Here is a 904,026-nt window from a genome sequence, read left to right as displayed (position 1 = left end):
CATTTTCAACAGGTTTCGATCTCCAGGGATTTCGGCACCACGGTGGAAGTGCGCGACGGCGTGCAGCCCGGCGATCAGGTCGTGCTCAATCCTGCGGTCAATCTGGCGGAGGGCAGCAAAGTGAGCGTTCGCAAGACCGAAACGAGTTAGGGACAGGAAAGATGATGCGGATCGTGTTCGCGATGGCGATGGCTCTCCTGCTCGGCGGTTCTCCCGCTCAGGCACAGGTCGCAACGACCGGCACTACGGCAATGGATCTGCCGACGGTGCCGGGCGCGGTCGTGATCTCGCCGCTCAACAGTCCAGGGCCGTTTTCCGCGAGCACCGTGCCGGGCGATCCGGATACGACGCTGGCGCCCGTTCCGCTCGCCTCGGATCCTACGACGCCGGGGACGGTGGTCACGTGCGCGCCGTTGTCGACATCGCCGGCGCCGGTGCCGGCGACCCCGACTATATCGTCCACAGGACTTCCGACATCAGGCATCGCGGCCCCGATCCTGCCGGTCATAGGACAGAACAGCAGCTCCATTGGGACAATCTCCGCGACTGCGCCGGCGGGAACAGGTGCGACGGTGGCATGCAGCTCAACGCCGGGAGGGCAGGTGGCAAGCGCTTCGTCTCTGCCGCTTTCGATTCCGCAGGTGCCGGCTGGCCCCGCGCCCGGCACGATCGTGGCGGACACCAGCAGCGCCGGTGGCACGGGCATAGACCCGAATGCTGCTGTCGTGCCCAGCCCGAACAGCTCGGCTTGCATGGAAGGCGTCTCGATGAATCTGGCGTCGCCCGCGACGGTGTTGCCGGCCAACGCTTCAGGCGCGGCGCCGACACCCGGCGTGTCGCCGATCCTGCCGCCGGGATGCTGAGGCAAAGCCGCCGGACCTTCGTCTCATTGCGTCACCCTAGTGGCAGGTGCAAGACGCCGGCCTGTCGCCGTCGCATGTCGAAGGCGAGATGCCAGGTATCTCAGCCAGAGCGCGGGCGAAGGCGAGTGCGGGAAGATCGATTTCGTGATCGAACAGAGCGCTGAGCGGTCCGACAAGATCAAGTGCGGTCCCCTGACGGTTCGATCCCGCCATGATCCTTGCCCATGCCGCCGCAACCTTCAGCTCGTAGAAGCGGCATTGCTGCTCTCTGGCGACGGATAGTCCCTCGGCGAACAGCAGTTCCGATCGGGACAGATCGGATGGGTCATTGGCCAGGAGAACCTCACCCTTGATCCGCAACAGGTCCGCAAGGCACCACAATTGCCGGCCTTGCCGCGACATGGACAAGGCCTCTTCCACCGCGGCCAAGGCCTGCGCAGGCGTGCCGCTCGCGAGCAGGCCTTCGGCGAGCGATCCGAGAAACTCGGGGTTGCGCATCAACCATCCGTTCTCGGTGCGCGCTTTCAGACCATTGCGCAGCAGCGCTATTCCGTCGTCATGCTTGCCCTGCAGAACCAGCAATTGTCCTTTCAGGCAGGACGTCCAGCTGGTCCAGAAAGCTATTCCCTCGCGCGTGACGAGCTCGAGGAGGGAGGATATCGCCTGATCGGCAGCAGCGAGGTCATGCGTCATCAGTGCGATCGGGCAGACGGCATTCCGAAGCGCGTAGGCGATCGAAAGCTTGTCCTTCTCGCGCTCGGCGTCCTGGAGGCACTCGGCGGCAAGGGATCTGCTCTGGGCGATCTTTCCCTGCAACAGTAGCACCCGGGCGAGCATGGCCTTGGCCAGAACGCTCTGGTTCAGCAGAAACCACATCTGGTTTGCGCCGCCGTCCAATCCGTGAGCCGCATGGTCCAGCGACAGGGTCAGCTCGCGCCGTGCATCCTCCTGCGCGCCGAAGAAATGCGTGGCGGCGCCGATCAGGCGGCGGCCGACCGTCTCGTTGGCAGGATTTCCAGTGCGCAGTGCGATCTCGAGGTAGCGTTCGCCGACCTCCTTGGCCGCGGCATATTGGCCCGAATTGAGATTGTAGCTCCACAACGTCCAGACCGCCTTGAGCTGAAGCTCGAGGTCGGACAATTCCTCGGCGAGCCCAAGGCCGATGCTCAGCGCCGCCTTCATGCGATCTGCCGATCCCGTCGTGTTCAGAAGTGCGAATCCGAGGGCGACATAGAGCTGCGCCTTGAGCTTCGGAACGCAGGCGAACTCGGGACTGAAATTCGCAAGGGCGCGCTCGATCCGTGTCGAGCATTCCACGAAGGACAGCAATTGCATCCATACCGGGACGAAGCCGGCGGTCAGCTCGATGCCGAGCGCGGCATCCCCATCGGGCGAGAACGCCCAATCGAGCGCCGCATGCACGTTTCCGATTTCCTGGGCAAAACGGGAGATGTCGTCGGGAGCGGGAGAGGTGTCGCCGAGTGGCGCGATGATCTGCCTGAGAAAGGCTGCATGCCGTCGGGCAGCCTGCTCGACGAGGCCGGCGTCCGCCAGCTTCTCCAGTGCATAGGCACGAGTGCTCTCCAGCAAACGCCATCGACCCTCGAAGGAGGGGTCCAGCGACACAAGCGATTTCCCAACCAGATTGAACAGGGTCTCGATGACGTCCGAGCGCGACAACGAGCCGTCCATCATCGCGATGGCCGCATCGAGCGTGAATCCGGCCGGAAACACGGCGAGCCTGCAAAGCAGGTTCTGCTCTGCCGGCGACAACAGGTCATAGCTCCAGTCCAATGTCGCGCGCAGGGTCTGGTGTCGCGGCAATTGGTCGCGGCGGCCGCCGTTCAGGAGCTCGAAGCGCTTGTCCAGCCGGAGCAACACGGTGTCCACGCCGAGATTAGCGGCCCGGGCTGCGGCAAACTCCAATGCGAGCGGAATGCCGTCAAGCCGACGACAGATGGCGGCTATTTTCTGAAGCTCCTGCGCACTCGCAACGAAGCTGGCACGTAGCGCCCGCATTCGCGTGACGAACAGCTCCACGGCGCTTTCCTGGAGCAGCAGATCTGCATCGTGCAGCTCGGGATCGGGGACCGACAGCGGTGGAACGGCCGCAACATATTCGCCGTCGATGCGGAGACCTTCGCGGCTGGTTGCAAGCACGGTGACGTTTGGACAATAACGAAGCACGGCACTCGCGATCTGCGCGGCGGTTTCGATCACATGCTCGCAATTGTCCAGGACGAGAAGCAGCCGGCGCGTCCCGATGGCCTGCGCTATGCTTGTGGCCGAAACGTCCTTGTCATTCGAGGCCAGCTTGAGTGCGCGGGCGGTCGCCGATGCGACAAGGGACGCATCCTGTAGGGTCGCGAGCTCGACCAGAGTCACAGAATCGTGGAAAGAGGCCGCGACGCTGCGCGCGAGCTCGATTGCCAACTTGGTCTTTCCGATGCCGCCGGGGCCGACGAGGGTCACGGCCCGATACGCGGACAACAATTCGGCCAATTGGCTCAGAGAGCCCTCACGACCGATCAGAGGCGCGCGGATGCTAGGCAAGTTGTTGGAAAAGGTCGCGTCGGCCGGCACCGTGACAGGTGCGGCTGCAGGGTGATCCAAAGGCCCGCTTCGCCAAGCTCCCGCGAGCGTATAACCGCGTCCCGAAACCGTCTTGAGGAGATTGCGATCCTCGCCGAGCGCCTTGCGAACCGCCGAAATATGAACCTGAAGCGAGTTGTCTTCGACGGTCAGGCCCGACCAGATGCTCCCGATCAAATCGTCCTTGGTGACCAGGAGACCGGCTGAGCCGACCAGCTTCTCGAGAATTTCGAATGCGCGGCTTCCGATCGGTACCGTGACGTCGTTGTATCGCAGCTCTCTTCGCTGACAATCGATCAGCCAACGTCCGAAGGAGTAGATGCGATCAACCGGCGAAGACATAAGGGGTCCGTGCATCAACTTCACCGCTGTGATCCGGGAGGTCACGAGCCCGCCCTTGAGATCACCGACCCTTGGTAAGAATTTGAAAGCGTGAATGCGCTTAAAGCGTCGTACAGGGGAGGTCGCCGGCGTGTCAAGAAGGCCCGCTCAGTCGCCGGCACCTCGTTCATCGTCGATGCTCGCACCCGATGCGCGCGCGTTCGATACACGAATTCGTGACCGCGGCGCGGCGTGTATCACGATGAGAGTGGATCGGAAGAACCCCGATACTATCAATGGAACATCATTTACGCACATCGCTCGGAATTGTTCGTGCAAGACCTCCGGAGCACGAATACTTCGAGAGAACGCACGCTTCGCAAGAACGGCGGCTCGATCGAGAGCCGCCGTCTTTCCTTGACCGAATTTGCTCCGGTCTGCGAGCTCAGTAGCCCGACGTGGGCTCGCACGGCGGCCGGCGCCAGGGGGCGCTTGCGTACGCGCCGACGTCGGGAGCACGGACGCAGCCGCGCTTGGAGGAAACCGGGACGCGCTGAGCCGACGCATAGGCGTCGGCATTGGTACGCTTCGCGTTACCTTCGCGAGCCATCGCGGGGGAGGCAATCATGGCTGCGACCACGAATCCGGCTGACAAGAGCTTCAGTGTAGTCATCGAACATCTCCTTGAGAAAGCGATGCCGGGAACGCCTCGGCCCGCTCACGGGACATGTGCATGCGTTTGTCGGACCCGCAGTGTTGATCGAACGAACATTTTCGTCTTTGCACGAAATCGTCGCGATGGTTGGCACGACGCGATCAAGCACGTTGTTTCGTCATCGATGCCAGTCGCGGCTGTGAAAGTGACCCGCGCCGAATACGGGCGCGGCACCGCCCGGCCGCTCGAGGCCCATTCGCCCGGCGGGCGTCAGCGCGCCACCGTTCAGCACGTCGCGATCGGGATACATTGATGAAAAGGCGGCCGGCTCCTGATCGGCGAAGGACCAGGACGCGGACGCGGACGAAATTGTTGCTGTTGAGATCAGCGCGGCGGCGATCAGGATCTTGAATGTACTCATAGCGAATCTCCATTGCTTGTCGTGTGCAGGGAGACGCTTGGCGATGATCGCTGCTCGGCTGGTGGCGTTTCCGAAGATTGTTTTGATGAGAGTCATGTAGGTCGTCGGTGCGGAAAGTCCCGGCGAATCGGCATCACTCTTGCGGGATGAGTCTGTCAGCGTTGTCAGAATTCTCGCGCGATTGTGCGTGGCCAAATGCTCCCGCTATCCGTTTCTGGGAGGCGGATCGTTTGAACATCTGGAGTGTGAGCAATGAGATCATTTGCTGCAATTTGTATCCTTGCCAGCGTTGCACTGTCGGGCGCCGCGTTCGCTCGCGGCGGCATGGGATCGCATATGTCGATGGAGAGCGGCGGTGCGCTCGGTACGAGTGCCGCCACGCCCGGAACGAACTCCCTGGGCACCGCACTTCCCTCGTCGGAGACTGGCGGTCACGCGATGAAGGGGCCGATGCTCGGCACAGACCCGACCATCGACAAGGATGACGCCCGGCTCGAAAAAATGCTGGAAGGATCAATCTGCCGCGGCTGCTGAACAGCGCGCATTGCAGGACAGGGGCCGGCGGCTACGCCGCACGGCGACCTCTGTCTTTCGAAAGGGTTGGTGGTAAGCTGGATAGAAAATGATGCAACCGCTTGGGGCTGTCCAAATCATGGCTGAGCCAGGCCAGCGTCCCGTCTATATTTGCGCGGAATGGGAAATCGATCTTGCCAGACGCGAATTGCGCTCGGCCGGAGAACTCATTCCTTTGGGGGGGCGCGCCTTTGAGATTCTTGCGGAATTGGTTCAGGCACAGGGCCAGCTCGTCACCAAGAACGATCTGACAGAGCGCGTCTGGCGGGGCGTCTTTGTCGAGGAGAGTGCACTTCGTGTGCATATCGCCGCGATCCGAAAGGCCCTCGGTGCTGACCGCGACATGCTGTCAACCACTGTTGGCCGCGGGTATCGTTTGCTCGGCGCGTGGCGGATCCGGCATTTGGATATGCCGCTACATTCTGCCGCAACCGGGCTGCCGCCATCGATCAACATCCCCAGCCCATCATTCGATCTGATCGGCCGGACCGCCGCGATCGCGCATTTGTGGCGGCTGCTGTCGGCCTACCGTGTGGTGAGCCTGGTCGGCCCCGGTGGAATCGGAAAGACGGCACTGGCGCTGGAGGCCGCCAGAACGCCGCCGCCCGGTTTCGCGGCTGACCGACTACTGGTCGAACTGGCTTCGCTGTCGGACCCCAGGCTTGTCTGTTCGGCCGTCGCCGGCGTGCTTGGCACCAAGCTCGAGGGCGAGGAGATTTCGCCGGATGCGATCGCGCGTGCGATCGGCTCTCGGCCCTTGTTTCTCATCCTCGACAATTGCGAACATGTCATCGACGCCGTGGCGCAGGTGGCCGAGCTGGTTGTCAGCCGTTGTTCGGGGACGATCATCCTCGCGACGAGCCGGGAGGCGCTGCGCATCGAGGGCGAGTATGTCTATCGCGTGCCTCCTTTGGGCGTGCCGCCTGAAGCATGGCAAGAGCCCGCTGGCGCATCCGCGTACAGCGCGGTGGAATTATTTACGAGCAGAGCGAAGGCGCTGGGCTCGAGCTTTGCACCTGACGAGAAGAACATCGGCGCCATCGCCGCGATCTGCCGGCGGCTTGATGGCATTCCGCTTGCGATCGAGTTTGCGGCGGCGCGTGCAGTCATGCTCAGCCCGCCGAAGATCGCGGCGCTCCTCGATGACAGGTTCAAATTTCTGACCACCGGCCGGCGCACGGCATTGCCGAGGCAGCAAACCCTTCGTGCAACGCTCGACTGGAGCTATGACCTCTTGCCGGAAGACGAGGCGTGGCTGCTCCGGCAGCTCGGCATATTCGCCGGCGAATTCCAGCTCGACGCAGTCATCGCCGTCGCCGGCGAGGGCATCGGCGACGTGACCGGACAGCTCGCCAGGCTGGTGGCAAAGTCGCTCGTTCTCGCGGATATTCGCGGTGACAGCCCACACTATCGCCTGCTGGATACTACGCGCGCCTATGCCTTGGAGAAGCTGCGCGCCGCCGGAGAATATCCCGGCGCAGCGGGCCGCCAGGCGAACTACTATTCCGGAGTCTTTGCCGGCGCCGAAGCCGACAGCGAAGTGAGGCCGCAGGCGGAGTGGCTCACCATCTATGGCCGACACACCGACAACGTGCGAACGAGCCTCGATTGGGCCTTCTCGCCCGACGGAGACTCGCAGGTCGGGGCGGCTCTGACGGCCGCCGCGGTTCCGCTATGGGTACAATTGTCGCTCCTTGCTGAATGTCGCGAACGGACCGAACTTGCCCTCGCGCGGCTCGATCCGGCGGCCGCGGACTCGCCGCGGCTTCGGATGCAACTGTCGGCCGCACGCGGTTGGTCGCTGATGTATGGTGTAGGCAGGGCGAGGGAGGCCGGCCCGGCCTGGGCCGCAACCCTTCAGCTTGCCGAGCAGCTCGGTGACAGGGATTACCGACTGCGCGCGCTTTGGGGACTCTGCATCGATCAGTTCAACAACGGCGAATTCCGCAGGGCGCTCGAATTTGCGCATCGTTTCGCGGATCTCGTTGCCGATTCCGGCAATCCCGTCGACCGGATGATGGCTGATCGGCTTCTTGCGACCACGCTGCACTTTCTCGGCGATCAGCGGCTGGCGTATCACCACATCGGACGAACTCTGTCGCGCCTTGGGGACCTCGCGGCAAGGCCCCAGGTCATTCGTTTCCGCTTCGACCTGCGGGTCTCGTCGCGCTACTTTCAGGCGCGGATCCTGTGGTTGCTCGGCCTTGCGGACCAGGCCTTGAGCGTCGTCGAGCACAACGTGGAGGAAGGCCGGACCAGTGGTCACGCCCTCACTTTTTGCAGCGTCCTCGGGCAGGGGGCCTGCCCGATCACGTTCCTGGCGGGTGATCTCGATGCGGCTGAACGCTATTGCACGATGCTGCTCGAGCATACCGAGCGGCATCCGATCCGCCTATGGAACGTATGGGCGCGCGCCTTCAGGGGCCTGCTGATCGCGCGCCGGGGTGACCTTGCGACCGGGTTGCCGCTGCTACGCAAAGCGCTCGAACTCGCGGGCGAGGCGCGCTTCCTGCCGCGCTTTCTGCTTCCTCTCGGCGAGCTTGCGGCATGTCTCGGAGGGGCCGGCGAGGTGTTGCAAGGGCTTGCGGTCGCCGACGAGACGCTCGCGCGTTGCGAGGCGAGGGACGAGGGGTGGTATGTCGCCGAGCTCTGGCGCATCAAGGGCGAATTGCTCCTGCTCCCCGGCGAGCATCGCTCGACGATCGCCGCAGGGCAGGCCTTCGACAGGGCGTTCGAGGTGGCACGGAGCCAGGGCGCCTTGTTCTGGGAGCTGAGGATTGCGATCAGTGTGGCACGATTGCGGATGAGCGAAGGACATGCGGTCGAGGCGCGCCATGTTCTCGCCGCAGCCTACGGCAAGTTCACCGAAGGTTTCGAGACGGCGGACCTGCGCGACGCGCGCGCCATGATAACCAAGGTCGGATCGTAGGCGGCGGATGCCCCGGGGAACGGCATCCGATTTCATCAATCGGGTGCCTGTGCGGCCTCCATAAGCGCCGCATCCCCGTGCTCTGGAACGTTCCGCAATTTCGCCCGTGACGCCGCCTGTGCCGCGCGCCGACGTCTCATTGCCAGCGCAGCATGGATCGGCGGTTCGCACGCGTCGTTCGAGACGGCCCCTCTCTATCGCGATTGCACGGCGGAGGCGGTCATTTGGCCGCAAACGAGCACGCAGGGCTCAGCTCGGCAAGCAAGCCCCTTGCCGTCACGAGGCTACGCGTGTGGAAGCCCTCGGTAAATCGCCGATAGACGGGCGCAAGCATGTCGTGCGCCTCCTGGTCGCGACGGTGTCCTTGCCACAGCCTTGCAAGCGCGATCGCCGCGCGAAGCTCATAGCCCGGTGCCTCCTGATCGCGGGCGAGGTCGAGCGCCTGCACGAGGCTCAGCTCCGCTTGCGCAAGATCCGGATCGCCCAGCTGCATCAGCACTTCGGCTCTTGTGCGCAACATGTCCGGCATGTCCATCATGAAGTTGCGGTGGCGGGCCTGGGCAATCGCCTGGTCGATGGTGTCGAGCGCTTGCTCACTCTGACCTGCCGCGGCTAGGCCCTCGGCAAGGGGCATGCGAAGCCCCACCACCGCACCGAAGCTCTTGCTCTGCAGCTGCTCTATCGCGCCTCTCAGCATGGCGAGCCCGGTACCGGTCTCGTTCCGCGCCAGCAGCGTAATTCCCTTCATGGCCTCGCCGACCATCTGGAGGATGGCGAGGTTGTACCTTCGAGCCTCCGCGATGAACCTGTCGACATGGTCTTCGCAATCCTCCAAGTCGCCATTCCAGAAGAAGACGCCGAATGCCCATGGCAGGGCGCGGCAGAACATGATCGGGTGATTTGCTGCGATGACGTCCGAGATGGCTCGGCGCACCACTTGCGCCGCCTGATCGGGATAGCCCTGCAGCCAAAGGACGCGGGCAAGGCTGATCTGAGCGCGTTTGGGATACTCCAGCGTGAGGCGGCCATGGTACTGCTCCTCCAAGCCCGGCTGCAGCAGCGCCGCTTCGAGGTATGAGCGGGAGGCGCCAAACTTGCCCAGATACTGGCAGGAGACGCCGAGCAACAGGCGCATGCGCGCCACCGCAATGGAATCGTTGCTGGCGAGAGCAATCGCTTCGCCGCGCTGGGCGGTGCCCAATGCGTCATCGTATTTGCCGGCGAATAATTGCAGCAGGTGCAACTGGTCGATCAAACGGATTTGCCCAGCTATGTCGCCGAACTCCTCTGTCAGCTTGAGTGCCCGGTTGAGGTGATTTGCAGCGAGCTCGTCCAGCTGCCCTGTGAGCACGCGGGCGGCCCCCAGCGCCGTATGAAGTGCGAGACCGTGCCTGATGCTTCCATTCGTCTGGTCGAACGCATCGATCGCGCGGGTCACCCAGAGTTCGCACTCCGCCAGAAGCGACAGCTTGAAGAACAGCGGTATCGATGCTGCAGCGAGGGCTACGCCGACCCTGCGGTCGCCCTGATCCGAGAAGCACCACGTCAATGCGGCACGTATGTTGCCGAATTCCTCGACCGCCACCGTAAGGTCCCGGTCCGATTTGTCGCCGATTTTCTCGAGGAGACCGAGAAAATAGCATGCGTGACGTCGCGCGATCGCGCCGGCGTCTCCGCCGGCGGCAAGTTTCTCTTGCGCGTATGCCCGGGTCGAGTCGGCAAGGCGGTAGCGGGGCGGTTGCGAGCCGGTATTCAGTGCAAGCATCGACTTGGCAACGAGGCTGTCGATGATGGCCAGGATCGTATCGTCGTCTTCCGTGACGGCGGCAACCGACCGCGCGGCGTCCAGCGTCGTGCTGCCGACGAAAACCGAGAGCCGGCCGAGAACCGCACGTTCCGGTTCGGATAGAAGATTGTAGCTCCATTCGATGGTGGCGCGCAGAGTCCGGTGCCGGGGCAGTGCGGTGCGTCGCCCCTCCCACAGCAAATTGAGGTGCTGGTCGAGGAGTTGCGCCATCGCTCTCGCGCCATATGTGCTTGCATGACCGGCGGTGAGCTCGATGGCAAGCGGAATGCCGTCGAGTCGACGGCAGAGGTTGCCGACATCGGAGGCGTTTGTATCCGTCAGCGCGAACTCGCCGCCTCCCGCGGTCGCACGCTCCACGAAGAGTTTCACGGAAGGATAGGCGAGGGCGTTCGCGGCCGTCAGAACGGCCCTCTCCGGCGGGCTCGGCAGCGGGGGGAGACGGTATGTGAACTCGCCCTCGACGCGCAGCAACTCCCGGCTCGTTGCCAGGATGTGCAGGTCCGGTGCGGCCTGGTAGAGCCGTTCGGCCAGCGCCGCGGCGGCTTCGATGACATGCTCGCAGCAATCCAGAATGAGCAGCATGCGCCTGTCGCGCAGGAATGTCGCGAGGCTGTAGGTGGGGTCATTCGATCGCGCATGCAGCCCGAATGAAGATGCGACGATCGCGGGCACCAGAGCGGCGTCCTCCGTCTCGCCGAGGCCGACAAAGTGGACATGACCGTTGAATTCGGCGAGCAGCGCATGGCTCGCGGAAACGACGATCGTGGTCTTGCCGATGCCGCCCGGGCCGACGACCGTGACGAAGCGCTGGGCCCTCAGCTTTTCCGAGATGTCCCTGATTGCTTGCTCGCGTCCTACCATCTGTCTGGGATGCGCTGGCAGGTTGTGGACGTAAGCGGGACTCGCTGGTGCAGACGGCCTCTGATCCGGGCGTGAGACTGCCGCGACGAAGCAGTAACCCTGTCCGGAGACGGTGCTCAAATATCTGACGCCGCCGTTGCCGTCTCCGAGCGCCTTGCGCAGTGCGGCGATATGGACGCGCAAGCTGTTTTCCTCGACATCGGCACCCGGCCACGTCTTGGCTATCAGATCCGCCTTGCTGACGACGTTGCCGGCCTGTCGCACCAGCGCGAGCAGGATGTCGAATGCCCGGCCGGACAGTTGGAGCGCGCTTCCGTCTCTTTCAATCCGCCGCTGTGAAGGGTCGAGCCGAAACGGCCCGAAGAGGAAGATCTCTCGGACGGACTCGTCTTCGGAGTGGCAAGCTGCGGCGGTCATGTCGTTGCTTTGCCAGCGAGGGGCCATTCGAGATATCAACCCAGCGCACGGATCGTTACGTTCTATGACTTGGAAGCACACCAAGACGCGTGAACGTAGTGGCGCTTCAAAAGTACCATCCGGCCATATCAGGGTAAAGGATTGGGCCGTATCACTTTCGTCCGGGGCTCCGAGGAGCCGCGTGCCCTTGAGGCTCCGCACTGCTCGCTCATTCGTGCGCGGATATCCCTGATTTGTGAGGTAGCCCTCCTATCCGAGGGATGCGGGCTTGAGGATGTCTTCCAGTCCGATCCGCCGGAGCAGTTCCGCACGAACGCTCTCGGCGACGGCGTCGACGGCTGCGGCTCCGTCGTCGTCGGGGCCGACATGGACGCGCAGCGGTCGCTGACCAAACGGCATATCGACAATATCGGCGATGGCGGCGGCAACGTCCTGCGGCGTTTGATCTTTCGCCGGAAGTTCCGCAAGGCCCGATAGCGCGATTTCGCTCACGTCGGCCGTCGGTCCATCCGCGTATTCTTCGGCCCGCATGGTGTCCAGCGGCCTGCCGGAACGGATGTAGTGACCGGGCCCGAGTGCGCTCGGAACGACGATCGTCGTCTCAATGCCCCAACGCGCGAGCTCGCCGGCATAGCCGAGCGCCAGCGCATCCAGGGCAGCCTTTGACGAAGCATAGGCCCCCAGGAATGGAACAGAGCCGCCCCGTGCGCTGCTCGACGAGACCCATATCAGCAGGCCCTGGCCCTGCTTGCGCAACTGTGGCAATGCGGCCCGATTGAGCCGTTGCGCACCCAGCACGTTGGTGTCGTAGAGCTCGGCGAGCTGTTCCGGCGTAAAGGCCTCCGCCGGTCCGTAGACGACCTGCCGGGCATTGTGCACGATCACGTCGAGGCGGCTGTTCTCGGCGACGATGGCATCGATGGCCGAGTTCACGGAAGCTTCAGAAGCAACGTCGAGCGCAATGGTTCGGATATCCATGCCCTGTTGGCTGGCCTCCTCGCTGCCGTGCTCTACGCGGCGATCCGTGTCCCGCATGGAAACGTAGACGGTGTGGCCAGCCTGTGCCAGCTTCTTGCAGGTGTTTCGTCCGATGCTGTTTGAAGCTCCCGTGATGACGATCACTTTGCTCATTCGGTTCCCAATCGCATTCCAGCTTCCGCGAGGGCGTCAGCGCGACACGTTCATCATCCCCGATCAACCGCTGTCCTTGCGCGAAGAGCATCTGACATAGGCGCCGGCACAAGTCGGGTCTTTCGAGCCCGGTGGGTGATTTTCAATTCGCACGAATTATTTCGAGAAGGCCCGAAGGGGGCTGCGGACGCGCCTCGTTGCGGACCGGACCAGCCCCGGGCGTGCCTTCTCGAAAATGGCGGCGGATTTCAGAAGATCGCGGCTGTGGCCGCCGGCTACAAGAAACCCGCGCCGTTTCAGGACGGTCGTGTGGCCGGTGGTGGACCGGTTCGCGCGTTGCAAGGAGAAATGATGAATTCGTCAAGTAACCTGCCGCGTTCGGGGCTCGGCTCGCTCGTGTTGATTGCGGCCGTCCTCGGAGGCGGCGCTGCCGCGTTCGCCTACACGGCAGGTTGGTTTTCGCCGGGGCGCCTGACGCCGGAGCGGATGATCGCGGCGCTGACGCCTCCAGGTGGCGCGCCGCTCGGACACCGGCGAAATCATGCCAAGGGAATCTGCTTCACTGGCGTTTTCGAGGCGAACGGAAACGGCTCCGAACTGTCCCGCGCCAGGGTGTTCGAGCGAGGCAGCTATCCGGCGCTGGGCCGCTTCAATCTCGGCACCGCTGACCCGAATGCCGTGGACGCGACCGTGCGTGTGCGCGGCATGGGATTGCGGATCGCAGCGCCGGACGGCGAAGAGTGGCGCATGGCGTTGATCAATCCGCCATTCTTTGCGGTGTCCACGCCGCAGGCGTTTCACGACCTGCTGATTGCATCCGGCAAGAAGGATCCGGAGGCAATGAAAACGTTCATTGGGGCAAATCCGGAATTCGCGACCTTCGCGTCCTGGGCCAAGACGGCACCGTGGACCGCCAGCTATGCGGAGGAGCCCTACCACGGGCTCAACAGCTTCATCTTCACGGATGCGAACGGTGCCGAGCACGCGGTCCGATGGTCGTTGCTGCCGGCAACGGCGGTCGTTCCGATATCGCAATCCGAGCTGGAAAAGCGCGGCCCGGATTTTCTCGAGCGGGAGATAACGGAGCGAGTCCGGGTTGCCGGACCGCAACGCTGGACCATGGTCACGACTGTCGCTGATCCCGGCGATCCGACTGCGGATCCAAGCAAGGCCTGGCCCGCGGACCGCCGCACAGTGCAGGTCGGAACGCTCGTCGTGCAGCGGATCGAACCGGAGCGGGATGGGCCCTGCCGCGACATCAACTTCGATCCGACCGTGCTGCCGCGCGGAATCCGGGTGTCGGACGATCCATTCCCGGCCGCTCGCTCGTCGGTCTACCGCAAGTCCTACGATTTGCGCGCGGCCGAAGCCGGCGACTATCCGCGAACCGAGGCGGCCAAGCCATGAACAACGCGCCCCGGCGTTTCGCGCCCATCCAGCGGATCCTGCACTGGCTGATGGCCGCTTGCATCATCGCCATGTTGTTCATCGGCGTCGGCATGGTGTCCAGCGTGGCGCCGACATATCTGCCGCTTATCCTGATCCATAAGACACTCGGTTTCACGCTCCTGGTCCTCGTCGTGATCAGGCTGGCACTCCGGCTCCATTATGGCGCACCGCCATTGCCGGCGGATCTTCCGCCGGCGATGAGGTTGGGAGCGAGATTGTCGCACCTGGCCCTCTATGGCTTCATGATCGTCATGCCGTTGCTGGGTCTCGGCATGCTTTGGGCTGCGGCCTATCCGGTCGTCCTGTATGGCGGAATTCAAATTCCGGCGTTGCTGCCGCAGAGTGACCGCGCACACACGCTTCTCTGGGGCGCTCACTACTATCTGGCTTTCGCGTTCTTTGCGCTCGTGCTGTTGCATATGGCAGCAGCGCTGTTCCACGCGTTGATCCGCCGCGACGGCGTGTTCGGAACGATCGCGCTCGTTCCATGGCGCAACAGGACGACACCGGCCGATTGAGCGCATCGTGCGCCGGCAAAACGCGCGGTTAAAGCTTTTCAACCCCAACAAGGATGACGACAATGACCAAGGCAGACCTCCAAAGCCCGACGGACCTCGGGGCCAATGCGAACCGGGATGTTCCAGCTGCGCTGAGGGCGCTGCTGGCTGACGTTTTCGCGCTTTACCTGAAGACCAAGAACTTCCACTGGCACGTATCGGGCCGGCACTTCCGCGACTATCACCTCCTGCTCGACGAGCAGGCTGAGCAGATCTTTGCCATGACCGACGCCATTGCCGAGCGGGCACGCAAGATCGGCGGAACGACACTCCGGTCGATCGGCCAGATCTCGCGCGAGCAGCGCATTCTCGACAACGACGCCGACTATGTCGATCCGCAGGATATGCTGGCTGAACTGCGCAGCGACAACCAGCAGCTGACGCGGGAGATGCGCCGGGTCCACGAGCTCTGCGACGAGTACGGCGATGTCGCGACCGCCAGTCTCCTAGAAAATTGGATCGATGAGACCGAGCGTCGGATCTGGTTCCTTTACGAGACCGGCCGAAGCGGCCCGGAATCCTAGGCACTGGCATGTCACGCGGCCGGAATGCGAGCCCGGCCGATTGCTGCGACGACACGGAGGCGAGGGCGGCCCTCGCCTCCGTCTGTTGTTTGCTGATCGTCATTGATCGATCAAGCTGCGCGCGCGTCCGTATCGTGCGGACAAAACAATATCGCGGCATCCTCGAAAGATGACTCCGAGCAGATATCTGTAGGGTTGAGCGCATCCATACGTACAAGGGTCAAGCCATGACGGATCTGTCGAACTCGAAGGCGTCGCTCGGAAGGGCCATTCACGCGATCACCGGAAAATGGGGCTGGTTCGTTGCGCTGGGGATCGGTGAGCTGATCCTTGGCGGCATTGCCTCGGCCAATCTGATGGCGGCGAGTCTTGCCTCCGTGCTCGCGATCGGTGCGACCATGGCAGTCGCCGGGGTCTTCCAGATCGTGCATGCATTCTCGGCGCACGGCCTCCGGGGCTTCCTGTTCTGGCTGCTCGCCGGGATCGTCTATGGCGCTGCCGGCGCCGTTATCCTTTACGATCCGCTACTTGCTTCGTTCACACTGTCGATCGTGGTGTGCGCCTTCCTGGTCGTCGCCGGGGCGACGCGGATCTGGGCTGGTTTCCATATGCGGCCGGCCGCGGGCTGGCGCTGGATCGTGGCTGCCGGCGTCGTGACATTCTGCGTCGGCGTTTTTCTGCTCTCGGCCTGGCCCGCCATCGGCCTGTGGCTGCTCGGTGCGATGCTGGTCGTTGATCTGATTTTCCAGGGATGGGGCTTCATTGCGTTCGGGCTGGCGCTCAGAAGCCGCGCGTCCCGGCATTCGACCGAGCCGGCGACTGTGTGAGCCATGACGACGGGTTCGACATTCACCCGGCACCGGGAGATCGCCTGGCGCGGCGGCCGCACGATCTCGACGTCGCGACTGGTTGCCGAAGAGAGCGCCATCGCGCTCACCTACAATGGCTCGACCCATGCAGTGATGATGGGAACGCCGGCCGATCTGGAGGATTTCGGTGTCGGCTTCAGCCTCACCGAAGCCATCGTCGACCGCGCGAACGAGATCAGGAGCATCGAGCTGATCTCGAATGAGCTCGGCATGGAAGTGCGGATGTGGCTCGACGGTGATCGCGCCGCATCCCTGGCCGCGCGCCGCCGTACCATCAGCGGACCGGTCGGGTGCGGGCTGTGCGGCATCGAAAGCCTCGAACAGGCGCGTCGCACGCCCTCGCGGGTTGAGGGGCGCGGCATTGCCTTCCACGCCGGGGACCTGCTGAACGCCATGCAGGCGCTGTCTCCTCTGCAGACGTTGAATCAACAGACGAGGTCCGTTCATGCGGCGGCCTTCTGGCACCCCCGCAGCGGCATCACGCTGGTCAGGGAGGATGTTGGCCGGCACAACGCGCTCGACAAGCTCGCTGGTGCAATCGTCCGCGACGGTAGCTCGGCCAGCGGCGGCGCCGTTCTCTTGACGAGCCGCGTTTCGGTTGAGATGGTGCAGAAAGCGGCAATGATCGGCGCGCCGGTCGTCGTGGCCGTCTCCGCGCCGACCGCGCTCGCCATCCAGACTGCGAATGAGGCGGGAATCACACTTCTCGCCGTCGCCCGCGACGACGGATACGGCGTATTCACGCATCCGCGCCGCGTCCTGCTGCCTGAAGAGGCCGCGCTGCGCGCCGGCTGTTGACCTCCGATATGACGATGCAGGCCGCATCAACCGAACCGCTGGCCGAGACGCGCGTCGAGGTCTTCGCTCCGGAACGATCGCTGCTGGTCGCATCCCTGCTCAGCATGTCGGGTGGTTTTCTCGACGCCTTTACGTGGCTGTCGCTTGGCGTGTTCGCGAGCTCGCAGACCGGAAATGTCGTCTTCCTCGGGATCCATGCTGAGTTAGGGCAATGGCACCGGGCGCTTCACCATACCCTTCCGCTTGCGGCCTTCGTCCTCGGCGCGGTCGTGGCGGTCCGCTCCCGGGCGCCGCTACGCTGTCTCGCCGGAGAGATCGTCTGCCTGACAGCGGCAATGCTGTTGCTTCATCGCGCTCCCGATCAGATCGTGATCCTCGTCATCTCCTTTGGCGTCGCACTGCAGTCGGCGAGCTTCAGACGGGTCGGGGATTTGAACTTTCTCTCGGTCGCGGTGACCGGAAACATGCTTCGCGCCATCGATCAGAGCTTTGGAGCGTCCGATCGCGATGCTGCGCGCGGCACCGCAACCATGCTCGCGCTTTGCCTGATGTTCTTGATGGGCGCCGTCGTCGGGGGGTGCGTGACGAGGTGGCTCGGAGCATGGAGCCTCGCTCTGCCGATCGCATTGTCGGCATGCGTTCTCTGGCTGTGCCGGCATCCGAGCCATCGGCACTGAAGCTGCGTCAACGCTTCGAACCTTGCGTATTCGCAATGCGCCTGTCCGTCGCAGGTCGAGGCGCCCGCCATGCCATTCGGAAAAAGGACGTTCGTTCGCGGAAGCGCGCGCGCGGTGCGGTTCGTACACTTCGATCAGTGCCGCACAAGTGCGTCCGACATGAACTGCCACGAGAGGCAAGAATGAGCGACTTCCGCAAAGAGACAGACAGCCTGGGCGAGGTGAACGTTCCCACGGACAAGCTCTGGGGCGCGCAGACGCAACGTTCACTCGAGCATTTCAGCATCGGCAGGGACCTGATGCCGCGCGAGATGATCCAGGCCTATGCGATCCTGAAGAAGGCGGCTGCGAACGCCAATTACGCCGGCGGCCGTCTCGGCGGCAAGATCCACAAGCTGATCGTCCACGTCTGTGACGAGATTCTCGCGGGGCAGCATCACGATATGTTCCCCCTTCACGTCTGGATGACGGGGAGCGGAACGCAATTCAACATGAACGTGAACGAGGTGATTTCGAACCGGTGCTGCCAGCTCGCTGGCACCGCTCTCGGCAGCAAGATGCCGGTCCATCCGAACGATCATGTCAACATGTCGCAATCGTCGAACGACAGCTTCCCCTCGGCCATGTATGTCGCGGCCGCGCTGAACGTGACGGAACGCCTCATTCCTGCGGTCGCGGCCTTGCATGACGCGATCGCGGCGAAGTCGAGCCAGTGGGACGACATTGTCAAGATCGGTCGAACCCACATGCAGGATGCCACCCCGCTGACGCTCGGGCAGGAGTGGTCCGGCTACGCCGTCATGCTCGCCGACAATCTGGCCCGCATCAACGACGCGCTCAAGGGCGTTTACCGGCTCGCGCTGGGCGGCACGGCCGTCGGCACCGGCATCAACGCAGCACCGGGTTTTGCAGAAGCAGTCGCCGCCGAGATCGCGCGGTTGACCGGCTTGCCCTTCGTCAGCGCACCGAACAAATTCGCCGTGCAAGGCGCGCACGACGCGCTGGTGCAACTCTCGGGTACACTGCGTACGCTTGCCGGCTCGCTCTACAAGATCGCAAACGACATCCGCCTTTTGTCCTGTGGTCCGCGCGCGGGCTTTGCCGAGCTGCACATTCCCGAGAACGAGCCGGGCTCATCGATCATGCCGGGCAAGGTCAATCCGACCCAGGCGGAAGCGTTGACGATGATCGCGGTGCAGGTGATGGCGAACGACGTTGCCGTCGGGTTCGGGGGCGCCGGCGGCTACCTGGAGATGAACGTCTACAAGCCTCTGATCATCCACAACATCGCCCAGTCCGTCACCATCCTCACCGACGGCTGCACTAATTTCCGTACCTTCCTCGTCGAGGGTACCGAGCCGAACCGCAGGAAGATCCAGGAGTATGTCGAGAGGTCGCTGATGTTGGTGACGGCGCTGGCGCCGGTGATCGGCTACGACAAGGCGTCGCGCATCGCGCACTACGCGATGGACAACGATCTCACGTTGAAATCGGCGGCGCTGAAGCTCGGCTTTGTGACCGAGCCCGAGTTCGACCGCATCGTGGATCCCGCCAAGATGGTCAAGCCTTACGTTGCTGAGGTCAAGGTGCCGCTCGCAATCGGTGCGGAGGCCGGTTGAGGGAGCAAGGCTGCGATCGGGCCCGTACAGCACCGCGCATCAAAGCAACGACAAGCAAGGAGAGATACCATGATCCGCTGTGTGCGCCTGTGGACGGGAGAGGACAACAACTCGCATTTCGAGGAAGGGTACCTTGAGCTCGAACCGGGCCAGCGTGGCGACTTTCTGACCGGCAAGATCGATGCCCTCAGTGTTTCCTTCCAGGAGACGGAATCGGGTGGCGCTTTCGCCTGGCACACCGCGCCGGTCCGCCAGCTCGTGCTCACGCTGAGCGGAACACTCGATTTCCAGACGCGTGACGGTCACCACTTCCTGATTCACCCCGGCAACGTCTTGCTGGCCGAGGACACCGCGGGTTCAGGCCACAGCTGGAAACTGACCGACGATTCCTCCTGGCGGCGTGCCTACGTGATCCTGCGGCCCGGAGCAGAGGTGCCGTTCCGCGCCAAAGCGCGGCAATCCGTGCGGGCTTGATCGAGCCATCCGAACTAACAACACCCAACGAAGGAAAAAGCCATGTCAGCAGCTTCCGACCGCGAGATCGACGTTGTCCTTATCGGCGCAGGCATCATGAGCGCGACCCTCGGCGTCTTTCTTAGGGAGCTCGAGCCGTCGTTGTCGATCCAGATGTTCGAGGTTCTCGGAGATTGCGCGCAGGAAAGCTCCGATTCTTGGAACAATGCCGGGACCGGCCACGCGGCAAACTGCGAGATGAACTACACGCCGCAGCGGCCTGACGGCAGCATCGACATCTCCAAGGCGCTCCAGGTCAATGTCGAGTTCGATCTATCCCGGCAGTTCTGGTCTTACCTCGTCGGGCGGGGTGCGATTGCCGACCCGCGGTCCTTCATCCACCCGGTCCCGCATATGAGCTTCGTGCACGGCGCGGAGAACGTTGAATTCCTGCGGAAGCGGTTCAAGGCGATGTCGGCCCATCATTGCTATGAGGGCATGGAGCATACCGAGGATCCCAAGAAGATTGCCGAATGGGCGCCGCTGGTCATGGATGGAAGGAATGGGGATGAGCCGGTTGCAGCAACGCGGATCATCACCGGTACCGACGTCGATTATGGCGCGTTGACGCATCTGTTGGTTAGTCATCTCGTCAGCCAGCCGGGCTGCGCGGTCCACTACAGCAACTGCGTCACCGGACTTGACCGGGAGCAGGGCGGTCGGTGGCGGATCGAGGTCCGTGACACCGCCAGCGGCGAGACGCGATCGGTTCGCGCGAAGTTCGTCTTCATCGGCGCCGGCGGCGGTGCGCTGCCGTTGCTCGAGAAGTCCGGGATTCCGGAGGGGCGCGGCTATGGCGGCTTCCCGGTCAGCGGGATCTGGCTGCGCTGCGACGATCCGGAGATCAACCGGCGCCACCATGCCAAGGTCTACGGCAAGGCCGCGGTCGGCTCGCCGCCGATGTCGGTTCCGCATCTGGACACGCGCGTGATCGGCGGCCAGCACTCGTTGTTGTTCGGGCCTTATGCCGGCTTCTCAAGCAAGTTCCTCAAGCACGGCTCGCTGCTGGACCTGTTTGAGTCCATTCGTCCAGCGAACGTCAAGCCGCTGCTGTCCGTGGCGCGCGACAATTTTGACCTCACCGAATATCTGGTCGGGCAGGTGCTGCAGTCCGAGGGCCATCGTCTGGCAGCGCTCGACGAATACTTCCCGAAGGCCGATCCGAAGGACTGGAGGCTGCAGGTGGCGGGCCAGCGCGTCCAGATCATCAAGCCCGACGTCAAGCGCGGCGGATTGCTCGAGTTCGGCACCGAGCTCGTCGGCGCCGACGATCATTCGCTGGTCGCCCTTCTTGGCGCCTCGCCGGGCGCCTCCACCGCGGCGTTCATCGCCATCAGTGTGCTCGAAAAGTGCTTCGCCGGCGAGCTGACGGCAAGCGCCTGGCTACCGAGGCTGAAGCAGATCATTCCGTCCTATGGCGTCTCGCTGATCCAGGATGCGGATCTCTCCCGCCAGATCCGCGCCGCGACGGCAGAGGTGCTCAAGGTCGACAACATCCCGCAGCCGGCCGCACGCGCGCCGGCGGTCGCGAAGCGGGCGTGAGTAAAGAGGGGGCTTGCCATGGACCCGACGGCCCTTCTCCTCTCGCGGCTGCAGTTCGCCTTCACGATCTCGTTCCACATCATCTTCCCGGCGTTCACGATCGGGCTCGCCGCCTGGCTCACCGTGCTCGAAGCGATGCACCAGTACAGCGGCAGGCCCGTTTATCGGACCCTGTTCGAGTTCTGGCTCAAGATCTTCGGCGTCGCCTTCGGCATGGGCGTGGTATCGGGCGTGGTGATGGCGTTCCAGTTCGGAACGAACTGGAGCGTGCTCTCGAAGATGTCGGGGCCGATCCAGGGGCCGCTGCTATCCTACGAGACGTTCACCGCCTTCATGCTGGAGGCCGGCTTCTTCGGCATCCTCATCTTCGGCCGGCCGCGGGTGCCGCCCTGGTTCTACCTGTTCTCCACCGCAATGGTCGCGGTCGGCACCACGCTGTCGGCATTCTGGATCATGGTCAACAACAGCTGGATGCAAGTGCCGACCGGCTATGTCCTTCAGAACGGCCAGTTCGTTCCCAACGACTGGGTACAGATCATCTTCAATCGGGTGGTCTGGGTCCGCTTCCCGCACATGCTGCTCGCTTCTTATCTCACCGGCGCCTTCTGCGTGGCGGCGACCGGGGCGTGGTACCTGCTGCGGCGGACCTATCGCGCCGAGGCGCATGTGATGCTGCGCATGGGTCTTGCGCTCGCGGCGGTGCTGCTTCCGGTGCAGCTCTTCATCGGGCATCTCGTCGGGGACTACGTGCACGACTATCAGCCGGCGAAGTTCGCCGCGATCGAGGCGCGCTGGCATGACGAGCAGCCGGCCTCCGAGGTGCTGATCGCGATCCCGGATTCGAGCACCGAATCGAACAGATACGCGATTTCGATTCCGGTGCTCGGCAGCATCATCGCAAGCATGAGTCTGAGCTCGAAGGAGGTCGGCCTGACCAGCTTCGCGCCGCAGGACCGGCCGCCGGTGGCGATCCCGTTCTTTGCCTTCCGTATCATGGTCGGCTGCGGCTTCGTGATGCTGGGACTGGCCTGGCTCGGGACCTGGCTCGGGCTCAAGCACCGGCTCGAGCGCAGCCGCCTGCTGCTGTGGGGCATCTTCCTCAGCTTTCCATTGCCCTGGATCGCGATCCTGACCGGATGGTACACCGCGGAGGTTGGCCGCCAGCCGTGGACCATCTACGGCGTGTTGCGGACCGCTGACGCCGTGACGCCGTTCCTGACGGCGTCCGCCGCTATGACCTCGCTGATCCTGTTCGTCGCGGTCTACGCCTTCATCTTTTCGTTCGGGACTTACTACATCTATCGGCTGCTGCGCGCCGGGCCGGCGGGGCTTGGCGGCAAGCCATTGCATGTTCCGGTGCCCAACCGGCCGATGTCGCTCGCCGACAAGATGCCGGCAATCGCCGAGGCGGGAGAATAGCCATGGTGACGTTCTGGGTTGCCCTTCTTGCCATCAGTATCCTGATCTATCTCCTTCTGGACGGATTCGACCTCGGCGTCGGGATGCTGTTTGGCTTTGCCGGCAACGAGGCGAATCGTGAGGCGATGCTGCGCACGATCGCTCCTGTCTGGGACGGCAACGAAACCTGGCTGATCGTCACCGGTGTGATCATGTGGGGCGCGTTTCCCGTGGTCTATTCCATGCTGCTGTCCGCGCTCTATATCCCGGTGCTGGTCATGCTTCTGGGACTGATCCTGCGTGGGGTGGCATTCGAGTTTCGCGGCAAGGCATCGCGCTCGCGCTGGATCTGGGACGTCAGCTTCATCGCGGGATCGTTTGCCGCGAGCTTCATGCAGGGCGCGATGGTCGGAGCGCTGGTCGAGGGACTAGAATTCTCGAACGGCGAATATGCCGGAGGCACCTTCGGCTGGCTGACGACCTTTTCGGTCTTGTGCGGGATCGGCCTGTGCTTCGGTTACGCGTTGCTCGGTGCGTGCTGGCTCGTGAGGAAGTGCGATGGTCCCGTCCGAGACGCGACGCGGCATCTGGTTCCGTTGCTTGCGGTCGCCGTGCTGGCTTTCCTCGTTGTCGTCTTCACACATGCCCTGATCGAACATCTGCCCATTCTGCGCCGATGGATCGAACGGCCCTATCTGTTCGTGTTCCCCCTCATCGGCGCGGGCGCCGCCTCGGTTCTCGCCACGAGCATCGTGCGCCACGACGATTATTGGCCATTCCACATGGTTTCACTGATCTTCGCCGCGGCGTTCGGCACGCTCGCTCTATCGTTTTGGCCCTACATGATCCCGTTCGTCATCACGATCGACGAGGCGGCGGCGCCTCATTCGAGTCTCGCATTCATGTTTTGGGGTGCCGGCCTGTTCGTGTTTCCGCTGATGCTGCTCTATGTCGCGGTCGGTTATCGCGTGTTCCGCGGCAAGGCGGCCCCGGCCGCTGATCACTACTGACCGCCGTGCGCTCGAACTTGCTGTGGGTTGCATAAAAAGAAAGGCGCCGGTTTCGGCGCCTTTCTCATTGAGGACCCGAAGTCTTTCAGGACTTGGGCATGACGCCCGGGCCGTTGTCCGGCCATTGCGCGATCAGCTTCTCGTCGATGTTGAAATGCTGGGCGACCAGGCTGGGCGGCGTGTGCGTCAACCAGTTGGAGAGCGAGACCTCCTCGTAGCGCGGCGCACGGAACACGCCGATGAACTGCAGCTCGGTGTCGCCGACATTCTCGACGTAATGGCCGAGATTGCGCCGGACATAGCCGATATCGCCGGCCGAGAAGTCCGTCGTCAGCGCATTGGGGCCGGTGTCGAACACCGTCATCCGCGCCCTGCCCTTGATGTAGTACTGCCATTCGTCGGCGTTCGGATGCCAGTGCATCTCCCGCACCGCGCCTGGCGGCATCGTCACCAGCGCCGCTGCGACGGTGGTGGCGACTTTGAAGTTGCTGCTGTCGGCGACGCGGATGCTGCCGGCCGAGCTCTCCTTGACCGGGGTCGAGCTGCCAAGCGAATGGATGAAGGGGTAGGGTGGCGCTTCGGCGTGTTTGGCGACCGCAGCGCGATCGGCGGCGAGATCGCCGGGTACGGTGCCCTGGAATATCCAGCGATTGTGCAGCGGGATCTTCGCGAAGGCATCCGCCGGCACACCAAAGTTCTTCGCCAGCACCTCGGGCGGGGTATGGGCGAACCAATCCGTCACCAGCAGCGTGTTGAACTCATTGGCGTGGCCGTCATCAAAGCAGATCACGAATTCGCAGCCGTCGGGGCCCAAGCCCTGCAGCGAATGCGGTGCGCCCGCGGGAAAATACCAGAGGTCGCCGGCCTTGAGGTCGCCGACATAGGGGCGCCCCTGCGCGTCGAGCACGGTGATACGGCAGCTGCCGTAGGTCATGATCGCCCATTCGGCGGCCTGGTGCCAGTGCAGCTCACGGATGCCGCCGGCGGACAGGCGCATGTTGACGCCGGAGATTTCTTTGGAGATGGCGAAGTCCTCGACGGTGACCTGACGGGCCCAGCCGCCATCCTGGATGCGTCTTGGCGCGTTGTTGAACGAGGCCCAATCCATCGGCAGGCCGCCGACGTCGGTCGCGGGCGGGGTCTGCGCGGAGGGGAATTGCTTGGCCAGCACGGGGTTCTGCGGACCGGGATCGGTCAGGCTGCCGGGGCTCTTGGCATTCACGGCGCCTTGCGGCGGCTCGTCCGGATTGCCGAAGGTTGCGGCCTGCGCACTGGAGCCGACTATGGCGGCGCCCGCCGCGGACATGGCCAACAGATCACGTCTTGAAAACATCTTGGGTCGCTCCTGAAAAGACGAAAGGCCTCCATCGCAATGGGGCTCCAACCTCCAAACCTAGTTTCCGCTTCCCGTTTCAGCTTCCGTGAACGGCGCTCTTTTTGCTGGAATGCACTGGCTGCTGCTGCCAGCAGGCCGGGGCCGAACGTGGCAATTGCGAAATTGTGCTTCGTTTTGAAAAGACGGCCCTGCCTACACGATCCTTAACTGGCCGGGAGAATTGCCATACCGAGAGATGTCCAGATGACCACGAAATCGGTTCGTCCCTACCGTGAACCCGCCGGCGGCTGGGGTGCACTCAAGGCACTCAGCGAGGCGCTTCTGGTGCAACGGGTGCCGCTGAAGGGTGCAGCGACGCTCCGACGGATGAACCAGCCGGAAGGTTTTGATTGCCCCGGCTGCGCCTGGCCAGATCCGAAGCACACGTCGTCATTCGAATTCTGCGAGAATGGCGGCAAGGCGATCGCCTGGGAAGCGACGTCGAAGCGCTGCACCCCCGAATTCTTCGCCGAGCACACCGTCACCGAGCTCGCGAGCTGGAGCGATTACGATCTCGAAATGGTCGGGCGGCTCACGCATCCGATGGCCTATGATGCCGCATCCGACCGCTATCTCCCCGTGGAGTGGAATGACGCGTTCGACATGATCGGGGGTGAGCTGAGAGCGCTGACGGATCCGAACATGGCGGAGTTCTACACGTCCGGGCGAACCTCGAACGAGGCCGCCTTCCTCTATCAGCTGTTCGTGCGCGAATACGGCACCAACAATTTCCCCGACTGCTCGAACATGTGCCATGAGGCGACCAGCGTCGGCCTGCCGCACTCGCTTGGGGTCGGCAAGGGCACCGTGCTGCTGGAGGATTTCGACAAGGCCGATTGCATCTTCATCTTCGGCCAGAATCCCGGCACCAACAGTCCGCGGATGATGACCAGCCTGCGCAATGCGGCCCGCCGCGGCGCCTCCATCATCTCATTCAATCCGTTCCGCGAGCGGGCGCTCGAGCGTTTCCAGGCGCCGCAGAGCCCCGTCGAGATGATCACGCTGTCGTCGACGGCGATCAGCTCGAAGCTGTTCCAGGTGCGGGTCGGCGGCGACGTCGCCGTCCTCAAGGGGATCATGAAGATCCTGGTGGAGGTGGATGAAGCCGCCCGCGCTGCCGAGCAGCCGGAGATCCTCGATTGGGATTTCATTCGCGGTCACACCGTCGGAGTTGAAGCGCTGATCGACGATCTCAAGCGCACGCAATGGCCCGACATCGAACGCCAGTCCGGCCTGATGCGCGAGGACATGGAATATGCGGCCGGCGCCTATATGAAGGCGGAGCGCGCCATTCTCGTGTACGGCATGGGCATTACGCAGCATTGGCGTGGTGCAAACAACGTCCAGCAGATCGCCAATCTCGCGCTGCTGCGCGGCAATGTCGGGCGCGAAGGCGCCGGCGTCTGCCCGGTTCGCGGCCATTCCAACGTGCAGGGGGATCGGACCGTGGGGATCACGGAGGTCCCCAAGGCCGACTTCCTCGAGCGTCTGGAGCAACGCTTCGGTTTCAAGCCTCCGTCCGCGCCGGGACACAACGTGGTGACCGCGCTGGAAGCCATGATCCGCGGCGAGGTGAAGGCCTTCTTCGCGATGGGCGGCAATTTCGCCGCGGCCATTCCGGATTGGCAGGCGACGCAGGCGGCGCTCGGCAAGCTCGATCTGACCGTCCACGTCTCGACCAAGCTCAACCGCAGCCACCTGATCCACGGCCGCGCCGCCCTGATCCTGCCGTGCCTCGGCCGCACAGAGATCGATATCCAGGCGACGGGGCCGCAGTCGATCACGGTGGAGGACTCGATGTCGATGGTGCATGCGTCCGGCGGACGCAACAAGCCAGCGTCGGAGCATCTGCGCAGCGAGGTCGCGATCATCGCCGGTGTCGCCAAGGCGACGCTGGGCGAGCGCACGGTGGTCGACTGGGATGGCTTCGTTGCCGACTACGACCGCATTCGCGATGCGATCGAGGCGGTGTTCCCGATCTTCCAGGGCTACAATGCCCGCATCCGCGTCCCCGGCGGCTTCCATCTCACCTCGACGGCGCGCGAGCGCATCTGGGCGACGCCGTCGGGCAAGGCCAACTTCCTGGTCTTTCCGGGCTGCGGCGAGGATCCGCCGCAGAGTGATGACGATTTCCTGTGGCTCACCACCATACGCAGCCACGACCAGTACAACACCACGCTCTACTCGATGTCGGACCGCTATCGCGGCGTGTTCGGCCAGCGCGACGTCGTGTTCCTCAACGAATACGAGTTGAAGAGGAGGGGGTTGGCTGACGGCGATCGCGTCGATCTGATCACCGCCTCGACCGATGGCGCCAATCGTATCGTGCGCAACTTTCGCGTCGTGGCCTATTCCTTCCCGACCGGCTGCTGTGCGGCGTACTACCCGGAGACCAATCCGCTGGTCCCGCTCTATGCCCGCGATCCCCTCAGCTTCACGCCGTCATACAAGGGCATTCCGATCCGTCTGGTGCGTTCGACCGGCCTGGAGCAACAGGGGTAATCGCGGAACAGTCGCGGTCAGGCATCCACACCGAGATCGGACCGCGGCGGATCCGCCGCGATGGAGATCGGCAGGGTGAACCAGAAACGGGCGCCGCCCTGCGCGGCGCTTGCCTCTGCGCCGATCCGGCCGCCATGTGCTTCGACGATCGACCGGCAGATCGGCAGTCCCATGCCCATGCCGCTCTCCTTGGTCGTGAAGAAGCTTTCAAAGAGCCGTCCGAGATGTTCGCTGGCGATGCCGGGGCCGTTGTCCTCCACGGAGCAGCACAGCGTGGATGCATCCTGCGCGACCGTGCTGATGACGATCCTGCGATCGTCATATCCGGCTTGTGTCATCGCCTGCACCGCGTTGATGGCCAGATTGACGATCACCTGCTGCAGCTGGGTGCGGTCGCCGAACACCTGCGGCGCGGCCGGCTCAGGCCGGTGCAGGATCGCGACGCTGCGGGATTCGAGCTCGTGCCCCAGGAACAGAAGCGCTTCGCGAATGATCTCGTCGAATGGCAGGAATGCCTGCTCGGGGGCTTTCCGGGAGGCCATGCCGTGAACGCGTGCCACGATCTTGGCGGCGCGTTGAGTATCCACGACGATGTTTTCGATGGTCTTGCGGATCTCGCCGATATCGGGCACCGGCCTGTTCAGCCACCGCAGCCCGGCGGCGCCGTTGGTGGCGATGGCGGCGAGGGGCTGATTGACTTCGTGCGCGATCGAGGCAGTGAGCTCGCCAAGCATCGAGACCCGCGCTGCATGCGCAAACTCGGCCTGTACCTGCTGGAGCTTCTGCTGGGCGCGAACGCGTTGCGAGATGTCGATGGTGCCGACCAGGCTGACCTCGAGATCGTTGATGGGGCCGACGCGGGCGGTCGTGAAGAGAACGTCGACGACGCGGCCGTCCCATGTGACCATCCTGGTCTCTTCCTCGAAGTTCGTCTCGCCGCGATAGCGGGATTCCATCGCGCGCCGGAACGTGTCGGGGCGTTCCTTCCAGCTGTCGGCCAGGGAACGTCCGACATAGCCTTCCGCGCCTCCCCCGAACATCTGGATGGCCCGTTCGTTGGCCTCCTGAAACGAGAGCGCGTCCATGCAGGTCCGCAGAAACTCGGGATGGCTGTCGAAATAGGCGCCGAGATCCTTGACGCCCTCGGCGCGCAGCTTTCGAAACAGCGCGACCAGCCTGCTGGCGTCGAGCTGCCGGAATGCGATCGGCATCCGGCTGAACAGATGGCGGTAGCGCAGCTCGCTCCGCTCCAGCTCAGCGTGAGCCTTCTTCAGGGCCGTGATATCCATGATGGCGCCGACGAGCGTCAGCGAAGCGGCCAGAAAAGCGGCGAAAGCGATCGCCGTGAAATTGTCGCCAAGCAGTGAACAGGCGAAGGACAGCAGGGTCAAAACAAGGCTACCCCAAGCCCACAGCAGAATCCGATCCTGTATTGTCTGGATCGGCAGCACACGCTGCCACCATCGCTGGGGCTGTACGGGGTTAGAGCCATCCAGGCGTTCGAGCGTCATGCGGACGGTCTACCTTGCCGTAGAGGGGCGGTCTTTTGCGTTTTCGGAGGCACTTTGCCAAAACGCACGAAGCTACCACCGGGCCGTGTGCGACTTTAGGCTATCTCGGCCACGGATACTGTCACGCCGAAGCGCCGCTCAAACTCGGCGACATCAACGACCCCACGGCGGTGGGTGCCGTCGCCGATCTTGCGGTCGCCATCCCAGGCCTCGACCTCGAACAGAATGCTCCTGGCCTCGATCGCGACGACCCGCGCGACCGCGCGCACCGTGCGGCCGACCGGCGTTGCCGCCAGATGGCGGATATTGACCATCATGCCGACGCTGACATGACCCGCGGGCAGCAGCGGCTGAACCGCCGATCCCGCGGCCATCTCCATGTGCAGGATCATCATGGGTGTGCCGTAGACGGCGGGCATGCCCGGCACTACATGGCCGACCGTCATCTCCGGTGTGACGGTCACCAGCTTTTCTGCCGTCATGCCGGTCTTTACCTTCTCAAGCGGATTCATGGCTCAATCCCGTCTTCGCTTCGGTCGCGGATGGAGCGGATGTCTCGGCTGCGTGCGGCTTGCGGCCGGTGAGCCAATTGCCGAGCCGGTCGAGATAGAGATAGACCACGGGCGTGGTGTAGAGCGTCAGGACCTGCGACAGCATCAGGCCGCCGACGATGGTATAGCCGAGCGGCTGGCGCAGCTCCGCGCCGGTGCCCGAGCCGATCATCAGCGGCACGCCGCCGAGCAGCGCGGCCATCGTCGTCATCAGGATCGGGCGGAAGCGCAGCGTGCAGGCCTGGTAGATCGCCTCTTCCGGGCTAAGCCCGTGCTGCCGCTCCACCTCGAGCGCGAAGTCGACCAGCATGATGCCGTTCTTCTTGACGATGCCGATCAAGAGGATGATGCCGATGATGGCGATGACGCTCAGATCCATGTGGACCGCGAGCAGCAGCAATAGTGCGCCGATGCCGGCCGAGGGTAGCGTCGACAGGATCGTAATGGGGTGGATCAGGCTCTCATAGAGAACGCCGAGGATGATGTAGATCACGATTAGCGCCGCGCCGATCAAGAGCGGCGTGCCACGCAGGGAGGACTGGAAGGCCTGGGCGTTGCCCTGGAACGAGGTCGACAGCGAGGCGGGCTTGCCGGTGTCCTTCTCGATCTTCTGGATCGCCGTCACCGCATCACCCAGCGCGACGCCGGGCTTCAGGTTGAACGAGATCGTCACCGAGGGAAACAGGCTCTGGTGATTGATCAGGATCGGCGCGGGTTTGATGACGCTGTGAACCAGCGTGCTGAGCGGGACCTGCTGGCCGCTGGCCGAGTTCAGGTAGATATCCTTGAGCGCTTCGGGCCCGTACTGGAAGCGCGGATCGACCTCCATCACGACATGGTACTGGTTCAGCGAGGTGAACATGGTGGAGACGATGCGCTGGCCGAAGGCGTCGTCGAGCGTGTTGTCGATCGTCGTCGGCAGGATGCCGAAGCTGGAGGCGACCTCACGATTGACGGTGACTTCCAGCCGTGGCCCGGCATTGGCCTGGTCGCTCGCGACGTCGCTGATGAGGTCCAGCGCGCGGAGCTTCTCCAGGAATATCGCCGACCAGTGGTTGAGCTCGTTGGAATCGGCGTCCGTCAGGGTGAATTGATACTGCGTCTTCGACAGGCGTGCGCCGATCGTGATGTCCTGCGCTGCCTGCATGTACAGCGTGATGCCCTGGATGTGGGCGAGACGCGGACGCAGCCGGTTGATGATCTGGTCGGCGCTCGCCTTGCGCTCGGGCTTCGGCTTCAGCACGATGAAGATGCGGCCCTGGTTGAGCGTCGCGGTCGGGCCTCCCGGGCCGATATAGCTTGCCACTGACTGGATCGCGGGATCCTTCGACAGGATGTCGACGATCGCCTGCTGACGTTCCGACATTGCGGGGAAGGAGATGTCCTGGGCCGCCTCGGTGATGCCGACGATCTGCCCGGTGTCCTGTTGCGGAAAGAAACCCTTGGGGATGATCACGTAGAGGTAGCCGGTCAACGCGATGGTTGAGAGCATCACGAGCAGCGTCACGAAGCGATGCCGCAGCACCACGCGCAAGCCCCGCGCGTAGAGCGCAAGAAGGGCATCGAAGCCGCGCTCGAACAGGAGGTAGACCCGGCCGTGTTTCCTTCGTGAATCATCTTTCAGCAGGCGCGCGCACATCATCGGCGTCAGGGTCAGCGAGATGACCAGCGACAGCAGCAGCGAGGCGGTGATCGTGACGGCGAATTCCTGGAACAGCTTGCCGACATAGCCGCCCATCAGGAACAGCGGGATGAAGACCGCGATCAGCGACAGGGTAATGGAGACGATCGTGAAGCCGATCTCGGCGGAGCCCTTGAGGGCTGCCTCCAGCGGCGTCATCCCCTGCTCGAGATGGCGCACGATGTTCTCGATGACGACGACGGCATCGTCGACCACGAAGCCGACCGCGATCGACAAAGCCATCAGCGAGAGATTGTCGAGACTGTAGCCGAGCACATAGAGGACCGCGAACGTCCCGATCAGCGCCAGCGGAACCGTGATCGCCGGGATCACCGTGGCCCAGAAATTCCGCAGGAACAGGAAGATGACCATCACCACCAGGGCGACCGTCAGCATCAGCGTGAATTGCACGTCGGAGACGGCCGCGCGGATGGTGGCTGTGCGATCCGCGGCGATCGTTACCTTGATTGCCGGTGGAACCGAGGCCTGGAGCTGCGGCAGCAGCTTCTTGATGCGGTCGACCGTCTCGATGACGTTGGCGCCGGGAACGCGCTGAACGGCGAGGATGATGGCGGGATCTTTGCCGTACCAGCCGGCCAGGAGGTCGTTTTCGGGCGCCTCGATCGCCGAGCCGATATCGCGCAGGCGCACCGGCGAGCCGTTGCGATAGGCAATGATAAGGTCTTCGTAGGCGGAGGGTTTCAGCAGCTGGTCGTTGGTGTTCAGCGTGTAGGTGACGCGTGGGCTGTTGAGCGTGCCCTTGGGCAGGTCGACATTGGCGCCGGCGATGACGTTGCGGACATCTTCGAGGCCGATGCCGCGAGCGGCGAGCGCCTGCGGATTGACGCGGATGCGGATGGCCGGCTTCTGTTGTCCGCCGATGCCGACCAGGCCGACGCCGGGCACCTGGGAAATCTTCGGCAGCAGGATGTTTTCCGCATAGGCATCCACCGTCGTCAGCGGCAGCGAGTCCGACGTCAGCGCGATCAGCATGATCGGCGTCTCCGCCGGATTCACCTTCCTGATCGTCGGCGGGTAGGGGATGTTCGGCGGCAGGAAGGGGCTGGCGGCGTTGATTGCGGCCAGCACGTCCACCGCCGCGCTGTCCACCGTGCGCGACAGCTCGAATTGCACCGTAAGCTGGGCAACGCCGAGCGCACTGGAGGAGGTGAGCTGCGTAATGCCGGGGATCTGGCTGAGCTGCTGCTCGAGCGGGGTTGCGAGCGACGAGGCGATGGTGCCCGGATCGGCGCCGGGCAATTGCGCCGAGATCTGGATCGTCGGGTAATTGACGTTCGGTAGCGCTCCGACCGGCAGCAGCGGATAGGCCGCAAGGCCGAGCAGCAACAGGCCGGCCATCAGCAGGGCGGTTGCGATCGGCCGCAGGATGAAGGGCGCGGAGAGGTTCATGGAATCGCATCCTGCACGGCGCTCTGCAGGTCGGCTTCCTGCGCGGCCTTGCCGTGCAGTTCGCGAACGCGGCTGCCTTCAGTCAACCGATACTGGCCGTCGACCACGACGACCTCGCCGGATTTCAGCCCGTGGTCGATCAGGGCCTGGCCATCGCTGATCTGCGCGACGTGAACGGAACGCAAGGCCGCGGTGTGGTCGGGAGATACGACATAGACATAGCTGCCGTTCGGCCCCTGCTGTACGGCGGAGCCGGCGACAGTGAGCGCGTTCTTCTGAATCTCGAGCAGCAGGCGCGCGTTCACCAACTGGCCCGGCCACAGCCGATGCTCATGGTTCGGGAACACCGCCTTGAGCTGGACGGTGCCGGTCGTTCCCGCGATCTCGTTGTTGACCAGCAGCAGCGTGCCTTCGTCGAGCTTCACCTTGTTGTCCTGGCTGTAGGCGATGACCTTCAGCTCTCCCTGTGCTGCGTGCTGCTGGATGACGGGCAGGTCGGTCTGCGGCAGGGTGAACAGCAGCGAGATCGGCTCGATCTGTGTGACGACGACGAGACCGTTCGGGTCTGTCGGATGGATCACGTTGCCGACATCGATCTGGCGAACGCCGGTGATGCCGGGAATCGCCGACGTCAGGCGCGTGTAGCTGAGCTGGACATTGGCCTCGTCGATCTGGGCCTGGTCCGCCTTCACGGCGGCCTTGAGCTGCGCCACCTGCGCCGTCTGCGTCTCGATCAGTTGCGGGGTCGCATAGCCCTTGTCGCCAAGCTGATTGTAGCGTGAAAGATTGGCCACGGCGTTCGCGAGCTGCGCCTGGTCTCTGTCGCGATTGGCCGTCAGCTGCTCGATCTGTGCTTCATAGGGCCGTGGGTCGATCTGGGCGAGCAGATCGCCGGTCTTGACGGTCTGTCCCTCGGTGAAGGCGATCTTGACGATCTGCCCCTGAATCTGGCTGCGCACGACGTCGGTGTTGTAGGCAATCACCGTGCCGATGCCACGCAGATAGATCGGGACGTCCTTGCCGGTGACGGTGGCCGCGACCACCGGCACGGCGACGGGTACCGGCGCGGCCGCGACGGCCGGCTTCTGATCGTTACTGAAGAACCAGAGGGCTCCGCCGATCAGGATCGCGGCGAGAGCAAAGCATGCAATGGTGAGGGTCCGCTTCACGGTGATGCTCCTTGGTGATCTCAGGGATTGCCGGAGCCGTCGATTGGGGGTGTGCTGCTCATGGACGTGGGGCCGGGCACCGGCACGAACGGACTTGTTCCGGCGCCGCCGAGCTCGGTGGACCCGAGCGGAATCCCGACACGACCGACCGTGGATGTCGGGGGAGGCAATGCCGATGGCGTCGTGGTGCCGCTCTGGCAGGCGAGCGACGGGCTTCCGGAGAGGCCGCCGCCATCGAACAGGGCTCCCGATGATCCGGTATTGCCCGAGACGGGGCAGTTCGTCATGCCCAGCGAAGGATTGATCGGGGATACGCCTGGCGTTGCGATTTCGGTCGAGCCTAACGGAATGCCTTCAGGCCGCGTCGAGCCGAGGTTGAGCGGCGAGGTCGCGGACATGCCGACGGGGGGCTGCGTCGTCGGCAGCGTCATTTGCGCATTTGCTGCAGCCGGGATCAGCCATATCCAGCTAGCCGCGAGCGCCACGCGCAGATGCATCGATGCAGACGGGCGGTATCTGGATCTGTTCGATGAGAGCTGTTCTCGCATGGGCTGCTCCGGAGTCTTTCACTTGCGCGGGACGATAGGAAGCGGCCGGCGCACTGGTATTCCCTGAACGCACGTCTGGCTGTCTGCCCGCACGGTCGGGAGGGATCTCCCTCATTGTGGCTGCTTCTGAAGCAGCAGCGTTGCCTCGGACAGCTCCCGGCGGCACCTCGCAATGTCCTTGGAACGGTCCGCGGCGCGCGCGCGATCGAGGGCATCGAGCGCGAGCCGAAGATGCGCTCCGCTCGGGCCTTCGGCCTCCGCCAGCGATCGTGGTGTGGGCTGATAACTGCGCAGCGCATCGAGACTTTCCGGGCCCCAGCCATGTGCGCCGGCATTCTTCTCGATGGCCGCGTCCAGCTGCGCCTGGACACGCCAGATCGAGTCCTTGCAGGACGCCGCACGAACCGGGGCTGCCGCTTCCAGGAGGATAATAATGATAGCTGCAATCCGGATGAGTGAATTCGATGTCATTGTCGATCCTCTCGGTGCTCGAACACCTGTCTCGAATGACAGAACCGATACACGCCGTCTTTCGCGTACGAACGCCTGCCGCTCCGCATGCGCAGGAGGTCGTGCCGTCAGAGAAAGCCGGACGCGAGCGGGATCAGAGCTGCGGCGGGACACGTGCCGGCGTGCGAAGTGGCAACGGCCGTTGTTTGCCGAAATACGCGAGCGGGCGTCGAACCTAGTGTCGCGTCATTCCAACCCGGAGTGATCCCGACATGAAACACCTCAACGCTGGCCTCGCCATCGCCGCCGCTCTCTCCCTGTTCGCGACCGTCACCCCGGCGCGCGCGGAATCCCTGAAGAACATCGTCCTGGTGCACGGCGCCTGGGTCGATGCGTCGGGCTGGAAGCCCGTCTACGAGATCCTGACCAAGGAAGGCTTCCGCGTGACCATGGTGCAGGAGCCCGAAACCTCGTTTGCCGACGACGTCACGGCGGCGAAGCGCATTCTTGATCTGCAGGACGGCCCGACGCTCCTCGTCGGTCATAGCTATGGCGGTTCGATCATCACCGAAGCCGGCGTCCATCCCAACGTCGTCGGCCTCGTCTACGTCGCCGCACACGCTCCGGACGTTGGCGAGGATGAATCGGCGCTCGGCAAGAAGACACCGAGCGTGCTCGGCAAGACCGAAGGCGTCATCAAGGTCACGCCAGACAAGTTCACCTATCTCGATCCCGTGCAATTCCCGAAACTGTTCGCGCCCGATCTGCCGCGCGAGCGCGCCGAGTTCGTTGCGCGCTCCCAGGTTCTGGCCGCGACTCAGGTGTTCAGCACGCCGCTGACCGCGGCCGCGTGGAAGACCAAGCCGAGCTGGGGCATCGTTGCCGGCGGCGACCAGATCATCAATCCCGATCTCGAGCGCTGGTACTACGAGCGCGCCAAAAGCCAGACTACCGTGATCCCGGGTGCCAGCCACTCCGTCTACGAGTCGCATCCGAAGGAAGTGGCGGCTGTCATCGCCCGCGCTGCGCGCAGTGTTCAGCAGCCGGCCACGCGCTGACGACGTATTTTGCCGGTTCTGACGCACGGCCGGCAGAAGGAAGGACGGCGGGAGCGACAGCACTCCCGCCGGTCCGACTGTCCACTCCGGAGAATTCCATGACCGTGATCGAGAAGAGCAGCACCGTCCTGAACTGGAGCGTGATGACGGTGAAGCGCCCCGGTTTGAGCCGCGACTTGCCGTCCGGCAATCCGGACCTGATGTGGGTCGCGAATTCCTCGACCGAGGCAACGGCATCGCCGCGCGAGCTCTATGAGGCGATGCTGGAGCTCTATCCCGATCGCGCCAATCCCGTGTCGCTCTGGAGCGGAGCCAATGCCGCGAAGGAACAGAAGTCATGACGAGCTGGCAGAACAACCGCGCCGCGCGCGATGCGCGCATCGCGGCCGGCGCCGGGCTCGCGCGCGGCAAGCTCGTGGCGGCGCACGATGCCACGCGGCTGCTGGAGGCGGTGATCAGGCCGGGCGACCGGGTTTGCCTCGAGGGTGACAACCAGAAGCAGGCCGATCTGCTCAGCCGCGCGCTGCTCGCCGTCGATCTCACCAGGGTCAACGATCTGCACATGGTGCAGTCCGGCGTCGTTCTTGCAGAGCATCTGGACCTGTTCGACCGCGGCGTCGCCAAGCGCCTCGATTATGCCTATTCCGGACCACAATCGGCGCGCATCGCCCGCATGCTGTTCGGCGGCAAGATCGAGCTCGGCGCGGTCCACACCTATCTCGAATTGTTCGCCCGCTACTTCATCGACTTGACGCCGCACGTCGCCTTGATCGCCGCCGTCAGCGCCGACCGCGAGGGCAATCTCTACACCGGTCCGAACACCGAGGACACGCCGACCGTGGTGGAGGCCACCGCCTTCAAGGACGGCATCGTGATCGCGCAGGTCAACGAGATCGTCGAGACGGTGCCGCGGGTCGACATCCCGGCGGATCGCGTCCACTTCATCGTCAAGTCCGACAAGCCGTTCTTCGTCGAGCCGCTGTTCACGCGCGATCCGGCCGCGATCACGGAAGGGCAGATCCTGACCGCGATGCTCGCGATCAAGGGCATCTATGCGCCCTATGGCGTGCAGCGGCTCAATCACGGCATCGGCTTCAGCACGGCCGCGATCGAGCTGCTGCTGCCGACCTTCGGTGAACGATTGGGACTGAAGGGAAGGATCGCAACCCATTTCGCTTTGAACCCGCATCCAGCGCTCATTCCGGCGATCGAATCCGGCTGGGTTCGGCAGATCCATTCGTTCGGCTCGGAAGTGGGAATGGACGACTACATCCGCGCGCGATCCGACGTGTACTTCACCGGCCCCGACGGCTCGCTGCGCTCCAATCGCGCCTTCTGCCAGACCGCCGGTCTCTATGCCTGCGACATGTTCATCGGCTCCACCTTGCAGATCGATCTGCAGGGAAATTCATCGACCGTCACCGCCTCGCGCATTGCCGGGTTCGGCGGTGCGCCGAACATGGGAGCGGATGCCCGCGGGCGGCGTCATCCGAGCGAGCCCTGGCTGAAAGCGGGAGCCGAGGCCGATCCTGACGGCTCCGCATTGATCCGCCGCGGCCGCAAGCTGGTCGTGCAGATCGGCGAGACGTTCGGCGACAAGAACGTGCCGCTGTTCGTCGAGAAGCTCGACGCCATCGAGCTCGCGGAGAAGCTGAACCTCGAGCTCGCGCCGATCATGATCTACGGCGACGACGTCACGCATATCGTCACCGAGGAGGGCGTGGCCAACCTCCTGCTGTGCCGCACCGCGCAGGAGCGCGAGCAGGCCATCCGCGGTGTTGCGGGCTACACCGATGTTGGCCGTCGGCGGGACCACGGCGTGATTGCACGGCTGCGCGAGCGCGGGGTGATCCGCCGCCCGGAGGATCTCGGGATCAACCCGCTCGATGCGGATCGCAGCATGCTGGCGGCGCGGTCGATCAAGGATCTCGTGCGCTGGTCCGGCGGCCTCTACGCGCCGCCCTCGAAATTCAGGAATTGGTGAGGACGGTCTATGGAAGATCTCAGGTTTCAGCACAGGGTTCGCGCACCGGCCGGCGGCACCAGGAAGAGCGCGATTGTCGGCGTGGTCGCCTCGGGCAATCTGGAGGTGCTGGTGGAGCGCGTCCTGTCGGATGTGGAATGCGCCCTCGACATCAAGACCGCGGCTACGGGCTTCGGTGAGGTGTGGACCGCCGTGATCGGCGATTTCGTCGAGCGCTATTCGCCTGGCGGGCTGAGATTCTCGATCAACGACGGCGGCGCGCGGCCCGACACGGTCTCGCTCCGGCTGGCGCAGGCGGTGCGATTGATCGCGGAGGACGGCCGATGACTGCACCGCTCAAGGACATCACCCCGGCCGAACGCGCCCGCAGCACCAGCTTCTATGAGGCGTCGGCCCGCACCCGGCTGGAGCTGCTGCTCGATGCCGGCAGCTTCGTCGAATTCATCGGGCCGGAGCAGCGCGAGGTCAGTCCGCACTTGAAGATATTCGATCTTCCCGAGCAGTTCGACGACGGCATCGTCGTCGGCCACGGCCGGCTTGACGGATCGCTCGTGTTCGTCGCCGCACAGGAGGGCCGCTTTATGGGTGGTGCCTTCGGCGAGGTGCACGGCGCCAAGCTGACGGGATTGCTCCGCGCGGCGCACCAGATCGGCTCGATCCCCGTCCTGATCCTGTTCGATACCGGCGGCGTGCGGTTGCAGGAAGCCAATGCCGGCGAGCTCGCGATCGCCGAGATCATGCGCGCGGTGATGGAGGCGCGCAGCGCCGGCGTGACGGTCATCGGCCTGATCGGCGGCAGGTCCGGATGCTATGGTGGCGGCGGCTTGATCGCAGGCTGCTGCTCGGCGCTCGCCGTCTCGGAGTCCGGGCGCATCGCGGTGTCGGGCCCCGAAGTGATCGAGACCAATCGCGGCGTCGAGGAGTTCGATTCCCGCGACCGTGCGCTGGTCTGGCGCACCATGGGCGGCAAGCATCGCCGGCTGCTCGGCGCCGCCGACGTCTTTGCCGACGACAATGTGCAGGATTTCCGCGAGGCCGCGCTGGAGCTGCTGAGCCTGGTCGGTCCGTTCGGTCTCGACAGCCTGAAGGCGGAGCAGGGGCGGCTTGCCGACCGGTTGCGCCGCTTCGGTGCCTGCGCCGATGCCGTCGATATCTGGACGGCGGAAGGCATCGCGCATGCCGAAACGGTTCCGGAACTGCCGGCCGATCAGTTCATTGCGCTCGCCGACAGGATCGGGAGGACCAGCCGTGACGCTCGATGACATCATCACTGCGCTCTTCCCCGACGGACATGAGGTCAGGAACGACAAGGGCGTGCTGCTCGGTTCGGCGACGCTACGATCCGGCGCAAATATGCTCGTCCTCGGCGTCGCTGACCGGACCGCGCTCGGCGTTGACGAGGCGATCAGACTGTCCGGCCATGTGCTCAAGTCGATCGACCGGTACAGCGGTCCGATCCTGGTGCTCGTCGACAGCGACAGCCAGCGCATGAGCAAGCGCGACGAGCTGCTCGGCCTGAACGAATTTCTCGCGCACCTGGCGAAGGTGTTGATCCACGCGGACATGAACGGCCGCCCGACCATCGGGCTTCTCTACGGTCACTCGGCGGCAGGCGCGCTGCTTGCGACCGGACTTGCGACCCGCGTGCTGGTGGGGTTGCCCGGCGCTGATCCTGCGGTGATGGACCTGCCGTCGATGGCGAAGGTCACCAAACTGTCGATGGAAGCGCTGGAGGAGAAGGCGAGATCGACACCGGTGTTCGCTCCGGGCCTGTCCAATCTCGCGCAGATGGGCGCCGTCCACATGACGTGGAGCCATGCCGCCTCGCTCGCCGATCAGCTGGAGGCGTTGCTGGCCGACATGCCGGCCGCGCGGGACGGGCGGGATGCGCTCGGCAAGGCGCGTGGTGGCCGGCTGAAGGCCGCCGATATCGCGGAGCGTGTTCGTGACCTCGCCCTGCAAGCACGTTGACCGGCCCGCAGGTCGTCACGACCTCGTCTTTGTCCGCCCGGAAGGATGGCGCGCGCTGCTCTTTCCGCATGGCGATCTCGCGTGCGATCCCCTCGTTTTGCACTGGGCGGAGCTGGGATGGCCGACAATCAGGCGGCGCGCGCTGCCCTGCGAGACGACCGGCCTCGCATTGGGTCTGCCTTTGCCTCCCTCTGCCGGCAAGAAGCGGCTCTCCCTTCTCGCCGGCCTCGACGACATCGTCGCGATCGCGAGGCCGCCCTCGCTGCGGGAAGCGCGTGCATCCGCTCCGCAATGCTGGCGGCCTACGCTCGATCGGCTCGACGACCTCGCGCTTCGCCATTCGGTGCACGCGCGCGTGTTCGGCAGCCTCGCATGGGAGGCGCTGACTGGGCTTGACTACGTAACCGCCCGCTCGGATCTCGACCTCCTGTTCGAGATTCGCCCCGAAACCGATCTTGATCGTCTCGTCGCCGATCTGGCTGCGATCGAGATCGAAGCGCCGATGCGGCTGGATGGCGAGCTGATGCGCGCCGATGGCGCCGCGGTGAACTGGCGCGAATTCCATGCCGGTGCGCGCGAGCTTCTGGTCAAGAGCATCGAGGGCGTGACCCTGCTCGGCAGGGACCGGTTCATTTCGGGAGCGACGGGATCATGATCACCGCAGCCTTGCGAGGCGCTGAACCGCTTACCCCGCGCCAGGCGCGAATTGGGTTCGATGTCTCCGCAATCGGCGACCTCGCGGCCGATTGCCTCGTCAAGGAGCTGGAAACCTGGCCGAAGCCGGGGCTTGTGAGCCACGTCGACAATGGCAGTCACGACGACATGGATGCCGGCACGTTCCGTCGCAGCGCCGCGGCGATCCGGCCTTATCTGCAGCGCCTTGCCGATGCGGGCGCGCTCGGCTGCGGTATGGGGCGGCTGCGGATCATCGGCCTGGAGGCGGAGCGCGCGATGTTCGCGGCGACCTCGAACGTCAACACGCACCGCGGCGCGATCTTCGGGCTCGGTCTGCTCTGCGCGGCAGCCGGCGCGAAGGCCGGCGGTGTGGTCGATCCCGGGCTTGCGCTCGGCGATGTCGTGACGCGCCTGTGGGGCGACAGCATTCTCGACGGTCCGGTGCTGCTGCACAGCCATGGCAGCGCGGCTCGCCGCCGCTTTCGCGCCGGCGGCGCGCGCCTCGAGGCCGCGAGCGGATTTCCCAGCGTCTACCGGATCGGTTTGCCGGCCCTGCGAAGAGCGGCGCCTGTCGTGGCGGAAGATACGGAAGCCCCGCGGGTCGAGGCGTGCTTCGCCCTGATCGCATCCGTCGAGGACACCAACCTCCTGCATCGCGGCGGGCTCGATGGCCTTAGCTTTGCGCGTGATGCGGCGCGTCGCTTCATCGCGTCAGGCGGCGTTCGTATGACCGGCTGGCGCGCCCGCGCACAATCGATCCACGACAGCTTCGTCGCCCGTCGTCTCAGCCCTGGTGGATCGGCCGACCTGCTCGCAATGACGCTCTTCGTCGGCGCCCATGAGGGGCTGAACCCATGACGTCGAACGTCATCTTGATGGCGCTGGTGCCGGTGTTTTTCGTCCTGCTGCTGGGGTTCGTTGCAGGCAAGGCCCGCATCGTCGACAACGGTCACGTCGAAGGCCTCAATGCGCTGGTGATGGATTTCGCCCTGCCGGCCTCGCTGTTCGCCGCGACCGCATCGGCCCCACGGGTTGGGATCACCGGGCAAGCTCCGGTCTTTCTCGTGTTCGGCGTGACGATGGTGGTCATCTATCTCGCCTGGTACTGGTTCGAGCGCAGCTTCTTTGCAGTGACGAGGTCCGACGCGTCGGTGCAGGCTCTGACGGTCGGTTTTCCAAATCTTGCCGGCGTCGGTCTGCCGATCCTGTCGACCGTGCTCGGGCCGGCCGGCGTCGTCCCGGTCGCCGTTGCGCTCGCAACCGGCTCGATCCTGGTCAGCCCCCTGACGCTCGTGATCGTGGAGATGAGCACCGCCAAGACCCGCGGCGGCGATGCGCCATCGCGGCCGGTTCTGACCGCCGTGCGGCGCGCGCTCGCCAAGCCGGTGGTGTGGGCACCCGCGCTCGGCGTGGTGTTCTCGTTGTCCGGCATGACTCTCGATCCACTTGTCCATGCCTGTCTCACTCTGATCGGGAACGCGGCTGCAGGCGTTGCCCTGTTCCTGACCGGTCTCGTTCTGTCGGCCCAGTCGCTTCGCCTCGATTGGAGAGTGGTTGCCGCAACGGGAGCAGCGGACGTCATGCGTCCACTGCTGGCCGTCGCAATCGTCTACGGCTTTCACCTCGCACCCGATGTCGCGAAGACGGCAATTCTGCTCGCGGCATTGCCTTCTGGCTTCTTCGGCATTTTGTTTGCCGTCAATTACCGGCTGGACTCCGCGACGGTCGGCTCCATGGTCATCGCCAGCACCGGGTTCAGCGTCGTGACCCTGGCGGTTGCGATCGCAATGCTCTTTCCTCGTTAGGCAGCGACCATGACGCTCGCGATTCTGTGCTCGGGACAGGGCGGGCAGCACCGGGAGATGTTCGCCCTCACTGGCGATGCGCCGGAAGCCGCGCACCTGTTTGCACACGCCGCGGCATCGCTGGGCGGCAAGGATCCGCGCGATTTCGTCGGCACAGAGCCCGACGAGGCACTGCATCGCAACCGCGCCGGTCAGATTCTGTGTACCGTGCAGGCGCTGGCCGCTGCAGCCGCGCTCGGCGATGCCATCCCATGCGGTGTGATCATTGCCGGTTACAGCGTCGGCGAGATCGCGGCCTGGAGCATCGGCGGCCTGTTCGATGCGACCGTCGCGCTCGATCTCGTGGTACGCCGTGCGGAGGCCATGGATGCAGCCACGCGTGCCGGCGACGGGCTGATCTTCGTCCGCGGTCTTCGGCGAGAAGAGCTCGATCGCCTTTGCGAGCGCTACGATGCCGCGATCGCCATTGTTAATCCGGGCGATGCCTTTGTCATCGGCGGTGGGCGTGAGGCGCTGGACGGGATTGCCGCAGAAGCGCGGGCGATGCACGCTGCAAGGATCGTCGTGTTGCCGGTCGAGGTCGCCTCGCACACCAGGCGGCTCGCCGGAGCCTCCGCCGTATTTCGTGAAGTCCTGGGTAGCGTGCCGGTGGTGTTCCCGCCCAGGACCGGCGGGCGCATTCTGAGCGGGATCGATGCCGCTCCGGTCGTCTCGCTCGAGAGCGGCCTCGACAAGCTTGCCGCGCAGATCTCGCACACCGTGCAATGGGCCGATTGCCTGCAAGCGTGCGTCGAAGCCGGTGCGACAGGATTTCTCGAGCTCGGTCCGGGGCACGCGCTGAGCGCGATGGTTGCGGGCATCGACACCGGACTGTCGGCGCGCTCGCTGGATGATTTCAGAAGTATGCAGGGCGTGCGCGGCTGGATCGCGCACCACCTCGGCGCCTAGAGCTGGCCGGTTCCGGACAGGTGATGCCGTCGATCGCGCTACGTTGTCGAAAAAAAGGGGCCGTCCTTTGGGGGAGGACGGCCCCAAAATGCTCGGATGCCCAGGGAGGAGAGAGGCTCGAGCGGTGACTTGGGGGTCTCAGTCACCTAACATGCACACCATCGCCGATCCCGCAGCAGAAGTATTTCACGAACCCCGGCTATTTCCCATTTCGCATGATTCACGCGAAGTCCACGGGCAACACGCGCGACATCGTCTTCGATGTCGAAGCCGGATCAGCGCCGGTGAGCCTGGACGAAGCCGACGCATTCCGGCTGGTGCACCGCCACCGCGCGGGGGTGTCACCCGTGATCCGCTTGAAGACGGTCGAGAAATGAGCCTGCGTGCAGAAGCCGACGATCAGTGCCACCTCGGCCAACGCCGTGTCGGTGTTCGATAGCAGCGATTTCGCGCGCTCGATGCGCTGATGCAGCAGATACTCGCGCGGCCGATATCCGGTCGCGGCGCGGAACTGGGCCGCGAAATGCATCCGCGACAGTCCCGCGACCTTGGCAAGCTCGGAGAGGCTGATGCAGTGGTCGAAATGTGTTCCGACATATTCCTCGACGCGCCGCAGCCGCCATTTCGGCAAGGCATTGACTCTCGCGTGTGGCAGCTCGCGCCGGGCAAGGTGCATGGCCAGCGTCTTCCCGATGCAGCGCGCGAATTCGCGGTCGGCCGAATGACCGCGTTCGGTCAGCGCTTTCGCAAGCTGCTCGGCGAAGGGATCACGAAGCAGGATCAGGTCGTTGAGGCCCTCATGCGAGGCAGATCCTGCTCCGGGTCGAAGAGGCGGAAAATAACTGCTGGCCGAGACATGGAAGTGCAGGAAATCGCACGGTGCTTGGAACTGCGCACTGAGCTGCTGCGATGGCGCGCCGATATACAGTGAGCCGGCCGGCATGACACCGTCGAAGATGGTGTGACGGCCCCTGGTCAGCTTGACGCGGGTCGTCTTCAAGGCGATCGCGAAGAAATAGCGGTCGATGGGCGTCGTGGCTTCTTCGTGCGTTATGCCTGTTTGAGCACAGGTCCAGCGCGAGATCGCGATGTCGTCTGATGTAGTGCCGGTCCGTTGGCCGGGCTGCCGCCACCTTCGTTCGAGGGGAAACGCGCGGGTCTCCCGCGGGCAATCGGAGTTGCGACGGTTGGGTTGATACGTCGACCAGGCACCGGCCGCTTGCATATCGGTGAGCATTGTTTGTCCCGTCTCTTGGATTCGGCTGCCGTCGTGGCGGCGGCCGAATGCAAATGGTCCATGCTCAACGATAGGTGCGATTTCACCGCGAGGCTCGTTAAGGAAGCTTAAGCGGTATTAGATTTTGCAAATGCGATAGGTGCGACCGCATGTCGCAAAAAGGTCAATTGAACCAAAGGGATCAGATGGTTGCGTTGTGAGGTCGGATGTTGTCGCGGACGGTGTCCGGCGACGGGTACACGCCTGATTCAGGGTTGGCGTGGCGAGGCATCGATACCGGGCGTGAGGCCGGGTGCGATCTTCTCTGCCGGCGGAACCGCGGGCTCGCGTGTGTAGGGAAGCGCTTCCACCTCGGGGCGCTGCTGCGATGCCGCTTGCAGGCAGTCCGGACGGGGCGGACGTCCCGCGCCGACCAGATCGACGACGGGATCGACGAAGCTCGCGCGGAACCGGTCGAACCAGCTTTGGCCACCGCCCGCGGACGGCTGCCGGATCGTCACCGTCGCTGTCATGCCGGAGACGAGCGGGACATCCGGCGGAACCGTATCAATGGCGAGGCGGACCGGTACGCGCTGCGCCAGCCGCACCCAGGTGTAGATCGGATCGACGTTGGGCAGGCCTTGCGTGCCTGTGGCGGCGTTCGACGCGCTGATGCCCCGCGTTACGGTCTTCACATGTCCGAGTATCGGGCTGGGATAACCGACCAGTTGCGCTTCGGCGCGATCGCCGACGCACACCCGCGCCATCTTGGTCTCCTCGAAATAGCCGTCGATCCAGAAGCTGTTGGAGTCGATGACGGAAACGTTGCTGACGCCGGTGACGGCATAATCGCCCGCACGCAGCAGGAGGTTGGTGACATAGCCGTCGACCGGACTGACCACGCTGGTGCGCTTCAGGTTCAACTCCGCCTGCGCGAGTTGGTGCGTTGCTGCCTCGTAGGCAGCCTTCGCCTGCGCCGCATTGCCTGCATAGATCTGCTGCTCTTCGGGCGTCGTCGCAAGATCGGACAGATGCTGGCGCCGGTCGAACTCGGCCTTCTTCACCACGAGATCCGCGGCCCGCTGGTCGACCAGGGCCTTGCCGACGCGGACAGCCACCTCGAAGTCGAAGGGGTCGATGACGTAGAGGACGTCGCCCTTGTGGACGAACTGGTTGTCGGCCACACGCAGCTCCACGATCTTGCCGGCAACCTGCGGCGCGACGTTGGCGACCTGGACACGCACACTGCCGTTCCGCGTCCAGGGCGCCGTGACGTAGTGCTGCCACGTCGCAGCCGCAATCACGATTGCGGTCAGTGCAATCCCCAGGGTCGCTAGATGCTTGCCGGCAGCGCGGATGAAGCGGACCGCCGCTTTGCGCTGCGGCGTCGAGGGGGACGTGGTCTGTTCCTGAGGCCTGCCGTTCTCCATCGCGCGATCACCAGTGTCGTGCGCCACGGTCTCCGGCACGCCCGAATCGTTCACGTTGTCGGCGGCATCGGCCTGGACTTCGACTGACGGCTCGCCGCGGCGCGCGGCGGCGTCCCGGGGCAGGGCGGCGTCCATGACTCTTTCTCCCTAGAAGAACAGTGCGAGCAAGCCGAACATCGCGACGTAGAGACTGAGCTCCGCCAGCGAGGGGTTGCTGAACCAGCTTGCGAATCCGACGAAGCGCAGCAGCGGGCGGAGCAGCAGGAACGCGAGCAGCGCGATTACCGCATAGGAATCAATGGGGGCGATGAGCACGCCGCCGACGACCAGCTCCCGATAGGTGTTCGTCATGGCCGTGCGCCCTAGCTTGGAGATTGTGAGGGCGCTAATGCGCCGCGCGCTGCAATCAGCATGGCGATGGCCGAATTGGCGGACAATTTGCTTCGCGCTGCCGCCTGGCGCAGCGCCTCGGCAGAAGCGAGGATGGCGCGGCCGCTGCGCCGGGCGAGAGCCTCGCGCGCGTCCCGCGCCGCTCCGGCGAGCGGACCCTGTCGCAGTCGGTCCAGTTCGGCGCAGCAACGCCGCAAGGTCTCGGCCTGGTCGAAACAACGCATCGCTTTGGCCGTGATCTGACGATCCAGGGGCAAGGCACCGTTTGCGGTCAGGATCTGTTCGATCCGTGCTGCGTCGCGAAACGCGGCTTCTTCCGGCGCGAGGTGTCGGGTTCGTCCGCGGCCGAGGTGATCCAGCTCGCGCCCGGCCTCTCCCAGCAGCAGCCGCACCCTCCGGTCGCCGGATAGGGGCGGCAGCAGCATCTGTGCCGCGAAGACGAGCACCGCCGACATGCAGGCGAAGAGGCTCGTCACCAGGAACACCTCGGGGTCGTAGCTCTGCGGATTGGTCGGTGCGAGGACGGCGATCATGAACACCAGGACGAGCCGGCCGAGGGACGACAGCATCGGGTTCGGCAATGACATCAGCAGCGCGAGGCCGATGACGACAGGCGCAAGACCGATCGCCAGCAGCTGAAACTCGGAGACGCCGTTGAAGACGAGGTATTTCAGGATGCCCGCCAGCGCGCAGGCGATCGGCATCGCCGTCACCGTTACCTGCGCAAAGATTCGTGGCGCGGGCGAGATTGAGCTGAGGCCGATGATCGCTGCGACGAGCGTGAGGCAGAGCTCGGTGCTCGGCCAGCCCGTCAGCACGAAGAAGAGCGCGATCAGCATGAACGAGATCGCGGCCCGTGCGGCGGTTTCCGCCGCGATGCGGCGCGAGCGGTAGAGCGGCGCGCGCCATGCATGATGTGGGTGCGTCCCTTCACGCAGCGCTTCGAGGCTGCTGCACACCTGCGCGTTCTTTCGGCTGATCTCGGCCTGGAGCCAGGATCGGGACATCGCTATCAGCCCGACTTTATCCGGGGAAGCGGCGGGGAGCGCTGCAAGCATGCGGCCGAGCGAGAGCGCGCTGACGAGGTCGACCAGCGCGGAGCGCGCGGCTTCGGTTCTCGGCGTGCCGGTGCTCGACTCCGTTACGAGGCTGGCGATCTCCGGACGCAGTGCCGCGATGTCGTGCAGCAGGCTCGCGGCAGCCGTTGCGGAGGGATGCCCGGCCGCTTGCGCGAGACCCGTGACCCGGCCGTGCAACCCCTCGATGCGGCTTGCCAGCACCGGATGATAGTTCGGTGCGGCCAGAACCTCGTTCACGAGCGCCACCGCGAGAACGCCGATGCCGATGGCAGCGCCGCGTGCGACGCCGGTCGGGAACACCTGCAGCGGCGTGTCGATCTGCTGGACGGCGACGAGGGCGACGGTGATGCAGCACAGCGCCGCCGCATAAGCGCGATTGCCGTCCAGCATCCCCGCGACATAGACGCAGAGCCCGACCCACATGCCGAGCACCGCGAGCAGGAGACCGTCGGTCTGGGAAAACAGGCCCGCGATCGCGATGGACGCCACGACGCCGATGACGGTTGCGACCAGCCGGTAGCCGGCCTTCTCCATGCCCTGGCCGCGTGTCGGCAGGGCCAGGACGGCGACGGTGAGGGCGGACGACGACGGCGAGTCCAGCTCGAGCCAGAAGCTGACATAGAGGGCGAGCGTCATCGCCAGCCATACGCGCAACGCGAAGGCCCAGGAGCTCGCGGGAAACCCGGCGAAAACCAGTGGACGCGGCACGGCAGCACTGGCGGCGTTTACTGGCATCGTGCCTCATCCATTTCGCCAGAGCGTGCCGCCCTGCCGATCTCGACAAAATCGACGCTGACTATGAGGTTTGCCGGGCTTGACGGTATTTCCGGTCCAACAACCCGGTTGCCGAAATGCACGGCTGGTTGGGGACGAGATTGTCGCGCGCTAGACGGGCGGATGGATTACGGTTGTGCGTCGTGGCCTGCCAACGCGTCCTCGAGACAGCGGATGATCTCGTCACCGCTGGAAGGCTTGCCGAGATAGCAATGCGCGCCGGCCGCCATCACGCGCTGACGCACGTTTTCGCTTGGAAATGCGGTCATGAAGATGATCGGGAAGCGGCGGCCGGACGCAATCAACTGTGCCTGCAATTCGTCGCCGGTGATCACCGGCATCTGGATGTCGGCGATCATGCATGCTGGATCGTCTCCCGGCGCATGCTGCAGGAAGTCGACGCCGGACTCGTAGGCGTGGGCCTCGTAGCCGAGCGAGCGAACCAGGCTCGCGAGCGACGTGCGAACGCCTTCATCGTCGTCCACAATCGCAATCACGGGGTTTTTGGCCATTCGCGCACAATCCTGACCGCGGTATTCCGCAAGGCCGGGAGGATATCTCCCGTTGCGCGGCCGATGACGCCTTATGCCCCGGGGGCAGGTCCGCCGAAATTATACTCAGGTTTGGTCCGTAGTCCTTCGGGTTTGGGAAATCCCGAGCGCCTCGGCCTTGCGGACGAGGTCGGCCAGCGACCTGACCCCCATCTTGCGCATCACGTTCCCGCGGTGGATCTTGACTGTGATCTCGCTGAGGCCGATCAGGGCGGCGACCTGCTTGTTCATCAGGCCGGCGGTGACGTGGCCCATCACCTCGCGCTCGCGCGCCGTCAGGGTCTCGTACTGGGCGCGGATGTCGTCCTTGGTCGCGGCTTCGGCGCGGTGCTGTGCATCGCGCTCCAGCGCCGCCGTCACCGCATCGAGCATGTCCTGGTCGCGGAACGGCTTGGACAGGAAGTCGACCGCGCCGGCCTTCATGGCGCGCACCGACATGGGAATGTCGCCATGGCCGGTCATGAAGATGATCGGATAGCTGATGCCATGCCGAACGAGCTGGCCTTGCAGATCGAGCCCGCTGACGCCCGGAAGGCGGACGTCCAGTACGATGCAGCCAGGGCCGTCGGGCAGCGAGCTGCCGAGCAGTTCGGCCGGCGAGCCGAACAGCCGCGTCTCGAGACCGACGGATCGGAACAGGCTATCGAGCGAGGCGCGGATGCCGGCATCGTCGTCGACGATGATGACAGTCGCGTTGGAGGATTGCGCCGGCGGTTGGGCCTGGTTTGGTCGTGTCATGGCAGGGCGTGTTCTTGGCTATATGGCAGTGTCAGGTGGAATGTCGCTCCCGAGCCCGGGGTGCTCGCCACCGACAACCGGCCGCCGTGAGCTTCCACCGTCGTTCGGCAGATCGCAAGTCCCATGCCCATTCCACCATCCTTCGTCGTAAAGAACGGATCGAACAGGCGCGGCAGGTCATCAGGCTGGATGCCCGGGCCGCTGTCCTGCACCGTGATCGCGAGCGTTTCGCCATCCACGGTGCCGGCGCGCAGGGTGATGGTGCGGGAACCGGGCCGGCCCGACATGGCCTGGCCGGCATTGACCAGAAGGTTGACCAGGACCTGCTGCAGCTGAATCCGGTCGCCGCGAACCGGCGGCAAGTCACGCGCCGTTTCGACGATAAGGGCGACATCATCCTTGGCGAGCTCGCGCGCGACCAGCGCCGTCGCCTCCGCGATGATCTCGCCGATCTGCAGCACGTCCTGCTGAGCCGGGGCCTTCTTCAGGAAGGTCCGGATGCGGGTTACGATCTCGCTAGCGCGACGGCCCTGGGCAACGACATGGCCGATCGTCGTCGCAACCTCCTTGAGATCGGGGACGTCGCGCCGCAGCCAGCGCAGACCGGCCTCGCCGCTAGTGACGATCGCCGCCAGCGGCTGGTTTACCTCGTGCGCAATGGACGCGCTGAGCTCACCGAGGGTGGCGACGCGCGCGGCATGGGCGAGCTCAGCCTGCGCCGCGAGCAGGGCGTCATGCGCCTGCTTGCGCTCGGTGATGTCGACGACGAAGACGAGCACGTCATGATCGTCGTCGGATCGAGGCGAAAAGGTGATCGTGAACAGCACGGGGACCTTGCCTCCATCGAGGCGCACGAGCTCGGTCTCGCCTTCGTGGAACCGCTCGCCTTGCGCGAATGCGACCAGCGCATCGAGGAAGCTGCGATCGTTCTCGCCCAGCAGCTTGTCCACGTTCTCGATGAAGGCCGCAGAGCTGCTTGCGCCTGCCATCTTCTGCAGGGCCGGATTGACGTCGATGATTCTGGCAAGCCCGCGGGCATGACGCACGAAATCGGGGTGTCGCGCCAGATAATCGCGCAGGTCCGCCCCGCGGCTCGGTAGCGCATCCAGCGCAGTCCGCAGTCCGCTCCAGTCTTCCTCGACGACGCCGATCCGGCTTGCGTCGAACATCCGGCGGTATCGCTGCTCGCTCTGCACCAGCGCGTTGTGCGCCGCCACGCGGTCCGTGACGTCGGTATGCGTCTCAAGCACCCCGACGGGTTTACCGAGGTGGTCGTGCTGCAGGGCCCATCGGGCATCGACGGTGAGCACGGCGCCGGCCTTCGTCCGTTGCTCCACCCTGCCTTCCCATCGCCCGCTATCGAGCAGGCTGGCCTCGATGGCTTCGCGCCGGTCGGGATAGCTGGTTCGCAGCAGCTTGTCGGCGAGTTGCCCGAGCGCCTCCTCAGTCGACCAGCCATAGGTCTGTTCCGCAGTCTTGTTCCAGAACGTGATCACGCCGCCGCGATCCCTGACGAAGATCATGTCATGCGAGAGATTGAGGAGGCGCGCCTGCGCCGCAAGACGCGTTGTCGCCGCGTGATTCTGCAACACCAGCAGGGTTGTGACCCCGATTGCCGCTAGGCTCACCAACGCGCGCAGGGCAGGTGAGGCGATCTCGTGCAGATCATGCGACGTCAGATAGGCGCTGACGGTCAGGACGATGCAACCGGCTGCGGCGATGATAATGTCGTTGCGCCGGTTCGTCCTCGCCGCAAGCAGGATCGCGACGACATAGAGAACCGCGACCGCGCCCTCGAGTGGCGTCAGCACGTCGACCATGAAGACCGCGAAGGCGAGGACGGCGGACCAGAACCGCAAGCCGGCGCGGCTCATGGATGAACCCGTGGGCCGATCAAGGCGTCATCGTCGCAGGCGGTGTTTCTTCTCATCGCAGCGGCGTTGATGCCGCGATTTCACTGCGTCCACAATATCCGGCCGGATGAATTTCGTGCTCTCGTGGAAGACCCCGTGGGAAGTTGAATCCCGCGCGAGGTCCGACAGGCAGATTCCCGGGCAGAACAAGGCTCTTCGGTGATTTCGTCGATCGCTGGCGCGTCAAACTATCGCAGGCGCGCCGGGCCCTCGCTCTCACTCGGTCGCTGCGCTGCGGTCATACCTAGGTATGACGCGGTTAACCCGAGACCTTAGCCATGCACCCGCGCGTAGAATGGAGCGCGCGGATCGCCGAACTAATCTGCTCCCATCGCATTCGGGCAAGCCTGCCAGGCACTGCCGCTGCGAACTGGGACAAGGAGGCTCGACGATGTCGCTGCAGATGTCATACCCGCAAAACGCCAAGGATCATGTTGCCGCCGCAATCGACGTCTCGTCGATCGACGGCCGGCAGTTGCCGTCATCGAGACGATCGCCGCGCTCCGCCGAGGAGGCAATGACGCTCTCCCTCGTGCATCTGGATGTTGCGCTCGCCATCGAGCCGCCTGCGCCGAACGTACGAGGATCTGCCGACGGCGAGCCGAGCTTCAAGGTGTCCGCCAAGCGTCTTGCGCGCGCGTCCGCTGAGGCTGATCCGGAGATGGGTGCCGAGGAGGTCACGGATCCGGTGATGCAGCGCCTCTCGGATGCACTCGCGGCCACCAGAGCCATGCACAATCCCCATTCCGCTATCCTCGTCGATGCGTTGCGTTTGGCCATGCTGACGCGCAAGGCCAGCGGGCGGACGCTGCTCGGACAAGGCCAGTCCGAGCTGGCCGAGAGCGACCGCGAGGGGCAAGCGTGCCGGACAGTGCGGTCGCTGCAGAAATGGCGCCTCAAGCGCGTCATGCAGTATATCGACGACAATCTGGACGCGAAGGTCACCCTGCAGCATCTGGCTGCTGTTGCCGGCCTCAGCCGGATGCATTTTGCCGCGCAATTCCGGGCGGCCGTCGGCATGCGGCCGCACGATTATCTGCTAAAGCGGCGGATCGAGCGTGCCCAGGAATTGCTGCAGCGGGCCGACACCTCCCTTGTCGATATCGCCCTGACCGTCGGGTTCCAGACGCAGGCTCATTTCACGACGGTGTTCAAGCGCTTCGCCGGCAATACGCCATATCAATGGAGGAGCGCGCATCTCGCGCAATTTCTGCCGCTGCCGCGCATCGAGGCGAGGCCATCATGAGCGGTATCGGCATTCAAGCCCTGTTGCTACCGCTGCTCGGCATTCACTCGGCGCTGACGCACCAGGAGCTCATGGGATTGTTCGAGATCACACGCGGTCTCGGCACCTCCTATCGCTTCGCATCCTCGGAGCCCGGGGCAGGTGTCCTTTACGGTCGATTCACGCTGAACTTCTGCAGGATCGTTGCCGGAGGCGTCACGCATTATGCGTCGATGGAACGGTCGACCGACGAAACGGTCACCAAACGTAGCGGTGGACTCGATTTCGCGTTCGGCCATTCCATCCGGTGGCGACCGTGCTGTTCACACTCGGCATCGTAAGTCTCGGCGACGACTAGCGCGTCGGCGCATTGGCGCCGCCCGCTCCCGAAACCAGCAAACGGTGGACGCGGTCTGCGTGCTCTCTCGTCAGATTTTCGGCCAGATCGGTCCCAATCACCGCCGGGCCTTTCCTTTCTCGATCGTATACCATCCAGCCCTTGCCACCCATTCGAACAAAAAATCTGTTCTGCGACGACGTTCGGTCATTCACCAAAAATGGCTCCAAAATCTTGGGTTATTCTGACCAATCAAGCTCCAAGCATAGCCTTTGCCTATGCGAATTGAATCGGGGAAACTTGGCAACCCCATCGAAGGTGCATCAAACACAAAATAAAGTGACGTTTTTCGGCATTTTGGAACCCAAGCCGCGTTCCAGATGGATTCGCAGCCCACTACCGGGCGAGCACAAGAAAAGGTGTGATTGGACTATCCCGAGGGTGCTCGGCAAACCGAAGGGGCCGATCGGGAACCCTAGCTGGCGCAATTTCCATCAATGCCTTGGCAAGGCCAACGAATGAGATCTATTCGGAAAATTTCGGTCTGCCGTGGGCCTGCTGGCGGCAAACCTGTCGGCGCCGCCAGCAGCTTTAGCCAATTTCTTCGCGAAAAATGTGAATGCACTGAGCTAACAGAAGTATTGGGCAGGATCAGTCTGACGAAAGCATGCCTTTGTTCACTCCCGGCGGAAGTATTCTTCGTCTGAGTTGCCGATGAAGGCTCTATTCATATCTCCGCGCCGCGCGGGTTCACAACGGTGTACCCTCTCAATGAACGCGCGTGTATTCGCGTTGTGTGTCCGCCTGAGTTGGCGTCGTATGCCATCCAAACGTCGTCCCCGACATGTTGCTCGAGGACGAAAACGTGCCCGCGCCTTGCGGCGACCATGCCGGGAGCCGGTGATGTGCGCGGAAACCGCAGCCAGTTTGCCGCGAGGTTCAATTCCGGCACGATGCGGCCAAACACCCGTAGCGCGGCGCCACAACCGCAGAACGCAGAAGGGCAACCCGCGGGGCGGCCGCCAACAATTCGATTGCTGGAGGGAGTACTGCTGGTGGGGGTATTGAGCGCGGCGAGTTGATCCAACCGGTGTGTCCGCGATGAGCGCCGTAACACCGTTCGCTGAGTCAAGGTTTGCGAGTAGTATGTGAAATCACAAGGCATGGTGATATTGCATTCGGAGGCGCGATCTACTTGATATGGTCGCGCGTCCGAATTGAGGGAGGTGATTGCAACGAAGCAGCACGCGGAAACTACTTGCTTGAACATCGCAGGCTCCAAATTAAAGGACCCGCCCCAAGCAAGGAACAACCATCAACAGATTGGCTGAAATCCGCCAAAAAAGCGGCCTCTCTCTGGATGAGAGGCCAACTATACTTCTGGGGTAACTCCAAACGTGCCACTCGTCGAAGAGCGCCACCGCCCCAGCCGCGGTCGCTTCATGTGTCGACCATTGCCACGAAGTTCATATGAAGGGTGATTGGTCCCTTCGATCCGTCCAAGATCACGCGAAGGCTTTTGGGGTAGTATCCGGCCCCAATCACAGTCCCGGTCCTTCCAGCTAAGCGAGGACCGGCGGCCGGCCTTACCTGAATTCGTGAGCCCGGTGGAAACTTGAGCTGGATTTCGGCCGATCGCGACATGGAATCCTCGGCGGCGCGTGCCCAATTCTGCTCGAACGATCGCAACAGCGTGGCGCTAGACGGACGGGCGCATTGGACGGGCATATTCGACTGTTCGCTCGGCACGAAGACTTCTTCGACCGACGGTACTGAAGAACCAATGGAGCCCGGCGTCTAAGACCTTTCCTCCGCAATTTCGCAGCTCGCTCAGCAACAAAATCGATTTTCGGTGCCACAATACCAATTCATGGCCGAAGCCGGCCTGCAAAGAATTCAATCGCCCAACGGCACTACTTGGTACTGAACAACGGAAAGGCGCCGATGAGAACCTCCGTCCTTGGGAGTAATCCGCCGGCAAACAATTCGTCCGGTTTGCTTGCTGTCCGCCCTTGGCATCGAAGCAATTGAGTCGGCGTGGTGCCAGATTTTCGGTGCACTTCTCCGTCCTAATCGTCCGCAGATCGGCAGCACCGCAATTGCATGCGCTAGAATTTTAAACGGCCCCAAGTGGGGGCCGCCAACTCGCCCGACGCGAGTTTTCCACCAGCAGTTGGGGGGGTAACCTTTCGGCTGGAGGCACCGAATAGATGCCTTGCCGGGCCGGTTAGTTCCATAAGTCATTGGGGTTAGAACCAGAGATTTCCGGGGAAGTCCCGAAAGCAAATTTGGACACTGCCGGATTCAACTTAGGACACTGGGCTTAAATACGGACAGCATCCGGGGGTCCAAGTGACAAGGCCCAAGGCCCGAACGGAACGAAGAGCGACCCGGCTTGACGCGGGGGCTCCATCCCGATGGCACGCCCGATGCCGCTCGATCCCAAGGCCGGCACATTGTTAGGCCTCAAGCGTCGGCGATCAGCCTGTCCGGCGTGATCAGAAAGTCGCGCACACACCGTCCCGTCGCATTGAAAATTGCATTGGCGACGGCTGCCGCCGTACCCACGATCCCGATCTCGCCCAGGCCTTTAACGCCAAGCGGCTGACCTTATCGTCTTTTTCCTCGACGAGGTCACCTCGATGTCAGCGATGTCGGCATGAGCTGCCGGGAATGCTCCATTCAAGGACCTTGAGATCCGATCTTAATGAGCAGTTCGAGTTTGGATCGTCTGGTCGCCTAATGGTTGATATTCTGTGCAATTTTCAACTGGTGCGAGCGCCCCCGGCACGCCTCGCTTGCGGCTCGACAAAAGGAACACTGATCTCGGCCACGGCAGACGCATGCTTGCGGAAGGCGACGTTCCCGCCCCGACTTAAGAGTAAGGGGCTTGGGAGATCTCGACGGTCTTCCGAAGCGTGCCTCTAGGCCGAAGCTCGGCAGATCGCGATTGCGGTCATCTCGAGTTTGACGCCGGGGCTGGTCAGCGACTCCGACGACCGCCCGTGCGGGAAGAGCAGCCTCAGCGAAGAATGCTTCCAAGCCGCATTGAATGCGGCCTTCTCACTAAGCTTCGTGACGAAGATAGTGGTCTGAAGGACATGGGATCGGTCAGACTCCCGAGTTTCCAATAAACGCGACAATTGGCCAAGCACATCGCTCGCTTGGCCAGCCATATCAAGGCTCGTGTTCTCGGGGACGATCCGGCCGCCATTGTGCTCGACAACTTCGTGGAGCAATTCCTCACACGCAGCGCGAGTGAAGCCGAGGTCCGCTAGTGACCCAAAAGGCGATCTGTCAAAAAAGGAAATAACATAGGCGAAATTCGCTTGTCTTTCCGGGGTACTCATCATTGCCAGTTGTCTGATCTGGGGGAGAGCGAGCGTAATCTTTGCGACGGGCAATTGCGGTGGCCTTATCTGGCCGCCTGAGGTGGTAGAGGCTTCTGTGAAAGACTTGCTCCGAGAGACCGCGAAGTCGCCTCGTGTGAATTGCTCCAAGAGAATCTCGTTCTCCTCTGATGGCACAGAAGCCGAAGCGCAAAACACTCTGGGCCAAGCCATTGGTCGGACTGCCAGCCGGTACCCCCACCGACCTGCGATCGTCTCCACCACGTTTGCACCGCTGACGTACGGCGATCTTCAGCGCCGGTTGAACGATATCCGCGGGCAGTTGCGTTTGGGTGGGTTCGATTGCAGCGCCCGGATCGGGGTGCTCATGCCGAGCGGTCCGGAGGCGGTTCTTGCCATCGTGGCAGTCGCCTGCTGCAGCATCGCAGTTCCTCTTGATCCGCGGCTGTCCCCTGCAGAGATCGACCAGCGCATCGACATGCTGCGCCTGAGCGCTCTTCTGGTGCCGCAGGACTGTAGTTCTGAAGCTCGGCAAGCCGCTGATCGGAGCGGGATTGCTATCATCGAAGCCGTTCCGGTCGGACACCGCCAGCTTGGATTCCATGTCGCCGTGCGGGCAGCCGACTCCCCTGCGATCGACGCTGAACCTAGTCCACGCTCGCCCGCCTTCATCCTGCAGACGTCAGGCACGACCGCGCAGCCAAAGCTCATTCCGTTCAGCCACAGCAATATGCTGGCGGCGGCCACCCGTCTTCAGGCCTGGTTCGGCCTCACGCCCCAGGACCGTTGCCTGAGCGTGTCGCCCCCTTTCTATTCTCATGGGCTTAAAGTAACTGTCTTCACACCGCTCCTGACCGGCGGCAGCATTGCGGTCCCGGCGAACTACGCCATCGTGGCGCTCGATGAGTGGTTCGATGCCCTTCGGGCGACCTGGTACTCGGCAGGGCCCACGCTTCACGCTGCAGTTCTGGACAAAGCAAGAAGTATCGAGGATGTGCAGGCGGCGCACACCTTACGGTTCGTCGTATCGGGCGGCGCGCCGCTGCCGACAGACGTACAAGATGGCCTGCAGCGGATCTTGGGCGTGCCTGTGCTGGAGCATTACGGCTCCAGCGAGGCAGCGCAGATCGCAGCCAATCTGCCGCCGCCTGGCGCGAATAGGCCAGGAACTTGCGGCCAACCTTGGCCTGATACTCTGGCCGTCGTTAACGAGGATGGACATTTCCTAACAGCGGGCGAGCGCGGCGAGATCTGGGTTCGTGGCCCGACGGTGTTCTCCGGCTATTTCGATCTGCCGGCACTCAATCAAGCTGCTTTCGTAGATGGTTGGTTTCGCACGGGCGATATTGGCAGCCTTGACGAAGACGGCTTTCTTTCCTTGCATGGCCGCCTAAGCGAGATGATCAATCGCGGCGGTGAGAAGATTGCCCCTGCGGAGATCGAATCTGCGTTGCTGCGCCATCCGGCGGTAGCCGAGGCTGCCGCCTTTGCCATTCCTCATCCACGTCTTGGCGAGGACGTCGCGGCCGCGATCATTGCTCGACATGGGACGCTTACGACACCTGCGGAGCTTCGCGAGTTCTTGCAACGTGAGTTGGCATCTTTCAAGGTTCCGCGGCGCATTGTGATCCTCGACCAGCTGCCAAGGGGCCCGACGGGAAAAGTGCTGCGCGGACAGCTGCGTCAGTCGCTCCGCGACCTGCCAGATCATCAGGGGACAATGCCTGCGCCTGTTGTGCGCCAGAGGGCGCTGGACCTGGAAGGCGAATTGCTAACGCTATGGCGGAAGTTGCTCAAGTCCGATGCCGTTACACTCGACGATGATTTCTTCGCAAGCGGAGGTGACTCACTGCTCGCAATGGAGATGCTGATTCAGCTCGAACAGCTGATCGGCCAAGCCGTACCGGAAAAGATCCTGTTCGGCGCGGAAACCGTCCGGCAACTCGTCCGAAAGATTGACACGCAAATCGACACCCAAGCGACGTCGTTCATCCACTTTCACGCCGGCGGGAATCGACACCCCTTGCACTTCTTCAATGGGGACCTCGTAAGAGGACACGCGAGCGTGCGGCGGATGGTTGAGCTGCTCGGTCCCGATCATCCGATCATCTCCATCAATCCGCAAGGTCTTCGTGGAGAGTCTGTCCCGCCCTCGATCGAGCAGATGGCCGCCGACCACCTGCCGCTTATCCTGAAACAGCAAGCTCATGGCCCTTTCTTCCTGGGCGGAAAATGTAACGGCGCAATGGTGGCGTTCGAAACAGCGCGCCAGCTGATGGCTGCTGGACACAAGGTTCAAATGGTTGCGATGGTCGACCCACCGACCGTTAATGCCCGTGCGCTGACGCGAGCGATCGTCGCGCTGATGAAGCCCCTGGTTCCAAGTCGCGTCTTGCGCCAAATCTTTGAGCTAATGGCACAGTTGGAGCGGTACGCCAAGCGTTCGGCGAGCAAGCCGATTGTAATCGCCAACTCCGAAGTTCCACGGCCGCTGTGGGACGCCTATTCCTTCGCGATGGCGCGATATCTTCCGGCCCCGCTCGACGTCCCCGTGGTTTTCTACGCCGCCGAACACGATGGTCAGGGATGGCGGCGTCTCAGTTCTCGATTGGAAGTCGTCCAGGTGCCTTGGGGACATCAGGGCTGCCTGAGCGTCGGTGCGGCACGGCTGGTTGATCATCTGCGGCAAAGGATCGATGCTCTGGTTGATGGTGCACCCTCTGCCATTGAACAGCACGCGTCGCCAATGTTTTCTCACGGGGAGAAAATCGGTGACACACCGTGAGACTCGAAACTTGAGTCGGACGATCTCATCACGATCGATTCACCGCCGCATCGCTCAATCAGATTTCTTGGGGACTTCCGGTATTGACCCGAGCTGACCTCATGATCGTCGTAGCCATCTCCGCAGATGACTCACGGCGGATATTGCAGAGTATCGCACAGGTCTTGGTGGCGCTTCTGGTCCAGGTCGCCGGCGCCGTTCATGAACATTAGCGGGGGCACGGCTTCTGCCGCTACGCCATCTCGCCACCATTGCCGTCACGCACGTCCTGGGCTTCCAGCCATTCCGCCAAGGCTTGCTTGCGATGATCGGCCGCGCGGGCGCGCTTCGCCAAATGCTGGGTCGAGCGGCACCTTCAGCAACCCAAAGGGGGTAGGTGAGGGTCACCCATGCGAGGCATAGCATCCGCTAGCGGGGTCGCCTAGTATGCCGCATCACGATGGGCGGTATCACCATGCGACAGGTGATAATGGACGCGCCGAGGCATGAAAGCATCGTCACTCGCAACGACGACAGCTCTCGTGGGGTAGCCTACTCGCGCCTTCGCTCGGATCGAGTGTCATTTCCTCACCGGATGACGAGACATCTGGTGGCTCCGTTGCGGTTTGCGACTGCTCTCGTAGCGATTTCTCCTTCCGATGCGCCGGTCTCTCGTGACGAAGCGCACAGGCAGCCAATAATACTGCGAATAATTCCCTCCATACGGGCGAAGCGCGATTCGAAGCGCTAGCGTCGCTAGAGCGGTCTCCGTGACACGAACGAAATCGCTAGGAGGGTCGTATTGTACAAGGGAGTTGGTTGATGAATAGGTCTATCAAATTGCGCGCGCGTTTCTTGCTTGTTGCACTCGTGCCGGTGCTCCTGGCCCTCGGGCCCTCTCCGTCGGATGCGCGCCAGCAGCGTGCACGGTCTCACAGCGCGAGCCCGGCCCGGACAGCAGCATCTCCGCTCAAGCCAGAAGTTCTGGCAATGAACGCCTGGACGGTCGGCCTCGCCGGTGGACTTCTCGAGGGGGCGCCGATCCGCTTGGCCGCCGAGATGGCCCGTGTTGTCGATGATGGCGACAATCTGCACGTTCTGCCTGTGGTGACACGTGGCGCCACGGAAAACCTTAATTCGCTGCTGTACCTACGGGGGATTGACGCAGCGATCATCAATTCCGACGCGCTTGAGGAATACAAGAGCCAGGTGCCGGACATCCAGCGACGAATTGCCTACGTCTTGCGCCTGTTCCCGTCCGAACTGCAGATATTCGTTCGACCGGAGATTCAAAATCTGAGCGACCTCGCTGGCAAGAAGGTGAATTTCAACAGCCAGGGGACCGCTGCGGCCTATTCCGGACCGCTGATCTTCAGTCGCCTCGGCATCGAGGTAGAGAAGACCTTCATTCCGCATCAAATCGCCCTTGAGCAGATGCGCAAAGGCGAGTTCGCCGCCGTAGTTTTCATTACATCGAAGCCGGTCGACGCATTTGTGAAAGGCCGATTTGAGCCGGGCTTCAAGTTTCTCTCCGTCCCGTATGAGAGCAAGTTCGAGGATTATTATCTTCCCGCGACCCTCGACGCCGCCGATTACCCAAATCTGATCAAGCAGGGTGAACGCGTGGCCACGATCGCTGTACCCACCGCGCTCGTTGCATTCAATTGGCCGGCCAACTCCAACCGGTTCCAGCGCGTTGAACGTTTCGTCGATTATCTGTTCTCGCGGATCGACAAGTTGCAGGGACCGGGCTTTGACGCGAAGTGGAGATCAATCAACCTCGGAGCGACAGTGCCGGGTCTCACGCGCTTTCCTTCCGCCCAGGCGTGGATCGATCGTCAGCCACGCACGACACAGGCATCGCAATGACCAGGATCGCCGCTCCATTCCTTATTGCAACTGCCGTCATCAACGGGGTTGCCCTGGCACAAGGAATGGAGGATCCCATGGCGCAGCTTCGTGCGTGTTCTCAGATGGGACGTGAGGCGCGTCTGGAGTGCTTCGACAAACTATCGCAGACGCCCGCGCCGTCCCGTTCCGAGGCCTCGAGAGCCGATAACTGGATGATCAGTGAGACGACCTCGCCCGTCGATTATTCCCCAATCGTTACGGCGACGGCATCACCGCGCGCCGGTTCAGCCGAGCCGTCGATGAAGCTATCGATTCGGTGCCGCGCCGGACGAACAGAAATGTCCTTTGCGGGAAACGGCATTTCCGGCGCGGGCGACCACTACTTGATCTCCTATCGTATCAATGGCGGCCAGCCAGTGCAGGTCGCGGCCATCGTGCCGACCTTTGGTTCTGGTGTCGCCATTGCGGGCGATATTGTTGGCTTGCTGCACTCGCTCCCGAATAATGCGGACCTCATGGTCCGCCTTTCATCCCCTGCCGGAGTTGCTCACGAGGCAACATTCTCGCTCTCAGGATTGGACACGATGCGCGCGAGGATGGCCGCGATTTGTAAATGGCCGCGCTCAGTCGCAAGGCCGGCAGTTGAGAATGGCGCTCGTTGATTAGATGGAGAGTACAGTGCGTAATCTTGAATATGTGACAAAATTGATCGTGGTGGGTACCATCGCGGGGTTGGCCTTTACATCATTCGCGGCGGCCCAGCATAACTATTGGACAATGAATACGCAGCCTGCGACTGAGCGGGCGCCGGAAGCCCAGAAGTTTCGGAAGTCGCGGGCTGCGGCCGAAACAAGCAGGCGATCTGCGTTTGCGCGCATGCACAATCCGGTCGCCCCGAAAAAGGAGCATCATCTGGTCCTGCAGGTAAATACCAATGATCCCGCTGCCATGAACCTCACCCTCAACAACGCAGCGAACGTGACCGAATACTACAGGGGTATTGGGGAAAAGGTGAAAATCGAGGTGGTTACGTTCGGCCCTGGCCTGCACATGCTGCGCGACGATACCTCGCCGGTGAAAGCTCGAATCGAGGAGATGGCCCTCAGCTCGCCTGAAGTGTCGTTCAAGGCATGCGCTAACACCCAGGAGAGGATGCAAAAGGCGGAGAACAAGTCCATACCGATCATCAAGGGGGCGGACGTCGTGAAATCGGGCGTTGTGCGCGTGATGGAGTTGCAGGAAAAGGGATGGGCCTACGTGAAGCCGTGAGAGCTGGAGGGGACGGGACCTCTTCAGGGCGGGCAGGGGCAACAAGCCCCTCCCAGGGGACTGGGTCGGGTGAGATCCCGAGTGTCCGCCCCTCGATGTGTCCCAAATCCGAACTTTTGCTCGAGACCTACGGCTACCAACCATCGGATCGGGAATAACAGCGGCCCCTGAAGCTCATTTGCAGGACGGTGCCACTGCACTCGGTAAGTTCAAATCGCGGCTCGTGGCGATGGTGCTCGCGATCTGCGCTGACGCAAAACAAGGGCCGACTACCAAAGCCGACCGTCTCGCTTGGGAAATTGAAATGACCAAGACGCACTAGACGGTCGTCCTTTCTGGCTCGCGGCCCGAATAGTGCCGTTAGAAGACCCGCCGATTTCAGCTCGGCGGGCCGTTTTCTTTCGTTTTGGCTCAGTCGCTAGACTTGTCGCTTACCAAAAGCGAACTCGTGGGAGGCATGTCGGACCAGATCTCGCGGCCCGAATCGCGCAACGGTGATATCGTCCGGCGGCTGAAGCCGCTCCGTTCTTTGTTGGGCTTTTGAAGTGGCGCACAATCCAAAGCAAAAGCTGGATCGACGTTCGCGCATACCGACGAAATCTAAAGGGACGCTTGCGCCTGTAGCGTCCCATTCGTTGCTGCCGGAGTGGCGGCATTGGAACCGGGAGCAAGCCTTCTCTTCCGGGCCGTCGTGACGTGCGTGGGCCGATGAAGGTTTGCTGCTCCGTCGCGGTCGGGCAACATTGGAATCCTCAGCACGGCGGAAACAGTACTCAGGAAGTTAGCCGAGGGCGAAGCGCGCCTGCTTGAGCTTGTTGACGGTGCGTTCGGCCCAACCAAGCAACGACGGATTGGTCACGCAGAGGGCAGCCTCTTTCATGTACATCTCGAGTCGTCTAGCGGCAGGCCGTCCGCCGTTAGGCTCTGCATCGCCAACTGTTCATCCCTTAGACGTCTTTCCACGAATTGCCGCTCTTGCTCCGTCAGCGTGCCTCTGAGCAATCGGCGATAGCGATGGATGTTGTTACTGTATACCTTCAGGCGCACCAACCGCTCGTCGATCATCTTTATCCACCATGCAGGACTGGGACTAAGCGAACCTGGCTCAGCCGCCGATCATTTTTAGCAAATGGTGCAGAGAGGCGGGAACAGTCAGCCCTCCATCCTGCGCCACTTAACAGTAACCCTCCTCTGCAGAAGGTTGACCTGGAAATTTGGGGGTATTTCGGCCAAACGATAGTTACCATGCGGGGCCCATGTCCTGCGTCGCCGAAGGCTAGCTGGAGTCCGGCCGTGCCGTCAGACCTTCAAACGACCTGAGGCTTTCACCATGAAGATAACGAGACGGCACCGGGAGCGTCTCCTGCGCGTTGCCTCTCTGGGGTCAAAAGATGGGGGGTGAAAACACGGGCTCGAACTTGTTCATGGCGCGAACAGATGTGGCCACCACGCATGAATGGCCCGTATGGAGGACGGCCAGGAAAGGATCCGCAAGGCCGAAAAAGAGGGCATCCCGATTGTTCGCCAGGCGGAGGCGGTGGAGTGAGGGGACGTGCGCGTGTTGGAACTGCAGGAGAAGAGCAGGTCCCATAAAGCCGCGATCCACAACCTAACCCGAAAGGGGCGGGTGGGTCCTCCATGCGGATTATAGGCTCCGCGCCGAGGCGGGGCGCATAATGCCGCACCTCAACAGATCGTATCGCCATGCGATGGGTAATTGCAGTGGATCGCACGGTTCTCCTCGAGAATGTAGGTGTAGGCTCGTCGCCTAGCCACCTGCTCAAGATGGGACGACCCGCGCTCTTGTGGACGAGCGTCGCCATGTTCGCAATGGCGTGCGCGCCGGAAACACGAGCGTCGCCCGATGCGGCGCGCCCCTCTGCAGATGCGCAACACGTGACGGCTGCTCGCAATCTCGATTCTCCGAGAGCGACACAGGACAGCAATCCCGAAGCCGTGCCACCGGGCCGAGGCGGCAAAGACAAATCGGCGCCGGTTGTGCAGGAAACGTCCACCGAGATTGGAAAGTCTCCGGAACAGGATTCCCATTGGGGAGAGAGACTGTCCTGTGAACTCTCCAGTGCAAGGCTTGATATTGGCCTGCTGCAGCGTATCGAGCAGGAGCGCGGGCGGGCGGAGTGGTTGGAGCAGGATCTTGCGGCAGCAAGACGCGACGTCGAAGTTCAAGCGGCACTGGCGACGAAAGCGCTCGAAGACGCTGCCAGGGTGAAGCAGACCGCGCAGGGCGGTGCGGAGCTGCAGAACGCCCTGCAACAGGCGCGTGAGCAGGCAGGAAGGCTGGAACAGGATCTCGCGGCAGCGCGCCGTGACGTCGAGGCCCAGACTGCACTCGCAAAACAGGCTGACGCGGAGGTGTCCCGGCTGAAGCGAGCGGGGGAGAGCGGCGCAGCCGGGCCAAGGCAATCGTGCGCAAGGGCCGATGCGCCGGCAGACGACCTTTCTTTGGCGCGGAGCGCAATTGACGCCTATGAGGCTCAAGCCCGCAAGGCTGGAGGAAAATTGGCCGAACTCAAGCAGGCAGCTGCGGGCGGCGCGATGTGGCTTCGCGGCCCAGACGAGCGCGACAGGTTCGCACGTCTGGAGCAAGACCTTGCGGCCGCGCGACGAGAGATCAAGACACAGGTCGCAGTCGCGGCGAAAGCGGACGAGGAAGCGTCCCGCCTGAGGGAGTCGGGGGACAGGGGCGAGGCCGAGCTGCAACAGGAGCGCGAGAAGTCCGCGCGGTTGGAGGCGGATCTTGCGACGACGCGGCGCGGTCTCGAGGCCCAGATCGCCCTCGCAACGAAAGCGGGTGAGGAAACCTCCCGACTGAAGGCGGCAAGCGAAAGCGACGCGGCGAAGCTGCAGGCATCCCTGCGACAGGAACGCGAGCGGTCCGCGCGGCTTGATCAGGATCTAGCGGCTGCGAGGCGTGATTTGGAGTCCGCGGCCGCGCTCGCGACGAAAGGAGACGAGGAGTCCTCTCGGCTGAAAACAGCAGGGGAGAGCGGCACGCTGGACCTGCAAAAGGAGCGTGAGCGGTCCGCGCGGTTGGAGGAGGAGCTCGCGGCGGCACGGCATGATCTCGAGGCGCAGACTGCGTTGGCTGCAAAGGTAGGCGAGGAAGTCTCGCGGCAGAAGCGGGCGGTGGAAGCCGGTGCTTCTGATCTGAAGCAATCGCGCGCGAAGGCCGACGCGCTCGAGCGGGACCTTTCCCTGGCGGCCAGCTCGATCTACGCGTACGAGGCGCAGTCCCGCAAATCCGTAGAAGAAGCGGCGAACCTCAGGCAGGCGGCTGAAAGCGGCGCGGCGGCATTGCAGGAGTCGCTGCAGTCGGCGCGGCAGCGGGCTGATAGGCTGGAGCAGGACTTGGCGGCGGCGCGGCACGACGTCGAGACCAAGGCTGCGCTGGTGGCGAAAGAAGGTGAGGAGACGTCCCGGCTGCAAGCGGCGGGGAAGATCGCAGCCGTGGACCTGCAAAAGGAGCGCGAGCGGTCCGCACGGCTCGAACAGGATCTGGCTGCAGCGCGCCGCGACGTCGCGTCCAAGACGGCGCTGGTAACCAAGACAGCCGAGGAAATGTCCCGGCTGATAACTGCGGGGAAGAGCGGCGCGGCGGACCTGCAAAAGGAGCGTGAGCGGTCCGCGCGGCTCGAGCAGGATCTCGCGGCAGCGCATCGGGATAGCGAGACCCAGACGGCGCGGGCGGCAAAGGCGAACGAGGAAGTCTTGCTGCAGAAGCAAGCAGCGGAAGCCGGTGCTGCCGAGTTGAGGCAATTGCGCGCAAGGGCAGACGCGCAGGCTCGGAATCTCCTGCTGTCGCAAAGCGCAATCGGCGCGTATGAGATCCAGGCCCGCAAAGCGCATGGCGCTACGTTAGGCGTCGTGACGACCGGTTCGATCGCTCCGGACAAATCCATCGAAGTGGCCGCTCCAATCGTCGAGCAGACACTCGCGGCGCCTGCCAGCGCTGTCGCTCAACCTGCTTCCGAGCGGGCTGCGGCGGCCGCAGGGTTGGTTGCGCGGGCGAGCGCGCTGCTCCGGCAGGGCGATATAGGCGCGGCACGGCTTGTACTCGAGCGCGCCGTCGAGATGGGCAGCGCGCAGGCGAGCTTCGCGCTGGCAGAAACCTACGATCCATTAGTTCTTGCGAAATGGGGAACTTACGGCACGCTCGGCAATGCGAGCAAAGCGAAAGCCCTTTATGCCGCGGCCGGCTCTGCAGGAGTCGAGGCGGCGAAAGCGCGGCTGGAGGCGCTGCGCCGCTAGTTTTGCCTGCACGTGTCAATCCACCATCGATATCAGCGCAATGGCTCGATCGCGAGGCGTCGCTGTCCCAAGGCCGTTTTGCGGATCTCAGCTGGCGCTCGATCGGGAGGTATTATCGTAGTAGGCCCCGAACGAGAAATGAACTCGCCGCGGCTAGCTTCGCAAGACCCGCGATGGTCTCATGATAACGGCCGCAGACGGCGGCTTGGCAGCGCGTCGATCAATCGTGCAGTTTGGATGCCTGACGCGGGACAGCCTCGTTGCGGATTTCAGTACATGGATCAGGTGTCGAGTCGCGCGATAGCCAGAGACGTGCTCGTTCGAAACGTAGGACAGCGCTGCCGGCAAAAACGCCTGCGGCGCCTCCAGCAACTTTTTGGAGTGCATCTAAGATTCGCGCGTGTCGATCCGGAGTAAGCAATTGCAGAAGCTCAAGCAACGCGGCGCTGCCCAATACGATGGTTAAGACCGAAAGAGTGCGTCCGGGATATGCTAAGCAGAAGCCCATGCCGAGAAGGGCAAATGCTACAAGATGCTCCAGACTCGACGACGTCAAAATTGGTCTGTCCCTTAGCGGCGACAGGGTCGAATAAGCAATGACACACAGACAGGCCCAAGCAGCGAACTTAAGCAGTTTCTGAGGCATGAGTTGTTCCTGTCGGCTTTGCCCTATTGCCTGCGCGCATCCGCGCGGGCCGAGCCGTTGACGTGCTTGATCGGAGGCCGCGCGGCGCCATGCTCAAGACGAACGTCGGCGGTCATGATCATGCAGGGAAGTTCGAGGCCCATCGGTTCAGTGAGAACCTTGTCGATTTCGGCTTGCCGGTGCTCAGGGCCGAGGAAGGGAATCGGCATCCCGGCGTCTTTTACCCCGCCGCTGCGCGACGCCAACCGGAGGGCGGCGTCAAGGGCGGAGCCGTCGTCGCCCATGGCCGGCTTAACGTAGATCTCGTCGAATAGACCAGGCTGAGGCCGGATCTGCTGGTGCCCACGATCCCCCCCGGTCCTCATCACCTAGCGCCGACCCGCGGCGAATCAGCGGCGGTCACGTCAGTCCGGCCCGTCGCCGACGGCGCGCCTAAACTGCCCACTTTTCGGAAAGGCAGGTCAGGAAGATCCTGGTATCGCAGCGTGACCTCCACCGCGTCACCCGGCTGCAACTCGGTGTCTTCGCTCGCGACGATTCGATCCGGCCCCTTTTCGCCCTTCCTAATGATGGCAATGTCCGGCTTGCTGCCGGCTCCTTGTAGAAGTTGCGAGCGAACCATCGCGGTGTATTGAAGCTTCTCGCCGACGCTCTGCAGCTTCTCGCGAATCTCATTGAGCTTGACGCTGGAGTCTTGCAGCTCTCGGAGCAGGTCGAGCCTACGCTGGTCGTCGAGCTTTGCCAGCCTTCTGACAAACTCGTCCTGCAGCTTCTTGACCTGTAGTAGTTGCGCTGAAGTCTGCAGCTTTCGGGTTGACGACACCAGAACCGCGCGGCGCGCATCCGTCACTCTAGGGCTAATCAACGCCCCCTTGCCGTACAGATCGGTCGATTTTTGCAGATCGTCGAGATCCGTCTGGAGTGCCTCGTCATCCTTCTTCTGTTGCTCCGACAGCACGCGAACCTCGTCATCTCCCTGTCGAACGCCGCGTTGAAGGTACGCCTTCTCCTGCTGATAATCGCTCTGCTTCGTCTTCAAATATTCCTGTTCCGCATTGAGAATCTCGGAAATCGCCGATCGGCTTGCGGGCCCGTCCGTCAGAATGCCCGGGTTGAGCTGCGTTGCCTCTCCGAGCTCACTCTTGACGCGCCACATGCGCGCCTGTTCTTTGGCGAGTTCTGTCCAAAGCGACCCATACTGGCTTCTCAAGTCCGCTGACTCGAGAGACGGGTTATTCATTCTGATCCGAAGGACGTCGTAGCCACCTGCTACGGCCACGAGCTGGCGTGCAGTGATAGACGGACGATAAGGATATTCACCCGGCCTCGACACGTCTCCATTTATGTATATCGGCCTGTACTCCGCCACGGTCGCCGTGATCTCATCTGCTTCTATTACGATCGCGACCTCGCGACCATCCGAGCTCCTCTGGCGAAACACCTTGCTGGCGAGCGCAGCTCCGATTTTGGCCCGGATCTGCGGTAAGGGCAGGCCGGCCACGGGAAGCGTTCCTACTAGCGCCAATGAAATGTTCCCATCCATTTGAACGGGAGCACGTTGCCGCAGGTCGGGCACACCGGCGACTGAGACCTCTAGTACATCTCCGACGTTCACGCGATATTCCGCCTTTGCGAGAGTGATCGAAAATGTCAGGCCAACAGCCACCAAGGCCCATTTGATGCAACAACCGAGGTTGCTGCCAAAGGCATTAACCTTGAGAAAACTGCGCGGTGTGGAGATCGCCATGGAAGCAACTTTCAGTACAGACGTGGTCACCACGATAAAATCCTTCAAATTTGATGGCGGGTGCCAATGCGTCAAACGTTGCTGATGCTGGGGTAAGAGCGATCGGGAAAAACCCACGTTCCGTTCCCTCATCGACGCTAGGGGGCAGGCCTTCGTACCCATGTTTCGATTGATCGGAGCCCTGTTGGATCATCCACGTCCCATCGGCCCCATTGAATTCGGGATGAGCGCAACGGACGGCTGCCGCGACTCTAATCCGGTAGTGCCGCGGCTCAACGGACCATTGTAATTACCCATTTATTGCCTTTCCCAACCAGTGACCCGGAATGTACTGATTCAACCGGAGACGTGCGATTGGGCCGTAGAGTAGAGTGCAATGATTGGAATGAGTTATGCGTCCCTCCTCAATTTGCTGGCTCCCACCAGGTTTCCGGCACACTCGGCCGACGACAGCAGGGCCAACTCAGCAAGCGTCGGTATAGGCCGGTCGTTTGCCTCTTCAGTCTGGCGGCTATCAAATTCGTTGCCCATCGTGCCTTCGGCCTCTTCTCGCAGCGGTCGTCTATCACCGGTTGATGCATTGTGTTGCGCGTTGATGAGACGCGTTCTGCTGCATCTTCCACTACGGACCCTTTTGTTAAGTCGCCTGTGGACTTGATCTAGCTGTCGTCGCGGAGCCTCAACTATCAGCGTTGGTACGGAAATGCTGCAGCAAACAACGGAAAACTGGGTTAATCGAGACAATACGCCGCCGCCCGAATTTCGTCCGGCACCGATCGTGTCCTTGCCGGAAGTGATAGCCTTCATACGACGACGCCTTTTGATGATATCGCTGACATGTTTGGCAACGATGGGCATCGCCATACTTTACCTCATCATCACGGTGCCCACGTTTACTGCCAGGGCGCAGCTCATCGTGGACTCGAAGGTGCCCACTGCGGACGCTGCCGCGGTGGCAACGATCGTGCAAAGTCAGATCGAAATCATGAAGTCTGACAGCATTGCTATTGCCGTGATCGAGAAGCTCAGCCTTGCTGAAGACCCTGAATTCGCGACCGGCCATGGTAGCGGCGTGATATCCCGGATGCTTGGCTGGAGCAGGCCGGAAACGAAAGCGAGCGCCGTGCGCCGTACCGTGGAGTTGTTTGAACGCAGGCTTTCGGCCAAGCGCGTCGGGCCCACGTATCTTGTGGAGCTTACCTTCGAATCCAGAGATCCGGATCGAGCGGCACAGATCCTAAACGCCGTTGCAGAGAAATATATCACCCATCAATTGGATAGGACCGACCTGCAAGATGAGACATGGGTCAAGGATCGATTGAGCGAACTGAGCGCTCAAGCATCAGCGGCGAGAAAGGCATTTGAGGATTACAGCAGAAACAAGAAAGATGCAGGGGAGTCGGCCGCTACCATCGATGAACTAGCCGCGGCTGCTGAATCATCCAAGAGCGCCTATGACAATTTTCGCCTCGTGCTGCGCAAGATGGAGGCCACGCGACAACTGTCCTCGCCGGTGCTTGTGGCCAGTCTCGTTAGCGGAGCGTCGCCTCCCTTGAGGGCCACTTGGCCAAAACCCAGGATTGTGCTTGGAACATCAATCGTTGTGGGGACGCTTCTTGGCATCGCTGTCGGACTGCTGCGCGATCTGATGGAACGAGGCACGCGTGCCAGCTGGGAGGCCTGGAAGGGACTTCAACTTGCATGCATCGTAGCCGTCCCAACGGTCACGTCGGGGGACGTTTGGACGAAGTTGACCGCAGTGTTCTCTGGCCGAGCTCAAAAGAAGCCGACGAAGTCGGCGAGCCTCAGCGGCCCGGTCACGTCGATGCGAAAAGACCCAATGCCTAGCGCCATGCGTGCTCCAACCAGTCCTTCCTTGGCGGACCGTCCACGATCGCGAAACATCGTGCGCACGGCGAGTCCAATCTGGACCGTTACGGATGCACCACAGTCCCGATTTGCCGAGTCGTTACTCGAGATCAAGCTAGCCATCGATGCGATGAACCGTGGCGGCGAGCGAAATCAGGTTATTGGAATTACTTCCATGCAACCGAGCGAAGGAAAGTCCACCGTTGCAGCGGCATTGGCGTTGCTTATGGCCCAGGCTGGAGCTCGAGTAATTCTGCTAGACTGCAATCTGCGAAATCGATCACTCTCGGCCGAATTAGCTCCGACCGCTTCGTCTGGCATTCTTGATGTTATGACAGGAGCGGCTTCGGTATCTGAAGCGACGTGGACTGATTCAAAATCACAGCTGGCCTTTCTTCCAGTCGGCAATAGCTCTCGACCGATCTACGCAAGCGATGTTCTGGCTTCTGAGAAGCTCAGCAGGCTTTGTCAGATCCTTCGTGACGCTTATGAATACGTCATTGTCGATCTGCCGGCCGAAACGAGTTCCATGGATGTTCGTGCCGCGGCACATTTGTTGGATTCCTTGGTCCTTGTTGTAGACGCTGGGCGTATGAATGTCGGCGTCGTCGAGCGTGCGCGAAAGATCTGTAGCGATATGGATGAAATCATGCTCGGGGTCGTGCTGAACAAGGCAGATGTGGAATTGGTGAAACGGTACGGACTACGATCTTGATGGACGCCACGCAGGCTATGATGCGTGACAAAGGGGACTGAGGGTCAACGCCTACCACTCAGGGGCGCATGCGAGGAGCGCGAAGCTGCCGTTTCGCGTTCTGACTAACTCGAGAGGACCGGAAGTCACGCTCCCCTGGTTTTAGTGTTTTCTGGACTTGAGGTTCGCGGAGGACCGCAACGATATAATCGATATCAAACGCTGAAAGTCGGCAACATGTCCGTAGAATTTGCTCCGAATCTTGCGGTGGGACGAACTGGAAGTGGTTACTTTGATCGCGACCGGATTGTCAGCTTTTTGAAGTATCGCCACCTAAGCCGACGCTTGAGAGTGCGCCAGCGTCCTCTTTCACCTTCTGGCCAGGAGCGTCTCGTAGCCGCTCTAGCAACGCACTACTTTCGTGATCCACCAGGTTATCGGGACACACCGGCGGGTAGGAAGGATCTGCACGACCATGTTATTGCTCGCACGCATGAAGATCGCAGAACCGTAGTTCCCTGGCTCGATACGCTGTTTCGTCTGGATGGCGCCAAGATTATCGAGATTGGGTGCGGGACTTGTTGCTCAACTATCGCCCTCGCCGAACAAGGCGCCGAAGTTATTGGGTATGACATTGACAAGGGAAGTCTAGCGGTTGGCGACGAGCGCCTTTCCATTTACGGACTTAAAGCTGAGCTGATAAACGGGAACGCTACCGAGATTCCGGCAGAACGAATAGCGGAAGTCGACGCTGTTATATTTTTCGCAGCGGTGGAACATATGACCCTCGACGAAAAACTGCATTCGTTCTCGTCAGTCTGGCGTTCCTTGCGCAGCGGTGCCTATTTGATCGTGATGGATACTCCCAACCGCCTTTGGTGGTTTGATTCACATACCTCGTTGCTGCCCTTCTATATGTGGCTGCCCGATGACTTGGCCGTGCACTATTCACGGCTCAGTCCACGCGTCCCTTTCAATGAGAGAGTGAGGCCACCGATAACAGCGGAAACGCTCCTGCGTTTGACCAGAACAGGCCGAGCCGCCAGTTACCATGAATTTGAGCTGGCGTTGGGATCTCTTTCGGCGCTTCAGGTCAGTAGCTTGAATCGCTGGAAGCGTGGCAATCTACTCCAATTTGCAAAGTGGTTCGCTTTTGATCGCTCATTCGAAAGATGGCTGCGACGCCATGGCCCGCGGATAGATAGCGCCTTTTATGAGCCCTACCTCCATCTTGCGATCCGAAAGCCGTAGGTCGAGCAGATCCAGCTCAAAGTTGCGACCGCTCGTACTCGATCCTACGCGCTTGCGCGTATGTCGATGACAGTCAGCGTGTCGATGGCTTGGGAGGCCGATGAAGGCCTGGTTGGCGCGTCCCAGACGTCTCGCGTTGAGACCGCTTGTGACAGAGAAACCTCGTATCACCCGGCATGCGCCAGCGAACCGGCCGAGGCCTCGCGCCGTTTCTCCATGGTGAGGCAGAACGAGCTGGTAAGGCAGTAGGCGGCAACGCTGTTACCAAGAAGCAGCCGTCCGGCGGATCTCAAGGTGTTGAATGAATGCCATCGAATGATCGGATTGTTGAAGCCGGCCTGAGCAAGATGCCGCGCCCACAACTGTGGCGACTGGTGCTTGTGCCACTCTATCGTAGGCAGGAACGGATTGTTTAGGCGCAGGTCGCCAAACAGGTTCCGCCGAGCGCAGTCGACAATGATGAGTTTTGCGCCGGGACGGGCCAGCGAGGAAAGCTTGCCAAACAATTGGTCATACGAGCGCTGCGCTTCGCGATCGCGAGCCAATCCGATGCACGCGTCTTCGTCCAGGTGATTGATCGATGCGTGCAGGAGCAAAATGTCGAACGTGCCATCGCCGGGGTCATATTCCTGCAAGCGGCGAGGGAGCAGTTGCACGTTTTTTTCGCCAAGGAGGGAGATTGTGCGCTGGAATGCCGCGTTCACGCCAGTGGTCGAACCCGCGACCTCCGGTTCAAGGCAGATGACCTTTTCTGCTCCTGAACATGCGGCGTAAAACGATAGCATCCCATCGCCTCCGCCGATATCGAGCATCGTCTTGCCTTTGAAATCGATCCCGTCAAATAGATAGTTCACATAGAAACGGTGATTCCCGCGGGCCATCCCTTTCTCTGCGATGTTGAAGTAGCGGTCGAATGAATTAGGATCGGGTCGTTGCATCGGTCCCCCGCATCATATGTCGCGGCCAACACTGTTAGCCGCGACGGCGATGGCCCATTCTAGCGCTCGAAAGACAAAACCGAATGAAAATTCCATCGGCTCGCCAAATCATTGGAGGTAGCCCTGTCGGCGCCAGGTTCGGAGTCCGGCGGAGAACTGGCCCGTCCGGACGCCCAATTCGCAGTCAACGTGCAGGAGTGAGGGACGTCTTCGAGTGTCTCGCGAGCTTCACGGGCACGCGAGGTCGCAACCTGCTATGGAACCGGCATGCCGGCGCGAGGGCTTTTTCCTATCGTTCTCGCAAAACGTCATGCTGGTACCTGGCGAGCGGCGAGAGCAGATAGCCGATGATACGGCGGGACCCGGTCTTCATCTCCACGGTAACCGCCATACCTGGGCCGAGATCCACGACCCGATCGTCGGCCTTTAGCTGCCGCTGGTCCAGCGATATCCGGGCGGCATAGACGAGATCGTCCTGCCGCTGCTGCCCGCCATCCGACGTGTTCTGGGCACGAGACCTGGACTCGGCGGCGTCGCGGCCGTCGCGTGAGATGGTATCGGGCGAGATGCTCAACACCTTGCCGTGGAGCACCCCATACCGCGTGAAATTGAAGGTATGCACCTTGATCTCGGCGTCCTGGCCCGGATGGACGAAACCGACGTCGTCGTTCGCCAGCGTGGCTTCGATCTCGAGGTGGCTATCCTGCGGGACAACTACGGCGAGGACCTGAGCCGGCGTGACGACGCCGCCCACCGTGTGCACGGCTAGCTGCTGGACGACACCGTCGACGGGGGCGACGAGATCCTGGAGTTTCGTCCGCCGATCGGCCTTGATCGCGTCTTGGGCGACGCCGGCGGCCTTCTGCTCGGCTTTTGCCAGCTCGTCGTAAAGCGCGCGCCGGAACTCGGCTGCGGTCCTGTCGCGGGTCTCCCTGAGCGTGGCAAGCCCGGCCTCGGCTTCCCTCAACTTGCTTCGTTGAATAAGGAGGTCCTGCTGCTGGCCTACCAGGTCCTGATACTCGCTCAAATAATTTAACTTTGATCCAAGCTGCTTGTCGAACAGGTATTTGCGGGTTTCGACCCGCTCCTGGAGCGGCGGGATGGTGGCCTCGAGCTTGGCGACACTCGCCTCGACAGTCGAACGCTCGGCATTCTTCTGCGACGCTTGGCGGTCGAGTTCGGCGAGCTTGGCGCGCTGTTCGGATGTCTGGCTAACCAGGAATTGCCGGTGCATCTCGATCTGGGCGGCCGTCGCGTCTGCCGGCGGATGGAAGTTCGCGAGCGGGTCGTCGCTATCCGCGAGCGCTGCCCGCAACCTCGTAACGTCGAGCTGGGCGGCGACGAGGTCCGCCTTGACGTGGCCGTGCTCGGCCGCCGTCATGGTCGGATCGAGTTCAATCAAGCTTTCTCCGGCGTGGACCTGTTGGCCCTCGCGGACATTGATTGCCCGTACGATACCACTTTCCAGCGGCTGGATCAGCTTCGTCCTGCCGCTGGGGATGATCTTGCCGCTGGCCGAGGCGACGATATCGACCTTGCCAAGCGTAGCCCATGCGAGTGCGACGCAGAAGATGGCTATGACGGTCGCGCCGACGGCGCGGCCGACGGGCGAGGCCGGCGTCTCGGCGATCTCGAGCGCAGCCGGCAGAAAGGCGAGCTCGTAGTTGTTACGGCGGATCGGGCGCTTGGGAAAGGGAACGATGGAGTTGTTAGCGGACGCCATGGAGACCTGCCTGCAGGAGGTGGAGTTTCGCGTAACGGCCGTTCGAGTGGAGCAGATCGTTATGGTTGCCGTCCTCGACGACGCGGCCGGCCTCCAGGGTGATGATGCGGTCGGCGGTCCGCACCGTCGACAAGCGGTGGGCGATGATGAAGACAGTCCGGCCCGCTGCGATCTGCTTCATGTTCTGTTGAATGGCTCGCTCGCTCTCATAGTCGAGCGCGCTCGTAGCCTCGTCGAAGATGAGGATCCGCGGATCGGCGACGAGGGCGCGGGCCACCGCGATGCGCTGCCGCTGGCCACCGGAGAGGCTTGATCCGCGCTCCCCGACAACGGTGTCGTAGCCTTCGGGCAGAGCGAGGATGAAGTCGTGCGCGCCGGCTAGGATGGCCGCATTGAACACGCGCTCCATCGGCATCATCGGATCGGCGAGCGCGATGTTCTCGCGGATCGTCGTGTTGAACAGCACGTTCTCCTGCAGCACAACACCGATCTGTCGCCGCAACCAGGCAGGATCGACCATCGTCAGGTCGATCCCGTCGATGAGGACGCGTCCGCGCTCTGGCACATACAGCCGCTGGACCAGCTTGGTGAGCGTGCTCTTGCCCGATCCTGACGAGCCGACGATGCCGATCACCTGACCGGGTTCGACGTCAAAGGTGAGGTCCTGCAGGGTCTCGGGTCCGTCGGCGCGATAGCGGAACGTGACGTGGTCGAACGTGACCCGGCCGCGGATAGGCGGGAGCGCCGCGCGGCCCGGGCTCTGGGCCGGCTCGGGCATGGTGTTGAGGATATCGCCCAGTCGTTCCACCGAAAGTCGGGCCTGATGGAAGTCCTGCCAGATCTGCGCCAGCCGCAGCACCGGCGTGCTCACGCGTGCGGATAGCATGTTGAACGCCACGAGTTCGCCGACACTCATGCTACCGCCGATGACGAGCTTCGCGCCGAGATAGAGCGTCGCCGCGGCGACAAGCTTGTTGATGAACTGCACAGCCTCGCTTGCCACGTTGTTGAGGCTCACGACGCGGAAGCTCGAGGCGACGTAGCCGGCGAGCTGCTCCTCCCATCGCCGCTGCATCTGAGGCTCGACCGCCATTGCCTTTAGCGTCTCGATTCCGGTGACGCTCTCGACCAGGAACGCCTGGTTCTCCGCGCCGCGTCGGAATTTCTCGTCGAGGCGGCGGCGGAACAGCGGAGTCAACCCGGCTGAGATGCCGATGTAGAGCGGGAATGCTGCAACGGCGACAAGCGTCAGCAGAGGCGAATAGTACATCATCACTGCGAGGAACACGAAGGTGAACAGCAGGTCGAGGACGAGCGTGAGCGCAGAGCCGGTGATGAACTGGCGGATGTTTTCGAGCTCGCGCACACGGGCGACCGAATCGCCGACCCGCCGCGCCTGGAAATAAGCGATTGGCAGCGAGATCAGGTGACTGAACAGGCGCGCGCCGAGTTCGACATCGATGCGGTTGGTGGTGTGCGCGAAGAGGTAGGTGCGCAGGGCTCCGAGGATAGCCTCGAAGATACCAATGGCCACGATGCCGAAGATCAGGACGTCGAGCGTCGTCAGGCTGCGATGCACCAGCACCTTGTCGATGATCACCTGGAAGAACAACGGCGAAATCAACGCGAAGAGCTGGAGGAAAAGGGATCCGGTCAACACTTCGGCGAGCATCCGCCGGTACTTGCCGATAGCACCCATAAACCAGGTGATGTCGAAACGGCGTGCAAGGTCCGTCAGGCCCGCGCGGCGCGCCATCAGTATCAGGCCACCGCTCCAGATGGCCTCGAACTCCTCACGCGTCATCGTTTCCGGCCGCTGCTCCATCGGACGCTGCACCAGCACCTTGTCGGGAGCGGCTCTGCCGAGGATGAGGAAGCTGCCGTCGCGCAGCACGGCGATGCCGGGCAGTGGCGTGGTCGCGAGCCGATCCCAGCGCGTCGAGAGCGCGCGCGCCTTCAGGTCCATCGCCTTGGCGCAGCGGAGCATCTCCGCGACACCGATCCGCGGCGAGCCGATGCGATGGCGGATCTGTTCGGGTTCGGCACCTATTCCATGACAGCGCAGCAGGATCACCAGCGACAGTAGCGCCGCTTCGGTTTGGGCGGGGTCTTGAGCCGCGGCCTCGTCGTTCGGCGCGAACACGTCAAGCGCGGCGTCCTTTGAGGTGGAGCGCGACCATTGCTGCAGCCCCTCGGCGAAAGTTCTGATGCGTCCGAGGGCGGCGGTCGTCAAGCTGGCGCCCTTTGAGGCGGACCGCGACCATTGCCGCAGCCGCTCGGTAAAAGCTCTGATGGGTCCGACGGCGGCGGCCGTCAAGCCGAGCGCGAAGGTCTTCAAGCTGCGCGGCGCGGCCAGCACGACGACGCGGCCGTCCCAAACGCGCTCCAATTCTGTCTGCGACATGTATGTCGGCCGTCGCGACGTCAGATCGGCCACTACTACGCGGTCTTCGACGATCTGGCCTAGAAGCATGAACCCACCGGTCCGGAGCGCGACGATGGCCGGCAGGGACAGGAGCGGCAAGCCGGTCCAGTCGCTGTTGAATGTCCGCAACGTCAGCCCCAGCGCGCGGCCGCAATTCAGCATCTCGGTGACGTCGAATACGTCTCCCTTACAATGCTGGCGGACTTCCTCCGGCGCAACGCCGCGCCCGTGGAGCCGCGACAGAATTGTCAGTGCCGTAACGCCCTGCTCGAATGCTTGATTCTGGTGCGCGGCCTCAGGCCGCTTTGTCCTTGTGGTCATGTCCTGAAGCTCCGGCGGTGCGGTACCGTGACCGCCCCCGAAGGGGCGGCCCGGTCCCGGTCAGCCTTGGTTGCTGGTTAGTGCAGAGGTCTGGTCAGGAAGTTGGCGTGTTGTTGAGACGACGCGGATGATTGCGTCGCGGCTTGCGCGAAATGCGAGTCGCGACCGCAATCGCCCGCCATCATCTGATTGAGGAGGGCGTACGCCTTCGCGCCAGCGCCTGCAGCGGGATCGGTCGTCGTCGTGGCGGGAGCGGACGCGCCGCCCCCCCTCGACGCTCCGGCCTCGCTGAGCGTCGTTGCTGCACGTGCGAAGTCGGGATGATGGTTGAGCCACTGCGCAACGTCGGTGTTGTTGGTAGGCGATTTGCCCGACGACGTGCTGCTGTCGGACGTCGTCGTTGACGTTCCGGTGCTGGCTGCGGCCGGCGTCGTCGTCGACGTCTCAGAGCTCGTTGCGGCAACTGTGTGATGGTGATGGGACGAGTGGTGCCAATGGTGGCCTGAAGACGTGCCATGCCCTGACGCCGTCGTCGAAGTGCCCGAGCTCGTGGTCGCCGGAGGATCCTTCACCGTGATGGTCTGGGCCGCGCTCGTGATCGGGGTGCCGGTCGAGTCGGTCGCGGTGACCGTCAGCGTCGCGGTCGGATGACCGTGACCTCCGTAGGACGAACTCAGCGATAGACCGCTGTTGACCTGGGCCGCAGTCAGCGTGATCGAACTTCCACTGAAGGTCTTGCCGTCGAGTTTGTCCGTGATGGTTTCGTATGTCGGCAATCCGGAGATTTTAACCGTCACGTCATCGCCCACATGCGGCACGCTCACGCCGAGTCCCAGCGAGACGCTGCCGCCCGGGCTGACCGACAGTGTGTTATCGGCGACAGTGAGGGTCGGCGCAACCGGGGTCGTCGGCTTCGCCGGCGTCGTCGTGTGCGTTCCGCCCGTGCTACCCGAGGACGTGCTGCCGGAGGAAGTGTTGCCGGTCGGATCGGTCACGGTGGTGTTGCCCGACGAGTGGGTGCCGCTTGAAGAGGTCCCGGTGTTGCCGCCCGTGCCGGACGAGGAGGTGTCGGACGAGGAGGAATTACCGGTCGTGCTACCCGAGGACGTGCTGCCGGAGGAAGTGTTGCCAGTCGGAGTGGTCACGGTGGTGTTGCCCGACGAGTGGGTGCCGCTTGAAGAGGTCCCGGTGCTGCCGCCCGTGCCGGACGAGGAGGAATTACCGGTCGTGCTACCCGAGGACGTGCTGCCGGAGGAAGTGTTGCCAGCCGGAGTGGTCACGGTGGTACCGCCCGACGTCGTGCCAGACGAGGAATCGCCGGTCGTGCCACCCGAGGTGCTGCCCGATGACGACGTGCCGCCCACGCCCTGCCAGCCGCTTGCGGCCGAGCCGGTGACGAGCGTCATGTTGCGATAATCGACAGCCGCCGATTCGGATGCTGGCGACCGGTAGATCCCATATTCCCAATAGGTCGGATCGCCAAAACCCAAGGGACCCTTATAGTTCACGACCTCCTGGCCATTGACCGANACCTTCAGATAGCCCGCGCTGGTGTTGGAGAAATTGGCCTGGACGTTGATGTCGTAATACTGTCCCGGCACGATAGTGGGACCGTCCCAGGTAAGGTGCTTCAGATCAGAGGATCCGTTGCTGGGATTGCCGCCGGGCAGGGCATACAGCGCATCAAACTCCATCTTATCGCCGACCATGTTGACGTAAAATGGAGGCGAGGTGGACACGCCGCTCGCGCTGTCATCGTTGTGCATTTGGCCCAGGATGAAATACGACGACGTCGTATTGACGAACGTGTTGTTGGGGCCGTTGGGCTCGAGCTTGACCTGATAGTCGATGGCGATCGGGGTGCCGGCCGCAATACGCGCTTCGCCTTCGATTTCGGAACGATCAGGATAAGAGCCGTCGTACCAGGCGCGATCGCCCGAGTGGACTTCGAAGCGCAGCGTGTCTGAGTCAGGATTGCTCAGGCTATAGCTGTTGCCAGCCGTCTGGACTTCGTAGCCGTCGCCACCGATATCAAAGCGATTTTTTGGTGCAGAAGAAAACGACGTAATCGTGCCGTTAGTCGCCATTCCAGGCCTCCTTACGAGTTACATTGCAAGAGTTCGGGAATTCCACTGCCGTGCGCGCGATGGCACACGACATACCGCATGCTCGCAGTGCTGAGCACCGCGAACACCTTTACGTGCCGCGCCCCGTGATGACGGGAGACACAGCACATGCTCGCAGCGCTAAGGGCCGCGAACACATTTCAAGGCAGTGGGAAATTTCGAGGTACCCCCCCAACTGCTCGGCCAGTGGGTTAATTAGGAAGTGTGGCGAAAAAAATTTCAAAATGTGATTAATACCTAGGTATGTCGGCCCAATACGTGCCCATATCGGGTCAGTTCAAGGCGCCCGCGCGATTTCGCCATCAGATTTGCGTTGGCGTCGCGACCGATCGAAGGGAAGAACGCACGTAGGTACTATTTGACGCGCGCGATGCGAGGGCACTTCACGTTTAGGCCGGAGCCGTGAATCCTCACAATCCAAACTGCGCGATCGGTCACCAAAGCATCGTCTCATAATCGTCCCGCCGCTCACTTGCGGAAAATGTCGTCTGCGAGAGGCGCCTAGGCGCGCCCATTGGTGGTGGTCGCGTTGGAGACAAACAAAACAAGAAGCCTCGCGGCTTCATCGCTCATGAGACGCCCGAGTCACTGCGGCTAAGAGCCAGTTTTGTAGCGGCAAGAGAGCTCGTCTCGAATCCCCGATGGCAGCTCAACCTGGTCTGGTCGAGGTGCGTTTCACTTCAGGTGCGCAAACACCATTACGAACTTCCGTTCGCGCTTTGACGTCACATCGGCGCTCCATTGCGGCATTGCGCGCGAGCTTCGTGCACCTGGTAGCTTCATCCGAGACAGACTCGCCGATAGCTGCTTTTCGATAGTAGTCCGCTCCCGCCACGCCGACTGCGATCGCTTCATCGAAGATGGAGGGAGGTAAAGCGCATGGGGCGTGATTGTCTTCCTGGTGTTTGAAGTGACTCCGATGAACACTCGATCATGACGTTGGGACATGGATACTGTGCCGGGCAGAGCGCCTTTGCTGGCGTGGCGAAATAGCGCAACGACATCGCGGGACATTACCGCTATCGTCGGTTTTCCAGAAGCCTCAGGCGATCCGTCTCTATCGCGTCGCGAACGGAGTCGGTTCGGCAGTCTTCGTAGTCACAATTGGGTAGCCACTATGCCCCCGAGTGCACTTTCGATTCAGGTACGTCAGTTCTCAAGCTCTTGCTACATTTGCGTCGAAGTTGCGCGCACAGCTCGATTGCATCAGGGCGGGCGGGTGGCCGGATTTGGTGGCCCAGCAGCCATCATCGGCGCCGGCCCGTTCGGCGTATCGACCGTCGCGCGTATGCGGGCGAGTATCCTCCATCCTGAGCGTTTTGTTTCCAGTTTCGCCGATTCCGACCGCGCACCACACTGTGCAACAGTCCTGTAAAGAGGCAGCGCAGCGGAAGATTGTATGACGGATGAAGATTGTTAATCGAATGTACTGCAGGTCTGGTGCGCGTTCTGAACCATGTTAGACCGCCCTGACCGAACGGATTTCCTCCGTGGAGGTGGCCTCAAGTGAAGCAGCTGTTGAAACATAGCCTGTTTTATGGAGCTAAGGGTCTCGGACTTCTCCCGGTTTGTCGCAGATTTTTCGCTGGCAGAGCGGTCATCGTGATGTTCCACGAGATTCAGCGGGATTGTCGGTCGGAATTGATGACCGGAGCTTCGGTTGAACTTTTCGCGTTTTTGGTAGATTGGCTGCAACGAGAAGGATGGGCGATCGTTAGTCTCCAAGAGTGCCTTAAGCGCTTGGCCGAAGATGACCGATCTCGCCGCTATGCGGTCGTCACTTTCGATGACGGGTACCGGGACAATGTCTCGGTAGCGCTTCCGATCCTCGAGCGCCACAACGCTCCATTCACAATGTATGTGCCGACAGATGCTTTAAAGCGGACCATGCAGTGCTGGTGGCTGGGAGTGCGCGAACTAATTCGCTCGAGAGACGTGGTAACGATCGACGCAATGGATGCGCGGTTTCGTTGCCCTGATCAGCGGAGCAAGCGAGCTGCCTTGGGCAAAGTAAGAGACTGGGTGCACCAGGATTATAAACGTGCCGCGTCGCTCACGACGACATTCGAAAACGCCGGCATTTCCACGGCGGCGCTGAATGACCGGTATTTCCTGGATCCGGGCGAGCTCCAAAGTCTGGCGCGTCATCCTCTCGCGTCGATTGGCGGGCACACGACCTCACATCGAGCGCTCTCAGACCTGGATGAGACCTCAGCGCGAGCCGAACTGATCGATAATCGGAACTATCTGGAGAATCTACTTCAGTTGCCTGTCAGGCACCTCGCTTATCCTTATGGAACCCCCGGCGCGTGCGGTCTGCGAGAAGAGTATCTCGCCAACGAAGCTGGATACGCGAGCGCCGTAACAACACGACACGATCAGCTAACCGACGACCGTCTCAACCCATTCGCGCTTCCCCGCATTGGGGTGGACAGTACGTATGACACAGAAGCTTCCGTTGCTGCTCGATTAAGCGGGGTACAGTTGGCAGTGCAGGCGCTTCTCGCGAAACGATCACGTCGTCATTCGTCGAAAGAAGCTTCGCACCTGACTCGGCCGACAGCGCGCTGACACCGCCGCACGTCTTAGGGGAGGGCGCCCGCCACCGTTGAGGCGATCGCCGCTGCAGAGGCCGCAGCGGCGGAAAGTGATCCTGGATGAAGCAACGTGCCTTTAAGTCCAACAAGGCACCGGTGTGTGCGGGAGTGCCCCGGCCTTCAACCGTGCCGTCCTTCGCTCGATCGATGGCCGTTGGTCTAGAGCCGGCCAAGGGATAGGTCGCCGGGTTACATGAGCGAATGAACGAGCGCGCTCGTTTCGAAACCAACGCTGCCTCGATCCCAGCCGCGAGCTGCTGCGTTCGCCGGTGAAGATCCATGCCGTCTCAATATGATCATCCGCTGCGCAGCAAACGCCTGTCCACTGCCTTTGCCCTGAAGTTGGAGAGAACGTCGGCATATACCTCGACGATCTTCTCCACCGTGACGACCTGATCGTACCTCGCCATCGCCGCTCGCCCTCGGAACTCGCTGCTCCGCGACCAGTCAAAAACCTCTCGAAGGTTGCGGGCAATCGTGCCGACGTCCGGCGGACAGATTCGCGTTCCCGCGATGCCGCTTAGAAGCTCGCCAACGTCGCCGACCTTCGTCGCAACCACCGGAAGGTTACACGCGAGAGCTTCCTTGATGGAGGTCGGCGACCCTTCACGATCCGAGCAGAGGAGCATGGCGTCGGCGGCGCTGTAACACCACGGCATTTCGCCGTTCGCCATATTGAAAACCGTCATCAATTCCGCGTCGACGCCCTCCTGCACGAGCCGCTCGACTGACGCTCGCGCGAGATCATATCTCTTCTCACGGCGAGCCGGATCAAACGGAAACAGAACGATATACTTGTCTGTTGGCCATTGCAGCCGCGCTCGTGCTTTGTCGCGATCGTACGGCCTGAATACGCCAAGGTCGACCCCGCAGGGAATCACGATTCCCGGAATCCGCTTTCGCAGCCCCTCGGAAACGACGATGATGGCATCGGCGAAATGCGACACAGCATGCGTGCACAGCCTTTCAAAGGCACTTCCGAGCACGTCGGTCCCGTGTAGCGTGATCACGAGTGGCGCCTTCGAACGAAACATTGCAGGATATGCCGAATAGCCGTAATGCGCATGGACGACGTCATATGCCACCGCGCGAGTCATTCGCATGACGTCAAGAGCGCACCGCAAGTAATTCATCTTGGACTGGGATCCGAGAATGTCGATCACGTCGACCGTGTGGCCGAACCGCCGCAGCTGCTCTACCTGATGGCATACGAAGGCGCCGGAGCCCGGTCTGTCTGGACTCGGATACATGTTGGTGACACAGAGTATCCGCACGATTGGTGCTCCCTCGACGTTGGCACGAGCTGCTAACAAGTCACAGATCTGCGCCGCCAACCTCTTTGAGCCGTCGTCGGACCTCCGCCGGGACGCCCATCACGAGCGAACTGTCGGGCACGTCCCTCGTCACCACGGCGCCGGCGCCGACGATGGCGCCAATGCCGATTCTGACGCCTGGCAGCAAGTTGGCTCCCAGGCCGATCGCGGCGCCGCGCGCGATGTGCGGCCCTAGCATGGGCGAACCGTCGTAGCCGTTGCGCCCGATCGCATTGTCGTTCGAAGTGCCGACGCAGCCCGAAATGAACACGTCATCTTCGATCGTCATATTCCCCGCCAACCAGGTGTGATCCTGCACCCGAACGCGATCACCGATGCGCGTGTTGTAATTGACCGTGACGTAACGCCCGATGACGCTCTTCGAGCCGATCCGTGATTGTTCACGGATTGAGGCGCCGTCACCAATCAGAGTGCCCGCGCCGACCAAGACGTCGTAGAAAATTACCGCGTGCGGTCCAACAGAACAATCAGCGCCGATATCGACCCAGGCCTCAAAACGCGGCGGGCGCGACAATGCGCCGGCCCCTTTGGGCGCCTTGCCGATATAGGCTCCCGGAAATATTTCGACGTTGTCTCCGATCCTTGCGCCGCTTTCAATCACGACATGCGGGTGAATGATCACTCCGTTGCCAATCGTAACATTAGGTCGCACCACGGCGAACTCGGCGATCGTCACCGCCTCACCGATCGCTGCGGTCTCGACAATCGCCCATGCACTGATTCGCGTCATCGCAGCTCCTTCGCGGTCTCGGCGCGCTGCGCGGCGGGCGAATACGGTGACTCCCGCTGCAATTCCTGCTGGCTGTCCTGCTCGGTCGCAGCGCGCACAATCGCGGCGATACGGCGCACCTGGTCGCGTGCAAGCTCGGGAAACATGGGCAGGGACAGTGACTGAGCGGCCATCGCTTCGCAGTACGGCAGGTCGCCCAGCCTGTAGCCGAGATGAACGAAAGCAGGCTGTAGGTGGAGCGGCACCGGATAATGGATCCCGGTCGCCACGCCGGCCTCGTCCAGCGTTTTGCGTATTGCGTCCCGCTCTTTCGTGGCGATCACATACAAGTGGTAGACGTGCGTCGATCCCTTTCGAACGAACGGCGTCTTGATCCCCGACTGCGCCAACTCCGCGGTGTACCACTCTGCAGCGCGCCGCCGATTGGCGTTCCATTCATCCAGGCGCCGAAGCTTGACCTGCAGGATTGCCGCCTGGAGGGCATCGAGCCGGCTGTTGAACCCGATCTCGGCGTGGCTGTAGTGGCTGGTTCGACCGTGGTCACGCAGTCGTTCGATCCGCTCGGCAATCGCAGCATTGTTGGTGGTTACCGCTCCGCCGTCGCCGTAGGCGCCGAGGTTCTTCCCCGGGTAAAACGAGAAACATGCGACATCGCCGAGCGCCCCCGTTCGGATTCCCTGATATTCCGCTCCGTGCGCCTGGGCCGCGTCCTCTAGCACGTAGAGGCCGCGGCGTCGTGCGATGTCCTTGATTGGATCCATATCAGCAGGCTGGCCGAAGAGATGGACTGCGACGATTGCCTTTGTACGATCCGTTATCGCGCGATCGATCATCCTCGGATCGATGGTGCAGGTATCAGGATCGATATCAACGAACACGGGCCGCGCTCCCGTCGCGGCGATGGCGGCCGCGGTGGCGATGAAGGTGTGGGCGGTTGTGATCACCTCGTCGCCATGGCCAATACCTAAGGCTCGTATCGCCAGATGAAGCGCGTCGGTGCCGTTCGCCACGCCGCGCGCATGGCGCGCCTGGCAATACTCAGCGAAGTCTCTTTCGAACGAGGCAAGCGCCTCGCCGCCTATGAACTGCGCGGAGTCTAGGATGCCCTGTATTGCTTCAGCTACCTCGTCCTTTAGCGTCTCATATTGCGCTTTGAGATTAACGAACGGAATTTGCATTTGTTTAACCTCATGGGAATCCGGCTCTTTCACTCGAGAACCTCATCGGGCACCGCGCCCCCACAGAACCGCGGGAACAGTCAGCGCGATCAACTTCAGGTCGGTCCAAAACGTCCAATTCATTGCGTACTCGACATCCATCTCGAGCATGGCCTCGGGGCAGATACGACCCCGGCCGCGGACCTGACAAATTCCAGTGATGCCGGGCTTCACAATGTGACGTTTATGGTGCCAATCCCGGAAGTGTTCGAGTTCATATGGAATCGCTGGCCGCGGACCGACAATGCTCATTTCGCCCCTCAATACGTTGAGGAGTTGAGGCAGCTCGTCGAGGCTGGTTCTCCGCAGCAGTCTCCCCACGCGCGTCACGCGAGGATCGTCTGTCAGCTTGTACGGGGCATCGGGATCGTTCGAGAGTGGTTCCTTCGCAAAAGCGCGCCGGATCGCCTCGCGATGGACGTTTTGGTCGGCGTTGTGATGAAGCGTTCGGAATTTGAAGCAGTTGAACGGCTTTTCGTCTCGCCCGATCCTACGTTGGCAGAAGACTGCAGGTCCGGGACTGTCGAGATGGATTGCTATCCATATCCCTATGAAGACAGGAGTCAGCACCACGATCGCAGGAACGCTGATCGCGACGTCGAGCGCCCGTTTTCCAAATTCCCGCAGAACCGCATTCCGTCGCGTGGCCTCATGTGACGGCAATTTCGGGACCTCCCACCAACACGTTCCGCCGCCGAAAAGCCGGTTGATCCTTACCGTTGGTACGGCGTTGGTGCTTGCGCCGTAGACACGCCGATGCCGCCTCGAGCGCTTCGACAACGCGCAGTCCATGCAATCCATCCGCGCGAGGCCGTTCCCCGGTCACGATCGCATTGACGAAGTCGAGTATCTCGAGTTTGAGCGGTTCGGTGCTGGATATCGCGGGGATATGAACGTCGCCATGATGATAGGCTGACTGGAAGTCGGCGTAGGAGTCGCCGTTTATTTGCGGCCTGAAGCGCTTCTGGTAGACGCGCACCTTCTCGGACGGCTGTACGTCGTCGAACACCAGCATGGCATCGCTTCCGACGATCGTGATCTGGCGCACTTTGACCGGGTCCAACCAGGAAACATGCACATGAGCGGTCGGGCCGCTCTTAAACCCCAGCTTGGCATATACAACGTCCTCAACGCCGGGTAGAACGTGCGAGCAACCCCAAGCGCCGATGTTTTGCGCGACCTCCTCCAGTAGGAAGTGGATGATCGAAAGGTCGTGTGGCGCCAAGTCCCAAAGGACATTGGCGTCTTGCCGGTAGAGACCGAGATTCAGGCGCCTCGAGTCGATGTAATAAAGCTCGCCAAGAGAGCCGCTCTGAATCATCTGGCGCATGGCAGTCACAGCCGGATGATATTCGAACGTGTGCCCGACCATGAGAACGCGCTTGTGCTGTTCGGCAATCGCATTCAGCTCGCGGCATTCCGCACTTTTCATGGCCAACGGCTTCTCGACGAGCACGTGCTTTCCGGCCTGGAGCACCGCCCGTGCTAATTCAAAGTGCGTCTCTACGGGCGTAGCAAGAATGACTGCGTCTATTGAAGGGTTGTTCAGTGCGTTGCTGATGTCGCGCGAAACGGCGACAGAAGGATACTGTGAGCGGATATATTCCAACCTGTCAGGTCGCGGATCAACGGCCATCGCCATCCTTGCGCCGCGTATATCGCAGGCGACACGGATGTGTTTCGCACCCCAGTAACCGCAACCGATGACCGCGAGCGACGGGCCGTCGTTCGCGATCTGGATTTCGGCGTCCTCACGATCATGGTTATTCGCCATGTTGGCTCCTTGAAGGCCGTTAACGTGCGCTCCATTCAAGATAGCCGATTGAGCGCGCGCGCTGCTGAAGCACACGGGTAATGATCTACGCTCTTTTGGGGTACACCCCCGCGCCACGCAGCTGTAGCCATGGCCAAAGTGATTAATCGGCCGGTCAAATACCGGCGCAAGGCCGCCCAAAAAGCTCTGGTTTTCCAGTGGTACAAGGGACCTGGCTTTGAGCCGCGAGCCACGCGGGGTGGGGGCAACCGCTAGCGCTTGTGCGACGCAGCGAGTTGGATGGTCGACGATGTGCGGTTTTTGCGCGCATCTCACGATTGTCGCTGATCCGCGCGATACGGCATCGTGTGTGCCGACGCGTGCAGAGCGACTGATCTTCCCTGCTGCCTCGCATGCGCACGCGCGGATCGAGCTGCGTCATCGTGCGCGCCTCGGCGCCAGGCTCGCATAGGCGGCGAGGAGGGAACGCTTTTCAACTCCCAGCGAAATCTGTCGCCGGCGCGCTCCCGGCCGTAGCTCCGCATACGCTCGCGGGCGGCCTCGTCCTTCGAGCAGTGCGACAATTCCTTCGCCGAGCACCTGCGGCGTCGGCTCCGCCACCACCCGAGCGGCGGCGCGGGCGTCGAGCTTTGCTTGTAGGTCAGAAAGGCGTTGAAGGCCGACCTTGTTCGCTGCTTCGCGCAAACGTCGTCCGCCTCGGCAATTCCGGCGAGCGAATCGATACCGGCAGGGTCGGCGATGCTGCGAGATCGCAAGCGCTCGGTGACACCAGCCAACCAAGGCAGCGCCTCGGCGTCGCAACGCCGCCCGACAAGCAGATAGGCGGAAAGAGTAGCAAGACGACGGCGAGCATCGCGACTTTGCAGCACCGCAGTGCGGCAATCAATCTTGGCGGCAAACAGCAGCTGCAACTCCGTTCTCTCGACGGGCCCGGCACGCACCCGGTCATGTCAAAGCAAAGACATAAGCCTGACTCGTTGCTGAAGGCGACGACTCCGCTGCCGAAGCGCCGGAACTCATTCAAGGCCGACCGAAGACCGGAGCCCGGCAGGTCACATCGGGAGAAGCTGAGGTCATATGCGATCGTTTTCCTTTCGCGCAAATTCATCAGGGCTTTGTGACGCGTCTTCGGCCGCAATCGCATTCGTTGTGGCCGGCCCTTTGGCTTCGCGATTGTCCTGGCGTTTGAACTCGATGCTGTATGTGCGGTGCTTGGCAATTGGTTTGTACCCCAATTAGTTTGTCGCCGAGTACTTACAAATGGGTACCCAATCAGCCGCCGGTACCAGCCCTTTTGCCTCCCCTTGCTCGGCATGCCCCAACGCTACACTAGGGGCAGTGGAAGCGAGGGACTACGATGAAGATAGCGGTCTTTGGACTTGGTTACGTCGGCATGACTGCCGCCGCCTGCCTCTCTAGGGATGGCCACGAAATCATTGGCATTGACGTCAGCAACGAAAAAGTGGCGATCGTCAATGCCGGTAAGTCGCCGATCACCGAGCCTGGCCTCGAAGACCTCGTGGCCCGTGCGGTTAGGAAGGGTCTACTGAGCGCAACGAAGGATGTGAGCCAACATCTCGACAGTTGCGCCATGGCCATAGTCTGTGTGGGAACGCCTAGTGCGCCGGACGGATCTCACAATATGAGCTTTATCGTGGAGGTTTCCCGTCAGATTGCGGAGTTGGTCGGCCCCGCTCGATCGATGCCGCTGACCATCGTATTTCGCTCTACGATGCGGCCCGGTACGATCGAGGAACTCGTGCTCCCGATTTTCGAGGACGCATTGGAAGACAGGATGGATCTAGTCGAGCTTGTCTACAATCCAGAATTCTTGCGTGAATCTGTCGCAATCGAAGACTTCTTCCATCCACCGAAGGTCGTGATTGGGACCAGGAACGGAGAACGGTGCAAGGCTCTTGACGAGTTGAATGCCAGGATTGAAGCGCCGGTCTTCTATACGACTTATCGTGCGGCAGAGATGACAAAATTCGTCGACAACGCGTTTCACGCAGTGAAGATTGCGTTTGCAAACGAGGTTGGTCGCGTCTGCGATAAGCTCAATATCAGCGCATCCAAAGTTCACGAGATCTTCATCGCCGACACGAAGCTCAACATCTCTCCCTACTATTTGAGGCCTGGTGGCGCATTCGGCGGCTCATGCCTGCCGAAAGACGTTCGGGCGCTCCAATACATCGCAAGCGACGTCGGGGCACATACCCATCTGGTGGATTCGGTCCTGAGGTCGAATGACGCGCATAAGAATTTTCTCTTTGAGAATTGCATGAAGACAGTTCGGGCCGGCGGGCAAGTGCTTATGCTGGGGCTTTCCTTCAAAGAGGACAGCGATGATCTTCGCGAGAGCCCCAATATCGACTTGGCTCGCAAATTCCTTCAGTCGCATATCGGCTTGTCGATCTACGATCCCCACGTCGAACCGTCCAGATTGTTAGGCCAGAATCTCGGCTACGCGTTCTCCAATTTGCCTGCACTCCGCAAGCTTCTAATCTCCAAATCCGTGGCCGAGTCGCAGCTGTTCGACCTTGTCATCGATACTAGAGGATGGGCGAGGCAAATGGCGCTTCGCGCCAGGCGGGTTATCGATGTTAACACTCTTTCGTGACAATCGCAGTGCAAGCGAACCTGATCAAGCCGTGATAGCGAAACCACCAGGGGCGACCGGCGCTTCGAGCGAACAGTGCGAATTGGCTCGTTCGGACGTCGATACTTCTGCGGGGCTCGTTGACGCCGCGCAGGCTGCCCAATCCGTGATTAATGGCTCAGCGCGCCGCCGCGTGCTTATCATCGTCGAAAATCTTTCAGTACCATTCGATCGCCGAGTGTGGTCGGAAGCCTGCACATTGGCACGGCACGGCTATGAAGTGTCGATAATTTGTCCCAAGGGACCGCAGGCAACGGCCCCATTTGAACTGATCGAGGGAATTGCGGTCTATCGCCACTGGCTGCCAAAAGAAGGACGTGGGGTGCTAGGCTATTTTGCCGAGTACAGCGCGGCACTATTTTGGGAGTTTGCGCTGAGTTTGAAGATACTCGCAACGCGCGGCTTTGACGTAATCCACGCTTGCAACCCTCCGGATCTCATTTTTGTGGTTGGTGCGTTCTACAAGTTTCTATTCGGAAAGTCGTTTATCTTCGATCAGCACGATATCAGCCCAGAGCTGTACGAAGCAAAATTTGGACGTCGTGGCCTTCTCTGGCGGATCATGGTCTTGCTTGAGCGTGTTACATTCGCATTAGCTGACGTATCGATAGCAACAAACCAGTCATATCGTAGCATTGCCCTTGAACGAGGGCGAATGGATCCGGAACGTGTGTTCGTTGTGCGTTCCGGTCCAAATCTTGCGCGCGTTCGATCACTTCCCTCAGACCCGGCCTGGAAAAAGGGGCGAAAATTCCTGGCCGCGTATGTGGGGGTTATTGGAAAGCAGGAGGGGCTTGATCTGCTATTGCAGTCAATCAGCCATATCCGCGGGGAGCGAAATCGAGATGACGTCCAATTCGTCATTGTCGGGAATGGGCCGGAGTTGGACGAGGTCAAGAAGCTAGCCGCGGCCCTTGAGCTGGATGAAGTGGTCACATTCACCGGCCGTGTTGACGACGCCACGCTGTTCACAATACTTTCGACGGCAGACGTCTGCGTAAATCCGGATCGCCCTAGCGCGATGAATGATAAATCAACGATGATCAAGGTCATGGAGTACATGGCCTTGGGTAAGCCTATTGTCCAATTTGACCTCACCGAAGGGCGCGTTTCGGCCGGAGAGGCATCTCTGTATGTACAGAATGCGGATACGGCGGAGTTCGGCGACAAGATACTGGAGCTTCTGGATGATCCAGTGCGGCGTGACCATATGGGCGCATTCGGCCAGAAAAGAGTCTATGACGTGCTCGCTTGGGACCACGGGGCCGTAAGCCTTCTAAGTGCTTATGAAAAACTATTCGATTTAAGGCGCTGACCAAGCCCGAGCGAGGCGCTTTGAATTGAGCCGACGCAGATCATTTCCACATAACGGACGAGCGATCGAAGGTAAGCGTAGCGCCGAGGCCCTTTGGATTGTTTGTGCGGAGTCTTGAGAGCACCGTTAGAAGAGTCATCTTCTGGAAGGGTGCTCACAATGGACGACCATTCTGACGACATAAGACGACCGTTGTCACCGCGTATTGAAGTGTTCGCAGGCGCAGGTCGCAAGCGCTGGCCGGATGATTTGAAGGCGCACATTGCCGCGGAAAGCCTCGAGCCGGGGGCGGTTGTCACAGACGTCGCCCGTCGCCATGGCTGCCGGCCCCAGCAGGTGCATGACTGGCGGCGCCGGGCGCGTTTGGGCCAGTTGGTATTGCCGGCGTCGGCGGACACGCTGTCGTTCGTGCCGGTGATGTCGGAATCGGCGTTGCCTGCGGCCGCAGACCCCTCCGGGTCGCCGGAAGCCGCCGTTGTGACGGTTGAGTTCCAGGGCGCGCGCGTGGAGGTGCGCGGGGCGCCTGGCCTTGCTGTATTGAGCGATGTGTTCATTGCGCTCCGACGGACACGTTCATGCTGACGCCACCCGCGAGCCTCATGATCTACGTGGCGACGCAACCTGTCGACTTCAGGAAGGGAGCGGAAGGCTTGGCGCTGCTGGCGAAGGAGACGCTGGGCCATGACCCGATGAAGGGCGTGGCGGTGGTGTTCCGTGCGAAGCGCGCCGATCGGGTGAAGATCGTCGTCTGGGACGGCAGCGGCCTTGTGATGTACTGGAAGCGGCTCGATGGCAGCGGCTTCAAATGGCCACCCATCGTGGCCGGTGTGATGCGGATGAATGCGGCCCAGCTGTCAGCACTGGTGGCCGGCATGGATTGGACGCGCATGCACGCGCCTCGAATCCCGCAGCCGAAAGCGCTTGCGTAAAGATACAGATCTTCGCTGCATCGTGACGCGAAGCATGGCAAGCTCGGGCCAATGAGTGATTTGCCCGATGAGCTGCCGAGCGATCCCGCCGAGTTGCGTGCCTTTGCCGCGGCTCTGCTGGATCGCTGCGCCCGGCTCGAGCGGTTGCTCAAGCTTGCAAAAGATGCGCAGTTCGGTCGGTCCTCGGAAAAGCTGGATGCTGATCAGCTACAGCTTGTTCTGGAGGACATCGAAGAGGCGGTCGCAGCTCTCGAAGCAGCCGAGGATCGCGTCAATCCCAGAACCTCCGAGAAGAGAGCGGCCGAGCGTAGAACCAACCGTGGTCAGCTTCCGGAGCATTTGCCGCGCATCGTCGAAACCCTGATGCCCGCTGCAACCTGCTGTCCGTCCTGCAAAGGCGATCTCTTTGAGATCGGCCACGATGAGAGCCAGAGGCTGGACGTCGTGCCGGCGCAGTATCGCGTCATCGTCACCCGCCGGCCCAAGCTGGCCTGCCGCGCCTGTCATGGCGTCGTCCTCCAGCACGCCGCGCCCGAGCGACTGATCAGGGGAGGATTGCCTACCGAGGGACTGGTCGCGCATGTCATCGATGCCAAGTATCATTGGCACTTGCCGCTTTACCGCCAGGCGCAGATGCTGGCGACGCACGGTATCGCCATCGACCGTTCCACGCTCGCCTTCTGGGTCGGCTATGCCGCCCAGGAATTGAAGCCCTTGTGGCATCGTCTGCGCCAGCTTCTGCTGGCCTCCTCGAAGCTCTGTGTCGATGAGACCCCGGCGCCGGTGCTGGATCCGGGGCGCGGCAGGACAAAGACCGGCTACTTCTGGGCGCTGTCACGCGATGACAGGCCTTGGGCCGGACCTGATCCGCCTGGGGTGGTCTATGCCTATGCACCGGGCCGCGGCGCCATTCATGGCTTGCGGCTGCTTGAAGACTATCGCGGCATCATCCACTGCGACGGCTATCAGGCTTACAAGACCATGACCCGAGAGACGCGTGCGGACGCCCTGTCCGGGACGCTCGCCTTCTGCTGGTCGCATCTGCGGCGCCAGTTTGTGAAGATCGAGCGGGAGGCTGCGCCGGCGCCAGCTCCGGTTGCCCGCGAGGCCCTCGAGCGCATCGCCCAGCTTTACGCGGTCGAGAAGGCACTCCGCGGCCGATCTGCGGACCAGCGCCGCGCGGGGCGACAAGCGCATGCCCGGCCTCTGGCTACAGCCTTGAAGCAGTGGTTTGAGGCCAAGCTTGCTCACCTTGCGCAGAAGAGCGACACGGCGAAGGCCCTGCGTTACGCGCTGCGTCATTGGGACGGCCTGACGTTCTACCTTGATGACGGGCGCATCGAGATGGACACCAATGCGGTCGAGCGAGCGATGCGGCCGATCAAGCTCAATGCCAAGAACTCCCTTTTTGCCGGTTGCGACGAAGGTGCCGAGAATTGGGCATTGCTGGCTTCGCTCATTGAGACATGTAAGCTCAATGGCGTCAGTGCCGAGCACTGGCTCGCTGACGTTCTCGCCAAGCTCGTCAATGGTTGGCCTGCGGCGCGACTAGACGAACTGCTTCCCTGGGCGTCGACCTATACGATGCATACACACGATCCGAGGCTGGCGGCATGAGCCTGAACACGACCGCGGTTCGGATCAAGGTGACCCTCAAGGATGTGAAGCCGGAGGTGATGCGTCGCCTTGTCGTACCCGTCACCCTGCGCCTTGATCGGTTGCATCTGGCGCTTCAGGAGGCATTCGGCTGGACGAACAGTCACCTCTTCGAGTTCTTCGCTGGTGAGGTCCGTTGGGGGGTTCCTGATCCCCACAACGATTACGGCCACCAGCCCATGGATGCCCGCAAAGCGCGGCTTTGCGATATCGTTCGCGAGACCGGCGCCAAGACGATCCACTATCTCTATGACTTCGGCGACAGCTGGGACCATGTGATCAAGCTCGAAAAATGGTTCGAGAACACCACGACGGAAGGGCTTCCCTTCCTGCTCGAGGCCGCCGGTCGTTGTCCTCCGGAAGACGTCGGCGGTGCGCCAGGCTATGCCGAATACCTCGCCGCCATCAGCGACCCCGGCCATCCCGAGCACGAACACATGCGTCTCTGGGGCCCGGAGCGGTTCGATCCCAACGTCGTCGACCGGAAGGCGCTCGAAGCCGCCGTCAACGCGTTGTCCGACACATGGATACCGCGGCGACGCGCCACGCAAACAAAATAGGCGTCAAGCGTCATTCAAAGGGCTGCAGAGCTACGCTTACGATCGAAGCGCCCAGCGTTCAAGCAGGAGACGATGAAAGAAATCCTGGCGGGCGAACTTGACCGAAAGAATCGCGGTCAAAATACCAAGTCCGGCGCAACAACATCTCAAGGTCGTAGTACCCCAGCGGGGCGGTGCTCCTTCCGAGTTTCGTTTCGGCTATGATCACGCCACGTTTGCGAGTCGACGCGGCGCTCTACTTCGGGCGGGTAGCGCTCACGCTGGCGGTAGATCGTGATCACGTAGTCGCGCCGCGTTTGACTTAGCAACAAGAGGCGTCAAAGCAACAATCAACTCACTAGCCTTTACCGTTGGCGAGTGATTGGCCTTCACATAGGTCTGACATCGTTGCGCGAGCGCGTTGTAATCGTTCGCGTCGGTGTCCCAAATTGCCCTCACGGATCTGCAGAGTGCCAACTCGTCCGCAGCAGATGCACCGAGGGCATGACGCAGGACGATCAAATCCGGATCGACTGGCCGGCTCGTCACAACAGGTGTACCAACGGCCAGCGCCTCCAGGAACGCATTCGAGAAGCCCTCGTAACGCGATGTACAGAGAAGCATCGTCGCTTCCGAAAGGAACGATTGAATGTCAACTCTCCGGACATAACCGACCATTTTCACATTCTGGAGACGGCTCAAGCCATTCACGGCATCGATAGTCGGTTGATCGGCAGCTTCGGCAAGCATTCCGGCCACGCGGAATTCGACGTCAGGAAGTTCCTGAGCGATCCGAAAAAGTAATGGCAAGTTCTTTGGATAGCGGAAGACTCCGAGCCACGCGACATATCTGCGTTCCGCGCGCGGCAAAGGAGCGGTCGCGTTCTCCGAGATAGCAATAGGGTTATGAAGGACGTGAATGGGTTTTCCAGGAAAGAGTGCTGCCAATTGATCGCGTTGATACTGATTTTGACAGAGAAATCCGGCTGCTCGATGCCGGGCCCAGGAATAGGATAACTGTTCATATTGCCGAAGACCGATCTTGTATCGTTCGTCGACGTCTGCATCGCTTACAACGCGGTAAACGAACGGAACCCCCAATTGGTCTGCGATGAAAGCCATGACGGCGGTGCCCAACCCGCGTGCCCCCTGGATGATGATATCCGGACGATAGGCGCGGGCGGCCGCCAATAGTTTGGGAATAAATGAATAGAACCACCTCGCAATCCGTACCCCCCGCTTTGGATCGTAGGTCTCGATAAGTGTTATTGGCGGGTTCGAACCAACGTGGGTCAAAGCGCCTTTCCAGGTAAGCACCGCGGCTTCGTGGCCGGCGTTGTCAAGCGCGCGAAGCCATGTCGTGAGTTCGATAGCCCATCCGCCGATCGGATAGTTCTCATCCTTCAGCAGATAGGGAATGTAGAAATCTATCGAGAGAATACGCACCTGACACCCTGGGCTTTCATCGAGCTTTAGTCCCGGCGCCGCCGCGGCTCAATGGACCAATCTGACTACCCATTTATCGCCAATTTCCATACCGTGACTCGGCATGTACTGATTCCGGCTCGCAGTGACCGAGCGGCAAAGTGCTGGGGATGCGTCTCTTTGGCAATTTGCCGGCCTTCGCCAAGTGCCCCGCACAGCGCCCGGACGGTAGCGACGTCGACGCGCTGCTAGGTAGAGTGGATGTCTTGAGAAGCTTTCTTATTACCATCGACACAGAGGGAGATGACATCTGGAGCAGGCGGTCAAGCGTCGAAACCCGAAATGCTTCCTTTCTTCCCCGCTTCCAGTCGCTATGTGAGACCTTCGGACTGAAGCCCACCTACCTGGTGAACTTTGAGATGGCCAACGATCCCGGCTTTATTGAATTTGGCCGCGATCTAATCGCACGCGGTGCTGGCGAAATCGGGATGCATTTGCATGCTTGGAATGCCCCCCCAGGCCATCGCCTGACCAGCAATGACTCATGGCACCAGCCGTTTCTGATTGAATATCCGGAAGATGAAATCCGGAAGAAGATTGAATATCAGACGCATCTTCTTGAGGACGTGTTTGGCGTCAAGATGCTGAGCCACCGATCAGGCCGGTGGGCCCTTAATGCATTCTATGCCAACGTTTTGAGAGATTTGGGATTCAGGGTGGACTGTTCGGTAACCCCTCACGTGGATTGGAGCGGAATCAAGGGAGATCCGGGCGGTGCGGGAGGGAGCGACTATCGAGGGTTTCCCGAGCAGCACTATTGGATGAGCGAGCGAGATATCGGGCTCGGGGGAGGGACTTCGCTACTGGAGGTTCCAATGACGATCATCAACCGATCGCCCGCTTTTCTGACCCGCGCGACCCAAGCGTGCGAAGATATATCCGACTTACCGGATAGGACCCGGCGCTACATTTGGCCTCTGGAGTGGCTGCGCCCGAACGGGTCGAACTTGACGTCGATGCTGCGCATTCTCGACATCGCGATCTCGCAAGATCGGCCTTATGTGGAATTCATGACGCATTCCTCAGAGCTGATGCCTGGCGGAAGTCCTTATTTTCCGACGGCTGAATCAGTCGAGAAGCTGTATCGGGATTTGAACGAGCTCTTTTCACAAGCGACGAAACACTTCCGCGGCAGTACGCTGAGCGAATTTTACGATAGGGTGGTGCGGTCATGCGCCGACGATTGAGCAAAATGCGGGCAATAGGAATGGCGATGAAGCTGTTGCCAGCTATTCTTGCCGCGTTCATCGCGACGACGACAGTGGATGCAGGCTCGTCCGACGTTCAGGTCATCGCCGCCACGGGTACGGATACGACTGAGGATTCGACCGCAATATTGCGGCCTGCAAGTGTACCAGTTGTCTCATCGATTACGTCGTTTTCCACGACACCAAAAATGCGGTTCTATATCGGTGGCGATAGCTACCAAGTTCAGACGGCGGGCAAGAGCTATAGCCTGACCAATCCTGACCCACAGACTCTGCGGTTCGAAGTCCGGCCGGGTGATAAAGCCTGGTATGATGCTGGATCTGTCGATCGCGCCGAAATTGAAAACGATGCACGAATTCCGGTCGGAACTCTCATCAACATAAGCTATGATTTTATGGTGGAGCCAAACGGGGCCAATGGGTCATTTACGAACACAGCATCATCGTACTTTATCCTTGGCCAACTGCACAATGACGACGCCGTTGGTGGTGTACCTACCTCGCCTCCATTCTATGTCAATCTTGTTGGCGACCATCTACAAGTTAACGCATTATATTGTCCTACGGGTCTGAATCCGAGCAATGCGGCCGGCAACCTTACGCATCTCACGCTCTGGACCGACCCGAATCCAATTCGAGTTGGCCAGTACAACGAGACCAAAATATCGGCCAATATATCCAACGACAGTAGCGGGTATTTGGGCGTCTGGGTGAATGGTACTCAGGTTGTGAACTATCAGGGCCCCTTGGGCTTTGGGGATCCCACCTACTGGGAGTACGGGCTCTATCGGAGTCCAGCACCCGAGACTGTCGCCGCCAAATTTCGAAATATGACAATAACAACTGTGGCTGGGCCGCCTGGGGCCACTTCATTGCGACGCTGACTTATGGTGCGCAACGTCACCGGCGTGGCTGGATACGATTGCGATAGAATGAAGGATCCGGTGCGTTATGCGTGATCTATTGAGCTATAGCGGCCCAACCCCTTATCAGCTCACGCTTCCGCGTTCAGTCGCGCAAAGTGGAAGAGTTTTCTTTCTCGTGTTCCTTTTTATCTTGCCGTTCCAGCGGATGCCATTTCTCGGTGACAATCTGCTCGGTATCCAGGGCCTCAAGCCGTTCAACTTGCTGTCAGCTATCGTCCTCGCCTATTTGGTACTCCAAAGCGCGCCCTTATACGCGACGGATAAGATCGAGCAAAGATCCCTCAGAATTTTTCTCCTCTACTTCGCAACCTTTGCAATTGCGTATATTCGATCAATTCCCAATGCTCCGCTGCTTCATAGCCGACTTCCAACTACATTTCCCGAGACCTATCTCGATTTTACGTTGTCTTCTTGCATCGTTCCGGCCTTCTACATTTTAGGATTTCTATTTACCCTTAAGCGCATGTGCTCCGATCACGAGCTCGAGAGGATCACGACGGCGATCTGCCTCTCGATATTGCTGTTCTCAGCCGCTTTCATCATACTCATCCTGACGCATCCGTCCGTTCTGTCAGAGAGCCGGCCCGAAATTGCCGAAATTGGCGGAGACAGCCGGGAGCGAGGCGGAATGAATGAGCTGTGCGCAACCTATTTTGGTGTCCATTACAATACGATTGGCACCATCTATATTTGTTGTGCGCCCTTGTTGCTCCATCGATTTCTTGCGCGCGGAGCTCTCTGGATCGTACCTCTCGGTCTATCGCTTCTGGCAATTCTTCTCCTCGGGTCACGCAGCGCGCTTATCACAGTGGGAGTTTCGCTTTGCCTGCTTCTGATTCAGAGGCGCAGATTTGATATCTTGCTTGCCGGCGCTGCGGTGCTTGGGATCGCATCGCTCCTATGGGTCGCACCAACTGTGGAGGCTCTTTTTTCGATCGGGTTTGAAACCGGTTCTGACTTCTCGGCCGATGCCTTGCTGACGGGCCGCGTTGATTATATTTGGGCTCCTCTGCTAAATGAATGGACGAGCAATATCGGCCTGTTCCTGTTTGGCGCTGGTCGCTACGGAATAGTGACAAGCCAAAGTTGGGACACAGGAGCTTTGCTCCACATGGGTCACGCGCACAATGCAATTATCAATTTCTTTGTTGATTGCGGTGCCATTTTTTCCAGTGTGCTTATCGTCCTCCTTCTTGTTGGAGTAGCCACCGCCTGGCGAACGGGGCGGAGGTTGAATAGTGACCTATATTGGGCTCTGTTCGCGGGCATCTTCGGATTTGGGATTGGCATGGCAACTGAGCGTGAGATTTTTCCAACTATTGACAACATGTATGTATTCCCGATCATTGCGATGATGATCAACTTGGCGCGGTTGCGCTATCTGGATGCCTATCAGCGTCGAATGGGTCCACAAGAAGTGATCTGACGTGAACTCCGAAGACCGTTCATCTTCGGTCTGCTGCAGCGTGGCGATGGTCGCCTAGGTGCTTACCGCTGCGATGGCCGGGCCCAAATCGTGATTACCTCGATCTGCACCCCGTCGCCAGAGTCCTGTGACATTGCCACGTTCGTTGCGGTGTTGAGCGCGAGATTCATCGCGGCGGGGTCGTCTGCAGGATCAGGTGATGTTTTTCTGCTTCATTGCAGCCGAATCGTCGGTGCGGGTGAGGGCGGATTGCGAGGAGGACAATAAAGTCCCCGCTATCTGCAAGCGACTGCAGCAAGCGAACAACATCCCCGGCGAACGCAACGCCAGGACCGAATGCTGTTACGGCGGATGTGACCTGCACCGCCGGACGATCATTTACGCGATAGGAAATTGCATCATCGCCGCTTCCGCGGGCAATGCCGGGTCCCGGGAGCACCAGCTCGGTCCGGCCGCCGCGACAGCATATCGATGGCTGCATCGCCGACTCGCTGGTCCCGCTACGTGATGATGTCGCGGTCGCGCTCGGCGAGTAGTCGATGGGCGATGGCGTCTGGCTGACGATCCACTGGTCTTCGTGAGGCGCGCCGGTACGCGCCAATTTATCCGGACATCCAGGGCGCTCGGCGTGTTCCTTCTGAAGGCAGGAACGGAGCTGCGTCATCGAGTCCCGGGCAAATGGGGAGGCCGGTGGCAGCGGACACCAAGGTCTACGACAGCAGGTTCAGTTGATCGGCAAGCGCGCGGGTGTTGAATGTGAACGAACTAGGCAACGCGTATGGATCCCCATTGTCGTCGTATCTCCGCTAGCGTTCGATAGTACCCCGTCGCGAACAAGATGATGACAAACAACACCAATACTGCAGCAGGCCCGCCTATCGCGGCAATTGGAGCCGGTAGGGTCAGCAGATCAGCCGCGAAACGTGCGACGAGCGCGCAAACGACCGATGCGCTCCAGAGCTTTCCAAGGTTCTTCCAATCCTGCAATTTTCCGACAGGAACGCTCGTCACGTCTGAAAGTCTCTTTAGAACCAGCGCGTACACCATCAAGCTTGCCAATACCGAGCCGACAGCTGCGCCAGGTAAACCGTAATACCAGATGCCGATCAAGCTGGAGACGACGGCAACTGGAAAACATAGGGCTTCATACCGCATGCTCGACAGCCCTTGCTGGAACACGTTCAGCAGAGTGCTGATTTCTATCGAATAAACCAAGGTCTGGACGAGATAGATACGCAACACCGGCGAGCCGCTCACGTACTCCTTCGTAAACAGGAACTGGATGATTTCGTGGGAAAAGGCGAATAATGCTGCAATGGTGGGGAATATGATCGCACTGAGGATTACGTTGCCTTGGCTATTGAGACGCAGCAGTTTTTCTTGATCACCAAGCGCATGGAGTTGGCTCATTGTGGGCAAGAGCAAATTCGCCACCCCGAATCTCAGGACTTCAGTGGGCATCGTGAGCGTCGTTGCAATCGAGAAAACGCCGAACACGGTCGGTGAAAACACCGTGGCAACAATCCATTGCTCGGTCTGTTTCCGCATGTGGAACAGCAGTGTGGCCGCGCCAAATGGCGCGGCGTACCGAAGCTGTTCACGAAATTTCGGCTTGTCCAGCGGGAACAGTCGAATGCCGCTATAGCGTGCAATGAAATAGGCCAAAAACCCAAGGCGCACACAGGCGGCGATCAATGTCGCAACCAGCACCAGCTCGAGTTCTCGGAAAAATGCCGCCGCGGAAAGAATGAGCGCGGCCCGAAGCACAGATGTGGCCACGATAGCCTGTGCCTGCCAGCGGATCTGCCCTGCGGCGTTGGGTAATACATCGAGCATCAAGCCCACATTCCAGGCAAACAGGAAAGCTGCGAGCAAAAACCCATGGTTGTGCAACAGGTTTTTCATGCCCGACGGGAGGACATTGCCAGACGCAAAAATCAGAAGCGCCGCGATCGTCGTCGTCGCGAGCAGGAACAGCATCGTCTGCCCGACGTAAATCCGGCGTCCTTCCGAATCCAAGCGGACAAAGAAGAAGAGCAAGCTGCGGGGCACGTCAAAGGGGAACAACAATGTTACGGTAGTTACAAGTAGCCAGAACAGCCGGTATTCGCCGAACTCTGTGGGACCGATCGTTCGAACCAGAACGACCGGCGTCAATATCGTGATGGCCTGTTCGAGGTAGCGTGCGGCGGAGAGTGCAATGCCTTGACGTATGATTGATGCCATGGACCAGCCTAGGCGCTACCGGCGATGAAAACAAAGCTGGTCAGAAACATCGGACGCCCCTTCTTGTGTCGCCAACGGTCGCGGACGCAACGCCGCTCTGTTCCTTGTTGAGGCAACGGGCCTTCAGCCGTTGCCCACGGCGAGGTGTATTTCGACAAATCGTCGACGTGTGATTGTATTGCGGAGTTATCCGAGAATTCCAATCGTCGCGCCATTTTGAGCAAGTGTAAGCAAAACGACCAGGAATAGAAGCACTCGATCGAGCCCATCGGTGACTGAGTGGCTACCCATTCGGGGGTATGCGGTAACGCAGTCGACGTCGCCGTAGGAGAGGGGATGACCTGACCGGATCTTGGTTTCGTCTGGCAATGGGATCGATTTTGAGCTGATTTGAGCCCAATCGGTTTGATGGGGGCATCGCTTCGCATTTCGATGCACGCCCGTCCAATCCTTGGCAGCGACACTTGGAACTGTCGCGATAGCGTCCAGGCTCAGGTCACGCGTGCCCTCCTATCCGCCACTCGCCGATAAAGGCCGAGATACGCGCTAGTCATAGTATCGAGCGAGAACGACGTCTCAATCCTCCGGCGCCCTTCCGTACCGAATTGATTGGCAAGCCCGCGATTGTCGAGGAGCTTGAGCACGCGATCAGTCAACACTTCCGCGTCGTGGCGCGGCACAAGAAATCCCGTCCGTCCTTCGAGGATCAGCTCAGGATTGCCCCCATCCCTTGTTGCAACAATTGGCTTACCCAATGCCATGCATTCGGTTATCGCGTTCGAAAAGCCCTCTCCGCTGTGACTAACGAGAACTCCCACGGTGAAGAGATTGACGATACTTTCTACATCTTTCCGCAGTCCCAGAAACTTTATGCGTGACGAATATTCCGATGGGACGCTATCACGTATCTGCGGTAGCATTTGCCCAGCGCCGACGGTCACAAAGGTGACATCGTCCCGACGATGGCAAATGCGACATGCCATTTCGACAAAGGTTGGATAGTCCTTTCTGGGCGTAAAGTGTGCAACCATCCCCACGACGTGAGGCGTCGTGATTCCGAGACTGATGCGAAGCTCTGCCTCAGCCGTTAAGTTGGAGACTCTTTCGGGATTGAACCCATTGTAGATACATAGACCTTTACGCTCCGGAATCTGGTAGGCAGCCAGGCCTGCCCGTGAGTTGCCGACGACAATATCCGAAAATGGGACGGTCAATTTGCCCATTAGATAGTCCTTATTCCACCGCGACAGCTGCGGCGGCGCGTCTCGCACAAAGCCGTTAACGAAAGCCGAGCCGCACAGTTTCGCAATTGGAGCTGCATAAACGGAGCACATCGGGCTCCAAGAGTGAACGATATCTATTTTCAGATCGGAGACCAGTTGGTGCAAACTCTTAAACAGGCTCAAATCTCTCCTGCGCTTCCGGACGAGCTGAATAACTTCCGCGTGTTCACGGTTGATTTCGTAACGAATCTTCTCTTCGTCCGTAACCGCGACAAATGACTTTATGTCGCTGCAGACGAACAGTCCCCGGAGCAATTCGACGAGTTGTCGTTCTTTTCCTCCCGGCCCTAGACGTTCGGTGAGGTGCAATATGCGCATTTCAGCGCCCTCCCGCATGGACTAGTTCCGTCCAAGTCGCAACGTTGCGTTCGGCGCAAACTTCAATGTCGATGTATCTTCCCATTTTCTCCTAGACGCCGTCTCGAGTACCCAGCTTCAATGAAGCGAAGACCCAATGCAGCGCTCCCCTCGGTCTTGGTTGGTTTGACGATCAGTCCATTGCTCTCGTGCCTTACTGGAGGACGAATGACGGTCCCGCTGTGAGCGCTAGGTTCTCAACCCTCGACATCAAGAAAGTTGCACCAAAGGGTGGAAGCACCAGAACATTGGCGGCCCAACCGGGCACCCATAGGATCGCCGAGAGGCACTCGCTCAGACTGGGGTTCTCGCATTGTCCACCGCGCTGTCACGCAAGCATGCTTCCGGTCAGCCTTTGAGCCCAGGTTCGCAAAAGTCATGAGCGCCGCACGAAGCCAAGCCGAGAACTATCATATTGTCTCCCATCCCTCGCCAAAGCGGGTCGACGACCGACGGTACGTCGCGCTTTGCGGAGTGTATTCTTGCGCCCGCGCTGAGCGTCAACTTTTTCGGGCTACCTATTCCGGTTCCGACGAAGGGAAGCTCGAATGGCCTCCGGCTACAGGCGAAGACGAAACAGGTAGGCTCCGCCATTGTCTCGAAGTTCGGATAGATATCGTCGAACCGCCACCTTAAGTCGGTAGGAGAGCGACTCTGAATCCGGAAAGGCATCCCGCTGTTCGTGATAAACGCAGCGTATATTGGCCGTCTTGCCGGGCGGGATGTCGACGATCAATCGAAGGCATCCATCGATGTAATCATACGTGACGACGTCTTGGTTGACTGTAATATCCCTCAAAGAAGCGACCTGTGGTTCTGGCTTCACGACCCGAATCCGTCGCGTTACCGCCTCCATGTTCTCGATACGAAGTTGTTCGGCAAACATCCTGACTGTGATTGTCCCGCCTTCGCGTCGAATGCTGTAGCTGCGGCAAACCGCGTCCCCGAGAGTTCGCCAACGGAGTTTCCATCGCAAGGAAGCAAGCTCTCGGACGAACTCCGATAGTTCGTTGCCGTGGTCCCGGAAAAGGTCGTGATGCCCGACAAGGAGGCACGGCTTGCCCAGGAGTCCGTCGAACGCGAAGTTTTCGACGCCGTGGTCAATGTACCGCCGGGTATAAATTGAGAATCCCCCATACCGGGTGATGGCGACGCTCCACAGGTCGGCGAGTGTCGTTTCGTTCAGCGCGTTGTCGGCCGGTGCGACTCCGGTGTTCACCGCTGCGACGAAGCCATTTCGTTTGAGCGCGGACACTGCTTCGGGCGAGAATGCGCCTTGCGGGAAAATCATCACGTTTTCGTATTCGAGCTCGGTCTTGTCGCGTAGGGACTGCATCCGACGCGTGGCGGTCCTTAGCTTTCTGTCGAGCAAGCTCGCCGAACGGGCGGCAAATTCACCACGGGTGTGATCGCAGCCGTGCACGCAGACCGACAGTTTTCCGCTGTTTTGCCGAAAGGCGACAACGGTGTCGCGATTTGTTCGTCGCCAGTTCCATGGAATGAAGGCGAGGGTCGTGGCGAAGCGCTGCTTGTTGGCCAACTGCAGTAGTTCGTCAAAATCGAGGAATCCGTACCGTGGCCTCAGGAGTGGATCGTCGATGGTAAGGCAGGCGTTTGTTTCGGGGGGGATCCAGCAGACGTCGCGGAACGCCGACCTCAGATACATCACGATTGGAACTGCGCCGGCGAAACGCTTCTTCACATCAAAATAGCTCGCGGCGCGTTCGTGAATGTCCACCATCGCCCGTGACGCATCGGCAAAAAAACGCAAGCCCGAATGAGTGAGCCCGGCGAACAGATACCCCTCGGGGGCGGCGACGATACTTTGCAATTCGTCACTATGCGCGATCGCAAGCGCCGCATCCGCCGCGCCAGGCTGCAGTTGGATTCGCAGGCCCGACATTGGCCCGCACATGTCTGGGAAAGTATCAGTGACGGACACGGTTATCGGCCGCTGGTCGATGCCACGGATGTCCGCATCCGGGTCTCCCGTGATCTCGCGCAGCAGCGCCCTACAGGGATCCGACGCTTGAAATCCATAGACGAATACGGAAGCGGCTGCGGCCATCCAGGCCGGAAATATTCCGGCCTTAGCAGACTGCAGGGCTTCCATGAGACGGGGCGCGGAAGTCAGGATTGAGAACTGCGGATGATCGGCGGTCAGCGCAGCCAGATTGCTACCGTTCGCCTCGCCGACTGTCATGGCCGTCCATGGGATTCCGAAAAAATCGAGAACTTCAACCAGGTTGCGATCGTCGGGCGACGGAGTGTCCCCGCGAAGCAGGAGCGCGATCGAAGAGCCGGTGTCCATGGGCGTCGGCGTTCCTGCGTTGACGCGTCATCCTTCGGGAAGGCCACCGGCATCCTGCGGATGTCGGTCGCCAATGGTGAGAGTGCATGTCTTAGCGTTCGCGCGACTGTCTGATCAATGTGCCCTTGGAGGTACCAAGTCCACGCTGTGCCATGTTGTGTTACCGGATTGCTGCCGCGCAAAATCTATCATTTTGCACTGCAAAAATCTAGGTGTCGTCAGCGGCCTCGATGAATGTCTTGAGAAAAGGTCGATCGCGCCGTTATACGGCTCTGACTTTCGACGATGGCCTCCGCGATAAGGTCTCGAGCGCTTCCAATTGTGGAGCGGCATAATTTGCCGCTCGTGATGTACGTGCCTGGTGCACCAATTCTCATCGCCTTGCGCGATTAACGCTCGCTCCGCCTGCGCTTAGATTGGCTTCTTGCCGGACGCCTCTCGATGGGCGGATTTGTCTGCATCTGCGGACGAATGGATGCGGGCAGGGCTCGCGCCACCGCGAACGCAAGCGGCCGCGGCCCTCGCGGACGCTATGTCACCGAAAGGAGCGGCGATGATCGACCAATCGATCGATCTCTGCTCACGGCATCGGATGAGTGCGAAGCGGGAAAGTCGAGGGGGTAGTCCGGAAGGGTTCTCGCGCAGCGCGAAGTTTGCCTATGATAAGTGGGTCATCTGCGCACGTGATCGCGACGGGGTTCTCAGATTCCGAATACATTCCGCAGGAGCTGGCGCCACCGGGGGGAGTTACTTTCACGTAGCGGTGCTCACCAGGACCTGAGCCAATTCAGAGAGACGACTGGACATCAACCATGATGCACGGCCGAAAAATTGCGGTGATTGGGCTTGGTTACGTGGGATTGCCCGTGGCTGTGTCGTTTGCGCGTTCCGGAGTTCCGGTCGTTGGATTCGACGTGGATCGCGGACGTGTCGCTGAACTCAGGGAAGGAAAGGACCGGACCCGCGAGGTTGACGGCGATGATTTGCGTCGGGAAACGCTACGCTTCACGGTGGATCCGGCTGAAATGGCGAAGGCCGATTTCTTCATCGTCACAGTGCCAACTCCGATTGACGAGGCTCGCAATCCGGACCTGCGCGCAATGATTGCCGCGTCGCGATCGGTGGGCGCGGTGCTCAAGAGGGGCGACATCGTCGTTTATGAATCGACCGTATATCCGGGCGCGGTGGAGGATGACTGCGTTCCGGCTCTTGAGCAAATCTCTCACTTGAAGGCCGGAGTAGATTTTACTGTCGGGTATTCGCCCGAGCGGATCAATCCCGGCGACAAGGAGCACCGCTTCGAAACGATTACCAAGGTGGTCTCGGCGCAGGATGCCAGAACGCTTGAGATCGTCGCGGATGTCTACGGATCTGTGGTCAGCGCCGGCGTTCATCGTGCTCCCTCCATCCGCGTAGCGGAAGCAGCAAAGGTCATCGAGAACACCCAGCGCGATCTGAATATCGCCTTCATGAACGAGCTGTCGCTAATATTCCGGGCGCTTAATATCGATACTGGTGACGTCCTGGCTGCGGCCCGCACCAAATGGAATTTCATGCCGTTCCAGCCGGGACTCGTCGGTGGCCACTGTATCGGCGTCGATCCCTATTACCTGACCTATCGTGCCGAAAAGGCTGGCTATCACCCCGAGGTCATTCTCGCAGGGCGACGCATCAACGACGGCATGGGTCAGCGAGTGGCGCGGGAATGCGTTCGTGGGCTGTTGCGGCGCAAGGGTCAAACCGGGATTGTGACCATCCTCGGGCTGACCTTCAAGGAAGACGTTCCCGATACGCGCAATTCCCGCGTCATTGACATCATCCGCGAGCTTCAGTCTTTCGGGCTCACGGTGCAGATCCATGATCCGCTGGTGAACGCCGCCGACGCGCGGCATGAACTTGGGGTCACGTTGACCCAGCTGCACGCCCTACAACCTGCAGATGCCATCGTTCTTGCCGTCGCCCATCAGCGCTATGTCGACGGCGGCTGGCCGCTTGTTCGACACTTGCTGCGCGACGGCGAGGGCCTCGTGTTCGACATCAAGACAAAGCTCGATCGAGCCGCAAAGCCCGCCGCCATCGACCTGTGGCGGCTCTGATCTGGAGACAAGATGGCGAACGACAAAGTATTGGTGACCGGAGCTGCAGGCTTCATTGGCTTTCATGTTGCTCGACAACTGTTGGCTAATGGTCGCGAAGTGATCGGCGTTGACAATATCAATGCCTACTACGACCCCAAGTTGAAGGAAGCGCGCGTCGAGATTCTCAAGCGCGATTCGAAGTTCAGGTTTGTGAAGCATGATCTAGCCGATCGCGCCGCATCAGCCGCACTGTTCGAACAGCATCGATTTCCGATCGTGATTCACCTCGCGGCTCAAGCCGGCGTTCGCTATTCACTGCAAAATCCGCACGCTTATATCGATGCGAATCTCGAGGGGTTCGTCAATGTGCTGGAAGGCTGTCGTCACAACGGGTGCCGGCATCTCATCTTCGCATCCTCTTCGTCGGTGTACGGCGCGAATACGAAGCTGCCCTTTTCGGTGCGGGACAATGTCGACCATCCGATCAGCCTCTATGCCGCCTCTAAGAAAGCCAACGAACTGATGGCACATGCCTACAGCCATCTCTATCGCATTCCAGCGACCGGCCTACGGTTCTTCACGGTCTATGGTCCCTGGGGCCGGCCGGACATGGCGATGTTCATCTTTGCCAAGGCAATCCTTGCCGGTGAACCGATCAAGCTGTTTAACCATGGCGCGATGCGGCGCGACTTCACTTATGTCGATGACGTGAGCCAGGCGATCATGCGCCTGATCGACCGTCCACCCCAGGGACAGCCGGGGCCGCCCGCCGATCCTGCGACCAGCAGCGCCCCTTGGAAAATTTACAACGTCGGTAACAACCGTCCTGAAGATCTGATCGACGTGGTATCGCTGCTGGAGAAGGAATTCGGCAGGACGGCAATCAAGGAAATGCTTCCGATGCAGCCCGGCGACGTTGAGGCGACCTACGCCGATATTGCCGAGCTCGAACGCGACATCGGATTCCGCCCGTCGACGACGATCGGCGAGGGCATCGCATGGTTCGCGAAATGGTATCGCGAGTATCACCGGCTTTAGCAGGTCGCGATCAGTGAAATGACAAGCACTGATCAAGTATGGGCGCCGGCACACGATTGGAGTCCGCCTCGCGCGGTCGGGCTGAAGCAGTTCTTGCCGTGTTCGGACCGCGCTCGATCCTTCAGGATACGCCGATCTCGCTTCGAATCCTCAGTCTTTCGATCGTTCGATCTTTATTAGCAGTATCCCGATCGCCGTCAGCGCGGCGCGAACCGCACTGCGGTTTGTCGTCCCGGCACGGACGGTCGCTATGATCGCGCAAAGGATAGGCGGCGCGCGCTCTGTCGGCGTCACCGTAAAAGCCGAGGGGCGCGAGGGAAAGGAGCTTGCGCACACCAACTCGGCGATGACGGCGCGGCCACGCCGCAGATCGGTGCCTGCGATCAGGCCAGCGCCTGCTCGTGCACGCCGGCCACGGCGCGCCCGGAGGGGTCGGCCATCGCTGCAAAACTGGCGTCCCAAGCGATCGCCGCCGGCGAGGAGCAGGCGATCGACTTGCCACTCGGCACGGTTGCGGCCGCCGCCTGGGTCGGGAAGAACTGCTCGAACAGGTGGCGATAGTAATACGCCTCCTTGGTCTGCGGCGGGTTGTGCACGAAGCGCTTGTCGGCTGCGGCCATCACCCGGGCGCTGACCTGCGATTCGGCGTGTGCCTTCAGCCCGTCGATCCAACCGTAGCCTACGCCATCGCTGAATTGTTCCTTCTGCCGCCACAAGATCGAATCCGGCAGATAGCCTTCGAATGCTTCACGCAGCAGTGCCTTCTCGATCCGTCGCGCGCCGTCGGCGCCTTTGCCGACCATCTTGTGCTTGGCATCGATGCGCATCGCCACGTCGAGGAACTCGCGGTCCAGGAACGGCACGCGCGGTTCCACGCCCCAGGCCATCATCGACTTGTTGGCGCGCAGGCAGTCGTAGTTATTGAGCGCGTTGAGCTTGCGCACGAGCTCTTCGTGAAATTCGCGCGCATTGGGCGCCTTGTGAAAGTACAGATAGCCGCCGAAGATTTCGTCGCTGCCCTCGCCGGATAGCACCATCTTCACCCCCATCGCCTTGATCCGGCGTGCCAATAGGAACATCGGCGTGGAGGCGCGGATGGTGGTTACATCGTAAGTTTCGACGTGGCGGATCACTTGCGGCAGGGCGTCCAGGCCTTCTTCGAAGGTATATTCGAAGCCGTGGTGTACGGTGCCCAACGCCTTGGCGGCGATCGCCGCGGCGGCCAGGTCGGGCGAGCCCTTCAGACCGATGGCGAACGAATGCAGGCGCGGCCACCATGCCTCGCTCTGGTCGTCATCCTCGATGCGGTGGCGTGCGTAGCGCGCGGCTACGGCGGCGACTAGCGACGAATCGAGGCCGCCGGACAGCAGCACCCCGTACGGCACATCGGTCATCAGCTGGCGGTGTACCGCACGTTCGAAAGCTTCGCGCAGCGCGGTACGATCGGCTGCCACGCCTTCGACCGCGTCGTAGTCGCGCCACGGGCGCTCGTAGTAACGGGTCAGCGTATCCGCGGCGCTGTCGTACCAGTGGCCCGGCGGGAACTGCGCGGCGTCGGCGCAGATGTCGACCAGCGACTTCAACTCGGAGGCGACCACAAGGCGCCCGTCCTTGTCATGACCCCAGTACAGCGGCACCACGCCGATCGGATCGCGCGCGATTAGCGCGCGTTGCTGCCCGCGGTCCCACAGCGCAAATGCGAAGATGCCGTTGAGGCGGTTCAGGAAAGAGGCCGGGGTGTCTTCGCGGTAGAGCGCGTTGATCACCTCGCAGTCCGAGCCGGTCTGGAAGGCGTAGGGCTGCGCCAGTTCGGCCTTTAGTTCGCGGTGGTTATAGATCTCGCCGTTGACTGCCAAGGCCAGGCCGCCATCCTCGGAGAGGAGCGGCTGTGAGCCGCCGGCCGGGTCGACGATGGCCAGGCGCTCATGGACGAGAATGGCCCCCGCATCCGCGTAGACGCCGCTCCAGTCCGGGCCGCGATGGCGCTGGCGTTGGGACAGATCAAGGCAATGGCGGCGCAGCGCTGGGAGGTCGTCGCCGGCCTGCAGGCCGAAAATGCCGAAGATCGAACACATGAACCGCTCCTGGTGATGAGGAGACAAACCAACCGTCTAGGAACTAACGCCTGTTGTGATCCGCTTCATGGCAAGCCCGCTACAATCAACGCCAGTGCGATGTCCTCAGGACATCGACGCGACCACCTCCAGCATCACCTCCGTCGCGCCGCCGGCGATGGACAGGATGCGGGCGTCACGTGCTATGCGCTCGATCGGACTCTCGCGCATTACGCCCATAGCTCCGTGGAACTGCACGCACGTATACACGACCTCGTTGACGAGTTCGCCGCAGATGGCCTTCAACATCGAGATCTCGCGCATGCAATCTTCGTCCGCCGCCATGCGCCAAGCAGTGGCATAGAGAAACTGGCGGTTCGCCTCCACCTTCGCAGAGAGCATCGCGAGACGTTGCCGGATCGCCTGCATGTCCCATAGGACGGCTCCGAATGCGCGGCGAGCTTTCACCCAAGTGAGGGTCATTTCGATCGCCGCCTCGGCAGTCCCTATCGCCAGGGCGGCAAGCACAAGGCGCTCGTTCTGGAGGTTGCGCATCATGGAGTAGAAGCCCTGTCCCTCCGTGCCGAGCACGTTTTCGGCCGGGATATGGCAACCGTCGAAGACGAGCTCCGCCGTATCGGAGGACCGCCAGCCGTGCTTGTCCAACTTGCGCGCGACGCGGAAGCCCGGCGTTCCTTTCTCGATTAGGAACATCGTTATCCCGTTGCTTCCTGCCGAAAGATCGGTCTTTGCGGCGACGCAGTAAAGATCCGCGTGGACTCCGTTCGTGATGTAGAGCTTCGTGCCGTCGATGACGTAGGAGTCGCCTTCGCGGCGCGCGCGCGTGCGGATGGCCTTCATGTCCGAGCCCGCATCCGGCTCCGTGATGGCGACCGCTGTGATCAGATCGCCGCTGATAATGCCCGGCATCCAGCGGGCGCGCTGGGCATTGGTCCCGTCGTGAAAGACGTACCCGGAAGCCATGTCGGTATGGACCAGTATCGCATCGGCCGCGCCGCCATAGGTCGAGCGCCCAAGCTCCTCGGCGAAGACCGTCGATGCGACCGCGTCCATCTCGGCACCACCATACTCGGCCGGGTAGCGGATGCCGAAGAAGCCCAATTCGCCCATGCGGCGCAGGACCGGGCGGGGAATGAACCCGTCTTCTTCCCAGCGATCCGCACAGGGCTTGATCTCTTCCTCGACGAACCGGCGGACTTGGTCCCGTAGGGACTCGTACTCCTCCGCCACCCAAGGCAGCCCCGGTCCTCGCACCGGTACCCAAGCTTTGTCCATCATCTTCATCCGCTCGGCTATGAGGCCCAACGCAGAAGCTTCCGTTCAGAAGCTGTCAGTTTTGGTCGTTTCAAAGATCTACGGGCCCCGATCGTTGTTCGATAGCATGGCGCCGACAATTGGCTGCCGGCTCGGGCTGGACGTACCCTTTCGCAACCCCTGCCTCTCAGCAGGCGTCGGCGGGCGCGTGCGGTTCATTGACCGAGGTGCGCTATCAGTCAGAACGTCAATCCGGTGCCGCAGATGATCGACCAGCCGATCTGCGCCAGAGGTCAGGATGTCGCTGTGTTCCCCAGCCATCTCAGTTACTTCAAGCCGGGAGCTGAGGCGCCACGCCCGACCATTGGAGCCGGCCGCGTAGAAACTCACAGGCACCTCGAGCGGCTCAGGAAGATATTGCGCCATTGCGCCTGAATAAGCGCCCCATAACGCCGGCGGGATATCAACATTGGGATTGGACAAGCCGTCATACAGCTTCCCGATCCGCAGCCGCTTCAGCAGTTTGGTGATTTTCTTGCTAGCTGACGCTGTGGAGAAGATTTCCAGATGGACCAACAGTTGATAGGTCCAGCGCAGACGGTAAGGCGAAACCACCGGCTTCATCAGCCTCATGATCGCCCGCGTCACCGGACGGGCATTGATGGTCGGCGGATCAACCATCGCGACCATATCGACCTTGTGGCCGGCTGCCATCAGCAGGCGGGCTGCCTCGAACGCCACCAAGGCGCCGTTGCATTTGCCGCCCAGGAGGAAGGGGCCGCTCGCCTGCCTTTCCAGGATCAGCGGTAGGCGGTCCGCGGCCATCTCCTCGATCGACGGCGGAATCTGATCCCCGTGAAGACCGTGGGGATCGATGGAGACGATCGGATAATCAGGCCCGAAAACCTCCGCCATCCGCCGCACAGTCAAGTGGCCGCCGATCAGGTCCCCATTGAAGAAATACAGGGGAGGCCTACCGCCACGGGTATGGAACTGGAGGATCTCCTCCCTCGGTTTCTCCGAGATTGAAGGGGTATCGGCCGCCATGCGCATTTCGTCGATCAATTCCGCCAGTTCGGCCACGGTTGGGCGCTCGAACAGAATGCGAAGCTGCATGTCGACGCCGAAGGTCTTTCGCATGCGTGACACCGCCCGCATGACCAGGAGTGAGTGTCCGCCCAGGTCGAAGAAGTTGTCGCGACATCCGATCGATTTGATCTTCAAGAGATCGCACCACAGCGCGGCCAGCGTCTTCTCGGTCTCGGTGGAGGGAGCGGCGAAGTCTTGTGCAGGCTGGACGTTTTCCGCCGTCGGCTCGGGTAGCGAGGAGCGGTCGATCTTGCCGTTGGACGTGAGTGGCATCCGTTCGAGGCGAATATAGTGCGTTGGAATCATGGACTCCAAGAGTTCTTCGGCGAGGTGGGCGCGCAGGTCTGACACGGCCAGGAGCTTCGATGAGACATAGTAGGCGACAAGTCGTGCGAGGCCGTCTTCGGCCGCTGGCGGTTCGACATGGCCGACTTGGGGCATTATTTGTGTCGCTGGCTTCGCCACCGAGGTGGCAATGGCAGCGACAGCGCATTCCTGAACGTGCGGATGCCTGAGAAGCCGTGCTTCGATCTCGCCCAGTTCGATACGCGTGCCACCGATCTTCACCTGATGGTCGGCGCGGCCGAGAAATTCCAGGCGCCCTTGCGAGTTCCAGCGGGCTAGATCTCCCGTCTTATAAAGCCGCAGGTCAGAAGACCCACCTCGGGGATCGGCGGCCATGTGGAAACGCTCATCGGTCAGGTCAGGGCGATTGAAATAACCTCTCGCCAGACCGTCGCCGGCAATGAACATCTCTCCGATGATGCCGGGGCCGATGGGATGATATGCCTTGCTGAGGATGTAGATCCCCGCATTGGCGGCTGGAACGCCCACCGGCACCGACGCGGATCGATCCCGGTCAATGTCGAAACGGTGAATCATGCAGCCCACGGTGGCTTCGGTTGGCCCGTATTCGTTGTAGATCTCGGTGGGATGGGGGATAGCTTTCGTGATATCGCGGGCCAACTCGGTCTTGAAATCCTCGCCGCCCACGATGAACTTTCGCAGTCTTGTGGTCGCAAGATTGCGGTCGCGGACCATCGCCAGATGTGCCGGCGTCAGCTTCATGATGTCGACGGCATTGTCGTCGACGACCTTGAGCACCACCATGCTCTGCGCTCCGGGATCGCCAAGATAGACCACGATGCGGCCGCCGGTGATGAGCGGTGTGAACAGTGTTGTGACGGTAAGGTCGAAGGCGAGAGATGAGAAAAGAGGCCATGCGAGACGTTCGCCGGAACTGTAGACCCGAGCCGCCCACCAGATGTAGTTCACCAGGCTGCGGTGCTCGATCTCGACGCCCTTGGGAGTGCCGGTCGAGCCGGAGGTGAAGATGATATAGGCTGTGCCGTCCGGCGTAGCGGCGGACGGTCGGGCCGAATCCGGCTGATTCAAAATCGAACCAAAATCGGCGTCGAGCACGAAGATGTCGGCAAGGTTCGGGGAAATGACCGATTGCAGGCGCGCCTGAGTGATCACAACCGGCGCCCGCCCGTCGGTCCCGTTGGAAATGTCCTTCAGGATCGTTGCGATACGTCCCTTCGGCGTTGCCGCATCCAGCGGCACGTAGGCTGCGCCGGACTTTAGGATGCCCAAGATCGCGACGACAACTTCAATGGAGTGCTCCATGAACACCACGGCAATCCGACCCGGTCCTACGCCGGTCGAGCTCAAATGCGTGGCCATCTGGTCAGAGTGTTGGTCGAGCTGTCGGTACGTCAGCGTTGCATCACCGAAGCGGATCGCTTCGGCATCGGGACTCCGCGTCACCTGATCGCGGAACAGATCGACGATCGTCCTGTCCGACGGGTAGGGCGCCGCCGTGGCGTTGTAGTCGACAACCAACGCCTGATGGTCGGCCTCTTTCAGCAGCGCAAGCGGTACGCCCTCTGCCGGGATGGGTAGGACTTCATTCATGAGATGGGCTCCCATCGGGCAAAATAAAAATCAAATCAAGTCACCGGATGATCATTCATTTCCGAACGACCATGTTCCCGATGTATCCAGATTTCGGTACGAACGTTCGGACAACCCAATCCTTTTCATCCCAGGAAATGCGCTGTCCTAAGCCGCACCCCAGGGCCTTGGAGATTGCCTCCAGCCGGGTCCAATGCCGGAGGAAGTCTTCCAGACGGTCTTCCGGACCAAGGGCGGTGTAGGACTCGTACTCGGAGGCGGAAAGACAGAGCGCCGCGATCTCGTCCGCTTCGGGCACCGGGAGAATTGCCTCGATGTCCACCCCGATCTCTTGCCTGGTCGAGAGCGCTATGACCGCCACATCTGCGGATCGTGAGACGCTGAAGTGCAAATCGCGCGCAGGCATACGGTGCGAGAGGTGAGGTTTGCCCAATCGTCCATACTCTAGTTCGACGTCGGACGGCGAAATTCCCAGTTTGGAAGCGAGGACCCGGCGCAGTTGCCCCCGGGTAACAATAAAGCGGCGGCGGTCCTGCTCCAATCTTAAACGCTGGGCGCGCCGACGTTCCTCGTCGTTGAGGCAAGCGCCTGTCCGCCGGATGGTGTCCGGCTCCACATCGAGCATGAATGTCAGGATCTCCAATCCATCATTCTCGAAAACCGGCATTTCGGTCCGGGGTCTCAGCTCGACCGCTTTGTCCAAAAGGCTCGAGAGGGCCGTGTTGGATTTGCGCGCCCCGCGTTCAGGCTTGTGGCCCGGCCGGTCCTGGCCACCAACGCCATAACGATCCTTCTCCCACTCGTTCTGCGCGCGGGCCTTGATGCGAAAACTCATCACGCCTTACTTTCTGCGCCCAAATTCTGATTTCGGATCGCCAGCAGTAGAGTTGGAACGGCATTTGAACGGTTGCGGATCGGAAGTTTAATCCCGCAGTGCGATGGCTCAATGGACCATCGTAATTACCCATTTGTTGCCGCTTCCCATCCAGCGGCCCGGGGATTGCACAGGCGGCGGAGCTCATCGCGGAGCATGCTCCTCGAGCAAGGCGATGTAGAGGGCGCGGATTGTTCCGGCGCGCCCCGTCCAGATTAGCTGCGCTCAGGCGAGCTTCGCGCTCGCGGAGAGCTACGGACCCTTGGGTCTTGCGGAGTGGGGGGAGTTACGGGACGCGCGGCGACGCAATCAACACGCAGAATCTCTATGCGAGGGCTGCCGAATCAAGAAAGGCGAAAGAACGAAACGCGGCGCGGCGTCGGCGAGCGAAGCCAAAGGAGGTAATCCCTCGGCGTCGTTGCACTCAGCTGTGGCGACAAGTCAGTTGGACGCGCGAGAAGTCTGGCAAAGCTGCTGAGGAGCTGACACTCGCTTCAGGCGATCTGCGGCGAAGCCTCTTGCCGCAGTCGCGTTGCAGCATCCGCTATCAGGGTCGAGTTTTGAGAGCATAGACGTTGGATGCGCAGGAATAGGGCCGGTTGTGTAAACACAGGAACTGTCCACGATGATTCTTTTGACTGGCGGCGCTGGCTATATTGGATCCCATGTGTGCATTGCCTTACTGGATGCTGGGTTCGATGTCGTCGTAGTTGACAATCTCTCGAACAGCAACAAAGCCTCCCTTGAGCGGGTACAACTCATCTGCGGGCGATCCCTCACCTTTCGGCAGGTCGACATTTTGGATGAAGAGGCCATCTACGAAACACTATGTTCGTACGAAGTATCGGCGGTTATCCATCTTGCGGGCTTGAAGGCGGTAGGCGAATCCAGCATTCGTCCAATGACCTATTACGAAAACAACCTGCTCGGAAGCATGCGCCTCGTTTCGGCGATGAACAGGGCAAGTGTAAAGACGCTCGTCTTTAGCTCGTCCGCCACCGTTTACGGTGTACCTACGTACCTGCCGCTCGACGAGCACCACCCTCTTGGGCCGACAAACCCATACGGCCGTACTAAACTCTTCATCGAAGAAATGTTGAAGGACCTCTATCGGTCCGACAATGATTGGCGAATTGGGATTCTCCGATATTTCAATCCCGTCGGCGCACATGAAAGCGGGCTGATCGGTGAGGACCCGAAGGGCGTCCCGAACAATCTGCTGCCATTTGTCGCGCAAGTGGCGATCGGAAAACGAGAGAAGCTGCGGATTTGGGGAAACGATTACGACACGCCGGACGGCACTGGGATCCGCGACTTCATTCATGTCGTTGATCTTGCGTCTGGTCATCTGAGTGTTTTGAATAGCCTGAAGCAGCCCGGACTCCTTACGGCGAACTTTGGAACGGGCAATGGCAGCAGCGTTCTGGACGTTGTTCGGACGTTTGAAGCCGTGAGCGGTAGGTCAGTTCCATTTGAGATTGACAAGCGCCGGATCGGTGATGTCGCTGTCTGTTTTGCCGATCCCACGTTTGCCGAAAGGGTGCTGGGGTGGAGATCGGTGCGATCACTGGAGGAAATGTGCGCAGACCATTGGCGCTGGCAATGCAAGTGTCCCGACGGTTATCGTGGTACAAACTCTGAAGGCCGTTAGATCGCGCCGCGATTGGACGATGTCAGGCGCACAAGTCGTCGACCGCGTGTGGCTGTGGTGTCGCTGTAAGCCGAACGCCGCCCATCACGAGAGCCGCCCCAACAAGATCCAGCCACAAATGTCGACTGATGATGCGAACTGCGATGTCGCTGCCATCATACCAGCGAGCGGAGTGCGCAACAATATAGGATCCTACCGCGACAACGACATGCTCGGGCGCGGAAATGCCGCGCCACTGCGTCAATATCCGAGACCGCGAGCGCGGCAATAACTGTCTGGCTGCTGATTTCCGGAAGGTATGGTGAAGACGGACCTTGGTGGTCCCATCGCCCAAATGTTCAGTCGGCGCGCAATGTCCGTCCCGGTCTGGGCTTTCATCGCTGTTTATTCCACCGACGGATCGTCGCGGAGCAGCTCTTTCTTCAACTGCCGCTCCGCTTCCAAATAGAACTCTTGGTCTCGCCCCTTAGGCATCCCGGCTTGCTCCCACAGCCGATACGCGCGGCACTCGATCTGCTTCTGGCTTGGAAGAACCCCCATCTGCCTTAATCCCGAGGGGCTTTGACCGTGAGATTGGCCGCCTCTGCTCGTATCGATCAACCCGTTGTCTCCTCAGCTAATCCCTGGTTCTATCGCCCACAAACATCCAACTGCCGCCCGCTTGATGGTCGCTGATGCGAACTAACAGGCGCCAAGCGTGATCCGGACCTCGTGAAGTCCGCCGCGCAGAAGTCCACGGAATCATGTGGGCGGTGCCGTGGCGTTGGGAGTGGAGAAAACTGCTCGCGTTTCCCGGAGCGAGCTCGACCGGATCGCGCGGTAGGCCGGGGCCAAGTACTCCCTGGGTCAGGCGGTCTAGGAACACGCCTCGTAGCGGATGACCTTTGCTGGCGCGGCTGTTGGAACACGGGCAATCCATCCGAAATTCGATGCGAGAGTCCGATGGGGAAGATAGGGCATCATCACCGACGGGCAATGTTCCGCCAAGAGGTCACGGTGAGCGGCCGACACCCGCCGTCTGATGTCGTTCCATTCCGGCTCCAGTGCGATCGCAATCGAGTGTCGGATACTGCGTGCAGGCGAGTGAGCGCGACGGCGATCGCTATGGAGCTGTCATGGCTGGCGTGTCAAACGCGCGAAGATCAAAACACATTCTGTGCGCTGTGGTCGAGGTCTGTGCAAGGAGATAGGCCACAGCAGCGTGGCCGCTGTGGCTTATCGAAGATTGCGAGCTGCGTGACGGTTACCGTGCCGTGGGAGTAGTCTTTCATCAGGTCAGACACGCCGTTGCGATGAGGTGCTAGACACGGAACGATGCCCATTAATCGAGTTTAGTGACCCCGGGACCTTGATTGACATGAGCCTGGCGATCGGGTCGCAAGGCGCCGAGACCTGTGGGGTGAGGGATGATCGAGGGCAAGGTGTGTCCATCTGCAGAATGCATCAGTGATCCGTTGTTCATTCCCCAGATCGCGGCCTGCGTCCGGTTCTGGACGCGGATCTTGCGCAGAATCGCCTTGACGTGAACCTTGACCGTCGCCTCAGCTATGTCGATCTTTCGGGCAATGGACTTGTTGGAATTGCCCTCGATCAAACAAGACAAGATCGCCTTCTCGCGGGGAGAAAGATGTGGTGCGACCGGCTCATCCGTCGTGAGCACGATGCCATGCTCGACCTCTTCGGCTGGTGTTGCTTCGCGCTCAAGAATGCCGTCAAGCGCGAACGACAGAAAAGCCGGCGGAAAGACCGCCTCTCCCATCGTCACGAGTTCGATGGACTTGATGAAGGCGTCGCAAGAATTGACGTTCACGAAATAGCCGCTCGCACCAGCTCGATATGCCGAGACAAGTTCATCCGGGCGATAATGATCCGATACGACTGCGACACGCGCATCAGGACGCTGACCCCTGACGAAACGTATCTGGTCCAATGCGACATCGAAACTGTCGCCGTTGTGGATGATGAGAAACAGTAGTTGATGTGACTGGAGCTCGTTTGGCAATTCTTCAGCGCTCGAAACAGAGAGCAGGATCCGGAAACTCGCAGCATGTAGGATCCGTGAAATTCCCTCTCTGACTAAAATGTTCTTTCCAATAAGAATAGTTTCGAAAGATTGACGCCTCGGCATTGTACCCTCCAACGACGTACGCTACGCAATTACACGACTGCAATGGAAGATCTTGAAGTCAAAGTTACCTGCGCCGGCGCTGCCTCCTAACAGGCCGCCAGTTGATCGCCTTTTTCGGCGGGATATCCTTTCGTGCTACCTCGGCTGTGTGCTTCCAGCCTTTGCCATTGTTTGGCAGGTTTTTGCCATCATTTGGCGGGTTTCCCGCCTTCAAGTGGTTAAGCTTTTCCTAACGTTAAATCCGGACTTCCGATTTCGATATATACCGTTCGTTATAGGTTTACTCCCGGAAACTACTGGCGTCCCGGGGCGGGCTGCACAATCTACAGATGAATCAGCCATAGAATATTTCCGCACGTTGAGTTAATCCGTAGGGCTACGCGGGGACTGAGGAGCCAATGAATTGCACAAGGGTGGTAATTGCAGACCGGCATCCGATGGTCTTGCAGGGTCTGAGCAGCCTGCTCGGCGCGGAAGGCGACTTCGAAGTTGTTGCATCTTGTAGCGATGCTGCGAGTTGCGTGCAGGCGATCGAGAGGCTCGCGCCCGACATCGCGATTCTCGATTCAACAATGCCCGAGCTGATCGCACTGAGCTCCTCCGTCCTCAATCCGGCCGATCGCTCGATCCGCTTGGCGTTTTTCATGCCTTCAGAAGACTACGACCTTTTGTTGCCGGACGCGTTAGATGGCTGCAGCGTGGTCCTGAAGGAAACCTTGTCCGAAGTGCTGGTGCAGTCCTTGCGACAAATCGCGCGCGGTGAACGAATATTACCGCAGCCTTCGATTGATCAGGCTACACCGGCTGGCCATGGGGTGACCTCGGACAGTGCGCTGGCCATGCTGACGGACCGGGAGCGTCAGATCATGCGCCTGGTATCGGAAGGACTGTCAAACAAGCAAATTGGACGCCGCTTGAACATTGCCGACGGCACAATCAAAGTCCATCTTCACCATGTCTTTCAGAAGCTGGAGATCAGCAACCGAACAGCGCTTGCGGCTCTCGCCATTTCGCAAAATGATCGGGGCACTCCGGTCAAGTCGACGGAGTCCGAATGAGCCGAGAGCGCTGAGCGCCCGTGTTGCGTCGCCGGGCTGCCAAGGCCAACTGAAGTTCGAGCGGAATGATCCGACACCAGTGGGGTTCTAGAAGATCAGCAGGCGCTTGCCGCGGGTTATTCCGTGAGCGAGAAGTGGAGGACAAACAGCGGCTCACTGTTCGGTTCAGGGCTCTTGCTAACCTCGATCCGCCAGGACGGATGGTCCTCAAATGGTCCGACGTGCTCGCTTCGAAGGATCTCGCGGCTCAACTCGATGGCTGCCGCCCGCGCGGCGTCGATGTCGGGCAGATTCAAGCCGAGGTCATCGGGTACTGACCCGCCGTCGTGGACGTGGAAAAAATAGCGAGGCATTGGAGCATCCGGAAAACGAGGTGCATCCGCGCGACAAGACCAAGCGGATGTCGCAGTAGCGTCCCGGAGTGGGACTATGACGAGCGGACAGTCCCGGTCCATGAGCATTGTTGAGTACCTCAACGTCGAACGGGATCCTCTTAGTTGACATGGACAATTGCGCGTTGCGGTCTAGAGTCTCGTCACGCCGCAATTGTCCACTTCGGCGTGTTCGACGACCCTGGCATTCCTGCAAATCAACCCCCGCCGGGCCGCGATCGCCTCGCCTCGACGGCATGAGGTCGGCTGAGGGCTTGCCCTCCTGGTTCACTTGCCCGCGTCCGCACCTGCTTCGGGCTGCAATCATTGAGCCTCTGCGCGTGAGGCGCCTGGATGCGCGGCTCGGTTTCGGATCGCGCATCGAGCCGCGGTAATCGCATTCATGACATTGACCCGCGCCGCCGGGGGGCTCGAAAGCAGGAGGACGCTTGCTACATTCACCCGCTCAAGCGGAGTACCCCGCGTTTGTTGCAGCGCTTCTCCCGATTCGACCGCCCCAATCTGTACCAACCGTGTATTGGGCGTTGATGATCATCGTGTGCGTGCATTTGTGATTGTCGACGAGGCGAGAGATCTGACAGATGTGCGGAATTATCGGCATTCTAGGACAATCCGCGGTATCGGGGCGATTGATCGACGCGCTCAGACGGCTCGAGTATCGGGGTTACGACTCGACGGGAGTGGCCACCCTCGATGATGGTCATCTCGAGCGTCGGCGTGCCGAAGGTAAGCTCAAGAACCTGGAGGTGCGACTGCGTGCCGAGCCGCTGAGCGGGGATGCCGGAATCGGTCACACGCGCTGGGCCACGCACGGCAAGCCGACAGAATACAATGCCCATCCACACGCGACCGAGCGCGTCGCAGTGGTCCATAATGGCATCATCGAGAATTTTCGAACGTTGCGCCACAGGCTCGAAGCGAAGGGCGCGAAATTCGCGAGCGACACGGATAGTGAAGTCGTAGCACACCTCGTTCATTCCTACCTGTTGATGGGCTATTCGCCCCAGGAAGCCGTCAAGGCGTCGTTGCCGCAGCTGCGCGGCGCCTTCGCACTCGTGTTTCTATTCAAGGGATATCGCGATCTTCTGATTGGAGCGCGCAGGGGGTCGCCACTGGCGGTGGGCTATGGCGACGGTGAGACCTATCTCGGCTCCGATGCGATTGCCCTCGCTCCGTTCGCCCAGGGCATCAGCTACCTCGAAGACGGTGACTGGGTGGTGCTGTCACGCCAGAGAGGAGTGATCCGGGACGCGAATGACGCGGTCGTTACGCGCGAGGTGCTCGAGCCGGGTGGGGCGTCGTTCGTCGCCGATAAGGCCAACTATCGGCATTTCATGGCTAAGGAGATTTGCGAGCAACCGGACGTAGTGGGCCGCACGCTCGCCCATTATGTGGATATGAGAACCGAACGGGTCGCACTGCCGATCAAGCTGCCGTTCGATTTCAGCAATGTCAGGCGCGTTACGATCACGGCCTGCGGCACCGCAAGTTATGCGGGGGCTATTGCAAAGTACTGGTTCGAACGGCTGGCACATATCCCTGTTGATGTCGATATCGCCTCCGAATTCCGCTATCGCGAAGCGCCGCTTCGCAAGGGCGACCTCGCCCTCTTCATCTCGCAATCGGGCGAAACCGCCGACACGCTGGCAGCACTTCGCTACGCCAAGGAGAGGGGAGCCCACACGGTCTCTGTCGTGAACGTGCCGACCTCCACTATCGCGCGTGAAAGTGAAACGGTGCTGCCGACCCTGGCCGGTCCGGAAATAGGTGTTGCCTCCACCAAGGCCTTCACTTGTCAGTTGATGGCGCTCGCCGCCCTCGCGGTCGCTGCTGGAACAGAGCGTGGCGAGATCTCCGTGAGCGAGGAGAGAAAGCTCGTGAGCGCGCTGATTGAGGTTCCGCGCTTGATGGGCGCCGCGCTTGCCAGCGAGCCGCAGATCGAGAAGCTGGCTCGCTATGTCGCAAAGGCACGTGATGTCCTCTATCTGGGGCGAGGCACCAGTTATCCGCTTGCGCTGGAAGGCGCGCTGAAGCTGAAGGAAATCTCCTATATCCATGCCGAGGGCTATGCCGCGGGTGAGCTCAAACACGGCCCGATCGCCCTGATCGACGAGAACATGCCCGTCGTGGTCATCGCGCCTTTCGACGGCGTCTTCGAAAAGACCGTGTCGAACATGCAAGAGGTCGTGGCGCGCGGCGGCAAGATCATTCTGATCACGGACGCCAAAGGTGCGGCGGAATCAGCCATCGAGCCCGTAGCTACGGTACTGCTGCCTGACATGGCGCCGACCTTCGCGCCGATCGTCTACTCGGTTCCGATCCAGTTGCTGGCTTATCATGCGGCCGTGATCATGGGCACCGATGTGGACCAGCCGCGCAATCTCGCCAAATCAGTGACGGTCGAATAGCAGCGAATGTCGTGGCGGGTTATGGTCGCTCGCCGTCCGCGGATGCCGCGATCAAGGACCCGTCCGGAAACATCATCGATCATGCGGCCTCATCCAGGTTGACCACGAGGAGCGGGAAGCGGACACTCCGATTTCGTGAGGGAGTACCAGTCTGCGACGGCAGACTGGTCTGTCGATGGAGACATCGTATCATGCCTCACGACAACCTGCGGACTCGGGCGCTTCGAGTTGGCAGACGGCCGACGTTCGCGGCCCCTTCCGATCATGACGATCTTGCAGGGGCCACGGATGTCGATGATGTATCGATCCTCTAGGTCCTAGCGCACATCATCTGAACGCAGGAGACCTCGCGGGAGCGTTGGTGATCTTCGCGCAATCTCGAAGTCATTTTGGTCGCGCAGTCATCTGGCGCGCGTCTCAAACGATCGATGCGCCAGAACTGCCTGCGTGGTCTAGTGGATGTCCGAGATCTCGGCCTCCTGATGACCGCGCCCATTCGAGGCCTGGTTCGGAGCTGCCGCCCGATCGATTGACAGCGTCAGCGCGTGCCCATTGGCCGGCCGGACCAGTGATCCGTTGTTCATTCCCCAAATTGCGGCCTGCGTTCTATTCTGGACTCGTATCTTGCGCAGGATCGCCTTGACGTGAACTTTCACCGTCGCTTCGGCAATATCGATCTTTCGTGCAATGGATTTGTTGGAATTGCCTTCAACCAAGAAGGAGAGAATCGCCTGCTCGCGCGGTGACAGATGGGGGGCGATCCGTTCCTTAGCCGGAACGAGGACGCTTGATCGCTCTTCGCTCGCCGGCGGCTGGGCCTTGCGGTTAGGCTCGAGATCGAGCACGAACGACAGAAATGCGGGCGGAAATACCGTTTCGCCCATTGTCACAAGCTCGATCGACTTTGTGAAGGTGGCGCATGAATTGACGTCGGCGAAGTAGCCGCTGGCGCCCGCCCTGTAGGCCGAAATCAATTGTTCCGGCCGATAGTGGTCCGAAACGATCGCGACGCGGGCGTCTGGATAGTGCTCCCTTACAAATCCGATGTGCTGCAGGGTGAGATGGAACTCGTCGGTGTCATGGACAATTACAAACAGAAGCTGGTCTGCTTGGAGTGTGCTCGGCAATTCGTCGGGACCCAAGGCCGACATTACGATGTGAAAATCTGCCGCATGCAGGATTCGGGAAATACCCTCTCGCAGTAGAATATGTCGTCCAATCAAAACCACTTTGCAGGATTGTCGCCTCCTCATATCACCCTCCGCGTCAACGCAACGATACAACTTGAACGAATAAGGCTTGGGAAAAGACAGTTGAGTAGGAAAAGCTCGAGCGCGTGTAGGCCTCCCGATTTTGTTTCGATAGCATTTGCTGAAGGTTAGATTTGAATCTTCGGTTTTGCCTATATACCTTTGGTTATAGGTTGACCGGCGGCGACGCGGTCGAATGACGCGGCGTTGCAGCTGCCGGAGATGCGCGAGAACGCGCCAGCAATCTCAAATGCGCGTTTACGATGCACTGCAGCACGCTGTCATTCCAGGTTCGCAAATGGATAGAACACTTGTGCCCTCTTGAGTATTGACCACCGGAGTCCTACGGGCCTCGGCGCGGCAAACTTGCTGTATACTGGAGCTTCAGACTCGTGCGATCATCTACCTTATGGTTTACGCGTTTTGCTCTTGTGACTGACACTTCGGAATATTGATGAGATTTTTGGTGTTCAAGCAATATTGGAGCGGCCAGGGCGGGGGCCCGTAGCTTCAATCACAGAAATGGGGGGCGGCTGGTTAGGGAGCGCCCGATGCGTCGTGCGACTGTGGTGATTGCGGATCGACATCCGGTAGTCTTGTACGGTCTCGCAAATCTACTCGGGTCAGAACCTGATTTCGAGGTCATTGCATCCTGCGGTGACGCCGGGAATTGCATCGCGGCGGTTCTAGACCTTGCTCCCGACATTGCGATCATCGATGCGGCAATGCCGGAGTTGATCGCGCTGCTGAACGATTCGCTCGACCGCTCGCAGAATCGATCGACCCGCCTGGTGTTCTTCGCAGCCAGCGAAGATTGCGATCTCATCTCAGCGGGGCTCCCCGCGGGGCACAGTGTTCTTCTAAAGGAGATGGCGGGCCAGGCGCTGGTGCAGTGCTTACGTGAGGTTATTCATGGTGCGACTGTCGTCCCGGGAGCGCCTACAGATCAGGTCGTACCTCAGGAGCAGAGCGCAAATCCGGAAAATGCACTCGCTGTGCTCACTGAGCGAGAGCGGCAAATCATCCGCCTTGTCTCTCGCGGTCTCTCCAACAAGGAGATTGGCCGCCTGCTCAACATTGCTGATGGCACCATCAAGGTGCACCTCCACAAGATCTTCCAAAAGCTCGAGGTCGGCAATCGCACGGCGCTGGCTGCGCTCGCCATCTCGCAGGATGAGGGCGCAAATTCAATGCAGGACAGGCAGCGCAAATAGGGTCAACCCCGCTGAGTCGAGGACTGCGAGATCATCCCGCGATGATTGCAGCGCGATATGCTGGAAGCGCGGCTGAAGAATTGTCTCTCGCGTCCGGCCAGCGAGAGGGGAGCGCTCATTCTGCCACAGAGAACTGAAGAACGAATAGCGAGCGGCCGCCAAGTGCGGGGCTGTCGCTGACCTCCACCCGCCAGAATACGTGAGGCAAGTGCCGTTCCGTCAAGTCATGCTTGAGGATCTCGCCGCTCAGTTCGATCGCTGCGGTGCGCGCCGCGACAATGTCAGGGAGATCCAGCCCGACGTCGTCGAGAACTGAAGTCCCATCGTGGATATGGAAGAAATATCGCGGCATTGGTGTCTCCGGACAACGCGAAGAGTCCGATGACTGCAGCGAGCCCCGCGCATCACAACTGGGTCATCGGACCCACAATGAACAGATAGCAGGCCGCCGTTGCAGGAGGATACATCATCATTGATGGGTACCTCGACGTTGATCTGATTGATCACGAATCCAAGGTGATTGATCGCTTGGTTATCGTTACGATTGTGGTGCGTCGACGGAGCCCACTTCGGCGCAGCGTTGCGGCCCCGGCTCCCTGCGAATCCTAGCCCCCCGCCGGGGCCGCGATCTTTTGGGCGACTCATGTCGTCCCGTCACGGGCCATCACGCAGATCGTTGATGCTCTTTTGCTCGGGCGACATATCGGGCTGTGATGCTCGTGCGCTCCGCGAGCAAGCTCTGTAAGGCGAGCGCCTTGTTTATCCGCTGGCCCTGGAAGGGGCCCTCAAGCTCAAAGAGATAGCCTACATACACGCCGAGGGATATGCGGCGGGCGAGCTCAAACATGGGCCAATCGCGCTGATAGATCAGGACCTGCCAGTCATCGTCATAGCGCCGAGCGACGCGACGTTCGGGAAGATCATATCGAACATGCAGGGGGGCATCGCCCGTGGAGGTCGCATCATCCTGTTGACCGACCAGAGTGGCGCTTCACTCGGTGCATCCGGTGCTTGCGCGACGTTGAGCTTGCCCGAGATGCCCGACGTCGTGGCGCCGCTGGCTTTTGCTGTGTCGCTGCAGCTCCTGGCCTATCACAGCGCCGCAGCTCTGGGGACCGACGTAGACCAGCCGCGCAATCTCGCAAAGTCCGCGACGGTCGAATAATCCGTCAGGCGCGCAGCCTCTGTTCGTACACTTCAGGACGATGTCCGATGATGCTGGTGTGACAGACGTGCGCTCCAGACTGGGTGCCTCTTTAGAGCAATCCCCATCATCGGCGGTCCTGCGTAAAATCCTCCGGCCTTCGGACTGAAGCTCAGCGCCGAGGTCCGCAGAGCAGGCGGCCTCGCCATCTTGTAACAGCGTTGGCGGGGTCGCTGCTGCTCAGAAAATCAGCTAGGACCGGCAGCGGTCCACGCTGGCGCAGCAGAACAATCTGCCGGGGCGTAGAGAGAGTTCTCGTGTGCGCATCCATTCGGATCGATACAGCATCGCGCGGAAGCGTTGGTGATCCGTCAGGGGAGTAGCCCTTACGTGTATTGGAACACAGATCGGCTTGGAGATAGCCTCAGATCAAGCCTGTCCCGTCGATGGGCTCATTCGGCATTTGCGTCCGCTTTCGCGAGGAACCATGTCTGTTTCGACCAGAACGGCCGGCGCCGACATTCGACGTGGCGATATGGTCAAAATCGTCAACGGCGAGCTGTTCCCGGCGCTCCTCTATGAGCCATACGACGGAAGCGCCGGCGAAGACATTCCCGAGGGCGCTCGTGCCTATTGTCGCAACGACAGAGTCTGGCGAGCAATGCCGCCTGGCTTTCGCCCTTCCTAGAGTCGGTTGGGGTGCGTACTGATGGTGCGACGGCTAGGAAAGCGGATGTTTCGGCCGATATGGGCTGTGAGGGTTTACATCGAACTCGACGATCTCGACGCAGCCTTGTGGCTGGGTATGGCTGGAGCCGGTTCGCCAAGGCCCATCGCGAAGTTGAGCCGCGCTTACCTTTGCAAGCGATAGACAACGCCACTCGCCTTGCGGCGGGAGACCCGATTTGCTTTGGCCGCCAAACTGATAGGTGAGCGCTTTCTCCTGCTGTTGCGAATGGCCGAGGATGATGGGACAGAGTTCGCGGGGATAGCCGTCATATACGCAGAAGACCAGCTTGCGCTTGCGTATGGCTTGTTCGAACAAGCGGTAGTTGGAGCTCGGCATCGCTCTCTCCTTTACACCATCCCGCTCTAGAAGGTCGCGGCCATTGCCGCGAGGCGTCGATGGGCCCTTTCACGGGCAGCATCGATCGGCTGCTGCGGTCCGGTGGTTGGACCGATCGCCAGGAAGCGGACATCGCTGATTCCAACAAAGCGCAGGATTTCCCGCAGGTAGGGCGTTGCCATGTCGATGCGGCCGCGGTTCATGCCGGTGGCGAAGTCGCTGCCGCTGGCGAGGATGACCAGCGTCGGCCGGTCCTGCAGCAGTGGGAAATAGCCCTGCGACGGATCGAACTGAAAGGTGAGCCCGGGCTGGACGATGATGTCGAACCACTGCTTGAGCTTGTAGGGGATGCCGAAGTTCCACATCGGGGTCGAGATCAGCACCCGATCGGCGAGCGAGAAGCGCAGCGCCATGCGCTCGGCCTCGGCGAAGCTCTCGCGCTGCGCCTCGTTAAAGGCCTGAGCTTTCATGCGCGCGTATTTAGCATCGACGATGGGGCCCATGAACTCCGGCATCCGGTCACGCCAGATGTCAACGACATCAATGTCCCAATCCGGCCGAGCCTGGCGGAAGCCGTCAAGAAAGACGCGCGCGCCGGCACTCGAGACGGACTCGGGGCGGGGCGAGCAGGACAGATGCAGGAGCTTTGCCACAGCTCATCCCAGCGCTCTGATGACGGTATCGGCCCTGGTTACGACCGCGACGTTCTGCATGGCAAAATTGATCGAGGCGTTGTGCCAGTCGGCGTTCATGGTCGAGCAGCAATCCTCGGGCACGATCATGAAGTAGCCCTTGTCGGCACCGGTGCGCGCGGTGTGCTCGACCGACATGTTGGTCCATGCGCCGGTATTGATGATCATGTCGCGGCCGGTGGCCTTCAGGATGGTCTCCAGCCGCGTGCCTTCCCAGGCGCTCATCCGCATCTTCTCGACGACGAAGTCGCCGGGCCGCGGCTCGAGGCCGGAGACCGGAGCCGCCCCCCAGCTTCCCCGCACCATCGCCTTGCTATCGACGAGACCCTCGAACAGCGGTGCGTTCAGCGTGACGCCGGGCGCGCCTGGCTCGACCACGAACCAGACATGGATGATGGCGACGCCGCGGGCGCGCGCGGCCTCCGCGAGGCGCCGGACGTTCTCCACGACATGCTGTTGCTTCGCGTGCCCCGGCGCGCCTGATTCAGCGAAGGCGCCGCCGTCCATGATGACGTCGTTCTGGAGATCCTGGATGATCATGGCGCAGCGCTGCGGATCGAGCCGCATCTCGCCCTCGGCGAGAACAGGCGAGGCCGGAGCCGAGCTCGGGCTCGCTCCGCCGCCGGCGCGCCGGCCGCTCATATAGGGCTCGTGACGCGGGCCGACCCTGGTCGGGATCGCATACACCGAACGGGTCGAGGTGAGGTAGAGCGTGCGGAAATCCGGCCCACCCCAGGCGAGGTTGGCGACCAGCTCCGGCACGCGGACCTTGCCGAGCAGCTCGGCGCGCGGGGAATAGACCCAGACGCCGCCGGGGGCGGTGACCCAGACATTGCCGTGCTGGTCGCATTTCATGCCGTCGGGCAGGCCCGGTTCGAGCTCGGACTTGATGCCGCTCGCGAACACGCGTGCGTTCGAGAGCGTTCCGTCGGCATTGACGTCGAACACGCGGATCAGCGCCTGCACGGTATCGTTGACATAGAGCAGCTTCTCGTCGGGCGAGAAGCACAGTCCGTTCGGCTGGTCGAACAGGTTCCGCTCGACCAGGAGCTTCGGCTCGCCGCCTGGCAGGACGTGGTAGACGCCCTGGAAGCCGAGCTGGCGCGGCCGCTCGACGCCATACACCGGCATCCGCCCATACCAGGGATCCGAGAAATAGATTGCACCAGAAGAATGCACGCAGACGTCGTTCGGGCTGTTGAGCTCCTGGCCGCCGAAATGCGAAGCGAGCACCTCACGCCGTCCGTCCGGGCGTTCGCGGACGAGCGACGAGGTCGCGTGCTCGCAGACGATCAGGTTGAGCTCGGCGTCATAGGTCATGCCGTTGCATTTGTTCGAAGGGCGCTTGACCTCGACGACGCCGCGCCGCGCATCCCAGCGCCGGCGCACGTCGCCGGGCATGTCCGAGAACAGCAGATAATGATCGACCGGATGCCAGATCGGCCCTTCCGTGAAATCAAAGCCGGTGCCGATCTGTGCGACCGGCGCATAGGGGTCGATCAGGTTCTCGAACTCGCTTCGCAGGGTGACATGCGTCATCGGTCGATCCTCGGACGCATGATCCGGACCCGAAGGGCCGCGTTAGCGCAAAGTGTGAAGCGGTTTTCCGAAAGGATCATGCGCAAAAAAGCCTCACGCAGGGAACCAGTTGCGCTGGGGAAGGGACTGAACAATCGGGCCAGGAACCTGATCGTGCAGTCGTCCGACCACGTTGCCGCCTTCGATCTTGGCGGGCCGGTCGTGGACGGGAAGGAGATAGCGCGAACTGCTCAGCAGCTTCTTGATCGCCGCCTTCTCCGCGCGCTTGCTGGTGCCATGGTTGCCGGTGGTGCGTGGTTCCCAGTCGTGGATCTCGTGGAAGGGCGTGACGATCTGGTCGTTGAAGTCGTAGATCACGTCGCCGCAGATGGTCGCAATGCCGTCGGCGGTGTGGACGATGATGTTCATCGATCCCTCGGTGTGGGCGTTGGCCGCATCGCAATAGACGCCGGGCATCAGCTCGATCGGACCGGTGATCTCCAGGTCGAGGAAGCGCAGCGCGCTCTTGGTGTGCAGGCGGTCGATCAGGTGCTTGATGTCGGGCGCTGGATATTGCGGATGCATCAGGCCGGAGACGGAATATTCGAGCTCCTTGCGATTGACGACGACGGTCGTGTTCATCGGGAATAGATCGTCCTTGCCGGCGTGGTCGATGTGGAGATGGGTGTGGCAGACGAAGCGCACATCGCCCATGCGCACGCCGTGGCGCGCGAGCTGGTTCTCGATCATATGCTCATGGTACTGAAGCCCGCGCATCCCCAGAGTCTCCATGATCTGGTTGGAGCGATAGCCGGTGTCGACCACGACTGGATATGGGCCGCCGAGGATCAGGAAGCCGAGGGTGAGGACGCGGCGGGTGCGGCCGCAGTCGCGGCCGAGCACCAGGAAGCTCGATTCCAGCTCGATATCGCCATAGTCCAGGATCTTGATCTCCAACGCCATTCCTTGCCCTCCTGTCTCGTGTCTCGTCTGTCAAAGCCGGTAGACGCGCGCAGCCGTCGTCCGGAAGATCGCGTCCTGCTGCTCGGCGCTGAATGGCGCGGCGGCGCTGCGAAAGGCACCGACGAGCTCGCGATAGCTGGTCCACAATTTCTCGATCGGGAAATTGGAGCCGAACAGGGAGCGCTCGGCGCCGAAGATCGCGACCGTATCGGCGAGCACGGCCGCGATGTGCGCGGGGTCGTTGCGATGGATGAAGGTGCCGAGCCCGGACAGCTTCGAGACCACGTTCGGGCAGGTGGCGAGGCGGGCCATCCCGGCGCGCCAGGCCGCGCGTCCCGCCGGCGAGAGATCCTCCGGCATGCCGGCATGCTGGAGGACGAACGTCACCTTGGGGCAGGACTCGGCGAGCAGTGCGGCATCCGGCATCTGCGGCGTGAAGACCTGCAGGTCGAAGCTCCAGCCGTAATCGGCGAGATGCGCGACGTTGCGACGGATCACGGGGTCGGCGCACAGATCCTGACGAGCCGCGAAGCGGTACAGCGGGTTTTCGTGCCAGTGCAGCTGCATGCGCACGCCGCGCAGCAGCGGATAGCGCTTGAGCCGGTCGAGCTGCGGGCGCACGTCGTCCGCCGCGAAATTGGCGTAGGCGACAATGGCATGCGGCCAGCCGTGCTCTTCGGCGGTCCGCTGCACCCAGGCGGCCTCGTCCTCGAAATGCTCCGGCGCCCAGTTGGTCTGCACATAGACCGAGCGCTTGACGCCTGTGCCCTTGAGATCCTCAAGATACTCCTCGATCGGATAATCGCGCCGGATCGGCTCGTACGGTCCGAAGATGCGCGGCTGCATGGGGCCGGTCAGCCAGGGCAGGTCGGCCTGCCGCCAGATGTGGTGATGGCCGTCGACTATATCGTTCACGCAGCTCTCCTTCCCAGTGCCAGTACATGGGCGACGATCGAGGCGCTCGATCCGCCGTCCACGAGATCGTCGACAAAGCGTTCGATCGCGACGAGCGCTTCGGTCTGCGGGCGAAAGCCTGGTCCCGTTGCGAGCGGCGTCAGCCAGCTCAGGCGCCAGGCCCGCCGCGACAATTTCGCCACGGCGTCGCGAAGAGCGTCGGGCTCGCCGCGTTCGAGTCCGTCGGACACGATGACCACGGCGGCACCGCGGGCATAGCCGCCGAACCGAGGGACCGCCAGGAACGCTTGCAGCGCATCGCCGATGCGGGTGCCGCCGTCCCAGTCACTGACGAGATGTGCGGCCGCGCTCAAGGCCTGCTCGCGTCGCTTCAGCCGCAGCGCGCGGGTGACACGGGTCAGGCGCGTGCCGAAGGTGAAGACCTCGACATTCGGCGCAGCCTGCACCAGCGCATGGGCGAGTTTCATGTTCTCCTCGGTGCGGCTCTTCATCGAGCCGGAGACGTCGATCAGCAACAGGATCTTGCGGGGACGCTGGCGCCGCTTCAGGTGGCCGAGACGCAGGATTTCGCCGTCGCTGCGGACGCTGTCGCGCAAGGTGCGGCGTAGATCGGCAAAAGGGCCGCGGCGTGCCCGCATGCGGCGGTGGCCGCGCCGCCGCGGCAAACGCCGCGGGGCCTCGCGCGCCAGGCGGCGGAGCGGATCGGAGGTGGAGAGCTGGGCGAAGCGGCGCTCGACCAACGCCTCGGTGCGCGTCGCGGTGAGGCCGGACTCGTTGGCCTCATCGGAGAGCAGGGGCTCCTCGTCGCCGCGACCCTCTTCCTGGAGCCGGACGGTCTCGTCGTCCTCGCCGTCGTCGGCGTGCTCGATGGCCTCGCTGCCGCGGAAATGCAGGTCGAACAGCCGGTCGAAGGTGGCGCGGCGCTCTGGGGGCGGGGCGAGGGTGGCAAGCGCAGACTGCCTGATATCCCTGAGGTCGCGCGGACCCAGCAGTTCGATCGCTGCCAGGAACGCGGTGGTCTGTTCCGGCGCAACGGCAAAGCCGTTGGCGCGCAGCAGCGCGACGAAGGAAATGAAGATCCTGGCAGCGCGCGGGAGCTGCAGCTCGGTGCTCATGCGGTCGCCTCCGCCAGCATGGCATCGAGCCGCGGCGCGACGAAGTGCAGGTCCTCCTCATCCTTCAGCGCCACGCCGATCGAGCGCTTGAAGGCGTCGGGCCAGCGCGCGCCGCCCTTGTTGAGCAGCGTCGCGGCCTCCGCCCAATCGACGGCCTCGGCGATGCCGGGCGCCTTGCTCAACGGCTCGCGTCGCAATTTCTCGACGGCCGCGACGACGGCGCGGGCCGTGGCTTCGGCGACGCTGGACGCGCGCATCATGATGATCCGCGCCTCCCGCTCGGCCGTGGGATAGTCGATCCAGTGATAAACGCAGCGGCGCCGCAGGGCTTCGTGCAGATCGCGCGTGCGGTTCGAGGTCAGCACGACTACGGGTCGCTCGGCCGCGCGGACCGTGCCGCGCTCGGGAATGGAGATCTGGAAGTCGGAGAGGAATTCGAGCAGGAACGCCTCGAACTCCTGGTCGGCGCGGTCGATCTCGTCAATCAGCAGCACGGTGGAATCTGGCGCGCGCAGCGCCGCCAGCATCGGCCGTTCGATCAGGAAGGTCTCGCCGTAGATGTCGATGCTATCATCGCCGGCCTGGCGGATCGCGAGCATCTGGCGCGGATAGTTCCATTCATAGAGTGCGGCCGACGCGTCGATGCCTTCATAGCATTGCAGGCGGATCAATTGCCGGCCGAGCACGGCCGCGATGGCCTTCGCCGCTTCCGTCTTGCCGACGCCTGGTGCGCCTTCCAGCAGCAGCGGCTTGCCGAGGGCAAGGCCGAGATAGGCGGCGGTCGCGAGCCCTTCGTCGGCGAGGTAATAGGCCGCCCGCAGGGCCTTCTCCAGCGCCTCCGGGCTGTCGATGCCGACGATGTTGCTGCGAACGGCCACGATGTCTCCTTCAGCGACGTGCCTGCGGCCGCGCGCCGCCCTGTGACTTGATCGCCCTAAGCACCTTTTCCGGCGTGATCGGGAGATCGTCGATGCGGACGCCGACGGCGTTGAAGATCGCATTGGCAACGGCGGGCAGCACCGGGTTGGCGCACATCTCGCCGGGGCCCTTTGCACCGAAAGGACCATCAGGCGCTGGACGCTCCAGCACGGCAATGTCGTGCGGACAGATGTCGCCGGGGCCGGGCATCAGATATTCGACGAAGTCGCGGGGGCCATGAACGGGCTCGGGATAGTAGGGCTCGGGGGTCTCGTAGAGCGCGTGACTGACGCCCATCCAGGCACCGCCGACCAGCTGCTGCTCGACGAGGCGCGGATTGAGCGCGCGGCCGAGCTCATAGGCGGAGTCCATGCGGACCATCGCAACCTCGCCGGTCTCGTCGTCGACCTCGACCTCGGCGACGAGGCAGGCGTGGGCGTAGCAGGTCGCAGGCGACATCTCGCCGGTCTCGGGGTCGACGTCCGACAGCGGCACGAGGAAGATGCCGCGGCCGGAGATGGTCTTGCCCTGCTTGAACTGCGCCGCGATCGCGACATCCTTGGTCGAGATCGAGCGGTGCGGCGCGCCCTTGACGTGGATGTTGCCGCGGCCGTCGGTCTCGAGATCGGCGGCGTTGACCTCGAGCTCCTCGGCCGCCGCTTCCATCATCACGCCGCGCGCCTCGCGGGCGGCGGCCATCACCGCATTGCCGACGCGATGAGTGCCGCGCGAAGCGAACGAGCCCATGCAGTGCGGGCCGGTGTCGGAATCGGCAGTGTCGACGTAGACGTCCTCGACCGGCACACCCAGCGTCTCCGCGCAGATTTGCCGCGTCACAGATTTCATGCCCTGCCCAAGATCGATCGACGACAGCGCCACCGTGAACTTGCCGCTTGGGTTGGAATGCACCAGCGCCTGGCTCGGATCGCCGCCGAGATTCATGCCGATGGGATAGTTGATCGACGCCATGCCGCGTCCGCGGTGCCTGGTCATCTCAGCGCCTCCTGGTGCCGAAGACGGAGGAGAAACGGGTTGCGCCGTGCGAGGGAGCCGCTGGCCGTGGCGGGGGTGGCGGCGGAGCCGGTGGTGGGGGCTCGCGCGGCGGTTCGCGGGTGACGGTAGGCGGAAGCCGGTCATAGCTCGTGCGTTGCTGCGCCGGAGCCGTCGGCCGGCTGCGCGCGTCCGTCGGCGTCGGCGGGATCACAGCGCGGCTGCCGCCACCATCCTTGCGCGAGGAGGCGCGCTTGAATTCCTCGCGGAGCGGCCACTTGGCCTTTTCGGCGGCGACCTGCACGCATTCGATCAGTGCGGTGTTCTTGGCCTCGCGCCGGTGGGCCTTCATGTCGCCGTCGCGATAGGCGTTGAGGATGCGGAACTCCATCGGGTCCATGCCGACGAGGTTCGCCAGCTTGTCCATTTGGCACTCGATGGCGAAGTCCATCGCGGTCACGCCGAAGCCGCGCATGGCGGTGGCAGGCGTGCGGTTGGTGAAGACGCAGTAGACGTCGCCATAGACGTTGGGGATCGTATATGGGCCCGGCAGATGCGCGGCGCATTTCACCGCAGCATAGCTCGACAGCCGCGTATAGGCCCCGCTGTCGAAATAGGCGCGGATCTTTCGCGCGACAATGCGGCCATCGCGCATCACGCCGTCCTTGATGTAGATGCGCTCAGCGCCGCGCGGCGGGCCGTACTGCATCTCCTCCTCGCGGCCGAACACGTAGCGGACGGGGCGCCCCGTTAGCATGGCGCCGAGGATCGCGAGCGGCTCGGTCAATGTGTCGACCTTGCCGCCGAAGCCGCCGCCGACGGTGCCGCCGATGAAGTGGAAGGTGTTGGATGGCACGTCCAGGATCTTGGCGCAGGTGTCGACCGAGAAGAACAGCGCCTGGGTCGAGGTGTAGACGACGTAGCGGCCGTTGGTGTCGGGTGCGGCAATCGCGCCGTTGGTCTCCGTCGGCGCATGCTCGATCGGCGACATCTGATAGCGCTGCTCGAGCACGTGGTCGGCGGTTGCAAGCGCCGCATCCGCATCGCCAAAGCGCAGCTTCTGGTGGTCGTAGACGTCGTGATAAGTGAAGGTGTTCTTGGGATAGGTCTCGTTGACCACGGGCGCACCGGGTTTCAGCGCATCCTCGACGTCGAACACGGCCGGTAACGGCTCGTAATCGATCCTGACCTTGGCGACCGCCTCGAAGGCCTCGCGCTCGCTGTCGGCGACGATGGCGACGATCGGCTCGCCCTTGTAGCGGACCTTGTCGACCGCAAGCGAGGGCTCGTCGTCCTTGCCGAAATTGATCAGGCTGAGGAGCGTGTTCAGATTGACCGGCACATCAGCCCCGCGAATGATCCGGCGCACGCCCGCCGAGCGCTCCGCCTCGGTGGTGTCGATCCGGCGCAGCCTTGCGTGCGCGTGGGTCGAGCGCACGACCTTCAGGTGCAGCATGCCCTGCAGCTTGTGGTCGTTGAAATAGCTGGACGTGCCCGTGACATGGCCGAGCATGTCCTGGCGCTGGGTGCCCTTGCCGATCTCCTTCAAATTATCGTCGCGCTCGTCGGCAAAAATGTCCTTGCGCAGTTCCAGCATGGTCGCGTTCCCTTACGCGCTGACCCGGCCGCTCGCGGCGGCGAGGATGGCATTGATGATCGGCTCATAGCCGGTGCAGCGGCAGATGTTGCCGGAGATCGCCTCGACGACCTCGTCGCGGCTCGGCGACGGGTTGCGGTCGAGCAGGGCCTTGGCGGCCATCAGCATGCCCGGCGTGCAATAGCCGCACTGGGCGGCGAAATGGTCGGCGAAAGCGCGCTGCAGCGGATGCAGGTTCGGGCCCTGCTTCATGCCGTCGAGCGTCTCGACCGAGCGGCCGGCGACCGTCTCGGCGAGAGTCAGGCAGGAGAGGTGCAGCTCGCCTTCGACCAGCACGCTGCAAGTGCCGCAGCCGCCCTGGCCGCAGCCGAATTTCGGCGTCATGTCGCCGATCAGCTCGCGAAGTGCAACGAGGAGATTGGTGCCACCGTCGACGAAGATTGCGACGTCGCGGCCGTTGTGGCGAAATTGCAGGGGGATCTTCGACATGGCGATCTATTCCTGTCCGGACAGCAGACGCCGCAGATGCACGCCGACGATCTCGCGGCGGTACCAGGCGCTGCCGAGCGCGTTGTCCGATGGTGATGTTCCTTCGCTCGCGGCGGATGCCGCGGCCGCGATGGTCGCGGCATCCAGCGAGCGGCCCTCCAGTGCGCGTTCGGCGGCGCGAGCGCGGATCTGCGTCGGCGCCATCGAGCCCAGCGCGATCCGCGCGCCCGCAATCCGGCCGCCAGAGATCGGCAGGTGCACGGCGAGCGTGATCACCGAGCCGCCCTTCGGCTTGATGCGCGCGATCTTGCGATAGCGGAAGGCCTCCGTGCTGGCCGGCCGGGTGCAGGACACCGAGAGCACCAGCGTGCCGGCCTGCCGGTCGCGCGCCTGCAGAAACTCCTCGATCGGGATGTCGCGTGTGCCGAAGCCGCCTGCGACAGCGACGGTGGCGTCGAGCGCGAGCAACGCCACGGTGAAATCGCCGTAAGGGCTCGGCGCGAACAGATTGCCGCCAATGGTCCCCATGTTGCGCACGGCCGGACCGCCGATCGAGCGGGCAGGGGCGTGCAGGAAGGCGAGGTCGCGTTCGGCGAGCACGCGCGCGAAGGTGACGCCGGCGCCCAGCGTCACGCGCGGGCCGGAAGCATCGATCCGGCTCAGCGCCTGGTCGCTGGCGCGAACGATCGTCGAGATCGAGACGTCGCCCTCGTTCAGCGCCCGCATCACCAGCGTGCCGCCGCCGAGATAGCGCGCGCTGCGGTCCGAGGACAGCGCGCCGGCCGCTTCGCTCGCATTCGCAAAGGTCTTTACCGTCACGGCCATGGCTTAAGCGGCCTCCTTCATGTGCCGGCGGATTGCCTCGAACCCGACCTGATAAATGTCCTCGGCAACCATGTGGGTGATACGGTCCCGGTCCTCGGACCTGGTCGTGAACCGCGACTCCCAGTGCCAGAAGGTGCGGTCACCGTCGGTCACCGGCAGCAGGCGGACGTGGGCGACGTAGTTGAACATCGGGATCGGCGTATCAAGCAGGCAATAGCTGAAGGTCTGTTCGAGGTCGGACAGCGCCAGCAATTGCTCGCGCAGCTCGGAGCCGTCCTTGAGCTTGAACCGCCTGACGCAGCCGATCTTGTCGGCGGATTGCGCGCGTTCGATCGAGGAGGTCGCAACTGCCGGGTGCCAGCGGTCATGGCCGTTAAAATCGCGCAGCACCTCCCACACCGCGTCGGTCGGCGCGTTCAGGATCGTGCTCTTGACAACATGCGGCACGGCTAGCCTCCGAACACACGCTTCAGGGCGTCGAAGCCGCCCTGAAACACGCCGCCGCCGATATTGCTCACGAGCTCGTTCTCCCGTTCCGGCGCGCAGTCGAATTCCGCGGTCCATTCCATGAAAGTCTGGTCGCCGTCGGTAACGGGCGTGAGCCGCAGGGTTGCCACGTAGTTCTCGACGCCCATCGGCGATTCCAGGATCGAATAGGTGCAGAACATGTCGTAGTCGGAGAGGCCGAGCAGCTTCTCGCGGATGCGGTCGCCGTTGCGGAGGCGAAAGTCCCTGACGCAGCCGATCTTGTCGGAGGGCTCGCCGCCCTCGATGCGGCTCTCGGCGATGGCCGGGTGCCAGTTCGGCATGCCATTGAAATCGCGCACCCGTGCCCAGACTCGGTCGTTGCGGGCATTGACGACGGTGGAGACGTAGACGCGGGCCATGACCTAGACCTCAGCTCTTCTTCCGCGGACCGCGCTCGGCCGGCGGCTCGCCGCTGCCCTCGGCCGCCGGCGGGGAGGCCGCCGGCTTGTCGCCGCCACCGCCACCCTTGCGCGCGGAATCCTTGATGCCCTGCATGTCGCGGGCCTCGCGGATCAGTCCGGGCATCTTTGCCAGGCTGCCGCCCTCGACGCCGATGTCGGACAGGATGGAATCGATCAGCGGCGCCTGGACGCGGTAGCGCAGGGCGGAGTCGATCACCTCGTCGGTGGCGCTGCGGCCGCCATTGCCGCCGCCATGTCCGTTGCCGTTGAGGCCGTCGACCTGGAGGATGCGGATGCCCTCGATCTTCTCCATCGGCTTGACGCTCTCGCGCACGATACCCTCGATGCGGTCGAGCAGCTTGCGGCGGAACAGCGAGTAGCGCGCCTGGTCGGTCAGCACGTTCTCGGCCTCGTTGAGCATCCGCTGGGCCTCGGCCTCGACAGCGGCGCGCACACGCTCGGCTTCGGCCGCGATCCGGGTCTCCTCGGCCTGCTTCTCGGCCAGCAGCACTTCGACGGTCTTGCGACGCTTGGCGATCTCGCTCTCGCGCGCGGTGACGACGCGCTCGGCCGCTTCGGTGGCTCGCATCCGCGCTTCCTCGGCGGCTGCGCGCGCCGCCGACTCCTCCAGCGACTTTTGATGGATGGCGATCGCCTTCTCCATCAGCACGGTCTCGACATCCTTCTCGCGGTTGACCTCGAGCTTGCGCAGCTCGCGCTCGCGCCCGATGCGGGCCTCGTCCAGCCCGCGGTCAGAGGCGATGCGGGCACGCTCGACCTCCTCGCGCGCGGCGATTTCGGCCTCCTGTAGCGACTGGACGCGGGCGACCTCGAGCTGCTCGATCGCACGCCGCCGCTCGATACGGGCGGCCTCGAGCGCCTGCTCGCGCGAGACGTCGGTGGTCTCGACCTCCTTGCGCGCGACGATCTCGGCCTGCTTGACCTGGCGGTCGGCATCGATGCGCTCGGAGCGTTTGGTGGAGAGGGCGATGACGCGGTCCTCGTCCGCGATCTCGACGGCCTTCTTCTGCTCGATGTTGAGCACCTCGCGTTTCTTGGAGGAATTGATGCGCTCGGCCTCGAGCGCCAGATCGACCGTGATGCGCTGGCGCTCGATGGCGTCGCGCCGCTTCAGCTCGGCTGCCTCCAATGTGCCGGTCCGCTCGATCTCGAGCGCCCTGGTCTCCCGGTCGGCCTGGATGCGCTCGGCCGCGACCGCCTTCTCTTGGGCGATGCGGGCCGCCTCGATCGCCTCGCGCGAGGCGATGTCGGCTTCCTCGACGGCGCGGTTGCGGGCAATCTCGAGCGACCGCACGCGCTCCTCCTGCGCAATACGGGAGGCTTCCGTCGCTTCGCGGGCCGCGATGCCGGCGACGTCCAGCGTCTGGTTGCGCTCGATCTCCAGCTGCCGGGTGTTCTGTTCGGCGGCGATGCGCTCTGCGGCGAGCGTCCGCTCGCGGGCGATGCGGGCGGCTTCGACCGCGCGCTGCGCCTCGATCTCGGCTTCCTGGATGGTGCGCACCTGCTGGATCTCCAGCGCGCGGGTGCGCTCGTCCGAGGAGATGCGCTCGACATTGACCGTCATGGTCTGGGCAATGCGGGCCTTTTCGGTGGCCTCGCGCGCGGCGATTTCGGCCTCGTCGACGGCGCGGGTGCGCTCGATCTCGCGGCGCCGTGTTTCCTCTTCATTGGCGATACGGGCATCGGTGACGACGCGATCCTGCTGGATGCGGGCCTTCTCGATGGCTTCGCGGGCGGCGATCTCGGCTTCCTCGACCGTGCGCATGCGCTCGATCTCGCGCTGGCGGACCTCACGCTCGGAGGCGATGCGGGTGGTGTCGATCGAGCGCTGGTTCGCGATCCGAGTCTTCTCGATCTCCTCCCGAGCCAGCAGCTCCTTCTCCTCGATCGTCCGGGTTCGCTCGATCTCCCTCTGGCGGGTCTCGCGCTCCGAGGCGATGCGCGCCTCCGCAATCGCCTGGTCGTTGGCGATGCGGGCGCGCTCGATGGCCTCGCGTGCCGAGATCTGCGCTTGCTCGGCCTCGGTCTCGCGCAGTGCACGCTCGCGGGCCACTTCGGTGCGCTGCAGCGCGCGGCGCATCTCGATGTCGCGTTCCTGTTCCAGCCGCGCGGTCTCGCTCTCGCGCTCGATTTCGAGCGCCTGCCGCTCGGCCTCCAGGTTGCGGGAGCGGATCTTGATCATCGAGTCCTGCTCGATGTCGTTGCGCAGCTTGCGCCTCGCCTCGATATCCTCCATCAGGCGCGTCAGACCTTCGGCGTCGAAGCGGTTCGAGGGGTTGAAGAATTCGAGGTCGGTCTGGTCGAGATCGGTGATCGCGACCGACTCCAGCTCGAGCCCGTTCTGCGCGAGCGCCTCGGCCGCGTTGGTCTTGACCCGCGCGACATAGTCGCCGCGCCGCTCATGCATCTCCTCCATCGTCATTTCGGAGGCGACCGAACGGATCGCCGAGATGAACTTGCCGGCGAGCAGGGCATGTAGCTGCCCCGGTTCCATGGTGCGGCGGCCGAGCGTTGCGGCAGCAATCGAGACGGCTTCGCGAGTCGGCTGCACCCGGACATAAAAATCAGCCTCGATATCGACGCGCATGCGGTCGCGGGTGATCACGGCATCCTGCTTCGAACGCACGATGCCCATCGGCAGCACGTTCATGTTGACCGGCGTGTAGTCGTGGATGAACGGCAGTACGAAGGCGCCGCCGTTGATTACCACACGTTCGCCAAGGAAACCGGTCCGGACGAATGACGTCTCTTTGGAGGAGCGGTGGTAGAGCCAGTTGACGATATAGACGCCGACCACGATCACGATGATCGCGACGATCAGCCAGAGGATCAATTCACCGACCAGCATTCCTGACATCTTTCCCTCCCTCGAACCTTCCGGCGTTACCGCGCGCCGATCGCCTTGAATTGACGTACCTGCTCCGTCAGCGCCCGCTCCACGGGTAGCCGCTCCATCGAGGAGGCGCCGTAGAAGCCGTGGCAATGGCGGGTGTTCTTCATGATGAAATCGGCATCGGCGGGATCGGCGATCGGACCGCCATGGGCCAGCACCAGGATGTCCGGATTGACGCTGAGCGCTGCTGTGGCCCAGGTGTCGATCCGCGCGGGGCAGTCCTTGAGCTTCAGGGCCGTCTGCGCGCCGATCGTGCCGCCCGTCGTCAGACCCATGTGGCAGACAATGATGTCGGCGCCGGCGATCGCCATCGCGGCGGCTTCCTTCTCGCTGAACACGTAGGGGGTGGTCAGCATGTCCTTGTCGTGCGCCTTCGCGATCATGTCGATCTCGAGCGCATAGGACATGCCGGTCTCTTCGAGATTGGCGCGGAAGGTGCCGTCGATCAGGCCGACCGTCGGGAAGTTCTGGACGCCCGCAAACCCGAGTGCCTTGAGCTGGTCAAGGAAGACATCCATGTCGCGGAACGGATCGGTGCCGTTGACGCCCGCAAGCACCGGGGTCTGGTCGACCACCGGGAGCACTTCACTGGCCATTTCGAGCACGATGGCGTTGGCATCGCCGTACGCCATCAGGCCGGCGAGCGAGCCGCGGCCGGCCATGCGGTAGCGCCCGGAATTGTAGATCACGATGAGATCGACGCCGCCGGCTTCCTCGCATTTGGCCGACAGGCCGGTGCCGGCACCGCCGCCGACGATCGGCTCGCCGCGCCTCGCCATGTCGCGGAACTTCTTCAGGAGGGCTGCGCGTTCAAACCTGGCCATCGGTCACCTCGCTAATCTCCGCCGCGCGCCGGTTCGGCCGAACAGAGTTCGGAACGCACTGACAATGGCGGCGGCGAAGTCGGGATCGTTGATGTTCTTAGGCGTGCGAATGAGCTGGCGGTTGCTGGTCTGGCGCACGTCGCGCTCCAGCGCGCGGAACAGCGCCGCGTCGGCGTCCGGATCCCAGAACGGCTGGCCGCGCGCATCGAGCGCAGAGACGCCGCCCTCGGGCAGGAAGAAGCGGACAGGGCCGTCCATCTGGTTCAGCCGCTCGGCGATCCAGCGGCCCATGCGCTCGTTCTCCTCAGCCGTGGTCCGCATCAACGTCACCTGCGGATTGTGGACGTGGAACTTGCGGCCGCGGTAGCGTTCGGGAATGGTGTCGGGCGCGCCGAAATTGACCATGTCGAGCGCGCCGACCGAGCCGACATAGGGCAGCCGGCTGCGGATGACCGCGCCAAAGCGGTCTTCGGTCGCCGGAAACACGCCGCCCATCAGCAGGTCGCAGATCTCGGTCGTGGTGAGGTCGATGACGCCGGCAAGCTGACCAGACTCGACGAGCTTTTCCATGGAGCGGCCGCCAACGCCGGTGGCGTGGAAGACGAGACATTCGAAGTCGTCGCGCAGCTCGGCCGCGATCTTCTGCACCGCCGGTGTGGTGACGCCAAACATGGTGATGCCGACCGAGGGCAGGCCGCCGGCCTCTCGCCCTGTGGCGGCACGCGCATCGAGCCTTGCCTTGACCATGCCGGCGAGCGCATTGGCGCCATTGCCCAGCACGGCGCGCGAGATCGCATTCAGCCCCTGCACGTCGGTGACCGAGTACATCATGGTGATGTCGGCGGGGCCGACATAGGGCCCGACATCGCCTGAGGCGATGGACGAGATGATCAGTTTTGGCACGCCGACGGGCAGGGCACGCATGCCCGGCGCAACCAGCGACGCCGCGCCCGAGCCGCCGGCCGAGATCACGCCGGCGACATTGCCTTGTCGCCGCAGCCAGCTGGCGAACGCATCGGCCATCGCGGTCACAGCGGCGCCGCGGTCAGGGCCGAACACGGCCGCACCGCCGCGGCCGTGGTTGAGCGCGATCTCCTGCGCAGAGACATCGCAGCTGGAATGCTTGCCGCTGGTCGAGACGTCGACCAGCCGCGTGCGAAGGCCGGTTGCTGCGATGATGTCGCGGATGAAGCGCAGCTCCTGGCCCTTGGTATCGAGCGTGCCGACGACCAGCACGACAGGCGGTCCTGCGGTCTGCGCCGCTATCGGCTCGCGCCTGCGCCGCGTCGTCTCCTCCAGCCGCGTGACCTCTGTCGACCGTGTGCGGGCCGCTGCCTCGATGCGCGCGATCGGCACCGGCTGCGACCATCGCGTCGGTGGCGCGGGGTTGGAGATGTAGATGCGGATCGGCCCGCCTGGGCGTGGCGCCGGCGCCGGTTTCGGGCCGGCAGCGGCCGTAGATATATCGACATCTGGTTCCAGCTCCGCATGAAGCCCGACGCCGAGCAGGCGCTGCTGCAGCTCGCGGTCGGCAGCGAGCCGCGCGGAGTCAATGATCCGGTGGACGCGGCCGTTGACCATGATCGCGACGTTGCGCGAGATCGCGGTGGCAACACCGATGTTCTGCTCGATCACGAGCACGGACATGTCACCGTCCTCGCCCAGCCGCAGCAGCATCTCCTCGACCTGGGCGACGATGACGGGCGCAAGGCCCTCGGTCGGCTCGTCCATGATCAGGAGATGCGGATTGGTGAGCAGCGCGCGCGAGATCGCCAGCATTTGCTGCTCTCCGCCGGAAAGCTGGCCGCCGCCGTGATCCTTGCGTTCAGCGAGCCGCGGGAAGGTGTCGTAGATGCGCTCGACGGTCCAGGCGCCGGAGCGCAGCCCGCCGGCGAGCCGCAAATGCTCGTCGACGCTGAGCGAGCGCCAGAGACGGCGACCTTGCGGCACATAACCGACGCCGAGCCGGGCGATCTGGGCCGGTGGCCGCCGCGTGACATCCTCGCCGCGGACGCGGATCGATCCGCCACTCACGCCGACCAGCCCCATGATCGCCTTGCACAGCGTGGTCTTGCCCATGCCGTTGCGGCCGACGACGGAGAACACGCCGCTCTCCAGCGTGAGGTCGACGCCCTGCAGCGCGTGCGAGTGGCCGTAATAGACGTCGAGGCCACGGACCTCGAGCGCGGCGGAAGTTCGGCGAGCCTCATTCATGGCCGCCTCCGAGATAGAGCTCCTGCACCTCGGGATCGGACTGGATCTCCTGCGGCAAGCCTTCCTTGAAGACGCGTCCGTTGTGCATCATCGTGACGCTCTCGACGACGCGCAGCGCGACGTCCATGTCGTGCTCGATGATGATGTAGCCGATGTGGGCCGGCAGAGAGGTCAGGATCTCGATCAGCTCGGCCCGCTCGGTCGGCGACAGGCCCGCGGCCGGCTCGTCGAACAGGACGAAGCGCGGGGCGCCGGCCAGCGCGAGCGCGATTTCGAGCTGGCGCTGCTGGCCGTGCGCGAGCTCGGCCACGCGCTGGTCCTTCACGGCCGACAGATGCACGGCCTGGACGAGGTTGTCGGCGGCATGCATCAGCGCGTCGTTCTGCCCCGGGCGCAGGAACGAGAAACGTCCGCGCGAGACGCCGCGGCAGGCGAGATAGACGTTGTCCTGAACGGTGAGGCCCGGGAACAGCGCCGAGATCTGGTAGGTCCGGCGCAGCCCGCGGCGGATGCGTTCATAGGGCGGGAAGTGGGTGACGTCCTCGCCGAAGAAGCGAATGGTGCCGGAGGATGGCGGGAAGTCGCCGGTGATGCAGTTGAACAGCGTGGTCTTGCCGGCGCCGTTTGAACCGAGCACGGCACGCCGCTCACCCGGCTTTACCGTGATGGTGACGTCGGTCAGCGCGGCGAGCGCGCCGAACAGCCGGGTCACGCCGCGTAGTTCCAGCGCGGCGCCGGCGCCGACGGCGGAAAGGCGATGAGCGACGCTATCCATGACCGCGCCCTCCGCCTGGGCGGTCCGCGCGAGGACGCTGACTCTGACGCCAGCGCTGCCACAGGCCGACGACGCCGTCGGAAGACCAGAACACGATGGCGAGGAAGCCGAGCCCGATCAGCAGGCGGAAGCGGTTGCCGTCGAGCCCGAGCCGGACCAGGAAGTCGAGTGCGAAGGTGCGCAGCAGCACGAAGATCAGCGCGCCGATGAAGGGGCCGATCGGGCGGGTGATGCCTCCGACCACGGAGATGATCAGCACGTCGATGCAGGCCCCGACGCTGACCGAGCCCGGCGAGATCTGCCGGTAGTTCCAGACCTGGAGCACGCCGGCGAGCGCGGCGACGAAGGACGCAAAGGCATAGGCGGCGACGCGATGGGCGTTGACGTTGAAGCCCAGCGCAGCCATGCGCCGCGGATTGTCGCGGACGCCCTGAAGCGCAAGGCCGAAGGGTGCGCGCGAGAGATATTCGACGGCGAAATAGCAGAGCGCGGCAACCGCGAGCACCACATAGTAGAAGGGGATGTCGGCGCGCCAGTTGACGCCCCAGAAGTGCGGCGTTGCCACGGTGTTGATGCCGGTATGGCCGTTGAAGATCGCCCAGTTCTGGTTGGTGAAATAGTAGAAGGCAGCTCCAATCGCGAGCGTGATCATGATGGTGTAGATGCCTTCAGTGCGCACCGCGAGCGCGCCGCCGAGCGTGCCGAAGGCAGTCGCCAGTGCGAGCGCCATGGGAACGGCGAGCCACCAGGGCCAGCCCAGGCTGATATTGGCGTTGCCGCTGACGCCGAACACGGCGACCATGTAGGCCGAGAAGCCCGCGATGGTGAGCTGCATCAGGCTGACCATGCCGCCATAACCGGCGAGGAACATCAGGCTCAGCGCCATTGTGCCGAGGATCAGCGTGGTCGCGAAGATCTCGATCAGGAAGAAGCCGTTGGCAATCAGCGGCATGATGACAAGAATGGCCGCAACGACCCAGGCGGCGGGATTGTCGATCTCCGGCCAGGTCCGCGCGGGGCGCTCTGCTCCGGCGGCAGAACGAACGGCAACGCGGGCATCGTGCGCGAGCGACATGTCAGCGCCTCGCCAACAGGCCTTGCGGCCGGATCGCCAGCACCAGCACCATGATCAGGAAGGTCACGACGATGGCGTAGGTCGGGATGTAGACCGAGCCGAGCTGCTCGGCGAGGCCGATGATCAGCGCGCCGAGCGCCGCACCGGGGATCGAGCCCATGCCGCCGACGATCACGACCACGAGCGAGGCCAGCAGGAAGCGGATGTCCTCGCCCGGCGACAACGACTGGAACGTGCCGCCGACCACGCCGGCGATGCCGGCAAGGCCAGCGCCAAATGCGAACACCAGGACGAAGACGAGCTGGATGCGCACACCGGTCGCAGCCAGGATGTCGCGATCATCGACGCCGGCGCGGATGATCATGCCGATCCGGGTGCGGTTGAGCGCGAGCCACATCGCAACGCCAATGACCACGGACGCGGCGAAGATCACGAGCCGGACCATCGGATATCTGAGATAGACCGGCTCGCCCGAGGACTTCACCGCCGTGATCAACGGCAGGTCTATGGGCCCGATCAGCCAGCTCGGGGTCTGGATCTGATAGAAATCACCGCCGCAGGCCCACAGCATGAGATCGGCAAACACGATCGACAGCCCGATCGTCACCATGGTCTGCCTGAGGTCCTGACCCTCCATGCGCCGGAACACGATCACCTGCAGCAGCACGCCGACCAGGGCCGTCAGGACGAAGGCGACGATGAAGCTGAGCAGCCAGGAGCCGGTCGCCGTGCTGATGGCGTAGCCGACATAGCCGCCGAACAGATAGAGCGAGCCGTGCGCGAGATTGACGTTGCGCATCAGGCCGAAGATCAGCGTGAAGCCGCTGGCGACGAGGAAGTAGAGGCCCCCGAGCGTGATGCCGTTGAAGACGGCGTTGAGGAAGACGCGCTTGCGGCCGATCACCTCTTCGAGACCCGGCGGCCAGACCGCGAAGACCAGCCAGAGCACGACGGCAACGGCGATGATCGTGATCAGCGCCCAGGCGGGATGGCGTTCGATGAAACGGCTCATGTGCGCCGTCCGCTTGTCCGGGCGACACGCCGAAAGTTCGTAAAATGCAGGTCGGACAGCCCTACAGCGGCTGCAGGCCTTGCCATGGACGTGCGCTCCCGTCGGTCGCGATCATCTCTGGATCGCGTTGCCCGCATCCTAGCCGGGCGGCGAGGGCGACGTTTGATCGTGAGTATCTTTTCGTGCAGCGGTCAGGCCCGCAAAACCTTGGCTGCGCGGCGATAATCGGTCGGGGCCATTCCCACATTGGCGGCGAAGAAGCGGGTGAAACCGCTCTGCGAGGAGAAGCCGAGATCGAAGCCGATGTCAGCGATCGGCGTCTCGCTGGCCACCAGCGCTTCGAGCGCCTGTTCCATGATCAGTGTGTTGAGGTAGAGGTTCGGGGTGACGCCGGTCTGGACACGGAACAGCCGGTAGAAGTGCGGGCGCGACAGGCCGGACTCGCGGGCGATCGTATCGAGCTCGATCTCGGCGCCTGGGCTTTCCGACATCATCTTGATGCATTTGCGCACGCGGAAATCGGTGACGGAGCCGCTTGCGCGCGGATCGCGCGCGATCTCGGCCTGCTGCCAGCTTTCGTCGTAGCAGATGTCGATCAGCCGCCTCAGCTCGGAATCGAGACTGGAGAGGGATGGTGCGCCGCACACGAGCGCGGCGGTCCGTCTGATGTGCTTGTCGAGTGCAGGCGTGCGCCTGAACTGGGTGCGGCCGAACCGTAGGCGGTCGGTGCCCGGGGTATCGGGCGCGAACCATTCGGCGTTGACATAGAGCACGAAGAAGATGGCGCCGCCATCGAGATCGCTCGGCAGGAAGTTGTGTGGCTCCCACGGATTGACGGCGACCACGGAGGTCTCGGTGAGATCATAGTGTCCGTCTGAGACATCAATGCATGCAGACATGCCGCCGACATGGAAGATCAGATGACCTTCACGATGGGCGTGGATATTGAAAGGGCGGTTCAACTGATAAACCGTCGCCCGGCCGAACCGGCCGTGGAAGACGGCGAGCGCACGGCTCATGCCTTCCCCTCCCGAATGTTTCTTCTTTTCAGCCAGCGTTCAACAACGCCGCCGAGATTGCAAGAGCGGAGAGCGACCGCGTCAGCGAGTCGCTCCCCGGTTGCTTCTTGCCGATGGTGATGCGTCAGTACTTCTTACATTCCGGTACGGTGCGGCTCGGCAGGCCGATCTTCGAGAACACCGCAGGATCATAACCGAGCGTCTGGTTCACGTTCGGGATCACCTTCACGACCTTGCTGAACAGCGCGCCCTTGCCGTCATCGACGACCTCGGTGACGAAATTGGTGCCGATCGCCTGGCGGTTGGAGTCGAGCTTGATCTTGCCGTTCGGCGCGTCGAGCTCGATCTTCGCCAGCGCAGCCTTGAATTTCGACTGATTGTCGCTGAGATCGCCGTTGACCTCGCGCAGTGCGAGGATCAAGGCCATCGTCGAGCCGTAGTAGTTGGTGGCCAGCAGCGAGGGGCTCGGGAAGCGCTTGTTCGGCGGGAACGCGTCCTGATAGGCCTTCACGAATTTCTGCCAGCCCGGATCCTCCCAGGTGTCGGCTTGGCCGCTCGCCGCGATGGTGCCGATCAGGGCGTTCTTGGCATTGCCCTTTGACGACAGGATGGTCTGGTCGATCATGATGGAACCGCCCATCAGATGCGCCTTGCCGCCGGCCTGCTGATACTGGTTGAGGAAGTTGACGGCATCCGCGCCGCCGAGGCCGAGATAGATGGCATCGACATCGTCGGGCAGGGCGGCGATCACCGAGGCGAAGTCCTTGGTTCCGAGCGGCACCCATTGCCGGTTGGTCACCTGTCCGCCCATGCCGCAGAATTCGAGCACCAGCCCGAACACCTGGGTATAGATGAAGGAATAGTCCTCGCCGACGGTCGCGATCTTGCGATACTTCTTGTCCTCATAGGCGTATTTGCCGAGGCCGACCTGCCACTGGGCGCCGTCCATGTTGTAGCGGAAGAAGTTCGGGGCAGGATCGACATAGGTCGTTTCCTGCGCGCCCGATGCGGCGTTGATGAAGGTCAGCTCGGGGTGGGTCTTGGCAAAGTTCTTCACCGCGATGCCTTCGTCGCCGGAGAGCGGCGACAGCAGGATCTGCACCTTGTCCTGTTCGATCAGCTTGCGGACTGCGCGCACTGCGGAGTCCGGCGTCGCATCGGTCGAGGCGACGATGAATTCGAGCTCCTTGTCGCCGATCTTCTTGCCCAGCACGTTGAGCGCCGTCTGATGGCCGCGCATGCCGTCCTCGCCGAGCACCGTATAGGTGCCTTCGAGGGTCGCGGTCACGCCCACCTTGATTTTTTCCTGGGCGATCGCCGCGCCTGAAAGAAACAGGCTGCTCAGCGCGAGCAGTCCGATACTGCATTTCGACATTGTGCTCCTCCCTGTGTCGTCGATTTGTGCCGCGCCAAACCAGCGCGACGCCCGTGGCTCTCAGCGGCCCGCGGCTTTCGAGGGAAGCTATCCGAAGTCGAATGCGGTGCCTGCGCGGAGGCCTCGTCCGGCTTGACGGGCAGTCTCATTTTTGAATGTTGCGGCGCAGATGGTTTCGCGCTGCAGCAGAAGCTCGCGCCGGAAAAGGGCCTGTCGCGGCTGGCTGCCACCTGCACGATTATCTGGGAGACGACTGCTGCGCACGGCTCAGTCTCGTCGGAACGCTCGCGCGACGCGCCTCTCTTACTTCAAATCTTTGGCCTTGACCGCGATCGCGGCCGCCGCGGTGCGATTCTCGACGCCCAGCTTGGAATAGATTTGCTCGAGATGCTTGTCGACGGTCCGCGGGCTCAAACCCAGGATTTGCGCGATATCCCGGTTGGTCTTTCCTTTGGACAGCCAGGACAGCACTTCCGCTTCACGTGCGGTAAGGCCTAGCTCTCTTGAAAACTCCACCGGCGTATCGGCGCCGGAATCCTTGGCAAGACGAAGCAGGAATTCGTTCGGACCGAGCTTGCCCATATATTGCAGCCGCAATTGCTCGTTGCCGGGGAGAGCGGGCATGGTCGTGGTCTTCGGGGCGGATTTGCCCTTCTGGACCTGGTCGAGCCATTGCGGCATAGGGTCGGGCAGCACGAACTCGTCGATGGTGTCGTCGGCCAGCGTATCCGCGAGAAGCCTTTGGGCCTGCGGCGTCGCCCATAACAACTTGCCCTTGCTGTTGACCGCGAGCAGATAGCGGCCGGAGACATCGAGGGCAGCGCGCGCGCTCTGGGTCATCCGGGCATTGGCGAGGTGGACGCGGATCCGCGCCAGCATCTCCTCGACCACGATCGGCTTCGTCACATAGTCGACCCCGCCGGCTTCGAGCCCGCGCACGATGTGCTCGGTCTCGGCAAGGCCCGTCATGAAGATAATCGGCACGCCGTCGAGCCCGGCATCGCGCTTCAGCCGCTTGCAGGTCTCAAACCCGTCCATGCCGGGCATCACCGCATCGAGCAGCACGATGTCGGGCGTGATCTGGTCGACGATCCGCATTGCGGATACGCCATCGAGCGCGACCATGACGGTCATGCCTGCGCCGTCCAGCGCGTCGGTCAGGAGCCGCAGCGTCTCGGGAGAGTCGTCGACGACGAGGGCGACGTCGCGTTTTCTGGGATCAGTGATCATAGCTGTGCAAGGTTTTCAGCGTCGCCATGTATTGGTCGAGATCGAAGCGGTCGAGCAGGGCGCGCATGTGGGTGACAAAGTCGGCGTGCTCCGGCAGCTCGGTGCCGATTTCGTCGAGCTTGAGCTGGATCGCCCGGACATAGCCGAGCCGGCCAAGGTCGATCAGCTCCTCGACATATTTCACCGGAGGGCGCGAGCCGCTCTCCGGCTTCCACAGCGGCACCGGCACCTGGTCGGCCTCGTACTGCCATTCGAGCTTGAGCAACTGGCGGATGGTTTCCAGCAGCCGCGGGATGTCGATCGGCTTCATCAGATAGCCGTCATGGAACGGCTGCGCCAGCGGCGCGCCATGCGCCTCCAGCGCGCTGGCCGACACCATCAGGATGCGCGCTGTGTGATGGCCGTTGGCACGCAAGGTCTCCGCCACCGCCCAGCCGTCCATGCCTGCCATGGAGATGTCGAGCAGGAACAGATCGGGCCGGCAGTGCTGCGCCAACGCGAGGCAGCCGGGGCCGTCGGGAGCGCTGAGCAGGATGAAGCCGAGCGGCGCCAGCACCTCGCGCAGCAGATCGCGATGAGTCGGATCGTCATCGGTGATCAGGATCGTCTTGCGCGGTCCGAGATAGCCGTAGATCGGCGCCTCCACCGGGGCATCACGCCGGGGATTGGTGACCTCGGAGAGCAGGAGTTTCACGCGGAAGGTCGCACCGGCGCCGACCGTGCTCGTCACCTTGATGTCGCCGCCCATCACGCCCGCGAGGAGGCGGCTGATGGTGAGGCCGAGACCTGTACCGGTCTGGGGCTGCGCCACGCCGAGCGCGCCGCGCTCGAAGGGGGCGAAGATGCGTTCGAGATCGTCCGGCTGGATGCCGGGGCCGGTATCGACGACCTCGAACTCGGCCACGGGGCTGCGATAATGCACCACGAACTTGACGCTGCCGGTTTGCGTGAACTTGATCGCGTTTGAGAGCAGGTTGATCAGGATCTGCCGCAGCCGCTTTTCGTCCGCATAGACCACGACCGGCAGCACCGCCGGCCGCTTGAACACGAAGTCGATGCCTTTGGCGGCAGCCTGCAGGCGGAACATGCCGACGAGCTGATCGAGGAAATCGTTGAGGCGAACCTCGTCGCGGGACAGATAGAGCCGTCCGGCCTCGATCTTGGAGATGTCGAGGATGCCGTCGATCAATCCCGACAGATGATCCGCGCTGCGGCGGACCACGCGCACCTGATCGCGCGGTCGCGCCTGCAAACTGTTGTCCTGCTCGAGCAGCTGCGCATAGCCGGAGATCGCGTTCAGCGGCGAGCGGAGCTCGTGGCTTAGTCCAACGACATAGCGGCTCTTGGCGAGGTTGGCGGACTCCGCGACCTCCTTGGCGCGCTGCAATTCGGCGTCGGTGCGCTTGTGCGCGTCGATTTCCTGGATCAAGAGCGCCGTCTGCCGCCGCGTCTCTTCCTCCGCCGCGCGACGGCTCTGCTGCGCCAGCACGAACAGCCAGGCGACAACGCCGATGATGATGATCAGCGCGAAGAACACCTTCCATAACACGTCAGCCAGCAGCGCATCGGCGTGCACGGTCGCCGAGGTTTGCAGGTAGATCAGTCCGAGCACGAGCCCGACGAGACCGGCCGATACCGCGAACACGCCGATATACTGGCCGAACTGCGAATTGATCCGGGTATGGATCGCCTCGGGCAACATCCTGCCGAGCGCTTCTGACACCTGCGCGCCGGCCCGTGCGTGCGGCTTGCAGAGATCATGGCACCGGGCGTCGAGCGAGCAGCACAGCGAGCAGATTGGCCCGGCATAGGCGGGGCATGAGGCCATGTCCTCCGGCTCGAACGAATGCTCGCAGATGCAGCACTGGATCGCCTCGACGCTCTGCCAGCTCCGCTTCGGCTTGCGGGCGATGTAGTACCTGCCTTCGGTGGCCCACGCGATCAGCGGCGCCGCGATGAAGGCCGCAGCGAGCGCGACGAAAGCCGACAGCGCCTTCGCGGTCGGGCCGAACAGGCCATAGAACGCGCTGATCGAAACAATGGTCGCGATGGTCATGGCGCCTACGCCGACCGGGTTGATGTCGTAGAGATGTGCGCGCTTGAACTCGATCTGCGGCGGGCGGAGGCCGAGTGGCTTGTTGATCACGAGATCGGCGACCAGCGCGCCGACCCAGGCGATCGCGACGTTGGAGTAGAGCGCGAGCGTCTGCTCCAGCGCCTTGTAGACGCCGATCTCCATCAGCAGCAGCGCCACCATCACGTTGAACACCAGCCAGACCACGCGGCCGGGATGGCTGTGCGTCAACCGCGAGAAGAAGTTCGACCACGCGATCGAGCCGGCATAGGCGTTGGTGACGTTGATCTTGACCTGCGAGAGGACGACGAAGGTGCCGGTCAGCGCCAGCGCCAGGTCCGGCTGCGACAGCACGTAGCGAAACGCTTCCAGATACATGTTGGCGGGCTCGGCAGCTTGTTCGAGCGCGACGCCGTGGCTCAGTGCGAAATAGGCCAGGAAGGAGCCGACCAGCAGTTTGAGCGCGCCGAAGATGATCCAGCCCGGGCCGGCGCTGAGCAGGGCGATCCACCACGAGGTCTTGGAGGTGCGGCGGTCGCGCGGCAGAAAGCGCAGGAAGTCGACCTGCTCACCGATCTGCGCCACCAGCGAAAACACCACCGACGCCGCGGTGCCGAACAGCAGGAGATCGAGATGCCCGTTCGGATCGCCATGCTCGCCGGCGAAGTGTCGCCACTCCGTGAACGAATGCGGATTGGCCCAGGCGATCGCCAGGAACGGAAGGAGATGAAGGACGACCCATAGTGGCTGCGTCCAAAGCTGGAAGCGGCTGATCAGGGTGATGCCGTAGGTCACCAGCGGGATGATGACGATGGCGCTGATGAGATAGCCGAGCGGACGGGGAATGCCGAAGCACATCTCCAGCGCCGCTGCCAGAATGACCGCCTCGAAGGCGAAGAAGATAAAAGTGAAGGAGGCGTAGATCAGCGAAGTGATCGTCGAGCCGATATAGCCAAAACCGGCGCCGCGGGTCAGCAGGTCGATATCGATGCCGCATTTGGCGGCATAATAGGCAATCGGCAGTCCGCACAGGAAGATGATGACGCTGACGACCAGGATCGCTGCGGTTGCGTTGCTGGCGCCGTAATTCAGCGTGATGGTGCCGCCGATCGCTTCAAGCGCAAGGAAGGAGATTGCGCCCAGCGCGGTGTTGGCGACGCGGGCGGCGGACCAGCGCCGCGCGCTCTTGGCGGTGAAGCGCAGCGCGTAGTCTTCCAGCGTCTGGTTGGCAACCCACTGGTTGTATTGGCGCCTGACGCGGTCTATTCGCTGCCGCCCTGCCACTTAACCCCACTCCCGATACGGACCCGCAAGCCACGCAAATCCCGTACCAAAAGCCTACGTCGGCATTTTGCGGTGCAGTATACGCGATCTTGCGTATGCTTGCGCTGCACAAATTCGAGCCATCCTCACGGCACCAATCGCGTGTCCTCGAAAACAAACAGTGGGGTGCTCATGTCAGAAGACGCAAATAAAGGCTTGTTGTCGCCGCTTCGGCGCAAACTATTGATGGGAATGGCCGCTGTGCCGGCCATTACGATGCTGCCGAAGGCGTCCTTCGCGCAGGCTCCGGCGACCTCGGCAGTCAACACTACGGGTCTCGCGGTCACCGATACCGAAGTCACCGTCGGCATCCTGCACTCGGCCACCGGCACGATGGCGATCTCGGAGACCGGCTCGATCGAAGCCGAGAAGCTCGCGATCGAGCAGATCAACGCTGCCGGCGGTGTGCTCGGCCGCAAGATCAAGGTCATCCAGGAAGACGGCGCCAGCGACTGGCCGACCTTCGCGGAGAAGGCCAAGAAGCTCCTCGTCAACGACAAGGTCGCGGCCATCATGGGCTGCTGGACCTCGGCCTCACGCAAGGCGGTGCTGCCGGTCGTCGAGCAGTACAACGGCATGCTCTACTACCCGACCTTCTACGAAGGCCTCGAGCAGTCCAAGAACGTGATCTACACCGGCCAGGAAGCCACCCAGCAGATCCTCGCTGGCCTGAACTGGATCGCCAAGGAGAAGGGCGCCAAATCGTTCTTCTTCGTCGGCTCCGACTACATCTGGCCCCGTACCTCGAACAAGATCGCGCGCAAGCACGTCGAGAACGTGCTGAAGGGCAAGGTGGTCGGCGAGGAATATTACCCGCTCGGCAACACCCAGTTCAATTCGGTCATCAACAAGATCAAGCTGACCAAGCCGGACGTGATCTTCACCGACGTGGTCGGCGGCTCGAACGTCGCCTTCTACAAGCAGCTCAAGGCAGCCGGCATCGATCTCTCCAAGCAGGCGCTGCTGACGATCTCGGTGACCGAGGACGAGATTGACGGCATCGGCGGCGAGAACATCGCGGGTGCCTACGCCTGCATGAAGTACTTCCAGTCGCTCGACAATGCCAACAACAAGGCGTTCGTCGCCGCCTTCAAGAAGATCTGGGGCGAGAAGACCGTGATTGGTGACGTGACGCAGGCGGCCTATCTCGGCCCATGGCTCTGGAAATTGACGGTCGAAAAGGCCGGCAGCTTCGACGTCGACAAGATCGCGGCCGCCTCGCCGGGCGTGGAATTCAAGGGCGCACCCGAGGGCTATGTGCGCATCCACGAGAACCATCATCTCTGGTCGAAAACCCGCGTCGGTCGCGCCAAGCTCGATGGTCAGTTCGAGCTGATCTACGAGACCGCCGATCTGGTCGAGCCGGATCCGTTCCCGAAGGGCTACCAGTAAGCGCGCAAGCCTTCCGCGAACGTTCCCCAAGCAAGAGCTCCCTGACGCGGGCCGTCAATCCGCGTCTCACGACCCCGCGTCGCGATTTTCAATCGCGACGCGGGACCCTGTGCCCTCGGACGCGAGACGCTGTTCTCGACGGAGAAACCAGATGTTCGGCGACTATTCGATTGGCGACCTCGGCTCGATCTTCGTCATGCAGGGCTTTGCCGGCCTGATCCTGTTTTCCGTCTACGTGCTGATGGCGCTGGGGCTCGCGATCATCTTCGGCCAGATGGGCGTCATCAACATGGCCCATGGCGAGTTCATGATCCTGGGCGCCTACGTCACCTGGATGACGTCGAATTTCTTCCAGTCCTACCTTCCAAGCCTGTTCAGCGGCTACTTCTTCCTCGCGATGATATTGGCCTTCCTGGCTTCCGGCGCACTCGGGATGCTGGTCGAATGGGTGCTGATCCGGCACCTCTACAAGCGGCCGCTCGACACGCTGCTTGCGACCTGGGGGCTCAGCCTCATGTTGCAGCAGGCCTATCGCTCGATCTTCGGCGCGCGCGAGGTCGGCGTCGAGCTGCCGCAGTGGATGCTCGGCTCGCTCCATGTCACGGACTCCATCGAAGTTCCGATCAACGGCGTCTTCGTGATGGGCCTGACGGTGCTGATCACGATCGGCGTCGCCTACATCATGTTCCGCTCGCGCTGGGGCCGCCAGGTTCGCGCCGTGGTGCAGAACCGTATCATGGCGGGCGCCGTCGGTATCAATACTGCGAAGGTCGACCGCTACACCTTCGCGCTCGGCTGCGGCATCGCCGGCGTCGCCGGCTCCGCCTTCACCATGATCGGCTCGACCGGGCCGACGTCGGGCCAGCTCTACATCGTCGACACCTTCCTGGTCGTCGTGTTCGGCGGCGCCGCCAGCCTGCTCGGCACCATCGCATCGGCCTTCTCGATCTCGCAGACCCAGTCGACGCTCGAATTCTTCATGTCGGGCTCGATGGCGAAGGTGCTGACGCTGCTTGCGGTGGTCGGAATTCTGATGCTGCGGCCGCAGGGACTGTTCGCCCTCAAGGTCCGCAAATAACGAAAGCGCAGGGGGCTGAACCCATGAACGACAGTCGTTTTGCCACGCGTTCGGAGTTGATCGGCATCCTGGTGCTCGCGGTCTTTCTGGTCGTGATCCTGCCGCTCTGCCTCGACGTCTTCCGCCTCAACCTGGTCGCCAAATATCTTACCTACGCCTTCGTCGCGCTGGGACTGGTGATCTGCTGGGGCTATGGCGGCATCCTGAGCTTGGGGCAGGGCGTATTCTTCGGTCTCGGCGGCTACTGCATGGCGATGTTCCTCAAGCTCGAGGCGTCGAGCGTCGAGAACACCAAGATCCAGTCGACGCCGGGAATCCCCGACTTCATGGACTGGAATCAGATCACCGCGCTGCCGTTCTTCTGGAAGCCGTTCCACAGCCTGACCTTCACCATCGCCGCCGTCATCCTGGTACCGGGCATCTTCGCCCTGATCATCGGTGCTGCGATGTTCAAGCGCCGCGTCGGCGGCACCTACTTCGCGATCATCACGCAAGCGGTCGCTGCGATCCTCACCATCCTGATCGTGGGACAGCAGGGCTATACCGGCGGCATCAACGGTATGACGGATCTCCGCACGCTGAAGGGCTGGGACATCCGTCCCGACCACGCCAAGATCGTGCTCTACTTTTTCGAGGTCGGCCTGCTGTTCGCTTGCATCTTCATCGCACAGTTCGTCCGCCACTCGAAGCTCGGCCGCATCCTGGTGGCGATGCGCGACCAGGAGGACCGGGTCCGCTTCTCTGGCTACAGCGTCGCCAATTTCAAGATCTTCGCCTTCTGCATCGCCGCGATCTTCGCCGCGATCGGCGGCGCGATGTTCGCGCTCAACGTCGGCTTCATGTCCCCGTCCTTTGTCGGCATCGTGCCCTCGATCGAGATGGTGATCTACACCGCGGTCGGCGGCCGGCTGTCGATCCTCGGCGCAGTCTACGGCACCATCCTCGTCAACTTCGCCAAGACCAGCCTCTCCGAGTCGTTCCCCGAGCTCTGGCTGTTCGGCCTCGGCGGCCTGTTCATTGCCGTGGTGCTCGCATTCCCGAACGGCCTCGCCGGCATCTGGGGAGACCACGTCCAGCCGCGGATCAGCAAGCTGATCGGCACGCGCAAGCCGAAGGCCGGCTGGACCGACAGCTCGGTCGCCGACGGCGCACCGGCAGAGTGAGGAGGATCTTATGCTCGTAGGTCACCAGCCCAAACCCTTTCTGCTCTCGGTCGAAGGGCTCACCGTGTCCTTCGACGGCTTCAAGGCGGTCAACGATCTCTCGTTCTATGTCGAGGAGAACGAGATCCGCGTCATCATCGGTCCCAATGGCGCCGGCAAGACCACCGTGCTCGACCTGATCTGCGGAAAGACCAAGGCCACCTCAGGCTCGATCGAATTCCGCGGCAAGGACCTGACCAAGCTGAAGGAGAACCAGATCGTCAAGGCCGGCGTCGGCCGCAAATTCCAGACCCCGTCGATCTACGACGATCTCACGGTGTTCGAGAATTTGGAGATCTCCTATCCGCGCGGCCGCACCGTGTTCGGCGCGCTGACCTTTACCCGCGACGCCGCCGTGCGCGATCGGGTCCATGAGGTCGCTGAAATGATCTTCCTCAGGGATCGCCTCAACATGAGCGCGGCGCTGCTGAGCCACGGCCAGAAGCAGTGGCTCGAGATCGGCATGCTGCTGATCCAGGACCCGGACCTGCTGATGCTCGACGAGCCTGTCGCCGGCATGAGCGTGTCGGAACGCGCCAAAACCGCCGAGCTGCTCAACCGCATCATCAAGGACCGCTCGGTGCTGGTGATCGAGCACGACATGAAATTCGTCGAGGACATCGCCCACAAGGTCACGGTGCTGCACCAGGGCCAGATCCTCTCCGAGGGCACCATGGCGAAGGTGAAGAACGATCCGAAAGTGATCGAAGTTTACCTCGGACACTAAGGAGCGCGTCGATGCTGGCAATCAATGATCTTCACGTCGCCTACGGCCAGAGCGAGGTGCTGCATGGCCTCAACGTGTCGGTCGCGCCAAACGAGATCGTCGCGATCATGGGCCGCAACGGCATGGGCAAGACCACGCTGATGAAGTCCCTGATGGGGATCGTGCCGACCAAGAGCGGTTCGGTGACCATGGACGGCACCGAGCTCGGATCGCTGCCGAGCTACGATCGCGTCGCCAAGGGGCTCGCTTATGTACCGCAGGGGCGGATGATCTTCTCGACCATGACGGTGAAGGAGAACATCGAGACCGGCCTCGTCGTCTCCGGCGGCTCCGAGGTACCGGAGGATATCTACGAGCTGTTTCCGGTACTGCTGGAGATGAAGGGACGTCGCGGCGGCAATCTCTCCGGTGGGCAGCAGCAGCAGCTGGCGATCGCGCGGGCGCTCGCGACCAAACCGAAAGTGTTGCTGCTGGATGAGCCGACCGAAGGCATCCAGCCGTCGATCATCAAGGAGATGGCGCGCACCTTGAAGCGCATCCGCGACGAGCGCGGCCTGTCGATCGTCGTCTCCGAGCAGGTTCTGAGCTTCGCGCTCGACATCGCTGACCGCGTGCTCGTGATCGAGAACGGCGAGATCGTGCGTGACGATCCGCGCGACAGCGTCGATGCCGCGCAGATCTCGAAATTCCTGTCCGTCTAATCAGTAAACCAAGGGGAGCATCTCGATGCCAGATACGCTGATCAAGGTCGATCTCACCAAGTCGGCCTATGAAAACGACAAGATCCACAACCGCTGGCATCCGGAGGTTCCGATCGTCGAATGGGTCAGCCCCGGCGACGACTTCATCATCGAGACCGTCGACTGGACCGGCGGCTTCATCAAGAACAACGACTCGGCGGACGACGTGCGCGATATCGACCTGTCGATCGTGCACTTCCTGTCCGGTCCGATCGGCGTCAAGGGTGCCGAGCCCGGCGATCTGCTCGTGGTCGACCTGCTCGACGTCGGTCCTCTCAAGGAGAGCCTGTGGGGCTTCAACGGCTTCTTTTCCAAGCAGAATGGCGGCGGCTTCCTGACCGATCACTTCCCGCTGGCGCAGAAGTCGATCTGGGACATCAAGGGCCTTTATACATCGTCGCGCCACGTACCCGGTGTCAATTTCGCCGGCCTGATCCATCCCGGTCTGATCGGCTGTCTGCCCGATGCCAAGATGCTCGCGGCCTGGAACGCGCGCGAAGCCGAGCTGATTGCGACCAATCCGACCCGTGTACCCGGCCTTGCCAATCCGCCGTTCGCACCGACCGCGCATGCCGGACAGGCCAAGGGTGACGTCAAGGCCAAGATCGGTCTCGAGGGGGCCCGCACCGTGCCGCCGCGCGAGCATGGCGGCAATTGCGATATCAAGGACCTGTCGCGTGGCTCGAAGATCTACTTCCCGGTCTATGTACCGGGCGGCGGCCTCTCGATGGGCGATCTGCATTTCAGCCAGGGCGACGGCGAGATCACCTTCTGCGGCGCGATCGAAATGGCCGGCTGGCTGCACATCAAGGTCGACGTCATCAAGGACGGCGTGGCGAAATACGGCATCAAGAACCCCGTGTTCAAGCCGTCGCCGATCACGCCGAACTACAAGGACTATCTGATCTTCGAGGGTATCTCGGTCGATGAGGCCGGCAAGCAGCATTACCTCGACGTTCACATCGCCTACCGCCAGGCATGCCTGAACGCCATCGAGTACCTGAAGAAGTTCGGCTACTCCGGGGCCCAGGCCTATTCGATCCTCGGCACCGCGCCATGTCAGGGCCACATCTCCGGCGTGGTCGACGTGCCCAACGCCTGCGCCACATTGTGGCTGCCGACCGAGATTTTTGACTTCGACGTGATGCCGTCGGCGGCAGGGCCTGTGAAGCATATCACGGGCGACATCCAGATGCCGATCTCGCCGGACAAGTGATGCCAGCGCGAGGGATGCGGGGCGATGCGCCCCGCGTCCGGCGTCAACAGCGAAGGGAGCGACGATGCCCGTCTATGACTATCTCTGCGATGATTGCGGTCCGTTCACCGACATGCGGCCGATGGCCGAATGCGACAACCCGCAGGACTGTCCGCGCTGCGAGATGGAATCGCCGCGTGTGATCCTCACCGCGCCGGCGTTCTTCTGCATGCCGGCCGACAAGCGCAAGGCGCACGCCACCAACGAGCGCAGCAAGCACGCGCCGAAGACGCTCGACCAGTACAAGGCCGCGCACGGTCCGGGCTGCGGCTGCTGCGGGACGGGCACCAAGAAGAAACCGGGACGGCTCGTCACCAAAAGCAAGAGCGGCGCCGTCGGCTTCCCGACCGCGCGGCCATGGATGATCAGCCACTGACGCTGCGAGCTGAAGAACTCAAACCAGAACAGAAGGGCGTTTCAAATGCTTCACGGTGACATCTCCTCCAGCAACGACGTGGTCGGTGTCGCGGTCGTCAATTACAAGATGCCGCGGCTGCACACCAAGGCCGAGGTGCTCGACAACGCCCGCAAGATCGCCGACATGGTCGTGGGCATGAAGCTCGGCCTGCCGGGCATGGACCTCGTCATCTTCCCGGAATATTCGACCCACGGCATCATGTACGACTCCAAGGAGATGTACGAGACCGCCTCGCAGGTGCCGGGCGAGGAGACCGCGATCTTTGCTGAAGCCTGCCGCAAGGCCAAGGTGTGGGGCGTATTCTCGCTGACCGGCGAGCGCCATGAGGAGCATCCGCACAAGGCTCCCTACAACACGCTGATCCTCATGAACGACAAGGGCGAGATCGTGCAGAAGTATCGCAAGATCATGCCTTGGGTGCCGATCGAGGGCTGGTATCCCGGCAATTGCACCTATGTCTCCGAAGGCCCCAAGGGCCTGAAGATCAGCCTGATCATCTGCGATGACGGCAACTATCCGGAGATCTGGCGCGACTGTGCGATGAAGGGCGCCGAGCTGATCGTGCGCTGCCAGGGCTATATGTATCCGGCCAAGGAGCAGCAGGTGATGATCTCCAAGGCGATGGCCTGGGCGAACAATGTCTATGTCGCGGTGGCCAACGCCGCGGGCTTTGACGGCGTCTACTCTTATTTCGGCCACTCCGCGATCGTCGGCTTTGATGGCCGTACGCTGGGCGAGACTGGCGAAGAGGAATACGGCATCCAGTACGCCGGCCTTTCGAAGAGCCTGATCCGCGATGCCCGCCGCAACAACCAGTCGCAGAACCATCTCTTCAAGCTCTTGCATCGCGGTTACACCGGCATGATCAATTCCGGCGAAAGCGCCAAAGGCCTCGCTGCCTGTCCCTACGATTTCTACGCGAAGTGGATCGCCGACCCCGAAGGGACACGCGACATGGTCGAGGCGATGACCCGCCCGATGGTCGGCACCGAGGAATGCCCGATCGACGGGATTCCGAACGAGAAGTCCGCGACGAATTACTAGATCATCTAGCGGCGGGCTTCGGCGAGCGCCGGGGAAATGAGGAAGTTTGCGCCGAGGTAATTGGTGACAACATCAACTCGAGTAGGTCGTCACAGCCACAGGACTTGCTTGCGGTAGGTCAGATCGTTGAGCAGCGGCGCGGCGGGGCCCTCATGGAACACGGCGCCGCGTTCCAGCGCAAAGACGCGGTCGGCCAGCGCCAGCACGAGGTCGAGATTATGCTCGACGATCACGATCGACATGTGTCGGCGGAGTGCGTCGAACACTTTGAACAGCTCCAGCGTCACGGCCGGGGCGAGACCTTCGAAGGGCTCGTCGAGCAGCAGCAGGCGGACATTGCCCGACATCGCGCGCGCGACCGCAACCATCTGCTGCTCGCCGCCGGAGAGATAGTCGGCCGCGACGTTCATGCGCTCCTTAAGGCGTGGGAAGTGGTGCAGGATCTGCTCCTCGTCCCAGACCACGCCGTCGCTGCCGTCGGTCTTGCGGGCGAGGCGGCCGAGCGCGAGGTTTTCCCGCACCGTCATACCGGCGAACAGGCCGCGTCCCTGCGGCACATAGCCGACGCCGCGCCGCGCGATATCGGGGGCGGGAAGGCGCGCGATGTCGGTGCCGCGATAGTCGATGCTGCCTGAGGCCGCCGGCACAAGCCCGGCGATGGATTTGAGCAGCGTCGACTTGCCGGCGCCGTTGCGGCCGAGCAGGGCGACGATCTCGCCTTCGCGCACATCGAGCGCGGCGTCGTTGAGGATATGGCTCTTGCCGTAAAAGGTATTGACGCCGTCGAGCCGCAGCACGGTCGCGTGGTCGCCGGCGTCCGCGTCGCTGCGGCGGTGCTCGACGGCGGGAATGCCCTTGCCGGTATAGATCTCCTGTACCCGCAGGTCGGCCCGCACCGCCTTGGGGCAGTCCGACATCAGGACTTCGCCCTGGTTCATCACTGTCACGACCTGCGAGAAGCCGAGCACGCGGTCGATGTCGTGCTCGACGATCAGCACCGGAATGTTGGCCGCGATGTTCTTGACCAGGTTGGAGACGCGCTCGCGTTCGGCCGCGGCAAGGCCGGCGAGCGGCTCGTCGAGCAGCAGCACCTGCGGCTTGGAGCCGAGCGCGATGCCGAGATCGACTAGCCGCTGCCCGCCATAGGAGAGCTCGCCGCCCTCGATCTCCTCGATGCCTTCGAGCCCGAGGAATTTCGTCAGCGCGGCGGTCTCGGCGTGAATGTCCTTGTAAGCGTCGATGTCGTTCCAGATGTTGAAGCGCATCGGCCGCCGCGCCTGCAGCGACAGGCGGAGGTTCTCGTAGATGGTCAGGCCGCGGAATAGATTGGTGATCTGAAACGAGCGCGCCAGCCCCTGATGGCAGATCAGATTGGCCGGCACACCGGCGATGTCGCGGCCCTGCAGGCGGATCGTGCCCTGGTCGGGCGCATAGAGGCCGGAGACCAGGTTGAACAGCGTGGTCTTGCCGGCGCCGTTCGGTCCGATCAGCGCGTGGATCTCGCCGGCCGCGACCGTGATGCTGGCATTCTCGACCGCGCGGATGCCGCCGAACTTTCGCGAGACGCCGCTGACCTCGAGCACGGTGCCCTTCAACGCCTCCGGCCGCAGGAAATCGGGCAGTGGCAGACCGTCATAGATCTTGCGCCGGCTCATCGCCGCCGTCTCTTCCGCGGGAGGACGAAGACGCCGCATGATCAGCGCGCCAATGCCGACGAGGCCGCCGGGCGAGTACATCACGAAGGCCACGAAGGTGAGGCCGAACCAGAACAGCCAGTCCGACGTCCAGATCGAGAACAGCTCGCGGAACAGAATGAAGAACAGCGCGCCGAGCGCAGGCCCGAGCAGGCTGCGCATGCCGCCGATCACGACCATCGCCAGCAACTCGCCGGCAAACGGGACCGAGACGGCTTCGGCCGAGACGAGATAGTTGAGGAAGCCGATCAGCGCGCCGGCAAGGCCGGTGACGACGGCCGAGATTACGAACACGGCCAGCTTGTAGCGTTCGACCGGATAGCCCTGGAAGCTCGCTCGCAGCTGGTTCTCGCGGATCGCGACCAGCACATGCCCGAACGGCGAGCGCACGAGCCGCATCAGCACATAGAGCGCGGCGAGCCCAATCGCCGCGACCACGATGTAATAGTTGAGCGCGCTGTCGAAGCTGACGGAGCCGATGCCACCGCGCTTCAACCCGCCGAGCCCGTCCTCGCCGCCGGTGAGGCTCGTCCAGCGGAAGGCGGTGGTATAGACCAGCGCGGCGAGCGCCAGGGTCAGCAGCGAGAAATAGACGCCGCGACGGCGCAGGATCAGCATGCCGATTACGGTCGACGCCATCGCGACCACGATCATCGATCCCAGCAGCGGCAGCCAGATCTCGCCGGGAAAGTATCGGAGCTGGATCAGGCCGGCAGCATAGGCGCCGATGCCGAACCAGGCGCTGTGGCCGAACGAGACGAGACCGGTATAGCCGATGCAGAGATTGAGCCCCATGGTCGCGATCGCGAGACCGACGATCCAGGTTCCGGTGTTCAAGGACAGGCCGACGGCTCTCAGAAAAAAGGGCAGGGCGATCACCGCGACGATCGCGATCAGCAGCGGCTTCAACCGGTCGATGGGCGAGGCGGTTCTCATTCGAATTTCTCGATACGCTCGCCAAGCAGGCCGCGCGGGCGCACCAGCAGCACCAGGAACATCAGGATGTAGATCGAGGCCTCGCCGGCGGCGGGCTCGAAGTGAATGGCGATACCGCGCACCACGCCGACGAGCAGCGCCGAGATGACGACGCCCCAGAAGCTGCCGAGGCCGCCGATCACGACGACGACGAAGGCGATCGTCATGATCTCCGCGCCCATCGCCGGGTGCACCGTGGTGATCGGCGCGAAGAAGGCGCCGCCGAGCGCTGCCATGCCGACGCCGAGCATCACGATCGCGGTCATGTAGGGCTGCAGTCGGATGCCGAGGGCTGCAACCATGTCCGGCCGCTGGATGCCGGCGCGCACCACGCGGCCGAACGAGGTCTTTTGCAGCAGCAGCCAGATTCCGAGCAGCACGGCGGCAACGACAGCGAGGATCAGCAGGCGATAGCGCGAGAACAGGAAGTCGCCGATGATGACCGAGCCGCGGAAGTTTTGCGGGATCTCGGTCGTAACAGGGGCGGCGCCCCAGATCATGCGGATCGCCTGCTCGGCGACCATCGCGAGGCCGAAGGTCACGAGCAGGCTCAGGATCGGATCAGCCGTGTAGAAGCGGCGCAGGATGAAGCGCTCGAACAGGATGCCGAGCAGGGCGACCGCGAACGGCGAGATCACCACGGAGGCGCCGAAGCCGAGGCGCTTGGTCAGCTCGACGCACACATAGGCACCTAACGCATAGAAGGCGCCGTGGGCGAGATTGACGATGCCGCCGACGGAGAAGATCAGCGACAGCCCGAGCGCGATGAGCAGGTAATAGCCTCCGAGCACGAGGCCATTCACCACCTGTTCCAGCAAGAACTCGAACTGCATGTTGCGCCCTTAGCTTTTGATGAAGAACGGCGCCGGCAGGGCCGGCGCCGTCGACGCCCATCGGCCGTGCCGCGCGGATGCGCGTCAGGCTTTCATCTCGCAGGGGTTCTGCTCTTTGGTCGGATAGATCGTCTCCAGCGGATCGTTCGCCGCCGGCACCGCATCGCCCAGCACCAGCATGTCCCACTGGTCCTTCATCTGGTCCTTTGGCTTGACCGAGAAGGGATAGGCCTCCTGCACCAGCTGGTGGTCCCAGCTGCGGAAATAAGCCTTGCGCGCCTTCATGATGTCGAACTGGCTCTGCTTCTCGAAATAGGCGATCAGCTCGCTACTGTCGGTCGACTTCGTCGTGTTGATCGCCTCCGCCAGCAGCTTGAGCGTGATGTACTCGATCCAGGCGTGGTTCTCCGGCGGCTTGCCGTACTTCTTGCTGAAGGCCGCGACGAAGGCCTGCGAGGCCGGATTGTTCAGCGTGTGGTACCAGACCGTCGGCCAGGTGCCGCTGAGGTTGCCCGCGCCCGCCGCCCAGGCGTCGCCGGTGTTGAGATTGAAGCCGACCAGTGGGTAGGGCAGGCCGAACTCGGCATATTGCTTGACGAGGTTGGTGACCTGGTTGCCGGCGAGGTTGCAGCAGACCACGTCGGGCTTTGCTTGCCGCACCTTGAGGAGGTAAGGGCTGAAGTCGGTGACGTCGGTCGCAATCAGCTCATCGCCGATCAGGTTCGCCTCATGCGCGCCGAAGAACGACTTTGCCGCCTTCAAGAGGTCATGACCGAAGATGTAGTCGGCGGTGAGCGTGAAGAACTTCTTGCCCTTCACCATGCCCTTCTGCGACAGCGCGGTGCCGACCGCGTTGACCATCACGGTGTTCGGGATGTCGCAGTGGAACGAGTATTTGTTGCAGTTCTTGCCGCGCAGCGCGTCCGAGCGCGCGCCGGTGGAGAAGAACACCTTCTTGTTGCGCTCGGCGACCTGCATGATGGTGAGCGAGGATGCCGACGAGATCTCGCCGAGCAGCACCACCGCGCCATCCTGCTCCAGCATACGCTGCGCCTTGGTGGCGGCGGTCGCCGGATTGATCGAGTCTTCCGAGAGCAGGTCGATCTGCTTGCCCAGGATGCCGCCGGAGGCGTTGATCTCCTCAGTCGCGAGCTTCACGCCCAGCTGGGCGTAGCTGCCGATCACGCCGAGAAAGCCGGTGAGCGGCGTCAGGTGTCCGATCCGGATCTTCTCGGCCTGTGCTCTGACGATCGCCGGAAACCCCAGTGTGGACGCGCCAACGAAGGCTGCGCCCGCCCGTAACAACGTCCGTCGCGGGTAGCGGATCATGTCTGTCTCCTCCCGGGTGCATCGTTCTCTCTTCCAAATCGAGTATCCGATATTGTGAGAGACATTTTTTTAATGCTGGAGGATAATCCCGAACGCCATCGCCGGTGTCAACCGGCAAAATCGCCGCTTCGCTTGCAGCTCAGGCTTTTTGCGAGAACGCCTTGTGCGCCCGGTCCTTGGCGCCGAATTCGGCCGATAGGCGGTCGGCGGCGGCCTGCACGATCTGCGCGCCGGCGTGCAGCGCCTGGTTGGAGAGCCGCCAGATCGGACCGGAAATGCCGAGCGCACCGATCACCTGCCCGGTGAAATCGGTCACGGGCACGGCCACGCATCGCACCTCGGGATTGAACTCGCCGTCGTCGAACGCAACGCCGGTGCGCTGGACCTCGGCGATCTCGCGCGCGAGCACGCCGGCATCGGTGATGGATTTCGGTGTCGACGGTTTGAGCTCTGCGCGCCCCAGGAACCGCTTGAACTGATCGGGACGGAGCGAGGCCAGGATGATCTTGCCGAGCGCGGTGCAATGCGCAGGCCGAACCACGCCGACACGGTCAGTGAGCTGGAACGCGCCGGGACCGCTGGTGCGCGCGATGACGATCACCGCATCGCCCATCCGCACGGCAAAATGGCTGCTTTCGCTGGTCTGGCGCGACAGCTCCTCAAGCACCGGGGTCGCGACATTGACCATCTCGATCTCGTCGAGCGCCGATGCGGCGAGCGCGAACAGCGGCCGTCCGATGCGGTAGCGCTTGTTATCCTTCTCCTGGCGGAGATAGCCTAGCGAGACCAAGGTCTTTGCCAGATGAAACGTGGTGGAGTTGTGCAGGCCGACCAGCTTGCTCAGCTCGGCAAGCCCGATACCCTCGCGATGGCGCGCGACCTGCTCGAGGATCGAGAAGGCGCGGCCGAGCGACTGAACGCCGCCGCTGCGCTGCTTGTCGTCGGCCTCGTCCTCGCCTTCGGCCCCGGGGGCAGGGACCAGTTTGGCAATCGCAGACTTGCGTGCGGTTGCAGGCTTTTCGCTCGTGCTGGGCTTGGTACGCGATCTCAAGGACAAGGCCCCCTTCAGGTTAAGTCCGTCATGACTCCATTGCTGCGACAGTAGCACGCAACGGCGCAACCGTCGGAGTTGAGGCTGCGCGTTTCCTCAAGTGAGTAGCCTATCACAATATAAATTGACGTACAGCATTATGAGAAATACTGTGCCGCGGCCCAGCGACGACCGCCATGTTCCCCGCATCGGTCCATAAGAAGTCGTGGGCCGGCAGGAGACGTTGATGTCGAAGAATATGCTCAATGGCGCCCAGGTCATTGTCGACTATCTGATCCAGGAGAAGGTGCCGCAGGTGTTCGGGCTCTGCGGCCACGGCAACATCCAGTTCATCGATGCGCTGTACGAGCGCTCGTCCGACATCAAGACGATCTCCGTGCACCACGAGAGCGTCGCCGGCTTCATGGCGGACGTCTATTACCGCGTCTCGGGAAAGCCGACTGCAACCTTCACCTCATGCGGTCCCGGCTCGGCGAACTTGCCGATCTCGCTCGCCAACGCCTTTCTCGATTCCGTGCCGTTCATGGCGATCACCGGCAACGTGCCGACCAGCCAGTTCAACCGCGGCGCGTTCCAGGAAATGTATCGGCACCACCAGGCCGACTTTCCGTCTACCGTGCGCACGATCTGCAAAAAGGTGTTTCAGCCGACGCGCGGCGAGATGGTGCCGCTCGCCGTGCGGCAGGCCTGGAAGACGATGGTCACGGGACGTCCCGGTCCCGTGGTGGTTGACGTGCCCTTCGATGTCTTCATGGAGTCTGCGGCCGAAGAGGCGCCCAAGGCGATCGAATGGAACGTCAACATCTCCAGCCGTTGCGGCGCCGATCCGGACGGCGTCGAGAAGGCGGTCGACATGCTGCTTTCGGCCGAACGGCCGGTGATGCTGGTCGGGCAGGGCGTGCGCTATGGCGGCGCGGCGGAGGAGTTGCGCAAGCTCGCCGAACGGCTTCAGATTCCTGTTGCGGCGTCAGCCAGCGGGCTCGGCGCACTCGACGTCAACCATCCGCTCGCGCTCGGCCTCGTCGCGCGGGCCGGCCACTACCAGGCCAACCACGCGACACGTCAGGCCGACGTGCTGCTCGCGCTCGGCGTTCGCTTCGACGACCGCACGTCGAGCTCGTGGATCCCCGGCTATTCCTTCACGATCCCGCCGACGAGATTGATCCATGTCGACATCGACCCCGAGGAGATCGGCCGCAACTATCCCGTCGCGCTCGGCCTGATGGCCGATGTGCGCACCTTCCTGCGCCAGGTCCATGCCGAGCTCGACCGCCGCGACAACCTCTTCAAGAAATCCGATGCACGCAAGAAATGGCTGATGCAAATCGACGGCTATCGCAAGGAGTGGGACAAGTTCGTCGCGCCCGGCTTCTCCGATGACTCGACGCCGATCAATCCGCAGCGCGCGGCGGCCGAGATCGACAAGGCGCTGCCGGATGACGCGATCCTCGTCTCCGACATCGGCGTGCATCACAACTGGCTGCTCGGCTTCTGCAAGCCGAAGCGGCCCGACTCGCTGATCGGCTCGATGGGGTTCGGCCCGATGGGTTTTGGCGTCGCCGGCGTGATGGGCGCGAAATTCGCCGCGCCCGATCGTCCCTGCGTGTCAGTATGCGGCGACGGCGCTTTCTTCATGCATGCCAACGTGCTCGGCACGGCGGTGGAATACAATCTGCCCGTGGTCTGGGTGGTCTGGAACAATTACGCCTATGCCTCGATCCGCGGTCTTCAGCGCGGCTATCTCGGTGGACGCGAGCTTGCGACCGACTTCAAGCATCCGGAGACGGGCGAGCGCTACAACCCTGACTTCGCGGCGATGGCGCGCTCCTGCGGTGTCGAGGGCGTGCGGGTCGATCGCGCCGGGGATCTTGGCGAAGCGATCCGCAAGGGCATCGCCGCCAACAGGCCTTATCTGATCGATGTCGACATCGCCGCCGACGTCAATCCGGCCGGCGCCGGCGTCTGGGAATTGCCGGGCCTCGGCCAGAGCAAGGCCGGCATCGGCACGCGCTTCCAGCCGGGCTGATCCAGATCGTCAATCAAAACGTATCGGGGAGATGAAAATGACGCTCGCAGGCAAGAAGGTCGTCGTGATCGGCGGCTCCTCAGGCATCGGCCTTGCCACGGCTGAGCTTGCGAAGGGAGAGGGCGCGGACGTCATCATCGCTTCGCGCAGTGCGGCAAAGCTCGATCCCGTCGCGGAGCGGCTCAAGGTGACGGCGATCCCGGCCGACGTGACCAACGATCAGAGCGTCGCTGACCTGTTCCGCCGCACCGGCCCGGTCGATCACGTCGTGCTGACGGCCGCGCAGCTTCGCACCGGACCATTCAAGACGGTCTCGATGGAGGATGTGCGCGGCACGATGGAAGGCAAATTCTGGGGCGCCTGGCGCGTGGCGCGCGAAGCGGAGATCCGGCCCGGCGGCTCGCTGACATTGGTCACCGGCTTTCTCAGCGTTCGCCCGCGGCCGAACTCGGCGATCATCAGTGCGGCCAATGGCGCGCTGGAGTCGCTGGCCCGTGCGCTCGCGCTCGAGCTTGCGCCGGTGCGGGTCAATGCGGTCTCGCCGGGCGTGGTCGATACGCCGATCCGCGCCGCGATGCCGGAAGCGGCGCGCAAGGAGATGCTGGCGAAGACGGCGGCCGCATTGCCGGTCGGCCGCGTCGGCGTGGCGGATGACATCGCCCGGCAAATCGCGAGCTTCATGTCCAACGGGTTTGCCACGGGGTCGATCGTCTATATCGACGGCGGCGCGCTCGTGAACTAGGGAGCAGGATGATGATTGAGGAAACTGGCGGCGCCTTCATCCGCAACATCGCCGAGGTGCCCTGGCGCGAATTTCCCAACCATTTCGGCGGCGCGCTGTCAAAGCCGCTGGTGATGCCGGAGACCGCAGGCTCGCGTCGCATCGACTACCGCATCTCGATGTACCAGCCGATGGCCTATGTCGCGCGGCATCATCACAAGGTGCAGGAGCAGGTCTATCACGTCCTCGACGGCGAGGGGCTGATGGAGATCGCTGGCAAGAAATATGTCGTGCGCAAGCACGACGTGATCTTTCTGCCGCCGGGCGTTGAGCATGCGATCTCGAATTCGGGCCTGACGGACTTGGTCTTTCTGGTAGTTACCTCACCCGTTACCGACGGTGAGGGGCCAATCTGACACAGGTGGTGAACGCATTTCCGGAACATGGACAGGCTCCAGCCCAACGAGGCTGCCGTTGACACAAAGCGAACCACCTTTGGTGCTCCTCGACGATCTTCCCTGGTTGTAGTTAGCCCAAATTGGCGGATGAGGGACTGCAGCGAGGGTTCAGGATTTTCAACCAGTTCGAAGGCGGAGCGCGCACGACGTGTGCACCGGGGGATCAGGAAAATTAATAAGGGCCAGCGAGGAAGTCGTTCTCTCTATTGATAAGACGCAAACTCGGGAAGTCAGGAAGCCGCGCGAGGGCAGGGCAAGCGCCGACGGCTCATCGCGATCTGCCCATATGCCGTGCCGCCTTCCTGAGCCGCGTGCCGCGATGAAGTGCAGAGAGCTGAGCCATTAGTGGCGCTTATGTCGCAAATTTTTACTTCCAATTTTACTTCGCAAAATCCTGTCCCTAGCCTCACGCGCAACTGATTACATCCGCAGCCGGTCAATGCCGATCGGCGAGCGTTCATCGTAACCAATGAGGGTTGCCATGTCTGACAGGGGTAAGGGGACATTCACTTCCGATCCGGCGGAAGCAGACGCGAGGCGTGCGAAAAAGCTGAGCCGGCGCACGCTGTTGAAGGGAGCGGCCGCAATCGCGGGCGCCGCTGCGGGATCGGATGCGATCCGTGGCTTTCCGACCATCTGGGCGCAGGAGATCAAGGATATCGAGCTGCGCCATGTTGGCGTGTCCTATTCGGTGGTGAAGGCGATCGGCGACCAGGCTGCCAAGGATCTCGGCTTCAAGGTGACGATGCAGAACCTCGACACTTCCGCTGCCATCAATCGCTTCATAAGCCAGCCTAATACGGTCGACATCGCCGACCTCGAGGGATGGCAGGCGAAGCTCGCTGCCAAGCGGGCGGTGATCCAGGGCATCGAGGTCAAGAAGATCAAGGAGTTCGACAACATCCTGCCGATCTTCACCAAGGGCGAGATCGACGGGCACAAGATCCCGCGCCAGGGCATCTCGCCCTATGAGGCGATGTACATCTCCAAGCCCGACTCCACCGACCTGCATGACGGCGTCACCGAATGGGCGACGTTTCTGCCGCAGGTCTACAACGCCGACTCTATCGGCTATCGGCCCGATCTGGTTGGTCATGAAGTGACCGAGTGGAAGGATCTGATCGATCCCAAGTTCAAGGGCAAGGCCGCGATCCTCGACGTGCCCGCGATCGGCATCATGGACGCCGCGCTCTGCTTTGAAAGCGCCGGGCTGATCAAGTACGGCAACAAGGGCAATATGACCAAGGAGGAGATCGATTTCACCTGCAACAAGCTGATCGAGCTGAAGAAGCAGGGCCAGTTCCGTGCGACCTGGACCACCTTCGACCAGTCGGTGCAGCTGATGGCGGCGGGCGAGGTGGTGATCCAGTCGATGTGGTCGCCGGCGGTCGCAGCCGTCCGCGTCAAGGAAATTCCCTGCGTCTACGCGCCTGTGAACGTCAAGAACGGCAAGGAAGGCTATCGCGGCTGGTGCAACGGCATGGGCCTGATGAAGCATCTCTCCGGCAAGAAGCTCGATGCGGCCTACGAATATCTCAACTGGTATCTGTCGGGCTGGCAGGGCGGCTTCGTCGCGCGCTACGGCTACTACAGCCCGGTGCCGTCGACCGCGAAGAAATTCCTCACGCCGGCCGAATGGGCATTCTGGTACGAGGGCCAGCCCGCGCCCGAAGTGGTCAACGATCCCTATGGCGTTGCGATGGAGAAGGCCGGCACCAAGCGCGACGGCGGCTCGTTCCTGGATCGCGTCAAGAACATCTCGTGCTGGAACACGCTGATGGACGAAGCCGCCTACATGAACAAGCGTTGGAACGACTTCAAGGTGGCCTGAAACCTGCTTTCCCTGACCTAAACAAGGGCGCCGGCGCCGTCACGCGCCGGTGCGACAAGACCGGCTTCGAGGCGTTCGCTGACATGCAGCCTAGTCCAAGTCCATCGCGCTCCAATCTCGCCGGCTGGCTTTATGTGTCGCCGCTGGTGCTGGTGCTGGTGCCGTTCTTCGTGGCGCCGATCCTGGTCGTGCTGGCCGCGAGCTTCTTCGCCACCGACGGCTTTGGCGGACTGACGCCGGGCTTCACGCTCGCAAGCTATGTCGAGGTGCTGCATTCGGCGCTGACGCTGAAACTGTATCTGGCGACCATCAAGTTCACGGTGCTGACCTGGGTCTTCACGCTGATCATCGGCTTCTTCGTCGCCTACTTCCTGGTGTTCCACGTTCGCAACCAGCTCTTGGCAATCGGCCTGTTCCTGCTGTGCACCGTGCCGTTCTGGACCTCGAACATCATCCGGATGATTTCCTGGATCCCGCTGCTCGGCAAGGAAGGTCTGATCAACCAGGCGCTGCTGGCGATGGGCGTGATCCGCCAGCCGCTGGAGGTTCTGCTGTTCTCCGACCTTGCGGTGGTCATCGCCTATGTCCACCAGCTCACGATCTTCATGATCGTGCCGATCTTCAACTCCATGGCGCGGATCGACAAGAAGCTGATCGAGGCCGCGATCGATGCCGGTGCCAGCCGCTTCGACATCATGCGCCTGATCGTGGTGCCGATGTCCAAGAGCGGCATCGCGCTCGGCACCATCTTCGTGGTCTCGATCGTGATGGGCGACTTCTTCGTGGTCAAGGTGATGTCCGGCGGCGGCTCGGCCTCCGTTGTCAGCGCCTTCTACGAGGACGTCGGCGTGCTGCAATATCCGACCGCGGCCGCGAGCGCGGTATTGCTCACGCTGGTGCTGGTCGCGATCGTCTCGCTGATCCTGCGCACCGTGGACATCCGGCAGGAGATCACGCGATGAGCGCCGTTCTCGCCGATATGCCTAAATCCGACCTGTCCAAGTCGGTCGCGCCTGCGACGACCAAGGCGATCGCGCCAAGCAAAGGCGGCCGGCCCTGGACGTTCTACCTGCTGGCGACGCTGTTCGGGCTCTACGTCGTCGCGCTCTACGGCCCGATGTTCTGCATCTACATCCTCTCGTTCCAGGACATCCGCGGCGGCCTGGTCTTCCCGATGAAGGGCCATTCGCTGCACTGGTTCGTCGATCTCTTCACCCAGGTGCGGACCGGCGACGTCAAGGGCTCGTTCGACCGCTCGATCAAGCTCGCGGTCATCGTCACCGTCATTACGGTGGTGGTATCATTCCTGGCCGGACTGGGCTTCCGCAGGCGTTTTCCCGGCGACACGTTCGTCTTCTACATGATGATCGGCAGCCTGGTTGCGCCCGGTCTCGTGCTCGGCCTCGGCACCGGGCTCCTGTTCCAGGCGCTCGGGCTGAATGCGAGCTGGTACACCTCGGCGCTCGGCGCCCAGCTGTCCTGGACGCTGCCGTTCGGCGTGCTCGTGATGTTCGCAGTGATGTCGCGCTTCAATCACGTCTGGGAGGAGGCGGCCTACGATCTCGGGGCCAGCCGCTGGCAGTCGATCTGGCTCGTAATGATCCCGGTGCTGGCGCCGGGCCTCGTCGCGGTCGCGCTGTTCGGCTTCACGCTGTCCTACGACGAGTTCGCGCGCAGCCTGCAGACCGCGGGCTCGCTGAACACGCTGCCGCTGGAAATCTGGAGCATGACGCTGAACGTCACCTCGCCCTCGCTCTACGCGCTCGGCACGGTGACCACCATCGTCTCCTTCATCGTCATCGGCGCCAGCCTCGGCACCATCGTGCTGATTCAGAAGAAGCGCGGCGGCCGGGCCGAAGGTTGAGCAGGGGTTGAGTCAGGAATGAAGAGCGATCGCGGCGATATCGAACTGGCAGGCGTCTGCAAGAGCTTTGACGGCGTGACCAACGTCGTCGACGGCGTCAACCTCAAGATCGCCGATGGCGCTTATTGCTGCTTCATTGGCCCCTCCGGCTGCGGCAAGACCACGATCTTGCGCATGATCGCGGGTCACGAGGATCCGACCGCAGGCGAGATCGTGATCGGCGGCCAGAACGTGGTGGGCCTTGCGCCGGTGCAGCGGCGCACTGCGATGATGTTCCAGTCCTACGCGCTGTTCCCGCATCTGACGGTCCGCGAGAACATTGCCTTCGCCCTGCGGGTGCGGGGCCAGTCCAAGGCCGATCGCCTGCGCGCCGCAGACGCCATGATCGAGAAGGTGCGGCTGACGCAATTCGCCGACCGCCTGCCGGCCCAGCTCTCGGGCGGCCAGCAACAGCGGGTGGCGCTGGCGCGTGCGGCGATTACCGAGCCGCGCGTGCTGCTGCTCGACGAGCCGCTGTCGGCGCTCGACGAGCAGCTCCGGGTCCAGATGCGCCAGGAGTTGCGACGGATGCAGCAGGAGCTCGGCATCACCTTCATCCACGTCACTCACACCCAGCTCGAGGCGATAGCGCTGGCCGACCTCGTCGTGGTGATGGAGCAGGGCAGGATCAAGCAGGCAGGACCGGCGCGCGAGGTCTACGCCCATCCGCACGACCGCTACGTCGCCGAGTTCATGGGTGGGCAGAACGTGCTGTCGGGTCGGGTCGAGAAGGTCAACGGTGCGAGCTTCACGCTGGCGCAGGCTGCTCCCTCCGGCATCGAGGTGCCGCTTCTGGCTCGCCCGACCGTCAGCGTCGGCGACAAGGTCGATATTGCTGTGCGTCGCGATGACGTCGCGCTGGTCAGGCCGGGCAGGGAGCTCCCGCCGGGCTGCACCACGTCGCTTCCGAGCCGGGTGCTCGCGATTGAATACCAGGGCTACTTCGTGAAGGTCATGCTCGACACGGTGCCGGACGACGATTTCGTCGCCTATGTGCCGGAAAAGACCTTCTTCGCAGATCCCTTCACCGTCGGCGATGTCGTGATGGCCACGTGGGCCACCGGCAGCGCGTTGCCACTCGCCTAGAGCCCCGTCGCGCAGGAGTATGACCGTGCAGATATCCTTTACACTCAACGGCCGGCCAACCACCGTGGACGTCGAACCGGCGACGCTCGTCGCCGAGCTGCTGCGCGAGCAGCTCAATCTCACCGGCACCCATATCGGCTGCGACACCAGCCAGTGCGGCGCCTGCGTGGTGCATCTCAACGGACTGCCCGTGAAAAGCTGCACGCTGCTGGCGCCCGCGCTTGACGGCGCGACGCTGCTGACCATCGAGGGCCTCAAGGGCGCGCCGGGCTCGAACAGGATGCATCCGATGCAGGAAGCGTTTCGCGAGCATCACGGCCTGCAATGCGGCTTCTGCACGCCCGGCATGCTGATGACCGCGGTCGCACTTGCCACCGAGAAACCGGACCTGACGGAAGCCGACGTCCGTCACGGCCTTGAAGGCAACATCTGCCGCTGTACCGGCTATCAGAACATCGTCGTCTCGGTCATGGCCGGCGCCGCCGCCATGAATGCCGCCAAGGGAGAGTGACTATGGGCACTGTGATCGGCATCGGCGCCGCACCGAAGCGCAAAGAGGACCAGCGCTTCCTCACCGGCCGCGGCAACTACGTCTCCGACATCAAGCGCCCGGGCATGACATCAGGCGTGTTCGTGCGCTCGCCCCATGGCCATGCGGTGCTGCGCGGCATCGACAAGAGCGCGGCGCTGGCCTCGCCCGGCGTCATCGCGGTGCTGACCGGCGACGATGTTTCCGACGACGGACTGGGCTCGCTGCCCTGTGGCTGGGGCATCACCGACGCCAAGGGCGTGCCGATGAAGGAGCCGCCGTTCCCGATGCTGGCGCAGGACAAGGTGCGCTTCGTCGGGGACATGGTGGCGTTCGTGATCGCAGAAACGCCGGAGCAGGCCAATGCGGGTGCCGAGCTCCTGAAGGTCGACTACGAGGTGCTGCCCTCGGTGGTCGGTGTGCTCGAGGCGATCCGACCAGATGCGCCGCAGTTGTTTGACGATGTGCCGAACAACATCTGCTGCGACTGGGAGCTCGGCGACAAGGCTGCGGTCGAATCCGCCTTCAGGAAGGCGGCGCATGTCGCAAAGCTCAGCCTCGTCAACAACCGCCTCATCGGCAATCCGATGGAGCCGCGCGCGGCGATCGCCGAATACGAGCCCGGTACCGACCGCTACACGCTGTGGACCACCAGCCAGTTCCCGCACGTCGTGCGCTTCCTGATGGGCGCGCTGGTGCTGAACATCCCGCAGCACAAGCTGCGCGTGGTCGCGCCCGATGTCGGCGGCGGCTTCGGCGTCAAGCAGTTCCACTACGGCGAGGAAGCCGTGATCACCTGGGCGGCCAAACGGGTGATGCGGCCGGTGAAATGGGTCGCGAGCCGTTCCGAAGGCTACGTCTCCGATCGCCACGGCCGCGATCACGTCACCGAGGCCGAGCTTGCGCTCGACGAGACTGGAAAATTCCTCGCGTTCCGGGTCAAGACGCTGGCCAATATGGGCGGCTATCTATCGACGTTCGGTCCCAACATTCCGACCAACCTCTATGGTCCGCTGCTGGGCGGTGTCTACACCACGCCTGCGATTTACTGCAATGTGAAGGTGGTCTTCACCAACACCGTGCCTGTCGACGCTTATCGCGGCGCGGGCCGGCCCGAGGCGACCTTCGTGCTGGAGCGTATGGTCGACGTCGCAGCCGCCGAGATGGGGATCGATCGCGTCGAGATCCGCCGCCGCAACATGATCCCGAAGGAAGCCTATCCGTACCAGACACCGGTGCTGGTGCAGTATGATTCCGGCGATCCCATGGGCTGCCTCGACGGCGCATTGGTCGCCGCCGACGTCAAGAATTTTGGCGTACGCAAGGCGGCCTCCGCCAGCAAGGGCAAATTCCGCGGGCTGGGTTACTCCACTTATGTCGAAGCCTGCGGCCTCGCGCCGTCGCGCTTTGCAGGGCGGCTTGGCGCGCGCGGTGGTCTCTATGAGAGCGCCACGGTGCGGGTGCATCCAACCGGCCAGGTGACGGTCATGATCGGCACGCACAATCATGGCCAAGGCCACGAGACGACCTTCGCGCAAATCGTCTCAGACAAGCTCGGCGTCGCGTTTGAGAATGTCGACATCGTGTTCGGCGACACTGACCGTGTGCAGTTCGGCATGGGCACCTACGGCTCGCGCTCGCTGGTCGTTGGGGGCGCCGCGCTGTCGAAGGCGACCGACAAGGTGATCGTCAAGGGCAAGAAGATCGCCGCGCATCTGCTCGAAGCGTCCGAGGCCGACATCCAGTTCGAGGCCGGAAAATTTTCCGTCGCCGGCACGGACCGCATCAAGACGTTCGAAGAGATCGCGGGCGCCGCCTATGTGCCGCACGACTATCCGCTCGAGGTGCTGGAGCCGGGGCTCGAGGAGCAGGCCTATTACGATCCCGTCAACTTCACTTATCCCGGCGGCTGCCACATCGCCGAGGTCGAGGTCGATCCGGAGACCGGTACGGTGACGCTCGTCAACTACACAGCGGTGGACGACGTCGGGACGGTCATCAACCCGATGATCGTCGAAGGCCAGCTGCACGGCGGCATCGTGCAGGGCGTCGGCCAGGCGCTGTTCGAGAACGCGGTCTATGACGAAGGCTCGGGCCAGCTCCTTTCAGGCTCGCTCATGGATTACTGCATGCCGCGCGCCGATCATCTGCCGATGATGAAGGTGGCGACCCACTCCACGCTCTGCACACACACACCGATGGGCGTGAAAGGCTGCGGCGAGGTCGGCACCATCGGCTCGCCCGCCGCCGTCATCAACGCCGTGGTGGATGCGCTGTCGCATCTCGGCGTCACCCATGTCGACATGCCGGCGACACCGAACCGGATCTGGCGGTTGCTGCAAAACGCATCGCTGCCGGTGGCCGCGGAATAGGGAGGACACAACAATGAAACCATTTGGGTACCACCAACCCGGCCAGATCCCCGATGCGGCCAAGTTGTTGACCTCGATCGAGGACAGCAAGCTCGTGGCCGGTGGCATGACGCTGATCCCGACATTGAAGCAGCGGCTGGCGAGCCCGGTCGCGCTAATCGATCTGTCGAAGCTCGGAAGCCTCATGGGCATCACCGACGACGGTGCCACGATCACCATCGGCGCGATGACGCCGCATGCGGTGGTGGCGGCCTCGAAACTGGTGCAAACGAAAATTCCCGGGCTCGCGGCACTTGCGTCCATGATCGGCGACCCCGCCGTGCGCAGCCGCGGCACGATTGGCGGCTCCGTCGCAAACAACGATCCGGCCGCTGATTATCCCGCAGGCGTGCTTGGCCTCGGTGCCACCATCATCACCAGCACGCGCGAGATCGCTGCCGACAACTACTTCCTCGGTCTGTTCGAGACCGCGCTTGAGCCGGGCGAGATCATCACCGCGATCCGCTTTCCGGTGCCGCTCAAGGCAGGCTATGCGAAGTTCAAAGCGCCGGCCTCGCGCTACGCGCTGGTTGGTGTGTTCGTGGCCAAATTCGCCGACGGGGTCCGCCTCGCCGTCACCGGCGCGGGGCCGGGCGTGTTCCGCGTGCCGCCGATGGAGGCGGCGCTGTCCGGCAGTTTCGATCCATCCGCGATCGCGGCGATCAGGATCGACACAGACGGCCTCACTTCCGATATCCATGCCGAAGCCGACTACCGTGCGCATCTCGTCACGGTCATGGCCAAGCGCGCCGTCGACACGGCGCTCAGCTAGCTCCTTAGGGTTGATGATGACTGATGGTTCCGGCCGAACGGCCTTCCCGCCGGCGCCGACTGGCCTTGGCGCTCTTTCTGCAACCGAGATCATGGCTGGCTACCGGCGCAGGGCGTTCACTCCGCGCGACGTCGTCGACGATACCATCGCCGCACTTCAGGCGACGAACGAAGCCTGCAATGCGGTGGTGACGCCGATGTACGGGCAGGCGAGGGCGGATGCCGACCGTGTCACCAAAGAGATGCGGGCAGGCGAGGCCAAGGGGTCGCTCGCTGGCGTACCCGTCACGATCAAGGATCTCGTCTTCGTTGCGGGAGTGCCGGCCTATGCCGGCTCGCCGATGAACAAGAGCTTTGTGCCCGAAGCCGATGCTGCCGTGGTGTCAGCGCTGAAAGCGGCTGGTGCGATCATCACCTGCAAGACGACGACCTGCGAGTCCGGCTACAAGCTGACGGCAGATAGCCCGGTTACCGGCATCACGCGCAATCCCTGGAATCCCGGCCGCACCAGCGGCGGGTCGAGCGGCGGTGCGGCGGCGGGTGTGGCCGCCGGTTGCGGTCCGATCGCGATCGGCACCGATGGCGTCGGCTCGATCCGCGTGCCGTCCTCCTTCTGCGGCGTGTTCGGCTTGAAGCCGACTTTCGGCCTCGTGCCGCGCTCGCCCGGTTTCTCGCCGCCGTCCTGGGCCTCGCTCGCGCATACCGGGCCGATCACGCGGACGGTGGCGGACGCCGCGCTGACGCTGGAAATCATCGCAGGCTACGATCTGCGCGATGCCGCAAGCCTTCCGGTGTCCACGCGCCGCTTCGATACGAATGCAGGACGCCTGGATGGCATTCGTATCGGCGCCAGCGCCGATCTCGGCTACGCCGCCGTCAGCCCTGACGTCTGCGCGGCGTTTGGCAAAGCGCTCGCCATTCTCGATTCCTGCGGCGCGCAGGTCACAATGGATGGTCCAGGCCTCGATCCCGGTATTTTGGAACACACACTGAAGCCGATCGCCTTCACCGAACAGGCTGCCGCCGTCGCGACCAAGACGACGGCCGATCTCGCCAGTTCTGAGGCTGATTATCGCGATGTCGTCAGCGCCGGGCGGCATTACAGCGGCACGGATTATGTCGAAGCGAGCTACCGGCGCGGCCAGGCGCGCAGTGCTTTCGTCAAACTGTTCGAGCGCGTCGATGCGCTGGTGACGCCGACGGTCGCGGTGACCGCATTCGAGGCTGGCCAGATCGGTGTCGATAAGATCGACGGCCGCGAGGTCGATCCGCATCTCGGCTGGTCGCCCTTCACCTGGCCGATCAACCTCGCGGGTCTGCCGGCCGCGACGCTGCCCTGCGGCTTCGATCGCGATGGCATGCCGATCGGGCTTCAGATCATCGCGCCCTGGCTCGACGAACCCACGATCTTCCGCATCGCCGCCGCGTTCGAGCAGGCGCAGCCCTGGGCGAAGTTCTGGCCGCAGCTCGCGTTACGTGATGTGGGTGGAGGGCGCGCCAAGGGGTGAAACGGCCATAATGCAAGTGTGCCAGTGTTTTGCCCGACGTGTCAAATCGCCAAAGCACGATCCGAAAAAGTGGCGCCTCCTGGCTTTCCGAGACATGGCGCGGAAAGCCCTTTGCGAACAAGGCAGTTCTACTGTGCATGGGGTTGTTTTCGAGTTCTTGCGCGCCTAGCCGAGCTCGATCGGCGCGCCGCGGCCGCTCAGCTCTTCATCGAGGCGAAGATAATGCGCGAGATAGTCGTGCAGCGCGGTGGCTGCCTTCGAGGTGGCGCCGCTGGACTTGTACAGCAGCAGCTCGATCTTCGGCAGCGGCGGCAGACCCTCGTTCGGCCCGATCTCGCGCATCGCCGGCACCAATGCGCTGCGGCCGAGCACCGTGACGGCCATGCCGGCAAAGGCCGCAGCCTGCAGTCCGCCGACGCTTTCGCTGACGCAGGCGATGCGCCAGCGCAGGTTCGCGCGCTCGAGCGTGTCGATGGCGTAGTCGCGATAGATGTTGCCCGGCGGCAATAGCGCAAGCGGGATCGGACGTTCCTGATGCGCGGCGGATTGCTCTCCGGTCATCCAGACCAGTTGTTCGCGCCGCACCACCTGGCCGCCGGTGAAATCGTTCATGCGCGTGACGAGCGCGATGTCGACATCGCCGCGCTTGACGAGGCCGACCAGCGGCGTCGACAGCGCGCAGTTGAGCTCGACCTGTACGCGGGGGAAGGACTTTCGGAATACGCTGAGGATCGAGGGGAGCATGAAGGCGGCATAGAGGTCGGGCGTGCCGAGCACGACCTGGCCCTCGATCTCCTGTGACGCAAGCTGCGAAATCAGCTCGTCGTGCAACCTCAGGATCGATTTGGCGTAGGTGAGGACGGTGGTGCCGTCCTCGGTCAGCGTCAGCCTGCGGCCGCCATGCTCGAACAATTGCTTGCCGGTGAGTTCCTCCAGCCGCTGCAATTGCAGGGTAATCGCCGGCTGGGTGCGGCCCAGCCTTCGCGCTGTCTCGGTGATGCTGCCGGTCTCGACCACCGAGATCAGCGACCGGAGCATGCGGATGTCGAGACTGATGAGGTTCATGCGGCGTCCATATCGCCCAGAATTTATGCAAAATCCATGCTAGCGCACGCTGCGCCGCGGTTGTGGTGGCGGACCCGGACCGGCTTCAATCAAGAAGGCTAGCCCATTCGCGATGACATCATCAATCGCGACATCGAAACCAAGACGCGGCGAGAACGCGATGCGCTGACCGCGGATGTCGTCGGCCTGCCGGACGAGGACACAGCCACATTCTCGGCTTGCGGCAAGTCGAGCCTGATCGGATCGGGCTCAGCAGCACTGCACAGATTTGCTGCATGGCGATATGAATTCCAGCAGCCTGCGCTGCAATAACGCGCTTGACTTCGGTTTCGATCTCAACGACCGTATCAACCAAGCGTTGGGCAACTCAGCCCGTCAACGCGACGAGTTCAAATCATTTCCAACACCACGCGCACCTCGCGTGTTCGGTTGGCGGCGAGGGCGCCCTCGGCTTAACGGCCGGCGGGTGCTTTTTTGTTTTGGATCGAGTGATGGCGCGGACGCGATATCGTATCGGTGTGATGTTCTCGACCACGGGATCGTACAGCGTCGTCGCGCGTTCGATGCTCAACGGAGCGCTGCTCGCGTTCAGCGAGATGAACGCGGGCTCCGACACGATCGCGCTGGAGCCGGTCGTGGTCGATCCAACCGGCGATCTCGCCCAGTACCGCTCGCTTAGCCGGGACCTGCTCAACTCCGGGATCCGTCACGTCGTCGGCTGCTACACCTCCTCAAGCCGGAAGGAGGTCATTCCCTGCTTCGAGAAGTTCGACGGCATGCTCTGGTATCCCTCGCACTACGAGGGTTTCGAGAGCTCCGACAACGTCGTCTATACGGGGGCCGCGCCAAATCAGCACGTCCTTCCGCTGGTCGACTATCTCGCTACGCGCGTCGGCAAGCGCGCCTTCTGCGTCGGCTCCAACTACATCTGGGCGTGGGAGAACAATCGCATCTTCCGCGAGGCGCTTGCCGCGCGTGGTGGCACCGTGCTGGCCGAGCGCTATCTCTCGGTCGGCGATACTGAAGTCGACCAGGTGATCGCGGCGATCATCGACCAGCGGCCCGACTTCGTCTTCAACAACCTGATCGGCACCAGCGCCTACGCGTTCTTCCGCGCGTTCCGCGCCGCCTGCCGCGCGCGTGGCATCGATCAGGCAGCGGAAATCCCCGTTGCCAGCTGCACGTTGTCGGAGCCGGAGCTGCCCGAGATCGGCCTCGATGCGGTCGATGGGCATTTATCATCGAGCGTCTATTTCTCCTCGTTGAACTCCCCCGAAAATGCCGCCTTCATCGCCGCCTATACGCGATCGTTTCCGGAGGGGCCGGTGTCGTCGGCCGACGCCGAAGCCTCCTATATCGCCGTCAAGCTGCTCGCGGCGGCCTTGTCGCAGGCCGGCACCGACGACGCCCGCACGGTGCGGGCCGCGGTCGCCGACCAGCGACTGCGCGCACCGCAAGGAGAGGTTCGTATCGACCGGCAGACCTTTCACGCGTGGCTCACGCCGCGGATCGGCCGCTCGGCGGCCAACGGGCAGTTCGAAGTGCTGCTGGAATCGCGCGAGCCGATCGCGCCCGATCCCTATCTCGTCCAGTCGTCGCCGCGCTTTGCAAGCGCCATGCGCTCTCCGCTGTTGAAGGTGGTGCAATCATGAGCTCCCGACTGTTACAGAACTTCAAGGGCGGCCGTGCCATCGTAGTCACCCGGCGAGGGGGGTGGGAGAGCACGCTCGAAACCACGCTGGCCAAACTCGGCGTCTCCACTGAATATCCGGAGATCATCGACGGCCGTGCCCAGATCGATGTCGTTGGCCTCCAGGCCGATCGCGACATCCTGTTCGTCGACGGTGATCTTGAAGGCGCGGTGGCAATCGAAGTCAGCGCGGCCTCGCGGTTGCCGCCGGTGCCGGTGATCGGTCTCGTCGGCGTCGAGGCTCCGAGCCGGCTGAAGGCGCTGGTCAATCTCGGCGCCACCTCGTTCCTGCGCAAGCCGGTGCATGGCGGTGCGGTCTATACCTCCCTGTTCATGGGCATCAACCAGTTCCTGCTGCGCTCCGAAATGTATGAGCGCCTGCAGGTCCTCGAGGAGCGCCGTCGCGGCCGCCGCGCGGTGATCCGGGCGGTCATCTTGCTGATGCAGCAGGGCGGCCTCGACGAGGAAGGTGCCTATTCCCAGCTCCGTCGCGACAGCATGCGCGCGCGGCAGAACATGGAACTCTATTGCGAGGAGTTTCTGAGCAAGCGGGCGAAGCCGCCCGATACGTCCAGCCGCACGACCGGCATCACGCTGCAAGGCGGTAAGAAGCAGGCCATCTAGGAGAAGCAAAATGAGCAAGTCTGTATTGCGGGGGCTGCGCGCCGCAGCCCTCACGGGGACGCTTGTCCTCGGATCACCCCTACAATCGGCGCTCGCGGCGGAAAACCCGATCAAGCTTGGCGTGCTGGAGGATCAGTCCGGCGATTTCGCCGCGGCCACGATCGGCAAGGTTCACGCCATCCAACTCGCCGCCGACGAGATCAACAAAGCCGGCGGCATCATGGGCCGGCCGCTGGAGCTCGTCGCTTACGACACTCAGTCCGACAACACCCGCTACCAGGAATTCATGCGGCGCGTGCTTCAGCGCGACAAGGTCGACGTCGTGTTCGCGGGCTTCTCCTCGGCCTCGCGCGAGGCGTACCGCCCGATCGTCGACCAGTTCAACGGCTTCGCCTTCTACAACAACCAGTACGAAGGTGGCGTCTGCGACGGCCACATGATCGTCACCGGTGCCGTGCCGGAGCAGCAGTTCTCGACGCTCATTCCCTACATGATGGAGAAGTACGGCAAGAACGTCTACACGCTCGCGGCCGATTACAATTTCGGTCAGATCTCGGCGGAATGGGTGCGCAAGATCGTCAAGGAGAACGGCGGCAAGATGGCCGGCGAAGAGTTCATCCCGCTCGGCGTATCGCAATTCTCCCAGAGCATCCAGAACATCCAGAAGGCAAAGCCGGACTTCGTGGTCACGCTGCTGGTCGGCACCGCACAGGCCTCCTACTACGAGCAGGCGGCCTCCGCCAACGTCAACTTGCCGATGGCGTCCTCGGTCAATGTCGGCCAGGGCTACGAGCACAAGCGCTTCAAGCCGCCGAGCCTGAAGGACATGTACGTCACCACCAACTACATCGAGGAAATCGACTCGCCGAAGAGCAAGGAGTTCTACGCCAAGTTCAAAGCGAAATTCCCGAGCGAGCCCTATGTGAACCAGGAGGCGGAGAACTCCTATCTCGCCGTCTACCTCTACAAGCAGATGGTCGAGCGGGCGAAGTCGACCAAGCGCGAGGACATCCGAAAGGTGATCGCGCTGGGCGATGTCTGCATGGACGCGCCGGAAGGCAAGGTCTGCATCGACCCGAAGAGCCAGCACATGTCGCACACGATCTATCTCGCCAAGGTCGGTGCCGATCATTCGATCTCCTTCCCGAAGGTCTGGGAGGACATCAAGCCGTACTGGCTGGGTGAAGCCGGCTGCGATCTCACCAAGAAAGATCCGATGGCGCAGTACACGCCGTCGAATCCTCCGCCGAAGCCCTGACCCGGCGGCTGATCGCCCCGGCCCTCGCGGCGGGCCGGGGCGGTCAAGAACATCTCGCTGCGTCTTCCCACATATCGGTTGGTTCATGGACATCGCGACCCACGTCTTCTCGGCGCTCTACCAATTCGGCGACGCCTTTGCGTTCCTAGTGCTCTCGGCCTGCGGGCTCGCCGTGATCTTCGGCATGATGGGCGTGATCAATCTCGCCCATGGCGAGTTCATCATGTGCGGTGCCTATGTGACGGCCGCGACGGTTCATGCCGGCCTGCCATTGCCGCTGGGCATTCTGGCGGGCACAATCGTGTCCGCGCTGGTTGGCGTCCTGGTGGAGCTTGCTGTGATCCGCCATCTCTACGACAGGCCGCTCGACACCATCGTCGCGACCTGGGGGCTCAGCCTGATCGCGACGCAGGGCACCCTGATCATGGTGGGCTCGACCATGGCCGGCGTCGGCACGCCGTTCGGCAGCTTCCAGGTCGGCGACTACTCCTATTCGATCTACCGCATTGTGCTGTTCTGCGCGGCGCTCGGCGTGCTCGCCGCGCTCTACGCGCTGTTCAACTGGACGCGCTTCGGCGTGCTGGCGCGCGCCACCATCCAGGTGCCGCATATGGCGGCGGCGCTCGGTGTCGATACGCGCCTGATCTACAGCCTCACCTTCGCCTGTGGCGCGGGGCTCGCTGGCCTCGCCGGCGGGCTCTACGCGCCGACCATGACGTTGGTACCGACGATGGGGGCGACCTTCATCATGGAGGCCTTCGTCACAGTGGTGATCGGCGGCGCCGATGTTTTTCTCGGCACCGCGCCGGCGGGCACCGTTCTGGCGGTGGTGAAATCGGTGATGACGTCCTGGCAGGGACAGCTGTTCGGCCAGATCGGCCTGCTGGTTGCCGTCATCATCGTGGTCCGGGTCCTGCCGAAAGGCATCTCCGGCTTCGTGCTGCGTGAGCGCACCTGACGGAGTGATGGCGTCGTGACTGGTTTCCTCTCGTTGTTCCGCCGTCTCGAAGGCCCGCAGACCGTCGGTCGCGGTCCCGGCTTCTGGGGCCTGTTTGCCCTCGTGCTCGCGGTCGCGCTGGCCTATCCGCTGTTCAGCGACGGCTACACGGTCGGCAACACCGTCTACTTCTTCGTATGGGTCTTCATCGCGCTCAGCCTCTGCGTGATCTGGGGCTATGGCGGCTCGCTGTCGTTCGGCCAGACCGCGTTCTTCGGCATCGCGGGCTACGGCTACGGCGTCCTCACCATCAATTTCGGCTCGGCCTACGGCTTCACGTTGCTGGCGCTGGTGATTGCGGTGGCGATCGCCGCGCTGTTCGCGGTTCTGCTCGGCTATTTCATGTTCTTCGGCCGCATCGCCGGCGTCTTCCTCGGCATCGTCACGCTGGCCGTGACGCTGATGCTGGAACGCTTCATGGCGCAGACCGCAGGACCCGAATGGCACATCGGCAGCGCAAGGCTGAACGGCTTCAACGGCATGAGCGCGATGCCGCCGCTGACCATCCCGTGGCCCGGCGAGCCCATCGTGCTGTTCGCCGATATCGGGCTCTATTACCTCGTGCTCTGCCTTCTTGTCTTCGTCTATCTCGCCTTGCGCGTCCTGATGAACTCGTCGTTCGGCAATGTCATCGTGGCCATCCGCGAGAATCCTGAGAGGGCGGAGATGCTGGGCTACGACATCCGCAAGTACCAGCTCATCACCTTCGTCATCGGTGCCGCGCTCGCGGGCCTGTCCGGCGTGCTCTACACGGTGTGGGGACAGTACATCACGCCGTCGAGCATGGGCATGACGGCTGCGGCGCTGCCGCTGATATGGGTCGCAGTCGGCGGTCGCAGCGATCTGACGTCGACCGTGATCGGCACGCTGGTGGTGCTCGCCGCGTTCCAGGCGCTCACGATCTACGGCAGCCAGTACGCGCTGGTCTTCATGGGCGTGCTGCTGGTGCTCACGGTCCTGATCGCCCCGAACGGTCTCGTGCTCGGCGTGATGAACTTGCTCGGCCGCATCGCCGCCCGTTTCACGCAGAGGGCCGGCTGATGTCGCTGCTCGAGCTGCGCAAGCTGAACAAGCATTTCGGTGGCCTGCACGTCACCAACTCCGTCGATCTCACGCTGCAAGCCGGCGAGATCCATTGCCTGATCGGCCCGAACGGCGCCGGCAAGAGCACGCTGTTCCGCCTGATCCTGGGCGAGCATCATCCCGGCAGCGGTGACATTCTCTTCGCCGGAGAGAACATCACGGCGCTGAAATCCTTTGCCCGGATTCGCCGCGGCCTCTCGGTCAAGTTCCAGGTGCCTGGCGTGTTCAAGGGCCTGTCGGTCCGCCAGAATCTCGAGATCGCCCTGCAGAGCCGGCATCGCGGGGCGGAGCTCGAATCCGAGATCGGCCGGCTGCTGAGCTTCCTCGGGCTGGAATCGGAGCAGGCGCAGATCGCCGGCAATCTCAGCCACGGCCAGAAGCAATGGCTCGAGATCGGCATGGCCGTCAGCTTGAAGCCGCGCCTTCTGCTGCTGGACGAGCCGACCGCCGGCATGTCGCCCGAGGAAACCCACATGACCGGTGAGATGGTGCAGCGGCTCAATGCCGACGGCATGACGGTGCTGGCCATCGAGCACGACATGGCCTTCGTCCGGCAGGTCGCGCACCGCGTCACCGTGCTGCATCTCGGCCAGGTCTTCGCGCAAGGCTCGATCGACGAGATCGTGGCTGACGAACGCGTGGCGGCGATCTATCTGGGGCAGGCCCATGCTTGATGTGCCGCGCAAGGAAGTGATCCTCGCAACGCTGGGTCTGCGTGCCGGCTATGGTGGCAAGCCGGTGCTCCAGGGCCTCGAAATCGAGGTGCGGGAAGGGGAGATCGTCGCCGTCATCGGACGCAACGGTGTCGGCAAGTCCACGCTGATGAAGAGCCTGATCGGGCTCGTGCCGGCGATGAGCGGCTCGATCGTCTATCGAGGTGAGGCGGTGGAATCTCTCCCCGCGCACAAACGGGCGCGCCTCGGCATGGGGTATGTGCCACAGGGGCGCGACGTGTTTCCGCGGCTGACCGTCGGCGAGAACGTCGCTGTCGGCGCAGCGATCAAGGGCGGCGGTATTCCCGAAGCGGGGCGGCGCAAGATCGTTGACGCCTTTCCGATCCTGGCCGAGCGCTGGAACCAGCGTGCCGGCACCATGTCCGGTGGCCAGCAGCAACAACTCGCGATCGGGCGCGTCCTGATTGCGGATCCCAATCTGATCCTGCTCGACGAGCCCTCGGAGGGCATCCAGCCCAACATCGTCCAGGACATCGCGCGCAACATGGTCGAGCTCAACCATAGGACCGGGGTGACCATCATCCTGGTCGAACAGAACCTCGACATGATCCGCGCCATGGCGCAGCGTTGCTATGTCATGGACAAGGGACGCATCGTCGCGAACCTCGATCGCGCGGCGCTCGACGATGCGGCCGAGATGCGCCGTCATCTTGCGGTTTGAAGACTAGCCAACGACAGAAGGAGAAAAGCAAATGTCCTGGCAGAAAGACTCCATCATGGCCCGCAAGGGCATCGCCAAGGGTGAGCGAGGAACCCGATACAGCATCACGGAGCACGAGCAGGGCAAGTACCACTATGTCTATGGCCCTTACGTGAATCCAGTGCTGACCGTCGATCCCGGTGCGGTGGTGGCTGCCGAAACCCACGACGCGTTCGAGGGCGCCATCAAGAAGGAGACCGACAGCCCGTCGAAGATTCTCAACTTTCCGTTCCTCAATCCGCAGAACGGGCCGATCCACGTCAACGGCGCCGAGAAGGGCGACACGCTCGCGGTCTATATCGAGAGCATCGTGCCGCGCGGGCCGCAGCCCTGCGGCACGACCGTGGTGATGCCTGATTTCGGCGGCCTGGTCTCGACCGGGCAGACCGCGCTGCTCAACCCGGCGCTGCCGGAACGGGTCAAGAAGCTCGAGATCGACGCCAAGACCGGAACCAAATGGAACGACAAGATCACGCTGCCATATGAGCCATTCATCGGCACCATCGGCACCTCGCCGGAGATCGAGGCGATATCCTCGCTGGTCCCGGATTATTACGGCGGCAACATGGATCTGCCCGACGTCGGCGTCGGCGCGATCATCTATCTTCCTGTCAACACCAAGGGTGCCTTGCTCTATCTCGGCGATTGCCATGCAGCGCAGGGTGACGGCGAGCTCTGCGGCGTCGCCATCGAGCATCCGACGGTGACGACGGTGCAGGTCGATCTGATCAAGGGCTGGACCATCGCCTGGCCGCGGCTCGAGACCAGGGACTTCATCATGACGATCGGCTCGGCGCGCCCGATGGAAGATGCAGCCCGCATCGCCTATCGCGAGCTCTGCCGCTGGATGGCGGCTGACTATGGTTTCGACGAGATCGACGCCTACATGCTGCTGACCCAGGCCGGCCGTATCAGGCTCGGCAACATGGTCGATCCCAAATACACATTGGGAGCCTCCATCAAGAAGTCCTATCTCGCTTGAGGCTGGCCGGAATGTCCACCATTCACAAGGTCGCGGCGGTCCAGTTTGAGCCGACCATGTTCGAGAAGGCGCGCAATGTCGCTCGCCTGCTCGAGCTCTGTGAGCAGGCGGCGATCGCCGGTGCAAAGCTGATCGTCACGCCGGAGATGGGAACGACCGGCTATTGCTGGTTCGACCGGGCCGAGGTCGCGCCGTTCGTCGAGGCCATTCCGGGGCCGACCACGAGCCGCTTTGCGGCGCTGGCGCGCAAACATGACTGCTACATCGTGGTCGGCATGCCCGAGGTCGACGAGGACAACATCTACTTCAACACGGCCGTCCTGATCGGGCCTGATGGAATCGTCGGCCGCCACCGCAAGACGCACCCCTATATCTCCGAGCCGAAATGGGCTGCGGCTGGCGACCTGCACAATCAGGTGTTCGAGACGCCAATCGGGCGGATCGCGCTCCTGATCTGCATGGACATTCATTTCGTCGAGACCGCGCGGCTGATGGCGCTCGGCGGCGCGGATGTTATCTGCCACATCTCGAATTGGCTGGCGGAGCGCACGCCGGCGCCTTACTGGATCAGCCGCGCCTTCGAGAACGGCTGCTACGTCATCGAGAGCAATCGATGGGGGCTTGAACGCACGGTGCAGTTCAGTGGCGGCAGCTGCGTGATCGCACCGGACGGGCAGGTGACGGCGGTGCTCGACAAGGGCGATGGGGTGCTGCTGTCGGAGATCGATCTCGACGCCGCACGCGCGCGCCGCGTGCTTGGGGAGGCCGTCTTCGCGCAGCGGCGGCCCGAGCTCTATCCGGAGCTGCTAACCGATACGTTCAGCTGGAATCCGCGCGACTTCTTCGGTCTCTATGGCCACGACCCCTGGCCGACCGGCAAGACGTCGCGGGTCAGCGTCGCGCAATTTACGCCAGGCGACGACATCAGCCAGAATCACGAGAAAATCTCGGTGCTCGCCCGCAAGGCCAGGGCAGAAGGCGCGGAGCTCGTCGTCTTCCCGGAGCTCGCCCTGACGGGCCTTGCCGATCCCGCACGAGGGGCGCAACCGATTTCAGGACCGGCGGCCGACAGCCTTGGCAGGCTTGCAGAGGAGCTCGACCTCTATCTTGTCTATGGCCTCGCCGAGCGCGACGGCGATCTAGTCTACAACAGCGCTTGCCTCGTTACGCCGGATGGGGACATCTCGGTCTATCGCAAGACGCATCTCACCGCCGACGAGCGAAGCTGGGCGACGGCCGGTGACGGTTGGACGGTTGTCGACACGCCAATCGGTCGCATCGGGCTATTGATCGGTCACGACGCCTCGTTTCCCGAGGCGGGCCGGGTGCTGGCGCTTCGCGGCTGCGATATCGTCGCGTGTCCTGCCGCGATCAAGGGGCGCTTCAGTTCGTCGCATGCGGGCACGGGGGTCGAACAGCGAAAGCCGATTCCAACCGGCCCGGATTCGCACCATTGGCACCATTTCCGCGTTCGCGCCGGCGAAAACAATTTGTTCTTCGCCTTCGCTAATGTCGTCGATCCGGAACGCGGCTATCCTGGGCTCAGCGGCGTATTCGGTCCCGACACTTTCGCGTTCCCGCGGCAGGAAACGATCGCGGCCGACGGCACGGGGCTTGCCACTGCGCTGGTCGACACCACCAACCTCGACAGCGTCTATCCAACCAATGTCGTGCGTCGAAAGGATCTGGTGTCGATGCGCATGCCGCACAGCTATCGCGGATTGGTCAAAGTGGCTGCGCACAACTACTGAATCAAGAAAAGGAGACGGGTCATGGATCTAGGACTGAAGGGCGCCAAGGTTCTCGTCACGGGAAGCACCAAGGGAATCGGCCGCGCGATCGCCGAGACATTTGCCGCCGAGGGCGCCGATGTCGGTGTGTGCTCGCGCAATCTGGCCGAGGTCGAAAGCACGGTCGCCGCGCTCAAGGCCAAGGGCGTGGCGGCCTTTGGCGGTGCGGTCGATGTCGCCGACGCGGCGGTTCTAAAGACCTGGGTCGGCGATATGGCGTCAAAGCTCGGCGGCATCGATGTCGTCGTCGCCAATGTCAGCGCGCTCGCGATCGGACAGGACGACGAAAGCTGGCAGAAGGAATTTTCGACCGACATGATGGGCACGGTCCGGCTGGTCAATGCGGCCATGCCGTATCTGGAGAAGAGCGCGGCCGGCGCGATTGTCACGATATCAAGCGTCTCCGGGCGCGAGGTCGATTTCGCGGCCGGCCCCTACGGCACCTTCAAGGCGGCAATCATCCATTACACGCAAGGGCTCGCCAATCAGCTCGCGGGGAAGGGCATCCGCGCCAATTCGGTCTCGCCGGGCAACACCTATTTCGAGGGTGGGGTTTGGAACATGATCAAGGACAACAATCCAGAGCTCTACAAGACCGCGCTGGCGCTTAATCCGACGGGACGGATGGGGACACCGCAGGAAATGGCTAACGCCGTGGTGTTTCTCGCGAGCCGCGCGGCGAGCTTCATCACCGGGACGAACCTCGTTGTCGATGGTGCATTGACGCGCGGCGTCCAGTTCTAGCGAGGGCGCAATCAGAGCACGCGGAACTTTGCCAGGACGCAGTGAACGCTTGTTGCCGCCGACCATCTGCGTCGCCACTAGGGGCGGCCGCAATCGAGCAGAGTGTATGGGCATCCTGCTATAGCGGATCCTGACTGGCGCGAAGGGCAGCCGGCGCAACGATGATCAAGAGAAAGAGAGATGTGAGGGATCTCACACGGGGATTTCGACTCTTGCACTAGTCAGAGCTTCGACTCTCGTAGAACCGCTGGAGGTTCGCATGAAGCTTCTGATGATCTCTGGCCTGGCCGGGCTGGCCGTTTTCGTCGCTGCGGCGAATATGGCATCGCATCCATTACCGGCGGGTCGCACATCGGTAGCAGGGATGCCCCCTTTGCAAGAGATGCAAATGCAACGAAACAAATTGCCGGTTGAAGATTTCGCAGATCGATCTCTTGTGTTTCCAAGGGAGACACCGCAGTGAGAACAGCGCCGGCGCGTCTCAACTGATAGTGATCGAACCGGACGACTTGGTCGGCTCGTATGCCTTCGAGCAGGTTCGACGCGCCAAGCGGCTGGCCGGGGCGCGACTGTCGCAAGCACTGCTCAAGGACTCATGAAAATCGGGGCAATCCCGATGGGGTCGCCAACCAGCCCCACGGATTGAAGCCGCGCGCGGTGGACGTCGACTTCAAGGGCAGCCAGGAGGAGGGCTAACACTGCGACGACGTAGACCAGGAGTGGCGACGCGTGCTGCGTGCCGGGATCACGATTTCGCGGCGGCAACGCGCGAAAGTGCCGCAACCGCGAGATGAGCTGCAAATAGGCCTTCAGGTGTATTTGCATATCCGGCCTCGGTCTGTGAGGCGCCTTTGGGAAGACTGCGACCGCGTAGATCGCCATTCAAGGCGCCGCTTGTCGCACCTGGAACCCAACACGAGCTACCCTCGTTGAGCTGGATCAAATGGATGCGCTCTTGCCCACAGGCCAAGCCTGTCGGCCATCGATCGATGGCGGAATCGACGGACGTCCGGCATTTGGCCGTGGCGCGAAAGCCGGGCAGAATGGCACGGTGGGCGCTTCGCCGTGACTGTCTCCGACGGCCAATGGATTTGACATTGCGTCTCGCCACCGCCCTTCTGACGGCATCGCTGCTCCTCCCGCTGCTGCCTGCGCAGGCGCAATTGGCGGGGCACGGCGGGCCTGTTCGCGCGATCGCCGTTTCAGCCGACGGCAAGACAATCTTGTCGGGCAGCTTCGACACTGCCGCGATCCGATGGTCCCTCGCAACCGAGTCCGCCGAGCAGGTCCTTCGCTTCCATTCGGGTGCGGTGAATGCGGCTGCCTTCCTCGGCGATGGACGAATGGCAACGGCTGGTGCGGACGGCCAGATTGCTATCTGGACGCCGGGCCGGCTGCAACCAGATTTGGTTGTCGCCGGGCATACGGGACCCATTGTCGGGCTCGCCGTTTCACCCGATGGATCGAAGCTGGCATCCGCCTCGTGGGACCACACCGTGCGGATTTCATCGCTGTCCGACGGTGGGACGAGCGTTTTGGAAGGTCACTCGCAAGGTGTGAACGGCGTGGCCTTTGCTCCCGACGGAAAATCGCTGGTGAGCGTTGGCTACGATCTGACAGTGTGCATTTGGCCTCTGCCGGGCGGCAGCCCCGAGATCGTTACGATGCCGGCGCCGCTGAATGCGCTCGCCATCGCGCCCGATGGCGAAATCCTCACCGGTGCGGCAGACGGCAAGCTGCGCATGATGACCGCCGATGGCAAGGTGAACGGCGAGGTCATGGTTGGCGCCAGGCCGATCGTGGCGCTGGCGATCTCGCAAGACGGTGTTTTGATCGCCGCAGGGGCGATTGACGGCACCGTCGCGATCGTCGATCGCAAGGCGCGCAACGTGATGCGCACGATCGCTGGGTTCGGGGCGCCGGTCTGGTCGGTTGCGTTCTTGCCCGATGGTACGACGCTCCTGACTGGCGGTGCCGACGGCAAGATCAGGCGCTGGAATGCGCTGACCGGAGCGGCGATCGGGTCGAGCGTACTGGGTACACCGGTGGATCCGCTCGCTTCCTATGCCGGCGATCACGGCGCCGAAATCTTCAGGGCCTGCGTCGCCTGCCATACATTGTCGGAGGCTGAGGTGCAGCGTGCCGGACCGACGCTTGCGGGACTCTTCGGCCGGAAGATCGCCTCGCTTCCGGGCTATCACTTCTCCGACGCGCTCAAGGCGATGGATATCGTCTGGACGCCGGAGACCGTCTCAAGACTGTTCGAGATCGGGCCGAACGCCTACACACCCGGCACCAAGATGCCGGAGCAGCACATCGGTTCGGCCGAGGACCGCCGCGCGCTCACGGACTTTCTGGCGCGTGCGACGTCGAAATAGCTGGCAACAACGCTCTAATACCCCGGCCATTGCTCCACGGGCATGTTTGTTAGCTCCGGGTTCTCCTTGAGCATGCGGGCGACGTCGATGCTGGGATGTTCCTTGAGCGCCGTCACGACACATTGGTTGACGTATTTCCGGCGTGACAGCCACTTGATCTTCTTGCCCTTGGCCTCGGCCTTGCAGGCGACGATCGCCCGTTTGAGCGCGACCTTTTCCACCTTGGTGAGGGCGGCGGCCTCGACGGCCGTGCCGGCAAGGGCCGTGATGGCAAGGCAGGTCGCAACACCCATCATGGAACGAGGCATGCGGCTATTCCTTTTTCTCGCGTTGACGCAGATAGTCATCCGTCGTCCGTGGTGGTGCGCGTTCCGGAACGTCCTGGATCGGATCGAACTGCTCTTCGCTCATGACAATGACGCGACAATCGGCGCACATCCGCAAGGCTTCGGTTCGGCGGTCCCCGGTGGGATACATCCAATGGCGCCCCTCGAGCTTTGTCGCGATCCGATCGATGGTGCTCTTCACGCCGAAAGGCGTGCCGCAGCGAACGCAAAGGGCCGGTTCTTCTTCCTTGATCACGCGCGCCGGCGCGCGCCTGGTCCGGAAGTCGATCTGCGGGGTGAGCGTGATGACCTTCTCGGGACAGGTGCTCTCGCACAGACCGCACTGCACACAGGCGTCCTCCACGAATTTGAGGACGGGATGCTCAGGATCGGCGCGAAGCGCGCCGGTCGGGCAGACAGAAACACACGACAGGCACAGCGTGCAACCGCCGGCGTCAACGGTGATTGCACCGATCGGTGCACCCTCGGGCAAGGCGATCACGTCGACCGGCTTTGGCGCGAGACGATGCAATTCACTCAGGCCAAAGCGGAGCAGATCGCCCCGCTTACCGACTGTCCGGAAAGTCGCTGGATTCTCGAGACCGGCGAGGGAACCCATCCCCGTCAGTTGGTCAGCCAGGGTGTCGGGATCGTCGGTTTCGATCGTGGCCACGCGGCGGCCGTCAAATCCGAGCCCGGCAAGGATGGTCTCGGCCATGATGATCGTCTGCAAAAGTCCGGACACGCCGTGTCGCGGCTTGGCGCGTAGGAGGAACCGCACTGCCGCCGCGCCATACGCGAATGCGCCGATAACGGCCTCCAGGCCGACCTGCGTCAACTCGTTGACGGCGAAGGGAAGCACGTTGGCCGGCAATCCGTCGCCATGACGGGCGAGCGCATCGATCAGCGGCGTGCCGTGCTGGCTGTCGTGCAGCAGCAGCACCGGATGGGTGCCGCCGGCCTCGCGATAGGCGAGCAACATGGCGCGAAGGATCTGCAATTGGGTGTCTGCGGGCGGCAGCGCGTAGGATGCAGCTCCTGTGGGGCAGGCGGCCGCGCATTGCCCACAACCTGCGCAGACTTCTGCATTGACCGCGACATGGTCGCCGTCCGGCGCAATCGCGCCGGTAGGGCATAAGTCAAGGCAGCGATGGCATCCGGTCAGCTTCGAGCGCGAATGCGCGCAGAGGCTGGGTGTGAAGTCGATATATCTCGGCTTGTCGAAACTTCCGACGAGATCGCGAGCGGCAAGCACCGCGCGCAGCACCGCCGCGGGATCTCTCGGATCGGCGCGGAGATAGCCGTCCCGCAGGTCGTGCGCGGCAAATAGCGGTGGCTCGCCGGAGAGGTCGAGCACCAGATCGCAACGCGAGGTCGCCCCGTTGCGCCGGGCCTCGAATACGAAGTGGTCGCGCGAAGAGGGGCGCGGTCGTGCGTAGTCGTCGATCGTGAGCTCGAAGGCACCAAAATGTCCCCGCGCGTTGCGGATCGTGCCTGTTACGATCGGAAACACTGCCGCGGGAGGCGGCGTAACGTCTGTCGGCTGCCTGAGCATCACCGTGACATCGAGATGGTCTGCGAGCAGCCGCCCGGCTTCGATCGCGGCCTCGTCGCGTCCATAGATCAGGACGATGCCGTCGCTCGACAATGTGACCAGCGGATAGTCGGGTGCGGGAATCGCGGCGGCCGCCAGCAGAGCGGCCATCTTCGCACCCGCATTGGCGCCGTCGTGCGACCAGCCCGCCGTCTCGCGGATGTTGACGAAAGTGATCCCGTTGGGGAGGTCGCCGGCCTCTTCGGTGAACTGGGCAGCCTGCTGCGTGCAGGCGACCGTCAGCGGACCATCCGCCTTTGCCGCCTTGCGGAAATGATCGAGCTCCGCGCCGCAGAGATGGCGAAAGCTTCTGATCTCGCAGTTGGGGCATCCCCGCTGGATCGCAGCCGTGTCAAGACGCATCGTGTCTTCGCACGAGCAGATCAGGACGGTCTTCGCTGGCTGGTCCAGGTGAATCCCTCCGTCAGTGCGGCGCCGACTTACGGACTCGCGCCGTTCCTGCACCTCGTATAGATTTTCACTATCGGGAAGAAAAGGAAAGTGGAGGACGGCCTTGCGGTCGACCCCAACCAGCCACGTTTCCCTGGCGGAACCGATCCATCTGCCGCCGCCCTTCACGCTCGTCCGGTTGCGCGAGAGCGGAGACGCCTTTGCCCATGCTTGCCGCATTGCACCCAAGCACGGCGCCGGCACATTGGTGTGTGTCGGGCGGTTCGATCTCGCCGAATTCGCCGTGGTGCTCGAGCCCGGCGAAAACTTGAGCACCGCGCGGCGCGCCTTCTACGCCGGCATGGTCGCGCTCACCGACGCTCTTCGCGCCTATGCGCCGCCTAACAAGACGGTTGTGATCGGTTGGCCTGGCTCCGTCGAGATCGACGGCGGGCTCGTCGGAGGAGGGCGGATGGGGTGGCCATCGTCCGCGCGCGAGACTGAGCGGCCCGCATGGCTGGTGTTTGGCGCCATGATCCGGACCGTCGCCATGGCCGATCAGGGACCCGGCGTTCGTCCGCTCGCGTCCGCGCTGGATGAGGAGGGGTTCGGCGAAGCGGGCGCCGACCAGGTGACCGAGAGTTTTGCACGGCACCTGATGCGGGTGATCGATCGTTGGCAGGTCGATGGCTTTGACAGCGTCGCACGCGACTATCTCAGCCGGGTTCCCCATGAGCGGCGCACCGTCGTGAGGATCGACGAGGGCGGCGACCTCCTCGCGCGTCACGTCGGTACCGGCAGGGTTGAGCGGAGCGAGCTCGTCAAAGCGCTCGCCGCACCATCCTGGCTCGATCCGAAACTCGGAGGGCCAAGGATGTGACAAGAGCCCTGAAACTGCTGCGCGCCATAGCGCTCGATCCCTCCGACACCTTCGTGTTCGACGCGGCGGCAGAGCCCGGCGAATGGGTCGTCTCCGGCGCGTTCCGCTTCTGCGACCAGGATCCGGCGACTTTGAGCGGCAAGGCGCGCGCGGCGTTTCGCAGCGGCCTCCTCGGGGTGCAATCCTGGGGCTGGTCGACGTTGGCGCAGATCGTGCCGGCAACGGAAAGCGACTGCCGGGCGCTGATCGAGCTCCTCGCCGGGCAATTCATCGATCGTTTCAGCGCGCCGGATCCGGCAACCGCGCGGACGGCCGCCGAAGAAGAGGTCGTCTTTGTGCAGTCGCTCTGCACGCATCCGATCAGTTCGCTCATTGCCGTCCACCGCTCGGTGAGCGACGGCGAAATCCGCGAGTCGTTCCGCAGGCTGCAGCTGCGGCAGGGACAGGGGCACGGCAAGGCGTTCTCGTTCATGGAAGCCGAGGATGACGTCGAACCTGACAGCAATGTCAGGCTTGCCGATATGGGCCAGGAGCCGCAGATTCGATGAATGATTTCTGGATCGCATGCGGCCATCATCTGCTCGACCGCGAGGCGGGCGGCGGGCTTTGCGTCACCGACGAGTTCCTGAAGGCCTATTTCGTCCGGCCCGAGCTGATTCCGCCGGACGACGCATGCCCGGTCGAGCGGCGCCTGCACCGCGAGTTGCTTGTTGCTCCCCGCCGGGCGGTCAGTGTGGATGAAATCGCAGCGATCGTTGACGCGGATGCCCGGGAGAACTGGCGGCTCGTGCTTGCCGTTCGCGATCTCCTGGTGAGACATCGGACCCTGGAAGCCGCCTATCTTGCAGCCGTCCGGTCGGGGACGAACGGTTTGCCGCCGCTGTTCGTCAATCAACTCGTGCATGTCATCCTGCGCAATGCGCTGGATGGCTGCGATGACCCGTTCGTGCTGCGCGCAGCTGAGCTATTCTTCCGCCAGCAGCGCATCCTGCCGCAAGAACGGGCCCTGCTGCTCGGCGACGAGGAGGTCGTCGGTGGGCGGAGCCCGACCCCGGTGCTCTCCCTGATGTCGATGCTCGGGGCCGTGACCGATGCCGAGCTGGACGTCCTGAGCGAGGGCAATGCCGACGACTACTGGCACCGAAGCGACCATTTCGACATGGCTTTCGAGCTCACCGCGGGCGGGCGCGGGCCGAGGGCGTTGGCGCGTGCGATGGCGCGCTGGATCTCACATCTGCTCGGGATTGACGTCGATATTGAGCCGCTGCGCGAACTGCGTGATGCGCGGCTCACCTGGTATGTTGGGCTCGACCCCGATGCGACCAGGCTCGGCGACCGTCTCTGGCATGGTGAACAACTCGACGACCGCAGCGCCGGCCGTGTGCTTGCACTGTTCAGCCTGACGTTTGCAGATACGAGTGCAGTCGCGGACGAGATGCAGGGCGAGCCGGTCTATCTCATTCTGTCGATGAACTCCGATCAGCAGCTCCGGATGAAGCCGCAGAATTTGCTGACGGGGCTGCCGATCAAGCACCTGGAGATGGTGACGTGAGCCCGGCCGTGCTGCCGCTAATGTGCATCCCCGTCGGCATCGTGGTCGAGCGGTACAAGGCGGACTCGCCCTGGACTGACTTTGTCTGGCGCGCCGTCGCCGTGCTGCCGGACGAGCCGGACACAAGGCCCTGGACGGTTCTGCGCGAAGAGAGCGGCAGAACGCTGTTCTATGCCGGCAGTGCTACGGTCGATCTCTACAGTTCCGAGACGGCGCGCTATCGCGACAATCTCGCTTCGGGTAGCCCGAGCATCTGGACCGTGTTGACGCCTGCGGAGGGCGCTTGGCCCTATTCGGTGGCTGCCGCCACCGCCGATCCTGCGGAAGGCGAGGCGTTCACGGAGTCCGGCGCGAACCTGGTCGAGGCCGTCCCCATGCCGGAAGCGCTGCGTGAGCAGATTGAAAGCGTCGTTGCCGAGCACCACGTCGAAAGGGAATTCTTCAAACGCAAGCGGCGGCAGGCCGATCCGGAAGCGCTGGCGAGCCGGCAGCAAAAAGGCGGACACGAATGAGTGAGGATAAGTTCCTGGCGCGCTGGTCCCGTCGCAAGCAGGAAGCAAAGGCGAACGCTCGGCAACCCGATCCGGCTATGCCCGACGACATGCAGTCGGCACCACCGCCTGCCGTGAAAAACGACGAAGCAGAGTTTGACCTTTCGAGCCTGCCTTCGATCGACTCGATCACGTCCGTAACGGACATCAGGCAATTCCTGCGCACGGGGATTCCGCAGGAGCTGACGCGTGCGGCGCTTCGTCGCGCCTGGAGTGCCGATCCCGCCATTCGCGACTTCGTCGGGCTTGCGGAAAACGCCTGGGACTTCAACGATCCGACCGCAATGCCGGGCTTTGGCCCGCTGGATTGCTCGGAAGCAGAACTGGCCGCGTTCGTGGACAGAATCTTCGGCGGCCTCAGCAAGGCAGCCGAGATGCTGCCTGAGACTCCGGTTGAAGTCACGGATTCTTCGCCGGAATTGCAGCAGGTCGAGAGATCGAGTGTTGAGATCGTCGTCGAACAAGCCGCGCCCGCACCTGTTCCTGCTGCATCGCAACTAACGGTGGCTGAAAGCACTGGAGGCGAACAGCCGTCGAGTCCTCGCCGCACGCATGGCGGAGCGCTACCCCGCTAGGCTCCGACGAACGGCTATAGCCTCAGACTATGGGAGGCGATTGACCCTCCGTTGGGCCGGGACTACGCTTGGTCTAGCGCTTTGTAGCGAAAGCAAAATCAGCACCCGGGACTTGGATGGAGGTCCACGTGCGTGATGATGGCCTTGAGCGAGCCATATGCGCCGCTGGCGGCGTTGCAGGACTCGCGCGCAAAATCGGCATCAGCCAACCCTCCGTTTCGAACTGGAGCAAGGTGCCAGCACAACGGGTGATGGCGGTCGAAGCGGCCACCGGTGTATCGCGCCAGGACTTGCGGCCTGATCTGTACAGCGAGCCGCTTGTGTCCGAAGAGCTGATTGAACCCGTCGATGCGGCGCGTGCGCGAGAATATCTGCTGCTCGCGACGCTCTTGTCCTCGGCACCGTCTAGAAGGCTGCTCGATCAACTGGCCGCATTGAACGGTGATGCGACGCCGCTCGGGTGCGCGCATGCCGGGCTGGCCGCAGCCGCCGCCAATGCAGTCGCAGCCAAGGTCGAGCGCGAACATTTCGATCTGTTCGTCGGTCTCGGCCGCGGCGAGCTGTTGCCTTATGCCTCCTACTACCTGACGGGATTCCTCAACGAGCGGCCGCTGTCGCGCCTGCGCGCCGATCTCGCCGCGTCCGGAATCGAGCGCGCCGCGAATAATTCGGAGCCGGAAGATCACGCCGCCATCCTGTGCGAGATCATGGCGGGCTTCGCGGGAGGGCGCTTCCCGGCGTCGTTCGAGGCGCAGCGCGCGTTCTTTGACAAGCATGTCGGGTCCTGGATAGGGCAGCTGTTCGCCGACATCGAGCGCGCTGAGAGCGCCATCTTCTATCGTGCGGTCGGCGCGCTCGGCCGCGCCTTTATCGAGATCGAGAGGGAAGCATTCACGTTCGCCAACTGACCTGCACCGGCAGGTCCAGGAGAGATGCGATGAGTGAAGACGAGAAAACCACAGTCGGGCGTCGCGATTTCCTGCGCAAGGTCGGCGTCGGCACGGTCGGCGCCGGCGCGACGCTCGCGGCACCGCTGGTCGGGTCCGCGCAGGCTGATAGCGAGACCAGCGATGAGAAGCGCAAGGCGCGCTACAAGGAAACCGATCACATCAAGGCCTTCTATCGCGTCAATCGTTATCCGGCCAAGGGAGGTTGACCGTGCTGATCAAGCGAACAAACGAGCGTTCCTTGCGCCATGGTTCCGTTGCCGTGTCCCTTGCGGGGCAGGCCGGCGGTCTCGACCGCCGCAGCTTCTTGCGCAAATCCGGTCTTGCCGGCGGCGCGCTCGCCGTGCTCGGCACGCTGCCGGTCGGCGGCGTGCGCAAGGCGGAGGCGGCGATGGCCGGTCCGCTCACTGCCGGCGCGACCGTCCGCAAGAGCGTCTGCACGCATTGCTCGGTTGGGTGCACGGTGACGGCTGAGGTCCTGAACGGGGTATGGATCGGCCAGGAGCCGAGCTGGGATTCCCCGATCAATCGCGGATCGCATTGCGCCAAGGGCGCCTCCGTGCGCGAGCTCGTGCACAGCGAGCGACGGCTGCGCTACCCGATGAAGCTGGTAGACGGGCAGTGGACCCGCGTGTCCTGGGACACCGCGATCAACGAGATCGGCGACAAACTTCAAGCTGTACGTGAGAAGTCGGGCCCCGATTCCGTCTATTGGCTCGGCTCGGCCAAGATGACGAACGAAGGCGCTTACCTGTTCCGCAAGCTCGGCGCATTCTGGGGAACCAACAATACCGATCACCAGGCTCGCATCTGCCATTCGACCACCGTCACCGGCGTCGCCAATACCTGGGGCTACGGCGCGATGACCAACAGCTACAATGATATCCGTAATGCGAAGACGCAGGTCATCCTGGGCGGCAATCCGGCAGAGGCGCATCCGGTCTCGCTTCAGCACCTGCTTGAGGGAAAGGAACTGCAAAAGGCCAACTTCGTCGTCATCGACCCGCGCCTGACGCGCACGGCCGCGCACGCGACCGAATATGTGCGGATGCGGCCGGGCACCGACATCCCGGTGCTCTACGGCATGATGTGGCACATCCTCCAGAACGGCTGGGAAGACAAGGAATTCATCCGGCAGCGCGTCTACGGGTTCGACGATCTCCGCAAGGAAGTGGAGAAGTGGACTCCGGACGAAGTCGAGCGTGTCACCGGCATTCCCGGCGAGCAGCTCAAGCGCGTCGCCAAGATGTTTGCCACCGAGAAGCCGGCCACGCTGATCTGGGCCATGGGCCAGACCCAGAAGACCGTGGGCACCGCTAATGTGCGCGCCAGTTGCATCCTGCTGCTGATGACCGGAAATGTCGGCGGAGCGGGCATGGGAGCCAATATTTTCCGTGGCCACGATAACGTGCAGGGCGCGACCGACGTCGGGCTCGATATCGTCACGCTGCCGTTCTACTACGGCCTCGCCGAGGGCGCTTGGAAGCACTGGTCGCGGGTTTGGGAGGTCGATTATGACTTCCTGAAGTCTCGCTTCGACTCCAAGCAGATCATGGAAGCCCCCGGCATTCCGCTGACCCGCTGGTTCGAGGCGGTGACGCTGCCGAAGGATCAGATCGCGCAGAAGGACAGTGTGAAGGCGGTATTCGTGCAGGGACACGCCTCCAACAGCATCACCCGTATCCCTGAATCTCTTAATGGCCTGAAGGCGCTCGAGCTGCTCGTCATCGCCGATCCGCATCCGACGACCTGGGCCTCGCTCGCAGTCGAGGCGGGACGCAAGGATGGAGTCTATATTCTTCCGGTCGCCACGCAATTCGAGTGCAAGGGCTCGCGCGTCGCCTCCAACCGCTCGCTGCAATGGGGCGAGCAGATCGTGAAGCCGATCTTCGAGTCGAAGGATGATCTCGAAATCATCTACCTCTTGGCGAAGAAGTTCGGCTTCGCCGACCAAATGTTCAAGAAGATCAAGGTCGAGAACAATCTTCCTGAAGCAGAGGATGTACTTCGCGAGATGAACCGCGGCAGCTGGTCGACCGGCTATTGCGGGCAATCGCCCGAGCGCCTCAAGGCGCACATGAAGAACCAAGCCAAGTTCGACATGCTGACCATGCGGGCACCCAAGGACGATCCCGAGGTCGGGGGCGATTATTACGGCCTGCCCTGGCCGTGCTGGGGATCACCGGAGGTCAAGCATCCCGGCACGCCGCTGCTCTACAATACCAATCTGCATGTAATGGATGGCGGCGGCACGTTCCGGCCGCGGTTTGGCATCGAGCGCGAGGAGAAGCTGCCGGACGGCACGACGCGTAAGGTCAGCCTGCTCGCGGATGGCTCGTACTCGCTAGGGTCGGCCATCCAGGACGGCTACCCGGAATTCACGCTCGCCAGCCTGAAGAAGCTCGGCTGGGATACCGAGCTCACCGAAGCGGAAATGGCCGTGATCAACAAGGTCAACCCCGCAACTCCGGACGCGGTGTCGTGGTCGCTCGACCTGTCGGGCGGCATCCAGCGCGTCGCGCTGGCGCACGGCTGCGTCCCCTACGGCAACGGCAAGGCGCGCATGAATGCATTCGGCTTGCCCGATCCGATCCCGGTCCACCGCGAGCCGATTTACACGCCGCGCGTCGATCTCGTTGCCAAATATCCGACGCTGCCCGATGCCAAGCAGTTCCGGGTGCCGAATATTGGCTTCTCCGTGCAAAAGGCTGCAGTGGAGAAGGGAATTGCGAAACAGTTCCCACTCATCCTGTCGTCCGGCCGCCTGGTCGAATATGAGGGCGGCGGCGAGGAGACCCGGACCAACCCGTGGCTCGCCGAATTGCAGCAGGACATGTTCATCGAGATCAATCCTACCGACGCCGCCGACCGCGGCGTCAAGGATGGTGCCTGGGTCTGGGTCACCGGTGCCGAGAACAATTCACGGGCAAGGATGAAGGCACTCGTCACCGAGCGGGTGGGCAAGGGGGTCGCCTGGATGCCCTTCCACTTCGGTGGCTGGCTTGCGGGCAAGGATCTCCGCGGCAACTACCCGAAGGGCACCGACCCGATCGTGCTCGGTGAAAGCGCCAACACGATCACCACCTACGGATACGATCCCGCGACGAACATGCAGGAGACCAAGGTCACTCTCTGCCAGATCGCGGCGGCATAGGGAGCAACGACGATGGCACGTATGAAGTTTCTCTGCGACGCCGACCGTTGCATCGAGTGCAACGCCTGCGTCACGGCCTGCAAGAACGAGCACGAGGTCCCCTGGGGTATCAACCGCCGCCGGGTCGTCACCATCGCCGATGGTAAGCCGGGCGAACGATCGGTCTCGATGGCTTGCATGCACTGCACGGATGCGCCGTGCGCTGCAGTGTGCCCGGTGAACTGTTTCTATACCACCGCCGATGGCGTAGTCCTGCACTCCAAGGATCTCTGCATCGGCTGCGGCTACTGCTTCTACGCCTGTCCGTTTGGCGCGCCGCAATATCCGAAGGTTGGTAATTTCGGCTCGCGCGGCAAGATGGACAAATGCACCTATTGCGCCGGCGGCCCCGAGGCCGATGGCAGCAAGGAGGAATACGAAAAATACGGTGCGAACCGCCTGGCCGAGGGCAAGCTGCCGCTGTGTGCCGAGATGTGTTCGACCAAGTCGCTGCTCGCCGGCGACGGCGAGATCATCGCCCAGATCTACAAGGAGCGCGTGCTGAAGCGTGGCTATGGCTCAGGCGCGTGGGGCTGGAAGACCGCCTATCGCGAAACAATCGAGTCCTGAAGGCGCCACGCGCCGTGGCACAAATGCCGGGAGGAGCAGATGTCCTCATTTGCAAGGTTCATTCGACCAGCCATCGGCGCGTGGGCGTTGCTTCTGTTGGTCATGGCAGTTCCGGCGCCGTCAGCGGCCCAGCAGGTCAACCCGACGGCGAGCTCGGTCAACGAGCGCCAATTGCTGCAGGAGATGGACCGGATCCAGGGGCGCGTCAGCATTCCCGACCAGCGCTCCAGCGTGCTGATGCAACCGGCTGGCCGCGAGTGGCGCGAATTCCGCAACGTCGCGCTGCGGTGGATCGGCGGCGTTGCCATGCTCGGCATGCTGGCGGTGCTGGTGATCTTCTATCTGACGCGCGGCATGGTCCGTCTCGAAAGCGGACGATCGGGCCGCACCATCGTGCGATTCAACACATTTGAGCGTTTCGTGCACTGGATGACTGCGACCTGCTTCATCATCCTGGCGATCTCGGGATTGAACATCACGTTCGGTCGGCCGCTGCTGCTTCCGCTGATTGGGTTTGACGCCTTCTCGGAATGGTCGCAATGGGCGAAATTCGCGCACAACTACCTGAGCTTTCCCTTCACGATCGGCGTCGTGCTGATCTTTCTGATGTGGATCGGCGGCAATATCCCGAGCAAGGTGGATGTGGAGTGGATCAAGCGCGGAGGCGGCCTGATCGGTCACGATCATCCGCCGGCTCGCCGCTTCAATGCGGGTCAAAAGGGGATCTACTGGATCGTCGTGATCGGCGGTGGCCTCGTCGCTGCGACCGGGTATCTGCTCATGTTCCCGTTCTACCTGACGGGAATCGAGGGCATGCAGATTGCCCAGATCGTTCACTCCGTCGTGGCCGTGCTGTTTATCGCCGCGATGCTCGCTCACATCTACATCGGCACGATCGGGATGGAAGGTGCCTTCGAGGCGATGGGATCAGGCGAGGTCGATGTCAACTGGGCGCGCGAGCACCATAGCCTGTGGCTCGACCAGGAGTTGGCACGGAGCGATCCGAACGATTCTCGGCCGCAGCCTCGCCATGCTACGTCCGCAGCCGAATAGAGCTGACGGAGCGTTGCCTAAAGACGTACGCCCGTCGTCGCAAAGGCCTCAGCGACGGGTTCCTGTACGCTATTGAGCGCGGCAGCTCCAACCACTGCGATGACGATCGTCGCAATACAGGCAAGGATGAAAGCCTTCATCGCGATCCCTCCTTGCAGGCGTTATACAGCACGTTTGACCGCGAATAAACGCTGCGCTTGGGCAGACCAATGCGGGCCGTAAGTCGAGCGCTTACTCCAACCGTTGCTCACGGGTCGATGCCATTCATCCAGAGCAATCATGCTCGCGACCATCACCTGGACCTGGTGATCGCCCTTGCTCCGTCGGCGCGCCGGCTTGTCCGCAACAGCGATCAGCTCGTGACGAGAAAATTGCAATCGGCCGAGCGGACGACCAGCAAACTGCGCTTGCAATGTTTAGTAAATGGTGCATTACTAAACAAATCGAGCCTGCCGGATCTATAGAATCCGGGCGGCGCGAGGAAACGCCAGTTTAGTTGTTCAGCTCGTCATGGACTGTGTCGCTCTGCTCGAAGCACTCGAGCGGGTAGGAAAGCCGCGCCATGTCGATGGCCGGCCCACTCGGAGGGAACGTGCAATGAAACGAACGATGAAGACGCTTGTAGTGGCATGCGGGGCTGTTGGCGCCGCGTTCGGCGTCGGAGCGGGCACCACGCCCGCGCAGGCGCAAGGCAAGACTATCACGCTGTGCTGGGCCGCATGGGATCCCGCCAACGCGCTGGTCGAATTGTCGAAGGACTTCACCGCCAAATCGGGTATCGGCATGAAGTTCGAATTCGTGCCGTGGACCAATTACGCCGATCGCTTCCTGAACGAACTCAATTCGCACGGCTCGCTGTGCGACCTCATCATCGGCGATTCACAATGGATCGGCGGCGCCGCGGAGAACGGCCAGTACGTCAAGCTCAACGATTTCTTCAAGAAGGAAGGAATCAGCATGGACGACTACATGCCGGCCACGGTGGTCGGCTATTCCGAGTGGCCGAAGAACACACCGAACTACTGGGCGCTGCCGGCGATGGGCGATGCGGTGGGCTGGACCTATCGCAAGGACTGGTTCGCGCGGCCGGACGTGCAGAAGGACTTCAAGGCCAAGTACGGCCGCGAGATCGGCGTGCCGAAGACGCTCGATGAGCTCAAGGAGATCGCGCAATTCTTCCAGGGCCGCGAGATCGACGGCAAGAAGGTCTACGGCGCCTCGATCTATACCGAGCGCGGCTCGGAAGGCATCACCATGGGCGTCTCGAACTACCTCTACGACTACGGCTTCAAATACGATGATCCGAAGAAGCCCTATGCGATGGATGGGTTCGTGAACTCGGCCAGCGCGGTGAAGGGGCTCGAGGCCTACAAGGAGCTCTACAAGTGCTGCACGCCGCCCGGCGCCTCCAACTCCTACATGTCGGAAGGGCTTGATGCCTTCAAGTCCGGCCAGGTCGCGCTGCAGATGAATTTCTTCGCGTTTTTCCCAGGCCTCTACAAGGATCCGAATGTCGGCGGCGACAAGATCGGTTTCTTCGTCAACCCGGCCGGTCCCGCCGCGCAAGCGACGCAGCTCGGCGGACAGGGCATCTCGGTGGTCTCCTACTCCAAGAACCAGGCCGAGGCGCTGCAATACATCAAGTGGTTCTCCGGCGGCGACGTCCAGAAGAAGTGGTGGGCGCTCGGCGGCTATTCCTGCGCCAAGTCCGTGCTGAACGACCCGAGCTTCCCGAACAGCGCGCCCTTCGCCAAGGAGTTCCTGCAGTCGATGGGAATGGTCGTCGACTTCTGGGCCGAGCCCTCCTACGCCCAGCTGCTCCAAGCCGAGCAGAAGCGCGTGCATGACTATGTGGTGGCCGACAAGGGCACCGCGCAGGAAGCGCTCGACGGTCTGGTGAAGGACTGGAAGGCGATCTTCAAGGAAGAAGGCAAGAAGTTCTGATGCAAAGCTGCCCGGAGCGCGTGCGCTCGCGCTCCGGGTTTCCTTCGAGATGACCGGAATTCGTCGCAGTGTCGACGCCGGGTGCCAGGATCGGTTCACGCAATGAACGAATTGAGTGCCTCTTCGCGGATCACCTATCGGGCCGTCATGGTCCGGCCAGGCGTGGCGCGCCGCATCCGGGGCCTGTCGGACAGGACGCTTGCCTGGCTCTTCATCACGCCGACGATCGTGCTGCTGCTGGCGATCAACATCTTCCCGCTGCTCTGGACGATCTATCTGTCGTTCACGAACTACCGCGCGAACAGGGCCAACGTGCCGACGATCTGGCTGGGCGCTGACTGGTACCAGTCGATCCTGACCGATCCTGACATCTGGGCGGCGATGCAGGTGACCGCGCATTTCGTGATCTGGACGGTGGTAATCGAGACCGTCCTCGGATTCGGCCTGGCCTACCTCATCGACAAGAAATTCCGCGGCCACGGCATCTGGACCACGATCATCCTGCTGCCGATGATGCTCTCGCCGGCCGTCGTTGGCAATTTCTGGACCTTCCTGTACCAGCCCCAGATCGGCCTGTTCAATTACGTCGTCGCCTTCTTCACCGGCCGCGCAGCCTCGTCCTTCCAGATGCTGGGCGACGTCACGCTGAGCCCCTGGGCCATCGTCATCGTCGATGCGTGGATGTGGACGCCGTATGTGATGCTGATTTGTCTCGCCGGCCTGCGTTCGATCCCCGATTACATCTACGAAGCGGCCGAGGTCGACCGCGCGTCGAAATGGCGGCAGTTCTGGTCGATCACGCTGCCGATGGCGCTGCCGTTCATCATGCTGGCCGTGCTCTTCCGCGGGATCGAGAATTTCAAGATGTTCGACATGGTCAATCTGCTCACCGGCGGCGGGCCGGGATCGACCACGGAAGTCGCCTCGATCACGCTCAAGCGGGCGGCGTTCGAGAGCTGGCGCACCGGCTATTCCTCGGCCTTCGCGATCATCCTGTTCGTGACGGTCTTCGGACTCGCCAACATCTATGTGAAGGCGCTGAACAAGGTGAAAAGCCGATGACATCAGCCACCACGGCCCATTCAGTCGTCGAGCCGTCTGCCACGACGCGGCGCTTTGCCGGCTCGCTCGTCGTGCTCTACGCGATCATCACCATGATCCCGCTGGTCTGGATCATGCTCACCGCATTCAAGTCGCCTGACGATGCGATCTCCTATCCGCCGAAGGTGATGTTCAAGCCGTCGCTCGAAGGCTTCTGCAACCTGTTTACGACCCGCTCGCGCCAGACGCCGGAATTCATCCGTTCGCTGGGGCCGCCGCAAGGCCTGTGCGATGACATCGCGCGCAGCCGCAACATGGTCGTCGCCGGTCCCTCGAACTATGTGCCGCGCTTCGTCAATTCGTTGATCATTGCGTTTGGTTCGACCGTGCTCGCCGTTGCCTTGGGTACTCTCTCGGCCTACGGCTTCTCCCGGTTCCGCGTGCCGCTGAAAGATGACCTGCTGTTCTTCATCCTGTCGACCCGGATGATGCCGCCGATCGCGGTCGCGATCCCGATCTATCTGATGTACCGCACCATCGGCTTGTCGGACACCAGGCTCGGGATGATCCTGCTCTACACCTCGGTCAATGTCTCGCTGGCGGTCTGGCTGCTCAAGGGATTCATCGACGAAATCCCGCGTGAGTACGAAGAGGCCGCGATGATCGACGGATACACCCGCTTCCAGGCGTTCGTGAAGGTGGTGCTGCCGCAGGCCACCACGGGAATCGCGGCAACCGCAATCTTCTGCCTGATCTTCGCCTGGAACGAATACGCCTTCGCGGTGCTTCTCACCTCGGGTAACGCACAGACGGCGCCGCCGTTCATTCCGATCATCATCGGCGAGGGTGGGCAAGACTGGCCCGCAGTGGCCGCCGGCACGACGCTGTTCCTGGTGCCGATCGTGGTGTTCACGGTCTTGCTTCGCAAGCATCTGCTGCGCGGCATCACTTTTGGAGCTGTCCGCAAATGAGCATCGACGCCACTCCATCCATTGCGCGTCGCGGTCTTGCGGACCGCCTTCTGCGCCGCGGCCCGCTCGAAGCCATCGCGACGACGATCATCGCCGCCGGCGTCGTGATGCTGATGCAGCCATTGTCTCTGACACTGTACTCCTGGTCGTTTGCGACGACCCTGTTCGGCACGGTGATGTTCACCATCGTGTCCAAGGTCCGGGAGTAGCGCGCGATGGCACAGATCAAGGTCGAGGCGCTCGACAAATCCTTCGGTGCGTTTCATGCGGTCAGGTCCGCCAGCTTCACGGTGGAGGACGGCCAGTTCCTTTGCTTGCTCGGACCGTCCGGCTGCGGCAAGACCACGACGCTCCGCATGATCGCCGGCCTGGAGCTGCCGACGGCGGGCACGATCCGGCTCGATGGCGAGGACGTGACGATGAACCGCGCATCGGCGCGCGACATCGCCTTCGTGTTCCAGCTCTTCGCGCTCTATCCGCACATGAATGTCCGGCGCAACATCGGCTTTCCCCTGAAATGCGAGGGCGTCGGCGCGGCCGAGCGTGATCGACGGGTCGTCGAGGCTGCGCGCATCCTGCGGATCTCGCACCTTCTCGACCGCTCCGTCTCCGGCCTTGCCGGCGGCGACCGGCAGCGTGTTGCGCTGGGCCGGGCGATCGTGCGCAAGCCAAAGTGTTTTCTGATGGACGAGCCGCTCGGCGCGCTCGATACCGAGATGCGGGACGCCATGATTCATGAATTGCGGGCCCTGCATGACCGGCTGGGCGCGACGACTGTCTATGTCACCCATGACCAGCTCGAGGCCATGGCGATGGCCGACAGGATCGCGGTGATGAACAACGGCGTCGTCGAGCAGGTGGCGAGCCCGCGCGACATTTATGACCGGCCGGCTTCGCTGTTCGTCGCCGACTTCATCGGCTCGCCGCCCATGAATTTCCTGCCGTTCCGTGGCGGCCTGCAGACCGGTGAAGAGGCGATCCGGCTCGGCGAGCGTGACGTCGCAATTCCTGCGGCGCGGGAGGCCATGGCGGAAAGCGAGCTCGTGCTCGGGGTACGGCCCGAGCATGTGCGTTTTACCGATCGTGGCATGGTGCGCGGCGAGGTCTATGGCACTGAATATCTGGGCACGACGCAGATCGTGACCGTGACGACGCACTACGGCGCGCTCAAGGCCCGCTCACCCAGCAGCAAATCGTTTCGGACCGGCGAGACTGTCGGGCTCGATTTCCGGCCCGATACGCTGTCGATCTTCGACAAGGCATCCGGCCGGGCGATCCGCACCGCGCTGCATGAGGGAGGCGCGCATGGCTGAGGTCGAGATCAATGCCGTCTCCAAGGCCTTCGGCAAGACTCAAGCCTTGAGTGATCTATCGCTGACCGTCGGCGACGGTGAGTTCGTGGCATTGCTCGGGCCGACCGGTGCCGGCAAGACCACCGCATTGCGCTTGATCGCCGGATTGGAGCAGCCGGATTCTGGCTCGATCCGCATCGACGGGCGCAGCGTGACCGGCGATGCGCCGGCGGACCGCGATGTTGCCTTCGTCTTCCAGCAATATTCGCTGTATCCACACCTCACCGTGTTCGAGAACATGGCCTTCGCGTTGCGTGCGCCGACCCGCCGCGTGCCCGAAGCCGATATCCGCGCGAAGGTGCAGGAGGTGGCGCGCCTGCTTCATATCGAGACCAAGCTGGACAACAAGGCGACGCAGCTGTCAGGCGGCCAGATGCAGCGGGTCGCGATCGGCCGGGCGCTGGTCCGCTCGCCCTCGATCTATCTGATGGACGAGCCGCTCTCCTCGCTGGATGCCAAGCTTCGCGGCGAGCTCCGCCTCGAGCTCAAGCGGATCCAGGTCGATCTCGGCGCGACGATCCTCTATGTCACCCACGATCAGACCGAGGCGATGACCATGGCCTCGCGCATCGGCGTGATCGAAGGCGGGCGGCTGATGCAGATCGGCACGCCGCGGGAAATCTACGAGAACCCAATCAACGCGCATGTCGCAGCAAGGTTGGGCCAGCCGACGATCAATCTGCTGCCGGCGGCGCTGTTCGCGGGGGCGCCCGTCGGCGTCGAGACGATTGGCGCGCGGACCGAGCACCTGACGATTGCGCGCGGCGGCGGCGACATATCGGCAACCGTCAAGCGGGTCGAGCATCTCGGCGACCAGAGCCACCTTCATCTCGATCTCGCGGGTCGACCGGTCGTGACCCTGGCGGATCCCGAGGCGGGTTTTGGCGCCGGAGACGTCGTGTCGCTGCGTTTGAATAAACCGCTGTTTTTCGATGCGAAGGGCTGGAGGGTAGCGGCATGAGCCTTGATCGGGTAGCCAGGGAAAGATTGGTTCGAGCGCTGGCGGCGTCGGTGATCGAGCATGCGGACGAGTTGACGAGCCTCGACCAGGCGATTGGCGATGGGGATCACGGGCTGAACATGAAACGCGGTTTCGAGGCGGTGCTCGCCGCATTGCCGGGCCTTGCTGACAAGTCGCTCCCCGAAATGCTGAAGGCGATCGGAATGACATTGGTGATGAAGGTCGGCGGTGCGTCGGGGCCGTTGGTCGGAACTTTCTTCATGGAACTGGGCAAGGCCCTTCCGGAGCAGCCGAGCCGGACCGATCTGGTCGCGGCGACGGAGAAGGCAATCGAGGCCGTCAAGGCGCGCGGCCGTTCGGAGGCAGGACAGAAGACGCTGCTCGATGTCCTGGTGCCGGTGCACGCGGTTCTCGCGGGAGGCGGTGATGCCAAGGCAATCGCGGCCGAGGCTGTGCAAGCGGCCGATCGCACCACGCCCATGCAGGCCATCCGTGGCCGCGCATCGTTCCTTGGCGAACGTTCCATCGGTCATATGGACCCGGGCTCGCGCTCGGCGTCGCTTCTGATCGGCGCAGCAGTTGAGACACTGGAGCTCGAGGTCAATACATGAGCAACGTCGGAATTGTCATCGTGTCGCATTCGCCGAAGATCGCGGAAGGCGCGGCCGATATGGTGCGCCAGATGGTCGGGGACGCAGTGCCGCTGGCCTGGACCGGTGGCGATGTCGATGGCGGCCTAGGTACGAATGTTGCGGGAATCCTCGAGGCGATCGAGACAGCCTGGTCACCGGCGGGTGTAGCGATCCTCGTCGATCTCGGCGGTGCCGAAACCAATTCGGAGATGGCGGTCGAGATGCTCCCGGAAGACCGGCGCGCGCGCGTGCTGGTCTGTAATGCCCCGGTGGTCGAGGGGGCCGTGATCGCTGCGACCGAATCTTCGGGCGGCTCATCGCTTGCCGCCGTCAAGCGCAGTGCGGAGGAATTCTATGCATGATGCCAACGCCAACCGGGCGGCCCAGACGTTTGTGCCGCTGACCGCTTCGGCGGTCCTCGTCAATCCGGTCGGCCTGCACGCGCGGCCGTCGGTGAAGCTCACGCAATGCGCGAAAGGGTTTGTCGCCAAGATCGAAATTGCGCTTGCAGCCGAGGGGCCGTGGACCGACGCCAAGAGTCCGGTGAAGGTGATGCGTGTGAAAGCGCCGCAAGGCGCAACGCTGCATTTCCGCATTGCCGGCCCTGATGGCGAGGCGGCGCTCGCGGCCATGCTGGCGCTGGTGCATGACGGTTTCGGCGAGGCGTAGAATCGTGGGCGAGATTCACCTCACCGGCCATCCCGCCTCGCCAGGCCTCGCCATCGGCCCGGTCGCCGTGTTGACGAGTGCAGTGGCGAGCAGGGTGACGAAAGGTGATCCCGCGCAGGAGGCCGCAGCGCTGAAGGCAGCGATCGAGGGGGCAGCAGCCGAGCTTGCCGAACTGATCGCGAAGGTTCATGGCGAGGCCGCGGAGATCCTGGAATTCCAGGTCGCGATGCTCGGTGACGATGCGCTCGCGGAGGGGGCTTACGAGGCTGTTGCGGGCGGTACGGCTGCCGATGAGGCCTGGCGCGCAGCACTCGATGCGGAGATCGCCGGCTATCGCGCGGCGGATGAGGAGTATTTCCGCGCCCGTGCCGCCGATCTCGTCGACATTCGCGATCGCGTGCTCGCAGGGCTGAACGGCGCAAACACGATCGCAAGAATCTCCGGAGATTCCGTCGTCACGGGTGACGATATTTCGCCGTCGACGTTCCTCGCTGTGGACTGGACCCGCGGCGGTGGCATTGCGCTCGCTAGCGGATCGCCATCGTCGCATGTCGCGATGCTCGCGCGATCGCGCGGCGCCCCCATGGTGGTTGGACTAGGTCCATTACCGTGGAACGGACAGCCGCCGTCATTGGCTCTGGTCGACGGCGATACCGGCCGCGTGATCTTTGATCCCAAGCCGGAAACGCGCCGCCTGTTCGAGCAGCGCATGGGGGAGGCGCGTGCCGCACAGATCGCTGCCGATGCGGGCCGCCTCAAGCCGGCGCTGACGGCCGATGGAAGGCGCATCGCCATCCTTCTCAATGTTGCCGCACCCGAAGACCTTGCGGGTCTCGATCCAGCAATCTGCGACGGCATCGGCCTCGTGCGCACCGAGTTTCTGTTTGAAGGATCGAGGGGCCTGCCCGGCGAGGACGCGCAATACGCCGTCTACCGGCGCATCCTCGAGTGGGCTGCAGGACGGCCGGTGACGATCCGCACCCTCGATGCTGGCGGCGACAAGCCAATCCCCGGCGTGACGGTCGATGGCGAGCGCAATCCATTCCTGGGCCTGCGCGGGATCCGGCTCTCGCTGGCGCGGCCGGAGGTGTTTCGCGTGCAGTTGCGGGCGCTGTGCCGGGCGGCCGTGCATGGGACGCTGAAGGTGATGCTGCCGATGGTCGCTATCCCTTCGGAGCTCGACCGGGCTAATGCCATGATGGACGTCGAATTTGCGGCCCTCAGCGCAGAGGGCATCGCTTGTGCCCGGCCGCCGCTCGGCATCATGGTCGAGGTCCCATCCGCAGCGTTATGCGCAGAGGACTTCGGCGCGGCGTTCTATTCCATCGGGTCGAACGATCTGACCCAATACACAATGGCTGCGGCACGCGATATCGGCGCTGTCGCCGACCTCAACGATGCCGGCCATCCGGCGGTGCTCGCGCTGATCGCGCGAACGGTCGAGGCCGGGCGCAAGCGGGGTGTCGAGGTCTCGCTCTGCGGCGATGCCGCGGCGGACACGCGTTTGACGAAGGCGCTGCTGGCGACCGGCTTGACGACTCTGTCGGTCTCGCCGATTGCGGTGGCGCGGCTCAAGGCCGCCATTGCCAGGGTGACCGCATGAGTGACGACGCAGGCGAAGACACAAGTCGACCGGGCGACAGCAATGTCGCGGATTACAAGCTCATTTTGCGACGGGCGCTCGACAACCGGCCGTCCGGGACGCGGCTGAAGCTCGCGGCGGCGCTCGGCAAGAATCGGTCATTCGTCAGCCAGATCACCAATCCGGCCTATCTGGTGCCGATCCCGGCCAAGCATGTCCCGATTATCTTCGAGGTCTGCCATCTGGCAGGTGCGGAGCGTGCCGCTTTCCTCGAAGCCTATGGGCGCGCGCATCCGGGGCGGCTGCGCGGCGCCCACCGCGAGGCGCGCACGCGTGTTGTGACCGTGACGGTGCCAGATCTCGGCGACGACAAGAAAAATCGCGCGCTCGAGCAGCTCATCGTCGACTTCGCTGCCCAGCTCGCGCGCTACGCCGAAAGCATCGGTTGACCAATTCGAAACGCAAAAAAGATCACGGGGAGGACGCCATGAAAAAGCTGATCAACAGCGCCGACACGGTGCTCGAAGAGAGTCTCGACGGATTGGCGGCTGCGCATGCCGATATCCTGTTGCTCGGTGCCGACAGGAAGTTCGTGCGCCGCCGCAACCTGAAGCCTGGCAAGGTCGCGCTGATCTCGGGCGGCGGCTCCGGCCATGAACCGCTTCATGCCGGCTTTGTCGGCCACGGCATGCTCGATGCCGCCTGTCCGGGCCAGGTCTTCACCTCACCGACGCCGGATCAGATGATCGAGGCGACGGAGGCCGTCGACACCGGGGCTGGCGTGCTCTTCATCGTCAAGAATTACGAAGGCGACGTGATGAATTTCACCATGGCCGCCGAGATGGCCGGACGCGATGTCGAGAGCGTAGTGACCAATGACGACGTCGCGGTCGAGAAATCGACTTACACGACCGGTCGCCGCGGCGTCGCAGGCACGCTCATCGTGGAAAAGATCGTCGGCGCCGCTGCCGAGAAGGGAATGCCGCTCGCCGCTCTCAAGGCGCTTGGCGATGATATCAACCGGCGTACCCGCTCGATGGGCGTAGCGCTGCTGCCGTGCACCGTTCCGGCGGCGGGTCGGCCGAACTTCACCCTGGGTGACGACGAAATGGAAATGGGTGTCGGCATTCATGGCGAGCCGGGACGCCGCAGGGTGCCGCTGGGCTCTGCCGATGCGATTGCTGCCGAGATGCTCAACGCGATTTTGGGCGATCTCGCGCCGAGCAAGGGCAGTGAAGTGCTTCTTCTGATCAACGGGTTTGGCGCGACGCCGCTGATCGAGCTCTATCTGATGGCCAACAGCGCCAAGCGCATTCTGGACGGAGCGGGGATCACGGCCACGCGTTTCCTGACTGGTTCCTACGTGACGTCGCTCGACATGGCTGGTGCTTCGATCACCGTCTCCGTGCTGGACAGCCAGTCAAGGGAATTGTGGGATGCGCCGGTGCATACCGCCGCGCTACGCTGGGGTATCTGATGGACGGGAACGAAGAATCAACCATGAACGACAAAGCGATACTCCCGAGGGGGCAGATGTTCGGGACTTTCGGTCTCGGCATGGGCGAGACGTTGGTTACGTGATCGAGAAGATCGAGCTGGATGTCGCACTTCAGGCGCTGTCCGCGACCGACATGCGTCGACGGCTTCGCAAGCCTTAGAATCCTGTCAGCTTGAAGAACGGCCTGCGGTGCACGAATTCATTAGGCCACGTTCTTGTGTCGTATGTGCGCTGCCGCACATGAGGCAGCGCGGGCTTGTCAATTCGTCGGCCCGTCGCCGCGGATCGCGAACGTGGTCGCCTTCAGCTTGGTCATGCCGAACTTGTCGAACAGCTTGTCGTAGGTGCCGTCGGCGCGGATCGCGGTGAGGGCATCAGCGACGGCCTGGGCGAGCTGCTTGTCGCGGAAGGCGAAGGTGATGTCGGTGCCGGCGATGTCGCGGACCCAGATCTTGGCGATGCCCTTCTGCTCGAGCGAGTTGGCGGTCTCGTTGATGTTGAGCGCGGCCTCGAGCTGCCCGGCGCGCAGCGCCGCGGAGGTGGCGGTGACGGTGGTGAAGGTGCGCAGCTCGATCGGCTTGAGGCCCTTGGCCTCCATTGCAGTGCTGAACTCACGCGCCTTGCGCTCGGTGTAGGTCGCCGATTCCACGCCGACGACGCGGCCGGCGAGATCCTCGAATTTCTCGAGCTTCAGGCTGGAGGAGGGATCGGTGTAGATGCTGATCGCCTGCTGCGCGTAAGGCACGAGGTAGAGCATCTTGGAGCGCTCCTCGGTCCAGAACAGGCCGGTGTTGATGGCATCGAACCGCCCCGAGCGCAGCGCCGGGATCATCGGCGGGAAGTCCATGCGCAGGAACACCGCCTCGATGCAGATGCGTTTGGCGATCTCGCGGGCGAGCTCGACATTGAGGCCCTGCAGCTCGCCCTTGTCGTCGACGAATTGCTGCGGTGGCAGCGTCGGGTTGATCGACATCTGCCATTTCGGCGCCTCGATCAGGCTGGACGCCGGTACCTTCGGCGAGCAGGTCTGAGCACCGGCGGCCTGCGTCAGGCCGGCCAGAAGGAGGAGGGCGGAGAAGGTTTTGGGAAGTCGCATCTGAATACTCCGATCAAATCGTGGGTGGCAGAGGAGCCGTTCTCCGGTCCGCGTCTTCTTCAATGTCTCGTCATGTGGGCGCCGTCGCGTAGGCTTGCCGGGTCAGGATCAGCGAGATGTGGCGCGCCGCGGTCACCACCTCGTCGCGCTGGTTGAGGAGGTCGAGCGTCTCGACGACGATGCCGCGCCCCGGATTTTTGGTCGGCCGCTTCTCAACGAAGCGGAAGCGGACGCGCAAGGTGTCGCCGGCGACGATGGGGCCCTTGAATTTCACCTCGTCCCAGCCGAGCGAGGCGACCGAGGTCCCCTCATACAGCTTCAGCTCAGACTTCAGTCCCTCCATCAGCGAGAGACCAAACAGCCCGTGGCCGATCACGGCGGGAAAGCCGCGGGAGCGCGCGTAGCCTCTGTCGATGTGAAGCGGATGATGGTCGCGCGTGACGTCGGCGAAGGTCGCGATGTCTGCCTCCGTCACGGTATGCGCAGCGGTCTCGAACTCGGCGCCGAGCGCGATGTCCTCGTAGCGGAGATTGATGGGAGCGCTCGTGTCCATGCTGATTCCTCAGGCGACTTTCCGTGGCCGCGCCGGCAGCGCCTTGAAGCTCTGCGCGATTCCCATCGGGCCGGACCGGAAAATGCGCGGGTCCATGTCCTTCAAATGCGGGCTGATGCGCGGCTTGAAACCCATATGGGCGAGGATGTCCTCCTCGAGGCGGACGCCCGGCGCGATCTCGGTCAGGGTCACGAAGCCGTTCTCGAGCTCGAACACGGCGCGCTCGGTGACGTAGCTGACGTGCTGGCCACGCTGCGCGGCGAGCGAGGCGCTGAAGCTGATCTGGCCCACTTGTGAAACGAATTTGCGAAAGGCACCGTCGCGCCGGATCGCGAGGCGGCCGTTCTCGACGCCGATATCGAACTTGCCGCCGGTCATGGTGCCGCTGAAGATCAGCCGCTTGGCGTTCTGGGTGATGTCGATGAAGCCGCCGGAGCCGTCGCGGCGCTCGCCGAAGCGGGTGACGTTGACGTTGCCGGTCTCGTCCACTTCCGCGAAGGAGAGAAAGGCGCAGGAGAGGCCGCCGCCATCGTAGAAGTCGAACTGATAGGCTTGGTCGAGAATGACGCGCGGGTTGATCGCGGTACCGAATTCGCGCGCATGCCCGGGTACGCCACCGACCACGCCGGATTCGACCGTCAGCGTGATCAGGTCGGAGATGCCTTCCTCGGCCGCGACATTCGGGATCATCGCGGAGATGCCGACGCCGAGATTGACGACGTCGCGCGGACGCAATTCGAAGGCGGCGCGGCGAGCGATCACCCGGCGTTCGGTGAGCGGATCGGGCGTGATCAGTGCCTCAGGGACGCGCGCCTCGCCGCAGCGCGCCGGATCATAGGCGGTGCCGTAGGTCTGCATCTGCTCGGGCTCGAGGACGACGTGGTCGATCAGGAAGCCCGGGATCTTCACCATCTGCGGATGGATCGAGCCGCGCTTCACGATGCGCTTGACCTGACAGATCACGGTGCCGCCGGCATTGTGCACGGCCTGGGCAATCGAGAGATCCTCGCGCGTCGTGCCCTCGTGCTCCATGCTGATATAGCCGTCTTCATCGGCCGACGTGCCGCGGATGATGGCGACGTCGGGTGGGGCAGGGACGCGGTAGAGCAGCCATGACTGGCCGTGCAGCTCGAGCAGGTCGACGAGCGGCGCGGTGGTGCGCTTGTTCATGCGCCCGCCATCCTGGCGCGGGTCCATGTAGGTGTTGAGGCCGACATGCGTGAGCACGCCGGGATGCTTGGCAGCCATGGCGCGGCAGAGTTGGCTCATCACGCCTTGCGGGAAATTGTAGGCGTCGATCAGCTCGTCTCGGACGAGGCGCATGAACGGCACCTGAAGCCCGAAATTACCGCCGATCACGCGCGCGATCAGGCCTTCATGGGCGAGATGGCAGAGCCCCTTCTCGGTCACTGCGCCGACGCCGGTGATGTTGATTAGCGTCAGATCGTGTGGGCCCTGGCCGCCGAGGAATCGTTGCTCCAGCGCGTCGAGGATGGCTTCGGCAGCGCCCGTGCCGCCATTGCCGCCGACGATCAACGTGTCAGCGTCGCGGATGAGAGCGGCGGCCTCCGCCGCTGTGATGATGCTCAGCATGACGGCGCTTCCCGCATCACGCGGCCTCCTTCTCGACCTGGCGGGCGATGATCAGCCGCTGGATCTGGTTGGTGCCCTCGTAGATCTGGGCGAGGCGGACGTCGCGGAAGATGCGCTCGATGCGGTATTCGCGCGAATAGCCGTTGCCGCCGTGGATCTGCAGCGCGTTGGAGACGTGCTTCATCGCCATGTCGGTGGTGAATAGCTTTGCCTGCGCCGCCTCCTTGGCGATCGGCTCGCCGGCATCGTGCAGGCGCGCGGCGTGATGGATCAGCAGGCGCGCAGCCGCAATGTCGGTCGACATGTCCGCGAGCATGAACTGCACCGCCTGGAAGCCGATGATGGCCTGGCCGAACTGCTTGCGGTCCTTTGCGTAAGTCGTGGCGTCCTCGAAAGCGGCCTGCGCCATACCGAGCGCCATCGAGGCCATCATCAGCCGGCTGAAGTTGAAATTGCTCATGGCCATCTTGAAGGCCTGGTTCTCCGGTCCCATCACGCTGTCGGCGGGAAGTCGCACGTCGGAGAAGGTGATCTGGCAGTCGTCGAGGCCGTGCATGCCGAGCAGCTCCTCGTTCTTGCCGCGAGCGATGCCGGGCAGGGCACCGTCGACGAGGAGACAGGAGATGGAGCGGTGGCCCGCTTCCGGGCCGGTGCGCGCGAACACCATGATACGGTCGGCGACGCCGCCGAGCGTTACCCAGGCTTTCGTGCCGTTGAGCCGCCAGCCATTGCCCTCGCGCACGGCGTTGGTGCGGATACCCGCGACGTCGGAGCCGTGGTCGGGCTCGGAGACGGCGGTGGCCGGAATGATGTCGCCGCTCAGGATTTTGGGGATCAGCGCCTTGTGCACTTCGGTGCCGTGATGATCGAAGAACAGCACGGCCTCGACAGGGATCGCGAAGGCGTTGGCGACCGCGCCGGAACAGCGCGCCAGCTCCTCCATCGCGATGCAGGCCGCGACGGCATCGAGGCCTGCGCCACCGGCGCCTTCGCGCAGGCAGATGCCGAACAGGCCGAGATCGGCCATGCCCTTGTAGAGCGAGCGGTCGAACCGGTCCTCGCGATCGATCGCAGCGGCCCGCGGCAGGATCTCGGCTTCCGCGAAGCGGCGGGCGGTCTCGCGCAGGGCTTTCTGGTCTTGGCTGTAGAAGCGGTCCATGGCGTGCTCCCGTCAGTCGCTGGCGAGCTTGGAATCGTGGGCAACTTCGCTGCGGTCACGGTCGAGGAAATAAACCGCGACATCGTCGCCCGGCACGCCATAGGCGCTGCACACGCCCCGGGTCAGTGCGATGGCGGCGGCGCGGCGTTCGGCCTCGCTGCGGCGGAAGGCGTGGACCTTGAGCAGGATGCGCTGGCCGGTGGCCTGAGCGCCGAACGTGCCGGCGTGGGCGTAGTCGTCGGGCGCAATCGGCAGGAAGTAGAGCGTGACAGTATCAGCGGTGACGCCGAACGCCGACATCAGGCCGTCAGTTACGGTCCGCGCCAGCGCGGCCTTGCGCTGGGATGGAACTTGTGGGGCGAGCACTTCGACATAGGGCATCGATCAGACCTTCGCGGATTTGGCCGCAGACGATTTAGATGAAGACGACTTGGACTTCGCGGATTTCACAGGGGCCGGGACGTCGATCTGGCGGCAGGAGTCGCGCTTGATCAGTCGGGCGCCGACGCGATACTCGCGCACGCCGTCACTGCCGTTGCCCCTGGCGTCCATCCGCTGCAGCAGCCGGTCGACGGCGAGATTGGCAAGATCCCGTGCGCCGTTGTCGACGATGCTGATGGCCGGACGATGCCATTCGAACCACGGCATGTCCTCGTAGCAGAGCAGGGAGAGATCCTGGGGAATCGCGATGTTGCGCTCCGCCGTTACGCGCAGGACGCCGAGTGTTGCCTCGTGATTGGCGACGAAGATCGCGCTGGGCGGGCGGGGAAGGTCGAGCAGCTTGCGGGTGCAGGTTGCGCCGATCTCGGGCACGAAATGGCCGGCATGAATCAATGTGTCGTCTTTGGCGATGCCGGCCTCGCGCAGCGCGCGGACATAGCCGGACAACCGTTCGCGGCCGGACGTCGTGTCTTGGCGGCCGACGATCAGCCCGATACGCTTGTGCCCGAGCTCGATCAGGTGGCGCGTGCCCAGATAAGCGCCTTGCGGATCGTCGGCGAGCACGGTCTCGAGATCGGTCGCGTCATCGCGCCGCACCAGGCAGACGATGGGCACATCTTTCGCGAGTGTCTTGAGCTGCGCGCCATTCTTGCCGGTCGGCACCACGATCAGTCCGTCGATGCGGTGGTCGACCAGCGTGGTGAGGGTATCGCTCTCCTGCTGCGGATCGTCGCCACCGATGCACAGAAGCATTTGATAACCCAGCGCCTTGAGGCGCGCCTGCACCACTTCGGCCATCACCTGGAACGAGGCGTTGGTGAGATTGTGGACGAGAAGTGCAACGAGTCGCGACTGCCCGGTCTTGAGGCCCCGTGCGATCGGGTTCGGCCGATAGCCGAGCTCGCGTGCGATGCGCACCAGGCGCTGCTGCGTGCGCTCACTGGTCAGGCCGGTTCCCGTCAGCGCTCGGGAAGCAGTGCTGACTGAAACACGGGCCGCCTGTGCCACATCTTTGAGCGTGACGCTCATCAAACCTGCCGATAGACTGCAAACGATTGCAGAAACGCTAAGAGCTTATTCCGCACGGATCAAGCTCAAAAAATGGATGGTGTTGCCCAATGCGGAGCCATTTATGCAAACGATTGCATAATGCATGCGGATATTCCGCAGGCGGCGTCCATCCCTTGAGTGCACCCGAGCACCCGGCAGTTCCCTGATGAAGACGTTCCGCGGCACCTACACCGTCATGATCACCCCGTTCACGGCAGCGGGCGAGGTCGATGTCGCTGCATTGCGCGCCTTCGTCGATTGGCAGATCGCGCAGGGCATTCACGGGCTGATTCCGCTTGGCTCGACCGGCGAGTTCCTGTCCATGGACGATGACGAGAAGGCGCTGGTCGCCGAGGTCGTCATTCGCCAGGCCGCGGGCCGCGTCCCCGTCCTGATCGGCACCGGCGCGGAGGATACGCGCGAGGTGGTCCGCCTCAGTCGCCGTGCTGAAAAACTGGGCGCCGACGGCGTGATGATCATCCCGCCTTTCTATTCGACGCCGACCGACGACGAGCTCGTTCATCACTACAAGACGGTGGCCGACGCGATTGCGCTGCCGATCATGGTCTACAACAACCCGGCGACCGCCAATGTCGATCTCAAGCCGCCTCTGGTGGCGCGCATCGCCGAGATCGACAATTGTCTCTATATCAAGGAGTCGACGCTGGAGGTGACGCGCGTGCGCGACATCATCCGCCTCTGCGGTGACAGGATGACCGTGTTCGGCGGCATCCTCGGCTTCGAATCCTTCGTCGAGGGCGCGCAGGGCTGGGTGGCCGTGGCGTCCAACGTGGTCCCGGCGGAGATGGCCCGCATCTTCAGCCTCGTCGCCGACCACGGCGCGATCAAGGAAGCGCGCGAGCTCTATCTGAAATACCTGCCGGTGATCGAATTCGTCGGCGGCCAGGCCTATGTCGCCGGCAGCAAGGCGCTGCTCGGGCATATGGGCTTTGCGGTCGGCCATCCGCGCTCGCCGCGGCTGCCGCTGCCTCCCGCGCAGGATGCGGCCGCGCTGGCGCTGGTCAAGACGTTCGATCTCGCGTGGCGCGGTGCGCCGGTTGCGGCCACTTGAACTGAGGTGTGAACGGATGAACCTGCTCGACGGCGTCAAGATCCTCAGCTTCAATCATTACCTAGCGGGGCCGCTCGCCGCGCAGACGCTCGCCGATCTCGGCGCCGACGTCATCGCGGTCGAGCCGATCGAGGGCGCGTTTCAGCGCAACTGGGCGGTCGCCAATCATTTCGTGGCGGGCGATAGCGTCAATCATCTGGCGACCGGGCGCAACAAGCGCAGCATCGCCGTCGATCTCAAGCATCCCGACGGCATTGCCGCGGTGAAGAAGCTGGTCGCGACATCCGATGTCGTGATGGAGAATTTCCGCCCCGGCACCATGGCCAAGCTCGGTCTTGGCTATGACACGCTGAAGGCGATCAATCCCGGCTTGATCTACGCGGTGGCAACCGGCTTCGGATCGGAAGGGCCATACAAGGACCGCCCGGGCCAGGACCTGCTGCTTCAGGCGATGTCAGGCCTTGCGATGCGGACGGGGCGTGCCGATGGCGAGCCGACGGCGGTCGGCGCGGTGATCGTCGATCAGCATGCTGCCTCGCTCTATGCGATGAGCATTCTCGCTGCATTGTTCGCAAGGACGAAGACCGGGAAGGGGCAGCTCGTCGAAGTGAACCTCTATCAGGCTGCGATCGATCTCCAGGTCGAGCCGTTGACGGCCTGGCTGAACGGCGCACCGTCGCCGACCCCGCGCGGGCCGGCGGGTATCGCGGCGTGGTTCAGCCCCGGGCCGTACGGTGTTCACGCCACGGCGGACGGTCATATGGCGATCTCGATGGCAGCGCCCAAGGCACTGGCCGTCGCGCTCGAGAGCGAAGCGCTGAAGCAATTCGGCGACGCCGACAGTTTTTCGAAGCGCGAGGAGATCACGCGGATCGTTGCAGCCCGCTTGAAGCAGAAGTCGACGGCCGGCTGGCTGCCCTCGCTCGAAGCGGCGCAGATCTGGCATGCGCCGGTGCAGGATTATCGCGATCTCGAATCCGATCCCCAGCTCAAGCATCTCGGTGTGTTCAAGACCGCCGAGAGTGCCGGCGGCGCGCCGATCCGGATGGTCGCCCATCCCGCGCGCTATGACGGCCAGACGCCGGAGGTGCGGCTGGTGCCGCAGCGGCTCGGTGCGCAGACCCGCGAGGTGCTCGGCGAGATCGGTTACGGTGCCGCCGACATCGACGCCATGATCGTCGGCAAGGCTGTGGGAGTGGCGCGATGATCGATTTCTCGCTGCCTGAGGATACGCGCCTGCTCGTCGACACCGTCCGACGCTTCGTCGAGACGGAGGTGCAGCCGCTCGAGGACGAGGTGGAGCAGACCGCCAAGGTGCCGGCCGAAGCGCTCGCAGTCACCAAGGCCAAGGCGCAGAAGCTCGGCCTCTACGCGATGAACATGCCGGCGGATGTCGGCGGCGGTGGGCTGTCCTGCGTCGAGCATTGCCTGGTCGAGGAAGAGTTCGGGAAAACCTCTGATGCCCTGATCCGCCGTGTGTTTGGTCAGGTCTATCCGATGCTGATGGCCTGCAAGAGAGATCAGGTCGAGCGTTATCTGCTGCCGACGGTGAAGGGCGACAAGATCTGCGCCATGGCGATCACCGAGCCCGGCGCGGGGTCCGACGCCGCATCGATCAGCACGACGGCGCATCTCGATGGCGACGAGTGGGTGCTGAACGGCACCAAGCACTTCATCAGTGACGGCGACATCGCCGACTACGTGATCCTGATGGCGCTCACCGACAAGGACAAGCGCGCACGCGGCGGCATCACCCTGTTCCTGGTCGATCGCGGCACGCCCGGCTTCAAGGTCGCGCGCACCCAGCCGATGATGGGCCACCGCGGCTATGGCCATGCCGAGCTGAGCTTCGAGGACTGCCGCATTCCGAAGGCGGCCGTGCTCGGCGAGGTCGGCGGCGGCTTCAAGCTGATCATGCAGAGCGTGCTCCAGATCCGCCTCGCCCATATCGGCGCCCGCGCGGTCGGCATGGCGCAGCGCGCGCTCGAGATGATGCGCAAGCACGCCGGCGAGCGGCGCCAGTTCGGCCAGCTCATCGGCGACTTCCAGATGGTGCAGAAGCTGATCGCGGATTCCGCCACTGAGATCTTCGGCGTGAAGATGATGGTTATGAACGCTGCCTGGGACATCGATCAGGGACGGGATGCACGCGACAAGGTCTCGATGATCAAGGTCGCGGCGTCCGAGATGCAGGGCCGGGTGGTCGACCGCGCCATCCAGGTGTTCGGCGGCATGGGTTTCAGCAAGGACCTGCCGCTGGAGCGGATGTATCGCGACGCTCGCGTGACCCGCATCTATGACGGCACTTCCGAGATTCACCGCATGCTGGTTGCGCGCAGCACCATCAAGAACGGCTTGCAGCTCTAGGGAAACGACCGATGCCTCACGCACCTCTCAAGCCGGGCGCAGTCTTCGCCTTCCGCAAGACCATGACGGTGGCCGAGCAGGCGATGTTCACCGGCATCAGCGGCAATCTCGGCGGTCTCTACGTCGACGCCGTCCGTGCCAAGAAGGCGGGCGCCTCCAACATGGTGGCCTTCGAGCTCGCCGTCGGTGGTCTGGCCACGACCTGTCTCAGCCAGCTCGGTGGACCGACGCGGCGGATCGGCAGCATCGCGCTGAATTTCGCTGCGCCCGTGATCGTCGGCGAGTCCGTCGAGGCCAGGGCCGAGATCGTTTCGGTCGCAGGCGATGAAGCGATCTGTCGCGTCACCTGCATGCTGTCACCCTCAGGCGCGACTGTAGTGGACGGCACCGCGACGCTGGTTCCCTTCGCGAAGGTCTGAGCCATGTACGAGCCGAAATCCTTCGACGATCTCAAGGTGAACGACAGGGTCAGCCTCAGCAAGACCATCACCGAGGCCGATGGCGCGCTCTATATTGCCGCGACCGGCGATTTCGGCCCGGTTCATGTCGACGAGGTCTATGCCGGCGCGACGCGCTTTGGCCGCAGGCTCGCACCGGGGATCATGGTTGCGGGCCTCTGCACCAGCATCCTGACCAGCGAGCTGGTCGGCACCGTCGGCGTGTCGGTGGAGGACCGTTTCTGGTTCACCGGTCCGGTGTTCTACGGCGACACGCTCACCTTCGACGTCTGGATCGCCGAGCAGCACGACGAAACCCGCACCATCATCTGGGAGGCGAGCGCCCGCAACGAGGGCGGCCTCGAAGTGCTGAAAGCTCGCGCGAGCCTCAAATTTCCACGGCGGAAACCGTCATGAGCAAGCCGATGAAGAAACCTGACCTGCGCGGCGTCACGGTCGCGACCGTGCTGCCCTTCAAAGACGACAGCTCGATCGACTGGGACGGCTATGCTCGCGTGCTGGACTATTGCGCTTGCCCGGATGGCATCGCGGCGGTGTTCGTCAACGGCCACGCGGGCGAGGGCGGATCGCTTTCGGACGACGAACGTCAGGCGGTGATCGAGCGGACGCGCCGGCAGATCGGCGGCAAGCCGCTGCTTTCAGGCATCATCGCGCATTCCACCGCGGAGGCGATCCATCAGGCCCAGCTCGCGGAAGCTGCCGGCGCCGATTGTGCCGTGCTGTTCCCGCCCGCGCCGCTCGGCGGCGGTGCCTCGGCGACTTCGCGCGCGCCGGTGGCCTTCGTGCAGGCGGTGAGCTCCGCGATCGGAATTCCCGTGTCGATCTTCCAGTATCCGCTCGCGTCCGGCTTCGGCTACTCGCCGGAGACGCTCGCGAAACTCGCAGCCCTCGATAGCGTGATCGCCATCAAGGAAGGCAGCGATACCATGCTGGCCTATGACGAGAACCGCCGTGCGGTGAAGCAGGCCGATCCCTCGGTCGCGATCCTGCCGTCGAACTTCAACTGGTTCCTGCCGCAGTTGGCCGTCGGCGGCGACGGCATTCTCTCGGGCCTCGTCAGCCTCGCGCCACAGCTGTTCGCAGCGCTCTGGCAGGCCTCGCTCGCCGACGACCTCGAGGCGATGCGCGCTGTCAACGAGCGGCTCTATCCGATCGTCCGCGCCATCTATGGGCCTGCCCCGATCATGGACATGCACACCCGCATGAAGGTCGGGCTGAAGGCGCTCGGCCTGATCCGCAACGCCGATCCACGGCCGCCACTGCTGCCGGTTCTGCCTGCGCTGTGCGACGCCATTGCAACGACGGTCGGCGCGGCGCGCGCGGCCGGCGACATTCGCATGGCATGAGGGACCAACTGATGCCGGACGAAGCCTTCATCCATATCGTGCGGGTCGACATCGATCCTGAGCACGAGGCTGCGTTCAACGCCTGGTACGAGCAAAAGCATTTCCCTGATCTGCTCGCTTGTCCCGGCTGGCTCTCGGCCAAGCGCTTCGTCTCCATCGGTGACGGACCGAAATACGCCGCCATGTACGAGGTCGCGGGGCGATGGGCGTTCGAGACGCCTGAGTTCCTGAGGGTAAAGGGTTTTGGTCCGTTCGAATCCCTGGTGAGGAATTTCATGCGCATCCAGCTCAGGCCGATGTCGGGACCGGCTTGAGCAGTTCGAAGACGATGCTGCCTGCCGTGTCGCGAGGCCCGGCCGGCTGCATCCAAGAAACGTCGAGGGGAATCCCGGGCGAGGAATTGCATCGGTCATTGGCGTCTTACTGGAGGTATCACATGGTCTCGACACTGCTTCGCTTGGGTGTGACTGCCGCACTCGTTCTCGCATCCACGGCGGTGCATGCCGCCTGTACGCCCGCAATCACCGACGACAATCTGATCGTGCCCGGAAAATTGCAGCTCTCGATCAATCCGACCAATCCGCCGCAGCAATTCGTCGACAAGGACGGTCAGTTGCAGGGCCTCAACGTGGAACTCGCCGCCGAGCTCGGCAAGCGGTTGTGTCTTCCGATCGAACTCGTCCGGATGGATTTTCCGGCCATGATTCCTGCCTTGGGCGCAGCGCGCATCGACGGCGTCAATACCGGCATGTTCTGGACCGAGGAACGCTCGAAGCTGATGTACATGGTGCCGTACGCCGTTCAGGCAATCTCGGTCGTGGTTGCGCCCGACAGCGGTACAAAAATTGCTACCGAAAACGATCTGATCGGAAAATCATCCGCGGTCGAGGTCAGCAGCTACCAGATGAACTGGCTCAAGAAACTCAGCGATGCGAGCGTGGCGAAGGGCGGCGCAGCCGTCGAGATGCGTACATTCCCGACCGCGACCAACGTCGTGAGTGCGTTGCTCGCGGGCCAGGTTGACAACGCGCTGCTGGTGGACAGCGTGGCGCGCGACCTCGTCGGCCGTGGCCGCGTGAAGGAAGTCCTGAGCGGGCTCGGCACGGCCAGGACCACGCTCGGTTTCCGCAATAGAACGGTCGCCGATACCGTCGTCAAGGCGCTCAACGCGATGCGGGCTGACGGCTTTTATCAGGCGCTGTTCGATAAGTTCGGCTTGACGGCCATGCCGGCCGACCAGCCGCTCGCGATCGCCGGCCCCGGACCGGCCTGAGATACGGAGACGAGCCGATGAGCCATTTCAGTCCGACGGCAGCCGTCAACTATTTCTTCAACTACTTCCTGATGAAGGGGGTGCTCGTCACCATCGGCTTGACGGTGGCGGCGGTCATCGGCGGATTGATCCTTGGCATGGGCATCGCGCTGATGCGCATGTCGTCCAATCCGGTGCTGTCAGGAATCTCACGGTTCTACATCTGGTTCTTCCGCGGCACGCCGCTCCTGATCCAGCTGGTCGTGATCTACAGCGGCTTGCCGCAGCTGGGCATCAAGTTCAGCGTGATCACCTGCGCGCTGGTCGGCCTGATCCTCAATGAGGCGGCCTACCTCGCCGAGATCGTGCGCAGCGGCTTCATGGCGGTGTCGGCGGGGCAGCGCGAAGCCGCCTGGGCGCTCAGCCTGTCGCCATGGGTGACGTTCCGCCGGGTGACCCTGCCGCAGGCGTTCCGGCTGATGATCCCGCCGCTCGGCAACTCCATCAACTCGCTGTTGAAGGCGACCTCGCTGGCGTCCGTGATCTCGGTCGAGGAGCTGATGCGCCGCAGCGACATGCTGATGCAGGAGCATTTCCAGATCCTCGAAGTCTATGCGGCGGCAACGGCGTATTACCTGATCCTCACATCGGTCTGGGATGCGGTACAGCGCCGGCTCGAGAAGCATTTCGGTCGATCGAGTGTTGCGAAGTCCAGGAAGGTCGCGGCCAGGACGCCGGTCGCACAGGCGAGCGTGGAGGCCCGGGCATGAGCGAGATGTCGATGAACCCGGCCGAAGATGCAGCAGCTCAGCCGCAGCTCCGTGAGGAGCCTGCGGTTCGCATGGAGGCGGTCTACAAGCACTATGGCGACTTCACCGCGCTGGACCAGGTCGATCTCAAGGTCGCCAAGGGCGAGAAGATCGTGGTCTGCGGTCCCTCCGGCTCGGGCAAGTCGACGCTCATTCGTTGCATCAACCACATCGAGAAGCACGACGAGGGCCTGATCTACGTCAACGGCGTCGAGCTCGATCGCCAGCGCAAGAACATCGACGCCGTCAGGCGCGACACCGGCATGGTGTTCCAGAGTTTTAATCTGTTTCCGCACATGACTGTGCTGGAGAATTGCATCCTGGCTCCGATGACCGTGAATGGCATGTCCGAGGCGGAAGCCAGGGATCTCGCCATGCATTTCCTCACCAAGGTCCGGATTCCGGATCAGGCCGAGAAATTCCCTGGGCAGTTGTCGGGCGGCCAGCAGCAGCGTGTCGCCATCGCGCGCGCACTGTGCATGCGGCCGAAGATCATGCTGTTCGACGAGCCGACCTCGGCGCTCGACCCCGAGATGGTCAAGGAAGTGCTGGAGACCATGAAGAAGCTAGCGGAAGAGGGCATGACCATGCTGTGCGTGACCCATGAGATGGGCTTTGCCCGCGAGGTCGCCGACCGCATCGTGTTCATGAACGAAGGCAAGGTGGTCGAGCAGGCCGCGCCGGAGGAGTTCTTCGGGAATCCAAAGTCGGAGCGGGCGCGGACGTTCCTCGACCAGATCATTCACTAGCGGATGTCGGTCAGGACGCGGACATTTGGCGATCGGCTTCGCGGCATTCATGCTGCGACGATCGTCCCGATGACGCCGGACTTTGGGATCGACGAGGCGAAGCTTGCAGCGCATCTCGCCTCGGTCGCCTCCACGCCCGGCATCAACGGGCTCCTGGTCAACGGCCACGCCGGCGAGAATTTCGTGCTGTCCCTCGCTGAAAAGCAACGCGTGGTGGAGCTGACGAGAGAGCACGCTCCGAAGGACTGCCTGATCGTCTCTGGCGTCAATCATGAATCCAGCCTGGAGGCTGCGCGAGAGGCAGCCACGCTGGAGCAGGCGGGTGCGGACGGGCTGCTGGTGTTTCCGCCCAACAGCTGGGCGCTCGGTCACGCCGACGGCTGTGTTATCGAACATCACCGCCGTATCCGCGATGCCACGACCGTGCCGCTGATGCTCTACGCCGCGCCAGTCGGTGCGGGTGCAATGGCCTATGTGTCGCCGCTGCTCGAGCAACTCGTCGCCGACCCTCGCTTCGTCGCGATCAAAGAGGGCAGCTGGGAGGTCGCTGCCTACGAACAGAATTTGAGGCTGATCCGCAAGCTGCGGCCGGACTTCACCGTGCTCGGCTCGGGAGATGAGCACCTGCTGACGAGCTATCTCGTCGGCTCGGCCGGCAGCCAAGTCAGTCTCGCCTGTGTCGTTCCGGAACTGGTGGTCAGCCTCTGGATCGCGGCGGAGGCTGGCGATTGGCCGCGGGCTCGCGCGGTGCACGACAAGCTGTATCCGCTGGCAGCTGCGATCTACCGCGATCCGCCCGGAGGACGGGCAACGGTGCGGCTCAAGGCCTGCCTGAAGCTGCTCGGACGCCTGTCATGCGACGCGGTGCGGCCGCCGCAGCCGCCGGCGACACCGGATGAGTTGCGGGCACTCGACCTTGCCTTGCGGATCGCCGGACAGGGATGATGGCGGCACATCAGAACGATTTCGCGCGTGGTCGGGCGGCCTGACTAGGTACGACGTCGGCTTGTGCAGTCAGAGTAAATGCGCCCATCATTCAAGCTGTCGGCTTGCTCGGCGGACTTCATCGAGGAACACTCTTGCAAGACGCGAGAGCGGCTCGGCCTCCGACCACAGCATGTATGCCAGAGCAGGTGTCTTGGGAAGGAAGGGGCGTATGACCAGCCCTTGATTACCAGCCTGGTGCGGCGAGAATGGATCCACCACCGCCGCGCCGGCGCCTGCCGCGGCGAGCACGCAGGCGGTGTTGCAGTATCGCACCTCGACGGTCGGCTGGAATGGAGCGCCGGCCGAAGCAAAACTCGCGCGCACGGCCTCACCCAACTGTGTTCCACGCTCGAGCCCGATGAAGGGGAGATCGACGAGATCGGACGCGGTGATCACCGCGCGGTCCGCCAGCGGATGCTGCGGCGGCATGACGCAGACCATCTCGCCGGTGTGGACCACTTCATGCGCGATGCCCGGATGATGCGAGAAGCCGAGCACGAAGCCGAGCTCGGCGACCCGGCTCAGCAATCCGTCGATGATACCCTCATAGCGGCGTACGTCGAAGAACATCCGCGTCTGCGGCCGCCGACGCAGGAAGACCGACAATGCGGGCGGGATGATGCTGTAGGCCAGCGGCGGCGTTGCGACGATCGACAGATGCCCAGTGCGACATTCCCTGAGGTCACGGACGCGGTTTTCCAGCTTGGCATGCAGCGCAAAAATCGTCTCGCTTTCCTTGTAGAGCGCCATCGCCTCCGCGGTCGGAAACAGGCGGTTGTTGACGCGCTCGAACAAGGCGAAGCCCGCCTGCGTCTCCATCGCCTTCAGCGCGTTGCTGATCGCCGGCTGTGACAGTGACAGCTCCTCGGCTGCTGCGACCGTTGTCCGGTGTCGAACGACCGCACGCAAAATTTCGAGTTGGCGCAGGTTCATCTATTCGTGCCCGTTATAGTTCGGCTGAAAATATCATAGCACGAGTGATTGCCAACGCTGTCCAGCTTTCTTGTAATGCACTGCGGAAAGTGCGCTGCCGAAGGGAAAATCGGTTCGCCTAACGAGGCAGCAGTCCGCTTGATTTGGAGGCAATGTTTGACCCGCGTCCTTCGTGCTGCGGCCGCCCAGATGGGGCCGACGCAAAGAGCAGACACCCGCGCGCATACGCTCGATCGCATGTTGAAACTTTTGGATGCGGCGGCTGAACAAGGCGCGCGCTTCGTGGTGTTTCCCGAACTGGCCTTCACGACGTTCTTTCCGCGCTGGCTGCTCGAAGGCGATGGGCTCGATCAGTATTTCGAGCGCGGCATGCCGAACCCGGCTGTCCAAGCCCTGTTCGACCGCGCCCGCGCGCTCGGCGTCGGCTTCTATGTCGGCTATGCCGAGCTGACAGCAGATGGCCGGCGCTACAATTGCGCGATCCTGGTCGACGACGTCGGCGAGATCATCGGCCGCTATCGCAAGGTGCATCTGCCGGGCTCGGTCGAGCCGCGGGCGGGCGCGCGCTATCAGCAACTCGAGAAACGCTATTTCGAGTATGGCGATCTCGGCTTTCCGGCCTTCCGCACCGGTTCGGCGTGGGGACAGGCGATCATGGGCATGATGATCTGCAACGATCGCCGTTGGCCGGAATCCTGGCGGGTGCTCGGCCTGCAGGGCGTTGAGCTCGTGTGCATCGGCTACAACTCCGCGGCCTACGATCCGAACGGCGGGACCAGCGAGGATGCCGCGCTGCGCACCTTCCATTCGACGCTGGTCGCACAGGCCAACGCCTACATGAACGCGACCTGGGCGATTGCGGTGGCGAAGGCGGGCGACGAGGATGGCTCCGGCCTGATCGGCGGCTCCTGCATCGTCGATCCGAATGGCAGGATCGTTGCACAGGCGAAGACCCTCGCCGACGAAGTCATCGTCGCCGACATCGATCTCGATCTCTGCCGTCAGGGCAAGGACAAGATGTTCAATTTTGCGGCCCACCGGCGGCCCGAGCAGTACCGGGCGATCACCGAACGCGCCGGCGTCATCGAGCCGGCGCTTCTCGACATGGATTGACACGCGGCCGGTTGCAGCGTTGGCAAAGGAGCTGACATGACACGCCTCTCGCTTTTGCTTGGCCTTGCCGTGCTCGTCGCAGCCACTTCGGTGCGGGCAGCTGAACTGCCTGCGGAGATCAAGCAAGCCGGTGCGCTGAAGCTGACGGTAAACTCGACCTATGCACCGATGGAATATCGCGATCCCGCGACCAACGAACTGGTCGGGCTCGACATCGATCTCGCGAACGAGCTTGCCAAGCGGCTTGGTGTGAAGATCGTCTGGAGCGAGACGCCGTTCGCCGAGCTTATTCCATCGCTGCAGACAAAGCGCGCCGATTTCATCATCAGTGGCATTCAGGATCGCAGCTCGCGGCGCGAGACGGCGGATTTCATTGATTACCTGACGACGGGACCGCAATTCTTTGTCATGGCCGAGAGTGTGGCGAAGATCGCCACCGATCTTTGCGGCAAGAAGGTCGGTACCACGCGCAGCACCGCTTTCCCGCTCGAGATCGAGAAGTGGAGCAAGCAGAATTGCGAGGCCGCAGGCAAGCCAGCGATCCAGTATGTTCCGGGCGAGAACTCGATCGATGTACGGAATCAGCTCAAGCAGGGCCGCATCGATGCCGCCGTGCAGGGCAGCGAGACCTTGCCTTATGCCCAGCAGCAGGAGGCCGGCAGATATCGCGTCATCGGCGAGCAGTTGTCCACGGGTTATCAGGGCATCATGTTCCGCAAGGACGATGCCGCACTGCGCGAAGTAGTGACAGAACATCTCGCGGCGATGATCGCCGACGGCTCCTACAAGAGGATCCTCGACAAATTTGGGCTGGGTGCGAATGCGGTCGAGAAGCCCCTGATGAACGCAGCGCCGCAATGAGGGCATCCCCGACCCTCGCAGACGGATTTCCTGATCTCTCGCAGATGCAGATCGCGCGGGAGATCCACTGGCGGCGGTGGCTGGCAGCGGCCGCGATCGTCGTGGTGCTTGCGGCGATCGCTCGCGCCTTTGCCAATGGCCAGATCGAATGGTCCTATGTCAGCCGCTTCCTGACCGCGAAGGTGATCCTCCAGGGCATCGTCAACACCATGGTGATGGCGGTGCTCGCGATGGCACTCGGCATCGTCCTCGGCGTGGCCGCGGCAATCATGCGGCTGTCACCCAATCCGGTGCTGAAGTCGGTTGCCGCAGGTTACACTTGGCTGTTCCGCGGCACGCCGCTGATCCTGCAACTCCTCCTGTGGTTCAACCTCGCGCTGGTGTTTCCGACCATCGGTATTCCCGGCCTGTGGACGGCGCGGGCCGTTGACGTCATGACGCCGTTCCTCGCAGCGCTGCTCGGGCTCGGCATCAACCAGGGTGCCTATACGTCGGAAGTGATGCGCGCCGGCATGCTGTCGGTCGACGCCGGGCAGTATGAGGCGGCGCAGGCGATCGGCATGGGGCGGCTGCGGGCGCTGCGGCGGATCATCCTGCCTCAGGCGATGCGGGTGGTGATCCCACCGCTCGGCAACGAGTTCATCGGCATGGTGAAGGCGACCTCGCTCGCCAGCGTGATCCAGTATCCCGAGGTGCTGCACAACGCCGAGAATATCTACTACGCGAATTCGCGCGTCATCGAGCTTCTGATCGTCGCCGGTTGCTGGTATCTGCTGGTGGTATCGATCCTGACGCCGCTGCAGATGTTGCTCGAGCGCCATTTTGCGCGTGGAACGGCACGGATCAACCGATGACGAAACCGCTCGTCGCGATCCGCTCCGCCAGCAAGGCCTTTGGAGAGTTCCAGGCTCTCAAGAATGTCTCGCTCGACGTGTGGCCGGGCGAGGTTCTGTGTCTGATCGGTGCGTCAGGTTCTGGCAAGACGACGCTGCTTCGCTGCATCAACCAGCTCACCGTGATCGACAGCGGCGGTATCTGGCTGGATGGCGAGATGCTGGGCGTCCGCGAGGAGGGCGGCAAGCTGCGCCGCCTCACCGAGCGGCAGATCGCGCGGCAGCGGCTGAAAACCGGCATGGTGTTCCAGCGCTTCAACCTGTTTCCGCACAAGACGGCGCTGGAGAACATCACGGAAGGACCGGTGCAGGTGCAGGGCCGCAACCCGGGCGAGGTGCGCGCCGAGGCAATCGAGCTCCTGCGGCGTGTCGGGCTTGCGACGAAAGCGGACTCCTATCCGTCGCAGCTTTCGGGCGGCCAGCAGCAGCGCGTGGCGATCGCGCGGGCGCTGGCGATGAAGCCGATGCTAATGCTGTTCGACGAGCCGACCAGCGCGCTCGATCCCGAGCTTGTGGGCGAGGTGCTGGCTGTCATGAGGGAGCTCGCGCAGAGCGGCATGACCATGATGGTGGTGACGCACGAGCTTGGCTTTGCCCGCGAGGTCGCGGACCGCGTCGTCTACATGGACCATGGCGCAATCGTGGAGTCCGGGCGCGCCGCCGACGTTCTCGGGGCGCCGTGTGAGGCGCGCACACAGGCGTTTCTGGCGGCGGTGATCTGATGGGGGGAGAGTTGATGATCAGGCTGGTTGTTGCGGGCGCACTGGGGATGATTGTGGCCGGTCCGGCCTTCGCGGTCGAGCTGCCTGCGGAGATTGCGAAGCGCGGCAGCATCAAGGTCGCCATCGTGCCGAACTACCCGCCGATGGAGTTCCGCGATCCCGCCACCAACGCGCTGACTGGATTCGATATCGATCTCGGCGAGGCGCTCGGTCGCAAGCTCGGCGTCAAACTGGAGTGGGAAGAGACAAGCTTCGCGCAGTTCATGCCGTCGATTTCGTCGGGGCGGGTGGATGCGATCCTGTCCGGCTTCACCGACTATGCGACGCGGCATGAGGCGGCAACCTTCGTCGATTATCTGCGCAGCGGCCCGCAGTTCTTTGTGCAGCAGTCGCGAGCCGCGGAATTCAAGGACATGGCGGCGCTGTGCGGTAGGAAAGTCGGAGCGAGCCGCCGCACCATGTTCCCGGATCAGATCGCGGCGTGGAGCGCGGCCCATTGTGGCAGCAATCCCATTGTGTTCGTCGGCACCGAAGGCTCGGCGGACGCGCGGACGCAGTTGAAGCAGGGCCGGATCGACGCGGCCGTCCAGGGCAACGAGACGCTGCCCTACATCATGAATCAGGAGCCCGGCGTTTACGCACCGCTCGGCCAGGCCATTGCGGCGCAGTTCACCGGCATCGCGCTGCCTGTGAAGGAGAAAGCCCTGCATCAGGCCTTCGTGGAGGCGCTCGACGCGTTGATCGCCGACGGCACCTACCGCGCCCTGCTGGCGAAGTGGAAATTGAACGACAACGGCGTGGAGAAGGCGACCATCAATGCTGGACAGTAAGGCACTCCAGAGCATCCCGCTCGTCCCGGCGAACACCGCGGATCCGGCACCGAATTATCCCTGGCCGAAGCCTTGGAGGTCGGCGATGTTCCTGTCGTTCGATGTCGACGCTGAGAGCGCCTGGACCAGCAAGGACGCCGTGCACGCCCAGCGCCTGATCACCATGAGCTATGGCGGCTATGAGGCGCGGGTCGGCACACCGAAGTTGCTGGAGCTGCTCGATCAGCTCGACCTGAAGGCGACGTTCTTCGTCACCGGCTGGTCGGTCGATGCGCATCCGGCAATGGCCGAATCCATCCTCAAGGCCGGTCATGAGATCGGCCATCACGGTTATCATCATCTGCTGCCCGATCCCGGCGATCCCTGGATCGAGGAGGAGCTGGAGCGTGGTTTCGAGGCGTTGAAGCGGCGGCTGGGCGTCAGGCCGATCGGCTATCGTGCGCCCTATGGCGAATTTACCGAGGAGCTGCGCCGGGCGCTGGTCCGGCACGGCATCGTCTACACATCATCGTTCCGCGATGACGTGCGGCCTTACCGTCATCGCCTGGCCGACGGCAAACCCGGCACGATCGAGCTGCCGGTCACCGCGAGCTATGACGATTGGATGCACGGCCTCTCGGCGCGCTTCAGCCCGCGCTCGATCTTTCCCAAGGAGCATGTGCTCTCGATCTGGAAGGACGAGTTGGATGAGGTCCGTGACTGGGGCGCGATGGTGACCACCGTGCTGCATCCGCAATGCAGCGGCCGTCCGATGCGGCTCCGTCTGCTGCGCGAGTTCCTGGCCTACGCCAAATCCTGTCCGGACCTGTGGATCACGACCGGGGAGGCGATCGCCGCGAATTTCCAGAAGCATGAAGCCGCCGGTCAGTCGCGCTGATGAGCATGGGCAAGTCTTCGATGCAGTTCTCCCGCCGGTCATTGCTTCGTGCGGCCGCTATGGCGCCTGCCTTTTCCTTGCCGGGCATCGTGCGCGCGCAATCGCAGACCACGCTGCGCTTCATCCCGGTGATCGATCTGGCTTTCCTCGATCCGGTCTATTCCACCGCGCAGGTGTCGCGCAACCACGGCTTCATGGTCTACGACACGCTCTACGGCATGAATGCGGCGCTGGAAGTCTCGCCGCAGATGGTGTCGGGCCATGTCGTCTCCAATGACGCTAAGCAGTGGGACCTGACGCTGCGCGACGGGCTTTTCTGGCATGACGGCGAGCGGGTGCTGGCGCGTGACTGCGTCGCGAGCATCCGCCGCTGGGCCTCGCGCGACGGGTTCGGCGGCGAATTGATGGCGGCGACCGAAGAGTTGTCTGCGCCGGATGACCGTACCATCCGCTTCCGCTTGCGGCGGCTGTTCCCGCTGCTGCCGCAGGCGCTCGGCAAGGCCGCAGTGCATGCCGCTTTCATGATGCCCGAGCGGTTTGCGAGCCAGGATCCGCTCAAGCCGGTCACCGAAGTGATCGGCAGCGGGCCATTCCGCTTCATCGCGGATGAGCGCGTGCCCGGCGTACGCAACGCCTATGCCCGGTTCGAGCGCTATCAGCCTCGCCAGGACGGCAAGCCGGATTGGACCGCCGGTCCCAAGATCGTGCACTACGACCGCGTTGTGTGGACCACGACGCCGGACCCGGGGACAGCCGTGGCGGCCCTCCAGACCGGCGAGCAGGATTGGCAGGAAACCACGCCGCACGACTTGCTGCCCGTGCTGAAGCAGTCCGACGAGGTCGAAACGCGTGTGCTCGACCCCCGCGGCTATGCGTGCATGCTCCGCGTCAATCACCTGCAGCCGCCGTTCGACAATCCGGCGATCCGCCGTGCGCTGCTCGGTGCAATCGATCAAGCCGACTTCATGACCGCAGTCGCGGGTGGAGATCCGGCGTACCAGCTCTCGCCGATCGGCTATTTCGCGCCGGGAACGCCGATGGCCAATGACGTCGGGCTCGACGTCTTCCGCGGCCCGCGCGATATGGCTAAGGTGAAGGCCGACCTGGCGGCGGCTGGCTACAGTGGTGAGAAGGTCGTGCTGCTGTCGCCGGGCAATTCGGCCGCGCAAAAGCCGCTCGGCCAGGTTGCGGCCGACATGCTGCGGAGGGCCGGGATGAACGTCGATCATCAGACACTCGACTTCGCAGTCGTGCTGCAGCGTCAGCTCAAGAAGGATCCAATCGACAAGGGCGGCTGGAGCGCTGCCGTCGGCAATTGGCAAGGCATCGACTGGCTCAACCCGGCCGGCAACACCAACCTGCGCGGCGAAGGGAAGGTCGCCGGATGGTACAGCAGCGAAAGAATGGGCGGCCTGCGCGGTCAGTGGCTCACGGCGTCGTCGCTCGAAGAGCAGCAGCGGATCTGCCGCGAGATCCAGGCGCTGGCGTTTGACGAGATCCCGTATTTTCCGATCGGCCTGTACAAGCAACCGACCGCCTACCGCAAGAGCATCACCGGCATCCTCGACGGCACCGCGGTCTTCTGGAATGTGCGTCCATCATGAGCAGCATCGCGATCTTCGGCAGCTATGTACTATCTCGCCGCGACGGCGCGCAGGATGTGCTGCGCGATCACTGGGTGCTGATCGAAGGCAAGACGATCGCGGCGGTCACCAAGGACAGGCCGTTCGCCGCTGAGGTTCATGATCGTCCCGGCCGCTTCATCCTGCCGGGCCTGATGAACCTGCATAATCACTGCTTCAGCGAGGCGGTGGCGCGCAGCCACACCGAGGACGGCAATGGCCGGCGCAACAATCAGAGCATCGTGTATACGGTGCTGCTACCGCTGACCAAGCGTGGCGCCGATCTGCTTTCGGCCGAGGAGCGCCTTGCAGTCGCGCGGCTCGGTATTCTGCAGTTACTCAAGGGCGGGGCGACCACGGTGATGGAGCCGTTCCGCAACACCATCCCTGAAATGTTCGATGCCGCCGAGGAGATGGGCATCCGCTTCTATGGCGCGCCCTATCTGTTCTCGACCTCGGACGCCAAGGCTGGCCCGGACGGCGTGGTCAGATATGACGGCGACGACGGCGCGGCAGACTTGGCCGCCTGGAACGCGCTCTATCAGCGCTGGAATGGTTGCGGCGACGGCCGGATCGGCCTTGCGATGAGCCCGCATGCGACCGACACCTGCGGACCTGACCTGCTCAAGGCGTGCGCGGCGCGCGCCCGAGAGCTCGGCGTGCCCATCACCACCCATCTGGCGCAGAGCCGGGCCGAGGTGGAAACGATTGGCAAGCGTTATGACGGCCGCACGCCGGCTGAATATCTCGATTGGCTGGGCCTGCTGGCTCCCGATCTCCTCGCAGCGCATTGCATCGCGAGCTCCGACAGCGATCTGAAGCTGATGGCGGCGCGCGGCGCCGCGGTGCTGAATTGCCCGCGGGTGTTCGCCCGATCCGGCGTCACGGCGGCATTCGGCCGGTTTGCCGAACATGGCGTGCGCACCGTGGTCGGCACCGACGGTTACAACATGGACCTGCTCGGCGAGCTCAACGCGGCCTCGATGATCTCGAAACTTGCGCTGCAACGCGCCGAGGTCGCGAGCGCCCCTGACTTGATCGAGGCGGTGACCGCGACCACTGCCTCGCTGGTGAAGCGTCCGGATCTCGGGGCGATTGCGCCCGGCGCAACGGCCGATCTGACCATCATTGACATGACCCATCCGCACCTGCAGCCGCTGTTCGATCCGCGCCGCGCGCTGGTCGCGCTCGGCAACCGCGCAAATGTCGATCAGGTCATCGTCGATGGGCGGGTGCTGATCGATGCCGGCCGTTACGTTCATGGTGATGAAGCCGCCATCACCTCGGCGGGGGCCGCTGCGATCGGCAAGATCTGGGATCTGCCGGAAGCGCAGGCGGCGTTTGCCGGCTGAGTCTGCAAGGAGAGCAACGACTATGCGCATGATCAACGTCGCCGCAGCCCAGATGGGCCCGATCCAGCGCGCGGAGGGACGCGATGTCGTGGTCAGGCGCATGCTCGCGCTGATGGACGAAGCCAAGGCGAAAGGTGCCGACCTGATCGTCTATCCCGAGCTCGCGCTGACCACCTTCTTCCCGCGCTGGTACATGGAGAACCGCGCCGATGCCGATGGCTGGTTCGAGCGCGAGATGCCCAATGAGGCCGTGCGGCCGCTGTTCGAGCGCGCGGCCCGCCACGAGATGGCGATGAGCTTTGGCTATGCCGAACTGACGCCGGATGGCCATCATTTCAACACCGCGATCCTCACCGACCGCAGCGGCAATATCGCTGGTAAGTACCGCAAGATCCATTTGCCCGGCCATGCCGAGTTCGATTCGGAACGTACGCACCAGCATCTGGAGAAACGCTATTTCGAGCCGGGCGATCTCGGCTTTCCGGTCTGGCGCAATCTCGGCGGCATCATGGGCATGGCCGTCTGCAACGACCGCCGCTGGCCGGAAACCTACCGCGTGATGGGGCTGCAGGGCGTCGAGATGGTGCTGATCGGATACAATACGCCATCGGTCAACGCGCAGAAGGGCGACGAAGGGCCGGAGAAGCGGCTGTTCCACAACCGCCTCTCGGCGCAGGCCGGTGCCTACCAGAATTCCTGCTGGGTCGTCGCGGTCGCCAAGGCCGGTGACGAGGACGGCCATCCCCTGATCGGCGGTAGCCTCATCGTCAATCCCGACGGCGAGATCGTCGCCGAAGCCAAGACCGAGGATGACGAGCTGCTGGTGCATCCTTGCGATCTCGACGCCACCGCGTTCGGCAAGCAGACCATCTTCAATTTCGCAGCCCACCGTCGCACCGAGCATTATGGCCTGATCACCAGCCGTACCGGCGCGATCCCGCCGCCGTGAAGGACGTGGTGTGATGACGAGCCTTTCCTTTCGCGACCTTGCGCCTCGGGAGCGCTACAAGCTGCTGTGCGGCGTGGTGGTGCCGCGGCCGATCGCCTTCGTCACGACCATGGACGAGAACGGCGCGCTCAACGCGGCGCCGTTCAGCTTCTTCAACGTGTTCTCCGAGGACCCGCCGTTGATCGTGCTCGGCCTTCAGCATCATCCTGACGGCCGGTTCAAGGACACTACGCGCAACATCCACCGCACCGGTGAATTCGTCGTGCATATGGTGGACGAGGCGCTGGCGAAAGTGATGAACGACTGCGCGGTGGACTTCCCGTCCGGCGAGAGCGAGGTTGCGGCCGTGGGTCTGACGGCGGAGGCCAGCGCCGAGGTCAAGGTGCCGCGGCTGGCCGCAGCGCCCTTCGCGCTGGAATGCCGGCGTCAGGTCTCGCTCGCATTTGGTCCAGGCCGCGAGTTGCTGGTTGGCGAAGTGCTTCATCTGCATGCGCGCGAAGGGCTGCTTGATCCGGCGCGCATGTATGTCGACATGGCGACCTATCAGCCGATCGGACGGCTGTTCGGCAATCTCTATTCGACCCAGCGCGACATGTTCGCGATGGATCGCGAGAGCTATGACGATTGGCAGGCGAGGCGGGCGCGTGAAGCACGCTAGCCTGCCAACCACCGCGTCACGACGCGCCGAATTGCACGGCGCCCAGCGCCATGGTCACGGCGGCCTGGGTCGGATCGATCACGGGAATGCCGAGCGCGTCCTCGAGCGGCTTGCGATGACGCGCCATGCCCGCGCAGCCCATCACGACGGCGCCGGCACCATCTTCTTCTTTCAGGGCGCGGCCGACTGTGATCATCTTGGCGAGCGTGCCTTCGCCCGATGCGGTTTCCGCCACGCTCATGTCGAGCGGACGCTCGCCGGCCAGCCGATCCATCAGGCCCATCTGGCGCAGATAGCGCATGTGCCGGCGGATCGAGCGCTGCGCGATCGCGATCACGCCAAAGGTCTCGGCGCGGGTCAGCGCGGTCAGCACGCCGCATTCGGCAATGCCCAGCACCGGCCGCGTGGTGGCTTCGCGGCAGACATGCAGGCCGGGATCGCTGTAGCAGGCGATCACAAAGGCCGCCGACTCGTTGTCGCCGGCGACGGTGCGCCGCAGCGGCATCACCACGCTTTCGGCGTCGGCCTGGCTTTCGATGCCGTAGGGTCCCTCAGTCAGGGTCTCGCACACGATCTCCGGACCGTCGGCAAAGGACAGCCGCTTCAACGCCTCGGCAAGGCCGGCGGTGACCACGTGGTTGGAGTTCGGGTTGATGACCATGATGCGCGGTCGGGGCATGGGAGGTTCCTGTTTGGGCGGTGTTGACGGTGCGAAACAGAGGCAATCACTATGCCATGGACAGCATGAAGCGGTCATGCGCAGGGCGCAAGGGCGCGCCGCAAAGGTGCGCGCCGGACGACAACAATTACGCAAGGAGACATCGTCATGACCGAACCCGCCTATGACCTGATCATCCGTGGCGGGCGCGTCGCCACGACCACCGACGTGTTCGAGGCCGACGTGGCGATCGCAGGTGAGGTCATCGTTGCGATGGGGCGCGTGCTCGGTCCGGCCAAGCGCGAGATCGATGCGCGCGGCAAGCTCGTGCTGCCCGGTGGCGTCGACAGCCATTGTCACATCGAACAGTTGTCCGCTGCCGGCATCATGAATGCCGACACCTTCGAGAGTGCCACGACGTCGGCGGCCTTCGGCGGCACGACCTCGGTCATCTCCTTTGCCGCGCAGCATGTCGGCATGCAATTGGGGCAGATTCTGGAGGATTATCACGCACTCGCGCGAAATGGCGCGGTGATCGACTACGCCTTCCACATGATCATCGCCGATCCGACCAAGGAAGCGCTTGAGCGCGACCTTCCGGCGCTGATCCGCCAGGGCCATGGCTCGATCAAGATCTTCATGACCTATGACCGGCTGAAGATCGATGACGAGCCGCTGCTTGATATCCTCATCGCCGCGCGCGAGGGCGGCGCGATGCTGTGCGCCCATGCGGAAAATCACGGCATCATCTCCTGGATGGTGAAGCGCCTGCTCGCGCGCGGCTACACTCATCCGAAATATCACGCGATCAGCCATGCGCGCTTTTCGGAAGCAGAGGCGTTCAACCGCCTGATCGGCATGGCGGCCCTGGTCGACCAGCCGATCATGATCTTCCACGTCTCGACCGCCGAAGGCGCGCGGACGATCCGCGATGCCCGCGGGCAGGGGTTGAAAGTGTTTGCCGAAACCTGCCCGCAATACCTGTTCCTCACCGCCGACGATCTCGACAAGCCGGGCGCGGAAGGCGCCAAATGGATGTGTAGCCCGCCACCGCGCCGCAAGGACGACCAGGAGGCGCTGTGGAAGGCGTTATCGCTCGGCGATCTGCAAACCATCTCCTCCGACCATGCGCCGTATCGCTTCGACGAGACCGGCAAGCTTCGCGCCGGGCCGAACCCGAACTTCAAGCAGGTGGCCAACGGCCTGCCGGGCCTCGAGATGCGGCTGCCGCTGCTGTTCGATGCGATGGTCTCCAAGGGACGGCTCGGCCTCGAGAAGTTCGTCGAGCTGACCGCGACCGCGCCGGCCAAGATCTACAATCTGCATCCGCGCAAGGGCTCGATCGCCGTCGGCGCTGACGCCGATATCGCGATCTGGGATCCCGATCGCCGCGTGACCGTCACCGACGCGATGATGCATGATCTGGCCGGCTACACGCCGTTCGCCGGCCGTTCGCTGCAGGGCTGGCCGGTGACGGTGCTCTCCCGCGGCCGCGTCATCGTCGAAAGCGGCAAGCTGAACGCCTCGCCGGGCTCCGGCCGCTTCCTGGCGCGCAGCGGCGGCGAGGCGGCGAAACCGACCGGTCGATTGGTCTCGGACATGAACCCGGAGCAGAATTTTGGCGCCAAGCTATTGTGAGCGGACCGCGAGATGAGGGTCGTGATCTTCGGCGGCGCAGGCTTTGTCGGGCTCAATATCGCGGAGCTGCTGCTTGCCCGCGGCCATGCGGTCACGCTGTTCGATCAGGCCGAGTTGCCGGTGGAGGCGCGCTGCGCCTTTGCGCCTTACGGTGAACGCTTGCGGGTGCTGCGAGGGGACGTGACCGAGCACAGCGCGGTTGAGGCCGCAGTCGGGCCGGGATGCGATGCCGTGGTGCTTGGCGCCGCGATCACGGCAGGCGCAGCGCGCGATGCCGCCGAGCCGGAGCGCATCCTGGCCGTCAATCTGCTGGCGCAGGTGCCGATCCTGACCGCTGCGCGCAAGGCAAAGGTGCGGCGTGTGATCAACCTGTCGTCCGCTGCAAGCTATGGCGCGAGCGGCCTGCATTATCCGCTGCTCGAAGAGACGACGCCCTGCGATCCGCAATCGCTGTATGCGATCACGAAATTCGCCTCTGAGCGTGTGGTGGCGCGGCTCTCCGACCTCTGGCAGGCCGATGTGATCAGCGTCCGGCTCTCGGGCGTGTTCGGCCCGTACGAGCGTGCAGGCGGTGTCCGCGACACGCCATCGCCGCAGGCGCTGATTGTGGATTGCGCGCGGCGGGGCGCGCCGGCGTTGCTCAGCGAGCCCGGTGCACGGGACTGGGTCTATGCCGCCGACGTCGCCGCCGCCGTCGGCGTGCTGCTCGATGCCGCCCGGCCCCGTCACATGCTTTACAATATCTCGAGCGGCGTGACGTTCACCGCCGAGGCCTGGGGCAAGGCTTTTGCCGATAAGGTTTTTGCCGACCCGGACAGCGGTTTCGTTTGCCGCGTGGCTGTCTCCGGCGAGACACCAACCGTGACGGTGCACGGCCCGACCCGGGCGCCGCTGTCGGTACAGCGCATGGCCGACGAATTCGGATGGCGTGCCAAATTTGGCTGCGAGGAGTCAGCGGAGCATATGCGGCGCTGGTTGCATGATCATGATCGAGGGGGCGCCTGAGATGAAGCTGGCGGGCAGGGTGGCCATCATCACAGGCGGCGGCTCCGGGATCGGCCGGGCCAGCGCCGTTCTGTTCGCCCGCGAAGGCGCCTTCGTTGCGCTGGTCGATCGCGATGCTGACAGCGCAGCCGAAACGCTGGCGATGCTTCGCGAACAGGGGGGCAGCGGCAGCGTCCATGTTGGCGATGTCGGCGACGCCGATTTTGCAAGCGCCACCGTCGAAAGTGTCGCAACAAGCGGCGGCAGGCTGGACGTGCTGATGACGTCTGCCGGCTTCTCCTGCGGCGGTACCGTGATCACGACCGCGCTGGCGGATTGGGAGGCGGTATTCCGTGCCAATGTCGGCGGCACCTGGTTGTGGGCGCGCGCGGCAGTGCCGATCATGCAGCGGCAAGGCAAGGGCGCCATCATCACGCTGGCGTCGCAGCTGGCGATCGCTGGCGGCAAGGGCAACAGCGCCTATATTGCGGCCAAGGGCGCCATCGTCAGCCTGACCCGCACCATGGCCATCGATTTCGCGACCGATGGCATCCGTGTCAACGCGTTGGCGCCCGGCGCGATCGACACGCCGCTGCTGCGCCGCAGTTTTGCGCGCCATGCCGATCCCGAGCCGGTGCGCGAGGCCTCGCGGCAGCGTCATGCCATGAAGCGATTCGGCCGCGCCGACGAGGTGGCGGCGGCCGCGCTCTATCTCGCCAGTGACGATTCCTCCTTCGTCACCGGCACGGTGCTTCCAGTCGATGGCGGGTGGCTTGCGGCATGAGTGATGGGCTTGCAGCACTTGCAGTTCAGGTCCGCGCCGATCTTGCCAAGACGGCGCATCCAGGCATGCCCTGGCTGACGCCGATGACGGCTCCCGATGGCAGCCGCGCTCTGGACGTGCTCATTGTTGGGGCTGGTCAATCCGGACTTGCGACGGCTTTCGGCCTGCAGCGCTCGCAGGTCACCAACATCCGCGTGCTCGACAAGGCGGATGAGGATTGCGAAGGCCCATGGCTGACCTATGCGCGGATGCCGACCCTGCGCAGTCCGAAGGACTACACCGGCCCTGATCTCGACCTGCCGAGCCTGACCTATCAGGCCTGGCACGAGGCCAAATTCGGAACGGAGAGCTGGCGCGATCTTGGTCTGATCCCGCGCGAATATTGGGCGGCCTATCTGTCGTGGTATCGCAAGGTGCTCGGTCTACCGGTGCACAATGGCTGCGAGGTGACCGATATTGCACCTGAGGCTAACGGCCTATTGCAGGCAACAGTGAGCACTGCTCATGGCGAGGAGGTGCTTTACGCCCGCAAGATCGTGCTCGCGACGGGACAGGAAGGCATGGGCGATTGGAGCATTCCCGAACCATTGCGGCATCTGCCGGCGTCGCGATGCGTTACCTGCGCGGCGCCGATCGATTTTACCGCGCTACGCGGCAAGCGCGTCGCGGTGATTGGCGCGGGCGCCTCGGCCTTCGATAACGCAGCGATGGCACTCGAGGCTGGTGCGGGCGCCGTGCATTTGCTGTGCCGGCGCGCTGCGATCCAGCTGGTGCAGCCCTATCGATGGCTGACCTTCCGCGGCTTCCTCAGGCATTTTTCCGAGCTCGACGATTCCTGGCGCTGGCGCTTCATGCGCGCGGTGCTCGAGCTGCGCGAGGGATTTCCGCAAGCCACCTATGATCGCTGCGCCCGGCACGCGACGTTCCATCTGCGCGAGGGCGCACCTGTCGATGGAGCGCGGGAGACTGTTGACGGCGTGCTGCTGCGCACGCCACGTGGCGAGATCGCGGTCGATTTCGTCATCTGCGCCACCGGCATCATGATGGACTTTGCCGGTCGCCCCGAGCTGAAGCGATGCGCCGATAACATCGCGCGCTGGGCCGACTGCTACACGCCGCCGGCGCAGGAACAGAGCCCGCGCCTTGGCGCCTTTCCTTATTTGTCGGACGACTATGCCTTCTGCGAGCGCGCGGTTGGACGAACACCGTGGATCTCCGGCATTCACCTGTTCGCCATCGCCTCGACCATGAGCTTTGGTCCGTCCGGCTCCTCGATCAATGCGATGACGACGGCGGTGCCGAAGCTGGTCCACGGCCTCACGCGCGACCTGTTCCGCGCCGATATCGACAAGCACTGGGCGGCATTCCAGGCCTATGATGTCCCTCAAGCTGTAATCCGGCGCGCGCCCGCGGCGGCGGAGGGGAGCGCGTGATGCCGGCGAGCGCATATGCATTCCACTGCGACGAAGAAGCATGCCAAACTGCCTGTTTCTGGCACATGATTTGCTGCCATTTCGGGCGTGCGCGGCCTAACAAAGGACAGAGGCGATGTACTCCGTGATTTCCAGGCATCTGATTTCGGCGTCCGCCGTTCTTCTTTCGGCGACATTGATTGCGCCCGCGGCCCGTGCGCAGAGCCGCGCTGAGACCTTGCGCTACGTGACGGCGGCAACGGTCAACACGCTCGATCCCAACATTCCCGGCTCGACCCGCGAAGCCTTCGCGCTCAGCATGAGCAGCTATGACCGGCTGGTGTCGTTCGGCCGCAAACAGCTCAACGGCAAATGGGTGTTCGATCTCGATACCATCAATGGCGAGCTCGCGGAGTCCTTCAGCGTCAGCTCCGATGGCCTGAAGATCACCTTCAAGCTTCGTCCCGACGCCAAGTTCCACGACGGCTCGCCGGTTACTGCAGAAGACGTGAAGTGGTCGCTCGACCGCTGCGTCACCGCGCCGGTACTCGGCAAGGCGCAATTGCTGACGGGATCGTTGACCAGCGCCGACCAGTTCAAGGTGATCGATCCGCTGACCCTTGAAGTGACATTGCCGCGGCCCGACAAGCTGGCGCTGCCGAACCTTGCGACCGTCTATCCCATCATCATCAATTCCAAGCTCGCCAAATCGCATGCGACTCCTGAGGATCCTTGGGCGCTGAGCTGGCTGAAGGAGAACGAGGCGGGCAGCGGCGCCTATATCGTCGAAACCTTCAAGCCGGGCGAGCAGGCGATCGCCAAGCGCAACGAGGCCTGGAATCGCGGCTCGCCGGACAAGCCGGCGTCCTTCAAGCGGCTGATCATCCAGTCGGTACCGGAGCCGGCGACGCGCGCCAATCTGGTCGAGCGCGGCGACGCGGACCTCGTGATCGACCTGCAGGCCAGCGACGTCCAGGCGCTGGAGGCCAAAGGCAAGCTGAAGGTGATTTCGACGCCGCAATACAATGCGGTGACCTTCATCTCGATGAACAACAAGATCCCGCCGTTCGACAACGTCAACGTCCGCCGGGCGGTCGCCGCGGCGCTACCCTATGATGACATGTTCAAGGCGGCGCTGTTCGGCCGCGGCACGCCGCTGTTCGGTGCCAGCTGGGCCGACGGTACGCCGCCGAGCGGCGGCTATCCGATCCCGCAACCGGTCAAGCTCGATCTGGAGAAGGCGCGGGCCTATCTGAAGGAGGCCGGCGTGCCCGAAGGTTTCGCCACGACCTTCAGCTTCAACGTCGGTCAGGCCGCGACTGCCGAACCGATGGCCGCCCTGGTCAAGGAATCGCTGGAGAAGATCGGCATCAAGGTCGACATCCAGAAGCTGCCGGATGCGCAGATGTCGACCTCGATCAATGAGAAGAAGCTGCCATTCTTCACCGAAGGCATTGTCGCCTGGCTGCCGTCGACCGATTATTTCTACCGCAACTTCTATACCGGCAATCAGCGCTGGAACTATTCCTCCACGGACAATGCCGAGCTGGAGAAGATCGCGCAGGCAGCGCGCTTCGAGCCGGACAAGGCGAAGTACGAGGCGGAGGGCAAGGAGCTCAACGCCATCCATTTCGAGCAGATGTTCCAGGTCCCGCTCTGGCAGCCGGCGCAGGACGCAGTGATGGTCGCCAATCTTGACGGCTATGTCTATCAATTCACCCGCCAGGTGGATTATCGTAACCTGAGCCGCAAATAGCAGCGGAGCAGGGAGCACGGCGAAGAGCATGGGCACGATCGGTGCAACTTTGATCCGGGCTGGGCAGCGGTTTCTCTCGTCACTGCCGGCGCTGTTCGGCGTGCTGGTCTTCACTTTCCTCCTGATGCGGGTGTTGCCAGGCGATCCCGCCGTGTTCTTTGCCTCCGGTCCCAGTGCCGGCAAGGAGGAGATCGAGGTCGTCCGCAAGCAACTCGGGCTGGACCGGTCGCTGCCGGAGCAGCTCGGCATCTATCTCTACGATGTCGGCCGCGGCAATCTCGGCCGTTCCATGATGACGGGGCAGCCGGTCGCCAAGGACCTGCAGCAGCGCCTGCCGGCCTCGCTCGAGCTGACGCTGACCGCGCTCGTGATCGCGCTGATCGCGGCGGTGCCGCTCGGCGTGCTGGCCGCGCTGCGGCCGAACTCGCTGATCGATCACGGCGTACGGCTGTTCTGCTCGCTCGGCGTCTGCGTGCCGACCTTCGTCTCCGGACTGCTGCTGATCTACGTGTTCTACTATCTGCTGGGTCTTGCCCCCGATCCGACCGGACGGATCGACGTCTTCGCCTCGGTGCCGCCGGCACGCACCGGCTTCCTGATGGTGGATTTCCTGCTCGCGGGTGACGTCGAGGGTTGGTGGGCCGCGGCGCGTCAGTTGATGCTGCCTGCCTTCACGATGGCGCTGTTCGTGATCGCGCCGCTCGCCCGCATCACCCGTGCCTCGATGCTGGTGTCGCTCGGCAGCGATTTCGTGCGTACCGCGCGCTCGATCGGCCTGTCGCGCTGGCAGATCGTGGTGACCTATGCGCTGCGGAATGCAATCCTGCCCGTGATCACCATCGCCGGCATTGTGTTCTCGACCATGCTCGGTGCCAATGTGCTGGTCGAGAAAGTGTTCTCCTGGCCGGGCGTTGCGTCCTACGCGCTCGATGCGCTGCTGGTCTCCGACTATGCGCCGGTGCAGGGCTTCGTGCTGCTGATGGCCAGCATCTTCGTCGCGGTCAATCTCCTGGTCGATGTGCTCTACGGCATCGCCGATCCCAGGGCGACGGTCGCATGAGCCTTACAGCAACATCGTCGGGGCTGCGTCACACCGTGTGGGTGCTGCGCGGTAACCTCGTTACCGCGATTGCCGCCGCGGCGGCGATATTGCTGGCGCTGGTCGCGATCTTCGGCCCCATGCTGGTGCCTTATGATCCCGTCGCTTCGGACGTGCCGCGTGCGCTGCAGCCGCCGAGCGCACTCCACTGGGCCGGCACCGACCAGCTCGGCCGCGATGTCTTCAGCCGATTGATCGTCGCCACGCGGCTCGATCTCGCCATCGCCGTGACGGCCGTCAGCGTGTCCTTCGTGATCGGCGCGGTGATCGGCTCGCTCTGCGGCTATGTCGGCGGCAAGCTCGATCGCGCGGTCGGCCGGTTCGTCGACGTGCTGATGGCCTTTCCGCTGTTCGTGCTCGCCATGGCCATGGTCGCAGCGCTCGGCAACCGGGTCGAGAATATCGTCATCGCGACCGCGATCATCAATCTGCCGTTCTACATCCGCTTCGCGCGCGCGGAGGTCAACATCCGCCGCAATCTCGGTTGGGTGGAGGCGGCGCGCGCCTGCGGCGATGGGCATGTCTCCGTCGTGCTGCGCTTCCTGCTACCCAACGTGCTGCCGGCGATGGCGGTGCAGATGTCGCTCAATCTCGGCTGGGCGATCCTGAATGCCGCGGGCCTCTCCTTCATCGGCCTGGGCGTCAAGCCGCCGACGCCGGAATGGGGCATCATGGTCGCCGAGGGCGCGCGCTTCATCTCGACGGGCAGGTGGTGGCTGGTGTCGTTTCCGGGACTGGCCCTGATGCTGGCCGTGCTCTGCTTCAACCTGCTCGGCGACGGGTTGCGCGATATCCTCGATCCGCGCATGCGCACATGATGTCGCCACTGCTCGAAATCGACAATCTCGGCGTCACGTTCTCGACCCGGCGCGGGCTCGTCGAGGCGCTGCGGGGCGTCTCGCTGTCGCTCCAGCCGGGTGAAATGCTGGGCCTCGTCGGTGAGAGCGGGTCCGGCAAATCAGTCACCGGCTTCGCGGTCACGGGCCTGCTCGACAAAGCGGGTCGCATCACGGCCGGTCGTGTCAAGTTCAGAGGCCAGGACATTACGCGCGCGTCAGGGGCGGAGCTGCGCAACCTGCACGGCGCCAACATGGCGATGATCTTCCAGAATCCGCGCGCCGCGCTCAATCCGATCCGCACCGTCGGTGCCCAGATCGCCGATGCCGTCCTTTCGCATCGGCGGCTCTCGAAGCAGGAGGCGCGGGCCGAGGCGCTGAAGTTGCTGCGCGCGGTGCAGATCCGCGATCCCGACCGGCGGCTGGATGCCTATCCGCACGAGCTCTCCGGCGGCATGTGCCAGCGCGTGATGATCGCGATCGCGATCTCCTGTAATCCATCACTTCTGATTGCCGACGAGCCGACCACCGGCCTCGATGTGACGACACAAAAGGTGGTCATGGACCTCCTGGCGCGCATCGTCGCCGAACGGGGAATGACGACAATCCTCATCACCCACGATCTTGGTCTTGCGGCACATTATTGTCGGCGCGTGGTGGTGATGGAGCAGGGGCGGCTCGTGGAAGAAGGCGCGCCGCAGACATTGTTTCGGGCGCCGCAGCACGCCTATACCAAGCGACTGGTGGCATCGTCGCCGACCGCGACATCGCGTGTCGGCGACCTCGTGCCGGCCGACGAAGCTCTGCCGGTTGTCGAGGTGAAGGAGCGGCCGACGCCGGCGCCGGGCACGCCGCCGCTGCTGGACGTCCAGCACGTCGTCAAGCGTTTCGACGACGGCGCCGCTGCGGTGGCGGATTTCTCGATGACCATGGCGGCGGGCGAGAGCGTCGGCCTGGTCGGGGAGTCCGGCTCCGGCAAGAGCACCACCGCCCGCATGATCTGCCGGCTGATCGATCCGAGCGCAGGCGACATCCTGTTCGACGGCTATTCGATCGCAAAGCTGCCGGCGCGTGATTTTCATCGCTCGCCGCTACGCAAGGAAATCCAGATCGTCTTTCAGGATCCGCACGAGAGCCTCAATCCGCGCTTTACCGCGTTCGACTGCATTGCTCATCCGCTGCTGAGGCTCACCGGCCTGCGCCCCGGCGACGCGCTGCGTTCCCGGGTCGAGGAGTGCGCCGACCGCGTCGGCCTGCCGCGTGAATTGTTGTCACGCTTCCCGCATCAATTGTCGGGTGGCCAGAAGGCGCGCATCGGCATCGCCCGCGCCATTGCATGTCGGCCGCGTTTGCTGGTGCTTGACGAGCCCACTGCGGCGCTCGATGTCTCGGTGCAGGCCGTAGTGCTGCAGCTGCTCGACCGGCTTCGGCGCGAGGACAATCTCGCTTTCCTGTTCGTCAGCCACGACCTCAACGTGGTACGCATGATGTGCAGCCGGACCATCGTGCTGCGCGCCGGTGGCATCGTCGAGCAGGGCGAGAGCCTCGCTCTGTTTGCCAATCCGCAGACGGATTACACGCGCGAGCTGGTCGAAGCTATCCCACACATTGGTTCGCCTGTTTCGCTTCTGCCCGCCTGATTTCCACTTCCAATTCATGGCTATATGGCCCTACATGCGTCTCGGTATGATCACCCCGTCCTCCAATTCGGTACTGGAGCCCGTCACCAGTGCCATGCTGCATGGTGTGGCGGACGTCACCGCGCATTTCTCGCGCTTTCGCGTCACCGAGATCGCGCTCGATGCCGCGGCACTGAGCCAGTTCGACGCCTCGGCGATGCTGCCGGCGGCGGATCTGCTGGCCGACGCCAAGGTCGATGCCATCGCCTGGAACGGCACGTCGGCGAGCTGGCTCGGCATCGACCGCGACCGGAGCCTTTGCGAGGCGATCACCGCGCGCACCGGCAAGCCCGCGACGACGTCGACGCTGGCCTGCATCGATGCCGCCCGCGCGCTCGGCAGCAAGCGCGTCGGCCTCGTATCGCCCTACACGGACGATGTGCAGCGGCGGATCGCCGACGTCTGGGCGACGGAAGGCATCGCGCCGCATGCTGAGCGGCATCTCGGTCTGCGTGACAATTTTTCCTTCGGTGAGGTCACGCCCGCGGCGATAGCGGACATGATCCGCGCCGTCGCGGCGGAGGGGGCCGATGCCGCAATCGTCCTCTGCACTAATCTCGATGGCGCGGCGCTTGCGGCCTCGCTCGAGCGGGAATTGAACGTTGCCGTGCTCGATTCGGTGGCGGTCACGCTGTGGCGAACGCTGGAGCTGGCCGGCGGCGACATCGCAGCCCTCGCGCAGTGGGGACGCATTTTCCAGACATCGGCGATCATCAAATGACGGAGAGCCCTGTGACGCAGCTCGATCTCGCCATTCGCGGCGGTACCATCGTGACGGCCAGCGACGAGTTTCGCGCCGATATCGGAATTCGCGGCGGCCGCATCGTCAGCATCGCCGACCGCATCGAGGGCGCGGCCCGTGAGATCGACGCGACGGGTCTGCTGGCGCTGCCGGGCGGCATCGACAGCCACGTCCACATCTCCCAGCCCTCGGGCCCCGACGTGGTGATGGCCGACGATTTTGCCTCGGCGACGCGCGCGGCAGCGGCCGGCGGCAACACCATGGTGCTGCCCTTCGCGCTGCAGGAGAAAGGCACCTCGCTGCGCACTTGTGTCGAGGACTATCGCAAGCTCGCCGAGGGCGAGTGCTACATCGACACCGCCTTCCACCTCATCATCTCCGATCCGACCGCAGTGGTGCTCGGGCAGGAGCTGCCGGCCCTCGTCAAGGACGGCTACACCTCGTTCAAGGTGTTCATGACCTATGACGACCTCGTGCTCAGCGACAAGCAGCTGCTCGAGGTGTTCGAGGTCGCGCGCCGCGAGGAGGCACTGGTCATGGTTCATTGCGAAGGCTACGACGCCATTCGCTTCCTCACCAGCAAGCTCGAACGCGAGGGCCACATCGCGCCCTACTATCACGGCACTTCGCGGCCCCAAGCGGTCGAGCGCGAGGCGACACATCGCGCCATCAGCCATGCTGAGGTGATCGGCGTTCCCATCATGATCGTGCACGTCTCTGGGCGCGAGGCGATGGAGCAGGTGCGCTGGGCCCAGCAGCGCGGCTTGCCTGTGCATGCCGAGACCTGCCCCCAATACATCACGCTCACGGCCGACGACATGAAGGGCCTGAACATGGACATCACGGGCGCGAAATATGTCTGCTCGCCGCCGCCGCGTGATGTCGAGAGCCAGCAGGCGATCTGGGAGGGCATCACGTCAGGCGTGTTCCAGACCTTCTCGTCCGATCACTGCCCATTCCGCTACGATGATCCCAAGGGTAAGCTGACGCCGAACGCCCGCACCTCGTTCCGCTGGGTGCCGAACGGCATTCCCGGCGTCGAGACGCGGCTGCCGATCCTGTTCTCAGAAGGCGTCTCGAAGGGACGCATCACCCTGCAAAGGTTCGTCGAGCTAACGGCGACCAACCACGCGAGGATCTACGGTCTCTATCCGCGCAAGGGCTCGATCGGCGTCGGCTTCGATGCCGATATCGTGCTGTGGGATCCCAAGCTGAAGAAGAAGATTCAGCAGGCCGATCTTCACCACGGCGCGGACTATACGCCCTGGGAAGGCTTTGATGTCACCGGTTGGCCCGTCACCACCATCGCCCGCGGCCGGGTCGTGTACGACCAGGGCGAGATCGTCGGCGACAAAGGCGCGGGTGAGGTGCTGAGCCGCGGCAAGTCGAGCCTGATCTGACCAGGCGCAGCTCGCGCGGCGCCTGGTCCAGCGAAGAACGCGGTCAGGGCATGCGGGATTTCGCCAGGACGCAGTGGACGCCCTTGTTGCCGTCGACCATCTGCGTAATCCTGAGGTCGGCGGCGATCGAGCACAGCGTATAGGCGTCCTGCGTGCTGAGGCCGCTCCTCTCGCGGATCAGCGCGATCATGTCGCGCAGCGCCGCCTTGGCCGCATCGTCGAGGTCTTCATCGAATCCCATCGTGATCCAGTCGACTGCGGTTTCCGCGCGCGGGGAGGCGAGGCGAAGATCGCGCCGGACATGGAATTCGAAGGTACCGGTGAGAGCAGCCTCGATCGCCGTCAGGCAGACCTCGCCATCGCCCTGCAGCGCATGGCCGTCGCCGGCGGAGAACAGTGCGCCCGGCACGAAGACAGGAAAATAGATCGTGCTGCCAGCGCCGAGCTCCTTGTTGTCCATGTTGCCGCCGAACGCCCGCGGCTCCTTCGAGGACAGCCGGCCCCAGCCCGGCGGTGGCGCGACGCCGAAATTGCCGAAGAAGGGGGACAGCGGCAGCTCTTGTCCCCAGGGCAGGCGCGCCACGTTGCGCGCGCGGTCAAGCGGAATGTGGATGCGACGGAATTCGGGAAAATCCTCGGGTAGCGTGCCGAGCATCGGCACCTGGAGGTTCCAGCCCCAATTGCAGCGTAGCTCGATATTAAGCACGCGCACTTCCAGCACGTCGCCGGGCTCGGCGCCCTCGACGTGGATCGGCCCGGTGAGCAGGTGCGGCCCCGGACCGCGAAACGTGCTTGCCAGCACCTCCGCATGCCCGGGAACGATGTCAAAGCCGAGCGACGGATCGGGCAGATCGTCCGGCTCGCCCGAAAGCGTTTCGATGGTCACCCGGTCTCCGGATGCGATCCGCAGCACCGGCTTCAATCGTCCGTCCCAGAGTCCCCACTGGACGTTTCCGGGAATGGATCGCAGAACGTGGTCCATCACTCTACCGTCACTGCCGCTGCTATCTGCCTGCGCCGCTCGCTACGATGGAGGAGGGTGAGGTCGAGAGCTTGCCGAGCCCGAGATAGACGAGGCCCGCAACCCCGATGCCGAACAGCCAGCTCAGGTCGGCACCGCCGAGCAGGTTGATCGAGATCGGCCCCTGCAGCGCGCCGACGAGGCCGTCCTCGACCAGCCATCCGGCAACGAGGCCCGCAAGGAAGGCGATCATGCCGGCCCAGTTGATGTCGCCATAGGCGCTGGTCTCCGGCGAGCGATAGAGCTCGGCGATGTCGATCTTGCCCTTCCGCTTGATGAAGAAGTCGGCCAGCACCACCCCGGCCCATGGGCTCATCCACAAGAGCAGGCTGATCATCCAGTTGTCGAACGCTTTCGCGAAAGACGGCGCGAAGATGAAGTACAGCGTGACCAGATAGCCGGCGACGCCGACGATGACGGTGAGCCAGAAGCGCGAGAATTTCAGCCCCGCGCTCAGCGCTGCCAATGTCGCCGAATAGACGTTGAGGATGTTGGTGGCGATCGGGCCGTGCAACACCATCAGGAGGACCAGGATGCTGACGGGCCCCCCAAATACCGCGCTCACCATCTTGGCGGGATCGGTATCCAGCGTCGTCGAGGCGATCGTCGCGCCGAGAATGCCGAGCCAGACCGTGGGTACGAACATGCCGACATAGCTGTACCAGAAGACGGATTTCGACGGCACGCTTCTCGGCACGAAGCGCGAATAGTCGGAGGCCCAGGTCACCCAGGAAATGCCCCAGCCGACCCCGATCGCGGTCGTCAGCAGCGTCAGCATCGCCAGATGTGCGCCCGGAGCCAGCGAGCTCGTCAGGCTCCAGTTGACGACACCCGGGCGCGTCCATGCCAAGACGCTCATCAGCACCATAATGGCGATGGTCGGCGGCACCGTGTACTTCTCGAAGGTGCGTATCGCGTAGAAGCCGTAGATTCCGATCAGCACCTGCACGGCCATCACCAGCGTGATGACGACGATCTCGATCGGCCATGTGTCGGGCACGCCGAACTGCCCGAGGATGCCCATCGAGACCTTGACCGGGAAGTAGGTGTTGACCCCGATCCAGCCCAGCGTCATCAGGAACATCAGGATGCTCGGCAGGTAGGCGCCGCGGACCCCGAACGCGGAGCGGCTCAGCACCATCTGGTTGACGCCGGTCTTGTGTCCCATCACCGTGAAGGTCGCGAAGATCGCGCAGCCGACGATATTGCCGAGCACGATGACTGCGATCGTCTCCATCAGGCCTAGCTTGAGGATGATGCCGAGCGCGCCGAGCGCCCAGTTCACTGGCGCGATGTTGGCGCCGGCCCAGATCCACATCTGCTGCGGCCCGGTTGAGTCCCGGTCCGCATCCGGAATTGGCTCGATGCTGTGAAGATCAGCGCGAAGTTCGGAATCCGTCATGACATCCCCCAATACGAAGCACGCTTCGCATCATCGCAGCATAAATCGTGCCATCGGTTGTGGCCGGCCGGAGCAGGGCCCGCATCGATGCCTGATGCAGTCTCGCTTGCGTCGGATTGCTGTTGGATTCTCAAGGTCGCTTCGACCTCGGGTGTGAACTGGCGGCCGCAACCATGAGGTGGCGATCCCACGCGCGAGCCAGTGGGCGAGAGGCAAGGGACGTTGCATGGCTGAGCAGCGGTACGATGATAAATTGAGCAGCCCAATCCAAAAGCGCGGCAGCTGCGTCTAGTCGAATAGGGCATTGGCACTGTCGCGACTGGGGTGGCCAGCCACGATGCGCTGCATCATTTCGATGAACTGCGCCTGCTCCCGCTCGCTGAGATCTCCCAGCGTTGCGCGATGCGCCCGTCGCGCCGCGCCCTCGATCTTGACCAGCAAGGCGGCGCCGGCCGGTGTCAACCGGCACAGGCGCGCCCGGCGATCGTCCTTGTTGACCGCGCGCTCGACCAGGTTTCGTACCGCCAGACGCTTCAATGCGCCGGTCGTGGTGGTGCGATCGAGGGCGATATCGGCCGCCAAAGTGGTCTGATCGGCGGTTTCGCGCACCGCCAACGCCGAGAGAAGGCTGTATTGCAGCGGCGTGACCTCGAACGCGCCGCAGGCTTCCTGAAACAGTGCGACGTGAATCTGGTGCAGCCGGCGGATCAGATATCCGGGTCGTTGCGACAAGGGCCACGGGCGGTGCCTGCTCCCGCCGCGACGTGTCTTCGCCTGCCGCAATGCACACTCTCCCAATCCAAACCCTGCCGCGCTTAGCTCGATTCGAGTGCGCCCGCCACCGCCGGATCATGGCACGAAGCTTGCTTTTGTCAAAATGCGAAGCATGCTTCGTAATTCGGGCGATGCCGTCGCTCGTTCAGGGAGAGGAGAGCGCCCGTGTCCGTTACTGCCAGCTTCGACCTTCTGCTGCGAGGCGGTCGCGTGATCTGTCCGGCCTCCGGTGTTGACGGCATCAGGGACGTCGCCATCCGCAACGGCAGGATTGCAGCCGTCGCGTCCGACATTCTGCCGACCAGCGCCAAGGAGGTCGTCGACGTCAGCGGCAAGCTGGTGCTGCCCGGGCTGATCGACACCCATGCGCATGTCTATCAATATGTCTCCGGCCGCTTCGGCATGAATCCGGACATGGTGGGCGTGCAGTCGGGCGTGACGACGCTGGTCGACCAGGGCGGCCCGTCCTGCATGACGCTGCCCGGCTTTCGTCACTTCATCGCGGAGCCCGCGGCCTCACGAGTTTATGCCTTTCTGTCTGCCTACCTCGTCGGCGGCCTCGAAGGGCACTTCTATCCGCAACTCTACAGTCCCGATGGCGTCGACATCGACGCCACGGTCAAGGCGGCGGCGGCCAATCTCGACATTGTACGCGGCATCAAGGCGCATGCCGAGATCGGTGGTTTCGCGCGCTGGGGCATTCGCGTCATCGAGATGGCGGCGGAGATCGGAAAGCGCGCCGATCTTCCGGTCTACGTGCATTTCGGCCAGCTCTGGGGCCTGCCCGAGAGCGGCGCCAATGGCGAGGATGCTGACACGATTCTTACGCGCGTGATCCCGCTCCTGCGTGAAGGCGATGTTCTCGCTCATCCGTTCACGCGTCATCCCGGCGGCTTCGTCAACCGCGAGGGTGAGGTGCATCCGGTGATCCAGGCCGCGCTCGACCGCGGCCTGAAGGTCGATGTCGGTCACGGCAGCCACTTCTCTTACCGGCTCGCCAAGAAGGCGATTGCCGCCGGCATCATTCCGACCACGCTCGGCGCCGATATTCACGGCTACAACACGCATGTGCCCGCGCCGGCCGGAACGCCCGACCAGCACGAGGACGAGGAGAACCATCCGTTCGCAGGACAGGCCAAGTTCAGCCTGGTGCAGGCGATGAGCTCGATGATGGCGCTCGGTCTGTCGCTGGAGCAGGTGGTGCCGATGGTCACCTCCAATCCCGCAAAAATGCTCGGCCGCAGCGAGGAGATCGGCGCGCTCAAGGTCGGCATGGGTGCCGACGTCTCCGTGCTCACGGAGAAGAACGGCCGGTTCGTCCTGAAGGACAACGAGAAGAACGAGGTCATCGCCGAGCGCCTGCTGCAGCCGGCCTTCTGCCTGCGCGCCGGCACGCGCTTCGACGCGGTCGCACCGATCCTGCCGCAGGCCGTCGCGGCATAAGTCCGCGCGGTGAGGGAGAACGCCGGCGTGCGCAACGAACGAGAGTTTCCTTCTGGCAAGTCCGGGCAGGGCGTTGGCGCGCGGCTGCCGCGGAAGGAGGATGACCGCCTGATGCGCGGCCGCGGCCAATACGTCGCCGACATCAGGCTCGCGGGCCTTCAGGACGTCGCCTTCGTGCGCAGCCCGATGGCGCATGCACGCATCCGCGGCATCCACGTGCCCGAGCGTTATCGCGGCAGCGTGTTCACGGCGGCCGAGCTCGTCGGGATCAAGCCGATCCGCGCGGTATCGGGGCTGCCGGGCTTCAAGATATCCGAACAACCGGTGCTGGCCGCCGGCAAGGTGCGCCAGGTCGGCGAGCTCGTTGCGATGTGCCTGGCGCCGACGCGCGCCGAGGCCGAGGACATCGCGGCCTCCGTGACGCTCGATTTGGAGGAGCTGCCCGCGGTCTACGACATGCTGAAGGCGCGCGAGCCCGGCTCGGCGCTGGTGCATGAGCATTGGGGCGACAACGTCTTCCTCGAGACCAACTACGAGGTCGACATCTCCGCCGCGCTGGATGCGCCGATCAAGGTGACGCGCGAGATATCGACGGCACGGCAATGCATGTCGCCGCTGGAGGGCCGCGGCGTGGTTGCGACCTTCGACCGGCGGCTCGATCAGCTCACGCTGCATTCAGCGGCACAGATGCCACACATCACACGCAGCGGCCTTGCCGAGTGCCTCGGCATGGAGGAGGGCCAGATCCGCGTCATCTCGCCCGATGTTGGGGGCGGCTTTGGCCACAAGGGCATTCTGCTGCCGGAAGAAGTCTGCCTGTCCTGGCTGACCATGCGTAACGGCCATCCCGTGCGCTGGCTGGAAGATCGCCGCGAGCATCTCGTCGCTAGCTCCAATTGCCGCGAGCATCATTACAAGATCACGGTCTATGCGGACCGTGACGGCACGCTGCGCGGCATCGATTGCGAGGCGACCGTGGATTCCGGGGCGTACTCGTCTTATCCGTTCTCGGCCTGTCTCGAGGCCGCGCAGGTCGCGAGCATTTTGCCCGGCCCTTACAAGATGCCGGCCTATCGCTGCCGCACCTTCTCGGTTGCGACCAACAAATGCCCGATCCTGCCGTATCGCGGCGTCGCGCGCACCGGCGTCTGCTTCGCGCTGGAGCTGATGCTTGATCTCGTGGCGGCCGAAGCCGGGCTCGAGCCCGGCGAGGTGCGGCTGCGCAACCTGGTGCTGCCGGAGCAGATGCCGTTCGACAACATCACCAGGAAGCACTTTGACAGCGGCGATTACCCGGAAGCGATGCGGCGCGCGCTCGCCGCCATCGACATCGAGTCCATTCGTGCCAAACAGAGCCTGGGCGAGGTTGACGGTCGCCGCATCGGCGTCGGCGTCTCCATCTATTGCGAGCAGGCGGCGCACGGCACCTCGGTCTATTCCGGCTGGGGCATCCCCATGGTGCCGGGTCACGAGCAGGCCTCGGCACGCTTGACGCCGGACGGCGGCCTCGAATTGCGCGTCGGTGTGCATTCGCACGGGCAGGGCATGGAAACGACGCTTGCCCAGGTCGCGCACGAGATCCTCGGCGTCGAAATTGCAAAGATCCGCATCATCCTCGGCGACACCGCGATGACGCCCTATTCGACGGGGACCTGGGGCTCGCGTTCGATGGTGATGGCCGGCGGCGCGGTGGCGACGGCCTGCCGCGAGCTCGGCGAACGCGCAAGGCGCATCGGCGCCAAGCTGTTGCAGCACGATCCGGCCGCCGTGGTGTTGCAGAATGGCGAAGTGCGCGGCGTCAATGGCAATGTCAGCCTGAGGGCGATCGCCCACACCTGGTATCGTCGCCCGCAGGATCTCCCGGCCGATGTCGATCCCGGCGGGCTCGAGGTGACGCAAGGCTACAAGCCCGTCCGCGACAGCGGCACCTTCAGCTATGCCGCGCATGCGGCCGTGGTTGCGGTCGATCCTGATCTCGGCGAAGTCGAAATTCTGGATTACGTGATCGTCGAAGACGGCGGCGTGCTGGTCAATCCGCTCGTCGTTGACGGCCAGATCTATGGCGGTCTGGCGCAGGGCATCGGCACCGCGCTCTACGAGGAGATGCCGTTCGATGCCTCCGGCCAGCCGCTGGCGACGACGCTCGCCGACTATTTGCTGCCGGGCCCGACCGAGGTTCCGGCCGCGCGCCTCGATCACATGGAAACGCCGTCGCCCTATACGCAGTTCGGCGTGAAGGGCATCGGCGAGGGCGGTGCGATTGCGCCGCCGGCCGCCATCGCCAACGCCGTCAACGACGCGCTGCGTCCGTTCGGCGTCGAGCTGATGCAGTCGCCGATCACGCCGCATCGCGTCGTCGAAGCCGTGCTGGCTGCACGCGCCGCCGAAAGGAGCGCGGCATGAAACCGGCGCCCTTCAGTTATGAGCGTCCACGCGATCTCGACGCCGCGCTGTCGATGCTGGCCGCAAGCGGCGGTTCGGCAAAGATCATCGCCGGCGGGCAGTCGCTCGGACCGATGCTCAATCTGCGGCTGGTGCAGCCGGAGCTGATCGTGGACATCTCCGGCCTGGCCGAGCTCAAGCGGGCCGAGGTTTCTCGTGGCGAACTCGTGCTCGGCGCCTTGGTCACCCATGCCGACATCGAGGATGGGCGCACGGCCGACGTGACCCGCGGCGCCATGCGCGGCGTCGCCGCCAACATCGCATACCGCGCGGTGCGCAACCGCGGCACGATCGGTGGCTCCCTCAGTCATGCCGATCCCGCCGCTGACTGGATCTCGTCGCTCGCCGCCCTGGGTGCGCGCGTGACGCTGCGCAGCCTTGGCGGCGCTCGCACCATGGCGATCGAGGCCTTCGTCGTCGGCGCGCTGGAATCGGCGCTGCATGCGGGCGAAATCGTCGAGGCGATTCACGTCCCGTCACGCGCGGCCTCGGCCCATTGGGGCTATGCCAAGAGCTGCCGCAAGACCGGCGAGTTTGCCCACGCCATCGGCGCTGTACTGATCGATCCAGTTGCTGCCTCGGCGCGTGTCGTGATCGGTGCGATTGACACGACGCCGATCGTTGTCACCGATGCCGCCGAGCTGTTCGGCGGGCGGATCGCGGCCGACTACAAGCAGCGCTTCGACGCTCGCGTCGCGGATGGCCTTCTGACCAAAGCCGGCATCGACGACGTCGCGCAGCGTCACATCCATGTCAGCGTGTTGAAGCGCGCCGTCCTGGAGGCCGCGGCATGACCACGATCGCACTTCAGGTCAATCGCCGTGCGGTCGAAGTTTCGGCCGAGCCGCGGACCAGCTTGGCCGATTTCGTCCGCGATGAGCTGGACTTGACCGGCACCCATCTCGGTTGCGAGCACGGCGTCTGCGGCGCCTGCACCGTGCTGCTCGACGGCGTGCCGGCGCGCTCCTGTATCACCTATGCGGTGGCCTGCGCGGGCGCCGACATCACCACCATCGAAGGGCTCGATGAGGACGAGGTCACGACCGAGTTGCGCGCAGCCTTCACCCGCGAGCATGCCCTTCAGTGCGGCTATTGCACCCCGGGGATGCTGGTCTCGGCGCGCGACTTGGTGTTGCGTCTGCCCGATGCCGATGAGCGGCGCATCCGTGTCGGCCTCAGCGGCAATCTCTGCCGTTGTACCGGCTATGTCGGGATTGTGCGCGCCGTCCAGTCCGTCATCGAGGCGAGGCGTGCGCGCAACATCGCGCCGCTTGTCGATGGCGGCCGGACCAGTCTCGGCCCCGCCGGATCGGGGCGAGCCACGTTCAGCGGCGACGAGCCGAGGCCTGCGCGGCAGATCTCAGTGGCGGCATCAGACGGCGCTGCACTGGTCCGAATTTCCGATTTCATTCCGGCGACCGTTCTCGATCAGCGCTTCACGCTGCCGCATGCACCGACAAGGGTGTTCGCGATGTTCGATGACATCGCCGGTATTGCATCCTGCCTGCCCGGCGTATCGCTCACGGCGCCGCCAACGCCGGAGCGCGTGGAGGGCATGATCAGCGTCAGGCTCGGGCCGATCGCGGCGTCCTTCGAGGGCGCCGCGCGCGTCGAACGCGATCCCGCAGCGCTATCGGGACGCATCGTCGGCGTTGGCGCCGACCAGCGCAGCCATTCGGCGACGCAAGGAGAGATCCGCTATCGCCTGCTTCCGCTCGAGGGCGGCTCGGCGACCGCCGTCGAAGTCTCGATCGGGTACACGCTCACGGGAATGCTGGCGCAGGTCGGCCGGCCCGGCCTGGTGCGGGATCTTGCCAAGCGCCTCGTTGCGGAGTTCGCGGGCAATCTCGACCGCCACATGTCCGGCGCGCCGTCGGGGCAGGTGGCCGCGGCAGAGCTCAGTGGCTGGTCGATTGCCTCGGACGTTTTGCGCGCCCGGCTGGCGCGCATGTTTGGCCGCGTCTTCACTGGAAAAGGTGGCGCGGAATGATCGGCGTGCCGGCACCGGGGAGTGACGAAGCCTTGAACGACCTTGGATTGGACGACCCTGGATATCAACAGCGTGGGATTTGGAGAGACAACATGACACGAGCACTCGGACTGGTTCCGGCCATCGCGCTGGCGACGGCCTTGTTCGGCGGCACGGCAGGGGCGCAGGCCATCAAGATCGGCGTCAACGAGCCGCTCACGGGCGCGTTTGCAGCCTCCGGCACCTACGTCGTCAACGGCGCCAAGATCGCTGCCGATGAGATCAACGCCAAGGGCGGCATCCTGGGCAAGAAGATCGAGCTCGTCATCGAGGACAACAAGAGCAACCCGACGGAGGCCGCCGCCGTCGCCGAAAAACTCATCACCAGCGACAAGGTGCCGGTGCTGATGGGCGCATGGGGCTCGAGCCTGACGCTCGCGGTGATGCCCAAGCTGATGGAATACGAGACCCCGATGGTCGTCGAGACCTCGTCCTCCGGCAAGATCACGACGACGGGCAATCCCTTCATCTTCCGGATCTCGCCGCCCTCGGCGGTCGAGGCCGCCGCGTTCAAGGGCATCGTCGACAAGCTCGCGCTGAAGAAGGTGGACTTCCTCGTCATCAACAACGACTGGGGCCGGGGCACTGCCGAGGACTTCAGCAAGATGATGAAGGACAAGGGCATCAGCATCGGCCTCGTCGAGACCATGGACCAGGGCGCGCAGGACATGAGCGCGCAGCTCTCCAAGATCAAGAGCTCGGATTCCGAGACGGTGATCGTCACGACGGCGGTCGATCAGCTGACGCTGATCTTCAAGCAGGCGGCCGCGCTGGGCCTGAAGAAGCGCATCATCACCACCGGCGGCTCGCAGAACCCGGACCAGATCATCGCCCAGGCCGGTGCCGCCGCCAACGGCACCATGCATCTGACCACCTTCCTGCCGTGGTTCCCGGACAAGACGCCGAATCCGGAAGCCACCAACTATTTCATCACGGAATGGAAGAAGCGCGGTTTCGAGTTCGCCGGCTGCACCGAGAGTTTTCGCGGCTATGACGGCATCCGCACTGTGGCGGCGGCGATCGAGAAGGCCGGCAAGGCCGAGCCAGCCGCAATCAAGGCGGCGCTCTGGGACATCAATATCAAGGGACTGAACGGCGATATCGTGTTCCGCAAGTCCGGTCCGGAGGGCAAGGAGAGCGGGCAGAGCCAGCCGAACGTCTATCTCATCGAGATCAACGACGGCAAGGTCGAGCTGAAGACGCTCTAGAGCATGATCCGGAAAAGTGTGAAGCGGTTTTCCGGCAAGATCATGCTCAAACAATAACGCGCTTCGTCGACGGCGAGGGCGGTGCATCACTGCCCTCGTCATGTGCGATTTATTCGGGAACGGCTTTGAGCGAATTCCTTCAGCATCTGGTCAATATGCTCGTGCTCGGCGGCACCTATGCGCTGCTGGGCATCGGGTTGACCTTGATCTTCGGCATCATGAACGTTGTGAACTTCACGCACGGCGTGCTCTACACGTTCGGCGCCTACATCATGTTCATCGTGGTGCAGCAGCTCGGGCTGAATTTCTTCCTGGCATTGCCCGTCGCGGTGCTTGCCGGGTGGCTGCTCGGAGCAGCCATCGAGCTGACATTACTGCGACCGCTGCGCGGCTCCGACATCGACACCACGATGCTGGTCATGATCGGCGCCTGGATCGCGATGCAGTCCGGCACGCTATGGATCTGGGGCGGTGTCGCCAAATCGGTGGCCACGCCATTCCCTGAGACGCCGCTGGTGCTCGGACCGGTGTCGGTATCCTGGCTTCGCCTGTTTGTGCTCGCCGCGGCGGCAATGTTGATCCTGGTGACGTACCTCCTGATCAACAAGACCAGCCTGGGACGTGCAATGCGGGCGACGTTCCAGGACCACGACACGGCCTCGCTGATGGGTGTCAACGTGGACATGATCTACACCTCGACCTTCGCGATCGGCTCCAGCCTTGCCGCCGCCGCCGGCGCTCTGCTCGGGCCTGTCTACGTGATCTTCCCGCAGATGGGTGATCTCGCCGCCGTCAAGGCCTTCGCCATCGTCATCCTTGGCGGCCTCGGCAATATCACGGGCGCGGTGATCGGTGGCTTCATCCTGGCGCTGGCCGAGGAATTGGGGGCGGGCTACGTCTCGTCTGGTTACCGCGACGCCATGGGTTTCGTGATCATCATCGCGGTCCTGATCTTCCGACCGACCGGCCTGTTTGCGCGCGCGGAGCGGGTTGGATGAGAGCCGCCGTCACCATTTTCGCCGTCGCGGCCCTGGCCTCGGTGCCGCTCTGGCTGCGCGATCCCTATCTCCTGAACGCGCTGATCACGACCGGCATCTTCGTCATCGGCGCGATGAGCCTCAATCTGTTGCTAGGCTTCACAGGCCAGCTCAGCCTCGGCCACATCGCTTTCTTCGGCATCGGCGCCTATGTCAGCGCGCTGACGTCGCTCGGCTTCGACGTCGGTCTGCCCGGAGACGTCCGCCTGGTTCACGCACCTTGGCCGCCGATTGCAGGCTTCTTGCTGGCCATCCTGGTCGCCGGAATGTGCGGCTATTTCGTCGGGTTGCTCTCCTTCCGCGTCCGCGGCGCCTATTTCGTCATCGTGACCATCTCCTTTGCCGAGGTCGTCCGGCTGGTCGCGCTGAACTGGGTCGAGCTGACGCAGGGGCCGCTGGCACTGACCAACATTCCATCCATCGCGCTGCCCTTGCCCGGCCTTGGTGAGCTGACGCTGCGCACCAAGATGCAGAACTACTATCTCGTGCTGATCGTGGCGCTGGTCGCCTATCTCCTGATCGCCCGCCTCGTTCATTCCCATTTCGGCCGTGCGATGCGGGGGCTGATGGAGAACGAGACGCTCGCCGTCTCTGTCGGCATCGACGTCACCAGGACGCTGACGGTGGCAGCCGTGATCTCGGCCGCGATCGCGGGCGCGGCCGGCAGCCTCTATGCGCACTACATCCGGATCATCGACCCCGAAGTGTTCGCCTTCATCAACACCGTCACCATGGTCATCATGGTGATCAGCGGCGGCAAGGGCTCGCTGGCCGGGCCCGTGGTCGGCGGCCTGATCTTCGGGCTGCTGCCGGTCGCGTTGCGGCCGGTCATGGCGCCGGAGGCGCAGTGGATCGCCTATGGCGGCGTGCTGATCGCCATCCTGTTCGTGCTGCCCCGTGGCATCGTGCCCTCGCTCGCACAGCGCTTCATCCGACGGCGCAGCGGCGCGCCGGCGTTGGCATCGGTCGCGCTCACCGAAACCGGTGCCAAGGAGCCGGCGTGATGACCGCGCGCAGCATTGCCATGACCATCGAGCAGGTCGCCGTCCGCTTCGGCGGCCTGGTCGCGATCTCCGACATGAGTTTTACGGTCGGTGAGGGCGAGATCGTCAGCCTGATCGGGCCGAATGGCGCCGGCAAGACCACCGCCTTCAACGTCATGACTGGTTTCCTGACGCCGAGCGCAGGCCAGGTCACCTATCAGGGTACGACGTTGACCGGGTTGAAGCCGCACGAGATCGCCGATCTCGGCCTGATACGCACGTTTCAGCGCACCAGCGTGTTTCCCAACGACACCGTCTACGACAATCTCCTGATCGGTCTGCATCGTCAGGGCCGGGTTAGGCTGCTCGATGCCATCCTCGGGCTGCCGGGCGCGCGCGCCTCGGAACGCAGGCTGCGGCAGCGCGCGAGCGAGTTGATCGAATGGGTCGGCCTCGAACGCCGCGCCCATGATGCGGCCGGCTCGCTGTCCTACGGTGAGCAGCGCCTTGTCGGTGTCGCGCTGGCGCTGGCGGCGGAGCCCTCGATGCTGCTGCTCGACGAGCCCGTCTCGGGCATGAACGCCTCGGAAACCCACCGCTTCGTCGAGCTGATCCGCAGCATCCGCGACCGTGGCATCACCATCCTGCTGGTCGAGCACGACATGCCGATGGTGATGACCGTCTCCGACCGCATCGTGGTGCTGAACTATGGCCGCATCATTGCCGAGGGGACACCGGATGTGATCCGCAACGATCCGGCCGTGATCGAGGCCTATCTCGGACATGGAGCGGGGCGTGCTTGAGATCCGCGACATGGTGTGCGGCTATGGCGGCGTCACTGCGCTGCGTGGCATCTCGCTCGACGTGAAGGCCGGCCAGCTCGTCGCCCTGATTGGCGCCAACGGCGCCGGCAAGAGCACGACGCTGCGTGCGATTTCCGGCCTCGTGCCGCCGCGCGCAGGGCAAATGCGGTTCGAGGGCATCGACATCACCGGGGCGAGACCACCGCGCGTGCTCGCCAGCGGGATCGCACATTGTCCGGAAGGCCGGCGCGTATTTCCGCACATGAGCGTCGAGGAAAATCTCGACATGGGGGCTTACCTCCGTCGTGGTTCGGGCGAGATCGCGGCCGACCGCGACCGCATCTACGCGGAATTTCCGCGGCTCGCCGAGCGGCGCCGGCAGGCGGCGGGCACGCTGTCGGGCGGCGAGCAGCAGATGCTGGCGATCGGGCGCGCGCTGATGTCGCGGCCGCGGCTGATCATGTTCGACGAGCCGTCGCTCGGCCTTGCGCCCAACATCGTCGAGCGAACCTTTGCAATCATCCGCGGTATCCGCGATGCCGGCACCACGGTGCTGCTGGTCGAGCAGAACGCGTTCGCCGCGCTCGAGATGTGCGACCACGCCTATCTGCTCGAGAATGGCCGCATCGTGCTGTCAGGCGCAGGCTCCGAGCTGATCGAGAACGAGCATGTGCGGAAGGCCTATCTCGGTGGATGACGATGCCGCCGGCTCGGCTGGCTTCGGCTGGACGCCGGTCTGCAATCTCGACCGCCTGAGAGCGGAGACGATCGTTCACGTACATGTTGCAGGCTTCGACCTGCTGGTGATCTGGAACGACGGCGATGCCGTCGCATGCGACCGCGCGTGTCCGCATGAACAGGCGGATCTGGCTCTCGGACAGGTGAGGGCCGGCCGGCTGTTCTGTCCGCGTCACGCGGCATCGTTCGATTTGCGCGACGGGGCGATCAATCCGGGATGGCCGAGCCCGCCGTTGCGGCTTTACCCGATACGGATCACAGGAGAACAAATCTGCGTGGAAGTGCGAGCGCAGCAAGCGCGACGTCATGCCCCTGTTTTGCCCGACGAGTCAAAATGATCGGTGGTGTCGCCTTGCCTGCAAAATTCGTCTTTGAAAACAACGGCATTCTACTGTGCATGGGGTTGTTTTCACGGTTCAGTCCAGCAACCGGCGAACGGCGTCGACGAGGACCCCGTTTGGCCGCCGCAGGGCCTCGAGAATGGTGAAATGATCGGCGCCGTCGACCGGAATGAGCTTGCCGGGCGCCTTCGCCGCCGTGCGCTTGTCGTGGAGGTTGATGGAATCGCACACGAGCGCCGGCAGCTCGTTGCTGCCATAGGCGATGTCGAGCCGCTTCGGCGTGACGGGCAGGCGCAGCGGCGACAGCGCGGCGATTTCCTCATCCGTCAGCTTCAGCGCGTTGTTGAGGCCGGTATCGCGGATTGGCGCGAGCTCGTACACGCCTGAGATCGCCAGTCCCGCATGGACACTCGGATGGTTCAGCGCCATCGCTGCGAGATGGGCTCCGGCGGACCAACCCGACAAGACGACCGGTCCGGCAACGCCATAGGACGCGCCATTTGCGGCAAGCCAGTCGAGCGCGCGCGGCACTTCGGCGACGATGTCGGTGAGGGATACCTCCGGCGCCAGCGAATAGCCGGGAATGGCAACCGACCAGCCATTGGCGGCGATGCCTTCGACGAGCATCGCGAACAATTCGCGCGAATTGCGCTGCCAATAGCCGCCATGCACGAATACCAAGCAGGGCGCCTCAGGCCTGCCGGCCGGGTAGAGATCGATCTTGTTGTTCGGCCGCTGACCGTAAGGCAGATCGAGATGGGAATTCAGCGTGCTTCGCAGCCGGCCAGAGGCTTCGTTCCGTTCGGCAATCAGGGCCGTGCTGTTCTTGACGGCCGCGTTGTTGTCATAGGCGGCGTCACGTTCTGCCTGGGACAGCCCGGACCATGCGGAACGGGGGTCGACTGGTCGACCTCTCGAATGAGCATTCTCAATCATAATCACTCCGATGCGGCCCGGATGGCACCCTTATCCAATTTGGGCCGGCTATTCACCGACAATTGAGGTGTTAGACCAGCCGTGTCCAGATTGGACAAGGCTGCCTCGGATTATGCCATTCGGGATCATTGTTGCTTTCTCTTGTCCGCACCACTTTACTGTTGCGGTTGCATCAGACGCCCATTCAGGCGAAGGGTATGCTCCACGCCACGCAAAATGCTGGTTCGGGTGCAAGCGCACCTCCGTGCTGTCGGTTCGATGAAAGAATAGCATTTGAAATCGCAAGACTATCGCTTTTCCGTCGCCCCCATGATGGATTGGACTGACCGGCACTGCCGGGTGTTCCACCGTCAGCTGACCCGGCGCGCGCTGCTCTATACGGAGATGCTGACCACGGGTGCCGTCGTTCATGGCGATCGGGAGCGGCTGCTCGGGTTCGACGCGTGCGAGCATCCCGTGGCGCTGCAGCTTGGCGGGTCGGATCCGCGCGAGCTCGCGCTTGCTGCGCGGATCGGCGAAGATTTCGGCTATGACGAGATCAATCTCAATGTTGGCTGTCCCTCCGACCGCGTGAAGGACGGCCGCTTCGGCGCCTGCCTGATGGCGGAGCCGGAGCTCGTGGCGCGATGCGTCGAGGCCATGAAGCACGCGGTCGGCGTTCCCGTGACGGTGAAGTGCCGCATCGGCATCGACGAGCAGGATCCGGAAGTTGCGCTCGATACGCTTGCGCGCGGGGTGGTCGCTGCCGGCTGCGACGCGCTGATCGTGCACGCCCGCAAGGCCTGGCTCAACGGTCTGTCTCCGAAGGAGAACCGCGACATCCCGCCGCTCGATTATGATCGCGTTTATCGCCTCAAGCGCGCGATGCCCGATGTGCCCATCATCATCAATGGCGGCGTCCCTGGCATCGACAAGGCCAGGGCACATCTCGATCACGTCGATGGCGTGATGCTCGGCCGTGCTGCCTATCAGGAGCCGTGGCGGCTGCTCAGCGTCGATCGCGACATCTTCGGCGAGGCGCCGCCGCATGCGACCATGCAGGACGCGTTCGAAGCGATGATGCCCTATATCGAGCAGCAGCTCGCCCGCGGCACGCGGCTGCACGCCATCACGCGGCATTTCGTCGGCGCATTCCACGCCGTGCCCGGCGCGCGGGCGTTCCGCCGGCATCTCGCGGAGCACGGCGTGAAGCCGGGCGCCGGCCTCGACGTGCTGCGCGATGCAATTGCTCGCGTCGGCGTGCGTGCGCCAGCGGAAGCGGCCGCGTAGCTCCAGTCAGATGAAGAGCCGGATCGCAAAATCCGGCTCTTTCGATCCGTCTTAGCGGAACAGGTCGAAGTGGTAGTTCACGCCGACGCGGAAGGTGTGGAATTTCGGCGCGTTCCAGTCCGGCAGATCGTCGTGCTTGAACTCGGTGTAGAGATATTCCGCCTTGGCCGACCATTTCGGCAGGAACGCCCATTCGACGCCGCCACCTGCGGTCCAGCCCATCTTCATCTTGTTGATCGGACCGTCCTTCAATTCGCCGGCGGCCAGACCCGCGGTCCCGAAGAACAGCAGGCGTGAATCCATCGTCGCGATGCCGGCGCGGGCTCGGCCGGTCATGTACCAGGGCAGGCTCACCGCGGCACTGCTCAGCGCGTCGTGGTTCTTGATGTCCCCGCCTTCGAAATCGTTCTCGATGCCGACAACGAACATCGGCGAGATCTGGTAGTTGTATCCGATCTGCACGCCGCCGACGGCGCCCTTGACCTTGCCTCCGTTGGTGCCGACGAGATTGTTGAAGGCGTCGTCGCCGCTCTCGGCATAGCCGGCGTTGAAGCCCGCATAAAGACCCGTCCACGAGTACACCGGCTGCGGTGCCGTGTAGGCGGAGGAGGGCACGGCATAGCGCGGCGACAGATCCGCAGCGCTGGCGCTGCCTGCGGCGAACACCGCGACAAAGGGCAGGGCGCGCATCGCGCAGCGTAAGGCGGCAGTGGCAGTCATGAGTCTCGATCTCCCATTTGGCCGCTCCCTGAAGGGCGCAGCGCTCGTCCAACCCCGATCCGGGAATGAACCCGTTATAAACCGACTAGGCGGTTTGTAAATGGTGCAAATGCCACTGCTGCGCTTTCGCGGCAAGTTGTCCGAGGCTGTGGATGGGCCGGAGGGGATTAATCCACCGCTGTGCGCGCGCGGCGATGGCCGCTCTGCAGCTCCGGGTAGCCGGTGAGCATCAGCTTGTCGGCGCGAACGCCCCAGCTTTCCAGGCGGTCGAGGAAGCTCATGCCGAGCAAGTTGGTCTTCATCTGTCCGCGCTGCACGACGAGGGCCGGCACCGATTTTTCGACGAGGTGGCCGACCGCGAGGCGATCGAGCGTGAGCCGGGCCGCCTTGGTGTGGCCGCCCGCGGTTTCGAGATCGACGTCATATTCGAGCATCTCGAGCGGCAGTCCGATCGCCTTCGCGGTCTCCCAGGTCAGCACCACGGAGGTCGCGCCGGTATCGATCACCATCGGCGCGGCGACGCCGTTGATCTTGGCGCGCAGCGCGAATTCGCCGCCCTGGCCGCGCTGGATCTGCACGGCAGGGGGCGGGGAGGCGGTCTGCGCGCGGAACATGTGCGAGACCTTGTTGCTGGCGCGCACGATCTGGCTGGGATCGCCATAGGCGACAACGGCACCGGCCGTGCCGGCGAGCATGATGAGAACGAGCAGGAAGCGGATCATGGCGCGCCTCCGAGGGCACGCGAGGCGGTCAGGCGCGCTTCGGCGTTCCTGCGATCGGCGTCAGCCCGGCGTCCGTCATCCGCGCCGGCAGCAGCGCCATGACCGCGAGCCGTTCCGCGCTCTCCATGGCGTGCCAGCGTGCGATCTCCGGCAAGGTGCGGCCGCAGCCGAAGCATAGCTTGGTCTTGGGATCGATCATGCAGACGGCGACGCACGGCGTTTCTTTGCTCATTCGGACATAGTGGGGGATGGTCGGGCATCTCTGCAAGCATCTCGTTTAAGAGCCCGTGCCTGCGCTCATGATCGGCTTGTGGCGTGGCCGCCGCCTCTCGTCGGCAAGCGCGGAACTCTCCGGCTGGAGCGGCGGGGCCTCATCCGACATCGGCGCCAGCGCGCTCATCACGCGCTCCGGCGGGAAGGTGACGATCACCTCGGTGCCGATGCGCAGCTTCGATTTCAGCGTGAACGTGCCACCGTGCAGGTCGATCAGGTTCTTGGCGATGGGCAGGCCGAGCCCGGCGCCCTGTTCGGCCGACTTGATCGAGTTGGAGCCCTGGCCGAACGAGGCGAGCACGACCGGAATTTCGCTCTCGGGAATGCCGGAGCCTGAATCCTTCACCGAGAGATATTGCCCGCCCGAGGCGGTCCAGCCGGCCTTGAGCCAGATCTCGCCGCCTTGCGGGGTGAACTTGATCGAGTTGGAGAGCAGATTGAGCACGACCTGGCGGACCGCGCGCTCGTCGGCCCACAGCCGCGGCATCGCCTGCTCGAATACTTCGTGGATCGTGATGCCGCGGCTGGACGCGCGCAGCTTCATCAGATGATGGCAGTCGGCGACGATGCCCACCAGCGACACCGCTTCCTCGTTCAGCTCGTAGCGGCCCGCCTCGATCCGCGACAGGTCGAGGATCTCGTTGATGAGGTTGAGCAGGTGCACGCCGGAATTATGGATGTCGGCGGAATATTCCTTGTACACGCCGACCGCATGCGCACCGAAAATCTCGCTCTTCATCACCTCGGAGAAGCCGAGGATGGCGTTCAGCGGCGTGCGCAGCTCGTGGCTCATCTGGGCGAGGAAACGCGATTTGGCGACATTGGCGGATTCGGCGCGGTGACGCGCTTCGTCCGAGATTGCTTTCGCCTGCTCCAGCTCGCCGATCAGTGCATCCTTCTCGGCGCGGGCCTCGAGCGTTGCGAAGGTCGAGGAGTGCAGGCGATGCGCCAGCAGCACGAAATAGCCTTCGGCTGCGATCGCGAGCGCCGCCAGGATATAATTGTCCAGCGAGCCGGTCATCACGAAGCTCAGCGCCATCGCGACCGCGACCGGCGCGGTGGCGGCGAGGGCCGCGATCGGCAAATTGGCGGCGAGCATGCTCGACACTGCGATCACCAGCAGCATCAGGAACATCATCAGCGTTTCCGTGACCATGTCGAGCACGGGATGGATCAGGATTGCCATCCAGCACAGGCCATAGAGCAGGTCGAGCAGGACGAAGCGCGTCCGCCAGGCGCGCGTCGATGTCGGCGAGGCGGGCTCGGCCAGAAAGCGCCGGCAGCTGCGGATCATCGCGGCGTGAATGCAGATCATGCCGCAGGTCCAGGCCGCGGCCGGGATCGGCTGCATCCACAACCCGAACAGCACACCGGTGGCAACCACCAGCAGCATCACGACATAGGAGGCCGACAGCCGGGTCTGCGCATATTGGCGCAGCATCTCGGCGTCGAAGGCCGGCCGGGTTCCGCTGGTCGACGTTAACTTGTCGCGCGCCTCGCGCACCCGCTGCGCGGCGGCCCTTCGGCTGCTCGCCGACGGAGCGCTGACCGGCTCGGCCGGAAGCTGAACTACCTCTGGCTTTTCAGCGGGGTTACTCATCGAAACAACAACGATTCCTGGCCCGCGCGAGGCGGGCCTTCTGCATTCTCTATCTGTGGCAAGAAATCCTTAAGAGGTGACTTAAGGAGCTAAAGAATTGCGTTAACCGCGCGTTAATTTTCAGCCCGCTAACTGCCGTTCAATGCAGCGCAGCATGCTGTGCGACGTAGACGACGGCGCCCGCCAGATAGCCCGCAAGCGCCGGGCCGGCGATGCGGCGGGCGTACCAGAGGAACTCGATCCGCTCGAGCCCCATGGCGGCGACGCCTGCGGCCGAGCCGATGATCAGGATCGAGCCGCCGGTGCCGGCGCAATAGGCGATGAACTCCCAGATGAAGCTGTCCGGCGGGTAGTGGCCGAGGTCGTACATGCCCATGGTCGCGGCGACCAGCGGGACGTTGTCGATGACGGCGCTGAGCAGGCCGAGCACGACGACGATGATGTCCTGGCGGCCGATGGTCGCTTCCAGCCATCGGGCCAGCATCGTCAGCAGGCCCGCATGTTCGAGGCAGGCGACGGCGAGCAGGATTCCGACGAAGAACACGATCGAGCCCATGTCGATCCGCGTCAGCGCATGCGCCAGGGTGAGCGGATGGCGGACATGCTCGTCCTTGCCGCGGTGGACGATCTCGCCGACCAGCCAGACGATGCCGAGCCCGAGCAGCACGCCCATGAACGGCGGCAGATGCGTGACCGTCTTGAAGGCGGGCACGGCGATCAGCGTGCCGAGCCCGAGATAGAACATCAGGTTGCGCTCGAATGCCCCGATCACCTGCAAGCCGTCCTCCTTCGGCGGCGGCGCGATGGTCTTGCCCCTCACCAGGAAGCTGAGGAAGGCGAGCGGGACGAGCAGATTGACCAGTGAGGGCAGGAACACCGCGCCCATGATGTTCAGCGGCGTGATCTGCCCGCCGATCCACAGCATGGTCGTGGTGACGTCGCCGATCACGGTCCATGCGCCGCCGGCGTTCGCGGCGATGACGATGAGAGAGGCGAACAGCAGCCGGTCGTCGCGCTTGGCGATCAGCCGCTGGATCAGCGAGACCATCACGATGGTGGTGGTCAGATTGTCCAGGATCGCGCTGAGCACGAAGGCCACGAAGCCGACCAGCCACATCAGCCGGACCTGGCTCGTGGTGCTGATGCGGGAGGTGATGACCTCGAAGCCGTCATGGGCGTCGATGACCTCGACGATGGTCATCGCGCCGATGAGGAAGAACACGATCTGTGCGGTGGAGGCGACGGACTCGTTGAGCGCGTGGTTGACCAGCGCATGGTCGCCCGTGGTGACCGCGTAGACGGTCCAGAGCAATACGGCGCCGATCAGCGCCGTGGCACTCTTGTTGATCCCGAGCGGATGCTCGAGCGCGATCGCCGCATAGGCGACGACGAAGATGACGGCAATCGCGGTCAGCAAAGTGGGGACGGTCCCTCAGACGTCAGCGTTGCAGGCGCGCAAGCAGGCTCGACGTATCCCAGCGCTTGCCGCCCATCTTCTCGACCTCGGCGTAGAACTGGTCGACCAGCGCGGTCACCGGCAGGTTTGCGCCGTTGCGGCGGGCTTCGGCCAGCGAGATCGAGAGGTCCTTGCGCATCCATTCGACCGCGAAGCCGAAATCGTATTTGCCGTCGTTCATGGTCTTGTAGCGGTTCTCCATCTGCCAGGACTGCGCCGCGCCCTTGGAGATGGTCTCGATCACCGCGGCGACGTCGAGGCCGCTCTTCTTGGCGAAGTGGATGCCCTCGGAGAGGCCCTGCACGAGGCCGGCGATGCAGATCTGGTTGACCATCTTGGTCAGCTGGCCGCTTCCGGCGGGCCCGAGCAGCTTGCACATCCGCGCATAGGCAGCCGTGATGATCGGCTCGGCGCCGGCATAGGCATCCGGCGCACCGCCGCACATCACCGTCAGCACGCCGTTCTCGGCGCCGGCCTGGCCGCCGGACACGGGCGCGTCGACGAACTTGAAGCCGGCCTTGGTCGCGGCGGCATCGAGCTCGCGGGCGACTTCGGCGGAGGCGGTGGTGTGGTCGACGAAGGTCGCGCCCTTCTTCATGCCGGCGAATGCGCCGTCAGCACCGATCGTGACCGCGCGCAGGTCGTTGTCGTTGCCGACGCAGCACATCACGAAATCCTGGCCCTCGGCGGCGGCCTTCGGGGTCGGTGCGGTCTTGCCGCCGAACTTGTCCGCCCATTCCTTCGCCTTGGCCGCGGTGCGGTTGTAGACGGTGACCTCATGGCCCCCTTTTTTCACGAGGTGTCCGGCCATGGGGAAACCCATCACGCCGAGACCGAGGAAAGCGACTTTAGCCATGTGTGTGTCCGTAGCTTGAGTTTTACGGTTGCAGCCGGGCGAGGGACGCCAGCCGGGGGTCCTAAAGTTCCACATGAAGGGGAACGAGCGCACCATAAACCCTTGAGGCGGAAGGGCAACGGCTTCGTTTGACGCCCCCCTGTGCTAGGATGGCTGATCTCGGACCTTCAACAAGGACTTCAAGAAAAGGAGCAGAGGGATGGGCGGCGTGAGCGTGGGCGTGCTCGATCATTTCAACATCCGGACCCGGCATCTGGCCGAGACGGTCCGCTTCTACGAGGACGTGCTCGGCCTGGAAAAAGGCCCGCGGCCGGATTTCGCCTTCCCCGGCGCCTGGATGTACAGCGAGGGCAAGGCGGTGGTGCACCTCGTCGATATTTCTCCGACCGCCGAGCCACAAAAGCCGGATTCCGGCGTTGTCCACCACGTCGCCTTCGTCAGCCGCGGGTTCGACGACATGAAGCAGCGGCTGGCGTCCAAGGGGATGAAGTTCGACTCCCGTCAGGTGCCCGGCGGCGACCTCTGGCAGATCTTCGTCCACGACCCCAACGGGGTCATGATCGAGCTCAATTACGAGGCCGCCAGCGAGCAGGGGGCCGCGCCCGCCGAGATGGCTGACGATATCGGCAGGCAGTAGCCTTTTGGCCGTTTCCGCTCTAATGGGGCATCTTAAAGTCCTGAGCATGATCTGGTCGGAAAACCGCTTCATGCTCTCTCCAGGAGATGCGCTTTGAGCGTGACGCAGCAACAGGTTCTCGACAGCCTCGCCCGGATCAAGTCGCCGCGCGGGGTCGCGCTCACCAATGCCAATGTGCTGAGCGCGATCAGCGCCTCGGACGGCAAGGTGTTCTTCTCGATCAATGTCGATGCCGCCGAGGCGCGGGCCTGGGAATCCATCCGGGCCGAGGCCGAAGCCGCGGTGCGTGCCATCCCCGGCGTCACCACCGCGATGGTGGCGCTGACCGCCGAGCGCAAGCCGGGCTCCGCGCCGCCGCCACCCCCGCAGCCGAGCCGCGGCGCGCCGGGCGTGCAGCCGGTCCATGCCCACAAGCCGCCGCCGCAGGGCGGTGCCCAATCGCCGATGGCGCGGCAGTCCGAGATTCCCGGCGTTGCCGCGGTGATCGCGGTCGCCTCGGGCAAGGGCGGCGTCGGCAAGTCGACCACCGCGCTCAACCTCGCGCTGGGCCTGCGCGACCTCGGCCTCAAGGTCGGGCTGCTCGACGCCGATATCTACGGCCCTTCGGTGCCGCGACTGACCGGCCTGCGCGACAAGCCGGAGCTGAACGCCGAGCGCAAGATGATTCCGCTCCGCCGCTTCGGCCTCGCCATCATGTCGATCGGCTTCCTCGTGGAGGAAGAGACCGCGATGATCTGGCGCGGGCCGATGGTGATGTCGGCGGTGACGCAGATGCTGCGCGACGTCGCATGGGGCCAGCTCGACGTGCTCGTCGTCGACATGCCGCCGGGCACCGGCGATGCCCAGCTCACGCTGGCGCAGAACGTTCCGCTGAAGGGCGCCGTGATCGTCTCGACCCCGCAGGACCTGTCCCTCATCGACGCGCGCAGGGGCCTTGCGATGTTCAAGAAGGTCAACGTGCCCGTGCTCGGCATCGTCGAGAACATGAGCTATTTCCAGTGCCCGCATTGCGGCACCAAATCCGACATCTTCGGCCATGGCGGCGCCCGCCACGAAGCCGAGAAGCTCGGAGTACCGTTCTTGGGCGAGATCCCGTTGCACATGGCGATTCGGGCCACCTCGGACGCCGGCAATCCCGTGGTCGACAGCGAGCCGGACGGGCCCCATGCGGCGATCTACCGCGCCATTGCCGGACAGGTCCGGGACCAGCTCAAGGGCGTGATCGCCGCAGCCTGAGGACGCCAGGCCAATCCGTTGGGGACATGCGACTTTCGTAGAGCCCCGTCATGCCATTGTCGCGTTCCGAAAGCGCCCCGTCCGTGTTAAACGCCCACGGCAGTCAAGCCCCTTCGGTTCGACGCGGCCTGAACGCGTCGCCGGAATGAGCGGCGGCACAAAGAGAAGTTGAGGGGAAACGCCCCAGCAAGGAGAGACCTGAAGATGAAGCGTCGTGATTTCCTGAAAGTGTCGGCAGCAGGCGCGGCGGCGACCGCCGCGGTAGCCTCGCCGGCGATCGCGCAATCCTCGCCCGAGATCAAGTGGCGCATGACCTCGAGCTTCCCGAAGTCGCTCGACACCATCTATGGCGGCGGCGAGCAGGTGGCGAAGTACGTCGCCGAGATGACTGACAACAAATTCCAGATCCAGGTGTTCGCGGCCGGTGAAATCGTCCCCGGCCTGCAGGCGCTCGATGCGACCTCGAACGGCACGGTCGAGATGTGCCACACCGTGTCCTACTACTACGTCGGCAAGGACCCGACCTGGGCGATCTACGCCTCGGTGCCGTTCGGCCTCAATGCGCGCCAGCAGAACTCCTGGTGGTACCAGGGCGGCGGCGAGCAGCTCGGCAACGAGTTCTTCAAGAAGTCGAACGTGATCGGCCAGCCCTGCGGCAACACCGGCACCCAGATGGGCGGCTGGTTCCGCAAGGAGATCAAGACCGTTGCCGATCTCTCGGGCCTGAAGATGCGCATCGGCGGCATCGCCGGCCAGGTGCTCCAGAAGGTCGGCGTGGTGCCGCAGCAGCTCGCCGGCGGCGACATCTACCCGGCGCTGGAGAAGGGCACCATCGACGCGGCCGAGTGGGTCGGCCCCTACGATGACGAGAAGCTCGGCTTCGCCAAGGTCGCCAAGTACTACTACTACCCGGGCTTCTGGGAAGGCGGTCCGACCGTCCACGCCTTCACCAACCTCGACAAGTGGAATTCGCTGCCGAAAAACTACCAGGCGATCCTCACCAACGCGATGGCCAATGCCAACAGCTGGATGGCCGCGCGCTACGACATGCAGAACCCGGGGGCGCTGAAGCGTCTGGTCGCCGGCGGCACGCAGCTTCGTCCCTTCACCAACGAAGTGCTCGAGGCCTGCCTCAAGGCGACCAACGAGCTGTGGGCGGAGATCTCGGCCAAGAACCCCGACTTCAAGAAGTCGATCGACGCCATGCAGGCCTACCGCTCAGACGAATATCTGTGGTGGCAGGTCGCCGAATACACCTATGACAGCTTCATGATCCGCTCGCGCACCCGCGGCTGATCGTTCGAGCACGTCGCAAGACGACAGAGCCCGGCCTCGTTCGCGAGGCCGGGTTTTTTCGTTGGTGCGGAGGGGGCTCAAAACAAAATAGCGAAAACAACCCCATGCACAGTAGAGACGAGATGAGGGCGGGCTCGCTCGTCGATGCTGCCAACAGCTTGACCGAACGGGGCAATTCAGCGGTACACGTGCGATCACGGAGCAGCCGGTGCCGACGCGCCGATTTTTGCGACCGTGGCCGCAATGACGGGCGCAGGGCGTTGGGCCTCAGCCAGCCGGCGCGGCGGTTTGACACGTCGGGCAAAACAGTGGCATAAAGCGATAATCGTAAAATCCGAAATCGGCCGTCACCGATCCTTAGGAGCGACGATGAGCTTCGATCCCGATGACATCCAGCGCGCGCTGCGCAAGGCATGGTCGCTGTCGACGGCCAGCAAATGGACGGCGGACAATCCGGCGGCGGGGCAATGCAACGTCACTTCGCTGCTGGTCCACGGGCTCTTCGGCGGCGACCTGCTGAAGACGCCGCTGCCCGCTGGCGACCATTTCTACAATCGGATCGGCGGCAAGAGGTACGACTTCACGGCGAGCCAGTTCGATTCTCCGATCGCTTACATGGACGTTCCGACGGATCGCGCCGACGCGGAGTTGGGAGCAACCGCCGAGCAACTCGCCGAACTGAGGGCCGCTTTTGAGAGAGAACGATAGGTAGCGCAGAAGCGAACCTCATCGTGCGCGCTCAGACCGTAGGATGGGTAGAGCGAAGCGAAACCCATCATTCCGGCCCAGGGGACCTCTATCGTTGTCGTCTGGGCTCGGCCGCCGAGTCCGCAAGCGGCTTCGTACGCCGGCTGGTCATCCGAAGCCGCGGCGTGATCGTGATTGCCAGAGCAGCCCGGCCCCATCGCAGGCCGGCCTTTTTCTTTGCCGCAGTGCGATCACGATGGCATTTCGCCGGTCGTTACGCCATGCTGGTCTCCAAGCCTCGGCAAGAAGGCCCACAATCAGATCCATCAGGGCAGGAAATCATGAAGAGAAGAGACTTCATCAAGGTCACAGGACTTGGTGCGGCCGGTGCCGCCACGCTCGCGGCGCCCGCGATCGCGCAGTCGATGCCGGAAATCAAATGGCGCATGCCGACGAGCTGGCCGAAATCGCTCGATACGCTCTATGGCGGCGCCGAGATGATGTGCAAGATGGTCGCCGAGGCGACCGACAACAAATTCCAGATCCAGATCTTCGCGGCCGGCGAGATCGTGCCGGGCCTCCAGGTGCTCGACGCCGTGCAGAACGCCACCTGCGAGATCGGCCACACCGCCTCCTACTATTATTTCGGCAAGGACCCGACCTTCACCTTCGGCTCATCGGTGCCGTTCGGCCCCAACATGCGCATCAACCAGGCCTGGTACATGCAGGGCGGCGGGCGCGAGGTGCTCAACGAGTTCTACAAGAGCTACAACGTCATCTCGCTGCTCGCGGGCAACACCGGCTGCCAGATGGGCGGCTGGTTCAGGAAAGAGGTCAACACGCCCGGGGATCTCAGCGGCATGAAATTCCGCATCGGCGGCTTTGCCGGCCGCGTGCTCCAGAAGCTCGGCGTGGTGCCGCAGCAGCTCGCCGGCGGCGACATCTATCCGGCGCTGGAGAAGGGCACGATCGACGCCGCCGAATGGGTCGGCCCCTATGACGACGAGAAGCTCGGCTTCTACAAGATCGCGCCGCATTACTACTATCCCGGCTGGTGGGAAGGCGGGCCGATGCTGCTCGCTTTCGTCAATCTCGACAAATGGAACGCGCTGCCGAAATATTACCAGAGCGTGCTGGAGCAGGCGGGCCACACCGCCAACAACTACATGATGGCGCGCTACGACACCGCCAATCCGCTCGCCATGAAGAAGCTGCTCGCCAGCGGCACCAAGCTGCACGCCTTCTCGCCGGCGATCATGGACGCCTGCTACAAGGCGGCCAAGGAGCTGCATGCCGAGGTCGGCGCGACCAACGCCAACTTCAAGAAGGTGCACGACTCCCTGGCAAAATTCTCCAGCGATGGCTACGCCTGGTTCCAGGTCGCGGAGGTCGGCTACGACATCTTCATGGCGCGACGCTCGCAGAGCTGAGCGCCACTGTCTGCCGAACGCAGCGCCCCGGGGCGAAGGCTCCGGGGCGTTCGCAGCGTCCCGATCTATAGCTGCGGACCAGATAGTCCGACCTCGCGCTCAGCGCGCAGGACATTGCCATACAGATTGCTGATCCATTGTCTTCCGCTCGCGGTTACGTTCAAATAGCGGATGGCGGTTTGGATCTGCGGTGAGGCCTTGGTCCAGTAGAATTGAGGATATTTGTACACCACATCCGCAGGCGTGGCGTATCCCAGCGATTTGTTGAGTCCGATCTCCTCGAATTCGTAGAAGAGCGCATTTGATTTCTTCATGTAGTTGGGATCGCCGAGCTGACCGATCAGATCGGCGGCGCGAAGCAACAAACCTTCCTCCTCGTCCAGATCATCCCTGAGTTCGCTCGTTGGTGCGTCTGCATAGGGAACACGAGTGTACTCGATGGCCTGAGCGACGCGAGCGGCGTCAATCTGGTCGACTGCGTCAAGACGCTCCACGGCAAACAATTTTGAGCGGTCGACATGATAGGGCGCAAGCGCTGCATCGGAGGAGCCGATCGGTAACTCGACCGTTCGACCGGTACCATCGACAACGTAGGCTCCGTCCTGGTCTCCGTGGACTATTCCCCTGACGTAGCCGATGTCGTGGATCAGGCACGCCAGAATGAAGTGAGCATAATCGCTAGCCGTCGTCGGCCTCAGAAGCGAGCGCCCGATCAGAATGTCGTGCCCCACCAGCGTGACCAACAAGGTGTGCTCGACATTGTGGTAGAGTGCGTCGCTATTACCAATGCATTCCAGGGCCAGCTTTGCTGCGTAGGGGAGCAGTTCCGGCAAGCTGGCGTGAGACGAGCCGAAGCGGCCGCTTGTCTCCGAGATCAGGAACGCACCGAGCGCCTGGGACGTCAGTTCTGGAATCGTTATCATGAGCGAGCTCCCACTTTCGTCGACGAACCTTGAGTAGGCCTTCTTCAGGATCGGGAGGGAGAGGAGAACGCTGGGAGGGTGACGCCGGAGGGTGGCTGATGTTTGACCTAGATCAACAGTGGCGATGACGCCGGGCTGCCCCTGCCGGGTCGCTTGTCGCCTGACCGCGTGACCAGTCCGCCTTGCAGGCGCGAAGGGTGCAACCGTACGCTCGGGTCAAATGAACTCCGCCTGACCGCAAAGCGACGTGTTAGTCTGGGTCCATATTATCTGTGCGATTGTACGGGTGACCGGATCATGATTCCTCAAGATCGGTTTCGCGGCCTTTTTCATAAATATTTGCTCGCGCTTTTCGTGGCGGTCGCGGTCCCACTCGCCTTCAACGGCGTTATTGAAGCGTGGTTCGGCTATCGCGATCAGCGTGCGAGGCTGGACCAGTGGCTCGGCCTCCAGTCCGCGTCCGCGGCCGCCGAAATACACGATTTCATCCACGGCATCACAACGCAGCTCGGCTGGCTGGTGCAGCTTCCGTGGACCGACGAGCCTGACGAACGCCGGCGGACCGACGCGCTGCGCCTCCTTCGACAAGCGCCTGCCATTGCCAGTCTTACACTCCTCGACGCCAGCGGTCTGGAGCGTCTCTACATCTCGCGGATCGGCCTCAATCGGATTGAGAGCCGGACGGACCGATCAGCTGATCCTGCCCTGGTCGGGGCCCGGGCAACTCAGATCTGGTTCAGCGACGTCAGCTACAACCGCGGCTCCGAACCGTACCTGACGGTTGCGATTGTCGGCAGTCGGCCGGCCGTTGGCGCAGTCATAGCCGAAGTCAACCTCAAGCTGATCTGGGACGTGATCTCGGCGATCCAGGTCGGAAGGACCGGCTTCGCTTTCGTCCTGGACCGATCGGGTCGCCTTATTGCCCATCCCGACATCAGCCTCGTCCTCCGCGGTGCGGAAGAAGCAACCTCCAAGCCATTTCGGGCTGTGCGGGACGCGATAGGGTCGAAGGCGGGCTTCGCAACGAGCCAGGATGCACAAGGACAATTCGTTGCCGCCAGCGCGGCTGCCGTGCAGGGCACCGATTGGACAGTCGTGGTCGCGCAGCCACTATCCGAAGCTTACGCGCCGATCTACGCCGCCCTGTGGCGGACGGCAATGCTGCTCGCAGTCAGCACGATGCTCGCAGGCATTTTTGCCTATGCATTGGCCGACCGGATGACAGAGCCGATCAAGCTGCTCGAGGAGGGCACGGAGAGGATTGGTGCCGGGTCCTTTGACCACCGGATCCTGATCCACACCGGGGACGAGTTCCAGCGTCTTGCAAACAGTTTCAACAAGATGGCTTCCGAGCTGGCGCTGGCGCAGCAGCACCAGGAGCGCATCGCCAGGCTCAGGCGATTCCTCGCTCCCCAGGTCGCCGATCTCGTCGATCGAGCCGGCGATGACAGCGTGCTGGATGGTCGCCGCACGGAGGTCGTCGTTGTCTTCTGCGATTTGAGGGGGTTCACGGCTTTTTCAGCGGGAGCTGCGCCTGAGGACGTCATGAGCGTATTGTCGGAGTACTATGAAGACCTCGGCAGGGTCATCGCGAAATTCGAGGCAACGCTGATCAATTTCTCCGGAGACGGGCTGATGGTGCTGGTGAACGCACCTGTCCCGATCGAAGAGCCGGCATTGAGAGCCATCGATCTCGCCGTCGACATGCAGAGGACCGTGCAAGTCCTTATCGCGGGTTGGCGATCGCGCGGCTACCATGTTGGTTTCGGAATCGGCCTTGCCAGCGGGCCGGCGACCGTCGGCCGGATCGGCTACAAGGACCGGCTCGACTACACCGCCATTGGCAGCGTTGTGAATCTGGCGGCCCGACTGTGCGCATCTGCCGCAGACAAGGAAATTCTGGTCGACGCCAAAGTCGCCGCTGACGTCAAGGGTCGGCGGTCCGTCGAGGACCTCGGGTATCGCAATATCAAGGGATTTGACGAAGCGATTCCGGTCTTCGGAATATCCTTCGATGCTCCCTAGCCGGGGCCGGCCTCCGGATGCCCGGCACGATCAAGTTGAAGACTGTTCGAGCATCCGGGGCTATGCTTCGACAATCGGCTGACGGCAACGGGTTCGTAGCCATGAGATGCGCCAACTCTGGAGCGGTAACGCCGCGAAGATGCGCCAGGCGGCGGGACTTTCTGCTTTTGATGGCGGGCGCCGCGACGTGGACGGCCGACGCGTATGCGCAGAAGTCCTCCATGCCCGTCATTGGCTATCTTTGTCCGGAGTCGCCCGAGCTCTTTGCCAGTCGACTTGAGGCTTTCCGACAGGGATTGGCGGAAGCGGGCTTTGTCGAGGACCGCAATGTGAAAATCGACTTTCAGTGGGCCAACGGACAATATTCCCGATTACCTGCGTTGGCCGCCGAACTGGTCGCCCGAAATGTGGATGTCCTCGTGGCGCCCGGGGGCGCTCCCGTGGCACTTGCCGCGAAAGCTGCGAGCCCGACCAAGACAATCGTTTTTGAGATGGGCGGCGATCCCGTTCAGCTGCACGTGGTGGATAGCTTGTCGCGGCCGGGCGGGAACATCACGGGAGTTTCGAGCCTGAGTGTCGACGTGTCGCCAAAGCGGCTTGAGTTGATGCGCGACCTGTTGCCTACGGCGACCAAATTGATGATCGTCGTCAACCCGACAAGTCCGACCGCAGAATCGCAACTGCAGAAGCTTCGTGCGGCGGCGGAAACGATGCGTGTTCAACTGGAGATATTGAACGCAAGCAAGGAGGATGAATTTGAATCTGTGTTCGCTGCGGCGGCCAGGGACGGGGCAAGTGGACTTGTGTTTACCTCCGACCCCTATTTTGCATTTCGCAGTTCGCGGCTCGCTGCTCTGGCAATGAAATATCGCGTGCCCGCAATCACACAGACCCGGGACTTTCCCACCGCCGGAGGTTTGATGAGCTATGGGGGAGATTTCATGCAGTCGCACCGGCGCGCGGGTATCTATGCCGGACGGGTCCTGTTGGGCGAGAAGCCTTCTGATCTTCCCGTCCAGCTCGTCACGAAGGTAGAGCTCGTTATCAACTTGAAGGCAGCCAAACTGCTCGGTCATGCGTTCTCATCCGCAATCGTTGCCGGCGCAGACGAGGTGATCGAGTAAACCACGGACGGGGGCGCATGGGCGGACAGTGCCATTCCTCCAGAGCTGCGATCCGCGGCTACGCGCCCGGATCGGCTTACACCAGCCTGACAGGGCTGGCCGACCGACCAGCCGGGCACTTTTTCGCTGGCAGGGGCGTCCGGAATGGTGGAAGAGAGCAGGGATACGGCGCGAGCCGTGCGGTGATGCCGGGATTACGATGCGCCTTCTGATCGTCGAGGATAATGCCGAGCTGTCGCGGCTCGTGGCCAGCGGGCTGGCGGCGGCCGGCTATGAGAGCGACATCGTGGGCAGCGCGGCCGAGGCGCGCGAGGCGGTCAGCAGCGTCAGCTATGCCGCGATGATCCTCGACCTCGGCCTGCCCGACGGCGACGGCCTGTCGGTGCTGCGCGAGCTGCGCCGCCAGATGGAGCCGCTGCCGGTGCTGGTGCTGACCGCGCGCGGCGGCCTGCAGGACCGCGTCAGCGGCCTGCGCAGCGGCGCCGACGATTATCTGGCAAAGCCGTTCGCGATGGAGGAGCTGGTGGCGCGGCTGGAGGCGATCCTGCGCCGGCCCGGCCAGCTGCTCGGCCGCTCGCTCAGTCTCGCCAACCTTGTTTACGACACCGAGAGCCGCCAGATCTTCGTCGACGATCAGCCGCGGATCATCTCCGCGCGCGAGACCTCGGTGCTGGAGATCCTGCTGCGCCGGCAGGGGCGGGTGGTGCCGAAGAAGAACGTCGAGGACCACATCTTCGGTCTCGAAGGCGAGGTCGCCTCCAATGCGGTCGAGGTCTACGTGTCGCGGCTGCGCAAGCAGCTTGCCGAGCACGGCGCCCGGGTCGTGATCCACACCATCCGCGGCGTCGGCTATCTCTTGGCCGAGGAGAAATAGCGTGGCCGCCGCGCCGGCCTATGGCCGATCGCCGACCTTCAAATCGCTGATCTGGCGCATCGTGTTCATGCACATCGTGGCGGTCGCGGTGGTCGCGATTTTCCTGCCGCTGGTGCTGTTCTGGCTGCTCAATTCCGAGGTCGACCAGTTGCACCGCGATGCGATGCGCGCCCAGGCCGAAGTGCTCGCCGAGCGCATCGTCGCGCAGCCGGACGGCCTCTTGACGTTCAACCTGCCGGACAGTCTGCGGGGCCTCTATTCGGAAGCCTACGGCCGCTATCTCTACGACATCCGCGATGCCGACGGCCATCTGCTGTTCTCGTCCCGCCGCAAGACCGGTGCGGCCGTGTCTGCGCCGCCGCCGTCGGAGACGATTTCCGGCGCCAGCGTCACGCGCATCATCGACGGCAAGGTGGTGCGCATCCGCGTCGCGGAGGACCTCGCGCACCGCGACGTCATCATCGACGACATCATCTCGAACTTCTTCCGGCGGGTGGGCTGGATCACCATTCCGGTGCTGCTGATCCTGCTCGGCATCGACATCGTCATCTTCCGCCGCGCCATCGCGCCGCTGTGGAAGGCGTCGGAGGAGGCCAGCAATATCGGCCCGGCGCGCACCCATATCCGCCTGCCGACGGAGCAAATCCCGCGCGAGATCCTGCCGCTCGTCACCGCCGTCAACCAGGCGCTCGACCGCCTCGAGGACGGCTTTCGGGTGCAGCGGCAGTTCACCGCCGACGCCGCGCATCAATTGCGCACACCGCTGACGATCCTGCGGACGCGGATCGAGACACTTGGTGATGGTGCCGCACGGCAGGCGCTGCATGACGACATCGAGGGCATGAGCCGGATCGTCGCCCAGCTCCTGGAGATCGCCGAGCTCGATACATTGGTGCTCGATCCCGGCGAGACCGCTGACTTACGCGCCGTCTGTGCCGAGGTGGTGGGCGCGATCGCGCCGCTTGCGATCGCCCAGCACAAGGACATCGCGCTCAAGGGCGCCGACGCGCCGGTGCTGATCCACGGCAATGCCGAGATGCTCCAGCGCGCGATCTTCAACCTCGCCGAAAACGCCATCAAGTTCACGGCGAAGGACACCGCCGTGGACGTCGAGGTCGGCGACGACGGCTCGGTGCGCGTGCGCGATTGCGGCCCGGGCGTTGCCGATGGCGAGCGTGAGCTGATCTTCCAGCGCTTCTGGCGTAGGGATCGCCAGCGCAGCGACGGCGCTGGCCTCGGCCTTTCGATCGTGCGCGGCGTCGCCGACGATCACGACGCCACGGTTGCGGTGGACAATCTTCCCGGCGGGGGTGCCGAGTTCACGCTGCGGTTCAGGCTGGCGGAGGAGGGTGCCTCCGCCCTCGGCCGGAGCTGACAGCTATTTCAGCTTGCCGGTCGACAGGTCCATGATCATGCGCGTGGTCAGGTAAAGACGTGGCACGATGCTGTCGATCTTCACATATTCGGCATCATTGGAGTGCGCGCCGAAACCCGACAGGCCCATGCCTTCGACCACGGCGCCCTTGGTCTTGAGCGCGGCAAAGGCCGCATCCGTGCCGCCGCCGGTTGCCTTCTCGTCGACCTTCAGCGGGAATCCGATCTCCTCATAGATGGTCTTGCCGTGGGCCGCCACGCGGCGCGAGGCGTCGTTGGCCTCGAGCGGCGGACGGCGCACCTCGAATTTCAGCTCGACCTTGGAATCCGGCAGCAGGTGATTCTTGATCTTCTCGTGGAGCGCCTTCTCCAGCTCGTCGAAATCCGACACCTTCAGCGCGCGTGCGTCGGCTTGCGCGGTGGCTTCGGCAGGGATGACGTTGCGGTTGGTGCCGGCCTTGGAAACGGTCCAGTTCAGCTTCAGGCCCTGCTCGGGTTTGGACAGGTCCTTCATCTGCAGTACCTGGTGCGAGAGCTCGTACAGCGCGTTGATGCCGCCCTCGGGCCTTGCGCCCGCATGCGAGGATCGGCCGGTCACCGTGAGATAGGCCGAGCCGATGCCGCTGGTGGCGAGCCGCAGCGTGCCGTCGGTGCCCCCGCCCTCGAACGAGAACACCACGTCCTGATCGGAAGCGAATTTGGTGATGGTGCCGCGCCAGCCGGGCGAGGAGATCTCCTCGTCGCCATTGGTGAGCACCGTGAGCGTGCCGTAGTCCTTGAAATTCAGCTTCTGCAGCATCGCCACGGTGTGGAGAATGAGCGCGACGCCCTGCTTGTCGTCGGCAATGCCGAGGCCGAAGGCCTTGTCGCCGTCGACGCGGAACGGCTGGTCCTTCAGCATGCCCCTCAGGTACACCGTGTCCATGTGGGCGATCAGCATGATCTTCCTGGTACCGGTCCCCTTGAAGACGGCGTGCACGGCCGGGCCGATCTTTTCGGGCGTGTCATCGAGGCGATAGATGTCGGTCGGTTGCAGGATCTCCACCGTTCCGCCGAGCTGCTTGAGCTGGTCGGCGACGCGTCCTGCGATCACGTTCAGGCCCTCGATGTCCCTGCTGCCGGTTTCGATGTTGACGAGATCGCGCAGTGTGTCGAGCAGCGGCTGCTGCTCCTTCTGCGCCAGCGCATGGACGTCGGCCACCGGCTCGGCGTACGCGACGGTCGCTGCGGAGGCCAGCCAGAGCGAAGCAAACAAGGAAACGATGAACGATGGAGCAGGGTGCGATCGGAGCATAAGCGGCTGTCCATGAGTTGGAGGATAGCCCGGTATGCCCGTGTTTCCCGCACGTGTCACGCGCGTCATGCTCCGCCAGGGGCGGAGCATGACGACGAGGAGCGCGACCGCTACTTCTGCGGCGGGCCGAGATCCAACGGAGGCAGGTCGATCTGCGGAACCTCGATCTTGACCTTGTCGAGATCGACGTTGAGCGGCTTGTCGAGGAGGCCCGTCACCACGACCGGGAAGGCGATCACGATCAGCACCATGATCATCTGCAGGCCGATCCAGGGCATCGCGCCCCAATAGATGTCGGAGCTCTTCACTTCCTTCGGCGCGACGCCGCGCAGGTAGAACAGGGCAAAGCCGAACGGCGGATGCAGGAACGAGGTCTGCATGTTCACGCACAGCATGACGCCGAACCAGATCAGCGCCGGCCCGTCGCCGACGACGGGGCCGAGGATCTTCTGCGCGATCGGCGCGATCATCGGCAGGATGATGAAGGCGATCTCGAAGAAGTCGAGGAAGAACGCCAGGAAGAAGATGAAGAGGTTGATGAAGATCAAAAAGCCCCAGACGCCGCCGGGCAGCGAGGTCAGCAGATGCTCGAGCCAGACGCCGCCGGAGACGCCGAGGAACACCACAGAGAAGCAGGTCGAGCCGATCAGGATGAAGGTGACCATGCAGGTGAGGCGCATGGTGGATTCGTAGCCCTGCTTGATGAGGTCGCGCAGGTCCGGGATGCGTGCGGCCGAGAAGCAGATCCAGGCCACCGCGAGATAAGTCACGGCAAAGGCGAGCTTGAAGATCAAATTCTCGGTGAACAGCATCGCGACGATGGTGCCGATGCCGGCGGCGATGATGCCGACGACGAGGATCTTGCGATCGGTCGAGGAAAAGTCCTTGTGGTGGATCGCGGCGAGCACGATGGCGCCGACCGCGCCCATGGCGCCGGCTTCCGTCGGGGTCGCAAGGCCCATCATCATGGTGCCGAGCACGACGAAGATCAGCACGGCCGAGGGGATGATGCCCATCAGGCACTTCTTCCACAGCGCCCAGCCGGTCAGCGTGCGCGCTTCCAGCGGCACCGGCGGCACGTGGCTCGGCTTGATCAGGCCGAGGACGAAGGTGTAGCCGGCGAACAGCATGATCTGGAACACCGAGGGGCCCCAGGCGCCGAGATACATGTCGCCGACCGACTTGCCGAGCTGGTCGGCGAGCACGATCAGAACCAGCGAGGGCGGCACCAGCTGCGTGATGGTGCCGGAGGCCGCCAGCACGCCGGTGATGTAGCGCATGTTGTAGCCGTAGCGGATCATCACCGGCATCGAGATCAGCGCCATGGCGATGACCTGCGCCGCCACCGTGCCGGTGATGGCGCCGAGGATGAAGCCGACGATGATGACGGAATAGCCGAGGCCGCCGCGGACCGGGCCGAACAGCTGGCCCATCGAATCCAGCATGTCCTCGGCGAGGCCACATCTTTCCAATATGGCGCCCATGAAGGTGAAGAACGGGATCGCGAGAAGCAGCTCGTTGGAGAGCACGCTGCCGAACACGCGGCCCGGAATCGCCTGGAGGAAGTTGAGGTCGAAGAACCCGAGATGGATGGCGAGGAAGCCGAAGGAGAGACCGACCGCGGCAAGCGTGAACGCCACGGGGAAGCCGATCAGCATCGCCAGAACCAGGCCACCGAACATCAACGGCGGCATCATCTCCAGCGTAATCATTGGGTCGGCCTCTCGTACTTGGCGTCGATCGTCACATAGCCCTGGAGAGCCGCGATACGCTTGATGACTTCGGAAACACCCTGCAGCGCCAGCATCACGAAGCCGGCGGGAATCACGAACTTGATCGGCCAGCGGATCAGGCCGCCGGCATTGCCCGACATCTCGCCGACGTCATAGGCCTGCATGAAGAAAGGCCAGGACAGATAGGCGAGCAGGAGGCAGGAGGGGATCAGGAAGAACAGCGTGCCGACCATGTCGAGCCAGAGCTGGCCGCGCTCGGAGAGGGTCAGATAGAAAATCTCGACACGCACATGCTCGTTGCGCTTGAAGGTGTAGGACGAGCCGAACATCACCAGAATGGCAAACATATACCATTGCAGCTCCAGCCAGCCGTTCGACGAGTAGCTGAACGCGTAGCGGATCATGGCGTTGGCCGCGCTCACCAGACAGGCCAGGAGCACGAGCAGGTTACAGACGTACCCAATCTTTTCATTGAGGGCGTCGATGGCGTTGCTCACCGCCAGCAATGGACGCATCTTACTTTTTCTCCGTCGCGGCCTAACACTTCACGGGAGGCTTCAGCACGCATCGCTGGGCCTGCGTGCAAAAAGCACGCGGCCGCACGGATGATTTTCCGAAAGCGATTGCGGCGTCAGTCCTCCCCTCGTGCCTTGCCGTCTTGACCGCGACCGCCAACGGGCGGGCCGGCTTATTGTTGCCGGGCAAGCAAAGGCGGTCGCACCAAACCAGCGGCTTCAGGCGCCGTCAATCGGAAAATGGACAAATTGACGCGCGCTCAAAAGCTTAACGGGACGGGGCTTTGAGTCCTAGCCGCCGGTGACGCTCATGTGCCGGGAGACGCTGGGGCGGTCGTGGCGGCGGTCGATGATGAAATCGTGGCCCTTGGGCTTCAGCCCGATGGCGCGGTCGATCGCATCCGCAAGCAGCATGTCGTCGTCCGATGCACGCAGAGGTTTGCGCAGGTCGGAGGCGTCCTCGTGGCCGAGGCAGGTGTGCAGCGTGCCGGTGCAGGTGATGCGGACCCGGTTGCAGGATTCGCAGAAGTTATGCGTCATCGGCGTGATGAAGCCGAGCTTGCCGCCGGTCTCGGCGACGCTGACATAGCGCGCCGGGCCGCCGGTGCTTTCGGCGAGGTCGGTCAGCGTGAATTGCTGGGCGAGGCGGGCGCGCACCAGCGACAGCGGCAGATACTGGTCGATGCGGCCCGAGCCGATCTCGCCCATCGGCATGACCTCGATCAGCGTCAGGCCCATGCCCTTGCCGTGGGCCCAGCGCATCAGCTCGGGCAGCTCGTCCTCGTTGAGGTTCTTCAGCGCCACCGCGTTGATCTTCACGGCGAGGCCCGCGGCGCGCGCGGCCTCGATGCCCTCCATCACCTTGTCGATCTCGCCCCAGCGGGTGATCTCGCGGAATTTCTTGGGATCGAGCGTGTCGAGCGAGACGTTGATGCGACGGACGCCGCAATCGGCCAGCTCCTGCGCATGTTTCGCAAGCTGGGTGCCGTTGGTGGTCAGCGTCAGCTCGTTCAGGGCGCCGGTCTTAAGGTGCCGCGACAGCGAGCGGACCAGCGTCATCACGTTGCGGCGGACAAGCGGCTCGCCGCCGGTGAGCCGCAGCTTCCTCACGCCCTTGGCGATAAAGGCCGAGCACAGCCGGTCGAGCTCCTCGAGCGTCAGCAAATCGGCCTTGGGCAGGAACGTCATGTCTTCCGACATGCAGTAGAAGCAGCGCAGGTCGCAGCGGTCGGTGACGGATACGCGCAGATAAGAGATGGTCCGCCCGAACGGATCGGTCATTGCGCTCGACAGCGCAGCGCGGGGGCTAGCGGAAGGTCCGTTCATACCAATGCCTTGTCACTTACGGCGACGGGCGGCACCTTTGCTTCAGCGGTGCCTTGGAAGCAATCTAAGCATCGGACGCGGCTAGGACAATCGGGTGGTATACGTAGATCACCGTCTGGATCACGGCCCGGATCAGCGCTTGCCCGCGCCCGGATCGGGGAACGGCGAGGCCGCGACCGGCGTGGCCTCGGCCGGTGCTGCGGCGGGCGCGGCTGCGGCCGGCTTGGCCCTCGGCCGGTGCGGCTTCTTCTTCACCGGCTTGGTCGGCACCGCGGGCTGAAGCTCCGCGAACACCGGATTCGGATCCGTCGTGACCGAAGCGGGCGTAGTGAAATCGCCGGGATTCTTGATCACGTTCACCGGTACGCTGGCCGGCTGGTATTTCGGCAGCGCGAAGGCGACCGTGAACGGCGCGTCGGGCGCGGGAACCGAGACGGAGCAGGGGGTCTTGCAGCCCGGGCCGAGCGAGGTGCTCGCGTCGGCGCCCGGCGGATTGGACTCAAGCCGGACCTGGACGGTCGGCGGGGCCGATTTGAACATGTCCCAAGACATCGAGGAGCAGCCGCCAAGGCTCGCTCCCGCTAACGCAATCGCGATGACACGACGCATGACCATCCACTTCTAGTGCGACGAACCGCCACATACCCCGGCCGGACCTTAGGTGCGTCGCTTTGGGCAAGCAACCGGCGGGCCGCGCATAGTTAATAGATGGTTAATGCAGGGTTCCGTGGAATAGCCGAACGATATCAGTTGATTGCGGGTTGCTAGGCCGTCATCAGGCTGTGCGCGGCGGCCGGCAGGTCGCGCATGTGATGGATCAGGCGGTCAGGCTTCAGGTCGGCGATCGGCACGTCCGTATAGCCGAAGCTGACCCCGATCACGGGCACCCCGGCCCGCCGCGCGACGCCGACATCTGTTCCGGCGTCGCCGACCATGATGCTGGACTTCACCGCTCCGCCGGCGCGGGCCACGGTCTCGCGGAAAATGGTCGGATCCGGCTTCTGGACGCCAAAGGTGTCGGCGCCGCAGATCGCCGCAAAGCGGCGGGTCAGGTCGAGCTGGTCCAGCAGCCGCTTGGACAGCCATTCCAGCTTGTTGGTGCAGACCGCGAGGCGGTGGCCCTGGGCGGCAAACTGGTCGAGCGCAGCCTCGAGCCCCTCGAAGGGCCGGGATTCGACCGCGATGTGGTCGGCGTAGTAGTCGATGAAATCCGCGGTCATGCGGTCCATATCCGCGGGCGTGACGCTGCGGCCCTCGGCCTCCAGCCCCCGTTCGATCAGCTTGCGCGCCCCGGCACCGATCATGTTGCGGGCCGAGGCCATCGGCACGGGCGGCAGCCCTTCGCGGTCGAGCACGTAATTCAGCGCGGTGATCAGGTCGGGCGCCGTATCCACAAGCGTGCCGTCGAGATCGAAGACGAGGGTGTAGGGGGAGCTCATGGTCCAAGCGCTATCGGGCCGGCCGGATCGGCGCAAGGGCCGACGCCATAAGTTCACCTTATAAGATCGGCCCAGAGGCCTGTTCCGGCGGGAAAAACGAGGCTACATAGGCCGCCGCAAACACCCTTATCGAGAGGCGGGCGCATTTTGGACATGGACCAGTTGAAGCGGCAGGCTGCGGCGCGCGCGCTCGAGGAGGTGCGTGAGGGCATGCAGCTCGGGCTCGGCACCGGCTCGACCGCGAAGCATTTCGTCGAGCTGCTCGGCGAGCGCGTCGCCGCCGGGCTCAAGGTGATCGGCGTGCCGACCTCCGAGGCGACCCGCCTCGATGCGATCCGCTGCGGCGTGAAGCTGACCACGCTCGATGAGATCGACCATCTCGACATGACCGTCGACGGCGCCGACGAGATCGACCCCGACTTCAATCTGATCAAGGGCGGCGGCGGCGCGCTGCTGCGCGAGAAGATCGTGGCGGCCGCCTCGGATCGCATGATCGTGATTGCCGACGACAGCAAATGGGTGCCGACGCTCGGCAAGTTTCCGCTGCCGATCGAGGTCATCCCGTTCGGCCTTGGCGCGACGCGCCGGGCGATCGAGAAGGCATTTGCGGCGTGTGGCGTTTCCGGGCAAATGGCGGTCCGCAAGGCCAAAGATGGCCACGTTTTCGTCACCGATGGCGGCCACTGGATCGTCGATGCCCAGCTCGGACGTATTGTGGATCCGCCCAGCCTCGCCAAGGCGTTGAGCGCGATCCCCGGCGTGGTCGAGCACGGGTTGTTCATCGGCTTGGCCAGCTCGGCCGTTTTGGCGGGTGGCGAGGGAATTCGCGTGATTGAACGGCGAAAGCCGAAAGGAGACTAGGAATGAAGAGTGTTTTGAAGTTCTTGCCGGCCGCGACCCTCGCTATGGGATTGGCGCTTTCGGCCGCCCCGGCTCTCGCGCAGCAGAGCCCGCCGCCGAAGGCCTCGCCGGCGGCGATCGCTGCGGCCAAGGAGATCTTGCAGATCAAGAACGCCACGGCGATGTATCAGGGTGCCGTGCCCGGCCTCGTCGAGAAGACCAAGATCGCGCTGACCCAGCAGAACCTCAACTACCAGAAGGACCTCAACGAGGTCGCCCCGATCGTGGCCCAGCAGCTCCAGGGCCGCCAGAACGAGATCGGTGAGGGCATGGCCCAGATCTACGCCAGCGAGTTCACCGAGCAGGAGCTGAAGGACCTCGTCACCTTCTACAAGTCGCCGCTGGGCAAGAAGCTGATCGAGGCCGAACCGCGCGCCATCGGTCTCAGCATGGCCTTCATGAACTCCTGGGCCCAGAACTTCTCGGAGACCGTGATGGGTGCCTTCCGCGCCGAGATGCGCAAGCGTGGCAAGGAAATCTGATCGATACTATCTGATCAGAATCCGCATCATGCTTTGAAAGAGGTCGGAGTGGACAATGGCTGAATTCGACGTCGACCTCTTCGTCATCGGTGGCGGCTCGGGCGGCGTGCGTGCCGCCCGCATCGCGGCCGGCTTTGGTGCCCGCGTGATGATCGCGGAAGAGTACCGCATGGGCGGCACCTGCGTGATCCGCGGCTGCGTGCCGAAGAAGCTGTTCGTGATCGGCTCGCATTTCCGTCATGAACTCGAGGACGCCGCTGGCTTCGGCTGGACCGTTCCGCCCGCGACCTTCGACTGGCCGACGCTGATCGCCAACAAGGACAAGGAGATCGCGCGGCTGGAAGCGGCCTACACGACCAATGTCGAGAAGTCGGGCGCGCAGGTCGTCAAGAGCCGTGCGGTGATCGAGGACAAGCACACCGTCCGTCTGCTCACCGACGACAAGAAGATCACCGCAAAGTACATCCTGATCGCCACCGGCGGCGCGCCGAACCATGGTGCGGCGATCCCCGGCATCGAGCACGTGATCTCCTCCAACGAGGCGTTTCATCTGAAGAAGCTGCCGCGGCGGATCGTGATCCAGGGCGGCGGCTATATCGCGCTGGAGTTCGCCGGCATCTTCGCCGGATACGGCTCCGACGTCACCGTGATCTATCGCGGCGACAACATTTTGCGCGGCTTCGACGAGGATGTTCGCACCCACGTCCGCAGCGAGATGGAGAAGCAGGGCATCACCATCCTCACCGGCTGCACGGTGAACAAGGTCGATCGCCACGGCGAGGAGTTCACCACCCATCTGTCGAACGGGTCGAGCCTTGCCTCCGACCAGGTGATGTTCGCGATCGGCCGCCACCCCAACGTCGCCAATCTCGGCCTCGAGAACGCCGGCGTCGCCATCAATCCTGGGAATGGCGGCATCGCGGTGGACCATTTCTCCAAGAGCTCGGTCGACAGCATCTATGCGATCGGAGACGTCACCCATCGCTTCAACCTGACGCCGGTCGCGATCCGCGAGGGCCATGCCTTCGCCGACACAGTGTTCGGCAAGCGCGAGGTGCAGGTCGACCACGCCAATATCCCGACGGCGGTATTCTCGCAGCCGGAGGTCGGCACGGTTGGTCTGACCGAAACCGAGGCGCGGGCGCAGTTCAGCCATGTCGACATCTACAAGACGACGTTCCGCCCGATCAAGGCGACGATGTCGGGCCGCGACACGCGTGTGCTGATGAAGCTGGTCGTCGATGGTTCGACCGACCGCGTGCTCGGCTGCCACATCGTCGGCGATTGCGCCGCCGAGGTGACCCAGGTGGTCGCGATCGCGGTGAAGATGAAGGCGACGAAAGCCGATTTCGATGCGACCATCGCGCTGCATCCGACCGCGGCCGAAGAGCTGGTCACGATGCGCACGCCGACCGCGCGTCATGTGCGGCAGGCGGCGGAGTAGGGTCTGCCGCCTGATAGCCGGAGCCTGCTAGCCCTGGCGGAGTAGGCTCAACCGTACAAGTACCCGACCGGCCTGCCTTCGGTGCGCAGGGGACGCACGTCCTTCTGCGTGATGATCTGACCGGCGAGGCCGTCGATTTCGTCGCGCTGCGTCGGCGTCCAGCTGCGCAACTCGTTCATGCCCTTGAGCAGGCCGAGGCGGAGGACCTGGGTGTTTTCACTGAGGCCGGTGAGGCTGATGGACTCCTTGCCCGCCGTGACCACGTCACCGGCGGAGAGCTCGAAGCTCTCGCCGGACTTCTTCCTGAACTCCGCTGTGCCGCGAATGACGCGATAGATCGCGACCTCGCCCTTGGCGAAACATGTCGGGTCCGCGGGCGTCGACGTGCTCTTCGGCAGCAGCGATTGGCCGCTCGGGTCGGTGGCGATGATGTGGCCGGTGACGAGATGGCCGCTGGGAATCTCGATACCGATATCGCGCACGTAAACCGGCATCGGCGATTTGACGGAGCCGTCGGTGAGCGGCCTGAACAGCGCATCCAGCGCGAGGGGATCCTGCAGCCAGAAGCCCGCATCGGCCGGACGGTTGTGCAGCGGATGGCTCCAGGCCACGCGCGGCGTCTCGGCTTCGTTGATCTGATCGGGACCGACGATGGTCGGGTTCGGGAAGGTTGTCGGGTCGGTCACGAAGGCTTCGAGGAATTTGCCGGAATAGCCCATCGAGATCGGATCGGGCACCACCGTCTGCGGCGTCTTCAGGTTTTCTTCGGTCGACAGGCCCGACCAGGTGTAGAACAGCTGGCGATGCACGATCGCGCTTTGCAGCATCACCGCGCCCGGACCGACATTGTAGAAGCGGCCGTCATAGTCGAAGGTGAACGCGCCCGAGGTGACCAGCACCAGCTGGAAGCCGCCCGGCGGCAGATGCAGATGGAAATCGGTCGGGCCGGTGTCGGGGCGATAGATCGGCAGATTCGTCGCGACCTCGTGCAGCAGGAAGGTCTCGTTGTTGGCGTGAAATCCCTCGTTGGCGCGGTTGTAGAGTGCCTGCGGCCGGTAGGTCGCCTCGAATTTCGCATTCCTGTCGCGGTCGATCGCGACGAAATCCTGATCGTTCAAGCGAAGGGGTGAGCCATCCGGGCGGGTGAGGCCGGTGAATTTGAGATCGCCCGCGGCATGCACGTTCATGGCATTCTCCGATTCTGGGCCATCGATCCCGGAGCTGGCGCGCGCATCTTGCTGCTCCACGTGGTGAGAGGAGCAGGGACTGAGGCCTGATGCCGTCTTGCGAATTCTGGGCCAGTCGGCGCGCGTCACCCGCGCATGGGCGCTCCGACCCGCGCGGCGGCAAGAAAAGCCGAGGTTGCACCTGAGGTTAGATCAGCCGTTTCACCGGCTTGCCTCGCTCTGTTCACGAGACGCGCAAGCCCGGAGAAGAGACGCGCCTTGTCTAATTTGTCGGCATGCCCTGCAAAGGGCATGCAGCCGCCAAAGCCGCTGGGATCATCGAACGCCGGCGGCCCGGCGGCGGAAACGGCTCATTCGAACGAGGTACGGGCGGACCGCTCGGGCTTGCCGGAGGGGCTGTCCGCCCACTTCGCCATCTCCAGCGCACGCGCGTCGATGCCTTCGCACCAGAGACAGCTCAGCTCCGCGCGGCCCTTGGCCGTCAGCATCGGGACAAGGGCATGGCCGCAGCCGGCGCACGATGTGATGCGGTTCATGTTTTTCTCCACGATCGTCGAATTCGAGGGCGGCACCTTGGCTGCCGAAGCTTGCGCGGGCGCTATGACGGCGCGGGGCTGCGATCCATCGGCGCACTCGTGCCGGAGATCGTAGATGTAGCGATCCAACGTGACACGGCTGCGATGTCGTCGGCGTTGTCGCGGTAGACGCGAAGCTGGAACTCCGCCGAGCTGCCGCGCTCCACGATGGTTCGGCAGTGCTCGACCTCGGCGACGCAATTCAGCGCGGCGGCGTCCTCGGCCGTGTCGTCGATCACGCGCGAGAGCAGCTCCGAGATCGTGACCGGCCCGTCCCTGGAGGCGAAGATGCAGTCGGTGCCGTAGCGCTGGGCGCGCCATTTGTTCTCGACGGCAATGGCGCGTTCGACCACGGTGACCTGCTTCGACAGATGGGGCCGCAGATAGAGGTGGCGCGTCAGGCAGCGGTAGAGCGAAGCGATGGCAACGGCGTCATCGATGAAGGTGCAGGTATCAGGCGCGCGAAGCTCGAGGGTCGGATGCTTCATCGACGGGCGCATCGCCCACCAGATGTGGCTCTCGTCGGGGATCACGCCGGAGCGCCGCAGGGCGCCGACATATTCGTCGTAGTCCTGCCGGCTCTCGAACAATTCGGGCAGGCCGGTGCGCGGCAGCTCGGAATAGGCGGCGAGCCGGTAGCCCTTCAGGCCCGTCTTGTGGGAATTCCAGAACGGAGAGGAGGCGGAGAGCGCGATGAACAACGGCAGATGCGGCAGCATGGCCCGCATCACCGCCATGCGCTTCTCCGGATCGGGCAGCTGCACATGCACATGCATGCCGCACATCATGTTGCGGTGGCCGATGCTGCGCAGATCCTCGATCATCTCCTCGTAGCGAGGCTTGGGGGTCGGCTGCGACATCCGCCAGATTGCGGTCGGATGCGTGCCGCAGGCCATGATCACGAAGCCATACTGCGCGGCGACGGTCGCGACCTCGCGGCGCAGGAACCTCAGCTCTTCTCGCGCGTCGTTGACGTCGACGTGAACGTTGGTGGCGACCTCGAGCTGGGACTGCAGCATCTCCCGCATCGCCTGGCCGCCGGTCGACCAGTTCGCGGATTCGAACAGCTCGTTGGGAGTCTGGATTGCGACCTCCAGGGTGCGGCGGTCGGCGAGGAAATATTCCTCCTCGATGCCGAACGAATAGTCCGCCGCCTTGCCGCGCGCACCGGCCGAGCGAATGACGAGGTGCTGCCCGCCGTCGGAGGGATCCAGCCGCAGCAGTTTCAAGACGTCCGAAGCAATTGTCATATCCCGCCCGGCAGAAGTCCTATCTGCGGGCTATAATCCGCCTGACCGGAGCCGGTTCCGCGGACCCATTGGAAATTGCAAGGTCGAACGGAACAATTTTCGCACTTTCGGATGCGCGCGCAATCAGGGCGTGGTTGGGCGGCACCTCCGTCCAGTCCGTCTCCTTGTCGAACGGCTCGGACACGACGATGACCTGGCCGCCATCCTCGCGGAAGTAGAGCGTGTTGGCGGCGTCATTGACCGCGATCCGGAAGGCGTAGAGATCCCGGCCGTTGGCGATGGCGCTGGTGAAGCGCAGCCGTTCGCGCAGCGTGCCTTCATTGACGAGGTCGACGAGCGCTTGCAGCACGGCCCGCGTCGCTCGAAGCGGATCGTTCTCGAGACCTGCGCCCATCATGGCAAGGAACACGGCTTCCGAATCGGTCGTGCCGAGGCGCGACGGATAATAGGCGTCGGGAATCAGCGCCTCGACCTTGCGCCGCAGCCTGTTCCAGCTGCCGACGAAGCCGTTATGCATGAACATCCAGTGGCCGCAGGCGAAGGGATGGCAATTCTGCCGCGTCACCGCCGTGCCGGTGGCGGCGCGCACATGGGCGAAGAACAGATGCGAGCGGAGGTGGCGGCAGAGATAGCGCAAATTCTCGTCCGACCAGGCCGGCCGCGTCTCCCGATAAAGCCCGGGCTCCGGATGCTCGCCATACCAGCCGAGGCCAAAGCCGTCGCCGTTCGATCCTGCCGTCGACTGGAGCGAGCGGATGCTCTGCGCCACCAGCGAGTGCTCGGGCTCGGTGACATAAGGCTCGAACGAGGTGGTCTCGCCCCGGTATGCGATCCAGCGGCACATGGGTGTTCCTGTCGCGGACGTGTCCTGAGGTCCACCAACAGGCCTGATGGCACGATGGTTCCACCTACATGCGGATCAGGACCACGCCGGCGACCAGCAGCGCGGCGCCGGCGATGCGGACGGCGCTCACGGGATGCACGGGTACGCCGAGCACGCCGAAATGGTCGAACGCGATCGATCCCAGCATCTGGCCGGCGATCAGCAGCGCAAAGAACGTCGCGGCGCCGAGCCGCGGCACGAGGAAGATTGCAAGGCCGATGAAGATGGCGCCGAACAGGCCGCCGCTCCATGCGAACCAGGGTATGCGGGCCGCGGTCGCCACTGAGGGGACGGGATCGCGCATCAGCATCGCCAGCGCCGCCATGCAGAGCACGCCGAGGAAGTAGCTCATGAAGCCCGACCACGCCGCCGAATTGAGCGCGGTGCGCAGGTTCGCATTGAGCGCCTGTTGCACGACGAGGCTGATCCCCGCCGCCACGGCGAGCACAATCGGAAGCGCCAGTTTCAGCATGGCCGGTTGGTCTCCTTGTTCAGCCCGCCGTTGCGCCTCACGCCGGAATCGGGATCAGCGGCGCGACCTCGCGGTCGTGCGGGTTGTCGCTCGCCGAAAGCCCCTGGGCAACGCCGACGCGGTCGGCTTCGGGGCGGTTCTGGCTCATCTTGCGCTTGCCTTCGAACCGCACCACGGGGATGCGCACGCCGACGATCCCGCGCAATTGCGCGGCGATGAAATCGGCGGGGGCATCGCTGACCGCCCACGGCTTGGCGCGCGCGCCTTCATGCCGGTTGGTCAGCCGCGTCACCGCGTCGAGCAGGCGCTCGGGCTCCTGGAAGAATTCGACCGGGCCATAGGCGTGCACGGCGACGTAATTCCAGGTCGGCACGACCTTTCCGGTCTCCTGCTTGGTCGCATACCAGGACGGCGTCACATAGGCTTCGGGCCCACCAAAGATCGCCAGCGCGTGGCCGATCGGGGCGAGCTGCCAGTGCGGATTGGCCTTCGCCACATGCCCGTACAGCACGCCGTGCTCGCCCTCGCTCTCGTCGAGGAACAGCGGCAGCGGCGTTGCGACCGGCCCCTCGCTCGTGGCCGTCACGAGGCTGGCGAGGCGGGCACTGCGAATGGTCGCCCGGATGCTCTCGATGTCGTCGTCGCGAAAGGCGGGGGGAATGTACATGGCGTGTCTCCGTTCTGGTGACGGAGATAGCGGCCATCTGGCCTGTGAGAAACTGCCAGTTTCCAATGATTTCGTCAGTCCAGTTCGGCGACGGCCTGCGCCAGCAGCTTGCAGCCGCGTTCGATCTGCGCGATCTCCAGCGCCGAATAGCCCATGACGAGGCCGACCGTCTTCGACCGGCGCGGGCCGACGCGCAGCGCGGAGACGGGATAGATCCCGACGCCCCTGGCGCGGGCGGCCTGGATCAACGCATCCTCGCGCTTCTGCTGCAGGTCATCGAACCAGGCCACCACGTGCAGGCCGGCAGCCGTGCCGTCGATGCGGACGCGATCGCCGAACCGGCGGCGCAGCGCGCCGAGCAGCGCCTGCTGGCGCTCGGCATTACGCCGGCGCACGCGCCTGACATGGCTGTCGTAGGCGCCGCTCTCCAGCATCGCGGCAAGCGCCTCCTGCTCGATCAGCGGCGTGTGCCGGTCCATGACCTGCTTGGCGGCGGCGAACAGCGATCGTAGCCCCGAGGGCACCACGAGATAGCCGATCCGTAAAGTGGGGGAGAGCGTCTTGGAGACGGTGCCGAGATAGATCACGCTGCCGCTGCCTTCCAGCGCATGCAACGGCGGGATCGGCTTGGTGTCGTAGCGATATTCGCTGTCGTAATCGTCCTCGATCACATAGGCGTCGTTCTTCCGCGCCCAGGCGAGCAGTTGATGCCGGCGCCCGATCGGCATGACGCCGCCGAGCGGATATTGATGCGACGGCGTCACATAGGCGAGGCGGGCTTCGACGCCGTCGAGCCGCCCGGTCTCGAGCCCATCCGCGTCGACCGGGATCGGCACCGTCTCGGCGCCCGTCGCCGCAAAGGTGTGGCGCGCCATCTGGTAGCCGGGATCCTCCATCACGAAACGGTCGCCGGCATCGAGCAGCAGGCGGGCGCAGATGTCGAGACCCTGCTGCGAACCGTTGACGACGACGATCTGCTCGACCTCGCAGCGGACGCTGCGCGATCGCCACAGATAACCCTGCAGCGCGGTGCGCAGCCGCAGCGATCCGCAGGGGTCGTCATAGGCGAGCCGCTCGGGCCGGCGCGCCATCGCCGCGGTCACGGCCTTCTTCCAGGCCAGCACCGGGAAGTCCGATGGCGAGAGCTCGCCGTAGCGGAAGTTGGCAACGAGGCCGCGCGGCGGCTCGATCCATCGCGGCGGGTCCTGCCGCAGCCGCTCGCCGAAGCGCGACAGGTGCACCCTGCGCGCCGGCGCATGCGAGGCGACGCGCGTGCGTCCGCGCTCGACGACGGCGCGAGCGACGCGGGGCCGGGCGCCATGGCGCGTCTCGATGAAGCCTTCGGCCGCAAGCTGCTCGTAGGCGACGGTGACGGTCGAGCGCGCCACGCCCATCTCGCCGGCCAGCGCGCGCGAGGACGGCAACTGGCCGTCGGTGCCATACACCCGTGCCATGATCTGATCGCGCAGCGCCTCGTAGATCTGGCGCGCGCCGATGTGGCCGGCACGCGCGCCGGGATTGGTTTGCATCCGGGTCATTCACATTCCAGGCCGAATGGACAAGGTCGGAATGTGTTTCTAACCCTGGTCGCCGAGAGTTGCGACGAAAGGCTTGCCGTAGGGGTAAAAATGTTCCTTGCGGCCCTGGTCCCAGAGGGCCCTGAACCCGGGCACGGTGATGTCCCAATCCGGGCGGCACGTCATGGTGACAGCGCGCAGGTCCTGGCGAAGCTCTTCGACCGTCGGACGTCCGAAGAACCAGTAGCCGTTGTAGATCTTGTGAATGCGCAAGCGGGGCTCCAGCACGATGACATGCGGAATCATCGGGTTGTGGACGGGATCGGTGTATTCGGCGATGTCGAGGTCCTTCTGAACGATCCGCCTGGGATCGGACAGAAAAGGCCAGTGCGCACCCGCGCCGCTTCGGTATTCGTTGGTCTCGGTGATGTTGTCGGTGGTGATCGTGACCAGCCGGCAATAGCCGACCTCCATTTCGCGATGAAGCTGCAACAGGCCTTCGGTCTGGCGGCGATCCTTCGGACAGAAGCCGCCGCGGCCGAGAACGACGATCATGGGATCGCCGCCCTGCAGCTCGGAGAGCTTGCGGTGCTTGCCGCTGTGGTCGCTGAGCTCGTAATCCGGGAAGGTCGCTCCCGGCACCATGTCAGTCCGCATCAAACTCTCCCATCTCTACAGATCGATCACGATGTCGCCTTGCGGCCGCGCGCAGCAGATCAGGACATTGCCTTCGGCCGGCGGGTCGAGCGGATCGGGCGCATAGCTCACTGTCCCGGCCACGAGCCCGCTCTCGCAATTGTGGCATACGCCGGTCCGGCACGACCAGCGCACGGGGACGTCGCAGGCTTCGGCGAACTCGAGCAGGCTGGCGTAGGATGGACCCCAGCAGACATTGAGGCCGCTTCGCGCGAACGACACCATCGGCCCCGGGCCTGGTACCCCGGCCGGGGCATGCGCGGGTCTCTTCGGCGCAGCCGCGATGCCTGGTGTCAGCGACGGTTTGGAGCCGAACAATTCGGTGTGGATGTGATCGGGTGCGATGCCCAATGCGGCGAGGCCAGCGGTCAGATCGCTCATGAAGGCGGCCGGGCCGCACAGATAGAAGTCGCCGTCGCGCGGCACGTCGAGCCGCTCGAGCAGAGGCGCATCCAGACGTCCGGCCGTGTCGTAATCCACCTCGGCGCGATCGTCAGGATCAGGCGCGCTGTAGCAGACATGGCTGTGATGATGCGGCAGTCCGGCCAGCAGTCTGCGCACCTCGGCGGCGAACGCATGCTCGCGGCCGTTGCGGGTGCCGTGCAGCCACCAGACCTCTCGCGTCGTTCCTTCCGCGGCAAGTGCGTGAAGCATTGCGAGCACGGGCGTCACGCCGATGCCGGCACTCAGCAAGACAATGGGCCGCGCATCCTGCCGCAGCGTGAAGCTGCCGCGCGGCGCGCCGAGCTGCACGAGGTCGCCGATCTGGAGCTCATCGGCGATATATTTGCTGGCCGCTCCGTGCGCCTCCCGCTTGATGCTGATGCGATAGGACGCGGCATCGGCGCGGCTCGACAGCGAATAGCTGCGCGTCATCGCGGCCGTGGCGGAAGGCCCGAGCCGCACGATCACGAATTGGCCGGGCAGGGCGGCCGCCACGGCATGCCCGTCCTGGGGATCGAGGACCAGCGACGTCACGTTGCCGCTCTCGGCGATCTTGCGCGAGACGCGAAACGGCCGGAAGCCGCGCCAGGCCGGAGGCGGGCTTGCGGCCGGGCCAAGTCCGGCGTTCCCCGCTGCCGCATGCTCGGTGCGCTGCTGGTCGAGCAGCGCCTCGAACGAATGACGCCAGCCGCGGCTCAGCGCCGGAATTTTCAGCGCGCGTTCGAGACGTTCGCGCGGGTGCGGGGGCAGGTAAAGCAGCGCATTGGTCTCGAACACGCTCATGCGCTCGGGGCCATCAATGACCTGCGTGATCTCGTCACCGGCCTCGACATCGCCTTCCTCGATTACACGGAAATAGAAACCGGGGCGGCCGTGCTTGACGAGCAGCGCGGCCATGTCCGGCTCCTCCATGCGAATGCCGAGCCGGTAGCAGGTGACGCGCGGCTGCGTCACCTCGAACAGGGCAGAGCCGATCTTGTAACGGTCTCCGATGCAGACCTCCGTGTCGGCGAGGCCCTCGACGGTAAAATTCTCGCCGAATTGACCGTGGACGAGGTTCGATCGGCCCAGATGTTTCTGCCAATAGCGATAGGAATCGTCCTGGTAGACGAACACGGCACGCTGTTCGCCGCCGTGACCGGCCGTATCGCCCTGGCCGTCACCGTCGATGTTGAGCCGCCGCACCCTGCGCGGGCCGCTGACGGGCGCTTTCCAGATGCCGGTATGAACGGTCCTGCCTTGCCAAGCGATGTCGCGCGGCAGGCCGACATTGACGGAGAGCAAACGTGCCATGGGCATTTCCCGGCGTGACGCGACCCGGCGAGTTCCAGATCGCGGCAATGTCAATCTGCATCCAAGTCGGATTTTTGGCGCGTTAGTCGTTGTTAGACGTTGCGAGGGAGCCTTGTTGCCGCCCGACTGTGCGCCAATCTGAGGCTGGAAACCGCAAGGATGGGAGGTCGCGATGGACGATCAGGCGAAGCTGGCGGCGCTGCAGCGTCATTGGGCTGCGTCCGACGCGAACGATTTCGAGGCCGAGCACGACATCTATCGCGAGGACGCCGTGCTCGACTATCCGCAGTCCGGCGAGCGCATCCATGGTCGCAGGAAGATTCAGGAAAGCCGGTTCGTGCAGCCGAACAAGAAGCGCTTCACGGTCCGGCGGATCATCGGCGGTGGCGATCTCTGGGTGAGCGAGTTCGTCCTGAGCTATGACGGCGTGCCGTCCTACGTCGTCAGCATCATGGAATTCCGCGAGGGATTGGTGGCGCACGAGACGCAGTATTTCGGCGACCGGTTCGATCCGTCGCCATCGCGCGCGCATCTGGTTGAGATTGTGGCGTAGGCTGCGAGCTCGACGCTCCGCTGTCATTCCCCGCGAAGGCGGGGAATCCAGTACGCCGCAGGTTCTCGACGAACCACTGACGTCTCGGAGTACTGGATCGCCCGCCTTCGCGGGCGATGACAGCGGGGACGTAAACACGGAACCCGATGCGGCGGCTGGTCGCAGCGTTGGCGGCTTGATTCCGGCCCTCCCATCTTTATGTCTGAACCGAACAAGAATCCGGGCCCCTCTGGCGAGGACGCCGACGAATGTCGGTAAACCTCGCGATGTCGGATGACCTGTCCCGCGCGAATGCGATGGATCGGCCGATCGTCGGGCCTTCTCGAGTTCCTTCCGACTCATCGTCCCCATCGCAGCTCCGTGCGGCCATTTCGCAAGATTGAGGAGCAACGATGTCTGACGCCACTTCAAATCCCATCGAAATCGAGATCACCGAGCCGTCCAGCCTGAACGAGCAGGCCGCGGTGGCGCTGGTCATTGCGGGCGCGCTGGTCGCCGTGGCTGACCGGCGGGTCTCGCCGGTCGAGCGCGACGAGGTGATCCGCTTCATCCGGGACCGCGGCTTGGCGCCGCATATCGATGACGAGCGGCTGTTTTCGATGTTCGACGAGCTGGCGGAACGATTGGAGGAGCCGGACTTTGCCAATGTGGTGATCGACACGTTGCGGCCGGTTTCGAACATGCCGCTGTCGTCCCATCTGATGGAGCTGTCGGAGCGCGTTGCGGCCGCCGACGAGGACGTGCATCCGCACGAGGTGCAGGCGATCAAGCTATTGCGCCTGCTGACCCTGGTGCTGCCGCGCGCAAAACCGGTCGGCGCGGGGAGCGCCGCCAAACAGGAGTGAGCATGAGCGCAGCTTCGGACGAGTCGACGACTGTAAACGAGGGCACCACCGGCCAGATGGCCGGCGGTGACCCGCGCCTCGACAAGCTCGTCCATCGCCTGCCGCCGCGCATGAGCGACACCGTCACCTATCTGCTCAAGCCGTCCAGCCGCTGGGTCAGGATTCCCTCGGGCGCGCTGCTCATCGTCGGCGGCGTGCTGTCGTTCCTGCCGATACTCGGCGTCTGGATGCTGCCGCTCGGCCTGGCGCTGCTTGCCGAAGACGTGCCTGCGCTGCGCTCCTCGCGCGCAAAGGTCCTGGATTGGGTCGAGCGGAAGAAGCCGCAATGGCTCGATCCCTCCGCATCGAAAAATGATCAATCATGACTGAATTCATCACTCCCGAAGCGCTGACCGCGCTGTTTCAAGTCGTCCTGATCGACCTCGTGCTCGCCGGCGACAATGCCGTCGTCATTGGCCTTGCCGCCGCCGGCCTCCCGGCCGCGCAGCGCCGGCGCGCCATCATCGTCGGCATCGTCGCCGCCACCGCGCTGCGGATCGTCTTTGCCGGCGTCGCGACCCAGCTGCTCCAGGTGATCGGCCTCCTGCTTGCCGGCGGCGTGCTGCTCTTGTGGGTGTGCTGGAAAATGTGGCGCGAGATTCGCGAGCAGGCCGCGCATGCGAACCAGCTCGCGTTCAGCCACGGCGGTAACGGTGGCACCGCAGATGTGCCGCGCAAAACCTTCGGGCAGGCGGCGTTGCAGATCGTCGCGGCAGACGTCTCGATGTCACTCGATAACGTGCTCGCCGTTGCCGGCGCCGCGCGCGAGCACCCCTACATCCTCGCCTTCGGCCTGCTGCTGTCGGTCGCGCTGATGGGCGTTGCCGCCGATTTGCTCGGCCGCGTGCTGCAGAAGCAGCGCTGGATCGCCTATGTCGGCCTCGCCATCATCGTTTACGTCGCCTTCGAGATGATCTATCGCGGCTCGCTCGAGCTTGCGCCGGTCATTGCGAGTCTCTAAGGCAAACCTTCTTGTCCGCAATCCGGAGTGATATATGACGTCCGAACGCAAAGCACCTTCGGCGCACGTCGTGCCGCAGCCGAAAATCGGCCCGTTCGCCCAGCTCATCTTCGGCTCGCGCTGGCTGCAGGTGCCGCTCTATGTCGGCCTCATCATCGCGCAGGGCGTCTACGTGCTGCTGTTCCTGAAGGAGCTCTGGCACCTCGTCGTGCATTCGTTCGACGCCAGCGAGCAGCAGATCATGCTGGTCGTGCTCGGGCTGATCGACGTCGTCATGATCTCGAACCTGCTGGTGATGGTGATCGTCGGCGGCTATGAGACCTTCGTCTCGCGCCTGAACCTGAACGGCCATCCCGACGAGCCGGAATGGCTGAGCCACGTCAATGCCAGCGTGCTCAAGATCAAGCTTGCGATGGCCATCATCGGCATCTCCTCGATCTCGCTGCTGCGGACCTTCATCGAGGCCGGCAATCTCGGCACCACGCGCAGCAATTTCACGGAAGGAGGCGTGATGTGGCAGGTCTTGATCCACCTGACCTTCATCATCTCCGCGATCGGCATCGCCTGGGTCGACCGTCTCAGCGAGAACGGGCACCGCAAGGAGGCGCGGCACGGCTGAGCGCCGGGCGATCAGGACGTCGGCGGACAGGTGTCTATTTGAGAATCTCGCAGACGGTCGGACGTGATCCGCCGTCCGGCTGCGCACCTACGGCCGTGACGCCCTGCCACCACGCCTCCAGCGCATCGCGGTCGCAGCCGAGCCTGACGCTCATGCCGCCGGCAAACTTGATCCAGTCGGCGAAATGGTCCCTGCCGACCGCGATCAGCACGGGAATGTCGGCATTGAGCGCGCGCTCGATCAGATAGGCCAGGCCCTTGCCGTCGCGCTCGCGCTTGCCGAAGCGATTGATGATGACGAGGTCGGCGCCGTGGGCGAGGGCATCGGCGATACGTTCGCCGGCGTTCTGAAGGCGCGCAAGATCAAGACGGCAGCCTTGCGCGGCCGGATCGAAATCCTGGGCGAGCAAGAGTTTCTCGCCGCTGTGGAGCAGCACCGCCGAGAGACTGGAGTCCGCGCATTGTCCGGCCTGCACCATGCCGACGACGCGGCGGCCATGCGCTCTCAAATCCGCGGCGAAGTTGCGCAGGACGGCGTCGGGATCCTGATGCTTCTCGTAGACGAGGGCGCCGAGGTCGCATTGCGCATCGAACATGGTCGGCCTCCGTTTCCAGTACGAATTAAGAGGGGCCGCGGCGGTTCCGCCGCGGCCCGATTTTCAGCTTAAGCCGCCGGCGGGCCGTTGATGATCTGGAGCTGGGTGAATTCGGCGAGGCCTTCCTCGGCGAATTCGGTGCCAATGCCCGACTGCTTGGCGCCGCCGAACGGGATGTGCGGGGCCATGTCGAGATGCTTGTTGATCCAGACCGTGCCGGACTCGAGCTGGGTCGCCACCTCATGCGCGCGCTTGATGTCGGACGACCAGACCGAGGCGCCGAGGCCGTAGGTGGTGGCATTGGCGCGGCGGATCACGTCGTCCTTGTCGGAATATTTGATCAGCGGCAGCACCGGGCCGAACTGCTCCTCGTCGACCAGCTTCGAGCCCTCCTTGATGTCGCGCACGATGGTCGGCTCGATGAAATAGCCGGGGCGGTTCATCGCGGCACCGCCAGCCACCACCTTGCCGTTCTTGTGCGCGTCCTCGAGGAACGCCTTCACCTTCTCGTACTGCATCTTGTTCTGGAGAGGCCCGAGCTTGGTGCCCTGCTTGGAGCCGTCGTCGACCACCGTGTTCTTGGCGATCGCGACCAGTTCGTTGCAAAGCTCGTCATAGACGGATTCGTGCACATAGAGCCGCTTGATGGCGAGGCAGACTTGCCCGGAATTCTGGAACGCGCCTTCAAAAATGCCGGGCGCGACCTTCTTCGGGTCGACGTCGTCGAGCACGATGCCGGCATCGTTGCCGCCGAGCTCGAGCGTGATGCGCTTGAGTGTCTGTGCCGCGCTCGCCATCACCTTCTGCCCCGTCGCGGTGGACCCGGTGAAGGAGATTTTGCGGATATCTGGGTGCTTGGTCATCTCGCCGCCGAGATCATTGGCGTCGGTGATGAAGTTGAGCACGCCCTTCGGCACCACATCCTTGATCAGCGCGGCAAAGCGCAGCGTCGCCAGCGGCGTGGTCGGCGCCGGCTTGACCACCAGCGTGTTGCCGGCGAGCAGCGCGGAGGGAAGCTTGAAGGCGAGGATCAGCAGCGGATAGTTCCAGGGGATGATGGCGCCGACGACGCCGAGCGGACGGCGATAGGCCTCGACCTTGCGGTCGCCGGAATTCTCGATCACCTTCATCGGTAGTTCGAGCGAGCCGAGATAGCGGAAGAAGGCGGCCATGCCGAGCACTTCGCCGGTGGCATCCGCCAGCGGCTTGCCTTGTTCTGAGGTGAGCAGGCGCGCGAGCTCGCCCGAATTGGCCTCGATCACATCGGCCATCCCGATCACGACCTTGCGGCGATCTTCCATCGGCGTCGCGGCCCAGGCGGGGTAGGCGGCCTTCGCGGCGGCCACGGCCGCGTCCAACTGGGACTTGGAGGCGCGCGGGCACTCGGCCAGCACCTCTTCGGTCGCGGGATTGAGAACCGGCATGGTCATGTCGCCGGGCACCATCTTGCCGTCGATGAGAAGATTGAAGTCACTCATTGGCTTTGCGCTCCCTTGCAGAAACGGGCCGTTCGGGGCCTCGTTATATCGAACTATATATCACGCTTGCGCCTGACCGGCCATGGCAGCGGGCTCGATCAATTCCAGAAAAAGCGGGCTGGACGCGGGTGGACTTATCGATATATCGTGATGGATATAGCGAAGTGCGCTTTTCGGGACTGGCGATGGAAATCAAGGTGAGGCAGCTCACGACCTGCGCGGTGGCGGCTGACGGCGGCGCGATCTCGCTGGGCTTCGAGGACGTGACGGGCAATCCCGCAGCCGTCAGCGTCTCGCTCAACCAGGTCGGCGCGCTGATCATGACCCCGCCGGGACTGCTGGAGGCGGCGCTGAAGGCCCGCTACGGCGACCAGAGCCTGCGCTACGCCTATCCGCTGGCCTCCTGGGCGATCGAGCAGTCGACCGATACGACCCAGCGCATCATCACGCTCCAGACCGAGGACGGTTTCAAGGTCCGCTTCTCGATCCCCAGGGACGAGCAGAGCCTGCTCGGCGAAGCCCTGACCCAGCCGATGCCGGAAATGTCGGTGCGACCGAACTAGGTCACGGACTCGGTCCCGCGCCGCAGAGCAGACTGCGTGCCCGGTCTGATTTGCGTAATTGCCACGCCGGAGATTGCGAGCAGCGCACCTGCAATCAACTTCGGGGTCAGACGCTCGCCGAGGAACGCCACGCTCGACATCAAGGCGAACACCGGGAGCAGCAGGCCGAAGGGGGCGACGCGGCTCATGGAGCAGCGCGCGATCAGCCAGAACCAGAGGCCAAAGCCGGCAACTCCTCCGATGACGATCGTGTAGGCGAGGGCCAGCCAGCCGCGTTCATCCGCCGTGACGAGGCTCGCCAGCTGCCCATGTTCAAGCAGCAGCGACATCAACACGACCTGCGGCACCGTGAGCAACGACGACCAGCCCATCAGCATGAACGGATCGAAGGGGCCGTGGCGTTTGGTCAGGACGTTGGACACCGCAAAGGAGAAGGCCGCTCCGACTACAAGCAGCAGCGGAAGCGCGTTTGCCGATGGCCCCGCTCCCAGCACGACGACGCCAATGAAGGCAAGCGCCACTCCGGCGGACGTGGTGGGGGACGGCCTCTCGCCGAGAAGCGGCCAGGCCAGCAAGACGGTGAAGGGCGTGGCGAGTTGATAGGCGACAGCCGACAGGCTTCCCGAGCCAAGCCCGAGGCCGACATAGAAGAGCCCGAAGTTTAGTCCGCCGAGGAAGAGCGAGATCGCCGCGACGGGGCCGAGTTGTCGGCGCGTCGGCCGCGCGACGAACGGGACGAGCAGCACCGCGATGACCAGGAAGCGCAGCGCGAGGAAGAAGAGCGGCGGAAACTGCGTCACGCCCACCTTGATGACGACGAACTGATAACCCCAGAGCAGGGGAACGAAGATCGCGCAGACAATCTGGATGGCAGTCATGGCAATCTTCCTTTCAAGACCGTTTAGTCCAAATATGAGCGCGCCACGGGCGAAGGCGTCCATGAGGTCGTTACCTGATGAAACGGTCGAGGAGCGCGTCGGCGGTGGCTTGCGACGTTGCGCGGGCAGGCGCCGTCTTGCCGACCACGCGCAGTCCCTCGACGAAACAGACGAGAATCTTGGCGGCGCTCGAGGGCTCGACACCATCGGCGAGCCTGTGGGCCGTCTTCGCGCGGGACAGTGCCTCCGCGACCCTTGTCTCCATCGCCTTGAAGAAGCCCGCAACGCGACGGCCGACTTCGGCATCCTCGCCGGCCAGCTCCATAGCCGTCGCCACCAGCAGGCATCCGCGGCGCCCCTTCGCGCCGCTGGTGCGGTCAACATAGCCGGCGAGATAGGCCCTGAGACCGTCGACCGGTTCTCCGGCGAGCTCAACATCCATCCGCGTCACGGCGTCGGCGATGTAGCGATCGAGCGCGCGCAGGAAGAGCGAGTGCTTGTCACCGAAAGCGGCGTAAAGGCTGCCGCGCGAGAGCTTCGTCGCACGAAGCAGGTCCGGCAGCGCCGTGGCGTGATAGCCGCGCGACCAGAACACCTCCATCGCGCGTTCGACGGCGGCGTCCATGTCGAAGCTTCGGGGGCGGCCACGGGACGGCTGCGATCGCGCTTGGGTGTTCATTTGCCGATATATAGACCGATCGGTCGTTAAATCGCAAGTGGCCGCCCGAGGCTACGGACGGCCGGTTCCTGTCGGAAACCGCGTTCAGGACTTGCGCGGACGGCTGATGTCGCTCCGGAGCGCTTCCAGCTCCTTGTGGACGGCGCGCGCGGCGTCGCGCTCGATCTTGCGGTAGCGCGCGACGAGCTTTTCGCCGAAGGGTGTCAGCATCGCGCCGCCGCCGTTCTTGCCGCCGGCCTGAGGCTCGACCACGGCATGGCCGCAGATGCGGTTGATCTCGTCGACGAGATCCCATGCGCGTTTGTAGGACATGTCCATGGCCCGGCCGGCCGCCGAGATCGAGCCCTGCTCGCGGATCTGCTCCAATAGCTCGATCTTGCCGGGCCCGATCCGATCCTGGCCGTCGAGGTCGATGCGAAGGCTCAGTTGAGGAAGCGATTTGGCGCTTGCGCGCGGCATGACGGGGTCTCTGATGATTGCAGCGCAGATTGCCACTCTTGCCCGCCGCCGACAAGGCGAGCGCGGCAGGCCGTATCACCGCACGGCGTGCATCTCCAGAAACGCCTTCACGCCGGTGACGTTGCCGGTATCGGACGGCACGTAGCCGGGCAGGGTGGCGATGGCGGCGCGGAAATCGGCGCTGCGGATGATTTCGAGGATGCGCTGCATCGGCGCGGTATCGAGGAAGGCGCGCTTGCAGACGAAGAAATAATCCTCGGTGAGGATGCGGATGAAATCGAGGCCGAAATGCCGCGCGGCGGCCTCGACGCCGAAGCTCGCGTCCGCCATGCCGCTCGCGACATAGGCGGCAACCGCGGCGTGGGTGAACTCGATCTGCTGCGCGCCGTTGATCCTGCTCTCGTCGATGCCGTTTGCGGCGAGCAACTGGTCGAACAACAGGCGCGTGCCGGAATCGTGGTCGCGGTTGACGAAGCGGACATTTGGTTTGGTCAGGTCGTGAAGCGAGGCGATCCGCAGCGGATTGCCGCGCGCGACCATCAGGCCCATCTCACGCGTCACAAAACTGATGATGCGGTCCTCGCGCGGATCGAGCCATTCGCGCGCCGCCTTGATCCCTTGGGCGCGGAGCGCGCCGTGCGGCAGATGCAGGCCGGAGAGGTCGCACGCGCCTTGCGCCAGCGAGACCAGCGAATGCTGGTTGCTGACATAGCGCAGATCGACGCCGATGCCGGGCTCGCGGTCGAGGAATTCGCGCAGCTTTGCCACCGCAAAGCCGTGGCTCGCATGCACGCGGATCACGGAGGGGCGCTGCTCGAGGAACGGCTTGATCTCGCTGGCGAGCTCCTGCGCGAGGTTGTCGAGCTGCGGGCCAAGCCGCGCCTGCATGCGCTCGCCGGCCCACACCAGCCGCTCACCGAACGGCGTGAGTTTCGAGCCTTTGCCGCGCTGGGTCTCGACCAAGGGCGTGCCGAAGAACTCCGACCATTGCTCGATCAGATTCCAGACATGCCGGTAGGACAGGTGCGCGTCGCTCGCCGCACTCGTGATCTTTCCGGTCTTCCGGATCTCGTTGAGCACGCCGAGCATGACGACGGCGGTGCGCGGGCTGCCCTCGCGGCGAAACCGCCAGACGGCCTCGATCTCGATCTGAAGCATCTGACATCCTTATGAACTGCGCTTCATATGTGGGGCGTCCATTTGCAGAAGATATCATATTTACTACCGCAAGCACGCGCCTAGTCTGGTATACCAGATCAGGAGGAAATATGATGTCTGTTGCATATGACTTTGCGCATTCGCCGGCCACCGAGTTCATGGCGCGGCCGCAGCATCTGCTCATCGACGGCCGCCGCGTTCCCGCCGCCTCCGGCCGTAGCTTCAAATCCCTCAATCCCGCCACCGGGCAGGTGATCGCCATCATCGCCGAGGGCGGCGAGGCCGATGTCGAGCATGCAGTCGCGGCTGCCCGCCGCGCCTTCGAAGGCCCGTGGCGGACGATGCGCGCCTCCGAGCGTGGTCAGATCCTGCTGCGCTGGGCGGACCTGCTCAAGCGCAACGCCGAAGAGATCATCGAGCTGGAGTCGATTGATGCCGGCAAGCCGATCTCCGCGACGATGCGCCAGGACTTTCCGGCCGCGGTCGACACGCTGATCTATTACGCCGGCTGGGCCGACAAGATCAGCGGCGATGTCGTGCCGGTGCGCGACGATGCCCTGACCTACACCATGCGCGAGCCGGTCGGCGTGGTCGCGGCGATCGTGCCGTGGAATTTCCCGCTGATGATCGGAATGTGGAAGCTCGCCCCCGCGCTGGCCTGCGGCTGCACCGTGGTGATGAAGCCGGCCGAGCTGACTTCGCTGTCGGCGCTGCGCATCGCCGAGCTCGCGCTCGAAGCCGGCCTGCCGGCGGGCGTCTTCAACGTCGTCACGGGTCCCGGCCGCGTCGTCGGCGACGCGCTGGTCAATCACCCTGATGTCGACAAGGTCACCTTCACCGGCTCGCCTGGCGTGGGCCGCGGAATCATGAAAGGCGCGGCGAGCAACTTCAAGCGCGTCTCGCTCGAGCTCGGCGGCAAGTCGGCCAATGTCATCTTCGACGACGCTGATCTGGAAGCAGCCTCCAAGGCCGCGGCCTCCGGCATCTTCTTCAATGCCGGCCAGGTCTGCTCGGCCGGCTCCCGCGTGCTGGTGCAGGAGAGGGCCTATGACGAGGTCGTCGAGCGGCTCGCGGCGCGCGCGAAGTCGATCAAGATCGGCGATCCGCTCGACGGCAAGACGGCGCTTGGTCCCGTGATCTCCGAGAAGCAGATGAAGTCGATCCTCGACTATGTCGACATCGGCCGCAAGGAAGGCGCGAGGCTCGTCACCGGCGGCGAGAAGGTTGGCGAGCGCGGCTATTTCATCAGCCCCACCGTGTTCGCCGATGTCGCGCACGAGATGCGGATCTCGCAGGAGGAGATCTTCGGCCCCGTCGTCAGCGTCATCAAGTTCACCGACGAGGCCGATGCTTTACGGATCGCTAACGGCACGGCCTACAGCCTCGCCGCCGGCGTCTGGAGCCGCGACATCGGCAGGCTCCAACGCTTCGCCAAGCGGGCGCGGGCGGGCACGGTCTGGATGAATACCTATGGCTATACCGACGTGCGCCTGCCCTGGGGCGGCGAGCGCGACTCCGGCCTCGGCCGCGAGCACGGCACCGCCGCGATCGACAATTTCACCGAGCCCAAGGCTGTCTGGATGAATCTGGCCGTCTGAAGACCTCCCGATCGGCCAATCCTGAGCCCGCCTGATCCGGTCAGGCGGGCTCGTTTTTGAGATCGATAAAATTGTCTGCAATCCCGTCAGCGGCGGCAAACCCTGCGGGCAAGAAGGCCTCTGCCTTAAACCTCGGCTTTGGAACCGGCGTGCATCCTCACCGCAAAAGGCTGGGGCATTGTCATGTCAATTTTCAAGGAGATCGTCGCGGCGGTCGCGGGAGTCTACGCGCTCCTGTTCGTCTGCGACGCATTGTTCGGCGTCGGCGAGACGCGCTTCGACGACAACTATTACAGCGCCAGCTTCTACGCGCCGAAGCCGAAGGAGTTTCGCTTCGCGAGCGACACGCCGCCGGCGGTGCGTGTCAGCGAAGCGTTCGCGCAGTTTGCGCCGAGCGAGGCAAAACCGGCCAAGCGTTACTCGTCGCTGACGACGATCATCCGCTAGGCGCGCTCGGCTGCATGATCTCCGGGATGCTGTCCCGCGCGTTGCGGGATCAGCAGCAGGCAGACCAGCATGAAGGCAGCGATCACAGCCGAGGCCATCGGCCGGCTCAGCGCCAAGCCGCCATGATCGAGCGGCTTGTCCAGGAAATCGCCGACCGTGGCGCCCAGCGGTCGCGTCAGGATGAAGGCGGCCCAGAACAGCGTCACGCGCGAGACGCGGGTCCAGACATAGAGCGCTGCGATGACTGCAAGCCCGGCCGCAAAGATCAGCGCGCCGCCGCGATAGCCCATGTCGCCGGTGTCGGCGATCCAGTCGCCGAGCGCGGTGCCGAGCGTCTGCGAAAAAGTGATCGCGCCCCAATAGAAGGCCTCGACCCTCGGCGTGCTGACGCTGTTGACCGAGATCGTTCCCTCGGCGCGATACCATACGCCAAGCACCAGCATGAGGCAGGTGAGGAGCAGCGTCGATCCGCCCGTGTATCCGATGCCGAGCGAGCGGTCGGCGAAGTCGGCCATGGTCGTGCCGAAGGTGGTCGAGGCGACGATGGTGGCCCAATACAGGGCCGGGTGGAATTTATCTGCGCGGATTTGTGCTGCAACCAGACCGATCATGACCGCCAGGAACAGGCAGGTTCCTGCGAGATAGCCCCAGTTCAACGTCATCGTGACGGTGTCGCCGCCAGTCTCGCCCAGCGTCGTGGCCGCGATCTTGATGATCCAGAAGCCGAGCGTGACTGCGGGGACCTTGCTCTCGTTGGCGGCACCGCTCTTCCAAGAATCCTGCATGCTATCCTCCTTGTTGCGTCAGCCGGGGATTCCGCCCGCGGCTGACGCGTCCGATTGATGGGTCGGAAGCGGCATCAGGCCTTGGCGACGCCATCCATCACCGCGAGCAGCTCTGTGATTGCCTGCTTGCATTTCGCGGCATCCGGCGATCCCGCGCGCAGCGCCTCCAGCGCGCGATCGATCGCCTTGTCGACCGTGTGCCAGTCGGCAGCCGCGCGCGGTTTCAGTCCAGCTTCGGCTTCGTCCCATTTGGTCTCGAGGTCCTTGATGCGCGTCTTGGCGCCGGGCAGGTCGCCCTTGTCGATCAGTGCTGCGACGTCGACCACGATGGTCCGGAACGGCGTGAGATCGCCGAGCTTGGCGGTCGCGGCCTCCACGAGCGGCACGAAGGTGAAGTGCTGGCTCGCGTGCATGTTTGGCTCGCCGGTGAAAGTTGTGAGCAGGCAGACGGCGACGGCGGGAATAAGCTTCATCATGTCGTTCTCCAGTTGGCTCCTGCTTCTGTGCAGGCAGTTTTGAAGTCGTGATTGGGATTACTGCGCGGGATCGACGCGGCGCGCGCCGTCGCCTTCGAACGTCACCCAGGCGACGAGGCCGACGATCACGGTCAGGAAGACGATGCTGGTCTGGATCGTGCCGAGGCCAATGCCGCCATATTCGCGCGCCTGCGACAGCAGATCGCCGAGCGAGGCGCCGAGCGGGCGCGTCAGGATGTAGGCGAGCCAGAAGGTGAGGACGGAATTGGCGCCGACGGCGTAGGCCAGTGCCGCTGCCACGATCAGCGCGCCGAAGGCGACGACGCCGAGCTGGAAGCCAAGCCCGAGCGCTTCCGTCGCGAGATCGCCGGCGGCGGTGCCGAGTGCGAAGGTGAACAGGATCGCCGTCCAGTAGAACAGCTCGCGCCGCGTGGTGACGATGCTGTGGATCGACAGGGTGCGCTCGGCGCGGTACCAGACCGCGAAAGTCGCCGCGAGCGCAACGGCGAACGCCGCGGTGCTGATGTAAAGGCTGATATCGAGCTTGTCGGTCAGCAGGTCCGTGAGCTGGGTGCCGACGATGCTGACGAGGACGACGGTGAGCCAGTAGATCCAGGGTACATAAAGACGGCGGCTCAGTTGCAGCAGCAGGGCGGCCACCAGCAGGCCGGTCATGCAGATTGCGGTCAGGCCGGCGCCGAGGCCGACATGGACCGCGAGATAGTCGGCGCCGGTCTCGCCGACCGTGGTCGACAGGATCTTGATGATCCAGAAGATCGCGGTGACCTCCGGAACCTTGTTCAGCATCCGTCTTGCGCCAAACCCTGAATATTGCGACACGCCCAAATCTCCCGAAGCCGAAGCGATGTCTGACCGTGGCGCCGGGGACTTAGGCCCGACTTAGGGACGGGAAATTTCCTGATCGGGCGGCCTTCGCCGCAATTTGGGCCGGCTGGCGCTCGCTAACTCTGCGCTAAGTCGGGCTGGCCATGATTTGAGGCCGGATGGTTCGGCGGCAATTCGAGGATCGAGTTTGCGGGTTCTGCTGATCGAGGACGACAGAATGGTTGGCGCCGCCGTCGAACAGGCGCTGAAGGATGCTGCCTACGCGGTCGACTGGGTCAGGGACGGCGAGACCGCGCTGCTTGCCGCGAAGAACGAATCCTACGAAGTGCTGCTGCTCGATCTCGGCCTGCCGAACGTCGATGGCCGCGACATCCTGCGCCGGCTGCGCTCTGACGGTCGCAAGCTCCCGATCATCATCGTGACGGCGCGCGATGCCATCGACGACAGGATCGAGGGTCTAGATCTCGGCGCGGACGATTACATCATCAAGCCGTTCGAGATCCGCGAATTGCTGGCGCGGATGCGTGCGGTCACGCGCCGCGAGGCCAGCGGTTCGCCGGCGCAGCTCGGCAATGGCAAGCTCAGCCTCGATCCCGCGAGTCGCGAGGCGTCGTTTCTGACGAAATCCGCGGTGCTCACCGCGCGCGAATTCGCGCTGCTGCAGGCGCTGCTGTCGCGGCCCGGCGCGATCCTGTCACGCGGCGAGCTGGAGCGGCAAATCTACGGCTGGAACGAGGAGGTTGCGAGCAACGCGATCGAGTTCCTGATCCATGCGGTGCGCAGGAAGCTTGGGGCCGACGCTATCCGCAACGTGCGTGGTGTCGGCTGGATGGTGGACCGGCCATGATCAAATCCCTGCGGGGCCGTCTCTTTGCCGGCCTTACCGCGATCATCCTGCTGACGGGACTCATCGGCGGCCTGTTCGCTCATCATTGGGCCTTCAACGAGGCCATCGAAATGCAGGATTCCGTCCTGATCCAGATCGCGAGCCTCGTGCAGGCGGGCAGCCTTACCGGCGGTCGCGAGCTGCACGGGGTGGACGAGGATGCCGAGGTCTGGCTGATCGACCAGGCCGCAACGCCGCAGGCTTCCGGCGATGAGGCGAGGCTGTGGAGCGTGAAGGACGGCCTCGCGCTGGCGACGCGAAAGGGGCAGCCGATCCGCGTGCTGCTGCGGACGCGGCCTGACGGAACAAGGTTCGCGGTGGCGCAGCGCACGTCCGTGCGTGACGAGATCGCGAGCGACATGGCGTTCCGCACCGTATTGCCGATTGCGGCACTCATCCCCTGCCTGCTGCTGGTCACGGCCATCGTCGTCGCGCGCTCGCTGCGGCCGATGGTGCGCCTTGCCGATGATCTCGACGGACGGCGCGCCGATGACATGACGCTGCTGCCGGCCGGGCAGATGCCGAGCGAGCTGCATCCCTTCATCGCCTCGATCAACGGGCTGTTGCAGCGGGTGGGTCTGCTGATGGATCAGCAGCGGCGCTTCGTTGCCGACGCCGCGCACGAACTGCGCACGCCGATCACGGCGCTGAGCTTACAGGCGGAGAATCTCGACGCGGTCGATCTGCCGGCGAATGCGCGCGGTCGTGTCGTGGCCCTCCGGCAGGGTATTGGCAGGACCAGGCATCTGCTCGACCAGTTGCTTGCCCTCGCGAGACAGGATGCGGGTCAGGATGACACCAGGGCAATGCCCGTCGTGAAGCTGGACGATGTCGCGAAGGAGGTCGTCGCCGACCTTCTGCCCGAGGCGACCGGCCGCGGCGTCGATCTTGGTTTTGCGCGCCTCGAACCTGCATTGGTCCGCGGTGAAGCGGTGATACTTGCGGCGGTGGTCCGTAACCTGCTCGACAACGCGCTCCGTTTCACCCCGCAGGGTGGACGGATCGATACATGTGTCTATCGCGACGGCGATGCTGCACTCCTCCAGATCGAGGATAGCGGGCCTGGCGTTGCTTCCGCGGAACTCGGCCGCATCTTCGATCCGTTCTTCCGCGGACAGCGCCCGGCAGGGGATGGCGCGGGCCTTGGCCTCTCGATCGTCAAGCGAATCGTCGACCGCCTGGAGGGGACAATTGAAGCCGTGAACCTTGCCGAGGGCGGCCGAAGCGGTTTGCGGGTCCTGGTCAAGCTGCCTGGAGCGGACGCCTGAAGCCTCACTCGCCCTGGATCCATTCCGCCACCCCGCGCCACAGCGTGTCGCGGTGGTCGGGGCGGAAGAAGCCGAAATGGCCGATGCCCTTGGCGCCGACGTCTGACGGTTTTACGGTCAACACTTCCGGCTTGATCGCGGTGAATCCGCCTGTGAGCAGCTCGACCGCGGGCCGCGTCGCCCAGGGATCGTCGGAGAAGCAGAGCGCGCGCAGCTCGCCCTTGAATTTCGCAAAATTCTCCAACGCCGGCAGCTTTGAATCGAACAGATAGCGCGGGCTCGAGACCCATTCGGCCCATTGCAGGAAGACGCCCTTGGGCAGGTCCTCGCCGACGCCGGCCCAGCCCGGCGCATAGCCGAACGCGTGGGCCAGCGGCACGCCGACGAAATTCATGAAGGCGAAGACGCGGTATTTCTCCGGCGAGGTCATCAGCCGCCAGGTCGCGGCCTGCGAGGCCACGAAGGCCGCGCGCGAAATCTCGCTGTTGTTCGCGATCAGCCCAAGCGCCTGGCCGCCGAAGGAGTGGCCGACATAGGCGAGCGGCATGGTGTGATAGCGCTCGCGCATCCAGCGCACCGCGGCGGTGACGTCGAGCGCCGCCCAATCCGACATCGAGGCCTTGAAGCCGACCAGCGATTTCGGCTGGTTGTAGCCGACCATCGCCGGCAGGCGGGAGCCGCCGATGCCGCGGTAGTCGTAAGTCAGTACCGCGCAGCCGCGATGGGCGAGATAGGAGGCAAAGCCGCGATAGATCTTGCGCGGCACGGCGGTGGCCGAATTGATCAGGACGGCGTGGCGCTTGGCGCCGCGCGGCAGGAACAGGGTGCCGGCCAGCGCATACCCGTCGGTCGCCGGGAAGCTGATCTCGTCGATGAAAACGTCGTCCAGTGCCGCGTCCATGGGCGGGAGGTGTCTTGCCGGTTTCGTCGCGTTCCCTAGCAAATGCGAATTCGGCTTTGCCCGCAAGGGTTTGCAATGCGAAATGGATTTACAACTGGCGATGTCGTGCCAGCCTGTGTATAAGGCGGCCCTCGCAACCCATAGATCAGGTTGCACTTTTTTGCTTCACGGAGAGATTGCGATGTCCGAGCGGTGGACGCCCGAGTCCTGGCGCAGCAAGCCGGTGCTACAGGTGCCCGAATATCCCGACGCCAAGGCCCTGGCCGACGTCGAGGCGCAGCTTGCGACCTTTCCGCCGCTGGTGTTCGCCGGCGAGGCGCGTAACCTGAAGAAGGCCTTGGGCCGCGTTGCGGCCGGCGAGGCCTTCCTGCTCCAGGGCGGCGACTGCGCCGAGAGCTTTGCCGAGCACGGCGCCAACAACATCCGCGACTTCTTCCGCGTGCTCTTGCAGATGGCGGTGGTGCTGACCTATGCCGGCGCCGTCCCCGTGGTGAAGGTCGGCCGTATCGCCGGCCAGTTCGCCAAGCCGCGGTCGTCGCCGACCGAGAAGCTGAACGGCGTCGAGCTGCCGAGCTATCGCGGCGACATCGTCAACGACATCGCCTTCACCAAGGAAGCGCGCGTGCCGGACCCGCAGCGCCAGCTGATGGCCTATCGCCAGTCGGCCGCGACGCTGAACCTGCTGCGCGCGTTCGCGACCGGCGGCTACGCCAATCTCGGCAGCGTGCATGAATGGATGCTTGGCTTCCTGAAGGATTCGCCGCAGTCCCGCCGCTACAAGGAGTTGGCCGACCGCATTTCCGATGCGCTCAACTTCATGCGCGCCTGCGGCCTTGACCTCGAGAGCCATCCGGAGCTGCGCGCCACCGATTTCTACACCAGCCACGAGGCGCTGCTGCTCGGCTACGAGCAGGCCATGACCCGGGTCGATTCCACCACCGGCGACTGGTACGCGACCTCGGGCCACATGATCTGGATCGGCGACCGCACCCGCCAGCTCGATCACGGCCATATCGAATATTTCCGCGGCATCAAGAACCCGATTGGCCTGAAGTGCGGCCCCTCGCTCAAGCCCGACGAACTGCTCAAGCTGATCGACGTGCTCAACCCCGACAACGAGCCGGGCCGGCTGACGCTGATCGACCGCTTCGGCTCCGACAAGATCGGCGAGCACCTGCCGAACATGATCCGCGCCGTCCAGCGCGAGGGCAGGGTGGTGGTCTGGTCGTGCGATCCCATGCACGGCAACACCATCACCTCCACCACCGGCTACAAGACGCGGCCGTTCGACCGCATCCTGTCCGAGGTGAAGTCGTTCTTCGCGATCCATGCCGCCGAAGGCACCCATGCCGGCGGCGTGCATCTGGAGATGACCGGCAAGGACGTCACCGAATGCCTCGGCGGCGCCCGCGCGATCACGGACGAGGATCTCAACGACCGCTATCACACGGTCTGCGATCCCCGCCTCAACGCCGAGCAATCCATCGACATGGCTTTCCTGGTCGCCGAGCTGCTCAAGCAGGAACGCGCCGGCAAGGTCAAGCCGATGCCGGCCGCAGCGGGGCTCTAAGACTTTGCTGCGGATCTGGAAGGCCACGATCAATTCACGCAACGGTCTGGCCTTTGCGTTCCGCTCGGAGCAGGCCGTCCGCGAGGAGATTTTTGCGCTCCTGTTGTCGCTGCCGCTGGCCTGGCTCGTCGCCGCGACCGCGATGCGCGCGGTCGAACTGGTCTGCTCGGTCGCGTTCGTGCTGGTGGTCGAGCTGCTCAACACCGCGATCGAGAAGCTCGCCGACCGCCTCACCATGGATCACGACAAGCAGATCGGGCGGGTCAAGGACATGGGCTCGGCCGCGGTCGGCGTCGCGCTGCTGATGGCCGGCGCGTTCTGGATCATCGCCATCGTCGAGCGTCTGGGGTTCCTCTAAAGCGCGCATTGCGCTTTAGTTTTTTGTTTGAGCATGATCCTTTCGAAAAGCCGCCTCACACTTTTCCGGATCACGCTCTAGCCACGAGATCGGAGCGCTGTGGCCATGACCGAACGTCTCAACGCATTCGCGGTCACGCTCGCCCAGCTCAATCCGGTCCTGGGCGATATCGAGGGCAACGCCGCCAAGGCACGGGCCGCGCGCGCGCAGGCGGCCGCGGACGGCGCCGATCTCGTGCTGTTTCCCGAATTGTTCATCGCCGGCTATCCGCCGGAAGATCTGGTGCAGAAGCCGGCCTTCCAGGCCGCCTGCCGCGCCGCGATCGAAGCGCTGGCGCGCGAGACCGCCGACGGCGGACCGGCGATGCTGGTCGGCACGCCCTGGGTCGAGGACGGCAGGCTTCATAATGCCTGCGCGCTGCTCGACGGCGGCCGCATCGCCGCGCTTCGCTTCAAATGCAACCTGCCGAATTACGGCGTTTTCGACGAGAAGCGGCTGTTTTCGCGCGGGCCTGCCGCGGGCCCCGTGACCGTGCGCGGCGTGCGCATCGGCGTGCCGATCTGCGAGGACATCTGGCTGGAGGAGTCCGAGGACTACGAGAACGTGGTCGAGACGCTGGCGGAGACCGGCGCCGAGATCATCCTGGTGCCGAACGGCTCGCCTTACGCTCGCGACAAGAACGATGTGCGCTTGTCGGTCGCGGTGGCGCGCGTGACCGAGAGCGGCCTGCCGCTGGTCTATCTCAACCAGGTTGGCGGCCAGGATGAGCTGGTGTTCGACGGCGCGTCCTTCGTGCTCAACGGCGATCTCTCGCTCGCGGCGCAACTGCCGGCGTTCGAGGAGAGCATCGCCACGCTGCGCTTCACGCGTAACGGGGACGATTGGCGCTGTACCGGTCCCATCGCGGCGCAGGTCGAGGGCGACCGCGCCGACTACGCCGCCTGCGTGCTCGGCCTTCGCGACTATGTCGCCAAGAACGGCTTTCCCGGTGTGCTCCTCGGCATCTCCGGCGGCATCGATTCCGCGCTGTGCGCGGCGATCGCCGTCGATGCGCTCGGCGCCGATCAGGTGCATGGCGTGATGCTGCCCTATCGCTACACGGCCGCACATTCGATCGCGGACGCCGGCGAGCTCGCTGGCCATCTCGGCATCCGCTACGAGGTTTTGCCGATCGCGGAAGCCGTGACCGGGTTCGAGACGATCCTGTCGGGCATCTTCAAGAACCTGCCGCCCGATATCACCGAGGAAAATCTGCAGGCCCGCACCCGCGGCACGCTGCTGATGGCGATCTCCAACAAGACCGGGCTGATGGTGGTGACGACGGGCAACAAGTCGGAAATGTCGGTCGGCTACGCCACGCTCTATGGCGACATGAATGGCGGCTTCAATCCGATCAAGGACATCTACAAGACGCAGGCGTTTCGCCTGGCGAGCTTGCGCAACGGCTGGAAGCCTGAGGACGCGCTCGGGCCCGCAGGTGAGGTGATCCCGCCTGATATCATCACGCGTCCGCCGACGGCGGAGCTGCGCGAGAACCAGACCGACCAGGACTCCCTGCCGCCTTATGACGTGCTCGATGCGATCCTGGAGCGCCTCATCGAGCGCGAGGAGCCGCTCGAGGCGATCATCGCCGCCGGCTTCGACCGCGACACGGTTGCCCGCATCGACCATCTGCTCAACGTCGCCGAATACAAGCGCCGCCAGGCCGCGCCCGGCGTGAAAGTGACGGCGAGGAATCTCGGCCGCGACCGCCGCTATCCCATCACCAACCGCTTCCGCGACAAGGGCGAGAAGCTGCCCGCGCCCGACGAAACGCTGGTCTCGCGCGGCAACAAGGCGTCGATCGACGCGTTCGAGGGCTGAACTTCAGCGGGCGCTACGACGGGGTTGCGAAGAACAGCACCCGCAGCAAGTGGGTGTATTCGGATTCGAGCACCATGATCGACACAAACACCAGCACCGCGATCGGCGGCAGCAGGATGGCATAGGCGAGGGCTAGTCGCTCCCAGGCCATGTGCATGAAGACGGCGACGATCAGGCCGGCCTTCAACATCATGAACAGCAGGATCAGCGACCACCTCAGATAGCCCTGCAGGCCAAAGTAGTCGACGAGGTAGGAGCACGTGCTGAGGACGAACAGCCAGCCCCAGACCACGAGGTAGAGCTTGATCGGGTGCTGTTGCCCCTTGGCGTGCACGGCTGCTGTTGCGACTGCGCCGTGCGCCGGAGCGTGGAGCTGGCCTTCCATGTGTACCGTCGCGTTTGTCATGCGCCGACCTCACCAAAGATAGAACAATGCAAAGATGAACACCCACACGAGATCGACGAAGTGCCAGTACAGGCCCATGATCTCGACGATTTCGTAATAGCCCTTGCGGCTCGTGAAGAAGCCGCGCCGCTCGACGTCGAAGTCGCCGCGCAAGACCTTCCGCGCGATCGCGATCAGGAAGATCACGCCGATCGTCACGTGGGTGCCGTGGAAGCCGGTGATCATGAAGAAGCTTGCACCAAACTGTGGTGCACCCCATGGATTGCCCCAGGGCCGGACGCCCTCCATGATCAGCTTGGTCCATTCGAACGCCTGCATTCCGACGAAGGTCGCGCCGAAGGCCGCCGTGACCAGCATCAAGGCCGCGGTTCTGACGCGATCGCGGCGGTAGCCGAAATTGACAGCCATCGCCATCGTGCCGCTGCTGCTGATGAGGATGAAGGTCATGATCGCGATCAGGATCAGCGGAATCTGCTTGCCGGCGAAGTTGAGGGCGAAGACTTCGCTTGGATTCGGCCACGGCACGGTCGTCGACATGCGCGCCGTCATGTAGGAGAGCAGGAAGCAACTGAAGATGAAGGTGTCGCTGAGGAGGAAGATCCACATCATGGCCTTGCCCCAGGACACGTTCTTGAAGGCGCGTTGATCGGACGCCCAGTCGGCGGCGATGCCGCGCCAGCCTTCAAGCCGCGCGGGCGATTGGCCTGAATGTGTCAGTACGGTCTCGGCCATCTGGTCTCGCCTCCCTAGCTCAGCAATTGGCGACAGATGTTGACGAAATCGTCGGTCCAGCCCGTGAGGAGACCGAGCAGGACAAGCCAGACCAGCAGCAGGAAATGCCAGTAGATGGCGCACAGTTCCACGCTCAAGCGCGTGTCGGGGGCGCCACGCCACACCTTGGCCGACGTTCGCCCGAGGGCGACCAGGCCACCCGTCAGATGCAACCCATGCACCGCGGTCAACAGGTAGAAGAAGGAATTCGCCGGATTGGACGCCACGAAATATCCGGCTGCCCCGAGCCGTTGCCAGGCCAGGAGCTGTCCGGCGAGGAAGATCACGGCAGATGCTCCGCCAGCGAGCAGTCCGATCTTGACGTTCTCGGTATCGTGTCGCCCGGCAGCCACGTACGACCATTGCAGCGCGGCACTGCTCAGGAGCAGGATGCCGGTGTTGACCCACAGCAGCCGCGGGACCGGCAGCGGCCGCCAGTCCACCACACTCATGCGCATCGAGTAGGCGCTGATGAAGAGGACGAATAATGCGCTCGCGACGGCGAGAAACACGCCAAGTCCGACCTTCGCTGCCGGCCAGGACATGCTATCGCCGCCGGGGAAGTCACCGGCGGGGCCTTCCTCCAGCCAGGGCTTGGCCGTCAGCCGCTGCTGCGACAGCCACCATCCGGCGATCATCGCAAGCACAGTCAGGAACAGGATGATGGCGCTCACGAAGCAGCTCCCTGAACGAGCTGCGTCGCGCGTGGCGGCTGGTTCTGCGGAATGAAGTCCTCCGCGGCGCCGGGCACACTGTAGTCATAGGCCCAGCGGTACACGACCGGGAGCTCCTTGCCCCAGTTGCCGTGTCCAGGGGGCGTCTCCGGCGTCTGCCACTCCAGCGTCGTCGCCCGCCACGGATTGCCGCCTGAGGCCTCACCTTTGAACAGGCTCCAGGCAAGATTGAACAGGAACACCATCTGGCTGAAGCCGACGGTCAAGGCCACCACGGAGATGAAGGCATTCAGTGAATGGGCCGAGGACGGGATGAACGCCGTGTCCCCGAGTTCGAAATACCGGCGCGGAACCCCGAGCAGTCCGAGATAGTGCATGGGGAAGAAGATCAGGTAGGCGCCGAGGAAGGTGACCCAGAAGTGAAACTTGCCGAGGACGTCGTTCAGCATCCGCCCCGTGACCTTGGGGTACCAATGATAGATCGCGCCGAGCACGACCATGATTGGCGCCACGCCCATCACCATGTGGAAATGCGCGACCACGAACATGGTATCCGAGAGGGGCACGTCGACGACGACGTTGCCGAGGAAGAGGCCGGTGAGGCCGCCATTCACGAAGGTGATGATGAAGCCGAGTGCGAACAGCATCGGCACCCTGAGATGAATGTCGCCGCGCCACAAGGTCAGCACCCAGTTGTAGACCTTGATCGCGGTGGGGATGGCGATGATGAGCGTCGTGGTGGCGAAGAAGTACCCGAATTGCGGGAACATGCCGCTCACATACATGTGGTGCGCCCATACGATGAAGCTGAGCGCGCCGATGGCCACGATCGCCCAGACCATCATGCGGTAACCAAAGATGTTCTTGCGGGCATGCGTGCTGATCAGATCGGAGACGATGCCGAAGGCGGGCAGGGCGACGATGTAGACCTCGGGGTGGCCGAAGAACCAGAACAGGTGCTGGAAGAGCAGCGGACTGCCGCCGCCATATTTCGAAAGCTGTCCCATCTCGACGAGGGAGGGCATGAAGAAGCTGGTTCCCAGGAGACGGTCGAGCAGCAGCATGACCGAGGCAACGAAGAGGGCAGGGAATGCCAAGAGCGCCATGACGGTCGCCGTGAAAATGCCCCACACCGTCAGCGGCAGGCGCATCAACGTCATGCCGCGGGTGCGCGCCTGGAGCACCGTGACCACGTAATTGAGCCCGCCCATGGTGAAGCCGATGATGAACAGGATCAGGGACGACATCATGAGAATGATGCCCCAATCCTGCCCGGGCGTTCCGGAGAGGATTGCTTGCGGCGGGTATAGCGTCCAGCCGGCGCCGGTGGGGCCGCCGGGCACGAAGAATGTCGAGGCCAGCACCAGGACTGCGAGCAGGTAGACCCAGTAGCTCAGCATGTTCACATAAGGGAAGACCATGTCCCGGGCGCCGACCATCAGCGGGATCAGGTAGTTGCCGAAGCCGCCCAGGAACAATGCGGTGAGCAGATAGATCACCATGATCATGCCGTGCATGGTGATGAACTGGAGGTACTGGTTGGCATCGATGAAAGAGAAGGTGCCGGGGAATCCCAGTTGCAGTCGCATCAGCCACGACAGCACCAGGGCCACCAGCCCGATGGCCGTGGCCGTCAGCGAATACTGAATGGCGATCACCTTGGCGTCCTGCGAGAAGACATACCGTGTCCACCAGCTCCTTGGATGATAGAGCTCGACATCAGGTACTTCGGCAGGCGGGATGCCTGCGATCCCTTCATATGGAATATCGACCATAGAAACCTCCTCGGTCGTTTCCATCGGGGGTGAGGCGTTGGCCTCGTGCACCCGATCCGTCTTCGCAGCGGCAGCTCGCTACTTGCCACCGGATTGGTATGTCGCCTTCACCACAGCTTTTGCCGGCGACAATTCGGCAAACGTCTTTTGTTGCTCCAGCCAAGCGTGATATTCGCGCTCTTCGTCGACGATGACCTTGGCCCGCATCTGATAATGAGCAGCGCCACAAAGCTCCGCGCACAGAACGTCGAACGTTCCGGTTCGGATCGGCGTTATCCAGAAAAAGGTCACCATGCCCGGAACCATGTCCATCTTGGCGCGGAATTCGGGCACGTAGAAATCGTGCAGGACATCAACCGAGCGGAGGAGGACCTTGACCGGCTTTCCCATTTGAAGGTGCAGGTCGCCGTTCTCGATCACGACGTCGTCCTGCGCGTGCGGGTCGTCACGATTGAGTCCCATCGGATTGTCGGACGCGATGTTGCGGACATCGGATGTGCCCAACCGCCCATCCTTGCCTGGAAGGCGGAAGCTCCATTGCCATTGCTGGCCCATGACCTCCACCTCGGTGGCATCCGCAGGCACCGTCACGAACTGGTGCCAGACCACGAGGCCAGGCGCCAGCATGGCCGCGACTCCGACGCCGGTCCCGACGCTCAGCCACCATTCGAGCCTTTTGTTTTCCGGATTGTAGTCAGCCCGTCTTCCGTCTTTGTGGTGAAAGCGAAAGATGCAATAGGCCATGAAGGCGATGACCGCGACGAAAACGAAGCCGGTGATCCAGAACGTGATGTTGATGGTGTGGTCGATATAGGCCCAGTTCGTGGCGATCGGCGTCCACCACCACGGGCTGTAGAGGTGAAACAGCACCGAGCCGATCGCGACCAGAAGCAGTATCAGTGCGACAGCCATCCTGATCCATCCTTGCCATCGAAGGCTACGGATACGAATCCAGGGCGGAGCTCATGTCGCGATGGCTGGCCTTTCTTGGCTGGCATCTATGCCATCGCCGGCCTCTTGCCTCGCCCCTTCTACCGGTCGCGAAATCAACAGAACGCTCGCGACCAAACTCTAAGGGCGTCTGCGTCTAAAATGATACCAGCCCAATCCGGCGTCAATAGAGCAATGCGGGTGCTCCGACATGGCGTGGTTGCCATCACCCGGGCAGTCGACAAAGCATCAGGTGCATGTTGGGTGGCGGCGTTCCGGGCGATGCAACGCACAAATCAGGTGCATATTCACCTAACCGTGAGCGCAGCCGTGCCCCGCGCGCGCTAAGCTTGCGGGGCAGGTCGCGACGGGTTCCGTCCGGCCAGGCTCTTTTCGCTGAACCTGACTTGTCGTACTCGGCCCACCGCGTTTCCTGCTCGACAGGCGGATGCGCGTGGCTGGAAAGCGCGCGTGATCGAAAACCGCGATTTTCAGCACGGGAGGGTCCGTTCATGGCCACTCTGTACTCCCACGACGTCATCAGGCGGCACGTCTTCGGCGAAGCGGCCTCCGATCCCATTCGCAAGATCAGCTTGTCCGACCTGACCGAGGCGCTGCGCCTGGGTTGGGAGGATTTCCAGGCGATGCCGAGCCACGCGATCGTCGTGTGCGTGATTTATCCCGTTCTCGGCCTCGTCCTGTTCAGGATGGTTCTCGGCTATTCGGTGCTGCCGCTCCTGTTTCCGCTGGCTGCCGGCTTTGCCTTGATCGGCCCTTTTGCCGCGATCGGTCTCTACGAACTCAGCCGGCGTCGCGAGCGCGGCGAGCAGGTCGATGCATGGGATGCGATCAAGGTGCTGCGCGCACCGTCGTTCGGCGCAATGGTCGAACTCGGCGTGCTCCTGCTGGTCCTGTTCGGGGCCTGGATCGGTGTCGCGAACGCAATCTATGTCACGATCTTCGGTCACGCGGCGGCCGCAAGCATTCCCGACTTCGCAACGCGCGTGCTGACGACGCCGGAAGGCTGGTCGCTCATCGTCGTCGGTTGCGGTGTCGGCTTCCTGTTTGCGGTTGTGGCCTTGTGCGTCAGCGTCGTGTCGTTTCCGTTGATGCTCGACCGGCATGCGACTGCGATCGACGCGATCCGCACGTCGCTCCGAGCGGTGGCGGAGAATCCGGTTGCGATGGCCGGATGGGGCCTCATCGTCGCGGCACTGCTCGTGATCGGCTCGCTGCCGTTCTTCGTCGGTCTCGCTGTCGCCCTGCCGGTGCTCGGTCACGCCACCTGGCATCTCTATCGGCGGGTGGTCGAGCCGAATCCAAATCCACCGGACGAGCTGCCGCCGCCCCCGAAGGGAAAGCGCTACGCAGCGGATTTTCCGGCCAATCTCTTCCCGTGGAGCCGCGAGGGTGAGCAGTAACCGCGAAGCGGCCGCGCCTGGCGACCGCCTTCACAGGACATGACGGATTAGGGCTTACTTCTGCTGTTGCGGCAGGAAGGTCGGCCCGACCGAGCGGATCGGCTTGTTCTCTGAGGACGTCGTCGCCGCGCCGCTGTCCGCCGGCGGCGTTGCCGCAGGTGCGGTGGCCGTCGTCGGCGCGGGCGCCGCGCCCTTCTTGCCATTGGCAGGCTGCGGCGTGCCCTTGCTGAGCCGCTGCTGCTGCATCTTCTTGGCGCTCTCCTCGGTGACGATGATGTCACCCTGCTGCTCGGCGGCGGCCTTGTCGTCGGCCGATTTCAGCGCGTCGGCCCAGGTCTGGCCGGCGGCCTTGCAGGAGCAGGACGGGTTGAACTCGCTGCGGAATTTGAACGCGGTCGGCAGCGCCGTGTAGGGCTGGCCGGCGGTGGAGACCGCCGAGTTCATGTCCTCGCCGGGATTGCGATGGGTGTAGAGCACGGCTTCCGCGGCCGGGCACAGCGCCTTGCAGGTCTTCTCGTCGTCGGCGAAGCGCGCCGGTACGGTCGCGAACGAGATCGGGAAATAGGCGCCGTCGCAGGTGCGCACGCACACGGTGCGATAGGTGCCCGACTGCGGGCCGAGATCGGCCGGCGGCACGCCTTGAGGATTGTTGGGGTTGTTGTTGCCGCCGAACAGATTGCTCAGGAAGTTGCCGCCGCCTTGCGATTGCGCGGCGTTGGCATATTGCGGGCCGCAATTGTTCTGTGCGAGCGCCGCCAGCACCGAGCGGCGCTGATTGTCGCGCTCCGGGCTGAAGCCGCCGGGGCCGCCGCCGCGCAGGCGCTCGAGATTGCCGGTGATCTGGTCCAGATTGGCGCGCATCTGCTGGATCTGGGTGTTGACCGGGCCGCATTGCGCCGACTGGCCGTTGAACAGCGAGAAGAAGCCGGAGGAATCGCAGCCCATGCGCTTGGCCTGCATGGTGACGCGGTCGAGCTCGGCCTGCTGGCGGCTCTGGGATTCCTGATAGCGGCGGATCTGGTCTTCGCGCGCGGGGTCGCCACCGCCGCCGCCGCGATCGAGCGCGGCGAGCTGGCCTTCCAGCCGTGAGCACATCGGGTTCGGCCCGAGCCCGTTCTGGCCCGGCTGCGGCGGCGGCCCTGGGGGCGGGCCGGCCTGCGCGAAAGCGCCGTTGGCGAGCATGACGGTGCCGAGGAGCACGGTGCAGGCAAGGAGGGAGCGGGCACGGGAGAGAGAGAGAAATTCAGGCATATCCGCCATTCTAGCGAGGTCACGGCCCAATGTGACATTCCAAGTGAGTTTGGAGGGCCGAAGCGCGCCCTCCCATAGCCGCTTCCTGCGGCATCGTCACGTCGTTTCAGGGGCCAAAGATCGGGCCTAAGGTACGCCAGCTCCGAGCGAATTCAGCGCTGGCAGGTGATTGCGACATATTCGTCGCAATGGCCATGGGAGCAGTTTGCGCCGGTTTTGGGGACAGACCCGGTAATTTCGTCAGGATCAACCCGCCGATAGCTCGATGCCTGGGCAAAATCCCGTGACTGGCAATAGGTCCGCGCGACCTGTGCGCCGCATTTGTCGCCCTTGGCCAGGCACTGGTCGATGCCGTAGCCGTCCGCCTGGTTGGCGATGATGAAGACACGGGTCTCGGCCAAAGCGCCGGATGCCGCAAGGATGGAGGCACAGGAAATGAGCGCAAATATCGATCGCATGGAAATACCGGGGCTTTGGGGAACCGCCAGCTTCTGAATAGTCTCAAAAGGTTAAGGATGACGAACCATGAAGGCGGCGAGGCCGCGCTTTGCGGAAATAAAGCGGCATTTTCGCGGCTCCCTTGACGCAGGGCCGCCTCATGGCCCATATGTTCCGGCATGAACGGTCTCCTCGCCATTTGCATCATTTGCGAGATTACGAGCTAGCGATTCGCTGGCTGGAGCCGTCTTTTCTCAAACACATTGAGAGCACTGGACGCCCGGCCAACAGCCGACGGGTATCCATATGGAATTACGCCTCTACGATACGCTGAGCCGGGAAAAGCGCACGTTCGTGCCGCTCGATGCGAAGGACGTCCGCATGTATGTGTGCGGACCGACCGTCTACGACTTCGCCCATATCGGCAATGCGCGGCCGGTGATCGTGTTCGACGTGCTGTTTCGGCTGCTGCGCCATCTCTATGGCGAGGCGCACGTCAAATACGTCCGCAACATCACCGACGTCGACGACAAGATCAACGACCGCGCCGCGCGCGATTTTCCCGGCCTGCCGCTGAACGAGGCAATCCGGAAAGTGACCGAGCAGACCGGCAAGCAGTTTCACGCCGATGTTGACGCGCTCGGTGCGCTCAGGCCGAGCGTCGAGCCGCGCGCAACCGAGCACATCGTCGAGATGCGCGAGATCATCGAACGGCTGATCAAGGGCGGCTTCGCCTATGCCGCCGAGGACCATGTGTTGTTCTCGCCGCAAGCAATGAACGCGGCCAATTCCGGCTTGCCGCGCTACGGCGCGTTGTCCAACCGCTCGCTGGACGAGATGGTCGCCGGCGCCCGTGTCGACGTTGCGCCCTACAAGAAGGGCAATACCGACTTCGTGCTGTGGAAGCCGTCCAAGCCGGGCGAGCCGTCATGGCCGTCGCCGGCCGGCATCAAGGCCGAGGGTCGTCCCGGCTGGCACATCGAGTGCTCCGCGATGGCGTGGAAGCATCTCGGCGAGCACTTCGACATCCACGGCGGCGGCATCGATCTCGTGTTTCCACATCACGAGAACGAGGTCGCGCAGACCTGCTGCGCCTTCCACCAGGAGCGCATGGCGAACTACTGGATGCACAACGGCTTCCTGCAGGTTGAGAGCGAGAAGATGTCGAAGAGTCTCGGCAACTTCATCACCATCCACGAGCTGCTCCAGGACTGGCCGGGCGAGGTGCTGCGTCTGAACATGCTGAAGACGCATTACCGCTCGCCGATCGACTGGACCATGAAGTCGCTGGAAGAGAGCGCCAGGACGCTCGATGACTGGTATCGCGTCGCGGCCGACGTTGCACCCGGTAAGCCCGCGGCATCCGTGGTCGAGCCGCTGCTTGACGATCTCAACACGCCGCTCGCGATTGCAGCGCTGCACGGCTTGCGTGGCGATGCCGATGCATTGTCGGGTTCGTTGCGCCTGCTTGGGTTCCTTTCCGAGAGCGCTGCGCAATGGGAAGGGCGCAAGCAGCAGGCAAGCGGCGTCGATGCCGCGGAGGTCGAGCGGCTGATCGCGGAGCGGACGGCGGCGCGTGGTCGGAAGGACTTCAAGGAGTCCGACCGCATCCGCGATCTGCTGGCGGCGATGGGCGTTGCGATCAAGGACTCCAAGGACGGAACGACCTGGGAGATCGCGCGATGAAACGGCCCGACACGCCGTTCCCGCGGCACTGGCTGTATTACATCGCGCTGAAAATCCTGCTGCTCGGCGCCGCCGTGGCGATCGCGCTGAAACTCTATGGGATGTGGTGAGGACGATGGGACAGAGTTTGCCAAAGCCCGGCCTGCGGCCGTTCCTGCCGGATGACGTACCGGTGCTCGCCGCGATCTTCACCGCCAGCATCGAGGAGCTGACCGGCGACGACTATAGCGAGGCGCAGCAGCAGGCCTGGATGGAGGCTGCGGAGGACGAGGAGTTCGGCAAGCACCTCGCCTCCGACCTGACCCTGATCGCGACACTGGAAGGCTCGCCCGTCGGCTTCGTCTCGCTGCGCGGCACCGATCATATCCGCATGCTCTATGTGCATCCGGCCGTCGCCGGGCAGGGCATCGCGACCATGCTGGTCGACGCGCTGGAGAAGCTCGCCGGCAGCCGCGGCGCAACGGCTCTGACCGTCGATGCCAGCGACACCGCCCAAAACTTCTTCGCCAAGCGCGGCTACACCGCCCAGCGGCGCAACAGCGTCACCATCAATGACGAGTGGCTCGCCAACACCACCATGAAGAAGACGCTCGGAGCGCCGCAATGAGCAAAGAGCGCCTCTATCTGTTCGACACCACGCTGCGCGACGGCGCGCAGACCAACGGCGTCGATTTCACGCTGACCGACAAGCAGATCATCGCGGCGATGCTGGATGATCTCGGCATCGACTATGTCGAGGGCGGCTATCCCGGCGCCAATCCGCTCGACAGCGAATTCTTTGCGGCGAGGCCAAAGCTCAATCATGCGCGCTTCACCGCCTTCGGCATGACGCGGCGGGCAGGGCGCTCGGTCTCCAACGATCCCGGCGTTGCCGGGCTGCTCGAGGCCAAGGCCGACGCGATCTGCTTCGTGGCAAAGTCATCGGCCTACCAGGTGCGCGTCGCGCTGGAGACGACGAAAGAGGAGAACCTCGCCTCGATCCGCGACAGCGTCGCGGCGGCGAAGGCCGCGGGCCGCGAAGTCATGCTCGACTGCGAGCATTTCTTCGACGGCTACAAGGAGGATTCCAGCTTCGCGCTTGCCTGCGCCAAGGCCGCTTATGAGGCCGGCGCGCGCTGGGTGGTGCTGTGCGACACCAATGGCGGCACCATGCCGAACGAGGTCGAGGCCATCGTCACCGAGGTGACAAAACACATCCCCGGCGACCATGTCGGCATCCACGCCCATAACGACACCGAGCAGGCGGTGGCGAATTCGCTCGCCGCGGTGCGCGCCGGCGCGCGGCAGATCCAGGGCACGCTCAATGGCCTCGGCGAGCGCTGCGGCAACGCCAATCTCTGCTCGCTGATCCCGACGCTGAAACTGAAGAAGGAGTTTGCCGACGTCTTCGAGGTCGGCGTCACCGCAGAGAAGCTGACGACGCTCGTCAAAGTCTCGCGCACGCTCGACGACATGCTCAATCGCGTGCCGAACCGGCATGCGGCTTACGTCGGCGAGAGCGCCTTCGTCACCAAGACCGGCATCCACGCTTCCGCCGTGCTGAAGGATCCGCAGACCTACGAGCACGTCCTGCCCGAGACGGTCGGCAACCACCGCAAGGTGCTGGTGTCGGACCAGGCCGGCCGCTCCAACGTCATCGCCGAGCTCGATCGTGCCGGCATTCCCTATGAGAAGAGCGATCCGAAGCTGACGCGGCTCGTCGAGGAATTGAAGGAGCGCGAGGCACAGGGCTACGCCTATGAATCCGCCAATGCCTCGTTCGAGCTCCTGGCGCGCCGCACGCTCGGGAAGGTGCCGCATTATTTCGAGGTCGAGCAGTTCGACGTCAATGTCGAGCAGCGCTACAATTCGCACGGCGAGCGCGTCACCGTCGCCTTGGCGGTGGTCAAGGTTGACGTCGCCGGCGAGCGCCTGATCTCGGCGGCCGAAGGCAACGGTCCCGTCAACGCGCTCGACGTCGCGCTGCGCAAGGATCTTGGCAAGTACCAGAAATACATCGATGGCCTGAAGCTGATCGACTACCGCGTGCGTATCCTCAACGGCGGCTCCGAGGCGGTCACGCGCGTGCTGATCGAGAGCGAGGACGAGAACGGCGACCGCTGGACCACGGTCGGGGTGTCCCCGAACATCATCGACGCCTCGTTCCAGGCGCTGATGGATTCGGTGATCTACAAGCTCGTGAAATCGGGCGCGCCGACGTAAGACTGTGTGCCGTCATTCCGGGGCGCCTCGAAGAGGCGAACCCGGAATCTCGAGATTCCGGGTTCGATGCTTTGCATCGCCCCGGAATGACAGAGGGAGGCAGGGGAGCGCGTCACATGATCGACCACATCTCCGTCGGCGTCAGCGATCTCGATCGCTCCGCAAAGTTCTACGAGGCCACACTCGCAACGCTCGGCCTTACGCGTCTCGTGACGCGGCCGCGGACGGTCGGCTTCGGCAAGGCCTATCCGGAGTTCTGGATCAATCTTCGCGAGGGTATGCAGCGCGTTGGGCCGGAGAGCGGGGTGCACATCTGCCTGCGGGCAAAGACCACGGCCGAGATCGATGCGTTTCATGCCGCCGCGGTGTTCGCCGGTGGTGTCTCCGACGGCGCGCCGGGCCTGCGGCCACACGACCGTGTGCGCTATTACGCAGCCTTCGTTCTCGATCCCGATGGTAACCGGATCGAGGCGGTGACGTTTCCGAGCGAGTAGAGCATGATCCGGAAAAGTGTGTAGCGGTTTTCCGGAAAGATCATGCTCAAACCAAGCGCTCTTACAGCCTGCGCGCGACTTCCGGGGCGAGCTGCTTTTCCGCCTCGGCGATCTGGGCTGCGGCCGCCTTCAGCTTCGGCAAGATCTCCTCGACGCGATCGGCCTTGAGGATGTCGACCGAAAGGCCGGCGCGGATGAACTCGGTCTGGCGCATATGCGACAGCAGCGAGAACAGCGGCTCCCAGAAATTGTCGATATTGGCGAGCAGCACCGGCTTGGCGTGACGGCCGAGCTGCTTCCAGGTCAGCTGCTCGACCAGCTCTTCCAGCGTGCCGACGCCACCCGGCAGCGCCACGAAAGCGTCGGAGCGCTCGAACATCAGCCGCTTGCGCTCGTGCATGTCGGGGGTGACGATCATCTCCTGCACGCGCGTCAGCGCGTTCTCGCGCTTGCGGAGGAATTCGGGGATGATGCCGGTGACCGTGCCGCCGTGATCGAGCACGGAGGTCGCGACCGAGCCCATCAGGCCGAGCGAGCCGCCGCCATAGACGAGGCGGATGTTGTTCTCGGCGAGGGCCTTGCCGAACGCCTTGGCGCCTTCGGTGAAGCGGGGATTGGTTCCGGGGCCGGAGCCACAATAGACACAGACGGTTTTAATGGTGCTCATTGGTGTCATGATGCATTGCAGCGAAGGGGCGTCAAGCCCAATCGGTGATTCGACCTGACCGGGAATCTACCGGTAAATGGCGACAAACAATCGAAGATTCGCCATCTGGCGGGGTGCGCTGGCATCGGGAAGGCTCTATATGACGGGCGAAAACCGTTAATCGCAGCGACGTCCGCATCCGGCGGGCTTTCAGGCTTCTTGATGGACCAACCTCAATCGTTCGACGGCGCCGACGTTCCTGAACCTGCCGGCGGAGCGCCGGCCGGGGCCACCTTGATGGGCACGCTGGCGCATCTGTGGCCCTATATCTGGCCGGGCGACCGCTTCGACCTGAAGATGCGCGTGGTCTGGTCGATGGTGCTGCTGCTCGTGGCCAAGCTGATCACGCTGGCGGTCCCGTTCAGCTTCAAATGGGCGACCGACGCGCTGACCGGCGCCAACACCGCGCCGGTGGCGGCCGACAATTGGCACCTCTGGGTGATCGCCTCGCCGCTGCTGCTCACCGCGAGCTATGGCGCGATGCGCATCCTGATGGCGGTGCTGACGCAATGGCGCGACGGCATCTTCGCCCGCGTCGCCATGCATGCGGTGCGCAAGCTCGCCACCATCACCTTCGTCCACATGCACGAGCTGTCGCTGCGCTTTCACCTCGAGCGCAAGACCGGCGGCCTGACGCGCGTGCTCGAGCGCGGCCGCGAGGGCATCGAGGTCATCGTGCGCATGGTGATCCTGCAGCTGATCCCGACCATCGTCGAGGTCTCGCTGCTGATGGCGGTGCTGCTCTGGCAGTTCGACTGGCGCTACGTGGTCGCAACCCTGATCACGGTCACGGTCTATATGTACTACACCTACATCGCGACCGAGTGGCGGATCGGCATCCGCCGCAAGATGAACGATTCCGACACCGAGGCGAACACCAAGGCGATCGACTCGCTGCTCAACTACGAGACCGTGAAGTATTTCAGCGCCGAGACCCGCGAGGCGCAGCGCTACGACAAGTCGGTCGCGCGCTACGAGGAGGCGAGCGTCCACACTTACACTTCGCTGGCCGTGCTCAACACCGGCCAGGCCGTGATCTTCACGCTCGGGCTAACCGCGACCATGCTGATGTGCGCGATCGGCGTGCGCAACGGCACCAACACGGTCGGCGATTTCGTGCTGGTCAACGCCATGATGATCCAGCTCTACCAGCCCCTGAATTTCATGGGCATGGTCTATCGCGAGATCAAGCAGGCGATCATCGACATCGAGAAGATGTTCGGCGTGCTCGGCCGCGAGGCCGAGATCAAGGACGTCCCCGGTGCGCCGCCGCTGACCGTGTCCGCCGGCACGGTCCGCTTCGAGGACGTGCGCTTTGCCTATGAGCCGACGCGGCCGATCCTGAAAGGCATCAGCTTCGAGGTGCCGGCCGGCAAGACGGTTGCGATCGTCGGTCCGTCCGGTGCGGGCAAGTCGACGATCTCGCGTCTCTTGTTCCGCCTCTACGACGTCTCCGGCGGCAAGATCCTGATCGACGGCCAGGACATTCGCGAGGTCACGCAGGCCAGCCTTCGCGCCTCGATCGGCATGGTGCCGCAGGACACCGTGCTGTTCAACGACACCATCCGCTACAACATCCGCTACGGCCGCTGGGGCGCCAGCGATGCCGACGTCGAGGAGGCGGCGCGCCTCGCGCAGATCGACCATTTCATCCGCATGGCACCGATGGGCTACGAGACGCAGGTCGGCGAGCGCGGCCTGAAACTGTCCGGCGGCGAGAAGCAGCGCGTCGCGATCGCGCGCACCGTCTTGAAGGCGCCGCCGATCCTGGTGCTGGACGAGGCGACCTCGGCGCTCGACACCCATACCGAGCACGAGATCCAGGGCGCGCTCGACCGCGTCGCCAGGAATCGCACCTCGCTGGTGATCGCACACCGGCTCTCGACCATCGTCGGGGCCGACGAGATCATCGTGCTGGACCAGGGCCGCATCGCCGAGCGCGGCACCCACGCCAAACTGCTGGCGCACGGCGGCCTCTATGCCAGCATGTGGAACAGGCAGCGCGAGGCCGAGGCGGCGCGCGAGAAACTGGCCCAGATGGCCGACAGCAGCGAGGCGCCCAACCGGGAGCCGCCGCCGGTCGAAGACGCCCTCGCGGCGCCGGCGGCCGCGGAGTGACCTTGTCTCCGGTCCCAACTCTGGCCTAAACAAGCCCGCGCAACGACCCGTGCCATTAACCTCGAGCGGCAGATACCGATGTCCATTCTCGATTCGATCCAGCGTCAGATCCCGCCGATCCACAAGGAGGGCTATCCCTTCATCGGCGGCTTTGCGCTGGCAAGCCTGATCCTGTTCTGGCTGTGGTCGCCGCTGGGCTGGATCGGCACGATCCTGACCGTGTGGTGTGCGCTGTTCTTCCGCGATCCCGTCCGTGTGACGCCGGTGCGCGAGGGGCTCGTGGTGTCGCCGGCCGACGGCCGCGTCTCGATGATCACCATGGCGCTGCCGCCGGCCGAGCTCGGGCTCGGCGACCGGCCGCTGCCGCGCATCTCGGTGTTCATGAGCGTGTTCAATTGCCACGTGAACCGCAGCCCGATCGCGGGCAGGGTGGACCGCATTGCGTACCGGCCGGGCCTGTTCATCAATGCCGAGCTCGACAAGGCGAGCGAGGACAATGAGCGTAACTCGCTGGTGATCTCGACGCCGACGGCGCGGATCGGCGTGATCCAGATCGCAGGGCTGGTCGCCAAGCGCATCGTCTGCTTCGTCAAGGAGGGGCAGGCGATCGGCGCCGGCGAGCGTTTTGGCCTGATCCGCTTCGGCTCGCGGCTTGACGTCTATCTGCCTGTTGGCACCAAGGCGCTGGTATCGGAAGGCCAGACTGCGATCGCCGGCGAGACCATCCTGGCGGATCTTGCCGGCGACGACCCGAGCCGCGCTTTCCGCGCCAATTAACCAAAAGCCTGTCCCTGGGGGCCTTCGGCCGCAATGGCGGAGGGGGACGCGGCTTGCTATATCTCGCCTTGAGGTGAGGACAGCCATGACGCCCTATGATTTGAGAGATCCCGATGTACGCCGCCGGCGGTTCCGCCCGATCCCGGTGCGGATGCTGGTGCCCAACGTCATCACGCTGCTGGCGATCTGCGCCGGTCTCACCGCGATCCGCCTGTCGATCGAAGGACGGATGTCGCTCGCGGTCTACGCCATCGTGTTCGCGGCCGCGCTCGACGGCATCGACGGCCGCGTTGCGCGCCTGATCAAGGGCCAGTCGAAATTCGGCGCCGAGCTCGACAGCCTCGCCGACTTCGTCAATTTCGGCGTCGCGCCCGGCCTGATGCTGTATTTCTGGCAGCTGCACGAGCTCGGCAATGCCGGCTGGATCGCCGCGATGGTGTTCGCGATCTCCGGCGGCCTGCGGCTTGCGCGCTTCAACGCCACCATGGACGATCCGAACAAGCCGGCGTTTGCTGCCAATTTCTTCACCGGCGTGCCGGCGCCGGCCGGCGCCATCACGGTGCTGCTGCCGATCTATGTCGCGTTCCTCGATCTCGGCCGCTGGCCCGTCGCGGTGACGGCGGCCTATACGCTGCTGATCGCCTTCCTGATGGTGTCGCGCCTGCCGGTGTTCTCGGGCAAGACCAAGCGCATGCGCGTGCCGCCCGAGCTGGTGCTGCCGGCGTTCGTCGCGGTGATCGTCTTCATCGCGATCCTGATCGCCTATCCCTGGCACGTGCTCTCGATCGGGACGGTGCTGTATCTGCTCTGCCTGCCGCTCGGCTACAAATCCTATCGCGACCAGGCGCGGGCAACGGAGGCCGCTGCGCCTGCCGGCGGCGAGGTGCCGTCGCCGCCGTCGGCGCCGACGCTGGCAAATCTGTCCGACCCGCCGCACGACGACGATCGTCCCGGCCGGCTGCACTGAGCGGGCCCACGCGGATATCTGCCACGAGGACGTCCCGATTGGGTTGAGACCCGATCTCGGCTATATCGCCCTGTGCCGGCGGCACCGCGCCAACAGCGGCCGCCAATCTGGGAGAGAACGCCGTGACTGATACCGCGACCGGGCCGCTGCCCGCTTCCGTCCTCGAAGCGCTGGGCCGCTATGACACGCCGACGATCTGCAATGCCATGGAGATCGTGGCGCCCGAACGCCGCCTGATCGGCTACACCACCAAGCAACTGGTCTGCCCGTTCCCCGACCTGCCGCCGATCGTCGGCTACGCCCGCACGGTCGCGATCCGCTCGGTGCTGAAATCGTCGTTGCCTCCTGAAGAGCAGTCGAAGCGCCGCATCGAATATTACGAATATGTCGGCACCGGCTTTGGCCCGCGCATCTCGGTGATCCAGGACATCGACGGTCCCGATGTCGGCTACGGCGCGTTCTGGGGCGAGGTGCAGAGCAATGTGCACAAGGCGCTCGGTTGCCTCGGCGTCATCACCGACGGCTCGATCCGCGACATTCCGCAATGGGCCCCTGGCTTCCAGGCATTGGCCGGCTCGATCGGCCCGTCGCATGCATGGGTGCATGCGGAGAGCTTTGGTGGCGAAGTGCGCGTCGCCGGCATGACGGTGAAGTCCGACGACCTCATCCACGCCGACCAGCACGGCGCCATCGTGATCCCGCTCGATGTCGCCGCAAAGCTGCCGGAGGCCGCCGAGCTTTGCGGTCGCCGCGAGACGCCGATCCTGGAGATCGCGCGCAGCCCCGACTTCTCGCTGGAGAAGCTCAAGGCCGCGCTGAAGCGCTCGGCGGAGATTCACTGAGCGGGCGATGAAACGGCCTACGGCTGCGACGCCGGCCGTAGGCCCTGCTGCTCTGTCAGAAACAGGGCGGCCTGATCCGGCTCGCCGAACACCGCGGCGGCGCATCCGATCAGGGTGAAGCCGCCCGCGAGATCCCACAGCGTGATCTCATCCGTGCTGTCGGAACTGTGAAGCAAGCGCGCCGCAACCACGGCGAAGGCGGCCTCGACGAAGAGCAGCGCGCTGAAGGCCGGAAGTACGAGCTCCGGCGCGAGCAGATGAAACGCCAGCACCGCGGGGAGCGCGGTGAGAAGACTGAACAGCGTCAACATTGCGATGGCTCCCGCGATGGAGCAGGCCGCAGGGCCATAGGATACTTCATTGTCTCTCGCGGCGGATGTGGCGCAGGGCCGCAGCCGCCTGGAAGCAGCTGACGTCTCGGCAGTTCCTTACGATCCCGACCTGATTTCTGGACTGAATTGTCCGAACCGCGGCTCTGTCCCTGCGAGCAGCCGTTGAATGTTGGCGCGGTGGCGGACGATCACGTAGATGCCGCCTGCAATCACGAGTAACCGATAGGGTAGCGGTTACTCCAGGCCGCAGACGAGGGCGATCGCAGTCAGCGCGGCCACGATCGAACTCAGCGACACAATGCGAGAAGCAGCCAACACAACGCCAAAGGCGATTGCAGCCCCCAAGCCGACTGGCCAGGACATTGCCAGCAGGGCGCCGAGCCCGGTCGCAGCGGATTTGCCGCCTGTGAAGTTGAGCCAGATCGAAAGGCTGTGCCCCAACAGCGCGGCAAGTCCAGCAAGGCACACGGCCCAGGCGATCCAGGTTTCCAGATCGAGCACGGTCGGCGTGACAGTTGGCGATGTCGAGAGCCAACGATAGAACCAGCGGGCGAAGACGATCGCCGCGGCGCCCTTCAGCACATCGACCAAAAGCACGACCAGCGCGGGCCATTTCCCGAGAGTGCGCAACACGTTTGTCGCGCCGGTGGATCTGGAGCCGTGCTCACGGATGTCTATGCCTCGAAGCAGCTTCCCCGCCAGGTAGCCCGTAGGCAGAGAACCGAAGAGGTAAGCGATCGCCGACCCAATCGCACCCGCTATCCAGAAACCCATCAGATTCACCTCGACGCTTTGTATAAGGCAATCGGTCACGGCTGCGCGCTATCGAGCCCATGCCTCGACGCCGGAGACATTATCGCCTGCTGCCGCAATCATGGTTAGTGAAACGTTGAGATTCCTGTCGGCAGCCGGCAAAGCCGGCGTCCCTCAGCGTGCTGCGCCGGTCCGGCGGTCCCGTTCAACTTAACCTTTACGCGGCTTTAAGGGCGGCGCTCTAGGGTTTCCGATGCGGTTCGGGGTTGGGCCGCGCCATCGGCCAGGACGGCCGTTGTTGCGGACGCGTTGGAGTCTCCCATGGATATCATGACGGGCGTTGGGCTCACGGCCGGCATCATCGTCATCACGGCGATGATCTTCATGGGCGGCGACCTCCACATGTTCATCTCCGAACATGCGATGATCATCATCTTCGGCGGCTCGATCTCCGCCACCATGATCCGCTTTCCGCTCTCGGCGCTCCTGCACGGCCTTCCGCTCGGCGCCAAGTTCGCCTTCACCATGAGCCGGCTGTCGGCGCACGACCTCGTCGACGAGCTCGCTCGTATCGCCGAGATCGCCCGCAAGCAGGGCCCGGTCGGCCTCGAAAAGGTCGAGACCGACGAGCCGTTCCTGGCCAAGGGCATCCGCTACGTCGCCGACGGCTACGACCTCGACTTCATCCGCGACAATCTCGAGCGCGACCGCGACAACTTCCTGATGCACCTCGACGAGGGCAGCAAGATCTACCGCGCCATCGGCGACTGCGCCCCGGCCTTCGGCATGATCGGCACCCTGATCGGCATGGTGCAGATGTTCGCCAACATGACCGACCCCTCCAAGCTCGGCCCGTTCATGGCGACCGCGCTGCTCGCGACGCTCTACGGCGCGCTGGTCGCCAACCTGTTCTGTCTGCCGATCGCCGACAAGCTGCACGGCAAGCTGCTGGACGAAGAGACCAACCGCACCCTGATCATCGACGGCATCCTGATGATCCGCGACTCCAAGAGCCCGACGCTCGTGCGCGAAATGCTGCTGGCCTATCTGCCGGAGAAGCATCGTCACGCCGAGGGCGAGCCGGTGCCGGCGTAACGCCCGCCGGGATCTTGCGAGATGGCCAAGAAGAAGCGCGGCGATGCTCACGGCGGTGGTCACGGCTGGTTCGTGACCTTCGCCGACCTGATGGGCCTGATGATGAGCTTCTTCGTGATGCTCGTCGCGTTCTCGACGCAGGACGCCAACAAGCTGAAGATCGTCGCCGGCTCGATGCGCGACGCCTTCGGCGTGCAGAGCGAAGCGCGCTATGCGGGCATCGTCGAATCCGACGGCCTGCCGACGCGCCCGCGGCTGAAGAACGTCGACCACATCCAGCCCGAGGATGCCTCCAACACGCCGACCCCGGACCAGGAGGATCGCGACAAGACCTCCGGCGCGAAGATCAAGGTCGATCGCAATTTCGCGCTCGCCGCGGCCTCGCTGCGCCAGGCCTTGCAGGACATGCCGGAACTAACCGAGATGTCCAAGCACATCATGTTTGAGGAAACCAAGCAGGGTCTTAACCTCGAGATCGTCGACCAGGATGGCCGCTCGATGTTCGCCGACGGCTCCAAGGTGCCGTACGACCGCACCCGCCGTCTGATCGAGAAGCTCGCGATCCCGCTCAAGGCGACGCCGCTGCGCGTCTCCATCGCCGGCCACACTGCGGCCGGATTCGTGCCGACTCGCAGCGACTACGGCGCCTTCGACCTCTCGGCCGACCGCGCCAACGCCGTGCGCCAGATACTCGAACGCGAGGGCCTGCCGCCGTCCCACATCTTCGCCGTCTCCGGCAAGGCGGACACCCAGCCGCTGTTTCCGGACGATCCCTCGCTCGCGGCCAACCGACGGGTAACCATCACCCTGATGCGCGAAGATCCGCCGCTGCCGCCGAATCTGAAGCCGTAACCCCTTGCGCTACCATTCTACCTGAGGCATCTCGTCGCGCAGGCGACGGCGTGGCTGCGCCGTCACAGCATCTGCCGCTGCGCCTGCTATGTTGTGCCAATTGACACGCGCGCAGGAAGCGTCAAAAGGCGCCGGATCAATTCAAGGGAAGAAGCGTTTTCCACCCTCATGGCGGCGAGCATTACATCGACCGAGGCCCAGGAAGGGCCGGTCAAAACAGGCTTTTGGGCGCTCACGCTCGGGAGCATTGGCGTCGTCTTCGGCGATATCGGCACGTCGCCGCTCTACGCATTCCACGAGGCGGTACGGGGCGCCGCCGGTGGCGAGCCGGTCTCGCGGGTCATCGTGCTTGGCGTGCTCTCGCTGATCCTGTGGGCGCTGTTCATCGTCGTCACCGCCAAATACGTCCTGCTGCTCTTGCGCGCCGACAATAACGGGGAGGGCGGCACGCTCTCGCTGATGGCGCTCGGCCAGCGCGCGCTGGGGCGGCGAAGCTGGTTCCTGCTAGCGCTGGGCGTGGTCGGCGCCTCCATGTTCATCGGCGATTCCATGATCACGCCGGCGATCTCGGTGCTGTCGGCGGTCGACGGACTGAAGCTCGCAACGCCTGCGTTCGAGCACTATGTCGTGCCGCTCACGGTCCTAATCCTGGCGCTGCTGTTCGCGGTGCAGAGCAAGGGCACCGCGCTGGTGGCCTCGGCGTTCGGGCCGGTGATGGTGATCTGGTTCACCTGCCTTGCGGTAATGGGCGCCGTCCACATCGCCGACGATCCGACGGTGCTGGCGGCGATCAATCCCTATTACGCGCTGCAATTCCTGTTGTCGCACGGCACGATTGGTCTCGTGACGCTCGGCGCCGTGTTCCTGGCGGTCACCGGCGGCGAGGCGCTCTACGCCGATCTCGGCCATTTTGGCCGCAAGCCGATCCAGTCGGCCTGGATGTTCTTCGTGCTGCCCTCGCTGTTGATCAACTATTTCGGACAAGGCGCCCTGGTGCTGTCTGATCCCAGCGCGATCGAACATTCCTTCTATCGTATGGTGCCCGAGAGCCTCGTGCTGCCGCTGGTTGGCCTTGCGACCGCGGCCACCGTGATCGCGAGCCAGGCGGTGATCACCGGCGCCTATTCGCTGGTCTATCAGGCGGTGCAGCTCGGCCTCCTGCCGCGCTTCGAGGTGCGCTACACCTCCGAGACCCATGCCGGTCAGATCTATCTGCCGCGGGTGAACCGGCTGCTGCTGATCGGCGTGATGCTGCTGGTCCTGCTGTTCCACACGCCCAGCAATCTGGCTTCGGCCTATGGCATCGCAGTCTCCACCACCATGGTGGCCGACGGCATCATGGGCTTCGTCGTGATCTGGAAGCTGTGGAATTGGCGCGCCGCGACCGCCGCGGTCGTGATCCTGCCCTTCGTCATGGTCGACATGACCTTCTTCAGCGCCAATCTGCTCAAGCTGCTCGAAGGCGCCTGGGTGCCGCTGCTGTTCGGTGCGGCCATGGCGGGCACGATCTGGACATGGCGGAAGGGCTCGGGAATCCTGATCCAGAAGACGCGCCGGATCGAGGTGCCGCTGGACGACCTGATCCGGAGCCTGGAGAAGAGGCCGCCGCACATCGTCAAGGGCACCGCGGTGTTCCTCACCAGCGATCCCGCCTTCGTGCCGACCGCGCTGCTGCACAATCTCAAGCACAACAAGGTGCTGCACGAGCACAACGTGATCCTGACCATCGAGACCGCGCATACGCCGCGGGTCGATCTCTCCGAACGGTTCCGGATGGAGAAGATCAGCGACAAGTTCTCGAAGGTCCGCCTGCGCTTCGGCTTCATGGAGCAGCCGAACGTGCCCAAGGCGCTTGCGATCGCACGCAAGCAGGGCTGGCAGTTCGACATCATGTCGACGTCGTTCTTCGTGTCGCGGAGGTCGCTGAAGGCGTCGGCCCAGTCGGGCATGCCGCTGTGGCAGGACCATCTGTTCATCGCCCTGAGCCGGTCCGCCAACGACGCCACCGACTATTTCCAGATTCCCACCGGGCGGGTGGTTGAAGTCGGAACCCAAGTGACTATTTGAAAACGCAACTGCTGAACCCATGCGAAATTCGCATGGCGAGGGCCCAGAATCGGGCTAGGCTATGCCGGCAGCGCAGGACTATAAGCCGCGCGCTCTTCCGCCGTTGTGCAGTGAAGCATTTTTAGAGGCCATCGGGCTCTCCCATGACAAGCGACGTAGCGATTTCCGCCCCGGAAACGGCGGCGGCCAATGGGCATGGCGAGGCCCACACCACCGCCGGTTTCGGCGCGCTGACGCTTGGCAGCATCGGCGTCGTCTATGGCGACATCGGCACCAGCCCGCTCTACGCGTTCCGCGAGGCTGTGCTGGCCGCCTCGGGCGCGGAGGGCGCGCCGACGACGGCGGCCGTGCTCGGCGTGGTGTCCTTGATCCTGTGGGCGCTGATCGTCGTGGTGACGCTCAAATACGTCGTGATCCTGCTGCGCGCCGACAACAATGGCGAGGGCGGCACGCTGGCGCTGATGGCGCTGGCCCAGCGCGCGGTCGGCACCGGCGGGGCCACCATCGTCCTGCTCGGCATCATCTCCGGCGCGCTGTTCTACGGCGATGCCGTGATCACCCCGGCTGTGTCGGTGCTGTCGGCGATCGAAGGCATGAAGGACGTCACGCTGACCTTCGAGCCCTATATCGTTCCGCTCACGGTTGTGATCCTGGTCTGCCTGTTCGCCGTGCAGTCGCGCGGCACAGCCCGTGTCGCCGCGTTCTTCGGCCCGGTGATGTGCGTCTGGTTTGCCGTGATTGCGGTCGCGGCGATCGGGCCGGTCATCCGGCAGCCGCAAATTCTGTTCGCGTTGAACCCGCTCTATGCGGTGTCGTTCATGCTCCACCACGGCATCATCGGCTTCGTGACGCTGGGCGCGGTGTTCCTGGCGGTGACCGGCGCCGAGGCGCTCTATGCCGACCTCGGCCATTTCGGCAAGCGGCCGATCCAGACCGCCTGGCTGTTCATCGTGCTGCCGTCGCTCGCGCTGAACTATCTGGGGCAGGGCGCGCTCATCCTGGATGACCCCGGGGCGATCGTGAGCCCGTTCTTCCAGCTGTTCCCGCAAGGCTGGCTGCGCGGCAGCATGGTCGTGCTGGCCACCATGGCGACCGTGATCGCGAGCCAGGCCGTCATCACCGGCGCCTATTCGCTGACGCGCCAGGCGATCCAGCTCGGTCTGCTGCCGCGGTTCGAAATTCGCCATACGTCCGAGGCCCATTCCGGCCAGATCTTCATCCCGCGCATCAACCAGCTGCTGCTGGTCGCCGTGATCCTGATGGTGCTGCTGTTCCGCTCCTCCAGCGCGCTGGCCTCCGCCTACGGCATCGCCGTGACCGGCACGATGGTTGTCACGGGAATGATGGGCTTCGTCGTGGTCTGGAAGGCCTGGCGCTGGTCGCCGGTCGCCGCCGCGGCGCTGATCGTCCCGTTCCTGTGCCTCGACTTCACCTTCCTTGCCGCCAATCTGCTCAAGGTGTTCGAGGGCGGCTGGGTGCCGCTGGCGCTCGGCTCGCTGATGATCCTGCTGATGTACACATGGCGGCGCGGCAGCCGGCTGCTGTTCGAGAAGTCGCGCAAGCTCGAGTTCCCGCTCGCCGACCTCGTCGCCATGCTGGAGAAGCGGCCGCCGCAGCGTGTGCCCGGCACCGCCGTGTTCCTGACCTCGGACCCGCTCAGCGCGCCGACCGCGCTGATGCATAGTCTGAAGCACTACAAGGTGCTGCACGAGAAGAACGTCATTCTCACCATCGAGACCGCGCAGACCCCGCGCATCGATCCGGCCGAGCGCGTCAAGCTGGAGCAGATCTCGCCAACCTTCTCCAAGGTGACGCTGAAGTTCGGCTTCATGGAATCGCCCAACGTGCCGAAGGCCCTCGCCATCGCCCGGAAGCTCGGCTGGCAGTTCGACATCATGTCGACCTCGTTCTTCCTGTCGCGCCGGGCGCTCAAGCCCGCCGCCCATTCCGGCATGCCGCGCTGGCAGGACCGGCTGTTCATCTCGCTGAGCCGCTCGGCCAACGATGCCACCGACTATTTCCAGATCCCGAGCGGCCGCGTGGTCGAGGTCGGAACGCAGGTGACGATCTAGGCCGGGCATCCCGGCCTAGGATTCAAAGCACACTTCAAGTCGCTGCGATTTAGCTTTAACTTGCGCAAGGCAGCTCAAGCCTTTGTAGCGCTTGATTTTCGTCTGCCGAGAGGCGAGGTTGCCGCCCGCCGGGATCGCCCCGGCAAGGACCCCGCGACGTTGGAGGATGATGTGGCAAATCAAGTACAGGATCTGACTCCGGAGGAGGTCTCCAAGGGTGTCGCGGAAGGCCGCTATCTCCTCGTCGACGTGCGCGAGCCGAACGAGGTCGAGGCCGAGGCCTACCCCTATGGCGTCGTGGTGCCGCTCTCGACCTTCGATCCCAAGGCCATCCCCGATCCGCAAGGCAAGGAGGTCGTATTCGCCTGCCGCTCCGGCAAGCGCTCGGTGACGGCCTCGCTGGCGGCGCAGGCGGCGGGCCTGCCTTACGACAAGCATCTGGCCGGCGGCATGCTCGGTTGGAAGGCGGCGGGTCTTCCCAGCAAGGTCGGTGGCTGATCGGCCCGATGTCCAAGAGCTCGTCCCTGAACAAGGTCTTCGCCGACCTTCCTGTCACCATCTTCGAGGCGATGTCGCAGGCCGCGCGCGACAATGCCGCCATCAATCTCGGCCAGGGCTTTCCTGATGATCCGGGCCCCGAGGACATCCGCCGCGCCGCGGCCGACGCCTCGCTGAACGGCTACAACCAGTATCCGTCGATGATGGGCCTGCCTGAGCTGCGCCAGGCGATCGCGACCCATTACGGCCACTGGCACGGCCTCAAGCTCGATCCGATGAGCGAGGTGATGGTGACCTCCGGCGGCACCGAGGCTTTGACGTCGGCGATCCTCGCAGTGGTCCAGCCCGGCGACGAGGTGGTCTGCTTCCAGCCGGTCTATGATTCCTACTTGCCGATCATCCGCCAGGCCGGCGGCATTCCGCGCCTCGTCCGGCTCGAGCCGCCGCACTGGCGGCTGAATGAGGACATGCTGAAAAGTGTCTTCAATTCAAAGACCAAGGCGGTGCTGTTCAACAACCCCTTGAATCCCTCCGCTGTGGTCTATCCGCGCGAGGACCTCGAGCTCCTGGCGCGCTACTGCCAGGAGTTCGACGTCATCGCGATCTGCGACGAGGTCTGGGAGCACGTCACCTTCGACGAGCACAAGCACATCCCGCTGATCACCATCCCCGGCATGCGTGACCGCACCATCAAGGTCGGCTCGGCCGGCAAGATCTTTTCGCTGACCGGCTGGAAGATCGGCTTCGTCTGCGCCGCGCCGCCGCTCTTGCGCGTCGCCGCCAAGGTGCACCAGTTCCTGACCTTCACCACCGCGCCGAACCTGCAGGCCGCCGTTGCCTACGGTCTCGGCAAGTCCGACGACTACTTCCTGTCGATGCGCAAGGACCTGACGCGGAGCAGAGACCGTCTCACCAAGGGCCTCGAAAGCCTCGGCTTCCCGGTGCTGAAGTCGCAAGGCACCTACTTCCTCACCGTCGACCTGTCGCCGCTCGGGCTGAACGAGAGCGACACCGAGTTCTGCTGGCGCATCGTTAGGGATTACAAGGTCGCGGCGATCCCGGTGTCGGCCTTCTACGAGCAGGACCCGGTGACCTCGGTGGTGCGCTTCTGCTTTGCCAAGAAGGACGAGACCCTCGACACTGCGCTGGAGCGGTTGTCGGACGCGGTACGTGGACGCAAGAGGTAGATTTGAGATGACGAACGTCAGCCGCTCGCGGTTTCGCCTCGGTCTTGCAATCGCCGCCGCGCTGACGTTGCTCTCCGCTCCAGCGGGAGCCGAGGAACGCGTCGTCAACTTCTACAACTGGTCCAACTACATGGCGCCGGATGTCCTTGAGGCCTTCACCAAGGAGACCGGCATCAAGGTGGTCTACGACACCTTCGATGCCAACGAGACGCTGGAGACGCGCCTGATGGCCGGCAAGTCCGGCTATGACGTCGTGGTGCCCACAGCCTATTTCCTGCAGCGCCAGATCAAGGCCAACATCTTTCAGAAGCTCGACAAGTCGAAGCTGCCGAACCTTGGCAATGCCTGGCCGATGGTGACCAAGCATCTCGCGACCTACGACCCCGGCAACGATTTTGCCGCGAACTACATGTGGGGCACGACGGGCATCGGCTACAACGTCGCCAAGGTGAAGCAGATCCTCGGACCCGACGCCAAGATCGACAGCTGGGACATCGTCTTCAAGCCGGAGAACCTCGCCAAGTTCAAAGACTGCGGCGTCCACATGCTCGACTCCGCCGACGACATTTTTCCGGCGGCGCTGAACTATCTCGGGCTCGATCCGAACTCGACCAAGCAGGCGGACCTCGAGAAGGCCGCTGATGTCGTCGCCAAGGTTCGGCCGTCCGTGCGCAAGTTTCACTCGTCGGAATATTTGAGCGCGCTGGCCACTGGCGAGATCTGCTTCGTGGTCGGCTGGTCCGGCGACATCATGCAGGCCCGCGCCCGCGCGGCGGAAGCCAAGAGCGGCATCGAGATCGGCTACGCCATTCCGAAGGAGGGCGCGCAGATGTTCTTCGACAATCTCGCGATCCCCGCGGATGCCAAGAACGTCAAGGAGGCCTACGAGCTGATCAACTATCTCTATCGCCCCGACGTCGCCGCCAAGAACTCGGACTTCCTGTCCTACGCGAGCGGCAACCTCGCCAGCCAGAAGCTGGTCGATCCAAAGATCCTGAACGACAAGAACATCTATCCGGACGAGGCGACGCTTTCAAAACTGTTCGTCATCACGGCGCGCGAGCCGGCAACGCAGCGCATCATCAACCGGCTCTGGACCAAGGTGAAGACGGGGCGGTAGTCGGCTCGGGAACCAGCCCGGCAAACCAAATCCGCAAAACAACCCCTTGCACAGTAGAAGCGCCATCTGCGGGTCACCGTCGGTGACGGCGCCTAAGTCACGATCCGGGCTGGCCTAATCGACACGCGGGCGCAACACCGCGCGCAGCGCCGCTCACCACTCATAACGCACCGTTCCCTTGCCCGTGTAAGTCTGCGTGCTCTGGGAGAACTCACCCTCGACCGTGCCTGCGAGCGAGAGACCGCTCTTCCATTTCATCTCCGCGCGGCCGCCAACGAGTGCGGAGTCCGCGGCAGGCTGCGCTCCGTTGACGGTGAACGCCGCGCCGGGGAGCGTCTGGAAGGCGGCGCTGACGAGCCGGTTGGTGTTGGTGTCGTGCGCCCAGGCGAGGCGGCCGCGCAAGGTCAGCACGCCGTCGCTGACCAGGAAGCGCTGGTCGGTGCGAGCGCCGAGCTCGGTGCGGACATTGGTGGTGTCCTGCGCGGTGTAGGAGAGCGCGAACTGGTTGCTGCCGACGATCGCGGTCTCGCCGTAGCCGGGGAGGTGGAAGGTGGTGACTTGCACCGCTGCGTAGGGCGTCACGCCGAAAGTCGAGGCGGGAATCGGTGCGAAGCGCCAGCCGGCTTCCAAGCGGCCGGAGAAGGTGCTGGCCTTGAAATTCGCAGTCAGCTTGTCGGTGCCTGAGACCGTCACGGTGCGGTCGGTGGTGACGTCCTGCCAGCCATAGGCCAGCGCTGCCGAGAGGTAGGCCGGCCCGAATGTGTGGCGCCCGTAGACGCCGGCCTGGAACAGATCGGCGCGGCCGCCGCCGAGACTGTCCGACAGCGTAAAATTATAGCCAGCGCCGCCGAGGGCGAAGCCAAGCAGCGTGTTCGGGGAGACGCGATAGTCAGCGCCCACGACGGTACCGTAGATGCGGCTGCTTGTGGTGGTCGAACCAGCCGCGGCGTTGCCGTTCAACGTGCTGGCGCCGCCGTAAGCAGAGGCCCAGACGCCCCAGCGGCGGTCGATGACATCGCCGCTTGCATCGCGCGGCGTCACCGCGGCGTAGGCCTCGCGTACTCTTGCGTCGTTCGGTGCGGTCGAAGCGTAGCCCAGCGTCCCGCCATCGCCAGCGCTTGCGCCGCGCTCGCCATCCGCGCCGCCGCCAAGCGGATCGAGCATGCCGACGAACTGCTGCATGGCGTTGAACGAGGCCTGAGTGCCGGCGGCGCCTGGCTGTCCCGAGACCTGGCCGAGCGCGCCGTTGAGCTGCGGCTGGCCCATGTTGAGCAGCGCATCGAAGCCGGCCGGCGGCGTCCCGCCGCTTGCGACGGCTCCGTTGATGGCGCCGGCCACGTTGCTCTGGTTGGCGCCGGTGCCCGCCGGCAGCGCGATCGTGCCGGGATCGAGCACGAGGTAGACGTTGTTGAGGTCGTAGGTGAGATGCGGATTGCGCGTGGGGCTGAAGCTGCCGCTCACGCTTAGCCCGGCGAACTGCGTTCCGCCAAAGCCGCCGGTCGCATTGAGGATGGTGTAGGTCTGGCTCCGGAAGCTGCCGGGAATCGCTACCGCCTGCACGGTGGCGCCGGTGAGCGTCGCGGTGCCCGAGACATTGGTCCGGTCCACGGCAGCCGTGGAGACCTCGACCCGGTAGAAGCTGCCGGCACTGAAGGTGAGGCTGCCGCTGACGGTGAGGGTGCCCACGGAATTGCCCGGCGCCAGCGTGCCGCCGCTCGCGATCGTCGTGTTACCGACGGTGCCAGCACCGCCGAGCGTGCCGCCGCTGTTCACGGTGACGCCGCTGGAGGACGCGATCGAGCCGTTCACCGCCAGCGTGCCGCCGTTCACGATCGTTGCGCCGGTGTAGGTGTTGATGCCCGAAAGCGTCAGCGTGCCGGTGCCGACCTTGATCAGCGATGTTCCGGTGTTGTGTGCGTCGCCGGTGAGGACGCCGGTGACGGTGGTCGACAGGTTGTTGCCGCCAACCGTCAATTCCTCGCCGTTGAGGTTGAAGTGGCCGTCGCCGGCGATCGAGCCGGCACTGATTTTGCCGTCGCTGCCCGGGCCGGGGGTGTTGAAGTCGATGACGGCGCTGGAGGTGGTGTTGACGAGCTGCGCGTTGCCGGCCGTGGAGTTGCCGTCGAACAGCACATTGCCGCTGTTGTGGATGGTCGCGCTGCCGGCTGTGGAGTTGCCGTAGAACGTCAACTGCGCGTTGTTGGCGATATCAGCGCTACCGGCAGAGTTGTTGAGGAACACCAGCGTGCCGGCGGATACCGTCACGCTGGAAAATGTGTCCGCGCCGGTCAAGGTCAGCGTGCCGGCGCCGGACTTCGTCAGCGCGCCGCCGCTGAGAGTCTGGCTGACGGTGAAATTGTTGGCGGCGTTCGCAATGTCGAACGTGCCGCCTGCTGCGCCCCAGTTGATGGTGCGCGTGGTGGCGGTGAATGCCGTGCCAGTGACCTGCAAGGCGCCGCCGTTGAAGGTCAGGCTGCCCGCGAGGTCGCCGAGATTGGCGTCCGAGGAGACGCTGACCGTTCCGCCGGCGAAGGTGGTGCCGCCGGTATAGGTGTTGGCGCCCGACAGCGTCAGCGTGCCGGTACCCGTCTTCACCAGCGAACCGCCGGTATCGCCGCTCGCGCCGCCATCGGCGATCACGCCGCTGACGGCGGTCGACAGATTGTTGCTGCCGACCGTGAGCTCGTTGGCACCGAGCGAGAAGGTGCCGTTGCCGGTGATCGAGCCGGCGCTGAGCTTGTGGTCGCCGTTCGGGCCGGTGCTGCCCGAGAAATCGAAGACGGCATTGGCCGCGTTGTTGATCAGTTGCGCATTGCCGGCGGTCGAGTTGTCCTGGAAGGAGGTCGTGCCGCCGGCATTGTTGGTAATCGTCGCGCTGCCGGCGGTGCTGCTGACGACGAAATTAATGGTGTTGCTGTTGGTGATGGAGGCGTTGCCGGCCGTGGAATTGTCACGGAAAACCAGCAAATTGGACGTGGTGATGGTCGCGCTGCCAGCCGTGCTGTCGTTGTAGAAATACAGCCAGCGATTGTTGGTGAGAGTAGCGCTACCTGCCGTGCTGGTGTCGTTGAAAGACAGCCAATTGTTGTTGGTGATAGCAGCGTTGCCGGCCGTGCTGCTGCCGTAGAAATAAAGGTAGGCGCCGTTGGTGATGGTTGCGTTGCTGGCCGTGGCGTTTCCTTGGAAAATGGCTCTGCTGTTGGCGCTGTTGGTGATGTTTGCGCTGCCCGCAGTGCTGGTATCGTTGAAATACAGGTAGTTGTTGTCGCTGGTGATCGTCGCGCTGCCCGCCGAACTCGAATTGTTGAAGTAGACGTTGCCTGTGGCGCTGTTGGTGATTGTCGCGCCGCCAGCAGTGCTATGGTCGTTGAAATTCAGGGAGGCATTGTTCGTGATCGTGGCGTTGCCGGCCGTGCTATTGGCGTAGAAAAACATATTGTAGTTATTGGTGATGGTTGCGCTGCCGGCCGTGGCGTTGTCGAAGAGAGAGAGCAGGCCGCCGCTGCCGTTGGTGATAGTCGCGCTGCCGGCCGTGCTGTTGCCGACAAAAGATATGCCCCCGTTGTTGGTGATGCTCGCATTGCCCGCTGTGGCGAATCCAGCGAATCCGAGCCCGCCGAAGGAGCTGTTGGTGATGGAGGCGTTGCCGGCCGTGCTCGTGTCGGAAAAATAGAGGGTGCTGCTATTTGAGATGGTCGCGGAGCCGGCGCTGTTTGCGTTCTGGAACACCGTGAGACCGGCGTTGGAGATGTCAGTGATGCCGCTGGTGTCGGCGTTGACGACGCTGAACCTGCCGTTGGCGCCAACGTTGACGGTCCCCACAATGGAGCCGACGCCGCCGGCACTGCCGAGTTGCAACAGGCCGCCGTTGACCGTGGTGCCACCGGTGTAAGTGTTGGCGCCGCTCAGGATCAGCGTGCCGGTGCCCGTCTTCACGATTCCGAACGCGCCGCCGGTTTGGCCGATGGCGCCTGCCTGGGTCGCGCTGCCGGTCGTGACATCGAGCGTTGCGCTGCCGCGAAGGTCAATCGCATTGCCGATGGCGATGCCATCGGCATAGGCTACGGTCCCGCCGTATATCGTCAGCGCGCCAGTGCCGAGTGCATTGTTGTTGGCAAGCCCCAGCGTCCCCGCGCTGAGCGTAACGCCGCCTCCGAACGTGTTGGAAGCCGACAGCGTGAGCGTGCCCGTGCCGATCTTGACCAGCGACCCGTCGACTATTTGGCCGGTTACGACGGTCGACAGATTGTTGGAGCCAACCGTCAGCTGGTTGCCGCCAAGGTCGAATACCCCGCTGCCCGCGATCGAGCCGGCTGTGAGGGGGCCGGTCGTGAAAAACTCGATCTGACTGTTGTTGTTGATCGTGGCATTGCCGGCCGTGCTGTTGCCGTAGAACGCAAGGTCGCTGTTGACGTTGAGGGTGGCGTCGCCCGCGGTGCTTGAACCGGTGAACGTGGACGTCGAAAAGCTGACGTTGTAGTTGATCGTGACGCTGCCGCCATTGACCGTGATTCCGGCGCCCGTGAGGTTCAACTGGCCGCTGACGTCAAAAACGTAGTTCGCGGCGCCGGCATTGAACGTCCAGCCGCCGACGCTGGCGCTCGAGATCGCCAGGCTGGTGGTATTGGAGGTGCCGAACGAGGCCGTGCCGACAGGCACGAAGCCGCCGTCCCAGTTGGCGCCGTTGCCGTAATCGTTGCTGCCGGGCGAGGTGAGCCAGGTGCCATTCGCGGCGGCGCGCGAGGGCGCGGACGGTAGCGCCCAGGCCAGGGCCAGCGCCGACGACGTCAGCAGGGCGGCCCGCAGGTGGCGGGTCGCTTTAAAATAATCTTTCCCCGTCCTCACCACTTCCCCCAACACGCGGTCCGAGTCCTCGACCGGATTCATCGCATCGGGTGGGGATTGGTGTCCTGATAAGGGGTTGGCCAGTTTCTGAAAGTTTCTGATATTTGCGCTTCAGACCCGATTTCCGGGCATTTTCGGCAGACTTCCGCTATATGGGCCACCTTGAGAGACGTTTTGGGGGATCACTTGCTTCGTTTCGCCGGCTTCGAGCTGGACCTGCAGCGCGCGGAGCTGCGCGGTGCCGATGGCACGCCGATCAAGCTCCGGCCCAAGACGTTCGAGATGCTTCGGCTCTTTGCCACCAGCGGCGGCCGGGTGCTCAGCAAGCAGGAGCTGATGGAGGCGGTCTGGCCGAATGTCCATGTCGGCGAGGACAGCCTGTTCCAATGCATCCGAGAGCTTCGGAACGCGCTCGGCGACGACCGGCGGCAGTTGATCAAGCTCGCCTCCGGCGGCGGCTACCTGCTGGCGGCGGAAGTTGAGGCTGCGCCCGAATCCGGCCTGGTGCAGGCCGAGCAGGCCCGGCCGGACCCGGGCGACGAGGTCGCGCCCCTGCCGCCGGCCGAGGTTGCTGTGCCGCCCGTGAGGTCGCGGCGCGCGATGTTCGGCTTGAGCCGGCAGGCCACGGTCGCCGCCGTGGCCGCGCTCTTTGTGATCGTCATGGGGCTTGCGGTTGCCGCGCCCGTGCTGAAGCCGGACCTTCTGTTCAGGCGAACGCCGCCGCGGCTCGCGGTGATGCCGATCGCTGATGACGGCAACGACCCGCGTGGCGCGGCGATGGCGGCAGAGGTCACCGGTCGTCTGACGGATGGCTTTGCCAAGATCCAGAACATCAGCGTGGTTGCGCCACGCATGGCGGCCAGGAGCGGCGACGGCACTGCTGCATCCGCCGCATCATCCGATTACGAGCTGCAGGGTGAGTTGCAGCATGGCGATCGATCCTGGACGCTGCGCGCGCGTATCGTCAAGGCCGCGACCGGCGAGGTTCAGTCGGTCGTTGCAGCTTCGGTCGCCGCGGACGATGCGGACGCGCAACTCGCGCAGTCGCGGCTCGTTGCCGGCGTCGGTCATGTGCTCGCGCGCCGTCTCAACGAGATTCTGGAGCCGAGCGGATCGTCATCTGCGAGCCGCAAATCCTCGGTCGGCGGCGACAAGGTGGCCGTCGAGCAGGCGCTCGCCTCGATCAACCAGACCACGCGCGAGCGTTTCGGCGCGGCGCAGGCCATGCTGCAAAAGGCGCTCGCTGACGATCCTGACAATCTCGACATCGCGGTCGCGCTCGCCTCGCTGCAGATGCGCGGCATCCAGATGGTCTGGTTCGGCCCGGAGGAGGCTGCTGCGGTCGAGGGGAGGGCCAATGCGACGCTCGAGCAGGCATTGCGGTCGAAGCCGAATTCGATTCCGGTGCTCGAGGCCACTTGCCGCTTCCTCAGCGCGACCAACCATTTCGTCGAAAGCCTTGTCACCTGCGCCAAGGCCTTGAGCTTCGATCCGTGGAACGGGTCTGCGCTCTATCTGATCGGATTGGGCCAGATCTATCTCGGCCGCTTCGAGGATGCGCTCGCGACGTTCCAGCAAGCCGATCGCTACGACACGCCGCCGGCCTCGCGCTGGACCTGGCTGCTCGGCGTAGGCACGGCGCATGCCTTGATGGGCCGCTACGAGGAGGCGCTGCCGTGGCTGCAGCGTTCGATCGCCATCACGCCGGGGACGGGCCGCTCGCATTTCCTGCTCGCTGCCGCCTATCAGAGAACGGGCCGGGCCGAGGAGGCGAAGGCCGCGATCGCGGAGGGGCTGCGCTTGCGGCCCGGCACGAACAGACAAAGCGTCTGGCCGCCGATGAAGAACGCAAGTCCGATCTGCATCGCAGCCTGGGAGCGCGTCGTGCAGGCCGAGGTGGATGCTGGACTGCCGGAGCAGTGAAGTTCTGCGTCATTCCGGGATGGTGCGTAAGCACCAGACCCGGAATCTCGAGATTCTCAGGTGCGCAATTGCGCACCGTAGTTTGATGCTTTCGCATCGCCCCGGAATGACAACAATGGGGCGCCTACCGCCACCTTCTGTGCAGCCACAGCCACTGCTCAGGATGCTCGCGCACCCAGCTCTCCACCACGCTGGTGACTGCCTGCATCGTGCCCTGGATGTCGATCTTGCCGTCGGCATCGCGCACCGGCGGGATTTCCTCGGTCAGCTCGCCGGTGAAGCGGCCGCCGGGCAGGCGGATGATGCGGACGCCGTGGATGGGGCATTCGACCTGGCGGAGCAGGCGGGCCAGCGTCGGATTGGCGCGCGTCTTGCGGCCGAAGAAGGTGACCTCGACGCCGCCGGTCAGATACTGGTCGATCAGCATCGCGACGTGCTTGCCCTCTTTCAGCGCCTGACCCAGCCGCAAAGGTGCGTCGCGGCCCGCCGGGATCAGCGTGCCCATGTTGACCTGGCGCATCTCCTGGATGATGCGGTCGGCGGAGGCGATGTTCGGGCGGCGATAGAGGATCGCGGCGTCCAGCCCGTGCGCGACGCCGGCGAGCGCCGGCAACTCCCAGTTGGCCAGATGCGCGGCGAAGATCAGCGCCGGCTTGCCGTCGTCGCGGATCTGGTCGAACAACTCGATGCTGCGCGCCGGGATTTCGATCCGGCTTTTCTCCGGATGCTCGCGGTCGTAGTCCCAGACGTGGTCCATATGGGCGAATTCGGCGCCGACGCGGCCGAGATTGTCCCACACGCCCATCAGGATCTGCTCGATCTCCTCCGGCGATTTCTCGGGAAACGCCGCGGTGAGGTTGGCGCGGCCGATGCGATGCTCGCGCAGACGCGGGCCGATCGTCTTGGTGACGCGCGCGAAAAAGTCCGAGGTCTTGACCGGGTCGAAATAGCGCGTGGTGCGCAACATGCCGACGGTGGCAGCGCCGATCAGGCTTCCGCTGATCGATTTGGCAGCATTGCGTGCGCGGATCTTCGTGCCGAGAGAAATCAGCGCCATGCGTCCGGGTCAGGCCGGTTCGCGCGTCAGGATCAGCGAGGCGTTCTGGCCGCCGAAGCCGAACGAGTTCGACATCACCGCGGTGACGCGGGCATCGCGCGCCTTGTTGCCGACAACGTCGAACAGGATCGTGGGATCCGGATTGTCATAGTTGATTGTCGGCGGGATGCGCTGATGCTCGAGCGTGAGCAGCGAGAAGATCGCCTCCACTGCACCTGCGGCCGAGATGGTGTGGCCGACCATCGACTTGTTGGAGGTGACCGGAATCTTCTGCGCGAGATCGCCGAACACGGCCGATGTCGTGTTGAACTCCATCTTGTCGTTCTCGGGCGTCGCGGTGCCGTGCGCGTTGATGTGGTCGATCTGGTCCGGCGTCATGCCGGCATCGGCCAGCGTCTTGTTCATGCAGCCGATGATCGGCTTGCCATCGGGCGAGGAGCGGGTGCGATGGAAGGAATCGGTGAGCTCGCCGCAGCCGGCGATCACGCCGAGGATCTTTGCGCCGCGCGCAGTTGCCGCTTCATAGCTTTCCAGCACGAGCGCGCCGGCGCCTTCGGCCATGACAAAGCCGTCGCGGTTCTTGGAGAAGGGGCGGGAGGCCGCCTGCGGCGGATCGTTCTGGGTCGACAGGGCCGAGAGCAGCGAGAAGCGCACCAGCGCCTCCGGATTCACGGTGCCGTCGGTCGCGACGCACAGTGCAGCGTCGGTCTCGCCGCGGCGGATCGCCTCGACGCCGAGCTGGATCGAGGTCGCACCCGAGGCGCAAGCCGTCGACAGCGAGATCGGCGAGCCCTTGGTGCCGAAGGTCTCGGCGAGGTGGGCTGCGACCGAGCCGAACATGAAGCGGTGATGATAGGCGGTGTATTTGCCGCCGCCGGAGATGCGCAGCAAATCGTCATAGTTGATGTCGAGCGCGCCGACGGCGCGGCCGAGCTCGCGGCGCTGCGGCCATTCGACCTCGACCGGCGCAACGGCGAGGAAGAGGGGACCCGGGAAATCGGCCTTGGCGCCGATGCCGGCCTGCTCGAGCGCTTCCTCCGTCACGATCTCGGCCATCCGCTCGGACAGGGCGGTGGAGGAGAACGGATCGACGCTGACGAAATCGACGGTGCCGGCCATCGTGGTCTTCAGGCCCTCGATCGGAAAGCGCGTGATGGTGCGGATGCCGGATTCGCCGGCCACGAGCTTGGCCCAATTGTCGGCCTTGCCGTTGCCGAGCGAGGTCATGATGCCCATGCCGGTGACGACGACGACGGGACGCCCGAGTTTGTCGCGTGGTGCAGTCATGTCGATCCCCCGATAGAGCTAGAGCGTCATCCAGCCAAAGCGCGGACGCGCTTCAGCTCACCGCCTCGACCAGCGCCATGCCTTCGCCGCGCCAGTGTCCGGCTCCCACCACAACAATCTGGGTGGGCGCCCCCTGCATTTCAATCTCGGTCCCGGTCAAATCGTTCGGCGGGAACAGTGCGCCGCGCGAGATCGACAGCGCGGCGAGCGCGATGCCGAGCGGGAACTGCGTTTCCATGGTGTGACCGAACATCGTGCCGGTCGAGCGCACCGGGAAGTCGGTATGATTCTTCAGGAAGCTGCGCTCCTCGCTGGTCGCGGGCTCGGTGCCGGTCGCGCCCGAGATGATCGCGCCCTTGCCCTCGCGCTTCGGCAGCTTTTCCCAAAGCTTCTCCAAGGTCGCGGCCATGTCGCCGGGCTGCTTGCGCCGGGCGAGGTCGGCAACGACGCTCGACAGCTTTGCAAACGGCTTGGCGCCGCGCGCTTCCGCATGCGCCTTCGACTCCAGCACCAGGAAGGCGCCGGCCGAGCCGAGCGCGAATCCGGGGTGGTCCTTGCGCGCCCACACCGGAGCGAACTTGTCCTTCAAGTTGAAGTCGCCGAATTCGTAGAGGACCATCAGGTCCTTGCGCTCGCCATTATGCGAGCCGCCGACCAGCGCAATGTCGCTCTCGCCCGAGGCGATGCGCGCAAGCGCAATGCGGGCCGCATCTGCGCCCGCGACCTCTTCGCCCATGAAGGTGCGCGAGGTGCCGCCCAAGCCGTGCACGATGGCGATGTTGCCGGCGAGCAGGTTCGAGAGCTGCGCCAGGAACAGCGTCGGCCTGAGGTCGCTCATCAGCCGCTCATTGAGGAAGCCGGGCGCGTTCGCCCCCTTGGCCTCGGCCGTGAGCACGCCGCTGTCGACGTTGAGATCGCGCTCGCCGCCGCCGGCGGCGACCACCATGTCGATCTTCGCCAGGATGTCCTTGTTGCCCTTGATTCCCGCGGAGTCGAGTGCAAGGCCGGCAGCGTAGGTGCCGATGCGCTGCCAGGCTTCCATCTGGCGCTGGTCGCCCTTCTTCGGGATTTGGCTGTCGAAGGAGACGGGCATCAAGGGATGCACGACGTTTGGCGCAAAGCCCTTCTCGTCGACATTGATGCGCTTCTCTTCAAGCGCGGCCCAATTGGCGTCGAGGCCCTCGCCGAGCGAGGTGGCAAGCCCAATGCCGGTGATCCAGACTTCCGTCTGGCCGGGCTTCGAAGCAGTGTCAGTCATGGCGATACGGCCTGTTGCGGAAAGCCGACGCGTTCGGCGACTTTGGTCATGTAGCCGCGCATATCCGCATTGGGGAAGGGGATCAGCGTGAAGGTGAGCGCTGAGTTGGCGCGCAGCTTGCCGCCGACCCGGATCTTGGCCTCGGTCATGGCATAGCCCGAGCCCTCATGGGTGAGGCTCGCCTCGATGCTCATGAGGTCGCCGGGGAACACCGAGCCGCGGACCTTGGCTTCCTTCACCGCAGCCAGGATCGGCATGCGCTCGAACTTGAACACGCCGAGCTGAAGCCAGCCCGAGGCCTGCGCCATCGATTCGATCAGCAGCACGCCGGGCATCAGGGGATAGCCCGGGAAGTGCCCCTCGAAGATGGTGCTCTCCTTGGGGACCTGGGCCTCGACGACGATCGTCTTCTCGTCGACCTTGAGGTCGACGATCCGATCGATCATGTGGAAGTATTCGAGTTGCATGACCGCGCGCTTAGGCGCTCGCGCCCTTGGCCGCAACCAGTTCGTCGATGCGGGCGCACAGATTCTTCAGCACGAAATACTGCTCGGTGGTCGCCTTGCCGTCGTTGACCTCCTGGGTCCACTTTTCCAGCGGCAGCTTGATGCCGAACTGCTTGTCGATCGCAAACGCGATGTCGAGGAAATCGAGGCTGTCGATGCCGAGATCGTCGATGGCATGGCTATCCGGCGTGATCGTGTCGCGCGGGATGTCGCAGGTTTCAGCGATGATCGTGGCGACCTGATCGAATGTGGAAGACATCACTAAGCCTTTGATATATTGCGGATATTTGTCAGATTTCCAGAGTGGCACGGTGGGCGGGCATCGCGCCCCAGATGACGCCCTCAAACCCCCCTCTGGCCGGGTCGAAAGCCCGTATATCGGAGCGCCGCCCTGAGTTCAATGGAGCCGGACAGGCCGCTCCGACAGGGCTGGGGATGCTTCCCGGAGCCTTTCGGCCGGGGCCGGCCGCGGCATGGGCCTAAATGTGCGGTGTCGTGATCTTGACGCAGTCGCGGCGGCCCATCAGCACGCAATCCTGGGTCCGCCTGAGGTCGGCGATGCTCACCGCGAGCCAGATCCCGATCGCGGTCAGCGCGACGGTGAAGGCGAGGGCGGCGATGTTGGCAAGCATGCGGTGGCGGAAATCGTCCGGCTCGGTGCGGGGCTGCTCGTAGCGCGACAGGTCGAGCGGTTCTGGCGCAACGCGGAGCGGCTGCACGGTACCGTTGCCCCGGTGGACCGTCGGGGAGGGCGAATTGCGCGGCCTGAACTGGAGCACCCGGTGCTCGTCATCAGAGCTTATGGGCCGCTGGGTCTTCATGTGTGAGGATCAACTCCGAAGCAGCGATTTTTAGATAGCACACGTGGTCAAAGCGTTGCAGAAAATCTTCTCAACGCGCACATGCATTGTGGGTTCGCACTGTTGGCCTCGGGGCGCTGCTGGCGAGCGCGGAGCCGGTTGTCATCTCTGAGTCAGGAAGACGCGCGTTGCGCTGCAGCAACGGCCACGGCGCTGTCGCCGTATACATCGGCTTGTGATCCCGCTGCCGGAACCGAATGCATTTTGCCGCTGTCGGGCCCGTGTCATAATCCGGGAACCGGGACCACCGGTTGCGAAACAATGCGAAGGATCTTCGATCATGACCACCACCAACGCGCGCGAGCCGAGAGTGCATCCGGTGCCGATCCTGTCGCTGCGGCCGACGCAGATGACGGTCGGCATGCGAGAGGTCAAGGAGAAGCGCAAGCGCTGGCGCGAGCACGGCAGCAAGAAGCAGTCCGAGCTGCTCGGCACTCACATGATCCCCGTCGTCTACGGGCCTGATCTGCGCTACTACGTGATCGACCATCATCATCTCGGCCGCGCGCTGCATGACGAGGGCGTGAAGGAGGTGCTTGTCACCGTCGTCGGTGATCTCCGGATGGTCGAGCGCGAGGCGTTCTGGGGCGTGATGGACAACAAGCGCTGGGTCTATCCCTACGACGCCAAAGGCGAGCGGCGCCCGTTCCGCGATCTGCCGAAATCGGTCGCCGATCTCAAGGACGATCCGTTCCGCAGCCTTGCCGGTGAGCTCCGCCGCATGGGCGGCTTCGCCAAGGACACTACGCCGTTCTCCGAATTTCTGTGGGCCGACTTTCTGCGTCGGAAGCTGACGCGCAAGGCGGTGGACGCCAATTTCGACAAGGCACTGGAAAAGGCATTGTCATCGGCCAAGAGCAAGGACGCGATCTATCTGCCCGGCTGGTGCGGGCCGGCGGACGATGATTAGGCGCCAGCGCCCGCATCAGTCGCGCTGAAAAATCTTGGCGCCGGGATAGGCGCGTCGGGCGTAAGTGACGACTAGCGCGCGGTCCTGGGTATCCAGGAAGGGCGTTCGGATCTGGCTCGATCCGACGATGAGGTGCCACAGGCCGTTGAGCTTCCGGATGACGACTTTCATCTGCGTAATTCCTCGATAACTCCGCATTCCAGCAAAAGCTGGCTGTTGCGGTCGCCCTGTCCTTCACGATCGCGATCGTGGGTGCGAAATTCCCGACCCGGTCCGCGCTCGCCGCAAGACAGCAGCAACACTTATTAGTTGGTTAGCGCACGCGGCCCGATAAGACGGCTCTGATCACAGCCGCTTGAGCGAAATCATTTTCTGCGCCCATGAAACCGTCCTGAAACAGAGCGGTCCCATCTGTGTGGGGTAGTCGAGCTCACACAGGAGGCGGACATGCGCCGTCTGGTTTTGGTAGTTGCCTTGCTCGCGGTTGCTTCAGCAGGAATCTCGGCATCGTTCGCCGCGGTCAACCACGCCAAGTCGTTGACGTTTGCCGAGCGCTTCGCGCCGGCGCTGGATCTGATGGCGAAGCAATAGCGGCATACGCTTCGGGGCAGGCTTGATCTGCCGCAAATCCGCGTCGTGGCGGCCAGCTAGAGTCCGCCCCGCATGATCGACTACGGCGTGCTGCGCCCCGATGTCCAGGGCGCGGGCTCCAGGTCATGCCGATCTGGAGGCACGGCCATGAGCTTGATCTTTCGCATCCTCTTTGTCGCGGCCGGCGCCATCACCGCGCTGTTCGTGGCGCGCGATGCGCTCAACTTCACCATCATGCAGACTTTCGTCGCCATCCTGCTCGTGACCGCCATCCTGGGCGCCGGAACGCTCTGGAGCCTGCGGCGGAAGACGTGAGCGGCACGGCGCCAAGAAAAATGCCGATGAGCGCCGGTCAGCGCCCATCGGCTGGGCTCGAAGGTTATGCGACCTGCTTTAGCGCAGGATCTCGCGCAGCACCTCGCCGTCGACCTGGTGCGGCCTGACGCCGAGGATCTGCATGATGGTCGGCGCCACGTCGAGATTGCGCATGCGCCGGATCGTGGTCTTGCGGATATCGGGACCTGCGGCGATGAAGGTCGCGCTCATCACCGGCAGCTCCGGATCATGGCCGTGGGCACCGTAGAAGTTCGGCATCGACACCGTGGTGGTCGCCGCATTGAACGCGGGGTCGCCGAGGCGGGCGACGCCGGGGCTCTGGATGCCGTCGAAATTGTAGCCCGGCGCCATCAGCGCGAACACATCGCCGAAATCCTGGCCGATGGTCTTGCTGGTGCACAGCCCGGTCCCGGCGTTGCATTGCAGCGGCCGGGTCTCGACCACGTTGAACAGACGTCCGCTGTCGAGCGAGTAGTTGAACTTCGGATTGGGATCGACCGCGTTCTTCACCGCATCGGTGATCTGCGCAACCAGCGCCTTGTAGGTCGCAAGATCGACGGTGCCGCCCTGTTCGCGGTTCTGGAGGTTGACGTAGATGTTGACCGCCGGACCCGAGGTGCGGATCGCCAGCTTGGTGGTGTCGATGCCGGCGTTCTTCAGGATGTTGGTCATGCTGACCGAGGTGTGGAACGGGGCGAAGCCGTGGTCGGAGACCACGATGACGTTGCTGTCGGGGCCCGCCGCATCGGCGATCTTCTTCACCGCCTTGTCGGCGACCTGATAGGCGAAGCGGATATAGGAGGCGTAGCGCTTGACCTTGGCCGGATCCTGGCCCGCGCCGATCGAGTTCGGGTCCTTCGGGTTGGTGCCCTGGCGCGGATCAGTGAGCAGGAACTGATGCTCGGAGCCGTCGGGTTGCTCGATATAGACCATGACGAGGTCGGCGTCGGGATGATTCTGGATCGCACGCTCGCCGATCTCGGCCTGGTAGCGCACGAAGGTCTTGACCATGTCCTCGAACATCGCCTCGATCTCGACGTCGGGGAAATTGGTGAAGCCGGGGCTCAGCCGCTCCGGAATGCGGAAATCGGCCTGCGGACGCCAGAAGCCGATGTTGTTGTTGATGTCGTCGACATCGGCCAGCACCGGCGTGTTGCGCGGGATGTAGTTGGCGCCGTAGCGGGCGAAGCGAACGACCGAAAGGTCGGGCGAAAGCTGCGAGACGTAATAGGCGGCACCGACCTTGGCGCCGCTGCCCTCGAAGAAGAACGGCGCGTTCTCGTCGCCGAACTTGGCATAGGCAGGTCCCGTCGAGGGGGCGTGGAACGGTCCTCGCTTGATGCCCTGCGTGCTGTCGAAGAACACCAGGGTGTCGTAGTTCACCTTGTTGTCGTTGGTGGTGTCGATCGCCGCGACGCGGATCGAATATTTGACGTCGAACGTCGCCGCGTTGCTGGAGCAGGTCGAGGTCTGCGCCGAGGAGCACGAGAACGACTCGATCGGGTTGGTCGTCACCAGCACCGGGCTGAAGGAGAAATGGCCGGCCGCCTGGAGGCCTGCGACGACGCCCGCATCGGGTGCGAAGTCGGATTGGGTCAACGAGAAGCCCTGGGCGGAGAGGCCGCCGAACGCGCCGAACGGCACGGTGTAGTTGACGACGCGGGTCGGCTGCGCCGATTGCACCACGGTGCCGTTGATGAAGATGTCGGCGCCATCGCCGCCGGGCCAGGTCGCGGTGGCGACTTTCTTGCCCTGCTGGCGGAGCTGCACCCACAGCGGTTCGGCCGTCGGGTGCGGCGAAGGCCCGAGCGGGCTCTCCTGATAGCCGCCGATCGGCGCTGCGAAGCCGCTGATGCTCGAGGAGATCGGCGCGACGGCGGCCTGGAACGTATTCGAGGGGATGTCGTTGTGAACCGCGTTCGAGCCGGTGGCGATCTCGATATGCGACACCGCCGTGAGCGACGGCGAGGCCGTCACGTTCTGCAGCGCGACCGCGCCATGGCGGCTCAGCCGCGCCAGGGCGCCGTCCCGCGGCAACACGCCTTCCTCGATGAATTGCTGGATGAAATTCGGCTTGGCGCCGTCGAGCGAGATCAGCACGACCTGCTTCGACTTGTGGCCGTGATGGCCGCCACCGTGATCGCGATTGCGGAAGTTGTCGAAGTCGCGGTCGTCGTCACCCGCACGCACAGGCGTCGCAACACCGGCCAGCGATGTGGCGAGCGACATCGCGGCAATCATGGAAAGGAGAATCTTCTTGTTCATGTGATCGCCCCCAGGCTGGCTGCGCAATCTGCGCGGATGTTGTCTGCAACGGGAAGCGATTATCGAGTGTGGCCGACGACGCGCATGTGACACGTGTACGTCGAAGCGATTACGCCAACAGGATGTCGGCGCGCGATGGTTTGCGCATGATGCGGAAGATGAGGCAATCGCAGTTCGAAAAGACCACGCTCGAACAACGGTCTAAAGCGCGATGATGGCGATTTCGAACATAATCGTGCTTGGACGCAAACGATGAAATGGAACCCGGCACTCTCGCGAGCCGCATCTGCGTGCGCATCAGACTTATCGCGTCGCTTCCGTCCTATGTTTGAGTGTCATTGCCGCCGAGCAGGCGGTGCAGCCAGCGCTCGACGGGCCGGCCGACCGTGAGCAGCACGATCGCGATCACCAGCGCGACCAGGACGATCTTCCATTCGCCGGCGCCGCAGGCGATGCCGAGGCAGGCGGCGAGGAAGGCGCAGGCTGCGCTGGTCAATCCATGGACGCGGAAGCGATGGCCCTCGCGCACAATGACGCCGGCGCCGAGAAAGCCGATGCCGGTGAGGATGCCCTGGATCACGCGGCTGGCCGCGTCGGTGATCTTGCCGGGCTCGGCGAACTGCACGGCGAGCAGCACGACGGTTGCGGTGGAGAGCCCGACGATGCCGAGCGTTTTCAGCCCGATCGGCTTGTCGTGCAGGTCCCGGTCAAGCCCGATTGCGGCGCCGGCGAGCGTCGCAACGCCAAGGCGCAGCAGGATCTCGGGCCAGTCCAGCTCGGTCATGTCTTGTCGGTCACGTCTTCGGCAGCCGTCCCATCAGGTAGAACTCCTCGTTCGGGCGCATGCCGGTGAAGTTGGCAAGGCGGTTCGAGAGCGCGAAGAAGGCGGAGATCGCGGCGATGTCCCAGATGTCGTCGTCGCTGAAGCCGTGGGGTTGAAGCGCCGCGAAATCGTCCTCGGAGACGCGCTGCGCGTCGGCGGACACCTTCATCGCGAAATCCAGCATCGCCTTCTGGCGGGGCGTGATGTCGGCCTTGCGGTAGTTCACCGCGACCTGGTCGGCAATCAAAGGGTTCTTGGCGCGGATGCGCAGGATCGCGCCATGCGCGATCACGCAATACTGGCACTGGTTGGCCGCGGAGGTCGCGACCACGATCATCTCGCGCTCGGCCTTGGTCAGCCCGCTGTCCTTCTCCATCAGCGCGTCGTGATAGGCGAAGAAGGCGCGGAACTCGTCCGGTCGGTAGGCCAGCGTCAGGAACACGTTCGGCACGAAGCCGCTCTTCTCCTGCACCGCGAGCAGGCGCGTGCGGATGTCCTCGGGCAGCGTGTCGAGGGCGGGAGCGGGGAAGCGTTGTGGTTTTGTCATTGGCATGTTTTCCGGCTGGGGACCGGGAAACATAGTCGATGCGGGGGCGGTGCTCAACGTCGCCGGCACCGCTGCCGTAGGGTGGGCAAAGCGAAGCGTGCCCACCACTCTTGTCCGCGTGCGCTGACACGAGGTGGGCACGGCGCTGGCGCGCCTTTGCCCACCCTACGGGTGCGGTGATTTGTGGCTTACCGCAGCGGCTTCTTCAGCAGCGAGAAGCGATCGGGGTCGAGGCCCATCGACGGTTGCAGCATCGGGGCTTCGAGGCTGGACATCGTCTTGGCGGGCGGGGCCGCGAACACCGGATCGTTCGGCACGTCGCGCTGCGAGGTGGCGCCGCGCCAGCGCTCGAGCACGGCGCTGACGAAATGCATGTCGTGACCGGAGGTCATGGAGGGCACGCTCGAGATGGTCGCTTCGCCGCGCGGCAATTGGTGCGGCGGCACCTCCTTGAAACGCAGGCGGGTCGGCAGCGCGACACCTTCGCCGAACGCCAGCACCTCGCGGGTGCCGAGCGAGGGCACGAAGGACAGCAGGTTCGCGGCCGCGTCCGACACCGCGGCACGTAGCAGCGCCTGGTCGCGGTCGTTGGCAAGACGCATCGTGAACAGCGTGTTGCACTGGGAGATGATGGTGGCGTCGAGCTCTGCGGGGCGCTGCGTGATGAGGCCGAGATAGACGCCGTATTTACGGCCTTCCTTGGCGATGCGCGACACGGCCTTGCGGGTCGGGCCGAAGCCGACGTTGCGGTCGGCGGAGGCGTAGCGGTGCGCCTCTTCGCAGACGAACAGTAGCGGCGAGACGCCGTCGCTCCACAGGCCGAAGTCGAAGGCCATGCGGCAGAGCACGGACACGACGGAATCGATGACCTCGGCCGGGAAGCCGGCGAGCTGCATCACCGTCATCGGCTTGCCGTTGGCCGGCAGGCGGAACAGATGGCTGATCACTTCGGCCATGGTGTCGCCGCCGACATTGGCGTTGTCGAACATGAAGGCGTAGCGCGGATCGTTGCGCACGGCTTCGATGCGCGAGATCAGCTTGTGATAGATGATGCGCGAGGAGCGGTTCTCGAGCTTGCCCATGCGCTCGTCGATCAGCGACAGCAGGTCGACGAGACGATACGGCACCGGCGTATCGACGGTGTAGCCGATCTGCTTGGGATCGATGCGCTTGAGGCCGATGCGATCGGCGTTCTGGTACTGGGTGTAAACGCCTTTGGCGAGCGGGATCACCTCGGCGAGGATGTCGAGCTCTTCGGGCACGCCGGCGCGACCGCCGAACAGCACGTCGACGATTTCCTCGAAATTGAACAGCCAGAACGGCAGCTTCAGGTTCCGCGGGTTCAGCACCAGCGCGCGGTCGCCGAAGCAGCGGCCATATTCGTTGTGGACGTCGAGCAGGAAGATGCGCAGGTTCGGCCGCGCCTTCAGGATTTCGTTGAGCAGCAGCGACACGCCGGTCGATTTACCGACGCCGGTCGATCCCAGCACCGCAAAATGCTTGGACAGCATTTCCTCGACGTCGACATAGGCAACGACGGAGCGGTCCTGCTGGAGGAAGCCGACATTGATCTGGTCCGAGCCGGTCGGCGCGTAGATCGTGCGCAGCTCCTGGCTGGTGATCAGGTCGACCGCATCGCCGATGGTCGGATAATTGGTGACGCCGCGCTGGAATTTCGCCTTGTCGGCGGCGTTGAGGATCTCGCCGAGCAGGTCGACCGAGGCGATGGCGATGTAATTGTCGGCGCTCGACAAATTCTCGCAGGACACCTCGGTGATCATGGCGACGATGACCGAGCTGGCGCAACGAATGCTGACGAAGCGGCCGACGGTCGCCCGAACTTCCGAGATCGACAATTGGTTTGCCGCCAAAAGCCCGACCCGGGCGAGCGATCCGCGAACCGAAATCACGCGTCCAAAGGATGTCACGATGGATGAACCCGAGAAGACAGAATGTTTCTCCGACTATGCGGGGCCGTCGCTGGACAAACGGTTAAACGGCAGGCGCGCCCGCTTCGTTAAATCCGCGACAATTCCGCCGCTCGCTTTGTTCCCAATGCATACTTTGGAGCAGAAACGGCCGAAAACTGCTGCTTTTCTGGGCCGGCGCGGCCGAAGGCGCTTAAGGAAGATTTTACCATTCGACGAGTCCGTCCGTGGCTTGACGGATGGTTGTCATCGGGGACAGGCGGCCGTCGATCGGGACCTTCGCGGTTTGATTTGTTGACGGGACCTAATCATTTGTACATTAGTACAAATGAACCCCGCGGCCTCGGCGCCGCCCGGGCGTGAGCGCGTTGCAGCTCTGCGCCCGAATGCGCGATCTGTTGCAGCGGATCGCAAGCCACGCTCTGGAGGACATCATGCAGCCCGAACCGATCCTCGATCTCGCCCATCTCGGCCACATGGAGCTGCTGACGCCGAAGCCCGATGAGAGCCTCAAATTCTTCGTCGACGTCATGGGCATGACCGTCAGCGGCCAGAAGGGCGAGTCGGTCTACTTGCGCGGCTGGGACGATTACGAGCGCTATTCGCTCAAGCTCACGGCGTCGAAGACCTCAGGCATGGAGCACATGGCGCTGCGCGCGCGCAGCCAGCAGGCGCTGGAGCGCCGCGTCGCCGCGCTGAAGGGCTCCGGCTTCGACATCGGCTGGATCGACGGCGACATGGGGCAGGGGCCGACCTTCCGCTGCCGCGACCCCGACGGCCACATCGTCGAGCTCTATTACGAGACCGAATGGTATCAGGCGCCGCCGGAGCTGAAGCCCGCGCTGAAGAACCAGGCGCAGCGCTTTCCCGCACGCGGCGTCAATGTCCGCCGGCTCGATCATCTCAACTGCCTCGCCGTCGACATCAAGGCCAACCGCGAGTTCTTCGAGAACTATCTCGGCTGCCGCCTGACCGAGCAGATCGTGCTCAACGACGGGCGGGAAGCGGCGATGTGGCTGACGATGTCGAACAAGAGCTACGACTTCGCCTATTCGCTCGACCATTCCGGCACGCCCGGCCGCTTCCACCACGTCACCTACGCGCTTGACAGCCGCGAGGAGATCCTTCGCGCCGCCGACATTTTCCTGGAAAACGGCGTGCACATCGAGACCGGCCCGCACAAGCACGCGATCCAGCAGACCTTCTTTCTCTATGTCTACGAGCCCGGCGGTAACCGCGTCGAGGTCGCCAATGCCGGCGCGCGCCTCATCCTCGCACCCGACTGGAAGCCGATCGTGTGGACCGAGGAGGAGCGCAAGAAGGGCCAGGCCTGGGGCTTGAAGACGATCGAGTCCTTCCACACCCACGGCACGCCGCCGGTGGAGATGAAGAAGCACGGGTGAGCATTTGAACGTACCGGATTGATGTCGGATTTAGTCGGACCGACAGCGGCGCTCTATCCGTTCCCTCCCCCCTTGTGGGGGAGGGGCAGGGAGGGGGGTACCACACGGGGACTCTGTCCGTCGCGCACCCGCACTTGGTGCATCGTCAACAACTGGCGCCTTTTCCTGGGCCACCCCTCTCCCTAGCCCTCCCCGAGGGGGGAGGGAACACACCTCCGCTGAGGCGGCATCGGGGCTGATCCCAGTCAGGCGCTAGTGCACCGACGCCCGGACGCGCGCGATCGTCTCCCGCACGCCCGTCCACGCCGGCTTGTCGGGCGCGAACTGCTTGCGCAAGAAGCTGACGAGCTCCTCGACCTGCGCGTCGCTCATGCTGTTCCTGAACGCTGGCATGTAGCCGAGATCACTCGACACGGGATCAGCGATGCCGTGCAGGATCACCTGCAAGAGATTGTCGGGCTTCGCGCTGTGCAGGTTGCTGTTGAGCGCGAGGGAGGGGCGGCTTCCGAACAGCGGCAGGCCGCCGACCTCATGGCAGACGGCGCACGCGCCTTGGTAAAGTCGTGCGCCGGTGGACGAGGTGACGGTGACCTGCGTCGCGCTCTCGAGCTTTGCGGCGAGCGCGGGCGCGTCAGTCGCGGTGTCGTTGAACGAGTTGAGATAGACCGCCATCGCGCGGATGTCCTGATCGGGCAGCGCCTTGAGGTCCCTGACAACGGGCGCCATCGGGCCGGCGGCGACGCCGTGATGGCGCGAATGGCCGGTGCGCAGGTACGCGAACAGCTCGTCCTCGCTCCAGGGGATCGGCGCGTGCGAGAGCGAGGTCAGCGGCGGCGCCTCCCAGCCCTCGGCGAAGCCGCCGGCGAGATAGGCGCCACGCTGCTCGGCGCCGAGCGCGTTGCGCGGCGAATGGCAGCCGCTGCAATGGCCGAGGCTCTCGACCAGATAGGCGCCGCGATTCCAGACTTCCGATTTGGCGGGATCGGGCTTGAACTCGTTTGCTTGATGGAACAGCGCGTTCCATCCGGCGAGCAGTGGGCGGAGGTTGAACGGGAAGGCGAGCGTGTTCGCCGGCGCTGTCGTGCGCACAGCCGGCTGCGCCATCAGATAGGCGTACAGCGCCTGCATGTCGGCGTCGCTGGTCCTCGCAAAATGCGTGTAGGGGAAGGCGGGATAGAGCTGCCGTCCGTCGCGATGCAAGCCATCGCGCATCGCGCGCTCGAAGGCTGGAAAGGACCAGGCGCCGATGCCGGTCTCGACGTCGGGTGTGATGTTGGTCGAATAGATCGTGCCGAACGGTGTTTCCAGCGCACGGCCGCCGGCGTTAAGCACGCCGCCAAGGTTGGTGTGGCACTCCGCGCAATTGCCGAGCGCGGCAAGCTGCTGGCCGCGCGCGATGGTCGCTGCGGAATAGACCGATGCATCGGGCCGTGCGATCGGCGCGATGGCGCGGCCTGGCAGGAGTGCGGCGCCGATACCGATCGCCGCGGTGCAGACGGCCGCAATCGTCGCAAAGATGCCGGCACCCTTCGCGAACGGATTTTCCCAGATGCGCGACGGTTTTGGCGCAGCCGGCGCGGGCAGGGCCTGCGGCACGGGCGATGTCTCGCCATGCAGACCCCTAAGGATGCGCTCCGGCGTGAATGGCGGCTCGCGAAAGCGCACGCCGGTGGCATCGAAGATCGCGTTCGCAATCGCGGCTGCGCTCGGCACCGATGCGGACTCACCGACGCCGAGCGGCGGCTGGTCCGGCCGCGGCAGCATCAACACGTCGATCTTGGGCACATCGGGGAAGGGGATGATCGGATAAGCGCCCCATTCGCGCGCCGCCACCGCGCCGCGCTCGAATGAGACCTCCTCCATCAGCGCGCGGCTGGTGGACTGGATGACGTTGCCGTGGATCTGGTGGCGCACGCCGTCCGGATTGATCATCAGCCCGGAATCCTGCCCCGCGACGACGCGCGTGACGCTGACATCGCCGGTGGTCTTGTTCACCGCGACGTCGGCGATCCAGGCCGACCATGCCGCGCCATAGCCCGGAAACTTGCTGTGGACGTAGAGCGCATAGGCAAAGCCGCGCCCGTGCACGATCTCGCCGTCCTTCTTCTCGCGCGCCGGGCGCGGCGTCCAGCCCGCGCGCTCGGCGACCGCATTGACGAGATCGACCGCGCGCGGGTCCTTCAGATAGCGCAGGCGGTATTCGATGGGATCGACGCCGGCCTCGGTCGCGGCCTCGTCGATATAGGATTCATGCGCAAAGGTGTTCGGCAGCGCCGAGACGCCGCGAAACCAGGAGGCGCGCACGATCGGCGGCATGTCGTGGGCGACGACGCGCATATTTTCGTAATCGTAGGGCGGGATCGCCGTGCGGTCGCCCATCTGCAGCACGACGGGCTCCGCCGAGATGCGTCCCGTCAGCAGCAGTGCGAGCGTCGGTGCGGCATTCGAGGGATAGCGCGTCGCGAGATCGTAACCGGCGATGCCGCCGTCGGCATCGAGGCCGCCATTGACGTCGATCAGTTGCGCGGTGCCCTTGGGCTCCCAGGTGTGCTCTTGCTCGCGTGTGAGCTGCACGCGGACGGGCCGGCCGACGGCGCGCGAGAGCAGCAAGGCGTCGGCGGTGACATCGTCGGCGCAATTGCGGCCGTAGCAGCCGGCGGCCTCCAAGCGGATGACCTCGATCTCGCTTTCGGGACGTTCGATCAGCAGCGCGAGATCGGCGCGAAGGACGTGCGGGTTCTGCGTGCCCGACCAGACGCGGATGTTGCCGTCCTGGACATCGGCGACGGCGCAGGAGGGGCCGATCGAGGCATGCATCTGATACGGCCACACATAGGTGCGCTGCATCGGCTTGGCCGCGCCGGCAATGGCAGCATCGACGTTGCCCTTGTCGATCAGCGTGCGCGGCGTCGACGGATTGGCGCGCAGCGCGGTCTCGACATCGGCGAGGTCGGCGAGGGCAGGCGTCGGCTTCCAGCTCACCCTGAGCTGCTCGGCCGCGCGGATCGCATTCTCCTCGCGCTCGGCGACGACGCCGACGAAATCGCCGATGCGCACCACCGCGACTAGGCCGGGAATGTCGCGGACGGACGATTCATCGACGGCGATCAGGCTGGTGCCGACGAACGGCCCGGCATCGACGCCGGCATAGGGCGGACGCACCACGCGGCCGTGCAGCATGCCTGGCAGGCGAATATCGTGCACGAAGGTCAATTCGCCCGTTGCCTTGGCGGGCAGGTCGATACGCGGGACGGATCGGCCGACGATGGCGTAATCGCCGACAGGCTTGACCTCAACGTCGTCGGCAAGCTCGAGCCGGATTTCTTCGCCGCCGATCAACTCCCCATAGCTGACGCTGCGATTATGCCCGCGGACGAGACCGTCCTCGATCGTCAGCTCAGCCGCCGACAGCTCCAGCCGCTCGGCCGCGCGCGCGATCAGGAACTGCCGCGCCTGGGCTGCGGCCTTGCGCAAGGGCACGGCGGTGATCTGGATGGTTTCGCTGGCAATGGTCGCGCCCTGGTTCGGCACCACGGCGGTATCACCGAGCACGACGACGACGCGCGCTAAGGACACATCTAACTCTTCGGCGACGATCTGGCCGAGCGCGGTGCGGATGCCGGTGCCGAGATCGACATGGCCGTTATAGGCCGTGACCGAACCGTCCGCGGTGATGCGCACGAACGTCTCGGATGTGACCTCGTCCACGGTGCGGACGACGACGAGCGAACCCGATGGCCGCTCAGCTGCGCTCGAGACAGGGGAGGCCATCAATCCGCGGCCTCGGTGAGCTGGCCGGAGGCGCGCATCACCGCGCGCAGGATTTCGACATGGGTGCCGCAGCGGCAGAGATTGTAGCGCAGCGCGGCGAGCGCCTCCTGCTCGGTCGGCCGCGGATTGATCGCGAGCAGAGCCTTGGTCGTCATGATCATGCCGTTGAGGCAGTAGCCGCATTGCGCGGCCTGCTCGTCGATGAAGGCCTGCTGCACCACGTCAGGCTTGTCGCGGGTGCCGAGCCCTTCGAGCGTCACGATGTCGCGGCCGGCGCAGCCACTGAGCGGAATCACGCAGGAGCGCGCGGCGGCGCCGTCGATCAGGACAGTACAGGTGCCGCATTCACCGAGGCCGCAACCGTATTTCGGACCGTTGAGCGCGAGATCGTTGCGCAGCACGTAGAGCAGCGGCGTATCGCGCGCCGCCGTGACCTCGTGGATCCCTCCGTTCACCGTGAGGCGGATCGGTGTCTGCGTCATCCTCGTTTCCAAGCCCGCATGAAAATCGACGTCGCGACGATACCGTTTGTACACAAACGTGCAAGCCGTGCATGCCGCACTGCAGCGCGGTTGCCTTGTTTGTGGACAGCGCGACTAGGCAAATGAGCTTTTATGCGGCAGCGGCATCTTTTGCGCTGCACCGGTGCTTGACAGCCCCGGGGGACCGCGCGCAACATCGTTCGTATACGAATGATAACCAAGTCTCCGCTGGCTCTGACATGGTGATGGAAACGACGAGCGCTGCCACCGACAAGATCCGCTGCGATGCCTGTCCGGTGATGTGCTACATCAAGCCGGGCGCGGCGGGCGCCTGCGACCGCTATGCCAACCATGACGGCAAGCTCGTTCGCGTCGATCCGCATGTGATCCTGGAGCGCACCGTCGAGCACGGCGGCAAGCTGGTGCCGTTCAGCCGCACCGAAGACTGGGACGGCAAGATCGTCCACGAGCCTTCCACCTTCGTCACCGCAATCGGCGCCGGCACGACCTATCCCGATTACAAGCCGGCGCCGTTCATCGTCTCCGCGGAGGTCGATGGCGTCGACATGGTGACCGTGGTCACCGAGGGCATTTTCTCCTATTGCGGCATCAAGGTGAAGATCGACACCGACCGCTATCTCGGGCCGGAGTCCGCGACCGTACGCGCACAGGGTGAGGCGGTCGGCCACGTCACCACCAGCGAATACGGCTCGCAGATGCTGTCGCTCGGCGGCGTGCATCATCTGACCGGCGGCTCCAAGAAGGAGGGCCGCGTCACCTGCGACACGCTGATGGACCTCGCCAATTGCAAGGCGGTGGAGCTGACCATCGACGGCGGTGCCACCGTGGTGGTGCAGGCCGGCCAGCCGCCGATCGTCAACGGCGTCAAGGAAGAGCGCATGCGCGTCGGCTGCGGCTCGGCGACGATCGGCATGTTCGCCAAGCAGTGGCATGGCAAGGTCGATGAAGTCGTCGTGGTCGATGACCACATCACCGGTGTGCTCTCGGAGCACCAGGCCGGAAAACTGCTCGACATCGCCGACACCGGCATCAAGATGAAGGGACGCCGCTCGACACCCGGCCGCTATTTCCAGGTCGCCGATCCCGGCACCGGTTGGGGCGGTACCAACATCTCCGACCCGCTGTCGATTCTCGGGCCCTTCGACAAGAAGGAGGCGAAGGCCGGGTTGACCATGCTGATGGTCTCCACGACCGGCGAGCATTCGTCCTATTACGTGCTCGACGAGGCCCTGAGCCCGGTCGAGACCGAGATGCCGGCCGACCTGAAATTCTCGGTCGAGCGCATCCAGGAGAATTGCGAGCCGGCGCTGTGCACGGTGTTGTTCATGGCGGGCGCTGGTGGCTCGCTGCGCGCCGGCGTCACCGACAATCCGGTGCGGCTGACGCGCTCGGTGAAGGATGCACTGACGCGCGTCACCAGCGGCGGTGCGCCGGTCTATGTCTGGCCCGGCGGCGGCATCACCTACATGGTCGACGTCACGCAGATGCCGGCGGGCGCGTTCGGCTATGTTCCGACGCCGGCGCTGGTTGCGCCGATCGAGTTCACGATGAAGCTGACCGACTATGCTGCGCTCGGCGGTCACATGGATTACGTCAAGCCGCTCGCCGAGGTGCAGAACGGTGAGGACGTCCGTCAGCTGCCCTGGCAGAATCCGATCCCGGGACCGCGGGCATGACACGGCTCCCGCAAATCGCATTGCTGTCTGATGGCCGGCGGCTGCATTTGCAGGATGGACCGATTGATCTGATCGTTGAGGCGAGGGGGCGCGCGGACGCCGTGCGCGCAGCCTATGAGGCTGCGGCGCGAAGGTTCACCGGACTGCTCGACGAACTCTGCGCGGAGCTGCCGGAGCTGCGGGCGGCTGCTGGGGCGCGGACCTCGCTGAAGGGCGTGGTGGCCCGTCGCATGCACGCCGCCGTCGCGCCCTATGCCGCCGATTGTTTCATCACGCCGATGGCTGCCGTTGCCGGCAGCGTGGCGGAGGAAATTCTCGGCGCGATGCTGGCCGCGGCGACGCTTGATCAGGCCTATGTCAACAATGGCGGCGACATCGCGCTTCACTTGAGCAGGGGCGAACATTTTTCTGTTGGCCTGATGGACCGGCCCGATCGCGACGGCGTGATGCGAGCCATGAGGGTCGATGCCGACGATCCCGTGCGGGGCATCGCAACCAGCGGACGCCACGGCCGCAGCTTCTCGCTCGGCATTGCCGATGCGGTGACGGTGCTGGCGGCGACGGCGTCGCGGGCTGATGCGGCGGCGACGATCGTTGCCAATGCCGTTGATCTGCCCGGGCATCCCGCCATCATCCGCACGCCTGCGAACGAGCTTCAGCCCGACAGCGATCTCGGCGCTCGTCTCGTCACCCGCAACGTCGGTGAATTGTCGCAGAAGGAAATATCCGCTGCGCTGGAATCTGGCGCGGAATGTGCACGGCAATTATTCGATCGCGGACTGATTGAGGGTGCCATGCTCAGGCTTTGTGGTGATATGCTTGTCATCGGAACCAAGGATATAGAAGAGCAACGACCACGCCCGCTTGTGCTGGAGAACGCGGTCAGTGCCTGAACAGGGAAGCGAAACATGAGCGCGATCATCCGCAAGATCGTCACCGTCGTCGAAGAGACGCAGATGGAGATGGGCCGCCAGGTCTCGCCGCCGACGCGGCGTGCGGCCGCGATCGCCGTGATCGAAAATCCCTTTGCCGGAAAATATGTCGAGGATCTCTCGCCGCTGATCGCGATCGGCGAGGAGCTCGGCGAACTCTTGTCGAAGCGCGCGGTGGCTGCGCTGGGTATCGATGGCGCGAAGGCGCAGAGCTACGGCAAGGCCGCGGCTGTCGGCGAGAACGGCGAGCTCGAGCACGCCGCCGCGATCCTTCATCCGAAGATGGGCGCGCCGGTGCGGAAAGTTTTGAGCAAGGGGGCGGCGCTGATTCCGTCGTCGAAAAAGCGCAGCGGTCCCGGCACGACGCTCGACATTCCGCTCGGGCACAAGGACGCGGCCTTCGTGCGCAGCCACTTTGACGGCATGGAAGTGCAGATCAACGACGCGCCGCGCGCCAACGAGATCATGGTCGCGGTCGCCGTCACAGACAGCGGCCGTCCGCTCCCGCGCGTGGGCGGGCTGACGGTCGCGGAAGTGAAGGGCGAAGACGGTTTGAGATGAGGGCATGATCCGGGGGCGGGCACAGCTCTCGGGACATGTTCAAGGCGTAAAAGTTCAAAACTGGAGGTTGGGATGCGAGCAAGAAATTACTTCGTCGGCGTGGCCTTCGCGCTTCTGGCCGGCGGCATGGCCCATTCGGCCATGGCGCAGGACATCAAGATCGGCGAGATCAACAGCTATTCGCTGCTGCCGGCGTTCACCGAGCCCTATCGCAAGGGCTGGCAGCTCGCGGTGGAAGAGATCAACGCGGCCGGCGGCATCAACGGCAAGAAGCTCGTCGTCATCTCCAAGGACGACGGCGGCAAGCCGGCGGATGCGCAGACCGCGGCCAACGAGCTCGTCTCCAGCGAAGGCGTGGCGATGCTGACGGGCACGTTCCTGTCGAACATCGGCCTCGCGGTCAGCGACTTCGCCAACCAGAAGAAGGTGTTCTTCCTCGCGGCCGAGCCGCTGACGGACGCCGTTACCTGGGCGAAGGGCAACAAGTACACCTTCCGCCTGCGTCCCTCCAACTACATGCAGGCCGCGATGCTGGTGGAAGCCGCAGCCAAGCTGCCGGCCAAGCGCTGGGCGACGATCGCGCCGAACTATGAATACGGCCAGTCGGCGGTGTCGGTGTTCAAGAAGCTGATGTCGGAGAAGCGCCCTGACATCCAGTGGGTCGACGAGCAGTGGCCGCCGCAGGGCAAGATCGACGCAGGTCCCGTGGTGCAGGCGGTTGCCGCCGCCAATCCCGAAGCGATCCTCAACGTCACCTTCGGCGCCGACCTCGTCAAGCTCGTGCGTGAAGGCAACACCCGCGGCCTGTTCAAGGGGCGCGAGGTCGTGTCGTTCCTGACCGGCGAGCCCGAATATCTCGACCCGCTCAAGGACGAGACGCCGGAGGGCTGGATCGTCACCGGCTATCCCTGGTACTCGATCAAGACGCCCGAGCACGACGCGTTCCTGAAGGCCTATCAGGCCAAGTACAACGACTATCCGCGCCTCGGCTCGATCGTCGGCTACCAGACCATCAAGGCGGCGGCGGCGATCCTGGCGAAGGCCGGCTCGACCGATCCGGAGAAGCTGATTGCCGCTGCGGAGGGGCTCTCCATGCCATCGCCGTTCGGCGAGATCACCTTCCGCAAAATCGACCATCAGTCGACGCTCGGGGCCTATGTCGGCAAGACCGCGCTGAAGGACGGCAAGGGCGTGATGGTGGATTCGTCCTACAAGAAGGGTTCGGATTATCTGCCGAGCGACGCCGAAGTCGAGAAGCTGCGGCCGAAGGATTAGTTTCTTCCTTCTCCCTCTCTCCGCTTGCGGGGAGAGGGTCGGGGTGAGGGGGAGCCTCCGCGAGGGAGGTGATAGTGAGCCCCGCGGAGACTCCCCCTCACCCGAATTTGCGCGTTGCGCAAATTCGACCTCTCCCCGCAAGCGGGGAGAGGTGAACCAAACACCTAACCCGGACCGCCGATGGCCTTTTACGTCGTACAGTTTCTGACAGGTCTTGCCAGCGCAGCGTCGCTGTTCCTGGTGGCCTCGGGCCTGTCGATCATCTTTGGCGTGACGCGGATCGTGAATTTCGCGCATGGCGCCTTCTACATGATCGGCGCCTATATCGCCTTCACGCTGACGGAGCGGCTGTCCGGCGCGTTCGGCTTCTGGGGCAGCATCGTGCTGGCCGCGCTTGCGGTGGCGCTGATCGGCGTGCTGGTCGAGATGGTCTTGCTCCGCCGCATCTATCATGCGCCAGAATTGTTCCAGCTGCTCGCGACCTTCGGCCTGACCCTGATGGTCGAGGATCTCGTCGTGCTGATCTGGGGTCCCGACGATCTCGTCGGCCGCCGCGCGCCGGGCTTCAAGGGCGCGATCGATTTCTTCGGCCAGAACATCCCGAGCTACGACCTGTTCCTGATCGTGCTCGGCCCGGTCGTGCTCGGCATTCTCTGGCTGTTGTTCCAGCGCACGCGATGGGGCGTGCTGGTGCGCGCCGCGACGCAGGACCGCGACATGGTCGCAGCGCTCGGCGTCAATCAGAAATGGCTGTTCACGAGCGTCTTCGCGGTCGGCGTCTTCCTCGCCGCCCTCGGCGGTGCGCTCCAGATCCCGCGCGATGCGGTACATCACGCCATGGACCTGCGCATCATCGTCGAGGTCTTCGTCGTGGTCGTGATCGGCGGCCTCGGCAGCATCGTCGGCGCGTTCGTCGCGGCGGTGCTGGTGTCCGAGCTCAATGCCTTCGGCATCCTGATCTTCCCGAAAATCTCCATCATCCTAGTCTTCCTGGTGATGGCGGTGGTGCTGATCGTCCGCCCCTGGGGCCTGTTCGGCAAGCCGGAGGCGGCCGCGCGCAAGACACCGGGTCTCACCGTCAATCCCTGGCGGCCGCTGACCTCGAACGAGCGGCTGGCTGCGCTTGCCGCGCTCGTGATCGCGGCGATGCTGCCGCTGTTTGCCGGCAATTATCTCCTCACGGTTGGCTCCGAGATTGCGATCTTCGTGATCTTCGCCGTCTCCTTGCATTTCCTGATGTCGGTCGGCGGTCTCGCGTCGTTCGGCCACGCCGCCTATTTCGGCCTCGGCGCCTACGGCGTCGCCTTCCTCGCCAAGATGGCGGGGCTGCCGATGATCGTGTGCCTCTTGCTCGGACCGCTGCTCGGCTGCATGGGCGCCGCCGTGTTCGGCTTCTTCGCCGTGCAGCTCTCAGGCGTCTATTTCGCAATGCTGACGCTCGCCTTCGCGCAGATCGTCTGGTCGATCGCGTTCCAGTGGGTGAACGTAACAGGCGGCGACAACGGCATTCTCGGCGTGTGGCCCGAGAAGTGGGCGGCGAGCCCGTCGCACTTCTACTGGCTGGCGCTCGGTGTTGCCGCGCTCGTCACCGTCGCGTTGCGGATCATGGTGTTCTCGCCGTTCGGCTACGCGCTGCGTGCCACGCGCGACTCGCTGCTGCGCAGCGAAGCCGTCGGCATCAACGCCAAGCGCATCCAGTGGACCGCCTTCGTGATCGCGGGCACCACCGCCGGCATTGGCGGAGCGCTGTTCGCCTACCTCAAGGGCAGCGTCTTCCCTGATAATCTCGGCATCTCGCTCTCCGTCGACGCACTCGTCATGGTGCTGCTCGGCGGCGTCGAGACCGTGTCGGGCGCGGTGATCGGCGCCATCGTCTACAAGGCATTGAACATCTGGCTGGTGAGCCAGACCGATCTGTCGAAACTCGTGCTCGGCGGCTTCATCGTGCTGATCGTCGTCGTCTTCCCCAAGGGCATCGTCGGCATGCTGGAGATGCTGGCGCAGCGCCGCCGGAAGTCATCGCCGCCGGGATCACCCTTGTTGGCCAAGCCGATCGAGTCCGCCGAATGAGCGTTGCACCCACACTTCTTGTGGTCGAAGGCCTGACCAAATCCTATGGCGGCATCCACGCAGTGCGTGGCGTCTCGTTCTCACTGCGCGCCGGCGAGATCCTTGCGCTGATCGGGCCGAACGGCGCGGGCAAGAGCACCTGCTTCGACATGCTCAACGGCCAGAACAAGCCCGATAGCGGCCATGTTCGTCTGCTCGGCGAGGAGACCACAGGCAAGAAGCCGCGCGAGATCTGGCGCATGGGTGTCGGGCGGACCTTCCAGATCACCGCGACCTTCGCCACCATGACCGTGCGCGAGAACGTGCAGGTCGCGCTGATCTCGCACGGGAAGCAGCTGTTCAATCTCTTTGGCTCCGCGCCGCATTTCGATCGCGGCGAGGCCGGCCGGCTGCTGGAGCTGGTCGGCATGGGGGGCTATGCCGATCGGCCCTGCGGCGAGCTCGCCTATGGCGACCTCAAGCGCCTCGAGCTTGCGGTGGCGCTTGCAAACCAGCCGAAGCTCCTCTTGATGGATGAGCCGACTGCGGGCATGGCGCCGCGCGAGCGCGTCGATTTGATGCGGCTCACCGCGCAAATCGCGAGGGAGAAATCCATCGGCGTGCTCTTCACCGAGCACGACATGGACGTCGTGTTCGAGCATGCCGACCGCATCATCGTGCTCAATCGCGGCACGCTGATCGCCGAGGGCTCGCCGGCCGAGGTGCGCGGGAATCCGCAGGTGCAGGCGGTCTATCTCGGCGAGGGCCTCGTCTACGATGCCCGCCATCGCGAGGGGACCTCGGCATGAAGCTCTCGGTGCAGGACCTCAACAGCCATTACGGCCCGGCGCACATCCTGTTCGATATCGGTTTCGAGGTCGGCGAGGGCGAGGTGGTGGCGCTGCTCGGGCGCAACGGCGCCGGCAAGTCGACGACGTTCCGCTCGATCGTCGGCCTCGTGGCGCAGCGCTCAGGCCGCATCATGTTCGAGGGCAAGGACGTCTCGGCGAAGCCGACGCATGAGATCGTGCGCGAGGGGCTCGGCTATGTGCCGGAGGAGCGGCGCATCTTCACTGATTTGACGGTGGAGGAGAATCTCGAAGTCGGCCGTCAGCCGAAGCGGCCAAACGCCCCGCACTGGACGCGCGAAAAGCTGTTCGCGCTGTTTCCCAATCTCGGCGAAATGAAGGACCGTCCGGGCGGCCGCATGAGCGGTGGCGAGCAGCAGATGCTGACCATCGCGCGCACGCTGATGGGCAATCCGTCGCTGGTGCTGCTGGACGAGCCCTCGGAAGGCCTGTCGCCGAAGATCGTGGAGCAGATGGTCGATGCCATCCTGACCATGAAGAAGGAGGGCGTCAGCATCGTCGTCTCCGAGCAGAATTTGCATTTCGCGCGGTTGATCTCCGATCGCGCCTATATCATCGAGCGCGGCCGCATCTGCTTCGGCGGCACCATGGCCGAGCTCGACGCGCGTCCGGATATCCGCGACGCGCATCTGTCGTTGTGAGGGGTGGGGAAGGGATGGCGAGAAGCGTCGCGGTGAAGAAGGGCGTCAAGCCGGCCAAATCGCCTTCCAAGTCGCCTTACGTGCTCGACGAGCAGGTCGGCTTCATCCTGCGCCAGGTCTGGCAGCGCCACAGCGCGATCTTCTCCCGCGACATCGGCACCAACCTGACGCCGACGCAATGGGCGGCGTTGTCGAAGCTTGCCGAGACCGGGGCGTGTTCGCAGAACCAGCTCGGTCGGCTGACGGCAATGGACGTCGCGACCATCAAGGGCGTGATCGACCGCCTGACCGCGCGCGGCCTCACCGAAACGAGCCAGGACCCCGAGGATGGCCGGCGGCTCTTGGTGAGTCTCACGCGCGCCGGCCAGCAGCTGGCGGAGAAGCTTGCGCCGAACGCACTCGCGATCACGCGCGAGACGTTGGCGCCGCTCGATGCGAAAGAGCGCGAAACGCTGATGGGGCTGTTGAACAAGCTGCGGTGAAGTAGGTGCCGTAGGGTGGGCAAAGGCACAAAGCGCCGTGCCCGCGATCTCTCACTTCACAGGCGCTGTGGTGGGCACGCTTCGCTTTGCCCACCCTACGATACCGAGGTGAGGTGCTCGTCATTCCGGGGCACGCGCATCGCGCGTGAACCCGGAATCCAGAGATTGTCGCGCGAGATTCCGGGTTCGCGCTGACGCGCGCCCCGGAATGACGGCAAGTGCCGTCACTTCGCCACCACCTCCGGCACCCGGCCGGCCGGCGGGGTGTTGCGGCTGCGCTGGGTGCGCACGATGCCGTCGATGATGGTCATGCCGATGCCGGGGAGGTCGCCGAGCTGGACGCTCTCCAGGATGTTCTTGCCGGGCGAGTGCTGCGCCTTGTCCATGATGACGAAATCGGCGGCGCGGCCGACCTCGATGAGACCGCAATCGAGCGCGCGCATCCGCGCGGTATTGCCAGTGGCGAGACAGAATGCGATTTCGGCCGGCAACTCGCCGATCGACGACAGCATCGAGACCATGCGCAAAATGCCGAGCGGCTGCACGCCGGAGCCGGCCGGCCCGTCGGTGCCGAGGATAACGCGATGCAGCTCGTTCATTTCGCGCGCAATGCGCAGCGTGTAGAGCGCCGAGCGCTCGTTGCCGTTGTGAACGATCTCGAGCCCGCGCTTGCAACCCTCGCAGATGCAGCGGATCTGGTCGTCGGGCAGGGCAGTGTGGCCGCCATTGATGTGACCGACCACGTCGGTGTCGGCCTCCAGCACCACGTCCTTGTCGATCAGGCCGGAGCCGGGGATCGACGGACCGCCGGTGTGGATCGTGCTCTGGATGCCGTATTTGCGCGCCCAGCCGACCATTTTCCGCGCTGTGGGGCCGTCTTTCACGCCGCCGAGGCCGACCTCGCCGAGCAGCTTGACGCCGGCGGCGGCCATTTCCTTGAAATCTTCCTCGACCATCTCGCATTCGATCACGGGCGCACCGGCGTGCACCTTCACGCCGCCCGGACGCAAGGTCCAGAACGCGCGCTGGGCGAAGATCGCCATCGCCTTGAGGCCGACGACGTCACGAGGGCGGCCGGGCATGTGCACTTCACCCGCCGAGATCATGGTGGTGATGCCGCCGTGGAGCGAGCTGTCGATCCAGTTGATCTGGTTCTGGCGCGGCGTCCAGTCGCCTGCGACGGGGTGGACGTGGCTGTCGATCAGGCCGGGGGTCACCGTCGTGCCGTTGGCATCGACGATGGTGGTCGCGCCTTCCGTATTGAGGTCCTTGAAGCGGCCGATCGCGGTGATCTTGCCGTTCTCGGCGACGATGGTGTCGCCGTCCAGGATCGGCTTTTCCAGGGCGCCGGACAGGATCAGGCCGATATTGCGGATCACGAGCTTCGAGGGTCCGGTGGCCTGGAGTGCGTCATGCGCCATGGAAGGGCTCCTTATTCCTAACTGCAACGCTCGCGATCTTGGGCAGGCTTGACCCCGGGATCAAGCAGGATTATTCATTAGTATACGAATGATCGTGTACAAACGACGCATAGCTGCCCGCCTCGGAAACCGCAATTGACGCGACAGGGAAGGTGAGATGAGCAATTTCAATCAGGAAAGCGTTCTGAGCGTCCACCACTGGACCGACACGCTGTTCTCCTTCAAGACCACCCGCAGCCCGACCTTCCGCTTCCGCAACGGCGAATTCACCATGATCGGGCTCAAGGTCGGCGAGAAGCCGTTGCTGCGGGCCTACAGCGTCGCCAGCGCCAATTACGAGGACACCCTCGAATTCTTCTCGATCAAGGTGCCGGACGGACCGCTGACCTCGCGGCTCCAGCACCTCAAGGAAGGCGACGAGATCATCGTCAGCCGCAAGGCCACCGGCACGCTCGTCATCGACAATCTGGAAGAGGGCCGCAACCTCTACCTCATCGGCACCGGCACGGGCCTCGCGCCGTTCCTGAGCGTGATCAAGGACCCCGAGACCTATGAGCGGTTCGAGAAGGTCGTGCTGCTGCACGGCTGCCGCCACGTGAAGGAGCTCGCCTATGGCGAGATGATCACCGAGACGCTGCCGAAGGATGAACTGATCGGCGAGTACATCCGCGAGCAGCTGATCTACTACCCGACCGTGACCCGCGATCCCTTCCGCAACCGCGGCCGCATCACCGACCTCATCACGTCAGGCAAGCTGTTCAGCGATATCGGCCTGCCGGGGCTGGAAGCCGCCCACGACCGCGTCATGATCTGCGGCAGTCCGGCGCTGGTGGCGGACACCCGCGTGCTGCTCGGCGAGCGCGGCTTCGTCGAAGGCAATCACGGCGAGCCGGCCCAGTTCGTGGTCGAAAAGGCGTTTGCAGAGCGCTAAACTCGGAATTCCTGCTCAATAAGACCGCATTTTCGCCGCGGCGCGGGCGTTGCCCCGTCGATTCGGCGCTTGATACACTTGTGGGAACGAATCAGCGGAGTTCCCACATGGTTGCAGACAGCGACAGCAACATCGCCTGGCACCGGGTCCAGTTGAAGAAGAACCGCGCCGAGTTGAAGGCGCTCGAGACCGCGCGCTTCACGATGGGCGAGATCGCGTCCTCGAAGCGGAACGGGCAGACCCAGAAGGCGATCGCGGAACTCAAGCGCAAGATCGGGCAGTCCGAGCGCGTCATCGCCGATCACGACAAGCGCACGCGCCGTCCGCTCGGCACCGATCTGCAAAGCCTCAGCAACGGCAGCTGGAGCCATTGGGACGCCTATACCAACCAGCAGCAGCGCAAGACCGGCCAGCGCTCGTCCGGGCGCGGATAGGCATCTCGCGCCCGCCCGCGAGGCGGTTTCCGGCTCTTGCGCCGGCCGCCCCGCATCCCATCTGGTTGAGGCGCCACCAACCAACCCGGTGATCCCATGACACCGCGCCTCGATTTCACCAGCGAGGCCTTCTTTCGCGATCCGCCCAGGGCGATCGCCGCGTTGCGCGGGCAGGGCCCCGTGGTCGCGACGCGCTTTCCCCTGGTCGGCGACGTCTGGATCACGACCACGCACGATGCAACCGCCCAAGTGCTGAAGGACGGCGCGACCTTCACGCTGCGCAAGGAAGGCGGCGGCGTCGCGGGCATCCGCTGGTGGATGCCAAAACTCGTCACCACCATCGCCAACAACATGCTGACGATGGACGAGCCTGATCATACGCGGCTGCGCAGCATCGTCGACGAGGCGTTCCGCCGCCGCGCCATCGTGGCGATGGAGCCGCGCATCCGTGCCATTGCCGACGATCTCGCGTCAAAGCTTTTCGCGGCCGGAAGCCCGGCCGATCTCGTCGAGCGCTATGCGCGCATCCTGCCACTGTCGGTGATTTCGGAGCTGCTCGGCCTGCCCATGGCCGATCGCCCGAGATTCATCGCCTGGGCCAATGCGATGTCCTCGCTGACGAATGTCGTCAGCTTCGTCCGCCTGTTGTTCGCCTTCCGCAACATGCGCGCGTATCTGGCGGAGCAGTTGCAGATCGCGCGCGAGCAGGGCGGCGAGGGGCTGATTGCCGAGCTGGTCCAGGTCGAACGCGAGGGCGGCCAGATCACGCCGGACGAAATGGTGGCGATGGTGTTCCTGCTGCTGGCGGCGGGCTCGGAGACAACGACGCATCTCATCAGCGGCTCGGTCTACGAGCTGCTGAGAAATCCCGGCTTGCGTGATTGGCTGGAACAGGACTGGGCCCGCGCGGCCCTCGCCGTCGAGGAGTTCTTGCGTTTCGTCTCGCCCGTGCAATTTTCAAAACCGCGCTATGTGCGGCGGGACATCGAGCTTGACGGCGTGCGCCTGAAGAAGGGCGATCGCGTCATGGTCATGCTCGCCGCCGCGAACATGGACCCTGCAGTGCACGACCAGCCGGAACGGCTCGATCTCGAACGCAAGCCGAACCGCCATATGTCCTTCGGCACGGGAATTCATTTCTGTCTCGGACATCAGCTCGCGCGGATCGAGGCGAGTTGCGCGCTCGAGGCCTTGTTCACGCGCTGGCCGCGGCTCGGTCTTGCCGTCGATCCATCGCCGATTCGTTGGCGCAAGCGGCCCGGCATTCGCATGATTGCGAAACTTCCGGTCACAGCCGAGTCCGAGGGAACACAGGTGACGGCTGCGGCATCCGCGACAGTTGATCGTTCCCTGGCTCAAGCGAGCTGACGCTTCTTCTCTCGAAATCTTCTTTCGAAATCTTCGCGTGGTGCGATCCGTCAGGAACGGGGTGTGGTGGCCATCGTTGTCCTGAGACCTCGCGGCGACGAAAGTCCGGCACGAGTTCCGTGCCACCCGCCGCAAGGGTTTCCCATCTCTCGGAGGCACACCATGACTGGCAAGATGCCACCCGTTCCACCAGCCAATCAAAGCACGAAGGGAACTGGCGACAGCAAGCAGGCGGCCGCGGATCAGGCGGCGCATGGCCAGCAGCGCGCGCAAAATCCTGACCAGCAGGGCCAGCAAGGCAACATCAAGCAGAACACGACCAATCAGGGCTACCAGCAGGACCGCTGAGGAGGGCGACACTGATGTCGACATCCACCAAGACACCGAACAGCATTCGTCAGGGCGGACCCGGCGCCTCGCATGAAAATGCGAAGGCGCCGCTGGAGGTCAAGAAGCCCGCGCCTGACGATCCGCAGCGCAGCCACAGCCGCGTGTCCGGCGGCGGAGGCGAGCGCGATTCCCATCACCGGCACGACCCCGCGGACAAGGGCGGAGGCTAATCGGGCATGAGCAGCAAGCACGCGAAACTATACGCACCGACGAGCAAGGATCTTCGCGACAATCCGCTGATCGGCGGATCCAAGGGCGCAAACATGGCGAGCGCATCGCCCGACGATATCGTGGATGCGCTCGGCGAGAACACGATCGAGGGCGACCGCGAAAATGACGTGACGTTCGCAGGCGGTATCGACAAGGACGTCGCGCACAGCGGCGCGCCCCGCAGAGGCCGGAGACCGTAGATGCAAGGCAAGAAAACCCACGAGCAGCAGATGCGCATTCTCGAGCGCAAGCCTGACACGCCCGATGCGCGCGAGCTGGATCAGGCATTGCGCGCCGCTGATGACAGCGAGCGCGGCACTGGCCCCAACGAGGGTGGTCAGAAGCCGCGAAAATGATCCGCCAGGAGCCGGACGGATCACTGCAAGAGGAGAGATCAATGCCAAGTGGACATGGCAGCAAGACGCATTTCAGGTCCGGCATGCACGGCAAGAGCGACGGCACCGGCGCCTTCGCCGAAGTGCCCAAGGAGAAGATCGGCGACAACATGGTGCTGTCCAACCGAGACAAGAAGCAGCATTCCGACATCCGCGGCATGGACAGCAAGTCGATCCAGACCGAGCAATATCAGGATCACTCTGCCAACCGGCTCGGAAGCGATGATGAAGACTGAGACCTGAGAAGATCAACTTCGGTCGTGTCCTCCGCGACCGACGACCTCGCGGACCGGCCCTCAGCCGGTCCGATTTTTTGTGGCGGCAAGATCACGCTCCCAGCCGAACACGGAGCGGCCGTCGAGATGGGGCGAAGCCGCGCGCTCGCCGGCAATGTAGGCTTCGACCGACGGCCCGCGCGCGGTGCGCTCGAGCCGCCGCGCCTGCTCGTCGAGGCGCTTGATCGCCTGCATCTCTTCCTCGCGCCCGAGCTTTGCGTTCTGGATCGCGCCCTTCAGCACACGGATGGTCTCGTCATAGACCTTGATCGGGACGGGGTAGGGATGCCGGTCCTTGCCGCCATGGGCGAGCGAGAAGCGCGCGGGATCCCTGAAACGATAGGGCGCGCCATGCACGACCTCGGCGACCATCGCCAGCGAGCGCACCGTGCGCGCGCCGACGCCGGGTGTTAGCAATAGCTCCGGGAAATCGACCGGGCCGCGCTCGGCCGCGGCGGCGAGGGTTCCATGCAGGCGCCGCGCGAACACGTCCTTGGGCCTGACATCGTGATGATCAGTCATGATCAGGTGCGGCAGCATGGCCTGTGCCGGCTCCGGCGCCGTTCCAGTGAGCCGCTCGAATTCGGTGAGGATGCGATCCGGACCGAGATCGTTCAGCAGCTCGAGCTGCGCGGTGCGCGAGATATCGGCGCGATGGTCGGTGAGGTTGACGATCTCGCCCTGCTGCGGCCCGTCGATCGCGCTGTGCGGCGCGTCGACAAAACTCTTCAGCGCCTCGGAATGCCAGTGATAGCGGCGGGCCTGGCGCTTGTCGCCGTTCATGCCCTGCTGCACCACCGTCCATTTGCCGTCGGTCGTGACGAAGAAGCCGTGCAGATAAAGGTCAAACCCGTCCTGCACCGCGGCGCTGTCGACTTTCGCCACGAGGCGGCTGGCGCGGGTGAGGCTCACGCCGTCGAAGCCGACGCGATCGCCGAGCTGCAACAGCTCGTCCGGTGTCTTGCGCGAATGCTGGCCGCGGCCGCCGCAGACATAGATGCCAAGCTCGTCCTGGAGCGGTCCGAGGCCGCGCTTCAGCGCGCCGATCACCGAGGTCGTGATGCCCGAGGAGTGCCAATCCATCCCCATCACGGCGCCGAAAGACTGGAACCAGAACGGATGCGATAGACGCTGCAGGAATGCATCGCGCCCGTAATGGAGCACGATCGCCTGCGTGACGATCGCCCCGAGCGAGGCCATGCGGCTCGCCAGCCACGGCGGAACCCGCCCGGTGTGAAGAGGAAGATTGGCGCTGCCGGTGCGTCTGGTCATGTATGCCTCAAATTAGCGCAATTCGGCACGGTTGCACCAGGAGAATGCTGCGTTGCGTGAGGCAGGGGAGCGAAGCCGGGCGGAACGCGTTGGCGAGCAGCGAATGCAAATCCGGGGACGTGAATGAATTGGCAGGCTCTCATGGCCGACATCGATAAGATGTTCGGGTGGATTCCCTCATGGATCATCGGTCTCGGCCTGGTTGCCGGGGCCATCCTGCTTGCGCTGTCGTTCCACCGATTCGCGGCCTGGCTGCTCAACCGCGCCTTCGGAACTCGCCTGCCTCTCATCAGCGTGTTCATCGAGCGCACGTCGGGGCCCGCCCAACTGGCCCTTTGCCTCGCCGCCGTCGCATTGGTTCTGCCGCTCGCGCCACTCAGCGACGCGTTCCGCATGCCGCTGACCAGCCTGTTCGTGGTCGCCTTCATCGCGCTGATCGGCTGGATCTCGATCCGGATCGTCGACATGAGCGCGGCGCGCTATCTGCAGAACTTTCGTGACGTCACCGAGAATTTCGTCGCACGCAAGCACGTCACTCAGGTGCGGGTGTTCAAGCGCGTCACCGACATCATCATCGTCATCATCACGGTGTCGACCGCGCTGATGACGTTCGATTCGGTCAGGCAGTACGGCGTCAGCCTGTTCGCCTCCGCCGGCGCCGCCGGTATCATCGTCGGTCTCGCCGCGCGGCCGCTGCTCAGCAACCTGATCGCAGGCTTGCAGATCGCGATCACGCAGCCGATCCGCATCGAGGATGCGGTGATCATCGAGAACGAGTGGGGCTGGGTCGAGGATATCGCCGCCACTTATGTGGTGATCCGGCTGTGGGACTGGCGGCGCATGGTGGTGCCGTTGTCCTATTTCATCGAAAAGCCGTTCCAGAACTGGACCCGCGACACGGCGTCCCTGATCGGCGTGATCGCGCTCCATGTCGATTATCGCGCCGACGTGCCGCGGATCCGGCGCTGGCTGGAGGGTGCGGTAAAGGAATCCAAGCTGTGGGACGGCGCGGTGGTCAATCTCCAGGTGATCGACGCAGATTCGCGCACCATCGAGCTTCGCGCGCTGGTCAGCGCACGGAACGCACCGCAATCCTGGGACCTGCGCTGCGAGATGCGGGAGAAGCTGATCGCCTTCATCCGCGACGAGATGCCGGAAGCCCTGCCGCGCGAGCGCGCGATCCTGATCCCACAGGGCGGTGGCGACGATATCGAATTGCTCCAGCGCCCCGCCGCGCCGGAGAAGATGCGGGCGAGCGCCCACAATTGAAAGCGCGGCCGTTATTGAACCTTGATCGTGCCGCGCAGGCCCGCCTGCTGCTGGATCGTATCCAGCGCGCCGGATGACTGCTCTTCCGCGACGAAGCTATTGAGCAGGGGAAGCGCGGCCTCGCGTCCTTTGGGGATCGCGATCGCCATATGCTCGGCGCCCCAATTGCCGTCGAGGATCTTTGCGCCCGGCATCTGGTCGGACATTTCGAACAGCGTCGGCTTGTTGGTGGCGTAGAGATCGATCTCGGCTCGGCCAAACATGCCGATGGCGACCTTGACGCTCTCGGCGGGAACGATGGTCGCGTTCTTGAACCTGGCGGGCAGGGTGCGCTCGGAGGTCGAGCCCTTGGTCACGCCGATCTTCACGCCTGGCTTGTCGATATCCTTGATCTCTCTGATCGGCGAGTTCGCGGGAACGAGATAGCCGAGCTCGATCGAGAGTACCGGCTGGCTGAAGCTGACCTCATTGGCGCGAGCCGGCGTGGCGTTGGTCACGGTGAAATCAACCTGGCCGTCATGGATCGCGGTCACGATGTCGGCGACGCGCTGAAACCGAACATAGTCGACGCCGACGCCGAGCCGTTTGGCCAGCTCGCCGCCGAGATCATAGGCGAGGCCGTGCGGCTTGCCGCTCGCATCTGTGATCATCGAGGTCGGGCTGCCCGGATAGATGCCGACGCGCAAGGTGCCGCTCGGCGCCAGCAGCTTTGCTTCGCCATCGGCGCGCGCGGGCGCGCCGATGAAACCGATGATCGCCGCCGCGAGCAGGACGGTGCGCGTAAATAGCACAGAAGAGGTCCTCATGCGGAAGACCTCACTGCGCGCGGATGTCGGCGGCCTTCAGCACCGGCTCCCACTTGGTCGCCTCCGCATGCATGTAGGCGTCAAAGTCCTTGGCGGAGGAGCCGACCGGGGCCGCACCGATCTTGCCGAGCGTCGACAGCACATTCGGATCCTGCAGCGCCGCCTTCAGATCGGTCTCGAGCTTTGCCACGATTTCCGGCGGCATCTTTGCCGGTCCAAGCACGCCCCACCAGACCGAGACGTCGTAGCCGGGGACACCGGACTCGGCGACGGTCGGGACGTTCGGCAGCGCCTTGGAGCGCTCGGCCGAGGTCACCGCGAGCGCGCGCACCGGGCCGCCTTCGAGCTGGCCGATCGCTTCCGCAAGCGGGTTGATGCTGAGGGGGATCTCGCCGGCGATCACGGCGGTCAGCGCCGGCGCGCCGCCCTTGTAGGGGATCGCGACGATCTTGGTGCCGGACATGTGTTTGAGCAGCTCGCCGGCGAGATGCGCGGAGGTGCCGTTGCCGGACATGCCGTAGGAGAGCTTGTCCGGCTCCTTCTTGGCGGCGGCAAGGAGATCGCCGAGCGTCTTGTAGGGGCTGTCCTTCGCCACCACGATCGCGAGCGGCGAGGAGGCGACCTCGGTGATCGCGGTGAAATCCTTGAACGTGTCGTAGGGCACGCTTGGATAGATAAACTGGTTGAGCGGATGGCCGCTGGCGACCAGGATCAGCGTGTAGCCGTCCGGCGCGGCCTGCGTCAGCGCCTGCGAGGCGACGATGCCGCCGGCGCCGGGACGGTTGTCGATCACAGGCTGCTGGCCCCAAGTCTTCGCCAGCGCCTGGGCCAGCGTGCGCGCGAGCACGTCGACCGCACCGCCGGCCGCATAGGGCACGAGAATGTGGACCGGCTTGCTCGGATAAGTGTCGGCGGCCTGCGCGGCGTTCGCAGCCAGCAGCAAGCCTGCACCGACCGCGAGTCGGCCGATTGTCTTGTTCAAACCCAGCATTCCCAGCACTCCTTAAGGGCGTTTGCGCGCCTGGCGGCGGTCTCCGAGCCGTCCGGACCCTGCCCATGGTTTTTGTTGACGAGACCTGATCTTTTGTACGATAGTACAAATCACATGGTACGCAAGCCCACCAGCAAGGAAACGGCCCGCAAGCCGAACATGCGCGAGGCGATTCTCGCCGCGGCCGAGGAGCTGTTCGCCACCAACGGCTTCAACGCCGTCTCGGTGCGCGACATCGCACAGGCCGCCGGGGCCAATCCCGGCAGCGTCACCTATCATTTCAAGACCAAGGACGGCCTGCTGCTGGAAATCTACCGGCGCCATTGCGGGGCGATGAATTTGCGCCGTTCCGAGCTGCTCGCCGCCGCAAAACGCGTGCGCGATCTCCAGGATCGGCTCGAGGCGATCGTGCGGGCCTATGTGGTGCCGGCCTTTACCTCCGGCAGCGATCTCGCCGGCGGGGGCGCGCGCTTCACGCGGCTGCGCGCCGTGATGTCGGCGGAAGGCAACGAGGTCGCGCGAAAGATCATCGCGCAGACCTTCGACGACACCAGCCACGCCTTCATCGATGCGATCCACGAGAGCCTGCCGCACATTCCGCGCACCGACATCGTCTGGCGCAGCCACTTCCTGCTCGGTGCACTCTATTATTCGCTGGTGACGCCGGATCGCGTCTCGCGCCTGTCGCGCGGCGAGGCCGACGGCAGCGATGCCGCGGGCGCGATCGAGCAACTGGTGCAAGCCACCGTCGCTGCGTTCCAGGCACCGGCGCTTGATCAGGCTGCGCCGGCACGGCGGCGGAGTGTCGCAAGCAGCAAGACTTGAAAGAGACCGCTGAGGGGAGCGCATCCAGCGTTTCCGCTCGCAAGCGGTCCATGTGACTGGGTGCTTTAGGATATGAACAGGCGGGAGTGCTTGCATCTCTTGACCGGATTGGCCGGCGCGGCGCTTGCGGGGGAGGTGAACGCGCAAGGCACCGAGCCGAAGGCGATGCCGACCATCGCGCCGCCGGACCCAAATCCCAAAACGCCCTCCTTCAAGCTGCCGCCAAAGTCCTGCGACAGCCATACCCACATCTTCGGGCCGGCCTCGCGTTATCCGTTCGCGGAAAAGCGGCCCTACAACACGGCCGATGCGCCGCTGGAGATGTTCCGCAGCCTCCATGAGAAGATCGGCGTCGAGCGCTGTGTCATCGTCAATGCCACCGTGCATGGCACCGACAATCGCGTCGTCACCGATGCCATCGCCCAGAGCGAGGGCGCCTACAAGGGCATCGCCAACGTCAATGACGAGATGACCGAGAAGGAGCTGGCGGCGCTCGACAAGGGCGGCATCTGCGGCTGCCGCTTCGCCTTCCTCAAGCGCCTCGGCGGCGTCGGCGACATGAACAAGTTCCAGCGCATCGTGCATCGCGTCGCGGAGCTCGGCTGGCATATCGACGTGTATTTCGAGCCGGGCACGATTCCCGAGTTCGCGCCGATCCTCACCGCGCTGCCGACGCCTTACGTGATCGATCACATGGGCACGGTGCAGGCGGGGAAGGGGTTGGATGATCCCGGCTTCACCGCGCTGCTCGACCTCCAGAAGAAGGACGAGAAGTGCTGGGTCAAGATCACGGGCCTGGAGCGCGCATCCGCGGCCGGCAAGCCGTTCCACGACGCTGTGCCGTTCGCGAAGGCGCTGATCGAAAATGCGCCCGATCGCGTCATCTGGGGCACCGACTGGCCGCATCCGAACGTCAAGGTCATGCCGAATGACGGCGATCTCGTCGACCTCATTCCCCTCTACGCGCTTGATGAGAAAGTCCGGCAAAAGCTGCTGGTCGACAACCCCGCTCGGCTATTCAAGTTCACCTGACGACGATGATGTACACACCCACCATTCCGCCACCCGATCCGAACACGCGCACGCCAAAATTCAAGCTGCCGAAGCTGTCGTGCGATGCGCATTGCCACATCTTCGGGCCGGGCTCGAAATATCCTTACGCGCCAGATCGCTCCTACACGCCGCCGGACGCGCCGCTTGAGGATTTTCGCGCGCTGCACGCCAAGCTCGGCGTCGAGCGCGCCGTCATCGTCAATGCCAGCGTGCACGGCACCGACAACACGGTGGCGCTGGATGCGATCGCACAAAGCAATGGCGCGTATCGCGCGGTCGCCAATATCGACGACACGATCACCGAGCGCGGGCTCCAGGTGCTGCACGAGGGCGGCTTCCGCGGCTGCCGCTTCAATTTCGTCCGCCATCTCGGCGGCGTCCCCGACAAGCGCGTGTTCAACCGTATCATCGCGATGGTCGCGCCGCTTGGCTGGCACATCGATCTGCATTTCGATGCGATCGACCTGCCTGAATATGCCGACATGCTGACGAGGCTGCCGCTGAGCTACACCATCGACCATATGGGCCGGGTGAAGGCCTCCGAGGGGCTTGATCAGCTTCCCTTCAAGATATTGATCGAGCTGATGCAGCGCGACGAGAAGTGCTGGGTCAAGATCTGCGGCTCTGAACGTGTCTCCTCGGCCGGCCCGCCCTTCACCGACGCGGTGCCGTTCGCGCGCAAGATCGTCGAGACCGCGCCCGACCGCGTCATCTGGGGCACCGACTGGCCGCATCCCAACGTCAAGGTGATGCCGAACGACGGCGATCTCGTCGACCTGATTCCGTTGTTCGCGCCGGAGCCGGAGTTCCAGCAGAAGATTCTCGTCGACAATCCCGCGCGCCTGTTCGAGTTCGACCGATGACCGCTATGGCGATCGACAAGCCGCGCGGCCGCGCCTGGTGGAAGGAGCTCTGGATCCAGGTGCTCATCGCCATGGCGGCCGGCATCGCGCTTGGGATCGTTAGCCCCGAGGCGGGCGCCAAGATGCAACCGCTGGGGGATGCCTTCATCAAAGCGATCCGGATGCTGATCGCGCCGATCATCTTCTGCACCGTCGTGCACGGCATTGCCCATATGGCCGACATGGCGCGCGTCGGGCGCGTCGCGGTGAAGGCGATCATCTATTTCGAGATCATGACGACGATCGCGCTGATCATCGGTCTCGTCGCGGTTAACCTGCTCCGGCCCGGCGTCGGCATGAACATCGATCCCGCCAGCATCAATGCCAGCGCGATCGAGCCTTACGTCAAGCAGACCGGCGCCATCGGCTTCGTGCCGTTTCTCCTCAACATCGTGCCCGCGACGTTCATCGGTGCCTTCGCGGAAGGCAACATCCTCCAGGTGCTATTTATCTCCGTGCTGTGCGGCTTCGCGCTGGTGCAGCTTGGCGAGCGTGCCGCGCCGCTGGTGAGCCTGATCGACATCGCCGCCAAGATGGTGTTCGCGGTGGTCGGCTTCGTGATGTGGGCGGCGCCAATCGGCGCGTTCGGCGCGATTGCCTTTACCGTCGGCAAGTTCGGCGTGGGCTCGCTGGCCTCGCTCGGCAAGCTGCTCGGCGGTTTTTATCTGACCTGCGTGGTCTTCATCTTCGTGGCGCTCGGCCCCGTCGCGCGTTTGTGCGGCTTCTCGCTGCTCAAGCTGATCCGCTACATCTGGGAGGAGCTGCTGATCTGCATCGCCACGACGTCGTCCGAGACGGTGCTGCCGCGAATGCTGACCAAGCTGGAGAAGGCCGGCTGCGAGAAGAGCGTGGTGGGGCTCGTGATCCCGACCGGCTATTCCTTCAATCTCGATGGCACCTGTCTCTATCTTGCCGCCGCCTCGGTGTTCCTCGCGCAGGCGACCAACACGCCGTTCGGACTCGCCGAGCAGATCGAGCTCTTGCTGATCCTGCTCGTGACCTCCAAGGGCGCGGCGGGGATCGCAGGCGCCGCCTTCGTCGTGCTGGCGGCGACGCTCTCGGCCACAGGCTCCATCCCGGTGACGAGCGTGGCGCTGGTGCTCGGCATCCACCGCCTGATGTCGCAGGGACTGACGCCGACCAATCTGATCGGGAACGCGGTTGCGACCATCGCGATTGCCAAATGGGAAGGCGCGCTCGACGGCGAGCGGTTGAAGCGCGTGCTCGACGGCGAGGAACCGGCGGCCGTCGCGGCCTGATGAATTGGCTTCCTGCATGCGGCAGGCGGCCTATGCTGCTTACGAACGAAGAGGGGAGTTTGTCCCATGAAAACAGGTCTTGTCGTTACCGCCCATCCCGGCGATTTCGTTTGGCGTGCCGGCGGCGCCATCGCGCTGCATGCGAAGAAGGGCTATCGCATGAAGATCGTCTGCATGTCCTTCGGCGAGCGCGGCGAGAGTCAGTTCGCCTGGAAGGAGAAGGGCGCGACGCTGGAATCGGTCAAGGCCGGCCGCAAGGACGAGGCAGAGCGGGCCGCTAAGCTGTTAGGGGCCGAGATCGAGTTCTTCGATTGCGGCGACTATCCGCTCAAGCTGACGGAAGCGCATTTCGACCGCATGGTCGACATCTACCGCGAGCTCAATCCGAGCTTCGTGCTGACCCATGCACTGGAAGACCCCTATAATTTCGACCATCCGAACGCGGCGCATTTCGCCCAGGAGACGCGCGTGGTCGCGCAGGCCATGGGTCACAAGCCCGGCGCGCAGTACAAATATTCCGCGCCGCCGGTGTTCCTGTTCGAGCCGCACCAGCCCGAGCAGTGCAACTACAAGCCGGACTTGCTACTCAAGATCGACGAGGTCTGGACGCAGAAGTACGAAGCGTTCCAGATCCTGGCCGCGCAGAAGCACCTCTGGGGCTATTACGAGCGCGTCGCGCTCAACCGCGGCATCCAGGGCAGCCGCAACACCGGCGTGCCCATGACCTATGGCGAGGCCTATCAGCGCCTGTTCCCGACCGTTGCGGAGGAGCTGGCATGAAGCCCGTCGTCGTTCGCAACATTGAGCGGGCCGATCCCGCCGGCATGGCGGAATACGGCGTCTCGACTGTGCACGAGGCCTATGGTCGCATCGGCCTGATGAAGCCGTATCTGCGCCCCGTCTGGGCGGGCGCCTCGATTGCCGGTCCAGCTGTCACCGTGCTGGCGCAGCCCGGCGACAATTGGATGATCCATGTCGCGGTCGAGCAGTGCAAGAAGGGCGACATCCTCGTCGTCGGCTGCACCACCGACAATACCGACGGCATGTTCGGCGAGCTGCTGGCGACCTCGCTCCAGGCGCGCGGCGTGCAGGGGCTGGTCATCGATGCTGGCTGTCGTGACGTCAAAGCGCTGCACGAGATGAACTTTCCGGTGTGGTCGCGTGCGGTTTCGGCCAAGGGCACGGTCAAGGCGACGCTCGGCTCGGTCAACGTTCCCGTGGTCTGCGCCGGCGTCAACGTCGATCCCGGCGACATTATCGTCGCCGATGACGACGGTGTCGTCGTGGTGCCGAAGCGTTACGCCGCCGAGGTCGCGGAGAAGGCGAAGAAGCGCAACGCCGACGAGGGCGGCAAGCGCAAGCGGCTCGCCTCGGGTGAGCTGGGGCTCGACATGTACAGCATGCGCGAGGCCTTGGCGAAGGCGGGCCTTGTCTATGTGGACCATCCCGAGGACGTCTGAGCGGATAAGAGAAGCGGAGCGGGCGGATGGATCGTCTCAAGCTGAAGGCCGTGCTCGGCAGTCATCCCCATGTCAAAGCGGTGAAGAGCGGCGAGCTCCGCTCCGACCTCTTCGACCTCGATTTCGTTGAATACACACCCACCAATACGGCGTTCAAGCCGATGGTGCGCGAGCAGGCGTTCGACGTCTGCGAGATGGCGATCGTCACTTTTCTGATGGCGAAGGCGCACGGCAAGCCGCTGGTGCTGCTGCCGGCGACCATGATGGGGCGCTTCCAGCATTCCTATGCGCTCTACAATCCGGCGAAGGGAACACTCGGACCGTCCGATCTCGAAGGCAAGCGGGTCGGCATCCGCTCGTTTACGACCACGACCGGCGCCTGGATCAGGGGCATCCTCGCCAACGACTACGGCGTCAATCTCGACAAGATCAAATGGGTCACCTTCGAGAACCCGCACGTCGCCGAATATATCGACACCACCGAGCGTGCGCCGAAGGACAAGAAGGTCCTTCAGATGCTCATCGACGGCGAGCTCGATGCCGTCCTCGGCGAGACCTCCAACGATCCCAAGCTGAAGCCGCTCTTCCCCGATCCTTCCGCGGAAGCGGCCAAATGGTACGCGCGGCGCGGCGTCGTGCCGGTCAATCATCTCGTGGTCGTGACCGAGCCGCTCGCGAAATCGCGTCCCGACGTGGTCGCGGGCGTCTATGATCTGCTCAAGCGCAACAAGCAGCAGATGGGCACTGCGGCGACACCGGACCTCGTTCCGTTCGGGATCGAGGCGAACCGAAAACCGTTGGAGCTGATCGTCGACTACGCATTCCAGCAGGCGCTGATCCCGCGCCGCTATGCGGTCGAGGAACTGTTCGACGAGACGACACGAGGATTGAACTGATGGCGGATCCGAAACGGTGGCAGATCGGGCTGGTCGGCTATGGCGAGGTCGGCCGCATCCTTGCCGAGGATTTGCGCCAGCAGGACATCAAGGTCGCAGCCTATGACATCAAGCTCGGGACCGAGCACGGCGCGCCGCTGACGGAGCATGCGGCGAAGCACGGGGTGACGCTCGCGGCGTCTCACGCCGAGCTGACTGCAAAATCCGATTTCATCATCTCCGCCGTCACCGCGAGCCAGGCCGTTCCGGTCGCAAAGGCCTGCGCGGCCGCGATCAACCAGGGCACGTGGTTTCTCGATTTCAATTCGGCCTCGCCCGGCGCCACGCAGCGCGCCGCTGCGCTGATCGACGCTGCCGCGGGACGCTATGTCGAGGGCGCCGTGATGACCTCGGTGCCGCCGTACCGGATCAAGGTGCCGCTGTTGCTCGGTGGTCCCGGCGCGAAGGAGCTGGAGCCGCTCCTGAACGCGATCGGCTTTGCCGCGAAGGTCGCGAGCGACAAGCTTGGCGTGTCCTCGGCCGTCAAGATGTGCCGCAGCATCATGATCAAGGGCCTCGAGGCCATGGTCATCGAAAGCTTCACCACCGCGCGGGCCTATGGCGTCGAGGACGCGGTGCTGGCCTCGCTTAGGGAAACCTTTCCCGCCATCGATTGGGAGAAGCAGGGCGCCTATTTCTTCCAGCGCGTGATCGAGCACGGCCGCCGCCGGGCCGAGGAAGCGCGCGAGGTCGCCGAAACCGTGCGCGAGGCGGGGCTGACGCCGTGGTCGGCGCAGGGCACGGCTGAGCGTCAGGCCTGGATTGCCGATCTCGCCGATGAAGGTCTGTTCGGCAAGAAGGGAACGAAGGAGTTCGCCCGCAGCGCCGATTGGCGCACCGAGGCAGACCGCATCCTCGCCAAGATCAAGCGCTGACCGCGCGCGTTCGGCTCGGGGGCTTGCCGCCGTCGCCATAGCCGGAAATTTCGTCGCGCGCTTGCTCGATCAAGCCGATCAGGCTCTTGGCCTTGCGGACGACGTCAGTGCTGCGCTCGGCGCGGAACTCGGTCAGGATCATGCGAATGCATTTGTCGGCCGTATCGAGCGCCCAGAGCGCGTGAGCCATGTCGCTCTCGGTCTGGATCGCCGAGATATCGAGGCCCGACAGCACTTCGCCGATGCCGTTCAATCGCTTGATGGCCGCTTCGGCGGGCGTGCTGGCCCGGATCGACTGATAATCGATGCCGCCGAATGCGCTGAACAAATCCATGACTTCCCCGGAGAGCGCAGTTGGTCAGTGCGCATCTCCCAGTATGATCACTGCGGCCGACCTCGCAACGCGGGCAGCTACGGTCCGGGATTTTGCGGGACCGGGATTTCGGGGCGAATTGGCGGTGAATCGGGCCCGAATGGTCCAGCGATCATCGATGTCTCCCGACCATCTTACCGTTCGACGCGACGAGCATACCTGCCTTGTAAACAGCGCGGCCTTGCGGCACCGCGACGACGGCCTCGGGAACGTGTCCGGCGTTGAGCGTGACGAAATCGGCCTTGGCGCCGACGCGCAGGCCATAGCCTGCAAGCCGGAGAGCCTTTGCACCAGCTTCGGTGATGACATCGAACGCGGTGCGCAGCTCCTCGTCGATATTGAAGCCGGAGCGATAGCCGAGCGTGGTCGCCCGGCGCAGCATGTCGCCGTCGCCATAGGGCCACCAGGAATCCCGGATGTTGTCGTTGCCGCTGAAGACGGTGACGCCGGCATTGCGCAAGGCAAGGATCGGTGGAAACGGCCGCGCGCCCGGCGCGTTCGTCATGATCGCGACGCCCGAGCGCGCGAGCAACTCGGCCATCTTCTTGAGGTGGTCGGCTGAGATGTCGCCGAGCCCATAGGCATGGCTGACCGCAACATGGCCTTCCATTCCGAGCGCGCGCGTGCGCGCCGCGATCTGCTCGATCTCGAAGGCACCGAGCGTGCCCATGTCGTGCAGGTGAATGTCGACATCTACGCCATGCTTGCCCGCGACGCCGAACACCACGTCGAGATGCTTCTCGACGTCGCGGTCGAAACTCGCGGGATCGAGCCCGCCGACGAGATCAGCACCGAGACCGATGGCCTCGTCCAGCAATTGCGGCGTGCCCGGGCTCGCCAAAATGCCGCTCTGGGGAAAGGCGACGAGCTGGATATCGATCAAGTCGCGGTACTCCTCGCGCACGCGCAAGATGGTCTCGAGCGATTTGAGGCCGACGGAACCGTCCACCATGACATGGCTGCGCATCTGCGTGGTGCCGTGTCCGATGCAGAGATCGAGCTGGTTGCGCGCCCGCACATCCATCGGCGCAGCCTCAGCCATGTTCTCGGCCTGGAAGGCGACGCGCTCATGCACGTCGAAACCGTTGGTGCACGGCTTGTGGGGCCGCCAGGCATCGCCGTAGAAGCTGGTATCGAGATGGATGTGGCCTTCGACGAAGCCGGGAACGACGAGGGCGTTGTTGAGGTCGATGGCCTCGTTCGCGGCGGGACTCTCATCGACGGGCGTTATCGCAGCGATACGGCCGTCCTTGACCGCGATGTGATGGCGAGATCCGCCGTCGAAGCGCGCGTTCAGGAAGATCTTTTCGAAGGCCATTTTGGTTCCTCCGTTGATTGATTGTAGCGATAGTCGCGCAAGCGCCGCGGACGGCGCAAGATGCGGGAAGGCGATGGCCGTTCAGCGTCCGGGGCGGAACAGCGTCGGCCGTTGCCGTTCAAACGTCTGCCGGCCGCGCTTGAACCCCATCACGACATCCGGCAGCTCGGCGATGGCGAAGCGGCTGTCTTGCGTGTCGAGCACGACGAGATCGGCGGGATTGCCGACCTTGATGCCGTAATCGCCGAGATTCATTAGCCGCGCCGGCAGGTCGGTCACGAGATCGAGGCAGGTGTCGAAATCGCTGACCGCGGCGTGCGCGACATTGGCGTAGAAATTCGCCATCCGCAGCAGCGAGGCATCGCCGAACGGCGTGAAGGGATTGAGCACGTTGTTGGTCGCGACCGAGCACAGCACGCCGTCGCCGGCGAGCTTGTGGGCCAGCGTCAGCCCGCGCGGCGCGTTGTGGGTGGCTTCGCGGCCCATGAGGTAGAGGTCGGTCGCCGGCAGTACGGTGACGGCGACGCCCGCTTTCGCCAGTTGCGCGGTGGCGGCCTTCAGCCGCTCCGGCGGCAAGGCCGACAGTTTTGTGGCGTGCCCGATCGCGACGCGTCCCCCATAGTTGCGCCGCTCGGTCTGCCGGCAGACCTCGTCGAGATGCCACCACGAGGGATCGAGGTCGAAGTCGAGATGGAGGTCGACGTCGACGTCGAAATCCTGCGCAAGATCGAAGATGCGCGCGAGATGGGCGTTCGGGTCGGTGTCCATATAGGGGCAGCCGCCGATCGCTTCGCCGCCATCGCGCAGCGCCTGGACCAGCAGCTCTTCGGCCCCGGGATCGTTGGTCAGGCCTTCCTGCGGGAAGACGCAGAGCTCCAGGTCGATCGCCCAGGCATAGTCGCGCTTCAGCGCCTTGACCGCCTCGAAGCCGCGGAGGCCGATGCGCGGGTCGATCTCGACATGCGTGCGCATGCGGGTCGTGCCGTGCACGATGGCGCGTTCGAGCACGCGGGCGCCACGCGCATAGACGTCCTCGACGGTAAAATCCTTCTTCATGCCGGCCACGGCGCGGATGGCTTCCGAGACGCTGCCGTGATCGTGCCCGCAGCGGCCAAGCAGGCAGGCCTTGTCGAGATGGATGTGGGTGTCGACGAAGCCGGGCAGGGCCAGGTGCCCGCCGAGGTCGATTGCGACGGCGTCGCAGGCGAGCCGGGGCTCGATCGCGGCAATGCGGCCGTCCTTCACGCCGATATCGACGGGTGCGGCGGATGATCGCAACAGCGCGTTGCGGAAGATCAGGTCGAAGGCGGCTTGGGTGGTCATGGCGGCGGATTCAGCTGTGATAGCCTAGCGGAAGCTGGAGGAGCGGGCAGCTCCAGATTGTGTGCAATCGAGGCATCAAATTGTCCAAAAAATGTGCATGCACTTTGAGGCCTGAATTGTAGAATGCCGGCACTCCGGAGAAACCCGCCATGTCCGCCCCCGTCAAAGCCGAACGCCCGATGACTGACGCCGAGATCGTGGAGGCGTATCTGACGGCCTCGATGATACCCGATCCCGATGCCGCTGCGGCCTATATGAAGCCGGGCACGGTGATCACGTTCACCGGCGGGCGCGAGTTCGATCATCCGCGCGGGCCGACCGGCTTCAACGCAAAGCGCTATCGCTGGGTCAAGAAGAAGATGGACCGGTTCGACGTCTGCCCGGGCGCTGATGAGACTGTCGTCTACAGCGTCGGCACGCTCTATGGCGAGTGGATGGACGGCACGCCGTTCGAGGGCAACCGCTATGTCGATCGCTTCGTCGTGAGGGGCGGGCAGATCGTCAAGATGGACGTCTGGAACGACAGCGCCGAGCGCATCCTGGTTCAGCGCGGGATCGAGGCCTAGCTTCTTCTCGCAATCTTCTGCAGCTTGACGACGCGGTCGCTCGTCACCTCGTCGGCATAAGGCGCGAGGATGTCGAGGAGATCGCGGCCGCGTTGCGGGGTGGGGGCGACCAGCGCGCGATTGGCCACGGAATCCAGGTGATGATGCATCAAGTCCATCACCTTGGCCTCGTCGCCCTTGGCGAGCGCCGAGATGATGGCGCGGTGCTCGTTGATGGCGCATTCGGTCGAATGCGGCCGGCTGTAGAGCGACAGCGTCAGGCAGCAGCGATAGGCGACCTCGCTGACATAGCGCACCAGGATCGGGCTGTTCGTCATCTGCGCGAGCAGGATGTGGAATTCAGTGGCGAGCCGGATCGAGACCGCATCCGTGCCGCCGCGCGCGCGGTCCTCGGCATCGACATGGGCGTTCAGCTCGGCGATCTGGGCCTTGGTCAGCTTGCCCGCGAGCTGGCGCACGACAAGGCGCTCGAGCTCGATGCGGATATCGAAGGCATCGCGCGCCTCCTGCCAGCTTGGCGTTGCCACCACCGCGATGCGGTTGCGGCGCAGCTCGACCAGACCTTCGGCGGCGAGCTGCCCCAGTGCATGGCGGGCAATGGTGCGGCTGACGCCGAAACGCTCGCCGAGCGAATCCTCCGGCAGCTTGGCGCCGGGCTCGAGCGCCTGCTCGATGATTGCGCGCCTGAGTGCGCGGCAGATCACGCTGACCTTGTCGGACGATTCGGAAGTCTTGCTGGTGGGGCGCGCCGCCATCGGCGAATCCTTGAGGGGAAGGGTCGAAAGCTCCTCTTTAGCACAGGCCTGCGCCAATCCAGCGCACCAATTGCATGCAGTTTGGCGCCCGGATTGCCCAAATCGAATCCGGCCGATCGGCGGTTCGATTGGTCAAATCATTGATTTTACGGAGGCGGCCGATTGGCACCCAGCTTGCATGCACTTTGGCTGTGATGCGCATGCAACCCAACGCCCAGTTTGACGGCCAGCCCGTTCCCGAAGCTGCAGCCGCCACCGCCATCGAGCTGTCCGAGGCCACCGTGACCTTCGGGCGCGGCGACCGCGCCGTGCCCGCTCTGTCAAAGACCAGCCTGCGGATCGCCGACGGCGAGTTTGTCGCACTGGTCGGTCCGTCCGGATGCGGCAAATCGACCATTTTGCGCCTGGTCAGCGGCCTGGTGCAGCCGACCAGCGGCGTCGTCATTGTTGGCGGCCGCGAGGTCGCGGCGCGCGCGATGCGCGTCGGCATGGCCTTCCAGAACCCGACCATGCTGCCGTGGATGACGATCGAGCGGAACATCATGCTGCCGCTCAAGATCGTCGAGCCGTTTCGCTCCAACTTCCGCAGGCTGCGCAAGACCGAGTTTCGCGACAAGGCCAACGCGCTATTGGAGCAGGTCGGCCTCAAGGGCTTCGGCAACCGTTATCCCTGGCAGCTCTCCGGCGGCATGCTCCAGCGCGCCAATCTTTGCCGCGCGCTGATCCACGAGCCGCGCATGCTGCTGCTCGACGAGCCCTTCGGTGCGCTGGACCAGTTCACGCGCGAGGAGCTATGGGCGATCCTGCAGAACCTCTGGATGACGCACAAGCCGACCGTGCTGCTGGTGACGCACGATCTGCGCGAGGCCGGCTTCCTTGCCAGCCGCATCTGCGTGATGAGCGCGCGCCCCGGCCGCATCCTCGACGACAGCCGCGTCGAATTCGCGCGGCCGCGGACCGTCGCCATGACGTTCGAGCCGGATTTCGTCGCGCTGAACCAGAAGCTGCGCGCCTTCATCGAGGATGCGCGCAGCGCGGCTGCGCAGGGGGCAGGCTGATGTTCGGGATCGATGTCAGGCAGAAGGCGTGGTCGGCGGGGCTGATCGTGCTGTTCTTCGTCGCCTGGGAATTGTTCTGCCTGATGACGGGCATGTCGGATCTGGTGCTGCCACGGCCCTCGCAGGTGTTGGTGACGCTGGTGCAGCGCTTTCCGGTGCTCTGGCCGCACATCGTGCAGACGCTTGCCACCACGATGTTCGGCTTCGTCCTTGGCGTCGCGCTCGGTGTCGCCCTTGGCGCCATCATCGGCGTGTCCAAGACGGCCTATGACACCTGCTATCCGTTGCTGATCGGCTTCTCCTCGATCCCCAAGGTCGCGGTGGTGCCGATCTTCGTGCTGTGGTTCGGCTCCGGCACCGTGCCGGCGGTGCTGACCGCGCTGTCGATCTGCTTCTTCCCCATCGTCGTCAATATCGCCACGGGCCTGGCGACCACCGAGCCCGAGCTCGAGGACGTCTTGAAAGCGCTCGGCGCCAGCAAGCTCGACATCCTCTGGAATGTCGGCCTCCCCAGGACCATGCCGTTCTTCTTCGCCTCATTGAAGGTCGCGATCTCCTACGCCTTCGTCGGTGCGGTGCTGTCGGAGACCGTCGCCTCCAACCGCGGCATCGGCAACGTCATGATGACCGCGTCCTCGAATTTCAACGTGCCGCTGGTGTTTGCCGGCCTGTTCGTGCTCGCCGGCCTCGGCGTCGCGCTCTACGTGGTGTTCTCGCTGATCGAAGGGCAGGTCACCGGCTGGGCCACGCGCAAGAACGACGTCATCGCCACCTGAAATCCTGAACCGTCACGCAACGAAGCTGAGGAGGTCTCGATGTTGAGAAAAGCAACTGTCGCGCTGTTGGGGTTGGTCCTGTCTACAGGCGTCGCCGCCGCTGAGGACACCACGATCAAGTTCACGCTGGGCTGGAAGACGCAAGGCAGCGACGCCGCGTTCTTCTACGCCAAGGACAACGGCTTCTTCAAAGAGGAAGGCCTCAACGTCGTCATCGACCAGGGCGAGGGCTCCGGCGCGACCGTCACGCGCGTGATGTCCGGCGCCTATGACGCCGGGTTCGGCGACGTCAACGCCATCATCCAGAACGCCTCGACCAAGCCGCAGGAAGCGCCGGTCATGGTCTACATGATGTGGAACCAGCCGCCATTCGCGATCGTCGCCAAGAAGACCAGCGGCATCAACACTATCAAGGACTTCGAGGGCCACACGCTCGGCGGCGCGCAGGGTACGCCGACGACGCGGCTGCTGCCGGTGTTCACGCGCAAGAACGGGCTCGACGGCGAGAAGATCAAGATCTCCAACATGGCTCCCAACCTGCAAGAGCCGATGCTGATCAAGGGCGACATCGACGCGGCGCTGGTGTTCAACATCACCAGCTACTTCAACCTCGTGCTCAACCGCCAGGACCCCGACAAGGACTTCAAATGGTTCTCGTTCGGTGAGTACGGCCTCGATCTCTATTCCAACGGCGTCATGGTCTCCAAGAAGCTGATCGCGTCCAACCCGAAGGCGGTGGCCGGCCTTGTGCGCGCCATCAACAAGGGCGCGATCGCGGTGGCCAAGGACCAGAATGCCGGCATGAAGGCGGCGCTCAATTACGACAATCTGATCGACGTCGCCGTCGAGAAGCGCCGGCTGCAATATTCCTTCGACAAGCTGATCGTCTCGCCGGAGATGAAGGAGATCGGCATCGGCGACATCAAGGACGACCGCATGACGCGCGCCATCGGCATCGTGGTCGAGGGCTATCAGCTCGCCCGCGCGCCGACGCCGGCGGAAGTGTTCTCCCGCGAATTCCTGCCGCCGCGCGCGGAGCGGGAGTTGGTGTATACTGCCAACTGAATATTTCGGAGAGACGGTCATGGCCACGGAGATCTCGGCAACCAGCCTGTTCCGTGGCTCCGGCCAGGCTATCAGCGACAATGTCGTGCTGCGGCACGACGGCGGCCTCATCACCGGCATCTCGGAAGGAGCGGAGCCTGCCAGCGGCCCTCGCTCCTTCGTCATTCCGGCCTTCGTCAACGCCCATGACCATGCCCGGGCGACCGCATCGTCCTTCGGCGCGGTCGGCATGCCCCTGGAAAGCTGGATCCTGCGGACTGTGCTCGGCACGCCGGTCGATCCCTATCTGACCGCGGCGTCTGCGCTGGCGCGCTCGGCCAAGGCCGGCTGCGCCGCCATGATGGTGCATTATACGCGCCCGAGCGGGACAATGCCTTTGCTCGATGAAGCCAGCGCCGTTGCGAGAGCGGCATCGGACGTCGGCATCCGCATGGCCTTTGCGATCGCAGTGCGCGACCAAAATCCGATCGTGTACGGTGATGCCGGGCCGGTGCTCTCGTCTCTTCCCGGCGACGATCGCAAGACCATCGAAGACCTCTTCGTCCGCGCGCCGATGTCGCCGAAGGCCTATATCGAGCTGACTGATGCGATTGCCGCCGCCATCGCCGGCCCGATGGTGGACGTGCAGCTCGGTCCCGCCGGCGTGCAATGGTGCTCGAAGCCGCTGCTGGAGGCGGTGGCGCAGAGTTCGGCACTGACCGGCCGCCGCATCCATATGCATCTGCTGGAGACCGTCTATCAGCGCGCCTGGGCCGATCAGAATTTTCCCGATATGGTGCGCTGGCTGCGTGACATCGGCTTCCTCTCCGAGCGGTTGACGCTGGCGCATTGCATCCACGCGCGGCCAGACGAACTAGAGATGATCGCGGCGTCAGGCGCGCGCATCGTCACCAATTTCAGCTCGAACATGCATTTGCGCTCGGGGCTCGCTCCGATCGCCGCCGCGCACGGATGCGGCTGCTCCATCGCGGTCGGCGTCGACGGGCTGGCGCTGGACGAGGACGACGACGTCCTGCGCGAGATGCGGCTGGTGCAGCTGGTCCATGGCGGCCTCGGCTTCAAGCCGACCTGGACGCCGGCCGAGATGTTTGCGCTCGCCATCCGCAATGGTCGCCGCGCCACCGGCGCACCCGGGAGCGGAGAGCTCGTCGCCGGTAACCCCGCCGACTATGTCGTGATCGATCTCGACCGGCTCGATCGCGACCAGATCATGCCCGTCGATCCCATGGCGCTGCTGTTTGCACGCGGCAATGCATCGCTGGTCAACGAGGTCGTCGTCGGCGGCCAGACGATCGTGAGGGACGGCGTCTGCACGGGTGTAGACTTGCCCGCGATCGAGCACGAGTTGCGGGCGATGTACCGCGCCAATGTCGGCCGCTACACGAATTTCCAGCGGATATGGCCGCCGCTTTCGGAGCGACTATCCGGCTGGTTCGAGCAGCAGCTCACCTGCGACTAGGGCAGGGCGTTCCGCGCGGCCGGGCCGATATAAAACCGCGATAGCTGATAGGCGGATCCTTGTCTGGTGATCGGTCCGGCTCTGGGTTATCACACGCGCGGCTGCGCACTGACGCGCCCGATGACCCCCTTGAGGAGCCCCCGATGCGTCTTCCCACCCTTGTCCTCGCCCTGACATGCCTTGCAGGCGCAGCCTCAGCCGAGGACCTCACCGGCACGCTCCAGAAGATCAAGGAGACCAAGAAGATCACGCTGGGCTATCAGGAGGCTTCGGTTCCGTTCAGCTATCTCGACGGCAACCAGAAGCCGGTCGGGTTTGCCATGGACATCTGCCTCAAGATCGTCGATGCGGTGAAGAAGCAGCTCGCCATGCCCGACATTGCCGTCGACTATGTCGCCGTGACGTCGTCGAACCGCATTCCGCTGATGGTCAACGGGACGCTTGACCTGCATTGCTCGGCAACCACCAACAATGCCGACCGCCAGAAGCAGGTCGCCTTCACCAACACGCATTTTCTGAGCGCAACGCGGTTCGCCGCCAAGAAGGCCGCCAAGATCAACACCATCGACGACCTCAAGGGCAAGGCGGTCACGGCCGTGGCCGGCTCGGTCAACCTGAACCAGCTTGCCAAGGTCAACACCGAGCGCAATCTTGGCATCAAGATCATGCCGGCCGTGGACCAGGCTGAGGCGTTCCTGCTGCTGGAAACCGACCGTGCCCAGGCCTACGCGCTCGACGACGTCCAGCTCGCGGTCGCCATTGCGCGCTCGAAGGAGCCGGCCCTGTTCATGATCAGCGAGGAGACGTTTGCGAAGGCCGAGCCCTTCGGCATCATGTTGCGGCGAGAGGATGCGCCGTTCAAGGCGCTGGCCGATCGCGCCACGGCCGAGCTCTACGCCAGCCCGGAGATCGAAGTGCTCTACAAGCGCTGGTTGGAATCGCCGACGCCGCCGAACGGCATCAACTACAACGTCCCGATGTCGCCGGCCCTGCGCCAGGCTTTCAAGACGCCGAGCTCAAGCGCCGATCCGGACGTGTATGTGGTGAAGTGAGGCGAGGGCTATCGGGTCCGATCTGGCGCTGTCCGAGCAAGCGCCTCGTCCTTCGAGACGACCGCTTTCAGCGGTCTCCTCGGGATGAGGCTGAGCGGCAGCTAGGTTTGTCGAGATTGCTGCCGCGCACTCCGCCCTCATCCTGAGGGCCCGCCGAAGGCGGGCGTCTCGAAGGATGCGCAGCGGGAAAGACTTTTGCCACGTTCCTACCGCGTCCGCGGCGTGTCGAGCAGCTGGCCGGCCAGCGCCGCGCCGATCGCCGCGATCGCCGCCATCGTCAGCGCCCACGGCACGAACAGGCGGTGACCGATCAGCGCGCCGCTGACCAGCGGGGCGCTGATGTTTGCGCCTGACATCAGCGACTGGTTGAGACCCATGATCATGCCCTGGCGGTTGATCGCGGTCGACCGCGACAATTCCGCCGTCAGCGTGCTGCGCGCGAACATGGTGCCGACGATGATCAGCGTCAGGTTGACCGCGAGCAGGCCGACATTGTTCTCGGCCCCAAGGCCTGCAAAGCCGAGGCCCATGCAGGCGAACGCCGCCATAACGATCGAGCGATCGGAGGCGATGATGTTGGCGCGGGTGATCAAGAGGCCCTGGACCACCATGTTGATGAAGCCGGCATAGGCAAAGATCCATCCAAGCTCGCGCGCGCCGAAGGCATGTCCGTCCCAGGAGAACCGCGCCGACAGGAACAGGCCGATCTGCGACAGGAACATCGAGTTGACGAAGAAGAACACGATGAGAAGGCCAAGCAGCCGCCAGGCGTAGCGCATGCCGAGCAGGCTGCGGGTCAGTGTCGGCTCGGGCACACGGTGTTGGTAGAGCGGCTCGGACGCCGGATGATCCGGCGGGAGCAGGGCGATGGTCGCAAAAATGCTGACCAGCGAGAGCGCGGCCGCGGCCCACACCGGCGCGGTCTGGCCGTAATGCACTAGGAAGCTCGACAGCGCAGGGCCGAGCAGCAGCCCGGTCCCAATCGCGCCGCTGGTCATGCCGAGCGCCTGCTTGCGCGTCGCCGGCGCGCTGTGCTCGGCGGCATAGGCGTGCGCGACCGAGATGTTGCCTGATGTCAGGCCGTCGATGATGCGGGCCAAAAACACCAGCGTCAAATTGCCGGCGAGCGCGAGCAGGACAAATCCGATCAGTGTCCCGATCTGGCTCACCACCAGCACCTTCCGCCGGCCGTAGCGGTCCGAGAGCATGCCGACTGCGGGCCCTGCAATGAGCTGGCACACCGCATAGACCGAGATCAGCGCGCCGAGCACGAAGGGCGTGGCGCCGAGCCGCTGCGAATAGAACGGCAGCAGCGGCAGGATGATGCCCATGCCGGTGGCATCCACCGCTACGACGACGAAGGTCGGGACCAGCGTCAGCGCGCTATGTCCGGCCATCGTCTCCGCTGCATGTGCCGGGGAACCCGGTCCCATGGCGCCTGTCCTCGTTCGCTTCTGCGTGATCGCCGCCGCAATGCGGGGTATATAGTTGCAAACTAATAGTTCGTGTCCTATCCAATTTGCATGGCACCCTCGCAAGGCTTCATCCATGCCGAGATCGGCCGGCTCATCACCCGTCTCGGCCGGATGTGGCGGCGCGAGTCGGACCTGGCGCTGTCCGAGCACGGCTTGTCCTATGCGACTGCGATCCCGCTGCTGGTGCTGTCGCGCCAGGGCGAGAATGTTCGCCAGGGCGTGCTCGCCGACGAACTCGGCATCGAGGGGCCGTCGCTGGTGCGCCTGATCGATCTGCTTCAGGCCGAAGGGCTGGTCGAGCGCCGGGAGGATCCGACCGACCGCCGTGCCAAAACGCTCCACCTGACGAAAGCGGGCGCGGCCAAGGTCGAGGAGACCAACCGCGTGCTGCGCCGGGTGCGGGCGAGCCTGCTGAGGGATATCGAGCTCGAGGAACTTGCGATAACCTTCGAAACTCTTCAGCGCATCGAACAGCGGGCCAGCCGTCTGCAAGACGTCAAGACAGGCCCAGAGGCGAAGTAGTCATGCGCGCAGATGAGCCGTTCCTGGTCCGCCACGCGGACCTGATTTTTGCTTTGAAGACGTTTGCGGCGTCGATGCTGGCGCTCGTCATTGCGCTGGCCATGGATCTGCCGCGGCCCTATTGGGCGATGGCGACGGTCTACATCACCTCGCAGCCGCTCGCGGGTGCGACCAGCTCGAAGGCCTTCTTCCGCGTGATCGGCACGCTGGTCGGCGCGACCATGACGGTGGCGCTGGTGCCGAACCTGATCGATGCGCCGGAACTGCTGTGCCTCGCGATCGCGCTCTGGGTTGGGCTCTGCCTCTATTTGTCTCTGCTCGACGGCACGCCGCGCAGCTACGTCTTCATGCTGGCCGGATACACGGTCGCCTTGATCGGCTTTCCCTCGGTCTCCGAGCCCGGCGCCATCTTCGACATCGCCGTGGCGCGGGTCGAGGAGATTTCGCTCGGCATCATCTGCGCCAGCCTCGTCTCCACCATCGTCTTCCCGCGCAGCGTCGCGCCGGCCGTCGCCCATCGGGTCGACACCTGGCTGTCGGATGCGCAACGCCTGAGCCAGGCGGTGCTGCTGCGGCAGGGAACGAGCGAAACGCGCCGGGGCAAGCGTCTCAAGCTCGCGACCGACATCGTCGAGATCGACACGCTCTCCACGCATCTCGCCTATGACCGGCTGACCGATCGCAATGCCGTGACCGGCCTTGGTGAAATCCGGCTGCGCATGCTGATGCTGCTGCCGGTGATCGCCTCGCTGGAGGATCGGCTGGCGGCGCTGGGCGAGGAGGCGTTGCGCCGGCAGCCCGAGCTGAAGCGCCTGCTGGAGGATCTCGCGCAATGGATCATGAGCGACGTCGGCGCGCGCCAGCCGGCGGAACGCATCCGCGCCATGATCGCGGAGCGGCAGGCGGTGCTTGATGACAGCGCCTCCTGGGAGCGGATCATCACCACCAGCCTGTTGTTGCGGCTGCGCGAGCTGGTCGACCTCTCGCTCGATTGCCGCGCGCTGACCGGGGCGATTGCCGATGGCCGCAATGTTTCGACGCTCGATCTCGCCTTTCATTCGGAGGCGGGCGCTGCGCCCGTGCGCCACAGGGACCGCGGCCTCGCGCTGTGGTCGGCGGCAGGTGCTGCCACGGCGATCCTGATCTGCTGCGCGTTCTGGATCGGCACCGGCTGGCCCGACGGCGCATCGGCGCCGATGATGGCGGCGGTCGCCTGCTCGTTCTTTGCCGCGCAGGACGAGCCCGCTCGCTTCATCCGCAGCTTTGGCCTGTGGTCGCTGGTCGCCATCGTCGTCGTCGCGATCTATCTGTTCGCACTGGTGTCGGCGATCTCCCATCTCGAGGTCCTGATCGTCGCGTTGGCGCCGACGTTCCTGCTCTACGGCTTCCTGATCGGACGTCCCGCCACCGCGGGAACTGGCATGGCGCTCGCGGCCAACACCGCGACCCTGCTTGCGATCCAGTCTACCTACAGCGCGGATTTCGCCTCCTACGCCAACTCGGCCGTCGCCTTCTTCATTGGCGTCGTCATCGCCGAGATCGTGACGCGGATTGCGCGCGGGGTCGGCGCGGAGTGGATCGCCAACCGCCTGGTGCTGTCGAGCTGGAAGACGATTGCAATTGCCGCCGAGCGCCGCGGCAAGCGCGACCGCGCCGAATTCGCCGGTCTGATGCTGCACCGTCTTGGCTTGCTGGTGCAGCGCATCGCCTTCCTCTCCGAGAGCGATCGCCGCGACACCGACAGCCTGGTTCAGCTCCGCATCGGGCTGAACATCATCGATCTTCGTCGCGCCCGCTATGGTCTCGCGATATCGACCGTCTCGGTCATCGACGACATGCTCGACCAGCTTGCTGCCGCCTGCCGCAGCTATGCCGGCGGGGGGATGCCTGCAAAGTTGCTGCGGCATGTCGATCTGGCACTGGCCCAGGCCGTCAAGGATCCCAACGACAGCGCCCGCGAGGACGCCTTGATCGGCCTCGTCGGCATCCGCCGCGGGCTGTTTCCGGACGCGCCGGCCTATCGGCCGCGCGCAGGCGAGAGTGTTGCGGCATGAGATATGTGATCGACATCTACGGCGTGCTGGTGCCGGCGTTGCTGCTGTGGATCATCGTCGCCTATGTGCTGAGTGCCGTGCAGCGCCGCCTCATGCAGCGCTTCGACCTGTACCGGCTGGTGTGGCACCGCGCGCTGTTCGATTTCGCGATTTTCGTCTGCCTTCTCGGCGGCGTCGTCTATCTCTCGGAGTATCTGTCATGAAAGGAAATCTTGCCGGGCTTGGTCGCCTCGCGCTCACCGTCATCGTCCTCGTCGCCGCGCTCGCCGTCGGCCGCGAGCTCTGGGTCTACTATATGGAGTCGCCCTGGACCCGCGACGGCCGCGTCCGCGCCGACGTAGTGCAGGTTGCCCCTGACGTCTCCGGCTTCGTGACCGAGGTGCTGGTCAAGGACAACCAGAAGGTGCGTCGCGGCGACGTGCTGTTCCGGATCGACCGCGAGCGCTTCGCGCTGGCGCTGCGGCAGGCCGATGCGTCGGTCGCCGGTCATCAGGCCACGCTCGACCAGGCCAACGCCGATTTGAAGCGCTACAGCACCCTGACGACCGACGCCGTTTCGCAGCAGAAGCAGGAGCAGGTGCTCGCCACCCAGCTCCAGGCCAAGGCGGCGTTCGATCAGGCTGTCGCCGACCGTGCGGTGGCGCAGCTCAACCTCGACCGCAGCGAGGTCCACGCCTCCGTGAACGGCGTCATCACCAACATGGACCTGCGCCCCGGCGCCTACGTCACGGCCGGGAAGGGTGTGATGGCCCTGGTCGACACCGACACGCTGCATGTCGAAGGTTATTTCGAAGAGACAAAACTCGCGCGCATCCGCGTCGGCGACAAGGTGCAGGTCCGCCTGATGGGCGAGAAGGCCACGCTGACCGGCCACGTCGAGAGCATCGCAGCCGGTATCGAAGACCGCGACCGCGCGGAGGGCGCGAGCCTGCTCGCAAACGTCAATCCCACCTTCAGCTGGGTGCGGCTGGCCCAGCGCGTCCCGGTGCGGATTGCGCTCGATCCGGTGCCTGAGGCCTTGTCGCTGGTAGCTGGCCGCTCGGCGACGGTGGAGGTATTGGACTAACGGCGCGCGCAGATGATCGCGCTTGGCCCTGGGGAAAACCGGCAACAAGCATTTCAATCCCAAATCGTAAGGCTAATCCTGACTCGCGTGTGTTGAGTCGGGGAGACTGCATGGGCGTTTGGTTTTTAATCCTAGCAGCCTGTGTCGTCGGCACGTTGCTCCTTTTGGCGTTCTGCCGATAGCGCCGATAGCAGATGCAATTGTTGCGGCGAAGCATCAGCGAGCTGCAGAATAGCGGTTCCAGACCGATGGTTTTTGACTGTGCACGGATGAACGCGTTCACTTCCGGGATCGGAGGCGGACGTGAGCTGGTTGTTTGTGTTTCTCATTGCCGCAAGCGCAGTCGTTCTGATCGCCCATGCGATTGACGCGATGCGCTCTTGATCCGGCCTGCGACTCGGGTTCGTCGGTAGCTTGGTAAGCACCGACAATGTTCCGAGGCGGGCGAGCGTCAAATTTGAGGAACCTGGCCTTACGGGCCCAAGTTGTCACAGCAGGAGGAATACAATCATGCTCGCGTTCTATCTGCCGATCATCATTTTCGGAGCGATGCTCGAAGCGATTTCGAATCAGAACGTATCTTCGCCCATCCAGGAGCCGCCAAGATTCGACTAGACGACGATCCTCTAGCGCATTCTCTGGTATCGACGCGCCAGCGTCGGCTTACGCGTTCGAATATTTCTTCAGCTCGAACCTTGCGATCTGGTTCCGGTGCACCTCGTCCGGCCCATCCGCAAGCCGCAGCAGGCGCGCGGTCGCATAGGCTTGCGTCAGGCCGAAATCGTTCGACGTGCCGCCGCCGCCATGGGCCTGGATCGCCCAGTCGATGATCTGACAGGCCATGTTAGGCACCGCGACCTTGATCATCGCGATCTCGCTCTTGGCCACCTTGTTGCCGACGGTGTCCATGGCGTAGGCGGCGTTGAGCGTCAGCAGCCGGGCCTGCTCGATCATGATGCGGGCTTCGGCGATACGCTCCTGCGTCACGGTCTGCTCGGAGACCGGCTTGCCGAAGGCCACACGACTGCGCACGCGGCGGCACATCTTCTCCAGCGTGCGTTCGGCAAGGCCGATCAGGCGCATGCAGTGATGGATGCGGCCGGGGCCGAGCCGACCCTGCGCGATCTCGAAGCCGCGGCCTTCGCCGAGCAGCATGTTCTCCTTCGGCACGCGGACATTGGTGAAGACGACCTCGGAGGCCCGATCGGGCACGCCGTAGAAGCCGAACACGGGCAGGGGCCGTTTCACCTCGATGCCAGGCGTGTCCATCGGCACCAGGATCATGGATTGCTGCTTGTGGCGATCCGGATTGTCAGGATCGGTCTTGCCCATGAAGATGCAGATCTTGCAGCGCGGGTCGGTCGCATTGGTGGTGTACCATTTGCGGCCGTTGATGACGTAATGGTCGCCGTCGCGCACGATCGAGCTCTCGATGTTGGTCGCATCGGACGAGGCGACCGCTGGCTCGGTCATGGCGAAGCAGGAGCGGATTTCGCCTGATAGCAATGGCTTCAGCCAGCGCTCCTTGTCCTTCTCGCTGCCGTAGCGCTCCAGCACCTCCATGTTGCCGGTGTCGGGCGCCGAGCAGTTGAACACTTCGGGCGCGAGATGCGAGCGGCCCATGACTTCGCAGAGCGGGGCATATTCGAGATTGGTCAGACCCGCGCCGTGGCGCGATTCCGGCAGGAACAGATTCCAGAGGCCTTCCGCACGCGCCAGCGGCTTCAGCTCCTCGACGACGGGATAGACCTTCCACGGCCCAAGCTCTTCGGCCTCGCGATAGAACCGCTCCTCATTCGGGTAGATGTGGCGGTCCATGAAGCTTTCGAGCTTGCGCTTGAGCTCGACGACTTTGGGCGACATCGGGTAGAGCATTTTAGGTCTCCTTGATCGACGGACGGCGCAGCGTGCTGCGCAATTGTAGGTCGCGTCAGGCGACCTGATACTCTTTGAACTTCTCGCGCAGCGCCGATTTCAGCACCTTGCCGGTGCCCGTCATCGGGAATTCGTCCAGGAATTCGACGGCGTCGGGCAGCCACCAGCTCGCGATCTTCGGGCGCATGTGGTCGAGCAGCATCTTGCCGTCGACGGTCGCGCCCTTCTTGCGGACGACGAGGAGCAGGGGGCGCTCCTGCCATTTCTCATGTGCGATCGCGACCACGGCCGCTTGCAGCACGTCGGGATGCGACAGGGCGATGTCCTCGAGCTGGATCGAGGAGATCCACTCGCCGCCGGACTTGATCACGTCCTTGGAGCGGTCCGTCAGCGTGACGTGGCCCTGTGGGTCGATCACGGCCATGTCGCCCGTGATCAGCCAACCGTCGCGGTCGAGCCCTTCGTCGAGCTTCATGTAGCCGGAGGCGACCCAGGGACCGCGTGCGCGCAAATGGCCGACGGTCTTGCCGTCGCGGGGCAGCTCATTGCCGGCATCGTCAACGATGCGCAAGGACGTGCCGAAGCAGGCGCGGCCCGAGACCTGGCGGCGGTCGAACTTCTCCTTGTCGCCGAGATGCTCCGAGCCTGGGCGCAAGCCCGGCATCGAGCAACCCAGCGCCTCGGTCATGCCCCAGGCCTGGATGTAGTCGACGTTGTACTCGCGCTTGAGCTTCTCGACCATCGCGCGCGGCGGCGCCGAGCCCGACGACAGCGTCGCGCGCAAGGTGGAGAATTTGCTGCCGGTGCGGCCGAGCCAGTCGAGCAGGATCAGCCAGAAGCTCGGCACGCCTGCGGACAGCGTGACCTTCTCGCCTTCGAGCAATTCATAGAGCTTGTCGGGCTCGTAGTTGCGGCCGGGCAGCACCAGCTTGGAGCCCGTGTAAGGCGCAGTGAACGGCATGTTCCAGCCATTGCCGTGGAACAGCGGCGCCATCGGCATCATGACTTCGCGCACGCCTTCGACATGGCCCGGCAAAAAGTCGAGACTGCAGCAGGTCATGGTCTGCAGGATCGCGGCGCGGTGCGAATAGATCACGCCCTTCGGATTGCCCGTCGTCCCTGATGTGTAACAGATGGTGGAGGCGGATTTTTCGTCGAACTCCGGCCAGGCGAAGCCGGCCTCGTTCTCTTGTCCCAGCAGCTCCTCGTAGCAATGCACGTTGGCGAGCTTCGTCTCCGGCATGCGCTCGCGCGACGACATCACCACATAGGCCTCGATGGTCGTCAGCTGCGGCGCGATCGCCTCGACGATCGGCAGCGTGGCGCGGTCGATGAACAGCAGCCGGTCCTCGGCGTGGTTGATGATGTAGACGAGCTGCTCGGGAAATAGCCGCGGGTTGACGGTGTGCAGCACATAGCCCATCCCCGGCGCGGCATAGAACATCTCGAAATGCCGGTGGGTATTCCAGGCCAGCGTGCCGACGCGGTCGCCTTGCTTCATGCCGAGCCGCTCGAGCGCCAGTGCCATGCGCTTGATGCGCGGATGCGCGTCCGCATAGGTATAGCGATGGATGTCGCCCTCGATCTCGCGCGCGACGATCTCGGCTTCGCCGTGATAGTCGGCGGCGTACTGGATCAGGCCGCTGATCAGCAGCGGCATGTCCATCATCAATCCCTGCATCGTTTCCCTCCGGAGTGCCATGTCGTTGCATGGCATAGGCTTGTGATTTGTGCTGCAAAGTTAGCGGAACGTCACGCGGCGTTCACGCAAAAAACGAGGGACGTGATTGCGTGCGTCACTTTTTCAGGGCTAAGTGATGCGCGCTGCCGGCGAAGCAGCAGCCGCCGTGGAGGAGATCAATGTCAGCGGAAAGACACAAGACCGGTACAGCCGGCGAGTCTACGGTCGACATTTCCGCACTTCGTGCGCGCTATCGCGACGAGCGCGACCGCCGTCTGCGCAGCGAAGGCAAGGCGCAGTACGTCGAGGTGACACGCGAGTTCGGCCGCTATCTCGACGATCCCTGGGCCGATCCCGGTTTTGCGCGCGCGCCTGTCAGCGAACAAACCGAAGTTCTGATCGTCGGCGGTGGCTTCGGTGGTCTCTTGTGCGGCGCGCGTCTGCGTGCGGCCGGCATCGATGATTTTCGCGTCGTGGAAAAGGCCGCCGATTTCGGCGGCACTTGGTACTGGAATCGCTATCCCGGTGCGGCCTGCGACACCGAGAGCTACATCTATCTGCCGCTATTGGAAGAGACCGGCTACATGCCGGTGCGCAAATATGCGCGGGCGCCGGAGATCTACGAGCACTCCCGCCGCATCGGCCGACACTTCGGGCTTTATGAGCGCGCGCTGTTTCAGACCGTGATCTCGCGGATGGAATGGCAGGAGCAGGAGGCGCGCTGGCTGGTCGAGACCGATCGCGGCGACCGCATCCGCGCGCGCTTCGTCATTCTGGCCGGCGGCCCGCTGAGCCGCCCGAAGCTGCCGGGCATTCCGGGCATCGAGACCTTCAGGGGCCACAGCTTCCACACCAGCCGCTGGGATTATGGATATACCGGCGGCACCGCCGAGGGAGACCTGAGCGGTCTGGCCGACAAGCGCGTCGGCATCATCGGCACCGGCGCCACCGCCGTGCAATGCGTGCCGCATCTCGGCCGCTCGGCAAAGGAGCTCTACGTCTTCCAGCGCACGCCATCGGCGATCGGCGTGCGCGACGACCGGCCGACGGATCAGAGCTGGGCGCAAAGCCTCAAGCCCGGCTGGCAACGCGAGCGCATGGACAATTTCACCGCCGTGATCTCGGGCGAGCCGTTCGAGCGAGACCTGGTGCAGGACGGCTGGACGGGTCTCCTTGGCGAGATCCTGCTGGCGCCGCGCCGCCAGCCGCAGCCGGTGACCTCGCTGGAGGAGGCCCTGAAGGTGATCGAGCAGGCCGACTATCGCAAGATGGAGGAGATCCGCGCGCGCGTCGATGCCATCGTGAAGGACGAGGCGGCCGCCGCGGCGCTAAAGCCCTGGTACAAGGCGTTCTGCAAGCGGCCGTGCTTCCACGACGAATATCTCGACACTTTTAATCGTCCCAATGTGCATCTGATCGACACCAAAGGGCAGGGCGTCGAGCGGATCACCGAGAATGCCGTCGTTGTCGATGGCAAGGCCTATGAGCTCGATTGCCTGATCTATGCCAGCGGTTTCGAGGTCGGCACCGATTACGCGCGCCGCATGGGCTTCGAGGTCTACGGCCGCGACGGCATCAGCCTGTCCGAGCGCTGGCGCGACGGCGTCAAGACCTTGCACGGCTTCTACAGCCGCGGCTTTCCGAACTGCTTCCTGATCGTCACGGTGCAGGCCGGCCAGAGCGCCAACTTCCCGCACATCATCGACGAGCAGTCGCAGCACATCGCCTATGTCATCGCCGAAGCGCGCAAGCGCAAGGCGCGCACGCTGGAGCCGACGCTGGCGGCCGAGAACGCCTGGGTCGGGGAGGTCGTCAAGGCCGCGCTCGGGCGCCAGACTTATCTCGCCGAATGCACGCCCGGCTATTACAACAACGAGGGCGTGTTCGATCCGATCGCGGCGCGAAACAGTCAATATTGGCGCGGGCCGGTGGCGTTCCTGCGGCTGCTCGAGAAATGGCGCAAGGAGGGCAATCTGGACGGGCTGGAATTGACATCCGAGGTCGCGGCTTGAGCAGCATGATCCCGGCTCCGACAGGCGCCACGCGGCTCTACGTCATCGTCGGCGATCCCATCGCGCAGGTGCGCTCGCCCGAAGGCGTGAGCGCCGCCTTCGCCGCACGCGGGCATGACGGCATCCTGATGCCGGTTCAGGTCACCCCAGGCGATTTGCCCGACTTCCTCTCGGTCGCAACGCGGCTGAAGAATCTCGACGGCATCGTCGTGACCATCCCGCACAAATTCGGCTGCTATGAGGCCTGCGCCAGCGCGACCGAGCGGGCACATTTCCTGCGCACCGTGAACCTGATGCGTCGCCGCGCCGACGGTGCGTGGCATGGCGACATGGTGGACGGCCTCGGCTTCGTCGGCTCGGCACGGGCGAAGGGGATCAATCCGGCGGGCATGCGCGCGCTGCTCGTCGGCGCCGGCGGCGCGGGTTCGGCGATCGCACTCGAGCTGGTCGAGGCCGGCGTGCGCGAGCTTGCCATTCACGACAGCGCGGCCGAACGCCGCGATGCGCTGATCGGCCGGCTCAATGCCCTCGGCAAGGCGCCGGTGCGGGTCGGCACCAGCAATCCCGCGGGCTTCGATTTTGTCGCCAATGCGACACCGGCGGGGATGAAAGAGGGCGATCCCCTGCCGGCCGATGTCGCGCGGCTCGCGCCGGCTTCCTATTGTGGCTGCGTCATCACCAAGCCCGAGGTCTCGCCCTTCATCGCGGCGGCCCGCCGGATCGGCTGCGTGACCGGGACCGGCACCGACATGTACCAGCAGCACCAGGGCATCATGGTGGATTTCCTGCTTCACAAGGGCGGCTAGGGCCAGGCGTTCACTTCGGTGTCAAGCCATCCGTCGCGCCCCGTGGGGCTTGAGCGATCAGGGCCGACGTAGGATCATGCCCCTCGCGCGAGCCGGTCGCGCACGCATGAGAGAGAGGAACGAGAATGACCAAGGCCAGGACCGTTGCGACGGCCATGATCGGCGCTGCTGCGCTGCTTCTTTCTCTGGCACCGGCCGCCGAAGCCGCGCAATGCGGCAGCTCGCCGGCGGGGTTCGAAGCCTGGAAGCGCGAGTTCAGCGCGGAGGCGCAAGGCAAGGGCATCGGCCAGACCGCAATCTCGGCGCTGATGCAGACCAATTACGCCAGCGCCACCATTGCGGCCGACCGCGGCCAGCGCAGCTTCTCGCTGTCGCTCGACCAGTTCCTCGCCAAGCGCGGCGCCACCACCATCGTCGCCAGGGGGCGACAGCTGAAGCAGTCGCAGGCCGGCTTGTTCGCCTCGATCCAGCAGCGCTATGGCGTCCCGCCGGGGCCCTTGATCGCGATCTGGGGCATGGAGACCGGCTTCGGCAGCCAGCGCGGCAACCAGAACATGCTCTCGTCGATCGCGACCCTGGCCTATGACTGCCGCCGTCCCGAATTCTTCACCGACCAGCTCTATGCCGCGCTGAAGCTGATCGACCGCGGCACGCTGTCGGGGGCAACCCGCGGCTCCATGCATGGCGAGGTCGGCCAGACCCAGTTCATGCCCAAGAACATCCTGGCCTATGGCACCGGCAATCTCGACGTTGCCGCCAACGCGCTGAACTCGACGGCGAATTTCCTTCGGGCCCATGGCTGGCGGGCGGGAGCCGGTTACCAGCCGGGCGAGCCGAATTTCGCGGCCATCGAGGCCTGGAATGCCGCCGGCGTCTATCAGAAGGCGATCGCGCTGATGGGCCGGCAGATCGATGAGGGCGGGGCGGCGGCCTCGCGCTGAGCAAAACCACGTGCGAACAGAGCTTTAGATTTCTGTTTTGATGCGTTTTCTTGGCGCGCGAACCGGCGTCCACCTCGCGCGAAAGGGCTCTTGCTCAGCAAGGCGTGATGCGCCGACGCGAGAAAGTTGTTGCCATCAGGAACTGACGGCACGACGTTTGCTTTGATCAGGTTCGGGGCTGGGCATGAGGAGACTCAACGATGGCAACCCAGATCGTGATGGACCAGACTGGCGATACGCGCCACGAGTTTGATCCTGGCAATGCCGAAGCGCTGGCGCGAGCCGAACGGCGCTTTCGGGAGCTGACCGGAGCCGGCTTCACCGCCGCCCTCCGGACCGGGCCGGGCGAAGTCACCCGGATCCGATCATTCGACCCGACCGCGCAGGAAACGCTGTTCTATCCCCGCCTGGTCGGCGGCTGATCTGAGCTGCTCATGATCGCGGCAGTTTGGCTTCGCGCGCCGGCGCGTGCGCGTCTGCATGCGCTGCGCGAACTCTATCGGCGCTTCTTCGGCGAGAACACGCCGGACGCGCGCGGTCGCCGGCTGCTGGCCGAATGGCTGTCACCGGAGCAGCGCGCGCAGTTCGAGGAGCACCGGTACTTCGATGTGACCGGCTGCGATACCGGCAAGACCTATCGCATCCATTACGGCACCGCCGCCAATGTCCACGAGATCGACGGCGACGGGCACGCGACGATGGGATGGTGCTTCGTCCCGTCAGGCTTCCTGGTGCCGGGCGACGTGATGCTGGCACAGAAGATCGCGCTCGAGACGGACGAGAGGGGCGCGATCGCACTCGCAAACCGGTTTCCGCCGGCGACACATTCGGAGCATTTCTACCGGCGGCCATTCTAAAGCGCGATGAGATCAGGATAGATCGTCATCGCGCTTTAGGTTGTTGCGGTTTTGTTGTCTTGGCGACGTCAGCTCCAGCGCCGCGAGGGCGCGGCGGTCAGTAATGCGTGGTGCGGTAGGCATCCAGCGCATGCGCTGCAAAGACCCCGATGCTGCAAAGGGCGAGGATGGCGGAGATCAGCTCGATCATAGCTCGTCCTCCCGCAGCGGCTGGGCGACGAGGTGCTGACAGCAGGCATAGTCATAGATCAGGTCGATGAGGAATTGCATGGTGGCCGTCCCTGTATTTATTTTGACAACCACTTAAGCGGCCATCTGTTTCAGGCGTGTTTCGTCGCATTTGGAAAGGGGTTTCGCGGGGAACCCCCGGGCTGGCTTGTGCGGCGCGGAGCCGCTATGTCCCGTTTCCGGTCAATCCTTCAGCCGCGCGCCTGTCGCGGGCGGCACATCATATTGCGAGGCAAAATCATGGCGCAGGTCGAGTGGTTCGACGATCTCACCATCGGAATGCGGTTCAAATCGCCGGAAGTTCACGTCACCGAAGCCGACATCAAGCGCTTTGCGGCCGAGTTCGATCCGCAGCCGATGCACCTCGACCACGAGGCCGCCAAGGCGACCCTGTTCAAGGGCCTCGCTGCATCAGGGTGGCATACCGCCGCGATCGCCATGAACCTTGCCATCCAGACCCGCCCCTTCGGCCCGCATCCGCTGATCGGCGCAGGGGTCGACGGCCTGCGCTGGACCATGCCGGTGCGGCCAAACGACCGCCTGCATCTGGTCGGCGAGGTCATGAGCCTGACGCCCTCGAAGTCGAAGCCGCAAGGCATTGCGCTGGTGAAATGGACCATGTTCAACCAGAACGGCGAGGAGGTTTACACCTTCACCCCGATCGCGATCGTGCCGCGGCGGGCGTAAGGCCACCCCTTTCGCCATCGGCCTTGGTCGGCCACGTCAGACCCTTGCGGGCCGCCGGGAGAGATGGTCATCTCCTTGCGGGGAACACGCTGGGAGGCTGACATGAAACGATTGCTTTTCGCGGCCGGAATGCTCGCAGGGGTCCTGAGCGCGGCCGCCTTGAACACAAGCCCGGTGCTTGGCCAACAATCCAAGGTCGGCGACTGGACCATCGAGAAGCGCACGCAGGATACGCATTGCAATGCGAGCCGCGGCTACAAGGACAAGGACGACGAGAACCGCGACTACGTCATCGTCATCACCTATTCCGACAAGGCCATCGTGATCGTGATGATCTACGACGGCTGGGAATGGGACAAGGTCGGCGAGGTCCTGCGGGCCGATGTCGGCACCGACGATGCCGACATCATGAAGAAGGCGAAGTGGGAGGTCATGGACAAGACCACCGTGCGCGGCATCTTCGAATACGATCAGTCGATCATGGACCGGCTCTCGAAGGCCAAGCGCCTCACGCTCGATTTCGAGGACGATGACGACGACAGCATCGAGATGCAGGTCCCGCGGGCCGGCGAGGCGCTCGCCGCGCTGAAATTCTGCGAGGAGAACCGGAAGTAGGTTGCGTCAGGCGCCGCTCTCGTAGGGTGGGCAAAGCGCAAGCGTGCCCACCAATTTTGCATTCGGCCCGAGATCGTGGGAACGGCGCTATGCGCCTTTGCCCATCCTACAGAGTTGATGCTGATGTAGACGGCGCCGGGGCCTGATCGTTGCCCCGAGACCCTGCGCGCGGCGTCGCGTGACTCATCGCACACAGCCCGATCGCTGTTCGCATTAATCCTAGTCTTTGGTGAAAACGTCCAAGCCGCATCCTGCGGTTGACGTTACGCAAGGACGATGTTCGATATTCCAGCATTTCGCTGCAGTCTGTTTCCCTCCTCGAGGGCGGCGCCTGACCGTCCCGTTCGCTCCGCCGGTTCCCGAATTGCGAGCCCCCTTCGTCGCCGGGGCTGTGCGCTGATCGCATCGTCCGGCAGATGACCATCGTCCATGCGAGCCGGTTCTCGTCGCTGGTCGGCGACATCTACGATGCGGCGATTGATCCTGCGCTGCGCAGCGCCGCGCTGGAGCAGGTTGCAGAATTCGTCGGAGGGTTCGCAGCGACGATCCTGTCGCGGGATGCGGCCGGGCTCTCGATCGAGATCCATCAGCATTTCGGCACGGAGTCTCGCTTCCGTCAGCTCTATCGCGACCGCTACGTGGAACTCGATCCGTTACTCGATCGCCATCCCGGTCTTGCCGTCGGGCAGACCGCCGGCGTGACCGACATCATGCCTCATTCGGATTTCGTGGCGACCAGCTTCTACCGGGAATGGCTCGAGCCCCAGGATGCGATCGATCTCGCCGCCGTCACGCTCGACGCGTCGGGCGCGCGCACCACGATCTTGCAGGTGCTGCGCCATCGGTCCCGTGGCCCCGTCGACGACACCATGCGCGAGCGCATGCGGCTGCTTGCGCCGCATCTCCAGCGTTCCAGGCTCATGGGCCGGCGGATAGGGGCGCGCTCGCACACCGTGGACGACCTCGCCGATGTCCTCGACGGTCTCAGCAGCGCCATCTGCCTGCTCGACGCCGACGGGCGCGTCGTCCACGCCAACGCGGCGTGCCGGCAGCTGTTCGCCGATGGCAATCTGCTCGCAATGGTCGGCGACCGGATCGTCGCGCGCAACACCCAGACCGACAAAATATTCCGCGGCCTGTTCGACGTCGCAAGCAATGGCGGAACTGAACCGAGCGGACGTCGCCGGGTCGACCTCGTGACGTCGGTCGATGGCCAGCATCACTTGATCCATGCTTTTTCGCTGAAGCGCGAACGCAACCAGCCGCGGGATATCGCGGCGACAGCGCTCTTCGTGCAAACGGCCTCGATGGTGCCTTTGCTCGCAACCGAGGCGATCGCGGCGGCCTTCAGGCTGACGCCGTCCGAATTGCGCGTGCTGATGGCTATCATCGAGATCGGAGGCGTTCCCGACATCGCAGCAAGGCTCGGAATCGCCGAGACGACGGTGAAGACGCATCTCGGCCGCCTGTTCGAGAAGACCGGCGCCGGCAGGCAGGCTGATCTGGTGAAGATCGCCGCGGGCTTTGCCGTGCCGTTCGGACGTCGCACGAGCGGCGACGTGTGAGCCATTTCACATCGTCGGTCCTCACATGGCGCCATCTCAATCCATTGTGATGAGCAAAGCCCTCGGGTCCTCCGATTGCAGGACGCGCATCATCTAGGCCTTTCGTATATCGCGCTCGCGAATGCGAAGGGCAGCGAGCGCCGCGAGGACGTGCCGCGACGGCGACAGCATGCGGCCGGGCCTGCTTCGTCGTTGGAGAGATTGCAGTGAACAGCCATATTGATTTTTCGGTTCTCAATGTTTCAACAATCGAAATTCCTGAAAACGAGCGCATCCCGCTGCTTCGCGATTTCTACTGTCGCGGGGTGTTGAAGGCGGAGGTCGAGGCAAGGAACGGCAAGCCGGCCGCGGCGAGCTTCACCTCGCACATCCTGCCGGAGGCCCAGTTGCTGATGGGCGGATTGTGCGGAGCACGGGTCATCCGCACCAGGCAGCTGGTTGCCGATGGCGACGACAGCCTCGCTTTGATCGTGAACAGGTCGGGCGTTCTCGGAATATCCGAGCGGGGACACGATCTGGCGCTTCGCGCCGGACAGGCCGTCCTGACCAGCGCGGAGGACGTCACGACGTTCGAGCGGCTGTCGCTGGGGAGCTGCTTCTCGTTGCGTGTGCCGCGACGCGTGCTGGCGCCGATGATCGTCGACGTCGATGACGCCGTGATGCGCATCATGCCGGAGAGCTCCACCGGACTTCGATTGCTGGTCGACTACGCGATGACGCTGGTGCGGGAGAAGGCGTTCGACACGCCCGCACTGCGCCAGCTCGCGGTCGGGCATCTGCACGATCTTCTGGCGCTCGTTCTCGGCGCCAGCGGTGAGACGCGGGAGCTCGCCGGACGGCGCGGCGTCAAGGCCGCCAGGCTCCAGAAGGCGAAGGTCTCGATCGCCAACAATTGCTGGCGGCAGGACCTGTCGGTGACGGCGGTGGCCCAGGAGCTCGGCGTGACGCCGCGCTATCTCCAGCGCCTGTTCGAGGCCGACGGCAAGACGTTCTCCTCCTTCCTGACCGAGCAGCGCGTCAAGCGCGCCCATCGCATGTTGCGCGAGCCCGAATACGCCGAGCGTACCGTGAGCTCGATCGCCTACGATGTCGGCTTCGGCGATCTCTCCTATTTCAACCGCTGCTTCCGGCGGACCTATGGCGCGACGCCGAGCGACGTCAGGAGCGGCGAAGTGCCGTGACCGCGCTCAACTGAATATTCAGCCACCTGCCGATTTCAAATCAGGAGAAGGGATTCGACATGATCCTTGATCGCGACGTCATGACCATTTTGCAGCGGCTCCGGTGCGGCAATTGCCGCATGACCTGGCAACGCGCGCGCTGCTCGCTGGAGTAAATGAATGCATCGTTTTTTCTTCGACCTTCTGGTCGGCAATATCGTGAAGATCGACCCGGGCGGCATGGTGTTCGAATGCGCCGAGGCAACCTTCGTGGTGGCCGACGAGATGGCAAGCCATCTCTTCGTCTGGCGCGATGATTTGCGCGACCGCGACGCCTGGATCCGCGTGAGAGACAAGGGCGGCCGCGAGATCTACCGCGCCGCGGTCTGGGCGGAGAGTGCGGAGAAGGCGGGATGGGACCAGGCATGAGCACGCGGGCGACGGTGTAGCAACGCTGCACCAGTGCGGCGCGAAACGCCTTCAGTTCGTCCTGGCCCGAAACCCGGTCGTCACCGTCCAAGTCGAAACCGGCGTCCCTTTCTACGTTGGCGATCAGCGAATCCAAATTCGCAAGAGCGGCCTCATCCGATCAGAGGAGGTCGCTGACAACGTGCCTGTGACCTGAGGGACTGAAAATGATTGAGACGGGTGGGGACGGTCTTGCGCGATGGCATTTGGCGCGGCGATCGCTGCTGCTTTTGCTGCCGGCCGCGCCCGTGTTCATCAGCGAGCCCGCCATGGCGGCCTGCATGCCGACCGCGCCGGTCAGCAATGCAACGGTGGTGTGCGCAACTGACACCGACACCCAACAGGGCGGCGGCACGGGCTATGGCGCGCGCGGCGACAACAACAATACCTATGACATCAGGTCGGGGGTGACCGTCCACGGAAAGTTCTTTGGCCTCCAGACCGGCGACGGTGGTGTCATTGTCAACGCCGGCAAGATCGAGGGAACGTTCTCGGCTGGTATTACAGGTGGCGATATGACCATCTCGAACCTCAGCGGAGCCACGATCATCGGTTTCCACGCAATCACCGCTTCAACCCTCAACCTCACCAACGCAGGCACCATCGCGAGCGAGGCGGGCGGACGCGGCAGTGGCGTCGAAGCGTTTGTCGCCAATGTGAGGAATTCCGGCACGATTTCCGGCGTCGGGCCCGACACGGTCGGTATCAACGGCGACACAGTGAACCTGATCTCGAACACAGGAACGATCTTTGGAGATGCGGCCGGGGTCACCGGCATTACCCTGAACCTGGCCAACGACAGCTCCGGCGTCATCACCCAGATCGCGGCGACCGGAGGCGCCATCCAGGCCTCCGGTCTGGCGACAGTGGTGAACGCAGGCAGCATCGCCGGTCACGCGTTCGGCATATCCGGCCAGAACGTCAGCCTGTCGAATCTCGCCTCTGGTACCATCGACGGCGCCAACGCGGTGATCGCGGACCAGTCCGTGACGGTCGCCAATGCGGGGCTGATCCAGTCGAGCGGCAATGCCATCGTGTCGCGGACCGGCGATATCAATCTCACCAACACAGCCTCCGGCACGATTTCCGCGGCCGCTAACACCATTACGGCGAACGCCGACCCAGCCACCGGCAAGGGCAACGTCACGATCAACAATGCCGGCCTGATCCGCACGACGACGTCGCTGGCGGGCGTGATCTCGGCCACGAACCTTGCGACCGTCACCAATTCAGGGACCATTGCCGGCGGTTCGGCCGGCATCGACGGCGAGAACGTAAAGCTGGCGAACCTCGCCGGCGGCACCGTGATCGCGCATAACGTGGCGGTGTTCGGAAACACGTCCGTTGTCGTCGACAATGCCGGTACCATCACTGGCGACGGCAGCAATGGCGATGCCATCGTCGCGCATACCGCGGACGCGACCGTTCGCAACAGTGGAACGATCACCGGGACCGAGTTCGCCATCCACGCAGCCAAGACGGCAAATGTGGTCAACAGCGGCGCCATCTCCGGCGGATCGTCGGGTGTCTTTGCCGAGACCATCAACGCGACGAACACGGGACAGATCTCGGCGAATGGTTTCGGCTTGTCCGGTATCAGGATCAATCTCGACAACGCGGGAACCATCACAGGAGGTGACCGCGGTATCAATGCGATCGTCGGCAACGTCAACAATTCCGGCACGATTACCGGGAGGGAGACAGCCGTCAACGCCAACATCGCCAACGTGACCAACACCGGTCTGCTTCAGGCCTCCGCCACCAACGGCATCGGGATTCTGACGACCCAGGCGACTGTCAACAACTCCGGCACGATCATCGCCGGGATCGGCATTCAGTCGAGCGATGGATCGAACATCACGAACTCCGGCACGATCACCGGCACCGCCGGCAAGGCGATTCTGCTCTCCGACCGGGCCGACACGCTGACGCTGCTGCCGGGCTCGAAGATCAACGGCGTGGTCGATTTCGGCTTCGGCCATGACGTCGTCAACCTCAACTTCATTCCGCTGAGCAGCCGGGTCTCGTCGCTGACGAGTATCCAGCTCCCGACCTTCGTCAACTTCAATGGTACCATCAACACCAACGTCGGGAGCGGAGGCTTCAATGGCCCGCAGGTCTTTGCCGGCGGCGCCCTCGCAACCCTCGATCCCACCGCGCTGGCGCAGACCGACCGCGCGCTGATGGATTTCACCGGCGGCGTGTCCTCGCTAGTGCAGGGCAGGTTGAACGGTGGCACCGGGCCGGCCGGGAGCAACATGATGGCGATGGCCTATGCGCCTGAGAGCGCGCAGGCCGGGCCGTTCACCAAGGCGCCGCACAGCCTCTGGACCGATCCGGCGCCGATCACGGTCTGGGCGACCTCGTTCGGTGGCCAGCGCATCCAGGACGAGACGGTCTCGACCTTGCGCGCGACTTCGACGGCGTGGGGTGGCGCGATCGGCATCGACCGCAAGGTGCAGCCGAACTGGCTCGTCGGCGGCTTCCTCGGCGGCGGGCAGGGCGGCCTCTCGGTCGACCTCAACTCGCAATCGGTCGATACCAACTACGTGTTCGCCGGCGCCTATAGCCGGTTCGAATGGGCCGCGCAGTTCTTCGACTTCACCATCCAGGGCGGCAACGCCGACAACAAATCGCGCCGCATGGTGCTGAACAATGCCGCGGTCGGCGGCATGGAGACGGCCACTGCAAGCTACAGCGGCTGGTACGTCAGCCCGGAAGTTGCCTATGGCTATAAGCTCGAGATCGGCAACGGCTATCTGCTGACGCCGACGGCGCGGCTGCGCTATGTCGCAGGCCGCTTCGACGGCTATAGCGAGACCGGCTCGGCACAAGGGCTGTCGGTCGGTGGCCGCACGCTTCAGGATTTTGAGGAGCGTGGCGAGGTGGATCTGTCGCGCGTGACGAGCCTTGCCGGCGGCGAGCTCAAGGCCAATGTTCATGGCGGGGTGATCGCGCTCCAGCGCGTCGGCGACACCAATATCAACACCGTGCTGCTCGGGCAGAACCTATCCTTCGTCACGCCCGGCAGCCGCTCTACGGTCGGCGCCGTCGCGGGCTTCGGCTTCGACTACCGCACCACGCGCAACGTCTCCGTGTTCGGCGCGGTCGAGGGCATGATGATGTCCGACCAGAGCCGCAGCGGCACGGCGAAAGGGGGCGTTCGCGTCGCGTTCTGAGCCGGCATCAGCCCTGGCGCTTGAACGCGGCGCCCTGCCGGCCGGGCTCCATCCGCCCGGCCGGCACCTCCTACGATCGGAGGACGCCGCATGCTGTGGTCGTGCTAGGCTCCCGGGCATTGACCATTCAATGCCAATTTGAGCCATGCACGGACCACGGAAACTGCCCGAACTGGTCGAGGCCATCTATGACGCGGGGCTCGATCCCGCGATGTGGACCAACGTCGTCGCCGGCATCCGCGACTTCGTCGGCGGCCAGGCCTGCGGGCTGTTTTCCAAGGATTCGATGAGCAAGTTCGGCGTGACGCACTATTATTGTGGGGCGGACCCGCACTACATCCGCCTCTATTCGGAGACGCATTCGAAGTTCGATCCGCTGACGGTCCTGCCGCCGCACGGCCGGATCGTCAGCATCCCCGATCTCGTCAATTTCGAGGAGTACCGGCGCGGGCGCTTTTACCAGGAATGGATGCAGCCGCAGGGATGCAGCGACGCGGCCAATGTCGTGCTCGATAGTTCCAGTGCGAGCTGCCCGGTGATGATGACGGTGCTGTCGGGCCGGCGCATGGTGGATCCCGCGATGAAACATCGCCTCGCGCTGATCGTGCCGCACGCCAGCCGCGCGCTGCTGGTCAACCGCGCCATCGATTCGAAGCTGACATTGGCGACGGCGCTGGCCGACGTCCTCGACAATCTGGCCTCCGGTATCTTCCTGCTCGATAGCTGCTGCCGCGTGGTGCATGCGAATTCTGCGGGCCATGCCCTGCTTGCGGCCGACGACGTCGTCCGATCCGTTGCCGGCCAGCTCGTGACCGGCAGTGCCGAGGCCAATCAGACGCTGCGCAATGCCTTCGCGAGCCGCAGCGATGTCGCGATCGCTATCGCACGCGGCCACGCGATCCCTTTGCTTTCGCCAAGCGGGGATCGCTATGTCGCGCATATCCTGCCCCTCGCCTCCGTGCTGCGCAACGGCGGCGACCGGGCCCGCGACGCTGCCGGTGCGCTGATGTTGCGCAAGGTGTCGCTCGGCGCGCAATCCAGTGGCGAGCTGATCGCGCGGACCTTCGGCCTGACGCCGGCCGAGCTGCGCGTGTTCCTGTCCATCGTCGAGGTCGGCGGCATCCCGGAGACGGCGGCCGCGCTCGGTATCGCCGAGACGACTGCGAAGACGCATCTGCATCGCGTCTTCGCCAAGACCGGCGTTTCGCGTCAGGCCGACCTTGTCAAGCTTGCCGCGGGATTTTCCAATCCGCTTCTCAACTGATCAATAAATCACTGCCGGAATTGAACCTTTTGCTGCCGCGGCAGACTCACAGGAGCCGCCGGGCATGACGAACATTTCTTCATCTGTGATCACTAGCTGTTCCGATGTCCCGACTTCCGAAACAATCCGAGCTGATCGAGAGCATCTATGATGCCGGCCTCAACCCGGAGTTGTGGAGCGATGTCGTGGTCATGCTCAATGGATATATCGGCAGCCAGGCCTGCGGTCTGATCTCCAAGGACCCGGTCAGCAAATCCGGCGCGACGCATTATTACTGCGGGGTCGATCCGCACTACATCCAGCTCTATGCCGAGACCTACGCCCAATACGATCCGCTTGCGCGGCTTCCACAATACGGCGAAGTGCGCAACATCCCCGACCTCGTGAATTTCGACGAATACCGCCGCGGGCGGTTTTATCAGGAATGGCTGCGCCCGCAGGGCTGCGTCGATGTCGCCAACGTGGTGCTGGAGCAGTCGAAGTCTCCGTGTCCGATGCTGCTGACCGTGATCCCGGGCAGGGACATGCTCGATGCCGCCCAGCGCGCACGCATGCAGTTCCTGGTCCCGCACACCAGCCGGGCGCTGCTGATCAACCGCGCGATCGAGCGCAAGCAGCGGCATGCGACCGCGCTCGCCGACGTCGTCGACCGCCTCAATGCCGGCGTGATCCTGCTCGATGCGGCCTGCAATATCGTCCACTGCAATCCGGCTGCCGAGACGATCCTGGCCGCCGACGATGTCCTGCGCACCGTTTCGGGCCGGCTCGTGACGAGATCGTCCGAGGCCAATCTGGCCCTGCGCAACATCTTCCGCGACGCCGGGGAGGTTGCCGTCGCGGCGGCGGCCGATCGGAAGATTCCCCTGACGTCGGACAACGGATCATACTACGTCGCGCACGTGATCGCGCTGCCGTCGCTGCTGCGCGAGGGCGTTGTGGGGCGCACGACGGCGATCGGTGCCTTGTTCGTCTGGAAGGCGGAACTCGACGGCCGCTCGTCTGCCGACCTGATTGACCGCACCTTCGATCTGACGCCGGCGGAACTCAAGGTGCTGCAGTCTGTCGTCGAGGTCGGCGGCGTGCCGGAGACGGCGGCCGCGCTCGGGATCGCCGAGACGACCGTGAAGACGCATCTGCATCGCGTCTTCGCCAAGACCGGCGTCTCGCGTCAGGCCGATCTCGTCAAGCTCGCGGCTGGATTCGCCAATCCGCTCGTGCGCTGACGCGCAAAGCATGATCCGTGCGTAGCGCGTGTCGCTGCAGTTCGCATCAGGTTCAAAGCCAGACCATCATTAGAAAGTTATCGCGCCTCACTCGTTCGGGTGACGCGCTTTGCTGCGTTCTTTTCTACGAGATGTCACGCGAGCTGTTGTTCGACACTTCGATCTCGGTGTGAAGCAGCTCACGTCGCGCTGGTCGAGGGGGATTGTCATGCGAACGGCGTCAGCGGTTTGGGTTGGCAGGTTCCGCGACATCGTCGCCCGCATCGGCGCGGCATTCCGCGAGCAGCGCGAGATCGAGGCGCGGCGTGCGCTGCGGCGCTATCGCCACCTGCTGGAGCCGGCGCGCGAAACATTGCCTTTGAACCAATTCATTCCGGTCAACAATCAAAAGGAAATTTCAGAAGATGCCCACGGATCTGATGCGTGCGAGCACGCCGCCGGCGTCCCCACGTTCGAGCGCGCGTAACGCCAATATCGTCGCGATCGCCCTGACCGCGGCCCTCGTCACGCTCCAGTTGATCGGGCTCGCGATGCTGGAACGCTCTCACGCCCGCGCCATGCAGGTGTCGTTGCCCCGTGAACAGGCCGTTTGTTCCGAGAGCGCCGACGTTCCCGTCTCGCAGATTCCCTACGATTGACCGGAGGACGGCTTGTGCCTGACCTCACGACCCTGATCTTGCTCAGCGTTGCCGTCTTCGCCGGTGCCTTCGTCTCGGGTCTCTCCGGCTTCGCGTTCTCGGCGGTCGCCGGCGCGATCCTGCTCCGGGTGTTTCAGCCGCTCGAAGCCGTACCGCTGATGATGGCGTGCAGCATCGGCGTGCAGGCGACCAATCTGTGGGCGCTCCGGCGCAGCATCCGCTGGGAGGGCAGTCTGCTGCTGATCGTCGGGGGATTGATCGGCGTTCCCATTGCGGTGTCGCTGCTGCAGACCGCGGACACGCATCTGCTCCGGCGCGGTTTCGGCATCGTCGTCGCGCTCTATGCCGCCTACATGCTGCTGCGGCCGACGCTGGTCACGGCCGGCGAGGCGGTCGGCCGCCACTGGGTCGCGCTGATCGGATTCGGGGGAGGGCTGGTCGGCGGGCTCACCGCGATGCCCGGTGCGATCCCGACGATCTGGTGCGACATGCGCGGCATGCCCAAGAGTGAGCAGCGCGGCCTGGTGCAGCCCTTCATCGCGGCGATGCAGCTGTTCGCGATCGCGCTGCTGGTCGGGCACCAGGATCTGTCGTCGAAGGTCTTCGTCGATCTCGCGATCAGCCTGCCGGCGCTGTTCGCGGGATCCGCGCTCGGCGTGATCGCCTTCCACCGGGTCAACGAGACGGTCTTTCGCAAGACCGTGCTCGTTCTGTTGCTCGTGTCAGGGATTTCCCTGATCTAGAGCATGATCCGGAGAAGTGTGGAGCGGTTCTCCGACAAGATCATGCTCCACTCTAGTGCCCGGCCTCGTGGCTCATGCCCTGGACCGGTGCCGCGCTGATGTCGCTGCCGTGATGCACCAGCGGCTTGTTGCCGGTGATGGTTCTGAGCAGCACATAAAACACCGGCGTCAGGAACAGGCCGAACACGGTGACGCCGATCATGCCGGAGAACACCGCAACGCCCATGGCGCGCCGCATCTCCGAGCCCGCGCCGGTCGAGAGCACCAGCGGCAAGACGCCCATGATGAAGGCCATCGACGTCATCAGGATCGGACGAAGCCGCAGGCGGCTCGCCTCGATCGCGGCCCGGATCGGCGTGCGGCCGGCGAATTCGAGCTCGCGCGCGAATTCGACGATCAGGATCGCGTTCTTGGCGGACAGGCCGACCAGCACGATCAACCCGATCTGGGTGAAGACGTTGTTGTCGCCCTTGGAGATCCAGACGCCGAACATCGCAGCCAAGAGGCCCATCGGCACGATCATGATGATCGAGAGCGGCAGGGTCAGGCTCTCATAGAGCGCGGCCAGCACCAGGAACACCAGCAGGATCGCCAGCGGGAATACCCAGATGCCGGAATTGCCGGCGATGAACTCCTGATAGGTCAGGTCGGTCCATTCGAAGGCAAAGCCGGGCGGCAGCGTCTCCGCCGCGATCCGCGTCGCCGCCTCCTGGGCCTGGCCCGATGAGAAGCCGGGCGCGGCCGCCGCGTTGATGTCGGAGGACAGGAAGCCGTTGTAGCGGATCGCACGTTCGGGCCCCGCGCTCTGGCGGACTTTCAGCAGTGCGGACAGCGGCACCATGTCGCCGGACGACGAGCGCACCTTGAGCTGCCTGATGTCGTCGGCACGGGCGCGGAACGGCGCATCGGCCTGGACATAGACGGAGTAGGTGCGGCCAAACTTGTTGAAGTCGTTGACGTAGTAGGAGCCGAGGTAAATCTGCAGCGTGTTGAACACTTCCGTCACGGGTACCCCGAGCTGCAGCGCCTTGGTGCGGTCGATGTCGGCGAACAGCTGGGGCACGTTGACCTGGAAGCTCGAGAACACGCCGGCGATCTCCGGCGCCTTCTGCATCGCCGCCATGAACGCGTTGGTCGCCTCGTTCAGCGCCTCATAGCCGAGACCAGCACGGTCCTCGATCTGCAGCTTGAAGCCGCCGATGGTGCCGAGGCCGTTGACCGGCGGCGGCGGGAACATGGCGATGAAGGCTTCCTGGATCCCTGCATACTTCTTGTTCAGCTCGGCCGCGATCGCGGGCCCGCTGAGCGAGGGATCCTTGCGCTCGTCGAACGGTTTCAGCGTCGAGAACACGATGCCGGCGTTGGAGGAGTTGGTGAAGCCGGAGATCGACAGGCCGGGGAAGGCCACCGAGCTCTCGACACCGGGCTGGGTCAGCGCGATGTCGCTCATCTTGCGGATCACCTCTTCGGTTCGGTCGAGCGTGGCGCCGTCGGGCAGGCGGGCGAAGCCGACCAGATATTGCTTGTCCTGACCGGGCACGAAGCCGCTCGGCACCTGCTGGAACAGGAAGGCGGTGAGGCCGACCAGCAGCACATAGAGGCCCATCACCGCGGCCTTGCCCGAGATCACCTTGGTGACGGTGCCGCTGTAATTCTCCGACGAGCGCGTGAACGCCTTGTTGAAGCCGCGGAAGAACCAGCCAAGGCTCTTCTCCATGATGATCGTGAGCTTGTCCTTCGGCTCGTTGTGGCCCTTGAGCAGCAGCGCCGACAGCGCCGGCGACAAGGTCAGCGAGTTGACCGCGGAGATCACGGTCGAGATCGCAATCGTCAGCGCAAACTGCTTGTAGAACTGCCCGGTCAGGCCGGAGATGAAGGCGAGCGGCACGAACACTGCGATCAGCACCATCGCGATGGCGATGATCGGGCCGGAGACCTCGCGCATCGCCTGGTAGGTGGCATCGCGCGGCGACAGTCCGGCTTCGATGTTGCGCTCGACGTTCTCGACCACGACGATGGCGTCGTCGACGACGATGCCGATCGCGAGCACGAGGCCGAACAGGCTGAGGGCGTTGATCGAGAAGCCGAACACGTGCATCACCGCAAACGTGCCGACGATCGAGACCGGCACGGCGAGCAGGGGGATGATCGAGGCGCGCCAGGTCTGCAGGAACAGGATTACCACCAGCACCACCAGCGCGATCGCTTCCAGCAGCGTGTGGATCACGGCCTCGATCGAGGAGCGCACGAACTGGGTGGGATCGTAGACGATCTGGTAGGACACGCCCTCCGGCATGTTCTTCTTGATCTCGGCCATGGTGGCGCGGACATGGTCGGAGATCTGCAGCGCGTTGGAGCCAGGCGCCTGGAAGATCGGGATCGCCACCGCCTGCTTGTTGTCGAGCAGCGAGCGCAGGCCGTATTCGGAGGCGCCAAGCTCGATGCGCGCGACGTCGCGAAGACGAACCACTTCGCCGCGCGAGCCGGTCTTGACCACGATGTCGCCGAACTGCTCCTCGTTGGCGAGACGTCCCTCGGCGTTGACCGACAGTTGCAGGTCGATACCTTTGACGTTGGGGGAGGAGCCGACGACGCCGGCGGCGGCCTCGACGTTCTGCGCCTGGATCGCTTTCACGATATCGCTGGCGGTGAGGCCATGCTCGGCCGCCTTCTGCGGATCGACCCAGACCCGCATCGAATAGTCGCCGGCTCCATAGAGCTGGACGTCGCCGACGCCGTCGATCCGGGCGAGACGATCCTTGACGTTGAGCACCGCGTAATTGCGCAAATACGTCATGTCGTAGCGGCCGTTCGGCGACAGCAGATGCACCACCATGGTGAGGTCGGGCGACGACTTCTTGGTGATGATGCCGAGCTGGCGCACCACGGCGGGCAGGCGCGGCTCGGCCTGCTGCACGCGGTTCTGCACCAGCTGCGTCGCCTTGTCGGGGTCGGTGCCAAGGCGGAACGTCACCGTCAGCGTCATCGCGCCGTCGGTGGTCGCCTGGCTCGACATGTACAGCATGTTCTCGACGCCGTTGATCTGCTCCTCGATCGGCGTCGCGACAGTCTCCGCGATCACCTTGGGATTGGCGCCCGGATAGGTCGCGCGCACCACGACGGAGGGCGGCACGACGTCGGGGTATTCCGAGATCGGCATCGCGAACAGCGAGATCAGGCCGGCGAGGAAGATCAGCACCGACAGCACGCCGGCGAAAATCGGACGATCGATGAAGAACTTTGAGAGATTCATGGCTTTGCCCCTGGGCAATATCTTGGTCGTCTCCGCACAGCTCCGCCGTCATTCCGGGGCGCGCGACGCGCGAACCCGGAATCCAGAGGTGATGTGCTCGGAGTTTCGTGACGTCGTCATTCCGGGCTCGCGCTGCGTGCGCCCCGAAACGACGTAACTAGCGTTGCACCACGTCCTGGTTGCTGTGGTTGGAAGCCTGCTGCCCCCGCGCCCCCATCGCCGCGATCTCCGTCTTGAGTAGGGCGCCGGGACGCACGCGCTGCAAGCCGTTGACGACGATGCGGTCACCGGGCTTCAGGCCCGACGTCACGATACGAAGTCCATCGACGGCCCCGCCAAGCGTGACCGGCTGGTAGACCGCGCGGCTGTCGTTACCAACCGCCATCACGAACTTCTTGTCCTGGTCGGTGCCGATCGCACGCTCGTCGATCATCACCAGCGTCTGCTGCTTCGGCTGGCCCATGCGCACGCGCGCGAACTGGCCGGGGATCAGACGCCCGTCGTCGTTGGGGAACACCGCGCGGACGCGGATGGTGCCGCTCTGGCCGTTGACCTGGTTGTCGATGAGCTGGATGTGACCTTTCGCCGAAAGACCGCCTGATGTCGCCATCTCCACCGGGATCTGGTCGAGCTTGCCGCGCTGGCCCGTGCTGTCTGCGATCGAGTTCAACGCCCGCAGCACCACCTCTTCGTCCGCATCGAACGAGGCGTAGATCGGATTGACCGAGACCAGCGAAGTCAGCACCGGCGAAGCGGTGCCGGCGGCGACGAGATTGCCGACGGTGATCTCGAACTTGCCGACGCGGCCGTCCACCGGCGCGCGCACCTCGGTGTAGTCGAGATTGAGCTTTGCAGTCTGGAGCGTGGCCTCGGCCGCCTTCACATTGGCGATGGCTTCGCGATTGGCGTTGTCGCGCTGGTCGTAATCGCGCCGCGTGACCACGGCGTTGCCAACCAGCTGCGCGCCGCGCTCGAGCTCGCTCTGGGTGAAGACCACGCGGGCCTTGGCCGCCTCGAGCTGCGCGGCGGCCTTGTCGACCTCGGCGGCGTAGGGCGCCGGATCGATCTTGAACAGCACATCGCCGGCCTTCACCAGCGCGCCTTCGGTGAAGTTGGTCGACAGGATCGCGCCGGCGACGCGCGGGCGAAGCTCGACGCGTTGGATGGCCTCGAGCCGGCCGGAGAAATCGTCCCAAAGCACGGTCTGCTTTGGTTCGATCATGGCGACGGTGACGGAAACGGCCTGCTCAGCCGCGGCCGCGGTTGCGGTCGCCTGCGCGGCGCGAAAGTAGTGGCCGGTCGCGATCGAGCCGGCCACGGCGAGGGCGCCCACGACCGCAACGCCGCCAAGAAGGCGGCGGAAACGGCCGGCGCGGGGGGAGTTTTGCGAGGGATGCATTTGCGCGCTCCAGATATGTAGTGTTCACTACAGATGTGGAGCTGGATGTCGCAGTGCAAGATACTTATGTACCATTCACTAAGAAAATTGTAGCCGTATACCGCGACAATTGGAAGACGCCGAGAAAAGAAAGCTAGAACAAATAGATAGGATTTGGCGTTAAGCCTCCGGCAGAACGTGAAATCCGAGGAGACAGGCACATGGGCATGGGACGCCCCCGCGAATTCGACGCCGAAACGGCGTTGGACCAGGCGATGGAAGTGTTTTGGCGCCATGGCTATGAGGGCGCGACCATTGCCCAGCTCACCGAAGCCATGGGCATCAATCCCCCCAGCCTCTATGCCTGCTTCGGCAACAAGGAAGGCCTGCTTAAGGCCGCGCTCGACCGCTACACAAAACTGCGCGGCGTCTGGATGGACGAGGTGGTTGCGGCACCCACCGCCCGCGCGGTCGCCGAGCGGATGCTGATGGGCATTGCCGACAAGCAGACCGATCCCGCCAATCCGCCCGGCTGCCTGCTCGTGCAGGGCGGGATTGCCTGCGGCACCGGCTCCGAGAACGTCCCCTTCGAGCTCGCTGCGCGCCGCGCCCAGAACGAGGACCAGCTCCGCGAGCGCTTTGTCCGCGCCAAGGCGGAGGGCGATCTCAAGGATACGTCAGATCCGGCCGCGCTCGCGCGCTACGTTTCGGCCGTCTCCGTCGGCATGGGCGTGATGGCGTCCTCAGGCGCGGACCGCGAGGCGCTGCGGCAGGTCGCGAGCGTCGCGGTGCAGGCGGTCGAGGCGCAGTCGGCCGACCGAACCTGATTTATCTCGGCAACGCCGGCGGCGGCACGAAGCCGCCGAACTCGCGCTCGATCAGTCCGGCCAGCGCAATCGTCGTGCGGTCCTCCAGGTAAGGTCCGATGATCTGAACGCCGATTGGCAGGCCCGAAGGCGTGCGCTCGATCGGAACGGCGGTCGCCGGCAGTCCGCAGGTTGAGGCGGGATCGGCCCAGATGAAGCACGCATCGGAATAGTTGTAGAGCTTGCCATCAATGTCGAGCTTCCGCGCGTCGAACGGCTCGGAATGATCGTGCGGAAAGGCCGGTACGGCGGCGGCCGGATAGATCACCGCGTCGAACTCGCGGAAGAGCTGATGCCACTTTTGCTGCAGTTGCAGGCGCGCCGCGTCCGCCGCCAGCCAATCGCGATGGGTCATGCCCCAGCCGCGAGCGCGCTCGGCTTGCAGGCTGCGATCGTCGGGCGCGAGTGCCGCGGCAGCTTCTTGCGCCTCGGCGAGGGCGGCTGGTGTCAGGCGCGGGCTTCGCGCGCCGTTGAGCAACTTCATGTAGAGCCGCGCGGAGTCGGCGAGATCGGGCAGCGAGGCGCTCGCGCGCGCGACGCGTGCGCCCGAACGTTCGAGCCGCTCGGCCAATCGTCCAATGGCTGAGCGCACGGCGTTGCCCGTCGGCATCAGCGGATGGGTGTCGATCACGAGGATCCTGAAATCCATGAGCTGGGTGTGCCGCGGGGCGGGCAGCGCGAGGCGGTAGCCGACCCCGTCGCGCGTCTCGTCGGGGCCGGCAATCACGTCGAGCGATAACGCAAGGTCCGAAGCGGTGCGCGCCATCGGCCCGACGACGGCGAGATCGCCCTGGCCGGGGACAGGCGGTGCCGGTGGCAGGCTGTATCCGCGCAACGGGACGAGGCCGAGGCTCGGCTTGTGTCCGAACACGCCGCAGAAATGCGAGGGCACCCGGATCGAACCGCCGATATCCGAGCCGATCGAGAGCGGACCGAACCCTGCGGCCAGCGCCGCCCCGCATCCGCCCGAGGAGCCGCCCGGCGAGCGGCCGAGGTCCCACGGATTGTTGGTCGCCCTGTAGATCTCGTTGTAGCTCTGGAAATCCCTGAGGCCGATCGGGATGTTGGTCTTGCCGATGATGACGGCGCCCGCCGCCTTCAGCCGCGAGACGAGGAGGGCGTCCTCGGCCGGCTTGAAATCCCTGAAATGCGGAAAGCCCCATGTCGTCGGCAAGCCGGCGACGTTGAATGGCTCTTTGAGGGTTACGGGGATGCCGAGCAGCGGCAGCCGCTCGCCGCGTCCAAGCGCGTCATCGGCGGCCCGCGCAGCGTCTCTGGCCCGATCGAAATCGCGGACGATGATCGCGTTGATCGGCCCGTCCAGCGCCTCGATGCGGGCGATCGTGTGTTCGAGCAGCTCCGACGCAGAAATCTTGCGGGCGTGCAGGGCGCCGACGAGTGTACCGATTGAGCCGTAGCTCAGGTCAGCGGCATCTGCGGTCATCACGCGCTCCCATTGCATCGCATCGCGTATCGAGCATCCAATGTTAAGAGCAGAATGAGGAGGGGTGCAACGGGAGCCAGACCTGCCCGCCGGTCGGGGCTGCGAAGGGGCACCGGCGGCTCCACAGCGTCATGGCCGGGCTTGTCCCGGCCATCCACGTCTTGCTATGCGCGCACGGAGAACGTGGATGCCCGGGACAAGCCCGGGCATGACGACCTCGTGTGCGGAGGTGCAGCGCCACCAGGACGCCGAGAGATGAAGTCAGGACGCTTCCTTCAGCACCGGCGAAGCTGTTTCCTCCGCCTTCAGCTCCTCGAGACTGCGATGCCTGGGCTCGATGCCGAGCGACCAGACCGTGATGATCTGCACCACCAGGAGGCCGATCATCAGCGCCATCACGCCGGCGACGCCCCGCGTCTCGAACAGCGAGACCACGAGGAACGGCGTGACGATGGTAGCGCCGCGCCCCAGCGTGTTGACGATGCCGGAGGCGCGCAGGCGGACCTCGGTCGGAAACAGTTCGGGGATGTAGATGCCGAACAGCAGGGCGACCAGGACGTAGATCGGCACGGTCAGTGCGAAGCCCACGGCCGGCAGCAGGATCGGGTCCGAGATCATGGGGTAGAGGATGCCCAAGGCCACCGTGATCAGCGAGGCGCCGATGATGGTCGGCTTGCGGCCCCAGCGGTCGGCGGTCAGCGCGCCGATGGCCGAGCCGATCGGCGCGCCGAGCGCCATCAGCAGCGAATAGCCGAACGAGGTCGCGATCGAGAGGCCCTGCTTGACGAAGAACACGGGCAGCCATGTCACGAAGCCGTACAGCAGGGTGTTGATCGTGATCAGGCAGACCGAGCCGACGATCATCCGCGACAGCAGGGGTGCGGTGAACAGCGTGCCGAGATCGGCGGCGACGGGGACTGACGTGACAGGCGCGGGAGCAGGCAGGGGCTGGCCTTGCGCTGCCTCCTTCTCGATGGCCTGCATCAGCGCTTCCGCCTCAGTGGTGCGCCCGACGGCTTCCAGCCAGCGCGGCGATTCCGGCAGCGACTTGCGCATGTACCAGACGACGAGCGCGCCGACGCCGCCGAGCACGAACATCGAACGCCAGCCGAATTGCGGCACCAACACGGATGCGACGAGCAACGCCACGGGCAGTCCGGTGACGACGCACACGGTGGTGAAGCCGAGCCATTTGCCGCGGGTGCGCGCGGGCACGAATTCCGTCATCGTCGAATAGCCGACGACGTTCTCCGCACCTAAGCCAACGCCCATCACGAAGCGGCAGGCGATCAGGAAGGCCATGTTCGGCGAGAACGCGGCGGCGAGGGAGGCCAGGCCGAAGAGGAGCAAATTGAACTGATAGGTGAAGCGGCGGCCGTAGCGATCGCCGAGGAAGCCGGTGCCGAACGATCCGAGCATCATGCCGACGAAGGTCGCCGAGATGAACGCCGCGTTCTGGGCGAGGGTCGAAAAGCCCGTCTTCAGCGTCACGCTGAGCACGGTCCCGGCGATGTAGATGTCAAAACCGTCGAAAAACATGCCGATGCCGATCAGCAGCATGATGCGGCGATGGAATGGCCCGATCGGCAGCCGGTCCAGACGGCTGCCTGCGTTCACCGATGTCGACATATACGCTCTCCCTTGACTGTTGTTCTGGTTGATGCGGCCCGCCTTCTCTGGGCGGTCAGCCGCTCCTGGTCTCTGCTAGTTCAATCGCTTCTGGTTGGCCGTGTCGCGGTACCAGTCGAACGGCTGCTCGTGGGTCGCGACCATCACGCTCTTGGTGTTGAAATGGTCGTTGAAGCTCTCGGTGCCGCATTCGCGGCCGATGCCGGAATCGTCGACGCCGCCCCAGGGCGAGGCCGGGTCGAGCCGGTGATGATCGTTGATCCAGACGATGCCGGCCTTGACCGACGCCGCGACGCGGTGGGCGCGGGCGACGTCGCGGGTGCGGATCGCAGCGGCCAGGCCAAACGGCGAGTCGTTGGCAAGCCGCAGCGCATCGGCCTCGTCCTTGAACGGCGTCACCGAGGTGAACGGGCCGAACACTTCCTCCTGGAAGATCCGCATGTCGGATTTGACGTCGGCGAACACCGTCGGCTCGACGAAATAGCCGTTGTCGTGGCCCGGCACCTTCGCCGCAACGCCGCCGGTGACGAGACGCGCACCGTCGGCGTGACCATAGCCCACATAGCTGAGCACGCGGTCGCGCTGCCGGGCCGAGATCACGGGACCCATCTGGGTGCTGGGATCGAAGGGATCGCCGACGCGGATCGTGCGGGTCTTGGCCTGCAGCTTCTCGACGAATTCGTCGTAGATCGAGGCCTGGACGATATGGCGCGAGGCGCAGACGCAGGTCTGTCCGGCACCGATGAAGGCGCCAAACGCGGCGTAGTTGACGGCGCGATCGACGTCGAAATCGTCGAACACCATCACCGGCGTCTTGCCGCCGAGCTCCATGGTCTGATGCGCAAACACCTTTGCGGCCGCGCTGCCGGCGATGCGGCCGGCCTCGGTGCCGCCGGTCAGCACCAGCTTGTTGATGTCGCCGTGTTCGGCCAGCATCTTGCCGGCGCTCTGGCCGAGGCCGAGAACGATGTTGAAGACGCCGGGCGGCAGGCCTGCTTCGGTGAAGATCTGCGCGAGCTTCAGGGTCGTCAGCGGCGTGTATTCGGAGGGCTTGACCACGGTGACGCAGCCGGTCGCCAGCACCACGGCGAGCGACTTGCACAGGATCATCAGCGGATGATTGAACGGCGTGCAATTGGCGACAATGCCGATCGGCGTGCGAAGCGTGTAGTTCAGATAGGCGCCCTCAACGGGGATCACGGAGTCGCGGCGCGACAAAGCGAGGCCGGCGAAGTAGCGGAAGAAATCCGGCAGGCGGGAGAGCTGGGCGCGGGTCTCGTTGACCGGGCGGCCATTGTTGAGGGTCTCCAGCCGGTACAGGCTGTCGAGATTGGCCTCGAACGCGTCGGCGAGCTTGTTGACGAGCCTCGCCCGCGCACGCGTGTCCATTCCGCCCCAGGCATTGCCTTCGAATGCGGCGCGCGCGCTTTTCATGGCACGGTCGATGTCTTCGGCGGTGGAATTGGGAATGCGCGCGATCACGTCGCCGGTCGCGGGATTGCGGACGTCCAGCATCGCGCCGGCTCCGGCCTCGACTTCACGCCCATCGATGAAATTGCCGTGGATTTCGACGTCGATCGACGCGGGTTTTGACGGGATGTTCATGACGACCTCTCTTCGACGATGACGGCGTTACGCTTGAGCGCCGGCAGAACGCGTTTTTCGGTGGCCCCGATATGGGCCTTGATGATGCGCGCGGCGGTTCGCGTCTCGCGCCGCTGCATGGCGTTGATCAGGGCGACATGCTCGGCAACGAGCTTCGCCGGGTCATGGCCTTTCAGATTGGAGATGCTGACACGGACCAGCCGGTCGGCCTGGCCGATCAGGTCGCACAGCGCGGTGGCCATGCGGCGATTGCCGGAGGCATGAGCCAGCGCGGTGTGGAAGCCGCGATTGTAGGCGATGAAGTCCTCGTGATTGCCGGAGAAGCGGCGGAATTCGTCGAGCGACTTCAAGACGCTGTCGGGCGCGCTTTCGATCGCCTCGGCGACGCAGGCCGGCTCCAGCGCAAGACGGAAGCGCAGGAGGTCGCGGGCATCGGACAGCGAGATCGGCGTGACCCGGTAGCCCTGGCGCGGCTGCACCGTCACGAGGTGCTCGCGCTGCAGCCGCAATAGCGCGTCCCGGACCGGTTGCCGGCTCACGTCATAGCGCTCGGCGAGGTCCTGCTCGCGCATTTCATCGCCCGGCGCAAGGCGACAAGCTAAAATATCAGACCTGAGTCGATCGTAGATATTTTCGCGCAAAAGCATGATTTGATCTCTCTCGTTGGCGTTAATATCTCAATCGTGATATTTCACGTCAAGGGCTAATTGCTTGAATTCCCTGATAGTTGATTTATCAATCAGGGCCTCCAGGGCGCGCGAAAAGGCACGTGAACTGCCGACCAAGTGAAGGAAAGACCGGATATGGACAGGCTTCTTGCCAACGGGACCGTCAACGCCGCGCAATCGGGCGAGGGGCCGCCGTTGTTCCTCTTCCACTCGCTGTTGTCGGACCGCGCGAGCTTTGATGCGATCGTGCCGGAGCTTCGTACGCGCTTCCGCACCATCGTGCCGGAGCTGCCGGGCTTTGGCCGCTCACAGGCAGTCGAAGGCGGCCTTGCGGCGGTCGCCGACCGGATGGCGGAGGCCGTGCGCGATGCCGCCGGCGGCGCGCCGGCGATCGCGCTCGGCAATGGCTATGGCGGGTTCGTCGCGCTGCAGATGGCGATCCGGCATCCGGCAATCGCCAGCAAGCTTGTTCTCGCCGACAGCGGCGCGGCGTTCTCGGAGCCCGGCCGCGAGGCGTTTCGCAATATGGCGAAAGCGTCGCGCGAGAAAGGATTGGAAGCCATCACCGACGTCGCGATGCGGCGCCTGTTCGCGCCCGAATTTCAGGAGCAGCATCCTGAGCTGATGCAGGATCGTCGCGCAGCGTTTCTGCGGACGGATCCCGATGTGTTTCGCGCTGCATGCGATGCATTGGCAAGCCTCGATCTCCGCGGCGAGCTTGCCGCGGTGAAGGTCCCGGTGCTCGTTCTGGTCGGTGAGCACGACGAGGCGACGCCGCCACCAATGTCGCGTGAGCTCGCCGCCGGATTGCCGCGCGCCGAGCTCAAGGTCATTCCAGGCTGCGCCCACGTGCCGCAGCTTCAAGCGCCGCGGCAGTTCCTCGCAGATCTCGAGGGTTTCCTGCTCTGACCGGGGCCTTGCAGAAAGCCGGCTGGTGCTCGAAACGCCCATGCCTTCCGAACGGTTAATGGTTCGGTCCGGCGGCGACTTCGAAATCGGGAGCGTTGCATGATGCTCCTGTTTTGCCCGACGGGTCAAAGGTCGGCGCCGGCTCGGCTTGCGCCGTTCGGGGCGAAATTCGTCAATGATTTGTACTGTGCATGGGGTTGTTTTCGCGTTTCTGGTTTGAGCCCTCGCTGCTGTCCGCATTGAAGCGGACCTCCTAAGAGTTTTTACACACAGTTCTGGCAGCTTCCTGCGCGTCAATATCCGCAACCTGCATCGTCGCCTCTCATTGTGCGCACGAAAAGACGGGACCCGCGGGCATCGAGGGGGCGTAAGCCATGACTGCACTTGCTTCGGACGCCGGTCGCGCGAGAAGTGGGATCGTGCCGATCCTGCTGTGCGTCGTGCCGTTCAGCCAGATTCCGCTCGATGCCTACACGCCCGGCCTGCCGCAGATGGTGGTCGATCTCGCGACCGATTCCGCCTCGATGCAGAACACCGTCACCGCCTACATGCTCGGCATGAGCCTGGCGCTGGTGCCCGTCGGTATCGCCTCCGATACGCTCGGCCGCCGTAACGTCCTGCTCGCAGGGCTGTCGGTACTGATCGCGATGAGCATCGCCTGCGCGCTCGCCACCAGCGCCTCGCTGCTGCTGAGCTTGCGCTTCCTGCAAGGCATCGGCGGCTGCACCTGCCTCGTCGTCGCCTATGCGGTGGCGGCTGACTGCTTTCGCGGCCGTGAGCTCACCGCGATCTCTGGTCTGCTCGGCGCTGCCTGGGGCCTTGCGCCAGTGCTTGCGCCAGCCGCCGGCGGCTTCATCGTCGAGCTGACCTCGTGGCGCGGCGTCTTCGTCGTCATCGCGGTCGCCGCGGCCATCGTCGCCACTATCGTCGTATTTCTTCTGCCCGAAACGCTGCCCACAGATCGCCGCGCGCCGTTCGATCCACGCCGCACCGCCGGCATTCTTCGCGATGCTCTGGTCCGTCCGGGCTTCCTCGCTTTCGTGCTGGTGTTTGCGGCCGCTGCAAGCGCGCAGCTCGCGTTCGGCGTCGTTGCGCCGTTCTTCTACCAGACCGGCCTCGGCTATTCGGCGGCCATCTACGGCCTCGTCGCGCTTGGCCTTGGCGGCGTCAATCTGGCCGGCGAGCTCGGCTGCGCGCATTTCGCGCGCTTCATGCCGGCCCGCGTCATGGGGTTTGGCGCCTTCGCGCTGTTCCTTGCCGGCGCCGCAGTCCTCGCTGCGACCGGCATGACCGTGGGCCTTAATTTTACGTCGATCACGATCGGCGGCGCGCTGGTGCTCGGCGGCTGCGGCGTGCTGTGCCCGATGATGTACGGCATGGCGCTCGGGCTGTTCGAGCGCGACCACGGCCTGATCGGCGGCCTCATCAGCGCGCTCTGCTATCTCGCCGTCAGCGGCGCCATGGCGATCGCGGCGGTGCTGCCTGAATCGACGCAGGCGCCGATCGGCTGGCTCTATCTCGGCCTCTGCGCCATCGCGGGCGCGCTGCTTGCGATCTCGCTGCCCTCGGCGCGCAACGCCACACAGACTTAAGGAAGGAACCTCCTCATGACCACCGTCGGTATTCGCGGCACGTTTTTCGACTTCGTCGACGATCCCTGGAAGCACATCGGCAACGAGCAGGCCGCCGCGCGCTTCCATCAGGACGGCCTCATGATCGTCACGGACGGCGTGATCAAGGCGTTCGGTCCCTATGACAAGGTCGCCGCCGCGCATCCCGGCGTCGAGGTCACCCATATCAAAGACCGCATCATCCTGCCGGGCTTCATCGACGGCCACATCCATCTGCCGCAGACCCGCGTGTTAGGCGCCTATGGCGAGCAGCTGCTGCCGTGGCTGCAGAAGTCGATCTACCCCGAGGAGATCAAGTACAAGGATCGCAACTACGCGCGCGAGGGCGTGAAGCGTTTTCTCGACGCACTGCTAGCCGCCGGCACCACCACCTGCCAGGCCTTCACCAGCTCATCGCCGGTCTCGACCGAAGAGCTGTTCGAGGAAGCCAGCAGACGCAACATGCGCGTGATCGCGGGCCTCACCGGCATCGACCGCAACGCGCCGGCCGAGTTCATCGACACGCCCGAGAACTTCTATCGCGACAGCAAGCGGCTGATCGCAGAGTATCACAACAAGGGCCGCAATCTCTACGCCATCACGCCCCGTTTCGCCTTCGGCGCTTCGCCGGAGCTACTGAAAGCGTGCCAGCGCCTCAAGCACGAGCATCCGGATTGCTGGGTCAACACCCACATCTCCGAGAACCCGGCCGAATGCACCGGCGTGCTGGTTGAGCATCCGGACTGCCAGGACTATCTCGGCGTCTACGAGAAATTCGACCTGGTCGGTCCGAAATTTTCCGGCGGTCACGGCGTCTATCTCTCGAACAACGAGTTCCGCCGCATGTCGAAGAAGGGCGCGGCGGTGGTGTTCTGCCCATGCTCGAACCTGTTCCTCGGCAGCGGCCTGTTCCGCCTCGGCCGCGCCACCGATCCCGAGCATCGCGTCAAGATGTCGTTCGGCACCGACGTCGGCGGCGGCAATCGCTTCTCGATGATCGCCGTGCTCGACGACGCCTATAAGGTCGGCATGTGCAACAACACGCTGCTTGACGGCAGCATCGATCCGGCGCGCAAGGATCTTGCCGAGGCCGAGCGCAACAAGCTCTCGCCCTATCGCGGCTTCTGGTCGGTCACGCTCGGCGGTGCCGAAGGCCTCTATATCGACGACAAGCTCGGCAACTTCGAGCCCGGCAAGGAGGCTGATTTCGTCGCGCTCGATCCGAATGCTGGCCAGCTGGCGCAGCCCTGGCACCAGTCGCTGGTTGCGGACGGTGCCGGTCCGCGCACGGTCGACGAGGCCGCGAACATGCTGTTCGCCGTCATGATGGTCGGCGACGACCGCTGCGTCGACGAGACCTGGGTGATGGGCAAGCGCCTCTACAAGAAGAGCTGAAGCCGCTGCCCATGAGCGCATCTCCCGATACGGCCAGCCAGCCGGTCGCTCTCGTCATCCAGCGCCGTATCGCGGACGATGGCTTCGCCGCGTTCGCGCGCTGGAACGGCGAGGTCGGCGAGGCGCTCAAGACCTGGCCCGGCTTCCTCAGCCAGGAGGTGGTGCCGCCGCAGCCGCCGGCGCATGTCGATTGGGTGACCATCCTGCGTTTCGCAAACCCGGCCGCGGCACGCGCCTGGCTCCAGAGCGAGGTGCGGGCGAAGCTGATCGGAGAGGTGCAGCGCTTCTTCGTCGGTTCGGAGGATGTCCATATCCTGCCCGACACCGGCGTTCAGCGCGACAATGCGGTCTCCGCCGTGATCTCCTTCAAGGTGCCCGACGGGCTCGAGGATGCGTTCCTTAAGTGGCAGCAGCGCATCCAGGCCGCGGAAGCCGAATTCAGGGGATTCCTGCGCCACAAGATCGAGCGGCCGATTCCGGGCCTGCACGACGAGTGGATCATCATCCTGTCGTTCGACAGCGATGCCAATCTCAACACCTGGCTCGACTCGCCGTTGCGCCAGACGCTGCTGAAGGACGGCGAGCGCTTCAACGCCGGCATGAACGTGAAGCGGGCGAGCTACGTTCAATTTCTGGTTTCCGGCCGGCAAGGTTGAGGCACCGGAGCAGGGGCCTGGCTTCATCTGGAAGAGCAATCTCATCGTGCTGCTGGTGCTCTATCCCGTCGTGTATCTCTGGGGCTACTTCATCAGCAGACCTCTGATCGACAGTCATGGCGTGCCGGTCTGGCTGTCGCTCTTCATCGGCAATCTCGTCAGCACCCAGCTGCTCGGCTGGTGGCTGGTGCCCGCCGCCTTCAAGGCATTGGACTGGTGGATCACGCCGAAGGCGACGATCAGTCGCCAGATCGCGGGCTATGCGCTGCTCGCCGCGCTCTATGCCGCCTCGATGGGCCTGTACGCGCTGCTGCTTGCGTGGCATTGGGGACGGTGAGGCCGTCCGTCGATTGAAGGCGGCTTCAAACCGCTGGATAATTGACGCCCATGTTCGCCCTGACATTTCTCGGCACCTCCGCCAGCGTTCCCTCCGCGGAACGCAACCATCCGGCGCTGCTCGTGGAAGCCGCTGGCAGACGTATCCTGGTCGATTGCGGCGAGGGCACGCAGCGCCAGCTGCTGCGCAGTGGTGCAGGCTTCCGGCGGCTCGATCGCATCCTGCTGACGCACGGCCATCTCGACCACGTGCTCGGCATCCCCGGCTTGTTCTCGACATTGGGCTTGCGCCAGAGCGCCGAGGTGATGACGGTTCATGCCGGACCGGGCACGCTCGACCTCGTCATCCGCATGCTGGCAGGCCTGTGGGGCGCGGGCAGGGCACCGATCCCGGTTGAGTTCGCGCCGCTGGCCGAAGGACAGGTCCTCGACGCCGGCGACTTCACCATCGACTGTTTTCCGGTTCGCCATCGCGACACCGACAGCTTTGGCTTCGCGTTCCAAAGCCCCGCACGCCGTCATCTTCTGTCCGATCGCCTCGCGGCGCTTGGTGTTCCCGACGGTCCCATGCGCGGAGGGCTCGCCGCGGGACGGCCGGTTGTGATCGATGACCGAACCGTCGATCCGGAGGACGTGCTGGGGCCTCCGAGCGGCGGCAAGAAGCTTGTCGTCATCGGCGACACCGAGACTACCGAGGGACTGTCGCAATACGTTGCAGATGCCGACTTGTTGGTGATCGAGGCGACGTTCCTCGATCGCGACGCGTCGACCGCACGCGATTACGGCCATCTCACCGCGGCGGTGGCGGCGTCCTTTGCGGCCGCGAACAACGTCGGCCAGCTCGTGCTGACCCATATGTCGGGGCGCTACGAGGACGACGAGATCCTGACCGAAGCGGCGAGGATCTTCCCGAACAGCCGGATCGCCGCCGATTTCGACCACATCGTGATCTAACGACCGCGGTCAGCTCGACAGCCCCGACTTGATCGCGATATCCTGCACCTTGGTCGTCGCCTGCATCAGTCGCGGCAGGGCCTGGTCGCGAAACGACGGCATGTCCATGCGCATGGCATCGACGGTGACGCTCAATCCGCCGATCACGAGACCTTGCGCGTCGAAGATCGGCGTTGCCAGCGTACGCAGGCCATACGCGTTCTCGCCGTCGGAGACGGCATGGCCCTTCTTCTTCACCTGATCGAGCCGGGCGAGTAGGGCATCGAGATCGGTCAACGTTCGCTCCGACAGTTTTACGCGGGGCCGTGCCTCCAGCCGCGCGATCTGCTCGTCGCGGGCCAGGTGCGCCAGCATGACATGGCCGAGCGCGGCGCTGTAGGCGGGAATGCGCGTGCCCGGCCGCCGGTCCATCTTGTGGCGGTCGAGGCCGGCGCCGACGCGGGCGAGATAGACCACGTCGCCGCCGTCGAGGATGCCGAGCGAGGCGGCATCGCCGACCTCAGGCACGAGGTCGCGCAGCAGCGGCTCGACGATGGTGCGCAAGGATCCGTGCGACAGCACAGTGTAGCCGAGGTCGAGACAGGCGACGCCGAGGCGGAACCGTCGGCTCTGGGGCACGGCCTGGAGATAGCCGAGCTCGACCAGGGTCTGGATCAGCCGGAACGCGGTTCCGCGATCGAGATCGGCGCGTGCGGCAATCTCACTCAGGGTGAGTTCGAAGGCCTCGCTAGTGAAACTCTTGAGCACGGCAAACGCCTTGCCGACGGAGGCGACGTAGTTCTTGGGATTTTTTGCGCTCGCTTCCGATGCGTGCTCGGTGGTCTTCTTGTCGACCTTGGCCATGCCTGAATGCCCCGCCATGACAGCCATCGCCCTTGACGCGGGCATCGGCTGATTTTACGACAGGCCAATCCAATAACAAATGTTCGCATTCCGAACAACATCGATTTGGCGATCGGAGGAAGTTTTGTCGACATCATCGCTGCACCCCCATGGTGTGTTCTCTGCCGCGCTGACGCCGCTCGACGCCGAGCTTGCGCCCGATCATGCACGCTTCGTCGCACATTGCCGCTATCTCCTTGATGAAGGCTGCGACGGCATCGCGCTGCTCGGCACCACGGGGGAGGCGAACTCCTTCTCCATCGCCGAGCGCACAGCGCTGCTGGAGGCCGCGATCGCGGGCGGCATCAGGCCGAACCAGCTGCTGCCGGGCACCGGCGTCGCCGCGTTCACCGACACCGTCGTACTGACGCGCCACGCGCTTTCGGTCGGCGTCGACACCGTGGTGATGCTGCCGCCGTTCTACTACAAGAACGTCAGCGATGACGGCGTCTATGCCGCCTATAGCGAGATCGTGCAACGCATTGGCGATGCCAGGCTCAAGATCGTGCTCTATCACTATCCGCAGATGTCGGCGCAGCCGATCTCGCATGCGCTGATCGAGCGGTTGCGCAAGGCCTATCCGGCGACGTTCACCGGCATCAAGGATTCGTCCGGCGACTTCGCCAACATGACTGCGATGGTCGAGCGCTTCCCCGGGTTCTCGGTCCTCGGCGGCGCCGATCCGCTGATGCTCCCGCTGCTGCGCAAAGGCGGTGGAGGCTGCATCACGGCGACCTCCAACATCGTCGCGCGCAGTCTCGCCTATGTCTTCAAGCACTTCGGCGATAGCGATGACGATCCGGCGCTCAAGGCGGCGCAGGTGCGCATCGTGAAGGCGCGCGAGCTGGTTTCGCGCTTCCCGCAGATGGCCTCGCTGAAGGCGTTGGCTGCCGACCGGACCGGCCATGCCGGATGGAAGCGCCTGAGGCCGCCGCTGGAGTCCCTGCCGGCGGAGCAGGAGAAAGAGCTGCTTGCGAATGCCGCGGCATTCGCCGCCGGCGGCTAACCTGGGCACGGCGACGAGGCGATCCGATGTCTGACTCCTTCCAGGATGCGCTTTCGGGGCTTGCCGCACTCGTCGGCGACAAGCACGTCATCGCGTCCGGAGCCGACCAGGAGCCTTACGTGGTGGACTGGCGCGGACGCTATCACGGCCGCGCCGTTGCAGTGGCGAGGCCTGGCTCGACCGCCGAGGTCGCCTCCGTCGTCAAGTTCTGCGCCGATAGGCAGTTCGCGATCGTGCCCCAGGGCGGCAACACCGGCATGTGCGGGGCGGCAACGCCCGATGATCGCGCCGGCAATGTAGTGATCCGGCTCGACCGCATGCGGGCCGTGCGGGACGTCAGTCCGCTCGCCAATACGATCACGGTCGAGGCCGGCTGCATCCTCGCCGAAGTGCAGAACGCGGCGAAGGCCGTCGATCGCTATTTCCCCCTGAGCCTCGGCGCGGAGGGCTCCTGCCAGATCGGCGGCAATATCTCGACCAATGCCGGCGGTACGGCCGTGCTGCGCTACGGACCGACGCGCGATCTCGTGCTCGGGCTGGAGGTGGTGCTGCCCGATGGTCGTATCTTCAACGGGCTGCGCGCGCTGCGCAAGGACAACACGGGCTACGCGCTCAAACAGCTCTTCATCGGCGCGGAGGGCACGCTCGGCATCGTCACGGCGGCGGTGCTGAAACTATTCGCGCCGCAGCGCAGCTCGGCCTTGGCGCTGTTGAAATTGCAAGGCGTCGAGCAGGCGCTCGAGATCATGCAGCGCCTGCGCGGCGCAATCGGCGACCGGCTCGGCAGCCTCGAGATCATGTCGCGCGCGCAGATCGAGGCGATCGCCGAGACCGTGCCGCATGTCACGATCCCGTTCGCGCTGACGACGCCGTGGTATCTGATCGTCGAGCTCACCGACACGCTCGCGGGTATCGATCTCGAGGAGCCGCTGGCCACGGTGCTCGCGGAGGCGATGGAAGCCGGGCTCGCCGAGGATGTCATCCTGGCCTCGAACCTCGCGCAGGCGAAGGCGATCTGGGCGGTCAGGCACAGCGTGTCCGAAGGCAACAAGCGCAGCGGCTATGTGGTCTCGCATGACAGTGTGGTGCCACTGGAGCGCCAGGCGGCTTTCGTCAACAATGTCGAAGCCCGGATCAAGGCCGCCGTACCGCATGCAAACGTCGTGATGCACGGCCATATCGGTGACGGCAATATCCATGTGATCGCTCTGATCGACCGGGCGCGTTGTCAGGATCCGGCCGCCACGGCGGCGCTGGTGGCTGAGATCAACGAGATCGTCGACGACGAGACCGCGGCGCAAGGCGGGGCGATTAGCGCCGAACATGGCATCGGCATCTCCAATCGTGGCCGGCTCGCCCGCGTCACCGATCCCCTCGACATCGCGCTGATGCGCGACATCAAGAATCTGCTCGATCCGAATGGCCTGATGAATCCGGGCAAGATTTTTGCTGCGGGAGGCGCGCGAGCATGACCAGCGTCCGCCTGCTTGCCGACGATCTCACCGGCGCGCTCGACACCGCGGCGGAGTTCGTCGGCCTGTGCGGACCGTTCGACGTCACGTGGCCAGAAGCACTTGCGGCACACGGCGGCGGGAGCCTCGCGATCGACAGCGGCACCCGTGAGCGCTCGAAGGTGGAGAGCGTCGAGATCGTCGCCCGGCTGGCGCCGTTGCTTCAGGGCGCGACCATTGCCTACAAGAAGGTCGACAGCCTCCTGCGCGGGGTGTGGGCCGCCGAGCTTGGCGCCTGCCTGCGCAGCGGCCATTGGGCCTCGTGCGTCGTCGCGCCCGCCTTCGATTATCAGGGGCGCCGCACCGTCGAGGGCCAGCAATTTGCACGCACGGTGCAGGGCGAGTGGCATCGCGTCGGCGACAATCTCCTGACCCAACTCAAGCTTGAGGGGATCGAGGCGCGGCAGGGTGGTCCCGATACGCTAGCGCTGGGTGGCGTTCAGGTGTTCGATGCCGAGAGCGATCTTGATCTCGACCGCGTCGTCGAGATGGTGCGGAACATGCCGGGGCCGTTGCTGTGGTGCGGAAGCGGCGGATTGGCCGGCGCGCTCGCCCGCAGCCATCGCGCCAATGCGCCGAGACAGTTGAAGCGGCCGGTGCTGGGGCTGTTCGGCTCCGACCAACCGACCACCGGATCGCAGCTCGCCGCGTGCGGCGAAGCGACGATCGCGCTTGCCGAAGGTGAGGGCGCGGCGCCGGTTCAGCGCAAGCTGACTGAAGACGGCGTGGCGCTGGTCAAGTTCGCGCTCGCCGAAGGCTTGACGCGTACCGAGGCGGCGCAGCGGATCGCGCGCGAAATGACGACGCTGATCGCTGCGCTCGAACCGCCAGGCACGCTGATCGTTGCCGGCGGAGAGACCTTGAAGGCCGTATGCCTTGCCCTTGGCGCGCATGCGCTTGAGGTGACCGGGCGCATCGTGCCGGGATTGCCGCGCTCGGTGCTGCAAGGCGGGCGCTGGGCCGGCGTCGACATCATCTCGAAATCCGGCGCGTTCGGCCCCAGCGAGCTGTGGCGCGATCTGCTCCGGGATAATCATCTGCTGAACATGGGGAGTCCGACATGACCTCTCGCCATCTTGCCATCACCATGGGCGATCCGGCCGGGATCGGACCGGAGATCATCGTCAAGGCCTGCGTCGGGCTGAAGGATCGCATCGCCAAGGGCGATCTGCGCATCCTGATCATCGGCAGCGGTGCGGCGCTCGATGGCGCCAAGGCCGCGCTCGGTGCTGATGTTGCAATCCCGCAGGTCACCGCGGACGATCGCGACTGGCCCAACCTCTGCTACCTGCAGGCCGATGCCGAGGGCGACCCGATCAAGCCGGGCGTGCTCAGCGCCGATGGTGGCCGCTTCGCCTACAAGGCGATCGAACAGGGCGTGCGCCTGACCCAGGCGGGCCGCACCACGGCGATCGTCACGGCGCCGCTGAACAAGGAAGCGCTCAACAAGGCCGGCTATCACTTCCCCGGCCATACCGAGATGCTGGCGCATCTTACCGGCGTGCGCGGCTCGGTGATGCTGCTCGCCCACGGCAACATGCGCGTCAGCCATGTCTCGACCCATGTGGCATTGGAAGACGTGCCGAAGCGTCTGACGCCGGAACGGCTGCGCATGGTGATCGACCTCACCAATGACGCGCTGCGCCGGCTCGGCATCGCGAAGCCGAAGATCGCGATTGCCGCGCTCAATCCGCATGCCGGCGAGGGTGGTCTGTTCGGCCGGCAGGATATCGACGTGTCGACACCGACGATCGCGAAGGCGGTTGCGGATGGTCTCGACGTCGTCGGCCCGGTGCCGGGCGATACCATCTTCGTCAAGCTGCGCGCCGGCCAGTTCGACGCGGCGGTCGCGATGTATCACGATCAGGGGCACATCCCGGTCAAGCTGCTCGGCTTCCAGGTCGATCCCGCCACCGGCCGCTGGCAGGAGCTGTCCGGCGTCAACATCACGCTCGGCCTGCCGATCATCCGGACCTCTGTCGATCACGGCACCGCCTTCGACATCGCCGGCAAGGGCATCGCCAACGAGCACAGCCTGATCGAGGCCATCGACTATGCCGAGCGGCTGGCCGCCGGCGCCTCCAAGTAACGAGATCGAGCCCACGATGACCAACGCCTTCACGCCCATCGAAATCCTCCGTCCCACCATCCTGGAGTTCGGCAACGGCACGATCACCGCAGCGGCGCGCTTTGCCGAACGGATCGGCGCCAAGCGCCCGCTGGTGATCTCCGATCCGTTCAATGCGCGCCGCGTCGATACGCTGGCGCTGCCCGGCGCCGTCAAAGTGTTCGGCGACGTCAAGCCCGAGCCGGACCTGCCCAATCTCGAGAAGGCGGTGGCGATGGCGAAGGAGGCGAAGCCCGATCTCGTCGTCGGCTTCGGCGGCGGCAGCGCGATGGATCTCGCCAAGCTCGTCGCGGTGATGTGCACGTCTGATGTGGCCTTCGCCGACATCGTCGGGCCGGAGAAGGTCGCCGGCCGCAGTGTCGCGCTGATGCAGATCCCGACCACCTCCGGCACCGGCAGTGAAGCCGGCACCCGCGCGCTCGTCACCGATCCCGTCAGCCAGAACAAGCAGGCGGTGCAGAGCCGCTTCATGCTGGCCGATATCGCGATCGTCGATCCCGATTTGACGATGACCGTGCCGAAGGAGGTGACCGCGGCGACCGGCGTCGATGCGCTGGCGCATTGCGTCGAGGCCTATACCAGCCGCAAGGCGCATCCCACGATCGACCTTTACGCGCTCGAAGGCGCGCGGCTGGTCGGACGCTACCTCGAGCGCGCGGTAGCCGATGGCGGCGATCGCGAGGCACGCGCGGGCCTGTCCCTGGCCTCGCTCTATGGCGGCTATTGCCTCGGGCCGGTGAACACGACCGCGGGCCATGCCGTGGCCTATCCGCTCGGCACGCGGCATCACGTGGCGCATGGCCTCGCCTGCGCGGTGATCTTCCCGCACACGCTGGCTTTCAACATGCCCGCGATGGAGGAGAAGACAGCCGCCGTGCTGGCCGCGCTTGGCCTGCCGCAGCAGCGCGATGCGAAGCTCGCGTTCGATGCGACCTACGCGTTCTGCAAGAATCTCGGCATCGAGATGCGGCTGTCCGCGCTCGGCGTGCCCAAGAGCGATCTCGGTGTGATGGCCGACGAGGCGCACGCCATCCGCCGCCTGCTCGACAACAACCCGCGTGATCTCAGCCGGGACGCGATCCTGAACATGTATGAGACCGCGTTCTAACAGGCTCGCGGCGCGCAACACCCAATCAACAACACAGTGAAAACAGAGGAAACTTCGATGCGATCGATGTGGCTTGGTCTTGTGTCGGCAGTGCTGCTGGCGACGTCACCGGTAAAGGCGCAGGACGGCTATCCGTCCAAGCAGGTGACGGTGATCGTCCCGTTCGCCGCCGGGGGCACCGCCGACATCTTTGCGCGCATGGTGTCCAACCATTTGCAGGTGAAGCTTGGCAAGCCGTTCGTGGTCGAGAATGTCGGCGGCGCCGGCTCGATCCTCGGCGTGACGCGGCTGGCGAAATCGGCGCCCGACGGCATCACGCTCGGCCTTGCCAGCACCTCCGCGCTGGCGATCAATCCGTCGCTGTACGGACCCAAGCTCAGCTACCAGCCGGACAAGGATCTGGTGGCAGTCGCGCAGATCAGCGTTGTGCCCAACGTCCTCGTGGTCAATCCCAACAAGATCAAGGCGCGCACCGTGCCGGAGCTGATTGCCTACCTCAAGGCGAACCCGGACAAGGTCTCGTTCGGCTCGGCCGGCGTCGGTACCTCGCAGCATCTCGCCGCCGAGCTGTTCCAGCAGATGACCGGCACCAAGATGGTGCACGTGCCCTACAAGGGCTCGAGCCAGATGCTGACGGACCTGCTCAGCGGCCAGATCGATCTCGCCTTCGACAACGTGCCGCTGCTGCTGCCGCAGGTGAAGACCGGCCAGCTCGCGATGCTCGCGACCGCAACGCCCAAGCGCGCCGATTTCGATCCGCAAGTGCCGGCCGTCGCCGAATTCCTGCCGGGCTTCGAGGCTGTCGCTTGGCATGGCTTCTTCGTTCCCGCCGGGACGCCGAAGCCGATCGTCGAAAAGCTCTCGGCCGAGATCCGCGCCTTCATGCAGCAGCCGGAGACGGTGCAGAAGATGGCCGAGCTCGGTGCGACCGCGGTCGCGGTCGATTCCGAGCCCTTCAAGGCCTACATCGCCTCCGAGACCGAACGGTGGAAGAAGGTGATCGAGGTCGCGAACATCAAGATGGAGTAGGGGACGAGGGAGATCGGGCGGGGCGAAAATCCCAATCTCTCCAACGTGATGTCAGCGTGAATTGATCCTGTTCGGGAGCGACGATCCGCGACCCGTCGGTCGGATGTGCCGTGGGAGACGCGAGCACGGTCGGCCGTCGCGGTGTCAGAAGGTCATATCCAATTCACGGGCGGTTCACGTTCCGCTTCGCCTCGCCCGCTAAGTTGCGCCCATGACGGAAGGATCGCGCAACTTGGCATAGGAGGGACGCGTCATGACTGTCCTGCTGAGAAACACCTTCAAGGCCTGGATCGACCGTGCGCCGGGTGCGCCGCCCAAGCTGGTCATGGTCGGCGACGTCCGGGTACCGACCAACGGTTGGCAGGCCCGGCTGACCAAGCGCTCGCCGCAGGGCATCAATCCGAAGATCCTGATCCTCGACGTGAGCGCGCAGCAGTCGAGCGGCGAAGCGCTGGAGGGGATCACCACGATCCCGCTGCGCTACGAGGAAAGTCCGCCGCAGGACGAGTACGGCCAGGTGATGATCGCGCACGGCAGGGGCGAGATCGTCGTCAACATCGGACGCCCGAATTAGGGCCTCGATCCGGGCGCGCTGCGGTTTCGCGCCCGGGCCGTTAGCCTTACCGGTCAAGGTTGACGCGACATGGCGCTCACATCGACGGCGGCGATCGCTATATTTTCAGGGCTTAAACAGTAACCGCGTCTTGAGAGTACGATGTCCCGTTCCCTTGAATTGATCGTCGAAGGCTATGTGCGGCTGAACGACCGCGATGCGCTTCACGATATCCTGGCGCACCGGCAGGATCTCCTGCGGCAGCTGGTCTCGGTCACCGGCGTCGATCCGAAGCAGGCCATCGCGCAGGTCAGCGAGGAGATCACGATCATCGAGGCTGGCCTCGCCACCCTCGCGCCAGACTAGGGCGTTTCCGGTCAACAGACCCGTGCACCGTAGCGCTTGCCAGTCCAGAAGCGAGCGGTTAGAACGCTGCCACGCCTGAGCCGTGATTTGCGCCAAACGCGCTTCCGGCCGCAGTCGGACAAATCAGTAAGCCATTGAATTTGTTCGGCTATTCCGTTGGGGAATGGTGTAACGGTAGCACAACAGACTCTGACTCTGTTTGTCTTGGTTCGAATCCAGGTTCCCCAGCCAGTTCCGGGCGCGCTCCCAGCTTTTGTTTGACCCCGCTGCCAATCGCGAGACGCTCGCGACGGTTTGCCTCATCTCGGCCCGGTCGGATTGTCACCCGCTCCGTCGTCCTTGGGACACACAACCCAAGGAGATCCCAAATGCCCTATGTCGATGGTTTCGTGCTGGCCGTGCCCAAGGACAAGATCGAGGCCTACAAGGCGCTGGCGCGAACGGCCTGTGCGGTCTGGATGGAGCACGGCGCGCTCGATTATATCGAGTGCATCGGCGACGACGTGCCCTATGGCGAGCTGACCTCGTTTCCGCGCGCGGTGATGGCGAAGGAGGACGAGGTGGTCGTGTTCTCCTGGATCATCTACCGCGACCGCGAGACCCGCGATGACGTCAATAAGAAGGTGATGGCGGATGCGCGGCTGAAGGGCGGCGACATGCCGTTCGACGGCAAGCGCATGATCTATGGCGGCTTCACGACGCTGCTTCAGGCGCACTCGCCGTAGCGCATGGCGACCGGTTGAGGCGACCGCCGGGCAGGCGTTGCCCGGCAAACGTCGCGGTCCCTATTGGGACAGTGCCTCGCCCAGCCGGCGCGGGAAGATCAGCCGCGCCGCTTCCGGCCGCGCTTGACGGCGCGCTTTCTCGGCGCGCGTCTTTCGCTCCGAGCTGGCTCCGTCAAGCTCCATGGAATTTTCGCCTTGAGCTGCTCCCTGGCGCCGACGAGGTTGGGGGTCTGGCTGTATTTGAGGCGGCGGAGCTTTGCCGTGACCAGCTCGCTCAATTCCTGGAACGACGGATTCGTGCCGCGACCGCGCTGCTCCCGCAACACCTTCGCCATGCAGAACGTATAGGCGCCGTACGACGTCACGCCGTCGCGATATTCGTAGGAGAGCTGCTCCTCCTGGCAGGCCTCGAGCAGGATCGGCAGATAAGGGCCGTGATGTCCGAGCTCGGCTCTTATCTTGTTGTAGTCCTTGTCCGGTTTGGTGCGGAGCGCCATGCCGCGCCCGAGCCGCTGCGTCGCGCCGTTGCGGCCGACGTAGTCGGCGCCGTTCCTGCGCTTGCTCAGGCTCTCGTTCAGCGGCTTGAAGTCGCGCGGCACCCACATGCCTTCGCTCGCCTCCCATCGCAGCGCCCGGTGACGGATATCGTCGGGCGGCGTGAGGCCACGGATGCGCGGACCGCCGTCGCGCGTCATGCCGCCGGAATGGCAGCAATCGAGCATGGCGACGAAATAGCTGTCATACGGCAGCTGCGAGTAGAGCTGGGCGAACTGGCGGTCCAGGATGGCGTGCTCGGGCGTCCAGTCGAAATCGTAGGGCACCAGGCACTCGTCGACGCGATCCGGCGTGCCGGCCGGACTGTATCTGGGCATCTGGGCGCCGTGGCCCGAGTAGAACAGCATGCGCTCGTCGTCCTTGCGCACGCCGTCGAGCAGCCAGTGCAGCCGCTCCAAGATGCCTTGCGTCGTCGCACGCTCGTTGAGCACGACGCGGATCTCGTCGGCCTTGAAGCCGCTTTCCTGGAGCACCGAGCTCATCAGGAACACGTCGTTGACGCAGCCTTCGAGCCGGTTGGCGGGATCGGGATAGTCGTTGATGCCGATCAAGAGGGCGCGGCGGGTCGGCCTTGCGTCGATGCGCGCGACCTCGCGCGCGGCGCCGACGATCGAGCGCGATGTCGGCACCGGGACCACGTCGTGCCAGACGGTGGCGACGGTCTCGGGACGCGAGAGGTACCAGGTCGCGTTGTGGTTCAAGACGTCGTTGGGGACGTCGAACGGCGTCAGCACCTGCTGGAAATTGTCCGCGGCGATCTCGAGCGGGTAGGTGAGGACGCGATCCTCCTGGTTGAACAGGTGGTACCACTTCTGGCAGGGAAGGTCCTTAATGCGGCCGGCGAAGATGTCGCGCACGGCGGGATTGCCGATCTGCGAGCCGAACGTGACGAACACCTTGTCCTTGATCGCATTCGGATTGCGCACGAACGTGTCGTAGCAGATCAGCGAGCCGAGGCTGTGAGCGAGGACGACGTCGTAGTTGCCGCTCTTCAGCTTGTCGAGAACGGTGTTGCGCAGCGTGGTCTGCAACTGCTCATCCACCGACCACTGGGCGACCATGCCCGCGGTCCACCTGATCAGGGTCGGGACATCTTCGAGGCTGCGCGTGCCCGCAACGAGATCTCCGATTCCGTGGACAGTCGCGCTCGCCAGCAGCTTTGCCAGCGCGACGCCGTAGGTAACAAGGTTCGGCGGGTTCTTGTCGAACAGCTCGTCATAGGAGAGGAAGTCGATGGCCGGGTTGAGGCTCTGATCGACGGACTGGACCGCGCGTATGATCGCCTCGGACCATGATTTTCGAAACTCGGCGTCGATCTCGGAATGGCCGACGCCGTGAACGCAAAGCAATGAAAGTCTTGTGCTCAAATGAACCTCCCGAAAAAAATGCAACTTTACATTGCCGGAGGGGCGGACTCAAGCTGTCGCCGGATGGACAGGCGCGACGACTTGTCCCGGAAAGCTTGTCGCGGTGAGGCGCAGGTCGTCCCGCGAGTCGCGGAACGGGCCGCAGCGAACGCGGCGTCACGGTGCCTGGTGCTTGTTGTGCTGCAGCGACGGCGCCGAAACTGCCGCGGCGGCTGCCGCCGTCACGTGGCGGTTGTCGAGTTCAGATCGAGCGACGCCAGATAGAATGCGGATTGCTCCGCAGGCAACACCGTAGCACCCCGTTGCACCTTGCCGGTACCCGGCCGTCATGCCATCCTCCCACGGCCAGGCATAAACAAACGGAAGCGGGCGCTTTGCCACAGCTTGCAAAAAGCCTTGGTCGGGGAAACCCTTTGGGAGGTCTGATTTCATGAATTTGAAGCATGTCACCGGGCTGCTTTGCGTAGCCGCGATGTCGCTTGCGCTGACGTCCGTCGCGCAAGCGCAGGACAAGGTCGTCAAGATCGGCGTGATCATGCCGATGTCCGGCGGCACTGCCTCGATCGGCGCGCATGCCAAGGCGGCGCTCGATGTCGCAACCGACATCATCAACAACGCCCATCCCGAGCTCGGCAATTTCCCGCTGGCGAAGAACGCAGGCCTTGCCGGCCTCGGCGGCGCCAAGGTCGAGGTGATCATCGCCGACAACCAGGGCAACCCGGCAACCGGCCAGAACCAGGCGCTGCGTCTGATCACGGAAGAGAAGGTCGCGGCCGTGTTCGGCTCCTATCAGTCCGGCGTGACGCTGACCTCGAGCGCGATCGCCGAGAAATACGGCGTTCCCTTCCTGAATTCGGAGTCGGTTGCCGCCAATCTCACCGAGCGCGGCTTCAAATGGTTCTTCCGGACCACGCCGATCGCGACCGACTTCGCCAAGATCTATGTCGACTTCCTCGCCGACCTCAAGGCGCAGGGGGCCAAGACCGAGAGCGTCGCGATCGTTCACGACAACACCGAGTATGGCACCTCGGTCGCGAACACGATCACCGGGGCCTTCAAGGACAAGGGCCAGCCGATCGCGCTGGACGTCGCCTATCCCGTCAACGCGACCGACCTGCAAGGGCAGGTGCTCCAGCTCAAGGACAAGAAGCCCGACGTCGTCATTATGATCAGCTACACGTCGGACGCGATCCTGTTCGCCAAGACCATGCAGTCGCTTGACTACAAGCCGGCCGTGCTACTCGCCGACGATGCCGGCTATTCCGATCCGTCCTTCACCAAGGCGGTCGGCAAGATCTCGCAAGGCGTCTTCAACCGCTCGTCCTGGGTCGTTGGTCCCTCGGGTTCGCCGTCGGCCATCATCGCCGACATGTACAAGAAGAAGAGCGGCGAGGACATGGACGACACGGTGGCGCGGCAGATGCAGGGCTTCTTCGTGCTGGCCGACGCCATCGACCGCGCCGGCTCGACCGAGCCTGCCAAGATTCAGGCCGCGCTGAAGGCGACGGACCTGAAGCCCGAGCAGCTCATGATCGGCTACAAGGGCGTCAAGTTCGACGACAAGGGCCAGAACATACTCGCCTCCGGCGCCATCATCCAGCTCCAGGACGGCGAGAACTATGTCGCGGTGTGGCCGAAGGCCAATGCCGAGAAGCCGCCGATGCTACCCTACAAGGGCTGGTGAACGTTCTTGAAGGCGGGGCCGCGCGCCCCGCCGTTTCCCAAATGATTTGATCAGAGCAACGCGGCTCATGTCCTTCGTCCTCGTGCAGGTGATCGTCGGCGGGCTTCTGCTTGGCGCCGTCTACGCCCTGTTTTCTTCCGGCCTCACGCTGGTGTGGGGCATGATGAACATCGTCAATTTCGCGCATGGCGACTTCGTCATGCTCGGCATGTACGTCGCTTATGTCGTCTACACGCTGATGGGGGGAGGGCCCATCGTCGGCGCGCCGCTGGCGATGCTGGTGCTGGCGACGCTCGGCGTCGTGGTCTATTTCGGCCTGATCCGCGACATCATGAAGGGGCCGATGCTGGCCCAGATCCTCGGCACCTTCGGGCTCGCGCTGCTGCTGCGCTATTCCGTGTTCTGGTGGTTCGGCGCCAATTTCCTGTCGATGCCGCCGAACATCGTCGGCGGCACCTATGCATTCGCTGGCCTGCGCATCGAGGCCTCGCGGCTGCTGGCCGGTGTCGTCGCGCTGCTGGTGACGCTCGGCCTGCATCTCTTGCTGACGCGCACCTCGCTCGGTTCGAAGATGCTGGCGGTGGCGGAGGACCAGACCGCGGCCCAGCTCATGGGCATCCGGCCCGACAGCATGCAGGCGATCGCCTGGGCGATCGCTGCGGGCGCCACGGGGCTCGCCGGCGCGCTGATCGCGAACTTCTTCTACATCGTGCCGACGGTCGGCGAGACGCTCGGCATCGTCGCGTTTGTCACGGTGTCGCTCGGCGGCTTCGGCAGCGTGCCTGGAGCGCTCGTCGCAGGCCTTCTGATCGGCGTCATCGAGTCGCTTTCAGGCTATCTGATCGGCGCGGTCTACAAGGACATCGTCGTCTATGTCCTGTTCCTGTTCTTCCTCTGGTTCCGGCCGCAGGGCCTGATGGGGAAGATGTGATCCGGCGCTGGATCTCGCTCTCGGCCGTCGCGGCATTCGCGATCGCCTATCCGCTGCTGCTGTCCTCGCCGTTCCAGCAGCGCCTCGGCGCGCTGGTGCTGCTCTATGCCATCGCGGCGTCGGCCTGGAACATCGTCGGCGGCTATGCCGGGCAGGTCTCGGTCGGCCATGTCGTGTTCTTCGGCTGCGGCGCCTATGCCGCGATGGGGTCTTACGCCAAATTCGGCCTGTCGCCGCTGTTCGGCATTCCCGGCGGCATCGTGCTGGCGGTCGGGCTCGCCGCGATCGTCGGCGTGCCGACGCTGCGGCTCTCAGGCCATTATTTCAGCATGGCGACGATCGCGGTGGCCGAGACGATGCGGCTGATCGTCACCAACACCGAATGGCTGGGCGCGGCCGTCGGTCTCTCGGGGCCAGCCGTGCCGCGCAACATCTTCGATCTCTCCTTCCTGTCGTCGCTGCCGTATTATTATCTCTTCCTCGCCGTCCTCGTGATCACGCTGCTGATCACCTGGTGGATGACCAACAGCCGGATGGGATTTTACCTGCGCGCGATCAAGGATTCCGAACGCGCCGCGCGCTCACTCGGCGCGCCTGCCAGCCGCACCAAGCTTTACGCCTACATGCTGAGCGCGGCACTGACGAGCGTCGCCGGCGCGCTCTATGCGATGATGTTCGGCTTCGTCGATCCGGAGTCCGGGCTCGGCATCCTGATCTCGGTGAAGATCCTGATCATGGCGGCGCTGGGCGGGGCAGGGCTGTTGTTCGGTCCGCTGGTGGGAGCTGCGATCCTGGTGCCGCTGGAGGAGATCTCCAATAGCTGGCTCGGCGGCAAGGGTGCCGGCCTCACCTTCGTGGTCTATGGCGCGATCATCGTGCTGATTGCGCGCTTCCAGCCCGGTGGCCTGCTCAGCCTGTTCACGGGACGGAGCAAGAAGACTGAGAAGGGAGCGAGCCATGCTCCTTGAGGCGCGCGGAATCACCAAGGCATTCGGCAGCTTCAAGGCGGTGGACGATGCCTCCGTCACGCTGGAGCAGGGCGACATTCTCGGCCTGATCGGCCCGAACGGTGCCGGAAAATCCACCTTCTTCAACTGCCTCACCGGCGACCTCGCGGCCACCTCCGGCCGCGTCCTGTTCGCGGGGAGCGACATCACCGACTTCACGCCGGAGCAGCGCGCCGGCCTCGGTCTTGCCCGCACCTTCCAGGTGCCGCAGACGTTCGAGGGCATGACGGTGCTCGAGAACGTCATGATCGGCGCGTTCCTCCGCACCTCGCATCGCAAGGAAGCCGAGTCCAAGGCGCGCGCCGTGCTGGAGCGCGTCGGCATGAGCCGTCTTGCGGATGCGCCGGCACGCTCGCTCGGCACCCCCGGCCGCAAGCGGCTGGAGATCGCCCGCGCGCTCGCGACCGAGCCGAAAGTGCTGCTGCTCGACGAGGCCATGGCCGGCCTCAACGCCAACGAGGTGAAGCTCGCGATCGATCTCGTCCGCGACATCCACCGCTCCGGCATCACGCTCGTCATCGTCGAGCACATCATGGAAGTGATCATGTCGCTGGCGAGCCGCGTGATGGTGTTTCATCAGGGCAAGGAGATCGCCCGCGGCTCGCCACGCGAGGTCACGTCGAACCCGGCGGTGATCGCGGCCTATCTCGGCACCCGCGCGGCCAAGGCCGCCGCAGGCCATACGCCGGTCGAGCTGATGGGCGGGCCGGACCTATGAGCGGAGCACTTCTCAAGATCGAGCACCTCGAAGTGCGCTACGGCGACCTCATCGGCGTCTCCGACGTGTCGCTGGAGGTGCCGGAGGGGAGCGTCGTCGCGCTGCTCGGCTCCAACGGCGGTGGCAAGACCACGACGCTGAACGCGATCGCGGGCCTCATTCCCGTGCATTCCGGCAAGATCAGCTTTCGCGGCGAGGAGATCGCCGGCCAGAAGGCTTTTGCGATCGTGCGCAAGGGCCTCGCGCTCTCGCCGGAAGGCTGGCGCCTGTTCGTGCAGCAGAGCGTCGAAAACAACCTCGTGCTCGGCGCAACGCCGCTGCACGACAAGTCGCGCCAGGCCGCGCTGCTCGAACGCGTCTACGAGATCTTCCCGCGCCTGAAAGAGCGCCGCAACCAGCGCGCCGGCACCATGTCCGGCGGCGAGCGGCAGATGCTTGCGGTCGGCCGCGCGCTGATGAGTGATCCGAAGCTGTTGATGCTGGACGAGCCCTCGCTCGGCCTCGCGCCGGCGGTGGTCGAATCCATGTACGAAACCTTCGGCCGCCTGCATCGCGAGGGCCTCACCATCCTGCTCGCCGAGCAGTCGATCGAGCTCGCGCTGGAGGTCTCGGACTTTGCGACAGTGCTTCAGGTCGGCAAGAGCGTGCTGTCGGGCACGGCCGCTGCGCTCGCGGAAGACCCGCAGGTGCAGAAGGCCTATCTCGGCGTGGATTGAGCGATCTCAGCCCTGAAGCATGATCCGGAAAAGTGCGCAGCGGTTTTCCGAAAAGAACATGCGCAAACAACAAGCAAAAGCGCGATGACGCTCCATCCTGATCTCATCGCGCTTTAGCGAATCCCGTTATTTGATCTTGTCGTAGGCCGCCGCGAAATCGTTCAGCGGCATCGGGATCGCGATGGTCTCCTTGGCCATGTTCTGGAAGGAGACCTTGAGCTGCTTGCCGGAGCGCAGGGCGGCGAGCAGGTCGGCCGCGATCGGCGTCGAGGCGTAGCAGCCGCGGTTCTCGCAGGTCTGGATCTGGAGGTCGAACGACTTGCCCTCGTCGACCTGGAGCTTGGCCCCGACAGGCAGGTTGAGGCCGAGCGGCAATTGCAGCAGCGCGATCGGCGTGCGGGTGTCGGGTGCGATGCGGATGTTGACGAGGACGACGGTCTGGCCGGTCTTGGTTAGCACCGCGTTCTGCTCCATCGCGCATTCGAGCGGTGCATCGCGGCTGGCGCTGGTGCAGCGGACGATCCAGCCCGGCTGTCCGGGGGAGCTTTCTGCCGGTTGCTGCGTCGGGGCAGGAGCGGGCTGTGCGGCGGCGGCCGGCGCGGGAGCTGCGTTCTTCTTGGCGCCTTGCTGGGCGTACGCGGCGCTGGTCGACAACAGGACAGCAGCAGCGAGGGCGACAAGTCTGGATTGCATGAGCATGGCGAAACCGCGTTGGCGTGAACCGAGGGCCTCGCTGTAGCGTCGCGGGAGCCGCGGCGCAAGGCTGCTCGCAAGCCTACTCGGCGGCTTCCTTGACGGTGCCGTGCTCGTGCGCCTCGTGGCCTTCGCCGTCACCCGAACGGCCCCAGCGGGAGAACCAGTTGTTGAGCTCGTCGAGATAGAGATAGACGACAGGCGTCGTGAACAGTGTCAGCGCCTGGCTGACGATCAGGCCGCCGACCATGGCGTAGCCGAGCGGCTGGCGGATCTCGGCGCCGGTGCCGTGGCCGAGCATCAGGGGCACGCCGCCGAGCAATGCTGCCATCGTCGTCATCATGATCGGGCGGAAGCGGAGCAGCGCGGCCTGCCGGATCGATTCCTCCGGCGTCTTGTGCTCGTCGCGTTCGGCAGCAATGGCGAAGTCGACCATCATGATGCCGTTCTTCTTCACGATGCCGATCAGGAGGATGATGCCGATCAAGGCGATGAGGCTGAAGTCGAAGCCTGCCGCCATCAGGATCGCGAGCGCGCCGACGCCGGCTGAGGGCAGGGTCGACAGAATCGTGATCGGATGGATGTAGCTCTCGTAGAGGATGCCGAGGATCAGATAGACCACGACGAGCGCGGCGAGGATCAACAGCGGCACGGTGCCGAGCGATTGCTGGAACGCCTGCGCGGTGCCCTGGAAGCTCGAGTTCAGTGTTGGCGGCGCGCCGAGATCGGCCATCGCCTTCTGCACGGCCTCGGTGGCCTGGCCGAGCGCAACGCCCTGGGCGAGGTTGAAGCTGATCGTGATCGCCGGGAACTGGCCCTGGTGGCTGATCGAGAGCGGGCGGACCGGATCGGTGGTCCAGGTCGCAAAGGTCGACAGCGGCACCTGGTCGCCGGTCAGCGGCGATTTCAGATAGAGCTTGTTCAGGCTGTCGAGGCTGCCCTGCATCTCCGGCAGGATCTCGAGGATCACCTTGTAGGTGTTGAGCTGGGTGAAATACTGCGTCACCTGCCGCTGCCCGAACGCGTCATACAGCGTGTCGTCGATCAGCTGCGGCTGGATGCCGTAGCGCGAGGCGGTGTCGCGGTTGATCTTGAGCTGGACCGTGGTGCCCTGCGTCTGCTGGTCGGTCGCGACGTCGCGCAGCTGCGGCAGCGTCTGCATCTTGGCGAGGATCTTCGGCGCCCAGTCGTTGAGCTCGGCAAGATCGGCGTCCTGCAGGGTGAACTCGAACTGCGTACGCGTCGGCCGGCCGCCGAGACGGACGTCCTGCGCCGCCTGCATATAGAGGCGGGCGCCCGACACTTTCTCAAGCTTGGGACGCAGCCGGGCGATGATCTCCTGAGCCGATGCCTTGCGGTCGTTGCGCGGCTTCAGGGTGATGAACATGTTGCCGTTGTTGCCGGCGCGGCCGCTACCGCCGATGTTCATCGCGATCGTGGCGACGTCGGGGTCTTCCATTACGATCTTGCCGAGCTCGACCTGGCGCCGCTGCATCTCCTTGAACGAAATGTCCTGCGAGGCTTCCGAGGTCGCGGTGATCAGGCCGACGTCCTGCTGCGGGAAGAAGCCCTTCGGGATCAGCACAAAGAGGTAGACCGAGAGACCGAGCGTGGCGAAGAAGATCAGAAGCGTGGTGCGCCGCCAGGCCAGCGCATGGTCGAGCCCATATTCGTAGCCGCGCAGCATGGCGTCGAAGGCGCGCTCGCTCCACTGGTAGAACTTGCCGTGGGTCACCTCGCCATGGGCGCGCAGGAAGCGCGAGGCCATCATCGGCGTCAGCGTCAGCGACACGAACATCGAGACGAAGATCGTCATCGCCAGCACGACGGCGAATTCACGGAACAGGCGGCCGATGATGCCGCCCATCAGGAGCAGCGGGATCAGCACCGCGACCAGCGAGATGCTGATCGACACGATGGTGAAGCCGATTTCCTTGGAACCGCGGAAGGCCGCCGCCATCGGCGATTCGCCTTCCTCGATGTAGCGCGTGATGTTTTCCAGCATCACGATGGCGTCGTCGACGACGAATCCGACCGCGATGGTGAGCGCCATCAGCGACAGATTGTCGAGCGAATAGCCGGCCACCCACATCAGCGCGCAGGCGCCGAGTAGCGCCAGTGGAACCGTGATGGTGGGAATGACGGTCGCCCAGAAGCTGCGCAGGAAGATGAAGATGACCATGACCACGAGGGCAATGGTCAAGAGCAGCGTGAATTGCACGTCCTCGACCGCGGCGCGGATGGTGGTGGTGCGGTCGCTGATGAGCTCGATCTTGATCGCGGGCGGGATCGCCGCCACGAGCCGGGGCAGGGTTGCCTTGATCCGGTCGACGGTCTCGATGACGTTGGCACCCGGCTGCTTGAAGATCACCAGGAACACGCCGCGCTTACCGTTGGCCCAGGCCGCCTGCTTGGCGTCCTCGGCGCCGCTGACCGCCTGGCCGATGTCGCGTATGCGCAATGGACCGCCGTTGCGATAGGCGATGATGACGTCGTTCCAGTCCTTGGACTGGGTGAGCTGGTCGTTGGCGTAGATCGTGTAGGCGCGCTTCTCGCCGTCGATATTGCCCTTGGGGCTGTCGACCGTGGTGATCGCGATCTGGCTGCGCACGTCCTCCATCGACAGGCCCTTGGCCACCAGCTTTGCCGGATCGACCTGGATGCGGATCGAGGGTTTCTGCTGGCCGCCGATGAAGACCTGGGCGACGCCCGAGAGCTGGCTGATCTGCTGGGCGAGCTGGGCGTCAACGGCGTCGCTGACGCTGGTCAGGGGCAGCGTCTCGGACGTTGCCGACAGCAGCAGGATCGGCGCGTCGGCCGGGTTGACCTTGCGGTAGGTCGGCGGCGAGGGCAGGTTCTTCGGCAGCTGGCCGCTGGCGGCGTTGATCGCGCCCTGCACGTCGTTGGCGGCGCCGTCGATGCTGCGGTTGAGGTCGAACTGGATGGTGATCGAGGCGGTGCCGAGATAACTCGTCGAGGTCATCTGGGCGATGCCTGGAATCTGCGCGAACTGGCGCTCCAGCGGCTGGGCCACCGACGAGGCCATGGTCTCGGGGCTGCCGCCCGGCAAATTGGCGGTGATCTGGATGGTCGGGAAGTCCACCTGCGGCAGCGGCGCGACCGGCAGCAGGGGGTAGGCGACAAGACCGACAAACAGAATGCCGGCCATCAGCAGCGAGGTGCCGATGGGATAACGGATGAAAGGTGCCGAAATCCCGCCCTCGGTCATTCCTGTCGTACCTTGTTCTGGGCCGGATCCGAGCTCGCCACCGTCGTCGAGACGAGGCTTCCGGGCTGCACCTTGAATTGACCGCCGGTGATGACCTGCTGGCCGGGGCTCAAGCCTTCGTCAACGACCGAACGTCCGTCGATGCCGTAGCTGACCTTGATCTTGTGCACTTCGGCCTTGCTGTCCTGGTTGACGGTATAGGCGTAGAGGCCGTTGGTGGAGTGCTGAACCGCGTCATCCGGGACCACGGTCGCATCCTTCAGGGTGCGGACCAAAAGGCGTGTCGACACCGACTGGCCCGGCCACAGCGCGTGGTCCTTGTTGTCGAACACCGCCTTGAGCCGAATAGTCCCGCTGCTCGTGTCGACCTGGTTGTTGATGACCGCGAGCTTGCCCTCGGCCAGCGTCTTCTTGCCGTCGGTGGTGAAGGCGATCACCTTGAGCGCGCCGGCCTTCTGGCCCTCGCTGATATAGGGCAGCTGGTCCTCCGGCGCGGTGAAGATCACCGAGATCGGCTCGACCTGCGAGATCATGACGATGCCGGTCTGCGAGGAGGCGTTGACGATGTTGCCGATGTCGACCTGGCGCAGGCCCGCGACGCCGGTGAACGGTGACTTGACCTGCGTGTAGTCGAGCTGGGTCTGGGCGTTGGCGATCGCGGCCTCGTCGGCGGCGATCTGCGCGGTGAGTTGGGCGACGGTGGAACGCTGGGTGTCGACGCGCTGCGCGGTCGCGAATTCGCCGAGCTTCATGGCGCGCTGGAGCTCGAGATTGGCGTTGGCGAGATTAGCCTCGTCCTGCGCTTTCTTGGCCTTAGCCTGGTCGAGCGCGGCTTGATAGGGACGGGGATCGATCGAGATCAGAAGGTCGCCTTCCTTGACGATCTGGCCCTCTTTGAACTCGAGCTTGTCGATCTGGCCGTCGACCCGGGTGCGGACCTGGACGGTGTTGAAACCCTGGACCGTGCCGAGACCGGTCAGATAGACCGGGAAATCGGCCTTCTGGACCGGCGCGACGCTGACGGGAACGGCGGGCGCGCGCGGCGGACCTTTCTGCGCTGTCTGGGCTTTTCCGGCGTCGGGCGAGCCGTATTTCTGCCAACCATAGTAACCCGCGGAGGCCACGGCCGCGATGATCAGAATCCAGAGGATCGGCCGGGACTTTTGCATATCGTCTCGTGTCGGCTCTTGTGCCCTATTTAAACGAATTATGGGGCAATCGTAGGGTTCCAGCGCGCTTGTATAATACACGCCAAGTTCCAGTGTAAACAGCACTATCGGTGCAGAATCCTAAACAATTGGAAAGCTTTGCACGGCTTAGGCAGCACCGTGGCACTACGGTGTGCAGTGCTGCATTTTCCCTGAGCGAACGATCAGCGTGCAAACTTTGTGCAATGCTCGGACATGGTGTGGACGAGAGCAGCATGGGACGGGTGGAAGTCCGGCGCAGCCGAACCCAAGAACGGTTCTAAATTCTGTCCAGACCGTTTCGGTTGTCAGGAAAATCGGCATCGTCCATATCGGCGCCGCCACAAGGGAGCGCAGGATGGACGAATTGAACGGCAAGCTGATCGCGTGTCAGATCTTGATCACGGGGTTGATCGCGCGAGTCGCCAACGAACAGCGCGATCCCTTGCGCTTCCTCACCGACTTCCGCGACGAGATCAAAGCCGTCGTCAATGGCGTCAACATCGCCGGGCTGGACAACACCGATCGTGTCCGCGCGATCGCGCAGAAAAACGTCGACGAATTGTTCTCGCTGATGAAGCCGCCGAGCAGCGACTGAAGCCGTGTGCGCGATGCCGATCGCGACGTGCTTTTCGCGCTTGTTTTAGAACGAGTCCAATCTCTGTTTAGAACCGTTTCAAACTACAGTTTAGAATCGTTTTGATCTTGACGTATTCAAGGGTTCTCGCGGCTTGCCCGCATTGACCCGCTATTTTGCCGCCGATACCAACAGCCCATCGCTCGTCGAAGTGAGTGAGCGAACAAGAAGATGGGGCGTGTTGTAATGGGGCAGGTGGTCGCACCGAAATCGCTGCGTTCGGTCGTAGCGTTCGACGCGGCGGATGAGAAGTCCGCGGGCATTTCCGGCAAGAAGGTCTCGGCGGTCGCGAGCCTGATCGCGGCGGCGACGGTGTCGACCGGCGCGGAAGCGCAGCAGTCGAACCTGCCGCCGGTCACCGTCGATGCTCCGGTTCAGCGTCCGCGTCCAGCGGCTTCGAAGCCCACGCCGGAGCAGGTCCGCGCGCGCAACGCGCTTCGCCGTGCCGCGCAGCGCCAGCAGGCGCAGCAGGCTGCCGCGCCCTCGGGCCCGGCCGGTGAAGTCGACCGGAATCCCTATGCCGATCCGGCGGCGCCCTACAAGGTCGACCATGTCCAGGCTTCGGGAAAATTTCCCGAACCGATGCTGAACACGCCGAAGACCATCACGGTGCTCAGCAAGGAAGTGCTCGAAGACAAGAACGCCACGACACTGAAGGAGATCGGGCGCTCGACCGCCGGCGTGACACTGGGCTCGGGAGAGGGCGGCAACGCGTTCGGCGATCGCTTCTTCATCCGCGGCTTCGACGCGCGCAACGACGTCTTCATCGACGGCATCCGCGATCCCGCGGTTTCCATCCGCGAGAACTTCTTCACCGAGCAGATCGAGATTCTGCGCGGTCCTGCATCATCCTATGCCGGCCGCGGCACCGCCGGCGGCGCCATCAACATCGTCACCAAGCAGGCGGGCGACGTCAATTTCCAGCGCATGGATACCGAGTTCGGTACCGACAGGACCAAGCGCGTCACGATCGACGTCAACCAGGTCGTCGACCCGACGTTCTCGGTGCGCACCGGCGGCCTGTTCCAGGACGCCAACATTGCCGGACGCGACTACGTGACCGATAATCGCTGGGGTACGTTCCTCTCCACGAAGTATACCCCGACCAACGACATCAAGATCACGACGAACTACGTCCACACCGATCTCAGCGGCCTGCCGGATTTCGGCGTGCCCTATTACAAGCAGGGCAACGTGCCGGTGACCTCGGCGGGCATTCCGCGCGGGGTCTGGTACGGCTTCCTCAACCGCGACTTCCAGACCGCGCGCCAGGATTTCGGCACCGGCACGGTCGAGTACAAGGTCAACGAGGCCATCACGCTGAGCAGCAAGGTGCGCGGCGAGCACTCGCTGCTGAACTATATCGGCACGCTGCCGCAGAATCCGATCACGACCAGCCTCAATCCGCTGCTCTGGACCACGACGGCGAGCGCACAGAGCCGCTACCAGGGGGTGGATGTGTGGGCCAACCAGAACGAGGCGACGTTCAAGCTCGACACCGGCGGGGTCGAGCACACGGCGGTGTTCGGCGTCGAATATACCAATGAGAACATTTCGATCGACCGTTACGCGGGTCTCTCGTCGGAACTCGCCGGCTCGCCCTTCACGAGCAGCGGGGCGATCTCGGGCGTCAACGTCTATTCTCCCCAGTACACTTATCTCTCCGGCTTCAGCTCGCCGTCGCTGACGGGCAATCCGACGCGCTATGGCGTCAACACCAGCAGCGTCTACGTCATGGACACCGCGAACTGGCAGGACACGATCATCGTCAATGGCGGCGTGCGCTATGACGGTTACAGCCAGAGCTCGTCGACGAACACGGCCTACCTCAAGCAGAACAACGATCTCGTCAATTACAACGTCGGCGTGGTCTACAAGCCGATGTCGATCGGCAGCGTCTACGCGGCCTACGCGACCTCGGCCAATCCGTTCGGGTCGGAGCTCGACGCGACCGCCACCGATTACGGTGGCGTTCCGGCGAACACGGCCATTTTGCTGGGCCCCGAGCGCAACAAGGCGGTCGAGGTCGGCACCAAGTGGGAGCTGGTGGATCGCCACCTGCTGGTCAGCGGTGCATTGTTCCAGACCACGAAGGACAACGCCCGCGAGACCGTCAACAACCTGCTGACTTCGGGCGCGGCCTACCGGATCCAGGGCATCGACATCGAGGCGGAAGGCAAGATCACGGATCGCTGGAGCATCTTCGGCGGCCTGGTGCTGATGCAGTCGAAGGTCACGCAGAGCGGCATCGCCTCCAACATCGGCCTGCAGCTTGCCAACATCGCCCACCAGTCGTTCAGCATGCTGACCAAGTACAAGTTCGACGGCGGCTGGGAGCTCGGCGGGCAGGCGGTGTACCGCTCGAAGGTCTATGGCGGCACGTTCGCGGCCAACACCGGCAACGAGCTGCCGAGCTATTGGCGCTTCGACGCGTTCGTCGAGAAGAAGATCGACAAGAACTGGACCATGAAGTTCTACGCCCAGAACCTCACCAACAAGCTGTACTACGACACGCTCTATCGTAGCGCCGTGCCGTTCGTGGCGGTCGCGCCGGGCAGGGCATTCTACCTCGTGACAACGGCGAAGTTCTGATCATGTTGACCTGCCTGCCTGGCGTTCTCAGCAAGGATGATGTGGCGGATTTCCGCCGCATCATGGACGCCAGCGCGTGGGAGGACGGCCGCTCGACCGCGGGCGCACAATCGGCCATGGTGAAGCGCAACGAGCAATTGCCCCCCGATAGCGAGGTCGCGCGCAAGCTCGGCCACCGCATCATCTCGGCGCTGACCTCGAACCCGCGCTTCATCGCGGCGGCGATCCCGCTCCAGATCTTCCCGCCGCTGTTCAACCGCTATGCGGCGGACAGCGGCCATCATTTCGGGCTGCATGTCGACAATGCGATCCGCGGCGACCGGATGACCGGCCTTCGCATCCGCACCGACCTGTCGGTCACGCTGTTTCTCGCCGAGCCGGAAGAATATGACGGTGGCGAACTTGTGATCGAGGACACCTACGGTTCGCACGAAGTCAAGTTGCCAGCCGGCGACTGCGTGCTCTATCCCTCGACCAGCCTTCATCTCGTGACGCCCGTGACGAGGGGAACGCGGGTTGCGTCTTTCTTCTGGCTTCAGAGCATGATACGGGACGATCAAGCCCGTACCATGATCTATGACCTCGACACCGCGATTCAGGCGCTGGTGGATCGGCTCGGGCGTGACGATCCCGAAACGGTCAAATTGACGGGTATCTATCACAACCTCATTCGCTACTGGGCCGAAGTATGAAGACCATGTCCTTCCAAGCAAGCCTTGCCGCAGCTGTCGTCCTGACGGCCGCCTGGCTCGCATCTCCTGTTTCCGCCCAGACCCCGCCGGCGGCCCCGGCCCAAGCGACGGCGCAGCCGGCTGCGACCAGTCCGGCCCCAGTGGCTGCTCCGGCCCCCGCGGCTGCTCCGGTAGCGGCGGCGCCTGCGGCTCCCGCAGCCACCGCGCCGGCGGCCGTAAAGTCTGAGACGGCAGCGGGCATCGCGCCGGCCATGAAGGAATTGTCGCCCTGGGTCATGTTCATGTCGGCGGACGTCATCGTGAAGGCGGTGATGATCGGGCTCGCCTTCGCCTCGCTGATGACCTGGACCGTCCTGATCGCCAAGTCGATCGAGCTGTCGGTCGCATCAAGCAAGCTTCGTTCGGCGCTGAAGAAGGTCGCGGAGGCCCGCTCGCTCGCGGAAGCCCAGATGGCGCTTGGCGCCAAGGGGGGCATCCTGCCGTCCTTCCTGGCGGCGGCGTTGCGCGAGGCGCGGATGTCTGCCGGCCTGTCCAGCGATGCCGGCATCAAGGAGCGCGCGGCCTCGAGCTTCCAGGAGATCGTGCGCGCGGAGGCACGGCGGATCCGCGTCGGCATGGGCGTGCTCGCGACCATCGGCTCGACGTCGCCCTTCGTCGGCCTGTTCGGCACGGTCTGGGGCATCATGAACAGCTTCATCGGCATCTCGAAGTCGCAGACCACGAACCTCGCCGTCGTCGCGCCCGGCATCGCCGAAGCGCTGCTCGCCACCGCGATCGGTCTCGTCGCCGCCATTCCCGCCGTCATCATCTACAATCACTTCTCGCGCATGACGAAGGGCTATCTCGAGCTCGTCAGCCGTGCCTCGGGCGCGGCGGCGCGGCTGCTGTCGCGCGACCTCGATCGCAGCCACGGCAGCGCGCATTCACGCGCAGCGGAGTGAACCATGGGCGTTTCGCTCGCAGACAACGATGACGACGACGATTTCGCGGAAACGCATGACATCAACGTCACGCCGTTCATCGACGTCATCCTGGTGCTGCTGATCATCTTCATGGTCGCAGCGCCGCTCTCGACCGTCGATCTGCCGATCGACTTGCCGACCTCGAGCGCGATGCCGCAGAAGAAGCCGGACAAGCCGACCTATGTCAGCATCAAGCCCGATCTGACGCTGGCGATCGGGGAGAACCCGGTCAAGCGGACCGAGCTGATCGGCTCCCTCGACGGGATGTCCGAGATGAGCAAGGACAAATACGTGTTCTTGCGGGCCGACCGCGCCGTGCCCTACGGCGAGTTGATGGCCGTCATGGAGATCCTGCGTGCCGGCGGCTATTCTCGTGTCAAGCTGGTGGCACTCGAAGCGCCTGCTGCGGCGGCTGGGCCGTCGCAAGCGGCGCCCCAACCTTGAGTACGGCGCGATGTCCGATCCTGTGACCGAGGTGAAAACGCCGCGGCGGCTCTGGGTTCTGGCCGCGGTGGCGGCACTTGCCCTTCATCTTGGCGGCGCCGCGCTGGCGCTGGCGAACTTGCGGGCGGACGACGGCGACGATGGCCTCGGGGCCAACGGCGCGGAATTTGCCGTCGAAATGACCTCGCCGAAGCTGCCGGAGACGGATCTGCCGCCGGGTCCGGACAGCGAGGCCTCGCAGTTTCAGCCGCAGCAGATGGAACAGAAGGCCGAGGTCAAGGAGACCGATCTCCCGAAGGAGATGCCTCAGGAGGCCGAGGACCCTGACAGGCTCGTGACCGAGAACGACTCCAAGAAGCCGGTCGAGGACACCACGAAGGTCGCCAAGGTCGAAACCCAGGCCGTCGAGGAGGCGCCGAACTCGGTCGAGTCGGCCAAGCAGGCGTTGAACGAGACCGCGCGCGAGGATGAAAAGGCTGCCGCCCCCCATCAGGGCATCGGCAAGGACATCCGGAGGTTGACCGCGGAGTGGGGCAAGCGGATCAGCGCCTATTTCGAGCTTCACAAGCGCTATCCCAAGGACAAGAGCAAGACGACGACGGTCAAGCTCAGCCTGGTGTTGAACCGGCGCGGCAATGTGGTCTCGGTCGATGTCACGGAGTCCTCGGGCGATCCGGCTTTCGACAACGAGGCCGTCTCGATGGTCCGCCGCTCCGATCCGGTGCCGGTTCCGCCGGCCGAGCTCACGGACGATCAGTTCGCCTTCAGCCTGCCCGTGAACTTCAAGAAGCCGAAATAGCCTGGCTCGGATCTTGGCCCGTCAGCGCCAGTAGAGCCGGATCCCGACATAGACCACGACCAGGCAGACGAAGATCAGCGCCACCGGCAACGGCCGCTTCTGGGTTCCGCTGGCCGCAGTCGAACCGAAGAAGTTGGCCTTTTTCGGTTTCGGCGGCGGGCGCCGGAAAGCGGTAACATTGTCCGCGGCCGGCTCGGCTTGGCGGGGGCGGACGTCGGGCGCGGTTCCCGCACCGCCCATCTCGGCATAGTAGGCCTTGTAGATCGCGCCGATGGTGGCCTCGGTGGCCTCGCCCTCGCTCATCTGCGCCAGCAGGTTCTTGTAGCTGGCGAGGAACTCCTGGGCGTCTGGAGGCAGCGCGGACGCCCCGTTGAGCTTGGCCATCATCTTCCAGGTGGCAAAATCGGCGCGGGCACGGGTGTCCGCGCGACGCGCGATCAACATATCGGCAGCTTTGACCAAGTCGGCCTCTGGCCCTTCGGCCGGTGTTCGGGTGTCCAGTCAACTACGCATTGCCGGTCAGGAAGAGAACAGCCTGAATCACATAACCGGTCAACGTCCGCAGTATTGCTGAGATAACATCAAGATTTAGACCGAACTGCGAGCCCGCCAGCGGCAGCAGAATCAAGAGGCCGATCAGGATCAACATACCGAACGGCTCGAGCCGGGCCAGGGGCAAAGCGAGCGGTCGCGGCAGCAGCCCGACCGCGACGCGGCCGCCGTCGAGCGGCGGGATCGGCATCATGTTGAACACCGCCAGGATCGCGTTGATCAGGAGCGCATTCTTGAGGTTGTCGAAGATCCATTGCGCCGCGCCGGCCGGCGCGAAGGGCAGGGCGTGCAGGGCAAGCGCCGCCGCCAGCGCCAGCAGGATGTTGGTGGCAGGGCCAGCCAGCGCCACCCAGACCATGTCGAGCCTCGGATGGTTGAGCTTGCGGAAATTGACCGGCACCGGCTTGGCATAGCCGAACAGGAACGGCGAATGCGCAAACAGCAGCATCGCCGGCAGGATCAGCGTGCCGAACGGGTCGATGTGCCTGATCGGGTTGAAGCTGACGCGGCCGAGCTGCGCGGCCGTGTTGTCGCCGAGACGGTGCGCGACGAAGGCGTGCGCGGCCTCGTGGAAGGTGATGGCGAGCACCAGCGGCAGCACCCACACCGAAATGTCATAGAAGGAAACGTTCACGGCTCGTCCGTCCCGGTTTGTACCTCATGGCCTTGCAGCCAACCCGGCCAATCCGGTGGTGAGGCAACGCGTCAGGTCAGGATATGGGACGCCAGTTGCGAAATCCCAAGCTGTAGATGATCCGCCAGCAGGCCGCCCGCACGCGACAGGTTGCGCGCGCGGTGGAGGCGGATGTCCGCTCCCGGCAGCGGCGGCAGGCCGTCCGACACGGCGCGCAGGCGAGGAGGCAGGGTGCCGGCTTTCACGACCGTGATCGCAAGGCCCTGCGCCGCGATCGCTTCCACCGCCGCCAGCGTCCGGCTGACAAAGGCGAGCCGCCAGGACCGGCCGGCGGCATCGAGGGCCTCCGCGGCCCATTGCCGAAACAGGCAGCCTGGTGGATAGAGCGCGACCGGCAGCGTATCGCGCGCTCTGACTGGATAGGACGCGGCTGCCGCCCACACCGCCTGCTCGCGCCGCAGCAGCTCGCCGGCGCCTTGTCCTTCCGGGTGCATGGCAATGACGAGGTCATAGGCCTCGCCGAGCCTTGCCGGCATGGTCGCGGTCAGCCCGGTCTCGATCTCGACCCTGACGTCCGGATGGTTTTTGGCAAAGCGCGCGAGCAAGGGTGGAATGATGATCGTGCCGTAATCCTCCATCACGCCGAGGCGGACCACGGCTTCGCGCTTGCGTGCGTGGAGCGCATCGATTGCTTCCGCATTGAGGTCGAGAAGCCGCCGCGCATAGACGAGGAGTTCGTCGCCTGCTGTGGTCAGCAAGACGCCCGCCCTGGTGCGTTGAAACAGCCTTGCACCAAGCCGCAGCTCCAGGCGCTTGATCTGGACGCTCACCGCCGATTGCGTGCGGTGGAGCGTCGCGGCAGCGCGTGTGAACGAGCGATGCTCGGCAATGGCGACAAACGCCTTCAGCAGGTCGGGATCGAGAATAGGTGCAGTCATGATGAAAACTTATCCTGGCATGAAGGAAATTCCATTCCCTGTTTCGGCGCGCCTCATATGCTGGCCCGCAAAGCAGTTGGGGGAGGGAGCGTGGGCGAGACTTTTGGCGTTCTGGCCGCGGTGCTGTCGAGCGGCCTTGGGGGCACCTCGATCGGGGCCACGCGCTACCTCGTGGGCAGCATCGACCCGCTCGCGATCGGCTCGTTCCGGTTCGGCATCGGCTTTCTCCTGCTGCTGCCGCTGACGCTGCTGCGCGGTGATCGCTGGCCGGGGCGTGGCGACTGGGCGGCCGCCTTCGCCCTCGGCATTCTGTTCTTCGCCGTGTTCCCGATCCTGTTCAACGCCTCGCTGATCTTCACGACCGCCGCGCGCGGCGCGCTCGCACTGTCGACGCTTCCGCTGCTGTCGCTTGTAATCGGGGCCGCACTCGGTGCCGAAGCCCTGACCTGGCGCAAATCGATCGGTGTCGTGATCGCGACGCTGGGCGTTGCGGTTGCGCTGCTCACCGACCTGACCTCGGCCCCGCCGGCCGCCTGGCGCGGCGATCTCCTGATGATGTCAGCTGCGCTATGCATGGCGCTCTACGGCATCTGGTCGAAGCCGCTGATCCGCCGCTCCAGCCCGATCGCCTTCACCACGATGAGCATGGCGGCGGGCGCGGCCTGCCTCATCCTGCTCTCGTATGTCCGCGGCAGCTTTGCGCCGGTCGCAAGCTTCGGCGCGCCGCAATGGTTGGCGGCCTCATATCTCGGAGCGTTCGGCGCGGCGCTGACCTTCTATCTCTGGGCCTTCGCGCTGGAGCGGACGACGCCGACGCGCGTCGCCATCTCGGTGACGGTCAACCCGATCACGGCCTCGCTGGTCGGCGCCTGGTTGCTGCACGAACCGCTGCGGTGGAATCTCGCGGCCGGTATCGTCGCGGTGTTTGCCGGAATCTGGATCGCGACCACGACGGGCGAACGTGCTCCGTCGGCGAACGCGTCTGCTTCAAGCCAGCCCTGACATCAGGTCGGGATGGTCCCCTGATATTGCACCAGACCGTCGTCGAGCTTCAGCCAGGCGAGCTTCTCGCTCACCCAGATGTGCTCGGTCGGCGTGAAGGCGTTGCGATCATCGAAGGTCGCAAGCGAGACACCGGCCAGCGTGCCGTTGCGCCGCCAGGCGAACAGGCGCGTGCCGCAACGCTTGCAGAAGACGCGGTCGATGTTCTCGGACGACGCATAGCGCTCGGTCTCGCCCTCGACCGTCAGTGCGCGCTGGTCGAACTGCGCGCGGGCGAAGAACGGCGAGCCCATCGCCTTCTGGCACAAGCGGCAATGGCAGATGCGGACGTTGAGCGGCTCGCCCTCCGCCTTGAACCGCACCGCGCCGCACAGGCATCCGCCTTCCCGGATCATGGCTCAGGCCACCCGCCATTCGCCGACCTGGCGCGCCATGCTCCAGTTGAGATCGTCAAGATCGCCATCCATGTTGGAATTCCCGCGTCTGGTGTTGGTGAAGGCGGCCCAGCAGAAGCCGCCATGGGTGCGCACGGCGATCGTGCTCGTGCCCGGCAGACTGCCATTGTGCCACCAATTGCCGAATTTGTTGACACAGAAGCCCTTGGCATAGTCCGGGCTGTAGCTGGGCGCGCTGGTCATGACCTGGATGGTGCGCGGCCGCAGGATGTTCGCGGGCCTCGTGTAGCCGTCGACATGCATCAGGAACTGGACGAGATCCGACGGTGTCGCGATCCAGCCGCCATGGGAATCCATCCGCCTCACTTTCATGTCGTAGGGGCTTTCGCCCTGGCCGTAATAGGCGACTTCGCCGGCCTGGCGCTGGTCGCGCGTGTTGCCCGCTATCGTCATGTCGGTGACGCCGCAGCGCGCCAGCACCTCGCCGCGGACATGCTCGGCATAGAGCTGGCCGGTGAGCTTCTCGATGACGCGCCCCAGCACGCAATAGCTGAAATTGGAGTAGGCGTAATGCTGGCCCGGCGGCCGGTCTAGCGGCCGGTTGGCGAGTGTCCAGGCGATCAGCTCGGCATGATCCATCCGCGGATGGGTGAACATGGGATCGCGATTGTCGTTGCTCCAGCCGCCGCCGGTGTGGGTCAACAGATGCTCGAGCGTGATCTGGTCGATGCCGGCAGAGTAGGGCGGCTGCCCGTAATCGGTGCCGAGCAGCGCGCCCGGGCCGAACACGCGATCGGTCAGCTTGAGGCGGTTCTCCTCGATCAGGCGGAAGATCGTGACCGAGGTGATCATCTTGCTGACGCTGGCGATCCGGAACAGATGCCGCGGCGTCACGGTCTCGTTGCGCTCGCGATCCGCAAGACCGAACGCATCCTCGTGGACGACAGTGCCGGCATAGCCGATCGCAAAGGACAGCGCCGGCACGTCGTATTTGTCCATGAAGCTGCGCGCGAGCCGCGCCATGGCGCCGCGCTCGGCCGGCGAGGGCGGGCGAATGCTCGGCGGGTTGGGCGCGAGCTGCGCGAGCGCTGGGTGCGACAGCAGCGGCAGCGCGCCCGCTGCGAGCTTCACGAAGTCTCGTCGCCGAAATTGCATGGTCCGCCCCCTCGGGCGGCCCATGTCTCAGGTCCATGCCTCAGTAGGTCGCCCGTCCACCCGAAATATCAAACACCGCGCCGGTGGAGAAGGCACAATCTTCGGATGCGAGCCAGCTCACCATCGCGGCGAGCTCTTCCACCTGCACGAAGCGCGCTTTCGGGATCTTCGACAGCATGAAGTCGATATGCTGCTGCGTCATCTGGTCGAAGATCGCGGTCTTCGCCGCGGCCGGCGTCACAGCATTCACCAGAATGTCATGCGCGGCGAGCTCCTTGCCGAGCGATTTCGTCAGCGCGATCAGGCCGGCCTTGGATGCCGAATAATGCGAGGCGTTCGGATTACCTTCCTTGCCGGCGATCGAGGCGATGTTCACGATCCGCCCGTATTTCTGCTTGAGCATTTCGGGCACGATGGCCTTACAGCAGATGAAGGGGCCGTCGAGGTTGATGCGCAGGACTTTGCGCCATTCCTCGAGATCGGTCTCCCACACCGGCTTGTTGACGCCGGCGATGCCGGCATTGTTGACGAGGATGTCGATCTTGCCGAAGGCGGCCAGCGTCGCATCGCGGGCCTGCTCGACGGCGGCGGTATCGGTGACGTCGACCTTGAAGACGCGGACGTTGTCGCCGATCTCCTTCGCGGTCTTCTCGGCCAGCGCCGCGTCAAAATCCCAGATCGCGACCTTGGCACCGGAGGCGACGAAGCGCTCGGTGATGGCGCGGCCAAAGCCCTGCGCGCCGCCGGTGACGGCGGCAACGCGGCCATTGAGATCGATCTTGTTCATGCCGGGTGCCCCAGGTGTCAGAGCATGTAGCCGCCGTCGACGACGAGGTCGACGCCGGTGGTGAAGGCGCTCTCGTCGCTGCCGAGATAGACCGCCATCGAGGCGATCTCCTCGGCGGTGCCGAGCCGGCCCATCTTCTGGCGCGAGATGAACATCTCCTTGCCCTGCGGTCCCTGCGCGGCGGCGCGGTCGAGCATCGAGGGGGTCTCGACGGTGCCGGGGCAGATCGAGTTGCAGCGGATGCCCTTGGTGATGAAGTCGAGTGCGACCGCGCGCGACAGCAGCGACACCGCCGCCTTCGACGAGCTGTAGACGTAGCGGTTCGCCGGCGGCCGCAAGGCCGCGCAGGACGAGATGTTGACGATGCTGCCGCCGCCGCCCGCGATCATGTCGGGCAGGAAGGCCTTGATGGTCCGGTGCATCGACTTAACGTTGAGATCGAACGAGAAGTCGAAATCCTCCTCCGAGCACTCCAGGATGGTGCCGTGGTGCACGAAGCCGGCCGCGTTGAGCAGGATGTCGATCTTGCCGATGCGTTTTGCAAAGGCGTTGACGTCGGCGGTGTTGCGGACGTCGAGCTTGGCGACCTCCGCGATGCCTTCCTTGGTCAAGCCAGCGATGCCGGCCTCGTTGATGTCGGTGGCGATGACGGTTGCGCCTTCACGCGCGAAGGCGATCGCGCATGCGCGCCCGATGCCTGCTGCCGCAGCCGTGACGACGGCGCGCTTTCCCTTGAGGCGGTCTGCCATTTTTTCTCTCCTCTGAATTTTCTGTCGTCATTCCGGGGCGCGCCTCTTGGCGCGAACTACGATGCGCACTTGCGCATCTGAGAATCCATCGGGCCGCAGCGTCGGTGGGTCAATGGATTCCGGGTTCGCGACTTCGTCGCGCCTCGGAATGACAGTGTCAGTGATTATCCCGCGCCACGCCAAACGTGCCGGCGACGTTCTGATAGCGCGTGGCGAGCTCCATGCAGGCGCCGGTCGATTGCTGGCCGACGGTGTTGCGGTAGATCTCCTGCCACGGCGTCTGGTTCGGCGGATGCTTGAAGCCGCCATTGGCCTTGAGCTCGGCGTGGCGCTTCTTCAGCTCCTCATCCGAGATCAGAATGTTGGCGCTGCCCTTGTTGAGGTCGATGCGCACCTTGTCGCCGGTCTTGAGGATCGCGAGGCCGCCATTGGCGGCCGCTTCCGGCGAGGCGTTCAGGATCGAGGGCGAGCCCGAGGTGCCGGACTGCCGGCCGTCGCCGATGCAGGGCAGGGACAGGATGCCGCGCTTGATCAGTGCCGCCGGCGGCTGCATGTTCACGACCTCGGCGCCGCCGGGGTAGCCGATCGGCCCGGTGCCGCGGATGAACAGTACGCAGTGCTCGTCGATGTCGAGCGAGGCATCGTCGATCCGCTCGTGATAATCTTCGGGACCCTCGAACACGATGGCGCGGCCCTCGAATGCGCTAGGGTCCTTCGGGTTGCTGAGATAGCGATCCCGGAATTCCTTGGAGATCACTGAGGTCTTCATGATCGCGGAATCGAACAGATTGCCCTTCAGCACCAGGAAGCCGGCGTCCTTCACCAGCGGCTTGTCGTAGGCCCAGATCACGTCGTTGTCGGGCTTGGGCGCATCCTTGCAGTTCTCGCCGATGCCGCGGCCGTTGACGGTGATGGCGTCCTCGTGGATGCGCTTGTGCTTCATCAATTCGCGCACCACGGCCGGCACGCCGCCGGCGCGGTGGAATTCCTCGCCGAGATAGAAGCCGGCCGGCTGCATGTTGACCAGCAGCGGCACGTCGTGACCGTGCTTCTGCCAGTCGTCGATCGACAGCTCGACGCCGATGTGGCGGGCCAGGGCATTGATGTGGATCGGCGCATTGGTCGAGCCGCCGATCGCCGAATTGATCACGATGCAGTTCTCGAACGCCTTGCGGGTCAGGATGTCCGAGGGCTTCAGGTCTTCCCAGACCATCTCGACGATGCGTTTTCCGGTTTCGTAGGCGATCTGGCCGCGCTCGCGATAGGGGGCGGGGATCGCCGCGCAGCCCGGTAGCGAGAAGCCGAGTGCTTCGGCGAGGCCGTTCATGGTCGAGGCGGTGCCCATGGTGTTGCAATGGCCGACCGACGGCGCCGAGGACGCCACGATCTCCATGAACTCTTCATAGTCGATCTCGCCGGCGGCAAGCCGCTCGCGCGATTTCCAGACGATGGTGCCGGAACCGGTGCGCTCGCCGGCGTGCCAGCCGTTCAGCATCGGGCCGCCCGACAACACGATGGCGGGCAGGTTCACGGTCGCCGCGGCCATCATGCAGGCCGGCGTGGTCTTGTCGCAGCCGGTGGTCAGCACCACGCCATCGAGCGGATAGCCGTAGAGGATCTCGACGAGGCCAAGATAGGCGAGGTTGCGGTCGAGCGCCGCGGTCGGGCGCTTGCCGGTCTCCTGAATGGGGTGGGTCGGGAATTCCATCGCGATGCCGCCGGCCTCGCGGATGCCTTCACGGACGCGATGCGCCAGCTCGATGTGGTGGCGGTTGCAGGGGGAGAGGTCGTTGCCGGTCTGGGCGATGCCGATGATCGGCTTGCCGGACTGCAGCTCGGCGCGGGTGAGGCCGTAGTTCAGGTAGCGCTCCATGTAGAGCGCGGTCATGCCTGGATTATGCGGGTTGTTGAACCATTCCTGCGAGCGGAGGTGGCGGCGGGTGCCGTTACCGGCGCCTGCATGCCCATTGGTTGGCTTTTTTGTCATTGGTTTCTCCTGCAATGCAAACGCACTGGCGTCCGTTTTGTGGTGTCGGCTTGTGCGATGCCCAACGGTGTGAGCGATGGTGGGCCTGCCCGTTGGCGGGTCGTTTCCTCACAAGTCCGATACTAGTCATGGCTGCTTGGTAACGCTACCATTTTGTTCGCCGCGCCCCCGCCAGATGTGGCTGGCCGATTGTCCGAACGCCGCGCCGACGAGCTTTGCCGCTCGATCACCCTGAAGCCGAGATCGAGCACCGGCTGCTCCGGCCGCCGCCCGTCGATCGCGTCGATCAGCATGGTGGCGGCGGTCCTGCCCATCTCGTAGCGGTTGGTGCGCACGCTGGTGAGCGTAGGGACGGCGGAGGCCATGAATTCGAGGTCGTTGAAGCCGACGATCGCGATCTGCTCGGGCACCGCGATCTCCCTTCGCCGGCATTCGAACAGCACGCCGAGTGCGAGGTCGTCATTGGCGCAGAACACCGCGTCGAGGCCGGGCTCTCGCGCCAGGAGATCGGTGAACAGGGCGCCGCCGAGCGTCACGGAGGTCGGTGTCGCCGTGGTGACGACGAGGCGCTGCTCGAACAGGCCGGCATCCTTCATGGCCGAGACATATCCGTCCAGCCGCCGCTGCACCCTGGGATCCATGCGCGCGCCGACGAAGCCGATCTTGCGGTGGCCTTGCGCGAACAGGTGCGCGATCGCCGCGCGGGCTGCATCGTAGTGCGAAAAGCCGATCATCATGTCGACCGGATTGGGCCCGATCTCCATGATCTGCACGATCGGGCAGTCGGCCGCCTCCAGCATCGCGCGCGATTCCGCAGTCTGGTCGATGCCGGTCACGATCAGCCCGGCCGGCTTCTGCGCCAGAAACAGGCGCAGCAGCTTCTCCTCCTGGAGGATGCTGTAGCGCGTGTTGGACAACTGGATCGAGTAGCGGCTGCCCTCGGAGGCGTCATAGATGCCGCGCAGCACGTCCGAGAACACGTTGTTGGTGAGCGATGGGATCAGGACGCCGATCACTTCGGTGCGCTGCGAGGCGAGCGCCCGTGCCGCCAGGTTCGGCACGTAGCCGAGCTCCTTGGCCGCGCTCTCGACCCGCGTCCGCTTGGCGATCGACAGCGCCTCCGGATTACGGAAGAAGCGGGACGCGGTGATCGGGCTGACGCCGGCAAGCTCGGCGACTTCGGCCAGCCGGATTTTGCCTGACTTGGTGCGTTTTCGACCCATTTGCTGCTCTTAGCATAGCCAATGTCGAAACCAAAGGATCGTTGACAGCGCTACCAGCAACGACTAACCAAAGACAAATTGCCAAAACCGCACAAACTGCCGACAATATAGCCTGCTAAGTTCGGGCTTCGGGTTGGCGAAGTCTGAAAAACAAGACGGTCGCGGCGCTAGAGGCGTCGTGGACTTTCGAGGAGGGAGCTAGATGTCGTCTGTGCAAATCCGCGACGTGCGGAAATCGTTCGGCAATTTTGAAGTCCTGCACGGCGTGACGATCCCGATCGAGGACGGACAGTTCGTTGTCCTGGTTGGCCCCTCCGGCTGCGGCAAGTCGACGCTGCTTCGCATGCTCGCCGGTCTCGAGAACATCACCTCCGGCACGATCTCGATCGGCGACCGCGTCGTCAACAATGTCCAGCCCAAGGAGCGGGACATTGCGATGGTGTTCCAGAACTACGCGCTCTATCCGCACATGACGGTCGCCGACAACATGGGCTTCTCGCTGAAGCTGCGGAACGCCAGCTCCGACGAGATCAACAAGCGCGTCAAGCGCGCCGCGGAGATCCTCGCGCTGTCGCCGCTGCTCGACCGCTATCCGCGCCAGCTCTCCGGCGGCCAGCGCCAGCGCGTCGCCATGGGCCGCGCCATCGTGCGCGACCCGCAAGTGTTCCTGTTCGACGAGCCGTTGTCGAACCTCGATGCCAAGCTGCGCGTCGCCATGCGCACCGAGATCAAGGAGCTGCACCAGCGGTTGAAGACGACCACCGTCTACGTCACCCACGACCAGATCGAGGCCATGACCATGGCCGACAAGATCGTCGTCATGCACGATGGCATCGTCGAGCAGATGGGCACGCCGCTCGAGCTCTACGACAAACCGGACAATCAGTTCGTCGCCGGCTTCATCGGCTCCCCCGCCATGAACTTCCTGAAGGGCCATGTGCGCGTCAACGGCGTTGCGACCTTCGAGGGGCCGAACGGCGTCAAGCTGCCGCTCAAGAACGCACCCGCTGCGTCCGATGGCCGTCCCGCGGTCTACGGCGTGCGGCCCGAGCACTTCACCATCGCCGATGACGGCGCCGAGGCCGAGATCATCGTCGTCGAGCCGACCGGCTCGGAGACGCAGGTGTTCGCCAAGGTCGGCGGCGAGCAGGTCGTCGCGGTGTTCCGCGAGCGCCACCAGTTCAACCCGGGCGACAAGGTCCGGCTGAAGCCAGATCCGTCGCTGGTTCATCTGTTCGACGACGCGACAGGCAAACGCCTCAACGCGTAGAAGACTAAGACAACAAAGACTAAGACAACAAAAAAGAATCACAGGGAGGACGACATGCAAGACTTTACCCGCCGGACTCTGCTTCAAGGCGGAACGGCTCTGGCCGCGACCGGCATGCTGACCGGTCCGGCACTGTTCGACTTCGCCAAGGCCTGGGCGCAGAGCGCGCCCTGGAAGGCGGAGCCGGGCGCCAAGCTGACCGTGATGCGGTGGAAGCGCTTCGTGCCGGCGGAAGACGATGCGTTCAACGCGATGGTGGCGGCGTTCAAGACCGCGACCGGCACCGAGATGAACGTGTTCAGCGAGTCCTTCGAGGACGTGCAGCCGAAGGCCTCGGTTGCGGCCAATACCGGCTCGGGCCTCGATCTCGCCTGGGGTCTGCACACGCTGCCGCAGCTCTTCCCCACCAAAGTGCTGAAGATGAACGACGTCGCCGATTATCTCGGCAAGAAATATGGCGGCTGGACCGATGCGGCCGCCAAGACCTGCAAGCTCGGCGACGACTGGCTCGGCATTCCCGTCGCGACCAACGGCGGTTACATGACCTACCGCAAGTCGGCGCTCGACAAGGCCGGCTTCAAGGAATTCCCGAAGGACTTCCCGGGCTTCCTCGAGATGTGCAAGGCCCTCAAGGCCAACAACACGCCTGCCGGCTTCGCGCTCGGTCACGCCTCGGGCGACGGCAATTCCTGGCTGCACTGGGTGCTGTGGGGCCACGGGGCCTACACGGTCGACCAGAACGACAAGATCATCATCAATTCGCCGGAAACGGCGAAGGCGCTGGAATATTGCAAGGCGCTCTACGACAGCTTCATCCCGGGCACCCCGTCCTGGAACGACTCCTCCAACAATAAGGCGTACCTCGCCGGCGAGCTCTATTGCACGGCGAACGGCATCTCGATCTACGTGGCCGCCAAGACCGATGCGTCCAAGAAGGAGCTTGCCGAGGACACCTATCACGCGCTCTGGCCCGTCGGCCCGGTCGGCAAGCCCACCGAGCTGCAGCTTGCGCTGCCGATCCTCGCCTTCAACTTCACCAAATATCCGAACGCGGCGAAGGCCTTCGTTGCCTTCATGCTGGAGAAGGAGAACTACGAGAAGTGGCTGGACGGCGCACAGGGCTATCTCACGCAGACCCTGAACGCCTACGAGTCGGCGCCGATCTGGACCGCGGATCCGAAGAACTACGTGTTCTCGCAGGCCTCCAAGCGCACGCTGCCGGCGTCCGGCATCGGCACGGTCGGTGAGAAGGCGGCGACCGCGATCGCCGACTTCATCGTCGTCGACATGTTCGCCAACTACTGCACCGGCGCCAAGGATACCAAGGGTGCGATGGCGGAAGCCGAGCGCCAGCTGAAGCGCATCTATCGCTGACGGTCACGGGGCGGGCGGCCATCCCGGCCGCCCGCTCGTCAACATTTCGATCAGGGATATCGGGCATGGCTGATGTCGCAATTCCCCGGGCCAAGCCTCAGATGAGCGAGGACAGCGCCTGGACCCAGCTCAAACACAATCGCAACTGGCTCGGCTTCTGGTTCATGGTGCCGGCCATGGCGTTCCTGATCTTCTTCCTGGCCTATCCGCTGGGGCTCGGCATCTGGCTGTCCTTCACGGACACCCGCATCGGCAGGGTGGGGCACTTCATCGCGACGGAGAACTATGAGTGGCTGTGGGATGATTCCATCTTCTGGCTGTCGGTGTTCAACACGCTGCTCTACACCTTCGTCGCCAGCGCCCTCAAATTCGCGATCGGGCTTTATCTCGCGCTGCTGCTGAACGAGAACATGCCGTTCAAGGCGATGTTGCGCGCGATGGTCCTGATCCCCTTCATCGTGCCGACGGTGCTGTCGGCGCTCGCCTTCTGGTGGATCTTCGACTCGCAATTCTCGATCATCTCCTGGTCGTTGAAGCACCTCGGCTTGATCAACCAGAACATCAACTTCCTTGGTGACACGACCTGGGCGCGCATTTGCGTGATCTTCGCCAATATCTGGCGCGGCGTGCCCTTCGTGGCGATCACGCTGCTTGCAGGCCTGCAGACGGTGTCGCCGTCGCTCTATGAAGCAGCAACGCTCGACGGCGCCACGCGCTGGCAGAATTTCCGGTACATCACCTATCCGCTGCTGACGCCGATCATCGCTGTCGTGATGACCTTCTCGGTGTTGTTCACCTTCACCGACTTCCAGCTGATCTGGGCCATGACCCGCGGCGGCCCGGTCAACGCCACCCATCTGATGGCGACCCTGTCGTACCAGCGCGCGATCATCGCCGGGCAGCTGGGCGAGGGCGCCGCGATCTCCAGTGCGATGATCCCGTTCCTGCTTGCCGCGATCATGGTGTCCTGGTTCGGGTTGCAGCGCCGGAAATGGCAGCAGGGAGAGAGCAATGACTGACCTGCCTACCAGATCCATCGATCTCAAGAATGTGCTGTCGGGCTCGGCGCCTACGGCCGACCACAGCGAGGGCATGAGCTACCTGCAGTCGGTGCCCCGCCGGATCGTGACGCTCTATCTGCCGCTCGCGATCATCGTCATCGTCCTGCTGTTCCCGTTCTACTGGATGGCGCTGACGTCGGTGAAACCCGACGATCAACTGCTTGATCTCGACAGGTACAATCCGTTCTGGACCTGGAATCCGACGTTCAAGCACTTCCACAAGTTGCTGTTCGAGAGCTACTACCCGCACTGGCTCTGGAACACGATGTACGTTGCCGTCTGTGCGACGGTGCTTTCGATCATCGCATCTGTACTCGCGGCCTACGCCATTGTGCGCTTGCGCTACAAGGGTGCCAATCTCGTCGGCGGGCTGATCTTCCTCGCCTATCTGGTGCCGCCGTCGATCCTGTTCATTCCGCTCGCCACCGTCGTGTTCCAGTACGGCCTGTTCGATTCGCCGCTGGCGCTGATCCTGACCTATCCGACCATCCTGATCCCGTTCTCGACCTGGCTGTTGATGGGCTATTTCAAGACCATCCCGTTCGAGCTCGAGGAATGCGCGCTGATCGACGGGGCGAGCCGCTGGCAGATCCTGATCAAGATCGTGCTGCCGCTCGCGATCCCCGGCCTGATCTCGGCCTTCATCTTCTGCTTCACGCTGTGCTGGAACGAGTTCATCTACGCGTTGACCTTCCTGCAATCGACCAGCAACAAGACGGTGCCGGTCGCGATCGTCAACGAGTTCGTGGACGGCGACATCTATCGCTGGGGGTCGCTGATGGCGGGAGCGCTGGCCGGCTCGCTGCCGCTCGTCATCCTTTACGCCTTCTTCGTGGAGCATTATGTCTCGGCGATGACCGGCGCCGTGAAGGAATGACCAGCGGGGCCGTCATGAGAGCGCGTCTAGCCTGACGCGTTCCGGCCAATAAGAAGGAGTAGGCTCTTGCACATTCTGGTTCTGGGCGCCGCCGGCATGGTCGGCCGTAAATTGTGTGAACGGCTGCTGCGCGACGGCCGGCTCGGCAAGAGCGACATCACCAAAATGACCATGCATGACGTGGTTGAGCCGAAGAAGCCGGAGAAGGCCGGCTTCCCCGTCGAGACCGTCTCGGGCGATTTCGCCGTCCCCGGCGCGGCCGAGGAGCTGATCGCCGGCCGGCCGGACGTGATCTTCCATCTCGCCGCGATCGTCTCGGGCGAGGCCGAGCTCGATTTCGACAAGGGCTATCGCATCAATCTCGACGGCACGCGGATGCTGCTCGACGCCATCCGCCTCGCCGGCGGCGGCTACAAGCCGCGCGTGGTGTTCACGTCCTCCATCGCGGTGTTCGGCGCCCCGTTCCCGGACGCCATCGGCGACGAGTTCTTCCACACCCCGCTGCTCAGCTACGGCACCCAGAAGGCGATCGGCGAGCTGCTCCTTGCCGATTATTCGCGCCGCGGCTTCCTCGACGGCATCGGCATCCGCCTGCCGACCATCTGCATCCGGCCCGGCCTGCCCAACAAGGCGGCATCGGGCTTCTTCTCCAACATCCTGCGCGAGCCGCTCGCTGGCAAGGAGGCGATCCTTCCGGTGTCCGAGGACGTCCGCCACTGGCACGCCACGCCGCGCTCCGCCGTCGGCTTCCTGCTCCATGCCGGCACCATGGATCTCGCCAAGGTCGGCCCGCGCCGCAACCTGACCATGCCCGGCTTCTCGGCCACGGTCGGCGAGCAGATCGCAGCGCTGAGGCGCGTCGCCGGCGACAAGGTCGCCGCGCGCATCAAGCACGAGCTTGATCCGTTCATCGTCGGCATCGTCGGCGGCTGGCCGCGCAACTTCGAGGCCAAGCGTGCGCGCGAGCTCGGCTTCACCACCGAAGAAAAGTCCTTCGACGACATCATCCGCATTCACATCGAAGACGAGCTCGGCGGTAATTTCGTCGCCTGATCTAACCGATGAACAGCGTGGATATGACGATGGCGAGCGTTGCTTGCATCGGTGAATGCATGGTCGAGCTCCGGCAGGCTCAAGGTGGGCAGGCCGGGCAGGGCGGCGGCCTGTATTCGCGCGGCTTCGGCGGCGATACCCTCAATACGGCGGTGTATCTGGCGCGGCTCGAGATCAAGGTCGACTATCTCACCGCGCTTGGCGACGATGCGCTCAGCGACGAGATGATCGCGGCCTGGAATGCGGAGGGCGTCGGCACCCGCCGCGTCGTGCGGCTGCCGGGCAAGCTGCCCGGCCTCTACATGATCCAGACGGATGCCAAGGGCGAGCGCCAGTTCTTCCACTGGCGTGACAGTGCGGCCGCGCGCCAGCTGATGAGCCTGCCGGAGACCGACGAGCTGCTCAACTCGCTGATGAGCTACGATATCGTCTATCTCTCCGCGATCACGCTCTCGATCTACGACGCCCCTGGTCGCGAGCGCCTGTTCGCGGCGATCAAGCGCGCGCGCCTGCTCGGCACCCGCTTCGTGTTCGACACCAACTTCCGCGCACGCGGCTGGCCCGATCGCGACGTCGCGCGCGAGGTGTTTGCCACGGCGTTTGCGGCCGCCGACATCGTGCTGACCTCGACCGAGGATCTGCTCGCGCTCTATCCCGGCGAGAGCCACGAGCAGCTGATGGCGCGCATCCCGACGCCCGAGCTGGTGTTCCGCCTCGCCGAGCCGGTGAGCATCCTGCGTTTCCCCGGCGGAACCCACGAGGTCCGTGCCGAACCCATGACCAAGCCGGTCGTCGACACCACCGCCGCCGGCGACAGCTTCGCCGCGGCCTATATCGCCGCCCGGCTGGCCGGCGCCGAGCCGGTCGAGGCCGCCCAGGCCGGGCATCGCCTCGCCAGCCTCGTGATCTGCTATCCCGGCGCCATCATTCCGGGCTATGCCATGCCGCCGAAGAAGCGGCACCGGCCGGCGACCACGCGTCAAGCGACCAAGTGAAACGAAAAGATCCTCAAGATGCCCACTGCTGCCCAACAGAACCACCTCGTCGCGCTGTTCAAGGCCGCGACCGTCATTCCCGTCCTCACCATCGAGCGGATCCAGGACGCCGTGCCGCTGGCGCGTGCGCTGGTGGCCGGCGGCGTCCGCACGCTGGAGGTGACGCTGCGTACCCCCGTTGCGATCGAGGCGGCGCGGGCGATGATGGCCGAGGTCCCCGAGGCGGTCGTCGGCATCGGCACGATCCTCAATCCAGCCGACTTCACCCGTGTCGAGAAGCTCGGCGTCGCCTTCGGCATCAGCCCGGGCCTGACCCCCGATCTCCTCGCGGCCGCCGCCCATAGCTCCTTGCCGTTCGCGCCGGGCATCGCCACCGCCTCCGAGCTGATGCTGGCGCTGTCGCACGGTTTCGACGTGGCAAAATTCTTCCCGGCCGAGCAGGCCGGCGGCATCAAGGGCCTGCGCGCCCTTGGCGGGCCGTTCCCGAACGTGCGGTTCTGCCCGACCGGCGGGGTCGGCGAGGCCAATGCGGCGACCTGGCTCGCCGAGCCCAATGTGGTCGCGGTCGGCGGTTCCTGGCTGTGTCCGACGGCCGAGATCAGGGCGGGGAACTGGGCCGGCATAACTGCCATCTGCCAGCGCACCCTCCAGGCCCTGAAAGCCGCGTGAAGTCTTGCCATCCCTGGGCTAAGACTTAGCTCAGGCTAAGAGACCCCAGGGAGAAGAGACCATGACCGCCAGCATCGTCGGATGGGCGCATACGCCGTTCGGCAAGTTCGACACCGAAACCGTCGAAAGCCTCGTCACCCGCGTCGCCAATGAGGCGCTGGCCGATGCCGGCATTTCGGCCTCCGACGTCGACGAGATCGTGCTCGGCCATTTCAACGCCGGCTTCTCGCCGCAGGATTTTACCGCCTCGCTGGTGCTCCAGGCCGACCCGAAGCTGCGCTTCAAGCCCGCGACCCGCGTCGAGAACGCCTGCGCCACCGGCTCCGCCGCCGTGCACCAGGGCCTGCGCGCGATCGCCGCAGGGGCCGCCAAGATCGTACTGGTTGTCGGCGTCGAGCAGATGACCCGTACGCCGGGACCTGAGATCGGCAAGAACCTGCTCAAGGCGTCCTATCTGCCCGAGGACGGCGACACCGTCGGCGGCTTTGCCGGCGTGTTCGGCAAGATCGCCAGCTCCTATTTCCAGAAATACGGCGACCAGTCCGATGCGCTGGCGCTGATCGCGGCCAAGAACCACAAGAACGGCGTCGCCAATCCCTTCGCCCAGATGCGCAAGGACTTCGGCTTCGACTTCTGCCGCGCCGAGAGCGAGAAGAACCCGTATGTCGCCGGCCCCCTGAAGCGGACTGACTGCTCGCTGGTGTCCGACGGCGCCGCTGCGCTGGTTTTGGCCGATGCCGAGACCGCCAAGGGCATGGCTAAGTCGATCGGCTTCCGCGCCACCGCGCATGCCCAGGACTTCCTGCCGATGTCCAAGCGCGACATCCTCCAGTTCGAGGGCTGCACGATTGCCTGGCAGCGTGCATTGGAGAAGGCGGGCGTGCAGCTGTCCGATCTCTCCTTCGTCGAGACCCATGACTGCTTCACCGTCGCCGAGCTGATCGAGTACGAAGCGATGGGCCTGACGCCGAAGGGGCAGGGCGCCCGCGCCATCAAGGAGGGCTGGACGCTCAAGGACGGCAAGCTGCCGGTCAACCCGTCCGGCGGCCTGAAGGCCAAGGGCCACCCGATCGGCGCCACCGGGGTCTCCATGCACGTGATGACCGCGATGCAGCTCGCCGGCCAGGCGCCCGAGGGCATGCAGCTCAAGAACGCCAAGCTCGGCGGCATCTTCAACATGGGTGGCGCGGCGGTCGCCAACTACGTCTCCGTGCTGGAGCCGCTGAAGTAAGCTCGCGCAGGGTGGGCAAAGGCGCGAAAGCGCCGTGCCCACCATTTTCCTTGCGCTAAATCAAGGTGGGCACGCTTCGCTTTGTCCACCTTAACGCTCCTGATTGATTTGCGGAAAAGCATCATGAGCAATGGCTACGAAGATTCAATTTCTCTCGAAGCACTCAACGACCGCATCGCGATCATCGAGGACAATATCCGTCAGCTGATCGAGCAGGCCGCGGCCGCCTCCGGCGAGCAGAACGAGTCGCGGATCGCCGACCGCATCAACCAGCAGAACGAAGAGCTCGACCGCCTCATCAAGATCCGCGAATCCCGCCAGAAGAAATAGCGGGCGCGCCGGCCTGCGCATGCGGCCATACGCCGGCCGCCCTTGCGCGCGCGGCGCCGCTGCCTTTAGCTGGACCGAAATCGCTGGGCCGCTTTCAGAGAGCCCGCGCAATCGGGAGCGAACGCATGGGGCCGCTGAAGGGCATCAAGGTCGTCGACATGACCACCGTGCTGATGGGGCCCTATGCGACCCAGATGCTCGGCGACTACGGTGCCGACGTCATCAAGGTGGAATCGCTCGACGGCGACGTCACCCGCCTGATCGGCCCGACCCGCCATGCCGGGATGGGCCCGGTGTTCCTCAACACCAACCGCAGCAAGCGCTCGATCTGCCTCGATCTGAAGAAGCCCGCGGGCCGCGAGGCCGTGCTGCGGCTGCTGAAGGATGCCGACGTTCTCGTCTACAACGTCCGCCCGCAGGCGATGGCGCGGCTTCAGCTCGGCTACGACGTCGTCTCCAAGATCAATCCGCGCCTCGTCTATGCCGGCGTGTTCGGCTTCGGCCAGGACGGGCCCTATGCCGCAAAGCCCGCTTATGACGATCTGATCCAGGGCGCCACTGCGCTGCCGGCGCTGATGGCGCAGACCGGCGACGGCGTGCCGCGCTACGTGCCGAACGCGCTGGTCGACCGCATCGTCGGCCTTACCGCGGTCGGCGCGATCTGCGCCAGCCTCGTGCACCGCGACCGCACCGGCCGCGGCCAGCGCGTTGACATCCCGATGTTCGAGACCATGGCGGGCTTCGTCATGGGCGACCACATGGGCGGGCTCACCTATGAGCCGCCGCTCGACAAGGGCGGCTACGCCCGCCACCTCTCGCGCGACCGCAGGCCGTACAAGACCTCCGACGGCTATCTCAGCGTCATCGTCTACAACGACAAGCAGTGGGAGAATTTCTTCAACGCGACGGGACGCGACGATTTGCGCGCCAATCCCAAATTCGCGACCTTCGCCGGCCGTGCCGCCAATATCGACGTCGTCTACGCCGAGCTCGCCCGCATCTTCGAGACGCGCACGACCGCCGAGTGGATTGATCTTCTGACCAAGGCCGATGTGCCTGTGATGCCGATGCACGACCTCGCATCGATCCTGCATGATCCACATCTCGAGGCGACCGGCTTCTTCCCGGTGGTTGAGCATCCGACCGAAGGGCCGATCCGCAGCATGAAGGTGACGGCAAACTGGTCGGAGACCGAGGCCGAGCCGGTGCGGCTGGCGCCGCGGCTCAACGAGCACGGCGCGGAGATTCTGCGCGAGATCGGCTACTCCGCTGATGAGATCGCCGCCATGGTTCGCGACGGCGTGACGCGCTCGGCGCCGGAGTAGGGGGAAGAGATGGCGCAAACTCTTTCATCGGTCATTCCGGGGCGCGCCACTTGGCGCGAGCCCGGAATCCATAACCACCATCGTGAGTATGGATTCCGGGCTCGCGCCTAACGGCGCGCCCCGGAATGACGAGGAGGAGAGAGCATGACCTTCATCACCGGCGTCGGCCTCACACTTTTCGGCAAGCACGAAGGCTCATCCTCGCTCGACCTGATGAGCAAGGCCGCGCAGGCCGCGCTCGACGACGCCGGCCTCCAGCGCGCCGAGATTGACGGCATCCTCTGCGGCTACTCCACCGTCTCACCGCACATCATGCTGGCGACCGTGTTCGCCGAGCATTTTGGCATTCGCCCATCCTACGCCCATGCGGTCCAGGTCGGCGGCGCAACGGGCCTTGCGATGACCATGCTCGCCCATCACCTCGTTGAGGCCGGCGTCGCACGCAATGTGCTCGTCGTCGCCGGCGAGAATCGCCTCACCGGGCAGAGCCGCGACGCCTCGATCCAGGCGCTGGCGCAGGTCGGACACCCTGATTACGAGGTGCCGCTGGGGCCGACCATTCCCGCCTATTACGGTCTCGTCGCCACGCGCTACATGCACGAATACGGCGTCACCGAGGAGGATCTCGCCGAATTCGCCGTGCTGATGCGCGCCCACGCCTGCACGCATCCCGGCGCGCAATTCCACGATCCCATCACAGTTGCCGACGTCCTGGCTTCCAAGCCCGTGGCGATGCCGCTCAAGCTGCTGGACTGCTGTCCGGTCTCCGACGGCGGCGCCGCCTTCATCATCAGCCGCGAGCGGACCGGCGAGGCTGGCGTCCGCATCCGCGGCTGCGCCCAGGCGCATACCCATCAGCATGTCACGGCCGCGCCGGCGCTCAGCGAACTCGGCGCCGAAATCTCCATCGCGCGCGCCAAGGAGGCCACGGGCCTTGCGATCTCCGACGTGCGCTACGCCGCGATCTACGACAGCTTTACCATCACGCTCGCGATGCTGCTGGAAGACCTCGGCCTTGCCGGCCGCGGCGAGGCGGCCGCCCGCGTGCGATCAGGCCATTTCGGCCGGGACGGCGCGATGCCGCTGAACACCCATGGCGGCCTGCTCAGCTACGGACATTGCGGCGTCGGCGGCGCCATGGCGCATCTGGTCGAGGCGCATTTGCAGATGACGGGACGGGCGGCGAATCGCCAGGTTCGCGACGGCTCGATCGCGCTCTTGCACGGCGACGGCGGCGTGCTGTCGTCCCATGTCAGCATGTTCCTGGAGCGGGTGCGATGAGTCTGGCCGATTGGACCAAGGGCGAAGAGGCCATCACCTATCAGACATGCACCGCGTGCGGCCACGTCCAGTATTTCCACCGTGCCTTCTGCGCGGCCTGCGGAGCTGCCGACCCGTGCGAGCAACGCACCAGCGGCAAGGGCAGGGTGTACGCGACCTCTCTCGTCTGCCGCGCCGCCACGCCCGAGACGCGCGCGCACGTGCCCTACAACATCCTCTTGGTCGATTGCGCGGAAGGCTTCCGCATGATGGCGCATGGCGAGAACGATCTCGCCATCGGCGACGAGGTCGTCGCGAGCTTCAAGCCGTTCGCCGGAAAACTCGTGCCGTTCTTTGCAAAACAGAAATAGTGGGATTGGACGTCGTAGCCCGGATTGCGCTGCGCTCCGTCCGGGCTACGAGACTAAAGCCCCATCCCGCTTTCGTCGGAACGAGGCCTTAGCCTGATTCGTCATTCGGGGGCGGTCATGGGGACCGAACCTGGAACGGGATTCTGGGTCTGGCGCTGTGCGAGACGCCACCCCGGAACGACGAAAACGCTCAAACTCAACGCAACTAACGCCCGTAGAACAATATGCTGGCGATGACGAGCATCGCCGTCACCGCCAGCATATGCGCGAGCGCTCCCGAGGCCGCCCCCTTGGTGGCTTCCTTCATGCCTTTTTCTCCCTAGACTTGGGCGTGACTCATCGTTGCGCGCGCTGCGCAATCGACGGTCAATTGTTTTTACTCGGAACACCCCTTGCGAGTATCCGCCGCGATTTGTCCCCACGCGGCGAATATCGACTGTGCCAAGGTCGATCAGCAATGCGGCGGCAATTTGACTCGATGATGTTGCTCCTGCGGTCGCGCAAGAATAGAGTTTTGGGGAATTTTCGCCGCTAACGACAAAAAGCATCAAAGGCTCAAGGAAATCTTCAGGAAAATCATGGCCCGCATCCTCTACAGCGATCCAATCAACGCATCCGACCGCACCCGCGAAATCCTCGACAAGAACCGCCATGCCAACATCTTCCGGATGATGGCGCATTCGCCGAGCTATTTTGAGCAGTACTGCCGCCTCGGCGGCGCGATCCGCCACAAGGGCGAGCTCGATCCGGTCGTGCGCGAGCTCGCGATCACGCGCACCGGCATCCTGTGCGAGGCGCCATACGAGATCGTCGCGCACAAGCGCATCGGCAAGAATGTCGGCGTCACCGACGAGCAGAACGAGGCGCTCGAGAACTGGCAGGCTGCGACCTGCTTCAACGAGGTGCAGCGCGCCGCGCTCGCTTTCACCGACGAGATCGTCAAGCTGAGGAAGCCGACGGACGCGACCTTCAAGGCGATCGCGTCGAAGCTGACGCCGGCCGCGCTGGTCGAATTGCAGCTCTCGGTCGGCTTCTACATCATGACTTCAAAATTCCTGGAGACGTTCGAGATCGATCTCCAGCCCGTCACCGAAGTGGTGGGCTGATCCAAACCCGCAGCGAGGGATGCTCATGACGATCGATGAATATGCGGTCTGGGCCGCGAGCATTGCGAAAGTCGATGAGCATCCGTCCAACGAGCGGCTGTCCTATCTCGGTCTTGGCCTTGCCGGCGAATCCGGCGAGGTCGCCGACCACATCAAGAAGCTGCTGCGCGACGACTGGCTCGACAAGGCCGGCCTCGTCGATGAGCTCGGCGATGTCATCTACTACTGGGCCTGCCTGTGCGCCGCGACCGGCCAGCAGCCATCCAAATTGCTCGAGGCCAGCGCGGCGAAGATCAAGCGGCGGCTGGGCGAGGCGGCGAGCCGCTAGTGCAAGCGAGAGCTGGGGAGCTCCGGCGTCATGGCCGGGCTTGTCCCGGCCATCCACGCCTTGCCATGCAGCACGAAGAACCGTGGATGCCCGGGACAAGCCCGGGCACGACGACCGCTTGTGAATGAACCTCAGCCGCGCTCAGGTCGACGTCAGGATATCCACCTTGGCATTGGCGACGATCAGGCGGTCGGCGAGCAGTTGCGCGAGGTTGCGCATGACGCGCTCGCTGGCGCGCGGGTGCTGCTTGCGGAAGCGCTCAAAGTCCTTCAGCGGCACTTCGAACGCGGTCGCCGCCATATCCGCGAACACGTCGGCGGAGCGTGTGGTCTCGATCAGCGCCATCTCGCCGAACGCCATGCCGGCCGTGAGCGTCGCCAGCCGTACGCCGTCGGGCAGGGTGACGTGCACCGCGCCGCTGCGCAGAAAGAATAGCGCGTCGGCGGGATCGCCTGCGGTGATGATCTTCGCGCCTGACTGAAATGTCCGGATCGTGCAGATCGAGGCGAGGTCGGTCAGCTCTTCCGCGCTGAGCCCGGCCAGCAGCGGCTGCTCGTCAAGCTCGGTGGTCTCGTGGAAGTCGATCGAGCCGCCATAGCGGTAGACGATCTGGTCTTCCGCCCATTCGATCGCGGTGTCGAGCAGGTAGAAGTCGCGGACGTTCTTCAGCTCGGCGGTCCACTCCCGCAGCGTATTCCATTCCCTGGAGGCGCGCCTGACGCCCGACAGCACCACCGTGACGTTCAGCACCGCGAGCTCCTCGAACGCCTCTGCCACCAGCCGCGCGCCGGCGCGGGTGGTGGAGGTGACGCGGTGCAGGTCGAAGATCACGATTTGCGGCCGCGGCCGTCCCGCCAGCCGCCGCGAGACGTAGTCGACCGCCGACAGCGACAGCGTGCCGACCAGCTCGATGATCCGTACCTCCTGCTCGTGAGCTGCGAGGATCTCGCGCTCCTGCGGCCGGCGGACTCGGCGGGACGGGCTCTTGCCGATGTCGTAGTCGGCAATGACCACGTTGCGCGCGTCGTCACTGCGGTTGAGCATGTGCAAATCGTAATGCGAGGACAGCGCCTCGCAGACCTTGATGCCGCGCACGCTGTTGCCGTGCTTGTCGAGCCTCGGCGAGTAGCTACCGAGCCCGAGGCGGGCAGGGAGGGCGGCCAGAATGCCGCCGCCGACGCCACTCTTGGCGGGAATGCCGATCCGGTAGATCCATTCGCCGGCATAGTCATACATGCCCGACGACGTCATGACAGAGAGTGTGCGAGAGATCGCGTACGGCGTCAGCACCTGCTCGCCCGTCACCGGGTTGACGCCGCGATTGGCGAGCGTCGCCGCCATCACCGCGATGTCGCGCGCCGTGACCAGCACCGCGCATTGCCGGAAATAGACGTCGAGCACGCCTGCGACATTGTCGGAGATCACCGCATTGGTCTTGAGCAGATAGCCGATCGCGCGGTTGCGGTCGCCGGTCTGGCTCTCGGAGGTGTAGACAGCCTCGTCCACGGCGAGGTCGCGTCCCGCAAAACGGCCGAGCGCGGCGCGGATCTGCTCGAAGGCGTCAGTGCCCCTGCTGTCGTAGATGAGTCCGGTGCAGGCGATCGCGCCGGCATTGACCATCGGGTTGAACGGGTGGTTCTCGGAGTTGAGCCGGATCGAGTTGAAGGGATCGCCCGACGGCTCGACGCCGATGGCGCTCTCGACCTTGCTCGCGCCCAAAAGATCCAGCGCCAGCGCGAACACGAACGGCTTCGACATCGACTGGATGGTGAAGGGCACCTGGCTGTCGCCGACCTCGTAGATATGGCCGTCCAGCGTGGCGAGGCTGATGCCGAAATAGGCAGGGTCGGCCTTGCTCAGCTCAGGAATGTAGTTGGCGACGTTGCCCGAAGTTTCGGCAGAGAATTCATTGAGGCAATTGTCCAGAAACCGCAGCAAAGGCGGTTTCGAACGGGTCCAGGCGGAAGCGAGAGGCGAGAGCGGTTTCATCGCCCCTGTTGTGCAACGCAATCAGGGCGCGCGCAACCCGTCAGGCACGGTGGCCTGTCGCCGGACGAGCAGCAGGGCGATCAACACCGTGGGTACCAGGATGGCAAGGCCGAGCAGCGTCACCTGCATCTGTGACAGCGGCATGATCCCGCCGCCTGGCGTGGCGACCACGAAGCCGCCGATCACCAGCAGCACGCGGATCGGCCATTCCAGTGCGCCGGTCCCGCGCAAGTCGCCGACGAAGGACTGGTAGCCCTGGATGCCGCCGCAGATGAACATCGTGCCGAATGCGGCGAGCCCCATCAGGCCGAGGCCGGCGAGATAGGGGCTCGGGCCCTGCAGCACCAGCGCCGGATTGAGCACGAAGAAGAACGGGATGAAATAGATGATGCTGCCGACCCACATCGATTCCCATCCGGTCTTCATCGCCGGCGAGCCAGCAATGCCTGCGGCCGCGAAGGAGGCGATCGCGACCGGCGGGGTGATCGAGGACAGCATGCCCCAGTAGAAGATGAACATGTGCACGGCCATCTTGTTGAGCCCAAGCTTCTCCAGCGCCGGCGCGACCAGGATGGCGAGGAAGATGTAGCAGGCAGTGGTCGTCAGCCCGAGGCCGAGGATCAGGCTGGTGAGCGCGCACATGCCGAGCAGCAGGAATGGATTGTCGCCGGCGATGTGCAGGAGGTCGTTGGCAAGGCTCGATACCACACCGGTCATCGAGAACGCGCCGATCAGGAGGCCGCAGCCCGCGAGGATGCCGACCAGCTCGACGAAGGTGCGGCCGTTGACCTCGAGGAACTTGCCGATGGTGGCGAGCGTCCAGCGCGTGTCCTTGGAGAAGAACTGGTTGAGCACGAGCAGCAGCGCGGTCGCATAGAACGGCGCGTGACTCTCTCGCTTGAAATAGAGCAGCATCACGATCAGGAGCGCGATGACGAAGACGTAGTACCAGCCGTCCTTGATCGTATCCATGATCCGCGGCAGCTCGGCGCGCGGAATGCCCTTCAACCCGTGACGGGCGGCATAGGCATCGACCTGCATGAACAGGCCGACATAATAGAGCGCCGCCGGGATGATCGCGGCGAGCGCGACGTCGGCGTAGCTGACATTGAGGAACTGCGCGATGACGAAAGCGGTCGCGCCCATCACCGGCGGTGCCAGCACGGCACCGGTGGAGGCGCAGGCCTCGATCGCGCCGGCATAGGAGGCGCGAAAACCGCTCTTCTTCATGACGGGGATGGTCATGGTGCCGGCGGTCAGCACGTTGGAGATGATCGAGCCGGACATCATGCCGAGCAGGCCGCTCGCAAAGATGCAGACCTTCGCCGCGCCGCCGCGGAAGGTCCCGCACAGCGCGAAGGCGAGGTTGATGAAGAACTTTCCAGCGCCGGTCATCATCAGCGCGGTACCGAACACCAGGAAGCCGATCACGGTGTCGGCAAAGGCCTGAATGGGAATGCCGAGCAGGCTCTCGCCCGAGAGCACGTGATAGGCGGTGGCCTGTTCGATCGTGGACTGCGTGCCGCGGAACGGCCCGAGCCAGCCGGCTTCCGCGAACAGGGGATAGACGGTGAAGGGCAGCACGCTCAGCAGCAGGCTCCAGCCGCCGGTGCGGCGAAGCGCCTCCATCAGCATCGCCCACATCACGAGGCCCGCGGCGATCACGGTGTTCGGCGCGCCGCCGAATTCCCAGCCGGCCTCGGCGGCCTTGCGCACGGTCGACATCAGCAGCAATGCCGCAGCGAAGGTCACGACGAAGAAGACGAGGTCGTACCAGGGAATGCGGTCGAGCGGCGCGCGCTCGGTGCCCGGGAAGATCAGGAAGGTGAAGGGCAGCATCAGGGCGATCAGGAGATAGAAATACTCCGTGTTGAGCTGGGTGTAGCCGATGAAGAAGCGCAGCGAGAATTGCTGGTTGATGCAGAGCAGGATGGTCGCCGCGGTCGCGACGATCAGCGTCCAGCGCCAGGCGCCGCGCAACGTGCGCACGCGGGTGACCTCGGCCTCCTGCATGTTGCCGGCGGCACCGTGCGGATCGTCGAACACGATCCGCTTGGTCTCGTCCTTGGGGCCGGTGGAGGTGGAAGCAGAAGACATCATCGACCCCGCGCGTGGGCTGGTAACAGCTGGTGGACTAGTCCTCGAACCCGTTCGGCATGTCGGCTTTCGCCAGCGCCGCGGCGCGCGCCTTCATCCAGCCGTCGAGGAAGGCCTTGTCATCCGACGGCGGATTGGACTTGCCGTACTCCGCCCAAGCCGCAGCGAGCACCTCCTGGCGCTTGAACAGCTTGTTGTTGTGCGCCTCCTGCGCATCAGACCATTGTCCGGCTTCTTTCAGCGCCTTCACCGCGCCGGGGTGCACGGGCACCACCCAGTTCTTGGTCTGGCGGTCGGCGGCGAGGCCGCCGGCGCCGGGCGCGGAGTCCTTGTAGGCATCGTAGTTCACGATCATCGCTTTCGTCATCGCATAGACCTGATCGGCCGGTTGCGTGGCGTAGGCGACGAAGATCGGGTAGGGGTAGTTGCCGAGCTCGACCGGCTTCTCCGGCGAGATGCCGGCGCCACAGGTCGCGACTTGCGGGAAGAAGAACGAGCCGACCTTCTGCATCCGCGCCCAGCCTTCCTTGTCCTTGGCGGGCAACGGCGGCCAGATCAGGCCGCGTGGCGAGGTCTCGGCTTCCTTGGCGGGGCCGGTGATGGTGGTGCCGAAGGCGGCATCGACGTCGTTGTTGATCAAGCCTTTCCACATCGCGCCGTAGCTGGCGAACTCGACGGCCTTGACGTCCTTCTGCGTCAGGCCGGCGAAGGCGAGCACCGCGAGCGAGTTCTGGTTCAGCGCGGGCGAGCCGACGACGAAGCCGACGCGCTTGCCTTTCAGGTCTTTCAGTTCTTTCACGCCGGTATCGGCTGCGACGCCAAGCGAACCGCAATTGCAATCGACGCTCGAGAGCATGATCTGGAGCGGCTGCGGGCCCCATTCCTTTGCGCCGAACTCGAACACGCCTTCCTGCGCGAAATAGGTGCCAGATCCCATCGCGGATGACGCCGCGCGCTTGGCACGCAGCGGTGCAAGCCGCGCAACATCGTTGCCGGCGGGGAGCACGCGCACGTCGGTGCTATATTTGTCCTTCATCATCTTGCCGACGCCGACCGCGATGTTGAAGCCGGCAGTGCCGGTGTCATAGGCGGTGAAGGTCAATGTCGCCGGCAGCTTGATGTCTTCGGCGAACGCATAGCGTGTAGACGCAAAAGAAATGCCCGCAACCAAGGCAGGCGCGAGCACGATCAGCCCACGAAACATGTTTCCCTCCAATGATCCCCGCTTTCGCGCGAGGATTTTCTTACTTTGTTTGAAACAGATTTTTGTTTGAACAGATCATGTCACCGCGATCAGGCAATGGCAACGCCGTACCGCGACCACAGGAATTGTGCAGACAGATTGTCGCGCGCCCAAGGATGACGACGCAAAGATTGCGCAACCATGGCTGCGACGTATGCGCATTAACTCGCGACGATCGCGATCGCCTGTCCTTCGGCAACGAGATCGTCGAGCTTGACGAGGAGCGATGTGATCGTACCGCTCGCAGGTGAGGGCACCGGGATCTCCATCTTCATCGCCTCGACCACCACAACGTCGTCGCCATCCGCAACGGTTCCTCCAACTTGCACGGGAGTTGCGCAGATTCGTCCCGCGACCTCCGTGACGATCTTAATTTCTGGCATGCCATCGCCTTTTTGTTGTCGTCGCAAAATGCCTGAGGTAGCGTCGTCTGCAAGTGGAATTTAATTCCGCAGAGCGGAACAGACGGTAGGGAACATGGGACGACGATCGGAGCGGTTGAGTAGGCAAGGTGCGCTCGCTGGCGACGCCGGCGAGGGCGATGTCATCCAGGTGGTGTCGCGCGCGTTCGACGTGTTGCGATGCTTCGAGGGCCACGAGGCGAGGCTCGGCAATCTCGAGATTTCGAATCGCTGCGGTCTGCCGCGATCGACGGTGTCGCGGCTCACGCACACGCTGACCCGCATGGGCCAGCTGGTCTATCTGCCGCGCGATCAGAAATATCGCATCGGCCCGAGCGCGGTGGCGATGAGCGCCTCGATGATGAAGGGCGCGCAGCTGCGTAGCATGATCCGCCAGCGGCTCCAGGAAGTCGCCGAGCAGCTGCCAGGCACGGTCGGCTTCGTCGTCCCCGATCGCTTCCATCTCGTCTATCTTCAGTTCGCGCGCTCGGCAGCGGCGCTCGGCCTGCACGAGGGCACCGGCAGCCGCATCTCGATGGCGTCGACCGCCGCGGGCGCGGCCTATACGGCGGCGCTGGCACCTGAAGTCGGCGATGCCTTCATCGCGGAGATGGAGCGCGAAGCGCCCGAGGCTGTGAAGATCCTGAGGCCCCGGATCGAGGCCAACCGTCAGTCTTTGCGCGAGCGCGGCTATGTCGTGGCCTGCGGCTTGTGGAGCCCGCACATCAATGGCCTCGCGGTACCGATCTGGTCGCCGCAATATCAGACCTTCGTCGTCATCACGATCGGGCTTCTGTCGGCGATGTATGACGAAGAACGTCTGCATGCCGAAGTCGCGCCGCTGATGCTCGCACTCGGCCGCTCGCTCGGCAGCCTGATGGAGGGCGCGGAAGGCGACGCGTTCGCCAACCGTATCTCACGCAAACCGGTCGCCATGGCCGTGCACAACAATAACAAGCCGATCCATTCGGAGGGAGTGAATGAACTGGAAGCCGGAACTCGACGAGCTCGCCCGGCGCGAAGCCTTCGCGCGGGAGATGGGCGGCGTTGACAAGGTCAAGCGACAGCATGACCAGGGCCGGCTGACTGTTCGGGAGCGCATCGACAAACTGATCGACAAAGGCAGCTTCCACGAGATCGGTGCCGTCTCCGGCATCGGTGAGTACGATTCCAGCGGCGATCTGAAGAAACTGACGCCGGCGAATTGCGTGTTCGGCCGCGCCCGCGTCGACGGCCGCACTGTTGTGGTCGTCGGCGACGATTTCACCGTGCGCGGCGGATCTGCGGATGCCTCCATTTCCGCAAAGCCCTTGATGGCAGAGGAGATGGCGCACGACTTCCGTCTGCCCATCATCCGGATCATCGAAGGGTCCGGCGGCGGCGGCTCGGTCAAGACCATCGAGACCAAGGGCGCGGCGAATCTGCCGGGCGGTATCGGCGGCACGCGCTGGTATCGCTTCACGACGGAGAACCTGTCGCGGGTGCCGGTGGTCGCGCTCGGTCTCGGTTCGGTCGCAGGCCTCGGTGCGGCGCGTCTTGCCGCCAGCCACTATTCCATCATGACGCGGAAGTCCGCGATGTTCGTCGCGGGGCCGCCGGTGGTGAAGGCGCTGGGGCAGGACCTCTCGAAGGAAGAGCTCGGCGGCGCTGACATCCAGACTCGCGCCGGCGCGGTCGATCATGCGGTCGACACCGAGGAGGAGGCGTTCGCCTGCGCGCGGCGCTTCCTCTCTTATCTGCCGTCGTCGGTCTACGAGTTGCCGCCGACCTTGCCCTGCACCGACAATCCTGAACGTGGCGACGAAGCGCTGATGAACGCGGTGCCGCGCAACCGCAAGCAGGTCTACAAGATGCGGCCGATCATCGAGTCGGTCGTCGACAAGGGTTCGTTCTTCGAGGTCGCCAAGAATTTTGGCAAGCCGATCATCGTCGGTCTCGCCCGGCTCGAGGGCAGGGCGGTGATGGTGCTCGCCAGCGACAGCTTTCACTATGGCGGCTCCTGGACCGCGGATGCCTGCCAGAAGGTGGTGCGCTGGGTCGACTTCGCCGAGACCTTCCATCTGCCGGTGGTCTATCTCATGGACTGCCCCGGCTTCATGATCGGCCTCGACGCCGAGAAGGCGGCGACCATCCGCCACGGCGTTCGCGCCATGGCCGCGGTCAACCAGACCACTGTGCCCTGGTGCACCGTGATCCTGCGCAACGCCTTCGGGGTTGCCGGCGTGGTGCATCAACCCGCCGACCGCTTCTCGATCCGCTACGCCTGGCCGTCGGCCTATTGGGGCTCGCTGCCGCTCGAAGGCGGCATCGAGGCCGCCTACCGCGCCGACATTGATGCGGCCGAGGACAAGGCGGAGAAGCTGAAGGAGATCGAGTCGCGGCTGAACAAGCTGCGCTCGCCGTTCCGCTCGGCCGAAAAGTTCTGGGTCGAGGAGATCATCGATCCCCGCAAGACGCGGTCGCTGTTGTGCGAGTTCGCGCGGCTGGCCGAGCCCTTGCGCAAAGCCGGGCCACCGGAGAACATGACGATCAGGCCGTAGACGCGGCTGAGGCACAAACTCCATCACCGTCATCCTGAGGCGCTCGTCCTGCGACGCAGGACGAGCTTCGAAGGACGACGGCCCGGCTGCATCGGGGCCGTGCATCCTTCGAGGCCCGCTGCGCGGGCGCCTCAGGATGACGGGTCGATGGCGACGCAATCAAGCCTTCCATCGCGTCGCAATCCCGCGCTATCCTCCCTGAAACAAGAACAAGAGGAAACGCCAATCGTGTACGACTACATCATCGTGGGCGGCGGCTCGGCGGGGTCCGTGCTGGCCCACCGGCTCTCCGCCAGGAGCGCCAACAAGGTCCTGCTGTGCGAAGCCGGGCAGGACACGCCGCCCGGCAACGAGCCGGCCGAGATCAGGGACAGTTATCCGGGCACAGCCTATTTCGACCCACGCTTCCACTGGACCGAGCTCAAGGTGACCACCCAGGTCGTCAGCCACAACAATCCCAACGAAGCACGTCCGCCCTTGCGCAAATACGAGCAGGCGCGCGTGCTCGGCGGCGGCTCGTCGATCAACGGCCAGATGGCCAATCGCGGCGCGCCGACCGATTACGACGAATGGGACGCGCGCGGCGCCGAGGGGTGGACGTGGAAGGACGTGCTGCCGTTCTTCAAGAAAGTCGAACGTGACCTCGATTTCGACGGCCCGTATCACGGCAAGGATGGCCGAATTCCCGTGCGCCGCATTCCCAGGGAGCACTGGACGCGGCATTCGCAGGCCTTCGCCGACGCCTTCCAGCAGGCCGGCCATCAATTCGTCGCCGACCAGAACGGCGAGTTCGTCGACGGCTATTTCCCGGTGACGCATTCCAACCAGGCCGAACAGCGCGTCTCGGCCGCGATGGGCTATCTCGATCGCGGCACGCGCCAGCGCGCCAACCTCACCATCTCCACCAACACGCAAGTGAGAGAGCTGCTGTTCGAAGGCACGCAATGCGTCGGCGTGAAGGCGCTGGTCGACGGACGCGAGCAGGAGTTCCGGGGCCGTGAGATCATCCTCTCCAGCGGCGCCATCCATTCGCCGGCGCATCTGCTGCGCGCCGGCATCGGCCCGGTCGGCCATCTCAAGGACTTAGGCATTCCCGTCCTGATGGGCCTTGCCGGCGTCGGCCAGCGCCTGATGGATCATCCCTCGATCTCGCTGTCGTCCTTCGTCCGCCGCGGCGCGCGCATGAACGAGCACACCAGGCGCCACATGCAGCTTGGCCTGCGTTATTCGTCCGGGCTCGAAGGCGTGCCGAAGGGGGACATGTTTGTCGTCCTGCTCAGCAAATCGGCCTGGCACGCCGTCGGCGAGCAGATCGGCTCGCTGCTGACTTTCGTCAACAAGACCTATTCCGAGACCGGGCAGGTCAAGCTCGCTTCGCGTGATCCCTCAGCTGAGCCGATCGTCGAGTTCAATCTGCTGTCCGACCGCCGCGATCTCGATCGCTTGATGAGCGGCTTCCGCAAGATGGCGGCCATTCAGATGAGCGACATCGTCAAGAAGGTGACGGACAAGCCGTTCCCGGCTGCCTATACCGACAAGGTCCGCAAGATCGGCGTGGTCAATAACAAGAACAGGATTTTGACCAAGATCGCCGCGACGCTGATGGACGGGCCGGCGGCACTGCGTCACTACATGATCGACAATTTCGTGGTGGAAGGTTTCACCTTCGACCAGGTGATCAACGACGACGAGGCGCTCGAAGCCTTCGTGCGCAAGGCGACGATCGGTGTGTGGCACGCCTCCTGCTCATGCCGCATGGGTCGGGCGGACGATCCGATGGCGGTGGTCGACAGCCAAGGCCGCGTCAAAGGCATCCAGGGCCTCCGCGTCGTCGACGCCTCGATCTTTCCGGTCGTGCCGTGCGCCAACACCAATTTTCCGGTGCTGATGTCGGCGGAGAAGATCGCGGCCACGATGATGCAGTAGGGGCGGGCATCCGCTTGTCACGAACACACCGCAGCATCCGCGCTGCGGTCGGTCCTTGCACTGTCGGCTTCGGCGCGGAGCTCTTCCGCCTCGCCGCAGCTCAAGCTCGATCCACGGCACTTTCAAAACTGCGCCGCGAACCGGACAGTTTGAACATAATCTAAGTTAAGTGCCCAAGTTGAAGCGGTTTTTCCGCCGCCCTTTAGGCCCATTTCGGCCAAACCTTTATTGATCTCTCCCGAGCGGGGCAGGACCCTCCAACTCAGAGTCCTGCAATGATCAAACAAGTTGTTTCTGCGTTCATCATCGTTATCGTCACTTCCGCGGCCTCGGAAGCGCGGCCTTATCGCGCTCTCCAGGCGTCTGAATGCAACGTCACCATGCCCTGCGACTTCTCGTATTCGCAAACCCGCCGCGAGCGGGCACCCAGGCATTCGTTGCAAGCCTATCGCTCAACCCAAATGACATTGACCGATGCAGGCAACACCGCCACCACGATCGTCGCGTCCGGCGAGCGCATCGTCGGCGGCCGACCGGCCGGCTGCCCCTCATCGTTCTGCGGCTGCGGCGCGTCGCTACGCGTGTTCGGTCGTGTCGTGCCGGAACTGAATCTCGCCTCGAACTGGCTGCGCTTCCCGCGCACGGCGCCGGCGCCGGGGATGGTCGCGGCGAGGCGCGGGCATGTCTTCGTCCTGGAGCAGCACCTCGGAGGCGACATGTGGATGGCGTATGACGCCAATTCCGGCGGGCACACCACGCGCATGCACGCACGCTCCTTGCGGGGCTACACCATCGTCAACCCGCGCGGCTGAGACAATGGCGGGTGCCCGGCGTCATCACAGCCGGAGCACCTTGCCGGGATTCATGATGTTCTGCGGATCGAGCGCGCGCTTGATGGTGCGCATTATGTCGAGCTCGGTCTTCGAGCGGTAGTGGCTGAGCTCGTCGAGCTTGTCGACGCCGATGCCGTGCTCCGCCGAGATCGAGCCGCCCATCGAGGTGATGAGGTCGTTCACTGCCCGCGTGATCGCGGCCGTGTATTGGTTCAGCGTCTGCTGATCCATGCCCTTGGGTCCCATGAACGAGAAATGCAGATTGCCGTCGCCGATGTGCCCGAGCGGGTAGGGGCGAATGCTCGGAAGAATGTCGAGCACGGCCTTGAGCCCCTTGTCGATGAAATCAGGAATTTTGGAGATCGCCACCGAGACGTCGTAGCTGAGCCCCGGACCTTCGGCCCGCGAGGCCTCGGCGACGCTCTCGCGGATGCGCCACATGTTGCGGGACTGACCGACCGTGCTTGCGATCGCCGCGTCGCGCACGCGGCCGGCCTCGAGCTGATCGGCGAGGAACTGCTCCAGCTTCTCGGACATGCCGTCAGCGCCGTCCTGGCGCGGGCGCGACGACGACCATTCGAGCAGGAGGTACCATGGGGTCTCCGCCTTCAGCGGGTCCTGCGTGCCGGGAATATGGCGCAGCACCATGTCGATGGCGCTGCGGCTCATCAGCTCGCAGGAGCCGACATTGTCCTCGGACGCCGCATGCGCGTCTGACAGGATCTCCAATGCCGCGCGCGGATCGCGGATCGCCAGCCATGCCGTGCAGACGTCCTTCGGCGCCGGCCACAGCTTGAGCACGGCCTTGGTGATGATGCCGAGCGTGCCTTCGGCGCCCATGAAGAGGTGTTTCAAGTCGTAGCCGGTGTTGTCCTTCTTGAGCGCGCGCAGTCCGTCCCAGACGTCGCCATTAGCCAGGACGACCTCGAGGCCCAGCACGAGATTGCGGGCATTGCCATAGCGCAGCACCTGCACGCCGCCGGCATTGGTCGAGAGGTTACCGCCGATCATGCACGAGCCCTGTGCGCCGAGGCTGAGCGGCAGGAACCTGTCGTGCTGGCTGGCGGTCTCCTGAAGCGTCTGGAGCACGCAGCCGGCCTCCACCGTCATCGCATAACCGACGGGATCGACCTCCAGCACGCGGTTCATGCGGCCGAGCGACAGCACGATGCCGGTGTGCGCGGGCCAGGGCGTGGCTCCGCCCATCAGGCCGGTGTTGCCGCCCTGCGGCACGATGGCGACGCCGTGCTCATGGCACAGCCGCACCACTTGCGAGACTTCCGCGGTGCTGCCGGGACGCACGACCGCGCCGGCACCGCCGACCAGCAGGCCGCGCCAGTCCGTCACGAAAGGCTGCTTGCCGTGGTCATCCTCGATCAGGCCCTTGTCGCCCACGATCGCGCGCAGCGCATCGCGCATTTCGGCGGTCAAGGGGGCGGTGGGGATGGCGGGTATGGAGGACGGGAAGGCAGCCGGCATCTTGTTTCCTCTGGCGCATCTTGGTGTGCACTGCGCGCGCGAAGCGCTTTCGGCCATTGTCCACGTTTGGGGCGGGCGAGTCTAACGGCATTCGGGCTGGATTTAGGCATCTTTTTCCGGCGTGTATCGCCGTCCTCAATTTTGTTTCCGTTGTTTTGGACGCGCCTGAACGCCTGGCCCGCTTCGTTCAAGCCGCATCGACCGCCATGGGCGCCCTTGCCGACCGTGAGGGCCCCGTGGCGTCTTTCAGGAGACACGACGTTGAGGACAATGGTTACGTTTGGCGCCAGGCCATCGCCGCGTGTTTCCCGGCACCGGCTTTCGGCACTGCTTGTCCTGGCCGCCGCTTGCTGCGGACTGTCGTCTGCGGCCGGGGCGGCAGACGACCGACCGCCGAGGCGAGGAGAGGCGGCCGGCCAGCTAGATGCGAAGTTCATGTCCCTTGGCGTCGGAAAGTCTTTCGTGATCGATCTTTCGCGCGATACGAAGGATGTGCTGGTCGCCGACCCCAAGATCGCCAACGTCGTGCTGCGATCGGCGCAGCGCGCCTACATCATCGGCGCGGCTGTCGGGCAGACGAACGTGGTGTTCTTCGATGCGGCCGGCCAGCCGATCGTTGCCTATGACATTGCCGTCAAGCGCGACCTGAACGGTGTCCGCGCCGCGCTGAAGCAGGCGCTTCCGGCGGCCTACATCCAGATCGACGGCGTCGGCGATGGGGTCATCTTGACCGGCATCGCCGCGACGCCCCTCGAAGCCCAGCAGGCCAACGACATCGCCGCGCGCCTCACGGGCGGGGCTGACAAGGTCGTCAACTCGATTACGGTCCGGGGGCGCGACCAGGTGATGCTGAAGGTGACGGTTGCCGAGGTCTCGCGCGAGATCGTGAAGCAGCTTGGCGTCGATCTCAGCACGAGCCTCAGTTCGGGCACGTCGGTCGTCAGCCTGACGAACGCCAATCCCTTCACGGCCTATGGCAAGAACCTTGTCGACGGCAACAACGTGTCGCTGTCCGCCGGCGGAACGACGGCCACGCTGAGGGCGATGGAGAAGGCGGGCGTCGTGCGCACCCTGGCGGAGCCGACCCTGACGGCGATCTCGGGAGAGGCCGCGACCTTCATCTCCGGCGGCGAGTTTCCCGTTCCCGCAGGCTATTCCTGCGACCCCACCACCCATGTCTGCACCACGCAAATCAGCTTCAAGAAATTCGGCATGTCGTTGAGCTTCACGCCGGTGGTGCTGGCGGAAGGCCGCATCAGCCTGCATTTGACCACCGAAGTGTCGGACCTCTCCAACGAGAATTCGATAACCCTGTCCCAGGCCGTGAGCGATACGACCACCAACTCCCTGACCGTCCCGTCGATCAAGACGCGCCGGGCCGAGAGCACGCTGGAGATTCCCTCCGGCGGGAGCATGGCCATCGCGGGCCTCATTCAGGACCAGACGAAGCGCGCCGTGAATGGCTTGCCCGGTCTCATGCAGGTGCCGCTGCTCGGCGCGCTGTTCCGCAGCCAGGACTTCGTCAACAATCAGACCGAGCTCGTCGTTCTCGTGACGCCTTACCTCGTCCGCGCCGTGAGCCCGAGAGAGCTGTCGCGGCCGGACGACGGCTTCGTCGCCGCGAGCGACCCGCAAGCCAATCTGATCGGCAACATCAGTCGCATCTACGGCCGAACGGGGCCGGCGGGAGGCCACCACGGCGATATCGGCTTCATCACCGATTGACGCACCTTGCCCGGCAACGTTTCAGGCAATCTCCGCAACATTTCTAAATATCTTCGTCAACATCCTGCGGTCATCGGGGCCTAGGACGCGGGCGGACTTTATGGATCAGGATTGGCAGAATGTTTTTCAAGTTTTCGGCGGCGCGCATCGGCATTGGCGCCGCCTGCCTCGCGCTCGCCGGCATCGGCCCGTTACGCGCAGAGCCGGTGTTCGATAGCCTCGCCGGCGCGTGGTCGGGCATCGGCACGATGAAGCCGTCGGATGGCCCGCGTGAGAAGGTCCGCTGCAAGGTCGCCTACAACGTCACGAAGCCGGGCCGGTCGTTGACGCTTGACCTGCGCTGCGCCAGCGATGCGTACAAGATGGTTCTGTCCGCGAACATCGAACAGAGCGGGACGGAGCTGTCCGGAAACTGGTTCGAGAGCGAATACCGGCAGGGCGGCAAGGTCTACGGCACCAACAAGGACGGCCTGATCGAGGCGCGTATCGAGGGCAACACCGTGGCCGCGCTGGTGACGATCCAGACCAAGAGCAATCATCAGTCCTTCCTGATGGAGGCGCCGGGCTCCTGGATGTCGGAGGTCGCAATCGAATTGAACAAGGAGGCCAGGTGATTTCGAAGTGATTTCGATCGCTCGGCCTCGATCGCTGCTCATGCGCAACAATTCTCCATACGCAGCAATCCTTCTCCGCTTGGCGAAGCGGCACGGCGGCCGTTATCGTTCGCCTCAGGCCCTGGAATTTCCCCAAGTTCTCGCGCCTGAGGACCGTCGCCTCGAACCCGGTCGTTGACACTCCCCGAGCACCTGGCGGCGGTCCTCTCTCCAGTCGCGGTGTCCTTCCGGTTTGTAACAGCTGATTGCTGAACAGGTCGCGGCCACACACCGGCGGAGGACAGAGCCGGTCGTCCGCGCTGGTGACGAGCGTTCACTTGAACACGATCATCTTCTCCGCGGTCATCTCGTGCATCGTGTAGGGGATGCCGCCGACACCGTGTCCGGAGACGCGGCGGCCGGCGAAAGGCATCCAGTCGGTGCGGAACGCCGTATGGTCGTTGATCATCACCGCCGCCGCGTCGAGGCGCTCTGCCGCATCCAGGGCTGTGGCGAGATCGCGCGTGAAGATGGCGGACTGGAACGAGACGGGCAGCGAGTTGGCCTCGGCGATCGCGTCGTCGATGTGATCGAACGGGTAGATGCAGGTCACCGGCCCGAACACTTCGAGCGTCGAGACCTTCGCATTGCGGGGCGGTGAAACGAGGATCGAGGGCTTGAGCGTCGTCTCGCTCAACCGTCCGCCGCCGATCTGGCGCGTCCCGGCCGAGGTTGCCTCGGCGATCCAGCTTTCGACACGCGCGACCTCGTTTGGCGTGATCAGCGGCCCGACTTCGGTCTCGGCAAGCGTTGGATCCCCCACCTTCAGGGCCTCGACCCGCGCCGCCATCCTGTCGATGAATTCCTTCTGAAGCGCAGAATGGACGTAGATGCGCTGGACCGACACGCAGACCTGGCCGGCGTGGTAATATCCGCCCTTGACGACCGGCTCGATGATCTTCTCGAGATCGGCGCTGCGGTCGATGATGAGGGGAGCGACGCCGCCGTGCTCCAGCGCGCAGCGCGCGCCGGGAGTGATGACCGATCGCAGGTGCCAGCCGACACGCGCCGAGCCGATGAAGCTGAGGAAGGCGACGCGCGGGTCGGTCGCAAATTTTTCCGGAAGGCTGTGATCTTCCGGGAGGAAGGTCTGAACCCAGCCTTCCGGCATGCCCGCCTTGTGAATGAGCTTCACCAGTTCCACGCAGCACAGCGGCGTCGTGCCCGCCGGCTTGACGATCACCGGGCAGCCGGTCGCGATCGCCGGGGCGAGCTGGTGAACGATCAGGTTGAGCGGATGGTTGAAGGCCGAAATCGCCGCGACGATGCCAATCGGCTCCTTGATGGTCCATGCCCGCCGGGCCTCGCTCGCGGGCGTCAGGCCCATGGGGATCTCGACCCCGGCGCGGGTGCGCAGAAAGTCGGCCGCCGAGCGGATGCCGTCGATCGCCCGATCCGTCTCGATCAATGCATCCGTCAGCGGCTTGCCGCCTTCGCGCGCGATCAGAAGGCCGAAATCCTGCCGCTTCTCGGCAACGAGATCGGCGAGCTTGTGGAGGATGGCGATCCGCTGATGCGGTTTCAGCCAGGCCTTTCGGTCCGCGAGCAGCCTTCGCGCAGTCTCGTACTTCGCTTCCAGCGCTGCGGCGCCGTCGCTGGCGAGCTCGGCGATCTCTTTTCGGTCGAAGGCCTGTACGACTTTGAGCATTCTCGTCTCCATGGCGTGTTGTGTTCTTGGCGTGGCGCTGGAGCCTCGTGGCGCGCCCATAGTTTAGCTCGGTGCCGCGGCCGGTCGCCATGTCGCGCATTGGCAGAGAGAGCATCAGTCGTGCGATTTCGCAATCAAGGATCAGGCCGCAGCACCACGCCGTCGCTTTTGCCGCTCGCTCCTCTTTGCTGGCCATCGCCGTTCGTCGACGGCCGTGCGGACGACCTCCGTCACGGTCTTGCGGACCTCGAGGAAGGCCTTGGTCTGCGGCCGGTCCGCGAGAGCCACGAGTCCAAGCGAACGCGAGAGGGGCGGATCGACGATGCGGCGCGCGTGATATTTCTCCGCCGCGATGTCCGCAAGGACAGTTGCGCGGGACAGGATCGCGCATCCGAGGCCGGCTTCGAGCGCCATGCGCAGCGCCGACAGCGAATCGACCTCGAGTGTTTCGCTCGGGATAATCTGGTTGCGCAGCACCTGGGTCTGGATGATGGCGCGTGATGCCGGAATCGGCGTCAACCCGAGCACGCTCCCCTGCGGAATGGCGGAGAAGGCGATCGGCGCGGAGGATCGGCCGATCAGGCTCGGATGCCCGACGAGGTAGAGGTCTTCCTCGTGCAGCCACGTCACGTCGAGGCGGGCATCCCGCGGCGGATTGTACGCCAGCGCGAGATCGACTGTGCCGGAGAGGACGCGCTCGATCAGCGCCGGTGACAGCGCTTCGACGACGCTCAGATGCACGCCGGGGGAGTGCTTGCGGACCGCCTTCATGAGATCGAGGGCGACCATCGAGATCGCGGTGTGGCTGAGGCCGAGGCTCACGGGTCCGGTCGCCGCCTCGTTGAAGCTCCGCACGTCCTCCTCGGCCTTGCCGAGGCTCGCAAGCACCGCGCTGCCATGTTCGTAGAGACGGCGGCCGGCCGCGGTCAGGGCGACGCCGCGTGGCCGCCGTTCCAGCAGCTTCACGCCGAGATCGGCTTCGAGCGCCGCAACGTGATGGCTGAGCGCGGACTGCGCGATGTTGAGGGTCTCGGCCGCCCGCGACAGCACGCCGGCGTCGGCGATCGCGATGAAATATCTGATCTGCCGCAATCCGAGCGCCATCGCACGTCTTCCTATCGATCTAATAATCAGAACACGATGATCTTCATATTATATTTGTCAGATGTCGCGCCTCCCGGCAAGCTCCGGCCAGAACCCACAAGAACGGCTCCGGGAGCGTCGCGGCATGGATCTGCCGAACAGGATCGTCATCACCGAGGAGGGGCCGCGCGAGGGCTTTCAGATCGAGCCGGGGCCGATCGCGACCGCGGACAAGATCGCCTTGATCGACGCGCTCTCGGCGACCGGTCTTTCGCGCATTCAGGTTGCCTCCTTCGTCAATCCCAAGCACGTGCCGGGCTGGGCCGACGCCGAGGCGGTGGTGGCGGGATTCAGCCCGCGTGCAGACGTCGCATACTCGGCGCTCTGGTTCAACGACAGCGGTCTGCAGCGCGCCTTGGCGTTCAAGGAAAAGCTCACGCTTGCAGGCTTCATCTCGCTGAGCGCCTCCGAGCCGTTCGCACGTCGCAATCTCAATCGTGATCGCGCCGGGCAGATCGAGGCGATGCGAAACTATGTGCGCGCACACCGGCAGGCGGGCGTACCGATTGCCAAGATCATCATCATGGCCGCGTTCGGCTGCAATTTTGGCGGGGACGTGCCGGCTGCCAAGGTGGTCGAGACGGTGTCCGACGGTCTCGCCATCGCGCGCGAGGCCGGCATCGAGGTGCGCGAGGTGTCGCTTGCGGATTCGATGGGCTGGGCCACCCCACGACGGGTCGCCGCGGCCGTCGGCGCCGTACGCGACCGCTGGGATAACTTACGGATCGCCTTGCATCTGCACGATACCCGCGGCCAGGGCATCGCCTGCGCCTATGAGGGGCTGCGGCTTGGCGTCACTGCGTTCGATGCCGCGGTGGCGGGGCTCGGCGGCTGTCCGTTCGCCGGCCAGCCGGGGGCGCCCGGCAACATTGCCACCGAAGAGCTGGCGCTGCTGTGCGAGGAAATGGGCATCGCGACCGGTCTCGACATCGAGGCGCTGATCGAGGCGGGACGTCTTGCCGAGCGGATCGTCGGGCACCGGCTGCCAAGCGCCGCGCTACGATCGGGCACGCTCGCAGCGTTGCGGCGGAGGGCGAGCGCATGACCTCCGCAAAGCCGCTCGCCGGACTGAAGGTGCTGGATTTCGGCCACACCATCATGGGGCCGTGCGCGGGCGTCCTGTTTGCCGATCTCGGCGCCGACGTCGTGAAGATCGAGCCCGTCGATGGCGACCCGACCCGCCGGTTGCCGGGCTTCGCCGCCGGCTTCTTCGCAACCTACAACCGCAACAAGCGCTCGATCTCGATCGATCTGAAGCGCGAGGAGGGGCAGGCGATCGTGCATCGGCTGGTCAGGGATGCCGATGTTGTGCTGGAGAATTTCGGACCCGGGACGATCGAGCGGCTGAAGTGCAGCTGGGACGATCTGCGCAAGGTCAACCCGCGGCTCGTGTACCTGTCGATGAAGGGCTTCCTGAAAGGCCCTTACGAAAATCGCGGCGCGCTCGACGAAGTCGTGCAGATGCAATCCGGCCTTGCCTATATGACGGGCCCGCCCGGCCGGCCGCTGCGCGCGGGCGCGCCCGTGATCGACATCCTCGGCGGCGTCTTCGGCGTCGTGGCGGCCTTGTCGGCGCTGCGCGAACGCGACCTCACCGGCATGGGCCAGAAGGTCTCGAGCTCGCTGTTCGAGAGCGCGACCTTCATGCTCGGCGCGCTCGTCGTCGGCAGCGCCGTGATCGGCGGCCCGATGCCGCCAATGCCGGCCCGCAAGAATGCCTGGGGCGTGTACGACGTCTTCACGGCCTCGGATGGCGGCCAGGTCTTCATCGGATGCACCTCCGACGGGCACTGGCAACGCTTCTGCGACGCGTTCGGCTTCGGCGATTGGCGCGACGATCCGAGGCTCCTCGGCAACGCCAATCGATGCGAAGCGCGCGAATGGATGCTGCCCGAGCTGGAGCGGCGGATTACGCGACTGCCCCTCGAGGAGATTCTCGCCAAATGCGAAACGGCCCGCGTGGCGTATTCGCGGGTGGGACGGCCGGATGAGCTGTCGGTCGATCCGCATCTCTTGGCCAATGGCGGACTGCTGGCAACGGCGATCGCCGGATTTGGCGGCGGGCCGCTGGTTGGAATTCCGGCGCTGCCCGTCGAGTTCGGCGACGCGCGCGACCGGCCGAGCCTCGAACGCCAGCCGCCTCGCGTCGGCGAACACGCTGACGAGATCCTCGGCGCGGCCGGATATTCGGCGCCCGAGATCGCCGATCTCCGCGCCGCCGGCATATTGGGCGTGTCCGCGAACATGCCTGCATAAAAAGAAGAGTGGCTGAGCCACCATCTGCAAACAGGGAGGGAAGGGATCATGATGTCCCGTACGCTGCTTCAACGGAAGGCGCGTATTCCGGCAAGCGCGATCGCGCTGCTTGGGCTGGTTGCGATGGTTGAGCCCGCAAGGGCACAAGCCTATCCCGCGCGGACGATCACGATGCTGGTCGGCTATTCCGCGGGCGGACAGGCTGATGCGCTTGCACGGATCATCGGCAAGCAGCTCGGCGACACCTTCAAGATCTCCGTCGTCATCGAGAACAAGACCGGTGCCAACGGCATGATCGCCGCGCAGGCGGCGGCGCGAGCGGAGCCGGATGGATACACGGTGCTGATGGTGACGGATGCGATGCTCACCATCGATCCGCACCTCGCCACCAGCAACCATTTTGATCTTTCGAAAGCGATGGAGCCGGTCGTCAGCGTCGCCTGGTCACCACTGTTGCTGGCTGCGGCGAAGGATGTGCCGGCCAATTCCGTCGCCGAGCTCGTCGCTTTCGGCAAGCAGAAGCCGCAAGCGCTGAGCTTTGGCAGCGCCGGCGCTTCGACGCCGCATCGCCTCGCCGGTGAGATGCTGCAGAAATCCGGCGGCTTCACCATGACCCACATTCCCTACAAGGGAACGGCGGCCTCCGTGAGCGACCTCCTGGCCGGGCAGATACCGCTGATCTTCGGCGCACCGACGGCCGTGGAGCCGCTGGCAACCGCTGGCCAGATCAAGCTGCTTGGTGTCACGTCGGAGCAGCGCTATCCGTCGTTGCCGGACGTGCCGGCCATCAGCGAGACCTATCCCGGCTTCAAGATCATCAGCTATATCGGGCTGATGCTGCCGAAGCAGACGCCCGCGCCGGTGATCGCGGCTCTGAACAAGGAGATCAACGCGATCCTTGCGACCGAGACGATGCGCACCTGGCTCGACAAGCAGGGCATGGTCGCCATGGGTGGCACCCAGGATGACTTCAAGCGCCAGATCGACATCGACTACAAGGCGCGGGGCGAGCTTGTCCGCGCGCTTGGCATCACAGGCGAGTAGGGCACGCCGCGAACGCTGTTCGAGAAGATCTGGCAATCCCATACGGCGAGGACCTATGGGGACGCGGGACCTGCTGACGCTGGACCGCGTCTTTCTCCACGACATGACCGCGCTGCCGGCGTTCGAAGCGCTGCGCGAGCGCAATCTCGCCGTGGCCGCGTGAAGCGGGCGACATTTGTCATCGCGGGAATGAGGTACCTCGAAGGAGGTAGGCTGAATTCCCTCTTGAAGTGCTTGACCGGACGATCCTTGCATTGCGGATGGGTGAAATCGATCCGATACGCGATCGCCATACGCGTCACAAGCACCCGAAGCACGTTGACGAGGATGACGGGATACGCGTCTTTCGTGGCCTGCTCATTGGCGGGGCGGTGAGCCTGCTGCTCTGGTTATGCATCGCAGTTACATTCACAATGATCGTCAAGGGTCATCTATTTCACCGAGGGGAGCGAACGAGCATCCCTAAGTGAGTGGCGACGGGCAGCGACGAACGCCCGGGACTTGCAGCCGGTTGCGAAGGAACGCGCTATCCATCGGCACACAATAAGCCCGGTCATGATGTCCTGAGACGTCGTCACTGGCGAGCATGTCACTACCGCCGGTTTCGGCGGCGGCAGCGACGTGTGTATCGATGATCAACGCTTGATGGTCACCGTTTGGGGAGCGACGCCATCACCTCGCCCGCGTCTCCGTCCTCGAGGCAAGGGGTAACGGTCAATGGGAGCAGGTCAGACCATTGCGCGAGCCAACGATACATGGCTTTTGGATCACTCGATTCAGAGATCGCAAATCCCTGTCCATTCATGCCATGCCAACGACCCAGCATCTTGACGCCCTCGGGTGGCGCGCCTCCGGTCTCCAGAAAGCGGGCGACGGCTGCATTGAAGGTGCCTTGGGGTACGCTCCAGGTGGTTATGAATTTCATGCGATTCTCCCATCACTAGAATTATCGGATGAATGTCGCGGCTGTGCCGCATACGCACGATAGCGCCGGCGTCTCGAATGACAACGGCGAAAGAATAGGTGCGCCGGTTTTGATCCAACGCGCCATCCCCGGGCACGGCCGCGATCCTTCCGGCGCACGGCAATCGCAGTCGAACATTCGCAGTAGGTTGTCATGCCTTGCGGCGCAGAGCGGACCTGCAAAGCGTAAGACGACTATTTGCCATCGTTCCAGATGTCGGTGGCGAGCTTCCAGTCGTCTCCGACTTTCTCCCACACAACGACATATTTGCCGGTGATTTCCTGCGGTGCCGATCCCTTTGTCTTCAGGACGAACGTGCCGATCTCGCGTGCCGCGGAAGGCCCAAGCGGTTTGACATCCACCGTTGTGAGCTTCGGATCGGTCGCTTGTTCTGCCATGCCTTTCCACATGGCCTCGATGGCTGTTCGGCCCTGCACCATCGCGGAGCCGGGCGGGAATGCGATCGCGTCGGCGGTGTAGAGGGACGCAATCCCGGCAAAATCGCCCTTGTTGAACAGTTCGATCCATTTCGCATTGTTCGCATCAATCTCGGCCTTCTGGGCCAAAGCCGGCGCGCTCAACGAGATCACGATTGTCATCACTGACGCTATGTTGCGCATGATCATCTCCAGACCCAATGTACGATGCGGCTGCAGGGCAGCCGTCTGTCTCGAAGTGGATGCGTTGAATGACGCATCCCAGACCGGGGCAGGCGCAACGGCAATTCCGGGGAATTACCGTCAGCACCATTGACGAAGCTGCACAGTGGAGATTGCCGGCGGTCGCGACCGGCGCAGTGCGTGAGGGTCGCAGTGAGTTTGAGGCCCGAGGTTTCGCTGACGTGCCGCTAGGACCTAGCGCAGCTTACCGATCTTTGGTGCATGAGCCCGGTGTTTGCGCGTCGCGCGATGATACGCCGCGACGTGTCCGTTGAAGCCTGGACAGAGGCGTCCCGCACAGTCCTGCGATGGTGCCATTATGCCGGTGTGTTGCCCGACGTGTCAAATCCGCTTGCGGGACGGGCACGTCATTGATCCGCCATGCCCCGGGCTACTGTGCATGGGGTTGTTTTCGAATTTTTGTTTGGAGCGCCTCGAGCGAGGCGCTCTTCACGCGCTCTCCGTCTCCCGGTGCACGTCGTGCACCACGAGGCCCATGCCTTCCTCGGGCATCTTGATCCAGTCGCGGCGCTTCAGGGTGCGCTTGGTGTCCTCGTAGCCAGAGGTCCAGTGCTCGCGCATCGAGGTGCCCGAGAACTCGTGGTCCTTGGCGTCGCCCTCATAGGCCTTCTGCTGGTAGATCAGATGCAGGATCGCGATCTCCGGCATGTTGCGCAGGCTCGCCTTGAGCTGGCGGTCCTCGTCGGACAGCTGCTCGTCCGGGATCTTCGCCAGGGCCTTGTAGAGCAGGACCTTGAGATTGTGGGTGCGGCGGTAGACGTCGGTGTTGTGGCGCGTGCGCGAGGAATACATGATGTCCTTGTGGCGGGCCATCACGTCCTGGATCGAGCGCGGCAGCACGCCGCGGGCGCTGAACAGGTCGACCTGGAACACCAGCGAGTTGAGCGCGTCCTCCTGGTCGAGCAGATGCTGCAGCGGCGTATTGGAGACGATGCCGCCATCCCAGAAATGATCGGTGCCGATCCGCACCATCGGCAGCGCCGGGGGCAGGGCGCCGGAGGCCATGATGTGCTCCGGCTCAATCTCGTCATGGGCGTTGTCGAAATAGATGAAGTTGCCGGAGAGCACGTTGACCGCGCCGACCGCGAAGCGGACCTTCTTCTCGTTGATGAGGTCGAAGTCGACGAGCTCGAGCAGGCTCTCCTTCAGCGGCATCGTGTCGTAATAGCTGGTCGCGGTCCTGGCGCCGACCGGGCTGAACCAGGGATTGATCTGGTGCGGGGTGAAGAAGCCGGGTTGGCCCATCGCCGACGTCATCCAGGCGCTGTAGAGATTGCGCCATTGGCGGAAGACGTCGCCGTCAGGCGTGTAGTGCCAGATCTTGCGGTTGGTGATGCGCTCCCAGAAGATGCGCAGCGCCTCCAGCCGCTTCTCCGGCTTGTTGCCGGCGATGATGGCGGAATTGATCGCACCGATCGAAACGCCGCACACCCAGTCGGGCTCGATGCCGGCCTCGTGCAGCGCCTGGTAGACGCCGGCCTGGTAGGCACCGAGTGCGCCGCCGCCTTGCAGCACCAGCGCGACGCGGTCGCAGCGCTCGGGCCGCCAGCCGCGCGAAGGGGGCTGGTGGGTCGAATGTGTCGGTTGCGACGTACGGGCGTCCATGGGCGATGCCTCCTGCCTATTCCAAACGATTGCGTCCGGTGGTGACGACCTGATGACAATTGCGGCGCCGATGCATCGTCCGCATGCATGCTGGCCGCAGCGGGAATGGCGGCAGGTCGCGCGGCTGACGGAAATCCTTCACATCGCAGTCAATGACGGCGGCTAGCAATTTGCATAATATCCGCGAACCGGCGCGCGGACGTCACAGAGGCATCACACAGGAGATCAAGATGCGCAGGGAAGACGTGCTGAGACTTCCGTCGATGCCGGCTGCGGGACCGAGCTATCCGGCCGGTCCGTACCGCTTCGTCAACCGCGAATTCCTGGTCATCACCTACGAAACCGATCCGGACCTGATCCGCGCCGGCCTGCCTGAGCCGCTGGAGCCGATCGACCAGTCGATCGTGCATTACGAATGGATCAAGATGCCGGACTCCTCCGGCTTCGGCAGCTACACTGAATCCGGCCTCGTCATTCCCGCGCGCCTCAACGGCGAGGAGGTCAACTTCGTCTCGCAGATGTATCTGGACGATGATCCGCCGATCGCCGCCGGCCGCGAGATCTGGGGCTTTCCAAAGAAGTACGCCCATCCGAAACTCGAGATCGTCAAGGACACGCTGACGGGCACGCTGGAATACGCCGGCCAGCTCGTCGCCATGGGCACCATGGGCTACAAGCACGAGAGCATGGCCGGCAACGGCGATCTCACCCGCGCCACGCTGTCGAAGACGCAAGTTAATCTGAAGATGATCCCCGGCGTCGACGGCCGGCTCGAGGTCTGCCAGCTCGTTGCGATCAACCTGATCGACATCGTGCCGAAGGGCTCGTGGATGGGGCCGGGCCGGCTGCATCTGGTGCCGCATGTCAATGCGCCGGTTGCCGACTTCCCGGTTCGCCGTTGCCTCGGCGCGCACCATTACATCGCCGACCTGACGCTGCCGTTCGGCCGCGTCGTCCACGACTACGTCAAGGAAGCCGAAGCCGCCGCGACGGGGCTGGCCGCCGAGTAGGGCGGCTCGCCATCATCAAACTGTAACAAAGCCGTAATTGAGTACCCCGCGTGGGTCCGGAAGATGCCGTCAGCCATCTTCCGGAGCGGGGCATCTGTTGACGGTTGGGGTTGGCCATGGCTGAGCCGGCAAAGCTTGTCAGCGCGATAGGGAACACCGAGCCCGCTATTCCCGGCCTGGTCTGGGCATTCCGCCTGCACAGCGACGGTAGCGCCGAGCCGCTTCCGATCGACCAGCCGATCGAGTTCACTCATGATGGCCGGCTCTGGCTGCATTTCAACCTGACAGATGGTCGCGTGCGGCCGTGGATCGCGGCATCGCCGCTGCCGCCGCTCGCGCGCGAGCTGCTGCTGTCGAACGACACGTTCCAGCAGCTCCACGTCATCGACCATTGCGTCTACGGCGTGTTCTCCGATCTCGTGCGCGAGATCGACAGCGCGACGGAGGAGACCGCGTTCCTGCGCTTCGCCATGACCGAGCATCTGCTGGTCTCCGGCCGCCATCAGGCGCTGTGCTCGGCGGATGCGACGCGCCGCGTGCTCGAAGGCGGCTACCGCGTCGACAATGTCGCTCATCTCCTGGAGAAGATCGTCGACGAGGTCGCCGACACGCTCGACCGGATGGCCGACAAGCTCGGCCAGGAAATCGACGACATCGAGGAGCGCATTCTCGCCGATGAGGCCAAGCCCGAGATGCGCCGCAATCTCGGCCGCCTGCGCCGGACCTGCGTCCGCCTGCATCGCCAGCTCACCGGCCTGCGCGTGCTGTTCCACCGGCTCGACCAGAAGAACACCGACCACCTTGCGCCAAGCTTGCGCATCCATGCCGGCAAGCTGGCGCAGCGGCTGGACGGTCTCGACCACGACATCGTCGAGCTGCGCGAGCGCAGCCGCCTGCTCGAGGAGGAGCTGCGCTTCAAGAACGAGGAGGAGAGCAACCGCCACCTCCACACGCTCTCGATCGTGACCTCGCTGTTGCTGCCGCCGACGCTGATCACCGGCATCTTCGGCATGAACACCAAGGGCCTGCCGCTCACCGACGTCGACGAGGGCTTCATCTGGGCGGCTGCGATGATGATCTGCTCGGTCGGTGCGGCCTATCTGTTCATGCGGCGCACAGGCATCTTCAAAAAATAGCCTGCCGTGACCGGAACTGCCCACAGATTGCTGCTGCAAAGCGCCGCCGCCATTGCGCTCGCCCTGGCGAGCACGGATGCATTCGCCGGCGCCAAGGACGAGAGCGCGGCCGAATGGCTGTTTCCGAAATGGTTCAACGAGTGGCATGACGGCCTCGCCAACAAGGGCCTGAATTTCGGCGCCACCTACATCGCGGACAACATTGCCAACGTTTCCGGCGGCGTGAAGCGCGGCGCCATCCATTTCGGCCGCCTCGACCTGTCGATCGATGCCGATCTCGACAAGCTGGTCGGCTGGACCGGCGGCCGCTTCTACGCCAACGGCTTCGTGATCTACGGCCAGGGGCTCTCGCGCAACTACGTGGTGAATCTCGCGACCATCAGCGAGATCGAGGCGCTGCCGGACCAGCGGCTCTACAACGCCTATTTCGAGCAGAGTTTTTTCAACGACCGCCTCAACATCAGGGCCGGTCAGCAGGCCGCCGACGTCGAGTTCTTCGACAGCCAGACCGACGACCTCTTCATCAACGGCACCTTCGGCTGGCCGGCGATCAAGGCGAGCAACCTTCCGGCCGGCGGCCCGGCGCCGCCGATCGCGGTGCCCGGCATCCGCGTCAAGGCCACGCTGTCGGACCAGGTCACGCTGTTCGGCGCGGTCTTCAACGGCGATCCGTCCGGTCCGGGCGATCAGGATCCGCAGCTGCGCGATCATCACGGCCTTGCCTTCCGCGTCAACGATCCGCCCTGGGTGATCGGGCAGGTGCGCTTCAACTACGACATCGATATCGGCGGGCGTCCGCTTGCCGGCAATTTCACGCCGGGCGCGTGGAAGCATTATGGTTCGTTCGACAGCCAGCGCTTCACGGTGGAAGGGCAGTCGATCGCCGACCCAGATGGCAGCGGCATTCCGGCAAGGCTCCGCGGCAATTACGGCATCTTCGCCGTCATCGAGCAGGTGCTCTACCGTCCACCGGAGGTCAAGGACAACACGACCTCGGCCTCGCTCCCGGGTGTCACCGCGTTCGGCCGCATCGCCTACAGCCCGCCGGACCGCAACCTGATCGATCTCTATCTCGACGGCGGCATCGGCTTCGTCGGCTTCACGCCGGGCCGTCCGCTCGACCGCTTCGGCGTGGCGATGGCCTATATGCGGATCTCGAACACCGCGCGCAATCTCGATGTCGATACGAATTTCTACACCGGCGTTGCGGGGCCGGTGCGCAGCAACGAGACCCTGCTCGAGATGATCTACGAGGCGCACATCAAGCCGGGCTGGCTGATTGCACCTTACTTCCAGTACGTGTGGCGCCCCTCCGGTGGCATCCCGAATCCGAACGATCCGACCGGCCTCTCGCGGATCGGTGACGCCGCAGTGTTCGGCGTCACCACCACGATCAGGTACTAGGCCATCGCGGGCTTCGGCTCGGCCTTCGGTTGCCGCGACAGCGCCAGCACGATCAGCGAAGCGAACACGCAGAGCGCGCCGGCGATGAAGAACGCAGGCAGATAGCTCTGATAGACCGTCCGCGAGAAGCCGGCGCCGAACGCAGCGGTGCCGGCGCCGAGCTGGTGACCGGCAAAGATCCAGCCGAACACCAGATTGGCGCGCTCGGGTCCGAACTTCTGCGCCGTGAGACGCACCGTCGGCGGCACCGTCGCGATCCAGTCGAGCCCATAGAACATCGCGAAGACGGACAGGCCGTAGAACGAGAAATCGCTGAAGGGGAGGAAGATCAGCGAGAGCCCGCGCAGGCCGTAATACCAGAACAGCAGATAGCGGTTGTCGTAGCGGTCCGAGAGCCAGCCCGACATGATGGTGCCGAAGAAGTCGAAGATGCCCATCGCAGCGAGCAGGCTCGCCGCCTGCACCTGCGGGATGCCGAAATCGAGGCACATCGGGATCAGGTGCACCTGGACCAGGCCGTTGGTCGAAGCGCCGCAGACGAAGAAGGTCGCAAACAGGATCCAGAACGCGCTCGACTTCGAAGCATCGCGCAGCGTGCCGAGCGCCACGCCCGTGATCGAGCCGTGGTTGACCGGCGGGGCGGGCAGGGGTGCCGTGCCTTCGTCGCCGAACGGGCGCAGGCCCACGTCGCTCGGCCGATCGCGCATCGCGAGCAGCACGGCGAGGGCGGAGACGCCGAGCGCGATGCAGACGAAGCCGAGCGCAAGCCGCCAGCCGTAGCGTTCGGTGAGGCTTGCCAGCAACGGCAAGAACACGAGCTGGCCGGTGGCGACGCTCGCGGTCATGATGCCGACGACGAGGCCACGTCTTGCTGCAAACCAGCGCGTTGCGATGGTGGCGCCCAGCACCAGCGCGGTCATGCCGGTTCCGATGCCGATCACGACGCCCCACAGCGCGATCAGCTGCCAGACCTGCGTCATGCCCAGCGAAGCGACCAGCGCCGAGACGACGATCAGCTGCGCCGCCAGCGTGACGTTGCGCAGGCCGTAGCGGTTGAGCAGCGCAGCCGCGAACGGCGCCATCAGCCCGAACAGGATGAAGCGGATCGACAGCGCGGAGGAGATCTCCGCCGTGCTCCAGCCGAATTCCTTCTGAAGCGGGACGATGAACACGCCGGGCGCACCGACCGTGCCGGCGCTGATCAGCGCGGTGAGGAAGGTGACGCCGACCATCACCCAGCCGTAGTGGATGTTGCGGCGGCCGAGTGCCGCCGCGAGCCAGTTCGAGATCATTGGGCCTCAATCTTGGTTGGCAGGCTTTGGGAGACCTGCGTCATCGTTGCAGTCTGGCACGGAAGAGGGAAGTCTGAAATGACAGACTTCCCTCAATTCAGGACATCGGAGATTCAGGACATCAGGCGTTAGAGCATGATCCGGAAAAGTGCGCAGCGGTTTTCCGAAAAGATCATGCTCAAACCATAACCTAAAGCGCGACGATTCATCCTGATCTCATCGCGCTTTAGTGCGTCAGCCGCTCCACCGCGATCGCGGTGGCTTCGCCGCCACCGATGCAGAGCGCCGCGACGCCGCGCTTGAGATTGTTGGCCTCGAGCGCATGCAGCAGCGTCACGATCAGCCGCGCGCCAGTGGCGCCGATGGGATGGCCGAGCGCGCACGCGCCGCCGTTGATGTTGAGCTTGTCGCGGGGAATGCCGAGGTCGCGCTGCGCCGCCATTGCCACCACGGCGAAGGCCTCGTTGATCTCGAACAGGTCGACGTCGGAGGCAGCCCAGCCGACCTTCTCGAGCAACTTGCGGATCGCCGGGATCGGCGCGGTGGTGAACCATTGCGGTTCCTGGCTGTGGGTAGCGTGGCCCTTGATCTCGGCGATGGCAGGCAGGCCATTGCGATCGGCCAGCGAGCGCTTGGTCAGCACCAGCGCGGCGGCGCCGTCGGCATTGGCGGAGGAGGCGGCCGGCGTGATGGTGCCGTTGGCGCGGAACGCCGGCTTCAGTCCCGGGATTTTTGCCGGATCCACCTTCAGCGGATGCTCGTCATTGGCGATGATGCGCGGGCCGGCCTTCTCGGCCAGCGTGATCGGCGCGATCTCGGCCTTGAAGGCGCCGTCCTCGACCGCCTTGCGGGCGCGGCTGAGCGTCTCCATCGCATAGGCGTCCTGGTCCTTGCGGGTGAACTGGTAGGCCTCGGCCGTGGCCTCGCCGAAATCGCCCATGGAGCGGCCGGTCTCGTAGGCGTCTTCGAGGCCGTCCATCATCATGTGGTCAATGATGCGGTCGTGCCCCGCGCGATAGCCGCCGCGGGCCTTGGCGAGCAGATATGGCGCGTTGCTCATGCTCTCCATGCCGCCGGAGACGACGATCTCGGCCGAGCCGGCGCGAATGATGTCGTGCGCCAGCATGGTCGCCTTCATGCCGGAGCCGCAGACCTTGTTCACGGTGGTGGCGCCGGTGGCATCGGGCAGACCGGCTGCACGCGCGGCCTGCCGCGCCGGCGCCTGGCCCTGGCCGGCCGGTAGCACGCAGCCCATGAAGACCTCATCGACCTTCTCCGGCGCAAGCTTGGCGCGCTCCAGCGCGGCGCCAATCACATGCGAGCCGAGCTTGTGCGCGGCAAGCGGCGACAGCTCGCCCATGAAGCGGCCGAGCGGGGTGCGGGCGGCGGAGACGATGACGACGGGATCGGCGGCTTCGGCCATGACAAAACTCCCTGGCGATGATGATTTAGATTATGATCATCATATGATGCGACGCAAAAAATGCAACCGCGCGAGGGATGAGAAAATGTCGTGGGTCGGATGAGATTTGGTCGTTCGATTGGGGGGGCGCGGTGGTCGTTCCGCATACCGCCGTCATCGCCCGCGAAGGCGGGCGATCCAGTACTCCGAGGCAGTCGTGATTGAGCCGACGGGCCGCGGCGTACTGGATGCCCCGCCTTCGCGGGGCATGACACCGCCTTTGGAGCGGTGACGGCTCACTACCGCAGGAAAACCTACCGCTTCCGGTTGACAAACGCCTGCATCAGCCGCGTCGGCTCGTCCGTCAGGAACGACTCACCAAAGACCTTGACGCTCAAATTCACCGATTCCGTCAGCGGCAATTCCTCCCATTGCCGCAGCAGCGCCTTCTGCGAGCGCAGCGCCTCCGGGCCGCATTCGAGCAGGGCATTCACCAGGTGCTCCACGGCGGCGTCCAGCCCACCTTCCGGTGCGACCTTATCAATTAGCCCCCACGCCAGCGCGGTTGGCGCGTCGATGTTCTCCGCCGTCATCACCAGCCAGCGCGCGCGGGCCCAGCCGATCAGGCGCGGCAACAGCGCCGCGTGGATCACCGAGGGGATGCCGACGCGCACCTCCGGCATGCCGAAATGCGCATCATGCGTGGCGATGCGGAAGTCGCAGGCGGCTGCGACCTCGAGCCCGCCGCCGAGGCACCAGCCGGGCATGCGCGCAATCACGGGGGCGGGGAACTGGCGCACGGCCTCGCACAGATCGCGCAGGCGGCTGATGAAGGCCTCAGCTGACTTCTGGTCGAGCTTGGCCATCTCCTTGATGTCGGCGCCCCCGATCATGCTCTTCTCGCTCTGGCCGCGCAGGACCAGGACGCGGATGCTGCGGTCGGACGAGAGCTGCTGCAGGCCTTCGTGCACCGCGTCGGTCACGGGCGAGCCCAGGATGTTGAGCGAGCCGGCGTTGCAGATCGCGACATGAACGACGCCGCGCGCATCGCGCGTCACTCCGCAGTGATTGTTGAGCATTTCCATCTTGGCATCTCGAAGGTTTCGTGGACAGGCGCGAGGCGCGCACGTCCGCATCACTTCCGGGCCGAAACGCCCTTCTTGTCAAGCGGGCAGGGCGGAGTTGCCAGTGCGAAGTCCGTGGCATAGTATGACGTGCATCATTCAAAGAGGCCGCCATGACCGAACTTGAGCAACTCGACCTGTTTTCGCCGGCGCAGCGGCGCGAGCGCGTGGTGGACTGGCAGGTGCCGGCGCCGGTTGCGAAAGTGGCGATGGGGCTGTCCGGCATGGACGCCATGCTGGGCATCCGTGATGGCCGGCTGCCGCCGCCGCCCTTCGCAAAGCTGATCGGCTTCGTCATGGCCGTGGTCGAACCGGGGCGGATCGTCATGGAACTGGAGCCGCGCGAGGATCTGGAAAATACCATCGGGCTGCTGCATGGCGCGACGGCGGCGGCGCTGATCGACACCGCCATGGGCTGCGCCATTTCGACACGTCTGGAGGCTGGCCAATCGTCCGTGACTCTCGACCTGAAGATGACGTTCCTCCGCCCGCTGTCGGTCCGGTCCGGGCTGATCTCGGCCGAAGGCAAGATCATCAAGCTGGGCCGCCAGACCAGCTACACCGAGGGTTTTGTGCGCGACGGCAAGGGCGCGCTCGCGGTCCATGCGACTGCAACCTTTTCGATGATCGGCAATGTCTAAACACGAATTAATGCACCGCCTGGTTCATTTCTGTGTTATGAGATGATCTTCGACATCCAATGAGATCCGCATGCGCTATTCCCGGGAACACAAGCAGGAAACCCACGACCGGATCGTGAAGAAGGCCTCGGTGCGGCTGCGCGAGAAGGGCGCCCATGGCATCGGCGTCGCCGATCTCATGAAGGAGGCGGGCCTGACCCATGGCGGCTTCTACGCGCATTTCGACTCCCGCGAGGCGCTGGTGATCGAGGCCTTCGCCTATGCCATGGACCGCTCGATGGAGCATTGGCGCAAGCAGTCCGATCAGGCCGCGCCGGAGAAGCAACTGGCCCAGATCGTCGAGACCTATCTCTCCGCGCTGCATCGCGACAATCCCGGCCATGGCTGCTCGATCCCCGCGCTCGGCGCCGAGATCGCTCGTGAGAGCCCGAAGACGCGCAAAGCCTTCGCCGGCAAGCTCGATGAGATGATCGAGATGATGACCAGCTACATCCAGAACCAGCCGCGCAAGGCAGCGCGCAAGCAGGCGATCGCGACGCTGGCGACGATGGCGGGCACCATGCTGCTGGCGCGCATCGCCGGCTCCAGCGAGCTGTCGGACGAGGTGCTGAAAGCGGGCAAGGACAGCGCGCTCGAGGGCGCGAAGCGCGAGCCGAAGGTGACGGCGCCGAAGAAAGCGAAGCAGAGCTAGGCCGAGATGCCGTAGGGTGGGCAAAGCGAAGCGTGCCCACGATTTCGTCGTTATCGGAGAGAGATGGTGGGCACGGCGCTTTGCGCCTTTGCCCACCCTGTGGACCGGTGCTATCGCCCCGCAAACAACGCCCGCTCGCGCTCCACGATCTCGCCGATGTAATCCGCAACCGCCCGGATCCGCGCGAGGTCCTTGCTGTCCGCGTGCATCAGCATCCAGAACGTCCGCGTGATCGAGATCTCCTCCGGCAGCACCGCCACGAGCTGCGGATAGTCGGCCGCCATGAAGTGCGGCAGCACCGCAATGCCGAAGCCGGCGAGGGTGGCATTGAGCTGCGCGATCAGATTGGCGCTGCGGAAGCGGGCCGAGATCCGCGGCGACACCTGCGGCAGATAGTCGAGCTCGGGCGTGAACAGCAGCTCCTCGATGTAGCCGACGAAACGATGCTGCGGCAGGTCCTGCCGCGAGGCGATTGTCGGGAAGCGGTCGAGATAGGCGGGCGCGGCGTAAAGCCCGAGGCGGTAATCCAGCAGCTTGCGGCCGACGATGCGGCCTTCCTTCGGCATGGTGAGGCTGATGGCGATATCGGCTTCGCGCTTGGAGAGGCTGAACAGCCGCGCGGTCGCCACAAGTTGCAGATCGAGGTCGGGATAGCGGTCCGCGAACGGCGCCAGCCGCGGCGCCAGGAATGCGGTGCCAAAGCCGTCGGGCGCGCCGATCCGCACCGTGCCGGTCAGCCGTGCCACGGAGCCGCCGACCTGCTCCTGGTTGGCGACGATGGTCGATTCCATCGCTTCCGCGCTGTCAGCGACGCGCTGGCCGGCCTCGGTCAGGAGGTAGCCGGTCTTGCGCCGGTCGAACAGCTTGGCCGAGAGGTGCTTTTCCAGGCGGTCGACGCGGCGGATCACGGTTGCATGATCGACGCCGAGCTGTTTTGCCGCAGCCGACACCGAGCCGCCCCGCACGATGGCCAGCACGAAGCGAAAGTCGTCCCAGTCGATGCTACCTTGATCCAGCATTTTCGCACATCTATGGTGCAATATCTCAGACTTGAATCCTATAAAATGCAGGTCAATAGGATTTGTCAAAGCGTTCAAGCTCGCCCTCAAGGAGATCATTCCATGCGTTCAGTCGGACATTTCATCGGTGGCAAGGAAGTGAAGGGCACCTCCGGCCGCACCGCCGACGTCTTCGAGCCGATGACCGGTGACGTCCAGGCCAAGGTCGCGCTGGCGTCCAAGGCCGAGGTCCGCGCCGCCGTCGAGAACGCGCGCGCAGCGCAGCCCGAGTGGGCCGCGACCAACCCGCAGCGCCGCGCCCGCGTCATGATGAAATTCGTCGAGCTGGTGCAGCGCGATTACGACAAGCTCGCCGAGCTTCTCGCCCGCGAGCACGGCAAGACCGTTCCCGATGCGAAGGGTGACATCCAGCGCGGCCTCGAGGTCGCGGAATTCGCCTGCGGCATCCCGCACCTGATGAAGGGCGAGTACACCGAGGGCGCAGGCCCCGGCATCGACATCTACTCCATGCGCCAGCCGCTCGGCGTCGTTGCCGGCATCACGCCGTTCAACTTCCCGGCGATGATCCCGATGTGGAAGTTCGCGCCCGCCATCGCCTGCGGCAATGCCTTCATCCTCAAGCCGTCGGAACGCGATCCTGGCGTGCCGATGCTGCTCGCCGAGCTGATGATCGAGGCGGGCCTGCCGGCCGGCATCCTCAACGTCGTCAACGGCGACAAGGAAGCGGTCGACGCCATCCTCGATGACCCCGATATCAAGGCCGTCGGATTCGTCGGCTCGACGCCAATCGCGCAGTACATCTATGAGCGCGCGGCCCAGACCGGCAAGCGCTGCCAGTGCTTTGGCGGCGCCAAGAACCACGCCATCGTCATGCCCGACGCCGATATGGACCAGGCCGTGGACGCGCTGATCGGTGCCGGCTACGGCTCGGCCGGCGAGCGCTGCATGGCCGTCTCCGTCGCGGTGCCCGTCGGCAAGGCCACCGCGGATCGCTTGATGGAAAAGCTGATCCCGCGCGTCGAGTCCTTGAAGATCGGCACCTCGATCGATCCGTCGGCCGATTATGGTCCGCTGGTCACGCGTGACGCGGTCGAGAAGGTCAAGAGCTACATCGACATCGGCATCAAGGAAGGCGCGACGCTCGCCGTCGACGGCCGCGGCTTCAAGATGCAGGGCTACGAGAACGGCTTCTATCTCGGCGGTTCGCTGTTCGACAACGTCACCAAGGACATGCGGATCTACAAGGAAGAGATTTTTGGCCCGGTGCTCTCGGTCGTGCGCGCGCACGACTACAAGGAAGCGCTGGCGCTGCCGTCCGAGCATGATTACGGCAACGGCGTTGCCATCTTCACCCGCGACGGCGACGCCGCCCGCGACTTTGCGGCCAAGGTGAATGTCGGCATGGTCGGCATCAATGTGCCGATCCCGGTGCCGATCGCCTATTACACCTTCGGCGGCTGGAAGAAGTCCGGCTTCGGCGATCTCAATCAGCACGGCCCGGACTCGGTCCGCTTCTACACCAAGACCAAGACGGTGACCTCGCGCTGGCCGTCCGGCGTCAAGGAAGGCGCGGAGTTCTCGATCCCGCTGATGAAGTAGGGCTGTTGCCCAGCCCGTCATTGCGAGCGCAGCGAAGCAATCCAGAATCTTTCCGCAGAGGCAGCCTGGATTGCTTCGTCGCTTCGCTCCTCGCAATGACGAGGAAGGTGAGGAGCCCAGCATGCAGTTCGCTCTGAACGAGGATCAGGTCGCGGTTCGCGAGATGGCGCTGGCGTTTGCGGCGGAGAAGATCGCGCCGCACGCGCTGCGCTGGGACGAGGAGAAGCACTTTCCCGTCGACGTGATGCGCGAGGCAGCAAGCCTCGGCATGGGCGGCATCTACATCCGCGACGATGTCGGCGGCTCCGCCATGAGTCGGTTCGACGCGGCGCTGATCTTCGAGGCGCTGGCGACGGGATGCCCGACCACCTCGGCCTTCATCTCCATCCACAACATGGCAAGCTGGATGATCGATGCCTACGGCAGCGACACCCAGCGCCACCAATGGCTGCCGAAGCTGTGCAGCATGGAGCTGATCGCAAGCTACTGCCTGACCGAGCCGGGCGCCGGCTCGGACGCGGCGGCGCTTCGCACCCGCGCCGTGCGCGACGGCGATCATTACGTCCTCAACGGCCAGAAGCAGTTCATCTCCGGCGCAGGCGGCACTGATCTGCTGGTCGCCATGGTTCGCACCGGTGGCGACGGCCCCGGCGGCATCTCGACCCTCGTCATCGATGGCAAGACGCCGGGCGTGTCCTTCGGCGCCAATGAGCGCAAGATGGGCTGGAACGCGCAGCCGACCTGCGCGGTGATGTTCGAGAACGCTCGTATCCCGGTCGCCAATCGGCTCAGCGAAGAGGGCGTCGGCTTCAAGATCGCGATGGCGGGCCTCGACGGCGGCCGCCTCAACATCACGGCGTGTTCTCTGGGTGGCGCCCAAACTGCGCTGGACAAGGCGCGCGCCTACATGAAGGAGCGCAAGGCCTTTGGAAAGCGCCTCGACGAATTCCAGGCGTTGCAATTCCGCCTTGCCGACATGGCGATCGAACTCGAGGCCGCGCGCACGTTCCTGTGGCGCGCTGCGGCGGCGCTGGACCGCAAGGACCCCGACGCCACCATGCTGTGCGCGATGGCGAAACGCTTCGGCACCGATGTCGGTTTCGAGGTCGCCAACCACGCGCTGCAGCTTCACGGCGGCTACGGCTATCTCAGCGAATACGGCATCGAGAAGATCGTGCGCGATCTGCGCGTGCACCAGATCCTCGAAGGCACCAATGAAATCATGCGGCTCATCGTGGCGCGCAAACTGATCGAGGGCGCGCGATGAGTGCAGTGGAGGAGGGCGATCTCATCGTTCGCCGCGAGGGCGCGGCGGGCGTGATCCGGCTCAACCGCCCGAAGGCGATCAACGCGATGACGCTGGAGATGTCCGAGGGCATCGACGCGGCGCTCGATAGGTTCGAGACTGATCCTGAAGTCGCAGTGATCATCCTCGAAGGCTCCGGCGAGCGCGGCCTCTGTGCCGGCGGCGACATCCGCGGCCTCTGGGAGAGCTCGCGCGAAGGCGGCGATCTCGGCGCGCGGTTCTGGCGCCAGGAATACGTCATGAATGCGCGGATCGCGAAATACCCGAAGCCGTATGTCGCGTTCATGGACGGCCTCGTGATGGGCGGCGGCGTCGGGCTGTCGGGCCATGCTAGCCATCGTGTCGTCACCGATCGCACCAAGCTGGCAATGCCCGAGGTCGGGCTCGGCTTCTTCCCCGATGTCGGCGGCACCTGGTTGCTGTCGCGCTCGCCCGGCGAGATCGGCACCTATTTTGGCCTGACCGGCCAGACCATGAACGGCCCCGATGCGATCCACGCCAAATTTGCGGACGCCGTGGTGCTGGCCGCCAAGTGGCCGGAGCTGCGCGAGGCGCTGACCAAGGTTCGCCGGGGCGCGACGGCTGCCGACGTCACCAAGCTCATCAACGGTTTTGCGACCGGCGAGACTGCGGGGCCGGTCGCCGCCAAGGAGCCGATCATTGACGCGCTGTTCGGCTTCGATCGCATGGAAGACATTTTTGCCGCGCTCAAGCGCGACGGTTCGGAGTTTGCGCTGGCCACGCTGAAGACGCTCAACGAAAAATCGCCGCGCGGGATGGTAGTGACGCTGAAGCTCTTGCGGCTCGCGCGTACAGCGTCGAGCCTGGAGGAGTGCTTGGTGCGCGAATATCGCGCCGCATGCGAGGTCTTCCGCAGCGACGATTTCCGCGAGGGCGTGCGCGCCGCCGTGATCGACAAGGACCGCAATCCGACCTGGTCGCCGCCGCGGATCGAGGATGTCACGCAAGAGATGCTGGCGCCGTATCTCGCCGAGATCGGCACTGATGAGCTGAAGTTTAACTAACAACGCGACAGCGGAGGAAACGACAATGACCACGATCGCATTCATCGGTCTCGGCAACATGGGCGGCCCAATGGCGGCCAACCTCGTCAAGGCCGGCCACAAGGTGGTGGCGTTCGACCTGGTCGAGGCCTCCCGCAACCAGGCAAAGGCTGACGGCGCCGGCATCGCCGACAGCGCGGCCGGAGCCGTGAAGGGCGCCGATGTCGTCGTCACCATGCTCCCCGCAGGTAAGCACGTGCTCGGCGTCTGGAACGAGGTCGTTCCTGCCATGACCAAGGGCGCGCTGATCATCGACAGCTCCACCATCGACGTCGAGAGCGCGCGGCAGGCGCATGCGCTCGCCGCCAAGAACGGCGTGCTCTCGGTCGACGCGCCGGTCTCCGGCGGCACCGGCGGCGCCAAGGGCGCGACGCTGACCTTCATGTGCGGCGGCGAGGAGGGCGCGTTCGCGGCGGCAAAGCCCGTGCTGGAGAAGATGGGCAAGAAGATCGTCCATTGCGGCGGCGCCGGCGCGGGGCAGGCCGCCAAGATCTGCAACAACATGATCCTCGGCATTTCCATGATCGCGGTGAGCGAGGCATTTGCGCTCGGCGAAAAGCTGGGCCTCTCGCACCAGGCGCTGTTCGACGTTGCCTCGACCTCGTCGGGCCAGTGCTGGTCGCTGACGACCTATTGCCCGGTTCCGGGCCCGGTGCCGACCTCGCCGGCGAACAACGACTACAAGCCGGGCTTTGCCTCGGCGCTAATGGTGAAGGACCTGACCCTGGCGCAGGACGCTGCCAAGGCCGCGGGCGCCGCGACGCCGCTCGGCAAGCATGCGCAGGAGATCTATCAGTCTTTCGACGCAGCCGGCCAGGGCGGGGTGGATTTTTCCGGAATTATCAAGCACGTTCGCAGCCTCGCTGGAAAATAGCGAGGCTTTGCCCGTAGCCCGGATGGAGCGAAGCGAAATCCGGGACGGTTCCCTCGAATGGCGCGACCGGCCCCGGATTGCGCTTCGCTCCATCCGGGCTACGCTCGAAGATCAATTCGACGGGCCCGGACCATGACGACATTTCAGGAAGCGCGCGCGTTTCTGCTTCATAACCGCACGGATTACGAGACAGCGGTCAAAGGCTTCCGCTGGCCCGATCCAGTTCCCTTCAACTGGGCGCTCGACTGGTTCGACGAGCTCGCGAAGGACGCCGACGCCAAGGATCGCCCCGCGCTCTGGATCGTCGATGCCGCGCAGGACAAGCAGACCAAGCTGTCCTTCGCGGCGCTCTCGCAGCGCTCCAACCAGGTCGCGAATTTCCTCCGCGCGCAGGGTTTGAGGCGCGGCGATCATCTCCTGCTGCTGCTCGGCAATGTGGTTCCGTTGTGGGAGACGATGCTGGCGGCGATCAAGCTCGGCGTCGTCGTGATTCCCGCAACCACGCTGCTCACCGCCGAAGAACTGCGCGATCGGCTCGATCGCGGCAAGGCCAAGGCGGTGGTGGCGGCCGAAGATCAGGTCGCGAAATTCGCAAGCCTTGGCGCCGAGAATGTCGTGCGCATCGTGGTCGGCGCTGCCTCGGATGGCTGGCTTGCCTATGACGAGGCGGCGAAAGCGCCCGAGAGTTTTACGCCCGACGGCCCGACCAACGCCGACGACCCGATGCTGCTCTATTTCACCTCGGGCACCACAGCAAAGCCAAAGCTCGTGCGGCACAGCCAGCGCAGCTATCCGGTCGGGCATCTCTCCACCATGTACTGGATCGGGCTCAAGCCCGGCGACGTCCATCTCAACATCTCGTCACCCGGCTGGGCCAAGCACGCCTGGAGCTGCTTCTTCGCGCCGTGGAATGCGGGCGCCACCGTGTTCGTGGTCAACCAGCCGCGTTTCGATGCCAAAGGACTGCTCGCCACCATCGGCCGCTGCGGCGTCACCACGCTGTGCGCGCCGCCGACGGTGTGGCGGCTGTTCATCCAGGAGAACCTGGCCTCGTTCAAGGTGACCCTTCGCGAAGTCTGCGGCGCAGGCGAGCCGCTCAATCCTGAAGTGATCGACCAGGTGCAGGCGGCCTGGGGCCTCACCATCCGCGACGGCTACGGCCAGACCGAAACCACCGCGCTTGCCGGCAACTCGCCGGGGCAGCCTATCAAGGTCGGCTCGATGGGCCGCCCGCTGCCCGGCTATCGCGTGCAGGTCAGCGATGCCGACGGCCATCCTGCCCGGGAGGGCGAGGTAGCGCTGCTGCTCGGCGCGGACCGTCCGGCCGGCCTGATGCAGGGCTATCAGGGCGACGACGGCAAGCTCTCGGGCGCCGAGGGCGAGCTCTATCGCAGCGGCGACGTCGTCTTCGCTGACGAGGACGGCTATCTCACTTTCGTCGGCCGCTCCGACGACGTGTTCAAATCGTCCGACTATCGCATCAGCCCGTTCGAGCTGGAGAGTGTGCTGCTCGAGCATGAGCTCGTCGCCGAAGCCGCGGTGGTGCCGAGCCCGGACCCGATCCGGCTCGCGATCCCCAAGGCTTTCGTGCTGCTGACGTCGGACGCGGAGCGAACACCGGAGACGGCGCTCTCGATCTTCCAGCACCTGCACACGCGCCTTGCGCCGTTCAAGCGCATCCGCCGGCTAGAAATCGTCACCGAGTTGCCGAAGACGATCTCTGGAAAAATCCGCCGCGTGCAGCTACGACGGCTCGAACGCGACGATGATCGCAATGATCCGCTACGCGGCCGGGAATTCCGCGAGGAGGATTTTCCGGAGCTGCCGAAAACACGGGGCGAAACTTAAGTGAGATTTCGTCATTCCGGGGCGCGCGAAGCGCGAGCCCGGAATCCATTTCGCACCAGGTTCTGCGGCGCGACGGATTCCGGGCTCGATGCTCCGCATCGCCCCGGAATGACGGCATGAGGAGCTAGTAATGAACGAAGTCTGGAAGAAGCCGCCGATTACGCTGGAGGCCTATCAGGCCATGGTCGGCAAGGAGATCGGCGTATCGTCATGGCACCTGGTCGATCAACCCCGCATCGACACCTATGCCGACGTGATCGAGGATCACCAGTTCATCCATGTCGATCCGGAGCGCGCCAAGAAGGAGACCGCGTTCGGCACCACCATCGCGCACGGTTTCCTCACGATGTCGCTGCTGTCGATCATGTCCTACGAGGTGATGCCTGTGATCGCGGGCACCACGATGGGCGTGAACTACGGTTTCGACAAGCTGCGCTTCATCTCGCCGGTGCGCTCGGGCAAGCGCGTCCGCGGCCGTTTCGTGCTAGCGGAAGCCAAGCTGCGCAAGCCCAATGAGCTCCAGTCCCGCACCAACGTGACGGTCGAGATCGAAGGCGAGGACAAGCCGGCGCTGGTCGCTGACTGGCTCGGCCTGATCTATTTCGCCTGACTTGAGGCGTCGTTGCCGGGCTTGACCCGGCAACCCATCGCTGCTCAAAAGCTGCATAATCCACGCTCGGTGCGCCCTCTCCCCCTGCGGGAGAGGGTGGCGAAATCGAGCGGAGCGAGATGAAGCCGGGTGAGGGGTCCACTCGCTCATCTGCCGAGACAACCCCTCATCCGGCGCTTCGCGCCACCTTCTCCCGCAAGGGGAGAAGGAAGAAAGGAAGCACAATGGCAATCAGGTTCGACGGACGCGTCGCCATCGTCACCGGCGCGGGCAATGGTCTCGGCAGGGCGCATGCGCTGGCGCTCGCCAGCCGCGGCGCAAAGGTCGTGGTCAACGATTTCGGCGGCGCGCGTGACGGCACCGGGGGCTCGCTCTCGCCGGCGGAAGCCGTGGTCGAGGAGATCCGCAAAGCCGGCGGCACCGCGATGGCCGACGGCGCCGACGTCTCGAACTTCGAGCAGGTCACCGCGATGGTCGAGCGCGCCACCAAGGAGTGGGGCAGCGTCGACCTGATGTGCGCCAATGCCGGCATCCTGCGCGACAAGTCGTTCGGCAAGATGGAAGCGGCCGATTTCCAGAAGGTGCTTGACGTGCACCTCGTCGGCACGTTCTATTGCTGCAAGGCGGCCTGGGCCGGCATGCGCGACCGCAACTACGGCCGGATCGTGCTGACGACCTCGTCCTCCGGCCTCTACGGCAATTTCGGCCAGGCCAATTACGGCGCGGCGAAATCCGGCATGGTCGGCCTGATGAACGTGCTCGCTGAGGAAGGCCGCAAGAACAACATCCGCGTCAACATCATCTCGCCGACCGCGGCGACCCGCATGACCGAAGAGCTGCTGCCGCCGCAGGCGCTGCAGCTGATGAAGCCGAACGCGATCACGCCCGCGGTCGAGTACATGCTGAGCGAGGACGCGCCGACCCGCACCATCATGGGCGCCGGTGCCGGCTCCTTCGCCGTGATCAGGATCATCGAGAGCGAAGGCATCAACCTGCCGGAGTCCGAGTGGACGCCCGATGCGATCGCCGCGCATTTCGCGGAGATCAGCGACATGTCGAAGGCCAGGGCGTTGCAGGGCGCGTTCGAGCAGACGCAGAAATACGTGGCGCAAGCCGCGGCACGGGCGGGGATCAAGCTCTGACTGACGTCGCCGTCATCGGTGCCGGTCCCGCCGGGCTGATGGCGGCCGAGGTGCTGGCGCAGGACGGCGCCCGCGTCACCGTCTACGACGCGATGCCGTCAGCGGGCCGCAAATTCCTGATGGCAGGCCGGGGTGGGCTCAATCTCACGCACAGCGAACCGCTGCGGGAGTTCATGGCGCGCTATCGCGAGGCCGCGCCGGGGCTGCAAGCCGCAATCGAGGCCTTTCCGCCCGACGCGCTGCGCGCCTGGAGCGAAGCGCTGGGCGAGCCGACCTTCGTCGGCAGCAGCGGGCGGGTGTTTCCAAAGGCGTTCAAGGCCTCGCCCTTGCTGCGCGCTTGGCTGCGGCGGCTCGATAGCGCCGGCGTCCGGTTTGCCTTTCGGCATCGCTGGACCGGCTGGGATGCTGAGGGGCGGCTCCAGTTTCAAACACCTGACGGCACGGTCGCCATCGGGGCTGGCGCCACCGCCCTGGCCCTCGGCGGCGCAAGCTGGCCGCGGCTCGGATCGGACGGGGGCTGGGTCGATATCCTCGCGGCGAAAGGCATCGCTATCTCAAAGCTGCGGCCGGCCAATTCCGGCTTCACGGTCGCATGGTCCGAATTGTTCCGCGGCCGTTTCGAGGGCCAGCCGCTCAAGGGCGTGGCGCTGACGATCGGCGCGCACACCGTGCGCGGCGAGGCGATGATCACGCGCGGTGGCATCGAGGGCGGCGCGATCTACGCGCTGTCGGCCGAATTGCGCGAGGCGGTGTTGGGCCTCGGGCAGGCGAAGCTGACTATCGCATTGCGGCCGGACCTCGACGCCGCCGGGCTGACCACGCGCCTGTCAGGCACGCGCGGCAAGCAGTCCCTTGCAAACTTCCTGCGCAAGGCGGCGCAACTATCACCCGTCGGTATCGGCCTGATGCAGGAGGCAGCCATTGCGTCGGGGCGGCAACTGGCCTCGTTCTCGCCGCCGGAGCTTGCGCATCTGGTGAACGCGATTCCGGTTCAGCTCACCGGCGTCGCCCCGATCGACCGCGCCATCTCGACCGCCGGCGGGGTCGCTTTCGACGAGCTCGACGACCAGTTCATGCTGCGCAGAATACCCGGCGTGTTCGCCGCCGGCGAGATGCTGGATTGGGAAGCCCCGACCGGCGGCTATCTGCTGCAGGCGTCGTTCGCGACAGGGGCGGCCGCGGGCAGGGGGGTGCTAAGCTGGCTCAAGAAATCGTAGGGTGGGCAAAGGCGCGAAGCGCCGTGCCCACCATCTTTCGAAATTGCGACGAGAAGTCGTGGGCACGCTTCGCTTTGCCCACCCTACCGCAGCGCAGCCCTACCGCAGCTTCCCCCGCGCGGCGACCGGCAGGGTGCCGATGATCTCCTCGCCGCGCACCATCACCACCTCGTCCATCATGTTGACGACGACGCAGACGTGGTTCGGCACGATGCGGACGACGTCGCCGACGTTCGGGCGCGTATTGCTGCGGGAGAGGTCGAGGAAGCCGTGCTCCTCGGCGAACTTCGCGATTTTGGCTTCGGGGTGCTCCAGGATCAGGCCGTGGCCGTCGAGGCCGCCGGTGTCCGTGGTCAGCGTCTTCGAGCCGGCGTCAAGGATGCCGCGCTCGGGCGCGGCGCGGCTCACCACGGTCGAATAGATGTGCAGAGCACAGTCATCCCAGGTGGCCGAGCCGGCGGCGACCTGCATGCGGTCGTTGTAGATGTAGGTGCCGAAGCGGTGCTCGGTGCCGCCCTTGAGCTTGCCGAGGTTGACGAGGTTCGGCGTGCCGCCAGTCGAGACGATTTTTGCATCGAGCCCGTGCGCGCGCACGCCGGCGAGCGCTTCGTCGAAAAACTTCTGCGCATCGCCCCAGCCTGTCTCGGTCGGGTAGAGCATGAAGCCGGCAAATTCGAGCCCCTTCGACCCCGCGATCTCGTGTGCCAGCGCGATCGCTTCCGCGGGCGTCTCGACGCCCGCGCGCTTGCGGCCCGTGTCGCATTCGACCACCACCGAGAGCGGGCGGCCGGAAGCTGCGGCGGCCTTCGGCAGGCCGGCCACCACGGTCGAATTGTCGGCGGCGACCGTCATGTTGGTCTTGGCATTCAGCGCGCCGAGCCGCGCCATCTTTTCCTCGCCCAGCAGATTGTAGCTGATCAGGATGTCGTCGATGCCGGCATTGGCCATGATCTCGGCCTCGCCGATCTTCTGGCAGGTGATACCCTTGGCGCCGGCCGCGACCTGCATCTTGGCGATGGTCGGGTTCTTGTGGGTCTTGATGTGCGGGCGATTGGCGACACCGGCATCATCGCAGGCCTTCTGGATGCGCGCGATGTTGCGCTCGACCTTGTCCATGTCGATGACGGCGCAGGGCGTGCCGTATTCGCGGGCGATCTTGGCGGCGAGGGGAGTGGTCATATGATCTCTCTATTTCCGGACCCGTAGGATGGGTTTCGCTGCGCTCTACCCATCCTACGATTCAGGCCTGCTCTATTTCTTCGCGAAGCATTTCCAGTTCGAGCCAGCGCTCTTCGGCGGCGGACAGTTCTTCATGCGCCTTGGCGATCGCAGCCGACGTGTCGTCGAATGTCTTGCGATCCTTGGCGTAGAGGTTGGGATCGTCGAGCACGCGCTGCAATTTTGCAATATCGGCCTGAAGCGTGTCCATCCTCTTCGGCAATGTTTCCAGCGCATGCTTCTCGTTGAAGCTGAGCTTGCGCTTGGGCGCGGACGACGGAGCAGGGGCGCGCTCCTCTTTCTTTTCTGCAACAGGCTGCGCCTTCGCCGTCTCGCGCTTTAGATCCGCGCCGCGCTGGCTCAGCATGTCGCTGTAGCCGCCGGCATATTCGATCCACTTGCCGTTGCCCTCGGGCGCGATCACGGAGGTGACGACGCGGTCGAGGAAGTCGCGGTCATGGCTGATCAGGATGACCGTGCCGTCGTAATCGCCGAGCATTTCCTCGAGCACGTCGAGCGTCTCCAGGTCGAGATCGTTGGTCGGCTCGTCCAGCACCAGGAGGTTCGACGGCTTGGCCAGCGCCCGCGCCAGCATCAGCCGGCCGCGCTCGCCGCCGGAGAGCACCTCCACCGGCGTACCGCGCTGCTCCTGGGCGAACAGGAAGTCCTTCATGTAGCCGACGACGTGCTTCGGCTTGCCGCCGACCATGATCTGATCGCCACGGCCACCGGTCAGCGCTTCGGCCAGCGTCGATTTGGGATCGAGGCTTTCGCGGTGCTGGTCGAGCGTGGCCGTCTCCAGATTGGCGCCGAGCCGCACGATGCCGGAATCAGGCTCCGCCGCGCCGGTGAGCAGGTTGACGAGCGTGGTCTTGCCGGCGCCGTTCGGGCCGATGACGCCGAGCCGGTCGCCGCGCTGGATGCGGGTCGAAAAGTTCTCGACGATCTTGCGCTCGCCATAGGCCTTGGTGATGCCCTTGGCCTCGATCACCAGCTTGCCGGATTGCTCGGCTTCCGCCGCGGCGAGACTGGCGGCGCCGGCGGTGCCGCGATAGTTGCGGCGCTGGTCGCGCAGCGCGTGCAGATTGGCGAGACGCTTGACGTTGCGCTTGCGCCGGCCGGAGACGCCGTGGCGCAGCCAGTGCTCCTCGTCCACGATCTTGCGGTCGAGCTTGTGCTGGTCGCGCTCTTCCTCGGCCAGCACCTCGTCGCGCCAGCTCTCGAACGAGGCAAAGCCGCGGTCGATCTGCTTGATCTTGCCGCGGTCGAGCCAGGCGGTCGAGCGCGACAGGTTGGTGAGGAAGCGGCGGTCGTGGCTGATGATCACCAGCGCGCTGCGGCGGCCGTCGAGCTCCTGCTCCAGCCATTCGATGGTGGCGAGATCGAGATGGTTGGTGGGCTCGTCCAGCAGCAGGATATCGGGCGAGGGCGCGAGCACGTAGGCCAGCGCCGCGCGGCGGGCCTCGCCGCCGGAGAGATTGTGCGGGTTCTCCTCGCCGGTGAGGCCGAGTTGCTCCAGCAGGTAGCGTGCCTGGTGCTGGTCGTCGCCGGGGGCGAGCCCAGACTCGACATAAGCGAGCGTGGTCTTGTGGTCGCCGAAATCCGGCTCCTGCGGCAGATAGCGCACAGTGGCTCCGGGCTGGACGAAACGCGTGCCGCTATCGGGCTCGATCTGGCCGGCCGCGATCTTCAGCAGTGTCGACTTGCCCGAACCGTTGCGGCCGATCAGGCAGACGCGCTCGGACGGCGCGACGTTGAGCTCGACGCCCGACAGCAGCGGCGTGCCGCCGAAGGTGAGCTTGATGTCTTTCAGTTGAATCAGCGGCGGCGCCATGATCAGCCTTGACTCAGATTCTGGCTCGTGGCGGCCGCGTCAGTGCGGCGGCGCTGGATCCGGCGCAGCGTCTGGTCGAGCGCCGAGAGGAAGGCGGAACGGTCGCGCGGCGCGAACGATCGCGGACCGCCGGTGACTTCGCCGGCCGAGCGCAGATCCGTCATCAGGTTGCGGAGCGCCAGCGTCATCCCGATCGATTCCTCGGTGAACGGTTTCCCGTTCGGCGCGATCACGTCGGCGCCCGCCTTGACGCAGCGGCTAGCGAGCGGAATGTCTGATGTCACGACCACGTCGCCGGGCTTTGCCCGCTCCGCGATCCAGTCGTCGGCCGCGTCCATGCCGGTGCCGGCGGCGATACGCTCGATCATCGGGTCCTGCGGCACGCGGATAAAGTTGCCGGCGACCACGCTCACAGGCACCTTATGCCGGAGCGCGACGCGATAAATCTCGTCCTTCACCGGACAGGCGTCGGCGTCGACATAGATGCGGGTGGGGGTGTCAGTCATTGGCCGCGTGGTACCCCATTCGGGCCCCAAAGGCGAGGGGATTGACCGCTGTTCCCGGGGGCCTACGATCGGCCCCGAAACAACAAAAACACAGGGAAGATGACCCCATGCCGAACCGGCTCGAAACCTGGCGCGTCGAGGCCTACAACACCGCAAAACAGTCCGAAAACAAGATGCATGACGATACGGTGGCGCGCCGCTTCGGCTTTTCCGGCGGGCTGGTCCCGGGCGTCGACGTCTTCGCCTACATGATGCACGTGCCGATCGCCCGCTGGGGCCGCGATTTCTTCTCCCGCGGGCTGGTCGAGGCCCGCTTCATCAAGCCGGTCTATGACGGCGAGACCGCCGATGTCGATGCGACCGAGCACAACGGCCTGCTCACGATCGAGGTCTTCAGCCGCACCGAGCTCTGCGCGACGGGGACGGCCTCGCTGCCGGCGGCTGCGCCTGTGGTGTCGCTGAAGGACTATGTGGCGGTGCCGGTCGTAGCCGAACGCAAGCCCGTCAGCCCCGCGACTTTCGAGACCGGCAAATGGCTCGGCACGATCCCGCGCCGCTGGGCCGGGCAGGACGCGGCCGATTATCTCGCCGACATCAGGGAGACCGACCCGGTCTTCGCGCGCGACGGGCTCGGCCACCCCGGCCTGATCCAGCGCGTGATGAACCGCGTGCTGGTGGACAACACGATTTTGGGCCCATGGATCCATGTCGGCAGCCGCATGCAGCTGCTGTCCGCCGCGCAAACGGGTGACGAGATCACCGCGCGGGCGAAAGTCACCGCGAATTACGAGAAGAAAGGCCACCGCTTCGTCGAGCTCGACGCGCTGGTCGTTGCCAACGGCACGACCCCGATTGCGCATTGCCAGCACACCGCGATCTACCAGCCGCGCGAGCAGGCGGTGGCCTGAATGCCAGTTGAGGTCTCCTTGCGTGCCCTCGTTTGTCTTGGAATAGCACTCCTTTTGTCGCTCTGTCGGCTTTGCGTTGTGCACGCCGCCGCGCCGGTGCCCGATCGTGTGTCACTCAGCGAGCAGACGACGACGTGGAGCACCGTCAAGTTCGCCGTCGATGCGGAGAATGGCTTTGTCAGCGGATCGCTCGACAAGAGCACGATCGTCGAACGCAATTTCAAATCCTACGTGCTTGAGAACCGATATCTGAAGGTAACGCTCGTGCCCGAATTCGGAGGGCGTATTCTTTCCATGGTCTACAAGCCGACCGGCCACGAGCAGCTTTATCGAACGGAAGTCGGAGTGCCCTACGGCATGAAGGCCGGAAATTTCTACTACGACTGGCTGATGGTGTACGGCGGAATCTTCCCAACGTTCCCGGATGCCGAGCATGGCAAGACGTGGCTGAAGCCGTGGGCTTTCCGGGTGGTGAAGGAGGGCACCGACGAAGTCACGATCGTGATGTCGTTCCAGGATGACTTCGACTATTCCGCGCGGCCCAGCAAGTTCAGGGGCGCGACCGGCATCGAGGCGAACTACTACGTTACGCTGAAGGCCGATCGTGCCGCACTCGATGCGCGCGTGGTGCTGAAGAATCCGAACGACAGGGCTGTTCAATACGAGTACTGGACGTGCACGACGCTCGCTCCGGGATCGGAGCCGAAAAATCTGAGGGCAACGGGCGGCGCCGAAATCATCGCGCCGATCCGAACTTACACGACGCCTGCCTGGTCGGCCAATCTGGCAGACGGCGACGAGAGCGCGGGTATGGACAGGCGGCGCTTCGAAAAGCTGCGCTACTTCAAGAACTGGCCAACGATGGGCATCGCCTATGCTGCACCAGATATGCAGGGCGGGAATTTCTGGGGCGTCATCAACCATGACAACGCAGAAGGCATTATTCGCATTGCGGACAATACCCTCACGCGGGGCTTGAAAATGTGGACGTGGGGGTTTCCTTCGCTGACCGGCGAAACCGATGCCCGGAAGGATCCGAACGAGTGGCGGCCCTACGTCGAATTATGGGCGGGCGTGTCGGACCAGTTTTTCCACAGCGCAGACTTTCCCGCACGCAGCGAGGTGTCGACTCCGGAAACCTACAGCCCAACCGTCGGCATGAGCAACGTGACGCATGCGAACGAGAAAATCCTGATCAATTTCTCGGCCGAGGCGTCTCGCGCCGTTCTCGAGTTCTTCAGCATCGAACCGGCCATCCCGTTGCTTGTCACGTTGAAACGAGGTGACACGACTGTGTTCAGCGGGGCCGTGAGCGCCGATCCGAGCAACGGAAATCGCATTGCGGCAGCGATTGCCGACGGCCGCAGCGGGGAAAAGATACGGCTTACGATCACGACCACCGAGGGAAAAGAGTTGATCGCCGCCGAAACGGCGATCAAGTGATCTCTTTCGAAATGCCGGTCGAAGCCGCCGGCGTTATCAGGAGCGCGGAACTCGCCTAGGCCGCCTTGCCTTTCGCATCCTGGATCGCGCGCCACACGCGCTCCGGGGTCAGCGGCATGTCGATGTGCTTGATGCCGTGGTCGGAGAGCGCATCGAGCACCGCGTTCACCACCGTCGACAGGCTGCCGGCGCAGCCGGCTTCGCCGCAGCCCTTGCTGCCGAGCGGATTGGTCGTGGCGGGCACAGGGTGATCGCCGACCGTCATGTTCGGCACGTCCTCGGCGCGGGGCAGGGCGTAGTCCATCAGCGAGCCCGTGATCGGCTGGCCGCTCTCGTCGTAGCGGATGTGCTCCATCAGCGCCTGGCCGATGCCCTGGACCACGCCGCCGTGGAGCTGGCCCGCGACCAGCAACGGGTTGATCACCGTGCCGAAATCGTTGACCGCGCTGTAGCGCACGATCTGCACCACCCCGGTGTCCGGATCGACCTCGACTTCAGCGACGTGGCAGCCGTTCGGGAAGGCCGACGGCACCGGCTCGCTGGTGTGGTCGACGTCGAGACTGTCAGGCACACCCTCCGGCACCTTGCCGTCATGCAGCTTCCTGGCGAGCTCCATGATGTCGATGCTGCGGTCGGTGCCGGCGATGGTGAAACTGCCGCCTTCGAATTCGATGTCGGCTTCGGACGCTTCCAGCATGTGCGCAGCGGCGCGCTTGCCCTTTTCGATGACGAGCTTGGCGGCGCCCACGATCGCCATGCCGCTTGCGGTGATCGAGCGCGATCCGCCGGTGCCGTTGCCGGTGTGGACGATGTCGCTGTCGCCCTGCACCAGCTTGACGTTCTCAAAGGGCACCCCGAGCTGGTCGCACAGCACCTGCGCGAACGGTGTGGCATGGCCCTGGCCGTAATCGAGCGTGCCGGTGATCAGCTGCACGGTGCCGTCAGGATCGAACACGATCTTGCCGAGCTCGACGCTCGGCGGCGCCGTGACCTCGAGATAGGAGCCGACCGCGATGCCGCGCAGCTTGCCGGCCTTCTTGCTCTCCTTCTTGCGCTTGGCGAAATTCTCGTGGTCGGAGATTTCGAGCGCCTTGTTGAACACGGCCTGGAAGTCGCCGCTGTCATAGGTGACGCCGGAGGAGGCGGGGAAGGGCATCTGGTTCGGCTTGATGAAGTTGCGCTTGCGCATCGTCAGGCGGTTGATGCCCATCTCGTCGGCGGCGCGGTCGATGAGCCGCTCCATGTAATAGTTCGCCTCGGGCCGGCCGGCGCCGCGATAGGCGCCCATCAGCGTGGTGTTGGTCAAGACCGTCTTGATGTCGATGCCCATCAGCGGCGTGCGGTAGACGCTTGAAAAATTCTTGCCGGTGTTGAGTGAGAGCGGCCCCGGCGCAACGCCGGTGATGTAGGCGCCCAGATTGCCGTAGCCGGACAGCTTTGCCGCGAGGAAATGGCCCTCGGCATCGAGCGCGAGCTCGGCGTGGATCTTCTGCGCGCGGCCGTGGCTGTCCGAGAGGAAGCTGGTCGAGCGCTCGTCCAGCCACTTCACCGGGCGGCCGAGCGCCTTCGCCGCGTACAGGATGCACATGTATTCGGGGTAGTTGACGTTCTTCATGCCGAAGGAGCCGCCGACATTGGCGGTGAGGATGCGCACCTTCTCGTTCGGCACCTTCAGGTTCTTGGCGAGGTTGGCGCGGTTGCCGGCAACGCCCTGCGTCGGCATCTGGATGGTGTAGCGCTCGGTTGTCTTGTCGTAGGAGGCGAGCCCCACGCGCGGCTCCATCGAGACGACGGCGACGCGGGTGTTCTCGATGTCGATCCTGGTGACATGGGCGGCGCTGGCGAAGGCGGCATTGACCTTGTCCATGTCGCCATAGTGGTAGTCGAGCGCGACGTTGTTCGGGATGTGGTCGTAAAGCTGCGGCGCGCCGGGCTGGGCCGCTTCCTCGGGATCGGTCACAGCGGGCAGCGGCTCGATATCGAGCTCGACTGCCTCGGCGGCATCGCGCGCCTGGGCCAGCGTGTCCGCCACCACGAAGGCGACGGGATCGCCGACGAAGCGGACCTTGTCGGTCGCCAGCGGCTGGCGGTTGGTCTGGAGCAGGGGCGAGCCGTCGCGGCTCTTCAGCGGCAGGCCGCACGTGAAGGGGCCATAGCCGGCGGCATCGAGGTCGGTTCCGGCCCACACCCCGAGCACGCCCGGCATCGCCTTGGCGGCGTCGATGCCGATGCCGCGGATGACGCCATGGGCATGGGTCGAGCGGACGATCACGGCATAGGCCTGGCCGGGCAGGTTGAAATCGTCGGTATAGCGACCCTTGCCGCGCACCAGCGTGTCGTCTTCCTTGCGGCGGACCGGCTGCCCGACGCCGTATTTTTGCAGTGCAATAGCGTTTTCGAGCGTGGAGGATTTGGTGTGTTCTTGCATGGAAATGACCTGAAAAGCCGGCATTTGCGCGATTTCGCGGGGCGCCTGGAGGGGGCCGGACCCCCTTTCAGATAACCCACGGGCCCGTTCACGACAACGCACGAATGGGCATGGTCCTATGTGATGCGATGTTGCGCAGGCCGGCCGCGCTGCTAATGTTTCAGGCGAAAAAGCAATTCCGGATCGGCCCATGTGGTCGTGGAAAGACAGTTTGTATGAATGACCACACGCGGCTCCGCGACGGCCTTGTGCCGCACGGTGAGCTGGAGGGGTCGATGGCGGCGGTGGCGTTGGCCACCGAGCCTGCCGTCCCCGCGCAGGCCGCCGGAACCGGCGTCTACGCGGCGCTGGACCTCGGCACCAACAATTGCAGGCTGCTGATCGCCTGTCCGACCCAGGACGGCTTTCGCGTGGTCGATTCCTTCTCGCGCATCATCCGGCTCGGCGAGGGGGTCTCGGCGACCGGGTGCATCAGCGAGGCCGCGATCGAGCGTGCCATTGCCGCGCTCAGCATCTGCCGCGACAAGATCAATCTGCGCAAGGCGCGGCGGCTGCGGCTGATCGCGACCGAAGCCTGTCGCGCCGCCTCGAACGCGGAAGGGTTCCGCAGCCGCGTCGCGGCCGAGACCGGCATTGAGCTCGAGGTGATCGACCGCGAGACCGAGGCGGCGCTCGCCGTGCTCGGCTGCTCGCCGCTGGTCGATCCCAGGGGCAGGGGCGCGATCCTGTTCGATATCGGCGGCGGCTCGACTGAGCTGGTGCGGATCGAGCGCGATCCGCAAAATCCGGAACCGCGCATCAAAGCCTGGATGTCGATCCCGTACGGCGTGGTCACGCTGGCCGAACAATTCGGCGGCCGCGACGTGACGCCGGAGATCTACGCCGCGATGGAGCACGAGGTCGCGCAGCACGTCGCGCCGTTCGCGGAGCAGCACGGCCGCGACCTCACGGATATGCATCTGCTCGGCACCTCGGGCACGGTGACGACGCTCGCCGGCATTCATCTCAACCTGCCGCGCTACGATCGCCGCCGCATCGACAGTATCTGGATGAACGATGCCGACATCACCGCGACCATCAACAAGCTGCTCGGCATGAGCTACGAGGAGCGCGCCAACAACAGCTGCATCAGCGTCGAGCGCGCCGATCTCGTGCTGGCCGGCTGCGCCATCCTCGATGCGATCAGGCGCGCTTTCCCGCTGCCGCGCCTGCGCGTCGCCGACCGGGGCCTGCGCGAGGGCATGCTGGTCGAGATGATGCGCGAGGACGGCGCGATTCGGAGCTGGTGAGATGGCGAAAGACACCACCGGCCGCTTGCACGTCCAGGTCAAGACCGGCGGCAAGCGCAAATTGTCGTCCAAGCTGTGGCTGGAGCGGCAGCTCAACGATCCCTATGTCGCGAAGGCCAAGGCGGCAGGCTATCGCTCGCGCGCCGCGTTCAAGCTGCTCGAGATCGACGACAAGTTCCGCCTGCTGAAATCAGGCATGGCCGTGGTCGATCTCGGCGCCGCGCCCGGCGGCTGGAGCCAGATCGCCGCCAAGCGCGTCGGCTCCGCGGAGGGCAAGGGCAAGGTGGTCGCCATCGACCTGCTGGAGATGCCGGAGATCGTCGGCGTCGACTTCGCCCAGCTCGATTTCATGGACAATGACGCACCCGACAAGCTCACCGCGATGCTTGGCGGCGGCGCCGATATCGTGATGTCCGACATGGCCGCCAACACCACCGGCCATCGCAAGACCGACCAGCTCCGCATCGTCGGCCTCGTCGAGACGGCGGCTGCCTTCGCCTGCGACGTGCTCAAGCCCGGTGGCACGTTCCTGGCAAAAACCTTCCAGAGCGGCGCCGACGCCGATCTGCTCGCCCAGCTCAAGCGCGACTTTGCGACGGTGCGTCACGTGAAGCCGGCGGCGAGCCGGCAGGATTCCTCGGAGCGCTACGTGCTCGCGACGGGATTTCGTGGGGCGGGCGGAGAGTAGCGGCCGAGACGCTTTGCGAGCGTCAGTGCCGCCCGTCTCACCTCATGTTATGTTAATAATATCATAATTCTGTAGCGATGCAACGCGATGATCCCGCCGCCGTGATCCGGTGGTAAGGCCAAAGCGTAAGCAACCACAAGTGGAATGGATACTCGGTGAGTCCGATCAATCCGGGGAGACCTTGTGATGGCTACATCGCCGCCCACCTTCGGCACACAGACGAGCTACGCGACCGGGACGTCGCCCCAATCCGTTGCGATCGGCGACGTGAACGGTGACGGCCGGCCGGACCTCGTGAGCGCGAACAGAGGGTCAAACACCGTTTCGGTGTTGCTCGGCAATGGTGACGGTACGTTCCAGGCTCAGACGGCCTACGCGGCCGGAAATGCTCCGAACGCCGTCGCCATCGGCGATGTCAACGGCGACGGCCGGCTCGATATCGTGGAAGGCGGACTAAATGGTGGGACGGTTGTCCTGATCGGCAATGGCGATGGCACATTTCGGTCGCCGATAAGTTACGCGTCGCCAGGAGCATCGACTTCCATTGTGCTGGCCGACTTGAACGGAGACGGCCGGTCCGATGTGGTGGAATTGAACCAGTTCTACGGCGTCACGCTCATGCTGAATAACGGCGATGGCAGCTTTGGAGCGCCGCGAACAATCTTAAACCAGTACCAGGGCGATGCCGGAGTGCTTTCGCTGGCGGTTGGAGATCTGAATGGAGACGGTCGGCCCGACCTCGCGGCTGGGCAGTGGAGCTATACGGTATCGATCGTGCTCGGCAACGGAGATGGTACGTTCCAGGCGCAGCACGACTACACAACACCATATGTCAATCCCTACGTTACGATAGGCGATGTGAATGGAGACGGCCGCCCTGATGTCGGCGGCGGCAACATGCTGTTCCTCGGCAATGGCGACGGCACCTTCACTGTAGCGACACACCTCGTTGACGGGCCGGGCGGCATACACCCGGCGCCGATCAATTTCCCCGACTCTCAAGTGCTGCTGGACTTGAATGGTGACGGCCGGCCGGACGCTGCGTCCTCAGTTTATGGCCAGAGCTACGTTTCCGTCCAACTGGGCAATGGCGATGGCACCTTCGGCCCGGGAGGGACTTATGCGGTCGGGCAGGGTAACCAGCCTGTTGTGGCGGCCGACTTGAACGGCGATGGTCGGCCTGACCTGGTGGTGCCCAACTCCGCTACCAACTCGCTATCGGTATTGATCAACACCGGACCGACCAGAGTCGTTTCCGTCACCGCGTCGCAGGCGTACGGTTTGGTACATCCCGGCGACACCATAGCCTTCACGATCACGATGAACCGCGCGGTGATCATCACAGGTGGCACGCCGACATTGACGCTCAATGATAGCGGCGTCGCAATCTATGACGCAGCCGCGACGGCGGCGCTCGGCGATCCGGCCAAGCTGGTGTTCAGCTACACGGTTGGCGCATCCGATCTGCCGGTGAACGGTTTGTCCTTCGTGCGCGGCGACCAGAACGGCTCGCAGATCGTCGATGCGGCTGGAGTTGGCCCTGACTTGTCCGGCGTGTTCGCGGCCTCGTTCGCGGGCATCCAGGTCGCGACGCCACCGACGACGGTGACCTCCGTCGTGGCCTCGCCGACAGACGGCGTAGAACATGTGGGCGACACCATGACATTCACGGTGACCATGAGTCGCGCCGTGACGGTCACAGGCCAAACACTGACATTTACGCTCAACGATGGCGGGGTCGCGGTCTATGACGCGGCTGCAACCGCGGCGCTCGGCGATCCCGCCAAGATGGTGTTCAACTACACGGTCGGCGCGGCCGATCTGCCGGTCTATGGCCTTTCGTTCGTGCGTGGCGACCAGAACGGCACTGTCATCGTCGATGGAATGGGCAGGGGCCCCGATTTTTCGGGCATGTTCACGGCCTCGTTCGCCGGGATCCAGGTCGAGACGCCGCCGACGACGGTGACTTCCGTTGTCGCCTCGCCTTCAAATGGCGTGGAGCACGTGGGCGACACCGTGGTCTTCACGGTGACCATGAGCCGCGCCGTGACGGTCACCGGCGACGGACTGACGTTCACGCTCAACGACGGCGGCATCGTGGTCTATGACGCGGCCGCAACCGCGGCGCTCGGCGATCCCACCAAAATGGTGTTCAGCTACACGGTCGGTGCCACCGATCTGCCGGTGAGCGGCCTGTCCTTCGTGCGTGGTGACCAGAACGGCTCCGTCATTGTCGATGGAATGGGCAGAGGGCCTGACTTCTCCGGCATCTTCGCGGTCTTGTTCTCCGGGATTCAGGTTGGGCCGGTTGCTCCGGCCGTACTGACCGCCGGACCAGAACTTCAAGCCGCGAGCGTCAACGGCGCGGCCGTGGCCGAATTGACCGGCGGCAATTTCGCGATCGCCTGGCTGGATGGATCGACGGTTCATGCCCAGATCCTTGCCCCAGACGGTACGAAGGTTGGCGCGGAAACCGTCGCGCAAATGCCATTCCCGTTGCTCGCCGCTCCGGGAGCGCATCCTTCCGTTACGGCATTGGCGAATGGAGGATTCGCGGTGGCGTGGGCGGCTTCTTACCCTGGCTTGGGCGTTCCATACGCCGGCGTCGAAATCCAGCTTTTCGCTCCGAACGGCTTTCCGGCGGGAGCGCCATTTCACGTCGAAACTGAATCAGGCCAACTGGGATTCAATCTCGGCTATCCGGGCCTTCAAGTTCAGCTCCCAACGCCTTCCGTGGCAGCTCTGGCCGACGGCAGTCTCGTCGTAACGTGGGTTCATCGTGATACGCTGAACGGAGATGCGATCTTGAGGTCGCAGACGTTCGATACGAACGGGACGATGATCGGCAACCAGGTCGATGCCGTCCTGGACAAGAGTGGCGGGAGTTCGCCGGCCCTGGCCCGGTTTGCAGATGGTAGCTTCGTTGCCGTCTGGAATCAGCTCACTCTTCAGATCAATCCTGTCGGAACACCCCCTGAGGAGGTCAAACGACCGGGTTTCGTGGCCCAGATATTCGATGCACAGGGCAACAAGATCGGCGCGGAAATCGCGGTCAATTCGACGATCGGGTACGCGTTCACGAGCAACCCGAACGTGGCCGTATTATCTACGGGCGGATTCGTCGTCACGTGGGAAGAGGAGCGCTACAACGGTGCGGCGGTCACGGACGTGATCATGGCACAGCAATTCGATGCCGGCGGAACCAAGATCGGATATCAGATTCGTATCGATGCGATGATCGTTCCCATCGACGCGTTTGTTGAATCCCAGCCGAAGGTAACCGCGCTGGCTGACGGCAATTTCGCCATCATGTGGCAGGGCGCCAGCAGCACCGGTGGAACCGTCGTCAAGGCGCAGCTGTTCGACGCGTATCAGCAGTCTCCTGTCGGCAGCGAAGTCGCGATCAACGTGCAGGCGACCCAGGATCAGGTTCATCCCCAGCTTGTCGCGTCGCAGGATGGCGGGTTCGCGATCGCGTGGAGTGATGTGAATGGCGAGAAGGTGCAAGTCTACGCCGCCAATCAGCCGGTGACCACGATCGCAGCAGGCACGACGCTCGATATCCCCTCCGCTTCCACCGCCAAGCTCGCCTTCGCGCCGGGCGGCGCGACGCTTCAGCTCGACAATTCCGATGGGTTCGCCGGATCGATCACGGGATTTGGCGGCGGCGACCGCATCGACCTTTCCGACATCGCCTTCAGCAGCGGGGGCACGACGCTTGGCTATTCAGCGAATGCCAGCAACAGCGGCGGCCATCTCACCGTCTCCGATGGCCCGCATATCGCGTCGTTGACGTTGCTGGGTCAATACGCTGCCACGAGCTTCGTGCTGACGTCCGACGGCCACGGCGGCACGCTCATCACCGCGGCTCAGGATGCGGCCAATCAGTCCCAACTGGCCGCGCATGCCTGACAGCCTGCGCGAGCCCGATCGTCGGGGCGCGTCTACAACGCGCCAGCACGCCGGCCATGGCCGGCGCCGGCGCGGCACCGGTTACCCGCGCACGCGCAGATAGATCGACGACGGAAAATGTCCCGTCGTATTGGGCACGTTCAAGCCGTTGACGTCGGGGATCGGTACATATTCCGGGAAGACCTCCTTCAGCACGTCCTGCGCGTCGTAGTGCAGCATGCTGAGGCAGAATAGGATCTCCAGCCGGTCGTTGTTGGTCAGCAGCGCCTGGAGCACGGTTGTCTCGGCGCCCTGGAACAGCGCGTTCAGGAGATCGCGCTGAAACGAGTAGGGGAAATAGATGTCGTGAATATGGATCACGCAACCCGGCTTGATGCGCGGAATCACCTCGAGATAGAGATGAGCAACGTCGCCCACCGGCCGGACCACATGCGATGTATCGATGAACAGGAAATCGCCGTCCCCGAGCTGATCGAACGTGGCGGGGTCGAGCTCCTCTACCTTGCTGGCCACCAGCTCGATCTCGGGCGAGCTCTTCAGATAATCGCTCGGATACGGTTCGATGCAGGTATGTTTGCCGGGATGCCCCTCCGCCGCGTTCATCGCCAGCGCCTTCGTCGCGCAATGTGTCGACACGCCTGACCCGACCTCGATCACGCGCTTGGGCTTGAGCCAGCGCAGCACGCCGTGCAGCGCTTGCGCCTCGACATAGCCGAAGCCCGGCCCGAAGCCCCTGGCCGCGCCTTCCTGGTAGGTGCTGTTGCCGCGGTATTCGGGCTCGAACGGCTTGACGATCTCCCGCAGGCGCGAGGCCTGCCGCGCGATGTCGGAGTCGATTCCGGTCATCGGAGACCGCTTCGCCCATTTGTCCTTCGTCCGCTCCAGCTCGCGTACGTCGGCGATCGGCGTGTAGTAATGGTTCGGCAGCACGACAAGGCCGCCGCTCAGCGCCACCCGGTGCACCCTCAGGAAGGTCGATTTGATGATGTCCCTGGACAGCCTGTTCACGCGCAACATCCCCAATTCGTCCCGACGGGCACCGTCTATCACGCGAAATACGACAGTTTGATGCAGCTTGCGTTCGATATGATATTTGGCGCAGCCAGTATTGTTGTTTGGCCTGGAATTTTCGGAAATCCGTCCCGTTTCTGCAGCGTCTTTGCCGGTCGGAGTGCGCTTCGCTGACTGCGACGATGCGCATCTCGCAAGCCTTACCCGCGAATATCATTACATATGTTATGTTATCATAATCCTGTAGCGATCGAGGGTGATGATGCTGTTTGCCGCAATCTAAGCGGGCAATCCTGTTTCTGGGGAATAGCATGCACATCCTGAACAATCCGGGCCGTCCAGCGGGCCGGCAGCATCGTCGTCTTGTTCTCGCGGCTCTTGCCGCGACAGCGCTGAGTCTGGGTCAGATTCAGATCGCCGCGGCGGACGCGACCATCTCGATCGACGCGGCTTCGACGCTTCCGCAAGGCGGCGGCAACGTGCTGCCGACCCTCAAGAACATCTTCCAGAGCGGCAACGCGCCGGGGTCCGTGAGCGGTTACCCCGATACGCTCATCGATCAGATGCTGCCGCTGCTCGCGGGCATCGGCACGAAGCGGGCCCGCCTGCTGCTGACCGATGAATATTGCGACATCGACGCCCAGGGAAATTTCGGCGGCAACGACGCCGCCACCCCTCCCACCTTTAGCGCGGGCGACTGCTTCCCGCTGGCGTGGCAGCTCGACTGGCTGCTCAAGGCCAATCTTTCACCCCACATGGCGGTCGCCTCGCACATGCCGATAAGCTTTATTCAGTACGGCGAGCCGGAGACGTGGGGCGACCGGCGCATCGATCCGAACAACGCCAACAGCCCGAAAATCATTGATCATTACAAGGATTACGCCAAGGCACTCGTCCGCTACATCGCGACCAGGGCGTTCACGGGCGTCGCGCAAACGGCAGTCTTCGAGGTCAGCAACGAGATCGACATCGCGGCTGACTACCCGGTGTGCAACGGCTCGACGTGTGCTCCTCCGGATCTTGGCCCCTGGAAACGCTGGCTGTGGTGGATGAACCCGGCAACGTACAGCTTCAGCTCGACGTCACAGGCCTACGCGATCACCGACGAGGACAATCCGCAATTGGGATTTCCCAACAATGGCGACGCGCGCCGTCTGGGCCGCAATCTTCTGCCCGTGCAGAAGATCTTCGCCGATGCGATCACCGCGGTGAACGCCGAGCTTGGCCAGAACAGTGCCTATAACGGCAAGACCATCGAGATCGCGGGCCCTGCAATGGCCGGCTGGAATCTGATTGTGAGACCGCAGGGAACGGGCCCCTCGCTGGAAGAGCAGTTCATCGAGCAGGTTTTCAATCCGTCCGCTCTGCCGTACGGCGCGAAGTTCAACATGCCGCTCAATCACTTCTCGTTCCATTACTACGGCTCGGTCGAAACCCTCCGCACCAACACGGTCGAGCACGCCTGCGATGACGTCACGCAGCCGTTCGCCCTGTTCGAGCAGATGACCAATGCCTACAGGGCCAAGCTGAATGCCTATAACATGCAGAACGTGCCGCTCTTCCTGTCGGAATGGGGACCGTCGAGCTGCTCGAACGGCGACGTCAACTGGTCGCACAAGGGAGCAGCATGGGTTGCCGCGTTCCTGCCGGAGGCGCTGGCCCAGGGCGTGACGATGGGATCCTTCCTCACGGTCGAGGATCGGCTCGTCTATGGCGGGCCGGCCGCTCCTTCGGCCCTCGGCACGGCCAGCCTGCTGCACACTTATGGCAGCGGAACTTCCTACACCTTCCTGCCGAAGCCGCACACCAACGTGTTCAAGATGTACAATCTGATGACGGGGCTGCGCAATCAGGTCACGGTGACGCCGACCTCGGGGTCGCACCTCAATGCGTTCGTCACCAGCGACCAGAGCTCGACCAATGTCATGGTCTACAATTTCGACCCGTATCTGGTCTTCAACAACGACGCCAACACCCGAACCGGCACGGCGGAGAACTTCTCCATTTCCGTCTCGAACATCTTCAAGACGGTTGGCTACAGCGGGCCGGTGAGGGTCCAGCGCTACCAGGTCGATGCGACCACGAGCAACCTCAAGAACTTCATCGACTACGCCAACGCTCACTCCGGCAATACCAGCGGCGCACCGGATCCGAGCCTGCAGCTGATCGAGGACTATACCGCGACCGCGGTCAACGGCGAGCTTCAGCTCCACAGCTCGACCGCAGGCTCGCCAGCGAAGCCGTTGGGATTGGGCGTCGCGCTCTATCGCATCACGCTGAACTGACGCGCTTCGAGCGACCCGAGAGGGTCGTGGACGATCAAGAGAGCGATGGCCCTTGGGCCATCGCTCTTCTCGTTGGCGCGTTGCTCACCCCAGCCGCTGGTCGCGCACGTCCTGGGTATCCTCGGTCGCGGCCTTGACGGCAGCCTTGGCCGCGCCCTTGCCCGCACCCTTGCGGCTCGCGATCTCGGTGGCCTTGCGGCCGGAGATCTCGTGGCCGGCATCGGCCGGCATCTGCCAGAAGAACCAGCTCGAGGCCGCCGAGGTCAGCGCCACCACGACGAAGGCGGGCGCGAACACGGTGGCGTTGATCTCGCTGACATGGCTGAGCCACATCGTCGTCTCCACGCTGGCGGCGCCGACGGCGACGCCGGCGGAGACCGCGAGCTGCTGGTTGACGCTGACGAGCGTGGTGGCCCGGCTCATCTGCGCGGTCTCGACGTCGGCATAGGCGACCGTGTTGATCGCGGTGAACTCCAGCGAGCGGAAGAAGCCGCCGACCACCAGGATCACCATGATGATCAGGAGCGGCGTCGTTACGGTGAACAGCGCGCAGACGCCGAGGAAGAACGCGCTGATGATCGCGTTCGCCGTCATCAGGTTGCGGAAGCCGAAGGCGCGGATGATGCGGCCCGCCAGCGTCTTCATGCCCATCGCCCCCAACGAGGAGGCGAAAGTGACGAGGCCGGAATGGAACGGCGACAGGCCAAAACCGATCTGCATCAAGAGCGGGAGCAGGAAGGGCAGCGCGCCGATGCCGAGCCGGAACATGAAGCCGCCGAAAATGGCCGCCCGCAGCGTCGGCAGCTTCAGCAGCGAGAAGTCGAGCACCGGGGATCCCGTCCGCCGGGCGTGGATGACGTAGAGGGTCATCGAGATCGCGCCGCCGACGATCAGCGCCGCCACCGTGCTCCAGGGCAGCAGGTTGAGCCCGGCGACGGAGAGGCCGAACGCGATGCCGGCAAGGCCGATGCCGGCAAGCACCATGCCGTAGAGATCGAACGGCTCCTGCGTCTCGCTCTTGATGGGATCGATGAACTTCAGCGCCATGAAGATGCCGAGCAGCCCGATCGGGATGTTGATCAGGAAGATCCAGTGCCACGAGGCATAAGTGGTGATGAAGCCGCCGAGCGGCGGCCCGATCACGGGGCCGATGAGGGCAGGGATCGTCACCCAGGCCATGGCGTTGACGAGCGCGCTCTTGTCGACCGAGCGCAGCAGCACGAGGCGCCCGACCGGCGTCATCATCGCCCCGCCCATGCCCTGGAGGATGCGCGCGAACACGAAATCGGTGACCGAGGTCGAGAGCGCGCAGCCGATCGAGCCGACCATGAACACGCCGACCGCGATCGCGAACACCATGCGCGCGCCGAACCGGTCGGCGGTCCAGCCGCTCGCCGGGATGAACACCGCCAGCGACAAGAGGTAGGACGTGATGGCGAGCTTGAGCGTCAGGGGGCTGGTGCCGATATCGGCCGCGATCGCCGGCAGCGAGGTCGCGATGACGGTCGAGTCCATGTTCTCCATGAAGAGAGCAGTGGCCACGATCAGCGGGATGACGCGTTGCTTGTCGACCATGACAGATTGGTAATGAAAATCAGAAGAGAGGGTGGACTGCGGCTTAACACTGCCGCCCGGCGGCGACCATTGCGGATCAACGCATAGCACCTAAATGCTGTGCTCGCTCCTTCGTCGTTCCGGGGCGCGCCACGTGGCGCGAGCCCGGAATCCATCGGACCGCAGGGACCGCTGCGGGATGGATTCCGGGCTCGCGACTAGGTCGCGCGCCGGAAGAACGGTGGGTGGGCCCCGCCGGCGAGCCTATCCACGCCGAATTTACTCAAAAAGCCTGTGCATGGCTGGCCGCCGGTCCGAATTGCTTTGATTCGTCACGCGGCCGTGCTATCGACCGGCGTCAACCCCACCGATGGGCTCCGATTCTCCGGCGATGCCGCAAGGTACGCCGAGGGTGGCGCTCATCCATAAGCATTTGCGGCACGGCCGCAGGAAGGAGTTGGCAGATGGCCACGGTGCAACTTCAAGGCATCCGCGAAGCCTTTACGTTCGACGACGTGCTGTTGAAGCCGGGCCTGTCCGACGTCATGCCGGGCGAGGTCGACATCCGCTCCCGCGTCACCCGCGCCATTCCGCTCAACATCCCGATCATGGCCTCCGCCATGGACACCGTCACCGAAGCCCGCATGGCGATCGCCATGGCGCAGGCCGGCGGCCTCGGCGTCATCCACCGCAATTTCGATCCCGAAGGGCAGGCCGCCCAGGTGCGGCAGGTCAAGCGCTACGAGTCGGGCATGGTGGTGAACCCGCTCACCATCAGCCCCGAGGCCACGCTCGACGATGCGCTCAAGCTGATGAGCGACCACGGCATCTCCGGCATTCCCGTCGTCACCGGCGCCGGCAAGTCCACGCCGGGCAAGCTGGTCGGCATCCTCACCAATCGCGACGTGCGCTTTGCCACCGACCGCCGGCAAAAAGTCTCCGAGCTGATGACGCACGAGAACCTCGTCACGGTGCGCGAGAATGTCAGCCAGGATGAAGCGCGGCGGATGCTGCACAAGCACCGCATCGAGAAGCTGCTGGTGGTCGACGAGCAATATCGCTGCGTCGGCCTGATCACCGTCAAGGACATGGAGAAGGCGGTCGCCCATCCGCTCGCCTGCAAGGACGCGCAAGGGCGCCTGCGCGTCGCCGCCGCCACCACCGTCGGCGACACCGGCTTCGAGCGCACCGAGCGGCTGATCGATGCCGGCGTCGATCTCGTCGTGGTCGACACCGCGCATGGCCATTCCCGTCACGTGCTGCATGCGGTGAACCGCATCAAGCGCCTGTCCAATTCGGTGCAAGTCGTTGCCGGCAACGTCGCCACCACCGACGGCGCGCAGGCGCTGATCGATTCCGGCGCGGACTGCATCAAGGTCGGCATCGGTCCGGGCTCGATCTGCACCACGCGTATCGTCGCCGGCGTCGGCGTTCCGCAGCTCACCGCGATCATGGACGCGGTGGAAGCGGCCAAGAAGGCCGACATTCCCGTCATCGCCGACGGCGGCATCAAGTTCTCCGGCGATCTCGCCAAGGCGCTCGCTGCCGGTGCCGACATCGCCATGGTCGGCTCGCTGCTCGCCGGAACCGACGAGACGCCGGGCGAAGTGTTCCTGTGGCAGGGCCGTTCCTACAAGGCCTATCGCGGCATGGGCTCGGTCGGCGCGATGGCGCGCGGCTCTGCCGACCGCTACTTCCAGCAGGACATCAAGGATTCGCTCAAGCTCGTGCCTGAGGGCATCGAGGGCCAGGTGCCCTACAAGGGGCCGGTCGGTAACGTCATGCACCAGCTCGCCGGTGGCCTCCGCGCCGCCATGGGCTATGTCGGCGCCAAGGACATGAAGGAGCTGCACGACAAGGCGCAGTTCGTCCGCATCACCGGTGCCGGCCTGCGCGAGAGCCACGTCCACGACGTCACCATCACGCGCGAGGCGCCGAACTATCCGGGTGGCGGCTAGTTACGCCGACCCAAGGTCATGGGCTGATCGTTGTCAGTGATGGGACCGGCGGGGCGGACGGATCGCGCTCCGCCGCGGCTGGTCTGTTGCTGTTGATGAACGACCAGATGAGTGCGAATTGCCACCCCAGGACTGACCACCACGCTTCGCTGCCGAGACCGATCCAGCTGAAAACGGGCATGTCGGCTGCGCCGAGGACGCCGATCAAGACGCAGACGAGATTTGACAAACAGATCAGCAGGACATGGCGCTGATTGAGAAAGAGCGCGATCCATGTCGGCAGGAGGATGAGCACCAGAGCTGCAAGACCGCCCGCCGTTGTAAAAAGGTCCGTGGACCTGCCTGACAGCCACGCAAGGAGCGTGGGGCCGATCACGAAGAAGATGATCGGCAAGCCGGCTATGACCAACGCGATTTGCCACGCCGTGCTCTTCGGGGCTGCGAGACCCGTCTGCCCGATCTGCTGCCTCAGCGATGTCATTTCCTGTCCAATTTCTTTTAGCCTGTTGATCTCGTTGCCGAGGCGGCTGTGCACGGCAAAGGCGAGGCGATCTCCCTGGTACAGCCTAGGCTGGTGGGCTGATCACGATCTTAATTCGCTGCTTAAAATTCTAGGGAACGGTGGCGCCAGCCGCCTTCGCTCTCGTGCCCCGGACGCAGCGCAGCACCTCTTTGGTGATGCGCTGCAGAGCCGGGGCCCGTGTCTCTGCATCCGTCGTTTCGCTTTCTGAGTCCCGGCTCTGCGCAGCGTCACTGCGTGCCGGCGCGCGTCCGGGACACGAGAGCTGTGTGCGAGCGCGTGAGTTTCGGCGCGGTTGCCTCAACGACGGTGTCATGCCCCGGCTTGACCGGGGCATCTAGTACGCCGCGGCTTTTCGGCTCAACCACAACTGCCGCTGGAATACTGGGTCGCCCGATCAAGTCGGGCGACGACAGCGTGTGTGTGTGTGGCTCCACCGCTTTTGTATTGACGCGCCTCACTCCGTCCGCTTCCGTTCACGCCGAAGTACAATCCGGAGGAAACATCATGTCCCAAGCCAAGCGCATCGTTCTCGCCGCGCGTCCCGTTGGCGAACCAAAACCGTCTGATTTTCGTCTGGAGGAATTCGCAGTGCCGACGCCCGGTGCCGGCGAAGTCCTGCTGCGCACGATCTGGCTCTCGCTCGATCCCTATATGCGCGGGCGCATGAGCGAGGGGCCGTCCTACGCCGCGCCGGTGCCGGTCGGCGGCGTGATGGAAGGCGAGGCGGTGAGCGAAGTCGTCGCCTCCAACAACCCGGACTTCGCCAAGGGCGACATCGTCCGCGCACGCACCGGCTGGCAGACGAACGCGATCTCGAATGGCAAGGGCCTGATCAAGGTCGATCCCAGGCTCGGTCCGATCTCGACCTCCATTGGCGTGCTCGGCATGCCCGGCATGACCGCCTACACCGGCCTGCTCGACATCGGCAAGCCGCAAGAAGGCGAGACCGTCGTCGTTGCTGGCGCCTCGGGCGCGGTCGGCTCGGCCGTGGGGCAGATCGCCAAGATCAAGGGCGCACGCGCGGTCGGCATTGCCGGCGGCAAGGACAAGTGCGATTACGTGGTGAAGGAGCTCGGCTTCGACGAGTGCCTCGATCATCGCGAGACCGATTTTCCGGCCAAGCTGAAGTTCGCCTGCCCGAAGGGCATCGACGTCTATTTCGAGAATGTCGGCGGCGCGGTGTTCGAAGCGGTGTTCCCGCTGCTCAATCCGTTCGCGCGCGTGCCGGTCTGCGGCCTGATCGCGCATTACAACGACACCGAGGCCAAGCCGCCGAAATGGGCGGCATCGATGATGCGCGCGACGCTGACCAAGCGGCTGACCTTCCGCGGCTTCATCGTCTCCGATTTCGCCTCCCGCCATGGCGACTTCCTGCGCGACATGTCGGGGTGGGTTCGCGACGGCAAGGTCAAGTACAAGGAGTTCGTCACCGAGGGCCTGGAGAGCGCCCCCGGCGCCTTCATTGGCCTCCTGAAGGGCGCCAATTTCGGCAAGCAGCTGGTGCGGGTCGGACCCGACAAGCTGTAGTTGTTGCACCGGCGTCATATGCCGGACATCAATGGTTAACAAAGAGTCACCAATCGGCCACACCTGCCCGCAAAAGCCGCAGGTGTGACCGTCGGTTCATTGACGCCAGGGCGAAGGCATTGAATCATCGCGCATATTTTAGGTGTAGCGATGTTAGAGATCAGTGTTTTCTGCGTAATCCTATTGGCTGCCGGCTATTGGGTGGCCATGTTCGTGATGGGCCGCCACGACGACGTGATCCACGGCAAGTTCGTGCATAGCGAGGAGGGCGATTTCAGCCAGCCTGCGATGCCGGTGCCACCGCCGCCATTCCCGAAACGTCCGGTCAGGGCACCCAAGGTCGTGAGCGATCTGCCGGCCGATGACGCGGTGGCGAAGCCCGTGAACAGCGAGGCGCTGCAATCCCTGCTCGCCGCGATCCAGCAGGATCTCAAGAGCGTCGCTTAATCCCGCGCTCAGACGCTGCCGCGCTCGACCAGGAACAGATCGACCGCGAGCCGCTGCTCGGCTGACGGCGTGCCGGATAGCCGCGCCAGAAGCAGTTCGCCCGCAATACGCCCCAGCGCAGCCGCATCGAACGAGATGGTGGTGAGGCCGGGCGTGATCTGATCGGCGACGTCGTTGTCGCCGAAGCCGAGCACGGCGAGATCGCGCGGCACCGACAGGCCGCGGGCGCGGGCCTCGATCAGCGCGCCGGTCGCGAGAAGGTCGTTGGCGCAGAACACGGCATCGACCTTGCCGCCACGGTCGAGCAGGGCGGTGAAGGCGGCGCGGCCGTCGACGAGGCCCGTGATCTCGCCGACACCGATCTCGTGGACGATCTCGAGGCCAAGCCGTGCCGCCGCCATGCGAAAGCCGTCACGGCGCAGCGCGCCACGGCCGCTGCTGCGGCCGATGAAGGCGAGGCGGCGATGGCCGGCCTCGGCCAGCCTGCGCGCCGCCATGGCGCCGGCATCGGCATTGGGCAGGCCGACCAGCATGTCGATGGGATCGCGCGGATACGCCCAGGTCTCGATCACGGGAATGCCGAGCTCGGCCAGCGCTGTGCGGTTCTCCTCGAGCTCGATCACGCCGGTGAACATCACCGCTGCCGGGCGGATGCCGCGCAGCGACTGGATCATCGCGACCTCCTTGGCATAGGAGTAGGAGGTCTGGCCGACCAGCACCTCAAAACCCTCCGGCTCCAGCGTTGCGGCAAAGCTGCGCACCGCAAGGCCGAACTGCTGGCTGAGGATGTTGGAGACGAAGGCGACGACCACGTTCGACCGGCCGGACCGTAGCGCGCGCGCATGCGGGTTGGAGGCATAGCCGGTGGCCTCGATCACCTCCAGGATGCGCTCGCGGGTCTCGCGATTGACCTTTTCGGGGTGGCGCAGCACCCGCGACACCGTGATCGGCGCGACGCCGGCGCGCTCCGCGACCTCCTCGATGCGCGGCGGCCGCCCGGTCGCATTGCTGCGGCCGGGCGGCGCCGGAATGCGCACCACGTCGTCATAGCCTGGCTTTGCCGGATCGGTCATCGAATCCCTGGAGAGAACAACGTCAGGTTAGAGCATGATGCGATCAGAGTTCATTGCAACCTCGACGGTGGTGCACTCCCTCTCCCGCTTGCGGGGGAGGGCTGGGGAGAGGGTGTCTCCGCGGGCGAGAACCCCCAAGAGGAGGAAACCCTCACCCGGATCGCTTTCGCGATCCGACCTCAAGCGGGAGAGGTGCAGCGAGCCCGCGGCGATATCTCACCGCGCCATCACCTCCTCACGCGCGAGCGCGCGGCCAACCTGGACCAGGCAGTCGCCGCTCTGGCTATCGGTGTGCAGGCGCTGCGAGATCACGATGCCGTCGGCGGGGAAGCGCAGCACCTCTTCGGGCAATTCCGGGCGCTCGAAGTCATGATACCAGCCGGCGATGTCGCCGGCCGCCACCCGCGCGCCGACCATGACCGCAGGCTCGAACCAGCCGCGCCGTATCGCGAACACCGCCTGGGCATGGCTCTGCAGGGCCAGCAGTTCAGTGGCGCGCTCGACCGGCGCGTGCGGCCCCAGCACAGGTGCCTGGACGAGGCCGAGCGCGAGCAGCAGGCGGTCGACGGCGCGCGCGGTGAGCGCCATGGTCTGCGGCGTGACGGTGCCGCCGCCGCCGAATTCGCCCGACAGTCCGATCGCGCCCGCGCGCGCGGCCGCCGCCATCGAGGTCGGCGCTGCCGCGCCGTTCTCGGCGACGAAGGCGAACGGCATGCCCAATCCTTCCATCAGCCGCAGCGCATGGCCGAACATCTCCGGCGGTCCCTGCCGCTCGATCAGTGCGCAAGGCACATGCGCCATGGACGTGCCGCCGGAATGGATGTCGAACACGACATCGTGCCGCGGAAACAGCTCGTGCTCGAGGAAGTGGGCGAGGCGGAATGTCGGCGTGCCCCCGGCATCGCCCGGGAAGGCCCGGTTGAGATTGCCTTCGTCGAGCGGCGAGCGGCGGCGCGCCGCCATCACGGCGGGCAAATTGGCAAAGGGGAGAATGGTGATCTCGCCCTTGATCGCGTTCGCATCGAGCCGGCGATACAGCCGCGTCAGCGTGATCTCGCCCTCATACTCGTCGCCGTGATTGCCGGCCATCAACAGCAGCTTTGGTCCAGCACCGTTCTTGATCCGGAAGATCGGGATCTTGAGCTGGAAGTAGGGAGAGCGGTCGATCGAGAAGGGAATGCCGAGATGGCCCGACCATTTCTGGTCCTTCTCGAAGTCGATGTCGTGAAACAGTCCGGTATGCATGGCTTGCCTCGGGGCCGCGCCGAAGCCAGCGCCGGCCGAAGGTTGGAAGAAGGGCTTAGAGCAGTGCGACCGCGGTCATCTCGACGCGCAAATCGGGATCGGCGAGGCGGGCTTCGACACAGGCGCGCGCCGGCGGATTGGCTGGATCGATCCAGGCGTCGTAGACCGAGTTCATGGTGTCGAAGTCGATGATGTGCGGCAGGAAGACGTTGACCGCGATCAGCTTGGAGCGGTCGGAGCCAGCCTCCTTCAGCAGCGCGTCGATCTTGGCGAGCACCTGCTGGGTCTGCGACACGATGCCCGCCTTGCGGTCATCGGCAACCTGGCCTGCGATGTGCACCATGCCGCCGGCGGCGACGGCCTGGCTCATGCGCGAGCCGACGACGTAACGTTTGATCATCTCAATTCTCCTCGTGAAGGTGGGTGCTCCCGCGACGAACGCGGGAGCATGTCGGTTCAGAGTGTCGGCAGCGTCTGCTCTTCCTTGAACCATTTCAGCTGAAGTGCGCCGAGCTTGCCGTTGAGCTTGTTGAAGAAGATGTCGGTGTTGATCCAGTTGAGCAGGTTCTGCTCGCCCTGGCGCACGCCGACATGGGCCGGGGACTGCCGGATCAGGAACTTCAGCTCGACCTCCTTGGTCGGGTTCTGGTCCTGCACCTTCAGCGCAATGGCGCTGTTCTCGGCGAACGTGTCGGCCTGTCCGGCGAGGTAGGCTGCGATCGCGGCCGGGGTGTCCTCGAAGCGCACCAGCTTCACCTTCGGCGCATTGTCGGTGAGCCAGATGTCGAGCGTCGAGCCCTTGGCGACCGCAACGCTGCGGCCGTCGAGATTGTCCGGTTTCTTGCCGGTCGCGGCGGGAAGCGATTTGGCGCCATAGACGCCGAGATTCACCACCGCATAGGGCTGTGAGAACATCACCTGCTGAGCGCGCTCGGGCGTTGCGCCGAGGCCCGCGATCAGCATGTCGATCTTGTCCGAGAGCAGGCTCGGGATGCGCGCGGCGCCTGTCACCGGCACCAGCTCGAGCTTCACGCCCATGTCGGCGGCGATGAGTTTTGCAAGGTCGGCGTCGAGACCTGCGATCTCGCCCTTGTCGTCCTTGAAGCCCCAGGGGGCGGCATCGGTGAGGATGCCGACGCGCAGCTTGCCGGCGCCGAGCACGTCCTGGAGCTTGTCGGCCTTGGCAAGGTTCGGCGCGGCGAGGACGGCGAGCGCCGTTGCTGCGATGGTGAAGAGGGACTTCAGTTGTCTCATGACTCTCTCCTTGAAGGGGAAGGTTTTCACTTGGCGGATGCGATGAAGCTTGCGAGCTCGGGGGTTTCAGGATTGGCGAACAGCTTTGCCGGCGGTCCCTGTTCCCAGACGCGGCCCTGATGCATGAAGACGATGCGGTTGGCGACGTTGCGGGCAAAGCCCATCTCGTGCGTGACCAGGATCATGGTCATGCCTTGCTTGGCCATCGCCTCCATCACCTTCAGGACCTCGCCGACGAGCTCGGGATCGAGCGCCGAGGTCACCTCGTCGAACAGCATGAGGTGAGGCGCCATGGCGAGACAGCGGGCGATCGCGACACGCTGCTGCTGGCCGCCGGAGAGCTGCTCCGGCCAGGCATCGATCTTGTCGGCGAGGCCGACGCGGGTCAGCACGTCCTCGGCGAGTGCGCGGGCTTTCGCCTTGTCGATGCGGCCAGTGAGCAGCGGAGCCAGCGTGATGTTGCGCTCGACCTTCAGATGCGGAAACAGATTGAAGGCCTGGAACACGATGCCGACGCGCTGACGGAATTTCTTCAGGTCAGGCATCCGGGTGTGGACCTTCTGGCCCTCGACCCGGATCTCACCGGAATCGACGCTCTCGAGCGCATTGATGCAGCGGAGCAGCGTCGACTTGCCTGAGCCGGAGCGGCCGATGATCGTGACGATCTCGCCTTCCTCGACATCGAGCGAGACGCCCTTGAGCACCTCGACCTTGCCGAATGTCTTGTGCACGTCGCGGATTTCAACGAGAGCCATCGAGGCGGGCCTCCAGGGAGCGGGACCAGAGCGTGAGTGGCAGGCACAGCGCGAAATAGATCGCGGCAACCAGCGCGTAGGTGAGCAGCGGCTGGAACGTCGCCGCGCTCACCACCTGTCCGGCGCGGGCGAGCTCGACGAAGCCGAGGATCGAGGCGAGCGAGGTGCCCTTGATCAGTTGCACCAGGAAGCCGACGGTCGGCGGCAGCGACAGCCGCAGCGCCTGCGGCGCGATGATGTGGCGGAACTGCTGCCAGGCCGAGAGGCCGAGGCAGGCGCCAGCCTCCCATTGCGCCTGTTTCACGGCCTCCAGTCCGCCGCGCCAGATCTCGCCGAGGAAGGCGGCCGTGTAGAGCGTGTAGGCGACGGTGACGGCGACCAGCGCCGGCACCTGGATGCCGAGGAAAACGGGCATGCCGAAATAGAAGAAGAACAACAGGCCAAGCAGCGGCACGCTCTGGATCACCTGGATGCACGCCGCCATCGCCCAGCGCAGGCCGGCGAACCGGCTGATGCGGCCCGCGGCGAGCCCGAGCGCCAATGGCGCGCCGAATGCGAGCGCGAGCACGACGAGCGCGACGGTCCAGCGCAGCGCGGTGAACAGCGAGACGAAGTCGATGAGGGAGAAGGATCGCATCGCTTGTCCCTCAGCGCCGCCGCGGCCAGCGGAAGGCGGTCATGCCGATGATGGCGAACAGCGCCTTGAACGACATCGCCATCGCGAAATAGACCGCGCAGATCACCGCATAGACCTCGAAGCTGCGATAGGTGCGGCTTTCGATGAAGCCCGCGACATGAAACAGCTCGTCGGCGGCGACCTGCGAGGCGAGCGAGGTGCCGAGCAGCAGCAGCACGAACTGGCTGGTCACAGCCGGATAGGCATTGCGCAGCGCCGGCGGCAGGATGATGTGGCGGAACACCTGCCAGCCTGACAGGCCGAGGCACTGTCCCGCCTCGACCTGGCTGCGCGGAATGGAATCGAGGCCGGAGCGGATGATCTCGACCGAATAGGCGCCGAAATAGAGCGACAGTGCGACGGCGGCGGCCTCGAAGGCCGGCAGCTTCAGGCCGAAGTTCGGCAGCACGAAGAAGACGATGAAGATCTGGATCAGCGACGGCGTGTTGCGGAACAGCTCGATGTAACCCCGCACCAGCCAGCGCAGCGGCGTGATGCGCCCCTTCAGCGCGACCGCGCCGGCGATGCCGATCACGAGCCCGGCGAGCGCCGAGATCACCGTCAGCTCCAGCGTGACGATGGCCCCGTCGATGAGCTGGTTCTGGTAGCGCCAGAGCGGCAGGAAATTCATGCGCCGCTCTCAGCCGAACTGGGTGGGGAGGGCGCGCGTCACAACGCCGTCGGCGTCGAGACCGAAGATGACGCGCCAGCGGTCGAGGCAGGTGCAGGGATGCGAGATACCGAAGGCGATGACGTCGCCGACTGCAAGCGTGGCTTCGGAAGCCACCGACAGGAACGCATGCTGGTCGTTGAGGCGCGTCACTGTGAGCGTAGCGGCAAGCCCTTGCTGCTCGACGCCGTCGCGGAAGACGCGCAGCGGCACCGGCAGTCCCTGGTCGAACGAGGCATCGCGCATGCCAAAGCCGGCGATCGCAAGTCCGTCCTCGGGGCGCGACAGCACCTCGGCCCACAGCGTCAGCGCGGGCCGAAAGCCTTCGGCCGCCGAGTGGCGCGCGTTGTCGATGACGAGACCGCCGCGCCGGTCGAGCTCGGCGAAGGCGCGGGCATAGATGCCGTGATCGGCAAAGAACAGCGCGCCGGAGCGGAGCAGGACCATAGCGCTGCCGTCAGCCCGCGCGACGGGCGCAAGCGCACTGGCCACGTTGTCGAAATAGGCCGAGCCACCGGCGCTGAGGATCAGCGGCTGGTGCGGGGCGGCAGCGCGCACCAGCGCGAACGCCTCGATGGTGCGCTCCATCAGCGCTGCGATCGCGCGCATCGTCGCGGCGGCATCGGGCGTTGCGACCGCGCCTTCGTACGTGGCGATGCCGCCGAGCACGAGCCGATCGGCGGCAAGCACCGCCGCAATCGTTGCCTCGACCGCGGCGCGGTCGCGCGCGCCGGCGCGACCGGCGCCGAGCTCGACCAGCACCGACAATTCGCTGCGGCCTGCGATCCGCGCGGCTTCCGCCAGTGCCGCGACCGCGGCCGGTGAATCCGCGAAGGCGTGAAGCTCGACGTCGGGATAGGCGCTCAGCAGCGCGCCGAGCCGCCGGCCGGCCGCGAGCCCGCCGATCTCGTTGGCCAGCAGCAGGTGCCGTTCGCCGTTCGCAAGCAGCACGGCGGCCTGCTGGATGTTGGCGACCGTCGTGCCCCAGGCGCCGGCCTCGCGCAGCGAGCGGGCGAGCTCCGGCGACATCGGGGTCTTGGCGTGAGGCGCGACGCTGACGCCGGCGCTCGCGCACCATCTCAGGAAGAGGTCGCGGTTGGCCGCGAAGGCGGCTTCATCGAGGGTGAGGGCGGGTAGCGCAAGGTCGCCGCGCGAAGGGGACCAGCGCTGACGGCCGATGTCGTCGGCGGCCAGGCCATCGGCCAGGGGAATGCCCCGTGTCGTCGTCGAAAGACGTTGGCTATCCCACCGGGACAAGAACTGCATCGTCGCTTCCTCCGCGGCTCGCCGACCGCTGAAGCGACGATATGTTGGAATGACAACGTTGTCATTAGGCCATTTTAGCCAATTTCAGCTCACTCAGGATGCAATGAGGTATTTTGATAGGGATTAGTGCCCGCGAATTGGGCTAGTGCTCGCCGCCCATCTGGGCGAACAGCTCCTCAATGTCGATATCGACCTGGCCCGCTGCGCGGACGTGGCGGACCTCAACACTGTCGGGCCGGAAGCGATATTCCACGAGTCCAACTTCCTTGATCGCGATGCGGTCCTGGCGTGCATCGTTGATCCTGAAGCCGGCCGAAGGCGCCCAGACGTGGCGCGTATGACGATAGGTGAAGTCGCGGCGCTGGTGCACGTGGCCGCTGGCGATCAGGCGCAGGTCGACATGTGCAAACATCTCGATCAGACGCGCACGCGCCGGCTGCGGCACGTAGCGGATCGAGGTCTCCGGCGTCTCGGGGTCGTCGGGCAGGTTGAGAAACACGGGCTTGTGCAGGAACAGCGCGACCGGCCTGCCATTGACGCGCGCGATCTCGGAGGCGAGCCAGTCAAACTGCTGGGCCTCGAAGGCGAGCCCTGAATTCATCACCAGCGAGTTGAGACCGATGAAGCGCCAGCCGGCCGCTTCGAACGACCAATGGTCTTCGCCGATGATGTCGCAGAATTGCCGGCGATGCGCTTCCGCGACCGGCGGCTTCGGAGCAGGCCCGATCGCGGTCGGATTGTCGCCGATGTCGTGATTGCCGGGCAGATAGCGGCAGGCGACGGGCAGGGCGGCGTGGAGGCTCTTGGCGAATGCGACATCGTCGCGGCTGCTCGGCCCGTCGAAGGAGACGTCGCCGGTGTTGACGACGAGATCGGGCCTGTCAGCGTCGATGTGCGCGCTGATCGCCTGGAAGTTGGCGATCAGGCCTGGAAAGCGCTGGCCAAGATGCGTGTCGGAAATCTGCGTCAGGCGAAATTCGGACATGCGATGAGCATACAGATCGTCACGCGTCGAAACGATGACGGCGCACGCATGCATCGCAACGAACAAAGTTTAAAACACGCTGTCCCCTCATCAGCCGTCAAAACAAATCCGTCCGACGGATTTGCCGTCGCGATCCCTGATGCCGAACGGACAGCGCAGCCGTTCCAGCGCCTTGCCGGCATCTTCGTTGCCCAGCGCGGCAGCGCGCTTGTAATAGTCGATCGCGGCCTTGGCATCCTTCTCGCCCGCGCGGCCGGCTTCGGCATAGGCGCCTAACCGCTCCAGCGCGTCGGCGTGATCGAGCGCGGCCGCCTTTTCGAACAGCGCCTTGGCCGCGACATCGTCCTTCGGGCCGCCATCGCCGTCCTGCGTCATCAAGCCCAGCTGATACATGGCCTCGCTGGAATTCGCCTCGATCGCCCTGGCGTACCATTTGCGTGCCATCGCGAAATCGGTCTTCCCGCCGACAGCGCCGCCGTAGAGCGAGCCGAGATTGATCATGCCTTCGACATCGCCGGCATTCGCCGCCTTCTCGGTCAGTGCCCGTCCTTCGGCGATGTTCTTCTTGATGCCGTTGCCGTTGAGCAAGAGCGCGCCGAGCCCGGCCATTGCGGACGAGCTGCCGGCGTCGGCCGCCTTGCGATAGGCGCCTGCCGCCTGCGCCGGCTGCCGGGCGAACTCGTAGGCGCGGCCGAGCTCCATCCAGATGCGGCGCGGAGCATCCGCCGACGTAGCGGCCGCCGTGCAGGCCTTCAGCGCGGCGGCGATGTCGGCATCGGCGATCTCGAGATTGCCTTTCACGTCGGCAGGCCTGTCCGGGTCGGTGGGATGGGCGGCCAGCCGATCGCAGGTGGCGATGTCGGCCGGCGCGGCGATCACCGGCATACGCGGGCAAAGCAGTGTGGCGAGAGCAAGCGCGGCGAGGGCGCAAGATTTCGTTCGGAGCATGATCAGAGCACGCGGTAGCGGATCGTGTAGGCGTCCTGCGGAGCGACGTTGCCGGCGACCGTCGAGGCGACACTGTCGACGAGGTGCCAGGGGCCGAACTCCGCGGAGCGATGCGGCTCGGCGGGCAGGCGGAGGCGGAATTCGAAGATGCCTCTGCCGGGCAGGTTCACGACCAGCACGCGGTCGGCCGTGCGGTGGTTGAGCGCGACCGCGCCGCGCAGCACCGCGCGTCCGTCGGTGAGGTCGCGCACGCCGTCGACCAGCGCCAGCGTCTGGTTGCGGTCGGTGTGCAGCTCGATCTGGCTGTCGGATACCGTCGTCAGCGTCTCCCGGGGCATCCGGATCTCGAACTCGACCGCGGGCTTCGACGGATTGAGGCCGAGATAGGCCAGCGCCGCGTGCCGCATGTCGTAGGCGGCAAAGGCGATGAGGGCGATGGCGGCGAGCGTCGTCAGGCCATGCCTGACCACGTCGCGCCAGGTCCGGTAGGAGAGGCGGAAGTACACCGTCATCGCCAGCGCAACCGCGAGCGCCGCGGCGACACCTGCCAGCGCCGACATCAGGATGCCGAGCTGGCCGTCCGCGGATTCACCCCATGAGGTGATCAAGCCGGCGATCTGGTTGAACGGGGTAGTCATGGCGGTCTCTCGCCTTGTGCCCAAACGGGACGAAATCGCTTTAACAATCGGTGGTTGGTCGCCTCATCGGGAACGCCGGTTCAACTCGTTGATTGTCAGCGCCAGAAGTCGCGGCTAATGACGGTCCGCGGCCCTCCGCTCTACGGGAAAGTTCCGATGTCCATTCAAATGGTCTTGCTGCCTGTCTTCGTGCAGGTCGGTCTCACCTTCGCGCTGCTGATCGGCATGGCGCTGGCGCGCCGGCAATCGCTGGTCTCGGGCGAGACCAAAATCCGCGACATTGCGCTGGGCGAGCCGAACTGGCCCAAGGGCACCACACAGATCGCCAATTGCTATCGCAACCAGTTCGAGCTGCCGGTGCTGTTCTACACGCTGATCGCGCTGGCGCTGCCGCTCCGGCATGCCGATCTCTTCATCGTGCTGATGTCCTGGGTGTTCGTGGTGACGCGCTTTGTCCATGCCGGCGTTTTCGTCTCTTCGAACGACCTCGGCCGGCGCTCCACGATCTGGCTCGCCGGCGTGCTGGTGCTGCTGGCGCTGTGGATCTATTTCGCGCTGAAGATGCTGTTGCTGATCTAGGCGCCCGCACGATCCGGACCCGGAGGGCCGCGTTGGCGCAAAGTGGAAGACCGGTTTTCCGACAAGATCATGCGCAAAGACATTCAATCCTGAACTGAAAGATTCAAATGACTCCCGCTGCCCGGCTGTCCGCAGCCATCGAACTGATCGACACCATCGAGAAGGACCGCGTGCCCGCGGCCAAGGCGCTGAAGGAGTGGGGCACCGCGCACCGCTTCGCCGGCTCCGGCGACCGCGCCGCGATCGCCGGCCTCGTCTGGGACGTGCTGCGCCGATACGCCTCGAGCGCCTATCTCATGGACGCCGACACCGCGCGTGCCAGGCTGATCGGCATGCTCCGCCTCGAACGCGACATGGACTCGGCCACCATGGCCGCGATGTTCGACGGCAGCCGCTTTGCGCCGACGCCGCTGACCGATGCCGAGCAGGCCGCGCTGGCCTCGCGCTCCCTCAAGGACGCCCCGCCTGCGGTCGTCGGCGACTATCCCGAGTGGCTCGACCCGCACCTTGCAAAAGTGTTCGGCGAGGACCGCGCCGCGGAGGCAGCCGCGATGGCGAGCCGGGCGCCGCTCGATCTGCGCGTCAACACGTTAAAATCCAACCGCGACAAGGTGCTGCGCGCGCTGGCTCATCTTCACGCGAAGCCTGCGCCGTGGTCGGCAACGGGTTTGCGCATCGAGCTTTCGGCCGATGCGCGCAACCCCGGCATCCAGGCCGAGGAGGATTTCATCAAGGGCGGCGTTGAAGTTCAGGATGAGGGATCGCAGCTTGCGGCCCAGTTCACCGCGGCAAAACCGGGCGAGCAGGTGATCGATCTCTGCGCTGGCGCCGGCGGCAAGACGCTGGCGCTCGCCGCCCTGATGCAGGGCAAGGGCCGCCTCATTGCCACGGATCGCGACAAACGCCAGCTCGTGCCGATCCACGAGCGGCTGTCGCGCGCCGGGGTCCACAATGCCGATGTCCGCACGCCCAAGGGCGAGGCCGATCCGCTCTCGGACATCCAAGCCAGCGCCGACCTCGTCGTGATCGACGCGCCCTGCACGGGAACCGGAACCTGGCGCCGCAACCCCGACGCCAAATGGCGCATGCGGCCGGGCGCGCTGGAGATTCGTCTGCGCGACCAGGCCGAGGTGCTGGAGCGTGCGGTTCCCCTGGTGAAGCAGGGCGGCCGCATCGCCTACATCACCTGCTCGGTGCTGGCGGAGGAGAATGGCGAGCAGGTCAGGGCGTTCGTTGAACGCCATCCGGAGTTTGCGGTCGTTCCGCCCGAGCAGACCGCCAGCGTGCTCTGGGACAAGGCTGAGGCCTTTGCCGAGGCCGCGCTGCAGTCGGCCGAGGGCTGGCTGATGACGCCGCGGCGCACGGGCACGGACGGCTTTTTTGTGTCGGTGCTGCGAAAAACGGGATGATCAACGTTGTCATTCCGGGGCGCGCGTAGCGCGAGCCCGGAATCCATCGTGCGGCGGTCTCCGCGGGTCCATGGATTCCGGGCTCTCGCTTCGCGAGCCCCGGAATGACAGGGAAAACAAAAGCCCCGCGGACCGGATCCCGGTCGCGGGGCTTTCGAGTTCTAGTGCTCTGCCGGTACGTCCGCGGTCAGAGCGTGCGCTGGCGATTAGCCGACGCGGAGATTGTCAGCCGACGACTTGCCGCTGCGGCGGTCGGCGACGATGTCGAACGAGACCTTCTGGCCTTCGTTGAGGGAGGAGAGGCCAGCGCGCTCGACGGCGCTGATGTGGACGAAAACGTCCTTCTGGCCGTCGTCCGGCTGGATGAAACCATAACCCTTTTGGGTGTTGAACCACTTCACGGTGCCCATAGCCATGGGAAATTTCCTTTAGTTAGTTAGAGACGGTACGCACGTGGGCCGGTACGCAACGCTGCGCCCATAGCCCTGATGAGTCGATGTTTTGGAGAAATCATCTGAAGCGTGCGCGCCTGTCTTAGACGAGGCGAAGCGGCCCAGTCGTTCGGCCAAGTATCGATGATCACAATATAGCGAGATAATTAGACTTCTTCAAGGCACCACCCGTGAACCGGCACGTCCGCGGACTTTGCTATTTTGCGGTGCAAATTGGCCGTTTTCGCGCGTCTCAATCGACGATGAAGAGCGTCGCGCCCACCGCCGTCGAGGACCGGTGCGCGGCATCGCCGAAATCGGAAACCTGGTAGCTCATCCCCGCCGTGAGCTTGAATTTGCGCCCGTCGCGCAACTCCGAGTCGAGCTCGCCCTTGAGCACGTAGAGCACGTGGCCGCGGTCGCACCAATGATCGGCAAGATAGCCCGGCGAATACTCGACCATCCGCACGCGCAAATCGCCGATGTTGAGCGTGCGCCAGAGCGCTTGCCCGGTCTCGCCGGGATGCACGGTGGCCTCGACCTTGCTCCAGTCGGTGACGGTGAACGGGGAGGCGGGGAGTTTCATGGAAGGACGGTCCTTGGATTCCAGTAATTCGTAGGGTGGGCAAAGCGAAGCGTGCCCACGGTGTCTTTCCGCAATGATGGAAGACATGATGGGCACGGCGCAAGCGCGCCTTTGCCCACCCTACGAGTGCTTTGTTGAAGCAGCGCGCCCGACTCTCTGAGCGTCCCCCTGAGGTGGCCGCTTCTTCAGCGGCCCTCGAAGGGCGACAGCCCGGCTGCATCCGGGCCGTGCATCCTTCGAGGCTCCCCATGGGACGCGTTGCGTCCCATGCTTCGCACCTCAGGATGACGGGGAAGGGAGCGAAATTGCCGAGCCAAAAGAGCAGCGACTAATGCGGCAAATGGTTCGCCGACCCCTGCACGATCAGCCCGGCATCATTCACCCGCAGATATTCGCAGATCCTCTTGCCGCGCTCGTTCTCGTAAAACACCACCACGCTATCAGGGCTGACGAAGACATCGATCAGCGAGAAATGCAGCTCCGGCAGCAGGGCGAGCGCCTTGCCCCAATAGGCCCGCAAGCTGTCCTTGCCCCGCACGGTGCCGCTGGCATCGAACCCCATCGCCGGGATGCGGTCCGAGGTCATCACGGCCGCCTCGTCATAGAGCGTGAGCACCCGCTCGAGGTCGCGTGCGTTCCAGGCCTCGACCCAGGTCCGGCCGAGCGCGGCAAGCTTTGACGGCTGATGATGCTGTGACATGGCGATCTCCCTGGTTGGCCCCAGTTTGAGACTGAGGCAATTAGGTCAATAATACTTACCTATATCGATTTGTCCATGCCCAAAGAAGCATGTGGGCGCGCGAGCCGGCGCGGTTGCGGGCAGAGGCGTGGTCGCGTATCTGCTTGCCATGACAGCAGCACAGAACGACCGCTCCGCGTCGACGCCCTCGGTGGCCTCGGCGCACGACAAGATTCTCATCGTCGACTTCGGCAGCCAGGTGACGCAGCTGATCGCGCGTCGCGTGCGCGAGGACGGCGTCTATTGCGAGATCGTCCCGTTCAACAAGGCCGAAGCCGCCTTCGCCGAGATGAAGCCGAAAGCGGTGATCCTCTCCGGCGGCCCTGAGTCGGTGCATGAGGCCGGCTCCCCCCGCGCCCCGCAAGCGATCTTCGATTCCGGCGTGCCCGTGATGGGCATCTGCTACGGCCAGATGACCATGGCGGCCCAGCTCGGCGGCGAGGTCGAGGGCGGCCATCACCGCGAATTCGGCCGCGCCGATGTCGAGGTGAAGGCGCAGAGCCAGCTGTTCGCGGACGTCTGGTCATCGGGCAGCAAGAACCAGGTCTGGATGAGCCATGGCGACCGCATCACCAAGATGCCGCCGGGCTTCTCGGTCGCCGGCACGTCGCCGAACGCGCCGTTCGCGATCATCCAGGACGAGAAGCGCAAGTACTACGGCCTGATGTTCCACCCCGAAGTGGTGCACACGCCAGACGGCGCCAAGCTGATCCGCAATTTCGTCCGCAAGATCGCTGGCCTCACCGGCGACTGGACCATGCGCGCCTTCCGCGAGGAGGAGATCGCAAAAATCCGCCAGCAGGTTGGCAAGGGCAAGGTGATCTGCGGCCTCTCCGGCGGCGTCGACTCCGCCGTCGCGGCCGTCTTGATCCACGAGGCCATCGGCGACCAGCTCACCTGCGTGTTCGTCGATCACGGCCTCTTGCGCCTCGATGAAGCCAAGACCGTCGTCGACCTGTTCCGCCACCACTACAACATCCCGCTCGTGCACGTGGATGCGTCAAAGCAGTTCTTGGGCGAGCTCGAAGGCGTCACCGACCCCGAGAAGAAGCGCAAGACCATCGGCCGCCTCTTCATCGAGGTGTTCGAGGCTGAAGCCAAGAAGATCGGCGGCGCCGACTTCCTCGCGCAAGGCACGCTCTACCCCGACGTGATCGAGAGCGTTTCCTTCACCGGCGGACCTTCGGTGACGATCAAGTCGCACCACAATGTCGGCGGTTTGCCTGAGCGCATGAACATGAAGCTCGTCGAGCCCTTGCGCGAGCTGTTCAAGGACGAGGTGCGCAAGCTCGGGCGCGAGCTGGGTCTTCCCGAAATCTTCGTCGGCCGCCACCCGTTCCCGGGCCCGGGCCTCGCCATCCGCTGCCCCGGCGACATCACCAGAGACAAGCTCGACATCCTGCGCAAGGCCGATGCCGTCTACATCGACCAGATCCGCAAGCACGGCCTCTACGACGAGATCTGGCAGGCCTTTGCGGTGCTGCTCCCGGTGAAGACCGTCGGCGTCATGGGCGACGGCCGCACTTACGATTATGTGGTTGGCCTGCGCGCCGTCACCTCCACCGACGGCATGACCGCGGACTTCTACCAGTTTGACATGAAGTTCTTAGGCGAGACCGCCACGCGCATCATCAACGAGGTGAAGGGCGTGAACCGGGTGGTGTACGACGTGACCAGCAAGCCGCCCGGGACGATTGAGTGGGAGTAGGGGATCTCGACGCTATTGGTCGATTGACCCCATTGATGCCATCGCTCCGCTAGTCGCCCGTGAGAACCGCTTTGGGCGGCGGATTCTAGGAGGGGATCTCCTGCGCGATCTCCCACATATGACCGGATGGGTCGGAAAAGGCGGCGGTGCGACGACCCCAGGGACGATCGATGGGGCCGTTCACGAGGTCTACGCCGCTTTGCCGAAGCCTCGCGCACGCTTCATCGACATCGGCGACGCGAATGGTCATGAGCATGCGAGGTCCGGCGCTTGAAGCAGCCGGCACCACCGGCTCCACGAGCTGCAGCGCCTGCGTCTCCTGGAGCAAGTTGATCATGACGCCACCGAGCCCGATCACGCTGCATACGGCATCGGAATAGATTGGCCTCGCATCGAACACGGTCTCGTAGAATGTCCTTGTGCGCGCGAGATCGTCAACGAAGAGGGTCACGCACTCCAGATTGTTCAAGCTGTTCATTCGAGCGGGCCTCGGTTAACTGGTCAGTCGAAGTTTCTTTCGACAAAAGATAACAACGTATTTGGCAATAATGAAGCAGATTGCCTTTTCGACTCTTGCGCCGCTCGCGCATGTGCAGCAGCACGTGAAAGAAGGCGCGTGGGAGTACAATGGAGTTGTATCTCCCCGCTCTTCGAACGGCGCCGATACGCCGACTACTGCTCCTTCCTGAACAAATCCTGGAAGATGAGCTGGCCCCAGACGCGGTCGCGTGCGTGCACCAGCGCGCCACCCTCGTTGAGCCTTCCCAGCTTGACGGGTGCGAAGCCGAGTTGTTTGGCCAAGGCCGCCACGGGCGCGGTCGCGTCCTCGTCGTCGCTCGAGAGAAAGACGACCCGATGGCCGCCCTCGACGACCGGATCGGCAGCCAGTTTGGCCGCAACCAGGTGGTTGAAAGCTTTCACGAGCTTGGCACCGGTGAATGCCTTCGCGACGAAGGCGGAGGACAGGAGACCGTCCAACTCCTCGGGGGGAACCAACGCGTTCATCGCATCGATGACTGTCTTGCCTGTCCAGCTCGGCAGGGCCTTCGCAACCTCGCGATGCTCCCCGAACGGGACCGCCAAGATGATCGTATCGGCCTCGAGTGCTTCCCGTAGCGGCTTGGCGACGACCGCGGGTCCAATCGCCCGAGCCTGCGGCGCCAACGCCTCGGGCGGCCGGCGGCTCGCGACGGTGACCTCGATGTTCTTACGGGCGAAGGCATGGGCGAGGGCCTGGCCTACCTTGCCGAATCCTACAATTGCGTAGCTCATAATGCTTCTCCGATTTTCAGATGGCCGAGAAGCCGCCGTCGACGGACAGCTCCAGCCCATTCACGAAGCTGGAATCGTCTGAAGCCAGAAACAGCGCGGCCGCCGCAATTTCCTCAGGACGACCCATCTTTCCCCGCGGGATCAGGGATTCGAACATCCGCTTCGCCTCCTCGGTGAGAACCTGGTCCTGCATCGGTGTGGCGATCGGCCCCGGGTGCAGCACGTTCACCCGGATATTCCTGTCCTTCAGTTCGTTGAGCCACCCGCGTGCGAATGCGTGCAACGCCGCCTTGCTCGCTGCATACACGCTGTAACCGGGAAAACCTTTCACCGACGCAACTGATCCCGTCATGAAGATCGATCCGCCATCGCTGAACAGCGGCAACGCCTTCTGAACCGTGAACAGCGTGCCGCGCGTGTTCAGGCCGAAGGTCGCATCGAAATGCTGCGCGGTAATCTCGCCCAGTGGGACGGCGTTGCCCATGCCGGCGCTCGCATACAGGACGTCGATCTTGCCCTTTTCTCGCTTGACCGTGTCGAACAGACGATCGAGGTCGTCGAGATCGGCCGCGTCGCCGCGCACGCCGGTCACGTTCCGGCCAATCAGCTTGACGGCCTCGTTGAGTACCTCCTGCCTCCGGCCCGTGATGAAAACGTAAGCGCCTTCTTCAACGAACCGCTTGGCGCTCGCCAGCGCCATGCCACTCGATCCACCCGTGATGACTGCAACCTTACCTTCAAGCTTTCCCATGACTTTTCCTTCAGACTCCGTCTTTGGTCGTTGGGGGATGCCCCCGAGGACCTCGACATAGGTCTGCCGGCGTCGGGCGTTGAGTGCGGAAGCGCGCACATCGGTGGTGCGAAATCGATCCGGCTGGACGACGGGCGTCAGCAGTGGCGATCAGTGTCCGCCGTTCGAAATGGGGCCGCGCTCGTCGACATAGGCCACAATGACCACCATATTGCTGTTCGATGTACTCGATACGGGCTTTGGAAGGCGCACCCCAGCGGTGCCGGATTGCACCATGATCGACTGGGATGACGTTCGCTACTTTCTTGCCGTCGCGCGCGGAGGCTCGGTGCGGGCTGCCGCCGAGCGCCTCGGGGTGAACCATTCGACCGTGCTGCGACGCGTCGCCCAACTGGAGGAGCGGCTCGGGGCGCAGATGTTCGAGAAGCTGCCATCGGGCTACCGCCTGACGGCTGCGGGAGAGGAGGTCCTCGAACTCGCGGATCAGATGGAAGCGTCGTCGCACCAGCTGGAGACGCGCGTCTTTGGCCGCGACCAGAGCGTGCGCGGGCTTCTGCGGGTGACACTGGCACCGCCGCTGGCGACACACCTTCTCATGCCTGACTTCGCCGATTTCGCGCGCCTGCATCCGGACATCGAGATGGACATCCTGTCGTTCGGCGAGCTGGCAAATCTGACCAACCGGGAGGCCGACGTCGCGATCCGCGTCGTCTACGACCGCAAAACCATGCCGCTCAATCTCCACGGCCTGAAGGGACCGGAGCTGTTCGGCGGCGTCTACATGTCCAGGGATCGACTAGCCGCGTGGCGTGCTGGCGCGCCTGATCCTATCCGGTGGATCGTCATAAGCATTCATGGAATCCCGGATTGGGCCCACGAGGGTGAGGTTCGCACCGCCGGGGTTCCGTTCAGGGTCACAGATGCGGGAGCGCAGATCGTTGCAGTAAGGCAAGGGCTCGGGATGACGACACTGCCGTGCTTCGTCGGAGATGCCGATCCCCTGCTGGTGAGGGTGCCAGGCACCGACCTGCACATGTACGGAACGCTCTGGCTTCTCACACAGGGGGAGACACGCAAGACGAAGCGCGTGCGGCTCTTCACGGAGTTCGTATCCCGCAGGCTCGCCGCGTACGCTCCGCTTCTCGCAGGGCTGTCCATATCGCCTGACTGACGCCCCGCACCGTCGTCTGAGCCTTGATCCTGGCCGCGAACGATTTCTGCGCCTCGGACGCGATGCTTGGTCGCGACGGCTGCTTGTGATTCAAAGCTCAGACGTCGATGGCACTCAGCTTGCGCATTCTCGGAGCAAGGTTGTGATTTTCGCGTCGAGATTTCGGGCGACGGAGAGTGCGTCCGAATTGCCATAAGGCAGCAGAAAGCTCTCCATTTTGTCGTAAGAGATGTGCACGCCATCGGGGCGCTCATCGATGAGCACTGTGACCGGAGCGTAAGATCCAGCATCGGGCACGTGCTTGACCATTTCCTTCATGATGAGTGGATTGCCGATCACTAGCCGTATGATTTTAGGCGTCTTGGATCCGGCTTCGCGACGCAGAATGTCGCCCAGGTCAAATTCCGCGAAGAGCATAAGGTCCGTTCGGCCGAGGCCGCTTCGTACAACGCGCTCCAAATCCGGGAAGGAATTTGTCGCCCTCGTTTCCTTGAAAAATTCGATCATGTTGGGTCGCCCGACCGCCGATTTGAGCGCCGCCACAATAGTGTCGAATGATTTTGAGCTCGTGAGGCTGAAGCGATCCACTTCGATTTTGGCGATTGTCATTTTGTCCTCTGTAACAACTCTCATGGATAAGGTGCGCCTGATCCCGTCGGAGCGCGCCTCGTGTCATGCGGCCACGGGTTGGGCATCCAGGAAAGTCCGGACGTGGCTGACGAACATCTCGTGGGGCTGAAACAGCGCGCCGTGCCCTGAATCGGGATAGAGGACCAGCTGAGCATTGCTGAGTTCCCTAGACATTGCGTAGGCGTTGCTCGCGGGGAGCATGGTGTCGTGGCTGCCGCTGACCACAAGAGTGGGTTGGCGGATGGCGCGCAGGATGGCGTGTCCGGGGTCGGGTGTGGCGCACCAGGTGATCAGCGCCTTGGCCTGCGGATCGGTGACAGCGCTGCCGTTATCGGTGTCCCGATCGTCCTGACGGACCTTTGCTCTTTTCAGGAAGGCAAGGCCGGAGGACTGGCTGGCAGGTGAAGTCGTGAAAAATAGCGGCAGCCGTGGGTCCGGCGCATCGGTTTTGGAGAATGCGTCCTGCAGAACCGCCAACAGGTGTTCCTCGCCACCTTTCGGCGCAGTACCGACGAGTATGAGCTTGCGGACCAGCTGTCCGTGCTCGGCAGCGATCTGCTGAGCGACGCAGCCGCCGAGGGAAAAGCCGAGCAGGTCCACTTTGGAGAGGTCGAGCAAGTCGACGAAATTGATGGCGTCTCGCGCCATCGCCTCGACGTTCTCGGGCGTTTGACCGGTCGAGCGGCCGACCCCGGCGTTGTCAAAGGCGATCACGGGGCGATCGGTGGCCAGCGCGTTGACGACGGCGGGGTCCCAAGCGTCGATGTTGCCCGAGAAGTGCTGCAGAAGAACCAGCGGAGTTCCGGTCGCGGGGCCGAGACGGCGATACGCGAAGCGGATTCCGTGGCCTTCAATGTAACGAGTTGGCGCCGTTTCGAGCGTAGTGGCGTCCTGGCTCGCGATGTCGCGTTTAGTCATGTCATCCTCCGGATGCTTGGCATGAGATAATTGGGTGGGGGATCGGCGTGGCGCAGTGACCGAGGCCTTCTCCAGTACGGCGCTCGCGCTTCTGCGGCTTCGCCAGCTTTTCGTGATCGCGGTCTGGGCGTTCCGCATTTGCCCGAAGAGAACGTGCGCGCTCCCGGCGTGAAAGGTGCCGGGAGCGGCATCGTCATTTCACGAGCGTTGCCTTTTCGATGACCTCGGCGACTTCCTTGGCATGGACGACGAGCGAGGCATGGCTGCCGGCAACGTCCGTCACCTGAGCCTTCATCCTGGCTGCGAACGACTTCTGGGCCTCGGGCGCGATGACCTTGTCCTTCGTGGTGATGACATCGAAGGTCGGCTTGTCACGCCAGGCCGCAATGGTCACGGGAGCCTCGAACGCAGCGACGCTCAATGGAAGCTGCGATTTGGCCAGGTGCTCGGCGATCTCCGGCGGAAGGTCAGCCGCGACCGCCGACGGAAACACCTTGGGATCGATGTACAGATTGCCCTTCGCGTCGGGATGGATCGCGTTGCCGCCTTCGGTCGGCGGGCCGGCCTTTGACAGCGATGCCAGGGATTCGCCGACGTCCGGCGCGAAGGCGGAGACGTAGACCAGCGCCGAGATCTTGGGATCATTGCCGGCTTGCGTGATCACCACGCCGCCCCATGAATGGCCGACCAGCACGGTCTTGCCGTCCTGTTTCGCGAGCGCCTGCTTGGTGGCATCGACGTCAGCGGTGAGCGAGGTGAGCGGATTTTCGACGAGCGTGACGTTGTAGCCCTTCTTCGTGAGAATGTCGGCAACGGGCTGCCAGCTCGTCTGGTCCACGAAAGCGCCGTGCACGAGCACGATGTTGTGGGCTGCTCCCTTGGGCAGTTCGGCGGAAGAAGCGGAGCCGGCCAATGTCGTTCCGGCCAGGAGTACGGTGACGGCTGAGAGGAGGAAATTTAGCATTGATCGTTCCTGTTGGCATGTCGGACGGAATGAGTCCTGAGGGAATGGACAGGCGTTTCCAGCCAGGTCGCGGTCTTTTCCATCCGCCGTTGGCGAAATGGTTGCCGCCCGTGGCGTCGGCCCGCCGCGACATGAACTAGTTCGCGGTCTTTTCGGACTGTAGGGATCAATCGTCCGGATGTTGTGTCCGATCGTCCACCGGACTAACTTCGGCGTCATGGACATCCTCGCCCAGGTGCTCGATCGCGTCCGTCTCGGCGGGACGTTGCTGTTTCATTTCGAGCTCGGCCATCCCTGGAATCTGGAGCTGCCGGCGCGCCCCTACGCCCTGTTTCACTATCTCAGCCGGGGCTCGGCGACCCTCGCGCTCGAACAGGGACAGGAAATCCAGATGACAGAGGGCGACTTTGTCGTGATCACGCGCGGCGAGCCCCATGGGTTTTATTCGGATCGCCGGGCCAAGCCTTTGCAGATCGTGGACCTCGATCGATCGTCAGCACGTCTGGGCGTCGTTCGTCACGGCGGCCGTGCAAAGCCGTCCTCGACCATGATCTGCGGCAATTTCACCGTGTCGCGGCCCTCGTTCGACGGCGTGCTGGAATTACTTCCGCCCGTGCTTCTGCTGAAGCCGACGGCGGACGGGGGCTGGCTCGAAGCCATCCTGCGCCGCATGGTGAGTGAGTCCGCGCTCGAGCGTCCTGGCCAGCGCGTCGCGCTTTCACGCTTGACGGAAGTGCTGTTTGTCGAGGTGCTCCGAAGCTGGATCGCGTCTCTCAGTCCCGGACAGGGCGGCTGGCTCGGGGCCATATCGGACCCGCATATCGGACCGGCGCTCAGATTGATCCACGAAAACCCGGAGCGGCCCTGGACGCTGAGCGACCTCGGGCAACGCGTGGGGCTCGGCCGCTCGGTATTTTCGGCCCGCTTCACCAAGCTCGTCGGCCAGTCCATGCACCGTTACGTGATCGAACGCCGGATGGCGGAAGCGGCATTCCTGCTCGAAACCACCGATGAGCCCATCGCACGGATCGCGAGCCAGGTCGGTTACGAGACAGCGGCGGCGTTCTCAAAACTCTTTCATCGACATCATGGCATGTCGCCCGGCCGCTACCGGACCGCTCAACGCCTCGATGGAAGCCAAGGTCAACTGCGCGGTTCGGACGTGAATGTCTCCGATTGATTGCACGCCAGCTGTGAATGTCAGGCAGTCGTCATTTCGGGCACACCGGCGGCGAGAACCGTCTCGAAGAATGCGTTGACGTCATCCAACCGGAGGCAACAGCTGAACCAGCTCGTCGCAGGGGCGAGATCGGCGTGCGGGAAGAACGCCAGCGTCAGATCGCCCCGCTTCAGGATCATCCACGCATCGTCGCGCCAGGTCTGTTCGAAGCCCAGGGCTCCGTAAAACCTCGCCGTTGTTCCGAAGTCTCTCGAAGGAAGGTTCGCCGTCGCGCTATCGGTCATCGGGTCGCTCCGTCAGGTCTTGCTGCCAGTCGCTGCATCCGCCCGCAAGCCGCTCTCACGTCGCCTCTGATCGTCGTGCAGGTCCCCTTGCACAAACGCAGGATCTAACGTCGCGCTCTCCTATGCTACGACATCGGCATTCCCTCCGGAGCCCGTGATCATGTCTGCTGCGACCCAAGCGCCCGCCACCGCGACCGAGACCGATCCTGAAACGCTCGGCTGGATGCGCGGCTTCCCGCCGTCCCCCGATCGCACCATCACCTTCCAGAACGGCTCCTTCCGCAGCTTCCCCGAGCTGCGCTGGGCCTGGAGCAACGTGCGTCAACTCGTGCCGACGGTGAATGTCTGGCGCGGGGCAGGGCCTGCATCCGTGCTGCCGCGCGTGGACCATGACATCGGCGCGGTCGCCTCGACGTCGATGGACGGCCGGCCCATGACCTTCGCAAAAATGCTGGAGGAGACGTACACCGACGGCATCGCGGTGCTGCATCGAGGCAGGCTGATCTATGAGCGCTATTTCGGCGCGCTGAAGCCGCACAAGCCTCATATCGCGATGTCGGTGACGAAGTCGTTCACCGGCGTGCTCGCGGGCATGCTGGTCGCCGAGGGCAGGATCGATCCGCAGGCGCCGGTCACCGATTATGTGCCGGAGCTGAAGGCGAGCGCGTTTGGCGATGCGCGCGTGCACGAGGTCATGGATATGACCACGGGGCTCGAATACACCGAAGTCTACACCGACAAGAACTCGCACGTCTGGGGCCTGCGGCGTGCCAACGGCATGGCGCCGATCCCGGCTGATTATGATGGCCCGACCACCATTTTCGATTTCCTCGTCGCGCAGAAGAAGCAGGGCGAGCACGGCAAGGCCTTTGCCTACAAGACCGTCAACACCGACGTGCTCGCCTGGATCGTCAGGCGCGCCAGCGGCATGACGCTGTCGGACCTGCTCTCCGAGCGGATCTGGACCCGGATCGGCGCCGAGGAGGATGCGCATTATCACGTCGACCGCATCGGCACCGAGAGCGGCGGCGGTGGTCTGTCCACGACGCTCCGCGATCTCGCCCGCTTCGGCGAGACCATGCGCAACCACGGTCGCTTCAACGGCCGGCAGATCGTGCCGTCGCAGGTGGTCGAGGACATCGCGCGCGGCGGCGATCCCGAAAAGTTCAAGCCGGCCGGCTACACCACGCTGCCCGGCGCCTCCTATCGCAATCAATGGTGGGTCACGCACAACGCCCACGGCGCCTATATGGCGCGCGGCGTTCACGGCCAGGGCATCTATGTCGATCCCAAGGCCAAGATGGTGATCGCACGCTACGCCTCGCACCCCACGGCGGGCAACGCCGCCAACGATCCGGTGACGCTGCCGGCGTACATGGCGCTGGCGAAGGAGCTGATGGCGGGCGGGTAGGGGTACCAAACCGCAAGATCGGTCGAGCACGCCGAGGCCGTCACCGGCTAACTGCACCCGCCACGGAGGAGGGACGATGACGGCGGCGCTGCAAAACTATCAGGCCCGGATGCGCAGGGTGCTGGAGCATATCGACCGGCATCTCGACACGGATCTGGACCTGGATAGCCTCAGCAGCGTTGCGGCCTTCTCGAAATTCCATTTCCACCGGCAGTTTTCGGCAACCTTCGGGTTGTCCGTGCATCGCTATGTCCAGCTCGCCCGTATGAAGCGCGCTTCCTACCGGCTGGCTTACAGCGACGCCCTGAGCGTCACGGACATCGCGATGGACGCCGGCTACGATGCTCCGGATGCCTTTGCCCGCGCCTTTCGGCAACGGTTCGGGCAGTCGCCGTCATCGTTCCGGAAATCGCCGGATTGGGAGCCGTGGCTTGCGGCCTTCGGGCCTCTCGATATTGCGAGGAGCAAGCTCATGCAGACGACCTTTACCCCTGACGACGTGACGATCCGCGACGTGCCCACCATCAAGGTGGCGATCATGGAACACCGCGGCGACCCGGCGACGCTCGGCGCCACCATCCAGCGCTTCATCGCCTGGCGCAAGTCCGCGGGCCTGCATCCCAGCACGAGCCCGACCTTCAATGTCTGGCGATCCGAACGGCGACCGGCGCAGCCGGCCGATTACAGCGCGGACCTCTGTGCCGGGACCGACCAGCCGATCGTGGCGAATGGCGAAGACATCAAGGCCGGCGAGATCCCCGGCGGACGCTGCGCCGTGCTGCGCGTCGTCGGCTACACCGACAATCTGGAGCCCGCCGCGCTCTATCTCTATCGGGACTGGCTTCCGGCCAGCGGCGAGGAGGCGCGCGACTTCCCGCTCTATTGCCAGCGGCTGAGCTTCTTCCCTGATGTGCCGGAGCACGAGACGGTCGCGGAGCTGTTCCTGCCGCTGAAGTAGCTGCCGAACGCCGAGCTTGTAGGATGGGTAGAGCGCAGCGAAACCCATCATCGCTCCTCCACGGGGAAAGCGATGGGTTTCGCTTCGCTCTACCCATCCTACGGTCCTACCCATCCTACGGTCTCCTAAATATCAGTATTGACTTATATTAGTGTGAGCCGATATTCATCGTCCTGCGCAAACGGCAAGGAGGCTCGCAATGGAGATCGACGTCGCCCGGGTGTTGGGGCTTGTGACGCGTTCGGTGAGGAATTTCGAGAAAGATGGCAAGGCGGCGAGTGCGGTGACGCTGACGCGCCTGTACGACACCAGCGTCGACGATCTCTGGGACGCCGTGACCAGCCGGGAGCGTATTCCGCGCTGGTTCCTGCCGGTCGAAGGCGATCTCAAGATTGGCGGACGGTATCAGCTCAAGGGCAATGCCGGCGGCACCATCACCGCGTGCACGCCGCCGAGCCACTTTGCAGCGACATGGGAATTCGGCGGCGGGGTGAGCTGGATCGACGTCCAGCTCGCAGCCGAACGGGGCCAGGCGCGTTTGACGCTTGAGCACACCGCGATCATCGAGGATCATTGGAATCAGTTCGGTCCGGGCGCGGTGGGGATCGGCTGGGACCTCGCCCTTGCGGGGCTCGAGCGATATGTTGCGACCGGGGCGTCGGTCGACCACGAGACGGCCGAGGCATGGATGGGCTCTCCCGCGGGCAAGGATTTCATGACGATGAGCGGCGAGTACTGGCGCGCGGCGCATGTAGCAAGCGGTGTCGATCCGGCCGAAGCGAAGCAGCGCTCGGATCGCACCATCGCGTTCTATCGCGGCGAGATGCCGCCCGACATCGCCCATCCGGGCACAGGAAGCTGATGCACGCCTTCGAGGTCCTCGCCGATCCCGTGCGCCGCCGTATCCTCGAGCTGCTGGTATCAGGCGAAATGGCGTCCGGCGAGGTCGTTGAGGTGATCGGGGCCGAGTTCGGCATCACGCAGGCGGCCGTGTCGCAGCACCTCAAGGTGCTGCGCGAGAGCGGCTTTGCCATCGTCCGCGCGGAGGCGCAGCGACGGCTCTATTCGGTCGACATTGCCGGGCTTCGGGCGGTGGATGCGTGGATCGGCCAGTTCAGGAATTTCTGGGAGCCGAAGCTGGATGCCCTGGCGACCGAGATCGCGCGCGGAAAACGCGAGCGTCGCAACGCGCCGATCACCAAGCGGGGCGGGAAGAGGGCGTGAGCTTCGCCAAGTAGTTCGCCATGTAGGATGGGTAGAGCGAAGCGAAACCTACCATCGCTCCTTCACAGGGAAAGCATGTTGCGATCATGGCCGGTGCGCGGGTCATGCCGGTCATCATCACGAGAATGGATCATTCCGGCATCCTCTCCCGCATCCCGGTGAAGAAGTCCACCAGGCTGTGCGGCGCGCGGTCGCCGAGGCAGAGCTCCAGGATCTGGTGCGCGCCTATCGCGGCTGACTGGCTGCGGGGGAATAGCGCGGCTTCGTAAGTTGCCAGCGCCGCTTCGATGTCGGCGGGGTGCGCGGCGATGGCCTTGCCGAGCTCCGCACCATCGAGCATCGCGAGGTTCGCGCCGTCGCCGGCCGGTGGCATCAAATGCGCGGCATCGCCGAGCAGCGTCACCCCACGCACGCGGTCCCAGCGATGGTCGTTCGGGAGTGTGTGGAGCATGCGTAGCACCGGCGGCGTGTCGGCATCGGTCATCAACGCCGTGAGCGCCGGCGCCCAGCCCTCGAATTCAGCCGCGATGTGCGCCGTCGCGCCAGGAGCATCGGTGAAATCGATCGCGGTGAACCATTCAGCCGGGCGGTTCAGCGCGATGTAGGCGTGCAGCACGCTGTCGGGCTCGCGATGCGCAAAGATGCCCTTGCCGGGTGCGTTCGCAAACATTCCGCCGCCGCCGACGGCCTCGGCTGACGCAGCGTGCTGCGCGTCGGCATCGCGCAGATAGGTCTCGATGAACGACGTGCCGACATAGTCTGGCGTCGCGCTCGACAGCAGCGGCCGGACCTTCGACCAGGCGCCATCTGCGCCCACAAGCAGTTCGGTGCTCACGTACGACCCGTCTGCGAATGTCAGCTCATGCCGTCCGTCGCCATGCGCGGCGACGCTCGCCAGCTTCTTGCCCCATCGGATCGTTTCCGCGGGCAGGGAGTCCAGAAGCATGCGCCGCAGGGCGCCGCGACGCACCTCGGGCCGTCCGCCCGTGCCATCGTCCGGCTCGTCGAGCAGCACTTTGCCGTGCTGGTCGAGCACGCGCGAGGCCTGTCCGCCTTCGTGAATGAGGCTGCGGAATTCCTCGAACAGTCCTGCCGCCTTCAGCGCGAGCTGTCCGCTGTCGTCGTGGATGTCGAGCATCCCGCCTTGCGTCCGCGCCATCGCGGAAGCCTCGGCTTCGTAGAGAGTGACGAGAATGCCATGCAGGTGCAGCACGCGGGCGAGGGTGAGGCCGCCGAGGCCTGCGCCGACGATCGTGACGGGGGGCGTCATCGGGGTCCTTTACGAATGTTTATGGAACATCGTTCCATAGTATTGGAACGTTGTTCCAGTCGTGTCAAGATAGCGTTGATGGCGAAGAAGACTCACCGAGTTGAACGGCGCACTGACGCTCTGTCGCGGGAGCGGATCATCGCGGCCGCAATTGAAATTCTCGACGCCGGCGGCGAGGGCGCCCTGACCGTCCGTGCGCTCGCTGCGCATCTCGCAACAGGAAGCGGCGCGATCTATTGGCACGTCGCCGACAAGAGCGAGCTGCTTGCGGCGGCGACCGACGAGGTCATCGCGGGTGTCATGTCCGAGGTGGCCGGTGGCGCCAGGCCGCGCGAGGCGATCCGGTCGGTCGCGCTCGGCGTGTTCGACGCGATCGATGTCCATCCCTGGGTCGGCGCGCAGCTCTTCCGCGAGCCGTGGCGGCCTGCGATGCTGGAGATCATCGAGAGCATCGGCGGACGGCTCCAGGCGCTCGGTGTGCCCCCGGCCGCCCAGTTCGATTCGGCGTCGGCGCTCGTGCACTACATTCTCGGCGTTGCCGGGCAGAATGCCGCCAACGCACGCGTTCATGCCCCTGATACAGATCGGTCCGCCTTTCTCGCCTCCGTCGCCGCGCAGTGGGAGGCACTCGATCCCGCGAAGTATCCATTCGTGCGACAGATGGCGGCGCAGCTGCGCGACCACGACGATCGCGCGCAGTTTCTCGCCGGTATCGATCTGATCCTGGCGGGGATCGGCACGGTTCGGTAGGCCCTATGAACCCCGCGACAGCTTCTCGAACTTCTTCACCAGCCGCTTGCGCTTCAGCCGCGATAGCCGCTGGATCCAGAACATGCCGTCGAGCTGGTCGATCTCGTGCTGGTGGCAGACGGCGCGCAAGGCTTCGGACTCCTCGGTCTGCATGTTGCCGTCGAGATCCCAATAGCTGATCCGCACGCGGGCGTGGCGCTGCACCTCGTCGTTGACGCCGGGCATCGAGACGCTGCCTTCCTTGTGCATGATCATCTCGGGCGAGGCCCATTCGATCGCCGGATTGACGTAAGTCTGAGGCCCCGCTGTGGCGTCGAGCTCGAGCACGACGACGCGCAGGGGCACGCCGATATGCGGGGCGGTGATGCCGATGCCCGGCGCGGCGCGCATCGTCTCGAGCAAATCGCCGGCAAGCTCGCGCAAGGCCTCGTCGAACGCGGTGACGGGGCGGGCAGGGACTGTGAGGCGGCGGTCGGGATAACGGACGATCGGACGAATGGTCATGCAGGGCTCCTAGAGCATGATCCGGAAAGTGCGCAGCGGTTTTCCCTCGCGACAAACGCGGAACGCGTTTGCGCGGAGATCATGCTCAAACGACAACCTAAAGCGCGATGACGATTCATCCCAATCTCATCGCGCTTTAGCACTCACGGATGGTTGAAGCACCCCATTCTTGACGCTCTACCAACTGGAAGGTAGTTTATCCGCCATGACCAACGTTTCCTCGACCGCCGACGACATCCTGGCCTGCGCGCGCAGCCTGATCATCGCGGGCGGCTATAACGGCTTCAGCTATGCCGACATCGCCGATGTCGTCGGCATCCGCAAGCCGAGCATCCACCACCATTTCGCCAGCAAGGTCGATCTGGTCCGCACCCTCGTGTCGCGTTACCGCGAAGAAGCGGAGGCCGGACTGGCTGCCCTGGAGCGCAACATCCCGGATCCGCGCGACCAGCTCAAGAGCTACGTCGGGTACTGGGAGGCGTGCATCACGGACGCGACGGCGCCATTCTGCGTCTGTGCGCTGCTGGCCAGCGAGCTTCCGATCCTGCCGGAGGAGGTGGCGCTCGAAGTCCGCGCGCACTTCCGTGCGCTCGCGTCCTGGCTGACATCGGTGATGGAGCGCGGCAAGCGGAAGGGGCGGCTTCATCTGTCCAACTCAGCCAAGGTCGAAGCTGAAGGATTCATGGCGACTATTCACGGCGCGATGCTGTCGGCACGCGCTTACGGCGATCCAAAGATGTTCGGTGTGATCACCGGCCCGCTGCTGGAGCGGCTCTCGACCAGGCACTGAAGACACCGGCGAGACGATCACAGCACCCCGAGGGCGAGCGGGGTGAGGGCGTCTTGCTGCGCACGGAAACTACCAACTAGTAGGTAAAGGAGCGACTGCAATGGTGCAACATCAACTGGATCTGGTTCGTGCCGACCGCGAGCAATGGCTGAAGCAATACTACTTCCTGCGCGCGGCGTTCTCGATCGCCTGGGTCGTTGCCGCGTTTGCGGTCGGACCGTCGTCTGCCGCGATCGCCGGCGTCTTGCTCGTGCTCTATCCGGCATGGGACGCCGTGGCCAACTTTGTGGATGGCCTGCGCAGCGGCGGGCTCGATCAAAACCGCACGCAGATGCTGAACGTCGTGGTCAGCCTTGCGACCGCGATCGCGGTCCTCGTGGCATTGCAGATGAGCATGAACTGGGTCCTCGGCGCGTTCGGCGCCTGGGCGATCCTGTCAGGACTGCTCCAACTGGGCACGGCTGTGCGGCGCTGGAAAAGTTTTGGCGCGCAATGGGCCATGGTGCTCAGTGGCGGCCAGTCGGCGCTCGCTGGCGCGTTCTTCATCTTCCAGGCCACGACGCCGATGTCGCCATCGATCGCGACTGTCACGGGTTATGCCGCGGTCGGTGCGGTCTATTTTCTGGTCTCGGCCGTCTGGCTCACCGTCAGCGCATGGCGCGCCAGAAGGGCACAGCTGGGATGATGCGATGGCGTCGGCGGGATGATGACATCATCCCACTGTTTTTTGCCGGGCGAGTCAAATCGCGGTCTGGCAATTGCCCTGCATCGTCGCGTGGCCTAACGTTGCCGCCAACAACAAGAGCGGGAAGCGGAGGACAACTTCATGCGCACGATCGCAATCGCACTGGCGGCAACCATCACCGCGGCAACGCCGGCTGCAGCCGATTATCTCGTCAAGGAGGTCGGCAGCTTCCACATCGGCGGGCACACCGAGACGCTGAACGGACTTCCATCCAAGGAGATCGTGTTCTCGCCCGGCGCGCCGCCGATCAAGGTCGATCCGAACGGCGAGTTCGAGGTCGAGCAGATGTATGTCCAGTTCGTCAGGCTCGCGCAGCCGAAATCGAAGCTGCCGCTGCTGCTCTGGCATGGCGGCGGTCTCTCCGGCGTCACCTGGGAAACCAAGCCCGACGGCAAGCCGGGCTGGCAGCAGTTCTTCCTCAATGCCGGCTATGACGTCTACGCGTCCGATGCGGTCGAGCGCGGCCGCGCCTCCTGGGCGCGCTACCCTGAGATATTCAAGAGCGAGCCGTTCTTCCGGCCGAAGAAGGAGGCCTGGGAGCTGTTCCGGATCGGGCCGAGCTACGAGGTCGGCGGCAAGCGCGAGGCGTTCGAGGGCGAGCAATTCCCGATCGAGGCATTCGACCAGTTCGCCAAGCAGGGCATCCCGCGCTGGGCCACCAACGACGCCGCCACGCAAAAAGCCTATGACGCGCTGGTGCAGAAGGTCTGCCCGTGCATCGTCATCGTTCACAGCCAGGGCGGCAATTTCGGCTTCACCGCGGCGCTCAATGCGCCCGACAAGGTCAAGGCGCTGATCACGATCGAGCCGTCAGGCGCACCTGATCCCACCAAGGCGGATGCCGCGAAGCTCAAGGGCGTGCCACATCTGATCGTGTGGGGCGATTTCCTCGACAAGGTCCCGGTATGGTCGAAGCTGGTGGTCAACCCGACCAAATGGGGACAGGCGATCGCCGCTGCGGGCGGCAAGGTCGATACGTTCGAGTTGCCCAAGATGGGCATCAAGGGCAACACCCACATGCTGATGATGGACCGCAACTCGGACGATGTCGCGAAACTGGTCAACGACTGGATCGGGAGGCAGGGGCTGGAGAACTAGGGCGCGGGGGTCGTAACGCGAAGCTTGAGTCGCGCCCGACCCTTGTTGAATCCAGAAGGAGAGAAGCATGCTGGGAAAAGCGAAGGTGGCTACCCGTCTTCCCGCCAAGGATCTGGATCGGGCACGTGCGTTCTATTCCGAAAAACTCGGCCTCGATCCGGTTGAACAGCGCGAAGGTGGACTGCGCTACGTCTGCGCAACTGGTGAGTTTGCGATATTCATCTCGGCCGGAGTGCAATCCGGCACGCACACGCAGATGGGCTGGGAGGTGGAGGATATCGATGCAACCGTGCGCGAGCTTCGCGCGCGGGGAGTTAAGTTCGAGGAATATGATTTGCCCGGTCTGAAGACCGTCGATGGCATCGCCGAGATCGCCGGGAATTATCCCAGCAAGGGTATCGGTGAGCGAGGCGCGTGGTTCCGCGACAGCGAAGGCAATCTTCTTGGAATCGGACAGCCGGTTCGTTCCTGACGGGCGGCTGGGCCGCCGCGGGCTGGAGTTGGTCCGAGGCTGTCTGTGTTCGGTGCTCATCCGAACGTCGGCTATCCGGCGTGGAGCGGAAGCAAGCACGCAGCGATCTAGGCCGCCGATTTTGACATGCAATTGAAGCGCTTGCGGCTTTTGGTTTGATGGAAAACATCAATACTCGCTTTGGGAGATGGACAGAAGCCGGAAACCAGTTTCGCGAAGAGTTCAACAGGATAAGAGGACTAGCATCGGTCGAAAATCCCGGTGGCATCAAATTGGTTGGGCGACCAAAATCGGAAAGCTGATCGGTTATCCGCTTATGGCCCGTCAGCGAAGTTGCAACGCTCCCCATTGAGATCCGCTTTGTGAGCTTGAGCGGATTAGATTTACTCGCTCTGAGTTGTTCGCATTCTGACCCATGTGAGACATGCGATGATGGCCGCTTTTAATGCTGCGTTGAGGGCCATTGCAGACGCGCGCGTTCGGAATCGGACAACCGGATAGGTCACAAAAATTGTGGTACCGCCCAAGAATCCCCGAAAATGCTTTCACATTGTCGCTTAACAACCGCACGAGCAACACAATGAATCAAGCAGTTTATAGCGCAAGCTGGGGACTTTGCTCTCAGGGAGGGTACCCATGGCGCTCCGATTCCGTACTATCGACGGTTCAAATAACAATCTTTCCGACGCGGCCCTAAATCAGGCAAACACAGACTTTGCGCGCGTGGGGCCGGCAAATTTCGCCGACGGCTTTGGCGCCATGCAGCCTGGTCCAAACCCACGCGAAATCAGTAACATCGTGGTGGCGAACGGTCCCGACACGCATCTTGAGGTCAACGGCGTGGCGCTATCCGGGATGATGTACGCATGGGGTCAGTTTGTCGATCATGACCTCGACCTGGAAAAGAGCGGAACCAATACAGCGGATATTTCAATACCCGTGCCGGCGGGTGACAGCCTACCTCAAGGCACCGTAATTCCTTTGACGCGGGTGGCGATCGATCCGGCGACCGGAGTGCTCGGACACCCCGCAACTGCCATTAACACGGTGACCGGCTGGCTTGATGGCTCCCAAGTGTATGGTTCCGACACCGCGACTGCAGCCAGCCTTCGCACCGCGGATGGTCACATGAAGGTATCGGCCGGCGACAATCTGCCCATCGTTATGACCGCGCAGGGACCCGCCTTTGCGGCGGGGGATGTGCGGGCGCAAGAGAATCCCGATCTGACTGCTCTGCAGACTTTGTTTGTCCGTGAACACAATTACCAAGTCGATAAACTGCACCAAGAGCACCCGCACTGGAGCGGCGACCGCTTGTACGAGACCGCCAAGGCGATCACCACCGCGGAAATGGTCAACATCACATATAATGAGTTCCTGCCGCATTTGTTGGGATCGGCTGCCATTCCGGCCTATCACGGTTACGATCCGAACGTTAACGCCAGCATCACCGAGGAGTTTGAAGGTGCGGCCTATCGCTTCGGACACTCTATCGTCTCGAGCGACATCAATGGCATTAACAATCTGGGCGCGACCACCTCGGAACAATCGCTGGCGGACACCTTCTTCGAATCACCGGCGGCGTTCGCTGCCAATGGCGGTGCCGATGGATTGTTGCGACATCTTTCCAGCGATATCGCGCAACCGCTCGACACACATATCATAGAGGATCTCAGAAGCCTCCTGAGTGATCCTCCGGATGCTGTCGATCTGGCCGCTACCAACATTCAGCGCGCTCACGATCTAGGCCTCGGAACATTGAACGAAACGCGGGCGGCTTTGGGGCTTGCTCGCTACACAAGCTTCAACCAGATCACCTCGGATTCGGACACGGCTTCAGCACTGAGGCAGGCCTACGGAACGGTCGATGCCATCGATCTTTGGACAGGCGGTCTGGCAGAGGCTCACACGTCGGGAGCCGCAATCGGTCCGACCTTCGGCAAGATTATCGCTGACCAGTTCACGGCATTACGCGACGGGGACCGGCTCTATTTCGAGAACCAGGGCTTTGATCCGCAAACACTGCAGGAGATCAAATCGACCACCCTCTCGGACATCATCAAACGCGATACGACAGGCACGACCGCCATGCAGGCCGATGCGTTCATATCAACAGAGCGGCACTCCGGCGCGCTTGGCGGGGTGGATCCGACCGGGGCCGATGCAGTGAGCGGTCAGGCTCAACTCATCGTCGGATCTCCAGGTGAGGATACACTGACGGGCGGAAACCTGGACGACACATTGGTGGCAGCACCTGGCCACATGACGATGACCGGCGGTGCCGGCGCTGATACTTTTGTGTTCAACCTTGAGGACCTCGTAAACCCGGAGGACTGCTTGTTGGCACCACGTGGTCACAGGACAATGTTCAACCATGACATCACGGCGGCCCACAGCGCGGTCATCACCGACTTCGATCCTAAGGTCGATCAGCTGCAACTCCTCAACCGTGCTTTCCTGTCGCTATCTTACGACCATCACGGTGGAATCCTCCTGCAGTACGGCAACGAAACCATCGACCTGCTTGGCGTAAGGCCGGATGCGTTGCGCGGTAAAGATTGGACATAAGTTCAAATGCTGCGGGGCTCGGCGGTTCTCGTGTGGCGGATGCCCCCCATGCGAGAGCCGTCTGTCTCCGGCTAATAGTGGTCTGGTCGGATTTGGCAGCGGGCTGCCTTCCATACTGCGCGCTGCCAAAGCTTGAGTTTGCCGAACTCATTCAACGAAAATCACTCATATGGTGGTGGTTTCGAATGCCATCGCGAAAGCACTCGCCTCGGTTCGAAGGCGGCATTATCGGCCATCGAGATCGCGCTTGAGCCCTGCTACGGCCTTAGCGGCTTGATCCGGGCGCGTGCAGTGTCCATTACTTTCGAGCCCGGTAAACCCAACCCTCAGGACGGATGACGTCCGCTTGTAGCTCTCAGCTGACCTGCCGCGGGTCGGGTTGAGGACTGCTTCCGACCCTTAGCGGATACACATGGTTGCCAATGCCCTAAGCGAACGCCGCAGTTGCTGGCTCACCGAGGAAAGATCGCGTTGATGCAATTCGAGTAGGTTCGTCTTCGTGCGCCTCAGACCCGGAAACCTCGTAGTCCACAAGAGCGGCGGCCCGATCATGATGATTGAGCGGGTGTGGCCAGAACATTTATGGCTGCCCAATCGCCAGAATTACCCGTGCGATTGCATATGGGTGGAGGACCGTATTCAGAAGGCCGCCACTTTCCCGGCCTTGGAGTTGCAAGCGGTCCGCGCTGACGGTTCTTCACGAAGCTACGACGAGGAAGCTCATGACTGACGGCGAAGTCTAATGCGGCGCGCCATGATGGGGGTAGGCTTGGCCCTCGCAATGCTTGTAGGTCTCTATTTCTACGGATCGCCGCAATACAGAGCACTGAAGAAAGACTGCATCGAAACCGGCATGGACCATTCGGATGCTCCATCGGACGATGATTTGCATCGCTTGTGGATGGCTTGCCGCAAGATAGGCTTTGGCGCTCCGTTGTGAAACGAGGCAGGTGCTCTTCCTGGCGTAGCGGCCCCCCGTGGGAACCAGTCGCGTTTATAGGTACACGGCTTAGTCCGGATAGGGCGTGCCGTCCTTGTGCACGAAGCGGCCGTCGGAGTTTGCGCTCATCATGTCGATGTCGGAGCAGGTCGTGAGGTCCTCGGGCGCGCGCGAGCCGACTTCGAGATAGACCGCCACCGCATCCGAGCGGTTGATCATGTGATGGCCGTTGCCGCTGCCTTTCGGGAAGGCGGCGCAGTCGCCTGCGCGCAGCACGGTTTCGCCTTCGTCCTCGACCAGCACCACCTCGCCTTCGAGCACGTAGACGAACTCGTCCTCATGCGAATGCCAGTGCCGCTGGCTGGACCAGTTGCCCGGCGGCAGGCGCATCAGGTTGACGCCGAAATCCGACAGGCCCCCGGCATTGCCGAGCCTCTTGCGGATGCGCTCGGCGCATGGCGCGTCGAAGGGTGCCGGATAGCCCGAGCCGTTGCGGGCCGGCACGGTGGCGATGTCGATCTTTGGCATGTGAAAGGTCCGTTCAAAATCAGTGCATCGAACTCGCATGGATCGGCAACTGCGCGCCATGATCGGCGGGCGTCCAAACGTGCTGCGACTATGCTGGCGGGATGATGACATCATGCCGGTGTTTTGCCCGACGTGTCAAATTGCTTGCTGGCATCGCGATGCATAGCGATTCTTGGGCATCGCAAGCGATGGGTCTCGTAAGTCATTGATCCCGCTGCGGCCGGCTACTGTGCATGGGGTTGTTTTCGACATTTTTGATGTGCGGGGGCGAAATTCGCGCCGCCAGAGAGCCTGCCGCAAAAAATCGCGCTACTCTGTCGGCCCGCGCGGTTCCCATTCGTCTTCCACCCAGACAGATCTGACGGGAGACCAAAATGAACGCTTCCTCCTATCGCTGGGTGATCGTCGCCGCCGGCGGCTTGCTCGGCTGCGTCGCGATCGGCGGCATGTTCTCGCTGCCGGTGTTCCTGCAGCCGATCACCAAGGACACCGGCTGGTCGGTGACCGGCATCTCCAGCGCGATGACGATCGGCTTTCTGGCGATGGCCTGCACCAGCATGGCCTGGGGCACGGCGACGGACAGGTTCGGGCCGCGTCCGGTGGTGCTGACGGGATCGACGGTGCTGGCGCTGAGCCTGTTTGCCGCGAGCCATGCGACCTCGCTCGTCGTGTTCCAGTTCGTGTTCGGCCTCCTGGTCGGCGCCTCCTGCGCCGCGATCTTCGCGCCGATGATGGCGACCGTCACCGGCTGGTTCGACACGCACCGCAGCCTCGCGGTGTCGCTGGTGTCGGCCGGCATGGGCATGGCGCCGATGACGATGTCGCCCCTCGCGGCCTGGCTCGTCTCCGGCCATGACTGGCGCACCTCGATGCAGATCGTGGCGCTGGTGGTCGGCGCCATCATGATCCCGGTCTCGCTGCTGGTGCGCCGTCCGCCTGCGCTCGCGCAGGCCGCGGCGGCGCCGATGGGTGAGGGGACCGCGCAGGCGGAGATGTCGATGGCCGAGGCGCTGCGCTCGCCGCAATTCCTGATCCTGCTCGCGACCAATTTCTTCTGCTGCGCCACCCATTCCGGCCCGATCATCCACACCGTGTCCTATGCCGTGAGCTGCGGCATCCCGCTGATCGCGGCGGTGACGATCTACAGCGTCGAGGGGCTTGCCGGTATGGGCGGCCGCATCGCCTTCGGCCTAATGGGCGACCGCTTCGGCGCCAAGCGCGTGCTGGTCTCGGGGCTGCTGCTCCAGGCGTTCGGCGCGCTCGCCTATGTCTTCGCGCATCAGCTCGCGACATTCTACGCGGTCGGCGCCGTGTTCGGATTCATCTATGCCGGCACGATGCCGCTCTATGCCGTGCTCGCCCGCGAAAACTTTCCGCTTCGCATGATGGGCACCGTGATCGGCGGCACCGCGATGGCCGGAAGCCTCGGCATGGCGACCGGCCCGCTGGCCGGCGGCCTGATCTACGACGCGTTCTCCAGTTACGCCTGGCTCTACATCGCCTCCTGGGCGATGGGCCTGGGTGCGTTCCTGATGGCGATGACGTTCCGCCCCTTTGCCAAGCCGCAAGGCGAGGCGGCGCCGGCGGCGGCGTGATGGCGACCGTCGAGGCGCAGCGTCAGAGCTGCGCCTCGATCGCCGTCTTGTCGATCACCGACCAGACCTGCCGAATCTTTCCGTCGCGAAATTCGTAGAACACGTTCTCGCAAAAGGACACACGCCTGCCATTGACGGCGAGCCCGAGGAACGTCCCGACCGGCGTGCAATCGAACTTCAGCCGGGCAGCGATGCGAGGCGGATCGGAGATCAGCATCTCGATGTTGAATCGCAGATCTGGGATCTCCCGAAAATCCTGCTCAAGCATCGCGCGATAACCGGAGAGCCCGAGCGGTCGCGCGTTGTGGGCGACGTCGTCATGCACGAACTGCCCGAGCGCCGGCCAGTCCTGCCGGTTCAGGCAGCCGATGTAGGCGCGGTAGATGCCGGCGAGGTCGGCTCCGGTCATGGCACATTCCTTCGGCTCACGCGCGCCGCTGCACGTGCTCGATCAGCGCGCGCAGCTTTGGCGCAAGGTTGCGGCGGCTCGGATAATAGAGATAGAAGCCGGCGAAGAACGGGCAATAGTCTTCCAGGATCGGCACCAGCTCGCCGCGTGCGATCGCAGGGCGAAAGCTCGCCTCCATGCCGAAGGTGATGCCGGCACCGGCCACCGCCAGCTTGATCATCAGCGCCATGTCGTTGGTGGTGATCTCGGGCGCGACCGCGACGCTGAACTCCTTGCCGCCTTCCGCAAACTCCCAGCGATAGGGCACGACGTTCGGCGCCGGACGCCAGCCGATGCAGCGAAAGGATGGAAGCTCGGACGGGTGCGAGGGAACGCCGAAGCGGTCGCGGAAGGACGGCGCGCAGACCGCGAGCTGGCGTTCGTCGCCGGCGATCGGCACCGCGATCATGTCCTGCTCGATCACCTCGCCGAGGCGGACGCCGGCGTCATAGCCGGCGGCGACGATGTCGAACTCCGCATCGGTCACGGTGACGTCGAGCTGCACGTCGGGGTGGGCTGCGGTGAAGCCGGCAAGAAAAGGCCCCGATAGGAAATGCTCGGCAATCGAGGAGACCGCGAGCCGCAAGAGTCCGCGCGGCTGTCCCTGCAATGCTTCGGTGTTGCCGAGCGCGGCGCGCATGTCGGCGAGGGCAGGGGCGATTTCCGCATGCAGCCGCTCGCCGGCCTCGGTCAGGCTGACGCTGCGCGTCGTGCGCTGCACGAGCGCGATGCCGAGGGTTTGCTCCAGCCGCTGGATGGTCTGGCTCACGGCCGAACGCGTCACGCCGAGACGGTCGGCGGCAGCCCGAAAGCTCCGCTCTTTGGCAACCAGCGCGAAGACGGCGAGGGCGTTGAGGTCAGGTTCCATTGGTTAGATGAGCTTGCCGGACTGGTTAGGGATCGTCGTCTTATCACGACGGTGGCTCCGGTCCATCTTCGGCGCCATTAATCACGAGGAAGGACCACATGCCCGTCGATAAAGTCGTTCTCATCACCGGCGCCTCCAGCGGCATCGGTGCAGGCATCGCCCGCGAACTCGCCGCGGCCGGCGCAAAGGTCTTGCTGGGTGCGCGTCGCGTTGATCGTCTGAAGGATCTCGCAGCCGAGCTGAACGCTGCGGGTGGAACGGCGCTCGCGCATCCGCTCGATGTGACCGACCGCGCCAGCGTCGCCGCCTTTGCCAATGCTGCGCGCGGCGTCTGGGGGCGAGTGGACGTCATCATCAACAATGCGGGTGTGATGCCGCTGTCGCTGATGGCCTCGCTGAAGGTCGAGGAATGGGACCGGATGGTCGACGTCAACATCAAGGGCGTGCTGTACGGCATCGCGGCCGTGCTGCCTGAGATGGTGGCGCGCGGTTCGGGTCATGTGATCAACATCGCCTCGATCGGCGCGCTGAGCGTATCGCCAACCGCGGCGGTCTATTGCGCCACCAAATACGCGGTGCGGGCGATCTCGGATGGCTTGCGGCAGGAGCACGGCAACATCCGCGTCACCTGCATCCATCCCGGCGTGGTCGAAAGCGAGCTCGCCAGCACCATCACCGATCCCGCAGCCGCCGAGGCGATGAAGACCTATCGGGCCATTGCGCTCCAGCCGGGCGCGATCGCCCGCGCGGTACGCTTTGCGATCGAGCAGCCCGAAGACGTCGACGTCAACGAGATCGTGGTGCGCCCGACGCGGACGACCTAAAGCCGCTTCTCGAAGAACAGGTCCGGATAGGGATCGTCGTTGAAACGCGGGATCTCGCGCCAGCCGGTGGTGCGGTAGAGCTGGCCGGCCTCGGGCAGCGCGCTGTTGGTATCTAACCGGAGCAGCGCGATGCCGAGCTCGCACGCTGTGGCCTCGGCTGCGTCCATCAGGCGCCGGCCGAGCCGCAAACCGCGCGCAGCGGGGGCAACCCAGAGACGCTTGATCTCGGCGTAGCCATGATCGGTTCCCTTCAGGCCGACGCAGCCGATCGGCAGCGTGTCCGACATCGCGACGATGAAGCTGCCGTGCGGGCGGCGCATGTCTTTTGCGTCGGGATCGCGCGACAGCGAGACATCAAAGCCCTGCTTGAAGCGGCGGCCGAGCTCGGCATAGTACTCGCCGAGGCAGTAGCGCGCCTCCTGGCTCTGCGGATCCATCTCGTCCAGCGTGACGCGCTCCTGCGTCAGGGCTGAGGCGATCAGGTCCATCGCCGCGAGCAGCGCCTCGCGCTGCGAATGCCGGGCGAGGAAGCCCTCGGCCTGCGTGTTCGACAGCGCTTCATATGCTGCGAACTCGCGCCGGCCCGCGCGCGTCAGTGTGGCGACGCGCCGGCGTGCATCGTCCGCGTGGGCATTGGTCTCGACCAGTCCCTCGTCCTCGAGGCTGCGCAGCAGCCGGCTCATGAGCCCGGAATCGAGGCCGAGATAGTCGCGGATCTCAGCGACATCCGAACGCCCGTGCCCGATTGCGTTGAGCACGCGTGCGGCCCCGAGCGCGCGCCCGCGACCCAGGAACGAGGTGTCGAGCGCGCCGACGGCGGAGGTGACGGCACGGTTGAAGCGGCGGACGCGTGAGACGGGGTCGAGCATGATATCTGACTTTAGTCAGATATCGTTTTCCAGTCAATCGGAGTTACTTTGTCAGCGTCAGCAGCGGCTTGTCCTTCGCGACGATATAGGTCGCAAGCTCGCTCGCAGGCACCGCGCCGACGTTCTTCGCGGCATGCACCGTGCCGGCCGGGATGAACAGCACGTCGCCGGCCTTCAAGGTCACCGGCGGCTTGCCCTCGACATCGTATTCGATGGCGCCCGCCAGCACGTAGATGATCTCTTCGCCCGGATGGGTGTGCCGTCCGAACGCCACGCCGGGGGCGAGGTCGACGCGGACCTGCACAGCCTCGCGACCGGACGCGCTGAGATCGTGGCGCTGCAAATCCGTGCGCGTGACGCCGGACGGCTGCGCCGCCGCGGGCAGGGTGAGAAGATTGGCGGTGAGCACAGCCGCGCTGGCAAGGACACGCACGGCTGAGGAAAGGCGATGGCCCATGGTCGGCTCCTGATGTTGACGGGATGAATTGAACCGCGCGGGCCCGGCCGGCGCAGGCCGGGCCGCGTCGTGGTGTGTCAGACGAGTGTCGTCGTCACTTCGATGTTGCCGTGAACCGCCTTGGAGTAGGGGCAGATGCCGTGCGCGGCCTCGATCAGCTCCTGCGCAACCGTGTGGTCGACGCCGGGTACGCTGACATCGAGCCGGGCACGCAGGAAGAAGGCGCCGTTCGCATTGTTGAGGTCGATCGTGGTGTCGACCGAGGGCTCGCTCGGCAGCTTGACCTTGCGCTGGGCGGCGGCGAGCCCGAGCGCACCGAGGTAGCAGGCCGACCAGGCGGCGGCGAACAGGTTTTCGGCGGCGGGATGCGGCTGCGCCAGCTTGATGTCGAGCGACCCGTCGCTGGAGTGCGCGGTACCGTCGGCGCCGGAGGTGACGTGGGTCTTGCCGGTGAAGAGGAGCTTGGCAGCGGTCGACATGGCGGAATTCCTTTCGGGTGAATATAGATCGGATACGATCTAATCGTATGCGCGTTGAAACAGACCCCATGCCCGGACCGGTCAAGCTCTTCCGATTTAATCGGATGCGATTTATATGGGTTGCGAGATCACGAATTGCGGAGGTTCCCCATGGCCCGTACCCCCAAAGCCGCCGAAAAGCGGCGAAAACTGTCGAATTTCCTGTGCTTTGCGGTCTATTCGGCCAATCTCGCCTTCGGCCGCGCCTACAAGCCGCTGCTGGACAAGGTCGGGCTGACCTACACCCAGTACATCGCGATGGTGGCGCTGTCGGACCAGGACGAGCTGACCGTCAGCGCGCTCGGCGAGAAGCTGTTTCTGGAATCCAACACGCTGACGCCGATCCTGAAGAAGCTCGAGCAGATGGGGCTGATCAAGCGGCACCGCGATCCCGCCGACGAACGGCAGGTGCGCCTGAGCCTAACGCCGGCGGGGCGCAAGCTGATTGAGCAGGATCTCGGCGGGTCCCTGATCGAGGCGACCGGCCTCGGCGACGAGTTTCCAGTGGTGCAGCAGACGGTGAGCCGCTTGCGCGACAATCTACTGCGCGCGACGCAAGCGGACGACGCAAAGAAGCGCTAATTAACGCGCCAGGTGAGGGCGGCCCGAGGCGAATGCCGCCTCCGACGCGAGGATGAAAGACGAGCGCGTCTCCGATCTAGCAGGGCGCGCGCGGAATCATCCACGTCGCGAAGGTCTGCCAGTTGCCGTCTTCGCGCCGGCGTTGATAGGCGACGAAGTCGGCGTCTTCGCCATGCATGAGCTCATAGCGATGGGTCTTGGCGGATGCCGTGCTGGATTTGGTCATGGAAAGTCTCCATCTGGAATGGACTTTCCATTGAGCTAGTTGCGGTGCAGCATGGCGCCAGTGGGAGGATGAGGATCATCCCATCACGTTCTGGAGAGGCTTTGCGTCGTCTTCACATCGCTTACGGGCCGGATCAGCTTGATATCCCGGTCGGCGGCCCAGCCGGCGATGTCCTCGCGCTTCAGCGCTGTCGCCATCAGATCTGGAAACTGATCCGGCGTGCAGGCAAAGACGGGAATGCCGAGGCTGGCGACCCTCGCAGACAATACGGGGTCGTAGGAGGGGCGGCCGGTGTCGGTCAGGGCCAGAAGCACGATCACGTTGATCCCGCGCGTTGCAAGCCGGGCCAGCCGGTCAACCAGCGCATCCGCATTGCCGCCTTCATAGAGATCAGTGATCAGGATCAGATGCGCCTTGGACGGCCGCTCGATGCGCTCCTCGCAGTAGGCGACCGCGCTGTTGATGTCGGTGCCGCCGCCGAGCTGGACGCCGAACAGCACTTCGACGGGATCGGCGAGCTCTTCCGTCAGGTCCACGATCGCGGTGTCGAAGCAGACGAGCTTGGTCGCGACCACCGGCAGCGAGGCCATGACCGCCGCGAAGATCGAAGCATAGACGACGGAGGTTGCCATCGATCCCGACTGGTCGACGCACAGGATCACCTCGTCGAGATCGACGATGCGGCGTTGCTGGCGCAGGAATCCGATCAGCCGTTCCGGTACCACGGTGCGATGCTCTGGCTGGTAATGGCGCAGATTGGCCTTGATGGTGCGCGGCCAGTCGATGTCGGCGAAGCGCGGGCGACTGGTGCGCAGCGAACGGTTCAGCGCGCCGCGGATCGCGTCAGCTGTGCGCCGCTCGAGCCGCTCCATCAGCTCGGCCACCACCTTTGCGATCACAATTCGTGCGGTGTCCTTGGTCTTCTCCGGCATCACGCCGCGCAGCGCGACGAGGTCGGCGATCAGGTTCACGTCCGCTTCGACGGTTGCGAGAAATTCGGGCTCGAGCAGCATCTGGCGCAGTCCTTTGCGCTCGAAGGCGTCTTTCTGGATCACCTGCACCACGGGGGCAGGGAAGAACTCCCTGATATCGCCGAGCCACTTGGCAACGCGCGGTGCCGAGCCACCGAGACCGCCGCGGCCTTTCTTCGGCGCGTCGTCGCCGTTGCCGTAGAGCGCGGTCAGGGCCTCCGACATGCGGCGATCGCTGTCTGACAGCGTGATCGTGTTTCCCGCGTCGTCGACATCGACGCCGAGAGCCAGCGTCCAGCGGCGGTTGCGCTCGTCTGTCTGGCTCATCGTGGAGCTCCGGAGTTGAGCAGTGCAATCACGCGGGCCGCGTGCTGCAGCCAGATGGCTGCCGCATCCGGGATGAGCCGATATCCCTTCGCGCCACCAGCGCTCCGCGCAAACAAGGCATCCATCAAGCGCCTGCGCTCGTTGCGGTCCAGTGCCGAGAAGACTCGGCGGAACAGCGGCAGGCTGCCGGTAAAGGCTTCATCGTCGAGTGACAGCAGCCAGCCGTCCACCGCGCCGCGCAACGCCGCGTCGTGGATCAGCCGCTGACCTGCGCCCTCGAAGAAGCCTTCGAAGAAACCCGCGGCCTCGGGAACCGGCGTGCCGGGCGACAGCATTCGCGCGAGCAGGTCGGCGGTGTGATCGGCGGCCAGCAACTCGGCTTCATAGAGCAACCGCGCGGCGGTACCGGCAATCAGCCGGGTGGTCTGGTCATCGTGCAGAACGGCCGTCAACGCCTCGCGCCATTTGCCGACGATGTCAGCTTCGAGCTGGGCCAGTTGAATCGCGGCATCGGCTGCGAGGATGGCACCGCGCAGCTTGCTTGCTGCCGGAACATCCAGGTTGCGTGCGGCGTAGGGCAAAGCGAGCGCCGCCTGCACCACGATCCGCGGCATCAGGGCCGTCAGATGCTCGACGGTGCCGGCGCGCGCCTCGCCGTAGCGCAGGATGTCGGCCATCGGCGGCAGTGCGCCGAGCAGCGACTGGCCGTCGCTGGTGAGGGCTGCCTTGGTCTCCAGGGCAGCGATGCCGGACTCGGTGGCGCGCGGCAGATCGGCGATCATGGCGTTGCGCACAAGGCTCGCGAGGGCGCCGAGGTCCGCCTCCTTGCCCATCGCCTCGATCAGGCGGCCGGCGGCCGCTTCCGCGATGGTGGAGCCGTAGAGCAGGTTCTCGACCAGCCGCACCGCGAATTCGGGCTCCCAGCGCAATTGCCAGTTCTCGCGGAACGTGCCCCGGCTGCGGCCAGCGTCCGTCAATCGTCCCCATGGCACATCGAGCGCGCCCAGACGGTGCAGCAGCGTTGAACGCATCAGCCCGCTTTCGCTGCGCAGATCGAGCGTCAGCGGCCGCTCGAGCGCTTCCGGCTTCAGCCGCGTTGCCTTTTGCTGGCGCTGGAGATCGTCCAGGAGCGGCGCCAGCGGTGTCGCCGACGGGATCGATCCGACACCCGCGCCGACCAGGAGCTCGGCCGCGACGTCGTTCCACATGGCGCGCTCGCCGTTGCACAGGCAGGCGATCGCTGCCTCGCGCAGCTCCTCGAATCCGGGCGAGGGCCGCTCGCGTAGTGCCGCGAGCGCGACGCCAAGACGCTGCGCCTCGATCACCGAAGCAGTCGAGACGAAATGACCGCGCTCGCGTAGCACGCGCGTTACCTTGGCGAGCCAAAGGGAGGCCCGGTCGCCGTCGCGGGTATCCCAGAGATGCGCGCACCAGCCGGGCGCGACCACGCCCGCGCCATAGCCGCTCGCGCGCGACAGGCGCGGGGCCGTCCACGGCGCCCAGGTCGCCTTGATCTTCGTCTTCGGCCGGGCCTTGAGCACTTCGCGGTCGGCCGCAAGGCTGCGACGCTCGGCCAGCGCCGGCACGTGCCAGGCGCCGCAGACGACCGCGATAGCACCACCGTACTCCTTCGTTGCCTTGGCGATCTCGATCCGCATATGGGCTTCGCGCGCGGCCTCTCGGGCGGTGAGCAGTTTTGCCTCGGCGCGCAATGCCGTCATCGCATCCGCAACGGCGGTGAACACGGGCCCCGATGCGGGATTTTCCTCGATGACATCGGACCACCAGGACTCGCCGTCGTCATAGCCGGCGGCGGTCGCGAGTGCCCCGATCGGGTCATAGCTGATGGGATCGTCATCGGCCTTCGTCGCGGTCTCCTCCGCGATCTCGCTTGCCGCGACGCCCAGCCGGTCGGATGCCGGCAGGTCGATGAACCGCAGTGCTGCGCGGTGACGCACCGCCCAGCGCGTGGCCTGATATTCCGGCGAATACTCCGCAAAGGGAAAGAAGCTCGCATTTGCCGGATTGTCTTCGGCATAGGTCAGTAGCGCCACCGGCGTCACCATATCAGGGTCGGCAAGCATGGGCAGCAGCTCGGAAGCATCCGACGGCCCTTCGATCAGCACCGCGATCGGCTTCAGCGCATCGAGCGCTTCCACCAGCCGCCGGGCCGATCCGGGCCCATGGTGCCGGATGCCGAACAGGTGAACATCGCCGGCCATGGTGTCAGATCAGATCGGTCAGCGAGGCGTAATAGCCTTCAAAGCCGCGCTTCTTCTTCAGCACGGTCTCGAGATATTCGCCGAGCACGGCCGTATCCTGTACAGGATCCCTGACCACCGCGCCGATCATGTTGCTGGCCAGCGTTTCCGGCGTCAGCTTGCCGTCGTTGAAGAAGGTCGCCTGGCTGATGCCACCAACCATGACCGCGATCGCCTCGGCTGTCGACAGGCCGCCGGACGGAGATTTCAGCGCGACCTTGCCGTCCTCGGTCGAGCCCGAACGCAGCTCGCGGAAGATCGCGACCACTCGCGCGACTTCTTCGGCGACGTTCTTCGGTGCCGGCAGATCGAGGTTCTGCGCCATCTCACTGACGCGCTTGACGACGATCGACACTTCTTCCGCAGCGCTGTCGGGCAGCGGCAGCACGACGACGTTGAAGCGGCGCTTGAGCGCGGAGGACAGCTCGTTGACGCCCTTGTCGCGGTTGTTGGCGGTTGCGATGATGTTGAAGCCGCGCCGCGCATAGACGGCGGTGTTGAGCTCCGGGATCGGCATCATCTTCTCGGACAGCACGGTGATCAGCGTATCCTGCACGTCGCTGCCCATCCGCGTCAGCTCCTCGAACCGGCAGAGCTTGCCGCCTTCCATCGCGCGCATCAGCGGAGTCGGCACCAGCGCGTCGCGGCTCGGCCCGTGAGCGAGCAACTGGGCGTAATTCCAGCCATAGCGGATCTGGTTCTCGTCGGTCCCGGCGGTGCACTGGATCACGAGCGTGGAGTCGCCGGTGATGCCGGCGGCAAGATGCTCGGAGACCCACGACTTGGCCGTGCCGGGTACGCCGAGCAGCAGCAGCGCGCGGTCGGTTGCCAGCGTCGCGACGGCGGTCTCGATCAGCCGCTTGTCGCCGACATATTTGGGCGTGATCGCCGTGCCGTCGGCTGCCTTGCCGCCCATCAGATAGGTCACGACCTGGCGCGGCGACAGGGCCCAGCCCGGCGGACGATGGCCGTCGCCGGCCGCGAGCGCCGTCAGCTCGGCCGCAAAGCTTTCCTCGGCGGGCAACCGTAGTTTCTCGCTCATGGGTTTTCTCCATCATCGTCCAAAGCGGCGTTGAGCCGCAGCGTGTCGAGGCGCGGGTCGCCCTGCAGCAGGCCTGCGCCGGTCAGGCGCTGCAGGGTCTGCTGCGCCGCCGTGCGCGAGGCCAGCAACCCCAGCGCATGAAGTTCCGCAACATGATCGGATGGCTTTGCATCATCGCGCTGAAGCTCGGCCAGCAGCTTGGCGCCGGCAGGCGCCGACAGCGGATCGTCGAGGCGCGCGGCAGCGCCGGCGATCACCTGCGCCATCTCGAAGCCGATGCCGTGTGTGCGCAAACCCGCTGCCGCAAATCCTGCCCGCTCGGCGGGCGCAAGTCGGGGTGCGAGCGCCACGATGAGACCGGTTGCATCGTGTTGGCTGACGATTCCGGCTGCCTGCGCGAGCTGTGCATCGGTACCGGTCTCCAAAATCAACTTGATCAGCCCCGCGTCGGCTGCCGGGTCCACGTTCCAGTCCCACGCGGCGATCAGATCCTGCGGACTGAGACCGAGCGTGCCCGAGAATGACATCAGATCGGTGCCGTCGAGCAGGGCTTTCCGCCGCTGCCACTGCGCCGGTGTCTTCGGAGTTTCGATGTGGACCACGCGGGAGCGGCGCAGCAGCCCCTTCATCTTCACCGAGAAGAAGCCGGCGAGCTCCGCAATATCCTCGCCTGCTGCAGGACCATGGCCGAGACGTGCAAGCATGGATGTTGCAAGCGCCTTGATCTTCGGCGCGCGATCGTTGGCCGCGAGCTCCTCGAGAAAGGCAGCGTCGTCGCCGGACAATCGCTCCGACAGCAGCGCCAACAGGCGCAGCCGCACATCGGCATTCGCGCCGCCGAGTTTTGCTTCGAGCAGCACCCGTGCCACAGATGGATCGCGCCGCCTGAGCCCGATCAATGCGGCCTTGCGCGCGGCCGGCCAGAAGTCTTCCCAATTCTCCGCGGTGAGCTGGTCGCCGGTCTGTCGCCGCGTCGTCGCACCCGCTGCGGTGGATGCGGCCCAATCGCGCCAGGCGGCATAGACGTCGGGCGCATCATCGTCGTTCGCGTCCGGCATCCAGTCGGCAGGATGCGTCGTCCAGCCGCGCGCGGCGAGGAAATGGACGGTTTCGGTTCTGGAAGCCGCATCCTTGCTCGCCGCAAGGATCCGGCGCACCAGCGGCCGCAATGTCTCTGGCACAGTCGGCAGCGCGAGCGCGGGAATGTCGGGCAATACGCGCAGCGCCGACGACGGCTCGGTCGTCACGGTCGCACCGAGGAACTGCCCCGACAAAGCGAGCAGTCGCAGCTCGGCCTCGACGGGATCGTCGCCAAGCTCGGCGTTCCAGAACGACGCGGCGGATGCGGCGGCCGAGCCCATGGTCCAGCGCGTCACGACCGCGCCCATGGCCTCGAAGATCGCTTCGGCTGTGATCGCTTCAGCTCTGATCGCTTCAGTCATGGCCGGCGATCCTGCCCCAGGGGGTCTGCGCGGCGAGGATCGTGAGGCGATTGCCCGACCAGATCGCAGCTGTGCGCGTCAGCTCTGTGCCGGCCAGCAAACCCGCCGCGCTGCCGGTGATAGGCAAGGTGTCGGTGCCGTCCGCAGAGCGCCACCATGCGTGCCCAGCATCATCGCGCGCGATCCGTCCCTGCGGCAGCAGCAGCGGAACATCGATTGTCCAGGGCTCTGCCAGCAGAGGGCGCGTCAATGCGTGGGAGAGCGTCTCATCCGGCGCGGGCCATTCGTGCGTGAGGGTCTCCTCCGCAGCGTCGCGCCGCACCAGCAGGGCGCGCAGCGGCTGCTGCGACGGATAGAAGACGAGTTCCGCCTGGAAGCGTTCGCCGGGCGTAAACACCGAGCCGCGCCGTCCGGCACTCGCCGGGAAGAAGTCGAGCAGCATCGCAAATCGTGGCCCGGCCGCGCCGAGATTGAGCAGCCATGTGGTTTGCGAGACCAGGCCGTCGCGCCGCGTCTGCACTTGCTCAGCCAGCACTTCCCAGTGTCCGTTCACGTGCGGCGCTTGCGGATCGGCCAGCACCGTCTCGCGTGTCTCCGACGATGCGACAGCGCGCCGGATCTCGGCATCGCGTGACGCCGCGCGGAAGGCGCGGGCCAAGAGAACCAGCTTGCCGAGCTCAACGACCGCGCCGCGCGGACGGTCGCCTGCGGCAAGCGCAAGCAGGCGCGCCGGCAATTCGTCGATCCGTCCGGCCAGCACCGCGGCCTTGCCGTCGACCAGCCGCGCGGCGATGCGCCGGCATCGCGCGGTCGCATCGTCGATGAAGCCGGACAAGCCCAGGCGGAGTTGATCGCCGATCCATTGCTCGAGTGCGTCAAGCGCATCGAGGATGGCGCGCTCGGTCTCCTCGTTGCGTTTGGCTGCCTGTGCCTCGCGCCGTGCTGCATCCTTCGGGTCTTCGGCGGCTTCAGGTTCGGCAGTGCGCGCGGCGCGCAAATCCTTCTCGCCGGCCGGAGCGGCGGCGCCTGCCGGTTTGGCGGCGGATGTGCCGCGCCGGCGGCCCAGCCAGTCGCTGACCCAGGCCGGCGTCTCGGCGGGCGCAAACGGCACGATCGATTCCGCGTTCAGCCACAACAGGCCGAGCACATGCTTGCAGGGGAATTTGCGCGACGGGCAGGTGCACTTGTTGCCGAGGTCGCGGAGATCGGCCATCACCCGGTACGGGTTGGCGCCGGAGCCTGCGCATTCACCCCAGATCAGCGCGCCATCCTGGCTTCCGCCGACGCCGGACCATTTGGCAGGCTTGGCGAGTCCGGCGGCCGCCTTGAGCGAAGATTGATCGGTAGCGAGTTGCTCGACCGCCTTCAGATCAATCGCCACGCCGGCTTCCTAATTCGAATCCACGATGGTCAGTATATCGGGGAAGGATGAAAGCTCAATGTCGCCGGGCGTGGCCGGTCGGCTGCACGCGGAGATCGTCATGCGGGCCCGGTCTGCGGCGACGCAAGCCCAAGCTCCTTGCGCAGCTTCTTCGAGAGCCTTGCGACGATCAAGGCATGGGCCTGCGCCAGATACGCCGCGAGCTCGGCATCCGGCAGCGCGTTGTTGCTGACGAGCTGCACCCATTTCGCCCGCGCCAGATAAGGCGCCGGGCGTGCCAGGCCATGCTCGATCAGCATCGCGTAGGCCATGTTCGAGACCTTGAACATGTAGCCGCCGGAGCGCGCGGCAAAGCCGCCGCCGAGCGCGAACATCTTGCCGCCAACCTTGAACACGGACGTGCCTTCCCACTGCACCACCCTGGTGACGGCGGGCAGGCGGAGGCAGCGTGCTTCAAATGTCCTGGGTGTCATGCGATCGCGTCCGATACGCGAGGCGAGCCGTTATGGCAGGATGCGCGTTCCAACGAAGGATGAATTGCCATGTCGCGCGTTTCAATCAAGGCCAGGGACGATCTGCCGGAGATGCTGAGGCCGCTGTGGGACAAGATGACGACCTACGGTGCGTTCGAGAACCAGGCCGGCGTCATGGCCCACCGCGCGCCGATCTTCAAGCACATGTGGTCGCTGCTGGTCGATCTCGCCGAGGAAGGCAACATATCGAAGCGCCATCTCGAGCTGGCACTGGTCACGGTCTCGCTGCTCAACAAATGCGATTACTGCGTCTCGCACCACGCGCCAAAGCTGGCGGTACAGGGCGTTTCGGAGCAGGGCGCCGCTCACCTTCTCGACTACAAGGATCATCCCGAGCTCGATGAACTCGACAAGCTCGTCGTCGAATATTCCATCGCCGTCACCAACAACTGGAACAGGACGCGCGACGAGATCTTCGGCCGTCTTCGTGCGCATTTTTCAGAAGCCCAGATCGTCGAGTTGACCTGGCGCATCGCGCTCTGCGGTGCCTTCAACCGCTTCAACGACATTCTCCAGCTCGAGGTCGAGCAGGGCGTTCCTCACAGCCAAGCCGCGGAGTAATCGCGAGCGGCCACGCCGGCCTCGGCGGGACCGGCGCGTTGCGGCGGCCGATCACGGATTTGTGGGTTGCGGCTGGACTATCGCAAACTATATCGTAAGATATGTTTTACAAAAGGACGTACGATATGCGCCACGGACGAGACCACAGAGATTTCCACTTCGGGCACTTCGCCCACTTCGCCATGGGCCGGCATGGCGGCGGTCGGCGCTTCGGCCGCGGCGGGCACGGTTTTTTCGGGCGCGGCGGGGATGATTTCCCCGGCGCGCGGCGGCTGTCCTCGCAGGACCTCCAGCTCGTCATCCTGGCGCTGCTCGCCGAAAATCCCGGGCACGGATACGAGCTGATCAAGATCATCGAGGAGCGCTCCGACGGCTTCTACACGCCGAGCCCGGGCGTGATCTATCCGGCGCTGACCTATCTTGAGGAGGTCGGCCACGCGCGCGTCGAGCAGGATGGCGGCCGAAAGCTCTACAGCATCACGCCGCAGGGCGAGGCGCATCTGGCCGAGAACCGCGCGACCGCTGACGCCATCCTTCAGGCGCTGTCGCGGATCGGACGCCGCATGGACGAGGTGCGCGAGGCCTTTGCCGGCATCAGCGATCTCGACGCGGATGCCTCGGACGAATTGCACCGTGCCCGCCACAATCTCAAGCGCGCGCTGCGCACCAAGCACGGCAGCGACTCCGCCGAAGCACGCCGGATCGCTGCGATCCTGGATCGTGCCGCGGCGGAAATCCTCGGCAAGTGAGGCCGCAGATGAACGATCGGCCTCACAGCCCAATCCAGGACCCGCGCGTCAACGCCGTCATCGCGCGCCTGCAAGGCGCGCGGCAGCGGCCATCGGGCGGCGGGCCGCGCGGCGCCTCTGGCAGCCGCGATCCCCACGCCTATGCCGAGCAGGGCTTTTCGATCCATCCCGAGCAGGGCGAACTGATCTACCTGCTTTGCCGCGGCCTGCGCGCCAAGCGCGTGGCGGAGTTCGCGACATCGGTCGGCATGTCCACGCTGTATTTCGCGGCCGCCATCCGCGACAATGGCGGCGGCACCGTGATCGGCTCGGAGATCGTGCCGGCCAAGGTCGAGACCGCGAGGCGCAATCTCGCCGAGGCGGGTCTTGCCGACTATGCCGAGATCCGACAAGGCGATTCGCGGCAGACGCTGCGCGATCTCGGCGGCCCCGTCGACTTTGTCCTGATCGACGGCTGGCCGGGCGAAGGAGGTCCCTCGCTCGCGCGCGAGGTGATCGAGATCGTGGTGCCGCAGCTTCAGGTCGGCCGCTATGTCATGAACGACAACGCCGAACCTGATTATCTCGACTTCATCCGCGATCCGGAGAACGGCTTCGTCTCGATGACGCTGCCGCTCAAGGGCGGCACCGAGCTCAGTCTGAAGCTGAAGTAACGACGTCGCCGGCGCGATACGCCTCGGGAACCACGAACACCTCGTCGGCGCGGCCGTAGCCGCCGTCGGGCACCTCCTCGATCAGCACCATCGTGTGCGGCCGCGCCGCTTCGCCGAAATAATGGACGAACAGCGCGGTGAGGTTATGCACGATCTCCGTCTTCTGGCTCCGCGACAGCGCGGCCTGCGGGATCTTGATGTTGACGAACGGCATGATGGTTCTCTCTTTTGTGTGTGGTGGTCAGATCACGCCGCCATTGGCGCGGATGATCTGGCCGTTGACCCAGCCGCTGTCGCGGCCGGCGAGGAAGGCGACGATGCCTGCGATGTCGTCGGGCTGGCCGAGGCGGCCGAACGGGTTCATGGCGGCGATGGCGCGCACCTGCTGCTCGCTCTTGCCCTCCAGGAACAGCCGGGTTTCGACCGGGCCGGGCGCGACAGCGTTGACGGTGATCTGCCGGCCGCCGAGCTCCTTGGCGAGGATGTGCGTCATGGCTTCGATCGCGGCCTTGGTCGCGGCGTAGACGCCGTAGCCGGGCTGGTAGAGGCCGATGACGCTGGAGGAGAAGCTGACGATGCGGCCGCCCTCGCGCAGCCGCCGCGCTGCTTCGCGCAAGGAGCGGAACACGCTGTCGAGGTTGATCGACGTCTGTCGCGCGAACGCTTCGTCGGTCACCTCGGCGAGCGGGCCGAGCTCCATGATGCCGGCATTGTTGACGAGGATGTCGACGCCGCCGAAGGCCTGCTCGGCCGCATCGAACAGCCGCGCCGGCGTTGCCGGATCGGCGAGGTCTGCCTGCACGGCGATGGCGCGTCCGTCTGCGGCCTCGATCTCGGCCACGAGCGCATCGGCGGCATCGCGGCCGCTGGCATAGTTGATCGCAACCGCAATCCCGTCCTGCGCCAGCCGGCGGGCGATCGCCGCGCCGATGCCGCGGGAGCCTCCGGTGACGATGGCGGAGCGCTGATGTTGGTTGGTCATGGCGGCTCTCCTCGATGTTGATGAGGGCGAGAATAGCTGGTCGCTGTGTCCGGATAATCACCCAATACTTGCCATCACTTGTCGGTTGTGGTGAACAATCGACCATGGACCGCTTTGACGCCATGCGCCTGTTCGTCCGCCTCGTCGAGCGCCGGAGCTTTACGGCTGCGGCTGCCGACCTCGGCATTCCCCGCTCAACGGCGAGCGAGGTCTTGCGCGGGCTCGAAGCGCGCCTCGGTGCGCGCTTGCTGGAGCGGACGACGCGGCACGTCACGCCGACGCTCGACGGCGAGGATTTTTACCGCCGCTGCGTCGCCATCCTCGCCGAGGTCGAGGAGGCGGAAGCCGCGATGCGGGATGCGCAACCCCGCGGCCTGCTCCGCATCGACGCGCATCCCTTGCTGACCCGCACCTTCATCCTGCCGCATCTGCCGGAATTCCTGGCGCGCCATCCGCAGCTCGAATTGCAGATCGGGCAGGGCGACCGCTTGGTCGATCTCGTGCGCGAAGGCATCGATTGCGTGATCCGGTCTGGCCAGCCCGACGACAGCGGCATGATCCTGCGCCGTCTCGGCACGGTCGCGGAGATCACGGTGGCGAGCCCGGCCTATCTCGCACGCCACGGCATGCCGGCGACGCCGGATGCGCTCGACGGGCATCAGATGGTCGCCTTCCTCTCTTCGCGCACCGGCGACGTGCTGCCGCTGGAATTTTCCGTCGCCGGCGCGCTGCGTCATGTCGTGCTGCCGAGCCGGGTGCGCGTGAACAATTCCGACACCATGGCCGATCTCGCGCGGCTCGGCTTCGGCCTTGCGCAGGCGCCCCGCTATCGCTTCGCCGATGATCTCGCCAGCGGCGCGCTGGTCGAGGTGCTCGCCGATTATCCGCCGTCGCCGACGCCGCTCTCCGCGCTCTATCCGCAAAATCGTCAGCTAGCGCTGCGCCTGCGCGTCTTTCTCGACTGGATATCCGGCATCTTTGCCGCGGCGAAGCTGTGAGGGGCTGTAAGATCTAAGGCTACGAGATATTGCGTTGCCCGTCGGGCAAAACACCCAAACCATCGGTCAACGCCGCGCGCCAAAAATATTCCACTTTACCGAAATTCGGAAATCGCGTATGTGTCGCCGCAACCCGGCCCAAGGAAGAGGGGCGTATCGCGATCGTCACGAACGTGGGCTGGGCGGCGGTGGGCGTGGGGCACATCGGCGCGAGAAGCTTCGCAGGGCGGGCGACCGTGAGCGAGAGCGTCCGTGCCAACGACAGGTGTGGGTCCGCGTACGGCCAAATCGTGTCGTCCTGACGCCCGGGGTCTGTGCGTCAAGTCTTGCGGTGATGTGTGCTGTCCAACCGGATACGCGCATCAGCCATCCGCAAGGCGACGGGGGCAATAGTGCATCGCTCCCCGGGGAGAGCACGACATACGCCGTTCCAACCACTGCGCAGGGAAGGCCGGATGTTTGGCTTCACCTGTATGCCGCTGTGCAGATTCTTTGTTGCCACCTTTCGCACAGTGGACCGCGGGTGCCCGCCGGCACCCGGTCTTCCCTGCGCCCTCTTTCAATCGAGGGTGAGGTATCGAGGCAAAGCTCGGGCGAAATGCGCCGCGAGGATGCGAAGGTGTGTCTGGGAGGCCGTAGGATGGGTAGAGCACTTGCGAAACCCATCGTTTTCGGCGCGAGGAAGCGTTGATGGGTTTCGCTTCGCTCTACCCATCCTGCGAAGCGCGTGCAGGAATGCACGACGCAAGACGGATTACGCTTCATTGTGAGTTGTGCATATGCCCCAGACCGCTACCATGCGATCGCTTCCGTGGAACACGGGAGCACAGCAGCAAGCGGAGGCGACATGAGCAAGCAGGACCAAAAAGTGAAGGGATCGGACCTGTTTGTCGCGGCGCTGGAGAACGAGGGTGTCGATCGCATTTTTGGCGTGCCCGGCGAGGAAAATCTCGATCTCGTCGAATCGCTCCGCACCTCGAAGATCCAGTTGATCCTCACCCGCCACGAGCAGGCCGCCGCCTTCATGGCCGCGACGCATGGGCGGCTGACCGGCAAGCCCGGCGTGTGTCTCTCGACCCTCGGCCCCGGCGCGCTCAACCTGTCCACCGGCGCGGCCTATGCGCATCTCGGCGGGATGCCGATGATCCTGATCACCGGCCAGAAGCCGATCATGAGCAGCCGGCAGGCGCGCTTCCAGATCGTGGACGTGGTCGCGACCATGAAGCCGCTGACAAAACTGTCGCGGCAGATCGTCAGCGCCTCCTCGATCCCGACCGTGGTGCGCGACGCGTTTCGCGTGGCGATGGAGGAGCGGCCCGGACCGGTGCATCTCGAATTGCCCGAGGACATCGCCGGCGACGAAGTGCCTGCGGCCCCCGTAATCCCGGTTCATCCGATCGAGATCCCGGTCGCCCATCGCGGCGCGCTCGACCGTGCCGCCGAGATGATTTTGGCCGCAAAGCGTCCGCTGGTGATGATGGGCGCTGCCACCAGCCGGCCGCGCTCGACCCACGGCATCGCCAGCTTCGTGCGGCGGACTGGCATTCCCTTCTTCACCACGCAGATGGGGAAGGGCACCGTGCCCGGCGGCACCAATCTCTACATGGGCACCGCGGCGCTGTCCGAACGCGACTACGTCCACGACGCCATCGACGCCGCCGACCTGATCGTCGCGATCGGCCACGACCCCGTCGAGAAGCCGCCCTTCATCATGGGCCCGTCGGGGCCGAAGGTCATTCACGTCAGCTACACGCCGGCGAGCGTTGAACTTGTCTATTTCCCTGATGCCGAGGTCGTCGGCGATGTCGGCCCGAGCCTGGAGCTGCTCGCCGATCGGCTCGAAGGCAAGCTGCCGCAGGCGGCGGCGTTGCTGCCGCTCCGCGAAGAGATTCTCAATCACATCGCCGACCGTGCCACCGAGGCGCGCTGGCCGCCGACGCCGCAGCGCATCGTGCACGACATCCGGCAGGTCATCCCCGAGAACGGCATCGTCGCGCTCGACAACGGCATGTACAAGATCTGGTTCGCGCGCAACTACCGCACCCGCGTCGCCAACACGCTGCTGCTCGACAACGCGCTGGCGACCATGGGCGCCGGCCTGCCGTCGGCGATGATGGCGGCCATGCTCTATCCCGACCGCCGCGTGCTCGCGGTCGCCGGCGACGGCGGCTTCATGATGAACAGCCAGGAGATGGAGACGGCCGTCCGCCTCAAGCTCAATCTGGTCGTGCTGGTGCTCGAGGACAACGCCTACGGCATGATCCGCTGGAAGCAGGCCGTCGATCATTTCGCCGATTACGGCATGACGTTCGGCAATCCGGATTTTGTCCTCTACGCCAAGGCCTATGGCGCGAAGGGACATCGCATCGAGAGCATCGACAGCTTTGGTCCGACGCTGGAGGCGGCGTTCAGGGAAGGCGGGGTGCATCTGGTCGCGATCCCGATCGATTATTCGGAGAATGTGCGCGTGCTCGTCGACGAGTTGCGGGCGCGGGAGAAGTAGGTCACGAGGGACTAGGCCTTCCATGGTTCGAGACGCCCGCTTTGCGGGCTCCTCACGATGAGGGTTTGACATCTCGCCACGAACACGAACCATCCTGAGGAGCCCGCAAAGCGGGCGTCTCGAAGGATGTGCCACAACGGGATTTTTGCCTCACTTTCCGGGATTTAGGGTCTGCCCGATCTAGAGGCCGGCGAATACCTGCCATTCCTTGATATATATCGTGCCACGATATATTGGCTGGCGCGAGCAATCCTCCCGAATAGAGCAATTCATGCGCCAGACCCTGGACATCACCGGCGGGCTCCCGCGTCCTCGCGGCAAGCCCGGAGACTTCACCGCCGACCGCCGTGTGCTGGTCTTGATCGGCATGGCCCTGGTGGTCGGCAGCCTTGGGGCAGGGGCCGCCTGGGTGCTGCTGAAGCTGATCGCGCTGGTGACCAACCTGGTCTGGTTCGGCCATGTCAGCACCGAGAACGTCTCGCTGGCGAACGCCCATCCGGGGCTCTGGATGGTGCTGGCACCGGCGCTCGGCGGTCTCGTGATCGGCCTGATGGCGCGGTTCGGATCGGAGAAGATCCGCGGCCACGGCATCCCCGAGGCGATCGAGGCGATCCTGATCGGCGGCAGCCGGATGCAGCCGAAGGTCGCCATCCTGAAGCCGCTGTCCTCGGCGGTGTCGATCGGAAGCGGCGGGCCGTTCGGTGCCGAAGGCCCGATCATCATGACCGGCGGCGCGATCGGCTCGATCTTCGCGCAGTGTTTTCATCTCACCGCCGCTGAGCGCAAGACGCTGCTGGTCGCGGGCGCGGCGGCCGGCATGACGGCGATCTTCGGCACGCCGATCGCAGCGGTCCTGCTCGCCGTCGAGCTATTGCTGTTCGAATGGAAACCGCGCAGCTTCCTGCCTGTGGTGACCGGCGCCGTGATCTCGGCCGCCTGGCGTCCGCTGCTGTTCGGGACGGGGCCATTGTTTCCGTTCGCGGAACGGCCGGACCTTCCCTGGTGGGGCCTCGCAGCTGCGATCGGCGTCGGCATCGTGGCCGGCCTGCAATCTGGACTGATGACGCGGCTGCTCTACGCCATCGAAGATTTGTTCGACCATCTGCCGTTGCACTGGATGTGGTGGCCGATGCTCGGAGGCTTGATCGTCGGCCTTGGTGGACTGATTGATCCGCGCGCGCTCGGTGTCGGCTATGACGTCATCGCCGATCTGCTCTCCGGCCACATGGTGCGCGACGAGGCGATCCGGCTCTTGCTGGTGAAATCCGCGATCTGGGTGATCGCACTGGGTTCGGGCACATCAGGCGGCGTGCTGGCGCCGCTGCTCATCCTCGGCGGCACGGCGGGCTGGATGGAGGGACTTGTGCTTCCAGGTGGCGCATCATTCTGGGCGCTGGTCGGCATGGCCGCGATGATGGGCGGCACGATGCGCTCGCCGCTGACCGGCGTGATGTTCGCCATCGAGCTGACCGGCAATATCGACATGCTGCTGCCGTTGCTGGCGGCGACCGGGGCGGCGCACGCCGTCACGGTGCTGTTGCTGAAGCGATCGATCCTGACCGAGAAGATCGCGCGCCGCGGCCAGCACATCACCCGCGAATACGCGATCGATCCGTTCGAGCTGATGCGCACCGCCGATGTCATGGTCACGAAAGTCGACACGCTGCCCGTCGACATGCCTATCGACGAAGCGGTCACGTTCTTCACCTCGGATCAGCGCCGTCACAAATCCTATCCCGTGGTCGCCGCCGACGGACGGCTCACCGGCATGGTGACCCGTGCTGACGTGCTGCGCTGGCGCACCGAGGGCGATCACCACGCCGCAACGCTCGACGACGTCGTCTCGGACACATCGGCCGTGGTGGCACATCCCGACGACGTGCTGGGCCGGGTCGCCGATCTCATGGTGGCCTCCGATCTCGGGCGTTTGCCGGTGGTCGATCGCGCTAGTCATCGTGTGGTGGGCCTCGTCGCGCGCAAGGATTTGCTGCGCATTCGCGCGGTCGTGAACGCGCAGGAGGAGGACCGCAGTGCATATTTCCTGCGCGAAAAGGCGCTTGTGCGGGAGGCGCGGATCGCAGAAGGTCAGCCCCTCTGAACTCCAGCACTGACAGGAATGAACATGACACGTGTTCGCTGCGTTACCGAGATGGGCATGGGCGTCGACGTTCACGGCAGGGACGCCACCAAGGCAGCGAAGCGCGCGGTGTCCGATGCCATCCGGCATTCGAGCCTCGGGTTTTTCCGGATGATCGGCAAGACCGCGAACGACATGTTCGTCGATGTCACGATCGGCGTGCCCAATCCGGAGGCCGTGGACAAGGAGGCCGTTGCCAAGGAGCTGCCTTACGGCACCGTGACCGTCACCGCGGTCAAGGGCGGGCTGGAGATTCCCTCGGCCACGGAAGTGGCCAACGACCCCATCCTCATCGCCAATGCCGCCGTCATCGTCAGCTTCGACAAGGACTAGGGTCCGGTGTCTGACCGCGATGAGGCGCTGCTGGATCGCCCGATCTGGAGCGCGCTGACGACGAGCCAGAAGCATCTGGCGGAGGGCGGTGCGCGCGCGCTGCGCTATCCCCAGGACATGACGCCGTTCGCCGACATGGTGGACATGTCGGAAGCGAGCTTCGCCGCGCTCGGTGATTTGATGTCGGGCTCGCAGGTCGCCGCGCTGTTCACGCCCGAGCCGGTCGACGTTCCCGCCGGCTTCAAGGTCGTGCTCGCCGAGACCGGCGAGCAGATGATCGGCTCGCCCGCCGACAGCCCGCTGCGCGATGCCGAGATCGTCACGCTGGGAGCTGCTGACGTTCCCGCCATGATGGCACTGACGGAACTGACCAAGCCCGGGCCTTTCGCCGCGCGGACGCACCAGCTCGGCACATTCCTCGGCATCCGCGCCGGCAACGAGCTGGTCGCGATGACCGGCGAGCGGATGAAGCCGGGAAAGTTCGTGGAGATGACGGCCGTCTGCGTGCATCCCGACTATCGCGGGCGCGGCTACGCGCAGGCGCTGCTTGCGGCGGTCGCGCGCCGGATCGAGGCGCGCGGCGAGATTCCGTTCCTGCACGTGTTTTCGAACAACACCTCGGCCATCGCGCTGTACCAGCGGCAGGGCATGCGCATCCGGCGACAGCTCCACGTCACCGCGCTGATGAAGCAGGGATGATCGCCCTTCAGGGGCGGTCTTCATTTCCAGCGAAAGCGCGCTATATCCATCCCCAACCATCATTGGGGGGACACATGGACGCCAGGACACCTGATTTTTCCGCCGCGCGGACTGCGATGCAGCGCTACGTCGATCAGGAGATCATTCCCGGAGTATCCTGGGCGGTGCTGCGCGGCCGGGAGGTCGTCGACCAGCAGTGCGTCGGCTTCGCCGATCGCGAGGCGAACACTGTGTTGCGTCCCGACCACATCTTCCGTGCGTTTTCCAACACCAAGATCTTCGTCACCTGCGCGATCATGCTGCTGGTCGAGGAAGGCCGCATCGGGCTCGATGACCCGATCGAGAAATGCCTGCCGCAGCTTGGCAACCGCAAGGTGCTCAAGCAGGGCGCGACGAGCCTTGCCGATGTCGAGCCGGCAAAAAGTCCGATCACGATCCGCCAGCTTCTGACCCATACCTCCGGCCTCAGCTACGGCATCTTCGATCCCGGTACGGTGCTGTTCAAGGGCTATAACGAAGCGCGCGTGCTCAATCCGCTGACGCCGCTCGCCGACATGATCGACAAGCTCGCCGATCTGCCGCTGTCCTATCATCCCGGCGCTGGTTGGGAATATTCGGTGGCGACCGACGTGCTCGGCCGCGTCGTGGAGGTGGTGTCGGGCAAATCCCTCGATGCCTTCCTTAAGGCGCGCATTTTCGATGCCCTGGGCATGACCGATACCGGCTTCCATGTGCCGGAGGCGCAGCAGGGCAGGCTGGTGGCGCTCTACAACGGCGCCGACGTGCTCGATCCCATGAAGCCGGGCCTGACGCGGGCCGACAATCTGCCTTACCCGCAGGCCTATCGGCAGCCGTTCCCGCGGCTGTCGGGCGGCGGTGGTCTGGTCTCGACCTTGCCTGACATGCTGGCGCTGGTCCGCGCGCTGCTGCCGGGCTCGGATGCGCTGCTCAAGCCCGACACGCTGCGGCTCATGATGACGAACCAGTTGCCATCGGGGCAGACCATCCGCTTTGCCAATCTCGGGCCGATCCCCGGCAAGGGCTTTGGTCTCGGCGGCGCTGTCACCTTCGCGCCGACGCCCTTTGATCCGCCAAATTCCGTTGGCGAATTCCAATGGGGCGGCCTCGCCGGCACTCATTGGTGGATCTGCCCGGAGGCCAACACCGCCGGCGTGCTGATGGCCCAGCGCTACATGGGTTTCTGGAATCCGTTCTTCTTCGAATTCAAGCGCCTGGCCTATCAGGCCGTCGGAGGCTGACCGCGAATTCATTCGGTATGACGTGTCCAACTATCTCGGCCTCGACGGGTTTCGCTTTGGCTGGGTCGCAGCCTGGATCGACGAGCGCGGCGAGCACGGCTTCGATTACTCACCCGGTCTGACGCGGTTGCTCGCGATGCCGCATGCGCGCGCGATGATCGACATGCCGATCGGATTGAAGCCGAGCGGCTACCGGGCCTGCGATTTGCGCGCACGCGAGCTCGTTGGCCCCGCCGTGTTTCTCGGCGCGCGCCGTGACCTCTGGACGTTTCCCGACATGGCGACGGCCAATCGCCACTACTGGGAGCATGAGGGCAAGGGCAGGGGTGTGTCGGCGCAGCTCTGGAACATCAGGGACAAGATCAGGGACGTCGATGCGATCATCACGCCGGCGCGGCAGGCGGCGATCGGCGAAGCGCATCCGGAATTGATTTTCTGGAATCTCGCTGGCCGCGTGCGGCTTGCCAGGAAGACATCTGCGGAAGGCCGCGAGCAACGCATCGCGCTCCTGGCGCAACGCGGCTTCACCCGCCTGCCAAAATGGCTGACGCAGCGGCATGGCACCGGCATCGGCCGTGACGATCTGATCGACGCCTGCGCCTGTGCGGTCGCGGCACGCGACAGCACGCAGCGTGTGGGTGGCGAGGAGGTCGATCCGCGCGGGTTGCGGATGGAGATCAATTATTGAGACGCCTCGCGGCACGGCCATCGATCGGGAAAAAGCGGCAATTTATTTGACGCATATAGGAACTGCCTGTGGTCGGACCGCGTTCCCTGTGCGAACCGATTATGGAGAATTCCTCGCGATGAATGATGCCAGTCAATTCGCGACCGCGATGCTCGCGCTCGTCTTCACCGGGGCGCTTCTCGTCACCGGGCAGCTCTTCATCGAGCGGCGCGCGCAGCACGACGTGGTGTACGCAACCAGCCATTTGCTCCGACCATTATGATCCGGCCAACTGCCCGGCCTTGCGCCGTTCGCCGTCTCGCCTAGATTAGGCGGCGTCTCACGAACGCAGCCGGGGTCCCGATGTCCGATCTGTCCGCCTTTCCCATCACCAAGCGCTGGCCGGCCGAGCATCCCGAGCTGCTCCAGCTCTATTCGCTGCCGACGCCGAACGGCGTCAAGGTCTCGATCATGCTGGAGGAGATTGGGCTGCCATACGAGGTGCATCTCGTCGACTTCGGCAAGGACGACCAGAAGACGGCGGAGTTTCTCTCGCTCAATCCGAACGGCAAGATCCCGGCGATCCTCGATCCCAATGGCCCCGGCGGCAGGCCGCTGCCGCTGTTCGAGTCCGGTGCCATCCTGCAATATCTCGCGGAGAAGACCGGCAAGCTGCTGCCGCAGGACGCCGCGCGCCGCTACCAGACCATTCAGTGGGTGCATTTTCAGATGGGCGGCATCGGGCCGATGTTCGGCCAAGTCGGCTTCTTCCACAAATTCGCCGGTAAGGATTTTGAGGACAAGCGACCGCGCGATCGTTACGTCAGCGAGGCCAAGCGTCTGCTTGACGTGATGGAGACGCATCTCTCCGGCCGGCAGTGGTTCATGGACGATGATTACACCATCGCCGACATCTCCATGCTGGGCTGGGTGCGCAATCTCATCGGCTTTTACGGCGCCGGCGATCTCGTCGAGTTCAATCAATTCAAGTCGGTCGGCGCCTGGCTTGAACGCGGGCTGGCGCGCCCGGCGGTGCAGCGCGGGCTGAACATTCCGAAGCGGCCGTGAGGTCAGCTCAGCGCCTTGTACGCCATGTAGAGCGCCATCAGCGAGACGAGGGCGATCATGGCCCGGCGCAGCGCCGATTTGCTGACGCCGTTGGCCATGCGCGCGCCGAGGTCGGTGCCGATCCACAGGCCGGCAACGATGCCGATGATGGCCGGCCAGCCGACCATCAGCCCTTTGCTCCAGTAGATCCAGGCTGCCGGAATGTTGGTCGGGATCACCGAGAAAATCAGGCTGACAAGTTGCGCCTGATGTTGCGGCACGCGCAGGCCCGCGGCGAGGCCGACGGTGATCGCGAGCCCGCCGCCGATGCCCATGAAGCCGGAGGAAAATCCGGCGAGCATGCCGATGAGGAGCAGTGGCAGCCAGGGCAGTTCATTGCCGTCACCGGCCTTGATGCCGTCGTCCTTGCGCTCGCGGCGCAGGATCAAAAGCGCGATCAACGCGACGAGATAGACCACGTAAGTCCATTGCAGAACAGAGTCCGAAACCGACGCCGCGGCATAGCCGCCGCCCACGCCGCCGACCAGAAATCCAGCGCCGATCCAAATGATCCATTGCAGCGGACTGCGATTGCCGCTCTGCCAGTAGCGGCGCGCGCCGGCGAGGCCGGTTGGGGGGATTTGCGTGATCAGCGATGTGCCCTGGGCAACGTGTTGCTCGGCCCCGAGCAGCAGCACGGAGAAGATCACGAGGCCGCCACCCGGGCTCGTGCCGGTGAAGCCCGATGCCAACCCTGCGACCAGACCGACGCCGGCGCCGGCGAGGAGTTCATGAATCCAGGACATCGGTCATGCTCTGGTTCGTCGCTTCACGTCCGGCTTCGTGGTGCGGAAGCCATCGATCACGCCAGCAACGGCCGCCATGCAGGCCTCGACGTCAAAATCCTCGCCCCAGCACTTCTGCAGCACAAAGCCCTGGAAGATCGCGATCAGCACACGCGCGATCGCGTCGGCGCCGAGATCGCGCTTGATCAGCCCGTCGTGCTGGCCGCGTTCGACCAGTGCCACGATCAGGGCACGCGGCATGTCGATGCCTTCGACGACGCTGATACGGACGCGGCGGTTGCGCAGCGCTTCGGCCCAGCCATGGATGCCGACGCGTCGCCGCGCTTCGCCGGCAGGGTCGGAGAGCCATTGGGCGTAGACGCGGACCAGCGCGCGCAGGCCTTCGATCGGATCGCCCGATCCTTGTGCGACAGAGTTGAGAACGGCCTCGCGGCGATGCCGGTCGTCGGCCAGCGCCTCGATCAGATCGTCCTTGCTCTGGAAGTAGAGATAGACCGCGCCGTGGCTCAGCCCCGACCGCTTCACGATGTCGGCCATGCCGGTCTGGTGGAAACCGTCCTCGGCGAAGCAGGTGAGGGCAGCCTCCAGAATCTGCTGCCGCCGGCCTTCGCGCTGCTTGTCGCTGATCTTGGGCATCTTGACCGTCCGTAAATAACTGACTGATCGATCGTTTTAGCTGTCGGCGGGGTGTGACCCAAAAAAGGTCGATCAAAATAAAAAACGATCGATCAGTCATTTTTATTGCCAAGCTGCACTTTGGTCAAGTCCGACCCGCCAGAGCCGGGAAAAGAGGAGGATTATTCGGTTGCGAACGCGGAGAGGCGATGGCCTGGCCCGGCTGCTAAAACAGCCGCCCGCCGTTCGGCACTGGCTTGCTCGGCTGCACCAGCACCACCTTGCCGTCGGCATCAGGGAAACCGAGCGTCAGCACTTCGGAGACGACCGGCCCGATCTGGCGCGGCGGGAAATTGACGACGGCTGCGACCTGTTGTCCGACCAGCGTCTCGAGCGGGTGGTTTTCGGTGATCTGCGCCGAGCTCTTGCGCACGCCAATCACAGGTCCGAAATCGATCCACAGCCGAAAGGCCGGCTTGCGCGCCTCCGGGAACGGCTTTGCGTCGACGATGGTGCCGACACGGATGTCGACCGCGAGGAAGCTGTTGAAGTCGATGGTCGGCGAGGCGGCCGCTGCGGAATCGTGGGTGACGTGCATAGGATGTCCGTTGGGCGAGTTGGCGTCGTTCGCAATATTGTGGCGCGACGCGGAGTTTCGTACAACGCCGTGGTCACGATACGACGCATGCGCGGGGGACGTCTTGCCCAACATCATCTATGGCATCAAGAACTGCGACACCATGAAGAAGGCGCGCGCCTGGCTCGATACCCACGGCGTCGCGTATGAATTCCATGACTACAAGGTGGTGGGCGTCGAGAAGGACAAGCTCAAGCAGTGGAGCGACAAGGTCGGCTGGGAGACGCTGCTCAATCGCGCCGGCACGACTTTCAAGAAGTTGCCCGATTCCGACAAGGAAGGCCTCACCGAGAAGAAGGCGCTGGCGTTGATGCTAGCGCAACCATCGATGATCAAGCGGCCGGTGCTGGAGATCGGCGGCAAGCTGCTGGTCGGCTTCAAGCCGGACATCTATGCCAAGGACGTCAAGACCAAATAGGTCGACGCCCGATCTCTCTGGGCGTCAGTTCAGCTCGATGATCTCGGTGGTGACGCCGGGCTGATCGACGAACTCGACCACGTCGGCCGCCGCAATGCGGCCGGGGGCACGATGAAACAGGTCGCAGTCGATCACCGCGCGCAGCTTCGGGCGTGGCAGCGCGTCATTTCCGCGCATCAGATTCTTGATCTCGAAGCCGCCGTCCTCGCAGAAGGTCTTGAGCGAGGCGATGACGTGGCAGATCTTGCCGTCGGTCTGGAACGGCAGCAGCAGGCGCTCATAGGCTACGACGCGGCCGTAGATGTCGTCGACATCGGCAACGCTGTAGACCGGAAGTCCGCGCGCGACGCATTCGTAATAGATCGGCATCACGAACGGCACGAGTCGTGGCCCGATATAGTCGTCGAGCAGAACGCCCTTGCCGGTATGTCCGTAGGCGCGCGAGATGCGAGTGCCTTCGCTCTGGATGGTCAGCCGCGGCGTCGGAGCTGAGCTGTCCACCGTGTAATAGATGAGATCGGACAGCTCGTCCTCGAGTCTTGCCGGCTGATACTCCCAGATTGCCGGCACCATCTGCTCGCGCGCATAAAGTCGCAGCCACGTGTTCAGGAGATCACGCTGCCGGATCGACTTGACGACGGAGGGAGCAGCACTTGAGAAATCCAAAACAATATTCCCGGCATGTAAAAGCCCGCACATGATCCATGTTGCGGGAAAATTTTCTATGAAGGCTGGCGCGGGGAACGAAAGACCGTTAACGACGGCTTGATGACCGGAGCTTTCGCGAACCGGGAGGCCGGGCAGGCGGCATCAAAACATCTCCGACTAAGGGAGCATTTGTATCCCAGCCGGAGGCCTGATCTGCTCAGCTTTCCGCCTTGCCTAACCCCCGTCACCTCCGGCATATTCCGCGCCCGGAGGCGGCGTTCCGGGACAGGCTCCAAGGCCTCCGGAAAGCCGAAGTAAACAAGGACAGCCACGCGCGACCAGCGCGTCGTGCGGGCAGGGGGAAATCTGTTTGGCCGATGAGTTCATTCTCGAAACGGAAGGCTTGACCAAGGAGTTCGCGGGCTTCTTCGCCGTCCGCGATGTTGCGCTCAAAGTCCGCCGTGGGAGCATTCACGCGCTGATCGGCCCGAACGGTGCCGGCAAGACGACGTGCTTCAATCTTTTGACCAAGTTCCTGAAACCGTCTGCCGGGAAAATCCTGTACAAGGGCCAGGACATCACCGCGATGGCGCCGGCCGACGTGGCCCGCATGGGCCTCGTTCGTTCGTTCCAGATCTCGGCGGTATTTCCGCATCTCACCGCACTGGAGAACGTCCGAGTCGCGCTCCAGCGCCAGCACGGCTCCTCGTTCGATTTCTGGCGCTCGAAGTCCGTGCTCAACCGCTTCAACGACCGCGCCCGCGAGCTGTTGAACGATGTCGGCCTCAGCGAGTTTGCCAATACGCCCGCGGTCGAGATGCCCTACGGGCGCAAGCGCGCACTTGAGATCGCAACCACGCTCGCGCTCGACCCCGAGATGATGTTGCTGGACGAGCCGATGGCCGGCATGGGCCACGAGGACATCGACAAGATCGCGGCGCTGATCAAGCGCATCTCCGCGAAATACACCATCCTGATGGTCGAGCATAATTTGAGCGTCGTCGCCAACCTTTCCGACATCATCACCGTGCTGACGCGCGGGCAGGTGCTGGCGCAGGGCCATTATGCCGAGCTCACCAAGGACGAGCGCGTCAAGGAAGCCTATCTGGGAGCCGGTCATGCCTGAGACTGCGATGGCCGAAGCTCCGGCAAAGGCCGCGACCGGCGGCAACATCCTCCAGGTCCGCAACCTCGAAGCCTGGTACGGCGAGTCCCACATCCTGCACGGGATCAACTTCGACGTGAATGCCGGCGAGGTGGTCACCCTGCTCGGGCGCAACGGCGCCGGCAAGACCACCACGCTGAAGTCGATCATGGGCATCATCGGCAAGCGCGCCGGCTCGATCAAATTCAACAACCAGGACATCATCCGCGCGACCTCCGACAAGATCGCCCGCATGGGCATCGCGTTCTGTCCGGAAGAGCGGGGGATATTCTCCAGCCTCGACGTGCGGGAGAATTTGTTGCTGCCGCCGGTGGTCCGCGCCGGCGGACTGCCGCTCGAGCAGATATTCGATCTGTTTCCGAACCTGAAGGAGCGGCTGAACAGCCAGGGCACCAAGCTGTCCGGCGGCGAGCAGCAGATGCTCGCGATCGCGCGCATCCTGCGCACCGGCGCGAGCTTCCTGATGCTGGACGAGCCGACGGAAGGTCTTGCGCCCGTCATCATCCAGCAGATCGGTCACACCATTGCGCGGCTCAAGAAGGAGGGCTTTACGATCCTCCTCGTCGAGCAAAACTTCCGCTTCGCCTCCACCGTCGCCGACCGCTACTACGTGGTCGAACACGGCAAGATCATTGACGGATTTTCCAATTCGGAGCTTGCCGCCAACATGGACAAGCTCCACACCTATCTCGGTGTCTAGAGCATGATCAGGATGGGGAGAGCCGCGTTAGCACAAAGTGTGTAGCGGTTTTCCGAAGAGATCGTGCTCAAACCGAAGAACGGCCAACGAGAAAAATTCAAAAGGAACGTTGCATGAAGACCAGGTCGATTGCGTCATTGCTGCTGACCACCGCGCTCACCTTCGCCGCAACAGGCGTCGCATTTGCGCAGGACAAGACCGTCAAGATCGGCGCGCTGTCCGATCAGTCGGGCCTCTATGCCGATCTCGGCGGTCCCGGCTCGACGCTCGCCGCGCAGATGGCCGTTGAAGATTCCGGTCTTGCGGCGAAGGGCTGGAAGATCGACATCATCTCCGGCGATCACCAGAACAAGCCCGACATCGGTACCGCGATCGCGCGGCAGTGGTTCGACGTCGACAAGGTCGACGTCATCGTCGACGTGCCGAATTCCGGCGTGGCGCTCGCCGTCAACAACGTCGTCAAGGAGAAGAACGGCGTCTACATCAACTCGGGCGCGGCGACCTCCGACCTCACCAACGCGCAGTGCTCGCCCAACACCGTGCACTGGACCTACGACACCTACATGCTGGCCCACACCACGGGCCAGGCGCTGGTGAAGGCCGGTGGCGACACCTGGTTCTTCCTGACCGCCGACTATGCGTTCGGCGCAGCGCTCGAGCGCGACACCACCGCCGTCATCACCGCCAACGGCGGCAAGGTCGTCGGCGGCGTCAAGCATCCGCTGAACACGCCGGATTTCTCGTCCTTCCTGCTCCAGGCCCAGGCCTCCAAGGCCAAGATCATCGGCCTTGCCAATGCCGGCGGCGACACCACCAACTCGATCAAGCAGGCGGCCGAATTCGGCATCGTCAAGGGCGGCCAGAAGCTCGCGGCGCTGCTGTTGTTCCTCACCGACGTCAAGGCGATCGGCCTCGAGACTGCGCAGGGCCTCAACTTCACCGAGACCTTCTATTGGGACATGGACGACAAGACCCGGGCCTTCTCCAAGCGCTTCGCCGACAAGATGAAGAACAACGCTCCACCGACCATGGTGCAGGCGGGCGTCTATGCGGGCGTGCGCCACTACCTCAAGGCGCTGGAAGCGCTCGGCGGCAATTCGCATGACGGCGTCAAAGTCGTCGAGAAGATGAAGTCGATGCCGACCGAGGACGATCTGTTCGGCAAGGGCGAGATCCAGCCCAATGGCCGCACCATCCACAACGCCTATCTGTTCGAGGTGAAGAAGCCCTCGGAGTCCAAGGGACCGTGGGACTTCTACAAGCTCGTCGGCACGGTGCCGGGCGACCAGGCCTTCACGCCGCTCTCCGAGAGCAAGTGCGCGCTGTTGAAGAAGTAAGATAACGGCCCGCAGGCCTTAATGGCCTGCGGGCGACTTTCAGGGGAACGCCGAAGGGACCGGGTGCGGGATCGATGCAGGCTCTATACGCTCAGCTACTGGTGGGACTGATCAACGGCTCGTTCTACGCGCTGCTCAGTCTCGGGCTTGCCGTGATCTTCGGCATGCTCAACATCATCAATTTCGCCCATGGCGCGCTCTACATGATGGGCGCATTCGTCGCCTACTTCCTGCTCAACCTCGGCGGCATCAACTACTGGTGGGCGTTGCTGCTGGCCCCCATCATCGTCGGCATCTTCGGCATGATCCTGGAACGGACCATGCTGCAATGGCTGACCGGGCTCGATCACCTCTACGGCCTGCTCCTGACCTTCGGCATCGCGCTGATCGTGCAGGGCGTGTTCCAGAACTATTTCGGCTCCTCCGGCCTGCCTTACGCCATTCCGGACCAGCTCAAGGGCGGCATGAATCTCGGCTTCATGTTCTTGCCCGTCTATCGCGGCTGGGTGGTCATCTTCTCGCTGGTGGTGTGTCTGGCCACCTGGTTCCTGATCGAGAAGACGCGGCTCGGCGCTTACCTGCGCGCCGCCACCGAGAATCCGACGCTGGTGCGCGCCTTCGGCATCAACGTGCCGCGCATGATCACGCTGACCTACGGTCTCGGCGTCGGCCTTGCCGCGCTCGCCGGCGTGCTTTCGGCGCCGATCAACCAGGTGCGGCCGCTGATGGGCGCCGACCTGATCATCGTGGTGTTCGCGGTGGTCGTGATCGGCGGCATGGGATCGATCATGGGCTCCATCATCACCGGCTTCGCGCTCGGTGTGATCGAGGGCCTGACCAAATATTTCTACCCCGAGGCCTCCAACACCGTCGTGTTCGTGCTGATGGTGCTGGTGCTCTTGGTGAAGCCAACGGGATTGACGGGAAGGGCGGCCTGAGATGACAGCCTTGACGGACGACACGCTTTCGGTAACCCCGCGCGCGGTGCGCGACGAGATGATCGTCTTCGTGGTGATGGCGCTGCTGCTGGCGTCGGTGCCCTTCACAGGGGTCTATCCGTTCTTCGTGATGCAGGCGCTGTGCTTCGCGCTGCTGGCCTGCGCCTTCAACCTGCTGATCGGTTACGGCGGATTGCTGTCGTTCGGCCACGCGATGTTTATGGGCACGGCCGGCTATTGCAGCGCGCATGCGCTGAAGGTGTGGGCGCTGCCGCCGGAGCTCGGCATTCTCGTCGGTATCGCCGCGGCTTTCGGGCTCTCGATCATCACCGGCTACATCTCGATCCGCCGCCAGGGCATCTATTTCTCGATGATCACGCTGGCGCTGTCGCAGCTCTTGTACTTCATCTATCTCCAAGCGCCGTTCACCCATGGTGAGGACGGCATCCAGGGCATTCCGCAGGGACGCATGTTCGGCGTGCTCGATCTGTCGAAGCCGACCGTGCTCTATTACGTCGTGCTGGTCGGCTTCCTCGCCGGCTTCCTGCTGATCTATCGCATCATCAATTCGCCGTTCGGCGAGGTGCTGAAGTCGATCCGCGAGAACGAGCCGCGCGCGATCTCGCTCGGCTATCGCACCGACCAGTACAAGTTCCTGGCGTTCGTGCTGTCGGGGACGCTGGCGGGCTTTGCCGGTGCGCTGAAAGTGTTCGTGGCGCAGAACGCCTCGCTCACCGACGTGCACTGGACGATGTCGGGCGAGGTCGTGCTGATGACGCTGGTCGGCGGTCTCGGCACCATCTTCGGCCCGGTGGTTGGTGCCTTCGCGATCATCGCCATGCAGCAATACCTGGCGGGCTTCGGCCAGTGGGTGACGGTGATTCAGGGCTCGATCTTCGTGGTCTGCGTGCTCACCTTCCGCCGCGGCGTCATTGGCGAAATCGCCCATTACTTCCGGCGTTCGCTCTAAATCATTGATATCGCATCAATTTCATTGGTGCGCTAAAGCGGTGGATGATCCGGCGCCGCGGGTGTGAGAAGACACGCGCGCGGCGTCGAAATGGTCTATGACAGTTTTGTGACGGCTCGTTCGGGCCGGGCCATTTCGAGCCGGTAGCGACCCATGATGCGTTGGTTTCGCGCTCTGCTTCCCAGGGAAGAGCGCTTTTTCGAACTGTTCGACCGCCATGCCCAGACCGTGATTCAGGGCGCGTTTGCGCTCCAGGGCGTGCTCAATGGCGGCGAGGAGACGCCGGTCTATTGCCAGCGGGTCAGCCAGTTCGAGAACGAGGCCGACAACGTCACCCGCGAGGTGCTGACGGCGGTGCGACGCACGTTCATCACGCCGTTCGATCGCGGTGACATCAAGAACCTCATCACCTCGATGGACGACGCCATCGACCAGATGCAGCAGACCGCAAAGGCGGTGATGCTGTTTGAGGTCCGCGCCTTCGAGCCGCCGATGCGCGAGATCGGCGGGCTTCTGATCGAATGCGCCAATCTGGTCGGACGCGCTTTGCCGCTGTTGCAATCGATCGGGCCGAACGTCGCGATGCTGACAGCCATCACGGAGGAGCTGACCAAGCTCGAGGGGCGTGTCGATGACCTCCACGACATCGGGCTGAAGGAATTGTTCCTCAAGCATCGCGATGGCAACGCGATGGATTTCATCGTCGGCGTCGAGATCTACGACCACCTCGAAAAGGTGGCCGATCGCTTCGACGACGTCGCGAACGAGATCAACAGCATCGTCATCGAGCAGGTCTAGCGCATGATCCGGAAAAGTGTGCAGCGGTTTTCCGCTCAGATCATGCGCGAAGAGTAAGGCAGGGCCGCCGTGGATGCCGCGTTGGGTCTTCCCGTCCTGGTCGGACTGATCGCCGTCGCGCTGCTGTTCGACTTCCTGAACGGCCTGCACGACGCCGCCAATTCGATCGCGACCATCGTGTCGACCCGCGTGCTGCGGCCGCAGTTCGCGGTGCTCTGGGCCGCCTTCTTCAATTTCATCGCCTTCATGGTGTTCGGCCTGCACGTCGCCCAGACCATCGGCACCGGCATCATCGATCCCTCGATCGTCGATGCCCAGGTGATCTTCGCCGCTCTCATCGGCGCCATCGTCTGGAACCTCGTGACCTGGGCGCTCGGCATCCCGTCCTCCTCGTCGCATGCGCTGATCGGCGGCCTTGTCGGCGGCGGCATGGCCAAGGCGGGGATTTCGGCGGCGGTGTGGGGCGGTCTGTCGAAGACGGTGCTGGCGATCGTCCTGTCGCCGCTGGTCGGCTTCTTTCTCGCGATGATGCTGGTCGCGATCGTGTCCTGGCTCTCGGTGCGCTCGACGCCGTTTGCGGTCGACCGCGCGTTCCGCATCCTGCAATTCGCCTCCGCCTCGCTCTATTCGCTCGGCCATGGCGGCAACGACGCGCAGAAGACCATGGGCATCATTGCCGTGCTGCTCTATTCGCAGGGCCATCTCGGCGGCGAATTTTCGGTGCCGTTCTGGGTGGTGCTGTCGTGCCAGGCGGCGATGGCGTTGGGCACGCTGATGGGCGGCTGGCGCATCGTCCGCACCATGGGCCTGCGCATCACCAAGCTGACGCCGATGCAGGGCTTCTGCGCCGAGACGGGCGGCGCCGCGACGCTGTTCATGGCGACGTTTCTCGGCGTTCCCGTCTCGACCACCCACACCATCACTGGCGCCATCGTCGGCGTCGGTGCCGCCCGCCGGGTTTCGGCGGTGCGCTGGAACGTCGCAAGCTCGATCGTCTATGCCTGGGTGATCACCATCCCGGCCTCGGCCATCGTGGCCGCGCTGACCTGGTGGGCAGTCCAGCTCTTCAGGTGACGAGCTTCAGCCCGACGATGCCGGCAACGATCAGCCCGATGCTGGCGAGGCGGAAGGCGGTGGCGGGCTCGCCGAACAGGAAGATGCCGAGCGTGGCAGTGCCGACCGCGCCGATCCCGGTCCAGACCGCATAGGCGGTCCCGACGGGCAGGGATTTGAGGGCAAATCCCAGCAGGATGACGCTGCCGGCCATCGCCGCGAGCGTGACGACGGACGGAACAAGCCTGGTGAAACCCTCGGTGTACTTCAGCCCGATCGCCCAGGTGATCTCGAGAAGACCGGCGACGAACAGGATGCTCCAGGCCATGACGACCCTCCATTCAAGGCAGGGTCGTCCCCGCTGGCGATTAGTTGTGAAAAGGAGGGCCGTCCCTCCCAAACGGCGATATGGGGCTGGCTGAAGGGCTCCGCAATCACCAAATCAGGCTTGATCAGGCCCATTTTCCCTGCCAAACGCTCCCGCCATGTCCGACATCGCCACCACCACAGCCGAATCGCCGGCCCGTTCCCCGCTTGCCGCCGAAGTGGCGCGTCGGCGGACCTTTGCGATCATCTCGCATCCAGACGCCGGCAAGACCACGCTGACCGAAAAGCTCCTGCTGTTCGGCGGCGCCATCAACCTCGCCGGCCAGGTCAAGGCAAAGGGCGAACGGCGCAATACGCGCTCGGACTGGATGAAGATCGAGCGCGAGCGCGGCATCTCGGTCGTGACCTCGGTCATGACCTTCGAGTTCGAGGGCCTCGTGTTCAACCTCCTGGACACGCCGGGCCACGAGGACTTTTCGGAAGACACCTACCGCACGCTCACCGCGGTCGATTCCGCGGTCATGGTGATCGACGCCGCCAAGGGCATCGAGGCGCGCACCCGCAAGCTGTTCGAGGTCTGCCGGTTGCGCGACATCCCGATCATCACCTTCATCAACAAGATGGACCGCGAGAGCCGCGACGTGTTCGAGCTGCTCGACGAGATCGAGAAGACGCTGGCGCTCGACACCACGCCGATGACCTGGCCGGTTGGCCGCGGCCGCGACTTCCTCGGCACCTACGACGTCATCAATGGCGGTGTCCGCCTGCTCGAAGGCGGCGGCGCCAAGACTGGCGCGGCGCAGCAGATCGCGATCGCCGAACTCGCCAAGCTCAACGCCAATCTCGACGCCTCTGCTGTGAAGGACGAACTCGAGCTCGTCACCGAAGCTTCAAAACCATTCGAGCTCGACGCGTTTCGCGAAGGGCATCTGACGCCGGTCTATTTCGGCAGCGCGCTGCGCAATTTCGGCGTCGGCGACCTCCTGGAAGGCCTCGGCAAGTTCGCGCCCGAGCCGCGCGCGCAGGACAGCGACCAGCGCAAGGTCGAGGCGACAGATCCGCGCATGAGCGCCTTCGTGTTCAAGATCCAGGCCAACATGGATCCGAACCACCGCGACCGCATTGCCTTCGCGCGCCTGTGCTCCGGCAAGCTCAGCCGCGGCATGAAGGCCAAGCTCGTGCGCACCGGCAAGAGCATGCCGCTGTCGAGCCCGCAATTCTTCTTCGCGCAGGACCGTTCGGTCGCGGACGAGGCCTTTGCCGGCGACGTCGTCGGCATTCCCAATCACGGCACGTTGCGCATCGGCGACACGCTGACCGAAGGCGAGGATTTCAATTTCGTGGGCGTGCCGAGCTTTGCGCCGGAAATCGTTCGCCGCGTGCGGCTCACCGACGCCATGAAAGCGAAGAAGCTGAAGGAAGCGCTTCAGCAGATGTCGGAAGAGGGCGTGGTCCAGGTGTTCCGCCCGCGCGACGGCGCGCCGGCACTGGTCGGCGTGGTCGGCGCGCTTCAGCTCGACGTGCTGAAGGCGCGCCTCGAAGCCGAATATTCGCTGCCGGTCGAGTTCGAGGTCAGCGAATTCCAGCTTGCGCGTTGGGTCTCCTCCGAGGACCGCAAGAAGCTCGACACCTTCATCGCCGCCAACACGTCCAGCATCGCCGACGATGTCGACGGCGATCCCGTGTACCTGGCGCGGAACGAGTTCTATCTCGGTTACACCAGGGAGCGCGCCGAGGGCATCGAGTTCACCAACGTCAAGGACGTCAAGAAGAAGGGGTAGGGCGCTCTCGCCCGCCACTGGCCAAACGCCCCACTGTCATTCCCCGCGAAGGCGGGGAATCCAGTACGCCGCAGCCCATCGATTCAATCATTGCCGTCACGGCGTACTGGGTCGCCCGGTCAAGCCGGGCGACGACAGCGTGCTCGAACGCAAGCATGTGAACGTCCGCAGGCTTGACGTTGTCAGAGGCAATGCCACCTTCAACTCGTGTGACATCGCGAGCTCGCATCATGTGGCGCGGCATCCTCGTTCTGTTCCTGCTGGCGATGTCGACGATCGCCGCCGACGCGCGGCCGCGCCAGATCAATCCGATCCCGTTTTCACACGAGCCGTGCAGCGTGCTCGACGGCCGGCCCTGTACGCCGTCTTATTGCAGCCCGCTCGAGCCCGGCCCCTGCATTCCCGAGATCGACTATCCGTACGGCCAGAATCTCCAGCTCACGGTCGAGAGCGTTCCGTCCGACGCCGATCGCGCCAAATATCAAAGGCCGGATCACGACCTCGACACGATCGGCGACCTCTTCGCCGAGCTGCGCAGCTGCTGGTTGCCGCCCTCCGATAATGCGCGGGCGGGCATGCAGATGTCGGTGCGCTTCAGCTTCAACAAGGCGGGCGGCCTGATCGGCCCGCCGCGCCTGACATACGCGACCGCGGGCGTCCCCGCCGACATCCGAACGACCTACCTCAACGCGATCAATTCATCGCTGAAAGCCTGTCTGCCGCTGAAATTTACCAGCGGCCTCGGCGGCGCGCTGGCGGGCCGGCCGATCGCGATCCGCTACGTCGACAATCGGGGGCTCGGCAAATAGCGCGTCAGTTGCGACCGGCGGCCAATCGATGATACGCCATGGGCGGGGGCGTTGGACGAGGGGAGGATGTCGTGGGTCTGCTGGTCATGATCCTGGGGCTGGTGCTGTTTTTCGCGGCCCATGGTTTCACCACGAAACGCGAGGCGCGCGCGCAAGCCATCGTGAGGCTGGGCGAGGGGACCTACAAGCTCCTTTACTCCGTCGTTTCGCTTGCGGGGCTGGCGCTGATCATCTGGGGCTTTGCCCATTATCGTAGCTCCGGCTGGATCGACGTCTGGTATCCGCCGAAGGCGCTCAAGCACATAACCCTCGCGCTGATGCTGCCCGCGGTCATCCTGGTGGTCGCCTCCTACCTGCGCGGCCGCATTTATGCGACGCTGAAGCATCCGATGCTGGCGGGCATCAAACTGTGGGCGGCAGCGCATCTGCTCGCCAATGGCGATCTCGGCTCCATCATCCTGTTCGGCTCGTTCCTGGGCTGGGCGGTGTATGACCGCATTTCGCTCAAGCATCGCAAGGACGCTGGCGGGCCGCCGATCCCGGTGGGCGGCGTCACCAACGATCTGATCGCTGTTGCTGTGGGCGTCGTTGCCTATCTGGCTCTGGCGTTTGCGTTCCATCCGGTGGTGATCGGTGTTCCCGTCGTGGGGGTGTAGCCGATCGGCACAAGACACGGCCTGCACGTCCGTGCGCGGAAGATAACAAGAGCAACAAGCCGAGGCATTCCGATGGACTGGTGGCAATCTCAGATCCCGCCGATGCGTCTCGAGGCGCGCTTTGGCGATCGGGCGGTGCCGGCGTTCTGGGACCGTCCGGCGAGCTTGTGGGCCATGATTGCGGACGCCTGCGCACGCAATGCCGATGGCGAAGCGCTGATCGCAGGCGACGTCCGCCTGAGCTGGCGGCAGGCGGTAGAGCAGGCCGCGCGGATCGCGGCGGGTTTCCGCAAGCTCGGCCTGCAACGCGGCGATCGCGTTGCGATCCTGCTCGGCAACCGCATCGAGTTTCCGCTGCTGCTGTTTGCCGCCGCGCATGAGGGCCTCGTCACGGTGCTGCTGAGCACGCGCCAGCAGAAACCCGAGATCGCCTATGTGCTCGCCGACTGCGGCGCCAGGATCCTGATCCATGAGGCAGGACTTGCCGACCGGCTGCCCGATGCATCGGATGTCCCCGATGTGATCCACCGCATCGCCATCGACAGCGATCCGGCCCTGTCGCGTTTTGGCATGCTGGCGGACAATCCTCCGGCACCGGCGCCTGTCGAGGTGGGCGAAGAGGACACCGCGATGATCCTCTACACCTCGGGCACGACGGGCAAGCCGAAGGGCGCGATGCTCGCCCATTGCAACATCGTGCATTCCTCGATGGTGTTCGTGTCCTGCCTGCAATTGACGGAAACGGACCGTTCGATCGCGGCGGTGCCGCTCGGCCATGTCACCGGCGTCGTCGCCAACATCACGACGATGATCCGCTGCGGCGGCGCGCTGATCATCATGCCGGAGTTCAAGGCCGCAGAGTATCTCAAGCTCGCCGCGCGCGAGCGCGTCACTTACACGGTGATGGTGCCGGCGATGTACAATCTCTGCCTGCTCCAGCCCGATTTCGACAGCTATGATCTCTCGAGCTGGCGCATCGGCGGCTTCGGCGGCGCGCCGATGCCGGTCGCGACCATCGAGAAGCTCAAGGCGACGATCCCCGGTCTGAAGCTTGCGAACTGCTACGGCGCCACTGAGACGACGTCGCCGTCGACGATCATGCCGGGCGAGCTGACCGCGAGCCACATCGATAGCGTCGGCCTGCCGTGCCCCGGTGCGCGCATCGTCGCGATGGGGACGGACGGGCGCGAGCTGCCGCCCGGCGAGATCGGCGAGCTCTGGATCCAGAGCGCCTCGGTCATCAAAGGTTACTGGAACAATCCGAAGGCGACGGCGGAGAGCTTCACCGCCGGATTCTGGCACTCCGGCGATCTCGGCTCGGTCGACGCCGAAGGCTTCGTCCGCGTGTTCGACCGGCAGAAGGACATGATCAACCGCGGCGGGCTGAAGATCTATTCCGCCGAGGTCGAGTCTGTGCTGGCCGGCCACCCCGCGGTGGTCGAGAGCGCGATCATCGCCAAAGCGTGCCCGGTGCTGGGCGAGCGCGTCCATGCCGTCGTGGTGACACGCGCGCCCGTGGCCGCCGACGCCTTGCGGGCCTGGTGCGCGGAACGGCTGTCCGACTACAAGGTCCCCGAGACCATGGCGATCACCGCCGAGCCGCTGCCGCGCAATGCCAATGGCAAGGTGCTGAAGCGGCAGCTGCGGGAGCTCCCGGGAGCCTGAGCCGGGCGGGCGGTCTTCCGGGCTCCTGCGGGGTGGTTAACGCCTTGATCGGGCTGGCTTTGCCTTGCCACCGCCATATCGTTAGGGTACCTCGCCGCCACACGGGGACGGGATTCCTGACGCGGACGCACTGGCGCGCGCACCGGGACGGGCATGGGATTGGCATAAGTGTCTGAATTATTTGACGAAGTCGACGAGGAAGTACGTCGCGAACAGCTCAAGAAGCTGTGGGATAAATATTCGATCTACTTCATCGCCCTGATGGTGCTCATCGTGGCCGCCGTCGGCGGCTGGCGCGGCTATCAGTACCTGGAGGCCAAGAAGGCCGCCGAGGCCGGCGCCGCCTTCGAGAAGGCTGTCGAGCTGTCCGACCAGAACAAGCACGCCGAGGCCGAAGCCGCCTTCACCGAGCTCGCCGCCAAGGCGCCGTCGGGCTATCGCACGCTGTCGAGACTGCGCGCTGCGGCCGAGGCCGCCCCCCGCGATCCCAAGGCAGCCGCGAAGATGTATGACGACATCGCCGCCGACCGCAGTGTGGGTGGCGAGTGGCAGGATCTGGCCAAGATTCGTGCCGCCGGCTTGCTGCTCGACAGCGCGTCCTATGCCGACATGCAGCAGCGGCTGGAGGCTTCGGCCGCGCCCAAATCGACATTCCGCCACAGCGCGCGCGAGATGCTGGCGCTGTCGGCCTGGCGCAACAACGACGCGACCGCCGCGCGCAAATGGCTCGATACGATTGCCGAAGACGGCGAAACGCCGCCCGGCCTGCGCTCGCGCGCCGAGGCGCTCCAGGCTCTGCTGCCGCCCGTCGCCAAAAGCTGACGACGGACCTCTGACGTAACGAGACACAAGATGCGCCGCACGCCACGCTTGATCGCAGCCGCCGTCCTGATCGCCTTCACGGGTGTCCTGGGCGGCTGCTCCAGCTTCGATCCAAGCGACATGCTCGACTTCCTCGACACCAAGAAGAAGCTGCCGGGTGACCGCAAACCGGTGTTCCCGGAAGGTGTCCCGGGCCTCGAGCAGGGCGTCCCGAAGGAGCTGTACAAGGGCGCCCAGCAACAGCCCGATCCGAACGCGGGTGCCGTTGCGGCCTTGCCGACCGAGCCGCCGCCGCCCGAACCGGCCAAGGGCGCCAAGGCGAAGAAGAGCAAGCATCCGGCGGCCGCGGCCGCACCGGCTGAGGCGCCCGCCGGCGAGGTCGATGGCGAGGCCCAGCCGGAAGCTGCGCCGCCCACCGCCGCGCCCCCGCCCAAGCAGAAAATCGTCCGCAAGCGCACCACCGCGCCGCCACCGGACCAGACCGTTCAACAGCAGCCGGCACAATCGGCCCAGACCACGCAGCAGCAGTCGCAGGGTGGCTTCCCGGCGCCGCTGCCGAGCGGCAGCTTCTCGCGCTAGAGCATGATCCGGAAAAGTGTGAAGCGGTTTTCCGAAAAGATCATGCTCAAACAATTACCTCCATTGCATTGACAGGCGCAGCCCCGGCAGCGCACGAATGACCGATGTCCTTCACGATCGCCATCATCGGCCGGCCCAATGTCGGCAAATCGACGCTGTTCAACCGCCTGGTCGGACAGAAGCTCGCGCTCGTCGATGATCTGCCGGGCGTCACCCGTGACCGCCGCGAGGGTGAGGCCAGGCTCGGCGACCTCCAGTTCACCATCATCGATACCGCCGGCCTCGACGAGGGTGCCAAGGGTTCGCTGACCGCGCGGATGCAGGAGCAGACCGAGACCGCGATCGCGCAGGCCGACGCGCTGTTCTTCGTGATCGACGCCCGCATCGGCCTCACGCCCACCGATCGCGCCTTCGCCGATTTCGCCCGCAAGGCCAACAAGCCGGTGGTGCTCGTCGCCAACAAGAGCGAAGGCAAGCATGGCGATGCCGGTGCGATGGAAGCGTTCGCGCTTGGTCTGGGCGATCCCATCCAGATCTCCGCCGAGCATGGCGAGGGCATGGGCGAGCTTTACGACGAGCTTGCCAAGTTGATGCCGGAGCCTGTCGAGGAAGATGAGGATGAGGACGACGCGCCGCTCTCGGAAGAAGAAGCCGCGACGCGCCCGATCCGGGTCGCCATCGTCGGCCGGCCCAATGCCGGCAAGTCGACGCTGATCAACCATCTGCTCGGCGAAGAACGTTTGTTGACGAGCCCGGAGGCCGGCACCACGCGCGATTCCATCGCGGTCGAGATCAACTGGAAGGGCCGCGAATTCCGCGTGTTCGATACCGCGGGTCTACGCCGGCGCTCGCGCATCGAGGAGAAGCTGGAAAAGCTCTCGGTCGCGGATGCGCTGCGCGCGGTGCGCTTTGCCGAAGTCGTTGTGTTGATGATGGACTCGCAGAACCGCTTCGAGGAGCAGGACCTGCGCATCGCCGATCTGATCGAGCGCGAGGGCCGCGCCGTCGTGCTCGCCGTCAACAAATGGGACCTGATGGAGACCAAGGGCGGCGGCGCGATCTCGGGCCTGCGCCGCGATGCCGATCACTGGCTGCCGCAGGTCAAGGGCGTGCCGATCGTCGCCGTTTCCGGCCTGATGGGTGAGGGCATCGACCGCCTGATGCAGGCGATCCAGGATGCCTATGCGGTCTGGAACAGGCGCGTGCCGACCTCGGCACTCAATCGCTGGTTCGAGCAGGCGATCCAGGCCAATCCGCCGCCCGCGGTGTCCGGCCGCCGGTTGAAACTGAACTACATCACGCAGAACAAGGCGCGCCCGCCGAGCTTTGTGCTGTTCTGCTCGCGCGCCGATGCCGTGCCGCAGTCCTATCTGCGCTATTTGACCAATTCCATGCGCGAGACGTTCGAGCTGCCGGGCACGCCGGTGCGCATCACCCTGCGCGAGAAAGCCAATCCCTTCGCGCACAAGCGCAAGCGGCCGTCATGAGCGACGGCGCCGGCGAGGCGGTGGCGCAGGGCACAGCGCCGGTCCGGCGCGGCGCGGTCGCCTTCATCTTCGTCACCATCCTCTTGGACATGGTCGCGCTCGGCGTGATCATGCCGGTCCTGCCAAAGCTGATCGAGGGCTTCGTCGACAACGACACCGCGCATGCGGCCCGCATCTTCGGCCTGTTCGGCACCGCCTGGGCGCTGATGCAGTTCGTGTTCTCGCCGGTGCTCGGCGCACTCTCCGATCGCTTCGGGCGGCGACCGGTGGTGCTGTTGTCGAATTTCGGGCTCGCCGCCGATTATGTGCTGATGGCGCTGGCGCCGTCCCTGACCTGGCTGTTCATCGGCCGCGTCATCTCCGGCATCACGTCGGCCAGCATCTCGACCGCGTTTGCCTATATCGCCGACATCACGCCGCCAGAACGCCGCGCGGCAATCTTCGGCAGGATTGGCGCTGCCTTCGGCGCCGGTTTCATCCTCGGTCCGGCGCTCGGCGGCCTGCTCGGCGATATCGATCCGCGGCTGCCGTTCTGGGCGGCGGCGGCCCTCAGCTTCGCCAATGCGCTCTACGGGCTGTTCGTCCTGCCGGAATCCCTGGTGCCCGAGAAGCGCGCGCCGTTCCATTGGAGAAGCGCCAATCCGGTCGGAGCGCTGCATCTGCTGCGGTCCAATGCGGCGCTGGCCGGACTGTCGATCGTCAATTTCATCGCGCAGGTCGCGCATGTCGTGCTGCCCTCGACCTTCGTGCTGTATGCGACCTATCGCTACGGCTGGGATTCCAAGACGGTCGGATTGACGCTCGCGATGGTCGGCATCTGCGCCATGGTGGTGCAGGGGCTCGCCATCGGCCCGATCGTGGGCGTGCTTGGCGAGCGCAAAGCGCTGGTGCTCGGCCTGTGCTGTGGCGCGATCGGCTTCGTGATCTTCGGCGCCGCGCCGACCGGGCCGTTGTTCTGGATCGGCATTCCCGTGATGTCGCTATGGGGCATTTCGGGCGCCGCCATGCAATCGTTGATGACACGGCTGGTCGCGCCCGATCAGCAGGGCCAGTTGCAGGGCGCAACCGCGAGCGTGCAGAGTGTCTCGCAGCTCGTCGGCCCGTTCCTGTTCACGCTGACGTTCTCCTACTTCATCGGCGCCAGCGCGCCGCTGCATCTGCCCGGCGCGCCATTTCTGTTGGCGGCGGCGCTGATGGTGGTGTGCGTGATGATTGCGATGCGGGCGCTGAATGCCACGAAGACGGTCCCGTAGGGTGGGCAAAGCGAAGCGTGCCCACCACTTCGCGTAGTCGTGTAGAGAAGGTGGGCACGGCGCTTGCGCGCCTTTGCCCACCCTACGGCAGCGTCGATTGGGCTATTTCTTCACCAGCGGGCACTCGCTGTCCTTGAGCGGCTTGGCCGCGTCTTCAGCCGAGATGGTCGCGACCAGTTTGTAATAGTCCCACGGCCCCTTCGACTCCTCCGGCTTCTTCACCTCGAACAGATAGGCCGGGATGATGCGGCGGCCGTCCTCGCGCAGCGGGCCCTTGCCGAACAGCGGATCGTCGGTCGGGATTTCCTTCATCTTGGCGACGACCTTGGCGCCGTCATGCGGGTTGCCGCCGAGCGCTTCGAGTGCCTTGAGGTAATGCAGCACGCCGGCATAGTTGCCGGCCTGCGTCATCGACGGCATCGCCTTGTTGGCGGTTTTATCCTGGAAACGCTTCGAGAAGGCGCGCGTGCCCTCGTTGAGGTCCCAGTAGAACGATTCGGTGAAGGTGAGGCCGTGCGCGGTCTTGAGGCCGAGCGAGTGAACGTCGTTGATGAACAGCAGGAGCGCGGCGAGCTTCTGGCCGCCTTCGACGATGCCGAACTCGGCCGCCTGCTTGATTGAGTTGGTGGTGTCGCCGCCGGCATTGGCGAGCCCGACGATCTTCGCCTTGGAGTTCTGCGCCTGCAGCAGGAACGAGGAGAAGTCGGACGTGTTGAGCGGATGCTTGACACCACCGAGCACCTTGCCGCCATTCGCGGTGACGACCGCGCTGGTGTCACGCTCGAGCGCGGCGCCGAACGCATAGTCGGCGGTCAGGAAGAACCAGGTGTCGCCGCCGGCCTTGGTCAGCGCCTTACCGGTGCCGTTGGCGAGCATGTAGGTGTCGTAGGTGTAGGAGATGGTGTTGGCGTTGCACGCCTTGCCGGTGAGGTCGGCGCTGGCGCCGCCATTGTTGAGCAGGACGACGTTCTTTTCCTTGGCGACGTTGCTGACCGCCAGAGCTACTCCGGAGTTCGGCGTGTCGGTGATCATGTCGACCTTCTGGGTGTCGATCCACTGCCGCGCGATGTTCACGCCGATGTCCGGCTTGTTCTGATGGTCGCCGCTGACGACTTCGATCTTCCAGCCCTTGGCAGCCAGGCCGGAATCCTCCACCGCCATCTTGACTGCCACCACGGAGTTGGGGCCACCGATGTCGGCGTAGAGACTGGACATGTCATTGAGCACGCCGATCGTGACAGTCTTGTCCTGAGCGTAGGCGGATGTGGCAAAACCGAAAGCGGCGCAGGCCAGAAGGGCCGCGGAGCGGCGCGCGAACGTCGTCGTCATAAAAGGTTTCCTCCATTGTCAAATATGCGGACGGCTCTCTTGCGGAGCCTTGTTCCGGCTGATCGCTCTACCGTGTCCCGCAGGTCCCGGCAATGCGCCTAAAGCCGGATGACGCTGCGTCGTAGCGTCATCCGTCGGTTAACTTTTGGGCAAAATGCGTTGAGACGCTATTTGAGCGCGTCCGAGGTCAGCTTGAATTTCTGGATGCGTTTTCCGGTATCGACCTCGGCGGTATAGACGTTACCCTTGGCGTCGACCGCCATCGCATGCACCCAGTGGAATTGCCCGGCATTGCGGCCGTTATGGCCGAAGCTGCCGACGACACTGCCGTCGTCGCGCTTGATGACCCTGATCTCGTTGTTCTCGCCGTCGGCGCTGAGCAGATAGGTCTGCTTCGGATCGGGCCAGATCGCGATGTCCCACACCGCGCCATTGCCGAGCGTGTTCTTCTCGAAGAAGAACTCCTTCACGAAGGTGCCGTCCTTCTTGAACACCTGGATACGGTTGTTGATGCGATCGCAGACATAGACGAGGCCGTCATTCGCGAGCTTCACGCAATGGACGGGGTTGCCGAATTGCTGCGACACCGGCGCCTTGGGATCGTACGCCGCCTGCTTGGCGTCATCGGGCTTGTTGCCGTAGGCGCCCCAGTGCCGCTTGTAGGCGAGCGTCGTCGCATCGAACACGATGACGCGGCGGTTGCCGTAACCGTCGGCGACGTAGATCTCGTTCGCCTCCTTGTCGAGCGCGGTTTCGGCGGGCTTGCCGAGCTGCGTCGTGTCGTTGCTGCCGAGGCTCGGCGCGATCTTGCCGATCTGCGCGACGAACTTGCCGTCCAGCGTGAACTTCAGGATCGCGTTGTCGTTGTCGGCATTGCCGCCGACCCAGACGAAGCCGCGTTCGTCGACCTCGATGCCGTGCTCGCGGCCGACCCATTCATAGCCTTCGCCCGGACCGCCCCATGAGCGCAGGAGGTTGCCGTCGCTGTCGAACTCGAGCACGGGCGGCGCCGAGACGCAGCACTTGGAGCGCGGCGGATTGAGGCTCGCGCCTTTCTCATCGTCGGTGAGCGAGCGCGGGCGATGGATGACCCAGATGTGGCCCTGCCAATCGACGGTGATGCCGCCGACCTGGCCGAGGATCCAGTTGTTCGGCAGCTGCTTTGGCCAGGAGGGATCGACCGCGAAGGTCGGGACATCGCCGGCAATCGCAACGCCCGGAAGAACGAACGCAATGGCTGCGATCAGGATGGAAAAAGCGTGAGAGACATTTGCGAGCGCACGCGAAAGCCCTGCGCGATGCCATGGTGTCATGGCGACCTCCCTTTTTTGGCCTGCGGCTTGCTGCCGTCTAGGCGCGGGCAGTCAATCGCGGGGAGGCACTTGAGTCAATCAGGCCGGCGGGCGGAAGCTCATCAGGGTGCGGGTTTTGTAGTCGTAGAACTTGCCGGTCTCGGTCCAGTCGGGGGCGCATAGCGGCACGATGAATTCGGCGACTTGCTCGGGCGTGTCGAGCGTCACAGGGTCTTCGCCGGGCATCAGGGTGGCGCGCATGCGGGTACGGATCGGCCCGGGATTGAACAGGTTGACGCGGATAGGCGTGTTCGCGGTCTCCTGCGCCCAGGCGCGCGCCAGCGTTTCCAGTGCGGCCTTGGAGGCGGCGTAGGGGCTGACATAGGCGGTTGCCTTGTTGGCGGCGCCCGAGGTGATGAACACGGCGCGGCCGGCATCGGATTGCCTCAGCAGCGGCTCCATGCAGCGGATCAGCTGGAAGTTGGCGGAGACGTTGACGGCCATGACGTCGTTGAAGGTCTTCAGCTCGATATGGCCGACCGGCGAGGAGGGGCCGAGCACGCCGGCATTGCCGACGAGGATGTCGAGCTTGCCGTAGCGCTCGTGCAGGCCAGCGCCTAACCGCGCGATGCCGTCAAAATCGGTGAGGTTCAGTGGCACCAGCGTGGCGCTGCCGCCCACTTTGCGGATCTCGTCGTCGAGCTCTTCCAGCCCGCCTTGCGTGCGCGCGGTCGCAACGATATGGGCGCCGGCCTTTGCCAGCGCGAGGGCGGTAGCAAAACCGATGCCGCGCGAGGCGCCGGTGACGAGAGCGATGCGGTTGGCGAGTGGCTTTGTCATGGCGGGGTTTTACAGGCGTGAACGGCCGGGACAAGCCCCCATCCGCACCTGTCATTCCGGGATGGTGCGAAGCACCAGACCCGGAATCTCGAGATCCCGGGTTCGATGCTTCGCATCGCCCCCGGGATGACGCTTTCAGCGTCAGCTCGCCTCCGCCAGCAGCGACAATTGCCGCGGCTGCGGCTCGGTCTGGGTCTGGTCGGTGAGGTGGGTCGGATAGGCCCCGGTGAAGCAATGGTCCGAGAATTTCGGATTGGCGGGGTCGCGGCCGGGCTCGCCCATGGCGCGGTACATGCCGTCGATCGACAGGAAGGCGAGCGAGTCGGCACCGATGATCTCGCGCATCTCCTCCAGCGAATGCGTCGCGGCCAGGAGGCCGCCGCGATCGGGCAGGTCGATGCCGTAGTAGTCGGGGTAGAGGATCGGCGGCGAAGCAAGGCGGAAATGCACTTCCTTGGCGCCGGCATCGCGCATCATGCGCACGATTTTCTTCGAGGTCGTGCCGCGCACCAGGGAGTCGTCGATCAGGATGATGCGCTTGCCTTCGATCGCGGCGCGATTGGCCGAGTGCTTCATGCGCACGCCGGACTCGCGGATCGCCTGCGTCGGCTGGATGAAGGTGCGGCCGACATAGTGGTTGCGGATGATGCCGAGCTCGAACGGCACGCCGGAATGCTGGCTGTAGCCGACCGCGGCGGGCACGCCGGAATCCGGCACCGGCACGACGACGTCGATCGGCACGTGGCTCTCGCGCGCGAGCTGCGCGCCGAAGGCCTTGCGCACCTCGTAGACCGAGCGGCCGTGGACGATGGAATCCGGCCGGGAGAAATAGATGTATTCGAAGATGCAGGGGCGCGGCGCCATCGGCGGGAACGGCTTGTGGATGTCCTGGCCGTTCTCGTCGAACACGATGACTTCGCCCGGCTCGATGTCGCGGATGAAGCGCGCGCCGATGATGTCGAGCGCGCAGGTCTCCGAGGTCAGGATCGGGCAGCCGTCGAGCTCGCCGAGCACCAGCGGGCGGATGCCGCGCGGGTCGCGCGCGCCGACCAGCTTCTTGTTGGTCAGCGAGACCAGCGCATAGGCGCCCTCGATCTCGCGCAGCGCGTCGATATAGCGCTCGATGAAGCGGGCGCGCTTGGAGCGTGCGACCAGATGCAGGATCACCTCGGTGTCGGTGGTCGACTGCATCATCGCGCCGTGCTTCACGAGCTCGCGGCGCAGCGTCAGGCCGTTGGTGAGGTTGCCGTTGTGGGCGACCGCGAGACCGCCGGCATTGAGCTCGGCGAACAGCGGCTGCACGTTGCGCAGGATGGTGGCGCCGGTGGTCGAGTAGCGGACATGGCCGACTGCCATGTTGCCGGGCAGGCGCTCGATCACCTCGCGGCGGGAGAAGGTGTCGCCGACGAGACCGAGGCGGCGTTCCGAGTGAAAGCGGCTGCCGTCATAGGAGACGATGCCGGCGGCTTCCTGGCCGCGGTGCTGAAGGGCATGGAGGCCGAGTGCGGTGATGGCGGCGGCGTCCGGATGTCCATAGATGCCGAATACGCCGCATTCCTCGCGAAGCGTATCTCCCTCCAGGTCGTCCTGAAGCTCTAGCGCGGCGGAGCCGGGATCGAGTTCAGTGTGGGCGTCCTGGTCAGGGTGTCGCATCTCGTCCGCGCCTCTCTTTAGGGCCTAATCAACGCGCCGCAGGTTTCTCGATCAGCTTCTTCAAACTGTCACGAGCCGGTTTACTGTATCCGTCGCCACTGCCCGAAGGCTGCTGCTCGGAATCAGCTTGATCATCATCTGGTTTGTTTTTCTTGAATCTCTTCAAGATGGTGTTCTCGGGGTCATCAGGCAAGAGGGACATCAGCCAATCGCCGGTTCCCTGGAGCACCACGCGGGACTTGGCCCCCGTGACCCAGTCGGGGCGCTGCTTGTCCGGCACCAGCCAGGTGAAGAACAGGAACGCGACCACGACGATCAAAAGCCCGCGAGCGAGGCCAAACAGGAACCCCAGGGTACGGTCCAGCGCGCCAATGCGCGAATCCAGGATCATGTCGGAGATCCGGACCGTGATCACGGAAACGATGACCAGGGTGCCGACGAACACGCCGGCAACCACCACCACGCTCGCCACCGTGTCGTTGTTGAAATAGGTCTTGGCCGTCGGCAGCAGCTTCGAGAACGAGTACAGCGTCACGATCGCCGCGGTGCCCCAGGCTGCGATCGACAGGATTTCGCGCATGAAACCGCGGACCATGGCGAGCAGGCCCGAGACCAGCATCACACCGAGCAGGATCAGGTCGAGGAGTGTTACTGGCATCGGCTGGTCTGGTCCGCTCGTACTTCAAAGGTGCTCAGCGAATCGGTGCTTGGCCGTGGCCCTAAGTGAGGGCCAGACGGCATTCCCGGCAAGGCCGCAACCACGCAATCCCATGCTGCTTTTGTGACGGCTGTATAGCGGCGGGGGCGGGGAACGTCACCTCCAGCTAACCCTCTCCACGGCGGAATCTTGCCGGTGTGGCATTTTTCTCCGCCGGAACGCTCTGATCGCCGCGGCGGGAGCCCTTGGCGGCGATTTCGGCCACCAGCGTCGTGAGGCTGTTGACCGCGTTCAGCGACAATCCGGCGTCACCGCCGGCATCGCCGCCCCGGGCCGATTCGGGCAGTACGGCGCGCTTGAAGCCGAGCTTGACGGCTTCCTTGAGCCGGGCCGGGGTCTGTGCCACCGGACGGATCACGCCGGAGAGCGAAATTTCGCCGAAATAGACGGCATCGGTGGGTAACTGCGCATTAACCAGGGACGATACCAGCGCGGCCGCGGCGGCCATGTCGGCCGCCGGCTCGTGGATGCGCAGGCCGCCCGCGACGTTCAGATAGACGTCGTGGCCGGACAGCTTGACCCCGCAATGGGCCTCCAGCACCGCCAGCACCATGGAGAGCCGGCTCTGGTCCCAGCCGACCACGGCGCGCCGTGGGGTGCCGAGTGAGGTCGGGGCCACAAGTGCCTGCAATTCGACCAGGACGGGCCTCGTGCCCTCGATGCCCGCAAAGACTGCGGTGCCGGGCGTGCCGAGGTCACGCTCGGACAGGAACAGCTCGGAGGGGTTGGTGACTTCGCGCAGGCCAAGGCCGGTCATCTCGAACACGCCGATCTCGTCGGTCGGACCGAAACGGTTCTTCACCGCGCGCAGGATGCGGAATTGTTGCGAGCCTTCGCCCTCGAACGACATCACGGCATCGACCATGTGTTCGACGACGCGAGGGCCCGCGATCTGGCCGTCCTTGGTGACGTGGCCGACCAGGATGATGGCAGCGCCGGTCTTCTTCGCGAAACGAATGAGGGCCTGCGCCGAGGCACGCACCTGCGTCACCGTGCCGGGCGCGGATTCCACCGTGTCGGTCCACATGGTCTGGATCGAGTCGATCACGATCAGCCGGGGGACAGCGCCTTCCGACAGCGTCGAGACGATGTCTTCCACCGATGTTTCTGCCGCGAGCTGCACCGGCGCATCCGACAGCCCGAGCCGCTCGGCGCGCAGGCGCACCTGGGCGATGGCTTCTTCGCCGGAGATGTAGACGATGCGGTGGCCGGCGCGCGCCATCATGCTGGTCGCCTGCGTCAACAGCGTCGACTTGCCGATACCGGGATCGCCGCCGACCAAGAGCACTGAGCCGCGGACGAAGCCGCCGCCGGTGACGCGGTCGAGCTCGGTCATCCCAGACGACAGGCGCGGCGCGTCCGGGCTCTTGCCGGCAAGGCTCTCCAGGGCGAACGTCCGGCCCTTGCGCTTGGAGCGGATCGACACCGGGACGCTGCCGCTGGTGTCTTCTTCCGCGAGCGTATTCCACTCGCCGCAGGACTCGCACTTGCCCTGCCAGCGGTTATAGGCCGCGCCGCAGTTCTGGCAGACGAAGGAAAGCGTGTTCTTGGCCATGGGGACAGCGAGTCGGAGGGGTTTCGGGTCTGCTGATAGCACGGAACGGAGGGCAGAGAGCGAACCCTGCCGCCCCCGAATATGGCAATTCAACGCGTTCGATACACCCTTTGTTAGCTCTGCGCTGCGGCTCCAGGCCGGACTTTGCCAAATGTTAGCGGACGCAAGTCCAGTTTCGGAACCAAGACGGGGTGGCGAAACAAATGACTGTGGTCTTGCGCATATTGCTCGCGATGGGCATGGCCTGCGGCGTTCTCATGCCGCCTGGCGGTGCTGTCGCGGCGGACGCCAAGCGTCTCAACATCGTTTTCGTCAACCCCGGCAAGACCGGCGAGGTCTATTGGGACATGGTCGCGCAGACCATGCAGGCTGCCGGCCGCAAGCTCGGCGCGCATATCGAGGTCCTGACCAGCGAGCGGAATTACCGCACCATGCAGGAGCTGGGGTTCGGCGTGGTCGCGCGCGCCGACAAGCCCGATTTCCTCATCCTCTCGAACGAGGAATCCGCCGCCGTTCCGATCCTGGAGGCGGCCGAGGCCGCCGGCGTCAAGACGCTGCTGCTCTCGAACACGCTGATCGGCGATGACGCGGCTCGCCTTGGCCCGCCGCGCCAGAAGCTCAAGACCTGGCTCGGCGATATCACGACCGATCTTCAGACCGCGGGGGCGCGGATGGCGAACGCGCTGATCGCCACCGCACGTGCCGAGAAATGGCAGAGCCCGGACGGCAAGATCCACATTCTCGGCATCGGCGGTGACGAGATCACCCCGTCCTCGATCGCCCGCAATGCCGGCCTCAAGCTCGCCGTCGAGGCTGCGCCCGATGTCGTGGTGGACCGGATGCTGTTCGCCAACTGGACGCAGTCCGAGGCCGAGCAAGTCACAGCGAACTATCTGGGCTGGGCCTCGCGCAAGGAGATCAGGCCGGCCGGCATCTGGGCCGGAAACGATCCTATGGCGCTCGGCGCGCTGCGCGCGGCGATCGCTGCGGGCCTCACGCCCGGCCGGAACATCCAGGTGGCCGGCCTCAACTGGTCCGACGACGCGCTGCGCGAGATCAAGGCGGGCCGCCTGCTCCTGAGCGACGGCGGCCATTTCCTGCTCGGCGGCTGGTCGATCGTTCTCCTGCGCGACTACGCCGATGGCTGCGATTTTGCGGCCGCGTCGCCGCACGTCGAGGTCAAGACATCTGCGATCACGCGCAACAATCTGGCTTCGGTCGGCGACCTCATCAGAGTGCGCGCCTTCGACCGCATCGACTTCACGCGGTTCAGGGCGAAGCCTGGACGCTGTGGCCAGTATGACTTCTCGATCGACGCGCTGATCTCGTCGCTGGCGCCGCTGGAAGGCACCGCTGATTGATGCGAAACGAAGACGACATGACCGATCCGGACCGCAGAGCGCAGACCGTGCCGCCGCGTCTGCGCTCGGTCGTCCGCGCGATGATCTGGGCCACCGTGCCGGTTCTGCTGCTGGTGCAATTGCTCGCCTCCGCCGGCGTCGAGGCTTCGAGCTTCTGGTCGCAGATCCGGCAGCTCGACGCCCGTATTGCCCGCGTCGCCGAGAGCCGGGCCGAGCTGATCGCCGAGCCGCTCTGGAAGATGCGTTACGACCAGGTCACGGGCGTGCTGAACGAGATCATGCACGACGAGACCATCGCGGCGGCAGCCGTCTATGACGACACCGGCGTTGCGATTGCCCGCGTGGTGGCGCGTCCCTCGGAGCAGGGGGTTGCGGAGGTCTCGCGTCCGATCCGCTACAGCAACGGCAACATGTCGGTGCAGGCCGGCCGTATCGCGATCGCCTATTCGCATGCGGCGCTGTATGCGGATGCAGGCAGCCGGCTGGTGCTGCTGCTGGTCGTCGGCCTGCTCGCAACGCTCGCCACCCTGATCGCGATGCGGATCTCCGCCAACATCTTCATCGGCAAGCCGCTGGCGGCGATGATGTCGGCGATCCAGCGCAGCAAGCAGGACGGCCGCGCCTATCCGGCGGAGGTCAAATCCTCCAATGAATTCGGCCAGCTTGCCCGCGCCTTCAATGCCATGCAGCACACGACGGCGGGCGCGCTCGACCGGCTCGGGCACATGGCCGCGCACGATCCGCTGACGGGCCTGCCCAATCGCCGCTCGCTGTCCGAGCACCTGGTGACGCTGAGCAAGGATGCCGGTTCGCCGGACTCGCTGATCGCGTTCTGCTTCATCGATCTCGACGACTTCAAGGGCATCAACGACACCTTTGGCCACGATGCCGGCGACAAGTTCCTGGTCCACATCTCCGAGCGCCTTCGTGCGGCAGTCGAGCCGCAAGACTGGGTGGCGCGGCTCGGCGGCGACGAGTTCGTCGTGATCCGTCCCGAGGTCAGCAACCAGGCGACCGCGCAGGCGTTTGCGCGCCAATTGCTGGACGCGATCTCCGAGCCAATCCGGCTGCACGACAAGCAGGTGGTGCCGCGCGCCAGCATCGGCCTTGCCGTGCGCCGCGCCGGCGACCCCGAATTGTCGCATTTGCCGGCGCTTGCCGACATTGCGCTCTACCATGCCAAGAGCAAGGCGCCCGGCACCGTCGCCGTGCTGGACGAAGCGCTTCAGCGCGACTATCGCCGCCGCAGGGATCTCGAACTCGCCGTTCCCGCAGGCTTCGCCGAGGGGCAGTTCGAGGTCTGGTATCAAAGCCAGGTCGACCTCGAGAGCCAGGCCGTCGTCGGGCTCGAGGCGCTCATCCGCTGGCGCCACCCTGAACATGGCGTGATCGGCCCCGGCGAATTCCTGCCGCTGATCGAGCGCAGCGGCAACAATGCGCGGCTGACGCGCTATGTGCTGACCGATGCCTGCCGGGCGCTGCAGCTTCTGGCCGCCGCTCGCAAGCCGCAGATCCGGATCGCGATCAACCTGCCGCCGTCCGAGCTCGCCGACCATTCGCTCGCCGCCGAGCTGCGCGCCACCTGCGCGCGCTTCGATGTCGCGCCATCGTCGCTGGAGCTCGAGATCACCGAGGGCTCGCTGATCAACAACATCGCCAGCGCCTCCGAGACGCTGCACCGGTTGCGGCGCTTAGGTGCCACCATCGCGCTGGACGATTTCGGCACCGGCTACTCTTCGCTCGCACATCTCAGGCGCTTCCCGCTGGACAAGGTCAAGATCGACAAGGCCTTCATCAGCGAGATCCCTGATAGTGCGGAAGACAAGGCGATCGTCGGCGTCATTGCATCGCTCGCCGGCACGCTGGGGCTGACGCTCGTCGCCGAAGGCATCGAGCGGGCCGAGCAGGCGCAGGCGATGCGCGAGATGGGCGTGACGCTGGGGCAGGGCTATCTCTATCACCGGCCACAGCCGCTCGAGGCCGTGCTGCAATGGATCGAGGGACAAGCCGTGCCCGAGAGGCGTGTCATTGCGGAGAGCCCGTCGATCGCGCCGGAATTTGCCGCCTGAGGGCTGCTTACGACTGCGCCGCGTTCCAGAGCATCGAGAGCCCGGCCGCGATCATGATCGCGTCCATCAGAAGGCGGAACATCTCGGGCTTCAGGTGCAGCACGAAACGCTTGGCGATGAAGGCGCCTGACATCAGCGAGGCGCCGGCGATCAGGCCCTTGATGAAGACGTCACTGGTGAGCGCGCCGAACCGTTCGAAGGTCACGGACTTCGCAAAGTAAAGGCCGAGCGAGGAGGCCGCTTCGGTGGCGAGGAAGGCGCCCTTGGACAGGCCGTAGAACAGGAACAGCGGCACGCTGAGCGGACCGGTCGAGACCACGATGCCGGTGAGATAGCCGATGACCGCGCCGCCGATCGCGAGATGCCAGAGATTGGCCTTGAGGTCATGCCGCGCCAGGGCGTGCCGCACCGGTACCATCGCAATCAGGAAACTGCCGATGGCGAGATCCACGGCATGCGAGGGCAGCGCCAGCAGCGTGCGCGCGCCGAGCGCGGCGGCCGGAATTCCCGTCACCGAATAGGCCATGCAGGCTCGCCAGTCGACCTCGCGCCACCACGCCAGGATCCGCGAAAAGTTCGCCATCACGGAGGCGACCGCCATGATCGGCACCGCCTCCTTCGGCCCGTAGGCATAGACCAGCACCGGCATCAGCATGATCGACGCCCCCGTGCCGACGATGCCTGAGATGGTGCCGGCGATCAGGCCGACGGTGAGGACGAAAAGAAAGGCCAAGGGCGGGGGCTCCGGGAATCGGAGCACTGTAGCCGCGGACGACGCTAAGCGAGAGACGGAATCTTCGCCCGCATCGGCATGCCAGCCTGAGCGCCCGGCACGAGGCACTTCTGGGCCGCCGCTTCGCATCCGACCTGGAGCGCGGTTTGCAGTGGAACCTCCTCGTGGACCATCGCCGCAAACGCGCCGACAAAAGTGTCGCCGGCCCCGGTCGTGTCCACTGGCGTGATGCGCGGGGCGGGCGCGTGCAAACGGGTTCCGTCCGCTGCCACAGCCAAGGCGCCCTGAGCGCCGGCGGTGACGATGCAGGTGAGGTCACCCGTCCTAGCCAAGTCCGCGGCTGCAGCTTCGTAACCGGACGGCGCGAGGCCGATGGCGACTGCGGCGTCCATGGCCTCGTGCTCGTTGAGGAGGAGATAGTCGGTGACGCTGAGAAGCTCGGACACCATCTCGCGCGTCATCTTGTCCGGGACAGGCGCGAGGTTCCAGATGACGGTGCCGGAGGCCGATGTCGTTCGCCACGCGGCTTGCAGCGCCTGTGCAAAGGGCACCTCCATCTGAAGCACCAGCACCACGTCAGTGCCAAACAGCGCGGCGGGCAGGTCTGCGGCATTCGCGGCCATGTTGGCGCCGCTCGCCACCGTGATCGCATTCTCGCCGGCCTGATCGACCGTGATGAAGGCGCAGCCGGTCGGCTCGTCGGCCCTGACGATGAGACCGGTGTCGACACCGTTTGACTTGAGGTTCTCGATCGCGCTGTCGCCGAACCCGTCCCGGCCGACGCAGCCCGCCATGCGGACCTGTCCCGGCCCCGCAATCCGTGCGGCGGCGACGGCCTGGTTGGCGCCCTTGCCGCCGAAATGCGTTTGGTAGGACGGCGCGAGCACCGTCCGTCCGGCGCCGGGAATGACCGGGACCTGCGCGACCAGATCGATGTTGAGCGACCCGAACACCAGGATCATGAGGGGACGTCAGCCTTGCTCGTCCATGACGCGCAGCTTCTCGACGCGGCGGCGGAAATCCTCGTCGGTGGAGAATTCGGCCGAGAGATAGGATGAGACGAGGTCCACGGCGAGCCAGGCGCCGACGATCTGCGCGCCGATGCACATGACGTTGACGTCGTCATGCTCGACGCTCTGATGGGCGGAGTGGACGTCGTGGCAGACCGCGGCGCGGATGCCCTTCATCTTGTTGGCGGCGATCGAGGCGCCGACGCCGGTGCCGCACACCATGATGCCGCGTGCGGCTTCGCCCGAGGTCACCTTCTGCGCCACGGCCCGCGCGATGTCGGGGAAGTCCACCGGCTTGTCGTCATAAGAGCCGACGTCGACGATGTCGTGGCCGAGCTTGCGGATGTGGTCGATGACGGTCTGCTTGAGCGGCCAGCCGGCGTGGTCGGATCCGATGACGAGACGCATGTGATGTCCTTCTTGATTTTGTATTGGCCGTGACAGCCGAACAGCGGCTGTCACGGAGTCTCTCTGGTTCAGCTGCGCATGTCCGGCGGCAGCTCGACGCCGTGGAATTTCCTGTAGATCGCGTTGAGCTTGCCGTTCTTGACGTTCTCGGTGATCCAGGCGTTGAGCTTGTCCATCAGCCGCTGCTCGCCCTTCTTCAGGCCGATCGCGAGGTCGAAGGTCGCCAGCGGAATCCGGGACTCGAACACGCGCGAGGGGTTCTTCACGCCGATCTGGTTGATGATCGTCGCCGACGAGGCGACGCAGTCGACCTGGCCGGACACGGCCGCGGTCACCATGGTGGCGTCGTCGTCGTAGCGAGCGATCTTGAGGTCCTTGTCCTTCATGTTGGACAGGGTGGTGTCCTGCGTGGTGCCGCGCGAGACGCCGATGGACTTGTCCTTCAGGTCCGGCCAGTCCTTCACGGTCGACGACTTCAGGCAGCCGACGTCGGATTGCAGCGTCGCATAGCGCTTGGTGAAGTCGATGACCTTGGCGCGCTCGGCCGTCACCGACAGGGTCGAGATGATGATGTCGGCCTTGCCGGTGAGGACGTTGGGGATGCGGGTCGCACCGGTGGTCTGGATGAATTCGAGCTCGAGCCCCCAGTCCTTGGCGAGCAGCTGGGCGACTTCGACGTCGGAGCCGGTCGGATTCATGCTCGAATCCATCATGCCAGAAGGCGGGATGGCGAGATCGGTCGAGATGCGGATCTTCTTTGCCTGCGTGATGTCGTCGAGCAGGTCGGCCGATGCCGGCGTGGCCGCCATCATGATGAGGCCGCACAAAGCCGCGGCGGTGCCCAGCAACGCCTTGTTTGTCATTCTTGGTTCTCCTCTCCCTGTTATGATTTTAAGTTTCCCGTCCCCACGAATTGCGTGAGTTCGGGGGTGGTCGGCGACGTCAGGATCGAGGCGGGTCCGGTCTCGTGGACCTTGCCGCGATGCATGAACACGATGCGGTCGGCGATTCCCTTGGCAAAGCCCATCTCGTGGGTGACCATCACCATGGTCATGCCATCCGCCGCCAATTGTTCGATCACCTTCAGCACTTCGGCGGTAAGCTCGGGATCGAGCGCGGAGGTGACCTCGTCGAACAGCATGACCTTCGGCTGCATCGCCAGCGAGCGAGCAATGGCCGCGCGCTGCTGCTGACCGCCGGAGAGCTGTTCGGGATAGGCATGCAGCTTCTCCTCGAGCCCGACCTGCGCCAGCACTTTCCGCGCGAGGTCCCTGGCCTGCGCAGAAGCCATGCCCTTCACCGCGCAGGGGGCAAGCGTGATGTTCTGCTCGATCGTGAGGTGCGGAAACAGATTATAGCTCTGGAACACGATGCCGACGTCCTGGCGCAGCGCGCGCAGGTCGACGTCGGGACGGTCGACCCGATGTCCGCACACGACGATCTCGCCGCCATCGACCTTCTCGAAGCGGTCGATGCAGCGCAGCGCCGTGCTCTTGCCGGAGCCGGAGCGGCCGATCAGTGCCAGCACCTCGCCGCGCTCGACGGCGAAGGAGACGCCGTCGAGCACCCGGAGCGGCCCAAAGCTCTTCTGCACGTCGCGGAGCGACACGATTGGTTCGGAGGAGAGGGCGTTTTGCTGCATGTCAGGCCGGTGCGAGGTTGGACCTGCCGCGCCCCATCCGCCGCTCCAGCCTCTGGCTGAACAGCGACAGCGGATAGCACATGGCGAAATAGGTGACGGCGATGATGGCGTAGATGGCGAACGGCTCGAACAGCGAGTTGTTGACGATCTGGCCCGAGCGCATCAGCTCGACGAAGCCGACGACGGAGGCGAGCGAGGTGTTCTTGATGATCTGCACCATGAAGCCGACGGTCGGCGGCGTCGCGATGCGGATCGCCTGGGGCAGGATCACCTTGATCATGCGCTGGGTCCGGGTCAGCGCGAGGCCCTCGGCTGCCTCCCATTGCGGCTTCGGCACAGACTGGATGCAGCCGCGCCAGATCTCGCCGAGATAGGCGGCGACATAGAGCGTCAGCGATGCGCCGGCGGCCGTGAGCGGCGAGACCTTGAGGCCGATCGCGGCAAGGCCGAAATAGCCGAGGAACAGGATGACGAGCAGCGGCGTGCCCTGGACGAGCTGGACATAGACGGCGCTGGCGATCCGCACCGGTTTGAGCGGTGAGATCCGCGCCAGCGCGATCACGAAGCCGACGATGCCGCCGCCGATGAGCGCGATCACCGAGAGGCCAATGGTCCACGATGCGCCCTGGCCGAGGAACATCAGATGATTGATATTGAGATGTCCGCCCATGGTCATCTCACAGCGGCGTGCCGAGCCGGCGCCGGCGCGGAAACAGCACGAGGCCGAGGCCCCAGAAGCCGGCGCGCATCACCAGCGACAGGATGACGTAGAGCACGGCGACGATGATGTAGGTCTCGAACGCGCGATAGGTGTCCGACTGGATGTAGTTGGCGACGGCCGTGAGCTCCTCCGCCGAGATCTGCGAGCAGACCGAGGAGGCCAGCATCAGCAGCACGAACTGACTGGTCAGGGCCGGATAGACCTTCTCGACGGCCGGCAGCAGGATGATGTGCCAGTAGATCTGCAGCCGCGATAGCGCCAGTCCCTCGGCCGCCTCGATCTGTCCGCGTGGGATCGCCTCGAAGCCGGCGCGCATGATCTCGGCGGTGTAGGCGCCGACGTTGATGGTCAGCGCCGCCACAGCCACGGTGAAGGCGGAGAATTTCAGGCCGAGGCTGGCGAGGCCGAAATAGACCAGGAAGATCTGCACCAGCAGCGGCGTGTTGCGGATCGCCTCGACGTAAACTTTGCACGCTCCGGCGATCAACGAGCTCCGCGAGCCGCGGCCGACAGCTGCGAGCGTGCCGATCAGAGCGCCGAGCAGGGTCGCGAAGAAAGCCAACTCGAGCGTCAGCGCAGCGCCAGCCAGGAAACTTGGCCAACGCTCCATCACTGCGGGAAAGTCGAGTTGGAGGCTCATCGTATCAGCTTCAACCGGTCGTCTGGTTGGTCATGCGGTCGTAGACGCGGAACAGCGCCTGGTTGCCGTTGCTGCCTTCGCCATGGGCGCGGGCGTCGACATATTGGCTGGTGACCAGCGCGGTGCCGGGCAGGGGCACGTTGAGAGCCTGCGCGTGCTCCTGCACGAGGCGGAGGTCCTTGAGCTGCAGATCGATGCGGAAGCCGGCGGAGACGTCGCCCGCGATCATCGAAGGGCCGAGCTTGTCGAGCATCCAGGAAGCCGCAGAGCCGCCAAGCAGCACCCGGCGCAGCAGATTGAGATCAATGCCCGAGGCGCGCCCCAGTGCCAGCGCCTCGCAGATCGCCTGGATGTTGATGCCGCAGATCAGCTGATTGCAGAGCTTGACCGTTTGTCCGGCGCCGGATGCGCCGACATGCGTGATGGTCGTGCCCATCGCACGGAAGAACGACTCGGCCTTGGCGAACGCGTCAGCATCGCCGCCAGCCATGATCGAGAGCGCGGCGTTCTTGGCGCCTACCGGCCCGCCTGAGACCGGCGCGTCGATGAAGCTGACGCCAGCTTTTTGCAAGTCGGCATGGATGCGGCTGACCGCGACCGGAGAGATCGTGCTCATGTCGACGATGAGCTTGCCGGGCGGGGGAGACTTGAGGAGCCCGTGGTCGCCATAGATGGTCGCCTCGACATGGGGCGTGTCAGGCAGCATGGTGATGACGATGTCGGCGCCTTCAGCGGCATCGGCGGGGCTCGCGGCGCGCGTCGCGCCTTCCTTGACGCTGTCGGCCAATGCAGCCTCATTGAGATCGAAGGTGCGAACCGCGTGGCCGGCCATCAGCAGGTTGCGCACCATCTCGCGGCCCATCGTGCCGATGCCGATGAAGCCCACATTGCCCTTGTCGTTCCGTCCCATGTTATCGATCCGTTTTTTTGGTAAGTTTCTTGGCTTGTCCGCGATCAGCCTGAGGCGCTCTTGTCGATGTCGCCGACGATGGCGCGCCGCCGGTATTCGTCGCCGATGGCAAAATGCTTGCGCAGCGTCGTATCCGCCCGCTCGGGATCGCGCGCGATCACCGCTTCGAAGATGCGGCGGTGGTCGTCGATCAGATAGTTTTTCATCGACGGGAAGGCCTGCACCAGCTCGCGGCGGCTGCGATGCGAATGCGTCAGCAGGCCCGCCATCGAGCTGTGCAAAACGGAAAGCGTTTCCGAATGTGACGCCACGACGACGGCGCGGTGGAATTCGAAGTCGGCCATTCCGCCGGCATCGGCTTCGTCGATCGTCTCGCCGATCTTCGCGAGCGCGCGCTGCAGGCGCTCGAAATCGGCAATGTTGGCGCGCTCGCAGGCGAGGCGGATCGCCTGGCATTCGATCGCGACGCGCGCCTGCATGACGTCGTCAAGCATGTCCGCTTGCTGGGCCAGCGCGAAGGTGAAGAAGTCGTTCAGCACCGAAACGTCCGGCCGGGTCACGACGGTGCCGATGCGGTCGCGGATCTCGACGATGCCGAGCACCGTCAGGGCGCGCAGCGCCTCGCGGACGATTGGCCGGCTGACGCCAAGCAGGGTTGCGAGCTCGCGCTCGGAGATCAGGCGGTCGCCGGGCTTGAGCGAGCCCGCAAGCAGGCGCTCGCGCAAGAAGGCGAATACCTTCTCGAACCCTTTTTCGCCTTCGGTGGCGCGCTTGAGCTCCATCCCCGTCTCGCTTTGGTCTGATCGTGGTCAGACCAGTAGGCTAACCAGAGCGATGGCGTCAAGGGCCTTGGTTAATGGCTGATGTGTCAGGCCTGCCCAATCCGACCGGTTCCCCGGCCTGATCCTTAGAATTTGAAGCGTATTGATCGGAGCGTTCGCTCAAAGAATTTGAGGTCCGCGATGCCCGATCACCACTCCTTCTCCGCGCTCGACCGCCATGCGGTGCTCGGCGGATCCGACAACGGCTTTCCCTGGTACGCCGGCGCGATGCTCGCATTTGAGGCGAGCGAAGTGGTGCGGCTGCGCTGCGAGAAGCTCAGCCATGGCGACGAGGCGGCCGGGCAGGAGGCCGTGCTGATGGTGAGCGAGAAGATCGCCGCGGCCTTCGAGGCGGCAGCCAATTTGCTCGCAGGGGCAACGCCGGCGGCCATCATCCAGCGTTACCGCGAGCATGTGGCCGCGAACGCCAAGCGGCTGTCCGCCAACTGAATTTTCCGGCAGGGTTTGCTGCTGACAGCATGTTGGCAGCAGGGGCCGGCTACGACCATCTCCTGACAAAACGGGGAGCGGGTCATGCCGATCGAGGCAAGCTGTCATTGCGGTGAGACGGTATTCGAGGTGACGGAGGCGCCCGTCAGCGTCACCCGCTGCACCTGCTCGCTTTGCGCCAAGCGCGGCGCGCTGTGGGCCTATTACACGCCGGCGCAGTTTCGCCTGCTGTCACCGGCTGACAACGTCGCGACCTATCTCTGGGGCAGCCGCACGGTCAAACATCATTTCTGCGCGAGTTGCGGCTGCGGCACCTATTCGGAGTCGCCGGACTGGTCGAGCGGCAAGCCCGATTTCGACAATCCCAAGGTCGCGGTCAATGCGCGCCTGTTCGACGATTTCGATCTCGACGCCGTGCCGGTCAACATGATCGACGGTAAGAATTTGTGGTGAGCATTGAGCACGGAGGCTTGCGCATATCTGCTGCACGTCCGTCCCCTTGAGGCCGTCTTGAAAAGCTGATCTGGTTCCGGCCCGAGAAAAAGGGAGGAAGCCATGATGCGTCTTATTGCGCGAGCAATGCTCGCAATGTGTCTGGCCGTTGTGGCCGGCCTCAATGCGCAGGCACAGACCAAGCCGAAGGTCACCTCGCTCGGGCCAGACTTCCCCAAGGCCGCGCTGTTCGTCGGCAACAGCTTCTTCTATTACAACAACGGCATGCCCGGGCATCTCTCCTTCATGGAGCGGGCAGCCGATGCCGAGAACAAGGCGGCCTATCGCAACACCATGGCGACGATCGGCGGCTCCGGCCTCGACTGGCACGACATGGACAATCTGCTGCGACCCGGCGGTCTCGGTGCGTATTCCTTCGACGACCAGAACAACGTGGTCTTCAACAAGCCGGGCAAGCAGTACGACGCCGTCGTGATGATGGATTGCAGCCAGTGCCCGATCCATCCGCAGCTGAAGGACGCGTTCACGACCTTCGCCAGCAAGGACAGCGAGATCGTCCGTGCCCATGGCATGCGGCCGGTGTTTTTCATGTCCTGGGCCTACGCCGACAAGCCTGAGATGACGGAGGCGCTGGCCGAGGCCTACACGAGCGCCGGCAATGCCAACGATGCGCTGGTCATTCCCGCAGGTCTTGCCTTCGCCCGCGTCCGCAAGATCCAGCCCGAGCTCAATCTCTATGCGCCCGACAAACGGCATCCGAGTCCCGCCGGCACGTATCTCGCAACCTGCGTGACACTGGCCGCGCTGACGGGACGCTCGCCGGTCGGCAATTCCTACACGATGGGGCTTGATGCGCCGACGGTGGAGCTGCTGCAGAAGGCGGCGTGGGACACGGTGCAGGATTATTACGGCCGCTAACCTGGCGAGATCTCGTAGGGTGGGCAAAGCGAAGCGTGCCCACCAATGCTTGATGGTGGGCACGGCGCTGGCGCGCCTTTGCCCACCCTACAGCACCTCGCTTATTTCAGCACCACCCACGCCGGCGCATGATCGCTCGCACCTTCCTCGCCGCGCACCTTCTTGTCGACACCGGCCTTCGCCATGCGTGAGACGAGCGCAGGGCTGAGGAGGAGATGATCGAGCCGCAGGCCCGCATCGCGCGGCCAGCGGTTTCGCTTGTAATCCCAGAACGTGTAGATGCGCCTGTCCGGATGCAGTTCGCGGATCGCATCGCACCAGCCTTGCGCGATGAGCGAGGCAAAGGCCGCGCGGCTCTTCGGCTGGATCAGGGCATCCTTGTCCCATGAGCGGGTCGGATAGATGTCGATCTCCGTCGGCGCGACATTGTAGTCGCCGGCGAGCACCACGGGCAGATCCTGCTTGATGAAGGTTTTGGCGTGGCGCTTGAGCCGTGCGAACCAGTCGAGCTTGTAGTCGAATTTCGGACCCGGCTGCGGATTGCCGTTGGGCAAGTAAATGCTCGTGACGATGATCCCGCGCACCGCGGCCTCGATATAGCGGGCTTCATAATCCCCCGCTTTTCCCGGCAGGCGGTCGCGCGTCAGCACTGGCTCGACGTTGCGGGCGAGGATGGCGACGCCGTTCCAGGTTTTCTGCCCACACCACACTGCGCCATAGCCGGCCTTTTCGATCGCGGCCGCCGGAAATTCGCCATCACTTGCCTTCAATTCCTGAAGCGCGACGACATCGGGCTTCGCTGCGCGCATCCAGGCCAACAGATTGGGCAGGCGGCGGTTGATGTTGTTGATGTTGAATGTCGCAATCTTCATGTAGAGCTACCGGCTCCTGCCTTCCGTCACCGGAGATACAATGTCCAAGTTGAGCTTTGCCGCCATCGTCCTCGCCGTCGCGTTCTCCGGCGTCGCTTCGGCACAATCGTCCGATCCGCGCGGTGCGTGCAAGGCGGACTATGACAAATTCTGCGCCGGCATCGCGCCGGGCGGCGGCAAGGTCATCGCCTGCCTCGAGGCCAAGCGCGATCAGCTCAGCGCCACCTGCAAGGCGGCGCTCGACAGCCGGAAGAAGTAACTCTCGTGTCCCGGACGCGCGTAGCGCGAGCCGGGACCCAGAAAGCGACACGGTACCCCGTTGAGAGATGGGCCCGGGCTCTGCAGCACACGACGCCGCGAAAGGCGGCGCACTGCGCTGCGTCCGGGGCACGAGCGCGCGTTTGTTAGCTCGGCAGTGGCGGCGGACTTGTCGGCTGCTCGATCGGCGGCGGCGAGGGCGGCTGCTCGGTCGTCGGCGCGGGCTCGGGCTTTGTCAGCGGCTCCACCACGTTGCCGCCCTTGTAGACGCGGGCATAGCGGTGGCCGAGGCTGGTCAGCACCTCATAACCGATCGTGCCGAAATGATGCGCGAGTTCGTCGACGGTGATGCCTTCGCCGAGCAGCGTCACCATGTGGCCGCGCCGCGCCGCGTTCGGCGGCAGATCGGTGATGTCGATCGCGATCAGGTCCATGGAGACGCGGCCCGCGACCGGGCAGCGCTTGCCCGCCACGATCACCTCGGCGCCCCGGGTGCCGTCATTGGAGCTAGCGGCGCGGAAATAACCGTCGGCATAACCGACCGCGACGATCGCCAGTTTCGTCGGCCGCCGCGCGGTCCAGGTGCCGCCATAGCCGACGCTGTCGCCGCGCTCGACATTGCGGACCTGCACGATGCGCGCCTTGAGATCCACGACCGGCTGCATCGGATTGTCGGCCTCCGGCGTCGGATTGACGCCGTAGAGCGCCGCGCCCGGCCGCACCATGTCGAACTGGAAGGGAGCGCCGAGGAAGATGCCGGAGGAATTGGCGAGCGCCGCCGGCACGCCGGAGAATTCGCTGGCGATGCCGCGGAAGGCCGCGAGCTGTTTTGCGTTGACCGGGCTGTTGAGCTGCTCGGCCGAGACCAGATGACTCATCACCAGCGTGATGCCGTGGTCGCCGGCATTGATGCGGGGGATGATGGCCTGCGCTTCTGACAGCGTCAGTCCGAGCCGGTTCATCCCGGTGTCGATGTGAACAGCGACGCCGCCGCTCCAGCCGGTGCGGCGGCAGAACACGTCCCATTCGGCGAGCTCGTTGAGATCGCCGATGACAGGCCGGCAGTTGATGTTGGCGTAGTGCTCGCCGGTGTTCTGGAAGTAGCCGCCGAGCACGTAGAGCGCGGCCTCCGGCACGGCTTCCCGCACCTTGCGCGCTTCCTCGATGGTGGCGACGAAGAAGGTCTTGCAGCCGGCCTTGCTCAGGGCGCGCGCAACCTGTTCGGCGCCGCAGCCATAGGCGTCGGCCTTGATCACCGCCGAGCATTCGGCCGGCACCGCCGTCTTCTCGAGCTTGCGCCAATTGGCAATGATCGCGTCGAGATCGACGGTGAGCACGCCGCCATAGGCTGCGAGCGCGGCAGCCTGGTTGGCCTCCGCGGAGAGAAGGCCTGATTGCGGGATCATTTTCGGGTCGGACGCCATTGTCATGGCGCCGTTTTACGCAAGAGGCAGGTCCGGTTCAAGGAACTCAGTAGTCGTTGCCGCCGCGAGCCGGCAGCTGACTGTCAGGCGCGAGGTCGCCGAACCGCGTGACCGAGGCTTCGAACGCCAAATCGACGGTGCCTGTCGGGCCGTGGCGCTGCTTGCCGATGATGACTTCGGCTTTTCCGTGCGCAAGACTCATGTCTAGCTGCCACTTCTCATGCTCAGGCGTGCCTGGGCGGGGCTCCTTCATCGCGAGGTAATATTCCTCGCGATAAACGAACAGGACGACGTCGGCGTCCTGCTCGATTGATCCGGATTCACGCAAGTCGGAGAGCTGCGGCCGCTTGTCGTCGCGGGATTCGACCTGGCGCGAGAGCTGGGACAGCGCGATCACGGGAACGTTGAGCTCCTTGGCCAGCGCCTTGAGGCTGGTCGTGATCTCCGTGATTTCCTGCACGCGGCTGTCGCTGGCGCGCTTGCCCGAGCCCGAGAGCAGCTGGATGTAGTCGATCACGAGCAGATCGAGGCCCTTCTGGCGCTTCAGCCGGCGCGCGCGTGCCATCAACTGCGCGATCGACAGGCCGCCGGTCGCGTCGACATAGAACGGCAGCGATTGCAGCTCGATCGAGACCTCCCGGATCTTGTCGAAATCGGCTTCCGAGATGCCGCCGCGGCGGATGTGGGAGGAGGGAACGCCGGTGCGCTCGGCCACGATACGCGTGGCGAGCTGGTCGGCCGACATTTCGCAGGAGAAGAAGCCGATGACGCCGCCATTGGCGGCCTTCGTGGTGCCGTCGGCCTGGAGTTCCGGGACGTAGGCTCGTGCGACATTGTAGGCAATGTTGGTCGCCAGCGAGGTCTTGCCCATGCCGGGACGGCCCGCGACGATGATGAGGTCGGAGTGCTGCAGGCCGCCCATCTTGGTGTCGAGGTCGCGCATGCCCGTCGAGATGCCGGACAGCTTGCCGTCGCGCTGGAACGCCTTTGCAGCGAGATCGACCGCGACAGCCAGTGCCTGCGAGAATTTCTGGAAGCCGCCATCGTAGCGGCCGGATTCGGCGAGCTCGTAAAGCTTTCGCTCGGCGTCCTCGATCTGCGCCCGCGGCTGGAAGTCGACCGGCGCGTCATAGGCGACATTGACCATGTCCTCGCCGATACCGATCAGGTCGCGCCTGAGCGACAGGTCGTAGACGGTGCGGCCATAGTCCTGAGCATTGATGATGGTGGTGGCTTCGGCCGCGAGCCGCGCCAGATATTGCCCGATGGTCATGCCGCCAACGTCAGTGTCGGCGGGCAGGAACGTCTTCAGCGTCACGGGCGTCGCGATCTTGCCCATCCGGATCAGGCTGCCGGCGGTCTCGAAGATGGTCTGGTGCAGCGGCTCGAAGAAATGCTTCGCCTCCAGGAAGTCGGAGACGCGGTAGAAGGCATCGTTGTTGACCAGGATCGCGCCCAGAAGGCTCTGTTCCGCCTCGATATTGTGCGGCGCGCTCCGATAGGCGGGCGTTCCGGGCTCGGGCGCGAGTTTGAGGACGTTCGAATCAGTCAGGGCCATGGTCGGACGTGCTTAGCAATTTTCTTGGGCGGATGCGGGGCCCGGGATAAAGCGCCGCCGCGGCCCAAAGCGGAAGCGAAAGCTCGTCGCTATCAACCGATCTTAAAAGCGGTGGATGATTAGCGGCCGCAGCATGCGCCGTGCTTGACGGATTTTGCGGAACTCCGCCCCGCCCGGCGGCAGTCGCAGCCGCGCCACGGAAAAATCCGGATGACGTGAACCTTATGGGAGAGGGCGCAGACCTATTCAGACGCGTACCGAACGCGGCTGGCCGGGAGCCTTCGGCTCGGGTTCAAACCAGCAGGAGGTACACCAGCGCAACCAGGGCCGCTCCGACGCCGGTGGCGATCAGGGCGTAATCGGTGCGGAGGTCGTCCTGCACATCGAATGAGGTTCGGGTCTCTTTGCTCATGGCGACGGTCTAGGCCGGACCCGACCAGACTTATGTGAAACAGATCACATCTCCCCGGATTCTTTCGGGGTAGAGCCGGAACAGGCAGGCGGGCAGGGGGTTATCTTTGACCCGCCATCAGGGAGAGGCAAGCGATGCGGCCAGAACGGCAGCACCATCAGTGGCGAAGCGAGGCCGGTAGCCGGCTCTGGCTGTCAGGCCTGATCGCCGCCATGCAGCACGCCGAACGCCCCGACATCCGCCGCCAGCCGGTCGCACCCGAGATCATCGCGGAACTGCGGGCGCAACTGACGTTAGCGGCCTCTCTCCGGTCCTCGCCGGTCTCAACCCTGCGTCACTAGAACTCATTCACCAAAACTCATTCACCGGCCAGCTTCAGCCTGGGCTTGGCGCCACTTTCGATCGCCCGCAGGCGGGCTTCCTCGCGTGTGATGTAGTCCCGGGTGATCGGCACCACGCCTTGGCGCTTGGTGAGCTGGATCTGGAAGTTCATCATGGCCTGCTTGCGGAACGTCATCTCGCAGGCTGCCAGGTAAAACTCCCACATCAGCGCGAAGCGTTCGTCGTAGAGCTGCGCGGCCTCCTCGCGCCGCGCCATGAAGCGCTCCCGCCAGGCCTTCAGCGTATCGGCATAATGCAGGCGCAGGATCTCGATGTCGCAGACCAGCAGACCAGCGCGCTCGATCGCCGGCAGCACCTCCGACAAAGCGGGGATGTAGCCGCCCGGGAAGATGTATTTGGCGATCCAGGGATTGGTCGAGTCCGGCCCCTGCGACCGCCCGATCGAGTGCAGCAGCATGACGCCGTCCTCGCTCAGGAGCTCGGCGCAGCGCTGGAAATAGGTGTCGTAGAACCTCGCACCGACATGCTCGAACATGCCAACCGACACGATGCGGTCGAACGGCCCGTCGATGTCGCGGTAGTCCTCGAGCAGGAAGCGCGCCGATCGGCTCAGGCCTTTCTCGGCCGCACGCGTATTGGCAATCTGCAGCTGCTCGGTCGACAGCGTGACGCCGGTGACGTCGGCGCCGGCGATCTCGGCGAGGTAGAGCCCGAGCCCGCCCCAGCCGGAGCCGATGTCGAGCACGCGCTGGCCGCTTCCAACGACCAGCTTTGCGGCAATGTGCCGCTTCTTGGCGAGCTGCGCATCGTCGAGCGTGGCGTCCTGCGTCTCGAAATAGGCGCAGCTATATTGCTTGTCGGCATCGAGGAAGAGCGAATAGAGCCGCGCGTCGAGATCGTAATGATGTGCAACGTTGCTGCGGGCGCGCGAGCGCGGATTGAACTGCTTCAGGTGCCGCGTCAGATAGCGCAGGTGCCACCAGGGTTTTGCCCACTGCGGCAATAGGTCGGGTTGATCGAGCAGGATCGCGAGCGCATCAGCTATGGTGCCGCGCTCGACGACGAACTCGCCGTCCATATAGGCCTCGCCAAGCCCGAGCTCGGGATTGATGAGGATCTTCCGCTCGGCCTCGGCGGTGACGAAACGCACCGCGACCGGCTCGCCCGAGCCGTCGCCAAAGGTGAACTTCGATCCGCTTGCGCTGGTCACCTTCAGCGACCCGCGGCGGATGAAATGAGACAGGAATCTACGCAACAATCGGTCCATCGACACCTTCCTCTCGAGCGAACCCGAAGAGATGCGACTAACCCGGTCTTCACATCTGACGCTCAGGTCCCGCTCTGGTTCCTATGCGTTTGCATGTAAAACATGGGGAGGATGTTCCGGCCGCACTATTGCGCCGGGTTCAAAGCCGATATTCCAAAACCGCTTAACCACATCCTTGCGGGTGGGGCCTGCTTCCATTCGCGGCTCAATCCGCTAAAAGGTGACCCGCCGCCGCGCCCGCCGCCGGCTGCACCTCTCGGAATTCAATGGAGATGATGGGAATGTCGAGCCGAGCGCTCAGCCTCGCGACGGTATTGCTTCTGATCGGCTTCGGCGCGACCGATACCGTTCTTGCGCAGGCGACGAACCTCGAGGCCGGCAAAAGTCCGTCCCAGATCTTCGCGCAGACCTGCAATGCGTGCCACAAGAGCCCGCGCGGCCTGTTGAAGTCCGTCGCGCCCGGCTCGCTGCCGGGCTTCTTGCGCCAGCACTACACCACGAGCTCGGACATGGCGGGCATCCTCGCCTCCTACCTCGTCTCCAACGGCGCCACCGATACCCGCTACCAGGCCAAGGACGGCAAGAAGGACGGCGCCAAGGAGAAGGACGCCAACACCGCGCCGGGCCAGTCGCCAGAGCATCAGGGCCGCCGCCAGCGCTCGCAGGAAGCGGCCAAGCCGGAGGGCGAGGGCGCGGCTCCGCCTGCCGAGGGTCGGCAGAAGCGCGCGGCGCGGCCGAGCGAGGAGGGCGCGAAGCCTGAGGGACAGGCATTGCCCGAGGGCCGCAAGGGCAAGCGTCGCAGCAAGCCCGGGACCGAGGAAGCACCGAAGGTCGACGCAGCTGCGCCCACCACTGAAGAGAAGAAGAGCGAGCCGAAGCCCGAGTCCAAGCCGGAGAGCACCAAGGTCGAGCCTGACACCAAGCCCGACAGCGGCAAGGCGCCGGAGAAAGCCGCTGAGCCAAAGCCTGAGAGTGCTAAGGTCGAGCCGCGCGGCAGCGACACACCGGCGCTGCGGCCCGATCCGGTGCCGCAGGTGACGCCGGCTCCGCCTGCGGCCGCGGCGAAGCCCGCTGAACCGGCCGCGCCCAAGCCGGTGGAAGAGGCGGCTCCCAGGCCCGCGAGTCCTGAACCTGCCTCCAAGCCGCAGGAGGCGGCACCGCCTGCGACTGCTGCGGCGCCGCCGGCGGAATCCTCCGGCACGCCAGCGCCGCCGATCTCGCGCTAATCCAGCTGAAATTCCCGATCGATCTGCGGAGGTCGCGTCATCGCGACCTCCGCATCGTCTTGACCGTGATTAGAGTATTACTCTAGAGTATAGCTCTAGGAGGCGCGGATGGCGGCGAGTGTGCGTGATGACCTGTTGGCGGCAGGGCTGTTCGTGTTCGACCGCGTCGGCTTCGAAGCTGCGACGGTCGCCGCGATCCGTGCCCGCGCGCGCGCGTCGAACGGCAGCTTCTTCCATGTCTTCGGCTCGAAGAAGGAGCTCGCCGGCGCGCTGTTCCTGGAGGTGCTCGGGCACTATCACGCCGCGGTGCTGGCCGCGCTCGATCCCGAGCCCGACGCCAGGCAGGGCATCGATCGGCTGATCCGCGCGCATCTCGACTGGGTCGTCACCAGCCGGCGCGAGGCGCGCTACCTGTTCGAGATCTCGCGCAGCGAATGGGGCGAGGACGTGCGCGACGCCCAGCGCGCACAGAATGCACGCCTTGCCGAAGGCATCGAGCGTTGGCGCGCGCCGCTCGTCGCCGGCGGCGAGCTGCTGCCGATGACGCCGGTGATGTTCGTCAGCCAGCTGATCGGGCCGGCGCAGATCTTTTGCCGCGCCTTCCTGTCGGGGCGCGACCGCACCGATCCCCGCGGCGAGGCCGATGCGCTGATCGCCTGCGCGATCCGTGCGCTGATGTCGCCTGACCGCATCAACCAGGACTAAGGAGAAGCCTCATGCGAGCCGAAGCAGATCCCGAATTTGAGCCGATCGCCGCGCGTATCCACGCCAATGTCGGCCGGCAGGGTTTTATGAATCTGGTCGGCGCCGAGCTGTCCGAATTGTCGCGCGGCACCTGCACGATCGCCGTGGGCCGCCGGCCGGAGCTGCTGCAGCAGCACGGCTTCTTTCACGGCGGCGTCACCGCCTTCCTGGTCGACAACGCCACGACCATCGCCGCGGCTACCTCGCGCGGCCAGCCGGCGCTGACGGCTGAATACAAGCTGAATTTGTTGTCGCCTGCAGTCGGCGACAAGCTGATCTGCCGGGCGAGGGTGATCAAGCCGGGCCGCCAGGTCTCGGTGGTCGCCGCCGACGTGTTCTGTGTCAGCGACGGCGTCGAGAAGCATACGGCAACGGCGCTCGCCTCGATCGCGATGCTCAGCGAGGATGTCGCCGCCAAAACGAAAAGCCCGGCCGCCTGAGGCGACCGGGCTGATCCACTCTCCGCCGTCATTGCCGGGCTTGACCCGGCAATCCATCGCTTGAGCAAAACTCTTTCGATGGATGCGCGGGTCAAGCCCGCGCATGACGAGTTGTTGCTTACTTCTCTTCCGCAGCCGGGGCCGGCTCGGCCTCGTCGTGCTGGGCTTCCGGATCGAAGAACTCGCCGGCGGCGGCAATCGCCTCGGCGGCCGCATCGCGGTCCTCGTTGCGGGTCGAGATGTCCTCGCCGCGGTTGATGCGCTCGGCCTCGTCCTGGCTGCGTGCAACCGTGACGGTGACCTCGACCTCGACCTCGGGGTGGACGGCGACGGTGATCGAGTGCTTGCCGATGGTCTTGATCGGCGCATCGAGCTGCACCTGCGGGCGGGCCAGCGAAACGCCGTCGGCTTCGAACGCCATGACGACGTCACGCACCGTGACCGAGCCGAACAGCTGACCGGCTTCCGACGCCTGACGGATCACGATGATGTTCTTGCCCTCGATCTTCTCGGCGACCTTGGACGCCTCGGCCTTCGAGGCGAGGTTGCGGGCCTCGAGATCGGCCTTCATGCCGTCGTACTTGGCGCGGTTGTCGGCGGTGGCGCGCAGCGCCTTGCCGCGCTTGAGCAGGAAATTGCGGGCATAGCCGTCGCGAACCTTCACGACTTCGCCCATCTGGCCGAGCTTGTTGACGCGTTCCAGCAGAATGACTTCCATATTCGTTCTCCTTTTGAAGTGCTGTTTGAGTTCTGGGTTACAGGGGTGGACTTAAGGGGTCGGCAAAGGCGGCGGCTGGCGACTGCGCAAGTAGCGCTCGCGGAAGCCGAACACCGCGTCCGCGAGGCCGAGGGCGGTCAGCAGGACGAGGCTCACGCTGAACATGAAGATGATGGCGTATGCAGCAGCGAGCCAGAATCCGCGATTGGCGAGGTCGCGTGTGATGGTGTGCAGAACGGCAAGGCCGATCAGCGCATAGGCCACCATCAGCACGGTCGTGACGATGACAGCCAGGATGCCGGCCATTCCGCCGGAGAAGCTGAAGGCAAGCGCGACACAGAGCGCCACGAGCGTCATTGGTGGCAAGCTCGTGCTGCTGAGGTCCGGCCAGGGCCGATGCAGCTTGCCTGAAACAGCCGCGACTTTCGCGGCAAGCCAGAGATTGAGGGTGAGCGTCGTCATCTGCGAGGCCGCAACCAGAACCGGCGTCACGGCGACCATCAGGCTGACGCGGGGATCGCTCTCAGTGACGGTCGTATCGCCCACCAGCGAGAAGATCCTGGCGAAGCCGCGGCGCATCGCGTCGCCGATTGCCGACGCGTCAGTCCCGAGCGACAGCAGAGATCCTGCGGTGAGAAGCGTCGCCAGTGCCGCGATCCACAGCAGGATACGCCCGAGCGGATACCATTCGACCTCGACGGCAGCCGCATCGGCCACCGTCGTACCGCCAGTGACGGACCGTCCAAGCATGGCGAGATGCCCGAGCCACCAGGCCGGCAACGCGATCGCAAGACCGTAACCCAGGGCCAGAGGCATGCTGAGCGCACCGCCGATGACGAGCATGGCGGCGAGACCGCCAATCGCGCCGCAGAGCGGGCCCCAGGCGATCGCAGCCAGCATGAGCGGCAGGGGAGCAAGGCAAACCAGGACGAGCGAGATCAGCGCGCCCGACACGATCGAGGCGAACATCAGGGCCGACGCAGCGCCGGCGATCAGGGCTATCAGTCCAAAGGCCATCATCAGCTGTCCCGCTCCCTTCGAGCGGTTAGAGGCGTCTCGCCCCAACCATCGGCGACCGGACGACCCGGAAGCCTTATGAGATCAAAGAGTGCGACCGGCGGCGGTGGCGCCGCCGGCCGAATTCGTCTTAGCGAATGACGTAGGGCAGGAGGCCCAGGAACCGCGCGCGCTTGATGGCGCGGGCGAGCTCACGCTGCTTCTTCGCGGACACGGCGGTGATGCGGCTCGGCACGATCTTGCCGCGCTCGGAGACGTAACGCATCAACAGCTTGGAGTCCTTGTAGTCGATCTTCGGCGCATTGGCGCCCGTGAACGGGCAGCTCTTGCGACGACGGAAAAACGGACGGCGTGCACCAGCTTCAGCCATTGATCTTACTCCCCATCCGTCGTGGTTTCAGCTTCTTCGCGCGGACGGCGCGGGCCGCGATCACCGCGGAAGCCGCCGTCGCGATCGCCGCCACGGAAACCACCCTCGCGGTCGCCACGGAAGCCGCCACCTTCGCGGTCACGGAAGCCGCCGCCACGGTCATCACGCTCGCGATCGCGATCGGCCTTGCGCATCATCGCGGACGGGCCTTCCTCAAGCTCCTCGACGCGAACGCTGAGATAGCGGATCACGTCTTCGCTGATGCGCTCCTGGCGCTCGATCTCGGCGATCGCCGCAGCCGGCGCGTCGATGTTGAGCAGCACGAAGTGCGCCTTGCGGTTCTTGTTCATGCGGTAGGTGAGGGAGCGAACGCCCCAATTCTCGGTCTTGGTGACCTTGCCGCCGAGACCTTCGACGATCCCGGTCATCTGCGCAGTCAGCTCTTCGACCTGCTGCGTGCTCGCGTCCTGACGCGCGAGAAAGACATGCTCATAGAGAGCCATGATGGTCCTTTCCTCGTGTTGGCGCATCGCCCGGCGTCAAGCCCTTAAGAGGCCTTCGGAAAGGACTCTGGGATGAAGCTCAGAAGGCGGAAACACGGGACGACGGGCCGACTGGCCCTGCCACACCAAAATCACGAATGATTTGCTGAGACCGTCCGTTCAGCTCCCGGCCGGGGTCTGCGGATGGCGCGCTTATACGGATTTTGGCCGGCTTTGCAAGGTTGCCGGTCACCTTTTCGGCCCGGATGGTTCCGGTGCGGTTCCGGTCTAACCCACCTCCGCATACCACATTCCGGCTTGAATTACTTGTTTGTATGTCATACAAATAAATCCAGCGAGAGATTTTCATGGCCAAAAAGTCTGTCCCTGAACCGATAGAGGCGGCCGGCGACCCCAAGCACGCGGTGCGCGCGACACGCTCGGCCGGCCGCAAGATGCGGTCGCTCCTCCTGGACGCGGCGAGCCCGCTGTTCCGGGAGCGGGGGCTGTCAGGAGCCTCGATCACCGACATCGCGGCGGCCGCGAACGCGTTCCCGAGCCAGATCACCTATTACTTCCGCACCAAGGAGGCGCTGTTCGTCGAATGCGCCTGCCGCGATCTCCTGTATCTCGCGCGCGCGACCGAGCAGGCTGCTCAGAAGGCCCGCACGCCGGCGGAATACACCTACGCGCTCGCCGAGACCGTGACGGCAAGCGATTCGATCGCCTTCTTCGCCGAAGCCCTGACACTGACGCGGCGGCGCCAGGATCTCGCGCCTTTGGTCGAGCGCACCATCGAGCGCCTGCACAGCGAAGGCACGCGCGCCTATGCGGGCCAGGTTGCCCGCCACGGCTGGCGTTCATTGCGTGCGCCCGACGAAAGCTCGCGGCGGTTCTGGGCCGTCGCCATCGGCGTCATCCTCGAAGGCTACGCGATGGGCCGCTCGCCCGACGCGCTCTGCGCCGAGATGCTGCGCGTGCTCGGCGAGCAGGCAAAATCGACAAACGACACCGCGCGCCTGCGTCTCGTCGACGAGCGCGGTGCATTCGGCAATTCCAACGAAGAGGGCTAGTCCATGACCGCACTTCGCATGCGTGCCCGCGATTTCCTGACCGACGATCAACTTGCCGACGTGCGCCAGCGCGTGACGTGGAAGGGCGTCGCGCTGATCGCGCACGCCTGGGCGCTTATCATCGGTGCGATTGCGCTCGTGGCGTGGTGGCCCAATCCGCTCACTTACATCTTCGCGGTCGCGATTATCGGCTCGCGCCAGCTGGGCCTTGCGATCCTCATGCATGACGGCGCGCATGGCTGCCTGTCTGCCGACGAGAGGACCAATCTGGCGCTGAGCCAGTGGCTCTGCGCCTATCCGCTCTTTGCCGAGACGCGCAGCTATCGGCGCTATCATCTCCAGCACCACGCGCGCACGCAGCAGGAGGACGATCCTGATCTCGTGCTGTCGGCGCCGTTTCCCATCACGAAGCTCAGCTATCGTCGCAAGTTCATTCGCGACATCACCGGGCAGACCGGCTATCAGCAGCGCAAGGCGCAACTCCTCAACGCGCTGGGACCGAAGGATTGGCCGTGGCGTCAGCGCGCCGCGCATTTCTGGGAGAAGCTCGGCCCGCAATGCCTCGTCAACGCCGCGATGTTTGCGGCGTGCGCGACGGCCGGCGTGTGGTGGGCCTATCCGCTGCTATGGCTGGTGCCGCTGCTGACCTGGATGATGGTCATCACCCGCATCCGCAACATCGCCGAGCACGCCGTCGTGCCTGACAGCAGCGATCCCCTGCGCAACACCCGCACCACGCATGCAAACTTCCTCGAGCGCCTGTTCATCGCGCCGTACTACGTCAACTATCACCTCGAGCATCATCTGCTGTTCTACGTGCCCTGCTACAATCTGCCGAAGGTGCATCGCCTGCTGACCGCGAGCCGGCATGCCGGCCGCATGGAGGTGCAGCCCGGCTACGCCGCGGTGCTGCGGCTCGCGACCGCGAAACCCGACCGGGACGACCGTCCGGGACAGCTGGTCAACAGCGCGCGCCGCGCGCAGGCGGGGGCGGCGGTCGATGCCAACCAGACCAATGGTGGATTCTAGGGGCCGCATCCCCAGGTGAATGCCGGCCGAAGTTCCTATCTTGGCTTGACATTCCGGCCCTAGACGGGTCTACGGCCCCCTTTGGAGCGTGATCCGGAACCATGGCCCAAGGCCGCGCGTAATCGGCTGCCGGTTCTCGCAAGTGATCACGCCCGACAAGCAGGGAGCGCCGATGACGGCAGCATTCACATTTCCGGGGCAGGGGTCCCAGGCCGTTGGCATGGGCAAGGCCCTGGCCGATGCGTTTCCGGTGGCGCGCGCCGTGTTCGACGAGGTCGATGCCGCGCTTGGCGAGAAGCTGACGACGACCATCTGGGATGGCCCGGCCGAAACCCTCCAGCTCACCGAGAACGCCCAGCCGGCGCTGATGGCGGTGTCGATCGCCACCCTGCGCGTGCTGGAGGCCGAAGCCGGGTTTTCCGTCGGGCGGGATGCGGCCTTCGTCGCCGGCCACTCGCTCGGTGAATATTCGGCGCTGGCCGCGGCTGGCAGCCTGACGGTCCCCGACACCGCGCGGCTGCTTCGCACCCGCGGTCTCGCAATGCAAAAAGCCGTTCCTGTCGGCGTTGGCGCGATGGCCGCGCTGCTTGGCCTCGACTATGAGGCGGCCATTGAGGTCGCGGGCGAGGCTGCGCAGGGGCAGGTCTGCCAGGCGGCCAACGACAATGGCGGCGGCCAGGTGGTGGTCTCCGGCGACAAGGCTGCGGTCGACCGGGCCGTCGAGATCGCCAAGACCAAGGGCGCCAAGCGCGCCATGTTGCTGCCGGTGTCCGCGCCGTTCCACTGCAAGCTGATGCAGCCTGCCGCCGACGCCATGGCCGAGGCGCTGGCCAAGGTCACGATCACGGCGCCGGCTGCGCCCCTGGTGTCGAACGTGCTGGCGAGCGCCATCACCGATCCCGACGAGATCCGTCGCCGCCTGATCGAGCAGGTCACCGGCACGGTGCGCTGGCGCGAGTCGGTTGCCTATATGGCAGGGCAGGGCGTCACGCGCTTCTTCGAGATCGGCGCGGGCAAGGTTCTGACCGGACTCGTCAAGCGCATTGCCGACGGTGCCGTTGGCGTTGCGGTCGGCGGTCCCAACGACATTGCCGCCGCCAAGGATGCATTGGCCGCTGCGAAGCAGGCTTAAGGTTGCGCACGATCTTGCCGGAAAACCGCTACGCACTTTTCCGGATCGTGCTTTGGAGGAGTTTTCGATGTTCGATCTGACTGGCAAGAAGGCGCTCGTCACCGGCGCGACCGGCGGCATCGGCGGCGCGATCGCGCAGGCGCTGCATGCGCAGGGCGCCACCGTTGCGATTTCGGGGACGCGGAAGGAAGTGCTGGATGAGCTTGCCGGCAAGCTCGGCGAGCGCACCCATGTATTGCCTTGCAACCTCTCCAAGGCCGACGAGGTCGAGGCGCTGGTGCCTGCCGCCGAAGCTGCGATGGGGCAGGTCGACATCCTGATCGCCAATGCCGGCATCACCCGCGACAATCTCTTCGTCCAGCTCCGCGATGAGGACTGGGAGGAGGTCATCAACGTCAATCTGACCGCGACCTTCCGCCTGGCGCGCGCCGCGACCAAATTGATGATGCGTAAGCGCTTCGGCCGCATCATCGCCATCACCTCGGTGGTCGGCGTCACCGGCAATCCCGGACAGGGCAACTACACCGCGTCCAAGGCTGGCCTGATCGGCATGATCAAGACGCTGGGCGCCGAATACGCCAAGCGCGGCGTGACCGCGAACTGCATCGCGCCCGGCTTCATCAAGACGCCGATGACCGACGCGCTCAACGACAAGCAGCGAGAGACGATTCTGACCAAGGTTCCGGCCGCTCGCCTCGGGACGCCCGAGGACATTGCGGCCGCCGCCGTTTACCTGAGTTCGAACGAAGCAGCCTACGTCACCGGCCAGACCATCCACGTCAATGGCGGCATGGCCATGATCTGAAACCCTCGTCCCGCACTGCCCACGCGGGCGGTGCGGGATGCGGCAAACGGCCGTTTCCGGAGCGAAATGAGGCTTGTAGTCAAGGCAGTTGAAGTATGATAACCGGACCTTCAACGGATGGGCAAAGAACGCCATTGCAGGTTTTTGAAACCCTGTATATTGGCGATGCGGTGCCTTGGCCGTCGTTCGCCGGGCCCAGCATCGGTTTGGATGGGGCCAAATCAAAGTTCGTAAGCGAAGGCAGTAACACGACCACGACGGCTCGTATCGTCCCGGGGGGTCGGGTCTACAGGGAACAACACGAGGTTAAGCAATGAGTGACATTGGCGAGCGGGTTAAGAAGATCGTGGTCGAACACCTTGGTGTTGAGCCCGAGAAGGTTGTCGACAACGCGAGCTTCATCGACGACCTCGGCGCCGACAGTCTGGACACCGTCGAGCTGGTGATGGCGTTCGAAGAAGAATTTGGTTGCGAGATTCCGGACGACGCCGCGGAGACGATTCTGACCGTCGGCGACGCCACGAAGTTTCTCGAGAAGAACGCGAAGAGCTAAGGCTCTTCATTTTCGCGGGGACAACATTGAAACCGGACGGGCCGCTTGCCAGCGGTCAGCCGGTTTCTTGTTATTGGCCGTGAATCTTTCGATGCGGAGTTTTCGGATATGAGGCGGGTTGTCGTCACGGGTCTCGGCATGGTCTCGCCACTCGGTTGCGGCGTCGAGCCGACCTGGAAACGCATCCTCAACGGTGAGAGCGGTGCGCGGCCGATCGAGAGCTTCGATGTCTCCGATCTGCAGACCAAATACGCTTGCACCGTCGTGCGCGGCGACGGCAGCAACGACACCTTCAATCCCGACAAATGGATGGAGCCGAAGGACCAGCGCAAGGTCGACGACTTCATCATCTTCGGCATGGCCGCGGCCGGCCAGGCGCTCGACGATGCCAACTGGCATCCCGAGACCGAAGAGGACAAGTGCGCGACCGGCACCATGATCGGGTCCGGCATCGGTGGCCTCAACGGCATCGCCGACACCGCGATCCTCTTGAAGGAGCGCGGACCGCGCCGGGTGTCGCCGTTCTTCATTCCGGGCCGCCTGATCAATCTCGCCTCCGGCTACGTCTCGATCGCCCACGGGCTGAAGGGACCGAACCATTCCGTGGTCACGGCCTGCTCGACCGGCGCGCATGCGGTCGGCGATGCCGCCCGCCTGATCGCGCTGGGCGATGCCGACGTGATGGTCGCGGGCGGCGCCGAATCGCCGATCAGCCGCATCGGCATTGCCGGCTTCAATGCCGCGCGTGCGCTGTCGACCGGCTTCAACGACACGCCCGAGAAGGCCTCGCGTCCCTACGACAAGGACCGCGATGGCTTCGTGATGGGCGAGGGTGCCGGCGTCCTCGTGCTCGAGGAGCTCGAGCACGCCCAGCGCCGCGGCGCCAGGATCTACGCCGAGGTGATCGGCTACGGCCTTTCGGGTGACGCCTATCACATTACGTCGCCGTCGCCCGATGGCGATGGCGGCTTCCGCAGCATGTCGGCGGCGCTCAAGCGTGCCGGCCTGTCGCCGTCGGATCTCGACTACATCAACGCGCATGGCACCTCGACACCGCTCGGCGACGAGATCGAGCTCGGTGCGGTCGAGCGCCTGCTCGGCAACGCCGCCTCCAAGGTCGCGATGTCCTCGACCAAATCGTCGACCGGCCATCTCCTCGGTGCGGCCGGCGCGATCGAAGCGATCTTCGCCATTCTCGCGATTCGCGATAATGTCGTGCCGCCGACGATCAACCTCGACAATCCGTCGGTCGAGACCGCGATCGACCTCGTGCCGCACAAGGCGAAGAAGCGTGAGATCAACGTCGCGTTGTCGAATTCTTTCGGTTTTGGCGGTACCAACGCGTCGGTGATCGTCCGGCGCCTGGTCCATTAGTTTGTGGTTGCGACGAATCCACCGTTTTGCCGTATTCGGCGATAGTCATGGAAGCGGGCGCGTGCATTGGCAGGGCAAGCGATTGCCAGGCTGCGATTGAACCGGCAGGATTCAGGTTGCTTCGATGAGTGAAAGGCCGCCCATTTCGCCCCGGAGCCCGCGGGCTGCGCTCGAGCCCGAGCAGGTCCCGCCGCCGCCGAAGCGATCGGACCGCGCGCGCAATCCCTTCGTGGTCGTCGGCAATGCCATCATCACCCTGCTGCTGATCGCCATGCTCGGCGCCGGCGGCGTCTATTATTACGGCCGGCAGGTGCTCGAGGCGGCGGGGCCGCTGAAGGAAGACAAGATCGTCAACATCCCGCAGCGCGCGGGCAAACGCGACATCGCCGAGACGCTGAACCGGGAAGGCGTGACCGACGTCAACCCATGGGTGTTCATTGCGAGCGTTGCCGCGCTGAAGGCGAGCTCTGACCTCAAGCCGGGTGAGTATTCGTTCCAGAAGAATGCGTCCTTGCGTGACGTCATCGCCACCATCGTCGAGGGCAAGGTGGTGCAGCACGCCGTGACGATACCGGAGGGCCTGACCTCCGAGCAGATCGTGGCGCGGCTGTCCGACAACGACATTTTCACGGGCAGCGTGCGCGAGCTGCCGCGCGAGGGCACGCTTCTACCGGAGACCTACAAGTTCCCGCGCGGCACCACGCGCGAGCAGGTGATCCAGCGCATGCAGCAGGCGCACAAGCGCGTGCTGGCCGAGATCTGGGAGCGCCGCAGCCAGGACATTCCGGTCAAGTCGCCGGAGCAGCTGGTGACGCTGGCCTCGATCGTGGAGAAGGAGACCGGCAAGCCGGACGAGCGCAGCCGTGTTGCTGCCGTGTTCGTCAATCGGCTGAAGCAGCGGATCAAGCTGCAGTCCGATCCGACCATCATCTACGGTCTCGTCGGCGGCAAAGGCACGCTCGGCCGTCCGATCAAGCGCAGCGAGATCACGCAGCCTTCGCCCTACAACACCTATGTGATCGAGGGCCTGCCGCCGGGCCCGATCTCCAACCCCGGCCGCGCCTCGCTGGAAGCCGCTGCCAACCCGGCCCGCACCCGCGACCTCTATTTCGTCGCCGACGGCACCGGCGGGCATGCCTTCACCGAGACCTACGACGCGCACCAGAAGAACGTCGCCAAGCTGCGCGCGATGGAGAAGCAGATCCAGAACGACACGGTCGAGCCGGCTGAGGATGCGCCGCCGGCGGCCGCCGCGCCCGCCGCGGCCGATGCGCCCACCGCGACCACGCCGGCGCGGCCCAACCAGCAGAAGAAGCCGCCGGCCCGCCCGGCGAATCCCGCTCCGGCCCGGCAGGGCGCGGTGCAGCCCTCGCCGCCGGTGGTCCAGCGCTAAGCTGGCTGCAGGTCTGCTACGGGACTTTGCGGATTCCACTTTCCTGCAAAATAGTCTTAAGATTCGCGTGGCTTGATGCCTTGCGAATCCTGCGTTTCCGGAGAAATTGACCTGATGGCGCTGTCGTCCATGACCGGCTTTGCCCGAAGCCACGGCGCAAGCGGGCCGTATACGTTCGAATGGGAATTGAAGTCGGTCAACGCCAAGGGCTTTGACTTGCGGGTGCGGCTGCCGCAGGGGTTCGACGAGCTCGAGGCCCATGCCAAGAAACGCGCCGGCGAGCTGCTCTCGCGCGGCACCGTCTACGCCAATCTCAACGTCAAGCGCGCCAACGCTGCGGCCTCCGTCCGCGTCAACGAGGACGTGCTCAATGCCGTGCTCAAGGCCGCCGCGCTGATCTCCGGCAAGGTTGACGCCGTGGCGCCAAGCATCGACGGCCTGCTCGCCATCAAGGGCGTCGTCGAGGTCGCCGAGCCCGAGGGCGACGAGGAGGAGGACAAGGCCGCGCGTGCTGCCGCGGCCGAGGCCTTCGACAAGGCGCTCTCCGAGCTCGTTGCGATGCGCAAGCGAGAGGGCACCTCGCTCGGGCAGATCCTGACCCAGCGCGTCGACGAGATCGAGCAGCTGTCGAAGCAGGCCGAGGCCGCGCCGGGCCGCAAGCCCGAGGCGATCAAGGCGAGGCTCGCCGAGCAGATCGCGACGCTGCTCGACACCTCCGACCGTTTCGATTCCGACCGCCTGATGCAGGAGGCGATCCTGATCGCCACCAAGGCCGATATCCGCGAGGAGCTCGACCGCATCGCCTCGCACATCGCGCAGGCGCGCGAGCTGATCGGCAAGGGCGGCCCGATCGGCCGCAAGCTCGACTTCCTGGCGCAGGAGTTTCACCGCGAGGTCAACACCTGCTGCTCGAAGTCGAACGACATCGAGCTGACCAATACGGGGCTCGCCATGAAGAACGTGGTCGAGCAGTTCCGCGAACAGGTCCAGAATCTGGAGTGATCGATGACAGCAGGCGGTCACGGAACTGACGGGGTCGAACGGCGCGGATTGATGTTCGTGCTGTCCTCACCATCGGGCGCGGGCAAGACGACGCTGTCGCGTCTGTTGATCGACCGGATGCCGGGCCTGCGCATGTCGGTCTCGGCGACGACGCGGTCGAAGCGGCCCGGCGAGGTCGACGGGCGCGACTATCTGTTCGTCGACAAGCCCAGGTTCGAGGCGATGGTGAAGGGCAACGAGCTGCTGGAATGGGCGACCGTGTTCGACAACAGCTATGGCACGCCGCGCGCACCAGTCGAAGCCGCGCTGTCATCGGGACAGGACGTGCTGTTCGACATCGACTGGCAGGGCACGCAGCAGCTGCGCGAGAAGGCGCGGGCGGATGTCGTCAGCGTCTTCATCCTGCCGCCGTCGGCGGCAGATCTCGAGAAGCGCCTGCACTCGCGCGCGCAGGATTCCGACGAGGTGATCCGCAAGCGCATGAGCCGCGCCAGCCACGAGATGAGCCACTGGGCCGAGTACGACTACATCGTCATCAACCACGATGTCGATGAGGCCTTCGCCGAGGTGCAGTCGATCCTGAAGGCCGAGCGCCTCAAGCGCGAGCGGCGGATTGGCCTCGTGGGATTTGTGCGAAGTCTGCAAGGTCAGCTTCAAGGCTAGGCTGCCTCAGCCGCGGTCCTTCCTGCGCCAGCCGTTCCAGCATCGCCGTGATCACGTCGATGTCGACCGCATCCTCTTTGTGCGCATCCTCTTTGCCTTCATCCGAGTCGCGATCGGCCGGAGCTTCTTCGGAAGCCTCGTTGGCCGCGAACTGCGGCGCTGACGTCTCGATCTTGAATTCGCCGTTGAATATGTCGGCCTCGTCGAGATCTGCGATCACTTTGCGAGCGGGAGCGGAGTGCGCTGCGATCCTGCCGATCGCACTGCTGAATTCGACGAGCTGCGCGGCTTTTGGTGGCGCAGCTTTCAGCTGCGCGGCTTGGGGCTGTATGATCTGGGGACGCACGGCATCGAAATCCACCGGGCCGGCCTTCTGCGCGCGCGAGGCGTCATCGAGCCAGGGGGCGCGGCCCGGATTTTCGTCCTGCGGCTCCCAATCGTCCCAATGCGCGCGGCGGTCGGCCTGGCGGGTGCGCCTGCCAGCGACGCGGTAGATGATGCTGGCGAGGACGCCGGCCAACGCCAGCGCGCCGCCGATCACGAGCAGCACCATCTGGAGCGAGCCGGCCGGATTGTAGGTGCTACTGTCTGCGGCCGCGAGCGCCGGGGATTTTGAAGCCTTTGTGCCCGGCGTTGCGACAGGCGCGGGCGCCGGCTCCGGCGCGGGTGATGTGGCCGCGGAGGCATCGGGCCAGGGCGAGGCGACGGCGGGCTGCTGCGCGCTGCTGTCAGCGGAGGGGTTCGCAGCCTGTTGCGTCGGCGCCGGCGTCGTCGGGACGGCCTGTGCGGGCGCAGCCGGTGCGGCGGCGGTCTGCTGCGGCTTCACATATTCGGCGCGTGCGTCCTGCACCGCGCGCTGGGGCGGCGCGGCTGCATCCGCCGCGGGTGTGTCGGCCGCAGTCTGCACCGGCTTTGCGCTGTCCTTTGCATTGTCCTTGCCGCCTTCGGCACGGAGATACCAGCATTGCCGCTTGGTCGAGCGCTCGACGCGGTAGTACCAGTGCTGGCCCTGCGGCGCGATGCCCTTCGGCGAGGCGAGACAGTCGGCGGCGGCGTTGGCCGCGCTCGATGCAGCCGGCGCGTTCTGCGAGACGGCAGCTATGGGCGCGCCGGCAACGATGCTGCCGATCAGCGCGGAAATGAACTTTGCGGTGCGGTTGCCCATCCTGGTCTCCCGTTTACGCATGACGCAACTCTCAACTGCCGCTTTGTCATCAAAGACTTGGGTGGCAATGAGCCGCAAATCCGGAGAGGATGTGGCTTGAATCGGGCCCGCGCGGTGGTCGTTCCACCGCGAATTAAGGCATCTTCCTTAACGTTATTGCTTCGTCGAACGCCAGGTTCCACCGCAGCCGTCGGAACAGCGCCAGGTGCCGGAACCGCTTCGTCCCGCGAGGCGGCCGGCGCCGGTAAAGGTCACGCCGTTGCCCGTGCAGGAGGTCCGCCACGTGCCGCAATGCGACGCGTGGGGAGCCTTGAAGCATGAACGGCCGAGCGCCTAGCCGGGCCGTCGCCCTTCGAGGCCTCCACTACCCTCCGGCACCTCAGGGTGACCGCGAGATAGAGCGGCGATCAATCCAGATTGCGAACGCGCCTTCTCCTTCCCGCGGCAGGTCAGTAGCGATAGCCGTACTGACCCGGGCAAACCCAATTGCCGTAGGTATCGTAGGTGCAGCCGCTATTGTTGTTGTAGTAGCCGTAAGCTCCTGCCGCGGCGGCTCCTACCGCAGCCGCTCCCAGACCATAGGCTGCGCCTCTGTAGGCGCCGCGATAGGCGGCATTGCGGTAGACACCCCTGGCGACCGGCCGTCCAGGTATCGGGCGGTATCCATAGCCGCGACCCGCCACGCGATATCCGCCGACACGTCCGGCATGAACAGCACCGCCCCGGACGTGGGCGCCGCGCATGCCTCCGCCTCCATGATACCCCCCGCCGCCACGGCGGGCATACGCCTCATCTGGAATCAGGCTCGCGGTGATCAGGACGAGAGCTGCCAGCGCAGCGAGAATGTATCGAAGCATGGCGTTCCTCCGTGAGTTGGGGTGCCGTGCAACATCGACGCGATACTGCGCCGTGAGGATCGGCGCCCTCCGAGAACCTCAGCTTCGCACCGGTGTCTGATTTGACTTAAATCAAGCATCCTCGCGGTGTGGGCCGCGCACGCATTGCTTTGGCAGCTCGCGCGCGACAGACGAATACTGGGAACAACTCCCACGCGGCCACGTCATCCATGAGACGAGGGAGATGCCCATGAAAACGCTCGTTGCGGCGATCGTATTTGCAGCCATGTCCGGGCCAGTCATCGCCCAGAACACGGGGCCGGCCCCGCAAACCGGCATGGACAGGCCGGAAAATACGAACGGTGCCACTGAGAGAGGGGCGATGGACACCACAGGCATGAACACCAATCGGGTCAACCCACCCGAGACGAAAGATGCGTCCAGAGAACGCAGGACGGGCGACAAGAAGAAGTAGGCGTTCGCAACGGCTCTCCCCATCCTGCGGTTTCCCCGTTGGAACGCCGGTCCGCCGCGCGCGTTGCCGCGCATGTCATCTGCCGACCCAAAAGGCTGGCTCACCGAGATCGGCGTCGCGACGTCGCGGCCAGCGGCGTTCATCGTCTTCGTGGTCTATGGCGTTGCCTGGATCACGCTGGGTAACGGGCTCGAATGGCACTCCTTCGCGACGCTGGCGACCTGGGGCATGACGCTGGTGATCCAGCGCGCCGAGCACCGCGACACCCAGGCGATCCACGCCAAGCTCGACGAGCTGCTCAAGGCCGGCGGGCGCGCCGATGCGATGACGGTCGATGACGAGGACGCGGAGGACGTCGAAAAGCAGCGCAAGGAGATTCGACGAAGCGGGTAGGGCGGCGCGGTCAGGTCAGATAGTCCGGCCTGAAATCGGCGAGCGCTTGCAGCTCGTCGCGCTGGAGCAGCTCGATCTCGCTGCCCTCCCACGCGATCAGGCCGCGATGCCGCAGCTCCTGGATGGTGCGGTTGACGTGGACGATCGACAGTCCGCAGGCATCGGCAACGTGCCGCTGCGTCATCGGCATCTGGAAGCAGCCGTCGGTGACGAGGCCGACGATATCGAGCCTTGCGGCGAGCTCGCAAATGAGATGCGCAACCTTGGGGAGGGCCGCCTGGGCGCCGAGGCGCGCGATCCATTGCCGCGAGATTGCCGCATCGATCAGCGTCTCGCGCCAGAAGGCGCGGGTCAGATGCAGCGAGCCGTCGAGCAGCTGCTTGAGGTGGGCGTGCGCGACATAGCCGACGACCGACGGTCCGAGGCCGACGAGGTCGGCGTCCATGGGCGAGACCAGCAGCGTGTGCAGGCACGGCATGTCGCCGGGAGCGTGGAACGCCAGGATCTGGCTGCGATCGCCGACGATGCGGGCCTGGTAGAGGAAGCCGCTGACGACGAAGACACAGCGCGAGGCGGCCTCGCCCTGGCGCAGAACGATCTCGCCATCCGCGACCTGGCGCAGCGTCGACGGCAGGCCGGCGATCTGCCGCCGTTCGTTTTCGGAGAGACCTTCGATCGCCTGGAGACGCGCGATGAACTTCGGATGCGGCATGAGTGGAGACGCGCCTCAGCCGTCCCGCGGCATGGGAGCTTCGCGCAAGCGCTGCGACAGCTTTGCGATGGTCCAGTCGGAGACGGGCAGGCTGCGGAACTCGCGGATGGCGCGAGCCAACTCCTGATCCGACATCGGCCGGACCGGCTCTGCCAGCGTGCCGTCTGCGAAGGCGTGGCTGATGCTGGCGAGGTGCGCGCTCGGACCCGCAGCGAACAGAGAGCGGATGCGCTCAATGATGGTCGTTGGGATCATGAGAAGGCCGGTTCGGTCCGCAATCGGGGTGACGGGGTGGTGCGATCCGGTGCCGTCCGCGACTCCGTTAGCAACCTGTGCTTCCGCTTCGCGTTCTAGTCCGCTGAACGCAGGCCAGAGGTATCATTTGATAGAGCTGGCGTGATTTTTGGCGGCCGCTATGGAAAAAACCCACGACGTGCTGATCCGGAACCTCGGCGAGCACACCAAGCTCGCCGCGGAGGATGTCGCCGAAATCCGCGCGCTCACCTTCACCCAGCGCGATTTCGCGCCAAACGAGGATTTCATCCGGCAGGGCGACGAGCCCGAGCATTCGGCGCTGGTCGTCTCCGGCATGGTGGCGCGCTACCATCTGCTCGGCAGCGGGCGACGCCAATATCTCGCGTTCCATCTTTCCGGCGACCTGCCTGACTCCCAGGGCCTGTTCATCGACCAAATGGACCATGCGCTCTGCGCGCTCGGGCCCGCCACGGTCGCCTTCATCCCGCATCGCGAATTGTTCATCGCTTTCCGGCGGCGGCCGACGTTCGGACAGGCGGTCTGGCGCGAGACGTTGCGCGATGCCGCGATCTTCCGCGAGGCCATCACCAACAACAGCGCCCGGCCGATGCAGGCGCGCATGGCGCATCTGTGCTGCGAGCTGTTCTACCGCGCCCGCGTCGCGCAGCTCGTCCGCGGCAATCGCTGCCGCGTGCCGATCAGCCTCACCCAGCTCGGCGAGACGCTGGGCATGGCGATCGCAACAGTGAACCGGACGCTCGCCGAGCTCAGGCGGACGGGAACGATGGATCTGCGCGAGGGCGAGCTGATCGTGCTGAAATGGCGCGAATTGCAGCGGCTCGGGGATTTCAATCCGGCCTATCTGCATCTCAAGCCGCAGTTGGTGCGGTGAACGCGTAGCGCCAGATGGCTAGCCTTCGGCCGCGGCCACGCCACCCAGCACTTCGTCGAAATGCTTCTTCACCCAGTCGTTGCAGGAGCAGGCCCGGGCTTCGAGCGCCAGGGCATCGAGGATCAGGATGGCGCCGCGGCGGGTCGCGAGGATGCGCCTCGCCTTGAACATCTGGATCACGCGGCTGGCATAGCTGCGGGATACGCCGAGCATGCCGGCGAGCTGCTCGTGGGTGAGGGGGATCTCGGGGCCGCCGATATGCTCCTGCGCGGAGAGGATCCATTTGGCGGCGCGCTGCTCGATCGAATGCGCGGCGTTGCAAGCCGCGGTCTGGAGCAGCTGCGCGAACTGACAGTCCGCATGGCGCGAGAATAGCTCCTGGAGCGTCACTGACCTCTGCTGCGCCTGCTCGAGCGCACGCAGCGGCAGCCGCACCAAGCTGCCGGCGAGCTTCACGACGATGCGTGAATAGGCCAGCGAAGGGTTGCGGCCGGCAGGGATGCCGATCACGCTCCCGCGGCCGACCAGCAGGCTCTCGACCTCGCGGTCGTCCTCGACCGGCACCGCGAACGACACCAGCGTCGGGCCGCAGGGGAAATGAACCACCGCGACGTCGTCGCCGGCGTGATGCAGGATGTGGCCGGCCTCGAGTTCGACCGGTTGGAGGTGAGGCGCGAGCAGTTCGAAATCCTGAGGGCTGAGCTGCTGGAGAAGATCGTTCGGGGGCCGACCGGTCACATGTGTTTCTCTGGCCGGGAATCGGCACCGGTCAGAACCCTACGTTTCATCGGCGGAACCGACGGTTCCAAAGTGCACACAAGGGCTTCGCGAACGTTGAAAAGTCGGCGGCGCAGGCTTGCGGAAATTCGTAAGCCGCCGGCCGCATGGCGGCACTCATGCGGTCGTCTTCGCGCGGTCTGTGCAGGAGTGAACATTGTGGCTTTGCGGATCGGCGTAATGTCGGCAGCCGCCGGGCGTCGGACCGCGTGCGCTCTGCCCGACGGACCGCCGGTCCATACGCCGCCGGGCCGGCGGGCCTGAGGACGATGATCGTCAGCCGAAGCGCGCTTCGCAGTCGTGAAGGAAGCGGCTGTGCGCTACATGCGCGCGGTAGGCGTCGATCGCCCTGTTGGCGAGCATCAGCTGCCGGCGTTCGCCTAGCCTGAGCTGCGCTTCGATCGCGTCGAGAATGACGTTAGCGGACTCGTCGGGAGCACCGAGCTCGCCGCTCTTCTCGAGGGCGCTCCAGGCGATGAAGAATGCGCTTTCGACGGTGCAGCGAATGGTCATGCGCTGCCAACGCGGAGCAGCCCGAGCCGTTCCGCGCGGTGTCGTGCCCTTGAGCAAAAGTCGTGCGTTACTTCAGCGAGCTGCTGATCGAGCCGAACTTCGTCTTCAGCGATGTGCCGAGATTGTTGATGACCGCGATGATCGCCAGCGCGATGCCGGCGGCGATCAGGCCGTACTCGATCGCGGTGGCGCCGGACTCGTCGGCCAGAAAGCGTCGGATGGTCTGCATGGTCTCACCAGAATTCCAGAAGCAAGCTGGCGAAGACGATAATCCGCACGCGCGAGGTTCCCCAATCCGGAACCCCGCCTTGCGTCAATTCCGAGTTAATTGCGCAAGAGAAAGGGGCGGCGAGACCTGCGCCTCGCCGCGAATTGCGCCGTCAGTTCTTCAGCACGATGCGGCCGACGACCTTGCCGGCGCGCAATTCGTCGATCCATTTCTGCACGTCGCCCATCGGCTCCTCGCGCATCGGCGTCGGCTTGATCTTGCCGGCGCGGGCGAGCGCCATCAGCTCGTGGGCCTCGGCAAGCGTGCCCACCATGAAACCTTCGACTGTGAGGCGCTTGTAGACCCATTGCACCATCGGCAGCGTGAACTGGCCGCCCATCAGTCCGGAGACAACGACCTTGCCGCCGCGCGCGGCGACGGCCACGGCGAACGCCATCGACTTCTCGTTGCCGGCGAAGTCGACGACCTCGTCGAAACCGCCTTCGGTCTCTTTCAGGATGCGCTTGATCACGTCGGCCTCGGACGGATCGTATGCGATCGCTGCGCCGTTCTTCAGCGCGGTCTCGCGCGCGGCGGGGGAGAGATCGGCGACCGTGATCGGTTGCTTGAACATGGCCTGCGCGAACGACAGGCCCATCATGCCGACGCCACCAAGACCGATCAGCAACAGGTTGCGCTGGCGCGGACGGTCGACCAGGCGCTTGAGTGCGCCATAGGCGGTGACGCCGGAGCACATCAATGTCGCGGCCTGGTTGACGGGCAGGGGATCGTAGTCGAGCAGATATTTCGCGTCGGGCACCAGCACGTGGGTGGCGAAGCCGCCGTCGATGGAAACGCCGAGGAAGCGCTGCTTCACGCACAGATTCTCGTCGCCATTCTTGCAGTCGCGGCATTGGCCGCAGCCGATCCAGGGGAAGACCGCCTTCTTGGCACCGACGAGCCCGGCCGGAACGTCCGGGCCGACTTCGTCGACGATTCCCGCGATCTCGTGGCCAAGCGTGAAGGGTAGCGTCATGCCGCGGGTGGTGTCGAGCTTCTTGCCGCCACCGAGATCGGCATAGCCGTCCTGGATGTGCAGGTCGGAATGGCAGAGGCCGCAGCGCTCGATGCGCACCAGCACCTCGCGTCCTTGCGGCTTGGGCGTGTCGACGATGGTCTCGCACAGCGGCGCATCGAATTTGACCAGGGACTGCCGACGCATCAACGCCATATTCCTTCCTCCGAAATTAGCTCATTGTTTGAGCATGATCGCTTTCGGAAAACCGCTTCACACTTTTCCGGATCATGCTTCTTCGCTGCGTATATCGGCCAATTCACGTGCCATGGCAACAAAGCCGGAGATGGGAATGGTCTCGGCGCGGCGCGTCGCATCGACGCCGGCGGCTTGCGCAAGCCGCGCGGGATCGACGCCGAGCGATTTCAGGCTCTGGCGCAGCATCTTGCGACGCTGGCCGAAGGCGGCGGCTGCGACCTGCTCGAGCAGCCTGCGATCGCACGGCTGCGGTTCTGGACGCGGGACGAGGCGCACGACGGACGAGGTGACCTTCGGCGGCGGTACGAATGCGGACGGCGAAATGTCGAACAGGATCTTGGTTTCGCAGCGCCAGTTGGCGAGCACACCGAGCCGGCCATAGGCCTCCTCGTCCTCGCGCGCGACGATGCGCTCGCCGACCTCGCGCTGGAACATCAGCACCATCATGTCGTACCAGGGCGGCCAGGGCTCGATGGTGAGCCAGTTGATCAAGAGCTGGGTCGCGATGTTGTAGGGCAAATTGGCGACGATTTTCGCGCGTTCACCTGCGAGCAGCGGTCGCGGGTCGAAGGTCATGGCATCGCCGTGCACGATCTCGAGCCTATCAGGGTAGCGCGCGGAAATATCCTGAAGCGCCGGGATCGCGCGCTCGTCATGCTCGATCGCGATGACACGCTTTGCGCCGAGCGCGAGCAGCGCGCGCGTCAGCCCGCCGGGGCCGGGGCCGATCTCGACGATGGTGGAATCTTCGAGCGGCGCGGCCGCACGCGCGATGCGTGCGGTGAGATTGAGGTCGAGCAGGAAATTCTGCCCAAGCGATTTGCGGGCCGACAGCGCGTGCTGGCGAATGACCTCGCGCAGCGGCGGGAGGTCGTCGATCGCGCTCATCAGGGTTTGGCAGCCGCCATGCGGCCTGCGAGCTGAAGCGCCGCGATCAGGCTGGCCGGATTGGCCTTGCCGGTGCCGGCGATGTCGAAGGCGGTGCCGTGATCGGGCGAGGTGCGGATGAAGGGCAGGCCGAGCGTGACGTTGACGGCATCGTCGAACGCGACCGTCTTGATCGGGATCAGCGCCTGGTCGTGATACATGCAGACCGCGCAGTCATAGGTGTTGCGCGCGGCGTCGTGGAACATGGTATCGGCGGGCAGCGGACCCCTTGCCTCGATGCCGTCGTTGCGCAGAACTTTCAGTGCCGGCGCGATCACCGTCTGCTCCTCGTGGCCGAGCGAGCCGTCCTCGCCGGCGTGCGGATTGAGGCCGGAGATCGCGATCCGCGGCCGTTCGATGCCGAAGCGGGATTTCAGCTCGCTCGCGACGATGCGAACGGTCGAGACGATCAATTCGCTGGTGAGCTCGGTCAGCGCATCGCGCAGGGCGACGTGGATGGTCACGGGCACGACGGCGAGCCGCGGCGACCACAGCATCATCACCGGCTGCGGCACGCGGCCGTTCTCCGCGGCAAGCTCGGCGAGGAATTCGGTGTGGCCGGGATGGCGGAAGCCGGCGCGGTAGAGCACGCTCTTGGCGATCGGGTTGGTGACGACGGCGCCGGCGCGGCCCGCGCGGACGTCCGCGACCGCCTGGCGGATCGAGGCGAGCGCGGCCGGCGCGCTCGATGCGTCGGGCGTGCCGGGCTCGGCGCTCGCGCGCTCGCCGGTCGCGACCACGGGCAAGGCCTCAGTGAAGGCGGCGGCGGCCTCGGCGGGGCTCACCGCGGCGATCCTGACATCGGCGCCGAGCGCTTTGGCACGGCGGGCGAGGCTGGCCTCGTCGCCGAGCAGGTAGAAGGCAGGCAGCTTCAGCTCGCGGCGACGGAGCCAGGCGGCGATGGTGATGTCGGGGCCGATGCCGGCGGGCTCTCCCAGGGTCAGGGCGAGGGGCTTTGTCGGAGCGCTGGCCATCAGCGGTTGCGATATTCGATCATCGCGGCCTTGCGGAGCTCGTCGAGATAGGCCTTCTGGGTCTTCTCGTACTTCTCCTGATACATCTTCTCGCGGATCTCGCGCTTCTTCGGCGTGTCGATCGTGGTCGGCTTGCGCGAGCACAGCACCACCATCTCGATGCCGGCTCTGGTCACTTCGGGCGGGGTCAGATGGCCGACCGGCGTGTCGTCGAGCACCTTGCGCAGCGCCTCGGGCAGGTCCGCGGTGGTCTTGGTGACGCTCTCGCGGATGGTGGCGTTCGGCGTCGAGCGGAACAGCGAATTGGCTTCCTCGCAGCTTCCGACGCGGGCGCGATAGCCCTCGGCCTCCTTGTGCCGGGTCTCGATGAACGCCTGGGACGAGCCGCGCGGCACGATCAGCACGATCGGCTGCATCTTGTATTCGGTGCCCTCGATCTGGAGCTTCTCGTTGCCGCCTTCGCGCACCTTGTCGGCAACGTCCTTCTCGCCGACCATCAGCTTCTCCTTGAAGCGGCCGCGCACGAGGCTGGTCCAGACCATCTCGGACTTCATGCGGCCCTTCAGCGTCTCGGGGCGTACGCCCTTGGTCTCGAGCGACTTGGTGAGCTGCTCCGACGAGATGCGCATGCGCTGCGCCATGCCCTCGTAGGACTGGTTGATGTCGGAGACACCGGGGTCGACGCCGTACTTCTTGCCTTCCTTGATCTTCACCTTGTCGTCGATCAGCTCGTTGATGACCTCCTGCCGGCTCGGGGTCTTCTGCGTCGTCAGCTGGTCGAGCTTGGAGCGCTGCTCGATGTCGAAATCGGTGATCGGATCGCCGTTGACCATGACGACGATGTTCTGCGCCCGCGAGGGCGAGGGCAGGCCGGTCAGGACCAGCCCGGCACTGATGGCGAGGAGGAAGCGGAAGACTGGCAATGGGGTCGTCATGAGTGTCGCTCGCATGCCCGCCGTCGCAAGCCCGGGAAGAGGCAAACGCGGCCGGGACTTCAAACCGTTCACTGGAGGCCGGCGGAACTGCTGCTGCCTGTCGACGTCGCCAGCGTGCGCAGGCCGATCTGGAACATGAACGCGTGGCTCAGCGTAGGCGGCGTGGTGCCCGCCGAATAGCTATACGAAGTTACATAGTTGGCCGCCAGCACGAAGCAATCGTCGACATAGCCGGCGCCGAGCACATACTGGTTGATCTTGTTGGCCTCGAGGTCCCAGCGCGCCGAGCCTGTCACCACCCAGTTGGCCGCGACCTTGATCGAGCCCGAGGTCAGGATGCCCTCGCGGCGGGTGAGATAGCCGAGTTCTGGCTGGGCCGCGTAATTGCCGTACATCACGCTCATCGACCAGCGATTGAAGTTGGCGCGGCCTTCGGCCTCGAAGCGCTGCACGTTCCAGGTCTGCTCGTCCATGCGGGAGCGGACGCTGAACGTATAGGTGCTGTTGGGCGAGTAGGCGGCGCTCGCCACATAGTCGGACCGCGGCTTGTCGAGGCCGGAATCAAGACCGGTATTGATGGAGTCCTGGACCGCGAAGGAGTTCAGGCCGAACAGCTGGTAGGACTGCCCGAACAGCACCTTGACCGCGCCGCCCCGGTCGAACTGGGTGGTCGCCTGCACGCCGACATTGGCGCGGCCGCCGCCCTCGACGCGGTCGTAGCCTGAGAACTTGTCGACGGCGAACAGGTTCGAGGCGTCGAACACCATGCTCTGGGCGTCCTCGTTGGGGAGCTTGCCGGCATAGGTCTCGTTCGGCCGGATGATGATCTGCGCGATCGGCTCGACGGTGGTCGAGCCCCAGGGCTGAACGTTGATGAAGGGGTAGCGGTATTCGAGACCGACCGTCGGCATCAGGCGGAACGCCTGGGTGTCTCCGGTGGGCAGGTAGTTCGCCACGCCCGGCTGGTTGGAGACGTCGGAATTGATCGCGTCGGCGCGGAGGCTGGCGAACGGCGTCCAGATCTGGCCGAGCGGGTCGGTAAAGGACTTGCGCCACTGCGCTTCGGCGGTCAGTCGGGTGTAGGTGCCCGGGAAGCCACGCAACAGGCACTGCGACGGCGTGCGCGCGAGCGGATCGGCCGACGCGGTCGTGCACAGGCTGTTGGTGTTGGCGATCGTCGTGATCGGATCGAACACCGCGCTGTCACGCGACAGGTTCACGAAATTGGTCTTGTAGCTGAACTCGCCGCCGAACACCGGATAGTTCAGCACGTTCGAATAGTCGATCACGGGGTAGACGACCGGCACCTGGCTCTGGTTGCCCGAGTAGCTCAGCCAGTACATCGTGCGCGCGTCGAAGAAGCTGCGATTGCCGACGCCGGTCAGATAGAGCTGCGACAGCGCGTCGGTCGGCAGGTACAGGAACGAGCCCAGCGGATCGCGGTACTGCGACAACCGGTAGTCCGAGAAGAAATAGTAGTCGGACATCAGGACGCCGTCCCAACCCCAGACCCACTTGTCGTTCAGCGCGAACTGGCCCTTGGTGTCGACGGCGCCGCGGAACTGACGGTCGCCGGGCAGACCGGCGAACGCGCTTGGTTCGAGCTGGTCGATGCCGTAGACGCGGATCTGATAGGCGCCGTCCATCAGGCGCTGACGGTATTCGGCCTGGAACAGCACGCCCTGCCTGGTCGTGATGCGCGGGTTGAAGGTCATGTCCATGTCGGGCGCGATCGCCCAGTAGAACGGGACTTCGACGCCGTAGCCAAACGGCGTGTTCGACGTGAAGCCCGGCATCAGGAAGCCGGTCTTGCGCTTCACGGTCGGGTCGGGCGTCGAGAAATAGGGCATGTAGGCGAGCGGCACGCCGAAGAATTCGAGCTGCGCCGTCTCGAAATACAGCATCTTCTCCTGCTGGTCGTGGATGATGCGGGCACCCTTGACCTGCCAGAGCGGCGGCTTCTTCGGATCGTCCTTACACGGCGCGCAGGCCGTATAGACGCCGTTCTCGAACACCGTGTAATTGCCGCTGGAACGGTCGGCGCGGCTTGCCGCCATGCGGGTCTGATCGGCGGTATCCACGCGCAGCGAATCGACGAAACCATCGCGGTAGTCGTCGGAGAGATCCATGATCTCGGCATAGGTGATCTTGCCGTCGGCATCCGTCATGCGGATGTTGCCTTCGGCATGCAGTCGCTTGGTCTTCTGGTCGTAGATGACCCTGTCGGCCTCGACGCTGGTGCCGTTGTAGAACAGCTGGACGTTGCCGACCGCGGAGACGCGCGAATTGTTGTAGTCGTAATCGACCTCGGTCGCCTGAACCAGCATCTGGTTGTCGTTGGCGACCTTCGGCGGCTTCGGACGCGGCGGCAGCGGATTGTAGGTGAAGCCCTGGGCCGCAGCCGGCGCCACCGCGGCGACGTCGATCAGGCCGCCGAGCGAGGCAGCCGTGACGATGGCGAACAGGAGCCTGCGCATGGACAAGCCGCATCCGTTCGCGCGCACCACGGTGCGCCGCGTCAAACGAGACACGGGTCCTCGACGGACGGCAGTCACTAACCGTCCTCCTGGTACAACAAGGCCAAAAAGCCGGTGAGGCCGCCCACCACCACGGGCAACCACGCCGCAGCGATCGGATGCATCAACTCAGCCTTGCTCAAGTCTTCAGTCACTTTCGATAGAACGTAGAGCAGAAAGCCTGCGCCCACGCCACTCAAAACCATCTTCTGCACGCCGCCCATCCGGAAGAAGCGCAACGACACGGAGGCCGCGAGCATCACCATGGCAGCCAGCAAAAACGGCTGCGCCAGGAGCTTTTGATACTGGAGTCGGTATCCTGCTGTCGCGAAGCCCGAGCTTTCCGACGAGCGGATGTAGCTCGGTAGTTGCCAAAAGGACACAGTCTCGGGTGTGGAAAAGCTGTTGCGGACCTGCGCCTCGGTCAGCGTCGTCGGAATCTCCAACGTGGCCTGGTCGACCGGCGGTGAGTCCAGCGTGAAGCGGCGGACGCCCCTGAACAGCCAGTGGCCGGACTCGAGCGTGGCCTCACGCGCCTCGATCCGTTCCTTGAAGTGCTGATCTGTGTCGAATCGGAACAGCGTGAGCCCGGTGAGCCGCACGCCCTGCTGCTCGCTGCGCGCGGCATTGATGATGGTCTGGCCGTCGCTGGTGACCTGGTTGAGCCAGAAACCGGTGGCGTCCTGGATGCCGCCGCCCGGCGCCGAGCCGAACAGCTCCGCCTCCATGCGCTTGGAGAGTTCGCGCAAGTTCGCCGACATCGGATTGTAGGCGACCGTGGCGATCACCCCGATCAGCAGCGCGCTGCCGAGCGCGGGCGAGATGAACTGCCAGGCCGAGATGCCGGCGGCGCGCGCGACCACGAGCTCGAGCCGGCGGGAGAGGGCGAGATAGCAGGTCATGGCGCCGATCAGCATGCAGAACGGCGTCAGCTTCTCCAGCAGCTGTGGCACCCGGAACAACGAGGTCTCGGCCACCATGAGCGCGGAGGCGGATGCAAGGCCCGAGGTCTTGCGCACCATCTCGATGTAGTCGACCAGCACCAGCAGCAGGAAGATGCTGGCGAACACGCCGAGCGCCGCGACGACGAAGCGTCCGGCGAAATAGCGCCCGAGCGTGTTGGTGAGCATGCTCATGCGGTGGCCGGCCGTCCGAACAGTCGCGCGATGCGCGCGTTCGACCTGTTGATGGCTTCCAAGAGGCCAGGCGGCGGCTCGACCACGATGCCGCCGACGATCATCCACAGCCCGACGCCGATGGCGCCGAAAACCATCGCGTATTGGACCAGCACCGGGGCCGGCGATTTCACTGCCATCACCGAGCAGGCAAAGCCCGCCATGCGCAGGCCGAACACCGCGAGGATCGAGGAGCCGATCGAGAAATTGCGGCTCTGGCGGGTGGTGCGAGGTGCGCCGAGGAAGGCGAAGGTCAGCACGGCAAAGGCAAACGGATAAATCGGGGCCAGGAGGCTGTCATGCAGGGCCGAGCGGAACTGCCCGGGAATCTGGTTGTAGACGGGGTCATCCTCGGACGGCGAGAACAGCTCCCAGAGATAGCGCTCGCGGATGCCGAGGGTGACGTCACGGCCCTGGTTGCCGAACTTCGACATGTCGAAGCCGTAGCGGCCGAACGCCACCAGCGCGGGATCGCGCTTGCCGGCCTCGAAGCGCTGGAGATTGCCGTCCTTCAGCACCAGGAACGAGCCGTTCTCGTTCTTCACGACCTCGCCGTGCTCGGCGACGATCGAGACGCGCTCGTTCGGATCGCGGCGGTCGTCGATGAAGATGCCGGCGAGGATGCCGCCGGGCTGGCGCTCGCGGATCCGGATCGTCAGGTTCTTGTCGAGCTGGGCGAAGCGGCCGGGCTGCAGGATGTTGGTGAGCACGTCGGCGGTGATCTCGGCGTCCCATTGCTTGATCCGCCGCATGCCGTCGGGGGCGAGGTAAGCCGCGATGAAGGCGACGAGCGCCGCCACCACGCAGGTGGCGTACAAGAACGGATAGAACAGCCGGAACGGCGAGAAGCCGGCGGCATTCATCACGATGATCTCGGAATCGGTCGCGAGCTTGTTCAGGGTGTGCGAGATCGCGATCATCAGCGCGATCGGCGAGATGATCAGCACGAGTGCGGGCACGACGAGGCTGGTGATGCCGAGGAAGGTCAGGATGGTCTGACCCTGGCTCGTCATCAGGTCGATGCCGCGCAACGCCTGCGTAATCCAGATCACGCCGGTGAGGCTGACCAGGACCAGCGCAAACGACGCCAGCGTCGTGCGGAAGATATACCTATCGATTGACCCCATGCGCTACCGCACGAATCCCACCAAGTCCCCACGCAGGCCGGAATGGCATCCGTCCAACCAATCCCGCAAGGGGATCCCCAAGGTCGGACCAACAGCTCTTCCGCCAGCTTACTTACTCACTACCATCCCTTTGATCCGTCAACAAAATGGCTGCCCCGTGGCACCCTCAGCATATGGTTAATATTTCGCTCGTTGTGGCTTGGCGGCCACGGCGGTGCTTGGCATCTGCCGCGCCGCTGGCCCATAGTGCGAAAAGTCCAGTGAATCGCCATTCAGCTCCGACCCGCTGCGGGAGCCGAAGAAGGGCGAAAAGCCTGATGTTTTGAAGGAGTTACTCATGTCCGATGCCATCAAGGTCGGCTTTGTCCCGTTGTCTGCCGCACCCCGTGGCATCCTGGTGGTGTTCTGTGACGACGGTCTGAAGCTCGGCCCCGCGACGGCCAAGGCGCTCGGCGGCGCGACCGATCTGGTGAAGCGGGCCGCGTCCACCGCCGGCTTCAAGGGCAAAAGCGGCGCGGCGCTCGACATCCTGGCGCCGGAGGGGGTGAAGGCCACGCGCCTGGTCGTGATCGGCGCCGGCAAGGCGGCAAGCCTCAAGGCCAACGATTTCCTCAAATTCGGCGGCGTCGCCGCCAGCAAGCTGTCTGCCGAGGCCACTGCCATGACCATCATGGCGGAATTGCCTGATGGCGCCATGACAAGCGAGCAGGCGGTGGCGATCGCCTCGGGCCTGCGGCTGCGGGCCTACAAGTTCGACCGCTACAAGACCAAGAAGAAGGACGGCGAGGAGCGCGGCTTGCGCGCCGAAATCTCGCTCGCGGTGGGCGATGCAGGCGCGGCCAAGAAGACGTTCGCCTCGGCCGGCCACGTCGTCGACGGCGTCGTCATCGCGCGCGACCTCGTCAACGAGCCGCCGAACGTGCTCTACCCCGAGGAATTCGCGCGCCGCGCGGGCCAGCTCCGCAGGCTCGGCGTCAAGGTCGAGGTGCTCGACGTCAAGGCGATGCAGAAGCTCGGCATGGGCGCGCTGCTCGGCGTCGGCCAGGGCTCGGCGCGGCCAAGCCGCACCGTGATCATGCGCTGGGACGGGGGCAAGAAGGGCGAGGCGCCGGTCGCCTTCGTCGGCAAGGGCGTCTGCTTCGACACTGGCGGCATCTCGATCAAGCCCGCCGGCAGCATGGAGGACATGAAGGGCGACATGGGGGGAGCTGCCTGCGTCGTCGGCCTGATGCACGCGCTAGCGGCGCGTAAGGCGAAGGCCAACGTGGTCGGCGCCATTGGCCTCGTCGAGAACATGCCCGACGGCAATGCGCAGCGCCCCGGCGACATCGTCACCTCGATGTCGGGCCAGACCATCGAGATCATCAACACCGACGCGGAGGGGCGCCTCGTTCTGGCCGACGTGCTCTGGTACGTCGCGAAAAGGGTGAAGCCGAAATTCATGGTGGACCTCGCCACGCTCACCGGCGCGATCATGGTCGCGCTCGGCACCGAGCATGCCGGCATGTTCTCCAACAATGACGAGCTGGCCGAACGCCTGCACGCCGCCGGCATCGAGAGCGGGGAGAAGGTCTGGCGCATGCCGCTCGGCCCCGAATACGACAAGCTGATCGATTCCCAGTTCGCCGACATGAAGAACACCGGCGGCCGTCACGGCGGCTCGATCACCGCGGCGCAATTCCTCCAGCGCTTCGTCGACGGCACCCCCTGGGCGCATCTCGACATCGCCGGCACCGCCATGGGCGCGCCGAAGACCGACATCAACCAGAGCTGGGGAAGCGGCTATGGCGTCCGCCTGCTGGATCGGCTGGTGGCAGATCACTACGAGCGCAAATGATCCGCGATGACTGAAGTGCTGTTCTACCATCTGCAAAACATGACGGTGGAGAATGTGTTGCCGCCGCTTCTCGAGAAATCGCTCGAGCGCGGCTGGCGTGTCGTCGTGCAGTCGACCTCGGAGGAGCGCGCCGATGCGCTCGACGCGCACTTATGGACCTATCGCGACGATTCCTTCCTGCCGCATGCGACATGGCGCGTGAACGATGCCGCCGATCAGCCGATCCTGCTGGCGATCGCGGAGGACAATCCGAACGGCGCCAATGTCCGCTTCCTGATCGACAATGCCGCGCTGCCGCAGGACGCGCAGGGCTATGAACGCATGGTGCTGCTGTTCAACGGCGACGATCCGGATGCGCTCGCTTTGGCCCGCAGTACTTGGACGGATTGCAAGGCGCGGGGATTTGATGTCACCTATTGGCAGGCCGACGAGCGGGGCCGGTGGCAGCGCCGGAATTAGCGGTCGATCGCAATTAATGATAATTTGCACTTTTCGGGCGATACTGGCTTTGGTCAATTTCGTGCCGCAAAGTGATGGTGGGACAAGTGCTTAGGGGTCGTCCTTCACGCGGGGAATTTAGTTTATCGTGCGACATCAAAAGCTTCCCAGCTCGCTCATAATTGCGCTCGCTGCCCTCGCACCGCTGGTTGCGGGCTGTTCGGGCGGGACCGATCTGCTGTCGAAGGACGCCGAGTGGTTCCAACGGCCCGGCCGCCTCTTCATCAAGAGCATCTCGATCGAATCGCCGCCGCTGACGCCCGACAAGCCGGTGACGGCCGAGGATCTGGTCAGCGCCGACGGCGCCTGTCCCGGCATGGCGCCGCCGCCGGGACCTTCCGATGCCAATGCGTCGACGACGGCGCCGGCGCCGGTGGGCGGCACAGTTGCGCTCGGCCACACCGAATGCGACGTCGTGCGCGGTATCGGCGCGCCCTCGAACGTCAATCTCTCCAACGATGCCGGCGGCCGCCGCGTCGCCGTGGTGACCTGGACCACCGGCCCGCGCGCGGGCATCTACACCTTCACGTCCGGCCGCCTGTCCTCGATCGAGGGCAATCCCGAGCCGCAGGTCGTGCCGAAGGCGACCAAGCCGAAGCCAAAGAAGAAGTCGGCGTAAGTGAATGCTCGTGTCCCGGACGCGGCGCGGCATGCCCCGGCGATACGAAGCATTGGCGGAATGACGCTACGCCTAGCCGGGACTCGGCTCGGTAGCACGGACTAACGTGCGGTGTAGCTCCGGAGGTGGTGCGGCCTAACAGGCTTTCCAATGAGTCTGACTTTCGCGCCCACGACGCAGTCCGACGCTGACGAGCTGGTGGCCATCCGCATCGCCGCGATGCGCGAGAGCTTGGAGCATGTCGGACGCTTTGATCCGCAGCGCGCGCGATCGCTTTTTGGCAACCTTCGAGCCCGCGCTGTGCCGCTTCATCATCCTGCCTGAACAGGGAAAGGGGATCGGAGCCGCGGTGCTTCGACAGATCTTCGCAGATGCCGATTCGCAGCGTATCTCGATCCGCCTGGATGCACTGCGTGGCAGCGAAGCGAATCGCTTTTATCAACGACACGGCTTCGAGCGGACGCACGAAGCGGAGTGGGACATCTATTACGTGCGTCAACCAAGTCCCATAGAGCAATAGCTACCCAACAGCTTCATCGTATTGCGCGCTCGCCTCCAGCCATTGTTCCTGCGCTGCGCGCGAGCCGCCCAGCCTCGTCGAACACGCTCGTGAAATCACGCCGCCGTTACGCATGATCGCGCGACTCTCACGTGAGAGTCATTGCATCCGCCGTGGAACGTAGCGCGAAGCAAAACTGGAGGAAATCTCCAGAATAATCACGCGCGTCTCAAGCGACGCTTCAGGATTGTCACATGTGCGGCTGCTACGCATTGAGATGAGGGGCGAGATCGATCGAAGGATCATTTGAAGGATCATTTGGATGTCTGTTACCTCTGTTTTTTCCCCGGTTACGGGCCAGCTCACCATCTTCGGCGACGGTACGAATAACGGCGTTGTGATCGGCCGCGACAAGTCCGGTCGCATCCTGGTCAACAACGGCTCTGTGAAAACGGCCGGTGGCGATCCCACCGTCGCCAACACCAACGAGATCGACGTCTTCGGTCAAGGCGGCGACGACACGATCACCGTCAACGAATCCAACGGCCCGATGCCGGCGGTGCACGTCTTCGGCGGCGACGGCAACGACAAGATTACGGGCGGCTCGGGTGCCGATCTCCTGTTCGGCCAGGCCGGTGACGATACGATCAAGGGCGGCGGCGGCAACGATCTGCTGTTCGGCGGAGCGGGCAACGACACGCTCGACGGCGGTAGCGGCGACAACCAGTTGTTCGGCGAAGCTGGCAACGACCTCATGATCTGGAATCCCGGCGGCGGCACCAATCTGTTCGAGGGTGGTGACGGCATCGACACGGCGCAGGTCAACGGCAGCAATGATTCCGAGACGTTCACGATTGTGGCGAACGGCACGCGCGTGCGATTTGACGGCACCGGTGCTGCGCCGTTTTCGCTCGACATCGGGACGACGGAGAATCTGGTGCTGCACGCCGGCGGCGGCGACGACGTCATCACCGCGGGCAACGGGCTCGCTCCACTGATCTCGCTGACGCTCGACGGCGGCGCCGGCAACGACAGGATCACCGGCGGCGACGGCAACGACCTGCTGATCGGCGGCTCCGGTGACGACATCGCCAATGGCGGACGCGGTAACGATGTCGCCCAGCTCGGATCGGGCGACGACACCTTCATCTGGAATCCAGGCGACGGCAGCGACACGGTCGAAGGCGGATCGGGCAACGACAAGCTGCTGTTCAACGGTGCCAACATCAACGAGAAGATCGACATTTCGGCAAATGGCGGAAGGGTGCGTTTCACCCGCGACGTCGCCAACATCACGATGGACCTCAACAGCGTCGAGCAGATCGAATTCGATGCGCGCGGCGGCGCCGACAACATCAACGTCGGCGATCTCACCGGCACCGGCGTCAAGCAGGTGCTGGTCGATCTCGGAGCCACGCCCGGGGGCACGCAAGGCGACGGCGCGGCCGATACAGTGACCGTCAACGGCACCAACGGCAACCAGCACATCACGGTCACGGCCGTGGGCACCACGGTCACGGTGACAGGCCTGCCGGAAGTCGTGACGATCGCGAATGCGGAAGGGGCCAACGACCGTCTGGTGATCCAGGAGCTCGGCGGCAACGACGTCATCGACGCGTCCGCGCTTCCCGCGGTGATCGGACTGACCATCGACGGCGGTGCGGGCAACGACACCATCACCGGCAGCCAGGGCGCCGATCTCCTGATCGGTGGTGACGGCAACGACAAGGTCACCGGCGGCCGCGGCAACGACGTCGCCGATCTCGGTGCGGGTGACGATCTCTTCACGTGGAATCCCGGCGATGGCAGCGACACCGTTGAGGGCGGCGCAGGTACGGATACGCTGGTTTTCAACGGCTCCAATGTGGCCGAGAACATGTCGATCTCGGCGAACGGAACCCGTACGCTGCTCACCCGCGACGTCGGTGCCATCGTCATGGATCTGGATGGCGTCGAGCACGTGCAGATCGCGGCTGCCGGCGGGGCCGACAATATCACCGTCAACGACCTGACCGGGACCGGGGTGACCCAGGTCGCCATCGACCTCAGCGCCGGCCCCGGCAGCACCAGCGGCGATGGAGCTGCCGACCGCGTCACGGTGGACGGCAGTGCCGGAGACGACAACATCTCGGTGACGACCTCGGGCAGCTCGATCGTGGTCAACGGCCTTGCGGCGCAGGTGACGATCGCTCACTCCGATGCCGGTGACGTGCTCAGCGTCAACGGCGGTGCGGGCAACGACGTCATCAACGCGTCCACGATCAAGGCGGGGCAGCCGTTCAGCCTCGACATCAACGGCGGCGACGGCAACGACACGATCACCGGCAGCGCCGGCAATGACATCGTGAACGGCGGCCGCGGCAACGATGTCGCCAATCTCGGAGCCGGCGACGACACCTTCGTCTGGAATCCCGGCGACGGCAGCGACGTCGTCGAAGGCGGCAAGGGCACCGACACCCTGCAGTTCAACGGTGCCAATATCAGCGAGAACATCAACATCTCGGCCAATGGCGGCCGGGTGCTGTTCACCCGCGACGTCGCCGCCATCGCGATGGATCTCAACGGCGTCGAGCACATCAACTTCAACGCCCTGGGTGGCGCCGACAACATCACGGTCGGCGATCTCTCCGGGACCGGCGTGAACCAGATCAACCTCGACCTCGGCGCCAATGACGGTGCCGCCGACACGGTGAACATCAACGGCACCAGCGGCAGTGACGTCATCACGGTGACCGAGCACGACGGCATCATCACGGTGTCGGGGCTTGGCCAGGACATCAACATCACCGATGCCGGTGCGGGCGACAGGATCGTCATCAACGGTCTCGACGGCGACGATGTCATCACGGCCTCGGGCCTGCACGGCGGCATCCAGCTCGTCGCCAATGGCGGCAACGGCGACGACGTCCTGATCGGCGGTTCCGGCAACGACACGTTGACCGGCGGGGCAGGCGATGACGTCCTGATCGGCGGCGGAGGTGCTGACGTCCTCGACGGCGGCAGCGGTAGCAATGTCGTGATCCAGGGCGGAGCATTCGCCGCAGCGATGCTGCTCAACCAGGCCATGGCGGCAAGCTTCGCTCCCGCAGGCGACGGCCACGGCGAGATGCCGCTGGCCGATCCGCACACGGCGCAGACCCAGACGCTAGCCCCGCCGCAGCACGCCTGACAGCGATCGGGTGAGCCTCAACTAGCGCGTCGACGAAGGTGCGTTCCCTCCCCCGCAAGGGGGGAGGGAACGGGGAAAGCGCTGCTGCAGGCCAAATTCAACTCAACCCATAGACATCCCGCTCCAGCTGCTCCGCTCCGGAGAACACCCATGACGACGAACATGGTCTTGCCTGACACGGGTCTCGACGCGCTGCTCACCCTGCTGCATCTGCAGGGTGTCGCGGCGGACCGCGACCAGCTCAGGCACCGGCTTGGTACGACACGTTTCGGCGCAGCGGACATCGTCCGCTGCGCCAGGTCGCTCGGACTGAAGGCGCGAACCTATCGAACGGAATGGAAGCGTCTGTCGGATACCCCGCTGCCGGCGATCGCGATGCTGCGTGACGGCAGCTTCATGGTCATCGCCAAAGCCACGGCCGACAAGGTGCTGGTGCAGTCGCCGCAGGCGCAGCGGCCGGTGTTCATGGAGCGCGACGAGCTTGTCGCGCTCTGGGACGGCAGCTTGATCCTGATGGCCCGGCGCGCTGGGCTCTCCGACCTTGGACGCCGCTTCGACATCACCTGGTTCATCGGCGCGATCGGCAAGTATCGGCGGCTGCTGGGCGAGGTGGTGGCCGCCTCGTTCTTCCTTCAGCTGTTCGCGCTGGTCTCGCCGCTGTTCTTCCAGGTCGTGATCGACAAGGTGCTGGTGCACCGCTCATTGTCCACGCTCGACGTGCTGGTGATCGGCCTCGTCGTCGTCTCGCTGTTCGACACGGTGCTCGGGATCCTGCGCAACTATCTGTTCGCGCACACCACCAACCGCATCGACGTCGAGCTCGGCGCGCGGCTGTTCCACCATCTGCTGGCGCTGCCGATGGCCTGGTTCCAGGCAAGGCGCGTCGGCGATTCCGTGGCACGGGTGCGCGAGCTCGAGAATATCCGCAATTTCATCACCTCATCGTCGCTGACGTTGCTCATCGACCTGGTCTTCACCTCGGTGTTTCTGGCGGTGATGTTCGCCTATTCGCCTGTCATGACCTGCATCGTGCTGGGCTCGTTCCCGTTCTACATCGCGATCTCGGCGGTGGCGACGCCGTTGTTCCGCCGCAGGCTGGAGGAGAAATTCCGCCGCGGCGCCGAGAACCAGGCGTTCCTGGTCGAAAGCGTCAGCGGCATCGAGACGTTGAAGGCGATGGCGGTCGAGCCGCAGATGCAGCGGCGCTGGGAAGAGCAGCTCGCCGGCTACGTCTCGGCGAGCTTTGGCGTCAGCAGCCTCGGCAACACCGCGAGCCAGCTCGTGCAGTTCGTCAGCAAGGTCGTCACCGCCGCCATCCTCTATGTCGGCGCGCGGCTCGTGATCGGTGACGCCTTGACCGTCGGCGAGCTCGTCGCCTTCAACATCTTTGCAGGCAGAGTCTCGGCGCCGGTGCTGCGACTGGCGCAGGTCTGGCAGGATTTCCACCAGGCACGGCTCTCGATCGCGCGGCTCGGCGACATCCTCAACAGCGCGGCGGAGCCGGCTTACTCCGCCGGCCGTGCCGGGCTGCCGCCGCTTCAGGGCAACATCCGCTTCGAGCACGTCGCGTTCCGCTACCGGGTCGATGGACCGGAAATCCTGCACGACGTCTCGTTCGACATTCCGGCGGGCCAGACCGTCGGCATCGTCGGCTCGTCGGGCTCGGGCAAGAGCACCTTCGCAAAGCTGGTGCAGCGGCTCTACCTGCCGCAGGGCGGCCGCGTGCTGATCGACGGCATGGACCTCGTCATGACCGATCCGGCCTGGCTGCGGCGGCAGATCGGCGTCGTGCTGCAGGAGAACACGCTGTTCAACCGTTCGGTGCGGGACAACATCGCGCTGGCCGATCCGGCCCTGCCGATGGAGCGCATCATGGCGGCGGCAAGGCTTGCGGGCGCGCACGACTTCATTCTGGAGCTCCCCGAAGGCTACGACACCGTGGTGGGTGAGCGCGGCTCGACGCTGTCGGGCGGGCAGCGCCAGCGCATCGCGATCGCCCGCGCACTGGTGAGCAATCCCCGCATCCTGATCTTCGATGAGGCCACCAGCGCGCTCGACTATGAGAGCGAGCGGATCATCCACGACAACATGAAGGAGATCGCGAAGGGCCGCACGGTTCTGATCATCGCGCATCGCCTGTCCACCGTGCGCGGCGCCGACCGCATCTTCACGCTGGAGCGGGGACGTCTGGTCGAGGACGGCACGCATGACGCCTTGATCAAGACCGGCGGCCGCTATGCAGCCCTGCACCGCCTTCAGGGAGGCCTCTATGAGGTCGGTTAGCACCGTGCCGGCCCGAAAGTCGGAACAGACCATCGTTCCCTTCAGGAAAGCAAATACCCGGCGCGGCGAGGAAATCGCGTTCCTGCCGGCGGCGCTGGAGATCACCGAGACACCGCCGTCGCCGATCGGCCGCGCCATCGCGATCGCCCTGATGCTTCTGGTCTGCGCTGCGCTGGCGTGGTCCGCCTGGGGCACGATCGACATCGTGGCGTCCGCGACCGGGAAGGTCGTGTCGAGCGGGCGCAGCAAGGTGGTCCAGCCGTTCGAGACCGGCGTGGTGCGTGCGATCCACGTGCAGGACGGGCAGGCGGTCAAATCCGGCGATGTGCTGATCGAGCTCGATCCAACCGTGAATGCCGCCGAGCGCGATCGCCTGCATGACGATCTCATGGCCGAGCGTCTCAATATCGCGCGCCTGCGCGCCGCGCTGACGGCTGGCGAAGATGCTTCGGTTGATCTCGTCGTACCCGCGGACGCCGACCCCGCGCTGGTCGCGACGCAGCGGCAGCTGCTCGCGAGCCAGGTCGGCGAGCATCGTGCCAAGCTCGCGGCGCTTGCGCGCCAGGAGGCGCAGAAGGACGCCGAGCATCAGACCATCGCGGCGACGATCCACAAGCTCGATGCGTTGCTCCCGGTCACGCAGCAGCGCGTCGAGATCCGCAAGACGCTGATGGAGAAGGAGATCGGCTCGAAGCTGACCTATTACGAGACGCTTCAGCTCCAGATCGAGCAGCAGGAGGAGCTTCGCGTCCAGAACAGCCGCTTGAAGGAAGCTGAGTCCGCTGTCGCCGCGATCCGCGAGACCCGCACGCAAGCCGTGGCCGAGTACAGGAAGACCATCTCCGACGAGCTCGCCAAGAGCGAGCAGAAGGCCAATAGCGTTGCGCGCGACCTGATCAAGGCGGAGCAGCGGACCAGCTTGCAGCAACTGGCATCACCGGTTGACGGTGTCGTGCAGCAGCTTGCGGTCCACACCGTCGGCGGCGTCGTCACGCCGGCGCAATCGCTGCTGGTGATCGTGCCGTCGGATACGCGGCTCGAGGTCGAGGCGATGATCTCCAACCGCGACATCGGCTTCGTCGAGGCCGGGCAGGGCGCCGCGATCAAGATCGACACTTTCAACTTTACCCGCTACGGCCTGCTGGAAGGCCGCGTGCTGAGCGTCTCGCAGGACGCCATTATCCGCGACCGCCCGCCGGAGCGCGGCGACCGCGCGCTCGGGCAGCAGCATGACAGCAGCGAGCCCACCGGGCAGGAGCTCAGCTACAGCGCCCGCATCTCGCTCGATCGCACCCAGATGCAGGTGGACGACCGCCTGGTCAGCCTGTCGCCGGGAATGGCCGTGACGGTGGAGATCCAGACCGGCTCACGCACCATACTCAGTTACCTTTTGTCGCCATTGCAGCGCTACCGGCATGAGATCATGCGAGAACGCTAGGCCTTTCCGTTTAGCTAAGCCTATTCAATGGCTTCGGTACCGTGCATGGGGTTGTTTTGCGGGCCTTGAAGTCAGGTGGCGGCTTCGTCGAACTGCGTGCTCGCCTCGAGCCATTGCTCCTCCGCCCGCGCCAGCGCGTCCGCGGCGTTGGCGCGCGCCTTCGAGAGTTGGGCGGCCTGCTTGGGATCGCGGGTGAAAATGTCGGGCAAAGCGAGGGCGGTGTCGATCTTGGCGATGATGTCGGTGACGCGCGCGATCTCGGCCTCGGCTTCGGCGATGCGCTTCTTCAGCGAGCCGCGATTGTCCGACTTCGGACGCTGCGGCTTTTCACTCGGCGCATTGCGCTCGCGCGCCGGCTCTTCGGCATTGCGCGCGGACAGCACCAGGCGGCGGTACTCGTCGAGATCGCCGTCGTAATTGGTGACGGTGCGGTCGGCGACGATCCAGAGCCGGTCGGCGCAGGCCTCGATCAGATAGCGGTCGTGCGAGACCATGATGACGGCACCGGGGAATTCATTGATGGCTTCGGCCAGTGCCGCGCGGCTGTCGATGTCGAGATGGTTGGTCGGCTCGTCCAGGATGATCATGTTGGGGCCGAAAAAGGTCGCAAGGCCCAGCAGGAGGCGCGCCTTCTCGCCGCCCGACAATTTGCCGGCCTTGGTGTCGGCGGCCTTGCCGGAGAAGCCGATCGCGCCGGCGCGCGCCCGCACTTTTGCCTCGGGCGCATCACCCATCAGCTTGCGGACGTGGTCGTAGGCTGAGGCGTCTTCGTTCAATTCGTCGAGCTGGTGCTGCGCGAAATAGGCGATCGACAGCTTGTCGGCGCGCGTCACCTTGCCGGAGAAGGGCGCAAGGCGCCCGGCGAGCAGTTTTACAAGTGTCGACTTGCCGTTGCCGTTGGCGCCGAGCAGCGCGATGCGGTCGTCATTGTCGATGCGCAAGGTGACTCGGCCGAGCACCGGTGCTGCCGGGTCGTAACCGACGGAGGCGTTGTCGACGGCGATGATCGGCGGCGAGAGGATTTTCTCCGGCGCGGGAAAGCTGATCTCGCGCACGTCTTCGGTGACCAGCGCCGTGATCGGCTTCAGCCGCTCCAGCATCTTGACGCGGGACTGCGCCTGCCGGGCCTTCGAGGCCTTGGCCTTGAAGCGGTCGACAAAGGCTTGCAGGCGCGCGCGTTCGGCTTCCTGGCGCTTGACGGCCTTGGCATCCAGCAGCTCGCGCGCGGCGCGCTGCTCCTCGAAGGAGGAATAGGTGCCCTTGTAGAGCGTGAGCTTGCCGCGCTCCAAATGCAGGATCTGGTCGACCGAACTATCGAGCAGGTCGCGGTCATGGCTGATCACGATCACCGTGCGCGGATAATGCGCGAGATGATCCTCCAGCCACAGCGTGCCTTCGAGGTCGAGATAGTTGGTGGGCTCGTCGAGCAGCAAGAGGTCAGGGACGGCGAATAGCGTCGCGGCAAGGGCGACGCGCATGCGCCAGCCGCCGGAGAATTCGGCGCAGGGACGCAGCTGGTCGGCGGCGGAGAAGCCGAGGCCGGAGAGGATCGCGGCCGCGCGTGCGGGCGCCGAATGCGCGTCGATATCGACGAGCCGGGTCTGGATCTCGGCGATGCGGTGCGGATCGGTTGCGCTTTCGGCTTCGTGAAGCAGCGCGTCGCGTTCGAGATCGGCCTTGAGCACGACGGAGATCAGGCTCTCCGGGCCGTTCGGGGCTTCCTGCGCGAGGCTGCCCACACGCCAGCGCGGCGGCAGGGTCACTGTGCCGTGCTCGGCCGCGAGCTCGCCGCGGATCACCTTGAACAGCGTCGACTTGCCGGTGCCGTTGCGTCCGACCATGCCGACGCGTGAGCCCGGCGTGATCTGCACGGAACTCTGGTCAATCAGAAGGCGTCCGGCGAGGCGGATGGAGAGGTCGGTGATGGAAAGCATGTGGCCTTGTCACCGCAAGGCGCCTCGAACGCAACCCGTTTTTCCGTGACCACAAGCGGTCCGAATCAAATCAATGCGGATCGCGGTCGCGCCGCCTCAGCTCGTCGAGGAGATGCTCGAGATGCGTCGGCAGCCGCGGTTCGGGGCGGATGCTCTGCTGGAGCCGTTCGCCCACGGCATCGCAAATCGAGCGGCTAGTGCGCCGGTCGATCTGTTCGCTGTCATTGGCAGAAGGCCCAGCCATCGCAGAGGTTCCGTGTTCTCAAAGTAAAGACACGGTACCAAGTCCTTGGCCCCCCAAATTGTTTCGCTGGCCGTGGGGAATGCCCGGCATTCTAGTAAAAATTGTATGAATGCGCACGCTATCCGATCAATACAAAGCCCCGGCGCAGGGGGGGACGCCGGGGCTTCGCTTGGAAGGTACCCTGGGGGGAAGGTACCTAGGGGGAAGGTGCTTGGGGCTTTACTTGGGCTTAAGGTGCTGTCGGGCTCAGTAGCAGCGGTTGATCAGTCGCCAGCGGGGTCCCCAGGGGGTCGGGACCAGCCGGCGCACGTAGCAGCCGCCATAACCGTAAGAGACGGGGGCATAGAAGCGCGGGCCGCCCCAGCCGTAGCCGTGGTGCCAGCCGCCACCACCGCCGTGCCAGCCCCAGCCGCCATGCCAGTGAGCGGAGGCGGAGGTCGGTGCCAGCGCGGCACCCAGCGCGACCGCAGCGACGGCGGCAAGCGAAAGTTTCCTCAACATGGTGATCTCCTCAAAGACTGCCGGCGCGGGGCTATCGCGTCGATGAAAGGGCCGCCGAAACGGTCTGCCAAATGATCGGCTTTGGGATCAGGCTTCGGTTTCGATAGGCCCGACCTTACGCCGGCGAAGCTGAACCCAATCCTGACGGGGGTTTCAGATTGGGTTCATCTGGGTGAAATTGTTGTAATCCATGCTTAAATCCTGGGGACCGGCCCTGCGGCGAAGCGCCTGTGCGGCCGTTTGGGCGGTCGCTTGCCGTAACGCGAAGGCGCCGATATAAGCCCCGCAACTCGAAAACCTCCGCTTTCTTCTTCAAGGACAAGATTATGGCCATCGAACGCACTTTCTCGATCATCAAGCCCGATGCGACCGCGCGTAACCTGACCGGTGCGGTCAACGCCGTGATCGAGAAGGCGGGCCTGCGCATCGTCGCGCAGAAGCGCATCCGCATGACCAAGGAACAGGCCGAGACCTTCTATGCCGTCCACAAGGCCCGCCCGTTCTTCGGCGAGCTCGTCGAGTTCATGACCTCGGGCCCGGTGGTCGTGCAGGTGCTGGAAGGCGAGAACGCGATCGCCAAGTACCGCGACGCGATGGGTGCGACGGATCCGTCCAAGGCCGCCGACGGCACCATCCGCAAGCTCTACGCAAAGTCGATCGGCGAGAACTCGGCCCACGGCTCGGACGCCGCGGAGACCGCCGCGATCGAGATCGCGCAGTTCTTCTCGGGCAACGAGATCGTCGGCTGATCTCTCGGCTGACGCGTTAACAAGGCGACGGGGCGAAAGGACGTATTGTGAACTGGCTCTGGCAGATCTTCGATCCCGCTACGATCGGGGCATTCTTCACCCAGTTCCGCAATGAGATGGCCGAACCGACCTTCTGGATTGCGGTCGGCAAGATCATCTGGATCAACATCCTGCTCTCCGGCGACAACGCGCTGGTGATCGCGCTCGCCTGCCGCGGCCTGAAGCCGCGGCACCGGCTCTGGGGCATGATCCTCGGCGCCGGCGCGGCCGTGCTGCTGCGGATCATCTTCACCGGCATCGTCGCCAGCCTGATGGAGCTGCCCTATCTCAAGCTCGTCGGCGGTCTCGCGCTGATCGTGATCGCGGCCAAGCTGCTCGTGCCTGAAAATGAGGACGAGGAGGGCGTCGAGTCCGCCTCGCATCTGTGGCAGGCCGTGCAGATCGTCGTCGTCGCCGACATCGTCATGAGCCTCGACAACGTCATTGCGGTCGCGGCGGCGGCCAATGGCAGCGTGCCGCTGCTGATCCTCGGCCTTGCCATCAGCGTTCCCCTGATCGTCGCCGGTGCGGCGCTGATCATGGCGCTGCTGGCCAAGCTGCCGGTGCTGGTGTGGGCTGGTGCTGCGCTGCTCGGCTGGATCGCGGGCGAGGTGATCGCGACCGATCCCGGCGTCGCGCCCAGGCTGCACACGCTGTTCGAGGGGCCGCTCGGCGCCTCCCTGGACAAGATGCTCACCGGCATGCGCATCCCGCTGCAATTCGGCCATGGCGGAAGTGGCGGCGAGTATCTCTGCGCAGCGCTCGGCGTCGTCGTCGTGCTGGTCGTCGGCACCATCTGGCGCCGGCGCAGCCTCGGCCAGGCCGCGCTCGAATCCTCCGAGCGCCACGCCAAGGCGTCGGCTGAATAATCCCCCAAGCGTAGTTGCGTGATCGGTTTTGCCGGCTCACGCGCCGGCGAGCACCGCAGCTCCCCGCGAACTCTCCCGTCAAGCAGTCTCGCGTGACGCGCTTCGACATGTCGCAGCGTGAATCACAATGTTCGCAACCTCCGGGCGATCTAGAGTTTATCTCATTATAAACTGCTGAAATCAAAAGCCACTTTCGTTGACTCGATAATGCTGCCCGCGGCACGTCGCTCCGTCGTTCATGTTCATGAAATCGGAAGCTGGTGCGATGCCATCGCGAGTCATTTGCCGTCCCATTGCTGTTCTTGCGTCCACCGTCACCGTGCTTCCGAGGTTCTCCAGACCGACAGCCTTCGCGGCCTCAGTCGCCACCATCGCCTTGTTCACTGCCGGCCTGCCGCAGCACGTCAACGCGCAGGGCGCGGCGCCCGCGGCGGAGCGCGAGACCGCGCTACCGGCGGTGACCGTTGTCGGCGATGCGCCGAAGCAGCGCGCGCGTCCCCGCTCCAATCCGGGCCGGACGGCGGCTCGCGCCGGTTCGCGCGCAACTGAGCGGCCAGCGGTTCAGGCGGAAGGAAATCCCGCCGCGCCGAAACCGGGCGCACTCCCGCAGTCCTACGCAGGCGGGCAGGTCGCCCGCGGGGGCCAGGTCGGCCTGCTCGGCAACAAGGACTTCATGGATACGCCGTTCAACATCACGAGTTACACCGCCAAGAAGATCGAGGATCAACAGGCCACGACGGTCGCCGACGTCATCAGCAACGACCCCTCGGTTCGCTTCACGGGGCAGACCGGCGGCATTCTCGACTCCTTCTTCATCCGCGGATTTCCTATCGGCGAGGGCAATGTCGGAGAAATAGCCTTCAACGGCGTCTATGGTGTCGCGCCGAACTACCGCGTGTTCACCGACTACGTCGAACGGATCGAGATCATCAAGGGGCCGACCGCACTGCTGTACGGCATGGCCCCAAACAGCAGCGTCGGCGGCACCATCAACATCGTTCCGAAGCGTGCCGGGGATGTCGATCTCACGCGCGTGACGACTGACTACGCGACGAGCTCGCAGTTCGGTACCCATCTCGACGTCAGCCGCCGGTTCGGCGAGAACCGCGAATTCGGCATTCGCGTCAACGGCAGCTATCACAATGGCGATACGCCGCTCGACAATCAGAGCCGGGAGGCACATGTCGGCTCCGCGGCGTTCGACTATCGCGGTGAGAGATTCAGGGCGTCGCTCGACTTCATCGATCAGGAGGAAAAGTTCGACGCGCCCACCAGGCCGTTTCTGGTCGCAACAGGCGTCGCCGTCCCGACCGCGCCAGTTGGCAGGCGCAATGTCACGCAGGCCTGGGAATGGGCCAAGGTTCATGACAACTCGCTGCTGGCGCGGGCCGAATACGACGTGACGGATTCCGTGACGGTGTTCGCCGATGGCGGTGGCGGCCGGACCCAGGTCGATCGCTTGTTCGGCACGCCGACGATCCTGAACGCGGCCGGCAACACCACGTCGACACCGGGGCACTTCAAATTCGACATCGACAGGGACGTGGCCGACGCCGGTGTGCGGGCCCGGTTCGACACCGCCGCGATCAGTCACGCCGTGACTTTCCAGGGGAGCTATTACACAGACCAGATCGGACGGGGCTCTGTGTCCGGGACGCCGGTGCTGTCCAATACCTATGCGCCGATCGCCCGTCCCGAGCAGCTCGTTCCAGCGCCCGCGACCGTTCCGAAGCTGTCGGACACCGAATTGACCGGCCTTGCGCTGGCAGACACGTTGTCAGTTTTCCAGGAGCGTCTTCAGCTGACCGTTGGCGTGCGGCAGCAGGGCGTCAAGTCGAACAATTACAACACCACGACAGGCGCCGTCACCGCCTCCTACGATCAGACGGCGTTCACGCCGATGGTCGGCGTCGTCGTCAAGCCCTGGAGCAACGTTTCGCTCTACGCCAACTACATCGAAGGGCTGAGCAAAGGCGACATCGCACCGACGACGGCGAGCAATTCCGGAGAGGTTCTGGCGCCTTATTTCAGCAAGCAGAAGGAAGCAGGCGTCAAGATCGATTTCGGCATGCTGGCCACCACGATCAGCCTGTTCGAGATCACCAAGCCGTCGGGACAGCTCGGCGTCGACAAGGTCTTCCGTGCCGACGCCGAGCAGCGTAATCGCGGCCTGGAATTGACCGTGTTCGGAGAGGTGCAGCCGGGCATTCGAGTTCTTGGCGGCGTGACGCTGATCGACCCCGAACTGACCAAGACGAGCACGCCGGCCAATCTCGGCAAGACGCCGATCGGTGTGCCGCAGGTGCAAGCGAACCTGTCTGCTGAATGGGATACGCCGTTCGCGCCTGGTCTGACGCTGGTCGCAAACACCGTCTATACCGGATACCAGTATCTCGATGCGGCGAATGCGCAGGTCGTTCCGGCCTGGACGAGGCTCGACCTTGGTGCCCGCTACACCACGCGCATCAACAACCGGCCGGTGACGCTCCGGGCCCTGGTCCAGAACGTGTTCGACACCAACTACTGGGCCGGCGTTGCGAGCTTCTCCGCGGTGTCGCAGGGTAATCCGCGAACCCTGCTCCTGTCGATGTCGACCGATTTCTGAGCCGGCTCGGCTTGACGCGTGCAATGACGATGTTGCGGGGCCGGAACCTCGCCGGACGTGCGCGGCGTGGGCTTCTATGGACTCATCGCTGGCTCGGGCTGGCCGGAGGTATCGTCGTCGTGCTGATCGGCCTCACGGGAAGCTTCATCGTCTTCTATCGCGAAATCGACGCCGCTCTGAACCCGGCGCTCTACGCGCCTGCGACCCCGGAACAAAGGGTTGTCTTGAGCGAGGTGATCCGCGCGGCCGCGGCGGCGGACGCCGCGCCGATTTCCACGATCCTCGTTCCGGATCGGACCTGGCCGGTCTGGGTCGTCATACATGCGCACGAAACCCAGAGAGGTCATTACCCAAATCGTTGGACGACCATGGTCGATCCGTCAAACGGGAAGGTGCTGGGGCGGCGTGACTATATCAATGCGTTCGCGCTCAAGGTCTATCGTCTCCACTATACGCTGCTGCTCTACGAGTGGTGGGGCAGGGAATTGGTCGGCGTGGCCGGGTTCATGCTGCTGGGCTTGACGGCGTCGGGCTTATTCCTGTGGTGGCCGAAGCCGGGCCGGTTCTGGCGATCGATATCGATCCGCAGGGACGTGTCGCTGCTGCGATTTGTCTTCGACGTTCATGGCGCCGCCGGCTTTTGGGCGCTGTTAGTGCTCCCAGGACTCGCGATCACCGGCATCGGTCTCGTTTTTCCGGACGTGGTGCGTCCCATCGTCGGCGTTCTGTCGCAGCCGACACCTGATCCCTCGCCACGGATCGCAGCACCGCCTCCCGCCGGGACACCGCTGCTCTCTCCCGATGCGATTATGCGACGCGCAGAGGAGGCCAAGCCGGGCAGGGCGGTCGCCATGCTGTCCCCGCCAGGCGAAACGCGCAACACGTGGCGCGTGCAGTTCCGCGCGGATGGCGCTGATCCCGCCGTGCGGGCACGAGGGGCGATCTGGCTCGATCCATGGAGTGGCGCGGTGCTGCACGATCGCACGTCCGATGCCATGTCGCTGGGCGACCGCTATGTGGCCGAACAGCTCTGGCTCCACAATGGCGCGACGTTCGGACTTTCCGGACGATTGTTGGTGTTCGCAGCCGGCATCGCGCCACTCGTCCTCTTCGTCAGTGGCGCGATCATGTGGCTCAAGAAGCGCCCGAGGAGGATCAGGGCGAGCTAGGGCGCGTACTCATACATCCGAGCGTCCGCTTCTGGGCCATGAGGGGACCAAGCTCGGACAAGTCCGGGATGCCTGATCGTGACCCAAAGCGTCATGTCCCTATGCGGACAATCCCGCACAAACTTGGTACAACCTTCGGTTTCTGGCGCGTTACTGACATCCATGTCGAACGCCAAGATGTCCGCCTTCGGCGGGCTGAGCACACGCGGCCGTGGCGCCGACTGATGGCGCCTTTTGACCCTGAGCGGACATCGCTTGCCAGCATCCAGTTTTCGCCGGAGCCCTTATCAATTGGGCGAGAGGTCGGGCGATCTGCGCTTCTGGCGATAGATGCGCCTTCGCAGGCTGTTCCAGTGTGCTATTCTCATTGCATAAGCCATAGGTATCCCATGACAGGTACTGCAGAGTGGCTCGCATCGATCGGTTTGGGCGAGTACGCCCAGCGTTTCGCCGAGAATGCCATCGACCTTTCCGTCATTGGCGACCTCACGGAGCAGGACCTCAAGGACCTCGGCGTCCTGCTCGGGCACCGGCGCAAGCTGCTGCGCGTGATCGCAGACCTCAAGGGTGACGTCCTCGGATCGGCTCAAGCGGCCGCCGGACCAGCGCCGCGGGACAGCGCCGAGCGACGCCAGCTCACGGTCATGTTTTGCGATCTGGTGGGCTCGTCGGCACTTTCGGCCCGACTGGATCCAGAGGATCTGCGCGCGGTCATCCGCGCCTATCATGCCTGCATCGCGGAGATCATCGCGCGGAGCCAAGGCATCATCGCGCGGTACATGGGGGATGGCGTGCTCGCCTATTTCGGTTATCCCCAGGCCCACGAGGACGATGCCGAGCAGGCAACACGCGCCGGGCTCGCGCTGGTCGATGCCGTCGCCAACCTCGAGACGGACGTCAGCACCCAGTTGCAGGTCCGCATCGGCATCGCGACCGGCATGGTCGTGGTCGGCGACCTGATCGGCGAAGGCGCCGCCAAGGAGCAGGCGGTGATTGGCGAGACACCGAACCTCGCCGCTCGCCTGCAGCAATTCGCCGAGCCCGGCACGGTGCTGATCTCCGAGAGCACGCACCAGCTCACGGAAGGATATTTTGAATATCGCGATCTCGGGCCTGTTGCGCTTAAAGGATGGTCGGAGCCTATACCCGCCTGGCAGGTGCTCGGGATCAGCGGCGTGGAAAGCCGCTTCGAAGCGCAGCACAAGACTCGACTGACACCACCGATCGGGCGTGACGAAGAGATCGAGCTGCTGTTGCGGCGCTGGCAGCATGCTGCGTCAGGCGAAGGCTGCGTCGTGCTTCTCACCGGCGAGCCAGGCATCGGCAAGTCGCACATAGCACTGGCGCTGCAAGAGCGGCTGCAGGCGGAACGGCACATCACGGTGCGCCATTTCTGCTCGGCGCATCACACCAACAGCGCGCTGCATCCCTTCATCGCCAACCTCGAACGCGCCGCCCGGTTCGAGCGAGGCGAGACGCCAACGGAGAAGTTTGCCAAGCTCGAGGCTCTGCTCCTGCGCTTCGGTGGTGACGCGGACCGTGTCGTGCCGCCCCTGGCCAACCTTCTGTCGCTGCCGATCAGCAACCGCTACCGTCTGCCCGAGCTCAGTCCGCAGAACCGCAAGGACGTCACGCTTGCCGCGCTGTTCGACCAGCTCGACGCATTGGCGGCGCGGCAGCCGGTGTTCGTCATCTTCGAGGATGCCCATTGGGCGGACCCGACTTCACTGGAGCTGCTCACGGTCACACTGGAGAAGGTACCGCGGCTTCGCGTTTTGCTGCTCATCACCGCGAGACCGGAGTTCACGCCGCCCTGGCCTAGCCATGCTCATGTGACGACGCTCTCGCTCACGCGGCTGAACCGCCGCAACGGGGCGGCATTGGTCGAGCGTGTCACGGCGGGCAAGACGCTTCCCGAGGAGGTCATGGACCAAATCCTCGCCCGTACCGATGGCGTGCCCCTGTTCGTCGAGGAGTTGACGAAAGCCGTGCTCGAAACCGGGCTGTTGCACGAGCAGGACGACCATTACACGCTCAGCCGTCCGCTGCCCCCGATGGCGATTCCGACTACATTGAGCGCATCGCTGATGGCGAGACTGGACAGACTAGCCCCGGTGAAGGACGTGGCCCAGATCGGCGCCGTCGTCGGGCGCGAGTTCTCCTACGAACTGTTGAGCGCTGTTGCCGGGTTGCCGGCGCAGAGGCTCGAGGAGGCGCTTGCCCAGTTGGTTCGGGCGGAGCTGATATTCTGCCGGGGCGAGATACCGCGGGCGGTCTATACCTTCAAGCATGCGCTGGTGCGGGACGCCGCCGAAGCGGGACTTCTGAAGAGCCGGCGCGCCGCGCTGCATGCCACCATAGCCGATGCGTTCGAGCAACGATTTCCGGAAATCGTGGAGGCTCAACCCGAAACCCTCGCACTCCACCTGACGGAGGCGGGACTGTTCGACAAGGCCAGGGACTATTGGCTCCAGGCAGGCAGGAAGGCGGCCATGCGCTCCGCCAACCTCGAAGCCATCGCGCATTTGCGAAAGGGCATCGAGGTCTTGGCCCATCTGGCCGACGGCGCAGTGAAGGACAGGCTGGAGCTTGATTTTCAGTTCGAGCTGGGACCATGCCTGATCGCCACCCTGGGGCCGGCCTCGCCTCAGGCCGTGGCGACCTTCGCGCGCGCACGCGCGCTTTGCCAGCGCCTCAACGATCCCCCCGAACAACTGCAGATCATGTTCTGGTTGACCACAGCGAGCGTCATTCGTGGTGAGCTGCCGGTCGCCGAGGAAATGATCTCGGCGCTGCTCGATCTCGCCGAAGCGCGCCACGATCGACCGACGCTGCTCAACGCGATGCGCGGCCAAGGCATGATTCGCCTTTTCATGGGACATCTCACGGGCGCGCGCGAGGTGATCGAACGGGCCTTCGAGACGTTCGAGGCGAGCAGCGAGCAGGACAGATTGGCGGCGCGGGCCGCCGGGCAGGATGCGGGCGTGGCCGACCTTGCTCTGATGTCATGGGCGCTGTTATTGCTGGGCCACCCCGATACGGCGCTCGCACGTGTGAATGCTGCCATCGAACGCGCAGATGCCATCAATCATCCGCACTCCCAGGCTTACGCGACCTATTATGCGTCCATTATCCACGCGCTTCGGGGCGAGTTCCTGACGGCGCACCGCTACGCGGACCGCTGTCTCAGCTTGTCGGAAGAGCACGCATTCAGGCAATGGCGGGGATTGTCGCGCGCCGTCCGGGGGATAAGCGCCACCTTTCTTGATCCCTCATCCGCCGCGCTCGAGGAAATCCAGGCTGCGATGAATGAATATCGTGGCGCGGGCTATCAGCTCGGCATCACGGCACTGTACGTGCTCCTGGCTCCGGCCTTGTTGTCGAGCCATCAGCGCGAACCTACGCTGGAGCTGATCGAACAGGGCCTCGCCACGACCGGCCGCAACAGCGAACGGATATTTGAGGCCGAGCTGTACCGGCTGAAAGCGGGCGCGTTGCTCGTCCGCGGCGCATCGGAAGCTGCCACCGAGCCGCAACTACTGCTCGATCGCGCATTGACAATCGCAAGAAGCCAGCACGCCAAGGCCCTCGAGCTTCGAGCTGCAACAGACCTTGCCGCGTTGTGGATCGATGAGCGGAAGCACCAGCAAGCGTTCGACCTGCTCGCGCCCATCCACGCCTGGTTCACCGAGGGTTTTGAAACACGGGACGTCAAGCAGGCAAAGGCGTTGCTCGACCGCCTGCGGTAGTTCTGGCTGAACTACAGATAGAGTGACGTGACTCAGCAGGTTGCAAGGCCGGTTTACCCCGGCGTCAAGCGTCGAATTGCTGACGACATTCCTGATAGGTACCTTGCACCTCCCGCCATTCCTTCGCATGGTCGTTCGCCGGATCCTCGTTGATGAAATGTGGCCCGGGATGCGGCGGACGATCTTGATGTTCGTAGTATGCGGCAATCGCTTGTTCCGCGGCGGCTTTCCCCAACTTGCGCCCACCATGCAGGTTGCTGTGATTCCATTTAAAATTGATGTGCCCCGGCACATGAATCTCCACGACTGTGCCTTGCCACCGACTGTCCTTTTTCCCGTCGCACCGGACGTGGTACTTGAAGAGCTTGACGTCGTCTTCGCCAACGGTTGCTGCGAACAATTGGCAGAGATTTGCCAAGGCATCGTGAAGGTTTTTCGGTTTGCGGACTTGCTTCGCATCGACGATCCGGCTCACCCATATTTCGTCGAGCTCATCGCCCGGCTTATGATGCTCCTGGATCAGGCTCTCGAAGTTGACCGTGTCGATCAGCGCTCCCTCGCAATATGTAACCTTGTCGATCTCCACCGTTTCTTCGATGAAGGGAAGGGCTGAACACGCGCACAGACTGGATGCAGTGATGGGCACGTTGTACTCAATGTCCTTGGCCCTCCGAGTCTGATCAAACTCACGGTTGGAAAACAACGCGAGCTTGTGATCGTCGAGATTCCAGGCGTTGTGAAATATGAACGGCTTTTCGGGCTTGTTCAGCTCGTCGAAATTGATGCCGTTCATGAATTGGCTCTGCGGATAGTTGATCCTGGAGAGGCCGGTCACATGGGACAGATACATCATCGACGTGGCATAGCGAACGAAAGGATTTGGTGCCAACACCTGATTGAGAATCCATCTATTTCTGTCGCCCTCGTCCGGGATCGTGAACCTTCCCCCGCAGCCCCTATTTGGGCGTTGAGGGAACCAGAGCGACATGGTTTTCTCGACGGCACTCGCCATCGCCTGCGGATCCCACAAATGCTTATAGGTATTGGCATCTGTGACGAAGTCGGACATAGCCTTGCTGATGGTTCCCCAATCCGGGCCGAACACCGTGTTGATGGGAAAGCGCTTGTAGCTTTCGTCGTCGCGAAACACGTTATCCCTGAAGAATTCATAGGTCCTTTTCGCCCTGTATTTATTCGCAACTACTTTGTCGTCGAACTGGTTATAGACAATCCCAACCCAGGCGCCGATGCACGACAATGCCCACACGTCGAAGGTTATTCCTGCATTGGCGAGAGCTTCCAGAACCCCGATATGCAGCCCTGCTGCCGGGCCCCCACCGCCAAGCGTGATCGCTCTCTTCACCATCGGAACCTCCATCTGATTTATCGTTTGGCTTATTCTCCAATCAACGTTCTGAGTTGCGCGAAGAGATTTGTCGTTCTTGGGCTCCCGGCCGCACAGAATGCCCTCGAACCAAATTTGGCAGTTCATGGAGTCAGCATTGAGAAATACGATACATGCGACCGAGCGGTGAACGTCGATGTTCGATCTCGAACCTGCTGATCCCACTGGTGCACGTCGGCCAAGGGCCCGGTTAGCGTACCGCGGTCTCACTCGTCCATTTGTGAACCACTTCACGTACGATACTTATCGCCGATCATGGCAGCGGGCCTGTGGTCCAAATCGCGGCTTCCGCTCCTGGCCGTGGCTGGAGGTCCCGGTGGCTGTCGACGCGTCCGCAGTTGGGCGGAGAGCGGAAGCCGCGAAGATCGGCCATGACCCGAGGCGGAGATCGTTTGCGGGGAGGGAACTGAAGCGGGACCCGCCTGTTGGTTCGATCAGCCAAGCGGAGTCTCGCAATGCGGATCATTCTGATAACGGCAGTCGGCTGGGCGTTGTCGTGCGGATTTGCGGCAGCGCAGACCGACCCCAAGGACATGACAACTGGACGCTCGGCACCAGAAGAAAAAGGTCAATTGCAGCCACAAGGTTGGACCGGACCGCTGGACACGAAATCGGGGGGCGCGCCGCCGGAAAGCCCGCAAGGTCAAAGCCCCCCGGGAATGCAGGCAGCGCCGGACGGATCAACCAAGGTGGTGACCGAGCCACGTAAGTAAGTCTTACTTGGTTTGTCGTCGCGAAGTCGGACTCACCCGGGATGAGCCGAGGCGTAACGTCTGCTTGTGGCCCTTAGCGGTCCTCAGTCTTCGACGACGTGATGTCTGCTTTCACAGGTGGAACAGACTAGCCTACCGCCGCACGATCGAGCCGTTGCGGCCGATCAGGCGGGCGAGCTGGCGGAAGCGGCTGCCGACGCGGTCGGCGACGAGGTCGACGAGCCGGTGCTCGAACACCAGCATCAGACTGCGGCCCTGGCTGCGGAAATGCGTGGCCGGCAGCACGCCGGGACGTGCCGCCGAGATCAGATGGGCGACGCGAAACGCCGCGCCGAGCAGGCGGGCACGTTCGAGCTGGGCCGGCGTCAGCAGCTCCTGCATCGTGGCCGGCGGCTGGTTCTCTTCGCTGAGGCCCGCATAGCGATAGAATACGGACAAGCCGACGAAGGCGCGCTCGGTGTGAGTGATGGCGCCGAAATTGGCGTTGACGACAAGGCTCAGCGTCTGCTCGCCGCGATGGTCCGGATGCACGCGCCAGCCGATGTCGGAGAGCAGGCACGCGGTGTGGCGCAGGCGGCGATCCTCCGGCGTCTCGCGCAGCTTCACCACGCGCACCAGGATATCGGTCCAGGCGATCAGCTCGCGGGCATGCTTCGCCGAACGTGACAGCAGCTGGTTCAGCTCCTCGGCCGCGCAGATCAGCCCGTCCTTGTTGCGCTCGCTTTCCGTGAGCTTCTCGTGCAGCAGGCCCTCGCGGACGCCGAAGGTCGAGAACACGATGGTCTTCGGCTTTGCCACGCGGATGATGTGCTCGAGCACCAGCGCCGCATAGGTGAGGAGCGGGCGGCGAGCGTCGGCGACGACCTCGATGTCGGCGAGCATGCCGGTGGCGGCAAGGCGGCGCAGGCGGCGCGAGAAGTCGAGCGCCTCAGCCGCGGGAATGGAGTAGCCGTGCATCACCTGCAGCGGATAGCCGCTCTGGATGATGTGGATGCGCGCGAGCGCGCGCCAGGTGCCGCCGACGGCGTAGAAGGCACGGCCGCGGCCTGCGACGAGCTGCGGCACCTCATCGATCTCCTCGCGCACGATGCGGTCGGCGCGCTTGAGCGATTTGTGCGCGAGGTCCTGGAGCGCGAGGCCGCCGAGCGGCAGCGTCACGCCGCTGCGCACGCTGTTCCGGCGCACGTCGATCAATTCGAGCGAGCCGCCGCCGAGATCGCCGACGATGCCGTCGGGAAGATGGATGCCGGAGATCACGCCGAGTGCCGACAGCCGCGCCTCGCGCGGGCCGGACAGGATCTCGATCTTCACCGCGCAGATGCGTTCGGCCTTGGCGATGAAGTCGGGGCCGTTGGAGGCGTCGCGGCAGGCCGCGGTCGCGATCGCGAACACGCGGCCGACCTGCATCACGCGGCACAGGGCGCGGAATCGCTTCAGCGAGGTCAGCGCCTTGTCGACGGCGTCAGGCGCGAGCAGGCCGGTGCTCTGCACCTCGCGCCCGAGGCCGCACAGCGTCTTCTCGTTGAAGATCGGAAGGAGGCTCCGCGTCAGCCCCTCATAGACGACGAGACGGACCGAGTTGGACCCGATGTCGATGACCGCGACGCTCGAGCCGCGCTTGCGCGGCCGCTTCACGTCGACGGTCCCGGATCAGGATTGATGACGTTCATTACGGCGCGTGAGGCGGCGCGGCGAGGATTCCTTGAGCGACTTTCCACGGCCAGACAGACTCGGATTTGTCATGAAGTAGTTGTGCACGTTGAAAGGCTCCTCGCCCTTCGCGGCCTTCATACGCGTTGAGGACCCGTCCGGCAACAACTGCCAGCTCTGCTCATTGTCCTTCAGGTTCGCGACCATGATCTGTTCGAGAACCTGCTGATGCACCGTGGGATTTTGCAGCGGACACAGCACCTCGACGCGGCGGTCGAGGTTGCGCGGCATCATATCGGCGGACGAGATATACACAGCAGCTTTGGCGCTCGGCAGGCCCTGGCCCATGCCGAAGCAGTAGATTCGGCCGTGTTCCAGGAATCGCCCGATGATCGACTTGACGCGGATATTCTCCGACAGGCCGGGAATGCCGGGCCTGAGGCAACAGATGCCGCGCACCACGAGCTCGACCTGCACGCCGGCTTGCGAGGCTTCATAGAGCGCGTCGATGATGTCGGGATCGACGAGCGCATTCATCTTCATCCAGACCGCGCCGGGACGGCCGTGCTGGGCATGCGCGGTCTCGCCCTGGATGTGCTCGATGATGCGCTTGCGCAGGGTCAGCGGCGATACCGCCATCTTCTCCAGATCGCTCGGAGCAGCATAGCCGGTGATGAAGTTGAACACGCGCGCAGCGTCTCGGCCGATGGTCGGATCGGAGGTGAAGTAGGAGAGGTCGGTATAGATACGCGCGGTGACCGGATGGTAGTTGCCGGTGCCGGTGTGGACGTAAGTCGTGAGGCTGCCGCCCTCGCGGCGCACCACCATCGAGAGTTTCGCGTGCGTCTTCAATTCGAGGAAGCCATAGACGACCTGCACGCCGGCGCGCTCGAGGTCGCGCGCCCAGCGGATGTTGGCTTCCTCGTCGAACCGAGCCTTGAGCTCGATCAGCGCGGTGACGGACTTGCCGGCTTCGGCGGCTTCCGCAAGCGCGCGCACGATCGGCGAGTTGTTGGAGGTGCGGTACAGCGTCTGCTTGATCGCGACGACATCGGGATCGCGCGCGGCCTGCTGCAGGAACTGCACGACGACGTCGAAGGATTCGTAAGGATGGTGGACGATGAGGTCCTTCTGGCGGATCGCCGCGAAGATGTCACCGCCATGCTCGCGCACGCGCTCGGGATGGCGCGGCACGTAAGGGGTGAATTCGAGGTCGGGCCGGTCGAGGCGGGTGAGCTGCGAGAGCTCGTTCATGGCGAGCACGCCATCGACCAGGAACACTTCGTCATCGGCGGCCGACAGCGCGTGCTGCACGAAGCTGCGCAGCTCCTCGGGCATCTTGGCGTCGATCTCGAGCCGGATCACCGATCCGCGGCGGCGGCGCTTCAGCGCGGTCTCGAACAGGCGGACGAGGTCTTCGGCCTCTTCCTCGATTTCGAGCTCGGAGTCGCGGATGATGCGGAAGGCGCCCTGGCCGTGCAGATTGTAGCCGGGGAAAAGACGGTTGATGAACAGGCCGGTCGCCTGCTCCAGCGAGAGCAGGCGCACCGCCTTGCCCTCGGACGGCAGGCGGATGAAGCGGTCGATCTTGCCGGGCATGCGGATCAGCGCGTTCATCTGCTTGCCGTCGGCCTCGCGCGTGAGCTGGAGCGCGATGGTGAAGCCGAGGCTCGGAATGAACGGGAAGGGATGAGCCGGGTCGATCGCGAGCGGCGTCAGCAGCGGGAACACGTTGTTGAGGAAATAGTCCTCGATCCAGGTCCGCTCCGCTTTGGTGACGTCCTTGCCGTCAACGAGCACGATGCCGACATCGGCCAGCGTGCCGCGCAGGTCGCGCCAGATCGCCTGCTGGTCGGAGGCGAGCTGGGAGACGGTGCGGTTGATCAGCGCAAGCTGCTCGGACGGCGTCAGGCCGTCGGGCGCGCGTTCGGCAATGCCCTCGCGCACCTGGGCCTTGATGCCGGCGACGCGGACCATGAAGAACTCGTCGAGGTTATTCGCCGATATCGACAGGAATCGCACCCGCTCCAGCATGGGGTGGCTGGGATTGACCGATTCCTCCAGGACGCGGCGGTTGAAATGCAGCCAGGACAGCTCGCGATTGATGAACCGCTCGGGGCTCGTGGCGATTGCCGGCAGGCCCTCGGTCTCAGGGGCTTTTTCTTTAGTTTCAACGGCTTGCGCTGAGTCCATGAGAAGTCGGTCCATCCAGTTCGCCCCACCTTGCGACTTATGCGCAAAAACCGGCGGGAGCATGTGTTAGTGCGATGACGTTTCGATGACATTGATGTTCCGCCGTCGCGCCGCGTCAAGCGGCCAAGGGCGACAAGGGGAGCAAGAGCGGCAAAGAGCGGCAAAGGGCGCCCGAGCGGCGCTCAGGCGTCCCGCAGCAGCTCGGCGGCCAGCGCCCGTGTGACGGGACGGCCGAGCCGGAGGGCCTCGCTGTCGAGCAGCTCTACGGCCTGTCGGGCGGCCGCCGAGGACCGCTCCAGGCGGGTGGCGAGGTAGCTGACGATGCTCTCGTCCATCGTGAGCTGGCGGTCGGCGCAGAACTTGACGATCAGGCCGCGGAAGAGCTGGTCGTCGGGAGGCAGCAGCGAGATCACGGGCACCGCACGCAGGCGCGAGCGCAGGTCGCGCAGCTCGATCTCGAGCGATGCCGGCACGTCGCGTCCGGTGAAGAGGATGTAGGCACCGTCCTCACGGGCGAGGTTCATCAGATGGAAGAGGGCGCGTTCGTCAAAATCCCCGGCCTTGAGATCCTCGACCACCAGCGCGCCAGTGGCGAGCGCGCCCGGGACGCCTGCGGCGGTCAACGCATTGGCCGTGGTCGAGCGGGCGCCGGCCTCTTCGGCCCAGATCGCGGCGAGATGGCTTTTGCCGCTGCCTTCGGGACCGGCCAGCCACATGATCCGGTTCGACCAATCCGGCCAGCTGTCGATCAGGGCAAGGCCGGCGGCGTTCGCGGGGCCTTCGAGGAAATTGTCCCGGCTGAGGCTCTCCGCATGCGGAAGCGAAAACGCCAATTGTCGGGGATGAACGCGGCCTGCCACGCTTGCTTTGCTCCATGCCGGCGTGCCGGCCGTGTTTGACGAGATTCGACTTCATCGAGCGGGAGTTGGCCTGTTGCGGGGCCAAGTCCCTCACCGAAAAGTCGTCAACTCACAGATCCCAACTCACTTGGCCTCGATCGTGCTCATGTGCCGCAGCCACTCGACGAGATAGAGCGACACCGAGGAGAGCGTGAAGACCGTGACGAGACCCATCAGGATGATATCATAGGGCGCTGGCTTGAAGCCGAAGGCAAGGGCGGCCAGCACCAGCGCTGCGTAGGACACCTGGGCCGCTGTGTTTAGCTTGGATACTTTCGACGGCTTCATCTCGACGGGCTTGTCGAACAGCCAGGATACGATCACCGCTGCGACGATCATGATGTCGCGCGACACCACCAGGATCACGATCCAGCGCGGGATGTCGCCCCAGATGCCGAGCGCGAGGTAGATCGACACCAGCAGCGCCTTGTCGGCGAGCGGGTCGAGCAGGGCGCCAAGCTCGCTCGTCATGTTGAAGCGCTTGGCCAGGAAGCCGTCGACGGCGTCGCTGATGCCGGCAATCAGGAAGACGGCGAATGCCACCTCCATTTGGCTCGACACGATGGCCCAGACGATGATCGGGACCAGCATGATGCGGCCCAGGGTAATGATGTTCGGAATACTCACGCGGCGCTTCCCGGCACCCGGTCTGACCTCGAATCCGGCCCCCAGGGAGGCTGAACCGGTTGATATCTCTACATAGTATAGGGCGGGGCGCCACGCTTGCCATTGCGCGTCCCCGGAATTCGACGTAACCAGCCGCAAACCCACTGGAAATCGGGCATGACCGACCGCAAAAACGGCCTCACTTACGCCGATTCAGGCGTCGATATCGACGCGGGCAACCGCTTGGTCGACCTGATCAAGCCGATGGTGCGCGCCACCGCGCGGCCCGGCGCCGACGCCGAGATTGGCGGTTTCGGCGGCCTATTCGACCTCAAGGCGGCCGGTTTCAAGGACCCGGTCCTGGTCGCCGCCACCGACGGCGTCGGAACCAAGGTCAAGATCGCGATCGAGACCGGCCTGCATGGCGGCATCGGCATCGACCTCGTCGCCATGAGCGTCAACGACCTCGTGGTGCAGGGCGCCGAGCCGCTGTTTTTCCTCGACTATTTCGCCTGCGGCAAGCTCGATCCGGAGGCCACGGCCTCGATCGTCGCGGGTGTCGCCGAAGGCTGCCGGGAATCCGGCTGCGCCCTGATCGGCGGCGAGACCGCCGAGATGCCCGGCCTCTACAAGGATGGCGATTACGACCTCGGCGGTTTTGCCGTCGGCGCCGCCGAGCGCGGTACGCTGCTGCCGCGCAAGGATATCGCCGCGGGGGACGCCGTGATCGGCCTTGCCTCGTCGGGCGTGCACTCCAACGGCTTCTCGCTGGTGCGCAAGATCGTGGAACAATCCGGCCTCGGCTTCGAGGCGCCGGCTCCGTTCGCACCGGTGATGACGCTCGGCGGCGCGCTGCTGACGCCCACGAAGCTCTATGTCAAATCCTGCCTGCGCGCGATCCGCGAGACCGGCGCGGTGAAGGGGCTCGCCCACATCACCGGCGGCGGTTTCACCGACAACATTCCGCGCGTGCTGCCGAGCCATCTCGGCGTCGGCATCGACCTCGCGCGCCTTCCGGTGCTGCCGGTGTTCAAATGGCTGGCGCACCAGGCCGGCATCGCCGAACTCGAAATGCTGCGCACCTTCAACTGCGGCATTGGCATGATCGCGATCGTCGAGCCCGACAAGGTCGAGGAGGTCGTGCGGGTCTTCGCCGATGCCGGCGAGACCGTGGCGCAGCTCGGCACCGTGATCCCGGCCGAGGGCGAGCATCGCGTCGTCTATAACGGCCATCTCGACCTGGCGCTGTGATGAAGCGCCGCGTCGCCATCCTGATCTCCGGCCGCGGCTCCAACATGTCCGCACTGATCAGGGCCGCCAGCGCGCCGGATTTCCCTGCGGAGATCGCGCTCGTCATCTCGAACAAGGCCGACGCCCTCGGGCTCGAACGGGCCAAGGCGGCCGGCGTGAACACGCTGGTGATCGAGAGCAAGCCGTTCGGCAAGGACCGCGCCGGCTTCGAGAATGTGCTGCAGGCAGCGCTCGACCAGCATGGCATCGAGCTGATCTGTCTCGGCGGCTTCATGCGCCTGTTCACGGCCGAGTTCACCAAGGCCTGGTACGGGCGGATGCTCAACATCCATCCATCGCTGCTGCCGTCGTTCCCCGGCCTTGATCCGCACGGCCAGGCCTTGCGCGCCGGAGTGAAATTGTCCGGCGCGACGGTGCACTTCGTGATCCCCGAGACCGATGCCGGCCCGATCGTGATGCAGGGCGCGGTGCCCGTCAGCGACCACGACACCGCCGACACGCTGTCGGAGCGCATCCTCGAAGTCGAGCACCGCATCTATCCCGAAGCGCTGCGGCTGCTCGCAACTGGCAAGGTCCAGATCGAGGGCGATGTGTGCAGGACGGCGGGAAGCTCTGCGTCGGAGAATTTTCTGGTTGCGCCTGTGGTGGGCTGAAGCGCGAGTCGTCGTCACAAACGAAATCCCCCGGCAGAGCCGGGGGCAACGTCATGATCTCTCGCGCTAGGCTTGAGAGACATCAGGAGACCTTGAGGTTCTCCGCGGATGATTTGCCGCGGTTCTCCACGAGGTCGTATTCAACCACCTGGTTCTCATTGAGTGTCGAAAGTCCGGCGCGCTCGACGGCGGAGATGTGGACGAACACGTCCTTGTCGCCGCCGTTCGGCTTGATGAACCCATAGCCCTTGGTCGGGTTGAACCATTTGACGGTGCCCTTTTGCGGCATCCTCAGTCTCCTCCACTAGATACAAAAAAGACGCGGCCGCTGTTTCGCGTGCCACGCCACAAACGGGCTTCCGGAAGTCTGTTCGAGTCTTGAGTCTCAATGTCGCGAAACGCACAGCCGAGCGGCCAATTCCGATTGTGTCGAATATTGCAACATGAAAATCGCCCGTTAGCAAGCCGCGCGCGATTTTCAAGAGCGGTCCGGCTATCTGCAGCCGCTATTTCGAACCTGTGGCAGCGGAACCACAATCCGGGGCAATCACTCCTGCTCGCGCCCTGCACCCGATTGACCCACCGTTGCAGTTCAGCGCAAATCGTCGCATGCAGCGTGGCGCGTGTTGCATTTTTGCGCGTCGCTTTTCGCTTTGGGATTTTGTCGTTATGCGCTGCACGTCGCAGCTCTCGGGGACACGGCGGGCGATCCGGTTGGAGGGGAGCGGTGGTATGCCCATGCTCCCGCGCGCCAAGGCAATCGTCACCACATTTGTCATGGCAATTGTGGTGACGATTGGCCTGACCGTGGCCGCGACGCCCGCCTTGGCGCAGAGACGGCCGCCGCCTCCGACGCCATCGCCAACGTCGGCCAATGACGACCAATCCGCCGGCAACGCCGCGCTCGATCTCGGCTCGGGCTTTCTGGAGCGGCTCGGCAACCAGGCCTCGGGCGGTTTCAACCGCGCCTTCCGCACCAATCCAGGTGGCGGCGGCGCGTCGGCGAGCACGGAAGATCCGCGCTACCGCACCTGGTTCGAGGGCTACGGCATCTCGGTTCGCACCGATGCGCAAGGCGACTTCGTCGGCGACAAGCGCAAGACCTTCGGCGGCGTTGCCGGCTTCGGCGCACGGGTTGCGCCTGGCGTCAATCTCGGCTTCTCGGTCGACCAGAGCCACACCGACATCGACGTGCCGCTTGCGCTGCAGTCCGCAACGCTTGACCTGACGCAGCTCGGCTTCAACGGCTCGGTCGACAAGGGACCATGGACCTGGGCCTTCGCGCTGGTGCACGGCTTCGGCAAGGTCCACTCCAGCCGGGATACCGGCTTCGGCCTTGCGACCGCGGGCTATCGCGCCGCGGTCGACGGCGCCCTGACCGAGATCAGCTACTACTGGACCAAGGACCAGATGCGCATCGTGCCCAAGGGCGCGGTCGAATATGTGCGCGCCACCAGCGCGGCATTCCAGGAGGCCGGCGGCCTTGATCCGCTCAACGTCGGTTCCACCACCCTCTCACGCGCGCGCGTCATGATCGGCGCCGAGATCGGCCGCTACTTCATCCTCGACCAGAAGATCCTGGACCTGTCCGCCTACGGCAAGTTCGTCGACAATTTCCACCAGGACCTCGGATCGATTCAGGTCAGCCTGGGGACCCAGAGCATCGTCGTGCCCGGCATCGGCGAGAGCCGTTACGGCATGGATGCCGGCGCCTCGGCCTCGCTCAGCCTGACCAACACGGCGCGGCTCTACGTCAATTACGACGGAAAGTTCCGCAACGAGCTGACGTCGCACCAGGGCACGGCCGGCTTCGAATATCGTTGGTAAGCTGGATCCCGCTGGCGTCTAAAACGCGATGGGATGAAGATGAATCACCATCGCGCTTTTTGAGCATGATCTTTCCGGAAAACCGCTACGCACTTTTCCGCATCATGCTCTACGTCGGCGTCGCCGCGACGTAACCGCTCAGTCCAAACCCTTCGCGCACGGCCGTCATCATCGGCACCAGCGCGTTCGGGTGGATGAACTCGTCGCGGAAGCAGGGATAGGTCCTGGGATCGAAGATCCTCTTCAGCCAGTCGACCACGATCTTGTGGCGTTCGGAACTGCGGAACTCCCTGTGATAAGTGAGCCAGAGATCGGCGTGGTGGCTGACGCCGAGATCGACGGCGACGAGCGGCGCGCCGAGCGCGATCGACACGGTCGGCAGGAAGCCGATGCCGGCGCCGCGTTCGACCGCATAGAGCGCCCCGACGGATGAATTGGTCTTGATCCCGACGATACCTTCGAGCGACGTCAGCCCGAGAATGCGGGCATAGGCGCCGTCGTCGATTTGCGGGGCGGTCTGTTTGACGATGCGATGGTTCTTCAAATCGGCGAGCGTTGCCGGCAGGCCGTAGAGGGTCTCGTATTCCCTGGAGACGAAGGGATAGATGTGGAGGCGGCCGAGCTTGGTGACGATCAGATCGGGATTGGTCGGCGGCTCGAGCTGGATCGCGATATCGGATTCGAGCCGCGCGACGTCGGCCTGCTCCATCGCGCAGCGCAGGTCGACGGTGATCTTGTGATAGGTCTTCTGGAAGTCGATCAGCCGCGGCAGGATCCAGAAATTGCCGGGGCCTTCCGTCACCGCGACGCGCACGGTGCCCGCGGTGTCGTTCGACGAGCGCGAGGCGCGGCGGAAGACGTTGAAGGCGTGGCGCTCCATGTGCGCAACGTCGGCGATCATCGCGGTGCCTTCGTCGCTGAGCGTCAGCCCGCTCTGGTCGCGCAGGAACAGCTTGCAGCCGATGCTCTCTTCGAGCCGATCGATCCTGCGCATCAGGGTGGTCGAGGTGAGCCCGAGCTCCTCGGCCGCGTTGCGAAAACTTTTATATTTTGCGCACGCTAAAAACAGCTTCAAATCGTCCCAGGATGCATCCAGGGCTTCTTCACGGTGCTGCATCATCGCAGCACCCCGGTGCAATAACTGCTGCATACTCCTGATCCCCAACCGCTAAGCTCAATGTCGTAGCGGGGCGCTGAAGGCTTCGAACGATAGTGGGACGACATGAGTATGGAAAGGGGCTCGTTTGCCGCAAGGCATGATTTCGATGCGCTGCCGCAAAGCCCGGACGTCGATGTCCGTTGCGCGCAATTTTCCGAAATTGCGGCGCTTTCGGAAATGGCGCATCGGCTGGTGCCAGGCGTAGAGATTGGCGCGGCCGAGCTCGCGAAATATCTCACCTTCGATCCTCAGAGCATCCTGACGTTCAGCCGCAAGGGCAAGCTGCTCGGCGGCATGGCCTTCCTGTTCCTGAGCGAGCGCGGGCACGATGCGCTGCTGCTCGACGAGATCTGCCTGACCGCGCCCGAGACGCACTATCTCGCCGCGCCAAGGCAGGACGTTGCTGCCATCTACATCTGGGCGATCGCGGCGAGTGGTCGTGGCATCGCCGGTCTCGGCAAGGCCGCGGCTCATCTGCGACAGCTAAGGTTTCGCAGCGCCGATTGCTATGCGCAGCCGTCAACCGTGGCCGGCCGCGGCATCATGAGGGCGACAGGATTCGAGCCTGTCCCAAGCTTCCAACCCGACCTCTGGTGCTACCAGCGTCCCTGGCACAGGCAGCCGATGCGCATGCCGGCCGCGATCATTCACGCAAGGAGTTTTGCAGATGCACGGTACTAGGATTCCTCTCGCCAAGCCCGACTCCCGCGCCATCACCATCCGCCTCGCGCGCGACCCGAACGATCTCATGCTGGTCACGGCGATCCGCTCCGCGGTCTATCTCGCCGAGCAGGATTGTCCGTTCGAGGAGGAGTTCGACGGCAACGACATGGTTGCCGCGCATTTCATCGGCTATGTCGGCAACGAGCCCGCGGGATGCCTGCGGGTTCGCTTCTTCGGCGATTTCGCTAAGGTGGAGCGGCTCGCGGTGCGGCACCAATATCGACGCTCGCGGGTCTCGTTCAAGCTGGTGCAGGCCAGCGTCGACTATGTGAAGCGCAAGGGGTTCCGCAAGATCTACGGCCAGGCGCAGGACCGGCTGGTCGATTTCTGGGCCCATTTCGGCGCCAAGCCGCTCGGCCACAATCGCAAGATCACCTTCTCCGATTTCTCCTACACGGAGATGCTGCTGGAGATCGAGCCGGGACCGGATGCCATCACGCTGGAGAGCGATCCCTATGTGATCATCCGCCCCGAGGGCGATTGGGATCGCCCGGGCGTGCTCGACGCATCCGCGGGGCGGGCGGTGACTTCGCCGCTGCGGGACCTCGCACTCGCTGATCGATGAAACTGGTGCAGCTACGCGCAAGATTATGCCGGTCTTTCTTGACGATGATCCGCCGATCCTGATCTGCGCGGATCTCCAGGTCGAATATCTGACCCCCGGGCGACGCCATCTCATCCGCGATGGCGATGCCGCCACGGCGCGCTGCCTGGAGCTGCTGGCGCTGTGGCGCAACAATCTCCAGCCGGTGATGCATCTGAAGCGGATCGCGCAGGCGGCCTGGTTCAATCCGTCATCCAGGCTGACCGATTGGATCGAGGAAGCGAAGCCACGGCCGGGCGAGATGACGTTCGAGCACCCGCTACCCTCGGCCTACAGCTCCTCGCGATTTGTGGACTACATGTCCAATATCCGCAATGTGCGCTGCATCCTGATCGGCTTTTCGCTCGACGAAACCATCCTGGCCACCGCCATCGACGGGTTTCACCGTAGCCACCGCTATCAGGTGATCGGCGATGCCGTAGCCTGTCGGCAGGCGGGCACGGGCGATGCGGACGCCTACAAGCAGGCGGTAGTGAATGTCGTTGGAAATTTTGCTACAATTCATTTCAGCGCCGAACTGATCAGAACCAGCGGCGCCGTTGCGGTGTAGGCGGCCGCGATCGGCGGATGGGGTCAGACATTGTCACCGGGAGAAGAGCTCAAGGAGCTGGCGAGCGATCTGTCGCGGGCGGCCGAGCGGGCGCGCCGGCTTGGCCTGCCGACGACGGTCGATCTGCTCTCGATGGCACTCGTCGAGGTGAGGGAAGCCGTTGCCGCCGACGACGGGGATGACGACAGCGCGGCTTGAGGTTTGCCTCGTCACGCGCCGCCGACAGCGCGTTGCAGGATGTAAGACGCCTCGGTGCCGTCGCCGTCGCCCGCATAGGCGACGAACTGATCGGGGCGGACCAGGATTTGCCGCGCCGCGTATTGCTCCCGTCCGCCAGAGGCGGTGTCCTTGATCACCTTCAGCGGAATGTGAAGTCGTCCTGCGGCTTGCTCGAATGCTGTCGCAGTTGTGCCGTCCGCGAGGTTGATCAGGGTGAACCCGCTACCCAGTTCCTCGAACACGTTCTTGCCTGACGACAGGGGCTGCGGGGTGAGATGGTGACCTGCGCGCGCAGGATAGGCATGCGAGCCGATCGCGCTGCAGATAGCTCCAGCCGGGCCGAAGACGATCGATGACCCCTCGTAGTTCGGCTCGAAGGCGTTGACCTCGGCGCGCGCGCCGGAGTGGCGCCCGTGCCAGGCGGCCTCGAAATCGCTGCGATCTCGCGCCGGATCATGCCGGCGAAGAAAATCACGGTCGCGGAAGATCGGCGTCTCGATGAAGTCACGCGCGGTGGACGCAAACACCGGCCGCCGCTCCGCATCATAGCTGTCGAGCAGACCGGCGGGCGCCCAGCCTTGCAGCTTGGCGGCGAGCTTCCACGCCAGATTCACGGCGTCTTCGAAGCCGGTATTGATCCCGTAGCCGCCATAGGGCGGATGGCTGTGCGCTGCATCTCCCGCGATGAAGACGCGGTCCGCACGATAGCTGTCGGCGAGCGTGAAGCGTAGATCCCAGAATCCGATGTGCTCGAATTCGACGTCGAATTCAGCGCCCGCGGCATCGTGCAAGAGGCGGCGGAAATCGAAATTGTCGGCCGTGGTATCTGCGGGAACTGGGGCGTGAAAGAACCAGGTGCTGCCGAGATCGACCCGGCCGAAGAACTTCCAATAGCCCTCGAGCTCCGGATGCAGCACGCTGTAAAACGACTTGCCCGGAAAGGCCGCAAGCAGCCGATGCAATTCGACGGAGCGGAACACCAGTAGCACCATCAGCCGATCGTGGTCGGAGCGGGTCTGCGTAATGCCTGCGCGTTCGCGCACGATCGATCGGCTGCCATCGCAGCCGACGACGTAGTCGGCGCGCAGGCTCTGTTTCGTGCCGTCGCGATGCTCGATGTCGAGACTTACGCCGTCGGCGTCGGGCCGGACGTCCCGGCAGGTCCAGCCGTATCGCAGGTCGATGGAGGAGAGCTGTGCCGCGCGTTGCCGCAACACGGCTTCGGTTGCGTATTGCGGCAGGCGTTCGTTGTCGGTGAAATAGAACGGGCGGACGAGTTCGCGCTGCAGCCAATTGTAATTGTAGCCGCTGAGCAGCGTGCCATAGCTGGTCATTCCGCCGATGCCGTAATCGGGAGGAATGGTGCGAGCTTCGCGCAGGGCGCTTTCGGCGCCCCAGAAATGGAAATGCTCCATCGTTCTCTGGGTGAGGTTCTGACCCTTTGGGATCGGTTGCGGCTGTTCGTGGCGCTCGATCACGATGGTTTTGATTCCGCGCAGGCCGAGGCCGATCGCCAGGCCCATCCCGACTGGTCCGCCGCCGACGACCACGACGGGCGCGTCACTGTCCGCTGAAACCTGCCTCACATCGTTTCCCCAGGTTGTCATCGCGCGAGGCGCGATCGTCCGTCCACATGGGACGCCCCAGGAAACGCGTCAAGTAAAATCTCGTATAATGAGATTATTCTTGGCTGGTGTCGGTCATCAAGGATATCTGCCGGGCGGCTTCCCGGACCTCGGCGCTGATGCGATCGATCAACTCGCCTTTAGTATCCTGGCCCGCGATCGTGATGCAGAGGCTGGCGACCGGGTAACTTGCATCGAGGATCGGGGCCGCTATCCCAATCGCGCCCGGCGTCACTTCGCCGAAGGCGACAGCGACGCCGGCGCGGCGCACACGCTTCAGGGTTGCCAGAATTTCGTCCGGCGTGCTGCCGGCACCGACGCTGCGCAGATCGGCCGCGTAGCGCGTCACGAGCGGCATCACGCGTTGCCTGGGCAGAAAGGCCATGATCGAGCGTGCGATCGCGCCGCGTCCCATCGCCATCGGCCGGCCGCGCGGATAGCTGCTCACGGGATTCACCGCGGACGCGATCGAGGCTACGCACAGCATCTTTTCGCCGTACCACCGCACGACCAGGGCGGTGCAGGGATGCATGGCCGACAGGCGTTCCAGATGCGGCGTGGCGGCCGCGATCAGCGGATCGGAACGGCGGCTGAGATAATCCATCTCGACCACGCGCGGGCCGAGTGCGAACCGCCCGCCGCGCATCGGCATGACGAACCCGCTCTCCTTCAGGCTCTTCAGATAGCGGTACAATGTCGGCCTGGTGTAGCCGAGCTCCTTCATGAGCTCGTCCGGCGACCATTGCGGCCGTGCCTCCGTGAAGAGATCGAGCACGGCAAGGACTCGATCCTGACTGTTTGCTTTGACCAAGTGGGGCTAGATCCAGCTTCGCGTGTTCGCCGTGTTACCGCATTCGCGCGGGCCGCAAAACGGCGGTACCTGCATGACTTGCCTTCGTAATAATCTCATTATAAGAGATTTTGAGAAGAATAATAGTGCATGGGCTGCCGGGGAGGGGTTTGGCATGGCTGTGACAGCTGCAGATGAGGTCGGGCCAGGCACGATCGACGCGATCGACGTTCCCGCCTTTGTCGATGCTCAGCCGGTTGGAGCCTTTCAGATCCGGGTTCTGCTGGTCTGCGCCGCCGTGCTGTTCATCGACGGTTTCGACACCCAGGCCATCGGCTACGTCGCCCCGGCGGTCGCGCAGGAATGGAAGCTGGCACGCGGGAGCCTTGGACCTGTGTTCAGCGCGGGGCTTTTGGGCCTCATGATCGGTGCCCTCGTCTTCGGGCCAATGGCCGACAGGATCGGCCGCCGGCGCATCATCCTTTCGAGTACGCTGGTGTTCGGCATCGGGACGTTGCTCACGGTGTTCGCAACGGACACGACCTGGCTGATCGCGTTGCGCGTCCTGACCGGCCTCGGGCTTGGCGGTGCGATGCCCAACGCCGTTGCCCTGACCTCCGAATTCAGCCCGCATCGCCGCCGCGCCACGCTCGTGATGATCATGTTCGCAGGTTTTTCGATTGGTGCGGCGCTGGGCGGGTTGCTGGCGGCCGCGCTGATTCCGGCCTTCGGCTGGCGTTCGGTGTTTCTCGTCGGCGGCCTCGGGCCGCTGCTGCTGCTTCCTTTCCTGTTCAAGGCGTTGCCGGAGTCGATCCGCTTCCTGGCGATGATCGGCGGCCGCGACCGGGAGGTGGCTGACCTGCTCCAGAAGGTGGTCCCGGGCACCTCGTTCCCGGCGAGTGCCAGGTTCGTCGTGCAGGAGCCCAGGCTCACGGGACTGCCTGTTGCGCATCTGTTTGCAGAAGGACGCGGATCGGTGACGCTTCTGCTCTGGATCGTCTTCTTCATGAGCCTGCTCGACCTTTACCTCCTGTCGAACTGGCTCCCCACGGTGCTGAACGACCTCGGAGTCTCGGTTTCGGCGGCGGCCGCGATCGGCGCGATGCTGCAGGTCGGCGGCGTCGTCGGCACTTTCACGCTCGGTCATTTCATTGATCGCTTCTCGTTTCGCGCGTTGGCGCTGACCTATTTGGTCGCCGCGGTCGCAGTCGCGGCCGTCGGCATGGCAAGTCATTCGATCGTTCTGGTCACGATTGCCATCTTCGCGTCGGGCTTCTGCATCGTCGGAGGACAGATCGCCTCGAACGCGCTGACGGCGACCTTCTATCCGACGGCGATCAGATCGACCGGCGTGGGATGGGCCCTCGGTATCGGCCGCATTGGTTCAATCCTGGGGCCTCTGATCGGCGGCCTGATGCTGGCCCGCGACATGGGACCGCAGCCGCTGTTCGGCGCCGCAGCCGTCCCGGCGCTGATCGCGGCAGCTGCGGCTTTCGTCCTGGCGCGGCGGGGCTAGGCGAGGGGACGTGCCGGCTGCCGATGTGCCTGCTTTCCTGCAACGCTCATGTGCGCCGGTTGCCAACGAAATGACGTTGCAAGTTGCGGCCTGCCGCAATAGCCAAGATGTCGACGCTTTCTTTGGACAAGCTCATCGCTTGCACTGGTCTGCGTCATCACGCCAGTGACGCACCGTTGAGGAAGCACGCAAATGTCCATGCTGCCCAATTCGCAAGAGGCCCGGGATGTGGCCTACCAGCTCCATCCCTACACCAATGCGCGCACCCATCAGCAGGCCGGTCCCCTGGTGATCGAGCGCGGCGAGGGCCCCTACGTGTTCGATGCGGCGGGCAAGCGCTATTTCGAGGCGATGGCGGGCCTCTGGAGCGTCGGGCTCGGCTTCAACGAGAAGCGGCTGGTCGAGGCCGCGCACAAGCAGATGCAGGCGCTGCCGTTCTACCACACCTTCTCCGCCAAATCGCACGGGCCCTCGATCGATCTCGCCGAGAAGCTGGTCGCGCTCGCGCCTGTGCCGATGAGCAAGGTGTTCTTCACCAATTCCGGCTCGGAAGCCAATGACACCGTCCTCAAGCTGATCGCCTATCGCTCCAATGCGCTCGGCCAGCCGCAGCGCAAGAAGATCATCAGCCGGATGCGCGCCTATCACGGCGTCACCATTGCCTCGGCCAGCCTCACGGGCCTGCCGAACAACCACCGCTCGTTCGACCTGCCGCTGCCGAATATCCTGCACACCGGCTCGCCGCACTTCTACAAGGACGGCGCGCCCGGCGAGAGCGAGGAGGCGTTCGCGACGCGCCGGGCCGAGGAGCTCGACGCGCTGATCCAGAAGGAAGGGCCGGACACGATCGCAGCCTTCTTCGGCGAGCCGGTGATGGGCGCGGGCGGCGTCATCGTGCCGCCGGCGACCTATTGGGACAAGATCCAGGCCGTCCTGAAGAAGTACGACATCCTGCTGGTCGCGGATGAAGTGATCTGCGGCTTCGGCCGCACCGGCAAGATGTTCGGCTGCGAGACCTACGGCATTAAGCCGGATGCAATCGTGGTCTCCAAGCAGATCACTTCGAGCTACTTCCCGCTCTCGGCGATCATCATGAACGACCGCATGTTCGAGCCGATCGCGGACGAGAGCAACAAGATCGGCGTGCTCGGCCACGGCTTCACCGCGGGCGGCCATCCGGTCGGCTCGGCGATCGCGCTTGAAAATCTCAAGATCATTGAGGAGCGCGGCCTGGTCGCGCATGCCGCCGAGCTCGGCGGCTACATGCAGGGCCGCCTACGCGAGCTCGTCAGCCATCCGCTGGTCGGTGAGGTCCGCGGCGTCGGCATGATCGCAGCGCTCGAGCTCGTGCTGGACAAGGGCCGCAAGACCGCAGCGGCGACGCCCGGCGCGGTCGGCGGCATTGCCAGCCGCATGCTCCAGGAGCGCGGCGTGATCTCCCGCAACATGCTGGACGCCATCGCGATCTGCCCGCCGCTGATCACCACGAAGGGCCAGATCGACGAGCTGGTCGCTGCGATCTCCGGCGTGCTGGAGGATATGAAGGGCGAAGTGGCGAAGCTGACGCCGGCGTAGGGCTCGCGTTTCGGCTCGCGATCAAGTCTAACTCCGTCACCCTGAGGTGGCCGCTTCTTCAGCGGCCCTCGAAGGGCGACGGCCCGGCTGCAGCGGGGGCCGCTCATCCCTCGAGGCTCGCCGCGCTACGCGCAGCTCGCACCTCAGGATGACCGTGTGAGTGTTGCGGCTGACCGCTACGCCCGCTGAACCCCGACCACGCGACCCTTCTCGATCGCCAGCGCCAGCTCGCCGCGCTTGAGCCTCAAGGCGGCCTCGCCGAACAGCTCGCGGCGCCAGCCGCGCAAGGCGGGGACGTCGGCCTCGTCGCTGGCTGCGATCTCCTCGAGATCGTCGACGGTGGCGATCACCTTGCTGGCGACCGCATGGCGCTCCGCGGTCATGCGCAGCAGCACCTTCAAGAGCTCGACGATCGCCGCGCCGTTATTGTTGTTGCGCGGCTTCTCCAGCTTCGGCAGCATCGAGAAATCCCGCGCCAGGCCACGCTCGACCGCGGCGACGATGTCCGCGCCCCATTTGGATTTCTCAAAACCCTTCGGCACCGAGCGCAGATGGGCGAGCTTCTCCAGCGTGTTCGGCGCGTGGGTGGCGATGTCGCTGATGGCTTCATCCCGCAGCACGCGCCCGCGCGGCACGTCGCGGCTCTGCGCCTCCTGCTCGCGCCATGCCGCGACCTCCATCAGGACGGCGAGGTCCTTCGGCTTGCGCACGCGCGTCTTCAGCCGCTCCCAGGCGCGCTCGGGGTGGAAGTCGTAGGTGCGGGGCGAGGTCAGAACCTCCATCTCGATCGAGACCCATTCGCTGCGGCGGCGCTTCTTCAGGTCGGCGTCGAGCGCAGCGAAGACGTCGCGCAAATGCGTGACGTCGGACACCGCGTAATGCATCTGCTCCTTGCTGAGCGGCCGGCGCGACCAGTCGGTGAAGCGGTGGGTCTTGTCCGGCCGGTGGCCGGTGACCTTCTCGACCAGCTGGTCGTAGGCAATGCTGTCGCCGTAGCCCAGCACCATGGCGGCGACCTGGGTGTCGAACACCGGGTGCGGGATGATATTGGCCTGATGCCAGATGATCTCGATGTCCTGGCGGGCGGCATGGAACACCTTCAGCACGCTCTCATTGGCCATCAGCTCGAAGAACGGCTTGAGGTCGATGCCCTCGGCCAGGGTGTCGATGACCACGGCCTCCTCGGCGCTGGCCATCTGCACCACGCACAGCAGCGGGTAATAGGTGGTCTCGCGCAGGAACTCGGTATCGACTGTTATAACGGGGTGCTTGGCGAGGCGGCTGCAGGCAGCCGCGAGGTCAGCGGTGGTGGTAATTAAATCCATGAACGGCCCATGACACGTGCCATCAGCCGTTCTGCCGAAAGTGCTGTGATGTCAAGGGGCTCTAAGAGAATTCGAGCCCTGCATCGGGCCGGAATCGGCCCTTTCCGCGGAAAATTCCTATTCGTAGCGGATCCGGTGCGAGGATTTGCGGGCGCAGGGCAGCGCCACCACGACGACGCACATGGCGACCAGGGCCAGTCCCAGGAACTCGAAAACCAACAGATCCACGGCGAAATCTCCAGAAACATTGATAGATTTGTCGGGGGTGCGTTGACGGTCTGTTAATTCTCGTGGTTACCGGCGGCGGGCCGGGCCAGATGGTGGACGAGAGGTAAACGGGGGCTTTGGGCGCGCGTCACGCCATGAGCTTCGGCAAGGCCGCAGCGAGCATGTCCACGGCGACACGGACTTTTGGGGCCAGTCGGGGCGAACGGGGCCACAGCGCGTGGCAGTCGTAGAGGAATTCGCTCTGGCCCGCGAACAGGCCGACCAGCGCGCCGGTGTTGAGGCGTTCGCGGACCAGCCAAAAAGGCAGCCAGGCGAGCCCCATGCCCTGCGCGGCGGCATCGGCGATCGCTTCCATATCGTCCAGCCTCAGCCGGCCTGACGGCATGATCTCGCGTGGAGGTTGGCCCTCTTGTGGAAACAGCCACGGCCGCACGCGTCCGGAGCGGCGGTAGATGATCGCCTGGTGCGCGGCGAGGTCGTCGATCGATTTCGGCCTGCCGTTGGCACGCAAATACGAGCGCGCGCCGCATACCACCATGCGCTGGCCCCCGATGCGGCGCGTGATCAGGCCGGACTGGTCGTCGAGATCGCCGGTGCGGATCGCAAGATCGTAGCCGGCCTCGACGAGGTCGGCGATCGGATCGCCGAACGAAAGGTCGAGCTCGAGATGCGGATATTTCCGCGCGAGCTTCATCAAGAGCGGTGCGATGCAGTGCCGTCCCAGCAGGGCCGGCATGGTCACGCGTAGCCTGCCGCGCGGCTCGGACAAGTCATTGGCAACGGCGGCATCGGCGGCTTCGGCCTCGCTGAGCACGGCACGGCAGCGCTCGTAATAGGCCTGGCCGGCCTCGGTCAGGCTCTGCCGCCGGGTGGTGCGGTTGAGGAGGCGGGTGCCCAAGCGCTCTTCGAGGAATCGCACATGCTTGCCGACCATCGGCCCAGACATCTCCAAGGCGTCGGCCGCAGCGGCGAACGAGCCGAGGTCGACGGCCCGAACGAACACGGCCATGCTGGTCAGGCGGTCCATGATTGAAAACTCCTGGTTTCGACTGTTCGCTCGTGGAGGCGATTTATCTGCTTTCGCGGGGTCGGCATAGCTCCATTCAGTTCAACTGTTTTGGAGTGTGCCCATGGCTCGCGTCGTTCGCTTTCATCATCATGGCGGCCCTGAGGTGCTGCGCATTGAGACCGTCGACGTTCCGCCGCCGGCAAGGGGTGAAGTTCAGATCCGGGTCAAGGCACTCGGCCTCAACCGTGCGGAAGCGCTGTTGCGGAGAGGGACCTATATCGAGAGCGCGGTGTTCCCATCGGGGCTCGGACTGGAGGCGGCGGGCATCGTCGAGGCCATCGGGGACGACGTGATCGGCTTCGTGCCGGGCGACATCGTCAGCATCGTGCCGCCGCTGTCGATGGTGCGATGGCCGGCCTATGCCGAGCTCGCGACATTCCCGGCCGAACTCGTCGTGAAGCATCCGCCCGAGCTCGGCTTCGAGACGGCGGCTGCGATGTGGATGCAGTATCTGACGGCCTACGGCGCGCTGGTCGACATCGCCGGACTCTTGCGAGGCGACGTCGTCGCCATCACGGCCGCATCTAGCAGCGTCGGGCTTGCGGCCATCCAGATCGCAAACCGGATCGGCGCTATCCCGGTCGCGCTGACGCGGACCTCGGCCAAGCGGCGCGCCTTGCGCGATGCGGGCGCCGCTCACGTGATCGTCTCGGACGAGGAGGACGTCGGAGTGCGGCTCGCGGCGATCGCCGGATCAAATGGGGTCCGTGCGGTCTTTGACGCGGTCGGCGGTCCCGCCTTCGAGCCGCTGACCGCGGCGATGGCGCCGGGCGGCATCTTGATCGAGTACGGCGGGCTGAGCCCCGAGCCCACGCCATTTCCGCTCTTCCACGTGTTGACCAAGAGCCTGGTGTTGCGCGGCTATCTCGTCCACGAGGTCATCCGAGACCCCATGCGCCTTGCGCGGGCAAAGGCGTTCATCCTCGACGGGCTGTCGGATGGCTCGCTGAACCCGATCATCGCCAGAACGTTCCGCTTCGAGGACATCGTCGAGGCGCATCGCTTCCTGGAGTCGAACGCCCAGTTCGGGAAGATCGTAGTGACGATCTGAGATCGTAGTGACAATCTGAGATCGTGGTGACGATCTGAGATCGTCGCGATCGGAGTTCGCGCGGCGATCAGCCGCCCTCGAAGATACGCTTTCGCGCGTTCTCGATATGCGTGCGCATGGCGCGGCGCGCGCCTTCTTCATCTTCAGCCTCGATGGCCTCGAACACGCGGCGGTGCTCCTGCTGGCCTCTGAGGATGCGGCCGCGCGGCTGAATGAGCGAGAGGTTGCGGTTCAGGCTGACGCCGATCGCAATCTGCTCCCGCAGCGAGGCCAGCGTCTCGACAAAGAACCGGTTGCCGCTCGCCTCGGCAATGGTGCGATGGAACAGCAGGTCCTCCTCGACACCGAGGCCGCCCTCGCGGCCTTGCGCGACCATGGTGTCGAGCTTGGTCAGGACCTGCTGGATCCGGCGGAGAGCTTGCCTGTCCCGATTGCGCGCGGCGAGCGCGGCAGCATCGCCCTCGACGGCCATCCGGAACACGAAGCAGCGCTGGATGTCCGGGATGCTGCTGACGGGCGCGAAATCGAAGGCATTGGCGGCCGGGCGCCGCGTCACGAACCAGCCCGCGCCCTGGCGCGATGCGATCAGCCCGTCATCGCGCAGTCGCGTCAAGGCTTCGCGAACGACGGGGCGCGAGACGCCGAGAAGTTCAGCAAGGCCGTTTTCCGGCGGCAGCCGGCAGTTCACGGGAAGGATGCCGATCGCGATCTGCCCCAGCACGTGGTCGTAGATCCGGTCGCTCAATCGTCCGGTCGAGGAGGAGAGCGGCAACTCCGCGGATTTGATCGCAGGCTTTTTCAACTCCGGCTCCGCCAGACAAGTTTTTAACATCTCAACCGGTGCACCGAGGCGCGCGGCCCCAGCAGCAATTCTCGACGGAACGGGTCGCTTGACAAACGGCTGCAATTTCGTCGATGCTCGCCTTACAAATAAATAACAAGTTGAACAAGAAATAAAGCGCGTGGGAGGCGAGAATGAGGATGAGGTCCGCGACCTTGATGGCCGCCGCCTTGATGGGAGCAGCTTTTTGCAGCGGAGCTCTTGCCGCTCCGATCAGTCTTTCGATCATCGATACCGGCGGCGACCTCGCCTCGGTGCAGCCCATCATCGAGAATTACAAGAAGGCCAATCCGGACAAGGTCAGCGAGATCAAGATCCAGCGTGCGCCGGCGCCGGAGCTTCCGGCCAAGATCAAGGCGCAGCAGGATGCCGGACGCCTCGATATCAATCTGGTGCTGACCGGGCAGGACGGCGGCTCGCTGCTCGCCCAGAACGGCCAGCTCATTGCGATCCCCGACTATCAGAAGAGTTTTCCGCGCGACGGCCTCACCGATGCGGGCAAGGCGCTTTACGACGAGGGCAAGGGCTTTCTCATTCCGTCCGTCGGCAATGCCGGCGGTCCGGTGCTGATCTACAATCCCGCCAAGGTGCCGAGCCCGCCGAAGACCGCACAGGACTTGCTGTCGTGGGTGAAGGCCAACCCGGGCAAGTTCATGTATGCCCGCCCGGCGAACAGCGGGCCGGGCCGCGCGATGTTGCAGGGCTTTGCCTTCATTCTCGGGGATTCCAAGCCACTCGATCCCGAGAAGGGCTGGGACAAGAGCTGGGATTTTCTGAAGGAGCTCGGCAAGTCCGTCGAGTATTATCCGACCGGCACCGCGATCACCCTGAAGGAGTTCGCGCAGGGACAGCGCTGGATGATCGCCGGGATCATGGAATGGGACATGAAGCCCCGCGCGCAAAGCGTGATCCCGCCGGATTCGAAGATCGCGATCCTTGAGAACACCACGTTCGTGGTCGACGGCCACTATTGGTGCATCCCGAAGGGCGTTCCGCAGGAGCAAGTCGACATCATCGTCGACCTCATGAAGTTCATGTGGAAGCCGGAGCAGCAGGCGCTCACCTGGAAGGCTTTCATCGGACCAGTCGTGAAGGCCGCGACCCTGGCATCGGCGCCCAAGGACATCCAGGACGAGGTGAAGGAGTTCTGGCGTCCTGAGTACGATCAGATCGGCACCAAGTGGAAAGTGTCGCCTCCGCTCGGCGTGACCGAACTGAGCTACGCGATGGAACGGTGGGACCGCGAGGTCGGCGCCGACCAGGTCAAGAAATAACAAGAACAGGGACCAAAACGCGAGGGCACGCGAAGTGCGGCCCTCGCGCGCGTATGCGGGGCAGGGAATGGCCGATTCCATCGATAGACTCGAGATGTCGATCACCAAGCGCTATGGCGGCAAGGTCGTGCTCGACCGCTTTCCGCTGGAGATCGGTGGCCGCGAGTTCGTCACCTTTCTTGGGCCCAGCGGGTGCGGAAAGTCCACGGCGCTCGGCATCATCGCGGGGCTCGTGCCGCCAAGCGACGGCGAGATCCGCCTCAACGGACAGCGGATCGACGACGTGCCAGCCGAAAAACGCGGCTTCGGCATGGTGTTCCAGAATTACGCGCTGTTTCCGCATCTGACCGTGTTCGGCAACGTCGCGTTCGGCCTCTCATTGCAGAAGCGCCCCTCTGCGGAAATAGACCAGCGCGTGCGCGAAATGCTGGGTCTGGTGCGTCTTACCGGCTATGAAGACCGCTATCCCGGCCAGCTCTCGGGCGGGCAGCAGCAGCGCGTCGCCATCGCGCGCGCACTGGTGCTGCATCCTCGGTTGATGCTGTTCGACGAGCCGCTGTCCAACCTCGACGCCAAGCTCCGTGTCGAGATGCGTGCCGAGATCAAGCAGCTGCACGCGCGCCTCGGCCTGACCTCGATCTATGTCACCCATGATCAGGCTGAAGCGCTCTCGCTTTCCGATCGGATCGTCGTGCTGCGCGAAGGCGTGCTCATGCAGGTGGGCACGCCGCAGGAGATCCATGACCGGCCGAAGAACGTCTTCGTGGCGGATTTCATGGGCTTTCGAAATTTTCTCGACGTGACGCTCGGCATGGCGGCGGACGGAACGGTCGAAGCCGGTTTCAGGGGACAGATGTTGCGGGCGAAGGCGAGGGACGGCTTCCGCCCGGGCGAGCAGGCCGTGCTGGCGATCCGGCCGGAGGACGTGCGTCTCGGCAAGGTTGCCGATGGCGTCAATGCCGTGCGCGGCAGGGTCGAGCTCGTCGAATATCTCGGCCGCGAGCAGGAGGCCGAGATCGCGCTCGATGGCGGTGCCCGGCTCTGGATTCGCTCGCTGGAGAAGCTCTCGCTGGGCGAGACGCTGGATCTGACATTGCCGGCGGACAAGTTCGTGCTGCTGCGGCGCGAGTGAGGGAGAGATCGTGGCCCGCATCCGCTCCGATTCCCGCAGCGAACTCGACCTCGTCGCGATCCTCTGTCTTGTGCCGTCGCTGCTCTATGTGCTCGCGATGTTCGTCTACCCGTTCCTCTACGGGATCTACATCAGCCTGCAGCCGAAGAAGCGCGATGCCGGGATGTTCTCGAACTATGTCGCGTTCTTCAACGACGCCTATCAGTACAATACGATCAAGACGACCTTCATGCTGGCGTTGCCGACGACGATCGCCGTCGTCCTGGTCGCGCTGTTCCTGGCCTACGGGATGCGGCGCGGGATCTGGTTCGAGCGGACCATCACGACCATCCTCGTGCTGCCGATCTCGCTCGGCGTCGTCTTCCTGTCGGAAGGCATTCTGGGCTTCTACGGTCACAATGGCTGGCTCAACCAGTTGCTGATCGCGGCTGGGCTGATCGAAAATCCGCTCGAGCTGACGCATAATTCGATCGGCGTCACCTTCTCGCTGTTCATGCAGAACTTCCCGTTCTGCTTCCTGATGCTGCTCGGCTACATCTCTGGCATTGACCCCAGCCTGGAAAGCTCGGCCCGCATGCTGGGCGCAGGGCCCTGGACCATCTTCCGCCGCGTCATGTTCCCGCTGATCGCGCCCGGCCTGATCATCGCGTTCGCGCTTGTCTTCGTGATGAGCTTTGCCGTGTTTCCATCAGCGGTGATGGTCGGCCAGCCGGCCGGTTCGACGCGAACGATCTCGATCGCGGCCTATCAGCAGGCCTTCGAGCAATATGACATGTCCTACGCGTCCGCGATCGCGGTCATCATGGGCCTCTGCCAGCTCGCGGCGCTGGTGGTCATCGTGCTGGTGCGCCGTCGCATGACCATCGCGACGACCATGGGCGTCGGCAAACGCTGAGGGGATGCTGATGCGCGGACGGATGTGGAAACTGGCGATCTACCTGTTCCTGCTCGGGTTCATCCTGAACCTGCTCGGAATCGTGACGCATGTCGTCGTGAGCTCGTTCGCCAAGCGCTGGTTCGGCAAGCCGTTGCCGCCGGCCTTCACGACCGACTGGTTCACCTACGCCTGGCGGGAGTTCGAGCTCTCGCACGTTCTCTTCATCACGCTGTTCATTGCACTCGCCGTGGTGTTCATCGCGCTGGCGATCGGCTTTCCGGCGGCTTACGTGCTGGCCCGGCGGAATTTCAACGCCAAGCCGATCCTGCTGCTGCTCTATTTCCTGCCGCTGCTGATCCCGCAGATGACCTACGGCATTCCGCTCGCCACGACGCTCTATGGGTTCGGCGTGGGTGGCACCGTCTTGGGCGTCATCCTTGCCGTGCTCGTCCCCATGGTTCCGCTTGCCGTCTTCATCCTGCTGCCGTTCTTCGAGCAGATCAGCCTGAACCTGGAATGGTCGGCGCAAATGCTCGGGGCGAGCCGGCTGCAGATTTTCCGCCGCATCCTGCTGCCGTTGATGCTGCCGGGCATTCTGACGGCGGGCCTGCTGGTCCTCGTCAACACGATCTCGAACTTCGAGCTGGCATTCTTGCTCGCCGGCGGCGGCTCGCAGACCCTGGTCGTCGCGCTGTACTACAACGTCTTCGCCGGCGGCGTCCGGCCGGTCTATTCCATCGACGCGATGGCCGTCATCTACATGTGCACGGTGTTGTCCGTGCTCCTGGTCGCATTGCGGTTCGTGCGTCCCACGCAGATGGTGTTCAGGCTCGACGGCAAGCGCAACTGACGCGGCTGCCCCTCAAATGAGTTCGGCGCCCCGCAGGGCGGAGCGCCGAACTTGTTGGCGTGCTGTCAGCGGCCCTTACGGCAGCTTCAGCGACGTCTCCGCATTGTACGGCTTCAGCGTCTCATCCGCGGCCTTCTGGGCGGCGGCGAGGGCTTCCTTCGGCTGCTTCTTGCCGTTGAGGACCAGCATGACCTCGTCCTCGAGGTTCTTGCGGACCGGCACGGTCTTGTAGGTCGCGAACCAGGGCTTGGCGACGTCGAGCTGCTCGACGGCGGTCTTGGCGTCCGGGTTCTTGTTGAGGAAGTCGACCATCTCGGGCGTCTTGTAGGCGGCCATGTTCGGCGCGAAATAGCCGGTGGCGCGGCTCCACCAGGCGCTCTTCTCGGGCGAGGTCATCCACTTGATCAGCGTCCAGGCGGCCTTCTGCTTGTCGGCTTCCAGGCCGGCCGGGACGATCAGCGAGGCGCCGCCGATCGGCACGGCATTGCGGACGTTGCGCGGGATGAACGCGACCTTGTAGGCGAACTTGGCGTTGTCGCGCACGTAGGTGAGCGAGCCGGTCGAGAGCATCATCATCGCGGCATTGCCGGAGATGAAGGAGGTGCTGACGGCGGGGCCGGGCGTGGCGCCGGGGGCGTGGACCTTGTGCTTGTAGATGAGGTCGTTCCACCAGGTCAGCGCGCCCAGCATCGAGGGCGTGTCGTAATAGACCTCGCCGCCGAACTCCTCGTTGTAGTAGCGCCCGCCATTGGTCATGGTGAGCGTTTCCATCATCCAGCCGCAATAGTCATAGGCGCAGGGGATCGCGATGCCCCATTGGGTCACCTTGTCGCCCTCGCGCTTGGTGAGCTTCTTGGCCCAGTCGGTGAGCTCGGCCCAGGTCTGCGGCGGCTTGTTGGGATCGAGGCCCGCTTCCTTGGCCTTGTCGGCGTTGATGTAGAGCAGCGGCGTCGAATTGTGGAAGGGCACGCCGTAGACCGAGCGGTTGATCACCGCATTGCCCTGCAGCGCCGGGAAGAACTGGCCGAGGAACTGGTCCTTGGTGGTGCCGTCGGCGGCGATCAGGGGATCGAGATTGGTGAGCTCGTTCTCGATCTGCATGTCGAGCAGGAAGTTCGCCGACATGATCACGGCAGCCGGGGGCTTGCCGGCCTTGATCGCGGCGCGCGTCTTGATCAGCGTGTCGTCATAGGAGCCGGTGTAGACGGCGGTCGCCTTGATGTTGGGGTGACCGTCGTTGAACTCCTTGATCAACGTGCCCATGTCGCGGGCGAGCTTGCCGTCGACGGGAACGGGGAAGAACAGGTCGATCTCGGTCGGACCTTCGGCCATCGCCGGGACGGCGAGGGCGCCTACCATGGAGCCTGCCATGGCAAGGCCGAGCATGAGCCTGCGGGTAAACAGCATCGGAAAATCTCCTATTTGATGCCTGAGGTGACGAAAGAGCTGATGAAGCGCTTCTGGAAGATCAGGAAGGTGATGAGCAGCGGCGCGATCACCATCAGCGTGCCGGCGGCGATGGTGCCCCAGGCCTGGGTGCCTTCCGCCGTGGCGGTGAAGACCGAGAGCCCGACGGTGAGCGGCCGCTTGTCCGGCGAATTGATCACCATCAGCGGCCACAGGAAGTCGTTCCAGTGGCTGGTCACGGAGATGATGGCAAACGCCGAGAAGCTCGGCAGCGACAGCGGCACGTAGATGTGGCGGATGCGCTGGAACAGGCTCGCGCCGTCGATCAGGGCGGCGTCCTCCAGCTCGGTCGGGATGGCCTCAAAGGCCTGCCGCATCAGGAAGGTGCCGAAGGCGGAGGCGAAGAACGGCATCATCACGCCGGCGAGCGTGTCGTAGAGGCCGAACTGCGCGACGATGCGCAAATTCGGCACGATCAGCAGCACCGGCACCAGCATCAGCTGCATCAGGAACAAATAGAAGATCAGCGTCTTGCCGGCGAAGTCGAGCCGGGCAAAGGCGAAGCCCGCCAGCGTGATCGTGACGAACTGCACCAGGAGGATGCCGGTGCAGATGATCGTGGTGTTGAGGAAGTAGCGCGGGAAGTCGCCGATCTCCCAGGCATCCCTGATGTTGTCGAGCGTGGGCTTGAGGCTCGGCATCAGCTCGGCCATCAGGTTGATGCCGTCGGAGGCCGGGCGCAGCGTCGCCATGGCCATCCACAGGAACGGGATCAGCCAGACCAGCGCGAGCAGCACGGTCAGCAGGAAGCCGAGTTTCGGCGTGATCTCGCGGCGGGTCGCGAGCGGGGCGTCCTTCCACAGCGCGTCGATCAGCTTCATGGCCCGCCCTCGCGATTCGCCATGGTGCGGAACGAGAGCGCGGTGAGGCCCATCAGGGCGGCGAGCGTCAGCAGCGTCGCCGCCGACGCCTTGCCGACGTCGTAATGCTCGACCGCCTGCTGGTAGACGTAGAACAGCACGAGATTGGTTGCGTTCGACGGCCCGCCTTTGGTCATGACGAAGACGTGGTCGACCTGCGTCACCGCGTTGAGCGTCGCGATCACGATGACGAACAAGAAGGTGGGCTTCAGCTCCGGCAGAGTAATGTGCCGGAAGCGCTGCCAAGGCCCCGCGCCATCGAGATGGGCAGCCTCCATGACATCCTCGGGCACGGACTGGAGGCCTGCGAGGAAGAACAGCATGTAATAGCCGGCGTTCTTCCAGATCGTGATGACCATGATCGCGTACAGCGCGATATCGGGATCGCCGAGCCAGTTCGGCAGCACCGGCAGCAGCCGGCCGATGTAGTAATCGAGCAGGCCGACATTGGGCAGGAAGATGAACAGGAACAGCGCGGAAGCCGCGACCATCGGGATCAGGACGGGGAGGAACAGCGCGGCGCGCAGCGCGCTGGTCACGGCATTGGTGCGCGCCAGCGCCAGCGCGAACAGGAGCGCAAGGCCGATGCTCGGGACCGCCGTGCCGACGGCGTAGATCAGGTTGTTGATAACGGCGCCGATGAAGGCGGGGTCGGCCAGCACCGCGCTGATGTTGTCGAGGCCGACGAAGCGCACCGGCGCCTTCGGCGTCGCCCGCTGATAGAGCGCGTCGATGATGACGCGGCCCATCGCGCCATAGGTGAACAGGGCGAGGAAGACGAGCGAGGGCAGCAGCAGCAGATAGGCCGGCAGCGAGGCTTTGAAGCGGTGAGAGAACCGCTTCAGGACGTTGAGGCGCGGCGGCGCCGATGCCGCGACCGGGAGAGCCGCGGGTTCAGCGAGGCTCATCTCACCGCGCCGGGAAGTTGAGCGCATAGTCGCGGCCGTCCACTCCTGCCGGCGGCTCGAAGGGGAAGCGCAGACTCTGGTCGAGGAAGTCGTGGCTGTGCACGACGAGGTTCTCCTGGTCGATCAGCACAACGCCGTAGGCCGGCGGCTCGTGGCTCGCCAGATGGTCGGTGGCGGCGGGGTCGAGCTCGAACCAGACCTGGTGGTTGGTGCCGCGTAGGGTGGAGAAGGGGATCTTGCCGTAGCTGCCGAAGATCGGCCGGTGCACATGGCCGAAGAACAGGTGGCGGATGCGCGAACGATAGGGTGCGATCACCTCGGCGAATTCGGCGCTCTGCTTCAGCGCGATCTCGTCCATGGCGTGGACGCCGACCGGGAACGGCGGATGGTGCATGAACACGACGAACGGCATGTCGTCCGGCGCCGCAGCCAGCGTGCCGGCGAGCCAGTTGAGGCGCTTGGCGCACATCTCGCCGGCGTGGCTGGTCTCGTCCAGCGTGTCGAGGAAAACGAACAGGCCGTGCTCGGTGGTGCGGGTGCCCTGCACGAAGCCGTTGGGATCGCGCGGCGCGGACCGAAGGCCGTCGAGGCAGGCCACGCGCTTGTCGTGATTACCGACCATGGCGATGTACGGCATCTTCAGCGCGGCCATCGCCTCGGCGAAATTGGCGTAGGATTCCGGCTCGCCCCAATGGGTGAGGTCGCCGGTCACGACCGCAAACGCAGCGTCGGACTGGTGCTTGTTGATGTCGGCGACGGCGGCATCGAGCCGGGCGCGCGGATCGAGCCCATAGAGCTTCAGCCCGGGGTTCGCCAGATGCGTGTCGGTGATGTGGATGAATTTGAACGGCATGGCGCGCCTGTCGGGACTGTTGGAGGATGGTCGCCTCCGGCAAGACGGCCTGCCAGCCCGTTAGAGCGCGTGTGTTTCAGTTTGATGACAGCGGTTCCCGTGAACGGGACGTGTCCACAACGCCCGCCGGACAGGAATGGACGAGCCCAGCGCGCAATCCATGCCGTGCGTCAATCAGAGATGGTGGTGCGCGGTCGAGCCAGCCTCACGTCCCGCAGAATGTCTGCAACACCCGCTGGTCCGGCAGCGGCGGATCGGCATAGGCGGCGTGATCCGGCTGATCCTCGAACGGCTTCGCCAGCACCTTCACCAATTCCTCGAACGGCGCGTAGTCGTCGTCGTTCACCGCAGCCTGGATCACGGCCTCGACGCGGTGGTTGCGTGGGATGAACATCGGATTGACGGCGTGCATCGCCGTGCGCCGGTCGGCGGCACTCTGCGGCTCCAGCGCTGTGCGCGCTCGCCAGCGGCCGGCCCATTCGTCGAAAGCTGCGGGCTCCATGAACTGCGCGCGGACGTCGGCGCCGTCATCGCCTGCGGCATCGCCGAGCTTGCGGAAGGTGAGGGTGAAGTCGGCCTGGTTCTTGGCCATGGCGTCGAGCAGGTCCTGGATCAGCGCGTCGTCGCCGTCGCGCTCGGTGAACAGGCCGACCTTCTTGCGCAGGCCGGCCTGATAGGCCGCGCTGAACGTCTCGGCGAAGGCGCCGAGGATGTCCTGGGCTTCCGCGATCGCCTTTTCCTGCTCGTCCGAGAACAGCGGCAGCAGGCATTCGGCGAGGCGCGTCAGATTCCACAGGCCGATGCGCGGCTGGTTGGCATAGGCGTAGCGGCCCATCTCGTCGATGGACGAAAACACCTGCGCGGGATTGTAGGCGTCCATGAAGGCGCAGGGGCCATAATCGATGGTCTCGCCGGAGATGGAGGTGTTGTCGGTGTTCATCACGCCATGGATGAAGCCGACCAGCAGCCAGCGCGCGACGAGCTCGGCCTGGCGCGCGACGACGGCCGCGAGCAGGGCGTGATAGGGCCGCTCGGCGTGAAGCAGGTCCGGGTAGTGCCTGGTGATGACGTGGTCTGCGAGCCGGCGGATCGCGTCGGTGTCGCGGCGGACGGCGAAGAACTGGAAGGTGCCGACCCGGATGTGGCTCGCGGCAACGCGCGTCAGCACCGCGCCGGGCAGTGCGGTCTCGCGGATGACATGCTCGCCGGTGACGACGGCGGCAAGCGAGCGCGTGGTCGGAATGCCGAGCGCATACATCGCTTCGCTGACGATGTATTCGCGCAGGACGGGCCCAAGCGCGGCGCGGCCGTCGCCGCGGCGGGAGAACGGCGTGGGGCCAGATCCCTTGAGCTGGATGTCGCGGCGGACGCCGTCCCTGTCGATGACCTCGCCGAGCAAAATGGCGCGGCCGTCGCCGAGCTGGGGCACGAATTGCCCGAACTGGTGACCGGCATAGGCCATGGCGATGGGATCGGCCCCGGCGGGAACCGTTTTTCCGGCCAGGATCTCGGCACCCTCCGCCGTCTCCAGCATGTCGGGATCGAGCCCGAGCTGGACCGCCAGCGGCCGGTTGAGCTTGATCAGCCGGGGCGCGGCCACCGGGGTCGGCGCGACGCGGGCAAAGAAGCTGTCCGGCAGCGCTGAATAGGAGTTCTGGAAGGGGAAATGCACGGTCATGGCCCCAAGATAAGGCTGGAACAGCTGATGGCAAAGGCTCCGGCCCCGATAAGCCAAAAATGGGCCCTTCTGGCCCAAATCAGGCCGTTCCCTTGGTTGCCGCCCCCGGCCTCGTCGGGTAAACCCTGCCGCAACTTCGGACCGGCCGTCACGGCCGTCCGATTCGACCCCTCCGACATTGATTTTGGGACGACCATGCATCGCTACCGGTCACATACATGCGGCGCGCTCCGCGAGAGCAACATCGGCGAGACCATCCGCCTCTCGGGCTGGGTCCATCGCGTTCGCGACCATGGCGGCGTGCTGTTCATCGACCTGCGCGACCATTACGGCCTGACCCAGTGCGTGGTCGACCCGGACTCGCCGGCGTTCTCGCTGGCCGAAAAGCTGCGCTCGGAATTCGTGGTCAAGATGGACGGCAAGGTCCGCCGCCGCCCCGAAGGCACCGACAATGACGATTTGCCGACCGGCAAGGTCGAGGTCTATGTCGGCGAGATCGAGGTGCTGGGCCCGGCCGGCGACCTGCCGCTGCCGGTGTTCGGCGACCAGGAATATCCTGAAGACATCCGCCTGAAGTACCGCTTCCTCGACCTGCGCCGCGAAAAGCTGCACCAGAACATCATGACCCGCGTCGAGATCATCAAGTCGATGCGCCGGCGCATGGAGGGGCAGGGCTTCTTCGAGTTCAACACCCCGATCCTGACGGCGTCCTCGCCGGAAGGCGCGCGCGACTTCCTGGTGCCCTCGCGCATCCATCCGGGAAAATTCTACGCGCTGCCGCAGGCGCCGCAGCAGTACAAGCAGCTGCTGATGATGTCGGGCTTCGACCGCTACTTCCAGATCGCGCCGTGCTTCCGCGACGAGGACCCGCGCGCCGACCGTCTGCCGGGCGAGTTCTACCAGCTCGACGTCGAGATGAGTTTTGTGACGCAGGAAGACGTGTTCGCGGCGATGGAGCCTGTGATCACGGGCGTCTTTGAAGAGTTCGCCAAGGGCAAGCCGGTGACCAAGAACTGGCGCCGCATCCCGTTCGCAGAAGCCTTGCGCAAATACGGCAGTGACAAGCCGGATTTGCGCAATCCCATCGAGATGCAGGACGTCTCCGAGCACTTCCGCGGAAGCGGCTTCAAGGTGTTCGCGCGCATGCTCGAAGACCCCAAGAACCAGGTCTGGGCGATCCCGGCCGCAGGCGGCGGCAGCCGCGCGTTCTGCGACCGCATGAACTCGTGGGCGCAGGGCGAAGGCCAGCCCGGCCTCGGCTACATCATGTGGCGCGAGGGCGGCGAGGGCGCAGGTCCGCTTGCGAACAACATCGGGCCCGAGCGCACCGCCGCGATCCGTGCACAGATCGGCACCAAGGAAGGCGATGCCGCCTTCTTCGTCGCCGGCGATCCCGACAAGTTCTGGAAGTTCTCAGGCCTTGCCCGCAACAAGGTCGGCGAGGAGCTCAACCTCACCGACAAGGAGCGGTTCGAGCTCGCCTGGATCGTCGACTTCCCGATGTACGAGTACAACGAGGACGACAAGAAGGTCGACTTCTCGCACAACCCGTTCTCGATGCCGCAGGGTGGCCTGGAAGCGCTGAAGGGCCAGGACCCGCTGACCATCAAGGCGTTCCAGTACGACATCACCTGCAACGGCTACGAGATCGCCTCGGGCGGCATCCGTAACCATGTGCCGGAAGCCATGGTGAAGGCGTTCGAGATCGCCGGCTACGGCGAGCAGGAAGTGGTCGACCGCTTCGGCGGCATGTACCGCGCCTTCCAGTACGGCGCGCCGCCGCATGGCGGCATGGCCGCCGGCGTCGACCGCATCGTGATGCTGCTCTGCGGCACCACGAATTTGCGCGAGATCTCGCTGTTCCCGATGAACCAGCAGGCGATGGACCTCCTGATGGGCGCGCCGTCGGAAGCCACGACCAAGCAGCTCCGCGAGCTGCATGTGCGGGTGAACCTGCCGCAGAAGTGAGGCTCTTCGCTCTCCCCGCACGCGGGGAGAGCGTAGGCCGCTTTCACCGGCCGATCTAAAGAGACGCCGAAGCGTAGCTTCGGCTATGTCGCATCGAAGATGCGATGCGGGTGAGGGGGACTCTCCGCGAGTCCAACCCTCACCGTGATTGCGGAAGCAGCCCCTCACCCCAACCCTCTCCCCGTAAGAACGGGGCGAGGGAGCGCACCACCGCTGTGTTGCCTACAGCCCCGTCGACGCCTCGATCCTGAACTGCGCCAGCGCGACGACCGGCTCGCTGTTCAGGACATCCATGAGCTGGACCAGCGGCACCTTGCCGAGCGGGGTCAGCTTGATGGTGAGCGTCTGCCCCGAGGTCGCGACGAAATCCGCCAGTGAGTCCGCCGCGGCCTTGGCATCGAGATTGGACGCGGCCATCTTCTCGCCCTGGGCCCGGATCATCTCGACGATGGCGCTGCGCGCGGCGTCGCGGCTGACATTCTGGATGCGCGAGAACTGCGCCACGATCAGATCGACGACGCCGCTGTCGCGCAAGGTGAGCTCGATCGCGCCGGCCTCGATCTGTCCGGCCTGGCTCATCGCCTGCACCGGATCGGCCGTGAACACCGTGCGCGGCACGTTGGCGAGCGCGAGGCGCGCCTGCGCCCTGGCGAGATTGCCGAGATCGATCGTAGCCGGCGCCAGCGCGAACGCACCGGAGGACTCCGTCCAGGCCGCGCCGAGGTCGAGGTCGATCGCGAGCTTGTCGACGCCGGCAATGACCAGGGCCCGCTGCGACGGACTGGTGGGATCGGTCGGCGTGACCATCTTCACGACCAGATTGGCCTTGCTCGGGATCGATCCGATCAGCTGGCCCCAGTCCAGGCTGATCGTATCGATGGTGACGAACTGCCGCGTGTTCTTGAACGGCGAGACCACGCCCTTGATCTCGGCGCCTGCGAGCACCCGGAACAGGCCCAGCATCTGGTCGGGCGAGGGGGCCTGGCCGGGATTGCTGAGGCTGCCGGCCCAGCGCATCAGATTGGCCGCGCTGAATGATTTCAGCGCGAAGCGCTCCATCCTGAACTGTCCCTGCGGGGACGGCATGTCGAGGCCTTCCACCGCAATCCTGTCTTGATCGTATTTGACGGCGTTGAGCTTTGCCGTCCCTTGCGGGGTTTCGACCGTTTGTTTGCCGATTTCGGCCTTGCCGATCTGAAGGCCCTCGAACAAGTCGGCCACTTTCTCGATCATGTTGCGGGATTGCGCCGGCGTCGGGATCGAGCCATCAGCCGGCATGAGCGCCATGATGTCGGCCATACGGAATTTCGAGGGCCGGATCGCAATGTCGTCGATGGCGATGTTGTCGATCTGCACACGCACGCCCTGCGCCATTGCGACGGCGTATGAATTGGCCGAGATGCGTCGATAGACCCGGTGGAAGCCGTCGTCGCTCGATCCCAGCGGATCGAGCGCGGCCGTCACTGCGGTTGCGTCGAAATCATAGGCGGCCAGACCGGACAGCTCGCCGGTCATTTTCGCGGGCTTGCCCGGCTGGCTGACGTCGAGCGAGTAGGTGATGCGGTCGGTTTTCGCCGTCTCGACCTTGCCGCGATCGACGTTCTGGACCGCAAGACCGGAATAGGCGAAGTCTCCGCTGCCGGCATTGCCGGTGCCCGCATCGACGTGAACCGCAACGGTTGGCGCCACGATCGAGGACGCCGAGACAGTTGCGTATTGCGCGAGCATGAATCGGTACATGTCGATGATCGAACCGGAGAGCGGCGCGTTGGCCGGACGGGTCGGACCGGAAAAATCGCGTGCGGTGATCTGCGGGATCTTGTAGTTCGCTTTCAGCCTTGCCTTCTCGGTGTACGTGAAGGCGACCTCGACCCCTGACACGTCGATGCTGTCGGCCGAAAACCGGGCATCGTCTGCCTGACGTGCGCCGACGGCCACGACCTTGGCGATCTTGACGTGGGCAAGGTCCTGCTGGGCGGGTTCGAGATTGATGTCCTCGATCGTCAGCGTCCGGCTCATCAGATCGAATCCGATCCTGCCGTGGCCCGTCTTGCCGCCGCCCGCACGGATCTGCTCGAACGCCGCCTCGATCTCGGCTGTCGCCCGGTGCTTGGCGTAGAGATTGAAGCCGAACCATCCGCCGGCGGCGAGCACGGCTGCCACGAACAGGCCGATCAGGATTCGCTTCATTCCCAGCTCCAGTTGCTCGTTTTGCAGCGCGCAACCTGCCATATTCGGGAAACGCTGCACGGTCCAGGGAAAGCTAGCGCTATCAGATATTTGACCATGCGCCCTGTTGATGGGGGCGCAATCGGATGTTGCCACCGGGGCTTCGGCCGTGCTTCATCCCGTTTCCATGACCCGGAAATACCGTCCGCTTGGGCGGCAGCTCCAGATCGTGCATTCTGAGGCCGGTAACGCGAGGCGAGACACCGCATGTCGTCCTATTCTGAAGATCTCCACCAGGCGGCGCTCGCCTATCATCGTCTGCCGCGCCCCGGAAAGCTCGAGATCCAGGCAAGCAAGCCGCTTGCCAACCAGCGCGACCTCGCGCTGGCCTATTCTCCGGGCGTCGCCGCCGCCTGCACCGAGATCGCCAAGAACCCGGCCGAAGCCGCTTCGCTCACCACCCGCGCCAACCTGGTCGCCGTGGTCTCGAACGGCACCGCGGTGCTCGGCCTCGGCAATATCGGCCCGCTGGCGTCCAAGCCGGTGATGGAAGGCAAGGCGGTCCTGTTCAAGAAGTTCGCCGGCATCGACGTGTTCGACATCGAGATCGCCGCCGACACCATCGACCGCGTGGTCGAGACCGTGGCCGCGCTCGAGCCGACCTTCGGCGGCATCAATCTGGAAGACATCCGCGGACCGGAATGCTTCGAGATCGAGAGCCGGCTGAAGGAGCGCATGAAGATTCCGGTCTTCCATGACGACCAGCACGGCACCGCCATCATCGTCGCCGCCGCCATCACCAACGGTCTCCGCCTGAACGGCAAGAAGCTGTCCGACGTCAAGATCGTGGCGTCGGGGGCAGGGGCGGCCGCGATCGCGACGCTCAACCTGCTGGTGTCGATGGGTGCGCAGCGCAAGAACATCTGGGTCTGCGACATCGACGGCCTGGTCTATGACGGCCGCAACACGCAGATGGACCGCTGGAAGGCGGTCTATGCCCAGAAGACCGACAAGCGCACGCTCGCCGACGTCATCGGCGGCGCGGACATCTTCATCGGCCTCTCGGCGCCCGGCGTGCTCAAGCCGGAGATGGCCCAGGCGATGGGCGACAAGCCGCTGATCATGGCCCTCGCCAATCCGACACCGGAGATCATGCCGGAGGAGGCGCGCAAGGTACGCCCGGACGCGATGATCTGCACCGGCCGCTCGGACTATCCGAACCAGGTCAACAACGTCCTCTGCTTTCCCTTCATCTTCCGCGGCGCGCTCGACGTCGGCGCCAGCGCGATCAACGAGGAGATGAAGCACGCCGCGGTCGAAGCCATCGCGCAGCTGGCGCGCGAGGCGCCGTCGGACGCGGTCGCGCAGGGCTTTGACACCGGCGAGACGCAAGGGTTCGGCCCGGGCTCGCTGATCCCGAGCCCCTTCGACCCGCGCCTGATCCTGCGCATCGCGCCGGCGGTGGCGAAGGCGGCGATGGAGTCGGGCGTCGCGACGCGCCCCATCACCAATTTCGACGAATACACCGCGCTGCTCGAGCGCTTCGCCTTCCGCTCCGGCCTCGTCATGAAGCCGATGTTCGCCAAGGCCAAGACCCAGCCGGTGCGCGTGATCTACGCCGAAGGCGAGGACGAGCGCGTGCTGCGCGCCACGCAAGTGGTGCTGGAGGAGAAGCTGGCGCGGCCGATCCTGGTCGGACGTCCCTCGGTGGTGGAGGCGCGCATCAAGCGCTTCGGCCTGTCGATCAAGGCCGGCAAGGATTTCGACCTCGTCAATCCCGAGGACGATCCGCGCTACCGCTCCTATGTGCAGTCCTATGTCGAGGTCGCCGGCCGCCGTGGCGTGACGCCGGATGCGGCGCGCACGGTGGTGCGCACCAACAACACGGTCATCGCCGCGCTCGCGGTGACGCGCGGCGAGGCGGATGCCATGCTGTGCGGCGTCGAGGGCCGCTACATGCACCATCTGCGTCACGTCCGCGAGATCGTCGGCTTCGCGGCCGGGGTCAGCGACTATGCGGCGCTGGCGCTGCTGATCACCACCAAGGGCGCGTTCTTCATCGCGGACACCCAGGTGCGGCCCAATCCGGGCGCGGAGGAGCTTGCCGAGATCGCCTCGCTCGCGGCGGTCCACGTCCAGCGCTTCAACATCAAGCCGAAGATCGCCTTCGTCTCGCATTCGGATTTCGGCAGCTACGACACCGACTCCTCGCGCAAGATGCGCCGGGCGACCCAGCTCTTGAAGGAGAAGCATCCGGAGATCGAGGCCGACGGCGAGATGCAGGGCGACACGGCACTCTCGGCTGCAGCGCGAAAAATGGTACTGCCGCACTCCAAGCTCGAGGGCGAGGCCAACATCATGATCATGCCGAGTCTCGACACCGCCAACGTCGCCTATCAAATGATCAAGTCGCTGGCGGACGCACTGCCCGTCGGCCCGATCCTGATCGGCCCGGCGCGGCCCGCCCATATCCTCACCCCCTCGGTGACGGCGCGCGGTATCCTGAACATGACCGCGGTCGCCGTGGTGGAAGCGCAGGAGCGTGCGTCGCGGCAGCAGCCGACTTTGTTTACGTAGGCGCGCGACTGCGCGCCGTTCTTACCCTCTCCCCTTGCGGGAGAGGGTGGATCGCCGCGGAGCGGCGAGACGGGTGAGGGGTTTCTCTCCGCGAGTACCTTTCACGATTGGATCCGCGGATAGATACCCCTCATCCGGCGCCGTAGCCGAAGCCTCGCTTCGGCGTTCTTAAGAACGGCGGCCAAAGGCCGCTTACGCCACCTTCTCCCGCAAGGGGAGAAGGGGCAACGTCCGCGCCGCCAACTTTGAATTACTTTCAGTTTTCCATTTCCCCGTTTGTAAACCGGCGCACGACTCTTCATAATCGCCGGGCGCGTTCGTCCAAATTCCGATTTTCAATAAGCCTGAGCCAAGAGGCCGATCATGCCAGCGTTCGTGACTTTCGGGCGGATCCTGTTCGCCGTACTGTTCATCTACACGGGCGCGACCAAGCTCTTTGCGATCCAGGCAACGGCGGACTTCATCGCCAGCAAGATCGTGGTGCCCGAGGCGATCGAGCCCTACGCCAAGCAGATCGAGACGGCGACCGCGATGACCACGCCGCAGCTGCTGGCGATCGCGGTGGGCGGGCTCGAGATCATCGCGGGCCTGATGATCGCGCTGAATTTCGGCGCACGCTTCTTCGCGATGCTGATGATCATCTACATCGCAGTCTCGACCTACCTGTCCGCCGATTTCTGGAATCTCGCAGCGCCCGACAACGCCAAGATGGTGGTCGACGCGCTGAAGAATCTCGCGATCATCGGCGCGCTCTGCATGATCATCGGCTACGGCCGCACCACGCGCCCGGCCGAGTCCGCCTACGGGGACGTCTAGGCTCGCAGGTCGCACGCGACGGGCCCAGCTTCACGCAAGGTCGCTGCCGCAGAATGGCGGGGAGCGAGGTGTGAGGCAGATTCGAGGAATCCTCAGCATTCAAATGCACGAAGGGGCATCTGCCTCGCACCTCTCGTAATCTCATCGATGAGGGCCCATCGCAATGTATGCTGAAGCGTCGTCGGGTTCCGTGTCATTCGAGGCCGCTCTGGCGCACCATCGCGCAGGCCGCTTGCCGCAAGCAGAGGCGATCTATCGGCAGATCCTGGCATCCCAGCCGGATCATGCCGACTGTCTGCACCTGCTGGGAGTTGCCTTGCTCCAGGCAGGCCACCCCGACAGGGCGCTCGATGTCATCATCCGCGTCGTCAAGCTTCAGCCTTCCAACAGCGTCCATCACAGCAACATGGCTGGCGCTCTGCGCGCTCTGGGACGAAGGGACGAGGCCATCGCGAGCTACCGGCAAGCGCTGCAGCTCAAGCCCGACAATTTGGATGCGCACAATCAGCTCGGCGCCCTGCTGGGCGAGTGCGGGGACGTCGCGGGCGCGGAGGCCCATTATCGGTTCGTGCTGCGGCATCCCGCTGGCCTCGACCGCAACCTCGCCCGTGCTCAGGTCGATGCCCGTTTCAATCTCGCCAATCTGCTGGCGAAGCGGAAGCAGTTCGATGATGCGGTCGGCGAGTTTCGCCATGTGCTGCGGCAGCGCCCGGATTTTGCGGCGGCCCATTGCAACCTTGGAGCGGTGCTGTTCGAGCTGTCCGCTTTCGAGGAATGCGAGCGTTGTTATCGTGAGGCCCTGCGCCTCGACCCGGCATTCGCGGATGTCCATAACAATCTTGGTGGTCTTCTTATCAAGCTCGGCCGTCTTGACGAGGCGGAGGTGAATCTTCGCGAAGCCTGCAAGCTCAAGCCGGCTTTCCCCGGGGCCCTGAACAATCTCGGTGACCTGCTGCGACTGCAGGGGCGGCTGGACGAGGCGGAAGCCTGCTGCAGGGAAGCTTTGCGTCTGGAGCCGGACTATTTCCCCGCGCAACTGACCCTCGGCAATGCCCTTCGCGAGGCCGGTCGTTTCCAGGACGCAGAGCCGTGCTATCGGGTCGCTCTCGCTCACGATCCGGCCTTGCCGGAGGCGCTCAACAATCTCGGCGCCGTGCTGTTCGATCTTGGACGGCCTGATGAATCCATTCAGACCTTGCGAACGGCGGTGTCGCAAAGGCCGGATTATGCCGACGCGCATTTCAACCTGGCGGCCTCACTGTTGCTGGCCGGCCAGTTCGACGAAGGCTGGCGGGAATATGAGTGGCGGTGGAAGCAGGCGAAGAAAAAGCCGCATCTGCGCGGCTTCAGCCAGCCGCTCTGGGGTGGAGAAGACATCGGTGATCGGGTCCTGCTGCTGCATGCGGAGCAGGGCCTGGGCGACACGCTCCAGTTCGTTCGCTTCGTGCCGGCCATTGCGGCGAAGTGGCGGGTCGTTCTCGAGGTTCAGCGGGCGCTGCTGCCGCTCCTTGCGCCGCTCTTGGCGGAGCTGCCGGGACTTCAAAGCATCGTCGCGCTCGGCGATCCGCTGCCGACGTTCGATCTGCATTGCCCGCTGTTGAGCTTGCCGCGCGCCCTTGGCACCACCCTGGAAACCATCCCGCGAGAGGTACCCTATCTGCAGGCCGCCCCGCAAAGCGCGGCGGCCTGGCGGCAGCGAGTCGGGCAGCTCGACGGCCTCAGGGTCGGCCTCGTCTGGGCAGGCAATCAGACGATGAGCGGTGATCAGCGCCGATCGGTTTCGCTCGATCGATTTTCAGAGCTGGCGGATCTGCCGGGGGTGAGTTTCGTCTCGTTGCAGAAGGGGCCGGCGGCGAGCCAGTCGCCGCCGACTGGTCTGGTCCTGCACGATTGGACGGATGATCTCCACGACTTCGGTGAGACCGCCGGGCTGATCGAGGCACTCGACCTGGTCATCGGTGTTGATACTGCGGTGGTGCATCTTGCGGGTGCGCTTGGCCGCCCTGTCTGGCTGCTCAATCGCTTCGACCGGTGCTGGCGCTGGCTGCTGAACCGCGACGACAGCCCCTGGTATCCGACGCTCCGGCAATTCCGGCAGCCTCAACCCGGCGATTGGCGCAGCGTCCTCCAGGACGTGCGCGCTGAACTCGAGAAGGGCAGTTTGACCCGATCGAGCGCCCGGTAGCGCCACGAGCGAAGCCCGATATCCGCGGCAGGAACGAGAGATATGTACCTGTATCAAGGCACCGGTACTGTGCATGGGGTTGTTTTGGGAGTCTAGTTCGCGCCTCCGGCCCGCCGCCACGGGGTCACGGTCACCTCATGCGCCGCGTCGAGCAGATACGGCGCGCCCGGCTTCATCCCATGCGACGCCAGCACCTCGTGCGGCGTCCGCTCTGGCACGCCGACGAAACACCCTTCACCGCCGGGCAGCCGCACGCGCGGAGCTTCCGACAGCCAGAACGTGTCGTAGCGGTCCATGAACATGTCGAACACGACGGGGCCGCCGATGATCGCGACGGTGCCGGAGGCGACGTCGGCGAAGGCGCAGGCCTCCTCGAAGCTCGCATGCTCCGGATTCCACAGCGTCGCGTTCGGCATCTCCGGATCGACGGTGAGTGCCTTGATCTTGCGGGTGAGGATCAGCCGCTTCCGCTTCGGCGAGTTCGGCTGCTGCTCGTGCGAGTGCCCGCCGTGCACGATGATCGCGGCGCGATCGAGCGCCTGCTCGAAAAAGCGCTTGTCGCCTTCGAACACCAGCGTTGAGGGCATGATGTGCGACGGATCGGCAAGCATGCCGTCCGCCGAGATGATGACGTAGCCTTCGAAACGGAAAGACAAGTGCAGGCTATTCGGAAACGGTCGTCACCACGGAATTGACCGGGCGCTGGCTCACTGTCGGCAGCTTGACGTCCTTCATCAGCTCCTGGTCGTATTCCGGCAGCGTCGAGGCCGGGAATTTGGCGCGCATCGCCACCACCTTGTAGCCGCCGGCCTTCAGGCGCTTGAGCAGCTCGGGCAGGGCTTCCGCGGTGTGCTTCTGGAAGTCGTGCATCAGGATGATGCCCTTGCCCTTGCCCTCGAGCTTCTTCATCACGGTCTCGATCACCTTCTCGGGCTTGGACGCCTTGAAGTCGAAGGAGTCGATGTCGCAGGAGAAGATCGCCATGTTGCGGTTGCCGAGATAGGTGACCATCTCCGGCGGATGCTGGAGTGCCGGGAAACGGAAGAACGGCGAGGGCGAGATGCCGCCGAGCGCCCACTTCACTGCGGACAGGCCCTTCTCGATTTCTTCCTTGCGCTGCGCTTCCGTCAGCTTCTTGTTGTTGAGATTGGCGTGCGACCAGGTGTGGCTGCCCACGGTGTGCCCGGCTGCATAGACCTGCTTGAGGATCTCCGGCTCGTAGGTCGCGTGCTTGCCGATCGAGAAGAAGATGCCGGTGGTGCATTCATCGGCGAGCGCCTTCAGCACGGCGGGCGTGTTCTTCGGCCAGGGGCCATCGTCGAAGGTCAGGACCACCTCGTGGTCGCGCAGGAAGTCGAGCTCCTTGAAGTGCTCGAAGCCGAATCCGGGACCACCGGTGGTGTCGATCTCGACGGTGCGGGCGACCCCGAGCGCGCCCGGCGTGTTGCAGGCCGCGCGCGCCGGCTGCGGCGCCTGTTGCGGCGGGGGCGGATTGACGAAGCCTGCCGGCGCTGCGGCTGCCGCGGGAGCAGCTGCCGGAGCTGCAGCAGCGGGCGCCGCCGCCGGTGCGGCTTGCGTCGCGGCTGCGGGCTTCGCGGCCGGGGTCTGCGACCATGCCGCGCCCGTCATTGCAAGAGACATCGCGCTTGCCAAAATCAGTCCTGCCGCCACACGCATGGTGTTGTCCTCGAGATTGATCCCGTTGTTCCGCCGCGGCTTTTAGCCTCCGGCAAAACCCATCCTGCCCCAAACGATCCTAGCCTAGATGGTGGGCCATCGCCATTGCAACGGCTGTTTGGCGCCCCGCCACAATTGTGCCCAGCCGGATTGCGGCGCGGCGCCTCAACTGTCAGCCAGTGCCTTCGCGATGGCCGTCTTGACCCGGGTGTCGGCCGGCTCGACCGCGGATGAAAATACCTCGGCGATATAGCCGTCGCGGCCGATCAGGTATTTGTGGAAGTTCCAGCGCGGAACTTCCCGGGGGCGCGCCTCGGCCGCCCATTTGTAGAACGGATGCGCTTTCGCCCCGACCACAACGGACTTGGCGGTGATCGGGAAGGTCACGCCGTATTGGTGGTGCGCGGTCTCCGTGATCTCGCTGGTGCCGCCGGGCTCCTGTCCGCCGAAATCGTTGGAGGGAACGCCGATCACGGTCAGTCCGCGCCCGCGAAACTCGCTCCAGAGCTCCTGCAGGCCGGCATATTGCGGGGTGTAGCCGCACAGCGAGGCGGTGTTGACCACCAGCAGCGGTTTGCCAGTGAAAGCGGCAAGGCGGATGTCGTCGCCTGACAAGGCAGGGAAGGAAAACGCGTAGGCGGAGATCCGGCTCATGCCGCCGTCGGCGAGCGCGCGGCCTGCCGGCGCGAGCGTGCCTGCCAGCGCCGCGATCAACATCGTCCTGCGGTTCATCATGAGCGGCGTCCCCCGAAATGAATCCGGGCCGGATGTTACTCCGCCGGCGCGAGCGGGCCGCTCAACACCGCGTTATCGGACGTGGCGACGCGCGGGCTAATACAGGCGAACGATGAAGTCGGTGCCTTCGCCGGTCTCGCCCTGGTTGATGCCCTGGTCGGAGACGATGATCGAGCCGCCCGATGTCAGCATCTCGTTGACCTTCGCCATGGTGTCGGCGGGGATCGTGATGCGGTCGAGCGCTTCCGCCGGGCTATCCGGTGTGACCACGGGCTTGGCCGCGACCGGGATCACGGCGGCACCACCCTTGCGGCGCGACACGCGTCCGTCGTCCTCGCGCGCGGCGGCGCGGACCGAGACCGGCAGCGATACCACGGACCAATGCAGCGCATTGGAATCGGTCTTGTCGATCTCGGCGGTGAAGACGTGGGTGCCGAGCGGGCGGTCGCTCGCGGCGATCGTGATCGGCACCTCGAACAGCGGCGCAAAGTTCTGCCGCACGTAGACCTTGGAATCCTTGCGGCTGATGAAGACCGCGATCTGGCCGGCCCGCTTGGGCGCTTCCGGCTTTGCCGCGGGCGCAGGGTCTGCGACCCGCGTCTCATCCTTCTTGGCGTCCGGCGCAGGCGCCGTCGCGGTCACGGCCGCGTCGGGCTTCTTGGCGGTGTCGGCGGCTTCGGCTTTCGCGGGTTTGGACTTTGCAGCTTCGGACTTCGCCGGTTCGGATTTCGGTGCGCTCGCCGGCTCGGTCTTGGTGGCCTCGACCTTGTCCGCGGGCTTTTCGTTGGCGGAGGCCGCGGGCCTGGCTTCGGCACGCGCCGGCTTGGCGGCTTCGTCCGACGGCGGCTTGGCCGCATCAGACGCCTCGGCCATCTTCATCTCGGGTTGGGTGGCCGCTTCGATCTTGTCGGTCGGCGCCCTTGCCTCCTCGCGGGCCGATGCATTGCCGGTCGTCACGTCGGACATCACGGTGTGACCGACCGACGCGCGCAGCTCGAGCGCGCCATCGGCGCTCGCAGTCTTCGTCTCGACCGGCTTTGCTTCAGCGGCCTTGACGTCGGCCGCGCCCTTGTCGGCCTTGTCGCCGGCATTGGTCTGCGGCTCGAGGCTGGCGGCGGGCTGCGGCGGCACGCGCACCGAGGCGAGCAGCGGATGCGAGAAGCTTTGCGGCGACATCTGGCCGGGCGCGACGATGACGCGCGCGCCCATCTTGGTCCAGTTCCACATCTTCACCGCGAATGCCATCGGCATGCGGATGCAACCATGCGAAGCGGGATAACCCGGCAGCACGCCCGCATGCATCGCAACACCGGACCAGGTGATCCGCTGCATGTACGGCATCGGCGCGCCGCTATAGATGTTGGAGTGGTGGAATTTGTGCTTCTGGATGACGCTGAACACACCCATCGGCGTCGAGTGGCCCTTCATGCCGGTCGACACCGGCGATTCCGCGAACACGCCGTTGCTGTCGTAGATGGTCACCTTCTGCCGGTCGATCGAGACGACGATGACGAGCGGCCCTTGCGGCTTCGTGCCGGCTTCCTTCTCGGCGACGAGTCCTTTTTTCTTGCTCGAGACGCCCTGCTTTTGCGGCTTCTGGCGCGAGATTTCGGGATGCCGCTCCTGCCGGGCGTAATAGGATCCGTCAGAATAATCCGTCCAATAATAAAACGCTGCGTCCGCCCGGCTGGTCGTGCCGAACGCACCCGCCGCCGCCAAAATGGCGACCCGCCACAGCCGCGCCGGCTTGGTAGAGAAACCGGACCCGTTCACGCTGTTCATCCTCGAATCCACAATCCAAATCAGACATTAGTCTCGCAGAGGGGTCATGCGTTCACCAGCGCGGCGGTTCCGCGGTCCGCTACTTTTGTCCAAGACGTAGCAAAAAAGCCTCACAGAGCGGTAAACGGCGGCCGGGCCTGGCGGGCCGTCGTCTTCCTGTCCGCCTGCCGCGCCCCTACATTGCGGGGACTTGTTACCGGAGAACTTCATGTCATCTCGTTTCCCCGGTCTTTCCGGCATCCGCTTGAAGGGCCTCGCTTTATTCCTCCTGGCTTTGGCTCTGCCGGCCACTTCCGCATCCGCCGCCGATGAGCCTGATCTGATCTTCCGCCGCTCCACCGTGTTCAAATGGATGAGCCCGAACGACAAGCTCGCGACCTATGGCCTGGACGATCCCGAAGTCGAGGGCGTGGCCTGTCACTTTACCGTGCCGGAGAAGGGCGGCTTCAAGGGGTGGCTGGGCCTGGCCGAGGAGGTCTCGGACATCTCGCTGGCCTGCCGCCAGGTCGGACCGATCAAGTTCAAGAACAAGATGGAGCAGGGCGACGACATGTTCCGCCAGCGCCGCTCGCTGTTCTTCAAGAAGATGCAGATCGTGCGCGGCTGCGACGCCAAGCGCAACGTGCTGGTCTACATGGTCTATTCGGACAAGCTGATCGAGGGCTCGCCGAAAAACTCGACCTCGACGGTGCCGATCATGCCGTGGGGACCGGCCGACGCCAACGTCCAGAAGTGCGGCGAGTTCTTCACTCAGTGACGTAGTTGTGTTCACCCGGTGACGGTGGCGCGGCTGGATTGCGGTCGCACGAGGTGCGAGCCGGTCAGCCGCACGAACGCTTGCGGCGCGGCGTCATAGCCGCGGCCTGACTGGAGCGACATCGCGCCGACGGAAGCGACGCTGTTGCGCATGGATTGTTGCTCGGCGCGGCCCGTCTCTGCGTCGCGCGCCGCTGCGCGATCTTGCGCCATCATGATGGCCATCCCTCACGTGATTGCGCCCGGTGTACCGGGCGTCCTGGTTTCGATGGCTTGGGTCGCTGCCGATGCGTCTCGCGTTCGACTTGGCCCAGCCTTCGTTCGGGCTTCTCTTCAGCAGAAAAACGTAAAATGCATGTGAAGTGCGGAAGGCACGGGCGTGACGGCGTGCGGTGCGTGGCATCCCTACCGGTGTGGACGGTGCTTGCGAATCGGCTTTGAGCGGCCGGGCGAGCCATCTGAAAAGATTGGGATTTTCCGCCGAATGTTTCGTCGCTCCGGCCGCGACGAAACAATTATCACGAAGACGAAACCATTTTCCGCTTTTGGCGCATCACGCGCGAAACGACGCATGGTTATCAGCGTCCCAACGACGACGACGGACCGCCGGCCATCGAATGGGACAGACGATCATGCGCGCACTCAGCTTCATCCTTGCTTTTGGTTTCGTGCTCGCGGGTTCCTCGTTTGCGGGTACGCCGGACGGCAACCTGCCCGGCGTCGGAACCTTCCAGTACAGCGGCTCGCCCATCACTCCGGCCCCGCAGCCGATCGTGGTCGCCGCGCGCTTCTGATCGCCTTCAAGAACATCAGCTGATGAAGGCCATTATGATTGCTCGTTTCTGCGTCGCCGCATTCGTAGCTGTTCTGACGATCAGCGCTGCCCAGGCGCAGGTGCGCGCTCCATCAAGGCTACCGGATCCCCGCAGCGAATTCGTGCGCCAGTGTGCGCCGCGCATGCTCGGGCGCTGGGAGCATCCGGAGGAGGTGTGCGGCTGCCTGCATGATCATGCCGCCGCCGCCGTCGAGGACCGCGATTTGCGCGAGGCGCTGCTGCGCGGCATCAGTGAAACCGGCGTGCCGACGATCGAGACCGATTGGGTGCCGGCGTCCAAGCAGAGCGAGATCGGCCCGACCTTCACCAAGATCGCCAAGCCGACCCTTCAGTGCATGTTCGATCCGGCGAAATCCTGATCCGCTATTTCGATTTCGGACCATAGCGCGGCACGCAGGTGGCGGTCCGCGCCACGCCCTTGTCGGTCATCTTCGAGCCCCGCACTTCCTTGACCTGTCCGGCGGGGCAAGTTCCGTCGTCCACCTGCACGCGTTGGCCGAGCTTGAGATCGGTGATGTCCTGCTCGCGTCCGACGGTGACGGCATGCGCCGTCGTCACGAGCGCGGCGGAGATCAGGAGCGAGAGGCAGGCTGCACGGTAGAGAGGCATGATGAGAGGTCCCGGCATCGATGCCGCAATGTAGGGACGGGCCCGCGATTCTGATAGTGAACCTTCGTCACGCCCGCCGGGCCGATTTGCTTCTGGCGCGCAAGGCTGCGCGCGATTCCCGCGCCAGCCGCCGGGCAGAGGCGACGAGCTCAGGAACCGCGTGCCCCGAAAATCCCAGCACGAAGCCGGGCAGGGGACGGGCGCGCGAATAGGTGTCGGCGAGCAGCCAGCCTTCCGCACCGGCGGCCTGCTTGGCCTCTGCCGCGACCGACAGATCGACCGCTGGATCGAACCGGGCGACCAGATGTAGTCCTTGCGAGGGCACCGGCACCGACAACGCGCCCTCGGATGTGGCTTCCAACGTCTCGGCCAGCACGTCGCGCGCTTCGCGATAGAGTTTTCGCACCCGCTTCAGGTTTGCGGCGAAGGCGCCGGAATTGAGCATGTCCGCGACCGCGCCTTCCATCAGCGTGCCGGGAAAGCGGTCGAGCGCAGCACGCGCGGCGGCGACGTCAGCGATGAGGCGCTCGGGCAGGGCGCAATAGCCGATGCGCAGGCCCGGAAACAGCGTCTTGGCGAACGTGCCCATGTAGATCACGCGCTGGAGGTGGTCGATGCCGGCGAGCGACATCAGCGGCGCGCCGTCATAGCGGAACTCGCTGTCGTAATCGTCCTCCAGCACGAAGGCGTCGGCTTGCCTCGCCCAGTCCAGCAGCTCGAGCCGCCGCGGCATCGACATCTGCACGCCCAGCGGAAACTGGTGCGATGGCGTCACATAGGCCGCGCGCGCGGACCGCGCTGCGGTACGCCCCTTGGCGACACGCATCCCATGCTCGTCCACGGGAGCGGGGACCGCGCGATAGCCGCAATGCGCGATGGTTTTGCGTGCGGCAGGGTAGCCGGGGTCCTCGCACCAGACCTGATCGCCAGCCTTCAGGATTGCGCTCAACACGATGCGCAGCGCATGCAGCGTACCTGACGTGAGCATGATCTGATCAGGGTCGCAGCGCAGCCCGCGCGCCGACAGCAGATGATCGGCAATCGCCGCGCGCAGCTCGCGGCTGCCGCGGGGATCGCCATAATGCAGATGCTCGGACCCGAAGGCGCGCATGCGCCGGCCGACAAAGGCGCGAAAACGCTGCACCGCGCGCTCGTCGATATGGGTGCAGCCAAGCGCGAACGCTCCTTGCCGGGGCGCCTCGACTACGATCTTCGAACTCTTCGGCTCAGTCGCGCGCGCCGGAATGCGCGCCGCAACGAACGTACCGGAGCCGACGGTCGCCTCGGCAAAGCCGTCGGCGATCAGACGCTCATAGGCGGTGACGACGGCGTTGCGGCGGAAGCCGGTTTGCTTCGCCAGCGTGCGCGATGGTGGCAACGGCTCGCCCGGTTTGACGAGACCGGAGACGATCTTTTCGCACAGCGCCTGGTACAGCCGGTGCGCGGCGGAAGCGCCTGGCGTGATGTGCGCCCCGGTGAGATCGAGCGGCAGCTCGGCTTTGGCGGGCGCAGAGGAATTGGTCGGAATTTTTTGCATGGAATTGGCACTATCGCAGACCAAATCGGCCGCTACAACTCTCCTGGAATTGTTCCAATCCCGACAGGAGCGGCCGTGAGCCAGACCGAAAGCCCAAATTCCTACCCGACGTCGGCGCGCAACCAGGTCAAGCGCCGTCATGACCGCGGCTTCTACGATCACGAGACGGTTCATCGCATCCTGGATTCCTCGATGCTGTGCCACGTCTCCTACGTCATCGACGGCCAGCCCTATTGCACGCCGACCTTCTTCTGGCGCGAGGGCACGAAGCTCTATTGGCACGGCTCGAGCGCCAGCCGCATGCTGCGCAACCAGACCAAAGGCGAGCGCGTCTGCCTGACGGTCGCTCATCTCGACAGCCTCGTGCTGGCGCGGTGCGGCTTCAACCATTCCGCCGACTATCGCGCGGTGATGGCGTTCGGCACGGCCTATCTCGTCACCGACGCGGAAGAGAAGAAGCGGGCGGTGGTCGCCATGGTCGACCGCTTTTTCCCGGATCGCACCGCCACCTTGCGGGCAAGCAACACGCAGGAGATCAAGGCGACGTCCTTCATCGCGATGGAGATCGAGGAAGCCTCGGCCAAGGTCCGCGCCAAGGGGGTTGCCGACGACGACGAGGACTATGCGCTGCCGATCTATGCCGAGCGCATTCCTGTCCGTACCGTGCTCGGCGCGCCGGAACCTTGCCCGCGCCTGCTCGACGGCGTAACGCGCCCTGCGACGCTCAATGGCTATTCGGAAGGCCGGTTGCTCGAAGATGCATTGCGGGATGCTTATTTTGTGGAGTACCCGAACAGCTGAAATCGGCTAGCTTCGCGCTCCCAAGGATCATTGAAATGCCTGGAGTTGCCTGATGAATGCCGAAACGCAGCAAAGGATTCTCGACGCCGTCGACGCCGGCTTCGAAGCCCAGCTTGCGACCACCCGCGATTTCGTCGCGATCCCTTCGACCCGCGGTGCGGAGGGACCGTGCCAGGACATGATCGGCGACCTCCTGCGCGCGCGCGGCTATGAGGTCGACGACTGGCACATCAACGTCGACGATCTCAAGGATCTGCGCGGCTTCGGCCCGATCGAGCACGATTTTTCCAAGGCGCGCAGCGTGGTCGGCACCTATCGTCCCGCGACCGAGGCCGGCAAATCGCTGATCCTCCAGGGACACTGCGACGTGGTGCCGGCTGGACCTTTGGAATTGTGGGACACCCCGCCGTTCTCGCCGGTCATCAAGGACGGCAAGATGTTCGGGCGCGGCGCCTGCGACATGAAGTCCGGCACGATCGGCGCGCTCTATGCGCTGGATGCCATCAAGGCGGCCGGCCTCAAGCCGACGGCCCGGATCCACTTCCAGTCGGTGATCGAGGAGGAGAGCACCGGCGTCGGCGCGCTCTCGACATTGCAGCGTGGCTATCGTGCGGATGCCTGCTTCATTCCGGAGCCGACCGGCGGCAAGATGGTGCGCTCGCAGGTCGGCGTGATCTGGTTTCGCCTGCGCGTGAAGGGCCACCCGACCCATGTTGCCTTTGCCGGCTCGGGCTCGAATGCGATCATGGCGGCCTATCATTTGATCCAGGCGCTGCAGAAGCTCGAGATCGAGTGGAACGAGCGTGCCAAAGCCGATCGGCACTTCAAGACGCTCAACCATCCCATCAACTTCAACCCCGGCATCATCAAGGGCGGCGATTGGGCCTCCAGCGTACCGGCCTGGTGCGACGTCGATTGCCGCATCGCGGTGTTGCCGGGCTGGTCGGTGGCCGATCACCAGAAGGAAATTCTGGCCTGCGTCGCCGCCGCCGCGCGCAACCACCGCTTCCTCGCCAATAATCCACCGGAGGTGGAATGGTCGGGCTTCCTTTCGGAAGGCTATGAACTGACCGACGCCGCCGCGCCGGAAGCCGCGTTCGGCAAGGCCTTCAACAAGGTCTATGGCGGCGCGGTGGAAGACCTCGTCTTCACCGCGCTCACCGACACCCGCTTCTATGGCCTCAATTACGGCATCCCCAGCCTCTGCTTCGGCGCCAGCGGCGGCGAGATGCACGGCTTCAACGAATTCGTCGATCTGGACTCGCTGAAGCAATCGACCAAGGCGATGGCGCTCTTCATCGCGGAATGGTGCGGGGTGGAGAAGGCGTAGGCGCTGCCGCAGCTCTCGTAGGGTGGGCAAAGGCGGATTTGCGCCGTGCCCACCAGTTGTATCCGACATGACCAGGGCGTGGGCACGCTTCGCTTTGCCCACCCTACGACGTCTTGGCTCGAGCGCTCAGTTGCCCGAAGCAATGGCGCGCCCAAATCCTTTAAGCTTAAAAGAAAGACTAGGATGCGGCCTTTAGCGGTGGCAGACTGGCGCCCGGTTCGGTGGACGAGTCCTCGGGAGCAACAATGCGCGATTGGGATGATGCTTACGCCAATTCGGCCCATATCCCGGGCTCCGACAAAATGCCGGCACAATGGGCGGAGCGGGCGGCGGCCTACCGCGCCGGGCTGAAGCATTTTCGCCCTGACATCGTTTACGGCTCCGGCGAGCGCCAACGCCTCGACCTGATCCTGCCCGACGGCGACAGCAAGGGCCTCGTCGTGTTCGTCCATGGCGGCTACTGGATGCGCTTCGACAAATCGACCTGGACGGATCTGGCTGAAGGCGCACGGCACCACGGCTGGACGGTCTGCTTGCCGAGCTACACGCTGACGCCGGCGGCGCGCATCTCCGACATCACCGCAGAGATCACCGCTGCGATTGCGAAAGCGGCTTCGCTTGTCGCAGGACCGATCCGGCTCGCCGGCCATTCCGCCGGCGGCCATCTGGTCACCCGCATGCTGTGCGACGACAGCCGGCTCGAGGGCGCCATCTACAACCGCATCGCCGGCACGCTCTCGATCAGCGGCCTGCACGACCTGCGTCCGCTGCTGAAGACCAAGATGAACGACACGCTGCGCATGACCATGGAGGAGGCGAGCCTCGAAAGCGCCGCGCTGCATCTGCCGCGCGGACATTCGCCTGTGACCGCCTGGGTCGGCGGCAGCGAGCGGCCGGAGTTCATCCGCCAGTCCGATCTGATGGCCAATGTCTGGACCGGGTTCGACGTGCCGACCCGCCTCGTCGTCGATCCCGGGCTGAACCATTTCACCGTGATCGACGGGCTCAAGGACCCGTCGTCGCCGATCACCGCGCGTCTGATCGGCCTCGACTGAGCAAGGGCAGGGATGTGATCGATCGGGAGGGATTGTCATGACGTCCAGCGATTACGATCCTGCAAGCGAAGGCGCCGAGACCGATTTCGCCCGGCGCATGTCCTATGGCGACTACCTGGCGCTCGATGCGATCCTCGGCGCGCAGCATCCGCTCTCGGAAGCGCATGACGAAATGCTGTTCATCATCCAGCACCAGACCACCGAGCTGTGGATGCGTCTCGCCATCCACGAGCTCAGCGCCGCGCGCCGCGCCATCGCCAAAGACGAGGTGCAGCCCGCGATGAAGATGCTGGCGCGGATGTCACGCATCTTCGAGCAGCTCAACAACGCCTGGGACGTGCTGCGCACGATGACACCGAGCGAATACACGCGCTTCCGCTCCCAGCTCGGCCAGTCCTCGGGCTTCCAGTCGCGGCAGTATCGGCTGATCGAGTTTTTGCTGGGCAACCGCAATCACGCCATGCTCAAGCCGCACGCGCACGATGCGGAGACGACGAAGCTGCTTGAGGACGAGCTCGCGACGCCAAGCCTCTATGACGAGGTGTTGCGGCTCGCCGATCGCAATGGGCTGAAGATGCCGGCGGCTGTACTGGCGCGCGACGTCCGCGAAACTCATAGTCTCAACGAAGGCGTGCTTCAGGCCTGGCGGATCGTGTACGAGGCACCGGAGACGCACTGGATGCTCTACGAGCTCGCGGAAAAGCTGGTCGATTTCGAGGACTACTTTCGCCGCTGGCGCTTCAACCATGTCACGACGGTCGAGCGCGTCATCGGCTTCAAGCGCGGCACCGGCGGCACCGGCGGTGTCAGCTATCTCAAGCGCATGCTGGAGGTCGAGCTGTTCCCCGAGCTCTGGCGCGTGCGTACCATTCTCTAGAGATGTCCATGACCAAGCTTCGCGTCTACGACGACACCAGGGCGCTGTTTCATCTGCCCGACGGCGTGATCTATCTCGACGGCAACTCGCTCGGGGCGCTGCCGCTGGGCGTCGCCGAGCGCGTCAATCGTGTTATCACGGACGAGTGGGGCCATGAGCTGATCCGCGCCTGGAACACGGCCGGCTGGTATGCCCAGCCGCGCCATGTTGGCGATCGCATCGCGCGGCTGATCGGCGCGGAAGCCGGCTCGGTGATGGTCGGCGACACGCTGTCGCTGAAGGTCTATCAGGCGCTCGCCGCCGCGCTCGATATGAACGCGTCGCGCAAAATCGTCCTGTCGGACACCGGCAATTTCCCGACCGATCTCTACATGGCCGAGGGCCTGATCGCGACGTTCGGGCGCGGCCATCAATTGCGCCTGGTGGCGCCGGAGCAGATCGAGGCCGCGCTGTCGGAGGACATCGCGGTGCTCTACATCACCGAGGTCGACTACCGCACCGGCCGCCGCCACGACATGGCCACGCTCACCGCAAAGGCGCATGCGCTTGGGATCGTCACGGTGTGGGATCTCGCGCATTCGGCCGGCGCGCTGCCCGTTGACCTCGCCGGCTGCGGCGCCGACTTTGCGGCTGGTTGCACCTACAAATACGTCAACGCCGGCCCCGGCGCGCCGGCCTTCCTCTACGTCGCGCCGCGCCATGCCGATGATGCACGCGCTGCGCTGTCGGGCTGGATGGGGCACGCAAAACCCTTTGCATTCGAGCTTGGCTATGCGGCTGCCGGCGGCGTCGAGCGCATGCGCGTCGGCACGCCGCCGGTGCTGGCGATGGCGGCGCTGGAGGCTTCGCTCGATATCTGGGATCGGGTTGATATTGACGAGGTCCGCGCGCGTTCGCTGGCGCTCGGTGATTTGCTCATCGCCGAGGTCGAACGCCGTTGTCCGTCTCTGAAGCTGGTGACGCCGCGTGCGCATGCGCGCCGCGGCTCGCAGGTCTCGTTCGCCTTCGACGGCGGCTACGCCGCCATGCAGGCCCTGATTGCCCGCGGTGTGATCGGAGACTTCCGCGCGCCTGACATCATGAGGTTCGGCATCACGCCGCTGTATATTGGAGAAGATGAAATCATCCGCGCAGCCGAGATCATCGAGGAGGTGATCGCAGGCGAGGTGTGGCGGCGGCCGGAGTATCAGGTCGTCAATGCGGTGACGTGAAAGGATCTATCACCGTCACTCTGAGGTGCGAGCTGGGCGGCGCCGACGCGCCGCTGGGCGAGCCTCGAAGGGCGACGGCCGAGCTGCATCGGGGCCGTGCATCCTTCGAGGCTCCCTGCACGGTGCTGCGCACCGCGCAGCTCGCACCTCAGGATGACGGCGACAGAGAGGCGGTGCTTGCGCGTTCACCCCACAGCGCTTTCACGATCGCATCCAGCCCGTCCGTTAGAGCCGCCGGCCCCGGCTGCAAAATGATCGTCGACTTGATCTCGACGATGCGATCATGCCGCACCGCCGGAATGTCACTCCACCCCTCACGCGCGCGGATACGGCCAGGGACAACCTTCTTGCCGCACCAGGAAGCAAGGATCACGTCGGGCGCGGCCTCGCGCACAGCCTCGGCCGTCACGATCCGATCCTTCGCGGCCTGCCGATGCCGCAGCTCCGGAAACACGTCCACGCCTCCGGCGATCTCGATCAGCTCGGAGACCCAGCCGATGCCCGAGATCAGCGGATCGTCCCACTCCTCGAAATAGACTTTTGGCCGGGACGAAGGGCGGGGCGTTGCGGCGATCGCGGCGAGGCGTTGCTCAAAACCTTGCGCGAGGTCCTCTGCGCGCCCATTCGCGCCAACCAGCGCGCCGAGCGTGCGGATCATCGCGAGAATTCCGGCGATGTCGCGCTGGTTGAAGACGTGGACATCGATGCCGGCGCGCACAAGGTCGGCGACGATACTGGCCTGGAGGTCGGAGAAGGCCAGCACGAGGTCCGGTTCCAGTGCGAGGACCTTTGGAATGTCCGCGGAGACGAAGGCCGACACCCGCGGCTTCTCCCGCCGCACCTGCGGCGGTCGGACGGCGTAGCCGGAGACGCCGACGATGCGGTCCTGCTCGCCGAGCAGGTACAGCGTTTCGACCGTCTCTTCGGTCAGGCAGACGACGCGGCGGGGCGGGAAGTGGCGCATGGGAGGAGCATATGCGCAAATGCGGGCTCTGATGTCACGGCGGCCATTACCTCGGACGTCATTGCTTTGCCGCGCGAAGCCATTCACCCTGAGACAACAAGAAATTGGGAGGACTTTGATGACGCCGCTCGAGAAACTTAAAGCGATGAAGATGCCGTTCGCCGAGCTCAAGGGCGTCGAGTTCGTCGAGGCCGATAGGGATCGCGTGGTGGCGCGGATGACGGTCCGCCCCGATCTCTGCACGCTTCACCACACCATCCACGGCGGTGCGGTGATGGCGCTGGCTGATTCCGTCGGCGCGGCTGCGACCGTGATCAACCTGCCCGAGGACGCCAAGGGTACGACCACGCTGGAGAGCAAGACCAACTTCATCGGCGGCGCCAAGGAGGGAACCACTGTTATCGCCACCGCGAGCCCGGTGCACCGGGGCCGGCGGACCCAGGTCTGGACCACCCGGCTGGAGACCGAGGACGGCAAACTGGTCGCGATCGTGACCCAGACCCAGCTGGTCCTGTAAGATTACGGGGCCTTGATTTTGTTAACGAATTAGTCGCTTCCGATGCCTCTAAGTTGGGCAGGTTCCCGTCTTGAAAAATTTGTTGCGACGCACAATATTGGAGGCCTAGGGATTCGAACGCCTCCTCGAGGGACACCAAGAGGAGTTTTGACGTGGTACTTGAAGACACCGCCCGCACGAGGTCCGTTCCGGGCTATGTGCGGACCCTGAGCCAGCAGGAAGAATTGCCGCTTCTGCGCGATCACCTGCTCAGGCTCGATGCCGCAAGCCGTCACGACCGCTTCAACGGTTTTCTCGACGACAGTTTCATCGAGCGTTACGCCGCCCGCTGCGCCGAGGACGGCACCGTGATCGTCGCCTACATCGTCGATGGCGTGGTGCGCGGCGCGGCCGAGCTGCATCCGCCGGAAGGTGATTCGCTGCCCGAAGTGGCCTTCAGCGTGGAAGCATCAGTGCGCCGCCAGAACGTCGGCACCATCCTGTTCAGCCGCCTGATCGCCGAAGCGCGCTGGAAGGGCTTCAAGCGCCTGCGCATCACCACCGGCGCCGAGAATCACGCGATGCGGGCGCTCGCCAGGAAGTTCGGCGCGCATCTGCAATTCCGCCATGGCGAATCGACCGGGACGATCGATCTCACCAAGACGACCGAAGACGAGCTCGCCGATCTCGCCGCCGCGCCGTTCAAGGCCGGTCGCGCGCTTCTCAGCTTCAACTCGACCTGCTGGAAGATCATCTCCAGCATGTACGGCAGTCGCGCCGCCTAGCTCGAAGAGCGGACGAATCAAAAAGCGGACCGGCAAAACCGGTCCGCTTTCGTATTTTGGGGTCGTGAAATGAGCGCTCAGGTGCCGGTGCGCTTGTCGTTGCCGAAGCGGCGAACGACGCGGCGTTCGACCACGACGGAGCGCTGCGCACCCTGTTCGCCGGCGATCACGCGCGTGGCGGTAATGCGGCTGTTGGTGCGGGCCTGCTTCTTCACCTCGGCCTGAACGACGTCGAGCGGCATGCCCATCAGCGCTGCGGCGATCTCGGCCTGCTGCTCCTGGTCGTCGGTGATGCCGACGGCGGCGAAGATCGCCTCGTCCAGGGTGGGCGGATCGTGGCGCACGCGCCGCGTGCCATATTTGGTATTCCAGTCTGCGCTCATAACGGCCTCATTTCGATGCCGGGATACCTAGTGCTACCGATGTTGCATTGCAATATGGAATCGGTGTGGCATCACAGCTATGCGCCGGTCGGGTGTCAGGGCGGTGACGCGACACCGGCGTCGACCCCAACACGCTGCTGTGGCCAGCGTTTCAGGGCTGCGTGCCCGGCCTCGGTCAGCCCGTAGATTCCCCGGTCGGCCCGTTCGAACCAGCCATACACATTGTTAAGCAAGATCTTGCCGGCATCGGGACAGCGCTCGCGCAATTCGCGCACGCGCCGCGGACCGTCGGCGAGCGCCGATGCGCAGGCGAGCGCCTGCTGGCGATACGCCGTCATGATCGGCGCGCGCGTGCTGCCGCCGAGCACGGGATCGCCCTGGCGGCGCTGATGCTCGGCGACGAGACGTGAGCGCACCTTCGGTTCGCGGCGCGGCGCCGCGGTCGGCGGCTTCACCAGCACTTCGACCTGGCCGCGATCGGTCACCCCGAGCATGCCGAAGCCGAGCCGGCGGCAGAGATTGCGATAGCGCGCATCGCTCTCGCGCCCCTTGCCGCGGATCGACATCTTGGCGGCGATCCAGACCTCATCGGCTGCCGATGCACGATCGACCGCCTGCAGGATCAGCTCGAGATTGAACGCGAGCTTGAGCTCGCCGATCACGACGACCGGCGGATCGCCGGCGCTGAGGCCGACGAGATCGCAGCCACCGATCTCGCCCTTCACGGTGAAGCCGAGCTCTTCGAGGAAGCGTTTGACGGGAAGATAGAGCGCGGTTTCCACGGGACGTCCGATCGGAGAATCAGTTGCGTGCAGTCTAGCCCGGATCAGACTCACCCTCCGCGTCATTTGATCGGGAACAGAAGGTGCGATTATGCTGCGGACGGGGACAGGTGGGCGGCTTGCGACATGACGATCAGGAACGGGCTCTATCACATCCGGATCAAGTTCCTGGATAGCATCGAGGGCGGCAATCAGGGCGTCATGGTGCTGCGCGACGGCACCATGCGCGGCGGCGATTCATTCTTCTTTGCGTATGGCAGCTACGCCTCGGCCAACGGCAAATGGAAGGGCGAGCTGACCAACGAGGAGCACTCGCCCTCGTTCGACGAGCGCCCGGTATGGGGCCGCAAGGTGGTGACCATCGGCTTCAGCGGCACCTATACCGACGAGACCGCCTATGGCGAGGGCATCGCGCTCGCCGGCAAGCAGAGCATCCGCTTCAAGGGTGATCTGCGGCTGCTGGTGCCGGACTAGACGCGCCCGCCGACCGGGATCAGCGCCCCCGTAACGCCGCTCGCGGCGTCGCTGGCGAGGAATAGGATCACCTCGGCGAGTTCTTGCGGCGTCACCCATTTCGAGAAGTCCGCCTTGGGCATGTCGGCGCGGTTCGCTTTGGTGTCGATGATCGAGGGCAGCACCGCGTTCACGGTGACCTTGCCTTTCCACTCGTTCGCCAGCGCCTCGGTCAGACGATGCACGCCGGCCTTCGACGCGGCGTAGGGGCCCATGCCGGAGCCGGCCTGGAGCGCGCCCATCGCGCCGATGTTGACGATGCGGCCGGCCTTCGAGGCGGCGAGATGCGGCAGCGCAGCGTGGGAGGCGTTGAGCGCCGTCAGCACGTTGAGCGCATGCATGCGCTGCCAGGTCTTGATGTCGCCGTCGCCGACCGTCTCGAAGGCGAAGCCGCCGGCGATGTTGATCAGCGCGTCGAGCCGACCGAAATGCTTCGCAGCGGCCTCGATCGCCGTCTTCGCCTGCGCAGCGTCGGACAGATCGATGCCGCCGATCTCGATGCGCTCAGGCGTTGCCGAAAATTGCGAGGGCGCATAGTCGATGCTGGCAATGCGCGCGCCGCGCGACTGCGCGGTCTCGGCGACCACCTTGCCGAGTGCGCCGAGCGCACCGGTCACGACAATGACTTTTCCCTGCACGAAACACTCCGTTCGTTCACTTCGGGCCGACTATTGCTCCGCTTGAATTGGACTTGCAATGGCGGCGGCTTCCAAACTGGGCTATAAATGCAACTTTAGATCGTAGAGGAGGTTGTTCCATGCCTGACAATTTTCCTGCCCTCGAATTTCCCGCTTCGATCGTTGATCTCAAACATCCGCTGGACAATTTCCGAGCTGCGTTGGCCGGAACCGGGCCCGTACGCATCGTGGCGATGGGATCGTCTTCGACGGCCGGACTCGACAATGTCATTGCCTATCCCGCACGGCTCGAACTGTATTTGAGAAGACATTTCAAGGACCACGATCAGCGTCCGAACATCCGGATCGACGTATTCAACCGGGGCAAGGGCGGCGAAGAAGCGAACCTGGAAGTGCCTCGGTTCAACGACGACATCTTTGCTGACAATCCATCGCTTGTGCTTTGGCAGGTTGGAACCAACGCCGTCTTTCGCAAGGAACAGTTCAACTTCGATGAGGTGGTCGGCAAGATCGCAGAGGGATTGAAACTCCTGCACGACCATCCGACCATCGATGTCGTGCTGATCGATCCGCAATACACGACGGCCATGCTGTTCGACGACAACGCCGAGCTGGCCGAAAAGATGGTTTCAGCGATCCGAACCGCTGCGCAAGACGCCAAGGTCAACCTGTTCCAGCGGTGGGCGCTGATGCGGCACTGGCACGTCTCCAACAAGGCGTCGTTCGAGCAGCTCGTTGCCCCGGACGATGATCTGCAGCTGCACCAGAGCGACTGGAGCACAATGCACATCGCCCGTGCCCTTCGTTCGGCGATCCTCAAAGCCACCGGAGCCACGAAAAAATGCGGGTGCTTGATTACGACTGCAGATAACGCGCCCGCAGCGCCTCCTGCTCCGGTGGGCCAATCCTGAGCCCATCGCGCAAATAGGTTTCGAGGTCGCCATATTCCTTGCCGACGGCTTCGAAAGCCGCGGCAAGATATGACGCCTCGACGCTGCCGATGGCATTGCGCACATCCTCGGGCAGGTCGATGGCGGCCAGCGCATCGCGCTTGTAGTGTTGGTTGGTCAGCAAATAGTCCTCGGCAATGACGTCGTCGGGCACGCCCAGCGTTTGCAGGATCAGCGCGCTGGCAAAGCCGGTGCGATCCTTGCCGGCGGTACAATGGATCACGAGCGGCGCACGGTCTTCCAGCAGATGGCCGAACAGCGTGCGGAAGCTGTGTGTGTTGTGGCGGACATAGTTGCGGTAGGAGTCGCGCATGATCTCGCTCGCGACCGGCGCGGTCAGTCTGCCCGCGACGAGCTCGGCGCGTAGCGCAGCGACCACCGTCGGCTCGATCGGCAGCGAATGCACGGTGATCTCCTCCACCACACAGATGTCGGCCGCGCGCTCCTCGACGCCGCGAAAGTCGAACGCGCTGCGCACGCCCAGTGCGCGGATGATCTCGACGTCGGCGGCCGTGAGCTGGCCGAGATGGTTGGAGCGGAAGATGTGCCGCCAGCGCGTGGTGCGGCCGTCGGTGGTCGGATAGCCGCCGAGATCGCGAAAATTGCTGGCGCCTTGCAAGGCGAGGTGACGGGCAGGGGAGTGCTTTAAGGAAGAGTCTTGCATCGGATCAGCTTGGGTTATGGTTCCACTGGACGCACGGCTGGCGTCCTTCAAGTCTATCACGGGGGCGATCATGGACCGGCACAAGGCCATTGTTTTGGCGATCACCATGTTGGCGGGCGGAGTTTCCGGCGCGCGGCAGGCCGACGCGCAGACGTTCCGGACCTACCGCTGCGCCGATGGTACGCAATTCATCGTGGGGTTTTATGACTACGACAAGCGCGCCTTCCTCCAGATCGACGGCGAACCGGTCACGCTGGCGAAGCGGCTCACGCTGTCTGGCGCGCGCTATTCGGGGGCAGGGGTGACGCTGAAGATTGGCAAGACCGGAGCGACCACGGTCAAGCACCTCAAGCGGCCAGTCACGGCGTGCGCGGTAATCGAAAGACCTCAGCTCTAGACGGGAGGCCACCCGGAATCAAAAAGGGTCGAAACACCGTTGTTTCGACCCTTTTTCAAACTGCCGCCGGTCGCTCGAGAGAGCGCGGCGGTATCAACCCTGCCACAGGCATTAGCGGTCCCATTTTGGCTTGGCTTCGTCGACCGCGTCCTGGTGATACCAGCTGTCGCTGCAGATCGAGACGTTCGCGGGAAGCGAAGCCTGATCGGCGGGAAGGCGGGTCTCGCCATAGCGGCGTCCGGCGAGAGCTGCACGGCCCCCGACGGGAAATTGATAGATCTTTGCAGATCCCTGACTCAGACCATTGTTCATCATTGCGATTTCTCCTTGGTCAAAGCGCCTTGGCCTCCATGGTGCGCCCGACTCGTTCGATTGTGGTTACTGGAATCCCCATATCGGCCGCGCTTCCCGAATTGGAAAGTGCCCAAGAGGAAATCAGTTGCAGCCTAATTTGTGGGCAAGCGACCCTCTGCACCCCCTAAGGCACCGTCGGGATGATCAACGCCTGTGCCATTCCAAAGGTTGCTAGGCAGGGGCCCATCGCTTTACGAAAATTGCCGGACGTTGATGCGCGTTTGATCGGCAACCTCCGGCGACGGTCGGCATGCTTCAGAATCGGGCGTTTTCCGCGGGATTTTTGCAGTGCAGCTTCACGCGAAGGTGCGCGCCTATGACGCACGTCGCTGTGGACAGTCCGCCCCCAGCGGGCCGAGGCCGACGGTGGTGGAAAACCTCCCGGGCTGCGGCCATTTGGCACGCAACGTGCTTATAAGGCGGCGGCCGATGATGGCCGGGTACAAACGTGCGGGGGCTCTCAACCCCACCTTTCGCATCATCTACAGAGAGGCTCAATGACCAAGTATAAGCTCGAGTACATCTGGCTCGACGGATATACGCCGACTCCGAACTTGCGCGGCAAAACCCAGATCAAGGAATTTGCGTCGTTCCCGACGCTCGAGCAGCTTCCGCTCTGGGGCTTCGATGGCTCCTCCACCCAGCAGGCCGAAGGCCACAGCTCCGATTGCGTGCTGAAGCCGGTCGCCGTCTTCCCGGACGGCGCGCGCACCAACGGCGTGCTGGTGATGTGCGAAGTCATGATGCCCGACGGCAAGACCCCGCATGCGTCCAACAAGCGCGCCACCATCCTCGATGACGCCGGCGCCTGGTTCGGCTTCGAGCAGGAGTACTTCTTCTACAAGGACGGCCGTCCGCTCGGCTTCCCGACCGCCGGCTATCCGGCGCCGCAGGGCCCGTACTACACCGGCGTCGGCTTCTCGAACGTCGGCGACGTCGCCCGCAAGATCGTCGAGGAGCATCTCGACCTCTGCCTGGCTGCCGGCATCAACCATGAAGGCATCAACGCGGAAGTCGCGAAGGGCCAGTGGGAATTCCAGATCTTCGGCAAGGGCTCCAAGACCGCTGCCGACCAGATGTGGATGGCCCGCTACCTGATGCTGCGTCTCACGGAGAAGTACGGCATCGACATCGAGTTCCACTGCAAGCCGCTCGGCGACACCGACTGGAACGGCTCGGGCATGCACGCCAACTTCTCGACTGCCTATATGCGCGAAGTCGGCGGCAAGGAGTATTTCGAGGCGCTGATGGGCGCGTTCGAGAAGAACCTGATGGACCACATCGCCGTCTACGGCCCGGACAACGACAAGCGTCTGACCGGCAAGCACGAGACCGCGCCCTGGAACAAGTTCAGCTACGGCGTGGCCGACCGCGGTGCTTCGATCCGCGTTCCGCACTCCTTCGTCAACAACGGCTACAAGGGCTATCTGGAAGACCGCCGTCCGAACTCGCAAGGCGACCCCTACCAGATCGCTTCGCAGATCCTGAAGACGATCTCGTCCGTGCCGACCGACAAGAAGGCCGTGGCCTAACATCCTCCCGGTCCGGGCTGGGGGGCTGGCCCGGGTTGGTCTTCAATCCGCCGGAGCAGACAAGCTCCGGCGGATTTTTCATTTTGATGACGTCCATCATTTGCGGTCTGCCGGTCATGCCGGCTTGAAATCTGTCCACCGCCGCCGAAACCGGGATAGAGTGCCAGCGGGATGCGCGCGAGGGCCGGGGACACGGCTGGTGTTTGAAGGCTTCTACAAGGTGCGGTTTCAACTCGGCGACGCGGTCGGCCGGAGCGTGATGCATGCCGGCCACGGCAAGATGCTCGGCGGCAACTCGGCCTTCGCCCATATCGGCACCTACAAGAAGACTGACGACGGCGTCGACGTCGTGATCAAGACCGTCCGTCACAACCCCGACCCGAACTACCGCGCCATGGCGGGCACCGACGATGCGACCTTGCTCGCCAAGGGCTGGGCCGAGGGCAATCTCTATCGCTTCAAGGGCGAATTGAAGGAGCTGCCGGGCGTGCCATTCCAGTCGGTGATGACGCCGATCACCGAAGACGAGGTCCCCATCGCCGGCGGTGTCCGCGAGGGCGGCATCGTCGACGGGCTCTATTCGGTGCATCTGCGCATGCTCGACGGCGTCGACGGCGGCCTCACCGGCGTGATGCTGCTCAAGGGGGGCCGCATCCTCGGCGGAGATGCCGCGTTCTACTATCTCGGCAGCTACACCGCCGCGAACGGCCGCTGGAAGGGACAGATCCTAAACCAGGAGCACACGCCCGCGAAGGACGATCCGATCTTCGGCGGCCACGAGGTCGGCATCGGCTTCTCCGGCCGCTATGACGGCGAAGAGGCGGTGCTGGAGGCGACCGCCCTTGCCGGCAAGCGCAGCCTGCGCCTCACTGCCGCGCTCAAGCTGATGCACCGCGCCTGATCGCACCCTTAGGAATTGCCCATGGAAACAATTCGCATGCTCTCGACGCTCGGCCTGATGGGCGCGATGCGCAGCCTGTCCTCCGCCTTCGAGGCCGCCAGCGGCAGCCATGTCGATGCGGACTTCGCGCCGACGCTTGCGCTGCTCAAGCGTCTGCGCGACGGCGAGGCCGCCGATCTCGTGATCCTCACGCGCGAAGGCCTCGACGAGATGATCGGCGAGGGCCGCGTGATCGCTGGCAGCGCAGCCGATCTGGCGCGCTCCTTCGTCGGCATCTCAGTGCGGGCAGGGCAGGCCCATCCCGACATCGCAACTGAAGCCGCGCTACGCACGACGCTGCTCGCGGCGCGGTCCGTCGCCTATTCGCGGCTGGGCGCGAGCGGCGTCTACTTCGCCCAGCTGATCGTGCGGATGGGGATCGCGGAGAAGATCAACGCCAGGGCCACCATCGTCGAGCAGGGGTTTACGGCGGAGCGGCTCGTCAGCGGCGAGGCTGATCTTGCCGTGCAGCAGATCAGCGAGCTGAAGCAAGTTGATGGCATCGAGGTGGTCGGCGCGGTCCCGCATGAGCTGCAAACGCCGGCCGTGTTCTCCGCCGGCCGCATCGCCAGCGCGCAGCATGCGGAGGGCGCGGATCGTCTGCTCCGCTACCTGTCATCGCCGGAGGTCGTGCCCGTGTTGCGCCAATCGGGACTCGAGCCTTGAATTTGCCGGGGCGGGGACGCAACGTGGCGTTCATGCGAACCTATTTCCTTGCCATCCTCTTGACGCTCGCGGCGCCGCTGGCGGCGCATGCGCAATCGGCTGATCTCGTCCTGTGCGACAGGGTCGCCGCCGATCCCAGCGATCCCGACAAGCCGGCCGATGTGAAAGGCGTGACTGATATCGCGCCCTCTGACATCGCGACCGCGATCAGGTTTTGCAAGCAGGCCGCGTCATCCTCGCGGCGGGCGATGTTCGCGCTCGGCCGCGCCTATGCGGCCAACCGCCAGACGAACGAGGCGATCGCTGCCTGGCGCAAGGCGGCTGAGAAGGGATCGAGCGCGGCGATGGTCGAACTCGGCGTGGCGTATGGCACCGGCGCTGGTGTCGCCAAGGATGAAGCACAGGCGCGAAAACTGTTCGAGAAGGCGGCGCAATCAGGCAATCCCCGCGGCGTCAGCAATCTCGCCGCGCTCGGCGGCTCAACCGGCACGCCGGCCGATCCCGCGCAAGCGCGCGCGCTGCTCGGCAAGGCCGCCGAGACCAATGCGGAGGCGCAGTACCAGCTCGGCCTGATGCTGGCGAGCGGCAATGGCGGCGAGAAGGACGACGTCGCGGCGCGCGCGCTGTTCGAGAAGGCGGCGGCGCAAAACCATCCCGGCGCGCTGGAGCGGATGGGCGCCTTCGCGCAGGAAGGCCGCGGCGGTCCCAAGGACAAGGACGCTGCAAAAGCCTATTACGAGCGCGCCGCAGCTCTCGGCGACGAGGACGCCAAGAAGGCGCTGGAGCGGCTGCGCTGTCCCTATGCGATCAAGAACAAGCAGGGCCAGCTCGTCACGACCCTGTGCTTCTAGCTCACTTGTAGTAGTAGGCGACGTTGTTGCGGGCGTCGCGATAAGTCGTATCGAGAAAGTCCGGATATCGAGCGGCCGCGCGCGCGACCGCGCGCACGACGCATTCCCAGAAATCACCGTTCCAGTTGAAGTGCTCGAAGGTGGCATCTTCGAACTTGACGGCGGTGATGATGGCCCGCCGGATCGCATCGTCATCGGCGCGCGGATGGGCGCGCTTGAGATAGCCGAACATCGGCCCTTCATGGGCGTGGTCGCGGTCGTAGCGGTATTTCTCGGACATCTGCTGCGGCGTGAGGGTGCGATTGATGCGGACCTCTTCGGCGGTCGGGCGCCCCTCGATCGAATTGAGCCGATAGCGCCAGCGCCACAGTTCGAAGGCGGCATCGAGCAGCGGCTGCTTCGCCGCGCTGGCGATGAATTCTCCGATCTGCTGTTCGGCTGATGGCTCTGTCTGGGTCATGCCTCTTTGTCGCGCGCCGGCGCCAACGGGTTCGACCGAGCTTCGAGCGCAAGGAACCAGCGCCGGTGCGGGCCGTTGACATCGCAACGAGCGGGAGGTGCAGCCATGATCCGCAAACTCGCATCCGGCGAATATCGCCTCTATTCACGCAAGGTGAATCCCAAGACCGGCAAGCGCCGCAACCTCGGCACGTTCAAGAGCCGCGCGGCGGCCGAGAAGCACGAGCGCGAGGTGCAATACTTCAAGCGTCATTGAAGCGCGACCCGCCGCGCGAACAAGAAAATCGAAACAACCCCATGCACAGTAGCCAGGCGGTTGAAATCGCCTGATACGGATTTACCGAATTAAAACTTGACCCGTCGGGCAAAACAGGGGCATGATGGCACCATGCCTGAGTGGGTTCCGCGAGCCGCCCTGCGCGGAAAAGCCGGATGGCCTTGGTCGGGCGCCGGTGCTAGGTAGCCCACGATTCTTTTTTTGATTTTGCGGGTCGATGACATTGCTGGACGGGCTCTACAAGGTTGAATACGGCGTTGGCGGCGCCTTCGGCCGCAGCATCATGTGCATGCACAAGGGCAAGCTGCTTGGCGGCAATTCCGCCTTCGCCCATCTCGGTTCCTATGAGGTCAGGGACGGCGTGATCGAAGGCGAGGTCATCACCGAGCGCCACAACGACGATCCCAATTACAAGCCGTTGATGGGCACCGACATCGCTGCGATCAAGGTTCGCGGCCGGACCGAAGGATCGACGATCCTGTTCGAGGGCAGGGCGGAGCCGATGCCGGGCAACGTGTTCTGGGCCAATCTCGCGCCGCTCGACGACGAGGCTCTGCCGCCGCGCGGCACGGTCGGTCCCGACGGCATCGTCAACGGGCTCTACGCCATCCACATCCGCGCGCTCGACGGCGTCGATGCCGGGCTCTCCGGCGTGATGCTGCTGATGGACGGCCGCATCCTCGGGGGCGATGCGTTCTTCTACTATCTCGGCTCCTATTCCTCGGCGGACGGCCGCTGGAAAGGCGAGATGCTGAACCAGGAGCACACGCCGGCGAAAGACGACAATCCCGTGTTTGGCGGTCTCGAGGTCGGGATCGGCTTCTCCGGGACCTGCACCGCCGACAGCGGCGAGCTCGAAGGCATTGCGCTCGCCGGCAAGCGCAGCCTGCGCCTTGCGGCGTCGCTCAAGCTGATGCGACGGGCGTAAGCTACGGGTGGTTTCGTCGCGTCCGCTGTGCTGTCACAAGGCGACGTTGAAGTCGTGCATCTGGATGTCGGTCTCGGGCCACAACCGGACCCCTTCATCGTTCACCCTTTTGTTGCCGATGAGCGTATTCCGCCCCCCATCCAAGGCCCAAGGTAACAGAGATAAGCGAGCCGAACAGCACGCCAAACTTCGACGCATCCAATAACTTTTCGTCCGTGAACGCGAGCATGGCGATGAAGATTGACATGGTGAAGCCGATGCCGGCTAGGAGCCCGATGAGGCAGACGCCCGACCATGAGACATCAGGCGCAAGGCGGCACCAACCGATGCGCACCGCAAGCCATGTCGTACCGATCACGCCGATCGGCTTGCCCGCGCACAACGCAAGCGCAACGCCTAGCGTCACGAGCTGAGGGCCACCTGACAGCTCCATGCCCTTGAAGCTGACCCCCGCATTCGCCAGCGCGAAGATCGGCATGATGACGTAGGCCACCCACGGATGCAGCGCCGTCTCCACGCGGATAACGGGCGGCAGGATCTCGGGACGGAGCGACCACACCGGCGTGATCAGGCCAAGTACGACCCCTGCCAACGTCGGATGAACCCCGGTCATCAGAAACCCCGCCCAGACGATAAACGCCGGCACGACATAGACATAGGCAGAGCCAATCCCGAGGCGCTGAAAGACGAGCGCCATGACAACGCCGAGCGCCGCGACCGCGAGGCCGCTGGGATCGATTCCGCTGGTGTAGAACAGCGCGATAATGAGCACCGCGATGATGTCGTCGATGATCGCAAGCGCCAGCAAAAAGACTCTGACGTTGCCTGGAATCGATTTTCCGAGCAACGCCAGCACGCCCACAGCGAACGCGATATCGGTGGCGGTGGGTATCGCCCAGCCGTGGCCGCGCCCCGGAACGGCGTTGAAGCTCAGATAGATCAGCGCTGGAACGACGACCCCGCCGAATGCCGCCAGCACCGGCAAGATGGCTTGGTCGAACCGGCTCAGCGTGCCCTCGTGGATCTCGCGGCGAATCTCCATGCCGACGACGAGGAAGAACACCGTCATCAGCGCGTCGTTGACCCAGAAATGCAGCGGCTCTTCGAAGGCAAATGCGCCGAAGCGAAGTGGAATCGGCAAGTTCCAGAGATCATGATACGAATGAGCAAATGGCGAATTGGCCCACAGCAATGCAGCCGCCGCGGCCGCGAGCAGCACAATCCCGCTGATCGCCTCGACATGTAGGAAGTGCTGGAGTGTCGCGAGCGCTCGCTCAGCGAGAGATTGGGACCCTGAAGGGTTTCTGCCGGGCCGCTGATCTGTCATGGGCACACGCATCCTGCGTGGCGGCCCGACCATCGCTTAACCTGTCACTGCTTCATGCAGTAAGCACCCGTCGTCCTTCTACACAACAGAGCCGAGAACGCAACTGCGATGGTAATGGTTCAAAAGCCAACGTGGCGCACCATGCCGCGATTGGTCCGCTAAGGGCCAAAATCCGACGTGGAACGAGCCGTCGGAATGTCCCGCTCTTGATCGAGAAATGAGGGCGCCGACTAGCGACGTGTGCTAAATAGTGAAAGCTTCAATTCCGATCGCATCAGCCAGAGTGGTTAGTGATGCTTCCCGAAACCCGATACGCCAGAAGCGGCGAGGTCCATATCGCGTATCAGGTCATTGGGAACGGTCCACTCGATCTTGTCTGGGTACCGGGATTTATCTCGCATGTCGATCATGTTTGGGATGAACCTCGCTGGGCCGGCTTCATGGAACGGCTCGCCTCCTTCGCTCGCTTGATCTGCTTTGATAAGCGCGGAACCGGGTTATCAGATCGGGTTACGGCAATTCCTACGCTTGAGGAGCGAATGGATGACGCGCGTGCGGTGATGGACGCGGTCGGTTCGAAACGCGCAGCATTCCTCGGCATTTCCGAGGGCGGTCCGATGTCACTGCTGTTCGCTGCCACATATCCTGACCGCACCCTTGCTCTGATGCTCTATGGCTCTTATGGGCTATTTTCGACGGCCGTGATGTCGCCGGATAAACTTGCCAGTTTCTTGGAAGAGGTTGAACAGTCATGGGGGAGCGGAGCGCTTGTTCCCGGGTTTGCACCGAGCCTTGCCCAAGACAGGGCGTTTCGCAACTGGTGGGCGCGCTTCGAGCGCCTCGGCGCCAGCCCGTCGGACGTGAAGACACTCATGCGGATGAACAGCGAAATTGATATCCGCGGCGTCTTACCCGTCATTCACGTACCCACGTTGATAATGCACAGAACAGATGACCCGCGGGTGGATGTCGAGGCGAGCCGTTATCTGGCCACACACATTGCCGGTGCGCGCTACGTCGAGTTGTCGGGAAGTGATCACCTGTTCTGCGCAGGAGACTCACAACGCATTCTCGACGAGATAGAAGAGTTCTTGACCGGGTCGCGCTCTCATTCCGAAATGGAACGTTGTTTAGCGACTGTATTGATCACCGATATTGTTGGTTCGACAGAGCGCGTGTGTTCCCTTGGCGACCGCGAATGGCGCCACCTTTTGGTCAGGCACGACTCGAGCGTGCGTCGCGAGATCGCTCGATTTCGTGGCAAGGAAATCAGGACGACCGGCGATGGGTTTGTTGCAACGTTCGACGGTCCCGCCCGTGCAGTACGTTGCGCCGCGGCTGTCCGTCAAACCGTGCGCGACCTGGGCCTGGAAGTTCGGGCCGGTCTGCACACCGGAGAGATAGAGATTTTGCCGAATGATATTGGCGGGATTGCCGTACACGTCGCAGCTCGCGTTGCTCAACTGGCTGCCCCGGGGGAGATCCTAGCGTCGAGTGTGCTCAGGGATCTGGTTGCGGGTTCTGGTCTCTCCTTCGAGGATCGTGGCGTTTATGCGCTCAAGGGACTGGCCGAAGGGGTGCGGATCTTCGCTGCGCGGTGTACTTCAATCGTGTAGGCGGCGAACGTGATGTCCGCTCGGGGGCAATCGCTGACAGTCGGCGGGCTTTCCTAAAAGGTCGGCTGAGGGCCAGAAGGCGAAGTCCCAGTGCCTCTCGGAATACCCTCCGCAAACAAGGTCAGCCCAGTGTCGCTTCGATGGACCGACGCGACGTTGGCGCATGGCTTTTGAGTTTGCATCAAGCTGCACAGCCTCGGTCAAAAGCTGACTGCTGGCGAGCTTCGCTGCAACGTCAGCAACGGGCCAGAAGCGGGCGTGATTGCCTGTGAATAATCTAAGAGTCCGGGCCGTGGAGCGGCACTGGTCGAGGTGTTGGGTCGGTCCGGCCGCCGGAGCCGAACAACCACCCAGTCTCGTAGCGGAGCGCGAACTTACCCGGCGCCGGAAACTAGATTGCCGACACAGCATCTCGACGAAACGAATGTGGACCCAGAGGTGTGCGTGTGGGTAGTGCCAGCCGTCCTATCTCGCGCGTTCGGCCGCCGCAGTTAGCACAGGATAGCGGGCATAGAGCGTGTCGACGCGGTCCCGCCACATTGCCACGAACGCACCCGAGGTGAGACTATCGACCGACTTCCATTCGCGTTTGACCGCAGGCAGCGTGTTCCCCCAGATAGCGCGCTTGCACCATCGCTCGCCCTTCGCCGAGCCCTCCCGGGTTGCGCACATCGACTTCCAGGCAATCCGCTGCGGACTGCTGATGTGTTGGGCGGCTCCTTCCCAGCCCTGCTGGTGGATCAGGTAAAGGTCGGAAAAGGTCGGCTTCTTGTGCGTCATTATTTCGAATAGCGCAGCCTCGCTGAGAAACTTGTAGGCCGCACTCATAGCGTTGTCGCGAGGATTGAGAATGTCGCCCGATCCGTATTTGCTGAACTCATACTTGCTCAGCTGGAACAGGCCGATATAGGAGCCGGTGCGTTGCTTGGGATTGAAATCGGATTCGATTTTGGCGACCGCCTTCATGAAATTGACATCGACATCGAACGCTTCGGCTGCACGTTCGATCTCCTGGACGGGCGTTCCGAGCGGAACGCCGCTCAACGCCGACAAGGCGATCTTCGCGGGTTTCTCCGGCGGCGGAATTTCCGAGTAGACGTAGTATTTGAGATACGACGGTTTGCCTTCGGCCGGATTGGGCGAAGCAACGGGCGGCCCGTCCTGCTGTAGCTTTGCCGAGTTCTCGGGCGGCGCTGCCTCAAGGCTGGCGACCTGCAACATTGGCTCTTGAGAAGTGGTTACATCGGATGGCGGCACCGAGTCCCGGGCCGCGGCGCTGAATCCCGCCGCAACGATCGCATTAGCCGATAATCCTGTATCGAATTTCGTTTCGATGGCCGGGGCCGGAAACGCGGCGCCGGCATTTGTCAGGACCGCCGTCACATTCGGCGGGATGCCGCTGAATGCATCAGCCACTCTTGCATTCGGCGTTGCGGCGCTTGGGCGCGGTACCGCGAGTTGACCAATCGCGGCAAGCGAAGTCGCTGTCAACGCACCAGCGATACAGCCTGCCTGCCAAATCTTCAGTGTCGCCAGCCGCGCGGCCACGGTTCCCCCAATCGATCCAACCACAGATCCCCAATGTTCAGCCCGGGCCCTGGATCGATTTATCTTTTGGATTTGCCACAACGAAGGCGTGAGGTCAGACGGCTCGCATTTCTCACTGGCTGTTGCGGCAAAGACGCACTCGACAGCGCTGCTGACCAACTTCGGAACGATTTTTCCGTCTGTTTGCCTCGTAAGCGAACGCCGTGTCAGTTGAGCTGCAAGCCGCATCCGCACCACAGTACCGATCATTGCGATGGCGGTTCCGCTGTATCGGCGTCCTCAGGGTCATTGGCTGCTCTGGCCAGCATGCATGCCACTGTTGGGGTCACCTTCAGGAAGCAGGTCTCCAGCGCTCTGAGCCAAGGTCAGCACGGGCCACAAGCGGACGTGAACAAGCTGATGCCACGGTCGGGACGGCCAATCGGTCGTCAAATCCATCCCGCGAGGGCGCCAAGAAACCAACCACTAAAGAAAGAAACAACAAGCAAGAGGAGATCGGTCGTGGTGAAGGGACCGACGCCTTGACTGCCTTGAGCACGTTCAAAGCCGATCAGTCCCAGCGCAAAAACTCCCGCGCAGAATACGGGCCAAATTGCTGCTAAGCGTCCTCGCGCGTCGCGCGATAGAGACCTGGAGCGACGAAACGATACCGCGGCACTCAGGACAATCACGACAAGACAGGCGGTGAGGAGGTACATGGACATTATCCTTCGCGCGTTGCCGTTTTACTGGCCGGCTCCAAAGAAAGGCTTGCCGAGCAGATCGAAGTTTATCAATCGCGGTACTGGTTGATATCCGTAACCGCAGCCGATGCGGACGTCGTCTGCTTTGGCTCAATCGCCTGACTTTGGGCAAGCGCCGCTCTTTCCAGCTTGCACCTCCAGACATGATCAGACCGTCTCGGCCCGCTGCAAACGGGGCGAGGAGCGGACTTGGCAAACTTGCTCCGATAAGAAAGATGCCACACTCAACTTGAGGATCGGTCTATGGCGATAGACAAACGAGCTTCTCGTGTCTGGCGCGGTCGCGTCAGAGATATTCTGAACCAGCAGTGGGATCCGATTGGCGGGTGCCCTGCCGATGAATACGATGGCTATGTTGGTACTATCGCTGCCATGGTTCGCGACAATACGACCGATGAGGGAAGTATCTCGAATGGGCTGAGTCCGTACACCTGGGCTTTGGCTGGTTCGACCCCGAGCGCGCTAGGACGGTCATCGCATCAATAAGAGCACTTGGTACGGCGCCGTAGCTTGGGAGGCGTCCCACGAACTTCCGCTACGGGTCAGAAGTTGACCGTCGGAGAGCCCGGCAGCTTGGTCTGCAACGGGCCAACAGCGGAAGCCAGGCCCGTCCCAACGTCACACGATCTGGCGAACAAGTCGCACCACGTTTGCGGGTTCGCCAGAATCGTTCGCCAATTTCGGCGAGCGACGACGCAGGAGAAAGGAAACGCCGCAAAGCGTCGCCTTTCTCCACACGACGCGGCAGATGAAAATTCCGGAATGGCCTTCGAACGACAGCACAAACTCATTCGCAAATATGTAGTACGGCGTGGAGATACAGGCCCCCAGGGCGCTTATGTCGCGCACCACGCATGGAGGCGTCCCACGAATTCCATCGAATGACAGCCGCGCGGCCCGGTTGATCGGTATGCGCTCCATTGCTCGACGTTCGATCATCATGGCGAGATGCTCCGGGTGAGAAGGCTACTTCCCATCGAACGACCGCAGCGATTGCGTTCGCGCTCCATGAGTCAGCTTCCCGGTCCCGCCGACGTCCGGAAAACGGCAACATCTGCAACGTTGATTTGCCCGGCTCGCATTAACAAGCAGTCCTGTTGTCTTATTAAAATTGGATCGAAGTCGATGGTTAACTCGCACGCTTGACGCCGACCCGGCAGGCGGATGTCTGTGCTTTCGAGGCAGGCGGTCGGCTTCCCCGTAGCGCATGGATGCCGCCTTTGGCGCGCAAATGCACGACCAGCAATCTTGCTCAGTTGGTTCATCTGACGACCGCCAACCGTTCTCGACCGATGGACTGAATCGTATGTTTCGGGTCCCTTGCAGGCGTCGCGGGAACGAACGCCAACGCAGCTATGGGTCACAAGCTGCCCTTGGCGGGCTGCTTCACCTTGGTCGGCTCATCTCCCGGAAGAAGACTTTTCGGCTCTCCGAGCGAAGGTCAGCAACGTGCACCGCAGCAAATTAACCGCTCTTCCATCACCTCATCGCAGTTGGAGAGCTACTCGGGCAACCCCGCTTTCCGAAGCCCCTCAATCATCAGCTTCGCGTTTGATTGCCCGCCCCGCGCGATGAACGCTGATATTGTAAAGGCGGGATCGAACTCAAGCAGACGCGCCACCGCCTCATGGGCCTCTGTCTCGCGCCCGAGATGGGCGAAAGCGGACGCGAGACAGCAGTAAGCTGGCCAAAAGGAGGATTTCTGGCGTTGGGCTTTCTTGCCTGCGACGATGGCCTCGTCAAAGCGACGAAGCTCGATCAAGGCTATGCCCATCCCGACAAACGACGGATGTAGCAGCGGATCTATTGGGTTCATGCGAATGGCACGTTCGAAGCTCTGGACCGCTTCCTGCGGTAGTCCCGCAGCTCTACAGACCCAGCCTCTGGCCGACCATGCGCCAAATGAATTGGGATTGAGCGCGACCGCCCGGTCTGCCATTTCGGGCGCACTTTCAATATCGCTGACCATGAACGCCGAGATTACAGCAGCCGCTGCTAACGTGTCTGGATCACTATCGTCGAAGCTCAATGCCAAGCGAGAAAGCCGAACGGCTTCCCTGCGGTCGAATTGGGGATCGTCAGCATAGCCGATAATGACGTTTCGCATGTAACAGAGACCTGCCAGAGTCGCGGCACCGCCGAACCGAGGGTGCAGTTCCAAGGCGCGGTGAGCCAACCTGATCGCCTCGGCCAACCCTTCGCGGGTCGCCATGTAAGACTGCGGCAGAGCGCGGAGATAATAATCATACGCAGTGAGATTCTCCGGCCGCCGCCGCGCCGCCAATGCGATTTCTGTTTGAATAATCTTTGGCTGAATGGCCGAGACGACGGCGACCGTCACTTCGTCCTGAAGCGCGAAAACGTCTGTCAGGTCGCGCTCGAACCGATCCGCCCAGATGTGCGCCCCTGTAGTCGCGTCGATCAACTGCCCTGCAATGCGAACTTTCCCTGAGGCCTTGCGCACAGACCCCTCAAGGACATAGCGGACGCCAAGCTCGCGTCCCACCTGCTTCACGTTCACCGCCTTGCCCCTGTAGGTAAAGCTGGAATTGCGGGCGATCACGAACAGCCATTTGAACCGCGAAAGCGCCGTAGTGATATCCTCAACCATCCTGTCCGCAAAATACTCCTGCTCGGGGTCGCCGCTCATGTTCTCGAACGGCAGCACGGCGATGGAGGGTATGTCCGGAAGTGGTGGGGCAGCACTCAGCCTATCGCTTAGCGGGCTATGCGCTCCCGCGCGTATAGCAAAAGCGCGGACTGGCCTGGCGATGTTCTTGAGAGGCTGTTCGCCCCGGTCCTCGAAGCCAACGTCCAGCTTGCCTTCGACTTCGCTATACACCTTTTCGGAGATCAGGATGCCGCTCGGATCGGCGACCCCCTCCAGCCGGACCGCGATGTTGATCCCGTCGCCAAAAAGGTCGCCGTCAGCCCCGACGATAACCTCCCCGAGATTGACCCCAATGCGCAGCTTAAGGGAGCTTCGGCCCGACGCGATCCTTTCCTGAATCTCCACCGCACATCGCACCGCAGCCGACGGACTTGCGAACTCGGCCAAGGCGCCGTCGCCCGTGGTCTTGATCAGTCGCCCGTCGTGGCGGGAGAGGCCAGGCTCGATTACTTCGCGCTTCAGCCGCTCGAACTCGGCGTAGGTGGCTTCCTCAGCGCGTTGCATCAACGCAGAGTAACCGACCACGTCGGCAGCCAAAATCGCCGCTAGTCGCCTTTGAACCCGCTGCTCGGTCACAACGCCCTCCGAACGGCCAGACTTGCCACGGCGGTAGACGGGAAAAGTCTAGCACTTTGCAGAGGACCGTGAGCGATAATTGCGGGAGAGAATGAGCGTGCGTCACCTTGGAGGTCCGCTTCGGGTCAATAGCTGACAGTCGGCGGGCTTTCCTAAAAGGTCGGCTGTGGGGCCAATAGGCGACATTGACCAGGGACGAATGAGCCTCGTGAGCGGCCACAGTGAAGGTCGCGTCACCGTGCCCGAGGTCGATGCAGCAACTACTCGGGATAGACCTGAACGTCCTTCGGCCCCGGCTTGTTGAAAAGGATGAATACCAAGGGGTTGCCCGGCTCGGACATTGCGTCGCTGCGCTGGCCCGTTATCTCTCCGGCTACGGCACTTATGTACTCCGCAACCACCTCGCCGAAGCTATTGCGCTGGATGGCAACCTTCTGTCCGGCTTTGACCTTGTCGTTGAGTTTGACCAAATGCTCAACGAGACCGCCCGCGGTGGCCAGGATCGGGTATGCGCTGTCTCCGACAAAGACAGTCACGTTCTTTCCTGTACGTCCCATTGGCCCGGCAACGATGCCGTGATGCTTGAGGACGTTCATCGTGCCTTCGACGAAGAGCGAGATCATCTCGGGATCCAGGACGCGCGCAGCGCCGATTTCCGGCGTGAAGGACGGGATGCCCACGTCCATAAACGCGTTGTGCAGGACGCCGGGATAGACATGATTGTCGAAAATCTGGCTGACGGGATAGAGCTCCACCATCGCCTTGACCTCGGGCACATCCATCCCGCCAATATTGAATGCGGTGACTTCGAATCCGGTTGTCCCTGTGTGGAAGTCGATCGCGAAGTCGGCGTTCGGCCGCAGCAGCCGGTTGAACAGAAGGCCGGCGTGTCGGCTGGGTGCGGTGGCGCCGTTCTCGTTCCCGGGCCACTCCCGGTTCATGTCGATCAGATCGACGCCTCGGCCCTGATTGGGCCATCTGCGCTGCATGCTTTCCAGGGCCGGACGGGACACGTCGGTGACCGCCATGACCGTGCCCGACATCTGCGCCGGGTCGAGTTGGCTCATCACGGTCTGGACCGTATGCACAGAACTCATCTCGTCGCCATGCACGCCACTGGTCAGGACGCCGCGTTTGCCCGGCTTTGCTCCCTTGGCGACCGTCACAGACACATACCAGTGCTGTCCGGTTGGCATCTCAACGCCCTGAAAATACAGAAGGTGTTTCTTGCCGGGCTCCAGGTCGTTGACGTCGAGCGCGCTGACGACCTTTTTGCCTTCGATAACATCGCCGGTATAGACCGTTCTTGATGCCGGATTTGCAGGGGGTGTCGCCGCGCCCTGGGCATTCGCGGCACCAGCGTTGACGACGATGGCGGCCGCGGCGCCGACCGTGGCAACGGATGCCATCATGAGATCGCGGCGATCAATGCCTTTTGCAGACTTGTCCGGCATGATGGGGTCCTTCGTGATTGTGAAAGGCAGCTGTCGTTGTGAAGGCAAGTTCGTACGACGGCACGGCATGCACATTGGTCGCAAAATCCCACGGGACTTCAAATACCGGTCCGCCGCTGAAGTCGCAAGATTGCGTGATTTCTACCCCGCCTTGTTTTCGGAGGACGACATTGAAGCCGGGTCTGCCCATCGCCGCACGAAAGGGCTCAAACTCTCGGCTAAGGGCCGGATTTGGCATTTCGGCTCGCGACTGGCTCCGAGGCCTGCACAGCCTGGTCTTCCCAGTCCTCCCACTCGACGTTGTTGATCTCGAGATAACGGGAGACGGCGACGCCGATGGTCGGGAAGAAGTAATGCTCTCCCAATTGCGCGAACAAGCCAAATCTCTTCAGCTTGTCCTTCACGGGATCCTTCAACTCGGCGAAGCAGAGCTCGATACCATCCGCGTGTAACGTCTGGTCCAGTTCGGCCACCACGTCGCAGGCGGTTACATCGACGCTGGTCACCGGCTCTGCGGCGACGACCAGCCAGCGCACCGGCGTCGGTGAGGTCGCAACTGCATGCAGGATGCGTTCCCTGAAGAACTCGGCGTTGGCGAAAAACAACGGCGCATCCCAGCGAAACAGCACGAGCCCGGGGATCAGCCGTGCATCCGGATATCGCGTGATGTCGTGATAGCCCTTCACGCCGTAGGCACGCCCCAATATCGCGGAATGAGGGCGCCAACCATCCCACAGGAATTCGATAATCGCGAGGACGATCGCAAGACCGATTCCCTGGATCACTCCGAGCACGGCGACACCGACAAAGCAGACGATCGCCAGCCAGAATTCCCAGCGCTGGATGCGATAGATCCGCTTGAGGTCGGCAATCTCAAAAAGGCCGAGCGCCGCCGCAATGACGACCGCGGCCAATGCGGCGGTCGGCAAATGCTGAAGCAGATTCGGCGCGACAAGCAGCAGCAAGGCGATGGCAAGTGCGCCGACGACGCTGGTGAGTTGCGTGCGGGCGCCGGCGGCTTCGGCGACAGGGGTCCGCGAACTGCTGCTGCTGATCGGAAACCCCTGGAAAAATCCGGCCGCCAGATTGGCGGCCCCAAGCCCGACCATTTCCTGGTTGGAATCGACCCGATCTCCCAATCGCGCGGCGAAGGCACGTGAAAGTACGCTGGTATCGGCAAACGAGACCATCGCGACTGCACAGCCGCCGAGCACCACTGAAACGATGTCGCCGGTGGTGATCCACGGGATGACGAAAGCCGGCAGCCCCTGAGGAAGGGGACCCAGCACCTTGACGCCGTGCTGCGTTCCAAGATCCAGCGCTCCAACGATGATCGTGGCCCCGACGACCGCAATCAGGATGCCCGGCAGCTTGCTGTTCTTGAGAAGCAGGATCACGATCAACGTGGCGAGCCCGATCGCGAACGCGACCCAGTTTATCTCTCCGGCAAGGATCGCGCTGGCGATCGCCCAAAGGCTCCGCAACGGTCCTTCGCTGTCAATGGAAAAGCCGAACAGCTTCGGCAACTGGCTGATCAAGACCGTCAGCGCAATTCCGTTCATATATCCGTAGCGGATCGGCTTGGAGAGAAGCTCGGTGACGAAGCCGAGACGCGCGATGCCTGCCAGGATGCAAACCGTCCCCGAGACGATCGCCATCATGCCGGCGAGGGTCACGGCGCGCATGGGATCGCCCTGAGCGAGCGGAGCAATGACGCCCAGGAGGATTGCTGCCAGTGCCGAGTCTGGTCCGAGGACGAGAATGCGGCTTGGGCCGAACAACGCGTAGGCCAGCAGCGGCACGATGGTTGCGTAAAGGCCATAGATGCCGGGCAGGCCCGATGCGGCTGCATAGGCAATGCCGACCGGGACCAGCATTGTCGCAAGGACGAGACCTGCAAAGACGTCGTGCGGAAGCCAGGCTGCCTCATACCGGCGAATTGTCTCGAGGCCGGGCAGCCAGTGCTTCATCAATGCTCCCTCCGGTAGGCCACGTTGCAGCCGCTGTGACGTTCGTGCGGCTCTGCTGCGCCGCAACAGGACCTCATGGGCTGGAAGGCCATCGAGTTCAGCGATCGCCTGGCAGGCCATTGATCAAGATCAATACTGCGCGCGGCTCTTCTTGAAGTCAGGCCGGCCTCTTGCCGCGCGGCTGATCGCGCGCGCCGGCAAGCGCGGCCTGCGCGTAGCGGCATCGCTCGAGCTGGTGCGGCGGGCGTAGGGTGAGCGCCGTATGGAAGTCGCGTCCGCTTCCAAAGCAATGCGTACACCGAACCGGGCTGCGTTTGTCTGCAGTGACCCGTCTCGGACATTGAGCAATCGGACATCGGCGTGTTTTTCTGCTAAATGATTATCTTTGCTGGCCGAGGTGCGTCTTGAGCAAAGAGCGCGTGGAGCGGCGACTGGCGGCTATTCTTGCGGCGGACATCGCGGGATATAGTCGGCTGATGGGTGCCGACGAAGAAGGTACCCTTGCCCAGGTCAAGTCGATTAGGACAGCGCTTGTCGATCCCACCATCGCGGCGCATCGCGGTAACATCGTCAAGACCACGGGCGACGGGATGCTGATCGAGTTTGCCAGTGCCGTCGATGCGGTGCGCTATGCTATTGAAATCCAGCGCAGCCTGGCCGAGCAAAACGCCGCCGAGCCGCAGGATCAAAGGATCGAATTCCGCATCGGCATTCACGTCGGTGACGTCATTTTTGACGACGATGATATTTTCGGCGACGGCGTCAATATTGCTGCCCGGCTTGAAGGCCTCGCGGAACCGGGCGGGGTCTGCATGTCCGATGATGCCTATCGGCAGGTTCGAGGCAAGGTCGAGATCGCCTGCGATGATATCGGACAGCAGTCCCTCAAGAATATCGCTGAGCCGATGCAAGCGTGGCGGGTCCGGTTGACTGATCAAGACCCTTCCGCGGCAAGCCAACCTCAGGTCCTGCCTCCCTCCGACAGGCCGTCCATCGCCGTGCTCCCGTTTCAGAACATGAGCGGCGACCCGGAACAGGAATACTTCGCCGATGGAATGGCCGAGGACATCATCACGGCGCTGTCCCGTTTCAAGGCGCCATTCGTCATCGCCCGAAACTCCAGCTTCACCTACAAGGCGCGGGCCGTCGACGTGAAGCAGGTCGGGCGCGAGCTTGGAGTGCGCTACGTCCTGGAAGGGAGCGTTCGCAAGGCGGCAAACCGAGTGCGCATTACGGGACAACTCGTCGACGCCGCTACCGGAGCACATATTTGGGCCGATCGGTTTGATGGCGAGCTCGGCGACATCTTCGATTTGCAGGACCAGGTGACTGAGAGCGTCGTCGGGGCGATCGCGCCTGCGGTGGAAAAAGCCGAGATCGAGCGCGCCAAGCGCAAGCCGACCGCCAGTCTCGACGCCTATTCCCTCTATTTGCGCGGTCTGGCCCGGCTTCATCAGTTTGGTAACCGGCAGGCAAACGGTGAGGCATTGCGCCTGTTCAACAGCGCGATCGAGCTCGACCCGGAATTTGCCACCGCCTACGGTCGTGCAGCCTCTTGCTACCTCACTGCCAGGATCAATGGCTGGATTCCGGACACGGCGAAAGCGATTGCCGAAGTGAAGAGACTGACCCAACGGGCAGTCGAGTTGGGCAAGGATGACGCGATCGCGCTCTCCGCTAGCGGGAATGCCTTAGCCTTCGTTGTCGGGGATGTCGGGGTCGGCGCAGGCCTGGTCGATCGCGCGCTTGCGCTCAATTCCAATTTGGCTGAGGCATGGCATTTCGGCGGCTGGGTCAAGATCTGGCTCGGCGAGCCGGAATCGGCAATCGAACGCTTTGCACGTGCCATTCGCCTCAGCCCACTTGATCCGTGGCTGATGGGAATGCGAGCTGGAACCGCGTACGCACATTTCTTCTTGGACCGCTATGACGAAGCGGCATCATGGGCGGCAATGGCATTGCAGTGCAGTCCGGATTATCGGCCTGGATTACGTATCGCTGCCGCAAGCAACGCAATGGCGGGTCGGCCGGAGCAAGCAAACAAGGCAATGGCCCGGCTGCGAGACCTGAGCCCCACGCTGCGCCTGTCCAATCTCAAGGACGTGCTCGGCCCTTATCGACGTGCCGAGGACGTCGCGCGATATGAAGAAGGACTGCGGCAGGCTGGGCTGCCCGAATAACCGTGCCGTCTAGAAAGCACACCGCCTGACGACCGCCCCTAGAGTTCTGCGAACCCACCGTCGACGACCATTTCCGATCCGAGCATGTAGCTGGAGGCGTCGCTGGCGAGGAACAGCACCGCTGCGGCGATCTCGTCGGGACGTCCCAGGCGCCCGAGAGGGATGAGCTTGCTGGCACCGGCGAGATAGTCGCGAAACTGTGCTTCGGTCTGACCGGGATGTTCGGACTGACCGACACCGCGAAGGATGGGCGTCTCGATCAGGCCAGGGCTGACCGCGTTGACCCGAATGCGCCGGCCAAGCAGCTCGGCCGACAAGGTCCGGGCAAACGAGCGCACCGCGGCCTTCGATGCCGACAGGACGGCGCGCCCAGGCACGCCGACCTGGTTCAGCCAGGCCGTGTTCAGGATGATGGAGCCGCCATCCCGCATGACCGGCTCGATCGCCTGGACCGAGAAGAATACGGACCTGACATTCGTGTCCATCAGAGCGTCATATTGCGTCTCGCTGGTCGTCGCCAGCGGCGTGACATAGGCGACCCCCGCGTTGGCGAAGAAGACGTCGAGCGCGCCAAAGGCTTTCCGCACGTCCGAAGCCATCTTCTGAAGAGCTGCGCTGGACAGCACGTCGGTCTGCAGCGTCAGCACGTCGGCACCAACGAACTTGCGCGCGCGCTCGAGGGCATCTGCCTCGCGGCCGGTGATGGCGACCCGCGCGCCATTGGCGTGCAACTGCTTCGCAGTGGCAAGGCCGATGCCCGAAGTGCCTCCGGTAACGAGTGCAGTCTTTCCGTTGAGCATGGAATTCTCCCGATCGGTTAGGGCGCTCGACGTGTCGAGTGCGATTAGCTGGTTCAAATGATCCGATCCAGCTACTTGCCGTGGCCGGCGTGACCCATATTTTCGTGCCCGGGCACCGTGAACGACAGCGTCGTGGTCTGGCCCGGGAAGACGTTGTGATCAGGATCGACCAAGGCGATCGTGACCTTGTGCGGACCGGCAGGCAGCCCGGCGATGTCGACGGTATTGTTGTCGCTTGCGTCCGCCCACCACCACGGCAGATCGTCGACGGTGATGTGCAGATGCCCGACGCGCGGAGATACCTGACGGGCGCCTGCGCCGAAGACCTGCACGATGCGCAGGTTCTCCACGCGGTACTGCGCCCAGAACACACCCTGCGCCAGCGCCTCCGGAACCGGAGGATCCACGATCAGCCTGGGCGCGGGCTCGTGTTCGACCGCGATGTAGGGCGAGGCGCCGCGGATGTCCTTCGCGGTCTGGGCGAGGGCGCTCGCGGCGAGCATGGCGGTCGCAGTTGCCGACGCAATGCAGGTTCTGGCGAAAGGCATGGCATTGCTCCAATGAGTACAGGGTCGTTGTTGGTGAATGACCGCGTCAGTTGCGGCTGACGCGCCAGGGCAGACTGCGCAGCTCTTGAGCCAAGGCGTGGATGCCGGACTCCCGATGGCGACTGGCCCAAAGGCCGAGCCAGTCCTCGGAGTCCAGAAAGAATTTCCAGTCGCTGACGACCGCGTGCCTCAAGAGCAGGAACGGCACTGGCGCAGGACGTCGTCGAGGAATGCCTTTGCGCGGTCCGTCGTCAAATCCGTGAAGACGACGACGATCGATTGGTAGTTTGGCTTCTCGCCATCGACCGGTCGAGGCTCCTGAAGCAACATCCTGTAGCCGTTGAGGGCCTCGATGACATCCGCCTGGCTTCTGCCAGTGGTCTGCTCGGGCGCCAGCCAGAGCGTCCTGCGCTCGCGGGCCGCCGGCACGAAGGGACACACCGGCCCGGCGCGGCCGAGATCCTTGTGCGGTTTGGCGACAAATTCCCTGATCCAATGGGCAACCGCGCGTAGCGCGGTCAGCTCGCTTTTTGCGAGCGTGCTTGCCCTGCTGCCGTCCTCGAGATCCTCGAAGAGGAAGAGATTTGCGGCCTGCGCCAACGAATGAGTCCCGTCCATGGGTGGCTCTCCTCGAGACGGATCGGTCCAGATCGACCGGCGGGCGATCCCTGCCGCCGTGCGCTGCAATCTGGACGCTCGCCAAACTGTCCACTAGCTGGCAAAATCGGGAATGACCGCACAGGATTTTGGACAATGCCGCTATGGACGCAGTCACGGTCTTCGTGAGAGTCGTGGAAGCTGGTAGCTTCGCCGCCGCTGCGAAGCGTCTGGGCATGCCCAAGACGACAGTCAGCGCCAAGGTAGCGGGATTGGAGAAGCGTCTCGGCGTAAACCTGATCCAGCGCACGACGCGCAAGCTGCGCATGACCGACGTCGGCGAGAAATACTTCCATCATTGCGCGATCGCGGCGCGCGAGATCGAGTTGGGCGAGGCCGCTCTGCAGTCGGCGAAGGTGAAACCGTCCGGCGTCCTCAAAGTGACGGCGCCGATCGATCTCGGACATGTTCTTCTGCCGCGCATCGCGCAGGCCTACACCGCGAGATATCCGGACGTGTCGCTCGAGTTGATCCTGACCAACCGGGTTGTTGATCTGGTGGAGGAAGGTGTCGATCTCGCCATTCGCTGGGCCGGCGCGCTGAAGGATTCCTCGCTCATCGCGCGGCGCTTCATCGAGACGGACTCGAACCTGTGGGCGTCGCCGAAATATCTGAAGAAATTCGGCAAGCCGAGCCATCCGCGCGATCTCGTGAACGCCGCGTTCCTGGCTCACCCTGTTCTGAGGACGGTCATGCTGACGAACGGCAGGTCCGATTTCGAGCTTCAGCTGAACGGGCGGACCTACGTCGATGACCTCGAAGTGGTGGCGGCGCTGGTCGTGCTGGGAGAGGGGATCGCCTGGCTTCCGGACTTCCTGGTCCGGGACGCAGCGGCGGCCGGCAAGCTCGGTCCGGTCCTGTCGCAATGGCGGCCGAAGCAATACCAGAACTGGACCTACTACTTTGTCTATGCCGGCCGCCGCTACACCCTGCCGAAGGTCGAAAGCTTCATTCAAACGGCCTTGGCGCAGATTTGACAGAGGCATCCGCTTCGTTGAAGTCGTGCCTCCAGATGTGGGTCTTAGGCGCCAAAAGCTGATGTTTAATCGTTAGGTCAGGCATGTCCGGAGCCCTGTCTGATCGCCAGCCCTTTTGAAAATAGCGATCGGGACCACGAACGTTGGGAAAGGTGGCGCGTTGAGCGGGATAGGGCACCGCACTGGAGACGAAGCATGCGTACCGTTACTCTCGCGATGATTGTAGTTGCCGGAAGCGCAATTGCCTTCCAAGCAACGGCGCAACAGCAAAAGGCCGCGCCTAGTGACCAAACCAAGGACGAGATGCGCACTGACGTAGACAAAGGGCTCAAGACGAGCGAGCCCAACGAGCAGATGCAGCGCGACGCAGATAAAGGAGCCAAGACACGCAATTCAGGCGCGTCCGGATACGTCGCCGACCAAGACAAGCCGGGCGCCTCTGCGCATCCCCCGGGCCAACCGGGGGGTGAGCAAACGACTGGTTCTGGCAGCCAGACTGGCCCTTCGAAACAAGGCCGGCAGTAATCGCTTTGGTCCGACCTCGCGCGCACACGCCGCCGCCGATCCTATCGTGCGCTTCTAGTCATCCCTCCGGCACGCCGGCGAGGCGCAAGCCCTCGAAGTAGCGCTGGCGCCGAGCGAGATATACCGGATTGTCACCCTTGGCGTTGATGCGGTAGCGGCGGATCGTGAAGCCGGGATCGAGGGCAAGTCCTGCTTCGGCGATCGATCGCGCCTCCTTCAATTCCCCCACCAGCGCCAGGGCGGTCGCAAAGTGAAAGTGCGACAGCGCGTGATTGCGGTTGAGTTCGAGGCTGCGGCGAAACCAGCCGATGGCTTCATGGTCTTGCTTGATGCCCAGCTTGGCCAGCCCGACAAACATGTACCACAGAAAGGCGCGCGTATCGCGCGGGGACAGCCGAAGCGCCTCCTGAATGTGACCCTCGACTTCCTCGCAACGGGCGGACTGATATTTGCCGAGGCCGATGAACCCGTGGGCATCGGCCAGATTCCGGTCGAGCGCCAGAGATCTCAGGCATTGGGCGATGCCGTTCTCGATACGGTTCGTCTGAATCTGCACGGCGCCGAGCAGCATGTGGGCTCTGGGGTGATCGGGGGCATGGAGCAACACGCCGTTCAAGGCCGTTTCCGCGACTTGAAAATGAGTGTTGACGTCGTCGGCCATAAACGCCGATCCCACGGACACCTCGACCTGAGCCGCGGCGACCGCTGCTTCGATGTTTCCAGGATCAAGCACCAGCGATCGCGCGAAGAAATCCTTGGCCTGCGTCAAGAGCGCGCGAGTGACGCCTCTGTTTTGGAGCGCGCGGCCCTGGAAATACAGATCCATCGCGTCCGGACGGGGCGATCGCTCCGCGCGCCGCGCTTCGGCGGCAATGAGCTCGGCATTCAGGGTGTTGGCGAGGCGCGACACGATCTCGTCCTGCATGTCCAGCAGTTCGGCCGCGCGCTTGTCGAAGCGGTCGGCCCAGACATGGCTTCCGGTCTCGGTGTCGGTCAGTTGCGCATTCAGGCGAAAACGGTTGCCGCCGCGTTGCACCGAGCCTTCCAGCACGTAGCGCACGTTGAGATCGCGGCCGATTTGCCTGGTGTCGACGGCCTTTCCCTTGAAGGTGAACGCGGTGTTGCGGCCAATCACGAACGAGCCGGCGATGCGCGACAAATCCGTCGTCAGGCTTTCGGTCACACCATCGACGAAATCGTCCTGCGCGGGATCGCCGCCGATGTTGGCGAAAGGCAGAACGACGATCGACAAATGCGGCATCGAAGCCGCCGGCAGCTCTGCGGTATCGGATGGCCGCGGCGTGTCGCCGGAAACGACGGTGGCATCGATCGGCTTTGCATCGACAACAAGCATGTAGCCGCGGCGCGGCATTGTCTTCAGAGCCGAGCGGCCGGCGTCTCCCAAAGCGCGCCTGATGTCGCCGATCGCCTGGACGAGAGAATCCTCCGTGACCTCGCAGTCTGACCAGACCTCGTCCATGATTTCGTCCTTGCTGACCAGTTGCCCAGGCCGTGTCGCAAGCAGCCGCAGCACCGCCCAGGCGCGGGGGCGTAAGGGGACGACGTCGCCGCGTCCGTCGCACAGGGTTTCACGGGCCAGATCCACCATCCGGTCGCCGACGAGGATCGGGGGCTGCGACGATCTCAACAAGAACGCCTCGTGGAACTTGCTTTCGGAAAATTTCGGCGGAGTTTCGGGACGCTGGGACGATTGTACAGCATTATGTTGCAGCTCGGGGTGGCAAAACGCCGCCCTCACGGCCGCCAGTATGAGGTAGCCTCCATGATCCGGCCTCTGATCCTTGCTGCGTTAAGCCTTTCGATCGTCGGCCCTTCACCCGTCGCTGCGGCCGACAAGAAATACGGTCCCGGCGTTAGCGACACCGAGATCAGGATCGGGCAGACCGCTCCTTACAGCGGGCCGCTCTCGTCGCTGAGCCGCTTCGGCCGGATCGAAGCCGCCTATCTCAACATGATCAACGCGGCTGGCGGCATCAACGGCCGCAAGGTGACGCTCGTTTCGCTCGACGACGCCTTTTCGCCGACCAAGACGGTGCAACAGACGCGAAAGCTCGTCGAGGACGACAATGTGCTCGCGATCGTTGGATCGATCGGCACACCGACCAACCTGGCCGTGGCGAAATATCTCAACGGCAAGCAGGTTCCGCAGATATTGGTGCTTGCCAGTACCCCGAAGCTCGACGATCCCGAGAACCTGCCATGGACGACCACGTTCATGATGCCGCAACCGGTCGAGACCAAGATCTATGCCGAGTATTTGCTGAAGACCAAGCCTGATGCGAAGGTCGCCGTGATCTATCAAAACGATGATCTCGGGAAAGGCAATTTGGCCGGGTTCAAGGCCGCCCTGGGATCGAGAGCCTCGACCATGGTGGTGGCAGAGGCGGCCTACGACATCATGGAGCCCACGGTCGATTCACAAGTCGTGGTCCTCAAGGCGTCCGGCGCCGATACGTTATTCCATGCCTCCAATGCACGCTTCGCGGCGCAAGCGATCCGCAAGGCGCATGAGCTCAACTGGAAGGTCCAGCATGTGCTGCTGTCTGGCGTCAGCAGCATTTCGGCCGTCCTGCGGCCGGCCGGACTTACCGCATCGACGGGGGCGGTTAGCGCGTTCTGGCTGAAGACGTCAGAGGATCCCATGTGGGATGACGATGCCGGCATGCGAGAGTTTAGGGCCTTCATGAAGCAATGGGCACCGAACGACGATATCGAGGAATCGATCTTCCCCTATGCGACCGCTCAAATGATCGTCGAGGTCCTGAAGAAGTGCGGCGACGACCTGTCGCGGGAAAATCTGATCAGGCAGGCCACCAGCGTCCAAGGGCTCCAGCTGCCGACATTTCTGCCCGGCCTGACCATCAACATCACCCCGTCGAGCCGGATCGGCTGGACAAAGGCCAGGATGGCGCGCTTCAACGGCACCCGATGGGTGCTGCTCGATGATTTCGTCGGCAACTGACCACAGATCGAATCCGGAAATGACACTGTTCGAGGTGATCGGGTCATGACCGGCCGGCTGAATGTCGCGATTGTCGGCGCAGGGATCGGCGGATTGTCTGCGGCGCTCGCGCTGAACGCGCGGGCCCTGAACGTCACCGTCTTCGAGGGAGCAGAGTCGCCGCGCGAGGCCGGGGCAGGGCTCTCCATTCCTCCGAATGCGCTGACCTTGCTCAAACGTACCTCGCTTTGCGAGGCGATCGAGCAGATCACCACGAGGAGCCAGGGGCTGACGCTGCGAACGTCGCAGGGACAGCCCGTTTCGAGGCCGGGTGCGCCGATGGCGCTGAGCTATCAGATTCACCGCGTCGAGCTGCTCGAGCTGCTGCTTGGTGCGGTGAAAGGACCGGTCCGGTTCGGACATCGCTGCATCGCCGTTGCTGACACCGAGCGCGGAGCGCGATTGACCTTTGCCAATGGCGTGGTCTGCGATGCGGACGTGGTGATCGGTGCTGACGGCATCCATTCGGTGGTCCAGCGGCAGATCGGCCTCGTGGCGCGCCCGACCAGCGAAGGCGTCGTGGCGTATCGCGGCCTGGTGCCGGCGGAAGAGCTCGCGTCGGGCCTGGAGCTGCGAGGCCTCAACATGTGGATGGGGGATGGTCGCAGCTTCATCTGCTTTCCGGTGTCGCAGGGGCGATTGATCAACATCGTCGCGTTCGTCCCGAGCATGCGTGACATGGAGGAGACCTGGTTTGCACCGGGCGATGTCAGGGCGCTCGCGGGGGAGTACGAGGGGTGGGATGCGCCGGTCCAGGACCTGATTGCGGCGCTCGATCACACCTTTCGCTGGGGCATCTACGATCGGCCGCCATTGCCGTATTGGTCGCGCGGGCATGTCACGCTTCTCGGTGATGCCGTCCATCCGATGGTGCCGCATTTCGGCCAGGGCGCGGGACAAGCCATTGAGGACGGCTTCGTACTTGCCGTCCTGCTGGAGCACGCCGGGCGCGACGAGATCCCGGCGCGCCTGAAAGCTTACCAGGATCTAAGGCTGGAGCGGACCAGCCGCGTGCAGGCAGCCTCACGCCTTGCCGGTCGGTTCTACCGATCCGCCGGCGGCGATCCCGCGGAGCAGGCCCAGAGGATGCGCGGCTGGATGTCGGCGGCGGAGTGGATATTTTCTTACGACGCGGAGGAGGCCGCTCTGGCCGTCATTCGGGGAACTGCAAGCGCAGCCTGCGCCTTGCAGCCTGGCGCAAGCTGATGCGGCGGGCTTGATCGGGCATTCTCCGATTTCAGGACAAGAACCGGAGTTCGATGCGCGGAGGCGACGCCTAGACATTGCGGCGATCGCCAGTCGATCCATGAGTCTGCAAATCATGAGTCCTGCAAATGAAGGGTGTTTTTCCATGAGCAAGCTAGAGGATAACAAGGCCGTCGTTGGCCGTTGGTTCACCGAGTTCTGGGGCGAGTCCGTCAATCTCGGCGTCATCGACGAGATTGCAGCTCCCGACATGCTGCTCAAATATTCGCTGCATGAGCCGAGGCGTGGCCGCGCCGACATCAAGGCGTTCATGACCGACTTCCGCGCCGCGTTCCCCGATCTCAACTTCTGGGGCACCGCGGAGCTGATCGCCGAGGGCGACTATGTTGTCGGTCAATGGGAGGGCGGTGGTACCCACACCGGCCCGGCCTTCAACGATTTCCTGATCGGCGGCCTGCCGGCAGCGACGGGCCGCAAGATGCGCTTCACGGGTACCACGGTGCTCAAGGTCATCGACGGCAAGATCGTCGAGGAGATCGGTCTCGATGACGGCGTCACCGCACTGACCCAGCTCGGGTTGCTCAAGGCGGCGGCCTGATCGGAACGCTTCTGCACCATCGGCATATCCGATGTCGTTGAACGAGGCTCGCACGTTGTGCGGGCCTCGTCTGCTGTTGCGCGCCAGGCGCATGTGATCGCTTGCACATTGTCGGAAATCGGGTGGCGGCGTCTCCGGCATGGTGGAAACTAATGCCTATGACTGCAGCGTCCGTTCAGTTCCGAAGGCAGATGCCCTTGCCGGTCGCGGATGATCCGCGATGGGCCCGCGTGCTTGCGCGCGACAAGGCCGCGGATGGTCATTTCTGGTATTCCGTTTCGACGACGGGGGTCTATTGCCGGCCGTCATGCCCTTCGCGCGCGGCGAACCCTGAGAACGTCCAGCTTCACGACAGCCTGGCGGATGTCAAGGCGACCGGATTTCGGCCGTGCAGGCGTTGCAATCCGGACGCGCCTTCGGTCGAAGCCGGGAATGCCGCGCTGGTCACCAGGGTTTGCCGCATCATCGAGACGAGCGAGGAGGAGCCGTCGCTGGAGGATCTCGCCGCGGCAGCCGGCTTGAGCCCCGGTTATTTTCATCGAATCTTCAAGGCCGCCACCGGGCTGACACCGAAGTGCTACGCAGCTGAATTCCGCGCCAGGAAGGTTCGGGAAGGTCTGGCGTCGTGCAATTCCGTCACCGAGGCGATGTACGACGCCGGCTTCAATTCAAGCGGGAGGTTCTACGAAAAGTCGACGGGGATGCTCGGCATGACGCCGTCGCAATATCGTGCCGGAGGGGCGAACGAGGAGATCAGGTTCGCGGTTGGTCAAAGTTGTCTCGGGCCCATCCTGGCCGCGTCGAGCCGGAAGGGCGTGGTTGCGATTCTTCTCGGTAATGACGCGGATGAGCTGGTCCGCGATCTTCAGGATCGCTTCCCCAAGGCGCGCCTGATCGGCGCCGACCGGGACTATGAGGCGATGGTCGCGCGCGTGGTCGGCCTCGTGGAGGCGCCGGAGATCGGTCTCGATCTGCCGCTCGACATTCGGGGCACTGCGTTCCAGCAGCGGGTCTGGCAGGCGCTTCGGGAGATTCCTGTCGGCGCGACCGTCTGCTACGCCGAGCTCGCGCAGCGGATCGGGGCTCCCAACGCTGTGCGCGCCGTTGCCGGCGCATGTGCGGCCAACAAGATCGCGGTCGCCATTCCGTGCCACCGCGTGATCCGCAACGACGGGTCGACCTCCGGATATGCCTGGGGCGTGGAACGCAAGCGGGCCCTGCTCGACAGGGAAACCTCGCGCGCCGGCTGAACGCGCTACGCGGCCAGGTGCCATCGCGCATCGCCCGTGTCTACCTCGCGCGGAAGCTCGACCGGAGCTTTTCTCAATTTGAAAGCAAGCATCGGAGTTTGAGCAGGAGCGCGTGCGCGTAGCTTCGATCATGAGGACAAACAAGGAGCGACACCATGAACCTCATGACATCCGAAGCCGCCTCGCGGTTGCTGCCCGCAGTCGAGCCCGACAGCACGGTGACCGACGTTCTTTTTTTCGGGGGCGCCGACACAGTTCTAGGCAAGGTGCTGCTCGCCCGCAGCGCCAAGGGCGTCTGTGCCATCCTGCTCGGCGACGACACGACCGCCCTTGAGACCGATCTCGCGGCGCGCTTTCCCGAAGCCACTCTGATTGCGAACGAAGCGATGGTCCGCGATGACCTTGCGAAGGTGGTCCGCTACGCGGAGAAGCCCTCCAAGGGCCTCGACCTGACGCTCGACATGCGCGGCACTCCGCTTCAACGCCGCATCTGGGAGCAGATCCGCACGATTCCCGTAGGCAAGACGAAGAGCTATATGCACGTGGCGCGGCTGATCAACTGCGTCTACCCGCGCGTCGCCGCCCGCGTGGTGGCGAACGCCTGCGCCGCCAATCCGATCGCGCTTGCGGTCCCGTGCCACCGTGTCATTCGCGCCGACGGCGAGCTTGCGGGTTACCGCTGGGGCATCGGGCGCAAGCGCGAGCTGCTTCGGAAGGAGGCCGAGGCATGAAACTCGTCAGGCTGGATGGCGACAGGATTGGTCTTTTCGTGCTGCTTCCGACGGGGCCCCATGCCATCGATATCGCGAACAGTCTCGGTGTGTTTCCTCACGATCCGCTGTCGAACGGTCTTCTCAACGGCGCGCTGAAGGACGGTTGCGATTGGTCTGTCATCGTCAAGCATTGGGTCCATCTGCGCTGGCCGCTGAAGAGGCTGCAAAGCATCGCCCTGGCGAATCCCGACACGCCTCGTCTCGTCTTGCTGCCTCTTGTCGACGCCACGGGCACGGCGAGCACGGCCAATCCGATCATTGCCATCGAGGTGACGGATATCGAGGGCGTCGAACGGCATGATCCGACTGGCTGGCACACCATGCAACGGCAGTTCGCGCTGCCGCCGGGGGATGAAGCCGTGCGGCAGTCCGCGGCAGACGAGACCGTCAGGGTGATCGACTTCCGATCGATCGAACAGCGGCGCCATCCCTCGTAGACGAGGGCGCTTTCACAGCTCCACGGGGAGGCGGAGCTCGCGCACGAGAAGCGCGCGCTTTCGCCCCACGCCCCATCGATACGCGCCGATATCGCCGCGACTGGTCACGGCACGATGGCAGGGAATCCCGACAGCGATCCTGTTTGCGAGGCACGCGAGACTGACTGTTTCAGGCGTATGTGGCGCGCCCAGTCGCTGCGCGATCTGCTCATAGGTGATGAGATCGCCGGCAGGGACGCTCTGGAGGACCTGCCAGACGCCGACCTCCGCGGCCGTTCCGACCAGATTCAGCGGCACGCTGATATGTGCGCGGGGTGTCTCGACGACGTTCACCGTCTGGGCGCCGATTCCTTCGAGCTCGTAACCGCCATAGGTCGGCTCCTTGTCGGGAAATTCGGATCGTATCGCCTGGTCCAGCTCCTCGCGGGTGTTGCCGAGCAAAATGGCGCAGATCCCGTTCGGCGAGACCGCGGTCAGAACGAAGCCCAGCGAGCACCTGGCCGTGACGTAGTGGAAATAGTCGTTGCCGCCAGAGCGGTAGGACGTGTTTTCGTTCCACATAGGGAGAAGTCCTTAGAGGGCGATTTGGCGAGGCCGATCTATCGGCGGAGCTGAACGACGTTGGCGCGGAGCGGAGGGGTGGCATCGGCGTGAGGCCGGGGCTCTGCAAACAGCAGCAAGTCCAGCCGCGCCCTCAGTGCCTCGGCTTGTCGGCGGACATCCGGGTCGTTCGGGGCAAGGAAATCGGCGAAGAGGCTGACCGGCGCCTCCTTCAGGAGCGTCTGCACATCGGCTCGCAGGAATTGTCCGCGTGCGGCGGCCAACGTGTAGAGATTGAGGGGCGAGAAGCTCATTTGGCGGTCTCCGCCGGCGCGTTTGCTAGTGGGTTTTGACGCGTTGTCCCGCGCCGTCGAGATGGGCCTTGCCGAGCTCAAGCGAGAGGTCCTCGGTGAGGCTGAACGAGATCTTGAAACCATCCGGAGTTCCGATCGTCAGGATGCGGAGATTGTCCGGACCGAACTCGATCTCGAATTCCCGGAGCGGATACGTGATCCGCATGCTGGGTCGTTGTGGGCGCGCTTGACAGCGCTCGATGCCATCGCGGGCAGCGTCATCAGCAGCGCCGTCACCGTCTCGATCTTCAGGATGATGCCGATCTCGCGGTTCGCGATGTCGACCACGATGAGCCTGACCGCAGTGCCGTCTGTCGCAGTCTCGAAGTTGACCAGTTTCTGAATCTCGATGTCGGTTGTCATGTCGCGCCTCTCTGCTCCTGCGGCGCGTAGCGCGCCTGCGCGTCGTCGGCACTCCGCTTCTTCGCTTTAAATTCCGGACGAATCCGATTTGGGAGCACGATCCGGAGTGGCCGCCCGCGACGGTCGGTCCAGGCTCCCTGTCCTTGGTCAGCAAGGGAGTCGAGGAACGATGTCGCTGAGAGATTTCAATGCGATTGCGGCTGCGCGGGGGGATGGCCTGGATCCGAAGCTGCGCGAGCTGCTCGAGCGGGCTGCCGTGTCACCACATTCCGAGCTGGTGGTGCGGCCCGATGGAATGCTCCAGTCGGGTCCAAATCCGGGATCCGCGGAGTTGGAGAGAGTGTCGGCGGTTGTGGTCGACCTTCAGCAGCTTTTGGCGACCCGCGCGAGGTGAGGGCGAGTTCGGGGTGCAGATCAGGTCATCCGGGACCGTGCACTTGCGGAAACCCCCGTCCACGGCAAACCTGTCGTTAATAGTTTGCCGACATCCCCCTGCGAATCTGGCGCAATCGTGATGGCCGGACGATTTGCACGGTTGCTCTTGTCGTGACAAAAGGGGCCATGCATCCGAGGAAGGTCTTCAACTGGCTGATCGCACTCGCCGTGGCGGCGGGGCTCCTTGCGGCGCCCCTGTCGGCTCCGGCGATGGCGGCATCGCAGATGGCGGCCGTCACCGACGAGATGCAGGCGATGGCGGACGATATGCCATGCTGCCCCGATCAGCAGGACCAGAAAGCCCGGGATTGCGGGTCCTGTCCCTTCGTCGCGCTTTGCATGCTGACGATCACCATGCCGCCTCGCGGAGACGGCGCGCTGGTCGATCGCATGGTCTCGCGAGGCACTTTCGCTCTGCCTGACGATCTGCTGATCGATGGACTCGGCGAACATCCTCCGGATCACCCACCTCGAATCAACGTCTGACCGGCGCCCCGGTGCCGGAGTGTTGACGCGCGGCCGTTGAGGACGCGCGTCGAAGCTTGCCGCTTCGGCGGCCCATCAGACGTTTCGAGGAACATGACATCATGAAGACTACCTCTGCTGCGCGTGCGTTTGCCGCCGCGCTGCTCGGCCTCACCATCATGGGAGCGCCGAAGCTCGCCTTTGCCGGCATCAAGGACTACGAATTCCAGCTCGTCGAGCCGTCCGTCCAGGCCGGCGCCGACAGGATCGTCACGGTCAGGCTGGTGAACAAGACGACGGGGAAGGCGGTGCCGGACGCCGTCATCTTCGCCTCTCGCCTCGACATGGCTCCGGACGGCATGCAGGAGATGGCCACCAAGGTGACCGCCATGCCGGGCACGGAGCCGGGGACGTACCGCTTCAAGGCCACCTTTGGCATGGCGGGGCGCTGGCAGCTCTCGCTTGGCGCCAAGGTGCAGGGCGAGACCGGCACGGTCGAAAGCAAGCTCGTCGTCACGGCGCAGAAATGAACCGCGCCATCGCGACGGGCGCGGCCGCTGCGATTTGCGCAGCGGCCGGCGCCGCCTTTCTCGTCGGCGGAATGCCGCGAGGAGGCTCGTTCGCCGCCCAGCCAATCGTTTCAGCCGCGGCAGCCGCCGAGCGCGGCGAGCCGATCTATTACTGGGATCCGGACGGCAAGCCGTTCTACTCACTCACGCCGAAGACGACGCCCGATGGCCGCGCTTGGCGCGGTGTGCCGGCGGGCGCCGACGTGAGCTTCGACGATCCCGAGGACGCGCCGGTGGACACCAGGGCTGCCGACGCGAAGGCCGAGCGGAAGATCAAGTACTATCGCAACCCGATGGGGCTGCCGGATACCTCGCCGGTGCCGAAGAAGGACCAGATGGGGATGGACTACATCCCCGTGTACGAGGGCGAGGACAGCGACGACGGCTCGGTGAAGCTTTCACCCGGCAAGATCCAGCGCACCGGTGCGAAATCGGAGCCGGTGGTGCGGCGGCCTGTCAGGTCGATCATCCGGGCGCCGGGGACCATCCAGGAGGACGAACGGCGCGTCTCGGTAGTGGCGCTGCGGTTCGAGGGCTTCGTCGAGAGCGTCGCGAACGTCACGACCGGCGATCATGTTCACAAGGGCCAGCCGCTCCTCAACGTGTACAGCCCGGCGCTGTCGAGCGCCGCCGCGGAATATCTCTCCGCCATCAGCGCCGGCGCGACCGGAAAGGAGCTCAAGGGCGCGCGTCGCAGATTGGAAAATCTCGCGACGCCCGAGCCGGCCATCAGGGAGCTCGAGCGCACCCGGGACATCTCGCTGTCGATTCCGTGGCTCGCACCGCAGGACGGCGAAATCCTGGAGCGAAACGCGGTGAACGGGATGCGCGCCGGACCAGGGGACGTTCTGTTCCGGATCGCCGACCACCGCCTGGTCTGGGCGCTCATCGATGTCGCCGAGCGCGATCTGACGCAGGTTGCGGTCGGCACGCAAGTGACCATCAGGCCGCGCGCGCTCGCCGGCCAGAGCTTCGACGGCACCGTGGCGCTGATCTATCCCCATCTCAACGCCGCGACGCGAACCGCGCGCATCCGGATCGAGGTGCCCAATCCCGACGAGGTGCTGCGGCCGGAGATGTATGTCGATGCCGAGATCCAGGCCGGCACGCCGGGACCGGTACTGACGGTGCCGGAGAGCGCTGTGCTCGACAGCGGAAGCCGCCAGGCGGTTCTGGTCGACAAGGGCGAGGGACGCTTCGAGCCGCGGGACGTGAAGCTCGGCCGTCGCGGCGGCGGGCTCATTGAGGTGACCCAGGGCGTGTCGGAGGGCGAAGCCGTCGTCACCTCGGCCAATTTCCTGATCGATGCCGAGAGCAATCTGAAGGCCGCGCTGAAGGGGTTTGCCGAGACGCGCGGCGACAAGCCGGCCGAGCCGGCGGCCGGTGGCATGGGAGCGCGGCCATGATCGCCCGCGTCATCGTCTGGTCGGCGCGCAACCTGCTGCTGGTGCTGTTCGGCACCGGCTTCGCCGCGGCTGCGGGACTCTACGCGCTGGTCCACCTGCCGCTCGATGCCATTCCGGACCTCTCCGACACACAGGTCATCGTCTACACGGAGTATCCGGGCCAGGCGCCGCAGGTGATCGAAGATCAGGTCACATATCCACTCGCGACCGCGATGCTGACGGTGCCGAAATCCAAGGTCGTCCGCGGCTTCTCCTTCTTTGGGGTCTCGTTCGTCTACGTGATCTTCGAGGACGGCACCGACATCTACTGGGCGCGCTCGCGGGTGCTCGAGTTCCTGAACGGCGCGGCGTCGCGGTTGCCGGCGGAAGTGACGCCGACCATCGGTCCGGACGCGACCGGCGTCGGATGGGTCTACCAATACGCCGTGATGTCCAAGGAGCTCAATCTCGCGGAGACGCGGACCATTCAGGACTGGAATCTCAAATTCGCGCTCGCCAAGGCGGAGGGCGTCGCCGAGGTGGCGAGCGTCGGCGGCTTCGTCAAGCAGTACAACGTTGTTCTCGATGCGCAGCGGATGCGCGACCTCGGCATCACCATGCAGAAGGTGCGGGACGCGATCCGCGCAAGCAACGCCGACGTCGGCGGGCGGACCGTCGAGCTGTCCGAGTTCGAATACATGATCCGGGGGCGCGGCTATCTCAAGAGCATCGACGATCTCGGCAACATCGTCCTGAAGACGGACAGGGGCACGCCCGTGCTGTTGCGGGACGTCTCCCGGGTCGAGCTCGGCCCTGACGAGCGGCGCGGCATCACCGAGCTGAACGGCGAGGGAGAGGTCGCCAGCGGCATCGTGCTCCAACGCTTCGGCATGAACGCGCTCGACGTCATCGAGAACGTCAAGAAGCGGTTCAAGGAGATCGCGACCAGCCTGCCGAAATCGGTCGAGATCGTTCCGGTCTACGACCGGTCGAACCTGATCTACGCGGCGATCGATACGCTCAAGCACACGCTTATCGAGGAGAGCCTCGTCGTCGCGCTGGTGTGCGTCGTGTTCCTGCTGCATGTCCGCAGCGCGCTCGTCGCCATCCTGATGCTGCCCGTCGGCGTGCTGATGGCATTCGGGGCGATGAAGCTGCTCGGGATCGGCTCGAACATCATGAGCCTCGGCGGCATCGCCATCGCGATCGGTGCCATGGTGGACGCCGCCATCGTGATGATCGAGAACGCCCACAAACACCTCGAACGCGCCGGGCCGGGCAAGTCTCGCATCGCCATCCTGGTCGAGGCCGCCTCGGAGGTGGGACCGGCGCTGTTCTTCAGTCTGCTGATCATCACCGTGTCGTTCATGCCGATCTTCACGCTGGAATCGCAGGAAGGGCGGCTGTTCAGCCCGCTTGCCTTCACCAAGACCTTCGCGATGGCCGCCGCCGCGCTGCTCTCGGTGACCCTTGTGCCGGCGCTGATGGTGATCTTCGTGCGGGGGCGGATCGTTCCGGAGCACCGAAACCCGATCAACCGCGTCCTGATCTGGATCTATCGTCCCGTCATCAAGGGCGTGCTGAGGGCGAAAACACTCGTCGTGCTGCTCGCCATCGCGGCGCTCGCGGTGACGATCTGGCCCGCGCGCCAGCTCGGCACCGAGTTCATGCCCAACCTCAACGAGGGCACGCTGCTCTACATGCCGACGACGCTGCCGGGCATCTCGGTCACCAAGGCGGCCGAGCTGATGCAGACGCAGGACCGGATCATCAAGTCGTTTCCGGAAGTCGCGTCGGTCTACGGCAAGGCCGGCCGCGCCTCGACGTCGACGGATCCGGCGCCGACCGAGATGTTCGAGACCGTGGTCAATCTCAAACCGAAGGAGCAGTGGCGGGCAGGGACCACCATCGACGGACTGATCGCCGAGATGGATCGGGCGCTGCAGTTCCCGGGCGTGTCGAACGCCTGGACGATGCCAATCAAGGCGCGCATCGACATGCTTTCGACCGGCATCCGGACGCCGGTGGGCGTCAAGGTCATCGGCACCGATCTTGTCGAGATCGACCGGCTGGCCAAGCAGGTGGAGCAGGTGCTGCGGGCGGTGCCCGGGACCTCGTCCGCCTACGCCGAACGTGGCATCGGCGGCTACTACCTCGAGATCACGCCCGACCGATCGGCGCTCGCGCGCTACGGGATCATGGTCCAGGACGTTCAGGACACCATCGCCGCCGCGCTCGGCGGTCAGACCGTCACCACCACCGTCGAGGGTCGGCAGCGCTTCACCGTCAACATGCGCTACCCGCGCGATCTCAGGGACAACCCGAACAAGATCGCCGGCGACATTCTCGTTCCCATGCCGGCAGGCGGCGCCGTACCGCTCGCGGAGGTCGCGACCGTGCAGCTCGCCCGCGGCCCGACATCGATCCGCACCGAGAACGCCCAGCTCGCCACGTACGTCTATGTCGACATCCGCGACCGCGATCTCGGCGGCTATGTCGCCGATGCCCAAAGGGCGGTCCAGGCCGGCATCCAGTTTCCGCCGGGATATTACGTGGTCTGGAGCGGTCAGTACGAATATCTGGCGCGGGCCGCCGCCCGTCTGAAGATCGTCGTGCCGGCGACGCTGCTGATCATCTTCCTGCTGCTGTACCTGAATTTCAGGTCGATCACGGAGACGCTGATCGTCATGCTGTCGCTGCCATTCGCGCTGGTCGGCGGGCTCTGGCTGATGTGGTGGCTGGGGTTCAATCTCTCCGTCGCAGTTGCCGTCGGGTTCATCGCGCTCGCCGGCGTCGCCGCCGAGACCGGCGTCGTGATGCTGATCTACCTCAACCATGCGCTTGCGGAGATCGAGCAGCGCCGCGCCGCCGAGGTGCGGAGCCTGAGCCGGGCCGACCTGCGGGAGGCGATCATGGTGGGAGCGGTCGAACGGGTCCGGCCGAAGATGATGACGGTCGTCGCCATCATGGCGGGATTGCTGCCGATCATGTGGAGCACCGGCACCGGCTCCGAAATCATGCAGCGCATTGCCGTTCCCATGATCGGCGGCATGATCTCGTCGACCTTGCTCACCCTGATCGTGATCCCGGCGATCTTCGGGCTGGTGAAGGGCGTCCGATTGCCGCATGAGAACCAGGACCGGCAATGTCATCCGCCCGAAGCCCATCAGGCAACGAGCGATCGGCTGGAGCGGTTATCCGCGAGATGATCGCTCCCGGCGCTCTATAATGATCGGGAAAAAATGGCATCAGCCGGAACGTTCGCGGAGATGATTGAGTTGAAAATCATGGACGTTGCGGCACGGCTGATGGCCTGAGGGAAATGACTCTGCGGCGGATTCGCAGCACAGCCGCTCGAGGATCATGATGTACAGGACTGCGATATACGATGAACTGCAGCAGGTGGAGCGCGACGTCGTCGAAGGCGAACGGCGGCTCGCAGAGCAAGAGGCGCTCATTGTCGAAATGAAGCAGCAGAATGAGGACACGGCCAAAGCAGAGGCCGAGCTTGAACGAATGCGGGAAGAGCAGCGATGCCGCGATCAGGACCGGCAACGCCTGCTCTCGCTGCTGCAACCCTGAAATGATGCCCGCGATGAATCCCGTCACGGTCGTGGCGGCAATGTCGCGCGATGATCGAGCGAGCGTCATTTGCAGCGCTCGACGCTGATGTTTGCTGGTGACGGCAGGGACGAGGGCTCGCTTCAGGCCAGAAGCGGACGCCGGGCCAGCAGTCAGCCCGGCCAGAACGGCGCCTGAGAGCGTCGGGACCGATGGTCGGAGGTCGGCCTGGCGGTGAAATCCGTACCTCGCCGGGCTTCCCCTGGGGCGCGGCATGGACTATCACGCTGCAACGCAAAAATCCCCAAAAAGACCCCATGATCCGCCTCGACAACGTCAGCAAGCAAGCCGGCCACCAGATCCTGTTCATCGAAGCCTCCGCGGCCCTCAACAAGGGCGAGAAGATCGGCCTCGTCGGGCCGAACGGCGCCGGCAAGACCACGCTGTTCCGCATGATCGCCGGCGAGGAACTGCCGGACGAAGGGCAGGTCTCGACCGATCGCGGCATCACCATCGGCTATTTCAACCAGGACGTCGGCGAGATGTCTGGCCACAGCGCCGTGGCCGAGGTGATGAATGGCGCGGGTCCCGTCAGCGAGGTCGCGGCCGAGCTGCGCGCGCTCGAGGCCGATATGGCCGATCCTGACAAGGCCGACCAGATGGAGGAGATCATCGCGCGCTATGGCGAGGTGCAGCACCGCTTCGAGGAGCTCGACGGTTATGCGCTGGACGGCCGTGCGCGCGAGGCGCTGTCCGGCCTCGGCTTCAGCCAGGAGATGATGGACGGCGACGTCGGCAAGCTCTCGGGCGGTTGGAAGATGCGCGTGGCGCTGGCGCGTATTCTCCTGATGCGGCCCGACGTCATGCTGCTCGACGAGCCGAGCAACCATCTCGACCTCGAAAGCTTGATCTGGCTGGAGAAATTCCTGCACGACTACGAAGGCACGCTGCTGATGACATCGCACGACCGCGAGTTCATCAACCGCGTGATCTCCAAGGTGATCGAGATCGATTCCGGCTCGCTCACCACCTATACAGGCGATTACGAGTTCTACGAGCAGCAGCGCGCGCAGAACGAGAAGCAGCAGCAGGCCCAGTTCGAGCGCCAGCAGGCCATGCTCGCCAAGGAGATCAAGTTCATCGAGCGCTTCAAGGCGCGCGCATCGCATGCCGCGCAGGTGCAGAGCCGGGTGAAGAAGCTCGACAAGATCGAGCGTGTCGAGCCGCCGCGCCGTCGCCAGACGGTGGCCTTCGACTTCCCGCCGGCGCCACGCTCGGGCGAGGACGTCGTCGCGCTCAAGAACGTGCACAAGGGGTACGGCAGCAAGCGCATCTATGACGGCCTCGATTTCATGATCCGCCGCAGGGAGCGCTGGTGCGTGATGGGCGTCAACGGCGCCGGCAAGTCCACGCTGCTCAAGCTCATCGCGGGTGCGAGCGAGCCGGACGAGGGCACGGTGGCGCTCGGCGGCAGCGTCAAGATGGGCTATTTCGCCCAGCACGCGATGGACCTGCTCGACGGCGAACGCACCGTGTTCCAGTCGCTGGAAGACCAGTTTCCGACCGCGGGGCAGGGCTCCTTGCGCGCGCTCGCCGGCTGCTTCGGCTTCTCCGGCGACGACGTCGAGAAGCGCTGCCGCGTGCTCTCAGGCGGCGAGAAGGCGCGCCTCGTGATGGCCAAGATGCTGTTCGATCCACCGAATTTCCTGGTGCTGGACGAGCCGACCAACCATCTCGACCTCGCCACCAAGGAGATGCTGATCACGGCGCTGTCGGATTTCGAGGGCACCATGCTGTTCGTCTCGCATGACCGCCACTTCCTGGCGACGCTGTCGAACCGCGTGCTGGAGCTGACGCCGGAGGGGATCCACCAGTACGGCGGCGGCTACACGGAATATGTCGCGCGCACCGGGCAGGAAGCGCCGGGGTTGCGATCGTAGCGAGCTACGTCAGGTTTCGCCGAAACCACTCCAGGCGCTTTTGCTCTTCTTCGGGAGATCGACGTTCCACGAGCACGAAGCCCACGAGGCGCTCATCCTGATCTGACCAGAAGCTGCCGTACCATTGGGGGGCGGCGAAGACTGTCACGGCAACCAGCTCCGTGGGATGCAACTTCTCCAGTGCGGACAGCAACAAAGGGAAGCCGCGTGTGACAATGCCGGCCTCCGTCGTGGTCGCCTGTCGTATTTTGTAAATTCGAAGCCAATGCTGTGCCGACGCAACGTTCGCTTCCTCTCCCGCCGGAACGATCCTGATCAGGTCAGGCTGACCCAGGAAATCAAGAGCTGCCTCGGTATCTTCGTCCGCTGGCAGCGTACCGATCATCTCGGCCAGCAATTCGACTGTCGTCACCGCAGCATCTCTCCGAGGAGCAGCTACAGTAACTTTCGTGCAGAGTTTGCCAAGGCATGTGATGCCGTTCGTTTCGCACTAGGAAGCGCCGGGGTTGCGGAGCTAGTCCTTGCTCTTGCCCGGAATCGTGGCGATGGCCTCGATCTCGTTGGTCCATATCCCGCCGGAATAGCCGCGCGGGAGCCGGGCGAACAATTCGGGCGTATCGATGCCGGTGGAGAATTCGCCGCCGCTGTAGGGGCCGAGCACGAACACCGTGCTGTTGGCGCCGGTCATGCGGCCAAGGAAGCGATCGGGCCAGCCCCACAGCCAGGGGGCGACGTTGACCGGCACGAGCACCATCGCGTTGTGGCAGGCGGCGGGCACCAGGCCGGTCCAGCCATAGCCGATATAGCGGATCAGGCAGCTGCGGATGGCCGCGCGCGAAATCGTGCGGACATCGGGGGTGAGGCGGCGGACCTCCGCGATGGGCTCATCACCGCCATAGACCATGATCGCCCGGCGCCGCGCGGCCGGCAGCGCATTCAGTACGCCGGCAAGTTTCTCGCCTTCACTGGCGTCCCGGCTCTTCACGTTGATGAGGAGTTTCTTGTCGGGGAAGGCCGCGAAAACTTCTGCCAATGTCGGCATCATTCCGATGCCCTTGCCGCGAAACGGGAAGGTCTTGCCGCCGTCGGCGGTGTAGCCGTAGCCGATATCGAGCTTCTTCAGCTTCGCCATGCTTTGCGCGCGCGTGACGCCCTGGCCGTCGGTGCGGCAATCGAGCGTCCAGTCGTGGAAGACGGCGAATTCGCCGTCGGTGGTCGGGTGCACGTCGAGCTCGACGACGTCGGCACCAGCCTCGAAGCTGGCCCGCATCGAACGCAGGGTGTTTTCGAGATAATCGTGGACCGGCGGCAGCATCCTCGTCGCGGTGCAGGTGTCGTTCTTCACGTCGCGCTCGTCGAAGCGCTGGGCCATGCCGCGATGAGCGAGCAGCACCGGCTTGCCGTCGCGATGCGGTGCCAGAAGGCTGGTGTTGTCGAGGTAGACGCCTGTCGCAACAGCGATCAGGGCTGCCGCTGCGAATCTGACTTTCCGGCCCACTAGAGATTCCCCATTCCGCGGTCATCGTCGACGGCGTTTGAGGTTGATTTGGGGCGGTCGCCGCGCATGGGCGTTGTCCGCGCTTAAACCAAGCGCGCAGAGTGCGGAGCGGTTGGCTGTGCGGTCCTCCGAGATCAGATGCCGAGCGCGCTGGAGATTTCGCCGAGGGTTGCTTTCTCGGCGTCGCTGACCTGAACGCCTCCACCGAACCAGCCTCCGCCTTCCGATGCAGCCTCAGCCGTCTTTTGACTGATTTGACGCAGCCAGTCCTTGAAGGCCGCGGCATCACCTGGCGCTTTTGCAGCAAGCAGCGTGGCAACCTCGCGCAACGAGTTGATCGTCTTGCTCTTGATCTCGGCCGGTGCGCTCTGGCCGAGTTCTGCCTTCAACCCGTCATGAGCGACGGCCCGGCCATCGCTCGTCTGGAAGTCGGCGACCACAGCCTTTACCAAAGGGTTGGCATTGGGATCGGTGGCCGCCTGGGCGAGCGCGGTGCCGCCGGCAAACGATTCCTTCAGAAGGCCGAACAATCCGCTCGGTGCGGCAGCCGTGATCGCCATGCCCGCATTCATCGGGCTTCTCAAGAGGAGCGCCCATTCATCCCTCGTGAAATTGGTCTTGTCGGCCATGAGTCTTCTCCTTTCAACCTGCCGGACGGGAGGCTGCGAAACACCTCCCGTCGCTTGAGGTGTGGCGAGTCTTGTTGCGTGTGGCGTCTCAGACTTTCGCCAGCTCGTCGAGCTTGGCACGAAGATTGTCGATCACAGGCTTTGCGATCGTGCCGGCCGGCGTCGCCGAGACCTTGTCGCACATCTCATTGATGGCCGGCGCGGCCGCGACGATCAGCTTGGCTAGCGCGCGTCGTGCTTCTGGCGAAAGCTTGGCCGCCCGCGCCGTGATGCCATCCAGTTGTGAGATGGCGTCGTTGATCTTCGGCATGGCCGCCTGCGCGCTGGCTTCATCGGTGATGGTTGGCAGTTGAGCCTTCAGCGTACCAAGGGACGAATTGACCTGGTTCGCCAGGTTCACCCCGTCAACGGTCAAATCCGCGGGTGCCATGCCGACGGTTGCGGTCGAGGGCCGCGTGGCAGTTGTACTCTGAGCGACCGTCTGCTCGGTCGGACGTTGAAGCGCATATAAGAAGGCAAAACCACCAAGGATAGCCAGCGCGACAAGCCAATACGGCCATTGCGTCCGGCCGGCGGCGATGGCGGCCTGGCTCGCGGCAGTGGCGCCGGAAGCGCCGGCGATCCGGCTCCCTGTGGCGGCGGCCGTCGCCATTCCACTGCGCGTTTGGTCGATCAGGCCCAAGGCGCTGAGTTGATCACCGAGCCCCGAGGGGATCGCCGCCATGAACTGATCTTTCTGCGATCGCAGAAGTGATGCCAGTCCGTTTGCATCTACCCCGGCGTCACGCTGCTGCCGACCGAGCATACCCAGGACCAACGGGCCCACCACGGCGAGCAACGACTTGCCGCCGGCATCACCCGTTCCCGCGAAGTTGCCGATCGCTTGGCCCATGGTGTCCATGGTTCGGCCTCCAAGCAGTCCGGACAACATGCTCGAACCCATCTGAGCAAGGCCCGGAGCGCCGGAGCTGTGCAGCAGATCGATGGGATTGCTGCCTTGCTGTTGGGACAGCAGTTTTGACAGTTGATTGGCGCCAGCCGGGGTTCCAACCAGATCGGACAGGCTGGCGAGTATTGTCGGGATGGCCGCTACAGCGGCCTTCTGCGCAGTGCTTTGGTCCATGCCGAGAAAGGAGGCGATCTTCGCGATGACTTCAGGGGTCAAGAGCTGTTGTACAGCTGAAATGAGATTGACGGCCATGGCGGTCTCTCCACTACGTTGCAGGTGTGTTGGCTGCCCCCATAGTTCGATGTGACAGACGTCGATGGTTCCCAACGTCACGCAAGTTGAGATTGCATAAATCGTCCGGCCCTTTGATCCAGATCAATGGTCTCCGGTGCCGGTCGAATGTGAAGAGTTCCCCATCCGGCGAATCTAATTGAGAGGCATCGCTAATTCGCCGATGAGCCAAAGCGGCTATCGTGATGCTCTCACGTAACTTTGCGAGCAATGCAGGTGGATGGAAACGCCGCAAAGCGTCTCCGTTCGACACGCGAGCGGCGGTAGAACCGGTAACCTGGATGACCCATTCGAGGAGGTGGCGATGCGGATGCTCCGTTGGCTAATCCTGAGCAGTGCGATGATCCTGGTGATCACCTCGGCTACTGCTCAAACTTTCGATCCCAGGTCCCCTGTCTGCCTGCAGAAATGGGAGTGGGGTGGCAGCACCTATTTCGAATGCGCCTATACGACATGGGATCAGTGCCGGGTGGCGGCGATCGGACTTGCCGCGATGTGCCTGGAGAACCCTTACTGGCGGCGACCGCAGCCGAGGCTGTCAGGGGGCCGCCTGCGTCCTTCTGCCCCATACTGATGCGGCTTACTGACCTCGACGTGGCCCGTCCTGGGTCACTCGCAACCCGGCGATCAAGTCGCACCACATTTGTTAGCGCACCGACAGCATTCGTGACGGCGCACGGGTCGGCACGACCCTGGCCGCCTCACTCATCGACCTTCCTGAATTTGATCAAGCTGAACGAACCGATATCGGTCGTCCCCACGAAAGCGAAGCCGGCCAGGACAGCGAGCCCGCGGTACTCGGCTTCAGTGCGCTCGCAGCCGCCGGGGCCACGCAGCATATTGAGGTCGCTCATGATGCAGGAGCGGTCCTTGGGCTCTGTGGTGGCACGCTCCGGCATGATCCGCTCGACGAGGATCAGCGTGCCGCTCGACGGCAACGCCTGGCGGCAGTTGCGCAGAATGGCCTCGCAGCGGTCGTCCTTCCAATTGTGCAGGATGCTTTTCATCAAAATGGTGTCGGCCCCGCTTGGGACGATTTCGAAGAAGCTGCCGGCGACGAACCTGCAGCGGCCGGCAATGCCGAGCCGGCCGAAGCGTGCGCGCGCGTCCGCCTCGCAGCGCGCGAGGTCGAGGGTAATGCCTTGAAGATGGGGATTGCGCTCGAGCACGCCGCCAATCAATTCGCCGGTGCCGCCGCCGACATCCATGACGACGCGTGCGGCGGTAAAGTCGTGGGCCGCAACGATTTTCGGCACGATGCTTCGGGTGAGGCTGACCATTGCCGCGTTGAATCGACGGTTCCACTCCGTCGCGTGGCCTGTCACGGCATAGCGGTCGTCACCATCGCCACGCAGCTGCGTCGCAGTCTTTCCGGTGCGAACCGAATCGAGCAGTCCGCTCCAGGCTTGCGCGAGCATCTCGCCCTCGAACAGCACCCAATCCTTGAAGGACGGCTCGGCGCGCTCGTCGAGCTGCCGGCCGAGCTCGGTCATGGCGAAGCGGTCGTGGTCGGCCTGCCTGCACAGGCCAAGCGTCGTCAGGCCGATCAGCAATCTGCGCAATGCGCTCTCGTCGGCGGATACCAGACGGGCGAGCTCGGCCACCGATTTCGTCGCGTCGCCGATGGCCTCGGCGAGATTGAGCTTCGCGGCGGTATAGATCACCGCTGTGATGCGATGCGACTGCACCAGATCGTGGACGGATGCCGGCTGGTTCATGTGTTGCCTCCCTGGCAAACCCGCGTCAATCGGTCGGCACGAACCCGGTTGCCTGCACGATCGCCTTCCAGCGGTCGGATTCGGATGCGATCAGCCGGGCGAAGTCTCCCATCGCGATCACGTCGGGCTCGAAGGCCAGCTTCGCCATTCCGGATCGGACCTCGTCGGTGCGCACGGCCACCTGGATCGAGGCATTGAGCTTTTCGACGATCGGCGCCGGCGTCTTCGCCGGAACGAAGAATGCAAACCATGTGAGGTCCTCGAGCGCCGGGTAGCCGGCTTCCCGCATCGTCGGCACCGCGGGTACGAACGGGCTGCGGCGTGGCCCGGTGGTCGCCAGCGCACGAAGATCGCCGGACTGGACCAGCCCGAGCGCGCTGCCGATCGGCATGACGGCCGCCGCAATCACGCCCTTGACCAGATCCTGGATCGCGCCACCGCCCTGATAGGGTACGTGAAGAAAATCGAAGCCGGCGCTGCGGCCAAGTGTCGTACCGAGAAAATGCAGCGTGGTTCCGGCGCCCGGCGTGCCGAAAGTGGCGAGCTTCGGATTGGCGCGGCACCAGGCCACGAAATCTGCCAGCGTCTTGACATCGGCCGGCACCTTTGGGCCGACCATCAGCAATGTCGGGGTCGAGGCGACGGTCGACACCGGCGTGAAATCGCTCGGCTGGTATCGCAAGCTCCGATAGACGTGCGGAAAGAACATCATGAAGCCCAGCGGCGCCAGTAGCATGACCGATCCGTCGGTGTCGGCATTCTTCACCGCCTCGACCGCGATGCGGCCGCCTGCGCCCGGCCGGGTCTCGACGACGATGATTTCCGCATAGTCGCTCATCTGGCCGGTCACGAGCCGCGCCAGGGCGTCCTGCAGTCCCGGCGTGAAGCCTGTCAGGACATGCACGGTCTTCGCGAGCGGCTGCGCGAGCACCGGCGCTACGCGATCCGCGACAGCGAGCACGATGCCGGCCGATGCGGTCAATACGTCACGACGTGTGATCATCACCTGTCTCCACGACCCGATCCAATGCGTCCGTGCAGGCTCTACCTGCGGGTGTAGCATTTCAGGAATGAACGAAACAGGCTTTCCCGGCGGCTTACTTTTTCCTTACCGGCCGCTTATTCTTGAGCGCGAGCAACGGAATATCGGCCATGGAACGCGGCGGGGACTTGGCTTGCGCTATTCGTTCGACGATTTCTCTCTCGACACCGATCGGCGCGAACTTTGCCGTGGTGCCGACGTCATCGCCATCGCGCCCCAGGTGTTCGACCTGCTGGGATATCTGATCGCCAATCGCGAGCGCGTCGTCAGCAAGGACGATTTGATCGACGCGATCTGGCAAGGCCGCGCCGTATCTGACGTCGCTCTGACCACCCGGCTCAATGCAGCGCGGAAGGCGATCGGCGATTCCGGAGACGAGCAGCGGCTTATCAAGACCTTTCCACGCAGGGGTATCCGCTTCGTCGCGACTGTGCGCGAGGCGCTCGGGCCGGCAACAGCAGCCGCCAGCAGACCGCCCACTCCCGCCGCGGGCAAGCCGTCGCTCGTGGTCCTGCCCTTTGCCAATGTGAGCCCCGATCCCGCGCAGGACTATTTCGTCGATGGCGTGACGGAGAGCCTCACCACGGACCTGTCGCGGATGGCCGGCATCTACGTGATCGGCCGGAACACCGCCTTCACGTTCAAGAAGGCGCAGGCCGATTTGAAGCAGATCGGCCGCGAGCTCGGCGTTCGCTACGTGCTCGCTGGCTCGGTGCAGCGGGCGGGAAGCCGGATGCGCATCAACGTCCAGCTCATTGACGCCGAGACCGGCAATCATTTGTGGGGCGAACGGTTCGATAAGGAGGTCGCCGACCTCTTTGACATGCAGGACGAGATCGGCGCCCGCCTTGCCAATCAACTTGGAACCGAGCTGGTCGTGGTGGAGGCCCGGCGCGCGGCGACGATGCCGAACCCTGACTCGATGGACCTGTACTTCCAGGGCATGGCCTATCTGAATCGCGGAACCGATCCTGCAACCCTGTCGCAGGCTCGTCCGTTCTTCGAACAGGCGCTCCGCCTCGACGCCACCAACGTCGAGGCCATGGTGGGCATCGCCGACGTCGATGCCATGCGAGCGACGTCCAGATTGATAGACCGGACGGTGCCCCTGCGGGCGGTCGAGGAGTCCTTGGTGCCGATACTTGCCCGGGCGCCCAATCACGCGAGAGCGCATTGCCTGATGGGTGTCGTCCAGATCTTCACCAGGCGCGCCGCCCAGGGCATTGCCGAATGCGAGCGGGCCTTGGTGCTGGATCGAAACCTGGCGACCGCCCATGGGTGGATAGGGCTCGGTAAATGCTATCTCGGCCGAGCCGAGGAGACCGAAGCCCACATCATGGAAGCATTCAGGCTTTCGCCTCGCGACACAAAGGCCTCGTCCTGGATGAATACGGCAGGCGTCGCACAATCCTATCTCGGAGCGGACGAAGCTGCCGCGCGATGGTTCAAGCGATCGATCGCGATCAACCGGAACATCGCTCCGTTCGTACATTTCTTTCTCGCAGCCGCGTTAGCTCATCTCGGGCGGAACGACGAAGCACGGGACGTCGTGCAGGCGGGGCTCAGCCTCACGCCCGGGTTCAGCATCGCGCAATACGACGTGAGCTCTCCAACCGATAACCCAATCTGCCTGAAACAGCGAATTCGCGTCGCCGAGGGTCTACGCAAGGCAGGCCTTCCTGAGGCGTAAATGGAGAGCAGGAGAGCGATATAGTCATGAAGCAACTCCGGATCGGCGACGTCGCGATCGATGCGGTGATCGAGCGGGAAGGGCCGTGGCGGCGGCCGCAGGATTTTTTCCCGGCCTATGAAGAGGGCGTGTTCGCCCGGCATCTGCCGACGATGGAGCCGGAGGTGTTCGACGCCGCGCGCGGCATGATGGTGATCACCTATCAGACCTTTGTGGTGCGCACGCCGCGCTACACCATCCTAGTCGATACCTGCACCGGCGAGGACAAGGGCCATCCGCCGCCATTCGACTTCCCCGGCAAGGAGCGTTGGCGCAACGAATTGTTCGCGCTCGGGATCGGCTTCGAGCAGATCGACTACGTGTTCTGCACGCATCTGCACATCGACCACACCGGCTGGAACACGACCTTGCGCGACGGCCGCTGGGTGCCGACGTTTCCGAACGCGACATACGTCTTCCACAAGGGCGAGTATGCGGCCTGGGAGGCCGAGCATGCCAAGGGCAATAATCCGCCGGGCACCGTGTTTCGCGACAATTGCCTGCCGATTGTCGAGGCCGGGCAGGCGCTCCTGGTCGACGACGACTACGCGCTCGACGACACCGTCACGCTGACGCCGACGCCGGGGCATTCGCCCTGCCATTGCTGCGTGAACATCTTTTCGAGAGGTCAGCGCGCGGTGGTCGCGGGCGATCTCATGCATCACCAGATCCAATGCCGCGAGCCGGACTGGTCGGCGAAGCCGGATTGGGATCCAAAACAGTCGGCGGTGTCGCGGCGGACGTTCTTCGCCTCCGTCGCGGACACGGACACGCTGATCCTGCCGGTGCATTTCCCGGCGCCGACGGTGGGGCTGATCAAGCCGTTCGGAGCCGCGTTCGATTATCGGTTCAGGCGGGAGTGATCGCCGTCATGGCCGGGCCTGTCCCGGCCATCCACGGCCTTTGCTACACGGAAACAAGAACGTGGATGCCCGGACATCTAGCGCGAAGACGCGCTTCTGCCCGGGCATGACGAGTTCGTGGAGCGACCGCGCGTCGGACGATCTAATACGTGAAGAACATCCGCTGAATTTCCTTGGTGTCGGTCGTCTTGGTCAGCGCCAGCATCAGCAGGATCCGCGCCTTCTGCGGATTGAGCGTATCAGAGACGACGAAGTCGTGTTCGTCGTCCTTGGCTTCCCCGTTGCGCGCGACGATGCCGTTGCCGACACGGCTGCTTCTGACGATCACGACCCCCTTCTTGCGGGCCTCATCGAGAGCCGGCTCGACCGCGGGCCGGGCAAGACTGCCGTCACCCACGCCGGCATGCACGATGCCCTTGGCCCCGGCGGCGACGAAGGCGTCGACCGCGACGCGGTTCATGTTGGCGTAGCCGTAGACGATATCGACTTGCGGCAGGGCATCGAGGTTGGAGATGTCGAATTCGGAGTCCGCGGTGTGCCGGCGCGTCGATTGGCGATAGAAATACGGCTTGTTGCCCTGCATGTAGCCGAGAAAGCCGAGTTCCGGGGTGCGAAAGGTGTCGGCCGTCGAGGTGTTGTTCTTGGTGACGTCGCGCGCCGCGTTGATCTGATCGTTGAGAGCAACGAGCACGCCCTTGCCGACGGCCTCGTCACTGCCTGCGAGGATCACCGCGTTGAAGAGGTTGATCGGCCCGTCGGCGCTGATCGCCGTCGACGGCCGCATTGCGCCGACGATGACGACGGGCTTCCTGCTCTTGACGACCAGGTTCAGGAAATAGCTGGTCTCCTCGATCGTATCGGTGCCGTGCGTGATCACGATCCCGTCCACGTCATCCTGCGCGAGGAGCGTGTTGACGCGCTTTGCAAGCTTGAGCCAGCAGTCATTGTTCATGTTCTCGCTGGCGATCTGGAAGACCTGCTCGCCCTTGACGTTAGCCACCGTTTTCAGTTCGGGGACGGCGTTCAGGAGGGTCTCTATGCCCACCGTGGCTGCGGTGTAGCCGACCACGGTGGTGCTGCTCGCGCCGCTGCCGGCGATCGTACCGCCGGTGGCCAGAACCATGACGTTGGGCAGACCGGGGCCCCTCGCGTTCGCAGCTTCAAGACTAATGAGCAGCGCGAACAGCAAGCTCACTGTCGCCATGATCTGATGACGCACTCGAAGTTGCCACATCTTGACGTCCCTTTCCTGGAAACCTTCGTCGATGCGCCCCGTTTCGCTCAGCACTGCATGATCCGTCAGCCGGAGCTTTCTGTCTAGGGTTGTAGTATCGCCGGATGAGTTGGCTGGCTGGAGTGCGCGGCGCCCGCGTTGTGGCGGCGACGATTCTCCCCACCCTCTATCTCCATTCGGAAACCAGAACGCGAATGCCCGGGCCTTCGCCTCGCCGAAGAGGCTTCGGCCTCGCAGGCGGGACAAGCCCGGGCATCGAGTTCGTGGCACGAGCGATTGCTCGCTAAAGCGGCAGTAAGTTCAGAGAAGCCGCAGCTCCGCGGGCGCTACGCGCTGACTTCGCACTTCTTCATGAAGCTGCTCTTGGCGGCGCCGGCGAGCGGCTTGCCATCGGCGCTGACGGCCTTGGGCGCGCAGGCGTCCGCCTTGCACTTCTTCAGGAACGAGGTCTTGGCGGCGCCGGCCAGCGGCTTGCCGTCCTTGCCGACGGCCTTGCTCTCGCAGGTGTCGTCCGCGAAGGCCGAGCCTGCTGCAAAGGTGGCAACGATCGCTGCGAGGAAAATCCGCTTCATCATGGGTGTCTCCCTAAACCAGAAATGGCATGCGGATTGGAGCCGCGAATCGTGGCGCAATCAAGCAGGATCGCGCGCCACATGCTCAATCGCAGCTGTTGCCATTCATCTGCGGTTCAGATTCCGCGCGCGAGCAACGCCTTGAAATCGGCCCGTGCGCGCTGCGCCTCGGCGCGTGCCGCCTCGGAAGCATCACCGAGGCCGAAATAGCCGTGGATCAGGCCGGGGCCCTCATGCTGCCTCACCGGCACGCCGGCACCTTCCAGCGCCCGCGCATAGGCGGCGCCTTCGTCACGCAGCGGATCGAACCAGGCGGTGGTCACGACCGCCGGCGCGAGATCTTTGAGCGAGGTGGCGCGGAGCGGGGAGACGCGCCAATCGGCGGCGTGAGCGGAATCGGCAAGGTAGTGGCCGCAAAACCATTGCATCGTGGCACGCGTGAGGAAGTAGCCATCGGCATTTTCCGCGCGTGAGGGAAAGCGCGCGTTCTCGCTGACGTCGGCATAGAGGCCGACCGTATCGGTCACGGGATAGACCAGCAGCTGCGCAGCAAGCCTGATGCCGGCATCGCGGCAGGCGATCGCGGTGGTGGCCGCGAGATTGCCGCCGGCGCTGTCGCCGGCAACGCCGAAGCGCTTGGCATCGCCGCCAAATTCCGCGACGCGGCCAAACACGTCGCTGACCGCTGCGAAGGCGTCCTCGAAGGCGCCGGGAAAGCGGGTTTCCGGCGGGCGGCGATAATCGACGGAGACGACGACGGCGCCGGTCTCGATCGCGAGATTGCGCGCCTGGCGGTCATGCGTTTCGAGATCGCCCGCGACCCAGCCGCCGCCATGGAAGAACACCACCGTCGGCGCCGGCGTGGTGCCGACCCGGTAGACACGCGCATCGAGCGGTCCGGCGCCGCCCTTCACCTTGATATCCTGCACGCTGGCGACGGGCGGCGGCGGCACCGCCGCGCGCGAGGCAGCCAGTTCGCGCAAGGAATCGCGAGCGCTCTGTGGCGTCATCGTGGTGGGATCGCGCAGCGGCAGCAGCGGAATGATCTGGGCGATGACGGGATCGAGCGGTGCAGGCATGATGATCCTCATAAGGGTTCTTGGTCTTGCTTGCGCGCTAGCATAGATTTGGCGCGCCGCATCGGCAACCGCAGACGCGTTACGATTGCAATGCGCGCGAACGCAGGGGCAGGGAGGTTCTAGGGTGGAATTCGAGACGCTGATCCAGTCGCGCCGCAGTGTACGCGGTTTCAAGCAGCAGCAGGTAGCCCGTTCTGTGATCGAGGCGATCATCGACAGCGCCAAGCGCGCGCCGTCGTCGATGAACACCCAGCCTTGGCATGTCCACGTGCTGACTGGCGCGCCGCTGGAAGAGGTGCGCCGACGCAACATGGAGGAGATGGTTGGCGGCGCCAAGGTCAAGCGCGACATCGTCAGCCATGGCGAGTACCAGGGCGTGCACCGCACCCGGCAGGTCGACATCGCCAAGAAACTGTTCGGCGCAATGGGCATTGCGCGCGACGACAAGCCGATGCGGCAGGACTGGGTGCTGCGCGGCTTCCGCCAATTCGACGCGCCGGTCTCGCTGGTCCTCACCTATGACCGCGTGCTCGATCCCGGCGCGGTCTGCCATTTCGATCTCGGCGCGCTCTGCTACGGCATCGTGCTCGCGGCCTGGGACCGCGGTCTCGGGTCCGTCATCAACGGGCAGGGCATCATGCGTTCCGACATCGTGCGCGAAGTCGCCAGAATTCCAGAGGACGAGGTCATCATGACCTGCGTGGCGATGGGCTATCCCGACGACAACTTTGCCGCGAACGCGGTGCGCTCGGATCGCGAGCACAACGCGGAGTTCGTGCGCTACGTCGGTTTTGCCGATTAGTACGACGATTCATGGGGAGGAGAATATTCTCTCGCGGAAATTTTTGGTGCGGAGTCGTTACGGCCTCTTGCAATCTCGATCGTGCAGGAGGAACAATATGCGGGCTAAAGGGTTTGTTGCTGGCGCGAGGGAATTGATATGCGGCGGCTGGCTAGCCTGGTTCGGTGGTTCTTCGGTCCGCGAGTGCGGCGCCCGATCGATGAGGATCCAAGTCTTCCCTTCACACCTGAAGAGTTCAGCAGGCTCATACGCAGCGGCAGACGCGAGGACATGAGGCTGCTTGCGGAAGGCCTGGCTTGCCGGTCGATGCCGCAGCGGGCCAAATTCCGGGCCACGCACTAAGGCGCGATGAAGCGTCATCGCGAAGACGAGATCGACGCGCTCATCGCGTGAGCGCGACCTGCTTGAATGAGCTCACCAGCACCTTCTCAAGCTTCCCATTCATCCCGCAGAGAATGTTGTAGGCCTCCGTGCGTGGCATGGTCGGCTTGTAGTGGCGGTGCTCGATCAGCGCCGCAAAGATGTCGGAGATGGTGAGAATACGGACGATGTCGCTGATGTTCTCGGCGCAGAGCGCGTCCGGATAGCCACTGCCGTCGAGATATTCGTGATGATGCCTGACGGCATCGAGGATCTCCGGCGTGATCTTGTCGTGGTTTTTCAGAAAATCGTAGCCGGCGGCAGGATGGGTCTCGATCATGGCGCGCTCTTCCGGATCGAGCCGGCCGGGCTTGTCGAGGATGGCGAGGGGAATCTGGGCCTTGCCGATGTCGTGGAACATCGCCGCCGTGTACAGGCGCTCGAGGTCTGCGGGGCGGACGCCGAGGCTCAAGCCGAAGTCGATGGCGACGCCGGTGACCAGCAGGCAATGCTGGTAGGTTCCCTCGTGGTGGCGACGTACCGTCGTGAGCCATTCGGACAGGCCGTGCTGGGTGATGCGATCGGCGATCTGGCGACCGGCTTCCTTGGTGCCGTCCACGTCGAGCGGCTGGCCAAGCGTGACGGCGGTGAACATCGAGGCGATGGCGGTCGCCGCGGCCTCGACCGCGTTGTCCGGCCCGGCCGGATCATTCGACAAGGCCGAGGCCGGGTCGGCAGGATCGGACAGCGCCGCCAGCAGTCTGGTCCGGGTGACCATCGCCGGAAGCACGAGAGTGGCGCCGAGCGCGTAGGCCTGTGAAATGCCGACGTGAGAGGTGTGCTCGAGCAGGAAGATGCGCTTCTTCGCCTTGGCGAGCTTGCCGGCGCGCTTCTTGATGGCGGCGATATTGTCGACGTCGCGTAGCTCCGCGCGGATGACGATGGCGGACGGCACCTGCGACAGCTTGGCGTCGGCATCGAGCCGTTCACCGGCGACGGTAAATCTCTCTTCGAGGATCGAGCGAATGCCCGACAGTTTGTCGGACGTGTCGGCCAGCACTTGCACGAGAGGGCGCGCGGCCTCCGTTTCCCGGATACCGTCTCGATTGACGGGGTTTTGTATGGTTCGCGCGTTCTGCACGGTCTGACCTGGACGTTACCGCATTTGCTTCAAATCGCTGGATGAATGATTGGGTTACTTGCTCTGGGCCGCGCTCTCGGCCTTCGCCTTCTGCTTCCTCTTGCCATCTGCGGTGATGAAGTGAACGCCGGCCGTGGTGCCGTCGATCCAGATCAGCTCGCAGCGCCGGTAAGCCAATCCGGTCGACGACAGCAGCATGAAGAACTCCTTGGCCTGGAGCACGTCGAGCGTACCTTCGACCTCGACCTTTGCGCCGGTTTGCGACACGTCGAGCAGGACGCAGCTGCGTCGCCACGTACCGTCCGAGCCCATCAGGTTGACGGGTTGCTTGTGATCCATCCTTACGCGAGCCGCCTTTCGACCGTCGAACTTCATTGGCTTTCCCCCATTGTCGCGCCGCGATTTCACCGACCGTTCGCTTTGGCGCTTGCCGCAATTTCTCCCCAGCGCACCGTCCATTGGCTGGTCGACAGAAGCAGTGTCTCGTAGATGTGGTGTGCGCGCTCGCGCTCGGCGAAGGAGAGCCGCGTACCGCTTCGGTTGCTCAGGATCGCAAGCGTAGTCGCCCAGTTCAGCCGCGACGCCCGGCAGGCCATCACCAGGCCCTCGCAATCGCCGTCGGCCATGATGCGCTCGACGACCTCGATCGGAGCGCCTGACAGCACCGACAGCGCCGTGAACAGGCTGGCGGTCTCGCCGCGGATCGCGAAGCGGTTCACCGTGGAATCGTTGAGCTTGCCGACGCGGTTGAGCGCGACGATCTCCGGCCGTGCGCCGGCATAGTCGGCCGGGCAGGGTCGCGCCGGCGCGGCTGTTTGGGCGGGCGGCGCGGCGGACGCGTTGGGCTTGGCCGACGCCTTCTGGCCGGGTGGGGCGGAGAGCAGCTTCCGCACGACGAGGTCGGGCGTGCCGGGCCGCAGCACCAGCGCCTTCGCAATCTCGCCGTCCTCTCCAGCCTTCGCGATCAGCGCGGCGTAGGCAGCGTCGGAGAATTTGGTTCCGGGGTTCTTGATCAGCGCGAGGCAGATCGGGCCACCGCGCTGCACAAGTGCTTCGGTCACGACCGGCTCGATGTCGTCCCGGGCGGCGATCGCGCGTTGCTGCCGCTCGCCGCCGGAAGCCGCGACGGCCGCAAGATCGGAGGAGCCGAGCATCTGTGATTTGAGCAGAACGGGACATGCCACGTCCGGATCATTGTGCGCGGCAAGGCGCCGCAACGTCTCGGGCGGCGCCACCTTTAGCTCGGCAAGCGTGGTGCTGAGCTCGGCCAATGCGCGGGCCTCGACCCGCTCCGTCAATCGGAGCAGAACGCCGTCGACCACGTGGGCGAGCACTTCCTGCGACCGGTCGCAGCTGCCAGTGAGCAACTGCACAATGCCGGCGAGGATACGGCCGCAACGGTCAAGCGGACACGTTTCGACCGCCTGTTCCAATTCAACCAGAATATCTGCAGGCGAATTTGCCATCATGGCAGGAGCCTGTACTCAAAATGAACTTCGACTATTCAACGCCCCTGATTGCGCCGCACAGCGGTTAATTTGAAATTTAGACGTTGAACGCTGGGGTATTAATGCACCGTCGATGCAACCGGAATCGCTATCGAAATTCGGCGAGGCGAGTTGCGACGACTTGTCCTTTGAGATGGGACACTCGCCAATTGAAGCGTGACGAGTAGGATGATTCCTTCGCTTCTAACTGGGGAACCGAAAGGGGGAACTCAGATCGGCGGTATTGCCGGACGCGCGTCGGTCAGGACGCGACTTTTCATTTGTCATGAGCAGCATTGATGATGCGCCATTGCTAGCGCCAAAGATATTTCGGTTTTTCGACGTCGACGAGTTTCGCAGTTCGATACGCGGGCTGAACATCGAGTTCACGCCATTCGTGCGAAGGATTGCGACCGAGCAGATCATCCTGCACCTGCCCGGCTGCGACGTGAACGTCACGCGCGCGTTTCCGCGCGTCGTCGATGCGCAGCTCGTTGGCGATTGCACCGCGATCGGTTTCGCGATGGACGATCTCGACGTGCCCATTCGTTTCAACGGCGCGCAGCGCGATCGCGCGGTCATCGTCGTCGGCAGCAGCGGTGCGGCCTACACCACGATCGAGGAGGTTCAGCGTCAGATCGGCTCTGTCGTGTTCAGGCCGGAGGTGAAGGATCGTGGCTGGCCGGAAGCGAAGTCGAATTTCAAGCTGTTCGAGACCAGTGATCGCGCCCTGCATCGGCTGCGGCGAACCGTCACAGAGGTGGTCGCCGCCGCATCGGAGCCCGTCGATGCCGCCGAGGTGCCGATGAAGGCGGCCGCGATGAGGGAGTCCTTGCTCGCTGCCGTCGATGCGGCCATCGCCGACATCGTTCCGGCGCGATGGACGGTGTGGCCGAATGACACGCGCAACTTCAAGATCTTCCAGGATATCCGCGCGCTGCTCTCCGGCGATCTGTCTCAACCCATCTACACCGAGGACCTCGCGCGCAAGCTCGGCGTGCCGGTCCGCACCATGCATGACGTCGTCCGCCGCTATCGCGGCATGAGCCTGCATCGCTATTTGCGCCTGCGCCGGCTGTGGCTGGTGCGCCAGCGGCTGCTGGGCGGAGCCGACAGCGTCAAGGCCGTCGCGCTCGCCTTCGGCTTCTGGCATCTCAGCGACTTCTCCAGAAGCTATCGCAACCAGTTCGGCGAGACGCCGTCACAGACGCTGGAGCTCCGACGAAAACGATAGGCGGCCGCCGCGCCGTTTCGTGCTAACGTGCCGGTCATGAGCAACCGCATTCTCGTCCTCTACGGGTCCTACCGTTCCGACCGCATGGGCGTCCGCCTTGCGAATTTCGTCATCGAAGGCCTGCGCGGGCGCGGCGAGGAGGTCGAATTCATCGACGCCAAGGCGATCGGCCTGCCGATGCTCGACCGCATGTACAAGGAGTATCCCAAGGGCTCGGCTCCGGAGGCGCTGGAGAAGCTGGCCGGGCAGATCCGCGGCGCCGACGGTTTTGTCTTCGTGACCGGCGAGTATAATTGGGGCATCCAGCCCGGCCTGAAGAACCTCACCGATCATTTCCTGGAGGAGTGGTTCTGGCGGCCGGCCGCGATCGTGAGCTATTCCGCCGGCCGATTGTCCGGCGCGCGCGCCTCGACCGCCTGGCACGGCACGCTGTCGGAGATGGGCATGGTAGTGATCTCGAGCACCATCGGCGTCGGCCCGATCGCGCAGACGCTGTCGGCCGAGAGCGAGCCGATCGGCGAGGGCGGCAAGGCGCTGGAACGGTCGTTCCCGCGCTTTGCCGACGATCTCACATGGTGGATCGAGGCGGCGAAAGCGCAGCGGGCTCGGAAGGCGCCGCCTTACTAAGCCGCACGGACCTCGCTGAGGAAGCGGTCGAACTGGCCGGCGAGGTCGCGCGACTGGGTCGAGAGTTGCTCGGCGGCGCCCAGCACTTCGCTGGCGGCCGCGCCGGTGTCGTCGGCGGCGCGCTGCACGCCTGAAATGTTGGTGTTGACCTCCTGGGTGCCGCGAGCGGCCTCCTGGACGCTGCGGGCGATCTCCTTGGTCGCAGAGCCCTGTTCCTCGATCGCGGCGGCAATCGCGGTGCCGATCTGGTCGATCTCGGCGATGACGTCGGCGACGTTGCGGATCGCGGCCACGGTCTCGTCGCTCGCGGCCTGGATCGCCGTGATCTGCTCGGAGATCTCGGTCGTCGCCTTGGCAGTCTGGCCGGCCAGCGATTTCACCTCGGACGCTACCACGGCAAAGCCGCGGCCGGCATCGCCGGCGCGGGCGGCCTCGATCGTGGCGTTGAGAGCAAGCAGATTGGTCTGCTCGGCGATGCTCTGGATCAGCGTGACGACGTCGCCGATCTTTTGCGCGCCCTCGGCGAGCGCACGCGCGGTGTCGCCGGTGCGGCGGGCATTGTCGACGGCGCGGGCCGCGATCTCGGTGCTCTGCGCGACCTGACGGCCGATCTCGGTGATCGAGGAGGTCAGCTCTTCGGTGGCGCTGGCGACCGTCTGCACGTTGGTCGAGGTCTGCTGCGACGCAGCGGCGACAACGGCGGCCTGGCTGTTGGTCTGGGCTGCGGTCGAGGTCATCGACTGCGCCGTGCTTTCCATGGTGGAGGAGGCACGCGAGAGGCCGCCGACGAGCTCGGTGACCTTCGCCTCGAAAGAGCGCGTGAGCTCGTCGAGCGCCTGGGCGCGGCGCATCTTGCCGTCGTTCTCGGCCTGCTTCTCGGCGGCGAGGCGATCGGCGCGGATCATGTTGTCCTTGAAGACCTGGACGGCCGCCGCCATCGCCCCGATCTCGTCGGAGCGCGCGGCGCCGGGGATCTCTTCGGCAACCTCGCCGTCGGCCAGCCGCGACATCCGCGTCGTCAGATTGACGATCGGGGCGCAGACACGGCGTCGGACCGTCACGATGAGGCCGGCGCTGGCGATCAGCACGGCGAGGAGGCCGACGAGTGCGATGGTGAAGCTGGTGCGCGCCGCGGAAGAGGCGCCGGCGAGGATCTGCTCGGCATTGTCGTAGAAGGCATCGCGGACCTCGATAATGGTGCTGAGGCCGCGCTGGGTGGCGGTGTAATAGGTGTCCACATCGTGTTCGTACTTGCCGGTAACCGCACCTTCCTTGGCCAGCTTGAGCTCGCGGCCGAACTCCTCGACATAGATCGTGTTGAACTTCTCCAGCGCCGCGGCGACGTTCGCCGGTGTAGCTGGATTGCCGCGCAATTCCAGCAGCGACATCACGATCTGGTCGTTGCGCCCTTGCGAGCGGCCGATGTCCGCCTTCTCGGCGTCGGTCGCCGGCTTCTTGCCGCCGACGAGGTTCTTGTGCAGGCTGGAATTGAAGCCGCCGACGTCGCGCAGCGTCATGGCGATGTTGGCGTAGCTGGCCTGCCGATAGGCGTCGCCGTTGAGGATCGCCATGCGACGGACCTGCTCGTTGAGCAGCGCGGTCACGCCGCCGTTGAGCACGGCATTGTCGGCGACGATCTTCTTGGCAGCGTCCTTGCGCGCCTCGGCCGGGCCGGCCAGCGCCTTGTCGATGGCCTCACGCAGCGCCGTGAACTTCGCATTGATGCCGTCGATATTGTTGCCGATGGTGGCGCCGTCGTCGAACGGGCCGGGCAGCTCCTTGCGCAGCGCGTTCATCTTGTCGCGCGCCCCGTCGGTCGACTTGCGCAACTTGTCCTGCTCGGCCAGTAGCGCGGGATCGATGGTCGCGGGCCCGTAGAGGATGTTGGTGGAATAGCCCCGTTCGGGGTTGAGATAGCGCGGGATGTCGCTGACGGCCCGGACGATCGCAAGCCGGCCCTGCGCCTCGGTGATCCGCTCCATGGTCTGGTATTTGGTCACGGCAACGTAGACGGCGAGGCCGCCGCCGACGGTCGACAACGAGACGATGGCGGTGGTCAGCAGCGTACCGATTTTCATGGGCATTCCGGCAATTGCACAGGGGGAGAAAGATATTCTCCGAAAAATAGGCGGGCCGTCTTAATCGCCGGTTTACGCTGGCGGCCGCCATGCTCGGCCCGCATGCGTCCATTCGTCCAATGCGCCCTTCCGATGGCAACGCTCTAGGCGTAGGTCGCGCTCACGGTTCCGAACGGGCCGAAATCGGCGACGTACGTCTCGCCCGCCTTCGGCCGCAGCATGCCGGTGAGTGTGCCGGTGCTGATGGTCTGTCCGGCCTTGAGACCAATTCTGCTTCGCGACAGCTCGTTGGCGAGCCAGGTTAGCGGCACCAGCGGATGATCGATCGCCTCCGCCGCGCTGCCGCGGCGCCTTTCCACGCCATTGCAATTGAGCACGACCCCCTGATTCGCGATGTCGCGGCTGCGCCAGTCGGCGATGGGCTCTCCGAGCACGATCGTTCCCGATCCCGCGCCGTCGGCCAGGATCGCCGGCATCGGTGGAAACGCCGCGTCATGGACGAAGCGGCATTCGGCGAGCTCGATGCCGGGATGCAGCGAGGCGACGGCATCGCCGATCTCTTCGACAGTGTAGGGCTTGGAGCGTGGCGGCAGGTCGGCGCCGAGGCGTGCCTGATACTCGACCTCCGGAATCGGGCTGCACTGCCTGGCATGCGCGACGCTCGCGGGCGAGGTCTTGATCAGCGGCGCGAACACCCGCCCATAGATCGGCGAGGAGGTGCGAAGCTGGCGCTGGAGCCCGGGCTTCATGCCGGCGATCTTCCAGCCGACGACGGCCCAGCCCAACTCCTCTTCCACCATCTGCGCGACGCGGTACGCCGTGTCGGGATCCGGCGGCACAAGATGCGCATCGAGGCCGCTTTGCTGCCGGCTCTCGCGTCGCAGGCTGGCGAGACGGCGTGCGAGCTCGCGTTCGCGGGACAGATCCATCGGTGCGTCTCCATTCTATCCGGCTGTGCGGGCGAGTGCGGTCGACAGCACTGTCTCCAGTTCGTCCTGAACCTGATCGAGCGCCTCAGCACTGCGATTGGCGCGGCACATCGCGACCGTGCCTTCGATCGAGGTCACGACGAGCGTGGCAAGCCGCTCCGCCCGCTCCGCAGCCAGCCCTTCGCGCAGCAAGGCCGCGCGCATGATCTGCCGCCACTCGACGAACACGCCGTCGGCGAGACCGAGCAGATGCTGCTGCGCCGCCTCGTCGTCCTTGTCGGAGGCTTCGCCGACATAGCGGTCGACGGCGACGGCGAGCACCGGGCAGCCGGCCTCGAACCCGGTCGCTTCCAGCCGGCGGCGCCACGATGCGACGAAAGCCTTGAGGCCACCGATCACGCCGTGCTGGTTCATGGCCTTCTCCAGGGGAATGGACACCTGCTTGCCCGCGAAGGTCACGGCCTCGGCGATCAATTGCCGTTTGCCGTCCGGAAAATGGTGGCTGATCGATCCGCGCGGCGTGGCGGTATGGCGCACGACGTCGCGCATGCTGGTGGCGTTGACGCCGCGGCGGCTCATCAGGTCGGCGGCGCCGGCGATCATCTTGTCGCGTGTGGTGGCGGTGGTCATCGGGAGTTCCACAATTGGCTGCCCACCATCTAGACTATGACGCTTGACATAGGCAAGCCGCGCTGAAATATGACGATCGTCATAGTCGTGCAGAGGTGCCAGCTTGACCATCATCACCGTGACCGCGTCGGCCGGACGGCTTGGCCTGCCGCAACGCCGGCTTCTTGCGGAAAGCCTGACCGACGCCGTGCTTGAGCCCGAAGTCGGTCAGCACGCGCCGGCGGCGCGAATGGGTTTTCAGGTGCATTTCCACGACCTGCCGCCCGACTGCATGGCAATCGGCGGCCGACTGCTGTCCGACCAGGACCAACCGCGCGACATCATCACCGTCAATATCGCGGTGATGAATGCGGCCTGGCCTGCAGAGGTGCGTGCGGAGGTGATCCGCAACGTGCTGGCGCGGCTTGCGGAAGCCTGCGGGATGCCGGCGCCATCGCCGACCTGGTGGGTCAATTTCGAGATCATCGACGAGGGCAGCTGGGGATCGCGGGGCGGGGTGCTGTCGATCCTCCAGCTCCTCGACTCCGGCGTGTTCACGCCGGCGCGGATCGAGGCGATCCGCGCGGCGATTCAGTCGCCGGCCTGACTTGCTGCCAACATCAACAATCCGGAGAGAAGCACATGAGCGAAGGTCAGATCCGCACCGAGGTGCACGGCCACGTCTTCAAGATCATCATCGACAACGCTGCGAAGAAGAACGCGTTCACCCCGGTGATGATGGAGCAATTGTCCGATGCGCTCACCGAGCTGCACGACAACGAGGCCTACCGCGTCGGCGTGATCTGCGCCGAAGGGAGGGATTTTACGGCTGGTCTCGACATGCCCAGATTCTTTGGACCGACCGCGGAGAAGCGCAACATCAAAGAGGGCAACGTCGATCCGTTCGGGCTGGCCAAGCGCTGCCGCAAGCCGATCGTGACAGCCGTGCAGGGCATCGTCTTCACCATCGGCATCGAGCTGATGCTCGCCGGCGACATCGTGGTCGCGGCCGGCGATGCGCGCTTCTGCCAGATGGAGGCGAAGCGCGGCATCGCGCCGCTGGGCGGCGCGCATTTCCGCTTCCTCTCTCGCGCCGGCTGGGGCGATGCGATGTATCATCTGTTCCTGTGCGACGAGTTTTCGGCCGAGCGCGCCCACGCGATCGGCCTCGTCCAGGAGATCGTGGCGCCGGGAGAACAGGTCGAGCGGGCGATGGCGCTCGCAGCCATCATCGCGCGCAATGCACCGCTCGGCATCCAGGTGACCAAGGAAGCGGCGGCGAAATATATCGAAGGCGGCGAGGCGGCTGCGATCGCCTACATCCCGAAAATCCGCGACCGCGTGCTCGGCAGCGCCGATGCGAAGGAAGGCATCCAGTCCTTCATCGAGCGTCGCGCGGCCGTCTTCCAGGGCCGCTGATCGCAGGCGGCTACGCCGGCCGGTCGAGCTTCGACAGGATCTCAAGCGTTGCGCCGTCGCGCTGGCCTGCGAAATACCGCCCGAGCGCCTCGCCGAAAACGGGCTGATCGGACACCGCGCCGAACAGCGTCATCGAGGAGCGGAATTTGGCATCATCCGGCGCGCCGAGGATGGCGTTGATGGTGCGCCCCTCGACGGCGAGGACGAGGCGCGTGCATTCGATCAGGCGCGGGCCGAGAGTGGGGTGGGCGAGATAGGCCTCGGCCTCCGCCCGCGAGCCGATCGCATAGCGCTGCGACATGGCACTGAAGCCGAGGCCGGCGATTTGCGGGAAGACGAACCACATCCAGTGGCTCTGCTTCCGCCCCCGGGCCAGCTCCTCCCGGACGGCGCGAAAAACCGGGTCCTGGGCTCGGACGAAGCGCTCTAGATCGAAAGGATCGGTCATAGGATACCTTGGGATGCCTTGACGGGCCCTTGCCGGCCGCGATTATGCCTAACTTTTGGCTCCCAATGTGGTAGCTGGTATAGAGAATCTCCGGGTGGGGGTGGGTCCCCCGGGGGTCGATTTGGGGATCTGATGGTTTCCGACCGCGTACGCGCCGAGAGGCTGTTGACGTCGCGCCGCCGTATTGGGCGGACCGAGACGATACTGCTGTCTCTGGCCGCCGTCGCGCTGGCGCTCGGCGCCGCCGCCTGGGTTGCGGATATCGGCGACTCGACCCCGCTGGTCACCGCCTCCTTGCCGCCCGCCAATACCCCTTCGTTTGACGACCGCTTCGCATCGCTCTCGGGCAACCCGCAGGCGCGCGACCTCGGTTTGCGGACGATGGAGCGCTCCGCCCTGAATGCGGTCCAGCTCAAGCTCCGCGACGCCAAGGCGATGCTCGCGGAGAAGCTCCAGGGCGACGAGTGGCGCTCGACACTGACCGATGACGACCGGCATGCCGTCGAGGAGCAGAGACCCGCGCAGCGCGCCGACGCCGTCCCGATGCCGCGCTCGCGTCCGGTGCAGGCCGATTTCGCCTCCCAGGTCGCCTCCAGCCAGGCCTATGCCGACACCAGTCCCAAGGTCGATAACCGCAGCTTCTTCGAAAAATTCACCGCCAAGATCAAGCTGGCCTCCCTGACCCCCGGCGACGGCCTGTTCGCCAAGGGGCCCGATCTCGCCGCTCTCGGCTACGATTCGCGCACCGCGGTCTACGACATCAAGGCCAAGGCGCTCTACCTGCCGAGCGGCGTCGCGCTGGAAGCCCATTCGGGCATGGGCGCTCTGATGGACGACCCCGACCATGTCGACCAGCGCATGGTGGGCGCGACCCCGCCGGCGACCTACGATCTGAAGCCGCGCGAAAAACTGTTCCACGGCATCCGTGCGCTGCGCCTGACGCCGACGGACGGCACCAGCGCGCTCGGGCGCGTCGGCCTGCTCACCCACAGCTACATGCTCGGACCGCGCGGCGATTCCAACGGCTGCGTCTCGATCAAGGACTATGACCGCTTCCTCAAGGCCTGGGACAATGGCGAGTTCAACCGCCTCGTCGTAGTGCCGAGCCTGGGCGGATCGGCGACGGCTTCACAACGCGCCAGCACCGATTCCTGATATTCGCCGGACGGCGGGGCTGCCGTTTTCCCTTCGTTAAGCCGTCATCGTCCAGAAGCAGCCCATGAGTGATCCATCTAAGTCCGAAACCCCGCTGCGCACGACGTTCAAGATCCGCCTGAACGGTGACACGCTGGCGATCGCGACCGTCGGCCAGGCCTATCAGTTCCTCACCAACTTCAAATCCGTCGAGTGGATGGAATTCCGCGCGCTGCACGAGGACGCGGTCGCGGCGCTCGAAGGTGCCGCGGACAACGCCATGCTCGCGGTGCAGGCGACCAACGCCGTGCGCGCGCTGTTCGTGAGCGCGAAGCTGCTCTGAGCAGGTCGTCTCTTTCGTCATTGCGAGTGTGGAGGTGAAGGCATTCGTCCCTCTCGTGTCCCGGCTCTGCAGCGCACCGCTGAAGAAGCGCTGCGCTGCGTCCAGGGCACGAGGGGGACAGACGGCGCCTCAATGCCGCTCGTCGCCGCGTCCGTCGTCGTCATCGTGGAAGTCGTGGTCGCCGCCGTGTCCGAAGCCGGGGTCGATACAGGCAAAATTGCCGGCGTCGTTGGTCATGCCGCTGCCCTTGTAGGACGCAATCTTCGGGTAGACGCAGAGCGGCCTAGTGCCGCCGGTCGGAAAGTTCGTGGCAACGCGCGGATCGAACAGTCCGCCCGCCGGATAGGGCGAGGTGGCGTTGGTGTTGGTCGCCACGATGCGGTCCGGCGTGATGTCCTTCTCGACCCAGTCGGTGAGGGCCTTGAGCTGGTTCGTGGCGAAGCTCGCGGTGGCGGCGCCGCCGCCGCAATGGGCCATGTTCGGCACCATGAACAGCCGGGCGAAATCGGTCGCACGGCCGCTCATGTGCCGGTCCATGTTGCGGTACCAGCGCGCGATCGCAGCACCCGAGAAGATGCCGTCATTGACGGAGGAGGAGATGATCAGCTTGCCGCCGCGTGCCCTGAACGGACGCAGGTCGGTCGAGGTCGCGGCCATGAAGTCCATGCTGCTCTCGGGGTAGGCCGCCGTCTTGGTGAAGATCTTCGGCGCGTCGGTGTCGAAGTTGAACTTGAACACGAAGGCTTCCTGGCCGTTCGGCCCGTTCACGGGCGTGACGACCGGCGGGGTCTGGAAGATCATCGGGATCGCGCCGGCGCCGAGCGTCAGGTTGATCGCCGTGTTGACGTTCGGCACCGGTGCGGTGACGACGTTCCAGAGCTGCCAGCCCGCGCCGGGCGCGCTGGGCGGCGTCCAGATGCCGGCATCCCAGAACCAGTTCGAATAGAGCCGCTGTCCTCTCGAGTTGACCGGTCCGGCGTAGATCCTCTTCAGCGCGTCGACCTGCGCGCCGGTGAGGCAGGTGCCGCCATGTGGCGTGCTGCCGTGCGAGCCCGAGCCGCAGGTGTAGCTGGCGAGCGCCGGGTACACCTTCTTCGCTGTGCAGGCGTGATAATTGTCGATGATGCCGTCGACCAATCCGTCGAGCGCATCGCAGGCGCTCAGGATGGCGGCCGAGGCGACCTGGAGATCCTGCGCGGGAAAGGTGTCGGGAATGAAGGGCTGGCCGTTGACGTCCTTGCTGGTTGAAAGGGTGCCGAGCACCTGCTCGTTCCAGGCTTCGGCAAGGCCCGCCTGCGGCAGGTTGAAGCCGGGATTTTGCGAGATCACGCCGTCGAATAGCCAGGGGAAGCGCTGCGAGGCCATCATGGCGTCGCGGCCGCCGTTCGAGCAGCCCATGATGTAGGAATAGGCGGTGTCGAGGCCGTAGAAATAGGAGATGATCTTTTTCGAGATCGTCGCGGTCGTCTCGATGCCGTTGTAGCCATAGTTCCGGCGCGCCTGCGCGTCGATCGCGAAATGCGCGGAGCCGCCGGCATTGGCATCGTCGTCCTGATGGCCGCCGACCGGATTATTGGCGTTGTCTTCGTGGCCGCCGTCATTGGCCGCGACGGCCCAGCCCTGGCCGACCTCGACGCCGGCGGCGCCTTGCGGGTCGGCATTGAGGCTGCCGTCGGTGCCGCCGCCGCCCATCATCTCGAAACGCCCGTGCCAGGTGTTGGGCAGGTTGAGTGCGAAGCCGATGCCGTAGGTGAAATGGTCAGGATCCTGCGTCGAGACGCGCTTGTTGATGATGCCGATCACGTTGCAATAACCCGTCTTCTGGGTCGCGCTCAGGATCTGCGTGTTCGGCAAAGTGAGGCCGGTGAGGGCGGTGCAGGACGCGCGCGGCGCAACGCCGCTCGGCGGGAATCCGTGCGCAATGGCCTGCGTGCCGAGCGCCGCGCAGCCGGCCATGATGGTCGATGCGAGAAGTCGTCGTTTCATGTCAGTCCCTCCCAGTTTTCAACAATGATGGTCGAGCGGACGCGCCCCATGCGGGCGCGTTCGTTCAGGCAGTGTCGTTGACGATGTCGTTGCCAAAGCAGAGGTGACGCGGCGGCATTTGCAAGCAACGCGCAGGCGCGCGCCGATCGCGCCGCTATGCGTGATCGCACGCGGCTCGCCGCCCATCTCTGATGGAAGCACGGACGTCATCCCCCTTGGTCCCGCTCGTGTCACGGTGGGCTTTTTCGATCCTAGGGCGTGCGATGTTGCCGTGTCAACATGAAGCGGCGCGCGAGTGCGCAGCGCAACCTGTCGTAGAAGCTGTGCTCACGCAGTGCGATCCCGCTCGGCTTCTCGATCTGGCCCGGCTGCGATAGACTCGGCGGGCGAATCCCGGATAGCCGCTGCGCCGGCTTGCGAAAGATCATTGTCGATGGAGCCGAAGAAGGCGGGCATCAGAAAGCGATCCTCCAAGGCCGCGCCACGCCCGGCGCCTGTTGCGAAGCGATCCGCGCCGCGCGCCGGAGCGGCCGCAAAGCCTGCCCGGCAGAGGCTGCTCGCCTCCGACGATCTGTCCCGTTCGCTCGGCTATCGCATCCGGCGGGCCCAACTCTGGGTCTTCAAGGATGTCAGCCGGCGGCTCGCCGCGTTCGACATCAGCGCGGCGCAGTTCTCCGTGCTGTCGGTGATCGAGGCCAATCCGGGCGTCAATCAGCTCGCCATCGCGCAATCGCTGTCGATCGAGCGGGCCGGGCTCGGGCGTCTCGTGGATCATCTGGAGCGGCGGGGCCTCGTGCAGCGTTCGGCCTCGGCGATCAACCGCCGCTATTACGTGCTGTATCTGACGCAGGCCGGGACCGCGCTTTTGGGCCGCCTGCGGCCTGCGATCGCCGAAAGCGAGAGGGCCCTTGCCGCCAAGATCGGGCCGCGCGCGTTCAAGGAACTGCAGCGAGCGCTATCGGTCTTCCTCCAGGAGACCTGATCCAGGGACGCCAGAGGCGTTCTCGGCAAGCCCTTGGTTCGGTGCGCTGTTTTGGCAGCCGATGGCCACCGCGCCATGCGTTCTCGCGGCTTGAACTCTGCCTCAGGAACAGGCAAACGGTCCGCCAAGACCGTAGCCCTGGGCTGATCAGGGCCATCCATTTCAAACCTTGATTCAGGGAGAAAGCTCATCATGAAACGCCGTACATTTCTCAAGGGCGGCGCGGTCGCCGGCGCGACGACGCTGGTTGCTGCACCTGCGATTGCGCAGGGCTCGCCCGAGATCAAATGGCGCCTGACCTCGAGCTTCCCGAAGTCGCTCGATACCATCTACGGCACGGCGCAGACCTTTGCGAAATACGTGGCCGACGCCACCGACAACAAATTCCAGATCCAGACCTTTGCGGCCGGCGAGCTCGTTCCGGGCCTGCAGGCGCTCGACGCCGTCAGCGTCGCCTCGGTCGAGATGGCGCAGACGCCGCTCTATTTCTACATCGGCAAGGAGCCGGCGCTGGCTTATGCCACCGGTGCGCCGTTCGGCATGAACCATCGCCACCAGGAGTCCTGGTGGTATTTCGGCGGCGGCGCCGATCTCACCAACGAGGCGCTCAAGCCCTTCAAGGCCCACGCCATCCTCTGCGGCAATTCCGGCACCCAGATGGGCGGCTGGTTCCGTAAGGAGATCAAGACCGTCGACGACCTGAAGGGCCTCAAATTCCGCATCGCCGGCATGGGCGGCCATGTGCTGGCGCGGCTCGGCATCGTGCCGCAGCAGCTCGCGGGCGGCGACGTCTATGCGGCGCTGGAGAAGGGCTCGATCGATGCGGCCGAATTCGTCGGTCCCTATGACGACGAGAAGCTCGGCTTCCAGAAGGTCGCGAAGTACTACTACTTCCCCGGCTGGTGGGAAGGCGGCGCCATGCTGCACATGATCGTCAACGACGAGAAATGGGCGAGCCTGCCGAAGCACTATCAGGCGATCGTCAACCAGGCCGCCTCGGCCGCGGGCGCCTGGATGCTCGAGAAATACGACAGCGTGAATCCGGCGGCCTTGAAGCGGCTGATCGCCAACGGCGCCGAGCTGAAGGCGTTCCCGCAGCCGGTGCTGGAAGCCTGCTACAACGCGACCCAGGAGCACCTGAACGAGCTCGCCGCCAAGAGCGACCTGTTCAAGCGCACCAAGGAGAGCCACGACGCGTATATGAAGGAGCTCTTGTTCTACACGCAGATCGCCGAGAATTTTTACGACAACTATCTGCTCAGCAAGATGCGTAACAAGAGCTGACGACGAGAAGGGCGCGGTGTTTACGCCTCTCGTAGGGTGGGCAAAGGCGCGACTGCGCCGTGCCCACGTTCTTTCGCTTCATTGACAATGGTGGGCACGCTCCGCTTTGCCCACCCTACGGGACTGATCGTGTGGCGTCTTACGCCGCGCCCAGCCCCAGCTTCGCGTAGATGCGCCGTGCATAGGCGCCGAAGGCGTCCGTGGTCTTCAGCGGCAGGTCGCGCGGGAAGGGCAGGTCGATCGGGAAGTAATCAGCCATCTTCGCCGGGCCCGCGGTCAGCACCGCGCAGTGCGAGGACAGGAACACCGCTTCCTGGATCGAGTGCGTGACGAAGATGATGGTCTTGCCGCTCTCGCGCCAGATCCGCAGCATCTCCAGGTTCATCTGCTCCCGCGTCAGCGCATCCAGCGCGCCGAACGGCTCGTCCATCAGGATCAGCTTGGGATCGTGGATGAACGCGCGTGCAATCGCGGTGCGCTGCTGCATGCCGCCGGACAGCTGCTGCGGATATTTCTCTTCATAGCCGGCAAGACCGACGAGGTTGAGCAGATCGCGCGCCCGCTCGCGCGCGGCCTTCATCGGTAGTCCCACGATCTCGGCCGGCAGGAGCACGTTGTCCAGGATCGTGCGCCATTTGAGGAGCAGCGCCTGCTGGAACACCATGCCGATGTCGCAGGTCGGATCGAACGGGCTTTTGGTATTGCCGATCTTCACCGTGCCGCCGTCGGCGCTGTGAAGGCCCGCCAGAATCTTCATCACCGTGGTCTTGCCGCAGCCGGAGGGGCCGACCAGCGAGACCAGCTCACCTTCCTGCACGTCCATGGTGACGTCCGACACGGCCAAAAACTCGGAGCCGCCGGTCCGATAGACTTTCCGGACGCCTTGCAGGCTGATGAAGGCCTCGGAGCTCATGCCAGCCATTTGCTGAGGTTTGCCGCAACGAAAGCATCGTCGCTGAGGTCGGCGTGCTCGCGCGTGACGCGGTCGATCTCCTCCTTCTGGCCGGGGCTGAGACCCTCGTTCGGATCGAGGCACCACAATCCCCGCATCAGGCCCTGGCGCCGCAGGATCTCGTGGCAGCCGGCGATGCAGCCGTGAAAATTGTTGGCGACATCGAAGAAGGCGCTGTTGCAGTCGGTGACGCGGGCATCGAGCGCGAGCAGGTCGGCCGGCACGCTGTCCTTGTGCCGCGCCGCCTTGCAGCGCTCGAACTGTTTGATCGCGCTCGCGGTCCACACCGACCAATGGCCGAGCAGGCCGCCCTTGAAATAGGTGCGCGTGGTGACGCCGCTGTCGCGCAGATCGAACGGCAGCATCAGGTCGAGCAGGATGTGGTCGTCATTGCCGGTGTAGAGCGCGACGCGGTCGAGCGCGCCGGCGGCCACGACGCCGCGCAGCACGTCGAGCGTGCGATAGCGGTTGAACGGCGCGATCTTGATCGCAATGACATTGTCGATCGCGGCAAAGCGCTGCCAGAACCGGCTCGACAGGATGACGCCGCCGACGGCGGGCTGGAGGTAGAAGCCGACCAGCGGGATTTCCGCTGCGACCGTCGTGCAGTGCGCGATGATCTCGTCCTCGGAAGCGCCCTTCATCGCGGCGAGGCTGAGCAGGCCGGCGTGATAGCCGATGTCGAGGGCGGTGCGAGCCTCCGTGACGGCCTGCGTGGTCGGGCCGGCAAGGCCCGCGACCATCGCCAGCGGGCGCTTGGTCCAACTGACGGCGGTCTCGGCGGCGAGCTCGAGCACCGGACGGTAGAGGCCGACATCGCGGATCGCGAATTGCGTGGTGTGCACGCCGACCGCGAGGCCGCCGGAGCCGGCGTCGATGTAATAGCGCGTCAGCGCGCGCTGATGCTGCTTGTCGAGCTGGCGCTCGGCGGTGAGCGCCAGCGGATGGGCCGGCAGCACGGTGCCTTCGGCGATCAGCTTGCGGACGTCTGCGTTGATCTGGCTGTGGTGCATGATGTCTATCCGAATTCGGGGCCGGCGACGGCGAATGGCAGTTCGTCGCCCGCCGATGTGGCGGGGCCGAACCGCATGCGCTGGAACGGCCGTTCGATGGTCCAGCTAGACGCGGTCAGTCCTTCCAGGAACGCGCTTTGCGAGGCGACGGTGTCGATCAGGAGGGGGTGGGGCTCGGAGCGGGCGATCGCGTGGACAAGGGCCAGCGCGTCCGCGGCATTGTCAGCGAATAATGGGCCGATGTGGCGCGCGGTCCGGCCATCGCGGACCAGCGCGATGCATCCATTCGCTGTGACGATGCGCGAGCCGGAGCGTCGGGCAAAGGCGGTGAGGAGCGCGGTCCGGTCGAACCCGGTGGCCCTCTGGTCGCGCGCGCGAAGCGCGTCGAGCGTGGCGGCTGACGGCGCCGGCGCGGAGGCCTGCGCCGGCTTCACCAACTTCAGCCGGCGCAATTGCAGTGTCGGGGTGAAGCCGAGCGGGCCGTAGACGGCGGCGCCGTCGGGGGTGGCGTCGAGCCAGCTGGTCAGGCCGTTCTTGCGCGCCGTCTGGAGGCAGGCATCGACGAGGCGCGTTGCGAGACCGCGGCGGCGATGCGTGGCCGACACCAGCACCATGCTGATCCAGGCATTGTTGCCGGAGTAGGGCAGCAGTGCCGCTGTTGCGATCAGCCGCATGCCGTCGCGAATGCCGAACACGATGCCGTCGCGCAGGAAGATGCGCCAGTCCTCTTCGGTCTGGTTCCAGTGCGCCTCGGTCGACAGCGCGAGCCCGGCGATCGCGTCGTCGACGCCGAGCTTGAGGATGGGAGGAGCGTCAGTAGCGTCCATCGCGCACCTCGTATTTGGTGGGCTTGCCGAGGCTCGGCATGGCGCGCGACACCCAGTCCGCGGTCCAGGCGATCAGCTGCTCGGTGTCGACGACGGGCAGGTCGAACAGCTCGACCGCCCTGGACGTGTCGGTGAGCCACGCCGTCGGCTCCTCCTTGCCCGTCAGCACCGGCGTGCGGCCGAAGCGCGCGCCGAACTTTTGGGCGAGATCGCGCACGGCAAGGATCTCGTGGCCGCTGACATTGATCGGCGAGGTCGGGGCCGTGCAATGCGCAAGGCACCGCAGCGCCTGCGCGGAGGCATCGCCCTGCCAGATGAAATTGACATGGCCGAGGCTGACGTCGATCGGGGTGCCGTTGAGCACCTTGGTGGCGATGTCGTGCAGCACGCCGTAGCGCATGTCGATCGCGTAGTTGAGGCGGAACAGCCGGCCGGGCGTCGAAAACTTGCGCGAAAAATACTCGAACATGCGCTCGCGGCCGACGCAGGATTGCGCGTATTCGCCGGGCGGGTTCGGCGCCATGTCCTCGGTCGAGCCTTTGCCCTCGACAGGGACGAAAGGATAGATGCAGCCGGTCGAGAACGCGACGATCCGCGACGACGGGAACGCCTGCGCGACCAGCGCCGGCACATGCGCGTTCATCGCCCAGGTCAGCGACAGGTCGCCCTCGGCGCCGAACTTGCGGCCGGCCATGAAGATGATGTTCGGCGCCTTGGGGAGGGCCTGAATGGCTTTCTCGTCCATCAGGTCGCAATTGATGGTCTCGACGCCGCGCGCGTGCAGCCACTCCTTCACACCGGCTTCGCTGAAGCGGGCGACGCCGATGACGCGCCGATCCGGGGCCGCGGCCTTGGCGAGCCCCGCCAGCGTCGGGCCCATCTTGCCGCCGACGCCGAGGACCATGATGTCGCCCTCGACCTTCCTGAGATCGTCGATCAGCGCCTGCGTCGGCCGGCACAGGAGGTCGTCGAGCGCCGCGATATCGGGAATGGTCTTCGGCAGGTTCTCGCGGGTGAGAAGCATGGGGCGGTCCTTCAGTTAGGCTTGCCTGGCATCGCTGACCACGAACATGCGTTCGAGGGCGAGCACCAGGCCGTAGAGAGCGACGCCGAGCAGGGTCAGCAGCACGACGGCCATCACCATCGCGGGCGTGTCGAGCGAGGACTGCACCTGGATCATGAGGTAGCCGAGCCCGCGCTCGGAGGCGATGAACTCGCCGACGATGGCGCCGGCGACCGCGAGGATGGCGCCGACCTTCATGCCGGAGAACACGTAAGGCAGCGATCCCGGCAGCTGGATCTTGCGGAACAGCGTCCAGCGCGAGCCGCGCAGCGATTTGACGAGGTCGAGCAGATCGGGCTCGACCTCGCGCAGGCCGCGCGCAGTGGTGAGCAGGATCGGAAAGAAGCAGATGCTGAAGGCGATCAGGATGTTCGGCACGATGCCGTAGGAGAACCAGACGATGAAGAGCGGGCCGAGCGCGACCTTCGGGATCATGTTCAAGGTCACGAACAGCGGCAGCAGCACGAGGCTGACGAGCGGCGCCCAGCTGAAGATCACCGCGAGCGCGACGCCGACGAAGGCGCCGAGCGCGAAGCCGCCGAGGATCTCGATCGCGGTGACCAGCGTGTTGGCGCCCCAGGAATAGCTTGCGGTGCCCAGCGTCTGAATCGTCGCGAGCGGGGAGGGCAGGATGAATTTCGGCACGTGGAAGGCATCGACCGCAACCTGCCACAGCACGAGCACGGCGAGGTGCACGATCAGGATGACCGCAAAGCTGCGCGAGGTGCGGGCTGCGTCTCCTGCCACCGTTTGCTCCCTGTTGCTAGCAGCGACGATGCCGCTGATCTCAAGCCTAACCGGCCTTGCGGGAAGTTTCAACCAGTTGGTTGATTATGGCCGGAGCGAATGCAGCACGAGGTCCACGACGTGCCGGCGGCGGTTGCGTCGGGCCGTCCGGGTCGAAAGATCCTTGCCGAAGATCGCCGAGAGCGTCGGTGTGTTGGACAGGTAGAAATAACCGAGCGCCGCGATCGAAATGTAGAGCTGGACGGGATCGATCCCTTTGCGGAACATGCCGGCGCGGACGCCTTCGTTGAGGATATGGGAGACGCTGACGACGAGGGGCGAATGCATCGCCTCCAGCCGCGTCGAGCCGCGCACGTGACGGGCGCCGCCGCGGTTCTCGTCGTTCAGGAGCACGATGAAATCAGGGTTGGTGGCGAGGTAATCGAACGAGGCCTCGATCAGCTTCTTGATCGCCTTGTCAGGCGGCAGGCCCTCCAGATTCAGCCTGCGCTCCTGCTCGCGGATATCAGCGTAGACCCATTCGAGCACGGCGAGATAGAGCGCGTCCTTGTCGCCGAAATAATGGTAGACCAGCTGCTTGTTGACGCCGGCGCGCTCGGCGATCTCGTCGACGCGGGCGCCGGCAAAGCCGTGCTTGGCGAACTCCAGGCGCGCCGCCGTGAGCAGCTTGTTGCGGGTGGCGACGGGGTCGCGCCGCTGCGGCACGGTGTCGCCTGAACGTTTTGCGGGCATTTCCAACCAAACAGTTGACAAGTTGAGGGCGGCCTTGTTGCATTGGTATCCTCACATGGGGAGAGCGACAAGCCGGGTCGCCGGCACAGGGAGAGATGCGATGAAGCGTTTGCAGGCGGCTGTTGTGGCGCTGGTGCTTGGTCTGCCGGCGGTGCCGGCCAGCGCGGGCGAGGCGGTCAATCTGATCCTGAACTGGACGCCGACGGCGGACCATTCGCCGTTCTATTACGCCAAGGCGCAGGGCTGGTACGAGAAATCAGGCATCGACCTCACCATCGAGGTCGGCAAGGGCTCCGGCGTCTCCGCCGCCAAGGTCGGCTCCGGCGGCTCGCCCTTCGGTATCGCCGATCTCGCCACCATGCTGGTCGCCAAGAGCAAGGGCGCCGACGACGTCGCGCTGATGAGCATCTACGCCAACACCGGGCAGACCTTCTACTGGCTGAAGAGCTACGGCGTGAACGGCGTGAAGGACTTTCCGAACCACAAGATCGGCAATCCGCCCGGCGATGCCTCGCGCGTGATGTGGCCGGCGTTCGCGAAAGCCGCAGGCATCGCCCCTGACTCCGTGAGCTTCGTGAACATCGGCCCGACCGCGAAGATCGCGGGGCTCAAGAGCCACACCGTCGACATCATCAGCGACTTCTACAACGAGCACGATCTGAAGGTGATCGAGTTCGGACAGGACCTCGGCTACGTCAACTGGAAGGACATCGGGCTCAACCCGTACGGCAATTCGCTGATCGTGAACGGCGCCTACCTCCAGAAGAATCCAAAACTGGTCGAAGAGTTCGTGCGCATCTCGCAGAAGGCCTTCGCGGCCTGCGTCGCCGACGTCAGCCCGTGCCTGAAGGCGCTGCTCGACCAGGTCTCCGGCCTCGACAAGGAGAACCAGGAGCGCCAGTGGGAGCGCATCAAGTTCCTGATGACCGACGAGTTCACCACCACCAAGGGTCTTGGCTGGATCGACGGTGAGCGGATGAAGAAGGACTACGAGCTGGTCCAGACCTATCTGGGCATGGAGAAGCCGTTCGACGTGACCACGGCATTCTCGACCAAGATGCTGGACCCCGCCATCAAGATGGATGCGAGCAAGGTGAAGAAATAGGGCGCGCCGCGAGCGGCACCTGACGGCCTCGTGCCGTCAGCTCTTCTTCGTGTCGTAGACGTGTTCGGGCCCGGGAAATGCGCGCGACCGCACATCGGCGGCATACGCTTCGATCGCGGCTTCGATGGCCGGACCCAGATTGCCGTAGCGCCGGACGAATTTCGGCGTTCGCGGTGATAGTCCCAGCATGTCCTCGAGGACGAGCACCTGGCCGTCGCACGCCGCGCTCGCGCCGATGCCGATAGTCGGGATCGCGATTGTCTCGGTGATCTTGCGCGCCAGCGGTTCGGCGACGGCTTCGACGACGACCGAGAACGCACCGGCATCGGCGACCGCCTTCGCGTCGTCCTCGATCGGCCCCCAATCCGTTTCGCTTCGGCCCTGGGCGCGAAACGAGCCGAGGGTGTTGATGGATTGCGGCGTCAGGCCGATATGACCCATCACCGGGATGCCGCGCCCGGACAGGAATGCGATCGTCTCGGCCATGCGGGCGCCGCCTTCGAGCTTCACCGCGCCGCACTGCGTTTCCTTCATGATCCGGACCGCGGAGTTGAATGCCTGCTCTTTGGAAGCCTCATACGATCCGAACGGCATATCGACCACGACCAGCGCCTGCCTGGACCCGCGCATCACGGCTGCGCCCTGGAGGATCATCATGTCGAGCGTAACAGGTACCGTGGTCTCGAAGCCATGCATGACGTTGCCAAGGGAGTCGCCGACCAGAATGACGTCGCAATGCCGGTCCACCAGCGCTGCCGTATGCGCGTGGTAGGACGTCAGCATGACGATCGGCTCGCCGCGCTTGCGGGCCCGAATGTCCGGCGCAGTCTTGCGTCTGGTGGACGACTGGATTGACATGATCAGCTCCGGCTGCGGGGAGGCGGATCGAAGCCAGATGATGCAACGGTGTCAATCTGGCCTCCGATCACAATGGACGGCGTGAGGTGAGGGGCTGGGAGGCCTTCTGCCCCAACGTCGTCATTGCCGATGTGGGAAGCAGCGAGCACTCATCCTTCACCGTCACCCTGAGGTGGCCGCTCCTTCGGCGGCCCTCGAAGGGCGACGGCCCGGCTCTCTCCGCGTGGCTGCATCGGGGCCGCGCATCCTTCGAGGCTCCCCATGGGACGCATTGCGTCCCATGCCTCGCACCTCAGGATGACGGGTTAGGATTTGAAGCCTACGGCCCCCGGCCACCCCCACGTAACGCCACGAAAGAATTAACCGGCCGTTAACCAAATCCGCCGCATCGTTAACCATTCAATAACGGGGAACGAGTCGGCCGTCATGGAGGCTGCAGCAAAAGTCCAACGTCAGATGGTGCGCCTGCGCGGGCGGTCCTATGTGGCCTTCGTGTTCGTGCCGACGGTTCCGATCCTGGAGTGGCTCCAGGAAATCGACGCCACCATCGCCCGCTCGCCGGGCTTCTTCGTCGGCCGGCCGGTGGTGGTTGACCTGTCCTCGGTCGATCTCAGCCAGTCCGGCATCAGCCATCTGCTCACCAGCCTCCAGGACCGCAACATTCGCGTGCTCGGCATCGAGGGCGTGGACGAATCGCGGCTGACGCCGGCAATGCCGCCGCTGCTGTCGGGCGGGCGCAGCTGCGTGGTCGAGCCGAGCGCGCCGAAGAAGGCTGAGAAGGCCGAGGCCAAGCCGACCTCGCTGTTGCTCGAGACGCCCGTGCGCTCCGGCCAGACCGTGATCTTCCCCGAGGGCGACATCACCATTCTCGGCTCGGTCGGTTCCGGTGCCGAAGTCGTGGCCGGTGGCTCCATTCACATCTATGGCGCGCTGCGCGGCCGCGCCATGGCGGGCGTCAACGGGCACAAGAGCGCGCGGATTTATTGTCAGAAGATCGAGGCCGAACTGCTTGCAATTGATGGGTTTTACCAGACTGCGGACGACATCGACGCCGCCTTGCGCGGCAAGCCGGCGCAGGCCTGGCTGCAGGGGAATACCATGCGAATTACAGCACTGAACTGACCAGCAAAGGAGACATTTCAGATGAGTAAGGTACTGGTCGTGACGTCAGGCAAGGGCGGGGTCGGCAAGACTACGACGACCGCCGCGCTAGGGGCTGCGCTCGCGCAACGTGGCGACAAGGTCGTCGTCGTCGATTTCGACGTCGGCCTGCGCAACCTCGACCTTGTGATGGGCGCCGAACGCCGCGTGGTGTTCGACCTCATCAACGTGGTGCAGGGCGTCGCAAAGCTGCCGCAGGCGCTGATCAAGGACAAGCGGCTCGATAACCTCTGGCTGCTGCCGGCCTCGCAAACCCGCGACAAGGACGCGCTGACCGAAGAGGGCGTCGGCAAGGTCATCGCCGAGCTGCGCAGCCGCTTCGACTGGGTGATCTGCGACAGCCCGGCCGGCATCGAGCGCGGCGCCTCCATGGCGATGCGCTTTGCGGACGAGGCCGTCATCGTGACCAACCCGGAAGTCTCCTCGGTGCGCGATTCCGACCGCATCATCGGCATGCTCGATTCCAAGACCGTGCGGGCCGAGAAGGGCGAGCGCGTCGAGAAGCACATTCTCATCACGCGCTACGATCCCTCCCGCGCCGCGCGCGGCGAGATGCTGACCATCGACGACATCCTGGAAATCCTCGCAACGCCCTTGCTCGGCATCATCCCCGAGAGCCAGGACGTGCTGAAGGCCTCCAACGTCGGCACGCCGGTGACGCTCTCGAACGCGGATGGAGCACCGGCGCGGGCCTACATGGACGCGGCCAAGCGCCTCTGCGGTGAAAGCATCACGATGCACGTTCCCGCCGAGCGGAGGGGGCTGATGGACCGCCTGCTGCGACGGAGGGCTGCATGAGCATGGGACTGCTTCGACTTCTCCGCGGCAACAAGGCCTCCGCACCGGTCGCCCGCGAACGGTTGCAGATCCTGCTTGCGCATGAACGCGGATTGCGCGGCCAGCCCGACCTGCTCGGTGTGCTGCGTGAGGAAATCCTCGCCGTCGTGTCCAGGCATGTCACGCTGGATCCGACCAAGGTCATCGTCCGGCTCGAGCGCGGCGATGAGGTCTCGACCCTGGAGGTCGATATCGAGGTGCCCAACGATATCGAGCGCAAGAGGGCCGCGGTCGGGTAGGGGGCCTGACCGAAGGCTGCCAATCTTGGCGTAGGTTTCTTGGGGTGGGTGAGAAGGCGGTCCGCCGGGCATGGCGGGCCGCCTTTGTTGTTGCGTGGGCGTGGTCCGGTGCGGAACGAGGGCCGAGGCTCGATCGTTGTCATGGGCCCCGCGGGACAGCCGAGCGATGTCCCGTGGCTTCTGCAAACGGGAGAGCGCCCATGATGTCCGAGGTCCAGGTCCACACCGTCGCGCGGCAGATGCTGGAACGACATGGTTTCGCTGCGATTGCGAAAGCCGCCGAACAGGCCCAGGCCTGCGAGGGCCGCGGCGAAGCCGAAGAGGCCAAGGAATGGCGTCACATCGAGGACGCCATGAAGATCATGCGCGGTCCGGCCCAGAGCTGATCAGCTCCGCACCGTTCCATCCTTGATCATATCGAGGACGCGGCTGGCCAGCGTCTCGACCACGAAGGGCTTTGTCAGCACCTGCATGTCGGGCGCGAGCTGGCCGTTGCCGATGATGGCATTCTCCGCATAGCCCGTGATGAACAGCACCTTGAGGGCCGGACGGGTTGTGCGCGCAGCATCCGCAAGCTGGCGGCCGTTCATGCCGCCGGGAAGGCCGACATCGGTAACGAGCAAATCGATCGTCGCCTCCGATTGCAGGATCTTCAGCCCGCTCGGGCCGTCATGAGCCTCCAGGACGCTGAAGCCGATCTCTTCCAGCGCATCGGTCAGCAGCATGCGAATCGACGGCTCGTCGTCGACAATCAGGATGGTGTGACCAGCTTTCGGCCGCACAGCACTCTTGGGCGCCAAGGTGGACGGCCTGTCAGCCTCGTTGCCATAATGGCGTGGCAAATAGAGGCACATGGTCGTGCCCTGGCCGACTTCGGAGTAGATCCGGACCTGGCCGCCGGACTGGCGCACGAAGCCGTAGACCATGGAGAGGCCGAGCCCGGTGCCCTGGCCCATCGGCTTGGTCGTGAAGAACGGCTCGAACGCGCGCTCGACGATGTCGGGTGTCATGCCGGTGCCGGTGTCGGTGACGCAGAGCGACACATACTGGCCGGGCGCAAGATCGCGCTCGCCGGCGCCATGCTCGTCGAGCCAGCGGTTGGCGGTCTCGATCGTGAGCCGTCCGCCGCCGGGCATCGCATCGCGGGCGTTGATGCAGAGGTTGAGCAGGGCGCTCTCGAGCTGTGACGCATCGATCAGCGTCGGCCACAGCCCGCCTGCGGTGACGACTTCCACCGCGATCTCCGGGCCGACGGTGCGGCGGACCAGCTCCTCCATCCCCATGACGAGGCGGTTGAGGTCGGTCGGCTTGGGATCGAGCGTCTGCCGCCGCGAGAAAGCGAGCAGCCGATGCGTCAGGGCGGCGGCGCGCCTGGCGGCGCCTTGCGCCGCGGTGACGTAACGGTCGATTTCATTGACGCGGCCCTGGCCGAGCCGCGTCTGCAACAACTCCAGCGAACCGATGATCCCGGTGAGCAGATTGTTGAAGTCGTGCGCGATGCCGCCGGTGAGTTGCCCGACAGCTTCCATCTTCTGTGACTGACGCAGCGCCTCCTCGGCTACGCGCAGCCGCTGCTGCTCCTTCAGCCGGTCGGTGACGTCGTAGGAGAACTGGTAGGCACCGAGCAGCCGGCCCTCGCTTTCGCGCAGGCAGTTGAAGCGCATCTCGTAGAAGCGGCGGTCCCGCCCGGGCTCGCCGAACTCGGCGACCTCGACGAAGGCTTCGCCGGCGAGCGCCCGCGACCAGACGGCGCGGACGGCGTCGCGATGCTCGGGTTGATCGTCAAGCAGCTCCAGCATGTTGTCACCGACCTTCGGCAAGATGCCGTAGATGCGATGGAATTCCCGAGCCGAGGCGCCGTTGATGGCGAGCCAGCGGAAGCCGGGATCGACGACCTGCACGAAGGCATCGGTTCCTTCGACGAGGTCGGCCATCAGCTTGCGCTCGGCCAATGCGGCGACCACGCGCGCTTCCAGCGTCTCGTTGAGCTGCTGCAACTCCCGCTCAGCCCGCTTGCGCGCCGTGATGTCCTGGAACAGCACGGCGACCTGCTTGCGGCTGGCTGGCTCGACACGGAAGGCGGCGAGCTCGAGTTGGCGGCCGGTCGCGACCAGCTCGCGCTCGAAGCGGATCGGCTGCCCGGTCCTGAGCACGCCGCCATAGAGCTCGACCCAGCCGTCGGCCTCATCAGGGACCATCTCGCGGACCTTCTGGCCGACCACGTTGGGAATGCCGGCATGCTGGGTGTAGGCGGGGTTGGCTTCGACGTGGATGTAATCGCTGAGCGGGCCGTGCGGGCCGTCGAAGAATTCGATGATGCAGAAGCCTTCATCGATCGAGTTGAACAGCGTCCGGTAACGCTCCTCGCTTTCCGCCAGCGCCGATTCCGCTGCGCGGCGCCCGGTCTGGTCGGCCATCCCGAGCGCCTTCAGGCGTGCGTTTTCCTCCTCGATCGCCTTGAGACGGCGTCGAAGGTCTTCCAACTCGATCGCATCCACGAGCGCGCGCGGGGTTGGCGTTTCCAGGAGCCGCTCCTTGACTCTGCCTACGGTATGCTGGCGGGCGAACGCACCGCGGCAAGCCGCAGCCTCAACGCAGTCCGAACCGGTGAGTTCCCCGGGGGGCCGGATAGCTCAGCGCTCGCCCTGATCGCCGCCTTGCGCGCCGGACTTGTGTTGCGTTTGCGGCTGGGCGCGTTCGCCGGTCTCCTTGCAGGGCAGCGGCTCCCACGATCCATCCGGCGCCTGCTGATAGGCGCTGCACGATGACGACGAGGCCGATTTGTCCTCGCCTTTCTGGGCATCGGAATTCTTCGCCAGCGCCGGGGCAGTCAGCACGGAGCCGGCCACGAGAGCTCCGGCGAAAACGAGATTGACAATCCGCATGGGGTTCTCCTGTTCGAAGCAAGGCCTCATGCTGTCGATGATTGTGACGATTATTTGCCAGCGCGGCGGTTCCGCCGCGCGATGCTTAACGGCGCCTCATCGCCCTGCGGGTTCGATGGCAATCGCGTTGCGCCGGGCGCAGGCGCGCAGCCAGCCGATCACGCCCGGCTGCACCGAGAACTCGTAATTGTCCTCGATCGTCTTGGCCCTCATCGCCAGGACCGAACCCGTCTCGATCGCTTCGGCCAACTCGGCCCCATGCTGCGGGAACAGACCGATTTCGTCGGGGCCCTCGACCTGCGCGGAGAACGCCTCGAACGGCACATTGCCGATTCTCAGCGTCGCCTCGATGGCCTGACCTTCCGGCCGGTTGAGCTTGGAATCCTTCAGCATCATGGTCAGCCCCTTCGCGCGGCTGACGATCAGGAAGATGGCGAGACGGCGCTGCGGCGCGGGCGCGTCCGTGCCGATGAGATAGCGCCGGCGGATGAAGCAGGCGACGATCGCCACGTCGCCGTTGCGTAGCTCGGATGCATCCCACCCTTCGATCTTCTGCTTGTCCTCGATCCCGGGCGGGCCGGCCGGGGTCGGCGGCATCACCGCGATCTTCGGCGAGCGCGGCCGCGGCGCCGGCATCTCCGGCGCGTTGGGATCGGTCGGCCTGTCGACCGCGATGTCGAAGGTCTTGCCGCACTGCTTCAGCCAGCTCAGCGCATCCGCCGGCAGATCGAGTACGATCGGCCCGGAATCGACGCCGGCACCGTCCGAGCGCAACGTGACGTCCCGCGCCTTGCCGAGCGCCGCGAGCATGCCCTCGGCATCGCCCGGATGCAGCGCGAAGGCGTTGCCGACCGGGAAGCCGACCGCGCGGAAGCTGCGGCCGTCGATGACGATCTCGGCCTGGTCGTCCAGCACGTGTTCGCTCGGCATGCCGTCATCCATCAACATGATGGACAGGCCCGAGCCGCGGCTGATGTTGAGGGCGAAGGCGGTGTCGACCTTGCCGCCCGCCTTGCTGCGTTGCCTCGGCGCAATCAGCACGCATTGCCTCACCTTGCCGTCAGGGCCGACCTGGGGCAGGGCGCTCCATACCCCCTGCGGAAAGCGCACTTGCTTGCCGGCGACCGGATTGTCCGCCGTCGCGGCAAAAGCGGGCAGCGCCAAATTGGCGGCGACGATCACCGCGAGCGCCGCCATCCGGCGCGTCCAAAGCATATCGGCAGGCATGGCCCCTCGCATTGTCCTCAGCTCGAAGCATTGGACTCGGAGGGGTGCGCCGAGGTTCACCGGCAAAGCCGGGCCGCCAAGGGCGGCTAGCCGCCCTTGCTGCGGATCAGGCCGGCGAGATTGGTCTTTTGCGCCTCGCACCAGCCGGGCATGCCGAGCCGGCGCTGATCCATGTCGGTTGCCTGCGTCGCCACCGCGACCTCGGCCATCAGATCGTCGTCCTGCTTCTCGCCCATCTTGCCGCCGGTGTGCATCCAGGCGATCGCCTTGCGCACCTTCTCGGTGGTGCCGTCGGGCAGCTGCATTTGCTGCGCCTTCTGCACGAGGTCCTGGTAGACGAGATCCGTGCCCGGGCACTCGACCTTGGCGGCGAAGGCCTGCAGGACCATCGTCACATAGGTCGAACGGACCGGCGCATCGCCCGCCTGGGCCGGCGCGGCGATCAACAACAGGCCTGCGATCAGAAAACCGGTGCGCATTCTTGGGGTACCTCCTCGTTTTTTTGGGAGGCTAGCGTCCGGCGCGCCGCTCCGCAATGGTGCCGGGGCGCAATTGTGGCGCCTCGATGCGGTGCGCTATCGTAGCGGATATCCCGGCCACGGAGAGCGACATGAGCCTGTTCAGCACGCCGTTCGATCCCGCTCACGACACCGCGCTCGTCACCGGCGCCGGTAACGGCATCGGCCGCGCGATCGCGCTGGGCCTGGTCGGCGAGGGCGTCCGGACCATGTTCGCCGACGTGAGCGCGGAGCGGGTGACTGCCGCGATCGGCGCGAGCAAGACGCCTGAGCTGGCGGTGCCGTGGGTCGGCGATCTCGCCAAGCTCGAGGCTTGCGACGAGCTGCTGGCCTCGGCACATGCGGTGCTGGGCGACGTCACGCATTTCGTGCACAGCGCCTCGCCGCCGCGGCGCGAGGCCGATCACGCGCTCGCTGTCGACCGCAGGACCTGGCAGGAGATGCATGCCGTCAATCTCGACGCCGGCTTTCATCTGGCGCGCGGAATCGCAACACGACTGATCGCGGCGAAGCGGCCTGGCTCGTTCCTGTTCCTCACCTCGCTGCATGCGGGCACGCCGCGCAACCTGCCGCATTATTCGACGGCGAAGGCGGGGATGGCGATGCTGGTGAAGGAGCTCGCGAAGACCTTTGGTCGTCGCAATATCCGCGTCAACGCGCTGGTGCCCGGTGCGATCGCGGCAGGTGGATTCGTTGCCGATGCCTCGCTGGCGAAACACATTCCGCTCGGGCGCCTCGGCGAAGCAAACGACCTCGTGCCGATGGCGCTCGCGGTGCTGTCGAACAAGCTGTCGGCTTATGTCACCGGCGCAGCGTTCGTCGTCGACGGTGGATTGTCGCTGACGAACTGGTTCGAAGCGCCGGTGCTTGAAGATTAGCGCTGCCAGGCCGGCACAGGATCGAGCGGCGTGCGATAGACCTCTTTGTGATCGCGATCGGTGACGCGCACCGCGCAGCCCTTCTGCTGCAGCTCCGGCTTCACCTGCGACAGCTCGCATGCGAGCTGAACGGCGCGATCCGAAGCGACCTCGATGTCTTCGAGGATGATTCCGCCCTGGTTCTTGAACTCTTCACCAACCACGAGATCGAAGGAGTAGTATGGCATCCGAATTCTCCGGTGTGACGACCCAAATTCCCAAACGAAGCCTTCGACGGAAGTCTTCAAAACATGCTGGATCGTACCACTGAGTCGATATCTATCGGATGAACAAGCCGCACAATCTCTGTGCCTAAGGCGCAGAAATGATGAGCAATGAACGGTGGCGTTAAGATTTTATTAAACATGTCCACGCGATCATGAGGCATGGAATTGCAGCAGAACCGGGCTCCGGGAACCGGCAGCTGCAAGAGAAGGCCGGCGGCATAGATCCCGACGGCCTTTTCTCTTGAAGCTTTCGTCGCGCAAACTTGCTTCACGAAAGCTTCCTTGGCGAAGACGAGTCAGCATCGCTTCCCGTAATCACCCGGACTCAACGCATCATCTCGACTCGGACAGCGTGTAGCGACGCTGGTGTTCGTCTAGTGCACCGGCATCGGCGGACGCACGACAGGTCCGTCGTCATCGGCAACAGCCTGCGTCGTCGTCACGGGCGCGACCGGCGGCGGTGCTGCGGCTGCCTGTGATGGCGGCGGCGGTGGCGCGAGCGGCGCGGGCGAGTAGGCCGGCATGTAGGTGTGTGACACGGCCGGCTTCGGTTTGCGAACTGGCGGCGGTGCGGGTCGCGGCTGAATCGCTGACACGCGTGCGCGCGGATCGACCGGCTTGGCCTCGGCTACGGGCTTCGGCACGGGCGGCTTGGTCATCTCACGGGCCAGCTGCTCCTGGCCGGCCTTCAGCTCGGCGATCGTCGTCTTGAGCTGCTCGATCTGCTGCGCCATCGCGGCCATGTCGCGCGTCATCGACTCCATCGATTGGGTGGCATCGGGCGGCGCTGCTGCGGTGGCGGTGGCAGGCTGAGGTGGAGGCGGCGAGGCCGGTTGATCGGCGATTTGATCGGTCGCCGCAGGCGGGGCCTCAGCTGCCGCGGGCGGGGCGGCCTGTGCAGCGGCGACCGGCGCCGTCTGCGGTGTCGCAGGCAGCAGCTGCGATGTCAGCGAGGCCAATGCCGGTGTCCATTGCGCGAGCATCTGTCTTGCGGTGTCGCCATGCTGCTCCCAGGCGATCGCGGCCGCCGCGCTGCCGCCCGCAAACAGAAATGCGACAGATGCGCCGCGCAGCCACGTGCTGACCGCGGATCGCTTCCGCCGGCCGCGACCATCGCTGGCCTCGACGCGCACCGCGCTGTCGACCGATGGAGCCGCGGCTTGTGCGCCGTAGACGATGCTGATGTTTTGCTCCGGCGCGAACTTCGGCTCCGGGCGGAGCGCGATATCGGGCGCCAGCGTCGGAGAAACGCTGATGGGGCGCGAAGCCTGCACCATATCCGGCGAGATCTGAATGTCCGGCGAGATCTGAACCGCGTCGTGCGGATCGTTGTCCTTGATCGTGTCCTTCACGATCTCATCGACGATTTGCTTGCTGTTCAGCGTCGCGAGCATCGCAGCTCCTTTGAAGCGCTCTTGGTCCGCATTGGCGCGAGCCGATTCGTTGAGGTGAGCCCATTCCCAAGTCCCATGACGCACGAGTCCAGCCGGGTTTGACCAAAGCAAGGCGAGGGGGTGGAGATCATGCGGCGCTCTTCCGCCGTTTGTGGTGATGGAACCCGCTCGATTGAACACGGGCAATTGTTCCCGGTCTGCCTTGTTTTCAGCACGATTTGGGCAGCATCTAGGGTTGCTGGGGGCGCTGCTGCTATCTGCTATCGGGGGGCCGGTGGTGCCAAAATCTCTGATTATTCCGTTTGTGGTTGCCTTGCTGCCGCTCGGCGGCTGCATGCAGGCAACGTTGTCGCCGTCGACCGACGCAAGCATGACGCCGCGCGACAGGCAGTTGCTCGCACATACGCCTTACGCCCAGGCGAGCGTGCCTGAGCAATATCTGCGTCACGTCGTCGATTATCCGCGCAAGGAGCAGCCGGGCACGATCCTGGTCGATACCGACGCGCGCTATCTCTATTACGTGCTGCCCGACGGCAAGGCGATCCGCTACGGCGTCGCGGTCGGCGAGGAAGCCATGGCCTTCTCCGGCGTCGCGCGCGTCGGGCGTCTGGCGGAATGGCCGGACTGGGTCCCGACCGCAGAGATCCAGGCGCGCCTCGGGCCGTATCCGGCGCGCGTTCGCGGCGGGCCCGCCAATCCGCTGGGCGCGCGCGGCATCTATCTCTATGCCGGCAACAAGGACACGCTCTATCGCATCCACGGCACCAACCAGCCCGAATATATCGGGCAGGCGATCTCGTCCGGCTGCATCCGGATGCGCAATGAGGACGTGATCGATCTCTACGACCGCGTGAAGCTCAATTCGACCGTGGTGGTGCTGCCGCCCGGGCAGAACGCGCGCGTCCAGGCGGGGCCCAGCTGGCGCGGGTAAGGCGCGGGATTCTGCGCGTGGCGGTCGCGGCGCTCACTCAAGCGTGAAGGCGGGCGCGATCGGCGCTTCGTCGAGAGTGAAATGCTTCACAGCGGTTTTGCTGCGGTTGCGCTATGCCTCCATGGCTCGTTGCCATTGGAGGCATCATGCAGAAATTTTTTTATCCATTGAATGAGACTGACCGCCGCGTCGTCCGCAAGTGGCGGATCGTGACACTCGGCTTTTACGGATCGCTCCTGGCCGGCATGGCGCTCTATGTGGTGATGCATTGGAATGCGGAGGTCAATTACGCCTCGGTCGATTCCAGCGCGCACGCGAAAGTGGTCAGCACGCGGGCACGCTGACCTCTCTGCCACCGTGCCTTATTCGTCGGGTCGCGCGATGCGCCATTGCAGCGTCGTGGCGTTGCCATTGGCATCGCCCGGCGCCTTGTCGGCGGGTGACGTGTACAGCGGGCGGTAGCGGTAGGCCCACATCTTGCTGCCGTCGTTGCGGCTGATCACGGTGAAGTCGCCGACGGCCTTGGCGTCGGCCGTCGCCGACAGCGGCACCCAGCTCTCGGTGCACTTGCCGTTGCAGTTCGAGGTCTTCCCGGTGGTGTCGCGCTCGTAATAATAGAGCGTCATGCCCTTGAGATCGACCAGCTTGGGACCCTGCTTGGTCAGGACCACCTTCGCCGGTGCGCTCGTCGCCTCGGGCTTCGGCGGAGGAGGGGCATCGCCGCCATGGCCGTTCGCGAGCGCAGGAACGGTCGAGAGCGCGACCGTCGCGGCAAAAATGACCAATCTGCGCATTCCAAGCTCCAAACCGGCAAAGTTAATCGCGCGTTAAGCGCCGAATGTTTCCGACGGTAGCAGCCGAAGGTTAGTTCCAGGTTTCGCAGGCCTGCGGCAATTACGGACAAAACTGCGGGACCAAATCCCGGACTACACTTGCACCTCGCGCAGCGGGGCGCGGCTGAGCTCGTTGCCGGCGGCAATGGCCTTGCGCAGCAGCCGCATCAGCTCATCGCCTTCCTTCGCGGTGAGGCCGCGCAGCATGATGCGCTGGGCGGACTCGACCGCCGGCGTGATCTTGCGCAGCGTGCGCCGCCCCTCGTCGGTGATCTCGAGCTCGCGGGCGCGGCGGTCGCGCGGACTGGCGCGGCGCTCGGTAAGACCCTTCTGGACAAGGCGATCGATCACGCCGGTAATGGTGGTGCGGTCATAGGCGATGAGACCGGCGAGCGTCACCTGGTCGAGCCCCGGATTGGCCTTGATGGTCGCGAGCGCGGCGTATTGCACCGGCGTGAGGTCGAAGCCGACATCGCCGACCTCCGCCAGGAATACCGCCACCGCGATCTGCTGGAACCGGCGCGCCAGGTGGCCGGGCATGTCGCTAGGATCGCTCACCGAATTCTCCTTAAGAGCAGGGAGGGGTGTGATTATTGACAAGCATACTGATAGTCAGCATACTGAGCAATACCAAACAGAACGTTTCCGGGAGAGGTGCTCATGCAATTCCATCTCAATGGATTCCAGCCTGGTGATCCTGAGATCGCCGATCCCGCCGAGCGCATTCAGGCTTCGGGTGCGCCGGGCACCGTGCCTAAAGAGGTCGATGTGCTCATCGTCGGCTGCGGCCCGGCGGGCCTGACGCTCGCCGCGCAGCTCGCGCAATTCCCTGACATCAAGACCTGCATCGTCGAGCAGAAGCCGGGCCGGTTGCTGGTCGGGCAGGCCGACGGCATCGCCTGCCGCACCATGGAGATGTTCCACGCCTATGGCTTCAGCGAGCGCGTGCTGAAGGAGGCCTATTGGGTCAACGAGACCACGTTCTGGAAGCCCGACGAGCAGGCGCCGGAAAAGATCGTGCGCAGCGGCCGGGTGCAGGATGTCGAGGATGGCCTGTCCGAATTCCCGCATGTCATCTTGAACCAGGCGCGTATCCATGACGGCTTTCTCGACGTCATGCGCAAGTCGCCCGCCAAGCTCGAACCGCATTACAGCCGCCGCCTGCTGGATCTCGAGGTCGATCCGGCCGCAGGGCTCAGCGATCATGCCGTGACCGTGCGCCTCGAACGCGTCGATGCCGCGAACGAGGGCAAGGTGGAAACGATCAAGGCGCGCTACGTCGTCGGCTGCGACGGCGCGCGCAGCACGGTGCGCAAGTCGATCGGCCGCGAGTTGCACGGAGATTCCGCCAACCACGCCTGGGGCGTGATGGATGTGCTGGCGGTGACCGATTTTCCCGACATCCGCTTCAAGGCGCTGATCCAGTCGGCGAAGGACGGCAGCCTGCTGATCATTCCGCGCGAGGGCGGCTACATGGCCCGCCTCTATGTCGAGCTCGCCAAGCTCGACGTCGGCGAACGCGTCGCCAACCGCAACATCACCGCCGATGACGTGATCGCGAAAGCGCAGCGGATACTGAAGCCGCATACGCTGGATGTGAAGGAGATCGCCTGGTGGTCGGTCTACGAGATCGGCCAGCGCCTCACCGACAAGTTCGACGACGTGCCGGAGGCCGAGATCAATGCGCAATTGCCGCGTATCTTCATCGCCGGCGATGCCTGCCATACCCACAGCCCGAAGGCCGGGCAGGGCATGAACGTCTCGATGCAGGACGCCTTCAATCTCGGCTGGAAGCTCGCGGCCGTGCTGCGCAAGCAGTGTGCGCCACGCCTGCTGCATTCCTATTCTGCGGAACGGCAGGCGGTCGCCAAGGAGCTGATCGATTTCGACCGCGAATGGGCGGGGATCTTGGCGTCCGCTGCCAAGGCCGGCGGCGCCGATGCGGCCAAGACGCAGGACTATTTTGTCCGGCACGGTCGCTACACCGCAGGCACCGCAACGCATTACAAGCCATCGATCCTCACCGGCGCGGCGTCACATCAGCATCTCGCCGAAGGCCTCGCTATCGGCAAGCGTTTTCACTCTGCGCCGGTGATCCGGCTGGGCGACGCCAAGCCGGTGCATCTCGGCCATGCCGCGCAGGCGGATGGCCGCTTCCGGATCTACGCGTTTTCTCCCGCGGAAGATCCGGCGGCCGCAGGCTCGGCCATTCGCGCGCTGTGCAATTTCCTCGCTGAATCCCAGAAATCTCCAATCCGGCGATATACGCCTAGAAGCGGCGATATCGACAGCGTGATCGATCTGCGCGCGGTGTTTCAGCAGGATCATCGCGAACTCGCCATCGAGGCGATGCCGCCGATGTTGCTCCCGAGCAAAGGCCGTTACGGCTTGTACGACTACGAGAAGATGTTCTGTCCGGACCTCAAGAGCGGCCAGGACGTGTTCGCCATGCGCGGCATCGACCGGAAGGCGGGCTGCATGGTCGTGGTGCGGCCGGACCAGTATGTCGCGACGGTGCTGCCGCTCGATGATTTTGCTGCGCTTGCGTCGTACTTCGGCGGCTTCATGCTGCAAGCGAGCTGAGGGCAAAACAGCGCTTCCAGCGCTGTGCCGATGAACGGCGAATGAATATTGAACCGCGTGCGGCGTGCATCTCGATCTTTCGACGGATGCGACGACCGCCCGCGGAACGCTCGGTTCAATGGCGCGTTCGGCCTTGAGAGGAGGAACACGCCATGAGACTTAAAAGCGTTTTGGTTGCAGCATTGCTGCTCGCCCCGACGGCCGCGCTGGCCGCGCCGGGCATCGTCACCGTCTCGACCGGCCTGCGCGCCGGTCCGGGTTCGGGCTTTCCGCTGGTCGATCGCATCCCCGAGGGCGCCCGCGTCAACATCCACGGCTGCCTGCGCGGCAATGCCTGGTGCGACGTGAGCTTCTCGGATGATCGCGGCTGGGTGTCATCGCAATATCTCGAATATCTCTATCGCAACCACTACGTCTATCTCCCCGATTATGTCGACGAGATCGACGTGCCTGTCGTTCCCTTCGCGCTGGCCTCGTACTGGTCGAGCTATTATGAGGGGCGGCCTTGGTATCGCCGCCACGCCTACTGGAATAATTACTGGACCTCGCACCAGCGCCTCGCGACACAGATGACGATCGATCCGCGTGCCGCTCGTATCGGCCGCGCGGCGACGCGCGATGCCGCGGTTGCGTTGGGGCGTGAGGGTGTGCACGCCAGAGGCAATGTGAATGGCAATGTCAGGAGCGATGCTGCGGTCTCCGGGCGCGACGCCGCGACTGCACGCCACGACGCCGCCATTGGCAGACGCAACGCCGCGGTGACGACGGACCGGGCTCGCGTCGGGCAAAGCGAGCGCTTCGCGCATGAGCGGGTCCAGGAGCGGGCCAATGTCCAGGGCCGCAATCCGCGCGATGCGCAAGCGCGCATGATGCATGAGCAGGCGGCGGGCCGAGCCGCGGTGCGTGCGCAGCCGATGGCGCGTGCGCATGAAGCGCCGCGCGTGTCGGCCGCACCTGCAGCGCGCCCCGCAGCGCCGCACATCGCTCAGCCCAATGTGAGCCATGGCGCGCCGATGAACGCCCATGCGCAGATGCCGGCGCCGCGCGCGGCGGCGCCTGCGATGCCGCATGGTGGCGGCGGCGGTGCTCCGCACATGAATGCTGCTCCTGCTCCGCATGGCGGTGGCGCGCCGGCCGGCGGCCCCGGCGGCGGTCATCAGAAGCACTAACGTTGCGACGAAAGCCCGGCCTTCGCGCCGGGCCTTCCGTTTCGATGCGGGCGAGTTCCCTGCGCGTACAATTTAAAAAGGTTCTTCGCGGGCAGATTTCATCGATCGTAAGATGTCTACCCAAAGATGTCGGCATCCACTCGGGGCAGCGGGGCACGGGAGGATGACGATGAGACAGAGCCAGGCGGAAACGCGCCGCCAAAATGTCGCGAAGCGTTCGATGACCAAGGAGGCCAAGCAGCTGGCCGGCCTGATCGCCGGACTGCGCAAATCCCTCGACGGGATTCACAAGGAGCGGGCGAGCTCCAAGCTCACCGGCGCCGAGATGGGAATGCTCGACGAACGCCGCAACAACCTGCTGCTCACCATCGCAGCCCTGGACGATCGCCTCTCGGCGGTGCAGGGGCTGATCGATCTTGGCCGCCCTCACGTGATCCGCGTGCACTGAGCGGATTGCAGGCGCTTAGCGGTTCCGTCGCGGCGGCGATGGGCCCGGGCCCGGCTGGCGATTTTGCATAGCATAGGGATTGGCGTAGCACTGGGCGGACTGCCCGGATGCGGTCGCCGCGCATTGCGCCATCGACACGAAACTGCAAGCGATGGAGCTGCCGTCGAGGGTATAGACCTCGATGCAGACGGGATAACGCGGATCGTAGGTCTGCGCCTCGGCCGGCACGGAGCCGGGCAAGCCCGCGCCAAGCAGGCTTACGACAAGCAAGCTCACGACAAGCAGAATCGCGTTTTTGACGCGTGACATGATCAACCTTCTTCGTTTAGGCGGGACCTTGGCACAATGCTGCCGTGGATGGCACCAAATTGCCACGCTCCTGGCGAATTGCCGCCAAAGCCCGCTGCCACGACGGGGACGGGTGGCAGGGCAACGCAAGGGGATGCGCATTGGCCTATAAGATGGTCGCAGAACGCGACAACGAGAAGTGCAGTTTTGCCCGCGAGAGCCGGTTGCTGATTGTGGCGAAGGCGAGGGTCTGGGCGAGCGAGGGATGGCAGGTTGTCATCACCGACCAGGACGGCAAGTCGTATACTCCGCCCGAATTCGATCAGTTGTTGGCGGCGTGACTGCGCAACGCGGCTAGGGGACGACTGGATTTGACGACGGTATTTCGAACGGGGCGCGAGATAATCGCGCCCTTGATGACTCTCGCAGCCGCTGCGGCACTGACGGCGACGGTCGCGTCCGCACAAAATCTCGACGCCGGCAAACCGCCCGCAAAACTCTTCGCTGACGGCTGCGCCACCTGTCACCGCAGCCCGCGGGGATTGGCGAAAGGGCGCTTCAGTGTAACTCTCGCCTGGTTCCTGAAGGACCATTACGCGACCAGCCCGGACTCCGCCAAGGCGCTCGCTGCCTATTTGCAGTCCGTCGATGAACCGCCGCCAAACGCCGCGGGCAAGAAGCCCCGCGCAAAGCCTTCCAAGTCGGCGTCGCGTCCGCCAAAGCCGGTTCAGAGCCCGTAGCCCGGATCGAATGCGCTACGTGCGTCGATAGGTCTGCGCGATCAGGCGATCGTGCACGGCGCGAAGGTCGGCGTTCATCCGTGTTTGTCCCGTCGTGACATAGGACAGCCAGGCGCCGTCGGCGGCGAGGCGGACGACATGGAGCTCGGGCGTTGCGTCAGTCGCGCGATGGCGCTTCAGGCGCGCCTTCATCCAGTCGTTCCAGAGCCGGCGCAATGACGGATCGGTGACGACGACCATGCTCAGCGCCGCCCAGGGCGTTGCGAATCCGAACGCCTTGCCGGTGAACACCGCATTGACATAGGCGCGTGTAAAGCTGCCGCGCGGCTTGGGATCGGCCTCGATGGCGGCGTCGATCTCGGCATCGACGCGGGCAAGGAGGTCGGCGAACAGCCCCTCGATCAGCGCCTGCTTGCTGCCGAAATGATGAAACAGCCCGCCCTTGGTGACGCCGGCGGCCGCTGCCACGGCCTGTACCGTGACGCCCGGCACGCCATGGTCCATGGCGATCGCCGCGGCGCAGTCGAGCAGGGCGCGCCGCACCTGCTCGGGCTGCTTGGCGCGGGTGTAGGCGCTTTCCGCCATCAATGCACCGTGGTCTCCGAGAACAGGTTGATGACCACGACCCCCGATACGATCAGCGCGATGCCGACAAAGGCCGCGGCGTCCAGCATCTGGCGGAACAGCACGAAGGAGACGGTGGCGGTCAGGATGATGCCGACGCCGCCCCAGATCGCATAGGCGATGCTCAGGGGAATGACCCGGATCGCCACCGACAGCGCGTAGAACGAGGCGACGTAGAACAGCACCATGGCCAACGTCGGCCACGGCCGCGTGAACTGCGCGGACTGCTGGAGGAAGGCGGACGCCGTGACCTCGAACACGATGGCGAGGGTAAGGGCAGCATAGGCGTTGAAGGCGGAGGTCATGGTCAATCAGGTGTTTTTGCTCGAAAGATACCGCGCGGTAGGTATGTTTAGCACGCGGAACATGGCTTTTGGCTGGACCAGCTATCACGGGTGAGTGACGCGCCTGCGACAGGCGGGGAACACGGCACGAAGCCGCCGCACGATGATCGTGCGGCGGCTTCGAATGGTCGCAGCGGCTCCGGCGCGCGTCAGTTGATCCGCACGGAGAGCTCGACGTCGTCGGCAAAGGCCGTGGACATGTAGCCGCTGCCGGGCCTGCGCACGCGTGCGAGGTAGTCAGGGCTGAAATCGGCATTGTCGGCGACGACGATCGCGCCCGGCCTGAGATGGCCTTCGACCAGATTCAGGATCTCCGGGTAGAGCGCCTTGGCGCCGTCGAGCAGCACGAGATCGATCGTCTCGGGCAGATCCGTGCGAAGCGTCTTCAGCGCATCGCCCTCGCGGATTTCGACGAGATCGATCAGGCCGCCGGCCGAAAGATTCTCACGCGCCCGCACGGCCTTGGACGGTTCGAACTCGCTTGTGATGAGGCGGCCGCCGCCATTGTCGCGCAGGCCCGCTGCAAGGTGCAGGGTCGACAGCCCGAACGAGGTGCCGAACTCGACGATCGCCTCGGCGCGGGAACTGCGCGTCAGCATGTAGAGCAGCATGCCGGTCTCGCGCGACACCGCGAGCGGTGCGTCCTTCAGCCGGCCATAGAGCTCGGCATAATCGGTCTTGCTCCGCATCATACGTGCCCGCTCGGCATCGGACAGGTCGGCGACGGCGGCTTGCGTTGCATTGCTTGCGGCTTCGGCCTCGAGGAACAGGCGGTCCAGCAGCGGCGCAAGCGATGTGATGGTCGGGGTGGTCATTCGAGGTCTCCGGATCGGTGGGAAAGCGCGTGCTTGCGCGGAGCAGGAAATACGACTAATTCGTCGCATTTCCTATTCGCATTGCCAGGGTGTGCCATGGCCGACCGTCGAAGCCGTTCAGTTTCCTCACGAAAACAGCCGCGACAGGCCCGCTCCACCGAGCTGGTGGCGGCCATTCTAGATGCCGCTGTTCAGGTCCTGGCGAAGGAGGGAGCGCAACGTTTCACCACGGCGCGGGTGGCGGAGCGGGCCGGGGTGAGCGTCGGGTCGCTCTACCAATATTTTCCGAACAAGGCCGCGATCCTGTTTCGCCTCCAGAGCGACGAGTGGCGGCGTACGAGTGAGATGTTGCGCGGCATTCTCGAAGACCGCGCGACGCCGCCCCTGGCTCGGCTGCGCGCGCTGGTCCATGCCTTCATCCGCTCCGAATGCGAGGAGGCAGCGATCCGCACGGCGCTCAGCGACGCCGAGCCGCTCTATCGCGACGCGCCCGAGGCGCAGGACGCGCGGGCCGCGGGCGAGGGCATTGTCGCGGCCTTCATGCGGGAGGCATTGCCCAAGGTCTCGGATGCGACGCGCGAGCTCGCCGGCGAGCTGATCACGACGACATTGAGCGAGGTCGGCAAGCGGTTCTCGGAGACGCCGCGCAGCGAGACCGAGATCGCGCGTCATGCCGACGGGCTGGCCGACATGTTCTGCGCCTATCTCGCGGAGCTCGCGCGAGGCCGCGATCATTCCTGACATCCGCATTTGCGGCCCAATATCGTTCGGACTCGGGGGGATATTGGGTTAGCCTCGCATCGTCCTTCGTCCAGCCCGAGCGCCGCCATGCATGTCCTCCGTCCCCAATTCCGCATCGAGGAGCAGCGCGCGCTGGAATTTGCCGCAAGGCGCGGCTTCGGCGTGATCGTGGCGGCGGATGAGCGCGGCCCGCGCGCCTCACACGTGCCGTTCGTGCTGTGCGAGCGTGACGGATGCGCGATCGTGCAGGCCCATTTCACTGCGAAGAATCCGCTTGTGTCGCTTGCGGACGGCAACAGGCGCTTCCTGCTGATCGTCGCCGGCGATGATGCCTACATTTCGAACGACTGGTATTCCTCACGCGAAAACGTCTCGACCTGGCTTTACGAGGCCGTGCATCTTTCGGGTGTGGCGCATCTGCGCGGGCTGGATCAGAACCGCGGACATGGCGATGCGTTGCTGGCGGCCTCTGAGGCGCGGCTTCCGAAACAGCCCTGGGATCTCGCGCAGATGGAGGGCGGCAAGCGCGAGAGCATGCTGGCTGCGATCTGCGTCGTCGATATCGTGGTGGACCAGATCGAGGGGCAAGCCAAGCTCAACCAGCACAAGCCCGATGCGGACCATGTCGCCGTGGCAAACCAGCTGGCGCGCTCGCAGGAGAGCGGACACCGGCGGCTGGCACGCAAGATGAAGGCGCTACGGCCGGAGCTCGGGTATGAGCTCCGATAGCTTGCCACATTCAGCATTTGACCGTACGGACCTCCGCATGCTCGTCATCTCCATTCAAAGCCAGGTGGTCCACGGCCATGTCGGCAACAGCGCGGCCGCCTATGCCATGCAGGCGGAGGGCGTGAACGTCGCGGCGGTACCGACGACGCTGCTGTCAAACCATCCGCGCTATCCAACCCTGCGCGGACGCGTGCTGGAGACCGAGCTCGTCGCTGATCTGCTGAGGGGTGTCGAGGAGCGCGGTCTCGTCGAGGAGGCCGCCGTGCTCGTCACCGGCTATCTCGGCTCGGTCGGCAACGCCGCCGTGATCGCCGATTTCGTCGAACGGGCGCTCACGCGCAATTCCAAGCTGGTCTATCTCTGCGACCCCGTGATCGGCGACGATGGCCGCGTCTATGTCGCCGACGGCATTCTGGACGTGGTGCGGCACCGGCTGCTGCCGGCCGCGAAGACCACCACGCCGAACCAGTTCGAGCTCGAGCTGCTGTCGGGCATCAAGATTGGGGACGCGCAGGGTCTGCGCGCAGCGTGCGCGGCTCTCGCGGGGACCAGCCGCATCGATGTCGTCGCTACCGGCTGCACGCTCGCCGATACGCCAGCCGGGCAGGTGGAGACGATCCTCTGCGCGGATGGTCAGTTGTCGCGCTTTGCGACGCCGCGTCTGCCGATCCGTCCCTACGGCACTGGCGATCTCCTCACCGGCCTGATTGCGGCGCATCTGGCGAAGGGCTTGGCCATGGACGCGGCAGTACGGCTCGCCGTCGACACTATTTTTGCGGTGCTGGTGCGCACACAGGATGCCGGCACCGCCGAGATGCGGCTCGTGCCGCTGCCGATACCGGAGCCCAAATCGTAACGAGTCAGGTCGCGCGCTTACTGGCGGATTGCGCCGACTTCTGCGGCTTGGCCGAGCTCTTCTGCTCGCGCGCAGCATGCGCCTTCGCCTTCGATGGCCTGGTGCTGGCCACAGCCCGCGCCTTCTTGGACTTGGTGTTCGCGGCTTCCTTGCGGTCGCTCGCGCCGCCGCGCTTCGAAATGTATTCCTTGCCGTCGATCGGGCCGACATGCGGCGGATCGCGGTCGAGATAGGGCCGGCCGACGCCGAGCGCCTTGCCGTTGGCGTCGACCCATTTCCACAGGATTTCGGTCGAGACCCAGCGCTGCGCGCGATTGTTGCCCTGGGTGCTGACGATGTCGGCCGCCATGCCGTGGCCGTAGCCGCCGCGCGTGCTGCCGCCGTGATAGGAGCGATCGGAGGCGGCTTTCAGGCCGCTCGCGATTGACTGGCGATAGTCGTCGCGGAACGCGCTGGTGATGCCGGGCGAAAGGCCGGCGGCTTCGGCGGCGAGCAGCGTGCGGAACAGTTTTCGCTTAAAGCTCTTGTCCATGCCGCCGATGACATAGTCCATCATCGACATGCCGGCGTGCTCGGCCGCCTTCGGGTCCTTCCAGCCGAAATCCTCGTCGACCAGCTTGGTGAAGCTGCGCATCACGGTGACCGTCTTGCCCCTGCGCTTGATGGAGACGGCGCGGCGCTCCTGCACCTTGATGGAGTCTTCCTTGGGCGTGCGCTGGTAGAGCGCCCAGAGATAGCGGTCGATGCAGGCGTCGATGACGAAGCATTCGTCGAGCACGGCGACGGTGTCGGCCGGCGGCGATGCCTTGCTTGGGGCTGGGGTGGGTCCGCCCGTAATTGCCGCGGGCGACGGTTCGTCGGTGGTCACGATCTCGGTGGGATCGGCGGAGGCAATCTTGACCGGCTCGGGCGCCGGTGCAGGCGGAGCCTCGCTGACGACGGGCTCCGGTTCCGGCGAAATCTGCGGTGCGGGCGGCGGTTCCGCCGGCACGATCAGCGCCGGATCAGCCGAAGCGAGCTTGACGGCCGGGGCGGGCTCCTCGGACGCCGCTGGTTCCGCGATTGGTGGGGCGACCGCAGCGGCCGCCGCGATGTCGGCCGTCAGCGCGATACCGTCCTCGAGGGTCGCAGCGTGCGGAACATCGGCGAGCTCGAGACGGATGAGATCTTTCGCACGGGACACCGAGGCCGCATTGGCGCCGCTGTTCTCGATGAGCGCTGGAGCGTAGGCGGAGAGGGAGAGCGCCAGCCAGCCGGCCATCACGGCCGAAGGGCACGCGACAGCCACAAGAAGAGACCGCCGATCGTTCATGATCCCTGCCTCCAAACGGTTCTGTTCAAAACCCGTCTTGTCCGAACAGTCTTGATGCAAACAGTCTTGCACGGAAAGGCATGTAGCAGCGTCGATTGTTCGGGGGACGATGTGGCGGCGCAATGGCGCAAATGGCTTACATTGAGCTTTTCGCCTGGGTGTTGCGCAAGAGCAACGCGAGTTCCATCGCAGTTCGGGTGGGGAAGCACCGGAAAAGGCCCGCAAATTCAAGGTTCTTTGTCGACAAATTGAAGCGGATGGATTTACTCAATCTTGGATTGATCAGGTGCATCTCTCCCGTGCCGGCAACGTCCGGTAGAGTTGGGAAGGACACGATAGTGAAATTGAAATCCACGCTGGCCGCTTTCGCCGCCGATGAGTCCGGCGCCACCGCAATCGAATACGGCTTGATCGCAGCGGGCATCGCGCTGGCCATCATCGAAGTGATTTACGCACTCGGGACCAATCTCGTCGCAAAGCTGCAGGCGCTGGCAACGGCGTTGAAATAGAACGTTGCGCGAGGCTCTCTCGTCATTGCGTTCGCAATGACGAGTGGAGGAGCGCGGCGTTTTGCCCGGTACGTCGCGGCAACCTTGCTGACGTGTGTGCGTTGATCGGCCATGACGCATTCCTCGCTTCGTCCCATGGACGCCTTCGATCCCTCCGAGCCCGCCATCCTGCATGATCGCGTCTCGGGCACGATTATCACCTGGACCGCCGATCAGGCCGACGATTACCGGCGGGCCAGCCGGTTGCGGGGCGATGGAACAGTGGTCTGGAAGGCCTATGTTTTCGACGGCTGGGGCAACGTGATGGGTGGTTAGCCTCGGGCTGGGAGGGAACGCGCTTAGGGAATTGGGCGCGTTAGGCATATCGCCATGCATGTTGCGCGATATTGCGTTGCAGCAATGCATATCGCAATGCAGCAAATCAGGCTTACATGTGCTCCGCACTTCTTCCAGGAGCATCACCATGAACAAGAAGACTTTGTCGATCGCAGTTGCCGCCCTCGCCATCGCGGGCTCGACTGCCACCTTCGCCGGCGAATTGCCGGCCTACGAGGCCAATGGCATTCCGGCTTCGCCCCTGCAGGTCCGCGTGCTCGGCGCCAAGAATGTCGAGCAGCAGGTGACGGCACCCGCCACCAGCGTGACGGCGCTCCAGGTCAGCGTCCTGACCCCGCGCAAGGTGAAGACGGCGACCGTGACCACGGGCTCGGCGCGCTGAGCTTGACGAGACACGCGCGCATCGTGCCGCTGTCGCGATGTTGAATTCGCGGCCTTCGATGCGCGACACTCCGGAACCGCGCTCCCATTTGGAGCGCGGTTTTTCTTTGCGGCGCTCGACAGCGAATTTTCGTGTTGCGTGCGCGGATCGAGAATCCGGAGATGAAAAGGGAAGTGCGATGCCGTCATTGTGTACGGCCGTTCAAGACGAGTGTGATCTTCTTAATACTTGTTTTGCAGATCGCGGCGCCTGATGCGCACGCCGCATATTGAGCGGCCAATTCTGGAATCATACCGGAGCCGTCATGCCTGTTGCGCAGAAAGCCGTTGTTGCAAGTACTTCGCCGCGTGAATTCATCGTCAAGCATCTCGCCTTGTTCGCAGCCGCTGCGCTGTTCGTGTTCGTGCTGAGCCTGACCTACGGGCTCGATCTCAGCCCCGGATTTTTCTAAAGCCGGCTACGCATTCTTCGATGAACGCAGGCTCGATGGCGATCTCCCGTAGAGCTCGGCGAAGGCGGCGTTGAAGCGGCGCAGGCTGCCGAAGCCGGCCTGGAACGCAATGTCAGTCATGGTGTGATCGCCGGCATCGAGCAGGCGTTTGGCGCGCTGGACACGTAGCGTCTTCGCAAGCTGCTGCGGCGTCGCGCCGACATGGCGCTCGAACAATCGCGCCAGATGCCGCGAGGAGATGCCGAGCCGCATTGCGAGCGTCACTACCGAATTCTCGTCCAGCGCACCTTCATTGATCAGCTTCACCGCGCGCGCCACCGTCGAGCGCGTGCCGTTCCAGGCCGGGCAGAACGGTGCGGTCTCGGGACGGCAGCGCAGGCAAGGCCGGAAGCCTGCGGCCTCGGCTGCGGCGGCCGTCGGATAATAGACGACGTTGCGCGTCAGCGGCTGCTTGGCCGGACACACCGGGCGGCAATAGATGCCCGTCGTCTTCACCGCCGTAAAGAAGCGGCCGTCATAGTGTGGATCCCGGCGCAGGCGCGCGGTGTTGCAGTCTTCAAAACTCAGCATGGCCCGATGATAGCGCATGCCGGCGCTCTGGGAAGAGCCGCGGGATGACCGAGTCCGATTGTGGCGAGCCGCGGCGCGGGCACCGGCTTAGAACGCGGCCCTCAACGCAAGCCGGGGTATCGCATCGTGACCAGTTCGAAAGACGTCGTCCTCAACGCCTGGAAGACTTTTTCATCGCGCGACAAGGATCGCATCGCCGCGCTCTTCACCGACGACGCCGAATGGATCGCGCCGAAGGGCAATGCCACCGCGGTTGCGCTCGACCATACCGACCACATGGTCGGCGCGGAGCAGATCGCGCGCTTCATCGCGCAGGAGATGCACAGGATGTTCTCGGAGATCGATATCGCCTTTCGCGGCGTCTATGCCGACGGCGATATCGTGATCGTGGAGGAGCGGATGCGCGCGACGCTCTCCAGTGGCAGGCATTACGAGAACGACTATTGCTTCGTGTTCACGGTGGCGGGCGACAAGATCCGCGAGGTCCGGGAATACATGGATACGCGCAAGGGATGGCGGATGGTGTTCGGCGAGGAGGGGTGATGGCATTCGCGATGCGTGCCAGCCCTGCACCGGCGTGGGTTGAGCCTCACCACGCACTGACATAAGGCTTCCCCATGGATCAGCGGACGAGCGGCGCTGACGCTCTCACTCACAAGACTGATGCGACGCCGGCGCTGCTCGGCGTCGTCTGCGGCCTGTCGGCGGCGCTGTTCTGGGCGCTCGGCTTTGCCGGCACGCGGCATGGACTGAAGGTCGGCTTCACGCCGGTCGATCTGCTCCTGCATCGCTACGTCTGGTCCGGTATCGCCTTCCTGCCGCTGGTGTTGCGCGCCGGCATCTCCGATCTCTGCGGCATCGGCTGGGGCAGGGGTCTTGCGCTGATGGTGCTCGGCGGCCCCGTGATGGCGCTGATCTCCTATGCCGGTTTCATGTTCGTGCCGCTCGGCCATGGCAGCGTGATCCAGCCCTCCTGCGCGACGCTCGGCGGACTGCTGCTGGCGGCCTTGTTCCTGAAAGAGAAGATCTCAGCCTCGCGTCTTATCGGCGCCCTGGTCATCGTCGGCGGGCTCGGTGTGATCGGCGCCGAATCGATCGGCCATATCGGGGTCGACGGGGTGCAGGGCGATCTGATCTTCGTGCTGACCGGATTGATGTTCGCCGGCTTCGGCGCGCTGCTGCGGCACTGGCGCGTCTCCGCGGTCTCGGCCGCGCTGGTCATCAACGTGCTGTCGCTGCTGCTATTGCCGGTCTACCTCGCCACCGGCGGCCTCGCTCGACTGGCAGCAATTGGCATCAGCGAGAACGCCATCCAGGCGCTGGCGCAGGGCGTGCTCGCAGGTCCCGGTGCGCTTTATCTCTACGCCGTCTCGGTCCAGCGCCTCGGCGTTGCCCGCGCCGCCGTGTTCCCGGCGATCGTGCCGGCCCTGACGCTGCTGGTCGGCTGGCTGCTGCTCGGCGAGGCCCCGACCACGCTGCAACTGGCGGGACTTGGCACGGTGCTGTGCGGATTTTACTTGGCGCAGCGGCAGCGCTGATTCCCGTCGAGCGATCAACCTCCCGTCATCGTGAGGCGGCAATTGCCTGCTAGTGCTTGTGCCCCGCCGTCGCCGGCATAGCTATGGGAGACGCGGATTTCCGCGCCGCCCCCTTTCAGGTAAAATCATTGCATGAGCGAGATCGAAACGCTGTTCGGTGTGCTGCGCCAGTCGGTCGACGAGGACGTCGTCGACCTCATCGAGCGCATGGTGCGGGAGGCGCCGGACCATGCGCTCTCCAAGATCAACCCGCTGCATCTGGCCGGCGAGGCCAGCCTCGATGAGGAAGAGGTGATCGGCGCCCTCTTGCGCGCGGTCGGGCTCGGCATCCTCGAGATGACCTGGAGCGTGATGTGCCCGAGCTGCGCCGGCGTGCTCTCCGCCAACAAGAGTCTGAAGACCGTCAACAGCGCGCAGTATCATTGCGCGTTCTGCGCGGCGGGCTATGAGACGACGCTGGACAATCTGGTCGAGGTGACCTTCACGGTCAGCCCGCGCGTGCGCAAGATCGCCGCCCACAATGCCGACGAGCTGTCGCTCGCCGAATATTATCGCCAGGTGTTCTGGAGCTCGGCGATCGACCTCCCCACCGATGTCGATGCGCTCATGCGCGAGCTCACGCTCGAGGCCGTCGACCTGCCGCCGGGCGAGCGGGCGATCCTGTCGCTTCAGATTCGAGCGGGCATGCTGATCCTGTTCGATCCCGTGACGCACACGGCGCAGTTCATCGAGGTCAAGGGCGAGGAGACCAGCGAGCGCCAGAACCTCGCCCTGATCTTCAACAAGGCCGACGTGCCGGTCGATGCGGTCACGCTTCGACCAGGCGCGCTCAGGCTCACGCTGGAGAACCGCACCGATACGCGTGTGCTGCCGGCGGTGTGGGTTGCGGACGGGCGGCTCGATGCCGTCCTGACGCGGCGGAGGCCCAGCCTCACCGCGAAGCGGCTGCTCACCAACCAGACCTTCCGCGATCTCTACCGCACCGAGACGCTCGCCATCGGCCAGCGCCTGAAGATTTTAAGCCTGACCTTCCTGTTCTCCGACCTCAAGGATTCCACCGGCCTCTACGAGCATGTCGGCGACCTCGTCGCCTTCGATCTCGTCAACGAGCATTTCCGGCTGCTGCAGGAGATCATCGCCGCCGAGCGCGGCGCCGTGGTCAAGACCATCGGCGATGCCGTGATGGCGACGTTCGAGACCCCGGACCGGGCGATCGCCGCCGCGATCCGTATGCGCGAGGCCATGAGCGAGCTCGGGGCGCAGCGCCAGCAGCAGGGGCTGCTGCTGAAGATGGGCATCCACGAGGGATCGTGCCTTGCGGTCACGCTCAATGGCCAGCAGGACTATTTCGGCCAGACCGTCAACATCGCCTCGCGCGTCCAGGGCCTCGCCGCCTCGCGCTCGATCGTGGTGACGGAGCAGGTTGTGGAGAATGCCGAGACGCGCAACCTGCTCGAGGCCGGCGGCCTCGTTCCAACCCGCCGCAGCGTTGCGCTGAGCGGGATCGCGGAACGGGTGTCGGTGTACGAGATCCCCTAAGTCCGAATTGCGGGTGCGGCACCATCCCGGATTGCGCGTTGCGCTATCCGGGCTACGCTGCCCGCCATGAGCATCCTCCTCAACATCGACGTCCCTGATGTCGCCGCTGCCACGACCTTCTACACCGCCGCGTTCGGCCTGACGGTCGGACGCCGCTTCGGTTCCGACTTCGTCGAACTGCTGGGCTGGCCGGCGCCGGTGTATCTGCTCACCAAAGCGGCCGGCACGATCGGCGCGGGCGGTGACCGCCGTCGCTACGAGCGGCATTGGTCGCCGCTGCATATCGACGTCGTCGTTGACGATGTCGATGCCGCCGTTGCGCGCGCGCTCGCCGCCGGCGCGGTGCTTGAGGTGCCCGCATGCGATGCGCCCTATGGGCGGATCGCGATGCTGGCCGATCCGTTCGGGCACGGGTTTTGTCTCTTGGCGTTCAGCGCGAAGGGGTACGACGCGCTGCTTGATGCGGAAGCGTAGCGTCGTGGCGATGCGAGTCCGGCAAAAGTTCGAAAACAACCCCATGCACAGTAGAAAACAAGCGGGATTTCAACGCCGGGCAGGGCGTGGATGGCCGGGACGAGCTTGGCCATGACGGCGTGGGGGCCAGGCTGCCCAAAGCTCCGATGCCATATGCGATTGACTGGGTCGCGGCGGTGAGCGCGGATCGACTTCGGCGATACCGAAATATCGTTTGACCCGTCGGGCAAAACAGGGGCATGGTGCCAGGGTGGCGCCGGTGCGACGGAAGCTTGTGCCGCGCTGGGGCCGCGGAGCGACATGCCAGGCAAGCCGAAGAAAAAACCGCAGAGAAAACTGAGGACGTACCAGACCTCGCTCGGCTTCTACGACCAGGCGGTCGCCGCACCCTCGATGAAGGCGGCGCTGGAGGCGTGGGGCGCGAGCTCCAATCTCTTCCATCAGGGCGTTGCGAAGGAGACCGACGATCCCGATGTCGTCGCGGCGACGATGGCAAGCCCCGGCGTCGTGCTGAGGCGTCCGGTCGGCTCGGACGATCCGTTCACCGAGAACGCCCAGCTGCCGACCGATCTCGGCGACGGCGAGGCCAGGCACAAGTCCAGGCCCAAACGCAAGCCCAGGGCGGAAGCGAAGAAGCGTCCCGTCAAGGCCGCACCCAAGACATCGCGCAAGGCCGATGATCAGGCCGCGCGCAAGGCCGCCGCGGCTTTCGAGAAGGCGGAGCGGCGGCGCGAAGCCGAGCGCCGCAAGGAGGAGGACGCCCGCGCCAAGGCGCGCGCGCGACGGGACAAGGCCGTCGCCACGGCCGAAGCCGCGCTGGACGAGGCGAGACGGGAGCACGAGGCGCGCGCCGCGGCGATCGAGGCCGAGCGGGCCGCGCTCGACGAACGCGCTGAAGCCGAGCAGACCCGCTGGCACAAGCAACGGCGGAAGCTGGAGGACGCGCTGCGCCGCGCGCGGGAGTAGGCGGGCGCGGGTTGCTTGGGGGGCGTGTATGGAGGCGGCTTCCCTGCGGCCATCCTTCGAGACGCCCGCCTTGGGCGGGCTCCTCAGGATGACGACGGACTGTGCGGCAGCAGTTTCAACGGCGCAGTGCTGCTTAGCCTCATCCTGAGGAGACCGCGGAGCGGTCGTCTCGAAGGACGAGGCGCTCGCTCAGGCCGTGCGAAATGCCCACATGCGACCGCCCCGCCGCGGATGGGAGCAAATCCTTTACCATGGCGGCCGGTCGCGGGCGCGGCGGTGGAACATTAGGAGTTTTGCGAAAAACTCTGCGCTAGCTTCCCATCCGGAATGTGCGGCTGCGTCGGATACCTCGTCCGGCTGCAGCGCGCTTACGGGAGCTGTCATGAGCGATCATCGCGCCGCCGTCAGGCATCACACGCTGCGGACCGGCATTGTCGAGTTCGACAACGGCGCCGGCAGCGTCATCAGCGTGCCCTGCACGATCCGCGATGTCTCCGGCACCGGCGCGCGCCTGCAGCTCAACAGCTCGGCCTGGGTGCCGGAGCAGTTTTCAGTGATCTTCTCGAGCGGACTGCGCAAGGCCTGCCGGCTCGCCTGGCGCAAGGAGCGGCTGATCGGCACCGCATTCGCGGACGGCTATGCGAGCCCGGAGGAGCAGGCCGCCATGATGACCGCGGACGAGCAGTCCCGCCACCGGCTCGGCATCGGCGCGCGTGTCAAAGCCGCGCGCGAGAGCCGCGGCTACACCGAAGCCCAGCTCGCCGAGCGCA

At 64.2% G+C, this 904,026-nt stretch carries 852 protein-coding genes, 1 tRNA gene and 6 pseudogenes (2 of these 859 running past the window's edge); 490 read left to right on the top strand and 369 right to left on the bottom strand.

Annotation, left to right across the window (positions count from 1 at the left end; genetic code table 11):
- Positions 1-150 carry the 3' end of an efflux RND transporter periplasmic adaptor subunit gene (locus BRAGE_RS0121565; protein ID WP_027559099.1) on the top strand. It extends 1,122 nt beyond the left edge of the window, so the window shows 150 of its 1,272 coding nt (coding positions 1,123-1,272); the start codon falls outside the window, past its left edge; its stop codon occupies positions 148-150.
- 67 nt (positions 151-217) lie between these two features.
- Here the strand turns inward: BRAGE_RS0121565 and BRAGE_RS0121560 are convergent, their stop codons facing one another.
- From BRAGE_RS0121560 to BRAGE_RS0121550, 4 genes and pseudogenes are all read right to left on the bottom strand, one after another.
- Positions 218-868 (bottom strand): hypothetical protein, encoded by a 651-nt coding sequence (locus tag BRAGE_RS0121560; RefSeq protein ID WP_063617171.1) that lies wholly within the window; start codon positions 866-868, stop codon positions 218-220.
- Between the two features lie 1,921 nt (positions 869-2,789).
- Positions 2,790-3,797: pseudogene (locus BRAGE_RS57915) on the bottom strand (ATP-binding protein); the annotation flags it as partial.
- A 424-nt stretch (positions 3,798-4,221) separates the two neighbouring features.
- Positions 4,222-4,449, bottom strand: coding sequence for a hypothetical protein (locus tag BRAGE_RS55950; protein WP_084334274.1), 228 nt, complete (start codon positions 4,447-4,449; stop codon positions 4,222-4,224).
- A 160-nt stretch (positions 4,450-4,609) separates the two neighbouring features.
- Positions 4,610-4,948 (bottom strand): hypothetical protein, encoded by a 339-nt coding sequence (locus BRAGE_RS0121550; protein WP_231164322.1) that lies wholly within the window; start codon positions 4,946-4,948, stop codon positions 4,610-4,612.
- A gap of 156 nt (positions 4,949-5,104) precedes the next feature.
- On the opposite strand from BRAGE_RS0121550, the gene BRAGE_RS0121545 reads away from it, so the two are divergent.
- Both BRAGE_RS0121545 and BRAGE_RS0121540 read left to right on the top strand, forming a co-directional pair.
- Positions 5,105-5,386, top strand: coding sequence for a hypothetical protein (locus tag BRAGE_RS0121545; RefSeq protein ID WP_027559103.1), 282 nt, complete (start codon positions 5,105-5,107; stop codon positions 5,384-5,386).
- A gap of 88 nt (positions 5,387-5,474) precedes the next feature.
- Positions 5,475-8,354, top strand: coding sequence for an ATP-binding protein (locus BRAGE_RS0121540; protein WP_027559104.1), 2,880 nt, complete (start codon positions 5,475-5,477; stop codon positions 8,352-8,354).
- Between the two features lie 220 nt (positions 8,355-8,574).
- Here BRAGE_RS0121540 and BRAGE_RS0121535 read toward each other — a convergent pair whose 3' ends face one another.
- A complete protein-coding gene (locus BRAGE_RS0121535) occupies positions 8,575-11,439 on the bottom strand; it encodes an ATP-binding protein (RefSeq protein ID WP_063617172.1) in 2,865 nt (954 codons plus the stop codon).
- A 249-nt stretch (positions 11,440-11,688) separates the two neighbouring features.
- The gene (locus BRAGE_RS0121530) at positions 11,689-12,570 is read right to left on the bottom strand and encodes an SDR family oxidoreductase (protein WP_027559106.1); all 882 of its coding nucleotides are present in this window, start codon (positions 12,568-12,570) and stop codon (positions 11,689-11,691) included.
- A 351-nt stretch (positions 12,571-12,921) separates the two neighbouring features.
- Here BRAGE_RS0121530 and BRAGE_RS0121525 point away from each other — a divergent pair, with 351 nt between their 5' ends.
- From BRAGE_RS0121525 to cydB, 11 genes are all read left to right on the top strand, one after another.
- Positions 12,922-13,977 (top strand): catalase family peroxidase, encoded by a 1,056-nt coding sequence (locus tag BRAGE_RS0121525; RefSeq protein WP_027559107.1) that lies wholly within the window; start codon positions 12,922-12,924, stop codon positions 13,975-13,977.
- Entirely contained in the window at positions 13,974-14,537 is a 564-nt protein-coding gene (locus BRAGE_RS0121520) for a cytochrome b (protein WP_027559108.1), read from the top strand. Before BRAGE_RS0121525 ends, BRAGE_RS0121520 begins: the two co-directional genes overlap by 4 nt.
- Positions 14,538-14,599: 62 nt before the next feature.
- The gene (locus tag BRAGE_RS0121515; protein ID WP_027559109.1) at positions 14,600-15,100 is read left to right on the top strand and encodes a Dps family protein; all 501 of its coding nucleotides are present in this window, start codon (positions 14,600-14,602) and stop codon (positions 15,098-15,100) included.
- 227 nt (positions 15,101-15,327) lie between these two features.
- Positions 15,328-15,927, top strand: coding sequence for an HdeD family acid-resistance protein (locus tag BRAGE_RS0121510; protein WP_027559110.1), 600 nt, complete (start codon positions 15,328-15,330; stop codon positions 15,925-15,927).
- Positions 15,928-15,930: 3 nt separating this feature from the next.
- Positions 15,931-16,767 carry a formate dehydrogenase accessory sulfurtransferase FdhD gene (fdhD, locus tag BRAGE_RS0121505; protein ID WP_027559111.1) on the top strand — a complete coding sequence of 279 codons (837 nt, stop codon included), beginning with the start codon at positions 15,931-15,933 and terminating at the stop codon, positions 16,765-16,767.
- A gap of 14 nt (positions 16,768-16,781) precedes the next feature.
- On the top strand, positions 16,782-17,444 hold the full coding sequence (locus BRAGE_RS0121500) for a YoaK family protein (protein ID WP_231164324.1): 663 nt from the start codon (positions 16,782-16,784) through the stop codon (positions 17,442-17,444).
- A 182-nt stretch (positions 17,445-17,626) separates the two neighbouring features.
- Positions 17,627-19,063 carry a class II fumarate hydratase gene (gene fumC, locus BRAGE_RS0121495; protein ID WP_027559113.1) on the top strand — a complete coding sequence of 479 codons (1,437 nt, stop codon included), beginning with the start codon at positions 17,627-17,629 and terminating at the stop codon, positions 19,061-19,063.
- Between the two features lie 69 nt (positions 19,064-19,132).
- A complete protein-coding gene (locus BRAGE_RS0121490; protein ID WP_027559114.1) occupies positions 19,133-19,537 on the top strand; it encodes a hypothetical protein in 405 nt (134 codons plus the stop codon).
- A gap of 42 nt (positions 19,538-19,579) precedes the next feature.
- Complete coding sequence (mqo, locus tag BRAGE_RS0121485; RefSeq protein ID WP_027559115.1) at positions 19,580-21,118, top strand: malate dehydrogenase (quinone); 1,539 nt, start codon at positions 19,580-19,582, stop codon at positions 21,116-21,118.
- A gap of 18 nt (positions 21,119-21,136) precedes the next feature.
- A complete protein-coding gene (locus tag BRAGE_RS0121480) occupies positions 21,137-22,537 on the top strand; it encodes a cytochrome ubiquinol oxidase subunit I (RefSeq protein ID WP_027559116.1) in 1,401 nt (466 codons plus the stop codon).
- Positions 22,538-22,539: 2 nt separating this feature from the next.
- Positions 22,540-23,526, top strand: a complete 987-nt coding sequence (cydB, locus tag BRAGE_RS0121475) for a cytochrome d ubiquinol oxidase subunit II (RefSeq protein ID WP_027559117.1) — start codon at positions 22,540-22,542, stop codon at positions 23,524-23,526.
- An 85-nt stretch (positions 23,527-23,611) separates the two neighbouring features.
- Here the strand turns inward: cydB and BRAGE_RS0121470 are convergent, their stop codons facing one another.
- Positions 23,612-24,859 carry an oxalate decarboxylase family bicupin gene (locus BRAGE_RS0121470; RefSeq protein ID WP_027559118.1) on the bottom strand — a complete coding sequence of 416 codons (1,248 nt, stop codon included), beginning with the start codon at positions 24,857-24,859 and terminating at the stop codon, positions 23,612-23,614.
- A 246-nt stretch (positions 24,860-25,105) separates the two neighbouring features.
- Here BRAGE_RS0121470 and BRAGE_RS0121465 point away from each other — a divergent pair, with 246 nt between their 5' ends.
- Complete coding sequence (locus tag BRAGE_RS0121465; protein WP_027559119.1) at positions 25,106-27,403, top strand: FdhF/YdeP family oxidoreductase; 2,298 nt, start codon at positions 25,106-25,108, stop codon at positions 27,401-27,403.
- A gap of 17 nt (positions 27,404-27,420) precedes the next feature.
- On the opposite strand, the gene BRAGE_RS0121460 is transcribed toward BRAGE_RS0121465, so the two are convergent.
- The 6 genes from BRAGE_RS0121460 to BRAGE_RS0121435 all read right to left on the bottom strand — a co-directional run bounded on the left by BRAGE_RS0121460 (position 27,421) and on the right by BRAGE_RS0121435 (position 34,744).
- The gene (locus BRAGE_RS0121460; RefSeq protein WP_028146336.1) at positions 27,421-28,914 is read right to left on the bottom strand and encodes a sensor histidine kinase; all 1,494 of its coding nucleotides are present in this window, start codon (positions 28,912-28,914) and stop codon (positions 27,421-27,423) included.
- A gap of 95 nt (positions 28,915-29,009) precedes the next feature.
- Complete coding sequence (locus tag BRAGE_RS0121455; RefSeq protein WP_027559121.1) at positions 29,010-29,426, bottom strand: thioesterase family protein; 417 nt, start codon at positions 29,424-29,426, stop codon at positions 29,010-29,012.
- On the bottom strand, positions 29,413-32,556 hold the full coding sequence (locus BRAGE_RS0121450) for an efflux RND transporter permease subunit (RefSeq protein ID WP_027559122.1): 3,144 nt from the start codon (positions 32,554-32,556) through the stop codon (positions 29,413-29,415). The genes BRAGE_RS0121455 and BRAGE_RS0121450 overlap by 14 nt, the downstream gene beginning before the upstream one ends.
- Positions 32,553-33,725 (bottom strand): efflux RND transporter periplasmic adaptor subunit, encoded by a 1,173-nt coding sequence (locus BRAGE_RS0121445; RefSeq protein ID WP_027559123.1) that lies wholly within the window; start codon positions 33,723-33,725, stop codon positions 32,553-32,555. Before BRAGE_RS0121445 ends, BRAGE_RS0121450 begins: the two co-directional genes overlap by 4 nt.
- A gap of 20 nt (positions 33,726-33,745) precedes the next feature.
- Positions 33,746-34,156 carry a hypothetical protein gene (locus BRAGE_RS54685; RefSeq protein ID WP_156950869.1) on the bottom strand — a complete coding sequence of 137 codons (411 nt, stop codon included), beginning with the start codon at positions 34,154-34,156 and terminating at the stop codon, positions 33,746-33,748.
- A gap of 228 nt (positions 34,157-34,384) precedes the next feature.
- Complete coding sequence (locus tag BRAGE_RS0121435; protein WP_027559125.1) at positions 34,385-34,744, bottom strand: hypothetical protein; 360 nt, start codon at positions 34,742-34,744, stop codon at positions 34,385-34,387.
- Positions 34,745-34,995: 251 nt separating this feature from the next.
- Here BRAGE_RS0121435 and BRAGE_RS0121430 point away from each other — a divergent pair, with 251 nt between their 5' ends.
- The 10 genes from BRAGE_RS0121430 to BRAGE_RS0121385 all read left to right on the top strand — a co-directional run bounded on the left by BRAGE_RS0121430 (position 34,996) and on the right by BRAGE_RS0121385 (position 43,164).
- On the top strand, positions 34,996-35,781 hold the full coding sequence (locus BRAGE_RS0121430) for an alpha/beta hydrolase (protein WP_027559126.1): 786 nt from the start codon (positions 34,996-34,998) through the stop codon (positions 35,779-35,781).
- A 98-nt stretch (positions 35,782-35,879) separates the two neighbouring features.
- Positions 35,880-36,122, top strand: a complete 243-nt coding sequence (locus BRAGE_RS56850) for a hypothetical protein (RefSeq protein ID WP_027559127.1) — start codon at positions 35,880-35,882, stop codon at positions 36,120-36,122.
- Positions 36,119-37,765: a malonate decarboxylase subunit alpha gene (mdcA, locus tag BRAGE_RS0121420; protein ID WP_027559128.1), complete on the top strand. Its 1,647-nt coding sequence runs from the start codon at positions 36,119-36,121 to the stop codon at positions 37,763-37,765. The genes BRAGE_RS56850 and mdcA overlap by 4 nt, the downstream gene beginning before the upstream one ends.
- Positions 37,766-37,774: 9 nt before the next feature.
- Positions 37,775-38,092 (top strand): malonate decarboxylase acyl carrier protein, encoded by a 318-nt coding sequence (mdcC, locus tag BRAGE_RS0121415; protein WP_027559129.1) that lies wholly within the window; start codon positions 37,775-37,777, stop codon positions 38,090-38,092.
- Positions 38,089-39,027, top strand: a complete 939-nt coding sequence (locus BRAGE_RS0121410; protein WP_027559130.1) for a biotin-independent malonate decarboxylase subunit beta — start codon at positions 38,089-38,091, stop codon at positions 39,025-39,027. Before mdcC ends, BRAGE_RS0121410 begins: the two co-directional genes overlap by 4 nt.
- On the top strand, positions 39,014-39,736 hold the full coding sequence (gene mdcE, locus BRAGE_RS0121405) for a biotin-independent malonate decarboxylase subunit gamma (RefSeq protein WP_027559131.1): 723 nt from the start codon (positions 39,014-39,016) through the stop codon (positions 39,734-39,736). The genes BRAGE_RS0121410 and mdcE overlap by 14 nt, the downstream gene beginning before the upstream one ends.
- The gene (mdcG, locus tag BRAGE_RS0121400) at positions 39,711-40,391 is read left to right on the top strand and encodes a malonate decarboxylase holo-[acyl-carrier-protein] synthase (RefSeq protein WP_027559132.1); all 681 of its coding nucleotides are present in this window, start codon (positions 39,711-39,713) and stop codon (positions 40,389-40,391) included. Before mdcE ends, mdcG begins: the two co-directional genes overlap by 26 nt.
- The gene (mdcB, locus tag BRAGE_RS0121395) at positions 40,388-41,269 is read left to right on the top strand and encodes a triphosphoribosyl-dephospho-CoA synthase MdcB (protein WP_027559133.1); all 882 of its coding nucleotides are present in this window, start codon (positions 40,388-40,390) and stop codon (positions 41,267-41,269) included. Before mdcG ends, mdcB begins: the two co-directional genes overlap by 4 nt.
- Positions 41,266-42,216, top strand: a complete 951-nt coding sequence (locus tag BRAGE_RS0121390; RefSeq protein WP_027559134.1) for an AEC family transporter — start codon at positions 41,266-41,268, stop codon at positions 42,214-42,216. The genes mdcB and BRAGE_RS0121390 overlap by 4 nt, the downstream gene beginning before the upstream one ends.
- Before the next feature lie 9 nt (positions 42,217-42,225).
- The gene (locus BRAGE_RS0121385; protein ID WP_027559135.1) at positions 42,226-43,164 is read left to right on the top strand and encodes an acyltransferase domain-containing protein; all 939 of its coding nucleotides are present in this window, start codon (positions 42,226-42,228) and stop codon (positions 43,162-43,164) included.
- 220 nt (positions 43,165-43,384) lie between these two features.
- Here the strand turns inward: BRAGE_RS0121385 and BRAGE_RS49035 are convergent, their stop codons facing one another.
- The 7 genes from BRAGE_RS49035 to BRAGE_RS0121350 form a co-directional block, all read right to left on the bottom strand.
- Positions 43,385-44,401 (bottom strand): helix-turn-helix domain-containing protein, encoded by a 1,017-nt coding sequence (locus BRAGE_RS49035; RefSeq protein ID WP_027559136.1) that lies wholly within the window; start codon positions 44,399-44,401, stop codon positions 43,385-43,387.
- Between the two features lie 248 nt (positions 44,402-44,649).
- Positions 44,650-45,945 (bottom strand): biotin/lipoyl-binding protein, encoded by a 1,296-nt coding sequence (locus BRAGE_RS0121375; RefSeq protein ID WP_027559137.1) that lies wholly within the window; start codon positions 45,943-45,945, stop codon positions 44,650-44,652.
- A 12-nt stretch (positions 45,946-45,957) separates the two neighbouring features.
- Positions 45,958-46,161: a DUF1656 domain-containing protein gene (locus BRAGE_RS0121370; protein ID WP_027559138.1), complete on the bottom strand. Its 204-nt coding sequence runs from the start codon at positions 46,159-46,161 to the stop codon at positions 45,958-45,960.
- A gap of 11 nt (positions 46,162-46,172) precedes the next feature.
- Positions 46,173-48,014, bottom strand: a complete 1,842-nt coding sequence (locus BRAGE_RS0121365) for an FUSC family protein (protein ID WP_027559139.1) — start codon at positions 48,012-48,014, stop codon at positions 46,173-46,175.
- Positions 48,015-48,181: 167 nt separating this feature from the next.
- A complete protein-coding gene (locus BRAGE_RS0121360) occupies positions 48,182-48,565 on the bottom strand; it encodes a response regulator transcription factor (RefSeq protein WP_027559140.1) in 384 nt (127 codons plus the stop codon).
- A 105-nt stretch (positions 48,566-48,670) separates the two neighbouring features.
- Positions 48,671-49,342 (bottom strand): response regulator transcription factor, encoded by a 672-nt coding sequence (locus BRAGE_RS0121355; RefSeq protein ID WP_027559141.1) that lies wholly within the window; start codon positions 49,340-49,342, stop codon positions 48,671-48,673.
- The gene (locus BRAGE_RS0121350) at positions 49,339-51,216 is read right to left on the bottom strand and encodes a PAS domain-containing sensor histidine kinase (RefSeq protein WP_027559142.1); all 1,878 of its coding nucleotides are present in this window, start codon (positions 51,214-51,216) and stop codon (positions 49,339-49,341) included. Before BRAGE_RS0121350 ends, BRAGE_RS0121355 begins: the two co-directional genes overlap by 4 nt.
- 430 nt (positions 51,217-51,646) lie before the next feature.
- Here BRAGE_RS0121350 and BRAGE_RS0121345 point away from each other — a divergent pair, with 430 nt between their 5' ends.
- Together BRAGE_RS0121345 and BRAGE_RS49030 are read left to right on the top strand one after the other, a co-directional pair.
- Complete coding sequence (locus tag BRAGE_RS0121345) at positions 51,647-52,501, top strand: helix-turn-helix domain-containing protein (RefSeq protein WP_027559143.1); 855 nt, start codon at positions 51,647-51,649, stop codon at positions 52,499-52,501.
- Complete coding sequence (locus tag BRAGE_RS49030) at positions 52,498-52,821, top strand: hypothetical protein (protein WP_231164325.1); 324 nt, start codon at positions 52,498-52,500, stop codon at positions 52,819-52,821. The genes BRAGE_RS0121345 and BRAGE_RS49030 overlap by 4 nt, the downstream gene beginning before the upstream one ends.
- A gap of 2,462 nt (positions 52,822-55,283) precedes the next feature.
- On the opposite strand, the pseudogene BRAGE_RS57910 reads toward BRAGE_RS49030, so the two are convergent.
- A pseudogene (locus BRAGE_RS57910) lies at positions 55,284-55,479 on the bottom strand (hypothetical protein); the annotation flags it as partial.
- A 262-nt stretch (positions 55,480-55,741) separates the two neighbouring features.
- Positions 55,742-56,170 carry a Rid family hydrolase gene (locus tag BRAGE_RS49025; RefSeq protein WP_322596911.1) on the bottom strand — a complete coding sequence of 143 codons (429 nt, stop codon included), beginning with the start codon at positions 56,168-56,170 and terminating at the stop codon, positions 55,742-55,744.
- Positions 56,171-56,264: 94 nt separating this feature from the next.
- Here BRAGE_RS49025 and BRAGE_RS49020 point away from each other — a divergent pair, with 94 nt between their 5' ends.
- The 5 genes from BRAGE_RS49020 (at position 56,265) to BRAGE_RS49010 (ending at position 66,320) form a co-directional block, all read left to right on the top strand.
- Positions 56,265-58,952 carry an AMP-binding protein gene (locus tag BRAGE_RS49020; RefSeq protein WP_231164327.1) on the top strand — a complete coding sequence of 896 codons (2,688 nt, stop codon included), beginning with the start codon at positions 56,265-56,267 and terminating at the stop codon, positions 58,950-58,952.
- An 801-nt stretch (positions 58,953-59,753) separates the two neighbouring features.
- A complete protein-coding gene (locus tag BRAGE_RS0121315; protein ID WP_092217414.1) occupies positions 59,754-60,800 on the top strand; it encodes a TAXI family TRAP transporter solute-binding subunit in 1,047 nt (348 codons plus the stop codon).
- A complete protein-coding gene (locus BRAGE_RS0121310; protein ID WP_028146332.1) occupies positions 60,797-61,444 on the top strand; it encodes a hypothetical protein in 648 nt (215 codons plus the stop codon). The genes BRAGE_RS0121315 and BRAGE_RS0121310 overlap by 4 nt, the downstream gene beginning before the upstream one ends.
- A 16-nt stretch (positions 61,445-61,460) precedes the next feature.
- Positions 61,461-62,051, top strand: coding sequence for a DsrE family protein (locus BRAGE_RS0121305; RefSeq protein ID WP_027559146.1), 591 nt, complete (start codon positions 61,461-61,463; stop codon positions 62,049-62,051).
- A 1,821-nt stretch (positions 62,052-63,872) separates the two neighbouring features.
- Positions 63,873-66,320 (top strand): hypothetical protein, encoded by a 2,448-nt coding sequence (locus tag BRAGE_RS49010; RefSeq protein ID WP_141262983.1) that lies wholly within the window; start codon positions 63,873-63,875, stop codon positions 66,318-66,320.
- 220 nt (positions 66,321-66,540) lie between these two features.
- Here the strand turns inward: BRAGE_RS49010 and BRAGE_RS52925 are convergent, their stop codons facing one another.
- The 3 genes from BRAGE_RS52925 to BRAGE_RS0121270 all read right to left on the bottom strand — a co-directional run bounded on the left by BRAGE_RS52925 (position 66,541) and on the right by BRAGE_RS0121270 (position 68,746).
- Complete coding sequence (locus BRAGE_RS52925) at positions 66,541-66,966, bottom strand: VanZ family protein (protein ID WP_108914365.1); 426 nt, start codon at positions 66,964-66,966, stop codon at positions 66,541-66,543.
- Between the two features lie 23 nt (positions 66,967-66,989).
- Positions 66,990-67,250, bottom strand: coding sequence for a hypothetical protein (locus BRAGE_RS0121275; RefSeq protein ID WP_199820232.1), 261 nt, complete (start codon positions 67,248-67,250; stop codon positions 66,990-66,992).
- A gap of 80 nt (positions 67,251-67,330) precedes the next feature.
- Positions 67,331-68,746 (bottom strand): polysaccharide biosynthesis/export family protein, encoded by a 1,416-nt coding sequence (locus tag BRAGE_RS0121270; protein ID WP_231164328.1) that lies wholly within the window; start codon positions 68,744-68,746, stop codon positions 67,331-67,333.
- Between the two features lie 670 nt (positions 68,747-69,416).
- Here BRAGE_RS0121270 and BRAGE_RS51710 point away from each other — a divergent pair.
- Together BRAGE_RS51710 and BRAGE_RS52920 are read left to right on the top strand one after the other, a co-directional pair.
- The gene (locus tag BRAGE_RS51710; RefSeq protein ID WP_084334280.1) at positions 69,417-71,297 is read left to right on the top strand and encodes a Wzz/FepE/Etk N-terminal domain-containing protein; all 1,881 of its coding nucleotides are present in this window, start codon (positions 69,417-69,419) and stop codon (positions 71,295-71,297) included.
- 216 nt (positions 71,298-71,513) lie between these two features.
- Positions 71,514-72,527, top strand: coding sequence for a class I SAM-dependent methyltransferase (locus BRAGE_RS52920; protein WP_084334282.1), 1,014 nt, complete (start codon positions 71,514-71,516; stop codon positions 72,525-72,527).
- Between the two features lie 167 nt (positions 72,528-72,694).
- Here BRAGE_RS52920 and BRAGE_RS0121255 read toward each other — a convergent pair whose 3' ends face one another.
- From BRAGE_RS0121255 to BRAGE_RS51705, 5 genes and pseudogenes are all read right to left on the bottom strand, one after another.
- Complete coding sequence (locus BRAGE_RS0121255; protein WP_028146331.1) at positions 72,695-73,465, bottom strand: class I SAM-dependent methyltransferase; 771 nt, start codon at positions 73,463-73,465, stop codon at positions 72,695-72,697.
- A gap of 289 nt (positions 73,466-73,754) precedes the next feature.
- On the bottom strand, positions 73,755-75,188 hold the full coding sequence (locus tag BRAGE_RS0121250; RefSeq protein ID WP_027559150.1) for an HlyD family type I secretion periplasmic adaptor subunit: 1,434 nt from the start codon (positions 75,186-75,188) through the stop codon (positions 73,755-73,757).
- Positions 75,175-77,331, bottom strand: a complete 2,157-nt coding sequence (locus BRAGE_RS49000; protein WP_051378489.1) for a type I secretion system permease/ATPase — start codon at positions 77,329-77,331, stop codon at positions 75,175-75,177. The genes BRAGE_RS0121250 and BRAGE_RS49000 overlap by 14 nt, the downstream gene beginning before the upstream one ends.
- A gap of 219 nt (positions 77,332-77,550) precedes the next feature.
- A pseudogene (locus BRAGE_RS57905) lies at positions 77,551-77,934 on the bottom strand (cysteine peptidase family C39 domain-containing protein); the annotation flags it as partial.
- Between the two features lie 77 nt (positions 77,935-78,011).
- On the bottom strand, positions 78,012-80,021 hold the full coding sequence (locus BRAGE_RS51705; protein WP_028146330.1) for a heparin lyase I family protein: 2,010 nt from the start codon (positions 80,019-80,021) through the stop codon (positions 78,012-78,014).
- 1,545 nt (positions 80,022-81,566) lie between these two features.
- Here BRAGE_RS51705 and BRAGE_RS48990 point away from each other — a divergent pair.
- Positions 81,567-82,631, top strand: coding sequence for a polysaccharide deacetylase family protein (locus tag BRAGE_RS48990; protein ID WP_231164329.1), 1,065 nt, complete (start codon positions 81,567-81,569; stop codon positions 82,629-82,631).
- Positions 82,632-82,953: 322 nt separating this feature from the next.
- On the opposite strand, the gene BRAGE_RS48985 is transcribed toward BRAGE_RS48990, so the two are convergent.
- The 6 genes from BRAGE_RS48985 to BRAGE_RS54665 all read right to left on the bottom strand — a co-directional run bounded on the left by BRAGE_RS48985 (position 82,954) and on the right by BRAGE_RS54665 (position 88,623).
- On the bottom strand, positions 82,954-83,931 hold the full coding sequence (locus BRAGE_RS48985; RefSeq protein ID WP_347336546.1) for a glycosyltransferase: 978 nt from the start codon (positions 83,929-83,931) through the stop codon (positions 82,954-82,956).
- A gap of 40 nt (positions 83,932-83,971) precedes the next feature.
- A complete protein-coding gene (locus tag BRAGE_RS0121225; protein WP_035729937.1) occupies positions 83,972-84,721 on the bottom strand; it encodes an N-acetyltransferase in 750 nt (249 codons plus the stop codon).
- Positions 84,718-85,899, bottom strand: a complete 1,182-nt coding sequence (locus BRAGE_RS48980) for a DegT/DnrJ/EryC1/StrS family aminotransferase (RefSeq protein ID WP_051377968.1) — start codon at positions 85,897-85,899, stop codon at positions 84,718-84,720. The genes BRAGE_RS0121225 and BRAGE_RS48980 overlap by 4 nt, the downstream gene beginning before the upstream one ends.
- 42 nt (positions 85,900-85,941) lie before the next feature.
- Positions 85,942-86,601, bottom strand: a complete 660-nt coding sequence (locus tag BRAGE_RS48975) for a sugar transferase (protein WP_035729934.1) — start codon at positions 86,599-86,601, stop codon at positions 85,942-85,944.
- Positions 86,588-87,712: a Gfo/Idh/MocA family protein gene (locus BRAGE_RS48970; protein ID WP_051377966.1), complete on the bottom strand. Its 1,125-nt coding sequence runs from the start codon at positions 87,710-87,712 to the stop codon at positions 86,588-86,590. The genes BRAGE_RS48975 and BRAGE_RS48970 overlap by 14 nt, the downstream gene beginning before the upstream one ends.
- Before the next feature lie 311 nt (positions 87,713-88,023).
- Positions 88,024-88,623, bottom strand: coding sequence for a hypothetical protein (locus BRAGE_RS54665; protein WP_141263482.1), 600 nt, complete (start codon positions 88,621-88,623; stop codon positions 88,024-88,026).
- 446 nt (positions 88,624-89,069) lie between these two features.
- On the opposite strand from BRAGE_RS54665, the gene BRAGE_RS0121200 reads away from it, so the two are divergent.
- From BRAGE_RS0121200 to BRAGE_RS0121175, 6 genes are all read left to right on the top strand, one after another.
- Positions 89,070-90,332, top strand: a complete 1,263-nt coding sequence (locus tag BRAGE_RS0121200; RefSeq protein WP_027564558.1) for a nucleotide sugar dehydrogenase — start codon at positions 89,070-89,072, stop codon at positions 90,330-90,332.
- Positions 90,313-91,686, top strand: a complete 1,374-nt coding sequence (locus BRAGE_RS0121195; RefSeq protein WP_084335015.1) for a glycosyltransferase family 4 protein — start codon at positions 90,313-90,315, stop codon at positions 91,684-91,686. Before BRAGE_RS0121200 ends, BRAGE_RS0121195 begins: the two co-directional genes overlap by 20 nt.
- Before the next feature lie 159 nt (positions 91,687-91,845).
- The gene (tnpA, locus tag BRAGE_RS0121190) at positions 91,846-92,268 is read left to right on the top strand and encodes an IS66-like element accessory protein TnpA (RefSeq protein ID WP_035729932.1); all 423 of its coding nucleotides are present in this window, start codon (positions 91,846-91,848) and stop codon (positions 92,266-92,268) included.
- Positions 92,262-92,615: an IS66 family insertion sequence element accessory protein TnpB gene (gene tnpB / locus BRAGE_RS0121185; RefSeq protein ID WP_027557044.1), complete on the top strand. Its 354-nt coding sequence runs from the start codon at positions 92,262-92,264 to the stop codon at positions 92,613-92,615. The genes tnpA and tnpB overlap by 7 nt, the downstream gene beginning before the upstream one ends.
- 51 nt (positions 92,616-92,666) lie before the next feature.
- Positions 92,667-94,232 (top strand): IS66 family transposase, encoded by a 1,566-nt coding sequence (gene tnpC / locus BRAGE_RS0121180; protein ID WP_027557045.1) that lies wholly within the window; start codon positions 92,667-92,669, stop codon positions 94,230-94,232.
- Positions 94,229-94,831, top strand: coding sequence for a plasmid pRiA4b ORF-3 family protein (locus BRAGE_RS0121175; protein ID WP_027557046.1), 603 nt, complete (start codon positions 94,229-94,231; stop codon positions 94,829-94,831). The genes tnpC and BRAGE_RS0121175 overlap by 4 nt, the downstream gene beginning before the upstream one ends.
- Before the next feature lie 255 nt (positions 94,832-95,086).
- Here the strand turns inward: BRAGE_RS0121175 and BRAGE_RS0121170 are convergent, their stop codons facing one another.
- Positions 95,087-96,256: a glycosyltransferase family 4 protein gene (locus tag BRAGE_RS0121170; protein ID WP_027557047.1), complete on the bottom strand. Its 1,170-nt coding sequence runs from the start codon at positions 96,254-96,256 to the stop codon at positions 95,087-95,089.
- A gap of 140 nt (positions 96,257-96,396) precedes the next feature.
- Between BRAGE_RS0121170 and BRAGE_RS0121165 the strand changes: the two genes are divergently transcribed.
- From BRAGE_RS0121165 to BRAGE_RS0121160, 3 genes are all read left to right on the top strand, one after another.
- Positions 96,397-97,482: a hypothetical protein gene (locus BRAGE_RS0121165; protein WP_208617492.1), complete on the top strand. Its 1,086-nt coding sequence runs from the start codon at positions 96,397-96,399 to the stop codon at positions 97,480-97,482.
- A 20-nt stretch (positions 97,483-97,502) separates the two neighbouring features.
- Positions 97,503-98,387, top strand: a complete 885-nt coding sequence (locus BRAGE_RS52915) for a heparin lyase I family protein (protein ID WP_159073910.1) — start codon at positions 97,503-97,505, stop codon at positions 98,385-98,387.
- A 67-nt stretch (positions 98,388-98,454) separates the two neighbouring features.
- A complete protein-coding gene (locus BRAGE_RS0121160; RefSeq protein ID WP_027557049.1) occupies positions 98,455-99,855 on the top strand; it encodes an O-antigen ligase family protein in 1,401 nt (466 codons plus the stop codon).
- A gap of 765 nt (positions 99,856-100,620) precedes the next feature.
- On the opposite strand, the gene BRAGE_RS0121145 is transcribed toward BRAGE_RS0121160, so the two are convergent.
- From BRAGE_RS0121145 to BRAGE_RS0121135, 3 genes are all read right to left on the bottom strand, one after another.
- Entirely contained in the window at positions 100,621-102,081 is a 1,461-nt protein-coding gene (locus BRAGE_RS0121145) for a lipopolysaccharide biosynthesis protein (RefSeq protein ID WP_027557050.1), read from the bottom strand.
- A gap of 491 nt (positions 102,082-102,572) precedes the next feature.
- Entirely contained in the window at positions 102,573-103,682 is a 1,110-nt protein-coding gene (locus BRAGE_RS51700; RefSeq protein WP_159073911.1) for a glycosyltransferase, read from the bottom strand.
- 598 nt (positions 103,683-104,280) lie between these two features.
- The gene (locus BRAGE_RS0121135; protein ID WP_027557052.1) at positions 104,281-106,032 is read right to left on the bottom strand and encodes a hypothetical protein; all 1,752 of its coding nucleotides are present in this window, start codon (positions 106,030-106,032) and stop codon (positions 104,281-104,283) included.
- An 812-nt stretch (positions 106,033-106,844) separates the two neighbouring features.
- On the opposite strand from BRAGE_RS0121135, the gene BRAGE_RS0121130 reads away from it, so the two are divergent.
- The gene (locus BRAGE_RS0121130; RefSeq protein ID WP_027557053.1) at positions 106,845-108,128 is read left to right on the top strand and encodes a nucleotide sugar dehydrogenase; all 1,284 of its coding nucleotides are present in this window, start codon (positions 106,845-106,847) and stop codon (positions 108,126-108,128) included.
- Between the two features lie 12 nt (positions 108,129-108,140).
- Positions 108,141-109,148 (top strand): NAD-dependent epimerase, encoded by a 1,008-nt coding sequence (locus tag BRAGE_RS0121125; protein WP_027557054.1) that lies wholly within the window; start codon positions 108,141-108,143, stop codon positions 109,146-109,148.
- Positions 109,149-109,531: 383 nt separating this feature from the next.
- Here BRAGE_RS0121125 and asnB read toward each other — a convergent pair whose 3' ends face one another.
- The 4 genes from asnB to BRAGE_RS0121105 form a co-directional block, all read right to left on the bottom strand.
- Positions 109,532-111,223 carry an asparagine synthase B gene (gene asnB, locus BRAGE_RS0121120; RefSeq protein WP_027557055.1) on the bottom strand — a complete coding sequence of 564 codons (1,692 nt, stop codon included), beginning with the start codon at positions 111,221-111,223 and terminating at the stop codon, positions 109,532-109,534.
- A gap of 105 nt (positions 111,224-111,328) precedes the next feature.
- On the bottom strand, positions 111,329-112,507 hold the full coding sequence (locus BRAGE_RS0121115; RefSeq protein WP_051378484.1) for an acyl-CoA dehydrogenase family protein: 1,179 nt from the start codon (positions 112,505-112,507) through the stop codon (positions 111,329-111,331).
- 69 nt (positions 112,508-112,576) lie between these two features.
- On the bottom strand, positions 112,577-115,483 hold the full coding sequence (locus tag BRAGE_RS48955; RefSeq protein ID WP_231164330.1) for a non-ribosomal peptide synthetase: 2,907 nt from the start codon (positions 115,481-115,483) through the stop codon (positions 112,577-112,579).
- A 55-nt stretch (positions 115,484-115,538) separates the two neighbouring features.
- A complete protein-coding gene (locus BRAGE_RS0121105; protein WP_084334090.1) occupies positions 115,539-116,318 on the bottom strand; it encodes a 4'-phosphopantetheinyl transferase family protein in 780 nt (259 codons plus the stop codon).
- 664 nt (positions 116,319-116,982) lie between these two features.
- On the opposite strand from BRAGE_RS0121105, the gene galE reads away from it, so the two are divergent.
- Complete coding sequence (gene galE / locus BRAGE_RS0121100) at positions 116,983-118,008, top strand: UDP-glucose 4-epimerase GalE (RefSeq protein ID WP_027557058.1); 1,026 nt, start codon at positions 116,983-116,985, stop codon at positions 118,006-118,008.
- A gap of 384 nt (positions 118,009-118,392) precedes the next feature.
- Here galE and BRAGE_RS52910 read toward each other — a convergent pair whose 3' ends face one another.
- Positions 118,393-118,608 (bottom strand): DUF2934 domain-containing protein, encoded by a 216-nt coding sequence (locus BRAGE_RS52910; protein ID WP_231164331.1) that lies wholly within the window; start codon positions 118,606-118,608, stop codon positions 118,393-118,395.
- A gap of 721 nt (positions 118,609-119,329) precedes the next feature.
- Positions 119,330-120,136 (bottom strand): response regulator transcription factor, encoded by an 807-nt coding sequence (locus BRAGE_RS52125; RefSeq protein ID WP_051395235.1) that lies wholly within the window; start codon positions 120,134-120,136, stop codon positions 119,330-119,332.
- A gap of 437 nt (positions 120,137-120,573) precedes the next feature.
- Between BRAGE_RS52125 and BRAGE_RS48945 the strand changes: the two genes are divergently transcribed.
- Positions 120,574-121,194 carry a LuxR C-terminal-related transcriptional regulator gene (locus BRAGE_RS48945; protein ID WP_231164332.1) on the top strand — a complete coding sequence of 207 codons (621 nt, stop codon included), beginning with the start codon at positions 120,574-120,576 and terminating at the stop codon, positions 121,192-121,194.
- 116 nt (positions 121,195-121,310) lie between these two features.
- Here BRAGE_RS48945 and BRAGE_RS0121080 read toward each other — a convergent pair whose 3' ends face one another.
- On the bottom strand, positions 121,311-121,547 hold the full coding sequence (locus tag BRAGE_RS0121080; RefSeq protein ID WP_027557060.1) for a DUF6894 family protein: 237 nt from the start codon (positions 121,545-121,547) through the stop codon (positions 121,311-121,313).
- A gap of 620 nt (positions 121,548-122,167) precedes the next feature.
- Between BRAGE_RS0121080 and glmS the strand changes: the two genes are divergently transcribed.
- A complete protein-coding gene (glmS, locus tag BRAGE_RS0121075) occupies positions 122,168-123,994 on the top strand; it encodes a glutamine--fructose-6-phosphate transaminase (isomerizing) (RefSeq protein ID WP_027557061.1) in 1,827 nt (608 codons plus the stop codon).
- Between the two features lie 452 nt (positions 123,995-124,446).
- On the opposite strand, the gene BRAGE_RS48940 is transcribed toward glmS, so the two are convergent.
- Complete coding sequence (locus BRAGE_RS48940; protein ID WP_084334094.1) at positions 124,447-125,247, bottom strand: LuxR C-terminal-related transcriptional regulator; 801 nt, start codon at positions 125,245-125,247, stop codon at positions 124,447-124,449.
- Positions 125,248-125,795: 548 nt separating this feature from the next.
- Between BRAGE_RS48940 and BRAGE_RS48935 the strand changes: the two genes are divergently transcribed.
- Positions 125,796-126,458, top strand: coding sequence for a LuxR C-terminal-related transcriptional regulator (locus tag BRAGE_RS48935; RefSeq protein WP_051377960.1), 663 nt, complete (start codon positions 125,796-125,798; stop codon positions 126,456-126,458).
- A 115-nt stretch (positions 126,459-126,573) separates the two neighbouring features.
- Here BRAGE_RS48935 and BRAGE_RS0121060 read toward each other — a convergent pair whose 3' ends face one another.
- Positions 126,574-126,810, bottom strand: a complete 237-nt coding sequence (locus BRAGE_RS0121060) for a DUF6894 family protein (RefSeq protein WP_027557062.1) — start codon at positions 126,808-126,810, stop codon at positions 126,574-126,576.
- A 393-nt stretch (positions 126,811-127,203) separates the two neighbouring features.
- On the opposite strand from BRAGE_RS0121060, the pseudogene BRAGE_RS52905 reads away from it, so the two are divergent.
- Positions 127,204-127,623: pseudogene (locus BRAGE_RS52905) on the top strand (SIS domain-containing protein); the annotation flags it as partial.
- A gap of 466 nt (positions 127,624-128,089) precedes the next feature.
- Positions 128,090-128,290 (top strand): hypothetical protein, encoded by a 201-nt coding sequence (locus BRAGE_RS54660; RefSeq protein WP_141262995.1) that lies wholly within the window; start codon positions 128,090-128,092, stop codon positions 128,288-128,290.
- Positions 128,291-128,323: 33 nt separating this feature from the next.
- Here BRAGE_RS54660 and BRAGE_RS52900 read toward each other — a convergent pair whose 3' ends face one another.
- The 23 genes from BRAGE_RS52900 to BRAGE_RS0120930 form a co-directional block, all read right to left on the bottom strand.
- Positions 128,324-128,668 (bottom strand): hypothetical protein, encoded by a 345-nt coding sequence (locus tag BRAGE_RS52900; RefSeq protein ID WP_084334096.1) that lies wholly within the window; start codon positions 128,666-128,668, stop codon positions 128,324-128,326.
- A 26-nt stretch (positions 128,669-128,694) separates the two neighbouring features.
- Positions 128,695-129,321 carry an FMN-dependent NADH-azoreductase gene (locus tag BRAGE_RS0121035; RefSeq protein ID WP_027557066.1) on the bottom strand — a complete coding sequence of 209 codons (627 nt, stop codon included), beginning with the start codon at positions 129,319-129,321 and terminating at the stop codon, positions 128,695-128,697.
- Positions 129,322-129,324: 3 nt separating this feature from the next.
- Positions 129,325-130,899, bottom strand: a complete 1,575-nt coding sequence (locus BRAGE_RS0121030) for an isochorismatase family protein (protein WP_027557067.1) — start codon at positions 130,897-130,899, stop codon at positions 129,325-129,327.
- A gap of 93 nt (positions 130,900-130,992) precedes the next feature.
- Positions 130,993-131,841: an MBL fold metallo-hydrolase gene (locus tag BRAGE_RS0121025; RefSeq protein ID WP_027557068.1), complete on the bottom strand. Its 849-nt coding sequence runs from the start codon at positions 131,839-131,841 to the stop codon at positions 130,993-130,995.
- Positions 131,842-131,871: 30 nt separating this feature from the next.
- Positions 131,872-132,756 carry an amidohydrolase family protein gene (locus BRAGE_RS0121020; RefSeq protein ID WP_027557069.1) on the bottom strand — a complete coding sequence of 295 codons (885 nt, stop codon included), beginning with the start codon at positions 132,754-132,756 and terminating at the stop codon, positions 131,872-131,874.
- Positions 132,753-133,871 carry a vWA domain-containing protein gene (locus BRAGE_RS0121015; RefSeq protein WP_027557070.1) on the bottom strand — a complete coding sequence of 373 codons (1,119 nt, stop codon included), beginning with the start codon at positions 133,869-133,871 and terminating at the stop codon, positions 132,753-132,755. Before BRAGE_RS0121015 ends, BRAGE_RS0121020 begins: the two co-directional genes overlap by 4 nt.
- Complete coding sequence (locus BRAGE_RS0121010; RefSeq protein ID WP_027557071.1) at positions 133,868-134,749, bottom strand: AAA family ATPase; 882 nt, start codon at positions 134,747-134,749, stop codon at positions 133,868-133,870. Before BRAGE_RS0121010 ends, BRAGE_RS0121015 begins: the two co-directional genes overlap by 4 nt.
- Before the next feature lie 10 nt (positions 134,750-134,759).
- Positions 134,760-135,782: a xanthine dehydrogenase family protein molybdopterin-binding subunit gene (locus BRAGE_RS0121005; RefSeq protein WP_027557072.1), complete on the bottom strand. Its 1,023-nt coding sequence runs from the start codon at positions 135,780-135,782 to the stop codon at positions 134,760-134,762.
- Position 135,783: 1 nt separating this feature from the next.
- A complete protein-coding gene (locus tag BRAGE_RS0121000; protein WP_027557073.1) occupies positions 135,784-137,376 on the bottom strand; it encodes a xanthine dehydrogenase family protein molybdopterin-binding subunit in 1,593 nt (530 codons plus the stop codon).
- Between the two features lie 12 nt (positions 137,377-137,388).
- A complete protein-coding gene (locus BRAGE_RS0120995) occupies positions 137,389-137,865 on the bottom strand; it encodes a (2Fe-2S)-binding protein (protein WP_027557074.1) in 477 nt (158 codons plus the stop codon).
- Between the two features lie 6 nt (positions 137,866-137,871).
- Complete coding sequence (locus tag BRAGE_RS0120990; protein ID WP_027557075.1) at positions 137,872-138,690, bottom strand: FAD binding domain-containing protein; 819 nt, start codon at positions 138,688-138,690, stop codon at positions 137,872-137,874.
- A gap of 3 nt (positions 138,691-138,693) precedes the next feature.
- Positions 138,694-139,137, bottom strand: a complete 444-nt coding sequence (locus tag BRAGE_RS0120985; protein ID WP_027557076.1) for an SRPBCC family protein — start codon at positions 139,135-139,137, stop codon at positions 138,694-138,696.
- A 2-nt stretch (positions 139,138-139,139) separates the two neighbouring features.
- Positions 139,140-139,577 (bottom strand): SRPBCC family protein, encoded by a 438-nt coding sequence (locus tag BRAGE_RS0120980; protein WP_027557077.1) that lies wholly within the window; start codon positions 139,575-139,577, stop codon positions 139,140-139,142.
- A gap of 10 nt (positions 139,578-139,587) precedes the next feature.
- A complete protein-coding gene (locus BRAGE_RS0120975) occupies positions 139,588-142,497 on the bottom strand; it encodes a flotillin family protein (RefSeq protein ID WP_027557078.1) in 2,910 nt (969 codons plus the stop codon).
- 26 nt (positions 142,498-142,523) lie between these two features.
- Entirely contained in the window at positions 142,524-143,357 is an 834-nt protein-coding gene (locus BRAGE_RS0120970; protein WP_027557079.1) for a phosphoenolpyruvate hydrolase family protein, read from the bottom strand.
- 3 nt (positions 143,358-143,360) lie between these two features.
- On the bottom strand, positions 143,361-145,571 hold the full coding sequence (locus tag BRAGE_RS0120965; RefSeq protein ID WP_027557080.1) for an ABC transporter permease: 2,211 nt from the start codon (positions 145,569-145,571) through the stop codon (positions 143,361-143,363).
- Entirely contained in the window at positions 145,564-146,346 is a 783-nt protein-coding gene (locus BRAGE_RS0120960; RefSeq protein ID WP_027557081.1) for an ABC transporter ATP-binding protein, read from the bottom strand. Before BRAGE_RS0120960 ends, BRAGE_RS0120965 begins: the two co-directional genes overlap by 8 nt.
- Positions 146,339-147,421, bottom strand: a complete 1,083-nt coding sequence (locus tag BRAGE_RS0120955) for a branched-chain amino acid ABC transporter permease (protein WP_027557082.1) — start codon at positions 147,419-147,421, stop codon at positions 146,339-146,341. Before BRAGE_RS0120955 ends, BRAGE_RS0120960 begins: the two co-directional genes overlap by 8 nt.
- A gap of 1 nt (position 147,422) precedes the next feature.
- Entirely contained in the window at positions 147,423-148,433 is a 1,011-nt protein-coding gene (locus tag BRAGE_RS0120950; protein WP_027557083.1) for a branched-chain amino acid ABC transporter permease, read from the bottom strand.
- A gap of 191 nt (positions 148,434-148,624) precedes the next feature.
- On the bottom strand, positions 148,625-149,452 hold the full coding sequence (locus BRAGE_RS0120945) for a helix-turn-helix domain-containing protein (protein WP_027557084.1): 828 nt from the start codon (positions 149,450-149,452) through the stop codon (positions 148,625-148,627).
- Between the two features lie 124 nt (positions 149,453-149,576).
- Positions 149,577-150,827 carry an ABC transporter substrate-binding protein gene (locus BRAGE_RS0120940; RefSeq protein WP_027557085.1) on the bottom strand — a complete coding sequence of 417 codons (1,251 nt, stop codon included), beginning with the start codon at positions 150,825-150,827 and terminating at the stop codon, positions 149,577-149,579.
- Between the two features lie 303 nt (positions 150,828-151,130).
- Positions 151,131-152,057, bottom strand: coding sequence for a response regulator transcription factor (locus BRAGE_RS0120935; RefSeq protein WP_027557086.1), 927 nt, complete (start codon positions 152,055-152,057; stop codon positions 151,131-151,133).
- Positions 152,047-155,415: a hybrid sensor histidine kinase/response regulator gene (locus BRAGE_RS0120930; protein WP_027557087.1), complete on the bottom strand. Its 3,369-nt coding sequence runs from the start codon at positions 155,413-155,415 to the stop codon at positions 152,047-152,049. Before BRAGE_RS0120930 ends, BRAGE_RS0120935 begins: the two co-directional genes overlap by 11 nt.
- 171 nt (positions 155,416-155,586) lie before the next feature.
- Between BRAGE_RS0120930 and urtA the strand changes: the two genes are divergently transcribed.
- The 8 genes from urtA to BRAGE_RS0120890 all read left to right on the top strand — a co-directional run bounded on the left by urtA (position 155,587) and on the right by BRAGE_RS0120890 (position 163,310).
- Complete coding sequence (urtA, locus tag BRAGE_RS0120925; RefSeq protein ID WP_027557088.1) at positions 155,587-156,846, top strand: urea ABC transporter substrate-binding protein; 1,260 nt, start codon at positions 155,587-155,589, stop codon at positions 156,844-156,846.
- 151 nt (positions 156,847-156,997) lie between these two features.
- Complete coding sequence (gene urtB, locus BRAGE_RS0120920) at positions 156,998-157,924, top strand: urea ABC transporter permease subunit UrtB (protein WP_027557089.1); 927 nt, start codon at positions 156,998-157,000, stop codon at positions 157,922-157,924.
- A 23-nt stretch (positions 157,925-157,947) separates the two neighbouring features.
- Positions 157,948-159,087 (top strand): urea ABC transporter permease subunit UrtC, encoded by a 1,140-nt coding sequence (urtC, locus tag BRAGE_RS0120915; RefSeq protein ID WP_027557090.1) that lies wholly within the window; start codon positions 157,948-157,950, stop codon positions 159,085-159,087.
- Between the two features lie 10 nt (positions 159,088-159,097).
- Positions 159,098-159,853, top strand: a complete 756-nt coding sequence (gene urtD / locus BRAGE_RS0120910) for an urea ABC transporter ATP-binding protein UrtD (protein WP_027557091.1) — start codon at positions 159,098-159,100, stop codon at positions 159,851-159,853.
- Positions 159,854-159,864: 11 nt separating this feature from the next.
- Positions 159,865-160,554: an urea ABC transporter ATP-binding subunit UrtE gene (gene urtE, locus BRAGE_RS0120905; RefSeq protein ID WP_027557092.1), complete on the top strand. Its 690-nt coding sequence runs from the start codon at positions 159,865-159,867 to the stop codon at positions 160,552-160,554.
- A gap of 25 nt (positions 160,555-160,579) precedes the next feature.
- A complete protein-coding gene (gene fmdA, locus BRAGE_RS0120900; RefSeq protein WP_027557093.1) occupies positions 160,580-161,809 on the top strand; it encodes a formamidase in 1,230 nt (409 codons plus the stop codon).
- Between the two features lie 64 nt (positions 161,810-161,873).
- Positions 161,874-162,224: an FmdB family zinc ribbon protein gene (locus tag BRAGE_RS0120895; protein WP_027557094.1), complete on the top strand. Its 351-nt coding sequence runs from the start codon at positions 161,874-161,876 to the stop codon at positions 162,222-162,224.
- Positions 162,225-162,269: 45 nt separating this feature from the next.
- On the top strand, positions 162,270-163,310 hold the full coding sequence (locus tag BRAGE_RS0120890) for an aliphatic amidase (protein ID WP_027557095.1): 1,041 nt from the start codon (positions 162,270-162,272) through the stop codon (positions 163,308-163,310).
- Positions 163,311-163,399: 89 nt separating this feature from the next.
- Here the strand turns inward: BRAGE_RS0120890 and BRAGE_RS0120885 are convergent, their stop codons facing one another.
- From BRAGE_RS0120885 to BRAGE_RS0120870, 4 genes are all read right to left on the bottom strand, one after another.
- Positions 163,400-165,940 carry a branched-chain amino acid ABC transporter ATP-binding protein/permease gene (locus BRAGE_RS0120885; protein ID WP_027557096.1) on the bottom strand — a complete coding sequence of 847 codons (2,541 nt, stop codon included), beginning with the start codon at positions 165,938-165,940 and terminating at the stop codon, positions 163,400-163,402.
- Positions 165,937-166,812, bottom strand: coding sequence for a branched-chain amino acid ABC transporter permease (locus BRAGE_RS0120880; protein ID WP_027557097.1), 876 nt, complete (start codon positions 166,810-166,812; stop codon positions 165,937-165,939). Before BRAGE_RS0120880 ends, BRAGE_RS0120885 begins: the two co-directional genes overlap by 4 nt.
- Positions 166,813-166,896: 84 nt before the next feature.
- On the bottom strand, positions 166,897-168,141 hold the full coding sequence (locus BRAGE_RS0120875) for an ABC transporter substrate-binding protein (protein WP_027557098.1): 1,245 nt from the start codon (positions 168,139-168,141) through the stop codon (positions 166,897-166,899).
- A gap of 139 nt (positions 168,142-168,280) precedes the next feature.
- Complete coding sequence (locus BRAGE_RS0120870; protein WP_245161729.1) at positions 168,281-169,192, bottom strand: IclR family transcriptional regulator; 912 nt, start codon at positions 169,190-169,192, stop codon at positions 168,281-168,283.
- 226 nt (positions 169,193-169,418) lie between these two features.
- Between BRAGE_RS0120870 and BRAGE_RS0120865 the strand changes: the two genes are divergently transcribed.
- The 11 genes from BRAGE_RS0120865 (at position 169,419) to BRAGE_RS0120815 (ending at position 182,436) form a co-directional block, all read left to right on the top strand.
- Positions 169,419-171,218 carry a thiamine pyrophosphate-binding protein gene (locus tag BRAGE_RS0120865; RefSeq protein WP_027557100.1) on the top strand — a complete coding sequence of 600 codons (1,800 nt, stop codon included), beginning with the start codon at positions 169,419-169,421 and terminating at the stop codon, positions 171,216-171,218.
- Positions 171,219-171,255: 37 nt separating this feature from the next.
- Entirely contained in the window at positions 171,256-171,960 is a 705-nt protein-coding gene (locus BRAGE_RS0120860) for an SDR family oxidoreductase (RefSeq protein ID WP_051378482.1), read from the top strand.
- Positions 171,961-171,971: 11 nt separating this feature from the next.
- Positions 171,972-172,355: a cupin domain-containing protein gene (locus BRAGE_RS0120855; protein WP_051378480.1), complete on the top strand. Its 384-nt coding sequence runs from the start codon at positions 171,972-171,974 to the stop codon at positions 172,353-172,355.
- 523 nt (positions 172,356-172,878) lie between these two features.
- Complete coding sequence (locus BRAGE_RS0120850) at positions 172,879-174,228, top strand: ABC transporter substrate-binding protein (protein WP_027557103.1); 1,350 nt, start codon at positions 172,879-172,881, stop codon at positions 174,226-174,228.
- 83 nt (positions 174,229-174,311) lie between these two features.
- On the top strand, positions 174,312-175,190 hold the full coding sequence (locus tag BRAGE_RS0120845; protein WP_027557104.1) for an ABC transporter permease: 879 nt from the start codon (positions 174,312-174,314) through the stop codon (positions 175,188-175,190).
- On the top strand, positions 175,187-176,092 hold the full coding sequence (locus tag BRAGE_RS0120840) for an ABC transporter permease (RefSeq protein ID WP_027557105.1): 906 nt from the start codon (positions 175,187-175,189) through the stop codon (positions 176,090-176,092). Before BRAGE_RS0120845 ends, BRAGE_RS0120840 begins: the two co-directional genes overlap by 4 nt.
- An 18-nt stretch (positions 176,093-176,110) precedes the next feature.
- Positions 176,111-177,217 carry an ABC transporter ATP-binding protein gene (locus tag BRAGE_RS0120835; RefSeq protein WP_027557106.1) on the top strand — a complete coding sequence of 369 codons (1,107 nt, stop codon included), beginning with the start codon at positions 176,111-176,113 and terminating at the stop codon, positions 177,215-177,217.
- A gap of 19 nt (positions 177,218-177,236) precedes the next feature.
- Positions 177,237-177,728: a (2Fe-2S)-binding protein gene (locus BRAGE_RS0120830; protein ID WP_027557107.1), complete on the top strand. Its 492-nt coding sequence runs from the start codon at positions 177,237-177,239 to the stop codon at positions 177,726-177,728.
- 2 nt (positions 177,729-177,730) lie between these two features.
- A complete protein-coding gene (locus BRAGE_RS0120825) occupies positions 177,731-180,118 on the top strand; it encodes a xanthine dehydrogenase family protein molybdopterin-binding subunit (RefSeq protein ID WP_027557108.1) in 2,388 nt (795 codons plus the stop codon).
- A gap of 13 nt (positions 180,119-180,131) precedes the next feature.
- On the top strand, positions 180,132-180,929 hold the full coding sequence (locus tag BRAGE_RS0120820; protein ID WP_027557109.1) for an FAD binding domain-containing protein: 798 nt from the start codon (positions 180,132-180,134) through the stop codon (positions 180,927-180,929).
- A 16-nt stretch (positions 180,930-180,945) separates the two neighbouring features.
- On the top strand, positions 180,946-182,436 hold the full coding sequence (locus tag BRAGE_RS0120815; RefSeq protein ID WP_027557110.1) for an amidase: 1,491 nt from the start codon (positions 180,946-180,948) through the stop codon (positions 182,434-182,436).
- A gap of 165 nt (positions 182,437-182,601) precedes the next feature.
- Here the strand turns inward: BRAGE_RS0120815 and BRAGE_RS0120810 are convergent, their stop codons facing one another.
- Positions 182,602-183,501 (bottom strand): LysR substrate-binding domain-containing protein, encoded by a 900-nt coding sequence (locus BRAGE_RS0120810; protein WP_027557111.1) that lies wholly within the window; start codon positions 183,499-183,501, stop codon positions 182,602-182,604.
- A gap of 491 nt (positions 183,502-183,992) precedes the next feature.
- On the opposite strand from BRAGE_RS0120810, the gene BRAGE_RS0120805 reads away from it, so the two are divergent.
- From BRAGE_RS0120805 to BRAGE_RS0120745, 12 genes are all read left to right on the top strand, one after another.
- The gene (locus tag BRAGE_RS0120805; RefSeq protein WP_027557112.1) at positions 183,993-185,153 is read left to right on the top strand and encodes a transporter substrate-binding domain-containing protein; all 1,161 of its coding nucleotides are present in this window, start codon (positions 183,993-183,995) and stop codon (positions 185,151-185,153) included.
- Positions 185,150-185,815, top strand: a complete 666-nt coding sequence (locus BRAGE_RS0120800; RefSeq protein ID WP_027557113.1) for an ANTAR domain-containing response regulator — start codon at positions 185,150-185,152, stop codon at positions 185,813-185,815. Before BRAGE_RS0120805 ends, BRAGE_RS0120800 begins: the two co-directional genes overlap by 4 nt.
- A 10-nt stretch (positions 185,816-185,825) precedes the next feature.
- Complete coding sequence (locus BRAGE_RS0120795) at positions 185,826-187,073, top strand: urea ABC transporter substrate-binding protein (RefSeq protein WP_027557114.1); 1,248 nt, start codon at positions 185,826-185,828, stop codon at positions 187,071-187,073.
- 85 nt (positions 187,074-187,158) lie between these two features.
- Positions 187,159-188,031 carry an ABC transporter permease subunit gene (locus BRAGE_RS0120790; protein ID WP_027557115.1) on the top strand — a complete coding sequence of 291 codons (873 nt, stop codon included), beginning with the start codon at positions 187,159-187,161 and terminating at the stop codon, positions 188,029-188,031.
- Positions 188,032-188,046: 15 nt separating this feature from the next.
- On the top strand, positions 188,047-189,111 hold the full coding sequence (locus tag BRAGE_RS0120785; protein ID WP_027557116.1) for a branched-chain amino acid ABC transporter permease: 1,065 nt from the start codon (positions 188,047-188,049) through the stop codon (positions 189,109-189,111).
- A complete protein-coding gene (locus BRAGE_RS0120780) occupies positions 189,111-189,827 on the top strand; it encodes an ABC transporter ATP-binding protein (protein ID WP_027557117.1) in 717 nt (238 codons plus the stop codon). Before BRAGE_RS0120785 ends, BRAGE_RS0120780 begins: the two co-directional genes overlap by 1 nt.
- Entirely contained in the window at positions 189,820-190,548 is a 729-nt protein-coding gene (locus tag BRAGE_RS0120775) for an ABC transporter ATP-binding protein (RefSeq protein WP_035729925.1), read from the top strand. The genes BRAGE_RS0120780 and BRAGE_RS0120775 overlap by 8 nt, the downstream gene beginning before the upstream one ends.
- Positions 190,549-190,579: 31 nt before the next feature.
- Positions 190,580-191,569, top strand: a complete 990-nt coding sequence (locus tag BRAGE_RS0120770; protein WP_027557119.1) for an acetamidase/formamidase family protein — start codon at positions 190,580-190,582, stop codon at positions 191,567-191,569.
- Positions 191,570-191,580: 11 nt separating this feature from the next.
- Entirely contained in the window at positions 191,581-193,320 is a 1,740-nt protein-coding gene (locus BRAGE_RS0120765) for a nitrilase-related carbon-nitrogen hydrolase (protein WP_027557120.1), read from the top strand.
- 21 nt (positions 193,321-193,341) lie between these two features.
- A complete protein-coding gene (locus BRAGE_RS0120760; RefSeq protein WP_027557121.1) occupies positions 193,342-194,103 on the top strand; it encodes an SDR family NAD(P)-dependent oxidoreductase in 762 nt (253 codons plus the stop codon).
- 259 nt (positions 194,104-194,362) lie between these two features.
- Positions 194,363-194,566, top strand: a complete 204-nt coding sequence (locus BRAGE_RS48930) for a hypothetical protein (RefSeq protein WP_035729922.1) — start codon at positions 194,363-194,365, stop codon at positions 194,564-194,566.
- Positions 194,567-195,188: 622 nt separating this feature from the next.
- Positions 195,189-196,481: a c-type cytochrome gene (locus tag BRAGE_RS0120745; RefSeq protein ID WP_027557124.1), complete on the top strand. Its 1,293-nt coding sequence runs from the start codon at positions 195,189-195,191 to the stop codon at positions 196,479-196,481.
- Positions 196,482-196,495: 14 nt separating this feature from the next.
- On the opposite strand, the gene BRAGE_RS0120740 is transcribed toward BRAGE_RS0120745, so the two are convergent.
- Positions 196,496-196,789 (bottom strand): hypothetical protein, encoded by a 294-nt coding sequence (locus BRAGE_RS0120740; protein WP_231164334.1) that lies wholly within the window; start codon positions 196,787-196,789, stop codon positions 196,496-196,498.
- Between the two features lie 4 nt (positions 196,790-196,793).
- Positions 196,794-198,764, bottom strand: coding sequence for a 4Fe-4S binding protein (locus BRAGE_RS0120735; protein WP_027557126.1), 1,971 nt, complete (start codon positions 198,762-198,764; stop codon positions 196,794-196,796).
- Positions 198,765-198,828: 64 nt separating this feature from the next.
- Between BRAGE_RS0120735 and BRAGE_RS0120730 the strand changes: the two genes are divergently transcribed.
- From BRAGE_RS0120730 to BRAGE_RS0120685, 10 genes are all read left to right on the top strand, one after another.
- On the top strand, positions 198,829-199,671 hold the full coding sequence (locus tag BRAGE_RS0120730; protein ID WP_084334098.1) for a biotin/lipoate--protein ligase family protein: 843 nt from the start codon (positions 198,829-198,831) through the stop codon (positions 199,669-199,671).
- Between the two features lie 8 nt (positions 199,672-199,679).
- Positions 199,680-200,219: a DUF6505 family protein gene (locus BRAGE_RS0120725; protein WP_027557128.1), complete on the top strand. Its 540-nt coding sequence runs from the start codon at positions 199,680-199,682 to the stop codon at positions 200,217-200,219.
- Positions 200,216-201,223, top strand: coding sequence for a DUF6352 family protein (locus BRAGE_RS0120720; protein ID WP_027557129.1), 1,008 nt, complete (start codon positions 200,216-200,218; stop codon positions 201,221-201,223). The genes BRAGE_RS0120725 and BRAGE_RS0120720 overlap by 4 nt, the downstream gene beginning before the upstream one ends.
- Positions 201,220-201,735, top strand: a complete 516-nt coding sequence (locus BRAGE_RS0120715) for a DUF3305 domain-containing protein (RefSeq protein WP_027557130.1) — start codon at positions 201,220-201,222, stop codon at positions 201,733-201,735. Before BRAGE_RS0120720 ends, BRAGE_RS0120715 begins: the two co-directional genes overlap by 4 nt.
- The gene (locus tag BRAGE_RS0120710) at positions 201,732-202,349 is read left to right on the top strand and encodes a DUF3306 domain-containing protein (RefSeq protein WP_027557131.1); all 618 of its coding nucleotides are present in this window, start codon (positions 201,732-201,734) and stop codon (positions 202,347-202,349) included. Before BRAGE_RS0120715 ends, BRAGE_RS0120710 begins: the two co-directional genes overlap by 4 nt.
- Before the next feature lie 128 nt (positions 202,350-202,477).
- Positions 202,478-203,257 carry a molecular chaperone TorD family protein gene (locus tag BRAGE_RS0120705; protein ID WP_027557132.1) on the top strand — a complete coding sequence of 260 codons (780 nt, stop codon included), beginning with the start codon at positions 202,478-202,480 and terminating at the stop codon, positions 203,255-203,257.
- A gap of 29 nt (positions 203,258-203,286) precedes the next feature.
- Positions 203,287-203,505, top strand: a complete 219-nt coding sequence (locus tag BRAGE_RS0120700; RefSeq protein ID WP_027557133.1) for a twin-arginine translocation signal domain-containing protein — start codon at positions 203,287-203,289, stop codon at positions 203,503-203,505.
- 2 nt (positions 203,506-203,507) lie between these two features.
- Complete coding sequence (locus tag BRAGE_RS0120695; RefSeq protein ID WP_027557134.1) at positions 203,508-206,450, top strand: formate dehydrogenase subunit alpha; 2,943 nt, start codon at positions 203,508-203,510, stop codon at positions 206,448-206,450.
- A gap of 12 nt (positions 206,451-206,462) precedes the next feature.
- The gene (gene fdh3B / locus BRAGE_RS0120690; RefSeq protein WP_011088224.1) at positions 206,463-207,059 is read left to right on the top strand and encodes a formate dehydrogenase FDH3 subunit beta; all 597 of its coding nucleotides are present in this window, start codon (positions 206,463-206,465) and stop codon (positions 207,057-207,059) included.
- Between the two features lie 39 nt (positions 207,060-207,098).
- On the top strand, positions 207,099-208,112 hold the full coding sequence (locus tag BRAGE_RS0120685; protein ID WP_027557135.1) for a formate dehydrogenase subunit gamma: 1,014 nt from the start codon (positions 207,099-207,101) through the stop codon (positions 208,110-208,112).
- A 17-nt stretch (positions 208,113-208,129) separates the two neighbouring features.
- Here BRAGE_RS0120685 and BRAGE_RS57590 read toward each other — a convergent pair whose 3' ends face one another.
- Positions 208,130-208,252, bottom strand: a complete 123-nt coding sequence (locus BRAGE_RS57590) for a hypothetical protein (protein WP_265441005.1) — start codon at positions 208,250-208,252, stop codon at positions 208,130-208,132.
- A 469-nt stretch (positions 208,253-208,721) separates the two neighbouring features.
- Here BRAGE_RS57590 and BRAGE_RS0120675 point away from each other — a divergent pair, with 469 nt between their 5' ends.
- The 12 genes from BRAGE_RS0120675 to dhaK all read left to right on the top strand — a co-directional run bounded on the left by BRAGE_RS0120675 (position 208,722) and on the right by dhaK (position 218,741).
- Entirely contained in the window at positions 208,722-210,056 is a 1,335-nt protein-coding gene (locus tag BRAGE_RS0120675) for an ABC transporter substrate-binding protein (RefSeq protein WP_084334102.1), read from the top strand.
- Between the two features lie 102 nt (positions 210,057-210,158).
- Complete coding sequence (locus BRAGE_RS0120670; protein ID WP_027557137.1) at positions 210,159-211,118, top strand: carbohydrate ABC transporter permease; 960 nt, start codon at positions 210,159-210,161, stop codon at positions 211,116-211,118.
- Positions 211,115-212,068 (top strand): carbohydrate ABC transporter permease, encoded by a 954-nt coding sequence (locus BRAGE_RS0120665; protein ID WP_027557138.1) that lies wholly within the window; start codon positions 211,115-211,117, stop codon positions 212,066-212,068. Before BRAGE_RS0120670 ends, BRAGE_RS0120665 begins: the two co-directional genes overlap by 4 nt.
- Positions 212,065-212,277 carry a hypothetical protein gene (locus BRAGE_RS0120660; protein ID WP_035729913.1) on the top strand — a complete coding sequence of 71 codons (213 nt, stop codon included), beginning with the start codon at positions 212,065-212,067 and terminating at the stop codon, positions 212,275-212,277. The genes BRAGE_RS0120665 and BRAGE_RS0120660 overlap by 4 nt, the downstream gene beginning before the upstream one ends.
- A 6-nt stretch (positions 212,278-212,283) precedes the next feature.
- Complete coding sequence (locus BRAGE_RS0120655) at positions 212,284-213,381, top strand: ABC transporter ATP-binding protein (protein ID WP_027557140.1); 1,098 nt, start codon at positions 212,284-212,286, stop codon at positions 213,379-213,381.
- The gene (locus BRAGE_RS0120650) at positions 213,374-214,381 is read left to right on the top strand and encodes an ABC transporter ATP-binding protein (RefSeq protein ID WP_027557141.1); all 1,008 of its coding nucleotides are present in this window, start codon (positions 213,374-213,376) and stop codon (positions 214,379-214,381) included. Before BRAGE_RS0120655 ends, BRAGE_RS0120650 begins: the two co-directional genes overlap by 8 nt.
- Positions 214,378-214,992 carry a dihydroxyacetone kinase subunit DhaL gene (gene dhaL / locus BRAGE_RS0120645; RefSeq protein WP_027557142.1) on the top strand — a complete coding sequence of 205 codons (615 nt, stop codon included), beginning with the start codon at positions 214,378-214,380 and terminating at the stop codon, positions 214,990-214,992. Before BRAGE_RS0120650 ends, dhaL begins: the two co-directional genes overlap by 4 nt.
- On the top strand, positions 214,989-215,375 hold the full coding sequence (dhaM, locus tag BRAGE_RS0120640) for a dihydroxyacetone kinase phosphoryl donor subunit DhaM (protein ID WP_027557143.1): 387 nt from the start codon (positions 214,989-214,991) through the stop codon (positions 215,373-215,375). Before dhaL ends, dhaM begins: the two co-directional genes overlap by 4 nt.
- Positions 215,368-215,682 carry an HPr family phosphocarrier protein gene (locus tag BRAGE_RS0120635; protein WP_051377959.1) on the top strand — a complete coding sequence of 105 codons (315 nt, stop codon included), beginning with the start codon at positions 215,368-215,370 and terminating at the stop codon, positions 215,680-215,682. Before dhaM ends, BRAGE_RS0120635 begins: the two co-directional genes overlap by 8 nt.
- 4 nt (positions 215,683-215,686) lie before the next feature.
- Entirely contained in the window at positions 215,687-217,285 is a 1,599-nt protein-coding gene (gene ptsP / locus BRAGE_RS0120630) for a phosphoenolpyruvate--protein phosphotransferase (protein ID WP_028146327.1), read from the top strand.
- Complete coding sequence (locus BRAGE_RS0120625) at positions 217,282-217,713, top strand: hypothetical protein (RefSeq protein WP_027557146.1); 432 nt, start codon at positions 217,282-217,284, stop codon at positions 217,711-217,713. Before ptsP ends, BRAGE_RS0120625 begins: the two co-directional genes overlap by 4 nt.
- Before the next feature lie 38 nt (positions 217,714-217,751).
- Positions 217,752-218,741, top strand: a complete 990-nt coding sequence (dhaK, locus tag BRAGE_RS0120620) for a dihydroxyacetone kinase subunit DhaK (RefSeq protein WP_027557147.1) — start codon at positions 217,752-217,754, stop codon at positions 218,739-218,741.
- Positions 218,742-219,021: 280 nt separating this feature from the next.
- On the opposite strand, the gene BRAGE_RS0120605 is transcribed toward dhaK, so the two are convergent.
- The 6 genes from BRAGE_RS0120605 to BRAGE_RS0120580 all read right to left on the bottom strand — a co-directional run bounded on the left by BRAGE_RS0120605 (position 219,022) and on the right by BRAGE_RS0120580 (position 224,633).
- Positions 219,022-219,858 (bottom strand): ABC transporter substrate-binding protein, encoded by an 837-nt coding sequence (locus tag BRAGE_RS0120605; protein ID WP_027557148.1) that lies wholly within the window; start codon positions 219,856-219,858, stop codon positions 219,022-219,024.
- 70 nt (positions 219,859-219,928) lie between these two features.
- Positions 219,929-220,411 (bottom strand): MaoC family dehydratase, encoded by a 483-nt coding sequence (locus BRAGE_RS0120600; protein WP_027557149.1) that lies wholly within the window; start codon positions 220,409-220,411, stop codon positions 219,929-219,931.
- 9 nt (positions 220,412-220,420) lie between these two features.
- Entirely contained in the window at positions 220,421-222,004 is a 1,584-nt protein-coding gene (locus tag BRAGE_RS0120595; protein ID WP_027557150.1) for an acyl CoA:acetate/3-ketoacid CoA transferase, read from the bottom strand.
- Positions 222,005-222,020: 16 nt separating this feature from the next.
- Positions 222,021-223,163 (bottom strand): acyl-CoA dehydrogenase family protein, encoded by a 1,143-nt coding sequence (locus BRAGE_RS0120590; protein WP_027557151.1) that lies wholly within the window; start codon positions 223,161-223,163, stop codon positions 222,021-222,023.
- Positions 223,164-223,175: 12 nt separating this feature from the next.
- Positions 223,176-223,544 carry a tautomerase family protein gene (locus tag BRAGE_RS0120585; protein WP_027557152.1) on the bottom strand — a complete coding sequence of 123 codons (369 nt, stop codon included), beginning with the start codon at positions 223,542-223,544 and terminating at the stop codon, positions 223,176-223,178.
- A 3-nt stretch (positions 223,545-223,547) separates the two neighbouring features.
- Positions 223,548-224,633 carry a LacI family DNA-binding transcriptional regulator gene (locus BRAGE_RS0120580; RefSeq protein WP_027557153.1) on the bottom strand — a complete coding sequence of 362 codons (1,086 nt, stop codon included), beginning with the start codon at positions 224,631-224,633 and terminating at the stop codon, positions 223,548-223,550.
- A gap of 184 nt (positions 224,634-224,817) precedes the next feature.
- Here BRAGE_RS0120580 and dapA point away from each other — a divergent pair, with 184 nt between their 5' ends.
- The 11 genes from dapA to BRAGE_RS0120525 all read left to right on the top strand — a co-directional run bounded on the left by dapA (position 224,818) and on the right by BRAGE_RS0120525 (position 233,652).
- The gene (gene dapA / locus BRAGE_RS0120575; protein WP_027557154.1) at positions 224,818-225,726 is read left to right on the top strand and encodes a 4-hydroxy-tetrahydrodipicolinate synthase; all 909 of its coding nucleotides are present in this window, start codon (positions 224,818-224,820) and stop codon (positions 225,724-225,726) included.
- A 16-nt stretch (positions 225,727-225,742) separates the two neighbouring features.
- Entirely contained in the window at positions 225,743-226,933 is a 1,191-nt protein-coding gene (locus BRAGE_RS0120570; RefSeq protein WP_027557155.1) for a CaiB/BaiF CoA transferase family protein, read from the top strand.
- Positions 226,930-228,093 carry an acyl-CoA dehydrogenase family protein gene (locus tag BRAGE_RS0120565; protein ID WP_035729909.1) on the top strand — a complete coding sequence of 388 codons (1,164 nt, stop codon included), beginning with the start codon at positions 226,930-226,932 and terminating at the stop codon, positions 228,091-228,093. Before BRAGE_RS0120570 ends, BRAGE_RS0120565 begins: the two co-directional genes overlap by 4 nt.
- Before the next feature lie 11 nt (positions 228,094-228,104).
- Positions 228,105-228,512 carry a MaoC/PaaZ C-terminal domain-containing protein gene (locus BRAGE_RS0120560; protein WP_027557157.1) on the top strand — a complete coding sequence of 136 codons (408 nt, stop codon included), beginning with the start codon at positions 228,105-228,107 and terminating at the stop codon, positions 228,510-228,512.
- A gap of 3 nt (positions 228,513-228,515) precedes the next feature.
- Positions 228,516-228,947 (top strand): MaoC family dehydratase, encoded by a 432-nt coding sequence (locus tag BRAGE_RS0120555; protein WP_027557158.1) that lies wholly within the window; start codon positions 228,516-228,518, stop codon positions 228,945-228,947.
- Positions 228,944-229,897, top strand: a complete 954-nt coding sequence (locus BRAGE_RS0120550; RefSeq protein ID WP_027557159.1) for a dihydrodipicolinate synthase family protein — start codon at positions 228,944-228,946, stop codon at positions 229,895-229,897. The genes BRAGE_RS0120555 and BRAGE_RS0120550 overlap by 4 nt, the downstream gene beginning before the upstream one ends.
- Positions 229,898-229,908: 11 nt before the next feature.
- Entirely contained in the window at positions 229,909-230,211 is a 303-nt protein-coding gene (locus tag BRAGE_RS0120545; protein ID WP_092218603.1) for a DUF4286 family protein, read from the top strand.
- Positions 230,212-230,333: 122 nt separating this feature from the next.
- Entirely contained in the window at positions 230,334-231,170 is an 837-nt protein-coding gene (locus tag BRAGE_RS0120540; protein ID WP_027557161.1) for an ABC transporter substrate-binding protein, read from the top strand.
- A gap of 17 nt (positions 231,171-231,187) precedes the next feature.
- Positions 231,188-231,919: an amino acid ABC transporter permease gene (locus BRAGE_RS0120535; RefSeq protein ID WP_027557162.1), complete on the top strand. Its 732-nt coding sequence runs from the start codon at positions 231,188-231,190 to the stop codon at positions 231,917-231,919.
- Entirely contained in the window at positions 231,916-232,707 is a 792-nt protein-coding gene (locus tag BRAGE_RS0120530; protein WP_027557163.1) for an amino acid ABC transporter ATP-binding protein, read from the top strand. The genes BRAGE_RS0120535 and BRAGE_RS0120530 overlap by 4 nt, the downstream gene beginning before the upstream one ends.
- Positions 232,708-232,710: 3 nt before the next feature.
- Positions 232,711-233,652, top strand: coding sequence for a dihydrodipicolinate synthase family protein (locus BRAGE_RS0120525; protein ID WP_027557164.1), 942 nt, complete (start codon positions 232,711-232,713; stop codon positions 233,650-233,652).
- A gap of 87 nt (positions 233,653-233,739) precedes the next feature.
- On the opposite strand, the gene BRAGE_RS48925 is transcribed toward BRAGE_RS0120525, so the two are convergent.
- On the bottom strand, positions 233,740-234,627 hold the full coding sequence (locus tag BRAGE_RS48925) for a LysR family transcriptional regulator (RefSeq protein ID WP_035729906.1): 888 nt from the start codon (positions 234,625-234,627) through the stop codon (positions 233,740-233,742).
- A 156-nt stretch (positions 234,628-234,783) separates the two neighbouring features.
- On the opposite strand from BRAGE_RS48925, the gene BRAGE_RS0120515 reads away from it, so the two are divergent.
- Genes BRAGE_RS0120515 through BRAGE_RS0120470 form a run of 10 tightly spaced genes read left to right on the top strand, consistent with a single transcriptional unit; the run spans position 234,784 to position 244,504 of the window.
- The gene (locus tag BRAGE_RS0120515; RefSeq protein WP_265441003.1) at positions 234,784-235,740 is read left to right on the top strand and encodes an N-carbamoyl-D-amino-acid hydrolase; all 957 of its coding nucleotides are present in this window, start codon (positions 234,784-234,786) and stop codon (positions 235,738-235,740) included.
- Positions 235,741-235,776: 36 nt separating this feature from the next.
- Positions 235,777-236,601 carry an ABC transporter substrate-binding protein gene (locus BRAGE_RS0120510; protein ID WP_027557166.1) on the top strand — a complete coding sequence of 275 codons (825 nt, stop codon included), beginning with the start codon at positions 235,777-235,779 and terminating at the stop codon, positions 236,599-236,601.
- On the top strand, positions 236,598-237,455 hold the full coding sequence (locus tag BRAGE_RS0120505) for an amino acid ABC transporter permease (RefSeq protein WP_027557167.1): 858 nt from the start codon (positions 236,598-236,600) through the stop codon (positions 237,453-237,455). Before BRAGE_RS0120510 ends, BRAGE_RS0120505 begins: the two co-directional genes overlap by 4 nt.
- Positions 237,452-238,216, top strand: coding sequence for an amino acid ABC transporter ATP-binding protein (locus BRAGE_RS0120500; RefSeq protein WP_027557168.1), 765 nt, complete (start codon positions 237,452-237,454; stop codon positions 238,214-238,216). The genes BRAGE_RS0120505 and BRAGE_RS0120500 overlap by 4 nt, the downstream gene beginning before the upstream one ends.
- Positions 238,217-238,230: 14 nt before the next feature.
- Positions 238,231-239,046, top strand: a complete 816-nt coding sequence (locus BRAGE_RS0120495) for an ABC transporter substrate-binding protein (protein ID WP_027557169.1) — start codon at positions 238,231-238,233, stop codon at positions 239,044-239,046.
- The gene (locus tag BRAGE_RS0120490; RefSeq protein WP_027557170.1) at positions 239,033-239,923 is read left to right on the top strand and encodes a polysaccharide deacetylase family protein; all 891 of its coding nucleotides are present in this window, start codon (positions 239,033-239,035) and stop codon (positions 239,921-239,923) included. Before BRAGE_RS0120495 ends, BRAGE_RS0120490 begins: the two co-directional genes overlap by 14 nt.
- 20 nt (positions 239,924-239,943) lie before the next feature.
- Complete coding sequence (locus tag BRAGE_RS0120485) at positions 239,944-241,527, top strand: ABC transporter substrate-binding protein (protein ID WP_027557171.1); 1,584 nt, start codon at positions 239,944-239,946, stop codon at positions 241,525-241,527.
- Entirely contained in the window at positions 241,524-242,897 is a 1,374-nt protein-coding gene (locus BRAGE_RS0120480) for an amidohydrolase family protein (protein WP_027557172.1), read from the top strand. Before BRAGE_RS0120485 ends, BRAGE_RS0120480 begins: the two co-directional genes overlap by 4 nt.
- 22 nt (positions 242,898-242,919) lie before the next feature.
- The gene (locus tag BRAGE_RS0120475) at positions 242,920-243,846 is read left to right on the top strand and encodes an N-carbamoyl-D-amino-acid hydrolase (RefSeq protein WP_027557173.1); all 927 of its coding nucleotides are present in this window, start codon (positions 242,920-242,922) and stop codon (positions 243,844-243,846) included.
- A gap of 13 nt (positions 243,847-243,859) precedes the next feature.
- On the top strand, positions 243,860-244,504 hold the full coding sequence (locus BRAGE_RS0120470) for a flavin reductase family protein (protein WP_027557174.1): 645 nt from the start codon (positions 243,860-243,862) through the stop codon (positions 244,502-244,504).
- A 16-nt stretch (positions 244,505-244,520) separates the two neighbouring features.
- On the opposite strand, the gene BRAGE_RS0120465 is transcribed toward BRAGE_RS0120470, so the two are convergent.
- Positions 244,521-245,183 carry an aspartate/glutamate racemase family protein gene (locus BRAGE_RS0120465; RefSeq protein ID WP_027557175.1) on the bottom strand — a complete coding sequence of 221 codons (663 nt, stop codon included), beginning with the start codon at positions 245,181-245,183 and terminating at the stop codon, positions 244,521-244,523.
- Between the two features lie 147 nt (positions 245,184-245,330).
- Between BRAGE_RS0120465 and hydA (BRAGE_RS0120460) the strand changes: the two genes are divergently transcribed.
- The 10 genes from hydA (BRAGE_RS0120460) to hydA (BRAGE_RS0120415) all read left to right on the top strand — a co-directional run bounded on the left by hydA (BRAGE_RS0120460) (position 245,331) and on the right by hydA (BRAGE_RS0120415) (position 257,492).
- The gene (gene hydA / locus BRAGE_RS0120460; RefSeq protein ID WP_027557176.1) at positions 245,331-246,800 is read left to right on the top strand and encodes a dihydropyrimidinase; all 1,470 of its coding nucleotides are present in this window, start codon (positions 245,331-245,333) and stop codon (positions 246,798-246,800) included.
- A 12-nt stretch (positions 246,801-246,812) separates the two neighbouring features.
- Positions 246,813-247,805 (top strand): NAD-dependent epimerase/dehydratase family protein, encoded by a 993-nt coding sequence (locus BRAGE_RS0120455; RefSeq protein WP_027557177.1) that lies wholly within the window; start codon positions 246,813-246,815, stop codon positions 247,803-247,805.
- A 1-nt stretch (position 247,806) separates the two neighbouring features.
- Positions 247,807-248,568, top strand: coding sequence for an SDR family oxidoreductase (locus tag BRAGE_RS0120450; protein WP_027557178.1), 762 nt, complete (start codon positions 247,807-247,809; stop codon positions 248,566-248,568).
- Positions 248,565-250,001 (top strand): NAD(P)-binding domain-containing protein, encoded by a 1,437-nt coding sequence (locus tag BRAGE_RS0120445; protein ID WP_027557179.1) that lies wholly within the window; start codon positions 248,565-248,567, stop codon positions 249,999-250,001. The genes BRAGE_RS0120450 and BRAGE_RS0120445 overlap by 4 nt, the downstream gene beginning before the upstream one ends.
- 115 nt (positions 250,002-250,116) lie before the next feature.
- Positions 250,117-251,736, top strand: coding sequence for an ABC transporter substrate-binding protein (locus tag BRAGE_RS0120440; protein WP_027557180.1), 1,620 nt, complete (start codon positions 250,117-250,119; stop codon positions 251,734-251,736).
- A 28-nt stretch (positions 251,737-251,764) separates the two neighbouring features.
- Positions 251,765-252,796, top strand: coding sequence for an ABC transporter permease (locus BRAGE_RS0120435; RefSeq protein ID WP_027557181.1), 1,032 nt, complete (start codon positions 251,765-251,767; stop codon positions 252,794-252,796).
- Positions 252,793-253,653 (top strand): ABC transporter permease, encoded by an 861-nt coding sequence (locus tag BRAGE_RS0120430; RefSeq protein WP_027557182.1) that lies wholly within the window; start codon positions 252,793-252,795, stop codon positions 253,651-253,653. The genes BRAGE_RS0120435 and BRAGE_RS0120430 overlap by 4 nt, the downstream gene beginning before the upstream one ends.
- Positions 253,650-255,311, top strand: coding sequence for a nickel ABC transporter ATP-binding protein NikE (gene nikE, locus BRAGE_RS0120425; RefSeq protein WP_027557183.1), 1,662 nt, complete (start codon positions 253,650-253,652; stop codon positions 255,309-255,311). Before BRAGE_RS0120430 ends, nikE begins: the two co-directional genes overlap by 4 nt.
- A 34-nt stretch (positions 255,312-255,345) precedes the next feature.
- Positions 255,346-256,071, top strand: a complete 726-nt coding sequence (locus BRAGE_RS0120420; protein WP_035729902.1) for a maleate cis-trans isomerase family protein — start codon at positions 255,346-255,348, stop codon at positions 256,069-256,071.
- Positions 256,068-257,492, top strand: a complete 1,425-nt coding sequence (gene hydA, locus BRAGE_RS0120415) for a dihydropyrimidinase (RefSeq protein WP_092218539.1) — start codon at positions 256,068-256,070, stop codon at positions 257,490-257,492. The genes BRAGE_RS0120420 and hydA (BRAGE_RS0120415) overlap by 4 nt, the downstream gene beginning before the upstream one ends.
- Positions 257,493-257,535: 43 nt before the next feature.
- On the opposite strand, the gene BRAGE_RS0120410 is transcribed toward hydA (BRAGE_RS0120415), so the two are convergent.
- The 3 genes from BRAGE_RS0120410 to BRAGE_RS0120400 form a co-directional block, all read right to left on the bottom strand.
- Positions 257,536-258,477, bottom strand: a complete 942-nt coding sequence (locus BRAGE_RS0120410) for an acetamidase/formamidase family protein (RefSeq protein ID WP_416207743.1) — start codon at positions 258,475-258,477, stop codon at positions 257,536-257,538.
- Positions 258,478-258,496: 19 nt separating this feature from the next.
- Positions 258,497-259,915 (bottom strand): cytosine permease, encoded by a 1,419-nt coding sequence (locus BRAGE_RS0120405; RefSeq protein ID WP_027557187.1) that lies wholly within the window; start codon positions 259,913-259,915, stop codon positions 258,497-258,499.
- Between the two features lie 288 nt (positions 259,916-260,203).
- A complete protein-coding gene (locus BRAGE_RS0120400; protein ID WP_027557188.1) occupies positions 260,204-260,698 on the bottom strand; it encodes a MarR family winged helix-turn-helix transcriptional regulator in 495 nt (164 codons plus the stop codon).
- 156 nt (positions 260,699-260,854) lie between these two features.
- Between BRAGE_RS0120400 and BRAGE_RS0120395 the strand changes: the two genes are divergently transcribed.
- The 10 genes from BRAGE_RS0120395 (at position 260,855) to BRAGE_RS48920 (ending at position 271,710) form a co-directional block, all read left to right on the top strand.
- Positions 260,855-262,132: an amidohydrolase/deacetylase family metallohydrolase gene (locus BRAGE_RS0120395; RefSeq protein WP_027557189.1), complete on the top strand. Its 1,278-nt coding sequence runs from the start codon at positions 260,855-260,857 to the stop codon at positions 262,130-262,132.
- A 9-nt stretch (positions 262,133-262,141) separates the two neighbouring features.
- A complete protein-coding gene (locus BRAGE_RS0120390) occupies positions 262,142-264,535 on the top strand; it encodes a xanthine dehydrogenase family protein molybdopterin-binding subunit (RefSeq protein ID WP_035729897.1) in 2,394 nt (797 codons plus the stop codon).
- Positions 264,532-265,368 carry an FAD binding domain-containing protein gene (locus tag BRAGE_RS0120385; protein ID WP_027557191.1) on the top strand — a complete coding sequence of 279 codons (837 nt, stop codon included), beginning with the start codon at positions 264,532-264,534 and terminating at the stop codon, positions 265,366-265,368. The genes BRAGE_RS0120390 and BRAGE_RS0120385 overlap by 4 nt, the downstream gene beginning before the upstream one ends.
- The gene (locus tag BRAGE_RS0120380; RefSeq protein ID WP_027557192.1) at positions 265,365-266,564 is read left to right on the top strand and encodes a xanthine dehydrogenase family Fe-S subunit; all 1,200 of its coding nucleotides are present in this window, start codon (positions 265,365-265,367) and stop codon (positions 266,562-266,564) included. Before BRAGE_RS0120385 ends, BRAGE_RS0120380 begins: the two co-directional genes overlap by 4 nt.
- 92 nt (positions 266,565-266,656) lie before the next feature.
- Positions 266,657-267,811 carry an ABC transporter substrate-binding protein gene (locus BRAGE_RS0120375; RefSeq protein ID WP_027557193.1) on the top strand — a complete coding sequence of 385 codons (1,155 nt, stop codon included), beginning with the start codon at positions 266,657-266,659 and terminating at the stop codon, positions 267,809-267,811.
- A gap of 125 nt (positions 267,812-267,936) precedes the next feature.
- Positions 267,937-268,809 (top strand): branched-chain amino acid ABC transporter permease, encoded by an 873-nt coding sequence (locus BRAGE_RS0120370; RefSeq protein WP_027557194.1) that lies wholly within the window; start codon positions 267,937-267,939, stop codon positions 268,807-268,809.
- Positions 268,806-269,852: a branched-chain amino acid ABC transporter permease gene (locus BRAGE_RS0120365; protein WP_027557195.1), complete on the top strand. Its 1,047-nt coding sequence runs from the start codon at positions 268,806-268,808 to the stop codon at positions 269,850-269,852. The genes BRAGE_RS0120370 and BRAGE_RS0120365 overlap by 4 nt, the downstream gene beginning before the upstream one ends.
- Positions 269,852-270,634, top strand: a complete 783-nt coding sequence (locus BRAGE_RS0120360) for an ABC transporter ATP-binding protein (protein ID WP_035729894.1) — start codon at positions 269,852-269,854, stop codon at positions 270,632-270,634. The genes BRAGE_RS0120365 and BRAGE_RS0120360 overlap by 1 nt, the downstream gene beginning before the upstream one ends.
- Complete coding sequence (locus tag BRAGE_RS0120355; protein WP_027557197.1) at positions 270,627-271,331, top strand: ABC transporter ATP-binding protein; 705 nt, start codon at positions 270,627-270,629, stop codon at positions 271,329-271,331. Before BRAGE_RS0120360 ends, BRAGE_RS0120355 begins: the two co-directional genes overlap by 8 nt.
- Positions 271,324-271,710 carry a Rieske 2Fe-2S domain-containing protein gene (locus tag BRAGE_RS48920; protein WP_051377953.1) on the top strand — a complete coding sequence of 129 codons (387 nt, stop codon included), beginning with the start codon at positions 271,324-271,326 and terminating at the stop codon, positions 271,708-271,710. Before BRAGE_RS0120355 ends, BRAGE_RS48920 begins: the two co-directional genes overlap by 8 nt.
- A gap of 78 nt (positions 271,711-271,788) precedes the next feature.
- Here the strand turns inward: BRAGE_RS48920 and BRAGE_RS0120345 are convergent, their stop codons facing one another.
- Positions 271,789-272,649, bottom strand: a complete 861-nt coding sequence (locus tag BRAGE_RS0120345) for an alpha/beta hydrolase (protein WP_027557199.1) — start codon at positions 272,647-272,649, stop codon at positions 271,789-271,791.
- Between the two features lie 273 nt (positions 272,650-272,922).
- On the opposite strand from BRAGE_RS0120345, the gene dusA reads away from it, so the two are divergent.
- A complete protein-coding gene (gene dusA / locus BRAGE_RS0120340; protein WP_084334106.1) occupies positions 272,923-273,918 on the top strand; it encodes a tRNA dihydrouridine(20/20a) synthase DusA in 996 nt (331 codons plus the stop codon).
- A 51-nt stretch (positions 273,919-273,969) separates the two neighbouring features.
- On the opposite strand, the gene BRAGE_RS0120335 is transcribed toward dusA, so the two are convergent.
- The 6 genes from BRAGE_RS0120335 to BRAGE_RS0120310 form a co-directional block, all read right to left on the bottom strand.
- Entirely contained in the window at positions 273,970-274,638 is a 669-nt protein-coding gene (locus BRAGE_RS0120335; RefSeq protein ID WP_027557201.1) for an outer membrane protein, read from the bottom strand.
- Between the two features lie 167 nt (positions 274,639-274,805).
- Complete coding sequence (locus BRAGE_RS0120330) at positions 274,806-275,360, bottom strand: TIGR02281 family clan AA aspartic protease (RefSeq protein ID WP_027557202.1); 555 nt, start codon at positions 275,358-275,360, stop codon at positions 274,806-274,808.
- Between the two features lie 28 nt (positions 275,361-275,388).
- Positions 275,389-275,592 carry a DUF1289 domain-containing protein gene (locus BRAGE_RS0120325; RefSeq protein WP_027557203.1) on the bottom strand — a complete coding sequence of 68 codons (204 nt, stop codon included), beginning with the start codon at positions 275,590-275,592 and terminating at the stop codon, positions 275,389-275,391.
- 45 nt (positions 275,593-275,637) lie between these two features.
- Complete coding sequence (locus BRAGE_RS0120320; RefSeq protein ID WP_027557204.1) at positions 275,638-277,233, bottom strand: sensor histidine kinase; 1,596 nt, start codon at positions 277,231-277,233, stop codon at positions 275,638-275,640.
- Between the two features lie 139 nt (positions 277,234-277,372).
- Positions 277,373-278,650 (bottom strand): sodium:proton antiporter NhaD, encoded by a 1,278-nt coding sequence (gene nhaD, locus BRAGE_RS0120315; protein WP_027557205.1) that lies wholly within the window; start codon positions 278,648-278,650, stop codon positions 277,373-277,375.
- A 22-nt stretch (positions 278,651-278,672) separates the two neighbouring features.
- Complete coding sequence (locus BRAGE_RS0120310) at positions 278,673-279,620, bottom strand: NAD(P)-dependent oxidoreductase (protein WP_084334161.1); 948 nt, start codon at positions 279,618-279,620, stop codon at positions 278,673-278,675.
- A gap of 124 nt (positions 279,621-279,744) precedes the next feature.
- On the opposite strand from BRAGE_RS0120310, the gene BRAGE_RS0120305 reads away from it, so the two are divergent.
- The 5 genes from BRAGE_RS0120305 (at position 279,745) to BRAGE_RS0120285 (ending at position 284,831) form a co-directional block, all read left to right on the top strand.
- Positions 279,745-280,182, top strand: coding sequence for a VOC family protein (locus BRAGE_RS0120305; RefSeq protein ID WP_027557207.1), 438 nt, complete (start codon positions 279,745-279,747; stop codon positions 280,180-280,182).
- Positions 280,183-280,275: 93 nt separating this feature from the next.
- A complete protein-coding gene (locus BRAGE_RS0120300; RefSeq protein ID WP_027557208.1) occupies positions 280,276-281,418 on the top strand; it encodes an Mrp/NBP35 family ATP-binding protein in 1,143 nt (380 codons plus the stop codon).
- Positions 281,419-281,622: 204 nt separating this feature from the next.
- Positions 281,623-282,714: a TRAP transporter substrate-binding protein gene (locus BRAGE_RS0120295; RefSeq protein ID WP_027557209.1), complete on the top strand. Its 1,092-nt coding sequence runs from the start codon at positions 281,623-281,625 to the stop codon at positions 282,712-282,714.
- 369 nt (positions 282,715-283,083) lie between these two features.
- Positions 283,084-283,422 (top strand): YunG family protein, encoded by a 339-nt coding sequence (locus BRAGE_RS0120290; RefSeq protein WP_028146325.1) that lies wholly within the window; start codon positions 283,084-283,086, stop codon positions 283,420-283,422.
- A gap of 320 nt (positions 283,423-283,742) precedes the next feature.
- The gene (locus BRAGE_RS0120285; RefSeq protein WP_027557210.1) at positions 283,743-284,831 is read left to right on the top strand and encodes a TRAP transporter substrate-binding protein; all 1,089 of its coding nucleotides are present in this window, start codon (positions 283,743-283,745) and stop codon (positions 284,829-284,831) included.
- 65 nt (positions 284,832-284,896) lie between these two features.
- Here BRAGE_RS0120285 and BRAGE_RS0120280 read toward each other — a convergent pair whose 3' ends face one another.
- Positions 284,897-285,754, bottom strand: coding sequence for a hypothetical protein (locus BRAGE_RS0120280; protein WP_027557211.1), 858 nt, complete (start codon positions 285,752-285,754; stop codon positions 284,897-284,899).
- Between the two features lie 297 nt (positions 285,755-286,051).
- On the opposite strand from BRAGE_RS0120280, the gene BRAGE_RS0120275 reads away from it, so the two are divergent.
- The 4 genes from BRAGE_RS0120275 (at position 286,052) to BRAGE_RS0120260 (ending at position 291,152) form a co-directional block, all read left to right on the top strand.
- Positions 286,052-287,779 (top strand): adenylate/guanylate cyclase domain-containing protein, encoded by a 1,728-nt coding sequence (locus BRAGE_RS0120275; RefSeq protein WP_027557212.1) that lies wholly within the window; start codon positions 286,052-286,054, stop codon positions 287,777-287,779.
- Between the two features lie 170 nt (positions 287,780-287,949).
- Complete coding sequence (locus BRAGE_RS0120270) at positions 287,950-288,903, top strand: ABC transporter substrate-binding protein (protein ID WP_027557213.1); 954 nt, start codon at positions 287,950-287,952, stop codon at positions 288,901-288,903.
- 199 nt (positions 288,904-289,102) lie between these two features.
- Positions 289,103-289,777, top strand: a complete 675-nt coding sequence (locus tag BRAGE_RS0120265; protein WP_027557214.1) for a response regulator — start codon at positions 289,103-289,105, stop codon at positions 289,775-289,777.
- A gap of 67 nt (positions 289,778-289,844) precedes the next feature.
- Positions 289,845-291,152 (top strand): sensor histidine kinase, encoded by a 1,308-nt coding sequence (locus tag BRAGE_RS0120260; protein ID WP_416207786.1) that lies wholly within the window; start codon positions 289,845-289,847, stop codon positions 291,150-291,152.
- Between the two features lie 3 nt (positions 291,153-291,155).
- On the opposite strand, the gene BRAGE_RS0120255 is transcribed toward BRAGE_RS0120260, so the two are convergent.
- From BRAGE_RS0120255 to BRAGE_RS48915, 6 genes are all read right to left on the bottom strand, one after another.
- Positions 291,156-292,445 (bottom strand): M20/M25/M40 family metallo-hydrolase, encoded by a 1,290-nt coding sequence (locus tag BRAGE_RS0120255; RefSeq protein ID WP_035729893.1) that lies wholly within the window; start codon positions 292,443-292,445, stop codon positions 291,156-291,158.
- 110 nt (positions 292,446-292,555) lie between these two features.
- A complete protein-coding gene (locus BRAGE_RS0120250; protein WP_027557217.1) occupies positions 292,556-294,157 on the bottom strand; it encodes a TRAP transporter large permease in 1,602 nt (533 codons plus the stop codon).
- A complete protein-coding gene (locus tag BRAGE_RS0120245) occupies positions 294,154-294,693 on the bottom strand; it encodes a TRAP transporter small permease subunit (RefSeq protein WP_027557218.1) in 540 nt (179 codons plus the stop codon). The genes BRAGE_RS0120250 and BRAGE_RS0120245 overlap by 4 nt, the downstream gene beginning before the upstream one ends.
- 291 nt (positions 294,694-294,984) lie before the next feature.
- Positions 294,985-296,019 (bottom strand): GTP 3',8-cyclase MoaA, encoded by a 1,035-nt coding sequence (gene moaA / locus BRAGE_RS0120240; protein ID WP_027557219.1) that lies wholly within the window; start codon positions 296,017-296,019, stop codon positions 294,985-294,987.
- Positions 296,020-296,151: 132 nt separating this feature from the next.
- Entirely contained in the window at positions 296,152-296,628 is a 477-nt protein-coding gene (locus BRAGE_RS0120235) for a hypothetical protein (protein ID WP_027557220.1), read from the bottom strand.
- Positions 296,629-296,783: 155 nt separating this feature from the next.
- Positions 296,784-297,458: an HAD-IA family hydrolase gene (locus tag BRAGE_RS48915; protein ID WP_035729892.1), complete on the bottom strand. Its 675-nt coding sequence runs from the start codon at positions 297,456-297,458 to the stop codon at positions 296,784-296,786.
- A gap of 147 nt (positions 297,459-297,605) precedes the next feature.
- Here BRAGE_RS48915 and rpiA point away from each other — a divergent pair, with 147 nt between their 5' ends.
- From rpiA to gor, 3 genes are read left to right on the top strand one after another with little or no spacing between them, the layout of a single operon-like run.
- Positions 297,606-298,319 carry a ribose-5-phosphate isomerase RpiA gene (gene rpiA / locus BRAGE_RS0120215; RefSeq protein ID WP_027557222.1) on the top strand — a complete coding sequence of 238 codons (714 nt, stop codon included), beginning with the start codon at positions 297,606-297,608 and terminating at the stop codon, positions 298,317-298,319.
- Positions 298,320-298,321: 2 nt separating this feature from the next.
- Positions 298,322-298,840, top strand: a complete 519-nt coding sequence (locus BRAGE_RS0120210; protein ID WP_027557223.1) for a DUF2059 domain-containing protein — start codon at positions 298,322-298,324, stop codon at positions 298,838-298,840.
- 55 nt (positions 298,841-298,895) lie between these two features.
- A complete protein-coding gene (gene gor / locus BRAGE_RS0120205; protein WP_027557224.1) occupies positions 298,896-300,284 on the top strand; it encodes a glutathione-disulfide reductase in 1,389 nt (462 codons plus the stop codon).
- Positions 300,285-300,331: 47 nt separating this feature from the next.
- Here gor and BRAGE_RS0120200 read toward each other — a convergent pair whose 3' ends face one another.
- The 9 genes from BRAGE_RS0120200 to BRAGE_RS0120160 form a co-directional block, all read right to left on the bottom strand.
- Entirely contained in the window at positions 300,332-301,471 is a 1,140-nt protein-coding gene (locus BRAGE_RS0120200) for a hypothetical protein (RefSeq protein ID WP_027557225.1), read from the bottom strand.
- Between the two features lie 350 nt (positions 301,472-301,821).
- The gene (locus BRAGE_RS0120195) at positions 301,822-302,007 is read right to left on the bottom strand and encodes a hypothetical protein (protein WP_027557226.1); all 186 of its coding nucleotides are present in this window, start codon (positions 302,005-302,007) and stop codon (positions 301,822-301,824) included.
- 62 nt (positions 302,008-302,069) lie between these two features.
- Positions 302,070-303,296, bottom strand: a complete 1,227-nt coding sequence (locus BRAGE_RS0120190) for a carboxylate-amine ligase (RefSeq protein WP_027557227.1) — start codon at positions 303,294-303,296, stop codon at positions 302,070-302,072.
- A gap of 19 nt (positions 303,297-303,315) precedes the next feature.
- Positions 303,316-304,140 carry a class II glutamine amidotransferase gene (locus BRAGE_RS0120185; RefSeq protein WP_027557228.1) on the bottom strand — a complete coding sequence of 275 codons (825 nt, stop codon included), beginning with the start codon at positions 304,138-304,140 and terminating at the stop codon, positions 303,316-303,318.
- A 64-nt stretch (positions 304,141-304,204) separates the two neighbouring features.
- A complete protein-coding gene (locus BRAGE_RS0120180; RefSeq protein WP_027557229.1) occupies positions 304,205-304,651 on the bottom strand; it encodes a DMT family transporter in 447 nt (148 codons plus the stop codon).
- 37 nt (positions 304,652-304,688) lie between these two features.
- Positions 304,689-305,318, bottom strand: coding sequence for an FMN-binding negative transcriptional regulator (locus tag BRAGE_RS0120175; RefSeq protein WP_027557230.1), 630 nt, complete (start codon positions 305,316-305,318; stop codon positions 304,689-304,691).
- A gap of 74 nt (positions 305,319-305,392) precedes the next feature.
- Positions 305,393-306,856 carry a PLP-dependent aminotransferase family protein gene (locus BRAGE_RS0120170; RefSeq protein WP_027557231.1) on the bottom strand — a complete coding sequence of 488 codons (1,464 nt, stop codon included), beginning with the start codon at positions 306,854-306,856 and terminating at the stop codon, positions 305,393-305,395.
- 39 nt (positions 306,857-306,895) lie between these two features.
- Positions 306,896-307,492, bottom strand: a complete 597-nt coding sequence (locus tag BRAGE_RS0120165; RefSeq protein WP_027557232.1) for a redoxin domain-containing protein — start codon at positions 307,490-307,492, stop codon at positions 306,896-306,898.
- 15 nt (positions 307,493-307,507) lie between these two features.
- A complete protein-coding gene (locus BRAGE_RS0120160; RefSeq protein ID WP_027557233.1) occupies positions 307,508-309,268 on the bottom strand; it encodes an MOSC and FAD-binding oxidoreductase domain-containing protein in 1,761 nt (586 codons plus the stop codon).
- A 172-nt stretch (positions 309,269-309,440) separates the two neighbouring features.
- Between BRAGE_RS0120160 and BRAGE_RS0120155 the strand changes: the two genes are divergently transcribed.
- The 5 genes from BRAGE_RS0120155 to BRAGE_RS0120135 all read left to right on the top strand — a co-directional run bounded on the left by BRAGE_RS0120155 (position 309,441) and on the right by BRAGE_RS0120135 (position 312,285).
- A complete protein-coding gene (locus tag BRAGE_RS0120155) occupies positions 309,441-309,821 on the top strand; it encodes a nuclear transport factor 2 family protein (RefSeq protein ID WP_027557234.1) in 381 nt (126 codons plus the stop codon).
- A gap of 392 nt (positions 309,822-310,213) precedes the next feature.
- Positions 310,214-310,666 carry a TerB family tellurite resistance protein gene (locus tag BRAGE_RS0120150; protein WP_027557235.1) on the top strand — a complete coding sequence of 151 codons (453 nt, stop codon included), beginning with the start codon at positions 310,214-310,216 and terminating at the stop codon, positions 310,664-310,666.
- A gap of 2 nt (positions 310,667-310,668) precedes the next feature.
- Positions 310,669-311,031 (top strand): hypothetical protein, encoded by a 363-nt coding sequence (locus tag BRAGE_RS0120145; protein ID WP_027557236.1) that lies wholly within the window; start codon positions 310,669-310,671, stop codon positions 311,029-311,031.
- Positions 311,028-311,666 (top strand): YjbE family putative metal transport protein, encoded by a 639-nt coding sequence (locus BRAGE_RS0120140; protein ID WP_027557237.1) that lies wholly within the window; start codon positions 311,028-311,030, stop codon positions 311,664-311,666. Before BRAGE_RS0120145 ends, BRAGE_RS0120140 begins: the two co-directional genes overlap by 4 nt.
- 34 nt (positions 311,667-311,700) lie before the next feature.
- Complete coding sequence (locus tag BRAGE_RS0120135) at positions 311,701-312,285, top strand: TIGR00645 family protein (RefSeq protein WP_027557238.1); 585 nt, start codon at positions 311,701-311,703, stop codon at positions 312,283-312,285.
- Positions 312,286-312,319: 34 nt separating this feature from the next.
- On the opposite strand, the gene BRAGE_RS0120130 is transcribed toward BRAGE_RS0120135, so the two are convergent.
- Positions 312,320-312,880 carry a DUF2478 domain-containing protein gene (locus tag BRAGE_RS0120130; protein ID WP_027557239.1) on the bottom strand — a complete coding sequence of 187 codons (561 nt, stop codon included), beginning with the start codon at positions 312,878-312,880 and terminating at the stop codon, positions 312,320-312,322.
- Between the two features lie 68 nt (positions 312,881-312,948).
- On the bottom strand, positions 312,949-314,358 hold the full coding sequence (locus BRAGE_RS0120125) for an aldehyde dehydrogenase family protein (protein ID WP_027557240.1): 1,410 nt from the start codon (positions 314,356-314,358) through the stop codon (positions 312,949-312,951).
- A gap of 185 nt (positions 314,359-314,543) precedes the next feature.
- On the opposite strand from BRAGE_RS0120125, the gene BRAGE_RS0120120 reads away from it, so the two are divergent.
- Positions 314,544-314,921: a hypothetical protein gene (locus BRAGE_RS0120120; RefSeq protein ID WP_027557241.1), complete on the top strand. Its 378-nt coding sequence runs from the start codon at positions 314,544-314,546 to the stop codon at positions 314,919-314,921.
- On the opposite strand, the gene BRAGE_RS48910 is transcribed toward BRAGE_RS0120120, so the two are convergent.
- The 4 genes from BRAGE_RS48910 to BRAGE_RS0120100 all read right to left on the bottom strand — a co-directional run bounded on the left by BRAGE_RS48910 (position 314,918) and on the right by BRAGE_RS0120100 (position 318,095).
- Positions 314,918-315,799, bottom strand: coding sequence for a DMT family transporter (locus BRAGE_RS48910; RefSeq protein WP_027557242.1), 882 nt, complete (start codon positions 315,797-315,799; stop codon positions 314,918-314,920). The two genes, BRAGE_RS0120120 and BRAGE_RS48910, sit on opposite strands and share 4 nt — an antisense overlap.
- 70 nt (positions 315,800-315,869) lie before the next feature.
- Entirely contained in the window at positions 315,870-316,424 is a 555-nt protein-coding gene (locus BRAGE_RS0120110; protein WP_108914278.1) for a TetR/AcrR family transcriptional regulator, read from the bottom strand.
- A 138-nt stretch (positions 316,425-316,562) separates the two neighbouring features.
- Positions 316,563-316,937, bottom strand: a complete 375-nt coding sequence (locus BRAGE_RS0120105; RefSeq protein ID WP_027557244.1) for a winged helix-turn-helix domain-containing protein — start codon at positions 316,935-316,937, stop codon at positions 316,563-316,565.
- Positions 316,938-317,012: 75 nt separating this feature from the next.
- Positions 317,013-318,095 (bottom strand): substrate-binding domain-containing protein, encoded by a 1,083-nt coding sequence (locus BRAGE_RS0120100; protein ID WP_027557245.1) that lies wholly within the window; start codon positions 318,093-318,095, stop codon positions 317,013-317,015.
- A 113-nt stretch (positions 318,096-318,208) separates the two neighbouring features.
- Here BRAGE_RS0120100 and BRAGE_RS0120095 point away from each other — a divergent pair, with 113 nt between their 5' ends.
- Positions 318,209-319,693 (top strand): aldehyde dehydrogenase family protein, encoded by a 1,485-nt coding sequence (locus tag BRAGE_RS0120095; RefSeq protein ID WP_027557246.1) that lies wholly within the window; start codon positions 318,209-318,211, stop codon positions 319,691-319,693.
- A 183-nt stretch (positions 319,694-319,876) separates the two neighbouring features.
- Positions 319,877-320,140, top strand: coding sequence for a hypothetical protein (locus BRAGE_RS0120090; protein ID WP_027557247.1), 264 nt, complete (start codon positions 319,877-319,879; stop codon positions 320,138-320,140).
- Here the strand turns inward: BRAGE_RS0120090 and BRAGE_RS0120085 are convergent.
- From BRAGE_RS0120085 to BRAGE_RS48905, 3 genes are all read right to left on the bottom strand, one after another.
- On the bottom strand, positions 320,137-320,925 hold the full coding sequence (locus tag BRAGE_RS0120085; protein WP_027557248.1) for a COG4705 family protein: 789 nt from the start codon (positions 320,923-320,925) through the stop codon (positions 320,137-320,139). The two genes, BRAGE_RS0120090 and BRAGE_RS0120085, sit on opposite strands and share 4 nt — an antisense overlap.
- 74 nt (positions 320,926-320,999) lie before the next feature.
- Entirely contained in the window at positions 321,000-321,338 is a 339-nt protein-coding gene (locus BRAGE_RS0120080; RefSeq protein WP_051378478.1) for a hypothetical protein, read from the bottom strand.
- A gap of 120 nt (positions 321,339-321,458) precedes the next feature.
- Entirely contained in the window at positions 321,459-322,208 is a 750-nt protein-coding gene (locus tag BRAGE_RS48905; protein WP_027557249.1) for a COG4705 family protein, read from the bottom strand.
- Positions 322,209-322,434: 226 nt separating this feature from the next.
- On the opposite strand from BRAGE_RS48905, the gene BRAGE_RS0120070 reads away from it, so the two are divergent.
- Entirely contained in the window at positions 322,435-323,094 is a 660-nt protein-coding gene (locus BRAGE_RS0120070; RefSeq protein ID WP_027557250.1) for a response regulator transcription factor, read from the top strand.
- On the top strand, positions 323,091-324,401 hold the full coding sequence (locus BRAGE_RS0120065) for an ATP-binding protein (RefSeq protein WP_035729882.1): 1,311 nt from the start codon (positions 323,091-323,093) through the stop codon (positions 324,399-324,401). The genes BRAGE_RS0120070 and BRAGE_RS0120065 overlap by 4 nt, the downstream gene beginning before the upstream one ends.
- A gap of 4 nt (positions 324,402-324,405) precedes the next feature.
- On the opposite strand, the gene BRAGE_RS0120060 is transcribed toward BRAGE_RS0120065, so the two are convergent.
- Positions 324,406-325,302 carry an alpha/beta hydrolase family protein gene (locus BRAGE_RS0120060; protein WP_027557252.1) on the bottom strand — a complete coding sequence of 299 codons (897 nt, stop codon included), beginning with the start codon at positions 325,300-325,302 and terminating at the stop codon, positions 324,406-324,408.
- Between the two features lie 181 nt (positions 325,303-325,483).
- On the opposite strand from BRAGE_RS0120060, the gene BRAGE_RS0120055 reads away from it, so the two are divergent.
- The 3 genes from BRAGE_RS0120055 (at position 325,484) to BRAGE_RS0120045 (ending at position 329,093) form a co-directional block, all read left to right on the top strand.
- Positions 325,484-326,872, top strand: a complete 1,389-nt coding sequence (locus tag BRAGE_RS0120055) for a class II 3-deoxy-7-phosphoheptulonate synthase (protein ID WP_027557253.1) — start codon at positions 325,484-325,486, stop codon at positions 326,870-326,872.
- A 4-nt stretch (positions 326,873-326,876) separates the two neighbouring features.
- The gene (locus BRAGE_RS0120050; protein ID WP_027557254.1) at positions 326,877-327,230 is read left to right on the top strand and encodes a diacylglycerol kinase; all 354 of its coding nucleotides are present in this window, start codon (positions 326,877-326,879) and stop codon (positions 327,228-327,230) included.
- A 105-nt stretch (positions 327,231-327,335) separates the two neighbouring features.
- A complete protein-coding gene (locus tag BRAGE_RS0120045) occupies positions 327,336-329,093 on the top strand; it encodes an NAD+ synthase (RefSeq protein ID WP_027557255.1) in 1,758 nt (585 codons plus the stop codon).
- Positions 329,094-329,106: 13 nt separating this feature from the next.
- Here BRAGE_RS0120045 and BRAGE_RS0120040 read toward each other — a convergent pair whose 3' ends face one another.
- The 5 genes from BRAGE_RS0120040 to BRAGE_RS0120020 all read right to left on the bottom strand — a co-directional run bounded on the left by BRAGE_RS0120040 (position 329,107) and on the right by BRAGE_RS0120020 (position 333,631).
- A complete protein-coding gene (locus BRAGE_RS0120040) occupies positions 329,107-329,499 on the bottom strand; it encodes a cytochrome C oxidase subunit IV family protein (RefSeq protein WP_027557256.1) in 393 nt (130 codons plus the stop codon).
- Positions 329,500-329,508: 9 nt separating this feature from the next.
- A complete protein-coding gene (locus tag BRAGE_RS0120035; protein ID WP_027557257.1) occupies positions 329,509-330,231 on the bottom strand; it encodes a heme-copper oxidase subunit III family protein in 723 nt (240 codons plus the stop codon).
- A 14-nt stretch (positions 330,232-330,245) separates the two neighbouring features.
- Entirely contained in the window at positions 330,246-330,944 is a 699-nt protein-coding gene (locus tag BRAGE_RS0120030; protein ID WP_027557258.1) for a cytochrome c oxidase subunit 3, read from the bottom strand.
- Positions 330,941-332,719 carry a cbb3-type cytochrome c oxidase subunit I gene (locus tag BRAGE_RS0120025; RefSeq protein WP_027557259.1) on the bottom strand — a complete coding sequence of 593 codons (1,779 nt, stop codon included), beginning with the start codon at positions 332,717-332,719 and terminating at the stop codon, positions 330,941-330,943. Before BRAGE_RS0120025 ends, BRAGE_RS0120030 begins: the two co-directional genes overlap by 4 nt.
- A gap of 78 nt (positions 332,720-332,797) precedes the next feature.
- Positions 332,798-333,631 carry a cytochrome c oxidase subunit II gene (locus BRAGE_RS0120020; RefSeq protein ID WP_027557260.1) on the bottom strand — a complete coding sequence of 278 codons (834 nt, stop codon included), beginning with the start codon at positions 333,629-333,631 and terminating at the stop codon, positions 332,798-332,800.
- A 530-nt stretch (positions 333,632-334,161) separates the two neighbouring features.
- Between BRAGE_RS0120020 and BRAGE_RS0120015 the strand changes: the two genes are divergently transcribed.
- Positions 334,162-335,070: a DUF2189 domain-containing protein gene (locus BRAGE_RS0120015; protein ID WP_028146322.1), complete on the top strand. Its 909-nt coding sequence runs from the start codon at positions 334,162-334,164 to the stop codon at positions 335,068-335,070.
- A gap of 54 nt (positions 335,071-335,124) precedes the next feature.
- Here BRAGE_RS0120015 and BRAGE_RS0120010 read toward each other — a convergent pair whose 3' ends face one another.
- Together BRAGE_RS0120010 and BRAGE_RS0120005 are read right to left on the bottom strand one after the other, a co-directional pair.
- Positions 335,125-336,330 (bottom strand): DUF2865 domain-containing protein, encoded by a 1,206-nt coding sequence (locus BRAGE_RS0120010; RefSeq protein WP_027557262.1) that lies wholly within the window; start codon positions 336,328-336,330, stop codon positions 335,125-335,127.
- Between the two features lie 143 nt (positions 336,331-336,473).
- Positions 336,474-336,779, bottom strand: a complete 306-nt coding sequence (locus BRAGE_RS0120005; protein ID WP_027557263.1) for a hypothetical protein — start codon at positions 336,777-336,779, stop codon at positions 336,474-336,476.
- Positions 336,780-337,065: 286 nt separating this feature from the next.
- Here BRAGE_RS0120005 and cysS point away from each other — a divergent pair, with 286 nt between their 5' ends.
- The 4 genes from cysS to BRAGE_RS0119980 all read left to right on the top strand — a co-directional run bounded on the left by cysS (position 337,066) and on the right by BRAGE_RS0119980 (position 341,141).
- A complete protein-coding gene (gene cysS / locus BRAGE_RS0120000; protein WP_027557264.1) occupies positions 337,066-338,445 on the top strand; it encodes a cysteine--tRNA ligase in 1,380 nt (459 codons plus the stop codon).
- Between the two features lie 115 nt (positions 338,446-338,560).
- The gene (locus tag BRAGE_RS0119990; RefSeq protein WP_027557265.1) at positions 338,561-339,052 is read left to right on the top strand and encodes a GNAT family N-acetyltransferase; all 492 of its coding nucleotides are present in this window, start codon (positions 338,561-338,563) and stop codon (positions 339,050-339,052) included.
- A complete protein-coding gene (cimA, locus tag BRAGE_RS0119985; RefSeq protein ID WP_027557266.1) occupies positions 339,049-340,647 on the top strand; it encodes a citramalate synthase in 1,599 nt (532 codons plus the stop codon). The genes BRAGE_RS0119990 and cimA overlap by 4 nt, the downstream gene beginning before the upstream one ends.
- Before the next feature lie 116 nt (positions 340,648-340,763).
- Complete coding sequence (locus BRAGE_RS0119980) at positions 340,764-341,141, top strand: VOC family protein (RefSeq protein WP_027557267.1); 378 nt, start codon at positions 340,764-340,766, stop codon at positions 341,139-341,141.
- Between the two features lie 61 nt (positions 341,142-341,202).
- Here the strand turns inward: BRAGE_RS0119980 and BRAGE_RS0119975 are convergent, their stop codons facing one another.
- A complete protein-coding gene (locus tag BRAGE_RS0119975; protein ID WP_027557268.1) occupies positions 341,203-341,808 on the bottom strand; it encodes a TIGR00730 family Rossman fold protein in 606 nt (201 codons plus the stop codon).
- 201 nt (positions 341,809-342,009) lie between these two features.
- Here BRAGE_RS0119975 and BRAGE_RS0119970 point away from each other — a divergent pair, with 201 nt between their 5' ends.
- From BRAGE_RS0119970 to BRAGE_RS0119955, 4 genes are all read left to right on the top strand, one after another.
- Positions 342,010-343,965: an ABCB family ABC transporter ATP-binding protein/permease gene (locus tag BRAGE_RS0119970; protein ID WP_027557269.1), complete on the top strand. Its 1,956-nt coding sequence runs from the start codon at positions 342,010-342,012 to the stop codon at positions 343,963-343,965.
- A gap of 72 nt (positions 343,966-344,037) precedes the next feature.
- Entirely contained in the window at positions 344,038-344,742 is a 705-nt protein-coding gene (locus BRAGE_RS0119965; RefSeq protein WP_283808084.1) for a phosphatidylserine decarboxylase, read from the top strand.
- Positions 344,743-344,827: 85 nt separating this feature from the next.
- Positions 344,828-345,709: a CDP-alcohol phosphatidyltransferase family protein gene (locus BRAGE_RS0119960; RefSeq protein ID WP_027557271.1), complete on the top strand. Its 882-nt coding sequence runs from the start codon at positions 344,828-344,830 to the stop codon at positions 345,707-345,709.
- A 122-nt stretch (positions 345,710-345,831) separates the two neighbouring features.
- Positions 345,832-346,551 (top strand): RraA family protein, encoded by a 720-nt coding sequence (locus tag BRAGE_RS0119955; RefSeq protein WP_027557272.1) that lies wholly within the window; start codon positions 345,832-345,834, stop codon positions 346,549-346,551.
- Between the two features lie 17 nt (positions 346,552-346,568).
- Here BRAGE_RS0119955 and BRAGE_RS0119950 read toward each other — a convergent pair whose 3' ends face one another.
- Positions 346,569-346,862, bottom strand: a complete 294-nt coding sequence (locus tag BRAGE_RS0119950; protein ID WP_027557273.1) for a hypothetical protein — start codon at positions 346,860-346,862, stop codon at positions 346,569-346,571.
- 117 nt (positions 346,863-346,979) lie between these two features.
- Positions 346,980-347,657, bottom strand: a pseudogene (gene plsY / locus BRAGE_RS48900) (glycerol-3-phosphate 1-O-acyltransferase PlsY).
- Between the two features lie 300 nt (positions 347,658-347,957).
- Between plsY and BRAGE_RS0119940 the strand changes: the two are divergent.
- From BRAGE_RS0119940 to BRAGE_RS0119910, 7 genes are all read left to right on the top strand, one after another.
- A complete protein-coding gene (locus BRAGE_RS0119940) occupies positions 347,958-348,731 on the top strand; it encodes a motility protein A (RefSeq protein ID WP_018645542.1) in 774 nt (257 codons plus the stop codon).
- Positions 348,732-348,752: 21 nt separating this feature from the next.
- Complete coding sequence (locus BRAGE_RS0119935) at positions 348,753-349,583, top strand: OmpA/MotB family protein (RefSeq protein WP_027557274.1); 831 nt, start codon at positions 348,753-348,755, stop codon at positions 349,581-349,583.
- Positions 349,584-349,751: 168 nt separating this feature from the next.
- On the top strand, positions 349,752-351,650 hold the full coding sequence (locus BRAGE_RS0119930) for a potassium transporter Kup (protein ID WP_027557275.1): 1,899 nt from the start codon (positions 349,752-349,754) through the stop codon (positions 351,648-351,650).
- A 143-nt stretch (positions 351,651-351,793) separates the two neighbouring features.
- Positions 351,794-353,722 (top strand): potassium transporter Kup, encoded by a 1,929-nt coding sequence (locus tag BRAGE_RS0119925; RefSeq protein WP_027557276.1) that lies wholly within the window; start codon positions 351,794-351,796, stop codon positions 353,720-353,722.
- A gap of 171 nt (positions 353,723-353,893) precedes the next feature.
- The gene (locus BRAGE_RS0119920) at positions 353,894-354,220 is read left to right on the top strand and encodes a rhodanese-like domain-containing protein (RefSeq protein WP_027532212.1); all 327 of its coding nucleotides are present in this window, start codon (positions 353,894-353,896) and stop codon (positions 354,218-354,220) included.
- A gap of 8 nt (positions 354,221-354,228) precedes the next feature.
- Complete coding sequence (locus BRAGE_RS0119915) at positions 354,229-355,407, top strand: aminotransferase (protein WP_027557277.1); 1,179 nt, start codon at positions 354,229-354,231, stop codon at positions 355,405-355,407.
- A 7-nt stretch (positions 355,408-355,414) separates the two neighbouring features.
- Entirely contained in the window at positions 355,415-356,527 is a 1,113-nt protein-coding gene (locus BRAGE_RS0119910; RefSeq protein WP_027557278.1) for a polyamine ABC transporter substrate-binding protein, read from the top strand.
- 153 nt (positions 356,528-356,680) lie between these two features.
- Here BRAGE_RS0119910 and BRAGE_RS48895 read toward each other — a convergent pair whose 3' ends face one another.
- Positions 356,681-361,372, bottom strand: a complete 4,692-nt coding sequence (locus tag BRAGE_RS48895) for a beta strand repeat-containing protein (protein ID WP_159073912.1) — start codon at positions 361,370-361,372, stop codon at positions 356,681-356,683.
- A 186-nt stretch (positions 361,373-361,558) separates the two neighbouring features.
- Here BRAGE_RS48895 and BRAGE_RS0119900 point away from each other — a divergent pair, with 186 nt between their 5' ends.
- The gene (locus tag BRAGE_RS0119900) at positions 361,559-363,295 is read left to right on the top strand and encodes a tetratricopeptide repeat protein (protein ID WP_027557279.1); all 1,737 of its coding nucleotides are present in this window, start codon (positions 361,559-361,561) and stop codon (positions 363,293-363,295) included.
- Between the two features lie 124 nt (positions 363,296-363,419).
- Here the strand turns inward: BRAGE_RS0119900 and BRAGE_RS0119895 are convergent, their stop codons facing one another.
- The 6 genes from BRAGE_RS0119895 to BRAGE_RS0119870 all read right to left on the bottom strand — a co-directional run bounded on the left by BRAGE_RS0119895 (position 363,420) and on the right by BRAGE_RS0119870 (position 368,224).
- Entirely contained in the window at positions 363,420-364,352 is a 933-nt protein-coding gene (locus BRAGE_RS0119895; protein WP_027557280.1) for a lipid A biosynthesis lauroyl acyltransferase, read from the bottom strand.
- 9 nt (positions 364,353-364,361) lie between these two features.
- Positions 364,362-365,639 carry a beta-ketoacyl-ACP synthase gene (locus BRAGE_RS0119890; RefSeq protein WP_027557281.1) on the bottom strand — a complete coding sequence of 426 codons (1,278 nt, stop codon included), beginning with the start codon at positions 365,637-365,639 and terminating at the stop codon, positions 364,362-364,364.
- A gap of 52 nt (positions 365,640-365,691) precedes the next feature.
- The gene (locus tag BRAGE_RS0119885; protein ID WP_027557282.1) at positions 365,692-366,897 is read right to left on the bottom strand and encodes a beta-ketoacyl-ACP synthase; all 1,206 of its coding nucleotides are present in this window, start codon (positions 366,895-366,897) and stop codon (positions 365,692-365,694) included.
- A complete protein-coding gene (locus BRAGE_RS0119880) occupies positions 366,894-367,364 on the bottom strand; it encodes a 3-hydroxyacyl-ACP dehydratase FabZ family protein (protein ID WP_027557283.1) in 471 nt (156 codons plus the stop codon). The genes BRAGE_RS0119885 and BRAGE_RS0119880 overlap by 4 nt, the downstream gene beginning before the upstream one ends.
- Positions 367,365-367,374: 10 nt before the next feature.
- Positions 367,375-367,662 (bottom strand): acyl carrier protein, encoded by a 288-nt coding sequence (locus BRAGE_RS0119875; RefSeq protein ID WP_007592476.1) that lies wholly within the window; start codon positions 367,660-367,662, stop codon positions 367,375-367,377.
- Between the two features lie 220 nt (positions 367,663-367,882).
- Entirely contained in the window at positions 367,883-368,224 is a 342-nt protein-coding gene (locus BRAGE_RS0119870) for a hypothetical protein (RefSeq protein WP_027557284.1), read from the bottom strand.
- Positions 368,225-368,543: 319 nt separating this feature from the next.
- Here BRAGE_RS0119870 and BRAGE_RS0119865 point away from each other — a divergent pair, with 319 nt between their 5' ends.
- Complete coding sequence (locus BRAGE_RS0119865; RefSeq protein WP_027557285.1) at positions 368,544-369,173, top strand: ParB-like protein; 630 nt, start codon at positions 368,544-368,546, stop codon at positions 369,171-369,173.
- 15 nt (positions 369,174-369,188) lie between these two features.
- Here BRAGE_RS0119865 and BRAGE_RS55945 read toward each other — a convergent pair whose 3' ends face one another.
- Positions 369,189-369,344, bottom strand: a complete 156-nt coding sequence (locus BRAGE_RS55945) for a hypothetical protein (protein WP_167336518.1) — start codon at positions 369,342-369,344, stop codon at positions 369,189-369,191.
- A 276-nt stretch (positions 369,345-369,620) separates the two neighbouring features.
- On the opposite strand from BRAGE_RS55945, the gene BRAGE_RS55940 reads away from it, so the two are divergent.
- Complete coding sequence (locus BRAGE_RS55940) at positions 369,621-369,764, top strand: hypothetical protein (RefSeq protein WP_167336517.1); 144 nt, start codon at positions 369,621-369,623, stop codon at positions 369,762-369,764.
- A 147-nt stretch (positions 369,765-369,911) separates the two neighbouring features.
- The gene (locus BRAGE_RS55935) at positions 369,912-370,079 is read left to right on the top strand and encodes a hypothetical protein (protein ID WP_167336516.1); all 168 of its coding nucleotides are present in this window, start codon (positions 369,912-369,914) and stop codon (positions 370,077-370,079) included.
- A gap of 78 nt (positions 370,080-370,157) precedes the next feature.
- Here the strand turns inward: BRAGE_RS55935 and BRAGE_RS0119845 are convergent, their stop codons facing one another.
- From BRAGE_RS0119845 to BRAGE_RS0119830, 4 genes are all read right to left on the bottom strand, one after another.
- On the bottom strand, positions 370,158-372,365 hold the full coding sequence (locus BRAGE_RS0119845) for an alkaline phosphatase family protein (protein ID WP_027557286.1): 2,208 nt from the start codon (positions 372,363-372,365) through the stop codon (positions 370,158-370,160).
- A 322-nt stretch (positions 372,366-372,687) separates the two neighbouring features.
- Complete coding sequence (locus tag BRAGE_RS0119840) at positions 372,688-373,149, bottom strand: MgtC/SapB family protein (RefSeq protein WP_027557287.1); 462 nt, start codon at positions 373,147-373,149, stop codon at positions 372,688-372,690.
- A 10-nt stretch (positions 373,150-373,159) separates the two neighbouring features.
- The gene (locus tag BRAGE_RS0119835) at positions 373,160-373,735 is read right to left on the bottom strand and encodes a peroxidase-related enzyme (protein ID WP_027557288.1); all 576 of its coding nucleotides are present in this window, start codon (positions 373,733-373,735) and stop codon (positions 373,160-373,162) included.
- 188 nt (positions 373,736-373,923) lie between these two features.
- A complete protein-coding gene (locus tag BRAGE_RS0119830) occupies positions 373,924-375,516 on the bottom strand; it encodes an ATP-binding protein (RefSeq protein WP_231164338.1) in 1,593 nt (530 codons plus the stop codon).
- Between BRAGE_RS0119830 and BRAGE_RS56840 the strand changes: the two genes are divergently transcribed.
- Together BRAGE_RS56840 and BRAGE_RS0119825 are read left to right on the top strand one after the other, a co-directional pair.
- Positions 375,509-375,961, top strand: a complete 453-nt coding sequence (locus BRAGE_RS56840; RefSeq protein WP_231164339.1) for a hypothetical protein — start codon at positions 375,509-375,511, stop codon at positions 375,959-375,961. The two genes, BRAGE_RS0119830 and BRAGE_RS56840, sit on opposite strands and share 8 nt — an antisense overlap.
- 136 nt (positions 375,962-376,097) lie before the next feature.
- The gene (locus BRAGE_RS0119825) at positions 376,098-377,066 is read left to right on the top strand and encodes a catechol 2,3-dioxygenase (RefSeq protein ID WP_027557290.1); all 969 of its coding nucleotides are present in this window, start codon (positions 376,098-376,100) and stop codon (positions 377,064-377,066) included.
- 252 nt (positions 377,067-377,318) lie between these two features.
- Here BRAGE_RS0119825 and BRAGE_RS0119820 read toward each other — a convergent pair whose 3' ends face one another.
- Both BRAGE_RS0119820 and BRAGE_RS0119815 read right to left on the bottom strand, forming a co-directional pair.
- Positions 377,319-380,837 carry a molybdopterin cofactor-binding domain-containing protein gene (locus BRAGE_RS0119820; RefSeq protein WP_027557291.1) on the bottom strand — a complete coding sequence of 1,173 codons (3,519 nt, stop codon included), beginning with the start codon at positions 380,835-380,837 and terminating at the stop codon, positions 377,319-377,321.
- Positions 380,837-381,319 (bottom strand): (2Fe-2S)-binding protein, encoded by a 483-nt coding sequence (locus BRAGE_RS0119815; protein ID WP_027557292.1) that lies wholly within the window; start codon positions 381,317-381,319, stop codon positions 380,837-380,839. Before BRAGE_RS0119815 ends, BRAGE_RS0119820 begins: the two co-directional genes overlap by 1 nt.
- A 239-nt stretch (positions 381,320-381,558) precedes the next feature.
- Here BRAGE_RS0119815 and BRAGE_RS0119810 point away from each other — a divergent pair, with 239 nt between their 5' ends.
- From BRAGE_RS0119810 to BRAGE_RS0119775, 8 genes are all read left to right on the top strand, one after another.
- Positions 381,559-383,016, top strand: coding sequence for a hypothetical protein (locus tag BRAGE_RS0119810; protein ID WP_027557293.1), 1,458 nt, complete (start codon positions 381,559-381,561; stop codon positions 383,014-383,016).
- Positions 383,013-383,909: a UPF0280 family protein gene (locus BRAGE_RS0119805; RefSeq protein ID WP_027557294.1), complete on the top strand. Its 897-nt coding sequence runs from the start codon at positions 383,013-383,015 to the stop codon at positions 383,907-383,909. The genes BRAGE_RS0119810 and BRAGE_RS0119805 overlap by 4 nt, the downstream gene beginning before the upstream one ends.
- Positions 383,910-383,924: 15 nt before the next feature.
- Positions 383,925-384,509, top strand: a complete 585-nt coding sequence (locus tag BRAGE_RS0119800; RefSeq protein ID WP_027557295.1) for an amino acid synthesis family protein — start codon at positions 383,925-383,927, stop codon at positions 384,507-384,509.
- 72 nt (positions 384,510-384,581) lie between these two features.
- Entirely contained in the window at positions 384,582-385,784 is a 1,203-nt protein-coding gene (locus tag BRAGE_RS0119795; RefSeq protein ID WP_027557296.1) for an ABC transporter substrate-binding protein, read from the top strand.
- A gap of 180 nt (positions 385,785-385,964) precedes the next feature.
- Positions 385,965-387,854, top strand: a complete 1,890-nt coding sequence (locus BRAGE_RS0119790; protein ID WP_027557297.1) for an ABC transporter permease — start codon at positions 385,965-385,967, stop codon at positions 387,852-387,854.
- The gene (locus tag BRAGE_RS0119785) at positions 387,851-388,642 is read left to right on the top strand and encodes an ABC transporter ATP-binding protein (RefSeq protein WP_027557298.1); all 792 of its coding nucleotides are present in this window, start codon (positions 387,851-387,853) and stop codon (positions 388,640-388,642) included. The genes BRAGE_RS0119790 and BRAGE_RS0119785 overlap by 4 nt, the downstream gene beginning before the upstream one ends.
- The gene (locus BRAGE_RS0119780) at positions 388,639-389,343 is read left to right on the top strand and encodes an ABC transporter ATP-binding protein (protein ID WP_027557299.1); all 705 of its coding nucleotides are present in this window, start codon (positions 388,639-388,641) and stop codon (positions 389,341-389,343) included. The genes BRAGE_RS0119785 and BRAGE_RS0119780 overlap by 4 nt, the downstream gene beginning before the upstream one ends.
- Before the next feature lie 14 nt (positions 389,344-389,357).
- Positions 389,358-389,825 (top strand): MarR family winged helix-turn-helix transcriptional regulator, encoded by a 468-nt coding sequence (locus BRAGE_RS0119775; protein ID WP_027557300.1) that lies wholly within the window; start codon positions 389,358-389,360, stop codon positions 389,823-389,825.
- 224 nt (positions 389,826-390,049) lie between these two features.
- Here BRAGE_RS0119775 and BRAGE_RS0119770 read toward each other — a convergent pair whose 3' ends face one another.
- Positions 390,050-391,246, bottom strand: coding sequence for an amidohydrolase family protein (locus BRAGE_RS0119770; protein WP_027557301.1), 1,197 nt, complete (start codon positions 391,244-391,246; stop codon positions 390,050-390,052).
- A gap of 157 nt (positions 391,247-391,403) precedes the next feature.
- Between BRAGE_RS0119770 and BRAGE_RS0119765 the strand changes: the two genes are divergently transcribed.
- From BRAGE_RS0119765 to BRAGE_RS0119730, 8 genes are all read left to right on the top strand, one after another.
- Positions 391,404-392,177, top strand: a complete 774-nt coding sequence (locus tag BRAGE_RS0119765; RefSeq protein ID WP_027557302.1) for a ferredoxin--NADP reductase — start codon at positions 391,404-391,406, stop codon at positions 392,175-392,177.
- A 107-nt stretch (positions 392,178-392,284) separates the two neighbouring features.
- Positions 392,285-392,611 (top strand): hypothetical protein, encoded by a 327-nt coding sequence (locus tag BRAGE_RS0119760; RefSeq protein ID WP_027557303.1) that lies wholly within the window; start codon positions 392,285-392,287, stop codon positions 392,609-392,611.
- A 96-nt stretch (positions 392,612-392,707) separates the two neighbouring features.
- Positions 392,708-393,979 carry a cytochrome P450 gene (locus tag BRAGE_RS0119755; protein ID WP_027557304.1) on the top strand — a complete coding sequence of 424 codons (1,272 nt, stop codon included), beginning with the start codon at positions 392,708-392,710 and terminating at the stop codon, positions 393,977-393,979.
- A gap of 162 nt (positions 393,980-394,141) precedes the next feature.
- Complete coding sequence (locus BRAGE_RS0119750) at positions 394,142-394,327, top strand: hypothetical protein (RefSeq protein ID WP_027557305.1); 186 nt, start codon at positions 394,142-394,144, stop codon at positions 394,325-394,327.
- A 14-nt stretch (positions 394,328-394,341) separates the two neighbouring features.
- The gene (locus BRAGE_RS0119745) at positions 394,342-394,539 is read left to right on the top strand and encodes a hypothetical protein (RefSeq protein ID WP_027557306.1); all 198 of its coding nucleotides are present in this window, start codon (positions 394,342-394,344) and stop codon (positions 394,537-394,539) included.
- A gap of 6 nt (positions 394,540-394,545) precedes the next feature.
- On the top strand, positions 394,546-394,779 hold the full coding sequence (locus BRAGE_RS0119740; protein ID WP_027557307.1) for a hypothetical protein: 234 nt from the start codon (positions 394,546-394,548) through the stop codon (positions 394,777-394,779).
- On the top strand, positions 394,780-394,935 hold the full coding sequence (locus BRAGE_RS54655; protein ID WP_156950868.1) for a hypothetical protein: 156 nt from the start codon (positions 394,780-394,782) through the stop codon (positions 394,933-394,935).
- 41 nt (positions 394,936-394,976) lie between these two features.
- Positions 394,977-395,210: a hypothetical protein gene (locus tag BRAGE_RS0119730; RefSeq protein WP_027557308.1), complete on the top strand. Its 234-nt coding sequence runs from the start codon at positions 394,977-394,979 to the stop codon at positions 395,208-395,210.
- A 60-nt stretch (positions 395,211-395,270) separates the two neighbouring features.
- Here the strand turns inward: BRAGE_RS0119730 and BRAGE_RS0119725 are convergent, their stop codons facing one another.
- Complete coding sequence (locus BRAGE_RS0119725; protein WP_027557309.1) at positions 395,271-396,521, bottom strand: DUF763 domain-containing protein; 1,251 nt, start codon at positions 396,519-396,521, stop codon at positions 395,271-395,273.
- Positions 396,522-396,644: 123 nt separating this feature from the next.
- Between BRAGE_RS0119725 and BRAGE_RS0119720 the strand changes: the two genes are divergently transcribed.
- Positions 396,645-397,790 carry a mechanosensitive ion channel family protein gene (locus BRAGE_RS0119720; protein WP_027557310.1) on the top strand — a complete coding sequence of 382 codons (1,146 nt, stop codon included), beginning with the start codon at positions 396,645-396,647 and terminating at the stop codon, positions 397,788-397,790.
- A gap of 11 nt (positions 397,791-397,801) precedes the next feature.
- Here the strand turns inward: BRAGE_RS0119720 and BRAGE_RS0119715 are convergent, their stop codons facing one another.
- Both BRAGE_RS0119715 and BRAGE_RS0119710 read right to left on the bottom strand, forming a co-directional pair.
- The gene (locus tag BRAGE_RS0119715; RefSeq protein WP_027557311.1) at positions 397,802-398,596 is read right to left on the bottom strand and encodes an ABC transporter substrate-binding protein; all 795 of its coding nucleotides are present in this window, start codon (positions 398,594-398,596) and stop codon (positions 397,802-397,804) included.
- Between the two features lie 10 nt (positions 398,597-398,606).
- Positions 398,607-399,587, bottom strand: a complete 981-nt coding sequence (locus tag BRAGE_RS0119710; RefSeq protein WP_027557312.1) for a tripartite tricarboxylate transporter substrate binding protein — start codon at positions 399,585-399,587, stop codon at positions 398,607-398,609.
- Between the two features lie 114 nt (positions 399,588-399,701).
- Between BRAGE_RS0119710 and BRAGE_RS0119705 the strand changes: the two genes are divergently transcribed.
- The 8 genes from BRAGE_RS0119705 (at position 399,702) to BRAGE_RS0119670 (ending at position 406,896) form a co-directional block, all read left to right on the top strand.
- A complete protein-coding gene (locus tag BRAGE_RS0119705) occupies positions 399,702-400,412 on the top strand; it encodes a TetR/AcrR family transcriptional regulator (RefSeq protein ID WP_027557313.1) in 711 nt (236 codons plus the stop codon).
- A gap of 72 nt (positions 400,413-400,484) precedes the next feature.
- The gene (locus BRAGE_RS0119700) at positions 400,485-401,444 is read left to right on the top strand and encodes an amidohydrolase family protein (protein ID WP_027557314.1); all 960 of its coding nucleotides are present in this window, start codon (positions 400,485-400,487) and stop codon (positions 401,442-401,444) included.
- 5 nt (positions 401,445-401,449) lie between these two features.
- A complete protein-coding gene (locus tag BRAGE_RS0119695) occupies positions 401,450-402,328 on the top strand; it encodes an amidohydrolase family protein (RefSeq protein WP_035729874.1) in 879 nt (292 codons plus the stop codon).
- A complete protein-coding gene (gene dctA, locus BRAGE_RS0119690; protein WP_027557316.1) occupies positions 402,325-403,626 on the top strand; it encodes a C4-dicarboxylate transporter DctA in 1,302 nt (433 codons plus the stop codon). The genes BRAGE_RS0119695 and dctA overlap by 4 nt, the downstream gene beginning before the upstream one ends.
- Positions 403,627-403,692: 66 nt before the next feature.
- The gene (locus BRAGE_RS0119685; protein WP_027557317.1) at positions 403,693-404,406 is read left to right on the top strand and encodes a PIG-L deacetylase family protein; all 714 of its coding nucleotides are present in this window, start codon (positions 403,693-403,695) and stop codon (positions 404,404-404,406) included.
- Positions 404,403-405,086 carry a 4-carboxy-4-hydroxy-2-oxoadipate aldolase/oxaloacetate decarboxylase gene (locus tag BRAGE_RS0119680; RefSeq protein ID WP_027557318.1) on the top strand — a complete coding sequence of 228 codons (684 nt, stop codon included), beginning with the start codon at positions 404,403-404,405 and terminating at the stop codon, positions 405,084-405,086. Before BRAGE_RS0119685 ends, BRAGE_RS0119680 begins: the two co-directional genes overlap by 4 nt.
- A 26-nt stretch (positions 405,087-405,112) precedes the next feature.
- Positions 405,113-405,982: an ABC transporter substrate-binding protein gene (locus tag BRAGE_RS0119675; protein WP_027557319.1), complete on the top strand. Its 870-nt coding sequence runs from the start codon at positions 405,113-405,115 to the stop codon at positions 405,980-405,982.
- Positions 405,979-406,896, top strand: a complete 918-nt coding sequence (locus BRAGE_RS0119670; RefSeq protein ID WP_027557320.1) for a DUF1932 domain-containing protein — start codon at positions 405,979-405,981, stop codon at positions 406,894-406,896. Before BRAGE_RS0119675 ends, BRAGE_RS0119670 begins: the two co-directional genes overlap by 4 nt.
- Here BRAGE_RS0119670 and BRAGE_RS0119665 read toward each other — a convergent pair.
- From BRAGE_RS0119665 to BRAGE_RS0119655, 3 genes are all read right to left on the bottom strand, one after another.
- On the bottom strand, positions 406,886-407,224 hold the full coding sequence (locus BRAGE_RS0119665; protein WP_035731322.1) for a hypothetical protein: 339 nt from the start codon (positions 407,222-407,224) through the stop codon (positions 406,886-406,888). The two genes, BRAGE_RS0119670 and BRAGE_RS0119665, sit on opposite strands and share 11 nt — an antisense overlap.
- 157 nt (positions 407,225-407,381) lie before the next feature.
- Positions 407,382-408,587: an amidohydrolase family protein gene (locus BRAGE_RS0119660; RefSeq protein ID WP_027557322.1), complete on the bottom strand. Its 1,206-nt coding sequence runs from the start codon at positions 408,585-408,587 to the stop codon at positions 407,382-407,384.
- Between the two features lie 81 nt (positions 408,588-408,668).
- Positions 408,669-409,910, bottom strand: a complete 1,242-nt coding sequence (locus tag BRAGE_RS0119655) for an amidohydrolase family protein (RefSeq protein ID WP_027557323.1) — start codon at positions 409,908-409,910, stop codon at positions 408,669-408,671.
- 149 nt (positions 409,911-410,059) lie between these two features.
- Here BRAGE_RS0119655 and BRAGE_RS0119650 point away from each other — a divergent pair, with 149 nt between their 5' ends.
- On the top strand, positions 410,060-410,476 hold the full coding sequence (locus BRAGE_RS0119650; protein ID WP_027557324.1) for a hypothetical protein: 417 nt from the start codon (positions 410,060-410,062) through the stop codon (positions 410,474-410,476).
- Here the strand turns inward: BRAGE_RS0119650 and BRAGE_RS0119645 are convergent.
- Entirely contained in the window at positions 410,473-411,231 is a 759-nt protein-coding gene (locus BRAGE_RS0119645; RefSeq protein ID WP_027557325.1) for a GntR family transcriptional regulator, read from the bottom strand. The genes BRAGE_RS0119650 and BRAGE_RS0119645 overlap by 4 nt on opposite strands.
- A gap of 200 nt (positions 411,232-411,431) precedes the next feature.
- Between BRAGE_RS0119645 and BRAGE_RS0119640 the strand changes: the two genes are divergently transcribed.
- The 5 genes from BRAGE_RS0119640 (at position 411,432) to BRAGE_RS0119620 (ending at position 416,641) form a co-directional block, all read left to right on the top strand.
- A complete protein-coding gene (locus BRAGE_RS0119640; RefSeq protein WP_027557326.1) occupies positions 411,432-412,289 on the top strand; it encodes an ABC transporter ATP-binding protein in 858 nt (285 codons plus the stop codon).
- Positions 412,289-413,065 (top strand): ABC transporter permease, encoded by a 777-nt coding sequence (locus BRAGE_RS0119635; RefSeq protein ID WP_027557327.1) that lies wholly within the window; start codon positions 412,289-412,291, stop codon positions 413,063-413,065. Before BRAGE_RS0119640 ends, BRAGE_RS0119635 begins: the two co-directional genes overlap by 1 nt.
- A gap of 39 nt (positions 413,066-413,104) precedes the next feature.
- Complete coding sequence (locus BRAGE_RS0119630) at positions 413,105-414,130, top strand: ABC transporter substrate-binding protein (protein WP_027557328.1); 1,026 nt, start codon at positions 413,105-413,107, stop codon at positions 414,128-414,130.
- Positions 414,131-414,149: 19 nt separating this feature from the next.
- Positions 414,150-415,589 carry an amidohydrolase family protein gene (locus BRAGE_RS0119625; RefSeq protein ID WP_027557329.1) on the top strand — a complete coding sequence of 480 codons (1,440 nt, stop codon included), beginning with the start codon at positions 414,150-414,152 and terminating at the stop codon, positions 415,587-415,589.
- Between the two features lie 143 nt (positions 415,590-415,732).
- Entirely contained in the window at positions 415,733-416,641 is a 909-nt protein-coding gene (locus BRAGE_RS0119620; protein WP_027557330.1) for an amino acid ABC transporter substrate-binding protein, read from the top strand.
- A gap of 206 nt (positions 416,642-416,847) precedes the next feature.
- Here BRAGE_RS0119620 and BRAGE_RS0119615 read toward each other — a convergent pair whose 3' ends face one another.
- A complete protein-coding gene (locus BRAGE_RS0119615; RefSeq protein ID WP_027557331.1) occupies positions 416,848-418,074 on the bottom strand; it encodes an MFS transporter in 1,227 nt (408 codons plus the stop codon).
- A gap of 90 nt (positions 418,075-418,164) precedes the next feature.
- Between BRAGE_RS0119615 and BRAGE_RS0119610 the strand changes: the two genes are divergently transcribed.
- Genes BRAGE_RS0119610 through BRAGE_RS0119595 form a run of 4 tightly spaced genes read left to right on the top strand, consistent with a single transcriptional unit; the run spans position 418,165 to position 421,758 of the window.
- Positions 418,165-418,638: a MarR family winged helix-turn-helix transcriptional regulator gene (locus BRAGE_RS0119610; protein ID WP_027557332.1), complete on the top strand. Its 474-nt coding sequence runs from the start codon at positions 418,165-418,167 to the stop codon at positions 418,636-418,638.
- A 2-nt stretch (positions 418,639-418,640) separates the two neighbouring features.
- A complete protein-coding gene (locus tag BRAGE_RS0119605; protein ID WP_027557333.1) occupies positions 418,641-420,692 on the top strand; it encodes an FUSC family protein in 2,052 nt (683 codons plus the stop codon).
- Positions 420,689-420,895, top strand: coding sequence for a DUF1656 domain-containing protein (locus BRAGE_RS0119600; RefSeq protein ID WP_027557334.1), 207 nt, complete (start codon positions 420,689-420,691; stop codon positions 420,893-420,895). Before BRAGE_RS0119605 ends, BRAGE_RS0119600 begins: the two co-directional genes overlap by 4 nt.
- Entirely contained in the window at positions 420,892-421,758 is an 867-nt protein-coding gene (locus BRAGE_RS0119595; RefSeq protein WP_027557335.1) for an efflux RND transporter periplasmic adaptor subunit, read from the top strand. Before BRAGE_RS0119600 ends, BRAGE_RS0119595 begins: the two co-directional genes overlap by 4 nt.
- Before the next feature lie 663 nt (positions 421,759-422,421).
- On the opposite strand, the gene BRAGE_RS0119585 is transcribed toward BRAGE_RS0119595, so the two are convergent.
- Positions 422,422-423,633, bottom strand: a complete 1,212-nt coding sequence (locus BRAGE_RS0119585; protein WP_027557336.1) for an acyl-CoA dehydrogenase family protein — start codon at positions 423,631-423,633, stop codon at positions 422,422-422,424.
- A gap of 55 nt (positions 423,634-423,688) precedes the next feature.
- Positions 423,689-425,314, bottom strand: a complete 1,626-nt coding sequence (locus BRAGE_RS0119580; RefSeq protein WP_027557337.1) for a long-chain fatty acid--CoA ligase — start codon at positions 425,312-425,314, stop codon at positions 423,689-423,691.
- A 179-nt stretch (positions 425,315-425,493) separates the two neighbouring features.
- Between BRAGE_RS0119580 and BRAGE_RS0119575 the strand changes: the two genes are divergently transcribed.
- The 15 genes from BRAGE_RS0119575 (at position 425,494) to BRAGE_RS0119485 (ending at position 441,700) form a co-directional block, all read left to right on the top strand.
- Positions 425,494-427,326, top strand: coding sequence for a flavin-containing monooxygenase (locus BRAGE_RS0119575; protein WP_027557338.1), 1,833 nt, complete (start codon positions 425,494-425,496; stop codon positions 427,324-427,326).
- A 5-nt stretch (positions 427,327-427,331) separates the two neighbouring features.
- Complete coding sequence (locus BRAGE_RS0119570; RefSeq protein WP_027557339.1) at positions 427,332-428,132, top strand: shikimate dehydrogenase family protein; 801 nt, start codon at positions 427,332-427,334, stop codon at positions 428,130-428,132.
- A gap of 125 nt (positions 428,133-428,257) precedes the next feature.
- Positions 428,258-429,073: a lytic murein transglycosylase gene (locus BRAGE_RS0119565; RefSeq protein ID WP_027557340.1), complete on the top strand. Its 816-nt coding sequence runs from the start codon at positions 428,258-428,260 to the stop codon at positions 429,071-429,073.
- 200 nt (positions 429,074-429,273) lie between these two features.
- Complete coding sequence (locus BRAGE_RS0119560) at positions 429,274-429,495, top strand: hypothetical protein (protein WP_007592399.1); 222 nt, start codon at positions 429,274-429,276, stop codon at positions 429,493-429,495.
- A 12-nt stretch (positions 429,496-429,507) separates the two neighbouring features.
- Positions 429,508-429,930 carry a hypothetical protein gene (locus BRAGE_RS0119555; RefSeq protein WP_027557341.1) on the top strand — a complete coding sequence of 141 codons (423 nt, stop codon included), beginning with the start codon at positions 429,508-429,510 and terminating at the stop codon, positions 429,928-429,930.
- A 468-nt stretch (positions 429,931-430,398) separates the two neighbouring features.
- Complete coding sequence (locus BRAGE_RS0119540; protein ID WP_027557342.1) at positions 430,399-430,845, top strand: MaoC family dehydratase; 447 nt, start codon at positions 430,399-430,401, stop codon at positions 430,843-430,845.
- 102 nt (positions 430,846-430,947) lie between these two features.
- A complete protein-coding gene (locus BRAGE_RS0119535; RefSeq protein WP_027557343.1) occupies positions 430,948-431,460 on the top strand; it encodes a hypothetical protein in 513 nt (170 codons plus the stop codon).
- 416 nt (positions 431,461-431,876) lie between these two features.
- The gene (locus BRAGE_RS0119530) at positions 431,877-433,025 is read left to right on the top strand and encodes a LuxR C-terminal-related transcriptional regulator (protein WP_027557344.1); all 1,149 of its coding nucleotides are present in this window, start codon (positions 431,877-431,879) and stop codon (positions 433,023-433,025) included.
- A gap of 206 nt (positions 433,026-433,231) precedes the next feature.
- Positions 433,232-434,206: a helix-turn-helix transcriptional regulator gene (locus BRAGE_RS0119525; protein WP_027557345.1), complete on the top strand. Its 975-nt coding sequence runs from the start codon at positions 433,232-433,234 to the stop codon at positions 434,204-434,206.
- Positions 434,207-434,365: 159 nt separating this feature from the next.
- Entirely contained in the window at positions 434,366-434,614 is a 249-nt protein-coding gene (locus BRAGE_RS0119515; RefSeq protein WP_027557346.1) for a DUF6894 family protein, read from the top strand.
- 206 nt (positions 434,615-434,820) lie between these two features.
- Positions 434,821-437,832: an autotransporter outer membrane beta-barrel domain-containing protein gene (locus BRAGE_RS0119510; RefSeq protein ID WP_084334109.1), complete on the top strand. Its 3,012-nt coding sequence runs from the start codon at positions 434,821-434,823 to the stop codon at positions 437,830-437,832.
- Positions 437,833-437,977: 145 nt separating this feature from the next.
- On the top strand, positions 437,978-439,096 hold the full coding sequence (locus tag BRAGE_RS0119505; protein ID WP_027557348.1) for a helix-turn-helix transcriptional regulator: 1,119 nt from the start codon (positions 437,978-437,980) through the stop codon (positions 439,094-439,096).
- Positions 439,097-439,200: 104 nt separating this feature from the next.
- A complete protein-coding gene (locus BRAGE_RS0119500; protein ID WP_027557349.1) occupies positions 439,201-440,319 on the top strand; it encodes a helix-turn-helix transcriptional regulator in 1,119 nt (372 codons plus the stop codon).
- A gap of 169 nt (positions 440,320-440,488) precedes the next feature.
- The gene (locus tag BRAGE_RS48890) at positions 440,489-440,785 is read left to right on the top strand and encodes a hypothetical protein (RefSeq protein ID WP_231164340.1); all 297 of its coding nucleotides are present in this window, start codon (positions 440,489-440,491) and stop codon (positions 440,783-440,785) included.
- A 186-nt stretch (positions 440,786-440,971) separates the two neighbouring features.
- A complete protein-coding gene (locus BRAGE_RS0119485; protein WP_027557351.1) occupies positions 440,972-441,700 on the top strand; it encodes a sulfite exporter TauE/SafE family protein in 729 nt (242 codons plus the stop codon).
- A 52-nt stretch (positions 441,701-441,752) separates the two neighbouring features.
- On the opposite strand, the gene BRAGE_RS0119480 is transcribed toward BRAGE_RS0119485, so the two are convergent.
- Both BRAGE_RS0119480 and BRAGE_RS0119475 read right to left on the bottom strand, forming a co-directional pair.
- On the bottom strand, positions 441,753-444,953 hold the full coding sequence (locus tag BRAGE_RS0119480) for an efflux RND transporter permease subunit (RefSeq protein ID WP_027557352.1): 3,201 nt from the start codon (positions 444,951-444,953) through the stop codon (positions 441,753-441,755).
- Between the two features lie 157 nt (positions 444,954-445,110).
- Entirely contained in the window at positions 445,111-446,352 is a 1,242-nt protein-coding gene (locus BRAGE_RS0119475) for an efflux RND transporter periplasmic adaptor subunit (protein WP_027557353.1), read from the bottom strand.
- 200 nt (positions 446,353-446,552) lie between these two features.
- On the opposite strand from BRAGE_RS0119475, the gene BRAGE_RS0119470 reads away from it, so the two are divergent.
- Positions 446,553-447,158 (top strand): TetR/AcrR family transcriptional regulator, encoded by a 606-nt coding sequence (locus BRAGE_RS0119470; protein ID WP_027557354.1) that lies wholly within the window; start codon positions 446,553-446,555, stop codon positions 447,156-447,158.
- Between the two features lies 1 nt (position 447,159).
- On the opposite strand, the gene BRAGE_RS0119465 is transcribed toward BRAGE_RS0119470, so the two are convergent.
- The 4 genes from BRAGE_RS0119465 to BRAGE_RS0119450 all read right to left on the bottom strand — a co-directional run bounded on the left by BRAGE_RS0119465 (position 447,160) and on the right by BRAGE_RS0119450 (position 452,522).
- The gene (locus BRAGE_RS0119465) at positions 447,160-448,641 is read right to left on the bottom strand and encodes an amidase (protein ID WP_027557355.1); all 1,482 of its coding nucleotides are present in this window, start codon (positions 448,639-448,641) and stop codon (positions 447,160-447,162) included.
- Between the two features lie 261 nt (positions 448,642-448,902).
- On the bottom strand, positions 448,903-450,270 hold the full coding sequence (locus BRAGE_RS0119460; protein ID WP_027557356.1) for an MFS transporter: 1,368 nt from the start codon (positions 450,268-450,270) through the stop codon (positions 448,903-448,905).
- Between the two features lie 75 nt (positions 450,271-450,345).
- Positions 450,346-451,875 (bottom strand): aldehyde dehydrogenase, encoded by a 1,530-nt coding sequence (locus BRAGE_RS0119455; RefSeq protein WP_027557357.1) that lies wholly within the window; start codon positions 451,873-451,875, stop codon positions 450,346-450,348.
- The gene (locus BRAGE_RS0119450; RefSeq protein ID WP_027557358.1) at positions 451,872-452,522 is read right to left on the bottom strand and encodes a GntR family transcriptional regulator; all 651 of its coding nucleotides are present in this window, start codon (positions 452,520-452,522) and stop codon (positions 451,872-451,874) included. The genes BRAGE_RS0119455 and BRAGE_RS0119450 overlap by 4 nt, the downstream gene beginning before the upstream one ends.
- Before the next feature lie 156 nt (positions 452,523-452,678).
- On the opposite strand from BRAGE_RS0119450, the gene BRAGE_RS0119445 reads away from it, so the two are divergent.
- The 6 genes from BRAGE_RS0119445 (at position 452,679) to rnz (ending at position 458,403) form a co-directional block, all read left to right on the top strand.
- The gene (locus BRAGE_RS0119445; protein WP_027557359.1) at positions 452,679-453,452 is read left to right on the top strand and encodes an alpha/beta fold hydrolase; all 774 of its coding nucleotides are present in this window, start codon (positions 452,679-452,681) and stop codon (positions 453,450-453,452) included.
- 374 nt (positions 453,453-453,826) lie between these two features.
- Positions 453,827-455,044 carry a multidrug effflux MFS transporter gene (locus BRAGE_RS0119440; protein WP_027557360.1) on the top strand — a complete coding sequence of 406 codons (1,218 nt, stop codon included), beginning with the start codon at positions 453,827-453,829 and terminating at the stop codon, positions 455,042-455,044.
- A 15-nt stretch (positions 455,045-455,059) separates the two neighbouring features.
- Positions 455,060-456,457, top strand: a complete 1,398-nt coding sequence (gene guaD, locus BRAGE_RS0119435; RefSeq protein ID WP_027557361.1) for a guanine deaminase — start codon at positions 455,060-455,062, stop codon at positions 456,455-456,457.
- A gap of 11 nt (positions 456,458-456,468) precedes the next feature.
- Positions 456,469-457,113: an antibiotic biosynthesis monooxygenase gene (locus BRAGE_RS48885; RefSeq protein ID WP_231164341.1), complete on the top strand. Its 645-nt coding sequence runs from the start codon at positions 456,469-456,471 to the stop codon at positions 457,111-457,113.
- 46 nt (positions 457,114-457,159) lie between these two features.
- Positions 457,160-457,450, top strand: a complete 291-nt coding sequence (locus tag BRAGE_RS56835; protein ID WP_231164342.1) for a hypothetical protein — start codon at positions 457,160-457,162, stop codon at positions 457,448-457,450.
- Between the two features lie 50 nt (positions 457,451-457,500).
- Entirely contained in the window at positions 457,501-458,403 is a 903-nt protein-coding gene (gene rnz, locus BRAGE_RS0119425; protein WP_027557362.1) for a ribonuclease Z, read from the top strand.
- A gap of 9 nt (positions 458,404-458,412) precedes the next feature.
- On the opposite strand, the gene BRAGE_RS0119420 is transcribed toward rnz, so the two are convergent.
- Positions 458,413-459,264 carry an IclR family transcriptional regulator gene (locus tag BRAGE_RS0119420; protein WP_231164343.1) on the bottom strand — a complete coding sequence of 284 codons (852 nt, stop codon included), beginning with the start codon at positions 459,262-459,264 and terminating at the stop codon, positions 458,413-458,415.
- A gap of 106 nt (positions 459,265-459,370) precedes the next feature.
- Here BRAGE_RS0119420 and BRAGE_RS0119415 point away from each other — a divergent pair, with 106 nt between their 5' ends.
- From BRAGE_RS0119415 to BRAGE_RS0119370, 10 genes are all read left to right on the top strand, one after another.
- A complete protein-coding gene (locus tag BRAGE_RS0119415) occupies positions 459,371-460,291 on the top strand; it encodes a dihydrodipicolinate synthase family protein (protein ID WP_027557364.1) in 921 nt (306 codons plus the stop codon).
- A 26-nt stretch (positions 460,292-460,317) separates the two neighbouring features.
- Positions 460,318-461,763 carry an FAD-binding oxidoreductase gene (locus BRAGE_RS0119410; RefSeq protein ID WP_028146320.1) on the top strand — a complete coding sequence of 482 codons (1,446 nt, stop codon included), beginning with the start codon at positions 460,318-460,320 and terminating at the stop codon, positions 461,761-461,763.
- Positions 461,760-462,866 (top strand): four-carbon acid sugar kinase family protein, encoded by a 1,107-nt coding sequence (locus BRAGE_RS0119405; protein ID WP_027557366.1) that lies wholly within the window; start codon positions 461,760-461,762, stop codon positions 462,864-462,866. The genes BRAGE_RS0119410 and BRAGE_RS0119405 overlap by 4 nt, the downstream gene beginning before the upstream one ends.
- The gene (gene pdxA, locus BRAGE_RS0119400) at positions 462,863-463,891 is read left to right on the top strand and encodes a 4-hydroxythreonine-4-phosphate dehydrogenase PdxA (RefSeq protein ID WP_027557367.1); all 1,029 of its coding nucleotides are present in this window, start codon (positions 462,863-462,865) and stop codon (positions 463,889-463,891) included. The genes BRAGE_RS0119405 and pdxA (BRAGE_RS0119400) overlap by 4 nt, the downstream gene beginning before the upstream one ends.
- Before the next feature lie 16 nt (positions 463,892-463,907).
- A complete protein-coding gene (locus BRAGE_RS0119395; RefSeq protein WP_027557368.1) occupies positions 463,908-465,038 on the top strand; it encodes an iron-containing alcohol dehydrogenase in 1,131 nt (376 codons plus the stop codon).
- Between the two features lie 57 nt (positions 465,039-465,095).
- Positions 465,096-466,067, top strand: coding sequence for a Bug family tripartite tricarboxylate transporter substrate binding protein (locus BRAGE_RS0119390; protein WP_027557369.1), 972 nt, complete (start codon positions 465,096-465,098; stop codon positions 466,065-466,067).
- A 253-nt stretch (positions 466,068-466,320) separates the two neighbouring features.
- Entirely contained in the window at positions 466,321-466,641 is a 321-nt protein-coding gene (locus BRAGE_RS0119385; protein ID WP_027557370.1) for a hypothetical protein, read from the top strand.
- 141 nt (positions 466,642-466,782) lie between these two features.
- Positions 466,783-466,986 (top strand): hypothetical protein, encoded by a 204-nt coding sequence (locus tag BRAGE_RS0119380; protein ID WP_027557371.1) that lies wholly within the window; start codon positions 466,783-466,785, stop codon positions 466,984-466,986.
- 157 nt (positions 466,987-467,143) lie between these two features.
- Positions 467,144-467,217: transfer RNA gene (locus BRAGE_RS0119375), tRNA-Gln, on the top strand.
- A 137-nt stretch (positions 467,218-467,354) separates the two neighbouring features.
- On the top strand, positions 467,355-467,711 hold the full coding sequence (locus BRAGE_RS0119370; RefSeq protein ID WP_027557372.1) for a DUF1428 domain-containing protein: 357 nt from the start codon (positions 467,355-467,357) through the stop codon (positions 467,709-467,711).
- 98 nt (positions 467,712-467,809) lie between these two features.
- Here the strand turns inward: BRAGE_RS0119370 and BRAGE_RS48880 are convergent, their stop codons facing one another.
- A complete protein-coding gene (locus BRAGE_RS48880) occupies positions 467,810-469,633 on the bottom strand; it encodes a caspase family protein (RefSeq protein ID WP_051377946.1) in 1,824 nt (607 codons plus the stop codon).
- Between the two features lie 430 nt (positions 469,634-470,063).
- On the opposite strand from BRAGE_RS48880, the gene BRAGE_RS0119360 reads away from it, so the two are divergent.
- The 5 genes from BRAGE_RS0119360 (at position 470,064) to BRAGE_RS0119340 (ending at position 474,689) form a co-directional block, all read left to right on the top strand.
- Entirely contained in the window at positions 470,064-471,317 is a 1,254-nt protein-coding gene (locus tag BRAGE_RS0119360) for an ABC transporter substrate-binding protein (RefSeq protein WP_027557373.1), read from the top strand.
- A gap of 67 nt (positions 471,318-471,384) precedes the next feature.
- Positions 471,385-472,248, top strand: coding sequence for a branched-chain amino acid ABC transporter permease (locus BRAGE_RS0119355; protein ID WP_027557374.1), 864 nt, complete (start codon positions 471,385-471,387; stop codon positions 472,246-472,248).
- A complete protein-coding gene (locus BRAGE_RS0119350; protein ID WP_231164344.1) occupies positions 472,245-473,216 on the top strand; it encodes a branched-chain amino acid ABC transporter permease in 972 nt (323 codons plus the stop codon). The genes BRAGE_RS0119355 and BRAGE_RS0119350 overlap by 4 nt, the downstream gene beginning before the upstream one ends.
- Positions 473,206-473,973, top strand: coding sequence for an ABC transporter ATP-binding protein (locus tag BRAGE_RS0119345; protein ID WP_027557376.1), 768 nt, complete (start codon positions 473,206-473,208; stop codon positions 473,971-473,973). The genes BRAGE_RS0119350 and BRAGE_RS0119345 overlap by 11 nt, the downstream gene beginning before the upstream one ends.
- The gene (locus tag BRAGE_RS0119340; RefSeq protein WP_027557377.1) at positions 473,970-474,689 is read left to right on the top strand and encodes an ABC transporter ATP-binding protein; all 720 of its coding nucleotides are present in this window, start codon (positions 473,970-473,972) and stop codon (positions 474,687-474,689) included. Before BRAGE_RS0119345 ends, BRAGE_RS0119340 begins: the two co-directional genes overlap by 4 nt.
- A gap of 126 nt (positions 474,690-474,815) precedes the next feature.
- Here BRAGE_RS0119340 and BRAGE_RS0119335 read toward each other — a convergent pair whose 3' ends face one another.
- The 3 genes from BRAGE_RS0119335 to BRAGE_RS0119325 all read right to left on the bottom strand — a co-directional run bounded on the left by BRAGE_RS0119335 (position 474,816) and on the right by BRAGE_RS0119325 (position 479,780).
- Positions 474,816-475,388, bottom strand: coding sequence for an invasion associated locus B family protein (locus BRAGE_RS0119335; protein WP_027557378.1), 573 nt, complete (start codon positions 475,386-475,388; stop codon positions 474,816-474,818).
- Between the two features lie 76 nt (positions 475,389-475,464).
- Positions 475,465-478,611 (bottom strand): efflux RND transporter permease subunit, encoded by a 3,147-nt coding sequence (locus tag BRAGE_RS0119330; RefSeq protein ID WP_027557379.1) that lies wholly within the window; start codon positions 478,609-478,611, stop codon positions 475,465-475,467.
- The gene (locus BRAGE_RS0119325; protein ID WP_027557380.1) at positions 478,608-479,780 is read right to left on the bottom strand and encodes an efflux RND transporter periplasmic adaptor subunit; all 1,173 of its coding nucleotides are present in this window, start codon (positions 479,778-479,780) and stop codon (positions 478,608-478,610) included. Before BRAGE_RS0119325 ends, BRAGE_RS0119330 begins: the two co-directional genes overlap by 4 nt.
- Before the next feature lie 376 nt (positions 479,781-480,156).
- Here BRAGE_RS0119325 and BRAGE_RS0119320 point away from each other — a divergent pair, with 376 nt between their 5' ends.
- The 6 genes from BRAGE_RS0119320 (at position 480,157) to BRAGE_RS0119295 (ending at position 485,924) form a co-directional block, all read left to right on the top strand.
- Positions 480,157-480,396: a hypothetical protein gene (locus BRAGE_RS0119320; protein ID WP_027557381.1), complete on the top strand. Its 240-nt coding sequence runs from the start codon at positions 480,157-480,159 to the stop codon at positions 480,394-480,396.
- A 225-nt stretch (positions 480,397-480,621) separates the two neighbouring features.
- Positions 480,622-483,027 carry a TonB-dependent receptor gene (locus BRAGE_RS0119315; protein WP_027557382.1) on the top strand — a complete coding sequence of 802 codons (2,406 nt, stop codon included), beginning with the start codon at positions 480,622-480,624 and terminating at the stop codon, positions 483,025-483,027.
- A gap of 2 nt (positions 483,028-483,029) precedes the next feature.
- Complete coding sequence (locus tag BRAGE_RS0119310) at positions 483,030-483,719, top strand: Fe2+-dependent dioxygenase (protein ID WP_027557383.1); 690 nt, start codon at positions 483,030-483,032, stop codon at positions 483,717-483,719.
- Positions 483,716-484,660: a tonB-system energizer ExbB gene (gene exbB, locus BRAGE_RS0119305; RefSeq protein WP_027557384.1), complete on the top strand. Its 945-nt coding sequence runs from the start codon at positions 483,716-483,718 to the stop codon at positions 484,658-484,660. The genes BRAGE_RS0119310 and exbB overlap by 4 nt, the downstream gene beginning before the upstream one ends.
- A gap of 3 nt (positions 484,661-484,663) precedes the next feature.
- Positions 484,664-485,125 (top strand): TonB system transport protein ExbD, encoded by a 462-nt coding sequence (exbD, locus tag BRAGE_RS0119300; RefSeq protein WP_027557385.1) that lies wholly within the window; start codon positions 484,664-484,666, stop codon positions 485,123-485,125.
- A 10-nt stretch (positions 485,126-485,135) separates the two neighbouring features.
- Entirely contained in the window at positions 485,136-485,924 is a 789-nt protein-coding gene (locus tag BRAGE_RS0119295; protein ID WP_027557386.1) for a cell envelope integrity protein TolA, read from the top strand.
- Between the two features lie 21 nt (positions 485,925-485,945).
- Here BRAGE_RS0119295 and BRAGE_RS0119290 read toward each other — a convergent pair whose 3' ends face one another.
- From BRAGE_RS0119290 to BRAGE_RS0119280, 3 genes are all read right to left on the bottom strand, one after another.
- The gene (locus BRAGE_RS0119290; protein WP_027557387.1) at positions 485,946-486,368 is read right to left on the bottom strand and encodes a hypothetical protein; all 423 of its coding nucleotides are present in this window, start codon (positions 486,366-486,368) and stop codon (positions 485,946-485,948) included.
- A 61-nt stretch (positions 486,369-486,429) separates the two neighbouring features.
- Positions 486,430-487,110 (bottom strand): site-2 protease family protein, encoded by a 681-nt coding sequence (locus BRAGE_RS0119285; RefSeq protein ID WP_027557388.1) that lies wholly within the window; start codon positions 487,108-487,110, stop codon positions 486,430-486,432.
- A gap of 71 nt (positions 487,111-487,181) precedes the next feature.
- Positions 487,182-488,048 carry a LysR substrate-binding domain-containing protein gene (locus BRAGE_RS0119280; protein WP_027557389.1) on the bottom strand — a complete coding sequence of 289 codons (867 nt, stop codon included), beginning with the start codon at positions 488,046-488,048 and terminating at the stop codon, positions 487,182-487,184.
- A 90-nt stretch (positions 488,049-488,138) separates the two neighbouring features.
- Here BRAGE_RS0119280 and BRAGE_RS0119275 point away from each other — a divergent pair, with 90 nt between their 5' ends.
- On the top strand, positions 488,139-489,050 hold the full coding sequence (locus tag BRAGE_RS0119275; protein ID WP_035729861.1) for a DMT family transporter: 912 nt from the start codon (positions 488,139-488,141) through the stop codon (positions 489,048-489,050).
- A gap of 2 nt (positions 489,051-489,052) precedes the next feature.
- Here the strand turns inward: BRAGE_RS0119275 and BRAGE_RS0119270 are convergent, their stop codons facing one another.
- The 6 genes from BRAGE_RS0119270 to BRAGE_RS0119245 form a co-directional block, all read right to left on the bottom strand.
- Positions 489,053-489,445 (bottom strand): GFA family protein, encoded by a 393-nt coding sequence (locus BRAGE_RS0119270; protein ID WP_027557391.1) that lies wholly within the window; start codon positions 489,443-489,445, stop codon positions 489,053-489,055.
- 3 nt (positions 489,446-489,448) lie between these two features.
- Positions 489,449-490,576, bottom strand: a complete 1,128-nt coding sequence (locus BRAGE_RS0119265; protein WP_231164345.1) for a serine hydrolase domain-containing protein — start codon at positions 490,574-490,576, stop codon at positions 489,449-489,451.
- A 64-nt stretch (positions 490,577-490,640) separates the two neighbouring features.
- The gene (locus tag BRAGE_RS0119260; protein WP_027557393.1) at positions 490,641-491,387 is read right to left on the bottom strand and encodes an SDR family NAD(P)-dependent oxidoreductase; all 747 of its coding nucleotides are present in this window, start codon (positions 491,385-491,387) and stop codon (positions 490,641-490,643) included.
- Positions 491,388-491,404: 17 nt separating this feature from the next.
- A complete protein-coding gene (locus BRAGE_RS0119255; RefSeq protein WP_027557394.1) occupies positions 491,405-492,136 on the bottom strand; it encodes an SDR family oxidoreductase in 732 nt (243 codons plus the stop codon).
- Positions 492,137-492,293: 157 nt separating this feature from the next.
- Positions 492,294-494,123, bottom strand: a complete 1,830-nt coding sequence (locus BRAGE_RS0119250; protein WP_027557395.1) for an IlvD/Edd family dehydratase — start codon at positions 494,121-494,123, stop codon at positions 492,294-492,296.
- 122 nt (positions 494,124-494,245) lie between these two features.
- On the bottom strand, positions 494,246-495,346 hold the full coding sequence (locus tag BRAGE_RS0119245; protein WP_027557396.1) for a LacI family DNA-binding transcriptional regulator: 1,101 nt from the start codon (positions 495,344-495,346) through the stop codon (positions 494,246-494,248).
- A gap of 202 nt (positions 495,347-495,548) precedes the next feature.
- On the opposite strand from BRAGE_RS0119245, the gene BRAGE_RS0119240 reads away from it, so the two are divergent.
- The 14 genes from BRAGE_RS0119240 to BRAGE_RS0119170 all read left to right on the top strand — a co-directional run bounded on the left by BRAGE_RS0119240 (position 495,549) and on the right by BRAGE_RS0119170 (position 508,596).
- On the top strand, positions 495,549-496,616 hold the full coding sequence (locus tag BRAGE_RS0119240; protein WP_027557397.1) for an ABC transporter ATP-binding protein: 1,068 nt from the start codon (positions 495,549-495,551) through the stop codon (positions 496,614-496,616).
- A gap of 54 nt (positions 496,617-496,670) precedes the next feature.
- Positions 496,671-497,990, top strand: coding sequence for an ABC transporter substrate-binding protein (locus BRAGE_RS0119235; protein ID WP_027557398.1), 1,320 nt, complete (start codon positions 496,671-496,673; stop codon positions 497,988-497,990).
- Between the two features lie 101 nt (positions 497,991-498,091).
- The gene (locus tag BRAGE_RS0119230) at positions 498,092-499,009 is read left to right on the top strand and encodes a carbohydrate ABC transporter permease (protein WP_181411695.1); all 918 of its coding nucleotides are present in this window, start codon (positions 498,092-498,094) and stop codon (positions 499,007-499,009) included.
- Positions 499,002-499,928, top strand: coding sequence for a carbohydrate ABC transporter permease (locus tag BRAGE_RS0119225; RefSeq protein WP_027557400.1), 927 nt, complete (start codon positions 499,002-499,004; stop codon positions 499,926-499,928). The genes BRAGE_RS0119230 and BRAGE_RS0119225 overlap by 8 nt, the downstream gene beginning before the upstream one ends.
- 66 nt (positions 499,929-499,994) lie before the next feature.
- Positions 499,995-500,981, top strand: a complete 987-nt coding sequence (gene denD / locus BRAGE_RS0119220; protein WP_027557401.1) for a D-erythronate dehydrogenase — start codon at positions 499,995-499,997, stop codon at positions 500,979-500,981.
- 29 nt (positions 500,982-501,010) lie between these two features.
- The gene (locus BRAGE_RS0119215; RefSeq protein ID WP_027557402.1) at positions 501,011-501,976 is read left to right on the top strand and encodes a sugar kinase; all 966 of its coding nucleotides are present in this window, start codon (positions 501,011-501,013) and stop codon (positions 501,974-501,976) included.
- 18 nt (positions 501,977-501,994) lie between these two features.
- Entirely contained in the window at positions 501,995-502,645 is a 651-nt protein-coding gene (gene eda, locus BRAGE_RS0119210) for a bifunctional 4-hydroxy-2-oxoglutarate aldolase/2-dehydro-3-deoxy-phosphogluconate aldolase (protein WP_027557403.1), read from the top strand.
- A 61-nt stretch (positions 502,646-502,706) separates the two neighbouring features.
- Entirely contained in the window at positions 502,707-503,876 is a 1,170-nt protein-coding gene (locus BRAGE_RS0119205; RefSeq protein WP_027557404.1) for an acetyl-CoA acetyltransferase, read from the top strand.
- Between the two features lie 123 nt (positions 503,877-503,999).
- On the top strand, positions 504,000-504,206 hold the full coding sequence (locus tag BRAGE_RS0119200) for a hypothetical protein (RefSeq protein WP_027557405.1): 207 nt from the start codon (positions 504,000-504,002) through the stop codon (positions 504,204-504,206).
- Between the two features lie 125 nt (positions 504,207-504,331).
- Positions 504,332-505,531 (top strand): CaiB/BaiF CoA transferase family protein, encoded by a 1,200-nt coding sequence (locus tag BRAGE_RS0119195; RefSeq protein ID WP_027557406.1) that lies wholly within the window; start codon positions 504,332-504,334, stop codon positions 505,529-505,531.
- 144 nt (positions 505,532-505,675) lie between these two features.
- Complete coding sequence (locus BRAGE_RS0119190) at positions 505,676-506,812, top strand: thiolase family protein (RefSeq protein WP_027557407.1); 1,137 nt, start codon at positions 505,676-505,678, stop codon at positions 506,810-506,812.
- Complete coding sequence (locus BRAGE_RS0119185; RefSeq protein ID WP_027557408.1) at positions 506,809-507,162, top strand: Zn-ribbon domain-containing OB-fold protein; 354 nt, start codon at positions 506,809-506,811, stop codon at positions 507,160-507,162. Before BRAGE_RS0119190 ends, BRAGE_RS0119185 begins: the two co-directional genes overlap by 4 nt.
- 578 nt (positions 507,163-507,740) lie before the next feature.
- The gene (locus BRAGE_RS0119175) at positions 507,741-508,268 is read left to right on the top strand and encodes a carboxymuconolactone decarboxylase family protein (protein WP_027557409.1); all 528 of its coding nucleotides are present in this window, start codon (positions 507,741-507,743) and stop codon (positions 508,266-508,268) included.
- 25 nt (positions 508,269-508,293) lie between these two features.
- Positions 508,294-508,596, top strand: a complete 303-nt coding sequence (locus BRAGE_RS0119170) for a nucleoside triphosphate pyrophosphohydrolase family protein (RefSeq protein WP_027557410.1) — start codon at positions 508,294-508,296, stop codon at positions 508,594-508,596.
- 141 nt (positions 508,597-508,737) lie between these two features.
- Here the strand turns inward: BRAGE_RS0119170 and glsA are convergent, their stop codons facing one another.
- The 4 genes from glsA to BRAGE_RS0119150 all read right to left on the bottom strand — a co-directional run bounded on the left by glsA (position 508,738) and on the right by BRAGE_RS0119150 (position 514,308).
- Entirely contained in the window at positions 508,738-510,585 is a 1,848-nt protein-coding gene (glsA, locus tag BRAGE_RS0119165; protein WP_027557411.1) for a glutaminase A, read from the bottom strand.
- Between the two features lie 21 nt (positions 510,586-510,606).
- A complete protein-coding gene (locus BRAGE_RS0119160) occupies positions 510,607-512,682 on the bottom strand; it encodes a TRAP transporter permease (RefSeq protein ID WP_027557412.1) in 2,076 nt (691 codons plus the stop codon).
- A gap of 37 nt (positions 512,683-512,719) precedes the next feature.
- Positions 512,720-513,886 carry a TAXI family TRAP transporter solute-binding subunit gene (locus BRAGE_RS0119155; RefSeq protein WP_027557413.1) on the bottom strand — a complete coding sequence of 389 codons (1,167 nt, stop codon included), beginning with the start codon at positions 513,884-513,886 and terminating at the stop codon, positions 512,720-512,722.
- A gap of 200 nt (positions 513,887-514,086) precedes the next feature.
- On the bottom strand, positions 514,087-514,308 hold the full coding sequence (locus tag BRAGE_RS0119150) for an acetyl-CoA carboxylase biotin carboxyl carrier protein subunit (protein ID WP_027557414.1): 222 nt from the start codon (positions 514,306-514,308) through the stop codon (positions 514,087-514,089).
- Between the two features lie 94 nt (positions 514,309-514,402).
- Here BRAGE_RS0119150 and BRAGE_RS0119145 point away from each other — a divergent pair, with 94 nt between their 5' ends.
- The 4 genes from BRAGE_RS0119145 (at position 514,403) to BRAGE_RS54650 (ending at position 519,604) form a co-directional block, all read left to right on the top strand.
- Positions 514,403-515,377, top strand: a complete 975-nt coding sequence (locus BRAGE_RS0119145; protein ID WP_027557415.1) for an IclR family transcriptional regulator — start codon at positions 514,403-514,405, stop codon at positions 515,375-515,377.
- Positions 515,307-516,866 (top strand): acyl-CoA carboxylase subunit beta, encoded by a 1,560-nt coding sequence (locus tag BRAGE_RS0119140; protein WP_027557416.1) that lies wholly within the window; start codon positions 515,307-515,309, stop codon positions 516,864-516,866. The genes BRAGE_RS0119145 and BRAGE_RS0119140 overlap by 71 nt, the downstream gene beginning before the upstream one ends.
- 228 nt (positions 516,867-517,094) lie before the next feature.
- Positions 517,095-518,792 carry a GMC family oxidoreductase gene (locus BRAGE_RS0119135; protein ID WP_027557417.1) on the top strand — a complete coding sequence of 566 codons (1,698 nt, stop codon included), beginning with the start codon at positions 517,095-517,097 and terminating at the stop codon, positions 518,790-518,792.
- Positions 518,793-519,253: 461 nt separating this feature from the next.
- Positions 519,254-519,604, top strand: a complete 351-nt coding sequence (locus tag BRAGE_RS54650) for a hypothetical protein (RefSeq protein WP_322596979.1) — start codon at positions 519,254-519,256, stop codon at positions 519,602-519,604.
- A 24-nt stretch (positions 519,605-519,628) separates the two neighbouring features.
- Here BRAGE_RS54650 and BRAGE_RS0119125 read toward each other — a convergent pair whose 3' ends face one another.
- The gene (locus BRAGE_RS0119125; protein WP_027557419.1) at positions 519,629-521,104 is read right to left on the bottom strand and encodes an FAD-binding oxidoreductase; all 1,476 of its coding nucleotides are present in this window, start codon (positions 521,102-521,104) and stop codon (positions 519,629-519,631) included.
- A 270-nt stretch (positions 521,105-521,374) separates the two neighbouring features.
- Between BRAGE_RS0119125 and BRAGE_RS0119120 the strand changes: the two genes are divergently transcribed.
- Both BRAGE_RS0119120 and BRAGE_RS0119115 read left to right on the top strand, forming a co-directional pair.
- Positions 521,375-522,829, top strand: a complete 1,455-nt coding sequence (locus tag BRAGE_RS0119120; protein ID WP_027557420.1) for a type II and III secretion system protein family protein — start codon at positions 521,375-521,377, stop codon at positions 522,827-522,829.
- A gap of 119 nt (positions 522,830-522,948) precedes the next feature.
- Positions 522,949-523,443, top strand: coding sequence for a hypothetical protein (locus tag BRAGE_RS0119115; RefSeq protein WP_027557421.1), 495 nt, complete (start codon positions 522,949-522,951; stop codon positions 523,441-523,443).
- A 313-nt stretch (positions 523,444-523,756) separates the two neighbouring features.
- Here BRAGE_RS0119115 and BRAGE_RS0119110 read toward each other — a convergent pair whose 3' ends face one another.
- The gene (locus BRAGE_RS0119110) at positions 523,757-525,130 is read right to left on the bottom strand and encodes an aldehyde dehydrogenase family protein (protein ID WP_027557422.1); all 1,374 of its coding nucleotides are present in this window, start codon (positions 525,128-525,130) and stop codon (positions 523,757-523,759) included.
- A gap of 141 nt (positions 525,131-525,271) precedes the next feature.
- Entirely contained in the window at positions 525,272-526,234 is a 963-nt protein-coding gene (locus BRAGE_RS0119105) for a LysR family transcriptional regulator (protein ID WP_027557423.1), read from the bottom strand.
- 124 nt (positions 526,235-526,358) lie between these two features.
- Here BRAGE_RS0119105 and BRAGE_RS0119100 point away from each other — a divergent pair, with 124 nt between their 5' ends.
- From BRAGE_RS0119100 to BRAGE_RS48875, 3 genes are read left to right on the top strand one after another with little or no spacing between them, the layout of a single operon-like run.
- Positions 526,359-527,318, top strand: coding sequence for a hydroxymethylglutaryl-CoA lyase (locus BRAGE_RS0119100; RefSeq protein WP_027557424.1), 960 nt, complete (start codon positions 526,359-526,361; stop codon positions 527,316-527,318).
- Entirely contained in the window at positions 527,315-528,529 is a 1,215-nt protein-coding gene (locus BRAGE_RS0119095; protein WP_027557425.1) for a CaiB/BaiF CoA transferase family protein, read from the top strand. The genes BRAGE_RS0119100 and BRAGE_RS0119095 overlap by 4 nt, the downstream gene beginning before the upstream one ends.
- A 48-nt stretch (positions 528,530-528,577) precedes the next feature.
- Complete coding sequence (locus tag BRAGE_RS48875) at positions 528,578-529,573, top strand: Bug family tripartite tricarboxylate transporter substrate binding protein (RefSeq protein WP_051377941.1); 996 nt, start codon at positions 528,578-528,580, stop codon at positions 529,571-529,573.
- Positions 529,574-530,222: 649 nt separating this feature from the next.
- Here the strand turns inward: BRAGE_RS48875 and BRAGE_RS0119075 are convergent.
- The 3 genes from BRAGE_RS0119075 to BRAGE_RS0119065 all read right to left on the bottom strand — a co-directional run bounded on the left by BRAGE_RS0119075 (position 530,223) and on the right by BRAGE_RS0119065 (position 532,822).
- A complete protein-coding gene (locus BRAGE_RS0119075; protein ID WP_018319867.1) occupies positions 530,223-530,498 on the bottom strand; it encodes a DUF3303 domain-containing protein in 276 nt (91 codons plus the stop codon).
- A gap of 233 nt (positions 530,499-530,731) precedes the next feature.
- Entirely contained in the window at positions 530,732-531,157 is a 426-nt protein-coding gene (locus BRAGE_RS0119070) for a YybH family protein (protein ID WP_231164346.1), read from the bottom strand.
- Between the two features lie 489 nt (positions 531,158-531,646).
- Positions 531,647-532,822, bottom strand: coding sequence for a patatin-like phospholipase family protein (locus BRAGE_RS0119065; protein ID WP_027557428.1), 1,176 nt, complete (start codon positions 532,820-532,822; stop codon positions 531,647-531,649).
- 230 nt (positions 532,823-533,052) lie between these two features.
- Here BRAGE_RS0119065 and BRAGE_RS0119055 point away from each other — a divergent pair, with 230 nt between their 5' ends.
- From BRAGE_RS0119055 to BRAGE_RS0119045, 3 genes are all read left to right on the top strand, one after another.
- On the top strand, positions 533,053-533,832 hold the full coding sequence (locus BRAGE_RS0119055; RefSeq protein ID WP_027557429.1) for an acetoacetate decarboxylase: 780 nt from the start codon (positions 533,053-533,055) through the stop codon (positions 533,830-533,832).
- A 116-nt stretch (positions 533,833-533,948) separates the two neighbouring features.
- Positions 533,949-534,968 (top strand): transporter, encoded by a 1,020-nt coding sequence (locus BRAGE_RS0119050; RefSeq protein WP_027557430.1) that lies wholly within the window; start codon positions 533,949-533,951, stop codon positions 534,966-534,968.
- 6 nt (positions 534,969-534,974) lie between these two features.
- Positions 534,975-536,372, top strand: coding sequence for a carbohydrate porin (locus BRAGE_RS0119045; RefSeq protein ID WP_027557431.1), 1,398 nt, complete (start codon positions 534,975-534,977; stop codon positions 536,370-536,372).
- Here BRAGE_RS0119045 and BRAGE_RS0119040 read toward each other — a convergent pair.
- The 3 genes from BRAGE_RS0119040 to BRAGE_RS0119030 all read right to left on the bottom strand — a co-directional run bounded on the left by BRAGE_RS0119040 (position 536,369) and on the right by BRAGE_RS0119030 (position 540,151).
- The gene (locus BRAGE_RS0119040; protein ID WP_027557432.1) at positions 536,369-537,664 is read right to left on the bottom strand and encodes an MFS transporter; all 1,296 of its coding nucleotides are present in this window, start codon (positions 537,662-537,664) and stop codon (positions 536,369-536,371) included. The genes BRAGE_RS0119045 and BRAGE_RS0119040 overlap by 4 nt on opposite strands.
- 226 nt (positions 537,665-537,890) lie before the next feature.
- Complete coding sequence (locus tag BRAGE_RS0119035) at positions 537,891-539,087, bottom strand: acetyl-CoA C-acyltransferase (protein ID WP_027557433.1); 1,197 nt, start codon at positions 539,085-539,087, stop codon at positions 537,891-537,893.
- A 293-nt stretch (positions 539,088-539,380) separates the two neighbouring features.
- Positions 539,381-540,151 carry an enoyl-CoA hydratase gene (locus BRAGE_RS0119030; protein ID WP_027557434.1) on the bottom strand — a complete coding sequence of 257 codons (771 nt, stop codon included), beginning with the start codon at positions 540,149-540,151 and terminating at the stop codon, positions 539,381-539,383.
- A 152-nt stretch (positions 540,152-540,303) separates the two neighbouring features.
- Between BRAGE_RS0119030 and BRAGE_RS0119025 the strand changes: the two genes are divergently transcribed.
- Positions 540,304-540,831: a PaaI family thioesterase gene (locus tag BRAGE_RS0119025; protein ID WP_027557435.1), complete on the top strand. Its 528-nt coding sequence runs from the start codon at positions 540,304-540,306 to the stop codon at positions 540,829-540,831.
- Between the two features lie 70 nt (positions 540,832-540,901).
- A complete protein-coding gene (locus BRAGE_RS0119020) occupies positions 540,902-541,522 on the top strand; it encodes a TetR/AcrR family transcriptional regulator (protein WP_027557436.1) in 621 nt (206 codons plus the stop codon).
- A 110-nt stretch (positions 541,523-541,632) separates the two neighbouring features.
- Here BRAGE_RS0119020 and BRAGE_RS0119015 read toward each other — a convergent pair whose 3' ends face one another.
- On the bottom strand, positions 541,633-542,541 hold the full coding sequence (locus BRAGE_RS0119015) for a LysR family transcriptional regulator (RefSeq protein WP_027557437.1): 909 nt from the start codon (positions 542,539-542,541) through the stop codon (positions 541,633-541,635).
- 102 nt (positions 542,542-542,643) lie between these two features.
- Between BRAGE_RS0119015 and BRAGE_RS0119010 the strand changes: the two genes are divergently transcribed.
- From BRAGE_RS0119010 to BRAGE_RS0118975, 8 genes and pseudogenes are all read left to right on the top strand, one after another.
- Positions 542,644-544,140: a CoA-acylating methylmalonate-semialdehyde dehydrogenase gene (locus tag BRAGE_RS0119010; RefSeq protein ID WP_027557438.1), complete on the top strand. Its 1,497-nt coding sequence runs from the start codon at positions 542,644-542,646 to the stop codon at positions 544,138-544,140.
- 121 nt (positions 544,141-544,261) lie between these two features.
- Positions 544,262-545,407: an isobutyryl-CoA dehydrogenase gene (locus BRAGE_RS0119005; RefSeq protein WP_027557439.1), complete on the top strand. Its 1,146-nt coding sequence runs from the start codon at positions 544,262-544,264 to the stop codon at positions 545,405-545,407.
- Positions 545,404-546,471, top strand: a complete 1,068-nt coding sequence (locus BRAGE_RS0119000; RefSeq protein WP_027557440.1) for an enoyl-CoA hydratase/isomerase family protein — start codon at positions 545,404-545,406, stop codon at positions 546,469-546,471. The genes BRAGE_RS0119005 and BRAGE_RS0119000 overlap by 4 nt, the downstream gene beginning before the upstream one ends.
- Before the next feature lie 19 nt (positions 546,472-546,490).
- Positions 546,491-547,384: pseudogene (gene mmsB, locus BRAGE_RS0118995) on the top strand (3-hydroxyisobutyrate dehydrogenase); the annotation flags it as partial.
- Positions 547,385-547,516: 132 nt separating this feature from the next.
- Entirely contained in the window at positions 547,517-549,232 is a 1,716-nt protein-coding gene (locus BRAGE_RS0118990; RefSeq protein ID WP_027557442.1) for an AMP-binding protein, read from the top strand.
- Positions 549,233-549,362: 130 nt separating this feature from the next.
- Positions 549,363-549,842, top strand: a complete 480-nt coding sequence (locus BRAGE_RS0118985; protein ID WP_027557443.1) for a MaoC family dehydratase — start codon at positions 549,363-549,365, stop codon at positions 549,840-549,842.
- 224 nt (positions 549,843-550,066) lie between these two features.
- A complete protein-coding gene (locus tag BRAGE_RS0118980; protein ID WP_027557444.1) occupies positions 550,067-550,984 on the top strand; it encodes an SDR family NAD(P)-dependent oxidoreductase in 918 nt (305 codons plus the stop codon).
- The gene (locus BRAGE_RS0118975; RefSeq protein WP_084334165.1) at positions 550,981-552,201 is read left to right on the top strand and encodes an NAD(P)/FAD-dependent oxidoreductase; all 1,221 of its coding nucleotides are present in this window, start codon (positions 550,981-550,983) and stop codon (positions 552,199-552,201) included. The genes BRAGE_RS0118980 and BRAGE_RS0118975 overlap by 4 nt, the downstream gene beginning before the upstream one ends.
- A 99-nt stretch (positions 552,202-552,300) precedes the next feature.
- Here BRAGE_RS0118975 and BRAGE_RS0118970 read toward each other — a convergent pair whose 3' ends face one another.
- The 3 genes from BRAGE_RS0118970 to BRAGE_RS0118960 all read right to left on the bottom strand — a co-directional run bounded on the left by BRAGE_RS0118970 (position 552,301) and on the right by BRAGE_RS0118960 (position 555,759).
- Complete coding sequence (locus BRAGE_RS0118970; RefSeq protein WP_027557446.1) at positions 552,301-553,380, bottom strand: D-TA family PLP-dependent enzyme; 1,080 nt, start codon at positions 553,378-553,380, stop codon at positions 552,301-552,303.
- A 61-nt stretch (positions 553,381-553,441) separates the two neighbouring features.
- The gene (locus tag BRAGE_RS0118965) at positions 553,442-555,253 is read right to left on the bottom strand and encodes an ABC-F family ATP-binding cassette domain-containing protein (protein ID WP_027557447.1); all 1,812 of its coding nucleotides are present in this window, start codon (positions 555,251-555,253) and stop codon (positions 553,442-553,444) included.
- Positions 555,254-555,255: 2 nt separating this feature from the next.
- On the bottom strand, positions 555,256-555,759 hold the full coding sequence (locus tag BRAGE_RS0118960) for a YaiI/YqxD family protein (RefSeq protein WP_027557448.1): 504 nt from the start codon (positions 555,757-555,759) through the stop codon (positions 555,256-555,258).
- A gap of 107 nt (positions 555,760-555,866) precedes the next feature.
- Here BRAGE_RS0118960 and BRAGE_RS0118955 point away from each other — a divergent pair, with 107 nt between their 5' ends.
- Together BRAGE_RS0118955 and BRAGE_RS48870 are read left to right on the top strand one after the other, a co-directional pair.
- Entirely contained in the window at positions 555,867-556,667 is an 801-nt protein-coding gene (locus BRAGE_RS0118955) for a hypothetical protein (protein WP_027557449.1), read from the top strand.
- Positions 556,668-558,110, top strand: coding sequence for a DUF5107 domain-containing protein (locus BRAGE_RS48870; RefSeq protein WP_084334115.1), 1,443 nt, complete (start codon positions 556,668-556,670; stop codon positions 558,108-558,110).
- A 55-nt stretch (positions 558,111-558,165) separates the two neighbouring features.
- On the opposite strand, the gene BRAGE_RS0118945 is transcribed toward BRAGE_RS48870, so the two are convergent.
- A complete protein-coding gene (locus tag BRAGE_RS0118945; RefSeq protein WP_027557450.1) occupies positions 558,166-560,538 on the bottom strand; it encodes a xanthine dehydrogenase family protein molybdopterin-binding subunit in 2,373 nt (790 codons plus the stop codon).
- A gap of 215 nt (positions 560,539-560,753) precedes the next feature.
- Between BRAGE_RS0118945 and BRAGE_RS0118940 the strand changes: the two genes are divergently transcribed.
- The 3 genes from BRAGE_RS0118940 (at position 560,754) to BRAGE_RS51690 (ending at position 566,427) form a co-directional block, all read left to right on the top strand.
- The gene (locus BRAGE_RS0118940) at positions 560,754-561,827 is read left to right on the top strand and encodes a Ppx/GppA phosphatase family protein (protein WP_027557451.1); all 1,074 of its coding nucleotides are present in this window, start codon (positions 560,754-560,756) and stop codon (positions 561,825-561,827) included.
- A gap of 1 nt (position 561,828) precedes the next feature.
- A complete protein-coding gene (locus tag BRAGE_RS0118935) occupies positions 561,829-562,515 on the top strand; it encodes an RlmE family RNA methyltransferase (protein ID WP_027557452.1) in 687 nt (228 codons plus the stop codon).
- A 186-nt stretch (positions 562,516-562,701) separates the two neighbouring features.
- Entirely contained in the window at positions 562,702-566,427 is a 3,726-nt protein-coding gene (locus tag BRAGE_RS51690) for an FG-GAP repeat domain-containing protein (protein ID WP_051377938.1), read from the top strand.
- Between the two features lie 81 nt (positions 566,428-566,508).
- Here BRAGE_RS51690 and BRAGE_RS0118925 read toward each other — a convergent pair whose 3' ends face one another.
- Positions 566,509-567,435, bottom strand: a complete 927-nt coding sequence (locus BRAGE_RS0118925) for a class I SAM-dependent methyltransferase (RefSeq protein ID WP_159073913.1) — start codon at positions 567,433-567,435, stop codon at positions 566,509-566,511.
- Between the two features lie 314 nt (positions 567,436-567,749).
- On the opposite strand from BRAGE_RS0118925, the gene BRAGE_RS0118920 reads away from it, so the two are divergent.
- Entirely contained in the window at positions 567,750-569,723 is a 1,974-nt protein-coding gene (locus tag BRAGE_RS0118920; protein ID WP_027557454.1) for a hypothetical protein, read from the top strand.
- A gap of 84 nt (positions 569,724-569,807) precedes the next feature.
- On the opposite strand, the gene BRAGE_RS0118915 is transcribed toward BRAGE_RS0118920, so the two are convergent.
- Positions 569,808-571,298 (bottom strand): MFS transporter, encoded by a 1,491-nt coding sequence (locus BRAGE_RS0118915; RefSeq protein ID WP_027557455.1) that lies wholly within the window; start codon positions 571,296-571,298, stop codon positions 569,808-569,810.
- A 443-nt stretch (positions 571,299-571,741) separates the two neighbouring features.
- Here BRAGE_RS0118915 and guaB point away from each other — a divergent pair, with 443 nt between their 5' ends.
- Positions 571,742-573,235 (top strand): IMP dehydrogenase, encoded by a 1,494-nt coding sequence (guaB, locus tag BRAGE_RS0118910; protein ID WP_027557456.1) that lies wholly within the window; start codon positions 571,742-571,744, stop codon positions 573,233-573,235.
- Positions 573,236-573,251: 16 nt separating this feature from the next.
- Here guaB and BRAGE_RS0118905 read toward each other — a convergent pair whose 3' ends face one another.
- Positions 573,252-573,770 carry a hypothetical protein gene (locus BRAGE_RS0118905; protein WP_027557457.1) on the bottom strand — a complete coding sequence of 173 codons (519 nt, stop codon included), beginning with the start codon at positions 573,768-573,770 and terminating at the stop codon, positions 573,252-573,254.
- Between the two features lie 492 nt (positions 573,771-574,262).
- Here BRAGE_RS0118905 and BRAGE_RS0118900 point away from each other — a divergent pair, with 492 nt between their 5' ends.
- On the top strand, positions 574,263-575,285 hold the full coding sequence (locus BRAGE_RS0118900) for an NADP-dependent oxidoreductase (protein ID WP_027557458.1): 1,023 nt from the start codon (positions 574,263-574,265) through the stop codon (positions 575,283-575,285).
- A 150-nt stretch (positions 575,286-575,435) separates the two neighbouring features.
- Positions 575,436-575,732: a hypothetical protein gene (locus BRAGE_RS0118895; protein ID WP_027557459.1), complete on the top strand. Its 297-nt coding sequence runs from the start codon at positions 575,436-575,438 to the stop codon at positions 575,730-575,732.
- A gap of 8 nt (positions 575,733-575,740) precedes the next feature.
- On the opposite strand, the gene BRAGE_RS0118890 is transcribed toward BRAGE_RS0118895, so the two are convergent.
- The 11 genes from BRAGE_RS0118890 to BRAGE_RS0118835 all read right to left on the bottom strand — a co-directional run bounded on the left by BRAGE_RS0118890 (position 575,741) and on the right by BRAGE_RS0118835 (position 585,242).
- Positions 575,741-576,805: a LacI family DNA-binding transcriptional regulator gene (locus BRAGE_RS0118890; RefSeq protein WP_027557460.1), complete on the bottom strand. Its 1,065-nt coding sequence runs from the start codon at positions 576,803-576,805 to the stop codon at positions 575,741-575,743.
- 216 nt (positions 576,806-577,021) lie between these two features.
- On the bottom strand, positions 577,022-578,050 hold the full coding sequence (locus BRAGE_RS0118880; protein WP_027557461.1) for a succinylglutamate desuccinylase/aspartoacylase family protein: 1,029 nt from the start codon (positions 578,048-578,050) through the stop codon (positions 577,022-577,024).
- 55 nt (positions 578,051-578,105) lie between these two features.
- Complete coding sequence (locus BRAGE_RS0118875) at positions 578,106-578,450, bottom strand: RidA family protein (protein ID WP_027557462.1); 345 nt, start codon at positions 578,448-578,450, stop codon at positions 578,106-578,108.
- Between the two features lie 56 nt (positions 578,451-578,506).
- Positions 578,507-579,304 (bottom strand): transporter substrate-binding domain-containing protein, encoded by a 798-nt coding sequence (locus BRAGE_RS0118870; RefSeq protein WP_027557463.1) that lies wholly within the window; start codon positions 579,302-579,304, stop codon positions 578,507-578,509.
- A 26-nt stretch (positions 579,305-579,330) separates the two neighbouring features.
- Positions 579,331-580,059, bottom strand: coding sequence for an amino acid ABC transporter ATP-binding protein (locus BRAGE_RS0118865; protein ID WP_027557464.1), 729 nt, complete (start codon positions 580,057-580,059; stop codon positions 579,331-579,333).
- The gene (locus BRAGE_RS0118860) at positions 580,046-580,696 is read right to left on the bottom strand and encodes an amino acid ABC transporter permease (RefSeq protein WP_027557465.1); all 651 of its coding nucleotides are present in this window, start codon (positions 580,694-580,696) and stop codon (positions 580,046-580,048) included. The genes BRAGE_RS0118865 and BRAGE_RS0118860 overlap by 14 nt, the downstream gene beginning before the upstream one ends.
- A 10-nt stretch (positions 580,697-580,706) precedes the next feature.
- Positions 580,707-581,366 carry an amino acid ABC transporter permease gene (locus BRAGE_RS0118855; RefSeq protein WP_027557466.1) on the bottom strand — a complete coding sequence of 220 codons (660 nt, stop codon included), beginning with the start codon at positions 581,364-581,366 and terminating at the stop codon, positions 580,707-580,709.
- Between the two features lie 9 nt (positions 581,367-581,375).
- Positions 581,376-582,671, bottom strand: coding sequence for an alanine racemase (locus BRAGE_RS0118850; protein WP_027557467.1), 1,296 nt, complete (start codon positions 582,669-582,671; stop codon positions 581,376-581,378).
- Positions 582,672-582,813: 142 nt separating this feature from the next.
- A complete protein-coding gene (locus BRAGE_RS0118845) occupies positions 582,814-583,656 on the bottom strand; it encodes a metallophosphoesterase family protein (RefSeq protein ID WP_027557468.1) in 843 nt (280 codons plus the stop codon).
- A 90-nt stretch (positions 583,657-583,746) separates the two neighbouring features.
- Positions 583,747-584,604 carry a tetratricopeptide repeat protein gene (locus tag BRAGE_RS0118840; protein ID WP_035729849.1) on the bottom strand — a complete coding sequence of 286 codons (858 nt, stop codon included), beginning with the start codon at positions 584,602-584,604 and terminating at the stop codon, positions 583,747-583,749.
- A 2-nt stretch (positions 584,605-584,606) separates the two neighbouring features.
- Complete coding sequence (locus tag BRAGE_RS0118835; RefSeq protein ID WP_027557470.1) at positions 584,607-585,242, bottom strand: hypothetical protein; 636 nt, start codon at positions 585,240-585,242, stop codon at positions 584,607-584,609.
- A 156-nt stretch (positions 585,243-585,398) separates the two neighbouring features.
- On the opposite strand from BRAGE_RS0118835, the gene BRAGE_RS0118830 reads away from it, so the two are divergent.
- Both BRAGE_RS0118830 and BRAGE_RS0118825 read left to right on the top strand, forming a co-directional pair.
- Complete coding sequence (locus BRAGE_RS0118830; RefSeq protein WP_027557471.1) at positions 585,399-585,821, top strand: MAPEG family protein; 423 nt, start codon at positions 585,399-585,401, stop codon at positions 585,819-585,821.
- Positions 585,822-585,928: 107 nt separating this feature from the next.
- Positions 585,929-587,230, top strand: coding sequence for an RsmB/NOP family class I SAM-dependent RNA methyltransferase (locus BRAGE_RS0118825; RefSeq protein WP_027557472.1), 1,302 nt, complete (start codon positions 585,929-585,931; stop codon positions 587,228-587,230).
- Positions 587,231-587,436: 206 nt separating this feature from the next.
- On the opposite strand, the gene BRAGE_RS0118820 is transcribed toward BRAGE_RS0118825, so the two are convergent.
- From BRAGE_RS0118820 to BRAGE_RS0118810, 3 genes are all read right to left on the bottom strand, one after another.
- Positions 587,437-587,646, bottom strand: a complete 210-nt coding sequence (locus tag BRAGE_RS0118820; RefSeq protein WP_008141931.1) for a cold-shock protein — start codon at positions 587,644-587,646, stop codon at positions 587,437-587,439.
- A 268-nt stretch (positions 587,647-587,914) separates the two neighbouring features.
- On the bottom strand, positions 587,915-588,247 hold the full coding sequence (locus BRAGE_RS0118815) for a DHCW motif cupin fold protein (protein ID WP_027557473.1): 333 nt from the start codon (positions 588,245-588,247) through the stop codon (positions 587,915-587,917).
- Positions 588,248-588,575: 328 nt separating this feature from the next.
- Entirely contained in the window at positions 588,576-588,947 is a 372-nt protein-coding gene (locus tag BRAGE_RS0118810; protein WP_027557474.1) for a nuclear transport factor 2 family protein, read from the bottom strand.
- A gap of 148 nt (positions 588,948-589,095) precedes the next feature.
- Here BRAGE_RS0118810 and guaA point away from each other — a divergent pair, with 148 nt between their 5' ends.
- A complete protein-coding gene (guaA, locus tag BRAGE_RS0118805) occupies positions 589,096-590,694 on the top strand; it encodes a glutamine-hydrolyzing GMP synthase (RefSeq protein ID WP_027557475.1) in 1,599 nt (532 codons plus the stop codon).
- Between the two features lie 85 nt (positions 590,695-590,779).
- Here the strand turns inward: guaA and BRAGE_RS0118800 are convergent, their stop codons facing one another.
- From BRAGE_RS0118800 to BRAGE_RS0118790, 3 genes are all read right to left on the bottom strand, one after another.
- Positions 590,780-591,172 (bottom strand): VOC family protein, encoded by a 393-nt coding sequence (locus tag BRAGE_RS0118800; RefSeq protein ID WP_027557476.1) that lies wholly within the window; start codon positions 591,170-591,172, stop codon positions 590,780-590,782.
- 194 nt (positions 591,173-591,366) lie between these two features.
- On the bottom strand, positions 591,367-591,966 hold the full coding sequence (locus BRAGE_RS0118795; protein WP_027557477.1) for an NADPH-dependent F420 reductase: 600 nt from the start codon (positions 591,964-591,966) through the stop codon (positions 591,367-591,369).
- 16 nt (positions 591,967-591,982) lie between these two features.
- Positions 591,983-592,717 carry an SDR family NAD(P)-dependent oxidoreductase gene (locus BRAGE_RS0118790; RefSeq protein WP_027557478.1) on the bottom strand — a complete coding sequence of 245 codons (735 nt, stop codon included), beginning with the start codon at positions 592,715-592,717 and terminating at the stop codon, positions 591,983-591,985.
- A 274-nt stretch (positions 592,718-592,991) separates the two neighbouring features.
- Between BRAGE_RS0118790 and BRAGE_RS0118785 the strand changes: the two genes are divergently transcribed.
- Positions 592,992-593,888 (top strand): LysR family transcriptional regulator, encoded by an 897-nt coding sequence (locus BRAGE_RS0118785; RefSeq protein ID WP_027557479.1) that lies wholly within the window; start codon positions 592,992-592,994, stop codon positions 593,886-593,888.
- 114 nt (positions 593,889-594,002) lie between these two features.
- Here BRAGE_RS0118785 and BRAGE_RS0118780 read toward each other — a convergent pair whose 3' ends face one another.
- The 3 genes from BRAGE_RS0118780 to BRAGE_RS0118770 form a co-directional block, all read right to left on the bottom strand.
- Positions 594,003-594,497, bottom strand: coding sequence for a DUF302 domain-containing protein (locus BRAGE_RS0118780; protein ID WP_027557480.1), 495 nt, complete (start codon positions 594,495-594,497; stop codon positions 594,003-594,005).
- A gap of 63 nt (positions 594,498-594,560) precedes the next feature.
- The gene (locus tag BRAGE_RS0118775) at positions 594,561-595,436 is read right to left on the bottom strand and encodes an alpha/beta fold hydrolase (protein WP_027557481.1); all 876 of its coding nucleotides are present in this window, start codon (positions 595,434-595,436) and stop codon (positions 594,561-594,563) included.
- Between the two features lie 193 nt (positions 595,437-595,629).
- Positions 595,630-596,400 (bottom strand): alpha/beta hydrolase, encoded by a 771-nt coding sequence (locus tag BRAGE_RS0118770; RefSeq protein ID WP_027557482.1) that lies wholly within the window; start codon positions 596,398-596,400, stop codon positions 595,630-595,632.
- 217 nt (positions 596,401-596,617) lie between these two features.
- On the opposite strand from BRAGE_RS0118770, the gene BRAGE_RS0118765 reads away from it, so the two are divergent.
- Positions 596,618-597,580, top strand: a complete 963-nt coding sequence (locus tag BRAGE_RS0118765) for an AraC family transcriptional regulator (protein WP_027557483.1) — start codon at positions 596,618-596,620, stop codon at positions 597,578-597,580.
- A gap of 20 nt (positions 597,581-597,600) precedes the next feature.
- On the opposite strand, the gene BRAGE_RS48860 is transcribed toward BRAGE_RS0118765, so the two are convergent.
- Positions 597,601-597,864, bottom strand: a complete 264-nt coding sequence (locus tag BRAGE_RS48860) for a hypothetical protein (protein ID WP_199820225.1) — start codon at positions 597,862-597,864, stop codon at positions 597,601-597,603.
- A 160-nt stretch (positions 597,865-598,024) separates the two neighbouring features.
- On the opposite strand from BRAGE_RS48860, the gene BRAGE_RS0118755 reads away from it, so the two are divergent.
- The 4 genes from BRAGE_RS0118755 to BRAGE_RS0118740 all read left to right on the top strand — a co-directional run bounded on the left by BRAGE_RS0118755 (position 598,025) and on the right by BRAGE_RS0118740 (position 601,457).
- On the top strand, positions 598,025-599,275 hold the full coding sequence (locus BRAGE_RS0118755) for a serine hydrolase domain-containing protein (protein WP_027557484.1): 1,251 nt from the start codon (positions 598,025-598,027) through the stop codon (positions 599,273-599,275).
- Between the two features lie 76 nt (positions 599,276-599,351).
- On the top strand, positions 599,352-600,233 hold the full coding sequence (locus BRAGE_RS0118750; RefSeq protein ID WP_027557485.1) for an AraC family transcriptional regulator: 882 nt from the start codon (positions 599,352-599,354) through the stop codon (positions 600,231-600,233).
- A 199-nt stretch (positions 600,234-600,432) separates the two neighbouring features.
- Positions 600,433-601,095: an SRPBCC family protein gene (locus tag BRAGE_RS0118745; protein WP_027557486.1), complete on the top strand. Its 663-nt coding sequence runs from the start codon at positions 600,433-600,435 to the stop codon at positions 601,093-601,095.
- Positions 601,095-601,457, top strand: a complete 363-nt coding sequence (locus BRAGE_RS0118740; RefSeq protein WP_027557487.1) for an ArsR/SmtB family transcription factor — start codon at positions 601,095-601,097, stop codon at positions 601,455-601,457. The genes BRAGE_RS0118745 and BRAGE_RS0118740 overlap by 1 nt, the downstream gene beginning before the upstream one ends.
- 130 nt (positions 601,458-601,587) lie before the next feature.
- On the opposite strand, the gene BRAGE_RS0118735 is transcribed toward BRAGE_RS0118740, so the two are convergent.
- Positions 601,588-602,727: an FAD-dependent oxidoreductase gene (locus BRAGE_RS0118735; RefSeq protein ID WP_027557488.1), complete on the bottom strand. Its 1,140-nt coding sequence runs from the start codon at positions 602,725-602,727 to the stop codon at positions 601,588-601,590.
- Between BRAGE_RS0118735 and BRAGE_RS0118730 the strand changes: the two genes are divergently transcribed.
- Positions 602,656-603,477: a TetR/AcrR family transcriptional regulator gene (locus tag BRAGE_RS0118730; protein WP_347336516.1), complete on the top strand. Its 822-nt coding sequence runs from the start codon at positions 602,656-602,658 to the stop codon at positions 603,475-603,477. The genes BRAGE_RS0118735 and BRAGE_RS0118730 overlap by 72 nt on opposite strands.
- A 3-nt stretch (positions 603,478-603,480) precedes the next feature.
- On the opposite strand, the gene BRAGE_RS0118725 is transcribed toward BRAGE_RS0118730, so the two are convergent.
- Entirely contained in the window at positions 603,481-603,981 is a 501-nt protein-coding gene (locus BRAGE_RS0118725) for a peptide deformylase (protein WP_027557490.1), read from the bottom strand.
- 205 nt (positions 603,982-604,186) lie between these two features.
- On the opposite strand from BRAGE_RS0118725, the gene BRAGE_RS0118720 reads away from it, so the two are divergent.
- The 5 genes from BRAGE_RS0118720 to BRAGE_RS48855 all read left to right on the top strand — a co-directional run bounded on the left by BRAGE_RS0118720 (position 604,187) and on the right by BRAGE_RS48855 (position 609,654).
- Positions 604,187-604,771 (top strand): TetR/AcrR family transcriptional regulator, encoded by a 585-nt coding sequence (locus BRAGE_RS0118720; protein ID WP_027557491.1) that lies wholly within the window; start codon positions 604,187-604,189, stop codon positions 604,769-604,771.
- Positions 604,772-604,871: 100 nt separating this feature from the next.
- On the top strand, positions 604,872-605,456 hold the full coding sequence (locus BRAGE_RS0118715) for a DUF308 domain-containing protein (RefSeq protein WP_027557492.1): 585 nt from the start codon (positions 604,872-604,874) through the stop codon (positions 605,454-605,456).
- A gap of 141 nt (positions 605,457-605,597) precedes the next feature.
- Positions 605,598-606,614 carry an alpha/beta fold hydrolase gene (locus BRAGE_RS0118710; RefSeq protein WP_027557493.1) on the top strand — a complete coding sequence of 339 codons (1,017 nt, stop codon included), beginning with the start codon at positions 605,598-605,600 and terminating at the stop codon, positions 606,612-606,614.
- Positions 606,615-606,681: 67 nt separating this feature from the next.
- Entirely contained in the window at positions 606,682-607,086 is a 405-nt protein-coding gene (locus tag BRAGE_RS0118705; protein ID WP_027557494.1) for a VOC family protein, read from the top strand.
- 636 nt (positions 607,087-607,722) lie between these two features.
- Positions 607,723-609,654, top strand: coding sequence for a peroxidase family protein (locus BRAGE_RS48855; protein ID WP_051377937.1), 1,932 nt, complete (start codon positions 607,723-607,725; stop codon positions 609,652-609,654).
- Between the two features lie 1,009 nt (positions 609,655-610,663).
- On the opposite strand, the gene BRAGE_RS0118685 is transcribed toward BRAGE_RS48855, so the two are convergent.
- Positions 610,664-611,122: a cupin domain-containing protein gene (locus tag BRAGE_RS0118685; protein ID WP_027557496.1), complete on the bottom strand. Its 459-nt coding sequence runs from the start codon at positions 611,120-611,122 to the stop codon at positions 610,664-610,666.
- A gap of 374 nt (positions 611,123-611,496) precedes the next feature.
- Here BRAGE_RS0118685 and BRAGE_RS0118680 point away from each other — a divergent pair, with 374 nt between their 5' ends.
- A complete protein-coding gene (locus BRAGE_RS0118680; RefSeq protein WP_027557497.1) occupies positions 611,497-612,717 on the top strand; it encodes an MFS transporter in 1,221 nt (406 codons plus the stop codon).
- 22 nt (positions 612,718-612,739) lie between these two features.
- On the opposite strand, the gene BRAGE_RS0118675 is transcribed toward BRAGE_RS0118680, so the two are convergent.
- Entirely contained in the window at positions 612,740-613,126 is a 387-nt protein-coding gene (locus BRAGE_RS0118675; protein ID WP_027557498.1) for an ester cyclase, read from the bottom strand.
- Positions 613,127-613,142: 16 nt separating this feature from the next.
- A complete protein-coding gene (locus BRAGE_RS0118670; RefSeq protein WP_027557499.1) occupies positions 613,143-614,033 on the bottom strand; it encodes a LysR family transcriptional regulator in 891 nt (296 codons plus the stop codon).
- A gap of 98 nt (positions 614,034-614,131) precedes the next feature.
- On the opposite strand from BRAGE_RS0118670, the gene BRAGE_RS0118665 reads away from it, so the two are divergent.
- On the top strand, positions 614,132-614,857 hold the full coding sequence (locus tag BRAGE_RS0118665; protein WP_027557500.1) for an SDR family oxidoreductase: 726 nt from the start codon (positions 614,132-614,134) through the stop codon (positions 614,855-614,857).
- Here BRAGE_RS0118665 and BRAGE_RS0118660 read toward each other — a convergent pair.
- The 3 genes from BRAGE_RS0118660 to BRAGE_RS0118650 all read right to left on the bottom strand — a co-directional run bounded on the left by BRAGE_RS0118660 (position 614,854) and on the right by BRAGE_RS0118650 (position 616,662).
- Positions 614,854-615,726, bottom strand: coding sequence for a bifunctional helix-turn-helix transcriptional regulator/GNAT family N-acetyltransferase (locus BRAGE_RS0118660; protein WP_027557501.1), 873 nt, complete (start codon positions 615,724-615,726; stop codon positions 614,854-614,856). The two genes, BRAGE_RS0118665 and BRAGE_RS0118660, sit on opposite strands and share 4 nt — an antisense overlap.
- Positions 615,727-615,769: 43 nt before the next feature.
- On the bottom strand, positions 615,770-616,183 hold the full coding sequence (locus BRAGE_RS0118655; RefSeq protein ID WP_027557502.1) for a cupin domain-containing protein: 414 nt from the start codon (positions 616,181-616,183) through the stop codon (positions 615,770-615,772).
- A 77-nt stretch (positions 616,184-616,260) separates the two neighbouring features.
- A complete protein-coding gene (locus tag BRAGE_RS0118650) occupies positions 616,261-616,662 on the bottom strand; it encodes an Ohr family peroxiredoxin (protein ID WP_027557503.1) in 402 nt (133 codons plus the stop codon).
- 150 nt (positions 616,663-616,812) lie between these two features.
- Here BRAGE_RS0118650 and BRAGE_RS0118645 point away from each other — a divergent pair, with 150 nt between their 5' ends.
- Complete coding sequence (locus tag BRAGE_RS0118645) at positions 616,813-617,283, top strand: MarR family winged helix-turn-helix transcriptional regulator (protein ID WP_027557504.1); 471 nt, start codon at positions 616,813-616,815, stop codon at positions 617,281-617,283.
- 76 nt (positions 617,284-617,359) lie between these two features.
- On the opposite strand, the gene BRAGE_RS54640 is transcribed toward BRAGE_RS0118645, so the two are convergent.
- The 7 genes from BRAGE_RS54640 to BRAGE_RS0118610 form a co-directional block, all read right to left on the bottom strand.
- A complete protein-coding gene (locus BRAGE_RS54640; protein WP_035729843.1) occupies positions 617,360-617,509 on the bottom strand; it encodes a hypothetical protein in 150 nt (49 codons plus the stop codon).
- An 83-nt stretch (positions 617,510-617,592) separates the two neighbouring features.
- Positions 617,593-618,807 (bottom strand): VWA domain-containing protein, encoded by a 1,215-nt coding sequence (locus BRAGE_RS48845; protein ID WP_035729840.1) that lies wholly within the window; start codon positions 618,805-618,807, stop codon positions 617,593-617,595.
- Positions 618,804-621,029: a DUF5682 family protein gene (locus BRAGE_RS0118630; protein ID WP_027557505.1), complete on the bottom strand. Its 2,226-nt coding sequence runs from the start codon at positions 621,027-621,029 to the stop codon at positions 618,804-618,806. The genes BRAGE_RS48845 and BRAGE_RS0118630 overlap by 4 nt, the downstream gene beginning before the upstream one ends.
- A 4-nt stretch (positions 621,030-621,033) precedes the next feature.
- Positions 621,034-622,110 (bottom strand): ATP-binding protein, encoded by a 1,077-nt coding sequence (locus tag BRAGE_RS0118625; protein ID WP_027557506.1) that lies wholly within the window; start codon positions 622,108-622,110, stop codon positions 621,034-621,036.
- A complete protein-coding gene (locus BRAGE_RS0118620) occupies positions 622,107-623,552 on the bottom strand; it encodes a DUF5691 domain-containing protein (protein ID WP_027557507.1) in 1,446 nt (481 codons plus the stop codon). The genes BRAGE_RS0118625 and BRAGE_RS0118620 overlap by 4 nt, the downstream gene beginning before the upstream one ends.
- Positions 623,545-624,933, bottom strand: coding sequence for an SWIM zinc finger family protein (locus BRAGE_RS0118615; protein WP_027557508.1), 1,389 nt, complete (start codon positions 624,931-624,933; stop codon positions 623,545-623,547). The genes BRAGE_RS0118620 and BRAGE_RS0118615 overlap by 8 nt, the downstream gene beginning before the upstream one ends.
- Positions 624,934-625,031: 98 nt before the next feature.
- Complete coding sequence (locus tag BRAGE_RS0118610) at positions 625,032-625,406, bottom strand: MmcQ/YjbR family DNA-binding protein (RefSeq protein ID WP_027557509.1); 375 nt, start codon at positions 625,404-625,406, stop codon at positions 625,032-625,034.
- A gap of 69 nt (positions 625,407-625,475) precedes the next feature.
- On the opposite strand from BRAGE_RS0118610, the gene BRAGE_RS0118605 reads away from it, so the two are divergent.
- The 3 genes from BRAGE_RS0118605 to BRAGE_RS0118595 all read left to right on the top strand — a co-directional run bounded on the left by BRAGE_RS0118605 (position 625,476) and on the right by BRAGE_RS0118595 (position 627,429).
- A complete protein-coding gene (locus BRAGE_RS0118605) occupies positions 625,476-626,027 on the top strand; it encodes a carboxymuconolactone decarboxylase family protein (RefSeq protein WP_027557510.1) in 552 nt (183 codons plus the stop codon).
- A 125-nt stretch (positions 626,028-626,152) separates the two neighbouring features.
- Entirely contained in the window at positions 626,153-626,776 is a 624-nt protein-coding gene (locus BRAGE_RS0118600) for a PadR family transcriptional regulator (protein ID WP_027557511.1), read from the top strand.
- Between the two features lie 8 nt (positions 626,777-626,784).
- On the top strand, positions 626,785-627,429 hold the full coding sequence (locus tag BRAGE_RS0118595; RefSeq protein ID WP_027557512.1) for an O-methyltransferase: 645 nt from the start codon (positions 626,785-626,787) through the stop codon (positions 627,427-627,429).
- Here the strand turns inward: BRAGE_RS0118595 and BRAGE_RS0118590 are convergent.
- Together BRAGE_RS0118590 and BRAGE_RS0118585 are read right to left on the bottom strand one after the other, a co-directional pair.
- On the bottom strand, positions 627,410-627,643 hold the full coding sequence (locus tag BRAGE_RS0118590) for a tautomerase family protein (RefSeq protein ID WP_027557513.1): 234 nt from the start codon (positions 627,641-627,643) through the stop codon (positions 627,410-627,412). The genes BRAGE_RS0118595 and BRAGE_RS0118590 overlap by 20 nt on opposite strands.
- Before the next feature lie 27 nt (positions 627,644-627,670).
- The gene (locus BRAGE_RS0118585; protein ID WP_027557514.1) at positions 627,671-628,411 is read right to left on the bottom strand and encodes an SDR family oxidoreductase; all 741 of its coding nucleotides are present in this window, start codon (positions 628,409-628,411) and stop codon (positions 627,671-627,673) included.
- Between the two features lie 104 nt (positions 628,412-628,515).
- Between BRAGE_RS0118585 and BRAGE_RS0118580 the strand changes: the two genes are divergently transcribed.
- The 9 genes from BRAGE_RS0118580 (at position 628,516) to BRAGE_RS0118540 (ending at position 638,075) form a co-directional block, all read left to right on the top strand.
- Entirely contained in the window at positions 628,516-629,409 is an 894-nt protein-coding gene (locus tag BRAGE_RS0118580; protein ID WP_027557515.1) for a LysR family transcriptional regulator, read from the top strand.
- A gap of 847 nt (positions 629,410-630,256) precedes the next feature.
- Entirely contained in the window at positions 630,257-631,912 is a 1,656-nt protein-coding gene (locus BRAGE_RS0118575) for an acetolactate synthase large subunit (protein WP_027557516.1), read from the top strand.
- 271 nt (positions 631,913-632,183) lie between these two features.
- Complete coding sequence (locus BRAGE_RS48840; RefSeq protein ID WP_051377935.1) at positions 632,184-634,010, top strand: chloride channel protein; 1,827 nt, start codon at positions 632,184-632,186, stop codon at positions 634,008-634,010.
- 24 nt (positions 634,011-634,034) lie between these two features.
- Positions 634,035-634,382, top strand: coding sequence for a Lin0512 family protein (locus tag BRAGE_RS0118565; RefSeq protein WP_018646107.1), 348 nt, complete (start codon positions 634,035-634,037; stop codon positions 634,380-634,382).
- Between the two features lie 6 nt (positions 634,383-634,388).
- Positions 634,389-635,081 (top strand): GNAT family N-acetyltransferase, encoded by a 693-nt coding sequence (locus tag BRAGE_RS0118560; protein ID WP_027557517.1) that lies wholly within the window; start codon positions 634,389-634,391, stop codon positions 635,079-635,081.
- A gap of 74 nt (positions 635,082-635,155) precedes the next feature.
- Positions 635,156-636,340 carry a serine hydrolase domain-containing protein gene (locus tag BRAGE_RS0118555; RefSeq protein WP_027557518.1) on the top strand — a complete coding sequence of 395 codons (1,185 nt, stop codon included), beginning with the start codon at positions 635,156-635,158 and terminating at the stop codon, positions 636,338-636,340.
- Positions 636,341-636,362: 22 nt separating this feature from the next.
- Entirely contained in the window at positions 636,363-637,028 is a 666-nt protein-coding gene (locus BRAGE_RS0118550; protein WP_027557519.1) for a DUF429 domain-containing protein, read from the top strand.
- 118 nt (positions 637,029-637,146) lie between these two features.
- The gene (locus BRAGE_RS55930) at positions 637,147-637,290 is read left to right on the top strand and encodes a hypothetical protein (protein ID WP_167336515.1); all 144 of its coding nucleotides are present in this window, start codon (positions 637,147-637,149) and stop codon (positions 637,288-637,290) included.
- An 80-nt stretch (positions 637,291-637,370) separates the two neighbouring features.
- Positions 637,371-638,075, top strand: coding sequence for a glutathione S-transferase family protein (locus tag BRAGE_RS0118540; RefSeq protein ID WP_027557520.1), 705 nt, complete (start codon positions 637,371-637,373; stop codon positions 638,073-638,075).
- A 2-nt stretch (positions 638,076-638,077) separates the two neighbouring features.
- Here BRAGE_RS0118540 and BRAGE_RS0118535 read toward each other — a convergent pair whose 3' ends face one another.
- From BRAGE_RS0118535 to BRAGE_RS0118525, 3 genes are all read right to left on the bottom strand, one after another.
- A complete protein-coding gene (locus BRAGE_RS0118535; RefSeq protein WP_027557521.1) occupies positions 638,078-638,860 on the bottom strand; it encodes a sulfite exporter TauE/SafE family protein in 783 nt (260 codons plus the stop codon).
- 3 nt (positions 638,861-638,863) lie between these two features.
- Positions 638,864-639,496 (bottom strand): TetR/AcrR family transcriptional regulator, encoded by a 633-nt coding sequence (locus tag BRAGE_RS0118530; RefSeq protein WP_027557522.1) that lies wholly within the window; start codon positions 639,494-639,496, stop codon positions 638,864-638,866.
- 205 nt (positions 639,497-639,701) lie between these two features.
- Entirely contained in the window at positions 639,702-640,073 is a 372-nt protein-coding gene (locus BRAGE_RS0118525; protein ID WP_027557523.1) for a tRNA-binding protein, read from the bottom strand.
- 103 nt (positions 640,074-640,176) lie between these two features.
- Between BRAGE_RS0118525 and BRAGE_RS0118520 the strand changes: the two genes are divergently transcribed.
- Positions 640,177-640,530: an ArsC family reductase gene (locus tag BRAGE_RS0118520; RefSeq protein ID WP_027557524.1), complete on the top strand. Its 354-nt coding sequence runs from the start codon at positions 640,177-640,179 to the stop codon at positions 640,528-640,530.
- Positions 640,531-640,554: 24 nt separating this feature from the next.
- Here the strand turns inward: BRAGE_RS0118520 and BRAGE_RS0118515 are convergent, their stop codons facing one another.
- Complete coding sequence (locus tag BRAGE_RS0118515) at positions 640,555-641,229, bottom strand: hypothetical protein (protein ID WP_027557525.1); 675 nt, start codon at positions 641,227-641,229, stop codon at positions 640,555-640,557.
- Positions 641,230-641,548: 319 nt separating this feature from the next.
- On the opposite strand from BRAGE_RS0118515, the gene BRAGE_RS0118510 reads away from it, so the two are divergent.
- From BRAGE_RS0118510 to BRAGE_RS0118480, 7 genes are all read left to right on the top strand, one after another.
- The gene (locus BRAGE_RS0118510; RefSeq protein WP_027557526.1) at positions 641,549-642,304 is read left to right on the top strand and encodes an ABC transporter ATP-binding protein; all 756 of its coding nucleotides are present in this window, start codon (positions 641,549-641,551) and stop codon (positions 642,302-642,304) included.
- A complete protein-coding gene (locus BRAGE_RS0118505) occupies positions 642,297-643,043 on the top strand; it encodes an ABC transporter ATP-binding protein (protein ID WP_027557527.1) in 747 nt (248 codons plus the stop codon). The genes BRAGE_RS0118510 and BRAGE_RS0118505 overlap by 8 nt, the downstream gene beginning before the upstream one ends.
- A 113-nt stretch (positions 643,044-643,156) precedes the next feature.
- The gene (locus tag BRAGE_RS0118500) at positions 643,157-644,380 is read left to right on the top strand and encodes an ABC transporter substrate-binding protein (protein ID WP_027557528.1); all 1,224 of its coding nucleotides are present in this window, start codon (positions 643,157-643,159) and stop codon (positions 644,378-644,380) included.
- A gap of 74 nt (positions 644,381-644,454) precedes the next feature.
- Positions 644,455-645,318 carry a branched-chain amino acid ABC transporter permease gene (locus BRAGE_RS0118495; protein WP_027557529.1) on the top strand — a complete coding sequence of 288 codons (864 nt, stop codon included), beginning with the start codon at positions 644,455-644,457 and terminating at the stop codon, positions 645,316-645,318.
- 1 nt (position 645,319) lies between these two features.
- Positions 645,320-646,288, top strand: a complete 969-nt coding sequence (locus tag BRAGE_RS0118490; protein WP_027557530.1) for a branched-chain amino acid ABC transporter permease — start codon at positions 645,320-645,322, stop codon at positions 646,286-646,288.
- Between the two features lie 153 nt (positions 646,289-646,441).
- Complete coding sequence (locus BRAGE_RS0118485; protein WP_027557531.1) at positions 646,442-647,086, top strand: DUF47 domain-containing protein; 645 nt, start codon at positions 646,442-646,444, stop codon at positions 647,084-647,086.
- A 69-nt stretch (positions 647,087-647,155) separates the two neighbouring features.
- Entirely contained in the window at positions 647,156-648,160 is a 1,005-nt protein-coding gene (locus BRAGE_RS0118480; protein ID WP_027557532.1) for an inorganic phosphate transporter, read from the top strand.
- Here the strand turns inward: BRAGE_RS0118480 and sugE are convergent.
- Positions 648,153-648,467: a quaternary ammonium compound efflux SMR transporter SugE gene (gene sugE, locus BRAGE_RS0118475; protein ID WP_027557533.1), complete on the bottom strand. Its 315-nt coding sequence runs from the start codon at positions 648,465-648,467 to the stop codon at positions 648,153-648,155. The two genes, BRAGE_RS0118480 and sugE, sit on opposite strands and share 8 nt — an antisense overlap.
- A gap of 157 nt (positions 648,468-648,624) precedes the next feature.
- On the opposite strand from sugE, the gene BRAGE_RS0118470 reads away from it, so the two are divergent.
- The 8 genes from BRAGE_RS0118470 (at position 648,625) to BRAGE_RS0118435 (ending at position 657,518) form a co-directional block, all read left to right on the top strand.
- Positions 648,625-650,247 carry a peptide chain release factor 3 gene (locus tag BRAGE_RS0118470; RefSeq protein WP_027557534.1) on the top strand — a complete coding sequence of 541 codons (1,623 nt, stop codon included), beginning with the start codon at positions 648,625-648,627 and terminating at the stop codon, positions 650,245-650,247.
- 230 nt (positions 650,248-650,477) lie between these two features.
- Positions 650,478-651,056: a hypothetical protein gene (locus tag BRAGE_RS0118465; protein WP_027557535.1), complete on the top strand. Its 579-nt coding sequence runs from the start codon at positions 650,478-650,480 to the stop codon at positions 651,054-651,056.
- Between the two features lie 71 nt (positions 651,057-651,127).
- Positions 651,128-651,712: an NnrU family protein gene (locus tag BRAGE_RS0118460; protein WP_027557536.1), complete on the top strand. Its 585-nt coding sequence runs from the start codon at positions 651,128-651,130 to the stop codon at positions 651,710-651,712.
- 72 nt (positions 651,713-651,784) lie between these two features.
- Positions 651,785-653,377, top strand: coding sequence for a class I adenylate-forming enzyme family protein (locus tag BRAGE_RS0118455; RefSeq protein WP_027557537.1), 1,593 nt, complete (start codon positions 651,785-651,787; stop codon positions 653,375-653,377).
- 168 nt (positions 653,378-653,545) lie between these two features.
- Positions 653,546-654,199 (top strand): tetratricopeptide repeat protein, encoded by a 654-nt coding sequence (locus BRAGE_RS0118450; protein WP_027557538.1) that lies wholly within the window; start codon positions 653,546-653,548, stop codon positions 654,197-654,199.
- A gap of 30 nt (positions 654,200-654,229) precedes the next feature.
- Positions 654,230-654,778 carry a hypothetical protein gene (locus BRAGE_RS0118445; RefSeq protein ID WP_027557539.1) on the top strand — a complete coding sequence of 183 codons (549 nt, stop codon included), beginning with the start codon at positions 654,230-654,232 and terminating at the stop codon, positions 654,776-654,778.
- Between the two features lie 104 nt (positions 654,779-654,882).
- Positions 654,883-656,265: a ribosome biogenesis GTPase Der gene (der, locus tag BRAGE_RS0118440; RefSeq protein WP_027557540.1), complete on the top strand. Its 1,383-nt coding sequence runs from the start codon at positions 654,883-654,885 to the stop codon at positions 656,263-656,265.
- Positions 656,262-657,518: a TCR/Tet family MFS transporter gene (locus BRAGE_RS0118435; RefSeq protein ID WP_027557541.1), complete on the top strand. Its 1,257-nt coding sequence runs from the start codon at positions 656,262-656,264 to the stop codon at positions 657,516-657,518. Before der ends, BRAGE_RS0118435 begins: the two co-directional genes overlap by 4 nt.
- Positions 657,519-657,620: 102 nt before the next feature.
- Here the strand turns inward: BRAGE_RS0118435 and BRAGE_RS0118430 are convergent, their stop codons facing one another.
- From BRAGE_RS0118430 to radA, 6 genes are all read right to left on the bottom strand, one after another.
- Complete coding sequence (locus BRAGE_RS0118430; protein ID WP_027557542.1) at positions 657,621-658,847, bottom strand: ABC transporter substrate-binding protein; 1,227 nt, start codon at positions 658,845-658,847, stop codon at positions 657,621-657,623.
- Positions 658,848-659,014: 167 nt separating this feature from the next.
- Entirely contained in the window at positions 659,015-660,160 is a 1,146-nt protein-coding gene (locus tag BRAGE_RS0118425) for a hypothetical protein (protein ID WP_027557543.1), read from the bottom strand.
- Positions 660,161-660,238: 78 nt separating this feature from the next.
- A complete protein-coding gene (locus BRAGE_RS0118420) occupies positions 660,239-660,979 on the bottom strand; it encodes an SDR family NAD(P)-dependent oxidoreductase (protein ID WP_027557544.1) in 741 nt (246 codons plus the stop codon).
- A gap of 141 nt (positions 660,980-661,120) precedes the next feature.
- A complete protein-coding gene (purF, locus tag BRAGE_RS0118415; RefSeq protein ID WP_027557545.1) occupies positions 661,121-662,632 on the bottom strand; it encodes an amidophosphoribosyltransferase in 1,512 nt (503 codons plus the stop codon).
- Positions 662,633-662,660: 28 nt separating this feature from the next.
- The gene (locus BRAGE_RS0118410) at positions 662,661-663,290 is read right to left on the bottom strand and encodes a CvpA family protein (RefSeq protein ID WP_027557546.1); all 630 of its coding nucleotides are present in this window, start codon (positions 663,288-663,290) and stop codon (positions 662,661-662,663) included.
- A 166-nt stretch (positions 663,291-663,456) separates the two neighbouring features.
- Complete coding sequence (gene radA / locus BRAGE_RS0118405; protein ID WP_027557547.1) at positions 663,457-664,905, bottom strand: DNA repair protein RadA; 1,449 nt, start codon at positions 664,903-664,905, stop codon at positions 663,457-663,459.
- Positions 664,906-665,108: 203 nt separating this feature from the next.
- On the opposite strand from radA, the gene BRAGE_RS0118400 reads away from it, so the two are divergent.
- Positions 665,109-666,266 carry an ABC transporter substrate-binding protein gene (locus tag BRAGE_RS0118400; RefSeq protein WP_035729830.1) on the top strand — a complete coding sequence of 386 codons (1,158 nt, stop codon included), beginning with the start codon at positions 665,109-665,111 and terminating at the stop codon, positions 666,264-666,266.
- Positions 666,266-668,335, top strand: a complete 2,070-nt coding sequence (locus tag BRAGE_RS0118395) for a putative bifunctional diguanylate cyclase/phosphodiesterase (RefSeq protein WP_027557549.1) — start codon at positions 666,266-666,268, stop codon at positions 668,333-668,335. Before BRAGE_RS0118400 ends, BRAGE_RS0118395 begins: the two co-directional genes overlap by 1 nt.
- A 7-nt stretch (positions 668,336-668,342) precedes the next feature.
- Here BRAGE_RS0118395 and BRAGE_RS0118390 read toward each other — a convergent pair whose 3' ends face one another.
- From BRAGE_RS0118390 to BRAGE_RS0118350, 9 genes are all read right to left on the bottom strand, one after another.
- The gene (locus BRAGE_RS0118390; RefSeq protein ID WP_027557550.1) at positions 668,343-669,068 is read right to left on the bottom strand and encodes a sulfite exporter TauE/SafE family protein; all 726 of its coding nucleotides are present in this window, start codon (positions 669,066-669,068) and stop codon (positions 668,343-668,345) included.
- A 44-nt stretch (positions 669,069-669,112) separates the two neighbouring features.
- Entirely contained in the window at positions 669,113-670,030 is a 918-nt protein-coding gene (locus BRAGE_RS0118385; protein ID WP_027557551.1) for a ribokinase, read from the bottom strand.
- Positions 670,031-670,039: 9 nt separating this feature from the next.
- Positions 670,040-670,486, bottom strand: a complete 447-nt coding sequence (gene rpiB / locus BRAGE_RS0118380; RefSeq protein WP_018646068.1) for a ribose 5-phosphate isomerase B — start codon at positions 670,484-670,486, stop codon at positions 670,040-670,042.
- A gap of 68 nt (positions 670,487-670,554) precedes the next feature.
- Entirely contained in the window at positions 670,555-671,349 is a 795-nt protein-coding gene (locus BRAGE_RS0118375) for a transporter substrate-binding domain-containing protein (RefSeq protein WP_027557552.1), read from the bottom strand.
- Between the two features lie 20 nt (positions 671,350-671,369).
- A complete protein-coding gene (locus BRAGE_RS0118370; protein WP_027557553.1) occupies positions 671,370-672,128 on the bottom strand; it encodes an amino acid ABC transporter ATP-binding protein in 759 nt (252 codons plus the stop codon).
- A gap of 1 nt (position 672,129) precedes the next feature.
- Positions 672,130-672,798, bottom strand: coding sequence for an amino acid ABC transporter permease (locus BRAGE_RS0118365; protein WP_027557554.1), 669 nt, complete (start codon positions 672,796-672,798; stop codon positions 672,130-672,132).
- Positions 672,799-672,805: 7 nt separating this feature from the next.
- Complete coding sequence (locus BRAGE_RS0118360) at positions 672,806-673,489, bottom strand: amino acid ABC transporter permease (protein WP_027557555.1); 684 nt, start codon at positions 673,487-673,489, stop codon at positions 672,806-672,808.
- A gap of 10 nt (positions 673,490-673,499) precedes the next feature.
- Positions 673,500-674,399 (bottom strand): NAD(P)-dependent oxidoreductase, encoded by a 900-nt coding sequence (locus tag BRAGE_RS0118355; protein WP_027557556.1) that lies wholly within the window; start codon positions 674,397-674,399, stop codon positions 673,500-673,502.
- Between the two features lie 44 nt (positions 674,400-674,443).
- A complete protein-coding gene (locus tag BRAGE_RS0118350; RefSeq protein WP_027557557.1) occupies positions 674,444-675,181 on the bottom strand; it encodes a FadR/GntR family transcriptional regulator in 738 nt (245 codons plus the stop codon).
- A 180-nt stretch (positions 675,182-675,361) separates the two neighbouring features.
- Between BRAGE_RS0118350 and BRAGE_RS0118345 the strand changes: the two genes are divergently transcribed.
- The 3 genes from BRAGE_RS0118345 to BRAGE_RS0118335 all read left to right on the top strand — a co-directional run bounded on the left by BRAGE_RS0118345 (position 675,362) and on the right by BRAGE_RS0118335 (position 677,041).
- Positions 675,362-675,670 (top strand): hypothetical protein, encoded by a 309-nt coding sequence (locus tag BRAGE_RS0118345; protein ID WP_027557558.1) that lies wholly within the window; start codon positions 675,362-675,364, stop codon positions 675,668-675,670.
- Between the two features lie 84 nt (positions 675,671-675,754).
- Positions 675,755-676,123 carry a GFA family protein gene (locus BRAGE_RS0118340; RefSeq protein WP_027557559.1) on the top strand — a complete coding sequence of 123 codons (369 nt, stop codon included), beginning with the start codon at positions 675,755-675,757 and terminating at the stop codon, positions 676,121-676,123.
- A 102-nt stretch (positions 676,124-676,225) separates the two neighbouring features.
- A complete protein-coding gene (locus BRAGE_RS0118335) occupies positions 676,226-677,041 on the top strand; it encodes a DUF4886 domain-containing protein (RefSeq protein ID WP_027557560.1) in 816 nt (271 codons plus the stop codon).
- A gap of 101 nt (positions 677,042-677,142) precedes the next feature.
- On the opposite strand, the gene BRAGE_RS0118330 is transcribed toward BRAGE_RS0118335, so the two are convergent.
- Positions 677,143-677,913 carry an exodeoxyribonuclease III gene (locus tag BRAGE_RS0118330; protein WP_027557561.1) on the bottom strand — a complete coding sequence of 257 codons (771 nt, stop codon included), beginning with the start codon at positions 677,911-677,913 and terminating at the stop codon, positions 677,143-677,145.
- Between the two features lie 40 nt (positions 677,914-677,953).
- Between BRAGE_RS0118330 and BRAGE_RS0118325 the strand changes: the two genes are divergently transcribed.
- Positions 677,954-678,172 (top strand): cysteine rich repeat-containing protein, encoded by a 219-nt coding sequence (locus BRAGE_RS0118325; protein ID WP_027557562.1) that lies wholly within the window; start codon positions 677,954-677,956, stop codon positions 678,170-678,172.
- Between the two features lie 145 nt (positions 678,173-678,317).
- Here the strand turns inward: BRAGE_RS0118325 and alr are convergent, their stop codons facing one another.
- Entirely contained in the window at positions 678,318-679,595 is a 1,278-nt protein-coding gene (gene alr, locus BRAGE_RS0118320) for an alanine racemase (RefSeq protein WP_027557563.1), read from the bottom strand.
- A 46-nt stretch (positions 679,596-679,641) separates the two neighbouring features.
- Positions 679,642-681,153, bottom strand: a complete 1,512-nt coding sequence (locus BRAGE_RS0118315; RefSeq protein ID WP_027557564.1) for a replicative DNA helicase — start codon at positions 681,151-681,153, stop codon at positions 679,642-679,644.
- Between the two features lie 546 nt (positions 681,154-681,699).
- Between BRAGE_RS0118315 and BRAGE_RS48835 the strand changes: the two genes are divergently transcribed.
- Positions 681,700-681,906, top strand: coding sequence for a hypothetical protein (locus BRAGE_RS48835; RefSeq protein ID WP_027557565.1), 207 nt, complete (start codon positions 681,700-681,702; stop codon positions 681,904-681,906).
- A gap of 17 nt (positions 681,907-681,923) precedes the next feature.
- On the opposite strand, the gene BRAGE_RS0118300 is transcribed toward BRAGE_RS48835, so the two are convergent.
- Complete coding sequence (locus BRAGE_RS0118300) at positions 681,924-683,174, bottom strand: SAM-dependent methyltransferase (protein ID WP_027557566.1); 1,251 nt, start codon at positions 683,172-683,174, stop codon at positions 681,924-681,926.
- A gap of 281 nt (positions 683,175-683,455) precedes the next feature.
- Here BRAGE_RS0118300 and BRAGE_RS0118295 point away from each other — a divergent pair, with 281 nt between their 5' ends.
- The 3 genes from BRAGE_RS0118295 to BRAGE_RS0118285 all read left to right on the top strand — a co-directional run bounded on the left by BRAGE_RS0118295 (position 683,456) and on the right by BRAGE_RS0118285 (position 685,584).
- Positions 683,456-684,400, top strand: coding sequence for a hypothetical protein (locus tag BRAGE_RS0118295; protein ID WP_027557567.1), 945 nt, complete (start codon positions 683,456-683,458; stop codon positions 684,398-684,400).
- Positions 684,401-684,508: 108 nt separating this feature from the next.
- On the top strand, positions 684,509-685,105 hold the full coding sequence (locus tag BRAGE_RS0118290; RefSeq protein ID WP_027557568.1) for a TetR/AcrR family transcriptional regulator: 597 nt from the start codon (positions 684,509-684,511) through the stop codon (positions 685,103-685,105).
- An 11-nt stretch (positions 685,106-685,116) separates the two neighbouring features.
- Positions 685,117-685,584 (top strand): PaaI family thioesterase, encoded by a 468-nt coding sequence (locus BRAGE_RS0118285; protein WP_027557569.1) that lies wholly within the window; start codon positions 685,117-685,119, stop codon positions 685,582-685,584.
- 118 nt (positions 685,585-685,702) lie between these two features.
- Here BRAGE_RS0118285 and rplI read toward each other — a convergent pair whose 3' ends face one another.
- From rplI to rpsF, 4 genes are all read right to left on the bottom strand, one after another.
- Positions 685,703-686,302 (bottom strand): 50S ribosomal protein L9, encoded by a 600-nt coding sequence (gene rplI, locus BRAGE_RS0118280; protein ID WP_027557570.1) that lies wholly within the window; start codon positions 686,300-686,302, stop codon positions 685,703-685,705.
- Between the two features lie 51 nt (positions 686,303-686,353).
- Complete coding sequence (locus tag BRAGE_RS0118275; RefSeq protein ID WP_027557571.1) at positions 686,354-687,322, bottom strand: DUF2232 domain-containing protein; 969 nt, start codon at positions 687,320-687,322, stop codon at positions 686,354-686,356.
- 127 nt (positions 687,323-687,449) lie between these two features.
- Positions 687,450-687,689, bottom strand: coding sequence for a 30S ribosomal protein S18 (gene rpsR / locus BRAGE_RS0118270; protein ID WP_007592020.1), 240 nt, complete (start codon positions 687,687-687,689; stop codon positions 687,450-687,452).
- A gap of 5 nt (positions 687,690-687,694) precedes the next feature.
- Positions 687,695-688,192, bottom strand: a complete 498-nt coding sequence (gene rpsF, locus BRAGE_RS0118265) for a 30S ribosomal protein S6 (RefSeq protein ID WP_027557572.1) — start codon at positions 688,190-688,192, stop codon at positions 687,695-687,697.
- A gap of 347 nt (positions 688,193-688,539) precedes the next feature.
- On the opposite strand from rpsF, the gene BRAGE_RS0118260 reads away from it, so the two are divergent.
- The 9 genes from BRAGE_RS0118260 (at position 688,540) to gmk (ending at position 697,195) form a co-directional block, all read left to right on the top strand.
- Positions 688,540-689,244 carry a TetR/AcrR family transcriptional regulator C-terminal domain-containing protein gene (locus tag BRAGE_RS0118260; RefSeq protein ID WP_027557573.1) on the top strand — a complete coding sequence of 235 codons (705 nt, stop codon included), beginning with the start codon at positions 688,540-688,542 and terminating at the stop codon, positions 689,242-689,244.
- A 3-nt stretch (positions 689,245-689,247) separates the two neighbouring features.
- Positions 689,248-690,273, top strand: a complete 1,026-nt coding sequence (locus tag BRAGE_RS0118255) for a fatty acid desaturase family protein (protein WP_027557574.1) — start codon at positions 689,248-689,250, stop codon at positions 690,271-690,273.
- 172 nt (positions 690,274-690,445) lie between these two features.
- Positions 690,446-691,405 carry an ACP S-malonyltransferase gene (fabD, locus tag BRAGE_RS0118250; protein WP_027557575.1) on the top strand — a complete coding sequence of 320 codons (960 nt, stop codon included), beginning with the start codon at positions 690,446-690,448 and terminating at the stop codon, positions 691,403-691,405.
- 67 nt (positions 691,406-691,472) lie between these two features.
- Positions 691,473-692,210 carry a 3-oxoacyl-[acyl-carrier-protein] reductase gene (gene fabG, locus BRAGE_RS0118245; protein ID WP_027557576.1) on the top strand — a complete coding sequence of 246 codons (738 nt, stop codon included), beginning with the start codon at positions 691,473-691,475 and terminating at the stop codon, positions 692,208-692,210.
- A gap of 313 nt (positions 692,211-692,523) precedes the next feature.
- Positions 692,524-692,763, top strand: a complete 240-nt coding sequence (locus tag BRAGE_RS0118240) for an acyl carrier protein (protein ID WP_008551805.1) — start codon at positions 692,524-692,526, stop codon at positions 692,761-692,763.
- Between the two features lie 108 nt (positions 692,764-692,871).
- Positions 692,872-694,137 carry a beta-ketoacyl-ACP synthase II gene (fabF, locus tag BRAGE_RS0118235; protein ID WP_027557577.1) on the top strand — a complete coding sequence of 422 codons (1,266 nt, stop codon included), beginning with the start codon at positions 692,872-692,874 and terminating at the stop codon, positions 694,135-694,137.
- Positions 694,138-694,261: 124 nt separating this feature from the next.
- Complete coding sequence (mltG, locus tag BRAGE_RS0118230) at positions 694,262-695,530, top strand: endolytic transglycosylase MltG (protein ID WP_027557578.1); 1,269 nt, start codon at positions 694,262-694,264, stop codon at positions 695,528-695,530.
- 114 nt (positions 695,531-695,644) lie between these two features.
- Positions 695,645-696,532 carry a YicC/YloC family endoribonuclease gene (locus BRAGE_RS0118225; protein WP_027557579.1) on the top strand — a complete coding sequence of 296 codons (888 nt, stop codon included), beginning with the start codon at positions 695,645-695,647 and terminating at the stop codon, positions 696,530-696,532.
- 3 nt (positions 696,533-696,535) lie between these two features.
- Positions 696,536-697,195 carry a guanylate kinase gene (gene gmk, locus BRAGE_RS0118220; protein ID WP_027557580.1) on the top strand — a complete coding sequence of 220 codons (660 nt, stop codon included), beginning with the start codon at positions 696,536-696,538 and terminating at the stop codon, positions 697,193-697,195.
- Here gmk and BRAGE_RS0118215 read toward each other — a convergent pair.
- Positions 697,128-698,360 (bottom strand): hypothetical protein, encoded by a 1,233-nt coding sequence (locus BRAGE_RS0118215; RefSeq protein WP_027557581.1) that lies wholly within the window; start codon positions 698,358-698,360, stop codon positions 697,128-697,130. The two genes, gmk and BRAGE_RS0118215, sit on opposite strands and share 68 nt — an antisense overlap.
- A 449-nt stretch (positions 698,361-698,809) precedes the next feature.
- The gene (locus BRAGE_RS52880) at positions 698,810-699,217 is read right to left on the bottom strand and encodes a hypothetical protein (protein WP_084334123.1); all 408 of its coding nucleotides are present in this window, start codon (positions 699,215-699,217) and stop codon (positions 698,810-698,812) included.
- Positions 699,218-699,446: 229 nt separating this feature from the next.
- Here BRAGE_RS52880 and BRAGE_RS54635 point away from each other — a divergent pair, with 229 nt between their 5' ends.
- Together BRAGE_RS54635 and BRAGE_RS0118200 are read left to right on the top strand one after the other, a co-directional pair.
- A complete protein-coding gene (locus BRAGE_RS54635) occupies positions 699,447-699,671 on the top strand; it encodes a hypothetical protein (protein WP_141262992.1) in 225 nt (74 codons plus the stop codon).
- Between the two features lie 72 nt (positions 699,672-699,743).
- Positions 699,744-700,064, top strand: coding sequence for a low affinity iron permease family protein (locus BRAGE_RS0118200; RefSeq protein WP_027557584.1), 321 nt, complete (start codon positions 699,744-699,746; stop codon positions 700,062-700,064).
- Positions 700,065-700,074: 10 nt separating this feature from the next.
- Here BRAGE_RS0118200 and BRAGE_RS0118195 read toward each other — a convergent pair whose 3' ends face one another.
- Together BRAGE_RS0118195 and BRAGE_RS0118190 are read right to left on the bottom strand one after the other, a co-directional pair.
- The gene (locus tag BRAGE_RS0118195; protein ID WP_027557585.1) at positions 700,075-700,776 is read right to left on the bottom strand and encodes a Crp/Fnr family transcriptional regulator; all 702 of its coding nucleotides are present in this window, start codon (positions 700,774-700,776) and stop codon (positions 700,075-700,077) included.
- Positions 700,777-700,791: 15 nt separating this feature from the next.
- Complete coding sequence (locus BRAGE_RS0118190) at positions 700,792-701,031, bottom strand: hypothetical protein (protein ID WP_027557586.1); 240 nt, start codon at positions 701,029-701,031, stop codon at positions 700,792-700,794.
- Between the two features lie 160 nt (positions 701,032-701,191).
- Between BRAGE_RS0118190 and BRAGE_RS0118185 the strand changes: the two genes are divergently transcribed.
- Complete coding sequence (locus BRAGE_RS0118185; RefSeq protein WP_027557587.1) at positions 701,192-701,923, top strand: Crp/Fnr family transcriptional regulator; 732 nt, start codon at positions 701,192-701,194, stop codon at positions 701,921-701,923.
- Between the two features lie 18 nt (positions 701,924-701,941).
- On the opposite strand, the gene BRAGE_RS0118180 is transcribed toward BRAGE_RS0118185, so the two are convergent.
- The 10 genes from BRAGE_RS0118180 to lptF form a co-directional block, all read right to left on the bottom strand.
- Positions 701,942-702,661 (bottom strand): Crp/Fnr family transcriptional regulator, encoded by a 720-nt coding sequence (locus BRAGE_RS0118180; RefSeq protein WP_027557588.1) that lies wholly within the window; start codon positions 702,659-702,661, stop codon positions 701,942-701,944.
- A gap of 315 nt (positions 702,662-702,976) precedes the next feature.
- Positions 702,977-703,213, bottom strand: a complete 237-nt coding sequence (locus BRAGE_RS0118175) for a hypothetical protein (protein ID WP_027557589.1) — start codon at positions 703,211-703,213, stop codon at positions 702,977-702,979.
- A gap of 67 nt (positions 703,214-703,280) precedes the next feature.
- The gene (locus BRAGE_RS0118170; RefSeq protein WP_027557590.1) at positions 703,281-703,442 is read right to left on the bottom strand and encodes a Flp family type IVb pilin; all 162 of its coding nucleotides are present in this window, start codon (positions 703,440-703,442) and stop codon (positions 703,281-703,283) included.
- 151 nt (positions 703,443-703,593) lie between these two features.
- Positions 703,594-704,652, bottom strand: coding sequence for an alcohol dehydrogenase (locus BRAGE_RS0118165; protein WP_027557591.1), 1,059 nt, complete (start codon positions 704,650-704,652; stop codon positions 703,594-703,596).
- A 72-nt stretch (positions 704,653-704,724) separates the two neighbouring features.
- Positions 704,725-705,582, bottom strand: coding sequence for a 16S rRNA (adenine(1518)-N(6)/adenine(1519)-N(6))-dimethyltransferase RsmA (rsmA, locus tag BRAGE_RS0118160; RefSeq protein ID WP_027557592.1), 858 nt, complete (start codon positions 705,580-705,582; stop codon positions 704,725-704,727).
- Positions 705,582-706,595, bottom strand: a complete 1,014-nt coding sequence (pdxA, locus tag BRAGE_RS0118155) for a 4-hydroxythreonine-4-phosphate dehydrogenase PdxA (protein ID WP_027557593.1) — start codon at positions 706,593-706,595, stop codon at positions 705,582-705,584. Before pdxA (BRAGE_RS0118155) ends, rsmA begins: the two co-directional genes overlap by 1 nt.
- Positions 706,595-707,530, bottom strand: coding sequence for a SurA N-terminal domain-containing protein (locus BRAGE_RS0118150; protein ID WP_027557594.1), 936 nt, complete (start codon positions 707,528-707,530; stop codon positions 706,595-706,597). Before BRAGE_RS0118150 ends, pdxA (BRAGE_RS0118155) begins: the two co-directional genes overlap by 1 nt.
- Positions 707,531-707,598: 68 nt before the next feature.
- Positions 707,599-710,007, bottom strand: coding sequence for an LPS-assembly protein LptD (locus BRAGE_RS0118145; protein WP_231164347.1), 2,409 nt, complete (start codon positions 710,005-710,007; stop codon positions 707,599-707,601).
- A 77-nt stretch (positions 710,008-710,084) separates the two neighbouring features.
- Positions 710,085-711,182, bottom strand: coding sequence for an LPS export ABC transporter permease LptG (gene lptG / locus BRAGE_RS0118140; protein ID WP_027557596.1), 1,098 nt, complete (start codon positions 711,180-711,182; stop codon positions 710,085-710,087).
- Entirely contained in the window at positions 711,179-712,348 is a 1,170-nt protein-coding gene (gene lptF, locus BRAGE_RS0118135) for an LPS export ABC transporter permease LptF (RefSeq protein ID WP_027557597.1), read from the bottom strand. The genes lptG and lptF overlap by 4 nt, the downstream gene beginning before the upstream one ends.
- A 337-nt stretch (positions 712,349-712,685) precedes the next feature.
- On the opposite strand from lptF, the gene BRAGE_RS0118130 reads away from it, so the two are divergent.
- The 7 genes from BRAGE_RS0118130 to BRAGE_RS0118100 all read left to right on the top strand — a co-directional run bounded on the left by BRAGE_RS0118130 (position 712,686) and on the right by BRAGE_RS0118100 (position 722,691).
- Entirely contained in the window at positions 712,686-714,185 is a 1,500-nt protein-coding gene (locus BRAGE_RS0118130) for a leucyl aminopeptidase (protein WP_027557598.1), read from the top strand.
- Positions 714,186-714,191: 6 nt separating this feature from the next.
- On the top strand, positions 714,192-714,644 hold the full coding sequence (locus BRAGE_RS0118125) for a DNA polymerase III subunit chi (RefSeq protein WP_027557599.1): 453 nt from the start codon (positions 714,192-714,194) through the stop codon (positions 714,642-714,644).
- A gap of 127 nt (positions 714,645-714,771) precedes the next feature.
- Entirely contained in the window at positions 714,772-715,302 is a 531-nt protein-coding gene (locus tag BRAGE_RS0118120; protein ID WP_035729822.1) for a hypothetical protein, read from the top strand.
- 238 nt (positions 715,303-715,540) lie between these two features.
- On the top strand, positions 715,541-715,822 hold the full coding sequence (locus tag BRAGE_RS48825) for a GNAT family N-acetyltransferase (protein WP_199820226.1): 282 nt from the start codon (positions 715,541-715,543) through the stop codon (positions 715,820-715,822).
- Positions 715,823-716,123: 301 nt separating this feature from the next.
- Complete coding sequence (locus BRAGE_RS0118110) at positions 716,124-718,970, top strand: beta strand repeat-containing protein (protein ID WP_027557601.1); 2,847 nt, start codon at positions 716,124-716,126, stop codon at positions 718,968-718,970.
- A gap of 150 nt (positions 718,971-719,120) precedes the next feature.
- On the top strand, positions 719,121-721,253 hold the full coding sequence (locus BRAGE_RS0118105) for a type I secretion system permease/ATPase (protein ID WP_027557602.1): 2,133 nt from the start codon (positions 719,121-719,123) through the stop codon (positions 721,251-721,253).
- On the top strand, positions 721,240-722,691 hold the full coding sequence (locus BRAGE_RS0118100; protein ID WP_027557603.1) for an HlyD family type I secretion periplasmic adaptor subunit: 1,452 nt from the start codon (positions 721,240-721,242) through the stop codon (positions 722,689-722,691). Before BRAGE_RS0118105 ends, BRAGE_RS0118100 begins: the two co-directional genes overlap by 14 nt.
- 71 nt (positions 722,692-722,762) lie before the next feature.
- Here BRAGE_RS0118100 and BRAGE_RS0118095 read toward each other — a convergent pair whose 3' ends face one another.
- From BRAGE_RS0118095 to BRAGE_RS0118085, 3 genes are all read right to left on the bottom strand, one after another.
- Complete coding sequence (locus BRAGE_RS0118095; protein WP_027557604.1) at positions 722,763-724,625, bottom strand: ABC-F family ATP-binding cassette domain-containing protein; 1,863 nt, start codon at positions 724,623-724,625, stop codon at positions 722,763-722,765.
- Positions 724,626-724,695: 70 nt separating this feature from the next.
- Positions 724,696-724,869, bottom strand: a complete 174-nt coding sequence (locus BRAGE_RS55925) for a hypothetical protein (RefSeq protein WP_167336514.1) — start codon at positions 724,867-724,869, stop codon at positions 724,696-724,698.
- A gap of 246 nt (positions 724,870-725,115) precedes the next feature.
- Positions 725,116-725,370 carry a hypothetical protein gene (locus BRAGE_RS0118085; RefSeq protein ID WP_027557605.1) on the bottom strand — a complete coding sequence of 85 codons (255 nt, stop codon included), beginning with the start codon at positions 725,368-725,370 and terminating at the stop codon, positions 725,116-725,118.
- Positions 725,371-725,696: 326 nt separating this feature from the next.
- On the opposite strand from BRAGE_RS0118085, the gene ndk reads away from it, so the two are divergent.
- Together ndk and BRAGE_RS0118075 are read left to right on the top strand one after the other, a co-directional pair.
- On the top strand, positions 725,697-726,119 hold the full coding sequence (ndk, locus tag BRAGE_RS0118080; RefSeq protein ID WP_027557606.1) for a nucleoside-diphosphate kinase: 423 nt from the start codon (positions 725,697-725,699) through the stop codon (positions 726,117-726,119).
- Between the two features lie 47 nt (positions 726,120-726,166).
- The gene (locus BRAGE_RS0118075) at positions 726,167-727,027 is read left to right on the top strand and encodes a TerC family protein (protein ID WP_027557607.1); all 861 of its coding nucleotides are present in this window, start codon (positions 726,167-726,169) and stop codon (positions 727,025-727,027) included.
- A 180-nt stretch (positions 727,028-727,207) separates the two neighbouring features.
- On the opposite strand, the gene BRAGE_RS56425 is transcribed toward BRAGE_RS0118075, so the two are convergent.
- Positions 727,208-727,411 (bottom strand): hypothetical protein, encoded by a 204-nt coding sequence (locus BRAGE_RS56425; RefSeq protein WP_159073914.1) that lies wholly within the window; start codon positions 727,409-727,411, stop codon positions 727,208-727,210.
- A gap of 289 nt (positions 727,412-727,700) precedes the next feature.
- Here BRAGE_RS56425 and BRAGE_RS0118070 point away from each other — a divergent pair, with 289 nt between their 5' ends.
- From BRAGE_RS0118070 to BRAGE_RS0118060, 3 genes are all read left to right on the top strand, one after another.
- Entirely contained in the window at positions 727,701-729,632 is a 1,932-nt protein-coding gene (locus BRAGE_RS0118070) for a TonB-dependent receptor (protein ID WP_051378474.1), read from the top strand.
- 23 nt (positions 729,633-729,655) lie between these two features.
- A complete protein-coding gene (locus BRAGE_RS0118065) occupies positions 729,656-730,801 on the top strand; it encodes a PepSY-associated TM helix domain-containing protein (RefSeq protein WP_283807141.1) in 1,146 nt (381 codons plus the stop codon).
- 389 nt (positions 730,802-731,190) lie between these two features.
- Positions 731,191-734,550, top strand: a complete 3,360-nt coding sequence (locus BRAGE_RS0118060) for an adenylate/guanylate cyclase domain-containing protein (RefSeq protein WP_027557610.1) — start codon at positions 731,191-731,193, stop codon at positions 734,548-734,550.
- Positions 734,551-734,614: 64 nt separating this feature from the next.
- Here BRAGE_RS0118060 and BRAGE_RS0118055 read toward each other — a convergent pair whose 3' ends face one another.
- On the bottom strand, positions 734,615-735,916 hold the full coding sequence (locus tag BRAGE_RS0118055) for a patatin-like phospholipase family protein (protein WP_231164349.1): 1,302 nt from the start codon (positions 735,914-735,916) through the stop codon (positions 734,615-734,617).
- A gap of 494 nt (positions 735,917-736,410) precedes the next feature.
- Between BRAGE_RS0118055 and BRAGE_RS54630 the strand changes: the two genes are divergently transcribed.
- Complete coding sequence (locus BRAGE_RS54630; RefSeq protein WP_141262990.1) at positions 736,411-736,668, top strand: hypothetical protein; 258 nt, start codon at positions 736,411-736,413, stop codon at positions 736,666-736,668.
- Between the two features lie 132 nt (positions 736,669-736,800).
- Here BRAGE_RS54630 and ppx read toward each other — a convergent pair whose 3' ends face one another.
- From ppx to BRAGE_RS0118035, 4 genes are all read right to left on the bottom strand, one after another.
- Entirely contained in the window at positions 736,801-738,303 is a 1,503-nt protein-coding gene (gene ppx, locus BRAGE_RS0118050; RefSeq protein WP_027557612.1) for an exopolyphosphatase, read from the bottom strand.
- Positions 738,304-738,318: 15 nt separating this feature from the next.
- Positions 738,319-740,511 (bottom strand): RNA degradosome polyphosphate kinase, encoded by a 2,193-nt coding sequence (locus BRAGE_RS0118045; RefSeq protein ID WP_027557613.1) that lies wholly within the window; start codon positions 740,509-740,511, stop codon positions 738,319-738,321.
- A gap of 182 nt (positions 740,512-740,693) precedes the next feature.
- Positions 740,694-741,371 (bottom strand): DnaA ATPase domain-containing protein, encoded by a 678-nt coding sequence (locus BRAGE_RS0118040; RefSeq protein ID WP_027557614.1) that lies wholly within the window; start codon positions 741,369-741,371, stop codon positions 740,694-740,696.
- Positions 741,372-741,494: 123 nt separating this feature from the next.
- Positions 741,495-742,037 (bottom strand): CDP-alcohol phosphatidyltransferase family protein, encoded by a 543-nt coding sequence (locus BRAGE_RS0118035; RefSeq protein WP_027557615.1) that lies wholly within the window; start codon positions 742,035-742,037, stop codon positions 741,495-741,497.
- A 156-nt stretch (positions 742,038-742,193) separates the two neighbouring features.
- Here BRAGE_RS0118035 and purM point away from each other — a divergent pair, with 156 nt between their 5' ends.
- Positions 742,194-743,267: a phosphoribosylformylglycinamidine cyclo-ligase gene (purM, locus tag BRAGE_RS0118030; RefSeq protein WP_027557616.1), complete on the top strand. Its 1,074-nt coding sequence runs from the start codon at positions 742,194-742,196 to the stop codon at positions 743,265-743,267.
- Positions 743,267-743,920: a phosphoribosylglycinamide formyltransferase gene (purN, locus tag BRAGE_RS0118025; protein ID WP_027557617.1), complete on the top strand. Its 654-nt coding sequence runs from the start codon at positions 743,267-743,269 to the stop codon at positions 743,918-743,920. The genes purM and purN overlap by 1 nt, the downstream gene beginning before the upstream one ends.
- A gap of 82 nt (positions 743,921-744,002) precedes the next feature.
- Here purN and BRAGE_RS0118020 read toward each other — a convergent pair whose 3' ends face one another.
- Positions 744,003-744,209 (bottom strand): cold-shock protein, encoded by a 207-nt coding sequence (locus BRAGE_RS0118020; protein WP_008551638.1) that lies wholly within the window; start codon positions 744,207-744,209, stop codon positions 744,003-744,005.
- Between the two features lie 488 nt (positions 744,210-744,697).
- On the opposite strand from BRAGE_RS0118020, the gene BRAGE_RS0118015 reads away from it, so the two are divergent.
- Complete coding sequence (locus BRAGE_RS0118015; RefSeq protein ID WP_430640402.1) at positions 744,698-745,747, top strand: autotransporter outer membrane beta-barrel domain-containing protein; 1,050 nt, start codon at positions 744,698-744,700, stop codon at positions 745,745-745,747.
- A 109-nt stretch (positions 745,748-745,856) separates the two neighbouring features.
- On the opposite strand, the gene BRAGE_RS0118010 is transcribed toward BRAGE_RS0118015, so the two are convergent.
- Positions 745,857-746,897 (bottom strand): LysR family transcriptional regulator, encoded by a 1,041-nt coding sequence (locus BRAGE_RS0118010; RefSeq protein ID WP_027557619.1) that lies wholly within the window; start codon positions 746,895-746,897, stop codon positions 745,857-745,859.
- Positions 746,898-746,969: 72 nt separating this feature from the next.
- On the opposite strand from BRAGE_RS0118010, the gene BRAGE_RS0118005 reads away from it, so the two are divergent.
- The 4 genes from BRAGE_RS0118005 to BRAGE_RS55920 are packed head-to-tail and all read left to right on the top strand — an operon-like array spanning position 746,970 to position 748,981.
- Entirely contained in the window at positions 746,970-747,587 is a 618-nt protein-coding gene (locus BRAGE_RS0118005) for a hypothetical protein (protein ID WP_027557620.1), read from the top strand.
- Positions 747,574-748,194 carry a GNAT family N-acetyltransferase gene (locus BRAGE_RS0118000; RefSeq protein ID WP_027557621.1) on the top strand — a complete coding sequence of 207 codons (621 nt, stop codon included), beginning with the start codon at positions 747,574-747,576 and terminating at the stop codon, positions 748,192-748,194. The genes BRAGE_RS0118005 and BRAGE_RS0118000 overlap by 14 nt, the downstream gene beginning before the upstream one ends.
- 25 nt (positions 748,195-748,219) lie before the next feature.
- Positions 748,220-748,783: an isochorismatase family protein gene (locus BRAGE_RS0117995; RefSeq protein ID WP_027557622.1), complete on the top strand. Its 564-nt coding sequence runs from the start codon at positions 748,220-748,222 to the stop codon at positions 748,781-748,783.
- 30 nt (positions 748,784-748,813) lie between these two features.
- Positions 748,814-748,981, top strand: a complete 168-nt coding sequence (locus tag BRAGE_RS55920; RefSeq protein ID WP_167336513.1) for a hypothetical protein — start codon at positions 748,814-748,816, stop codon at positions 748,979-748,981.
- Between the two features lie 11 nt (positions 748,982-748,992).
- On the opposite strand, the gene BRAGE_RS0117985 is transcribed toward BRAGE_RS55920, so the two are convergent.
- Together BRAGE_RS0117985 and BRAGE_RS0117980 are read right to left on the bottom strand one after the other, a co-directional pair.
- A complete protein-coding gene (locus tag BRAGE_RS0117985) occupies positions 748,993-750,588 on the bottom strand; it encodes an FAD-dependent monooxygenase (protein WP_027557623.1) in 1,596 nt (531 codons plus the stop codon).
- A 94-nt stretch (positions 750,589-750,682) separates the two neighbouring features.
- Positions 750,683-751,438, bottom strand: a complete 756-nt coding sequence (locus BRAGE_RS0117980; protein ID WP_027557624.1) for an IclR family transcriptional regulator — start codon at positions 751,436-751,438, stop codon at positions 750,683-750,685.
- 154 nt (positions 751,439-751,592) lie between these two features.
- On the opposite strand from BRAGE_RS0117980, the gene BRAGE_RS0117975 reads away from it, so the two are divergent.
- The gene (locus tag BRAGE_RS0117975; RefSeq protein ID WP_051377931.1) at positions 751,593-752,933 is read left to right on the top strand and encodes an MFS transporter; all 1,341 of its coding nucleotides are present in this window, start codon (positions 751,593-751,595) and stop codon (positions 752,931-752,933) included.
- Between the two features lie 192 nt (positions 752,934-753,125).
- Positions 753,126-754,508, top strand: a complete 1,383-nt coding sequence (locus BRAGE_RS0117970) for an aspartate aminotransferase family protein (protein ID WP_027557626.1) — start codon at positions 753,126-753,128, stop codon at positions 754,506-754,508.
- Between the two features lie 176 nt (positions 754,509-754,684).
- Here BRAGE_RS0117970 and rnd read toward each other — a convergent pair whose 3' ends face one another.
- Both rnd and BRAGE_RS0117955 read right to left on the bottom strand, forming a co-directional pair.
- The gene (gene rnd, locus BRAGE_RS0117965) at positions 754,685-755,833 is read right to left on the bottom strand and encodes a ribonuclease D (protein ID WP_027557627.1); all 1,149 of its coding nucleotides are present in this window, start codon (positions 755,831-755,833) and stop codon (positions 754,685-754,687) included.
- A 355-nt stretch (positions 755,834-756,188) separates the two neighbouring features.
- The gene (locus BRAGE_RS0117955; RefSeq protein WP_027557628.1) at positions 756,189-757,088 is read right to left on the bottom strand and encodes a LysR family transcriptional regulator; all 900 of its coding nucleotides are present in this window, start codon (positions 757,086-757,088) and stop codon (positions 756,189-756,191) included.
- A 103-nt stretch (positions 757,089-757,191) separates the two neighbouring features.
- On the opposite strand from BRAGE_RS0117955, the gene BRAGE_RS0117950 reads away from it, so the two are divergent.
- On the top strand, positions 757,192-758,181 hold the full coding sequence (locus BRAGE_RS0117950; protein WP_027557629.1) for a zinc-dependent alcohol dehydrogenase family protein: 990 nt from the start codon (positions 757,192-757,194) through the stop codon (positions 758,179-758,181).
- A 67-nt stretch (positions 758,182-758,248) separates the two neighbouring features.
- Here the strand turns inward: BRAGE_RS0117950 and BRAGE_RS0117945 are convergent, their stop codons facing one another.
- The gene (locus BRAGE_RS0117945) at positions 758,249-758,983 is read right to left on the bottom strand and encodes a FadR/GntR family transcriptional regulator (RefSeq protein ID WP_051377929.1); all 735 of its coding nucleotides are present in this window, start codon (positions 758,981-758,983) and stop codon (positions 758,249-758,251) included.
- 173 nt (positions 758,984-759,156) lie between these two features.
- Here BRAGE_RS0117945 and BRAGE_RS0117940 point away from each other — a divergent pair, with 173 nt between their 5' ends.
- From BRAGE_RS0117940 to BRAGE_RS0117925, 4 genes are all read left to right on the top strand, one after another.
- The gene (locus BRAGE_RS0117940) at positions 759,157-760,296 is read left to right on the top strand and encodes an ABC transporter substrate-binding protein (protein WP_063617159.1); all 1,140 of its coding nucleotides are present in this window, start codon (positions 759,157-759,159) and stop codon (positions 760,294-760,296) included.
- Positions 760,297-760,363: 67 nt separating this feature from the next.
- Complete coding sequence (locus BRAGE_RS0117935; RefSeq protein ID WP_027557632.1) at positions 760,364-761,428, top strand: ABC transporter ATP-binding protein; 1,065 nt, start codon at positions 760,364-760,366, stop codon at positions 761,426-761,428.
- A 10-nt stretch (positions 761,429-761,438) separates the two neighbouring features.
- Entirely contained in the window at positions 761,439-762,323 is an 885-nt protein-coding gene (locus BRAGE_RS0117930) for an ABC transporter permease (protein WP_027557633.1), read from the top strand.
- A gap of 10 nt (positions 762,324-762,333) precedes the next feature.
- A complete protein-coding gene (locus BRAGE_RS0117925) occupies positions 762,334-763,155 on the top strand; it encodes an ABC transporter permease (RefSeq protein ID WP_027557634.1) in 822 nt (273 codons plus the stop codon).
- A gap of 75 nt (positions 763,156-763,230) precedes the next feature.
- On the opposite strand, the gene BRAGE_RS0117920 is transcribed toward BRAGE_RS0117925, so the two are convergent.
- The 5 genes from BRAGE_RS0117920 to BRAGE_RS0117900 all read right to left on the bottom strand — a co-directional run bounded on the left by BRAGE_RS0117920 (position 763,231) and on the right by BRAGE_RS0117900 (position 768,921).
- Positions 763,231-764,562 (bottom strand): ABC transporter substrate-binding protein, encoded by a 1,332-nt coding sequence (locus BRAGE_RS0117920; RefSeq protein WP_027557635.1) that lies wholly within the window; start codon positions 764,560-764,562, stop codon positions 763,231-763,233.
- 11 nt (positions 764,563-764,573) lie between these two features.
- Positions 764,574-765,443 carry a carbohydrate ABC transporter permease gene (locus BRAGE_RS0117915; protein WP_027557636.1) on the bottom strand — a complete coding sequence of 290 codons (870 nt, stop codon included), beginning with the start codon at positions 765,441-765,443 and terminating at the stop codon, positions 764,574-764,576.
- Positions 765,440-766,390: a carbohydrate ABC transporter permease gene (locus BRAGE_RS0117910; protein ID WP_027557637.1), complete on the bottom strand. Its 951-nt coding sequence runs from the start codon at positions 766,388-766,390 to the stop codon at positions 765,440-765,442. The genes BRAGE_RS0117915 and BRAGE_RS0117910 overlap by 4 nt, the downstream gene beginning before the upstream one ends.
- Before the next feature lies 1 nt (position 766,391).
- Positions 766,392-767,243, bottom strand: coding sequence for a phosphodiesterase (locus BRAGE_RS0117905; protein ID WP_027557638.1), 852 nt, complete (start codon positions 767,241-767,243; stop codon positions 766,392-766,394).
- A gap of 205 nt (positions 767,244-767,448) precedes the next feature.
- Complete coding sequence (locus BRAGE_RS0117900) at positions 767,449-768,921, bottom strand: protein adenylyltransferase SelO (protein WP_027557639.1); 1,473 nt, start codon at positions 768,919-768,921, stop codon at positions 767,449-767,451.
- Positions 768,922-769,116: 195 nt separating this feature from the next.
- Between BRAGE_RS0117900 and aspS the strand changes: the two genes are divergently transcribed.
- Positions 769,117-770,889: an aspartate--tRNA ligase gene (aspS, locus tag BRAGE_RS0117895; protein WP_027557640.1), complete on the top strand. Its 1,773-nt coding sequence runs from the start codon at positions 769,117-769,119 to the stop codon at positions 770,887-770,889.
- 222 nt (positions 770,890-771,111) lie between these two features.
- On the opposite strand, the gene BRAGE_RS0117890 is transcribed toward aspS, so the two are convergent.
- Complete coding sequence (locus BRAGE_RS0117890; protein ID WP_027557641.1) at positions 771,112-773,079, bottom strand: hypothetical protein; 1,968 nt, start codon at positions 773,077-773,079, stop codon at positions 771,112-771,114.
- Positions 773,080-773,325: 246 nt separating this feature from the next.
- On the opposite strand from BRAGE_RS0117890, the gene BRAGE_RS0117885 reads away from it, so the two are divergent.
- The 3 genes from BRAGE_RS0117885 to BRAGE_RS48820 all read left to right on the top strand — a co-directional run bounded on the left by BRAGE_RS0117885 (position 773,326) and on the right by BRAGE_RS48820 (position 778,636).
- Entirely contained in the window at positions 773,326-775,635 is a 2,310-nt protein-coding gene (locus BRAGE_RS0117885; RefSeq protein WP_027557642.1) for an NADP-dependent malic enzyme, read from the top strand.
- A gap of 363 nt (positions 775,636-775,998) precedes the next feature.
- On the top strand, positions 775,999-776,451 hold the full coding sequence (locus tag BRAGE_RS0117880) for a DoxX family protein (protein WP_027557643.1): 453 nt from the start codon (positions 775,999-776,001) through the stop codon (positions 776,449-776,451).
- A 163-nt stretch (positions 776,452-776,614) separates the two neighbouring features.
- On the top strand, positions 776,615-778,636 hold the full coding sequence (locus BRAGE_RS48820; protein WP_051377927.1) for a tetratricopeptide repeat protein: 2,022 nt from the start codon (positions 776,615-776,617) through the stop codon (positions 778,634-778,636).
- A gap of 92 nt (positions 778,637-778,728) precedes the next feature.
- On the opposite strand, the gene BRAGE_RS0117870 is transcribed toward BRAGE_RS48820, so the two are convergent.
- The 4 genes from BRAGE_RS0117870 to BRAGE_RS0117855 form a co-directional block, all read right to left on the bottom strand.
- Positions 778,729-779,292, bottom strand: a complete 564-nt coding sequence (locus BRAGE_RS0117870) for a dihydrofolate reductase (protein ID WP_027557644.1) — start codon at positions 779,290-779,292, stop codon at positions 778,729-778,731.
- A 7-nt stretch (positions 779,293-779,299) separates the two neighbouring features.
- Positions 779,300-780,313, bottom strand: a complete 1,014-nt coding sequence (locus BRAGE_RS0117865; RefSeq protein ID WP_027557645.1) for a polysaccharide deacetylase family protein — start codon at positions 780,311-780,313, stop codon at positions 779,300-779,302.
- A 165-nt stretch (positions 780,314-780,478) separates the two neighbouring features.
- Positions 780,479-781,048, bottom strand: a complete 570-nt coding sequence (locus tag BRAGE_RS0117860) for a glutathione peroxidase (RefSeq protein WP_027557646.1) — start codon at positions 781,046-781,048, stop codon at positions 780,479-780,481.
- A 96-nt stretch (positions 781,049-781,144) separates the two neighbouring features.
- Complete coding sequence (locus tag BRAGE_RS0117855; protein WP_027557647.1) at positions 781,145-782,830, bottom strand: L,D-transpeptidase; 1,686 nt, start codon at positions 782,828-782,830, stop codon at positions 781,145-781,147.
- Positions 782,831-783,038: 208 nt separating this feature from the next.
- Between BRAGE_RS0117855 and BRAGE_RS0117850 the strand changes: the two genes are divergently transcribed.
- Positions 783,039-783,587: a CreA family protein gene (locus tag BRAGE_RS0117850; RefSeq protein WP_027557648.1), complete on the top strand. Its 549-nt coding sequence runs from the start codon at positions 783,039-783,041 to the stop codon at positions 783,585-783,587.
- 11 nt (positions 783,588-783,598) lie between these two features.
- On the opposite strand, the gene BRAGE_RS0117845 is transcribed toward BRAGE_RS0117850, so the two are convergent.
- Positions 783,599-783,802 carry a hypothetical protein gene (locus BRAGE_RS0117845; RefSeq protein WP_027557649.1) on the bottom strand — a complete coding sequence of 68 codons (204 nt, stop codon included), beginning with the start codon at positions 783,800-783,802 and terminating at the stop codon, positions 783,599-783,601.
- Positions 783,803-784,218: 416 nt separating this feature from the next.
- Here BRAGE_RS0117845 and BRAGE_RS55915 point away from each other — a divergent pair, with 416 nt between their 5' ends.
- Together BRAGE_RS55915 and BRAGE_RS0117835 are read left to right on the top strand one after the other, a co-directional pair.
- The gene (locus tag BRAGE_RS55915) at positions 784,219-784,380 is read left to right on the top strand and encodes a hypothetical protein (RefSeq protein WP_167336512.1); all 162 of its coding nucleotides are present in this window, start codon (positions 784,219-784,221) and stop codon (positions 784,378-784,380) included.
- A 34-nt stretch (positions 784,381-784,414) separates the two neighbouring features.
- Positions 784,415-784,780 (top strand): hypothetical protein, encoded by a 366-nt coding sequence (locus tag BRAGE_RS0117835; protein ID WP_027557650.1) that lies wholly within the window; start codon positions 784,415-784,417, stop codon positions 784,778-784,780.
- Positions 784,781-784,784: 4 nt separating this feature from the next.
- On the opposite strand, the gene BRAGE_RS0117830 is transcribed toward BRAGE_RS0117835, so the two are convergent.
- Both BRAGE_RS0117830 and BRAGE_RS0117825 read right to left on the bottom strand, forming a co-directional pair.
- Positions 784,785-785,030, bottom strand: coding sequence for a DUF6719 family protein (locus BRAGE_RS0117830; protein ID WP_027557651.1), 246 nt, complete (start codon positions 785,028-785,030; stop codon positions 784,785-784,787).
- Positions 785,031-785,097: 67 nt separating this feature from the next.
- Complete coding sequence (locus BRAGE_RS0117825; RefSeq protein ID WP_027557652.1) at positions 785,098-786,567, bottom strand: PLP-dependent aminotransferase family protein; 1,470 nt, start codon at positions 786,565-786,567, stop codon at positions 785,098-785,100.
- Positions 786,568-786,642: 75 nt separating this feature from the next.
- On the opposite strand from BRAGE_RS0117825, the gene BRAGE_RS0117820 reads away from it, so the two are divergent.
- From BRAGE_RS0117820 to kynU, 5 genes are all read left to right on the top strand, one after another.
- Positions 786,643-787,368: a pyridoxamine 5'-phosphate oxidase family protein gene (locus BRAGE_RS0117820; protein ID WP_027557653.1), complete on the top strand. Its 726-nt coding sequence runs from the start codon at positions 786,643-786,645 to the stop codon at positions 787,366-787,368.
- 52 nt (positions 787,369-787,420) lie between these two features.
- The gene (locus BRAGE_RS0117815) at positions 787,421-788,698 is read left to right on the top strand and encodes an ArgE/DapE family deacylase (protein WP_027557654.1); all 1,278 of its coding nucleotides are present in this window, start codon (positions 787,421-787,423) and stop codon (positions 788,696-788,698) included.
- 245 nt (positions 788,699-788,943) lie between these two features.
- A complete protein-coding gene (locus BRAGE_RS0117810) occupies positions 788,944-789,753 on the top strand; it encodes an alpha/beta hydrolase (RefSeq protein ID WP_027557655.1) in 810 nt (269 codons plus the stop codon).
- 37 nt (positions 789,754-789,790) lie between these two features.
- A complete protein-coding gene (gene kynA, locus BRAGE_RS0117805) occupies positions 789,791-790,630 on the top strand; it encodes a tryptophan 2,3-dioxygenase (RefSeq protein WP_027557656.1) in 840 nt (279 codons plus the stop codon).
- 8 nt (positions 790,631-790,638) lie between these two features.
- Positions 790,639-791,841, top strand: coding sequence for a kynureninase (gene kynU / locus BRAGE_RS0117800; RefSeq protein ID WP_027557657.1), 1,203 nt, complete (start codon positions 790,639-790,641; stop codon positions 791,839-791,841).
- 148 nt (positions 791,842-791,989) lie between these two features.
- Here kynU and BRAGE_RS0117795 read toward each other — a convergent pair whose 3' ends face one another.
- Positions 791,990-792,805, bottom strand: a complete 816-nt coding sequence (locus BRAGE_RS0117795) for a cobalamin-binding protein (protein ID WP_027557658.1) — start codon at positions 792,803-792,805, stop codon at positions 791,990-791,992.
- A gap of 118 nt (positions 792,806-792,923) precedes the next feature.
- Between BRAGE_RS0117795 and BRAGE_RS0117790 the strand changes: the two genes are divergently transcribed.
- Positions 792,924-793,322, top strand: coding sequence for a PaaI family thioesterase (locus BRAGE_RS0117790; protein ID WP_027557659.1), 399 nt, complete (start codon positions 792,924-792,926; stop codon positions 793,320-793,322).
- A gap of 152 nt (positions 793,323-793,474) precedes the next feature.
- A complete protein-coding gene (locus BRAGE_RS0117785; protein ID WP_027557660.1) occupies positions 793,475-794,086 on the top strand; it encodes a GNAT family N-acetyltransferase in 612 nt (203 codons plus the stop codon).
- A gap of 77 nt (positions 794,087-794,163) precedes the next feature.
- Here the strand turns inward: BRAGE_RS0117785 and BRAGE_RS0117780 are convergent, their stop codons facing one another.
- Together BRAGE_RS0117780 and BRAGE_RS0117775 are read right to left on the bottom strand one after the other, a co-directional pair.
- Entirely contained in the window at positions 794,164-794,469 is a 306-nt protein-coding gene (locus tag BRAGE_RS0117780; protein ID WP_015686575.1) for a hypothetical protein, read from the bottom strand.
- 95 nt (positions 794,470-794,564) lie between these two features.
- A complete protein-coding gene (locus BRAGE_RS0117775; RefSeq protein ID WP_027557661.1) occupies positions 794,565-795,251 on the bottom strand; it encodes a DUF2161 domain-containing phosphodiesterase in 687 nt (228 codons plus the stop codon).
- Positions 795,252-795,377: 126 nt separating this feature from the next.
- On the opposite strand from BRAGE_RS0117775, the gene BRAGE_RS0117770 reads away from it, so the two are divergent.
- On the top strand, positions 795,378-795,725 hold the full coding sequence (locus BRAGE_RS0117770) for a GrlR family regulatory protein (RefSeq protein ID WP_027557662.1): 348 nt from the start codon (positions 795,378-795,380) through the stop codon (positions 795,723-795,725).
- On the opposite strand, the gene BRAGE_RS0117765 is transcribed toward BRAGE_RS0117770, so the two are convergent.
- Positions 795,722-796,402 carry an SDR family oxidoreductase gene (locus BRAGE_RS0117765; RefSeq protein ID WP_027557663.1) on the bottom strand — a complete coding sequence of 227 codons (681 nt, stop codon included), beginning with the start codon at positions 796,400-796,402 and terminating at the stop codon, positions 795,722-795,724. The genes BRAGE_RS0117770 and BRAGE_RS0117765 overlap by 4 nt on opposite strands.
- 119 nt (positions 796,403-796,521) lie before the next feature.
- On the opposite strand from BRAGE_RS0117765, the gene BRAGE_RS48815 reads away from it, so the two are divergent.
- The gene (locus tag BRAGE_RS48815) at positions 796,522-797,313 is read left to right on the top strand and encodes an SGNH/GDSL hydrolase family protein (RefSeq protein ID WP_051377923.1); all 792 of its coding nucleotides are present in this window, start codon (positions 796,522-796,524) and stop codon (positions 797,311-797,313) included.
- On the opposite strand, the gene BRAGE_RS0117755 is transcribed toward BRAGE_RS48815, so the two are convergent.
- Positions 797,258-798,016 carry a tyrosine-protein phosphatase gene (locus tag BRAGE_RS0117755; protein WP_027557664.1) on the bottom strand — a complete coding sequence of 253 codons (759 nt, stop codon included), beginning with the start codon at positions 798,014-798,016 and terminating at the stop codon, positions 797,258-797,260. The two genes, BRAGE_RS48815 and BRAGE_RS0117755, sit on opposite strands and share 56 nt — an antisense overlap.
- A 70-nt stretch (positions 798,017-798,086) precedes the next feature.
- Between BRAGE_RS0117755 and BRAGE_RS0117750 the strand changes: the two genes are divergently transcribed.
- Complete coding sequence (locus BRAGE_RS0117750; protein WP_027557665.1) at positions 798,087-798,413, top strand: MliC family protein; 327 nt, start codon at positions 798,087-798,089, stop codon at positions 798,411-798,413.
- A 111-nt stretch (positions 798,414-798,524) separates the two neighbouring features.
- Here BRAGE_RS0117750 and BRAGE_RS0117745 read toward each other — a convergent pair whose 3' ends face one another.
- Entirely contained in the window at positions 798,525-798,728 is a 204-nt protein-coding gene (locus tag BRAGE_RS0117745; RefSeq protein ID WP_027557666.1) for a DUF2735 domain-containing protein, read from the bottom strand.
- A gap of 536 nt (positions 798,729-799,264) precedes the next feature.
- Here BRAGE_RS0117745 and BRAGE_RS0117740 point away from each other — a divergent pair.
- The 4 genes from BRAGE_RS0117740 to BRAGE_RS0117725 all read left to right on the top strand — a co-directional run bounded on the left by BRAGE_RS0117740 (position 799,265) and on the right by BRAGE_RS0117725 (position 802,756).
- Positions 799,265-800,299 carry a glutamine synthetase beta-grasp domain-containing protein gene (locus tag BRAGE_RS0117740; RefSeq protein ID WP_027557667.1) on the top strand — a complete coding sequence of 345 codons (1,035 nt, stop codon included), beginning with the start codon at positions 799,265-799,267 and terminating at the stop codon, positions 800,297-800,299.
- A gap of 199 nt (positions 800,300-800,498) precedes the next feature.
- Complete coding sequence (locus tag BRAGE_RS0117735) at positions 800,499-801,200, top strand: GrlR family regulatory protein (RefSeq protein ID WP_027557668.1); 702 nt, start codon at positions 800,499-800,501, stop codon at positions 801,198-801,200.
- Positions 801,201-801,221: 21 nt separating this feature from the next.
- Positions 801,222-801,905: a substrate-binding domain-containing protein gene (locus BRAGE_RS0117730; protein WP_027557669.1), complete on the top strand. Its 684-nt coding sequence runs from the start codon at positions 801,222-801,224 to the stop codon at positions 801,903-801,905.
- A gap of 32 nt (positions 801,906-801,937) precedes the next feature.
- Complete coding sequence (locus BRAGE_RS0117725; RefSeq protein ID WP_027557670.1) at positions 801,938-802,756, top strand: tetratricopeptide repeat protein; 819 nt, start codon at positions 801,938-801,940, stop codon at positions 802,754-802,756.
- A 1-nt stretch (position 802,757) separates the two neighbouring features.
- Here the strand turns inward: BRAGE_RS0117725 and BRAGE_RS0117720 are convergent, their stop codons facing one another.
- The gene (locus BRAGE_RS0117720; protein WP_027557671.1) at positions 802,758-803,216 is read right to left on the bottom strand and encodes a hypothetical protein; all 459 of its coding nucleotides are present in this window, start codon (positions 803,214-803,216) and stop codon (positions 802,758-802,760) included.
- A gap of 105 nt (positions 803,217-803,321) precedes the next feature.
- Here BRAGE_RS0117720 and BRAGE_RS54625 point away from each other — a divergent pair, with 105 nt between their 5' ends.
- Both BRAGE_RS54625 and BRAGE_RS0117710 read left to right on the top strand, forming a co-directional pair.
- Entirely contained in the window at positions 803,322-803,471 is a 150-nt protein-coding gene (locus BRAGE_RS54625) for a hypothetical protein (RefSeq protein ID WP_007609497.1), read from the top strand.
- 244 nt (positions 803,472-803,715) lie between these two features.
- Positions 803,716-804,420 (top strand): GrlR family regulatory protein, encoded by a 705-nt coding sequence (locus tag BRAGE_RS0117710; protein WP_027557672.1) that lies wholly within the window; start codon positions 803,716-803,718, stop codon positions 804,418-804,420.
- A gap of 94 nt (positions 804,421-804,514) precedes the next feature.
- Here the strand turns inward: BRAGE_RS0117710 and nhaA are convergent, their stop codons facing one another.
- On the bottom strand, positions 804,515-805,747 hold the full coding sequence (nhaA, locus tag BRAGE_RS0117705) for a Na+/H+ antiporter NhaA (RefSeq protein ID WP_027557673.1): 1,233 nt from the start codon (positions 805,745-805,747) through the stop codon (positions 804,515-804,517).
- A gap of 293 nt (positions 805,748-806,040) precedes the next feature.
- Here nhaA and BRAGE_RS0117700 point away from each other — a divergent pair, with 293 nt between their 5' ends.
- Positions 806,041-807,363 (top strand): adenylate/guanylate cyclase domain-containing protein, encoded by a 1,323-nt coding sequence (locus BRAGE_RS0117700; protein WP_028146315.1) that lies wholly within the window; start codon positions 806,041-806,043, stop codon positions 807,361-807,363.
- A 465-nt stretch (positions 807,364-807,828) separates the two neighbouring features.
- Here the strand turns inward: BRAGE_RS0117700 and BRAGE_RS0117695 are convergent, their stop codons facing one another.
- The 6 genes from BRAGE_RS0117695 to BRAGE_RS0117680 form a co-directional block, all read right to left on the bottom strand.
- Positions 807,829-808,911, bottom strand: coding sequence for a transglycosylase SLT domain-containing protein (locus BRAGE_RS0117695; RefSeq protein WP_231164351.1), 1,083 nt, complete (start codon positions 808,909-808,911; stop codon positions 807,829-807,831).
- A gap of 428 nt (positions 808,912-809,339) precedes the next feature.
- Positions 809,340-809,609 carry a hypothetical protein gene (locus BRAGE_RS52875; protein WP_084334167.1) on the bottom strand — a complete coding sequence of 90 codons (270 nt, stop codon included), beginning with the start codon at positions 809,607-809,609 and terminating at the stop codon, positions 809,340-809,342.
- Between the two features lie 663 nt (positions 809,610-810,272).
- The gene (locus BRAGE_RS52870; protein ID WP_231164352.1) at positions 810,273-810,596 is read right to left on the bottom strand and encodes a PilZ domain-containing protein; all 324 of its coding nucleotides are present in this window, start codon (positions 810,594-810,596) and stop codon (positions 810,273-810,275) included.
- A 559-nt stretch (positions 810,597-811,155) separates the two neighbouring features.
- On the bottom strand, positions 811,156-812,901 hold the full coding sequence (locus BRAGE_RS0117690) for an adenylate/guanylate cyclase domain-containing protein (RefSeq protein WP_028146314.1): 1,746 nt from the start codon (positions 812,899-812,901) through the stop codon (positions 811,156-811,158).
- 260 nt (positions 812,902-813,161) lie between these two features.
- Complete coding sequence (locus BRAGE_RS0117685; RefSeq protein ID WP_027557677.1) at positions 813,162-814,355, bottom strand: M14 family metallopeptidase; 1,194 nt, start codon at positions 814,353-814,355, stop codon at positions 813,162-813,164.
- A 218-nt stretch (positions 814,356-814,573) separates the two neighbouring features.
- Complete coding sequence (locus BRAGE_RS0117680; RefSeq protein ID WP_027557678.1) at positions 814,574-816,325, bottom strand: SulP family inorganic anion transporter; 1,752 nt, start codon at positions 816,323-816,325, stop codon at positions 814,574-814,576.
- A gap of 404 nt (positions 816,326-816,729) precedes the next feature.
- Here BRAGE_RS0117680 and BRAGE_RS0117670 point away from each other — a divergent pair, with 404 nt between their 5' ends.
- Positions 816,730-818,505: an adenylate/guanylate cyclase domain-containing protein gene (locus BRAGE_RS0117670; RefSeq protein ID WP_084334127.1), complete on the top strand. Its 1,776-nt coding sequence runs from the start codon at positions 816,730-816,732 to the stop codon at positions 818,503-818,505.
- Between the two features lie 38 nt (positions 818,506-818,543).
- Here the strand turns inward: BRAGE_RS0117670 and BRAGE_RS0117665 are convergent, their stop codons facing one another.
- From BRAGE_RS0117665 to BRAGE_RS0117650, 3 genes are all read right to left on the bottom strand, one after another.
- On the bottom strand, positions 818,544-819,305 hold the full coding sequence (locus BRAGE_RS0117665; protein ID WP_027557680.1) for an SDR family oxidoreductase: 762 nt from the start codon (positions 819,303-819,305) through the stop codon (positions 818,544-818,546).
- Positions 819,306-819,376: 71 nt separating this feature from the next.
- Positions 819,377-819,853 (bottom strand): DUF6130 family protein, encoded by a 477-nt coding sequence (locus tag BRAGE_RS48805; protein WP_027557681.1) that lies wholly within the window; start codon positions 819,851-819,853, stop codon positions 819,377-819,379.
- Positions 819,854-820,042: 189 nt separating this feature from the next.
- Positions 820,043-820,540 carry a DUF6875 domain-containing protein gene (locus tag BRAGE_RS0117650; RefSeq protein WP_141262987.1) on the bottom strand — a complete coding sequence of 166 codons (498 nt, stop codon included), beginning with the start codon at positions 820,538-820,540 and terminating at the stop codon, positions 820,043-820,045.
- A 74-nt stretch (positions 820,541-820,614) separates the two neighbouring features.
- Between BRAGE_RS0117650 and BRAGE_RS0117645 the strand changes: the two genes are divergently transcribed.
- Both BRAGE_RS0117645 and BRAGE_RS48800 read left to right on the top strand, forming a co-directional pair.
- Positions 820,615-821,487, top strand: coding sequence for a LysR family transcriptional regulator (locus tag BRAGE_RS0117645; RefSeq protein ID WP_027557683.1), 873 nt, complete (start codon positions 820,615-820,617; stop codon positions 821,485-821,487).
- 195 nt (positions 821,488-821,682) lie between these two features.
- Positions 821,683-822,012 carry a hypothetical protein gene (locus tag BRAGE_RS48800; RefSeq protein ID WP_035729808.1) on the top strand — a complete coding sequence of 110 codons (330 nt, stop codon included), beginning with the start codon at positions 821,683-821,685 and terminating at the stop codon, positions 822,010-822,012.
- Positions 822,013-822,070: 58 nt separating this feature from the next.
- On the opposite strand, the gene BRAGE_RS0117635 is transcribed toward BRAGE_RS48800, so the two are convergent.
- Positions 822,071-823,621, bottom strand: a complete 1,551-nt coding sequence (locus BRAGE_RS0117635) for a winged helix-turn-helix domain-containing protein (RefSeq protein WP_051377921.1) — start codon at positions 823,619-823,621, stop codon at positions 822,071-822,073.
- 174 nt (positions 823,622-823,795) lie between these two features.
- Here BRAGE_RS0117635 and BRAGE_RS0117630 point away from each other — a divergent pair, with 174 nt between their 5' ends.
- The 6 genes from BRAGE_RS0117630 (at position 823,796) to BRAGE_RS0117605 (ending at position 829,298) form a co-directional block, all read left to right on the top strand.
- The gene (locus BRAGE_RS0117630; RefSeq protein ID WP_035729805.1) at positions 823,796-824,995 is read left to right on the top strand and encodes an ABC transporter substrate-binding protein; all 1,200 of its coding nucleotides are present in this window, start codon (positions 823,796-823,798) and stop codon (positions 824,993-824,995) included.
- 45 nt (positions 824,996-825,040) lie between these two features.
- Positions 825,041-826,240, top strand: coding sequence for an FAD-dependent monooxygenase (locus BRAGE_RS0117625; RefSeq protein WP_051377919.1), 1,200 nt, complete (start codon positions 825,041-825,043; stop codon positions 826,238-826,240).
- A gap of 145 nt (positions 826,241-826,385) precedes the next feature.
- Positions 826,386-826,838, top strand: a complete 453-nt coding sequence (locus BRAGE_RS0117620) for an ester cyclase (RefSeq protein ID WP_027557686.1) — start codon at positions 826,386-826,388, stop codon at positions 826,836-826,838.
- 158 nt (positions 826,839-826,996) lie between these two features.
- On the top strand, positions 826,997-828,088 hold the full coding sequence (ada, locus tag BRAGE_RS0117615; RefSeq protein ID WP_028146312.1) for a bifunctional DNA-binding transcriptional regulator/O6-methylguanine-DNA methyltransferase Ada: 1,092 nt from the start codon (positions 826,997-826,999) through the stop codon (positions 828,086-828,088).
- Positions 828,089-828,243: 155 nt separating this feature from the next.
- The gene (locus BRAGE_RS0117610; protein WP_027557688.1) at positions 828,244-828,819 is read left to right on the top strand and encodes a methylated-DNA--[protein]-cysteine S-methyltransferase; all 576 of its coding nucleotides are present in this window, start codon (positions 828,244-828,246) and stop codon (positions 828,817-828,819) included.
- A complete protein-coding gene (locus BRAGE_RS0117605; protein ID WP_027557689.1) occupies positions 828,816-829,298 on the top strand; it encodes a hypothetical protein in 483 nt (160 codons plus the stop codon). The genes BRAGE_RS0117610 and BRAGE_RS0117605 overlap by 4 nt, the downstream gene beginning before the upstream one ends.
- A gap of 12 nt (positions 829,299-829,310) precedes the next feature.
- Here BRAGE_RS0117605 and BRAGE_RS48795 read toward each other — a convergent pair whose 3' ends face one another.
- Genes BRAGE_RS48795 through BRAGE_RS51685 form a run of 3 tightly spaced genes read right to left on the bottom strand, consistent with a single transcriptional unit; the run spans position 829,311 to position 830,357 of the window.
- Complete coding sequence (locus tag BRAGE_RS48795; protein WP_051377916.1) at positions 829,311-829,859, bottom strand: methylated-DNA--[protein]-cysteine S-methyltransferase; 549 nt, start codon at positions 829,857-829,859, stop codon at positions 829,311-829,313.
- Positions 829,860-829,897: 38 nt separating this feature from the next.
- The gene (locus BRAGE_RS0117595; protein WP_027557690.1) at positions 829,898-830,152 is read right to left on the bottom strand and encodes a hypothetical protein; all 255 of its coding nucleotides are present in this window, start codon (positions 830,150-830,152) and stop codon (positions 829,898-829,900) included.
- A gap of 25 nt (positions 830,153-830,177) precedes the next feature.
- Positions 830,178-830,357, bottom strand: a complete 180-nt coding sequence (locus BRAGE_RS51685; RefSeq protein WP_051377914.1) for a hypothetical protein — start codon at positions 830,355-830,357, stop codon at positions 830,178-830,180.
- Between the two features lie 21 nt (positions 830,358-830,378).
- Here BRAGE_RS51685 and BRAGE_RS54620 point away from each other — a divergent pair, with 21 nt between their 5' ends.
- From BRAGE_RS54620 to BRAGE_RS48785, 5 genes are all read left to right on the top strand, one after another.
- On the top strand, positions 830,379-830,534 hold the full coding sequence (locus BRAGE_RS54620) for a hypothetical protein (protein ID WP_156950867.1): 156 nt from the start codon (positions 830,379-830,381) through the stop codon (positions 830,532-830,534).
- A gap of 581 nt (positions 830,535-831,115) precedes the next feature.
- Positions 831,116-831,475: a hypothetical protein gene (locus BRAGE_RS0117580; protein ID WP_027557692.1), complete on the top strand. Its 360-nt coding sequence runs from the start codon at positions 831,116-831,118 to the stop codon at positions 831,473-831,475.
- A 101-nt stretch (positions 831,476-831,576) separates the two neighbouring features.
- The gene (locus tag BRAGE_RS0117575) at positions 831,577-831,984 is read left to right on the top strand and encodes a FixH family protein (protein WP_027557693.1); all 408 of its coding nucleotides are present in this window, start codon (positions 831,577-831,579) and stop codon (positions 831,982-831,984) included.
- The gene (locus BRAGE_RS0117570) at positions 831,981-833,429 is read left to right on the top strand and encodes an efflux RND transporter periplasmic adaptor subunit (RefSeq protein ID WP_027557694.1); all 1,449 of its coding nucleotides are present in this window, start codon (positions 831,981-831,983) and stop codon (positions 833,427-833,429) included. The genes BRAGE_RS0117575 and BRAGE_RS0117570 overlap by 4 nt, the downstream gene beginning before the upstream one ends.
- On the top strand, positions 833,426-836,617 hold the full coding sequence (locus BRAGE_RS48785; RefSeq protein ID WP_084334129.1) for an efflux RND transporter permease subunit: 3,192 nt from the start codon (positions 833,426-833,428) through the stop codon (positions 836,615-836,617). The genes BRAGE_RS0117570 and BRAGE_RS48785 overlap by 4 nt, the downstream gene beginning before the upstream one ends.
- 76 nt (positions 836,618-836,693) lie before the next feature.
- On the opposite strand, the gene BRAGE_RS56420 is transcribed toward BRAGE_RS48785, so the two are convergent.
- Positions 836,694-837,059, bottom strand: a complete 366-nt coding sequence (locus BRAGE_RS56420) for a hypothetical protein (RefSeq protein WP_028146310.1) — start codon at positions 837,057-837,059, stop codon at positions 836,694-836,696.
- A 227-nt stretch (positions 837,060-837,286) separates the two neighbouring features.
- Here BRAGE_RS56420 and BRAGE_RS0117555 point away from each other — a divergent pair, with 227 nt between their 5' ends.
- On the top strand, positions 837,287-838,909 hold the full coding sequence (locus BRAGE_RS0117555; protein ID WP_027557696.1) for an ABC-F family ATP-binding cassette domain-containing protein: 1,623 nt from the start codon (positions 837,287-837,289) through the stop codon (positions 838,907-838,909).
- Between the two features lie 4 nt (positions 838,910-838,913).
- Here BRAGE_RS0117555 and BRAGE_RS0117550 read toward each other — a convergent pair whose 3' ends face one another.
- From BRAGE_RS0117550 to BRAGE_RS0117535, 4 genes are all read right to left on the bottom strand, one after another.
- On the bottom strand, positions 838,914-839,321 hold the full coding sequence (locus BRAGE_RS0117550; protein ID WP_028146309.1) for a hypothetical protein: 408 nt from the start codon (positions 839,319-839,321) through the stop codon (positions 838,914-838,916).
- Between the two features lie 102 nt (positions 839,322-839,423).
- Positions 839,424-840,407, bottom strand: a complete 984-nt coding sequence (locus BRAGE_RS0117545; protein WP_027557698.1) for a glycerophosphodiester phosphodiesterase family protein — start codon at positions 840,405-840,407, stop codon at positions 839,424-839,426.
- A gap of 134 nt (positions 840,408-840,541) precedes the next feature.
- On the bottom strand, positions 840,542-841,036 hold the full coding sequence (locus BRAGE_RS0117540) for a hypothetical protein (RefSeq protein ID WP_027557699.1): 495 nt from the start codon (positions 841,034-841,036) through the stop codon (positions 840,542-840,544).
- Positions 841,037-841,124: 88 nt separating this feature from the next.
- Complete coding sequence (locus tag BRAGE_RS0117535) at positions 841,125-842,237, bottom strand: DUF937 domain-containing protein (RefSeq protein ID WP_027557700.1); 1,113 nt, start codon at positions 842,235-842,237, stop codon at positions 841,125-841,127.
- A 259-nt stretch (positions 842,238-842,496) separates the two neighbouring features.
- Between BRAGE_RS0117535 and BRAGE_RS0117530 the strand changes: the two genes are divergently transcribed.
- Positions 842,497-842,850 carry a DUF3551 domain-containing protein gene (locus BRAGE_RS0117530; RefSeq protein WP_322596941.1) on the top strand — a complete coding sequence of 118 codons (354 nt, stop codon included), beginning with the start codon at positions 842,497-842,499 and terminating at the stop codon, positions 842,848-842,850.
- Positions 842,851-842,977: 127 nt separating this feature from the next.
- Here BRAGE_RS0117530 and BRAGE_RS0117525 read toward each other — a convergent pair whose 3' ends face one another.
- Entirely contained in the window at positions 842,978-843,994 is a 1,017-nt protein-coding gene (locus BRAGE_RS0117525; protein ID WP_027557702.1) for a methyltransferase, read from the bottom strand.
- Positions 843,995-844,019: 25 nt separating this feature from the next.
- Complete coding sequence (locus BRAGE_RS0117520; RefSeq protein WP_051377912.1) at positions 844,020-844,997, bottom strand: Bug family tripartite tricarboxylate transporter substrate binding protein; 978 nt, start codon at positions 844,995-844,997, stop codon at positions 844,020-844,022.
- Positions 844,998-845,169: 172 nt separating this feature from the next.
- On the opposite strand from BRAGE_RS0117520, the gene BRAGE_RS0117515 reads away from it, so the two are divergent.
- Both BRAGE_RS0117515 and BRAGE_RS0117510 read left to right on the top strand, forming a co-directional pair.
- Positions 845,170-846,726 carry a winged helix-turn-helix domain-containing protein gene (locus BRAGE_RS0117515; protein WP_027557704.1) on the top strand — a complete coding sequence of 519 codons (1,557 nt, stop codon included), beginning with the start codon at positions 845,170-845,172 and terminating at the stop codon, positions 846,724-846,726.
- Between the two features lie 26 nt (positions 846,727-846,752).
- The gene (locus BRAGE_RS0117510; protein WP_027557705.1) at positions 846,753-847,628 is read left to right on the top strand and encodes an MBL fold metallo-hydrolase; all 876 of its coding nucleotides are present in this window, start codon (positions 846,753-846,755) and stop codon (positions 847,626-847,628) included.
- 142 nt (positions 847,629-847,770) lie between these two features.
- Here BRAGE_RS0117510 and BRAGE_RS0117505 read toward each other — a convergent pair whose 3' ends face one another.
- The 3 genes from BRAGE_RS0117505 to BRAGE_RS0117495 form a co-directional block, all read right to left on the bottom strand.
- Positions 847,771-849,108: a type II asparaginase gene (locus BRAGE_RS0117505; protein WP_231164353.1), complete on the bottom strand. Its 1,338-nt coding sequence runs from the start codon at positions 849,106-849,108 to the stop codon at positions 847,771-847,773.
- An 80-nt stretch (positions 849,109-849,188) separates the two neighbouring features.
- Positions 849,189-849,437 carry a hypothetical protein gene (locus tag BRAGE_RS0117500; protein WP_035729798.1) on the bottom strand — a complete coding sequence of 83 codons (249 nt, stop codon included), beginning with the start codon at positions 849,435-849,437 and terminating at the stop codon, positions 849,189-849,191.
- Between the two features lie 113 nt (positions 849,438-849,550).
- Complete coding sequence (locus BRAGE_RS0117495; protein ID WP_027557708.1) at positions 849,551-850,513, bottom strand: alpha/beta hydrolase; 963 nt, start codon at positions 850,511-850,513, stop codon at positions 849,551-849,553.
- Positions 850,514-850,637: 124 nt separating this feature from the next.
- On the opposite strand from BRAGE_RS0117495, the gene BRAGE_RS0117490 reads away from it, so the two are divergent.
- Entirely contained in the window at positions 850,638-851,315 is a 678-nt protein-coding gene (locus BRAGE_RS0117490; RefSeq protein WP_027557709.1) for a nitroreductase, read from the top strand.
- 382 nt (positions 851,316-851,697) lie between these two features.
- Here BRAGE_RS0117490 and BRAGE_RS0117480 read toward each other — a convergent pair whose 3' ends face one another.
- Genes BRAGE_RS0117480 through BRAGE_RS0117470 form a run of 3 tightly spaced genes read right to left on the bottom strand, consistent with a single transcriptional unit; the run spans position 851,698 to position 854,285 of the window.
- A complete protein-coding gene (locus BRAGE_RS0117480) occupies positions 851,698-852,816 on the bottom strand; it encodes an HD-GYP domain-containing protein (protein ID WP_027557711.1) in 1,119 nt (372 codons plus the stop codon).
- Between the two features lie 54 nt (positions 852,817-852,870).
- The gene (locus BRAGE_RS0117475) at positions 852,871-853,191 is read right to left on the bottom strand and encodes a PilZ domain-containing protein (RefSeq protein WP_027557712.1); all 321 of its coding nucleotides are present in this window, start codon (positions 853,189-853,191) and stop codon (positions 852,871-852,873) included.
- A 29-nt stretch (positions 853,192-853,220) separates the two neighbouring features.
- Entirely contained in the window at positions 853,221-854,285 is a 1,065-nt protein-coding gene (locus tag BRAGE_RS0117470; RefSeq protein WP_027557713.1) for a DUF2336 domain-containing protein, read from the bottom strand.
- Positions 854,286-854,589: 304 nt separating this feature from the next.
- On the opposite strand from BRAGE_RS0117470, the gene BRAGE_RS0117465 reads away from it, so the two are divergent.
- Complete coding sequence (locus BRAGE_RS0117465; RefSeq protein WP_027557714.1) at positions 854,590-855,537, top strand: helix-turn-helix domain-containing protein; 948 nt, start codon at positions 854,590-854,592, stop codon at positions 855,535-855,537.
- Positions 855,538-855,573: 36 nt separating this feature from the next.
- Entirely contained in the window at positions 855,574-856,164 is a 591-nt protein-coding gene (locus tag BRAGE_RS0117460; RefSeq protein WP_027557715.1) for an NADPH-dependent FMN reductase, read from the top strand.
- Here BRAGE_RS0117460 and BRAGE_RS0117455 read toward each other — a convergent pair.
- The 3 genes from BRAGE_RS0117455 to BRAGE_RS0117445 form a co-directional block, all read right to left on the bottom strand.
- Complete coding sequence (locus BRAGE_RS0117455; protein ID WP_027557716.1) at positions 856,161-858,242, bottom strand: methyl-accepting chemotaxis protein; 2,082 nt, start codon at positions 858,240-858,242, stop codon at positions 856,161-856,163. The genes BRAGE_RS0117460 and BRAGE_RS0117455 overlap by 4 nt on opposite strands.
- Positions 858,243-858,385: 143 nt before the next feature.
- Entirely contained in the window at positions 858,386-859,171 is a 786-nt protein-coding gene (locus BRAGE_RS0117450) for a 2-keto-4-pentenoate hydratase (RefSeq protein ID WP_027557717.1), read from the bottom strand.
- 15 nt (positions 859,172-859,186) lie between these two features.
- Positions 859,187-859,915: a TetR/AcrR family transcriptional regulator gene (locus BRAGE_RS0117445; protein ID WP_231164354.1), complete on the bottom strand. Its 729-nt coding sequence runs from the start codon at positions 859,913-859,915 to the stop codon at positions 859,187-859,189.
- Between BRAGE_RS0117445 and BRAGE_RS0117440 the strand changes: the two genes are divergently transcribed.
- Both BRAGE_RS0117440 and BRAGE_RS0117435 read left to right on the top strand, forming a co-directional pair.
- Positions 859,905-860,387 (top strand): tautomerase family protein, encoded by a 483-nt coding sequence (locus BRAGE_RS0117440; protein WP_027557719.1) that lies wholly within the window; start codon positions 859,905-859,907, stop codon positions 860,385-860,387. The genes BRAGE_RS0117445 and BRAGE_RS0117440 overlap by 11 nt on opposite strands.
- Before the next feature lie 35 nt (positions 860,388-860,422).
- Complete coding sequence (locus BRAGE_RS0117435) at positions 860,423-861,199, top strand: crotonase/enoyl-CoA hydratase family protein (RefSeq protein ID WP_027557720.1); 777 nt, start codon at positions 860,423-860,425, stop codon at positions 861,197-861,199.
- 10 nt (positions 861,200-861,209) lie between these two features.
- On the opposite strand, the gene BRAGE_RS0117430 is transcribed toward BRAGE_RS0117435, so the two are convergent.
- Positions 861,210-861,647: a DUF1810 domain-containing protein gene (locus tag BRAGE_RS0117430; protein ID WP_027557721.1), complete on the bottom strand. Its 438-nt coding sequence runs from the start codon at positions 861,645-861,647 to the stop codon at positions 861,210-861,212.
- Between the two features lie 204 nt (positions 861,648-861,851).
- Here BRAGE_RS0117430 and BRAGE_RS0117425 point away from each other — a divergent pair, with 204 nt between their 5' ends.
- Both BRAGE_RS0117425 and BRAGE_RS0117420 read left to right on the top strand, forming a co-directional pair.
- Positions 861,852-862,802 carry a DUF2778 domain-containing protein gene (locus BRAGE_RS0117425; RefSeq protein WP_027557722.1) on the top strand — a complete coding sequence of 317 codons (951 nt, stop codon included), beginning with the start codon at positions 861,852-861,854 and terminating at the stop codon, positions 862,800-862,802.
- 64 nt (positions 862,803-862,866) lie between these two features.
- Entirely contained in the window at positions 862,867-863,124 is a 258-nt protein-coding gene (locus tag BRAGE_RS0117420; protein WP_027557723.1) for a hypothetical protein, read from the top strand.
- Positions 863,125-863,253: 129 nt separating this feature from the next.
- On the opposite strand, the gene BRAGE_RS0117415 is transcribed toward BRAGE_RS0117420, so the two are convergent.
- On the bottom strand, positions 863,254-865,110 hold the full coding sequence (locus tag BRAGE_RS0117415; RefSeq protein ID WP_027557724.1) for a tannase/feruloyl esterase family alpha/beta hydrolase: 1,857 nt from the start codon (positions 865,108-865,110) through the stop codon (positions 863,254-863,256).
- A gap of 433 nt (positions 865,111-865,543) precedes the next feature.
- Between BRAGE_RS0117415 and BRAGE_RS0117410 the strand changes: the two genes are divergently transcribed.
- Positions 865,544-866,092 carry a MarR family winged helix-turn-helix transcriptional regulator gene (locus tag BRAGE_RS0117410; protein WP_027557725.1) on the top strand — a complete coding sequence of 183 codons (549 nt, stop codon included), beginning with the start codon at positions 865,544-865,546 and terminating at the stop codon, positions 866,090-866,092.
- A gap of 192 nt (positions 866,093-866,284) precedes the next feature.
- Entirely contained in the window at positions 866,285-867,376 is a 1,092-nt protein-coding gene (locus BRAGE_RS0117405) for a TRAP transporter substrate-binding protein (RefSeq protein ID WP_027557726.1), read from the top strand.
- A gap of 139 nt (positions 867,377-867,515) precedes the next feature.
- On the opposite strand, the gene BRAGE_RS0117400 is transcribed toward BRAGE_RS0117405, so the two are convergent.
- The 6 genes from BRAGE_RS0117400 to BRAGE_RS0117375 all read right to left on the bottom strand — a co-directional run bounded on the left by BRAGE_RS0117400 (position 867,516) and on the right by BRAGE_RS0117375 (position 872,710).
- Complete coding sequence (locus tag BRAGE_RS0117400; RefSeq protein ID WP_027557727.1) at positions 867,516-868,298, bottom strand: ABC transporter ATP-binding protein; 783 nt, start codon at positions 868,296-868,298, stop codon at positions 867,516-867,518.
- Complete coding sequence (locus BRAGE_RS0117395; RefSeq protein WP_027557728.1) at positions 868,286-869,341, bottom strand: dihydrodipicolinate synthase family protein; 1,056 nt, start codon at positions 869,339-869,341, stop codon at positions 868,286-868,288. The genes BRAGE_RS0117400 and BRAGE_RS0117395 overlap by 13 nt, the downstream gene beginning before the upstream one ends.
- A 5-nt stretch (positions 869,342-869,346) precedes the next feature.
- Entirely contained in the window at positions 869,347-870,168 is an 822-nt protein-coding gene (locus BRAGE_RS0117390; RefSeq protein ID WP_027557729.1) for a GNAT family N-acetyltransferase, read from the bottom strand.
- On the bottom strand, positions 870,155-871,192 hold the full coding sequence (locus tag BRAGE_RS0117385; protein ID WP_027557730.1) for an NAD-dependent epimerase/dehydratase family protein: 1,038 nt from the start codon (positions 871,190-871,192) through the stop codon (positions 870,155-870,157). The genes BRAGE_RS0117390 and BRAGE_RS0117385 overlap by 14 nt, the downstream gene beginning before the upstream one ends.
- Before the next feature lie 15 nt (positions 871,193-871,207).
- Complete coding sequence (locus tag BRAGE_RS0117380; RefSeq protein ID WP_027557731.1) at positions 871,208-871,978, bottom strand: ABC transporter permease; 771 nt, start codon at positions 871,976-871,978, stop codon at positions 871,208-871,210.
- 84 nt (positions 871,979-872,062) lie between these two features.
- Entirely contained in the window at positions 872,063-872,710 is a 648-nt protein-coding gene (locus BRAGE_RS0117375) for a TetR/AcrR family transcriptional regulator (RefSeq protein WP_027557732.1), read from the bottom strand.
- A 100-nt stretch (positions 872,711-872,810) separates the two neighbouring features.
- On the opposite strand from BRAGE_RS0117375, the gene BRAGE_RS0117370 reads away from it, so the two are divergent.
- Positions 872,811-873,815, top strand: a complete 1,005-nt coding sequence (locus BRAGE_RS0117370; protein ID WP_027557733.1) for an ABC transporter substrate-binding protein — start codon at positions 872,811-872,813, stop codon at positions 873,813-873,815.
- 36 nt (positions 873,816-873,851) lie between these two features.
- Here BRAGE_RS0117370 and panB read toward each other — a convergent pair whose 3' ends face one another.
- Positions 873,852-874,673: a 3-methyl-2-oxobutanoate hydroxymethyltransferase gene (gene panB / locus BRAGE_RS0117365; protein ID WP_027557734.1), complete on the bottom strand. Its 822-nt coding sequence runs from the start codon at positions 874,671-874,673 to the stop codon at positions 873,852-873,854.
- A 426-nt stretch (positions 874,674-875,099) separates the two neighbouring features.
- Here panB and minC point away from each other — a divergent pair, with 426 nt between their 5' ends.
- From minC to BRAGE_RS0117345, 4 genes are all read left to right on the top strand, one after another.
- Positions 875,100-875,795: a septum site-determining protein MinC gene (gene minC, locus BRAGE_RS0117360; RefSeq protein WP_027557735.1), complete on the top strand. Its 696-nt coding sequence runs from the start codon at positions 875,100-875,102 to the stop codon at positions 875,793-875,795.
- A gap of 21 nt (positions 875,796-875,816) precedes the next feature.
- The gene (gene minD, locus BRAGE_RS0117355; protein ID WP_027557736.1) at positions 875,817-876,632 is read left to right on the top strand and encodes a septum site-determining protein MinD; all 816 of its coding nucleotides are present in this window, start codon (positions 875,817-875,819) and stop codon (positions 876,630-876,632) included.
- Positions 876,629-876,910, top strand: coding sequence for a cell division topological specificity factor MinE (gene minE / locus BRAGE_RS0117350; protein WP_027557737.1), 282 nt, complete (start codon positions 876,629-876,631; stop codon positions 876,908-876,910). Before minD ends, minE begins: the two co-directional genes overlap by 4 nt.
- A 200-nt stretch (positions 876,911-877,110) precedes the next feature.
- Complete coding sequence (locus tag BRAGE_RS0117345; RefSeq protein WP_027557738.1) at positions 877,111-877,296, top strand: hypothetical protein; 186 nt, start codon at positions 877,111-877,113, stop codon at positions 877,294-877,296.
- Here BRAGE_RS0117345 and BRAGE_RS0117340 read toward each other — a convergent pair whose 3' ends face one another.
- The 4 genes from BRAGE_RS0117340 to BRAGE_RS0117325 form a co-directional block, all read right to left on the bottom strand.
- Entirely contained in the window at positions 877,297-879,408 is a 2,112-nt protein-coding gene (locus tag BRAGE_RS0117340) for an ATP-binding protein (RefSeq protein WP_027557739.1), read from the bottom strand.
- Positions 879,409-879,543: 135 nt separating this feature from the next.
- Positions 879,544-879,795, bottom strand: coding sequence for a hypothetical protein (locus tag BRAGE_RS0117335; protein ID WP_027557740.1), 252 nt, complete (start codon positions 879,793-879,795; stop codon positions 879,544-879,546).
- A 96-nt stretch (positions 879,796-879,891) separates the two neighbouring features.
- Positions 879,892-881,022 carry a hypothetical protein gene (locus tag BRAGE_RS0117330; RefSeq protein ID WP_027557741.1) on the bottom strand — a complete coding sequence of 377 codons (1,131 nt, stop codon included), beginning with the start codon at positions 881,020-881,022 and terminating at the stop codon, positions 879,892-879,894.
- A gap of 86 nt (positions 881,023-881,108) precedes the next feature.
- Entirely contained in the window at positions 881,109-881,501 is a 393-nt protein-coding gene (locus BRAGE_RS0117325; protein ID WP_027557742.1) for a hypothetical protein, read from the bottom strand.
- Positions 881,502-881,632: 131 nt separating this feature from the next.
- Here BRAGE_RS0117325 and BRAGE_RS0117320 point away from each other — a divergent pair, with 131 nt between their 5' ends.
- Positions 881,633-882,418 carry an SDR family NAD(P)-dependent oxidoreductase gene (locus BRAGE_RS0117320; protein WP_027557743.1) on the top strand — a complete coding sequence of 262 codons (786 nt, stop codon included), beginning with the start codon at positions 881,633-881,635 and terminating at the stop codon, positions 882,416-882,418.
- Here BRAGE_RS0117320 and BRAGE_RS0117315 read toward each other — a convergent pair.
- Together BRAGE_RS0117315 and BRAGE_RS0117310 are read right to left on the bottom strand one after the other, a co-directional pair.
- Positions 882,415-882,645, bottom strand: a complete 231-nt coding sequence (locus BRAGE_RS0117315; RefSeq protein ID WP_027557744.1) for a DUF6894 family protein — start codon at positions 882,643-882,645, stop codon at positions 882,415-882,417. The two genes, BRAGE_RS0117320 and BRAGE_RS0117315, sit on opposite strands and share 4 nt — an antisense overlap.
- A 413-nt stretch (positions 882,646-883,058) precedes the next feature.
- Positions 883,059-884,078 (bottom strand): hypothetical protein, encoded by a 1,020-nt coding sequence (locus tag BRAGE_RS0117310; protein ID WP_027557745.1) that lies wholly within the window; start codon positions 884,076-884,078, stop codon positions 883,059-883,061.
- Between the two features lie 334 nt (positions 884,079-884,412).
- On the opposite strand from BRAGE_RS0117310, the gene BRAGE_RS0117305 reads away from it, so the two are divergent.
- Together BRAGE_RS0117305 and BRAGE_RS0117300 are read left to right on the top strand one after the other, a co-directional pair.
- Positions 884,413-885,009, top strand: coding sequence for a L,D-transpeptidase (locus BRAGE_RS0117305; RefSeq protein ID WP_051395241.1), 597 nt, complete (start codon positions 884,413-884,415; stop codon positions 885,007-885,009).
- Positions 885,010-885,155: 146 nt separating this feature from the next.
- On the top strand, positions 885,156-885,353 hold the full coding sequence (locus BRAGE_RS0117300; RefSeq protein ID WP_027557747.1) for a hypothetical protein: 198 nt from the start codon (positions 885,156-885,158) through the stop codon (positions 885,351-885,353).
- Between the two features lie 18 nt (positions 885,354-885,371).
- Here the strand turns inward: BRAGE_RS0117300 and BRAGE_RS0117295 are convergent, their stop codons facing one another.
- Together BRAGE_RS0117295 and BRAGE_RS0117290 are read right to left on the bottom strand one after the other, a co-directional pair.
- Positions 885,372-885,803 carry a COG4315 family predicted lipoprotein gene (locus tag BRAGE_RS0117295; protein WP_027557748.1) on the bottom strand — a complete coding sequence of 144 codons (432 nt, stop codon included), beginning with the start codon at positions 885,801-885,803 and terminating at the stop codon, positions 885,372-885,374.
- Between the two features lie 132 nt (positions 885,804-885,935).
- Positions 885,936-886,400: a MarR family winged helix-turn-helix transcriptional regulator gene (locus tag BRAGE_RS0117290; RefSeq protein ID WP_027557749.1), complete on the bottom strand. Its 465-nt coding sequence runs from the start codon at positions 886,398-886,400 to the stop codon at positions 885,936-885,938.
- Between the two features lie 102 nt (positions 886,401-886,502).
- Between BRAGE_RS0117290 and BRAGE_RS0117285 the strand changes: the two genes are divergently transcribed.
- From BRAGE_RS0117285 to BRAGE_RS0117275, 3 genes are all read left to right on the top strand, one after another.
- Entirely contained in the window at positions 886,503-888,425 is a 1,923-nt protein-coding gene (locus tag BRAGE_RS0117285; protein ID WP_027557750.1) for an FAD-binding monooxygenase, read from the top strand.
- A 152-nt stretch (positions 888,426-888,577) separates the two neighbouring features.
- A complete protein-coding gene (locus BRAGE_RS0117280; protein ID WP_027557751.1) occupies positions 888,578-889,594 on the top strand; it encodes an SH3 domain-containing protein in 1,017 nt (338 codons plus the stop codon).
- A gap of 169 nt (positions 889,595-889,763) precedes the next feature.
- Positions 889,764-890,042 carry a hypothetical protein gene (locus BRAGE_RS0117275; RefSeq protein WP_027557752.1) on the top strand — a complete coding sequence of 93 codons (279 nt, stop codon included), beginning with the start codon at positions 889,764-889,766 and terminating at the stop codon, positions 890,040-890,042.
- 15 nt (positions 890,043-890,057) lie between these two features.
- Here the strand turns inward: BRAGE_RS0117275 and BRAGE_RS0117270 are convergent, their stop codons facing one another.
- Entirely contained in the window at positions 890,058-890,351 is a 294-nt protein-coding gene (locus tag BRAGE_RS0117270) for a DUF3551 domain-containing protein (RefSeq protein ID WP_027557753.1), read from the bottom strand.
- Positions 890,352-890,491: 140 nt separating this feature from the next.
- Between BRAGE_RS0117270 and BRAGE_RS54615 the strand changes: the two genes are divergently transcribed.
- Complete coding sequence (locus BRAGE_RS54615) at positions 890,492-890,671, top strand: hypothetical protein (protein ID WP_027557754.1); 180 nt, start codon at positions 890,492-890,494, stop codon at positions 890,669-890,671.
- A 75-nt stretch (positions 890,672-890,746) separates the two neighbouring features.
- On the top strand, positions 890,747-891,070 hold the full coding sequence (locus tag BRAGE_RS0117260) for a hypothetical protein (protein WP_027557755.1): 324 nt from the start codon (positions 890,747-890,749) through the stop codon (positions 891,068-891,070).
- Positions 891,071-891,085: 15 nt separating this feature from the next.
- On the opposite strand, the gene BRAGE_RS0117255 is transcribed toward BRAGE_RS0117260, so the two are convergent.
- The 3 genes from BRAGE_RS0117255 to BRAGE_RS0117245 form a co-directional block, all read right to left on the bottom strand.
- A complete protein-coding gene (locus BRAGE_RS0117255; protein ID WP_027557756.1) occupies positions 891,086-891,655 on the bottom strand; it encodes a TetR family transcriptional regulator in 570 nt (189 codons plus the stop codon).
- Entirely contained in the window at positions 891,655-891,999 is a 345-nt protein-coding gene (locus tag BRAGE_RS0117250; RefSeq protein ID WP_027557757.1) for a DMT family transporter, read from the bottom strand. Before BRAGE_RS0117250 ends, BRAGE_RS0117255 begins: the two co-directional genes overlap by 1 nt.
- A gap of 188 nt (positions 892,000-892,187) precedes the next feature.
- Positions 892,188-892,853, bottom strand: coding sequence for an O-methyltransferase (locus tag BRAGE_RS0117245; protein ID WP_027557758.1), 666 nt, complete (start codon positions 892,851-892,853; stop codon positions 892,188-892,190).
- A gap of 96 nt (positions 892,854-892,949) precedes the next feature.
- Here BRAGE_RS0117245 and BRAGE_RS0117240 point away from each other — a divergent pair, with 96 nt between their 5' ends.
- From BRAGE_RS0117240 to pdxY, 3 genes are all read left to right on the top strand, one after another.
- Positions 892,950-893,594 carry a TetR family transcriptional regulator gene (locus BRAGE_RS0117240; RefSeq protein WP_027557759.1) on the top strand — a complete coding sequence of 215 codons (645 nt, stop codon included), beginning with the start codon at positions 892,950-892,952 and terminating at the stop codon, positions 893,592-893,594.
- 87 nt (positions 893,595-893,681) lie between these two features.
- Positions 893,682-894,323, top strand: a complete 642-nt coding sequence (locus BRAGE_RS0117235; RefSeq protein ID WP_027557760.1) for an FMN-binding negative transcriptional regulator — start codon at positions 893,682-893,684, stop codon at positions 894,321-894,323.
- Positions 894,324-894,360: 37 nt separating this feature from the next.
- Positions 894,361-895,179, top strand: a complete 819-nt coding sequence (gene pdxY / locus BRAGE_RS0117230; protein ID WP_027557761.1) for a pyridoxal kinase — start codon at positions 894,361-894,363, stop codon at positions 895,177-895,179.
- A gap of 4 nt (positions 895,180-895,183) precedes the next feature.
- Here pdxY and BRAGE_RS0117225 read toward each other — a convergent pair whose 3' ends face one another.
- On the bottom strand, positions 895,184-896,491 hold the full coding sequence (locus BRAGE_RS0117225; RefSeq protein ID WP_027557762.1) for a hypothetical protein: 1,308 nt from the start codon (positions 896,489-896,491) through the stop codon (positions 895,184-895,186).
- Between the two features lie 338 nt (positions 896,492-896,829).
- On the opposite strand from BRAGE_RS0117225, the gene BRAGE_RS0117220 reads away from it, so the two are divergent.
- From BRAGE_RS0117220 to BRAGE_RS55910, 4 genes are all read left to right on the top strand, one after another.
- Positions 896,830-897,000 (top strand): Flp family type IVb pilin, encoded by a 171-nt coding sequence (locus BRAGE_RS0117220; RefSeq protein WP_084334171.1) that lies wholly within the window; start codon positions 896,830-896,832, stop codon positions 896,998-897,000.
- A gap of 111 nt (positions 897,001-897,111) precedes the next feature.
- A complete protein-coding gene (locus BRAGE_RS0117215) occupies positions 897,112-897,315 on the top strand; it encodes a hypothetical protein (protein ID WP_027557764.1) in 204 nt (67 codons plus the stop codon).
- A gap of 148 nt (positions 897,316-897,463) precedes the next feature.
- Positions 897,464-897,718 carry a hypothetical protein gene (locus BRAGE_RS0117210; protein ID WP_027557765.1) on the top strand — a complete coding sequence of 85 codons (255 nt, stop codon included), beginning with the start codon at positions 897,464-897,466 and terminating at the stop codon, positions 897,716-897,718.
- Positions 897,719-898,022: 304 nt separating this feature from the next.
- Complete coding sequence (locus tag BRAGE_RS55910) at positions 898,023-898,169, top strand: hypothetical protein (RefSeq protein ID WP_167336511.1); 147 nt, start codon at positions 898,023-898,025, stop codon at positions 898,167-898,169.
- Positions 898,170-898,175: 6 nt separating this feature from the next.
- On the opposite strand, the gene BRAGE_RS0117200 is transcribed toward BRAGE_RS55910, so the two are convergent.
- Positions 898,176-898,757: a bifunctional transcriptional activator/DNA repair enzyme AdaA gene (locus BRAGE_RS0117200; RefSeq protein ID WP_027557766.1), complete on the bottom strand. Its 582-nt coding sequence runs from the start codon at positions 898,755-898,757 to the stop codon at positions 898,176-898,178.
- 108 nt (positions 898,758-898,865) lie between these two features.
- Between BRAGE_RS0117200 and BRAGE_RS0117195 the strand changes: the two genes are divergently transcribed.
- From BRAGE_RS0117195 to BRAGE_RS0117170, 6 genes are all read left to right on the top strand, one after another.
- The gene (locus tag BRAGE_RS0117195; RefSeq protein ID WP_051377910.1) at positions 898,866-899,282 is read left to right on the top strand and encodes a nuclear transport factor 2 family protein; all 417 of its coding nucleotides are present in this window, start codon (positions 898,866-898,868) and stop codon (positions 899,280-899,282) included.
- Positions 899,283-899,356: 74 nt separating this feature from the next.
- Positions 899,357-900,277 carry a DMT family transporter gene (locus tag BRAGE_RS0117190; RefSeq protein ID WP_027557768.1) on the top strand — a complete coding sequence of 307 codons (921 nt, stop codon included), beginning with the start codon at positions 899,357-899,359 and terminating at the stop codon, positions 900,275-900,277.
- 132 nt (positions 900,278-900,409) lie between these two features.
- A complete protein-coding gene (locus BRAGE_RS0117185; RefSeq protein WP_027557769.1) occupies positions 900,410-901,816 on the top strand; it encodes an adenylate/guanylate cyclase domain-containing protein in 1,407 nt (468 codons plus the stop codon).
- A gap of 66 nt (positions 901,817-901,882) precedes the next feature.
- Positions 901,883-902,290, top strand: coding sequence for a VOC family protein (locus BRAGE_RS0117180; protein ID WP_051377908.1), 408 nt, complete (start codon positions 901,883-901,885; stop codon positions 902,288-902,290).
- A 300-nt stretch (positions 902,291-902,590) separates the two neighbouring features.
- Positions 902,591-903,256, top strand: a complete 666-nt coding sequence (locus BRAGE_RS0117175; RefSeq protein WP_027557771.1) for a hypothetical protein — start codon at positions 902,591-902,593, stop codon at positions 903,254-903,256.
- A 382-nt stretch (positions 903,257-903,638) separates the two neighbouring features.
- Positions 903,639-904,026 carry the 5' portion of a helix-turn-helix domain-containing protein gene (locus BRAGE_RS0117170; RefSeq protein ID WP_027557772.1) on the top strand. 149 nt of this gene lie beyond the right edge of the window, so 388 of the gene's 537 nt are visible here — the first part of the coding sequence; its start codon is at positions 903,639-903,641; its stop codon lies off the right edge, out of view.

The sequence above is a fragment of the Bradyrhizobium genosp. SA-4 str. CB756 genome (assembly GCF_000473125.1).
Lineage (GTDB): Bacteria > Pseudomonadota > Alphaproteobacteria > Rhizobiales > Xanthobacteraceae > Bradyrhizobium > Bradyrhizobium arachidis.
The sequence above is the reverse complement of the archived record's forward strand: the minus strand, read 5'-3'. Positions and strand labels throughout refer to the sequence as shown.

What these genes read in the sequence shown, in the direction of transcription:
- BRAGE_RS0121130 (WP_027557053.1), top strand. Translation starts at nt 106,845, where the DNA reads ATGATGCACGGCCGAAAAATTGCGGTGATTGGGCTTGGTTACGTGGGA.
- BRAGE_RS55915 (WP_167336512.1), top strand. Translation starts at nt 784,219, where the DNA reads ATGCGCGCACTCAGCTTCATCCTTGCTTTTGGTTTCGTGCTCGCGGGT.
- BRAGE_RS0119465 (WP_027557355.1), bottom strand. Translation starts at nt 448,641, where the DNA reads ATGACCGCAGATGCCGCTGACCTGAGCTACGGCTCAATCGGTACACTC.
- BRAGE_RS0119565 (WP_027557340.1), top strand. Translation starts at nt 428,258, where the DNA reads ATGACCAAGGCCAGGACCGTTGCGACGGCCATGATCGGCGCTGCTGCG.
- BRAGE_RS0119620 (WP_027557330.1), top strand. Translation starts at nt 415,733, where the DNA reads ATGCGTCTTCCCACCCTTGTCCTCGCCCTGACATGCCTTGCAGGCGCA.
- BRAGE_RS0119535 (WP_027557343.1), top strand. Translation starts at nt 430,948, where the DNA reads ATGAAACGATTGCTTTTCGCGGCCGGAATGCTCGCAGGGGTCCTGAGC.
- BRAGE_RS0117740 (WP_027557667.1), top strand. Translation starts at nt 799,265, where the DNA reads ATGACCAAGTATAAGCTCGAGTACATCTGGCTCGACGGATATACGCCG.
- BRAGE_RS0121255 (WP_028146331.1), bottom strand. Translation starts at nt 73,465, where the DNA reads ATGCAACGACCCGATCCTAATTCATTCGACCGCTACTTCAACATCGCA.
- BRAGE_RS0120200 (WP_027557225.1), bottom strand. Translation starts at nt 301,471, where the DNA reads ATGAACGTGCATGCCGCGGGCGATCTCAAATTCACCGGCCTCACCCGC.
- BRAGE_RS0117530 (WP_322596941.1), top strand. Translation starts at nt 842,497, where the DNA reads ATGGAAACGCCGCAAAGCGTCTCCGTTCGACACGCGAGCGGCGGTAGA.
- BRAGE_RS0117835 (WP_027557650.1), top strand. Translation starts at nt 784,415, where the DNA reads ATGATTGCTCGTTTCTGCGTCGCCGCATTCGTAGCTGTTCTGACGATC.
- BRAGE_RS0120585 (WP_027557152.1), bottom strand. Translation starts at nt 223,544, where the DNA reads ATGCCCTATGTCGAAGTGCTCGCCCCACAAGTTCCATCCCAGCGCAAG.
- BRAGE_RS0117455 (WP_027557716.1), bottom strand. Translation starts at nt 858,242, where the DNA reads ATGAAAATCGGTACGCTGCTGACCACCGCCATCGTCTCGTTGTCGACC.
- BRAGE_RS0120440 (WP_027557180.1), top strand. Translation starts at nt 250,117, where the DNA reads ATGTACTCCGTGATTTCCAGGCATCTGATTTCGGCGTCCGCCGTTCTT.
- BRAGE_RS0119450 (WP_027557358.1), bottom strand. Translation starts at nt 452,522, where the DNA reads ATGCTTTTGCGCGAAAATATCTACGATCGACTCAGGTCTGATATTTTA.
- BRAGE_RS0120145 (WP_027557236.1), top strand. Translation starts at nt 310,669, where the DNA reads ATGAGCGCAGCTTCGGACGAGTCGACGACTGTAAACGAGGGCACCACC.
- BRAGE_RS0119650 (WP_027557324.1), top strand. Translation starts at nt 410,060, where the DNA reads ATGTCCGCCCCCGTCAAAGCCGAACGCCCGATGACTGACGCCGAGATC.
- fabD (WP_027557575.1), top strand. Translation starts at nt 690,446, where the DNA reads ATGACGGCAGCATTCACATTTCCGGGGCAGGGGTCCCAGGCCGTTGGC.
- BRAGE_RS0121535 (WP_063617172.1), bottom strand. Translation starts at nt 11,439, where the DNA reads ATGACCGCCGCAGCTTGCCACTCCGAAGACGAGTCCGTCCGAGAGATC.
- BRAGE_RS0117865 (WP_027557645.1), bottom strand. Translation starts at nt 780,313, where the DNA reads ATGCGTGTGGCGGCAGGACTGATTTTGGCAAGCGCGATGTCTCTTGCA.
- BRAGE_RS0120890 (WP_027557095.1), top strand. Translation starts at nt 162,270, where the DNA reads ATGCTTCACGGTGACATCTCCTCCAGCAACGACGTGGTCGGTGTCGCG.
- BRAGE_RS0117570 (WP_027557694.1), top strand. Translation starts at nt 831,981, where the DNA reads ATGAACCGCGCCATCGCGACGGGCGCGGCCGCTGCGATTTGCGCAGCG.
- BRAGE_RS0120485 (WP_027557171.1), top strand. Translation starts at nt 239,944, where the DNA reads ATGCAGTTCTCCCGCCGGTCATTGCTTCGTGCGGCCGCTATGGCGCCT.
- BRAGE_RS0117610 (WP_027557688.1), top strand. Translation starts at nt 828,244, where the DNA reads ATGAACCTCATGACATCCGAAGCCGCCTCGCGGTTGCTGCCCGCAGTC.
- BRAGE_RS0119320 (WP_027557381.1), top strand. Translation starts at nt 480,157, where the DNA reads ATGGACGAATTGAACGGCAAGCTGATCGCGTGTCAGATCTTGATCACG.
- BRAGE_RS0118455 (WP_027557537.1), top strand. Translation starts at nt 651,785, where the DNA reads ATGGACTGGTGGCAATCTCAGATCCCGCCGATGCGTCTCGAGGCGCGC.
- tnpA (WP_035729932.1), top strand. Translation starts at nt 91,846, where the DNA reads ATGGACGACCATTCTGACGACATAAGACGACCGTTGTCACCGCGTATT.
- BRAGE_RS0118820 (WP_008141931.1), bottom strand. Translation starts at nt 587,646, where the DNA reads ATGGCTATGGGCACCGTGAAGTGGTTCAACACCCAAAAGGGTTATGGT.
- BRAGE_RS57590 (WP_265441005.1), bottom strand. Translation starts at nt 208,252, where the DNA reads ATGAAGGCTTTCATCCTTGCCTGTATTGCGACGATCGTCATCGCAGTG.
- BRAGE_RS0118360 (WP_027557555.1), bottom strand. Translation starts at nt 673,489, where the DNA reads ATGAGCCTCCAACTCGACTTTCCCGCAGTGATGGAGCGTTGGCCAAGT.
- BRAGE_RS0119185 (WP_027557408.1), top strand. Translation starts at nt 506,809, where the DNA reads ATGAGTCTGGCCGATTGGACCAAGGGCGAAGAGGCCATCACCTATCAG.
- nhaA (WP_027557673.1), bottom strand. Translation starts at nt 805,747, where the DNA reads ATGACAGATCAGCGGCCCGGCAGAAACCCTTCAGGGTCCCAATCTCTC.
- glsA (WP_027557411.1), bottom strand. Translation starts at nt 510,585, where the DNA reads ATGAAACCGCTCTCGCCTCTCGCTTCCGCCTGGACCCGTTCGAAACCG.
- BRAGE_RS0119095 (WP_027557425.1), top strand. Translation starts at nt 527,315, where the DNA reads ATGACCTCCGCAAAGCCGCTCGCCGGACTGAAGGTGCTGGATTTCGGC.
- BRAGE_RS0119160 (WP_027557412.1), bottom strand. Translation starts at nt 512,682, where the DNA reads ATGTCTTCTGCTTCCACCTCCACCGGCCCCAAGGACGAGACCAAGCGG.
- BRAGE_RS0118020 (WP_008551638.1), bottom strand. Translation starts at nt 744,209, where the DNA reads ATGCCGCAAAAGGGCACCGTCAAATGGTTCAACCCGACCAAGGGCTAT.
- BRAGE_RS0118740 (WP_027557487.1), top strand. Translation starts at nt 601,095, where the DNA reads ATGCACGCCTTCGAGGTCCTCGCCGATCCCGTGCGCCGCCGTATCCTC.
- BRAGE_RS0121175 (WP_027557046.1), top strand. Translation starts at nt 94,229, where the DNA reads ATGAGCCTGAACACGACCGCGGTTCGGATCAAGGTGACCCTCAAGGAT.
- BRAGE_RS0120605 (WP_027557148.1), bottom strand. Translation starts at nt 219,858, where the DNA reads ATGCGACTTCCCAAAACCTTCTCCGCCCTCCTCCTTCTGGCCGGCCTG.
- BRAGE_RS0120490 (WP_027557170.1), top strand. Translation starts at nt 239,033, where the DNA reads ATGCTGGACAGTAAGGCACTCCAGAGCATCCCGCTCGTCCCGGCGAAC.
- BRAGE_RS0119460 (WP_027557356.1), bottom strand. Translation starts at nt 450,270, where the DNA reads ATGTCGACATCGGTGAACGCAGGCAGCCGTCTGGACCGGCTGCCGATC.
- BRAGE_RS0120325 (WP_027557203.1), bottom strand. Translation starts at nt 275,592, where the DNA reads ATGAGCAAAGAAACGCCGTGCGTCGCCGTCTGCATGATCGATCCCAAG.
- BRAGE_RS0118960 (WP_027557448.1), bottom strand. Translation starts at nt 555,759, where the DNA reads ATGACTGACACCCCCACCCGCATCTATGTCGACGCCGACGCCTGTCCG.
- BRAGE_RS0120960 (WP_027557081.1), bottom strand. Translation starts at nt 146,346, where the DNA reads ATGGATAGCGTCGCTCATCGCCTTTCCGCCGTCGGCGCCGGCGCCGCG.
- BRAGE_RS0118850 (WP_027557467.1), bottom strand. Translation starts at nt 582,671, where the DNA reads ATGCAGTTCTTGTCCCGGTGGGATAGCCAACGTCTTTCGACGACGACA.
- BRAGE_RS0118830 (WP_027557471.1), top strand. Translation starts at nt 585,399, where the DNA reads ATGTCCATTCAAATGGTCTTGCTGCCTGTCTTCGTGCAGGTCGGTCTC.
- guaA (WP_027557475.1), top strand. Translation starts at nt 589,096, where the DNA reads ATGACAGCAGCACAGAACGACCGCTCCGCGTCGACGCCCTCGGTGGCC.
- BRAGE_RS48860 (WP_199820225.1), bottom strand. Translation starts at nt 597,864, where the DNA reads ATGACCGATAGCGCGACGGCGAACCTTCCTTCGAGAGACTTCGGAACA.
- BRAGE_RS0117450 (WP_027557717.1), bottom strand. Translation starts at nt 859,171, where the DNA reads ATGGATCTGTCCCGCGAACGCGAGCTCGCACGCCGTCTCGCCAGCCTG.
- BRAGE_RS0119115 (WP_027557421.1), top strand. Translation starts at nt 522,949, where the DNA reads ATGTTTTTCAAGTTTTCGGCGGCGCGCATCGGCATTGGCGCCGCCTGC.
- BRAGE_RS55945 (WP_167336518.1), bottom strand. Translation starts at nt 369,344, where the DNA reads ATGAAAGTCGTCATCCGGAAGCTCAACGGCCTGTGGCACCTCATCGTC.
- sugE (WP_027557533.1), bottom strand. Translation starts at nt 648,467, where the DNA reads ATGGCCTGGAGCATCCTGTTCGTCGCCGGTCTTCTCGAGATCACCTGG.
- BRAGE_RS0120865 (WP_027557100.1), top strand. Translation starts at nt 169,419, where the DNA reads ATGTCGAAGAATATGCTCAATGGCGCCCAGGTCATTGTCGACTATCTG.
- BRAGE_RS0119935 (WP_027557274.1), top strand. Translation starts at nt 348,753, where the DNA reads ATGGCCAAGAAGAAGCGCGGCGATGCTCACGGCGGTGGTCACGGCTGG.
- BRAGE_RS0118965 (WP_027557447.1), bottom strand. Translation starts at nt 555,253, where the DNA reads ATGGCGCCGCCGCTGATTCAACTGAAAGACATCAAGCTCACCTTCGGC.
- BRAGE_RS0121015 (WP_027557070.1), bottom strand. Translation starts at nt 133,871, where the DNA reads ATGAGCACCGAGCTGCAGCTCCCGCGCGCTGCCAGGATCTTCATTTCC.
- BRAGE_RS0117235 (WP_027557760.1), top strand. Translation starts at nt 893,682, where the DNA reads ATGCATGTCCTCCGTCCCCAATTCCGCATCGAGGAGCAGCGCGCGCTG.
- glmS (WP_027557061.1), top strand. Translation starts at nt 122,168, where the DNA reads ATGTGCGGAATTATCGGCATTCTAGGACAATCCGCGGTATCGGGGCGA.
- BRAGE_RS0121430 (WP_027559126.1), top strand. Translation starts at nt 34,996, where the DNA reads ATGAAACACCTCAACGCTGGCCTCGCCATCGCCGCCGCTCTCTCCCTG.
- BRAGE_RS0120560 (WP_027557157.1), top strand. Translation starts at nt 228,105, where the DNA reads ATGCCTCACGCACCTCTCAAGCCGGGCGCAGTCTTCGCCTTCCGCAAG.
- BRAGE_RS0119395 (WP_027557368.1), top strand. Translation starts at nt 463,908, where the DNA reads ATGACCAACGCCTTCACGCCCATCGAAATCCTCCGTCCCACCATCCTG.
- BRAGE_RS0119330 (WP_027557379.1), bottom strand. Translation starts at nt 478,611, where the DNA reads ATGACCGAGGGCGGGATTTCGGCACCTTTCATCCGTTATCCCATCGGC.
- BRAGE_RS0118530 (WP_027557522.1), bottom strand. Translation starts at nt 639,496, where the DNA reads ATGCCCAAGATCAGCGACAAGCAGCGCGAAGGCCGGCGGCAGCAGATT.
- BRAGE_RS0119745 (WP_027557306.1), top strand. Translation starts at nt 394,342, where the DNA reads ATGTCGACATCCACCAAGACACCGAACAGCATTCGTCAGGGCGGACCC.
- BRAGE_RS0119845 (WP_027557286.1), bottom strand. Translation starts at nt 372,365, where the DNA reads ATGAACAAGAAGATTCTCCTTTCCATGATTGCCGCGATGTCGCTCGCC.
- BRAGE_RS0121470 (WP_027559118.1), bottom strand. Translation starts at nt 24,859, where the DNA reads ATGTTTTCAAGACGTGATCTGTTGGCCATGTCCGCGGCGGGCGCCGCC.
- BRAGE_RS55935 (WP_167336516.1), top strand. Translation starts at nt 369,912, where the DNA reads ATGAGCTTGATCTTTCGCATCCTCTTTGTCGCGGCCGGCGCCATCACC.
- BRAGE_RS0117725 (WP_027557670.1), top strand. Translation starts at nt 801,938, where the DNA reads ATGCGAACCTATTTCCTTGCCATCCTCTTGACGCTCGCGGCGCCGCTG.
- BRAGE_RS0120845 (WP_027557104.1), top strand. Translation starts at nt 174,312, where the DNA reads ATGCAGCCTAGTCCAAGTCCATCGCGCTCCAATCTCGCCGGCTGGCTT.
- BRAGE_RS0121060 (WP_027557062.1), bottom strand. Translation starts at nt 126,810, where the DNA reads ATGCCGCGATATTTCTTCCATATCCACGATGGGACTTCAGTTCTCGAC.
- BRAGE_RS0119540 (WP_027557342.1), top strand. Translation starts at nt 430,399, where the DNA reads ATGGCGCAGGTCGAGTGGTTCGACGATCTCACCATCGGAATGCGGTTC.
- BRAGE_RS0120700 (WP_027557133.1), top strand. Translation starts at nt 203,287, where the DNA reads ATGAGTGAAGACGAGAAAACCACAGTCGGGCGTCGCGATTTCCTGCGC.
- BRAGE_RS0118175 (WP_027557589.1), bottom strand. Translation starts at nt 703,213, where the DNA reads ATGACCATTCGCTGCACCGTCGAAAGCGCATTCTTCATCGCCTGGAGC.
- BRAGE_RS0118070 (WP_051378474.1), top strand. Translation starts at nt 727,701, where the DNA reads ATGGATACGCCGTTCAACATCACGAGTTACACCGCCAAGAAGATCGAG.
- BRAGE_RS0118410 (WP_027557546.1), bottom strand. Translation starts at nt 663,290, where the DNA reads ATGCCAGTAACACTCCTCGACCTGATCCTGCTCGGTGTGATGCTGGTC.
- BRAGE_RS0120360 (WP_035729894.1), top strand. Translation starts at nt 269,852, where the DNA reads ATGACCGCGCGCAGCATTGCCATGACCATCGAGCAGGTCGCCGTCCGC.
- BRAGE_RS0121450 (WP_027559122.1), bottom strand. Translation starts at nt 32,556, where the DNA reads ATGAACCTCTCCGCGCCCTTCATCCTGCGGCCGATCGCAACCGCCCTG.
- BRAGE_RS0117510 (WP_027557705.1), top strand. Translation starts at nt 846,753, where the DNA reads ATGAAGCAACTCCGGATCGGCGACGTCGCGATCGATGCGGTGATCGAG.
- BRAGE_RS0120875 (WP_027557098.1), bottom strand. Translation starts at nt 168,141, where the DNA reads ATGATCCGCTACCCGCGACGGACGTTGTTACGGGCGGGCGCAGCCTTC.
- BRAGE_RS0118895 (WP_027557459.1), top strand. Translation starts at nt 575,436, where the DNA reads ATGTTAGAGATCAGTGTTTTCTGCGTAATCCTATTGGCTGCCGGCTAT.
- BRAGE_RS0120065 (WP_035729882.1), top strand. Translation starts at nt 323,091, where the DNA reads ATGATCAAATCCCTGCGGGGCCGTCTCTTTGCCGGCCTTACCGCGATC.
- BRAGE_RS52880 (WP_084334123.1), bottom strand. Translation starts at nt 699,217, where the DNA reads ATGCTTCGATACATTCTCGCTGCGCTGGCAGCTCTCGTCCTGATCACC.
- rsmA (WP_027557592.1), bottom strand. Translation starts at nt 705,582, where the DNA reads ATGAGCGCGATCGACGACCTCCCGCCGCTGCGCGAGGTCATTCGCCAG.
- BRAGE_RS0120005 (WP_027557263.1), bottom strand. Translation starts at nt 336,779, where the DNA reads ATGCGATCGATATTTGCGCTCATTTCCTGTGCCTCCATCCTTGCGGCA.
- BRAGE_RS0119385 (WP_027557370.1), top strand. Translation starts at nt 466,321, where the DNA reads ATGACTGTCCTGCTGAGAAACACCTTCAAGGCCTGGATCGACCGTGCG.
- BRAGE_RS0118880 (WP_027557461.1), bottom strand. Translation starts at nt 578,050, where the DNA reads ATGCATACCGGACTGTTTCACGACATCGACTTCGAGAAGGACCAGAAA.
- BRAGE_RS54635 (WP_141262992.1), top strand. Translation starts at nt 699,447, where the DNA reads ATGAAAACGCTCGTTGCGGCGATCGTATTTGCAGCCATGTCCGGGCCA.
- minE (WP_027557737.1), top strand. Translation starts at nt 876,629, where the DNA reads ATGAGCATGGGACTGCTTCGACTTCTCCGCGGCAACAAGGCCTCCGCA.
- BRAGE_RS0118625 (WP_027557506.1), bottom strand. Translation starts at nt 622,110, where the DNA reads ATGAGCGAGAAACTACGGTTGCCCGCCGAGGAAAGCTTTGCGGCCGAG.
- tnpB (WP_027557044.1), top strand. Translation starts at nt 92,262, where the DNA reads ATGCTGACGCCACCCGCGAGCCTCATGATCTACGTGGCGACGCAACCT.
- BRAGE_RS0121105 (WP_084334090.1), bottom strand. Translation starts at nt 116,318, where the DNA reads ATGAGTTTTCGCATCAAGGCCCGCGCGCAGAACGAGTGGGAGAAGGAT.
- BRAGE_RS48825 (WP_199820226.1), top strand. Translation starts at nt 715,541, where the DNA reads ATGTCGGACGCTTTGATCCGCAGCGCGCGCGATCGCTTTTTGGCAACC.
- BRAGE_RS0119340 (WP_027557377.1), top strand. Translation starts at nt 473,970, where the DNA reads ATGAGCGGAGCACTTCTCAAGATCGAGCACCTCGAAGTGCGCTACGGC.
- BRAGE_RS0117390 (WP_027557729.1), bottom strand. Translation starts at nt 870,168, where the DNA reads ATGGACGCTACTGACGCTCCTCCCATCCTCAAGCTCGGCGTCGACGAC.
- BRAGE_RS0119740 (WP_027557307.1), top strand. Translation starts at nt 394,546, where the DNA reads ATGAGCAGCAAGCACGCGAAACTATACGCACCGACGAGCAAGGATCTT.
- BRAGE_RS0118445 (WP_027557539.1), top strand. Translation starts at nt 654,230, where the DNA reads ATGCGCCGCACGCCACGCTTGATCGCAGCCGCCGTCCTGATCGCCTTC.
- BRAGE_RS0118555 (WP_027557518.1), top strand. Translation starts at nt 635,156, where the DNA reads ATGGACGCCAGGACACCTGATTTTTCCGCCGCGCGGACTGCGATGCAG.
- BRAGE_RS0120975 (WP_027557078.1), bottom strand. Translation starts at nt 142,497, where the DNA reads ATGTCAGGAATGCTGGTCGGTGAATTGATCCTCTGGCTGATCGTCGCG.
- BRAGE_RS0121160 (WP_027557049.1), top strand. Translation starts at nt 98,455, where the DNA reads ATGCGTGATCTATTGAGCTATAGCGGCCCAACCCCTTATCAGCTCACG.
- BRAGE_RS55930 (WP_167336515.1), top strand. Translation starts at nt 637,147, where the DNA reads ATGAATGATGCCAGTCAATTCGCGACCGCGATGCTCGCGCTCGTCTTC.
- BRAGE_RS0119755 (WP_027557304.1), top strand. Translation starts at nt 392,708, where the DNA reads ATGACACCGCGCCTCGATTTCACCAGCGAGGCCTTCTTTCGCGATCCG.
- BRAGE_RS0120175 (WP_027557230.1), bottom strand. Translation starts at nt 305,318, where the DNA reads ATGTACATTCCCCCCGCCTTTCGCGACGACGACATCGAGAGCATCCGG.
- rplI (WP_027557570.1), bottom strand. Translation starts at nt 686,302, where the DNA reads ATGGAAGTCATTCTGCTGGAACGCGTCAACAAGCTCGGCCAGATGGGC.
- BRAGE_RS0119595 (WP_027557335.1), top strand. Translation starts at nt 420,892, where the DNA reads ATGAAAGGAAATCTTGCCGGGCTTGGTCGCCTCGCGCTCACCGTCATC.
- BRAGE_RS0119765 (WP_027557302.1), top strand. Translation starts at nt 391,404, where the DNA reads ATGAGCAATTTCAATCAGGAAAGCGTTCTGAGCGTCCACCACTGGACC.
- BRAGE_RS0117795 (WP_027557658.1), bottom strand. Translation starts at nt 792,805, where the DNA reads ATGCGCCACTTCCCGCCCCGCCGCGTCGTCTGCCTGACCGAAGAGACG.
- mdcA (WP_027559128.1), top strand. Translation starts at nt 36,119, where the DNA reads ATGACGAGCTGGCAGAACAACCGCGCCGCGCGCGATGCGCGCATCGCG.
- BRAGE_RS0121125 (WP_027557054.1), top strand. Translation starts at nt 108,141, where the DNA reads ATGGCGAACGACAAAGTATTGGTGACCGGAGCTGCAGGCTTCATTGGC.
- BRAGE_RS0118285 (WP_027557569.1), top strand. Translation starts at nt 685,117, where the DNA reads ATGCGAGCCGAAGCAGATCCCGAATTTGAGCCGATCGCCGCGCGTATC.
- BRAGE_RS0119240 (WP_027557397.1), top strand. Translation starts at nt 495,549, where the DNA reads ATGTCGTCTGTGCAAATCCGCGACGTGCGGAAATCGTTCGGCAATTTT.
- BRAGE_RS0117375 (WP_027557732.1), bottom strand. Translation starts at nt 872,710, where the DNA reads ATGCCCGCAAAACGTTCAGGCGACACCGTGCCGCAGCGGCGCGACCCC.
- BRAGE_RS0119865 (WP_027557285.1), top strand. Translation starts at nt 368,544, where the DNA reads ATGACCACCACCAACGCGCGCGAGCCGAGAGTGCATCCGGTGCCGATC.
- BRAGE_RS0118165 (WP_027557591.1), bottom strand. Translation starts at nt 704,652, where the DNA reads ATGGCGTTGATGCGTCGGCAGTCCCTGGTCAAATTCGATGCGCCGCTG.
- BRAGE_RS0117460 (WP_027557715.1), top strand. Translation starts at nt 855,574, where the DNA reads ATGAGCAACCGCATTCTCGTCCTCTACGGGTCCTACCGTTCCGACCGC.
- BRAGE_RS0117385 (WP_027557730.1), bottom strand. Translation starts at nt 871,192, where the DNA reads ATGCTTCTCACCCGCGAGAACCTGCCGAAGACCATTCCCGATATCGCG.
- BRAGE_RS0120555 (WP_027557158.1), top strand. Translation starts at nt 228,516, where the DNA reads ATGTACGAGCCGAAATCCTTCGACGATCTCAAGGTGAACGACAGGGTC.
- BRAGE_RS0118255 (WP_027557574.1), top strand. Translation starts at nt 689,248, where the DNA reads ATGACCGCACTTCGCATGCGTGCCCGCGATTTCCTGACCGACGATCAA.
- BRAGE_RS0117915 (WP_027557636.1), bottom strand. Translation starts at nt 765,443, where the DNA reads ATGAAGCTGATCGACGCGCTGTGGAAGGACGCCCCGCTCGCGACCCGC.
- BRAGE_RS0118655 (WP_027557502.1), bottom strand. Translation starts at nt 616,183, where the DNA reads ATGGGCCATCGCCTTTCCTCAGCCGTGCGTGTCCTTGCCAGCGCGGCT.
- BRAGE_RS0119785 (WP_027557298.1), top strand. Translation starts at nt 387,851, where the DNA reads ATGAGCGTTGCACCCACACTTCTTGTGGTCGAAGGCCTGACCAAATCC.
- BRAGE_RS0119820 (WP_027557291.1), bottom strand. Translation starts at nt 380,837, where the DNA reads ATGGCCTCCCCTGTCTCGAGCGCAGCTGAGCGGCCATCGGGTTCGCTC.
- BRAGE_RS0120760 (WP_027557121.1), top strand. Translation starts at nt 193,342, where the DNA reads ATGGATCTAGGACTGAAGGGCGCCAAGGTTCTCGTCACGGGAAGCACC.
- BRAGE_RS48925 (WP_035729906.1), bottom strand. Translation starts at nt 234,627, where the DNA reads ATGAACCTGCGCCAACTCGAAATTTTGCGTGCGGTCGTTCGACACCGG.
- BRAGE_RS0120040 (WP_027557256.1), bottom strand. Translation starts at nt 329,499, where the DNA reads ATGACAAACGCGACGGTACACATGGAAGGCCAGCTCCACGCTCCGGCG.
- BRAGE_RS0118215 (WP_027557581.1), bottom strand. Translation starts at nt 698,360, where the DNA reads ATGGGCAACCGCACCGCAAAGTTCATTTCCGCGCTGATCGGCAGCATC.
- BRAGE_RS0118725 (WP_027557490.1), bottom strand. Translation starts at nt 603,981, where the DNA reads ATGACCATTCGTCCGATCGTCCGTTATCCCGACCGCCGCCTCACAGTC.
- BRAGE_RS0120780 (WP_027557117.1), top strand. Translation starts at nt 189,111, where the DNA reads ATGTCGCTGCTCGAGCTGCGCAAGCTGAACAAGCATTTCGGTGGCCTG.
- BRAGE_RS0119200 (WP_027557405.1), top strand. Translation starts at nt 504,000, where the DNA reads ATGAGCAATGGCTACGAAGATTCAATTTCTCTCGAAGCACTCAACGAC.
- BRAGE_RS0118810 (WP_027557474.1), bottom strand. Translation starts at nt 588,947, where the DNA reads ATGTCACAGCATCATCAGCCGTCAAAGCTTGCCGCGCTCGGCCGGACC.
- BRAGE_RS0117920 (WP_027557635.1), bottom strand. Translation starts at nt 764,562, where the DNA reads ATGCTGTTTACCCGCAGGCTCATGCTCGGCCTTGCCATGGCAGGCTCC.
- BRAGE_RS0117880 (WP_027557643.1), top strand. Translation starts at nt 775,999, where the DNA reads ATGCCAGCGTTCGTGACTTTCGGGCGGATCCTGTTCGCCGTACTGTTC.
- BRAGE_RS0119050 (WP_027557430.1), top strand. Translation starts at nt 533,949, where the DNA reads ATGGCTGAGCCGGCAAAGCTTGTCAGCGCGATAGGGAACACCGAGCCC.
- BRAGE_RS0120595 (WP_027557150.1), bottom strand. Translation starts at nt 222,004, where the DNA reads ATGCTGAGCATCATCACAGCGGCGGAGGCCGCCGCTCTCATCCGCGAC.
- BRAGE_RS48795 (WP_051377916.1), bottom strand. Translation starts at nt 829,859, where the DNA reads ATGTGGAACGAAAACACGTCCTACCGCTCTGGCGGCAACGACTATTTC.
- BRAGE_RS0118650 (WP_027557503.1), bottom strand. Translation starts at nt 616,662, where the DNA reads ATGTCGACCGCTGCCAAGCTCCTCTTCACCGGCAAGACCCACGTCACC.
- rpsR (WP_007592020.1), bottom strand. Translation starts at nt 687,689, where the DNA reads ATGGCTGAAGCTGGTGCACGCCGTCCGTTTTTCCGTCGTCGCAAGAGC.
- BRAGE_RS0120825 (WP_027557108.1), top strand. Translation starts at nt 177,731, where the DNA reads ATGGGCACTGTGATCGGCATCGGCGCCGCACCGAAGCGCAAAGAGGAC.
- BRAGE_RS0121030 (WP_027557067.1), bottom strand. Translation starts at nt 130,899, where the DNA reads ATGACGCATGTCACCCTGCGAAGCGAGTTCGAGAACCTGATCGACCCC.
- BRAGE_RS0117730 (WP_027557669.1), top strand. Translation starts at nt 801,222, where the DNA reads ATGGAAACAATTCGCATGCTCTCGACGCTCGGCCTGATGGGCGCGATG.
- BRAGE_RS0117200 (WP_027557766.1), bottom strand. Translation starts at nt 898,757, where the DNA reads ATGCGCTATCATCGGGCCATGCTGAGTTTTGAAGACTGCAACACCGCG.
- mltG (WP_027557578.1), top strand. Translation starts at nt 694,262, where the DNA reads ATGAGTGAAAGGCCGCCCATTTCGCCCCGGAGCCCGCGGGCTGCGCTC.
- BRAGE_RS0120020 (WP_027557260.1), bottom strand. Translation starts at nt 333,631, where the DNA reads ATGGCTGTCGCACTGATACTGCTTCTGGTCGCGATCGGCTCGGTGCTG.
- BRAGE_RS0118980 (WP_027557444.1), top strand. Translation starts at nt 550,067, where the DNA reads ATGGCAATCAGGTTCGACGGACGCGTCGCCATCGTCACCGGCGCGGGC.
- BRAGE_RS0119825 (WP_027557290.1), top strand. Translation starts at nt 376,098, where the DNA reads ATGCAGCCCGAACCGATCCTCGATCTCGCCCATCTCGGCCACATGGAG.
- BRAGE_RS0119110 (WP_027557422.1), bottom strand. Translation starts at nt 525,130, where the DNA reads ATGCTCAAAGTCGTACAGGCCTTCGACCGAAAAGAGATCGCCGAGCTC.
- BRAGE_RS0118535 (WP_027557521.1), bottom strand. Translation starts at nt 638,860, where the DNA reads ATGTCCTGGATTCATGAACTCCTCGCCGGCGCCGGCGTCGGTCTGGTC.
- BRAGE_RS0117410 (WP_027557725.1), top strand. Translation starts at nt 865,544, where the DNA reads ATGGAGCCGAAGAAGGCGGGCATCAGAAAGCGATCCTCCAAGGCCGCG.
- BRAGE_RS0119750 (WP_027557305.1), top strand. Translation starts at nt 394,142, where the DNA reads ATGACTGGCAAGATGCCACCCGTTCCACCAGCCAATCAAAGCACGAAG.
- BRAGE_RS54625 (WP_007609497.1), top strand. Translation starts at nt 803,322, where the DNA reads ATGATCCGCAAACTCGCATCCGGCGAATATCGCCTCTATTCACGCAAG.
- BRAGE_RS0120135 (WP_027557238.1), top strand. Translation starts at nt 311,701, where the DNA reads ATGACGTCCGAACGCAAAGCACCTTCGGCGCACGTCGTGCCGCAGCCG.
- BRAGE_RS0119625 (WP_027557329.1), top strand. Translation starts at nt 414,150, where the DNA reads ATGGCCACGGAGATCTCGGCAACCAGCCTGTTCCGTGGCTCCGGCCAG.
- BRAGE_RS0118835 (WP_027557470.1), bottom strand. Translation starts at nt 585,242, where the DNA reads ATGACTACCCCGTTCAACCAGATCGCCGGCTTGATCACCTCATGGGGT.
- BRAGE_RS52875 (WP_084334167.1), bottom strand. Translation starts at nt 809,609, where the DNA reads ATGTACCTCCTCACCGCCTGTCTTGTCGTGATTGTCCTGAGTGCCGCG.
- BRAGE_RS48955 (WP_231164330.1), bottom strand. Translation starts at nt 115,483, where the DNA reads ATGAATGAAGTCCTACCCATCCCGGCAGAGGGCGTACCGCTTGCGCTG.
- BRAGE_RS0120590 (WP_027557151.1), bottom strand. Translation starts at nt 223,163, where the DNA reads ATGGACCGCTTCTACAGCCAAGACCAGAAAGCCCTGCGCGAGACCGCC.
- BRAGE_RS0118015 (WP_430640402.1), top strand. Translation starts at nt 744,698, where the DNA reads ATGGCAATTGTGGTGACGATTGGCCTGACCGTGGCCGCGACGCCCGCC.
- BRAGE_RS0119325 (WP_027557380.1), bottom strand. Translation starts at nt 479,780, where the DNA reads ATGCAAAAGTCCCGGCCGATCCTCTGGATTCTGATCATCGCGGCCGTG.
- minC (WP_027557735.1), top strand. Translation starts at nt 875,100, where the DNA reads ATGGAGGCTGCAGCAAAAGTCCAACGTCAGATGGTGCGCCTGCGCGGG.
- BRAGE_RS0117335 (WP_027557740.1), bottom strand. Translation starts at nt 879,795, where the DNA reads ATGCGGATTGTCAATCTCGTTTTCGCCGGAGCTCTCGTGGCCGGCTCC.
- BRAGE_RS0117815 (WP_027557654.1), top strand. Translation starts at nt 787,421, where the DNA reads ATGAATGCCGAAACGCAGCAAAGGATTCTCGACGCCGTCGACGCCGGC.
- BRAGE_RS0119910 (WP_027557278.1), top strand. Translation starts at nt 355,415, where the DNA reads ATGACGAACGTCAGCCGCTCGCGGTTTCGCCTCGGTCTTGCAATCGCC.
- BRAGE_RS0119760 (WP_027557303.1), top strand. Translation starts at nt 392,285, where the DNA reads ATGGTTGCAGACAGCGACAGCAACATCGCCTGGCACCGGGTCCAGTTG.
- BRAGE_RS48940 (WP_084334094.1), bottom strand. Translation starts at nt 125,247, where the DNA reads ATGAGGAGGCGACAATCCTGCAAAGTGGTTTTGATTGGACGACATATT.
- BRAGE_RS0118055 (WP_231164349.1), bottom strand. Translation starts at nt 735,916, where the DNA reads ATGGTGAAGAGAGCGATCACGCTTGGCGGTGGGGGCCCGGCAGCAGGG.
- BRAGE_RS48820 (WP_051377927.1), top strand. Translation starts at nt 776,615, where the DNA reads ATGTATGCTGAAGCGTCGTCGGGTTCCGTGTCATTCGAGGCCGCTCTG.
- BRAGE_RS0118825 (WP_027557472.1), top strand. Translation starts at nt 585,929, where the DNA reads ATGACTCCCGCTGCCCGGCTGTCCGCAGCCATCGAACTGATCGACACC.
- BRAGE_RS0121390 (WP_027559134.1), top strand. Translation starts at nt 41,266, where the DNA reads ATGACGTCGAACGTCATCTTGATGGCGCTGGTGCCGGTGTTTTTCGTC.
- BRAGE_RS0119930 (WP_027557275.1), top strand. Translation starts at nt 349,752, where the DNA reads ATGGCGGCGAGCATTACATCGACCGAGGCCCAGGAAGGGCCGGTCAAA.
- BRAGE_RS0118385 (WP_027557551.1), bottom strand. Translation starts at nt 670,030, where the DNA reads ATGATCCTGGTGTTCGGGTCGCTCAACATCGATCTGGTCGCGCAGGTC.
- BRAGE_RS0118845 (WP_027557468.1), bottom strand. Translation starts at nt 583,656, where the DNA reads ATGTCCGAATTTCGCCTGACGCAGATTTCCGACACGCATCTTGGCCAG.
- BRAGE_RS0118585 (WP_027557514.1), bottom strand. Translation starts at nt 628,411, where the DNA reads ATGACCAACCAACATCAGCGCTCCGCCATCGTCACCGGAGGCTCCCGC.
- BRAGE_RS0118295 (WP_027557567.1), top strand. Translation starts at nt 683,456, where the DNA reads ATGTCGAGCCGAGCGCTCAGCCTCGCGACGGTATTGCTTCTGATCGGC.
- BRAGE_RS0119695 (WP_035729874.1), top strand. Translation starts at nt 401,450, where the DNA reads ATGATGTACACACCCACCATTCCGCCACCCGATCCGAACACGCGCACG.
- gmk (WP_027557580.1), top strand. Translation starts at nt 696,536, where the DNA reads ATGACAGCAGGCGGTCACGGAACTGACGGGGTCGAACGGCGCGGATTG.
- BRAGE_RS0118100 (WP_027557603.1), top strand. Translation starts at nt 721,240, where the DNA reads ATGAGGTCGGTTAGCACCGTGCCGGCCCGAAAGTCGGAACAGACCATC.
- BRAGE_RS0118330 (WP_027557561.1), bottom strand. Translation starts at nt 677,913, where the DNA reads ATGAAGATTGCGACATTCAACATCAACAACATCAACCGCCGCCTGCCC.
- BRAGE_RS0120495 (WP_027557169.1), top strand. Translation starts at nt 238,231, where the DNA reads ATGATCAGGCTGGTTGTTGCGGGCGCACTGGGGATGATTGTGGCCGGT.
- BRAGE_RS48905 (WP_027557249.1), bottom strand. Translation starts at nt 322,208, where the DNA reads ATGCTGAACAAGGTTCCGGAGGTCACCGCGATCTTCTGGATCATCAAG.
- BRAGE_RS0118875 (WP_027557462.1), bottom strand. Translation starts at nt 578,450, where the DNA reads ATGATCAAACGTTACGTCGTCGGCTCGCGCATGAGCCAGGCCGTCGCC.
- BRAGE_RS0117415 (WP_027557724.1), bottom strand. Translation starts at nt 865,110, where the DNA reads ATGAAACGACGACTTCTCGCATCGACCATCATGGCCGGCTGCGCGGCG.
- BRAGE_RS0117345 (WP_027557738.1), top strand. Translation starts at nt 877,111, where the DNA reads ATGATGTCCGAGGTCCAGGTCCACACCGTCGCGCGGCAGATGCTGGAA.
- BRAGE_RS0119190 (WP_027557407.1), top strand. Translation starts at nt 505,676, where the DNA reads ATGACCTTCATCACCGGCGTCGGCCTCACACTTTTCGGCAAGCACGAA.
- BRAGE_RS0117250 (WP_027557757.1), bottom strand. Translation starts at nt 891,999, where the DNA reads ATGACCTCCGCCTTCAACGCCTATGCTGCCCTTACCCTCGCCATCGTG.
- kynU (WP_027557657.1), top strand. Translation starts at nt 790,639, where the DNA reads ATGACCAAGCTTCGCGTCTACGACGACACCAGGGCGCTGTTTCATCTG.
- BRAGE_RS0119570 (WP_027557339.1), top strand. Translation starts at nt 427,332, where the DNA reads ATGATCCCGGCTCCGACAGGCGCCACGCGGCTCTACGTCATCGTCGGC.
- BRAGE_RS0120570 (WP_027557155.1), top strand. Translation starts at nt 225,743, where the DNA reads ATGAACCTGCTCGACGGCGTCAAGATCCTCAGCTTCAATCATTACCTA.
- BRAGE_RS0120480 (WP_027557172.1), top strand. Translation starts at nt 241,524, where the DNA reads ATGAGCAGCATCGCGATCTTCGGCAGCTATGTACTATCTCGCCGCGAC.
- BRAGE_RS0119675 (WP_027557319.1), top strand. Translation starts at nt 405,113, where the DNA reads ATGGATCGTCTCAAGCTGAAGGCCGTGCTCGGCAGTCATCCCCATGTC.
- BRAGE_RS54660 (WP_141262995.1), top strand. Translation starts at nt 128,090, where the DNA reads ATGTCTGTTTCGACCAGAACGGCCGGCGCCGACATTCGACGTGGCGAT.
- BRAGE_RS0120525 (WP_027557164.1), top strand. Translation starts at nt 232,711, where the DNA reads ATGTCGGTCAGGACGCGGACATTTGGCGATCGGCTTCGCGGCATTCAT.
- BRAGE_RS0120025 (WP_027557259.1), bottom strand. Translation starts at nt 332,719, where the DNA reads ATGGTCGATATTCCATATGAAGGGATCGCAGGCATCCCGCCTGCCGAA.
- BRAGE_RS0120420 (WP_035729902.1), top strand. Translation starts at nt 255,346, where the DNA reads ATGCGTCTCGGTATGATCACCCCGTCCTCCAATTCGGTACTGGAGCCC.
- BRAGE_RS0121455 (WP_027559121.1), bottom strand. Translation starts at nt 29,426, where the DNA reads ATGAATCCGCTTGAGAAGGTAAAGACCGGCATGACGGCAGAAAAGCTG.
- BRAGE_RS55950 (WP_084334274.1), bottom strand. Translation starts at nt 4,449, where the DNA reads ATGACTACACTGAAGCTCTTGTCAGCCGGATTCGTGGTCGCAGCCATG.
- BRAGE_RS0121250 (WP_027559150.1), bottom strand. Translation starts at nt 75,188, where the DNA reads ATGGCGTCCGCTAACAACTCCATCGTTCCCTTTCCCAAGCGCCCGATC.
- BRAGE_RS0120045 (WP_027557255.1), top strand. Translation starts at nt 327,336, where the DNA reads ATGACCGAACGTCTCAACGCATTCGCGGTCACGCTCGCCCAGCTCAAT.
- BRAGE_RS0118240 (WP_008551805.1), top strand. Translation starts at nt 692,524, where the DNA reads ATGAGTGACATTGGCGAGCGGGTTAAGAAGATCGTGGTCGAACACCTT.
- mdcC (WP_027559129.1), top strand. Translation starts at nt 37,775, where the DNA reads ATGGAAGATCTCAGGTTTCAGCACAGGGTTCGCGCACCGGCCGGCGGC.
- BRAGE_RS0120775 (WP_035729925.1), top strand. Translation starts at nt 189,820, where the DNA reads ATGCTTGATGTGCCGCGCAAGGAAGTGATCCTCGCAACGCTGGGTCTG.
- BRAGE_RS0120405 (WP_027557187.1), bottom strand. Translation starts at nt 259,915, where the DNA reads ATGACGGATTCCGAACTTCGCGCTGATCTTCACAGCATCGAGCCAATT.
- BRAGE_RS0117470 (WP_027557713.1), bottom strand. Translation starts at nt 854,285, where the DNA reads ATGATGGCAAATTCGCCTGCAGATATTCTGGTTGAATTGGAACAGGCG.
- BRAGE_RS0120185 (WP_027557228.1), bottom strand. Translation starts at nt 304,140, where the DNA reads ATGTGCCGCTGGATCGCATACCGGGGCGAGACCACCTCGTTCGAGCCT.
- BRAGE_RS0120330 (WP_027557202.1), bottom strand. Translation starts at nt 275,360, where the DNA reads ATGATCCGCTTCCTGCTCGTTCTCATCATGCTCGCCGGCACGGCCGGT.
- BRAGE_RS0118580 (WP_027557515.1), top strand. Translation starts at nt 628,516, where the DNA reads ATGGACCGCTTTGACGCCATGCGCCTGTTCGTCCGCCTCGTCGAGCGC.
- BRAGE_RS0120155 (WP_027557234.1), top strand. Translation starts at nt 309,441, where the DNA reads ATGGACGATCAGGCGAAGCTGGCGGCGCTGCAGCGTCATTGGGCTGCG.
- BRAGE_RS0119335 (WP_027557378.1), bottom strand. Translation starts at nt 475,388, where the DNA reads ATGCTCATGCAATCCAGACTTGTCGCCCTCGCTGCTGCTGTCCTGTTG.
- BRAGE_RS0119205 (WP_027557404.1), top strand. Translation starts at nt 502,707, where the DNA reads ATGACCGCCAGCATCGTCGGATGGGCGCATACGCCGTTCGGCAAGTTC.
- gor (WP_027557224.1), top strand. Translation starts at nt 298,896, where the DNA reads ATGGCTGAATTCGACGTCGACCTCTTCGTCATCGGTGGCGGCTCGGGC.
- BRAGE_RS0118500 (WP_027557528.1), top strand. Translation starts at nt 643,157, where the DNA reads ATGAAGACCAGGTCGATTGCGTCATTGCTGCTGACCACCGCGCTCACC.
- BRAGE_RS0120095 (WP_027557246.1), top strand. Translation starts at nt 318,209, where the DNA reads ATGTCTGTTGCATATGACTTTGCGCATTCGCCGGCCACCGAGTTCATG.
- asnB (WP_027557055.1), bottom strand. Translation starts at nt 111,223, where the DNA reads ATGTGTTCGATCTTCGGCATTTTCGGCCTGCAGGCCGGCGACGACCTC.
- BRAGE_RS0118045 (WP_027557613.1), bottom strand. Translation starts at nt 740,511, where the DNA reads ATGGACTCAGCGCAAGCCGTTGAAACTAAAGAAAAAGCCCCTGAGACC.
- BRAGE_RS0119960 (WP_027557271.1), top strand. Translation starts at nt 344,828, where the DNA reads ATGACGCCCTATGATTTGAGAGATCCCGATGTACGCCGCCGGCGGTTC.
- BRAGE_RS0120345 (WP_027557199.1), bottom strand. Translation starts at nt 272,649, where the DNA reads ATGATTGAGAATGCTCATTCGAGAGGTCGACCAGTCGACCCCCGTTCC.
- BRAGE_RS0119720 (WP_027557310.1), top strand. Translation starts at nt 396,645, where the DNA reads ATGAATTGGCAGGCTCTCATGGCCGACATCGATAAGATGTTCGGGTGG.
- BRAGE_RS51690 (WP_051377938.1), top strand. Translation starts at nt 562,702, where the DNA reads ATGGCTACATCGCCGCCCACCTTCGGCACACAGACGAGCTACGCGACC.
- BRAGE_RS0120980 (WP_027557077.1), bottom strand. Translation starts at nt 139,577, where the DNA reads ATGGCCCGCGTCTACGTCTCCACCGTCGTCAATGCCCGCAACGACCGA.
- BRAGE_RS54650 (WP_322596979.1), top strand. Translation starts at nt 519,254, where the DNA reads ATGACATTGACCGATGCAGGCAACACCGCCACCACGATCGTCGCGTCC.
- BRAGE_RS0121410 (WP_027559130.1), top strand. Translation starts at nt 38,089, where the DNA reads ATGACTGCACCGCTCAAGGACATCACCCCGGCCGAACGCGCCCGCAGC.
- BRAGE_RS0121530 (WP_027559106.1), bottom strand. Translation starts at nt 12,570, where the DNA reads ATGAGCAAAGTGATCGTCATCACGGGAGCTTCAAACAGCATCGGACGA.
- BRAGE_RS0117995 (WP_027557622.1), top strand. Translation starts at nt 748,220, where the DNA reads ATGCCGGTCTTTCTTGACGATGATCCGCCGATCCTGATCTGCGCGGAT.
- BRAGE_RS0117445 (WP_231164354.1), bottom strand. Translation starts at nt 859,915, where the DNA reads ATGATGGTCAAGCTGGCACCTCTGCACGACTATGACGATCGTCATATT.
- BRAGE_RS0120635 (WP_051377959.1), top strand. Translation starts at nt 215,368, where the DNA reads ATGCATGATGCCAACGCCAACCGGGCGGCCCAGACGTTTGTGCCGCTG.
- exbB (WP_027557384.1), top strand. Translation starts at nt 483,716, where the DNA reads ATGAAGACCATGTCCTTCCAAGCAAGCCTTGCCGCAGCTGTCGTCCTG.
- BRAGE_RS0119470 (WP_027557354.1), top strand. Translation starts at nt 446,553, where the DNA reads ATGGGCATGGGACGCCCCCGCGAATTCGACGCCGAAACGGCGTTGGAC.
- BRAGE_RS0119975 (WP_027557268.1), bottom strand. Translation starts at nt 341,808, where the DNA reads ATGAGCACCATTAAAACCGTCTGTGTCTATTGTGGCTCCGGCCCCGGA.
- BRAGE_RS0118185 (WP_027557587.1), top strand. Translation starts at nt 701,192, where the DNA reads ATGGAAAAAACCCACGACGTGCTGATCCGGAACCTCGGCGAGCACACC.
- BRAGE_RS0119255 (WP_027557394.1), bottom strand. Translation starts at nt 492,136, where the DNA reads ATGGCAGACCGCCTCAAGGGAAAGCGCGCCGTCGTCACGGCTGCGGCA.
- BRAGE_RS0120805 (WP_027557112.1), top strand. Translation starts at nt 183,993, where the DNA reads ATGGCGCGGACGCGATATCGTATCGGTGTGATGTTCTCGACCACGGGA.
- BRAGE_RS0120675 (WP_084334102.1), top strand. Translation starts at nt 208,722, where the DNA reads ATGAAGACGCTTGTAGTGGCATGCGGGGCTGTTGGCGCCGCGTTCGGC.
- BRAGE_RS0119065 (WP_027557428.1), bottom strand. Translation starts at nt 532,822, where the DNA reads ATGGACGCCCGTACGTCGCAACCGACACATTCGACCCACCAGCCCCCT.
- BRAGE_RS0118485 (WP_027557531.1), top strand. Translation starts at nt 646,442, where the DNA reads ATGATGCGTTGGTTTCGCGCTCTGCTTCCCAGGGAAGAGCGCTTTTTC.
- BRAGE_RS0118435 (WP_027557541.1), top strand. Translation starts at nt 656,262, where the DNA reads ATGAGCGACGGCGCCGGCGAGGCGGTGGCGCAGGGCACAGCGCCGGTC.
- BRAGE_RS0119715 (WP_027557311.1), bottom strand. Translation starts at nt 398,596, where the DNA reads ATGAGGACCTCTTCTGTGCTATTTACGCGCACCGTCCTGCTCGCGGCG.
- BRAGE_RS0120380 (WP_027557192.1), top strand. Translation starts at nt 265,365, where the DNA reads ATGACCACGATCGCACTTCAGGTCAATCGCCGTGCGGTCGAAGTTTCG.
- BRAGE_RS0120885 (WP_027557096.1), bottom strand. Translation starts at nt 165,940, where the DNA reads ATGAGAACCGCCTCGCCCATCGACCGGTTGAAGCCGCTGCTGATCGCG.
- BRAGE_RS0121510 (WP_027559110.1), top strand. Translation starts at nt 15,328, where the DNA reads ATGACGGATCTGTCGAACTCGAAGGCGTCGCTCGGAAGGGCCATTCAC.
- BRAGE_RS0120835 (WP_027557106.1), top strand. Translation starts at nt 176,111, where the DNA reads ATGAAGAGCGATCGCGGCGATATCGAACTGGCAGGCGTCTGCAAGAGC.
- BRAGE_RS0119980 (WP_027557267.1), top strand. Translation starts at nt 340,764, where the DNA reads ATGATCGACCACATCTCCGTCGGCGTCAGCGATCTCGATCGCTCCGCA.
- BRAGE_RS0118145 (WP_231164347.1), bottom strand. Translation starts at nt 710,007, where the DNA reads ATGCGCAGGCTCCTGTTCGCCATCGTCACGGCTGCCTCGCTCGGCGGC.
- BRAGE_RS52915 (WP_159073910.1), top strand. Translation starts at nt 97,503, where the DNA reads ATGGCGATGAAGCTGTTGCCAGCTATTCTTGCCGCGTTCATCGCGACG.
- BRAGE_RS0119380 (WP_027557371.1), top strand. Translation starts at nt 466,783, where the DNA reads ATGTCCCGTTCCCTTGAATTGATCGTCGAAGGCTATGTGCGGCTGAAC.
- BRAGE_RS0119480 (WP_027557352.1), bottom strand. Translation starts at nt 444,953, where the DNA reads ATGAATCTCTCAAAGTTCTTCATCGATCGTCCGATTTTCGCCGGCGTG.
- guaD (WP_027557361.1), top strand. Translation starts at nt 455,060, where the DNA reads ATGACCACCGTCGGTATTCGCGGCACGTTTTTCGACTTCGTCGACGAT.
- purN (WP_027557617.1), top strand. Translation starts at nt 743,267, where the DNA reads ATGAAGCGCCGCGTCGCCATCCTGATCTCCGGCCGCGGCTCCAACATG.
- BRAGE_RS0120935 (WP_027557086.1), bottom strand. Translation starts at nt 152,057, where the DNA reads ATGATCACTGATCCCAGAAAACGCGACGTCGCCCTCGTCGTCGACGAC.
- BRAGE_RS0117955 (WP_027557628.1), bottom strand. Translation starts at nt 757,088, where the DNA reads ATGGACCGCCTGACCAGCATGGCCGTGTTCGTTCGGGCCGTCGACCTC.
- BRAGE_RS0121310 (WP_028146332.1), top strand. Translation starts at nt 60,797, where the DNA reads ATGACCAGGATCGCCGCTCCATTCCTTATTGCAACTGCCGTCATCAAC.
- BRAGE_RS48945 (WP_231164332.1), top strand. Translation starts at nt 120,574, where the DNA reads ATGGTCTTGCAGGGTCTGAGCAGCCTGCTCGGCGCGGAAGGCGACTTC.
- purF (WP_027557545.1), bottom strand. Translation starts at nt 662,632, where the DNA reads ATGCGACACCCTGACCAGGACGCCCACACTGAACTCGATCCCGGCTCC.
- BRAGE_RS0119055 (WP_027557429.1), top strand. Translation starts at nt 533,053, where the DNA reads ATGCGCAGGGAAGACGTGCTGAGACTTCCGTCGATGCCGGCTGCGGGA.
- BRAGE_RS0121355 (WP_027559141.1), bottom strand. Translation starts at nt 49,342, where the DNA reads ATGACACGACCAAACCAGGCCCAACCGCCGGCGCAATCCTCCAACGCG.
- BRAGE_RS0120565 (WP_035729909.1), top strand. Translation starts at nt 226,930, where the DNA reads ATGATCGATTTCTCGCTGCCTGAGGATACGCGCCTGCTCGTCGACACC.
- BRAGE_RS0120080 (WP_051378478.1), bottom strand. Translation starts at nt 321,338, where the DNA reads ATGCACGCGAGCCAGCACTTCACCTTCGTGCCGCTCGTGGAGGCCGCG.
- BRAGE_RS0118780 (WP_027557480.1), bottom strand. Translation starts at nt 594,497, where the DNA reads ATGACAATCGCCAAAATCGAAGTGGATCGCTTCAGCCTCACGAGCTCA.
- BRAGE_RS0118915 (WP_027557455.1), bottom strand. Translation starts at nt 571,298, where the DNA reads ATGGTCGACAAGCAACGCGTCATCCCGCTGATCGTGGCCACTGCTCTC.
- BRAGE_RS0119290 (WP_027557387.1), bottom strand. Translation starts at nt 486,368, where the DNA reads ATGTTGATCGCGCGTCGCGCGGACACCCGTGCCCGCGCCGATTTTGCC.
- BRAGE_RS0117645 (WP_027557683.1), top strand. Translation starts at nt 820,615, where the DNA reads ATGGACGCAGTCACGGTCTTCGTGAGAGTCGTGGAAGCTGGTAGCTTC.
- urtB (WP_027557089.1), top strand. Translation starts at nt 156,998, where the DNA reads ATGTTCGGCGACTATTCGATTGGCGACCTCGGCTCGATCTTCGTCATG.
- BRAGE_RS0118855 (WP_027557466.1), bottom strand. Translation starts at nt 581,366, where the DNA reads ATGAATTTCCTGCCGCTCTGGCGCTACCAGAACCAGCTCATCGACGGG.
- BRAGE_RS0117395 (WP_027557728.1), bottom strand. Translation starts at nt 869,341, where the DNA reads ATGCACCACAGCCAGATCAACGCAGACGTCCGCAAGCTGATCGCCGAA.
- BRAGE_RS0117665 (WP_027557680.1), bottom strand. Translation starts at nt 819,305, where the DNA reads ATGCTCAACGGAAAGACTGCACTCGTTACCGGAGGCACTTCGGGCATC.
- BRAGE_RS0121145 (WP_027557050.1), bottom strand. Translation starts at nt 102,081, where the DNA reads ATGGCATCAATCATACGTCAAGGCATTGCACTCTCCGCCGCACGCTAC.
- BRAGE_RS0119780 (WP_027557299.1), top strand. Translation starts at nt 388,639, where the DNA reads ATGAAGCTCTCGGTGCAGGACCTCAACAGCCATTACGGCCCGGCGCAC.
- BRAGE_RS54685 (WP_156950869.1), bottom strand. Translation starts at nt 34,156, where the DNA reads ATGACGCTGCCGACGACGCAGCCCCCCGTCGGCATGTCCGCGACCTCG.
- BRAGE_RS0119475 (WP_027557353.1), bottom strand. Translation starts at nt 446,352, where the DNA reads ATGCATCCCTCGCAAAACTCCCCCCGCGCCGGCCGTTTCCGCCGCCTT.
- BRAGE_RS0117680 (WP_027557678.1), bottom strand. Translation starts at nt 816,325, where the DNA reads ATGAAGCACTGGCTGCCCGGCCTCGAGACAATTCGCCGGTATGAGGCA.
- pdxY (WP_027557761.1), top strand. Translation starts at nt 894,361, where the DNA reads ATGCTCGTCATCTCCATTCAAAGCCAGGTGGTCCACGGCCATGTCGGC.
- BRAGE_RS48930 (WP_035729922.1), top strand. Translation starts at nt 194,363, where the DNA reads ATGAAGCTTCTGATGATCTCTGGCCTGGCCGGGCTGGCCGTTTTCGTC.
- BRAGE_RS48845 (WP_035729840.1), bottom strand. Translation starts at nt 618,807, where the DNA reads ATGAGCCAGACAGACGAGCGCAACCGCCGCTGGACGCTGGCTCTCGGC.
- BRAGE_RS0120105 (WP_027557244.1), bottom strand. Translation starts at nt 316,937, where the DNA reads ATGCCGCGCGCAAGCGCCAAATCGCTTCCTCAACTGAGCCTTCGCATC.
- BRAGE_RS0117745 (WP_027557666.1), bottom strand. Translation starts at nt 798,728, where the DNA reads ATGATGAACAATGGTCTGAGTCAGGGATCTGCAAAGATCTATCAATTT.
- BRAGE_RS0119575 (WP_027557338.1), top strand. Translation starts at nt 425,494, where the DNA reads ATGTCAGCGGAAAGACACAAGACCGGTACAGCCGGCGAGTCTACGGTC.
- BRAGE_RS0118705 (WP_027557494.1), top strand. Translation starts at nt 606,682, where the DNA reads ATGCTGGGAAAAGCGAAGGTGGCTACCCGTCTTCCCGCCAAGGATCTG.
- BRAGE_RS0118540 (WP_027557520.1), top strand. Translation starts at nt 637,371, where the DNA reads ATGTCCGATCTGTCCGCCTTTCCCATCACCAAGCGCTGGCCGGCCGAG.
- BRAGE_RS0120275 (WP_027557212.1), top strand. Translation starts at nt 286,052, where the DNA reads ATGATTCCTCAAGATCGGTTTCGCGGCCTTTTTCATAAATATTTGCTC.
- BRAGE_RS0120765 (WP_027557120.1), top strand. Translation starts at nt 191,581, where the DNA reads ATGTCCACCATTCACAAGGTCGCGGCGGTCCAGTTTGAGCCGACCATG.
- BRAGE_RS0119580 (WP_027557337.1), bottom strand. Translation starts at nt 425,314, where the DNA reads ATGCAGGGATTGATGATGGACATGCCGCTGCTGATCAGCGGCCTGATC.
- BRAGE_RS0119500 (WP_027557349.1), top strand. Translation starts at nt 439,201, where the DNA reads ATGTCCCGACTTCCGAAACAATCCGAGCTGATCGAGAGCATCTATGAT.
- BRAGE_RS0118335 (WP_027557560.1), top strand. Translation starts at nt 676,226, where the DNA reads ATGATGCGTCTTATTGCGCGAGCAATGCTCGCAATGTGTCTGGCCGTT.
- BRAGE_RS48935 (WP_051377960.1), top strand. Translation starts at nt 125,796, where the DNA reads ATGCGTCGTGCGACTGTGGTGATTGCGGATCGACATCCGGTAGTCTTG.
- BRAGE_RS0119010 (WP_027557438.1), top strand. Translation starts at nt 542,644, where the DNA reads ATGCGTTCAGTCGGACATTTCATCGGTGGCAAGGAAGTGAAGGGCACC.
- BRAGE_RS0117315 (WP_027557744.1), bottom strand. Translation starts at nt 882,645, where the DNA reads ATGCCATACTACTCCTTCGATCTCGTGGTTGGTGAAGAGTTCAAGAAC.
- BRAGE_RS0119950 (WP_027557273.1), bottom strand. Translation starts at nt 346,862, where the DNA reads ATGTTGACGCTGTTCAGTCTTCTCACCGCGCTCCCCGCGGTGCTGGCG.
- BRAGE_RS0120970 (WP_027557079.1), bottom strand. Translation starts at nt 143,357, where the DNA reads ATGGCCAGGTTTGAACGCGCAGCCCTCCTGAAGAAGTTCCGCGACATG.
- BRAGE_RS0119805 (WP_027557294.1), top strand. Translation starts at nt 383,013, where the DNA reads ATGACACGGCTCCCGCAAATCGCATTGCTGTCTGATGGCCGGCGGCTG.
- BRAGE_RS0118940 (WP_027557451.1), top strand. Translation starts at nt 560,754, where the DNA reads ATGAATGACCACACGCGGCTCCGCGACGGCCTTGTGCCGCACGGTGAG.
- BRAGE_RS0121375 (WP_027559137.1), bottom strand. Translation starts at nt 45,945, where the DNA reads ATGGACGCCGCCCTGCCCCGGGACGCCGCCGCGCGCCGCGGCGAGCCG.
- BRAGE_RS48885 (WP_231164341.1), top strand. Translation starts at nt 456,469, where the DNA reads ATGAGCGCATCTCCCGATACGGCCAGCCAGCCGGTCGCTCTCGTCATC.
- BRAGE_RS0119075 (WP_018319867.1), bottom strand. Translation starts at nt 530,498, where the DNA reads ATGAAATTCATAACCACCTGGAGCGTACCCCAAGGCACCTTCAATGCA.
- BRAGE_RS0120320 (WP_027557204.1), bottom strand. Translation starts at nt 277,233, where the DNA reads ATGAGTAACCCCGCTGAAAAGCCAGAGGTAGTTCAGCTTCCGGCCGAG.
- BRAGE_RS0119040 (WP_027557432.1), bottom strand. Translation starts at nt 537,664, where the DNA reads ATGATCTCGAACTGGCTCGCGGCGGCACTCGGCCGCCGCAACATCCAC.
- BRAGE_RS0120530 (WP_027557163.1), top strand. Translation starts at nt 231,916, where the DNA reads ATGAGCGAGATGTCGATGAACCCGGCCGAAGATGCAGCAGCTCAGCCG.
- BRAGE_RS0120880 (WP_027557097.1), bottom strand. Translation starts at nt 166,812, where the DNA reads ATGCAGTTCGAGTTCTTGCTGGAACAGGTGGTGAATGGCCTCGTGCTC.
- BRAGE_RS0118350 (WP_027557557.1), bottom strand. Translation starts at nt 675,181, where the DNA reads ATGGAGCTCAAGCGCGCCACCGAAGGCGAAAAAGGGTTCGAGAAGGTA.
- mdcB (WP_027559133.1), top strand. Translation starts at nt 40,388, where the DNA reads ATGATCACCGCAGCCTTGCGAGGCGCTGAACCGCTTACCCCGCGCCAG.
- BRAGE_RS0120940 (WP_027557085.1), bottom strand. Translation starts at nt 150,827, where the DNA reads ATGTCGAAATGCAGTATCGGACTGCTCGCGCTGAGCAGCCTGTTTCTT.
- BRAGE_RS0121465 (WP_027559119.1), top strand. Translation starts at nt 25,106, where the DNA reads ATGACCACGAAATCGGTTCGTCCCTACCGTGAACCCGCCGGCGGCTGG.
- BRAGE_RS0120055 (WP_027557253.1), top strand. Translation starts at nt 325,484, where the DNA reads ATGTCCGAGCGGTGGACGCCCGAGTCCTGGCGCAGCAAGCCGGTGCTA.
- cydB (WP_027559117.1), top strand. Translation starts at nt 22,540, where the DNA reads ATGGTGACGTTCTGGGTTGCCCTTCTTGCCATCAGTATCCTGATCTAT.
- BRAGE_RS0117855 (WP_027557647.1), bottom strand. Translation starts at nt 782,830, where the DNA reads ATGAACAGCGTGAACGGGTCCGGTTTCTCTACCAAGCCGGCGCGGCTG.
- BRAGE_RS0117975 (WP_051377931.1), top strand. Translation starts at nt 751,593, where the DNA reads ATGGCTGTGACAGCTGCAGATGAGGTCGGGCCAGGCACGATCGACGCG.
- BRAGE_RS48785 (WP_084334129.1), top strand. Translation starts at nt 833,426, where the DNA reads ATGATCGCCCGCGTCATCGTCTGGTCGGCGCGCAACCTGCTGCTGGTG.
- BRAGE_RS49025 (WP_322596911.1), bottom strand. Translation starts at nt 56,170, where the DNA reads ATGATGAGTACCCCGGAAAGACAAGCGAATTTCGCCTATGTTATTTCC.
- BRAGE_RS0117970 (WP_027557626.1), top strand. Translation starts at nt 753,126, where the DNA reads ATGTCCATGCTGCCCAATTCGCAAGAGGCCCGGGATGTGGCCTACCAG.
- BRAGE_RS0120265 (WP_027557214.1), top strand. Translation starts at nt 289,103, where the DNA reads ATGCGCCTTCTGATCGTCGAGGATAATGCCGAGCTGTCGCGGCTCGTG.
- BRAGE_RS0121500 (WP_231164324.1), top strand. Translation starts at nt 16,782, where the DNA reads ATGCAGGCCGCATCAACCGAACCGCTGGCCGAGACGCGCGTCGAGGTC.
- galE (WP_027557058.1), top strand. Translation starts at nt 116,983, where the DNA reads ATGATTCTTTTGACTGGCGGCGCTGGCTATATTGGATCCCATGTGTGC.
- BRAGE_RS0117780 (WP_015686575.1), bottom strand. Translation starts at nt 794,469, where the DNA reads ATGAGCGCAGACTGGAATACCAAATATGGCACGCGGCGCGTGCGCCAC.
- dctA (WP_027557316.1), top strand. Translation starts at nt 402,325, where the DNA reads ATGACCGCTATGGCGATCGACAAGCCGCGCGGCCGCGCCTGGTGGAAG.
- BRAGE_RS0118645 (WP_027557504.1), top strand. Translation starts at nt 616,813, where the DNA reads ATGGCCCGTACCCCCAAAGCCGCCGAAAAGCGGCGAAAACTGTCGAAT.
- BRAGE_RS0120545 (WP_092218603.1), top strand. Translation starts at nt 229,909, where the DNA reads ATGCCGGACGAAGCCTTCATCCATATCGTGCGGGTCGACATCGATCCT.
- BRAGE_RS0119410 (WP_028146320.1), top strand. Translation starts at nt 460,318, where the DNA reads ATGTCTGACTCCTTCCAGGATGCGCTTTCGGGGCTTGCCGCACTCGTC.
- BRAGE_RS0121540 (WP_027559104.1), top strand. Translation starts at nt 5,475, where the DNA reads ATGATGCAACCGCTTGGGGCTGTCCAAATCATGGCTGAGCCAGGCCAG.
- BRAGE_RS0118340 (WP_027557559.1), top strand. Translation starts at nt 675,755, where the DNA reads ATGCCGATCGAGGCAAGCTGTCATTGCGGTGAGACGGTATTCGAGGTG.
- BRAGE_RS0118710 (WP_027557493.1), top strand. Translation starts at nt 605,598, where the DNA reads ATGCGCACGATCGCAATCGCACTGGCGGCAACCATCACCGCGGCAACG.
- BRAGE_RS0119555 (WP_027557341.1), top strand. Translation starts at nt 429,508, where the DNA reads ATGATCGCGGCAGTTTGGCTTCGCGCGCCGGCGCGTGCGCGTCTGCAT.
- BRAGE_RS0120965 (WP_027557080.1), bottom strand. Translation starts at nt 145,571, where the DNA reads ATGAATGAGGCTCGCCGAACTTCCGCCGCGCTCGAGGTCCGTGGCCTC.
- BRAGE_RS0118990 (WP_027557442.1), top strand. Translation starts at nt 547,517, where the DNA reads ATGACGACATTTCAGGAAGCGCGCGCGTTTCTGCTTCATAACCGCACG.
- BRAGE_RS0120150 (WP_027557235.1), top strand. Translation starts at nt 310,214, where the DNA reads ATGTCTGACGCCACTTCAAATCCCATCGAAATCGAGATCACCGAGCCG.
- aspS (WP_027557640.1), top strand. Translation starts at nt 769,117, where the DNA reads ATGCATCGCTACCGGTCACATACATGCGGCGCGCTCCGCGAGAGCAAC.
- BRAGE_RS0119215 (WP_027557402.1), top strand. Translation starts at nt 501,011, where the DNA reads ATGGCGAGCGTTGCTTGCATCGGTGAATGCATGGTCGAGCTCCGGCAG.
- BRAGE_RS0117890 (WP_027557641.1), bottom strand. Translation starts at nt 773,079, where the DNA reads ATGAAGCGAATCCTGATCGGCCTGTTCGTGGCAGCCGTGCTCGCCGCC.
- BRAGE_RS0119000 (WP_027557440.1), top strand. Translation starts at nt 545,404, where the DNA reads ATGAGTGCAGTGGAGGAGGGCGATCTCATCGTTCGCCGCGAGGGCGCG.
- BRAGE_RS0118605 (WP_027557510.1), top strand. Translation starts at nt 625,476, where the DNA reads ATGTCGCGCGTTTCAATCAAGGCCAGGGACGATCTGCCGGAGATGCTG.
- tnpC (WP_027557045.1), top strand. Translation starts at nt 92,667, where the DNA reads ATGAGTGATTTGCCCGATGAGCTGCCGAGCGATCCCGCCGAGTTGCGT.
- BRAGE_RS0121370 (WP_027559138.1), bottom strand. Translation starts at nt 46,161, where the DNA reads ATGACGAACACCTATCGGGAGCTGGTCGTCGGCGGCGTGCTCATCGCC.
- pdxA (WP_027557593.1), bottom strand. Translation starts at nt 706,595, where the DNA reads ATGGCCAGCGCTCCGACAAAGCCCCTCGCCCTGACCCTGGGAGAGCCC.
- BRAGE_RS0117825 (WP_027557652.1), bottom strand. Translation starts at nt 786,567, where the DNA reads ATGCAAAAAATTCCGACCAATTCCTCTGCGCCCGCCAAAGCCGAGCTG.
- BRAGE_RS0119530 (WP_027557344.1), top strand. Translation starts at nt 431,877, where the DNA reads ATGACCATCGTCCATGCGAGCCGGTTCTCGTCGCTGGTCGGCGACATC.
- BRAGE_RS0119005 (WP_027557439.1), top strand. Translation starts at nt 544,262, where the DNA reads ATGCAGTTCGCTCTGAACGAGGATCAGGTCGCGGTTCGCGAGATGGCG.
- BRAGE_RS0119140 (WP_027557416.1), top strand. Translation starts at nt 515,307, where the DNA reads ATGAACTGGAAGCCGGAACTCGACGAGCTCGCCCGGCGCGAAGCCTTC.
- BRAGE_RS0118840 (WP_035729849.1), bottom strand. Translation starts at nt 584,604, where the DNA reads ATGCTCCGAACGAAATCTTGCGCCCTCGCCGCGCTTGCTCTCGCCACA.
- BRAGE_RS0118355 (WP_027557556.1), bottom strand. Translation starts at nt 674,399, where the DNA reads ATGGGACGGAACGACAAGGGCAATGTGGGCTTCATCGGCATCGGCACG.
- BRAGE_RS0118720 (WP_027557491.1), top strand. Translation starts at nt 604,187, where the DNA reads ATGACCAACGTTTCCTCGACCGCCGACGACATCCTGGCCTGCGCGCGC.
- BRAGE_RS0119100 (WP_027557424.1), top strand. Translation starts at nt 526,359, where the DNA reads ATGGATCTGCCGAACAGGATCGTCATCACCGAGGAGGGGCCGCGCGAG.
- rnd (WP_027557627.1), bottom strand. Translation starts at nt 755,833, where the DNA reads ATGGATTTAATTACCACCACCGCTGACCTCGCGGCTGCCTGCAGCCGC.
- BRAGE_RS0120470 (WP_027557174.1), top strand. Translation starts at nt 243,860, where the DNA reads ATGACGAGCCTTTCCTTTCGCGACCTTGCGCCTCGGGAGCGCTACAAG.
- BRAGE_RS0120430 (WP_027557182.1), top strand. Translation starts at nt 252,793, where the DNA reads ATGAGCCTTACAGCAACATCGTCGGGGCTGCGTCACACCGTGTGGGTG.
- BRAGE_RS0117605 (WP_027557689.1), top strand. Translation starts at nt 828,816, where the DNA reads ATGAAACTCGTCAGGCTGGATGGCGACAGGATTGGTCTTTTCGTGCTG.
- BRAGE_RS0120110 (WP_108914278.1), bottom strand. Translation starts at nt 316,424, where the DNA reads ATGGACGCCGCCGTCGAACGCGCGATGGAGGTGTTCTGGTCGCGCGGC.
- BRAGE_RS0120500 (WP_027557168.1), top strand. Translation starts at nt 237,452, where the DNA reads ATGACGAAACCGCTCGTCGCGATCCGCTCCGCCAGCAAGGCCTTTGGA.
- BRAGE_RS0118465 (WP_027557535.1), top strand. Translation starts at nt 650,478, where the DNA reads ATGTGGCGCGGCATCCTCGTTCTGTTCCTGCTGGCGATGTCGACGATC.
- BRAGE_RS0119895 (WP_027557280.1), bottom strand. Translation starts at nt 364,352, where the DNA reads ATGGCGCTGATTTCTCTCGGCACGAAGATCCGCGCACGCAATGCTGCC.
- BRAGE_RS0118575 (WP_027557516.1), top strand. Translation starts at nt 630,257, where the DNA reads ATGAGCAAGCAGGACCAAAAAGTGAAGGGATCGGACCTGTTTGTCGCG.
- BRAGE_RS0118400 (WP_035729830.1), top strand. Translation starts at nt 665,109, where the DNA reads ATGACTGTGGTCTTGCGCATATTGCTCGCGATGGGCATGGCCTGCGGC.
- BRAGE_RS0119030 (WP_027557434.1), bottom strand. Translation starts at nt 540,151, where the DNA reads ATGGAAATGCTCAACAATCACTGCGGAGTGACGCGCGATGCGCGCGGC.
- BRAGE_RS0117465 (WP_027557714.1), top strand. Translation starts at nt 854,590, where the DNA reads ATGAGCAGCATTGATGATGCGCCATTGCTAGCGCCAAAGATATTTCGG.
- BRAGE_RS0117305 (WP_051395241.1), top strand. Translation starts at nt 884,413, where the DNA reads ATGCAGGCAACGTTGTCGCCGTCGACCGACGCAAGCATGACGCCGCGC.
- BRAGE_RS0121005 (WP_027557072.1), bottom strand. Translation starts at nt 135,782, where the DNA reads ATGACCAGGCACCGCGGACGCGGCATGGCGTCGATCAACTATCCCATC.
- BRAGE_RS0120235 (WP_027557220.1), bottom strand. Translation starts at nt 296,628, where the DNA reads ATGCGTCGTGTCATCGCGATTGCGTTAGCGGGAGCGAGCCTTGGCGGC.
- BRAGE_RS0120950 (WP_027557083.1), bottom strand. Translation starts at nt 148,433, where the DNA reads ATGAGCCGTTTCATCGAACGCCATCCCGCCTGGGCGCTGATCACGATC.
- urtC (WP_027557090.1), top strand. Translation starts at nt 157,948, where the DNA reads ATGAACGACAGTCGTTTTGCCACGCGTTCGGAGTTGATCGGCATCCTG.
- BRAGE_RS0117790 (WP_027557659.1), top strand. Translation starts at nt 792,924, where the DNA reads ATGACGCCGCTCGAGAAACTTAAAGCGATGAAGATGCCGTTCGCCGAG.
- BRAGE_RS0120295 (WP_027557209.1), top strand. Translation starts at nt 281,623, where the DNA reads ATGAAGCGTCGTGATTTCCTGAAAGTGTCGGCAGCAGGCGCGGCGGCG.
- BRAGE_RS0117620 (WP_027557686.1), top strand. Translation starts at nt 826,386, where the DNA reads ATGAGCAAGCTAGAGGATAACAAGGCCGTCGTTGGCCGTTGGTTCACC.
- BRAGE_RS0119310 (WP_027557383.1), top strand. Translation starts at nt 483,030, where the DNA reads ATGTTGACCTGCCTGCCTGGCGTTCTCAGCAAGGATGATGTGGCGGAT.
- kynA (WP_027557656.1), top strand. Translation starts at nt 789,791, where the DNA reads ATGACGTCCAGCGATTACGATCCTGCAAGCGAAGGCGCCGAGACCGAT.
- BRAGE_RS0118170 (WP_027557590.1), bottom strand. Translation starts at nt 703,442, where the DNA reads ATGCAGACCATCCGACGCTTTCTGGCCGACGAGTCCGGCGCCACCGCG.
- BRAGE_RS48805 (WP_027557681.1), bottom strand. Translation starts at nt 819,853, where the DNA reads ATGCCTTTCGCCAGAACCTGCATTGCGTCGGCAACTGCGACCGCCATG.
- BRAGE_RS0117950 (WP_027557629.1), top strand. Translation starts at nt 757,192, where the DNA reads ATGGCTCGCGTCGTTCGCTTTCATCATCATGGCGGCCCTGAGGTGCTG.
- BRAGE_RS0117685 (WP_027557677.1), bottom strand. Translation starts at nt 814,355, where the DNA reads ATGCCGGACAAGTCTGCAAAAGGCATTGATCGCCGCGATCTCATGATG.
- lptG (WP_027557596.1), bottom strand. Translation starts at nt 711,182, where the DNA reads ATGAGCATGCTCACCAACACGCTCGGGCGCTATTTCGCCGGACGCTTC.
- BRAGE_RS0118735 (WP_027557488.1), bottom strand. Translation starts at nt 602,727, where the DNA reads ATGACGCCCCCCGTCACGATCGTCGGCGCAGGCCTCGGCGGCCTCACC.
- BRAGE_RS0118800 (WP_027557476.1), bottom strand. Translation starts at nt 591,172, where the DNA reads ATGAACAGCTTGAACAATCTGGAGTGCGTGACCCTCTTCGTTGACGAT.
- exbD (WP_027557385.1), top strand. Translation starts at nt 484,664, where the DNA reads ATGGGCGTTTCGCTCGCAGACAACGATGACGACGACGATTTCGCGGAA.
- BRAGE_RS0119455 (WP_027557357.1), bottom strand. Translation starts at nt 451,875, where the DNA reads ATGAACATCCCGTCAAAACCCGCGTCGATCGACGTCGAAATCCACGGC.
- BRAGE_RS0120830 (WP_027557107.1), top strand. Translation starts at nt 177,237, where the DNA reads ATGACCGTGCAGATATCCTTTACACTCAACGGCCGGCCAACCACCGTG.
- BRAGE_RS0120650 (WP_027557141.1), top strand. Translation starts at nt 213,374, where the DNA reads ATGGCTGAGGTCGAGATCAATGCCGTCTCCAAGGCCTTCGGCAAGACT.
- BRAGE_RS0117175 (WP_027557771.1), top strand. Translation starts at nt 902,591, where the DNA reads ATGCCAGGCAAGCCGAAGAAAAAACCGCAGAGAAAACTGAGGACGTAC.
- BRAGE_RS49035 (WP_027559136.1), bottom strand. Translation starts at nt 44,401, where the DNA reads ATGCTCACCGATATGCAAGCGGCCGGTGCCTGGTCGACGTATCAACCC.
- BRAGE_RS0118130 (WP_027557598.1), top strand. Translation starts at nt 712,686, where the DNA reads ATGTCCGATGCCATCAAGGTCGGCTTTGTCCCGTTGTCTGCCGCACCC.
- BRAGE_RS0117300 (WP_027557747.1), top strand. Translation starts at nt 885,156, where the DNA reads ATGCAGAAATTTTTTTATCCATTGAATGAGACTGACCGCCGCGTCGTC.
- BRAGE_RS0117885 (WP_027557642.1), top strand. Translation starts at nt 773,326, where the DNA reads ATGTCGTCCTATTCTGAAGATCTCCACCAGGCGGCGCTCGCCTATCAT.
- BRAGE_RS0117185 (WP_027557769.1), top strand. Translation starts at nt 900,410, where the DNA reads ATGAGCGAGATCGAAACGCTGTTCGGTGTGCTGCGCCAGTCGGTCGAC.
- urtA (WP_027557088.1), top strand. Translation starts at nt 155,587, where the DNA reads ATGTCAGAAGACGCAAATAAAGGCTTGTTGTCGCCGCTTCGGCGCAAA.
- BRAGE_RS0118765 (WP_027557483.1), top strand. Translation starts at nt 596,618, where the DNA reads ATGGACATCCTCGCCCAGGTGCTCGATCGCGTCCGTCTCGGCGGGACG.
- BRAGE_RS0118770 (WP_027557482.1), bottom strand. Translation starts at nt 596,400, where the DNA reads ATGCTAAATTTCCTCCTCTCAGCCGTCACCGTACTCCTGGCCGGAACG.
- BRAGE_RS0117190 (WP_027557768.1), top strand. Translation starts at nt 899,357, where the DNA reads ATGGATCAGCGGACGAGCGGCGCTGACGCTCTCACTCACAAGACTGAT.
- BRAGE_RS0120270 (WP_027557213.1), top strand. Translation starts at nt 287,950, where the DNA reads ATGGCGGGCGCCGCGACGTGGACGGCCGACGCGTATGCGCAGAAGTCC.
- BRAGE_RS51700 (WP_159073911.1), bottom strand. Translation starts at nt 103,682, where the DNA reads ATGCGCATATTGCACCTCACCGAACGTCTAGGGCCGGGAGGAAAAGAA.
- BRAGE_RS0119420 (WP_231164343.1), bottom strand. Translation starts at nt 459,264, where the DNA reads ATGGCGGGGCATTCAGGCATGGCCAAGGTCGACAAGAAGACCACCGAG.
- BRAGE_RS0118665 (WP_027557500.1), top strand. Translation starts at nt 614,132, where the DNA reads ATGCCCGTCGATAAAGTCGTTCTCATCACCGGCGCCTCCAGCGGCATC.
- BRAGE_RS0119150 (WP_027557414.1), bottom strand. Translation starts at nt 514,308, where the DNA reads ATGCCAGAAATTAAGATCGTCACGGAGGTCGCGGGACGAATCTGCGCA.
- eda (WP_027557403.1), top strand. Translation starts at nt 501,995, where the DNA reads ATGCCCACTGCTGCCCAACAGAACCACCTCGTCGCGCTGTTCAAGGCC.
- BRAGE_RS0119645 (WP_027557325.1), bottom strand. Translation starts at nt 411,231, where the DNA reads ATGGCGGCGCGCCCCACCAGCAAGACTTCCGAATCGTCCGACAAGGTC.
- BRAGE_RS0120445 (WP_027557179.1), top strand. Translation starts at nt 248,565, where the DNA reads ATGAGTGATGGGCTTGCAGCACTTGCAGTTCAGGTCCGCGCCGATCTT.
- BRAGE_RS0119830 (WP_231164338.1), bottom strand. Translation starts at nt 375,516, where the DNA reads ATGATCACCGAGGTGTCCTGCGAGAATTTGTCGAGCGCCGACAATTAC.
- BRAGE_RS0118935 (WP_027557452.1), top strand. Translation starts at nt 561,829, where the DNA reads ATGGCGAAAGACACCACCGGCCGCTTGCACGTCCAGGTCAAGACCGGC.
- BRAGE_RS0120745 (WP_027557124.1), top strand. Translation starts at nt 195,189, where the DNA reads ATGGATTTGACATTGCGTCTCGCCACCGCCCTTCTGACGGCATCGCTG.
- BRAGE_RS0120820 (WP_027557109.1), top strand. Translation starts at nt 180,132, where the DNA reads ATGAAACCATTTGGGTACCACCAACCCGGCCAGATCCCCGATGCGGCC.
- BRAGE_RS0121080 (WP_027557060.1), bottom strand. Translation starts at nt 121,547, where the DNA reads ATGCCTCGCTATTTTTTCCACGTCCACGACGGCGGGTCAGTACCCGAT.
- BRAGE_RS0118595 (WP_027557512.1), top strand. Translation starts at nt 626,785, where the DNA reads ATGAACGATCGGCCTCACAGCCCAATCCAGGACCCGCGCGTCAACGCC.
- BRAGE_RS0118200 (WP_027557584.1), top strand. Translation starts at nt 699,744, where the DNA reads ATGTCATCTGCCGACCCAAAAGGCTGGCTCACCGAGATCGGCGTCGCG.
- BRAGE_RS0119035 (WP_027557433.1), bottom strand. Translation starts at nt 539,087, where the DNA reads ATGGCCGAAGCCGCCGATCCCGTCGTCATCGTCTCCGCCGCCCGCACC.
- urtE (WP_027557092.1), top strand. Translation starts at nt 159,865, where the DNA reads ATGCTGGCAATCAATGATCTTCACGTCGCCTACGGCCAGAGCGAGGTG.
- dhaK (WP_027557147.1), top strand. Translation starts at nt 217,752, where the DNA reads ATGAAAAAGCTGATCAACAGCGCCGACACGGTGCTCGAAGAGAGTCTC.
- BRAGE_RS54630 (WP_141262990.1), top strand. Translation starts at nt 736,411, where the DNA reads ATGCGGATCATTCTGATAACGGCAGTCGGCTGGGCGTTGTCGTGCGGA.
- BRAGE_RS0120740 (WP_231164334.1), bottom strand. Translation starts at nt 196,789, where the DNA reads ATGCCTCGTTCCATGATGGGTGTTGCGACCTGCCTTGCCATCACGGCC.
- BRAGE_RS0120580 (WP_027557153.1), bottom strand. Translation starts at nt 224,633, where the DNA reads ATGAGCGTCACGCTCAAAGATGTGGCACAGGCGGCCCGTGTTTCAGTC.
- BRAGE_RS0118425 (WP_027557543.1), bottom strand. Translation starts at nt 660,160, where the DNA reads ATGACACCATGGCATCGCGCAGGGCTTTCGCGTGCGCTCGCAAATGTC.
- BRAGE_RS48815 (WP_051377923.1), top strand. Translation starts at nt 796,522, where the DNA reads ATGCCTGACAATTTTCCTGCCCTCGAATTTCCCGCTTCGATCGTTGAT.
- BRAGE_RS0121345 (WP_027559143.1), top strand. Translation starts at nt 51,647, where the DNA reads ATGTCGCTGCAGATGTCATACCCGCAAAACGCCAAGGATCATGTTGCC.
- BRAGE_RS52925 (WP_108914365.1), bottom strand. Translation starts at nt 66,966, where the DNA reads ATGCCTCAGAAACTGCTTAAGTTCGCTGCTTGGGCCTGTCTGTGTGTC.
- BRAGE_RS0121275 (WP_199820232.1), bottom strand. Translation starts at nt 67,250, where the DNA reads ATGGGCGACGACGGCTCCGCCCTTGACGCCGCCCTCCGGTTGGCGTCG.
- BRAGE_RS55910 (WP_167336511.1), top strand. Translation starts at nt 898,023, where the DNA reads ATGCCTGTTGCGCAGAAAGCCGTTGTTGCAAGTACTTCGCCGCGTGAA.
- BRAGE_RS48835 (WP_027557565.1), top strand. Translation starts at nt 681,700, where the DNA reads ATGCGGCCAGAACGGCAGCACCATCAGTGGCGAAGCGAGGCCGGTAGC.
- BRAGE_RS0117285 (WP_027557750.1), top strand. Translation starts at nt 886,503, where the DNA reads ATGCAATTCCATCTCAATGGATTCCAGCCTGGTGATCCTGAGATCGCC.
- BRAGE_RS0120465 (WP_027557175.1), bottom strand. Translation starts at nt 245,183, where the DNA reads ATGCCCCGACCGCGCATCATGGTCATCAACCCGAACTCCAACCACGTG.
- BRAGE_RS0120250 (WP_027557217.1), bottom strand. Translation starts at nt 294,157, where the DNA reads ATGATTACGCTGGAGATGATGCCGCCGTTGATGTTCGGTGGCCTGGTT.
- BRAGE_RS0120670 (WP_027557137.1), top strand. Translation starts at nt 210,159, where the DNA reads ATGAACGAATTGAGTGCCTCTTCGCGGATCACCTATCGGGCCGTCATG.
- BRAGE_RS0120140 (WP_027557237.1), top strand. Translation starts at nt 311,028, where the DNA reads ATGACTGAATTCATCACTCCCGAAGCGCTGACCGCGCTGTTTCAAGTC.
- BRAGE_RS0119685 (WP_027557317.1), top strand. Translation starts at nt 403,693, where the DNA reads ATGAAAACAGGTCTTGTCGTTACCGCCCATCCCGGCGATTTCGTTTGG.
- BRAGE_RS0119640 (WP_027557326.1), top strand. Translation starts at nt 411,432, where the DNA reads ATGCAACCCAACGCCCAGTTTGACGGCCAGCCCGTTCCCGAAGCTGCA.
- BRAGE_RS0117860 (WP_027557646.1), bottom strand. Translation starts at nt 781,048, where the DNA reads ATGATGAACCGCAGGACGATGTTGATCGCGGCGCTGGCAGGCACGCTC.
- BRAGE_RS0119600 (WP_027557334.1), top strand. Translation starts at nt 420,689, where the DNA reads ATGAGATATGTGATCGACATCTACGGCGTGCTGGTGCCGGCGTTGCTG.
- BRAGE_RS0118790 (WP_027557478.1), bottom strand. Translation starts at nt 592,717, where the DNA reads ATGGGAAAGCTTGAAGGTAAGGTTGCAGTCATCACGGGTGGATCGAGT.
- BRAGE_RS0117260 (WP_027557755.1), top strand. Translation starts at nt 890,747, where the DNA reads ATGACTCTCGCAGCCGCTGCGGCACTGACGGCGACGGTCGCGTCCGCA.
- BRAGE_RS48840 (WP_051377935.1), top strand. Translation starts at nt 632,184, where the DNA reads ATGCGCCAGACCCTGGACATCACCGGCGGGCTCCCGCGTCCTCGCGGC.
- BRAGE_RS0117500 (WP_035729798.1), bottom strand. Translation starts at nt 849,437, where the DNA reads ATGATGAAGCGGATTTTCCTCGCAGCGATCGTTGCCACCTTTGCAGCA.
- BRAGE_RS0120860 (WP_051378482.1), top strand. Translation starts at nt 171,256, where the DNA reads ATGACGCTCGCAGGCAAGAAGGTCGTCGTGATCGGCGGCTCCTCAGGC.
- BRAGE_RS0119940 (WP_018645542.1), top strand. Translation starts at nt 347,958, where the DNA reads ATGGATATCATGACGGGCGTTGGGCTCACGGCCGGCATCATCGTCATC.
- BRAGE_RS0119280 (WP_027557389.1), bottom strand. Translation starts at nt 488,048, where the DNA reads ATGACTGCACCTATTCTCGATCCCGACCTGCTGAAGGCGTTTGTCGCC.
- rnz (WP_027557362.1), top strand. Translation starts at nt 457,501, where the DNA reads ATGTTCGCCCTGACATTTCTCGGCACCTCCGCCAGCGTTCCCTCCGCG.
- BRAGE_RS0121525 (WP_027559107.1), top strand. Translation starts at nt 12,922, where the DNA reads ATGAATTCGTCAAGTAACCTGCCGCGTTCGGGGCTCGGCTCGCTCGTG.
- BRAGE_RS0120505 (WP_027557167.1), top strand. Translation starts at nt 236,598, where the DNA reads ATGAGGGCATCCCCGACCCTCGCAGACGGATTTCCTGATCTCTCGCAG.
- BRAGE_RS0119810 (WP_027557293.1), top strand. Translation starts at nt 381,559, where the DNA reads ATGGTGATGGAAACGACGAGCGCTGCCACCGACAAGATCCGCTGCGAT.
- BRAGE_RS0117845 (WP_027557649.1), bottom strand. Translation starts at nt 783,802, where the DNA reads ATGATGGCGCAAGATCGCGCAGCGGCGCGCGACGCAGAGACGGGCCGC.
- BRAGE_RS0118610 (WP_027557509.1), bottom strand. Translation starts at nt 625,406, where the DNA reads ATGACACCCAGGACATTTGAAGCACGCTGCCTCCGCCTGCCCGCCGTC.
- BRAGE_RS0118870 (WP_027557463.1), bottom strand. Translation starts at nt 579,304, where the DNA reads ATGAGACAACTGAAGTCCCTCTTCACCATCGCAGCAACGGCGCTCGCC.
- BRAGE_RS0120850 (WP_027557103.1), top strand. Translation starts at nt 172,879, where the DNA reads ATGTCTGACAGGGGTAAGGGGACATTCACTTCCGATCCGGCGGAAGCA.
- BRAGE_RS0118065 (WP_283807141.1), top strand. Translation starts at nt 729,656, where the DNA reads ATGACGATGTTGCGGGGCCGGAACCTCGCCGGACGTGCGCGGCGTGGG.
- BRAGE_RS52920 (WP_084334282.1), top strand. Translation starts at nt 71,514, where the DNA reads ATGTCCGTAGAATTTGCTCCGAATCTTGCGGTGGGACGAACTGGAAGT.
- BRAGE_RS0117245 (WP_027557758.1), bottom strand. Translation starts at nt 892,853, where the DNA reads ATGACCACCCCGACCATCACATCGCTTGCGCCGCTGCTGGACCGCCTG.
- pdxA (WP_027557367.1), top strand. Translation starts at nt 462,863, where the DNA reads ATGACCTCTCGCCATCTTGCCATCACCATGGGCGATCCGGCCGGGATC.
- BRAGE_RS0119840 (WP_027557287.1), bottom strand. Translation starts at nt 373,149, where the DNA reads ATGACCGAGCTGGACTGGCCCGAGATCCTGCTGCGCCTTGGCGTTGCG.
- BRAGE_RS0118945 (WP_027557450.1), bottom strand. Translation starts at nt 560,538, where the DNA reads ATGCAAGAACACACCAAATCCTCCACGCTCGAAAACGCTATTGCACTG.
- BRAGE_RS0118505 (WP_027557527.1), top strand. Translation starts at nt 642,297, where the DNA reads ATGCCTGAGACTGCGATGGCCGAAGCTCCGGCAAAGGCCGCGACCGGC.
- BRAGE_RS0120895 (WP_027557094.1), top strand. Translation starts at nt 161,874, where the DNA reads ATGCCCGTCTATGACTATCTCTGCGATGATTGCGGTCCGTTCACCGAC.
- BRAGE_RS0120010 (WP_027557262.1), bottom strand. Translation starts at nt 336,330, where the DNA reads ATGGCGGATATGCCTGAATTTCTCTCTCTCTCCCGTGCCCGCTCCCTC.
- BRAGE_RS48800 (WP_035729808.1), top strand. Translation starts at nt 821,683, where the DNA reads ATGCGTACCGTTACTCTCGCGATGATTGTAGTTGCCGGAAGCGCAATT.
- BRAGE_RS0118590 (WP_027557513.1), bottom strand. Translation starts at nt 627,643, where the DNA reads ATGCCGTTCGTCAACATCAAGATCCCGCAGGCCGCGCTGTCGCGGAGC.
- BRAGE_RS0121545 (WP_027559103.1), top strand. Translation starts at nt 5,105, where the DNA reads ATGAGATCATTTGCTGCAATTTGTATCCTTGCCAGCGTTGCACTGTCG.
- BRAGE_RS0118010 (WP_027557619.1), bottom strand. Translation starts at nt 746,897, where the DNA reads ATGCAGCAGTTATTGCACCGGGGTGCTGCGATGATGCAGCACCGTGAA.
- BRAGE_RS0117400 (WP_027557727.1), bottom strand. Translation starts at nt 868,298, where the DNA reads ATGGCTGGCATGAGCTCCGAGGCCTTCATCAGCCTGCAAGGCGTCCGG.
- BRAGE_RS0119345 (WP_027557376.1), top strand. Translation starts at nt 473,206, where the DNA reads ATGCTCCTTGAGGCGCGCGGAATCACCAAGGCATTCGGCAGCTTCAAG.
- BRAGE_RS0118260 (WP_027557573.1), top strand. Translation starts at nt 688,540, where the DNA reads ATGGCCAAAAAGTCTGTCCCTGAACCGATAGAGGCGGCCGGCGACCCC.
- BRAGE_RS0118775 (WP_027557481.1), bottom strand. Translation starts at nt 595,436, where the DNA reads ATGACTAAACGCGACATCGCGAGCCAGGACGCCACTACGCTCGAAACG.
- BRAGE_RS0118195 (WP_027557585.1), bottom strand. Translation starts at nt 700,776, where the DNA reads ATGCCGCATCCGAAGTTCATCGCGCGTCTCCAGGCGATCGAAGGTCTC.
- BRAGE_RS0120305 (WP_027557207.1), top strand. Translation starts at nt 279,745, where the DNA reads ATGGGCGGCGTGAGCGTGGGCGTGCTCGATCATTTCAACATCCGGACC.
- BRAGE_RS0117575 (WP_027557693.1), top strand. Translation starts at nt 831,577, where the DNA reads ATGAAGACTACCTCTGCTGCGCGTGCGTTTGCCGCCGCGCTGCTCGGC.
- BRAGE_RS0119800 (WP_027557295.1), top strand. Translation starts at nt 383,925, where the DNA reads ATGAGCGCGATCATCCGCAAGATCGTCACCGTCGTCGAAGAGACGCAG.
- BRAGE_RS0118715 (WP_027557492.1), top strand. Translation starts at nt 604,872, where the DNA reads ATGGTGCAACATCAACTGGATCTGGTTCGTGCCGACCGCGAGCAATGG.
- BRAGE_RS0119155 (WP_027557413.1), bottom strand. Translation starts at nt 513,886, where the DNA reads ATGTTTCGTGGGCTGATCGTGCTCGCGCCTGCCTTGGTTGCGGGCATT.
- BRAGE_RS0118515 (WP_027557525.1), bottom strand. Translation starts at nt 641,229, where the DNA reads ATGTGCGGGCTTTTACATGCCGGGAATATTGTTTTGGATTTCTCAAGT.
- BRAGE_RS0119725 (WP_027557309.1), bottom strand. Translation starts at nt 396,521, where the DNA reads ATGACCAGACGCACCGGCAGCGCCAATCTTCCTCTTCACACCGGGCGG.
- BRAGE_RS0118660 (WP_027557501.1), bottom strand. Translation starts at nt 615,726, where the DNA reads ATGCTCGACCCCGTCTCACGCGTCCGCCGCTTCAACCGTGCCGTCACC.
- BRAGE_RS0121480 (WP_027559116.1), top strand. Translation starts at nt 21,137, where the DNA reads ATGGACCCGACGGCCCTTCTCCTCTCGCGGCTGCAGTTCGCCTTCACG.
- BRAGE_RS0119730 (WP_027557308.1), top strand. Translation starts at nt 394,977, where the DNA reads ATGCCAAGTGGACATGGCAGCAAGACGCATTTCAGGTCCGGCATGCAC.
- BRAGE_RS0120810 (WP_027557111.1), bottom strand. Translation starts at nt 183,501, where the DNA reads ATGAACCTCATCAGTCTCGACATCCGCATGCTCCGGTCGCTGATCTCG.
- BRAGE_RS0118970 (WP_027557446.1), bottom strand. Translation starts at nt 553,380, where the DNA reads ATGACCACTCCCCTCGCCGCCAAGATCGCCCGCGAATACGGCACGCCC.
- BRAGE_RS0119610 (WP_027557332.1), top strand. Translation starts at nt 418,165, where the DNA reads ATGGCACCCTCGCAAGGCTTCATCCATGCCGAGATCGGCCGGCTCATC.
- BRAGE_RS0119355 (WP_027557374.1), top strand. Translation starts at nt 471,385, where the DNA reads ATGTCCTTCGTCCTCGTGCAGGTGATCGTCGGCGGGCTTCTGCTTGGC.
- BRAGE_RS0119360 (WP_027557373.1), top strand. Translation starts at nt 470,064, where the DNA reads ATGAATTTGAAGCATGTCACCGGGCTGCTTTGCGTAGCCGCGATGTCG.
- BRAGE_RS0120130 (WP_027557239.1), bottom strand. Translation starts at nt 312,880, where the DNA reads ATGTTCGATGCGCAATGCGACCTCGGCGCCCTCGTCTACGAGAAGCAT.
- BRAGE_RS0121000 (WP_027557073.1), bottom strand. Translation starts at nt 137,376, where the DNA reads ATGCTGGAACTGCGCAAGGACATTTTTGCCGACGAGCGCGACGATAAT.
- BRAGE_RS55940 (WP_167336517.1), top strand. Translation starts at nt 369,621, where the DNA reads ATGCGCCGTCTGGTTTTGGTAGTTGCCTTGCTCGCGGTTGCTTCAGCA.
- BRAGE_RS0118675 (WP_027557498.1), bottom strand. Translation starts at nt 613,126, where the DNA reads ATGACCGGAGCCGACCTCGCCGGCATCTACCGCGCCTACATCGGCTGC.
- BRAGE_RS0118190 (WP_027557586.1), bottom strand. Translation starts at nt 701,031, where the DNA reads ATGATCCCAACGACCATCATTGAGCGCATCCGCTCTCTGTTCGCTGCG.
- BRAGE_RS0120375 (WP_027557193.1), top strand. Translation starts at nt 266,657, where the DNA reads ATGACACGAGCACTCGGACTGGTTCCGGCCATCGCGCTGGCGACGGCC.
- BRAGE_RS0119815 (WP_027557292.1), bottom strand. Translation starts at nt 381,319, where the DNA reads ATGACGCAGACACCGATCCGCCTCACGGTGAACGGAGGGATCCACGAG.
- BRAGE_RS0118985 (WP_027557443.1), top strand. Translation starts at nt 549,363, where the DNA reads ATGAACGAAGTCTGGAAGAAGCCGCCGATTACGCTGGAGGCCTATCAG.
- BRAGE_RS0117475 (WP_027557712.1), bottom strand. Translation starts at nt 853,191, where the DNA reads ATGAAGTTCGACGGTCGAAAGGCGGCTCGCGTAAGGATGGATCACAAG.
- BRAGE_RS0118325 (WP_027557562.1), top strand. Translation starts at nt 677,954, where the DNA reads ATGTCCAAGTTGAGCTTTGCCGCCATCGTCCTCGCCGTCGCGTTCTCC.
- BRAGE_RS0118005 (WP_027557620.1), top strand. Translation starts at nt 746,970, where the DNA reads ATGAGTATGGAAAGGGGCTCGTTTGCCGCAAGGCATGATTTCGATGCG.
- cimA (WP_027557266.1), top strand. Translation starts at nt 339,049, where the DNA reads ATGAGCAAAGAGCGCCTCTATCTGTTCGACACCACGCTGCGCGACGGC.
- BRAGE_RS0117270 (WP_027557753.1), bottom strand. Translation starts at nt 890,351, where the DNA reads ATGTCACGCGTCAAAAACGCGATTCTGCTTGTCGTGAGCTTGCTTGTC.
- BRAGE_RS0119250 (WP_027557395.1), bottom strand. Translation starts at nt 494,123, where the DNA reads ATGACAAAAAAGCCAACCAATGGGCATGCAGGCGCCGGTAACGGCACC.
- BRAGE_RS0120855 (WP_051378480.1), top strand. Translation starts at nt 171,972, where the DNA reads ATGATTGAGGAAACTGGCGGCGCCTTCATCCGCAACATCGCCGAGGTG.
- BRAGE_RS0118670 (WP_027557499.1), bottom strand. Translation starts at nt 614,033, where the DNA reads ATGGAACCTGACCTCAACGCCCTCGCCGTCTTCGCGCTGGTTGCCAAA.
- BRAGE_RS0119270 (WP_027557391.1), bottom strand. Translation starts at nt 489,445, where the DNA reads ATGATCCGGGAAGGCGGATGCCTGTGCGGCGCGGTGCGGTTCAAGGCG.
- BRAGE_RS0121115 (WP_051378484.1), bottom strand. Translation starts at nt 112,507, where the DNA reads ATGAAGATGATGGACAAAGCTTGGGTACCGGTGCGAGGACCGGGGCTG.
- BRAGE_RS0120955 (WP_027557082.1), bottom strand. Translation starts at nt 147,421, where the DNA reads ATGTCGCTCGCGCACGATGCCCGCGTTGCCGTTCGTTCTGCCGCCGGA.
- BRAGE_RS51710 (WP_084334280.1), top strand. Translation starts at nt 69,417, where the DNA reads ATGCTGCAGCAAACAACGGAAAACTGGGTTAATCGAGACAATACGCCG.
- BRAGE_RS0118565 (WP_018646107.1), top strand. Translation starts at nt 634,035, where the DNA reads ATGACACGTGTTCGCTGCGTTACCGAGATGGGCATGGGCGTCGACGTT.
- BRAGE_RS48980 (WP_051377968.1), bottom strand. Translation starts at nt 85,899, where the DNA reads ATGCAAATTCCGTTCGTTAATCTCAAAGCGCAATATGAGACGCTAAAG.
- BRAGE_RS0118495 (WP_027557529.1), top strand. Translation starts at nt 644,455, where the DNA reads ATGCAGGCTCTATACGCTCAGCTACTGGTGGGACTGATCAACGGCTCG.
- BRAGE_RS0117810 (WP_027557655.1), top strand. Translation starts at nt 788,944, where the DNA reads ATGCGCGATTGGGATGATGCTTACGCCAATTCGGCCCATATCCCGGGC.
- BRAGE_RS52870 (WP_231164352.1), bottom strand. Translation starts at nt 810,596, where the DNA reads ATGATGATCGAACGTCGAGCAATGGAGCGCATACCGATCAACCGGGCC.
- lptF (WP_027557597.1), bottom strand. Translation starts at nt 712,348, where the DNA reads ATGGGGTCAATCGATAGGTATATCTTCCGCACGACGCTGGCGTCGTTT.
- fdh3B (WP_011088224.1), top strand. Translation starts at nt 206,463, where the DNA reads ATGGCACGTATGAAGTTTCTCTGCGACGCCGACCGTTGCATCGAGTGC.
- BRAGE_RS0119445 (WP_027557359.1), top strand. Translation starts at nt 452,679, where the DNA reads ATGGACAGGCTTCTTGCCAACGGGACCGTCAACGCCGCGCAATCGGGC.
- BRAGE_RS56850 (WP_027559127.1), top strand. Translation starts at nt 35,880, where the DNA reads ATGACCGTGATCGAGAAGAGCAGCACCGTCCTGAACTGGAGCGTGATG.
- BRAGE_RS0120770 (WP_027557119.1), top strand. Translation starts at nt 190,580, where the DNA reads ATGTCCTGGCAGAAAGACTCCATCATGGCCCGCAAGGGCATCGCCAAG.
- BRAGE_RS0120455 (WP_027557177.1), top strand. Translation starts at nt 246,813, where the DNA reads ATGAGGGTCGTGATCTTCGGCGGCGCAGGCTTTGTCGGGCTCAATATC.
- BRAGE_RS0120945 (WP_027557084.1), bottom strand. Translation starts at nt 149,452, where the DNA reads ATGAGCCGTGCGCTCGCCGTCTTCCACGGCCGGTTCGGCCGGGCGACG.
- BRAGE_RS0117495 (WP_027557708.1), bottom strand. Translation starts at nt 850,513, where the DNA reads ATGCCTGCACCGCTCGATCCCGTCATCGCCCAGATCATTCCGCTGCTG.
- hydA (WP_092218539.1), top strand. Translation starts at nt 256,068, where the DNA reads ATGACGGAGAGCCCTGTGACGCAGCTCGATCTCGCCATTCGCGGCGGT.
- BRAGE_RS0120990 (WP_027557075.1), bottom strand. Translation starts at nt 138,690, where the DNA reads ATGGCCGTGACGGTAAAGACCTTTGCGAATGCGAGCGAAGCGGCCGGC.
- BRAGE_RS0117935 (WP_027557632.1), top strand. Translation starts at nt 760,364, where the DNA reads ATGGCCGATTCCATCGATAGACTCGAGATGTCGATCACCAAGCGCTAT.
- BRAGE_RS0120035 (WP_027557257.1), bottom strand. Translation starts at nt 330,231, where the DNA reads ATGGCCGAGACCGTACTGACACATTCAGGCCAATCGCCCGCGCGGCTT.
- BRAGE_RS0117850 (WP_027557648.1), top strand. Translation starts at nt 783,039, where the DNA reads ATGTCATCTCGTTTCCCCGGTCTTTCCGGCATCCGCTTGAAGGGCCTC.
- BRAGE_RS0119505 (WP_027557348.1), top strand. Translation starts at nt 437,978, where the DNA reads ATGCACGGACCACGGAAACTGCCCGAACTGGTCGAGGCCATCTATGAC.
- BRAGE_RS0119660 (WP_027557322.1), bottom strand. Translation starts at nt 408,587, where the DNA reads ATGGCCTTCGAAAAGATCTTCCTGAACGCGCGCTTCGACGGCGGATCT.
- BRAGE_RS0117320 (WP_027557743.1), top strand. Translation starts at nt 881,633, where the DNA reads ATGAGCCTGTTCAGCACGCCGTTCGATCCCGCTCACGACACCGCGCTC.
- nikE (WP_027557183.1), top strand. Translation starts at nt 253,650, where the DNA reads ATGATGTCGCCACTGCTCGAAATCGACAATCTCGGCGTCACGTTCTCG.
- BRAGE_RS0118150 (WP_027557594.1), bottom strand. Translation starts at nt 707,530, where the DNA reads ATGACGACCCCATTGCCAGTCTTCCGCTTCCTCCTCGCCATCAGTGCC.
- BRAGE_RS0118785 (WP_027557479.1), top strand. Translation starts at nt 592,992, where the DNA reads ATGATCGACTGGGATGACGTTCGCTACTTTCTTGCCGTCGCGCGCGGA.
- BRAGE_RS0119835 (WP_027557288.1), bottom strand. Translation starts at nt 373,735, where the DNA reads ATGACAAAACCACAACGCTTCCCCGCTCCCGCCCTCGACACGCTGCCC.
- BRAGE_RS0120365 (WP_027557195.1), top strand. Translation starts at nt 268,806, where the DNA reads ATGAGAGCCGCCGTCACCATTTTCGCCGTCGCGGCCCTGGCCTCGGTG.
- BRAGE_RS0119295 (WP_027557386.1), top strand. Translation starts at nt 485,136, where the DNA reads ATGTCCGATCCTGTGACCGAGGTGAAAACGCCGCGGCGGCTCTGGGTT.
- BRAGE_RS0117940 (WP_063617159.1), top strand. Translation starts at nt 759,157, where the DNA reads ATGAGGATGAGGTCCGCGACCTTGATGGCCGCCGCCTTGATGGGAGCA.
- BRAGE_RS0117215 (WP_027557764.1), top strand. Translation starts at nt 897,112, where the DNA reads ATGACGCATTCCTCGCTTCGTCCCATGGACGCCTTCGATCCCTCCGAG.
- BRAGE_RS0120435 (WP_027557181.1), top strand. Translation starts at nt 251,765, where the DNA reads ATGGGCACGATCGGTGCAACTTTGATCCGGGCTGGGCAGCGGTTTCTC.
- BRAGE_RS51685 (WP_051377914.1), bottom strand. Translation starts at nt 830,357, where the DNA reads ATGCGGATCACGTATCCGCTCCGGGAATTCGAGATCGAGTTCGGTCCG.
- BRAGE_RS0120535 (WP_027557162.1), top strand. Translation starts at nt 231,188, where the DNA reads ATGAGCCATTTCAGTCCGACGGCAGCCGTCAACTATTTCTTCAACTAC.
- BRAGE_RS0118755 (WP_027557484.1), top strand. Translation starts at nt 598,025, where the DNA reads ATGTCTGCTGCGACCCAAGCGCCCGCCACCGCGACCGAGACCGATCCT.
- BRAGE_RS0120450 (WP_027557178.1), top strand. Translation starts at nt 247,807, where the DNA reads ATGAAGCTGGCGGGCAGGGTGGCCATCATCACAGGCGGCGGCTCCGGG.
- BRAGE_RS0121360 (WP_027559140.1), bottom strand. Translation starts at nt 48,565, where the DNA reads ATGGCCAAAAACCCCGTGATTGCGATTGTGGACGACGATGAAGGCGTT.
- BRAGE_RS0120165 (WP_027557232.1), bottom strand. Translation starts at nt 307,492, where the DNA reads ATGCGGACTGACATGGTGCCGGGAGCGACCTTCCCGGATTACGAGCTC.
- BRAGE_RS0117225 (WP_027557762.1), bottom strand. Translation starts at nt 896,491, where the DNA reads ATGAACGATCGGCGGTCTCTTCTTGTGGCTGTCGCGTGCCCTTCGGCC.
- BRAGE_RS0117430 (WP_027557721.1), bottom strand. Translation starts at nt 861,647, where the DNA reads ATGACCGATCCTTTCGATCTAGAGCGCTTCGTCCGAGCCCAGGACCCG.
- guaB (WP_027557456.1), top strand. Translation starts at nt 571,742, where the DNA reads ATGGCCACGGTGCAACTTCAAGGCATCCGCGAAGCCTTTACGTTCGAC.
- BRAGE_RS0117755 (WP_027557664.1), bottom strand. Translation starts at nt 798,016, where the DNA reads ATGCAAGACTCTTCCTTAAAGCACTCCCCTGCCCGTCACCTCGCCTTG.
- BRAGE_RS0118525 (WP_027557523.1), bottom strand. Translation starts at nt 640,073, where the DNA reads ATGCACGTCACCCACGATTCCGCAGCGGCCGCCTCGCCGACCATCGAC.
- BRAGE_RS0119315 (WP_027557382.1), top strand. Translation starts at nt 480,622, where the DNA reads ATGGGGCAGGTGGTCGCACCGAAATCGCTGCGTTCGGTCGTAGCGTTC.
- BRAGE_RS0119230 (WP_181411695.1), top strand. Translation starts at nt 498,092, where the DNA reads ATGAGCGAGGACAGCGCCTGGACCCAGCTCAAACACAATCGCAACTGG.
- BRAGE_RS0117750 (WP_027557665.1), top strand. Translation starts at nt 798,087, where the DNA reads ATGGACCGGCACAAGGCCATTGTTTTGGCGATCACCATGTTGGCGGGC.
- BRAGE_RS52900 (WP_084334096.1), bottom strand. Translation starts at nt 128,668, where the DNA reads ATGCCGAGCTCCAACTACCGCTTGTTCGAACAAGCCATACGCAAGCGC.
- BRAGE_RS0120995 (WP_027557074.1), bottom strand. Translation starts at nt 137,865, where the DNA reads ATGTCGAAGATCCCCCTGCAATTTCGCCACAACGGCCGCGACGTCGCA.
- BRAGE_RS0120210 (WP_027557223.1), top strand. Translation starts at nt 298,322, where the DNA reads ATGAAGAGTGTTTTGAAGTTCTTGCCGGCCGCGACCCTCGCTATGGGA.
- BRAGE_RS0119970 (WP_027557269.1), top strand. Translation starts at nt 342,010, where the DNA reads ATGGACCAACCTCAATCGTTCGACGGCGCCGACGTTCCTGAACCTGCC.
- BRAGE_RS0118745 (WP_027557486.1), top strand. Translation starts at nt 600,433, where the DNA reads ATGGAGATCGACGTCGCCCGGGTGTTGGGGCTTGTGACGCGTTCGGTG.
- BRAGE_RS49010 (WP_141262983.1), top strand. Translation starts at nt 63,873, where the DNA reads ATGTTCGCAATGGCGTGCGCGCCGGAAACACGAGCGTCGCCCGATGCG.
- minD (WP_027557736.1), top strand. Translation starts at nt 875,817, where the DNA reads ATGAGTAAGGTACTGGTCGTGACGTCAGGCAAGGGCGGGGTCGGCAAG.
- dhaL (WP_027557142.1), top strand. Translation starts at nt 214,378, where the DNA reads ATGAGCCTTGATCGGGTAGCCAGGGAAAGATTGGTTCGAGCGCTGGCG.
- BRAGE_RS0120120 (WP_027557241.1), top strand. Translation starts at nt 314,544, where the DNA reads ATGGAAATCAAGGTGAGGCAGCTCACGACCTGCGCGGTGGCGGCTGAC.
- BRAGE_RS0120015 (WP_028146322.1), top strand. Translation starts at nt 334,162, where the DNA reads ATGGCCACTCTGTACTCCCACGACGTCATCAGGCGGCACGTCTTCGGC.
- BRAGE_RS0118105 (WP_027557602.1), top strand. Translation starts at nt 719,121, where the DNA reads ATGACGACGAACATGGTCTTGCCTGACACGGGTCTCGACGCGCTGCTC.
- ada (WP_028146312.1), top strand. Translation starts at nt 826,997, where the DNA reads ATGACTGCAGCGTCCGTTCAGTTCCGAAGGCAGATGCCCTTGCCGGTC.
- BRAGE_RS0118795 (WP_027557477.1), bottom strand. Translation starts at nt 591,966, where the DNA reads ATGAGCTACGCAATTGTAGGATTCGGCAAGGTAGGCCAGGCCCTCGCC.
- fdhD (WP_027559111.1), top strand. Translation starts at nt 15,931, where the DNA reads ATGACGACGGGTTCGACATTCACCCGGCACCGGGAGATCGCCTGGCGC.
- BRAGE_RS0117555 (WP_027557696.1), top strand. Translation starts at nt 837,287, where the DNA reads ATGATCCGCCTCGACAACGTCAGCAAGCAAGCCGGCCACCAGATCCTG.
- BRAGE_RS0118000 (WP_027557621.1), top strand. Translation starts at nt 747,574, where the DNA reads ATGCACGGTACTAGGATTCCTCTCGCCAAGCCCGACTCCCGCGCCATC.
- BRAGE_RS0120285 (WP_027557210.1), top strand. Translation starts at nt 283,743, where the DNA reads ATGAAGAGAAGAGACTTCATCAAGGTCACAGGACTTGGTGCGGCCGGT.
- BRAGE_RS0120195 (WP_027557226.1), bottom strand. Translation starts at nt 302,007, where the DNA reads ATGAACCGCATCACATCGTGCGCCGGCTGCGGCCATGCCCTTGTCCCG.
- BRAGE_RS0120245 (WP_027557218.1), bottom strand. Translation starts at nt 294,693, where the DNA reads ATGCGTCCATTGCTGGCGGTGAGCAACGCCATCGACGCCCTCAATGAA.
- BRAGE_RS0117580 (WP_027557692.1), top strand. Translation starts at nt 831,116, where the DNA reads ATGCATCCGAGGAAGGTCTTCAACTGGCTGATCGCACTCGCCGTGGCG.
- dhaM (WP_027557143.1), top strand. Translation starts at nt 214,989, where the DNA reads ATGAGCAACGTCGGAATTGTCATCGTGTCGCATTCGCCGAAGATCGCG.
- BRAGE_RS0117435 (WP_027557720.1), top strand. Translation starts at nt 860,423, where the DNA reads ATGAGCGAAGGTCAGATCCGCACCGAGGTGCACGGCCACGTCTTCAAG.
- ndk (WP_027557606.1), top strand. Translation starts at nt 725,697, where the DNA reads ATGGCCATCGAACGCACTTTCTCGATCATCAAGCCCGATGCGACCGCG.
- BRAGE_RS0117720 (WP_027557671.1), bottom strand. Translation starts at nt 803,216, where the DNA reads ATGACCCAGACAGAGCCATCAGCCGAACAGCAGATCGGAGAATTCATC.
- BRAGE_RS55925 (WP_167336514.1), bottom strand. Translation starts at nt 724,869, where the DNA reads ATGGCTGGGCCTTCTGCCAATGACAGCGAACAGATCGACCGGCGCACT.
- BRAGE_RS0120600 (WP_027557149.1), bottom strand. Translation starts at nt 220,411, where the DNA reads ATGGACACGAGCGCTCCCATCAATCTCCGCTACGAGGACATCGCGCTC.
- BRAGE_RS0119245 (WP_027557396.1), bottom strand. Translation starts at nt 495,346, where the DNA reads ATGGGTCGAAAACGCACCAAGTCAGGCAAAATCCGGCTGGCCGAAGTC.
- BRAGE_RS0118620 (WP_027557507.1), bottom strand. Translation starts at nt 623,552, where the DNA reads ATGACTGAAGCGATCAGAGCTGAAGCGATCACAGCCGAAGCGATCTTC.
- BRAGE_RS0119405 (WP_027557366.1), top strand. Translation starts at nt 461,760, where the DNA reads ATGACCAGCGTCCGCCTGCTTGCCGACGATCTCACCGGCGCGCTCGAC.
- BRAGE_RS0118125 (WP_027557599.1), top strand. Translation starts at nt 714,192, where the DNA reads ATGACTGAAGTGCTGTTCTACCATCTGCAAAACATGACGGTGGAGAAT.
- BRAGE_RS0119585 (WP_027557336.1), bottom strand. Translation starts at nt 423,633, where the DNA reads ATGCTCTACCCGATGTCGCCCAAAGTCGTCGAGCTCAAGCGCAAGCTC.
- BRAGE_RS0119070 (WP_231164346.1), bottom strand. Translation starts at nt 531,157, where the DNA reads ATGCGCAACATAGCGTCAGTGATGACAATCGTGATCTCGTTGAGCGCG.
- BRAGE_RS0119145 (WP_027557415.1), top strand. Translation starts at nt 514,403, where the DNA reads ATGGGACGACGATCGGAGCGGTTGAGTAGGCAAGGTGCGCTCGCTGGC.
- BRAGE_RS0120660 (WP_035729913.1), top strand. Translation starts at nt 212,065, where the DNA reads ATGAGCATCGACGCCACTCCATCCATTGCGCGTCGCGGTCTTGCGGAC.
- der (WP_027557540.1), top strand. Translation starts at nt 654,883, where the DNA reads ATGTCCTTCACGATCGCCATCATCGGCCGGCCCAATGTCGGCAAATCG.
- BRAGE_RS0118375 (WP_027557552.1), bottom strand. Translation starts at nt 671,349, where the DNA reads ATGACAAACAAGGCGTTGCTGGGCACCGCCGCGGCTTTGTGCGGCCTC.
- BRAGE_RS0117595 (WP_027557690.1), bottom strand. Translation starts at nt 830,152, where the DNA reads ATGAGCTTCTCGCCCCTCAATCTCTACACGTTGGCCGCCGCACGCGGA.
- BRAGE_RS0119870 (WP_027557284.1), bottom strand. Translation starts at nt 368,224, where the DNA reads ATGAAGACCCAGCGGCCCATAAGCTCTGATGACGAGCACCGGGTGCTC.
- BRAGE_RS48915 (WP_035729892.1), bottom strand. Translation starts at nt 297,458, where the DNA reads ATGAGCTCCCCCTACACCCTCGTCTTCGATCTCGACGGCACGCTTGTG.
- BRAGE_RS0120710 (WP_027557131.1), top strand. Translation starts at nt 201,732, where the DNA reads ATGAGTGAGGATAAGTTCCTGGCGCGCTGGTCCCGTCGCAAGCAGGAA.
- BRAGE_RS0119770 (WP_027557301.1), bottom strand. Translation starts at nt 391,246, where the DNA reads ATGGCGCATGACGCACTCCAGGCCACCGGACCCTCGAAGCTCGTGATC.
- BRAGE_RS0118110 (WP_027557601.1), top strand. Translation starts at nt 716,124, where the DNA reads ATGTCTGTTACCTCTGTTTTTTCCCCGGTTACGGGCCAGCTCACCATC.
- BRAGE_RS0121460 (WP_028146336.1), bottom strand. Translation starts at nt 28,914, where the DNA reads ATGACGCTCGAACGCCTGGATGGCTCTAACCCCGTACAGCCCCAGCGA.
- BRAGE_RS0117625 (WP_051377919.1), top strand. Translation starts at nt 825,041, where the DNA reads ATGACCGGCCGGCTGAATGTCGCGATTGTCGGCGCAGGGATCGGCGGA.
- BRAGE_RS0121200 (WP_027564558.1), top strand. Translation starts at nt 89,070, where the DNA reads ATGAAGATAGCGGTCTTTGGACTTGGTTACGTCGGCATGACTGCCGCC.
- BRAGE_RS52125 (WP_051395235.1), bottom strand. Translation starts at nt 120,136, where the DNA reads ATGCCGAGGCGTCAATCTTTCGAAACTATTCTTATTGGAAAGAACATT.
- BRAGE_RS0120795 (WP_027557114.1), top strand. Translation starts at nt 185,826, where the DNA reads ATGAGCAAGTCTGTATTGCGGGGGCTGCGCGCCGCAGCCCTCACGGGG.
- BRAGE_RS0118920 (WP_027557454.1), top strand. Translation starts at nt 567,750, where the DNA reads ATGCACATCCTGAACAATCCGGGCCGTCCAGCGGGCCGGCAGCATCGT.
- BRAGE_RS0118630 (WP_027557505.1), bottom strand. Translation starts at nt 621,029, where the DNA reads ATGGCCGGCGATGTTCACCTGTTCGGCATCCGGCACCATGGGCCCGGA.
- BRAGE_RS0119630 (WP_027557328.1), top strand. Translation starts at nt 413,105, where the DNA reads ATGTTGAGAAAAGCAACTGTCGCGCTGTTGGGGTTGGTCCTGTCTACA.
- BRAGE_RS0117310 (WP_027557745.1), bottom strand. Translation starts at nt 884,078, where the DNA reads ATGCTCGCGACGCTGAACAGCAAGCAAATCGTCGATGAGATCGTGAAG.
- BRAGE_RS0119370 (WP_027557372.1), top strand. Translation starts at nt 467,355, where the DNA reads ATGCCCTATGTCGATGGTTTCGTGCTGGCCGTGCCCAAGGACAAGATC.
- BRAGE_RS0118750 (WP_027557485.1), top strand. Translation starts at nt 599,352, where the DNA reads ATGACGGCGGCGCTGCAAAACTATCAGGCCCGGATGCGCAGGGTGCTG.
- BRAGE_RS0118290 (WP_027557568.1), top strand. Translation starts at nt 684,509, where the DNA reads ATGGCGGCGAGTGTGCGTGATGACCTGTTGGCGGCAGGGCTGTTCGTG.
- BRAGE_RS0120310 (WP_084334161.1), bottom strand. Translation starts at nt 279,620, where the DNA reads ATGTGGAACTTTAGGACCCCCGGCTGGCGTCCCTCGCCCGGCTGCAAC.
- BRAGE_RS0120335 (WP_027557201.1), bottom strand. Translation starts at nt 274,638, where the DNA reads ATGACTGCCACTGCCGCCTTACGCTGCGCGATGCGCGCCCTGCCCTTT.
- BRAGE_RS0117210 (WP_027557765.1), top strand. Translation starts at nt 897,464, where the DNA reads ATGAACAAGAAGACTTTGTCGATCGCAGTTGCCGCCCTCGCCATCGCG.
- BRAGE_RS0121135 (WP_027557052.1), bottom strand. Translation starts at nt 106,032, where the DNA reads ATGGACACCGGCTCTTCGATCGCGCTCCTGCTTCGCGGGGACACTCCG.
- BRAGE_RS0119710 (WP_027557312.1), bottom strand. Translation starts at nt 399,587, where the DNA reads ATGCTGGGTTTGAACAAGACAATCGGCCGACTCGCGGTCGGTGCAGGC.
- BRAGE_RS0119680 (WP_027557318.1), top strand. Translation starts at nt 404,403, where the DNA reads ATGAAGCCCGTCGTCGTTCGCAACATTGAGCGGGCCGATCCCGCCGGC.
- BRAGE_RS0120840 (WP_027557105.1), top strand. Translation starts at nt 175,187, where the DNA reads ATGAGCGCCGTTCTCGCCGATATGCCTAAATCCGACCTGTCCAAGTCG.
- urtD (WP_027557091.1), top strand. Translation starts at nt 159,098, where the DNA reads ATGCTCGTAGGTCACCAGCCCAAACCCTTTCTGCTCTCGGTCGAAGGG.
- BRAGE_RS0119615 (WP_027557331.1), bottom strand. Translation starts at nt 418,074, where the DNA reads ATGGGACCGGGTTCCCCGGCACATGCAGCGGAGACGATGGCCGGACAT.
- BRAGE_RS0120260 (WP_416207786.1), top strand. Translation starts at nt 289,845, where the DNA reads ATGCACATCGTGGCGGTCGCGGTGGTCGCGATTTTCCTGCCGCTGGTG.
- BRAGE_RS0118430 (WP_027557542.1), bottom strand. Translation starts at nt 658,847, where the DNA reads ATGACGACGACGTTCGCGCGCCGCTCCGCGGCCCTTCTGGCCTGCGCC.
- BRAGE_RS0118345 (WP_027557558.1), top strand. Translation starts at nt 675,362, where the DNA reads ATGCCCGATCACCACTCCTTCTCCGCGCTCGACCGCCATGCGGTGCTC.
- BRAGE_RS0120190 (WP_027557227.1), bottom strand. Translation starts at nt 303,296, where the DNA reads ATGACAATTGCTTCGGACGTCTTGAAACTGCTGCGGCTGGATCCCTCC.
- BRAGE_RS0120720 (WP_027557129.1), top strand. Translation starts at nt 200,216, where the DNA reads ATGAATGATTTCTGGATCGCATGCGGCCATCATCTGCTCGACCGCGAG.
- BRAGE_RS0119390 (WP_027557369.1), top strand. Translation starts at nt 465,096, where the DNA reads ATGCGATCGATGTGGCTTGGTCTTGTGTCGGCAGTGCTGCTGGCGACG.
- BRAGE_RS0120060 (WP_027557252.1), bottom strand. Translation starts at nt 325,302, where the DNA reads ATGGACGCGGCACTGGACGACGTTTTCATCGACGAGATCAGCTTCCCG.
- rpiB (WP_018646068.1), bottom strand. Translation starts at nt 670,486, where the DNA reads ATGCGTCTCGTCATCGGATCCGACCACGCCGGCTGGCCGCTCAAGCAG.
- BRAGE_RS0120125 (WP_027557240.1), bottom strand. Translation starts at nt 314,358, where the DNA reads ATGAGTGACTTCAATCTTCTCATCGACGGCAAGATGGTGCCCGGCGAC.
- BRAGE_RS0118490 (WP_027557530.1), top strand. Translation starts at nt 645,320, where the DNA reads ATGACAGCCTTGACGGACGACACGCTTTCGGTAACCCCGCGCGCGGTG.
- BRAGE_RS0118060 (WP_027557610.1), top strand. Translation starts at nt 731,191, where the DNA reads ATGACAGGTACTGCAGAGTGGCTCGCATCGATCGGTTTGGGCGAGTAC.
- fmdA (WP_027557093.1), top strand. Translation starts at nt 160,580, where the DNA reads ATGCCAGATACGCTGATCAAGGTCGATCTCACCAAGTCGGCCTATGAA.
- BRAGE_RS0119775 (WP_027557300.1), top strand. Translation starts at nt 389,358, where the DNA reads ATGGCGAGAAGCGTCGCGGTGAAGAAGGGCGTCAAGCCGGCCAAATCG.
- BRAGE_RS0121195 (WP_084335015.1), top strand. Translation starts at nt 90,313, where the DNA reads ATGTTAACACTCTTTCGTGACAATCGCAGTGCAAGCGAACCTGATCAA.
- BRAGE_RS0119120 (WP_027557420.1), top strand. Translation starts at nt 521,375, where the DNA reads ATGGTTACGTTTGGCGCCAGGCCATCGCCGCGTGTTTCCCGGCACCGG.
- BRAGE_RS49030 (WP_231164325.1), top strand. Translation starts at nt 52,498, where the DNA reads ATGAGCGGTATCGGCATTCAAGCCCTGTTGCTACCGCTGCTCGGCATT.
- BRAGE_RS0119990 (WP_027557265.1), top strand. Translation starts at nt 338,561, where the DNA reads ATGGGACAGAGTTTGCCAAAGCCCGGCCTGCGGCCGTTCCTGCCGGAT.
- hydA (WP_027557176.1), top strand. Translation starts at nt 245,331, where the DNA reads ATGACCGAACCCGCCTATGACCTGATCATCCGTGGCGGGCGCGTCGCC.
- BRAGE_RS0117905 (WP_027557638.1), bottom strand. Translation starts at nt 767,243, where the DNA reads ATGCCGTTCAAATTCATCCACATCACCGACACGCATCTGGCGAACCCC.
- BRAGE_RS0117700 (WP_028146315.1), top strand. Translation starts at nt 806,041, where the DNA reads ATGCTTCCCGAAACCCGATACGCCAGAAGCGGCGAGGTCCATATCGCG.
- BRAGE_RS0119705 (WP_027557313.1), top strand. Translation starts at nt 399,702, where the DNA reads ATGGTACGCAAGCCCACCAGCAAGGAAACGGCCCGCAAGCCGAACATG.
- BRAGE_RS0120255 (WP_035729893.1), bottom strand. Translation starts at nt 292,445, where the DNA reads ATGCTCCGATCGCACCCTGCTCCATCGTTCATCGTTTCCTTGTTTGCT.
- BRAGE_RS0117925 (WP_027557634.1), top strand. Translation starts at nt 762,334, where the DNA reads ATGCGCGGACGGATGTGGAAACTGGCGATCTACCTGTTCCTGCTCGGG.
- BRAGE_RS0120385 (WP_027557191.1), top strand. Translation starts at nt 264,532, where the DNA reads ATGAAACCGGCGCCCTTCAGTTATGAGCGTCCACGCGATCTCGACGCC.
- BRAGE_RS0120790 (WP_027557115.1), top strand. Translation starts at nt 187,159, where the DNA reads ATGGACATCGCGACCCACGTCTTCTCGGCGCTCTACCAATTCGGCGAC.
- BRAGE_RS0118395 (WP_027557549.1), top strand. Translation starts at nt 666,266, where the DNA reads ATGCGAAACGAAGACGACATGACCGATCCGGACCGCAGAGCGCAGACC.
- BRAGE_RS0119795 (WP_027557296.1), top strand. Translation starts at nt 384,582, where the DNA reads ATGCGAGCAAGAAATTACTTCGTCGGCGTGGCCTTCGCGCTTCTGGCC.
- BRAGE_RS0119105 (WP_027557423.1), bottom strand. Translation starts at nt 526,234, where the DNA reads ATGGCGCTCGGATTGCGGCAGATCAGATATTTCATCGCGATCGCCGAC.
- BRAGE_RS0120085 (WP_027557248.1), bottom strand. Translation starts at nt 320,925, where the DNA reads ATGCAGGATTCTTGGAAGAGCGGTGCCGCCAACGAGAGCAAGGTCCCC.
- BRAGE_RS0119885 (WP_027557282.1), bottom strand. Translation starts at nt 366,897, where the DNA reads ATGACTGACACTGCTTCGAAGCCCGGCCAGACGGAAGTCTGGATCACC.
- BRAGE_RS0119605 (WP_027557333.1), top strand. Translation starts at nt 418,641, where the DNA reads ATGCGCGCAGATGAGCCGTTCCTGGTCCGCCACGCGGACCTGATTTTT.
- BRAGE_RS0117520 (WP_051377912.1), bottom strand. Translation starts at nt 844,997, where the DNA reads ATGATCACACGTCGTGACGTATTGACCGCATCGGCCGGCATCGTGCTC.
- BRAGE_RS0118815 (WP_027557473.1), bottom strand. Translation starts at nt 588,247, where the DNA reads ATGAAACTCCCCGCCTCCCCGTTCACCGTCACCGACTGGAGCAAGGTC.
- BRAGE_RS48970 (WP_051377966.1), bottom strand. Translation starts at nt 87,712, where the DNA reads ATGGCGAATAACCATGATCGTGAGGACGCCGAAATCCAGATCGCGAAC.
- BRAGE_RS0120550 (WP_027557159.1), top strand. Translation starts at nt 228,944, where the DNA reads ATGAGCAAGCCGATGAAGAAACCTGACCTGCGCGGCGTCACGGTCGCG.
- BRAGE_RS0120180 (WP_027557229.1), bottom strand. Translation starts at nt 304,651, where the DNA reads ATGCTGAAACTGGCGCTTCCGATTGTGCTCGCCGTGGCGGCGGGGATC.
- BRAGE_RS0117540 (WP_027557699.1), bottom strand. Translation starts at nt 841,036, where the DNA reads ATGGCCGACAAGACCAATTTCACGAGGGATGAATGGGCGCTCCTCTTG.
- panB (WP_027557734.1), bottom strand. Translation starts at nt 874,673, where the DNA reads ATGTCAATCCAGTCGTCCACCAGACGCAAGACTGCGCCGGACATTCGG.
- BRAGE_RS0119175 (WP_027557409.1), top strand. Translation starts at nt 507,741, where the DNA reads ATGGCCCGCATCCTCTACAGCGATCCAATCAACGCATCCGACCGCACC.
- cysS (WP_027557264.1), top strand. Translation starts at nt 337,066, where the DNA reads ATGGAATTACGCCTCTACGATACGCTGAGCCGGGAAAAGCGCACGTTC.
- BRAGE_RS0121490 (WP_027559114.1), top strand. Translation starts at nt 19,133, where the DNA reads ATGATCCGCTGTGTGCGCCTGTGGACGGGAGAGGACAACAACTCGCAT.
- BRAGE_RS56420 (WP_028146310.1), bottom strand. Translation starts at nt 837,059, where the DNA reads ATGACGCTCGCTCGATCATCGCGCGACATTGCCGCCACGACCGTGACG.
- BRAGE_RS0119170 (WP_027557410.1), top strand. Translation starts at nt 508,294, where the DNA reads ATGACGATCGATGAATATGCGGTCTGGGCCGCGAGCATTGCGAAAGTC.
- BRAGE_RS0119235 (WP_027557398.1), top strand. Translation starts at nt 496,671, where the DNA reads ATGCAAGACTTTACCCGCCGGACTCTGCTTCAAGGCGGAACGGCTCTG.
- BRAGE_RS48875 (WP_051377941.1), top strand. Translation starts at nt 528,578, where the DNA reads ATGATGTCCCGTACGCTGCTTCAACGGAAGGCGCGTATTCCGGCAAGC.
- BRAGE_RS0119015 (WP_027557437.1), bottom strand. Translation starts at nt 542,541, where the DNA reads ATGCTGGATCAAGGTAGCATCGACTGGGACGACTTTCGCTTCGTGCTG.
- BRAGE_RS0117180 (WP_051377908.1), top strand. Translation starts at nt 901,883, where the DNA reads ATGAGCATCCTCCTCAACATCGACGTCCCTGATGTCGCCGCTGCCACG.
- BRAGE_RS0121315 (WP_092217414.1), top strand. Translation starts at nt 59,754, where the DNA reads ATGAATAGGTCTATCAAATTGCGCGCGCGTTTCTTGCTTGTTGCACTC.
- BRAGE_RS0119025 (WP_027557435.1), top strand. Translation starts at nt 540,304, where the DNA reads ATGACCGAACTTGAGCAACTCGACCTGTTTTCGCCGGCGCAGCGGCGC.
- BRAGE_RS0117295 (WP_027557748.1), bottom strand. Translation starts at nt 885,803, where the DNA reads ATGCGCAGATTGGTCATTTTTGCCGCGACGGTCGCGCTCTCGACCGTT.
- BRAGE_RS54640 (WP_035729843.1), bottom strand. Translation starts at nt 617,509, where the DNA reads ATGACCAAATCCAGCACGGCATCCGCCAAGACCCATCGCTATGAGCTC.
- BRAGE_RS0121365 (WP_027559139.1), bottom strand. Translation starts at nt 48,014, where the DNA reads ATGCCAGTAAACGCCGCCAGTGCTGCCGTGCCGCGTCCACTGGTTTTC.
- purM (WP_027557616.1), top strand. Translation starts at nt 742,194, where the DNA reads ATGACCGACCGCAAAAACGGCCTCACTTACGCCGATTCAGGCGTCGAT.
- BRAGE_RS0117420 (WP_027557723.1), top strand. Translation starts at nt 862,867, where the DNA reads ATGAGTGATCCATCTAAGTCCGAAACCCCGCTGCGCACGACGTTCAAG.
- BRAGE_RS0118370 (WP_027557553.1), bottom strand. Translation starts at nt 672,128, where the DNA reads ATGCAGCAAAACGCCCTCTCCTCCGAACCAATCGTGTCGCTCCGCGAC.
- BRAGE_RS0117330 (WP_027557741.1), bottom strand. Translation starts at nt 881,022, where the DNA reads ATGCCTGCCGATATGCTTTGGACGCGCCGGATGGCGGCGCTCGCGGTG.
- BRAGE_RS0118420 (WP_027557544.1), bottom strand. Translation starts at nt 660,979, where the DNA reads ATGACAAAGCCACTCGCCAACCGCATCGCTCTCGTCACCGGCGCCTCG.
- BRAGE_RS0119515 (WP_027557346.1), top strand. Translation starts at nt 434,366, where the DNA reads ATGCATCGTTTTTTCTTCGACCTTCTGGTCGGCAATATCGTGAAGATC.
- mqo (WP_027559115.1), top strand. Translation starts at nt 19,580, where the DNA reads ATGTCAGCAGCTTCCGACCGCGAGATCGACGTTGTCCTTATCGGCGCA.
- BRAGE_RS0119510 (WP_084334109.1), top strand. Translation starts at nt 434,821, where the DNA reads ATGATTGAGACGGGTGGGGACGGTCTTGCGCGATGGCATTTGGCGCGG.
- BRAGE_RS0121435 (WP_027559125.1), bottom strand. Translation starts at nt 34,744, where the DNA reads ATGACATCGAATTCACTCATCCGGATTGCAGCTATCATTATTATCCTC.
- fumC (WP_027559113.1), top strand. Translation starts at nt 17,627, where the DNA reads ATGAGCGACTTCCGCAAAGAGACAGACAGCCTGGGCGAGGTGAACGTT.
- BRAGE_RS0119260 (WP_027557393.1), bottom strand. Translation starts at nt 491,387, where the DNA reads ATGAACAAGATCGATCTCAATGGCCGCGTTGCCGCCGTCACCGGCGGC.
- BRAGE_RS0120800 (WP_027557113.1), top strand. Translation starts at nt 185,150, where the DNA reads ATGAGCTCCCGACTGTTACAGAACTTCAAGGGCGGCCGTGCCATCGTA.
- BRAGE_RS0118900 (WP_027557458.1), top strand. Translation starts at nt 574,263, where the DNA reads ATGTCCCAAGCCAAGCGCATCGTTCTCGCCGCGCGTCCCGTTGGCGAA.
- BRAGE_RS0120160 (WP_027557233.1), bottom strand. Translation starts at nt 309,268, where the DNA reads ATGGCACGTTTGCTCTCCGTCAATGTCGGCCTGCCGCGCGACATCGCT.
- BRAGE_RS0121550 (WP_231164322.1), bottom strand. Translation starts at nt 4,948, where the DNA reads ATGACTCTCATCAAAACAATCTTCGGAAACGCCACCAGCCGAGCAGCG.
- BRAGE_RS54655 (WP_156950868.1), top strand. Translation starts at nt 394,780, where the DNA reads ATGCAAGGCAAGAAAACCCACGAGCAGCAGATGCGCATTCTCGAGCGC.
- BRAGE_RS0120540 (WP_027557161.1), top strand. Translation starts at nt 230,334, where the DNA reads ATGGTCTCGACACTGCTTCGCTTGGGTGTGACTGCCGCACTCGTTCTC.
- BRAGE_RS0120475 (WP_027557173.1), top strand. Translation starts at nt 242,920, where the DNA reads ATGCGCATGATCAACGTCGCCGCAGCCCAGATGGGCCCGATCCAGCGC.
- BRAGE_RS0120685 (WP_027557135.1), top strand. Translation starts at nt 207,099, where the DNA reads ATGTCCTCATTTGCAAGGTTCATTCGACCAGCCATCGGCGCGTGGGCG.
- BRAGE_RS0117370 (WP_027557733.1), top strand. Translation starts at nt 872,811, where the DNA reads ATGAAGCGTTTGCAGGCGGCTGTTGTGGCGCTGGTGCTTGGTCTGCCG.
- BRAGE_RS0117535 (WP_027557700.1), bottom strand. Translation starts at nt 842,237, where the DNA reads ATGGCCGTCAATCTCATTTCAGCTGTACAACAGCTCTTGACCCCTGAA.
- BRAGE_RS48870 (WP_084334115.1), top strand. Translation starts at nt 556,668, where the DNA reads ATGCCAGTTGAGGTCTCCTTGCGTGCCCTCGTTTGTCTTGGAATAGCA.
- BRAGE_RS0121385 (WP_027559135.1), top strand. Translation starts at nt 42,226, where the DNA reads ATGACGCTCGCGATTCTGTGCTCGGGACAGGGCGGGCAGCACCGGGAG.
- BRAGE_RS0118600 (WP_027557511.1), top strand. Translation starts at nt 626,153, where the DNA reads ATGCGCCACGGACGAGACCACAGAGATTTCCACTTCGGGCACTTCGCC.
- BRAGE_RS0120290 (WP_028146325.1), top strand. Translation starts at nt 283,084, where the DNA reads ATGAGCTTCGATCCCGATGACATCCAGCGCGCGCTGCGCAAGGCATGG.
- BRAGE_RS0120815 (WP_027557110.1), top strand. Translation starts at nt 180,946, where the DNA reads ATGACTGATGGTTCCGGCCGAACGGCCTTCCCGCCGGCGCCGACTGGC.
- BRAGE_RS0117255 (WP_027557756.1), bottom strand. Translation starts at nt 891,655, where the DNA reads ATGGCGGAAAGCGCCTACACCCGCGCCAAGCAGCCCGAGCAGGTGCGG.
- BRAGE_RS0118275 (WP_027557571.1), bottom strand. Translation starts at nt 687,322, where the DNA reads ATGATGGCCTTTGGACTGATAGCCCTGATCGCCGGCGCTGCGTCGGCC.
- BRAGE_RS0118085 (WP_027557605.1), bottom strand. Translation starts at nt 725,370, where the DNA reads ATGTTGAGGAAACTTTCGCTTGCCGCCGTCGCTGCGGTCGCGCTGGGT.
- BRAGE_RS0119020 (WP_027557436.1), top strand. Translation starts at nt 540,902, where the DNA reads ATGCGCTATTCCCGGGAACACAAGCAGGAAACCCACGACCGGATCGTG.
- BRAGE_RS0118865 (WP_027557464.1), bottom strand. Translation starts at nt 580,059, where the DNA reads ATGGCTCTCGTTGAAATCCGCGACGTGCACAAGACATTCGGCAAGGTC.
- BRAGE_RS0119195 (WP_027557406.1), top strand. Translation starts at nt 504,332, where the DNA reads ATGGGGCCGCTGAAGGGCATCAAGGTCGTCGACATGACCACCGTGCTG.
- BRAGE_RS0117830 (WP_027557651.1), bottom strand. Translation starts at nt 785,030, where the DNA reads ATGCCTCTCTACCGTGCAGCCTGCCTCTCGCTCCTGATCTCCGCCGCG.
- BRAGE_RS0118365 (WP_027557554.1), bottom strand. Translation starts at nt 672,798, where the DNA reads ATGGGCGGACATCTCAATATCAATCATCTGATGTTCCTCGGCCAGGGC.
- BRAGE_RS0121520 (WP_027559108.1), top strand. Translation starts at nt 13,974, where the DNA reads ATGAACAACGCGCCCCGGCGTTTCGCGCCCATCCAGCGGATCCTGCAC.
- BRAGE_RS0117910 (WP_027557637.1), bottom strand. Translation starts at nt 766,390, where the DNA reads ATGAGCCTCGCTGAACCCGCGGCTCTCCCGGTCGCGGCATCGGCGCCG.
- BRAGE_RS0117900 (WP_027557639.1), bottom strand. Translation starts at nt 768,921, where the DNA reads ATGACCGTGCATTTCCCCTTCCAGAACTCCTATTCAGCGCTGCCGGAC.
- BRAGE_RS0119880 (WP_027557283.1), bottom strand. Translation starts at nt 367,364, where the DNA reads ATGCAACTCGAATACTTCCACATGATCGATCGGATCGTCGACCTCAAG.
- BRAGE_RS0119925 (WP_027557276.1), top strand. Translation starts at nt 351,794, where the DNA reads ATGACAAGCGACGTAGCGATTTCCGCCCCGGAAACGGCGGCGGCCAAT.
- BRAGE_RS0117275 (WP_027557752.1), top strand. Translation starts at nt 889,764, where the DNA reads ATGAGACAGAGCCAGGCGGAAACGCGCCGCCAAAATGTCGCGAAGCGT.
- BRAGE_RS0118685 (WP_027557496.1), bottom strand. Translation starts at nt 611,122, where the DNA reads ATGCCAAAGATCGACATCGCCACCGTGCCGGCCCGCAACGGCTCGGGC.
- BRAGE_RS0119440 (WP_027557360.1), top strand. Translation starts at nt 453,827, where the DNA reads ATGACTGCACTTGCTTCGGACGCCGGTCGCGCGAGAAGTGGGATCGTG.
- BRAGE_RS0118730 (WP_347336516.1), top strand. Translation starts at nt 602,656, where the DNA reads ATGCAGGTGCAGCACGCGGGCGAGGGTGAGGCCGCCGAGGCCTGCGCC.
- BRAGE_RS0120735 (WP_027557126.1), bottom strand. Translation starts at nt 198,764, where the DNA reads ATGCGTCTTGACACGGCTGCGATCCAGCGGGGATGCCCCAACTGCGAG.
- BRAGE_RS0118470 (WP_027557534.1), top strand. Translation starts at nt 648,625, where the DNA reads ATGTCCGACATCGCCACCACCACAGCCGAATCGCCGGCCCGTTCCCCG.
- BRAGE_RS0119125 (WP_027557419.1), bottom strand. Translation starts at nt 521,104, where the DNA reads ATGCCGGCTGCCTTCCCGTCCTCCATACCCGCCATCCCCACCGCCCCC.
- BRAGE_RS0120655 (WP_027557140.1), top strand. Translation starts at nt 212,284, where the DNA reads ATGGCACAGATCAAGGTCGAGGCGCTCGACAAATCCTTCGGTGCGTTT.
- BRAGE_RS0117405 (WP_027557726.1), top strand. Translation starts at nt 866,285, where the DNA reads ATGAAACGCCGTACATTTCTCAAGGGCGGCGCGGTCGCCGGCGCGACG.
- BRAGE_RS0119875 (WP_007592476.1), bottom strand. Translation starts at nt 367,662, where the DNA reads ATGTCTTCCACATTCGATCAGGTCGCCACGATCATCGCTGAAACCTGC.
- BRAGE_RS0118315 (WP_027557564.1), bottom strand. Translation starts at nt 681,153, where the DNA reads ATGGCCCTGACTGATTCGAACGTCCTCAAACTCGCGCCCGAGCCCGGA.
- BRAGE_RS0121515 (WP_027559109.1), top strand. Translation starts at nt 14,600, where the DNA reads ATGACCAAGGCAGACCTCCAAAGCCCGACGGACCTCGGGGCCAATGCG.
- BRAGE_RS0119560 (WP_007592399.1), top strand. Translation starts at nt 429,274, where the DNA reads ATGGCAACCCAGATCGTGATGGACCAGACTGGCGATACGCGCCACGAG.
- radA (WP_027557547.1), bottom strand. Translation starts at nt 664,905, where the DNA reads ATGGCCAAGAACACGCTTTCCTTCGTCTGCCAGAACTGCGGCGCGGCC.
- BRAGE_RS0117325 (WP_027557742.1), bottom strand. Translation starts at nt 881,501, where the DNA reads ATGCGCACCGGTTTTCTGATCGCAGGCCTGTTGTTGATCGCCGCGCCG.
- BRAGE_RS48910 (WP_027557242.1), bottom strand. Translation starts at nt 315,799, where the DNA reads ATGACTGCCATCCAGATTGTCTGCGCGATCTTCGTTCCCCTGCTCTGG.
- BRAGE_RS0117770 (WP_027557662.1), top strand. Translation starts at nt 795,378, where the DNA reads ATGACGATCAGGAACGGGCTCTATCACATCCGGATCAAGTTCCTGGAT.
- BRAGE_RS0119915 (WP_027557277.1), top strand. Translation starts at nt 354,229, where the DNA reads ATGTCCAAGAGCTCGTCCCTGAACAAGGTCTTCGCCGACCTTCCTGTC.
- BRAGE_RS0120170 (WP_027557231.1), bottom strand. Translation starts at nt 306,856, where the DNA reads ATGACCCGGATGCAAACCAATCCCGGCGCGCGTGCCGGCCACATCGGC.
- BRAGE_RS0121350 (WP_027559142.1), bottom strand. Translation starts at nt 51,216, where the DNA reads ATGAGCCGCGCCGGCTTGCGGTTCTGGTCCGCCGTCCTCGCCTTCGCG.
- rpsF (WP_027557572.1), bottom strand. Translation starts at nt 688,192, where the DNA reads ATGGCTCTCTATGAGCATGTCTTTCTCGCGCGTCAGGACGCGAGCACG.
- BRAGE_RS0117240 (WP_027557759.1), top strand. Translation starts at nt 892,950, where the DNA reads ATGGCCGACCGTCGAAGCCGTTCAGTTTCCTCACGAAAACAGCCGCGA.
- BRAGE_RS0118225 (WP_027557579.1), top strand. Translation starts at nt 695,645, where the DNA reads ATGGCGCTGTCGTCCATGACCGGCTTTGCCCGAAGCCACGGCGCAAGC.
- BRAGE_RS0121025 (WP_027557068.1), bottom strand. Translation starts at nt 131,841, where the DNA reads ATGGCGTTGGAGATCAAGATCCTGGACTATGGCGATATCGAGCTGGAA.
- BRAGE_RS0118860 (WP_027557465.1), bottom strand. Translation starts at nt 580,696, where the DNA reads ATGCGATCCTTCTCCCTCATCGACTTCGTCTCGCTGTTCACCGCGCTG.
- BRAGE_RS0117280 (WP_027557751.1), top strand. Translation starts at nt 888,578, where the DNA reads ATGAGACTTAAAAGCGTTTTGGTTGCAGCATTGCTGCTCGCCCCGACG.
- BRAGE_RS48855 (WP_051377937.1), top strand. Translation starts at nt 607,723, where the DNA reads ATGGCGCTCCGATTCCGTACTATCGACGGTTCAAATAACAATCTTTCC.
- BRAGE_RS0119635 (WP_027557327.1), top strand. Translation starts at nt 412,289, where the DNA reads ATGTTCGGGATCGATGTCAGGCAGAAGGCGTGGTCGGCGGGGCTGATC.
- BRAGE_RS0117525 (WP_027557702.1), bottom strand. Translation starts at nt 843,994, where the DNA reads ATGAACCAGCCGGCATCCGTCCACGATCTGGTGCAGTCGCATCGCATC.
- BRAGE_RS0118300 (WP_027557566.1), bottom strand. Translation starts at nt 683,174, where the DNA reads ATGGACCGATTGTTGCGTAGATTCCTGTCTCATTTCATCCGCCGCGGG.
- BRAGE_RS0119790 (WP_027557297.1), top strand. Translation starts at nt 385,965, where the DNA reads ATGGCCTTTTACGTCGTACAGTTTCTGACAGGTCTTGCCAGCGCAGCG.
- BRAGE_RS0119890 (WP_027557281.1), bottom strand. Translation starts at nt 365,639, where the DNA reads ATGACTGCACCACGCGACAAACTCGGGCGTCCCGTCGTCGTCGTCACC.
- BRAGE_RS0121225 (WP_035729937.1), bottom strand. Translation starts at nt 84,721, where the DNA reads ATGACGCGAATCAGTGCATGGGCGATTGTCGAGACCGCAGCGATCGGT.
- BRAGE_RS0119700 (WP_027557314.1), top strand. Translation starts at nt 400,485, where the DNA reads ATGAACAGGCGGGAGTGCTTGCATCTCTTGACCGGATTGGCCGGCGCG.
- alr (WP_027557563.1), bottom strand. Translation starts at nt 679,595, where the DNA reads ATGGCGTCCGACCCGAAAATGATCCCGCAATCAGGCCTTCTCTCCGCG.
- moaA (WP_027557219.1), bottom strand. Translation starts at nt 296,019, where the DNA reads ATGAACGGACCTTCCGCTAGCCCCCGCGCTGCGCTGTCGAGCGCAATG.
- fabG (WP_027557576.1), top strand. Translation starts at nt 691,473, where the DNA reads ATGTTCGATCTGACTGGCAAGAAGGCGCTCGTCACCGGCGCGACCGGC.
- fabF (WP_027557577.1), top strand. Translation starts at nt 692,872, where the DNA reads ATGAGGCGGGTTGTCGTCACGGGTCTCGGCATGGTCTCGCCACTCGGT.
- BRAGE_RS0120280 (WP_027557211.1), bottom strand. Translation starts at nt 285,754, where the DNA reads ATGATAACGATTCCAGAACTGACGTCCCAGGCGCTCGGTGCGTTCCTG.
- BRAGE_RS0120100 (WP_027557245.1), bottom strand. Translation starts at nt 318,095, where the DNA reads ATGCTTCAGATCGAGATCGAGGCCGTCTGGCGGTTTCGCCGCGAGGGC.
- BRAGE_RS0120625 (WP_027557146.1), top strand. Translation starts at nt 217,282, where the DNA reads ATGAGTGACGACGCAGGCGAAGACACAAGTCGACCGGGCGACAGCAAT.
- BRAGE_RS0117630 (WP_035729805.1), top strand. Translation starts at nt 823,796, where the DNA reads ATGATCCGGCCTCTGATCCTTGCTGCGTTAAGCCTTTCGATCGTCGGC.
- BRAGE_RS0118095 (WP_027557604.1), bottom strand. Translation starts at nt 724,625, where the DNA reads ATGCTTTCCATCACCGACCTCTCCATCCGCCTCGCCGGACGCCTTCTG.
- BRAGE_RS0119225 (WP_027557400.1), top strand. Translation starts at nt 499,002, where the DNA reads ATGACTGACCTGCCTACCAGATCCATCGATCTCAAGAATGTGCTGTCG.
- BRAGE_RS0120665 (WP_027557138.1), top strand. Translation starts at nt 211,115, where the DNA reads ATGACATCAGCCACCACGGCCCATTCAGTCGTCGAGCCGTCTGCCACG.
- BRAGE_RS0118955 (WP_027557449.1), top strand. Translation starts at nt 555,867, where the DNA reads ATGCCGAACCGGCTCGAAACCTGGCGCGTCGAGGCCTACAACACCGCA.
- BRAGE_RS0118890 (WP_027557460.1), bottom strand. Translation starts at nt 576,805, where the DNA reads ATGACCGATCCGGCAAAGCCAGGCTATGACGACGTGGTGCGCATTCCG.
- BRAGE_RS0119655 (WP_027557323.1), bottom strand. Translation starts at nt 409,910, where the DNA reads ATGACCACCCAAGCCGCCTTCGACCTGATCTTCCGCAACGCGCTGTTG.
- BRAGE_RS0118680 (WP_027557497.1), top strand. Translation starts at nt 611,497, where the DNA reads ATGAACGCTTCCTCCTATCGCTGGGTGATCGTCGCCGCCGGCGGCTTG.
- BRAGE_RS0117635 (WP_051377921.1), bottom strand. Translation starts at nt 823,621, where the DNA reads ATGGTGGATCTGGCCCGTGAAACCCTGTGCGACGGACGCGGCGACGTC.
- BRAGE_RS0120090 (WP_027557247.1), top strand. Translation starts at nt 319,877, where the DNA reads ATGTCAATTTTCAAGGAGATCGTCGCGGCGGTCGCGGGAGTCTACGCG.
- BRAGE_RS0120510 (WP_027557166.1), top strand. Translation starts at nt 235,777, where the DNA reads ATGACACGCCTCTCGCTTTTGCTTGGCCTTGCCGTGCTCGTCGCAGCC.